A 922,746-nucleotide genomic window follows, 5' to 3' on the forward strand; every position below is an offset into this window, starting at 1 on the left:
GCCCGGCGGCGAGCCGCCCGGCCGTGGTGGCGACGGCCCGGCCCGTCGCCAGCCCCTTGCCGTAGTGCGAACGCCGCAGGTCCTCGCAGGCCGCGAGGATCTCCGGCCCGCCGCGCCGGTGGATGGCGCCGTCGACCCCGCCGCCGCCGAGCAGCGAGGAGTTCGCCGCGTTGACGATGGCGTCGGCCTTCTCCGCGGTGATGTCGCCGCGGACCAGGGTGATGCGGACCATCAGGAGCCCTTTCGCAGGTGCCGCCAGACCGCCTTGGCGGCGTTGTGCCCGGACATGCCGTGCACGCCCGGGCCCGGCGGGGTGGCCGAGGAACAGAGGAAGACGGCCGGGTGCGCCGTCGTGTACGGGGTGAGGGAGATCTTGGGGCGCAGCAGGAGCTGGAGGCCCGAAGCGGCCCCGCAGGCGATGTCCCCGCCGACGTAATTGGGGTTGCGGGCGGCGAGCTGGGGCGGGCCGGCCGTGGCGCGGGCGAGCACCAGGTCGCGGAAGCCCGGGGCGAAGCGCTCCAGTTGGGATTCGACGGCCTCGGTGAGATCGCCGTCCCAGCCCGCGGGAACGTGTCCGTACGCCCAGAACACGTGCTTGCCCTCGGGCGCCCGGCCGGGGTCGACCAGGCTGGGCTGCGCGGTGATGAGGAAGGGGGCGCGCGGGGCCCGGCCGCCGGAGGCGAGCTGGAGGGCGGCGTCGATGTCGCGGGCGCGCGGGCCGATCTGGACGGTGCCGGCACGGCGCGGCGCCTCGGCCGTCCACGGGACCGGGCCGTCCAGCGCGTAGTCGAGCTTGAACACGGAGGCGCCGTACCGGTAGCCGTCGTACGCGCGCCCCAGGCGGGCGATGCGGGCCAGCGCGGTCGGCGAGGTGTCGAAGACGTAGGTGCGGGCGGGCGGGAGGTCGTCGAGCCGCTTGACCTCGAAGCCGGTGTGGATGGTCCCGCCGAGGTCGCGCAGGTACCCGGCGAGGGCGTCGGACACGGACTGCGAGCCGCCGCGCGGCATGGGCCAGCCGTTCGCGTGCGCGGCCAGCGCGAAGACCAGGCCCACCGCACTGGTGGCGATCCCGCCGAGCGGTGCGATGACGTGGGCCACGAGGCCCGCGAACAGCGCGCGTGCCCGCTCGTCGCGGAAGCGGCTCAGCAGCCAGGTGGAAGGCGGCAGTCCGGCGAGCCCGAAGCGGGCGAGCGTGAGGGGGTCCCGGGGCAGCGCGGTGCTCGGCAGGGACATGAAGTCCCGGGCCAGGGTGTCCCATTTGCCGAGGAAGGGCCCGACCAGACGCCGGTAGGCGCCCGCGTCGCGCGGCCCGAGGGACGCCGCCGTCTCCGCGACCGAGCGGGACAGGACCGCGGCCGTGCCGTCGTCGAAGGGGTGCGCCATGGGCAGCGGGGCGTGCAGCCATTCCAGCCCGTACCGCTTCAGCGGCATGGTGGCGAAGACCGGCGAGCCGGCCCCGAGCGGGTGCACTGCCGAGCAGGGGTCGTGCCGGAAGCCGGGGAGGGTGAGCTCCTCCGTCCGGGCACCGCCGCCGACCGTACCGGCGGCTTCGAAGACGGCCACCGAGAAGCCGCGCCGGGCCAGTTCGACGGCGGCGGTCAGCCCGTTCGGCCCCGCCCCCACCACGACCACATCGAGAATCGACGGCACTTGCGACTCCTTCGTCTCCGGCGGCGCCTGCGCCTCCAGGATATTGCGCAGCCCGGACCATCCGGACCCGCCGGGACCGCACCGGGCCCGGTCAGGCGCCCCGGAGCAGCTCCCGGATGCGTACGGTGGTGGCCTCGTCCCGCCCGACGGCGAACGGCAGCGCGTTGTCCCGGTCCACTCGGAAGGGGACCCGGTCGACCGTGCTCTGCACGCCGCCGGCCTCGGCGACCAGCAGCAGCCCGGCCGCATGGTCCCAGGCCGACGGCCAGGTGAAGGCCAGGCCGTCCATCTCGCCGCGGGCCACCTTCAGGTACTCCAGGCCCGCCGAGCCGCACGGACGGGCCGCGACCCCGGGCACGTCCAGCCGTGCCAGCGTCCGCTTGTTCTCGTCAGTCGTGTAGAGCGGGTGGGCGATGGCGACCCGCAGCGCGGCGCCCCGTTCCGGCGAACCGCTGTGGATCCGCTCGCCGTTGACGTACGCGCCCTGCCCGCGCACGGCGGTCGCCAGCTCCTCCAGTGCCGGGGCGAAGGTCCAGGAGGCGAGGATCTCCCCGCGCAGGGCCAGCGCGACCAGGGTGCAGAAGGCGGGGTCGCCGTTCACGAACTGGCGGGTGCCGTCGACGGGGTCGACGATCCACACCGGGGCGTCCGCGCGCAACGCCGCGTACACCCCGGGATCGGCGTGCACGGCCTCCTCGCCGACCACGGCGGAGCCGGGCAGCAGCTGCGTCAGGGCCGCGGTGAGGTACTCCTCGGCCTTGCGGTCGGCCACGGTCACCAGGTCGTGGGGGCCGTTCTTCTCGTCGACCTCGTGCTCGGCGAGCTGCCTGAATCTCGGCATGATCTCGATCGCCGCCGCCTTGCGGACGGCCTCTTCCACATCGGACAGGCCATGGGCCAGGAACTCATCGATCATGCCTCCAGCAAAGCACGCCCGACCGACAAACCCCACCGCCATTCCCGTACCGGCGCCTGGACACCGGATGTCCACGGGGTGAACCGGCCCCGGGGGAGGCAGGTCCCGCGCGGTGAGCTTCGTCGCCCCGTGTCCGCTCATGCCGCCTTCGAGTACGTTCCCGGCGGCGATCCGCCGTTCGGGAACGACAACCCGTACAGCGAGAGCCAGTTCGCGAACACGAAGTAGTTGGCCGACCACCACGAGCCACACAGCGACACAGCCGTCTCACTCGACTCGAAATCTTCCGCGCGGCACACAGGTGCTTCCCGGCATTCCCGGCCGATCCGGCCCTCCCGCCGGATTCGAGAAAACACGAGAGGGGAGGAGAGCGGAAACCCTACGATGAATTCCATGAGTGCGCTGATCTTCCTCCTGTCGCTCGGCACAGTCTGTCGCGTCACCCGATTCATCACCAAGGACGCCCTCGCTGCGGGGTTCCGCTCCCGGATCGCCGACCGTTTCGGCGAAGACTCCCACCCGGCCTATCTGGCCACCTGCGGATGGTGCGTCAGCATCTGGGTCGCGGGCGCCGTCACCGTGCTCGCCCACTGGGCCGGTGAGGAAACGTGGTTCCAGGTGGGTGCCACGGCACTTACCCTTTCCTACCTCACCGGACTCGCCGCCAACTGGCTTGATTGACGGTCACGTTGAGGTAATGCAGATCATCGCCGCCACAAATAAGTATGACTATACGGCGGCGAGTGTCGGCGTGCGGTGCCCGGGGATAAAGGGTAAAGGGAACGGGCCGGGGGCCCGGTCCTACCCCGGAACTCCCCCGACCCTCCCCTTGACCGGCCGCCGGAGCGGCCGACCAGAAGGAGGAAGACCATGGCATGCAACTGCGGACGCGCCAGCCGGTCCACGTTCGTCTACCGACTAGTCCTCCCCAACGGGGTCACGCGCCAGTACCCCACGCGACAGGAGGCCGACGCCGCCAACAAGAGGGCGGGCGGGCACGGTTCCATCACGGCGGTCCGCCAGTAGGCCCGCCGCCTGCACCGGGAAGCGGCGGGCTCCCGTGGACGCACGTCCTCCGGGACGCCCCGGACACGTAACGGGCCGCACGTCGCACCGCACCACCGCACCACCGCACCACCGCGCCGGTGACACGGCGCGGACCCCGGCGGGCAACCCGCCCCCACCAGCAGCCCCTCGGCGTACCGGACAGCCGGTGTGCCGAGGGGCTGCGGCGTGTCGCGGCACCCCTGGAATTGCGAATACCGCGGAGGAATACCACGGTTCGCCCAGCGCGGAATCCTTTCTCTTCTGCCCGCGAGTCCGCCAGACTGTCCTGGGAGCGCGAGTACGCCCCGGCACCGCCCAGCTATGCACCCGGAAAACGACGGAAAGGGAAACCTTTCCTCTCGCGGGAATGCACCAAGGCGCCGCATAATCCGGGTTTATCGCCTCTCGCGCGCCTAAGTGCGCTGAGCCGAACGAGTGGTGTTCCGTTCACCCATCTAGCCCAAGTCCTCAGCCGGAAGGCCTACTGCTGATATCAGCAGGTGATGTGGCCCGACTCCGCGTGGACAAGGGCTCTTAACGGAACGTCCCACCAGTGTTTTCTCGTGCGTTCCGTGCTCCGCCAAGTGCCATGCGGGCGAAGAGAATCATCTGCTTCCGCGGGTCATCCGAAAGGGAGCCACACCATGGCCAGTTCGACCACCACCGTGACCTCGGCACCGGATCCGTCCGTCTTCGGCCAGTCGGTCACCTTCACCGCCACCGTCCAGCCGGAAGTCGCCGGCCCCACCCCGACCGGCAGCGTCGAATTCGTCGTCGACGCCGTGCCCGTCGCGACGGTGCCGCTCGACATGAGCGGCCAGGCGCAGTACACGACCAGCGATCTGGAGGTCGGTCTCCACGGGATGGAGGCCAACTACTCCGGCGACGCAGAGTACGACCCGTCCACGGGCGCGGACACCCAGGAGGTCACCCTCGCGAACACCACCACCACGCTGGCCTTCGACCCCGAGCCCTCGGTCTGCGGCGAGACGGTGACCGCCACCGCCCAAGTGACCCCCGTTCCGCCGGGCGCGGGAACCCCCACCGGGCTGGTGTCCTTCATCGTCAGCGACGACGGTCCGGTGCTGACCGCCCCCGTGGACGTGAACGGGCAGGCGCAGGTCAGCTTCAGCGGCCTGGACGTCGGCTTCCACCAGGCAGCCGCCTTCTACACCGGCGACGCGGACTTCAACGGGTCGAACTCCCCGCTGACCCTCCACGTCGTCAACCCTGCGCCCGTCTCGGTCACCGTCTCGGCGAACCCCGACCCGTCGGTGTGCGGCGAGACCGTGACGCTCTGTGCCACCGTGGCACCGGTCTCCTCGGGCGTCGGCAATCCGTCGGGCTCGGTGACCTTCACCGGCCCCGGCGGCCTCAACGAGACGGTGCCGCTGGACGCGGGCGGCACGGCCTGCGTCACCACGACCGTGCTGGAGACCGGCACGGTCACCGCCTCCTACGGTGGCGACGATTGCTACGCGAGCGGGACCGGCACGTTCGACGTGACGGTCAACCCGGCGTCGAGCACGGTGTCGGTGACGGTGGAGCCCAACCCGTCCGTGTGCGGCGAAACCGTGACCGTGTGCGCCACGGTCACCGCAGTCGCACCCGGCAGCGGAACCCCCACCGGAACCGTCACCTTCACCGGCCCCGGCGGACTCAACGAGACGGTAACCCTGGACGCCGGCGGCACGGCCTGCCTGACCACGACCGTGCTGGAGACCGGCACGGTCACCGCCGCCTACAACGGCGACGGATGCTTCTCCTCGTCCACCGGAACCGCACCGGTGACCGTCAACCAGGCAGCCAGCACGGTATCGGTGACGGTCGAACCCAACCCGTCCGTGTGCGGCGAAACCGTGACCGTGTGCGCCACCGTCACCGCAGTCGCACCCGGCAGCGGCACCCCCACCGGAACCATCACCTTCACCGGCCCCGGCGGACTCAACACGACCGTACCCCTCGACGCAGGCGGCACGGCCTGCGTCACCACCAGCAGCCTCACCAGCGGCACCGTCACGGCCATCTACAACGGCGACGGATGTTTCTCCTCATCGACCGGCACGTTCGACGTGACGGTCAACCCGGCGTCGAGCACGGTGTCGGTGACGGTCGAACCCAACCCGTCCGTATGCGGCGAAACCGTGACCGTGTGCGCCACCGTCACCGCAGTCGCACCCGGCAGCGGCACCCCCACCGGAACCATCACCTTCACCGGCCCCGGCGGACTCAACGAGACGGTAACCCTGGACGCCGGCGGCACGGCCTGCCTGACCACGACCGTGCTGGAGACCGGCACGGTCACCGCCACCTACAACGGCGACGGATGCTTCACCTCATCGACCGGCACCGCACCGGTGACCGTCAACCAGGCGGCCAGCACCACCACCGTGTCGGTGACCCCCAACCCCTCGGTATGCGGCGAAACCGTGACCGTGTGCGCCACCGTCACCGCAGTCGCACCCGGCAGCGGCACCCCCACCGGAACCGTCACCTTCACCGGGGCCGGGCTGAACACGACGGTGCCCCTGGACGCGAGCGGCACGGCGTGCGTCACCACGACCGCGCTGGAGACCGGCACGGTCACGGCTGTCTACAACGGCGAGGAATGCTTCTCCCCGTCGACCGGCACCGCGGACGTGGCGGTCAATCCGGCGTCGAGCACGGTGTCGGTGACGGTGGAGCCCAACCCGTCCGTATGCGGCGAAACCGTGACGGTGTGCGCCACCGTCACCGCAGTCGCACCGGGCAGCGGGACCCCCACCGGAACGGTCACCTTCACCGGCCCCGGCGGACTCAACACGACCGTGGCCTTGGACGCCGCCGGCACGGCGTGCGTCACCACGACCGCGCTGGAGACCGGCACGGTCACCGTCACGTACACGGGTGACACCTGCTTCCTGTCGTCGACGGGTTCACTGGACGTGACGGTCAACCCGGCGTCGAGCACGGTATCGGTGACGGTCGAACCCAACCCGTCCGTATGCGGCGAGACCGTGACGGTGTGCGCCACCGTCACCGCAGTCGCACCCGGCAGCGGCACCCCCACCGGAACCGTCACCTTCCTGCTGCCCGACGGCAGCACTCAGGTCGCGGGGCTGGACGCCGCCGGCACGGCGTGCGTCACCACGACCGCGCTGGAGACCGGCACGGTCACCGTCACGTACACGGGTGACACTTGCTTCCTGTCGTCGACGGGTTCACTGGACGTGACGGTCAACCCGGCGTCGAGCACGGTATCGGTGACGGTCGAACCCAACCCGTCCGTATGCGGCCAGTCCGTGACGGTGTGCGCCACCGTCACCGCAGTCGCACCCGGCAGCGGCACCCCCACCGGAACCATCACCTTCACCGGCCCCGGCGGACTCAACGTGACACTCGCGCTGGACGCAGGCGGCACGGCCTGCCTGACCACCAGCAGCCTCACCAGCGGCACGTACTCGGCCACCTACAACGGCGACTCCTGCTTCGCCAGCTCGGACAGCCCCTTCGACGTGACGGTCAACCAGGCCGCCAGCACCACCACCGTATCGGTCGAACCCAACCCGTCCGTATGCGGCGAAACCGTGACCGTGTGCGCCACCGTCACCGCAGTCGCACCCGGCAGCGGCACCCCCACCGGAACCATCACCTTCACCGGCCCCGGCGAACTCAACACGACCGTACCCCTCGACGCAAGCGGCACGGCATGCGTCACCACCAGCAGCCTCACCAGCGGCACCGTCACCGCCGTCTACAACGGCGACGGATGCTTCACCTCATCGACCGACACCACAATGGTGACGGTCAACCAGGCGTCGAGCACGGTATCGGTGACGGTGGAGCCCAACCCGTCCGTATGCGGCGAAACCGTGACGGTATGCGCCACCGTCACCGCAGTCGCACCCGGCAGCGGAACCCCCACCGGAACCGTCACCTTCACCGGGGCCGGGCTGAACACGACCGTACCCCTGGACGCCGGCGGCACGGCCTGCCTGACCACGACCGCGCTGGAGACCGGCACGGTCACGGCTGCCTACGACGGCGACGGATGCTTCACCTCGTCCACCGGAACCGCACCGGTGACCGTCAACCAGGCAGCCAGCACGGTATCGGTGACGGTCGAACCCAACCCGTCCGTATGCGGCGAGACCGTGACGGTATGCGCCACCGTCACCGCAGTCGCACCCGGCAGCGGCACCCCCACCGGAACCATCACCTTCACCGGCCCCGGCGGACTCAACACGACCGTGACCCTCGACGCAGGCGGCACGGCATGCGTCACCACCAGCAGCCTCACCAGCGGCACCGTCACCGCCGTCTACAACGGCGACGGATGCTTCACCTCATCGACCGGAACCGCGCCGGTGACCGTCAACCAGGCGTCGAGCACGGTATCGGTGACGGTCGAACCCAACCCGTCCGTGTGCGGCCAGTCCGTGACGGTGTGCGCCACCGTCACCGCAGTCGCACCCGGCAGCGGCACCCCCACCGGAACCATCACCTTCACCGGCCCCGGCGGACTCAACGTGACACTCGCGCTGGACGCAGGCGGCACGGCCTGCCTGACCACCAGCAGCCTCACCAGCGGCACGTACTCGGCCACCTACAACGGCGACTCCTGCTTCGCCAGCTCGGACAGCCCCTTCGACGTGACGGTCAACCAGGCCGCCAGCACCACCACCGTATCGGTCGAACCCAACCCGTCCGTATGCGGCGAAACCGTGACCGTGTGCGCCACCGTCACCGCAGTCGCACCCGGCAGCGGCACCCCCACCGGAACCATCACCTTCACCGGCCCCGGCGGACTCAACACGACCGTACCCCTCGACGCAGGCGGCACGGCATGCGTCACCACCAGCAGCCTCACCAGCGGCACCGTCACCGCCGTCTACAACGGCGACGGATGCTTCTCCTCGTCCACCGGAACCGCGCCGGTGACCGTCAACCAGGCGGCCAGCACCACCACCGTGTCGGTGACCCCCAACCCCTCGGTGTGCGGCCAGTCCGTGACGGTGTGCGCCACCGTCACCGCGGTCGCACCCGGCAGCGGCACCCCCACCGGAACCGTCACCTTCACCGGGGCCGGGCTGAACACGACCGTACCCCTGGACGCCGGCGGCACGGCGTGCGTCACCACGAGCAGCCTCACCAGCGGCACGGTCACGGCCGTCTACAACGGCGCGGGATGTTTCTCCTCATCGACCGGCACCGCACCGGTGACCGTCAACCAGGCGGCCAGCACCACCACCGTGTCGGTGACCCCCAACCCCTCGGTGTGCGGCCAGTCCGTAGCAGTGTGCGCCACCGTCACCGCAGTCGCACCCGGCAGCGGAACCCCCACCGGAACCGTCACCTTCACCGGCCCCGGCGGACTGAACACGACGGTGCCCCTGAACGCAGGCGGCACGGCGTGCGTCACCACGAGCAGCCTCGCCAGCGGCACGGTCACGGCCGCCTACAACGGCGACGGATGCTTCAAACCGTCGAACGGCACGACGGGCGTGACCGTGAACAACGCCCAGACCACGACCGCGCTCACCATCACCCCCAACCCCGCAGTCTGCGGCCGCCCGGTGACGTTCTGCGCCACGGTCACGACCGTCGCGCCGGGCAGCGGCACGCCCACCGGGACGGTCACCTTCACCGGCCCCGGCGGCTTCAGCCAGACCGTGACGCTCAACGCCGGAGGCACGGCCTGCGTCACCACCACCGCGGGCGCCAGCGGCACGGTGACCGCCGTCTACAACGGCGGCACCTGCCACAGTCCCTCCGCAATGGCGGCCAACCTGACCGTGAACCCGGCTCCCACGACGCTCACGGCGGCCCCGGCGCAGATCCGCCTGCGGACGAACGGCACGTTCGTCATCCCGTCGATGAGCGCCACGCTCAAGGTCACCTCGAGCGCCGCTCCGCTCCCGGGACAACTGGTCACCTTCAAGGCGAACACGACGCTCGGACCCATCGTCCTCGGGACCGCGCTCACCAACGCCAGCGGAGTGGCGACTCTGGCGCCGCCGATGCTGCCGGTTCCCAGCACGGTGATCACGGCGACGAGCTACACCGCGTCCTTCGCGGGGACGAGTTGCTACGCCGCTTCCTCCGTGACGGCGCCGCTGACACTCGTCCTCTTCCCGCTCCTTCCCTGACCGAACACCGGTCACCGCTCCGGGAACCACGGGCCGGGGCGGGCCGGCGGACCGGGGCGGCAGCCGCCGCCCCGGTCCGCTGCCGGGCCGCCGGGCTGCGGCAGATCTGCCCGTAGGGCCGGTCGGCGTCCGCACTCGGACTCCACGACCCTGAACGCGGGGCGGGCCCTCCACGGTCCGCCCGCCCGCGACGCGGCCCGTCACGGGTCCGTCCGTATGTGCGATATGGGCGGTGTATAGGTCCGGGAGACAGCGTTACGGGGCTGCTGACGACGCACGGGACTTCCCCGCGCCACCGGTCCCGAAGGACGACGCTCATGACCAACTCCGCCGTGCGGTGGTTCCACTCGTACCGGACCACTCCCGACCCGGAGCTGCGCCTGGTGTGCTTCCCGCACGCCGGTGGTGCACCCACCTCCTACTGGTCGTGGGCCAACGCGGTGCCCAAGGAGATCGAGGTCCTCGCGACCTGCTACCCCGGCCGCCAGGACCGGATGGGCGAGCCGTTCGCGCCCTCCCTGCAGGCCATGGCGGACGACATCGCCACCGCACTGCGCGACCTGGGGGACGTACCGCTCGCCCTGTTCGGTCACAGCATGGGGTCGGTGGTCGCCCACGAGGTGGCGCTGCGACTCGACGCCGACCACGGCATCGCCCCGGTGAGGCTGTTCGTGTCCGGGTCCGAGGCGCCCCACCGTCGTGAGAGGGAGCAGAGCCAGCCCGAGAGCGACGCCGAGTTCCTGGCGCAGCTGCGCGGGCTGGGGCATTCCTCGCTGGCTGCGATCGAGGACCCCGCGCTGCTGCAGCTCGTGCTGCCGAGCATCCGTGCCGACTACCGGCTGTCCGCCGCCTACCGGCCGGCGGAAGGGGCCCGCCGGCACCGCGCGCCGCTCGTCGCGTACGCCGGCGCGGAGGACGCCCACTGCACGGCCGAGGACCTGACGGCCTGGTCGCAGTACACCGCCGGCGCCTTCGAGACCCGGGTCTTCCCCGGCGACCACTTCTACCTCCAGGCCCAGGAACAGCCCCTGCTGGCCCACATCACCGGACATCTGGCGGCCGACCTCAGGCTGCGCCGGGTACTGAACGCGGCGCGCCGCACCAACGGCTGATCCGCCGACGCCCCCACGCACCGCCCGCTCAGGAAGGAAGCCCCACCCCGATGTCCGTTGACCTGGTCACCCGGCTGGAACAGCACGGTCGTGAGATTCCCGGCAAGGAAGCGGTGGTCTTCGTACGGACCACCGCGGCCGGCCCCGTCAAGGAGCCGCTGACCTACGGTGAACTGGACCGCCGTGCCCGCTCCCTGGCCTCGTGGTTGCGCGGACGGTGCTCGATCGGCGACCGGGTGATGCTGCTGTACGGGACGGGCCCCGAGTTCATCAGCACCCTGGCCGCGTGCATGTACGCGGGTGTGGTGGCGGTGCCCGCGCCGCAGCCGAGTACCCAGCGGGGCCACAGCTCGCGCTCGGACGGCATCGTGCGCGACGCCGGCATCCGCCTGGTGCTGACCGACGCCGCAACCCACGAGGACGCCTGTGCCTTCCTGGCCGAGGCCGGTCCCGCGGAACTCGCCTGCGTGGCCACCGACCTGCTGGAGCTGCCCGACGCGCCGAGCTGGGAGGTGCCCCCGGTCACCGTCGACACGCCGGTGATCATCCAGTACACCTCCGGATCGACCAGCTCCCCCAAGGGCGTCGTGGTCACCCACGGCTCGCTCGCCCACAACCTGTGCCTCAACGCACGGGCCTTCGGGGTGGACGCTGACAGCCGCACCTGCAGCTGGCTGCCGCAGCACCACGACATGGGGCTCATCGGCATGCTCCTCACCCCGCTGTACCAGGGCGGCACGGCCTTCAAGCTCGCCTCCATGGACTTCCTGCGCCGGCCGCACGTGTGGCTGGACCTGATCGGCCGGGAGCGCATCCACACGGTGGTCGCGCCCAACTTCGCGTACGACCTGTGCACCCGGCGCATCACGGACGCGCAGCTCGCCGGTCTGGACTTCTCCTCCCTCGTCAACGCGGGCAACGGCGCGGAGCCGGTGAGCGCGGACACCCTGCGCCGGTTCGCCGAGCGGTTCGCGCCCGCCGGCTTCCGCCCGGAGCACTTCAGCCCCTGCTACGGCATGGCCGAGACCACGCTCATCGTCAGCGGCACCGGGCCCGGCGAGGCCCCGGTCCTGCTGCCGGTGGACGGGGACGCGCTCGCGGCCAACGAGATCCGCCCCGTCCCGGCGGGTGCCGGTACGCCGACCTTGGTCAGCAGTGGCACGGTGCACGACCTCAGCGTGCTCATCGTCGACCCGGTGACCCGGCAGACCCTTCCCGACGGCCGGATCGGCGAGATCTGGGTACGCGGCGCCAGCGTCGGTGCGGGCTACTGGCGCAACGAGGAGGCGACCGAGCGCACCTTCCGCGCGGTCACGGCGGAGGGCGCGGAAGGCTATCTGCGCACGGGCGACACCGGCTCCCTGTACGAGGGTCGGCTCTACGTCACCGGCCGGATCAAGGAGGTCCTGGTCATCAACGGCCGCAACCTCTACCCGCACGACATCGAGCGTGAGCTGGCCTCGATGTTCGACGGTTTCCAGGGGCTCAGCGGCAGCGTCTGCACGGTGCCCGCTGCGGGCGACGGCGCCACCGCGGGATCCGGCGAGCAGCTCGTGGTCATGCACGAGGTACGGCGGGCCGGGGCCGATGCCGACGAACTGGCGGCGCTCGCACGCCGGCTGCGCGCGGAGCTGGCGACCCGGGTCGGCGTCGGCATCCCCCACTTGCTGCTGCTGCGTCCCGGCCAGATCCGCAAGACCACCAGCGGCAAGGTGCAGCGCACCCTGATGCGGGAGCTGTACCTGTCCGGCGAGTTGCAGCCGCTCGCCGCGGACCGCTCGGCCTCCGCGCGCCGTACGGGCACTGCGGGCGCGGCGTGAGCCCGCACCCCGTCCAGCGCCGCGCGGCGCTCCTCGACAGCGGGCTCGGCGATCCCGGCAACGGCGGAAGGCTGTTCTCGTACGCCCGGTGCGGAGCGCTGGACGAACGAGAGGAGTTCCCGGTCGAGATCTGCCGTGAGCTGGACCTGCTGGGCCTGCCGCGGGCGTACGTCCCGGTCGCGTACGGCGGCGAGTTGCAGCGCTACGACGAAACGCTGCAGCTGATGCGCGCGGTCGCCCGGCGGGACCTGACCGTGGCCATCGCGCACGGGAAGACCTTCCTCGGCGCCGTCAGCGCCTGGGTCGGCGGTACCCCGGAGCAGGCTCGCGCGCTGGGCGCGCGGATCGCGGACGGGGCGGTGGTCTCGTGGGGCCTGACCGAGCGCGAGCACGGCAGCGATCTGCTGGCCGGCGAGGTCACCGCGGCCGCACACGGCGACGGCTACCGGGTGAGCGGTGAGAAGTGGCTGATCAACAACGCCAATCGCGGTGAGCTGGTGTGCCTGCTCGCCCGGACGGACGCGGATGCGTCGGCCGGCGCCCGCGGCTTCAGTCTGCTGCTGGTCGACAAGCAGGCGCTGCCCCGGGAGTCCTGGCGTCCGCTGCCCGGTGTGAAGCTGCACGGCATCCGTGGCGCCGACATCGGCGGACTCTCCTTCTCCGACGCTCCCGTCCCGGGCTCGGCCCTGGTGGGCACCGAGGGTGCGGGCACCGAAATCGTCCTCAAGAGCCTGCAGTTGACCCGCACGCTGTGCGCCTCGCTCTCGCTCGGCGCGGCGGACAACGCCCTGGATCTGGCGGTCGGCTTCGCCCGCCACCGGCAGGCGTACGGGCACCGGCTGCTGGACCTGCCGCAGACCCGTCGGCTGCTGGCCCGCTCGTACGCCGACGTGCTGCTCTGCGAGGCGCTCACCCTCGTCTCGGCCCGCAGCATCCACGCGCTGACCGGTGAGCTGTCCGTGGTGTCGGCCGTGGCGAAGTACCTGGTCCCCACCGTGGTGGACGAGGTCCTCGCCCGGCTCGGTACCGTCCTCGGCGCCCGGTCGCTGCTCGCCGGCGACACCTGGGAGCACGGCCGTTTCCAGAAGGTGCAGCGCGACCACCGGATCGTCGGCACCTTCGACGGCAACACCCTGGTGAACCTGCATGCATTGGTCAACCACTTCCCGCTGCTGGTACGCCGGTCGCACAAGGGGACCGTGGACGCCGCGGGGCTGGCGGCGGCCACCGTACTGGACGCGCCGCTGCCGGAGTTCGACCGCGAGGGGCTGAGCCTGCTGCCGCGTGCCGGCTCCAGCCTCACCCAGTCCCTCGCCGGGGCCGTCACGGAGATCACCGCGGAAGCCGCGAGGGGCGGCGTACCGGCGTCGCTGGCCGCGGCGGCGCAGCAGCTGCTCGCGGAGGCCGACGCGGTCCTCGACGCGATGGCCGATCACCGGCCGACGGCTGTCGCCGTACCCGCGCGGGCCTTCACGACGGCGGAGCGGTACGCGGCGGTGCACGCCGGCTCGGCCGCCCTGCACCTGTGGCTGCGCAACCGGCACGCCCTCGACGACGGCGACGGCCTCTGGAGCGGCGGCCTGTGGCTGGAGGCCGCGCTGACCCGGGTGCTGGCGCGGCTGCGACCCGGCCTGCCCGCGCACGACGAGGTGCTGGACCGGCTGGTCCCCCACCTGACGGCGCAGCACGCCGGCGGCCGCCTCCCGTCCCTGCTGCCGTACTCCCTGGTGAAGGACAGCGCATGAGCACCACCCCGTACGACGATCCGGAGACTCCGGAACCGCTGGAGGCCCTGCTGGGCGACCCGGAGGACCGCGACAACCCCTTCTCCTTCGACGCCTTCCTGGCTGCCGACGACCGCGGTGACCTGCTGCAGGCGGGTGAGCGGGCGCTCGATGCGTACGGACTGGGCTCCGAGTTCGTCCCGGTACGGCTCGGGGGCCGGCTGGACCGCGCCGACCGGCTGGCCCGGGTGCTGCGCCCGCTGTTCCGGCGGGACGGCTCGCTGGCCCTCGGGCACGGGGCGAGCAACCTGGTCGGATCGGTCAACGTCTGGTCGCAGGGCAGCCCGGAGCAGCAGCGCTGGCTGGCGGACGTACTCCTGCGCAACGGGCGCGTGGCCGCCGCGTACACCGACATGTCCACGGGCAACGACGTCGCGCACACCGCCTTCCGGGGCGAGCTGCGCGCAGGCCAGCTCGTGCTGAGCGGGCGCAAGGAGATCATCAACAACCTCGCGCGGGCCGAGGCCGTCACGGTCCTGGCGCGGACCAGTGATGCCCCGGGCAGCCGCAGCCACTCGATGGTGCTGGTCGACATGGCCGCCGCACCGCGCGAGAAGCTGCGCTTCCTACCGCGATACCGGACCTCGGGCGTGCGCGGCATGTACCTGGGCGGACTGGAGTTCCTGGACTGCCCGCTGCCCGCGAGCGCCCTGACCGGCACCGCCGGCCAGGCCATGGAGACGATTCTGCGGGCCTTCCAGGTCACCCGCGCCGTCCTGCCCGCCGCCGCCGTGGGCATGGCGGACCAGCAGCTGCGCACCGTCACGGACTTCGCCGTCCACCGCCGCCTGTACGGCCGGGCCGTCGCCGAGCTGCCGCACGCCCGGTCCGTGCTGGTGGGAGCCTTCCTCGATCTGCTGATCGCCGACTGCTTCGCCACTTCGGTGTGTCGCGCCCTGCACCTGCTGCCGGGGCAGACGAGCGTGTACGCGGCGGCGGTCAAGTACCTGGTGCCGCGGCTCTTCCACGAGAGCGGCCAGGCACTGTCGGTGGTGCTGGGCGCGCGTGCCTTCCTGCGCGAAGGACCGCACGCGATCTTCCAGAAGCACGCCCGGGACCTGCCGGTCGCCTCCCTCGTCCATGCGGGAGGCACCGTCTGCCAGGCGACGATCATCCCGCAGCTGCCCCGGCTGGCCCGTACCGGCTGGCTCGGTGGTGAAGCGGCCCCGGCCGCCGTCTTCGACCTGTCGAGTGCCCTGCCCGAGCTCGACTTCGACCGGCTGGGCATCACGGCGGGGCGCCACGACCCGCTGATGGGGACGCTGACCGAGGCGGCCGCCCGGCTGCGCGGAGAGCCGGTGCTGGGGGCGCTCTGCAAGCGTCTGACGGACGAACTCACCGCGCTGCGCGAGGCCTGCGGCGAGCTGGCGCCCCGGGACCGAACCCCGCTGGCCGGCCCGGTGAGCTTCGAGATCGCCGAACGGTACGCGGTGCTGCTGGCCGCGGCCTGCTGCCTCGGCGTCTGGCTGCACGACCCCGACCGCTCCGGAGCCTTCCTGCGCGAGCCGGCCTGGCTCGCGGGTGCGCTCTCCCGGCTGACCGACCGGCTCGGACGCCCGCCTGTGGCCGGCGCCGACGCGGGTGAGGCCGCCGTCTTCGCCGAGCTGATGCGCCGGTACGAGGACCGGCGCGGCTTCGACCTGACCGGCCGCCGGCTCGTCTGAGAAAGGGCTCCCCATGGCCATGTACGTACGTGTCGACGGCACGGGACCCGTCGCGACCATCCGGCTGCTGCGCCCCGCCTTCAGCCCGGTCGATCCCCGGCTGCCGCAGGAGCTGACGGAGGCCTGCACGCGGGTCGGCGCGGACCCGGCCGTCCGCGCCGTGCTGATCTACGGGAACAAGCGGGTCTTCGCCGCCGGCGCCGACCTCGGCGGCCTGGCCGGCCGGACCCCGGCCGAGGCCTCGGCGCACACGCAGTTGCTGCACCGTGCGTTCGACGCGGTCGCAGACATCCCCAAGCCGGTGATCGCCGCGATCTGCGGGCACGCCCTGGGCGGAGGGCTGGAGCTGGCGCTGTGCGCCGACTACCGGATGGCGGGCGAGGGCGCGCTGCTGGGGCTGCCGGAGACGGGGCTCGGGATCATCCCGGGGACCGGCGGCACGCAGCGGCTGCCGAGGCTCGTGGGGCCGGGCCGGGCCAAGAAGCTGATCTTCACGGGCTGTCGCCTCACGGCGGCCGAGGCCTACGACATCGGGCTGGTGGACGAGGTGGTGCCCGATGCCCGGGTCCTCACTGCGGCACTGGACCTGGCCGGGCGGTTCGCTGCCGGGCCGACCGCCGCGCTGGCCGCGGCCAAGCGCGCGGTCGACGGCGGGATCGGTCTGCCGATGGGCACCGCACTTGACCTGGAGCGCGCGGAGTACGCCGCGCTCTTCGCCACCGAGGACCACCTGCGTGGCATCCGGGCCGCGGTGGAGGGCCGGCCGGCCGAGTTCACGGGTCGGTGACGGCGGCGGCCGGCCCGGACGCAGCAGTCGCTCCGGACCCCGCCGCGCCGCCGACCCGTACCGTCCCGCCCCCGCGGCGCCCTGCCGATCCGCTTCCCGCGACGCACACCGCACACCCTGTTCCGACGATCACGGCCGGAGTTGAAACCCACTCGCCATGCCCAGCCGCCATCCGCTCTCCCACGCCCAGCGCGCCCTGTGGTTCCTGCACCGGGTGTCGCCCACGGGCGGCACCTACCACACCGGTGTCGCCCTCCACGTGCGCTCCGCCCTCGACACCGCCGCCCTGGAGCGGGCGGTCGACCTCGTCGCCCGCCGGCACGAGCTGCTGCGCTCGGTGTTCGCCGAGAGCGACGGCGAGCCCGTCCGCATCCAGCACGAGGAGCCGACGGCACCCCTCGTCGTCCGTGAGCTGCCCGGGACGGACGACGACGCGTTGCGGGCGGCCGTCCGCGCGGAGCTGCTGGCCCCCTTCGACCTCGGGCTGAGGGGCGCCTTCCGCTTCCGGCTGCTGCGGCGCAGCCCCCAGGACGCCGTCCTGCTGGTCGCCGGACACCACATCGCCACCGACGCCACGTCCAACTGGCTGGTGCTGCGCGACATGATGCACGCCTACCGCGACCTCGTCGCGGGCGAGGAGCCGGAGACCGGCGCCCCGAGCGGCAGTCACGACACCTACGTGGCCAAGGAGAGCGCGCTGCTCTCCTCGCCCCGCGGCGCGAGGATGGAGGAGTACTGGCGGGAGGTCTGCGAGGGTGCCGTGCCCGCCGAACTTCCCCTGGACCGCGCGCGCCCGGCAGGACACGGCGGCGGCAACGGCCGCACCCACCGCATCGACCTCGGTGCGGACCGGGTGGAGCCGCTGCGCCGGACGGCACACGCAGACGGCGTCTCGCTCTTCTCCTACCTGCTGGGCACCTTCCAGGCCACCCTGCACCGGTACACCCGGCAGAACGCGTTCCTCCTCGGCTGCCCCACGACGACCCGGATCAGCCCGGCCGTCCGCGAAGTGGTCGGCAACCTGATCAACACGCTCGTCCTCAGGGCGGACTTCACCCCGGGCACCACCCTGCGGGACGCGGCGCTGGCCGCCGACCGCCAGGTCAAGGGCGGCCTCGCCCGAGTGGGCTACCCGTTCGAGCTGATTACACGGGCGGCCAACCGCCCCCGCACGGGCGCTGGTTCGTCGCTGTGCCGGATCACCTTCAACATGATCGGCACCGCGACGCCCGACCCGCTGCTGCGCCTGCTGCTGGACAGCGCCGACGACCGGCGGACCGCCCGGTTCGCCGGACTCCTCCTCCACCCCTACGACCTCCCGCAGGCCGAGGGCCAGTTGGACCTCGCGGTCAGCATCCGGCAGAGCACCGACTCCCTGACCATGGAGTTCCGCTACGACGCGGACCTCTTCGACGAGGCCACCGTGGCCCGGCTCGGGGGCTGTTTCGTGCGTGCGCTGGACGCCGCAGTCGCGGATCCGGGGCTGCCGGTGGCCCGGCTCCGCCTGATGGACGGTACCGAGTGGGCGCGGCTCCTCGGCCTGGGCGGGGACGGTTCCGGGCATGGCTGAGATCACGTACCGCACGGTGCGCGCGGCCGGTCGCCGGACGCACCTCGCCGAGGCGGGCGAAGGACCGCTGGTGCTGCTGCTCCACGGGTTCCCCGAACTCTCGTACTCCTGGCGGCACCAGCTCACCGGCCTCGCGGAGGCCGGCTTCCACGCGGTGGCGCCCGACATGCGGGGGTACGGGGAGACGGAGAGCCCCGAGGACGTGCGGGAGTTCACCGTGCACCACCTGGTGGGTGACGTCGTCGCGCTGATCGGCGCGCTCGGCGCGGAGCGGGCCGTCCTGGCCGGGCACGACTGGGGGGCCCAGATCGCCTGGCACACCGCTCTGATGCGCCCCGACCTGGTGCGCGGTGTGGCCGGGTTGAGCATCCCGTACCGCCCGCGGGCGGGCCTGCCGCCGCTGCCCGCGATGCGCCGGGCACACGGGGACGGCTTCTACATGCTGCACATGCAGCGGCCGGGCGTCGTGGAGGCGGAGTGGGAGCGCGACGTGGCGGGCTCGCTGCGGCGGCTCTTCGCGGGCACGTCGGGCGGGGCCGCCGCCTTCTCCCCCGTGGTGCCCGACGGTGGCGGACTACTCGACGTCTACCCTCCCTCCGACGGGCTGCCCGGCTGGCTGGGAGAGGACGATCTCGCGGTGTACGCGGCCGCGTTCGCCCGCACCGGCTTCGGCGGAGGCCTGAACTGGTACCGCAACCTGACGGCGAACTGGGAGCTGACCGCCCCCTTCAACCGCGCCAGGATCGCCGTCCCGGCCCTGTACCTGGCCGGCGAGGACGACTTCGTCGTCCGCGGCGCCGACCGTTCCCGGCTCGACGAGGAACTGCGCCGGGCCGTACCCGGCCTGCGCGCGAGCATCGCGCTGCCGGGCTGCGGCCACTGGACGCAACAGGAGCGGCCCGAGGAGGTCACGGCCGCCTTGGCCGACTTCGCCCGCCACTTGTGAACCCCCCACGCACGTCCCCACGGCCGTCCGGCCACCGCACGAAAGGACCACCGTCATGAGCAAGCCCACCACCCCCGAGGACATCGCCGCCTGGCTGACCGAGAAGGTCGCGTTCTACCTGGAGATCCCCGAAGCGGACATCCTGCCGGACGTCAAGCTCGTCGAGTACGGGCTGGAGTCCGTGTACGCGCTGGCCTTGGTCGGCGACGTGGAGGACGAGTTCGAGATCGAGGTCGAGCCCACCCTGGCGTGGGACTACCCGACGATCAACGCGCTGACCGGCCTGCTCGGCGAGCTGCTGGCCGGCGTTCCGGCCGCCTGACCCGCTCCCCCGCACCCACCACCGATCAGGAAGGTCCCACAGATGCGCGCGGCCATCACCCGCTCGGGGAAGCTCAGCGTGGAAGAGGTCCCGATGCCCGTACCGCAGGCGGGCCAGGTGCTGGTACGCACCCTCGCCTGCGGGATCTGCGGCTCGGACCTGCACGCCTTGGACGACCCCGGGGCGTTCGCCGAGGTGTCGCGCCGCTCGGGCGGTGTCCCGTACGACATCCGGGACGGCATCGTGCTCGGCCACGAGTTCGTGGCCGAGGTCGTCGACTACGGTCCGGGCACCGCCCGGATGCTGCCGACGGGTACGACGGTGTGCGGTCCGCCGATCGGGTTCGGTCCCCAGGGCAGCGGGATCATCGGCTACACGCCGGCCTTCCCCGGCGGCTTCGGCGAGTACATGCTGCTGTCCGAGGCCTTCATGCTGCCGGTGCCGGGCGGGCTGGATCCGCGGACCGCGGCGCTCACGGAACCCTTCTCCGTCGCCGCCAGGGCGGTGCGCCGGGCGGAAGTCGCGCCCGGCACAGTGGCCATGGTCCTGGGGCTGGGGCCGATCGGGCTGGGAGTCGTCGCCACGCTCAAGGCCCGGGGTCACGGACCGGTCGTCGCGGTCGACTTCTCCGCCCGACGGCGGGAGTTGGCCGGCCGGCTCGGCGCCGACATCCTGGTCGATCCGGCGGCCGAGTCACCGTACGACCGGTGGACCTCGCTCGGCGTCATTCCCGGAATGATGGACCGGATGGCGGCCGAATACCGGGGCATCAAGGCCACCGAAACCGTGATCTTCGAGTGCGTCGGGGCTCCGGGCATGCTCGCCCAGGTCGTCGCCGGCGCCCCGGCGGCGGCCAGGATCATGCTGGTGGGCGTCTGCCTGCGGCCCGACTCCGTAGAGCCGGGCGTAGTGGCGGGCAAGGAACTCGACATTCGCGGCTCGTTCGGCGGCAGCCCGGCCGAGTACCGGCAGACGCTGAGGGATATAGCGGAAGGGCAGATCGACGCGGGAGTGGCCATAACCGGCACCACCGGACTCGATGGACTGGCCGAGGCGATCACCGCTCTGAGCGTGCCGGATCTGCACGCGAAAGTCATCGTCGAGCCGCAGTCCGGCTGAACCCCGCAGAACAACGGGAACCCCCCGGCAATTCCTTCTCTCGAGCCCCGGCTGAAAACTCATCAGCCGGGGCTCCGGGCGTCCGCCCGGCCCGACGCGACGACCCACACCAAACCGGCCGTGTTTTGCTTAACCTTTACACCCTACCAGCCTGCGGACCCCCCACCGGAACCACTGGTTCCACCGTCAACTCACGGCGAAATCAAGGAGATTGGAGGTAGATGTGCACTGCACTCAACATGCCGATCGAAGATCATCTGGGTTTGACTTGTAATCACCCTGCGGCCGATACTTTGCAGCGGCAGCGCCGCCGGGATTTTATGGAATACGACCTATTCACGTCGATGAATTCGACCCCGGCGTCTGCCTTTTTCGCGCGTAACATGCGCGGAGAAATGAATGAACACGGGGGAACATTGGAACTACGAATTCTCGGCCCAGTTGAAGTCGTCGATGGCAACGGCAAGGTGATCCACCTTCCTGGCACGAAAGTGCACACTGTCCTCGCCACGCTGGTGCTGGCCGAAGGCCGGACCGTATCCGACGAGCATCTCTGCGACATGCTGTGGTCCTGGGATCCGCCGGCCACGATGAACGCGCAGATCTACACCTACGTATCCCGGCTGCGCAAACGTCTCGGCGACGAGGTCGAATTGATTCGGCGGCCGCGCGGATATCAGCTCCACACTCAGCACGCCTCATTAGATCTCGCCGAATTCGAGAAACTGGCACGTTCCGGCCGTTCCTTCCTCGGGCAGGAGCGGCACGAGGAGGCGTCGAGGGATCTCGGCGCCGCCCTGAAGCGGTTCAGCGGACCCGCCCTGACCAATGTCACCGAATTCCTCGCCGACGCGGAACGCCCCCGCCTCGAGGAGCTGCGCCTGGGCGTGACGGAGGACTGGATCGAGGCCGAACTGGCCCTCGGCCGGCACCAGGCGCTCGTACCCGACCTCACCGCCCTCACGCAGAACCATCCGATGCGCGAGCGGCTGCGCGCCCAGCTCATGACCGCTCTCTACCGCTGCGACCGGCAGGTCGACGCCCTCGAGGTCTACCGGGCCGGACGCGAGGTCCTCGCCGAGGAACTGGGCATCGACCCGGGCGCCGCCCTGAGCAGCGTCCACCAGGGAGTGCTGGACGGGTCGCTGTCCCAGCCAGCGCCCGTCGTACGGGCAGCGGCGCCGCCCGCCGCACGGCCCGCCCCGGCGATGCTGCCGCCGGACGTCGCGAACTTCACCGGCCGCCGCATCGAACTGGGCCTGCTCCAGCAACGCCCGCGACCGGGAGAGGAGACGCTCTCGCGCCGCTGGTTCATCACGGGAATGCCCGGTGTGGGCAAGACGGCGCTCGCCGTCCACGCGGCCCATGCCGTGCGCGACCGCTACCCGGACGGACAGCTGTACGCGGACCTGACCGAGGACGGCGGCGGTGCCAAGGATCCCGCAGAGGTCCTGACGGGGTTCCTGCGCGCGCTCGGCGTCGAACCGCCGACCGATGGGGCCTCCGTCGACGAACTCGTACGGCTCTACCGCACCCACATCGCCGGTCGGCGCATCCTCGTCCTGCTCGACAACGCTGTCGGAGACCGGCAGCTGGCCCCCCTGATGCCCAACTCCCGCGAGTCCGTGGTGGTGGTCACGAGCCGCCGGCACCCGGCGGAGGCCTCCGGCCGGGAGACCCTCAACCTGGTCCCCTTCGGCAACGAGGAGGCCGTCGAGTACCTCGCGGCCATCGCCGGCCCCGACCGCATCCACGCCGATCCCGAGGCGGCACTGAACATCGTCGCCTGCTGCGCCGCGCTGCCGCTGGCCCTGCGGATCGCAGGTCTGCGGCTGGCCGCCCGGCCGCGGTGGTCGGCCGCCGCGCTCGCCGAGCGGCTGGCCGACCCGTGCACCCGGCTCGACGAACTCGCCTTCGGTGATCTCAGTGTCCAGCAGGCCCTCATCAGCGCCCTGGGCCAGGCCAGCCCGCGCGGCCGGCACGCCCTGCCGGAACTCTCCGTCTTCGACGACCGCGCGTTCCACGCCGAGGCCGCCGCCGTCGAACTGCACACCAGCCGCAACTCGGCGGAGCGGACCCTGGAGGAACTGGTGGAGGTCGGACTGCTGGAGCCCGAAGGGACCGATCTGCCCGGATACCGGCTGAACGAGCTGGTGCGGCCGCTGGCCGCGGGACTGGCGGTGCGGCCCGCGGCCGGCCGCCCGGCCGCCCGCACGACACCGGTGCGCGGCCCGGTCATCCCGCAGCAGGCGGCGGGCCAGGTGGCGGATCGCTGGATATACGGGCCGTATAGGCGCCCCGACCAGGCTGCCACGGCCACCGCTGCGTACGTCCTCGGTCAGCCGGTATCCGTCGACGCGCACATCAGAAGGGACCTTTGGCGATGACTGCGAACCCCGGCTGGAAGCCGCTCGAAATCACTCCGGAAGGCGCCGCCACGGGCCGCCGGGGAGCCGCGGGGCTGCTGGCCCGCCTGGCGGACTCCCCTGGTCTCCAGACCCTGCTCGACGAGGAGAAGGCCGTGGTCTTCCGGGGCTTCGAGGTCTCCGAGGAGGAACTCGACCCGGTACTGGACGCGCTGCTGCCCAACCGGCTCGCGTACGTCCACGGCAATTCCCCGCGCACCCGGGTGGGCCGCAACGTCTACACCTCGACCGAGTACCCGGCCGAGTTCACCATCTCGATGCACAACGAGCTCTCGTACGCGCACCGCTGGCCGGCCCGGCTGGCCTTCTGCTGCGTCACGGCGCCCACGACCGGCGGCGCAACCCCGGTGGTGGACGCCCGGCTCTGGCTGGAGTTGCTGGACGACGAGGTGCGCGAGCGGTTCGCCGACGGCGTCCGCTACACGCAGAACCTGCACGGCGGTGCCGGACTCGGCAAGAGCTGGCAGGACACCTTCGAGACGACCGACCGCGAGGAGGTGGACCGGTTCCTGGCCGCCTCGCAGGCCGACAGCCAGTGGCAGCGCGACGGCAGCCTGCGGGTCACCCAGCACCGGCCCGCCACCGTCCGGCACCCCCGGACGGGGGCGGAGGTCTGGTTCAACCAGTCCGATCAGTGGCACCCGGCCGCGCTCGGCGACGAGACGGCGGCCGCGCTGGCCCGGCTGATGCCTCCCGAGCAGCTGCCGCAGTCGGTGACCTTCGCCGACGGGGAGCCGATCCCGGCCGAGTACGTGGTGCAGGTGCGCGACCGCGGTCTGGCGGCGGCGGTCGATGTGGACTGGCGGGCCGGTGATGTCATGGTGATCGACAACATCCTGGTCGGTCACGGCCGGCGGCCGTACACCGGTCCGCGCCGGCTGCTGGTCGCCATGTCGGACTGAGCGCCCGGGCCGGCCGGGCGGACCGGGCGGCGGCACGGGACGCCGGACGAATGCAGGAAGAGTGGGGTGAGGGCGGATGGCAACGGCCGGTGTGAGCGGCGCGATACCGCGGCGGCCGTGGCGTGCGCTGCGGTCGGCCGCGCTGTGGGGCGGATGCGCGCATCTCGCGGCCGATGGGGCGATCGCCCTGGCGGCCGCGGCCGTCCTGCTCGCGCTGGTGGCCGGAATCGTCCTGCTGCCCGTCGCGCTGTCCGGCGTACCCGTCGTGGTCGCCGCGGGCTGGGCGCTGGGCCGGCTCGCGGCTCTGGAACGCCGCCGCTTCGCCGCGACCTGCCGGGTGGAGATCCCGGCGCCGCCCCGCGTCCGGCGGGTCGGGCCGTTGCTGCCCGCGTTGCGGTCGCTGGCCCGCGACCGCTGCGCGTGGCGGGAGCTCGGGTACTTCGTGGCGCTGATCCCGGTGTCGGTGGTGACCGGGGCGGGGGTCGCGCTCGCCTGGGCCGTGCCGCTCACCCTCGTGGCGCTGCCCGGCTACTACGACCGGCTGCCGCGCGGCCGGGCGGCTCTCGGCCCGGTCTCCGTGGACGGGTTCGGCGAGTCCCTCGTGGTCTCCGCGGCCGCCGTACTGTTCGGGGTGTTCGTCTCGCCCGTCCTGGTGCGGGCCCTGGCGGCCCTCGACGCGGCGCTCGGACGGGCCCTGCTGGCTCCGCCCCGGGATCTCGAGCTCACCGAGCGGGTCGTGCAACTGACCTCGAGCCGCAATCTGTTGCTCGCGGCCGTCGAGGCGGAACGCAAGAGGATCGAGCGCGATCTGCACGACGGGGCGCAGCAGCGGCTGGTGGCCGTGGCGATGACGCTGGGCCGGGTGGTCTCCCGTCTGCGCAAGTCGGGTGACGAGGCGACGCGGGAGATCGTGGAGGGCGCCCGCGAGGACGCCCGTGCGGCCATCACGGAGCTGCGGGAACTGGCCCGGGGGCTGCACCCTCCCGTGCTCAGCGACCGGGGCCTGGGCGCCGCGCTCACCGCCGTCGCGGCCCGCGCACCCGTACCGGTCACCGTGGACGTGCAGGCGGAGCCGCGGCCCCCGGCCGCCGTCGAGTCCGCGGCCTATTTCGTGGTCACGGAGGCGCTGACCAACGTCGCCAAGCACGCCGGGGCCTCCCGGGCGTGGGTGGAGATCCGCCGGGACGGCGACCGACTCCGTGTGATCATCGGTGACGACGGTGCGGGCGGGGCGGATCCGGCCTGCGGTAGTGGACTGGCCGGGCTGGCCGGGCGGGTCGCGGGGATCGACGGCACGCTGACGGTGACCAGCCCGCCGGGCGGCCCGACTCTGATCGAAGTGGATGTGCAATGCGGGTAGTGATCGCGGAGGATTCCGCCCTGTTGCGGCAGGGCATGGTGCTGCTGCTGGGCGAGGAGGGTTTCGAGGTGGCGGCCGCGGTCGGCGACGGTGAGGCCCTGCTGGCCGCCGTGGCGGAACACCGCCCGGACGTCTGCGTCGTGGACGTCCGGATGCCGCCGACCTTCGTCGACGAGGGGCTGCGCGCGGCCCTGGTGATCCGCAGCCGCTGGCCGGGGACCGGGGTCCTGGTGCTGTCCCAGTACGTGGAGGAGCGGTACGCCTTCGACCTCGTCGGCGAGAACACCGGCGGGATCGGCTACCTCCTCAAGGACCGTGTCTCCGACGTGGACGACTTCGTCCAGACGCTGGAACGGGTGCGGGCGGGCGAGACGGTGCTCGACCCGGAGGTCGTCAAGCAGTTGCTGACCCGCAGCCGCCGGCAGGACCCGCTGACGGCGCTGACGGCCCGCGAGCTCGAAGTGCTGGCGCTGATGGCCGAGGGCGAGTCCAACGCGACCATCGCGACGGCCCTGACGATCACGCACAGCGCGGTGGGCAAGCACATCAACAACATCTTCGCGAAGCTGGACCTGCCCAAGGAGGACGGCGGCGGGCACCGGCGCGTCCTCGCCGTCCTGCGCTACCTGGGAGCCTGAGATCCGTACGTCAGCCCGTCCGGCGTCGGCACGGGAGCGCGGGTGGGCCGTCGGCGGCGGCCTCGCGCTGCTGGCCGTCACCGTGGCCTGCGCCTGCCTGGGCATCGTCGCCCTGCTCGCGGCCCCCCGCGGATTCGAGCAGGAGCTGCAGGCCGATGCCGCGGGCAGTTCCCTGCTCGAGGTCGAGACCGAGGGCACCGCCGTCTCGCTGCGGCCGGGCACCGATTCCGAGGTACGGGTCGCGGCGACGGGCACCTGGTCGGGCCCCCGGCCCGAGGTGTCGGTCGGCTCGGGGGACGGCCGGGTCTCCGTCCGGGCCACGTGCCGCACGGGCTGCTCCCTGCGGCTGGACATCGCGGTCCCGGCCGGGCTGGCCGCCCGGGTCGGCGCGGGCTCCGGTGCGATCTCCGCCAGTGGCCTCGCCAGCCCGCTCGATCTGCGGACGGGCACCGGGACCATCGATGTCCGCGGTGCGGCCGGTCCCGTCGGGCTGCGCACCGACTCGGGCACCGCCACCCTCGCCGACAGCCGTTCCTCCCGGGTGTCCGTGGAGACCTCCCGGGGCGCGGTGCGGGGGGACTTCGCCGAACCGCCCGTCGCGCTCGACGTGTTCACGGACACCGGCGCGGTCGACCTCTCCCTGCCCGCCGGCACGGAGTACGCCGTCGAGACGCACAGCGACACGGCCCCGATGATCTCCCTCCCGGTCAACCGCACGGCCCGGCACGCCGTGACCGTGCGCACCGGCAAGGGCGGGATCCGCATCCACTGAACCCCGGGGGTGGTGCAGGCACCACCCCCATGACTGATCCGCAGTTCATTGTTCCGCAATGGGCCGGAAGGTGTACTTGCCAACATGACCGTTACACGATTCGGTGTCGAACTCCGCTCCGTCGCAAAGACCTACCGTTCCGGACCCGAGCCCGTCGTAGGACTCGACCGGGTGAGCCTCGGCTTTCCGGTCGGCACCTTCACCGCCATCATGGGGCCCTCCGGATCCGGCAAGTCGACGCTGCTGCGCGCGGCCGCGGGACTGGAGTCCATCGACAGCGGAACCGTGCTCGTCGGCGGCACCGAGCTGGGCGGTCTGGGCGACCGGGAACTGACCGTGCTGCGCCGCGAGAAGATCGGCTTCGTCTTCCAGTCGTTCAACCTGCTGCCGTCCCTGACGGCCGCTCAGAACGTCGCGCTCCCCCTCAAGCTGTCGGGCCGGCGGCCCAAGAAGTCCGAGGTGCTGGCGGCGCTCGGGTCGGTCGGCCTGGCCGACCGGGCCCGGCACCGGCCCGGCGAGCTGTCCGGCGGCCAGCAGCAGCGCGTCGCCATCGCGCGGGCGCTGATCAGCCGCCCCGCGGTCGTCCTCGCCGACGAGCCGACGGGCGCCCTGGACACCAAGAGCGGGCGCGAGGTGCTCGGTCTGCTGCGCGCCCTCGCGGACGACGGCGACCGCGCGGTGGTCATGGTGACGCACGACCCGGTCGCCGCCTCGTACGCGGACCGCGTCGTCTTCCTCACCGACGGCAGGCTCGCCGGCTCCCTGGAGGCCCCGACGGCCGAGCAGGTGGCCGCCCGTATGACCAGTCTGGAGGCCGTCGCATGCTGAGCGTCGCCTTCGCCACCCTGCGCGTGCGCTGGGTGTCCTTCGTCGGCACCTTCGTCGCGCTCGCCTTCGGTGTCGGACTGATGGCGACGGCGATCCCGGTGATCGCCGCGACCGGCAGCGTCGTGGACTCCGCCCGGCAGCGCTGGTCCGAGGCGCCGGTCGTCGTCGTCCCGAACAGCACGATCGACGTCGTCGGCACGTCCGGTCAGGCCCAGAGCACGGCACTGCCCCAGCAGCCGGGGCTGACCCCGCAGCTCGTGGCGGCCGTTGCCGCGACCGGCCGGGTCATCGAGGACCACAGCTTCTACGCCCAGCTCGAGGGCGGGCCCAAGGACCAGGTGGGGCGCGGCTGGTCGGCGCACGAGGCCGGCGGCTACCGCTTGGCGGGCGGCCGGCCGCCCGCCGCGGACGACGAGCTCGTGGTGGGCGGCGGTGACACCGCGCTCATCGGCAAGCAGCTGCGCCTGACGACCGGTACCGGGCCGCGCACCGCCACCGTCACCGGGGTCACCGACGAAGTCCCCTTCGAACACGCGCTGTTCTTCTCGGACGGCGCGGCGGCACGCCTCTCCCCCGCCGTCGATGCCCTGGCCGCCTACGGACCGGCCGAAGAGGTGCGCAAGGCCGTGGCCGCGGCCGGCGGTGCCCGTGTCTCCGTCCTGACCGGCAGCGAGCGCGCCGTCGCCGACCCCCACCACCTCGTCCTGCTGGCCCAGATGGACAGTGTGGACACTCCGCTCGGTCTGGCGGCCGGGGTGGCCGGTTTCGTCGCCGTCTTCGTCGTCGCCGGAACCTTCGCGCTGTCGATCGCGCAGCGCCGCCGGGAACTGGCCCTGCTGAGGCTGGTCGGATCCACCCGGCGCCAGCTGCGCCGCGTGATCTGGTGCGAGGCCGTGCTCGTCGGCGTTCTCGCTTCGGCCACGGGCGCCCTGATGGGCCTGGCCGGTGCCCCGCTGGCCCGGAACTGGCTGGTGGACCACTCCATCGTCACCGCGGACTTCACGGTGCCGGTGCCCTGGTGGGCGCTGCTGAGCGCGGCGGGCATCGGCATGTTCACGGCGCTGGCCGGCGTCATGGTCTCCTCCGTTCGGGCGGGCCGGGTCGCCCCCGGCGAGGCGCTGCGGGACGCGGCGGTCGAACGGAGCTCCCGGGCCGGGAACCTGGTGCGCTGGGTCCTCGGTGGGCTGGCCCTGGCCGCGGGCGTCGCCGCCGTCTCCGGTACGGCCGCCGTGCAGCCGGAGGCCGGCTCGAACGCCGCCGCCTCGGCCTCCCTGTGCCTGCTGATCGTCGGCGCTTGCGTCACCCTCGCCGGGGTGGTCGCCGGCCCGCTGATCAGGTTCCTGACGGCGCTGCCCACCGCGGCCGCCCGGCGCCGCGACCCCGACGCCGAGGAGGCGGGCGGCGTCGTGTGGACGACCGCCCGGCAGAGCGCGCTGACCGCGTTCCGCCGCACGGCCGCCACCAGCACTCCCGTGGTGATCATCATCAGCCTCGCCGGCTGCCTGCTGGGGACGATCAACACCATCAACGCCGCTCAGGTCAGCAACGTCCGCCAGCAGCTCTCCCGTTCGGACTTCGTCGTCTCGCCGGCCGGCACGCCGGGCCTGAGCCGGGCCGTGGTCCAGCGGGTGCAGTCCGTACCCGGGGTCACGACGCTGGTCAGCACGCCCACGATGCTGCTCGCCGACCGCGGGCCCAAGCCCGCGGTCGCCCGCGCGGCGGCCGCCGTCGACGCGGCGGCGCTGGGGGACCTGTCCGCGCTGAAGGTGTCCGAGGGCTCGCTCTCCGCCCTCGGCCCCGAGTCCGTCGTGGTGAGCAGCATCTGGCCGGGTTCACCGCACGCCGGTGACACGGTCAAGCTCTGGCTGGCGGACGGCACCCCCAAGGAGCTGCGGGTCGCCGCCGTACTGGCACCGGGCAACGACAGCGTGCGGGCGTACGTGGACTCCGCGTACGCGGGCTCCGGCCTGCCGGGCCGGATCACCGTACGGGTGCGGGACGGCGCGGACCGCGCAGGTGCCGCGGCGGCCCTGGAAGCGGCCGTGCACGGTCTGGGGGCCAAGGTGAGCACTCCCGACGAAGTCTCGGCCGCGGCCACCGACGCCAATGCGGAGAGCTCCCGCAACGGCATGCTGATGATCCTCGGCCTGTCGGTCCTGTACGCGCTGCTCGCGCTGGCCAACACCCTCGTGATGACGGTCAGCGACCGTCGCCGCGAGCTGGCGATGCTGCGGCTCGCCGGCGCCACCAAGGGGCAGGTGCTCCGGGCCGTGACGGTGGAGACGCTGATGTGCGTCGCGGCGGGCGCCGTGATCGGCGCGGCCGCCTCGGCCATCAGCATCACCGGCTCGTGGGCGGCACTGACCCGGCTGGTCGGCGAGACCCCGGCGATGGTGCCGTGGGTTCCGCTCGGCGAACTGCTCGCCGTGAGCGCCGCCATCGCGCTGACGGCGGCCGTGCTCCCCGCGGCCCTGGCCCTGCGGGGCGGCGACGGGCGCAGCATCCTCGCCGGGATCAGCGGCGAGGCCGGCTGATCCTCCCCTCATGCGCGACCGGCCCCGCAGCCTCGATGGCTGCGGGGCCGGTTCCGTGTCCGGGTGCGGGGGCGGCAGGCTCAGCCGGTGCCGGACTCCGCGGACCGGCCCTCGGCGCGCACCGAGGGGCTGAACGCGACGGTGACGGTGAGCACGAGGATCAGGACGCCCACGGCCACGCCCGTCCAGGCCGCGCCCGCCCAGGCGAGCGCGTAACCGCCGACGAGGGAGCCGAGCGCGTTCGCCCCGGAGGTCAGGAAGGCCGAGGTGCCCATCACCCGGCCCTGCAGTTCGTCGGGGGTGGTGCGCGTCATGTAGACGTTGCCGGTCACGTTGAAGAGGCTGGCCACGAACATGTTCCCGGCGGCCACCGCGGCGATGGCGACCGGGCTGGTCAGGAAGGCCATGGAGGGCATGAGGACGAGCCAGGCGAGGTGGCCGAGCACGGCTGTCGTGTAGAGGCTGAACCGGGCCGCCCACCAGCCGGCCACGACCGCCCCGAGCAGGGCTCCGATGCCGGCGACGGAGGCGACCACGCCGAGGACCGCGGGGGTGCCGCCGTTGTCCTTGACGACGACCATCATGGTGAGGCCGAGCACCTGGAAGGCGAGGTTGCTGCCGGCGAAGACGGCCGTCATGACGCGCAGGAACCTGCGCCGCCACAGCCAGCGGATCCCGTCCTTGATGTCGACGTGCAGGCTCTTCGGCGGTTCGGTCCGCGCGGGCCGCAGGTCGCGGCGCAGGAAGAGGACGCACAGCAGCCCGATGACGTTCGCCACCGCCGTGAACGCGAACGGCATCCAGCGGGACATCGTGAACATCAGTCCGCTGAGCGGTTGTCCGAGGAGCCCGATCGCCGCGCCCCTGGCCTGGTTCTGCGACAGGGCCGCGGGCAGCTGCCCCGGTGGCACGACGTTGCGTACGACGGCCTGCTCGGCACGCTGGTAGAAGATGCCCAGCGAGCCCTCCACGAAGGCCGCGGCCATCACGAACGGCACCCACACGTGCCCGGCGAAGGCCGCGGCGCCGACCGCGAGGAAGGCCAGCAGCCGGATCCCGTCGCACCACAGCATCACCTTGCGGCGGTCCCAGCGGTCGACCAGGGCGCCCGCGGGCAGCTGGACCAGCAGGTTCGGCAGGGCGCCGGCGAAGCCGACGTAGCCGGTGGCGGCGGCCGAATCCGTCTGCCACAGCACCAGCAGGGGGTAGGTCACCACGCTGACCGTGGTACCGAACCGGGAGATGCCCGCACCGACCCACAGACGGATGAAGTCCTTGTTGCGGCGCAGCGGGACGGCGGGCGCCCCGCCGGGATCCTCGTCCTGTCTCGGGGCAGCATCGATCGTTCGGTCGGTCATGTGTCCGTGCCTCTCCCTGCCCCGTCTGCGGCAGATTCCCGATCAGCGTCGGTCGCCGCCCTATCGACCCGCTATACGCGGGAAAGGGGGTGCCCCGTCCGGTGGACGGGGCACCCCCTGCTGGGACCGGGTGCGGCTACGGCAGCTCGGCCACCTCCTCGTGCTCCGTGCCCCGTACGACGATCAGGCGCTGGGTGCGGTCCAGGAGTTCGGCGAGCTGCCCGGCGTCCGGGCCGTCCCCGTCCTGCGCCCCGCTCGTCACCAGTGCCGTGACGGCGTAGTTGTCGAAACCGGCGTCGAGCAGCTGCTGCCAGCGTCCGGCCGTGGCCCGGACGTGGGTGATGCGCTGCCGGTCGATGAGCTCGACCAGGCCCGCCGCGTCCGATGCCTGCCGGTGGCCGGCGAACGCGACCCGGGCTCCCGTGGTCAGGGCCAGGTGTGCCGTCGGCGAGGCCAGGTCGTCGGCCGGCACCAGCCAGGCGGCCCGGCGCCCGGTGCCGAGCAGTGCGCGTCCCGCTTCCAGGTGGGCGTGCAGGTGCGCGTGGGTGACGTCCTGCCGGACACCGTCGTGCACGGTGACCCAGGCCGGCCGGCCGGGATCGGTGGCACGGCCGGGCGCGGAGGCCGGGCGGGCCTCGATGACGTCCCGCTCCCGGTCCAGGACCACCCGGGTGCCGGTGAATCCGGCGGGGATCCCGTCCGCGGACGCGGCGACGAGGAACTCCGCCCCCGCGTCCGCCGCCTGTCGGGCCGCGTGCCCGTCGGGCCGGGCGGGATCCAGCGCCAGGTAGGCCGCGCCGGCCTGCCAGATCCCGTACAGCACCGGGAACAGGTCGGGGCCGGCGTCGAGCCGGACCGCGACCACCGCTCCCGGTCCCGCACCGGCCTCGACGAGGTGGTGGGCGAGGCGGTGGGCGCGCTCCGCCACCTCGCGGTAGGTCAGGGCGACCCCGTCGGCGGTGACGGCGACGGCCTCGGGGGAGGCGGCCGCACGGGCGGCGAACAGCTCCGGGGTCAGTTCCGCGGCCGGGACCGCGGCCGCGACCGTGGCCGGCGACGGCCCGGACCCGGGCTCCGCGACGTAGGCCTCGGCGGCGTCCCCGTACGGGTCCGCGGCCATGGCCTCGAGCACCAGGCGGTACATCCGGCCCAGCCGGTCCAGGTGTTCCCGGCTGAGCACGGCGGTCGACGTGCTCAGGTGGAACGTGCCCTTGTTCGGGATCACGTTCAGCGTGAACTCGTTGACGCCGTCGTTGAGGCCCTCGGCCACATCGACCGCGTCGGTGTCGACGTGGTGGAAGTCGAGGTACTCGAACAGGATGCTCAGCAGGTCCCGGGTGTTGCCCGCGGCGCGCTGCACGGCGGGCAGGGGGTAGCGGCGGTGCGACCAGATCTCGGTCTCCCGTGCGTACACCTGCTCCACCAGCTCGCACCACGTCCGGGCGCCCTTGACGGCCGGGAACGGCAGCGTGTTCAGGTGCATGCCGAGCACCCGGTCACCACCCGGAGCCTCCAGCCGGCCGTGGTAGACCACGCCCGTGTGGAAGGCGTCCTCCGCCGTCAGCGAGCCGAGGACCTTCAGGTGCGCGGCGAGCAGCACGCTCTTCATCGAGGTCCTCGCCGCGCCGGCCAGCCGCTGCAGCCCCTCCTCCAGGTCCTGGAAGGGGACCTTCGCACCGTGGCTGACGTGCGCACCGTCCGGCGCCGCCCAGGAGGCGGGAACCGCGACCGGGGCGTGCTGCTGCACGACGCGCTGCCAGAACTCCTGGTCCGCCGGATCGGCCAGCGAGGCCAGTTCCGCCGCGATGAAGTCCGCGTACCGGACCGCGGGCGCCCGGTAGGGGGCGGGCTCGGCTCCCGTGCGCAGCGCCTTGTAGCACTCCAGGAGCTCCATCATCAGGGCGTTGTAGCTCCACCCCTCCGAAATGGCGTGGTTGTAGGTGAAGTTCAGCCGCCAGGCGTCGTCCGACTCCACGAGCGCCGAGATCCGCATCAGCGGCGCCGTGGTCAGGTCGAACTGCTGTGTCTGCTCCTCCCGCAGGTGGGCACGCTTGCGGTCGAGCAGCTCCGCCCCTTCGTAGCCGCGTACGTCGACCGTCCGCACCGGGTACGGGGCGGTCGCGTGCACCAGCTGCATCGGGCGGCTGAACCCGTCCAGGTGCATGGAGGTGCGCAGGATGTCGTGGCGCGCGGTCACCACGGCCACGGCCTGCTGCAGGGTCTCCGGGGAGAACGGCCGCTCGTCCCGGATCTTGAACGAGTTGACGTTGTGGTAGAGGCTGCGGCCGTGCGGCGAGGCCGTGGCCAGCATCTCGACCAGCATGCCGGTCTGCACCTGTGACAGCGGATAGGCGTCCACCACCCCCTCGGGCAGCAGCGCTCGGTCCGCCGCGTCGATCAACGCGAACGGCTCGACCGCCACGATCAGCGAACGGCCTCCCTGGCCCGCCACCCGGCCCGCCATCGCCTCGACGGTCCGCAGCTCGAACACATCGGGAATGGAGACCTCGTACCCGGCCGCGCGCAGCGCACCCACCAGGCGCACCGCCCGCATGGAGTCGCCGCCCAGGTCGAAGAAGCTGTCCTCGACCCCGACCTCGGGCAGACCCAGGACCTCGCCCCAGATCGCCGCGAGCCGCTCCTCCACCGGGGTGCGCGGTGCCACGTGCGAGGCCCGGGCGAAGGCTCCCCGGTCCGGCGCCGGGAGCGCACTGAAATTGATCTTCCCGCTGGCGTACAGCGGCATGGAGTCCAGCGCCACGAAGGCCGCGGGCACCATGTAGTCGGGCATCACGTCCGCGAGCGCGGTACGCAGCTCGGCCGGGGCGGGCGCGTCATCGTGGCCGACGACATAGGCGACGAGCGACTTCTCCCCCTCGGAGTCGGCCCGTACGAGCACCACGGCGTCGAGCACGTCCGGGTGGGCCCGCAACCCCGCCTCGATCTCGCCGAGTTCGATGCGGTAGCCGCGGAGCTTGACCTGGTTGTCGATCCGCCCGATGAACTCGATCCGCCCGTCCGGCAGGCGCCGGCCGAGGTCACCGGTGCGGTAGAGCCGCGCACCGGCGGGCCCGAACGGGTCGGGTACGAACCGCTCGGCGGTCAGCCCGGCCCGGCCCAGGTAGCCGCGCGCCAGGCCCGGTCCCCCGACGCACAGCTCACCGGCGGCGCCGACGGGCACCAACTGGCCTGCGGGGTCCAGCAGGTGGACGCTGAGGTCGTCCAGGTTGCGGCCGAGCAGACTGCGCGACGGGTGACGGAAGTCCTCCGGACTCAGCACGTGGGCCGTGCAGTGCACGGTGATCTCGGTCGGACCGTACTCGTTGACGAGCATCGTCCGCTCCAGCGGCACCCGCTCCACCCACGCCTCCAGCTCGGCCAGGTCGAGCCGCTCCCCGCCGAACACGACGGCCCGCAGGGACAGTTCGCCGATCCGGGGGTCACCCGACGCGGCGAGCGCCGTCAGTCCGCGGAACGCGGAGGGAATCTGGCAGAGCACGGTCACCCGCTCCGCGACCAGCAGGTCGAGGAGGTCCTCGGGCGAACGGGCCACCACCGGCGGGACCATCACCAGACGACCGCCGTGCAGCAGGGCGCTCCACATCTCTTGTACGCAGAAGTCGAACGCGTAGGAGTGCGCCTGGGTGCAGACGTCCTCGGCGGTGAACCGCATCCGGTCCTGCATCGCGCCGAACAGCCGCAGGATGTTGGCGTGCGTGACCGCGACGCCCTTCGGCCGGCCGGTGGAGCCCGAGGTGTAGATCACGCACGCGAGGTGCTGCGGCAGCGTCCCGGTGACGGGGTCGCCGGCCGGGCGGCCCTCGATCAGTGCCCGGTCCGGTACCCCGTCGACCAGGACCACGGCGCCGCGGAAGTCACCCGCGATCCGGTCCGCCTGCGCCTGCCGGCTCACCAGGACTGCCGCCCCGGCATCGGCCAGCATGTACGCGAGCCGGTCGTCCGGGTTGGCCGGGTCCAGAGGCAGGTAGGCCGCGCCGGACTTCAGCACGCCGATGAGCGTGGGGACCAGTTCCTCGTCGCGGTCCAGCGAGACGGCGACGACGGTGTCCGGGCCCGCCCCGAGCGCGATCAGGTGGTGCGCCAGCCGGTTCGCCCGCGCGTTCAGCTCGCCGTACGTGAACGAGACGGAGCCGCTGGTCAAAGCGACCGCGTCCGGCGTACGGGCGGCCTGCGCGGCGAACTCCTCGTGCACGGCCCGGTCCACCGCCCGGTGCGCGGTGGCGCTGCCGGTCTCGAGCAGGAACTCCCGCTCGGCGGCGGGCAGCCTGATGGCGGTGGCGTCGCCGTACGCGTCCGCCGCCATCGACTCCAGCACGAGCCGGTACATCGCCCCGAGGTGCCGCAGGGTCTGCCAGTCCATGACGGCGGTCGAGGTGTTCAGTACGAGCCGGCCCCCGCCGGCCACGGCGGTGAGCGGGAACTCGGTCGCGCCGTCTCCCAGGCTGCCCTGGACGTCGACGGTGCCGGTGTCGACCTGGTGGAAGTTCTGGTGGTCGAAGAGCACCGTGATCAAGTCCCGGCCGCTCCCGGTCAACCGCTGGATGGCGGGCAGCGGATAGCGCCGGTGCGACCAGATCTCCGTCTCGTTCCGGTACACCTGCTCCACGAGCTCGCGCCAGGTCCGGGCGCCCTTGACCGCCGGGAACGGCAGCGTGTTCAGGTGCATGCCCAGCACGTCCTCGGCGCCGGGCGCCTCCAGGCGCCCGTGGTGGACGACGCCCGTGTGGAAGGCTTCCGCCTCGCTCAGCGATCCGAGCACCTTCAGGTGCGCGGCGAGCAGCACGCTCTTCATCGAGGTCCTCGCCTCGGCGGCGAGCCCGCGCAGCCCCTCCTCCAGGTCGGTGAACGGGACGGCGAAGCCGTGCCGCTCCACCGGGCCGGAGCCGTGCGGGGCGTCGACGGCACCGGCGGCACCGGAGGCCCAGGACTGCGGCAGCCTGAACGGGCTGTGCTCCTCCACGACCTCCTGCCAGTAGGCCTGGTCGGCCGGATCGGACAGGGACTCCTGCTCGGCCGCGATGAAGTCCGCGTACCGGACCGCGGGCTCCTCGTACGGGGCCGGCCGGTCACCGTCGCGCAGCGCGCCGTAGCAGGCCAGCAGCTCCATGAGCAGCGAGTTGAGCGTCCAGCCGTCGGTGACCGCGTGCAGATGGCTCGCCGTCAGCCGCCAGGCGTCCGCGGACTCGACGTGCACGGCGATCCGCAGCAGCGGGGCGGTGGTCAGTTCGAAGCCGGCCGTGCGCTCCGCCTCGACGTACTCCTTGGCGCGCTCGTCGCGCTCCCGCTCCGCCAGACCGGTCAGGTCGTGGACGGCGAGCGGGACGCTTCCTCCCGCGTGCACCAGCTGGAGCGGCTGGGAGTAGCCGTCCAGGTGGACGGAGGTGCGCAGCACGTCGTGACGGGCCACGACGAGGTCCAGCGCCTCCTGCATGGCGGGGGCGGCGAAAGGCCGGCCGTCGGGGATCCGGAAGGAGTTGATGCTGTGGTAGACCCCTTCGCCGCGGGCCGAAATGAGCTCGACGAGCATGCCCGTCTGCACCTGCGACAGCGGATAGGCGTCGACGGCGTCCGAGGGCAGCAGCGCCCGGTCCTCCGCCGCGATGAGCGCGAAGGGCTCCACCGAGCTGACGAGCGACGCGCCGCCCTCCCGGCCCTCCGCGCGGGCGGCGACGGCCGCCACGGTGCGCAGCTCGAACACGTCCGGGATGGACACGTCGTGCCCGGCAGCGCGCAGCGCGCCGACCAGCTGCACCACGCGCATGGAGTCGCCGCCGAGGTCGAAGAAGCTGTCCTCGACCCCGACCTGCTCCAGGCCCAGAACCGCGGCCCAGACGGCGGCGAGCCGCTCCTCCACGGGGGTCCTCGGCGCCACGAACGACTCCGTGGCGAACGAGGCCTGATCCGGTGCGGGCAGCGCCCGCAGATCGACCTTTCCGTTGGCGGTGAGGGGGATCGTACCGAGAGCCGTGAACGACGCCGGGACCATGTGGTCCGGCAGGCCCGCGGCCAGGTGGGCGCGCAGCGCCCCGGGGTCGACCGCCCGGCCCTCGGCGGGCACCACGTAGGCGGCGAGCTGCCCGCTGTCCGCAGCGCCTCCGTACACGGAGACGACGGCTTCGCGCACCGAGGCGTGCTCGCGCAGCCGGGTTTCGATCTCGCCGAGTTCGATGCGGTAGCCCCGGACCTTGACCTGCGTATCGATCCGGCCGAGGAACTCGACGGAACCGTCGGCCAGACGGCGGCCGAGGTCACCGGTGCGGTAGAGGCGGGAGCCGGCCGGGCCGAACGGGTTCGGGACGAACTTCTCCGCCGTGAGTCCGGCGCGGCCGAGGTAGCCGCGCGCGAGTGCCGGGCCCCCGACGTGGATCTCACCGGGCACCCCGATCGGTACGAGGTGTCCCTCGGCGTCGAGCAGGTGCATGCTCAGGTCGGCCAGCGGACGCCCGATGACACCGAGCCCCGCACCGCCGTTCCCGTTCCCGTTCCCGTCCTCGGGTACGTCCGTGTCCGCAACGATGGCCCCCGCCTCGAAGAGGTGGAAGGAGCACTGCACCGTCGTCTCGGTCGGCCCGTACAGGTTGGCCAGCACCGGCCGTCCCGTGCCCCACAGCGGCAGCCACGGACGGATGTCCGCGGGCTGCAGCCGCTCACCGCCGAAGCCCAGCAGGCGCAGGGCGAGCCGTTCGGTCCGCGGGTCCGCGCCGGCGGCCAGGGCCGTGAGTCCGCGGAACGCCGACGGGGTCTGGAACAGCACCGTGGCCCGTTCCTCGACCAGGAGGTCCAGCAGGTCCTCCGGGGAACGACCGACCTCGGCGGGTACGACGACCAGCCGGCCGCCGTGCAGCAGCGCGCCCCACATCTCCCACACCGACACGTCGAACGCGTAGGAGTGCAGGAGCGGCCACACGTCCTCGGACGATATCCCGACCTGCTCACCCATCGAAGCGAAGAGGCGGGTGACGTTGGCGTGGGTGAGGCTGACGCCCTTGGGCTGACCCGTGGAACCCGAGGTGTAGATGACATAGATCAGGTTCTGCGCCACCACACCCGTCACCGGAGCAGTCGACGGACGTCCCTCGATCACTGCGTGATCGGCATCCACCAGGACCCGAGCCCCCGCGAACTCCAACTCGGGCAGAGCCGAATGCGTCACCAACAACGCCGCACCCGCATCCGCCAGCATGTACTCCAGACGCTCCACCGGATTGACCGGATCCAACGGCAGATACGCCGCACCCGCCTTCAACACACCCAACAACACCGGAACCAGATCCGCACCCCGCTCCAGCGAGACACCCACGATGACATCCGGACCCGCACCCGCAGCCACCAAATGACCGGCAATACGATTCGCCCGATCATCCAACTCGCGATACGTCAAACCGACCCGACCGACCGTCAGAGCAACCGCATCCGGCGTCCGCGCCACCTGCGCAGCGAACAGCTCGTGGACACACCCCTCCACCACCAGCTCGGCAGCATCGTTCCACTCACCCAACAACAGAGCACGATCCCCGTCCGACAGGAACGCACCCGAAGCCGAACCGTCCGCATCCGCAGCCATCGACTCCAACACCGACCGGTACATCCCGGCCAAACGCTCCAGTGCCGCACGGCTCAGGAAGCGTCCGGACGTGCCGAGCAGGATCCGGCCCCCGACGGCGATCGCGGACAGGGCGAACTCGTTGGATCCGGCGCCCTTCGTCGCCGCGACGTCCACGGAGTCGGTGTCGACCTGATGGAAGTCGTGCGCCTCGAAGACGACCGAAAGCAGGAGTCCGTCGGTGCTGCCCGCGGCACGCTGGATCGCGGGCAGCGGGTAGCGGCGGCGCGACCAGATCTCGGTCTCCTGCGCGTACACCTGGCCCACGAGCTCGCGCCAGGTCCGTGCACCCGCCTTGACCGCGGGGAACGGCAGCGTGTTGAGGTGCATGCCCAGGACCCGGTCACCGCCCGGAGCCTCCAGCCGGCCGTGGTAGACCACGCCCGTGTGGAAGGCCTCCTCGGCCGTCAGCGAGCCGAGGACCTTCAGGTGGGCAGCGAGCAGCACGCTCTTGAGGGAGGTCTTCTCCTCGACGGCCAGGCGACGCAGGTCGTCCTCCAGGTCGGCGAACGGAACACTGCGGGTGAAGCGTTCCTCCGCCGCCTCACCCGTCTCGGCCCACAGGGTCGGCAGGGTCAGCGGTACGTGCCGGTCCAGCACCTCCTGCCAGAACGTCTGGTCGGCGGGGTCGGTCAGCGAGGCCTGCTCGGCCGCAATGAAGTCCGCGTACCGCACCGACGGCACCTCGTACGCGGCCGGCTCACGCCCGTCACGCAGCTCCCGGTACAGACCGAGCAGCTCCATCAGCAGCGAATTGACCGTCCAGCCGTCTGTCGTCGCGTGGATGTGGCTGAACGTCATCCGCCACGCGTCGTCGGACACCACATGCGCGGCGACCCGCAGCAGCGGGCCGGCTGCCAGGTCGAAGCCGGCTTCGTGCTCGGCAGCGACATAGGCGAGCGACCGGGCGTCCTGGTCCGCGTCCGTCAGGCCACGCAGATCATGCACCGCGAGAGGGACGGCGACCACGTCGTGGACGAGCTGGAGCGGCTGGGAGTAGCCATCCAGGTGCATGGTCGTCCGGAGGATGTCGTGCCGCGCGACGACGATGTCGATCGCCCGGCGCATGGCGGGTGCGTCGAAGGGCTCGGCGTCGGGGATCCGGAAGGAGTTGATGTTCTGGTAGACGTGCTCGTCCCCGGAGGCCAGCATCTCGACGAGCATGCCCGTCTGGACCTGGGAGAGCGGGTACGCGTCCACGACGCCGTTGGGCAGTGCGGTGCGGTCGTGCTCGCTGATCAACGCGAAGGGCTCGACGGCCCGGATCAGCGATTCGCCGACCTCCTGACCGGCAACGCGGCCGGCCAGCGCAGCGACCGTCTTCAGCTGGAAGACATCGGGAATGGACACGTCGTAGCCCGCCGCGCGCAGCGCGCCGACGAGACGCACGGCCCGGATCGAGTCACCACCGAGGTCGAAGAAGCTGTCCTCGACACCGACCGTGGGCAGGTCAAGTACTTCCGACCAGACCGCTGCGATCTTCACCTCGGCAGGAGTACGCGGCGCGACGTACTCGTCGGTGGCGGCGAAGGCTGTCAGGTCGGGTGCGGGGAGTGCGCGGTGGTTGATCTTGCCGTTGGTGGTGAGGGGGATGTTGTCGATGACGAGGAATGCGGCCGGGACCATGTAGTCGGGCAGGGTGGTCGTCAGGTGGGTGCGGAGGGCGGTGGTGTCGAGGGTTTCGTTGTTGCGGGGGACCAGGTGGGCGGTGAGTCGTTTGTGGCCGGGTTGGGGTTCGCGGACGGTGACGACGGCGTCCAGTACGTGGGGGTGTTCGCGTAGGCGGGCTTCGATCTCGCCGAGTTCGATGCGGTATCCGCGGATCTTGACCTGGTTGTCGATGCGGCCGAGGGTCTCCAGCGTTCCGTCGGGGAGGAAGCGGGCGAGGTCGCCGGTGCGGTACAGCCGTGAGCCGGCCGGGCCGAACGGGTTCGGCAGGAACTTCTCCGCCGTCAGGTCGGGACGCCCCAGGTAACCCCGGGCCAGTCCGTGGCCGCTGATGTAGACCTCACCGGCAACGCCGATCGGGGTCGGGTGCAGGTCCTCGGTCAGGACGTACATGGCGGTGTTGGGAATGGGTGCGCCGAGGGGGACGGCTTCGGTCACCGGCATGTGGTCGGGGTCGATGATCAGGCCGGAGTTGCCGATGGTGACCTCGGTGGGACCGTACTCGGTCGCCACCTTCGTACCGCCCTCGCCGGCCAGCTTCTGCCAACGCTGGGCGAGGGAAACCGGGAAGTTGTCCCCAGCAGCAATGACCACGCCCGCCAGATTGTGCGCCTGCTCCGCCGACAACTGATGCGTCAGGAGGTCAAGGTGGCCCGGGGTGAGCTTCACGAACCCGAACGGACCGGCAGCAGCCAGCAGTGCACCCAGTTCGGCAGTCTCCAACGCATCCGGCAGCAGGGTGACCGGACGACCACAGAGCAGCGGGGTGAACAGGTCGGGGATGCCCAGGTCGAAGGAGATCGACGAGAACAGTGGGGCGCCGCCTTCGCCCTGGGAGGCGTATGTGTCGATGGTCCAGCGCAGGTAGTTGATCAGGCCTGCGTGTTCGACCATGACGCCCTTGGGGCGGCCGGTGGAGCCGGAGGTGTAGATGACGTAGGCGAGGGCGCGGGTGGTTGTGTCGTCGCGGTGGGGGGTGGTGGCGGGGTGTCGGGCGATGCGGCGGTGGTCGGTGTCGACCACGATCAGTGTGCCTTCGTGGAGCGGGGCGACCGTTGCCATCAGGGAGCCCTGCGTGATCAGGAGCTTGGTCCCGGTGTCGGCCAGGATGAACCCCAGTCGATCCGCCGGAAGCGTCGGGTCCAACGGCAGATAAGCCGCACCCGCCTTCCAGATACCGAGCAGTGCCGGCACCAACTCCGGACCACGCTCCAGACACACACCCACCAGGGTGTCCGCCTGCGCACCGGCGGCGATCAGGTGATGGGCCAGACGGTTCGCCCGCTCCTCCACCTCCCGATACGACAACCGCACCTCACCGGCGACCACGGCCACCGCATCCGGAGTCCGACCCGCCTGCGCCTCGAACGCGTCCAACGTCGAGCCCACCGGCCACTCCACACGAGCGCCATCGGCCCACGCACCCGCCAGCAACCCGCGCTCCGCCTCGGACAGGAACACGACCGTCGCATCCCCATCCGCATCAGCGGCCATCGACTCCAACACCGACCGGTACATCCCGGCCAACCAACCCAGAGACTCCTCGGTCACCACACCGGGCAGGCAGCTCAGGCGGAAGTTGCCGCGGGTGACGACCACGTTGAGCGCGAACTCGTTCGTGCCGTTGACCATCGTTGCGTCGACGTCGACGGTCTCCGTGTCGACCAGGTGGAAGTCGAGGTACTCGAACAGGATCGTCAGCAGATCACGGGAGTTCCCAGCCGCCCGCTGGATCGCGGGCAGCGGGTAGCGACGACGGGCCCAGATGTCCGTCTCCTGCTGGTGAACCTGTCCGATCAACTCGCGCCACGTCCGGGCACCCTTGACCGCGGGGAACGGCAGCGTGTTCAGGTGCATGCCCAGGACCCGGTCAGCACCCGGAGCCTCCAGCCGGCCGTGGTAGACCACACCCGTGTGGAAGGCCTCCTCGGCCGTCAGCGAGCCGAGGACCTTCAGGTGCGCAGCGAGCAGCACGCTCTTGAGGGAGGTCTTCTCCTCGACTGCCAGGCGACGCAGGTCCTCCTCCAGGTCGGCGAACGGCACCCGACGGTTCAGCGCCTCACCCGAGTTGTCGGCCTCCGCCCAGGCTGCCGGGAGCTGCACCGGGCTGTGGCCCTCCACCACGTCAAGCCAGAAGGCCTGGTCGCCGGCATCCGCCAGCGAGGCCTGCTCGGCCGCGATGAAGTCCGCGTACCGCACCGACGGCACCTCGTACGAGGTCACCCCGTGCCCGTCACGCACGCTGCGGTAACACGTCAGCACCTCCATCAGCAGGGTGTGGTAGCTCCACCCCTCCGTGATCGCATGGATATGGCTGAACGTCATGCGCCAGGCGTCGTCCGACTCCACGTGCACCGCGATGCGCAGGAGCGGTCCGGTCGCGATGTCAAAGCCGAGGGCACGCTCCTGATCCACGTACGCGAAGGCGAGTTCCTTCTGTTCGGCCGCGTCGAGAGCACGGACATCGCGTACGTCGAAGGGGATCTCGATCCCGCCGTGGACGAGCTGGAGGGGCTGCGAGTAGCCGTCCAGGTGCATGGTCGTCCGGAGGATGTCGTGCCGGGCGACGACAGCGTCGATGGCCTGACGCATTGCTGCGCCGTCGAAGGGCTCGGCGTCGGGGATCCTGAAGGAGTTGATGTTCTCGTACGCGCGTTCGTCCCCGGAGGCCAGCATCTCCACCAGCATGCCGATCTGGACCTGGGAGAGCGGGTACGCGTCCACGACACCGGCGGGCAGCGCGGTGCGGTCGTGCTCGCTGATCAACGCGAAGGGCTCGACGGCCCGGATCAGCGACTCGCCGACCTCCTGACCGGCAACGCGGCCGGCCAGCGCCGCGATCGTCTTCAGCTGGAAGACATCGGGGATGGACACGTCGTAGCCGGCCGCGCGCAATGCGCCGACGAGACGCACGGCCCGGATGGAGTCACCACCGAGGTCGAAGAAGCTGTCCTCGACACCGACCCGCTCCAGCCCCAGCACCTCGCACCACACCGCCGCCAGCCGCTCCTCCACCGGAGTACGCGGCGCCACGAACCGCTCCGACACGGCGAAGGCCGCCAGGTCGGGTGCGGGGAGTGCGCGGTGGTTGACCTTGCCGTTGGTGGTGAGGGGGATGCTGTCGATGACGACGAACGCGGCCGGAACCATGTAGTCCGGCAACGCCTCGGACAGGTGGGCCCGCAGAGCGACGCTTTCGAGGGTCTCGTCCCCACGGGGAACGAGGTAGGAAACCAGAGACTTCTCCCCCGCACCGTGCGTCCGCACGGTCACCACGGCATCCAACACCTGGTCGTGTTCGCGCAGGCGGGCCTCGATCTCACCGAGTTCGATGCGGTAACCGCGGATCTTGACCTGGTTGTCGATGCGACCGAGGGTCTCCAACGTCCCGTCCGGCAGGAACCGTGCCAGGTCGCCGGTCCGGTACAGCCGTGAGCCGGCCGGACCGAACGGGTTCGGCAGGAACTTCTCCGCCGTCAGGTCGGGACGCCCCAGGTAACCCCGGGCCAGTCCGTGGCCGCTGATGTAGACCTCACCGGCAACGCCGATCGGCGTCGGATGCAGGTCCTCCGTCAGGACGTACATGGCAGTGTTGGGAATGGGCGCGCCGAGGGGGACGGCTTCGGTCACCGGCATGTGGTCGGGGTCGATGATCAGACCGGAGTTGCCGATGGTGACCTCGGTGGGACCGTACTCGGTCGCCACCTTCGTACCGCCCTCGCCGGCCAGCTTCTGCCAACGCTGGGCGAGGGAAACCGGGAAGTTGTCCCCAGCAGCAATGACCACGCCCGCCAGATTGTGCGCCTGCTCCGCCGACAACTGATGCGTCAGGAGATCAAGGTGACCCGGGGTCAGCTTCACGAACCCGAACGGACCGGCAGCAGCCAGCAGTGCACCCAGTTCGGCGGTCTCCATGCCGTCGGGCAGCAGGGTGACCGGACGACCGCACAGGAGCGGGGTGAACAGGTCGGGGATGCCGAGGTCGAAGGAGATCGACGAGAACAGTGGGGCGCCACCTTCGCCCTGGGAGGCGTAGGCGTCAACGGTCCAGCGCAGGTAATTGATCAGGCCCGCGTGCTCGACCATCACACCCTTGGGACGACCCGTGGAACCCGACGTATAGATCACGTAGGCCAGCTGATCCAGGTCCGTCACCCGCACCGGCGCCGTCACCGGACGGCCCTCGATCCGCTCACGCTCCTCATCGACCACGACCAACGTGCCCTCGTGGAGCGGAGCGACGATCCCGGTCATCGACACCTGCGTGATCAGGAGCTTCGCCCCCGTGTCGGCCAGGATGAACCCCAGCCGATCCGCCGGAAGCGTCGGATCCAACGGCAGATAAGCCGCAGCCGCCTTCCAGATACCCAGCAGCGCCGGCACCAACTCCGGACCACGCTCCAAACACACACCCACCAGGGTGTCCGCCTGCGCACCGGCGGCGATCAGGTGATGGGCGATACGGTTCGCCCGCTCCTCCACCTCCCGATACGACAACCGCACCTCACCCGCGACCACGGCCACCGCATCCGGAGTTAGCCCGGCCTGCGCCTCGAACGCGTCCAACGTCGAGCCCACCGGCCACTCCACACGAGCGCCATCGGCCCACACACCCGCCAACAACCCACGCTCCGCGTCAGACAGGAACACGACCGTCGCATCCCCATCCGCATCAGCGGCCATCGATTCCAACACCGACCGGTACATCCCGGCCAACCGCTCCAGGTCACCGTTGCCGACCAGTTCGCTGTTGCAGTAGAGACTGATCCGCCCGTTGCGGGCAATGACGTTCAGCCCGAACTCATTGCCGTCGCTGCCGAGGCTGCGCCGGACATCAACGGTGTCCCTGTCGACCTGGTGGAAGTCGAGGTACTCGAACAGGATCGTCAGCAGATCCCGGGAGTTCCCGGCCGCCCGCTGGATGGCGGGCAGCGGGTAGCGGCGGTGCGACCAGATCTCGGTCTCCCGTGCGTACACCTGCTCCACCAGCTCGCGCCACGTCCGGGCGCCCTTGACGGCGGGGAACGGCAGCGTGTTCAGGTGCATGCCCAGCACCCGGTCACCACCCGGAGCCTCCAGCCGACCGTGATAGACCACACCCGTGTGGAAGGCATCCTCCGCCGTCAGCGAGCCCAGCACCTTCACGTGCGCCGCCAACAGCACGCTCTTCAGCGAGGTCCGCGCCCCCGCCGCCAGCCGCCGCAGCCCCTCCTCCAGATCGGCGAAGGGAGCACGAGCCACCAGCGACTCGCGCGGGCCCTCGGTCGCCGCCCAGGCGGCGGGGAGCTGGACCGGGCTGTGGTTCTCGACCACGTCCAACCAGAAGGCCTGGTCGCCGGCATCCGCCAGCGAGGCCTGCTCGGCCGCGATGAAGTCGGCGTACCGCACCGACGGCACCTCGTACGAGGTCGCGCCCTTGCCCTCCCGCATGCTGCGGTAACAGTTCACGATCTCCATGAGCAGGGTGTGGTAGCTCCACCCCTCCGTGATCGCGTGAATCTGGCTGAAGGTGACGCGCCAGGCGTCGTCGGCCTCGACGTGCACGGCGATCCGCAGCAGCGGCGCCCGCGTCAGCTCGAAGCCTGTCGTGTACTCGTCCCTGACGTAGTCCGTTGCGAGCTTCTCCTGCTCCTCCTGCGGCAGGGCGCGCACGTCATGGACCGTGCAGGGGATCTCGGCGTGCTCGTGCACCAGCTGGAGCGGCTGGGAGTAGCCGTCCAGGTGCATCGAGGTCCGCAGGATGTCGTGCCGGGCCACCACGGTGGCCAGTGCTTCGCCCATGATCTGCTCGGAGAAGGGCAGGGCGTCCGGTATGAGGAAGGAGTTGATGTTCTGGTAGACGTGCTCGTCCCCGGAGGCCAGCATCTCCACCAGCATGCCCGTCTGCACCTGGGAGAGCGGGTACGCGTCCACGACACCGGCCGGCAGCGCCGCCCGGTCGTGCTCACTGATCAACGCGAAGGGCTCGACGGTACGCACGAGCGACGCGGTCCCGTCGCCCATCCGGCCGCCGTCCGCGAGCGCGGCGATGGTCTTCAGTTGGAAGACGTCGGGGATGGACACGTCGTAGCCGGCCGCACGCAGCGCGCCGACGAGACGCACGGCGCGGATGGAGTCACCGCCGAGGTCGAAGAAGCTGTCCTCGACACCGACCCGCTCCAGCCCCAGCACCTCGCACCACACCGCCGCCAGCCGCTCCTCCACCGGCGTACGCGGCGCCACGAACCGCTCCGACACGGCGAAGGCACCCAACTCCGGTGCCGGAAGCGCCCGGTGGTCGACCTTGCCACTCGCGTTCAACGGAATCGCGTCCAGCACCACGAACGCCGCCGGAACCATGTACTCGGGCAGCGAACGCCCCAGATCCGCCCGCAGCACGGCGGCATCGATCGTTCCGCCGCCCACCGGCACCACGTAGGCGACCAGGGACTTCTCCCCCTCGCCGCTCTCCCGAACGGTCACTACGGCATCGCTGACCTGCGCGTGCTCCCGCAGCACGGTCTCGATCTCGCCGAGCTCGATGCGGTAGCCCCGCACCTTGACCTGCTTGTCGATCCGACCGAGGAAGTCGATCGAACCGTCCGGCAGGAAGCGGGCCAGGTCACCGGTGCGGTAGAGCCGCGAACCGGCCGGGCCGAACGGGTTCGGTACGAACTTCTCGGCCGTCAGCTCGGCGCGCCCGAGGTAGCCGCGGGCCAGGCCCGGGCCGCCGATGTGCATCTCGCCAGGTACACCGACCGGCACCAACTGACCTTCCGAGTCCAACAGGTGGATCGTCAGGTCGGGCAGTCGACGGCCGATGACGCTGCGGTCCGGGCGGGCCAGGTCCTCGTCACCGATCTCGTGATGGGTGGCGTAGACGGTGATCTCGGTGGGGCCGTACATGTTGACCAGGACAGGGCTCTTCACCCCGAACCGTGCCTTCCACGGCTCCAGTTCGGCCGGGTTCAGGCGCTCGCCCGCGAAGATCACGGTGCGGAGCGCGAGCGAGGAGACCAGGGGGTTCCCCTCCGTCACCTGTGCGACGAGAGCACGGAAGGCCGAGGGCGTCTGGCAGAGGACCGACACGCGCTCACGGACGAACAGCTCCAGCAGATCCTGCGGGGAGCGGCTGACGGCCGGCGGTACGACGACGAGCCGGCCGCCGTGCAGCAGCGCGCCCCACATCTCCCACACCGACACGTCGAACGCGTAGGAGTGGAAGAGGGCCCACACGTCCTGCTCCTCGAACGCCACGCGGTCTCGCGTGGTGGCGAAGAGGCGGGTGACGTTGGCGTGGGTGAGGCTGACGCCCTTGGGCTGACCCGTGGAACCCGAGGTGTAGATGACATAGATCAGGTTCTGCGCCACCACACCCGTGACCGGAGCAGTCGACGGACGTGCCTCGATCACTGCGTGATCGGCATCCACCAGGACCCGAGCCCCCGCGAACTCCAACTCGGGCAGAGCCGAATGCGTCACCAACAGCGCCGCACCCGCATCCGCCAGCATGTACTCCAGACGCTCCACCGGATTCACCGGATCCAACGGCAGATACGCCGCACCCGCCTTCAACACACCCAACAACACCGGAACCAGATCCGCACCCCGCTCCAGCGAGACACCCACGATCACATCCGGACCCGCACCCGCAGCCACCAAATGACCGGCAATACGATTCGCCCGATCATCCAACTCCCGATACGTCAACCCGACCCGACCGACCGTCAGAGCAACCGCATCCGGCGTCCGCGCCACCTGCGCAGCGAACAGCTCGTGGACACACCCCTCCACCACCAGCTCGGCAGCATCGTTCCACTCACCCAACAACAGAGCACGATCCCCGTCCGACAGGAACGCACCCGAAGCCGAACCGTCCGCATCCGCAGCCATCGACTCCAACACCGACCGGTACATCCCGGCCAAACGCTCCAGACCCACCCGACCCAGCACATCGGTCGAGGACGTCAGGTGGAAGGCGCCACCGCTGGCGATGGCCGACAGAGCGAACTCGTTGGCTCCCTCTCCCATCGTTCCGCCCGCGTCCACGGCGTCGGCATCGACCTGGTGGAAGTTCTGGTAATCGAAGAAGACCGTGAGGAGGTCGCGGCCGCTGCCGGCGGCGCGCTGGATGGCGGGCAGCGGGTAGCGGCGGTGCGACCAGATCTCGGTCTCCCGCGCATGCACGCGTTCCACCAGCTCACGCCATGTCCCGGCGTTGCCCGCGCTGGGGAAGGGCACGGTGTTGAGGTGCATGCCCAGCACCCGGTGGGAGTCCGCGGCCTCCAGGCGGCCGTGGTAGACCACGCCCGTGTGGAAGGCGTCCTCGGGCGTGAGCATGCCGAGGACCTTCAGGTGGGCGGCGAGCAGCACGCTCTTCAGCGGGGTCTCGGCCTGTGCGGCCAGCTGCCGCAGCCCGCTCTCGAGATCGGCGAACGGCACACGGGTGCCATGACGCTCGGCATCGGCTCCGGTCACCTCGTCCGCCCAACCCGCCGGCAGGAGCAGGGGGCTGTGCCTGTCGACGAGGTCCTGCCAGAAGGCCTGGTCGGCGGGGTCGGTCAGCGAGGCCTGCTCGGCCGCGATGAAGTCGGCGTACCGCACCGACGGCACCTCGTACGCGGCCGGCTCCCGCCCGTCACGCAGGTCCCGGTACAGACCGAGGACCTCCATCAGCAGCGAGTTGACCGTCCAGCCGTCGGTGATGGTGTGCACGTGGCTGAAGGTCAGCCGCCAGGCGTCGTCCGCCTCGATGTGCACGGCGATGCGCAGCAGTGGTCCGGTGGTGAGGGCGAAGCCGACGGCCCGCTCCGACGCGACGTACGTCCGCTTGCGCTCTGCCTGCACCGCCTCCGGGAGGCCGCGCAGGTCGTCCTCCGCGATCGGCGTCTCGACCACGTCGTGGACGAGCTGGAGCGGCTGGGAGTAGCCGTCCAGGTGCATGGTCGTCCGGAGGATGTCGTGCCGCGCGACGACGATGTCGATCGCCCGGCGCATGGCCCGACCGTCGAAGGGCTCGGGATCCGGGATCCGGAACGAGGTGATGTTCTGGTAGACGTGCTCGTCCCCGGAGGCCAGCATCTCCACCAGCATGCCCGTCTGGACCTGGGAGAGCGGGTACGCGTCCACGACGCCGGTGGGCAGCGCCGCCCGGTCGTGCTCGCTGATCAACGCGAAGGGCTCGACGGCCCGGATCAGCGACTCGCCGACCTCCTGACCGGCAACGCGGCCGGCCAGCGCGGCGATCGTCTTCAGCTGGAAGACGTCGGGGATGGACACGTCGTAGCCCGCCGCACGCAGCGCGCCGACGAGACGCACGGCCCGGATGGAGTCACCGCCGAGGTCGAAGAAGCTGTCCTCGACACCGACCGTGGGCAGGTCGAGCACCTCCGACCAGACCGCTGCGATCTTCGCCTCGACAGGAGTGCGCGGCGCGACGTACTCGTCGGTGGCGGCGAAGGCCGCGAGGTCGGGTGCGGGAAGTGCGCGGTGGTTGACCTTGCCGTTGGTGGTGAGCGGGATGCTGTCGATGACGACGAACGCAGTCGGAACCATGTAGTCCGGCACGACGGTCATCAGGTGAGTGCGGAGAGCAGCGGCATCCAGGCCCTCGTCCCCGCGGGGAACGAGGTAGGAAACCAGAGACTTCTCCCCCGCACCGTGCGTCCGCACGGTCACCACGGCATCCAACACCTGGTCGTGTTCGCGCAGGCGGGCCTCGATCTCGCCGAGTTCGATGCGGTAACCGCGGATCTTGACCTGGTTGTCGATGCGGCCGAGGGTCTCCAACGTCCCGTCGGGGAGGAAGCGGGCGAGGTCGCCGGTGCGGTAGAGGCGTGAGCCGGCCGGGCCGAATGGGTTCGGCAGGAACTTCTCGGCGGTGAGGTCGGGTCGGCCGAGGTAGCCGCGGGCCAGTCCGCGGCCGCTGATGTAGACCTCACCGGCAACGCCGATCGGCGTCGGGTGCAGGTCCTCCGTCAGGACGTACATGGCGGTGTTGGGAATGGGTGCGCCGAGGGGGACGGCTTCGGTCACCGGCATGTGGTCGGGGTCGATGATCAGGCCGGAGTTGCCGATGGTGACCTCGGTGGGACCGTACTCGGTCGCCACCTTCGTACCGCCCACGCCAGCCAGCTTCTGCCAACGCTGGGCGAGGGAAACCGGGAAGTTGTCCCCAGCAGCAATGACCACGCCCGCCAGATTGTGCGCCTGCTCGGCCGACAACTGGTGGGTGAGGAGGTCGAGGTGGCCCGGGGTGAGCTTCACGAACCCGAACGGACCGGCAGCGGCCAGCAGCGCACCCAGTTCGGCGGTCTCCATGCCGTCGGGCAGCAGGGTGACCGGACGACCGCACAGGAGCGGGGTGAACAGGTCGGGGATGCCGAGGTCGAAGGAGATCGACGAGAACAGTGGGGCGCCACCTTCGCCCTGGGAGGCGTAGGCGTCAACGGTCCAGCGCAGGTAATTGATCAGGCCCGCGTGCTCGACCATCACACCCTTGGGACGACCCGTGGAACCCGACGTATAGATCACGTAGGCCAGCTGATCCAGGTCCGTCACCCGCACCGGCGCCGTCACCGGACGGCCCTCGATCCGCTCACGCTCCTCATCGACCACGACCAACGTGCCCTCGTGGAGCGGAGCGACGATCCCGGTCATCGACACCTGCGTGATCAGGAGCTTCGCCCCCGTGTCGGCCAGGATGAACCCCAGCCGATCCGCCGGAAGCGTCGGATCCAACGGCAGATAAGCCGCAGCCGCCTTCCAGATACCCAGCAGCGCCGGCACCAACTCCGGACCACGCTCCAAACACACACCCACCAGGGTGTCCGCCTGCGCACCGGCGGCGATCAGGTGATGGGCGATACGGTTCGCCCGCTCCTCCACCTCCCGATACGACAACCGCACCTCACCGGCGACGACGGCCACCGCATCCGGAGTTAGCCCGGCCTGCGCCTCGAACGCGTCCAACGTCGAGCCCACCGGCCACTCCACACGAGCGCCATCGGCCCACACACCCGCCAACAACCCACGCTCCGCGTCGGAGACCGGCGAGGCCAGGGCCGAACCGTCCGCATCAGCGGCCATCGACTCCAACACCGACCGGTACATCCCGGCCAACCGCTCCAGGGACTCCTCGCTCAGGACGGAGGTGGAGCAGCTCAGCTTGACGTTTCCGTTGCGGGCGATGACGTTCAGCCCGAACTCGTTGCCGCCGGCGCCCATCGTCGCCTGGGCGTCGACGGTTTCGGTGTCCATCCGGTGGAAGTCGAGGTACTCGAACAGGATCGTCAGCAGATCACGGGAGTTCCCGGCCGCGCGCTGGATCGCGGGCAGCGGGTAGCGGCGGTGCGACCAGATCTCGGTCTCCCGCGCATACACCTGCTCCACCAACTCGCACCACGTCCGGGCGCCCTTGACGGCCGGGAACGGCAACGTGTTCAGGTGCATGCCCAGCACCCGGTCACCACCCGGAGCCTCCAGCCGACCGTGATAGACCACACCCGTGTGGAAGGCCTCCTCCGCCGTCAGCGAGCCCAGCACCTTCACGTGCGCCGCCAGCAGCACGCTCTTCAGCGAGGTCCGCGCCCCCGCCGCCAGCCGCCGCAGCCCCTCCTCCAGATCGGCGAACGGCACACGTACATGGCCGCGTTCGAGCGGCGCGTCGGGCGCTGCCGCCCATGAGGTGGGGAGCAGCATCGGGGCGTGCTCGTCCACCACGTCCTGCCAGAAGGCCTGGTCGCCGGCATCCGCCAGCGAGGCCTGCTCGGCCGCGATGAAGTCCGCGTACCGTACCGACGGCACCTCGTACGCGGCCGGCTCCCGCCCGTCACGCAGCTCCCGGTAGCACTCCACGACCTCCTTCAGCAGGGTGTGGTAGCTCCACCCCTCCGTGATCGCATGAATGTGGCTGAACGTCATGCGCCAGGCGTCGTCGGAGTCGAGGTGCACCGCAATGCGCAGCAGCGGTGCCTTCGTCAGGTCGAAGCCGGCGGCACGTTCTGCCTCGACGTACGTCCGGGCGTGCTCCTCCTGTTCGGCCTGCGACCGGCCGCGGCCGTCGTGCACGGCGAGGGGAACGGCGACGGTGTCGTGGACGAGCTGGAGCGGCTGGGAGTAGCCGTCCAGGTGCATCGAGGTCCGCAGGATGTCGTGCCGGGCCACGACGAGGTCGACGGCCCGACGCAGGGCCTGTGCGTCGAAGGGCTCGGTGTCGGGGATCAGGAAGGAGTTGATGTTCTGGTAGACGTGCTCGTCCCCGGACGCGAGCATCTCCACCAGCATGCCCGTCTGGACCTGGGAGAGCGGGTACGCGTCCACGACACCGGCGGGCAGTGCGGTGCGGTCGTGCTCGCTGATCAACGCGAAGGGCTCGACGGCCCGGATCAGCGACTCGCCGACCTCCTGACCGGCAACGCGGCCGGCCAGCGCGGCGATCGTCTTCAGCTCGAACACGTCGGGAATGGACACGTCGTAGCCCGCCGCACGCAGCGCGCCGACGAGACGCACCGCGCGGATGGAATCACCGCCGAGGTCGAAGAAGCTGCCTTCGACACCGACCCGCTCCAGCCCCAGCACCTCGCACCACACCGCCGCCAGCCGCTCCTCCACCGGAGTACGCGGCGCCACGAACCGCTCCGAGGTGAATGCCTCGAGCGCGGGGGCGGGCAGGGCGCGCAGGTCCGCCTTGCCGTTCACGGTCAGCGGGATGGCGTCCAGGGTGACGAACGCGGCCGGGACCATGTAGTCCGGCAGCCCCTCGGCGAGGTGGGAGCGGACCGCGGCGGTGTCGAGGGGGGTGTCCGAGGCACCGACGAGGTAGCCGACGAGGATCCGCTGTCCGTCGTCGCCCTCGCGGACCGTGACCAGGACGTCGCGGATCTCGGTGCGCTCGCGCAGCCGGGCTTCGATCTCACCGAGTTCGATGCGGTAGCCCCGCACCTTGACCTGCTTGTCGATCCGACCGAGCGACTCGAGCGTGCCGTCGGGGAGGCGGCGGGCCAGGTCACCACTGCGGTACAGGCGGGAGCCGGCCGGGCCGAACGGGTTCGGGACGAACTTCTCCGCCGTGAGTCCGGCGCGGCCGAGGTAGCCGCGCGCGAGTGCCGGGCCCCCGACGTGGACCTCACCGGGCACGCCGACCGGCACCAGCCGGCCCTCCGCATCCAGCAGGTGGATCACCATGTCGCCGAGCGGCGAGCCGATGGGGCTCTGCGCGGGGCGGGCGAGATCACGGTCGGTGACCCGGTGGTGGGTGGCGTGGACGGTGGTCTCGGTGATTCCGTACATGTTGACGAGCGCGGGACGCTGCGTGCCCATGCGGCCCGTCCACGGCAGCAGTTCGGACATGTCCAGGCGCTCGCCACCGAAGATGACCGTGCGCAGGGCGAGGTCGTCGACGCGCGGGTCACCCTCGGCCGCGAGTGCGGCCAGCGCGCGGAAGGCGGACGGGGTCTGGCCCACCATGGTGACCTGTTCCTCGACCAGGAGGTCGAGGAAGTCGTGCGGGGAGCGGCTGACGGCCGACGGTACGACGACGAGCCGGCCGCCGTGCAGCAGGGCTCCCCACATCTCCCACACCGACCAGTCGAAGGCGTAGGAGTGGAACAGGGTCCACACGTCGTCACTCGAGAAGGCGAACTGACCTCCGGTCGTGGCGAAGAGGCGGGTGACGTTGGCGTGGGTGAGGCTGACGCCCTTGGGCTGCCCCGTAGAACCCGAGGTGTAGATGACATAGATCAGGTTCTGCGCCACCACACCCGTCACCGGAGCAGTCGACGGACGCGCCTCGATCACTGCGTGATCGGCATCCACCAGGACCCGAGCCCCCGCGAACTCCAACTCGGGCAGAGCCGAATGCGTCACCAACAACGCCGCACCCGCATCCGCCAGCATGTACTCCAGACGCTCCACCGGATTCACCGGATCCAACGGCAGATACGCCGCACCCGCCTTCAACACACCCAACAACACCGGAACCAGATCCGCACCCCGCTCCAGCGAGACACCCACGATCACATCCGGACCCGCACCCGCAGCCACCAAATGACCGGCAATACGATTCGCCCGATCATCCAACTCCCGATACGTCAAACCGACCCGACCGACCGTCAGAGCAACCGCATCCGGCGTCCGCGCCACCTGCGCAGCGAACAGCTCGTGGACACACCCCTCCACCACCAGCTCGGCAGCATCGTTCCACTCACCCAACAACAGAGCACGATCCCCACCCGACAAGAACGCACCCGAAGCCGAACCGTCCGCATCCGCAGCCATCGACTCCAACACCGACCGGTACATCCCGGCCAAACGCTCCAGACCCACCCGACCCAGCACATCGGTCGAGGAGTTGAGGTTGAAGGCTCCGTCGCGGGCGATGGCGGTGAGGGCGAACTCGTTCGTGTGTTCGCGCAGGCCGCCGTCCATGGCACGGGTGGCGGCATCGCGCTGGTGGAAGTTCTGGTAGTCGAAGAGGACGGGCAGGAATCCGTCCGTACTGCCGGCGGCGCGCTGGATGGCGGGCAGGGGGTAGCGGCGGTGCGACCAGATCTCGGTCTCCCGCGCATACACCTGCTCCACCAGCTCGCGCCACGTCCGCGCGCCCTTGACCGCGGGGAACGGCAACGTGTTCAGGTGCATGCCCAGCACCCGGTCACCGCCCGGAGCCTCCAGCCGACCGTGATAGACCACACCCGTGTGGAAGGCCTCCTCGGCCGTCAGCGAGCCCAGCACCTTCACGTGCGCCGCCAGCAGCACGCTCTTCAGCGAGGTCCGCGCCCCCGCCGCCAGCCGCCGCAGCCCCTCCTCCAGATCGGCGAACGGCACGCGGGCCTGTACGGCCTGCGGGTCAAAGTCGCCCTCCCCGCCGTCCGCCGGGTCGGCCCAGGCCGTGGGCAGGGCGAAGGGGGCGTGGGCGCCGACGACGCCCTGCCAGTAGGCCTGGTCGGCGGGGTCGGTCAGCGAGGCCTGCTCGGCCGCGATGAAGTCGGCGTACCGCACCGAAGGCACCTCGTACGCGGCCGGCTCACGCCCGTCACGCAGCTCCCGGTACAGACCGAGCAGCTCCATCAGCAGCGAGTTGAGGGTCCAGCCGTCGGTGACGGCGTGGGAGTGGCCGAAGGTCACCCGCCAGGCGTCGTCCGCCTCGATGTGCACGGCGATCCGCAGCAGCGGGGCGGTGGTCAGCTCGAACCAGTCGGCGCGTTCGGCAGCCGCATAGGCGCTCTCGTAGGCGCTCCGGTCCTTCTCCGCCAGCTCCCGGATGTCCTCGACGGTGACGGCGAGGGCGACGGCGGAGCTTTCGTGGACCAGCTGGAGCGGCTGGGAGAAGCCCTCCAGGTGCACCGACGTGCGCAGCACCTCGTGCCGCGCCGTCAGTACGTCGACGGCGGCCCGCATCGCCGGCTCGGAGAAGGCGAGGGTGTCGGGGATGCGGAAGGAGCTGATGTTCCGGTAGGCGGTGCCGCCTTCTCCGGTCAGCATTTCCACCAGCATGCCGGTCTGGATCTGCGAGAGCGGGTACGCGTCCACCACGCCGGCGGGCAGCGCGGCCCGGTCCTGCTCGGCGATCAGCGCGAAGGGGGCGACCGTCGCGGTCGCCGTGGTGCCGGCCGGGAGCGGCGCGGAGCGCGGGGCGGCCTCGAGGTGTCCGGCGAGGGCCTCGATCGTGCGGTGCTCGAAGAGGTCGCGGATGGAGACGTCGTGGCCGGCAGTGCGCAGGGCCCCGGCGAGTCGGACCGCTCGGATGGAGTCGCCGCCGAGGTCGAAGAAGCTGTCGCTCACTCCGACCCGCTCCAGGCGCAGCACGTCGGCCCAGACCGCCGCGAGGCTCTCCTCCAGGGGGCCGCGCGGGGCGGTGTGGGCGCGGATGCCGTAGGACTCGGAGGCCGGTGCGGGCAGCAGCCTCCGGTCCAGCTTGGCGTTGGCCGTGAGCGGGAGGACGCCCAGGGTGACGACGGCGGAGGGGACCATGTATTCGGGCAGGTGGGCGGCCGCGCCCGCCCGGACGTCGCGGGCGTCGGGGGCCGTGCCGGGCACCGGGACGACGTAGGCGACGATCCGGGGCTCGCCCGGCACGTCCTCCCGGACGATCACGGCGGCCTGGCGGACCTGCGGGTGCGCGGCGACGACGGCTTCGATCTCGCCGAGTTCGATGCGGTAGCCGCGCAGCTTCACCTGGTCGTCGGCGCGCCCGAGGTAGTCGAGCCGGCCGTCGGCGCGGCGGCGTACGACGTCCCCGGTGCGGTACATCCGCTCGCCGGGCGCGCCGAAGGGATTCGGTACGAAGCGGTCGGCCGTGAGGCCGGGCCGGTTCAGGTAGCCGCGGGCCAGCTGGGCGCCGGAGACGTGCAGTTCGCCGGGTACCCCGACGGGGACCGGGCGCAGCGCCGCGTCCAGGACGTACAGGCCCGTGTTGGCCACGGGGCGGCCGATGGGCACCTGGCCGGTGTCGGCCTGCGCGTCCACCTCGTGCGCGGCGACGATCACGGTGGATTCGGTGGGGCCGTACACGTTGTGCAGGCGCACGCCCCAGGCCTCGGTCACCTCGGCGGCCAGGGCGGGCGTCAGCCGCTCTCCGCCGGACAGGACGCGGGTGAGCGGCAGGCTGGTGCCCTCGGGGACGGCGCGCAGGGCCACCGCGAGCAGGGACGGGACGAACTTGGCGACGGTGAGGGCGTGGCGGCGGACGTGCGCCATGATCTGCTCGGGGTCGCGGACGATGTGCTCGGGGGCGACGTGGACCGAGGCGCCGGTGAGCAGCGGGAGCCAGAACTCGGGGATCGCGCCGTCGAAGGTCAGCGGTGCGCGGAAGAGGACCCGGTCGTGGGGGGCGAGCGGGACTTCGCAGCGCATCCACCGGGCGTGGTTGGCCAGGCCCCCGTGGGTGACGAGCACGCCCTTGGGGGTGCCGGTGGAGCCCGAGGTGTAGATGGCGTAGGCGGGGTGGGCGGGCAGGACGGGCGACGTGCGGTCGGCCGCGCCGAGGTCACCGCCCGGCCGGGCGGCGAGCTCGGCCGCGGTCCCGGGGTCGTCCAGGACGAGCTGCGGCAGCGGGGTGGCCGTGCCGGTGCACACGGTGCCGGTGGCGGCGACGGTGATCGCGAGGGCGGGGCGGGCGTCGTCGAGGACGAAGCGGGTACGGGCCGCCGGGTTCGCGGGATCGATCGGCAGGTAAGCGGCGCCCGACTTGAGGACCGCCAGCAGGGCGACGATCTGGTCGGCGGAGCGGGGCAGGGCCAGGGCGACGAGGTCCTCCGGCCCGGCACCGCGGTCGATCAGCAGCCGGGCGAGGCGGTTGGCCCGCTCGTTGAGCTGCCCGTACGTGAGTGAGGTGTGCTCGTCGGCCAGCGCGAGCGCGTCGGGGGTGCGGCGCGCCTGCTCCTCGAAGAGTGCGGGCAGCAGGGCGCCGTCGGCCTCGGTGACCGGGCCGTGGGCGTCGGCGAGCACCTGGTCGAGCTCGTCGGGCGGCATCAGTTCGGCCCGGCCGGCGGGCAGGTCGGGGTCGGTGGTGACGGCCTCGAGGAGCCGGAGGTACTGCTGCGCCATGCGTTCGACCGTGCTCCGGTCGAGGACCGAGGTGGCGTAGCGCAGCCGGGCGTGCAGGGCGCCTTCCCGGGAGTCCTCCACGTCGAGGGTGAGGTCGACCTTGGCCACGCGGTCCGCGGTCTCGGCGCGGACGGTCAGGCCCGGCAGCTCGAAGGCGGGGGCCTGGTGCTCGCGCAGGACGAAACCGGCCTGGTAGAGCGGGGTGCGGGAGAGGTCGCGCTCGGGCTGCAGCTCGTCGACGAGGCGGCTGAAGGGCACGGACTGGTGCTCGTATGCGTCGAGGACGGTACGCCGGCCGACGGTGAGGAGCTCCGTGAAGGTGGGGTCGTCCTGCCATGCGAGGCGGATGACGAGGGTGTTGATGCCGTAGCCGATGAGCTGTTGCAGCTCGGGGCGGCCGCGGCCGGAGACCGTGACGCCGACGGGGATGTCGGTGGTGCCGGTCCAGCGGGCGAGCAGGGTCTGGAACGCGGTGAGCAGCACGACGAAGCGGGTGGTGCCGTGTGCGTGGGCCAGCTCGCCGGCTCGGCGGGCGAGTGCGGCGGGGACGGTGAACGGGACGGCGTCGCCCTCGGCGTCGCGGCGGGCGGGACGCTGCCGGTCGGCGGGCAGGTCCAGCACGGGGACGCCGGAGAGCTGGGTGCGCCAGTAGCCGAGCTGCTTCTCCAGTGCGTCGCCGGACAGTTCGCGGCGCTGCCAGGCGGCGTAGTCGGCGTACTGGACGGGGAGCGGGTCGAGGGGGCTGGGCCGCCCGTCGAGGAACGCGCTGTAGAGGAGGCCGAGTTCCTCGGCGAAGACGCCGACGGACCAGGCGTCGCAGGCGATGTGGTGGAAGGTGACGACGAGGATGTGCTCGTCCGCGGCCAGGGAGATCAGGCGGGCCCGGGCCGAGAGGTCGTGCTCCAGGTCGAAGGGGGTGGTGATCTCCTGCTCGGCCGTCAGCCGTGCGCGCTGTTCGCGTTCGGCGGCCGGGACGGCGGCCAGGTCGGTCAGCGGGAGGTCCATGTCGCGGGGGGCGTCCACGACCTGGACGGGCTCGTCGCCCGCCAGGACGTAGCGGGTGCGGAGGATCTCGTGGCGGGCGACGATTGCGGTCCACGCGGCGCGCAGGGCGTCGGTGTCGAGGGTGCCGGAGAGGCGGAGCACCAGCGGCACGAGGTACTCGGCGCTGTCGGGCTCGATGCGGTTGAGGAACCACATCTGCTGCTGGCCGAAGGAGAGCGGCAGGTCCTGGTCCCGGTTCACCGTGGTGATCTGGGAGCGTCGTCCCCCGCGCTTGCCGGCCAGCCGGCGGCGCAGGAGCTCCGCACGCTGCGCCGCCGGGTCCTGCTCGGTCGACCGCATGTCGCCGGTGCTCATTCCTACTGCTCCCTCGGGGTGGTGCTGTTGTTGGTGTGGTGGTGTTCGGCGAGTTCGGCGTCGGTGAGCCGGTCGATCTCGGCGGTGATCAGGTCCTCGACGGCCGCGGCGAGTCCGCTGACGGTGGGCCGGGCGAAGACGGTGCCGATGGTGAGGTCCACGTCGAACTCGTCCTGGAGCCGCGCGGCCATCCGGATGGCGAGGATGGAGTGTCCGCCGAGTTCGAAGAAGCCGTCGTGGATGCCGACGCCGGGCAGGCCCAGCAGCTCCGCCCAGATTTCGGCGATGCGCGCTTCGGTGGGGGTGGCCGTCGGGTCCTCGCCGGTCCCCGTGCTCCCGGCGGGCAGGACGGCGGGCAGGGCGCGGCGGTCGACCTTGCCGTTGGCGGTGAGCGGGACGCTCTCGATGAAGGCGAGGGCGGCGGGCACCATGTACTCCGGCAGGGTGCGGGCCAGCCGGCGGCGGATCTCCGTGGCCGCCTCGGCGGCGGTGCCGGCGTCGGGCAGGGTGCCGTCCGCCGGGACGACGTGGGCCACGAGGGACTTCTCGCCGGTGGCGGTCTCCCGCACGGTGACGACGGCCTCGCGGACCTCCGGCAGAGCGGTCAGCTCGGCTTCGATCTCGCCGAGTTCGATGCGGTAGCCGCGGAGCTTGACCTGGTTGTCGATGCGGCCGAGGAAGTCGACGGCACCGTCCGGCAGCAGCCGGGCGAGGTCGCCCGTACGGTACAGGCGCGCTCCGGGCGGTCCGTAGGGATCGGGGACGAACTTCTCGGCGGTGAGCTCCGGCCGGCCGTGGTAGCCGCGGGCCAGGCCGGTGCCGCCGATGTGCAGCTCGCCCGCGACACCGACGGGCAGCGGCCGGCCGCGGTCGTCGAGGACGTGGGCGGTGGTGTTGGGCAGCGGGCGGCCGAGCGGCACGGCGCTGTCGTAGGGACGGTCCACCGGGTGCACGGTGGAGCCCACCGAGGCCTCCGTCGGCCCGTACTCGTTGATCAGCCGGCCGGGACCGAGGAGCTCCAGCCAACGCCTCGCCGTGCGGGCGGAGAGCGCCTCCCCGGCGACCAGGACGCGGTCGGCCAGCCCGGCGGCCTGCGCGTCGGTGAGCTGCTCGGCGAGCAGGTCCAGGTGGCCGGGGGTGAGCTTGACGAAGCGGTACGGAGCCTGCGCGGTCAGGGCGGCGCCCAGGCCGGACAGGTCGAGCCCCGCGGGGAGCAGGTGCACGGGCTCGCCGGTGAGCAGGGGCACGTACAGGTTGGTGGCCGGGAGGTCGAAGGCGATCGAGGAGAACAGCGGGGCTCCCGCGCCCGTTCCGGCGCCGTGGCCGGACGAGGGGCCCGCCAGGTCGCGGGCGGCCCAGCGCAGGTGGTTGACGAGCCCGCGGTGGTGCACCGTGACGCCCTTGGGGCGGCCGGTCGAGCCCGACGTGTAGATGACGTACGCCGGCAGATCGGGGTGGGCGAACGGGCGGGGCGGGGCGGTCGCCGGGCGCTCGAGGATCTTCTCCCGGTCGGTGTCCACCTCGATCCGCACCCCGTCGAAGCCGGCGACGGCCGCGGCCACCTGTGAGTCCGTCACGAGCAGCGGCGCGGCGCAGTCCGCGAGGACGTGCCGCAGGCGCTCGGCCGGCAGGCCGGGATCCAACGGCAGGTAGGCGGCGCCGGCCTTCCACACGCCGAGCAGGGCGGGCAGCAGGTCCGGTCCCCGGTCCAGGCAGACGCCGACCACGGTCTCGGGGCCCGCGCCGGCGGCGACGAGGTGGTGGGCGAGGCGGTTGGCCCGCTCGTCCAGCTCGCGGTAGGACAGCCGGGTGTCGCCCGAGACGACGGCGAGGGCGTCCGACCGGGCCTCGACGCGCTCCTCGATGATGTCGAGGGTGCTGCCGGCGGGCCAGTCGGTCCGTTCCCCGACGGCCCAGTCGGTGAGCACCAGGCGGCGCTCGTCGTCGGTCAGCATGTCGGCGGCGCCCAGGGAGCGTGCCGGGTCCTCGGTCACCGAGTCGAGCAGGCCCAGGAAGTGACCGGCGAACCGTTCGACGGTCTCCGGTCGGAACAGGGCCGTGGCGTACTCGAGGGCACCGGTCCAGGTCCCGTCGCCCTCGCTGCGCACGTAGAGGGTGAGGTCGGTCTTGGCGACCTGCCGGGCCGGGTGGAGGTAGTCCATGTCCGCCTTGTCGGGCATGCCTCCGATCAGCGCGCCGTCGTGCAGGTTGAAGGCGACCTGGTAGAGCGGGGTGCGCGACGGGTCCCGCTCGGGCCGCAGTTCGTCCACGATGTGCTCGAAGGACAGGTCCTGATGGGAGAAGGCGGCCCGGCAGGTGTCCCTCATCCGGTCCAGGGCTTCGGTGAAGGCGATCTCGCCGTCGAGCCGGCAGCGCAGCACCAGCGAGTTGAGGAAGAAGCCGACGGTCCGCTCGAGTTCGGGCCGGGGCCGGTCGGCGACCGGGGTGCCGATGACCACGTCCCACTGGCCGCTGTGCCGGGCGAGGACGGCGCCGTACGCGGTCAGCAGGGTCATGAAGGGGGTGGCGCCGCGGCTCTGGCCGAGCCGGGTCACGGCTTCCATGACACGCGGCGCGATGGCGAAGGTGACGACGCCGCCGCGCGGGTCGCGGGTGGCCGGGCGCGGGTGGTCGGTCGGCAGTTCCAGGGGGACGAGCCCCTCCAGCGCCTCGCGCCAGTAGGCGAGTTCGGCGCCGAGCCGGTCCTTGGAGCGCCATGCGCGCTGCCAGGAGGCGTAGTCGGCGTACTGCACCGGCACGGGCGGGAGCTCGGCGTCGATGCCGGCCAGACGGGCGGCGCACAGCTGCTCGAACTCGGATTCGAGCACGGAGGCGGACCAGCCGTCGCAGGCGATGTGGTGCACGGTCACCAGCAGCAGCACCTCGGCGGGTGCCGGATCGGGGGTGCCGGGCGTGCCGGGGGTGCCGGAGGGAACGCGGGCGAGGGTGGCCCGCCAGACCCGTCCCGAGGCCAGGTCGAACGGCGTCTCGAACTGCTCGCGGAAGTGCGCGACGACCTCGTCGCGGGTGCCCTCGACCGTGGCGAGGTCGATCGGCAGCCGCTCGCCGACGACCTGGACGATCTCGCCCTGCTCGCTGACGTACCGGGTGCGCAGTACCTCGTGCCGGTCGGCCAGGGCGTCGAGGACCTCGCGGACGTCCTCGGCCCCGAGGTCGGCCGGGGGCCGCAGGAACAGCGGCGCGGCCCATTCGGGGCTGGGGTCGACGGCGTTGAGCAGCCAGATGCGGTGCTGCCCCGAGGAGAGGGGCTGCGGCCGGTCGCGCGGCACGGGGGTGATGGCGGGTACCGCCGAGCCTGTCTTCGTGGCAGCGGGCGTCGCCCCGGTCTCCGCGACCGCGGGCGCCGCCTCGACCGGGACGGGCCCGCCCGACGGCACGGCCGTCGGCCCCACCAGCAACGCGGCCTGTTCGCGGACGGTGACGGCGGTGAAGAGGTCGGCCAGCACGACCTGCGCGCCGGTGGTCTCGTGCAGTCGGCGGGCCAGCTGGGTCAGCAGCAGCGAATAGCCGCCGAGCTGGAAGAAGTTGTCGTCCAGACCGACCTGGCCGACCTCCAGCAGCTCGGACCAGGCGCGCGCGACGGCCCGTTCGGCCGGGGTCCCCGGCTCGACGTGGACCGGGCGGCCCGAACCGGTCTTCGTGGCGGCCGGTGCCCCCGCCACGGCGGGCGTCGCCGTGCCGGCCCGGCCCAGCAGTTCCAGCGTTCCGTCGTTGCGCCAGCGGACCTCCTCGTCCGTACGGTGCATCCGGCCGCCGGGGGTTCCGTAGGGAGCGGGGCGGAAACGGTCCGCGGTGGTACGGGGGTCACCCAGGTAGCCGCGGGCGAGGCCCAGGCCGGACACGTGGAGCTCACCGGGCACACCCGGCGGCACCGGGTCACCGTACTCGTCGAGGACCAGCACCCGGACGTTGTCGACGGGGCGCCCGAGGACGGGCAGTTCGCGCGCCACCGCGGCGTCGAACGTGTCGGCGGTCACGGTGAGCGCCCCGCCGTCCAGCAGGTGCAGGGTGCACACCTCGGCCGCGCTGCGGGTGGCCAGCTCGCGCCCGGTATCCGCAGCAAGACCGGAGCCGGCGCAGAGCACCAGACGCAGCGCGGAGCACTCCCGCCACCGCTCGTCGGCGGCGGTACGGGCGAGCGCGTCGGGAGCTGCGACGAGCACCGTCACCCGCTGCTCGGCCAGCACGACGGGCAGGCCGACGGCATCGGCGGGGCCTTCGATGTGCGGAGCGAGGAGACCGGCACCCGCGGTGAGCGCGGTGAACGTCGTCCAGTACGGGGCGTCCTGCCCGTCCGGCGCGTCCTGCGCGTACAGCACGCGGTCGGCCGCGGTGACGCCGTACTCGTCGACCAGCCAGCGGACCTGGTTGGCGAGCGTCCGGTGGTCCAGGACCAGCGCGCCGGGGCCGTCACCCGCCGGGCTCACCCAGGCCGCGGCCGTGGGCTCCAGGTCCAGCGCCGGATCGTCGGCGGGGAAGGCCGCCACGGCGTCCGGGTCGAGGACGAGGGCACGGGCCGGGCCCGTGCCGTCCCGACCGGTGGTGTCCGCGCCCGTGCGACCCCCGGCGGGCAGCAGGACCGCGTCCAGGCGCACCCCCGCAGCATCCGCGGCGTCCGCGCCGCCGGCCGTCGGCGCCACGGCGGCGCCCGCCCGCCAGACGCCGAGAACGGCCGCCGTGTACTCGGCCCCCGCGGGCAGCCGGACGCCGACCACGTCCTCACGGCCGATCCCCGACGCGATCAGGAAACGGGCCGTGCGATTGGCCCCTTCGTCGATCTCGCGGTACGTGGCCGCGCGCGGGCCGTCGAGCACGGCGGCCGCGTCCGGGGCCCGGCCCGCAGAGTCCGCGAAAAGGTGGTGCAGAAAAGACTGCCGTGGCACGAGAGCTCCTCGCTCGGTCGCGTTGGACGGTGAAGCCGTACGGCCGCCGGAACCGCGCCGGCCATACGAGAGCCCGGACCGGGACACCGGACCGGGCGGGATGGGCCCCGAGGGGGCCGCGGTTCTACTGGGCGGCCTCGGCCATCCGGCGGCGCAGGCTCAGCGGGCGCATGTCCGTCCACACCTCACCGATGTGAGCGAGGCACTCCTCCTTGGTGCCGGAGGTGCCCTCCGCGTGCCAGCCCTCGGGCAGCGCGCGGTCGGCCCACCAAATCGAGTACTGCTCCTCGTCGTTGAGGACGACGAGGTAGGTCTGGGTGTTCGCCTGCGAGGCAGCGGTCAGCTCGGCCATGCCGATCCCCGATCACTTGGAATGAATGCGGAACGCGTACGGATTGCCTTCGTACACATCGCGATCCTGCGAACGGCCGCTATAGACGCTCTATACGGGGTATGGCTGGCACCACCGCCAAGAGTGAACCGCGGGTCATTGCCGGGCACTCCGGCCGAGCTGTCTACTCGTGTCCATGCCCGCCACACAGCTCGGTGTCGAACTGCGCACCGTCTCGAAGACCTACCGCCACGGCCCGGAGCCCGTCGTCGGGCTCGACCGGGTCAGCCTGGTGTGCCCGTTCGGGGTCTTCACCGCGATCATGGGCCCCGCGGGCTCGGGCAAGTCGACCCTGCTGCGCTCGGTGGCCGGGCTGGAGCGGGCGGACAGCGGGCAGGTACGCGTGGACGGCACGGCGTTGGGCAGCCTCGACGAAGCGGAACTGACCGCCCTGCGCAACAAGAAGATCGGGTACGTCGCCGGACCGGCCGTAGGGGCGCGCGCCGTGGCCCAGACGCTGGCCGCCCTGCCTGCGGTGTTCCTCGCGGACGAGCCGACGGGCGCGCTGGACGCGGTGAGCAGCCGCCAGGTCCTGACCATGATGCGCAACGTGACGGACGACGCGGGCCGGGCCGTGGTCATGGCCACCAGCGACCCTACGGCCGCCGCCTACGCGGACCAGGTCATCCTGCTGTCCGGGGGCAGGGTCGCCGCCACGCTGGAGTTCCCCACGACCGAGGAGATCACCACGCGGCTGGCCGCTCTGCACACCCCGCCGGCCCCGAACGGCGACTGAGGCCGCCCCGTCGGGCCGCCCACTCCGGCACCCTCCTCGCTCCCCCTCCGCCTCCCTCGGTCCCCCGTGACCGGGCGGCGCCCCTGTCCCCCGTCAGGTGCGGCGCCGCCCTCCCCGTCGGCCCCGGAAGTCCCCCGCTTCCGGGGCCGATTTCTGTCCCACGGCATATAGAGCACCTATAGCGGGCTTCCGCAGGATCTCGGCGTACGCAAGGGGCACATGTGCGGCCGTGCCCCTCGTCCCGCTGAAGTGGAGCAAGCCCTCGTGTCCGTACGGCAATTCGATGCAACCCGTCCCGTGCTGACCGGCGGGCTGTTCGCGGCCCAGTGCGCCAGAACGCCGCAGGCGGTCGCCGTCGTCTCCGGCGACACCCGGCTCACGTACGGCGAGCTGGAGGAACGGGCCAACAGCATGGCCCACCACCTGATCGCAGCGGGCGCCGGACCGGACACGATCGTCGGGGTGTGCCTGGACCGCGGCCCCGATCTGCTCCCGGTCCTGCACGCCGTATGGAAAGCCGGCGCGGCCTACCTGCCCATCGATCCCGCGCTACCGCCCGCCCGCATCGGCCACATGCTCTCGGACGCGCAGGCACCGCTGCTGGTCACGACCGCCGCGCACGCGGACCGTACCGCGGACTTCACCGGCGTCCGCGTGGACCCGACGGCCGACCGCGACGCGATCGCGGCACGACCCGCGACCGCCCCCGACAGTGGAACCGGATGCGATCCGGAGCGACTGGCGTACGTGCTCTACACCTCGGGCTCGACCGGCCGCCCCAAGGGCGTCATGATCGGCCACGGCGCCCTCCACAACCTCCTGACCTCCCTCCGCGAGGACGTGGCACCGGCCCGTCGGTCCACCTGGCTGGCCGCCACCTCCATCTCGTTCGACATCTCCGGTCTCGAGCTGCACCTGCCGCTCACCACGGGCGGGCGCATCGTCCTGGCGAGCGACACGGAAGCCAAGGACGCCGCCGCGCTCAGGGCCTTGGTCGACGCGCACCGCGTTACGCACGTGCAGGCCACCCCGTCCGGCTGGCGCCTGCTGCTCGCCGCCGGGTTCGACAACTACGCCGTCACCGCCCTGGTCGGCGGTGAGCCGCTCACCGCCGCACTCGCCGCCGCACTGCAGGACAAGGTCCAGCGGCTGGTCAACGTCTACGGCCCCACCGAGACGACCATCTGGTCCACCTTCTGGGAGGTCCCGGAGAACGCCACCGCGATCTCCATCGGCCGACCGCTGGCCAACACCGGCACCTACGTCCTGACCGAGGACCTCCGTCCGGTGCCGTCCGGAGTCGTCGGCCATCTGCACCTGGACGGCCACGGTCTGGCCCGCGGCTACCTCGGCCGTCCCGACCTCACGGCCGAGAAGTTCGTACCGAACGCTTTCGGCCCGGCCGGTTCGCGGCTCTACCGCACCGGTGACCTGGCCCGCTTCCTGCCGGACGGAACGCTGGAGACCCTCGGCCGGATCGACAACCAGGTCAAGGTGCGGGGCTACCGCATCGAGCTCGGCGAGATCGAGTCCGTCCTGGCCGGCTGCGCCGGGGTGCGCGAGGCGGTCGTGACCGTGCGGGAGAGCGAGGGGGAGAAGTCCCTGGTCGCCTACGTGGTCCCGGACGGCGACGGTGAGGTGGACTCGGCCGTGCTGCGGGCGGATCTGGGGCGTTCGCTGCCCGAGTACATGGTTCCGGCGGCGTTCGTGGTGCTGGACGCGATTCCGTTGAACGCGAGTGGCAAGGTCGACCACCGGGCGCTTCCGGCACCGGAGTTGGGTGCCTTCGCCGTGTCGGAGCGGTTCGTGGCGCCGCGTACTCCGGTGGAGGAGCGGCTGGCGGCGGTGTGGTGCGAGGTGCTGGGGCTGGAGCGGGTCGGTGTCGAGGACAGCTTCTTCGACCTCGGCGGTGACTCCATCCGCGCCGTGCGTCTCGTCGGCGCACTGCGCGCGGCCGGCTACGACGTGTCCATCCCCGACGTCTTCCAGCTGAAGACGATCGCCGCGCTGGCCGGCCGCGTTGCCGGTCAGGAGGTCGGCGAGTCGCTGATCCGGGCCGTCGAGCCCTTCGCGTTGATCAGCGAGCACGACCGCACCGCGCTGCCCACCGGCGTCGTGGACGCGTACCCGCTCTCCCAGGTCCAGACGGGCATGCTCGTCGAGATGCTGGCCTCCGGGGACGAGCACGTCTACCAGAACATCAACTCCTTCCGGATCCCCGACGCAGAGCCCTTCGACGCACCCGCCATGGGCCGCGCCCTGAGCACCGTGGTGGCCCGGCACGACGTCCTGCGGACCTCGATGCACCTGGACGGCTACTCCCAGCCGCTCCAACTCGTCCACGCCGAGATCGACGTACCCCTGGCCGTCCACGACCTGCGCGGCCTCACACCCGAGCAGCGGACCGCAAAGGTCCGTGCGTACGTCGACGAACAGAAGGCCGCCGGCGCCGAGCTGAAGCACGCCCCGCTGCTGCGGATCGCCGTGCACATCGAATCCGACGACGCCTGGCGGCTGACGGTCGGCTACCAGCACGCCGTCGCGGACGGCTGGAGCCTCAACTCGCTGCTGATGGAGCTGCTCGGTCTGTACCGGGAGCTGTGTGACGGGCGGGAGCCGGCCGCGTACGAGGTGCCGTCGGTGCGGTACGCCGACTTCATCGCGGCCGAGCAGGCCTCACTGACCGATGCGGCAGACCAGTCCTTCTGGCAGGACGTGGTGGACGAGCACGCGCCGGCGCACCTCCCCGGCTCCTGGGCACCCACGACGGACGGCCCGCCCGACCGGTCCGTCGCCCACCGTCAGGTGCCGTTCGCCGATCTGGAGGAGGGGCTGCGGCGGCTGGCGGCGGGGGCGCGGACCTCGCTGAAGAGCGTGCTGCTGGCGGCGCACGTGAAGGTGCTGGGCTCGCTAACGGCGGAGGACGCCTTCCACACGGGCGTGGTCTACCACGGCCGGCTGGAGGCTCCGGGTGGTGACCGGGTGCTGGGCATGCACCTGAACACGCTGCCGTTCCCTGTGGTCAAGGGCGCGCGGACGTGGCGCGAGCTGGTGGAGCAGGTGTATGCGCGGGAGACCGAGATCTGGTCACACCGCCGCTACCCGCTGCCCGCGATCCAACGCGCGGCCGGCAGCACGGACGGATTCCTGCCCGCCCTCTTCGAGTACCTCGACTTCCACCAGGTCGACACGGACACGGTGGACGTCTCGTCCACGCTCGGCGACGGCGCCAACCAGTTCGGGCTCACGGCCCTCGCCAGCGGAGGTTCGGTCAACCTCATCGCCGCAGCGAACGTGCTGAGCGAGGAGTCGCTGGGTTGGTTGGCCGGGATGTACCGGTCGGTGTTGGAGTCGATGGCCGCTGATGCGGATGGGGATGCGACGGTCGTGTTCCTGTCCGAGGCGGAGCGCGGGTTGTTGGCGGGTGCGTGGGCCGATGGCGCTCGTGTGGAGTGGCCGGTGGGCTCGACGTTGGACGCGTTCGAGGCGCAGGCCGGGCTAACTCCGGATGCGGTGGCCGTGGTCGCCGGTGAGGTGCGGTTGTCGTATCGGGAGGTGGAGGAGCGGGCCAACCGTATCGCCCATCACCTGATCGCCGCCGGTGCCCAGCCCGACACCCTCGTGGGTGTCTGTCTGGAGCGTGGTCCGGAGTTGGTGCCGGCACTGCTCGGTATCTGGAAGGCGGGTGCGGCCTATCTGCCGCTGGACCCGACGCTTCCGGCGGATCGACTGGGGTTCATCCTGGCCGACACCGGGACCAAGCTCCTGATCACGCAGGGCTCCCTGATGGCAACGGTCGCCCCGCTCCACGAAGGCACACTGATCGTGGTCGACACCGACCACCGCCGCATCGCCCGACACCCCGCCACCACCCCCCACCGCGACGACACAACCACCCGCGCCCTCGCCTACGTCATCTACACCTCCGGCTCCACCGGCCGCCCCAAGGGCGTCATGGTCGAACACGCAGGCCTGATCAACTACCTGCGCTGGACCATCGACACCTACGCCTCCCAGGGCGAAGGCGGCGCCCCACTGTTCTCGTCGATCTCCTTCGACCTGGGCATCCCCGACCTCTTCACCCCGCTGCTCTGTGGTCGTCCGGTCACCCTGCTGCCGGATGCGTTGGAGACTGCCGAACTGGGTGCGCTGCTGGCTGCTGCCGGTCCGTTCGGATTCGTGAAGCTCACCCCGGGCCACCTCGACCTCCTCACCCACCAGTTGTCGGCGGAGCAGGCGCACGGCCTGGCGGGTGTGGTCATTGCCGCGGGAGACAACTTCCCGGTCTCCCTCGCCCAGCGTTGGCAGAAGCTGGCCGGCGAGGGCGGTACGAAGGTGGCGACCGAGTACGGTCCCACCGAGGTCACCATCGGCAACTCCGGCCTGATCATCGACCCCGACCACATGCCGGTGACCGAAGCCGTCCCCCTCGGCGCACCCATTCCCAACACCGCCATGTACGTCCTGACCGAGGACCTGCACCCGACCCCGATCGGCGTTGCCGGTGAGGTCTACATCAGCGGCCACGGACTGGCCCGCGGCTACCTCGGCCGACCCGACCTCACCGCCGAGAAGTTTCTGCCGAACCCGTTCGGCCCGGCCGGCTCACGCCTCTACCGCACCGGCGACCTCGCCCGGTTCCTCCCCGACGGGACGTTGGAGACCCTCGGCCGCATCGACAACCAGGTCAAGATCCGCGGATACCGCATCGAACTCGGTGAGATCGAAGCCCGCCTGCGCGAACACCCCCACGTACTGGACGCCGTCGTCACCGTCCGCGAACCCCAACCCGGCCACAAACGACTCACCGCCCACCTAGTCCCCCGCAACAACGAAACCCTCGACACCACCGCCCTCCGCACCCACCTGACGACCACCCTGCCCGACTACATGGTCCCGGCCGCATTCCTCGTCATCGACAACATCCCCCTCACCACCAACGGCAAGATCAACCACCGCGCACTCCCCGCACCCGACCTGACAGCCTTCGCCGCCACCGACGAGTACGTCGCGCCGCGCACCCAGGTGGAGAAGACCCTCGCCGCGATCTGGTGCGACGTCCTCGGTGTGGAACGCGTCGGTGTCGAGGACAGTTTCTTCGGCCTCGGAGGTGACTCCATCCGCGCCGTCCAGGTGCTGGCCGCCGGACGGGCCGCCGGTCTGACGCTCGCCGTATGGATGATCCTGCAGGCCAGATCGCTCGGTGAGCTGGCCGCCATGGCCTCGCCCGAGGAAGCTGCTGGGGGTCCCACCCCGGCTGCCGACGGCATTCCCCTGACTCCCGGCCAGTTCCGTCTGTTGGACGAGGGCACCTCCGGGGGCCGGTCCCTGCGGCTCGTGCTCAGCACGCGGCCCGATCCCGTACTGCTCGGCCGGGCCCTTGATGTGTTGGTGCGTCACCATGCCGCCCTGCATGCCGTCCTGGCGGCCGACGGCTCCCACTGGGCACCGGGGGACACGTCCGCGCGTACGGAGCACGCTCCCCTGCTGCGCCTCCACGACCTGGGAGCCGTTCCAACCGACGGGCGCGCGTCCGCCGTCGCAGCGGCCGTCGCCGCGGACCGTACGGCCCTCGATCCGGGCACGGGCGTCCTCGTCCGGGCGTCCCTCGTCACGGCGGACGACACCGAGCCCGGTGAACTGTGGCTCACGGTGCACGGTTTGGCGGTCGATGCCGGGTCCTGGCCCGTCCTCGTCGAAGACCTCAACACGGCCTACGCCCGGCTCGCAGCCGGCCTGGACCCCGAACCGCTGCCCGCCGGTACGCCGTGGCACGCCCGGGCCGCCGATCTCGCCGAAGAGGCGGCCTCGGACGAGCTGGCGGAACAGGCGGAGACCTGGCTGAACCGGGTTCCCGGCAGCCCGCTCCCTCTGGACCGGCAGCCGCCCGGTGGTCGCTGCGCCATCGATCGGGGCCACATCCGGCGGACGGCCGCCTCGGTCACGGCCGTGCTCTCCCCCGGGCTCACGGCCGAACTGGCCGCCGGCCCCGATGCGGAAGGCCTCCTGCTCGCCGCCCTGGGCCGGACCCTCGCCGAGTGGTCGGGCGGCGATCGGGTCGAGATCGACGTGGTCACGGACCCGCGCCAGGATCCCCGTACGGGCGCTGCGCTGTCCCGTACGGTCGGGCTCCTGACCGACCGGTACCCGGTGTCGCTGCGGCTTCCCCGGAACAACGATCCGCACGCCACTGCCACGGCCGTGGGCCGGCAGCTGCGGGCCGTTCCGCAGCCGGTCCACGGCTACGGCCTGCTGCGCCATCTCGCGCCGGACACCGAGCAGGCGGCGGAGCTGGCGGCGCAACCGGATCCGCAGGTCCTGTTCGCCCTCGGGCCCGTGCCCTCGACGACCGAGCACGGCGAGGACGGCGGGAAGGACGAGGGCACCGGCAGGACCCCTGCCTTGGTCTTCATGCCGGGTCGCATCCGTCCGGAACCCTCCGGGGAGACGCCGCGGCGGCATCTGCTCGAGGTCGACGCCCGGTTCCTCGGCGGCCAGCTGTACGTGGAGTGGACGTTCAGCACGGCGCTGCACGACCGCGCGACGGTGCAGCGGCTGGCGGACCGTCATGTGCGGGAGCTGGGCACGATGGCCGCGCACACCGGTGCGCCACGGCGCACGGTCCGAGCGGCCTCCCCCTACCCGTGGCCGCGGCTGCGTGCGCTGATGGAGGAGCACGGCGTACCCGGTGCGAGCGTGGCGCTGATCGAACACGGTGAGGTGACCGCGGTCGAGAGCTTCGGTGTCCTCGGTGTTGAGCAGCCGGAGCCGGTGACCGCGCAGACGCTCTTCCCCGCGGCTTCGATCAGCAAGCACGTGACGACGTACGCGCTCCTGCGCCTGGTGACGGAGGGCCTGGTCGACCTCGACCGGGACGTCAACACCTACCTGGAGTCGTGGCAGGTTCCGCAGGGCCCGGCTCCGGTGACCGTGCGCGCGCTGCTGGGCAACCGGTCGGGGCTGGCGCAGCACCCGCGCGTCGAGGAGCCGTACCGCCGCGGCGGCCCGGTGCCGACCGTGCTGGACGTGCTGCACGGACGGCCGCCCGCGCGCACCCCCGGGGTGCGGCGGGAGGAGGAGCCCGGGCGGACCTTCCGGCAGAACCAGATCAACTTCTCGGTCCTCCAGCAGGCGATGTGCGATCTCACCGGCAAGTCCTTCGACTCCCTCGTCCGTGAGCTGCTGTTCGAGCCGCTGGGGATGACGGGCAGTGGCTTCGACTCCGTCTATCCCGACTCCTCGGGCCTCCCCTTCGCCCGCGGCCACGACGCTGCGGGCCGGCCGGTCCCGGACGGGCACGTCGTGCACCCGGAGACGGCGGCCGGCGGGCTGTGGACGACGGCGCGGGACCTCGCCGCACTGGCCGTCGAGATCCGGCGCGGCTATCTGGGACGCCCCGGCGCACTCGTGGCGTCGCCGCTCGTACGGGAGATGCTCACCGCCCGGGCGGGCCGGAACTACGGCTGGAGCACCATCCTCGACGACAGCGGCGCGGACCTCGAGTTCGGCCACGGTGGGCAAGCCATCGGATACCAGGCCATGACCGGGATGCGGGCGCAGTCCGGCTCCGGTGCCGTGCTGCTCAGCAACGCCGTTGCCGGCCGCGAGCTCGTCAACCACCTGCTCGCCGGCGTCTGGGCCGGTCAGGAACGGCTGGCGCACCTGTGGCGGCGGGCGATCGCCGAAGCCACGGAGCGCGAGCGGGCGGCCGGACCCAGCTCCCCCCTACACCACTGACCACGCCCGCCCCGCGGCCGCGATCACCCGAAAGGAACCACACACGATGACTACCGCCCTTCCCGCTCCGGTCCAGGCCTCCGTCGGCCTGACGCTCACCGACGCCGAGCGCACCGAGGTCGAGCGGCTCGCCTCGGAACTGGCCGAGGCGCCGCACCGGCTCATCGACGAGCGTGCCTGGATCGACACCGCGCGTCGGCTGTCCGGCCGCCTGCCCCTGCGCATCCGGCAGGAAGTCCGCGACTACCGTTTCGATCCGGGCGCAGACGGCCTGCTGATCCTGCGCAACCTGCCCATGGACCCCGCGGCGCTGCCGGAGACTCCGGCCGTGCCCGAGTCGGTGGAGCGCGTGCCGACCGTACCGGCCGCGGTGAGCACCCTGATCAGCCTGTGCCTGGGCGAGGTCGTCGCCTACCAGGCCGAGAAGTCCGGTGCGCTGGTACAGAACGTCGTACCGATCCCGGGGCGTGAGGAATCGCAGAGCAACGCGGGCTCCACGCTGCTGGAACTGCACGTGGAGAACGCCTTCCACCCGCACCGACCGGACTTCGTGAGCCTGTTGTGCCTGCGCAACGACCACACGAACACGGCGGGCACCTTGGTGTCCTCCATCCGTCAGGCGCTGACGCTGCTCCCCGAGCACATCCGGGAGGTGCTGGAGTCGCCGCGGTTCGTCACGCAGCCGCCGCCGTCGTTCCGTGCCGGGGACGCTCCGCAGCACGCCGTCCTGGAGGGCAGCCGGCAGGACCCGAACGTCCGGGTCGACTTCCACGCGACGAGCGCGCTCGACCCGGGTGCCGCGGCGGCCCTGGAGGCCCTGCAGGCCGCGTTCCTCGACGTCGCGGCCATGCTGGTCCTGCAGCCCGGTGAGCTGGCCTTCGTGGACAACCGTGTCGCCGTCCACGGCCGTACGTCGTTCCGGCCCCGCTACGACGGCCGGGACCGCTGGCTGCACCGCACCTTCGTCCACCTCGACAACCGCCGCACGACGAGCTACCGCGCTGACAGCGGCTTCGTGCTGGCCTGATGGACGACCGCGCCGAGCCGTGGTCCGTCCTGGGCACCGCCGCCCCGCGTCGGGGCATCCGCCCGATCGGGGCCGCGGTGGCGCTCTGGCGGCTGGACACCCGGCGGGAGGTGATCGGCGGCCACCGGGTAGGGGACGCCCTGCTGGACGCCTCGGAACGCTCGCGGGCCGCCGCCCTGGTACGCCCCGGGGACCGGCACCGCTACCTGGCCGCGCACGTGGGCCTGCGGGTCCTGCTGGGCGGCTACTTGCGCATCCCGCCGGAGCGGGTGTCGTTCGTCCGGGAGGACTGCCCGCACTGCGGGGGCCCGCACGGCAGACCCGCGCTGGCCGGGGGCCCGGCGGCGGGACTGCACTTCTCGCTCTCGCACACCGGGGACGTGGCCGCGGTCGCGGTGGCCGCGGCCCCGGTCGGGCTGGACATCGAGACCCACCCGCGCCCGGAGACGGCCGAATCGCTCGCGCGCTCCCTGCACCCGCGGGAAGCCGCGGCCCTCCTCGCCCTCCCGCCAGCCGCGCGCCCGGCGGCTCTGGCCCGCGTCTGGGTCCGCAAGGAGGCCTACCTCAAAGCCACGGGTCACGGCCTCGCCGCCGGCGCCACCCATCCCTACGTAGGCACCGCCCCCGACCCGTCCCCCACCCCGAACTGGACCCTCACGGACCTCCCAGCCCCCCGGAACCACGCAGCAGCCCTGGCCAGCCCCGTCCCCGGACCCTGAGGGTCCGTGGTGGGTCATCGGGAACAGGTGGATGCGGCCGTTCGGCCGTGTCGGAGCCCAGAGCGGACGAGCGTCAGCCGAGGGCGGGGATGATGTCGGAGCCGTAGGCGTCGATGGTGCCCTCGCGGTTGTCGTGCATGTCGTAGACGGCGAACTGGTCCACGCCGAGGTCGCGCAGGTGGCGGAGCTTCTCGACGTGGGCCTCGGCGGGGCCCAGGAGGCAGAAGCGGTCGACGATCTCGTCGGGAACGAAGACGGTGTCGGGGTTGTCGGCGCGGCCGTGGTGGGAGTAGTCGTAGCCCTGCCGGTCCTTGATGTACGCGGTGAGCTCTTCGGGGACCATCGAGGAGTGCTCGCCGTACTTGGACACCAGGTCGGCGACGTGGTTGCCGACCATGCCGCCGAACCAGCGGCATTGGTCCCGGGCGTGCGCCAGGGCCTCCGGGGAGTCGTCGGCGGTGACGTAGGCGGGCGCGGCGACGCAGATGGCGAGGGCGTCGGGGTCGCGGCCCGCGTCGGTGGCCGCCTGCCGGACCGCCTTGACCATCCACTCGGTGAGGAACGGGTCGGCGAGCTGGAGGATGAAGCCGTCGGCCTTCTGACCGGCGAGGGCGAGCGCTTTGGGGCCGTACGCCGCCATCCAGACGGGCAGCTTGCCGTTCCTGATCCACGGGATGCGGATCGGGTTGCCGTCGACCTCGGCCTCGCGGCCCTCCGCCAAGTCGCGGATGACCTCGATGGCCTCGCCGAGGCGGGCCAGGGTGTTGGGCCTGCGGCCGGCCACCCGCATGGCGGAGTCGCCGCGGCCGATGCCGCAGACGGTGCGGTTGCCGTACATGTCGTTGAGGGTGGCGAAGGTGGAGGCCGTCACCTCCCACGTGCGCGTCCCCGGGTTGGTCACCATGGGGCCGACGTGCAGCTTGGTGGTGTTGGCGAGGATCTGGCTGTAGATGACGAAGGGTTCCTGCCAGAGCACCGCCGAGTCGAAGGTCCAGCCGTAGCGGAAGCCGTTGCGCTCGGCGCGCTTCATGAGGCTGACGACCTGCGAGGCGGGCGGGTCGGTCTGCAGGACGAGGCCGAAGTCCATACGTCGCTCCTTGCTGGGGAGTACGGGAGCCGGGGCGTGCGGGCCCCGGCTCCCCCTAGAGGTATTGGCAGGTGGAACGGTGGACGAAGGCGCCGTGGCCCGCCCGGCCCGTGTACTCGCGCTGGTCGATGACGATCTCGCCGCGCGACAGGACCGTGTCGACGCGTCCGGTGATCCGCCTGCCCTCGTACGCCGAGTAGTCCACGTTCATGTGGTGCGTCTCGGCGGAGATGACCTGCTCGGCGTGCGGATCGTAGAGCACGATGTCGGCGTCGGAACCCGGCGCGATGGTGCCCTTCTGCGGGTAGAGGCCGAACATTCGGGCCGGGCTCGCACACGCGATCTCGATCCAGCGGCGGCGGCTGATGTGCCCGTCCAGGACCGCCTGGTGGAGGAGGTCCATCCGGTTCTCCACTCCGGGCAGCCCGTTGGGGATCTCCGAGAAGTCCCCGCGGCCCAGTTCCTTCTGACCCCGGAAGCAGAACGGGCAGTGGTCGGTGGAGACCACCTGGAGGTCGTTGGTCCGCAGGCCCCGCCACAGGGCCGCCTGGTGCTCCTTGGGGCGGAGCGGGGTGGAACAGACGTACTTGGCGCCCTGGAAGTCGGGCTCCTCCAGGTTGTCCGTGGACAGGAAGAGGTACTGCGGACAGGTCTCCCCGAAGACGGGCAGGCCCTTGTCGCGGGCGGCGGCGAGCTCGCCGACCGCTTCCTCCGCGGAGACGTGGACCACGTAGAGCGGAGCGCCGGCGACCCGCGCCAACTGGATGGCACGGTGCGTGGCCTCGGCCTCCAACAGCACCTTGCGGACCTCACCGTGGTGGCGCGGGTCGGTCTCCCCGCGCGCCAGGGCCTGCTCGATCAGCACGTCGATGGCAATGCCGTTCTCGGCGTGCATCATGATCAGCCCCCCGTTACCGGAGGCCCGCTGCATGGCGCGCAGGATCTGGCCGTCATCCGAGTAGAAGACCCCCGGATACGCCATGAACAATTTGAACGAACTGACGCCTTCCTCGACGAGCCCGTCCATTTCCTTGAGCGTGTGCTCGTTGACGTCCGACACGATCATGTGGAACGCGTAGTCGATCGCACAGTTGCCGTCGGCCTTCGCGTACCAGGCGTCCAAGCCCGCGCGGAGCGATTGCCCTTGCGACTGAACCGCGAAATCGATGATCGTGGTCGTACCGCCCCAGGCCGCGGCGCGCGTCCCGGTCTCGAAGGTGTCCGACGCGAAGGTGCCGCCGAATGGCAGCTCCATGTGGGTGTGCGCGTCAACCCCACCCGGGATCACGTACTTCCGGGAGGCATCGATCACCCGATCGGCAGTCCAGTCCTGGCTACCTGTGGTCGCCAGGGCTACGACGCAACCATCCTCGATCAGGACATCCGCGTGCAGCTCTTCGGCAGCGGTGATCACAAGGCCACCGGTAATGAGAGTTCTGGTCATGCCTGAGAAATCCCTTCCCGTCGGGTCGCGTCGATCGTGCGGTCGGCCGTCCGGGCTCCGGCGGCGGCCGAGCCGTGTGCGGCCGGCGCCGCCACGCGGCCGTCCTCGATCCGGACGTCGGCGTGCAGTTCGTCGGAGGCCGTGCCGACGGGGCCGCCGCGGATCAGGGTGCGGATGCTCATGTGATCCCCCTACTCAGATGCTGCGCAAGGCCTGTTCGAGGATCTCGGCGCCCTCTTCCGCCTCGGCGACGGTGAGGGAGAGCGGCGGCGCGATGCGCAGCACGCTGGTGTTGTACCCGCCGCCCTTGCCGAGCAGCAGGCCGCCTTCGCGGGCCGCCTCCAGGACGGCCGCGGCCGCGTCCGGGTCGGCCTCGTCGGTGCCCGGCTTCGTGAGTTCGAGGCCGGCCATCAGGCCCCGGCCGCGGATCTCCCGTACGGCGGGCACGGTGGCGGCGATCGCGCGCAGCCGCTCCAGGAGCATGCCGCCGACGCGGCGGGCGTTGCCCTGGAGGTCGTGCTCCAGCAGGTACGCGAGGTTCGCTACGCCGGCCGCCATGGTGACCGGGGAGCCGCCGAAGGTGGAGATGGAGTTGGAGTCCAGGCAGTTCATCACCTCGGCGCGGGCCACGACCCCGCCGATGGACATGCCGTTGCCGATGCCCTTGGCGAAGGTGAGGATGTCCGGCGGGCCGTTCTGGGCGTGTGCCTGCCAGCCCCAGAAGTTGTCGCCGGTGCGGCCCCAGCCGGTCTGCACCTCGTCGCTGATCCACAGGATGCCGTGGCGGTTCAGGACCTCGCGGAAGGCTCCGTAGAGGCCGTCGGGCGGGGAGGTGAAGCCGCCGACGCCCTGGATGGGTTCGGCGATGAGGGCGGCCACTCCCCCGCGGGCCTGGCCGAGCACGTCCTCCAGGTCCTCGACGGCGGCGGCGGTGAAGGCGGCGTCGTCCAGGTGGGCGAGGGGGCCGCGGGTGCGGACCGCGCCCTGGACGTAGTACGTCTGCAGCGGCGAGAGGCTGGTCGGGGACCAACCGCGGTTGCCGGTGATCGAGACGGTGGAGAAGGACCGGCCGTGGTAGCTGTTGCGCATCGCCAGGATCTGGTTGGAGCGGCGGTACGTCGTCGCGAGCAGCAGGGCGGTGTCGTTGGCCTCGGTGCCGGACGTGGTGAAGAACACCCGGGCGTCGGGGATGCCGGAGAGCGCGGCGACCCGCTCGGCCAGCTCGATCATCGGCCGGTTGAGGTACAGGGTGGAGGAGTGGATGATCCGCCCGGCCTGCTCGGACACGGCCTTGGTGACCTCGGGCAGGGCGTGGGCGGTCATCGTGGTGAGGATGCCGCCGAAGAAGTCGAGGTAGCGGTTGCCGTCGGCGTCCCAGACGTGGCGGCCCTCGCCGTGGGTGAGCTCGATGGGGTGCTTGTAGTAGAGCGCGAGCCAGTCGGGCAGGACGGTGCGGTGGCGGCTGTGGAGCGGGGTCGGGTTGGTCACGGTTGTACGAGCCCTCCGTAGGCGTCGGGGCGGCGGTCGCGGTAGAAGGCCCACTGGTCGCGGACCTCCTTGATCAGGTCGAAGTCGAGGTCGCGGACGACGAGTTCCTCGTCCTTGTCGCTGGCGACCTCCCCGACGAACTGACCGCGCGGGTCGACGAAGTAGCTGGTGCCGTAGAAGTCGTTGTCGCCGTACTCCTCCTGGCCGACGCGGTTGATGGCGGCGACGAAGTACTCGTTGGCGACGGCGGAGGCGGGCTGCTCCAGCTGCCACAGGTACGCGGACAGGCCGCGGGAGGTGGCGGAAGGGTTGTAGACCAACTGCGCTCCGGCAAGGCCCAGTTGGCGCCACCCCTCGGGGAAGTGGCGGTCGTAGCAGATGTAGACGCCGATCCGGCCGACGGCGGTGTCGAAGACGGGCCAGCCGAGGTTGCCCGGACGGAAGTAGTACTTCTCCCAGAAACCCTTGACCTGGGGGATGTGGTGCTTGCGGTACTTGCCCAGGTAGCTGCCGTCGGCGTCGATGACGGCGGCGGTGTTGTAGTAGAAGCCCTCGCTCTCCAGCTCGAAGACCGGTACGACGATCACCATGCCGGTCTCGCGGGCGAGGTCCTGCATGCGGCGTACGGTCGGACCGTCGGGGACGGCCTCGGCCCAGCCGTAATGCTCGGGCTCCTGGACCTGACAGAAGTAGGGGGCGTTGAAGACTTCTTGGAAGCCGATGATCTGCGCGCCCTGGGCGGCTGCCCGGCGGGCGTGCTCCTCGTGCTTGGCGATCATCGATTCGGTGTCTCCGGTCCAGGTGGCCTGGACCAGCGCGGCGCGGACGACTTGGGCCATGAGCTGCTCCTCGCGACGGGAACGCCGAGTTCTACGCACGTAGACGGTATGCGTAGGGAGTAGAACGTAGGCCTCGTCACAGCGTGGGGCAAGACCGCCGTGCACGGTTGGAGTAGTCGATCACGTTACGTCGCCCCGCGGTCGAATCCGGTCACCAGGCGGGCGGGTTACGCACCGGCGATGCCCGCCACCCGTAGGGCGTGGACCAGGTCGCGGTGGTGGGGTCCGGGCAGTGCCCGGGCTGCCCGGAGCAGTCGCGGGGCGAACCACTGGGGGTCGTACCGGGCCAGGCCCGCCGCCTCCTCGGCGGTGCGCACCCGGACGAAGGCGCCGAGCAACGCGTCGGCCTCGCGGACCCGGCCGGCCCCGCCGAGGGCGAGCGCCGCGTCCGCGACCTCGACGGCCGGGCGGGCCGCGCCCTGGCGCAGCAGGGCGTCGCAGTCGGCCTCCCGGCCCGCGGCGCCGAGGGCGGCCGCGGCCGCCGCGAGTCGCTCGGGCGGGAGCGAGGCCGCCTCCCACAGCAGGGTGGCCCAGTCGGCCGCGAGCCCGGCCCGGGTCAGCTCGGCGGCGAGTGGGGGCAGCTGCTCGGCGGGCCGGGCCGCGGCCTCGCACAGCAGGACGTGCGCCTCGCCGCTGCGGCCCTGGGCGCGCAGGGCGAGCAGGGCGGCGGCGACGGGTCCCGGGACGCCCGCCGCAGGCCCTGCCGGGTGCTCGGCACGCGGTACGGGGCGGGGCGCGGCCTCGGCGGGGCCGGGGGCTTCGGGTGCGGGGTCGTCCGGAACGGCGAAGCGGGCTCCGCGCGGCGCGGGGAGCGCGGCGCCGGGAGCAGAACCGGGGGTGCCGTCCCCGCCGGGGTATCCCGGCGGCGGGGTGAAGGCCGGGGCCGCGGGGGCCGCCGAGCCCGCGTACCGGGCGCCCCCGGCGCGCCGCGCACCGCGCAGCCACCGCCCCTCGGCCCGGCCGACCGGCGGCTCGGCCCGCGGCTCGGCCCGCGCGGAGGGTTCCTCGGCGGCGGCCGTGTCCGGCCGGGTGTTCGGTACGGCGCTCGAGCCCGCGCTCGCCCCGGTGCTCGGCTCGGTGCTCGCCCCGGCGCTCGACCCGGCGCTCGGTGCGGTGCGCGCCTCGCGCTGCCGGGGCACCCCGGGCAGCCACGGCGCGACCTCCGGCCGCGCCGGCCACAGCCCGTCGGGGCCCACGTGCAGGGCCCGCAGGCGGGCGGCCAGGTCTTCGTGGCGGGCCACGGCGCGGGCCACGTCGTCCTGGGCCCAGGCGAGTTCCCGGGTGAGGGCGTCCGTCTCGGCCCGGTCGGCGGCCCGGCCGAGCCGTACCGTCAGGCTCCGCAGGGCCGTCTGCGATGCGGCCCGCTGGGCCACCGCCGCGGCGAGCAGGGTCCGCAGCTCCCCCTCGCCGCCCGGCAGCCGGTCCCACACGGCGACGGCCGCCGCCCGCAGCTGGGCCGCGTATACGGTCTCCCGCGCCGCGAACTCCGCACCCCGCGCCCCGGCCAGGTCCCGCAGCAGCGATTCCACCATGTCCCACGGGGGCATCGCCGCCCCGTCGAGACAGGCCTTCATCCCCTCCGGATCCCGGCGCAGGAACTCCCCGTACCAGCCTGCCCCGGGATCCAGTCTCTGCGTCAACCCCAGTAAATACCCCGAGAGTTGACTGATCGCCAGCGAAGTCGCGGTCTCCATGACGGCATTGGATCCCACCTGTGTTACGGGCGGGCTACGGGAATCTCAAAGCTTGACGGCGATCGCGGTGTGCGGACGCTTGCCCCGGCGCGCCAGGGCGGCCGGCACGTCCACCACCCAGAACTGCCAGGTGTACTTGCGCGACATCAACTTCCGCACCCGCCGCAGCCCCGCCTCGTCGAGCAGTCGGGCCTCGCCCTCCCGCGGCTGCGCCCCTTCCTCGACGCGCCCGCGCATGTCGCAGGCGGTCACGGTGACCCGCCCGTTGTTGCGGATCCGCTTGACCTTCCACGAATCGCTGCGCGTCCACACGTACAGCTCGCCCCCGTCGGCGACCGCCCACACCGGTGTCGCCACGGGCGTGCCGTCCTTGCGGAAGGTGGTGAGGCTGACGTACCGCGCCCTGCCGAGCTCTTCGAGGTCCATGTCCGCACCCTAGGGGGTGGATCGCCGATCAGGCGGGCGGGGTCTCTCCGTGGCTGACCGTTTCCCAGGCCACGAACAGCTCGTCCGTCCCGGCCGGCCGCGTCTTCTCGACCAGGGCGCGGGTGTACGGGAGCTTCGCGCCGGTCCGGGTCTCGTAGTGGTGCAGGGCCACCTCCAGGTCGGGCCCCATGGTCCGCTCCACCTTGCCCCCGCACAGCCACGGCGGGGCCTGGGCCCCGAGCTGGTACTTCGCGTGGAACTCCAGCGCGGTGCGCAGCCGGGCGGACTGCTCGCCGTACAGGTCGACGCCCTGGTGCCAGGCGGTCTCGGCGATGTGCGCGGACGCGGCGAGCGCGTAGCCGACGTGCATCAGGTTGCGGCAGGTCTCCTGGGCGATGCCGTCGACGTAGGTGCCCTGGTCGAACCAGTACGCCTTGACCTGGGCGGCCGTCTGGATGGCGGCGGACCGCGGGGCCATCGGGCGCGGGCCGTCCATCCGGAGGTAGAAGTACGCCGGCACGCGCGCCCGGAACCGCTCCAGGGACTCCCGGAAGACCGCTCGGTCCTCCAGGAAGACGGCGATGGAGACGGCGGCGTCGGTCATGGCCAGTTCCCAGTTGCCGTTGTAGGCGGGCACCTGGGTGCGGACGGCCGGCAGGTAGGCCGTGCGCAGCATCTCCTTGAACCGGGCGACCCGGGGCTCCGCCCAGTTCGGGTAGTCGGCGTGCATGATCTCGGCGGCCCGCGCCCAGCTGGATCCGGACCAGGCGGCCTGGAGTCCGGCGTTGTCCTCGCGGTGCGTCTTCATCACGGCCGACCAGGCGTCCATGATCTGCACGGCCTTGCGCGCGTGGGCGGGCCTGCCGTTCACCGACCACAGCAGGGCGTGGCTGTAGGCGGCGATCGCGTCCTGCCGCTCGTCGAGACAGGACTGCGGTCCGCTGTTGAAGGGGCAGGGCACCACGTCGGCCGGGTGCGGGGTGTAGTCGAGCGAGGCGTAGCGACTGCCGAGGAGCGCCCGGTAGGCGGAGAGCCAGGGTTCCTTGCCGGCCGCGACCATCTGCTTCGCCTGCCGGAGCTGACCGCGGCTGACGACGACGCCGGGGTGGTGGAAGACCACGTCGCCGGCGCGGTGACGGCCTTCGGGGGCGGCGCACGCCGCGAGCAGCAGGCCGCCCGCGAGGAGGGCGCCGACGACTGCGAAACCGACTCGCTTGGATGCGTTCATGGCTGACACGCCTTCACGCTTGCCCCGTGCTCCGCACCTCCCACCGCCCATTGGGCCGTCTGGCCGCCGGGCCCGCCCGAACGACAGGAGCCGACGGGACTTTGACGACAGGCCTAGGCGGGGACGACGGCGCAGCGTCGCAGCAGATCGTCCAGGGAGAGGCCGAGCGCCGCGGCGAGGGCTGCGACCGTGAAGAAGGCGGGGGTGGGTGCCCGGCCGGTCTCGATCTTGCGCAGGGTCTCGGCGGAGAGTCCGGCGCCGGCCGCGACCTCGACCATGCTCCGGTCACCGCGGGCCTCGCGCAACAGGACGCCGAGCCGCTCGCCGCGCTCGCGCTCTTCGGGGGTGAGGGGGGTACGGACCATGCCCCCATCCTACCCCGCACACCAATAACTATCCCGTTATTCTTATACCGGTATAGTTATTGGCATGGTGAAACTGAAGACGGACCGAGAGATCGACGAGATGCGGGCCGCGGGCCGGGTGGTCGCCCGCGCCCTGGCCGCCGTACGGGAGGCCGCCGGCGTGGGGGTGTCCCTGCGGGACCTGGACCAGGTGGCCCGAGAGGTGCTCCGCGGGGCCGGTGCCACCTCGCCCTTCCTGGGCTACCGGCCGCCGTTCGCACCCGTGCCCTTCCCCGCCGTGGTGTGCGTCTCGGTGAACGACGCCATCGTGCACGGCATCCCCGACGACTACCGACTGCGGGACGGCGACCTGGTCAGCGTCGACTGCGGGGCGGAGCTCGGCGGCTGGGCCGGGGACGCGGCGGTCAGCTTCACCGTCGGTCCCGCCCGGGCCGCCGACCTCCGGCTGATCGAAACCTCCGAGGCGGCCCTCGCCGCCGGGATCGCCGCCGCCGTGCCCGGCAACCGGATCGGCGACATCGCCCACGCGATCGGCACCACCTGCCGCGCCGCCGGGTACGGGGTGCCGGACGGCTTCGGCGGCCACGGCATCGGCCGCACCATGCACGAGGACCCGGGCGTGCCCAACGAGGGCCCGCCGGGACGCGGCATGAAGCTGCGCCCCGGCCTGGTCCTCGCCATCGAGCCGATGCTGATCGCGGGCGGTACGGACGACTACACGTGCGACGCGGACGGCTGGACCCTGCGCACCGTGGACGGCAGCCGGGCCGCCCACTCGGAGCACACGGTCGCGATCACCGCCGACGGCCCGCGGATCCTCACGGCCCTCTGAACCCCTCCCCGGCCCCTACGGCTTCCCGTGCGGGTGGACCACCATCGCCGAGCCGCCGCCCCGGCGGCTGGTCTCGGCCGCTGCCAGCCAGCGCCCGTCCGGCAGCCGCTGCACGCCGGTGGCCGCGCCGATCTCCGGGTTCTGCCGGAAGCCCTGGCCGATCGCCTCCAGCTGGGCGCGCAGCGGGCTGTTCCACAGGCCCGGCTCCAGCTCGGTGGTGGTCTGGTTGCGCTGGCTGGCCCGCGGCGCGGCGATCGCGTCGACCAGCGGCAGACCCCGGTCCAGGTGGCCGATCAGGGTCTGCAGCACAGTGGTGATGATGGTGGCGCCGCCCGGGGAGCCCACCGCGAGCACCGGGCGGCCGTCCTCCAGCACGATCGTCGGGGACATGGAGGAGCGCGGCCGCTTGCCGGGGCCGGGCAGGTTCGGGTCCGGGACCCCGGGCGCGGCCGGGGCGAAGGAGAAGTCGGTCAGCTCGTTGTTGAGCAGGAAGCCGCGTCCGGGAACGGTGATGGCGCTCCCGCCCGTGGACTCGATGGTCAGGGTGTACGAGACCACGTTGCCCCAGCGGTCGGCGGCCGTCAGGTGCGTGGTGTTCTCCCCTTCGTACGTGGTCGGGGCGGCCTGACCGGAGCCGCCGCAGGCCACCGGGCGGCGCGGGTCGCCGGGGGCCAGCGGGCTGGTCAGCGTACGGTCCGGTGCGATCAGGCAGCCGCGCGAGTCGGCGAACCGCTGCGACAGCAGCTCGCGCGTGGGCACGTCCACCGCTGCCGGGTCGCCGACCCAGCGGCCCCGGTCGGCGAAAGAGATCCGCGAGGCCTCGATGAAGCGGTGCAGGTACTGCGTCTCGGACAGCTTCGAGAGGTCGGTCCGCTCCAGGATGTTCAGCGCCTCGCCGACCGTGGTGCCGCCGGAGGAGGAGGGAGCCATGCTGAAGACGTCCAGGCCCCGGTAGTTCACCCGGGTCGGGTCCTGCCGCTTGGTCGCGTACGCGCGCAGGTCGGCGGTGGTCAGGTCGCCGGGGCGGACCTTGCGGGTGGCCGCCGGGTCCACCGGGGGTGTGCGCACGGCCCGGACGATGTCCTCGGCGAGGGGTCCGCGGTAGAGGGCGCCGGTCCCCTTGCGGCCGAGTTCGGCGTAGGTGGCGGCCAGGTCGGGGTTCTTGAAGGTGGAGCCGACCACCGGCAGGGCGCCGCCGGGCAGGAAGAGCTTCGAGGTCGCCGGGAAGTCCTTGAAGCGGTCCTGGTTGAGCTCGGTCTGGGCCCGGAAGGTGCCGTCCACCGTGAAGCCCTCGCGGGCCAGTTTCTCGGCGGGTTTCAGCAGCTTGTCGAGCGGGCGGGAGCCCCAGGCGTCGAGGGCGCTCCTCCAGGTGGCGGGGGTGCCGGGCACGCCGACGCCAAGGCCGCTGGTCTGGCCCTCCGCGAAGGGGATGGGGAGGCCGTTCTCCTGGAAGAGGGTCTCGGTGGCCGTGGCGGGGGCGGTCTCGCGGCCGTCGATCGTGTGCACCCGGCGCGAGCGGGCGTCGTAGTAGACGAAGTAGCCGCCTCCGCCGATGCCCGCCGAATAGGGCTCGGTCACCCCGAGCGCGGCAGCGGTGGCGATCGCCGCGTCCACGGCGTTGCCGCCGGAGCGCAGGACGGCGATGCCCGCGGCGCTGGCGTCGGCGTCGACGCTGGCGACGGCCCCGCCGTAGCCGGCGGCGACCGGCACCTTGGCCGGTGGGGCGGCCGTGGTGGGCGGGGCCGCGGCCCCGGTGGAGACGAGCGCCCCGGCGAGGGCGACGAGCGCTAACTGACGTGCGGCGGGGACGCGCATCCGGTTCCTCCGGTCGACTGCCTGTCAGGTCTGGTTCGCGCAGCGTAACTTCACCGCACCCCCCGCGTCAGGAAGGCGGCCCGGCCGCTACCATCCGCCGCATGAACGACGACGTGCGCAACATCGTGCTCGGGGTGATGGCCACCGCGGTCAGCGGCGGTTTCGGCTGGTTCGCCCGGACCTATCTGTGGCGCCGTACGCTGCGCCGCAAGCAGGCGTTCTTCGGGCTGCCGGCCGGCGCCGAGTGCCTGTTCGTGGTCAACCGGCAGATGGGCGGCAAGGAATCGTCGGTGCACCGCAACGACGCGTTCGCGCTGCTGGAGATCTCCGCGCTGATCAAGGACTGCGGCGCTAACGTCCAGATCGTCACCCACGACGAGGCGCGCCAGGGCTTCGGCGACCGCGCCGAGTTCTGCGTCGGCGGCCCGACGTCCAACACCCGTACGGTGGCGCACCTGGCCTCGATGCTGCCGGGAGTACGGGTGAACGTCGACGCCCAGGAGCACGTGGACCGGGGCGCGATACAGGTGGGCGGCGAGAGCTACCGGTGGGCCCAGGGGCAGGTGGAGTACGTGCTGCTGGCCAGACTGACGGGCGCACAGGGCGGCCGTCCCGTCTTCCTGCTCTCCGGGCAGACGGCGGTCAGCAACCAGGCCGCCGCCCGCTATCTCGCCCGCCACCACGAGCGGCTGGCCCGCACGTACGGGAAGGATCCTTTCTGCTTGGTGCTGAAGGTGGTCAACTCCGATGCCTACGGCCCCGATGTGACCGAGCTCGCGGCCGATGTCACCCGGGCCGCCCTGACACCCGAACCGGCAGCCGTGTGATCCCGTTGATGAAGTTGGAGACCAGCCGGCGCGGCGGTCCCGCCAGTTCCGGCGCGGGCATGGCCGCGCACCACTCCTCGTAGAGGATCCGCAGCTGGAGCCGGGCGAAGTGGGCGCCGAGGCAGACGTGCGGGCCGTCCCCGAAGGAGACGTGCGGGTTGGGCGTCCGTGCCAGGTCGAGGCGCCCGGGGTCGGCGAAGACGCGCTCGTCGTGGTTGGCGGACGCGTGGAAGACCACCACCTTGTCGCCGGCGCGGATGGACCGCCCGGCCAGTTCGGTGTCGACGGCGGCCGTGCGGCGGAAGCTGAGCACCGGCGGGTGGACGCGCAGGAGTTCGTCGACGGCCCGGTCGAACGGGACGGATCCGTCCGCGAGCCGGCGGTAGGCGTCCGGGGCCCCGGCCAGTGCGAGCAGGCCGCCGGGGGCGGCGCTGCGTACGGTGTCGTTGCCCGCGACGGTGAGCAGGAAGAAGAACATCTCCAGTTCGGCCGGGTCGAGCCCGGCCCCGGCGAGGGCGGTCAGCACGTCGTCGCCGGGGTGGGTGCGCTTGTGGTCGGCCAGTTCGCGGGCGTACGCGAACATCTCGCCGAGCAGGGCCGGGGAGCGCGGGTTGAGCGGGGTGCCGTCCGGGCCGAGGAGCGGCACCGGGGCGTCGTCGGGGTCCTGGTACCCGATGATCCGTACGGTCCACTCCAGCAGCAGGGCCCGGTCGGCGGCCGGGACGCCCAGCAGGTCGGTGAGGTTCAGCAGGGCGTACTCGTCGGTGACGGCGCGTACGAGGTCGGCGGCGCCGTCCTCGGCGTCCTGACGGGCGGCGGCGAGCAGGGCGCGGGCGCGCTCCCGTACCCGTCCGGCGAAGGCGTCGACGCGGGCGGGGGTGAAGGCGCGGGACACCAGCCGCCGCAGCCGGCCGTGCTCGGGCGGGTCCTGGTTGAGCATGGTGCGGCGCAGGAACGGCAGGTCGGCCGGGTCGGGGTCACGGATCTGGGTGGCGCCCAGCCAGGAGGAGTACGTGCGGTGGTCGCGCAGGACCCGTACGACGTCGGCGTGCCGGGTGACGGCCCAGAAGCCGGGGCCGGCGGGCCAGCCCGAGATCTCCGGCTCCGCCTGCCAGGCCACGGGGTGCCGCTCGCGCAGCAGCCGGTAGCGCTCGTGCGGGATGCCGGCGGCGTAGATCCGGGGGTCGAAGACGTCGGGGACGTCTGCGGCGTGGTCCATGGGGCCACCGTGACGGGTGCGCGGCCCTGACCGCAAGGTCGCGGTCGGGGCCGCGGTCATGGTCGCGGTCAGGGGGTGCTGCGCCCGTCAGCGCTTCAGGTCGCATTCGGCCGGGGCGAGGGTGGTGTCGCTGCCCTGCAGGGTGACGGGGTTGAGGGTGTCCTTCTTGGCGGAGATGCCGATGGTGCACACGAGCTGCATGCGGGCCAGTGGCGAGAGGTCGCCCACGGCGAACGGCACCTTGACCGTCATCCCCGCGTGCGGGCTCGGGCTCACCGCGAGCTTCTCCGGCCCCGAACCGGCCGGCAGCTGGGGCAGCCCCGTTTTGAGTCCGGCCTCGCCGGCCCGGCCGCGGGGGCCTTCCAGCAGCAGGTGCAACAGCACCGCGGGATTGAGGTCGTAGCCCGCCAGGAAGCTGAACGGGGCCGGGACGAGCCGGTCGCCCTCCTTGGAGAGGAAGTAGAGATAGGTGTTGTTCTTGCCGTCGGCGACCTTGACGGTGGCGGCGTGGCCGCTGTCGATCACCCCGCTGCGTTTGATCCCGCATCCGGTGAGCAGGAGGGCGCAGCTCACCAGCGCCGCCGCGGCCGCGGCCGACCGGGACCTCGTCCTCGTCCTGCGCCCTGTCATCCGTGGGCCTCCAGCGGCATGTCGAGGGTGAAGACCGCTCCCCCGGCGGGCCCGTTGGCCGCGCGGAGGGTTCCGCCGTGCAGGCGGACGTTCTCCAGGGTGATGGCGAGGCCGAGACCGCTGCCGGCCGAACGGGTCCTGGCCGCGTCGGCCTTGAAGAAGCGGTCGAAGATGTGCGGCAGCACCTCGGGGGCGATGCCGGGTCCGCTGTCGGCGACGTCGATCAGCAGCCGTTCGCCGTCCGCGCCCGGTGCGGTCCGTACGGTGATGCGTACGGGGGCGCTGCCGTGCCGCAGGGCGTTGCCGACGAGGTTGGCGAGGACGACGTCGAAGCGGCGCGGGTCGAGCCGGGCGCGCACCTGGTCCGGCAGTTCGGCGACGACGCGGTCGTCGACCCAGTGGCGGCGTTCCAGGGTCTTGCGGACGGCTTCGGCGATGTCCACGTCGTCGAGGTTGAGCTCGGCGGCCCGGGCGTCGAAGCGGGAGATCTCCATGAGGTCCTCGACGAGGACGGCGAGCTTGCCCGTCTCGGTGCTGACCAGGCGCAGGGCCTTGGCGGTGTCGGCGTCGAGGCGTTCGGCGTCCTCGTCGAGGACCTCGGTGACGGCGAGCATCCCGGCGAGGGGGGTGCGCAGTTCGTGGGAGACGTCGGAGGCGAAGCGGCGGGCGCGGATCTCCGCGTCCTGGAGCTCGCGCACGGACTGTTCCAGGGCGCGTGCGGTCTCGTTGAAGGTGCGGGCGAGTCCGGCGAGCTCGTCGGCGCCCCGGACCTCGATCCGGGTGTCGAGGCGGCCGCGGCCGAGGTGCTGGGCGGCCCGGCGCATGTCGCGGACCGGCCGCAGCACGCTGCGGGCGGCCAGCAGCGCGGGCACGATGGCGATGGCCAGTCCGGGGACGGCGCCCTGCTTGGCGGCGTCGACCATGGCCTCCACGGTCTGCTTCTCGGTGGAGAGCGGGACGCTGGCGTAGAAGACGGCTCCGGTGGATTCGGTGAAGCCGTTGTGCTCGAAGAGGGCGGGGACGCCGATGGTGAGCCACGGGTTGCCGCGCGCGTCCTCGACCCGCTGGAAGGCGGTGTAGTCGTGGCGGCGGACCTTCTCGCGCAGGTTGTCGGTGATCACGCTGGAGGTCGGCGTGTCGGGGTTGGTCGAGACCCGCACGCTGCCGTACTCGCCGAAGATGATCCACGGGTGCGGTTTGCCGCGCTTGCCGAGGTCGATGACGATGCGCTGGAGCTCCTGCTGGTCCAGCGGAAGACGGAACTCCTGCTGCTCGACCTGGTCCCGCAGGGTGCTGATGGCGGTGTCCTGGGTCTGCTTGAGGATCGCGTTGCGCGCCTGCTGGTAGGTGAGGGCGGCGGTGGTCACCGCGCTGATCGCGGCGACCAGCAGGAAGGCCGCGATCAGTCGGGTGCGCAGGCCCAGCGGCGCGATGCGTCTCACGGTCGCCTACAGGGGACCGAAGCGGTAGCCGAAGCCGCGCACGGTCTGTATGTAGCGGGGGCTCGCGTCGGGGTCCTCGACCTTGGTGCGCAGCCGGCGCACGCAGGCGTCCACGAGCCGGGCGTCGGCGTGGTAGCTGTGGTCCCAGACGTATTCGAGGAGTTGCTGGCGGGAGAAGACCTGCTCGGGCGAGGCCGACAGGTGCAGCAGGAGCTTGATCTCGCTGGGGGCGAGGGGCACGCGCTCGCCGTTCTTGGCGACGCTCAGCCCGGCGCGGTCGATGGTCAGCTCACCGTGGTGCTCGACCCCGGAGCGGGTGCCCACGGGGTCGCTGAGCCGGCGCAGTACGGCTTTGATGCGGGCCTCGATGACCTCGGTGCGGGCGGGTTTGACGATGTAGTCGTCGGCGCCGGCCTCCAGGCCGACGACGACGTCGAAGTCGTCACCGCGGGCGGTGAGCATGATGATCGGCACCTGGCTGGTCTCGCGGATGCGGCGGCAGACCTGGACCCCGTTGATCCCCGGCAGCATCAGGTCGAGCAGGACGAGCTCGGGGCGGAAGCCGCCCATCAGCGCCAACCCTTCCTCGCCGGTCTCGGCTGAACTCACGTCGTGGCCCCGGCGGCGCAGGCCGAGGCCGACCCCCTCGCGGATGGAAGGGTCGTCCTCGATCAGCAGTACGCGTGGCATCCGGTCAGTATCCCAAAGGTGTTGCGGGGGCTTTCCTCAGCGGCCGATCCTGCGCCACAGGGAGTTCAGCATGTCGGTGATCTCCGTCAGGCGCAGCGGCCCGGCGAGGATGACGACGACGACGGCCAGGGCGACGGTTCCCGCCCCGAGCGCGGCGAAGTCGCCGAACGGGTCGGCGGCACGGGCGGCCGCGTACCCGGCGGCGGCCGCCGGTGCGCAGGCGACGAGCAGCCGCAGGTGGGTCCGTAGGGCGGTCGCGCGCCGCTCCGTACGGGTGCCCGCGCGCGGGCCGAGCCGGCGGGCGAGGGCGTACGCGGTGACGGCGGCGCCCGCGAGGAAGGCGACGGAGGAGGCCGCGGCCATGCCGGTGACGGCCCAGCGCGGGGACAGCAGGAAGTAGGCGGCGGCGGACAGTCCGGCGGTGAGGGCGGCGATGACCAGGTTGAGGAAGAAGGGGGTCCGGGTGTCGGAGAGGGCGTAGAAGCCGCGCGAGAGGACGTACTGCGCGGAGTAGGCGATCAGGCCGGGCGCGAAGGCGATGAGGATGCCCGCCATGACCTCGATGTCGGCGGCGCCGATGCGGCCGTACTCGAAGACGCTGCCCATCACCCAGGGGGCGAGGGCGGCGAAGAGCGCGGCGGCGGGTACGACGAGGGCGGCGCTGGAGCGCAGGGCGTAGGAGATGTCGCGGCGTACGGCGCCGAGGTCGCCCTCGGTGGCGGCCGCGCTCATCCGTGGCATCAGGGCGGTCACGAGGGAGACGGTGATGATGCCCTGGGGGACGATCCACAGCTGGTAGGCGTTGCTGTAGGCGGTGTAGCCGGCGCCGCCCGCGAGTCCGGCATCCACGGCGTGCTGTTCGGTGGCGGTGGAGAGCCGGGTGACGACCCAGTAGGCGATCTGGTTGGTGAGGACGAGCATGACCAGCCAGCCCGCGTTGCGCAGCGGGCGGCCGAGGCCGCTGCCGCGCCAGTCGAAGCGGGGGCGCCAGCGGAAGCGGGCGGCGCGCAGCGAGGGGACGAGGGCGAGGGCCTGGATGACGATGCCGAGGGTGGTGCCGAGGCCCAGGAGCCGCGTCTCGGCGGCGGTGAGGCCGGCCGCACCTCCTTGACTGCCCTGGGAGACCACGAGGAAGAGTCCGAAGACGCCGATGATGACGAGGTTGTTGAGGACCGGGGTCCACATCATCGCGCCGAACCGGCCGCGCGCGTTCAGCACCTGCCCGAGCAGGGTGAAGAGTCCGTAGAAGAGGATCTGCGGCAGGCAGTAGCGGGCCAGGGCCACGGTGGTGCTCGCCTGGGCGCCGTCGTAGTCGGTGTAGACCGAGACGATCAGCGGGGCGGCGAAGACGGCGACGGTGGTGAGCGCCACGAGGGCGACGGTGCAGGCGGTGAGCAGCCGGTCGGTGTAGGCGGTTCCGCCGTCCGCGTGCTCCTTGGCGGCCCGGACCAGCTCGGGTACGAAGACGGCGTTGAGCGCGCCTCCGATGAGCAGGATGTAGATGATGTTCGGGACGGTGTTGGCGACGGCGTAGCCGTCGGCGAGGAGGCTGGCGCCCAGCGCCGCGACGACGACGGCGGAGCGGATGAATCCGGTGGCCCGGGAGACGATCGATCCGGCGGCCATGAGCGCGCCGCTGCGCAGCACCGAGGTCTTCCCGGACGGCGCGTCGGCGGCGTCCGGGGTGGCGGCCCCGCTGCTGTCGGTGCCGGTGCGGGTGCCGCTCTCGGTGTCGGTGGCCGTCACCGGCGGGCCAGGTAGGCCTGGAACGCCTTGTAGAGCGCCGCGTTGGCGACTCCGTCCATCGGTATCTCCCACTCTCCGAGCGTTTCGACGACCTGTCCGCCGGTGCCGAGCTTCCAGCGCAGCAGTCCGAACGAGCGTTCGTCGGGGTCGAGGGTGGAGGGTACCCCGCGCATGTCGTATTCCTCCGCTCCGAGGGCGTGTGCGTCGCACATCATGCGCCACTGCAGGGCGTTGCTGGGCCGTACCTCGCGGCGGTGGTCGGCGGAGGCGCCCGTCTGGTACCAGACCCGGTTCCCGGCGGTGATCATCGTGTGGGCGGCGAGGATCTCCCCCCGGTGGACGCCCAGGTAGAGCCGCATGCGGCCGGGCTGTTCCTCGTTCAGGACCCGGTACTGCTGCTCGTAGTACGCGAGGGAGCGGCCGAGGCGGAAGCCGTCGCGCTCCTCGGTGATGCTCAGCAGCCGGTAGAACTCGGGCAGGTCGGCGTAGGTGCCGATGACCGTCTCCACGCCGGCCTTCGTGGCCTTGCGCACGTTGCGCCGCCATTCCTGGTTGAGACCCGACCACACCTCGTCGAGGGTGCGGCCGGCCAGCGGCACGCGGAAGACGTGGCGGGGCTGGGCATCGCCGTCGTCCTCGCCGCCGCACCGCTTCCAGCCGCGGGTGCGCAGCCGGTCGGCGAGGGCGGCGCCCACCGGGTCGACCTCGGTGGCGAGCACGTCGGAGATCTGCCGTCCGGGCCCGGTCGCGGCCTTGGCGGTGGCCGCGTCCCAGCGACGGTAGGCGGGGGTGGGGCCGATGCGGACGGCGAAGGCGCCGGAGGCGCGCAGGTGGCGCAGGAGCGGGTTCAGCCAGCGGTCGACCTGCGGGTCGGACCAGTCGACGACGGGCCCTTCGGGGAGATAGGCGAAGTATTTCCGCGTGCCGGGGAATTGCCGGTAGAGAACGAGTCCGGCTCCCTGAATCTCACCTTCCGGATAGTGCCATCCGACCCTTTCCGAGCGCCAGAGGTCCTTTACCCGCGCCCAGGACGGGTACTGGAGAAAACTCGCGCCTCCGTGCCAGTGGAGGAAGGTCTGGTATTCGGTGACGGACAGGGCGCGCACCCGGAGCTGCCCGTCCTGGTCATGGTCCTGCTGGGCGGGGTTCACGAGCAGTGCACACACGGCAGACAGCCTTCCTGTTCGTCCTGACGGTCTCTCACAGGACTCTCACAGCGGACCGTGACCGAACTGCGCGGCGTTTGTGACCGGATGATGACCGTTTCGCTGCGGTCCACGTCACAAGCGGGAGGACGAGCTTTTCTGCCGAATGCGGAACCTAAAGTCGCCTCGTTCGCATCTCCTTTTGCGAACGTTCATCGCCACCACTACTCGAAGGGGCCCTTCGTTGAGCCGTATACGCCGCACCGCCATGGCGGGCACCGCACTGCTGGCCGCCTCGCTCACCGCCTGTTCGGGCGGGAGCGACGGTGGCGGCGACGACAAGGGCAAGACCGAGCTGAAGCCGAAGACGGCCATGGCGGTCTCGGTGAACCTCACGGGCGATCAGGTCAAGGCGGGCCAGCCGGTGACGGTGACCGTCGCCGAGGGCAAGTTGGCCCAGGTGAAGGTGACCGACGCCAAGGGCGCGGAGCTGCCGGGGAAGATATCCGACGACGGGAAGACCTGGACCTCGGAGCGCAACGCCCCGCCCGGTGCGGAGTACAAGGTCGAGGCGCAGAACACCGAGAGCCAGAGCGCCACCACGCAGTTCAAGACCGGCCCCGCCGACAAGGTGAACAAGGTCGCGATCAACATCTCCAAGGGCAGCACGGTGGGCGTGGCGATGCCGGTGTCCCTCGTCTTCGACAACCCGGTGACGAACAAGGCCGAGGTGGAGAAGCAGCTCAAGGTCACCACCTCGGACAACACCGAGGGCTCCTGGGGCTGGATCAAGGACTACGACGGCAAGGACCGCGTCGACTGGCGGCCCAAGGACTACTGGAAGTCCGGCACGGACGTGAAGGTCGACATGCACCTGAACGGCGTGGACTCCGGCAAGGGCGGCGGGCTGTTCGCCCGCGACTACAACACCGAGTTCAAGATCGGCAAGGACCGCCGGATCCAGGTCAGCCTCGACACGAAGAAGATGTCGGTGACCCAGGACGGCCAGGCGCTCAAGACGGTCCCGATCTCGGCCGGCACTCCCGGCGGCAAGAAGGCCTCCTGGTCCGGGAAGATGGTGATCATGTCGAAGGAGGGCACCATCCGGATGGACTCCCAGACGGTGGGCCTGGACAACGCCTACAACAAGATGGTCGATTACTCGATGCGTCTGACCTGGTCCGGCATGTACGCGCACGCCGCGCCGTGGAACGAGGGCAACTTCGGCCGCGCCAACAGCAGTTCCGGCTGCGTGGGCATGAGCGACGCCAACGCCAAGGAGTTCTTCGGAGAGTCCCAGATCGGCGACGCCTTCGAGGTGGTCGGCGAAGGTTCGAAGGGCAACGCCGACATCGGCAACGGCTACGGCGAGTGGAACCTGACGTGGGACCAGTGGAAGGCCAAGAGCGCCCTGTCCGGCGCCCCGCAGAACGGCTGACGGCCGCGCCGCAGTTCGTCCACCGCGGTCGGTCCACCGTGACCGCCCAATCGTTACCGGCACGTAACTTACCCACGGGTTACTTTCGGTAACGCGCTCCCGTTACCGTCGGGTCACTTTGACGACCCCGGCGTACGCGTGAGGAGCGAGGGATGCGACGCACCACCACCGCCGCGGCCGTGGCGACCCTACTGGCGGCAACCGCCCTGGGCCTGGCCCCGCACCAGGCCCAGGCGGCTCCGGCCGCCACCGTGACAGCCGCCGACGACGCCTCCTCGCAGATCCGCTTCCACGACATCCCCGGCTCCGGCGGGGTCACCCTCAAGGGCAACGTCTTCACCCCGGCCGGGGCCTCGAGCGGCCGGACCTACCCGCTGATCGTGCTCCCCACCAGCTGGGGCCTGCCACAGGTCGAGTACGTCGCCCAGGCCAAGAAGCTCGCCGACTCCGGTTACGTCGTGGTCAGTTACACCTCCCGCGGCTTCTGGCTCTCCGGCGGCAGCATCGAGGTGGCCGGCCCGCCGGACATCGCCGACGTCAGCGCCGTCATCGACTGGGCCCTCGCCAACTCCCCCGCCGACGCGGACCGCATCGGCCTCGGCGGGGTCTCGTACGCCGCCGGCATCACCCTGCTGGCCTCCGCGCACGACCCGCGCATCAAGGCCGTGGTCGCGATGAGCGGCTGGGCCGACCTCATCGACTCCATCTACTCCGGCCGCACCCAGCACCTCCAGGCCGCCGCGATGCTCGGCGCCGCCGGATACCTCACCGGCCGCCCCGGACCCGAACTCAAGACGCTCCTCGGCAACTTCCTCGGCTCCCGGCTGGACCAGGAGCAGCAGATGATCGAGTGGGGCAAGAAGCGTTCGGCCTCCGAACAGGTGGACCGGATCAACGCCAACGGCGCCGCGATCATGCTCGGCAACGCCTGGGGCGACACCATCTTCCCGCCCAACCAGTACGCGAAGTTCTACGAGCGGCTGACCGGCCCCAAGCGCCTGGAGTTCCGGCCCGGGGACCACGCCACCGCCGAGGGCACGGGCCTGCTGGGGCTGCCCAACGACACCTGGACCAACGCGCACCGCTGGTTCGACCGCTACCTCAAGGGCGAGCGCAACGGCATCGACACCGAGGCCCCGGTGCAGATCAAGTCCCGTAGCGACGACGGGTACGAGGGCTACGCCGACTGGAAGTCGGTCGGCTCCGGGGGCACCGAGAGGCTGGCGCTCTCCGACGGCGAGCACCTCTTCGCCAACGTCGACTCCGGCGCCAACGGCGGCGTCCTCCTCCTCTCCAGCGCCCTCGACCAGTTCGTGAAGGCGCCGCCGATCGCCTCCGTCCCGCTCCTGCCCCGGGCCTTCGCGGCCGTCTGGCAGTCGCAGCGCTACGACGAGGCGCGCCGGATCCGCGGCACCGTGGAGCTGCACACCACCGTCACCCCCACCAAGGGCGACGGCACCTTCGTCGCGTACCTCTACGACGTGGGCCCGCTCGGCATCGGCAAGCTCGTCAGCAACGCCCCGTACACCTTCCACGGGAAGGCTCCCGGCCGGGCCTTCGGCGTGGACCTGGAGCTGTTCTCCACCGCCTACGACGTCCCGGCCGGCCACCGGCTCGCCCTCGTCATCGACACCGTCGACCCGCTCTACATCGAGCACAACCCCCTCGGCGCGCAGCTGACCTTCTCCTCGCCGCGCACCGATCCCAGCTACGTGTCGGTGCCGCTGCGCGAGCAGTGACCGTCAGTGCTTGAGGATCTTGGAGAGGAAGTCCTTGGCCCGGTCGCTCTCGGGGGCGGTGAAGAACTGCTCCGGGGTGCGGTCCTCGATGATCTGCCCGTCGGCCATGAAGACCACGCGGTTCGCGGCGGAGCGGGCGAAGCCCATCTCGTGGGTGACCACGACCATGGTCATGCCCTCGCGGGCGAGCTGCCGCATGACCTCCAGCACCTCGTTGATCATCTCCGGGTCGAGCGCGGAGGTGGGCTCGTCGAAGAGCAGGGCCTTGGGGTCCATGGCGAGGGCGCGGGCGATCGCCACGCGCTGCTGCTGACCGCCGGAGAGCTGGGCCGGGAACTTCTCGGCCTGGTCGGCCAGGCCGACCCGCTCCAGGAGCTCCCGGGAGCGCCGGTCCGCCTCGCCCCGCTTGCGGCCGCGGACCTTGACCTGCGCGAGCGAGACGTTGGCGCGGACCGTCTTGTGCGCGAACAGGTTGAAGGACTGGAAGACCATCCCCACCTCGGCGCGCAGCCGGGCCAGCTCCTTGCCCTCGGCGGGCAGCGCCTCCCCGTCGATCCGGATCGTGCCCGACTCGACGGTCTCCAGTCGGTTGATCGCGCGGCACAGGGTGGACTTCCCGGAGCCGGAGGGGCCGATGACCACCACCACCTCACCGCGGCCGACGGTGAGGTTGATGTCCCGCAGTACGTGCAGCGCACCGAAGTGCTTGTTGACGTCCCGCAGCTCGATCAACGGTTCGACGGCCATCTGCTGCCCTGCCCACGTGTCGGAGTCGGTCTCGGTGTCGGCCCCGGTGTGCCGGGGTCAGCGCAAACTATCCGGCTCCGGAAGGGCACTTCGCACGCGGGGGGAGCCGCGACACGCCGGGGCGTCAGCCCTCGGACGCCTCGGCGTACGCCTGGCTGAGCTCGGGGGATCCCGTCATCGCCCAGGACAGGCCCGACTCGATCACGTTCAGCTCCCGGCCCGAGGCCAGCCGGATCACCGGCTGGCCGTTGGGCCACACCCGCCACGCGGCTCCCGGAACGGTCCGGATGATCACGGTCCCGAGGTAGAAGCCGGCGTCGTTGCCGAGCCAGGGCACCGCCTCGGGGTCCCGCCGCCAGCGCGGCATCAGCTGGTCCAGGGCCTCCAACGAGCCCTGGCTCTCGTCGAGTTCGAGCCCGGCCGCCCTCGCCTGGACGCGCAGCATCTCGCACTCCGAGAACAACTCGGCGACGCCCTCGGGGTCGTCCGCGAGGGCGGCGGCGAGTCCCGTGCCCTGTTCCGTTTCGCGTCGGTTCAGCCAGTTGCCCAGGAAAGGGATGTTCATACCGCCCAGCGTCGCACCAGGATCCGCCCCTGACCACAGGGCGCGCCTGGATCCGTCGGCCCGGATGGCACCGGCTACCGGCTACCGGGCGAGGTCGAGGTCCACGACGACGGGAGCGTGGTCGGACGCGCCCTTGCCCTTGCGCTCCTCGCGGTCGACGTAGGAGTCGGTGACGGCCTTGGTGAAGGGCTCGTTGCCGTAGACCAGGTCGATGCGCATGCCCTTGTTCTTGGGGAAGGCGAGCATCCGGTAGTCCCAGAAGGTGTAGGGACGGTCGTACTTCAGCGCGCGCGGGAACACGTCCGAGAGTCCTGCGGCGCGCAGCGCCTCCAGGGCGGCCCGTTCGGCGGGGGTGACATGGGTGAGGCCCGCGAAGACGGCCGGGTCGTAGACGTCCTCGTCGGTCGGGGCCACGTTGAAGTCGCCGAGCACCGCGAACGGCCGCGGACCGGCCGCGTCCTCGGCGACGGCCGTGGTCAGGGCGCGGAACCAGTCCAGCTTGTAGCCGTAGTGGTCGTGCTCGACCTCGCGCCCGTTGGGCACGTACACCGACCAGACCCGGACTCCGCCGCAGGTGGCGGAGATCGCGCGGGGCTCCTGGACGCCCTCGTAGTCGGGCCCGCCGGGCAGCCCTAGGACCACGTCCTCCAGGCCGACCTTGGAGAGCAGGGCCACGCCGTTCCAGCGGCCGGTGGCATTGACCGCCGACTCGTAGCCGAGCTCGCGCAGCGCGTCGTGCGGGAACTGCTCCGCCGAGCACTTGGTCTCCTGGATGCACAGGACATCCGTGCCGGAGCTCTCCAGCCAGGCCAGCAGGCGCGGCAGCCGGGCGGTGATGGAGTTGACGTTGAAGGTGGCGATACGCATACGTGCCAACCTACCGCCCGGCACCGACAGTCACAGTTCGGCGGAGTCCCCCGCGGTGAGTCGCCCGTGGTCGGTGCCCCCGAGGGCGCCGAGGGCGTGGTCGTAGATCGGCCGGGCGATGTCGGAGAGGTAGGCGTCGTGGATGTCCAGGGCCCGGCGCGGCTTGACCTCGCGGAGGTAGTCGATCACCTCGGAGACCTTGTTCCAGGGGGCGTGCACCGGGACCATCAGGGTCTCGACGGGGACACCGGGCACGGTCAGCGCGTCCCCGGGGTGGAAGAGGGAACCTTCGACGAGGTAGCCGACGTTCGTGACGCGCGGGATGTCCGGGTGGATCACGGCGTGCAGCTCCCCGTGGACCTGGACCTCGAACCCGGCCGCGGTGAAGGCGTCGCCGTGGCCGACGGTGTGCACCCGGCCCGGATAGGCGGGGGCGAGCTTCTCGGCGACGCTGCGCAGGGTCCACAGCTCCACCGCCGGATCGGCGTCGAGGGCGGCCCGCAGCCGGCCCTCCTCGAAGTGGTCGGGGTGTTCGTGCGTGACCAGCAGGGCGTCCGCCCCCCGTCCCGCGTCCGGTTCGCTGAAGGCGCCCGGGTCGATGACGAGCGTGCGCCCGTCCTTCTCCAACTGGACGCAGGAATGCAGCCGCTTGGTGAGCTTCATGATCCCAGGCTAGCGGGCACCGGGGCGGGTCACGGGGTGGTGGAGGAGACGACGTAGACCTTGGAGACCTTGGGATCGGTGAGGTCGACGGTGACGTCCCGGGTGGGCCGCGGGTCGTCCTGTTCGAGGGTGGTGCCCAGCCACGAGGTCTCCGGCTTCCAGTGCCAGCCGGCGATCGAGGTGTCGTGCGCGGAGACCGAGACCCCGGGGGTCAGGTCCTCGCGGCTGATGCCGAGGGAGGACAGGAAGCCGTCCAGTTCGGGCGGGGTGACCGCGAACTGGACGTACAGCCGGCTGGTGCGCCAGTTGTTGGTCTCCAGGAACCCGACGCGCCAGGCCTTGTCCGGGACGGGGACCTCGTAGATGCTGCGCTGCACCTTGGAGGGCCAGCCGGGGCGCACCTTGGACGCGCCGATCTTGGCGGCCTTGTCGCGGCCGCTCTCGCGGCTCTGCTGGGTGGAGATCGCCAGGTAGCCCGCGGGTACGCCGACCAGCAGCAGGATGATGATCGCGGTGATCCAGCGGCGCTTGACGACGTGCCTGCGGTCCTCGACGGCGGGCGCCGGGGTGCCTTCGACGTCGGGAGCGGAGGCCTGGTGGGGCAGGGTGGGCGGGGTCACTGTTTTTCCTGGTCCTCGGGGACTGCGGGGTCGCGCCGACCCAGCTGCTGCGCGTAGCGCTCGTACCGCTCGTAGCGCTCGACCCGGCGGCGGGTGGCGCGGCGGAAGCGGCGGGCGACGAGCCGGGCGAGGTCGGCGGCGCCGACCATGCCCGCCTCGGGTCCGAGCTGGGCCTTGGCGATACGGGCTTCGGGGCGGTAGCCGCGACCGGTGAGGTGGCGGCGGAAGGCGTCCCGGGCCGGGCCGATCAGCAGGTCGTCTGCGGCGCTGACCCCGCCGCCGATGACGAAGCAGGACGGGTCGAGGGCGGCGGCGAGGTTGGCGATGCCGACGCCCAGCCACTGGCCGATGTCCTGGAGCAGTTCGACGCACATGGCGTCGCCCTCGCGGGCCAGCTCGGTGATCAGCGGTCCGGTGATCTCGGAGACGTTGCCGCCGACCCGGGCGATGATGTTGTACGCGACCGGCGAGTCGGCGGCGGCCAGCTCGCGGGCCTCGCGGACCAGGGCGTTCCCGGAGCTGTACTGCTCCCAGCAGCCGCGGTTGCCGCAGGGGCAGCGGTGGCCGCCGGGGACGACCTGCATGTGGCCGAATTCGCCCGCGACCCCGTACCGGCCTCGCTTGACCTGGCCGCCTTCGAGGATGGCCCCGCCGATTCCGGTGCCGAGCGTGATCATGACGAGGTGGTCCTCGCCGCGTCCGGCGCCGAAGCGCCATTCCGCCCAGGCGGCGGTGTTGGCGTCGTTGTCGACCATGACCGGGACCGCGAGCCGGGACTGGAGCGCGTCGCGCAGGGGCTCGTCGCGCCAGGCCAGGTGGGGTGCGAACAGCACGCGGGAGCGGTCGGCGTCGACCCAGCCGGCCGCCCCGATGCCGACCGCGTGCACGTCGTGCCGGTCGGAGAGGTCCAGCACCAGCTCGACGATGGTGTCCTCGACGACCTTGGGGCTCTTGGACTTGTCCGGGGTCTCCGTGCGGATCTTCTCCAGGATGATCCCGTCGGCGTCGACGACGCCGGCCATCACCTTGGTGCCGCCGATGTCGATGCCGACCGTGGGGACGCGCGGGGCCGTCAGGTGCGACCGGCGCTCGCGGGTCCCGATGGTCCGCAGGACGGTGCCTCGCGCCGACCCCCGGTGGGTGAGCGTGAAGTCCCGGTACGTGCTCATCGAGTCGTGTCGTCCCTCTTGGGTGCGGTGGTTCGGGGGGTCCGGTCGGCCTCGTCGGCCGGACCGCTCCGACCGGCTGCGCCGTCCGTCGCGGCCGTGGCGCGTGGGGCGCCTTCCCCCGATTCTGCCACTCGCTCCAGTTCGTGGCTCAGCTCCTCCAGCTCGGAGCCGCCCGCCATCTGCCGGGTGAGCTCGTCGAGCGTGATCGAGTCGCGGGTGTGGCTGCCCGCCATGGTGCCGCGCTTGAGGAGGACGAAACGGTCGCCGACCAGGTACGCGTGGTGCGGGTTGTGGGTGATCAGGACCACGCCGAGGCCCGCGTCCCGGGCGGCGGCGACGTACTTGAGGACCACTCCGGACTGCTTGACGCCGAGGGCCGCGGTGGGCTCGTCGAGCACGAGGACCTTCGCTCCGAAGTACACGGCCCGGGCGATGGCCACGCACTGGCGCTCACCACCGGACAGGGTGCCGATGGGCTGGTCCACGTCGCGCAGGTCGATGCCCATGCGCAGCAGCTCGGTACGGGTGGTCTCGCGCATGAGCTCCACGTCGAGGCGGCGGAGGGGGCCTCGGCCCTTGGTGGGCTCGGAGCCGAGGAAGAAGTTCCGCCAGACGGGCATGAGCGGGACGACGGCGAGGTCCTGGTAGACGGTGGCGATGCCGTGGTCGAGGGCCGCCCGGGGGTTGGCGAGCACGGTCTCCTCCCCCTCGATCTCGAAGGTGCCGGCGTCGTGCCGGTGCAGCCCAGCGATGATCTTGATGAGGGTGGACTTGCCGGCGCCGTTGTCGCCGAGGACACAGGTGATCTCGCCCGCCGAGACCTCCAGGGAGACCCCTTGGAGTGCGCGGATGTTCCCGTAGTACTTGCTGACGTCGGTCAGCTTCACCAGGGCGGTGGCCGCTCCGGGCGCGGTCGCGGTCTTTCCGGTCGTACTCACTTGGTCGCCTCCGCCCGCTTGCGGACCCATGCGTTGAGCAGCGTGGCCAGCAGGAGCATCGCGCCGAGGAAGAACTTGAACCAGTCCGGATTCCACTGGGCGTACACGATGCCGTTGCTTGTCATGCCGAAGATGAAGGCGCCGACCGCCGAACCGATGGCGGAGCCGTAGCCGCCGGTCATCAGACAGCCGCCGATGACGGCCGCGATGATGTAGAGGAACTCGTTGCCCACGCCCTCGCCCGACTGGACCACGTCGAACGAGAAGAGGATGTGCTGTCCGGAGATCCAGGCGCACAGGGCGACGCCCATGTAGAGGCCGATACGGGTCTTCACGACGGGCACGCCGGTGGCGCGGGCAGCGTCGGCCCCGCCGCCCACGGCGAAGATCCAGTTGCCGGCGCGGGTGCGCAGCAGGATCCAGGTGGCGACGGCGACGATGGCGAACCACCACAGGACGGTGACCTTGAGGGTGACCGAGCCGATGGTCCACTGCGAGGCGAAGAGGGCGCGGGCGGAGGAGAAGCCCTCCATGTCGGCGATGGTCTTGGTGGAGACCGTGCCGCTGATCAGTTTGGTGAAGCCGAGGTTCAGGCCGGTCAGCATCAGGAAGGTGCCGAGCGTGATGATGAAGCTGGGCAGCTTCGTGCGGGTCAGCATGAACCCGTTGAAGAAGCCGATGGCCAGGGTGACCAGCAGGGACACGCCGACGCCGACCCAGACGTTGGCGGTCATCTGGTAGCTGAACATCGAGCTGACCAGCGCCGAGGTCGTGACCATGACGCCCGCGGACAGGTCGAACTCGCCGCCGATCATCAGCAGGGCCACCGGGGCGGCCATGATCCCGATGGTGGAGGCCGAGTACAGGATCGTGCTGAGGCTGGAGGCCTGCAGGAAGGTGGGTGCGGCGATGGAGAAGAAGACGAAGACGGCGACGGCGCCGACCACCGAGCCCAGCTCGGGGCGGGCGAGCAGCTTGCGCAGGGTGGAGGTGGGGGCGAGCCGTTCGTCGCGCCCCTGGACGGGTGCGGCCGCGCTCATCGGCTGCCCCGCTTGATGTACTCCTCCAGCTTGCCCGCCTCGTCAGCGGTCACGATCTGCGGTCCGGTGAGCACGGGGCGGCCGCCGCCGAGGACGTTCGCGTTGTAGCGGTAGAGCCAGAGCAGGTCGATGGCCTCGTAGCCCTGCAAGTAGGGCTGCTGGTCGACGGCGAAGCCGAGGGCTCCGGACTTCAGGTCGCGGGCGACCGATTCGTTGAGGTCGAAGGTGTCCACCTCGGCCTTGCTGCCCGCCGCCTCCTTCGCCTTGACCGCGGTGGGCGCGAAGGGTGCGCCGAGGGTGACGATGGCGTCGACGGAGGGGTCGGCCTGCAGCTGGGCCTGGATCGCCGCCTGGACGGAGGGCATGTTGGTGCCCTCGACGTACAGGTTCTCCATCGTCCCGGAGAAGGTCTTCTTCGCACCGGCGCAGCGCTGCTCGTGGCCGACGTTGCCCTGCTCGTGCAGGACGCAGACGGCCTTCTTGCGGCCGCGCTCGTTCAGCTCGGTGCCGACGGCCTCGCCCGCGATCTCCTCGTCCTGGCCGATGTGGGTCAGCGCCCCGTACGCGGCGGACTGGGCGGAGCCGGAGTTGACCGTGATCACCGGGATGCCGGCCTTGACGGCCTTGGCGAGGACGTCCTTGAGGGCCTCGGGCTTGGCCAGGCTGACGACGATCCCGTCGACCTTCTGGTCGATGGCGTTCTGCACGAACTGCGCCTGTTGCTGCGCCTGGTCGTCGTGGACGTAGACGAAGTTGATGTTGTCCTTCGCCGCGGCCTCCTTGGCGCCCTTCTGCACGATGTCCCAGAAGGTGTCGCCGTCGCCCGCGTGCGTGATCATCGCGAAGGTCCAGCGCGGGGTGGAGACGGCCGGCCGGCCCGCCGCGGCGGCCTTCGCGCGCTCCTCGGCGCGCTTGCCGCCCGTACTGCTGCAGCCCGCGAGCGAGGCCCCCAGTACCGCCGCGAGCACGGCGCCCACGACGCGTACCCCTGTCCGAACCCTAGCCACGTCGCCGCGCCCTTCCCTCGTCACCAATTCGGTCCGTCGTCGAGCCGGTCGTCGGTCCGGTCAACAATCCGGTCGTCAAGCCGGTCGCCAATCCGGTCATTCCGGCTCCATTCCGGTCCAGCCGTTCAGTATCCGCCACAGTCGACCATGAAGGGTCATCGGGGCAGGCACGGGCAGGTTGACATGCGCGGGCGGATTGACAGGTTCCGCCGACAGGGTCAGGTTGAGTGCATGCGCATCGGGCTCATCGGAACGGGCCGGATCGGGTCCTTCCACGCCGCGGCACTGGTCCGCCATCCGGAAGCCGGCTCGCTCCTGCTGGCGGACGCCGACCCCGCGCGGGCGGCGCGCCTCGCCGACCGGCTCGGGGCCACCGCCGCGCCCTCCGTGGAGCAGGTCTTCACCTGGGGCGTGGACGCGGTGGTGGTGGCTTCGGCGACCGAGGCGCACGCGGACCTCGTCGTACGGGCGGTCCGCGGCGGGCTCCCGGTCTTCTGCGAGAAGCCGCTGGCCCCGGACCTGAACCGGACCCTCGCGGCGCTGCGGGAGGTCTCGGCCTCGGGCGGACTGCTCCAAGTGGGCTTCATGCGCCGCTTCGACGCGGGCTACGGCACGGCCCGGGGGCTGGTCCGTTCGGGCGCCCTGGGGCGGCTGCACACCGTCCGGACGATGACGGCCGATCCGGCGCCGCCGACGGCCGCGTACCTGGCGACCTCCGGCGGGCTGTACCGGGACTGCCTGGTGCACGACTTCGACATGGTCCGCTGGGTGACCGGGCGCGAGGTGGTCGAGGTGTACGCGGCCGGGTCGGACGCGGGTCCGGCGCTGTTCCGGGAGACGGGCGACATCGACACGGCGGCCGCCGTGCTGACGCTGGACGACGGGACCCTGGTCACGGCGACCGGGACCCGGTGCAACGGCGCCGGGTACGACGTGCGGATGGAGCTGGCCGGGGAGCGGGACCAGGTCTCCGTCGGGCTGGACGACCGGACCCCGATCGCCTCCACCGAACCGCACGGCCCGCCCCCGGCGAGCAAGCCGTGGACGGGCTTCCTGGAACGTTTCGCCCCGGCCTACGAGGCCGAGCTCGCGGCCTTCGTCCAGCTGGTGCGGGGCGAGGGCGCCAACCCGTGCGACGGCCGGGAGGCGCTGGCGGCGTTCCGGATCGCGGAGGCCTGCGAACTCTCGCGCCGGGAGCGGCGCCGGGTGCGGCTGGAGGAGCTCCCGGACCTGCCGGCTCTGTAAAGGGGGCACCGGGCCACAGTACGGCGAGTGATCACCTGTGGCTGCGGCGCTTTCCGGACACGCTCAGGGGGTGGCGGGGGCGGTTGCGGGCGCGGTTGCGGCCGCGGGGGTCACGGCGCGCCGCCCCCAGGCGGTGCCGACGAGGACCAGGAGGGCTCCCGCGTAGCCGAGGAGCCCCGGCTCCTCCCCGCCGACGGCGATGCCGGCGACGGCGGCCCACAGGGGTTCGGTGCCCAGCAGCAGGCTGACCCGGGAGGGCGAGGTGCGGCGCACGGCCCACATCTGCACGAAGAAGGCGAAGAGGGTGCAGAAGACGGAGAGGAAGGCGAGCCCCGCCCACTCGGCGGCCCCGAAGTCCGCGGCGGCGGCCCAGGGGCTGTCACCGGTCCCGGGCACGGCGGCCAGAGTTGCGAAGACGAGCACGGCGGCGCCGAGCTGCACGGTGGTCAGGGACAGCGAGTCGGCGTCCTGGACGGCCTCGATGCGGGCCATGAGCAGGACGTGCAGGGTCCGGGCGAGCGCGGCGCCGAGGATGAGCAGGTCCCCGAGGCTGGGGGCGGTGAAGCCGGCGCCCTGGGTGAGGAGCACGACCCCGGCGACGGAGACGGCGGCGGCGCCGAGGAAGCCGGCGGAGGGCGCCTGCCGCCTCACCGCGGCTTCGGCGAGGGGAGTGAAGATCATCGTCAGGCTGATGATCAGCCCGGCATTGGTGGCGGAGGTGTGGACGACCCCGTAGGTCTCCAGGAGGAAGATCCCGCCGAGTACGAGGCCCAGCAGCCCGGCGCCGCGCAGCTGGGCGGAGCTCAGGGCGCGCAGCCGCGCCCACCCGGCGACGACGAGCACGGGCAGCACGAGCGCGAACCGGAGCACGAGCACGGCGACGACGGTGTGGGTGGTGGTGATGCCCTTGGCCGCGAGGTAGCTGCCGCCCCAGACGACGGCGACGGCCAGCACCGGCAGATCGGCGAACCAGGCCCGGCGCGGGGCGGCTTCGAGGGCGGGCGAGATCACGGTCAACGGAGGTCTCCGACATCACGGGAGGGGTGGAGACTTCGGCGGCTCGCACGGGTGCGGGCACACCGTACCGGAGCCGATCATGCCGGGCGACCCCTTTCCGGGCCTGCGGCCCCGGGCCCGTAGCATCGGGCCCATGGCTGATCTCTACGCCCTGGACCTGGCGTTCGACCTGCTCGACACCACGCCCGACGACGTGCTCACGGAGGTGCGGCGCCAGCTGACGGGGGACGGACTGCTCTCGACCCGGGGTCCGGCGTGGCGCGTCGGCGGCATGCTCGTCGGGGAGTTCGGCCCGGGCGAACGCGGAGTTTGGGCCCTGACCGCCCGCCAGGAGATCCACGCGGAGCAGCTCCCCGACCTGGAGGACCTCCTGATGCTCCTCGCACCCCAGATCCGCCCTCCGGGCCCGGTCGGCCGGATCCGCTTCTACGAGCACGAGTCCCCGGACCTCCTGGTCCTGCGCGAGGGCCGCGTGGTCCAACTGGCGCTGGACCCTCGGTAGGGGGTGCCGCTGTAGCCTGCCCGGCATGGCGGAGATCTGGGACGAGCAGCGGCTGATCGCGGGCGGGTTCCGGCGCGTGTACGCCGAATTCGAGTGGTACGACGGGCCTCGCGCGGGCCTCGCCGACGTCGACGGCAGGCCGCACTACTTCCAGAGCTACGACTACGACCACGCCGACGAGTACGACGAGTACCTCGTGTGGCCGGCGAGCGAGGCCGCGGTGGTGCTGGAGCGCGAGCAGTGGGCCGTCTTCGTCAGGTGGAACCAGCGCAGCGAAGCCGGGGAGGCCGGTCTGGAGAGCCATCCGGACCGCGGTGGCGTCGACGCCCGCTACGACGAGCTGACCCGACTGCTCGCACCGCACCGGCAGCCTGCGGAGGGTGCGCGGCGGCTGGTCGGCGAGCTCGGGTTCGACGCAGGCGACCGCTACCGGGTCGACGGGCTCGACTACTGGTTCCGGTGGCATCCGGGCAGATGACGACCCGCCCGGTGCGCGGCGCAGCTCGAGGTCAATCGCCGATCGTGCCGAAGGCAGCCCGCCCCGTCGGCCGGTAGGTGTGGACGGCGGTCCCGGCCGGTGTCGCACGCGAACTCACCAGCTCATAGGCGGTCGGCAGCCCGCCGGTGGGGAACAGCCGGCGACCGGCCCCCAGCACCACGGGGAAGACCAGCAGATTGACCTCGTCCACGAGGTCCCGGGCCAAGAGCCACTGCGCGAGCTGCCCGCTGCCGTGCACCTGCAACTCCCCCTCCAGCGCGTCCTTGACCCGGACGATCTCGCCCTGCAGGTGCTCCCCGTCGAGCACGGTGACCGGCCCCCAGGCCGGCTCCTTCAGCGTGGTCGACGCCACGTACTTGTGCAGCCGGTTCAGCTTGCCCGGGATCGGGTCGGCGGGGTCGTCGTGCTCCGGCCAGTACGAGGCGAAGATCTCGTACGTCTTCCGCCCGAGCAGGAACGCCCCGGCCCGCCCGAACACCTCGGTGATGAACTCCCCCATCCCCTCGTCGGCGAACGGCGCGACCCACCCGCCGTACTCGAACCCGCCGCTGCGGTCCTCGTCGGGCCCCCCGGGCGCCTGCATCACGCCGTCCAGCGTCACGAAGGTGGTCAGTGTCAGCTTCCCCATGGCTCTGTTCTCCTCGCTCGATGGCCCCTACGGGTTCAGACTCCCGCCCCCGTCAGAACTCATCGCGCCGCCACGCACGACCGTTCGGTCCGTTCCGACTGACTGGAGGAAACGCCGGGCCGGGAGACCCTGGCCGACCGTGCGCGGCAGAGCGGGGCGGCCGACCTCATCGATGGACAAGCCTCCAAAACTCCGAAGGCCCCACTGCAACACCTCGCAGTGGGGCCCTTCAGAAATGTTTCAGCCACGCAACCAAGCGGTCAGAGTTTCGACAGCGAGGCCAGCATCGTCCACCTCAACCCTCGAGATGTCGGATTCTAGCAGAAATGGCAGTTGGCCATTTTCGTGCGAATCCAGTTGCATTTCCGCGCCACCTTCACGGGAAATGAACCACACGTTATCGTCATCGGCCGGCCAAGTAACTGACAGCCGCTCGACTCGAAGGTCAGTGAAAATCCCCCTCAGAGCATCAAACACCTCATCCAGCGGACCTCCAGTAACATCAGACGGCCCCCACGAGATGTTTGCAGGCATCGAATTCACATCCTCTCCACTGGGGAATCTTCCGATCAGCATCGCGGAATTCCGAGTGCATCAGGAGCCAATCGACTGGTCTTCGGCACAGGGTTGGACTCAAGTTCACCGAATGGATCACCGCTCCCGAGTGTCACATTCACGTGGTTGTAGTTGAGTGGCGACCCTTCGCCTCTAATTGGCTCGGGTGCATAGTCCACAGTGCCACCAGCTGCGCGAATTTCCCCGGCCGTTGTTGCGCGAAGTTTGCCATGTGGAACGCCGGCACCCGCCTCAGCAACCGAGGTACCCATTGCGCCGGAGAAGCCTTCGCCAGCACCGGGCATCGGCCTCTCACCCCCGCGAACGATGACGAAGTCGTCCGGCACCTGCCAGCCATTTTCATTGTGCACCAAGACCGGCGTCGACTCGGCAAGAACATAGTAGGTGTGCAGGTCGGAGACCGTCAGATTGTACGTTGCCTGGTCCGCACGGTAGGAACGGGTTCGCGCGATGGAGACCCCTCGCCCGTCGTCCGTGCGCAGGGTCATGCCTGCCTTGAGGTCACCCGCTTCAACCCAGGCATCTGCCGACATCGACCAGAACAGGTGGTGTGCCGTTGTCGTGATGACGGGTTCGGCTTCTCCGGCTCCGATCGTCAGGTCGACGTATTCCTTGTCGTCCTTCGTCAGGATCTCGGCGGTGACCGTTTTCGGCGTGGTCTCTCCCGTCACCGGGTCCGTGGCTAGAACCTTTTCGCCGACTTCGACGTCGTCGATCTCCTTGGTGGTGCCGTCAGCCATCAGGACGAGCGTGTCTTCGGTGAAGCTGTTGTGGCGCAGACAGGCGATGGCCACATCGACGGCGTCGTGCACCACCGCTCCGGTGACCGCCCTGCCCGCCGTTGCCGCTTTCGCGGCCCTGCCGATGACACTTCCGGCGATCGTGATCGTCACGTCCACCGCGGCCATTCCGCAGTTCTTGTTCCAGCCCGGGTCCTTGATGCACTCCCAGGTGCTTCGGATCCCCAGTGCTTCCATCCAGTCGCCACTGGGACTAGTCAGCTTGATCCTGTTCGCCGTGTCGCAGAAGTCTTGCCTGTCTCTGGCGCCGGTTGATGAGCAGTATCCGTTCGCCCAGCGCCTCAGGTTCTCCTGGTAGGTCCGGGTGGGCCAGTAGCCCTGCTTGAGGAGTTCCTCCTCGGTGGGAAGGGTCTTTCCTGCGAGGACGAGCTTGACGGTGCTCTTGGTACCGCTCTTGGCGTCGCCCTTCGCGCTGCCTTTGGAGCCAACGCCGCCCGAGACCCGCTGCCGTTCCACCTCCGGGTCGTTCTCCTCCTTGTAGTCCCCGTAGGTGCCGTTGGTGCCTGCGCAGTAGTTCGGGAAGCAGCTTTCGAGCCCGGTGGGGTCCATCTGGTTGACCGGGTCGCCGTTCGCGTACACGTACCCGTTCATCTGCATCGGGTTGGTGATGTCGATGACCGGGTCGACGCTGATGAACCGGCCGTTCGCGGGTTCGTACTCGCGGGCGCCGATGTGCGTGAGACGGGTGGCGCTGTCGTCCGTGCCCGTCCCCAGGAAGTCGCGCTGGCCCGCCCAGTTCCCGACCTGGGCGCCCCGGGGGTTGCCGTAGGGGTCGGCCTTGCGGTGGGTGACCTTCTGGCCCGCGGCCTGTTCCACCATGGTGGTGGCGGTCCCCTGGCGGTCGCTCAACAGGACGGTCAGGGCGTGGCCCGTGGTCTTGCCCTTGGTCTGGCGGACGGTGGTAGTGGCTCCGACGCCGGTGTAATAGCGGACGGCATCGACGGCCTGGCCGGCCAGGTTGACCGTGACCTCGGCCTCACCGAGGTACAGCGTGCGACTGCTCCCGGTCTCCTGGATGAGCCGGTTTCCGGAGGCATCGTAGATGTACGAACTACCGCTGCCGCCGAAGACCCACTGCTGCGCGGCGGACCCGGCGACGCACGTGTAGATGTGGAGGTCGTTGCCGTCGGCGGCATCGTCGTTGGGGACGGTGACGCACTGGCCCGTGGCCTGGTTGTAGAGGGTCTTGTCGGGCCTGGAGGTGAACTTCTGTTCGTTGCTGCCGTCGCAGGTGTAGAGGCGGGCCCTGCTGTCCTTGGCGGTGAGGCACTTGCCGAGGGCCTTGACGGTGTCGCCGCCGAGGGTCCACTTCTGCGCCTTGGACTCGTTGCACGACATCACCTGGGCGGGCGTGCCGTCCGCGGAGTTGCCGCCGTCGACGTCGAGGCACTTGCCGGCCAGACCGGTGACGGTGACGGCGCCGATGCCCGGGCTGCTGGCGGAGGCGAGCTTGTTGCGCCGGTCCCAGTTGAGGATCTGGGTGTCGCCGTCGATGGTCCGCCGGGTCGTGTTGCCGGCGCTGTCGTAGCCGTACGTGGAGAGCGACGTGACCGTCGAGTTCTGGGACTTGGTGGTCTGCTTGGCCTCGGTGAGTGCGTGCGGATGGGTCTTGACCGGCGGCAGCCCGCCGTTGCCCGTCACCTGGACGCCGTACGCGTAGGTCGTGGTGTCGTCCAGTGCCGCATTCGTGAGGTCGCGGTTGATGAGTTTGGTCCGGTTGCCTATGGCATCGAACTCGTACTCCTGCCAGTAGCCGTCGCCGTCGGGGCCGGGGGTGACGTCACTCAGGCTGGGGCCGGTGCAGTTCTCGGTCTTGCCGGTCCACGCCTTGGTGAGCTGCCCCAGCGTGTTGTACGTGTAGCACTGGCGGTCGACGCGGCCACCGGACTGACGATCCGTCACCGAAGTGATCTTGCCGCTGGTGTCGTACTTGTAGGAGCGGGCGTTGATCCGGTTGGGTCCGGTCGTCTCCCGGTCCGCGCTGGTGTCGGTGACACGACCGGTGGTCGGATCGTAGAAGCTGGTGGTCCACACCCGGTGCGGTGCCTTGCCGGATGCCGTGCGCAGTACCTCGCCGAACGGGCTGAAGACCGTCTCCGCGGTGTACCAGGAGAGGCCCGACATCGTGGTCGGCGCGCCCTCCTCGTTGTAGCGGGTGATCAGCTTCTCGGCGGCGAGGCCGCCCGGGGTGGCCGGGACCGTGGTGGACTGGACCTTGCCGGTGGAGGTGTAGGTGGTGGTGTAGGCGTACGTGCCGGCCAGGCCCTTGGTGGCTGCGCCGTCCGGGATGGTGAGGGTGGTGCCGGTCGGCCGGTATTCGGAGTCGTAGCCGGTGACCTTGCTGGTCACCGTGACGTCACCGGTGCGGCGGGTCGACGCGACCGGTTGGCCCTTGGCACCCGGCAGCGTGTCGTAGGACCAGGTGGCGACCGGAGTGCCGTTCGGGGCGTCCTCCACCTCGGCGGTCTTGCGGTTCAGCTTGTCGTAGTTGGTGAAGGTCTTCTGCCCGGCCGCGTTCTCGGACCAGACCTGCTGGTCGAGGTTGTTGTAGCCGAAGGAGGAGATTCCCAGGTCGGGGTCGCTCGTACCGATCAGGCGGCCTCGGGCGTCGTACGAGTACGTCCAGTCGTTGCCGGCCGCGTCGGTCACCTTGGCCAGCTTGCCCCGGACGTCGTACGCGTACTTGGTGTCGGTCCAGGTAGTCAGGTCGGCGGCTGCGAACTTCTGGACCAGCGTCGTGCGGTTCAGCGCGTCGGTCCAGGTCCTGGTCGCCTCGCTGCCCGGCAGCGGGGCCGTTCCGTCGGCCGACATCGCGCTGCGCTGAACGGTCCAGTTCCCGCCGTAGGTGACGACGGCGGAGTGGTGCGGAGTGCCCTCGTGGAGAGTGGTGGAGCGGACCGCCCGGCCGAGGCCGTCGTAGGCGGTCGCGGTGGCGTTCGGGACGTGGAAGACCGTCTCCGGGACGAAGATCTTCTTGTCCGGTTCCCCTTCTGCGTAGTAGGCGTTGTCGGTCTGTCGCACGGCACCGCTGGCGTTGTAGAGGGTGTCGGTGATCAGACGGCCGCCGCCCAGCGCCTCCTTCTGGGTCTGGCGCGTGCGCAGGAGGCCGTCGTAGACGGTGACCGTGTTCTCGTAGGTGCCGTTGTCCCGCAGAGCGCCACTGACCACGGTCGGCGGCATGTCGACGGATATGTCGTACGAGAAAACGAAGGCCGCCTTGTCCGTACCCTGCTTCCGGGAGGGAGTCCACACTCCGGTGGTGCGGCCCAGTGCGTCGTAGGCCATGCTCGCCTTGCGGCCATTGGCGTCGGTGGATTCCAGCACGCTGCCACGGCCGGGATCGGACTTCGCCGTCACGGTGTGGCCCAGGGCGTTGGTGATCGTGGTGGAGAAGACGGGGCCCGTGGGAGGGCTGACGGTCGTGGACGTCGGATTGCCGGCCGCGTCGTAGGCCTTGATGGGGCGCCCCAGGGCGTCGTACTCGGTACGGGCCGTGGTGACCCATCCGGTGCCGGCGCCGTCGAGGGTGTCGACCTGAACCGGCAGCCCCTTCACGGGGGCGGTACCGAATGCGTTCAGGGCGTCGTAGGAGGTGCGGGTGTCCGTGAGGACCTGCCCGGTGGCCGCCTTGCTGCAGTCACCGGCCGTGCTGCGTACCCTCTGGGCGAGTCCGATGATGTGCTTCGTCGTGTTGTGCACGTAGGTGGTGGTGATGCAGTTCTGCTCCGAGGACGTCCACCCCGTGCCGTTCGACGTCAGCACTTCGGCCTGCGCCGTCTTGGGCAGACCGTAGGCCCCCTCGTCGAACGTGTTCTGGGTACGGACCATACGGGTCCCGCCCTCGATCGACTGGAACGCATCGGAACGGGCCGTGCCGGTACGGAAGGCCTCCAGGTCAGTGGTGCCACGCCGCGGACGATTCGCCGTCCGCTGGCTCCAGGGCCAATTGATCACGCGCGAGGAGACGTTGCCGCCCGCCTTCGTATAGCTGATCGTTTCCGCTACTTGTCCTTGCAGTTGGAGAAGGTCCTCCCCCAGGTCCTCGGCATTGGTGGAGTCCTTGACCCTGACCTTGGCGCGACCACCGTCTCCGGACATGCCGCGGAAATAGCGCGTGCGCGTCTGGGACTGCTCCGTGGCGTCGGGCTTGCCCGCGTTGGCGGTGACGCCCTTGGTCGTCACGACCGATGCGTACCCCCTCCACTGGCTGTAGGTGCGCAGTTCGGGCTTGGTGAACTCGTCGGTGTCCTTGCCCCAGGCCGCGTCACCTTCGTACGTGTAACTGGTGGTGACGTCGGGCTGGCGGGCGACGCGGTCCTTCTCGACGACCTTCTCGACGACGTATTTGTTGAACCACTCCAGCGGCGGCTTCTCCAGCTCGGTGTCCGGGGACCAGTGGACGGGGAAGCAACGGGTGGTGTTGGCCTCCGGCTTGGGGTGAGTCGTACCCACCGCACAGGGAGCCGAGTAGTCGACGTACGTCTCGCCACCGGTCTCGTTGCGGATTGTCTCCACGCGGAGGCGGTCGTAGTCGGGCGTCGCGTCGCCGGCGCTCTTCGCGACGCGGTTCGGCATGTCCTGGACGTTGGCCAGGAAGGACACCGGCGGCAGCGGGATCCCGATCAGGTTGTCACCGCTGTCCTTCGCGGTGCCGTATCCGGTGCGGGTGATGGACTCCAGCCACAGCGGGGGGTGCGTGTCGGTGCGCTGCTTCGGGAACGACTGGGTCAGCGACCAGTGGTCGACCTTGGAGAGGGCCGTGGAGCCTTCGGTGCGCTGGCCGTAGGTGGTGACACCGGTCAGACGCTTTCGCGACCAGAACGTCGGCGAGGCGACGTGGCAGTTCTCCGCGTCCATCTTGCAGTGAAGGGTGGACGGGGTGTCCCACCAGGGCTGCTTGTCACCGTAGTTCTTCGAATCGAACTGGGCGTTGCCGCACTTGACGCCGCCCTCCTCGATGCACCGCTCCGCGAGCGTGAACTCGACGCGGCCTGCCGGAGCTCCGGCGAGGTTGTCCGCGCGCAGCCCGTAGAGGATCCGGGTGGGGTAGCCGCCTCGGGTGTAGCCGACTTCAGCGGCGTTCTTCTCCTTGAACTTCGCGTTCTTGGCGTAGCGGTTCTGCTCCGGCTGCCAGTCGATGACCATGGCGTTGCCGTGGACGTCCTCGACGTAGTCGAGGTTCCAGCGCCAGGCCTGGCGGCAGGACGAGTTGGCGTACGCCGCCTGGTGGCAGGGTTCGCCGGGGTGGTTGCCGAAGACGGGGACGGTGAAGACCGAGTCGGTGACGGTCAGCGGCGAAGCTCCGTCGCCGTGGGTGCCGACGTTGTGGCGTCCGAAGTGGTACCGCGTGCCGTCGCGGGTGGTGACGACCCAGTACTCGCCGTCCTTCGCGCCATTGGCGCTGCCCGACATCCGCTCGATCTTCGAACCGTCATCGGCGGCCGGAACCAGCTGCCCCGATGCGGCGTCGCGGACCAGCTCGGTGGTGGAGCCGCCGAGCGACATCACCAGATTGTCGCCGGCCCAGCACAGGTCGCCCTTCTTCTTGTCCGTGCTGTTGTCGTTGTTCGGTGCACCCCCTGTCGCATCGCGGTCCTCCGAGCAGGCCCGGTAGCGGCGTTCGATGTAGCCGGGCTCGTAGCTCCAGCCGTCACCGATCCACGAACCCTGCCCGTTGGCCACGGACGTCTTGCCGTCCACGGCCTGCGAGGAGTAGGAGAAGGCGATCTTCGGCTCGGGTCCGGCCGGGTTCGGGGGCACAGTCAGCGGATACGTCCAGGAGAACCCGCCGCCGCTTCCTCCCGCCGACCAACTGCCCGAGGGGGAGAGCGGGGTGGCCTTGTAGGTGCCGCCCGCACCCGAGCCCCCGTCGGAAGCGGCCAGGACCATCGCACCGCCGCCACCGGACATGGTGCGCAGGCCCTGCCCGGGCACGGCGACCGGGTCGACGGTTGCCCGGACGGTCCCGGCGTGGGGGTCGTTGGTGCTCGGGACGTCCACGGCGGCGGAGCACTCGGGACGCTCGGGCGTGGTCAGGAAGCACTCGGGGAGTTGCTTGAGCTCCAGGCGAGTGGCCCATTCGGTGCCGTAGAGGTCCTCGAACTTCTTGTAGTCGAGCTGCACGTCGACCGGGGTCGAGCTGCCGGCCGGAGGTGTGACCTTGATGATCGCGCCGTCGACGCCGGCCGACTCGGTGGCGGTCCGCGCCTCGACGGCCACCACCCAGGTTCCGGACGGGGCCGGCGGCGTCGGATTCCTTTCGGTCGGCGAGGCCTTGCCGATGCTGATGGGCAGCCCGCCCGCCTGGACCAGCTGCGCCCCGCTCTCCGGATTCAGCGCCACGGGTTCCGAGCCGGCCGCCGGGGGAGTCACCCTGGAGGGCTCGTACCCCGGGGGCGGCGCCGCGGCGGCACCGTCCCAGCCCTGCAGTTTCGCTGCCGCGACCTTGTCGAGCTTGGCCTTGATGTCCTGCTGGAGGCCAGGCAGGTCGACGCCGCTGCGGTTTCCCGGTGACGCCGCCCAGGCTTCGGCAGGCAGAAGAGTTGCGACCAGCGTCACGGACAGCGTGACGCCGATGCGCCCGGCGAGGCGCGCGCGCCAGGCGCGGGCCTTTCTGTTTCCGGGCAGGCTGGAATTGTTCGCCGAAATCGGCGACATGTGGACCCCCCCACGCACTGCCGCCACGGCCATGGCGCGCGGCCGGCAGAAGACTGATAAATAGCCCGCTGATTCTGTGGCCGTCAATCCAGAAAATCTACGGCCTTGATCGCCAGTGTGGCCTTAATCACTTCGCACCCTGCACAGGGCGGGGCAATCCATGCAAATCGACGGTAAATGGCGGGCGTAAAGCCGAATGCGAGGGGTGACGATGTTCGAGGAATGGTTCATGCTCGGCGCGCGCCTCCTGTGCGCGAATGGCTGCGGGGGCGGACATCGCACTTTCGGTCGATGGCCGAAAGTCATTGTGTACCGAGGGCTGCGAAATTGGGCGCCCGAGGGGGGAGAAGAAGAACCATGGCTGTCAATGAATCCGTGGACGACAGTCCACCAAGAGCTCCGGAGGACGAGGGAGCGACCGCGCCGCCGGCTGTGCGCTGGTTCGAGCGCCGCAGGGCCATGGGGGGGCTGGCCGCCGTGCTTGCCCTGGCCGTCGCGGTGCCGGTCGGCGTCCACCTGAACGGACGCGAGAAGCCACGCACCCGGCCCGCAGAAAGTTCTGCTACCGCGCCCGAGGCCCGCCGGCTGGCCGAGAACAGCGGCAAAGAGGTCGAGGTCGAGGCTGAGCGGAGTGCGAACACCACGACATGGGCGCAGCCTGACGGGTCGTTTCGCAAGCAGGTCCACAGTGCGGCCTTCCGTGCCAATGTGAACGGCAAGTGGAAGCCGATCGACACCTCTCTGGAGCGGGTGGAGGGCGGTTACGCGGCCAAGGCGGTCAACGGCCGGGTCTTCTTCAGCGGGGGGTCGAAGGAGCAGGCGGGCGGCGAGGGGCGCGCCGCGCGTGGCGTGAACCGGGTGGCGCTGCGGCAGGACGCGCCCGGCGAAGTGTGGACCGAGCTGGTCCGGTTGAACACCGGCGGTCACGACATGACCGTCAGTTGGCCCGGCGTCCTGCCCGCGCCCGTCATCGACGGCCCGCGCGCCCTGTACGAGAACGTCCGCCCCGGGATCGACCTGGTGATGACCGCGCAGGACGGCGGCTACTCGCACCTGCTCGTCGTCAAGGACAAGCAGGCCGCGGCCGATCCGCTACTGGGACAGCTCAAGTACCGTCTGGCCAGCCCCGACATGACGTTCCACCTGGACGACACGTCCGACGCACTGAGTGCCCGTGACGCCAAGGGCGAGGAGGTCGCGGGCTCGCCGACCCCGATGATGTGGGACTCCAGCGGCAAGGTCGCCACCACCGACGACCGGCCGGCCTGGAAGCCGACCGCCGTCGCCGAGCAGCACCCGACGCTGGCCCTGTCCGGGCTGGCCGGCGCGGAGGGCGCGCGCCTGAAGCCCGTCGCGGCGGCGCTTGCGGACAATGCGCTGTCCCTCACCCCGGACAATGCGCTGCTCAATGCTCCGGAAACGGTATACCCGGTCTTCATCGACCCTTCCTTTAAGGGACACAAGCACGCTTGGACCCTGCTTTACAAGGCGGCAGAGAATTCAAGCTTCTACAACGGCCAGAATTTCAACGCGAGCGGCACGAACGAAGCCCGCGTCGGATTCGAGTCCACGACGGGCGGTACCTCCCGCTCCATTTTCAACTTCGACTTCGGAAGTCAGCTCCAGGGCTCCGAAATCGTCTCGGCCAGCGTCCGGGCGTTGCAGACCTATTCGTGGTCGTGTGACAGCAAGCAGATGCTCATCTTCTCGACCCCGTACATCACATCGTCGAGTACCTGGGGAAGCACCAACAATGCGGACTACTGGGGCAGAGTGGTCGCCTCGGAGTACGCGGGGTACGGCTACAACAGCTCGTGCCCCGACAACTGGATCGCCCCCGACATCAAGAGCCTGGTCGCCGAGGCCGCCAACGGCGGCTGGGGGGCGCTGTCCCTGGGGTTCGCCGCCCCGAACGAGTCGGACCCGTACTTCTGGAAGAAGTTCATCGCCAACGGCGAGGCCGCTCCGTACATCGAGGTCGTCTACAACTCGCGCCCGGACACCCCGACCGCGGCGAACATGCAGACCTTCCCCGGCGGCCCGTGCCTGATCGGTTGGCCCGGGACCGGCATCGGCAAGACCAACGTCACCTTCCAGGTGAAGGGCACCGACCGCGACGGCAACCTCGACAAGGTCGAGATCCAGGTGTGGGGCGACAGTGGGACGGTCTTCGACCAGTGGCTGTGGCCCAACAGCGATGGCGTGGTCACCGCCGAGGTGCCCTGGAACGCCTTCAGCGACGGCCAGACCTACTACTGGCTCTCCCGCGCCATCGACAAGGACGGCGCGGGGTCGGGCAGCGGGCCGCACGAATCCGGTAGCGGGGGCTGGTGCAGGTTCACCGTCAGCCACACCGTCCCGCCCAACCCGGCCGTCTCCTCCGCCGCCTTCCCGCCGCAGGGCGACGACTTCAACGAGTGGAGCACGGAGCCTGCCAGCACGCCGGGCCAGAACTTCACCATCAAGGGCAACGGCGCCAAGGCGGAGGACATCCGCGAGTACCAGTGGAGCTTGAACCGGCCCCTGTTCGACCAGAAGGCCGTACCCAACCCCGGTGGTGATGAGGTCTCGGTCCCGCTCCAGGTGGACACCTCCGGTCCGAACGTCCTCTACGTCCGCACCGTCGGCAAGTCCGGCAACATCTCCAACCAGACCACCTACGGTTTCCTCGTGAGGCCGAGGCCCGGCCAGGACACGCCCGGTGATGTCACCGGAGACGGCCACCCCGACCTCCTGACCATCGACAAGGACGGCAACCTGCGCACCTACGCGGGAGACAGTGTCGGTGACACCGACGCCTACATCCCCGGCGCGGTCGAGAACGGCAAGCCCGTGGCCCCCGGGTACTGGAAGGATCCGGCCACCGGCCAGTCCGCGCTCATCGGTCACGCCACCGACTGGTATCCCGGAGACGGCCTCACGGACCTGATCGCGCGGATGCCCGACGGCAAGCTCTACATCTACCCCGGCACCGGCACCGGCCAGTTCGACGTCGGCCGCCGCATACAGATGCAGCTGCCCCTCAGCGCTCCCGACCCGTCCGTCTTCCGGCAGCTCGTCGTCACCGAGGACATCGACGGCGACGGCCTGGGTGACCTGTTCGCCCTGGACGCCGACGGCTTCTGGGCGTTCTCCGGCTATACCGGATCCAGTTTCGCCTCCTACAAAAAGATGGCCACCGGCTGGGCCGGCCGCGACATCGTCGGCGTTCGGGACGTCTCCGGGGACAAGGTCCCGGACCTGATCTTCCGGGACAACACCAACGCCAACCGCGGGCTGGCCCTGCGCAAGGGCAAGCCGGGAGTCAACGGCGGCGTCGACCTCACCTCCCTGGAGTCCAAGGCGAACGCCGAAGGCGGCGAGGACTACACCTACGCCACCACCGGCTGGGGCAGGGCCGCCTACCCCAAGATCCTCGGCGCCCCCGATGCCAACGGTGACGGCATCCCCGACATCTGGGCCGTCGGAAACAACGGATACCAGTGGCTCTTCCAAGGGGGAGCCACCACCGTCGGAGGTGCCACCGGCCGTGACGAGGACGACTGGAACACCTTCCTGACGATCGGGTAGTCGGGACGAAGCAGCTGTATCCGCGAGCGCCCTGCTGGGAGACCACTCCTGGCAGGGCGCTCCGTCGTTGCCGCTCCCCCTCGCGGAACGCGAGGTCGGATTGCTGCCAGCGGGGTGGGCCCCGGCCGGATTTGATTGAACCCGCAACCAACTGATGCGGGAGGAACGACATGGACAGCAACAACACCGTGGCCCTGGTGACCGGTGGGAGCCGGGGCATCGGGGCGGCCGTCGCCCTGCGGCTCGCCGAGGACGGGGCCGACGTCGCGATCACCTACGTCCACGACGCCGGGGCCGCGGCCGAGGTCGTCGGGAAGGTGGAGGCGCTCGGCCGGCGGGCCCTGGCCGTGCGGGCCGACGCCGCGGATCCCGCGTCCGCCGGTGCGGCGGTGGAGCAGGTCGTGGCGGAGTTCGGGCGGCTCGACGTGCTGGTGAACAACGCCGGCGTGGGCGTGCTCGGGCCGCTGGCGGAGCTGCCCCCGGCCGACGTGGAGCGCGTACTCGCGGTCAACGTGCGCGGGGCGTTCCTCACGACACAGGCGGCGGCCCGGCACCTGGACTCCGGCGGGCGGGTCATCACCATCGGCAGCTGCATGACCCAGCGGGTGCCGGGGCCGGGCGGGACGCTCTACGCGATGAGCAAGTCGGCGCTGACCGGATTCAACAAGGCCCTGGCCCGGGAGTTGGGCGGGCGCGGGATCACCGCGAACATCGTGCACCCGGGACCGGTGGACACGGACATGAACCCGGCGGACGGACCGTACGCGGGGCCGCAGGCGGCCATGACGGCCCTCGGGCGGTTCGGCACGCCGCGGGAGGTGGCGGCCGTGGTGTCCTTCCTCGCGGGCGAGGAGGCGGCGTACGTGACGGGGGCGGAGTTCGCCGTCGACGGAGGGCACGCCGCGTAGCCCTCGCCGGGCGTGCGGGCGGGGCCCGGGTCGGCGCACGCCGGTGGGCGGGTGCGGGCCGAGCGCACGGGGCTCCGCCCCGGGCTCCGCGCCCCAACCGCCGGCGAGGCCGGAACGACGCGCCCGGTCACAAGACCCCGACAGGCCCTGCCGTCCGACGGGGCTGTACCCCAGTGATCAATGTGATGCATACTCTCCGTGTTCGCATCGATACTCATCGTGACCACTCTCGAAGGGACCGCCCATGAGCGAGCAGCAGGCCACCGAGCAGCAGATCCGTGAAGCCCTGGCCACCGCCGCGCCCATCATCCTGGCCCCCGGCCCCAAGGAGCCGCCCACCCAGATCCCGCCCGTCCCGCACGACGTCTGGGACCTCCCGGGCGGCACCGCCTGGGTCTACTACGCCGAGGGCGGTGACCGGCTGACCAGGCCCGTGATCCTCGCCGACGGGTTCAACATGGGGCCGAGCAGCATCGACATGCTGTGGCAGGGCCTGGACTGGGGGCAGTACGGCTTCCTCAGCGAGCTGCGCCGCCGCGGCCGCGACGTCATCGTCGTCGGCTTCCACGAGCGCAGCGCCGCGATCCAGGAGAACGCGGACGCCGTGATCGAAGCGGTCAAGCGAGCCGTCGCCATGCGCGTGGGTAACCACCGGCTCGCCGTCGGCGGCTTCAGCATGGGCGGCCTCGTCACCCGCTACGCCCTCGTCAAGATGGAGTCCGAGCAGGTCGACCACCAGACCGGCCTCTACTGGTCGTACGACACCCCGCACCGTGGCGCCTGGATCCCCCTCGGCCTCCAGGCGTTCGCGCACTACTCGCGGAAGCTCAATGACGGCTTCTCGCGCCAGATCAACAGCTCGGCCGCCCGGCAGCTGCTGGCCTGGCACATCGAGGAGTGGGACGGCAAGCCCCGCGTGGACGAACTCCGTGAGAAGCTCCTCGCCGAGCTGGACCGGATGGGCAACTGGCCCGCGATCCCCCTGAAGATCGGCGTCGCCAACGGCGTCGGAAACGGTCAGGGCAACGGCATCAAGCCCGGCGACCACACGGTCGAGGGCAAGGGCCTGACCATCCTGGGCACCCACCTCTACGCCCAGCGCAGCGGCGACAACCAACTCGTCGCGAAGCTGCGGCTGGTGACCCCGCCGCCGGCCAAGGAAGTGCGGACCGACGACCTGCCCGAGCTCGACGGGGCCCCCGGCGGCACTCTGGAGGGCTTCGGCATCCTGGCCGACAAGCTCAACGAACAGCCCCCGATCCTCGGACTCAAGACCGACGCCCCCATCCGCCACCACTCGTTCGTGCCCTCCGTCAGCGCCGTCGCCATCCGCGACGTCACCACCAACGCCGACCTCTACGTCGACATCGACGGCCTCGCACCGGAGACGAGCGAGCTCGACGACTTCCGGCTCGCCTCGCAGAACCAGCCGCACACCCTGATGACCGAAGAACTCGGCGGCTGGATCGTCGAGCAGATCGAGAACCTGGGCTAGGACCTCTGGTGAGGGAGGGTCTTGGCCGTGAATGATCACACGTCGTGGAACGTGAGGATCTGACGAACGGCCACCGGGCCCGACGTGAGGCGCTGCTACCGCAGGGCATCAAGCCGGGCCCTCCGCAGGTGCCCCACCAGCACGCCGCCGCTGCGGTGAAAGGGGGATCTCCAGAAGGAGCCACCCGGCGGGGTCTTCGTCGAGCCGACCGCGCAAGCGCCCCGGCCCGGTACGGGCCGACGAGGCGTACGGCTCCCACAGGAACGCACCGCGCCCGCGCCCACCTGCGCAGACGCGGTACCGAGGCGCCGATCTCACCGTCCGCTACGGAACGGCAGTGCTGATCGCCGCCATCAACGAGTGGTTGCGACCGGCACTTTCGCTAGCCGCCCAGCTCCTGGTGGCGGGCGGTCAGCGCCGCCGTGCCGGCCTCCGTCAGGGAGCCGAACAGGCGCAGGCGGGAGAAGCCGCCGTCCGGGAAGATGTCGATCCGGACGTGCGTGCCGACCGCCGGGGCGTCCAGGACGAAGCGGTGGTTGGTGTCGGGCTGCAGGCGGGTGCGCGGCAGGAACTCCGTCCACTCGCCCTCCTCGCCCGTCTTGACCGACAGGGAGGCCCAGCCGGCCGAGTTGCCCTTGAGGTACGCGGTGTCGATCTCGACGGCGCGGATCTCGGACTCGGCGACGAGCTGGTAGCGGATCCAGTCGTTGCCGTTGTCACGGCGGCGCGCCGTCTCCCAGCCGTCGTCCATCTTGCGGGAGCGGCCCGGGTTGATGGTGTTGGTCGGCGGGGAGTAGAAGCGGTTGGAGGCGTCCTGGACGGAGCCGCCGTTCTCCAGGGCCGCCACGTCGAAGGAGCCGAGCGCGTCGAGCCACTTCGGGTCGGGCAGTACCTCGCCGTAGACGCGCAGGCGGGCGATGCCGCCGTCGGGGTGCTGGTTGACGCGCAGGTGGGTGAAGCGCTGCTCCACGTCCACCTCGAAGCCGTTGGCCGCGTGGCCGCCGACCGGGGTGCGGGCGACGATGGTCGTCCACTTCACGTCGTCGCCCTGGAGCTCCTCCGGGGTCGGCGCGAGGGCGCCCGCCCAGTTGGTGGCCTCGATGGAGACGGCCTGCGGCATGTTGCCGCGGAAGTGGGCGGTGTCGACGACGATGCCGCGGATGATGCCGGGGGCGCCCAGGCGTACGAGCGCCCAGTCGTGGTCCTCGGGGGTCGGCCAGGGCTGGGTGGCGGAGACGCCACGGCGGCGGCGGGTCTCCCAGCCGTCCATGACCTTGCCCTTGTGGCCGAAGTCCTCGGGGTCGAAGTGCGCGGCCTCGGAGATCAGCAGGTTCTCGCGCTGGGCGAAGAACTCGTCGTTGGCGGCGATGACACCGGCGCCCAGCTCACGGGCGGCGAGGTTCGCGTACTGGGTGAAGGGGAAGTCCGCGGTGCGGTAGTCCGCGTACGGGTCGCCGCCTCCGTACGGGTTCGCGTTGCCGGTGAAGGAGGCCAGTCCAGTCAAACGCTGTGCCACTGTCAGTTCTGCCTTTCGAGGAGGAGGCCCGTGGGCTCGGTCGGGGTGCCGTGGTCGGCGATCTGCGTGCCGCGCAGCCAGGTGGACTTCACGACGCCGTGCAGGGTCTTGCCCGCGTACGCCGTGACCTGGTTGCGGTGGTGGAGCTCGGCCGGGTCCACAGTGAACGTTTCTTCAGGGGCCAGGACGGCGAAGTCGGCGTCGCGGCCGGCCTCGATGGCCCCCTTCTGGGCGAGGCCCGCGAGGTTCGCCGGGGCGGCGGACATCCAGCGGACGACGTCCTCCAGGGTCCGGCCGCGACGGCGCGCCTCGGTCCAGATGGCGGGCAGGCCCAGCTGGAGGGAGGAGATGCCGCCCCACGCGGTGGAGAAGTCGCTGGTCTTCAGGTCCGCGGTGGAGGGCGAGTGGTCGGAGACGATGCAGTCGATCGTGCCGTCGGCGAGCGCGTCCCACAGGAGGTCCTGGTTGGCGGCCTCGCGGATGGGCGGGCAGCACTTGAACTCGCTGGCGCCGTCGGGCACTTCCTCGGCCGTGAGGGTGAGGTAGTGCGGGCAGGACTCGACGGTGATGCGGACGCCCTCGGCCTTGGCGGCGGCGATCAGCGGCAGCGCGTCGGAGGAGGACAGGTGCAGTACGTGGACCCGCGCGTTCAGCCGCTTGGCCTGGGCGATCAGGTTGCCGATCGCGGTGTTCTCCGCGTCGCGCGGCCGCGAGGCGAGGAAGTCGGCGTACTTGGGGCCCGGGACGACGGGAGCGGCGTCGAGGTGGTGCGGGTCCTCGGCGTGCACGATCAGCAGGCCGCCGAAGCCGGTGATCTCGGCGAGGGAGGTGGCCAGCTGCTCCTGGTCGAGCTCGGGGAACTCGTCCACGCCCGAGGGCGACAGGAAGCACTTGAAGCCGTAGACCCCGGCGTCGTGCAGCGGCGCCAAGTCCTTGACGTTGTCCGGCAGGGCGCCGCCCCAGAAGCCGACGTCCACGTGCGCCTTGGCGCGGGCGACCTCCTGCTTGACGCGCAGGTTGTCGGTCGTCGTGGTGGGCGGCAGGGAGTTCAGCGGCATGTCGAGGATCGTGGTGATGCCGCCGGCCGCGGCGGCGCGGGTGGCCGTCCAGAAGCCCTCCCACTCGGTGCGGCCCGGGTCGTTCACGTGGACGTGGGTGTCGACCAGGCCGGGGAGCAGGACGTCGTCACCGAAGTCCTCCAGCCGGGCTCCGGCCGGTACCTCGGCCTCGTACGCCAGCACGGCCGCGATCTTCCCGCCGGCGACGGCCACCGAAGCGGCACGCGTCCCCTCGGGGGTGATGACGCGCGTCGAGCGCAGTACCAGTTCCACAGCCACGTCGGCCACCGAACCTCCCCATCCAACTTCCACAGAGCGAAATTCAACGTTCTGTTGACGGAGTCTTCCCGGCGATCCGTACCCCGTCAAGAGCGTCCGGACGGACCACTGACACACCAGGACCGCAATTGGATGTTTCCACAAGATGGAATTAGGATTTCGCTATACAGAATGTAGCTACCACCACCGGGAACCGGGCGGATAACTTCCCGAGGATGTCCGCCACCAGGACAAACCCGCTCTGACCGGCGGTGACGACCTCGACCCCAACACTGGGGCCGACGCCGACCGCCGGGTAGGCTGCTCCCTTGCCTGCCAGCACCGAAAGGACCGCGCCGTGCCGACGTCCAGCGCCAGCACCACCGACGCTTCCTCGAAGACCCCCGCCGCCAGCGGTGGCGTCCAGTCCCTCGAGCGCGCCTTCGACCTGCTCGAACGCATGGCCGATGCCGGGGGCGAGGTCGGCCTCAGCGAGCTCTCCGCCGCCAGCGGTCTGCCCCTGCCCACGATCCACCGCCTGATGCGCACGCTGGTGGCGTGCGGCTACGTACGCCAGCAGCCCAACCGACGGTACTCCCTCGGACCCCGCCTGATCCGCCTCGGCGAGTCCGCGTCGCGCCTGCTGGGTACCTGGGCCCGCCCCTACCTCGCCCGCCTGGTCGAGGAAACCGGGGAGACGGCGAACATGGCCCTCCTCGACGGCGACGAGATCGTCTACGTCGCCCAGGTGCCCTCCAAGCACTCCATGCGCATGTTCACCGAGGTCGGCCGCCGGGTGCTGCCGCACTCCACCGGCGTGGGCAAGGCGCTCCTCGCCCACACCCCGGCCGACGAGGTACGGGCCCTGCTGGCCCGCACCGGGATGCCGGCGGCGACCGAGAAGACGATCACCACGCCCGAGGGCTTCCTCGACGCGCTGGAGCAGGTCCGCAAGGTGGGCTACGCGGTCGACGACAACGAGCAGGAAATAGGAGTCCGCTGCCTCGCCGTGTCGGTGCCGAACTCGCCGACCGCCGCCGCGATCTCCATCTCCGGTCCGGCGGGCCGGGTCACGGAGGCCGTGGCCGAGTCCTTCGTGCCGATCCTCCAGGGCGTGGCCGCCGAGCTCTCGGTGGCCCTGGCCAACCAGAGCCCCGCGTAGGTCCACGCCGTCCTACGAAGGCCCCGGCCGCCCCCGCTTCGAAGCGGGGGCGGCCGGGGCCTTTGCGTACGCCTTCACGCCTTCACGCCTTCGCGCCTTCGTGTCTTCGTGCATTCGCGCCTTCGTACGCCGCTCAGGGCGCCGGCAGCGGGGCCGGGCTCAGCGTCAGGCTGCCGTCCGTCATCGTCGCCGTACGGTCCATCCGCTCCAGGTGGGCGTGGTCGTGCGTGACCAGCACCGTGGCCGTGGAACGCTCCCGGGTCAGGGTGACCAGCAGGTCGAGCACGGCCGCGCCGCGCTCGTGGTCGAGCGCGCTGGTCGGCTCGTCGACCAGCAGCACCGCGGGCTCGTTCATCAGGGCGCGGGCGATGTTGATCCGCTGCCGCTGGCCGCCGGAGAGCTGGTGGGGGCGCTTGTCGGCCTTGTCGGCCAGGCCCACCGCGTCCAGCAGCTCAAGCGCCCGCCGGCGCAGCGCCCGCGCGGGGCGGCCGGAGACGTGCGCCATGACCTGGAGCTGTTCGGCGGCGGTCAGCGAGGCCAGCAGGTTCGGCTGCTGGAAGACGATGCCGATCTTCTCCCGGCGCAGGGCCGACTTCTCGGCGGGGCCGAGCTCCGTGGTGTCCTGGCCCGCGACGACGACCCTGCCCGAATCCGGTGTGACGAGGGTGGCGGCGACCGCGAGCAGGCTGGACTTGCCGGAGCCGGAGGGTCCGATGACCGCCGTCAGGGTGCCGGCGGGCACCTCCAGGCCGACCGCGTCGAGGGCCGTGAGCCGGCTCTCGCCGTCGGGGTAGGTCAGCGTGACGTCGTGGACGAGGAGGGTCATCGGGCGCTCCCGAGGGCGGTCAGCGGGTCGACGGCGGTGATCCGCCGGATGGACAGCGCGGCGCCCAGTGCGCCGAGCAGGATCATGATCACGGCGGGGACGAGCACGGTGGCGGCGTCCAGGACGAAGGGCACGGGGCCGCCGCTGATCAGCGCGCCGAAGCCGGCGGCGAGCGCGGTGCCCAGCCCGGTACCGATGGCGAGCATCACGACGGCCTGGCCGAGGGCGTCCTTCAGGAGGTACGGGGTGGAGGCACCCAGTGCCTTCAGGACGGCGATGTCCCCGCTGCGCTGGATCGTCCACACCGTGAAGAAGGCGCCTATCACCAGGGCCGAGATGACGAAGAGGAAGCCGCGCATCAGCTGGAGCGAGCCGTTCTCCGCCTGGTACGAGCCGATGGCGCCCAGGGCCTCGTCCACGGTCTGCGCCTTGGTCGCGGCGGCCTGATCCGCCGCGCCGAGGTCCACCCCGCCGCCCCCGGAGACGGCGACGACGGTGGCGAGGGTGTCGATGGAGGTGCCGGGGTTGCCGACGCGCTGCCAGTCATTGAGGTCCATCCAGACGACCGGGGTGTGGCTGTAGGCGGCGGTCCCGGACACGCCCGCCACGGTCAGTTCCAGCGGGCCGATCTTGAGCTTGGCCCCGGCGGTCAGGCCGCCCAGCTCCTTCGCGGCCTTCTCGGTCAGGACCACCTGGCCCTGGGTGAGGCCGGCGTTGCGCGGTGCGAGCCCCCCGGCGGAGTCCACCCCGAAGACCGAGACCGCGGCGGTGCGCTCACCCGAGACGGCGTTGGTGGTGCGGATGCCGAGCGGCTCCGCCGCCTTCACCCCGGGCTGCTGGCGCCAGGCCGACCAGGCGGACTCGGGCACCTGGGAGTTGGTGAAGGACACCTTCTGGTCCCCGGTGGGCGCGGCGAAGGCCAGGTGCGTGGCGGGCAGACCCGTGATGGCCGAGATGTTCTCCCGGGCCAGTCCGGAGGTGAGCCCGGACAGCAGGCCCACCAGCAGCGTGATGAGCAGCACGACCGAGCCCATGAGGGCGAAGCGGCCCTTGGCGAACCGTAGATCTCTCCATGCGACGAACATGTTCCCCACCTTGGTCTTCCGCGTGGACACAAGGCATCGCGCCACAGTAGTGATCCTCGTATCGAAGGGTGCGCCGGGACATCAAACTTTCGGTTGACCGGGTCCGGTCCGCCCCCACTTACGCTGGTCCGGACATGACTGCTCCCGTTTCCTCCGTCCTCCCCGCCACGCGTGCCCTGACGCCCGTGTCCAAGGTGCTGCGGCTGTGCCTGCACGCGCTGCTCTTCGGCCTGCTCGCGCTCGCCGCCGGGCGGGCCGTCACCGATTCCGCGCCCCGGGCCGGGTGGGTGATCGCCGCCTGCGCGCTGCTCGCCGTCGTCTACGCGGGCGGCGTACGGGCCCCCGCGGTGCACAGCTCGCCGCGCGCCGGGGCGCTGTGGCTGGCCGGGCTCGGCGCGGCCTGGGCGGCGCTGCTCGTGGTCTGCCCCGACGGGCTGTGGATCGCCTTCCCGCTGTACTTCCTGGAGCTGCACCTGCTGCGGCTGCGCTGGGGGGTCACGGCCGTCGCGGTGACCGCCTGCGCGGCGATCGCCGGTTTCCTCGCGCACAGCAGCGCGGTGACCCCCGGGGCCTTCCTCGGGCCGTTGCTGGGCGGGGCGGTGGCAGTGGCGACCGTACTGGGCTACCAGGCGCTGTACCGCGAGAGCGAGCGCCGCCGGGAGCTGATCGAGGAACTGATCACCACCCGGGCCGAGCTGGCCGCGGCCGAGCGGGGGGCGGGGATCATGGCCGAGCGGGAGCGCCTCGCCCGGGAGATCCACGACACCCTCGCCCAGGGGCTGTCCTCCATCCAGCTGCTGCTGCGGGCCGCCGAGCGGGCGCTGCCCGAGGGGGCCCCGGCCCGGCCGCACATCGCCCGGGCCCGGGAGGCGGCCCAGGAGAACCTCGCCGAGGCGCGTCGCTTCGTACGGGCCCTCACCCCGCCGGACCTGGAGCACGGGTCGCTCGCCGCCGCACTGGAGCGGCTGTGCGCGGGAGTCCCGGGGCCGCGCGTGCGGTTCTCGCTGAGCGGCAGCCCACGGGTGCTGCCCACCCCGTACGAGGTGGCCCTGTTGCGGATCGCCCAGTCGGCGCTGGCCAATGTGGTGCGGCACGCGCGGGCCGGGCGCGCCGAGATCACCCTGACGTTCATGGACGCCTCGGTCACCCTGGACGTCGTCGACGACGGACACGGCTTCGATCCCTCGTCGGTCGCCTCCGGCTCGGGCGACGGCGGCTTCGGGCTGCCCGCCATGCGCTCGCGCGCCGAGACCCTGGGCGGGCTGTTCACCGTGGAGTCCGACCCCGGGCAGGGCACCGCCGTGGCCGTCACCCTGCCGCTGCCCCTCGAGAACCTCGAACGCGTCGAAGGCACGGCGCGCGCGGAACGTCCGGACGTCGTGGAGGCCCTGTGACCATCCGTCTCCTGCTCGCCGACGACCACCCCGTGGTCCGGGCCGGGCTGCGCGCGGTGCTGGACACCGAACCGGACTTCGCGGTGGTGGCCGAGGCGGCGACGGCGGAGCGGGCGGTGGAACTGGCCGCCCGTGAACCGGTGGACGTGGTGCTGATGGACCTCCAGTTCGGTCCCGGTCCCGGGATGCACGGCTCCGAGGCGACGGCCCTGATCACCGCCCGCCCCGGCGCGCCCCGGGTGCTGGTGCTGACCACGTACGACACCGACGCGGACATCCTGGCGGCGGTGGAGGCGGGCGCCTCGGGCTACCTGCTCAAGGACGCCCCGCCGGAGGAGCTCGCGGCGGCCGTCCGGACGGCCGCGGCGGGCCAGTCGGCGCTGGCCCCGGCGGTGGCACTGCGCCTGATGGACCGGATGCGGACCCCGGCGGAGGCGCTGACGAAGCGGGAGCTGGAGGTGCTGCAACTGGTCGCGGACGGCCTGTCGAACCAGCAGATCTCCAAGAAGCTCTTCCTCAGCCAGGCCACGGTCAAGTCCCACCTGGTGCACGTCTACGCCAAGCTCGGCGTCGACTCCCGCACCTCGGCGGTCGCAGCAGCCGCCACCCGCCGCCTGATCCGCACCCCGTAGGGGGCTGGCCCCAGGGCGGACGGGCGGGGCTGCAGGCGGGTGCGGCGCGCGCTCCGACGGGAGCATCGGGGGTGCCGAATCGAATCCCCGGAGCGAGAGCGAGCCCACGATGCCTGCCGCCTTCATCCCCGCGCGCCGTACGGCGCGGCGCCACGACCCCGGCCCGCCGCCCGCCGCCGTCCGGGCCGCCTTCGCGCTCTGGGTCACCGCCGTGGCCGCGGGCGCCTTCGAGACCGCGCTGATGGTGGGCCGGGCTCCGGCCGACGGGCTCGGCGCGGGTCTGGCGGTGCGGCTGGCCGTGTTCACCGCCGCCGTACTGGTCGCCTTGCGCATGCGCCGCGGCGCCGGCTGGGCCCGGATCACCCTGGCGATCGGCCTCGGGGTCCTCGGCACCGCCTCGCTGGTGGTCGAACCGCTGGGGTACCTCGTGGACGGCGGGTCGCTCGCCGACGCGCTGGCTCGTGCGGACGCGTTGGAGTGGGTCTTCGGCGTCAGCAGGACGATCCATCTGGCGGCCGTGCTGACGGCGGTGGTGCTGATGTTCCGCCCGGCGGCGAACCGGTACTTCCGCCCGTCCGCGTAGGGCCGGGTCCGGGTGGGGCCGGTTCCGGGTGGGGCCGGTTCCGGGTGGGGCCGGTTCCGGGTGGGGCCGGTTCCGGGTGGGGCCCGGCCCCCACGGGACTCCCCTACGCCACCCAGTGCGGCCGCTCCACCGCCGGAGGGAGCGGCACCCCGTCGTGGAAGGCGCTCGCGAGGCGGCGGACGCCCTCGTCCAGGCGGTCCGCCGGGAGCGTGTACGGGATCCGGAGCCGGTGCTCGAAGGTGCCCGGGTCCACCCCGAAGCGCGCGCCGCGGCCGATGTGGACTCCGGCCGCGGCGGCCCGCTCGGCCAGGGCGGAGCTGACCGGCTCGCCCAGGTCGACCCAGAGGGAGAGTCCGCCCGGCGGGACCTGCCAGGACCATTCCGGGGTGTACCGCTGGAGCGAAGCCACCAGGGCCTCGCGCTGGCTCCTCAGGTGCGCGAGGCGTGCGGGCAGTTCCCGTTCCATGCCGTCCAGCAGCGGGAGCGCGACCAGCTGGTCGAGCACCGAGCCGGTCATGTCGGCGGAGACCCGCACGGCCGTCAGCTCCGTGATCATCTTCGCGGTGGCCCGGATCCACCCCACCCGCAGCCCGCCCCAGTGCGTCTTGCTCAGCGAGCCGATGGTGATCACGTGGTCCGCGCCCCCGCGCGGGGCGAGGGAGGCCAGCGGCGCGGGCGCGGGCACGTCGAGCGCGATGTCGGCGATCGTCTCGTCGACGACCAGCCAGGTGCCGGTGGCACGGGTCGCCGCGAGCAGGCGCAGGCGCTGCTCCGGCGGCATCAGCGCGCCCGTCGGGTTGTGGAAGTCGGGGATCACGTACGCCAGCCTGGGCACGGTCTGGCGCAGCGTGGACTCGGCGATCTCCATGTCCCAGCCCGCGTCGGAGACGGCGATGGATCCGGTGCGCAGTCGCGCGTGGCGCAGGGCGTCGAGGGCGTTGGCGTAGGTCGGGTTCTCCGTCACGACGCGGTCCCCGGCCCGGCAGAGCAGGCTGACGACCAGCGAGAAGGCCTGCTGGGCCCCGGCCGTCACCAGGATCTGCTCGGGGCGCGTGGGGAGCCCGCGCCGGGTGAACCGGTCGGCGACGGCGCTGCGGAGGTCGGGCAGGCCGAAGGGGTGGTAGCCGGGGCTGCGGGCGAACCGGGGCAGCAGGAGCGCCGCCCGGGCGAAGGCGTCGGTGAGGCCGCCCTCCGGTGCACCCATGGCGGCGATGGCGAGGTCGACGCCGGGGTCGCCGTCGGCGCTGTAGCCGCCGGCGCCGAGGAGGGCGTGGGCTCCGACCGGGCGGTGGCCGTCGGGCAGCTCGGTCCAGGTGCCGGAGCCGCGCCGGCTGCGGACGTAGCCGCTCTCGCGGAGCAGGTCGTAGGCGCCGGTGACGGTGGCCCGGCTGGCGCCGACCGCCTCGGCGAGTTCGCGTTCGGCGGGCAGCCGGACGTGCAGGGCGATGCGCCCGTCGAGGATCAGCGTGCGGACGGCGTCGGCGAGCGCCCGGTAGCCGGGGCGGGCCAGGACGTCGGCGGGCAGCAGGGCCGCGAGCTGACGGCTGCCGATGGTTCTGTCCGCTGTCTGGACCACTCGCCCGATTGCCATGCCAACCTCCCCCGATTGGCTCTGACGGCCAGGCCAATCGAGGACCAGACTCGCTGCATTGGCCCTCGATTGGCAAGGAGATCCCGAGATGCTGACCGACCGTGACGAGCGGTTCCTGCTGGCCGCCGCCGAGAACCGGATCGCCCGTCCGCTGCGCATCGGGGCCGCGCTGGCCTCCGTACGGCGCGCCCTGGCACGGCGGTCGCCGGATGGCGGGCAGCAGCGAGAATCGGTGGCATGCCAGCCAACGACCGCACACCGTCCGATCCACCCCTGATCGCGACTCCTCCCCCGATCGCGGGCCTGCTCCTGGCCGCCGGCGGCGGCCGCCGGCTCGGCGGCCGGCCCAAGGCCCTGCTCCCCTACCGCGGGCGCCCGCTGGTCGAGAACGCCGTACGGGTCCTGCGCGAGGCGGGTTGCGGCCCGGTGCACGTGGTGCTCGGCGCCTCGGCGGCCGAGGTGCGAGAGCGCGCGGACCTGGCCGGCTGCGTGGTCGTGGACAACCCGGACTGGGCGCAGGGGATGGGCTCCTCGCTGCGGGTCGGCCTCGGCTCCCTCGCCGGTACGGGCGCCCGCGCGGCCCTGGTCTCGCTGGTGGACCAGCCGGGCATCGGCCCGGCGGCGGTGGCCCGGGTCCTGGCGGCGTACCGCTCCCCCACGAGCCTGGTGGCGGCCGCGTACGACGGGGAGCGCGGCCATCCCGTCCTGTTCGGCGCGGCCCGCTGGGCCGACATCGCCGCGACGGCGACCGGCGACAAGGGCGCGCGGGTGCATCTTGCGCGACATGCGGAGGAGCTCATTCTGGTGGAGTGTGCGGACGTCGCGGAGGCCTTCGACATCGACACGCCGCCCGACCTGGCACGACTCCTCTGAGCACGGCGTGACCGCCTTGGCACTGAGGGCCACCGGGAAGCGGAATCTGTCGACTCGGAGAATCTCGACATCAACAAACCATTGAACTTCCACCATGAGGAAATTACTATCCACTGGTCAGAAGCGCCCTGAACCCCCAGACGGCGCCCGCGACCGTATTGCGGAACTCTCCACACCCGACGGCACTGCGTGCCGTCTCGCGCGAGCATTCCCCCGCGGCCGCCAGGCACCGCCGCTGAAGGAGTGACAGATATGTCCGCACCAGCGCCGTCCACGCTGGCCATCGTCGACGCCGAGCCCCTGCCCCGGCAGGACGAAGTCCTCACCGAAGCGGCCCTCGCCTTCGTGGCCGAGCTCCACCGGCGGTTCGCCCCCCGCCGCGCCGAGCTCCTCGCCCGCCGCGCCGAGCGCCGTGCCGAGATCGCCCGGACCTCCACCCTCGACTTCCTCCCGGACACCGCACAGGTCCGCGAGGGCGACTGGAAGGTGGCGCCGGCTCCGGCCGCGCTGAACGACCGTCGTGTGGAGATCACCGGTCCGACGGACCGCAAGATGACCATCAACGCCCTGAACTCGGGCGCCAAGGTCTGGCTCGCCGACTTCGAGGACGCCTCCGCTCCCACCTGGGAGAACGTCGTCCTCGGCCAGCTCAACCTCATCGACGCCTACGAGCGTCGCATCGACTTCACCGACCCGCGCACCGGCAAGGCGTACGCGCTGAAGCCCGCCGACCAGCTCGCCACCGTCGTCATGCGGCCGCGCGGCTGGCACCTGGAGGAGCGTCACCTGCGCTTCGAGGGCGGCCCGACCTCCGGCTCGCTCGTGGACTTCGGCCTGTACTTCTTCCACAACGCCAAGCGCCTGATCGCGCTCGGCAAGGGCCCGTACTTCTACCTGCCGAAGACGGAGTCGCACCTGGAGGCCCGCCTCTGGAACGAGATCTTCGTCTTCGCCCAGGACTACGTCGGCATCCCGCAGGGCACCGTCCGCGCGACCGTCCTCATCGAGACGATCACCGCCGCGTACGAGATGGAGGAGATCCTCTACGAGCTGCGCGACCACGCGGCCGGCCTGAACGCGGGCCGCTGGGACTACCTCTTCTCCATCGTGAAGAACTTCCGTGACGGCGGCGAGAAGTTCGTCCTGCCGGACCGCAACGCGGTCACGATGACCGCCCCGTTCATGCGGGCGTACACCGAACTGCTGGTCCGCACCTGCCACAAGCGCGGCGCGCACGCCATCGGCGGCATGGCGGCCTTCATCCCCTCCCGCAAGGACGCCGAGGTCAACAAGGTCGCCTTCGAGAAGGTGAAGGCCGACAAGGACCGCGAGGCGGGCGACGGCTTCGACGGCTCCTGGGTCGCCCACCCCGACCTGGTCCCGATCGCGATGGCCTCCTTCGACGCGGTGCTCGGCGAGAAGCCGAACCAGAAGGACCGGCTGCGCGAGGACGTCTCGGTGGCACCGGGCGAGCTCATCGCGATCGACTCCCTGGACGCGCGGCCGACGTACGAGGGCCTGCGCAACGCGGTCCAGGTCGGCATCCGCTACATCGAGGCGTGGCTGCGCGGCCTCGGCGCCGTCGGCATCTTCGGTCTGATGGAGGACGCGGCCACCGCCGAGATCTCGCGCTCGCAGATCTGGCAGTGGATCAACGCGGGCGTCGTGTTCGAGAACGGCGAGACGGCCACGGCCGAACTGACCCGCAAGATCGCGGCCGAGGAACTGGCCGCAATCCGCGCCGAGGTCGGCGAGGAAGCCTTCACGTCCGGCAAGTGGAAGCAGGCCCACGACCTCCTCCTCCAGGTCTCCCTGGATGCGGACTACGCGGACTTCCTGACCCTCCCCGCCTACGACCAGCTGGTCGGCTGATACCCGGATTCGACCGAAACGCACAGCGGTCGAAGCCTGTCGGCTCCGCCCCCGCCGCCTCACGGCGCGGGGGCGGAGCCGTTTGCGTTCCACAACAGGAGGAACCGGCTCCCGAACGACCGGTCGGTCGTTACCCGTTCGTAACGTGACTGTACCTAGCGGTAACAAGTGGGCCCGTGTCACCTTTCCGATGCCACCGGCCGGCGGTACCCCCACTTCCCAGCCACGCGACACAGTCGTCGCCGACTTCGGCGTGGCCGAACGCAGGAGTTCCGCCGTGATCGGATTCCGCAACGTCAGCAAGGACCGTGACCGCAGTCGGGTGCGACGGCTGGCCGGGGCCGCAATGGCCGTGCCGCTCGCCGCCAGCGCACTGCTGGCCGGCGGAGCGGGAACCTCCGCCGCCAGCCCGGTATCCGGACCCACCGCCGTGGTGTCCATGGGCGACAGCTACATCTCCGGCGAGGCCGGGCGCTGGAAGGGCAACAGCCTGACCAACAGCGGCAGCCGGAACGGGACCGACCGGGGCTGGGTCAGCGGCAGCACCTACGACCCCGCCAAGGTCTACGGGACCACCGTCGGCGGATGCCACCGCTCCGACTCCGCCGAGGTGCGCAGCGCCGGGGCGATCGCCGACGTCGCCGTCAACCTCGCCTGTTCCGGGGCGGTTTCGGACAACGTGTTCCGCGCCTCCAACGGCGGCGTCGCCTACAAGGGCGAGGCCCCGCAGGCGGATCAGCTCGCCGCGGTGGCCACGAGCCACAACGTCAAGGTCATCGCCCTGTCCATCGGCGGCAACGACCTCGGCTTCGCCGACATCATCACCGACTGCGCGCTCGACTTCGTCCTCTGGAACTCGTACTGCTACGACGACCAGCAGTCCGGCGTCGACCAGAAGATCGACGCGGTCATGGGCAAGGTCGGCAAGTCCGTGGACGAGATCCGGGCCGTGATGCGCGCGGCCGGGTACGCCGACTCCTCGTACCGGATCGTGCTGCAGTCCTACCCGTCGCCGATCCCGCGCGGCGCGGAGAACCGGTACACGCAGAGCGACTGGAGCCGGCTCAACACCGGCGGCTGCCCCTTCTGGAACCGGGACTCGGACTGGGCGCGGGACTCGCTCGTGCCGCAGATAGCGAACCGGATCAAGGGCGTCGCGGCGGCCAAGGGCGTGCAGTTCCTGGACCTGCGGGACATGATGCAGGGCCGCGAGGTGTGCGCGAAGGCGAGCAAGCAGGTGACCTCCACCGTGCCGGCCTCGGCGAAGACGAGCGAGTGGGCGCGCTGGATCGACCAGAACGAGACGCAGGGGCTGATCCAGGAGTCCATGCACCCGAACTACTTCGGCCAGCTGGCCGCCGGGCGCTGCCTGGCCCTGGTCGTCGCCCAGCCCGCGAGCTCCGGCTTCAGCTGCAAGAACACCGCGGGCGGGGACCAGACGGGCATGTTCTTGACCCCGGCTTCCTGAGGGGCCCGGCCGTCGGGGCTGCACCGGGCGACGCGACCCGGTGCAGCCCCGCGGGGCCCGTTCGGGTCAGTGGGACTGCGCGAAGGGCCCGTCGGCCCGAGTCTGGGAGTGACGGACAGGGCGACGGACCGCGGGCCCGACGCGGCGCGCCGGATCCGGAAGGAGCGTGATCGGCGTGGCCCGCAACCGCCGCCTGATCCTGAGCACGCCGTCCGAGGTCTGGCGCCTGCTGTCCGACGGCCACCGCTACGGCGAATGGGTCACGGGAACCCAGCAGGTCCTCGCCGCGGATCCGCACTGGCCGGACGTGGGGGCCCGGCTGAAGGTCCGGGTCGGCTCCGGCCCCCTGACCCTCGACGACACGTGCGTCGTGCGCCGGTGCGAGCCGGAACGCCGCCTGGACCTGGAAGCGAGGGCGGAACCCTTCGGGGCGGCGCGCATCGCCATGCGCCTGGAACCCTGGGGCGAGAACACCCTCTTCACCCTCGACTGGCATCCGCTGCGGGGACCCGGCACCCGGATGCACGGACTGCCCGTGGACTACATCGTCGCCATCCGCAACGGCATGATGCTGACGAAGCTCGCCAGGATCGCGGTCCGCGAGCACGCCGACGCCGAGGGGCCGCGGGCGCCTCGGGAAACGGCGCGTCGCTGATGTCCCCGGCACGACGTACCGTGCAGGTCACCGGTCGGGGGCGGTCAGCACCGACAGGATGTTGCCCGCCGGGTCCTTGAACCAGGCGATGGTGGGCGTGCCGTCCTCGCCGTGCACGATGCCCTTGGCGTCCGCCTCGAAACCCTCGTAGCGCTCGAACGCGACGCCGCGCGCGGTCAGCTCGTCCACGGCCCGTTCGACGTCGTCCACGGGGAAGTTCAGGATCGTGTAGATCGCCGGCCGGTGGTCCTCCTTCGGGTAGACCATCACCGTGGTGCCGCCCGCGAGGTCGAGGCGGAGCAGGCCCATCTCCTCGTCCCGGGAGACGTTCAGCCCGAGGGTCGTGCCGTAGAACTCCTCGGCCCGCTCCAGGTCGTCGACGGCGAATCCGCTGAATGCCCTGCTGTTTTCGAACATGCCTGTTCCTTCGCTCCGGGGCACCCCGCTTCCCATGGTCCCCCCGGGACGGCCGGGCGTCGATTCCGCAGGCCGGGGCCCCGGGAAATCGGGGTGATCGGCGCGAGGCGGGCTGGCATGCTCGGGCGCATGGCAGCCCGCAGCGCACGTCCCAGTCTCTACATCTCCGTCGACATCGAGGCCGACGGACCCATTCCCGGACCGTATTCGATGATCAGTTTCGGGGCCTCGGTCGCGGGCCGCCAGGACGGCGCCTCGTATACGGCCGCCGACCCGGAACGGCTCACCTTCTACCGGGAATTGCGGCCCATCAGTGAGGAGTTCGTGCCCGAGGCGCTGGCCGTGAGCGGGCTGGACCGCGACCGCCTGGTGCGGGAGGGCGCCGATCCGGCGGTGGCCATGGCCGACTTCCGCGCCTGGGTGCGGGAGGTGTCCGCGGGGGCGCAGCCGGTGATGTGCGGCTACCCGGCCTCCTTCGACTGGACCTTCCTGTACTGGTACCTGATCCGGTTCGGCGGGGACAGCCCCTTCGGCCACTCCGGCTGCCTGGACATGAAGACCCTCTACGCCACGAAGGCGCGGGTGCCGCTGCGGGCCGCGGTGAAGGGCCGGATGCCGCGCGAACTGCTGTCGCGCCGCCGCCACACGCACCACGCCCTGGACGACGCGATCGAACAGGCCGAGCTGATGAGCAACTTAATGCTGTGGGCTCCTCCCCCGGCGTCCTCCCCGGCCGCCGACCGGTCCCCCCTCGTCACCCACCTCTCGTGGGGCCGCATCGAGGTCGAAGGGCTCGCCCCCGGCAAGGACTTCAAGCTCTACCCGGGCGGTGGCCGTCCCTGGGACTGGTCCGAGCACGGTACGCGGCACGATCCCGGCATCCACCCGGGGGAGGTCCGCGAGTTCCTCGACCTCGGGGTGACGGCGGTCGTGCTCAGCCGGGGCATGGAAGAGCGCCTCGGGGTCGTACCGCAGACGCTGGAGGTGCTCCGGGCAGCGGGGGTCGAGGTGCACGTGGCGGAAACGACCGGGGCCGTGGAGATCTACAACCGGCTGGCCCGGGACGGCCGGGTCGGCGGCCTCTTCCACTCGACCTGCTGAGCGGAGCACGCACGCGGCGGCGGCGCGCACGCCACACCCGCAGTGGGTGGCGTGCGCGCCGCCGCCGTGTGCGTCCGGGCGGGCGTCGGGTGTCAGTGCGCCGGTACCGGGTCGGCCGCGGCCCCCGAGGCCGCGCCCTTCCTGGCGCCGAGGTGGTTGAAGGCCAGGTTCAGCAGGATGGCCACCACGCACCCGGTGCTGATGCCGGAGTCGAGGACGACCAGGAGGTCCTTCGGGAAGGCGTGGTAGAAGTCCGGCGCGGCGATCGGGATCAGGCCGATGCCCACGGAGGCGGCGACGATCAGCGCGTTCTCGCCCTTCTCCATGGCCGCCCCGGCCAGGGTCTGGATGCCGCTGGCCGCGACCGAGCCGAAGAGGACGATGCCGGCGCCGCCGAGGACCGGCAGCGGGACCACGCCGATGACGGAGGCCGCCATCGGGCACAGGCCGAGCAGGATGAGGATCCCACCGCCCGCGGCGACGACGAAGCGGCTGCGCACCTTGGTCATGGCGACCAGCCCGATGTTCTGGGCGAAGGCGCTGCACATGAACCCGTTGAACAGCGGGCTGATCGCGCTGCCGAGGGTGTCGGCGCGCAGGCCGCCCTCGATGGTCTTCGCGTCCGCCGGACGGCCCACGATCTTGCCCAGCGCCAGGATGTCGGCGGTGGACTCGGTCATGCAGACCAGCATGACGATGCACATCGAGATGATGGCAGCGACCTGGAACTGCGGGGCGCCGAAGTGGAAGGGGGTCGGGAAGCCGACCACCGACGCGTTCTTGACGGCGTCGAAGCTGGTCATGCCGAGCGGGAGGGCGATGAGGGTGCCGGCGACCAGGCCGAGGAGGATGGATATCTGCTGGAGGAAGCCGCGCAGGAACTTGCGCATCAGCAGGACGATGACCAGGGTGGCGGCGGCCATGCCGATGTTCTGCATGGAGCCGTAGTCGGTGGCGGTGCGGTTCCCGCCCTGTGACCAGTTGAAGGCGACGGGCAGGAGCGAGACGCCGATGAGGGTGATGACCGTACCGGTCACGACCGGCGGGAAGAAGCGGACGAGTTTGCCGAAGTAGGGGGCGGCGAAGAAGCCGAGGACCCCGGCGACGACGATCGCGCCGAAGATGACGGGGATGGCGTCGTCGCCCTCCCCCTTGCCGATCGCGATCATCGGGGTCACACCGGCGAAGGAAACGCCGTTGACGAAGGGGAGTTTGGCGCCGATCTTCCAGAACCCGAGGGTCTGGAGGAGGGTGGCGAGGCCTGCGGTGAAGAGCGAGGCGCCCATCAGGAAGGCCGTCTCGGTGGCGGAGAGCCCGACGGCGGGGCCGACGATCATGGGCGGGGCCACGACACCCGCGTACATGGCGGCCACGTGCTGGAGACCGCTCGTGAACATCTTCAGCGGAGGCAGGGTCTCATCGACCGGATGCTTCTCCTCCGGTACTGCGACTGCATCTGCATCTGCATCTTTGCGAAACCTGGGCGCCTGGGCCACGGCTTCCTCCGTTCGGTTGAACACGCCGGCAGGGACGTGGTGTCTTGGAGGTGGTGCGAAAGCGTTGCGAGTCGAGCCTTTGTGCAGTTGTGGTGGTGCGCATGCGTGCCCCAAGGGGTGCGGAAACGATTCGCCCGATCATCGGTTCCGCGCTGCGGTCCAGCTCGGGACCCGGCAGGAACCGGACCCGATCGCGAGCTGGAGGTGCCGCGGCAAGGGCGCGTGCGCGCGCCGCGGGCTGGTTGCACGAGTCACCGCCCCCGGGGCGCCTTCGGATTTCCTCAGGCGCTACCCGGGAACGGCTGCCCACGGACCCCGCTCGGGTCCGCGGCCGCCGGCCGGGGGCCGTCCCCCCCGGCCGGACTCCGTGGGATCAGGCCTGCGCGGAGATCCGCGCGAGGCGCTGGGCCTCTTCCCGCGTGGACACGGCGATGGCGTCCTCGTCGGCGAAGAGGAGGCGGTTGTTCTCGACGATCTGCTTGCCATTGACGAACGACGCGGTGACCGGGGCCGCCGCGCCGAAGACCAGTGCGGTGACCGGGTCGGCGATCGAGGAGTGCAGGAAGGTGTTCAGGTTCCACAGGACCAGGTCGGCGCACTTGCCGACCTCCAGCGAACCGATGTTGTCGGCACGACCGAGGACCTGGGCGCCGCCGTACGTACCGAGGCGCAGGGCCTGACGCGCGTTCAGGGCGCGCTCGCGGTGGACCGGGTTCAGCCGGTTGATCAGCAGCGCGTTGCGCAGCTCGGTGTGCAGCTCACCGGACTCGTTGGAGGCGGTGCCGTCCACGCCGAGGCCGACCGGGACACCGGCGGCGAGCATGTCGGGGACGCGGGCGATGCCGGCGGCCAGACGGGCGTTGGAGGACGGACAGTGCGCGACACCGGTCTTGGTGCGGGCGAACGCGGCGATGTCGGAGTCGTTCATGTGGACGCTGTGCGCCATCCACACGTCCTCGCCGAGCCAGCCGGTCGACTCGAAGTAGTCGGTCGGGCCCATGCCGAAGAGCTCGTGGCAGAACTTCTCTTCCTCGACGGTCTCGGAGCCGTGCGTGTGCATGCGCACGCCGAGGCGACGGGCCAGCTCGGCGCCCTGCTTCAGCAGCTCGGTGGAGACCGAGAAGGGGGAGCACGGGGCGACGGCGACCTGGGTCATCGAGTCGAAGGAGGCGTCGTGGAACTTCTTGACGGTCGCCTCGGTGTCGGCGAGCGCGCCCTCGAGGGTCTCGACGGCGTGGTCCGGCGGCAGGCCGCCGTCCTTCTCGCTGCGGTCCATCGAGCCGCGGGCGAGGGTGAAGCGGACACCCATCTCGGACGCGGCGCGGATGATCGAGCCGGACAGGTCGCCGGAGCCCTTGGGGAAGACGTAGTGGTGGTCCATCGCGGTGGTGACGCCGCCCTTGGCCATCGCGGCGAGGGAGCCCTGCGCGGCCGTGTACGTCATCTGCTCGTCGATGCGCGCCCACGTCGGGTACAGCGCGACCAGCCAGTTGAAGAGGTTGTGGTCGGTGGCCAGACCACGCGTGATCCACTGGTAGAAGTGGTGGTGGGTGTTGACCAGACCGGGGGTCACGAGGTGCCCGGTGCCGTCGATGCGGCGGACTACGTTGTCGAGGTTCTCGGGGGCCTTGCCCGCGCCGATGGACTCGATCCGGTTGCCGGCGATGACGATGTGACCCGAGGCGTACTCGGTGTCGTTCGCGTCGACGGTCGCGATCGCACAGTTCTCGATGACGATGCGCAGGGCGGCGCTGTCATGGGCTGCCGATGCTGCCATGGGGCTTCCTCGTGCTTTCAGTGGCGGTGCGGGCACGGCAAGGCCCAGGAGATTTGAGTGCCGGAGCCGGGGGCCTTGACAGCTGACAGTACTGCCGCCCCGTGTGATACGCCGGGTGCCGATTCAGGAGGCTGGGGGGGGTGTCGCGCGGTCCCGGGGCCACTGCGGAGCCCCGGGACGCGCGTGCCGCGTCAGAGGTTGGTCATGTCCACGGGGATACGGGCATCGACGCCGTCCCGGAGAACAGTGGCCTCGATCAGACCGTACGGACGGTCCGCGGCGAAGTACACCTCGTTGTCGTTCTTGAGGCCGAAGGGCTCCAGGTCGACGAGGAAGTGGTGCTTGTTCGGGAGCGAGAAGCGGACCTCGTCGATCTCCGAACGGTGGTTGATGATGCGCGAACCCATCTGGTACAGGGTCTGCTGCAGCGACAGGGAGTAGGTCTCCGCGAAGGCCTGCAGCATGTGCTTGCGGACCTCGGCGTAGGACTTCTCCCAGTTGGGCATCCGCTGCTCGTCGTCCGACCAGTTGAAGCGCCAGCGGGCCGACACCTGGGTGGCCAGGATGCGGTCGTAGGCCTCCTTCAGCGTCGTGTACTTGTCCTTCACGTAACCCCAGAACTCGGAGTTCGTGGAGTTCATGACGACGAGGTCCTTGAGGCCGGAGATGACCTCCCAGTTCGTACCGTCGTACGTGATCTGGGTGACGCGGGTCTCCACGCCCTGGCGGACGAAGGAGTGGTTCACCTCGTCGGAGCCGATGAACTTGGAGTTGGCGTCCGAGGTGGCGATCCGGTCCCAGGCGTACTCCTCGATCCGGATGCGCGCGCGCTTGATCGGCTCCTGGCTGGTGACGAACCAGCGCGCCAGGTGGATGCCGAACTGCTCGGCGGACTCGATGCCGTATTCCTTGGCGAACGCGTACACCGTGTTCTTGGTGGTGTCCGTCGGAAGGCAGTTGGCGTTCGAGCCGGAGTAGTGGACGTCGTCCATGTCGCCGGAGAGGGCGACCGAGACGTTCAGGTCCTTGATGTGGTGCGTGTCGCCGTCCCGCGTGATCTTGACGACGCGGTTCTCTGCTTTGCCGTACTGGTTCTGGCCCAGAATCGTGGCCATGCTAGCTCCCTCGGTAAACGGAGTAGCCGAACGGGTTGAGCAGCAGCGGTACGTGGTAGTGCTCGCCCGGGTTCACCGCGAAGGTGATGGTGACCTCGGGGAAGAACGCACCGCTGTCCCTTACGCGGGGGGCGTCCTGCTGCGCCTCGGCTTGCTTCTTCTCGAAGTACGTCTCGGTCTCGAAATCGAGACGCACGTGTGTGGTGCCCTCCGGCAGCGCCGGCAGGTCCTTGCAGCGCCCGTCCGCATCGGTGGCGGAGCCGCCCAGGGCCGCCCACTCGCCGTGCAGACCCGTACGGGCCGACAGGGAGATGGCGACGCCCTCGGCGGGCTTGCCGATGCTGGTGTCCAGGATGTGCGTGGACACCGACGCAGTGGTCTCGGTGCTCATGGTCACGCTCCTTCTGCTTCTGCGCGTTCGACGAGACGGGTGAGGCGGATCTTGTTGATCTTGACGAGCTCGCCGCGGGCGATCTCCCGCTCCTGCTCCGGCGAGTTGTCGATCCGGACCTTGACCGCGTCACGCATGAACTCACCGGTCGCACCGGTGGCGCAGATGAGGAAGACGTGGCCGAACTTGTCCTGGTAGGCCAGGTTCAGTTCGAGGAGCTCGTTCTTGAGCTCCTCCGAGGCACCGGCCATGCCACGCTGCTCGCGGGCGGAGGTCGGGTCTCCCGGCTTCGGCCGGCCGATCGGCGCGTGGCCTCCCATCGCTTCGCCCAGGTCGTCCGCGGTGAGCTCCGCCATGGCGGCTTCGTTCGCGGCGAACAGGGACTCTGCGGTGGCGAAGGGGCGCTGGGCGAGCATCTTGCTCCCCCACGCCGAGCTGGCGCACACCTCGTGCAGCTCGGCCGCGGCCGCGCCGTCGTCCAAGGCGTTGAACCGGGTGAGACCCGGGGTCGGACTCGAAGTCACGGTAGGCCTCCGTGGCCTGTTGTTGCTTTGACGGGCTGCGCATAGCTAACGCCCTCGACAACACGGCGTCAACACTTTGTTGAAACTTCCCGTACACAAAAGCCGCCGCCCGGGTGAATTGGGCGGCGGCTCGTCACTGCGAGTCAGCCTGCGTTCACTCCCGGCTGCTCTTCCCCGCCCCCTTGGGGGCGCTCGAATCCCGGTTCAGGTAGTTGTAGACGGTGAAGCGGCTGACACCCAGGGCGCCCGCGACCGTTTCCACACCGTGCCGCACGGAGAAGGCGCCCCGCGCCTCCAGTATCCGCACCACGTCCTGCTTGGACTTCCGGTCGAGCTGGGCCAACGGTACGCCGTACCGGCGCTCCAGGGCCGCCAGGATGTGGTCCAGCGAGTCCGAGAGCTGCGGCAGGCGCACGGCCAGCAGGTCCTGACCCTCCCAGGTGAGCACGACGTCGTCGGGCTGCGCCAGGGCGGGATCCATCAGCTCGCCGCCCATGGCGTCCACCAGCGGCTTGACCGCGGTGACGAAGGGATGGTCGCGGGGCTCGGTCATGACACCTCCTCCCCGATCACGTTGACCTGGAGCGAGACGCGCGTGGCGCCGGCCTCCAGGGAGTCGCGCAGCAGTGCCCCCACCGCGGCCAGCACCCGGTCGACCTCGCCCTCGGCGGTGTTGCCGAACGGGCCGACGTCCACCGCGTCCAGCTGGGCCTTCTGGATGACCTCGCGGGCCGCCACGGCATGGGCAGGAGCCTCTTCCAGATCGAAGGGCTCGGTCGTGAACTCCACTCTCAATCGCACGCCGTCAAGCTACCCCGCGGTCTCGATTTTTCGGCAGTCCGCACTTGACATCCACGCCGAACCCCATGCAGTCTTCCATCAAGCAGAAAACAACTTCCGCAATACGGAAGGAGCGCACGCCCCTCATGGGATACACGGACCAGCGCTTCGATGTGAACCTGTCGATCCTCTTCACGGAACTCCCGCTCCTGGAGCGCCCCGCGGCTGCCGCTGCGGCGGGCTTCACGGCGGTCGAGCTGTGGTGGCCCTGGATCGAGACCCCCACCCCCGCACAGGAGGAGCTCGACGCCCTCAAGAAGGCTCTCGAGGACGCCGGCACCCAGCTGGTGGGACTGAACTTCTACGCCGGCCAACTGCCGGGCCCGGACCGCGGCGCGGTCTCGGTACCCGGTGCGGAGTCGGAGCGCTTCAACGCCAACATCAACGTGGCCGCGGACTTCGCGGCCTCGGTGGGCTGCAAGGCGCTGAACGCCCTCTACGGCAACCGCGTCGAAGGCGTGGAGCCGGCCGTTCAGGACGAGCTCGCCCTGAAGAACCTGGTCGTGGCGGCCCAGGCCGCCGACCGCGTCGGCGCGATCCTCCTGATCGAAACACTCAACAAGCCCGAGTCGCCGCTCTACCCGCTGGTGAGCGCACCGGCCGGCATCGAGGTCGTGGACAAGGTGAACGAGGCCACCGGTCTCGGCAACGCCAAGTTCCTGCTCGACCTGTACCACCTGGCGATGAACGATGAGGACCTCTCCGAGGTCATCGAAAAGTACGCCGCCAAGACCGGGCACGTCCAGATCGCGGACAAGCCGGGCCGCGGTGCCCCCGGCACCGGCGAGCTGCCCCTCGAAGAGCTGCTCGACCAGCTGAAGAAGGCCGGATACGCGGGCTACGTAGGCCTGGAGTACAAGGCCGCCGACGCCGCCTCCTCCTTCGCGTGGCTGCCGGCCGAGGCCCGCGCCGCGCAGTAGGCGGACCAAGTCCGGGCGATCAGCCAGGCACCTCACGCACTTTTCGTACGAAGCATTAAGAGAAGGACCCTCCTCATGAGCAACCCCGCTGCGCTCCCGTCGATCGCCTGGATCGGCCTCGGAATCATGGGCTCCCCCATGGCCGAGAACCTCCTGAAGGCCGGCTACTCGGTCACCGGCTTCACCCTGGAGCAGGACAAGCTGGACCGCCTGGCCGCCGCCGGCGGCACCGCGGCCGGCTCGATCGCCGAGGCCGTGGCGGACGCCGACGTCATCATCACGATGGTGCCCGCTTCCCCGCAGGTGGAGGCCATCTCCTACGGCGAGAACGGCATCCTGGAGAACGCGAAGTCCGGCGCGCTGATCATCGACATGTCGTCGATCACCCCGCAGACGTCGATCGACCTCGCCAAGAACGCCGCCGCCAAGGGCATCCGCGTCATCGACGCCCCGGTGTCCGGCGGCGAGGCCGGCGCCATCGAGGCCGTCCTGTCGATCATGGTGGGTGGCGAGCAGGCCGACTTCGACGAGGCCCTGCCCATCCTCGAAGCCCTCGGCAAGGTCATCGTCCTGTGCGGTCCGCACGGCTCCGGCCAGACCGTGAAGGCCGCCAACCAGCTCATCGTCGCGGTGAACATCCAGGCGTGCGCCGAGGCCGTCGTCTTCCTCGAGAAGTCCGGCGTGAACCTCCAGGCCGCCCTGGACGTCCTCAACGGCGGCCTGGCCGGCTCCACGGTCCTGACCCGCAAGAAGGACAACTTCCTGAACCGCGACTTCAAGCCCGGCTTCCGGATCGACCTGCACCACAAGGACATGGGCATCGTCACCGACGCCGCCCGCAACGTCGGTGCGGCCCTGCCCGTCGGCGCGGTCGTCGCCCAGCTGGTCGCCTCGCTGCGCGCCCAGGGTGACGGCGGCCTCGACCACTCGGCCCTGCTCCGTGCCGTCGAGCGCCTCTCCGGCGCTCAGATCTGAGCACTTCCCCCCTCCCCTCTCATAGGGGACCTGAGTTTCCGGATGGCGCCGGTGCTGACACCTGTCCTGTCGCGCCCAAGCGCCGGCGCCGTCCGGATCACCACTCACCCTTCAACTTTGTTCAACAAACTGTTGACGTTGAGTTCCTGCCGAAATTAGGCTGTTCCGCATGACGGAAGACGCTTTCCGTCAGCAGTTACCCCGTACGGAAGGTCACCATGTCGAAGCGCACGCTGACGACCGAGTCCGGCGCCCCGGTCGCCGACAATCAGAACTCCGCCACCGCCGGCGTCGGTGGCCCGCTCCTGGTCCAGGACCAGCAGCTCCTGGAGAAGCTCGCCCGCTTCAACCGTGAGCGCATCCCGGAGCGCGTGGTGCACGCCCGCGGCTCGGCCGCGTACGGCTACTTCGAGGTGACCGACGACGTCACCGCCTACACCAGCGCCGCGTTCCTGAACACGGTCGGCAAGAAGACCGAGACCTTCCTGCGGTTCTCCACCGTCGCCGACTCGCTGGGCGGCGCGGACGCGGTCCGCGACCCGCGCGGCTTCGCGCTCAAGTTCTACACCGAAGAGGGCAACTACGACCTCGTCGGCAACAACACCCCGGTGTTCTTCATCAAGGACCCGATCAAGTTCCCCGACTTCATCCACTCCCAGAAGCGCGACCCCTTCACGGGCAAGCAGGAGCCGGACAACGTCTGGGACTTCTGGGCGCACGCCCCCGAGGCCACGCACCAGATCACCTGGCTGATGGGCGACCGCGGCATCCCGGCGTCGTACCGTCACATGAACGGCTACGGCTCCCACACGTACCAGTGGACGAACGAGCAGGGCGAGGCCTTCTTCGTCAAGTACCACTTCAAGACGAACCAGGGCATCCGCAGCCTCTCGGGCGAGCAGGCCGCCGAGCTCGTCGGCAAGGACGCGAACTCGCACCAGACCGACCTGCTGCAGGCCATCGAGCGCGGCGTGAACCCCTCGTGGACCCTGTACGTCCAGATCATGCCGGCCGCCGAGGCCGCGGACTACCGCTTCAACCCGTTCGACCTCACCAAGGTGTGGCCGCACTCCGACTACCCGCTGCAGCGCGTGGGCCGGCTGGTCCTCGACCGCAACCCGGACAACGTCTTCGCCGAGGTCGAACAGTCCGCCTTCTCCCCCAACAACTTCGTCCCGGGCATCACCGCCTCGCCGGACAAGATGCTCCAGGGCCGTCTCTTCGCGTACGCCGACGCCCAGCGCTACCGCCTCGGCGTGAACCACACCGTACTGCCGGTCAACGCCCCTAAGGCGACGAAGGCCGACAACTACGGCCGCGACGGCGTCATGGCGCTGCGCAACGGCTCGCGCCACGACAAGAACTACGAGCCCAACTCGTACCAGGGTCCGGCCGAGACCGGTCTGGCGCTGGGCGCCCCGAAGGCCGTCTCCGGCTACACGGGCACCCACGAGGCCCCGGCCCACACCAAGGACGACGACTTCTTCCAGGCCGGTGAGCTCTACCGCCTGATGTCGGAGGCCGAGAAGCAGCGCCTGGTGGCGAACATCGCCGGCGGTCTGTCGCAGGTCACCCTGGAAGACGTCATCGAGAAGAACCTGGCTCACTTCCACGCCGCCGACGCCGACTACGGCAAGCGCGTCGAGGAGGCCGTCCGCGCCCTGCGCGACGCCTGAGCCGCCCAGTTGTACCGGGGGCCTGACGGGAGGTCAGGCCCCGGGTGCTCAGCCCGACCCGTGGACCCGGATGAGGGGTGGTACGCGGTGAGGGCAGGACGAGGACCGTGGCGAGCGTGCGAGCCAGTGCGGTGGTAATGGGTTCCGAGGCCCGTCTCTTGACCTGAGGGAGACGACGCCGGAGTTCTCGTCGCCCGCCCGCCACGGTCCCAGCCAATCCTCTTCGTACGGGGGCTACGCACAGAGCCCCCTGCACGGAGGTACCCACCTCCCCACAGACCCCGCCCGGCGGTGCGAACGTCCTGTCGCGCCAGCCTCGCACCGTCGGGCGGTAACAAACCAGAGCGCCGAGTCACGGACGGTCCCGTGACTCGGCGCTTTGCCGTTCCCGCACGCCCTGAGCCTCCGGTGGGCGTTTTCGTCCGATGTTTCATCCCAGAATCAGGGGTTCTGTGGTCTTCTTCGGGGCACGCCAGGAGATGGTGTTCTCGCTGGTGAGGCGGCGGGCCATGAGGTCGGTCGTAGCGATGTGGATGCCGAGGGTGCCGGACGTCGCCCGGGTCACCCGGGCGACGTCCGGCGCGGCCGGTTGCCAAGCTCCCGCGGGGAATCACTGCTGGCAGCGTCCGAAGTCCACGACGTAGGTGGCGGTGTTGGACGACGATGCGCCAGCCGGGTCCGCCGCCCCGGGCAGGGCCGCCGCACCAATGTCGCGCAGGGACGGCTTGAGGATGATGGCGCGATGGCCGGGGCTGTTCATCCACCAGTTGACGGCGGCCTGCGGGGTTCCCGATCCGGCCCAGCCGGTGTACGTGATCTCACTGAACTCCCACGACCGGGGGTTCGGGCAGTATGCGGCCGCCTGGATGCGGCTCTGCGGTGTCGAGCCGGTCTGGGGGTTGCGGTGGGAGTCCTTGCCCGGCCCCCACCACTTCAGCTGCACGGATGCGGCGGCATGCTGCTGGGCCGCGTTGGTCAGCGACTGGTTGACGGTGAGGGCGGGCAGCCCGCGCTGTGTGCGCTGCGCGTTGATCAGGCAGATCACGGCAGCCCTCGCCTGGGCTTCCGTGCCGGCGGTCGGCGCCCGGTTGACGGCGGCCAGGTCACAGCCCGCGGCTGGTGCCGCAGCCGGGGCGACGGCTTGCTGCCCGTTGATATTGCCTGCCGCGGCGTACCGGCACACGAGAATCCAGCCCGTACTGCCCGCCACGGGCACGCCCTCTTTCACGCCGCAACCGACTGCCGTGGTCGCTGACGCGGGAGACATCCATATCATCTGGGAGTAATGACCCCACGCACGGTAATTGGTGCCCGCGGACGCACTGCTGTTGATCGGGGCATTGTTGTCGGCGTCGAATTTGGGCTTCTCCGCCGTCCAGCTGAAACTCACGGAGGGGTCCAGTGCCATCAGCGGCCGCGCCGGGCCGGGGAAGGCATTGAAAAGGTTCTCGCCCTCGTTGCCGTTGGTGTCACGGCTGCTGTGGTGCAGTCCGCCGCCCTGGCTGGATGCAGGGTCATCGGCCCAGGCCTGCGCGTCACAGGCAAGCTTGGGGTTCCATGCGACAGAAACCACGGAGGAGCTGGGGCTGTACTTCTGGACGGCTGCCCTGCGCGCGTCGTTGTGAATACGGACGATCTCGGCAGCGTCTGCGGCGGATATCCGTGAGCCCGTTCCGGGTGGAGCGTTGGACGAGGGACAGGTGGGAGATTTCTCCTCGGAGGCAGGGGCTGAAGCGACGCGTGCGTGGGGGGAGGCTGCCGATACCGGTCCCATCATGGCAAGGCCGCACACGAGCGCAGCCGCGGTTGCGAAAGGCTTTGGTTTCATGGAACACCCCGAATACGGGTAAGGGTTCCCATGCGGGCGAAAATGCCGGGGTGCCGTATTCCGCACGCCCGGATCGACCGCACGTGGATGAAGTCGGCGGGGAGGTCTCCGCACGCCGGACGATGAGATCATCGTCGCCCGTTCGGCGCAGATCCACCCGCCAGGCCATCGGCCGTTACTCCACTCGGGTGAATGCGACGACTGTGGTTGCGATCAGCGTTCCCGCCTCGACACCCACCGCCACAGGGCCCAGCAGCCCGTACCCAGGAGCAGCACGTTGTACGTGATGCCGCGCCCGCCCCACTGGTACCCGATGGGTCAGATCCAGGCTGCCACCGCCATCAGGACGGCGTTCAACAGCACGAACGGGATCCAGGTCGGGGCAGCTCCCCACCGGGGACGCAGCGGCGTTCCGCCGCAACTGTGGATGTCGTTCCACGGCACGGCCGTCCGGGGCTTCTCCTGGAGCGGAGCCGGGGCGGCAGGGTCGAGAGCAACGGCCGTTTCCGGACGGGGCGGTGCGATGTCCCCTTCCGTCGCCAGGGCGAGGGCCGACTCGTGGACAGTGGCCGGGGCCGGTGTCCGGGCCGGTGTCGGCGTCGGCGTCGACGTCGACGTCGACGTCGGCGAGGGCGCCTCCCCGCGGTCCACCGCCTCCAGTGCGGCCAAGGGCTGCCCGGCGGAGGCCGGGGTGGTGGGTGGAGTCCTGGACGCTCGCGGCGGTCACCAGCACAGCGAGGAGGAGACCATCTCCTGGCGTGCCCCGAAGAAGACCACAGAACCCCCGATTCCGGGATGAAGCGTCGGACGAAAACGACCTCTTGGTGGGGCGGGCCGGGCCGGGACGTGGGCGGCGGTCAGCTCCTTCGGCAGCGTTCCTGAAGCTCGGAGATGACGGCCTTCTCGCGCGCGTTGACGGCACCGTCCACCGCTGCCACCCGGTCGGCCACGTCGAGGAGGTCGCTCACGTCCCCCGGCTCGGCGTCCAGGCGTCGCCACACCTCGGCGGGATCCACGTCGACGAGTTGGGCGAACTGTTCGTCGACCACCTGGTGCTGGTCCCGGACCAGCCTCACCAGGTGCCGCATCAACAGCGCCTCGTCGTCGGTGATCTTCTGGTCCGCCGTGATGACGAGCCAGGCGACCCACAGCATCAGCTGCGGGTGCTGACTCCGCTTGCTCAGGCCTTCGGCGAGTTCGATCACCCGAGCCTCGTTCCGGAAGACGGCTTGCGCGTGCCGCCCCGCGAGCAACGTCGTATAGCGGTTCAACACCACCGCGAGGGGAACGCCGACCACGGGGATGCCGATCTTGATGACGTTGCGCTTGAGGAGGAACTTGCCGACGACGGGGAGCCCCTTCGCGGCGTTCAGTACCGCTCCGGAGTAGAAGCGCTTGATCAGCGGCCGCACGAGCGCAGGGACCGCCTTGACCACGCCCTCCCGGACCACTTCACCGCTCTTGATCGTGAAGGCGACCCGAATGAGCTTCCACATGTCGTCCGGGTCGGACAGGTCGAGCGGGACCCGGTAGAGGACCGCGATGTCGTGGGCCAGGCGGAGCTGGAGCCGGGTGATGAACGCGACGTCGACCATCATGGTCGCGACGGCGGCCGGGACGGTCGCCGGCGAGGCACCACCGAGGCTTCCGAGGGTGGCGGCGACGGCCGCCGAGTAGGCCCCGGCCGAGAGTCCGCCTTCGAGCGCGGCGTACCGGGCCGCCATCTTGATCCGCTGATCGACGACGGCGTCCGCGGGTACGCCCTCGTACCGCTCCTGGAAGTACTGCCAGTTCGCTCTGTCGGTGTAGGAACTCAGGGCCTGGGCGAGGAGCTTGGTGAACCAACTGCCCGACTTGATGTCGTCCGCACTCAGCCCTTTGATGAACTCCCGCATCTCGGCCCGCTCGTGCTCGACGGCCTCCCGATCGGCATCGCCGCCGTCCGCGTCGACGGCGTCCATCAGGGTTTCGGTCATGGCGAGTCCTCCCGGGCTGATCAGCGTCCGATCAGGTTGTCAGGTTTCGCACAACACCGCTGCCGTCTCGGCACGATGACCCGGTGCAACGCCCAGCACGGCGGGAACCGCACTCCGTGCCCCCGCGCCCCGTTCCCCGTTCCCCGTACGGACGACGCGAACGGCCCCCGCCCCTCCGGGAAGAGGGACGGGGGCCGCCGGGTCGTGCGGGTGGATCAGACCTGCAGGGCCTTGATCGCGGTCGGGGCGTGGCCCGGCTCGGTCGCGAGCTCTTCGAACTCGGTGACGTCGCTCATGTCGACCGTCTTGCTCATCGCGATGTTGGTGATGCGCTCCAGGATCGCCTCGACGACGACCGGGACCTGGAACTCCTGGGCCAGCTTCTTGGCCTCCTCGAAGGCCTCGCCCAGCTTGTCCGGGTCGGTGACGCGGATGGCCTTGACGCCCAGGCCCTCGGCGACCTTGACGTGGTCGACGCCGTAGACGCCCAGCTCGGGGGTGTTGATGTTCTCGAACTCGAGGTTGACCTCGAAGTTGATGCCGAGGTTGCCCTGCGCCTGGCGGATCAGACCCAGGTAGGCGTTGTTCACGAGGACGTGGACGTAGGGGACCTTGTGCTGGGCGGCGACCGCCAGCTCCTCGATCATGAACTGGAAGTCGTAGTCGCCGGACAGCGCGACGATCGGGGTCTCCGGCTCCGCGGTGGCGGCGCCGATGGCGGCCGGGATGGTCCAGCCGAGCGGGCCGGCCTGGCCGCAGTTGATCCAGTTGCGCGGGCGGTAGACGTGCAGGAACTGCGCCGCCGCGATCTGAGAGAGGCCGATCGTGGTGACGTAGCGGGTCTCGGGACCGAACGCCTTGTTCATCTCCTCGTAGACGCGCTGCGGCTTCAGGGGGATGTTGTCGAAGTGCGTACGGCGCTGCAGGGTCGCCTTGCGGTCCTGCGCCGAGGCGACCCAGGCGGAGAAGTCCGGCAGCTTGCCCTCGGCCTTGAGCTCCTTGGCGATCTCGATGAAGAGCTCCAGCGCGGCCTTGGCATCGGAGGCGATGCCGAAGTCCGGGGCGAAGATCCTGCCGAGCTGCGTGGGCTCGATGTCGACGTGGACGAACTTGCGGCCCTTGGTGTAGGCGTCCAGGTTGTAACCGGTGTGACGGTTGGCCCAGCGGTTGCCGATGCCGAAGACGAAGTCCGACTCAAGGAACGTGGCGTTGCCGTAGCGGTGCGCGGTCTGGACGCCGACCATGCCGGCGGCCAGCTCGTGGTCGTCCGGGATGGTGCCCCAGCCCATCAGGGTGGAGATGACGGGGACGTTCACCAGCTCGGCGAACTCGACCAGCAGCTCGGAGGCGTCGGCGTTGATGATGCCGCCGCCGGCGACGATCAGCGGGCGCTCGGACTCCAGCAGGAACTGCAGGGCCTTGGCGGCCTGGGCGCGGGTGGCCTGCGGCTTGTAGACCGGCAGCGGCGCGTAGGTGGCCGGGTCGAACTCGATCTCGGTCAGCTGGACGTCGATCGGGAGGTCGATGAGGACCGGGCCCGGACGGCCGGAGCGCATCAGGTGGAAGGCCTCCTGGAACACGCCGGGGACCTGCGCGGCCTCCAGGACGGTCGTGGCCTTCTTGGTGACCGGCTTGGCGATCGAGGCGATGTCGACGGCCTGGAAGTCCTCCTTGTGGAGCTTGGAGACCGGGGCCTGACCGGTGATGCACAGGATCGGGATCGAGTCCGCGATCGCCGAGTACAGGCCGGTGATCATGTCGGTGCCGGCCGGGCCCGACGTACCGATGCAGACACCGATGTTGCCCGCCTTGGCGCGGGTGTAGCCCTCGGCCATGTGCGACGCGCCCTCGACGTGGCGAGCCAGGGTGTGCGCGATGCCGCCCACGTTCTTGAGCTCTCGGTAGAACGGGTTGATCGCAGCACCGGGGACACCGAACGCTTGTTCGACACCCTCGAGCTTGAGGATCTCCACTGCAGCGGCGGCGGCTGTCATACGAGGCATCGAGTTCTCCTGCGGGTCTGGCGGTCAGGCTTTTCCGTAATCCGGAAGTATTGTTCTGCTATACGGAACAAGCTAAGCGGCGACTCCTGCGACGTCAAGGCGGTGGGGGACTCCGGAAGCCACCAAAAGCCGCATATCGGTCGGCGACTTGTACAAATCACCGATGCGCCGGCGGGAATCCCCCGGAAAAGGCGTGCGACCTCCCCCCGGCGGTCGCCGGTGGTGGAGCATGGACCTACGCACAGCGACGGAGGGGGTCCAGGTCTCATGGCGGAAGCGGTACCGGTGCGCTGCCCGGCGTGCCTGCGCGAGAACGGCTACACCGCCCCGGTCTTCCCCTGTGCCTGCGGAAGTCCGGTCCACCCCCCGCTGGACCTGGCGGCGCCGCCGGTTCCGCTGACCCACCGGACCTGGTCGGACACCTGGGTGACGGTGCGCTGCACGACGTGCGGGCGGGAGAGCGAGTGGCCGCATCCCGAGCTGGGCTGCGGCTCGTGCGGGACGGTGGTGCTCATCGCGGTCCACCCGCTGGAGGCGACGGGGACCCCGGCGGATCCGGCGGGCCCGCCCTCCGCGGCCGTCCGGCCGGGTCTGGGCGGGCCGGCGGGCGACCCGGCCGGCGGGCTCGCCGGCGGAGCCGCGGGCCGGCGCCCGGCGCACATACCGCCGCCGCCGGCCGCACCGGTGCCGCGGCCCGCGTTCCGGCCGGTGACCATCCGTACGGCCCGCGACGCGGTGGCCACGGCCGCGCTGTACCTGCGCTGGCTCGGCTTCCGCGACGTACGGCAGCCCGACGGGCGCCCGATCCCGGCGGCGACCGTGGACCTACGGGCTCCGGGCCTGGTCGCCCAGGTGGACCCGACGACGGCGCCGGCCGGGCTGCGGGCGGTGGAGTGCGTCTGGCTGAACGGGCTCACGGCCTCCGCGACCAGCGTCTACTTCGCGCTCGCGGGATACACGGAGGAGGCCCGGGCCCGCGCGGACGATCTCGGGATACCGCTCTTCGTCATGGACCTGACGGGCATGCCACAGCCGGTCAACGACCCGGCGGACGCGCTGGTCGGCCCGGACGCGTAGGCCGTCCGGGAACGGGTGGACCCGGCAGGATCGAGGAGCTACCCCCTAAGCTCGTAGGCATTGCCTACTTCCTGCCCAGGAGAGCCCGATGAGCCTGTACGACATCCCGCTGACCACGCTGTCCGACGAGCCCACCAGCCTCGCCGCCCACAAGGGCAAGGTGATCCTCCTGGTGAACACCGCCTCCCAGTGCGGGCTCACGCCCCAGTACTCGGGACTGGCCCGCCTGCAGTTCGCGTACGAGGAGAAGGGCTTCACGGTCATCGGCGTGCCCTGCAACCAGTTCGGCGAGCAGGAGCCCGGCAACGCCGAGGACATCCAGACCTTCTGCTCGGCCGGCTTCGGCGTCACCTTCCCGATCCTGGAGAAGTCCGAGGTCAACGGCGAGAACCGGCACCCCCTCTACGCGGAGCTGGTGAAGACCCCGGACGCGGACGGCGAGGCCGGGGACATCCAGTGGAACTTCGAGAAGTTCCTGATCTCCCCCGCCGGCGAGGTCGTGGCGCGCTTCCGCCCGCGCACCGAGCCCGAGGCCCCCGAGGTCATCGCCGCGATCGAGGCGCACCTGCCCGCGTAGCACTCCCGTACGGGTCGCTGCGCGGGGCCGCCGCCCTGCGCCGCGGCGCGCGCAGCAGCCCGTACGCGCTCCGTTCAGTCCAGGTCGGCCTCGTCGTACTCCCCCGCCGACCCGGCCGCGGTGAGCTCCCGCAGCTCCACCCGGCGGATCTTGCCGGACACGGTCTTCGGGAGCTCCGCGAACTCGATGCGGCGGATCCGCTTGTACGGGGACAGCACCGCGCGGGAGTGCTCGAACAGCACCCGGGCCGTCTCCGGCCCGGGCTCCCAGCCGCCCGCGAGGGTGACGTACGCCTTCGGGACCGCCAGCCGCAGCGCGTCCGGGGCCGGAACGACGGCGGCCTCGGCCACCGCCTCGTGCTCCAACAGGGCGCTCTCCAGCTCGAACGGGCTGATCTTGTAGTCCGAGGCCTTGAACACGTCGTCGGAGCGCCCGACGTAGGTCAGGTACCCGTCGGCGTCGCGCGCGGCGATGTCGCCGGTGCGGTAGAGCCCGTCGGCCATGGCCTCGGCCGTGCGCTGCGGATCGTCGCGGTAGCCGGTCGTCACCCCGGCCGGCCGGGTGCGCAGGTCCACGCAGAGCTCGCCCTCGTCGGGGGACTCCTTGCCGGTGACCGGGTCCAGCAGGACGATCTCGTAGCCGGGTGCCGGCCGGCCCATGGAGCCGGGCTTGACGGGCACCCCGGGGAAGTTCCCGACCTGGAGCGTGGTCTCGGTCTGGCCGAAGCCGTCGCGGATCGTGACGCCCCAGGCGGCGCGGACCCGTTCGATGACTTCCGGGTTGAGCGGCTCCCCGGCGGCGACGGCCTCGCGCGGGGGCCGGGCCAGCTTGGTGAGGTCGGACTGGATCAGCATCCGCCACACGGTGGGCGGGGCGCAGAAGGTGGTCACGCCGTGCCGGTCCATCTCGGCCATCAGTCGCTCCGCGTCGAAGCGGGTGTAGTTGTGGACGAAGACGGTGGCTCCGGCGTTCCACGGGGCGAAGAGGTTGGACCAGGCGTGCTTGGCCCAGCCGGGCGAGGCGATGTTGAGGTGCACGTCGCCGGGGCGCAGCCCGAGCCAGTACATGGTGGAGAGGTGCCCGATGGGGTACGAGGCGTGCGTGTGCTCGACGAGCTTGGGGCGGTCGGTGGTGCCGGAGGTGAAGTAGAGCATGAGGGGGTCGGTGGCGAGGGTCTCGCCGTCCGGGGTGAAACGGCCGTCGGCGGCCGCCGTGTCCGCCAGCCTCAGCCAGCCGTCGGGGACCTGGTCCCCGACGGCGATCCGGGTGTAGCCGCCCGGCACCTCGTCGAACTTCGCCGTGTCCAGGGCGCGCGCGATGACGTGGCGCACCTGGCCGCGTTCGACCCGGTCGCGCAGGTCGGCCGGGCCGAGCAGCGGGGTGGCCGGGATGACGACGGCGCGCAGCTTCATCGCGCCGAGCATCACCTCCCACAGCTCGCGCTGGTTGCCGAGCATGACCAGGATCCGGTCGCCGGGCGCGACGCCCTGCTCACGGAGCCAGTTGGCGGCGGCGCCCGACCGCACGGCGAGCTCCGCGAAGCTGAGGCTCTGGCTGGTGCCGTCCTCCTCGACGACGCGCAGGGCGTCGGCGTCGTTCCCGGCGGCGATGTGGTCGAACCAGTCCAGGGCCCAGTTGAAGCGGTGGGGGCGGGGCCAGGTGAATCCGGCGTGGGCGGCCGCGTAGTCGCCGCGGCGTTCCAGCAGGAAGTCCCGGGCGGCCAGGAAACGGGCGGTGGCGTCGTCCTGCGTGCTCTCGGTCGTCATGACGGGCATCGTGCCGCCTTCGGTGTACGGACCACCAGTGCGGCGTCAGCCGTGAGTTGACCGTCCGGGACCGCCGAGGACCGCCGGGGACCGCCGAGGACCCTCCAAGGGTCCCGGTCAGGGGTTGATCGCCCCGAACCGTACGGCCGCACCACCGCCCCCGCCCGCCGTCCCTTCCGCCATCCCCGCCACCATCAGCTCCCCTTCGGCGACGATCTCCTCCTTCGCCGCCTTCGGGACCGGGCCGAACAGCTCGACGGTGAGCGCCTGCCCTTCCAGCTTCCACAGGCCGGCGACGAACCCGTCCACGAGCAGGGTGCAGTGGGCCTGGTTCCCGGTCCAGGTGCGCCCCTTGATCTCGGGGGCGACCACGCGGGCGCGGTCGGCGTGCGAGAGCAGGAGGTTGTCGAACTCCGGGAGGAAGCGGGGCGGGGCCGGGGCGTCCGCGTCGGGGCGGGGGGCGTCCGGGAGGTCGAAGAGCTCCACGCCGTTCTCGTCCTGGAAGACGAGGAGGCCCGGGCGCAGCCGCTCGAAGGCCTCGCGCAGCCGGGTCAGTCCGGCCCAGGTCTGCATGTCCTTGACGGAGGCGGGCCCGAAGGCGGCGAGGTAGCGCAGCACGACCTCGTCCACGGGCTGGGCCGCACCGGCGGGCTCCCCGAGCCAGGTCTCGACGGTGGTGAGCCGGACCTGGCCGCTGCGCCCCCACACACCCCGCGGGGTGACCTGGACCAGCGGCAGCCGGCAGCGGGCGGCGACGGACAGGGACTGCGGGTCAGCGTTGGGCCATTCCTTGAGGAGTTCCTCGCGGATCTCACCCATGGTGCGCGGCTCGCTCTCGACGAAGGCGCGGGCGCGCTGCGCGAGCCGGTCCAGATCCACCCCCGCGAGCCCCTTGCGGAAGTAGGTGACCTCGCGGTCGCGGGCGGGCTGGACGAGGGGCCTCAAGGTCAGGGCGTCGTGGGCGGTGTGCGTGTGGATCGTCGACCGCATGGTGACCATCCGGACGGCCTCGCGGGACTCCATGAGCCCGGCCAGCTCGGCCGGCCGGAAGCCGGCGAGCCGGGCGTGCAGCTGGAAGTAGGGCGGCTTCACGTTCTGCGCCTGCAGCCCGAGCAGGTGCGCGACGGCGTCCCCCGCGGACATCTCGGCGCGGCTCAGCAGCAGTTGGCGGGCGAGCGTGGCACGGTTCAGAGCGCGGGTGTCGATGACGGGGTGTGTCGTCCTGGAAGCCATGGCAGCAAACCTAATCCCCCTTGCGGACAGCTTTCGTCCGCAACCCCAACCGGAAGCTGACCTGCGGTAGCGAAGGGCGCGGCCGGGCCGGGTCGGGCCGCCCGGGAACGTCGCCGCACGACTGTCCGAATGCCGTCGGGCGGGGGTGGACGAAGTTGTCGTCGACGTCGCGGGCGTGTATTCCGAGCATGGTCGACCGGACGCCGTACGTACGGGACCTCCACGAGATCCCGTAGGGCCTGCCGGGAGGCGACGAACTGACCCATGGAACGGGTGCGAGAGGTCGGGGCACGCCCACGTGCCGCCCTGCCGCACGCGGGGAGGAGAGGCAACGCGGTGCCCAACGACATGGTCCGATGGCTCAAGGAGCACGCCAACCCCTTGAGCACCCTGATACCCGGCGCGCCCGCGGAGGACCTGAAGCCCCTGGGCGAGGCCCTGCGGGGAACACGGATCGTCGGTTTGGGCGAATCCACCCACGGCACGAGCGAGTTCTTCCGCCTGAAGCACCGCATCGTGGAGTTCCTGGTCCGCGAGGAGGGGTTCACCACCCTCGCCATGGAGGCCAGCCAGTCCGCCGCCCGCGCGCTCGACGCGTATGTCCGCTACGGCACGGGCACCCCCGAACGGCTCGTCGCCCGGCTGGGCTTCTGGACCTGGCGCACCCGCGAGATGGTCGACCTCGTCGAGTGGCTGCGCGCCCACAACCGCGACCTGCCCGAAGAGCGCCGGACCCGCTTCGTGGGAACGGACCCCCAGCTCTGCGCGGACTCGGTCGAGGCCGTCGCCGCCTTTCTGCGCCGGACGGCGCCCGATCGGGCCGGGCGCGTCAGCGCCTTGGACGTACTGGCCCGGGCCCGCCCGGGCTCGCTTCCGGACCCGGACAAGGCCCTGATGCGGCGCGCCGAGGAAATCGTCCGCCTCGTCGCGGACCACGTGGAGCAGTCGGGTCCCGGCGACGACGCCGCCGAGGCCCTGGAACACGCGCGGATCCTGGTCCGCGCCGCCGACCTGGTGACCCGCCCCTTCGCAGCCCCGGCCGGCGAGGACGGCGTGTACGCCGCGCGTGACCGCTACATGGCCGAGGCCGTCGCACGGCTCGTGGACGACGACCCCGAGGCGCGCGTCATGGTCTGGGCTCACAACGGGCACATCGCGAAGGGCACGTACGGGGAACAGGTACCGGCCCTCGGGAGCGGACTCCGCGAACGGTACGGCGACGCCTACTACGCGCTGGCCCTCCTCTTCGGCAAGGGCTCCTTCCTGGCCCGCCGCGGCAACGACCTTCAGAACCCGCCGGCGCGCCACCGCATCGGCACCGGCTTCCGCTCCCTGGAGGCCTTGCTCGCGGACGCCGTACCCGGCGACTACTACGCGGACCTCCGCGCCGCGGTCCCTCCCACCGGCGCCGCGCCCTGGCTGCACGCCCCGCACGCACAGCGCAGCTTCGGCGCCAACGTCGGGCGGTTCTTCTACCGCTTGAACACGGCCCCGCTCGTCCCGGCCGAGGACTACGACGGCATCGCGTTCGTAGCCCGCTCGACCTGCTCCCACCTGCTGCCCCCGGCAGAGGACTGAGGCTCGGCGCCGCTGACCGCGCCGTGCGGTCACTCGGCGCGTACGAGGCGGCCCTCGGGGGCGATGGTGAGGGAGGCCCTCACCTCAGCCGGTCTGGGCGGCCACGAAATCACAGAGCGCGTTGAGCGCCTGGAGCGCCGGGCGGGGCGGGAGGTCCAGCAGCACCGTACGGGCCCGGTCCAGCCGCTCGTGCATCATCGCCTCGCCCTCGGCGAGCGCCGGCGAGCGCCGGAACAGTGCGAGGGCCCGGCGCTGCTCCGCGGGTCCCACCGGGCCGGCGGAGAGGAGCTCGCGCAGCTCGGCGCCCTGCGGCGTCCTGTCGGCGAGCGCGAGCAAGACCGGAAGGCTGGCCACGCCTGCGGTGATGTCCTTGCCCTGTTCCTTGCCCAGGTGCTCCGTCGGAGCCTTGATGTCGAGCAGGTCGTCCGCCATCTGAAAGGCGAAGCCCAGGTGTTCGGCGTACTCCCCCAACGCCCGTGCCACCTGCTCGGGGGCGCCCGCCTGCTGGGCCCCGATCCGCAGCGACATGGCGAGCAGCGCCGCGGTCTTGCCCGATATCACCCGCAGGTAGTGGCTGATGGGGTCCTCGCCCGCGCCGGGTCCGACGAGTTCGAGTAGCTGTCCTTCCACGAGCCGTCCCGCCACCTCGGCGTTCAGGGCGGTGGCCTCCGGGCCCAGGTCGGCGGCGAGCCGGGCGGCCTTGGCCAGCAGGAGATCACCGACCCGCACCGCGAGCCGTTCGCCCCAGCGGGCGTTCACGCTCGGTACGCCGTGCCGGGTGACGGCGGCGTCCATGACGTCGTCGTGGTAGAGCGAGGAGACGTGCACCAGCTCCACGACGACCGCCGCCTTGGTGATCCCGTCCTTCCACGGGTCGCCGAACTCCGCCCCGAGCAGCACCAGCAGCGGGCGCAGCCGCTTCCCCCCTGCCGTCGCGAGGTGGGTGGCCACATCGGCGATCCTCGGGTCCTCGGCGCTCTCCGCGCGGGCGACCAGCTCCTTCTCCGCCGCTTCGAGTCCACTGCTCAGTCGCCGCTCGAGTCCCGCGTCGGCGAGGCCGAGCCGGCGGAACATGGCCGCCCTGCGCATGCGGGAGGGCACCGACTTCCCGTACACCGCCTTGAATGTGTCCACGGCCGCCACGGAAATCTCCCCCATCACCTGTGCGGAATGGGCTGAGGCGGACATACCCGCCTGAACCATTGCCACTGTCCCAGCCGTCCAACGGGCACCACTACTGCTTGGCATGAAGCTGCCATCGGCCGATCACGGCGGGGTGGCGTGTCATCTTCCTGCGATGCACTGAGAGATCAACTACGGGGAATCCCGACCCTGTTACGTTCCCCAGCGAACTCACCGAGAGGGAACGGGACCTTGCACAAGAACAGAATGCTCATCGCGGCCGCCGCCGCGGCCATGGCCGTGCTGGCCGGAACCGCAGCGCCGGCAACCGCTTCCGGGACCGGGCAGCAGGCAACCACCTGCACCGACGTCAAGCTGCCGGGCACCCTGCCCGTACCGCCGCCCGGGATGTCCGCAGAGCAGGACGTGAGCATCGGCGCGGACTGTGCTCCCGTCCTGGGACAGGTACGGTTCGTCCCCGTCGCGCCTGCGGACCGGGCCCGTTCCTTCGCGGTCGCGGGCGCCGACGCGCCCACGGGGCGCCAGGTGCGCAGCTGGTCGGAGATGTACGACTGCTGCAAGATCCTCATGACGGGGCTCTACACGACGTCCACCTGGGACACCGTAAACGGTCAGGTCACCCGCCCCGTGACCGAAGTGAGCCACGCAGCCAACCGCGAGCCGTGGAACGCCGGATGGTCGCTGACGACGTCGCACAAGAGCGAGCAGGACTCAGGTGCCCTCGTGACGGCGCACGCGGAGTTCGGCTACCGCGGAATCTTCGACATCGGCGGGAAGTGGTACGCGAACACGCACGACACGACCGTGCAGTTGAACGGCGACGGAACCGCCTCCTGCACCTTCGACATCACGCTGCGGCACACCTTCATCGGATGGAACTCGGTCCGCGGCTGCTCTTGAGCGGACCTGCCCTTCCTCAGGGCCGCCCGAGGTCGCGCGTTTCCCCGGTGACCGCACCGGGGAAACGCGCGACCTCTGCTCTTACTTGGCGGCGGACCCGGCGGCCATCGCCGGTTCCCTCTGCTCGTCACCGCTACCGAGCCCGGCACCGGGAGCGCTACGTCGCCCGGGCCACCAGGCCTTCGCGCCGAGCATCGTGGTCAGCGTCGGCACGAGGAGCAGGGCCATGACGAACGCCGTCAGCAGGATGCCGAAGGACACGGCGAATCCCATCTGCTGCAGCAGCGAGTTGTTCGCGAGCATCAGCACGCCGAAGGTGCCGGCGAGGATGACCGCCGCAGAACCGATGGTCGGCGCGGACTGCGCCACGGCCTGCTTGACGGCTTCCCTGGGGGAGGTGCCCCGCTGGACCTCTTCGCGCAGTCGCGCCACCATGAGGATGTTGTAGTCGGTCCCGATGGCAACGACGAAGAGGTACACGATGACGGGCAGCATGAAGAGCAGCCCGGATTCCCCCTTGGCGCCCTGGAACAGCCAGACGGTGGCACCGAGCGTCGCTGCGAAGCCGAGGCCCACCGAGATCATCAGGTACAACGGGGCTACGACGCTGCGCAGCAGCAGCCCGAGGATGATCATGATCGCCAGACCGGCGACCGGGAACACGAGCTTGTAGTCGTGCTCCACCGCGACCTCGATGTCGGCCAGCACGGCCGTGGTTCCGCCCACGACCGCCTTCGACCCATCGGGAGCCGCCCTGTGGACGGTGTCCCGAAGGTCGCCGGAGACCAGGGCGATCGCCTTCTCCGAGGCCGGCCGGTGCTCCAGCACCGCGCTGAACTGGGCGACGTCGCCCGCAGCGCTCATGAGTGCCGGGGACACGTCGCTGACGCCCTCGGTCTTCGCCACCTCGCCGCGGAAGTCCTCCAGCGCGGACGCGTCGAGCTTGGCCCCGCCCTGCGACGTGACGAGGATCAGGCTCGGGTCGGTCTGGCCGGCCGAGAAGCCCTGCTGGAGCTGCTCCATCGCCTGGACGGATTCGAGGTCCTTCGGCAGGGAACTGTCCGAGTCGAACTCGGCCTTGAATCCGAGCGCTCCCACGGCCAGCACCACCAGCACACCGGCGGAGACGGCGGCGACCACTGCCGGGCGGCGCGAGACCGTGTCGCCCAGCCGGTTGGCAAGGCGGTTCTTCGGCGTCCGCTTCCATGCCTTGGAGGGCCAGAACGCCTTCGTTCCCAGCAACGAGAAGACCGCCGGAACGAGAGTGAGCGCCGCGACGAGCGTGACGGCGACCGCGATCGCCAGCGACGGGCCCATCGCCTTCAGGCTGCCCATGGTCGACAGCAGCAGGGCGAGGAAGGCCACGATCACGGCACCGGCCGCCGAGGCGATGGTCTCTCCCACGCGGGCGACCGCATCGGCCAGTGCTTGCTTGGGCTCCTGTCCGGCGCGCAGGTGCTCGCGGTAGCGGAAGAGCAGGAACAGGATGTAGTCGGTGCCCACGCCGAACAACACGACGATCAGGAGGGCGGAGATCCCGCTGTCCGCCTGCAGCCCGGCCACGTCGCTCGCGATCGCGATCAGCGCCATCGCGACGGTGAACATCACCGCGATCATCAGGACCGGCAGGAACGCGATCAGCGGGCTGCGGAAGATGACGGCGAGCAGCACGATGATCAGCACCAGCGTGGCCATCATGATCATGGCGTCGGTGTCGCCCGAGGACTCGCCCGCATCGAGCGCGGACGCGGCCGGGCCGGTGACGCCCATCTTCAGGGCGGTGCCGTCCAGGAGCTGTTTGGCGTCCTGCCGCAGGCTCTTGACCGCCTTGATGACGGCCTCGTCGTAAAGGTCGTCGACTGACGGGACCACGGTCGCCAAGGCGATCTCGCCGTTGGGAGAGACGGCGTCCGGGCTCGTCTGCACCTTCTTGATGTTCTCGTACTTCTTGTCCTGCAACCCGGCCGCGACCTTGGCGACGTCCGCCTTGTCGGCATCCGTCAGCTTGCCGCCGTCGGTCCGCTGGAACACCGCGATGGCGGCCGATTCCTCACTCTGCGGGAAGGCGGCTGCCGCCGTCTTCGCCGCCTGAACCGATTCAAAGCGCGACGGCAGGAAGTCTGCCTGGTCATTCGCCGGTTTCAATGAGGGCGCCAAGGCACTCAGCGCCACCGCCGCAATGATCCACGCAACAATCGTCAGCCAGGGCCGCTTGACAGAGAACCGTCCTATTCGCCCGAACATGGAGCTCCTTCACCATCATTTCCGATACTGTCCAATAACCGTGACAGGACGACAACGCTGCTCTCCGGCTGACGACAGGACAGCACGCACTTACACCGGGGGATGACTTTTCAGCCACCCTCTTGATGTGAGCGAAGCCGGCAGCACAGCCAGACCAGTCAGCCGGAACGGTGAAAGAATCGCAATTGCACGGCAGGTTACTGACAACAACGGCAGGAAACTCCACTGTCACCCCTGCGAGGAATTCCCCCTTGGCCACTTGCTGCCACGCGGTCGACGCGACCGGCGTTTCGCTGGTAGGCGCAATCCCCGCAGGCGGCGAGGCGACACGCCGGTCGGACGCCGATCAGGTTGGCCGCATCCATCGGTTTCCGGACCGCACGAAGCCCCATGAGGACCCAACGAGGCCCCAGCGGGCCGGCCCCGGAGCCCCTGCCCGCCGGCCCGCGGGCCGGCGGGCAGGCGGGCAGGGCCCGGAGGGCACCGGATCAGATTCCCCGATGCGCGCCATCAAGAATTTCGAATTCGAGGCACGGATATCCCATTTCGATGCCATTTTATACCCACACCCGACGCCCGCCCGCAACGGCGACTACAGGAAACTGCCAGCACCATCCCAGGGGGCACGAAAAGAACTGTGACCGAAGTCACCCCACGTCCGGATCTGCCCGATTTTCATCAGATATTCACGGATCGCAGACCGGAGTTCATCATTCCAGATAGAATGGCCAACATTGCGACGGCCCCTTTGGTCGATAAACTGGCCACTCCCCGGACAATGCGACACTATAAGGTTGATCGTTGACCTTTCTCATTTGTTGACTCCGTTGACAGGAGGTTGTTAATCTCGCTTCGGGCGCCCGACGGGGCGCCCCTGCCTGAGGCCGACCGCCGGCCGTGCTACGAGTGGCCAGCCGACACCGCCGCCTCAGCTGCCCGGGTTCCTCACTGCAGCAAGGAACCCGAACTTCGCAAGATCTCAACGGGGGAATTATGTCGAGCACATTAATGCGTGAAGGAAAACTACAGGAGGAGAAAAGCGAAGGTCAGGGAATCTCCGTCGAAATTTCGGGATACGGCGAAAGCCCTGACGATGTGGAGCGAACTCTTCTGCGAGCCCGCGATCTGATCAACTCCACCATTTCGACACACCGCTCCACTTCACCGGCGGACTCCGCGGCACTGCTGAAATCCGAGAACGGCGACGCCGGCGAAGCCGTCATGCAGCTCATCGGAGGAGCCCGGCACCGGGTCAGCGTGGCTCTTTCCGGAAACGAGGAACAGGCCGAGGCGGTCTCCAAGGCGCTGCTCCAGCGCAGCAAGACCTCCAAGGACGCGGTTGCCGTCCGGTTCCTCTGCACTCCGAAGGCATTGGAGACGCGACTCATCCGGTCAGTCGCCCCTCATTCTCCCGCTTGGGAGGTCCGTGTCATCGAGGACCATCTCGTCGAAGCCGTGGTCGTGGACGGGCGGACGGCACTCGTCCACAACGGGCCCCGGTCCACGGAGGGCCACATCGTCACCCTGGAGGACCCGGCGGCTGCCAGGACGTTGGAGCTGCTCCTGGCCGGCGCATGGCGACGGGCACTGTTCCTCGAGGACTACCTGCGGCTCGGCAGCCGTCTCCGTAGCGACCTCGGCCGACGCATCCTGGAACGCCTGTGCGCGGGGTGCACCGACGCGGTCGCCGCACGCGAGATGAAGGTGTCCCTGCGCACCTACCGCCGCCACGTCGCCGAAATCATGCGCGATCTCGGTGCGAGTTCCCGATTCCAGGCAGGAGCCAGAGCCGTCGAGCTACGCCTGCTGCCAGAAGGCGGATAGTAGACACGTCACCGAGCCGCATTTCGGGGGAATTGCTGTGGAAGAAATACCTTCGTTAGATTCATCTGACAGTCGCGGACCGCACGAGGAGGTCAGGTTCGGGAGCGTACACGACGCATTTGAATTCGAGCTGATGGAAGTGCGTGCGCTCATAGACTTCACGCTCACCAATCGCCGGGACCGGCGGCTGCGCAACGCGCTGATATCCGAGGTCAAACCGGAAAGGGAGGCCATCGCCGGCGAGGTGCGGAAGCTCATTGACCAGGCGTCCCAGCACGTAGAAATCATCCTTGCGGGAGAAATCGAGATCTCCCAAGCGGTCTGGAACGTCGTTGCCGGACCTCTGCGCGGTACGGGTGCGCGCATGGACGTGCGCGTTCTGTGCACGCGGACCGCCCTGGAGCAGCAGCGGTTCGAGGGCGACGGCGACTGCAACTACGACTGCGACGGCGAGACAGGTTCGCTCAAGGTCCGGGTGTCCGACCTGCCACGGCTCACAGCCGTCATCGTCGACGGACGGAAGGCCCTCGTGTGCGCGGAGTCGGCAGTCGGCGGCCGGGCATCGGTCATACAGGCCGAATCGGTCAACCGTACGCTGCGCATGCTCTTCGAGAGCATCTGGCAGAGCGCCGCCGTTCCGAGCCAGCTGAGCAGCTTCGGTCGCCGGGATCGCTCGGACACCGTCCGGCAGGTGCTCAAGTACCTGAAGCTCGGGCACACCGATGAGGTGGCCGCCAGGGAACTGTCCGTGTCCGTCCGCACCTACCGCCGGTACGTCGCAGAGATCATGACGATGCTGGGCGCGGATTCACGTTTCCAGGCCGGCGTACGTGCCGCGCGACTCGGGCTGCTGTCCGCCGCCCACTCCACGGAACGTGACCGTTCCAAGCCTCCGCCGGACCTACCGGCGAAGTAGGACCTCGTCCGACGGCCGTCCGCACCGCACCATGCGCCCGCCGCACCACCGGTTCCCGGTCGTGCGTCGGGCGCTCGGTGCTGTCGTCAGCGCAGGCGCAGGAGGGCGCAAGCCAGCGCCCCGTCGCGGTCGACGGAGGTGACCACGGCGATGCGGCCGCGTGAATCCGGGCACCCCTCGGCCAGCGCCAGAACCGACACCACCTGGAAGGTGGCGGTCGCCGCGGACGTGTCGCCCATCTGGGGAGGCTGTGGGATCCACTCCAGCGAGAGATCACCGAAGGCGGCGTCCAGCGCCGCGCGCTCCTCGGCTCCGGCGGTTCCCGAAGGAGAGGACGGCGACACCGCCCACAGTTCCTCGAGGCCCACCCCGGCGCGGCGCACCGCCCGCTCGATGCAGGCGGTCAGCGAAGCCGCCACGCCCTGCGGCCCGACGATGCCGGACTCCACCAGCAGCACCTCGGCCAGGCCGTCACCCGGCGGGGTGAACTCGGCGGGTTCCAGTTTCAGCACCGCGCAGCCTTCGCCCAGGAGCGTGTCGCTCTCGTCGGCGCCCCGCACGTGCAGCTCTAGCCACGACCTCGCCGTCGAGTACTCCTCCGCCGCGCCGCACAGCACCGTTCGTGCCCGGCCGGCCGCCATCAGGCGGCGGGCGTAGTTCAGCGCCATGAGACCGGACGCCCGTCCCGCCGCGACCGTCGTGTTCGGACCCTTCAGCCCGTACCAGATGGCGCATTGACCGGTCGCGCAGTTCATCACGGTGTTCGGGAAGTGCGACGGGTCGACGTAGAAGGGCTTCTCCTCCAGGAAGGTGTCCCTGGTCAGGTCCATCATGCTCTGCGCGCTTCCGGTGTTGGTGCCCAGCACCAACGCCGCGTGCTCGCCGCCCAGTTCCTCGGCCGGCGCTCCCGACTCCTCGATGAGCCGGCCGATGGCCGTGACCGCCAGACCGGTCACCCGGTCCATCGACCGCGTGCCCTTGCGCCCCAGTACGTCCCGGATCACGAATCCCGGTACCAGGCACGCCTGCTCGTCAGGGCCCTTCCACTGCTCGGCGTCCAATGCAGCCGCTGTCTGACGGCCCGAACGGACGCCTTCGGCGAAGGCCTCGCGGCCGATGCCGAACGGCGACACCGCCGACCATCCCGTAATCACAGGACCACGTACTGCGGTGACCATCCCGCTCACAGCCCGATCACTCCTCTTGAATGTGGTTCCGGGAACTCGTTCCCGGTCAGCGGGCCGCCGCACGGTGGTAGGCGCGGGCGGCCAGCGGAACGATGACGCAGAACAGGACGCCGAATATCAGGAGCGAAGCCGCCACCGGATGCTGGGCGGGCAGCGCGTCGCTGACGGGCTGCGAGGGATTGCCCCACAGCTCGCGACAGGCACTGACGACCGCGCTGATGGGGTTCCACTCGGTGATGACCTGCAGCCACCGCGGCAAGCCGTCCGGCGGGACGAAGGCATTGGACAGGAACGCGAACGGCAGGACCATCAGCGTGGACAGCGTATTGACGGCCTCGGGGCTGCGGACCACCAGACCGATGAGCGCTCCCACCCAGCACATGGTGAACCCGAGCAGCAGCAACAGGCCGAAGCCCAGCAGGGTTTCTCCGATGCTGTTGTGCGCGCGCCACCCGATGAGGGTGCCGACGACCGCCATCACGAGGCAGCTGAGGGCCGTCATCGCCAGGTCCGAGACCGTGCGGCCGAGCAGCACGGCGTAGCGCGACATGGGCAGCGAACGGAACCTGTCCACCAGCCCGTTCTGAAGGTCGTCCGCCACGCCTGCGGCACTGGTGCCCACCGCGGAGAGCATGACCTGGGTGAAGATTCCGCCCATGATGTATTCGCGGTAGTTCCCACCGCCCGGCACGCTCATGGCGCTGCCGAAGAGGTAGCCGAAGACCAGCACCATGACGACCGGTGCGATGGTCACGCCGATCAGCTTCTCCGGTACGCGCACGATGTGGCGCAGGTGGCGGCCGGTGAGGGCCATGGTGTCGTTGACGAGCTCGCTCATGCGGCTGACGCCCCCTGCTCTGCCGTGACGGACCGGCCGGTCGCATCGGCCGGCCCTTCCGTACTGGGCGCGTGCCCGGTCAAGGAGAGGAAGACGTCGTCGAGCGAGGGCCTGCGCATCGCGAAGTCGACCACGTCCAGCCGGTGATCGCGCAACGCGTCGGCCACCTGGGCGATCGACCCGATGCCCGACTCCACCTGTGCGGAGACGCTGCGGCCCTGGCCGCCGACGACCGGCGTGCCCATGGCGACCTTCTCCAGCAGCTGAGCGGCCAGCGGCACGTCGTCCGCATCGGCCAGCGTCACCTCCAGGACCTCTCCACCGACCTTGCGCTTGAGCTCGTCGGGCGTGCCGTCAGCGATGAGGACGCCCTTGTCGATCACCGCGATGCGGTCCGCGAGGTGATCCGCCTCTTCCAGGTACTGCGTGGTGAGCAGGACGGTCACCCCCTCGGCGACCTGTTCGCGCACCATGGCCCAGAGCGTCATCCGGCTGGTCAGGTCCAGACCGGTGGTCGGCTCGTCGAGGAACAGCACCTCCGGCGAGGCCAGCAGGCTCGCCGCCAGGTCCAGCCTGCGGCGCATGCCGCCCGAGTAGGTCTTGACCTCCCGGTCCGCAGCGTCCGGCAATTCGAACCGTTCCAGCAGTTCCACGGCGCGCTTCCGGGCACCGGCCCTTCCGAGACGGTGGAGCCTGCCCATCAGCACGAGGTTCTCGCGACCGGTGAGGCGTTCGTCCACGGCCGCGTACTGGCCGGCCAGCCCGATCCGCTTGCGCACCTCCATCGGCTTCTCGGCCACGTCGTAGCCGGCCACCTTCGCCCGGCCCCCGTCGGACGGCAGCAGCGTCGCGAGGATGCGGACCGTGGTGGTCTTCCCCGCACCGTTGGGGCCGAGGACGCCCAGGACGGTACCGCGCGGCACGGTCAGGTCCACTCCGCGCAGGGCTTCGTGGTCCCCGTACCGCTTGCGAATTCCCTCAGCTTCTATTGCTGCGTCCATTTACCCCGCCTAGAGAAGTCAGCTTTCGCACCACGATCGCAGCGACCCCGACCACCGACCCACCCCCGTGACCGGAACCTGTCACCAGGCCGGGAATTCTCCGGCACGACAGGAACGCAAAAGGCCCCGCACGAGCACGGCCCGTCAGCGTTTTGCCCGGAAAACCGTGAAGAGCATGCGCAGGACGAGCACCGCGCTGATGACCAGCAAGTGATAACCGAGCAGACGGAAGAGACTGAGATCCTCCGCTATATCCGGTCCTCCGGGTATGGCCAGCAGGATGACGGCCATCACCCCGCTCGTGGCTCCGAGAAACGTGATGAGCACTTCGTGCACGAGCGACCTCAGGTACTTGCGGTCGCGCGCATCGGCGAACAGTCTGACGCTCATTCCGAGTCGTCCTTGTTCCAGCGCGCTGGTGACCCGGTCCAGGCGGCGCGGCAACCGCTGGAGCAGCGTCACCGCCGCGTGCAGGTCCAAGCCCGGGCCGGACGACCGGGCGTTCCCCCATCCGAACCCTCCCCGGCCCTCCTGCTCGCCGTCGGCGAAGGTCCGAGCCTCGCCGATGACGTCGAAGCCCGGGGACACCTTGGTGAGGGTGCCCTCCAGGGTGCCGAGCGCCCGGAACACGGCGGCCACCTCCGGCGGTACGGCCAGCCCGTGCCGGGCCACCAGCCGGAACAGGTCGGCGAACACCTGGAAGTCGGGGACCGACCCACCGGAGAGGTGACGGGCCATGAACCGGCCCAGCGCACGCTCCAGTTCACGCTCGTTGATCTCGTCGGGGCGGGCGACCAGTTCGAGCAGCGCGTCGCACAGGGCGGCCGGGTCGCCGTGGTGGATGGCGAGCAGGTAGCGGCCCAGTGCCGCGCGGAGCTGACCGTCGAGCCGCCCGACGGAGCCGAAGTCGACCAGCGAGATCCGCCCGTCGTCGCTGAGGAGGATGTTCCCCGGATGCGGGTCGGCGTGGAAGATGCCGTCGACGAGGATCTGCTGGAGCATGTTGAACAGCAGGTTCCGGGCTATGTCGGTCCGCGTGGTGAAGCGCTCGTCGATGGACCTGTACGCCACGCTGATCGGCAGGCCCGGGAGCCGTTCCAGGACCATGACCCTCTCGCCGCTCAGTTCCTCGTGAACGACGGGAAGCCCGATCTTCTGCTCCTCGCGGCGGCTCCAGGCATTGGTCACCGCCGCCAGGTTCTGCGCCTCGATCCGGAAGTCGAGCTCCTCCTCCACGGAGGCTGCGAATCCCTCGGCGAGTTCTGCTGTTCCCAGGGCCCGGGCCCAGGACGTGCGCGTCTCCAGCATCCGGCCGAGCCGGCAGATGATGTCGAGATCGCGCTCGACGAGCGGCCGGACACCGGGCCGCTGCACCTTGACGACGACCTCTTCGCCCGAATGCAGGCGGGCGCGGTGGACTTGGGCGATGGACGCCGCGGCCAGCGGTTCCTGCTCGAAGTGGGCGAACACTTCTCCCGGCGGCCTTCCCAGGTCCTGCTCGAGGAGACGTTCCACCTCCTTCCAGGGCTCCTCCGGAACCTGGTACTGGAGCTTGCTGAGCTCGGCGATGAACTCCGGGGGCAAGAGGTCGTGGCGGGTCGACAGCACTTGGCCGAGTTTGACGAAGGTCGCGCCGCCCTCTTCCAGCGCGAGCCGCAGGGACCGTACGAGCCGGGCCCTGCCCGTGGTGGGGACCCCGTCGGAGTCACGTCCCCGGCGCAGGTACGGACGCAGTCCGTGCCGTACGGCGATGGCGATGATGTGTGAATAGCGGGACGCTCGGGCCACCCGGGAGCGGACCGCCCGCAGCCAGCCGGCGGGCGAGCCCGAGGACCCGGACGGTACGACCACTTCGGAGACCGCCAGGAAGGCGGTGGCCAGCAAGAACGTGCACCCGATCTGCACGGTGGTGATGGCGCCGCCCTGTTCGGGGCGCTGCATTGCGGCACCGAAGACGGCGAGACCCACCGTGCCCACGAGTCCCGTGAGCAGCGTGCGGATGATCCCGACCCGCAGACCGAGCAGCCGCTGCGCCACGGCAGCGAAGATCACGATGAAGACGATGACGCTGAATGCCACGCCGAAGAACATTTCGATCTCTGCCACCACCCGTTGTGCCGAGCCCCGGCCGCTGATCCTAGGAAGGCCGGACGGAGGGGCTCAAGGAACTCGCAGCAACCTGCCAGATTCGGGGATCGGGGCTGGTCACCCGCTGATGCCGCAGTTGAATGATGCGCACTTCAGCCGCGCCGGGAAGCTCGCTACCGCGCAGAGGACTTAAGGAAAGAGCATCGTGCGCCGTGTACTCGCAATTTCGCCCCATCTGGATGATGCCGTGCTGTCGGCCGGTGGCCGGCTGTTCGAGCTGGCGTCGGAAGGCGTCGAGGTCACGGTGTTCACCGTGTTCGCCGGCCGGCCTATGCCTCCCTTCTCCCCGGTCGCCGCCTATCTGCACGGCCTGTGGGGGCTGGGCGACGCCCCCGTCGTGCACCGCCAGGCCGAGGACCGCCTGGCGATGTCGCTGCTCGGGGTGGCGGAGAGACACGGCTCGTTCCTCGATGCCGTGTACCGCAGGACCACGGACGGCGAGGGCTGGCTGATCGGGATGGACGGCGTGCCCCCCGAGGGCGAGCACGAACCCGAACTGGCCGCCCGGCTGGCCGACACGATCACCGACCTGGTCGGTGAACTCCGGCCCGACACCGTCCTCACCTGCGCGGCGATCGGGGGGCACCTGGATCACCGGCGCACCCGTGACGCGGTCCTGGCCGCTGCCACCCGGGGCGTACCGACCCTGTGCTGGGAGGACCTGCCGTACGGGCACCGCACCACGGAGCTTCCCGCCCTGCCCGAGGGGGTCCGCTTCACCGCCAGCGTCGCCGAAACCGCCACGGACCCGGCGTGGGAGGCGAAGTACCGGGCCATAGAGGCCTACGACTCGCAGCTCACCATGCTCTGGCCGAACGAGCCGGAGTTCAGGCCGGTCTTCGATTCCCATGCCACCGCGCACGCCCGCGAGCACGGCCTCACCGGCCGGGCCGAGCTGTTCTGGAACGTGGGCTTCGACCGGCTCTGACCTCCGCACGAAGGGCGGGGCCCGGGTGGTACCACCCGGGCCCCGCCCTTCGTCATCCGCGGGAGGCGAGCCGTTGTTCGACCAGGTCGGCGACGGTGGCCGGACCACCAGCGGCACGCACCTGTTCCTGCATCCGCGCCATCCGGCCGGGCAGTTCCCGATCGGCCGCCAGGGCGAGCACCGCGGCGCGCAGTGCGTCCGCGTCGACGTCCTCGGGAGGTAGGAACGAACCGAGACCCAACCGGGCTATCGACTGCGCGTTCATCGGCTGGTCCGCGGACTTCGGGACGGCGACCATGGGCACCCCGTGGTGGATGGCCTCCATGACCGAGCCCATCCCCGCGTGGGTGACGAAGGCATCGGCCCGGGCGAGCACCTCGAGCTGCGGCACCCTGCGGTGGACTTCGAAGTTCGGCGGCGGCGTTCCGAGGTCCGCGGGGTCGGTCTGGCCGCCGACGACCATCACCACGTGCCAGTCCAGTCCGCCGAACGCCTCGAAGCACTGCTGGTAGAACGCCGTGTCGCTGAGCACGCTGCCCAACGAGATCAACAGGACCGGTCGGCCGTCGTCCAGAGCCCGCCAACTGCCTTGCAGAGGGCGTTCGGTGATGCAGGGGCCGACGAAGACGTACCGGTCGTCGACCGTCTCCCCCCGGAACTGGAACTGTCGCGGCAGGGTGACCACGCACCGTTCGGGCTCGTCGGTGTAGTCGTTGACCGACATCGTGACGCCGCCCCGGTCGAGGAAGTCACGGAACCTGCGGCGGTAGTCGACCCAGGCCGGGTCCTCGGCCATCAGCTCCTGCATCACCTCACGGTGCTCGACGTACCCCTCGGAGGGCACGTGCGTCGGCGAGAGCCTGATCGCGGGAACGCCCCAGCGCTGCGCGAGCATCCGGGTGGTGTGGGCGGTGAAGTCGTAGAGGACCAGGTCGGGCCTGTCGTCCTCGAAGGCCTTCTCCTGGGCCGGGAGCACGGTGACGGCCTCGTCGAGGAACAGCGAGGACATCGCGACGATGTCGTCGTTGGGCCAGTCCTGGCTGCGGTGGGTGGGCGGCAGCGTCGAGTCGTAGACGACCGCGGTGGCGCCGGCGGCCTCCACCTGGGGGGCGAACTCCTCGGTGATGACGTAGCTGACCCGGTGCCCGCGGCGAACCAGTTCGGCGACGACGGCCAGGGTCGGGTTGACGTGCCCGTGACCGGGGATGTTGAAGAGTGCGATGTGCGACATGTGCTCCGCTCCTAGAGGAGTGTCAGTGGGTAGGGCGGTCGTAGCCGGTCTAGCCGGTGGCCGCCCGGCGGTGACCCCACGCCAACAGCCCCCAGGACAGACCCCACACGAGGAAGTAGGGGGACCACAGGAGCAGGTCCCACCAGGCCAGGTAGACCGTGCCCTGCCAGTCGAACCAGATGACGCCCACGTCCCCGATGACGAGCAGCACCGCGCGGGCGGTCATCATGAGGAACGTGAGGACGGCGGGCAGGAGCAGGATCCAGCGCGGCATCCTGCGCATCCACTCGCCCCAGGGCCGCGCCACCGCGGAGGCGTAGACGAGCGCCAGCGCGACGGCGGCAACGAACTGCCAGTGGCTGGTGATGGCTTCGGGGTCCTGATCGATGAGCTTCTGCCTGGCTTCGGCCGGTACGGGGGTCTGCGCGAGGAGCAGTGAACCGCCGAGCGCCCAGTAGACCTTCATGGCGCCGTAGAGCCCGGTGCACGCGACGGTGGCCCGGATGCCGATGAGCCGCCACCGCTCGCGGGTGGCCGCGCGCCGGGACGACGTGCTCACTCTCCCGCCTCCCGCACGGCGGTGACGTCGGTGGCCGTTCCGTCGGTGGCCGTTCCGTCGCCGGTACGGGGACGCCGGCGCGTGCGCTGGAAGTAGCCCCAGATCATCACGCACCACAGGACGAGGAGCAGGCTCGCGGTGAGCGCGTCGGACACGGTCCAGCCGATCTGCCCGCCCCCGACGGTCGAGTCGTAGACGATGGCAGCCCCTCCGGCGCCCATCGGTACGAGGGCCCCGAGCAGGGCGACCATCAGCAGCCACCGCGGAATCCTGCGGCCGGCAGCATGGATGGTGGCGAACGCGAGGAGGGCGGCGGCGAAGCCCAGCGCGGCGAGTACGAACTGGTCGAGCGCGGGATTCGTGTGTCCGTTGTCGCCCGTCACCTTAGGTCCGCCGGGGAGTCCCAGCTTTCCCTGCATTCCGTATATCGCCTTCGAAGTGGAGTAGATGAAGAAATTCCCCCCCACTATGAACGCAGGTAATCCGTGCCACAGCGAAACGGGGAACCAGGTGCTAAATCTGGCTACCACCCGACCACGGAATTTCTCCGTCACAGCATGCCAACTCTCGTTACTGGAGAGCAACGCCCCTGCAGCACAGGGGCGTTGCCCAGTGCTCAGGCGCGGGTCACCGATACGGGCAGTCGCTCCGCGCCGAGCATGCTCCCGGTGTCGAGCAGGGTGACTCCGTCGCCGTGGACAACTTCGAGTTCAGCGTACCGGTCCAGCAAGAGATTGAAGGCGGTACTCCCCTCCAGCCTGGCCAGTGGAGCGCCGATGCAGTAGTGGATTCCATGGCCGAAACCAATGTGCCGGTTTCCGGTCCGATGGATGTCGAATCGGTCCGGATTCTCGAAGTGCGCGTCATCGCGATTTGCGGAGGGGATCCACACCCTGACGACCTCCCCCTCGGGGATGACGTGGCCGCCCAGTTCCGTCTCGCAACTGGTCATGCGGCGGGCGTTCGTGAAGGAGGGCCGGAGCCGCACGATCTCCTCGATGGCGGCCGGCACGAGGGACCGGTCGGCCCGCACTTCGCGCCAGGCGTCGGGGGCCCGGTCGAAGAGGAGCGCGATGTTGGTGACGAGTGCGGAGCTGGTCGAGATCCCGCCCAGCAGAAGGATGCCGACGAATCCGACGATGTCGACGTCCTGCAGTCGCTCGCCCTCGACGCGGGCCTCGAGCAGAAGGCTGATCAGGTCGTCCTTGGGAGCCGCCCGGCGCTCCTTGATGAGGTCGAACATGTAGGAGTTCAGGCCCCGGTAGTGCTTCGCGTTGTCCAGCATCCCCTTCATCGAGGGGACTCCGGTGTGCAGCGCGTGGGCCCACTGGGCGAACAGCTTCGAGTCCTCGCGGGGGGTGCCGAGGATGTCGGCGATCATCAGTACCGGGAAGACCGAGGCGAAGTCCTCCGCGAGGTCGAAGACTTCCCTGCCTTGGAGTTCGTCCAGGAGACCGGTGGCGATTTCGGTGACGTGCGGTTCCAGGCCGGCCATGTAGCGGGCGCTGAACGCCTTGCTGACGAGCTGCCGCAGCTGGCGGTGGCGCGGCTGGTCCTTGGCCGCGATGTTGCCGATGAAGAAGAGGTCGTAGTCCTCCTGCGGCGGCGTCAACTCGGTGAGATCGTTCTGGAATATGTGGTTGCTGGACATGACGTGCTGCGCGTCGGCGTAGCGGAAGACGTCCCACTGGCCGGTCATCGGATCGTAGAAGACGGGTTCGTTCTCCCGCATCTTCCGCAGTTCCGCGAAGAACTGCGCATCCGGTTCGGGCCTGCGCGCCGCGGGCACCTCGGGGTTCTCTTCCATCAGTCTTCCTTCCCGTGCTCCGGGCAGGCGTCGATGATCTGCAGCCGCTCGGCGAGTATGCGGCCGATCTCGGCCAGGGGTCCCGGCTTCATGAGGTCGGTGTGCTTGCGGTCGATTTCGCGGGTGACGATCTCGCCGTCCACGAAGGGCTTCCAGGTTTCGGGGGTCGGGGAAATGTCGATCTTGTCCAGAGTCGCCACGACGAGCGTGATGTCGCCCGCGAAGCGCTCGGGGACGAACTCGTTGAAGAGGGCGCTGTTGTTCGCGTAGATCTTGCTGATCGCCTCGATGTGGCGCTTCTCCAGGCTGGCCATGGCGCTCCCCAGGCGCTGGAGCACCTGGGTGACCCGTTCGTGGGTCAGCGGCCCCTTGCCCAGGTAGCGGCGGTCATAGCCGACCCAGCGCAGCAGGTCGGCGAGGATGGCCTGTTCGGTGGTCTCCGGAAGGCGCTGGCCGGGGTAGGTGTCCAGGATCCCGAGGAAGTCGACCTCTTCTCCCATCGACTGCAGGCGGGTGGCCATGGCGTGCGCGATGACGCCGCCCGAGGAGTAGCCGACGAAGCGGTAGGGGCCGGCCGGCTGCACCGTGCGGATGTGCTCGATGTAGTCCTCGGCCATCGCGTCGATGGTCCCCGGCATCGCCTCGTCGCTGTCCAGGCCGCGCGCCTGGAGACCGTAGACGGGGTACTCCTGACCGATGTGCTTGATGAGTCCGGAGTAGCACCAGCTGAGGCCTCCGGCGGGGTGTACGCAGAACACCGGCGGGCGCGAGCCGAAGGGCCTCAGCGGGAGCAGGACGTCCAGCGGACCGCCCTGTTCGGTGCCGTCCTCGAGCTGCGACGCCAGGTGTGCCGGCGTGGGGGCTTCGAAGAGGCTGCGGATCGTGAGTTCGGCGCCGAAGGTCTCCCGGACGCGGGTCAACAGGCGGGTCGCCAGTAGCGAATGTCCGCCGAGGTCGAAGAAGTTGTCGTCGATCCCGACCCGGGGCACGTCCAGCACCTCGGCGAACAACCCGCACAACACCTCCTCACGAGGCGTCCGCGGCGCACGACCACCCACCACACCCGACACCTCGGGCACCGGCAACCGCCGCACGTCCAACTTCCCGTTCACCGTCAACGGCAACGCATCCAGCACCACGAACGCCGACGGCACCATGTACTCCGGCAACACCGACCCCGCAAAACCCCGCAACTCCACACCCGACACCACCACACCCGCCACCGGCACCACATACGCCACCAACCGCCGCTCCCCCGGCTGGTCCTCCCGCACCACCACCGCCGCATGCCCCACACCCGCATGCCCCGCCAAAACAGCCTCGACCTCACCCACCTCAATACGGAAACCCCGCACCTTCACCTGAGAATCCGCACGCCCCACAAACTCCAAAACACCCCCACGCGACCACCGCACCACATCACCCGTGCGATACATCCGCCCACCCACACCACCAAACGGATCCGCCACAAAACGCTCCGAAGACAACCCCGGACGCCCCAAATACCCCCGCGCCAAACCCGCCCCAGCCACATACAACTCCCCCGCCACACCCGGCGGAACCAACCTCAAACCAGAATCCAACACATAAACCCGCAAATCATCGATCGCCTCACCGATCACACTCCCCGCAACACCCCGCCCCACACCCACACAACCCGAATCCAACGCCGCATAACTCACATGAACCGTCGTCTCCGTAATCCCATACATATTCACCAACACCGGAGCCGAATCCGAATGCCGCTCAAACCAATCCCCAAGACGCCACACATCCAACGCCTCACCACCAAACACCACACACCGCAGCACCAGACCCGAACCCACCCCAGGATTCTCCCGATCCGCCTGCATCAACTGATAAAAAGCCGACGGCGTCTGATTCAACACCGTCACACCCTCATCAACCAACAACCCCAAAAACTCCACCGGAGACCGACTCACCGAGAACGGCACCACCACCAGCCGCCCACCCCGCAACAACGGCCCCCACAACTCCCACACCGAAAAATCAAACGCAAACGAATGGAACAACGTCCACACATCATCCGCGCCGAACCCAAACCACCGATCCGTCGACCCAAACAAACGCACCACATTCCCATGCGGCACCACCACACCCTTAGGACGCCCCGTCGACCCCGACGTATAAATCACATACGCCGGACTCGCCGACCACACCCCACCCAAAAGCTCCCCCGCCACCAAATCCACACCCGACCCGGCAGCAACCTCCCCCACCACATCCACCGCATCCAACACCAACACCGGAACCCCAAAACCCTCCGGCAAACTCCCCGCACTCTCCTCCGTCACCAACACCAACGACGGACCCGCATCACCCAACACATACGCAATCCGATCCGCCGGATAATCCGGATCCACCGGAACATACGCACCACCCGCCTTCAACACCGCCAGCACCGCCACCACCAAATCAACCGATCGCGGCAACACCAACCCCACAAAACCCTCAGGCCCCACCCCACGCGACACCAACACCCGCGCAAGACGATTCGCCCGCGCATTCAACTCCCCATACGAAACCGAAACACCCTCACACACCACCGCAACACGATCAGGAGCACACCCCACCTGCTCCTCAAACAACCCCGACAACGTCACCGCATCCCCAACACCACCACCAACACCCCCACCCCCGTTCCACTCCACCAACAACCGCTCCCGCTCCACCCCACCCAACAGATCAACCCCACCCACCGGCAGCTCGGTGCCGATCTCCACGAGTCGGCCGAGGAAGCCCAGGAACCGGTCCTGGTGGTCGGCGAGTTCCTCTTCGCCGTAGAGATCGGGATTGCCCTCGAAGTCGATCTGGAGACCTTGGCCGTCGGGCTGGGGATAGACCACCACCGAGAGGTCGTCGGCCGGTCCCAGGTTCAGGCTGTGCACGGTCGCCGTGCAGTCGGCGAAGACCAACTCGGCGCCGAACGTCATGATGTTGACCTGCGGACCGACCAGTCGCTGATCGTCCTGGAGGAGGCCGAGGTCCCTGCGGATCTCCTCGTAGCGGTAGCGCTGGTGCCGCATGGTGGCGCGCATCTCGTGGGAGGTGTGGCTCAGCAACTCGGGCAGCGTCATGTCGGGCCGTACCGCGAGGCGGAGCGGAAGCACGTTGGAGACCATGCCGGGGGTGTTGAGGGCCGTCCGGCCGAGCCGGGTGGTCACGGGCAGGCCGAGGACGGTCTCCGTGCCCCGGGTCAGCGCCTGGTGGTAGGCACCGAAGGCGGCCGTCACCGCCACGACCCACGGCACTCCCGCGTCACTGGCCGCCTGGCGCAGCGCCTGCGTGGTCGACCCGTCGAGGAAGGCCGTACGGCGCAGCAGTCCGTCCGGGGTGACGGGCCGGCTGCCCGACAGGCTCGCGGGGACCGGCCTGTCGCCGAAGCTCTCGGTCCAGTGCGCCTTGTCCTCTTCGTACTGGTCCGACACCCGGTAGGCCGCGTCTGCGTCCACCAGGTCCCGCAGGGGTCCGAAGGGACTGTCCCCACAGGGTTCGCCGGAGGTGAGCGCGGTGTAGACCTCGGCGACCCGGCGGCCCACGAGGGCGCTGCTGAAGCCGTCGAGCGCGATGTGGTGGCACCGGTGGTACCAGATGAACCGGTCCGTGCCGGTGCGCAGCAGTGCGTGGGCGAACAGCACGTCCGCCAGGAGGTCCACGGGACGGCTCAGCTCCTGACGCATCCAGGCCCGGGCGGCCCCGCCCGGGTCGGGCTCGGAGGTGAGGTCGAGCCGGGAGAAGACCCAGTCCGTGTCGGGGCCGACGCTCTGGCGGGGGCCGTCCGCGTCCTCGGAGAGCCGGATCCGCGCTGCCTCGGTTTCGGAGACGACGCGGCGTACCGCTTCCTCGAACCGCTCGGGGTCCAGCCGGCCGTGGATCTCTACGTACTGCCCGCCGTTGTAGATGGGGTTGTCCGGGTCCAGACGCTGGGCGAACCACATGCCGCTCTGGGCGGCCGTCAGCGGGAACCAGACTTCCTGTCGGTCAGACATGGCGTTTCATCCTCGGTCAGATCCAGCGGTGCGGAGGTCGGCGGGCGGCGGGGGCCGGTGGGGTGTCACCGGCCCCCTGGGAGCCCGGGGATCAGGCAGCGGCGGCGTCCATCGCCGTGGCGAGGCTCTTGGGCCGCATGTCGGTCCAGTTCTCGTTGACGTAGTCCAGGCAGGCCTGCCGGTTGTCCTCGCCGTGCACGGCGGTCCAGCCACCCGGGATCGCGACGAACGCCGGCCACAGGGAGTGCTGGCCCTCGTCGTTGACGAGCACGAAGTAGGAGGTGTCCGGGTTCTCGAACGGGTTGCTCATGATGGGTGCCTTCCGATGTGTGGTGAGAACGCGTTCCGGGTCGGAACGCGCGGGGTTCAGTGCAGTGAGCGCAGACGCGCGGTCAGGGCCCGGCCGACCTCGCCGATGGGCCCCGGCTGGGTCATCTGGCCGTGGTTGCAGTCCATGCGGACGACGTCCAGCGGCTGCGTCACGTACGGGTCCCAGGAGGCGACGTCCGGGGGCATCTCGCCGCGGTCGAGTGCGGCGAAGAAGTACAGGACGGAGCCCTGGTACACGCCCGGTACGTACTCCCGGAAGATGGTGTTGATGTTGTTGTAGGCGACGTACATGCTCTCGAGCTGGTCCTTGTCGAGAGCGCCGAGGGCCATGCCCGACTCGCGCAGCAGCACCGAGACGGTGGCCGCGTCCACCGGTCCCTCGTACGCGGTGATGCCCGCGCCCTCGAGGAGTCCGAGCAGCCACTCGTGCTCGGTGCCGAGGCCGGCCCGCAGATCCGCGTCGTAGTCGTTCTCGGCGGGGTACGAGTCGAGCATGGCGAGCAGGGCGACTTCCTCGCCCGCCGCCTGGAGCTTGGTGGCCATGGCGTGCGCGGCCACGCCGCCGAAGGACCAGCCCAGCAGGTGGTAGGGACCTTCGGGCTGGATCGCCTTGATCTGGTCGAGGTAGTCGTCGGCCATCTCCTCGAGCGTCCGGGGCAGGTTCTCCCGCTGGGTGAGTCCCCGCGCCTGGAGCCCGTAGACCGGGCGGTCGGGCTCGATGTGGCGGAGCAGTCCGTAGTAGTCCCAGCTGGCTCCCATGCCGGAGTGGACGCAGAACAGGGGCGGCAGGTCGCCCCTGGAGCGCAGCGGCAGCATGACCTCCAGCGGGTCGCCGTCGCTTCCGTGGTCCATGCGTTCAACCAGGCGGGCCACGGTCGGGGCCTCGAAGAGGCTCCTGATCGTCAGCTCCACTCCGAACGCGACCCGGATGCGGGCGGCCAGTTCGGTGGCGAGCAGGGAGTGGCCGCCGAGGTCGAAGAAGTTGTCGTCCATCCAGACCTGGGGCAGGCCCAGGGCCTCGGCGAACAGCTTGCAGAGGGTCTCCTCACGGGGCGTGCTCGCCCCGCGCCGGCTCGAGTCGCCTCCGAACACCGGCAACGGCAGGGCCCTGCGGTCCACCTTTCCGTTGGCCGTCAGCGGCAGCTCTGCGAGGACGACCACGGCGGACGGCACCATGTACTCCGGCAGCGACTCGGTGAGGTACCGGCGCAGTTCGGCCGGCTCGGCGGTGACGTCCGGTCGTGGGGTCACGTAGGCGACCAGCCGCTGGTCCCCGGGCGTGTCCTCGCGGACGATCGCCACGGCCTGGTGCACCGCGGCGTGCCGGGCCAGCGCGGTCTCGATCTCGCCCAGCTCGATGCGGAAGCCGCGCAGTTTGACCTGGTCGTCGGCGCGGCCCAGGAACTCCACGCGGCCGTGGGCGTTCCAGCGGGCCCGGTCCCCGGTCCGGTACATCCGCGCCCCCGCCGCGCCGAAGGGGTCGGCGACGAAGCGTTCGCCGGTGAGGGCACGGCGGTTGAGATAGCCACGGGCCAGTCCGGCACCGCCGATGTACAGCTCTCCCTCCACCCCGACCGGGACCGGTCGCAGGGCGTCGTCGAGGACGTAGATCCGGGTGTTGTCCAGGGGCCGCCCGATGGGGAGGACCTGCCCGGCCTCGGGCATTTCGGTGATCCGGTGGCTGATCGCGAAGGTGGTCGTCTCGGTCGGCCCGTAGCCGTTGACCACGGTGAGACCGGGGTGCGCCGTCAGCAGGGCGCGGACCGCGGTCGGCGAGACGACGTCGCCGCCCGCCCAGACCTCGCGCACGTGGGCGAAGCTGCCGGGCGCTTCCTTGGCCATCAGGGAGAAGAGGCCCGAGGTGATGAACAGGGCGCTGGCCTTGCCCTCGTCCAGGGCCGCGCGCAGCACGTCGGCGTCGAAGTCGCCCGGCGGCAGCATCACCGACTGGCCGCCGTTGAGCAGCGGGGTCCACATCTCGTAGGTCGAGGCGTCGAAGGCGTGCGGCGAGTGCAGCAGTACCCGGTCGTGGTTGCCGCCCCGCCAGCACGAATCGAGGGCGAGGTGCGCCACGTCGCGGTGCGTGGCGATGACGCCCTTGGGGGTGCCCGTCGAACCCGAGGTGTAGATGACGTACGCCGGGCAGTCGGCGTGCAGGAGTGCGTGCCGTTCGGACGGCAGCGGATCGGTGTCCGCGAGGGCTGCGGTCCTGGCGCCGACCGCTGCGTCGTCGAGGACGATCCGGGGGATCGCCGCGGTGAGGTCCGCCGGTATCCCGTCGGTGGTGGTGAGGACGGCCGCGGGGGCGGCGTCCGCGAGCATGAAGGCGATCCGCTCGGCCGGGTAGCCCGGGTCCACCGGCACGTAGGCGGCGCCGGCCTTGAGTACGGCGAGTACGGCGACGAACAGTTCCGCCGTGCGGGGCAGTGCCACGGCCACGTACTGCTCGGGCCCCACGCCCTCGTCGATGAGCAGCCGGGCGAGGCGGTTGGCCCGGGCATTGAGCTGCGCGTAGGTCATCTCGGTGCCGACGGACAGCGCGGACACCACGGCGGTGCGCTCGGGCGTCCGCCGCACCTGGGCCTCGAAGAGTTCCGGAAGGCTGCCCGTCGTGACGGGGACGGCCGTGTCGTTCCATTCCTCCAGGACTTGGCCTCGCTCGGCGGCGCCCAGGATCTCGATGGTGCTGGAAGGTGCGTCCGGGGTGGTGGCCACGGCTGCCAGCAGCTGGCCGAGGCGGTCGCCGATGCGTGCCACCGACTGCCTGTCGAAGAGGTCGGTGCTGTAGCGGATGACGCCCAGGATGCCGTCGGCGGAGCCGTCGGCGGCGAACTGCTCCGCGAGCTCGAAGCAGAGGTCGAACTTGCTGGTGCCGGTGTCGATGGGCTGCGGGACGACGTCCAGGCCGGGCAGGTCGACCTCGGGTTCGACGTTGTTCTGCATGCTGAGCATGGTCTGGAAGAGGGGGTGGCGGGCCAGTGAGCGTTCGGGGTTGAGGACCTCCACCAGCCGCTCGAAGGGCACGTCCTGGTGCGCGTACGCCGCAAGGTCCGTCTCCCGCACCCGCGCCACCAGCTCGCGGAACGTCGGGTCCCCCGACACGTCCGTCCGCAGCACCAGCGTGTTCACGAAGAACCCCACCAGATCGTCCAACGCCTCATCGGTCCGACCCGCCACGGGCGTGCCGAGCACGATGTCCTCACCCGCACCCAACCGCGACAGCAGCAGGGCGATCGCGGCCTGCACCACCATGAAGACGCTGGCGTGCGCACCACGGGCCAGCAGCGTGAGCTCGTGGTGGAGAGCGGCGTCCAGCCGGATCTCCAGGGTGTCGCCGCGGAAGGTCGACACGGCCGGGCGGTTCCGGTCCACGGGCAGTTTCAGGTCCTCCGGCAGATGGGCGAGGGACTCCTTCCAGAACGCCAGCTGCCGGGAGATGGCGCTCTGCGGATCGTCCTCGCTGCCCAGGACGTCCTGCTGCCACAGTGCGAAGTCGGCGTACTGCACGGGCAGCGGGGACCATTGCGGCGCCTGGGCGCGCAGCCGTGCCGCGTAGGCCACTGACAGGTCGCGCGCCAGCGGCGCCATGGACCAGCCGTCGGCCGCGACGTGGTGGAGCACCAGGGACAGGACGACCTCACCGGATCCGGCCAGCTCGAACAGCGTGGCGCGGAACGGCAGATCGGTCAGCAGGTCGAAGCCCCGGCCGACTTCGGCCGCCAGCGCGGCGGGCAGGCTCGCCTCGTCGGTCTCCACCACCGTCAGTTCGGCGCCGTCGGCCGGGAGGTCCACCGGTGTCCGCAGCGGCTTGCCGTCCGCTTCGGGGAACACCGTCCGCAGGGTTTCGTGACGGCCGGCCACATCGGTCAGCGCGGCACGCAGCGCGTCCCTGTCGAGGTCGCCGGCCAGGCGCACCAGGAACGGGATGTTGTAGCTGGCGGCGTGCTCCTCGAAGCGGTTGATGATCCACTGGCGGCGCTGGGCGAACGACAGCGGCACCACCTCGGGACGCGGCTGCGGGACCAGGGCCTTGCGCGCGGCGGCCGCGGTGTCGAGCCGACCGGCGAGGGCGGCCGGGGTGGGGTGCTCGAAGAGCTCCCGGATCTCCAGCTCGGCCCCCAGCGTGGAGCGGATCCGCGACACCAGCCGGGTCGCGAGCAGCGAGTGGCCGCCCAGTTCGAAGAAGTTGCCTCCTGCGCCGACCCGGGGCAGTTTCAGTACCTCGGCGAACAGTCCGCACAGGATCTCCTCCTGCGGGGTCTGCGCGGAGCGTCCGCCGGTCAGGGACGTCAGCTCGGGGGCGGGCAGGACCTTCTTGTCCAGCTTGCCGTTGGGGGTGAGCGGTAGCCGGTCGAGGAGGACGAACGCTCCCGGGACCATGTGGTCCGGCAGCTGCCTGGCCGCCCCGCTGCGCAGCTCCGCGACACTGAGCTGCCGGCCGTCGGCGGGCACCGCGTACCCCACCAGTCGCCTGTCCCCAGGACGGTCCTCCCGCATCGTGACGGCTGCCTGGCCCACGCCCGGCAGAGCCGATAGGACCGCCTCCACTTCACCCAGCTCGATGCGGAATCCACGGATCTTGACCTGCTCGTCCGATCGTCCGACGAACTCCAAGTCCCCGTCCGCACGCCAACGCGCCACATCGCCCGTGGCGTACATCCGCTCCCCGGGAGCTCCGTACGGGTCGGCGACGAACCGCTCCGCCGTCTGACCCGCACGCCTCAGATAGCCCCGGGCCAGTTGTCCGCCTGCGAGGTAGAGGTCGCCGGCCACGCCGGGGGCCACCGGCCGCAGCGCGGAGTCCAGCACGTACGCGCGGGTGTTGGCGACCGGCCCGCCGATCGACGGAACACCGCCGCCGGCCGTCAGCGGTTCGCTGAACGTCGAGACCACGGCGGCCTCGGTGGGCCCGTACGCGTTGATCAGGCGGCGCCCGGCCGACCAGCGCGCGATCACCTCGGGCGGGCAGACCTCGCCGCCCGAGACGATCGTCTCCAGCCGTGGCAGGCCGACCGCGGGCAGCGTGGCCAGCAGCGAGGCGGACATCATGACGTGGGTGGCGGCCATGTCTTCCAGGGCCGCGGCGAGTCCGTCGCCGACCAGCTGGCCGTGCGGCAGCGCCAGTGACGCGCCGGAGAGCAGGGCCATCAGCACGTCGCCCACGGACGGGTCGAAGTTCGTGGAGACCGCCTGGAACACGCGGCTGTGCGGACCGACGCCCAGGTTGTCGATGTGCGCGGCGGCCATGCTGGCCGCGCTCCGGTGCACCATCACGACGCCCTTGGGACGTCCGGTGGAACCGGAGGTGTAGATCACATAGGCGGGATGGTTCCCGTCCAGCGAGGCGACGCGCTCTCCGTCGGTGACGTTTCCGGCGGCGAAGGCGGCGAGTTCCCCTTCCGGCACCGGCGCGGAGAGCGTCAGCGCCGGAGCGGAGTCCTCCAGCATGTGGGCCACGCGGTCGGCCGGGTACTGCGGGTCGACCGGGAGGTAGGCGGCCCCCGCCTTCCACACGCCCAGCACGGCGGTGATCCAGTCCACCGAACGCGGCAGCGACAGCGCCACCAGCCGTTCGGGGCCGACCCCGTGCCCGATCAGGTAGCGGGCCATCCGGTTGGCCCGGGCGTTGAGTTCCGCGTACGAGAGCCGGTCGTCGTCCTGGACCACCGCGACGGCGTCCGGGGTCCGGGCGACCTGTGCTTCGAACAGCTGCGGCAGGGTCCCCGCAGGGATGTCCCGTGCCGTGTCGTTCCACTCCTCCAGGACCTGCTGCCGTACGGCGGGGTCCAGGAGGTCGACACGGCCCGCGGGCAGTTCCGGGTCGGCGGCGATGGTCTCGAAGATCCGGACCAGCTGGGTCAGGTAGCCCTCGGCGGTCGCGCGGTCGATGAGGTCGGGCCGGTAGGCGAGTCGCAGCATGAGCTCGCGGCCCGGTCCGGCGGCGAGCGCCAGCGGGTAGTGGGTCGCGTCGCGGCCGGATCCTCCGGAGACCTGCGCCCCCGTGGTGGACGACTCCAGGGTTTCGGTGTCGACGAACTGGTTCTCGAAGACGGTGGCGGTGTCGAAGAGGTTGCCGAGGCCGACCCCGCTCTGTATCTCGGTGAGGCTCAGGAACTGGTGGTCCATCACCTCGATCTGCTCTTCCTGGAGCCGGGAGATGATGCCGCCCAGCGACTCGGCCGGGTCCAGGCGCACCCGGACCGGCAGCGTGTTGATGAACAGGCCGACCATCGTCTCGATGCCGGGTATCTCCGGGGGGCGGCCCGAAACCGTGGTGCCGAACGTGACGTCGTTCCGGCCGGTCAGGGCTCCGAGCAGCAGCCCCCAGGCTCCCTGGACCAGGGTGTTCATCGTCCAGTCGCGGCTGCGCGCCAGGCGCGTGAGGGAGGCCGTGAGCTCCTCCGACAGGGACCCGATGATGTTCTCGGGCGCCACCTCCACCCGGCTCGGGGCATCCGGTACGAGCAGCGTCGGGGCGGTGACCCCGTCCAGTACCGTGCGCCACGCCCGCTCGGCGGCCGGCCGGTCCTGCTTGGACAGCCACAGCAGGTACTCGCGGTACGGCGTGACCGGGGGCAGCGCCGAGGCGTCGCCGCGGCCGGCGTACAGCGCGAACAGTTCGCCGATCAGGATCGGCGAGGACCAGCCGTCCATCAGGATGTGGTGCCGGGTCATCACCAGCCGGTGCTGGTCCCCGCCGAGCTTGACGTGGATGAACCGCATCAGGGGCGGGCGGGCCATGTCGAACTTGCGGGCCCGGTCCTCGTCGAGGATGCGCCGCAGCGCGGCGTCGCGCTCGTCGGCGGCCAGTGCGCTGAGGTCCTCCTCCTCCCAGCGCAGCGGCACCTCGCGCCGGATCACCTGTACGGGGCGCTCCCCCTGCCGGCGGAATCCGGCGCGCAGCACGGCGTGCCGCTGCTGGAGGGCCCGGGCCGCCAGCCGCATGGCGTCGGCGTCGAAGTCGGCGCCCAGGTGGAACACGCTCTGCACGGTGTAGAGGTCCAGGCCCTGCGTGTCGTACTGCGCGTGGAAGAGCAGACCTTCCTGGAGCGGGCCCAGGGGCAGGACGTCTTCAATCCGGGACTGCTTCATGCCGAAAGCTCCTCGTCGTCCTCGTCCAGCTCGTCTTCCAGTTCGTCCATCTGCGCCTGGGTGAGACCGGCCAGGGAGAGGTCCGACGGGACGGCGCCGCCCCCGCCGCCCCGGGCCACGTGCGTCACCAGCGCGTCGAGCGCCCGTGCCCAGTTCTCGCTGATGTCGCGCACCTCGCTCTCGGTGAAGAGCGCGCTGGGCCACGACCAGACGGCGGTGAGGCGCGGGCCCGACCGGTGGTCCTCGGTGAGCGCGTTGACCGAGAGGGCGTGTGCGATCGGTGCGTCCTCGTCCAGCAGGCCGGGGATCTGCTCGGGAGCCGGGGACCAGTCGCCCGCGACGGAGACGTCGGCCGGCGCGAAGCGGCCCAGGTAGTTGAAGCCGATCTGTCGGGGCAGGTGTTCGGCCAGGGCGCTCGACGTGTCCGCGTTGACGTAGCGCAGCAGGCCGAATCCCATGCCGTTGTCCGGCAGCGCCGCGAGCTGTGCCTTGACGGTGCTCAGGGCCGCCCCGATGGCCGGGCCGCCGGCCCACGCCTGTGCCCAGTCCACCTCTCCCGGGTCCAGGCGGACCGGGTAGACGTTGGTGAACCAGCCGATGGTGCGGGAAAGGTCGACCCCGTCGATGAACTCCTCGCGGCCGTGTCCTTCGAGGTCCACCAGGACCGCGTTGTCCTCGCCGCCGCCCCGGCGGCGCCGCCAGTCGGCGACGGCCAGTGCGAGGGTGGTCAGCAGTACGTCGTTGACACCGGCGTTGAAGGCGGCGGGAACGGTGGTGAGCAGGGCGCTGGTGCACTCCGCCGAGAGCTCCTGGGTGACCAGGCGCAGGGTCGCCATCACGTCCTGCGTGGGGTCCAGCGGCCGCTCGGTGAGCAGCTCGTCCGGAACGTCGAGCAGGTCGTTCCACAGAGCGAGCTGCTGGGTCCGCTCAGCGGTGTGCGCGGCTTCCTGAAGGTGCTCTGCCCAGCGCCTGAAGGAGGTGCCCACCGGCTCCAGGGCCGGCTGCTTGCCGTCGGCCAGCGCCTGCCAGGCCGCGGCGAGGTCCGTTTCCAGGATGCGCCAGGACACTCCGTCCACCACGAGGTGGTGCTGTACGAGGAGCAGCTCTCCCGACCGTCCGGGACCGGCGTCGTACCAGACCGCCTGGAACATGGCGCCCTGCTCGGGGGAAATGCGGTCCCACGCGGCGTCGGAGCGCTCCTTGCGGACCGCGCGCAGGGCGTCCCCTTCGAGGCCGCTGACGTCGACCCGCTCCACACGGTCGGCGGCCCGTACGGCCCCGCGCTCGCGGATCTCCAGCTCCCATTCGCCTCCGTTGACGGCGCGCTCGAGCCTCATGCGCAGCGCGTCGTGGTGGTCGAACACCGCCTGGAGCGCGTCCGTCAGCCGCTCCAGGCCGAGGTCGGACGGCACCCGCAGCACCTTGGACTGGCTGTACCGGCCGATCGGACCGCCCCGCTCCCGCAGCCGGTGCATGACCGGCAGCAGCGGCATCTTGCCGGTGCCGGTGTCCGCCCCCTGCACCTTGGGGGCCTTCACGCCGCCGACCACGGCGGCCAGCGCCTCGACGGTCTTGTGCTGGAAGACGGCGCGGGGGGTGACCGCCAGACCCGCCTTGCGGGCGCGGCTGACGAGCTGGATGGAGACGATGCTGTCGCCGCCGAGGTCGAAGAAACTGTCGTCGATGCCGACTTCCGGCACGCCCAGCAGTTCCTGGAACAGCCCGCACAAGATCTCTTCGGCCGGTGTGCGTGCCGAGCGCTTGGCGCCCTCGGTGCCGTAGTCGGGCGCGGGCAGCGCCTTGCGGTCCAGCTTGCCGTGCGCGGTGAGCGGCAGTGCGTCCAGGACCACCACGGCCGCCGGGACCATGTGGTCGGGCAGGCGTTCCGCGAGGCTCTTGCGGAGCGCGGCCGGGCTGGGCTCGGCGTCGCCGGCCGCCACCACATAGCCGATGATCTTCCGGTCGCCCGGAGCGTCCTCGCGGACCACCACCACGGCCTGGGCGACGGAGTCCTGCTGCACGAGCGCGGACTCGATCTCGCCGAGTTCGATGCGGTAACCGCGGACCTTGACCTGGTCGTCGACCCGCCCGAGGTACTCGAGGTTGCCGTCGGCCCGCCAGCGCGCCAGATCACCCGTGCGGTACATCCGCGCGCCGGACGGCCCGTACGGGTCGGCGACGAAGCGTTCGGCGGTCAGCGACCGCCGGTTGAGGTAGCCGCGGGCGATGCCGGAGCCGGCGATGTACAGCTCGCCCGCGACACCGGGGGCGGTCGGGCTCAGACCGGCGTCGAGGACGTACAGCCGCGCGTTGCCCTGCGGACGCCCGATCGGTACGGGCCCGGACGGGACCTCTGCGCCCGGCTCGATCCTGAACTCGGCGCAGTTGACGGTGGCTTCGGTGGGTCCGTACACGTTGAGCACGGTGGCCCGCGGGTGCCGGGCGCGCCACTCGGTGATCATGTCGCCGAACAGCGCTTCGCCGCCCATCAGCAGCTCACCGCTCGGGGAGAACGCGTCAGGAAGCGAGCCCAGGAGCGGCAGGTGGCTGGGGGTCGCCTTGAGGAAGGTGCACGGCGCTTCCCGCAGGCCGTCCACCACCGCCGCTGCGGCGTCCTCCTCCAGCGCCGTCAAGTGGACGGTCCCGCCGGTCACCAGCGGCGTGTACAGCGCCGTGACGGTGAGGTCGAAGGAGAGCGTGGAGTGCAGGATCGCGGCGCCCCGCGCGCTCGGGTAGGAGGCACCGGTCCACGCCAGGTAGTCGGCAACGGAGCGGTGCTCGACCACGACGCCCTTGGGCGTTCCGGTGGAGCCTGACGTGTAGATCACGTACGCCGGGTGGGACGGGCGGAGCGGTAGCCGCCGGTCGTCGTCCGTGGGGGCGTGCGCCGACTGCGCCGCGAGGGCGGCGGCCGTGTCCTCCTGGTCGAGGAGCACCTGCGGGACCGTCCCGGCCGGAAGTCCGGGTGCGGTGGCACCGTTGGTGAGCAGGAGGACGGGCCCGGCGTCGTCGATCATGAAGGCGATGCGCTCGACCGGGTACTCCGGGTCGATCGGCAGGTAGGCGGCGCCGCTCTTGAGCACGGCGATCGCCGCGGTGATCTGGTCCACGGACCGGGGCAGCGCGATGGCCACCAGCTGCTCGGGGCCCGCACCCTCGGCGATGAGGTGGTGTGCGAGGCGGTTGGCCCGGGCGTCGAGCTGGGCGTACGTGAGCGAGTCGCCCTCGTGCACCAGGGCGGTGCTGTCGGGCGTACGCGCCGCCTGCGCCTCGAAGAGCTCCGGCACCAGGGACTGCGGGAGCTCGCGAGCGGTGTCGTTCCACTCGACCAGGACACGGTGGCGCTCGGCCTCGTCGAGGACCTCGATGCGCCCGACGGCCTGTTCGGGATCGGAGACCGCGCAGTTCAGGACTCGGACGAACCGGGCCAGCAGTCCCTCGGCCGTCTCGGGGTCGAACAGGTCAGAGCTGTAACGGAGGTAGCCCTCGATGCCGTCGGGGGCACCGTCGTCGAAGCGCTCGGCCAGCTCGAAGGAGAGGTCGAACTTGCTGGACGCGAGGGCGACCGGTTCTTCGACGGAGGTGACGCCGGGCAGGTCGGCCTCGGGCTCCTCGTTGTTCTGGAGGTTGAGCATGACCTGGAAGAGGGGGTGGCGGGCCAGTGAGCGTTCGGGGTTGAGGACCTCCACCAGCCGCTCGAAGGGCACGTCCTGGTGCGCGTACGCCGCAAGGTCCGTCTCCCGCACCCGTGCCACCAGCTCGCGGAACGTCGGATCCCCCGACACGTCCGTCCGCAGCACCAGCGTGTTCACGAAGAACCCCACCAGATCGTCCAACGCCTCATCGGTCCGACCCGCCACGGGCGTGCCGAGCACGATGTCCTCACCCGCACCCAACCGCGACAACAACGCCGCCAAGCCGGCCTGCACCACCATGAACAGACTCGACCGGCTCTCACGCGCCAACGCCGTCAGACCCCGGTGCAGCCCCGCATCCAGCCGGAACCCCACCGCACCACCCGCACCGCTCAACGCCACCGGACGCACCCGGTCCACCGGCAGCGACAACTCCTCCGGCGACCCGGCCAACGACTCCTTCCAGAACACCAACTGCCGGGAGATCGCACTCTCCGGATCGTCCTCGCTACCCAGCACCTCCCGCTGCCACAACGCGAAGTCGGCGTACTGCACCGGCAACGGGGACCACTGCGGCACCCCACCACCCACCCGAGCCCCGTAAGCCACCGACAGGTCCCGCACCAACGGAGCCAACGACCACCCGTCCGCCGCAATGTGGTGGATGGTCAGCATCAGGACGTGCTCGTCGGAGCCGAGGACGAACAGCCGGGCGCGCAGCGGAATGCCGGCGCTGAGGTCGAAGCCGCGGGCGGCCTCGGCCGCCAGTGCTCCGGGCAGTTCCGCTTCGGTTGTCTCACTCGTGACGAGCCGTACGTCCGCGCCGTCCAGGATGGTCTGGCAGGGGGTGCCGTCCTGTTCGGGGTAGACCGTCCTGAGGGTCTCGTGGCGCTCCGCCAGATCCACCAGGGCGGCGTGCAGGGCTAGCCGGTCCAGCTCACCCGTCAGGCGCACCGCGAACGGAATGTTGTAAGCGGCGGCGCCGTCCTCGAACCGGTTGAGGAACCACTGGCGGCGCTGGGCGAAGGACAGCGGTACGACGTCGGGACGCACGTGGGGCACGAGGGCACCGCGTGCGACGCCCGCACCGGCCACAACGGCGGCCAGCCGCGCAGGAGTCGGCGCCTCGAAGAGCTCCCGGATCTCCAGCTCCACGCCCAGGGCCGAGCGCACCCGCGACACCAGCCGCGTCGCCAACAACGAGTGACCGCCCAACTCGAAGAAGTGGTCGTCCACACCGACCCGGGCCACACCCAGCACCTCGGCGAACAACCCGCACAGGATCTCCTCCTGCGCCGACCGCGCCACCCGACCCGCACCCGAAACCACCTCCGGCGCCGGCAGAGCACCCCGATCCACCTTGCCGTTCGGCGTCAGCGGCAAATCCTCCAGCACCACCACCGCCGACGGCACCATGTACTCCGGAAGCCGCTCCGCCACACCACCACGCAGCTCCGCGACACTGAGCTGCCGGCCGTCGGCGGGCACCGCGTACCCCACCAGCCGCCTGTCCCCCGGACGGTCCTCCCGCACCGTCACAACCGCCTGACCCACACCCGGCAGAGCCGAAAGAACCGCCTCCACCTCACCCAACTCGACGCGGAAACCACGGACCTTGACCTGCTCGTCCGAACGCCCGACGAACTCCAACACCCCGTCCGCACGCCAACGCGCCACATCACCCGTGGCGTACATCCGCTCCCCGGGAACCCCGAACGGATCCGCGACGAACCGCTCCGCCGTCAGACCCGCACGCCCCAGATAACCCCGCGCCAACTGCACACCCGCGAGGTAGAGGTCGCCGGCCACGCCGGGGGCCACCGGCCGCAACACCGAATCCAACACGTACGCGCGGGTGTTCCAGACCGGGCGGCCGATGGCCACCGTGCCGGTGCCGGTCTCCTCGGCGCAGTGCCAGGAGGTGACGTCCACAGCGGCTTCGGTCGGACCGTAGAGGTTGTGCAGTTCCGCGTCGAGCACGCGCGCGAACCGCTGCCGCAGCTCGACGGGGAGGGCCTCGCCGCTGCAGATCACCCTGCGCAGGACCGTGCAGTCGGCCGCGGTCGGCTCCTGGAGGAACACCTGGAGCATCGACGGCACGAAGTGCGCGGTCGTGACCTGGTGGGTGCGGATCAGCTCGGCCAGGTAGACGGGGTCCTTGTGGCCCCCGGGCCGGGCGACGACGAGCGTGGCGCCCGCCGCGAGCGGCCAGAAGAACTCCCAGACCGACACGTCGAAGCTGGACGGGGTCTTCTGAAGGACCCGGTCCTCGGCAGTGAGCCGGTACTGGTCCTGCATCCACAGCAGGCGGTTGGTGATGGCTGCGTGGGAGACCACCACGCCCTTGGGACGCCCCGTGGATCCGGACGTGTAGATCACATAGGCGGGGCTGTCGGGGGAGAGCTCCGCCACCCGGTCAGCGACGCGTACGTCGGTGACCGGGCCGGCCGCGAGGACGGCGCGCGTCGCGGGATCGTCGAGCCTGAGGACGGGCACGGCTTCGTCCCCGGGCAGACCCTCCGCGGTCTCGGCCGTGGCCAGGACCAGCGCCGGTGCGGCGTCCTGCAGCATGTACGCGATGCGCTGCGCCGGGTAGTCGGGGTCCACCGGCAGATACGCGGCGCCCGTCTTCAGTACGGCTTGGAGTGCCACGATCAGCTCGACCGACCGGGGCAGGGCGAGCGCGACGCGCTGCTCGGGGCCAATGCCCAGCCCGATGAGGTGGTGCGCGAGCCGGTTGGCACGGGCGTTCAGCTCCGCGTACGACAGCGATTCGTCCTGGAAGACCAGCGCGGCGTGCTCCGGGGTACGGGCCGCCTGGGCCTCGAAGAGCTCCGGCAGGGTGGTCCGGGGGACCTCGTGCGCGGTGGCGTTCCACTCCGTGACCACCTGGCCGCGCACCTTCGGGTCCAGCGTGTCGAACGCGGCCAGGGGCTGGTCCGCGTCGGCCAGCACCGCACCGAACGTCCGCTCCAGCCGATCCGCGATCCGGGCGACCCCGTCGCGGTCGAGGAGGTCGGGACGGAAGCCGAGCTGGAGGCGGAGCCTGCGGCCGGGCGTGGCGATGAGGCTGAGCGGATAGTGGGTGGCGTCGTATCCGCGGAAGCCCGATATGCGTACGCCGTCGACGGTGCGGTCGAACCCCGCGGGGTCGTCGGGGTAGTTCTCGAAGACCAGGAGCGAGTCGAAGAGCTCGGCCGAGCCGGCCAGACGCTGGAGTTCCGTCAGACCCAGGTGCTGGTGGGCGAGCAGACCCGCCTGCTGGTCCTGGAGCCGGGTGAGCACTCCGGCGACCGGCTCGGTCGGCACGTCCAACCGCACGCGGACCGGCAGGGTGTTGATGAACAGCCCGACCATCGTCTCCACACCGGGGATCTCCGGCGGGCGCCCGGAGACGGTGGCGCCGAAGACCACGTCGTCCCTCCCGGTGAGCGAGCTGAGCAGCAGCCCCCACACGCCCTGGACCACGGTGTTCAGCGTCCAGCCACGGCTGCGCGCCAGCTCGGTCAGCGCGGCGGTGTGCTCCTCGGAGAGCTCGGCGGTGAACGTTTCGGGTACCGCCGAGGCACCGCTCGTCCGGTCCGCGACGAGCAGGGTCGGCTCGGACACGTCGGCCAGCACCGGGCGCCAAGCCTCTTCGGCGGCTGTCCGGTCCTGCCTCGCCTGCCATTCCAGGTAGGCGCGGTACGGCGTCACCCGCGGCAGTTCGATGCCGTCGCCCCGGCTCCCGTAGAGGGAACAGAGCTCGTCCAGGAGCACGGGGAACGACCAGCCGTCGATCAGGATGTGGTGCATCGACAGCAGCAGGCGGTACCGGTCGTCGGCGAGCCGGACGAGAGTGAAGCGCAGCAGTGGCGGCCGGGTGAGGTCGAAGCGGCGGCCGCGCTCCTCGTCCGTGAGCCGCGCCAGCTCCGTCACGCGGTCGGGCTCGGTCCGTTCGCGCAGGTCGACCTCGCGCCAGGGCAGCTCGACCTCGTGCGGGATGACCTGGACGGGGCGGTTGAGCTTCTCGTATCGGAAGCCGGCGGCCAAGTTGGGGTGGCGCCGCAACAGGGCCTGTCCGGCCGCCTTCAGCGCCTCTGCGTCAAGCTTTCCCTCCAGGTCGAGGGAGAGTTGCACGGTATAGGCGTCCACTGCCTCGTTGTCGTACAGGGAGTGGAACAGCATTCCTTCCTGCAACGGCGTGAGAGGCAGTACATCAGCGATTCCAGACTTGGCCATTACGACATCCTCCAGTCAGATTCCAGCAGGTCGATTTCAGCCTGGGACAGCGACACCAGAGGCAGATCCGACGGGGTCCTGCTATTGATTTCAGAGTTCTCGGCACATATCGACAGGGATTTCAGCGCTCTGAACCACAGGCGGCCCAGCTCTCGTACGTCCGTTTCCGACAGGATTTCTTCCGACCACGACCAGTTGGCCACCAGCCGGGGGCCGTCGCGGTGGTCCTGCGTCACCGCGTTGATCTCCAGAACGTGTGCCAGCGGCATCAGGGGGTCCGCGTCCGCCGTGATGACATCGGCGCCGTCGGCCGTGCCCCAGTCCACCGCCCCGTCCGCGTCATGGGCGGCGAGCCGGCCCAGATAGTTGAAGGCGATCTCCGGATCCGGCCGGCCGGCCAGCTCCCGTGCGGTGTCCGGGTTCAGGTGGCGCAGCAGGCCGAACCCCAGTCCGTTGTCGGGCAGTTCCCGTACCTGCTCCTTGACGCGTTTGAAGGCGTCCGCGACCGCCGGCCCGCCGTCCCACACTCGGGACCAGTCGAGCCGTCCGGGGTCGAGCCGGAGCGGGTGGATGCTCGTGAACCAGCCGACGGTACGGGAGAGGTCGACCCCGCTGGTGAACTCCTCCCGGCCGTGTCCCTCCACGTTGACCAGCACCGCATGGTCGCTACCGTTCCCGCTCCTGTGCCGCCGGTAGGCGACGGCCAGGGCCAGGGCGGTCAGCAGGACGTCGTTGACTCCCGCGTTGAACGCCGCCGGCACCGTGGTGAGCAGGGGCGCCGTCTCGTCCGGCGGCAGGGTCAGGCTCAGGGTCCGTGCGGTGGCCACGGTGTCCCGGGCCGGATCCAGCGACCGACTGCCGAGCCGCGGGCCTGCGTTCCGCAGCCGGCCGACCCATTTCTCGGTCTCGGCCCGGCGGTCCGGGTCGTTCGCCGAACCCGCCAGCAGCTCGGCCCAGCGACGCAGGGACGTACCGACCGGCTGCGGGTCGGGGGTCTTCCCGGCTGTGACCGCCTGCCAGGCCGCGGCGAGGTCCGGGACCAGGATGTGCCAGGACACTCCGTCCACCACGAGGTGGTGCAGGGCGAGCAGGAGCCGCCCGGGCCGGCCGGGCCCGCCGTCGAACCAGACGGCTTGGACCATCACCCCGCCGTCGGGGTCCAGCCGGGCCCGCGCCGCGGCGGACCTCTCCTCGATCACCGCGTGCAGGGCGTCCCCTTCGAGGCCGCTGACGTCGACCCGCTCCACACGGTCGGCGGCCCGTACGGCCCCGCGCTCGCGGATCTCCAGCTCCCATTCGCCTCCGTCGACGGCGCGCTCGAGCCTCATGCGCAGCGCGTCGTGGTGGTCGAACACCGCCTGGAGCGCGTCCGTCAGCCGCTCCAGGCCGAGGTCGGACGGCACCCGCAGCACCTTGGACTGGCTGTACCGGCCGATCGGACCGCCCCGCTCCCGCAGCCAGGACACGATGGGGGTGCGGCCCAGTTTCCCGACGCCCCGGTCCGGGACCACGACCGGCCCGGTCACCGTTTCGGCGGCGGCGGCCAGTGCTTCGACGGTCCGGTGCCGGAAGACGTCCCGGGGGGAGAAGGCGAGGCCGGCGGCACGGGCGCGGCTGACGAGTTGGATGGAGACGATGCTGTCGCCGCCGAGGTCGAAGAAGTTGTCGTCGATCCCGACCCGGGGCACGTCCAGCACCTCGGCGAACAACCCGCACAACACCTCCTCACGAGGCGTCCGCGGCGCACGACCACCCACCACACCCGACACCTCGGGCACCGGCAACCGCCGCACGTCCAACTTCCCGTTCACCGTCAACGGCAACGCATCCAGCACCACGAACGCCGACGGCACCATGTACTCCGGCAACACCGACCCCGCAAAACCCCGCAACTCCACACCCGACACCACCACACCCGCCACCGGCACCACATACGCCACCAACCGCCGCTCCCCCGGCTGGTCCTCCCGCACCACCACCGCCGCATGCCCCACACCCGCATGCCCCGCCAAAACAGCCTCGACCTCACCCACCTCAATACGGAAACCCCGCACCTTCACCTGAGAATCCGCACGCCCCACAAACTCCAAAACACCCCCACGCGACCACCGCACCACATCACCCGTGCGATACATCCGCCCACCCACACCACCAAACGGATCCGCCACAAAACGCTCCGAAGACAACCCCGGACGCCCCAAATACCCCCGCGCCAAACCCGCCCCAGCCACATACAACTCCCCCGCCACACCCGGCGGAACCAACCTCAAACCAGAATCCAACACATAAACCCGCAAATCATCGATCGCCTCACCGATCACACTCCCCGCAACACCCCGCCCCACACCCACACAACCCGAATCCAACGCCACATAACTCACATGAACCGTCGTCTCCGTAATCCCATACATATTCACCAACACCGGAGCCGAATCCGAATGCCGCTCAAACCAATCCCCAAGACGCCACACATCCAACGCCTCACCACCAAACACCACACACCGCAGCACCAGACCCGAACCCACCCCAGGATTCTCCCGATCCGCCTGCATCAACTGATAAAAAGCCGACGGCGTCTGATTCAACACCGTCACACCCTCATCAACCAACAACCCCAAAAACTCCACCGGAGACCGACTCACCGAGAACGGCACCACCACCAGCCGCCCACCCCGCAACAACGGCCCCCACAACTCCCACACCGAAAAATCAAACGCAAACGAATGGAACAACGTCCACACATCATCCGCGCCGAACCCAAACCACCGATCCGTCGACCCAAACAAACGCACCACATTCCCATGCGGCACCACCACACCCTTAGGACGCCCCGTCGACCCCGACGTATAAATCACATACGCCGGACTCGCCGACCACACCCCACCCAAAAGCTCCCCCGCCACCAAATCCACACCCGACCCGACAGCAACCTCCCCCACCACATCCACCGCATCCAACACCAACACCGGAACCCCAAAACCCTCCGGCAAACTCCCCGCACTCTCCTCCGTCACCAACACCAACGACGGACCCGCATCACCCAACACATACGCAATCCGATCCGCCGGATAATCCGGATCCACCGGAACATACGCACCACCCGCCTTCAACACCGCCAGCACCGCCACCACCAAATCAACCGACCGCGGCAACACCAACCCCACAAAACCCTCAGGCCCCACCCCACGCGACACCAACACCCGCGCAAGACGATTCGCCCGCGCATTCAACTCCCCATACGAAACCGAAACACCCTCACACACCACCGCAACACGATCAGGAGCACACCCCACCTGCTCCTCAAACAACCCCGACAACGTCACCGCATCCCCAACACCACCACCAACACCCCCACCCCCGTTCCACTCCACCAACAACCGCTCCCGCTCCACCCCACCCAACAGATCAACCCCACCCACCGGCAGATCTGCATCGGCGACGACGGCCTCGAGGAAACGTACGAACCGCTCCGTGAGGGAAACCGCGCTGGCTCGGTCGAAAAGGTCCTCGCTGTACTCGAGAACGCCGCTGATTCCCTGCGGATCCCCGTCGGTCGTCTGCTCGGTCAATTCGAAGGAGAGGTCGAATTTCGCCGTGCGCGTCCGCACGCCCTCGGTACGGACGTCCAGTCCGTCCAGTACCAGGGGTTCTTCCTCGTTGTTCTGGAGGACGAGCATGGTCTGGAAGAGGGGGTGGCGGGCCAGTGAGCGTTCGGGGTTGAGGACCTCCACCAGCCGCTCGAAGGGCACGTCCTGGTGCGCGTACGCCGCAAGGTCCCCCTCCCGCACCCGTGCCACCAGCTCGCGGAACGTCGGATCCCCCGACACGTCCGTCCGCAGCACCAGCGTGTTCACGAAGAACCCCACCAGATCGTCCAACGCCTCATCGGTCCGACCCGCCACGGGCGTGCCGAGCACGATGTCCTCACCCGCACCCAACCGCGACAACAACGCCGCCAAGCCCGCCTGCACCACCATGAACAGACTCGACCGGCTCTCACGCGCCAACGCCGTCAGACCCCGGTGCAGCCCCGCATCCAGCCGGAACCCCACCGCACCACCCGCACCGCTCAACGCCACCGGACGCACCCGGTCCACCGGCAGCGACAACTCCTCCGGCGACCCGGCCAACGACTCCTTCCAGAACACCAACTGCCGGGAGATCGCACTCTCCGGATCGTCCTCGCTACCCAGCACCTCCCGCTGCCACAACGCGAAGTCGGCGTACTGCACCGGCAACGGGGACCACTGCGGCACCCCACCGCCCACCCGAGCCCCGTAAGCCACCGACAGGTCCCGCACCAACGGAGCCAACGACCACCCGTCCGCCGCAATGTGGTGGAAGACCAGGGAGAGCACCGCATCGCCGGATCCGGCCGGGTCGAACAGCGTGGCCCGGAAGGGCAGATCGGTCAGCAGGTCGAAGCCGCGGGCCGTCTCGGCCGCCAGCGCTCGGGGCAGTTCCGCCTCGGTGGTCTCCCGCTCGGTCAGAGCCACCTCCACCGCGTCCTTGAGCAGCTGCCGGGGCGCGCCGTCCTGCTCGGGGTAGACCGTCCTGAGGGTCTCGTGGCGCTCCGCCAGATCCACCAGGGCGGCGTGCAGGGCTAGCCGGTCCAGCTCACCCGTCAGGCGCACCGCGAACGGAACGTTGTAAGCGGCGGCGCCGTCCTCGAACCGGTTGAGGAACCACTGGCTTCGTTGCCCGAAGGACAGCGGTACGACATCGGGACGCACCTGCGGTACCAGTGCACCGCGAGCGGCGCCCGCAGCGCCGAGCCGGGGAGCGAGCCCGGCCGGGGTGGGGTGCTCGAAGAGCTCCCGGATGTCCAGCTCCACGCCCAGGGCCGAGCGCACCCGCGACACCAGCCGCGTCGCCAACAACGAGTGACCGCCCAACTCGAAGAAGTGGTCGTCCACACCGACCCGGGCCACACCCAGCACCTCGGCGAACAACCCGCACAGGATCTCCTCCTGCGCCGACCGCGCCACCCGACCCGCACCCGAAACCACCTCCGGCGCCGGCAGAGCACCCCGATCCACCTTGCCGTTCGGCGTCAGCGGCAGCCGGTCGAGGAGGACGAACGCTCCCGGGACCATGTACTCCGGAAGCCGCTCCGTCACACCACCACGCAGCTCCGCGACACTGAGCTGCCGGCCGTCGGCGGGCACCGCGTACCCCACCAGCCGCCTGTCCCCCGGACGGTCCTCCCGCACCGTCACAACCGCCTGACCCACACCCGGCAGAGCCGAAAGAACCGCCTCCACCTCACCCAACTCGACGCGGAATCCACGGATCTTGACCTGCTCGTCCGAACGCCCGACGAACTCCAACACCCCGTCCGCACGCCAACGCGCCACATCACCCGTGGCGTACATCCGCTCCCCGGGAACCCCGAACGGATCCGCGACGAACCGCTCCGCCGTCAGACCCGCACGCCCCAGATAACCCCGCGCCAACTGCACACCCGCCAGATACAGCTCACCCGTGGCCCCCGACGCCACCGGCTGCAACACCGAATCCAGCACGTACGCACGGGTGTTGGAGACCGGAGCCCCGATCGGTGCCGCTTCGCCGTCGGGTACCAGTGCACTGCTCAGGGTCGACGCGACCGCAGCCTCGGTGGGGCCGTAGGCGTTGATCAGTCGGCGGCCCGCGGACCAGCGGGCCACCAGCTCGGGTGAGCACGCCTCACCGCCGGTCACCACGCATCCCAGCAACGGCAGCCCGCCCTCGGCGAGCGGCACGGTCGCCAGGACCGGTGCGGGCAGCATGACGTGCGTGATCGCCTCGGACTCCAGCAGAGCCGCCAGCTCGTCGCCGACGACCTGGCCGCGGGGCAGCACGAGGGTGCCGCCGGACAACAGCGTCATCAGCAGGTCGCCCAGTGACGGGTCGAAATTGGGCGACACCGCCTGGAGCACCCGGGAGCCGGCACCGACCCCCAGGTGCTCGATGTGCACCGCCGCCATGTTCACGGCGCCGCGCTGCGGTACGACCACGCCCTTGGGACGCCCCGTGGATCCGGACGTGTAGATCACGTAGGCGGGGTGGTGTCCGTCCAGAGGGGCGGTGCGCTCCCCGTCGCCCACGTTCTGCAGGGGCAGGGCGGCCAGTTCCTCCTCCGGGACGGCCGAGGAAAGGGTCAACACCGGGGCCGAGTCCTCCAGCATGTACGCCACGCGGTCCGCCGGGTAGCCCGGATCGACCGGCAGGTAGGCCGCGCCGGCCTTCCAGACGCCCAGCACGGCGACGACCCAGTCCACCGAACGCGGCAGCGACAGCGCCACGAGGCTCTCGGGTCCCACCTCGCGGGACAGGAGGAAACGCGCGACCTGATTCGCCCGCGCGTTCAGCTCCGCGTACGAGACCGCTTCCCCCCGGCACACCACCGCGGTGTTGTCCGGACCCCGCTCCACCTGCGCCTCGAAGAGCTCCGGCAGAGTGCGGTGCTGGTGACCTCGTGCATCAGACATGACTGGGGACCTTCGCTGGTGGCAATTCATCCGGGACGGGGCAGAACTGGCAGCGGCAGACCCGGAGGGCAACGCAGGTGGCCGCGATCGTGTCGTGCGGCGGGGCTCGACCTCCGCAGCGCACTCGTCCAGTCTCACCCGAGGCGGTCGTCGAGGGGCTGGAGCTGCATGAAACTGCCAGGTCTTCCTCCTGGCTCCGGTCGGCGAAACACCAGGACCGGCTGCTCGCGGACGGCGGCAGGACCGCGGCAGGAAGGCGCCGCGCGCCGTGGGGCGCGGGGCGTGCCTGCGGTCAGCGGATCCTGGCGAGGCCGCGCGCGCCCCGACGTGCGGTGCCGCGGGACACCGCGAGCGGGTCCCAGCCTTCGGGGCGTTCGGGCAGCAGGGCGGAGTCCGCCACGAAGGATCCCGTGTGGACCTCGTTCATCAGGCGCCGCTCGAGGATCTGCCCCGCGCAGGCGATGCCCCCGACCGCCACGCCGGTGATTCCGCTGCCGTACCGGGTGTTCGCGCCCACGACGTACAGGCCCTCCACCGATGTGCGGGTGTCCGGCCGGCTTCCTCCTGCTCCCCATTCCGCCAGGCCGAACGGGGTTCCGCCGGTTGACAGGGTGTACCGCTCGTGGGTCAGCGGGGTGGCCGCCTCCAGGTGGACGATGTGCTTGCGGAACGGGCCGATGGCCTCCTCCGCGGCGCTCAGCATCGCCTCGGTCAGCTGGGCCTTCCGCTCCTTGTAGACGCTCTTGCGCCGGTAGCGCTCACCGGAAGCGGGGCCCTCCTCGACGCCCCAGTGGTCGTAGCTCGGCGGGCACAACGTCATCACCTGGAAGTTGCTGTGGCCCGGCGGGCAGACGTTGCGCGAACCGGGGTCTTTGAGGGAGGCGAAGGACATGAAGAGGAACGGCACCGGGTCGAGGTCGCCGTCGGCCAGTCGCTTGTAGTACCCGTCGATGTCGTCGTCCCGGTACCACCACAGGTTCGCGTTGGGGCGGCTGGGCAGCTCCGTGTCCAACGCGATGTAGAGCGTGGCGAAGGGCAGTCCCATGGTGGCGTCGCGCGTCTTGGACACCAGGCGGCGCGGGAAGTGCTCTTCGCCGACGAGGTCCAGGACCGTCCTGCGGTAGTCCGCGTTGGACACGACGAGGGAAGACCTGAGCAGCCGGCCGCCTTCCAGACCGACCCCGGTGACCTTCCCGTCCTCGACGAGGATGCGTTCCACCTTGCTCTTGGTGAGGAGTTCGCCGCCGTGCGACTCCAGCACTTCCACCAGGGAGGCCGCCAGCACCTGGCCTCCGCCCTCGGGGTAGTAGGCACCGCGGACGTAGTGGTCGGTGACCGTCGCGTGCATCGAGACGCTGGCCTGGTCGGGACCCATGCCGTAGTTCGGCGACTGGGCGGCCAGGATGGTCCGTGCCTGCGTGGACAGCCCGCAGTGGTCGAAGAGCTCGGACAGGTTGCGGCGTCCCCACTTCACCGTGGTCGGCGTACGGGCCACGAGCTCGGTGATCGTCAGGTCGTCCGCCGACAGGAGCGCCGACCGCATCTCCTCACCCAGGGCGGCACAGGTGTCGATGAACCGGTCGATGCCCTCGGCGTCCCCGGGCAGGGCCTCTTTCAGCCTCTGCCGGTACTGCGGCCAGCCGGCCGGCATGTCCATCGTGACGCCGGGAGTGACGATCCGGTCGAATCCGGTTCGGTCCATCTCCCGGTAGGTGACCCGGTCCTTGAGGCCGAGCCCGGCGAAGATCGCGGGCAGGACCCCGTCGGGTCCGCAGTCGCCGAGGTAGTGCACGCCGACGTCGAACTCGTAGGCCCGACGACGCCGGAAGACGTGGCTGTTGCCGCCGGCGACGTCGTGCTGTTCCACCACCAGTACCCGGCGCCCGCCCGTTGCCAGATAGGCCGCACACACCAGCCCGCCCAGTCCCGAGCCGACCACAATGGCATCCCACTCATCCCGAGCCGACATACCAGCAATTCCGCCTTTCCAGTGATCCACCCCGCGCGAGTGCGCGAGGAGTACGGTCCGAAGACAAAGGGGCCGTGCTGACACCGTGCCGGCCCGTACCCCTCGCGATGGATACGCATGACCGGAAGGTGCCAGCGCTGTCCGCCTACAGGTAGAAGACGGCGCGGTAGCCGGACCACCGCAGGGCCATCGACCCGGCCGCGGCCCTGTGCACGCCCGCCAGGAGGCTCTCTTCGCCGCTCAATCCATGGAGCCTCAGGTCCGGTTCCTCGGCCCACACTCCGACGCCGGAGTCGAGCAGGACGCGCAGGCCCTGCCGCGGCTCGCTCAAAGTGGTGAGGTCGCGGTCCCCCAGGCGCAGGTGCGGGGTCCGGCCCGCACGGGCCGCGTACGTGACCGCCGACCCGCGCAGCAGGACGTCCAGTCCGCCGAGGTGACGGTGGAAGAGGAAGGCGCAGTACAGCTCGTCGGAGAACTGGGTCTCCACAGCGCCTCGATAGCCGCGTTCGATGATCGCGAGCGCCCGCTGGGACCCGGCGGCCATCACATCACTCCCAGGTACAAGGTCTTGCCCGCCGCTGCGACGTGCTCCGCGAACTTGGTCGGCGCGCGCAACGGGACTTCGGGGATGTGGGCGACGGCGCCCCGGTCGTCGCTGCAGAAGCGGCAGGCGTACCAGTGGAACCGTCCGGGGAAGGCGCGGAGCATCTCCTGGATGACCGTGACCGTCGAGGGGTACTCCGTGGACCACGCCGCCAGGTTGCGCGGTTTGCTGTCCCCGAGGCCCTGTTGCGTCAGCATGGTCGCGTATCCGCAGGCCCAGACGTGGACCTTCGCACCGCTCTCGAGCAGGGACTGGGAGAGCCGCAGGGCGCTGGTGACGATGTCGCTCTCGTAGGGGGAGCCCATCAGCGTCATCAGTACGTCCGCGGCCGGGACCTTCGTCGCCATGTCAGTGCCACACCACCCTCACGTCCGGCTCCAGCACCCAGGCCGCCACCTCCGGCATCTCGACCGGGCTCGCTTCCGGCAGGAGGCCGGACTCGTCGAGTCCGCGCTGGGCGAGCGAGAACCGGTCCACCCAGATCTCGCAGCCCGCCGCGGCCGCCGAGGCGGTCTCGCCGAGCGAGCCCGCCACCGCCGCCGAGACGCCGTCCTGGATGAACAGCAGCCGCACGCGATGGCCGGTACGTGCCAGGTCACGGGCATCGCGCAGGAATCCCGCGCACCCCGGCCCGGACCACGGTCCTTTGGTCTCCACCAGGAGATGGGACGTGGCCGGGGCGTACTCGCTCTCTTCGTCGCTCATCGCAGACGCCCGCGTCAGCCGCATCCGCCGGCGTGCCCGGTGTCGCCCGCGGCAGCGGAGAAGCTGGGCAGCTCGACGTGGTCCTGCCACCCCTTCTCCACGTCTTCCAGGGGCTGGCCCCGGTGGGCGGCGACGAAGAGCCTGAGCCGGTCGGCGCCCCAGAACTTGTCCCTGCCGTACACGAAGAACGGAACCCCGAACAGGCCGTCCTGGTAGGAGGAGACCAGGCACTCCACACCCTGCTTGCGCACGTCCGGATCGTCGATGGCGCCGGCCAGCAGCTCGGGGTCCAGGCCCAGCACGCCGGCGATCTCCGCCATCGTCTCCCGCTTGGTGATGTCCCGACCCTCCTCCCAGCGGGCCCGGTAGGCGAGGTCGATGAACTCCCGCCCGCGCCCCTCCCGTTCCGCCACGAGGTAGGCCAGGTGGGACACCTCCCAGTTGGGGTCCTTGTCGATGGGCCAGGTCATCGCCAGGCCGCGGGCCTTGGAGAGCCGTGCCGTGTCCTGGAGGATGTAGAAGCCCTTCGCCCGGGACATGGCGACGATGGGCAGTTCGACGTCGGCCTCGTCCAACATCCCCTGAGTGATCTCGTCGGGCTCCCAGAAGGGGATCCACTCGATGGCGTCGGCCACGTCGGCATGGTGTTCGGTCAGATCCCGGTAGGCGAACCAGGAGTACGGACTGCGCAGGGAGAAGTACCAACGCGGCTGCTTCTTCTTCTTGGCCATGAGGAGAACCCCGACTCGTAGCAGGAGGGTGGGAAAGGGCGAGGGCTAGATGATGATTCCGCCGTCGATCTGGAGCACGGCGCCGGTGATGTAGGAGGCGCGGTCGGACGCGAGGTACGAGACCAGGTCGGCGACCTCCTCGGCACGGCCGAGGCGCCTGAGCGGAATCGACTGCATGGCCTGCTTCTTGACCTTCTCGCTGAGGTCGGCCGTCATGTCGGTCTCGATGAACCCCGGTGCCACGACATTGGCCCGGATGCCGTACCGGCCGACCTCCTTGGCCAGCGAGCGGGAGAACCCGATGATCCCCGCTTTGGACGCCGCATAGTTGGTCTGGGTGGCGTTCCCGTACACACCGGCCACGGAAGAGATGTTCACGATGGAACCCGACTTCCGCTTCATCATCTCGAAGATCACCGACCGGCACACATGGAAGACGCCGCTCAGGTTCACGTCGATGACCTGGTGCCAGTCGTCGTCGGGCATCATCAGCAGGGCGTTGTCCTTGGTGATGCCGGCCGAGGTCACCGCGACGTCGATCGGGCCCAGCTCGTTCTCCGTCTCGGCTACGAAGCTGCGCACCGAACCACCGTCGGAGACGTCGGCCCGTACGGCCCGGGCCTTGACGCCCAGCGCCGCGATCGCCTGCGCCAGTTCCTTCGCCGCCTGCTCGTTGGACTGGTAGCAGAAGCCCACGTGGAAGCCGTCCTGGGCCAGCCGAAGGGCGGTCGCCCGTCCGATGCCCCGGGACCCGCCGCTGATCAGGGCCACCTTGGATGCGCTGTTGTCGGTCACGCTCGTTGTTCCTCCCTCGGCCGGAGCTGCTCGCCCGGCCGAAATGCCATCACCATGCGCGAGAACGTCATGGCCACCTGCCCGTCCACGAGGCTCTCGCCATCGAAGACGACGGTGTCGGTCAGTGCGCGGAAGACCCGTACCCGGTGCTCCAGGACGTCTCCGGGGTAGACGGCCCGGAGGAACTCCACACCGGACATGGCACCGGCCAGCATCACCTGGCCGCCGAGGTCCCCCTCGGGCGAGCCGGCGTGCACGGCGAGCAGTCCCGCGGCCTGGCCCCAGGACTCGACCAGCAGGGTCTGCGGATAGGCGAACTCCTCCTCGCCGGCGTCGTCCCCGAGGTGCTGGTACCACGGCTCGTTGCACGTGATCGCCTTGACCGCCCGCAGGCTTTCGCCCGGTACCAGCTCCAGCACCCGGTCCACGAGGAGCATGGGGTACCGGTGGGGCAGCATCCGCTTGATCTCCGCAGCGTTCATCACCCGTCTCCTCCGGCTCGGTAGCGCAGGCGGACCTTCGCGGCCGTCCCGCGGGCGGTGGACGCCTCACCGGTCGCGCTCCAGCCGTCCTCCCGGGGCTTCCACCGGAGTTCGACCGTGAGCGTGTCACCGGGGAAGACGGCTCCGACGAAGCGCGCGGACTCCAGGGCGGCCAGGCTCAGTCCGGCCGCCGGAGCCGTGGCGCGCGCAGCCCGGTGGACGCATTCGACGACGCACACGCCGGGGAAGATCGGAAAGTCCGGGTAGTGCCCTGCGAACACCGGCTCCTCGGCTTCGACCAGCGTCTCGGCACTCGACCGCAGCTCACCGTCCCCGCCGTCGGCCCGCGCGGGCCGGAGCACCCGGATCACCGCGCGGACCGGACTGTTGTGGTGGAGCAGCGTCACGACGCCAGCAGCTTCTGGGCCAGCAGGCCGTGCGCACGCCGGAGGGTGACGACGTCCCGCAGCTCTCCCTCGGAGAACTTGACGCCGTACTTCTTCTCCAGCACGACGACGACTTCGAGGGCCATCAGCGAATCCACCTCGAGGTCTTCCATGAAATGGGCGTCATCGGCCAGTTGTTGGGCGTCGATGTCGAGGATCTCGGCGACGGTGGTGCGCAGTTCCTCCTTGTCCAGGGTTCCTCTGGAGACGTGCTCGAGCTCGGAGACGGACATGGCAGATCCTTTCGTGGGAACAGCTCGTGGGAGGGGCCGACGGCGGACGGTGGCCGAGGGCGGTGACGGGTTCAGCGCAGGCGCAGGAGCGCGCAGGCCAGCACACCGTCCCGGTCGACGGAGGTGACCGCCGCGAGACGCCCCGCGGCCCGGGAGTCGTCCTGGGCCGCGGTCAGTACGGACACCATCTGGAAGGCGGCGGTGGCCGCGGCGGTGTCGCCGATCTGGGTCGGGCTGGGTACGTACCGCGGGCTCAGGCCGCCGAAGACGCTCTCCAGCCCTTCCCGCTCCTGCTCGCCCGCGGTGCCCGGCGCGTTCGAAGGGGACACCGCCCATACGTCCGACCGGTCCGCCCCCGCCCGGCGCAGCGCCCGGGTCACGCACGCGGCCAGCGACTGCGCCACGCCCGTCGGGCCCACGATGCCCGGCTCGACGGTCACGACCTCGGCCAGCCCCTCGCCCTCCGCGACGGAGTCCGCCGGCCGGAGCCGCAGTACGGCGCACCCCTCACCGAGGACCGTGCCCGCCTCGTCCTCGGAACGGGTGTGCCAGTCCAGCCAGGAACGGGACGAGGAGTACTCCTCCACCGCACCGCACAGCACGGTCCGCGCCCGGCCCGATGCCAGCAGCCGCCGTGCGTAGTTGAGCGCCAGCAGGCCCGAGGCACGCCCTGCCGCGACCGTGGTGTTCGGGCCCTTCAGCCCGTACCAGATGGCGCACTGGCCCGCCGCGCAGTTCATGATGGCGTTGGGGATGTGCGAGGGGTCGATGTAGAAGGGCTTCTCGTGGACGAGGGTGTCCCGAGTGATGTTCATCATGCTCTCGGCACTGCCGGTCGTCGTGCCGATGACGAGGCCTACGTCCTCACCGCTCTCGACGGCACCGTCGTCGGCCGCGTCCGAGATCAGTTCGCGCACGGTGGTGACGGCCAAGCCGGTCACCCGGTCCATGGACCGGGTGCCCTTGCGGCCCAGCACGTCCTTGATGACGAACCCCGGCACCAGGCAGACCCGTTCGTCGGGTCCCGTCCATGCGGCGGAATCCGGTGCCGCCGCCGTCGGCCGCCCCGACCGGGCGCCCTCGACGAAGGCCTCGCGGCCGATGCCGAACGGCGACACCGCCGACCAACCGGTGATCACCGGACCGCGCACCGCGGTCACCCCCCTGCTCACAGCCGAACCTCCGACGTCTCGTGGTGCACCGGCCGGTCAGGCCGCGGGCTCGGTCTCGTTGTTGAAGGCGCGCAGGACACGGTCGTCAAAGGTGACCAGGCGGCCTTCGCGCCCGTTCTCGACCACTCCGTACGCGTGGGTGATCGAACCCGTGGCGGTCTGCACCAGCCGTCCGTCACGCACCACGTAGCAGTCCAGCCGGGAGGTGTAGAGGAGGTTCTTGAAGACGTCGTCCACGGTGTAGACGACGTAGAGGTCCTCCTCCAGCAACGCCTCGTCGAGCAGCGTCACCTGGGAGTGGGTCACCGCGGGGATCCAGTTCGTCTCGGCCAGCAGCTTGCGGATCGAGATGCCGCGGGCGTCCACGAAGCGGTGCTTGGCCTCCTCCATGAGCCGCAGGTAGCCGGACATCTGGAGCCGGTCGAAGAAGTGCACGAAGGGGTAGGGGATGCGGAACTTCCAGCCGTAGGCGTTCTCGCCGGCCAGCAGCTGGTCCAGCACCGGGTCCGAGTCGGTGGATCCGCCGGAAACCAGGGCATCGCCCAGGACGGGCACGGCCGCGCCGGGCTCGGCGCCGCCGATGGCCGCGACCACGAAGGGCTCGAGCCCCTCGGGGACGGGCAGCCTGCGCAGCATCCGCGTGTCGTTCTCGTCGTACCGCAGTACGGCACGGACCTTCGAGGTCACGGCCTTCTTGTGCGCTCCGTCGCGCTCCACGATGATCACGACCTTGAACGACAGCTCCTGGGCGCCGTCCTTGGTCACCGGCGTGACCTCGATCGACGCCTGGTCGTCGACCACCAGCGCGGTCTGCAGGCGGGAGTCGATGTGCGTGATGTCGAAGCCGAGGCCGTTCTCTTCGTAGAGGCGCCCCACCGGCAGGCCGCTACGCCGGAAGTGCTCGATGACGGCCTTCTCGACCAGGTAGTTGACGTGCTTGAAGCCGATGATGGTCCCGATGTTGGCACCTTCGTAGCCGGGCGTGAGGACTACGTTGGTCGACTCGTTGAGCAGCTTCTTCGCCGCGGTTCCGGGCATTACATACTCCTAGAGATGAATTCGTCCAACAAGGCGGAGAACAGCCGCGGGTCCTCGGCCATGGGGTAGTGGCCCTGCCCCGGAATCACGCGCAGTTCGGCATCGGGGAGGTCCGTGGCCAGCGTCGCGCTCTCCTCGGCGGCGAAGTCCTCGCTCCCGGTGACGACCAGGCAGGGCACCTTGATCAGGTCGGTGCGCAGCCAAGGGGTGCGCAGGTAGGTCTGGAAGAACTTCAGCCAGCCGTGCGGTCCGACGCGTTCGCACACGCGCCTCGCCATCTGTCGGCGGAGTTCGGGGTCGATCGGACGCCCCGGTCTGCTCCGGATGCCCTCCTCCATGAGGTGGAGGAACTTCTGTTGCAGTCCGGCGGCCACGTCCCATTCGAAATCACCGGCGAGGCGCCGGTAGAAGGGCGAGACCAGGACGATGCCGCGGATCCCGTACTGCCCGATCGGGTCGGCGCCCCGTGCGGCCTGTCCGCTGAGGTGTTCCAGGAGCAGGTTGGCGGAGAAGGAATGGGCGATCACCAGCTGTGCTCCGCCGGGCACCTGGCCCAGGGCGGCGGGGATGCCTTCGGTGTCGTGTTCCTGCTGCCCCCATCGGGCGACGAACTCGGCGCGCCACGGCAGCTCGGCGGTCCAGGCCTCGAGTCCCGCGGGAGCGTTCTCCCACAAGCCGTCCCACACCGTGCCGCTGCCGGCCAGACCGTGCAGCAGCAACCCGCGCAGGGTGGGGCCCCCATCAGCCGGGCGGTACCGGACGTACAGGGGGCTCGGCGCTCCGGCCGGCGCTCCCGCGCTCCCGGCCCGCGCACGCTGGTCCGCGCGCGCCGCCGATGGCGCTGGGAGTACGTTCACCGGGCCGCGCCCGGCGCCAGGAGGGCCAGCCCCGCGGTGGCGTCGTCACCGGTCCGTCCGGCCAGCGCGTAGACCGGTCCGGTTCCGCCGCCTGCGTACCAGCCGACCGCTCCGACGCACTGCAGGACGCCCAGTACGGACGACGGCTCGCCCCACACGTCGCAAAGGTCGTAGCGGGGGACCTGCGGCAGGAGGTCCCCGAGCGCCTCGCCCCCGCTTTCGCCCGGGGTGAACCAGGCGCCGGGCGTACTGTCGGGCCCCGCACCGCCCAGGCTGTCCAGGCAGGCCTGGACGCTCGTGGTCCGTACGCTCAGGCCCACCACCGCCCGCGGCTCGGCGCCCCGTGCCCGCGCGAGGTCCGGGTGCTCGACGAGGACCGCGGCGGCGCCGTCGATGACGCGGTCCGCGCCCGTCAGTTTCCGGACCACCTCGTTGTCGGGCTCCACCCCGAGGACCAGCGCCCGGCCGGCCCGGCCGGAGGTGATCAGGGCATCGGCCCAGCGGACGGCGTCCAGCCCCGAGGTCGGACCGTTGCAGATCATCAGGTTCGGGCCGCGCAGACCGTGCTTGATGGCCAGCGTGGACGCGATCACGTTGCTGGACGCGTTGGGGGTGTCCATCGGGCTGATGCCACCTGTGCCGCCGTCCGCGGCGATCAGTTCCACCACCGAGCAGACCGTGTCCGCGTTGCCGTAGTTGGAGGCGACCAGGACGGCGATCGTCTCGCCCGGTACGGTCAGCCCGTCCTCGCCCAGCAGCCCGGCGTCCCGCAGGGCTTCGTCGGCGCAGCACAGCGCCAGCTGGGTGGCCCGGTCCTTGTAGCGCAGCCCCTTCTTGCCGATGCGCGCCGCCGGATCCACGGCGGCACGGTCCTCGCTGACGGCCTCCAGGAGGTCTCCCGCCGAGCCGACGCCCGGAAGGGCCAGGCCGACTCCGGTCACCACTGGGTTCACTGTGCCGCCTCCACTACTGCCACCGCGTTGATCCCGCCGAAGCCGAACGCGTCGATCTGCGCCAGCTGCACATCGGCCCGGACGCTCGCGTCGCGGACGAACCTGAACTCGGACGCCTCGTCCGCGACGTCGTCCAGACCGGTGATGGGCGGGATCCGTCCTTCCCTCATGGACCGCAGTGCCACGATCAGGCTCAGCACTCCGGACGCTCCCGAGGTGTGCCCGGTCATCGACTTCACGCCCGTCATGACCGGACGCCCGATGTGCGGTCCGTACACCTCTTGCAGGGCGGTTCCCTCTGCGGCGTCGTTGAGCTGGGTGCCGGTGCCGTGCACCATCACGAGCTCGATGTCCTCGGCCTTGACCCCGGCCCGGGTGTGCGCGTCACGGATCGCGGCCGCGATGCCCTGGGGATCGGGTGCGGTGGCGTGGAAGGCGTCGCAGTTGACGCTCACGCCGCGGACCCAGCCGTGTGACGCGCCCGGCTCTGCGGGGGGTTCGCGGCGCAGGACGATCGCCGCCGCGCCCTCCCCCATCACCGTGCCCTTGCGTTCCCGGTCGAACGGGCGCAACTGACCGGGCGGTTCCAGCTGGAGCCGGTCCGACAGGCCGAACATGCTCTCCGTGATCACGTCCACCCCGGCGACGATCACCGTTTCCGCGCCCTGGAACTCCAGGAGGTCCACTCCGAGTGCCAGCGCGTACAGAGACGCCGAGCATGCGTTGGAGATGGTGTGGGTGTCCTCGGCCCCGAAGCGCTCGCGCAGGGCGGTGCCGAAGTGCATCCGCGAGACGTCGAACTCCTGGCCGTCGCGCGAGCGCAGTTCCAGCGAACGCAGCTCCCGGAGCCCGGTGCCCACCAGTACCGGAACGCCTCGCAGGTCCTCGCCCAGTCCGGCGTCCCGTGCGGCCTGTGCCACTGCCTCCAGCAGCAGGCCGGTGGCCCGGCCGACGACGTCGGCACCGGGCTCGGGGCGGTTGTCCACCTCGTAGAGGTGCCCGGCGTTGTACCAGTCCCGGTTGAAGCCCCGCAGTTCGCCCAGTCCGCTGCGGCCCGCGCACAACTGGGAGAAGATCGTCTCGACATCGCCGCCGGTGCTCGCCACCGCGCCCATGCCGGTCACCGGCCAGCGGCTCATCGGTCCCCCTCGTACTTCCCGAGGATGACGATCGCGTTGTTGCCGCCGAAGGCCAGTCCGTTGTTCTGGACGATCCGGAGATCGGCCTCCACGGCCTCGTTGGGGACGCAGTCCACCTCGCACTCCGGGTCGGTGGTGACGTGGTTGATGGTGGGCGGAATGAACCGGTGCACGATGGCGAGCGAGCACGCGATCGCCGCGAGCGCACTGGCGGCTCCCATGGTGTGCCCGAGCATCGACTTGATCGAGATGGTGCGCGGCGGACTGTCTCCGTACACCTCGCGGATGGCGCGGGCCTCGGTGATGTCATTGGCCTTGGTGCCGGTGCCGTGGGCGGAGATCAGGTCCACGTCCTCCGGCTTGATGCCCGCGTTCTCCAGGGCGAGTTCCATGCAGCGTCCGACGCTCGCCTGATTGGGTGCCACCTGGTGGTAGGCATCGCAGTTCAGCCCGTAGCCGAGCACCTCGGCGTAGATCCGGGCGCCGCGCGCCAGCGCCGACTCCAGGCTTTCCAGGACGAGGATGCCGGCGCCCTCGCCGGTGAGTATGCCCTTGCGGTCGGCGTCGAAGGGCTGGCACAGCTCCGGGGCGATCGTGCCCAGCCGGTAGAACCCGGCGAAGGTCTTGCGGCACATGGCGTCGGCGCCGCCGCACAGGGCGAAGTCCACTTCGCCCGTACGCACGGCGTCGAAGCCGTAGCCGATGGCGTAGTTCCCGGCCGCGCAGGCGGTCGGGATCGTCACCGCTTCGACGTCGGTCAGCCCCAGCTCATGGGCCACCGCCGCCGACAACCGGCCGGCCCGGACCCGGCGCGCGATGGTGGAGTCCATGTGCTCGGGACCGAACCGGATCTGGCTCTCGACGAGCTGGTCCAGGTCGAAGGACTCGCCGTCGGTCGTGCCGATCGAGATCAGGCCCCGCTGCTCGCGCAGGCTCTCCTCCTCGAGGCCGGCGTCCTCGATGGCCATGCGTGCTGCCGCGACCGAGAACTGGCTGGCCCGGCCGAGCTCGTCCACGTCGAGGTTGCGGATGTACTTCTCGGGCTCGAAGCCGACGATCTCGCACCCGTTGGCGTGGGCGAATCCGTTGGTGTCGAAGGCGGTGATCGGCTTCGCGCCGCTCCGTCCGGAGCGCAGCCCTTCGGCGAACTCCTCCGCTCCCACTCCGATGCTTGAGAAGACCCCAAACCCGGTCAGAACCACTCTATGAGCTGTTGAGCTCGGACCATTACCTGCGAGATTCGTCATCGGATTCCTCAACCAGTCTCGGCCTGGACAGCGACAGGAACTACCAGCCGGCGGACTCGGCGACGACCTCGTTGACGCCCTTGAGGTTCACCATGCGAGCCAGCTCGGCCTGGTCGATGACCACCTTGAATTCCTTCTCGAGCGACGCGAGGATCTCGATCGCACGGAGGGAGTCGGCATCGTGGTCTTCCCGGAAGAGACTGGTATCGGTGACCTCATCCTCCTCCAGTTCAAGGATTTCGCAGACGATCTCCTTGATCGTCGCGGCGCGCTCGGCAGTCACAGAAGCCATGGTGTTTCAACCTCTCGATATTCCAGCTTTCCGCATGGTTCGCCCATGCGTAAGAAACTGGAAGCGTGGAAATGGCGGTAAGCCGTACGGAGCAGATGGCTCCGCGGCCCTCTATCAATCAGGGGCGAAACTCGATCGCTTCCCCGAACCGCACTCGGGAAACAATAGGCCACCTCTGGCGCGATCTTCGCCGCCGATTCTCCAACCGTCAGGAAGATGCCATCCGGGATTCGAGATCCCGGATCAGGTCACCCTGCTGCGGGACGAGATAGAAATGGTCACCCGGCAGCACCCGGAGTGCGAACCCTCCCGCAGCCACCTCGGACCAGGCTTCCATGTCCGCCGTCCCCACATTCGGGTCCCGGTCGCCCACATAAGAGCTCGTAACACGATCATGAGGTGGGCTTGTTGAGGCGTCGCCAACAGATGAGGCTGCAAGCGAGGGAGACAAACGCGTCGTGGAGCTCGGTGCGCCGTTCCCACCGGACGGCGAGTCGTTTGAACTGATGGAGCAGGGCGAAGGTCTGTTCCACGACGTAGCGGAGCTTGCCCATGCCCTTGATGTTCGGGGATCCCTTGCGGGAGATGACGGGCAGGATCCGGCGTTTACGCAGCTCATCACGGTTGGCGTTGGAGTCGTAGCCCTTGTCCCCGAGCAGAGCATCGGGACGTCGGCGGGGCCGGCCGGGGCGGCCCGCCACCGGTGGGATGCCGTCGACCAGGGCGAGAGTCTGGGTGACGTCATTGACGTTCGCCGCAGTCGTGATGACTTTGAGCGGAGTGCCGCGTCCGTCGCAGATCAGGTGGTGTTTGCTGCCTGTCTTCCGCCGGTCGACCGGCGACGGACCGGTGTCGGCTCCCCCTTTTTCGCACGGATGTGGGAGCCGTCCACGCAGGCCCTGGACCAGTCGAGCCGGCCGGCCGCATTCAACTCGGCGAGCAGGATCCGATGCAGCTGGTCGAAGACCCCGGCCTGCTGCCACCGCTCCAGGCGCCGCCAGCAGGTCTGCCCGGACCCGAATCCCAGCTCAGGTGGTAGGAGTTGCCAGGCGATGTCGTTGCAGAGCACGTACAGGATGCCTTGCAGACACAACCGGTCAGCTACCGGCCGCGGCCCTGGTGACCTCGTCGGCCAGGGCGGCAGCAGCGGCTCGATCAGTGCCCACAAGTCGTCGTCCACGATCCACGGCCGAGTACTCACACCACCACGAACGGCTGAATCGTCACACCGGTCACGGCTGACCAGGACATCTCATCAAGATCGTGTTACGAGCTCTAAGCAAAAATCGGGCATCGTACGGGAATCGGGGACGGGGCACGGTACGTACCGACGATCCGGAAGTCCGACCGGATCGCTGGCATCACCAGCTCCCTCAGGTCCGGATCGTCCAGGACCGCCGCGTCCGAACCGCCCAGACCGCGGACGTGCTCGATGATCGCCTCGTCGCCCTGCAGATGGACGCCGGACGGGGCGACCCGGTGCGGAGCCGCACGGCTGGATACGTACAGCCCCTGCGGCCGGACGCCGTACCGGTCCTCCAGCCGCAGGGCCACCTCGTAGGCGACGGACGCACCCATGCTGTGGCCGAACAGGGCGAGGGGCCGGTCCAGGAACGGCCGCAGCCCCTCGACGACGGCGTCCGCCAGGGCGGCCATGCTCTCCAGGCACGGTTCGGCGATCCGGTCCTGCCTGCCCGGGTACCGGGCGGACAGGACCTCCACACCGCTCCCGAAGGCGCCGGCCCAGGAACGGAAGAAGCTCGCCGTCCCGCCGGCGTGCGGCAGGCAGATCAGCCTCACGCGCGGAGCGCCCGGCCGGGCCGCGCGACCGAACCACCGGGCACCGGCACTGTCCACCACGAGGGGCATTGGTTCCGGCATCACGGTCTGCCTTTCCGGTTCTGAGGAGCGGTCTCGCTCCGGCGGCGCGTCCGGGGGTGACGGCCGCCGGAGCGGGGATGAGCCGGAGTCTTCACGGAAACTCATTCCGGACGTCATTACGGGTCCGGGGCGCAACCGGGCGCAACGGCCCCTACAGGAAGATGTCAACCGAGGTCACGACAGGAAGTCGCTGCGCTGCCCGGAGTCCGAATGGTGACAGCTGGCAGGACATTGTCATGCCGACCGGTCGTGGATCCGGGAACTGATTCCAGAGCCCCGTCTGCTGTCATCAATCGGCCACTCCCGCCGCGCATCCGGTGGCCGACCGTACGTTTCTCAGGGTTGTTCATGCGCCGCACCCGCCCTCGGATTTCGTGGCGCCGCTCCACCACTAACCCTCCTGGGGGATGACCAATGCCACCGAACACCGCGACGCAACACCGTGTGGCCGAGCTGCGCATGCTGAAATCCGCAGTCAGGCAAGGCAGCGAAACCGGTACCGAACGGCAGCACGCCAAAGGAAAGCTGACCGTCCGCGAGCGCCTGGACCTGCTCTTCGACGAAGGATCCTTCTGCGAAGTGGAACCCCTGCGGCGGCACCGTGCCACCGGATTCGGGCTCGAGGACAACCGGCCCCACACGGACGGGGTGGTCACCGGCTGGGGCACCGTTCACGGCCGGACCGTCTTCGCCTTCGCGCACGACTTCCGCATCTTCGGGGGTGCGCTGGGCGAGGCGCACGCCCAGAAGATCCACAAGATCATGGACATGGCCCTCCAGGCGGGCGCCCCCCTGGTGTCCTTGAACGACGGCGCCGGGGCCCGGATCCAGGAGGGCGTGTCCGCGCTCGCCGGATACGGTGGGATCTTCGAGCGCAACGTCCGGGCCTCCGGCGTCATCCCGCAGATCAGCGTGATGCTCGGCCCCTGTGCAGGGGGCGCCGCGTACTCCCCGGCGCTCACCGACTTCGTCTTCATGGTCCGCGAGACCTCACAGATGTTCATCACCGGCCCGGACGTGGTCGAGACCGTGACCGGGGAGAAGGTCTCCCAGAACGGTCTGGGCGGCGCGGACGTGCACGCGGAGGTCTCGGGCGTCGCGCACTTCGCGTACGACGACGAGCACACCTGTCTGGCCGAGGTCCGGTACCTGCTGTCGCTGCTCCCCGCCAACAACCGCGAGACCCCTCCTGCGGTCCGCTCCACGGACCCGGCCGACCGGCGCGGGGACGCACTGCTCGAACTGGTGCCCTCCCACGGCAACCGGCCCTACGACATGCGCAAGGTCATCGAGGAGATCGTCGACGACGGTGAGCACATGGAGGTCCACGAGCGCTGGGCCGGGAGCGTCCTGTGCACCCTCGCCCGCCTCGACGGCAACGTCGTGGGCATCGTGGCCAACCAGCCGCAGTCCCTCGCCGGCGTCCTGGACATCCGGTCCTCGAGCAAGGCCGCCCGCTTCGTCCAGCTCTGCGACGCGTTCAACATCCCGCTGGTGACGCTCGTGGACGTACCCGGGTTCCTGCCCGGCGTCGACCAGGAGCACGGCGGCATCATCCGGCACGGCGCGAAGCTCCTGTACGCCTACTGCAACGCGACCGTCCCCCGCGTCCAGGTGATCCTCCGCAAGGCCTACGGCGGCGCGTACATCGTCATGGACTCCCGTTCGATCGGCGCAGACCTGTCGTACGCCTGGCCCACGAACGAGATCGCCGTCATGGGTGCGGAGGGGGCCGCCAACGTCGTCTTCCGCCGCCAGATCGCTGCCGCCGACGACCCCGAGGCCGTACGCCAGGAGCTGGTCAAGGAGTACGCCACAGAACTCATGCACCCCTACTACGCCGCCGAACGCGGTCTGGTGGACGACGTCATCGACCCCGCCCTCACCCGACAGACGCTGATCCGGGCACTGGACATGCTGCGGGCCAAGCACGCGCCACTGCCGGTGCGCAAGCACGGGAACCCGCCGACGTGAGCGCCTCCGGCCACCCGGTCGTCCGGACGCCGTCGACACCCGCCCTGCTCACGGTGGTCCGCGGCCGTCCGACACCGGAGGAACTCGCCGCCGTCACGGCCGTGCTGCTCGCTTCGGCACCGCTCGCGCACAACGGACCGCAACCGGGCGCCCCGGAGCGGGCCCGATGGGCCCGGCCTGCGGACGGCCCCACACCGTCCTGGGCCGCGCCGGCGGCCCGGCACACCTGGAGATGACCCGATGACCACCGCACCACCCACCGCGCCACCCACTGCGGCGCCGCTCCGGACCAGCCCTCGGAGCACCCTCGCCGCCCGGGGAACGGCCGTGTGGTGGTGGCCCATTCCCGGTACGGCGGACCCCGCCGACCTCGCCCTCCTCCACCCCGCCGAGCGGGACCGGATGGCGCGGTTCGGCTCCCGGACCCGGGTCGCCGAGTACGTCACCTCCCGGGCGGCGGTCCGCCGGACGCTCTCCCTCCTGCTGGCGGTGGCACCGCGATCGGTAGAGCTCGGGCGCCTGAGCTGCCCGTGCTGCGGCGACCCCGAACACGGCCCGCCGACGCTCCTGCACCCCGTCACACCGTGGTGGATCAGCATCTCGCACACGGCTGGGCTCGGGCTGCTCGCGGTGTCCGGAGCTCCCGTCGGAGTAGACGTCGAACGGATGCGCGACGTGCCGGCCGAGGACCTGTCGTCCGTGGTCTTCACCGCCTCGGAACGCGAGTTCCTCCTCGCCGCCCCGCCCGGGGAGGAACGGGTGACCGCGTTCCTGCGGGTCTGGACGCGCAAGGAGGCGACGCTGAAGGCCGTGGGCACCGGGATCTCCAGCGATCTCTCCTCGCTCGAAACCCACCCCCGGTTCCCGGGGACGACTGAGGTGACGGCGGGCCTGCCCGGTGCGCCGCGGACCTGGCGGGTCACTGACCTCTCACTGACCGGCCCCTGGTCGGCCGCCACGGCGGTCGCCCAACGCGACGAGACCTCGGGCCCGGTACACCTCTACCGGGCCCCCACTCCCCGGGGCGGCCGTGGTTGACCGGAAGGACGCCCAGACCGGCTGCCCCGTGGGGCGATGCCGACACGTTCACTGCGGCTCGGCCCGGTCCGGAGGAGCGGGGTGAGCAGATCGACCGCTTCCTCCACGGGAAGCGTTCGGCCCCGCCGCCGGACTTCGAACGGTGGGGCTCGAAGCTGCCGATCAGCACGGAGCCGGGCTACGACCGACTCGCGCAGCGGAGCTTCGAGGAGATCCGGCAGGCAGACAGCGGGACGTCCGGACGTGATGATCCGTCAGCTGGCTCCCTTGGTCAGATCACGGAGCGTGCCACGACCTACGAGCAGCGGATCCTGCCGCTGCGAGGCGGCGAGTACGGTGCACGACCCGGCCGACCGCGCCGACGTCGTATGTCGCTACGAGGCCCTGCGCGACATGCACGCGGGACTCGCCGCCGCGACGGCGAAGTGACCTCACGCCGAGAAACGCTCTCGGGGGGTGCAAGCCCTGAACGCCCGCGAGGGCGGCGAGGGCGGCGGTCCCCGCCTGAGCGGAAAGGCATCCGGACAGGTCTGTTCAGTTCGTGTATTCGGGCCTGGCCGTCCCGAGATGCTCCGCCACCGTCCGAAGCCAGGCTTCGACCGGGAACGGGGCCGGCGGCTCGACCTCCATGCCGAGCTCAGCGACGGCGACGGCGTAGTCGTGCTCCTCCAGCCCCAGAGCCAGCAGTTCGTGGATCTCGCCGACCAGCCGGGCGGTCAGCTGAGGATCAACCGTTGCCCTGTAGTCGCGGACGGCCGCTTCGTGGTCGCCGAACTCGTCGGGCATGTCCTGCGAGAACCAACCGCCGAGGAACTGTCCCAGCTCCCCGAAGCGGGCGTGCCACTCCCAGTGGGTCTGGGGCGCGACCGGCACAGGCACATCGCCGGACTCGATGCTGTGCTTGATGTGGTCGGCCATCTCGGACAGCCAGCTTTGAGTCCGGGACTCGGACAGCCCAATGTCGGGTACCGGATAGAACTCACCGAGGCGCAGCCGCAAGCGGCCCGGCGGATTCCGCGCGTACTCCCGGAGTTGTTGTTCGGCGACGGAGAGCGCCCAGGGCCGGGTGTGCCAGGTGTGCCGGAGGTACGCCTGAAGAGCCGGAGGCGCTGTGCCCTCTTCCGGACTGTCGGGTTCCTGCCCGACGAAGGCTGCGACGACGACGTCGAGTTCGCCGTACCGGCGGTCGAACTCAAGCGGCTTCATGGGCACTGCGGCACCTTCAGAGGTAGATCGGGTAAGTGGCATGCACGACGAAGCCGTGCGGACTCGACGCTTCACGCCTCAGCGTCACCCGCGCGGCCCGCACATCGACGGGCTCGCGACCGGCGAGCATCATCGCCTGCAGCAGCACGCGCCCGACGGGCTCCTCACGGGACGGCCAAGCAGCCTCGATGGTGAGCCTCGGTCGCGTGCCCTGGGCCAGCCAGCGATGCACGGCCTGCTCGTTGCGCGTGACGACCTGCTGGGTACACCACTGTGCGGTCGCGCGGTCGGGATAGGTGGCAGAACGGGTACGCACGGGAGATCCTCAGTCGATGGTGAAGCCCCAGAAGATGCCGACTTCCGTGGCGGAGACAGCAATTACACCACAATCCATTACATGGCCGGTGAAGCCCTCATAGGCACCCTCGCGACGGAACATATCGGCATGGGGATTCTCTCGCGCCGTCGCCGCATTGGTAGAAAACAGCGCGTCTTCTCCGAACCTTTCCAGGATCGTTCTCGCGTGCGAGGTCAGCTCGGCCTCTCGCGCATCAAAATCCGGAATGTCCTCTGTTTGGAACCACTCACCCTGGAGAGTGACCAGGATTTGTTCAGCGCCCCTCCTAGATACAGGGAAGGCCGCGCTGAAGTCTCCTGGCGTGACAGCACTGAACGGGCTGTCCTGGCCGGTGCCGAAATCACCCCCTCCCGGCGCCGCGGCAACCTTCGACCAGCCGCGCGGATCGTCCGTCCGTAGCTGCATGACGTCGAGGGCGTCCAAGCGCCAGTCATCGCGCCGCCGCGCCCCCACGGCCGCGAACATGCCCTCCCCGAAAAGGGCTCGCAGGGAACTGCTCCACGAGGTGGCGTCAATCTGAGTCACGGGCCTTTACCCCAGTTCTCCAAGTGCACACTAAGGGTGCTGGGTCTTGTCGGTGGGCATGGATGTGAGAACGACGAACGGTGGGTGGCTCCCCGGGTTGGGTCTCAGAACGACCCACACATTGGTCACGTCGCGCGCGGCGGTGTCGCCCCGGTCCCACGACCTTCCCACGACGTCGTTCGTCGTCAGGAGGAGTGAGCGTGACGAGTTGGGTCCAGGGTTACCCGCGAGCCAATTGTCGATCTTCCTCTGATTGTTCGGTTCATCCAGAGCCGCCTGAGTATACCGCTGCGCGTCTGCAAGGCTCCCGAAAGCCGAAACGGCCTCGGGCCGGATGCCGGAAGGCCTGACGATCTGCTGGTCCCTCAGCCGTTGTTCCAGTTGCTCATCCGTCTTGCCCACGTGCTTGTCCACCACATGGGACCCGAGAATGCTCTCCTGGTTCGCGAGGTCGATCGCGTATTTGTGATTACTTTCGTCGTCCCCGGCCACCGTGTAGAGCGGATCGTTCTTGAAATCGGTCAGAGCTCGGGCGCCGAAGGACTCCGCCCGCGCCGACTCGGCCCGGAACGTGGGAGCACTGAGATATGCCTCATCCAGGGCTTCGTGCAGTTTGTTGAGCTCCGCGACCTGTCGGCGCACGCGGTTGTTGTACGCCTCGACCGCCGCGTTCATCGCCTCCTCGTCCACCTCGAGGGAGAAGCCGACCGCGAAACTCCTCCCCATCTTGAGGAGTCCCTTGCCGAAGCTCTTGACGTCCTTCATGTCCAGACCGTCGCTTCTGTCGATGTGCGGCAGGGCCTTCAGCACGGCTTCGTAGTAGAGCCTGCGGAGGTCGTCTCGCACGTCCTTCGCGGCGGCCGCCAAGGCAAGCAGGGCGTCACTCATGACGTCACAAGTCTTGACCATCACGTCCATGACGGGGTGGCTGCTGGCCTGACCGGGCTGCGCTGAGTCGTGTTTCCACTCGTGACCCTCCCGACTCTGGCCCCACGCGCTCGTACCCCAGACAGCGCTGCAGAACTGCCGCATCGCGGCGTTCCACTCGCCGTTGGACCGATCAGTGTAGTTGTGCAGAGCACTGCTCAGGTTTCCGTCCGTGGTGGTGACGGACGTACTCGCGTACACCCAGGCGACAGACATGCTCTCCAAACCCGCATAATCGGGCAACGGTATGATCTCGGCCGCCTTGCCCATGCGGTAGACGTCCTCCAGGAGGGGCCTGATGATCGCTAGGACTCCGGCCTCCACCGCTTCCAGTGCCATCTGGAAGATGTCCTGGCTCTGGTCGACGTCCGCCCACTTGAGGTCCGTCACGGACCCGTAGTTCGGCGGCGTGTCGATCACGGTCGGCGGTGGCTGGGTCTGGGCCGGGGCACCCGAGGGGTCCGTGGCGGCGTCCGCGGTCGCGTAGTTGTTCGCGGTCACGGCGAAGCCGACGGCAGCGCCTCCGACGCTCGCCACCGACTTGGCCCACACCTCGATGAAGCGGTTACCGACCGTCTTGTACGCAGTGGCGAACTCCCATGCGGCGGTTCCATAGCCCCCGCAGTCCGGATACCGGCCGAGCTCGTTGAGGAGCTGATTGGCCCCCTTGTGCAGTCCGTCCTGGAGATAGCCGACGTAGCCCGCGAGAGCGTGCAGTGCTCTGGGGGTGACGTCGATGTCTCCGTTGTTCAAGGGGGGCGGAGGAGGAGGCATGCTCATCAGGCCGCTCCCCATCCGCGCAGCACCGCGGAATGTGCCGCCGCGTAGTTGCTCTGACCGATCGTCACGATGCTGTGGAGCCACGCCTGTGTCGCCTGAAGGTCCCGTGCGGACCGATCCCACTCGTCCAGCTTGTCGATGAACGCCTCGCGGGCCTCACCCTCCCAGGCGAGAACGACCTTCTCGACGCGGTCGTGCATGGTCTGGACGTTCTCGTTGAGCTCCTTGAGGATCTCTTCCAGTTGGCCGGAGAGAAGTCGCAGGGCGGCGAAGTCGACCGCTATGTTGCCGTCGCTGTCAGTCATGCGTCCCCCTCATCACAGATCCTGCAAGCGGCTCGTGCGCGGCGCGGGGGGCGGGCTCCCGGTGTTGGGGGTCGAAAGCTCGGCTGCCTCCCCGTCCACGTCCACGGACATCTGGATGCGCTTGAAGGCGGCCAGAATGTCGAGCTCCTGCTCGGTGAACCCGTCTCGGCTCATGCGAACGGCCGCTTCGATCAGTTTCATGAGCTCACGGATGCGTACCGCTTCCTTGGCGGCATCACGATGCCGCCGTCGGTAGGCCTTGGCCGCGGGCCCCTGCCAGCGGGCTTCGATCGTGTCGACGACCGTGTCCATGCGCTTGACCTGCCGGTCCAAGTAGCGCTGCATTTCGTCGAGGTCGTCGGCCAGCTTGGTCAAGTGCTCGCTGCTCACCAGCAAGTTGGGATCTGTCGCCACGTATCCGCCCCCGTACCCCGATGACCGCTCAACTGCTCAGTTGCTCAGATACGCAACAAAACGTTCAACACTTGCACTCTAGCAAGCAGGAACACAGGGTCGGCTTCCGCCACTTCGCACACAGAAGTCGAAACGTGTCGCACCAGTCTTGTGGCCGCTGAGGGGAAGGCAGGCAGGCCGCGTACGCCGTGATGCCGGAGCACTCCGTCGGGCGGAGCTCCACCCCGCCGCCAGGCAGTTCTCGTCGAGGTCCCGCCAGCCGTTCACCTCGACCGGGGGCTGCACCGCCGAGTACACCAGCGCGTTCTCGATGAACTCGGCCAGCAGGTGCGACAGGTCGGCGAAGAAGTCGCCCCGGATGCGACAGGGTTCGAGCTCGCTCGCGGCCACCCTGCGGTACTGCTCGGCCTCCGAAACGGCCGACTGGACGACCTCCCTTGCGGTGACCATGCCCGGCCAGGGTCTCTGCGGCTACTGCTCCCCAGCGAGGACGAGCAACGACTCGGCACGGCTACCGCCGTCTGGTCCACACGAACACTGCCACTGTGCTGCGTGCGGCCTAAGGCGACCGGCATGCTCGAGCGTTCCATGGGGGGGGCGGAGGTGTGTACCGCACGGGGTCTTGCCCACGGCTTCCGACGCCACCGCTCGCGAGCGGCTGGTCGGCCGGGAACTCGGCTGGGAATTGGAGCAGGAGTTGAAGGGCAGCGCGCACGCAAGGCACGGCTTCTGGGCCAGCGGGCCTGCGCAGGGACCATACGGGTGGTGACGGCCGGACGCCCTGTCGTGGACATCGCGCGCGAGGTGGTGGCAACCAACGGCTGGACCGGGCAGCCTGCTGCCCGCTGCTGATGATCGCGCTTGTGATCTGGTCCGGGAACGGAAGCGGCCGCCGTCGATCATCGGTGCACAAGGACAGAAGACCAGATGGTGGCCACATGTCACAGCATTGATCCTGGCCGCCGGCAGGAGACGTTCGAGGCCCTGATGGGCCGCACTGCGGGGCGATTCGTCCGCGTGGAACCGCGGCGCCGGACAAGGGCGTTCGAGCTCGGGTTGCTGCCGAAACTGCCGCGCAAGAACTGCTGGCGCTTGCCGAGCCGAAGATGCCTTTGAGGTCGGTGAACTCGGTGCGAGTGCGGGCGAGTTTGTCGATCTACACAGGTCAGTGGTTGAGGGCGAGGAGATCAAGAAGATCTCCTCGTGGGCAGCCATCTTGTTTGCACCCACGTTGGTGGGAACGACCTACGGCATGAACTTCGAGACCATGCCGGAGCTGCACTGGGCGGCCGGCTACCCCTTCGCGATCCTGCTGATGGCAGTGGTGTGTACGAGCCTGTACATCATCTTCAAGAAGCGGGGCTGGCTGTAGCAGGCAGCGCGGAGCCCGAGATCTACTTCGCACCAGCGAAGGTCTAGGTGTCTCTACTGGAGGAGCCTGGGGAGAATCTGGGGAGCATGCGCCGCGGCGGGAGCGAGACTGTCGCTTCACCCGCAGCCGTTCTACCGCGGCGAGTTGAGCTCGATTTAGGGCGTCATCAGCCACTGGTGATTACCGACCCTGCTAGGGCAAACCCCTGCCAGCACTCCGTGGATCATGTTGACTGCTCCATGGGCTACCGCACACAGGGAGGGTCGGTTGGAACCGAGAAGCGCCGCGGCTGCAGGAAAAGACTTCCCGTACACCGCGCGTACGACGTGCTACATCGAAGTCCACGACGACGGCAAGGTAACGCACGGGAACAGCCGGGAAGCCTACGAACGGGCACTGGCCGGCAGCTCGCGCCTCTTTGCTGTGTGGCCCGGCGAGTGGTCCAGCCACCTGTTCCTCATCGACGACCTGGACGAGTACGCCAAGGCCCACGGCATCAAGCACGACGATGAGCGGACCGGCCTCAAGGAGCACGCCCACGAGGTCAAATGGGAGAAGGATCCGTACGGGGACGACAACCCCCGGAGCCCCTACATGAGCATTCGTGTCTCGTTGGACTGCGGTTGCTCGGTGCATGACCTGGCTGCCTTCGCCGCCCAGATGAAGCAGCAGAAGGGTTGGGATGTGGCCACCAGCGTCGGCTGGGGCAGCAGTAGTGGACCTGAGGGAACCTCGTACTCGCTGCGAGTCCGCCGCAAATGCCTGACTAGCTGAAGGCTGCCACGCAAGAACGGGTGGCACAGCATGTGCTGTGCCACCCGTTCTCAGGCAAGGGCAAGGTCGTCTGGGACGTACTGAGGGGCCACACCGAGGAGCGCATCGACTGCCGCGCGGCCCTTGCCGCCAGCCTCGGGCATGAAGTGGGCGTAGTGGTCGAGGGTGATGGTCGGGCTGGAGTGGCCGAGCCATCGGGCGAGGGTGACGACAGATTCACCCGCCTCCAGGATTACGGAGGCGTAGGTGTGCCGGAGGACGTGGAAGCCGTCCTTACGGGAGGCCTTCCAACGCTGGCCCTTCTCCCGCACAGGGATCACACCAGCCTTCGCGAGGGCGGGCTTCCACACCTCGTCGTTGAAGATGTTGGCGCGGATCGCGTTGCCGTAGGTCGTGGTCAGGACCAGCGGGTAGGAGCGCGTCTCCCGGTCGGGTTCGGGGCCGCCCCAGGGCAGCTCGACTTCGACGGCCGTGTGTTGCAGGAGGTGTGTGCGCAGCTCGGCGGCCACCGAAGGCGGCATGTCGACGACCCGGGTCTTCCCGCCCTTGGGGAGAGTGAAGTACAGGCGGCCGTACAGGAGCTGGACCTGTCGGCGGACGCGGATGAGGCCGCGCTCGAAGTCGATGTCCGCAGGCGACAGCCCGAAGACCTCCCCCTGGCGCAGCCCGCACCCGAGAGCGACGACGACGGCGATCCGGTACCGCTGGTTGATGACGTCCCGCACCCGCTGCGCGATCTCCAGCGGCCAAGCCTCCCGCTGGTCCTCCGGGGCCATCGGCCAGCGCACCGACTTGGCGCGCATCGGGTTGCGGACCAGCCGCTTGTCGTCGATCGCCGTCTCGAAGACGTTCGAGAGGGTGGTCAGGATCTGCCGGGCGTAGCGCGGTGCGCACTCGCCTTCGAGCGTGGCGACGTAGCCGCGCAGGACCGACGCGGTGACGTCCCGCAGCGCGACGTCACCGATGTGCGGGAGTACGTGGAGGCGCACGCGCTCGTCCACCCGCTTGACCGTGCCCGGTGCACCCCGCACGCCCGCCTGCCAGTGGCGCGCGATGTAGTCGGCGACGGTGATGGAGCCGTCGCGCGGGTCGACGAACTCGCCCCGCTCACTGTCGGTGCCGGCCCTGCGGAGCCACGCCTTGGCGTCCTCCAGGGTGTCGAACGACATGCCCCGGACGCCCGGGATGCCCGCGACCCGGTACCGGCTGCCCTTGCCGTACCGGGCGGTACGCTCGCGCTTGCCGGTGACGGGGTCCTTCTTCTTGTTGATCCAGCGGTCTTCGATGTAGCCGGCCAAGTGTTTCCTTGCAGCTAGAGGTTCGGGACGGTCGGCCGGAAGCCATCAGACGGTTGCCGGGCAGGCAGGGCGCCGCTTCGGTGCGGCGCCCACGGGGTTGAGGTCGGGGTTGGAGCGGGAGTCCGCCTGCTCCTGCGCACGTATCCAGGCGTCGAGCGCATCGACCCTGTACGTCACCCGCCCGCGGGCGCCCATCCGGAAACTGGGCGGACCCTGCCGCCTGTGACGCCAGACGTAAAGCGTCTTGGGTGAAATGCCGAGATACGTGGCCGTGTCCTGGACCCCAAGAAACGCACGGCCGACGGTGGAACGGTGACGAAATTCGGGGGCACTGGCAGAGGGAATCGGATCGACGACGGACAAGCGAAATTCCTTACGCAGGGGACGGGGAAATAGACCACTGGCCGCGCACAGACGCAGCGGCCTCCAGGGACCACCAATGGTGCGGAGAATCCCCGGTTTCGGAAACCGGGGATCTTCGGCTATATTCCGCCCACCCTCAGCGGCGCGGGGCGGCTCAACGGAGCAGCGAGAAGCGCGTGCGGCGGCGCTCCGAGGGCTGCAGCGATGGCGACGAGGTCGTCGATGTCGCAGCGGCGTACCGTGCGTTCGATCCGGGAGAGCGCGGTGAAGGTCATGGGGCGACCGAGTGCGGTGACCCGGGCGGCGAGCTGGCGCTGGGAGTAACCACGGGCCACGCGGGTGCGTTCGATGGCCTGGACGGCGGCGCGTCCGGCGGGTCCGATTTCAAGAGGGCGTGGCGGCATTGGTGTGTTGTAGCTTGCCCGCCGGAGGGTACGGAAGGCATTCCCCGTCTGCTGTGAGCGATCCCGGACCGTCACCGAATATCGCGGGCGATTTCGCCGACCGGGGTTTCGGGTTTACGGTCGTGCGACCGGAAAACCTTTCACGGCCGCTTGAGCCAGGTCTGGACTTCTGGACCCGGGGTGTGGCTGTGTTGTCCACGCACCCCGGCCCCGCCGGTTTCCCTGCCCCGTTTTCGAAAGGCGGTCGATCTCCATCGCCCGTATCCGCACCATCAAGCCCGAGGCCTTCGCCTCCGAGTCCCTGGCGGCCGTCTCACTGAGCGCCGAGCGGACCTTCTTCGGCCTGCTCACCCAAGCCGACGACAAGGGCCGCATCCGCGACCAGGCCGCCGTCATCGCCGGACAGTTGTGGTCGCTGCGCCGCGAACACGGCCCGGTCGAAGTCGAGGACGATCTGACGCAGCTCGACGCGGCCGGCCTGATCTGCCGCTACGAGGGCGAGGACGGAAGGCAGTACCTGCACGTCGTCGCCTTCGCCCTCCACCAGAAGATCAACCGCCCCAGTATCAGCAGGATCCCGTCCTGCCCGCACCACGACCTCGGCGTCCCGCGTGAGCCCTCGCTGCCGGTGCACGGAGCCGTCACGGAGGCCTCCAGGACGGGGCAGGCACCAGGCAGTGAGCCCGCCATGAGCAGGGAATCCGCAGGTCAAGGGCAGTTCAGTGAGCCCTCACAGCCGGTTGCGGGAGGGCTCACTGAGCCTGACGTGAGCCCTCAGGGTCCGGATCTAGGACCTAGGAACAGGGATCTAGGAACTACCCCGTTGGGGGCGCGAGCGCCCCCGCGCCCCAGACCGTCTCGGCGAAGGACCTCATCACCGAGTACGCCGCGGCTTGCGAACACCGCCCTCCCTCCGCCGTGCTCGGCCAACTCGGGCAGAAGGCCAAGAAGCTCCTCGACGAGGGCATCGACCCCGCCCACGTACGAGCCGGTCTCGACCGCCACCGGGCCAAGGGCCTCCACCCGAAGACCCTGCCCAGCCTCGTGCACGAGGTCATGAACGCGGGGGCCTCCACGCCCACCGCCGCCCACCGGCCCTGGGCCAACCCCACCGACGTCGCTGCCGCCTACGGAGGTGCCCTCTGATCACCACCGCCCTCCCGCAGCCCGCCGACCACGTCGTCCGGGCCATAGCAGGGATCCTTCGCCGCCGGGGCATGGACCCGTCCGTCATGGACTCGCAGGAACCGGAGCCCGCGCCCCAACCGGTCACGTCCCTGGCACTGGCCGATGCCCGCATCCCGCCGCGCTACCGGCAGGCCCTCGCCGATCACCCCGAGGTCGCCGCCTGGGTGGACGAGATCGTGCGTGCCGGGCGCCCCGGCCCGTCCGGCACACGGGGCATTGCAGAGGGCCCGTCGCTGCTGTTCGTCGGCCCCACCGGCACCGGCAAGACCCACCAGGCCTACGGGGCCGTCCGCAGCCTGCTCGCGGCCGGCGTCCGCCTGCGCTGGGAAGCCGTCACCGCCGCCGACCTGTACGCCCGCCTGAGGCCGCGCCCAGGACTCGACGCGGAACGTGAACTGCACACCCTGGCCCGCTGCCCGCTGCTGGTCCTGGACGACCTCGGCGCCGCCAAGGGCAGCGAGTGGACGGAGGAGCTGACCTACCGGCTGATCAACTACCGGTACGAGTACCTGCGCCCCACCTTGCTCACGACGAACCTCCCCATCCCCAAGCTCCGCACCGCCCTCGGCGACCGCGTCGCCTCCCGCCTCTCCGAGATGACCCACCGGGTCATCCTCGACGGGCCCGACCGCCGCCGCCGCAACTCCCCCGCCGCTTGAACGCGTCCACCCTTTGGAGCACCACCCGCTTGACCACCACCTCCCACCGCACGCAGACCGCCGAGCGGTACGCCCTGGCCATCGCAGGCTGCGTCATCGTCGCTCTCACCGCCGCAGGATTCTGGCTCTCCTACGCCCACCTCGCCGAAGTCGCGGGGCGGCACGGCCTCGGGACTTCCCCCACCCGCCAGTGGGCATGGCCCGCCACACTCGATGCCTTCATCGTCGCCGGCGAAGTGCTCATGCTCCGCGCCAGCCTCCGCCGGGAAACCGACGGGTGGGCGATCGCCCTCACCGCTGCCGGATCGCTGGGCTCCATAGCCCTGAACGTCGCCGGCGTCAGCAGGACCGACGGCGTCCCGGCCCCGGCGCTCGACTACGTCGTCGCCGCTGTCCCTCCAGCAGCCGCGCTCTTTGCCTTCGGCGTCCTCATGCGGCAGATCTACCGCCACGTCGCCGCCGAGGAGTCCCCCCACAGTCGTCGTCCGGTAGGGGAACCCTCAGCGCATCCCGCGAACTTGGACCGTCCCCGCGGGCACTCCGCCACACCGCAGCTCTCGGACCCGGAACGGCACTCGGGCCACGAGGGTGACCGCCCCACTCCGGCTGACGCCGGACAGGACGCATCAGGCGATGTGGCGGAAGAGACCGATCAAGTGGCGGAAGCCCACGTCCCGCCGAAGAAGCGCACCGGTCGCAAGCCCGCCGCCACCGACGACGAACTCCTCGCCGTTGCCCGCACCGCCCCGCTCGGACTCGAAGGACGCGCGTCAAGCCGCCACATCGAGACGGCTGTCCGTGCACGCGGCCTGCCTATCGGCAGGGACCGCCGGAACAAGATCACCCGACAGGTCCAGGCCGAACTCGACAGCGGCCAAGTGAACGCCTTGTAGGCCCCCGCGCATCCATCGCGGAGTGAAGTGGCGTCCGTATGCCCCATCCCCGCAGCACCGAAGCCGTTCCAGCCCGACCAACAGGACGCACGCTCTATGCACGACGACCCCACTGCCACAAATGCCCACGCCCACCGACAGGCGGCTCCTACCCAAGCCCGAGACGGAGCAAGTTATCCCTTTGGACACTCCACCATCGGCGGAGTGTCCAAAGGGCTCTCCGCCCCAGGGGCACGGAGCCTCGTCCGGCGCCGGGGGACGCCTGACGAGGAAGCTGCGACCGCCGGGCGGTCACAGTCGGGGGAAGAGCAACAGTCTTCGTTCGAACCCACGTACACCTCCGCTCCCCCTCCAGAGCCCCGTACACGACGCCGTACCCACAAACTCAGCCAGCGCTCCAAAGTGTGCAGCGTCCGTATGAACGACGCCGAGTACGCGCTCGTTGCGACCGCCGCCAAAGCTGTCGGCGTGACCGTCGCCGGCTTCTTCGCCAAAGCCGCCCTCAACGCGGCCCACGACCCTCAAACCAGCGCTGCGGCCATCGCCGGGCGTCGCGAAGCCGTCATCGAGCTGTTCACTGCCCGCAGGCACCTCGGTCAGATCGGCAACAACCTGAACCAGCTGACCCGCGCCATCAACTCCGGCGGCCGACCTACCGACATCCAACTCGACGTCGTACTCGACTCGGTCCGCCAGGCCTCCGCGCGCGTCCAGGACGCCACCGACCAGCTCCTCGAAGACGGCTAATACCTGCCCCACCGAGGTCCCCGAGATCAACCGTCCCCGCGTGTTGTCCCCATTCGCGCGGTCGGTCCGCGTCAACGCTCCAGGACGACGTCGAGGTGTTCTTGCACCGGCTCGAACAGGCGGTACGGGACGTACTCGGGGATGTCGGCGTGGGCCACCCAAGCGAGTTCGGCCAGCTCGTCGGTGTCCGCGACGTACGCGTGGCCGCCGGCCACCTCGCAGGCTGTGTACGACATCAGACGGCTCGTGTCTGGGTGGACCCGTTCCCCCAGCGGTTTCAGCGCCCTCACGGCGAGGCCGGTCTCCTCCAGGGTCTCGCGTACGGCGGCCTCCTCCCGGGCTTCGCCCGGCTCGACCCCACCGGCGGGGAACTGCCAGGAGAGCCGCCCCTCGCTGAGCCGACGCCGCACCATGAGGACGCGGCCTTCGTACACCACGACGGCCGCTGCGATGGCCGGTCGACCTTCAGCGTTCTCCTGCTCCACGTTGCTCCTCCAGATCGGGTGGGCCAGCTGCCCCGAGGGGCGATACCGGCACGTTCACTGCGGATCGGCCCCGGTCCGGAGGAGCGGAGCGAGCAGATCGACCGCCTCCTCCCAGGGGAAGCGGTCGGCGCCGCCGCCGGACTTCGGACGGTGGGGCTCGTAGCTGCCGATCAGCACGCCCATCTCCCGGAGCTCGTCGATGCTGCGCCGGTAGGCCCGGTGGGCGGCGAGCGCGGTGTTCACGTAGGGCAGCAAGACCGTGGGGACGCCCATGCCGGGGGCTTCGCAGAGGATGCCGAGCGCCAGGTTGTCGGCGAAGCCGGCGGCCCACTTGTTGACCGTGTTGAACGTGGCCGGTGCGACCGCGATGGCATCGGCCCGCGGGTAGGTCCGCGCCTCGCCGGGCGAACGCCAGGCGGACCTGACCGGGTACCCGGTCTGCTCTTCGATCGCCAGGGTGTCGAGGAACTCGAGACCTTGTGGCGTGGCGATCACCCCCACCTCCCAGCCCCGTTCCTGCGCTGCGGTGATTAGTCTACCGACGTCGCCGGCGATCCCGGCGGCGCAGACGACGACGTACAGGAAGGGCTTGGGCTGCGGCTCGGTCACAGCGGGGACTCCCAGTCGGCAGCTGAAGTGGTGGAGCTCCGGCAGCGTACGTCGACGGTCCCGGGCTGCCATGTCGGCGACCAAGTCCCGGACGGCTGGGCGTCGCACCCCCCTGGCTCGCAGGTCTCCGCGATCCGCAGGACCTGGCAGCCGGAGGCGAGGCGGCCCTGGTGCGCGTAGGCACGGGCGGCTTCGACCCACAGGGCGGCTCGGCTTTCGAGTACCGGGATGTGGCGAAGCGTGTGCGGGCGCGGTGTCGTTGCGTTGCCCAGGCCGCCAGCCACGACCCAGCCATCCTCTCGCCGAAGCCACCCAGCATCGGGAGCTGGACAGCGCCTCATCCATCAGCGATCGACCAGTCTGGCGCTTCGCCCGGTCCCCGAAGCCCGGATGGTCATGGACGTACTCCCGCACATGACCGAGGAAGATCGCGCCGAGTACGAGCGGCTGTGCGCCATAGCCGCTCCGAATGGCGGCATTCATCTCGCCTACGAGGACTGACCGCCCCCACCGGGCAACACCGCGCGACCGGTGGCCAGGAACCCTCCCGGCCACCGATCCCTTTCGGTGCTTGCGGCTGCCGCCAAGGGCAGAAAGCACTGCTTCGCGACAGGGCGACCGGAGCCGCACGGGACCACCCCGTTCAACCACATCTTCCGCTCTCTTTGCCTCTGTGCAGCAGATAGTCCGCGACCACGCCACTGTCTTGAGGCGGCCGCCACTCAGCGAGCAGGCTGTTCCCCCAAATGAGACAAGACCTCTGCCACCGATAGGTCGTAGTGGTCCTTGTCTCCTTCCCAGCGGGCCATGACCGCGACCGCCGCTTCGGCCATATCCGCAGGCAACCTGGCGGCGCGGAGCGTTTCGGCGATGTCCTCCATCTCCGGCGCCCAGCGCCAGGCGCGTGCGGCCACGCTGGGCAGGTATCCGGGGTCGGAGAGGATGTTGGACGCCATCACCTGCGCCTCGACCGTGAGCTCGTCGCCGACGCCGTGAGCGTCGGCCAGCGCGTGGGCCACGCCGGCGAGGGTGCGGGCGGCCTTCTGGTAGCTGGCGAACGCCATCTTCAATGCGGAGGCTGAGCCGACGCTGCCGCTCGCGCGGCGGACGTGCAATGCGGTGTCCTTGAACACGGGCTGCACCGTGTCCACGGCCTGGGCTTCGCCGGCGAGGTAGAGGCGAGCAGCCCGCTGGCCACCGGGCGGCGGGCCGAAGATCGCACCGTCGAGGACCATGGCGCCCGGCCTGATCTCCTCCGCGATTCGCTGCATTCGCTGGGGGTTGATCGCGTTGGCGTCCACGTACACCCCGGCGAAGGCGTGGCCGGCGACCGTGGTCGCCACGTCTTCGGCGGCCTGCGGAGGACAGATGGACAGAACGATCTCACTCCGTTCCAGCGCCTCATCGAGCGAGTCACACGCGGTGGCGCCGACTTCCTTCGCGCGTCGGCGGGTCGCGTCGCTGCGGCCTTCCGGCACCCACAGCACCTCGTGGCCTGCCTTGACGGCTTGGGCGGCGACGGCCGCGCCCATGGCGCCAGGGTGCAAGAGGGTCACGGTCGTCACTGGCTGCCTCCTGGCGGGAGCTGAGCGGGCATGCGTTCCTGATGAGCAATGATCACCTCACGAAGGCCGATCGCGGCAGGTGATCCGGCCCCGGGATGCAGTGCGAGCTGACGGCTGAAGTGGCCGATCCGGCGGTCGACGCTCTCGGTGCGGCGCCGGGCGCTGACCCCAAGGACGGCGTGGATCTGGGTCGCCGCCCCGTCGATGTCTCCTCGGCCCAGCCGAGCCATGGCCAGGTCCATGCGGGCCAGGGACATCTCGCCGAGTCTCTGTTGCTCCGGCGGCGCTGACTGGAACATCTCCACAGCTTCGTCGGCGCGAGCCTCGGCATCGCTGAGGTGTTGGGTGCCTGCCAGCCAGAGGTGCGTGCTGCTGGAGTAGAAGAGTTGCTTCTCGACGGGGAAGGCCATCATCCCGCCGGGCAGTTCGTCCCCCTCAGCGAGACGCTCTCGCAGGTGGTCGGCGGCGCTGAGGGCCGCCAGGGCATCGCTGCCCCTGTTGAGCTGGCCGTAGGCGCGTGCCTTGATGCTCTCCAGCCGGATCTGCGCCGTGCCGGACTCCGGGGTGAACGCGCTTCCGGAGTCCGCAAGGCGTACGGCGTCTACGGGGCGGCCGTCCCAGTACGCGATCAGTGCCTGGAGTCCGCGTACCCAGGAGCGTAGTCCGTTGTGCCCCGCGAGTTCGCCGAACAGGAAGGCGGTACGGGCTTGTGTCTCGGCCGCGTCGTAGCGGCCCAGGTCGAAACTGGCGTTCGCCAGAACGCCGCACAGGACGCCCGCGCCCACGTAGAGGTCGGAGGTGTACCGCGGTGGCTGACGTCCTTCGAGAAGTTCGAAGGCGCGGTCTCGGAGGGCACGGACCTCGCGGAACAGGGGCCCGACGGGCCGGTTGGGGTACGTCATGACGAGGCGGCGGATGTCAGCTTCCAGCTGCTCCAGAGTGTGCGGTCCCACGTTGCTGCTCTCTGCCCTGGCCGCGAACTGCGCCGACTCATTCGCCGCCGCCATGACCACGTCTTCAAGGCCGTACTCGGATGGATCCGCTGCATCGCGGTCGTCAGCCGCTGGGCGGTGTGGGGAAGGGCCCGGCTTGGACTCCGCAGGCCCGAGGATTCGGGTGGCCGGGATGCCCGGAAACATGAACTCCAGGACGCGGCGGGCGACGGTCTGTGGGGTCCGGACCTCGCCATGCGCGTACCGGAAGAACTGCCGCTTCTCAATCGTCGCGGTCGCGATCGAGGACGGCCCCTCCAGCTCAGCTAACTGCTTGGCCGCCTGTTCGTACCGTCGTTTGAAGACCTGGTAGTCCTGCCAGCCCCGCTGATTGATCAGGGTCTGGAAGAGGGTCGGTCCTGATGGCTCCACAGCCGCTCCCTCATGCCGGGGTTCCTTGTCCGGCATCCACGCTAGACATCAACAGCCGCCGATCGAAGATCTGTTGTCCAGAAAATCCAGGTGGACGGTGAATAGACATCGGTTAGGCACGAAAGGGCCGCGTTCGGCGTCGTTCAGGGCCTCGTTCAGGCGGGAGCCGCCGTGAACACTTCGTCTTCGCCCCGGCAAGACAGCGCCCTGCGCGGCCGAGTCTCCGTCGCGGCAACGCAAGTCAGGTAGCCCAGGAGGCCCGCTCATGGCAGCGCACCACCAGCTCACGTTCACCGTCGCCCGAACGGCAGCCGCCGCCCAGCAGGCACGACACCGCGTCGTGGCCGAGATCCGCTCCTGGGGCATATGGCTCGACGCGGAGGCGCTGGCCGGAATCGAGCTGGCGGCTGGCGAGCTGATCACCAACGCCGTGAGCCACACCGCGTCGGGGCCGGTCACCGTCAGCGTCTACCAGGAGGGGCCTGTGCTTGCGGTCGAGGTGCATGACGCTACGAAGGCGCTGCCGCGACCGGAGCCCTTGAGCGGGAGTGCCGAGTCCGGGGGCGGTCTGTATCTCGTATCCGAGCTCGCCGACCGCCAGGGTGCCGAGCTGACGGCGATGGGCAAGCGCTGCTGGGCGGAGTTCGATCTGCCCCGCAGCGCAGGTGATCGACCGGCGGATCAGGACAGCCATCGTGATCGGCGTCTGCCCCACGACCATGCTGCCGACGTGGCTGATCGGGCGGTGACGAGGGTTCGTACACCGGCAGCTGGAGCGCCATCGCACACCCGAACGAGGGCCAGGCGCCGGACTGTAGCCCCGGCAGCAGGGCGGCCCTTGCGGGCCAGCCCATCGACTGAATGACGCTGATTTGACCGCAAGTTGGGGGCCTAGACTCGTGGGCTTCCCCGGGACACCGACTTTCGCGGTCGACCACGGAACAAGCAGTCCCCGGCCCTCTACGGGGCCGGCCCACGAATCAGCTCCTGTACCAAGTGGAGGTTGTCGCTATGCCCGAGAAGGTCACGAAGGAAAAGGTCCTCGTCTACGTCGTGCGCGACGGGCGCCTGTTGGTGTTCCGCCACACCGACTACTCCTACGAGGAGGTCGGTATCCAGGTCCCCGCGGGCAGCATCCGCCCCGGGGAGACCCCGGAGGCCGCCGCCCTGCGCGAGGCGCGCGAGGAGACCGGCCTGTCGGACTTCAAGATCGTCCGCAAGCTCGGCGAGACCGAGTACGACATCAGCCCGTACCGGTTCGAGATCCAGCACCGGCACGTCTTCCACCTGGAGCTCACCGAGCCGACCCCGGAGCGGTGGATGAGCCAGGAGGACCACGACGGCGAGCAGGAGCCGACTCATTTCGAGTGCTTCTGGATCCCGCTGGAGGCCGCGCACATTCTCCAGTCCGGTCAGGGCGCGCTGCTGGGGCGTCTGTCCGACTAGTCAGTCATTCGGTCACGGCAGCATAGGAAGGGGCAGCCGATGAACCTCAGCACAGAACAGCGCCACACGATCGACGGGCTCTACCAGAGCCTGGACGCCGATGACACCAGCACCGCGGTGTCGGTCATCGTCAAGACGCGCGGCGAGACGTGCGACATCGACTGCCTCTACTGCTACGAGAAGCGCAAGGAGGCCCCTGGGGGTGCCAGGGTCAGCGCCGACCAGATCAGGCGCCTGGCCAGCATCTTCAAGGGCCGCAAGCTCGCCGTCGAACTCCATGGCGGCGAGCCCCTGACCGCGGGGCGGGAGCACATCGGCGAGATCCTCGCGGAACTGGCCGGCATGCCGCAGGTCGTCCGCGTCAATCTGCAGACCAACGGTGTCCTGCTCGACGCCGACTGGATCAACATGTTCGACGACCTCTGCCCTGACCTCCGGATCGGCATCTCCCTCGACGGTGACGCCCAGGGCAACGCCTGGCGTGTCGGCTACGACGGCAAGCCTGTGTACCCGCGCGTCGTCGCCGCCCTGAACCTACTCGCGGAGCGGGGCCGGAGCGTCGGTGTGATCGCCGCGGTTACCCCGGCGGTGCTGGACCGTGCCGAAGAGGTGCTGGACCACCTCGCCGGCTTCGGTTCGGTCAACGCGATCAGCTTCGTACCCTGCTTCGACTCCACGATCCGCCGTTCCACGGCCCTGCCGAGCAGGCGCAAGTCGGCGAGCCGACTGCTTCAGCAGGCTGCCGTGAACGCAGCCGATGGCCCGGCCTGGGCGATCCGTCCCGACGAGTACGCCCAGTTCGTCCTTGCCGCCACCGCTCACTGGATCACCGCCGGACACTTCGCCCGCATCAAACTGGAACCGGCCGTCTCCACGGTCCGGCGATTACGGGGGCTGACGACAGGCTTCTGCCACTTCTCCGACCTCAAGTGCGACCACGTCTTCACCCTCTACCCAGATGGCCGCCTCGGGAGCTGCGACGAACTGCCCTGGCCCCAGGCCCGCCTCACCCAGCTGGAGTCCACGGCCGACGAGCACGAGGTGGTCCGCGCCCAGCAGGACTCCCTCCTCCTGAATCAGGGCAAAGCCCTGATGGACAAGTGCACGACCTGCGACTACCGCACCAACTGCGGCGGAGGGTGCATCGCCACCCGCTGGCGCCAGGACCCGGCCAACGATCACGACGCGTACTGCGACTACCGCATGCGGATGATCGACGGCGTCGCCGCGCTGCTGGCCCAGCCCGCACAACCCGCCGGCGCCTGGTGCCAGAGCCTGCGCTGGCGCCCGCGCACCCCGAACAGCATGCGCGACGTGAACGCCTTCCTGACCAGCTGGGACACTCCCGACCTTGTCGGCAACGAAGTCAGGCTGCACACCAGTGAGCACGGCAACATCAACACCGTGGGCCTCGCCGGTATCCACGAGGCCGACGATCTGGCCCCAGCCCACCCGATGTGGCGGGCGGCCATCGAACCCGGCGTCTGGCCGTTGGTCGACACGGTCACCCGAGCCTGGGGGCTCGTCACGTACGACAGCTGCCAGGGCCACCAGTACACCGGCGTGGACCTGGCCCCGACGGGTCTACGCATCGGACTCCTCCCCCGCGACCGCCAGGAGTACGCCCGTATTGCTGCGGCACTGTGCCGTGCCGCCACCTTCGCAAGCGCCCTCCTGCCCGCGGGCATCGAGGTCAACGTCGGCCGCTCGGAGCTCACCTGCGAGAACACGGGCACCACCACCCCGGTCCTCGACCTGAGCCTGGACCCCGGCTCAGGTCAGGGGTGGGACGGCTACTTCGCCCGCCTGAACGAGGCCACCGCTGTGTTGGCCGCAGCCCTCGATGCCGAGCGCCCTGCGGCCGAATCCGCGTGCGCCTGCCCGCTGCCGGTGTCGCCGCAAGCCCCCGTGGGGGTGCTCCGGTGAAGCCCGGCGACGCGGTCACCATTCACCAGCTCCTGGGACGCATCTCCTACTTCCACATCCTGTTCGTCGAACCCGCTCTCGCCTCCAGCAGGCAGCCCGGAGAGGGCGAGGCCTGCTGCAATCACAGGGACAATGCCGGATGCAGACAGCCAGACGTCGGTACCGTGCTGGCCAGTACCGCTTGGGCAGTCCTCGACGAGATCGCGACCACCCTCGGCGAGTACCTCCGCCTCTGCCCTGACTCCGGCCACCAGTGCTGCGCGGCATGCCGCATCGCGGTCTCCGGCGCCGCTATCGCCCAGGCATGGACAGTCACCGAACACCGCTCGTACGACCTGCCGCTGCCCCTGGACCCCCTCGTGCGGGCCTGCCGCACCACATTCGCAGCCCGTCTCGCCCTCGTCTTCGCCCAGCAGCACGGGATCTCGTGCGGCGCCCTGGCCCAGGCCGAGTCACCTGACGCCGGCCTGCTGCCCGACAGCGGCGACCTGCCGTTGACCGGAGAGCTCCTCGCCCTGTGGCAGGACCCGCTGGCCGCCACCCGGAGCCCGGTCGTCAGCTGGCTCAACCACTGCACGGACCTAAAGGACATCCACCGCGTGCTCCAGCAAGGGGGGATCACGAAATGATCCACATAGCCGAGACCGTCGGCGTCGGAAGCATCGAGAGCTTCCTCAGCGACGCCGAGCGTGCCCACCTCTCCGACCTGATGAACGACGTCCTGACCAGCGGCGGCACCAGCCGCTTCGGTGACGAGCGCCGGACCTCCATCCACGAAATCCCCGGCCACAGCCCCGAAGAGGCCATGGCCGTCTACGAGCCGGCCGGACGCGTCGAGATCCCCTCGATCCCCGAAGCCGCCGAGAAGCTCCTGGGTGACGCCTTCGAACGCGCTCGCCCGGCCCTCTCCCGCGTCATGCCCTCGATCACCCTCTGCCGCCCGTGGACGTACGTCGAGTACGGCGTGGGCCAGCACATCACCAGCCACCTCGACGGCATCGCCCCCGACCCGCTCGCCTGGCCCCGCCAGATCGCCGGCATCAGCGTCGTGATCACCCAGGCCGACGCCGGAGGCGACTTCTACGTCGAGACCGCCTCCAACGACCGGCTGTGGAACGGCAAGGCCCCCGAGGCCGCCTCGAACGGCTACGCGGAGGGCATGTGGCTGGCCCACGACGGAGCCGACAACTCCGCGACCTGGTTCCAGCAGATGGCCCGCACCCGCTGGAGCGTCGCCCCGGCCCCCGGTACCGCCCTGCTGTACGGCTCCCAGCTCGCGCACGGAACCCTTCCGGTCACCGCCGGCCGGGTCGCCAAGTTCATCAGCTGGCTCATCGCCGAACCCACCGCGGCCAGGTGAGCGCGTGCTCCTGGCCTTGGAAGGCATAGCCGGCGCCGGAAAGAGCACCCTGCGAGACCGGCTCCTGGCCACCGCCCACGCCGAGGACATCCCCCTCAGCCACATCGGCCAGTTCTCCTGGCTCTCCCACTCGGCCACTCGCACGTTGATCCGACTGCGGGCCGGGCACGGCGGAGCCGAGCAGGAGGCCATCGAGGCCGCCGCCCAGGACCTGGCCCTGCACTCCCGCTTCAACATCGCCGTCGCCCTCACCGAGGGCCCGGTCCTCGCCGACCGGCTCACCCTCTCCACCGCCTGCCTGCTTGCCCTGCTCCACGGGCAGCCCGTCGACTCGTACGTCGAGCGCCTTGCCGAGCAGACCCAGGCCCGTCCGCAGCTGACCGTTCTGCTGACCACCGGGCCCGACATCTGCCACACCCGCATCACTCGACGCGCGACAGAGCGCCGGTTCACCGAGCAGCCCGAGGCCGCCGCCCGGCTGGCCGACCTCTACAACGAGGCCGCAGACGCCTGGACCAAGGTCACCGGCTTGCCCGTGCTGAAGCACGCCTGCACGACCCATGCCGATCTCGAAGCCCTGGTCGATGCCTGCATGGAGGACCTCCGCTCGGCCGGCACCCCCGCGGCCACGAAGAAGGAACCGAGTCGATGAACCTGCACCCGATGCATCCCGCAGCCTGGGTCCTCGATCAGCTCCGCACGGACGGCTGGCGCATCAGCGACCTGCTCGCGTTCACGCGGGCCAGCACCCTGGTCAGAGCAGGCCGCCCTGGCCAAGAGGACGTCGTACTGAAGGCGGGCTTCGGCAGCAACCACGTCCTGGCCGAGCTTGACCCCAGCGAGAGGCCCGCCGCGTACGGCTTCTACTGGTACGCACAGATGACCGAGACCGAACGCGCCCTCACCCGCGCAGACTTTTGCCACGAGGCGGAGCTGACCGCCGCTGCCGGAGGGACCGATCACATCGTCCCGCTGCTGGAACGGGGCAGCTCGGAGCGGTTCGACTGGTACACCATGCCGCACTGCGACGGCGGGAACTTCCGGACCTTCATGACCTCGTCCAAGGACACCGGCAAGGGCCTCGGCGTCCTCGCCGACGTCGCAGACGGCCTGGCAAACCTGCACCAGCGCGGAATCGTCCACCGCGACGTCTACCAGGAGAACATCCTCATCAACCAGGGTCGGGGCCTGATCACCGACCTCGGAGCCGCCCGCCGCCTGTCCGCCCCGCGCGGGCCGGAACGCCGCGGCCCCGAGGTCCACTGGCCGCCGGAGTACCTAACCGGCTACCACGAGGCCACCCCGGCAGCCGATGTCTTCAGCCTCGCTGTCCTCGTCTACCGCTACCTGTGCGCGGACATCCCCCGTCTGGCCGGCCGCACCAACCTGCCCCTCATCCCGGAGCCCCTGCGCAGCGTGGTGACCGCCGCGCTCTCCGAGGACGCGGACCACCGGCCCGCCATGAACGACCTGCGCACCGTGCTCCGCACCGCGGCTGCCCTGCACCAGCGCTGACCAACACGAGGGAGCCCCTCATGCCCAGGGCGAGATCTCCGCCCGGTCTCCGGCACCACAGCGCACAGCAAGTGGAACAAGCCGAAGCCAACGAGACCGAAAGGCGGAACACCCAATGAACCAGGACCGCATCGCCGACTTCCTCGCCAACGTCGAGGACCTGCGCGGCGAGGACGAGACCGTCCGTACCACCGCCCACACCTCCAGCGTCTCGGCCGAGGGCTGGCCGGCGGCCGAGGCGGAGACCACCACCGCCTGAACACCCGCAGCCGCCCGGCGCTCTGAGCGCCGCTGGTGAACACCCCCGGGGCCGGGCCGCCAGCACCTGCGGCCCGGCCCCGGGCCCACCGAACAGGAGAGCCGCCTCATGCACACCCTCGCCGCCCTCTTCGACCTCCCACCGATCGACCGCCTGCACCACGAGCGCACGCAGCGAATCCACGCGGTCATCCGCCCCGGAGCCCAGGCGCATCAGTCCATTACCAGTACAGCAGCCGACTACTGCCTGGCCCACCACGCCCTCGAAGGAGCCGAAGCCGCCGCCCGCGCCGGCGATGCCTCGACCTTCGACTGGTACGTCGCCCACCCCGACGCGGGTGCCACCACGGGCTCCGTCCCCACAGTGGTCGGCGCCCGCGTGGTCATCGCGCCCACACTCGCCGACCTACCCCGATCCGCGATCTCCGAGACCCCCTACTACGTCCTGGGCCCTGGTACCGAACCCGCTCAGCCTCACCTGTGCAATCTCGCGGCCGACGCCTACGCCAGCGCTACACGAGCGGGCTTCGGCGACCTGCTCGCCGCGCACGCCGTCGTCCTGTGCCTGCTGCGGACGAAGAACCTCAGCGAGACCCTCGATAGCTGGACCATCAGCCGCCTGCCCGGCACGGTCTTCATGGACCACGTCGACGACCCGGTCGTCCTGGCCCGCGACCTGATCCACGAGGCCGGGCACAACTGGCTGAACGACGCGCTCGCGGCAACGGCATGCAAGATCAGCGACACCGCCCACTTCCACTCCCCGTGGAAGCAGACGATGCGGCCAGCGTTCGGCTTCCTCCACGCCTGCTGGGCGTTCCCGCTCACCATGTTGTTCACCGCCCAAGCGCTGAACAGCACCACGGGAGACCTGCACCGGTTCCTGACCACGTACCTCGACCAGCAGCGAAGCCTCCTCGCCAGCACGGCGCCCCATCACGCCTGCGCTCTGGAGCTGATCAGCGACGACGGTCTCCGCCACCGCCTCGCTGCCGCCCACCACCAGGCCCTCGCCCTGTGAACGCGCCCCGCGACGAACAGCCTGGCCTGTCCCTGCTGCTCCACCGGCCAGGCGAAGAGCCCACCCTTCTCCACACCGGTCTGGCCAGCCTCGAACACGGACTGCCCATCGGACCGGACACCACGTTCAACGTCGGCTCGGTCGCGAAGGAGATCACCGCCCACCTGATCCTGCTCGCGGCGCATGATGATCTCCTGCACCTGGACCAGCAGGCTGCGGACCTGCTGCCCCGGCTCAAGATCAGCGATGTCACCGTCGCGGACCTCGTCACCCATCGATCGGGCATACGCGACGCTGAGTCCCTGCTCTCCCTCGCTGGCTTCCGTGAACTCGACCACTACACGGCAGACGACCTGCGAACCCTCGCCTACCGCCAAGACCAGCGCGCCGTCCCCAAAGGCCGCTTCCTCTACAGCAACACCAACTACCTCCTCCTGGCCGAGATCCTCGAAACGGTCCACCGCACCACGCTGCCCGAACTCGCCCGGCACCGCATTTTCGGCCCGCTCGGCATGCACGCCACCCACTTCAAGGCGGACCCGCGCCAGGTCATCCCCGGAGCTGCATCCGCCTACCAGGCCATCCACCAAGGCTGGCAGCACACAGAAGCACCGGTCACCCTGCCCGGCCCGGGAACCCTATGGACCACCGCCGGCGACCTCGACCGCTGGCTCACCCACCTCCACCAGCACTGGCAGCACCCCCACCAGCTCCCCTGGCAGGAAACAGTCGCCTACGAGCCCAGCGACCACGAGCCCTATCTCTACGGCCCCGGGCTCTACGCCGACGCCCGCCCCGGCCGCATTGCCGTCTTCCACTACGGCCACGAACAGGGCTTCTCCGCCGCTGCCCACGTGGAAGCATCAGGGCTACGCGTGATCGCCCTGTCCAACACTGCCGGGCTCTCGGCCGACCGCGTCACCGCCGCCATCCTCAGAGACCTGCACCAACAGCCGACCCTGGCTCCGAAGGAGGTCCTCGTCCGCGCAACAGCCCGGGAACGAACCCCAAGCACTGCCATACGAGACCAGCCCGCGCCCAACGACCGCGACCAGCACACGGAGCTCGGCACCTTCACCTGCGACCAAGTACCCGGCAGCCTGCGCCTCACCCTCAGAGCCGACGCTCTCCACCTGTGGCGCCGAGGGACATGCGACCAGCTCACCCCCACGGGCTCTGGCACCTACGTCGGCAACGGCCACACCCTCACCATGCCAACCAACACCGACCAGGTGGACCGCTTCGCCCTCGACCTCGACCGCGCACCCGGACTCACCTACATCCGCCAGTAGTTACCGCCTCGAGGCACCAATCTGGCTTCCCCATCCGATGAAGAAGACCCCGCCGACCGCAGCGACTCAGTGGTGATCGAGTAGTGGCGACGCTGGCCAGCGCTGCACTGCCATGCGGGCACTGCTCGGACCCGAGCACGGCGCCAGCGCCTTCACACTGACTGGGGTGGGCGTGGACTCGAACGACTGTCTCAGCGTGAAGCTCGGTGCTCGCTGAGGCTCAGCAGAAATCCGCCGAACTGCGGCAACGGCGCACTGCAGCTGCTGGTCGCAGCGGCGCGATCTCCAGATCGGGCGCCTAACCTCCATAGCGTTCGAGTCTGGATGGTGGTTGCTCCGGCCCGTCGACTGCGTTTTGCTGGGAGGCATGGCACAGTCCCTCACCCCTCAGGCTCTGAAGCAGCAGCGTGGGTTCCGAGGTATGAGCGTGAACGAGCTGGCCGAAGCCACTGGTGTCTCACCTGCGTCCGTACGCCGCTGGGAGGCCGGAACACAAGCTGTAGGCGACCGAACTTTCGGGCGCCTACTGAAGGTGCTGCGCTGTGATGCGCAAGATTTGACTGCAGGCGAACGGGGGACCGAGACGCTGCAGGATCTGCGCCGTCGGGCGGGTATGAGCACCGCCGAGGTCGCTTCGCTGCTTCGCCGCAAGCGAGCATCGCAAGATCTGCACATCAGCGCTGAGAAAGTGCGTGATCTTGAATGTGGCCGCCTGGTGCGCGGGCGGACTTGGCTGTCGCCCGAAACCCAAGGCCGAGTGGCACGGATGCTGGCCCAGGTCTACGGAATTCCTGACCGCGTAGTCATCGATGCCTGGCGCCGCACGCGCCCGAACGACGCGGCCCCCGAGCTTCCAACTCGTCGACCTCGCAACGCGTCCGAGAGAGCACTGACAACCTGGTGTGAGCTCAACGAGCGGCAGCGCAGCTACCTGACGTGCATCTTCCACCAGGATCAGGAGGAGGAAGAGGAACAGCGCCAAAATCGCTATGCGGGAGCGGTCCAGCAGCCGGCTGCAGCATGGCGACGGCTGACCCTGGCACTCAGTGCCCCGGCCGACCTTGTCGGCTTCACCCGTATCCAAGAGCGGCTCCGGGAGGCCGACATTCACGATCCGGGGGCCGGATCCTCCGTGAGCGCGCTGGAGAGACGGGGGCTGATCACTGTCTACCGGGACCGCCTGTATGTCGATGGCATAGGAGAGGTTCCACGTACACGCGTCGAGATGACGCGGCATGGCCGAGCGGTCGCACGCGCAGCGCTCGGGGTTACGCCGGTTCCAACACCACCCGCAGCACTACTGTCGCCGTGGCTATGGAAAATCGTGGTTCGTGTCGCGCGGGCAGGGACGCAAGGTGTGGACGGCAGCCTCGCCGGACGGGGACCGCACTACCTTGCCGTGGGTCAGAGCCCCGACGGGCGCACACCCAGCCGCGGCTTCATCGTTCTACGTCTCCCGGACGGAGCGGACCACGGACCCTACCGCTGGTTCCTCACCGATTCCGGAGGACGCCATATCAAGGACCACATCGACACCTACCGGTCTTTGTATCCAAGCGTCGACGTTGATTCGATCGAAAAAACATTCATCTGATCACCCGATGGGGTGACACCGAGGTCCATTGTCAGTGGGGTGTCGTAGCCTCCCCACCGATGATGCGACACGGAGACACGACCACGGTCCAGCAGACCCATGTCCTGCTGGAAATCGTCAAGGCATTCGCGGTGTGTGAACACGCGGTGGCCACCGGGGAGCTGACTGGCCCCCGGCGTCTGGACCGCCTTATGGAAGCCCACGGGATTCTGATGGCCGCGTGTGGCCCCGGACACCACATCCCCTTCGATGAATTGATGGGCAGACTCACCGGTGAACGGGCAGGGTCCCTCGAGCGGTTGCTGCCCGAGTGGATCAACGCTGAGGAGCTCGCCGGCGTACGGCTCTTGGAGAGCGACGGCGTCGCAACCGAGGACGGCTTCGACTTCCGGCACGAGGCTCAGCGTGTCATGCGCGCCGCGGAGAAGGTCGGGAAGTTCAGCGGCCAGGTCACCAAGCCCAAGCTGGATGACGAGTACAGCCAAGAGTCCGTCTTCAGCGCGATCAAGGGCCCATTCTACGAAAGGCACCGCAGGACGCTGGTCGAGAACCCGACCGTGCCGAGGAAGGATCTGGCTAGCCTCAACCTGCCTTCCCGGGCCAACGACTTCTACCGCCCTATCGCTCAATACGCGCAGTACAGCGGCTGGTGGTGGCCCTGTCCGGCCTGTCAGTGGCCGATGAAGGTGACGACAGACCGATCCAGCGGGCGCATCCGCGGCCAAGTACGCTGCCTGTACCCCTGGCACGATGAGACAGGCGCGTCGTATGAGTTCGTCGTGACCACTCGCCGGAAAGCGGCACCCGAGCTGCACCCGACGTTCGAGTGCCGAGTGCCGTCGGGCCGCTTCGCCCCGCTGTGGACCGGTGCCGTTCCGCTCGTGCCGGAGGCCCGAGCGGTGGCGGATATGGTCGTGCTCGTGCGGCCCGTGTGGCGATACACCGTGGTACCCGGACTTCCCGAGCTGGCCCTGCATCGAGCAGTCTCGGCCAGCCTCGAGGGCACGCCCTGGACGTCGCACCTGTGGCCCAACGGGGATCAGTGCGACCTGTGGATCACTCATGCCGACAACGATGAACCCCGGTTCATGGCCGACTTCAAGGACTACACCTGGTCCAACCATCTAGTCAGCAAACTCGACCTGGACGGCGGTGACCGAGGCGGCGCCGAGTATTTGGTGGTGCCCGACCATCGCAGGGAGCAAGTGGACCAGCTCGATGTGGTGTGCCGCAGACACAGCATGAAAGCGGCGATGACCGCGACGGAATACCTGGAGATGGTCATTAATCAGGCCAAGGGGGGCCAGGCATGAGCGGCGACATGACGGGCACGGAGGCCGGCCTCGCCGGAGCACTTGCGCTGGCCGCCCACTACTTCCCACGCAAGGACGACGAGGGACACGTTCTGGCCGGCTTCGAGGAAGCCACGTTCTTCGCGCACCGAAAGCCGCAAGCCTGGTCCGAATGGGCGAACTTGCCCACCAGTGAGCGAAACCTCATCCGTCAGGTCATGACCTTGATGGCCCAGGAGTGGACGGATCCGAAGAAACTCCGGACCTCGGTGCTCGCCATGCTCGGAGTCCTGTCATCAGAACCAGACATCGCCGACCGCTCCGGAGGCTCGCTGCGTTTGCCTCCCGGAGATCCACACCTGGCGGACGCAGCGATCCCACGGATGGGGGGTGACTTTCTCGGCTACGTACAACGCGTCACCGGCCCCTTCTTCACCTTCGGCAAGCGCCCCAAGGCCCAGGCGTTCGCCGGCCCGGGAAAGCTGAAGACGAGGACTGCCTACCTGGGCCCGGAGCACGGCACGACCAGCAGGGAGATCTTCATCCCGGCCACGCCCGACTTTCGGGAAGCACCCGGACATGAGTTCCTGCCTCAGGTGCGCACTAGGCCGCCGCGTGACCGGGTCGCACCGACCGTGGAGCAGCTCTTGGAGGTCGCCAAGACGCTCAGCAGGCAGGACAAGAGCGTCCGCTACCTACACAGGGTGCTCAAGCGGTTCTTCAAGAGCATGAAGACGACGACGGGCGCGATGACCGAACTCGACCTGACTGCTGGCGATCTGCAGCTGCTAAACGCTCCCACGGGAAGCGGCAAGACCGTCCTGGTGAGGGTTCTGGCCTCATGGGCTGCTCTGAACGACCGGCGCATCGCTCTCGCCGTCACAGACGTCCGGGCCACCTTGGAGATGGCCTGGGACATCAACAACGACCTGACCTATCTCCACAAGATCAAACGTCTCACCGAGCCCACTCACTGCACGCCGTTGATGTCCCCGTCAAGCATGCACCGGCGCGCCATGGACTATGCAGCCCTGGGCACCTCCACCCAGATCGACGAGTGGGACCGTCGCGCCAGGACGGACATCGGCCTTCTGTCGACCGGATGCGCACAGCGCGCGCTGATGGACCCGCCCACCCTGTACCCCTACGGGGAAGAGAACTGCACCTCGTTGACCTCAGAGGCCAGCGGCTCCAACCGGCTGACCTGCCCGTTCGCACCGACGTGCGGCAAATTTCAGCAGTTCTATCGGGCCACCAACGCGGCCGTTATCGTCACCAACCACGCAAACCTACTCGAAGGACGCACTCGCATCGGTGTCGTGCTGGACGGGCAGGAGTTCCGCGGTCAGGCGCGCGGCACCCGGGGCATGAGCGTCCTGGAGATGACCCTGCGCGCCTGCGATGCCCTGGTGATCGACGAGATCGACGCCTTCCAGACGGCAGCGATCAGCCGCTGCACTTCGGAAATCACTCTCGCCTCCCGGAAGAGGACAACCGCACTGCGGGAGATCGACTCCGACGCGAAGAACCTTCCCGTTGTCCACGAGATGGGGCTCGTCTCACCGGTCAGCCATGCCCGCCTCATGGCCGAGATGCTGCTGCTGTGGCTCTGCTCCGGACGTGGGCTGAAGCTGAATCCCGGCAACGAAACGGACGGCCCCGACGGCGCCGGCCGCGACAACACCGGCTGGCGGTTGGCCCACTCACGGGACCGCGAGATCCTCCAGATCCTCTTCCCCGAAGCGACTGCGGCCGAGGACATCCCGCCCGAGCTGTTCGCCTTCCTCAACGAGATCATGCCCGCCCGCTGGTACGGCTCCGAGCCGGACGAGGAAGAGTTCGACCTCCCCGAAGGCGCGGACTGGGACGCCGTTCGGACCGCCCTGATCGCGCTCACAGCGCAGCGCGGCCAGGACCACCTCACGGACACCCGCGACGAGATGCGCAAGCTTCTCCTCGGGCTCGTGCCCGACGCGCATCGGCAGGCTGCTGTGATCAACCTGCTGGTCACCCGGACGGTACTGCGCGAACTCGACGGCGCACTCGACGAACTGCGCGCGCAGGCACAGACCCTGCGTTACCTGGACCTGGGCTCGGTCCGCAAGATCCTTGAGACCATGCGCAGCAGCACGGTGGCCACCCTGTACCCCCTGGCGATGTTGGGCCGCTCCATCCACGGCTACCAGGTCAAAGGCGTGGACAACAAAGAGAAGGAAGCCGAGCTCCTCTCCCGGTCGTTCGGAGGCGATCCGCATACGTTCGTCTCCGAACTAGGCGGCCTCACATCGCTGTTGACCGCCGGCGTGCAGCGGCCCGTCATGGGACTGTCGGCCACCGCCTACCTGCCGCAGGCCGTGCAGGAGCACATCCACGCCCCGGTGCGATGGTGGCTGCCCGATACACGCCCCGAATCCATCGTCACCCTCGCAACCCCGGTACGCAGTGGCGCCGGCGACGCGATGCGTATCGGTGGTCTGCCACCGGAACTGAAACCCAACGCCCTTCGAGATCTCGGGCGGGGTCTCTACGAGCAGCAGCTCGCCCGACGCCTGACCCACCTGGAGAAACGGGAGCCGGAGCGAGCCCGTGTCATTCTCACCGTCAACTCCTACGAGCAGGCCGCCCACCTCGCTTCCGGAGTGGCGCAAGCCGACGGTCTGAACCACCGAGTCTGCCTACTCGTGAAGAAGGCAGAGAAGCAGAACTACGAGGAGCACCTGCCTCCGCACGTGGACAGGATGGTCCGCGAAGAACTGAAGGACTTTCCCAACCGCGGGGAAATCCTGATCGCCCCCCTCGCTGTCATCGGACGAGGTCTGAACATCGTCGTAGGCACACGCTCTGCCGTCCGCGACATCTACCTCTGCGTCCGGCCCGTCCTCAGCATCGAGGACACCGACTGGATGCACGCGAGCGTCAACGCCGCCGGCATCAACACCCTCCCTGTCGGCGGCAGCGATACCCCGCTGGCCGAGTTGCGCAGCGCCGGGGAAGCCTCCTGGAAGCAACTCTCCAAGATCCTCCGCTCCCCGGCCCGGTTCTCCAACATGGACCACGACCTGCGCAAAGAACTCGTCGCAGGAATGCTCGTCCTGCTCATCCAGCTCGCCGGACGAGCCCGCCGCGGCGAAACCGACATGACCCTGCACATCGTGGACCACGCCATCCACGACCAGAAGTTCAGCTCTGACCTAGCCACGATCATCAAGCAGATCTACGCCGACTGGAACCCCGAGCAGCGCGCAATCATGAATGAGCTCTACGGTCAAGCGCTTCAGGCATTTCTCACCTACGCAGGACTCGATCGCGAGATGCTCTGAACGACCTACATCTGCCCCTGCCCTCCCGGGTGCAGGTGGGGGCTGCTTTCCCTGCCCGGCAGAAAAGCCGAGAGAAGAGGTAAGACCGTCCATGGGGCGTCGCAGCACTCAGCGGGATCTCACCGCACACACCACATCGATCAAGTGCACCCCACAGCTCCTGGACGGCATGACCGCCCTGGTCTGGGACTTCGGTGACTACCACTCGCCCACGCGCAGAGCCTGGCGCGACCTGGGCAGCACGGCCACCCGCAACAGCAAGCGGATCGCAGGGGTAGAGGACTCCGACCCTTTCCTGATTCCGTACTCCATCGCGGTCACCGTTCTCCAGCAGATCACCGACGGGTACGTGTACCTGGACAGAAACCTGGCGTTCATGGTGACGCTCAGCCCCGTGGAACCCGGCGTCCTCAAGAACGTCTTCACCTACCTGGAAGGGATCGTCCGCAAGATCCCTCTCGACGAGATCCCGTTCATGGACGAGCCCGCCCTGGCGAAACTGGTGGCCGGCGTCACGCCGCAGTCGCTCAGCCTCGCCGAGAACATCCTCGCCCAGCAGGACGGCAGGCCAGCTAGCCCTGACAGCTGGGCCTATCAGGCGGTGAAGTGGCATATCGCGAAGAGGCTGGCCGTTGAACCCCTCTTGGACACGGAAGTGGAGCCGATCCGTGAGCCGTACGAGACGAAGGACGGCATGACGAAGGAACGCATCGTCGACTGGCAGCCGTCCACCAACACCGCGGCCGTGTACTACAAACCCGACAGCGACGGCGACCTGATCGCATGGGACCACCCCATCGGCCCGCTCTTCGCCTCCCTGGCCCACCCCGTCAATCTCAGTGAAGCTGCCACCGCCCGTCCCAAGGACCCTACGAGGGCGCAAGTCCAGTACGCCATGTCCCGCGTCTCGGTGAAGATGGCCACCTACACCGCCGAGCCCAACCCCGTCCTGAACCTGAACGCACACATCCGCCGCGTCAACAACACCGTGGTCCACGCGCGCACTGCCTTGCTCGATCAAGGAACGCAGCGCCCCCTGCTGTCCCTCTCTCTGGACGGATGGGGCCTGCGCGAGGCGAACAAGCACGCGTTGGAGATCCTGGCGAAACTCGACGCCGACCGGACAGCGCTCACGGCATTGGAGGAACGCGTTGTCGACGAACGCCACCGCCTGAACCTCAGGGACGAAGACGGCAAGAGGATCGACATCCTCACACCCGCGCCCGGCACCATCCGGCCGACCATGCCCAAAACGGACTCCTTCGCTGTCGGTACCGGCGCCGGCATCTACCAGCTCTCCCTTCTCCAGGACCAGATCCGGCGCGCCTTCGGCGACACCGTCTCTCTGCTGGAGCTGAAGTCGAAGGGGAACGTCTTCGGCAAGCGGCCCCACGAACCCGCCACCTCGACGCAGGAGAAGGAGAAGAAGAAGCGAAAGAGCGACGGGGATTACATCGACCTCATCGGCAATCCCTCGCCCGACAGCATCCGGCGCTCCATCGAAGCAGCCAGCTACACCAAACTCCGCATCCTGTGTCTCTGGTACCGGGACGAGACCCTCACGCGCATGATCCATGGTCTCGCCCACCCCTATGGCCTCGATCCGGAACACATCGACCCCGACCCCACCGGAAAGGACACCACGCCTCTCGCGGAGGGCATCGAGGCAGTCTTCTGCAACGCCGAGACTCTGCTGAAGCACGGCCCTGGAAAGGAGAGGGCCTCGGACGCCGAGTCCCTCCTCAGCCAGTTCGCGGAACCGGGCGTGCTCCTCGCGGCCTGGTGTGAGACGGAGCTCCCCGTCCGCGGGGAAGAGCACGAAGGCATGAAGCCCGCCGAGGTGAAGTCCGCCCTCGCCGAGAATGACGCCAAACACCAGGTAGTACGGGAGCTCGCAAAGGCCGCAGTGCCGTCTCAGTTCTTGGTCGGCCGCACCTACGACCCGTTCACCAAGACGTTCAGCACCGTCAAGAAGCCCGCTGCTGCGTTCGAAGACCACCGCGTCTACATGGGCCAGCTGGACTTGTACCGATCATGCGGCGTGATCGACGACCGGTTCGAGCGTGCTCTCTACCCTGAAGACGACCCCTATCCGTTGCCTCGCATGGCCTTTGTGGGCATCCATGTCCGCAAGCAGGCCACCGATCGCAAGTACAAGGGACAGCCCAAGAGGATCATCACCGCCACCGCGGTGATCCCGTCCCGCAAGGCCGGCGAGACCTGGCGCATGCTCGGTTGGAGCAACATCCACCCACAGTGGGAGCACTACGCGCGGGCGCAGAGCAATTTCCATGCCTCCAACTACCCTCTGCACACGCAGGACGGCCGAGGTGAAATGCAGCGTTGGGCACAGGCCGGCGAGGACGTCCGTACCGCCCTCCAAGACCTCAGCGACGAGCTCGATGGGCTCCCGTACGCACTGATGATCGACGGCCACGCCAGCCGTCGCGTGTGGCCGGGCCTGCACAACAACAAGCAGGGCCTCACCCCGGACCCGGACGATTCGCGCCTGTGGCTTCCGGGGAGCGGCCTGCCCGCTTCCTGGAACCCCGTCAGCATCATCCGCATGAATTGCGCGCAGGCCGAGATGCCGCGACTCGTATCCGTCACCGAGAAGCTGAAAAACGGCACCACCAAGCCGCTCAAGACCTCCAGCGACCTCTACTACCCGGAAGATCGTCCCGAAGGCCATCCCTGGTTCCTGTTCACCGAGCCCCGCAACTACGGTAAGAAGCGCCACGGACAGTGGAAGACCCGCTGGCGCGCGGATCCGGGCAAGGCGTCAAAAAACGCTGACGAGCGCAAAGAAAACGAGCTCAACTCTCCCTGGTACAGCATGACCACGCGCGAAATCACTCCCATGTACACACACAGCGGGTACGAGCGCGAGGCCCTCGCCGTCGCCGCAGCCCGACTCAGCCACCAGGCACTCTCGTGGTCCGACCGAACCCGCTACCCCGCGCCACTTCACGCCGCACTGCAGATGGACCTTGGCCATCCCCAGTTCCGACGCTCCGAACCAACGGACCGCGAGAGCATCGAGATCCTCAAGGAAGCCTGCGGCACCGATGCATAATCCGGCGTCGGCCCAACCGTCGAGAGGGTGTCGTCGCCACCATGGACCGCCTCTCACCACGGCCGCCGACCGATCGAGGTGAAGCTGGCCGACACCGTGGAAGCGCCTGGCCCGGGGACGTTAGGATCACGGCCCATGGCTGCGCCCCCTCTTGAGTACACACCGGACCACGCCAGGGCCAGGGCCCGGGCCCTGGCCCTGGCCCTGGCCCAGCAATTACGAACCCTCCGGGAGGCCAGAGGCTGGAGCCGCGAGCGGCTGGCGAAGGAGGCCGGAGTCCAGCCGAGAACCCTCGCCCGGGTAGAGAGTGGCGGTGCGATCCAGCCAGGTTTCTTCACGATCGGCGCGCTGGCCGCGGCCCTGGAGGTCTCCCTGGACGACCTCTGCCGTCCGACCACGCCAACACATGGACTGTGGTCCGCCGGCTACGAGGGACGGGACATCGATTCCTTCGTGGCCTCCCTCGTCGAAAGCCGGATCGACGTCGTGGCCGACGTGCGGCTGACCCCGATCAGCCGCAAGCCGGGCTTCAGCAAGACCCGCCTCGGACAGGCACTCGCCGAGGCCGGCATCGAGTACATCCACCTCCGTGCCCTGGGCAACCCCAAGGACAACAGGGCGCCCTTCTGGGATGGCCGCCTCGGCGTGGGCCGGGCCCGCTTCCGCAGCCTGCTGCGGTCCGACGAGGCCCAGGCGGACCTGGACCGGCTGACCGAGCAGGCGAGCCTGTCCCGCGTGGCGGTGCTGTGCTTCGAGCAGGACGAGAGCCGCTGCCACCGCCATGTGGTGCTGACCGCGGTCCGCAAGCGCATCGAGGTACCTGTGGTGCAGTTGGCCTGACTTCGCCCCTTTACCCCGCACGCGCCCTTGTCCAAGGCGGCAGTCCCCGTCCAATCTGACGAGGTGTTGGGCGAAGGGGGACGCCGTGACCAGAGCATGGCAGCGCGCACGCATCATGATCACCGTCAAGACCTATCCCGAACTATCCACCCAGTATCGGGAGACGAGCTGCGTCGCCGGCATACGACTGGACCAGGGAGAACCACAGCACGTACGGCTCTTCCCGGTCCCCTTCCGATTACTGGCTGAGGAAGCACAGTTCGCCAAGTACTCGGTCGTCGAGGTCGACGTCCGGACGCATCAGGGCGACCGGCGCCCGGAGAGCCTGCGTCCGAATCTAGACACCCTCAAGGTGCTCGACCGGATACCGCCCTCCGACGGCTGGCGGCAGCGGTACGCACACGTGGAGCCGCTGGTCGCGCCCTCGCTGTGCGGCATCAAGCGGGACCAAGAGACGAACCGGACCTCGCTCGGCGTGTTCCGTCCGGCCAAGATCACGGGCTTCCGGCTCGCTCCCGCTGAGCCTTGGCCTGCCTCCAAAGCTGCCGTGGCCGATCAGATGGACCTTCTAGACCAGGACCTCCGCCGCCTGGAGTGGGTTCCCCTGGAGTTCCGCTACGCCTTCCGATGCTCGGACGACAACTGCCCCGGCCACGACATGGCGCTCAGAGACTGGGAGGCCAGCGAGTCCTACCGAAAGTTCTTGCGCAAGTACGGTGAGGCCGACGTCCGCGAGAAACTGCGTGAGCGCTGGTACGAGCGACTGGTCACCCCGAAGCGCGCCGTACACCTCTTCGTCGGCAACATCGCCGCCCATCCCAGGACCTTCATGCTGCTCGGCCTCTTCTACCCCGAACGCTCGGTGGTGGCGGGCGGAATCCAGGAGGGCTTGTTCTCTCTGTGAACGAGCCGTCGCACCCAACCGCGAGCACCGCCGGGCAGACTGCGGCCGCCTGCTCCTACCCCGCTACCACTACGTCGCGTAGCCTGTCCTGACGCGCGGATCACGGTCCCGACCAGCGGCGATCCTCCTTCCGAGGCAGCCTCCGCTGGGGAGAATGAAGGCTCGTTGGGGAGCGGCTGGGGAGAATCGACCGCGTCAAAGGGCAGCATGGCGAAACAGCCCGAAAGACGGGTCGGTGCAGATCAGAGGGTATCTACAGCCGGTTTCCGCAGGTCAGCCGCGCGCGGGCGACGACTTCAAGAAGATCTTCTCGTGGGCCGCCGTCCTCTTCGCCGCCCACCCTCGTCGGCGCGGTCTGCGGCTGGGCTTCAAGGACATGGCGGCGGCGGAGGGAAGATCGTCGAATTCCACGCAAGGGGCCCGTATCACTGCGTAACCTCGACGGCATGGGGGCACCTGCACAGCAGTCATTACCGGAAGCCCAACGTGACGACACGTGGCAACGGCTGAACGCCTACGCGTACCTCAGTGCGCCGGAGCGGCTGGAGTACGTCGCCGTGATGCGGGTCTTCTGCAGTACGCTCCTCGCCGACCTCGCCGTGCCGGACGTACTGGCGAAACTGGCGGAGTCCGGTGGGCCGACGGTCGCGTTGGACGCCGAGACGCTCACCGCCCGGCTCGAACGGCTGGTGCACTGGGGCGCCTTGCTGCGGAGCAGTCACTCCGTGAAGGCGTCGAGCATCACCGAGTACCAGCGGTCCAGGTCCCGCTACCAGTTGTCGAAGCTGGGCGAGCGGATCCAGCGGGACGCCGACGAGGTCCTCGCCGGGGCGGACGCGGCACGCGAAGTCAGCAGTGAGCTGCTGGCGCTGGTCGAGCGCGGACTGCGCGAACTGAACGACGTGGTCCAACGGCCCGGAGGGGTGGAGCCGCAGGACGCGCTGGAACGCGTCAGCACGCTGTTCGTCCAGTTCACCGAGTTCGCCGACTCCGTGCGGGACTTCTACGCCTACCTCGGACAGGTTCTGGCGCGCTACGACCTGGACAGCGCCGAGTACCAGGGCTTCAAGGAACTGCTGCTCGACTACGTCGAGGCGATCAGGGAGGACGTGGCCTTCCGCGCTCCCCGCATCGCATCGGTCCTCGACGTCCTGTGGCCGCACCTCCCCGGCCTCCTGGAACGCCTCGACGCCCACGCCCGCGGTCTGTCAGGGGTCCCGGGCACCGGCGGCCAGCCCGAGGTCCGGGTACAGCGCAGCCGGGGCCGGGAGAAGGCCGACTGGGAGGGACTGCGCGGCTGGTTCACCGATGTCGACGGGCAGGGCAGCCAGGTCGATCAGCTGCGTGACGCCACCCTGCGCGCGCTGCAGTCCTTGCTGACCAACGCCAAGCGGATGCTGCGCTCGGCCTCGGGGGAGCTGTCGCGGCGCAAGGACCTCCTGCGGCTCGCCCGATGGTTCGACGAGGCGGCTCCGGAGGATGCGCACGACATCGCGGTCGCTGCCTTCGGCCTCTACGGCGCCCGGCACCTGGGTGTTCCACCGGCTTCTGACGAGGCGGTTCCCGCCTACACCAGTTGGTGGAACGGCCCGGTGGTCGAGGTGCCGGTGGCGCTGCGCGAGCGGGGCAGTCGCGCGCAGCGGGGCCGGGCGTCGGCCATGGAGGACCACTCGGCGCAGAAGCGGCGCCTTCAGGAAGACGCCCGTGCACAGGCCGAGTCCAGAAGGGCGGCCGCGGACGAGCTGCGCAGCGCGGCCGGTCGCTTCGCCGACGTACGCCTCACCTCCGCGGGCCTCGGTCTGCTGCTGGAACTGCTGGCGACCGCGCTGGGGAACGCCCGGCTGCGGCGCACGGGAGCGGGAGACCTGGACGGGGCGGCGCAGGAGTTCGGCCTGGAGTCCGCGCAGAGCGCGGACGCCGAGCTCGGGATCCGACTCACCGTACGTCGTTCCTCGGGCGCGAGGACGGTGCTGCACTCCGCCGACGGCGACCTCGTGCTGGACGACCTGGAGCTGGAGATCGGACGCACGGCCGAAGCCGAGGTCGAAGCCGAGGGGAGCGTGTCGTGACGCTCCCTTCGGCACACGACGTGGCCCTGGCCACCGAACGCCGCGCCGCGGGGCGGCTGCTCCTCGCCCACCCCCTGGTGACGTCGGTCGGCCCCCACGCGGACCTGTTCCCCCTGATCCGACGGCACGCCGAGTGGTTGGGCAAGCGGTTCCAGCAGGTGCTCGGCTACCGGCTGCTGGTCGACACCTCCTACGCCAGGCTGTTCAAGGCCGGGTTGGGCGCCGGCGCAGGGCACCGGCTGGAGCGGTCCACCGGTGCCGCCTTCACTCCGCGCACCTATTCCTTTCTCGCGCTCGCGCTTTCCGTGCTGGTGACGGCCCCGGAACAGATGCTGCTCTCCCAGCTGGTCGCCGACATCCGGGCCGCAGCGGCCGACGCGGGCATCAAGCTGGAGGAGACGGGCCGGGCCGTGGAGAAGCGGACCCTGATCGCCGCCCTTCGCCAGTTGCTCGACTGGGGGGTGCTGGCGGAGACCGAAGGCAGTGTGGGCTCGCTCGTGCAGGACGAAGGGGGCGAGGCCCTGATCACGGTGGACCGCGAGATCGCCCGGATCATCGTCGCCGGTCCGCTCACGCAGAGCCTGGACGGGGCGGACCTGGTGAGGCGGGCTGCCGACCCCGGGTTCGGCGGTCCCCGCACCTACGTGCGCCGGATGCTCGTGGAAACCCCCGTCGTGTACCTGGACGAGCTGACCGATGCCGAGCGGGACTGGCTGCGGACCAGGCAACGCCGCGAGGCCCAGGCGTTCTCCGAGCTCCTGGGCCTCGAGGCCGAGATCCGCGGTGAGGGCGTGGCGCTGGTGGACCCCGAGGAGGAGCTCACGGACGTGCACCTGCCCGGCACCGGAACCGTCGCCCAGGCCTCGCTCCTCCTGGTGGAGCGCCTCGTGGAACGGCTGCGGCCCGCCGAGCCGGGGCACCCGGCAACGGGAGGGCGGCTCGTCATCGGGGTCGCCGTTCCGGACGGCCTGGTGGACGAGCTGCTGGCCGAGCTCATCACGGAGTACGGGCAGCGCGGCACCTGGCAGCGCAACTACCTGGAGGACCCCTCGTCGCTGCGGAAGGCGGTTCTGGACCTGCTGGGCCGGATGCGGATGGTGGCTCCCGCCGGCCCGCTCCGTTCCACGGGTCAGGGGCTGCCCGAGGGGTACGCGGACACGGTCCCGGAGGGCCGCTCCGTCACCGACGTGCTGGGCGCCCGCGCCGCTGCCACCGACACCGCCACCGCCACCACCGCCACCCACTGGGTACTCCTCGCCGCCGCTGCGCGCTACGCCACCCACGTCACCGAACGCCGGCCCGCCGGAGCGACACCCGGCATCGACATACAGCAGGAGCTGCCGCTATGACCCCGGGCGCGAACGGCACCATCCCCCTTCAGCGGTCCGCCACCGCGACCGGCACGCGCTTTCGCCTGCACCGCGCGGGCATCCTCAACGTCTGGCAGTACGACGAGCAGGAGTTCGACTTCGGCGAGGGACGGCTGCTGCTGCGCGGCAAGAACGGGGCCGGCAAGTCGAAGGCCCTGGAGATGTTGCTCCCGTACCTGCTGGACGGCGACTCGCGCGCGCTGGACGCCACGGGTACGGGCCGAACGAGCCTGGTCTGGCTGATGCTGGACGGCTTCGAGCAGACGAACCGCCTCGGATACCTGTGGGTCGAGTTCCACATGAGGACGGACGACGGTGGTGACCGGTACCTCACCCTCGGGGCGGCCATCCGGGCTTCGAAGTCGACGAAGAAGGCCGTGCCGGTCTTCTTCGTCACCCCGCTGCGGGTCGGCGAGGACTTCCACCTGGTCGACGCGGGCAGGCCCCTGCCGGTCGACCGCCTCAAGGAGGTCGTCGGCGCGGAGAACGTCACGGACCGGTCCGTCCAGCACCGCTCGCGGGTCGCCCGCGAGCTGTTCGGCATCACCGACGCAACGCGGTACCGCAACCTCACACAGCTCCTCCACCGGCTACGGCGTCCCACCGTCGGGGACCGGATCGAGTCCGGCGGACTCGCCTCCCTCCTGAGCGAGACGCTGCCGGGACTCGACGACGACGTGGTGGAGAAGGTGGCGCGCAACCTCCACGACCTCGACGCCGTTCGGGAGGAGCTCGGCCGCTTGGAGCGCACCGACCGGGCCCTTCGCACCTTCCTGGGCGACTACCGCAGTTATCTGTCCGGAGTGCTGCTCAGGACCGCGAAGCAGGTCGACGGAGAACTGGACGCGCTGGCGCGGCGACGCCTGCAGGCCGGAGAGGCTGCGAAGAGGACGGGCGCCCTGAAGGCACGCGAAGCCGAGGCCGACGCACGGCTGCACGCGCTGCGCGAGGAGGAGCAGGCCGCCCGGACCGAACTCGACGCCCTGCGTGCGAGTGGCGCGTACCGCAGTTTGGAAGAGCTGTCCGAGCGCCGGACCACGGTCGGCGCCCTGGGCACGGCGGCCGGCACGTCCTTCGCCGCGCTCGCCAAGGCGCACGACGCGGAAGAGGGTGCGGCAGACCGCCTGGCCGAGGGCATCGCGCATCTGGGCGAACGCCTCGGCGAACTGGGTACGGATCACCGCGAGCTCGTGGTGCAGGCCGAGAAGGCGGGACTCCCCACCGGGCACCTGGGCGAGGCCGTCGGCCAACCCCGAACGGACGTGGCCGGAGCTTCCACGGCGGAACTCACGGGACCTGACGCAGACGTCCACGTCGTGCGCCACCAACGGGTGGTCGCCGTGGACACCGCGGCAGCGGAATCCGCCCTGCGGTCCTGGCAAGGACAGCTGGAGGACGCCGGCGCGGTGGTCAAGCACCGGACCCGCAGGGTCCAAGAGGTGGTCGGCCTGGTGGCACGGGTGGTGGAGGAACGGGGGCGGGCCGCTGCTGCGGATGCCGAACACGAACGGCTCGAAGGGGAGGCGGAGGATGCCGCGGGCCGCCTCGAAGGCCATCGGGAGAGGGTGGTCGAGGAGAGCGGGGGCTATGTCCGTCAGGTGGAGGCTTGGCTGGAGCACGTACGGGCCGTGGCCGGCGCGGACTGCCCTCCGTTGGATCCCGTCCGCGCGACCCTCGCCCGTGAGACCTCGGTAGAGGCCCCCTTCGCGGAGCGCGTGCTGCCGCCCGACATCGACGGGCAGGCGGAGCGGGCCGCCCTGACGGTGCTGGAGCCGTACGGTGCGCAACTGACCCGGCAGCGCGACGTCCTCGCGCTGCGCGTCGCCCGGCTCACCGAGGAACGCGACCTCCTGACCGCGGAGCAGGAGGAGTGGGAGCGGCGAACCGATCCGGAGCCTCCGGTCCCCCACCACCGCTCCGCCGAACGCGGTCCGAGGACCGGAGCGCCCTTCTACCGGCTGGTGGACTTCGCTGACGAGCTGTCCCCCACCGACCGGGCGGGTCTGGAGGCAGCGCTCGAAGCGAGCGGGGTCCTGGACGCCTGGGTGACCTCGGACGGAACGCTCCTCGATCCCCTGACCCGCGACGTCCTGCTCCAGCCCGCGACCGTACTGCCGGACGGTTCGACGTTGGCCGCCGCACTGCGCCCCGCCGCCCCGTCGGACGGCGGCATCGCCCCCGAACGGGTCCAGCACCTCCTGTCCGCCATCGCCCTCGCCCCGGCCCAGGACGCCGTCGCCACCAGTTCGGTGTACTACGACGGCAGCTGGCGCCTCGGTCCCCTCCGCGGCCACCATGCCAAGGCCGGTGCCGAATACGTGGGCGCCGCCGTCCGCGCCGAGACCCGACGCCGAAGGATCGCCGAACTGGAAGTCCGGCGGGCGGAAGCGGAGGAGTTGCTGTCCGACCACCGCGGACGACTCGACGGGCTCGACGCCCTCCGCCGGAACCTGGGGTCCGCGGAACGCGACTTCCCCCGGCCGCAGTCCCTCACCCGTGCCTGGCACGAGCTCGACTCAGGGGAGAGGGACCTGCGGACCGTGACCGCCAAGGCGACGAAGGCGGCACGCCGGGCCGAGGAGGCGCGCACCCTGGCCGTGGCGGCCCGGAGCGAAGCGGAGGCGACCGCGACGGCCCACGACCTCCCCACCGACGCCGACGCCCTGGAAGGCGTACGGATCGCCCTCGCCACCCTGCTCGGCGGCATCGGAGGCATGTGCCGGGCCATCCGGGGCGTCGCCGACGGGCTGGAGCGGCACCGGGCCGATCACACCAGGTACGCACGGGCCCACCGCGACCGCCTGGAGGCAGCGGAAGGCTACGGCCTGCGACTCGGTGAACTGCGCAGGGCCCAGCAGGACCTGCGCACCCGTGAGGAAGCCATCGGCTCCTCCGAGGAGAAGATCCTCGCCCGCGAGGAAGAAGCCAAACAGCGCGTCTTCGCCGCCGCCCGGGCGCTGCCGGGAGCCCAACGGGGGCACGACGACCTCCGCGACCAGAGGGTCCGCGCGGAGGAGGAGGAGAAGCGAAGTCGCGAACTGCTGCTGGACCAGCAGACGGCCGTCATCACCGCGGGAAGCACCCTGCGCGGTGCGATCGGTCGTCCGGAGGTGATCCGTGGCGCCGGGTTGGACCGTTCCTCCCTGCCCGCACTGCTGTTGGACGACCCCGGCGCGGACGTCCGCGACCGCATCCGGTCCCTGCGCGAGCTGGCCGATGCGGTGCGGGGCGGCCTCGACCTTTCGAGGAAGGAGGTCTCGGACAGCGCGCTCCTCAACGGGCACACGGCGCTGCGCGACCAGTTGGCCGGCGGGTACGACGCGCAACTCGAGGAACTCACCGGGATCAAGGTCTGCCGCCTGGTCGATGACCACGGTCCGCACGACGTCGCCGTCGTCGGAGAACGCATTGCGGCTCGGGCCGCCGAGGCCCGCGGTCGACTCACCGAGCGCGAGAGCGAGGTGTTCCAACGCTTCCTCACCGGCGAACTCGGTGACCACCTCTCGACGCAGGTCGTCACCGCCGCCAACCTCGTCTCGACACTGAACGACACCCTCAAGACCGTACGGACCTCACACGGGCTCGGCGTGGAGCTGCAGTGGAAGCTGGACGAGGACGTCGACGCCGACGTACGGGCGGCCGTCGAACTGTTGCGCAGTCCGTCGATCCTGCGCACCCGTGAACAGGGCGAGCAGCTGCGCGAGGTGCTGCAGCGCCGGATCGAGGAAGCCCGCCGGACCGATCCGTCAGCCGGGTACGCCGCCCATCTGCGCAGCGCGCTGGACTACCGCGACTGGTTCCGCTTCTACACCTTCGTGGTCGAGGACGCCGTCCCCGGCCGCAAGCGCAAGCTCACCGGACGCACGGGACTCAGCCAGGGCGAACAGCGCGTGCTGTCCTACCTCGTGCTCTTCGCCGCGGCCGCCGCCCATTTCACCACCCTCGGTGAGTCAGCGCCGCACGCTCCCCGGCTGATCCTCCTGGACGACGCCTTCGCCAAGGTCGACGAACCCACCCACGGCCGGCTCGGCCGCATCCTCGTCGACCTCGACCTCGACTTCGTACTCACCAGCGAGAGGCTCATGGGCAATTGGCCCGAGGTGCCCTCCCTGCACATCTACGAGTGCCTCCGCGACCCGCACGCACGCGGGGTCGCCACCTTGCACTACACGTGGAACGGTCGGCATCGACGTCTGGTGTCCGTATGAGCCGGCTGCCCGCCGCCACGCGCGACTGGCTGGCCGGGCCCGGCCTCGTTCGGCTCTGGGAATCGGCGCGCAAGCGCCTGGAGAGCAATGGCCTCCGGGCCACCGGTTCGGTGCGGCTGTCCGGACTGGCGGTACAGGAGAGGAACGACCTGTCGCTGCTGCTCGGCAAGCCGCTGACGGGGGCCGTCGCGGCGGTGCGGCTCGACTCCCTCGACACCCGGCTGCGTTCCTCGGCCGCCGGCCTCGGTCTCCAGGACGTGCTCCAGGAACTCGGACCGGCTCTCACCGATCGCCGCGCCGCCCGGACGCAGGCCCTGGCGCAGCGCGATCAGGTGTGGTCCTCGCTCGCCTCGTCCCTGGAGGGTTGCCGACTCGCCGACGAGGACTGGGCCTGGCGGTGGCACGACGCGCTGCGCCGCACGGGCGTACCCCGCGGTGTGCCACCCGCAACGGCGGTCCGCACCCTCCAGCAGGCGGTCCAGGTCCTCGTCCTGCTCTTCGGTCCCGAGCGGGCCGACGCGTGGGGGCGGGGAGACCTCGCCGCCGAAGCAACCGGATCGGCCCACGGCCTGGACGACGGGACCTGGCTGGCGCGCCTCGTCCAACGGGGCATCGCCCTCGCCCACGGCATCGAGCTCCCCGACGACGCGGCCGGACGCCGTGCCGTGTGGCGGCTCGCCTCCGTCACGCCGGACGAGGTCTCCAGCACGGTGCTCGCCTACGGCCTGCGCCCCGACGGCGGAAGCTGGCGGGAACGCTCCCTGTACGAACGGGCGGTCCACCACGTGGAGACCCACCTCACCCTGCGCGACGTGCATGCCCTGCGGCTCTCGCTGCCGGCCGGCACGCTCATCCGCATCTGTGAGAACCCGCGCGTGGTGGAGGCCGCGGCCGACGCCGCCTGCGCACACCCCCTCGTGTGCACCTCGGGAAGTGCCGCGACCGTGGTCCTCGCCCTCCTCGACGCCCTGGCCGCCACCGGCTGCCGCTTCGCCTACCACGGCGACTTCGACTGGCCGGGCATAGCCCTGGCCAACCGCATGGTCCACCGCTACGGCGCGGAGCCGTGGCGGATGGGCGCCGAGGACTACGAGCAGCTCGCCGCGCGCACCCGGGCCCGCAACGTCCCGCAGCACCCGCTCGCCGGCGCCCCGACCACCGCGGACTGGGATCCGGGCCTCGCCCCCGCCATGACCGCGCTCGGCATGGCCCTCCACGAGGAAGTCACGCTCGACCTGCTCGTGGCGGACTTGGCCTGAGTCCTGCCGGACGCGTCACGTCGTGCCCGCGGCCGTGGTGTCCCGTCCGCCTATCCGATGATCGCGGCGTCCTGGCTCTTCTCCTCGAACTCGCTGAGCTCGCGCCCCCGTACCTTCGGCAGCGCGAAGACCAGGACCAGGCAGCCCGCGAACAGGACGGCCTGGAGCAGCAGGGTGCGCTGCACGGACTCGGCGAAGTCGGTGTGCAGGGCCCGGGTGGTCGCGGCCGCTACGATCCGCCGCACGGGGGCGTCGGCCGGGGCCGGGGCCTGCCGGCAGCTCGCCGGGACGGCGGTGGGGTCGGTCGCAGCGGCGCGGTCGTGGAAGCAGCTGCGGAATTCGTCGATGACGTCCTGTGCGGCGTCTCCTGTGATGTGCAGGGCGGCAAGCTCGGCCCTGAGCCCGGGGACCTCGTCGGCGGTGGCCGCGTCCGCCTGTGAGCCGAGCAGTCCGAAGAAGAAGGCGCCGAGCACCGCGATGCCGATGGAACTGCCGATCTGCTGCGCCGTGGTGAGCGTGCCGGACGCGGAGCCGGCGTCGGCCAGCGGGATCCTGGCGAGGATCAGGGTGACCAGCGGGGTGACGGTGAACCCGAAGCCGAGTCCGGCGACGAGCAGGGGGAGGAACACGTGCCGGGTCTCCAGGCCGGTGCCCCATGCGTGGACGGCCCAGGCGACGCCGAGCGTGCCGGCGATGAGGATGGTCAGCCCGATCTGCAGGGCGGCGCGTCCGAGTCGGGGCGCGAGGGCGACCGACACCCCGGAGCCGATGCCCGAGCCGAGGGCGTACGGGAGGACTGCGACGCCCGTGCGCAAGGCGCCGTAGCCGAGTCCGGACTGCAGGTAGACGCTGAAGACGAGGAAGAACGGCAGGAAGGCCCCGTAGAACACGAGGATGAGCAGCAGTCCCGAGGTGAATCCGCGGTTGCGGAAGAGGCCGGTACGGACGAGGGGGGTGCGCCCTCGGCCCTCGCGGCGCCGTTCGTACAGGCCGAACAGGGCGAGCACGGCGACTCCGGCGCCCGCCATGGCGAACAGGTGCGCGGGCCAGCCGAGTTCACGGCCTTGCACCAGGGGATAGACGAGGAGTGCGAGTCCGGCGGTGACGAGCAGGACGCCCGTCAGGTCCTGCCCGCCCGCGTCCGTGGCGCGGGACTCGGGGACGAAGCGGGCGGCGAGCACCACGGCGAGCAGCCCGACGGGGATGTTGACGAGGAAGACGGGTCGCCAGGTCCAGCCGAAGAGGTCGGCCTGGATGAGCAGTCCACCGACGAGGGGGCCGGTGATGGCGGCGAGTCCGACGACCCCGCCGAGGATGCCGAAGGCCGTGCCCCGGCGCCGCGGCGGGAAGGTGACCTGGATGACCGCGTAGACCTGCGGGTACATCAGCGCGGCGGCGAGCCCTTGCAGAAGGCGTGCCGCGATGAGCGTCTCGGCGTTCCCCGCGGCCCCGCACAGCAGTGAGGCGAGCGTGAAGGCCGCCGTGCCCAGGATGAACACGCGTTTGCGGCCGAACCGGTCGCCCAGTTCGCTGCCGGTGACGAGCAGGACGGCGAACGCCAGGGTGTATCCGGCGAGCACCCACTGGACCTGTGCGTAGCCGGCGTCCAGCCCGTCCTGGATGGACGCGACGGCGACGGTGACGATGCTGACGTCGACGAGTTGCATGAACGCCGCGGTGAGCACGATCGCCAGGACGAGCCAGGGGCGTGCCGTCGCCGCAGCCGGTTCCTTCCGGGTCCGGGAAGCGGCTTCGGTCTCGACCCCGGGCCCGGACCTACCAACGTTAGGGAGCATCTAACGATGTTAGGTAGAGGGGCTGGCGCCCCACCAGTGCACAGGGCGGAGGGGGAAGGTTTCCGGACACCCCCGTGCGTGAACAGCGACCGGCGGCCGCCGCGCTTCGCTGGGGGCCGTCGGGACTACGGCTGGTTCAGCTGCTGGGCCAGCCCGGCGAGCAGGCACTTCAGGCCGAAGGCGAAGCGCTCGTCCATGCCCGGGCGGGTAAGTTCGTCCGCCAGCGCGTGGGCGTGCGGATACCTGCCGGGGTCGAGGTCATCGAGTTCCGCCCGCAGTTCGCCGAGGTACTGGCGGGGCTCCGCCCCGCGCGCCACGGCGGCGGAGAGCGGAGACGTCTCCCACAGCACGGAACCGTGCACGAAGACCAGGGTGTTGTAGAAGCCGTAGGCCGCGGAACGGTCGTCCGTGCCGGCCGCGCGGATCCGGCCGAGCTGTTCGTCGAGGTGCCGGAGCATGCTGGGACCGACGACGAACTTGCTGGTCAGGATGCGGGCCGCATCGCGGCGGCTCAACAGGTAGCGACGGAAGCCGTGGGCGAACCGGGACAGGTGCGACTGCCAGTCCGCCTCGCCCCCGTCCGGGGCGACCTCGGCCCACTCCTCGGGCGCGAACCCGGCGAAGAGCGCCTCGGCGAGGAGGTCGATCAGGTCCAGCTTGTCCTTGACGTGCCAGTAGAGCGAAGCCGCCTGGACGCCCAGTTCGTCCGCGAGCTTGCGCATGGTGAGGGAGTCGAGGCCCTCCCGCTCGATGACCTGGAAGGCGGCCGCTGCCACGCCCTCCAAGGTGAGCGGGGCGCGGGGCGTGCGCGTCGCCGGCTTGCGCGGGCGGAGCTTCCGTCCGGACGGCAGGGAGCCCTCAGCAGGCACGACGAGCTCTCCATCCCCTGGACGCCGGTTCGCTTCGGGTGCGACCGGGCATCCCACGTCGCTGACCTTCTCAGGATCCGCACCCTACCGGACCGTCAGGAAGCGAAGCAGGAGCTGATCAGCTCGTGGTGTTCCCGGGGGCGTGGGACACGGCTCGATTGGCTCGAACTGCTCGGTCGGGCGGCGGGGAGGCGGGAAGGCGGGCCCGCCGTGTTCCTGGTGGCCCTCAGCAGTTCGGCACCCAGGTGTGGGAGCGCGGCGGGGCCGTGCCGCTCAGGTTGCTTCTCGTACGCACCTTCACGCAGCCCAGCGGCTCCTGCTGGGGCGGCTGACCGTAGTAGACGACGTCGACCTTGGTCGCGCCCTCGGTGAGGTCGAACCCGTTGTTGAAGACCGAGCGGGGCGCGCTGCGGGCCGTCCAGGGACAGGGGGCCGGGCCGTCGATCCAGTCGGCGCTGCCGTCGACCCACGAACACATCTCGCCCCGGCCGTCCTCCTCCGAGAAGAAGCAGACCGCCCCGCGCCAGCACCGTTCGTACCCCAGCGTCCCGCCGGAGTCGCCGAGGTGGAACAGACCCGAGCCCCATACGGCGCCCAGGCCGGCGGCCAGCGCCGCCGTCCCGGCCGCGATCAGCGCACTGCGCCGCCTGCGGGGTACAAAAACACGCGCGGCCGGCGGGACGGGCGGGGCGGGAGACGGTGCGGCGACCGCCGCCGCCACCCGGCTCAGCAGCGACGCGGCGGTGTGCGCGGCCCGGTCCTCGTGTCTTCGGGCCAGACAGTCGCGGACGATGTCTCGCCAGTGCTCCGGAAGTTCCGGCGACAGTCGCAGCTCCTCCTCGCCCCTGGCGTAGCGCAGCGCGGCGTCCCGGCGGGCGGCGGGAGTGCCGCCGGGCAGCGGTAGGGCGCCGGTCAGGACGACGTGGGCCAGTACGCCGAAGGCCCAGATGTCGGCCGTCGGGCGGATCTTCGTACCGCGTTCGCCGACCTCCGACCAGAGCAGGTCCGGCGGGGTGTAGTCGGGCGTGGCGAAGGCCGGGGAGTAGGCGTGGGTGCCCTCCAGCTCCGCGGCCATGTTGAAGTCGCCCAGCCGTGCCGTGCCGTCGGCCATCAGCAGGACGTTGCCCGGCTTGAGGTCGCCGTGCACCCAGCCCGCCCGATGCAGTTGGTCGAGCCCCTCGCAGACCTCGGCGAGCAGGGCGGGCCCGGTCCGTGGCACTCCGTCGACCAGCAGGGTGTCCAGGGAGCCCTGCGCCTCCTCCAGGACGAGGACGGTGGCGCCGTCGAGTTCGGGCCGTCCGGGGTCGTCGACCGTGAGCACCTCGTACAGCCGGATCAGCCGGGGCGTGCGCACCCGGCGCAGTACCTCGGTCTCGCGCTCGGCGAGCTCGACCAGGTGCCGGAGCTGGCGCGGGGTGCGGGTGCCGGTCGCGAGGACCTTGAGCGCGGCCCGGCCGGGCAGGCCCGGCTCGGGCACGGCGCGCAGGGCCGCGTAGACGCTGCCGAAGGCGCCGGCTCCCAGTAACTGCTCGACGACCCAGGGGCCGATGCGGTAGCCGGTCGGGACCCGGAGGGCGCCGGGGGGCCCGGCTCTCCCGTTCAGCGGGCGGTACCGGTCGGGGCGGCCGGCAGGGCCGCCAGGTCCGTCTCGCGGACCAGGTCGAAGCGCAGGGCCAGCGAGACCAGGGTCTCCTTCTTGCCGACCAGTCGCGGCCCCTGATCCACCGTGTCGGGGCCCGGCTTGAGGCGCAGTTTGACCGCGAGGTAGTCGATGTTCCACTGCACGGCGGCGCGGTTGGCCGCGGGCCAGGACGGCTTCAGCCGTTCGACCACCTGCTCGACGGTGGGCAGGGGCGCGTGTGGTTCGCCGCGCAGCCTCGGCTCGCAGAGCGCGGTGAGGACCAGGAAGTACCGGCTGGAGCGGTCGAGCGGGAAGGGCAGTGCGGTCGGCTCCCCGTCCGGCTCGCCGGGATCGTCGCGGTCGGCGTAGTCGTGGCGCGGCGCCCAGACGTCCAGGGTGAGCAGTTCGGAGCCGGCGGGCAGGACGAGCCGGGCGAATTCGAACGGGACCGGTGCGTCGAGGCGGCCGGGGGCGATCTTGATGTGTTCGCCGGCGCCCTCGGGGTTCTCCACCACGTACGTCGCCGAGCGGGAGAAGTTGCTGAGCGACCAGTACGTGGCCGTGGCGGTGATCTCCCCCGCCGAACGGGAGACGCCGGCGTGCGGGACGTGCAGGGCGTGCGGGCCGCCGCTACTTCCGGTGCCGGTGCTGGTGCTGGTGCTGGTGCTGGTGCGACGAAGGGGTTCACGGCCGAACCGGAGGGTCTGCCCCGGTGCCAGGCGGATCTGTGCGGCCGGGGACATGGTGGGCCCCGGAACCACGATGATGCTGTTCACGCTGCTTCCTTCCCCGAAGGTGCAGGGGAAGGTTAGCCAGCGGAATCAATCGTTCCTACAACAATGGCTCGTCCTCCGCCCTTCAGCACTCTCCTCGCCACTGGAAGCGCTCGACGGTGCGGCCCCCGGCGGGGAGGTTTCCGCGCCCCTCGTCCCAGCCGCGGTGCAGGCAGGCGCTGCCTCCCTCCCGGAAGTACACCTGCACGTGGTCGTAACCCGGCTGCGGCGTGCCGTTGTTGAAGAAGGACCTGCGCAACCCGCACGTGCTGCGGGGCTCGTCGACGGCGGAGCGGCAGACGGTGCCCGTGCCGTCCGCCCCCGAGTAGAAGCAGACGTGGCCGGGCGGGCAGTCCTGCCAGGCGGGGGGCGGCGTGCCGGTGCAGTTGTGGCTGGTGACGGTGGGCCATTCCTTCGCGTCGCCCGCGTACTCGACCCCGTCGAAGTGGACCGGGACGCGGTGGCTCTCGTCGGTGAAGTCGCCCGAGGCCAGGTAGCGCTGCTCGTAGTGCAGGTGGGACCAGGTGGAGGCGCCCGAGGTGCCGATCCGGCCGATCCGGGTGGACGGCTGGACGGCGTCGCCCTTCTTGACGTACGTCGCCGGGTCGTCCTTCAGGTGGTAGTAGGCCGTGAACCAGCCGTTGCCGTGGTTGATCTGGATGGTGTTGCCCGAACCGTTGGTCCAGTACGTGGCGGCCACCGTGCCGGCGGCGGACGGCAGGACGGGCAGCCCGTCGGAGCCGGTGTTGCCCTCCACCACGATGTCCAGCGCCGGGTTGTGGCCCCAGGTGTTCAGCTGCCAGTTGGTCCCGCACGGGAACGGCAGCTGGAACGGCGGCTTCGCCGCAACGGGGGCAGGGGCAGGGGCGGGGGCAGTGGTGGACGCGGAGGCGGAGGCGGACGCGGGCGCACCCGCAAGCACCAGCCCCGCCAGACACATCAGCACCACCGCCCGCAGCCTGCTCGGATACCGCAGCACGTCTTCCCCTCCCGGCCCCCGTGGACGGCGCCCGGACGGGCGGTCTCCCGCGCCATGCTGGGGGACGGGGCCCGGGCGGCACCACCTCGTAGCTACGAGGGTGGGGTGCGGGCGACACGGCCTACGGCTCGATGAGTCCGACCCGGATCGCGTACCGGGTCAGCTCCAGCCGGTCGCGCATCCCCAGCTTCTGGAGCAGGTTGGCCCGGTGGCGCTCCACGGTCTTGGCGCTGATGACGAGGAGGTCGCCGATCTCCTTCGAGGAGTGGCCTTCCGCGACGAGCTTGAGGATCTCCTCCTCGCGCTCGGTGATCGCCCGGGCGGGCAGCGGATCGCCCTGGCGGGCCCGGTCCAGGTAGTTGCGGATCAGGGTGGTCTCGGCCCCGGGGTAGATGAACGGCTCGTCCCGGATCGCCGCCCGGCACGCCTCGACCAGATCGCGGTCGGCGACCGACTTGGGGACGTATCCGGCCGCCCCGGCCTTGAGCGCCTCGAAGAAGTACTGCTCGTTGTCGTACATCGTCAGGATGAGGATGCGCAGCTCCGGCCGCAGTCGGGAGAGTTCCCGTGCGGCCTGCAGCCCGGTCATCCGGGGCATGGCCACGTCGAGGACGGCGAGGTCCACCTCACCGGTACGGGCCAGGGCGACGGCCTCCGCTCCGTCACCGGCCTCGGCGACCACCGTCAGGTCAGGCTCGGCGTCGAGGATGAGCCGGACTCCGCGCCGTACGAGGGCGTGGTCGTCGGCGAGCAGGACGCGGGTCGGCGCGCGTTCCGGGCTGGTCAAGGGTTCCCCTCCGAGGTCGCGGCGGCGGCCGTGGTGACGGCGGGCACGTCCAGCCGTACGTCGGTGCCGCCCTGCGGGCCGCTCCCGATGGCGAGGTCCGCGCCGATCAGCAGGGCCCGTTCCCGCATGCCCTGGATCCCCGCGCCCTCGCCGGCGGGACCGATGCCCCGGCCGTCGTCCCGTACCAGCAGCCGGACCGCCCCGCCGGGCCGGGCCGACAGGTGTACCTCGACCTCGCTCGCGCCCGCGTGCCGGGCGGCGTTGGTCAGGGCCTCCTGGGCGACCCGGTAGACGACGAGTTCGGCCGCTTCGTCCAGCGGGGGCACGTGCGGGCCGATGACGTGCCGCACGGTCAGCGACCCGCTGGTGAACTCGGCCGTCAGCGCGCGCACGGCACTGTGCAGCCCGAGCTCCTCCAGGACCCCCGGGCGCAGCCTGCGGGCGATGCGGCGGATCTCGTCCAGGCTGGTGCGGGTCGTCTCCTGCACCTGGCGGAGCTCCTCCCGCAAGGGGGCCGGGGCGCGGTCGGCGGCGTGCTTGAGCTGGAGCAGGACCGCGGTGAGGGTCTGGCCGACCTCGTCGTGGAGTTCCTGGGCGATGCGCCGTCGTTCGGCTTCCTGCGCGGAGAGGGCGCGGGCGCTGCTGCCGGCCCGTTCGGCCTCCAGCCGGCCCAGCATGGCGTTGAAGGAGGTGGTCAGCTCGACCACTTCGGCGGGGCCCTCCACCCGGGCCCGGCCGCCGGGGCGCAGCAGGTCGACCGCGCTCATCGCGCGGGTCAGCCGGCCGAGCGGTGCCAGGCCGATCCGGAGCAGGGCGGCGTTGGCGATCAGCATGGCGGCCAGGCCGGCGAGCAGCACCACGGCCTCGCCGAAGAGGACCGGGGTGGAGACGGTGACCGGGCCGAACAGCAGCAGGACGGCGGTGACGAGGACGGCCGCGTTGAGCAGGAAGATCCGCCAGTACAGCGACACGGGCGTCCCTCCGCTCGTTCCGGGATCCGCCGCTCCGGCGGACCGTCTGCTTCCACTATCCCCGCCGTTACGCTCCCGCACCTGCGGTGACCTGCGGTGGGACCGGTGTCCCCGCTTCAGCCTGTCGTCCGCCGGGCCGCTTGTCCATCCGTGCCGACACCCATATCCCACCCCCTGTGCGAGGTGGCACCATGAGCCCGCGCAGCAGCCGGAGCCCGCCTTCCGCCGGAGCTGCGCCCGCACCACCGTCGAACACGAAGCAAGGGGGGACAGAGCTGTGCCTGCTCCACGGATGAGCACCACGCCACTGCCCGGCATCGGGGTCCAGTACGACCTCACCACCCGCGAGCGGCGCCACCTGTCGGTGATCGCCCACCGCGACGGCACCCGTACGGTGAACGTCTACCGCGCGGACGATCCCGACGCGTGCGCCCAGTCGCTGCACCTGTCCGGGGCCGAAACCACCTCGCTGATCGACGCCCTGATGCCCGCGCACCACAGCCCCAACCTCCTGCACACCACCGACCTCGGGTTGGTCGCCGAGCGCATCGAGCTGTCGGCGCACTCGTACTGGAACGGCCGGCTGCTGGGCGAGACCCGGATGCGGACGGAGACGGGCGTCTCCATCGTGGCGGTCCTGCGGCGGGCCGAGGCCCGCCCCTCCCCCGCACCCGACTTCCGCCTCGCCGGCGGGGACACGCTCATCGTGATCGGCACCCGCGAGGGCGTCGACGCGGCGGCCTCCATACTCGGACGGGAGTGATCGCCTGTGCACTCTGCTCTCTTCCTGATCGAGTTCGGTGCGATCATCCTGGGACTGGGTCTGCTGGGCAGGCTCGCCGGGCGCTTCCGCTTCTCCCCGATACCCCTGTACCTGTTGGCCGGTCTCGCCTTCGGCACGGGCGGGTTGCTGCCCATGGGCGCGAGCGAGGAGTTCGTGGCGATCGGCGCCGAGATCGGCGTCATCCTGCTGCTGCTGATGCTGGGGCTGGAGTACACGGCCACCGACCTGGTCTCCAACCTCAAGACCCAGTACCCGGCCGGGCTGGTCGACTTCACCCTCAATGCCGTACCCGGCGCGGTCGCCGCGCTGTTGATGGGCTGGGGCCCGGTGGCCGCCGTGGTCCTGGCGGGGGTCACCTGGATCTCCTCCTCGGGCGTCATCGCGAAGGTGATGGGTGACCTCGGCCGCCTCGGCAACCGCGAGACCCCGGTCATCCTCAGCGTCCTGGTGCTGGAAGACCTGGCCATGGCCGTCTACCTGCCCATCGTCACCGCGCTGCTGGCCGGGGTCGGCCTCGCGGCCGGCAGTCTGACCCTGGCGATCGCCCTCGGCGTGGCGGGCGCGGTGCTGTTCGTGGCCGTCCGCTACGGGCGGCTCATCTCCCGGTTCGTCTCCAGCGACGACCCGGAGAAGCTGCTCCTCGTCGTCCTGGGCCTGACCCTGCTGGTCGCGGGCATCGCCCAGCAGCTGCAGGTGTCCGCCGCGGTCGGCGCGTTCCTGGTCGGCATCGCCCTGTCCGGTGAGGTGGCCGAGGGTACGCACACCCTGCTCAGCCCGCTCCGGGACCTGTTCGCCGCGGTGTTCTTCGTCTTCTTCGGCCTGCACACCGACCCGGCCAGCATCCCGCCCGTCCTGCTGCCGGCGCTCGCGCTCGCCCTGGTCACCGCCGCCACGAAGATCGCCACCGGGTACTGGGCCGCGAAGCGCGCCGGAGTCGGGGTCAAGGGCCGCTGGCGGGCCGGCGGAACCCTCGTCGCCCGCGGGGAGTTCTCGATCGTCATCGCCGGTCTCGCCGTCACCGCCGGCATCGAACCGGCCCTCGGGCCGCTGGCCACCGCCTACGTGCTGATCCTCGTGGTGATCGGGCCGCTCACCGCCCGCTACACCGAGCCGCTCGCCGCCTGGTTCCGGGGGCGGCGCACCGTGAGCACCCCGCTGCTCTCGGCCGTGCCCTCCCCCGCGCGGTCCCCGGAGACCGTCGCGGAGCCGGCTCCCGACCAGGATCCCGCCGGACGGCCGTAGGAGCGGCGGCCGGGCCGTCAGGGCCGGGCCGCAGGCTTGGACCGGTGGGCCGTACGGGGCTCCGCGCCCAGCCGGTTCACCGCCAGCGCGGCCACGACCAGCCCGGCCGCCAGCACGAGCCCGTTGGGAAGCGTGACCCCGGCCACCGCGCCCCACAACCCCAGGAACACGGCCAGCCAGGCACCGGCCCGCCGGTACGCCCGGGGCAGCTGCGGGCTCTGCGGGCTCTGCGGTGACCGCGGGCCCTGCGGCAGCCTCGGGGGCCTCGGGCGCCCTGCGCCGGGGCTCCGGTCGGGGCCTTCGGCCCTCGTATCGTCGGATCGCGGCATGCGCGGCACGACCCCGCTCCTCTCCGTCGACCGGGCGACGGCGCGGGAGCGGGCTCCCCGCGGGGGCGCGGGCCGCTCCACGTCAACGCCGTCGGGACATGGGGGTGTTCGCCGTCCGGGCGGGTCCGCGAAGCGGCCGGCGGCCGGACCTCGCAGCGGGCGGGCGGCGCGCGGGGCGCCACGGGCCCGGGGGGCTCCGGACGGTGGCCGGGAGGGGCTTCGCGGACACCTCTAGCATCGCCCGGCCCACCGCCGCCGCACATCGGGGCCGGCACCCATCTTGGGCACCCCTCTTCGGCACCCGCCCTTCGGCACCGGTCAGCAGATGCGCGGCAACTGCTCCCCGATCGGCAGGTCGACCACGCGGGTGCCGCCGAGGGCGGTGCGGGCCACGACCAGGCCCGGGTGGGCGTCGACGGCCTCACCGATCACCGCCGCGTGGCGGCCCAGCGGATGGGCGCGCATGGCGTCGAGGACGGCGTCGGCGTGCTCGCGGGGCACGAAGGCGACCAGCTTGCCCTCGTTGGCCACGTAGAGCGGGTCGAGCCCGAGGATCGCACAGGCGTTGGCGACGGCCGCGGGGACCGGGACGCGGCCCTCGTGGATCACGACACCGGTGCCCGAGGCGGCCGCGATCTCGTTCAGGGAGGCCGCCAGACCGCCCCGGGTGGGGTCGCGCAGGACGTGGAGGTCCGGGGTGACCGCGAGCATGCTCCGGACGAGGCCGCCCAGGGCCGCGCAGTCGCTCTGGACGTCCACGCCGAATTCGAGTCCCTCGCGGACACTCATGATCGCCACGCCGTGGAGACCGATCTCACCGCTGACGATGACGACGTCTCCGGGTACGACGCGCTGCGGGCGCAGGTCCACCCCGTCGGGGATGACGCCGATGCCCGCGGTGTTGATGTAGATGCCGTCCCCGTGGCCCGCTTCCACGACCTTGGTGTCGCCGGTCGCGACCTCCACGCCCGCGGCGCGCGCGGCCGCGCCCATGGCCTCGGCCACGCGCGCCACCACCGACATCTCGACGCCCTCCTCCAGGATGAACCCGCAGGACAGGTACTCCGCTTCGGCTCCGCTCATGGCCAGGTCGTTGACCGTGCCGTTGACCGCGAGGTCGCCGATGGAGCCGCCGGGGAAGAACAGCGGCCGCACCACGTAGGAGTCGGTGGAGAAGGCCAGCCGGACCCCGCCCAGGGAGACGGCCGCGGAGTCCCCGAGCTGGGCGAGCACGTCACCGCCGAAGGCCGGGGCGAAGAGGTGCTGGACCAACTCGGCGGAGAGTGCTCCCCCGCCGCCGTGGCCCATCACCACGCGGGGGCGGTCGCGCAGCGGGGCCGGGCAGGTCCAGCCCGTGACGTCGAGTGCGGTGTCAGACAACGGGGCTCGCCTCCAGCGGGGCGCTCGCAGCGGTCGGGGCGGTCGCGGCGGCGGGCACGGTTCCCAGCTCCAGCCGCCGGTAGAGGTAGTACGCGGCGCAGGCGCCCTCGCTGGAGACCATGGTGGCGCCGAGCGGGCTGCGCGGGGTGCACAGCGTGCCGAAGGCCTCGCACTCGTGCGGTTTCAGCAGCCCCTGGAGCACCTCGCCGCTGCGGCACTCGGCCGGTTCACGGGTGTTGATGCCGGTGACCGAGAAGCGGTGTTCGGCGTCGAAGTCCCGGTAGCGCTCCGATAGCCGCCAGCCGCTGTCGGGGATGACGCCGATGCCCCGCCAGGCCCGGTCGGTGACCTCGAAGACGTCCTCCAGCATGGCGAGGGCGGCCGGGTTGCCCTCGGGGCGCACGGCGCGCGCGTAGGCGTTGTCGACGGTGTGTTCGCCGCGCTCCAGCTGCCGTACGGCCCGGCGTACGCCTTCCAGGATGTCCAGCGGTTCAAAGCCCGTCACCACGATCGGCACCCGGTGGCGCGCGGCCAGTTCGGGGTACTCGCGCACGCCCATCACGCTGCACACGTGCCCGGCGGCGAGGAAGCCCTGGACCCGGCAGCTCGGCGACTGCATGATCGCCTCGATCGCCGGGGGCACCCGGACGTGGGAGACCAGCAGGCTGAAGTTGGGGATGCCCAGCTTCTTCGCCTGGTGGACGGTCATGGCGTTGGGCGGCGCCGTGGTCTCGAAGCCGATGCCGAAGAAGACCACCTGGTGCTTCGGGTTCTCCTGGGCGATCCGCAGCGCGTCGAGCGGGGAGTAGACGACGCGTACGTCGCCGCCCTCGCTGCGCACCTGGAACAGGTCGCGCCCGGTCCCGGGCACCCGGAGCATGTCCCCGAAGGAACAGAAGATCACATCGGGCCGGGAGGCGATCTCCAGCGCCTTGTCGATGACCTCCAGCGGGGTGACGCACACCGGGCAGCCCGGGCCGTGAATCAACTCCACTAGTTCCGGCAGCAGTTGATCGATCCCGTGTCGGATGATGGTGTGGGTCTGGCCGCCGCACACCTCCATCAGGGCCCAGGGGCGGGTCACGGTGGCGTGGATGTCGTCCAGCAGCCGGCGGGCGAGGGCGGGGTCCTGGAACTCCTCGATGTACTTCACGGCTGGACTTCCTCCTGCGGTGCGGCGAGGACGGGCGTGGGTTCGGGTTCGGGACCGGGATCGTCGGCGAAGGGCCAGGGATCGCCGCCGGCCGCGGCGGCCTGCTCCCACGGATCGCCGAACTCCTCCTGCAACATCCCGAGTTGCGCGAAGAGTTCGAGGGTCTGCTTGGCCGACTCCTCGTCGAGGCGCTGGAGGGCGAAGCCCACGTGGACGATGGCGTACTCGCCCACCTGGAGGTCCGGCAGGTACTCCAGGCACACCTCCTTCTGCACACCGCCGAAGTCGACGGTGGCCATGCGGGTGCCGTCCTTCTCCCCGATGTCGAGCACTCTGCCGGGCACCGCCAAGCACATGGGCTTCTCCTTGCTGTGGGTGTGTCAGGGGGCGTGTCAGGGGGTGTGGTGCGCGGCGGCCACCATGAGCTGGCCGAGGGACAGCCCGCCGTCGTTCGGGGGGACCCGGCCGTGCCGCAGGACGGTGAATCCGGCGGCGCCGAGGCGCCGGGCGCACGCCGAGGAGAGCAGGGTGTTGGCGAAGACCCCGCCGGTCAGGGCGACGGTGTCCAGGTCGTGCCGCTCGCGCGCGAGCGAGCAGAGCGTGGCGACGAGGGCGGCGACACCGGTGTGGAAGCGGGCGGCGATCAGCGCCGGGTCCGTGCCGGCGCGGACGTCGGCCACCACGGCGGCCAGTACGGGCGCCGGATCGGCGATGACCGGACCGCCGTCGGGGCCGGGCGCCTCGTGCAGGCCGAAGGCGTAGCCGGGTCCGGAATCGGCTCCGCTCGCGCCCAGCGCCGCACCCTCCAACTCGATGGCGGCCTGCGCCTCGTAGCCGGCCAGGTGGCAGATGCCGGCCAGGGAGGAGACGGCGTCGAAGAGGCGGCCCATGCTGGAAGTCGGGACGCAGTTCAGCCCCCGTTCCAACTGGCGTTCCAACAGTGCGAGTTCTCCCGGCGGACAGGCGGCCGCGCAGGGCAGCTCCGGGGTCCGGTCGATGCCCGCGGCCCGCAGATGGGACAGTGCCATGCGGTACGGGCGGTGCACCGCGGCGTCGCCGCCCGGCAGCGGGACGTAGGCGAGGTGGGCGAACCGGGTGAACCCGGCGTAGTCGGCGAGGAGGACCTCGCCGCCCCACACGGCGCCGTCGTCGCCGTAGCCGGTGCCGTCGAAGGCGACCCCGATCACCGGGCGGCCGGCGCCCCGGCCGTGTTCCGCCAGGGTGGAGGCGATGTGCGCGTGGTGGTGCTGGACGCGGACGAGCGGCCGGGCGCCCGCGGCGCGCTCCGCCCACCGGGTGGAGCGGTAGCCGGGGTGCCGGTCGGCGGCGAGGAGCACGGGGGCGACGCCGGTGATGGACTCCAGCTGCCGCTCGGCGCCGTCGAGGGCGTACTGGGTGGCGAGGTCGTCCATGTCGCCGATGTGGGCGGACAGCCAGGCCCGGTGCCCTTCGCCGAGGCAGAAGGTGTTCTTCAGGTCCCCGCCCGCGGCGAGGCTCGCGGGGACGGGCACCGGCAGGGTCAGCGGGAGCGGGGCGTACCCGCGCGAGCGGCGCACGGTCAGCGTCTCGCCGTCGCACACCCGCACCACGGAGTCGTCGCACGGCACGTGGATGGGGCGGTCGTGCGTGAGCCAGCCGTCGGCGAGGTCGGCGAGCCGCTCCAGGGCCTCGTCGTCGTCGGTGACGATCGGTTCCCCGGCGAGGTTCCCGCTGGTCATGACGAGCAGCCGGGGTCCCGGGGGGTCCCCGGGCAGGCCGAGCAGCAGGTGGTGGACGGGGGTGTAGGGGAGCATCACGCCGAGGTCGGGAGCGCCGGGGGCGACCCCGTCCGGGCCGCCCGCACCGGCGCGCCGGCGGAGCAGCACGATGGGCCGTACGGCGCCGGTGAGCAACTCCCGCTCCTCGGGGCCGATGTGTGCGAACCGCTCGACGTCGGCGAGGTCCCGGGCCATCAGGGCGAAGGGCTTGTCCCCGCGCCCCTTGCGCCGGCGCAGCTCGGCCACCGCGCCCGCGTCGGTGGCGTCGCAGGCCAGGTGGTAGCCGCCCAGGCCCTTGACGGCGAGGATCGCCCCGGCCACCAGGAGCCGCCGGGCCCCGGCCACCGGGTCGGCGCCGGCGCGCTCGCGGGGCGGCCGCCCGGTGAGCAGCCTGAGGCGGGGGCCGCAGGCCGGGCAGGCGACCGGCTGGGCGTGGAAGCGGCGGTCGGCCGGGTCCCCGTACTCGCGGGCGCAGTCGGGGCACATGGGGAACGGGGCCATGGTGGTGTGGGCGCGGTCGTACGGCAGCCCGGTGACGATGGTGAAGCGCGGCCCGCAGTGGGTGCAGGTGATGAAGGGGTGCCGGTGGCGCCGGTCGGCGGAGTCGGCCAGCTCGGAGAGGCAGTCGGTACAGGTGGCCACGTCCGGGGAGACCAGCGTGCGGGCGGGGCCGCCGGTCCGGGAGGCGATGATGGTGAATCCGGTGCCGCCCGCGACGGGGACCTCCCAGTGGTCGACGGCGTCGACGACGGCCAGCGGGGGTGCGTCCGCCGCGAGCCGTTCGCAGAACCGCGACACTGCTGCCGGGGCGCCCTCGACCTCCGCGACGACGCCCTCGGGGGTGTTGGTGACGTGCCCGGCCAGGCCCAGCCCGGTCGCGCGGGTGTAGACGTAGGGTCGGAAGCCGACGCCCTGGACCACGCCCCGGACGGTGACCCGGCGTCGCTGCACCGCCTCCATCAGCGGGTCTGCGCGGCCGTGTGGACGTGCGGGTGCGGGTGCTCGTGATCGTGGCCCTGGTCGAGGTCCTCGTCGTGATCGTGCTCGTGACCGTGCTCGTGGTCATGCTCGTGGTCGTGGTCGTGGCCGTGCGCGTGCGCCTGCTGCTGACGGGCCATCACCGGTGTGTGCGTACGGGTACCGGACCCGGCCGCCAGCGCCCGGTCGAGCAGGACGCCCAGGCCCGTGCCCGCCCGCGCCGAGGTGAGCACCACCTCCACCCCGGGGTTGACCTGCTCGACGTTGGCGCGGAAGGCCGCCTCGTCGAACTCGACGGCCCGCGCGATGTCGGTCTTGGTGACCACCACCAGCTGGGCCAGCCCGAAGGCGGTCGGATACTTCAGCGGCTTGTCCTCGCCCTCGGTCACCGAGGCGAGCACCACCCGCAGCGATTCCCCCAGGTCGTAGCCGGCCGGGCAGACCAGGTTGCCCACGTTCTCCACGAAGAGCAGCCGGGTGTCCTCGGGCAGCCAGCCGTCCAGGTGCCGGCCGAGCATCGCGGCCTCCAAGTGGCACAGCCCGTCGGTGAGGACCTGCTTGACCGGTACGCCCGAACGGGCCAGCCGCAGCGCGTCGTTCTCGGTGGCCAGGTCGGCCGTCAGCGCCGCCACGGCCACGCCCCGCTCCCGCGCGAGGAGCAGTTCGCGCTCCAGCAGCGCCGTCTTGCCACTGCCGGGGCTGGAGAGCAGGTTGACCACCGTCGTACCGCGCGCGGTGAGTTCGGTGCGCAGGACCCGGGCGGTGGCGTCGTTCTTGGCGAGCACCGCCTGCCGCAGATCGACCGTTCGGCACATGGTTCAGGCCTCCTTGGGAATCGGTTCGCGGGTAGCTGCACCGGCGGGGCCGTCTTCCCAGCGCACGCTGAGGATCTCCAGCTCACGGCCCGACAGCAGTTCCACTTCGGTGGCCCTGCCGCATCCGGGGCAGCACAGTTCGGGGGGCATGCCCACCGCCCAGGTGCCGGGGCAGGAGCCACAGCGGGCGCGGGCCGTCACGGACTCCGTGACGAGTTCGGCGCCTTCGAGGACCGTTCCGGCGCAGGCCAGTTCGAAACAGAAGGCCAGAGCATCGGGGACCACGCCCGCCAGCTCACCGACCCGCAGCCGTACGGAGGTCACGGCCTGTGCGCCGCCCGACCGGGCCGCCTCTTCCACCTGGCCCACGACGGCCATGGCGATCGACATCTCGTGCATCGGACTCCGTCCTGCCGGGGCTCATTGAACCGGCGGGACGGAGTCCGTGCGGTCGGGCACGCCGGTGCGCGGCGCGCCCCGTACGCCATTCGGGCGCCCGGGTGCGCACCTGCACCCGTGGCCGAGCCCGCGGCGGTGTCACATCCGGCGCATGCGCAGGTAGCGCCGGAGGTCGGGGAGGATCTGCAGCAGGACGGCGGTGACGGCGACGGCCGCGGCCCCGCCGATGAAGGCCTTCTTCACGGTGTTCTCCTCAGTTCGCGGCCAGGCCGGTCGGTTTCGTCGTGGGTCCGGCCGTGGATCAGGTCCAGGGCCGTGCGTACGGCCTCCGGTACGGCGGCGGCCACGGGTGCGCTCAGTCCGATGCCCTCCTCGATGCCGGCCGGTTCGCAGCCGAGCACCAGCGTGCGCCGCGGCGGGGTGGCTCCGGTCCCGGCGCACAGGGTGTCCAGCAGGGCGAGGACGGCGTCGGGGGACATGTGGTGGCCGTCGAGGACGGGCGGCGGTGCCCCGGCGCCGGCCGGGCCCGGGCCCGCGCCGCCGTCGGCCTCGATCAGGTAGAGGGTGCCCGGCTCGCCGCCGCGTGCGGTGGCGTCGACCAGCAGGAGCGTGTCGTAGCCGTCGAGGAGCTGGTAGGCGAGGTGGACGCCGCGCACGCCGAAGTCCACCACCTCGACCCCGTCGGGCAGGGGGTGCTCGGCCAGCGCCCGTACGGTCTCGACGCCGAAGCCGTCGTCGCCGAGGAAGACGTTGCCGATGCCCGCGATCAGGACCCGCTCGTTCACGCGTCCTCCAGGGGGGTGACCTCGTCGGGCTGGAAGTAGAGGAACCTGCCCTGTTCCCGCCGGATGTCCGCGCCCGGGTCGTCCTCCACGGTGACGGCGAGGTGCACTCCCCCGTCGACGTCGTGCAGCACGGCCTCGACCAGCGCGGTACGGCCCTGGAGGAACAGGTCCTGGGCATCGGTGCGGCGCAGTCCGGGGCGGAGCAGGACGCGGCTTCCGGGGCCCACCCGGGCGCCGTCGACCGTGATCCGGTCGCGGGCCGGGTCCGCGGTGTCCGCACGGGCCGGGTCCCACCAGGGGGTGTCGGGCCGGAACACCACGTCGTCGGAGGGGAGTTCGGTGAGCAGCTGCGGCTGCTCCGGGCCGGTGACCTCCCGCAGGGCGCGTACGGCGCCGTGCAGCCGCTCCAACACCTCGGGGGGCATGGAGTCGGCGAGGTCGATCACGGCGGCTGCCCGGGGGTCGGTGCCGCGGGCCTCGCGCTTCTCCTGCTCGGTCAGGGCGGCCGTGCGCAGCGCGAGGATCTCGTCGATCTCGGTGGCGTCGTACATGGCGCCCGCGCTCTCGGGGGCGATGGCCGGGTGGTCCTCCAGGATGATCGGGGAGGACAGGACCACGTCGGCGCGGCCCGGTTCGCCCGCGAGCACCGGCCAGGTGTGGCGGTTCTCGCAGGCGGCCACCGCCTGCCTGGCCCATTCGGGCGGGTCGGTCATGGACAGGAACGATCCGCCGTCCAGGCCCAGCAGCAGGTGGGCGGCGACCAGCGAGTGGGGCAGGGCGGCCTCGCGGTCGGCGGGTCCGGACCCGGCGGGCGGGGTCCACGGGCTGGTGTTCTCCACCACGGCCCGCAGCCGGAGCACCCGGTAGGCGCCGGGGAGTTCGGTGGCGTGCAACCGCAGCACGCCCTCGATCTCCTCGGTCCGGCGCACCAGGCGGCCCACCGTACGCCCGTCGACGTCCACGACGGGCTCGGGGTCGACGCGGGCGGGGCGGCGGAAGGGGAAGGTGACGCCGTCGTCGCCCAGCAGCTCGGCGACGGGGACGCTCACCTCCACCCGTTCCTCGGCGCCCTCGTCCCAGGGCACGAGGACCCGGTCGGCCAGGTGCAGTTCGGCGACCTCCGTAAAGCCGCCGCCGTCCGTGGCCCGCTGGACCGTACGCCGCTGCGCGTGAAGGAAGCGCAGCTCCAGGGCGAGGGTCGCCGCGCCCCGCGGTTCCATCAGGATCTCGGTCTGTTGGAAGACGTGCTCCTCGTGCGCGCGGCCCCAGGCCGGGGGCACGAGGACACCGAACTGCCAGCGCAGCCGGTTCTTCGCGGCCGAGGCCCGGTACGGGTAGAGCACGTACCCCTCCAGCAGGACCGCGTCGGCCACCTGTCGGGCGACCGCGAAGCGGGAGTGGGGGGTGGTCGTCGTGGTCACGGAGCCGCCCTCTCGGTGAGGCGCGGCAGGAGGGCGCCCAGCCGGACGGGCCCCGATCCGGTCCCGGGCGGCGGTTGCGGCGGGGCGGCCGCGTCGAGCAGGGCCCGTACGGTCGCCTCCCACGAGGCGAGGGCGTGGCGGGAGCGGAAGGCGAGCAGCTCGTCCATGGTGTCGCGGGGCAGGCGCAGCCAGCCGCAGCCGGGGAAGTGCTGTTCGACCATCTCGCGCCACACGGACACCGGCATCCGGTACGCGGCTTCGCGGTCCCAGGGCACCGGCTCGACCCGGAAGCCGGCGTCACCGGTGAAGGCGGTGCCGGAGAACAGCATCAGCAGCGGTACCTCGCCCTCCGTCAGGGCTTCGAAGTACCGGGTGGCGGCGATGTCCATGTCGTAGGTGCAGGGCACGACCAGGTCGGTCTCGGTCTCCCCGGTGAAGCTCGGGACCATGACGGAGACCTGGGCGAACTGCACGGGCTGGAGGGTGTTGCCCCAGCGGGAGCGCTCGCCGAACAGGTCCGCGAGCCCTTCCGCCTCGGCGGGGCCGTAGCCGCGCCGGGCCGGTTCGATGCGGATCTGGCAGCGCAGGGCGATGGCGTGCACCCGGGCGCCCCCGGCCGCGGTGATCCGCAGCCGGAAGACGAGGGTGGGGCCGGCGGCGTACGCGTCGGCGCGCACCCCGGTGCAGGTGAAGGCGAACTCCGTCATCGGATCCCGTCCCTGTCCTCGTCCTCGTCCGCCGTCCGGGGCAGGGCCCTGGCCCGTCGTTCGACCTGCTCGAAGAAGGTCGTCAGCGCGGCCCGGGCCTCCGCCCCGCCGTCGAAGCCCTGCCACAGCAGCCGCATCCGCCCCACCAGCTCGTAGCAGATGTCGATCGGCACCAGGTAGCAGTCGGTGCGGTCCTGCGAGCGGCGCAGCAGCAGCGCCTCGACGTCGGGTTCGAGGAGCGCGGCCAGCCGGCCGCTGCCGAGCACGCCCTGCCAGGTCTCGGGGTCGAGTTCGCTCTCGGTGGCTCCGGCCGGGCTCGGATAGAGGGCGACCAGCCGGTCGAGGGCGGCGTTGCGGAAGAAGAACGCGACGCCGACCGGGATCTGGAGGAGCTCCCACGCACCGTCGTCGAGCCGGTGGGCCGGGTCGGTGAGGTAGCGGTCCGGTACGGCGCGCAGGCGTCCGGTGCCCGCGCCGGGACGGTCGAACAGCAGGGCGCAGGCGGTGCACGCACAGATCAGCGCCCGCTGTTCGGTCTGCACCAGGTGACGGTGGCCGTCCGGGGACACGGCGGCCCCGCACAGTTCGCAGGTCTCGGGCCGGGGCGGGCGCGGGCCCGCGAACCGGCGCAGCCCGCGCGGGGCGCGCGGGCCGTCGTGGAGGAGACCGGGCCCGCTCACGGCACCCGCGCCGGGCTCGGGGGCCGGGTGCCGATCTGCAGGAGGGCGGGGGCGGGGGCCGCGGCGGGCTCCCGCTCCACGCTTGTCACCTCGGGGGCGAAGCAGGCCAGGGTGTCCTCCAGCGTCCGCCCGGCTTCGCTGCCGCCGCCGGAGCCCGAGCCGCAGCCGCAGCCGGTGGGGGCGGCTGCGGGGCGCAGCCGCAGGACGCCGGTGTCCGCGTCGAAGCCGAGCAGTTCCACCGGTTTGCCGTGGGCGGCCAGGGCGCGGGCGATGCGGGTGTGCACGTCCTCGGGGTGCAGGCCGTGCAGGGAGAGCAGGCTCGCCACGAGTTCGTCGTCGTAGACCGCCTTGAGCGGGCCCTCCCCGACCTCTTCGACGATCCGGGCGAGCCCGGCGCCGTAGAAGTCCATGAGGACGCGGACCAGTTCCTCGGCCGCGGCGCACGCCGCCCGGTCGCCGGTGGCGGCGAGCCGGTCGAGGACCTCCTCGACCCGGCGCCCGGCCCGGGGGCCGTCGATCACGGCGCTCATCCGCCCAGTCCGCTCAGGCCGGTGGGCACGTGCATCGTCTTGACCGTCTTGCCGCCGCCGACGTACATGTGGACGCCGCAGGGCAGACAGGGGTCGAAGCTGCGGACCGCGCGCATGATGTCGATGCCCTTGAAGTTCTCCGGGGCGTTCTCCTCGAAGATCGGGGTGTTCTGCACGGCGTCCTCGTAGGGGCCGGGCGTGCCGAAGGTGTCGCGGGTGCTGGCGTTCCACGGGGTCGGCGGGTACGGGTGGTAGTTGGCGATCTTCCCGTCGCGGATCACCATGTGGTGCGACAGCACGCCGCGTACGGCCTCGGTGAAGCCGACGCCCAGCCCCTCGTCCGGGACCTCGAACTTCTCCCAGGTCTGGGTGCGTCCGGCACGGACCTCGGCGAGGCCCTTCTCGGCGCAGTGCAGGGCGATGGCGGCCGCGTAGGCCTGGAAGTAGGTGCGCGCGCGGTTGCGTTCCAGCGCGTTGCTCCACTTCGGGATCTGCCACTCGAAGCGGGTCTCGGGCTTGGTCATCGTGCGCGGCAGGGTGATCACGACGCTGTGACCGGTGGCCTGTACGTAGTCGGTGTGGACCAGGCCCGACAGGGCGGTGGACCACAGGCGGGCGATGGGGCCGCCGCCGGTGTCCAGGGCCAGGTGGTCCTTGCCGTCGAACCAGCGGGGGGACATGACCCAGCTGTACTTGTCGTCGAAGTTGCGCTTCTGCGGGGCCGGGATGGTGTGCTGGTTCCACGGGTGGCGCGGGTCGACCGGGTTGCCGAGCGGGTCGTGGGTGACGAACTGCTCCTGGCCCTGCCAGTCGTCGTAGTACGAGCTGCCGAGCAGGATGCGGATGCCGAGGTTGATCTCGGTGAGGTCGTTGGTGACCAGCTTGCCGTCCACCACCACGCCCGGGGTGACGAACATCTTCCGTCCCCAGTCGGTCATGTTGGCGTACGTGAAGTCGCAGTACTCGGGGTCGTTGAGGGCGCCCCAGCAGCCGAGCAGGACGCGGCGGCGGCCGACCTCCTCGTACCCGGGCAGGGCCTCGTAGAAGAAGTCGAACAGGTCGTCGTGGAGGGGGACGACCTTCTTCATGAACTCGCAGTACCGCATGAGGCGGCTCATGTAGTCCGTGAAGAGCTGGACGGAGGCGATGGTGCCGACGCCGCCCGGGTAGAGGGTGGAGGGGTGCACGTGGCGGCCCTCCATCAGGCAGAACATCTCGCGCGTGTAGCGGGAGACCTGGAGCGCCTCGCGGTAGAACTCGCCCTCGATGGGGTTGAGGGAGCGCATGATGTCGGCGATGGTCTTGTAGCCGTGCTCGCCGGCGTGCGGGGCGGGGGTGCGCTCGGCGAGCTCCAGGACGCCCGGGTTGGTCTCGCGGACCATCTTCTCGCAGTAGTCGACCCCGACCAGGTTCTCCTGGAAGATGTTGTGGTCGAACATGTACTCCGCGGACTCGCCCAGGTTGATGATCCACTCGGCGAGGTGGGGCGGCTTCACCCCGTAGGCCATGTTCTGCGCGTACACCGAGCAGGTGGCGTGGTTGTCACCGCAGATGCCGCAGATGCGGCTGGTGATGAAGTGCGCGTCGCGGGGGTCCTTGCCGCGCATGAAGACGCTGTAACCGCGGAAGACCGACGAGGTGCTGTAGCACTCCGCGACCCGCTTCTGCTTGAAGTCGATCTTCGTGTGGATGCCGAGACTGCCCACGATCCGGGTGATCGGATCCCAGGCCATCTCCACCAGGCCGCTGCCGTCTGCGGCCGCCTTCGTCTGCGGTGTCATCGTTTCTGCCGTGACCCTTCTTCGGTGCGGAGAGCGGGAGTTGGGGGGTGCTTCCGTGGGGCTGGGGCCCGGGGACCGTCACCAGGGCGGGCGGTAGCCCGTGGTCAGGCTGCGGCCGGTCTGCCTCCACTTCGGTTCCTCGTCCACGGTGTGGGCGGTCACCGACCGGAGCCTGCGGATCAGCGCGCCGTACGCACCGCTGGCCGCCACGGACACCCTGGCGCCGGGGGGTTCGTCCATGAACGGCATGAACTTGTCGGGGAAGCCGGGCATCGTGCAGGCGATGCAGATGCCGCCGACGTTGGGGCAGCCGCCGATGCCGTTCATCCAGCCGCGCTTGGGGACGTTGCACTTGACGACGGGGCCCCAGCAGCCGAGCTTGACCAGACAGAGCGGGGAGTCGTAGGTCTCGGCGAACTCGCCCTGCTCGTAGTAGCCGGCGCGGTCGCAGCCCTCGTGGACGGTGGCCCCGAAGAGCCAGGTCGGGCGCAGCTTGTCGTCGAGGGGGATCATCGGGGCGGAGCCGGCCGCCTGGTAGAGCAGGTAGGTCAGGGTCTCCGAGAAGTTGTCCGGCTGGATCGGACAGCCCGGCACGCACACGATCGGGATGCCGGCCTTCGAGGTCCAGTCCCAGCCCAGGTAGTCGGGTACGCCCATGGCGCCCGTCGGGTTGCCCTCCATGGCGTGGATGCCGCCGTACGTGGCGCAGGTGCCGATGGCCACGACGGCGAGGGCCTTGGGGGCCAGCCGGTCGATCCACTCGCTGGTGGTGATGGGCTGACCGGTCTCGGGGTCGTCGCCGAAGCCGCACCAGTAGCCCTCGGGCTTGATCTTCTCGTTCGGGATCGACCCTTCGACCACCAGGACGAAGGGATCGATCTCGCCGCGCTCGCCCTTGAAGAACCACTCGATGAACGTGTCGGCGCCGCCGACCGGGCCGCACTCGAAGTCGATCAGCGGCCAGTGCACGGCGATCTTCGGCAGACCGGGCAGCACGCCGGTGACGATCTCCTCGATGCTCGGCTGCATCGCCGCCGTCAGGGAAACGGAGTCGCCGTCGCAGCTCAGACCCGCGTTGATCCAGAGGATGTGGATCAGCGGGTCCTCGACCGGGTCCTTAGTCGCAGTGGCCATGGGACGGCTCCTCGGGGAGGTGATCGGGAAGGGGCGCGGGGAGGCGGCCTGCCTCGCCCACACCTTTCTTGCTAACAGCAGTCCGGGGCGGGCGCCGCGTCAGGTGCGGCCAGTCCAGTGACGGCGCGCGGCCTGACGGCCGACCCGCTCAGGTGGAACGGGGTGGCGGCCGGGCGCTCCTTGCGGACGAAGGCGCGGCGCAGGGCGTGGTAGGGGGCCTCGGGATCGAAGAAGGTCCGCCGCATCAGGGCCAGCTCGGCCCGGCGGTGGTCGGCCAGCGGCCGCTGCGCCTCGTCGCGCTCGCGCGCGGCCTTCTTCGCGGCGATCCGGGAGGCGGTGGCGGGCAGGGCGGCCAGGCGCAGCGCGAGGCCCTGCGTCTCGCGGGCGAAGTCCCCGGGCGGGCAGGGGACCGTACGGTCGACGAGTCCGAGCCCCTGGGCGGCGGCGGCGCTCAGCGGGAGGGCCTCGGTGGTGAGGCGGTCCGCGAGTGCGGGGCCGACGCGGCGGGGCAGGGTGTACGTCCAGTACTCGGAGCCGTGCAGGCCCATCAGGCGGTAGTGCGGGTTCAGGACGACGCCCGAGCGGCACCAGACCTCGTCGGCGGCGAGGGCGAGCATGGCCCCGCCGGCGGCGGCGTTGCCGCCCAGCGCGCTGACCACGAGCCGGTCGGTGGTGGTCAGCACCGCCTCGACCAGGTCGTTCATGGCGTTGATGTTGGCCCAGGACTCCTCGGCCGGATCGGTCGCGGCATCGATGACGCCGAGGTGGATGCCGTTGGAGAAGAAGTCGCGGCCGCCGCCGAGGACCAGGACGCTGGTGGGGCGGGTGAGGGCCGCTCGGTACGCGTCCAGCAGGCGGCGGCAGTGCGCGGTGCTCATGGCGCCGCCGGGGAAGGCGAACGACAGGAATCCGGCCTGCCCCTCCTCGTCGTAGCCGATGTCGGACCAGTTGCCCCGGCGGGGGCCGCAGGGCGGCGGCGCGGGCACCTCGGGGAGCGGGGGCAGCCGGTCCCCGAGCGCGAGCGCGGCGGGCAGCTTGGGGGTGGCCGGGCCGCCCGGCCGGCGGCGGGCGCGCAGTTCCGGGATCCAGACTGCCCCGTCGGCGGTGGCCCGGCACAGCGCCCCGGTCCGGGTGGCCAGCAGCTCGCCCGGGCGGCCGCGCAGGTGCTCCTCGCGGTGACCGCCGTGCAGGTACCACTCGCCGCCGAGCAGGTCGTCGCGTACGCCGGGCTGCGAGTCGGCGGCGCGCAGCGCGCGCAGGACGTCCTCGGTGGTGTCGTGCTCCCAGTCGATCCGGCGGTCGTCCTGGCGCAGCAGTGGCCGGGCGCGGCCGCTCGTCTGGGGCTGCGGGGCGTACGTGCCGGAGGCGAACCGTTCCACCGCGAGCAGGACGGCCTCCAGAGCGGCGTCGGCGATCTCGCCGCGGTAGAGGTCGCTCTTGCCGACCGGCGGCAGGGGGCATGCGACGCTCGCCCAGACGTCGCCGGCGTCCATCTCCGCATTGGCCTTCAGGACCGTCACCCCCCATCGGGGCTCGCCGTCCTGGACGGCCCGGTCGAGGGAGGAGGGGCCGCGGTCGCCGACCGGACCGGGGTGGACGACCAGGCAGGTGTGGGCGGCCCAGACCTCCTCGGGGATGGCGGTGCGCAGCATCGGGGCGATCACGAGGTCGGGGCGGTGCCTGCGTACGGCGTCGGTCAGGGCGGATCCGGGGAGGGCGAGTTCGACCGCGACGTGGTGGCCGTGGTCGCGCAGCTCGGCGTGGACTCGCTGCGTGAGGCTGTTGAACGCGCTCGCCACGAGCAGGACGTACACGTGATCTCCCAGCGGCGGCCCGGAGCCGCGCGTGCGCGGTGCCCGGCCTGGTCGGCGGCCCGTGGCCGGAAGATGACCGGCCGCCTGAGATGGTCGGGGAGTTCGGGGCGCCCCCGGCCGAGCCCCGCGCGGCGGGTCACTCGAAAGCGCCCGTTACGGGGTCCGCTCGGCCCAAGGAGGGGCCGGCTATTCGCCGTCCTCGATGCCGATGGCCTCGGCCAGCTCCCGCTGCGCGCGGCCCGGCTCGCCCTCGTACTGCTCCAGCAGGGCGGCGGCGATGGCGTCGAGTTTGCGTTGGATCGCGTGCTCGGCCCTGCGTTCGGAGTTCTTCAGCAGGGCCAGGAGCAGCAGGGCGACCGCGCCCATGGCGTCGCCGAACAGGTGCTGCCAGCTCACGTCCAGGTGGGCGAGGTGGGCCGCGACGAAGCCGGCCACCAGCAGGACGCAGAACACGGAGAAGGCGGGCGAGCTGGTGAAGTTCGAGGCCAGCTCCGCCAGCTTCTCGAATCGTCCGAGCCGCCCCTGGCCGCCCTTTTTCGCGGGATGTTCGAAGGCCATGCCCTGCACGTGCCCGCTCGGACCGCACCCCATCCCCTCCGGGCCGGTCGAGCACCCGACCGGCCCAGGCCGGGAAGGAGCGGGGCCGTCCGGTGCCGCTGCCGGCCCCGGACGGTCAGCTCGCCCGTACGGGGGCCCACAGGCTGACGCTCCACACGTCCCCGTGGCCCGCGTGGTAGCCCCGCTCCTCCTCCTCGTCGTCCACGACGATCACCGAGACGTGGGACGCCGCCGCCCGGTACTCCAGGAAGCCGCCCTGGTCGCCGACCTCGAGTTCCGGGGCTCCGGGGACGCGCGCGAGTGCGTCGCGCACGTCCCCCCAGGCGACGTAGCGGGGGAACTCGACCCCCGTGGTCCGTGCCCAGTCCTCCGCCCCGTCCGGGCCGGACGCGAGCCGGTGCAGTTCGATGGAGCCGCCGGACATCACCCACGCGTTGCCGTGGTTGAAGTAGAACTCGACGAACCCGTAGTCACGGCGCAGCGACCGGCCTTCCTCGTCGACCACGTCGACGAAGCGGTGGCGGACGGCCCGGTCGACCTCGCCGAGGGTGGAACCGATGCCGATCCCGTGCAGACGGCCGGTCCTGAGGAAGGAGGCGAGGAATTCGACGCCGGTCACCACGGCCGCGGGCTCCGTAGCGGCAGCTCCGCAGCGCCCCATGCGAAGGCATAGGGGTCCGCGCCGCCCGTGTACGAGCAGCTGATTCCGGTATCGGGCAGGTCGAACTCCGCTCGCAGCCACCCGTCCATGGCGAGGCCAGCGACCTCCGGCCGGTAGTCGGTCAGCGGGAAGTCGAGGGAGACGATCTCGAGGTGCACGCCCTCCGGATGCCTGGCGCACAGCTCCTCGGCACGGAGCGCGACGACGAAGGAGAGCCAGGCCAGGTCCTCCCAGAACACGCCCGCCGCCGGGAGCAGGAGGCGGACTCCCCGGTGGATCCCCACGGAAGGCGCCGCTGCTTCGCCCGGTGGCACGATCCGGACCGAGAGGTCCGCCGCCAGTCCGCCGAGCGGGCTCCTGAGCCGGTACGTGAACGTTCGAGTCATTTCAGCTTCGGCACTTCCGGAGGTACGTCCGGCCCAACGACCGGGCTGGGCTGCGGGTTTGCACCTCGGCCCTCCTCGCTCGTGGTCACGGCAGGGATCATCACACGTTCGCTTTTCCGCGTGCAACGTCACGCCACCGCCCGGCGGCCGACGGGCCGGGGCCGGAAACCGTTGGACGTCGTCCGCGATGTGCGCAGGATGGCCACGAGCGAGGGAGGTCGGTCATGTCATCCGCCGAAGTGACCACGGAGACGGTGCGCTCCGAGGACGGGGCCACGGTCCGGATCCGGCTCCACCGGAGTCCCGACGATCCGTCGGCAGCGGTGCTGGTGTGCCTGCCCGCCATGGGCACCAGGGCCGTCTCCTACACGCCCCTGGCGGAGGCCCTCGTAGAAGCGGGGTTCCAGGTGGTCATCGGGGAGTTGCGGGGGCAGGGCACGAGCTCGGTCCAGGTGCGGCGCGGGGTGCGCTACGGCTACCACGAGATGGTGGCGTACGACTGCCCCGCGCTCTTCCGGGCCGTCGCGGCCGCGTTCCCCCGGGCGCCGCGCCACCTGCTCGGGCACAGCCTCGGCGGGCAGCTCGGCGTGCTCTACCTCAGCCGGGAGCCGCACATGGCCGCGGGCGCGATCCTGGTCGGCGCCCCGTCCTGCCACTACCGCGGCTGGCCCTTCCCGCAGAGCCTGGGCATGCTCGCGGGGTTCCAGCTCGCCGCCGCCTTCGCCACCGCCTACGGGTACTTCCCCGGCCGCCGCCTGGGGGTGCTGGGGAACGACTCCGCCCAGGTCCTGCGGGACATGGCCACCCAGGTCCGGACGGGCCGCTACGACGTGCCGTCCTCACCGGTGGACTTCGAGCCCCGGCTGGCCGCGATGGACCTGCCGGTGCTGGCGGTGGCCATCGCCGGCGACCCCATGGCACCGCCCGGCGGAGTGCGGGGGCTCTGCGACAAGCTCACGAGCGCGCGGGTGACGTACGAGGAGCTCGCACTCGGCGAAGGCGCACCGGGCGGCCGCCACTACGGCTGGATCCGCGACAACGCCGCACTCGTCGCACGGGTACGGGACTTCGTGGACCGGGCCTGACACTCCTCGCAGGTGTCAGCCGAGCCGGGCCGGGGAGGAGGCTCCCGGGGCCAGCAGGTGCGGGGTGCCACTGCCGTCGGCGGGCACGGTCCACAGGTCCGTGCTGTCGGCGGCGCCGTCGGTGGGCAGGCCGTAGGCGAGCGTACGGTCGTCGAGCCAGGCGGCCTGGTCGTCCACGCTGCGCTTCTCCGCGAGCGCGTGGTCGCGCAGCGTCCCGAGGTCCATCACGTGCTCGCGCCACAGCGAGGCCCCGGCCCGGACCCGCTTCTTGTACGCGATGCGCGTCTCGTCCGGAGACAGGGAAGGGCATTCGACGTTCTTGACCAGGGTCTTGACGCTGCGCCCCGAGATCGATCCCTTGACCAGGTGGGTCTCGCCGCCGGTGGAGACGGTGGCGTAGAAGGTGTCGTCGTCCTTGGAGAAGGTGACCCCCCAGAAGTTGACGTCCTGGGCGCGGTGCTCCCGGCCGTCCATGTCGATGGCGAACTCCTCCAGGTTCGCCTCCAGCTTCCAGGTGCGGGTGTCCACGATCGCGGTACGGGTGGAGAAGAACGCGGCGCCGTAGGACTCGCCGGAGACGAAGACGGTCCAGGCGGCGAACCGGCCGCTGGGCGAGACGCGGGCCCGGCTCGGGGTGCCCGCGAGGGGGAAGCTGCGCAGCGTGCGCAGTTCGGAGTCGACGATCAGGGCCTTGTTGTCCTGGGCGAGCGCGCCGGGCGTGGAGCGCAGGCACACGCCGGTGCCCGCGGCGGCGTAGAAGCGCTGGCAGCCCAGTTCGGAGGCGGTGCGCGCGGACTCGGGTGCGTCGGCCGGGACCGAGGCGAGGGTTCCGCGGTGCGGTCCCTGACCGCCGTTGAGGAAGGTCAGGGAGCCGGGCCGGTCGAGCGTGACGGTCCCGGCGGCGATCGTCGGACCGCCGGCCGACGGCTCGTCGTCGCGCGTGGCGGCGCGCAGCACCAGTGCGACGGCGAGGCCCCCGAGCAGCAGCACCGCCACCGCGAGGACGAGCAGGCGGCGTGAGTTCGACAGCGTCATCTGGGGGGCCTCACGGGCTTCGGGTTCGACTTCGGTTTCGGGTTCGGGTTCGGTTCGGGTCGGGTGTCCTGGGGCGCTGCCGGGCGCAGGACGAAGCCGGCGACGGCGGCGCAGCACAGCAGCCCGACCGCGGCGGCGGCCAGCGCCGGGCCGGTGCCCCAGAGCGTCCAGGCCGCGCCGAAGGCCAGCGAGCAGCCGAAGCGGGCCAGCGCCTGGCCGGTGCCGACCAGGGCCATGCCGGTGGCGCGCAGCTCGCCGGGGACGGTGGCGGCGACGGCGGCGGGCAGCACGCCGTCGGTGGCGGCGTAGAACATGCCGTGCAGGGCGAGGACGAGGTAGGGCAGGGCGGGCCAGGCGGGGGCCCACAGCAGCAGCCCGTAGCCGGCCAGCAGGAGGGCGTGGCCGGTGAGGAAGACGGTGCGCCGGCCGATCCGGTCGGCGAGGGCTCCGGCGGGCACGGCGAGCAGCAGGAACACGGCGGCGGTGCCCAGCGGCATGAGCGGGAACCACTGGTCGCCGATGCCGGTGCGGCGTTGCAGGAGCAGGTAGACGAAGGCGTCGCTGACGGTGGTCAGGCCCAGCAGGACGGCGCAGACGGCCAGGTTGCGCAGGCGGGGCAGGCGCAACAGGCCGAGCGCGTCGCGCAGTCGTACGGGGGCCGGCCGGTCCGCGCCGGGGACGGCGGCGACCTCTGCGGTGGCCGTGGCGGTGGTGGCGGCCTCTGCGGTGGCCTTGGCTCCGCCGGACGGCCCGGGCCGGGTGTCGCCGCCGGACGGGACGAACAGCATGAGCACCACGACACCGAGTACGGCGACGCAGGCGCTGACGCCGAAGACGGCGTCGTAGCCGTCGACCGTCAGGCTCAGGATGAAGAAGGCGGCGAGCGGGCCGAGCAGCGCCCCGGTGGTGTCCATCGCCCGGTGCACGCCGAAGGCGCGCCCTTGTAACTCGGGCGGTGTGGACAGGGAGATCAGCGCGTCGCGCGGGGCCGTGCGCAGTCCCTTGCCGGTGCGTTCCAGCGTGAGGATCACGCTGATCGGGCCCAGGCTGTGGGCGAACAGGAGCAGCGGTTTGCACAGGGCCGACAGGCCGTAGCCGATGCCGGCGATCAACTTGTGGTTGCGGACCCGGTCGGCGAGGTGGCCGCCGGTCAGCTGCACGAGGGCACTGACCCCGTTGTAGACGCCGTCCAGCGCCCCGAAGCCGAGGGGGCTCAGGCCCAGGCCGGCGATCAGGTACAGGGGTAGGACGGCGGTGACCATCTCGGAGGAGATGTCGGTGATCATGCTGACCGTGCCCAGGGCGAGGACGGTCGAGGCGACCGCGGGAGCCCGGACGGGTCCCCGGTCCGCAGCGGTCTTCGCACCCCCGGGCGCGGGCGCGGAGCGGTCCGCGAGGTACATGCTCTGGAGCTCCCGATGCCGACGGACTGAGTTCACTCGAACGTGCGAGTGGAACCCTAATGGTTGTACGTGCCAACGGTGCGGCGTACGAACAGATTCGGCCGTACGCCCCCGCATCGGCCGGGGGTTCAGCCCTCCCGGCTGCTCTCGTCCCGCAGCCACGTGGAGAAGTCCTGGTCGCGGATGGCCTTCCGGGAGCCCCGGCGGGCGGCGAGCGCGGCCACCACGAACACCACCACCCCCGGCAGTAGCGCCGGTTGGGCCCGCAGCAGGGCGCGCAGATCGGCCGTGCCGGTACGCGCTGTCTGCTCCGACACCTGCTCCGCTGCGGCTTCCGGCGCACCCGCCCGTCGCGCCGCCTGGAAGCGCTCGTACTCGGCGGAGGAGGTCGCCGCGCGGACCCGCCGCCGGATCAGGTCGGACCAGGTGCGCGGCGGGCGGACGACCACCCGGGCCTCCTCGACCACGCGCCGCTCCCCGGGCGCGAAGGCCAGCGACGCGGCCAGGTCGTCGGCCATCAGCGGGGGCAGCGCGGCGATCCGCGCGTGCCCCGCCTCGGTCACGGCGATGACCCCCCGGCCGAAGAGCCCCTCTCGGACGGCGGGCAGCCGCTGCCACACCCGGTAGTACGCCCGCACCGGCCAGGCGCAGCCGCCCAGCGGGACGTCCCGGCCGGGGGCGGCGGCGAGCAGCTCCGGGCTCCGGTCGAGGGTGTCCACCAGGGCCCCCACGTCGGCGGCCCCGACGACGACGTCGGCGTCCACGTACAGCCGGGGGAAACCCCGCGCGTGCTCGTCGCCGACCCGCAGCGCCCGGTGTTTGGAGGGGGTCGGGATCTCGACCACCCGTACGCGGTCGCCGCGCTCGCCCGCCACGCGGGCGGTGTCGTCCGTACAGCCGTTGCACACCACGACGATGTCGGGCCCGGACGCCGAGGTGTCGGCCAGGAGCGCGTCGAGGAGGCGGCCGATGACCCGGCCTTCGTTGTGGGCCGGTATCACGATGCTGGTCACCCGGGCAGTATGCACGGTCGAACACCCGCTCCAGGCGATTACGTCAACTCTGCCCGGGGGTACGCCCGGTGGACTAGATTGAGCGGCGCCGACCGGATTCGGCACGCTTCGGCGGAGCGGTGTCCGGCAGCGGGCTTAGGCGGTAAGCGGTACGGGTTCGGCCTGCTTGTGGGGAACAGGCGGTCGGGCCGGGGGGCGAAGCACACGGATCACGTAGGGCATCGGTTGTGGGGGGCCATCACCGTTGAGCAGGTCACGCACGGGACGCCCAGGCGTCCGGGCTGCCGTCGACGGCATCTCCCTCCATCACACGCGTCCCGGCCATGAGTTGGCGACACGCCGTCCGGCGTGCGCGGAAGGAAGGGAATCGCCGTGAAGGACACCGCGAAGGACGCGGGGCAGGACGCGGGCGCCACCGGCAAGGGGTCCGCCCCCTTAGGTGTCGCCGTGGTCGGTGCGGGCTACTGGGGCCCCAATCTCGTCCGGAACTTCCAGTCCAGCGATCAGTTCCGGCTGCGCTGGCTCTGCGACCTGAACGTGGACCGGGCCCGGCAGGTGCTCGGCGCGTACTCCACGGTCCAGGCGACCGGCGACTACGAGGCGGTCCTCGCCGACCCGGAGGTCCACGCGGTCGCCGTGGCCACCCCGGCGGGAACGCACCTCGACGTCGCACTGGCCGCGTTGCGCGCCGGCAAGCACGTCCTCGTGGAGAAGCCCCTGGCGGCCACGTACGAGGACGGCCTGCGGCTGGTGAACGAGGCCGAGGAGCGCGGTCTCACGCTGATGTGCGACCACACCTACTGCTACACCCCGGCCGTGGGCCGGATCCGCGAGATGGTCCGCTCCGGCGAACTCGGCGAGATCCACTACGTGGACTCGGTACGGATCAACCTGGGGCTCGTCCAGAAGGACATCGACGTCCTGTGGGACCTGGCCCCCCACGACCTGTCCGTCCTGGACTTCATCCTCCCGGACCACGTGCAGCCGGTCGCCGTCGCCGCGCACGGAGCCGATCCCATCGGGGCCGGCCAGTCCTGCGTGGCCTATCTGACCCTCCAGCTGAGCACCGGCGCCATCGCGCACGTGCACGTCAACTGGCTCTCCCCCACCAAGGTGCGCACCACCATGGTCGGCGGGTCCAAGCGCACGCTGGTGTGGGACGACCTCAACCCCACCCAGCGCGTCGCGGTGTTCGACCGCGGAGTGGACCTGAGCGCCCCGCAGGAGATCGGCGCGGACGAGCGCCGGGACATGCTCGTCTCCTACCGGACCGGCGACATGGTGGCGCCCGCGATCGGCGAGAAGGAGGCTCTGCGCAGCATGGTCGAGGAGTTCGCCACGTCCATCAGGACGGGACGGCCGCCGCTGACGGACGGCCGGGCGGGACTGAAGGTGCTGGACATCCTGGAAGCCGCCTCCCGGAGCCTGGAGTTCCGCGGAGCGGTCGTCGGACTGCGCACCGGGCGTTGACCGTCCGCAGTCCGATCACGTGCAAGACCACGACCGAAGATTCAGTGGGGGCAGGGCGTTGAGCAGCGTACGAGGCAAGAGGATTCTGGTCACCGGAGGGGCGGGCACGATCGGCTCGCACCTGGTGGACCTGCTGGTGGACAACGGAGCACGCGAGGTCGTGGTGCTCGACAACTTCGTGCGGGGGCGGACGGCCAACCTGGCCCGCGCCCTGCCGAGCGGGGTGGTGGAGGTCGTCGAGGGCGACATCCGCGACGTGGCCGCGGTGCGCAAGGCGACCGAGGGCGCCGAGCTGGTGTTCCATCTCGCCGCCATTCGGATCACCCAGTGCGCGGAGGAGCCGCGGCTGGCGAACGAGGTCATGGTGGACGGCACCTTCAACGTGCTGGAGGCGGCCGCGGCCGCCGGGGTGGGCAAGGTGATCGCCTCGTCCTCGGCCTCGGTCTACGGTCTGGCCGAGCAGTTCCCGACCACCGAGCGCCACCACCCGTACAACAACGACACCTTCTACGGCGCGGCGAAGGCCTTCAACGAGGGGGTGCTGCGCAGCTTCCACTCCATGTACGGGCTGGACTACGTGGCCCTGCGCTACTTCAACGTGTACGGGCCCCGGATGGACATCCACGGCCTCTACACCGAGGTGCTGATCCGCTGGATGGAGCGGATCGCCTCGGGCGAGCCGCCGCTGATCCTCGGCGACGGCCTGCAGACCATGGACTTCGTCGACGTCCGGGACATCGCGCGCGCCAACCTGCTGGCCGCCGAATCGGACCTGACCGACGAGGTGTTCAACGTCGCGAGCGGCACCGAGACCAGCCTGCTCCAGCTCGCGCACGGCCTGCTGGAGGCGATGGGCGCCGAGGGCCTGGTGCCCGAGCACGGCCCGGCCCGCGCCGTGAACGGCGTCACCCGCCGGCTCGCGGACACCTCGCAGGCCGCGGAGCGGCTCGACTTCACCGCCGAGATCGACCTGCGCACCGGCCTTCGGGACCTGGTGCAGTGGTGGCGGGCCGAGCGCGACGCCGACGCGGCGGCCGCGGAGGCGGGCCGATGAGCGCCCCGGACACCGCCCCCGCCCGGATCCCGGTGATGGTGCCCTGGCTGGGCGAGGAGGAGGCGAAGGCCGCCGCGGACGCGGTGCTCTCGGGCTGGGTGGCCCAGGGTCCCCGGGTCGCCGAGTTCGAGCGGGCCTTCGCCGAGCGGGTGGGTGCCGAGCACGGGATCGCGGTGAGCTCGTGCACCACCGCCCTGCACCTGGCCCTGATCGCCCTGGACCTCGGCCCCGACGACGAGGTGATCGTCCCGTCCCTGTCGTTCATCGCCACGGCCAACGCGGTGCGCTACGTGGGTGCCCGGCCGGTGTTCGCGGACGTCGAGGAGGCCACCGGCAACCTCACGCCGGCCACCGTGGACGCGGTCCGCACGCCGAGGACCAAGGCGGTGATCGCCGTCCACCAGGGCGGGGTGCCCGCGGACGTGCACGCGCTGCGCGCGGTGTGCGCCGACTGGGACCTGGCCCTTGTGGAGGACGCGGCCTGTGGCATCGGCGCGACGGTCGGCGGCAAGTCGGTGGGCCACGGCGCCCTGCTCGCCGCCTGGTCCTTCCACCCCCGCAAGGTGATCACCACCGGCGAGGGCGGCATGCTGACCACGGACGACGCGCAGTGGGCGGAGCGGCTGCGCCGGCTGCGCGAGCACGGCATGAACGTGTCCGCCGCGCAGCGCCACGCGAGCAGCAAACCGGTCGTCGAGAGCTACCTGGAGGTCGGCTACAACTACCGGATGACCGACATCCAGGCCGCGGTCGGTCTGGTGCAGCTCGGCAAGCTGGACGAGATCGTGGCCCGGCGGCGGTCATTGGCGGCCCGGTACACGGAGCTGCTGAGCGGGATCCCGGGCCTGCGACCGCTCCGGGACCCCGGTCACGGCCAGGGCAACTTCCAGTCGTACTGGGTGCTGCCGGCCGAGGACTTCCCCGTGGGCCGGGACGAACTGCTCGCGGCGCTCTCCGAGGCCGGGATCTCGGCCCGGCGCGGGATCATGGCCTCGCACCTGGAGCCCGCGTACGCGGACCACGGCGCGGCGCCGCTGCCGGTGACCGAACGGATCAGCTGCGACTCCCTGATCCTGCCGCTGTTCCACACGATGACGCGGGAGCAGCAGGACCGGGTGGTGGCGGTGCTGCGCGAACAGGCGGGCGGATGAGCGGCCCGCCGCCGCGGACCGAGGACCTGCTGATCGTCGGCGCGGGCGGGTTCGCCCGCGAGACCGCCCAGGCGGTCCTGGACGCGGCCGCCTCGGCGGCCGCGTACGGCCGTGCTCCGCGGTGGCGCCTCGCCGGGCACCTCGACGACGATCCGGGCCTGCACGGCCGGGAGGTCGACGGGGTGCCGGTGCTGGGCGGCAGCCACCTCGTGCACGAGCTGCCGGCGGCCCGGGTGGTGGTGTGCGTGGGCAGTCCGCGCGACTACGCCGTACGAGCCCGCCTGGTGCGGCGCCTGGGGTTGCCCGGCAGCCGCTACGCGACGGTGGTCCATCCCACGGCGGTGGTCTCGGGGTCCTCGCTGCTCGGCGCGGGCTCGGTCCTGCTCGCGCACTGCGTGCTGACGGCCGCCGTCCGGCTCGGGTCCCACGTGGCGGTGATGCCGCACGTGGTGCTCACCCACGACGACCGGGTCGGGGACTTCGCCACGCTCGCTTCGGGCGTCCGCCTCGGCGGCGGGGTGCGGCTGGGGCGCGGGGCGTACGTGGGCGCGGGAGCGCTGGTGCGCGAGGGCACGTCGGTCGGCGCCTGGTCGCTGACCGGTATGGGAAGCACGGTCCTGGCCGACGTGCCGCCCGGTGAGGTGTGGGCCGGGAGCCCCGCCCGCCGGCTGCGCGCGGCGGGTGGCCCGGCGCTCGACGAGCTGCGGGCCGATGGCGAGGAAACGGCCGGCCGTTGGCCGGAGACACGGATGGGGAGCACAGTCGCATGAACCAGATACCGCTGGTCGACCTGAAGGCGGCGCACGCCGAGGTCGCCGAGGAATTACGGGCGGGCTTCGACCGTGTGCTCGCCGACACCGCCTTCATCGGCGGTGCGGAGGTCCGCGCGTTCGAGCGCGAGTACGCCGACTTCGCGGGCGTGGGGCACTGCGTGGGTGTCGCCAACGGCACCGACGCCCTCGAACTCGCCCTGCGCGCGAGCGGGGTGGGCGTCGGCGACGAGGTAGTGCTGCCCGCGAACACCTTCATCGCCACCGCGGGTGCCGTGGCCCGGATCGGCGCCCGGCCGGTGCTGGTCGACTGCCTCCCCGACACCCTGCTGATGGACCCGCGGGCCGCCTTGGAAGCCGTGGGCGCGGCCACCCGCGCGGTGGTCCCCGTCCACCTCTACGGGCAGTGCGCGGACACCGCGGCGCTGGCGGCCGGGCTGCCGGCGCACGTGAAGGTCGTCGAGGACGCCGCGCAGAGCCAGGGCGCGACCCGCGACGGCCGCTCCCCCGGCAGCGGGGGCATCGCCGCGACCAGCTTCTACCCGGGCAAGAACCTGGGCGCGTACGGCGACGCGGGCGCGGTGGTGACCGACGACGAGGAGGGCGCGGACCTGGTCCGGGCCCTGGCCAACCACGGCGGCATCGCCAAGTACCGCCACGACGTGGCCGGGTTCAACAGCCGGCTCGACGGCCTGCAGGCCGTGGTCCTGCGGGCGAAGCTGGCCCGGCTGGCCGAGGGGAACGCGGCCCGCCGGGCCGCCGCCGCGCGCTACGACGAGCTGCTGGGCGACCTCGCAGCCGCCGGGCGGCTCACCCTGCCGGTCACGGCCGCGGGCAACGTCCACGTGTGGCACCTGTACGTCGTACGGGTCACCGGAGCGGACCGCGACGCCGTCGTCGGCAAGCTCAACGCGGAGGGCATCGGCGCGGGCGTGCACTACCCGGCGCCGGTCCACCTGACCCCGGCCTTCGGCCATCTCGGCCACGGCCGCGGCGACTTCCCGCACGCCGAACAGGCGGCGGACCGGATGCTTTCGCTCCCCCTCTTCCCGCAGATCACCGCTGACCAACAGCAGCGGGTCGTGGAAACGCTCCGCAACGCCCTGCGCTGACCCCGCGCTCACGCAAACAATGAGGTCCAGATGAACAGACGGACAAGGTTGCTCCGTTACGGTCTCTTCACCGTGATCGCGGCCTTGATGGCCACGGTCCTACCACCGGCGGTGGTGGCCGGTGCGGTCGATCCCTGCGGTCCCACCACGAACGCGATCGTGTGCGAGAACTCCAAGCCCGGCACGCCGATGGAGGACTGGTTCGCACCCAGCGCGTACGGCGACATCAAGGGTTTCCCGGCCCAGACGAGCGTCCAGGCCGGCGAGACCGTGCAGTTCAAGATCCAGTCGCCGACCGCGTACAAGGTCTCGGTCTACCGACTCGGCCACTACGGGGGCACCGGCGCACGCCTGATGTCGACCGCGGCCCAGACGGCTCAGACGTACCCGGCGAACTTCCTGCCGGGCGGCAACCCGACGACCTGCGCCAAGAAGGCCGCCACCGGCCTGGTCGACTGCGGCAACTGGCCCGTCACCGCGACGTGGACCGTGCCGACGGACGCCGTGTCCGGGCTCTACGTGGTCAACTTCGACCAGGCGGACGGCAACGGCGTGATGCCGTACCCGTTCGTCGTGCGCAACGACTCCAGCCACTCCGACATCGTCGTGCAGACCAGCGACCAGACCTGGCAGGCGTACAACAACTACGGCGGCCAGGACCTGTACGACGGCGGCGGTCCCGCCCCGGACGGGCGGGCGTACGAGGTCAGCTACAACCGGCCCATGGACATCGGCGGGGACAACGGGATCTACGGGTCCGAGTTCCAGATGGTCGCCTGGCTGGAGCGCAACGGCTATGACGTGAGCTACATGTCCGGCATCGACATGTCGGTCCGCGGCGGGACACTGCTGCAGAACCACAAGGTCTTCCTGTCCTCCGGACACGACGAGTACTGGACCCAGGAGCAGTTCACGAACGCGCTGAACGCGCGCCGGGCCGGGGTCCACCAGACGTACTTCAGCGGCAACGAGGTCTTCTGGAAGACCCGCCTGGCGCCGAGCATCGACGGTGCGGGCACCGCCAACCGGACCCTGGTCTCGTACAAGGAGACCAAGCTGTCCTTCCCCCAGCCGAACGGCATCCCCGACCCGAGCGGGATCTGGACGGGCACCTTCATGGACCCGGCCAGCGCCACGAACGGCCGGCCCTTCCAGCCGCAGAACCAGCTGACCGGCTCGATGTTCAGCGTCAACGGCTACCGCAGCGACGCGATCACGGTGCCCGGCACCTTCGCCAAGCAGCGGCTGTGGCGCAACACCACGGTCGCGAACCTCACCCCCTCGCAGACCGCCACCTTCCCCACCGGCACGCTCGGCTACGAGTGGGACAGCGACGTGGAGAACGCCAGCCGGCCGGCGGGGCAGATCACGATGTCCTCCACCACGGTGGACATCGAGGACGGCAAGCTCCTCAAGGACTACGGCAACACGTACGGGAACGGCACCGCGACGCACAGCCTGGTGGCCTTCCGCGACCAGACCTCGCACGCGCTGGTGTTCGGCGCGGGTACGGTGCAGTGGTCCTGGGGCCTGACCAACATGCCCACGGGCAACCCGGACGACGCCGTGATCACCGCGGACAAGCGGATGCAGCAGGCCACGGTGAACGTCTTCGCCGACATGGGCGTCCAGCCCAAGTCCCTGCAGAGCGACCTGGTCGCCTCCACCGCCTCCACCGACGCGGTGGGCCCGGGCGTCACCGTGACCAGCCCGGCGGCGAACGCCACCGTACCGGCGCTGCGGCCCGTGACCATCACGGGCACGGCCACCGACACAGGCGGCGGCGTGGTCGCCCGGGTGGAGGTGTCCACCGACGGCGGCACGACCTGGAAGGCGACCACGGGCCTCGGTTCCTGGAGCTACAAGTGGACCCCGACCGTTCCGGGCACCGCGCAGATCAAGGTGCGCGCGGTGGACGACAGCGTCAACATCGGCGCCACCACCACGGTGCCGCTGACGGTGGGACCCCAGCAGTGCCCCTGCACCGTGTGGCCCGCCGCGGCCGTCCCCGGCACGGTCAACGCCGGTGACGGCAGCGCCGTCGAGCTCGGCGTGAAGATCCGTTCCTCGGTGGCCGGTTCGATCACCGGTGTCCGCTTCTACAAGTCCCCCGCCAACACCGGCACCCACACCGGCAGCCTCTGGAGCAGCACCGGCCAGCGCCTGGCCACCGGTACCTTCACCAACGAGACGGCCTCCGGCTGGCAGCAGCTCAACTTCGCCACGCCGGTCCCGGTCAAGGCGAACACCACCTACGTCGCCTCCTACTTCGCACCGCACGGCGGCTACTCCTTCGACACCACCTTCGCCGGGTCCGACGCGGGCCTGGCCCCGCTCACCGCGCTCAAGAGCGGCACCGACGGCGGCAACGGCGTCTACCGCTACAGCGGCACGGGCGGGTTCCCGTCCACCGCCTCGTCCGGCAGCAACTACTGGGTGGACGCGGTCCTGGACACCTCCACCGCGAGCACGACCCCGCCCACCGTCACCGCCACCTCGCCGCAGTCCGCGGCGACCGGCACCCAGATCACGGCGGGCGTATCGGCCACCTTCAGCAACGCCATCGACGCGGACAGCCTGGCGTTCTCCGTGAAGGACTCCGGCGGCGCCACCGTTCCGGGCACCAAGGTGCTGGGCGCGTCGAACAGCGCGACCTTCACCCCGTCCTCCGAACTGGCCCTGAACTCCACCTACACGGCGTCCGTCCAGGCCTCCGACCTGTGGGGCAACGCCATGGCCGCCCCGGTCACGTGGAACTTCACCACCAGTGCGAGCCCGCCGACCGTGAACTGCCCCTGCACCCTGTGGAACGCCACCACCACGCCGAGCACCGCCAACGTGGGTGACGACGCCAACTCCGTGGAACTGGGCACCCGTTTCCAGTCCGCGGTGAACGGCTACGTCACCGGTGTCACCTTCTACAAGGGCCCCGGCAACACCGGTACCCACACCGGGAGCCTGTGGTCCGCCTCCGGCTCCCTGATCGCCACCGGCACCTTCGGCAGCGAGACCGTGTCGGGCTGGCAGCAGCTGCAGTTCGCCACGCCGGTGCCGATCACGGCGGGCACCACGTACGTGGCCTCCTACCACGCACCGAACGGCAACTATTCGGTGGACGGCGGCTACTTCACCGGCGCCCACCGCTCCTATCCGCTGGTGGCCCCGGCCGACGCGGCCGGCAGCGCCAACGGGCTCTACAAGTACGGGGCGGCCACCGCCTTCCCGACGAACACCTTCGGCTCGGTGAACTACTGGGTCGGCCCGATCTTCACCACCACCGCACCGGCCGCCGCGCAGTCCGGGCCGTCCACGGAGGTGAGCGGGCAGTGAGCACGGTCAGCGTGGTGATCCCCTGCTACAAGTACGGCCACTTCCTGGCGGACTGCGTCAAGAGCGTGCTGGACGAGCAGGAGGGCGTCGACGTCCGGGTACTGATCATCGACGACGCCTCGCCCGACGACTCCGCGGAGGTCGCCCGCGCGCTGGCGGCCGCCGACCCGCGGATCGACGTACGGGTCCACGAAACCAACAAGGGCCACATCGCCACCTACAACGAGGGCCTGCTGGAGTGGGCCGACGGGGACTACGTCGCCCTGCTGTCGGCGGACGACCGGCTGGTGCCCGGGGCCCTGGTGCGCGCGGCGGCCCTGCTCGACGCGCATCCGGAGGCGGGCTTCTGCTACGGCAGGCCGCTGCGCTTCCAGCACGGCGGACCGCTGCCCGCGGCCCGCACCCGCAGCACCGGATCGGTCGTCTACCCCGGACGGTGGTGGCTGGACCGGCGGTTCCGGGAGGGCACCGGATGCATCACCTCACCCGAGGTGGTGGTCCGCACCAGTCTCCAGCGCAAGGTCGGGGGCTACGATCCTGAGCTGCCGCACGCCGGCGACATCGAGATGTGGATGCGGCTCGCGGCGCACGCCGACGTGGGCTACGTCCGCGGGGCCGACCAGGCCTTCTACCGGGTCCACGGCAACAACATGTCCACCACGGACTTCGGCGGCCAGCTCGACGACCTGCGCCAGCGCCTCGTCGCCTTCGATTCGGTGCTGGACAAGTGCTCCGGGCTGTTGCCGGGGGCCGACCAGCTGGCGCTGTCGGCGCGCACCCGGCTCGCCCGGTACGCCCTGCGGCGCGCCTACCGGGCGTACGACCGGGGACGCACCGCGGTGGTGCCGGTCGACGAGCTCGTGGAGTTCGCGGCCGAGTGCTTGCCCGGGGACTACACGAAGCTGGGCGAGTACCGGGCGCTGCTCAGGCGCCGGCGCATCGGGGCGCGCACCATGCCGTACCTCCAGCCGCTCGTGCTCTCGGCCGTGGTCGACCGGGGGCGCGAGTGGCTGTGGTGGCGGTCCTGGAAGCGTCGAGGGATTTGATGACTCGAACGCCGTGTTCAGCGGGTCGCCCCGGCGAGGGCGGCCCGCTCGGGCTCCTCGGCCCGGACCACCGGACCGGCGTCGGCGGCGGCCTCGTGCCGCTGCCGGCGCCGGCTCCGGCGCGTCAGGAGCCGATCGGTCCACAGGGCCACGACCACACCTCCGACCCCGCCCATCAGGGCCGCCCCGGCGAGGCCCCGGCTCTTGTTGCCGGTCTGCACCGCCGCGGTGGGCGGCACCAGCAGCGTCACGCTCATCCGCGCGGAGTCCGGGACCCCCTGCTGCGTCTGCATGTCCGTCAGGTGTTTCGTGTAGATCTCGATGATCTTCCGGACCGCCGTGTCGGCGGAGGCCGGTTCGGCCTGCTCGGCCTGGATCTGGAGCGAGGGGATCAGATAGCGCGGGGTGACGCTGGTCCCGCTGTTCCGCGGGATCAGCCGGTACGTGCCGCGCACTCCGGCGGCGCGCAGCTCCTCGGTCCCTTCGGGCGAGTCCAGCTGCTGGATCGCGGCGTAGGAGACGGCGGCGAGCGGCGGTTGCAGATTGGCCAGTTGGTTGGGCTGGTTGTCCGTCACCGGCGGCTTGAGCACGACGATCGCCGTACTCAGGTACGTCTGCGTGGGGTGCAGCACTTGCACGGCTCCGGCGGCCGCGAGCACCGCCGCCACGATCAGGACGTACCAGCGCCGACGCAGCGCACGGATCAACTCACCAGGCGACACAGGGATTCCTTCCGTTGTGACCGATCCTTCCAGGACACGGGTAGGTCCGCCATCAATTGCGGTGTCCTCGGGGGGTGTTCATGAGCATCGGTGAGATCCTCGCGGTGCTCCGGCGCCGCTGGTACGTGATGGTGCCGCTGACGCTGATCAGTCTGCTCGCGGGGGCCCACCTGTACCGTTCGGTGCCGGTGGCCTACCAGTCGCAGAGCTCGGTGGCGCTGCTCGACTCGACGGCGGTGGCCGAACTGGCCCCCGCCTTCGGCAATCCCATCTCGAACGCCGGCGGTTCGCTGGTGGTCACCGCGGACGTGCTGATCCGGACGCTGTCGGGGACGGACGCGGCACGGGACCTCCAGGGCATCGGGGTGACCGATCCCTACACGGTCGGGTTCGCCGCGAACACCTCGGGTCCGATGCTCACGCTGACCGTCACGGGGACCGACCGGGAGAACGTACTGGAGGAGACCAACAAGCTGACCGCGTTCGCCGGGGAGACGCTCAACGCGCTCCAGGCGGCGGCCAAGGTCAAGCCGGCGTACATGGTGCAGACGGCCCCCGTGGTGCTGCCGCAGACCCCGGTGCCGCAGATGAAGAGCCGCTACCAGCAGGTGCTGGGCGTCGTCATCCTCGGCACCACGTCCGCCTTCACCTTCTCCTTCCTGACGGACGGCCTGCTGGCGGCGCTGCGGCGCAGGCGTGCGGCCGGGGCCGCCCCGGCCCGGGGGCGGGGGCGCCGCAAGCCGTGGGGGCGGCAGCTGGACGCGACGGCCCTGCTGAGCTGCTACCTGGCGCTGGCCTTCTTCATCCCCTCGAACCTGACCCTGCCGGGCATGGGCGGGGTGGGCACCCCGGCCAACGTGTTCGCACTGCTGTGCCTGTTCTGGTACCTGGCGACCTGGATCACCGGCCGGATCCGGCCCGCCCCCGGCACCCGGCTGCCACGGGTGGTGATGTGCCTGCTGGCCTTCTCGGTGCTGGCTTCGTACCTCGCGAACGCGATGCGCGGCAGCTCGCACAAGGAGGTCCTGGCGGCGGACCGCGGGCTGATCGGACTGCTCGTCTGGGTGTCCCTGGTGGTGCTGGTCTCCGCGGGGATCCAGGACCGTGAGCGCCTGGACGTGCTGCTGCGCCGGGCCGTGGTGATGGGGGCGGTGGTGGCCGCCATCGGCTTCTACGACTTCTTCACCGCGACGAACATCGCCGACAGCATCAGCATCCCCGGCCTGCAGTCCAGCGTCGCCCAGATCACCACCCTGGACCGGGGTTCCTTCACCCGGCCGCGGTCCACCACGGCGCAGCCCCTGGAGTTCGGCGGGATGCTCGCCATCCTGCTTCCCTTCGCGGTGCAGCAGGCCTTCGATCCGGTACGCCGGCACCTGCGCGCCTGGCGGCGCTGGGGGCCCGTGGTGCTGATGGGCGGCGCCCTGCCGCTGACGGTGTCGCGGACCTCCATCATCGGGGCGCTCATCGTGATCCTCGTGATGGTGCTGCGCTGGAAGCCGGAGCGGCGGTGGGCCGCGATCGGTCTGCTGATGGGCTCGGTCGCCTGCTTCAAGGTGATCATCCCGGGGCTGATCGGCACCATCACGGCGCTCTTCGCCTCGTTCGTGTCGAACTCCGACAGCAGCACCCAGGCCCGTACCGTCAAGTACAGCGCGATCGTCCCCTATCTCTCCGAACGACCTCTGTTCGGACGGGGCTTCGGGACCTTCCTGCCCGAACTGTTCTTCTTCACCGACAACCAGTACATGCTCACCCTGGCGGAGATGGGCCTCGTGGGGCTGATCGCGCTCCTGGTCCTGCTGTTCACCGGGATCCACCAGGGCGGTGCCATCCGCAGGTTGGCCCGTACCGAGTCCGACCGGGAGCTGGGGCAGGCGTTCTTCGCGTCCGCCCTGGTCTCCCTCGTCATCGCCGCCACCTTCGACGCCCTCAGCTTCCCGATGTTCGCCGGGGTGTTCTTCCTGACGATCGCCGCCGGAGGCAGCTACCTCGGGTTCGTCCGGCGCGCGGCGCCGGAGCCCGCAACCGTGGAGTCCCCATGCAGTTCAGCCAGCCAGCCGACCGCCGACCGGAGCCGGGTGCCGGCCCTGTAGCGGTCCTCGTCGTCACCTGGAACAGCGCCGGGGTGCTCCCGGAGTTCCTCGCCTCGCTGCCCGAGGGCATGGCCGGGCTCGACTGGCGCCTGGTCGTCGCCGACAACGACTCGGCCGACGGCACCGTGGAGCTGATCCGCTCCCTGGCGCCGGACGCGACGGTGGTCCAGACCGGCCGCAACGCCGGCTACGCGGCCGGGGTGAACGCCGCCCTCGGGGCCGCGGCCGCGTGGGAGGGCGGCTTCCGGGCGGCCCTGGTCTGCAATCCGGACGTCCGGATGAGGCGGGGCTGCGCCAAGGTCCTCGTGGACGCGCTGGGCACCGAGGCGCCCGGCGGCGGCCGGGTCGGGATCAGCGTCCCGCTGCTGTACGAGGAGGACGGCCGCACGCTGCTGCTCTCGCTGCGCCGGGAGTCGCAGGTGACCCGGGCGCTCGGCGAGGCGGTGCTGGGCAACCGCCGGGCCGGGCGGTTCCCGCGCTGGAGCGAGATGGTCACCGATCCGGCCGCCTACGGGCGGGCGACGGTCGCGGACTGGGCGACGGGCGCGCTGATGGCCCTGTCCGGGGAGTGCCTGGAGGCGTGCGGGGCCTGGGACGAGTCCTTCTTCCTGTACTCGGAGGAGACCGAGTACTGTCTGCGGGCCCGGGACCTCGGCTTCGTCACCCGACTGGAGCCCTCGGCCACGGCCACCCATCTGGGCGGGGACTCGCAGGTGTCGCCCCGGTTGTGGACCCTGCTGACGCTCAACCGGGTCCGGCTCTACGGGCGCCGGAACGGGGCGGCGGCGACCGCCGCGTTCCGGGCGGCCGTGCTGCTGCGGGAGACCTCCCGTGCGGTGCTCGGCCGGCCCGCGAGCCTGGCGGCCGCGAAGGCCCTGGCCAGCCCGTCCGCGCTGCGGGCCACGCCGGGGCCGTGACGCCCCCGGGGCACTTCAGGGGGCCGGGGGCCGGATTCCGGTGAGCTTGTCGGGGTTGGTGACCGAGAAGACACCGGCGATCCGGTCCCCTTCGGGGGTCAGGTCCACCACGACGACGGCGAGCGGACTGCCGTCCGCGAAGACGAGCGCGCCGGGGTCGCCGGCCACCCGGCGGTAGCGGAGGTCGACCCCCGCCGCCGGTAGGGCGCGGGCCACGGCCATGAACACGGCGGCGACGCCGTCGCGGCCGTGGACGGGGTGGAGACTGACCGCGGGACCCTTGCCGCCGCCGTCGGTCCAGAGCGTCACATCGGGCGCGAGGAGTTCGAGGAGCGTGCGCAGGTCCCCGCCGAGCGCGGCCACGGCGAAGCGCTCGGTGACCCGGGCGTGCAGGTCCGCTTCGGGCCGGTGCCGGGGGCGGCGCGCGTGGACGTGGCGGCGCGCCCGGGTGGCGAGTTGGCGGACGGCCGTCGGCGAGCGGTCCAGGATCCGCGCGATCTCCGGGTGCGCGAATCCGAACGCCTCGTGCAGGACGAACACGGCGCGTTCCAGTGGGGACAGCGTCTCCAGGACGACGAGCAGCGCCATCGACAGCGCCTCGGCCCGCTCGACCCCCTCAACGCCGTGATCGTCTACGGTCGTCAACGGCTCGGGCAACCACGTTCCCACGTAGGCCTCCTGACGCCGGCTCATTTCGGCCCGCCGGGCGAGCGCCTGGTTCACGGCGATCCGTACGAGGTACGCGCGGGCGTTCTCGACGGGCTCCGCGCCCGGCCTGCGGTGCCGGGCGGACCAGGCCAGCCACACGTCCTGGAGCGCGTCCTCGGTGTCGGTGACGCTGCCCAGCATGTTGTAGACCACCGAGAAGAGCAGTTCGCGGTGGCCGAGGAAGCGGTCGGTGACGGAGTCGGTCGGGTGGTGCGGTGGCGTGGCGGTCATGCGTCCTCCTTGTCTGCCGTGACCGAAGAGGTCCGCCGGGCCGGGAGTGTGACACGGGGCGGCCCGGGTGTGAGCCGCGTCACGACGGCCTGCCGCGGTGTCACAGCCGGAGCCGGGTTCGCCCTCTGTGGTGGAGTCCGGGGAGGAAGGGCCTCCCCGGCACGCACGAGGAGGACCTTTCATGCGTACACGGATCCACGGCGTCCGCGTCTTCGACGGCGAGCGCGGCGCCGGTGTCCAGGACGTGGTCCTGGAGGACGACCTGATCGTGGCGGTCTGCGCCCCCGGGGCGGCCGGGGCCGCCGACGTCGAGGTCGACGGCCGGGGCCGGACCCTGCTGCCGGGGCTGATCGACGCGCACACCCACGTCTTCGACGGCAGTCTCGCCGAGGCCCTGCGCCACGGGGTCACGACCGAGCTCGACATGTTCTGCCTGCCGCGCCCGCTCGCCCGGCACCGGCAACTCGCGGCCGAGCGCGACAACGTGGCCGATCTGCGCAGCGCCGGCTCGCTGGCGACCGCACCCGGCGGACACCCGACCCAGCTGCTCGCCGCGCTGACCGGCACGCTGCTCGACCCGGCGGACGTGACGGAGATCGACTTCTTGACCGATCCGGAGCGGGCCGCGGACTTCGTGAAGGCGCGGCTCGCGGAGGGCAGCGACTTCCTCAAGCTCGTCATCGACGACGGGACGGTGCACGGCACCGATCTCCCCGTCCTGTCCCCGGCGGTCGCGGGGGCCCTGACCTCGGCGGCGCGGGCGGCCGGGCTCCGGGTCGTCGCGCACGCGGTCACCGCCGCCGATGTGGTCACCGCGCTCGACGCGGGGGTGGACGGGCTCGCGCACGTGTGGGCCGACCTCGCCCCGCAGGACCCGGCTTCCGTGCGCCTCGCCCGGCGCGTCCGCGACCAGGGCGTGTTCGTCGTGTCCACGCTCGCCTACTTCGAGGCGGTCGATGCCCAGGGGTCCGGCGCGGCGGCCTGCGTGCCCCCCGGCCGGTACCCGGCCGCCGTCGGCGCGCTCCGCGCGCTGCGCGGGGCGGGCGTCCCGCTCCTCGCCGGCACCGACGCCACGCCCTTCGCCCCCGCCCACGGCTCGGGGCTCCACCGTGAACTGGCGCTGCTCACGCGGCACGGCGGCCTGCGCCCGGAAGAAGCGCTGGCCGCGGCGACCGCCCTGCCGGCCCACCACTTCGGCCTGGCCGACCGGGGCCGGATCGCCCCGGGCCTGCGCGCGGACCTGCTGCTCGTGGAGGGCGACCCGACCCAGGAGGTCTCGACCCTCGGCGCGATCGTCGACGTCTGGCGCCGCGGACGGCGGCAGGCCCGCTGAGTCCGGGCCGGCGCACCCGCCGTCTCCCCCACCCTTCCAGGAAAGGAACACACCCGTGTCCCACGAACGTTTCGTCCTCCTCGATGCGGGAGAGGCCCGTCCGGGCCGGATCCCGCTGCCGCCCGCCTTCTCGGTGAAGGCGGCCACGGGGGACACCGAAGGACGCTTCTCCCTGCTCGAAGTGGTGCTGGCGCGGGAGATCCCGCCCCACACCCACCACGTGGCGGACGAGAGCGTGTACGTGCTCGAGGGCGAGCTCCTCGTCGATACCGGGGGCCGCTCCCACACCCTGACCGCCGGACAGTTCGTCCTGCTCCCCCACGGTGTGCCGCACGCGCTGCGTCCCGGTCCGGGCGGGCCGCCGCGGGTGCTGCAGATCTCCTCGCCGGGCGGCTGGGAGTGCTTCGTCGAGGACATGTTCGAAGCCGGGCCGCGGCTCACGGTCGACGGCCGGCTGGAGCCGGCGCGGCTGAACCGGATCGCCCGGCGCCACGGCATCACGTACGAGGAGCCGACCGGCTAGGGTGCCGCTCCGTCCCAACTGGTCCAGAAGCTGTCCGGGTTGACCAGGTAGCGGACCGTCGCCCGGGGCAGGTGGCGCACCTCGTGGCGGCGGGCGTAGCGGCGGATCAGCTCCCAGTCCTCGCGGGGCAGCACCTCGGGGGTGCGGCGCAGCCGGCTGAAGTACAGGGACCGGTTGCGCCGCGCCACGAAGGCGTTGGTGTCCAGGAAGGCCTCGTGGGCGGCGCGGCGGCGGTCGAAGGGCACCGAGAGGACGTCCCGGTCGGTGCCGTCGGGCAGCACCCTGCGCAGTGCGGTGTAGACGGCGTCGGGCCCGTCGGGTGCCTCCAGCGTGGCCAGGGTCTGCTCCAGGTGATCGGGCTCCCAGAGGTTGTCGTCGTCGAGGAAGGCCACGTAGCGCGACCTGGTCAGCCGGATCCCCACGTTGCGCACGACTCCGGCGGTCGCCGTGTTGCGGGCCAGGGAGACCGCGAACAGCCGCGGGTCGGCGGGCAGTTCGGGCAGGCCCGCGCCGTCGTCGACGACGATGACCACCTGGTCGGTGACCGTCTGGCCGAGCGCGGAGCGGACCGCCGCGCGCAGTGCCTCGGGGCGCCGGTGGGTGGGGATGACGGTGGCGACCAGGGCGGCCGGGGGCTCGCCCAGGTCGGCGGCCAGCCGGTGGGTCTCGGCGTCCTCGAAACGGCGCAGCCGCAGGGCGGAGGGGGCCAGCAGGACCTTGTTCCTGGCTTCGAAGAGCACCAGCCAGCCGAAGGTCCCTTTGAGCAGTTCCCAGGGGGCGCGCGCGATCCGGCGCATCATGTCCTGTCGGTCCTCTCGGTGGTCAGGATGCGGGCGGGGGGTCGACGGGCCTGCCGTCGGACATGCGGTTGCCCTTCCACACGTTGCCCGCGCCGCCCGCGTTCCAGGCGGTGGCGGCGCCGTAGGCCCCGGCGGCCGGGTGGTACTGGGTGGAGAAGACGTTGTTCGTGACCTGGATGCCGGTGGCGCCCGGGCCGCCGCCGTAGAGGGCGTACGCTCCCCCGGCCAGCCAGTTGCCGTCGACGACGACGGAGGAGACCACTCCGGTGTCGGCGAACAGGCCCACGGCCGCGGTGGCGCCCCGGTCCACCGCGGTGGGGTTGAGCAGGGTGTTGCGGCGGATGGTGAGGCGCCCCTTGTTGCCGCCGCCGCTGATGACGGCGTCGGTGTGCTGCCATTCGCCGCCCTGGTTGCGGAAGGCGACGATGTCGTGGACGTAGTTGTCGTGCAGGTCGCCCTGGCCCATGGACAGGGCGTTGCCGAACACCGAGATGTCGCACCAGCCGACTTCGATCGAGCTGCCGCCCATGTTGGACACCGCGTAGTTGACGCCTCCGTTGTCGGGGCCCTTGCCGGGCACGGCGGTGATCGTGGTGTGCAGGACCTTCAGTCCGCTGAAGCCGGGGCGCAGGTTGATCCCCCACCAGTTGGTCGAGGTGATCTTGCTGTCGATGACGGTGACGTCGTTGGCGTAGATGTCGAGGGAGCCGCGGATGTCCCAGCCCTTGATGACCGTGCCGTGCTCCTTGACGGACATGTTCCCGGTGTCGTGCCGCTCCAGCTCGATCCGCGGACCGGTGCTGCGCGCATCGGGGAATCCGCAGGTGCCGGGCGAGGTGCAGGCGGGGGTGGGGGCGGTGGGCGACGGTTCGCCCGTTCCCGGCGAGGCGGTCGGGGAGGGCGGGGCCGAGGAGGTGGTCGGCGAGGCGGAGGGGGCCGGGGGCGCCGTGGTGGAGGGGGTGACGGGTTCGGTGGCGCCGGGCGCCGCCGCGTGCTCGGTCACCGCGGTGCTGTCGGCCTTGTAGAGGGTGAGGACGACGGCGAGCACCACTCCGGCGAGCAGCCACGCCGTCAGGCGCCTTCGGTGCTGTGTCACAGCTGTCTACCCTTTGAGTAAGGCGCGGCCGGGCAGGACGCACAGGACGTAGCACAGGGTGCCGGCGGCTCCGGTCGCCAGGAGCGCGAGCACGCTGTCGCCCAGGTACCGCTCCAGGAAGAGGAGTACGGCGGCCATCACCGCGCCGCCGAGCAGCGGCCAGGCGCAGGCCCGAGCGACGGTGCCCACGCGGATGCCGCCGCGGTGCAGGGCGAGGAGGAAGACCGGGACCACGACGACCCCGGCGACCAGGACGTGGCCCTGGGCCACTCCGACGATCCCGCCGGTGCGGGCGCCGATCACGAGGGCCGGGATCAGGATGACCAGCCAGAGTGCCTGGACGCCGATGAGCGAGCTGCGCCGGCCGATGGCCACCAGGCAGTCGTAGGCGAGCTCGCAGCCGATGCGGACCAGGCCGAGCGCCATCAGCCAGGGCAGGGCCCGGGCGGCCGGCAGCCAGCGTTCACCGTAGATGAGCTCCACGACGGGGGCGGCGAGCGCGGCGAGCAGGACGCAGATCGGGACGGTACCGGCCATCACGACGCCGAGGGCGCGGGCGAATCCGGCGGCCAGCGCTTGCGGCGAGTCGGCCAGCCGGGAGAAGCCCGCGAAAGAGACGCGGCGGGCCGCTTCGGAGATGATGCGCACGGGCCAGCCGGAGATGTTGAAGGCGAGCACGTAGAAGCCCAGGGCGAGGGGGTCCAGGGCCGAGCCCACCACCATGGTGTCCACGTTGACCACGCCGAGGGCGAGCATGCTGGCCCCGGCGAGCGGCAGCCCGAACTTCAGCAGGGCCCGGGCCTGTTCCCGGTCCCAACCGAACTTCAGGGTGCCGGGCGCGGCGAGGCAGCAGCCGATGAGCGCGGCCACGTTGCCCACCACGGATCCCCAGGCGAAGCTCATGGCGCCCCAGCCGTCGACGGCGAGCAGCAGGGTCACCGCGGTGCTGAGGACGAAGTTGAGCCCGTCGACGGCCATCCGCCGGCCCTGCGCGAACTCCCGGGTGAGGAAGCCGGCGGGGACCTGGGAGAGTCCGTCGAGGACCACGCACAGGCACATCACCCGCAGGACGCCGGAGGCCTCGGGCGAGCCGAGCACCCCGGCCACCGCGGGGGCGACCGCGAACAGTACGGCGTACAGCAGGCAGCTGGAGGCGGCGCTGAGGGTGAGGACGGTCGGGGCGAAGCGGCGGGGGTCGCCCTCCCAGCGCACGATCGCCAGCGAGACGCCGAGTTCGTTGGCGGAGAGGAGGACCAGCAGGACCGTCTGGGCGATCCCGTACACGCCCCAGGCCTCGGGTCCGAGGAAGAAGCGGGCCAGGACGATGCCGGTGGCGAAGTTGCCGAGGCGCATCACCACGGTGTTGATCAGGCTCCACTTGGCGGCGGAGCCGACCTTGCGCCCCAGTGAGGGCGGCGCCGCCGGGGTGGTGCTCTCGGTGTCCGCCGCGGGGCCGGTCACGGCGATCCGGCCGTACGGGAGCCGGCGGCGGCGGAGCCGGCCGGGTGGGCGACGGTCATGCGCAGGGTGGCCGTCGGGTCACCGGCGTCGGCGTCGGCTCCCTCTCCGCTGTCGCCGCCCTCGCCGGGGGCGGGCCGGTGCTTGCCGGGCGATGCCCCACGGCGCCCCCGGGCCTCCACGAAGAAGGTGGCCACCAGGCTGAGTACGAAGCCCAGCGCGCCCGCCATGACCAGGAACTGGAGCCTGGCCTTGGTCTGCGCCTCCGGCTTCTGGGGAGGCACGATCGTGGCCATCCGGATCATGGCGTCGGGGGTGACCGACTGCTGGGTCTGGAACTCCAGCAGCCGCTTCTCCGCGTACTTGGTGAGGATCTCGTCCGACTTCAGCACGGCGGCCCGGTCGGTCCCGACGACGCTCAGCCACATGTAGGGGCCGAGCGCGTTGTCGGCGATCTTCGCCTCGTGCACTCCGGTGACGCCGAGGGACTTGAGGTCGGCCTTGGCGTCGTCGGAGTTGAGGTTGCGGGCCAGGCCGTCGGCCATGCCGGTGAGCGAGGCCTGGGTGCTCAGGAAGGGGTTGCCGTCGAAGGCCACCGTGGCCTTCTTCGAGTTCAGCAGGGTCACCGTGCTCTGCGACTGGTACTCCACCGGGACCAGCAGGTACACGGCGGCGGTGAGCGCCGCCGTGATCAGCAGTCCGGGCAGCAGCACGTACCAGCGTCTGCGCATGACCCGCCAGATCTCCGCGAGATCCATGGTCTTCCCCTTCGAATTGCGTTTACAGCACGTGCTGCGGATCGGTGGCCGCCCCGCCCGACACGAGGTCGGTGGGGCGCGGCCGGGTGTGCGCGGGCGGTCCGTCGAGCAGGACCGCGGCGATGCGCTCGCTCGCCCGGCCGTCCCAGAGTTCGGGGCAGCGCGGCGCGGGCGGATCGTCGAGGACCCGGTTGACGGTGGCCGTGATGCGCTCCGGGTCCGTGCCCGCCAGCACGTTCGTGCCCTCCTCGACGGTGATGGGGCGCTCGGTGTTCTCCCGCAGGGTCACGCAGGGCACCCCCAGGGCGGTGGTCTCCTCCTGGATGCCCCCGGAGTCGGTGAGCACCACGCGCGCGGAGTCCTGCAGGGCGATGAAGTCGAGGTATCCGGCGGCCGGGACCAGCCGGATCCCGCCGGGCACGCCCAGTTCGGCGAGCCGCTCGGCGGCCCGCGGGTGCACGGGCAGCAGCAGCGGACAGCGGTCGGCGATCTCGCCCAGGGCCTTCAGCAGGCCGCGCAGCGCCCCGGGGTCGTCCACGTTGGCCGGCCGGTGCAGGGTGACCAGGCCGTATCCGCCGCGGGTGAGCCCGTACCGGTCCAGGACGTCCGACTGGCGGGCCCGGTCCAGGTTGGCGAGGAGGGTGTCGATCATGACGTTGCCGACGACGTGGATCTGGTCCTCCCGGTAGCCCTCCGCCCGCAGGTTCACGGCGGCGTCGGGCGAGGGCGCCAGCAGGTAGTCGCTGAGCCGGTCGGTGGCGACCCGGTTGACCTCTTCGGGCATGCTCCAGTCACGGCTGCGCAGCCCGGCCTCCACGTGGGCCAGCAGGGGGCCGGCCTTCGCGGTGACGAGGGCGCAGGCGAGGGTGGAGTTGATGTCGCCGACCACCACGACGGCGTCCGGGGCGAGTTCGTCGATCAGCGGCTCGAAGGCGGCCATCACCCGCCCGGTCTGCTGGGCGTGGCTGCCGGATCCGGCGCCCAGGTAGCGGTCGGGCGGGCGGATGCCGAGGTCGCGGAAGAACACGTCGTTCATCGACTCGTCGTAGTGCTGCCCGGTGTGGACGAGGATCACCTCGGCGCCGCGGCGCTCCAGTGCGTCCATCACCGGTTTGATCTTCATGTAGTTGGGCCGGGCCCCGGCCACGCAGACGATCCTGGTCACGGGGTCAGAGCACCTCCACGGTGGGTCCGGAGACCCGGTTGCGGCAGTCGAGGACGAAGGAGGCGTGCTCGGTGACCATCTGGTAGTCGAAGGAGTCGTGGTCGGTGAGCAGGACCACGACGTCGGCGGCCGCCAGCTCCTTGCGGGTCGGCTCGACCCGCACGAGGCGGGCGTCGACCTTGATGCTCTCGACCACGTGGGGGTCGGCCGCGCGGACCTTCGCGCCCATGTCGAGGAGCAGCTGTGCGATCCGGACGGCGGGCGACTCGCGGGCGTCGCCGGTGTTCTTCTTGTACGCGAGCCCCAGCAGCAGGACCTTGGAGCCGTTGACCGAGCGGCGCTTGGCGTTGAGCGCGTCGATCACGCGGCGCGTCACGTACTCGGGCATGTGGTTGTTGATGTCGTTGGCGAGTTCGACGAAGCGGAAGTTCTGGCCGAGTTCGCGCTGCACCCGCCAGTTGAGGTACGAGGGGTCGATCGGCAGGCAGTGTCCGCCGACGCCCGGGCCGGGGGTGAACTTCATGAAGCCGAAGGGCTTGCTGGACGCCGCCTCGATGGCCTGCCAGACGTCGATGTCCAGGTGGCGGGCGAACATCGCGATCTCGTTGACGAGGGCGATGTTCACGTGCCGGAAGGTGTTCTCCAGCAGTTTGGCCAGCTCGGCCTCCTTGGGGGAACGCACCGGCACGGTGGTGTCGACGAGGTCCCCGTAGAAGGCCTCGACGGCCTTCAGGGAGCGGGCGTCGACGCCGGAGACCACCTTGGGGGTCTGCTGGAAGCCCCAGACGGTGTTGCCGGGGTCGATGCGCTCGGGGCTGTAGCCCAGGTGGAAGTCGGCGCCCGCGGCGAGCCCGGAGCCGTCCTCCAGGATGGGTGCGAACAGCTCCTCGGTGGTGCCCGGGTAGGTGGTGGACTCCAGGATGACGGTGGCACCCGGGCGCAGGAAGCGGGCCAGGGTGTGCGCCGACTCCTCGATGTAGCGCAGGTCCGGGGCTCCGTCCTGTAAGGGGGTGGGTACCGTGACGACGGCGACGTCGAAGCCGCCGCAGTCCCGGGCCAGTTCGCTGGGGCGGTAGGTGCCGCGCGCGAGCGCACGGGCCAGCCGTTCGGAGGAGACGTCCTCCACGTACGACTCACCGGCGGCGAGGCTCTTGACCCGCCGGGTGTCCACGTCGTACCCGATCACCTGGTGTCCGACTTCGGCGGCCCGGATGGCCAGGGGCAGTCCGACGTATCCCTGTCCCACGACGACGACGCGCATCAGTAACTCCTGTTCGCGGAAGCGGAAGCGGAACCGGCAGACGGTGTGCGGTGGATGAGTTCCCGGACCGTCATGAGGAGGAAGGCCGCATTGGTGGTGAGGTAGCGCTTGCCCAGGCGGCGCGGTTCCTGGAGGGTGCGGTAGAACCATTCGAGCCCCATCCGCTGCCAGACCAGGGGGGCCCGCTTGGTGATGCCGGCGAGGATGTCGAAGGAGCCGCCGACGCCGTGGACGACGTGCGCGCCAGTGCGCTTGCCGTAGCCGGCGGTGAAGATCTCCTTCTTGGGCGAGGTCATGCCGAGGAACAGCAGCCGCGCCTGGCTGTCGGCGATCGCGTCGGCGATCGCCTCCTGGTCGCCGTCGCCGAAGTAGCCGTTGCGGCTGCCGGCCACCCGAAGCTTCGGGAAGCGCTCGGAGATCTGCCCGAGCATCATCTCCAGCACGTCCTCCTGGGCCCCGAGCAGGTAGACGGGGATGTCCGCCACCTCGGCGGCGGCCAGCAACCGCATGAACAGGTCGATTCCCGCGACCCGTTCGGGCAGCCTGACGCCCAGCACCCGGCCGGCCCAGACCACCGCCTGGCCGTCGGCCAGGACCAGGTCGCAGCCGGCGACCGCCTCGGCGAGGAGGGGGTCGCGCCGCATGTTGACCAGCTTGGCCGCGTTGACCATGCCGATCTCGATCTGTTCTCCGCGCCGCACCGCGTCCAGGCAGCGTTGCACGGTCTCGTCCATGGTCAGCGGGTCGAGCGGGACCCCGAAGAGGGACTGTCGTCGTGTCATCTCTGGGGCCCTCCGAGCCAGGCGAAGAGCATCCAGCCGAACTCGTACGGGCGGCACTCGCGGTCCAACGCGCCGGGACGGAAGATCCGGTCGAGCGGGGCGAGCCGTGCTTGCGGTGCCACCTTGGTGGTGAGCCCGCGGGCGGCCCGGACGGCCTTCTTCGGGTCGCCGCGGTAGACCTTGCGCCAGGTGACGCCGAAGTCCTCGCGGATCATCGACTCCCGCGGGTTCCCGTGGGGATCCGCGAGTTCGGGCACGTCGGTCATCCAGCGCAGCCCGCGGCGGATCGCAGCACCGAAGTCCGTACCGCCCGCCTCGGCCAGGTCGAACAGTGCGGTCGGGGCCATCGCGTGCTGGTGCACGCTGTAGACCGGGTACCCCTCCACCAGGCCGCCCTCGCGGGCGTCGTAGTGCCACCACCACTGTCCGCCGTCGCCCTGCAGTTCGCAGATGCGGGCGGCGCAGGCGTCGGCGGCCGCGAGGGCCTGCGGGTCGTCGCCGCTCGCGTGCAGCCGGGCCAGCGCCTGCAGCGGATAGGTCTGGTCGGCGAAACAGGCCACGTGGGACCGGTAGCCGGGGACCAGCCCGGGCTCGGTGGCGTGCGGGAAGAGCGGGCTGTCGCCGACCCTGGCCGCCAGCAGCCGTACGCGGGCAGCCGCGAGGCGCTCCTCCACGTCCACCGCGGCGCGCGCGGCCGCGAGTGCGGAGAGCACCCAGGCCGCCTCGACCGTGTACTGCGGTCGCCCGGGTACGTCCAGCGCGGCCACCCGGTCGAGGGCGTCGGCCAGTTTGGGATGGCCGGTCTCCGCGGCGGCCCAGGCGATGAGCGCCGCGTCGCCGAGGTTCGTCACCCCGGGCAGCCGCTCCACGAGCACGCCCGTGAACTCCTCGGCGGTGCGCCCGCCGAAGAGCGGGCGCTGGCGGTCCTCGGGCAGGAAGCGGGCTCCCAGCGCGGTGATCGCCGCGTACCGGGTGCTCGTTCCCCGCTGCTCGAGGACGGGAGTCCCCTCGGTCGAGATGACCCCTGCCCGGGTGAAGACGAAGGTCTCCGCCTCCGGCAGGTACATCGCCGGAAGCCCCGCCTCGGCCAGCGCGAGCAAGCGCTCGGCGAGGGCGTGCAGCGACGGATCCTCGTGGGCCAGTGCTCCTAATCGTGTGGTGTTCATCGGGTCCCCACCCCGATTCCCCTGGTGCTCCCCGCACCCCGTATGTCCGAGCTGTACGGCTCCAACACACCTACCCCCTCTGTTCGTTCTCCTCGGACGGACCTGGCGGTCGTCACTCCGTGGAGGGGGACTGCGCATGACGGCGTCCGCGCCCGCGGCGATGTCACGCCGACGGCACGAACCGTCCGGAGGCCGCGTCTGGATCCCCCCAGCGATGCCTCGGACCGGGACACGTGTGAACGGCAGTGTCAGCAGGCGCAGGTGTGCCCGCGCCGGCATGGCACTGCCCCGGTGCCCTCGTCGTACACAACCCCCCACTGAACATGGCCTGTTGCCTGCTCAGATCCCGTGTGCAGGGACACGTTATGCCCACGGATGTTCATTGATTGTGGTTTTGAGGAAATGCCGGTGCCCTAAATTGCCGACATTCCGTCAGGTTCGCTCGATGAGCGAGCCGTCCTTCTCGTCGTGCAGCGCTCCGGTGCGCGGACACTCCCAGGTGCCCGGTTCCCCCTCGCGCTCGACCAGGCGGACCCCGGCCCGGCCCACCCAGCCGATCCGGCGGGCCGGTACGCCCGCGACGAGCGCGAAGTCCGGTACGTCCTTGGACACCACGGCGCCGGCCGCGACGAGCGCCCAGCGCCCGACGCGCACCCCGGCCACGCACACCGAGCGGGCCCCGAGCGAGGCCCCCTCGGCGACCACGACCCCGGCGGCCTCCCAGTCGCCGTCGCGCTTGATCCGGCCCTCGGGGTCGACCGCGCGCGGGTAGAAGTCGTTGGTGAGCACCGCCGCGGGGCCGATGAAGACCCCGTCGCCGAGGACCGCGGGCTCGTAGACGAGTGCGTAGTTCTGCAGCTTCACGTGGTCGCCGATCCGTACGCCGGGCCCTACGTACGCCCCGCGTCCCACGATGCACCCGCGCCCGAGCCGGGCCTCCTCGCGGATCTGCGCCAGATCCCAGATCGTGGTTCCCTCACCGAGCTCGGCGCTCTCGTCGACCTGGGAGGAGGGTTGGATACGGACACTCACGGCGCGGTCCCCTTACGGCTGCGAGGCATGCGGAAGCACGGATGCACGGTGTACGGACGTACGCAGTGCGGGTGTACGAAGCGAGCATATGCGCCGACGGGTCGCCCCACCCGCAGATCAACCGACTGTTCACGCAACGCACTTGACCCCGGGCCGGGGCGAGGGGTCGGAGGCGGGCGCGCGTGAGCGGAACCGTGCTCCCGCTCACGCCCGCGTGCACCGGAGGGCGTAAGGAGGTGAAACCCGATCGGGCTTGCGGCGTTAGAGGGGTGGCCCGCCGTTTCGCCCGCGGCGCAGACGAGAGTACGAGGAGCACGATGACAGACCCGAGGCCGGCCGGACGTGGTCGGATGAAGCTGGCGGCCCGGTGCCGGGTGGCCACGGAGGCCCCCGCCTTCGGGATGGTCGTCTTCTGCGCGATCCTCTTCAACGCCGCGCTGATGGGGGTGGAGACGTACAGCGGGCTCGCCGCGGAGTACCGGCTCGTGCTACAGGGAGCGGAGAACTGCTGCCTGGCCCTGTTCACCCTGGAAATGCTGCTGCGCGTGGGCGCCTGCGCCGACCGGCCGAAAGCATTCTTCCGTGACCCGTGGAACCTCTTCGACCTCGCGGTCGTGGCCTCCGCCTTCGTCCCGCTCGTCCGGGAGAACACCACCCTGCTGCGGCTGCTGCGCCTGGCCCGGGTCCTGCGCACTGCCCGCTTCCTGCCCCACCTGCGCATCCTGCTGATCGCCGTCGGCCGCAGCCTGCCGGGCACCGCCAGCTTCCTGTTCGTCGGCGCGCTGGTGCTGTACGTGTACGCCATGGTCGGCTGGGTGTGCTTCGCGCGGTCGGACCCCGGACACTACGGCTCGGTGGGCCGCGCGATGCTCACGCTCTTCCTGCTGACCACGCTCGACGGCCTGACGGACGCCGTCCGGGCGGGACTGCAGATCTCCCGGCTGAGCATCATCTACTACGCCTCCTACGCGCTGCTGGCCTCCTTCGTACTGGTGAACGTACTCATCGGCGTCGTCCTCAACTCCCTCGACGAGGCGCGCGAGATGGAGGACGAGGCGAGCCGCGCCCCGGCGCCGGGCACGGATCCCGACGTCCGGGCGCGGATCGCCACCGCCCGCCGGGCCCTGGACGAGATCGAGGCGAGCCTGCCGGTGGCGGCCGACCGGCCGAAACGGCAGCTGGAGGCGTCCCGCACCGGGCCGTGAGGGCCCGGCGACCGCATCACCGGCTACGCCTCGGCGTCGAGCAGCCGGATGTCCCACGTGCCGTCCGAGCGCCGGACCGAGGTCCAGCCGTCCGGCGGCGCCACGAAGGGGAACTGGCCGACGAGCGAGTCCGCCTCGAAGAGCACGCCGTCGAAGCGGACCCGGCCCCGGAAGCTCGCCCGCGCGAAGTCCACCGGCGCTTCGAAGACCGCCCTGTTGGACAGCAGCCCGCCCTCCCACTCCGCGGACGCGAAGGAGACGGCCCCGGCGAAGCCCGCCTCGGTCAGCATGGCCAGGCCGCCGAAGAACGTGCGGGAGAAGTCCGCCGTCCCGGCCACCCGTACCCCGTTCAGGTCCGCGGACGCCGCCAGCACGGCCCGGGCGAAGGAGACGTCACCGAGGAACGCGGCGTTCTTGAACCCCGCCGAAGCGTGGAAGAGCGTCCGGCGGAACGTGGCGGTGCGGTGGAAGCGGCACCGGTCGAAGTCACCGACGCGCTCGAAGACCGCGCCGTCGAGGGAGACCGGGCCGGCGAAGGTGGCTCCGGCGAAACCGGCCCGGCCCGCAAAGGAGGCCCGGACGAAGGACGCGCGGTCCGTGAACTCGATGTCCGACCGGTTCCAGCCGTCCACGAAGCGTGCCCGGTCGAAGTCCGCCGGCCCCAGTGCGGCGGGCCCCGGAACGCCCGGCTGCAGCGCCGTGAGGAGGCGGGGCAGCAGGCCGTGGTCGAAGGTGGTGCCCCGGAGGTCCACCGGCGCCCCCGGGGACAGCGTCCCGAGGTAGGCCTCCTGGTCCTCGATCTCCAGATGGGCCAGGCACCGCTCGTAGCCCGGCAGCCGGATGCCGATGCAGGCCCGCGGGTCGACGGGGGACGTCCGAAGTCCGCAGGTCGGCCAGCCGATGCCCTCGTCCAGGAGGCCGTCCGCCTCCGTCAGCACCTGCCCGAGCACCCCGGCGGGCGCGTGGTCGTCGGAACACACCCAGCCCTCGTCGGCGCCGCCCACCCGGTGCAGGGCGAGCCGGGCCGGCGAGCCGAACACGTCACCGAGGTCCTCGTACAGGCGGTGGGAGACGGCGAGGACGAGCGCCCCCGGGCGCACCCTCCGTCCCAGCAGGTCCGCGATCGCGGGGTGCCGCACCAGTCGGGCGCTCTCGTCCGTGTCACCTCCCACGGCCACGCCGAGCGGGGGGTGCATTCCGTCCATGCGCCGGAATCCGTACCGGGTCATGGCTCCGGGCAGTTCGAGCAGGAGCCGGCCCGCCTTGGCGTGGGCACCCGGCGCGGCGAACGTGACGAGCAGCGGAGCGTCCCCCTCACCGCCGGTCAGCCGCCCGGTGACGCCCGTGTCCGCCATGAGCTCGGCCAGCATCGTGTGCGTCTCCGCCGCCGCCGAACTCCCGATCGGGACCACGCCGTCGGCGCCGGGCAGCACCGCGAGGCACACCGCGGTCCCCGTGTCCTGGGCCCGTGCGGAACCCTCCAGCGCGGCCCGGAAGCCCGGTTGTTCCATCAGGGCGTCGGTCAGCAGGAACACCAGGCGGTTGGGCGAGACCGTGTGGACGACGCCGACCAGCGCGCCGCCCCGGGAGACGGGGCCGCCGCGGTAGTGCGTCCAGCCCTCCGGCTCCGCGGACAGCCGGACGACCTCGCCGTTGAGGTCACCGCCGTGCGGCAGCACCTCACCCGTCAGGGAGACCGGGTCCCCCTGGTCCGTGCGGCCGTCGATCCGGACCTGGGCCAGCTGGTGGTCCGCGGGCAGCCAGGGCAGCGGCTCGGCGCCGACCGCCGGGTCCATCAGGTCCTCGTCGGCCTGGAGCAGCAGCATCCGGGGCGCCGCGTCGTCCCACCACACCGCCCGGCAGGGGACCTCCCGGTCGCCGGGCCGCACCCAGGCCACCGAGCCGGCGGGGGGCGCCGCGTCCCCCACCGTGAGGACGAGGCGCCGGGTCAGCAGGGTGCCGACCTCCTGCGGCTCGGGCATCCCGTCGTAGCGGACCCGTACGACCCGGTCGGCCAGGCCCGGCTCCCGCGGTGGCCGCGCCGCGAACGGCAGGGCCCCCTCGGCCACCCGGCGCACGCCCTCCCGGCCCGTGGTGACGCGGGTCGCGGAGAAGTCCGGGCCGGTGCGCCGGTTGCGGGACACGAACTCCCACACGCGGCGCCGGACCAGCTCCCGTACGGCGGCCACGTCCCCGCGCAGCTGCGAGCCGAGCAGCGCCTCCCGTACGCCGGGGAGGAACTCGAACTCCACCTCTGCGGGGTCCTGTTCGTCCTCCCAGGCTTCGAAGAGCCCGCCGAGGGCGACCTCGGCGAGGTGGCCGTGCTCCGAGTCGCGCAGCAAGGAGCGCCGGACCAGGGTCATCACCGGCAGGGTGAGCGGTACGGCGGCCAGGTGGGCGGCGAGCTGCTGGGCCGTCGGCGAGGCGCTCGCCCGGAAGTCCTCCACCACCTCCAGGGCGCTGCGGCCGCCGCCGGGGGCCGGATCGTCCGGGGCGCCCGCGGCGGCGGGTTCCGGGTCCAGGCGCAGGCAGGCGAGGCGCCGCCACCGGCCGTCCCCGGAGACCACCCGCACCAGCCGGGCCAGGCTGCCGGAGGCGACACCGACCACGGGGACGACGGCCGGGACCGCGGTGCGGCGGCGTCCGGCGCGGGCGCGGCGGGCAGCCGGGATCCGCTGCCAGGAGCGGGTGGCGGCGGCCGGCCGGTCGGCGCGGACGGCGAAGGGGACGGGGCGGACGGCGCCGCGCGTCCAGAGCCGTTCGGGCAGGACGTTCAGTACGGCGACGGCGTTGTGCGCGCACCAGTGCCGGAGCATGCCCTGCACCGGGGCCTCGCGCCAGCCGCCCGCCACGGTGTCGGAGAGGACGAGGATCAGCCGGCGGCCCGCCGGGTCGGCCAGTTCCTGGGGGTTGCGGGGCGGACCGCCGTGGCCGCGGGTGACCATCGGGGTGGCGCCGGGGCCGGTGCCGGTCAGCTGCCAGGTGCGCACGTCGCGGAAGACCCCGCTGCGGGTCAAAACGCGGCGGAGCTCGTCCACGTGGTCCGCCCAGAGCAGCATGGAGCGGTGGGTGTCGACGACCAGGGCCAGGTCCAGCCAGCGGCTCTCGGCGGGGCGCAGGACCGGGGTCGTCACCATGCACTCGATGCTGCGTTCCACGGTGAGCTGCTCGTCCAGTTCCTCCCCGGGGCCGCCGATGGAGCGCCTCCCGACGGGCCGTAGGGAGCGCATCAGGGCGAGCGGGTCGTCGAGGGAGGCGGCCCGCGGCAGCCGCAGGGGCGAGCCCCGGCGCCGGGCGCCGCCGTCGTCCGGTTTCCCGGTGGGGTCGCGCCGGGCGGCCGGGAAGAGTTGGACGGCCGGTTCGCCACCGGCGGGGGTGCCGGGCCCACGTGGCGCGCCGGACTCGGGCGACGGGGTGCCGGGCGGGAGCTGCTCCCCCGGCGGGTCGGCGCCGGGGGCTGCGGGCGGGCGGGCCTCGCGGCCCGCGTCGACCCGGGCCGCGAGCCACAGGATGTCGGCGATCTCCTCCGCCCCGATGCCGGTGTTCGGGGCGCTGCCGTCGGCGAGGGCCGCGAGCAGCTCCTCGATCACGCCGTGGGCCCGGTCAGGTGCTGCATGACGGTGGCGAGGAAGCGTTCGCGGTCCGCGGGCGCGGACCAGGCACCGGCGAGGCGGAGCTGGATGGCGTTGAGGAGCTGGTCGGTGGCCAGGTCGCCGTCCTCGCCGCGGTCGAGGAAGGCCTGGACGAGGTCCTGGTACTCCTCGCCGGATTCGATGTCGACGCCGAGCCGGCGGCGCACGATGCGGGCGAGCTTGTCCGGTCCGGGCGGCTCCAGGTGGAGGCGGACGCAGCGGCGCAGGAAGGCGGGCGGGAAGTCGCGTTCGCCGTTGCTGGTGAGGACGACGACGGGGAAGTAGCGGCACTGCACGCGGCCCTGGGCGATCCGTACGACCGCGTCGGGGTCGTCGTCGGTGCCGATCGCGACGGTGGGGTCCTCCTGGGCGAGGCGGGCGAGTTCGGGGATCAGGAAGCCGCCGTCCTCGAAGACGGTGAGGAGGTCGCCGGGGAGGTCGATGTCGCTCTTGTCGATCTCGTCGACGAGCAGCACGCGGGGGCGGTCCTGCGGGAGCAGGGCGGTACCGAGGGGGCCGAGGCGCAGGTAGCGGGAGATCGAGGGGGCGGACGGGGCGGGGGCGGTGTCCGGCGCGGGCCCGGCTCCGGTCGCGGCGGGCTGCGCGCCCGGGGTGCGCAGCTGCTCCAGCCCGGCCTCCTGGAGGCGGCCGATGGCGTCGTACAGGTACAGCCCGTCGCGCAGTACGGTCCGGCTGGTGATCGGCCAGTGCAGTACGGGCCCCAGGTTCAGGTCGGAGGCGATGCTGTAGGCGAGCGTGGACTTGCCGACGCCCGGTTTCCCGGTGACGAGCAGCGGCCTGCGCAGGTGCAGCGCCGTGTTGACGACGTCCTTCTCCGGTTCGTCGGGCACGTAGCCCTCGCCCCGCCGCCAGGTGCGCTCCCAGGCCGCTCCCGCACACCCGGGCGGCGCGTATCCGGGGTCGGGTGCGCCGGTGAAGTCCCGCCAGGGTGGCGGGAATCCGGCCTCCAGGCGGGCACGCCGGTCCGCGCGCTCGCCGGTCCCGTGGTACAGCCACCAGTCCTTCACCACTGCCTCTGCCTCCATCGTCGGTTCCGCCGTGTGTCGGTGGTCGGGGTCAGGCCAGGGACCGGAGGCCCGGCATGTCGTCGGGATCGTCCCACAGGAGCACCAACTGGTCTCCCCCTGCGGATGGTTGGTGGGCGCGTGCGGCTCCTCCGGCGGCGCCGGCGGCCGCCCGGCGCACCTCCCGCACGCGTGCGGGCAGGGCCAGCACGTCCAGTGCGCCGGGGTCGGGGCGGCCGTCCGGTCCGGCCGGGGCCAGCAGGTCGAGGAGCGCGGGCGCGGGCAGGCCGCCCCCGCGCCGCCATACGGCCACCGGGAGCCCGCCTTCGAGCACGGCCTCCAGCAGTCCGGCGTGCGGGGCGGCCGTGGTGTGTGCGAGGACGCAGGCGGGCGGCGGCTGCGCGGCCAGCTCGATGCCGAGCGCGTCGGTGACCTCCTCGTCCGCGACGACCCGTACGGCGTCGGGGTGCCGGCCGCCCTGGGCGTGCAGCCAGCGCCAGGTGCCGTGCCACTCGGCCCGGGTGTCCGTCCGCTCCTGCGGGCAGCGCACCACCACCTGGTGGAGCAGGCCGAGGGCGCGGCGGCGGCCGGCCGGGCCGCGGGGCACCGGCCACTGGTCGAAGTCGGCGTCGAGCAGCTCGTACGGCACGTGGAATTCGATGCGGTCCACCGCGGCGACGGACGGCTGCCGCCCGGCCCCGCCCCCGCCGTCGCCGTCGCCCTCGCCGGCCGCCTCCGACGCGCCGCCGATGAGGGCGAGTTGCCGCACGAGCTGCTCCCGTACCTCGTCCAGTGCGACCGGCGCCCCCTCCGACTCCCATATGTGCCGGGCCCGTTCGCCCCGCAGCCACATCCGGGCCAGGAATCCGGGCTCCCCACCCGGCGGTGCTTCCAGCCGGACGTGCACGACCGTCCTGCGGGCCGGGGGCGGCGGCGGGGGCAGCACCGGCAGGGCGAGGCGCTCGCGGGTGGCCCGCACCCAGTCCCCGAGGCGGGCCGCCCACCGCGCGTCGCCCGCGGCGGCGGCCCGGTCCGCGAGGAACCGTACGAAGGGCACCGCCAGCGGCATACCACCGCGCCCGCCCTGCCGCTCGTCCAGGTCCTGGACCACCTCCAGCAGGCCGTCCCCCGGCAGGCCGCCGCGCGCCGGGGTGGTGCAGCCGGCCGCCTTGAACGCCCAGGCGTAGGCCTCGTAGGCGCAGCGCGGCAGCTCGCGGCCCTCGAAGAGCTCGCCGAGCCCGTCCCAGGCCGCTTGGTCGAGCTTGGCGGCCCGGGGCAGTGCGGCCCGGGCCAGGTCGTCGTCGAGGAAGGAGCAGGCGTCCCAGTCCCGGTCGACGATGAACTGCGGCAGCTGCCAGCCCTCGCCGCGCTCGCGCAGTTCCTGGAAGGTGCGGTGGATGCTGAGGGCGGCGCCGGGCAGCCCGCTGACGCTCTCCCGTACGGACCGTCCGTCCAGTTCGCCGAGCAGGGCCTCGGTGAACCGGCCGGCGCCGCGTTCGGGGTCGTTCTGCGCGACCTCGCCCTCGCGGGAGGCGTAGAGCCGGAACTGGCGCCGGCCCGGCACCGAACTCCCGCCCCCGTAGTCGGTGTTGCCGAAGTTCCACCGGGTGTCGCGGGGCGCGTCGACCCGGCAGGAGTCCACGAGTGCGGCCTGGAGCGGGAAGCGGCGCTGTTTGACGAGGTCGGTCCGCCACCAGCGCAGTGCGGAGTCGAGGTTGAGGTGCCTGATCTGGCTGGGGCGGGCGTCGGCGCAGGGCAGCATCAGCTCCTGGCGCGGCCCGAGGTAGCCGTGTCCGGCCCAGAAGATCCAGAGCAGGTCGCCGTCGCACTGCGGGAGTTCGTCGAGGAGCGCCGATTTCACGTTCTCCTCGGTCGCCGGCCGGTAGGCAGAGCGCAGGGCGGTCATCGCCGGGGAGTCCGTCCAGTCGAGGTCGCCCGGTTCGTCGAGCGGGGAGAGCAGCAGCCGGACGTTGCCGGGCGGCACCTCGGCGGGGCCGGTCAGCCACCGGGCGAAGCGCAGGGCGTCGCGGGCCGGACCGCGCAGGTTCCAGCGGTGGCTGATGTCGTAGCGCTCGACCCCGGCGACGAGCGCGAAGGTGCGCTGCGGCCCGAGGGCCGGGGGCAGGAAGTCGGCGGAGGTCACCCGATCTCCGCCTCGTTCACCGCCTGTTCGATCCGCTCGTAGAGGGAGTCCTGTTTCCAGTAGGCGCTGTGGCACGCCGGGAACGGCTGGCGGCTGCGGACCTCGTGGTCGCTGACGCGCGCGTCACCGGGGAAGACGGGTGCGGCGAGGTAGGAGAGCACGTCGTGCCGGTCGTAGACGTTGAGCCAGCGCGGGAAGCCGTACGGGAGCTTCGCGCCGGGTTCGAGTGCGGTGAGCGCGCCCAGTTCGTAGAGGAACGGGGCCTGGGAGCCGACGGTGACCAGCAGCTCGGCCCCGGGAACGGCCTCGCCGCGGGCTGCGGCGAGGGTGAGGAGGTCCACCAGGGCGATCCCGCCGAGGCTGTGGCCGATGAGGACGGTCGGCCCCGGGTCGGCGGTGATCCGGGCGTGCAGGAAGTCCCGCAGCTCGTGGCCGCGGGACTGGTAGCGCAGGATGTCGCCGAGCACGGGGGTGGCGCCGACGGTGAGGGAGCCGCGCCGGGCGTCGAGGAGGGGCTGGGTGGTGATCCGCAGGGCGAGCCGGCCGAGGACGGCGGCCACCCGGGCGCCGGGAACCCGGCCGTCACCGCCGAGTCGGGTGGTGAGCAGCTCGACGAGGCGGTCGCGTTCGGCGCCGGTGCAGTCGGCCTCGTCGGCGGCGGCGGCGAGGGCGGCGGCGGTCACGGCCCGGGCGAGGGCGGTGGCCAGCTCGCGGGCCTGCGGCTCGTCGACGGCGCGGGCCGCGGCCCGGGCCGCTTCGGCGGAACCGGCGGCAGCGTCCAGGGCGGCGGCGAAACCCGCGGCGAGGCCGGTGCCGTGCAGCAGGGCGCCGAGCTCGTCCCCGGTCGGGGGCGGTGCGGGGGTTAAGCCTTCGAGCAGGGCGAGCACCCGGGCTCCGGCAGCCTGTACGCCGGGCATCGCGAAGGCGTCGCCGTACCCGGCGTCCTCGTCGTCGACGTCACCCCGGTCGCCGGGGCCCGCCCAGCCCGCCTCGGCCAGGACCCGCAGCTCGCACAGCGGGTCGGCGAGCAGCAGCGCCCACTCGGCGGTCTCCGCGTCCACGGGGTCGGGCGCGCCCTGCGGCCCCGGGCGCAGTCCCGGCACCGAAGCGCCGCCCGCGCCGAGGGTCGCGCCGAACCGGTCGCCCCAGTAGCAGGAGTCGACGGCCGCTCCGGGGAATCTCGCCGCCAGCCGCTCCCGGACCTGGGCGAACAGCCTGTCGTGCCGCTCGCGCCGCACCCCCGTACCGTGGACAAAGAGAAAACGCATCGCAGCCCGGCCCCCTCGCGCAGTCGTCCCCCGCCCGGCACCATAGCCCGGCGGGGGTAACAGGGGCCATGGAACGTCGAGTTCGGCGTGCGCGGGCGGACGGGGGCCGCCGGCGGGGGTGCCGGGGGCCGGGGCTGTGAGCACGGACACGTCCGCCCTTCGGAACCCGGGCCGCCGCTGCCCCATCGAACGAAGAGTCTGAAGGCGTCTGGGGCGGGAGCACTACATGGTCGACAAGGTTGACGAGCGGCAACGGCAGCGGGGTCGGGCCGCCCCGCGGGGCTCCGTGGTCGTCGGCCTCCTGTGCACCGTGGTCCTCGCCGGCGTCGGCTACGTCGCCTGGGAGCTGCGCGGCATCGCCGCGAACCGCGCGGACGGCGACGCCGCGCAGGGCGTCTACCAGCAGGACCCCGAACGCGCCGACAAGACGGCGGCCGCGGTGCTGGACGGGATCGTGCGGGAGGTCACGGAGCCGCCGACCGACGACAAGGCCTTCGGCGCCGGTAGCGGGGCGGACTGGCGGTACGCCGGGTGGCAGCCCTCCGATCCCCTGGAGGCCCGGCCCGCCCCCGCCGAGCCGGCGGTCGGCGCGCTCTTCTCCCCCGGCGGCGACGGCGACCCCGACCACCACTGCTCGGCCGTCGTGGTCCACTCCCCGCGGGGCGACCTCATCGCCACCGCCGCGCACTGCGTGTACGGCGGCGGCTTCCGCACCAACCTCGCCTTCGCGCCCGGCTACCGGGACGGCGTGGCCCCGTACGGCATCTGGGTGCCGACCCGGATCGATGTGGACCCGCGCTGGGCCCAGGACCAGGACCCCGACCACGACGTCGCCCTGGTCCGGCTGCGCCGGCCCGGCTATCCGGGGCAGCGGTTGGAGGACGTCACGGGGGCCCTGACCATGGACTTCGGGACCGAACTACCGGCGCCCGCCCGGCTCATGGGCTACCCGAACTACGCCGAGCAGCCGCTGGAGTGCCGCAACACCGCCGTCCAGGCCGGGCCGACGCAGGTGCGCCTGGACTGCGCGGACGTACCCAACGGCACCAGCGGCGGCCCGGTGACGACCGGCCGCAGCACCCTGATCGGGGTGATCGGCGGCCGCGACGGCGGCGGGGACGAGGAGACCTCGTACAGCGTCCGCTTCGGCGACGGCGTCCGCGCCCTGTACGAGCGCTCCACCAAGCCCTGACCCCGACGTCCGACCGGTTCGCAGGCCCACCGGAGTTGCTAGGCTCGCCGGCACGGATTTCGGACACCAGGACGCACACCGACGGGACCGCACCATGTCTCCTAAGCAACAACGGGGCGAGGCCACCGTCGACCTGCTCCTGACCACCGCCCTGCGGGTGTTCGCCGAGTCCGGCCAGCAGGGTTTCACCGTGACCGCGGTCGTCTCGGCCAGCGGGGTCAGCCTCGGCAGCCTCTACCACCACTTCGGCAGCTTCGACGGTCTTGCCGCCGCCCTCTACATCCGGTGCATGGACCAGCTGTGCGACGACATGGTCGCCGCCCTCACCCGGTGCCGCACGGCCCGCACGGGGGTGCGCGCGTGGGTCGCGGCCTACCTGACGTTCACCCAGGAACACCGGGACGTGGCGCTGTTCCTGCACGCCTCCGCGTATTCCGGTTATCTGGTGGCCCACGCCGAGGAGATCGGCGCGGCCAAGGCGGAGAAGTTCGGGCCCATCATGCGCTGGCTCGGGGTGCGCATGGAGCGCGGCGAGATCGCTCCGCTCCCGGCGCCCGTGGTCGAGGTGCTGGTCATGGGCCCGCTCGCGGAGGCCGCCCGGCGCTGGCTGTCCAGCACCTACGAGATCGACCTCGCCGAAGCCGCCCGCTACCTCCCCGACCACATCTGGCGCTCCCTGCGCCCCGAGCCCGTCTGAGATCCCGATCGGCCCGACCCGGTCCCCGACCCTGCCGGTCGGTGCGGTCGTGCCGGTCGATGCGGTCGTGGCGACCGCGGGTTCGTGGGTGGTTGTCCGGCTCGTCATCGTCCATGCCGCAGATTCTGCTGCGCGGGGGGCGCTCGGGGCAGGTCCGCGCCGGGGCGCCCGGAGGCGACCCGGGGGCGGGCGGACTCGCTTCGAGGAGCCCGCGCGATCCGCTCAGCGCGGCAGTGCGGCGTACGAGACCCCCGTGAGCTTCTCCGAGGCCGCCCACAGCAGCTCGCCGGAGGCGTCGTCGAGGGTCCACCCCGCCCGCCAGGACCGGGCGGGCGCCCCGCGCCAGCCGAACCGCGGGCCGATGAACGCGTCCTGCCCCACCCCGGGCGCGGTGGCCGCGTAGAGGGTGGGCAGCGCGCCCGAGGAGGTGGGCTGGGCGAGGACCGCATTGCCGAGCGCGGCCACCCGCGAGTTGAGGGTGGGGCCCTCCAGCTTCGACGCTCCGGAGTGGAGGTTGCTGGAGGCGTAGCCGGGGTGGGCGGCTACGGCGGTGAGCGGGGAGGCCGCGGCCGTGAAGCGGCGGGACAGCTCGTGGGTGAAGAGCAGGTTGGCGGTCTTGGAGCGGCCGTAGGCGATCCAGCGCCGGTAGCCGTGCTCGCCGCCCGGGTCGGCGACGCCCGCGCCCGCGGGGCCCGCGTCGGCGGGGCCGATCCTCCCCAGGACGTGGAAGCCGCTGGAGACGTTGACGATCCGGGCTCCGGGAGCGGCGGCGCGCAGGCGCGGCAGCAGCAGTCCGGTCAGGGCGAAGTGCCCGAGGTGGTTGACCCCGAACTGCGTCTCGAACCCGTCGGCGGTGCGCCCGTACGGCAGTGCCATCACCCCCGCGTTGTTGATCAGCAGGTCCAGCGAGGCGTGCCGCTGTCCGTACCCGGCGGCGAACTCCCGTACGGAGGCCAGGTCGGCGAGGTCCAGCGGCATGAACGCGGCCTGCGCGCCCGGAACTTCCGCGCGCAGCCGGATCACGGCGGCCCGACCGCGGGCCGCGCTGCGGCAGGCCAGCACCACCGAGGCGCCGCGCCGGGCGAGCTCGCGGGCGGTGACGTAGCCGATCCCGCTGTTGGCCCCGGTGACGACGGCGCTGCGGCCGCTCTGGTCGGGGATGTGCGTGGCGTTCCAGCCCGGCATGGCGGCTCCCTCGTGAGGCAGTGGGTTACCGAGGGTAGACCGAGGGGGTTCCGGGGGCGCCGCCAGGGCCGGGGCCGTGCCGGGGCCAGGGCGGCGCGGGTCGCGGATCCGCAGGCCAGTAGGCTGCGGGTCCGCCCGCTTTCCCCATACCGTCCCCGAGGAACCGTGCCGTGAGCTCCCCGCCGCCCCCCATGCCCGTGACGGTCGTCGGCCTCGGCGCGGACGGCTGGGCGGGGCTCTGTGCCGCCGGCCGCGCCGCGCTGTCCTCGGCCGAGGTCCTGATCGGCGGGCCGCGCCAGCTGGACCTGCTGCCGGCCGCCGAGTGCGCCGGTGAGCGGGTGGCCTGGCCGAGCCCGCTGCGGCCCGCCGTGCCGAAGCTGATGGCCGAGCACGCCGGTCGCCGGATCGCTGTGCTGGCCAGTGGTGACCCGATGTTCTACGGGATCGGCCGCGCCCTCGCCGAGGAGCTCGGGCCGCGGTCCCTGCGGGTCCACCCGCACCCCTCGTCGGTGTCCTACGCCTGTGCCCGCCTGGGCTGGCCGGTGGAGGACACCGAGGTGGTCACGGTGGTCGGCCGCCCGGTGGCCCGGCTGGCCGCCGCGCTCCACGACGGGCGCCGGGTGCTGGTGCTCAGCGCCGGAGCGGCGTCCCCGGGCGAGATCGCCGCCCTGCTGCGGGAACGGGGCTTCGGCCCGAGCCGGATGCGGGTGCTGGAACAACTCGGGTCCGAGCGCGAGGACACGTACGAGGGCCGCGCCGACGGCTGGGACCGCGCGCCCGGCGATCCCCTGAACGTGGTCGCGCTCGACTGCCGCCGGGACCCGGCCCACGGCGCGCCGCGCCTCGGCTCGACCCCGGGCCTCCCGGACGCCGCCTACGAACACGACGGGCAGCTCACCAAGCGCCACGTCCGGGCGGCGACCCTGTGCGCGCTGGCCCCGGCCCCCGGCGAGCTGCTGTGGGACATCGGCGGCGGCTCCGGCTCCATCGGCATCGAGTGGATGCGTACGCACCCCTCGTGCCGGGCGGTGGCCGTGGAGCGCGTCCCGGAGCGGGCCGCACGCATCACCCGTAACGCGGCGGCGCTCGGCGTACCCGGCCTGCGCGTGGTCATCGGCGCCGCACCGCAGGCCCTGGCCGGGCTGCCGGCCCCCGACGCCGTGTTCATCGGCGGCGGGCTGACCGCGCCCGGCCTGCTGGACGCGGTCTGGGACGCGCTGGCCCCCGGCGGCCGGCTGGTGGTCAACACCGTCACCCTGGAGTCGGAGGCGGTGCTCGCCGAGCGCTACCGGCGCCACGGCGGCGAACTGGTGAAGCTCGCCGTCGCGCACGCCGTGCCGGTCGGCGGTTTCACGGGCTGGCGGCAGGCGATGCCGGTCACCCAGTGGTCGGTGACGAAGCCTGCCGAGCCGGCCACCGCATCCAAGGAAGAGGATCGAACATGACCGTGTACTTCATCGGTGCGGGCCCCGGCGCCGCCGACCTGATCACGGTGCGCGGTGCCCGGACCCTGGCCGCCGCCCCCGTCTGCCTGTACGCGGGCAGCCTCGTGCCGCGCGAGCTGCTGGCCGAGTGCCCGGCGGACGCCCACCTGGTGGACACCTCGCAGCTCAACCTGGACGAGATCATCGCCGAGTGCGTACGGGCCCACGCAGCGGGCCAGGACGTGGCGCGGTTGCACTCCGGCGACCCGTCGATCTTCAGCGCGGTGGCGGAGCAGATGCGGCGGCTCGACGCGGCCGGCATCCCCTACGAGGTCGTCCCGGGTGTCCCGGCCTTCGCCGCGGCGGCCGCCGCCCTCAAGCGGGAGCTGACCGTCCCCACCGTCGGGCAGACGGTGATCCTGACCCGGATCGCCCAGCAGGCCACCCCCATGCCGCCCGGCGAGGACCTGGCCACGCTGGGCGCGAGCGGCGCGCTGCTGGTGCTGCACCTGGCCACCCGCTACGTGGACCGGGTCGTCGACGAGCTGCTGCCGCACTACGGCGCCGAGTGCCCGGTGGCGGTCGTGGCGATGGCCAGCCGCCCCGACGAGCTGATCCTGCGCGGCACCCTGGCCGACATCGCCCCTCAGGTGAAGGAGCACGGCCTGGTGCGCACCGCCGTCATCGTGGTGGGCCGCACCCTCGGCGCGGAGCAGTTCCGCGACAGCCACCTGTACTCGGCCGATCGCGACCGGCATGTCTGCTGAACCGGCCCCCCTCCCCCCGCACCACGTCCTGATCCTCGGCGGCACGACCGAGGCCCGCCGCCTCGCGGAGGCGCTGGCACCCGACCCCTCGTGCCGGGTGACCACCTCGCTCGCGGGGCGGGTCGCCTCGCCCGTGCTCCCACCGGGCGAGACCCGGATCGGCGGCTTCGGCGGCATCGCGGGCCTCGCCGCCTGGATCGTCACCCACGACGTCACCCGCGTCATCGACGCCACCCATCCCTTCGCGGAGCGGATGAGTTTCCACGCGGCCGAGGCCCAGGCGCTCACGGGGGTGCCCGTGCTGGCACTGCGGCGCCCCGGCTGGACCGCGCGGCCGGGCGACGACTGGACCTTCGTGGACGACCTCGGCGAGGCGGCCGACCGGCTGCCCGGCGCCGGCTCCCGCGCGTTCTTGACCACCGGCCGGATGGGTCTGCACGCCTTCGCGCACCTCACCGACACCTGGTTCCTGGTGCGTTCGGTGGACCCTCCGGCGGCGCCGGTGCCGCCGCACCTGGCAGTCCTGCTCGCCCGGGGCCCGTTCACCCTGGACGACGAGCGGGAGGTGATCGCCCGGCACCGGATCGACGTCCTGGTGACGAAGGACAGCGGCGGCTCGGCCACCGCCCCCAAGCTCACCGCGGCCCGCGAGGCCGGCATCCCGGTCCTCATGGTGCGCCGCCCGGCGGTTCCGCAGGGCGTACCGGAGACGGACTCGGTGGAGACCGCCCTGAACTGGCTGGACAGCGGGCTGATCGGGTAGGACGCGAAGGGCCCGGCGGCCGGGGCGGCGGATCGTCCGCCCCGGATGCCGGGCCCTTGCGTTCACCTCACTGCGCCGCGGTGCCGGTGCGGGACACCGTCACCGGCACGGAGACGAAGACGGTCACGGTCACGGGTAGCGGCGCGGCGTCCACGTGATCCTCGAACCGTCGGCCCGCTCGGTGACCTGCGTCTGCGAGGAACCGATCAGCAGGATCGTGCGCATGTCGACCTCGGACGGCTCCAGTTCGGCGAGCGTGACGATCCGTACCGACTGCTCGGGGCCGCCCACGTCGCGCGCGACGACCACCGGGGTCTCGGGCGAGCGCAGCTCCAGCAGCAGCTCGCGGGCCTGGGCCACCTGCCAGGTCCGGCTGCGCGAGCCGGGGTTGTAGAGGGCGAGCACCAGGTCGGCCGCGGCGGCCGCGCGCAGCCGCTCCGCGATGACCTCCCAGGGCTTGAGCCGGTCCGAGAGCGAGATGGTGGCGTAGTCGTGGCCGAGCGGGGCGCCGGCCGCGGCGGCCGCCGCGTTGGCCGCGGTCACCCCCGGCAGGACCCGTACCGGCACGTCCTTGTACTCCGCCTGCCCGGCCACCTCCAGGACCGCCGTGGCCATGGCGAAGACACCGGGGTCGCCGCCGGAGACCACGGCCACCCGCTGGCCGCGCCGGGCGAGGTCGAGGGCGAACTCGGCGCGCTCCGACTCCACCTTGTTGTCGGAGCCGTGCCGGACCTGGCCCGGCTTGACGGGCACCCGGTCCAGGTAGGTGGTGTAGCCGACCAGGACCTCGGCGTCGGCCAGCGCGCGCCGCGTCTGCGGGGTGAGCCACAGCGGGCCGGCCGGGCCGGTGCCCACGACGACGACCTCGCCGGGGCCGGACGGCACGCTGCCCGGGTTGCCGATGCGGCTGGGGACCACGGCGACGGCGAAGTACGGCACGCTGTCGGCGTCGGTGTCGGCCAGGAGGCCGGTGCGCTCGCCCGCCATGGTGGCGCGCTCGACGTAGCGGGCCTCGGCGAGCCGACCGCTGTTCTCCATCGCGCCGCGCACGGCCGGGAAGGTCCGGCCGAGCTTCATCACGACCGCCGAGTCGGTGGCGGCGAGGCGGGCGGTGAGCTCTTCCTCGGGCAGGGTGCCGGGGAGGATGGTCAGCACCTCCTCGCCCTCCACGAGCGGGGTGCCGAGCCGGGCGGCGGCGGCGCTCACCGAGGTGACGCCGGGGATGACCTCGGTCTCGTAGCGGTCCGCGAGCCGCTTGTGCATGTGCATGTACGAGCTGTAGAAGAGCGGGTCGCCCTCCGCGAGGACGGCGACGGTCCGGCCGGCGTCCAGGTGCGCGGCCAGGCGGGCCGCGGCGGCCTCGTAGAACTCCTCCATCGCGCCCTGGTAGCCGCCGGGGTGGTCGGTGGTCTCGGTGGTGACCGGGTAGACCAGCGGTTCTTCCACGTGGTCGGCGCGCAGGTGCTTCGCCGCGATCGAGCGGGCGATGGAACGGCCGTGGCGGGCGCTGTGGTAGGCCACGACATCCGCCTCGGCGATCACCTCGACGGCGCGCAGGGTCATCAGCGACGGGTCGCCGGGGCCGAGCCCGACCCCGTACAGCCGGCCCTTGGCGATGTCGCTCATTCGGCCACGCTCGCAATGGCGTTGACGGCGGCCGCGGCCATCGCGCTGCCGCCGCGCCGGCCGCGCACGATCAGGTGGTCGAGACCCGAGGGGTGGGCGGCGAGGGCGTCCTTGGACTCGGCGGCGCCGATGAAGCCGACGGGGACGCCGATGACGGCGGCCGGGCGCGGGGCACCCTCCTCGATCATCTCCAGCAGCCGGAACAGCGCGGTCGGCGCATTGCCGACGGCGATGACCGAGCCCTCCAGGAGGCCGCGGTCGCGCCAGACCTCCAGGGCGGCGGCGCTGCGCGTGGTGCCCATCTTCGCGGCGAGCTCCGGTACGGCCGGGTCGGAGAGCGTGCAGATCACGTCGTTGTCGGCGGGCAGCCGCTTGCGGGTGACACCGCTGGCGACCATCTGTACGTCGCACAGGATCGGCGCGCCCGCCTCCAGCGCCGCGCGGGCGCGCAGCACGACCTCGGGGGTGTACCCGAGGTCCTGCGGGAGGTCGGTCATTCCGCAGGCGTGGATCATGCGCACCGCGACCTGGGCGACCGTGTCGGGCAGCCCGGAGAGGTCCGCCTCGGCGCGGATCGTGGCAAAGGACTGGCGGTAGATGGCCGCGCCGTCCTTCTCGTACTCAAACACGGTGTACTCGCTCATTTCTTCACTACGTCGGGGTCGGTGCGGGCGTCCGCGAGTGCCGCGGCAAGTTCGGAGGGCCGTACGTCGTCGCGTACGGGGCGGCCGGGCGCGGCGAGCCGGTATCCGGAGCCGGTGGCGACCAGGTCCACCCAGGCGGTGCCGCGCGGGTGCCCGCAGCGGCGCTCGCAGCCGGACCAGTGCACGGGCAGCGGACCGCGCGCGCGGTCGGCGACGGCCCGCGCGTCGGCGCGTACGTCCGCGCGGGACTTCGCACAACCGGGCCGCCCGGTACAGGCGGTGACGGACTCCCAGGGACCGTCGGGGGTGATGACCAGCCCGGCCCGTTCGATGCGGTCGGCGCCGTCGGTGCCCGCCCCGGGCAGGACGACGCTGCGCCACGGGGTGACGCGCAGCTCGCCGCTCCCCTCCTCCGCGACCTGCACCAGGACCCGCCACTGCACGGTGTCGATCCGGCCGAGCGGGGGCAGTACGCACAGGGCGGCGCCGTCGTGCCCGCCCGCGCCGGACGGCCGGGGCGGCGCCGCGTACGGCCAGTCCACGGCGCCGACGGGTGTCGCGGCGATCCCGGCGGCATCCAGCCGCTGAATGAACTCGGTGGTCCTCAGGGCGTGTTCGGCGGGCAGTTCGGAGACCCGCCAGGCCTGGGTGCCCGCTTCGGCGGCGGCGTCGAGGAAGTACCGGGCGGCCGTCAGCGCCGCCCCGGGGGCGTCCTGCCCGGCGAGCTCCACGGCGTCGGCGGCCCGGCCGAGCCGGACCAGCGCGCGGTCGTCGGGGCGGCCGAGGACGGTCACGTCGGGGCCGAGCGCGGCCACGTCGCCGCGCCCGTCGTCGAAGGCGAACAGGAACCGTCCGGACAGCGCGGCCGCCCAGGGGCTCGCGCACAGCAGCCGGTCGAACTGCAGGGCCCGGGCCAGCGCGTCGGGCCGGTCCGGGCCGTCCAGGCCGGACCGGGGCGTCGCCACGATGTTCCGTACCCGCTCGTGGCTCGGCGCGGGGAGCAGCCCGGCCCCGTCCAGCAGCTCTGCGAGCCCGCCGCCGCACCCGTCGGCCAGTCCGCGCAGCTGCACGTTGCCGCGCGAGGTCAGCTCCAGGTGCCCGTCCCCGAACCGGTCGGCGGCGAGCGCCAGCGCCGCGGCCTGCGGCACGGTGAGCAGCCCGCCCGGTACCCGGACCCGCGCGAGGAACCCGTCGTCCGCCGCGTGCAGCCGCAGCGCGCCGGGGCAGGCGTCACCGCGCTCCCGTATGACGGGTTCGTCCCGCGATGCGGCTGAAGGGGGCTGGGGCATGGCCGCGAGCATACCCACGATTGGGTCCCCCCGACCTGTGTCCGTCACCACCCCCACCAGCCACGTTCGCCCCCACCACCGCCCGGACCACCCTTTCGGCCCCACCCGCCCCATCCGGCCCCGCCCGCCCCATCCAGCCCCGCCGGCGTTTGAGGCGCGGGGCCCGGGGCGGCACCCCGCACATCCGGCGCCGCCCGCCCTATCCAGCCCCGCCGGCGTTTGAGGCGCGGGGCCCGGGGCAGAGCCCCGGCAACGGCGCCGCAGCCGGACCGCACACCCGCCACGACACCCCGCACACCGCCTGGCACGCCACCCGCCCGCCCCGGCCGCACCCACCCGCCCCTAAGATGACCTTCCGGCGGACCACACGGCCCGCCGTCGCCGAGGACGGCGACATGGGAGGAAGCCCGGTGCGATTCCGGCGCGGTCCCGCCACTGTGAACCCCGCGGAGCCATCCGGCGACCGGGGTGAGTCAGGAACTCCCGCTGTCCTCACACTGCCCGGGGCGCGGAAACCCCGAGGAAGGCCTGCCGCCGCATGATCCTGCTGCTGTCGACGTCCGACACCGATCTGCTCAGCGCCCGCGCAGCGAACACGGCGGACGGCCCCGTCCCGTACCGGTTCGCCAACCCCTCCCGTCTCCCCCTCGACGACCTCCCGGGCCTCCTCGACGGGGTCGACCTGGTCGTCGTACGCCTCCTCGGCGGCCTCCGCGCCTGGCAGGACGGCCTCGACCTGCTCCTCGCCCCCGACCAGACCCGCCCGGTCGTGGTCCTGACCGGCGAACAGGCTCCGGACGCCCAGCTCATGGAGGCCTCCTCGGTCCCCATCGGCATCGCGGCCGAGGCGCACGGCTACCTCGCGCACGGCGGCCCGGCCAACCTGGAGCAGCTGGCCCGCTTCCTCTCCGACACCGTGCTGCTGACCGGCCACGGCTTCGAGCCGCCGGCCGCCGCCCCCACCTGGGGCCCGCTGGAGCGCACGCCCGGGACCACCACGGGCCCGCGGATCGCCGTGCTGTACTACCGCGCCCACCAGATGAGCGGGAACACCTCCTTCGTGCACGCGCTGTGCGACGCGATCGAGGCCCACGACGCCCAGGCGCTGCCCCTGTACGTGTCCTCCCTGCGCACCCCCGAGCCGGAGCTGATCGCCGCGCTGGAGTCGGCCGACGCGGTCGTCACCACCGTCCTCGCGGCCGGCGGCACCAAGCCCGCCACCGCCTCCGCGGGCGGCGACGACGAGTCCTGGGACGCGGGCGCGCTCGCCGGCCTCGGCGTGCCGATCCTGCAGGCCCTGTGCCTGACCGGCTCGCGCTCCGCCTGGGAGGAGAACGACGAGGGCCTGTCCCCGCTGGACTCCGCCACTCAGGTCGCCGTGCCCGAGTTCGACGGCCGTCTGATCACCGTCCCGTTCTCGTTCAAGGAGCTCGACGACGACGGCCTGCCCGCCTACGTGGCCGACCCCGAGCGGGCCGCCCGGGTCGCGGGGATCGCCGTGCGCCACGCCCGGCTGCGGCACATCGAGCGCCGCGACAAGAAGGTCGCGCTGGTCCTCTCCGCGTACCCGACCAAGCACTCCCGCATCGGCAACGCGGTCGGCCTGGACACCCCGGCCAGCGCCGTGGAGCTGCTGCGCACCCTCATCGCCGGCGGCTACGACTTCGGGCCGACCGAGGACGTCCCGGGCCTGGTCTCGGGCGACGGCGACGAGCTGATCCGCGCCCTGATCGAGGCCGGCGGCCACGACCAGGACTGGCTGACCGAGGAGCAGCTGGCCCGCAACCCGGTCCGCATCCCGGCCGCCGACTACAAGCGCTGGTTCGCCGAGCTCCCGGCCGAGCTGCGCGACAGCGTCACCGAGCACTGGGGCGAGGCCCCGGGCAACATGTTCGTGGACCGCTCCGCGAACCCGGAGGGTGACATCGTGCTCGCGGCGCTGCGCCGCGGGAACCTCCTCATCCTGATCCAGCCGCCGCGCGGCTTCGGCGAGAACCCGATCGCGATCTACCACGACCCGGACCTGCCGCCGTCGCACCACTACCTGGCCGCGTACCGGTGGATCCAGGCGCGCACCGAGGACGGCGGCTTCGGCGCCGACGCGATGATCCACCTGGGCAAGCACGGCAACCTCGAATGGCTCCCGGGCAAGAACGCCGGCCTGTCCGCCGCGTGCGCGCCCGACGCCGCCCTCGGCGACCTGCCCCTCATCTACCCGTTCCTGGTCAACGACCCGGGCGAGGGCACCCAGGCCAAGCGCCGCGTGCACGCCACCCTGGTCGACCACCTGGTGCCGCCGATGGCGCGCGCGGAGTCGTACGGCGACATCGCGCGCCTGGAGCAGCACCTGGACGAGTACGCCCAGATCTCCGCGATGGACCCGGCGAAGCTGCCGGCCATCCGGGCCCAGATCTGGACGCTGATCCAGGCCGCGAAGCTCCACCACGACCTGGGTCTCGAGGAGCGTCCGGACGACGACGGCTTCGACGACTTCCTGCTGCACGTCGACGGCTGGCTGTGCGAGGTCAAGGACGCCCAGATCCGCGACGGTCTGCACGTCCTGGGCGGCGCGCCGACCGGTGAGGCCCGGGTCAACCTGGTCCTGGCGATCCTGCGCGCCCGGCAGATCTGGGGCGGTACGACGGCCCTTCCGGGTCTGCGCGAGGCGCTCGGCCTGGACGAGTCCAAGGCCACCCGTACCTCGGCGGACGCCGTGGAGGAGCAGGCGCGCGCCCTGGTCCAGGCGATGGAGGACGCGAACTGGGACCCCGCGGCGGTCTCCGCGGTCGCGGCCGACCACTCCGCGGACGTGACGGCGGTGCTGACCTTCGCGGCGAACGAGGTGGTCCCGCGCCTGGCGGGCACCACGGACGAGATCGCCCACGTGGTCGCGGCCCTGGACGGCCGCTTCGTCCCGGCGGGCCCCTCGGGCTCGCCGCTGCGCGGCCTGGTGAACGTGCTGCCGACCGGCCGCAACTTCTACTCGGTCGACCCCAAGGCCGTCCCCTCCCGCCTGGCGTGGGAGACGGGGCAGGCCCTGGCCGAGTCCCTCCTCAACCGGTACCGCACCGACAACGGCGAATGGCCGGCCTCGGTCGGTCTGTCCCTGTGGGGCACGAGCGCGATGCGCACCTCCGGCGACGACGTCGCCGAGGCCCTCTCGCTGCTGGGCGTCCGCCCGGTCTGGGACGAGGCCTCGCGCCGCGTCACCGGCCTGGAGCCGATCCCGCTCGACGAGCTGGGCCGCCCGCGCATCGACGTGACGCTGCGCATCTCGGGCTTCTTCCGGGACGCGTTCCCGCACGTCATCGGCCTGCTGGACGACGCGGTGCGGCTCGCGGCGTCCCTCGACGAGCCCGCGGAACAGAACTTCATCCGGGCCCACGCCCAGGCTGACCTGGCCGAGCACGGCGACGAGCGCCGCGCGACGACCCGTATCTTCGGCTCGCGCCCGGGCACGTACGGGGCCGGCATCCTCCAGCTGATCGACTCCCGCGACTGGCGTACGGACGCCGACCTCGCGGAGGTCTACACGGTGTGGGGCGGCTACGCGTACGGCCGGGGCCTGGAAGGCCGCCCCGCCCGGGACGAGATGGAGACGGCCTACAAGCGCATCACGGTCGCGGCGAAGAACACGGACACCCGCGAGCACGACATCGCGGACTCGGACGACTACTTCCAGTACCACGGCGGCATGGTGGCCACGGTCCGCGCCCTGCGCGGCACCGCCCCCGAGGCCTACATCGGTGACTCCACCCGCCCGGAAACGGTCAAGACCCGCACCCTGGTCGAGGAGACCAGCCGCGTCTTCCGTGCCCGCGTCGTGAACCCCAAGTGGATCGAGGCGATGCGCCGCCACGGCTACAAGGGCGCCTTCGAGCTCGCGGCGACGGTGGACTACCTCTTCGGCTACGACGCCACGACGGGCGTGGTCGCGGACTGGATGTACGACAAGCTCACCGAGACGTACGTCCTGGACCCGACGAACCGCGCCTTCCTGGAGGAGGCCAACCCCTGGGCCCTGCACGGCATCGCGGAGCGCCTGCTGGAGGCCGAGTCGCGCGGCATGTGGGAGAAGCCGGACCCGCAGGTCCTGGAATCCCTGCGCCAGGTCTACCTGGACACGGAGGGCAACCTGGAGGGCGAGTCGGAGTAGCCGTCCCCTGCGCGGAGGCCACAGAGGCCGTCCCCCTCACCCTGCCGACGGGTGAGGGGGACGGCTTTCTTCATGCAGGCCCGCGCACCCCGAGCACGCGGACCTCGACCACTACGCCTTGACGGTCTGGTTCAGCGCGACGAGGGCCTGGGCCCAACGGACGTACTTCAGCTGCCCGAAATCGGCGACGGTCTTGACCCCGAACGCCTGGTGCAGCAGCTTGCCGTCCTCGTCGCTGACGCCCTTGAGCGCGGCGACGGGAGCCGCGAGCACCTCGGCGAGCGGCTTGTCGGCCCACGCCTTGTCGAGCACCTTGTCCAGATCGATCGCCATGAGTGTCCTTCCGCGAATATCGGCACCGTATACGCGGGCAAACCTAACCCAATCGGACAATCACCTCGCGCTGCGGCACGCCGACGGCATGTCAGGAGATGTGCTCGACCCGCTTGCCGTCGACGAGGTACCTGGGCAGGAACGGCAGTTCCGGGTCGAGCGGGAAGCCCTGGTCGTGGGCGAGGCAGGCCATGGCGAGCGGGCCGAGCGCCACCCGGGCGCGCGGCACCGCCGACTCCGCCCAGTAGCCCCCGTGTTCCGCGAGGGCTTCGGCGAGCACCTCGCCGAAGGCCTCGTGGTCCCCCGTGAAGAAGCGGTGGAAGAGTGCGACCGGCTGGTAGTCGACGCGGTTGACGAACTCGTCCGGGGAGTGGGTCAGCGTCTCGGGCAGGGACGTCTGCATGGTGGCGAGCAGCTTCTCCACGACCGCGTCGCCGGGGCCGCCGGTGAGGTAGGTCTGCAGGGTGTCGATCCAGTGCAGGACGTGGGCGTCGACGGTGTCGTCCTGCCGCAGCGCCTCCATCGGGACCCCGCACAGCCGGGCCACCCGGTCGTGCGCGCGGCAGGCGAGCGCGAGGTAGACGGCGTCGAGCCAGGCGCGGGCGTCCGCGGGCGGAGCCGCGGCCGTGGCGGGCAGCCGCAGGGTGTTCTCCTCGCCCAGGTACCACTGCGCCGGCTCGGCACCGGTGAACAGCGCGGAGCCGAGCCGCACGGCCGTCTCCCACGCGTCCCACGTGACCACGTCGGAGGCGCCCGGGTCGGCGACACAGCGGACGTGGGCGAGGGCCAGGGCCGAGTCGAAGGCGTCGCCCAGCTCCGACGGGTCGTGCGCGAGCCGGGCCACCGACTCCACGGTCGCGCGGGTGAGGGCGGCGGGGTCCGGGGCCGCACGGTCTGCGCCGGGCACGGCAATGCGGCCTGCGCGGTCGAGACGGACCAGCCCCTTCAACAGTCCGAGCAGGTGCTGCGGCGGCTGCAGCGACAGCGTGCGCGTGTCCTCGTCGACGACCGTGAGCGAGGTCAGGCCGCCCCGGTGCCACCAGTACACGCGCGGCGACAGAGGCCCGGGGCCGTCTTCGTAGGCGCCCAGGGCGTACGCGGCCAGGTCGTTGAGGGCGTCCACCACCGAGCCGTCGGCTATCGGATGGAATGCCAGCAGGTGGCGGGTCGGAACGACGACGAGGGCGCCGGCGGACGGCAGCGACTCACCGGTGACCTGCCGGGCCAGCTCTCCGAGGTACAGCGCCTTGGAGGCCACGAAGTGCGAGTCGCCGTAGACGGAGTGCAGCGTGGCCCGCCCCTCGAGGGGGATCGCCTCGTACGTGACGGGTACCCGCATCAGGTTGGCGCGCGCCGCCTGCCCCAGCTCCTCGATCCCGGCACGCGCCACGTCGCCGTCGGTGAGGGTGCGCACGCTGGTGGGCGCGTCGAGGGCGTAGGCGAAAACCAGCTCGTCCGCCACGAGCCGGGCGTACTGCATGCCACCGGCGACCTCCGGGGTGATCAACCCGACGGGCAACAGCCGGGCGTGCACCCCGCGCAGCAGTTCCTCGGCGCTCTCGCCGCCGTGACCGGTGCTGGATTCAGATGAGTTGTCTTGATTCACCCCTTGGACTCTACGAGACACCCGCGCCCCGTCCGGCAGCCGGGTCCGTGGGCCGCCGGTCCCGGACGGGGCGGCGCGCAGCGGAGGATGGGTGCCACGCAGAACGACGGCTCGGTCACCTGAAACGGGCCGGCGCCCTCCCCGTTGGTGTTCGGGGAGGGCGCCGGTGTCGCGCGCGGGGTGACGCCGTCGGTCAGCCGATGGTGAGGAAGGTGTTCCAGTTGTCCTCGTCGCGTCCGCTGGTGTCGCCGTAGGTGGTGGTGCCGCCCTGGAAGTAGTACTGGTATCCGTCCTTGCGGACGCCCCAGATGTCGGGGATGCCGTCGCCGGTGTTGTCCTTGGTGCCGAGCACCATGGGCCAGTCGGTGCGGCCCCAGGCGGTCGTGGCGTAGGTGTAGTCGACGCCGCCTTCCGCGTTCGCCGCGTACTGCAGGGAGGTCAGGTCCGCGCCTGCGTTGACGCCGGCCTTGCCCTTGCGCAGCGCCATGGTGCGGTTGGCGTTGGCGTTGTCGCGGAAGAGGAGGTCGGGGATGTTGTCGCCGGAGACGTCGCGGACGCCGACGATGTCGCGGGCGGCCCAGCCGGTGGCCATCTTGCGGTAGGAGGCGAAGCTGGATCCGGTGTAGCCGGAGAACGCCCAGAAGCCGTCGGCGTCCAGCGCGAACAGGTCGGGCAGGCCGTCGCCGTCGACGTCCTCGGAGACGACGATCTGGCGGAAGGTCGCCGGGTCGGGTGCGGACGCGGGGAGCTGCATCTCGATGCGGCGGCCGGCGTCGAACTGGCCGGTGCCGGTGCCGGGGTAGATGTACAGCTTCCCGTCGGGCATCCGGGCGATCATGTCGGTGATGCCGTCGCCGGGGTGCCAGTCGGTGGCGTGCCCGATGAGCGCGGGGATGGTGGACGCGGGGTCCTTGAAGTGTCCGGGCGCGACGGGCTTGCCGTCCTGGACGGCGCCGGGGATAAACGCGTCGGTGTCGCCCTGGCGGTCACCGGCGTAGGTGCGCAGGTTGCCGTCCTTGTCGATGGCCAGGAGGTCGGGGAACTGGTCGCCGGTGACGTCGCCGGGCTTGTCGGTCCCGGCGCGGGGGCTGACGTAGAAGAGGTACTCGGTGGGCACGGAGACGTTCCCGGCCTGGTTGACGGTGCGGACGTACAGGACGTTGGGTCCGGCGGTGTCGACCTGGAGCTTGATGGAGGCGAGGTCACCGCTGGTGGGGACGGCCTTGTTGTCCCACATCGGCTTGTTCAGGGACCACTGGTACTCGCGGATCGTGCCGGCTGCGGTGCCGTTGCCGCGGATCTCGATGACCTGGTCGGGGGTGGAGGCGGGGTTCACGCTCCAGTCGGCGGCGTCGGGGCCGGGCGGCGGGAAGTGGGCGGAGCTGACGGCCGGGTTGGCGGGCGCGGAGTGGTCGACGGTGAAGGTGCACCATCCGCCGCCGCCGGAGTCGGCGGGGCCGGAGCCGGCGGACCACCAGCCGTCCCAGTCCTGGGTCCGTGAGAGCCAGAAGTACTTGCGGCCGGAGGTGAAGGAGGCCCAGGGGACGGTTTGGGTGACCACTCCGTCGCTGTTGGGCCACAGCCATTCGTTGGTGATCTTGGTTCCGGACTCGGCGTCCCAGACCTCGATCTGGACCTGCTTGAGGTTGCCGTCCCGGTCACTGCCCTTGGCCTGGAAGGACACGTCCGTCTTGCCGATGCTGGTGCCGGTGCCGGTGGTCAGGCACGGGCCGCCCGGGGAGGTGTTCATGTTCGAGGCGACCGGGATGTCGGGCCGGGTGTTGTAGACGACCTCGATGTACGGGGCGCTCTCGCCGTTGGCGAGGAGCTTCTTCCAGTAGTAGGAGTCCGACTCGTTCGGCGCCTTGAAGCCCAGCGACAGTGCACCCCAGTTGGCGCCGGCGGCCTGGGTGACCAGGCCCTTGATGTCGGGGGCGACCCAGTTGTCGGGGCAGGAGGAGTTGTAGCCGTAGCCGGCCATCTCGGTGGCGACCTTGTTGCCCCACCAGTCCGTGGTGTTGTTCCACGTCGAGGACGAGGACACGAACGGGGTGGAGTAGATGTCCATGGCCTTCTGGCTGCACGACCACGAGTACGTCTGCAGGGCGCGGACGCTCGCCGACTGGATACCCGCACCGTACAGCTCGGACCCGAAGTAGAAGTTGAACACCGAACGGGACGTGCCGCCGGAATCCGACTCGTACCCGACGCGGGCCTCGTTCGTGCCCGACGCGTTGTAGTTCTGGCCGTTGTAGAAGCTGGAGTTGCCGGCCGTCTTGTAGAGCAGCGACCAGGCATGCTTGTGACCCTTGTACGACGGGTCGACGAACACCGGGTACACCGTGTCCGCGGCGTTCAGCAGCGCGGCGTCGGGCTTCAGGGACAGGGTGCCGTCCTTGAAGGAGGCCGCGGCGACGGACAGGTGCGCGCGCTCCGCACCGGCCAGGCCCGCCAGGCCCAGCGTCGGGTGCTGCTTCGCAGCGGCCGGGGCCTTCCACGCGGGCACGTCGTCGGTGGTGGCGACCTTGCCCGACGAATCCCACATCAGGGGCGACGGAGAACCCGCCACCTCCTCACCCTTCGCATCCCGGGCCGACATCGCACCGGACTCGGCATCGAGCTGGAACTGCAGATCGGGCGAAGCGAGCCGGTAGTTCAGCTCCGCGAGCAGCGGATCTGCGGCCGCCTGACGGTCCTTGATGACCAGCAGGTGCGAATATCCGCCGTCCTGAGCCGTCATCAGCAGATCGATGCCCGGCCGCACGTTCTCGTACAACGCCCGCGGACCGTCGATCACCGGCGCCGGCAACGCGCCGGGCCAACTCACCGACATGTCATGCCCGTCGACGTTCAGACGCACCAGCTCGGTCCACACCTGACCCGGTGCATCCACCGTCAGCGCGGACCGCACCACGCCGCGCGAAGACCGCTCGGCGCCCGGCGTACCTGCGCTGAAGACGACAGAGCCGTTCACCGCCTTCGCGGCGAACCCGCCCTCGACCTGCTGCAGATCGGTGTCGATCGGCTTCCACTGATCGCCCACCTTCGCCCGCACGGCGGAGCTGGAGATGTGCTTCTTGAACAGCCCGTCCGGCTGCGCCCACGTCGTCGCGTTCGCACTCCGGTCGGCCGTCACCTCGACGTCCTTGCCCGTCTCGGCAGCCAGCTTCCGTGCCTGCGGCGCCGCCACCGGACCACTCGCCCCGCCGGATGCCTTCTCCTTCGGCGTCTCGCCCCCACCCAGCTGCACGCCCACGGGCACGGCGACGGCCACCGCGAGCAGGGCAGCCAGACCCCCCAGGGCCTTGCGGCGCCGGTACCAGCGACGCTCCGAAGCAGCAGGTGGTCCTTCTGTCACGTCTGTTGGCGGACTGGAGTCCACGGATTCGCTGACAGCCATCTCTTCTGTTCTCTCCCCCCGCGGGCGCATGCTTCGGCAGCCCTCGGTACTTGCTCGTGTTTCGGCCATCGACCCAAGGGGCTCGGGGTCCGCTCCCCCGCTCGGCCGTCACGCGATGAACGCGCGAGCTGAGCATGAGCCATACGACGCGGATCGTCACACCGCACTGCACCCCAACTGACCATCAGGTACAGCTAGTTCGGGTGAATTGCCCCGAGGTATACGGACCGTCAGGTGATTAACGCCACACGGGCAAGCTCGAGGTGGCTTTTAGGCCATGCCGGACCACAGAATCACGTGGCTACTAGTCAGTTTCCTGTCACGCGCGCGACTTTGACGCGGTGGCAGATCGTGGGGGGTTCACATGTCGCCGTTGTCGGCCGACAGTCTTCGCCTGCCCGGAATCAGGAAGGCCCGCGCGAGACGCATGGGCCTTGCCGGGCGCACCAGCATCACGGTCTCCGTGATGCTGGTTGCATCTCTTCTACCCACTCAAGCCTGGGCCGCGCCGCCGGGTGACCGCGCCGGAGTGCAGCTACCGGGCCTCCAGGAGGACCTCAAGGCCAAGCTCGACAAGGTCGAGGCCGCAAAGCTGGAGGGCTGGTCCGGAGCACCGGTCCAGCCTCCGGCCGAGTACGAACCGTCGAAGATCACTCCGCCCAGCGCCGGTACGGCGAACGTCGCTCTGGCCGGCGACCAGCTGATCCAGGCAGGATCCCTGCCGATCAGCATCGGCAAGGCCTCGCCGACGGAGACCAACCCGACCCCTCCGGCCCCGTCGGGCACGTGGTCGGTGGCGGTCGAGGCCCGGGCGGTGACCGAAGCCGCGAACATCGACGGCGCTCTCATCAAGGTCACGCCTCCGGCCGAAGGCTCGACCCCGGTCGACGTGCAGCTCGACTACAAGCAGTTCAAGGACCTGTACGGCACCGAGTGGTCGACGCGCCTGGAGCTGAAGATGCTCCCGCAGTGCTTCCTGACCACCCCGCAGCTGCCCGAGTGCAACACGACGAAGGCCGTCCCGAGCACGAACGACCCGGCGACGGGCACGGTCCGTGCGACCGTCGACCCGGCAACCGCGCCGGGCCAGGGCATGCGCACCATGGCCGTCGGTGGAGGCGGCCCGATGGTCCTGGCCGCCTCCGACTCCGGTTCGGGCCCCGGCGGAACCTACAGCGCGACCCCCCTGGCTCCCTCCGGCAGCTGGTCGGCCGGCGGCAACAGCGGTGACTTCTCGTGGACCTATCCGCTGGGCACACCCGCCCCTGCGGCCGGGCCCGTGCCGAAGCTCGCGTTCACGTACTCCTCGCAGTCCGTGGACGGGAAGACGTCCGTCGCGAACAGCCAGGCCTCCTGGATCGGCGACGGCTGGGACTACCACCCCGGCTTCATCGAGCGCCGGTACCGCACCTGTTCGGATGACCTCAAGGCCACGCCCAGCAAGCCGAACAACGACAACTCCACGGACAAGAAGAAGAACGACCTGTGCTGGGCCGGCGACAACATGGTGATGTCGCTCGGCGGTAGCAGCACCGAGCTCGTCCGTGACGCCGCCTCGGGCCAGTGGGTCCCCGCCGGGGACGACGGCTCCAAGGTCGAGCGCATGACCGACGCGAACGTCGCCAACGGCGCGAAGGACGGCGAGTACTGGGTCGTCACCACCCGTGACGGCGTCCGCTACCACTTCGGTCGCCACGACGTCGACGGCGCCGGTACCCGAGCCGTGACCGACTCCGTCTTCACCGTCCCGGTGTTCGGCAATCACCCCGGCGAGCCGTGCTACCAAGCTGCCTTCGCCGACTCCTCCTGCAACCAGGGCTGGCGCTGGAACCTCGACTACATCGAGGACCTCCACGGCAACGCGATGGTCATCGACTGGAAGAAGGAGACCAACCACTACGCCAAGAACGAGAAGTTCCAGGCGAAGGTCCCTTACACCCGCGGCGGCTACCCCAGCCAGATCACCTACGGCCTGCGCTCCACCAACCTCTCCGGCGCTCCGGCCGGCAAGGTGGAGTTCACCGTGGACGAGCGGTGCATCAAGGAGGGCTCGGCCAAGTGCACGGACACCGAGTTCGAGTCGAAGAACTACGGTGACAAGCAGCCCTGGTGGGACACCCCGTCGTCCCTGCACTGCAAGGCGGACGCGAAGGACTGCTTCAGTACCTCGCCGAGCTTCTGGACGCGCAAGCGCCTGACCGCCGTCACCACGTACGGCCAGCGCACCGACGGCTCCACGGCCCTCTCGCTCGTCGACCGCTGGAACCTGACCCAGTCCTTCCCCAAGCAGCGGACCGACACCCACCCGCCGCTGTGGCTCGAGTCGATCACCCGCACCGGCTACGGCACCACCAAGGACACCAACGGCAACCAGGAGAGCACCTCGCTCCCGCCGGTTTCCTTCCTCGCGAACGTCCAGGACATGCCCAACCGGGTCGCCACGGGTCCGGGCGACGCCACCCCGGACTTCGACCGCCTCCGCGTGGAGACCATCCGCACGGAGACCGGCAACGAGATCTACGTCGACTACTCCGCCCCCTGCGCGGTCGGCACCGCGCACCCCAAGCCGGAGGAGAACACCTCCCGCTGCTTCCCGGTCCACTGGTCACCCGACAGTGATCTCGAGAAGCCCCCGCTTGCCTGGTTCAACAAGTACGTCGTCGAGCGCGTGGTCGAGAAGGACCGCGTCGCCCGCCAGCCCGACGTCACCACCAGCTACACCTACGAGGGCGGCGCGGCCTGGGCCAAGGACACCGACGAATTCACCAAGCCCGAACTGCGCACGTACGGACAGTGGCGCGGCTACTCGTCCGTCGTCACCAAGGGCGGCGTGACGGCGAACGCCGGCAAGAGCGATGCGACGGCCGAATCCCAGACCCGCACCTACTTCTTCCGCGGCATGTCCGGTGACGCGGGACGCCCGAAGGGCACGATCAAGGACTCCACGGGCAAGGAGACCCTGGGTGAGGACCTGACCCACTACCAGGGCCGTACCGCCGAGGTGATCACCTACACCCAGGCCGGCGGCAGCGTCGACAAGCGCGTCCTCACCTGGCCCTCGAGCCAGAAGACCGCGACACGGCCCCGGGACGGAACCACCCCTCTCGAGGCCTACCGGGTCAACGACTCGCGCACGGACACGATCCAGTCGATCAGCGGCGGCCGCTTCCGCGTGGGGCGCTCCCAGAACACGTTCGAGTCGACCTACGGTCTCCTGGAGTCGGCCCAGACCGAGTCGCGCGCCGAGGACGGCAGCGGCAACTCGGTCATCGCCGACCAGATCTGCACGCTGACGACGTACGTGCACAACCCGGCGAAGCACCTGATCGGACTGCCTCAGCGGGTACGGGCCACCACGGGCGCCTGCGCCCAGGCCGGCACCGCCGCGATGCTCTCCGACCTGCGCACGTCGTACGACGCGCTCAACGCTTTCGGAACCGCTCCGGTCAAGGGGCTGCCCTTCCAGGTGGACAGCAACGACGCGGCCGGCACCGGCTGGGTCACCACCGCGAAGACCGAGTACGACGCACTGGGCCGCACGGTCAAGGTCTACGACCCGGCCGGCAACCCCACCTCCACCGTGTTCACCCCGGCCACCGGCGTCCCCTTCAGCACGAAGACGACGAACCCGCTCGGGCACACGCGCGTCGTCAAGAGCGACCCGGGCCGTGACACCGTCCTTGAGGACATAGACACCAACAACCGTAAGTTCAGGCAGGCTTACGACAACCTGGGCCGCTCCAAGGCCGTCTGGACGCCGTCGCAGAAGACCACCGACCCGGCGTCCCAGACCTTCGAGTACCAGATCTCGGAGCACGAGCCCCCGGTCGTCACCAGCAAGACCCTCCGGGACAACGGCAGCTACGCCACTTCCATCGCGATCTACGACGGCCGGCTGCGGCCGCGCCAGACCCAGGCGGACGCCCTGGGCGGCGGCCGTCTGATCACGGACACCCTCTACAACGCGAACGGCACCGTCCGGCAGACCAACAACGGCTACTACGCCGAGGGCCGCCCCGACGGAAAGATCTTCGTCCCGGAGAGCGTCTTCCACGTCCCGAACTCGACGAAGACGGCGTACGACGGCCTCGGCCGCCCCGTGCGCGCCACCACGCTGTACGCGGATGTGGCGCAGCACTCCAACACCAGCAGGTACGAGGGCGACTGGACGCTGACCCGCACCGGCATGTCGGCCGATGGTCAGGCGCCGCTCTCGGGCAGCCGCGCGGTCAAGACCTGGACCGACACGTCGGGCCGGACCTCGCTGATCCAGCACTACACGGCGACCGACCTCACGACGTGGAAGGACACGGCCTACGCGTACGACCAGCGCGGCAAGCTGGCCAAGGTGACCGACCCGGTCGGCAACAAGTGGACGTACACCTACGACGCCCGCGGCCGCATGACCTCGTCGAGCGACCCCGATATGGGAACGGCGAGCTTCACCTACGACATCCTCGACCGAAAGGTGTCCCTCACCGACGCCTCCGGCCGGACGCAGTACACGGCGTTCGACGCGCTCGGCCGTACGACCGAGATCCGGGAAAACGCAGCGGACGGCCCCCTGGTCGCCGCATTCACGTTCGACACACTGCCCGGTGCCAAGGGGCTGCCCGTGGCGTCGACCCGCTACGAGGGTCCGACGGCATACACCAGCGAGGTCACCGGCTACGACAGCGAATCCCGACCCACCGGCTCGAAAACCACCATCCCCGACGTCCCGGCCACCAAGGGCCTGGCCGGCACATACACCTACAGCACCACCTACACCCCGCGGGGGCAGGTCCAGTCCACGACGATGCCGGCCACACCGGGTGGCCTGGCAGCCGAGAAGCTGATCACGCGCTACGACGCCGACGGGATGGCCAAGACCGTCTCGGGCCTGTCGTGGTACACCGCCGACGTGGTGTACAGCCCGAAGGGCGAGATCCTGCGCACCGCCAACGGCAACGCCCCCAACAGGGTCTGGACGACCAACCTCCACAACCCCAGCACCGGCCGCGTCGAGCAGTCGATCAGTGACCGGGAGACCGCCAACCCGAACCGCGTCTCCGCCGTTTCATATTCCTACGACACGGTCGGCAATCCGACCTCGATCACCGATACCCAGGCCGGTGGCCGTGTCGACCGCCAGTGCTTCGCGTACGACGCGGTGGGCCAGCTCACCAAGGCATGGACGGGCAAGACCGCCGCATGCACCGGGCCCTCGCTGAACGACGTCACCGCCGGTCCGGACGGCGACGGCTACTGGCAGGAGTACCAGTTCGACAAGATCGGCAATCGCACCAAGCTGATCGACCACGACCTCACCAACCCGGCGCTGGACGACGAGACGAAGTACACCTACGGCGTCCAGGTCGGCGGGAACGCTTCCCTGCCTCCCGTCACCATCCAGCCCCACGCCCTGTCCAAGGCCGAGAAGACCACCAAGACGGCAGCGTCCACGGTCAACTCGCTCTCGACCTACGAATACGACGCCTCCGGCAACACCAAGTCCCGGCGCATCGACGGCGACACCCAGGCCCTGAACTGGGACCGCCGCAACAAGCTCACCTCGGCGAGCAGCCCCGGCATCGGTGCGGTCGCCGTCACCGGCATGGCGGGCAAGTGCATCGACGTCGCCGATGGCTCCAGCGCGGACGGCACGGCCGTCCAGCTCTATCCGTGCAACACGACCGCGGCCCAGCAGTGGAAGCTGAGTGGTGACACCGTCCGCGCCCTCGGCAAGTGCCTGACGGCGCAGGGCGGCGATGCGGTACTGGCAACCTGCGACGGCAGCGCCAAGCAGAAGTTCACCTACCGTCCCGCCGACAAGACGCTGTACAACCCGGCGGCCAACGCCTGTGTCACCGTCCCCAACGACAACCCCGTCGACGGCAACGACCTCGACATCTACACCTGTGTCGCGGGCGCCGTCGCCCAGCAGTGGAGCTTCGACAACACCACCACCTACGTCTACGACGCCAGCGGCAACCGCCTCATCGAGGAGACTGGCAGCTCCCGCACCCTCTACCTCGGCGAAGCCGAGGTCACCGTCAACAAGGCCGGTCAGGCCATCGACGCCGTCCGCTACTACGGTGGCCCAGGCAATGTCACCACCACCCGCCGAACGGGCGGCAAGGCCACCGGTCACAAGCTCAACATCCTGCTGGCCGACCATCACAACACCGCGACGACCTCCGTAGAGCAGGCCGCGGGTCAGAAGGTAACCCGACGCAAATCAGACCCGTACGGCAACGCCCGAGGGACGGTGCCTGCCGACTGGCCCGGTGCCCGCAGTTTCCTCGGCACGGGCATCGACGACTCCGACACGGGCCTGACGCACATCGGTGCGCGTGAGTACGACCAGAGCACCGGCCGCTTCATGTCGGTCGACCCGGTACTCGACATCACCGACCCGCTCCAGATGAACGGGTATACGTACTCCAACGGCAATCCCATCAGCAACTGGGATCCGTCGGGCGAGGCCCTCGAAGAGTGCATGAGCGGCATGTACGTGTGCAGCAACCGGGGCACGCAGCCCATCAGCAAGGGCCGGAACTACGACAGGATCGTCTCGGAGAACATCGCCGCCATGGAGCAGGCGAGGGTCAGGCGGCTGTACGCCGAGCACTACGGCTCAGCGGTCGCCGGTCAGGCGCAGCAGTCGTACGACCGCGCCGTGGAGCTCTACACCTCGGGTCAGAAGTACGTCCGCAACCAGAACAACACGTCGAAGGAGGAGATGCACAAGATCAGTGTCAAGTACGACCCGACCAGCGGGAGCGTCGCCAAGCAGGTCGCATACAAGATGTACATGTACGGGGCGTCGATCGAGGACATCGAGTACTTCAGCGGGCACTACTGCGACTTCCTGTCGTGCAACTCGCCTGTCGAAGCGCTCCTGAGCGGGAAGAACGTCGACAGTCCGCTGTACGAGGCGACTGCTGGTGAAGCCATCGGCGAAGCCTTCGCCGCAGGGTGGGCGTCCCGCACAGGCGTGAAGGGAGTCACCAGCAAGGCCGCCAAGTCCAGGCCGATCTTCTGCGCCGTGAACAGCTTCGTCACCGGCACCGAAGTACTCCTGGCCGACGGGTCCACGAAGCCGATCGAGGAACTCGGGCCCAACGATCTCGTACTGGCGACCGACCCCGATTCCGACGAGACGGCGAGCAAGGCCGTCACAGCGACGATTCGCACCGAGGACGACAAGTCCTATGTCGACATCGGGGTCCTAACTGCCGACGGTGTGCGGACGATCACCGCCACGGGCCACCACCTGTTCTGGTCGGAGTCCGAGCAGGCTTGGCTCACCGCTGATGCCCTCAAGCCGGGCATGACTCTGCGCACGGACGAGGACGTCGAGGCGTCGGTCGCCTCGACGCGCAACTACCAGGCGATCAAGGTCACCTACAACCTGACCGTCGCCGACCTGCACACGTACTATGTGATGGCGGGCGGGACTCCCGTACTCGTCCACAACGATGGCGGAGCGCCTCCGGGTGTTTGGACCATCGACGGCAAGAAGTCCACCAAGATCATGAACGGTGGGCCTTTCAGGGTCAACTACTACCAGCAAGCGCCTGACACGAACGGAAAGGTCTACTGGTGGAGCCCCGACAAGGGCCATCACAGCTCGTCCTGGAAGGTATTCAGAGAGACCGCAAAGGGACTTGAGTGGGTGTCTGACGCCGGCCCGGACGGAACCTTCATCACGGAGAAGCACAAGAGCGAGAAGGGGAAATTCATTCCCTGGAAGAGCCTGAAAACAGTTGGATGCTGAATTGATCGACAGCGTAGGGGAATTCGTACGACTCCGCGCCAGCGGGGATTCACTCGACTTCAAGCGGATCAAACAGGATGAAGCTCCGGTGGAAGTCTGGCGCGCCATTGTGGAACGGCTCCCGGACATGCGGTTCTGGGTCTCCTTCAACAGAACGCTACCGACCGAGATCATCCGGATCTTGGCAGACGACGCCGACTGGCGCGTCCGGGACCAGATTGCCGGTAGGAGGGACACTCCGTTGGACATCCTGGAAACTCTGTCAAGGGACGACCATGATGCGGTTCTGTCCACGGTCGCGGACAACCCCAGAACCCCGACCCGAGCACTGGAGACACTCTCCGGACACTCCTGGAGTCAGATTCGAGAGAAGGCCGAGCGACAGCTTCAAGGTCGCCGGATAGGCTGAGAATCAGGGCCGCGCCACACATGTGGCGCGGCCCTTTTTCGTATACACGCGCCGCTTACCTCCTCTGAAGTCCACAGGTCGTCGGATCACAAGCAGGGCGACGGCGCTGCGGAACGCCCCGTGCGTCACCTGAAGCGGTGAAATCACTCTTGTCTCACGAGCACCAGGGGTAGTGCCCTGCTGATCTCGTGCAGGGGACCGGGCCGCCGGGCCCCCGTACCCATGACCGAAAGGCCGAGCCGCCGTGACGCAGCCGTTCCAACTGCCGGATTTCTACGTGCCCTATCCGGCGCGACTGAACCCCCACCTGGAGGACGCGCGGACCCACACCAAGAAGTGGGCGCGCGCCTTCGGGATGCTGGAGGGTTCCGGGGTCTGGGAGGAGAGCGACCTCGACTCGCACGACTACGCGCTGCTCTGCTCGTACACCCACCCCGACTGCGACCGCGACGCACTGGCCCTGGTCACCGACTGGTACGTGTGGGTGTTCTTCTTCGACGACCACTTCCTGGAGATGTTCAAGCGCTCCCAGGACCGGGCCGGCGCCAAGGCGTATCTCGACCGGCTCGCCGCGTTCATGCCCATGGACCTGTCCGCCGGTTTCCCCGAGCCCACCAACCCGGTGGAGGCGGGCCTCGCGGACCTCTGGGCGCGGACGGTCCCCGCGATGTCCGCCGACTGGCGGGAACGGTTCTCCTTGTCCACGAAGAACCTCCTCGACGAGTCCATGTGGGAGCTCGCCAACATCGACATCGGGCGCGTGGCGAACCCGCTCGAATACATCGAGATGCGCCGCAAGGTGGGCGGCGCCCCCTGGTCGGCCGGCCTGATCGAGTACGTCTGCGCCGAGGTCCCCGCACGCGTCGCGCACGCGCGCCCGCTCACCGTACTGCGCGACGCCTTCGCCGACGCCGTTCACATCAGGAACGACATCTTCTCCTACCAGCGCGAGGTCACCGAGGAGGGCGAACTCTCCAACGCCGTCCTGGTGTTGGAGACCTTCCTGGACTGCACCACCCAGGAGGCCGCCGAGGCCTCCAACGACCTGCTCACCTCCCGCCTCCAGCAGTTCGAGCAGACCGCGATCGGTGAGCTCCCGCAGCTCTTCGCCGACCACGCGCTGGACCCGGCGGAGATCGCGGCCGTCCTCGCCTACGCCAAGGGACTGCAGGACTGGCAGTCCGGCGGCCACGAGTGGCACATGGTCTCCAGCCGCTACATGAACGCGGAGGCCCGGCCCACCGCCCCGGCGACCCTGCCCTTGCTGCCGTCCGGGCTGGGCACCACCGCGCTCGACCTGCGGTCGGTGTTCACGCGGCGCTCGATGGAGCTGCGCCACCGCTCCTTCACCCACGTCCCCTTCGAGCGGACCGGCCCCTCCGTCATCCCCGAGATCTACATGCCGCACCGGCTCGCCCTCAGCCCGCACCTGGCGCACGCGCGCGAGGAGTCCGTGGCCTGGTCCCGGCGGATGGGCCTGCTGGACCCGCAGCCCGGCGACCCCGGCTCGGCGATCTGGACCGAAGAGCGGCTGCGGGGCTTCGACTTCGCGCTCTGCTCGGCCGGGATCGACCCCGACGCGACGCCGGAGCAACTGGCCCTCAACGCCTGCTGGCTGACCTGGGGCACGTACGGGGACGACTACTACCCGGTGGTCTTCGCCCAGGGCAGGAACCTTCCGGCGGCCAAGGCGACCACCGCCCGCCTGATCGCCATGATGCCGGTCGACCACGCCGAACAGCCGGAGCCGGTGACCGCGATGGAGCGTGCGCTCGGCGACCTGTGGGTGCGCACCGGCGCCGCCATGTCCGCCCGGCAGCGCACCGAGTTCCGGGCGACCTTGGTGAGCATGCTGGAGAGCTGGGTGTGGGAGGTGGATAACCAGATCCAGAACCGCATCCCGGACCCGGTGGACTACGCGGAGATGCGCCGCCGCACCTTCGGCAGCCACCTCACGATGTACCTGTGCCGCCTCGGGCACGAGGGCCGGGGCATCCCCGAGGAGATCTACGCCTCAGGGACCATCCGCTCCCTGGAGAACGCGGTCGCTGACGCCGCCTGCCTGATCAACGACATCTACTCCTACCAGAAGGAGAGGGAGGTCGAGGGCGAGGTCCACAACTACCTCCTGGTCACCCGGAACTTCTTCGACATCGACTACCCGCGGGCCCTGCACATCTGCCATGAGCTGATGACCCGGCGGACCGAGGAGTTCGAGCACATCGTGGCGAACCAGCTGCCGCTGCTCTACGACGACTGGAAGCTCGGCCGGCAGGCGCGCCGAGCCCTGGACGCTTACGTGGGCGAACTGAAGGACTGGCACGCCGGAATCCTCAACTGGCACCAGCAGATCCGCCGTTACCGCCCGGAGGACCTGCGGGCGCAGCCCGACCGGCTGTCCACCGCCGTGCTGGGCCCCGGCTTCGGCATGGCGGCCGCCCGGATCTCCGCACCCGCCTGATCCCGGCGTCGGGGGCGGCCCGCCCGCCCCCGACGCGCCGTTGCTCAGAACTCGTCGCTCGTGTGCGGCAGTACGGCCGTACGCAGGGCCGCGTCCAGCGCCGCCGCCGCGCCGGGCGTGTGCTCCCGTACCAGCCCGGCCGCGACGAGTTCCTCGACCCGCGTCCCGCCGAGGTAGCAGGCGGCCAGTTCGCGTACGTCCAGGGCCAGGTCGGCGGCAGAGTCCGCGTGCTCGTACGCGGCCCCGCCCGGCCCGGCCGCCAGCCGGAACCGCCCGGCGTTGGCGGGCATCCGCACGTCGTGCACCTCCAGCACCACCTCCACCGGCGCGGCCCAGGACCGCCGCCTCAGCGCCGCGCCCACGTCGACCAGGCGCAGCCAGAGCGCCGGGAACTGGGCGGTGATCCGCACCTGGTCCCGGTCCGCGGCGAAGTGCAGCAGCGGGTCGTCGACCGGACGGCCCCACGCGCGGACCGTGCCGGTGAGGTCGAGGGAGGCCACGCACTCCCACAGCGCGGCGGCGACCGCCGGGGTGTCGGCCTCCAGCTCGTCGACCCGGACCAGGCCCGGCACCCGGGTCCGTCCGGCCCCGGCCCCGGCGCCGCCGTCGTCCTCCGGCTTCGTGCGGTAGAGCACGTACCCGGCGATCGGGCGGTCCGCCTCGCCCAGGACGATGATCCGCGGCGGGCTCAGTTCCTCGTCCTCCTCGTCCTGTTCGGCCAGCCACTCCTCGGACCAGCGCTGCGCGCTGCGGGTGGGGCGGCCGGGCCGTCCGGCCCGGGCGGCCTCGTGGAAGGGCCCGATGACGCCGACGGCTTCCTCCGGGTCGACGAGCCGCAGCGGGCGCCGGTCCGGGTCGATGCGCAGGGCCAGCGGGCGGGTGGAGTCGATCTCGATGGTGACGCCGGTGGTGGCGCTGCCGTAGCCGAAGCGGCCGTAGATCGCGGCTTCGGAGGCCCAGAGGGCGGCGAGCGGGCTGCCCGCGTCGGCGGTCCGCCGCAGCATCTCTTCCATCAGCGCGGTGAGCACGCCGCGCCTGCGGTGGGTGGGGGCGACGCCGACGAAGGTGAGCCCGGGGCAGGACAGGTCCGCCCCGGGCACCGAGAGCCGGAAGTCGTGCGCGGCCATGAAGCCGGCCAGGACCGTGCCGTCGTAGGCGCCGATCCGGTCACAACGCGCGAGGAGCGCGCGGTGTTTCTCCCGGACCTCCTTCTCGGGTCGGTCGTGGAAGACCAGGTACGCGAGCTCCAGAGCACGGTCGATGTCGGACTCGGGTACCTCGCGGATGTCCACCATGATCGCGAGACTAATCGGTCATCAGCGGACCGGTCACCTCATACTGGCCGGTTCGGCACGTCCGGCCGGTGCGCGAGCCTCCGGCCGGTGTGCGAACCCCTGCGGACTACCGTGCGGCGGGACCCGTCCAGCCGGCCGGGACGTGGCCGAGCCGGACGCGCTGCGGGTGGTCCCCGACGGGGACGGACACCCGCTTGGTGCCGGTGGCGAAGTCGATGGCCGTGACCCGGTCGGCGCCGCTCTCGGAGATCACGCAGGCACTGCCGTCGCCGGAGACCGTGGCCCAGTACGGCTTGGCTGCGGGCACGAGCGGACCTTCGGCGAGGGTGGCGCGGTCCACGACGGTCGCGTAATCGTCCATGGTGCCCGCGATGCAGAGCTTCGCCCCGTCGGGGCTCATGGACATGCCGTGGTGGCGGGAGTCGTTGACCCAGGTGGTGCGGTCGGTACTGGTGGCGGGGTTCATCGGGAGGGTCTTGAGGCGGGTGATCCGGTCGGAGGGGACGTCGTACTCCAGGAAGCCGTTGAAGAAGGACACTTGGAAGTAGAGCTTCGACTCGTCGGGGCTGAAGGACACCGGGCGGACGGCGTCGGACAGGTCGCGGCGGCCGAAGGCGTCCAGCCGCTCCCGCATGTCGATCACCCGGACCGTGCGGAAGGTCTGCGCGTCGACCACGGTGATCTTGCGGTCGCCCTTCGTCCAGTCGAGCCAGGGCGCGTCGAGGGCGGTGTTCACCTCGCCGATGGAGCTGTTCCACAGGAAGCGGCCGTCGCGGGTGAAGGTGTTCTCGTGCGGCTTGTCCCCGGTGCCGAAGGAGCCGACCTGCCGCCCGGTGGTGATGTCCAGGACGTGGACGGTGTTGGAGGTGGAGGCCGAGACGGCGACGCGGGTCCCGTCCGGCGAGACCGCCATGTGGTCGGAGCGGTACCCGGACACCGGGAAGCGCCAGTTGACGCGTCCGGAGGCCACGTCGATGGAGACGACGTCGGCGAAGCTGGGGCGGGAGACGACGACCGCGGAGCCGTCCGGCGTGGTGAACATGTCGTCGACGAACTGGTCGTGCCCCTCGCCCGCGCTCTCCCGGATGCCGAGGAAGAAGGCGAGCTTCACCGGGTTGAGGTAGATCTCCCGCAGCCGCTCGGCCTTGTCGGGGACCACGTCGATCCGGCCGACCTTGGCCAGGTCGCCGGTGGAGGCGAGGACGTCTGCGGTCCCCTCCCAGTTGTTCCCGACGAAGAGCACCTCGCGCAGGCCGCCGCCCGGAGCGGCGCCCGACGGGGCCGGCGTGAAGGCGGTGAGCAAGGTGGCCGCGGCCAGTAGGCCCAGGGTTCGCACGGTACGCAACATCCGCTCAACTCCGCTACGGGGAAGGGGTGGAGAGGGTGCCTCCTATTACCGGCGGGTAAAATAGGGGGAACGGCACGAGGGCGCAACCCCCACGGGGTGCGCCCTTTTCTCACGACCCTCCCGCACGTCCGGCCGTCACGTTCCTCACGTCCGGCCGTCACGCCTTCAGGCGACGGAACCGATCCGGTCGAGCATCGTGTGCGCGATGTCGGGGTGGATCGGGATGTGCGCGCCGGTCAGGGCCGCGCCGGTGCCGCCGCGACGGTTCGCGACGATCTCGGCGGCGATGGACAGCGCGGTCTCCTCCGGGGAGCGGGCTCCGAGGTCCAGGCCGATCGGGGAACGCAGCCGGGCCAGTTCGAGCTCGGTCACCCCGACCGCGCGCAGTCGCTCGTTGCGGTCCTCGTGCGTGCGGCGGGAGCCCATGGCGCCGACGTAGGCGACGGGCAGCTTGAGCGCCAGTTCGAGGAGCGGGACGTCGAACTTGGCGTCGTGGGTGAGCACGCACAGGACGGTGCGGCCGTCCACGACCGTGGTCTCCAGGTAGCGGTGGGGCCAGTCGACGACGATCTCGTCCGCCTCGGGGAAACGGGTCTTCGTCGCGAAGACGGGCCGCGCGTCGCACACCGTCACCCGGTAGCCGAGGAACTTGCCGATCCGCACGAGGGCGGAGGCGAAGTCGATGGCGCCGAAGACGATCATCCGCGGGGGCGGGACGCTGGACTCGACCAGCACCTTCAGCGGCTCTCCGCAGAGCCTGCCGTCGGCGCCGATCTCCAGCACGCCGGTCCGGCCGGCGTCGAGCATCGCGCGGGCCTCCTCGGCGATGGTGCGGTCCAGCTCGGGGTGTCCGCCGAAGCCGCCCTGGTGGGCGCCTTCGGTACGGACGAACACGGCGCGGCCCATGAGCTCGGCCGGGCCCTGCGCGATCCTGGCCACCGCCGCGGCCTCGCCGCGGGCCGCGGCGGCCAGCCCGGCCGCGAACACCTCCCGGGCGGGAGAGCCCACGCGGACCGGGGTGACCAGGATGTCGATGATTCCGCCGCAGGTCAGACCCACGGCGAAGGCATCGTCGTCGCTGTACCCGAAGCGCTCGTGGACGGTCTCGCCGTCCTCCAGCGCCTGCCGGCACAGCTCGTACACCGCACCTTCCACGCATCCGCCGGAGACCGAGCCGATGGCCGTGCCCTCGCTGTCGACGGCGAGTGCGGCCCCGGGCTGCCGGGGCGCGCTCCCGCCGACCGCCACGACGGTGGCGACGGCGAAGTCACGCCCCTGCTCGACCCACCGGTTCAGCTCTTCGGCGATGTCCAGCATGGGGGGCCTCCTCGGAGAGGTTCGGTTCCAGTATCTGATACGTCGATCTGATGCGTGCATCGGATACGTGGAGGTGCGGGTACGTGATGATCAGGCGGTTCGGGGTCAGCCGACCCCGAGCCAGTGCTCGATCGGGTTCAGGGCGAAGAACACCAGGAAGATCCCGGTCAGCGCCCACATGAAGCCGCCGATCTCCCGGGCCTTGCCCTGAGCGATCTTGATGGCGACGTAGGAGATCACGCCGGCGGCGACGCCGGCCGTGATCGAGTAGGTGAACGGCATGATCACGACGGTCAGGAAGACCGGGATCGCGGTCGCGCTGTCGGCCCAGTCCACGTGGCGGGCGTTCTGCATCATCATCGCGCCGATGACGACCAGGGCCGCGGAGGCGACCTCACCCGGGACGATCTGCGTGATCGGGGTGAAGAAGAGGCAGGCGGCGAAGAACAGGCCGGTGACCACGGAGGCGAGACCCGTGCGGGCACCCTCGCCGACGCCGGTCGCGGACTCGACGAAGACGGTCTGGCCGGAGCCGCCCGCGATGCCACCGATGGCGCCACCGGCGCCGTCGATGAAGAGCGCCTTGGACAGACCCGGCATGCGGCCCTTGTCGTCGGCCAGCTTGGCCTCGGTGCCGACACCGATGATGGTGGCCATGGCGTCGAAGAAACCGGCGAGCACCAGCGTGAAGACGATCATGCCGATCGTCATGTAGCCGACGTCGCCCCAGCCGCCGAAGGAGACGTCACCGAAGAGCGAGAAGTTCGGCATCGAGACCGCGGATCCGTCGAGCTCCGGCGGGCCGTTCTTCCAGGCCTTGGGGTCGATGTCCACGACGGCGTTGAGGATCGCGGCCAGGACCGTACCGCCGACGATGCCGATCAGGATGGCGCCGGGCACCTTGCGGGCCTGGAGCATGAAGATGGCGACCAGGGTGATGCAGAAGAGCAGCACGGGCCAGCCGGACAGCTCGCCGACCGCACCGAGCTGGACGGGGGGACCGAACTCCGGACCCTTGCCGACGAAACCGGCCTTGAAGAAGCCGATCAGGGCGACGAAGAGGCCGATGCCCATGGTGATCGCGTGCTTGAGCGCGAGGGGGATCGCGTTCATGATCATCTCTCGGAGGCCGGTGACGACCAGGAGACAGATCACGACACCGTAGACCACACACATGCCCATGGCCTGCGGCCAGGTCATCTGGGGGGCCACCTGCGAGGCCAGCACGCCGGACACGGAGAGACCGGCGGCGAGGGCGAGCGGCACCTTGCCGACGAAGCCCATCAGGAGCGTGGTGACGGCTGCGGCGAACGCGGTGGCGGTGATGATCGCCGACCCGTCCATCACCGTGCCGGCGACGTCCTTGCCCGACAGGAGCAGGGGGTTGAGCAGGAGGATGTACGCCATCGCCATGAAGGTCGTGATACCGCCACGAACCTCGTTGCCGACGTTTGAGCCTCTGTGCGTTATATGGAAATAGCGGTCGAGCCAGGACCGTCCGGCGGGCGGCTGGGAGCCGTCGCCGGCCTCCTCCGCGGTGGTCTTGGGCTCTACTGACGACTGGGTCATGGTGCCTAACTCCCAAGGTTCAAAGGGGCACCCGCTTGGAGATTGGAGACGCGGGATTTGGGATGCTGCGTTTGGCTGCACGACCCGGGGTGACGGCCCGAGGCGACGCGAATGTTCACTGCGTTTACTGCGGGTAGTGCGGGGGTGACCGCTGGTACCACGGGGGTTCTTGCAGGGGTACTGCCAGGTGAAGGGACCGCGAGCGGTGCGGTGCTTCGTACGTCCTCCGGACGGTGTGGCGCGAAGTGTGACGTTCCCATGTACACCGCCCGGAGAGTCTGAGGGGTCCGGGGGCCTCGCGGCCCCCGGACCACGCCGTCCTAGAGGGTCCCGGTAAGGGCTTCCGGACGGATCGGCGTCTTGTTGATCTCCAGACCCGTCGCCTGCCGGATCGCCGCGATGACGGCCGGGGTGGACGAGAGGGTCGGGGCCTCGCCCATACCGCGCAGGCCGTAGGGGGCCTTCGGGTCGGCGAGCTCCAGGACGTCGACCGGGATGGTCGGGGTGTCCAGGATGGTCGGGATCAGATAGTCCGTGAAGGAGGGGTTGCGCACCTTCGCGGTCTTCGGGTCCACGATGATCTCTTCCATGATCGCGACGCCGAGACCCTGGGTGGTACCACCCTGGATCTGGCCGACCACGGAAAGCATGTTGAGGGCCTTGCCGACGTCCTGCGCGGTCGCCAGCTCGACGACCTTGACCAGGCCGAGCTCGGTGTCCACCTCGACGACCGCGCGGTGCGCGGCGAAGGTGTACTGGACGTGGCCGTTGCCCTGGCCGGTGACCAGGTCGAAGGGCTCGGTCGGCGCGTGACGGAACTCGAGCTCGAGGTCGATGGCCTCGTCGCCCAGGATGTCGGCGATGTCCGCGAGGACCTCGCCGCCGTCGGTGACGACCTTGCCGCCTTCCAGGAGCAGCTCGGCCGTGGCCCACGCCGGGTGGTACGAGCCGTTCTTGCGGCGGCCGATCTCCAGGAGGGCCTCGCGGACCGCCTCACAGGTGTTCTTCACGGCGCCACCGGTCATGTACGTCTGCCGGGAGGCGGACGTGGAACCGGCGGAGCCGACCTGCGTGTCGGCCGGGTGGATGGTCACCTGCGTGACGCCCAGCTCGGTACGGGCGATCTGCGTGTGGACGGTGATGCCGCCCTGGCCGACCTCCGCCATGGCCGTGTGGACCATCGCGACGGGCTCGCCGTTGATGACCTCCAGCCGTACGCGGGCGGTCGAGTAGTCGTCGAAGCCCTCGGAGAAGCCGACGTTCTTGATGCCGACCGCGTAGCCGACGCCGCGGACGACGCCCTCGCCGTGGGTGGTGTTCGAGAGGCCACCGGGCAGCGCGCGGACGTCCGCGCTCTCGCCGGCGGACTCCCACTGGCGCTCGGGCGGCAGCGGGCGGGCCTTGACCCGGCGCAGCAGCTCGGCGACCGGCGCCGGGGCGTCCACGACCTGGCCTGTGGGCATGATCGTGCCCTGCTCCATGGCGTTCAGCTGGCGGAACTCGACCGGGTCCATGCCCAGCTTCGCCGCGAGCTTGTCCATCTGGGCCTCGTAGGCGAAGCAGGCCTGGACGGCGCCGAAGCCGCGCATCGCGCCACAGGGCGGGTTGTTCGTGTAGAGCGCGATCGCCTCGATGTCCACGTCCTCCAGGACGTAGGGACCCACCGAGAGCGAGGAGGCGTTGCCCACGACCGCCGGGGAGGCGGACGCGTACGCGCCGCCATCCAGGACGATCTTGCACTTCATGTGCGTGAGCTTGCCCTCCTTGGTGGCGCCGTGCTCGTAGTAGAGCTTCGCCGGGTGGCGGTGCACGTGGCCGAAGAAGGACTCGAACCGGTTGTAGACGATCTTGACCGGCTTGTTCGTGGCCAGGGCCAGGAGGCAGGCGTGGATCTGCATCGAGATGTCCTCGCGGCCGCCGAAGGCACCGCCGACGCCCGAGAGCGTCATGCGGACCTTCTCCGGCGGGAGGCCCAGGACCGGGGCGATCTGCTGGAGGTCCGAGTGCAGCCACTGGGTGGCGACGTACAGCTCGACACCGCCGTCCTCGGACGGCACGGCCAGACCGGACTCCGGGCCGAGGAAGGCCTGGTCCTGCATGCCGAAGGTGTACTCGCCCTCGACGATGACGTCGGCGCGCTTGCGGGCCTCTTCCACGTTGCCGCGGATGATCGGCTGGCGGTGCACGATGTTCGGGTGCGGAACGTGACCGATGTGGTGGTCGGTGCGGCCCTCGTGGATCAGGGGCGCGCCCGGGGCGAGGGCGGAGGCCTCGTCGGTGACGAGCGGCAGCTCGCGGTAGTCGATCCTGATCTTGGCGGCCGCGCGGCGGGCGGTCTCCGGGTGGTCGGCGGCCACGAGGGCGACCGGCTCACCGTGGTGGCGTACCCGGCCGTTGGCGAGCACCGGGGTGTCCTGGATCTCCAGGCCGTAGTTCTTCATCTCGGCCGGCAGGTCGTCGTACGTCAGCACCGAGTACACGCCGGGCATGGCGAGCGCCTCGGAGATGTCGATGGAGACGATCTCGGCGTGGGCGACGGTGCTGCGCAGCGTCTGGCCCCAGAGCATGTCCTCGTGCCACATGTCCGAGGAGTACGCGAACTCGCCGGTGACCTTGAGGGTGCCGTCCGGGCGGAGAATCGATTCGCCGATGCCGCCCTTGGTGTGCTCCTGGGTGACGTTCGTCGGCGTACCGGCGGGCACGGTGCGGGTGTTCTGCGCCATGGTCAGACCGCCTCTCCCTGACGGGCGGCCGCGAGGCGGACCGCGTCGAGGATCTTCTCGTAACCCGTGCAGCGGCAGAGGTTGCCGGACAGGGCCTCACGGATGTCCTGGTCGGACGGGGAGGAGTTCTCCTCCAGGAGCGCGTCCGCCTGGATCAGCAGACCCGGGGTGCAGAAACCGCACTGGACGGCGCCGGCGTCGATGAACGCCTGCTGGATGGTGGAGAGCTCCACGCCCTCACCGGTCTGCGAGTCAGCCGCTCGACCGGGCCCGTGCGCCTGCCACTGCTTGGCCGCGTCCAGGGACACGCCCTTGCTGCCGCAACCGCCGCCGGTGCCGCAGGCACCGCCGTGGCCGTGCTCGTCGCGCTGCTTGGAGAACTCCGCCAGGCCCTCGACGGTCACGACGTCGCGACCCTCGACCTGACCGGCCGCCACCAGGCACGAACAGACCGGTACGCCGTCGAGACGGACGGTGCAGGAACCGCACTCGCCCTGCTCACAGGCGTTCTTGGAGCCCGGCAGGCCCAGGCGCTCGCGCAGGACGTACAGGAGGGACTCGCCCTCCCACACGTCGTCGGCTTCCTGCTGACGGCCGTTGACCGTGAAATTGACGCGCATGATTACGCAGCCCCTTCAAGCGAGCGGCCGTTGCCGGTACCGCGGTACTGCTCCCAGGTCCAGACGAGCTGGCGGCGAGCCATGATGCCGACCGCGTGACGGCGGTACTTCGCCGTGCCGCGGACGTCGTCGATCGGGTTGGCCGCGCCGGAGGCGAGGTCACCGAACTGCTTGGCGATCGACGGGGTGATGACCTTGCCCGACTCCCAGAAGCCGCCCTCTTCGAGCGCGGCGTTCAGGAACTCCTCGGCGGCCTTCGCCCGGATCGGGGTCGGCGCGGCCGAGCCGATGCCGGTGCGGACCGTGCGGGTCTCGGGGTGCAGCGCCAGACCGAACGCGCAGACCGCGATGACCATCGCGTTGCGGGAGCCGACCTTGGAGTACTGCTGGGGGCCGTCCGCCTTCTTGACGTGAACGGTCTTGATGAGCTCGTCGGCGGCCAGCGCGTTGCGCTTCACACCTGTGTAGAACTCGTCGATCGGGATGAGGCGGGAGCCGCGTACGGACTCCACCTCGACCTCGGCGCCCGCCGCGAGCAGCGCGGGGTGGGAGTCGCCGGCCGGCGAAGCGCAACCGAGGTTGCCGCCGACACCGCCGCGGTTGCGGATCTGCGGGGACGCGACCGTGTGCGAGGCGAGCGCGAGTCCCGGGAGCTCCGTACGGAGGTTCTCCATGATCTGGGTGTACGGGACGGAGGCGCCCAGGCGAACCACGTCCTCGCCGACCTCCCATTCCCGCAGCAGACCGATGCGGTTCAGGTCCAGGAGGTACTCCGGCCGGCGGTGGTCGAAGTTGATCTCGACCATCACGTCGGTGCCACCCGCAATCGGCACAGCTGAGGGGAACTCGGCCTTAGCGGCGAGCGCCTCCTCCCAGCTGGCGGGGCGAAGGAAGTCCATGAGCGGCTCTCTTCTTCTTCATCGTGTCGTTTACTTCAAGCCAGGAGGCCCGAGAGTCCTCGACTGGTCGTTCACGTGCTGTTAACGCGGTGTGGACCCAGTACACAAGCCGCTCGCCCCCCGGTGCAGTCACTGAAACCATGAAGGAGTTGGCTGACGGCCTCCCTCGTCTTGTAGATTCGTATGAAAGGCAGGATGCGACGACCTGCCCGATTTCCAACGGCAACATTCGAGACAGATCGGCGGCGACATCATGCGGCTGCGCGCACTGCTGGAAACCGAGGCGCTGGGGCTGCGGCTGCTCGGCGGCGAGGGTGAACTCGACCGGACGGTCCGCGGGGTCATGACGACCGACCTACGGGATCCCAGCCGGTACCTGTCGGGGGGCGAACTCGTCTTGACGGGCCTGGCATGGAGACGAAATTCAGCCGACTCCGAGCCATTCGTACGAATCCTCGCGAGCGCGGGCGTCGCCGGGCTCGCCGCGGGTGAGGCGGAGCTGCAGGCCATTCCCGATGATCTCGTTTCGGCCTGTGTGCGCAACCGGCTGCCGCTGTTCGCCGTGAACGAGGACGTTGCATTCGCCACGATCACCGAGTACGTCGTCCGGCAGGTTTCGGGCGAGCGCGCCGGAGACCTCGCGGCCGTCGTCGACCGACACCGCCGGCTGATGACCTCGGGGCCGGCCGGTGGCGGCCCCGACGTGGTGCTCGATCTGCTCACCACCGACCTCGATCTCCGGGCCTGGGTGCTGTCCCCCACCGGCCGGCAGATCGCCGGGGCGGGCGAGCCGCTGGCGCCGGGCGTGTGCGCAGCACTGGCGGGCGAGCACCTTGCGGCGGTCCGGACGGGCCGTAGGGGGCCGCATCGGATCTCCATCCAGGGTATTACCTACTCGCTCTTCCCGATCAGGGGACACGGGCGCGGGGCCGCCGGTCCGGGGGCCCGCGACGTGCGCGAGACCGTGCTCTCGGACTGGCTGCTGGCCGTCGAGGCGGACGCGGGCGACTGGCCCGCCGAGCGCCTCGACCTGCTGCAGGGCGTCACCCAGCTGATCGCCGTGGAGCGGGACCGGCGCGACGCGGCCCGCACCGTGCGCCGCCGCCTCGCACAGGAGGTCCTCGAACTGGTCCAGACGGGTGCCCCGCCCGCGGAGATCGCCGCCCGCCTGCGGGTCGCGGCCCCGGTGCTGCTGCCCGGGCTGGGCGCCGCCCCGCACTGGCAGGTCGTCGTGGCCCGGGTGGACTGGGAGGGCGGGGACGTCCCCGGCGGCCCGGTGGCCCAGTCACTGCTGGAGGAGATCCTCGTCGACCCGTCCGTCTCGGGGCCCGAGCCCTCGGACCGGATCGCCGTCGCCCATGCGGGTGACGAGGCCATCGCCCTGGTGCCGCTGCCCTCGCTCTCCGGGGACGCCGGGGAGGACAAGGGCCCGGATTCCGCCCTGCACGCCGACGAGCTGCTCGCGGCCGTACGGGACCCCCTGGCGGCCGGTCTGGCCGACGACGGCCGGCTCACGCTGGGCGTCAGCGCGGCCGTGCACTCGGCCGAGGGGCTGCGCGGGGCGCTGGAGGAGGCCCGGCACGCCCGCCGGGTGGCCGCGGCGCGCCCGGGCCGGGTCTGCGCGGCGGGCCACCACGAGCTGGCCTCGCACGTGCTGCTGCTGCCGTTCGTCCCGGACGACGTCCGCCGCGCCTTCACGGCCCGGCTGCTGGACCCGCTGCGGGACTACGACCGGCGCCACCGCGCGGAGCTCATCCCGACGCTGGAGGCGTTCCTGGACTGCGACGGTTCCTGGACCCGCTGCGCGACGCGGTTGCACCTGCACGTCAACACGCTGCGCTACCGCGTCGGGCGAATCGAGCAGTTGACGGGGCGGGACCTGTCCCGGCTGGAGGACAAGCTCGACTTCTTCCTGGCACTGCGGATGAGCTGAGGAGATCCACCCCCGGGCCACCGGGGTTCGGCCGCGGGACGGCTGATGATCCGTCCGGACTTTGTGAAAAAGTTCACCCAACCCCTTGGCCGAGGCCGTGAATCCGTGCTCTCATTTCGCCCCAGGGCTCAACGATGTGCTGCTTGCTTGCTTTGGGGAGGGCAATGTGGCGGACACCGCCATGTCGGGTGCCGGAACAAGCGGAGGAGACGACCCCCTCCAGCGGGCGATATGGCGGCTGCGCTCGCGCGGCTGTTGGACGGATGCGGCGGCGCTGCTGACGCCGCACATCGGCAAGGCCGGCAGTGCCGGGGCGGCCGTGCAACGGACCGCGCTGCTGGTGGAGCGGTGCCTGTTCACCGGGCAGGGCTGGGCCGAGGCCGAGGACGCGCTGCGGATCGCCGAGGCGGTGTCCCAGGACGACGACGACCGGGGTGCGGCTGCGTGCGAGCGGGGCCAGCTGGCGTACGCCGCCACCGTGCTCGGCGTGCGCGACCGGGCCGACGAGGCCCGCTCCGCGCTGGGCCGGGCCGCGGCCCTGCTGTCCCCGCAGTCCCGGACCCGCCCGCTGCTGGACTTCCGGCGGGGGCTCGTCGCCGAGCACCTCGCGGACGCCCCGCAATCGGCCCGGCCGGCGTACCACCGGGCCCACGCGGGGGCGGAAGCGCACGGGGACACCCTGCTGCTGTCCTTCACCTGGCGGCACCTGGCCGCGCTGGCCCTGCGGGACGGGGAGGTGGCCGAGGCCCGCAAGGGCTTCGCGGAGTCCCTGCGCATCCGCGAGGACCTGGGCTTCCTGATCGGCACGGCCCCGGCGCTGGCCGCCCTGGCCGAGGCCGAACCGGAACCGGAGGCCACCCGGCTGCGCGCGGAGGCCCGCCGCCTGTTCCACCTGCTGGGCGGCATCCCCACCTGGCTGGCGGACCAACTCCACCCGACCCCTTCGCCTGCGGCGTAGCCCGCTCCGACCGTCACCCCAACGGCGCTCCGCGCCCGGGGTGGAGCACGGTCAGGCGGGGGAGCCCGCGAAGTGTTCGCGGACCAGCGACTCCACCACCGGGAGGTCCCGCGCGATCAGCGCCTCCAGCAGCGCCGAATGCTCCGCCGCATCGGCCACGAGATCGGCCCGCCGAACCCGCGGAGCGCCCGGCAGGGGCCACTGGGCCCGGCGGTGGAGCTCCTCCGCCACCTGCACCAGCTGCTCGTTGCCGGCCAGCCGCAGCACCGCCCGGTGGAAGTCCCGGTCCGCCGCCGCGTACCCCGGCAGGTCACCGGCCGCCGCCGCCTCGGCCGTGGCGGCGGCGGCCGGACGCAGGGCCTCCCAGGTGACCGCCGGAACCGTGCGGGCCAGCCGGATCATCACGGGCACTTCGAGCAGCGCCCGCACCTCGGCCAGCTCGGCGAGCTCCTTCGGGGTGCGGGAGAGCACGCGGAAGCCCCGGTTGGGGAGGCACTCCACCGCCCCTTCCACGGCCAGCTGCTGCATCGCCTCGCGCACGGGGGTCGCGGAGACCCCGAAGCGCTCCCCGAGGGCCGGGCCCGAGTAGATCTCCCCCGGCACCAGCTCTCCGTCGATCAGGGCCGCGCGCAGCGCGTCGAGCACCTGACCGCGCACCGAATGGCGCAACACCTTCTGCCTTTGTGCCGGCACCCGGGCCTGGGCCGTTTCGTGCACGCGGTCCTCCTCCGGGTCTCGACCTCTCCTGAGAATAGGTGACGGCGTGCGCGGGGAGGGGTGCGGATCGATCCGAATCAGGTAAGGTAAGGCTAACCTGTTAACGATCGTGTGATTCTGTGATTCGGTGGCCCGTCATGACCGTCACGACCTTCCCGGCTGTCACATCCACCCCGCCCGGCTCTGCGGTGACGGATGCGTTCGCCAGGCTGGCCGAGGCGTACGGCGGACTGCGGGTGATCGAGCGAACCGCTGACGAACCCCTCCCCCGCGGTGTGGGATGGGTCGGCGCGGACGAGCTCGCGGCCGGCGGGCCGGCCCTGGACGCCTTCCTCGCCTGGGACAACGCCCAGGTCCTGAGGGACTACGGGACGCAGGCCCGCCCCGACGTGATCGCAGGCTTCGGCCTGCACCGGTACGCGTGGCCGGCCTGCCTGCTGATCACCCTCCCGTGGTTCCTGCACCGGCGGGTCCCCCGCCTTCCGGTCACCGAGGTGGCCTTCCACCGGACGCTGGGCCGGATGAGCGTGCACGTCGGGGAGTTCGCATGCCTGCCGGACGATCCGGCGGCCGCAACCCCGGGGGCCCGTGTCGTGCCCGACGAGGAGGCCCTGCGCGAGGAGGTGCGGGCTGCGGTGGCCCAGCACCTCGGACCGCTGCTGGAAGGTTTCGGCCCGCGCATGCGGCGCGGCCGCCGCGCCCTGTGGGGCATGGTGACCGACGAGGTCGTCGAGGGCCTCTGGTACATCGGCAACCTGCTCGGCGAGGAGCAGCGGGCCATGGCCGAACTGGAGGCGCTCCTGCCGGGCTCCACCGCCCCGTACACCGGCGGCGCGGGGTTCCGTACGCTCACCGGCCCCGCCGGTGAGGAGCTGCCCACCCGGGACCGGGCCGGCTGCTGCTTCTTCTACACCATCCGCCCCGAGGACACCTGTGTCACCTGCCCCCGGACCTGTGACGCCGACCGGATCGCCCGCCTCGCGGCGACCGCCGCCTGAACCCACCCCGTACGACTGACTGAATTCGAACACAACTCGGCCCGTGCGGCCGCCAGTTCGAGCTACAACACCCTATCCGGCGGGCCCCGCCCCCCGATGGCGTCCACTTGCCCCGAAAGCTGCGTGCACGGCTCACCGGCTACGCCACTATGGCGCCCGGAAAGCCGTACAGCCGCATGGCCGCACACGCGAGGCAAGGGACATTCGCATGAGACTGACCGACATATCGCTGGACTGGCTGCTGCCCGGCAGCCTGCTGATCCTGGGCGTACTTGCGGCAGTTGCGGTGCTGGCCCGTGGCAAGCGGGAGAGCGAGAAGGCCGCGGCCGACGACAGTTGGGAGCGCAGCGAGGAACGGCGGCGGCGCAAGGAAGCCGTCTACGGGACCGCTTCGTACGTTCTGCTGTTCTGCTGCGCGGCGGTCGCGGCCGCGCTCTCCTTCCACGGGCTGGTCGGCTTCGGCCGGCAGAACCTCAACCTCACCGGAGGCTGGGAGTACCTCGTCCCCTTCGGCCTCGACGGCGCCGCGATGTTCTGCTCGGTGCTCGCCGTGCGCGAGGCCAGCCACGGTGACGCGGCCCTCGGCTCGCGCATGCTCGTCTGGCTGTTCGCGGGCGCGGCCGCGTGGTTCAACTGGGTGCACGCCCCGCGGGGCCTGGGCCACGACGGGGCCCCGCAGTTCTTCGCCGGGATGTCGCTCTCGGCGGCCGTGCTCTTCGACCGCGCCCTCAAGCAGACCCGCCGGGCGGCGCTGCGCGAACAGGGCCTGATCCCGCGGCCGTTGCCCCAGATCCGGATGGTCCGCTGGCTGCGGGCCCCCCGGGAGACCTTCGGCGCCTGGTCCCTCATGCTGCTGGAAGGGGTACGCACCCTCGACGAGGCCGTGGACGAGGTGCGCGAGGACAAGAAGGAGCGGGAGCAGGACCGGCACCGCAGGCGCGATCAGAACCGGCTCGACCGGGCGCGCATCAAGGCGCTGGGCCGGCAGAACCGGGCGTTCGGGCGGTCACGCGGCCGCCAGGTCGAGCTCCCGGAACTGACGCAGGGAGCGGGCTCCGCGCCGGTCGGCGCGGAGCCCGCCATACCGGAATCAGGACAACTGCCCTTGCAACGCCGGCCCTCCCTGCAGGCCGTCAACCGAACCGAGTCCCTTGACGTGACCGGCACCCGGACGGTGGACCTCACCGCCGAGGACGACACCCAGACCATTCCCCGGCTGGACTCGCTGGAGCGCAAACTGAAGGACCTGGAGCAGCAGTTCGGCTGATCCGGTCCGCTCGTACGGGGAGACCCCGCGGGGCCCGCCTGCTCGGGCGGGCCCTTCGTCGTACAGCCCGTCGTCCGGCCCGCGCTACGACGCGTCGTGCCGTCCGTCGAGCTCGAACCACACCACCTTGCCGCTGCCCAGGGCGAGCGCGTCCACGCCCCAGTCGTCGGCGAGCGCCTGCACCAGCACGAGTCCCCGGCCGTGCGTACCGTCGTCGGCGGTCGGTACGTACGGCCGGGGCCGGCGTGCGGCGTAGTCCCGGACCTCCACCCGTAACCGGGTGGCGGCGAGACTCGCGTGCACCTCCGCGCCGCGGTCGGTGTGGACGAGCGCGTTGGTCACGAGCTCGGTGATCAACAGCTCGGCCACCTCGGCGGCATCGGTATGGCACCGGTGGCGCATCAACTCCCGCAGGGCCCGGCGGACTTCGCCGACCGCCTTCAGGTCGGCCCGGCGTACGCTCCGGGTGATCCGCAGCGTGTCCACCGATTCCCCGTCCCCGTCCCCGTCGGCGGACGGCTCGCGCGGCACCGGCCTCCCTCTCCCCCACAGCTTTCCGGTCTTCGCCCCCACCCGCACGGCGATGTCCCTCCCGTGTCCTTGCTCTCGAACAGGTCTACGGGATGCATGCCCCCCGGGCGGTTCCGCACTCCTGCGGGCTCAGGGGCGGGGCGCGTCGGGGAGGTCGGATCGAGCCATCCCCATGACGCGGCTGACCGCTGCGTCGCACACGATCTTGCTGGCGGACCGTGCGAATCCGGCCACGGTTTCGGCACTGGTCTTCGGAGGAATCCACAAGGCGACCGGGTCCGTCACCGCGCCCACCCGAGCGGGTCCCCGATGCCGGAAAGCGCCCTCCAAAGCCCCCATGAGCTGCCCGGCCTTTGCCACGCGGACCCCGTACCCGCCGCCCGCGCGCACGAGGGCGGCGACGTCGGGGTCCTGGTCCGTCGTCCTTGAGGAGAAGAGGCCGGAAATCGTCACCTCCCACTCGGCTTTTCCCCGGGGTGAGTTGTCGAAGGGGACCATTTTGATGGGCAGGTCGTACTGCACGAGGGGGAGGAAATCTCCCCACGGCATCGAGCAACCACCGTCGCCCGCCATCGACACCACTTGACGGTTCCGATCGGTGGACCGTGCGCCACTCGCCGTTCGGGGAAAGAAAGATAGCGCGCCACCCGCACCTTGCACATGCCGGTGCGGACGGGGAAGCGGGCCGGGCGCCGGCCGAAGGCGTGAACTGCGTCCGCGACGGGTGAAGGGACGGGCCCTCAGCCGGCGTGCCGCGCCCGGTGGCGGCGGACCGCGTCCCGATTGGCGCAGCAGGGCGAGCAGTAGCGCTGCCGTCCCGTGCGCGAGGTGTCGGCGAAGACCGCGGTGCACTCGGACACGGCGCATCGCCGGAGCCGGTGCATGCCCCGGCCCGCGAGGTGCAGTGCGGTCCCGACGGCGATCAGCGAGAACAGCTGGTCACCGAAGGGCTGTTGATCGTCCCGGTAGTGCAGGTGCCAGCCGTCGCCGGCGTGGTCGGTCAGCCTCGGGAAGGCGGCGGCCTCTTCCAGCATGCCGTTGAGCAGCGCGGCGCGCTCCGGTTCGTCGGCGGCGTCGACGACCTTCTCCCACACCGTCAGGGCGCGGTGCGCACGGCCCAGATCCTCCGGGGTGACGGGCCCCGACACCGCCAGCCCGGCGGCACGGCAGCGGTCTGCGAGTTCCCCGGGGCTCGACGGGCGACGGTTGGTCAGGGCAGCGGCCAGGTTCACCGCGTCCGCCCCGTAAGGGTTGAGGTGCACAAGACCATTACAGCAGGCTGTCCGCACCCCGGAAAGGGGCTCTCGTCCGCCCCTGCCCCCGACCAGCGGAGTCCACCATGCCGCGACTGCTGCCCGCCCCCGGCCCCCCACGCGTCCTCGCCGTCTCGACGTTCGCCAACGCGATCGGCAGTGGGGTGTACCTGACCGCCGGCGTCCTCTACTTCACCGAGGCGGTCCGGCTCCCCGCGGACCAGGTCGGACTCGGCCTCGGCATTGCGGGACTCGTGGCGCTCGGGGTGGGCATCGGGGCCGGGCATCTCGCCGACCGCCGCGGCCCGCGCGGCGTGTACGCGGCCACGCTGCTCCTGCGCGCCCTGGCCACGGCCGGCTTCGTGTCGGCCGACGGCTTCTGGTCGTTCGTGCTGGTCGTCACCCTGGCCGTGTCGGCCCAGGGCGCAGGGGTGTCGGCGCGCGGCCCGATCATCAAACGACACGGCGGTCAACGCCCCCAGGAACTGAGGGCGTACCTGCGGTCCGTCAGCAACACCGGGATCTCGCTGGGCGCCGTACTCGCGGGCTGGGCCGTCCAGTCGGGCACGGACACGGCCTACCGGCTCCTGATCGCCGGCAACGCCGTCTCCTTCGCGGTGTCCGCCGCGCTCCTGCTCCGCCTCGCCCCGATCCGTCCCCTACCGAGCGGCGGCGGTCGCCGGTGGGCCGCCCTGCGGGACCTGCCCTACCTCGGGATCAGCGCCCTGGACGGCGTCATGGCCGTCCAGTTCAAGGTCCTGACCGTGGCCGTCCCCCTGTGGCTCATCGGCGAGACGACCGCACCGCGCTGGCTGGTGTCCGCCGGCATGCTGACCAACACGGTGATCGTCGTCGCCTTCCAGGTGCGTGCCAGCCGGAACATCGGCACCCCCGCCACCGGCGCTCGCGCCTACCGTCGCGCCGGTGCCGCGTTCCTCGCCTCCTGCTCCCTGGTCTCCCTGTCGGCGGGAGCACCCGCCTGGGCGGCCGTCACGCTGCTCCTGGTCGCGGTCGTCGTCCACACCGTCGGCGAGCTCTGGCACGCAGCGGGAGGGTTCGAGATCTCCTTCGCCCTCGCTCCCGAACATGCCACCGGCCAGTACCTCGGCGTGTTCGGCATGGGCGCCGGACTCGCCGAGGCTCTCGGCCCGTCCCTGCTGATCGCCCTGTGCATCGGCTGGGGGCGACCCGGCTGGTTCGTCCTCGGCGCCGTCCTCGCCCTCACCGGCCTCGTGGCTCCGCCCGCGGTCCGCTGGGCGGAGCGCCGCAGGCCTGGTGCGGCCGACGGCGAGGACTCCCCCGCCGCGCGCGGTGCGGCATCGCGCGCCCTGACCTGATGGTGGCTCAGTCGCACAGGACTGCCGTCTGGGCCTGCTCCAGCGCACGGGTGCGCGGGACGGGCGCCTCATTCTTCAGTTCCGCGCCGAGGTCGTAGACATTGGCGGCCAGGACCAGTTGTCGCCCGCCGTCGGCGGTGGTGAGGGACACGCTGGTGAAGCCGGGTCCGCTGCCGTCGGTCGCCCAGGCGCTGACCTGCTTGCTGCCCGGTCCCGGGCCGCACGTCACGTCGACGGACTGCACACCGAGTCCGTACGCCGGCTTGCCGCGGCTCCCCGTCAGGAGTTCACGCTGCTGGGCGGGGCGCAGCAGCACGCCGGCGAACAGGGCCCGGTGGAAACGGGCCAGGTCGCCGACCGTGGAGATCATGGCGCCGGCGGTCCAGTCGTACGACGGGCTGAACCGGGTGACATCGCGCCCCTTGAGGTCATAGCCGTGCAGATGGGGGCCGCGGATGTTCGGGTCGGTCACCGGGAAGGAGGTGTCCTTCAGACCGAGCGGCACGATGATCCGCCGATGGATTTCGGAGGGTGCGCTGCGGTGCGTGACCGCCTCGATCACCAGACCCGCGAGGAGGTAGTTGGTGTTGGAGTACCCCCAGCCGTCGTCGGACGTGAACGTCGGCTCGTGCCGTACCGCGCGGGCGATCACCTCCCGGGGCGTGTACACGTGGTCCCAGTCGTGGCGCTCCAGGTAGGGCGCGAAGAACTCCGGCTCGTTGGTGGGGTCGTAGATGGCCGAGGTGTGGTTGAGCAGCTGCCGGACGGTGATGGCCGTGCCGTCGTTGCCGTTTCCCCGGACCACGCCGGGCAGCCACGTGTCCACGCTGTCGTCGAGCGAGAGCCGCCCTTCGCCCTCCAGCTGCAGGAGCACCGTCGACACGAACGACTTGGTGTTGCTCGCGATCCGGAACCGCTGGTCCGGCCGGGCCCGCTCGCCGGTCGCCGTGTCCGCGAGCCCGGCCGCCGTGCGCGACTCCCGCTCCCCGCGCCTGGCGTACGCCACGACACCGGGGAATCCGTCGGCGACCGCCTGCTCGATGGCCTCCTCGAGGCCGGCGGGCGGTGCGGCCGGCCCCCGTTCCGCCGCGTGCGCGGCCGCGGGGAGCATCCCCACCACCACCGCGCAGATCCCTATCCATAACCCCGCGGCCCGTGCCCGTGAATTCACCGATCAGTCCCGTTCCTGTTGCCTGCGCCGTTCCCTTCCCAGCCTGCCGGGCCGCCGCACCGCTCGCCCATCCCGCTACCACCCGGACCGGCACGGGGGTTGCCCCCACCCCTGGTTCGAGGAGCCTGACGGCCCGTCGATAGCCTGCGCCCTCATGACGCGTGCTTGGATCTTGCCCATGCTGTTCGGGTCCTGCGGATCGGTCGTCGCGGCTGGCCTGGTCCTGAGCGGGAGCCCCGGCGCGGCCGCGGCACTCCTCCTGGTGTTCGTGCTGCTGGCCGGCATGCACTCGCCCCTGGTGTTCCCGCGGTCGATCGGTGCGCCGGAGGCACAGCGCAGGAGCGCGGCCGACGGCCGACCGGTCGTCTTCTGGCGACCGGGCTGCAAATACTGCATACGCCTGCGCATCCGGCTGGGCCGTAGCGCCCGCCAACTGCACTGGGTCGACATCTGGAGTGACCCCGCAGGAGCCGCTGTGGTGAGGGCGGCCAACGACGGGAACGAAACCGTGCCGACCGTCTTCGTGGCGGGCCGGCCGCACACCAACCCCGATCCCGCATGGGTGCGCGGACAGCTCTTGCCCCTCGCGTGACCGGAAGCCGTGCCGCCGCGGTTCCGCCCCGGTCCGCCCCGGTTACGCCTCCCAGACCGCGGCGGCCGTCCGGTCGTCGGCGTACCCCTTGAGGCGGAGCTGGGTGTCCGCGAGGAAGGCCGCGAGGCCCGGCGGCTCCTGACCGGCCCAGCGGGCGGCGAGTTCCGTCGGGAGCGCGGCCTCCTCCCGCATCGGCTCCGACAGGCCCCCGGAGCACAGCAACAGGGTGTCCCCGGACCGGGCCACGGCCGCGCGGAAGCGGAAGCCGCCCTCCGTGTCCTCGGCCGGCCCGACGGGTTCCAGGTCCTGCCACTGCCCCGCGCGGAGCCGGAACAGGCCGCCCGCGCCCGCGCCGAAGCACACCCTGGTGCGGCACTGCGGGTCCACCGGGAGCAGGAGCCCGCGCAGTCCGGCGGTGTACGCCGCTTCCGCGAGCCCCAGCTCGACGGCGCGGGCCCGCAGTCGCCCGTAGCCCCGGTCGGTGAGCCGTTGCAGGCCCGAGCGCAGGGCGTCGCGGCGCCCGGCGCGGATGTCGTCGGCCAGCCGCTCCTGGCTGCGCCCGACGGCGGAGGCGACGGTGCGGCACAGCTCGGCGGCGGCCTCGGCGGCCCCGGGAGCGGCCCGGTCCCCGCCCGCGAGGGCCACCAGGACCAGCGCGTCGTCGCCGCTGCCGAAGCGGGCGGTGAGCAGGAAGTCGCGGCGGGCCTCACCGCGGTAGCGGGCGGAGTCCCCGCGCAGGGAGGCGGCGCGCAGGGTGTAGGTGCCGTAACGGGCCCCCTCCAGGACGGTGTCCGGGGTCAGTTCCTCGATGGCGGCCGGGTCGGCGGGCGGAAGGGGGCCCGGCTCGGCGGCGTAGGTGGGAGCGCGGTCGCCCAGGTGGGAGACCTCGGGCCGAACGGTCTCCGGTCCGGCCGCCACCGGCTCGGCCCCGGGCTCGGGCCCCGGCCCGGGCTCGGCCACGGGCGCCGGCTGCAACGGCTGCGGGGCCGGATCGAACCAGGCCTCCGGGCTCGGTGCCTCCGGGTGCCGCACCGGCAGCTCGGGCCCGCGCACCGGTGGTACGGCCACGCCGCCGAGCGCGTACCCCGTGGCGTCGCCCGCCCGGGGGTCCCGCGGCGGCGGGAAGTCGGGCAGGGTCGGGGTGGGCGCCGGCTCCCCCTGCCGGGGGCCGGGCAGCAGCGGCTCCGGGGCGCGCGGAGGTTCCGGCGGGCCCGGATCCGGCACGACGTCCGGTGCCACGTCCGGCGCGAGGTCCGGCGCGAAGGCCTGTGCCGGGCCCGTGGCAGGGGCCGCGGCCGGTGCCGGCACCGGTGCCGGGTCCGTCGTCACGCCCGCCGCCGAGCGGAACCGCTTGTCCAGGGTGTCCCCCGGGTCGGGTTCCGCTTCCGCGTCCGGGCCCTCGTAGAGCTTCTGCCACCAGTCGTCCGCACCCTGCTGACTCATGGCTCCATTCTCGGCGCCGCACGGGGCCGGAAAACGCCGAATGCACGAAAAGGGTCCGCCGGACCGCCGTCCGCCGGACCCCTCCCGTTCCAGCCGTACGGGTCAGCGCACGTCGTACGCCCGCACGACCGTCTGGGTGACCGTGGCGCCCTTCGCGTCGGTCAGCTCGACCTTCGGCGAGACGGGCTTGCCGGAGGCTCCGGCGTTCTTCGACGCGACGACGCGGCCCCGCAGATCGGGGTGGTCCAGGTCCGTTCCGGTGTCGAGGACGGCGACCTTGGTGCCCTTGCCGTCGTACCCGGCGACCCAGGCGGCGGTGGCGGCGACCTGGCGGGTGGAACGCTCCAGGTTCGCCCGGACCTTGCCGTCCAGCCACAACTTCTTCAGCCCGCCCGCCGCGGAGCGCGCGCGGGGGTCCGTACCGCCGGGGCCGCCGGGGCCCGTACCGGTGACGTCCGACCAGAAGGCGGCGGCCTGCTGCTTGTCGGCGGCGAGGGCGACGGCTCCGATGGAGCCGAGGACGAGGGAGCGGTCGGCGCCGCGAGGCGTGGGCGGGGCGCTGCGCGCCACGTTCACGGATCCGTCGTAGACCGCGATGAGCGGCAGCTTCCCCGTGTGCGCGTCGTCGTAGCCCTGCCGGACGAGGCCGGTGACGTTGAAGAGTTCGTGGTCGACCTGGCCGGCGGCGAGGGCTCCCACCGCGCCCTCGGGGTACACGTAGAGGTCCTTGCCCGACTGCCGGGTCTGCACGAGCGGTTGCGAGCCGTCCGCGCGCGGCATCGCGGTGGCGGCGGTGCGGCCGGCCGCGTCGGTGGACACCAGGATCCGGTCGCCGGTGACCAGGGTCACCGTGACGGGGGCCGCGGGCTGCTTTCCGGCCGCCTCACCGCCGACGAGTGGTCTCTTCCCCGCTCCGGGCGCCCCGTCGGCCGGCTGCGCCGCCGTCGGGCCGATGGCGGTGACGGCCAGAACGGCCGCGCTGGCCGCCCCGAGTGCCGTACGCGATATCGGACGCATCGCTCTCCCCAGGTGAATTCCGGCCAACTGCTGCATTGCACGGCGAAAGCGCCGCGTAAATGGCTTCTGGCCAGCGGATGTTGGTGCTGCGGTGGCGTCACCTTGGCAGAGTGGCGTCGGGTGCGGCGATGATGTCCGCGGCGGGTTTGCGCCGTGGCCGCTTCCCGCCAGGCGCGTGTCGAAAGGTGGGTGGACGGGGTGCTGGGTGCCATAGGCCTGGACGAGGGCCAGGAGTCGGCGTACCGCGCGCTGGTCGCGCTGGGGGCCGCGGAGGTACCCGACCTCGCGCACCGGCTGACGCTGCCGGTGCCGCACACCGAACGGGCCCTGCGCCACCTGGAGCGGCACGGACTGGCGGCTCAGTCCTCGGCCCGGCCCGGGCGCTGGGTGGCGGCCCCGCCGGGGGTGGCGCTCGGGGCGCTGCTGACCCAGCAGCGGCACGAGCTGGAACAGGCGGAGCTGGCGGCGGCGCTGCTGGCCGAGGAGTACCGGGCGGAGGCCACCGAACCGGCGGTGCACGACCTCGTGGAGGTGGTGCAGGGCGCGAGCGCGGTGGCGCACCGCTTCCACCAGATCCAGCTGGGCGCGGAGAAGGAGGTCTGCGCGCTGGTCACGGGCCGGCCGCAGGTGGTGACGGGGACGGACAACGACGCGGAGGACCGGGCCTCGGTGCGCGGGGTCGACTACCGGGTGGTCATCGAGCGGGAGGTGCTGACCCTGCCGAGCGGGATCCGGGAGGCGTCGACGGCGCTGGCGCGCGGCGAGCAGATCCGGGTGACGGCGCAGGTCCCGACGAAGCTGGTGATCGCGGACCGGACGCTGGCCATGGTCCCGCTGACGGCCCGCGGGGCGGAGCCGGCGGCGCTGGTGGTGCACGCGTCGGGGCTGTTGGAAGCCCTGACCGGCCTGTTCGAGGCGGTGTGGCGGGAGTCGCTGCCGCTGCGGCTGGGGGCGACCGGTTCCGCCGAGGAGGCCGGGGGCAGCCCCGACGCCACGGACCTGGAGATCCTCTCGCTGCTCCTGGCGGGCATGACGGACGCGAGCGTGGCGAAGCACCTGGAGCTGGGGCTGCGGACGGTGCAGCGGCGGGTCAAGGGTCTGATGGAGCTGTCCGGGGTGACGACGCGGCTGCAGCTGGGCTGGCACGCGCACGAGCGGGGCTGGGTGGCCCGATAGCTCCTGGTCGGTCAGGCTGAGCGCATGGATCTGCCTCAGCTGCTGCTGGTGGGGCTGGTGCTGCTGCTCGGGGTGGTCGGAGTGCTGATCCCGGGTGTGCCGGGCACCTGGCTGGTGTGGGCGGGGCTGCTGTGGTGGGCACTGCACGTGCGTTCGGCGTCGGCGTGGACCCTGCTGGTCGCGGCGACGGCCCTGCTGCTGGTGGTCCAGGTGGTGAAGTGGCTGCTGCCGCCCCGGCGGGTGCGGGGGCTGGGCATCACCTCCCGGATGGTGGTGTTGGCGGGGGCCGGGGCGCTCCTGGGCTTCGTCCTGGTGCCGGTGGTGGGGGCGGTTCCGGGCTTCGTGGGCGGCATCTACCTGTGCGAGCGGCTCCGCCTGGGCAGCCACGGCGAGGCCTGGGCGTCGGTGCGGGCGGTGATGCGGGCGGTGGGAACGAGCGTGCTGGTGGAACTGTTCGCGTGCCTGGTCCTGGTGGGGGCGTGGGTGGGGGCGGTGGTGGCGCAGTAGGCGCCCGGCGCCCGTCGCGGGAAACCCGGGGTGCGGCCCGCACGATCGGGGGATACGCTCCAAGCCCCTGACTCGATCGGTCGTGGAGGCGCCATGGGCACGTCCGTTCCGGGCACGCCTGCCTTCCCCGCCCCACAGCCGCCGGCGGAGGGCGGCGAGCCGGCCTGCCTCCTGCACCTCGTCTGCGACGCGTGCGGACGCCTGGACACCGCACGCGAGGCGCACTGCTGCACCCGATGCGGCACTCCGCCCGATGACACGGATGCCGTACGCGCAACTCCTGGAGTGGGCCCGCCCGCCGTCCCTGGTGACCTAGGTCCGTAGCCCGATGCGGGGACCGGCCGTGACTGCGAGGCTGGGCGGTATGACGGACTTCAAGGGTTTCAGCGAGGCCGAACTGGCTTACCTGCGTTCGCAGCACCTGGGCCGCTTGGCCACGGTGGACGCGGCCGGGCAGCCGCAGGCGAACCCGGTGGGCTTCTTCCCTCAGGAGGACGGGACGATCCTGGTGGGCGGAATGGCGATGGGCACGACGAAGAAGTGGCGCAACCTGCACGGGAACCCCCGGCTGTCGCTGGTCGTGGACGACCTGGTGAGCACCCGGCCGTGGCGGGTGCGCGGCATCGAGATCCGGGGCCGCGCCACGCTGGAGACGGGCCCGCACGGGCTGGGCCCCCATTTCAGTCCGGAGGTGATCCGGATCCACCCGGAACGCGTCCACGCGTGGGGGCTCTGACCGTCCCGGGAGCGCGCCCCGCCGGTGTGCGGGTGGCCGCCCGTCGCCGTACGGCTTCCGGTGCTGACGCTCTGTTTAGGGGCGGAGCAGCGACAGTGGGGGTCGGGGCTTGTGACGCGGTGAGGGGGAGTACCGGTGCCGATCCGGATCAGGGGCCGTGCCATCGTCGATGCGGTGGGGAGTGCGGTCTGCGCGGCCTCGCACGCCATGGCGCCGCAGCGGCGATCCGTGACCCGCTTACGTCTCACCTGCCTGTACGGCGGGGTGTTCATGATGGCGGGGACGGCGCTGCTGGCCGTTGTCCACCTGCTCGCGGTGCAGGCCGTGAGCAGGGGCAACGATCCCATCTTCGAACTGCGTTCGGAGTCCGCGATCGTACTGGCGCCCGCCGGCTGTCCGGAGCCGTCGGACAGCGGGCCGGCCCCCTGTCCGGCCCCCTCCCGGCAGCAGCCCCAGGACTCGCTGGTGGCGTCCACCGCGCTGGTCCTGGCCGCGCTCGTCCCCCTGTCGGCCACCGCGGGATACGTGACGGCCGGGTACGCCCTGTCGCCGCTCCGGCGGATCAGCCACAGCGCACGACGGGCCTCCCGCGAGTCCTCCTGAGGGGTGTCCGGGCGGGGGCGGGGTCTCGGCCCGCGGCACCCCGCCCCGGCTGCGCGTCAGACGCGGCCGCCCCGCTTCGCAGCGTGGTTGGCCCGGCCCTCCGCCGACTTCAGGCGCCAGTCGCGGCGGATCTCCGACCGCAGCCGGGCGTCCGTCTTGGCCACGATGCGCTGGTTCTCCCGCAGGAGCTTGCGGTAGCTCTCCAGCCGGCGGTCCGCGAGCTCGCCGGACTCCAGCGCGGCCAGCACCGCGCACCCCGGCTCCGCCTCGTGCGCGCAGTCGTGGAAGCGGCAGCGCTCCGCGTACTCCTCGATCTCCGAGAAGACCTGGCCGACCCCGGTCTCGGCGTCCCAGAGCCCGACGCCGCGCAGTCCGGGGGTGTCGATCAGGACGCCGCCGCCCGGCAGGGCGAGCAGGTTGCGCGTGGTGGTCGTGTGCCGGCCCTTGCCGTCGACCTCGCGGGCCGCCTGCACCTCCATGACCTCGGCGCCGAGCAGCGCGTTGGCCAGGGTGGACTTGCCGGCGCCCGAGATGCCGAGCAGCACGCTGGTGCCGTCGCCGACGATCGCGGCCAGTACGTCCGTACCCTCCCCCGTGAGGGAGGAGACGGTCAGTACCTGGACGCCGGGCGCGGTGGCCTCCACGTCCTGGACCAGGTGCCCGAGCGTCGCCGCGTCCGGGACCAGGTCCGCCTTGGTGAGGACGACCAGCGGCTGCGCACCCGATTCCCAGGCCAGGGCCAGGAAGCGCTCGATGCGCCCGAGGTCCAGCTCGACGGCGAGGGAGACCGCGATGATGGCGTGGTCGACGTTGGCGGCGAGGATCTGCCCCTCGGACCGCTGCGAGGAGGTGGACCGTACGAAGGCGGTCCGGCGCGGCAGGTACGCCTTCACGTAGCGGGGGTTGCCGGCCGCCTCCACGGCGGCCCAGTCCCCGGTGCAGATGACCCGGAGCGGGTCGTGCGGGGTGACGAAGGCGGTGTCGGCGCGGACGATGCCGTCCGCGGTCATGACGTCGCACTGGCCGCGGTCGACGCGTACGACGCGGCCGGGCAACAGGCCCTGCTCTGCGTACGGGGCGAACTCGGCCTCCCACGCGTCGTCCCAGCCGAGGGGGGCGAGGGCGTGCGAGAGCGAGGCGTGCGGGAAGGAGGACAGGAAAGCGGAGAAAGACAAGGGAAACCCTTCACAGGGTGGCCCCGGCCGCGGGCGCTCGCTCAGTGGCGGCGCGCGAAGAGGTGTGAGGTCAGCCGGAGACCACGGAAGTGACATTGATGGTCTTCTGAGTGCGGGCAGCGCCCTGCGCGATGACAGTCATCAACGAACTCACCTCCGGGTCCATGCACAAGCTGATCGTTCCCCACCGATCGGCGGGAACTGATCCACCGTAACAAGCCCGCTCCGGCGGGGGCCACTTCTTTTTCGGGCGGCCTTCCCGTGCAGCGATTCACGAGTCGTCGGGCGCCGCCCAGGGCCCGTCCGGGTACGCCGCCTGGGCGCGGCCGACACCGGCCTCGATGTCCAGGCTGTGGGGCGACGTGGCGTCGCGCAGGGCGTCCGGTACCTCGCAGCGGCCGGCTCCGGCCTCGCAGCGGACCTTGAAGCGGGTGGCCTCGGGCACCGTGAGGGCCAGGCGGCCGGAGCCAACGCGGGCCGTCACTTCGTCGGGCGGGGTGACGAAGGTGGCGACGGCCCGGCCCGAGCCGACCCGGATCTCGGCCTGGGGCGAGGTCAGGCCGGTGGCCTGCAGACGGCCGGAGCCGACCTTGGCGCGCAGGGCGCCGCGCAGCCCGACGATCTCGACCCGGCCGGAGTCGACCTCCGTGTCGACGGCGCCGCCCAGCCCGCTGAGCGCGATCCGGCCGGAACGGGTCGTCACCTTCACGGGGATGTCCACGGGTACGGTCACCGCCAGTTGGACCGAGCAGCCGGCCCCGGCGCCCGGCCAGAAGCCTTCGCCGGGGCAGTGCGGGGTCAGCCGCAGGGTGTCGCCGAGCCGGCTCTCCTCGATGGTGGGCGCCTTGAGGGACCAGCTGACCGTGGCCCGGTAGCCGACCTCGTGGTCCGCGCGGGGGGTGACGGTGATGTCCGCGTCGCCCCCCACGATCTCCAGCGCGGTCACTGGGCGGCCGCCGCTGCCGCCGCGCAGGGTGTCGCTCCGGGCACCCCCGATCCCCCAGGACCACACCTGCCAGGTGGCCGGTACCACCACGAGGACCGCGCTGAGCGCAGCGGCGGTGATCCAGGCCAGGCGGTGCCTGCGGCGGGACCCTTCGGCTGCGGACGGAGTCACGGCGTGCCGTCCAGGAAGCGCAGGACCGCGAGGACCCGGCGGTGGTCACCGTCGGCCTGCGGCAGGTCGAGCTTGGCGAAGATGCTGTTGATGTGTTTGGCCACCGCGCTCTCGCTCACGACGAGTTCGGCCGCGATGCCGGCGTTCGAGCGGCCTTCGGCCATCAGGGCCAGCACCTCGCGCTCGCGCGGGGTGAGCCGGCCCAGCGGGTCCGGGCCGCCGCCGCGGCGCAGCAGGAGCTGGGCGACGACCTGCGGGTCGAGTGCGGTGCCGCCCGAGGCGACGCGGCGCAGGGCGTCGATGAACTCCTCGACGTCGGCGACCCGTTGCTTGAGCAGGTAGCCGATGCCGGCGCCGGTCTGGGCGGCCAGCAGATCGGCGGCGTAGCGTTCCTCCACGAACTGCGAGAGCAGCAGCACCGCCGTGCCGGGGCTCTCCTGGCGGATCATCAGGGCCGCCCGGACGCCCTCGTCGGTGAAGCTGGGTGGCATCCGCACGTCCACGAGGGCGAGTTCGGGGCAGTGTTCTGCGACGGCGGCGAGCAGACCCTCGGCGTCGCCGGTCTCGGCGATCACCTCGAACCCGGCCATTTCGAGGACTTTGACGAGTCCTATGCGCAGGAGGACGGAGTCCTCGGCGATCACAGCCCGCACGGCAGCTCCACGGTGATGACGGTCGGACCCCCGAGGGGGCTTTCGATCTTGATGGTTCCGTCGACGGACCCTACGCGTTTGTGCAGCCCCACCAGACCGGTGCCGCGGGCGGGGTCGGCGCCGCCCACCCCGTCGTCGGTGACGGTGATCCGCAGCAGGTCCCCGCCGCGGGCGGACGCGTCCGGTGCCGGACCGCGGACGACGTGCACCCGGCAGTGGTCCGCCCGGGCGTGCTTGGCGACGTTGGCCAGGGTCTCGGAGACCACGAAGTAGGCGACGGCCTCCACGGTGGCCCCGGGCCGCTGCCCGATGTCCACGCTCAGTTCGACGGGGAACGGGGCCCGGGCGGCGATCCCGGAGAGCGCGGCGTCGAGCCCGCGGTCCTCCAACACGGCCGGATGCAGGCCCCGTACCAGGCTGTTCAGCTCCTCGATGGCCTCCTTCGCCTCGCGGTGCGCCTCGTCGATGACGGCCTTGGCCTCGGCCGGGAGGTCGGGGAGGGTGGCGCGGGCGATGCCGAGGTTCATGGCCAGGGCGACCAGTCGCTGCTGGGCTCCGTCGTGCAGGTCCCGTTCGATCCGTCGGCGCTCGAGGTCGGCGGCGTCCAGCACCCCGGCCCGGCTCTCCGCGAGGTCCTCGACCCGCCGCTCCAGTTCGCGGGCCCGGTTCGGGCCGAGGAGGGCGGCCGCAGCGGCGGCGTCCAGCCGGGCGAAGAGCGCGGCGAGCCAGGGCGCGGCGAGCAGCAGCAGGACGCCGCCGCAGGTGATGGCGTCGTAGTCGTTGCTCCAGCCGGGAGTTCGGGTCTCGGTGGGCAGGATCCAGATCCAGCCGTAGATGCAGGCGGCGGCGACGCCGAAGGCCCAGGCGAGCACCACCAGCGCGCCGGCGACGGCGGCGAGCGGGCTGACCAGCAGGTGGTAGCCGTACTGCCGCCAGGTCGCCTCGGAGCGCATCTGCCGCACCAGTCCGAACGGGGTGGGCCGGCCGCCCTCCCGTTCGACCTTGGGGACCTCGAGGCCGAGCAAGGCCCGGAACCGGCTGCGTTGGAGCCGGGTGAGGAGCGGGCCGAGCAGCAGGATCAACAGGGGCGGGATCGTGCCGGGCCCGGGCGCCGTGATGGTGCACGTGAGGCCGAGGAGCACGGGCAGGGCGGCCGGGATCGCGGCCGCGGTGAAGCCCGTGTTGCGCCAGGCCCATGCCGACCACGGCGCGTGCGCCGTGATCCAGGTGTACGTACGCCTCGGCGCACCCCCGCGAATTGCCATGCCCCGTACGGTAATCGCACTGATCAGGGGCATGCCATCACGCGGGCACCCGTACGGGGGTGTACCTGGTGCCACCCCCGATCCGGATCATGGGGCTACTGATTCTGCGGGCCCGGCCGACGAGGCTGGTGGTGTGCCCGGGGAACGGACCGCCGGGCCGGAAGGAGATCCTCGTCATGGCCCTCGTCACCCCGCAGGCCCGCGCCTGGCGCACCCCCCGCGCTCCGCGCGCTCCCCGCGCCGTCCGCATCCTCCGCGCCGCCCGCACGCCCCGCGCCCCCCGGACGGCCACCGTACTCACCGGCGCCGGCCTGGTGTTACTGCCCTGGGTGGTGGTGCTGGCGAAGACGATGCCGCAGACCAGCGAGGTCTCCAACTGGTCCACGGCGTGGATCGGCCTGGACCTGATGCTGGCCGCCGGGCTGACCGGGACCGGGGCGCTGCTGCGCAGGCAGGATCCCCGGGCGTCCCCGGTCGCGGCGGCGACGGCCGCGCTGCTGGTGATGGACGCCTGGTTCGACGTCACGACCTCGGCCGGGACCGACGGTCAGGGGATGGCGCTGCTGCTGGCGGCGGGCGCGGAGCTGCCGTTGGCGGTCGTCTGCGCGGTGGTGGCGGCGCGCCGACCGCGCTGATGCCGGGGCGTGACACGGCGCCGCCGGTGTCCGATTCGTTCAATACGGCCGCCCGGTGCCCGCCTAGCCTGCTGCCATGACTCCTCGACTCGACCTCATCGGCATGGTGGTCTCCGACATGGCCGCCTCGCTCGCCTTCTACCGCCGCCTCGGGCTGGACGTCCCGGCCGAGGCCGACGGCCTGCCGCACGTGGAGGCCGTCCTGCCCGGGGGCCTGCGGATCGCGTGGGACACGGAGGACACCGTCCGCTCCTTCGACCCGTCGTGGACCCCGCCCACCGGCGACGGCCGCCGGGACCTGGCCTTCCTGTGCGACTCCCCCGCCGAGGTGGACGCGCTCTACGCCGCACTGACCGCCGCCGGGCACACCGGACACCTGAAGCCCTGGGACGCCTTCTGGGGCCAGCGCTACGCCGTCGTCCTCGACCCGGACGGCTGCGGGGTCTCGCTCTTCGCCCCGTCGGCTCCGGCGGCGTAGGCCCGCAGGGTCGTCCCGGCCAGCGCCCGCACCTCTCGGGCGAGGTGCGCCTGGTCGGCGTACCCGGTGACGCAGGCGACCTCGGCGTACGGCCGGCCCGCGCGGGCCAGGGCCAGGGCCCGGCGCAGCCGCAGGATGCGGCCGAGCGTCCGGGGGCCGTACCCGAAGGCGTCGAGCGAGCGCCGGTGCAGCTGCCGCGGCCCGAGGCCGACGGCGCGGGCGGTCGCGGCCACCGTCTCCCCCGCCCGGAGCCGGGCCACGACCTCGGCGGTCAGCAGGTCGGGCGCACCGGCATCGGCGGCGCGGGCGCGGGCCAGTGCTTCGAGTCCCGCGCGTACGTCCCCGTACCCCTCCACCAGCGCCGACGCCCGCCGGACCGCGCCCGCGGGCCACAGGTCGGCGAGCTCGACGCGCCGGTCCCGCAGCGCGTGCGCCGGTACGCCGATCAGCGCGGGCGCGGTGCCGGGCGCGAGCCGGATCCCCGCGAAGGTGCCGCCGGGGACCTCCCCGGCCGGATGCGGCCCGGTGTCGGGTCCGGCCACCAGCAGCCGCCCGTCGGCCCACAGCAGGTCCATGCAGCCGTCGGGCAGCACCATCGAGCCGCCGCCCGCGGTCGCGCGCCACAGCACGGCTCCGGGAACGGCCGCGGACGGCGCTTCCTCGTACACCGCTCCAGGTTACGGACCGGGCGTCTCTTTCGGATCAGGCCCGGCGCGCCTCGGTGGGGCGGGAGGGCGCCGGTGGAGGATCGGTGGGGCGGCGGATGCGGCCGATGCGGGCCGCATCCGACGCGTCCGACGCGTCCGCCCCATCCCCGTTCCCCGCCCCGTGAAGAGGTCCGGACGTGAACCTGCCCGACGACGACCCGCCGCCGCGTCCCGAGGCGGTGACCGGCGGCCGCTACGGCGAGGCGGTGTTCCGGCCGGAGCTGGCGGGCGAGGACGACCGCATCGACCTCGGCGCGCTCGCCTACGACGACTTCACGCTGGCACGGCTGCGCGCGCTGGGTGCCGGGCCGGGCTGGCGCTGCCTGGACGTGGGCGCCGGGACGGGGACGGTCGCCCGGCTCCTGCTGGAGCGGGCCGGGGTCTCGGAGGTCCTCGCCGTCGACCGGGACACGGCCTTCCTCAGGGCGCACCCGGCGCCCGGGCTCACTCCACTGGAGGCGGACGTCACCGCCCTGGACTTCAGTCCGGGACGGTTCCAGCTGGTGCACGCCCGGTTCGTGCTGATGCACCTGCGGAACTGGCCGCGGATGATCGGCAAGCTCGCCTCCCTGGTCGCCCCGGGCGGTGTCCTGGTCCTCGGCGACGCGGTCGACCTGACCACCCCCGCCGCGCCGACGACCACGTACGGGCGGGTGATGCGGGCGATGTGGCAGGGGCTCGGGGACAGCCTGGGCACCGACGTCTCCTGGGTACCGGAGTACCCCGAGCACCTGCGGGAGGCCGGTCTGCTGTCCGTGGGGGCCGAGATCCTCGTCCCCCCGCTGCTGCCCGGCAGCCCCATCAGCCGCTTCTGGGCCGGTACGTGGGAACGCGCGCGGGAGCCGATGACGGCCACCGGGCTGGTCGACGACGCGGCGATCGACGCGGCGATCCGCTACCTGGACTCCCCGGACTGCGCCGCGCTCTCCCCCGGCCTGCTCACCGCCTGGGGCGTGAAGGGCCCGGCGTAGCGTTTCCCCACCGTCGTCCGGCCCTTCAGTGCTTGCGCAGCCGGGAGTGGTAGTCCTCGGGCGGCAGGAACTTCGACCACCGCTCCGGGAACTCCGACGGCATCCCGTCGTCCTCGTCGTCCTCCGACTCGCCCTCCGCCATCGCCCGCCAGGCGGCGGCCCGCGCGATCAGCTGGGCGGCCTCCGCCTCCCGGGCCCGCTCGTTCGCCTCGCGCGCCGCCGCCGTGGCCACGGAGGGCCAGACCCGGTCGATCGCAGCGTTGACGGCGGCCCCGACCAGCACCGCGAAGGCCGAGATGCCGATCCACAGGAGCACGGCCACGGGCGCGGCCAGTGATCCGTAGATCGTCGGCCCCTCCACCGTGTTGGTGAGGTAGATCCGCAGCAGGAACGAGCCCAGCACCCACATGGCGAGGGCCACCAGCGCCCCCGGCACGTCCTCGATCCACGGCGAGCGCACGGGCACGGACACGTGGTAGAGCGTGGTGAGGAAGGCGATGGACAGCAAGGTCACGGTGGGCCAGTACAGGACCGCGATCACTTCGGTGCCCCAGGGCACCAGCCGGACCACCGCGTCCGGCCCCACCACCATCAGCGGCAGCACGATCGCGCCGATCAGCAGGGCGATGATGTAGAGCAGGAAGGCCAACAGCCGGGTCTTGACGATGCCGCGCTGGCCGTCGAGCCCGTACATCACGGTGATGGTGTCGATGAAGACGTTGACGGCGCGCGATCCCGACCACAGGGCGAAGGCGAAACCGAGCGAGATCAGGTCGGGACGGCCACTGCGGGTGACGTCGTCGAGCAGGGGCCGCGCGATGTCGTTGACGCCCCGGTCGGACAGGACCGTGCCGACCGCCGCCAGGATGTTCTCCTCGATGCTTTCCACCGTACGGGTGTCCGTCCAGCCGTCCACGTAGCCGAGCAGACCCAGCAGGCCCAGGAAGAGCGGGGGCAGCGAGAGCAGCGTGAAGAACGCCGCCTCGGCCGCGAGCCCGAGGATCCGGTACTCGATGCACGAGTTGACGGTGTCCTTCAGCAACAGCCAGCCCATCTTCCGCATCGAGACGTTGCGGTAGAGGGCGCGGGCCCGGTGGAGCCGTCCTGGGATCCGCTCGGGTGTTTCTTTTGCTGGCTGCACGTCCTTACGGTATCCGCATGGCAGCCACCACCCACACAGTCAGCAACCAGGCCCCGCCCCTGGTGGGGTACGACGTCTACGGCGGCGATCGGGCCCTCACCGAGGGCGTCGAGCGCCACCTCGCCTCCGCGGACCCCGAACTCCTCGGCGAGGTAAGGCAGGAGCTCACCGACCTCGGGCGGGCGGCCGGTTCCGCGCAGGCCCAGGAATGGGGTGTGCAGTCGAACGAGAATCCGCCCAAGCTGAGGACGCACGACCGGTACGGGAACCGGATCGACGAGGTCGATTTCCACCCGTCCTGGCACCGGCTGCTCGGGCACGCGGTGACGTCCGGGCTCACCGACGCCTGGGGGCGTCCGGCCGGACATCTGCGCCGGGCCGCCGGTTTCTTCATCTGGTCGCAGGCCGAGGCGGGGCACGGCTGCCCGATCTCGATGACGCACGCCGCCGTGCCGGCGCTGCGCGCCGATCCGGAGCTGGCCGCCGAATGGGAGCCGCGGCTGACCTCGCACGTGTACGAGCAGGGGCTGCGACCGGCCGCCGAGAAGAGCGGTGTCCTCTTCGGCATGGGGATGACGGAGAAGCAGGGCGGCAGCGACGTACGGGCGAACACGACGGCCGCGGTGCCGTTGGACGCGTCCGGCGAGTACCTGTTGACCGGGCACAAGTGGTTCTGTTCGGCGCCCATGTGCGACGGCTTCCTGGTGCTGGCGCAGGCCCCGGGCGGGCTGACGTGCTTCCTGGTGCCGCGGGTGCTGCCGGACGGTACGCGCAACGTCTTCGCGATCCAGCGGCTGAAGGACAAGCTGGGCAACAAGTCGAACGCGTCGAGCGAGGTGGAGTTCGACGGGACCTGGGCGCGGCGGGTCGGCGAGGAGGGCCGCGGGGTGCGGACCATCATCGAGATGGTCGCGGCGACCCGGCTGGACTGTGTCATCGGCTCGGCCTCGCTGATGCGGCAGGCCCTGACGCAGGCGGTGCACCATGCGGAGCACCGCTCTGCTTTCGGAGCACCGCTCATCGACCAGCCGCTGATGCGCAACGTGCTCGCCGATCTCGCCCTGGAGTCGGAGGCCGCCACCACCTTGACCCTGCGCCTGGCCGCCGCCAACGACGCCGCGACCGAACAGGAGAAGGCCTTCCTGCGCCTCGCCGTGCCCGCCGCCAAGTACTGGGTGACCAAGCGCTGTACGCCGATGGTGGCGGAAGCCCTGGAATGTCTGGGGGGCAACGGCTACGTAGAGGAGTCGGGACTGCCCAGACTGCTGCGCGAATCCCCGCTGAACTCCATCTGGGAGGGCTCGGGCAACGTGCAGGCGCTGGACGTACTGCGCGCCCTCCAGCGCGAGCCGCAGGCGCTGAACGCCTTCCTCCAGGAGGTCGGCCTGGCCCGGGGCGCCGACCACCGGCTGGATTCGGCCATCAAGGACCTGCTGACGGATCTCGCCGATCTGGAGGGCATCGAGGCGCGGGCCCGCCGCGTGGTCGAGCGCATGGCGCTGGTGCTGCAGGGATCGTTGCTGGTGCGGTGGGCCCCGCCGGAGGTCGCGGACGCCTTCTGCGCCTCGCGGCTGGGCGGCGACTGGGGCGCGGCCTTCGGCACGCTGCCGCACAGCCTGGACCTGCGCGCGGTGGTGGAACGGGCGCGGATCGCAGGCTAGGAGAGAGCCCCCGTCGGGCTCCACGGCGGTCCCCAAACCGCTCCCAGCCGGGATCCGGGCCCATCACCGGTACAGGGGTGGCGCCGCGCCGACTCGGCACCACCCCTGATCCGAAGCCCCGAGGAGGAGCCGGCACGCCGCTCTGCGGCGTCCGGACAGTTTCGGTCGACCGACCGGGACTTGGCGAGAGTTGCATACCGTTGCAACCTTTGGAGTCGGCAGCCGTCCGTCGGGGGTGCCCGGGGGAAGCGGCACGCGCGAGCCGCCCGGGCGGCTTGCGTCGTACGTCCTGTTCGCACGGGGAGGTTCCGGTGGCCGACACCACAGGCAGCACGGTCGATGCGGCACGCATCTGGGCCATGGACGCGCGGGCCGCGGCACGTCTGCTCAAGGGCGTGCGGGCGGCGGCACTGGCCGGGGACCGCCCCCCGGCCGCGCCCCGGCCGGAGATCGCGGAGTCCTGGCGCCGGATGCTGGCCGGCGGGGTGCACCCGGACCGGGACGCGCGTTCGCGGATGCTGTCGGCCACCGAGACCGAGGAGCGGCGGCACGTGTCGCCGCTCCGGGAGGTCCTGCCGGTGCTGCGCGAGGGGCTGCTGCCGACCCTGGACGAGGCCCTGCACATCATGGTCGTCGCCGACGCGGACGGGCGGCTGCTGTGGCGGGAGGGCCACTCCTCCATCCTGCGCAAGGCGGACCGGCTCGGCTTCGCGGTCGGGGCGGACTGGGACGAGGCCGTCGTCGGCACGAACGGGGTGGGCACCGCCCTGGTGGCCCGGCGCCCGGTGCAGGTGTTCTCGGCCGAGCACTTCGTCTCCAGCCACCACGACTGGACCTGCGCCGGGGCGCCCGTACGGGACCCGCGCGACGGGCGGCTGCTGGGCGTGGTCGACGTCAGCGGTCCGCTGGCCACCATGCACCCGGCGACGCTGGCGTGGGTGAGCTCGGTGGCCCGGCTCGCGGAGCGGGAGCTGCGGCTGCGGCACCTGGAGTCGCTGGAGCAGCTGCGGACGGTGGCGGCCCCGCTGCTGGCCCGGCTGCCGGGGCGGGCGCTGGCCGTGGACCCGAACGGCTGGACGGCGGCGGTGACGGGCCTGGCCCCGGCGGAGCGGATCCCGCTGCCGAAGGGCTTCGGGCCGGGCCGGGTGTGGGTGCCGCGACTCGGGGAGTGCGTGGTGGAGCCCCTGCCCGGCGGCTGGCTGCTGCGGGTCGCCCAGGACCGACACAGCACGGCGGTGACCCGGATCGTCCTGGACCTCAGCCGGGCGGGATGCTGGTCGGTGACGGTGTACGGACCGTCCGGGAGCTGGTCGCAGGAGCTGAGCCCGCGCCATGCGGAGCTGCTGTTCCTGCTGGTGCAGAGCCCGCGGGGGCGCTCGGCAGCTGAGCTGGCCGGCGAGCTGTTCGGGGATCCGACGCGCACGGTGACGGTCCGCGCGGAGCTGTCCCGCGTACGCCGCCACCTCGCGGGCGTCCTCACCCACCGGCCGTACCGGTTCGCGGAGGACGTGGAGGTGGAGCTGATCCGCCCCGAGGACCCGGCCGCGCTGCTCCCGCACTCGACCGCGCCCGCGGTGGTCCGGGCCCGCCTGGGCCGCGCGGGGCCGGGCATGATTCCCTGAGCTGCATGAGCACCATCACTCTCACCACCTGGTCGCTGGAGATGACCTCTCCGGCGGACCTCGTCCCGGCGGCTCCGGCGGGCCCGGAGATATCCATCGCACGGGCGGAGGTCCCCTCCCCCGAGTTCAGCCGCTTCCTGTACGCCTCGGTGGGCGGCGACATCCACTGGACGGACCGGCTCTCCCTGACCCGCGCGCAGTGGGTGGAGCAGCTGGACCGGCCGGGGGTGGAGACCTGGGTCGCGTACGACCGGGGCACGCCGGCCGGGTACGTGGAGCTCGACCCGCAGGACGACGGCGTGGTGGAGATCATGTACTTCGGCCTCCTCCCCGACTTCCGTGGCCGCCGCATCGGCGGGCACCTGCTGTCGGTGGGCGTCGCCCGCGCGTGGTCCCTCGCGGAGCGCTGGCCGGAGCGGGAGCCCACCCGGCGGGTGTGGGTGCACACCTGTAGCCAGGACGGGCCGACGGCGATGAGCAACTACGAGCGGCGCGGCTTCAAGGTCTTCAAGACGGAGACGGAGTCCAAGGTGGACACCCCGACCCCCGGCCCCTGGCCCGGCGCGTAGCCCCTCCGGGGCCGGTCGGCGGGGCCCGGGGGGTGCGGCGCCGCTGCGGGGGCTCCGCCCCCGCAGCCCCGCTCCTCGAACTCCCCCGGCTACTGCTGGGAGGTGCCCCCGGGAGGGGCTTGGTTCCAGCCCCTCCGGGCCGGCGGCGCTGACTTCGATAGGTGACCCCCGTCACGTCGTCCCATGATTCGAGACGAGTTCGTCCGGATCGTGGACAGTAGTGGACTCCTCCAATCGGCACATGACACGCTTCCGCCATGAATGGAGCTGGAATTGCCTTGGTGAGTCGGCGGCACGTCGACCTCGGCCGCATGTCCAGCGCCATCTGTCCGGCGCGCTGACGGAACCAGCCACGCCGCACATCGCCGTCGTCCCCGCCGCCGCGGACGCGCCGATCACCCGCTAGCCCCCTGAGGCCGTAGTACCGCCCTGCCCGCCGGCAATCCCGGCGCGGAGCGGGAATCAGCCGCACCCGCTCGGAGTCGCCGAGCCCGCAGGGGAGCGCCGCCGCCTCCCCCTGCCCTTGCCTCGAGCCGCCGAAGAAGGACGTACCGCCATGGCCGCCACCCCCGAAACGCCCGCAGCCGCACCCGCAGCCGCCGCGCGCCGCAAGACCGGCCGTCACCGCGGCGAGGGCCAGTGGGCCGTCGGACACCACACGCCCCTCAACGGCAACGAGCAGTTCAAGAAGGACGACGACGGTCTCAACGTGCGGACACGCATTGAGACGATCTACTCCAAGCGCGGCTTCGACTCGATCGACCCCAACGACCTGCGCGGCCGTATGCGCTGGTGGGGGCTCTACACCCAGCGCAAGCCCGGGATCGACGGCGGCAAGACCGCGATCCTGGAGCCGGAGGAGCTGGACGACGAGTACTTCATGCTGCGCGTCCGCATCGACGGCGGCCGGCTGACCACCGAGCAGCTCCGCGTGATCGGCGAGATCTCGGAGGAGTTCGCGCGCGGCACCGCCGACCTCACCGACCGCCAGAACGTGCAGTACCACTGGATCCGGATCGAGGACGTCCCGGAGATCTGGCGCCGGCTGGAGGCCGTGGGCCTGTCCACCACCGAGGCCTGCGGTGACACGCCCCGCGTCATCCTCGGCTCGCCCGTCGCCGGCATCGCCCAGGACGAGATCATCGACGGCACCCCCGCCATCGACGAGATCTACCGCCGCATCGTCGGCAACAAGGACTTCTCCAACCTGCCCCGCAAGTTCAAGTCCGCGATCTCCGGCTCGCCGCTGCTCGACGTGGCGCACGAGATCAACGACATCGCGTTCGTGGGCGTGCACCACCCCGAGCACGGTCCCGGCTTCGACGTCTGGGTCGGCGGCGGCCTGTCCACCAACCCCAAGCTCGGTGTGCGCCTGGGCACCTGGGTCTCGCTCGACGAGGTCCCGGACGTCTACGAGGGCGTCATCTCGATCTTCCGCGACTACGGCTACCGCCGGCTGCGCAACCGCGCCCGCCTGAAGTTCCTCGTCGCCGACTGGGGCCCGGTCAAGTTCCGCCAGGTCCTGGAGGACGAGTACCTGAAGCGCAAGCTGACCGACGGCCCCGCGCCCGCGCAGCCGAGCGGCCAGTGGCGCGACCACGTGGGCGTCCACCAGCAGAAGGACGGCAAGTTCTACGTCGGCTTCGCGCCCCGCGTGGGCCGCGTCGACGGCGCCACCCTGACCAAGATCGCCGACGTGGCGGCGCGGCACGGCTCCGGCCGGCTGCGCACCACCGCCGAGCAGAAGATGATCGTGCTCGACATCGAGGCCGACCAGGTCGACTCGGTGGTCGGGGCGCTGGAGGCGCTGGACCTGCGGGTCAAGCCGTCCCCGTTCCGCCGCGGCACGATGGCCTGCACCGGCATCGAGTTCTGCAAGCTGGCCATCGTCGAGACGAAGGCGCGCGGCGCCTCGCTGATCGACGAGCTGGAGCGCCGCCTGCCGGACTTCGCCGAGCCGCTCACCATCAACATCAACGGCTGCCCGAACGCCTGCGCCCGCATTCAGGTGGCGGACATCGGTCTCAAGGGCCAGTTGGTCCTGGACGACGACGGCAACCAGGTGGAGGGCTACCAGGTCCACCTCGGCGGCGCCCTCGGCCTGGAGGCCGGCTTCGGCCGCAAGGTCCGCGGCCTCAAGGTCACCTCGGCCGGTCTGCCCGACTACGTCGAGCGGGTCGTCAAGCACTACGAGGAGCAGCGCGAGGACGGCGAGCGCTTCGCGGCGTGGGTCGCCCGCGCGGACGAGAAGAGCCTCTCGTGAGCGAGCGCGCCGCACCGTTCTACTGCCCCTACTGCGGCGACGAGGACCTGTTCCCCAACGAGACGGGTCACGGCGCGTGGGAATGCAGGGCCTGCAACCGGGCCTTCCAGCTGAAGTACCTCGGGCTGCTGGCCCGGGGAGTGCAGTCGGATTCAGCGGGAGGGGACCGGATATGACCACCACTCAAGACGCGGGTCTCACGGCCGGGGAGCTCAAGGCCGCGGCGCTCAAAGACCTGGCCGAGCGTGCGGGCCGGGACCTGGAGGACGCTTCGGCGCTGGACATCCTGCGCTGGGCGGTCGACACCTTCGGCAAGGAGTTCGCCGTGACCTCCTCCATGGAGGACGCGGTCGTCGCGCACCTGGCCTCGCGGGTCCTCCCCGGTGTGGACGTGGTCTTCCTCGACACGGGCTACCACTTCGAGGAGACCATCGGCACCCGTGACGCGGTCGAGGCCGTGATGGACGTCAACGTCATCACGCTGACCCCGCGTCAGAGCGTCGCCGAGCAGGACGCCGCGTACGGGCCGAAGCTGCACGACCGGGACCCCGACCTGTGCTGCGCGCTGCGCAAGGTCAAGCCGCTGGAAGAGGGCCTGACGGCGTACAGCGCGTGGGCGACGGGCCTGCGCCGCGACGAATCCCCGACCCGGGCGAACACCCCGGTGGTCGGCTGGGACGAGAAGCGGCAGAAGGTCAAGGTCTCCCCGATCGCACGCTGGACCCAGGACGACGTGGAGGCGTACGTCGCCGAACACGGCGTACTCACCAACCCGCTGCTGATGGACGGTTACGCCTCCGTCGGCTGCGCCCCGTGCACCCGGCGCGTCGCCGAGGGCGAGGACGCGCGGGCCGGCCGGTGGGCCGGGCGGGGCAAGACCGAGTGCGGGCTGCACGGCTGATGACGACCGTCGAAGAACTTGTCGAAGAACGTACGGAGACAGAGCAGATGAGCGTGAGCGACCAGGGCGCCACCGTGTGGCTGACCGGGCTGCCGAGCGCGGGCAAGACCACCATCGCCTACGCGCTGGCCGAGCGGCTGCGCGCCGAGGGCCACCGGGTGGAGGTGCTCGACGGGGACGAGATCCGCGAGTTCCTCTCCGCGGGCCTGGGCTTCACCCGCGAGGACCGGCACACCAACGTGCAGCGGATCGGCTTCGTCGCCGAGCTCCTCGCGAGCAACGGGGTCAAGGCGCTGGTGCCGGTGATCGCACCGTTCGCGGACAGCCGTGAGGCCGTCCGGGGGCGGCACGCCGCCGGGGGCACCTCGTACCTGGAGGTCCACGTGGCCACCCCGGTCGAGGTCTGCTCGGAGCGCGACGTCAAGGGCCTGTACGCCAAGCAGGCGGCGGGCGAGATCTCCGGTCTGACCGGGGTCGACGACCCGTACGAGGCGCCGGACTCCCCGGACCTGCGTATCGAGTCGCACACGCAGTCCGTGCAGGAGTCGGCTTCGGCCCTGCACGCGCTGCTCACCGAGAGGGGTCTGGCATGACGACGACCGTCGCACACGTCCACGACGAGACGGATGCGCCCTACGCGCTGTCGCACCTCGACGCCCTCGAGTCCGAGGCCGTGCACATCTTCCGCGAGGTGGCGGGCGAGTTCGAGAAGCCGGTGATCCTGTTCTCCGGCGGCAAGGACTCCATCGTCATGCTGCACCTGGCGCTGAAGGCGTTCGCGCCGGCACCGGTGCCGTTCACGCTGCTGCACGTCGACACGGGCCACAACTTCCCCGAGGTGCTGGAGTACCGCGACCGCACGGTCGCCGAGCACGGCCTGCGCCTGCACGTGGCCTCCGTCCAGGAGTACATCGACGCGGGCAAGCTGCGCGAGCGCCCGGACGGCACCCGCAACCCGCTGCAGACCGTGCCGCTGACCGAGGCGATCCAGAGCCTGAAGTTCGACGCCGTCTTCGGCGGCGGCCGCCGCGACGAGGAGAAGGCCCGCGCCAAGGAGCGGGTGTTCAGCCTCCGCGACGAGTTCTCGCAGTGGGACCCGCGCCGCCAGCGCCCCGAGCTGTGGCAGCTCTACAACGGCCGGCACGCCCCCGGCGAGCACGTGCGGGTCTTCCCGCTCTCGAACTGGACCGAGCTGGACGTCTGGCAGTACATCGCCCGCGAGGGCATCGAGCTGCCGGAGATCTACTTCGCCCACGAGCGCGAGGTGTTCCTGCGCAACGGAATGTGGCTGACGGCCGGCGAGTGGGGCGGCCCGAAGGAGAGCGAGACGCCCGAGACGCGTCTCATCCGCTACCGGACCGTCGGTGACATGTCCTGCACCGGCGCCGTCGACTCCGACGCCGCCACGCTCGACGCCGTGATCGCCGAGATCGCCGTCTCCCGCCTCACCGAGCGGGGCGCGACCCGCGCCGACGACAAGATGTCCGAGGCCGCGATGGAAGACCGCAAGCGCGAAGGGTACTTCTAGACATGACCAGCACCACCGATCAGGTCGCCCATCTGGCCGACCTCGCAGCGACCACCTTGCTGCGCTTCGCGACCGCCGGTTCCGTCGACGACGGCAAGTCCACCCTGGTGGGCCGGCTGCTGCACGACTCCAAGTCGGTCCTGACCGACCAGATGGAGGCCGTCGAGGCCGTCTCCGCCCAGCGCGGCCAGGACGCCCCCGACCTCGCGCTGCTGACCGACGGCCTGCGGGCCGAGCGGGAACAGGGCATCACCATCGACGTCGCGTACCGCTACTTCGCCACTGCGCGCCGCCGGTTCATCCTCGCGGACACCCCCGGGCACGTGCAGTACACCCGGAACATGGTCACCGGCGCCTCCACCGCCGACCTGGCCGTGGTCCTCGTCGACGCCCGCAACGGCGTGATCGAGCAGACCCGCCGGCACGCGGCCGTGGCCGCGCTGCTGCGCGTCCCGCACGTGGTCCTGGCCGTCAACAAGATGGACCTGGTGGGCTACCAGGAGTCGGTCTTCGCGGCCATCGCCGAGGAGTTCACCGCGTACGCCTCCGACCTCGGCGTCCCGGAGATCACCGCGATCCCGATCTCGGCCCTGGCCGGCGACAACGTGGTCGACGCGTCCGCCAACATGGACTGGTACGGCGGCCCCACGGTGCTGGAGCACCTGGAGACCGTCCCGGTCAGCCACGACCTCACCGCCTGCCCGGCACGTTTCCCGGTGCAGTACGTGATCCGTCCGCAGTCCGCCGAGCACCCCGACTACCGTGGCTACGCGGGCCAGATCGCCTCCGGCGTGCTGCGCGTCGGCGAGGCCGTGACCGTCCTGCCGTCGGGCCGGACCTCGGTCATCGAGGGCATCGACGCGCTCGGCGAGAGCGTGGACATCGCCTGGGCCCCGCAGTCGGTGACGCTGCGGCTGAAGGACGACATCGACATCTCGCGCGGCGACCTGATCGCGCCGTCCGCGAACGCGCCGGCCACCACGCAGGACGTCGAGGCGACGGTCTGCCACGTGGCCGACCAGCCGCTGGCCGTCGGCGCCCGGGTGCTGATCAAGCACACCACGCGCACGGTCAAGGCGATCGTCAAGGAGATCCCCTCGCGGCTGACCCTGGACGATCTGTCCCAGCACCCGAACCCCGGGCAGCTGGTGGCCAACGACATCGGCCGCGTCGTCGTCCGTACCGCCGAGCCCCTCGCGCTCGACGCGTACGCCGACTCGCGCCGCACCGGGTCCTTCCTGCTGATCGACCCGGCGGACGGAACCACCCTGGCGGCGGGCATGGCGGGCGAATCCTTCGCCTCCAAGGCCGACACGACCGTCCAGGCCGACGAGGAAGGTTGGGACTTCTAACCATGCTCCCCGACGTCTACTCGACCTTCGCGAAGGAGGGCGGCCGCGTGGGCAGCGGCGCCCTCGGCAGCGGCCAGGGAGGGGTTGCGCGATGTGCGCGATGACGTACGCGCACCGCATGCGCGCCCACACCCCCCACCAGCCGTACCCGCCATCGCTCCACAAACGAAGACGTGCGTCATGAGATGACGCCGTCACGAGAGGAAGTCCTCCCGTGCCTGCCACCGGTAACCGCACCGCCTCCCGCTCCACCCTCCGCCGCGGCATCGTCGCCGCCGCCGCCCTGCCCCTCCTGATCGGTGCGCTCGCTTCCTGCGGCTACGGTTCCGAGGCCAAGAAGGACGAGCCGAAGGCCGCCGACGCGGCCGACGCCGGCAAGAAGCTCTCCGCCCCCGAGGTCCGCATCGGGTACTTCCCCAACCTGACGCACGCCACCGCGCTGGTCGGACTCCAGGAAGGCCTGATCGAGAAGGAACTGAACGGCACCAAGATCAAGCCGCAGTCCTTCAACGCCGGCCCGTCCGAGATCGAAGCCCTCAACGGCGGCTCTCTCGACATCGGTTTCATCGGCCCCTCGCCCTCCATCAACGGCTACGTGAAGTCCAAGGGCTCGAACCTGCGGATCATCTCCGGTTCCGCCTCCGGCGGCGTCAAGCTCGTCGTGAACCCGGACAAGATCAAGACCCTGGACGACCTCAAGGGCAAGAAGATCGCCACCCCGCAGAAGGGGAACACGCAGGACGTCGCGTTCCTCAACTGGATCTCCGAGAAGGGCTGGAAGGTCGACCCGGAGTCCGGCAAGGGTGACGTCTCCGTCGTCCGCACCGACAACAAGGTGACCCCGGACGCGTTCAAGCAGGGCTCGATCGACGGCGCCTGGGTGCCGGAGCCCACGGCCTCCAAGCTCGTCTCCGACGGCGGCTCCGTCCTCCTCGACGAGACCAACCTGTGGCCCGACAAGAAGTTCGTGATCACGAACATCATCGTGTCGCAGAAGTTCCTCAAGGAGCACCCGGACGTCGTCGAGGCCGTGCTGCGCGGCACGGTGAAGACCAACGAGTGGATCCACGCCAACCAGGACAAGGCGAAGGCCTCCGCGAACGCGCGGCTCGAGGCGGAGGGCGGCAAGCCGCTCGACGCGAAGGTCATCGACCCGGCGTGGCCCAGCATCGCCATCACCGACGACCCGCTGGCCTCCACGCTGAAGACGCAGTCGGAGTGGGCCGTCAAGGCCAAGCTCATCGAGCAGCCCGACCTGACCGGGATCTACGACCTGACGCTCCTGAACAAGGTGCTGAAGGCCGCCGGCAAGCCCGAGGTCTCCGACGCCGGTCTCGGCGCCAAGTAACCCCGCAATCCAGCAATCCCAGGAGGTGACGACCATGGCCACCACGCTTGCCAAGGCTGCCGAGGGCTCCGTTGCGGAGCGCACCCACGCCGCCCGCATCGAGCACGTCTCGAAGTCCTTCTCCGGCCCGGCCGGATCGCAGCTCGTCCTGGACGACATCAGCCTCGATGTCGCTCCTGGCGAGTTCGTCACCATCCTGGGTGCCTCGGGGTGCGGAAAGTCCACGCTGCTGAACCTGGTCGCGGGTCTGGACAAGCCGTCCGCGGGGTCCATCGAGACCCCCGGCGGCCGTCCGGCGCTCATGTTCCAGGAGCACGCCCTCTTCCCGTGGCTGACCGCGGGCAAGAACATCGAACTCGCCCTGCGCCTGCGCGGGGTGGCCAAGGCCGACCGCCGCCTCGAGGCGGAGCGGCTGCTGGAGCTGGTCCGCCTCGGCGGCTCGTACGGCAAGCGCGTGCACGAGCTGTCCGGCGGCATGCGCCAGCGCGTGGCCCTGGCCCGGGCGCTCGCCCAGGACAGCCGGCTGCTCTTGATGGACGAGCCGTTCGCCGCGCTCGACGCCATCACCCGGGACGTGCTGCACGGCGAACTCACCCGCATCTGGGCAGAGACGGGTCTGTCCGTCCTCTTCGTCACCCACAACGTGCGCGAGGCCGTCCGCCTCGCCCAGCGCGTGGTCCTGCTCTCCTCCCGCCCCGGCCGGGTCGCGAAGGAATGGACCGTGGACATCCCGCAGCCGCGCCGCATCGAGGACGCGGACGTTGCGGAACTGTCCCTGGAGATCACTGAACACCTGCGTGGGGAGATCCGCCGCCATGGCCAGCACTGACATCACTTCGAAGGCCACGGGCAAGACCGACGACCTGGCCGGCCTGGAGGCGGGCCTCGACGCCCTCGACGCGGTCCAGACCCACCGCACCCCGGTCCGGGAGATCCTCGTCAAGAAGGTCTTCCCGCCGGTCCTGGCCGTGAGCCTGGTGCTCCTGGTCTGGCAGGTCCTCGTCGCGACGCACGTCACCGAAGAGACCAAGCTGCCCGCACTGTCCGCAGTCTGGGACAGCCTGTCCGACATGTGGGTCAAGGGCACGCTGCTGGAGGTCATCTGGACCAGCGTCTCCCGCGGTCTGCTCGGCTTCCTGCTGGCCCTGGCCATCGGTACGCCGCTCGGACTGCTCGTCGCCCGGGTGAAGTTCGTCCGCGCCGCGATCGGCCCGATCCTGCAGGGCCTGCAGTCGCTGCCGTCGGTGGCCTGGGTACCGCCGGCCGTCCTGTGGTTCGGCCTGAACGACGCGATGATGTTCACGGTGATCCTGCTGGGCGCCGTCCCCTCCATCGCCAACGGCCTCGTCTCCGGCATCGACCAGATCCCGCCGCTGTACCTGCGGGCCGGCCGCACCCTGGGGGCCACCGGTCTGGCCGGGGCCCGGCACATCGTCATGCCGGCCGCGCTGCCCGGCTACCTGGCCGGCCTGAAGCAGGGCTGGGCCTTCTCCTGGCGCTCCCTGATGGCCGCCGAGATCATCGCCTCCTCGCCCGACCTGGGCCTGGGCCTGGGCCAGTTGCTGGAGAACGGCCGCAACAACATCGACCTGCCGGGCGTGTTCCTCGCGATCATCCTGATCCTGGTCGTCGGCATCGCCATCGACCTGCTGATCTTCAGCCCGGTCGAGCGGTGGGTGCTGCGCAGCCGCGGCCTGCTGGCGAAGAGCTGATCGCCATGGCCCCGGCACTCCTGGTCATCGCCCACGGCAGCCGCGACCCGCGGCACGCGGCGACCGTGCACGCCCTCACGGGGCGCGTGCGGGCGCTGCGGCCGGGGCTGCGCGTGGAGACGGCCTTCCTGGACTTCAACACCCCGTCGGTGGGCCAGGCCCTGTCCTCGCTCTACCTGTCCGGCGTACGGGAGGTCGTGGCGCTCCCGCTGCTGCTGACCCGCGCCTTCCACGCGAAGTCCGACGTCCCGGCGGCGCTCGCCGAGTCGACCTCGCGCCTGCCGGGGCTGTCGGTGCGGGTGGCGGAGGTCCTCGGGCCGTCCCCGCTCCTGCTGACCGCCCTGGAACGCCGGCTCACCGAAGCCGGTCTCACCCCGGCGGACCGTGCCACCACTGCCGTGGTGCTCGCGTCCGCCGGCTCCTCGGACCCGGAGGCGATCGCAGCGATCGCTGAAACCGCGCGGGAGTGGCGGCGCACCGGTTGGTGTGCCGTGCGGCCTGCGTTCGCCTCCGCCGCACTGCCCCGTACGGAGGACGCCGTACGGGCCCTGCGTGCCGAGGGCTTCGAGCGGGTGGCGGTGGCTCCGTACGTCATCGCCCCCGGCCGCCTCCCGGACCGCATCGCGGCCGGCGCCGGGGCCGCGGGCGCGGACGTCGTCGCGGACGTCCTGGGCGCTGCCCCGGAGCTGGCCCGGCTGCTGCTGCGCCGCTTCGACGCGGCCACGACGGCGCCGGCCCGGCTGCCGGCCCTTACTGCGTAGCGCAGGCCGTCGCCGCACCGGCGCACCGCCGGGTCAGGGCAGGGTCCAGATCTGGGTGGTCACCAGGTAGAAGACCACGACCCAGAAGGCGAGCAGGACGGCGACGATCCCCGTGCCGATGAGGTTGGCCCTGGCCGGCGGTTCGTCCGGCGACGGGCGCAGCCACCGGCCCAGGAGCGGGTTCACGTAGTAGGGCATCGTGAAGAAGCTCATGACGAGGCTCGACAGCAGGTTCCCCACGAGCAGGCCCAGCCAGAGCGGCATCTTCAGCGGTGACGTGGCGAGCGCCAGGAGGACGACGGTCGGGTACAGGCCGACCCAGACCGCGATGGCGGTCTTGGTGACCGAGGGCGGCGGCGCTTCCCTGCCGTTCTCCTCGAAGGCGAACCAGCTGCCGAAGGAGTTGTCGATCGTGCGCAGTTTGAAGTCGAACTCCTTCCCCTCGGCGAGGACCTTGTGCCTCCTGTCCGAGGTCAGCCAGGCGTCGAGGTGCTCGGCGTTGTCGAACCGGTACAGCGTGGTCCATTCCTCCTGGACCCCTTCGATGGGCGGGAAGAACTCGCTTCCGCGGAAGCCTTCGAACCTGCTCTCCTCCTCGGTCATCCGGCGCTGCCACGCGAGGAAGTCCTCGACGTGCTCCGGGTGGACGCGGTGGGTGATCACCACGGTCACCAGCGGATCCTGTGCGGGGGCGTGGCCGCTGACGACCTGCTGGGTTCCGGGGCCGTCGAGGTACTCGTCGCCGACTTCGAGGAGTCCCTGCCGGGTCGAGCTGTTGATCCACGCCTGCAGGTGGGGTATCGAGTCGTACCGGTAGACCACGACCCATTCGGGTTGCAGGGCTGTCGGCGGGGCGACCTCGACGCCGAGGTACCCGTCGTACTCGGCGGCGGCGGCGTTGACGTCCTGCTGCCACGTCTCGTACTCCCGCTCCCGTCCGGGCAGTACCTTCTGGGCGATGATCGCCGTGGCCTCGGCGTCTCGTTGGTGCTTGTCGGTGTCCATGGCTCAGGCCTTCGAGTGCGACCGCTTCTCGCCGATCCGGTCGTAGATCCGTTCCGGTGTCAGCGGCAGCGACCGGTAGCGGATTCCCGTGGCGTCCTGGAGCGCGTTCGCCAGGGCGGGGGCCACCGGGTTGATGCTGCACTCCGCCATGCCCTTCGCCCGCATCGGCCCGACGGAGTCCGCCGAGCCCACCAGGAGCACTTCGGTGCGCGGGACGTCGGCGAAGGTGGGGATGCGGTAGTTGCGCAGGTTCGGGTTGACCACGGCGCCGTTCGCGTCGAGCCGGTGGTTCTCGGTCAGGACGAAGCCGATTCCCTGGGCGACGGCGCCCTCCACCTGTCCCCGTACCTGGGCGGGGTTGATGACGACGCCGGCGTCGGCCGCCTGGACGCTGTGGAGGACGCGGATCTCACCGGTCACCCGGTGGACCGCGATCCGGAACCCGTGCGCGTTGGAGACGGCGCTCCGGGGCGATCCGTAGGCCTTGCGGGCGGCGGTGAAGCGGATGCCGCGCGCCCGTGCCAGCGCGACGAGTTCGGCCAGCGACACCCGGTGCTCCCCGCAGACGACGCCGTCGTCGTCCATCGAGCACATCACGGGGTGGATGCCCGTGTGGGCGGCGGCGAACTCCAGGATGCGGTCGCGCACGGCGTTGCTCGCCCGCAGCACCGCGTTGCCCGCCACGAAGAGGCCCGCGCTCGCGAAGGCTCCGGTGTCGAATCCCGTGCGGTCGGTGTCGGACTGGACGAGGCGGATCCGCGACGGTGTGGTGCCCAATTGGTTGGCGGCGATCTGGACGTGGGCGGTCGAGGTGCCCTCGCCGAATTCGACCGTGCCGACGGCGAGCTCGTAGACGAGGTCGTCGCCGAGCGTCACCCAGGCCTCCGAGATGTGTTCGGTCGGGGGTGCGGTCTCGTGCAGGGAGGCCGCGGCGCCCGCCCCGATGAGCCAGTCCGGGCCGAGGTGCGGGTCCCCGGCCGTCCGGGCCAGGGCCCGGTCCACCAGGTCGATGCACTGCGCGAGGCCGTCCTCGCTGAACATCACGTCGTCGGGGCCCTCGTGCAGGGCGACGAGCGGGTCGCCCGGCCGCACGATGTTGCGGCGGCGCAGTTCGAGCGGGTCCATGTGGAGGGCGAGGGCCAGTTCGTGCATCGCCGATTCCACGGCGAAGGCCGGCTGGGTCATCCCGTACCCGCGCAGCGCGCCGCTCGGCACGGTGTTGGTGTAGACGGAGTAGGCGTCGTACTTCTTGTTGGGGCAGCGGTAGATCATGACGGCCGCGCCGCCCGCGAACAGGGTTTCGCCGCCGTGGTTCCCGTAGGCGCCCGTGTTCGACACGTTGCGGACCTGGAAGGCGGTGAGCGTGCCGTCCGCCTTCGCGCCCAGCTTGACCGTCAGCGTCATCGGATGCCGCGGCGAGGCCGTGGTGAACTCCTCCTCCCGGGTGTACTCGAAGCACACGGGCCGCCCGGTGTCCAGCGCGGCGAGCGCGGCCAGGTCCTCCGAGATGACCTCCTGTTTGCCGCCGAACCCGCCGCCGACGCGCTTGCAGAACACGCGGAGCTGGTCCGGGCGCAGTGCGAACAGGTGGGCGAGTTTGACCCTGGCGATGGAGGGCGACTGCGAGCTGGTGCGGACGTTGAGGCGTCCGTCCTCCATCCAGGCGATCGAGCCGTGGGTCTCCAGGTGCGCGTGCTGCACGCGCGGGGACGAGTAGGTGCCTTCGTGGATCACGTCGGCCTCGGCGAAGCCCGCGTCCACGTCTCCGACGTGCGAATGGATCTCGAGCAGGACGTTGTGGACGGGGTCGCGGACGAAGGGGTCGTCCGCCCCGTGGATCTGCGGGGCTCCCTCGGCCATGGCCTCCTCGGGGTCGAACACCGCGGGCAGCGGCTCGTACTCGACGACGACGCTGCGGCAACCCTCCTCCGCGGCGCCGGGCGTGTCGGCGACGACCGCGACGACGCGCTGGCCGACGAAGCGGAGCGTCCGGTCGAGGATGAGGGTGTCGTCCGGGTCGACCAGGTGGTCGGTGTGGATCGCCGTGGTGAAGCGTCTGCGGGGCACGTCCTCCCAGGTGTAGACCCGCCGTACGCCGGGAACCGCGAGGGCTGCGCTCTTGTCGATCGACAGGATCCGGGCGTGGGCGTGCGGGGAGTGCAGCACCTTGAGGTGCAGCATGCCCTCCATGTGGGTGTCCATCGTGAACTCGGCGCGGCCCGTCACCACGTCGTTGGCCGCAGGGGCTCCGACGCTCGTTCCGACGGCCTTTCCCGGCGCCGCGCTCTCCACGCCGACGACGCCCCGCACGGCGTCCTCGATCCCCCGGTAGCCGGTGCAGCGGCAGAGGTTGCCCTTCAACGCCCTTGGTAGATCGGCCTTCTGGGACTCGGTGAAGGTAGCCGAGGTCATGATCATTCCGGCGGTGCAGAAGCCGCACTGGAATCCCGGGGCGTCGCGGAACTGCCGCTGCACCGGATGCAGGTTGCCGGGTGAGCCCAGCCCCTCGATGGTGGTCACCTCGCGGCCGTCGGCGCGGAAGGCGGGGGTGATGCAGCTGTGCACGGGGCTGCCGTCCAGCCATACCGTGCAGGCACCGCAGTCTCCCGCGTCACAGCCCTTCTTGACGCCGTAGTGGCCGAGCGAGCGGAGGAAGGTGCGCAGGCACTGTCCGGGCGCCGGCTCCTCGCCGAAGCTCCTGCCGTTCACGCGGTACGTCATGTCGGGCTCCCGGACGCGAGTTCACGGCGGATCTCCTCGGCGAAGTGCTTCGTCAGATGGCGGCGGTAGCCGGGAGTGCCGTTGGGGTCGTCGAACCAGACGTCGGCGGGGATGACGTCGATGCTCTGCTGCAGGGTCGGGGGGTCGGGCATGGTGTCGAAGACCATGCGCACGGGTCTGGTGGTGCCGGCGGTGACGGTGAGCAGCAGGTCGTTGTGCTCGGGCGTGCGGGTGCCGACGAGGAACGCCGTCGAGCGGCCGAGTCGGGTCAGGGTGAACCGGCGGTGCACGGCGCGTTTGCGCAGGGCGTGCACCGGGATCTCGATGCGTCGCAGGATCTCCCCGGGGGCGAGGACGTTCTGGTGGTTGCCGGTCACGAAGTCGAGGGCGTCGACGGTGCGCGTCGTCCCGTCGGGGGCCCACAGTTCGTAGCGCGCTTCCAGTGCGACCGTCAGCGTGATCATGGGGCCGGCCGGCAGCGACATGCAGACGTTTCCGCCCACGGTGGCCGCGTTCCAGACCTTGAACGAGGACAGGAACGCCTCGCAGGCCGTTCCGAACAGGGGGCCGGCGGTCCAGTCGGCCGGGGGCCGGAAGGCGTAGAACTCGCGGATGGTGCAGGTGGCACCGATTTCGAGGCCCTTGTCGGTCGGGACGAGGGGGTCCCACCGCAGGGTGGTCAGGTCGACCAGGCGGCGCAGGTCCGGCTGTTCCACCGAGAACAGCCACGTCCCGCCGGCGAGCCAGGCATCGCCCTCGCGCCAGTCCGCGCCCGGCCGGTCGGAGGGTCGCCGGACGACTTCGGTGATCGTGTTGAGGTCCACGGGGATCGCGCTCCCTCACGACGGCAGCCGTGTGACGGGCCGTCCACCGGCCTCCTCCGGTGCGCGCGGGCGACGTCACGACCTCGGACGACCGCATCGCATGCGCGTCGAAGCCCGGGGTCGGCCACGGGTCACCGCCGGTTCGACCCCGGGTCGAATCCGGTTCGCATCCGGCCGCTGCGGTCGGTCCCTTCGACGAGGACCGGCGGACGTAGAGACTCCCTTTCAGCGTATCCCCGACCGACCGGCCCGGCACCGTCAAGCGCAGCCACCGGGCGCAGCCACCGAACGAGATGGCCTAGGTGTATTGACCCGCAGGGTTGTTCACGCGGCTGATGGGTGGCTTGCCGTCGAGTGCGGTGTGGCAGCGGTGATGGTTGTAGGTGTGGAGGAAGTCTGCCAGGGCCGCGGTCCGCTCGTCGTTCGAGGTGTAGGGCCGTAGGTAGGCCCACTCGTCGAGGAGGGTGCGGTTGAAACGTTCGACCTTGCCGTTGGTCTGAGGCCGGTAGGCACGGGTGAGCCTTCCGGCAGCGCCGAGGTCGGCCAGGACGGCCTTCCAGGCCAGGCCTTTGCGGTAGGCCCACGCGTTGTCGGTGAGAACGCGTTCGATGCGGGTGATGCCCTGGGTGTGGAAGAACGCGGCGGCGCGTGTGAGGAAGCCTGCGCACGTCGCGACTTTCTCGTCCGGGTGGATCTCGCTGTAGGCCAGGCGGGAGTGGTCGTCGACCGCGGAGTGGACGTAGTCGAAGCCCATGCCGCGGATGGGTCGGCCCGCGTCGCGGCCCAGGACACGGTGGCCGCCGCCGTCGGGGATCCGGCCGAGCTTCTTCACGTCGACGTGGATGAGTTCGCCGGGTCGCTCGCGTTCGTAGCGGCGGATCGGGGTGCCGGTCGGGCGGTCGATCCAGGCCAGGCGGTGCAGACCATGCCGGGTCAGAATGCGGTGGACGGTCGAGGCGGGCAGTCCCAGGACCGGGCCGATGCGGGCGGGCCCCAGTTTGCGGGTCCGGCGCAGGTCACAGACCCTCGCCTCGATGGCGGCCGAAGTCCGGTGCGGTGTCGTGCGTGGCCGGCTGGATCGGTCGTGCAGTCCGGCCTCGCCTTCCGTCCGCCACCGGCGCATCCATTTGTGGGCGGTGGCCCGCGAGATGCCCATCTCGGCGGCCACGTGGGCGACCGGGCGGCCCGATACGACTCGTTCGACCAGCAGGCGCCTACCGAAGACGGTCAGCCGGGCATTACGGTGGGACACGAAGACCTCCGTACGGTGAGTTCCTAGACAGCTCCCACCACACCGGAGGTCTTCGCCATGTTCAAGACCTGCCGAGTGTCAACAACGCTCGTGATCAATACACCTAGGTCCTGTCGTCAAAGTGGCGTCGGCCGAGCCCGCGGCGTCCGGTGCCGTGCATCGCAAGGCGGGGGGGCGCCCGTGTACTGGACGTACTCGGGCGCCCCGACAACGCAGCGAGGTGTGGTGCCGGGCGTCGCGGGCCCGACGGGACTTTGACGACAGGGCCTAGGCCCGGGCCGCCGCCTCGTCCGCGAGTGCGGTCAGGTCCTCCACGGACATCGCGCCCGGCGGCAGGCCCTCCCGGGCGAAGATGTTCGCCGCGTGCCGCAGGACGTCGTTGACCGGGGTCGGCACCCCGTGCAGCCGGCCCAACAGGGAGATCTCCCCGTTGAGGTAGTCCGCCTCCACCGATCCCGTACCCCGCGCCAGGCTCTGCCACGACGAGCCGCCCCGCACCCCTGCCGGCTGGTCCACCTTGCCCTCGCGCGCCAGCGCCTGCTCGGCGTCCGAGGCGTAGGCGATGCCCGCCGCGACGAAGGCGGCCTTGCCCTCGCGGACGGCCCTCAGGAGCAGCGCCGCCTTCGCCGGGTCGGGTTCCGGTCCGGTCGTCGCCTGGATCGCATTGCCCAGGTTCCCGAGCAGCTTCGCGTACTTCCACCGCATCACGTCCTCGGTCTGCGGCGCCCCGAAGCCGGCCTTGCCGAGGTCCGCGGTGACGGCCCGGGACACGGTGTCGGTGCCGCCCGCCGCCCGGCCCACGTGCAGGACTCCGGTCAGCGGCGCGCACAGCGCCGAGACCACGCCCGGTTCCAGGAAGGTGGCGGGCAGCCATACGCACACCCCGTACACGCGCGCGAAGCGCCGTAGCGCCAGCCGCTCGCTCTCCACTCCGTTCTGCGCGCACAGCACCGGGAGCCGCTGCGCGGCCGTACCACCGCCCGCGACCTCCGCGTCGCCCCACGCATCGAGCGCGGCGACGGCGTCCTGGGTCTTCACGGACAGCAACAGCACGTCGTCGGGGCGCAGTTCACCCAGTTCGTCCGGTCCGGTGACCACGGGCAGTCGGTGCACCCGGGTCCCGTCGGCCGTCGTGAGCCGCAGCCCCTCGGCCCGCAGGGCCTGCGCGTGTGCGCCGCGGGCGACGAGTACGACCTCGCCGCCCGCCTCCGCGAGCCGTCCGCCGATGGTGGCGCCGACCGCGCCCGCGCCGATGATGATGTAACGCATGCCGATGAGCCTGGCACACCCCGCCGGCTCCGTCGCCCCTGGGGCCGGTCGTCGACGCCCCGCCGGCTCGGGCCAGGATGTTCCCCATGAGTACCGACGCAGAGGGCGTGGCCGAGGCGGTCACGCGCGAGATGGAGTTGATGGGCCCGGGCGTGCGGACGTCGAGGGTCCTGACGGACCGGCTCCTCGATCCGGAGTTCGTCGAGGTGGGCGCCTCGGGCCGCAGGTGGGACCGGGAGGCGATGCTCGCGGCGCTGCCGGACCTGGAGGGCGGCGCCGAGGACGGCCCGCAGTACGAGCCCGCCGGCATGACGGGGGTCGAACTGGCGCCGGGGGTGGTGCACCTCACGTACGAGACCGTGATCGACGGGCGCCGGGCGCGCAGGAGTTCGATCTGGCGGAAGGCGGACGACGGGACCGGATGGCGGATGTACTACCACCAGGCCACGCCGGTGCCGGGCGGGTAGGCACGGGGTCAGGGGCCGGTCAGCTCCACGAGCTTGGCGACGGTGTTCCAGTTGCGGGTGGTCACGTCGATGCCCTTGACGACGGCGGGCTTGGCGAGGGCCTCGGCGAGCTTGGAGCGCCCCAGGCCGTCGGGAGCGTAGAGGTAGAGGACGCGCTCGCCGATCCGGTACTCCTCGGGGAGGTACGCCGCCCCGTCGAGCGCGGCGAACCGCTCCGGGCCGGGCTGTTCGGAACAGAAGGTGACGTGCAGCTGCTTGCCCTCCAGCTCCGCGGCCGGGAACGGACAGGCCTCGGCGACGGCGCGCAGGTACGCGCCGTCCAGCACCAGGCACGCCACGCGGAAGCCGAAGTGGGCCTCGATGGCCGCCTCCACCTCCCGGGCGAGGGCCGTCGGGTCCTGTTGCGCGCTGCTGAAGACGGCGTTGCCGCTCTGCAGGTACGTCGCCACGTCGCCGTGGCCGAGCCCCTCCAGCAGCGCGCGCAACTCCGCCATCGGGACCTTCTTGTTCCCGCCGACGTTGATCCCGCGCAGCAGGACCGCGTACTTCTTCGTGGCCGTCGTCGTGGCCGTCTTCGTCGTCGCCTTCTTCGTCATGGGCGCACCTTAGAACCCGCCTCCGACAATTCGGCCTCGATGAGGTCGGCCGCCCGTCGTGTGCCGCCTTCGGTCGCCATCTGTGCGCGGACGGCCTCCGCGCGGGCGGCGACCTCGGGGTCGGCGACCAGGTGCAGGACCGCCTCGCGCAGGGTCGCGGCGTCGGCGTCCGCCATCGGGACGTGGCGGGCCACGCCGAGGGAGACCAGCATGTCGGCGTTGGCGAACTGGTCGACGGCCTGCGGGACGGCGACCATCGGGGTGGCGGTGGCGAGCCCCTCCTGACTGCCGCCGGCCCCCGCGTGGGTGATGAAGGCGTCGGCCCGGTGCAGGATGTCCAGCTGGGGCACCCAGCGGTGGACCTCGACACTTGCGGGGACCGGGCCCAGGTCGGCCTCGTCGGTGAACGCGCCGATCTGGAGGACGAGGTACCAGTCGGGCAGGTCCGCGAAGGCCTCGATGCAGGCGCGGTAGAAGGCCGGCTGCTTGGTGAAGGCGGAGCCGAGCGAGACCAGCACGATCTTCTTGCCCTCGGCGGCCGGGGGCCGCTGCCAGGAGCCCTGGGTGGCGCTGCGGTCGCCCTGGCAGGCGCCGACGAAGGTGTACGCGGACCCGTCGACGCGGTCGGCGTGCGGTTGGAGCGCCCGGGGGATGAGGACGATGCTGCGGCGCGGGCGGCCCTGGAAGCGGTCGACGTCGTCGCCGAGGCCGTTCTCGGTGAGCCAGGCCGCGAACGCCGCGTAGTACGCCCGGCCGCGCTCGGACGCCTTCAGCTCGGCGAACATCGGCTCGGCCACCTCCTGCTCGTATCCGTCCCAAGCGACCAGGTTCGGGGAGAGAGAGACGGCGGGGACGCCCCAGCGGTGGGCGAGCACGGGCGCCGGGTAGGAGGTGATGTCGTGGAGCACGAGGTCCGGCTCGTCGCCCTCGAAGGCGGCGGCGAGCTGCGGGAGCGCCTGGACGGCGTCCTTCAGGAACAGCTCCAGGTGGTCGATGAGCTCGGTGCCCCAGGCCTCCGGCTCGTCGTCGGTCGGGAGGGTGGAGGTGTAGACGACGGGCGTGGCGCCGGTCTCCGCGACCTTCTCGGCGAAGGAGGCGGGGACGGCGTAGCTGACGCGGTGGCCCCGCGCCACGAGTTCGCGGATCACCTCGATGCTCGGGTTCACGTGCCCGTGGGCGGCGATGGAGAACATGGCGATGTGGGCGGGCTTCGCTGTGGTCATGACCCCACCCTAGGCGAGACGATACGTCTCGTGCAATCTGTTTCCCTCGGCTCATGACGGCCCGCCACCCGCGGCCCCACCACCGGCCGACCCGGCCGCACTCGACGCCCCGTTCGGCCCCGTGGGGCCGGACGGGTGGTCCGATCCCGTCATGCGGTCGACGTCGACGTTCAGCGAGTCCAGCCAAGCCAGCGCGGCGAAGAAGCGCGGTGAGGAAACCCCCGGCGGCTCGTCCGCAGCGGACCGGCCGGACGGTGGCTCGCCCAGCGGATTCGCGGCCTCCGCCGGAGCCGCCCCCACCCGCTCGGCCGCCTCCCGCATCCGCGTGGCCACCCCGGCCGCCCGGCCGTCCAACCGGACGCTGTTCGCCGGTCCCACCGCCGGACCTCCGCGGACGAACAGCCGGCGCGAGCCCCACAGCACGTGGTGGCCCGACATCATGGCCGCGTGCCAGTCCGTCCTGGGGTTCTCGGACGTCCGGGGCTCGTTCTGGTGCTGTGCGAACGCGGACTCCGCCATCGTCAGCGCGTGCTGGAGCGGCCGGTCGTCGGGAACGTGTCCGGGCCCGCCCTCCACCACGGCCGCCGTGGTGCGCTCGACCGTCTCGGCCTCCGTCGCCAGCAGCAGGGCGACCGCCCGGTGCAGCTCCCGCTGCGCCCCCCGCGGCCAGGCGAGCACCCCGAACACCACACCGATCAGGCTGCCGATGATCACGTCCAGGATCCTGACCTCGGCCAGCTGCCAGGTCACGGGCGCCAGCTGGGCGAAGACGAAGGCCACCGTGAGGGTGAACAGGCCCTGGGCCCAGCCCACGCCCCGGACCGGCCCCACCCGGAACGCGGTGAACATCACGAACGGCAGCGCGATGGCGTAGACGGTGGTGTGGCTGCCGATCAGGGCCAGCAGCAGCCCGGTGACCAGGGCGCCGAGCATGGTGCCGGTGATCGCCACGCGTACGGTCGCCCGCGTCTGGGCGGCGGTGGTCCGGGTCAGGCTCAGGACGGCGAGCATCGCCCAGAAGCCGTGGGGCAGCGAGTCCACGCCCGCGATCGTGCGGGCGGCCGCCAGCGCGAGGCTGATCCGGACGGCGTTCTGGAAGTACACCGAGCGCGGCCCGGCGTGTCCCGCCAGCCGGTGCCACCACAGGCGCGGCGCGCGCTGGCCCGCGTACCAGAACCGGCCCGAATCGACGTCCTCGGGCACCCGCGCGCGCCGGCCCCGCACCGCCAGCTCGGTCGCCGTCGCCAGGGCCACGGCCGCGTCCATCACCTCCAGCAGCGCCGCCCGGCGCCGCCCCCGCGCGGCGGTCGCGGGTGCCTCCCGCGCGGCCGACGCGGCGGCCTGCTCCCGGAGGCGCCGCAGGGCGTCGGCCGCTTCGGTCGCATCGGCGCGGCCGTCCAGCAGGGCGCCGCTCTCGCTGACGGCCCGGCCGACCGCGGGCAGTATCTCGGGCTCCTGCGCCATCGGCACCGGGGGCGGCGGTGGCGGGGGAAGGTTCACGAGGCGGGCGAGGAGCGTGCGGGCGGCCAGGCCCGCGTGGGACAGGGCGCGGTCCCGCAGGCCCGGCCCGGCGGGGCGGTCCGCCTCGTCGGTCCGGAAGGGCCGCAACGACTCGCCGGCCGCCCGGGCCGCCTCCGCCGAGGCGGCGGACAGCGCGTACGGGGCGCGGCCCAGCTCGGCGACGCAGCGGGCGGCGGTGTCGCACACACCGACGGCCAGCCGGCGGTAGGTGGGCCCGGGCTCCTCGGGCAGCACGAAGACCTCGGCGAGGACCAGCAGCAGGAGACCGAAGGTGGCCCCCAGGAGCCGTTCGCCCAGGGTGCCGGGGGCGTAGGGCGGGAAGCACGGCAGGATGTAGAGCAACTGCAATCCGGGCGCGGCGCCCGCCGCGCGGGGCCCGGCCGCCGCCACGAAGGCCAGGAAGAAGCCGATCAGGAGCATCCCGACGACGGCGCTCCAGGTCCGGATCGCGAGGAAGGTGCCGAGCGTCAGCAGCACCCAGGCCGTGGGCGTCGCCCTGACCATGACGGCCGCCCGCTGGCGTCCGGTGCCGGGGATGTGGGAGAGCGCCGCCATCGACACCGCGGCGAACAGCGCGTACGTGGCGGCCACCGGCCGGTCCAGTGCGTACAGGCAGACGAAGAACGAGGCGCACGCGGAGAGGGTGGTGCGCAGGGCGCGCCGCGTCACGACCGAGGGGCCCCGGTCGGCGCGTCCGTCGTGTTCGGCGCACATGACTCCAGGATCGGGCCACCTGGCGGAAGCCACCACATACTGGCGGACGGGAGCGGATCCATCGAGGGGCGGGAGCGACGGTATGGACGAGGCAGGGGCGAGGAACGTACTGGTGGCAGCGGGCCTGACCGGGGGCGCGCCCGGGGAGGCCGTCCTCCTCGCGCTCGGCGAGAACGCGGTCTTCGCCGTCGGCGACCTGGTGGTGAAGGTGGGCCGGGAGGCTGCGCTGCTGGAGCGGGCCGAGCGGGAACTCGCGGTGTCCGGCTGGTTCGCCGCGTCCGGGATCCCGGCGGTCCGCGCGGCCGAGCCGAAGCCGCGGCTGGTGGACGGGCACCCGCTGACCCTGTGGCACCGGCTCCCGGACGCGGTGCGGCCCGCGGGGCCCGGGGACCTGGCGGCGCTGTTGCGCCTGGTGCACGCCCTGCCCGAGCCGCCGTTCGCCCTGCCCGCGCGGAACCTGCTGGACGGGGTCGAGCGCTGGCTGCGGCTGGCGGGGGGCGCCGTCGACCCGGCCGACGCGGCCTATCTGCGGGCCCGCCGGGACGCCTACGCCGGTGAGCTTGCGGCCCTGACGCCGCGGCTGCCCCCGGGCCCGGTCCACGGCGACGCCCTGCCCCGCAACGTCCACGTGGGCCCCGACGGCCCGGCCCTGGTCGATCTGGAGACCGTGTCGGCCGATCTGCGCGAGCACGACCTGGTGGTGATGGCGCTCTCCCGCGACCGGTACGACCTGCCCGCCGAGGAGTACGAGGCCTTCGTGACGGCGTACGGCTGGGACGTCCGCGACTGGGAGGGCTGCGCGGTCCTGCGCGGCGCCCGTGAAACCGCCAGCTGCGCCTGGGTCGCCCAGCACGCCCCGACCAACCCGAGGGCCCGGGCCGAGTTCCGCCGCCGCGTGGTCTCCCTCAGGGACGGCGACCGGGAATCGCAGTGGCGTTCCTTCTAGGGGCCGTCTTGTCGGTCGGGCGCCGCGAGCCCGGGCCGATCGGCACGACACCCCTAGCCCGGCCTGATCGGCGGGGCACCTCCTACGCGCTCCCGATCACGAGATCGAATGCCCGGTTGACCGTCTGGCCGGAGCTGTCCACCGATGTCGACGCGGTCCTTGCCTCGCTTCCCGAGGAGGGTCCGGTGGAGTTCGTATGGGAGGACGAGAACGGGGAGATCTCCAGCACGACGGCCGACGGGTCCGAGTACGGGGAACTGGCCGCCCACGTGGCAGGCGCCCGTGCCGCTACGGCGCTGTCCTTGACCCTCGACGAACGCCACCCGCTGTTCACCGCGGTCCTGCCCGACAGCGACGGCGTCCTGCGCGCGCGGTGGAGGACCGAGCCGACGCAGAGCGACCGGAACTGGGCCTTTCTGAAGACTCTCCGCCGTGGGCAGATCTGCACGGGCACGGTCACGGAGATCGCCAGCTTCGGTGTGACCTTCGTGGACATCGGCGGCTTCACCGCGATGATCAACGTTCCCGAGCTGTCCTGGCGCCGTGTCGATCAGCCCTCCGACGTCGTCAGCGTCGGCCAGGAGATCTCGGCCGAGATCCTCGACGTCGACCTCGTGAGGGAGCGCGTGTCGCTGTCGCTGAAGGGCATTGCCGGGTCGGAGACGCCCTCACCGTGAAGATCACGGAGGTCGAGCTTCCACAGCGCCGGATCGCCCTCTCCCCCCTGCAGGCACTCGCGCCCGGAGCGGGCTGACCAGTACGGTCATCGCCTCCGCGGAATGAGCGGCCAGGCCGGCTCGACGACTGCCGTCGGATCCGCGGTACGCCGCAGATAGGCCTGCAAAGAGACCGACTGTTCAGCCGCCGCGCGCACCTGAAGGTCATGCAGATCCGCCAGTGGCATCAGGCCGACGGGCCGGTGCTTCTCACCCATGCGTCGCACCACGCGTGCGGCGGCCACGGCATCGGCCCTCGCGTCGTGCGCGTCATCGAGCGCCACCCCGTAGTGAGCGCACAGTGCGTGGAGGGCCCGCTTGCCCTTCCGGTACTTGTCGACGTGCTTGTCGATCACCAGCGGATCGATGACGGGCGAAGGCACACCGCCCAGCCGCTCGCTGATCGACTCGACCTCGTGGCGCCGACACTCGCGGTCCAGCAGTGAAAGGTCGTAGCGTGCGTTCATCACCACCAGAGGCGTCCCCGAACGCAGGCCCTCAGCGACGGCCCGCGCGATCTCCTCGATGGCTGAAGCAGCCGGTACCCCGTGCTCGCGAGCATGCGCCGTCGAGATGCCATGGATCGCCGACGCCTGCTCGGGTATCGCCACCCCGGGATTCAGCAACCAGGTCCGCTCGGCCGAGACCGCCCCGGCCGAATCCAGGCGCACGACCGCCGCCGTGACGATGCGGTCGGTCTCGACGTCGGTGCCCGTGGTCTCCAGGTCGAAGGCCACCAGTGGCCCACTGATCCAGCTCATCACGCGGCCCTCGTTCCGGCGTGGGCCGCCGTCACGATCCGCGATCCTCCCGGCTCCGTGCCGGTCGTCTCCGGCTCGAATCCGATCAGCACACCGCCGTGCCGGTCCCCCGTGCCGTGCCAGTCCTCCACCCCGTGCCCCTCCCCCGTACGTCTTCGGTCAACGGGTTTCAGCCTGCCACGGGGCACTGACAGCCAGGCCGCCGGGGCCGCCGGGCCTCGTGTCAGGACACCGGCCGGGAGTCCTCCCACATCGACTCGAACTCCTCGCGGTACGTCGTGAACAGTCCGTGCTCCGCGTCCTTCGGAACCCCGCGCCCGCCGCCCCGCAGCACCAGGACGGGCGACTCCATACCGCGCGCCCGCCGCAGGTAGGACTGGACCACCGCGATGCCCGAGGACTGCCCCTCCACCAGGTAGGCGGTGAACCGCGGGGTCTCGTCGAAGACGTGGATCTCGAAGCGGGAAGGGTCCCGAAGACCCGCCCGGACCCGGCGGACGTGCAGGATGTTCATCTCCACCGAGCGGCTCAGCTCCCCCTTGCGCAGCCCCAGTTCCCGCTCGCGCCGCTTCACGGCGCTGCTCGCCGGGTTCAGGAACAGCAGCCGCACCCGGCACCCGGCCTCCGTGAGCCGGACGAGTCTTCGGCCCGAGAAGTTCTGGACCAGCAGGTTGAGCCCTATGCCGATGGCGTCGAGCCGTCGCGCGCCCCCGAAGAGGTCCTCGGCCGGGAGCTGGCGCTGGAGCCGCACCCGGTCGGGGTGGACCGAGATGACGTCCGCGTACCGGTCGCCCACCAGGTCCTCGACGGCGTCGATCGGCAGCCGCTCCGCGGAGGGGCTGCCGGAGACCCCGCCCAGCACCTCCAACAGGCGCGCCGAGGCCCGCTCGGCCTGCTCCAGCACGGGCCGGGACAGCGCCCGGTTGCGGGAGACGACGTTGCGGGTGACCTCCAGCTCGTCCAGGGCCAGCTCTATCTCGCGCCGGTCGTCGAAGTACGGCTCGAAGCACGGCCAGTGTTGGACCATCAGCTCCCGCAGCTGGGGCAGGGTCAGGAAGCTCAGCACGTTGTCGTCGGCCGAGTCCAGCAGGTAGCCCTTGCGCCGGCTGACCTCGTGCACGGCCACGGCCCGCTGCACCCACTCCTGCCCGGCGGGCCCGGCGGCCGCGACGACCCAGTCGTCCGTGCCGTGCACCGGTTCGTAGATCGGCCGGAGCACCGCCCCGACCACCGCGCGCAGCCGCTGTTCGATGAGGTTCAGCCAGATGTAGGCGCGGCCGGCCCGCTGCGCCCGGGTCCGGACCTCGCTCCAGGCCTCCGCACCCCAGTCCAGCTCCACGCCGGTCCCCGCGCTCCCGGCCGCCGCCGGTCCGCCCGCCAGGGAGACCGCCCCGGCCGGGATCCCCGCGGGTGTCCCGCCGGGGACACCCCCTGGGGCGTCCGCCGGGCCACCCTCGTGACTGCTGTCACCAGGGGGCAGCTCCAGACCTCCCGAGCTCACCCGTGCACCGCCTTCTGCGTCTGGACGCCCGTCTCCAGTGATCACGGAAGGGTACTCCGCGCGCACGGCCCGGTGCAGCCCGACGGCCCGTACAGGGGCAGTCCGTTGACCCATTATCCGATGCGCACACAGTCCTCTGACCCGCATATCAGCTCTGCGGGTCACCCGGTAGGACCCCTCCCAAGTCCGCGCTTGCGGCCCCTCTTTCGGGGAAGATCTGGCAGGGACCTGGGTCCACGCCGGGACAGCCGGGACAGCCGGGACATCTTCGGGCAACGAGGGAAGAGTCGTTATCTATGCAGGTCTGGCCGGGACAGGCGTATCCGCTGGGTGCCACGTACGACGGCGCCGGCACCAACTTCGCGGTCTACTCGGAGGCCGCCCGACGCATCGAGCTGTGTCTCCTGCACGACGACGGGTCGGAATCGGCCGTGGAGCTGCGCGAGACGGACGCCTTCGTCCGCCACGCGTACCTGCCCGGCGTCATGCCGGGCCAGCGCTACGGATTCCGGGTGCACGGCCCGTACGAGCCCGAGCGCGGCCGGCGCTGCAACGCGGCGAAGCTGCTGCTGGACCCGTACGCACGGGCCATCAGCGGCCGGGTCAGCTGGAACGAGGCGGTGTACGGCTACCACTTCGGCCGGCCGGACTCGCGCAACGACCTGGACTCCGCCCCGCACACGATGAGCTCGGTGGTGGTGAACCCGTACTTCGACTGGGCCAATGACCGGCCGCCGCGCCACGAGTACCACCACACCGTGCTGTACGAGGCCCACGTCAAGGGTCTGACCATGCACCACCCGGACCTCCCCGAGGAGCTCCGCGGCACCTACGGGGCGCTGGCGCACCCGGCGGTCATCGGCCACCTCGCCAAGCTCGGGGTGACGGCGCTGGAGCTGATGCCGGTCCACCAGTTCGTCAACGACCACCGGCTCGTCAACGACGGGCTGAGCAACTACTGGGGCTACAACACCATCGGTTTCTTCGCCCCGCACAACGGCTACGCCTCGGGCGACCGCGGCCAGCAGGTGCTGGAGTTCAAGTCGGCGGTCCGGGCCCTGCACGAGGCGGGCATCGAGGTGATCCTCGACGTGGTCTACAACCACACCGCCGAGGGGAACCACCTGGGCCCGACGCTGTCGTTCCGGGGGCTGGACAACGCCTCGTACTACCGGCTGGCGGACGATCCGCGCCATTACATGGACACCACCGGCACCGGGAACTCGCTGCTGATGCGCTCACCGCACGTGCTCCAGCTGATCATGGACTCGCTGCGGTACTGGGTCACCGAGATGCACGTGGACGGCTTCCGCTTCGACCTGGCGGCGACGCTGGCCCGCCAGTTCCACGAGGTGGACCGGCTGTCCTCGTTCTTCGACCTGGTCCAGCAGGATCCGGTGGTCAGCCAGGTGAAGCTGATCGCGGAGCCCTGGGACCTGGGCGAGGGCGGCTACCAGGTGGGCAACTTCCCGCCGCTGTGGACCGAGTGGAACGGCAAGTACCGGGACACCGTACGGGACCTGTGGCGCGGGCAGCCGCGCACGCTCGCCGAGTTCGCGGGGCGGCTGACGGGCTCCTCGGACCTCTACCAGGACGACGGGCGGCGCCCGCTGGCGTCGATCAACTTCACCACCTGCCACGACGGTTTCACCCTGAACGACCTGGTCTCGTACGACGAGAAGCACAACGAGGCCAACCGGGAGGGCAATCGGGACGGCGAGACCCACAACCGCTCGTGGAACTGCGGCGTGGAGGGGCCCACCGAGGATCCGGAGATCCTGGAGCTGCGCGAGCGCCAGATGCGCAACTTCACGGCCACCCTGATGCTGTCGCAGGGGGTGCCGATGCTCAGCCACGGCGACGAGTTCGGGCGCACCCAGCAGGGGAACAACAACGCCTACTGCCAGGACAACGAGTTGAGTTGGGTGCGCTGGCCGGAGCCGGGCAAACCGGCGCCGTCCCTGCTGGAGTTCACCCGGCGGATGGTGTGGCTGCGCCGGGACCACCCGGTCTTCCGGCGGCGCCGGTTCTTCCACGGGCGGCCGGTGGAGGGCACGCACGACGAGCTGTCCGACATCGCCTGGTTCACCCCGCACGGGGAAGAGATGCGGGCGCGGGACTGGCAGGCGCAGCACGCGAAGGCGCTGACCGTCTTCCTCAACGGGGAGGCGATCTCCGAGCCGGGCACCCGCGGGGAGCGGATCACCGACGACTCGTTCCTCCTGATGTTCAACGCGGGTGCGGAGCCGCAGGACTTCACCGTTCCGGCGGGGCACGGCGCGCAGTGGCGGCTGGTGGTGGACACGGCACGGGCGGACGTACTGCCACCCGGTACCGGGCCGCAGTACGCGGCCGGTGACCGGGTGGCGCTGACGGGGCGGTGCCTGGTGGTGCTTCAGCGCCCGGCGTAGGCGGCGCCGCTCCCGTCCGTCGCCGGGGCGGAGCCGGTCCGCGGGCCCGGGACGCGCACCTCGGCGGTGTGCGTCCGGGCGGCGGGCACCTTGGTGACGAGGGCGAGGAGCAGGCAGAGCGCGGCCGCCCCGACGGCCACGGCGAAGGCGCCGACGGGGCCGTGCGCCTCGGCGAGGCGCCCGCAGACGACGAGCGCCGTGGCCTGCCCGGCCACCAGGCAGCTGGCGGCGAAGGCCATCGAGGTGGAGAGGCGGGCCGGTTCCACGGCCCGCTCGGTGAGTGCGAACGCGGTGATCAGGTGGGGTGCGTAGGCGGCTCCCAGCACGGTGACGACGACGTACAGCGGCCACAGGCGGTCGGTGAACAGCAGCGGCACCGAGAGCACCAGGGCCGCACCGGTCGCCACCCGCCAGCGCAGCCGCAGCCCGAAGCGGGCGGGCAGCGCGCCGAGCGAGATGCCGACGACCGCACTGACGACGCCCATGGCGGAGTAGACGACGGCGGCCTGGTCCGGGACGCCGAGCCGGATGGTGAGCGCGGTGATGCCCGCCTGGCAGGCGCCGAACATCGCGCCCTGGAGGGCGAGGGAGCCGCGGACGGCGTGGACCACGCCGGGCGGCCGGACCCGGCTTCCCGGGCCCCGGTCCCGCGCGGGCGCCCCTGCCCCGGACTCGGTCCGGGAGTACCCGCCGGTGACGGCGGCGGTCGGGTGGAGCGCGAAGACGGTGCCGAAGACGGCGACGAGGCCGGCCGCGCCGGCGAGGGCGACGGCCGGGTGCACGAGGAGGGCGGCGAGTCCGACGAGGGCGGGCCCGAAGACGAAGGAGACCTCGTCCAGGGTGCCTTCGAGCGCGTGGACGGCGCCGACGACGCTCTCGTCGGCCTCGGCCCGGTGCGCCAGCGCCACCGAGCGGGTGCGGGCGAGCGGCCCGATCAGCGGTACGGAGGCGCCGGTGAGGGCGCCGATCGCGGCGAGCGGGACGGTGGCCAGGTGCGTGAGCGCCCCGGCGACGAGGGCGGCGGTGGCCACGGCGTTGACGGCGGCCACGGCCAGGACGACCGGGCGCTGCCCGTGGCGGTCGGCGAGCCAGCCGAGGACGGGTCCGAAGAGGACCTGTCCGATGGAGAGGGCGCCGCCGACGGTGCCGGCGGTGGCGAGGGACCCGCTGGTCTGGGCGACCAGCAGGAAGCTGCCGAACTGGGACATCGCGACGGGCAGTCGGGCGAGGAAAGAGACGAGCGGAAGTAGGGGCCCGGTCAGGGCGATGACTCTTCGATAGGTGCTGACGGTTCCAACCACTTGATCGACACTAACCCGGTGCAGTCACTCGGATGCATTGGGTCATGGCACGGAATCCGGCAGGTTGGGTACGTACGTTCTCATGAGCCAGCCGCACGCGACCCCCGAATCGGAATCCGACGTTCCGACACCCGTCACTCCGACGTCGACCTACCGCCTCCAGCTGCGCCCGGAGTTCCCCTTCGCGGCGGCCGAGGCGGCCGTACCGCACATCGCCTCGCTCGGCGTGTCGCACCTGCACCTCTCCCCGGTCCTGGAGGCGGTGCCCGGCTCGACGCACGGCTACGACGTCACCGACCACTCCCGCGTGCGGGCCGAACTCGGCGGCGAGCCCGGCCTGCGGTCCCTGGCCGGGACCGCCCGGGCGCACGGGCTCGGGCTGGTCCTCGACATCGTGCCCAACCACATGGCGGTACCGACCCCGCTGCGGCTGAACCGGCCCCTGTGGGAGGTGCTGCGGGAGGGCCCCGGCTCGCCGTACGCCCGCTGGTTCGACATCGACTGGGAGGCGGGCGGCGGGCAGCTCCTGCTGCCGGTCCTGGCCGGTCCGGCGGAGTCCTGCGAGCTGCGGCCCGACGGCGAGGTGCTGCACTACGGGGAGCAACAGTTCCCGCTGCGGGAGGGGACCTCGCAGCTGGCGCTGCCCGAGCTGCTCGCCGCGCAGTGGTACCGCCCGGCCTGGTGGCGCGAAGCCCGCACCTCGCTCAACTACCGTCGCTTCTTCACCATTTCAGATCTGATCGGGGTCCGGGTGGAGGACCCGGAGGTGTTCACGGCCACCCACGCGAAGGTGCTGGAGCTGGTCCGGGACGGGGTTGCGGACGGGCTGCGGATCGACCACGTGGACGGCCTGGCGGACCCGGAGGAGTACCTGCGGCGGCTGCGCGCGGCGGCGGGCGACGGCTGCTGGGTGGTGGTCGAGAAGATCCTGGCCCGCGAGGAGCGGCTGCCGTCCGCCTGGCCGGTGGCGGGGACCACCGGCTACGACGCCCTGCACCGGGTGGACGGGGTGTTCACCGACCCCGAGGGCGCCGCGGAGCTGGCGGCCCGGTACCGGCAGACCACCGGGCTGCCCCGCTGGCCGGAGGCGGCCCGGGCGTCCGCCCGGGAGGTGCTGACCGGCGACCTGGCCGCCGAACTGGGGGCGCTGGAACGGCAGACCGGTCCGGAACTCGCCCCAGCCGTGCGGGAGTTGCTGATCGCCTTCCCCGTCTACCGGCCCTATCCCGGCGAGCCGGACCTGCCGCCGCAGGCGCTGGAGCAGGCGGCCGCGGCGGCCGGTCCGGGCGCGGTGGCCGCCGTACGGGAGCTGCTGCTGCGGGATCCGGCCTTCGCCGCCCGCTTCGCCCAGACCTCGGCGGCCCTGCGCGCCAAGTCCCTGGAGGACCGGGCCTTCTACCGGTACGCACCGCTGCTGTCGGCCACCGAGGTCGGCGGGGCGCCGGAGCGGCCGGCCGTGTCGGCGGCGGAGTTCCACGCGTACTGCGCCGACCTGGCCCGGGAGTGGCCCGCGGCCGGGACGGTCCTGTCCACGCACGACACCAAGCGCAGCGCGGACGTCCGGGCCCGGATCGCGGCGCTGTCCCAGGCGCCGGAGCTGATGGGTCGCCCTGAGGGGCCCGACCCCCAGCTGGCCTGGGTGGCACGGCAGACCGCGCTCGGGCTCGGCCGGGTCCCCGAGGCCGGGCCCCGGCTGGCCGACGCCCTGCTCAAGGCGGTCCGCGAGGCGGCCCTGCACACCAGCTGGACCGAGCGGGACGAGGAGTACGAGGCGGGCGTGGCCGGGTACGTCCGGGCGCCGCTCGACCTCCCGGCGGAGCTGGCCGGGGCGGCCCGGGCGAACCTCCTCGGCATGACCCTGCTGCACCTGGCGATGCCGGGGGTCCCGGAGGTCTACCAGGGTGCGGAGACGGAGTACCGGGCCCTAGTGGATCCCGACAACCGGCGTCCGGCCCGCTTCCCCCGCCGGGCCCTGGCCCACCTGGACGCGGGGGCCGCCCCCGGGGACCCCGCCGAGGAGAAGCTCGGGCTCACGGCCACGCTGCTGCGGCTGCGGCGGGACCGGCCGGAGCTCTTCCGGGGCTACGCGCCGCTCCTCGCGCGGGGCCCGGCAGCCGACCACCTGCTGGCCTTCACCCGGGCCCCCGGGCTGCTGGTGGCGGCCACCCGGCTGTCGCACCGGTTGGCCGCGTCGGGCGGCTGGCGGGACACCCGCCTGCACCTGCCCCCCGGCACCTGGACCCGCCTCGCCCCCTGCTCCCCGCGCGCGGACTCCACCGCGTCGCACAGCGGTCCGGCCGAGGTGTCCGCCCTGCTGGACGGCCACCCGGTGGGGGTCTGGCTGCGCCGGTGATCCGGCGGGGCCGGGGCCGTCCGCCGCTCAGTGCGGCGGACCGGCGGGGCAGCCCGGATCCGGTGCGTCCCGGCCGCCGAACAGCTCCGCGAAGGCGGCCGCGGCACCGGTCAGCGGGACCCGGGAGAAGACCGCCAGGGGCCGGTGCCACGGGGGGTCGAGGGAGAGCAGGACGCAGTCCTCGCCGACGGCGCCGCGGACCATGTGGGCCGGGGCCATGACGACGCCCACCCCGGCGGCCGCCATCCGTACCGCCGTCGAGGTGTGTTCCGTACGCAGCACCGTGTGCGGGGTGAAACCGAGCGCCCCGCACGCCCGGTCGAGGACGAGGACACCGTCGACCAGCGGTTCCATCGCGCAGCGGATCCAGTCGCGGTGGGCTAGTTCGGCAAGTCCCACGGCCGAGCGGCCGGCCAGCGGATCGTCGAAGGGGACGACGACGACCAGCTCCTCCCGGCCGATCCGCAGCAGCGGTCCCGGCCAGCCCGCGGGCTCCGGGCCCACCGCGAGGTCGGCGACGCCCCGTTCCAACTGCTCCTCCAGGGCCTCGGTGCTGCCGTACTCCCGCAGCACCAGGGACACCCCCGGGTGCAGGGACCGCCAGCGGGCGGCGACGCCCGGGAGCAGGCCGACGGCCAGCGCGTGCAGGGTGGCGATGTGCAGTTCGCCGCCGGCCACCCCGGCGGCGGCGCGGGCGGCCCGCTCGGCCTGACGGGCGCTGCGGACGGCGAGCTGGGCGTGCGGGAGGAAGGCGCGGCCCATGGGGGTGAGCCGGACCCCGCGGGGCATCCGCTCCAGCAGCGCGCCGCCCACGGCCCGCTCCAGGGCCTTGACCTGGTGGGACAGGGCGGGCTGCGTGACGTGCAGACCGTCCGCGGCGCGGGTGAAGGAGGACTCCTCCACGACCGCCAGGAAGTACTCCATCTGGCGCAGGCTCATGACCTCGAAGCATAAAGATCCTGCATGACCTTCAGAAGATCATTTCCTTGGACTTGACCCAACGGGCGGTGGAGGCTCGGGACATGACCAACGACAGCGCAGTGGATGTGATCGTGATCGGCGGCGGTACGGGCGGCTACAGCACCGCCCTGCGCGCCTCGGCCCTGGGCCTGAGCGTCCTGCTCGCGGAACGCGACAAGGTCGGCGGGACCTGCCTGCACCGGGGGTGCATCCCCAGCAAGGCCATGCTGCACGCGGCGGAACTCGTCGACGGCATAGCCGAGGCGCGCGAGCGCTGGGGGGTCCGGGCGAGCGTGGAGTCGGTCGACTGGTCGGCCCTGACCGCCACCCGTGACGACATCGTCTCCCGCAACCACAAGGTCGTGGAAGGACACTTGGAGCACGCGGGGGTGCGGGTGGTGCGCAGCGGGGCCCGGTTGACGGGGCCGCGTACCGTACGGATCGACGACGGGCGGGAGTTCACCGCAGCCCGGGGGATCGTGCTGGCCACCGGGTCCCGGCCGCGCACCCTGCCCGGCCTGAAGCCCGACGGCCACACGGTGGTGACCAGTGACGACGCGCTGTTCGCCCCGGGCCTGCCGGCTTCGGTGCTGGTGCTGGGCGGCGGGGCGATCGGGGTGGAGTACGCGTCCTTCCACCGTTCCATGGGCGCCGAGGTGACCCTGGTCGAGGCCGCGGACCGGCTGGTGCCGCTGGAGGACGCGGACGTGTCCCGGCACCTGGCACGGGGCCTGAAGAAGCGCGGGATCGACGTGCAGACCGGGGCCCGTCTGGAGGGGACCGAGCGGCTCGCCTCCGGCGGGGTCCGGGCCGGCGTGCGCACTGCGCGGGGAGAGCTGCGGGAGATCGGGGCGGAGCGCCTGCTGGTGGCGGTCGGGCGGGTCCCGGTGACCGACGGACTGGACCTCGCGGCGGCCGGACTGGCCACCGACGACCGGGGGTTCGTGGCCCCGGCCGACTGGTCCCGGCTGGAGACCGCCGTCCCGGGGATCCACGTGGTGGGCGACCTGCTGCCGCCGCCCTCGCTCGGACTGGCGCACGCCTCCTTCGCGGAGGGCCTGCTGGTCGCGGAGACCCTGGCCGGGGTGGCGAGCGCACCGGTGGACTACGCGGCGGTGCCGCGGGTGACCTACTCGGCCCCGCAGACCGCCGCCGTCGGGCTGACGGAGGCACAGGCGCGCGAGGAGGCGTACGACGTGGTGGTGAACACGATGTCGCTGACCGCCGTCGCCAAGGGCATGGTGCACGGGCAGGGCGGCACGGTGAAGGTGGTCGCGGAGCGGGACGGGCGGGTGCTCGGCGTGCACCTGGTGGGACCGCACGTGTCGGAGATGATCGCGGAGGGCCAGCTCATCGTGGGCTGGGACGCGGAACCGGGCGATGTGGCGCGGCACGTCCACGCCCACCCGACGCTGTCGGAGGCGGTCGGGGAGGCCTTCCTCAGCCTGGCGGGCCGCGGACTGCACCAGCAGTAGTCCGAACCCCTGTGCCGCGCCCCCGGGCCTTGGCCAGGGGTTTCACCCGGGATTCGGGGAACTGCGGGGCCCGCGGAGCAGTAGGCGGCGGGCCCCGCGGGCATGGCATCCCTTGTGACCCTCCACCGTGACATGCGCTACCCCACACCGCGGGAACTCGGGCTCGCCGCCCGCGCTCTGGCGGACGAACACCCCGGCGAGGTACGGCTGCGGCAGGCCGGCACCTCCCGGGCCGGGCAGCCCCTGTGGGTGCTGTCCGTCGCCGCGACGGACGGCGCCCCGGGCGGGGCCGACCGCAACGTCCTCGTCGTCGCCGGGGCGCACGCCAACGAGCCCGTCGGCGGCGCCACCGCCCTCTCGCTCGCCCGGCGCGTCCTCGACGACCCGGCGCCGCGGGCCGGCTGCGGCTGGCACTTCCTGCTCTGTGCCGACCCGGACGGCGCGGACCTGCACCGCACCCCCCACCCGTACTCGCTGCTGGACTACCACCGGAACTTCTTCCGGCCGCCCGGCCCCGAACAGCCCGAGTGGGCACCGTCCTTACTGCCCCCGGACCGGCTGCCGCCCGAGACCCTGGCCCTGATGGCGCTCATCGACGAGCTGCGGCCCGTCCTCCAGGCTTCCCTGCACGCCACCGACCTCGGCGGCTCCTGGGTGCAGCTCACCCGGGACGTACCCGGCCTCGCCGAACCGTTCGGCACGTCGGCCGCCGAGCTGCGCATCCCGGTGGAGAACGGCGCCTCGGACGCGGCGGGCTGGCCCTCCCCCGGGCCCGGGATCTTCGTGATCCCGCAGCCGGGCAGCGAAGCCGCCGGCGCCTTCCACCCCGAGGACACCCGGCTGAGCACCTGGTACCACGCCCACCGCTACGCCGGCACGACCGCCATCGTCGAAGTCCCCATGTGGGCCTCCGACCTGGTGGACGACCCGACCCCGCACCCGGACCCGGGCGGCGCCCTGCGGATGCTGGCCGACCGGCTCACCTCGGACGCCGCGCTCGTCGCCGCGGTCCGGGGCGGCGACGACGTACGGCCGGGTCCGCAGACCTACGAGGACCCGGCCGCGGCGACCCTGCTGCGCGCGGTGGACTGGACGCTCGCGCTGATCCCCCGGATCGCCGCGGAGTGGACGGCCGTGGCCCCCGCGGAGGCCACGGCGGCGTACATCGCCAGCATCGACGCCTTCGGGCGACGGCTGTCGCTGCGCGCCGCCGCGATGCTGCTGCGGGTGCTGCGCACCCAGGGGCATCCGGCGGCGCCGGGGCTGGACCGGCTGGTCACCTGGTGGTGCGAGGACTTCGCGGCCCGTTTCGGAGCCCGCTGGGTCCCGGTGGCCACCCAGGTGGAACACCAGTCCCGGATCGTCCTGGCCGCCTACGACCGCCTCGTCGCGGCCGACCGGGCCGAACGGGCGGGCTGAGCATGCGGGCGGGCAGGCGGGCCGAACGGGCGGGCGGCTGATTGGGGGTCAGGGCCTGGACGGCCCCAGGAGGACGTCGGGGCCGGGCGGCGGCAGCGCCACCGGCCTGGCCCCGTCGTGGTCCCCCTCGGCGTCGTGGAGGGGGCGGGTGCCCTCGGCCGCGTCCGCCAGCCACTGCCAGACGTGCGGCCGGCGGGCGGTCGGGCCCGCGGCCGGCTCCCCGCCGGAGATCCAGGTCGTGAGGGTGAACCGGTGGTCCGAGAACCGTCCGCTCGGGCAGGTGGACGGCACGACCTCGTGGAAGGCGCCGGAGGGGAAGAAGACGATGGTGTCGTGCTCGGGCTCGATCGTCCGGTAGGACTCCCCCGGCCGCGCCCTGCCGTCCTCCACCACGGTGTCGTACAGGCGGAGTTGGCCGCCGCCGAAGCCGCGCGGCCTGCGGTGCAGGTAGTACACGGCGGACAGTGCCGTCCCCACGTCCCGGACGCGGGAGGCGTCCGTGTGCATGCCGAAGTGCCCGCCTTCGCCGTGCGCCGTCAGGACGGTCAACGACCGTGCGAGCGGGGCCCGGTGACCGAGGACCTCCTGGACGAGCGGCAGACAGTCGGCCAGGTGCGCGCTGAACACCTCGCTGGTCACGGGAAGGACCAGCGAGTCCCGTCCCTTGCGGGACACCTGTCCGGTCAGGGGGTCCAGGACGGTCCCCGCCGTGAAGTCCTCCCCCCGCGATATCGCGTACTCCAGCAGGGCTGCGGCGCGCTCCGCCCCCAGGAAGTCCTCGAAACGGCAGACCGGTGCCGGTACCGAGAACGCGGGGGACCACTGGTGGGAGGACGGCAGGACTCGCGGGCTGATTTCCATCGGCGTGGCCGGTTCCATCGTGTATCCGCTCATAGCCCGGAACCGTACGACGGCGGCCGCCCGCGCCGAAGGAGCACGAGGGGGCGCACAGGAGTGCACGGCGCACGCCCGCGTCGGGGCGTCCGGCGCGGCGCGGTCAGCGGGAAGCGGAACCCGGCCCGGGGGGTGTCCCGTCCCGGCCCCGGGAGGGCTCTACCGCCAGGGAGTAGCGGTACTTCGGCCGCCCGGTGGCACCGAGCCGGTCGTAGAAGCGGATCGCGCCCTCGTTCCAGTCCGGGGTCTGCCACTGGACCTGGTCGAGGCCGAGCTCGCGGGCCAGGCCCGTCACGCCGTCCATCAGGGCGGCGCCGAGACCGTGGCCGCGGGCCTCCTCCGCCAGGTAGAGGCAGTCCATGTGCAGGTAGTGCCGGGCGTCCCAGAAGGAGAACTCGGCGGAGCAGGCGGCGTATCCGGCGACCGTGCCGTCCGGGGCTTCGGCGAGGAGCACCCACAGCCGGGCGTCCTCGGCGAAGAGCTGTGGGCCGAGCCGCTCGGCGAGGTCCGGCGGGCGCGGCGCCGACTTCTCGTACGCCACGTGCTCGTGGATGAGTTCGACCAGGCGGGGCAGGTCCCCGACGCGTGCGCGGCGGATGACGGGAGTGCGTTCCATGACCGCCATCCTGCGCGCCGGCTCCCGGCGGCGGACCGGCGGGGCCCGGGGCCCCCTCAGCTCGACGAGAGCCGGAAGGTCATGTTCCCGAAGCTGACCTGGTCCCCGTCGCGGACCACGGCGGAGCCGGTCACCCGGTGCCCGTTGACCGTGGTCCCGTTGGTGGAGCCGAGGTCCTTCAGCACCCACACCCCGCCCTGCAGCGTGAGCTCCGCGTGCGCCCGGGAGACCGTCTCGTGGCTGAGCCGCAGCCCGTTGCCGGGGTCGCGGCCGATCCGCAGGGCCATCGCGCTCGGATGCGGCAGCAGCAGCTTGGGCAGGCGCTCGGCGTGCCAGGCGCGCCGGACTCCGACGGACACGGCAGAGACCCGGCCGACCCAACCGAACAGCCGACGGGTCCAGGGGCTTTCGGCCGCCTCCCGGGAATGGAGGTCGGCCGTGAGCACGGCGAGGTCCTCGGAGCGGCGGGCGACCAGGGCGAGTTCCATCCGGCGCAGGAAGGTGTCGTGGGACAGCTTGCCGAGGGCCGCGCCCTCCCTGAGCTGGCCCAGCGCCCGGTCGCGCTCGGCGTCGGACAGCCGCGGCGCGGGGAAGGCGGGGATCTCGAAACTGGACGTCACAGGGTGATTGTCGGCCCGTCGGGGCCGGAGTGTCCAGAACTCCCCCGCCACGCCCGGAATGATGGGCACGATACGCATGCTGGACACCGCCGCCGACGAGGGGACCGTCCGTGCAGTTCGAGGTGTGGGCACCACTGACAGGTCACGTCGCCATGCTGCTCGACGGGGCGACGTACGACATGGCGCGCGATCCGGACCGGGACGGCTGGTGGACCGCCGAGGCCCCGGCGGCCGACGGGAGCCGCTACGGATTCCTGCTCGACGGCGACGGCCCGCGGCCGGACCCGCGCGGGCGCCGGCTGCCCGACGGGCCCGACGGCCTGTCGGCGGTGGTCGACCTACAGGCCCTCGCGCCGCGGCCGGTGCCGCCGCCGCGCACCCGGCTCCAGGACGCGGTCCTGTACGAGCTGCACATCGGCACCTTCACCCCCGAGGGCACCTTCGACGCGGCCGCCGCCCGGCTCGGGCACCTCACCGCCCTCGGCATCACGCACGTGGAGCTGATGCCGGTCTGCTCCTTCTCCGGCCGGCACGGCTGGGGGTACGACGGTGTCGCGCCCTGGGCGGTGCACGAGCCGTACGGCGGCCCGGCCGGCCTGGCCCGCTTCACGGCCGCCGCCCACGAGGCGGGGCTGGGCGTGGTGCTGGACGTGGTCCACAACCACCTGGGCCCGTCCGGCAACCACCTGCCCGCCTTCGGCCCGTACTTCACCGACACCCACCACACCCCGTGGGGCTCCGCGGTGAACCTGGACGCGGCCGGCTCCGACGAGGTGCGCGCCTACCTGCTCGGCAGCGCGCTGGCCTGGCTGCGCGACTACGGGATCGACGGGCTGCGGCTGGACGCCGTGCACGCGCTGGCCGACGACCGGGCACTGACCTTCCTGGAGGAACTCTCCGCGGCCGTCGACGAACTGGCCGCGGACACCGGCCGCCCGTTGTTCCTGATCGCCGAGTCCGACCGCTGCGACCCGCGCACCACCACCCCGCGCGCCACCGGGGGCCTGGGCCTGCACGCCCAATGGAACGACGACTTCCACCACGCCCTGCACTGCGCGCTGACGGGCGAGTCCCAGGCGTACTACGCCGACTTCGCCGGAGCCCCGCTCGCCGCCCTCGCCAAGACCATGACCCGGGTCTTCTTCCACGACGGGACCTGGTCCTCCTTCCGCGGCCGCACCCACGGCCGCCCGGTGGACCACCGCCGGACCCCGGCCCACCGCTTCCTCGGCTACGCCCAGACCCACGACCAGATCGGCAACCGGGCGCTCGGCGACCGGCTCTCCGCCTCGCTCTCCCCCGGACTGCTGGCGTGCGCCGCGACCGTGGCCCTGACCGGGCCGTTCGTGCCGATGCTGTTCATGGGCGAGGAGTGGGGGGCCAGGACGCCCTGGCAGTACTTCACCGACCATCCCGACCCGGACCTCGCCGAGGCGGTACGGGCCGGCCGGCGCCGGGAGTTCGCGGCGCACGGCTGGAAGGCCGAGGAGATCCCGGACCCGCAGGACCCGGCCACCCGGGACCGCTCCCGCCTGGACTGGGCGGAGCCCGAACAGGCCGTCCACGCCCGCCTGCTGGACTGGTACCGCACTCTGATCGCGCTCCGCCGCACCCATCACGACCTGCGCGACCCGGACCTGGCGGCGGTCCGGGTCGCCCACGACGAGGAGCGCCGCTGGCTCACCTTCCGGCGGGGCGACGTCCGGGTGGCCGTGAACCTCTCCCCGGACCCGGTGACGATCGCGCTGGGCCGCAACGGGGTACGGGTGCTGGCCTCCTGGGAGCCGGTCGACCACCCGGGTCCCGACGGGAGGATCCACGTGCCCGGCGAAACGGCGGTCGTCCTGGCCCCGTGACGCTCACTCCACGACGGCCAGTTCGTGCGGGGCGTTGTTGAGGCGGCGCCCGCCGTCCTCGGTGACGGTCACGATGTCCTCGATGCGGACGCCGAACCGGCCCGGCAGGTAGACGCCCGGCTCCACGGAGAAGCACATGCCGGGAACCAGCGGCTGCTCCTCGCCCTCGACCATGTACGGGGGCTCGTGGGTGGTGACCCCGATGCCGTGGCCGGTGCGGTGGATGAAGCGGTCCCCGTAGCCGAACTCGGTGATCACGGCGCGGGCGGCCCGGTCGACGTCCTGGCAGGCGACCCCCGGTCGGACCGCGGCCACGCCGGCCTGCTGGGCCTCGCGGACGATGTCGTGGACCCGCTGCTCCTCGGCGGTGGGCTCGCCGACGTGCACGGTGCGGGAGATGTCGGAGCCGTAGCCGAAGCGCAGGCCGCCGAAGTCGAGGACCACCATGTCGCCGCGGCGGATGACGCGGTCGCCGGCCTCGTGGTGCGGATTGGCCCCGTTGGGGCCGGAGCCGACGACCGTGAAGTCGACCTGGGAGTGGCCGTGCGCGCGCAGCAGGGCCGCCAGGTCCTCGGCCACGTCGGTCTCGCGCCGGTCGGCGAAGGGGAGATGGACGATCTGCGCGTAGGCGGCGTCGGCGGCGGCCGCCGCGGCGGCGAGGCGCTCCAGCTCCCGCTCGTCCTTGACCGCGCGGAGCATGGGCAGGCAGTCGGTGAGCGGCGCGTAGGAGCTGTTCGGCAGTTCCCGCTGCAGGCCGAGGAGGTGCAGCGCCCACGTGTTGTCGCTCACCCCGAAGCGCCCGCGGAAGTCGAGCAGCGGGGCGGTGACGGCGTACGGGTCCTTCCCGTCGGCCCAGTCCCGCAGGGTCAGCGCGGTGGCGCCCGGGGCCCGCTGCGCGTCGGGTGCCTCCAGCGCGGGCACGATGAGCACCGGGTCCTGCCCGGCGGCCAGTACGAGCAGGGTCAGCCGCTCGGTCTCGGCGGTGGGCCGGTAACCCGTGAGGTGCGTGAGGTCGGGTCCGGGGGCGATCAGCAACCCGGCGAGTCCCGCATCGGCGGCGGTCCGGGCGGCGCCGGCCATCCGGGCGGCGTAGTCATCGGCCGTGAAGGGTGCGGGGCCTTCGGATGTGGCGTCAGAAGTCATACGGGCGATCCTGCCGTGAGCCGCACGGCGAGGGCGGCGGCCACGCCGGTCGGGCGGCCCGGGGAGAGGAGCTCCGTGCGGTGCACCAGGCGCGGGGCCGACAGCGGTACGGCAACCCCCGCACCGGCGGCCTGCGCCACGCGGCGCGGCAGCAGCACGAGGCCGTGCCCGGCGGCGGCGAGGGTGACGCGCCCGGTCGGGGCGGCGGCCAGCCGCAGCACATCGGCCCGGGCGGCGTCGAGCCTCAGCAGCAGCGGCCCCGCGTGCTCCAGCAGCCGCGCACCTGCCGGAGCTCGCCGCGCACGGCCTCGGCTGTCGGGGCACGACGAGGACGGTCAGGTGCGCATCGCTGAGCTGCCCGGGCACCCGTTCTTCCTGGCCATGCTGTTCCAGCCGGAGCTGCACGGGGACGGGTCGAGGCCGCACCCGATCGTCCGGGCGCTCGCCGCGGCCGCCGTCGCCCACGCTTCCGGCCGGGTCCCCGCCCCTGCTTCCGGCCTGGCCGGAAGCAGGTCCACCACCCGATAAGGCGTCGCGGGACCACCCTTCTGATCGGCTATGCTGTGCTTGCACATCGAACGGGCGGTCCGCCGCCCTTCGTGGTGGGTGTAGCTCAGTTGGTAGAGCACCTGGTTGTGGTCCAGGTGGCCGCGGGTTCAAGTCCCGTCACTCACCCTGTCGATCCCGTGGGGTACGAGGTCTCCTCGTACCCCACGGGATTTTTCGTGCGCCCGGTTCGCCGCCCGGCTAGATCCGCAGGAAGGCCTCCACCTCGGTGACGAAGGCCACCGGGGTCTCGTGCGGCAGGTAGTGGCCGGAGCCCGGGACCGTCACGATCCGGCAGTCCGGGTAGGAGGCCCGCCAGGTGTCCCTCATCACATCCGCGGTGATCGCGAGGTCGTACTCCCCGACGAGCACGAGCACCGGGACGGTGTTGCCCTTCACGGCGGCGGACAGGTCGAGCGGCTGCCAGCTCGCGAGGTAGCCGGCGAAGGCCTCGGGGTGGGAGACGGCCAGCGAGTGGGCGACCATCCCGTCGAGCCAGTGCCGGCTCGCACGGTTGCCCGTGACCAGGTCGAGGATCACGCGGCGCTTCTCGGGATCGGTAGCGGCGCCGTAGAACAGGGCGTGTGTCGCGTCGTCCATCGCGTAGGGCGCGGCCGGGACCGGGGCGAGCCCGATCAGCTTCTCCACCCGCTCGGGGGCGCGGACGAGGACCTGCTGGACCGCCTTGCCGCCCATGGAGTGGCCGAGGAGGGAGAAGGTGTCCCAGCCGAGCTGGTCGGCGAGTTCCAGGACGTCGTCGGCGATCTCGGCCAGGGTGTGGCGGCCGGGGACGTCGCGGCGGTCGCCGTAGCCGCGGTAGTCGAGGAAGACGTAGCTGAAGCCCTCGGGGTCCAGGTGGTCCAGTACGGAGCCCCAGTTCGAGGAGGTGCCGAACCAGTCGTGCAGCACGATGACGCGGGCGGGTCCGGTGCCGATCCTGCGGTGGGCGATGGCCATGCGTTCTCCCTCGGTGACGTGGCGAAGAAAACCGACGCGGGAGGTTCTGCCCGTCGGATCTACGATCACACCGTGAAGCCGACATCAGCCGTGGAGTGCGTCAGGGTCCGCGACCCGAAACGGGGCGACCGGCCGCACCACCCCGCGTACTACGAGATCGTCGAGCCGGACGAGATCGCCGAGGTGCTCGCCGTGTGGCCCGAGGAGACCCCGCCGCGTGCCGCCCCGCAGGGACCGCGAGACCCTGACATCGAGTACGTGTCCTGCGGCTGCTGGGAGCACGAGGACGGCCCGGGCGCCGATGACCCCCGGATCGTTCAAGTGCCGGGCGGCATACGCCCGGAGCCGCTCCGGCGGTTGCTCGACCCGGCCGCCCCGGACGGCATCCCCGCCCGCCACCGTGCCCGGTGGGTGGCCGCGGCCCCCGCGCAACTGCGCGGCTACGCCGAGGCCATGGCCCGCGACGAGGAACCGGAGCCGCCGCCCGGCGTGTCCCTGGCCACCGCCTTCAGCTGGCAGGGGGCCGCACCGCACGAACGCCCGGATGCGGCGTCCCTCCTCGCCGAGCGGGCCCCGCTGCGGCTGCTCGCGGGCGCGCCCACGGCGGAGCTGGCCTGGGCCGTACGGGAGACGGACCGGGCCGGCCTGGACGGGGCGGTGCGGTTCTTCGCGAGCGAGGAGTTCACCACCCGGCACCCGAAGCGGCGCCGGGTGCCCGACACCGCGCGGGACCTCCTGCTGCGGCACGCCCGCAGCCACCGCCCCGCGGACCTCCCGGTCCTGGAACGGCGGCTGCTGCGCGCACCGGAGGACCGGATCAGACGGTCCTGATCGCCGGGTCCGAAACGCCCGGGGCGCCGGTCTCCACGTGTCCGGCGAAGCGGCGCAGGAAGGTGGCGTCGGCGTCGGAGACGACCTTCACGTCGTACCAGCGGCCCGAGGCGGCGAGGTCCACCGTGTGGGAGACCGTCGCGCCGGCCGCCACCCTGAGGGTCTGGGCCGCGCCGCCGTAGGAGTTGGTCACCGTGAGGTTGACGGCCGCCGTCCCGGAGTTGGTCAGCGTCAGGGCCAGGTTGCCGGTGGCCGCCAGGTGGCGGGCCGTGACCTCGGGGCCGGCCTTCTTCGCCGGTCCCTTCCAGGTGCGCAGGAAGCCGTTCGGGCCCCACACCGTGAGGTTGATCTGGTTGCCGGTGGAGCTGCTCGTGGACCAGGTGTCGGCAAGCGTCTTGCCCGCCTCGACCGTGTAGGGCCAGGGTCCGTCCGTGCGGTTGCCCGAGGTGCTGTGGAAGTGGGCGCCCAGGGTCGGTCCGGAGGCGAAGGTGAGGGTGAACTTGCCGGTGGACGTGGTGCGGGCGCCGTCCACGTAGGGGCTGTAGCCGAGCGCGCGGGTCGGCTTGGACCCGGCCTCCTGCGGGGGCAGGACGCCCGTCGCCGGCGGGGTCGGGTGGTAGGAGGGGTGGCGGTCCTTGTCCGGCGGGACGTACCCGGCCGTGGACGGCAGTGCGGCGGGCGCGGCATCGGCCCGGGTGAAGTCGAAGGCCGAGGTCAGGTCACCGCAGACGGCGCGGCGCCACGGGGAGATGTTGGGCTCCTGCACGCCGAAGCGCTTCTCCAAGAAGCGGATCACGGAGGTGTGGTCGAAGGTCTCGGAGCAGACGTAGCCGCCCTTGCTCCAGGGGGAGACCACGATCATCGGGACGCGCGGGCCGAGCCCGTACGGTCCGGCCGCGTAGCCGCCGCCCCCGGCGTAGAGGTCCTTCGACACGTCGGCCGTGGACAGGCCCCAGGCCGAGGAGGCCGGCGGGTACGGCGGGACCACGTGGTCGAAGAAGCCGTCGTTCTCGTCGTAGGTGATGAACAGGGCGGTCTTGGCCCAGACCGCCGGGTTCGCGGTCAGCGCGTCCAGGACCTGCGAGATGTACCAGGCGCCGAAGTTCGTCGGCCAGTTCGCGTGCTCGCTGAACGCCTCGGGGGCGGCGATCCAGGAGACCTGGGGCAGCGTGCCGGCCGTCACGTCCGCGCGCAGCCGGTCGAAGTAGCCGTCGCCCGCCTTGACGTTGGTGCCCGTACGGGCCTTCTCGTACAGGGCGCTGCCGGGCTGGGCGCCCCGGTAGCTGTTGAAGTACAGCAGCGAGTTGTCGCCGTAGTTGCCGCGGAAGGCGTCGTTGATCCAGCCCCAGGAACCGGCGGCGTTCAGGCCGTCGCCGATGTCCTGGTAGACCTTCCAGGAGATGCCGGCCGCCTCCAGGCGCTCGGGGTAGGTCTTCCAGCCGTAGCCGGCCTCCTGGTTGCCGAGGACCGGTCCGCCGCCGACCCCGTCGTTGCCGGTGTACCCCGTCCAGAGGTAGTAGCGGTTCGGGTCCGTGGCGCCGATGAAGGAGCAGTGGTAGGCGTCGCACACCGTGAAGGCGTCGGCGAGGGCGTAGTGGAACGGGATGTCGTTCCGGGTCATGTACGACATGGTCGTGGCCGTCTTGGCCGGGACCCACTTGTCGTACTTGCCGTTGTTGTACGCCTGGTGGCCGCCGGCCCAGTCGTGGTTGAGCCCCTCCAGGAACTGCATGCCGAGGTCCTGGACCTGCGGGTTGAAGGGCAGGACGTCCTTCGTCCCGTTCGACTGGAAGAAGACCGGCTTGCCGTTGTCCTGGAGGACCGGCCGCGGGTCACCGAAGCCCCGGACCCCCTTCATCGCGCCGAAGTAGTGGTCGAAGGACCGGTTCTCCTGCATCAGGACGACGACGTGCTCGATGTCCTGGATCGTTCCGGTGGTGCCCTGCGCCGAAATGGCGGCGGCCCGGGCGATGCTGTCGTTCAGCATCGTGAGGGCGGCGGCGCCACCGGCTATCTGCAGGAACCTGCGACGGTTGAGTTCTGCCATGGGGTGACGACCTCTACGGGTGAGGGGGGAGTCGAGGGGCGCCCCAAGGACAGCGGTCCCGGGGTACCGGACGGAGATCGCTTCGTGACACTGCGCCGTACACCTGGAGAACGGAAAGAGCCCACGAACGACCTGCACATCTGCTGAAATGACCTCCCACACACTGCACGGGGGGCGCAGAGCGATGGCCGGGACCGACTTCGGGCACGCCATCGGGCTGCCCCGCGCGCTCTCCGGCCTGCCGCTGTCGCCGCTCGTGGGAGCGTACGGGAAACTCCTCGCTGCACAACAGACCATCGGATTAAGCCACTTGGGTGAACTACTGGTCCCGCCCGGCGGCCGCTTACGGGTACTCGACGGGATCTTCGCCGTCACCGGGCCCGGTCGGCGCCGGCACGTCGGCGCCGGCGTGCTGCGGTCGCTGCGCCAGGACCGGCCGGAGCCGGCCGCGGCCCGGCTGCTGGAGCGGCTGGCCGCGATCCAGGAGGCGGATCCCGCGGCCCTGCGCCGGATCCTGCTCTACCAACTCGCCCACCTGCTCCAGGACCATCCCGAGGGGGAGCTGCCGGCCACCGCGGCCGGCTTCGGGGTCGACCCGGCCGAGACCGTCGCGCTGGTCCGCGCGGCCGCCCGGCGGGCCCGACTGGACGGCGAGCAGCGGGTCGCCGCCGAGAACCTGCTCGACGACGTGCGGGAGCACCGGATCCGCTCCGCGGCCCGCCGGGCCGCCCTGCTGCCCCCCGCGGGTGAGGACGGGCCGCTGGCGGCCCTCCTCGAGGATCTGGCCGCCCGGGCGAAGGCCGCCGACACCGAGCTCGCGGTGGCCCGGCAGGCCGAGGAGCAGGGGGATCCGGAGCGGGCCTGCATCCACTACGAGGAGGCCGCGGCGCTGGCGGGCGACTGCCCGCGCGCGGTGCGCGGGCTGGTCCGCACCTACCGGCCCGGTCCCGGGGACCCCGGCCCGATGGTGTCCGCCCTCGTGTCCGACGGCGTCGAACTGCGCTGGCCCGTAGGTGACTTCGGGGACGCGCGCTGGCGGGTGGTGCGGCTCACCCGCGGGGAACCGGCCGGCTCGCCGCTCGCCGAGGTGGCGGGGCGGCCGGTCGGGGGCGTGCTCGTGGACCGCGGCGCCGGGCTCGGCGAGGAGGTCCGCCACGTGGCGCTGCCGCTGCGGGCCGACGGCGCCGTCGACGGGCCGCCGCTCGTCGCAGCCCCGCTGGCGGTCGCCCCGATGGTGACGGAGGTGGCCGCCGTCGACGGCAACGGGTGGATCGAGGGCGCGTGGAAGGCGCCGGCGGGCGCGGCCCGCTGCGAGGTGACGCTGACCGGGCCGCAGGGACCCGTCCCGGTGCTCCCGCCGGCACGGGCGGGCCTGCGGGAGACCCTGCGCGCGCGGGGGCTCGCACCCGGGAGGTACGAGCTCGCGGTGCGGGCCCGGTACGCCCCGGCGGGCCGCGCCGACCACGGCGCGGTGTCCGCGGCCGTGACCGTCGCGGTCACCGTGCACGCCTGGCCGGATCCCGTGCTCACCCTGACCGCCCTGACCCGGGAGGCGGGCGGGGTGGAGTTCCGCCGGACCGGCGGCGACGGGGCCGAGGTGCGGCTGGTGGAGTGGCCCGGCGCCGCCCCCGCCGAGGGGGCCGAACTGACGGCGGCCGAGTTGCCGCCGCCGCTGGACTGGGTCGGCCCGGACTTGACCGGCACGGGCGGGAACGGCAAGGTCTCGAACGGCCCGGGCGGGAGCGGCCCGGTCTCCGTCGGACACCCGCCCCCGGGATCGCTCACCACCGTCTCCGCCGTGGCCGTGCTGGGCACGCGGGCCCTGGCCGGGCCCTCCGTCCTGGTCGAGGCCCCCCTGCCGGTGACCGGGCTCGCGCTGCGGCGGGCCGCGCCCGACCTGGTCGAAGTCGGCTTCGACTGGCCCGGCACCGCCGGCACCGTGACCGCAGCCGTCACCCAGGACGGCCGGTGCACCGACTTCGCCGTGGCCCGCAGCGTGTTCCTGCGCGAGGGGCTGCGGCTGCCGGTCACCCCGGCCGCGTTGGTCGTCGAGGCCCACGCCGCACCGCGCAGCGCCCGCTCCGTACTCGCCTCGGCCGGGGGCGACGCGCGGGCCGAACTGCCCGCCGACGTGGCCATCGCCTACGAGGTGGTGCCCGGCGCCCGGCGCGGCCTGCGCCGCGGGCCCGCCGTCCTGCGGGTGACCGTACGGGCGCCGGGCGGCGCACCCGGCCCGGACCTCCCCGGATTCGTCCTCGTGGCCCGGGGGGACGGCAGCCGCAACCCACCCCGTCCGGGCGGCCCGTCCGGCGGAACGGCCGTGTGCCGGGTGACCGGGGCCGAACTCACGGCCGCGGCCGCGAGCACCGGGACGGGCACCGGCACGCTGGAGCGCCCGATCGACACCGCCGTCGCGCCCGGCCGCCCGTACGCCCTGCGCGGTTTCCTCCTCGGCGGCGCCGCCGCCTCCGTCCGGCTCGAAGAGCCCCCTCTCCTCTCCCTGGTGGTCCGCTGACATGACCTCCGTCGTCTGCCCCTACTGCTTCGACCGCTCCCCGGCGGCCCGGCTGCCCTACCGCTGCCAGATGTCCGCCACGGGGGTGCGCGGCGCCAAGCCCTGCAGCGCCGAACTCGACACCATATGGGCCGACTTCATGGGCCCGAGCGTGCCTCCCGCACTGAAGACGCGCGGCCCGGTCTTCACCGCCCCGCGCGGCCTCGGGCTGCGCTTCGCCCCGAACGGGGGCGGCTCGCGCGCGGACTGCCCCGCCTGCGGCGGGTCCACCCCGGTCCGGGTCTGCCGGCGCTGCCACAGCGACTTCCCGAGCGACTACTGCGACCAGGACACCCGGATCATCGCCCTGCTCGGCCCCAAGGCCTCCGGCAAGAGCACCTACGTCTCGGTCCTGCTGGGCGAGCTGCGCGGCAGGGTGGGCCGGGCGTACGGGGCCTCGGTGACCGCGATGGGCGGCGAGACCCAGCGCCGGGACCGCGAGCTGGCCGAGGACCTCTACGACCGGCTGCGGCTACCGGGGGCCACCAGGCCGGCGGCCCTCGGCTTCAACGACCCGCTGCTGTACCGGCTGAGCCTGCCCCTGCGGCGCCGGCTGCGCGGGGACGGCAGCCGGCACACCGCGCTGGTGTTCTTCGACGCGGCGGGCGAAGACCTCGCCAGCGCCGAGGCCATGGACCGCTACACCCACTACCTGGCTGCCGCCGACGGGATCATCCTGCTCGTGGACCCACTGCAGATGCGGGCGGTGCGCGACCGCATACCGGTGGACGTCGGGCCGCCGCTGCCGGTCATCGAGACCCCGCCGCAGCAGATCGCCGCCGATCTCGCGGCACAGCTGCGGGCGCACGGCCGGGGGTCCTCGCGCGGCCGGGTCACGACCCCGGTCGCAGTGGCCGTGACCAAGACGGACTCCCTGGCACTGCTGCTGGAGCCGCATTCGCCGCTGCTGCGCAATGCCGACCACGGCGCCGGCGTGCTCGACGAGGAGGACCGGCGGGCGGTGCACGAGGAGATGCGCTCGCTCCTCGACGGCTGGGACTCGGGGGCACTGCTACGGCAGTTGGAGCGGGACTTCGCCCGACTGTCGCTGTTCGGGCTCTCGGCGCTCGGCTCGCCGCCGCCCGCGCACGCGCCGGCCGACGCCCCGAAGTCGGGTCCCCGGCCGCTGCGCGTGGAGGATCCGCTGCTGTGGCTGCTGGGGCTGGGCGGACTGCTGCCGCGCACCGGCACCACCGGCCCGGGTCGCCGTGGTCCGGGTCGCCGTGGCCCTGGTGGCCGTACCGGCTCCGAGGGGAACTCATGAATCTCGCCCAACTGCACTACACCTCGGCGCCGCCCGGTCCCGACGGATCCGGCTTCCGGTTCACGGCCGTCAGCCCCGGGGTGCCGGCCGCCCTGATGCGCGAGGCGGAGCAGCTGATCGGCTACGAGCCGCCCCGGGACGCGCCGCCGCGCCCGGGACCGCAGGAGCTGGCCGGCTTCCCGCAGGCCCTCAGCCTGAACGTGTTGGCCGACGGCAGCCGGCTGCTGGCGCGCTCGGTGTACACGGGCGCCGACTACAGCGGCCGGTGGGGCAATTTCCACGCCCACGCGGTGCACCTGCCGCAGCCCGCCGGTTCCGGTCCGACCGTGGGCGAGCTACCGATCACCGCCTGGGGCTCGCCGCAATGGGCCGCCGCGACCCCGCGGGCCGGCGCTCCCGCGCTGGCCGCGGTGCCCGCTCCGGGCCGCCTCGACCGGGCCGCGCTGGCCGCCTTCGTCGCCGCCCGCGGGCCCTGGCTGGCCGCCTTCTTCGCCGATGTGCGCCGGCTCGGCGAGGACCCGGACGCCCCGCAGGTCGTGCTCGTGGAGGCGGACAGCGAGGCCGTCGCCCGCTGGATCATGCTCGCGTGCAGTGTGCTGCCCCACCAGCGGGGGCAGTGGCTCACCTTCACCACCTACACCCGGCGGCCGCAGCTGGCCCGGCAGCAGATCATCGGGGTGGTGCCCGAGGACGGGCTCGGCCTTGCCGGGCAGGAGCACCGCTACCGGGTCTACGACGCCACGCGCGCCGCCGCCCCCGCCGCCGCCGGGGAGCCGGACGTGTGGGCCGACACCGCCGCCCGCATCTGGCAGGCGCAGCGCCAGGACCTGGTGGCCGAGGTGCGGCGGCTGGCCGCCGGGCCCTACGACGCGGGCCCGCTGGCCGCGCTCGCCCTGGCCTCGGACATCGCCCTGCCCTCCCCCGGCCGGACCGCGGCCGCCGACTGGGCCGCCGGGCACCGGGACGCCCTGGACGGCGTACGGCTGCACGCGCTGGCCCTGGCGCTGGGCCGACCGGCCGGGGATCGGGACCCGATGGAGGTCGCCGCGGCCGCACGGCTGCTCGCGGCCCTGGACGGCTGGGCCCCGCCCGCGGTGTGCGAGCCGCTGGTGGCCCTGACCCTGACCGAGGCGGTACGGACCGGCGCGCCGCCCGCGGCCCTGCCCACCGCGGGCGCCCTGGGCGCGGCCGCCCGCGGACGGCTGGCGGCGGAGCTGGAACCGGGCCTGCGTACGGCGCTGGGCGACCCCGCGACCGAACCGGCGCATTCAGCCGGCCTGTTGCGGGTGGCATCGGTGCTCGGGGTGGACGCGGGCGACCTGCTGCCCGGTACGGCCCGGCAGCTGGCGCTCGCGCTGCTCACCGATCCGGAGCGGGCGTACGGAGCGGACGTGCGGGCCGCGCTGACCGAACTGCCCGGGCTGCGCGCCCTCGTGCTCGACCGGCTGGACTCGCTCGCGGCGGGCGATCCGGCCGCCGGACGGCGGCTGTTCGAGCGGACCGGGCTGCCTCTCGCCGCGGCCGACGCGCGGCCGCACCTGCGGATGTGCGCCGAGGCCGCGGCGGCGGCCGAACCCGCCCCGGACCGGGTCGGCACCCTGAACGCCCTGCTGACCCGCTCGGGCGTCTCGCTGTACGCGGAGCCGCTGGTGCTGCGGACCGCGATGCGGCTGGTGTGGGACGGGGATCCGCCGGGGGCGGGCGAGGCCGGACTGGTGCTGATGGCGACCGGGGCGAAGGTCCACCGGGAGGCCGGTACCTGGGAATTGCTCGTACGGGCGGCCGTGCGGGCCCCGGCCGGGGACACCGAGGCAGCGGAGCTGGCTCCGGAGCTCCTCGGGCAGTTCCAGGAGGAGGTCCCGGCCCGGCTGAGGCCGTCGCTGCTGCTGCTGGAGCTGGCCCGGAACCTGCGGTCGGGCTCGGCGGGCGGGGGCTGGGTCCGCCAGGTGCTGGACCTGCGGTCGCTGGATCCGGAGCCGGGCCCGCGGGAGAGCGCGTACGCGGCCCTGTGCACCCGGCTGCTGGCCGGGGACCGGCCGGACAGCGAGCTGCGGGCGCTGATCGAGAGCAACGACGCGGAGCTGCTGGCCGCCTACCGGGCGGCGGCGCGCACACCGGCGGTCCGTGACCGGCTGCGGCTGGATCCGGACTACGCCGCGGACTGCTTCACGGCGTGGTCCTCCCAGCCGCAGGCCGGCCCTGCCTGGCAGGAGGCCCGCACGGACCTGCTCGACGGGGTGCTGCGGCCGGCCGTACGGAGCCTCGCGGCGACGGAGGCGGCCGAGGTGGAGCAGTCGCTGGCCCGGCTGGGCGGGCGCTGGGCCGACGAGTTCCGCAGCTGGCAGCGGCCGAGTGCCTTCGGCCGCCTGCGCGAACGCTTCGCAGGGCGCCGCTCCGGCGGTACCGGCGCCGGTGGGAACGGGGGCTGACCTCGTGGATCCGGAGCTGATCGCATGGATCCTCGCCACCGTCATCGGGGTGATGGCGCTCGCCATGTGCCTCGGGTACGGGCTGTGGCGGTTCCTGGCGCTGGCCCTGTCGGCCGCCTGGGCCGCCTTCCGGACGCGTCCGCCGGGCGGCACCGACCCGCGGATCACCCCGTACGCCGGTCCCGAACCGGCGCGACCCGCGTACTGGGCCGGCCAGATGTGGCTGGACGCCCGGTTCGCCGGACAGGCCGCGGCACTGACGGTCTGGTTCCTGTTGACCCGGCACTGGCTGGGCGGGTTGGTGCGCCGCCGCCTGCTGCGCGGCCGGGGCGGCTGGAGCGGCGAGCTCTCGGACAACGGCTTCGGCCGACTGATGCTGCGCCTGCTGGCTCCCGGCACGGCGCTGGCCGCGCTGCTGTCCGCGCTGCTCGCCTCGGTCGTGCTGGCCGGCGTCGCGCTGTTCTTCGCGCTGGAGCTCGGCCTGATCGCGCTCGCCGCCCTGGCCGCCACCCTGGCCGGGCACGTAGCGGAGCGGCTGTGGAAGCTGGCCCTGGGCATCCGGATGAAGTGCCCCTACCCCGGCTGCTACCGGCCGTTCCCGCTGGCCGTGCACCTCTGCCCGGTCTGCGGCGCCGCCCACCGCGAGCTGCGGCCGGGTGCCTTCGGTGCCCTGCGGCACGTCTGCCGGTGCGGCAAGGCCCTGCCGACCACCCTCATGACCGGGCGGCGGGGACTCGCCGCCCGGTGCCCGCACTGCGACCGGAGCCTGCCGCCGGCCGTGGGCACCACCCGGGTCGTGCACCTGCCGCTGATCGGTGGCACCTCCGCCGGGAAGACGATGCTGCTGGCGGCCATGCTCGACGGACTGCGGTCCTGGTCGCACGAGTCCCGGCTGACCCTCGAGTACGCCTCCCCCGACGACCTCCGCGAGGCCAACGCCCTGGGGCAGCAGCTGAACCGGACCGGGTGGACCCTCAAGACCCAGGGCGGGCAGCCGCGCGCCCTGATGCTGCTGGTCGGGCACGGCCGCCGGCGCCGGCTGCTCTACCTGTACGACCCGATGGGCGAGTCCCTCCGGGACGCCGACACGACCCGCGGCCAGGGCTACCTCGCGCACGCCGACGGGGTCCTGCTGGTGACCGACGTGCTCGCCGCGCCCGTCGTACGCCGGGCCCTGCACGCGGGCGACACCGAACGGGCCGAGGCCGCCCGGCCGGCCGACCTGGGCCCGGCGGAGACGTACGCGGGGTTCACGGGCGAGCTGCAGGGGCTCGGCGGCCGTCGCGGGCGCCTGCCCGTGGCCACGGTGGTGACCAAGCGGGACGCACTGGACCGCCTGGACTCGCTGCCGCGGCCGACCGAGCCGGTCGAGGCGTGGCTGGCCGGGATCGGGCTGGACGAGCTGGTCCGGGCCCTCGGCCACGACTTCGCGGCGGCCCGGTACTGGGTGGTCAGCGCCCGCGCCGCGACCGGGGCGGGGGCCCTGGACACCGAGCGGCGGCGGGCGGCGGAGCCGGTGCTCTGGCTGCTGTCACGGACCGGGTTGCGCGTCGGACGGCTCGTACGGGACCCGGAGGAGCGGCCGGACGCGCGGACCCGGCCGGATCCGCAGGAGCCGCAGGCCGCGCACCGCGGGGAAAGGAGCAACACCCCATGATGACACCGCAGATCACGCGGGGCCGACGGTTGATGGCGGCCCTGTTCGTGTCGGCGGTCGTGATGACGGCGGCCGCCGCGGTGGCGGCGCTGGTGCGGTACGTCCCGCAATGGACCGGAAGTTGAAGGAGACACGCGGTGAGTGACATCCCCGGCGGGCCGATGGCGAACCGGCCCGTCCATTTCATCTGGCTGCTCGACTGCTCGTACTCGATGCAGGGCGAGAAGATCGGCCAGCTCAACTACGCGATCAGAGAAGCGATCCCGGAGATGCTCTCCGTCGCGCAGGACAATCCGGCGGCCCAGCTGCTGCTGCGCACGATGACGTTCTCCACGACGGCCCGCTGGCACCACAAGGACCCGGTGCCGGTCGAACAGTTCACCTGGCAGGACGTACAGGTGGACGGCATGACCAATCTCGGTGAGGCCCTTCAGCTCGCGGCGCGCGAACTGGACACCCCGCCGATGCCGCAGCGGGCCCTGAAGCCGGTGCTGGCGCTGGTCTCCGACGGGGTGCCGACGGACGACTGGAAGTCGGGGCTGCGGGCGATGGACGCGACCCCGTGGGGCCGCAAGGCGGTCCGGGTGGCCATCGCGATCGGCGCGGACGCCGACCGCAACGTGCTCCAGGAGTTCCTGGGCAACCCCGAGCTGCAGCCGCTGGACGCGAACAGCCCCAAGCAGCTGGCGGCGGCGATCCGCTGGGCCTCGACGGCCGCGGTGAAGGCGGCCTCCCAACCGGTGGCGGGCTTCGGGGACGCGACCGTGAAGCAGCCGCCGTACGCCCCGCCGGTGCTCGCCGACGACGATGACGACGTGTGGTGAGCGATCCCGTGCGGATGATCCAGGGACCGCTGCCGTGCTGGGACACGATCCAGGGCAGCGTCCAGGGCGTGAACAAGGCGCGCAACCAGGACCACCACGACGCGGAGGGGCTAGGGACCGCCGCCCGGCCCCTGATCATGGCGGTGGCCGACGGCCACGGATCGGCGGTGCACGCGCGCAGTCATTTCGGGTCCCGGTTCGCCGTGGACCTGTTCGTCCAGCAGGCCCGGCAGTTCGCCGCGCTCGCCGAGCCCCGGGGCGAGCAGCGGCCGCCCAGCCTGGCCTGGCTGATGAACTACGCCCAGTACACGCTGCCCCGCCAACTGGTCAGCGCTTGGCAGGAGAAGGCGCTCGGGCACTGGGAACGCAACAGCGCGCACGGCGAGCCCGGGCCGTCCCCGACGGACAAGCTGGTGCTGTACGGGAGCACGCTCGTCGGCGCCGTGCTGACCCCCCGGGTCTTCGCGGCCTGGCAGCTCGGGGACGGCGAACTGACCGTGGTGACCGACGACGGGCAGGTGACCGTCCCGCTCGCGCCGGACGAGGCGGACCTGGGCGACGAGACGGAGTCCCTGTGCTCGCCGCAGGCCTGGCTGCGGGTCCGTACGCACTGGGCGCCGGTGACCGCACCGGCGCGGGCGCCGCGGCTGGTGTCGCTCTCCACCGACGGGCTGTCCAAGAGCTTCGCCTCGGACAGCGGCTTCCGCCAGTTCATGGCCGGACTGGACGAGCGGCTGTCGGCGGAGGGACCGGAGTGCGTCCGGGCCGTCCTGCCGGAGTGGCTGGCCAAGGCCTCCCAGCACTCGGGGGACGACACCACCCTGGTGGCGGCCTGGCACACCGCCACGGCCCTGACCGAACCCGGCGGGGCGGCGCCCGGCAGCTCCGGCTCCGCCGACCCTGCCGACATGACAGACCCGTACAGGAGTGACGAATGAGCGGCATGCTCGACAGCGGTACCCGGCTGACGGCCGACAGCGGCCTGGGCGTGGAGGTGTCCGACCTGCTCGGCGCCGGCGGCCAGGGGGAGGTCTACCGGGTGCGCACCCCGGCCGGCGACCAGGCCCTCAAGTGGTACTACCCGGCCTGCGCGACGCCCGAGCAGGAGGACATCGTCCGCCAGCTGGTGGACCGGGGCTTCGACGACGACCGCTTCCTGTGGCCCCGGGACTTCGTGGGCAACGGGCGCGGCGGCTTCGGCTACCTGATGGACATCCGCCCGGAGCGCTTCAAGGGCCTGCCGCTGCTCTTCCGCCGCAAGCTGCGGACCACGATCCGCGCGCTGCTCACCGCCTGCCTGTACACGGTCGAGGCGTACCAGGCGCTGCATTCGCGCGGGATCGCCTACCGGGACATCTCCTGGGGGAACCTGCTCTTCGACCCGACCACCGGCGAGGTGCTGGTCTGCGACAACGACAACGCAGTGGTCGAGGGCGACAGCACGGGCATCTCGGGGACCATGGCGTTCATGGCTCCCGAGCTGGTGCGCGGCGAGCCCGGGGTCTCCCCCGGCACCCAGAGCGACCTGCACTCCCTGTCCGTGCTGCTGTTCATGCTGCTGATGAACCACCATCCGCTGATGGGCAAGCGGGAGTTGGACATCCGCTGCTTCGACGAGGCCGCCGAGCGCAAGCTGTACGGGAAGGACCCGCTGTTCCTCTTCGACCCGCTGGACCGCTCCAACGCCCCCGACCCGGTGGAGCACGCCACGGTACTGGCCACCTGGGCGGTGGTGCCCGATTCCCTGCGCGCCCTGTTCACCAGGAACTTCACGCGGGGCCTGAACGACCCGCCGGCCCGGGTCCGGGAGTCGCAGTGGCGCGACGCGCTCCGGGCGGCCCTCGACGCGGTCGTGGACTGCGCCCACTGCGGGAAGCAGAACATGACCGAGCCCCGGTCCGCCACCCCGGGCACCTGCTGGAGCTGCGGGAACGCACTGGTGCTGCCGCCCCGGCTGGTGCTGACCACGCCCCCGCCGCGCACCGAACACCACATCCTGCTGCACCGGTCCTCGCGGGTGCAGGCGCACCACCTGGCGCCGGAGCCGGCCCGGCACGACTACGGCGACGGCACGCTGGTGGCGCAGCTGACCGAGCATCCGCAGCGGCCGGGGAAGTTCGGGCTGGCCAACCGTTCCGGGTCGGCGTGGACGGGCACCCGCGCGGACGGCAGCACGCAGGAGATCGCCCCGGGGCAGACCGTGCCGCTGCGTTCGGGGCTGGAGCTGGACTTCGGCGGCGCGCGGGCCGTCGTACGGGCGAGGTGAGACGGCCCGGGCGCGGCCCGGAGGTCAGCCCAGCAGGCGGCTGATCTCCTCGGCGAGGGCGAGGCCGGTGCTGCCCGCGCCCAGCCCGAGGGTGATGGTTTCCAGCGACCGCCGGATCAGGCCCGGTTCGGCGGCGCGCCCCTCCTGTCCGGCCCGGTCCAGCTCTCCGTACAGGGCCCGCGCCGCGTCGCCCCGCTCCGGCGCGGCCCCCTCCGCCCGGAGCCACCGGGCGAGTTCGGCGGCGGGGCGCCTGGTCGTAGGAGCTGGTGTCGACGTCGTGGTCCTTCAGGAACCGTTCGGTCGCGTTCAGCACGCCCTACTGGAGCCGCTGGAGGAAGTCCTGGGAGTCCGTCCGCTCGGAGAAGCCCAGCTGCTTCCAATCGGCGACCCGCTCGCGGAGGCTGTCCACGGCTCCGTAGTCGAAGCGCAGGTGCCGCCGGCCGATCTCGCGGCGCGTCCTCTCCAGTGCCCGGGCCCGCTCGCCCCGGGCCGAAGCCCCCCGGACCAGCCGTCCGGGGGTGCCGAGCAGCGCCGACGCGGTGGCGGCGGTGGCGACGCGGAAGAGGTCCCACCAGCGTTCCCATCCGTCCAGCGGCAGCTGGTGCACCCGGTAGAAGCGCGCCGCCGGTCGCGCCGGTCGATCCGCCGTACGGAGGCCCGCGCGTGGCGGGCCAGGGCCACCGGGTCGATGCCGAGCGAGGGCCCGGTGGCGCGCAGCCGGTCCTCGGTGAGCTCCACGTCCACCTCGCGGGCGAAGCCCTCGTCGAGGTGCGCTCCCGCGCACAGCAGCCGGGTCACCGCGTCGTCCCGGTACTGCGCCAGTACCGGTAGTCGGCGTGCTGCCATCTCGCGTCCTCCACCGGGGCCGTGTCGTCTCACCGTACGTAAACGGGCCCTGGCTGTGCCGGGGTTGGACGGGACGCGGCTCGGGTGGTCCCCGTACTCAGGCGGCCCGTGCAGCCGGTGGCGCCGAACTGAGCATCCGTACTCAGGCCCGGGCTCGGCCGGCTTGTCATCGTGTGTGCATGTTCATTCAGCCATCTGATCAGCTGCCGCGCGCCGGGATAACCGCCGTCGGCAGCCTGCTGCCCGACGAGGTGCTGTCCTCCGACGCCCTTCAGCGGGAGGTGGCGCACCGCAGTGGACTGGCGCTGCCGCCGAGGCTGCTGACGCAGGCCACCGGAATCGTCTCCCGCCGTGTCGCGGGCGAGGGCGTGTACGCCTCCACCCTCGCGGTGGGCGCCGCCCGCCGGGCCCTGGCGGCCGCCGGACTCGGTCCGCTCGACGTCGACCTGCTGCTGTTCGCGTCCGCCTCCCGCGACCTGGTCGAGCCGGCCACCGCGCACATCGTGCAGGCCGAACTGGGCTCGCGGGCCCACGCCCTGGACGTCACCAACGCCTGCAACAGCTTCGTCAACGGGATCGACCTCGCCCGCTCCATGATCCTCGCCGGGCGGGCGCAGCGGGCCCTGGTGGTCACCGGCGAGACGCCGAGCCGGGCCGTGCGCAAGGACCCGGCCGATCTCGCCGAGCTGCGCGACGGCTTCGCCGGATACACCTTCGGCGACGCGGGGGCGGCGGTGCTCGTGGAGGCCGTGGAGCGCGGCGGGATCCTCGACGTGGACACCGAGACCCATTCGGAGCACTGGGAGGTCGGGGGCATCCCGGGCGGCGGGTCACGGCACCCGCGCGGGGACGCGTACACGTACTTCCGCGGCGACGGGCACGAGCTGCGGGGCGTCTTCGAAAAGGTGGGCACCGCGGTCATCGACCGGACGCTGCACCGCACGGGCATGGACTGGGACGACTTCGCCAAGGTGCTGGTGCACCAGGTGACGGTGCCGTACCTGGAGCGGTTCGCGGAACTGACCGGGGTGCCCGCCGGGAAGCTGGTGGTGACGGTGCCCGAGCTCGGCAACGTCGCGAGCGCGAGCATCGGCCTCCAGCTGGACCGGGTCTTCGGGGAACTCGCGCCGGGGGAACGGGTGTTGTTCGTGGGTCTCGGTGGCGGCATCAGCATCATGACGATGGTCTGGGAGAAGTCGTGACGGCCGCGAGCGCGCCGATGTGGGTGGTCGTGCCCGCGCACGAGGAGGAGGCCCGGCTGGCCGACACCCTGCGGGCGCTCGCCGCGCAGCGGGACCGGGACTTCACCCTGCTGGTCGTCGACAACGCCTCGACGGACGGGACGGGCGCCGTCGCCCGCGCGTTCGCGGCCGGCGCGCCCTTCCCGGTGGAGGTGATCGAGGAGCCGGAGAAGGGGGTCGGCTCCGCGGTGGACACCGGCTTCCGGTACGCGATCGGCCGCGGCGCGGCCCTGCTCGCCCGTACGGACGCCGACTGCCTGCCCCGGCCCGGCTGGACCGGCGCCGCCCGCACCGCGCTGATCCGCAGCCCCGGGCTGGTGTGCGGGCGGATCGTGGCCCGCCGCGACGAGCACGGCCCGCTGGGCCGGGCCGGGTTCGGCGCGCTGGTGGCCCTCGCCGCGCTCTTCGGCCGGCTGCGGCCCGAGCACGCCAGGCGGCGCGGCTACCGGGCGCCGTACCGCATGCACGCCGGGAACAACATGGCCATCACGGCCGAGCTGTACCTGGGCGTCGGCGGGATGCCCCGGCGCCCCTCACCGACCGACCGGCTCTTCCTCAACGCCGTACGCCGCCACACCGACCGGATCACGCACTGCCGGGAGATGGTCGTGGAGAACTCCACGCGGCGGCTGCGGGCCTACGGGATCGCCGGAACCGCCCGCTGGTACCTCGACCAGGGCAGCGGCACGCACGGAACGGACGACCCCCGCTGATGTTGGACCACCTCGACCACGCGCTGCGCAGCCGCCCCGAGCGGCCCGCCGTGCTCACCGCCGGCCGCACCGGCGCGCCCCGGGTGCGCGCCACCCGCGGGGAACTCGCCGAGCTGGCCGACGCCTTCGCCGCGGCCCTGCACGCGCGCGGGCTGCGCGCCGGGGACACCGTCGGCGTCGCCGTGCGCCCCGGGCCGCGTGCCCTGGCCGTCCTGCTCGCGCTGTGGCGGCTCGGGCTGCGCGGGGCCGTACTGGATCCGGGCGCCGGCCCCGACGTGCTGCGCGCCCGCCTCGCGCTGGCCCGGCCCGCGCTGGTGCTGGCCGACGCGACCGCGCAGGCGGTGGCGGGCTGGGCCCGGCCGCTGGCCCGCCGGGCCCGGCTCGCGCTGCCGGACCTGGCCGGGCTGGGGCCGGTGGCCACGGTCGGGCCCCGGCTGCCGGGCTGCGCGCCCGCGCTGGACCTGGGCGCGTCCCGACGGGGCGTGCCCGCGCCCGGCGCCGACCTGGACGGGGACGCCGACGCGGTGATCGTGTTCACCTCCGGGACCACGTCCCTGCCGCGGGCCGTCGTCCACACCCGGGCGAGCTTGGCCGCCGGCATGACCACGGTCTCCGCCCTCTTCGACGCGCGCGGGGACCGGCCGGTGCTCGGCGGCACCTTCTTCGTCCTCGTCCCCTCGCTGGCGCGCGGCGCGGCCGTCGCCCTCCCTGCGGGCAACTCCCGGGTGCTGGCCCGTCAGCTGCACCGGCTGCGGCCCCAGGACACCTATCTGACCCCGCCCCGGCTGCGGGACGCGCTGGGTGCGGGCGCCCGCTTCCACGGCCGCGTGTGGACGGGCTCGGCCCCGGCCGGCGCCGGGCTGCTGGAACGCGTGCGCGCGGCGGGCGCGGCCGAGGCCTGGGGGGTGTACGCGCTGACCGAGCTGTTCCCGGCCGCCGCGGTCGAGGCGCGGGAGAAGTCCGCGTTCGAGGCGGCCGGGGAGCACGGGGACCTGGTCGGGGCGCCCCTGCCCGGGGTACGCGCCAAGCCGGACGGGAGCGGGCAGCTGTTGCTGTCCGGCCCCGCGGCCCGCCACCGCTACCTCGGGGAGGAGCCAGACCCGTGGGTGCGTACGGGCGACCGGGCACGGCTGGACGGCGCGGGCCGCATCGTCCTCGAAGGCAGGAGCAAGGACATGGTGCTGCGCCGGGCCGAGAACATCTACCCGGGGCTGTACGAGCCCGCCCTGCACGTGCCGGGGGTGGAACTGGCCGTGCTCGTCGGCATCCCGGCCGGCGACGGCGACGAACGGCTGGTCGCCGTCGTGCAGCCGCGGCGCGGCGCGGACGAACGGGCCCTGCGCGCCGCCCTGTCGGAGCCGGTCCGGCGGATGGGCACGGCCCGGCCCGACGCCCTGCTGCTCGCGCGGATCCCGCTGTCGGGGCGCTCGCGCAAACCGGACCGGGCTGCGACGGCCGCGCTGGCGGCGCGCCGGCTGGGCCCCGCGCGATGACGGCCCGCACCGCCGGGCCGGGGACCCGCGTCACGGCCGGTTCCGGGGCCGCGCGCCCGACACCTTCCCCGGCCGTTCCCGACCGGTCCGCCGCTTCCACGGAGGTACACCCCCCGATGAGCACCACGTCCCACGCCCGTGCCCGCCGCCGGGACCGCCGGGTCTATCTGCACAGCCGTCCCGTGCTGTTCGGGCTGCTCGCCGCCACCCGCGGGCGTCCGGTGCGCCGGCTCGGCCGGACCCTGCTGGTGCACGGTCCGGAGGCCTACCGGGAGGCGCTGACCCGGCTGCCGCTCGACCGCACGGCGGCCGGTACGACGGGCGCCGCCGCGCGGACGGCGCTGCGCGACGGCGGGGGCGGGGCCGGGGGCGTGCACGGGGGTGTGCTGTTCGACCAGGAGGGCGGCGGGCACCGGGCGGACCGGCGGGGCCTCGCGGGCTCGCTGGGCAGTGCCGGGGTCGAGGATCTCCGTTCGATCTGGCGACCGTTGCTCGTACGCCGTCTCGCGCCGCTGGACCGGGGCGGCGAGGTGGACCTCGTCGACCTCGCGCGCGAGCTCTCCGGGTCGGTGGTGTGCGCCCTGCTGGGGTCCGGCGCCGACCCGCGGGCGGTCGCCGGGGCCGCGGCCGAAGCAGCGGCCGCCTCCGTACGCAGCCATCTGCCGGGGCCGCGCCGCCCGCGCGCCGAGGCCGCCGCGGCCCGCGCCGCCGACCGGCTCCGCCTGCTCCTGGGTCCCGCCGGCGAGGCCCTGCCGGCGATGGTGGCGGTGGCCGCCGTCAACACCACCGTCGCCGCGCTGCCCAGGGCGGTGGCCTGGTGCGCCGACGCGGGGCTGTGGCAGCAGGCCGCCGACGAGGCCCTGCGGCCGGTGCTCGCCGACGAGCTGCTGCGGGTCACCGCGGCCTCGCCGCTGCTGCCCCGGGTGGCCGCGGCGGACGGCGCCGTCGGCGGCTGCCCGGTGCGCGGCGGCGACCGGCTGCTGCTGGTCGCCCGGCACGCGGCCGGGGCGCACCACCGCGACCCGGACCCGCTGCGGCCCGCCGGCCCGGCCGTGGACCGGCTGGTGTTCGGCGTCGGACCGCACGCGTGTCCCGGGGCTCGGCTGGCCCGGGCCCAACTGGCGGACGTCCTCGGTGCGCTGGCCCCGTACCGGCCGGTGGTGACGCGGGCCCGGGTGGACCGGGGGGCGGCGCTGCCCGGCTGGCGCGTACTCACCGTACGGGCCGGGGTCTGCGGGGCCGGGGCGTGATCGCGGTCACGGGCGCGAGCGGCTTCTGCGGCGGGCACGTCGCGCGGGCCGCAGCGGCGGCCGGGGCCGAGGTGGTGTGCCTGGGCCGTAGGCCGGGCCCGGTGGGCACGCACCGCTTCTGGGACGCCGCCGCGGAACTGCCTGACCTGGCGGGCGTGGACCTGGTGGTGCACTGCGCGGCGGCCGTCGGCGATCCGGCCCCCGGCTCGCGGGCCGCGGCGCTGATGCGCGCGGTCAACGTGGACGGCACCGAGCGGCTGCTCGAAGCGGCGGGCGGGCGGCCCGTGGTGTGGGTGAGCAGTGCGAGCGTCTACGATCCGCGGCCGGGCCGCGGCCTGGTCGACGAGGAACATCCGCGCGCCGGGCAGTTGAACGCCTACGGCCGGACGAAGGCGGCGGGCGAGGCCCTGGCGCTGGCCGCCGGGGCGGTGGTGCTGCGCCCCCGGGCCGTCTACGGGCCGGGCGACACCACGCTGCTGCCCCGGCTGCTCTCCCGGGTCCGGGCGGGCACCCTGCTGCTGCCCGGCCCGGACGTGACGCTCAGCCTCACCGCGGTGGAGAACCTGACGCGGGCCTGCCTGGCGGCGGCGGCTTGGGCGCCGGGCGCGTACAACATCGCCGACGGGGAGCCGTACGGCCGTGACGCGGCGGTCCGCGCGGTCCTGCGCGCCCACGGCGTCCGGGCCCGGATCCGGCACCTCCCGCTGCCGGTGGCCGCCGCGGCGGCCCGGGTCGCGGAGGCCGTGGCGGCGGTGGCCGGGGCGGAGCCGGCCCTCAGCCGCTACGCGGTGGACCAGCTCGCCCACCCGGTGGTCCTGGACCTCACCCGGGCCCGGGCCCAGGGCTGGGCCCCGCACCGGAACCTGGCGGACCACCTGGCCTCGGTGACCGGGGCCCGGTCGGGGCTCAGCCGCTGACGCCCGCCGGGGCCTGCGCCTTGGCGATGAGCAGGTCGAGCAGGGCGAGCAGGGAGCCGCGGACGTCCGTACGGGAGCGTGCGTCGAGCATGAGGACGGGCGTGTTCGGATCCCGCAAGTGCAGCGCCGCTGCGATCTCCTCGGCGGTGTAGGGCTGTTCGCCGTGGAAGCAGTTCGCGCCGACCACGAAGGGCAGTCCGCGGCTCTCGAAGAAGTCCACGGCCGGGAAGCTGCGGTCGAGGCGGCGGGTGTCGACCAGCACGATCGCTCCGAGCGCCCCGTTCAGCAGGTCGTCCCACATGAACCAGAAGCGTTCCTGGCCGGGGGTACCGAACAGGTAGAGGACCACACCGGCGTCGGTGAGGGTGAGCCGGCCGAAGTCCATCGCCACGGTGGTCACCGTCTTGGACTCGATGCCGTCGAGATCGTCGATGCCGATACCGGCGGACGTCAGCTGTTCCTCCGTGCGCAGCGGCTCGATCTCGGAGATCGTCTCCACCAGGGTCGTCTTCCCGACCCCGAACCCACCGGCGACGAGGATCTTGACCGGGGCCGGTTCCTGCGGGGCGGTCGTGTCATATCCGGGCAAGGCTGTCCCTGATTCTCATGAGCAGGTGGACGTCGGTGGTCTCGGCGACCGCCAGGGGCGGTCGGTGGTGGATCAGCCCGCGGTCGGCGAGTTCGCCGAGGAGCAGCGTCATCGGGGTGAGGCGGATGTGCATCCGGGCCGCTATCTCGGCGACCGCCCGCCCGCCCGGCGGCGCGCACATGGCGAGGATCTCCTGCCACTCGGTGGGCAGGGTCCCGTCCACTTCGCCGTCGGTCGCCGCCGTGATGGTGGTGTCCATGGTGAGGACGCTGTGCGCGGCGGCCGTACGCCCGTCGGTCAGGGCGTACAGCCGCGTCCGGCGGCGGCCCGGGGGCTGCGGCTGTGGCTCGTCCTGCGGCATTACGCGGACGGCTGGCCGCGCTCGGGGGTGCCCAGCCACTCGCCGAGCGCCTGGGCGGTCCGTACGGCCTCGCCGCCCAGCTCGCCGAGCCGCGCCTTGCGGGAGGTCACCACGATGAGCGTGCTGCCCTCGCCGCATCCGACGATGCAGAGGTACCGGTCGTCCATCTCGACCAGTTGGCGGATGACGCGACCGCCGTCGATCTCCCGGGATATCGCCTTCATGGTGGACGCGATGCCGGAGGCCGCGGCCGCCATGCGCTCGGCCTGGGGCTCGTCGAGCAGGTAGGCGCTGAGCTTGATGCCGTCGTTGGAGAGCAGCACGGCTCCCTGGACGCCGGCGATTCTGCTCAGGTTGTTGTCGAGGACGCTGTAGATCGCGTCGTTGGATGCCGTGGTGTTCGGTGAGGTGGTCATGGCTGATCCCGTCGGAGCTCTTCTTCCACTGTCTGGGTCCCCTGTTCGTAGTCCGCCCAGGCATCGGCCACCTCTTCGGGTGTCGCGGTGTCGGGCCGGACGACGCTTTCCTGCGCGCGGGGCTCGCGCAGCTGTTCGGCGATGTGGGTCTGCGGGACGCGCTCGGGGAGGGCCGGGCGGACCGCGGGTGCGGGTACGAGTGCGGGCACGAGCACGGCTGCGGGTGCTGCGGGCACGGCCGCGGGTGCCTTCGTACGGCGGCTCGGCAGCCCGGCGCTGGTGCGCACGACTGGCTCGGGCTCCGGGGCGGGCTCGGGGTCCGGAGCGGGCTCGGGCTCGGGTGCCGCGGGCAGGCTCGGCACGGAGGCGGCCAGGGCCAAGGTCGGGGCCGGGGCCGGTGCCGGGAGCAGCTCCAGGACCCGGGCCTGCGGCTCGATCTCGCGGGGGGCCTGCGCGTCGGTCGCCACCAGCAGCTGCCTGGGCAGGATCACCACCGCCGAGGTGCCCCCGTACACCGAGCGGCGCAGGGTGACGGTCGCGCGGAGCTGGTCGGCGAGGTGCCCGACCACGAAGAGGCCGAGCCGGTGCGCGTTCTGCGCCAGCACGGAGTACGGCGGGGCCTCGTGCAGGCGCCCGTTCATCTCCTCGTAGCGCTCGGGGCTCACGCGCGGCCCGCGGTCCTCGATCTCGACCGACAGCCCGTCCGTCACCAGTTCGGCGCGGATGACCACTTTGGACTTCGGCGGGGAGAACCGGGTGGCGTTGTCCAGCAGCTCCGCGAGCAGGTGGCTGATCTGGCTGATCGCGCTCGGTTCGACGCTGGTCTCGTCCAGGGCCTGCCGCTCGATGCGCCGGAAGTCCTCGACCTCCGCGGCCGCTTCGCGCAGCAGGTCGGCGACGCGCATGGGCTCGGTGTGCGGGTCGGGGACCTCGCCGCCCGCCAGGATGAGCAGGTTCTCGATCTGCCGGCGCATGCCGACCGTCAGTTGGTCGGCCCGCATCAGCTCGGCGAGCAGTGCCTCGTCGTGGCCGAAGGTGTCCTGGAGGTCCTCGGTGAGGCTCAGCTGGCGGCTGACCAGGTTTCCGGTGCGCGAGGCGATGCCCGAGGCGAAGAGGCCGAACCCGTGGCGCTCGGCGGCGAGCTCGCGGTGTCCGTCGACGGACACCGCCACGGCCCGGGCGAAGGCGTCGCTGATGCGCCCGACCTCGTCCCGGTCCCCGCTCACCCTCGGCAGGGCGTCGGGGTCCACGGACTGACCGCGCTGGAGCCGGGCGACGACCTCGGGAAGGGTCTCCTCGGCGACGGTCACCGTGCGTTCGTGCAGGTCGTTCAGGCGGCGGAGCACCGACCGGGTGGTGAAGACGACCACGATCACGACGGCCAGCAGTCCGCCGGCGCTGCCCCCGATCAGCCAGGCGACCTCGGCCTGCAGGTCGTCGGCCTTGGCCTCGCCGCGGGCGAGCACCGAACGCGCCAGGTCGATGTTGAGCGTGGTCATCTGCACCGAGAAGGTCGCGTGCGCGGCGGACCAGCCGCGGGTCTCGGCGGGGAGCCTGATGCCCGTGGCGATGTCCTTGTGCCCGGAGAGGACCGCGCTCTCGATGCGCGTCTTGGTCTGCCACTCCGTGGAGCCGACGACCCGCTCGTAGGACCGCTGGTCCCGGACCGTCAGGTGCGGCACGATCAGCGCCTCGTGGAGGTACCGCTGGGCGCCCAGGGCACTGACGAACTGGTCGTAGCCGACGTAGCTCAGGTCCCCGGACGGCCCGGCCAGGGCCAGGACGGTGTCCTCGCGCGCCACCATCTCGGTGGCCTGGAGCATGGACACCACGGGACGGCTCGCCTGGGCGAGTTCGGCGTCCTCCGCGTGGCTGAACTCCTGCTGGTAGACCTGGATGACCTTGCCGATCACATCGGAGTAGTAGGCCAGGGTGCTGTCGGCGGAGCCGCTGCGGGTGTCCGCGCGTTGCCGGTGGCCGTCCAGCTTCTCCAGCAGCCGGGTCACGTCCACGAAGGACCGCGAGGGATCGACCGCGAATCGACGGAACTCGGCCGCGGCCAGGTCCGTGGCATCGCGGCGGGCGCGCAGTTCGCCCTCGGATCCGTCGGCGCCCGCCCACCGGGCGGCGGTCGCCGTCCGCTCGGCCTGCATGTCGATCATGAGCGTGTAGAGCGGGGCGCCGACCTGTTCGGCGGCGGCCACGTCGGACCGCAGCTTTTCCGCCTGGGCCAGCAACCGCTCCGCGGTCACCGTCACTTGGGTGCCCATCGCGACGGTGGGGACCACCGCCAGCCAGATCAGCAGGGTGCGCAGACGCACGGTACGCCGCCGACGGGTCGTCGACTGCCGTCGTATGCCTTCGGGTTCTATGGGAGACATCGGTCCTCGCGAGCGGGGGACGGCGGGAGGCCGATCATAACCAGACATGGCGGAGATTCGGATAGGTGTCTTCGGACCCCGAAACCTGCTAGTTCCGGGAAATCATCGCAGGCCAGAGATCGGATCGGAATCGAACTGCGACGTACTCGACACCAAGGCCGCCGCCTCGGGTTGCGGCCGCTGGTTAACCGGTGGAGGTCACGGGTGTCCGGTGGCAGGGTGAGGCCCATGCCGTCGCACCGTGCCGAGCAGTTGGTTCGCGAGTTGCACGCCTCGCTGGGGCTCCGCAGACGCCCCGAGGACATCGCCCAGCTGATCCAGGATTTGTTCGCCGCCCGTCAGGTCGCTCCCGATCCCGCCACCGCCGAGGCCCTGGAGAAGGCCTCCCAGTACTCCCTGCGCAGGATCTGGCACGGATACACCTCCATGCTCGAGGAGTTCGCCGCGCCGGTCGGCGCGCAGCGCCAGCTCGCCCGCGCCACGGCACTGTTCGCGTCCGTTCCCGAACTCCCCGAAGGGGCCGGGGACGATCCCGTCGAGATCGAGGCGGTCATCCGCCGGGCCGGCGAGGAGATCCACCGCCGGTACGGGGAGAACGACTTCGGCCTGGACCGGCTGAACCGGATGGAGCGGGACGAAGCCGGCATCGGCGAACTGTCCAAGCGTCAGTACAACAAGCGGTTCCGGCTCCTGCGGCGGATGGAGGCCAAACTGGCTCGGCTCCTCCACGAACAACGCCGCCGCGAGGTCACGATGACCGGCAAGGGCGCGTTCGCGCACACGCTGTCGTACGAGGCGTTCGGCGCGGACCCCGACACCGCCGCGTTCATCGCGTACCTCACCGCCCGCGCCCACATGCGCAGCGTCTTCACCAACACCAAGCAGCGCCGACCGTACGACGAGGTCGCCGACGCGCTCCTGGGGCGCCTGCGCGCGGCGCCCGAACGGACCGACTGGTACGCCGTGGCACACGTCCACCCGACCCGCGAGGTGCTCGGGCACCTGTCCGACCAGGAGCTGATCCGGCTGCTGGTGCGGTGGAACCGCTTCCTGCGCGAGGTGGCCGAGCTGCTGGAGGACGCGTGGAACCGCTCCGGCTTCGAGGCGACGAGCATGGTGGTGCGGCGGGGCGACGACTCCTCGACGTGGAACCAGGCGGCGCAGGCCTGGGGCACCGCCCGCGCGCACTGGTTCGCCCTGATGAGCGAGCTGGGCCAGGAGGAGGTCCTGGACCGCGTCTGCCCGGGCAAGGTCCCGCGGCTGATGGCGGCCGACGTGGCCGCCTGGCACCGCAGGAGCGGCGGCGGGCTGCACCCCGACACGTACGTGTGGGCGGATCTGCCCCGGCCCTGGGAGGTCCTGCGGGGCGAGGCGGAATGCACGCGCTCGCTGGTGGAGGCGGCCTGCGCCCGGCACGGCGTGGACCCGGTGGCGGGCGGCTGGACCGCACCCCGCCCGACGGCGGAGGCCGTCCGGTTCCAGCGCACGCCGGAGTTGGTGCACGGCGTGGCCGTCGCCGACCCGCTGATGGCGAGCGCGATGCGGTCGGCGGGGGTGTTCTCGGGCCGCGGCAAGCGCGCGGCGGCCGAGGAATGGCTGTGACTCCCGGGCCACGAAATCCCGTTGACCCGGGAGGCGTGGCGTGCGGATGATCGGGGCGGCGGCGAGGAAGCTCTGTGGAGGAGCGCCCGGCTCGACTTCCGGGTGGACGTAGGTTCGAATCCTGCCCTCGCCGCCCTCACCTGCTTCGCGCCGGTCCAGGCCCGGGCCATGGCCGCCGCCCCCGGCAGCCGCCCGGGACCCTGAGCCCGGGTCCTTCGGGTCGAGGTGGCGGACTACCTGGCATCGGTGGCCGGTCGGCCGGTCAGCGAGCCCCGGGGCTCGCCCCGTACGAGCTTTCCGGCAGCGCTCAGGAGCCGTGCCGGAACGTCCGGCCGCTGCGGGGCGCGCTGCGCGAGGTGGTGGCGCAGGGCCGGGTCCGGGGCGCACCGGTAGCGTTCGAGGTAGTAGGCGATCTGGTCGGACCAGACCCAGAGGCCGTCGGTGCGGAAACCGGCGGGCACCACCCTGCTCCGGGCCGGATCAAGGCGGTCCGGTTCCGGGACGAGGCCGTGCAGGGCCACGGGAGCCTCCCTGAGCAACCTGAGCAGGGCGGCGCACTCCTCGGCGGAGGTCACGTGCTCGCGGTCGGCCGCGATGGCGGGCGCTCCGTCGGGCCCCCGGAAGTCGAAGACCCGCGCGAGGTGCAGCGCGTCGGCCGGGGACGTGCCGCCGTCCGTAAGTCGCGGGGCGTCCGCGTCTGCGAGCGGGTCGGCCAGCGTGGGCGTGTAGCCACGAGGAGCCTCCAGCTGCCGGAGCCGCCCGTCGACGGCCGCGGCGTCCGGCGGCCGTGCCTCGCGGTCCTTGGCCAGCAGATCGAGGATGAGCCCTTCCAGGCCGACGGGCACGTCGGCGCGGAGCTCCGTCGGCGGGGGCGGAGGTTCGTGGAGGTGCCGGGCGAGGACCGAGTGGACCGCTCCGGTTCCGAACGGCGGGGCCCCTGTGACCAGTTCGTACAGGAGGCAACCGAGCGAGTAGAGGTCGGTGCGGGCGTCGACCGCCACGCCCTGGATCTGTTCCGGGGAGGCGTAGGGCGGGCTACCGAGGAAGTGCCCGCTCACCGTCAGTTTGGTCAGGCCCCGGCTGCCCGGCGCGGCTCCGGGCAGCAGCGCGGCGATGCCGAAGTCCACGACCTTGACGGTTCCGGTCCGGGTCAGGATGACGTTCGACGGCTTGAGGTCCCGATGGACGATCTCCTTCGCGTGCGCGGTGTGCAGCGCGGCACAGATCTGGCGGGCCCATGCGAGTACGTCGGTCAGGGGCGGTGGCGCGCCGCGGACCAGGGTGTCCAGCGAGCTGCCCTCGACCAGCTCCATCACCACGTGGTAGCAGGGGTCCTTCCGGAAGTCGTAGACCGTGACGATGTGCGGGTCTCCGGCCAACCGTGCGGTGAAACTGGCCTCGCGCTCGAACCGGGCCCGGAAGTGCGTGTCCTGCGCCGCGGCGGGGTGGATCAGCTTGAGCGCGACCTCCCGGTCGAGCAGTTCGTCGTGGGCGCGCCACACCTCGCCCATGCCGCCCGCCCCCAGCAGCACGCGCAGCCGGTAGCGCCCGTCGAGCAGCCGGCCGTCCGTGGCTCCGGTCACCGGGCTCACCCGCCGTCTCCGCCCGCCGCGCCCGTCAGACCGAATCCGGCGCTCGCGAGCAGGCCGGCCAGCGAGTCGGTCGTGACGGCGAAGGCGGGCTCCGACTCCGCGCGCAGGGCCAGGGTGCCGATCACCTCGCCGAGCTCGTTGAGCAGGGGGCCGCCGGCCGCTTCGGGGGGCAGTCCCAGATCGGTCTTGAACAACTGGAGCCGCTGTTCGGGGAAGACCTCGAACTTCTCGACGATGCCGGGCAGCAGTGCGTCGTCCGGGTCCGGGGCAGCCCAGACGAGGTCGCCGATGTGGACGAGCCGGGGAAAGCCCAGGCGCAGCGGCGCCGCCTGCACCGGCTCGGCCAGGAGCAGCACGGCCGTGGCGATGGAGGAGGAGTCGGCGAGGAAGATCCGGCGCACGGCCCGCTCCCCTTCGACCAGCCGCACCGTCATCCCCTCGGGGTCCTGCGCCGTCCATCGCCGGCTGGTCAGGACGTGGCGGTCCGAGATCAGGAAACCGCTGCCCTCGTGGCCGCTGCCGTCCGCCACCCGCACCAGGGCGGACCTGGCCGATGCCACGAACGCCCCGGGGTCCTCGGGGTCGAGCACGACCGCGCGCAGCCGGGCCGCGTCGGCCAGCAGCGTCCGCCGGTAGCCCTCCACGTCTCCGGCGCCGGCGAGGCAGTGCAGCCGTCGCCGGAGGTCGTCGGGGTCGGTGAGCGGCTCGGCCAGCTCTTCCAGGGCGTGGAGCGCCCTGCCGTGGTCACCGGCGTCGTGCAGCGCGCGGAAGCGCGCCAGTGGGTCGCTGTCCACGGCGGCGAGGGCCGCGAGCACGCCGTTCCAGCGCGTCACCCGGGCCATGCCCTGCCGCATCGCCTCGAGGTGCAATCCGAGCTGGTGGGCGAGGTGCTGTCCCGCGGCTGCCCGTTCCGCCAGGACCTGCTGGGAGAGGTACTCCCGCGCGTTGGCCAGCAGATCCAGCAACGGGGCGCGCAGGGAGAGGAGTTCGCCCTCCTGCTCGGCCGATTGCGGGCCGTACATCTCGGCGAGCATGCCCTGTGTGGCCGGGTCCAGGGCCCGGCGGGACGGCCGGTGGGCGCTCAGGCGCTCGCGGAACTCGCGGCAGAGCGGCTCGCAGTCGCCGAGCTCGGCCGCCTCCTCGACCAGCCGGCGCAGGGCCCGCCTGAGTTCCTCCAGTTCGCGCTGGACGGCGTACCGCTGCAACATCGTCTCGATCTGGCTCGGTGCGAGCAGGGTCGTCTCGGTGAACTCGGCCGAGCTGCTGTTCCCGGTCACCGTGTCGCGTGCCGTGACCGTCAGGACGCAGCTCCTGTCGAAGCCGAAGGTCACTTCGATCTGCGGCACTCCGCGCGCGACCGGCGGGATGCCCGTCAGCCGCAGGACCCCCACCAGCGAACGGGGCTCGATCCGGCCGATGTAGACCTTGATGTCCACCTCCGTCTGAAGGTCCCGGGTCGTGGTGTAGGTCTTCGCCTTCTGGATCGGAATGGGCGTGTTCCGCTCGATGAGGACGGAGAAGCCCATGGCGCCGTCGGCCTCGGCCACCGCGATCCCGAGGTCGAAGGGGGTCACGTCATCCAGTTGGATCTCCTTCAGGTGGCCGGAGAGCACCGCCCCTTCCAGGGCGGCGCCATAGGCCACGGCCGTCCGGGCATCCGACAGGACGGTGCGGTGGGCCTCGAAGACCTCCTCCACGGTCCCGCTGATCAGCGGCGAGAGCATCGGGCCACCGACCAGGACGAGGTGGTCGGGCGGGAGGCCGCGCTCCTCCAACATCCGCTCGCAGACGTCGCGCAGGGTGCGCAGCGAGTCGGCGAGCAGGACGGCGAGTTCGTCGCGGGTCAGCTCCAGGCGCACTTCCGCCTGCCCGAGGTAGGCCTTGAGGGTGTACTCGGCCTCGCGCTGGGAGGAGAGGGCGATCTTGAGGTGCTCGGCGGCCAGTTCGAGCCGTCGGCGCGCCCGGCCGGTCTTCGGGACCTCGAGTCCGCGGGCGCGGAGCCGCCGCGCGAGCTCGTCGGCCACGATGCGGTCGTAGTCGTACCCGCCGTACTCGTTGTCGCCGAGGATGCTCCGGACCTGGTAGCGGTTGCCCCGGACTTCCATGGCGCTCACGTCGAGGGTGCCCGCGCCGAGGTCCACGACGGCGACCTCGCCGCTGAGGCGCCGCTGGGCGGCGGCCGCCAGGCAAGCCGCTGTCGGCTCGTGGATCAGGCGCTTGGCATTCACCCCGGCGATCTCGCACGCGCTGCGGGTGGCGTGCTTGGCGTTGTTGAGGAAGTACGCGGGGATGGTGAGGATCACCTCGTCCCGTTTCAGGGTGAGGTCGTGGTGCTCGGCCGCCCAGTCCAGCCAGTCGTCGCGGACCTGCCCGAGCGCTTCGCGGGCCAGCTCGCCGAGCCGTTCCCGCACCTGCCCGGCGAGGTGTTTCTCCACCAGCGTCCGGGCGTGCGCGATCAGGCGGGCGGCGACCTCTTCCGGCCGGTAGGAGCGGTCGAGGATGGTGTAGGACATGCCGTCGCCCATCCGGCGCTTGGACGCGCTGATGTGGCCGACCACCCAGGGGGCGAGGATCTGGTCGCCGGTCAGTCCGACGATCTCCTCACCCGCCTCGGTCACCGTCAAGGTGGAGGCGAACTGGGAGTTCACTCCGTCCGGACAGATCACCGGCTGTTCACGGTGCGCGTCGTACAGGGCGGCGACGCACGAGTGGGTCCCGAGGTCGAGACCCCAGACGGCGGCGAAGCGGGCGTCCGTCTCGGCGCGGGCCCGCTGCGCCCACTCCGCGGCCCGCTCCTCGAACGCCTTGCGGCCGACGGCGCCGACCGCGTCCAGGGCCCGGCTCACCCGTTCCCGCTGCAGTTCGGGGACGGCCGCGTCGTCCTGTTCGACCAGCGACCTCAGCAGCCCCGGGGCCGCCGAGTCGCGTCCCCTGCGCTCGATGGCCTCCAGGCAACGCTCGACGAGCTCGGCGATGTCGCCCGTCCTGCGCAGGAACGGTGCCAGCCGCGGGTCCTCGATCGCCTCCTCGCCCTTCCAGCGGATCAGACAGCGGGCCGCCGCCGAGGCGTCGTCCGCCCGGCCGTAGAGCACGACGGCCTCCTCGTACCGCCCGTCCTGCTCGTGCAGGCGGGCCGCGCCGAGCAGGTCGCCGCCGGCTTCGCGGGCCGCCGCGCGAGCGGCCCGGCCCTCGGCGGAGTCCTCGCTCTTGAGGACGCGGTCGGCGTCGCCGAACCGCTCGGCCTTCCGGAAGAGGGTGTGCGCGCGGTAGAGATCGCCGGCGTCCTCGGCGTGCCCGGCCGCTTCCGCGGGCTGCCCGGCCGCCTCCTCGAACCGGCTCCATTCCAGGTGCACGGCCGGGCGGTCCTCGGCGGCGGCCTGGCGCAGCAGATCGTCCAGACGGCGCCGCTCGACCGCGACGACGGCCGCGCGTAACCCCTGTAGCTCGGCCGTCCCCTCGGCGACCCGCTCCGTCGGCCGCGCGGCCCGTTCCAGTTGGCCGAGGACGTCCGAGACAATCCCGAGGGCGGCGATTCGGTCGCCCCGTTGCACCTGGTCGTCGATGTCCGGGTGGCAGGCGGCGGCGAGGGAGGCCAGCCGGTCGGGCTCCTCCGCGGGGCAGGCCGCGAGCGCGGCCCGGTGATCGCCGAGTTGTTCGTGGCAGCGGCTCACCAGATCGCGCCGTCCGGCCTGCTCGCAGTGCGCCAGCGCCTCGGCGGGCCGGCCTGCGGCGAGGAGGAGTTCACCGGCCCGCTCGTGGAAGTCCCGGGCCCGCTCGGACCAGCCTTCGTTCCGGGTCAGTTCCAGTGCGGCCAGGACGTCGTCGAGGCGCTGCGAGGCCGCGCAGCAGTCCAGCGCCTCGCGCTTGCGTACGGGGTTGTCCGCGAGCCGCACGGCATCGCCACCGCGGCCGAGGAAGAGCTTCACCGGGTACAGGTCCGGCACGAGGGGGTCGGCGAGGTGGTCGAAGAAGGCGCTCCACAGTGCGGCGTCATGGGCGAGCGCGGCCCTCGCGGTGTACGCCCGTAAGGCCTGCGTCGTCGTGTCGAGGTCGAGGAGACCCGCGTCCTGGCGGCGCCGCAGCAAGGAGACCAGGCTGTCGGCGGTGTCCTGCTCGCCCGCCAGCACCGCCAGCCGGCCGCCGGCCGCACGCTCCAGCACGAGGTCTCCGGCGCGGCCCGCCGCCTCGGCGATCACGGTGAGGACGGTACGGTCGCCGTGCCCGACCACTTCGTGCAGCGTCGCCTTCCGGGCCGGCCCCAGGGCCGCCGCGTACCCCTCGGCGGGCAGTCGACGGCCCGGCCGCTCCAGCAGGTCGGCCGCCAGCACCGGGTCGTGGTCGAGCGCCTCCACGAGCGCCCGGCCGAAGGCCTCGGCGGCCAGGTCCAGGTCCCTTCCGGTCAGCAGTGCGGGCCGGAAGGTTTGCTCCACCACCTTCAGCGCCTTGCGCAGGCTGCGGGGTTTGCCGTCCGAAGACCTATTGAGCCACACCTGTCCTCATCCCCCTGCGATCACAAGGCCGGGCCCTGATCTCACATGCTAACGACCGTGGGGACAAAGGGAGATGGGACTGCGGTACTGCTCGCGGCCTCCTCGGGACGCACGTTCGAATCCGGCCCGGCGCCTCGGCGGATCGACGCCACCCCGGAGGAGGGCACACGGCCCCGTCGGCCGAAATCATCCCTTGTGTACCGCGGGTAACGGCCTTTAGGGTCGGCGGACTTGAGGAATGGGAGGCACCATGGAAAGCGACAGGGCGCCAGAGGACGACACCCGGACCAAGCCAGAGATCAAGAAGGTCGCCGTCCGCGACGAGGCCAGGAAGCGCGACCGGCTCACCATCGACAAGCGGCCGTCGTCCTGACCGGGCGGGAGTCGGCACCCGGCGCGGCACCGAGGGCACCGGGCGCCGAGGCCCCGTACCGGGCTGTCGATCCACCGGCCCGGCGGATGGAGCGGGCCCGGGCGGGAAGGACCGCATGCGCGTTCATCTGGTGACCATGCCCTGGCAGCCGATCGACCTTCCCTCGCTCCAGATCGGCCTGCTGCACTCGCTCCTGACCCGCACCCGGCCCTTCGACGAGGTCCACGAGTTCCACGGTTCGCTGCGCTGGGCGGAGTTCCTGCTGGAGCGGACGGACGGACTGCTGCGCCCGGCCGACCACGCCGAGGTGGGCAGCGACTCGATCTTCGACGGACTGGGCGACTGGGTCTTCTCGGGCGTGCTCTACGCGGACCCCGACTGGGGCGTCGCACGGCTCGGCGCGTACGCGGAGCGGCGCGGGGTCCCGGTGGACAAGGCGCACGCCATGCGGGTCCACGCGGCGGACTTCATCTCGCGCAGCGCCTCGGAGATCCTCGACGAGGACCCGGACGTCGTCGGGTTCACCAGCACGTTCATGCAGAACGTGTCCTCGCTCGCGCTGGCCCGCGAGCTCAAGCGCCGCCGTCCAGGCCTCACCGTGGTCTTCGGCGGCAGCAACTGCGACGGGCCGATGGGCCACGCCCTGCACCGCAACCATCCCTTCGTCGACCACGTGGTGCGCGGGGAGGGGGAGTACGCCTTCCCCGCCCTGCTGGCCCATCTGGACGCCGGGACCCCGCCCGTCGACGTACCGGGCCTGTGCTGGTGGGACGGCGGGACCTCGCGGGCGAACGAGGAGACCCGCCGCACGGTGGCGCCGCGTGACATCGCCTCGCCCGACTACGACATCTGGCAGGCGGAGCTCGACGCCTCCCCGGTGGCCGAGTACGTCCGTCCGAAACTGGTCGTGGAAGGCGCACGCGGCTGCTGGTGGGGCGAGAAGCACCATTGCACGTTCTGCGGTCTCAACGGCTCGGCCATGGCGTTCCGCGCCAAGCCCGGTGAGCAGTTGTGGGCCGAAGTCGACCGGCTCGTCCGGCGGCACCGGATCCTCGACGTCGTCACGGTCGACAACATCATCGACATGGCGTACTTCACGGACTTCCTGCCGCTCGCCGCCGACAGCGGCTGGGACCTCTTGATGCACTACGAGGTCAAGTCCAATCTCAACACGGACCAGTTGGCGCTCCTGGCCCGCTCGGGAGCGGTGCACATCCAACCGGGTATCGAGAGCCTCAACAACCGCGTCCTCGGCCTCATGGACAAGGGCGTCACCGGCTCCCGCAACGTCCGCACGCTCCGGGAATGCGCCGACCGGTCGCTCACGTGCACGTGGAACTACCTGTACGGGTTCCCGGGCGAGACGGCGGACGACTACGACCCGATCGTCGACCAGTTACCGGCGCTCGTCCACCTGCAGCCGCCGGGCGGCGCGTTCCGCATCCAGCTGGAGCGGTTCAGCCCGCACTTCGCCGATCCCGCCCTCGGCTTCGCCGAGCGGACCCCCGCCGAGATGTACGGCCACGTGTACGACCTCCCCGAGGAGGAACTCGCCGATCTCGTGTACCTCTTCGACACCCCGCCCCGCGGGATCGGCGGCAGGACGGAGGAGCGGCTCGCACGGGCCGTCGAGGACTGGCGGGCCGGGCACGCCGGTTCGACGCTGCTGATGGAACCCGGCGCGGACGGCGGCCTGCTGGTGCACGACCGGCGGCACGGATGGCCGGCCCGGACGCATCGGCTCAGCGGCTGGGAGGCCGCCGCGTTCCGGCACCTGGAACACGGCCGCTCCGCGGCTGCCCTGCGCCGGCTCCTCGCCGAGGAGGGGCATCCGGTCCCCCCGGAACGGCTCGCGCAGTGGCTCGGTGAGGGCGTGTCCCTGGGACTGCTGTTCTTCGACGGCCGGTCGTACGTGTCGCTGCCCCTGCGGAACGCTCCGGTCCGCACGGTCGCCGTCACGGACGGTGCCGGGGCCGGGGCCGACGCCGAGGCGGTGGCCAAATGACCGGCGGGCAGGTGGTGGTGGACGAGCCGCTGCCGCTGGCCGCCGGCGGACGCGGCGCGGCGGACGCCGTGCGTTTCCTGCGCGACTGCCAGAGTCAGGCGCTCACGGTGCGCTGGGTCCCGGACGGCGACGCCCTGCCCTTCGACACCGGGCTGCTGCACCACCTCCCGCCACCGGCTCCCCGACCCGCCTCCCCGGGCAGGTCCGACGGGGCGGCCGTGTGGCGGTCCCGGTACGCGTACGGCCTGCTCTACCACCGCCGCGGGCCGGATTTCGTGACGGTCATGGACCGCAGGGACCCCTCGACCTCGGCGCGGTTCACCATCGACCAGCCTTCGCTGCTCGGTACCTTCCTCGCCGTGCAGGAACCCACGGCCCTCGACGCGCTCGACGCGACAGGGCGCGAGGACGTGTCCCTGCTGGCGGACGAACGTCTCGTCCTGGTCACGCAGGGGTGGGTGGTGGCACTGCCGCCGCGCCTGCGCCGCTGGCCCGTCCCCTGCACGAGCGTCTGACCCGTGAACCCGTCGCCGACCCGACCCCCGTCCACGGCCGCCGACGGGGTCGGCACGCCGTGGGGTGCGCTGCGGCGGCACCGCCCGTTCCTGCTGCTCTGCGGCGAGCAGGCGGCCAGTTCCGTCGGACGGCAGATCACCGCGCTGGCCCTGGCGATGCTGGCCGTGACCCGGCTGGACGCGGGCCCCTTCGGGGCGTCGGCGCTGCTGGCCCTGACCTACCTCCCCGGCGCCGTGCTCAGCCCCCTCGCCGGTGTGCTCGCCGACCGGGCCCGGCTGCGCACCCTGACCGTCACGCTCACCTCGCTGCAGGTCGTGGTCGTCGCGTCGGTGCCGCTCGTGGAGGTGTTCGGAAGCCTTGGTCTGCCGCACCTGTACGTGGTGGCCGCCCTGTCGGGCGCGCTGACCTGGACCCTCTCGGTGGCGCTCCAGGCGGCGCTGCCCCGAGTGGTCAGCCCCGAGCAGCTCCTGACCGGCAACTCCGCCCTGACCGGCGCCCGTACGGCGGGCATGATCGGCGGCCCCGCCCTGGGCGGCGTCCTCGTCGGTCTCGTCGGGGCGTCCTCCGCCCTGCTGGCCGGCGGCGCCGCCTATGCGGTCGAGGCCGTGCTGCTGTTCGCCCTGCCCGCGTCACTGAACGGGCCGGCCGAGCCCACCGGACGCCGGGGCCCCCGGCTCGCCGCGCTCCGCGAAGGGCTAGCGGTGGTCCGGGCGGAACCGGTGCTGCGCCGGCAGGTGCTCGCGGGCGCTGGGTTCAACCTCGGCAGCGGGGCTGCGGACGCACTCTTCGTCGTGTACGCGAATCGCGAACTCGCCCTTCCTGCATGGCAGTTGGGGATGGTGTACGCCGCGTTCAGCGTGGCCACCGTAGCCGGAGTCCTGCTCGCGGGCCGCTTCGCGACATCCGTCGAGCTGTACCGGGCGACACGGATCTGCGCGGTGGTGGCGGCCCTCGCGATCTTCCTCGTTCCGGCGGCGTCGCTGGGACTCGCCTTCCCCGCGCTACTCGCCTACCAGCTGCTCTTCGGCAGCGCGGCGACCGTTTGGGCGATCTCCATGACGACCACCCAGCAACTGATCGCCCCGCACCACCTCCAGGGCCGCGTCGCCGGCTTCGCCCAGGCGGCACTCCTGACCACCGTCCCGGTCGGGGCCCTGTCCGCGGGCGCGCTGGCGGCCTGGCTGGGGAACGTCCCCGTGCTGACCGGGGCTGCGGCTGCGGCGCTCCTGGCAGCGTCCTGCTTCTGGCTGCCGCCGCACCGCACCCGCACTGCCGCACCACCGCCCGCCCCGTGACTGCGGCCCCGTCGGAGTCCACACGGCGCGGGCGGTCGCGGGCCCGTCAGCCCTCCGTCGGAGTCAGGCGCAGGGAGATCGAGTTGATGCAGTACCGCTGGTCCGTCGGGGTCGGGTAGCCCTCGCCCTCGAAGACGTGGCCCAGGTGCGAGCCGCACTTCGCGCAGCGGACCTCCGTGCGGACCATCCCGTGCGAGGTGTCCGCGATCAGTTCGACCGCGTCGGTGTCCTTCGGGTCGAAGAAGGACGGCCAGCCGCAGTGCGAGTCGAACTTCTCCGAGGAGCGGAAGAGCTCGGACCCGCAGCCGCGGCAGGAGTAGACGCCCTCCGTCTTGGTGTCCGTGTATTCACCGCGGAAGGCGGGCTCGGTGCCCGCCAGGCGCAGTACCTGGTACTCGGACGGGGTCAGCTCCGCCTGCCACTGCTCGTCCGTCTTGTCGACCTCGTAGGACATGACTCTCCCGCTCCCTCGTACCTTCAGCTCGACAGCCGGGCGAGGATCGCCGGACCGAGGTCCGTGACGTCGCCCGCGCCCATGGTGAGAACGAGATCACCGGGCTTCGCCATTCCCGCGATGGCGTCGGCGACGGCCGCCTTGTCGTGCTCGGCGGTGACGTCGGCGCCCGCCGCCCGGGCGGCCGCGATGATCAGCTCGCTGGTGACGCCGGGGATCGGGTCCTCGCGGGCCGGGTAGATGTCCAGGACCAGGGAGGCGTCGGCGAGGGCCAGGGACCGGCCCATCTCCTTGCCGAGCTCCTGGGTGCGGGAGAAGAGGTGCGGCTGGAAGACGACCAGGATCCGGGAGTCACCGGCGGCTCCGCGGATGGCCTCCAGGTCGGCGGTCATCTCGGTGGGGTGGTGGGCGTAGGAGTCGATCACCTGGACGCCCGCGGCCTCGCCCTTGAGCTGGAGGCGGCGCTTGACGCCGGTGTACTTGCCGAGCGCGCTCGCCAGGTTGTGCGCCGGGATGCCGAGCGCCACGCCCGCGGCGAGGGCCGCGACGGCGTTGTGCGCGTAGTGGCGGCCGGGGACCGAGACGGTGAAGGTGAGCATCCGGCCGTCCAGGACCACGGTGACCTCGCTGGTCAGGCCGCGCGGGGTGATCTTGGTGATGCGGACGTCGGCGCCCTCCTCCTCGCCGTACGTGACGACGGTGAGGCCCTCCTTGCCGGCGACCCGGCGGGCGATCTCGGCAGCGCCCTCCTGACCGTGGGCGACGACGAGGGTGCCGCCGGGCACGACCTTGCCGACGAAGGTCTCGAAGGACTCGTAGATCTCGTCGATGGAGGCGTAGTTCGCGTGGTGGTCGAGTTCCGCGTTGAGGATGATCGCGACCTGCGGGGTGTACTTGTGGAAGGTGCGGTCGCTCTCGTCCGCCTCGGCGACGAAGATGTCGCCCTCGCCGTGGTGGGCGTTGGAGCCGGGGGCGTCCAGGTCGCCGCCGATGGCGTAGGAGGGGTCCAGGCCCAGGGCCGAGAGGGACACCGCCAGCATCGAGGTGGTGGTGGTCTTGCCGTGCGTGCCGGCGACGGCGATCGGCCGCAGCCCGTCCATCAGGGCCGCCAGCGCGTCGGAGCGGTGCACGACGGGGATGCCGAGCTCGGCGGCCCGGGCCAGCTCGGGGTTGTCGGCGCGGATCGCGCTGGAGACGACCACGCAGGTGGAGTCGGCGGCGAGGTTCCCGGCCGCGTGTCCACCGTGGACCGTGGCGCCGTGGGCGCGCAGCGCCTCGGCGGTCTCGGAGTCGCCCCGACTGTCGCTGCCGGCCACCTGCGCTCCGCGCTGGGCCAGGATCTTCGCGATGCCGGACATGCCGGCGCCGCCGATGCCGATGAAGTGGGGCCGTTCCATGGCGGTCGGCAGGCCGGGCTTCATTCAGGTCGCTCCAGGGTCGTGTGTCTTGCGGGTGCGCGTGAGGCTCTGACTGGCCCCAAGCCTATTCGTTGTGGGCGAAGAGCTTGAGCACGGGAACGCCGACCTTGTGGCGGGCGCGCGAGGCCCAGTCCCGGTGGAAGAACTCCTCCACGAAGTGCGGGGCGGTCAGGACGATCACCTCGTCGGCGTGGTGCTCGTCCACGATGGTCTTCAGCTTGTCGAGCGGGTGGTCCTCGACGATCTGCCCGACGGCGTTGGCGCCCTTGGCGCGCAGCGCGTTCAGGGAGTGCGCGAGGGCGTGCGCGGCAGGGCCCAGGGCGTCCTCGCCCTCGGGTTCGTCGCCCTCACGGATGGCCTCGGGGAGCTCACCGAGCGCTACGTCGTCGATGGCGCGCAGCAGTCGGTCCTGGTCGCCCCGGGGTTGCATGAGGACGATGAAGGAGACCGCGTCGTCCCCGTGCAGGTTGGTGACGAAGTCCACGTCCACCGCGGTCAGCGGCTGCTCGATCATCAATACGCTCGTGAACACGGACGCCCTCTCCTTCATGGGCCGAGGCCGGCCGGCCGACCCCTGCGGAAACCATCCTGCCCCGCTGTCGCACGGGGCCCTGCGCAGACATACCTGCCCAGTTATGTGCCCAGCGGAAGCAAAGCGGAACGACAAATTCCGCGCCTTGTCAGATCCGACGGTAGCTCGTGAACAGGAACCCGGCCTCTTCCAGTACGCAGGCGGGCGCGAGCCGGTGCGGAACCGTGACGGAGGGGCCGCCGGCGATCCGCTGGGCGCCTCCCGCCACGAGCATCGGGGAGATCGTCAGGCACAGCTCGTCCAGGGCGTCGGCGGCCACGAACTGGCCCAGGAGCCGGGGCCCGCCCTCGGTGAGCTGGCGGCGCAGTCCCCGCCCCGCGAGTTCCCGTACCGCCCGGGCGGCGTCCACGCCCGCACCGTCTCCGGCCACCACGACCTCGGCTCCGGCCCGCACGGCCTCGGCCACCCGGGCGGCGGGCGCGGCGGCTCCGGTGACCACCAGGGTCGGCACCAGCGGGGAGGTGAACAGGGGCAGCGAGAAGTCCAGGTCCATGCTGGCGGTGACCACGGCGATGGCGGGGGCCGGGCCCTGTCCGGAGGCGGCGCGGCGGGCGGCGAAGGCCTCCCGGGCGCGGGCCGGGCGGTAACCCTCCTGGCGAACCGTTTCCGCGCCGACGACCACCACATCGGCCAGCGCCCGCAGGGTGCCGAAGATCCGCATGTCGCTCTCGCTGGAGATGGGCTGCGAGCGACCCTCGTGCTGGGCGCCCCCGTCCAGGGTGGAGACCATGTTGGCCCGGAGCCAGTGGCCGTCCGCCTTCAGCGCGGGGTACGCGTAGGCCTCCGCCAGCTCGTCGAGCGACCACTCCCGGTCGGCCCGGTCCTGGGGCGAGGCTGATGTCTGATCGGTCACAGGGAACAGGCGTCGCATCGGTGCAGTGTGCCACGCCCCGTAGAGTTAAGAGCTGTGTCAACATCTCTCTCCACCTCCGGTTACACCTCCGGGCGGCCCCCCATAGCCGACGCGGGGCCCCAGGCCCTCTGCGCGCGCGAGCCGCGGGTGCCCGCCGAACGGCTGGTGGCCGAGATGGTGCCGCCGCCGCGGTTCGACTCGGTGCGCTTCGACACGTACGACCCGGACCCGACCCAGCCCAGCCAGTCCGAGGCCGTCACCGTGCTGAGCGGCTTCGCCGCCGGCCTGGGCGGCGCGCACGCCAGCGGCGCCGGCAAGAAGCGCTGGTTCGCCAAGAAGCCGGCCGTCCCCGCCGCCCCGCGCGGGGTCTACCTCGACGGCGGCTACGGCGTCGGCAAGACCCACCTGCTGGCCTCCCTGTGGCACGCCACCCCGGCCGAGCCCGCACTCAAGGCCTTCGGCACCTTCGTGGAGCTGACCAACCTGGTCGGCGCGCTCGGCTTCCAGCAGACCGTGCAGACCCTCGGCGGACACCGGCTGCTGTGCATCGACGAGTTCGAGCTGGACGACCCGGGCGACACCGTCCTGGTGTCCTCGCTGCTCAGCCGCCTGGTCGAGCAGGGTGTGGCGCTGGCCGCCACCTCCAACACGCTGCCGGGCAAGCTCGGCGAGGGCCGCTTCGCCGCCGCCGACTTCCTGCGCGAGATCCAGGGGCTGTCGGCGCACTTCCGGCCGCTGCGGATCGACGGCCAGGACTACCGCCACCGCGGTCTGCCGGAGGCTCCGGCTCCGTTCTCGGACGAGCAGGTCACCAAGGCCGCGTACGCGACCGAGGGCGCGAGCCTGGACGACTTCCCCGGCCTGCTCGAACACCTGGCCAGGGTGCACCCCAGCCGCTACGGCGCGCTGACCGACGGCCTCACGGCGGTCTGCCTGACCGACGTCGGCCCGGTGCCGGACCAGTCGACGGCGCTGCGCCTGGTGGTACTGGCCGACCGGCTGTACGACCGCGAGATCCCGGTGCTGGCCTCCGGAGTCCCCTTCGACCGGCTGTTCAGTGAGGACATGCTGAACGGCGGCTATCGGAAGAAGTACTTCCGCGCCATATCGCGGCTCACCGCGCTGGCGCGCGACGCGAAGCCGCTGGTCTCCCAGTAGGTTTGGGGACGCCGGGTCCCTTCGGGAGCCCGGCCGTTTCCCACATCTTCGAAGGGATCACCATGGCCACCACGCGTACCGCGCACACCGTCTGGGAAGGCAACCTGCTCAAGGGTGCCGGCACGGTCAGCCTCGACTCCTCGGGCCGGGGCTCGTTCGAGGTCTCCTGGCCCTCGCGCGCCGAGGCCGCGAACGGCAAGACCAGCCCGGAAGAGCTGATCGCCGCCGCGCACTCCAGCTGCTACTCCATGGCCCTCTCGCACGGCCTGGACGGCGCCGGCACCCCGCCCACCCGCCTGGAGACCAAGGCGGATGTGACCTTCCAGCCGGGCGAGGGCATCACGGGCATCCACCTGACGGTCCGCGCGGAGGTCCCCGGCCTGGACGCGGAGGGCTTCGCCGCCGCGGCCGAGGACGCCAAGAAGAACTGCCCGGTCAGCCAGGCCCTGACCGGTACGACGATCACCCTGAGCGCGGAGCTCCTCTGATCGCTGCCGCTCCGGCGGGGGTGCGGGCCGCACATCGCGGCCCGCACCCCGTCAGGCGGTCGCCAACTGCGGGATCAGGCGCATCGCGTTGTCGTGGTAGATCCCCCGCAGCTGCTCCGGGGTGAAGGCCGGGTCGGCTTCGAGGGCGGGGAGCGCCAGGTCCGTGACCGTGTCGGCGGGGGCGGCGGGCCAGTCGGTGCCGAAGAGGACGTGGTCGGCCGGCACGTGCTCCAGCAGGGTCGCGGCGGGCGCCATGGGGCCGGCCGTGTCGTAGTAGAAGCGGCTCAGGTGGTCACGGACCGCGGCGGGTTCGACGGGCGGTTCGCAGAACCGTCCGAGGGCCTGCAAGCGCGTCGCGATGTACGGCAGGAAGCCTCCGGCGTGCGGCAGGACCACGGAGATGTCCGGGAACCGGTCCAGCGTCCTGCGGCTGATCATGTTCACGGCGGCCCGCGTGGTGTCCAGCAGGAAGTCGCACATGAAGTTCGGGATCCCCGGAACCGTCGACCCACCGGGCGGACCGGACGCACCGGGCCGGCCGGCACCACCGGGCGGACCCGGCGGACCGGAGGCAACGGGCGGACCGAGCGGACCGGAGGCAACGGGCGGACCGGAGGCACCGGGCGGACCGGGCGGGCCGTCCGGGAGGTTGTGCGGGTGGGTGTCCACCACGGCGGAGAACTCGTTCAACTCGTGGAACAGCCGGTCGTAGGCGGGATCACCGAGGTAGACGCCCCCGTAGTTGGCCGTCACGTTCACCCCGACGGCCCCGAGCTGCCCGAGCCCGCGGCGCACGGCCCAGGACGAGGCCTCCGGGTCGTCCAGGAACAGCGGCACGTAGTACGAGAACCGTCCCGGATGCGACTGCGCCACCTCCATCATCGACTGCAGCGTGATGTTGATGGCCTCGCGCAGCTGCGCCGACGACCGGTAGCGCGCCGGCAGCATCGGCTTGAGGACGGCGGTCGTGATGCCCACGTCGTCCATGAAGCGGATCGCCGCGTCGGTGCCCAACCGGGCCCACGGGGGCAGCCGTTCCGGATTGATCAGTCCGTGGTGGGCGGCCCAGTCGCGCCACTGCGGCGCACAGAAGTGCTGATGCATGTCGATCTTCGAATGGGCCGTGCGCCCCGCGCCCGTGCCCGACGCGGAGGAACCCCGCGCGACCCGGATGACCGCGCTGGTGCCCACCGCGGCGATCCGCAGTTCGTCCGCCGGCGTCCCCAGGAGGCGCAGCGCGGAGGTACTCACGGAATCCGTCATGCCGATCCACCGCCCATCGGGTCTGGGTTACCTGCCGGAGGCCACGGAGGCCAGGGACGCCTCGCCCGGGTCAGCGCCGGGGCGGCGCGGCTCCAGGACGAGCCGGAGGTGTTCGAGGCCCCGGAACGCCGGCACCGGACCCTTGAGCCACGCCCGCCCGGTCTCCTGCGCGTCCGCGAACTCCATGTCCGGGAACTCCCGCAGGAGGGTGGCGAGCGCGATCTCGAGTTCGAGCCGCGCCAGCGGCGCCCCCAGGCAGTAGTGCGTCCCGTGCCCGAACCCCAGGTGCGTGCCCTGGAGCCCCTCGCGCGTCACGTCCAGCTCGTCGGGGAGGTCGAACTTCTCGGGGTCCCGGTTGGCCGAGGAGATCGCGATCTGTACGAGGGAGCCCTCGGGGATCCGCGTGCCCCGGATCTCGGCGTCCCGCGCCGCGTACCGGAAGGTCGACGTCTCCACCGATCCCTCGAAGCGCAGCATCTCCTCGACCGCGCGCGGGATGAGCGCGGGGTCCCGGCGCAGCAGCGCCGCCTGATCGGGGCGGTGCAGCAGGTTGAAGACGGAATTGCCGATCTGGTAGGCGGTGGTCTTGTGACCGGCGAAGAACAGGACCCACAGCGACGCGACCAGTTCGGGGTCCTCCAGCCGTTCCTCCGCCTGGAGGAGGTCGCTGAGGAAGGAATCCGTCGGGTGCGCGCGCGTGTCCGAGATGAGCCGCTCCAGCCGGTGCTGCAGGCGCTCCTCGGCCGCCTTCAGCTCCGCCCTCCTGCTGGGGTCGAACCGGGAGCGGGTCACCACCGCGAACTGCTCCAGGATCTCCGGGCGGTCCTCCTGCGGGATGCCCATCAGTTCGCACAGGACCGCGACGGGCAGCGGGAACGCGAACGAGGCCATGAGGTCGACCGTGCCCGCCTCGCGGCATTCGCTGAGGATGTCCTCGGCGATCTCGGTGATCCTCGGGCGCATCTGCTCCACCCGCCGGGGGGTGAAGGCGCTCCGCAGGACGCGGCGCAGCCGCGTGTGCCGGGGCGGGTCCGAGAAGAGCACGTTGTCGTCGAGCGCGTCGAAGAAGCTGCCGTACACGGCGTGGTACGTGTCGATGGCGCCGTGCATGTTCTTGCTGAACCGGGGGTCCGACAGCGCGTCGCGGGCGTCGTCGTAACGGGTGATGAGGTACGTCTCGATCCCGTGGGGAGGGGTCAGCCGGCACACCGGGTCCTGCTCGCGCAGGGCGGCGTACATCGGATGGGGACACTGCCGGTACTCCGGCGCGCCCCGGGACACGGCCGACACGATCTCGTGCAGCTCTCCGCCGCCGTCCGGTGCCGCATCCTGCTGCGCCATGGCCCGTACCCTCCGTCGCACTCGTCTGCTGGGGACAACACCGGTTCCCCGCGCGGATGCGTCGCGAAACGGCGCCCTTCCCGTTCGAGTGAGCCGACGGCGCCGGGTGCCGGGGCGGGCCCGGGTGCGGGTCCGACCGACCGTCAGCCGATCGGCGGTCGCCCGTCCGGGCCGAGTGTGTGGCGGGCCCTGCGGCCCGGGGAAGGGCTGCTGGTGCCCCCAGCCAGCCCGTCACAAGGAGCCCGCGCATGGCCCGCAGTCTCGCCCTGGCCCTCACCGCAGCCGCTTCGCTCACCCTTGCGGCCGCCACCGTTCCGCTCGCCGCCGCGGACTCGGGCCCCGGCCGGCCCCAGGGCGACCTGGCCCGTACGTACGCGGCCACCGCCAGGTATCAGGTGCACGCCAACGCCGTGGCGGACGGCTACAAGCCCGACCAGTACTGCGTCGTCGACAAGGCGGGCCCGGGCGCGCTCGGTTACCCGCACTTCAACCACAAGTACGACAACTCCCTCGACCCGGCGAAGCCCGCCGCGCTGTTCTACGAGGACGACGGGCGCGGCGGCAAGCGGCTCGTCGCGGTCCAGTGGCTGCGCTACGACCGCGACCAGAAGCTGACGACGGACGACGACCGCCCCACGATGTTCGGCATCCCCTTCAAGGGCCCCAAGCCCGGCAACTTCCCCGGTCAGCCGGTGCACTACGCCCTGCACCTGTGGCTCTGGAAGAAGAATCCCGACGGCCTGTTCGAAACCTTCAACCGGGCGGTGACCTGCCTTCCGGGCACCACCCGCCCCAAGCCGTCGCTCTGATGCCGCCCCGGGAGCGGCCGAGGCCCGTCACCCGGCGCGGCCTGCTCGCCGCGGGCGGGATCGCCTTCAGCGGGGCGCTCGGCGCGCTCTTCGCCGGTGGTGGCTCCCGGGCCGCCGCCCGGGCCCCGCGGACCCCCCGCACCGACCGCGGGTACGGGCCGCTGGTGGCCGATCCGCGCGGGCTGCTCGACCTGCCCGCCGGGTTCACCTACCGGGTGCTCTCGCGGGCCGGCGAGCCGCTGCGCTCCGGCGAGGGGCCCGCGCCCGCGAACTGCGACGGCATGGCCGCCTTCGAGGCCGGCGGCGGCCGCGTGCGCCTCGTCCGCAACCACGAGAACCGCACCACCGCCGCCCTGCGCGTCCCCGCCGTCCCGGGACTGACCTACGACCCCCAGGCCCTCGGCGGCTGCACCGCCCTGGAGCTGGACGCGGCCGGGCGGGTCACCGGTGAGCGCGTCGCCCTCGCCGGCACCGCCGTCAACTGCGCGGGCGGTCGCACCCCCTGGAACACCTGGCTGAGCTGCGAAGAGACCGAGGACCGCGCGGGCACCTCCGGCTACACCCGCGACCACGGCTACGTCTTCGAGGTGGACCCGGCCGATCCGCACCGCTCGGGCGCGGTCCCGCTCACCGCGATGGGCCGCTTCGCGCACGAGGCCGTCGCCGTGGACCCGTACCGCGGGGTCGTCTACGAGACCGAGGACGCCTTCGTCCGGCCGTTCGGGCTGTTCTACCGGTTCCTGCCGGAGCGGCCGCTCGGCGGGCTCGGCTCGCTGCGGGCCGGGGGCCGGCTGGAGGCCCTGCGGGTGCCGGGGCTCGCGGACCTGGCGGTGGTGGACGAGCCCGGGGCGGTGTTCCCGGTGGAGTGGGTGCCGGTACCGGACCCGTCGGCGGCCGGAACGCCGATCCGGCTCCAGGACTTCGGGCCGGGCGGGATCACCCACGCGCAGAAGCTGGAGGGCTGCTACTGGGGCGACGGCGGGGTCCACTTCGTGTCCAGCTTCGCGCGCAGCGGCGAGGGCGCGGCCGCCGACCACCACGGGCAGGTGTGGTTCCACGACCCGCGGCGCTCCACGATCCGCCTGGACGTGCTCTTCGGCCCGGCCGCCGACGTCGCGCTGCCGGGGGACTCCCCCGACAACATCTGTCTGGCTCCGGACGGCGGGCTGATGGTGTGCGAGGACGGCGGCGGCGCGCAGTACGTGTTCGGGGTGACGGTGGGCGGCGAGGTCTACCCGATGGCCCGCAACGCCGAGGACATCGGCCGGCCGGGGGCCCCGGAGTGGGGGGAGTTCGCCGGGGTCACCTTCTCCCCCGACGGCCGGACGATGTACGTGAACGCCTACGCGCCGGGCACCACCTTCGCGGTGACGGGCCCCTGGCACTAGGCACGGTCCGCCGGGTGGCGGACGACCGTCCCGTGCCCGGTGAGGGCGGCCGCTGTCTGCGGCGTCGGCAGATCGAGCACACGGTTCCCGAGCGCAAGGACCGGCAGGCCGACGGCCGACGTCGTGGTCGCGCGGGCGGGCGGCCCACCGGCTTCGACGAGCGGGCGTACCCCTTCCACGACGCCGTGACCGTCGCTGCCGTTCGCCTCTGGCTCCGCTCATGACCCGTCGGGCGATGGCGGCCCCGCGAGGACCGGGTATCCGTGATGCGTGTACTTGCCCCGTGCGTGATGTCCTGACCGGCCTGACGACCGATCGTGATCACCTTCGCCGGGGCCCGCAGCCGCTCACGGGAAGTCGACGGGAGTGCTGTCGCTCAGGGCGGTCCGCACATAGGTCGCGTAGCGTTCGAACAGCTCGGGCTGAGTACTCCGCGAAATGTCGAACACGGGCGAGTCGGACCTCCGCACGCCCGCCAGATACGGGGAAGTGCGACAGCGACCCGTCTGGGATTCGGGGTCCACCAGGCTTATGTAGGAGGTGGGCAGGTGCCGGGTGAAGCGCACCGTCAGTCCTCCGGGGTGTCCTTCGGACTCGAACCCCCGGGCGACCTCCAGCAGCTGGCGAGCGGAGTCGGACGCCCGTTGCGGCAAGCGGGGGTCGCCGATGCTCCGGCTGTACTCCCCGAGCAGCACCGATTCCGGGTCCGCCACGACGTAGGTGATGTTCACGCCCTGGCTCAGGAGCCGGCGTACCGGTTCGGTGAAGTCCCGCTCGGGACGTGAGGCGAACAGGCTCGCCAGGCTGCGCAGCGAAACTCCGACTTCGATGATCTCGGAATTCGCGCCGGCGATGAATGCTGCCTTCTCGGTCGGCGAGGGGCGCCCCTGGGCATGAACGGTCAGGCCGCGTTCGCCTTCACGGACCGGCAGCCTCTCATCGAGCAGCTGGTTCATCTCTCCGAGGAACCGCTGGCGTTCGGCGTCCCGTAGAAACAGGTCGTAGTAGAAGGGGATGGCCACACCGGCGGCGGCGAAGACGGCGAGCTCGTTGAGCACGGACCACCCGAACCCGTCACGGCCGTTGGAGACCAGGGCCAGGCTCAATCCCCCCAGGAGAATGCAGATCGCAAGGGCGATACGGAATCTGCTCAGCAAGGTGCGAGATTCAGGTGACGTGCTGTCCATGGTCCCCCCTGCGGTCCCCCTGTCCCTCCCCCCGTCCGTGAGACTTCATGCACGTCCCGCTCCGCCACGGCCCGCCGGTCTCGGCGGCGAAAACCGATGGGGCCACCGCATCGGTGCCTTCCGGTCCCCAGGGCCTAAGGGCGCGCCGCAGAGCCGCGGAAGATCCGCGGACAGGCCCTGATCCCGCACCGCCTCCTCCCGACCTCGACCGGCCTCGCGCTCCCCGGTGTGTGACCGTGGTGAAGGTCTTCCTCCGCATCGGCTACGAGGAGCAGCGGGCCCGGCTCCTGGAGCGGCTGGACGACCCGGACGAGCACGGGAAGTTCAACGTGGGCGACATCGAGGAGCGCGGTGCGTGGGCCGCGTACCGGGAGGCGTACGAGGTGGCGCTGGAGCGCTGCTCCACCGATGCGGCGCCCTGGTACGTGGTGCCCGCGGACCGCAAGTGGTACCGCGACCGGGCCATCAGCACGCTGCTGCGGGAGCACCTGGAGGACCTCGATCCGCAGTATCCGAAGGGGGACTTCGACGTCGGAGGAGTGCCGCGGGAGGCTGCTGGCGGGGTGAGTTCCGCCCGACCGCCTGTCGTTCATTCTTCTCATCAGTTAGTCATATAGTTTGCGTACGTGACCAATTCCGTACGAAAAGTAGCTGCCGCAGCTGCCACGGCGGTGCTCGGCGCCGCCCTCGCGGGATGCGGGGGCGGCGCCGGCGCGCCGGACGCCGGCCGCGAGGCCCGTATGGGCACCCCCGCCGCCTCGGCCTCGGCCTCCGCTTCCGCCCCGGCCGCCGCCTCCGGATCGCCGGCCGCGTCCCCGCAGGCCGGTGCGCCCGCCAAGCCCCCGACCATGGCGCCCGGTCCGAACGGCCTGACCCCCGTCTTCGAACGGGCGAAGCAGCAGACGGACAAGACCGTGGCGCTGACCTTCGACGCCGACATGACCTCCGACCAGGGGCCGCGCGCCGCGGACGGGGAACACTTCGACAATCCCGCGCTGATCTCGACCCTGCGCACCCTCAAGGTGCCCTCGACCATCTTCATGACGGGCCGCTGGGCCGAGGAGTACCCGGACCAGGCCAAGTCGATCGGCACCGACCCGAACTTCGAGATCGCGAACCACTCGTACAGCCACCACGCCTTCAAGTCCCCCTGCTACGGGCTGCCGGCGCTCGATGCCGCGGCCGCCCGCGCCGACGTGGACCGGGCCTTCGCCGCCTTCCGGCAGGCGGGCGCGGTCAACACCGTCCCGTACTTCCGCTTCCCCGGGGGCTGCTACGACGACCAGGCACTGCGGGCCCTGTCCACGGCCAAGGTCACGGCCGTCCAGTGGGACGTGGTCAGCGGGGACGCCTTCGCCAAGGACCCGGGCGCCGTGGCCGAGCAGGTGCTCACCGGCGTGAAGCCCGGCTCGGTGGTGGTCATGCACTGCACGCGCAGCGCCGCCCCGGTCACCGAGGAGGCCGTCCAGCGGATCGTCCCCGAACTGCGCAAGCGCGGCTACCGCTTCGTGAAGGTGTCCGAGCTGATCGGAAAGTGAGCGGAAAGTGAGCCGACGACGGCCGCCGGAACACTGGTAGGAAACTTTCCTTCCTGTTAGTGTCCCGGGCGGCGGCTTGGCGCGGTGCCCACCCCCACGGGCATGACGCGCTCAGCGAGAGCTCTGACCCGGCCGCCGTGGCGCCGCCCCCTGCCCGCCCAGCGGGCGGGTGCGGCGCCCCGCCCCAGTGTCCAGCTCTCGCCGCCCCTCAAGGCAGGGAGTTCCAGGTATGCGCCTGAACCGCCTGAACGCCTCCGCTCACCCCCCTCTGTTACGCGGCAGACTTCGCACCCGCCTCCTCACCGCCCTCACCGGCCTCGCCGCGCTCACCCTCGTCGGCGGGCTCCTCCTCGCCTGGCCCGGACGGGCCGGAGCCGCCGCCGACCCCCTCATATCCCGCGGGAAGCCCGCCACCGCCTCCTCCACCGAGTCCTCCTCGCTGGGCGCGAAGAACGCCTTCGACGGCGACCCGGCCACCCGCTGGGCCAGCACCGAGGGCAAGGACCCGCAGTGGATCCGGGTCGACCTCGGGGCCGGGGCCACCGTCTCGCGGGTGCGGCTCACCTGGGAGGCGGCCTACGCCAAGGCGTACCGCGTCGAGGTCTCCGCCGACGGCGCCGCCTGGACCGCGCTCGCCGACGAGACCGCCGGCAACGGCGGCGTCGACGACTGGACCGGCCTGTCCGGCAAGGGCCGCTACCTGCGCGTCCAGGGCACCGCGCGCGGCACCTCGTACGGCTACTCGCTCTTCGAGGCCGAGGTGTACGGCACCGTCGGGGGCGGACCGCAGCCGGGGGGCTCCTTCACGGTCGTCGCCGCCGGGGACATCGCCGCGCAGTGCACGGCGTCCGACAGCGGCTGCGCGCACCCCAAGACCGCCGCGCTCGCCCAGCGGATCGACCCGAAGTTCTACCTGACGATGGGCGACAACCAGTACGACGACGCCCGGCTCTCCGACTACCGCGCCTACTACGACAAGAGTTGGGGCGCCTTCAAGGCCAAGACCCGCCCGGTCCCGGGCAACCACGAGACGTACGACCCGGCCGGCCCGCTCGCCGGGTACAAGTCGTACTTCGGCAGCATCGCCTACCCGCAGGGCAAGAGCTACTACAGCTTCGACGAGGGCAACTGGCACTTCGTCGCCCTCGACTCCAACTCCTTCGACCAGGCCGCCCAGCTCAGCTGGCTGAAGGCCGACCTCGCCGCCACCACCAAGCCGTGCGTGGCCGCCTACTGGCACCACCCGCTGTACTCCTCCGGCGGGCACGGCAACGACCCCGTCTCCAAACCGGTCTGGAAGATCCTCTACGCCGCCAAGGCCGACCTGGTCCTGAACGGGCACGACCACCACTACGAGCGGTTCGCCCCGCAGGACCCCGAGGGCCGGGCGACCGCCGACGGGATCGTGGAGATCGTCGGCGGGATGGGCGGCGCCGAGCCCTACCCGATCGAGGAGGTCCAGCCCAACAGCCAGAAGCGGATCAGCGGACCGTACGGCGTGGTGAAGCTGGACTTCACCGACTCCGGCTACGGGTGGACCTACGTGGCCACCGACGGCCAGGTCAAGGACACGAGCCCGAAGTACAGCTGCCACTGATGTACCTGGCCGCCAACGGCCGCCCGGACGCGCCGCCCCGCCCCGCCGGGGCCCGGCGGCGCGTCCCCGCCGCCGTCCTCGCGCTCGGCGCGGTCAGCCTCGTCACCGACGTCTCCTCCGAGATGGTCACGGCGGTACTGCCGCTCTACCTCGTCCTGGGCCTCGGCCTGACTCCCCTCCAGTTCGGTTTCCTGGACGGCCTGTTCAACGGGGCCACCGCCCTCGTGCGGCTGCTCGGCGGGCGGCTCGCCGACCGCCGCGGCCACCACAAGCGGGTCGCCGGCGCCGGCTACCTGCTCTCCGCGCTCTCCCGGCTCGGGCTGCTCCTCGCGGGGGGCGCCACGGGCGCGATCGCCGCCGCGCTCGCCGCCGACCGGCTGGGCAAGGGCATCCGTACCGCCCCGCGCGACGCCCTCATCTCGCTCAGCGGGCCCCCGGAGAGCCTCGGCCGGTCCTTCGGCGTGCACCGCGCCATGGACACCACCGGCGCCCTGCTCGGGCCGCTCGCCGCGTTCGCCGTGCTCTGGGCGACCGCCGATGCCTACGACGCGGTGTTCGCCGTCAGTTTCTGCACCGGCCTGCTCGGTGTGCTGCTGCTCGTCGCGTACGTGCCGGCGGCGCCCGGGCCGGCTGCCGCTCCCCCGGCCCGGCCCCACCCGGCGCGCCGGTCGGTCCTGCGCGACCCCGCGTTCCGCCGCGTGCTCTGCGCCTCGGCCCTGCTCGGCGCCACCACCATCGGCGACGCCTTCCTCTACCTGCTGCTCCTGCGCGGGCTCGACCTGCCGCCCGCCCTGTTCACGCTGCTGCCGCTCGGGGCCGCCGCCGTCTACCTGCTGCTCGCCGTCCCCGTGGGCCGGCTCGCGGACCGCACCGCCGACCGGACCGGGCGCCGGACGGCCTTCCTGCTCGGGCACTGCGCCCTGCTCGGCGCGTACGCCCTGCTCCTGGCCCCCGTCTCCCCGCCGACGGTCGTGGGGGTGCTCGCCCTGCTGGGCCTCTTCTACGCCGCCACCGACGGGGTCCTGATGGCGCTCGCCGCTCCCGCGCTGCCCGAGACCGGGCGGGCGGGCGGGCTCGCGGTGCTGCAGACCGGCCAGGCGCTGGCCCGGCTACTGGGCGCCGCCGGATTCGGGGCGGCGTGGACCCTCTGGGGGCAGCGGCCCGCCCTCTGGGCCGCGGCCCTCGCGCTGGCCGGAGCGCTCGCGGCCGCCTCGCGCATCCTGCCCGCCGCTCCCCCGACCGCCCCGACCGCCGCGACCGCCGCCCCGGAGGCCCCGTGAACCCCCCGTCCCGGCGGCTGCGCCTCGCCCTCGTCATCACCGCGGTCGTGCTGCTGGCGGGCGGCTCGCTGGGCTACGTACTGCACGCGCGGCACCGCGAACGGCCGTCCGGACAGCAGGCCGACGCCTCCTTCGGCACCTCGGAGCCGGGCCTCTACTTCCGGGACACGGCCGGCGGGCGGATCGCGCGCCAGGTCGGCCCGGGCCTGCCGCGGGTGACGGGCGGCCCGTCCTGCGACCGCTTCCACACCGCCGGGGACCACGCCCTGTGCCTGCGCAAGCTGCCCGGGGTCCCGGCCCGCACGGAGGCCCTCGTACTCGACCGGCGCATGCGGGAGGTCCGTACGGTGACTGTGCCCGGCATCCCGAACCGGGCCCGCGTCTCGCCCTCGGGCCAGGTGCTGGCCTGGACCACGTTCACGACCGGCGACTCCTACAACACCGCCGCATTCTCCACCCGGACGGCGATCCTGGACCTGCGCACCGGCTATCTGATCAAGTCGATCGAGCAGATCCCGCTGACCCTCGACGGGGCCCGCCACCACGACTCGGACGTCAACTACTGGGGCGTGACCTTCGCCGCCGACGACAACCGCTTCTACGCCACCGTCTCCACCCGGGGCGCCACCCACCTCGTCGAGGGCGACCTGCGCGCCTGGTCGGCGAAGGTGCTGCGGGAGAACGTCGAATGCCCCTCGCTGTCACCGGACGGCGCCCGCATCGCCTTCAAGAAGAAGGTCTCCGACGACCCCCGGTCCCCCTGGCGGCTGTACGTCCTCGACCTGACGACGATGCGCGAACACCCCCTGGCCGAGCAGCACGGCGTCGACGACCAGGCCGCCTGGCTGGACGACACGACCGTGGCCTACGCCCTGCCGGGCCGGGACGGCCGCGCGAGCGACATCTGGTCGACCCGCGCGGACGGCACGGGCGAACCCACCCTCCTCGCCCCGGGCGGCTCCTCCCCCGCGAACGTGCGGTGAAGGGGGCTAATCGATGATCCCGTGCAGAAATCCGACGGCCGCCCCGAAGGTTGCGCCGCCGAGGAGGAGGCCGGTGAGCGCGGTGCCTCCGTCCACACGGGCCGCGAGCACCCCGGCGACCGTCGCGATCACGGCACTGAACAGGAAGATGAGAGCGGCGCGTTGGGTCATCAGCGGGCCGGGCTGCTGGTTGGTCACGTCGACTTCACTCGCTTCACGGTGTCGATGGAGTCGAAGGCGGACACCTTCTGCTCCTGCTGTAGCCCGTACGCCACCCCCGACCCCCGGGTGACGCACGTCACACTGACGCTCGGGGTGCTCCTCCCGTCAAGGGCGGGGGTACGGACTCGTCTCCTGCCTACAAGCAGGTGCAGAGCGCGAGCGCGGCGCTCCACGAGACGGAGGGCGAGCCATGAGGGCCGACGCTTCACCGGAACCACCCCACCTCCCACGTTTCGCGACCCGTGCCGGCCGCGGCGCCGGAACGCCGTTCCGGCGCGGTCCGGCGGAGACCGAACACGCCCTGGGACCCGCCGCGGCGGACCGGACGCCCTCCGCGGACCCGGACCGCCTCCAGGCCGACGCGCGCGTCGTGGAGGTCCTGCGGGCCGACGGCTTCACCGGGGCCCGCTACCGGAGGTTCACCGGGGTCCTGATGGAGTACGGCTGGCCCATCATGGTCGCTTGGAACATCAACGGCGACTCCTTCCGGCGCACCTGGGAGATCGGCCGGCCGATCCCCCGCCAGCTCATCGTCACTCCGTGGGACGAGGACGACTGTTTCGAGGTGGCCACCGACACGGTCCTGAAAGGACTGGAGCTGTTCCGCAGCCACGCGCTCCTCGGAGGCGCCTGGAACCAGCACGGTGGCGCCGCTTTGACCACCTACTACGTGGGTGCGTGCATCCGCGCCTTCAAGCCGGTCTACGTGCAGTGGAGCCGGGCACAGTTGCACGGCCGGGACGCCCGCCTGCCGATCGAGCCGGGCGAACCCGATCAGCTGTCCGGACTTGCGGACGCGCGGGCCGAGGACCCCGAACGCCAGGTCGTCCTCCAGGACGAAATCTCCCGCCTGCTGCCGTACTTCACGGACGGCCAACTGCGCCAGGGCATCGCGTGGCGGGCGTTGGGGTACAGCCAGGCAGAGGCGGCAGAGCTGACCGGTATGACCACCAAGGCCCTGGAGCGCCGCCTGAGCCGGGTTCGTAGCCGCATCGCCCGTCATACCGGCCGCGGGAGGGATGATTCCCGGTGAACGCCTTCGGCCGCCCGGAAAAGACCGATGCGCCCGCACTCACCGCGGAGGCCGCCGATTTCGAGAGCCTCCTGGAGGCTTCCAGCCTCGGGGCGGCGGAGGCACAGGCGGTGCGCCGCCACACACCCGAGACGTTTCGGCACCTGCTCGAACGGGGCTGGCAGGACCCCGATGAGGGGCGGGCCGACGCTCCCCGTTCACCTGCCCGAGGAACCGACATGGCCGCCTCTTCCGCCGCTCCGGACCCGAACGACAGCAGCATCACGACGAACACGGTCACGCTGTGGGGGCCTCCGCGCAGTGGGAAGTCCACCTTGCTCGCCTCCTTGGCGCGAGCGGCCCTGAATCCGGAGTTCGGTCGCTGGAACCTGTTCCCCCACGATCGTCAGTCCCGTGACGACCTGGCGTCACTCACGCATTCCTTCTTCCGCAAGAGGGTCTTCCCCAACGCGACCGCGACGGAGCAACGTGCGGTCCGGTGCACGCTCGCAGGTGACGTGACCGGCACGCGCTTCGCACACCGGAGGGGATGGTGGCGGCAGCGCCACGGCGACAAGCGGAACGTACTCGAATTCCAGATCGCGCTGCGGGACATGCCCGGTGAGGCCTTCGACGCCCACACGTTCACGGCGCCCCAGCGATCGAACGAGCTGGTGAGGGATCTTGCACATTCCCAGGGGATGATTTTTCTCTTCGATCCCGCCAGGGCCATGCAGACCTCTGATCGGCACAGCACGGAGCGGAACAACGCGGACTACTTCACGGAGGTCCTTTCGGCGGTCGCGGCCGAAGTCCACCAGGCCGGATTGCGGGACGGCAGCAAGCTGCCCCACAGGCTTGCCCTGTGCCTCACCAAATTCGACGCGCCGGAAGTGCTGTCCCTGGCCCGGGAGAACGGCTTCCTGCACATGAACCCGCACTCAGGGGTTCCCGAGGTGAAGAACGCGCAAGCCTTCTTCCAGTACTTCGCACGAACCTACCCGCAGGACGGTTTGTCGGAAATCCTCAGCCAGGTGCAGAGCCTCTTCCACCCTGACCGAGTGGGACACTTCGTGCTTTCGTCGTTGGGGTTGTTCGTACCCCCGGGCCGACCGTTCACCTTCGAACACTCGTCAAAGGTCTGCTTTCAGGACGGTCAGGAGCGGTTCGTCGATCCGCCCCTGCCCACCGGCGTCATGGAGCCGCTGCTCTTCCTGCAGGGGATCGACGGGGCGCCCAGGAAGGGCTGACCACGGCCGCGTCCCGTCCATGGCGAGGTTGCGGCGGGTCCTGTGCCGACCCCCGCGGCGCGGGTGCAGGACCTCGCGCTAGGTTCCCGCCATGGACGCAGGAGATTGGATCGCCGTCTGTTCCGGGGCCGTGGCCGTGGCAGCAGCCGGCATCAGCATGAGACAGGCCCGGCACGCGAGCGGCCAGGTGGTGGCCGCTCAAGAGCAGGTTCGTGTCGCACGGCAGCAGCTGGAGCAGGCCGAGGCGGTCCATCGTGAACAGAACGAGCCCTACGTCGTCGTCGACATCCAGCCGGACGTGTCGGGCGCCCTCGTGATCGTCGTCGAGAACATCGGCTCCACGATCGCCCGCAACGTGCGGATCGAGGTCGATCCCCCGCTGGAATCCGGATGGGGCGAGGACCTGACGGAGATGCTCGCTCGGGCGTTCTCCCGGACGTTTCCCATGCTCCCGCCACGACGACGACTTGAATTCCTTCTCGACGAGCAGGAGCGCTTCCAGAACACCGACCTTCCGACGGCCTACACCTTCACCGTCCGGTGCGAAGGGCCGTACGGCCCGGTGGAGGACATGGAGCACGTGGTCGACTTCGGCACGTACGCCGGGACACTGATCGTCCGCAGTCCCCTGCGCAGGGTGGAGGACAAGCTGGGCGACATCGGCAAGGAGCTCGCGACGCTCGCCACCCTCTACGAGAAGGGCAGCGCGTCTGCCGTCCGGAAAGCGGAAGAGCACCGCGTCCACATGCTGCGTGCCGGGCAGGAACAGCGACGCCGCGGCCAACTACAGCGCAGCCCCGACGACCGTCAACGTGACGAGCCGACGGGACGCTCCAGTTCCGGCCGGGGCTGAGCGGGGTGCCTTCCGGTGCGCGGGAAGGCACCCGGGCCCGTACGGGCGGAGCGACTAGCGCCGTCGCGCCGCGGCCAGGCTGGCCGTCGTGCCTGCTCCGGCCGCCAGGAGCAGGGCGCCGGCCAGGGCCGTGAGCGGCAGCGGCACCGGCCCCGAGCGACCCGCCGTGACCAGGGCGGACACCGCGCCGCGGGCCGGGGAGACCGCGAGGACCAGGGCGAGCAGGGAACCGAGGGTCCCGGCCAGGACCGCGTGGCCCCGGCGCCGGAGCAACGGCCTGCTGCACAGGGCGCCCACGGCCGCGCCGGTCAGGGCGCAGGCCGTCACCGCGAGGGCCCCGGCGAGGGCGGCCGCGCCGGGGTCGGCGCCGGCCCGCTCGCCGGTCAGCAGGGCGACGGCGGCCGCCGCGGATCCGACGAGCAGCGCCCCGGCCCACGCGGTGAGCAGGGCCGCCGCGTGGACCCGTACGGGACCGGCCGCGGCGGCCGTGCAGTCGCGGGCCGCGTCCGGTTCGACGGTCACGCAGATCCGCACCAGCCAGGCGGCGGTCGGGACCAGGCCGGCGGCCGCGAAGCCGAGGGAGTCCAGTACCGGGTCGCCCGGCCGGATGCCGACGGCCACGAAGGCGGCGTAGGTGATGAGGGGCGCGAGCCAGCGCTGGGAGCGCAGGAGCAGGGCGCCCTGGTATCGGAGCAGGGCGGTCACGGGAGTTCCTCCACGGCGCGGATGTGCCAGGGCGGCCGGGCGGTGAGCAGATCGCGCAGGACCGCGTCGGAGCGTGCGGCTTCCACGGTGAGCTGCACTCCCCCGCCGGCTGCCGGCGAAGCGGCGAGGTCCGGGGGCGGTGCCAGGCCGGGCGGGCCGACCGCGTGGATCCGTACGCGGGGCCCGACCACTGCGGACACCGGTACGAGTGCCCCGCCCTCGACCCGGTAGTGGGCGTCGGCCGCGCCCGCGAGCCGCCGCGGGTCGTGGTCGACGAACACCACCGTGCCTCCGGCGGCGGTGCGTTCGGCGACGGCCCGGTCCAGCTCCGTCCGGGCGGAGCCGTCCAGGCCGGTCCACGCCTCGTCGAGGACGAGCAGCCCCGGTTCGGCGAGCAGGGCCTGCGCGACGGCGACCTTCTGGCTGCTGCCCTTGGACAGTTCGGCCATCGGGGTGCGGGCGTACGCGGCGGCGCCGAACCTCTCCAGCCGGTCGGCCGCCTGGCGGGCCGCCTCGGCGCGCGGCAGCCCGTGCACCCGGCCCAGCCGGGTCAGGTAGTCGGCGGCCGTGAGCGGCAGCGCCGCCGGGAAGCGTTCGGGCACGTAACCGGTGCGGGGCGGGCGGCCGGTGACGCGCCCCTCGGTCGGCGCCTCGATCCCGGCGACGAGCCGCAGCAGGGTGGACTTGCCGCCGCCGTTGCCGCCTTCGACGCGGACGAGGGCGCCGCGCGGGAGGTCCAGCGTGATCCCGCGCAGCACCCAGGGGCGGCGCCGTCCGTAGCGGCGGCCCACATCGGTCAGGTTCAGTGCGCGGCCGCCGTCTCGGTGACCTCGCTGGGGCGGACGATGACGAAGCCCTCGCCGCTCAGCTTCAGCTGGACGGCCTCGCCGGAGCCGCCGCGGATCATCGAGCCGACCGACTGGGAGCGGTGCAGTCCGGTCTCCAGCTGGGCGCTCCAGCCGACCACCGCGTCCGTGTCCACGTAGACCGGGGTCTGGGCGGTGACCGGGATGATGATCGGGTGGCCGTCGCAGACGACGGCGAGCTTGCCGGTGCCGCTGAAGAGGCTGTTGAAGAGGCCGCCACCGGTCATGCCGGCGCCCTTCACCATCTTGATCTCGTAGGACAGGGTCGGGTCGAAGCAGAGCACGTTGCGGCCGTTGATGGTGAGGGCGTCGCCCGGCTCAAATTCGATGATGAAGCAGTTGTCCGCCCGGTGGGCGAACCAGGCCTCGCCCTGACCGCGTACGGACATGAGCGCGAGGCCCTCGCCCGTCACGGCGCGCTTGAGCATGCCGCCTATGCCCTGTCCCTTGCGCTCGAACTGGAGGTTGCCGCGGAAGGCGACCATCGAGCCCTGGCGGGCCAGCATTTCACCGTTGACGTTGTACTTCACGGACTTGGCGTTCTGCAGGGTCATGCCGGGGACGACGGCGGCCCGGGCCAGGTTCTCGGACGCGAACAGATCACTCTTCATGGCTGCGATCCTCACCCGGGCCGACCACCCGGGGCATCATCCTGAAGGCGGAGGCTGGCATCCTTGGCAGGATGAGCAGCCAGCACACGAACGACATCTCCGACGTCCCCGCGGTCGGGGCGGACAGCCCCTTCCGGCAGGAGCACGTACTGCGCGACGAGGCCCCGCAGTTCGTGCTGCCGCTGGTGGTGCGGATCGAGAAGGCCGAGCCGCCCGCCCGGACGGACGCCCTGGAGACGGCGGCCCGTGCCGTGCTGGTCCTGCTCACCGACGAGCGGGCGCACGGCGAGGGCGAGTGGGCCGAGGCCGTCCGCGACTGGCAGGACGCCCGGATCCGCAAGGTGGTCCGCCGGGCGCGCGGGGCGGAGTGGCGCAAGGCGGAGACCCTGCCGGGCGTCACGGTGCACGGGGACGGCGCGCAGGTACGGGTCTTCCCGCCGGTGCCCCTGGACGGCTGGCCCAAGGAACTGGCCAAGCTCCAGGTGTCGGGCACCGATCTGGACGATCCGGAGCCGGTCGCCGCGACCGCGGAACCGGGGCTGCCGGTGCTGTGGCTCAACCCCGGCCTCGACATGTCGGCCGGCAAGGCCATGGCCCAGGCCGGGCACGCGGCGCAGCTGGCGTGGTGGGAGCTGACGGAGGCGGAGCGGACCGCCTGGCAGGATTCCGGTTTCCGGCTGGCGGTACGGACGGCCCCGCGCGAGCGGTGGGCCGAGCTGGGCGGCAGCGGGCTGCCGGTGGTCCGGGACGCCGGGTTCACCGAGATCGCGCCGGGCAGCGCGACGGTGGTCGCCGACCACCCGGCATTGCGGGCCCGGCTCTGACGGCCCGGCTCTGACCGTTCGGCTCTGAAGCGCTTCCCGGCCGGTGGGAACCTCAAATGTTCCTCTGAACGTCCCCTCCTGCGATTGGCGCGACTCCGTCGGGGCCATGACATCGGCACACGGTGCGACGAGAGGGGGCGGGGGGACATGAAACCCATGACACACCTGGGGGTGGGCATCGGCTGGCGGCCGGAGATCGCGGACGCCGTCGAGCGGCTTTCCGGCCTGGACTGGGTCGAGGTGGTGGCCGAGAACGTATGTCCCGGCCACCTGCCCGAGTCCCTGCTGCGGCTGCGCGAGCGGGGCACGCGCGTCGTGCCGCACGGGGTCTCGCTCGGCCTCGGCGGCGCGGACCGTCCCGATCCGGCGATGCTGGCGGCCCTCGGTGAGCGGGCGGTGGCGCTGGGGGCGCCGCTCGTCACCGAGCACATCGCCTTCGTGCGGACCTCCTCGCCGGTGCTGGAGGCGGGGCACCTGCTGCCGGTGCCGCGCACCCGCGACGCGCTGGACGTGCTGTGCGAGAACGTGCGGATCGCGCAGGACGCCCTGCCGGTCCCGCTGGCACTGGAGAACATCGCCGCGCTGTTCTCGTGGCCGGGCGAGGAGCTGACGGAAGGGCAGTTCCTCACGGAGCTCGTCGAGCGGACCGGGGTCCGGCTGCTCATCGACGTGGCCAACCTGCACACCAACCGGGTCAACCGGGGCGAGGACCCGGCCGCCGTGCTGGACGCGATCCCGCTGGAGGCGCTGGCGTACGTGCACGTGGCGGGCGGCATCGAGCGGAACGGCGTCTGGCACGACACCCACGCGCACCCGGTCCCGCCGGTGGTGCTCGACCTGCTGGCCGAGCTGCGCTCCCGGGTGGAACCGGCGGGCGTCCTGCTGGAGCGGGACGACGACTTCCCGCCGGAGGCCGAGCTCGCGGGCGAGTTGGCCGCGATCCGGGCCGTGGTGACGGCCGGACGGGCCGCGCCCGTGGAGGCGGCGACCGCCGGGTCCGGCCCGGCGGGCGCCGACCCCGGCACGGACCCCGGCACCGGCACCGGCACCGACCCGGGCACGGTCGAGGAGTCGGTCCGGACCCGGGTGGCTCTCGGTCAGGCCGCGCTGCTGTCGGCGCTGGTGGCCGGGACCCCCGTGCCCGAGGGCTTCGACCGCCGGCGCATCCGGGTGCAGGCCCGGGCGCTGGCCGCCAAGCGGGCCGACGTGGTGGCGAAACTGGCTCCCGAGCTGCCCGTGATCCTGGGCGGCCCGGACCCGTACCGCGAGGCCTTCCTCTCCTACGCCAAGAGCCGCCCGATGACCTCCGGGTACCGCCGGGACGCGCTGGACTTCGCCGAGGACCTGCTGATCCGGGACCTGCCGGCCGATCCGGCAGCCCGGCGCCGGCTCACCACCTGGTGGCGGGAGCGGGCCGGGGCCAGGCCGCCCCGCCGGATCGTGCGCTGGGCCCGGACGCTGGTGGGGAGAGCGGCATGAACTTCCTCGCCGTGGCGATCTGGATCGCCGTCCTCCTCTCCTGCGTCCTCCTGATGGTCGGGCTCCGCAGGTCCCGGTCCTCGTCCGCGGGACCGGCGCCCGCCCTGCACGACCTGTCCGAGGCCGCCTTCGTGGTGGGCGGCCCCGGCACCGTCGTGGACGCCGCACTCGTCTCGATGCTCGGCGACGGCCGGCTGGTGGCCGGCGGTCCGGGCATCGTCCAGGTGCGCCCCGGGGCGCGGGCCACCGACACCGCCGAGCGGGCCGTCCTCCAGGCCCACCAGGGGGCGCCCTCGGGATGGCTCTACCAGCTGCGCTACGCCGCCATGTGCGACCCGGCCGTCCAGGAGATCGGGGACGGGCTGGCCGACCGCGGGCTGATCTCCCCGCCCGGATCCGGGCTGCGCCGCCTGCGTCGCTGGGGGCTGATCCAGGCCGTCGTGTGCGCGCTGCTGCTGTTCCCGGTGTCGCTGGTGCTGACCGTCGTGTCGCTCGCCCTCGATTCCGGCTCCGGGGTGCCGTTCATCGCGAAGGTGGTGGTCGTCCTGGTGGGCGGCATCGTCGTGGGCCTGATCTGCGCGTCCCGGGCCAAGAGCCGGGTGACCGGGGCCGGGGCGCGGGCGCTGCGCGCCATCCGCTCCGCCCACCTGAACGACCGGACCCCGCACGTGCAGACCGCACTGTTCGGGCTGCGCGGTCTGCGGGACCCGCACCTGCGCCGGCAGTTGCTGCCCGCCGTACGCGGTACCCGGCTGGCCGCGGCCCAGTCGCGCACGCGCTTCCACGGCACGGGCGGCTCCTCGCACGGGTCGGGGGTCGAGGTGCTGCCGATCGTCTGGTGCGCCGGGAGCGACGGGGGCGGTGGCGGCGGATCGAGCTGTGGCGGCGGTTCCGGCTGCGGCTCCTCGGGCAGCGGCTGCGGCTCTTCGGGCAGTGGCTCCAGCTGCTCCAGTGGTGGTTCGGGCTGTGCGAGCAGCAGCTCCAGCTGTTCCAGCAGCAGCTCCAGCTGCGGCAGTTCGTCGAGCTGCGGCAGCTCGTCCAGCTCCAGTTGCGGCAGCAGCTCCTGACCGGCGGGCGTACGGCAAGCGGGGGCGGAATCCGCGGCAACGGGGCCGACGGCGGCGACACCTGCCGGTGATCCTTTACAAGGCCACCATCCGACCCTCTCATCGGTTCATCGGATGAGAGGGTCGGACCGTCATGCGGACGGGACTCGCAGGCTGCGCGGCCGCCCTGGCGGTGCGTCCCGGCCCACGCCGCGCGACCGACCTCGCCCGGCCGCCAAGGCCGCCGGCGCCGCCCTCGCCGCCCGCCGCGCGGCGGCCCGGGCCACGGCCGGAGGCAGCGGCGGACTCGACTTCCGCCCCTGCCCAGATGCCGAAGGGCTGCCCGGACCGACGGCCCGCAGGTCCCCCTCACCGTCAGCCGGATCGCCGCCACCGGGGCCGGCGGCGCCGTCCGCCAGGGCGCGCTCGTCCACATCCCCGGCGGCCCCGGAGCCTCCGGCATGTACTTCCCGCTCCTCGCCGACCTCCCCGGCCGGGACCGGATCGCCACCGCCTACGACCTCGTCGGCTACGCCCCGCGCCACCCTGTACCCGGGCGGCGTCCGCCGGATGGTCCTGGACTCGGCGGTCGACCCCGATCCGCGCCGCATCTGGTACCGCAACCAGCTCGACCAGTCACCCGGCTTCGAGCGCCGCTGGTACGACTTCCGCGCCTGGGCGGCCCGGCACCACGACACGTACGGCCTCGGCGCCACCCCGGCGGCCGTGCAGGCGAGCTACGCGCGTGTCCGGGACGCGGTGGCCCGCCGGCCGCCGACCGGGAGACCTGGGACCGCGACAACACCGACCTGGCGCGCAGGGCCCCGTTCGAGACCTGGGCCAATGCCTGCATGAACCTCCCGTGCGCCTCCTGGCCGGTGCGCGAGCGGCAGCGGCCGGTGGCGGTCGGGGCCCGGCCGGAGCGGCTGCCCCGGACCCTGGTGGTCGCGGCGGAACGGGACGGGGCGACCCCGTACGAGGGTGCGCTGGAACTCCAGCGGCGGCTCGGCGCCGGGGCTTCCCTGGTGACGGAGACGGGGCCGGCTCCCACGGAGTGGTCGGCGGGCGCAACGGCTGCGTGGACCGTCACGTGGAGCGGTATCTGCTGACGGGCGCCACCCCGGGGTGGCGCGTCACGTGTGCGCCGCATCCGGAGCCCGCACCGGTGTCGCTGGACGACCGGGCAGCCAGCGCCCACAGGGCACTGCTGCCGCCAGTCGTCTGAACTTCCGGGCGGGATCTCCGGCTGCGTCGTTTCGGGGGCAGGGGCCGTCTTTCGGACCAGCCTCCCGATCCACCGGAGGAACTCACCTGACGGTGTGGTCGTCCTCCGGTCCTTCCCCCCAGGGGAGGTATCAGGCGAGCCCGGCCACCAGGTCGGCGACGGACTTGCGGCGCCCGGTGTAGAAGGGCACCTCTTCACGGACGTGCATACGGGCCTCGGAGGCGCGCAGGTGACGCATGAGGTCGACGATGCGGTACAGCTCGTCCGCCTCGAAGGCCAGCAGCCACTCGTAGTCGCCCAGCGAGAAGGAGGCGACGGTGTTGGCGCGCACGTCCGGGTAGCCGCGGGCCATCTTGCCGTGGTCGGCAAGCATGCGGCGGCGGTCCTCGTCGGGCAGCAGGTACCAGTCGTAACTGCGCACGAAGGGGTACACGCTGACGTACTCGCGCGCGACCTCGTCGGCCAGGAAGGCCGGGATGTGCGACTTGTTGAACTCGGCCGGGCGGTGCAGGGCCATGTTCGACCACACCGGCTCCAGGGCGCGGCCCAGCTTGGTGCGGCGGAACAGGTTGTAGGCGGTCTGCAGCTCGTCCGCCGTCTCGGCGTGCCACCAGATCATGACGTCGGCGTCGGCGCGCAGGCCGGAGACGTCGTAGGAGCCGCGGACGGTGATGTCCTTGGCGCCCAGCTGGTCGAAGAGCTCCTGGACCTCGTCGGCGTAGCCGGTGCGGTCCTCCGGAAGAACGTCCTTCAGCTTGAAGACGGACCACAGGGTGTAGCGGATGACCTCGTTGAGGTCCTTCGCCTTCTTCCCCGCGTTGGGAATCTTCTCTGGTGCAGTCATGTGCCTATTGTCCCGTGCGCTGATCAGTGGTCGGTGCCAGGGGTGCCGTACGCGCACCGAGCGCGGCGATCACCGCGTCCGCGGCCTTGCCGGCGCTCGCGATGCAGGCCGGAATGCCGACTCCGTCGTAGACGGCGCCGCACACGGCGAGGCCCGGCAGGGCCGCGACGGCGGTGCGGATCCGGGCGACCCGGTCGAGGTGGCCGACCGGGTACTGGGGCAGTCCGCCGTCCCACCGGGTGACGGTGGAGGCGACCGGCCGGGCCACGAGGCCCACGGCCTCGCCGAGGTCGGCCAGGGAGACGTCGACGAGCTCGCCGTCCTCGCGCTGCAGGTCGCTCTCGTCGGCGTAGCGGCCGACCGAGGTGCGCAGCAGGAAGAGGTCGGGATCCGTCCCGGCCCAGGCCCACTTGTTGCTGGAGAAGGTGGAGGCCTTGATGGTCCGGCCGTCGACGGGCGGTACGAGGAATCCGCTGGCGCGGCCGTCGGAGACGGCCGCGGGCAGGTCGGAGCGGCGGAAGGCCATCGTGATCAGGGCCATAGAGGCGTACTCGACCCCGCGCAGCTCGGTCGCGGCGGCCGGGGCGAGCCCGTCCAGCAGCCGTGCGGCGGCGGCGGCCGGGGTGGCGAGAATCACGGCGTCGGCCTCGATGACCTCGGCGCCGGCCACCACCCGCCAGCCCTCCGCCGTACGGACGACCTCGCGGACGGGGGCGTCGGTGACGAGCCGGGCCCCCGCGGCGCGGCAGGCCTCGGCCACGGCGATCGGGAGCCGTCCGATGCCGCCGTCGATGCCGGCGAAGACCGGACCGGCCGGCTGGGGAGCGGACTCCGCCCGGCGTTGCAGTTCCCGTACGCCGTCGCCCAGGAGGGCGTGCGTGCGGGCGACCTCGAAGAGCTGGGGCACGGCGGCCCGCATGGAGATGCGGTAGGCGTCGCCCGCGTAGACCCCGCCGAGCAGTGGTTCCACCAGCCGGTCGACGACCTCGCGGCCGAGGCGGGCCGCGACGTACGCGCCGACGGCGACGTCGTCGCCGATCTCGGTGGGCGGCAGCGTCCGCTCGGCCTCGATGCGGGCCAGCCCCTCGGTGGAGAGCACCCCCGAGGCGGCGAGCGGTCCCAGGTCGCCGGGGACGCCCATGACGTGGCCGCGCGGCATCGGCCGCAGCGCGCCCCGGGTCCACAGGTGGGCGGTGGCGGTGGCGGGCGCCTGCACGGCCTCGCCGAGGCCCACGGCCTCGGCCAGGGCCACGGCTTCGGGGCGGCGGGCGAGCACGGATTCGGCGCCGAGGTCGACCCGGGCCCCGGCGAGCTCACCGGCGTAGAGCTTGCCGCCGAGCCGGGGTCCGGCCTCCAGCAGGGTGACGCGGACGCCTTCGGCGAGCAGCCGGTGGGCCGCCGCGAGGCCCGCGATGCCGCCGCCGATGACGACGGCGTGGCGCTGGGAGCCGGTGGACCGGGGCGAGGGGCCCGGCCGATCCGTACGCATGTCCGCTTCGTGCATGGACACATCGTCTCAGACCGATCTCCGAGGCCGGACCGTGACCGCATCGGGATCACCCCGGGACCGTGGATGCGAAACCCGCAACGGGACTCTGGACGTCGAACCGGCAACACCAGCCGATCCTCGGGGGTTTACAGCGATGCGCAGCTTCGACAGAAACCGTTCCGCGGCGGCCCTGGCCGCCCTCGCACTGGCCGGGGCGCTCGCGCTCACGGGCTGCGGCGCGAGCGGCCAGGGTTCCGCGAGCGACAAGGCGGCGGTGGCGCCCGCAGCCGGCGGCAAGGCCCCGGAGGGCGCCGCGGCGGCCCCGGCGCCGGCCGGGTCCGCGGGCGCCGCGGGCTCCTCCGCGAGCAAGAACGCCGGGCCGCCGGCCGTGGTCCGGCCGAACGTGATCCGGACCGCGACGCTGGGCATCGAGACGGCGGACGTCCAAAAGACGCTCGCCGCGGCCCGCACGGCCGCCGACGAAGCGGGCGGCTACGTCGGCAACGAGTCCACCAAGCGCGGCGAGGACGGCCGGATGACCTCGACGCTGACGCTGCGGGTGCCGGGCGAGCGCTACGACGCCGTGCTCGGCGCCATGGAGGGCAGCGGGAAGCTCCTGCACCGCAAGGTCGACGCGCAGGACGTCACGGAGAAGGTCGCCGACATCGGCAGCCGCGTCGCCTCGCAGCAGGCCAGCGTGGCGCGGGTGCGGGAAATGATGGGCAAGGCCTCGGCGCTGAGCGAGGTGGTGATGCTGGAGAGCGAGCTGTCGCGCCGTCAGTCCGACCTGGAGTCGCTGCTGGCGCAGCAGACGGCGTTGAAGGACCAGACCTCGCTGGGCACGATCACGCTGGAGGTTTCCGAGCCGGCCGCGAAGCCGGAGGCCGAGAAGAAGGAGAAGAAGAAGGAGCCCACCTTCCTGGGGGCCCTGGGCGGGGGCTGGGACGTCTTCACCAAGGTCGTGCGCTACCTGACGGTGGCGGTGGGCGCGGTGCTGCCGTTCGCACTGACGGCCGTGGTGGTGCTGCTGCTGGTCCGGCTGTACCGGCGGTGGCGTCCGGCGCCGGCGAAGACGGCCCCGGTGCCGTGGCGGGCGACGGTCCCGGCGGCCCGGACGGCTCCGGACGCCGAGGCCGACGTACAGGACTGAACGCGCGTTCGGCCGTAGCGTGTTCACCATCCGACGGTGGTGAAGGGGCGGTACGGACGATGGCGACGGAACGACTGGTGGTGGTGGGCGGTGACGCGGCGGGGATGTCCGCCGCGTCACAGGCCCGCAGGCTGAAGGGCTCGGCGGAGCTGGAGATCGTCGCCTTCGAGCGCGGGCACTTCACCTCCTACTCGGCGTGCGGGATCCCGTACTGGGTCGGCGGTCAGGTCGCCGAGCGCGACGACCTGATCGCCCGCACCCCCGAGGAGCACCGGGCCCGGGACATCGATCTGCGCACGCGCACGGAGGTCGTGGAGCTCGACCTCCCCGGCTCCCGGGTCCGCGCCCGCGATCTGGACACCGGATCCGAATCCTGGACGGGCTACGACAAGCTGGTCCTGGCGACGGGCGCCCGCCCCGTCCGGCCCCGGCTCCCCGGCATCGGCGCGCACGGGGTCCACGGGATCCAGAGCCTGGACGACGGCCAGCGCCTGATGGACACCCTGCGGCGCACGGCGGGCCGCAGGGCCGTCGTGGTGGGCGCCGGCTACATCGGCGTGGAGATGGCGGAGGCCCTGGTGGCGCGGGGGTACGAGGTCACCGTCCTGCACCGGGGCGAGCAGCCGATGGCCACGCTGGACCCGGACATGGGCGGCCTGGTGCACGGCGCGATGAACCGGATGGGGATCCGTACGGTCTCCCGCGCCGAGGTGACGAAGATCCTCACCGACGAGGAGGGCCGGGTCCGGGCGGTGGCGACCTCGGCGGGCGAGGAGTACGGGGCGGACGTGGTCGTGCTCGGCATCGGCGTGGAGCCCCGCACCGCGCTCGCCCGCGCGGCCGGCCTCCCCCTCGGCCCTTCGGGCGGCATCCTCACGGACCTCTCGATGCGGGTCCGGGGCCACGAGAACATCTGGTCGGGCGGCGACTGCGTGGAGGTCCTGGACCTGGTCGCGGGCCGCACCCGGCACATCCCGCTGGGCACGCACGCCAACAAGCACGGCCAGGTCATCGGCTCGGGCGTGGGCGGTGGCTACGCGACCTTCCCCGGGGTGGTCGGAACGGCGGTCAGCAAGGTCTGCGACCTGGAGATCGCCCGTACGGGGCTGCGCGAGCGCGACGCGCTGGAGGCCGGCCTGCGGTTCGTGACCGCCACCATCACCTCCACCAACACGGCGGGCTACTACCCGGGCGCGGCGGAGATGACGGTGAAGATGCTGGCGGAGCGCCGTACGGGCCGCCTCCTGGGGGTCCAGATCGTCGGCGGCGCGGGTGCGGCGAAGCGGGTGGACATCGCGGCGGTCGCCCTCACGGCGGGCATGACGGTGGACCGGATGGTGTCCCTGGACCTGGGCTACGCGCCGCCGTTCTCCCCGGTCTGGGACCCGATCCTGGTGGCGGCCCGCAAGGCGGTCGCGGCAGTGCACTCGGCGGGGGTCTGACCGCTCCGTGCGCGGCGCAGTTCCGAGCGGACCAGCTCCAGGAGGCGGCCCGTCCAGTTCCGGCCCCCGCGGGAACCCTCGTCGCGCCAGAACGGCCCCTCGGAGGTGCCGGTGTAGACGATCGCGGCCTCGCCCGTGGCGAGCAGGACCTCGGCGAGACGGGGGTGCTGATCGAACTTCGCCCGGAGCAGGTCGGCCATGACGGCGAGCCGCTCGCCGGACCAGCCGGCCCGGCGAGCCGCCCCGCCGCCCAGTTCCATGGCCTCGCGGGCGGTGGCGGCCGCGAGGATCCGGTCGTGGTCGGCCGGTTCGGCGGCCGACAGGGCCCAGTAGGCGTGGAGCACGGTGGGGTAACTCCGGCCCGCGTGCGCGAAGGGGGCGTCGTAGTCGTTGCGCAGCACGAAACGGCCGGGCTCCGCCGGCCAGCCCCGGGGGTACACGACCTCGTTGAGGACGACCGGGGGCACCGGAGCGCCGGCCGGGTCGTCCGCGTACGGGACGGCCCGGCGCTCCTCGGCCCCTTCGATGTGCTCGGCGAGATCGGCGAGGTATGCGAAGGCGCCCCGGTGCACGTCCTCCGTCGCCACCGGACCGTCCCCGTCCACCGCCTCGCCCAGGTCCGTCAACAGCATCCGCAGCGGCCGGTCCTGGCGGTCCATGTCGCCGAGGAGGTAGACCCGCCGGTGGGCGGGGACCGCCAGGTACGCGTCCCGCAGCAACAGGCGCCGCTCCTCGGTCGGCTCCGCCGTGTAGGCCCGCACGGCGTCCAGGCACCGGTCGGCCGTGGTCGGCCGCCCGGCCAGCCGGAGGATCTCGTCGGCGACCTCCAGGACGAAGCCCTCGTCGGTACGCGGCTCGGGGTACCGGGATTCCCACGTGGACCGCTTCGGTGCCCCGTCGCTCCGCTCGCGCTGCTCGCGCCGCTCGCGCGCCTCCGGCGGGTCCAGGGTGAGCCTTCCCGTGACCAGCAGCCGCTCCAGCCCCGCCAGGTCGGTCGAGTCGTGGCCGCCGTAGGTGATCTCGCCGTCCGCGTAGACGAAGAGGTGCTCGACGACGTACTCGTCCAGCAGGTCGTGCCTGCGCCACACGAGGCACCAGGCCCCGTCGATGCGTTGTCCGTCGGATATGCGAAACGTCGGTCCGTGCCATGTCATGCAGGGCACGGTACCGACGTTTCGATCTTGCTCGGGTGCGGTTCCGCTCAGCGGGCCGTCTTGGTGTGGACGTAGTCCACCAGGCGGGTCAGCGCGTCCGGGTCGGTCGTCGGGAGGACGCCGTGGCCCAGGTTGAAGACGTGGCCCTCCAGGCCGGCGGCGGCCGCGAGGACCTCGTCCGTCTTGGCCTCGACCGCCTCCGGGGTGGAGAAGAGCACGGCCGGGTCCAGGTTGCCCTGGAGCGCCTTGCCGGGGCCGACCCGGCGCACGGCCTCGTCCAGCGAGACCCGGTAGTCGACGCCCATGACGTCCGCACCGGCCTCGCCCATCAGGCCGAGGAGCTCGCCGGTGCCCACGCCGAAGTGGATCCGCGGGACTCCGTAGGAGGCGACGGACTCCAGGACCTTCGCGGACGCGGGCATCACCGAGCGGCGGTAGTCCGCCGGGGCGAGGGCGCCTACCCAGGAGTCGAAGAGCTGGACGGCGGAGGCACCGGCTTCGATCTGGACCTTCAGGAAGGCGGAGGTGATCTCCGCGAGGCGGTCCAGGAGGTCGGCCCACAGCTGCGGGTCCCCGTACATGAGGGCCTTGGTGTGCTCGTGGTTCTTCGAGGGACCGCCCTCGACCAGGTAGCTCGCGAGGGTGAAAGGCGCGCCCGCGAATCCGATCAACGGCGTGGAGCCCAGTTCACCCGTGAGCATGCCGATCGCCTCGGTGACGTACGAGACGTCCTCCGGGGTGAGGTCGCGCAGCTGTGCGAGGTCCTCGCGGCGGCGGATCGGCTGGGCGACGACCGGGCCGATGCCCGGCTTGATGTCCAGGTCGACGCCGATGGCCTTCAGCGGGACCACGATGTCGGAGAAGAAGATCGCCGCGTCCACGTTGTGGCGGCGCACCGGCTGCAGCGTGATCTCGGTGACCAGGTCGGGCCGCATGCAGGACTCCAGCATCTGCGTGCCCTCGCGCAGCTTGCGGTACTCCGGGAGCGAGCGCCCTGCCTGCCGCATGAACCACACCGGGGTGTGCGGCACCGGCTCCCGCCGGCACGCCTTCAGGAAGGCGGAATCGTACGTCTGACTCGGCTGGCCCGTGGGGCGGGTGTTGGCGCTCACGACCCAAATCTTCGCACGTACGAAGAAGTGTCCGACCCGGCGCGGGTGTCCCTGCGCCGCACGGGCGCTCGTTCCGCCTAGTCTTCCCCGCATGGCTGCGGCTCAGGGACGATTTTCAGATGGCGCCGAGGGTACGGACAGCGCGAAGGAGAGCTCCGTCCCGCTCCCGTTCCGGCGGGCGGTCGACGGTTTGAAGAAGGCCCGGCTGCGTCCGGGGATCGAGATCGACCCCACGAAACCACCCCAGAGACTGGCGCCGCACGCCTACGCACTGGAGGCCGCGGTGGTGGACGGCGAGGACGACCTGGCCGACGGCCGGCTCATCCTGCTCCACGATCCGGCCGGGCACGACGCCTGGCAGGGCACCTTCCGGCTGGTGACGCTGGTGCGCGCGGAGCTGGAGCCGGAGATGGCCGCGGACCCCCTGCTGCCCGAGGTGTGCTGGTCCTGGCTGACCGGGGCGCTGGAGGCGCGCGGGCTGGCGTACGGGGAGGCGAGCGGCACGGTGACCATGGCGGGCTCGCACTACTTCGGCGGGCTCGCGGAGCGGCGACCGGCCACGCAGATCGAGATCAGGGCCTCGTGGACGCCGCGCGAGGGCGTGGGCGGGGTGCCGGACACCTCGGCGCACCTGTCGGCGTGGTGCGAACTGCTGTGCCAGATCGCCGGGCTGCCGCCGGTGGGTCCGACGGACACGGCGACGGGCGTGGTCTCCCTGCCACAGCGTCGCGGTCCGCACCACCCGTAGCCGCAGGGCCGGACGGCCCCCGGAATCGGCGTGCGGCGCAGAACGACTGATCGAAGAACTGGGCGGACTGTCGAAAGACGGCGTCCCTTGCGGGCTTCTGATCAACCGATGATCGATCGTGCGTCCGAATTGCCCGAATTGTTACTCACCAAATCGTGATCATTCCCTAAAGCCGGGCGGGTGACGTGCCGAAGGAGTGGGTGACCATCCGCACGGTTCGCACCGGCTTCCTTCCCCGAGCCGGCCGTCCCGCCACTCCCCCAGGAGGCCTAGGTGTCCGTTCTTCTCGAGCAGCCCGCAAGCCTGGTCGCCTACCGCCCGAACAAGCCGACGGCCATGGTCGTCGTGGCCGACCCGCGCGTCCGTTCCACCGTGACCCGCCATCTGTGGGCCCTCGGAGTACGTGACGTGATCGAGGCGTCGTCCATCGCGGAGGCCCGCCCCCGCGTCGGCAGCCCGCGCGACATCTGCGTGGCCGACGTACACCTGCCCGACGGCTCCGGTCTCACCCTGCTCTCCGAGACCCGGGCCGCCGGCTGGCCCAACGGCCTGGCCCTGTCCGCCGCCGACGACATCGGCGCCGTGCGCAACGCCCTCGCGGGCGGCGTCAAGGGCTACGTCGTCACCGGTACGCGGACCAACATCGGGCTCCCCACCCGGCCCGGCGCCGCCCCCATCGGCGCTGCCGCCGCCCGTATGCACCGCCGCCCCCCGGGTGCCCCGAGCCACCCGGGCGGCTACCGAGAGCTCTCCGGCCGCGAGGTCGAGGTCCTGCGCCTCGTCGCGGAGGGCCAGTCCAACAAGGCCATCGGCGTCTCGATGGGCCTGTCCGCCCTGACCGTCAAGTCCCACCTCGCCCGGATCGCCCGCAAGCTGGGCACCGGTGACCGCGCCGGAATGGTCGCCGTGGCGCTGCGCACCGGGATCATCCACTGAGCGCCGGCCGGAACCCCCGGATATCCGCCTCGGGAGCCGCTGCCGGGGAACCTGCCGGGAGACCCCCGGAATACCCCGGGAAAACTCCCCGCATACCGCTCGCGCCCGTCGACGGAACGTTCCGGCGACGGGCGCGTCGTATACACGGATACCCTTGACCGGTGACCGACGCCCAAGATCCCGCAGCAGACCTGCGCACCACCACCGGGGGCGGCCCCTCGGACGACGTCGTTGTTCCGCCCGGTGGGCTGCCGACTCCCTTGTTGGAGCCCCGCGAGGGGATTCCTCCGGTGGTCGCCGACGCGGACGCCCTCGCCGAAGTGGTCGCGGCCTTCGCCGCGGGCACCGGGCCCGTCGCCGTCGACGCCGAACGGGCCTCCGGGTACCGCTACGGCCAGCGCGCCTACCTGGTGCAGCTGCGCCGTGAGGGTGCGGGGTCCGCGCTGATCGACCCGGTGGGCTGTCCCGACCTGTCCGCACTGGGCGAAGCCCTGTCCGAGACCGAATGGATCCTGCACGCCGCCACCCAGGACCTGCCGTGCCTGCGCGAAATAGGCATGGTGCCCACCTCCCTGTTCGACACCGAGCTGGCGGGCCGCCTCGCCGGCTTCCCGCGGGTCGGACTCGGCGCGATGGTCGAGAGCGTGCTCGGCTACGCGCTGGAGAAGGGCCACTCCGCCGTCGACTGGTCCACCCGCCCGCTCCCCGAGCCGTGGCTGCGCTACGCCGCCCTGGACGTGGAGCTGCTCGTGGACCTGCGGGACGCGCTGGAGAAGGAACTGGACCGGCAGGGCAAGCTCGAATGGGCCCACCAGGAATTCGACGCCATCGCCTCCGCCCCGCCCGCCCCGCCGCGCAAGGACCCGTGGCGCCGTACGTCCGGCATGCACAAGGTGCGCCGGCGCCGGCAGATGGCGGTCGTGCGGGAGCTGTGGGAGTCCCGGGACCGGATCGCGCAGCGACGTGACGTGTCGCCGGGCAAGGTGCTGGGCGACGCCGCGATCGTCGAGGCCGCGCTCGCCCTGCCGGCCAACGTGCACACCCTGTCCGCCCTGCCCGGCTACGGGCAGCGGATGGGCCGGCGCCAGCTGGACCAGTGGATGGCCGCCGTGGACCGGGCGAAGGCCCTGCCCGAGAACGAGCTGCCGCAGCCCGGGGCGACCCCGGCCGGTCCCCCGCCGCCGCGCTCCTGGGTGGACAAGGACCCGGCGGCCGCGGCCCGGCTCTCGGCGGCCCGTACCGCCGTCTCGGCGCTGGCGGAGGCGCTGAACCTGCCGCAGGAGAACCTGATCACCCCGGACACGGTCCGTCGGCTGTGCTGGGAGCCGCCGCAGCGGCTGCACGCGGACGCGGTGTCGGAGGCCCTGGCGGGCTACGGTGCCCGGCCCTGGCAGATCGAACTGGTGACCCCGGTGCTGGTCACGGCCCTGGCCGCGACCGCCTGAACCGGCGGACCGGGACCCGATCCCACCCGTAGGAGCCCCCGGCCCGGTGCCGGGGGCTCTCGCCGTTCGCCGACCGCCGCCCGGGTCAGGCCGGCGGGGCGATCATCCGCTCGGTGCCGAGGCTGTTCATGCGGGTGTCCTGGTACAGGGTGGTCTCGCCGTCGGACCAGCGGATGATCAGGTCGTTGGTGAGACCGTCGCTCGTGAACTGGCCGGTGGTCATGGCGACGCTGTGGGTCCAGGTCTTGTTGGGGCCGTGGACGGGCTGTTCGGCGCCGGGGCCGCCGGTGGTGGTGCCGACGTAGTTGTTGAGCGCGCCGCTGGACCAGCGGACCACGAGGTCCCACTTCTGGTTTCCGGAGAACTGCCCGGAGGTCAGCAGGGTGGCGTCCTTCCAGGTGCTGTTGGGGTCCTTGAGCTTGTACTCCTGGCCCAAGGTGCCGGCGCCGATGTTGCCGACGACCCGGCCGGTGCGCGCAGCCGCGTTGTATCCCTTGATCCACGGGCTGCCGGAGACGCCGCCGTAATAGCCGCCGCACTCCATCTTCAGCTGCCGGAACCCGGGGAGCCGGGTGGTGGGGACGTCGCACGTGATCGCCTGGTGCTTGCTGTTGACCGACGCGCTGGACGGGTAGCCGCCCACCGTCACGTTGTGCTCGTAGGCCGAGGTGGCGGTGAAGGTGAGGGCCCCTGTGATGTTCTCGGGCAGCCCCTTGCCGTTCGCGTGCACCTTGACGAAGGCGAAGTCCAGGTCGGACAGGGGCCCCTTGGCGGTTTCGTTCTTGGGGTACCGGGGTCCCGATAGATCGCCCCGATCGGGAAGACACCGGCCGGCTGCTCGGTCGCGGACTTTCCGTGGCGGTACTGCGGAACGAAGATGCTGTGCGTCGCCCGGACCAGACCGTTCGCGCAGTGGCCTGCGGTGAGCACCAAGTCCTTCCCCTTGCTTCGGACGGCACTTCCCGTGCAGGAGGTGTCGCCGCCGATGTCCTTGCTGTCACGGAAGAACGTTCCGACCATGGGAAGTCCGTCGAAGTAGACCCCCTTGGGTATGCCGCTCGGATGAAGCGGTGGGGCAGCGAGCAGGACCGCGCCGACACCGAGGGCGAGTGGGGTTAACCATCTGGTCAAGGGAGTGCTTCCTGAGCGAAATGATGACGCAGCCGATGGACCTTATGCCGCGTCAGTTCGATGAGGAGGCAGAGTATGTAGGGCTTTGAAGATCGCCAATAAGAAAGCAAAGGGTTTAGCTGCACACGAAAGCGCAACACATCGGCGCGGTCGGAGCGCTGACATTGCTGTTGGCGGGTGGAGCGGGAAACGCGTTAGCGGCGTCGGTCGAGGATCCGCCCCGGCCGGCGCCGAGCGGTGCGGAACTCTCGGCCAGGCCCGGGGACCGGATCGGCGTGACAACCGAGGCCCTGCGGTCCAGTGACGCCTTCAGCGGCGTCCGGGTGACCTCCCCGGCCTTCGCCGCCGATGGCACGTTCCGGATGGACGACAACCTCCTCAAGGCCGTGGCGACGATTTCGTGCACCGCCGAACCGGGCTCCTACGAAGTACGGTTCGGCTCGGCCGTGGACGTGCACATCGGCTCGGAGATCGACCGGCTGTGGGGCACCGTCCGGGTGGCACCGGCCGATGCGGCGGAGCGGGCGGAGTGCGCACGGAAGACGGCCGCCCGGCCGCCGGAGTCCATGGAGGAGAGGTACCCCGCGGGCACGCAGTGGCCGGCGTCGGCCTGGGACGTGCGCACCGTGCAGGCCGGCGGGGAGCTCCGGGCCAAGGACGGGCTGGAGATGGGCAACGACGGCGAGGTCGAGCTCACGTCCCCCGGGTTCACGCAGCCGGTCGTGATGCACGGCGACAAGATGGTGACCGCCACGGTCCGCATCCGGTGCGCCGCCGAGCCCGGCCTCTACGTCGTGCACTGGAACGAGAAGGGCAAGCCGGCCAGGGAATGGGCCCGCTACCGGGTGACCGCGGCCGCGGCGGACTGCCAGGACCGGCGGCCGCACCCCGGGCGAGCGGGGCCCGGCGGACGGCTCCCTGGCTGCTCGGCGGAGCCGCGGCCCTGGCCGCGGCGGGAGCCGTCGGCTACGCCCTCTTCCGCCGTCGGCGCGACGTCTGAATCCCTGGAACGGAGGGCGGGATTTCACTTATCGACTTTGACCGAAAAGGCCGGGGACATGTCTCGCAGAAGTCCTGCCCCCCATGCAGGTCGATTCACCCGGGCCGCCTCCATTTCTCGCACAGGATCATTGCTCCGGCGAAAGGGAACCATTCCCGGTCTGCAGCGGCCGGCGCCGAGGAATACCACGAAGAGTTCTTCGGCGCGCTCTCCGGTATCGACCGGAAGCCGTCCTGACGGCCGATTCCGCCGGTAGCGGACCGCTCCAGCGGCCGTCGGAAGGGCCCCGGCTCGCCGACCGCGAGCGGGGCCCTCGGGCGCGGGCCCGGGCGCGGGCCCCGGGCGGGCGCGCCTAGAGGGTGTCCGCGTAGGCGCCGTCCTCGTCCACGTAGAAGCTGCCCTTCTCCAGGTCGTCGACCTTCCCGTGCTTGAGCCACTGCTTGGACAGCCGGTGCAGGACCTTGGACTGGCGCTCCCAGACCATGGAGTGGCCGGCACAGGACACCCGGAACATCAGTTTGCGGACGCCGGGGATCGCGTCGTAGAAGGCGGGGACCGAGAAGGTGGGCGAGTTCGCCGTCGCGTCGTGCTCGCCGTAGACGATCATCACCGGCACCTCGTCGCCGAGCACACCGCCGATCGGGACGGTGTCCTGGTTCCAGCCCCACCAGTAGGAGTTGCGGAACCGCAGCACGCCCTCGGGCGCCCCGGCCGTCGGGCCGCCCCAGGCCTTGCCGACGGGGTCGACGGCCATGAGCTCCTTCCAGACCGCGTCGACCATGCCCGCCGCCCGCTGCTTGGGGGAGCGCACCTCCTTGTCCCAGGCGCTTTCCAAGCCCGTCCTGCTCGACAGGTTCATCGGGAAGCCGAACAGGGAGGCCGGGGTGGACACGGGGAAGGACGCGACCGGTGCGCCGAAGCTCTTCGGCGGCGCGCTGGCCCGGCCGGCGGGCGGGTAGATCGGCGCGAGGAGGAGCAGGCTCTCGACCTTCTCCGAGTACTGGATCGCGTACGGCCCGAACACGAAGGCGGCGGCGGACTGGCCGACCAGGGCCACCTTGGTGACGCCCTTCTTCGCCTTGATGTACTCGACCACCGCGTCGACCTCGCCCCACTCGCTCTCCGAGTTGCCGAGCTCGTGCGGATAGGGCGGGGTGCAGGTGTACGTCAGGGGGTTCGGGTCGAGGATCTCCTGGTGCTGCGGATTGGCGTTGCAGGGCTTGTCCATCTCTGGACGCGGCGACAGGCCGGAGCCCGTGAGCTCCATGAGGAACACGTCGAATCCGGCCTTGGCCAGGTGCTGTGCCCAGCTGTACTTGCCGCCGTCGTGCTGGAGGTCGAAGGCCACGGCGGACGGGACGCTGCGCCCGTGCAGCATCAGGACGACCTTGCGCTGCGCATTGGGGCCGGACGGGGTCCCGTCGTACTCCCGTACGTGCAGCTTGACGTTCTGTCCCGCGTTGGCGGGGACCGTCGAGATGTGCGGAACCTTGTGGTCCGTGGGCGTGGTGGTGGCCATTGCTCGCATCCTCCGTCGACCGGGCCGGAGGGGACGCTCCGGCCCGGACAGGATCGGGACTGTCCGGGGGCGGCGCCACGATCGCGGCCGGGGGCCGGGTGCACGTGACCTGAACGGGTTGGCCGGACGGGTCCGATCGGTGGGGCGCGGGGCCCCGGCGCCGCGGCCCGAGTGTGACCTTCGCCGCTCCTCCGGGAGGGGGTGTGCACATTGGTTACCCGCAAGTAGCATGGTCGGGTGAGCGGGCGCTCAGCGACCTACGCCGAACGCCCCCGCGCGCAGCAGTGCACACCCGCACCTGGAGGAGAGCCAACGTGCCTCGTACCGTCAGGGACGTCGTCTTCGTCGACGGCGTCCGCACCCCGTTCGGCAAGGCGGGCCCGAAGGGCATCTACCACGAGACCCGCGCCGACGACCTCGTCGTGAAGGCGATCCGGGAGCTGCTGCGCCGCAACCCGGACCTGGACCCCAAGAAGATCGACGAGGTCGCCATCGCCGCGACCACGCAGATCGGCGACCAGGGCCTCACGCTGGGCCGTACGGCCGGCATCCTCGCGGGCCTCCCGCAGTCCGTCCCGGGCTACTCGATCGACCGCATGTGCGCCGGCGCGCTGACCGCCGTGACCGCCGTCGCGGGCGGCGTGGCCTTCGGTGCGTACGACGTCGCCCTCGCCGGCGGTGTCGAGCACATGGGCCGTCACCCCATGGGCGAGGGCGTGGACCCGAACCCGCGCTTCGTCTCCGAGAAGCTGGTCGACGAGTCCGCCCTGTTCATGGGCATGACCGCCGAGAACCTGCACGACCGGTACCCGACGATCACCAAGCTCCGCGCCGACGAGTACGCCGTGCGCTCGCAGGAGAAGGCCGCCAAGGCGTACGCCGACGGCAAGATCCAGCAGGACCTGGTCCCGATCTCGGTGCGCAACACCAACGAGGCGGCCGGTGAGACGGGCTGGGGCCTGGTCACCACCGACGAGCCGATGCGCCCGGGCACCACGCTGGAGAACCTGGCCGGCCTGAAGACCCCGTTCCGTACGCACGGCCGGGTCACCGCGGGCAACGCCGCCGGTCTCAACGACGGTGCCACCGCCGCGATCATCGCGTCCGAGGACTTCGCCCGGGAGAACAACCTCCCGGTCAAGATGCGCCTGGTCTCGTACTCCTTCGCGGGTGTCGAGCCCGAGGTCATGGGCTACGGCCCGATCCCGGCCACCGAGAAGGCCCTGGCCCAGGCCGGCCTGACGATCGAGGACATCGGTCTCTTCGAGATCAACGAGGCCTTCGCGGTTCAGGTCCTCGCGTTCCTGGAGCACTACGGCATCGCCGACGACGACGCCCGGGTGAACCAGTACGGCGGCGCCATCGCCTTCGGTCACCCGCTCGCCTCCTCGGGCGTGCGCCTGATGACGCAGCTGGCCCGTCAGTTCGAGGAGCAGCCGCACGTCCGCTACGGCCTGACCACCATGTGCGTCGGCTTCGGCATGGGCGCCACGGTCATCTGGGAGAACCCGAACTTCAACGCCGAGGGAGACTCCAAGTGAGCACCACCGCTGAGCTCCTGAAGGGCGCGGCCGAGCTGTTCCCGGACGAGGTCGTCACGTCCGCGCACGTGCGCCACCTGGACCTGCCGTTCGGCGCCGGGCGCTTCGCGCTCATCACGCTGGACAACGGCTTCGACCACACCAAGCCGACCACCTTCGGTCCGCAGTCGCTCGCCAACCTGAACGCGGCGATCGACCAGGTCGAGCAGGAGGCCCTCGCGGGCTCCATCGTCGGCGCGGGCATCACCGGCAAGCCGTTCATCTTCGCGGTCGGCGCCGACCTCAAGGGCGTCGAGCTGCTGAAGAAGCACGACGAGGCGCTCGCCATCGGCAAGGGCGGCCACGACGTCTTCAAGCGCCTCTCGGCGCTGGCGGTCCCGACCTTCGCGTACTACAACGGCGCGGCCATGGGCGGCGGCGTCGAGGTCGGTCTGCACTGCTCCTACCGGACCGTCTCGAAGGCCATCCCGGCCTTCTCGCTGCCCGAGGTCTTCCTCGGCCTGGTTCCCGGCTGGGGCGGCTGCGCCATCCTGCCGAACCTGATCGGCGCCGAGCGCGCGGTCTCGGTGATCATCGAGAACTCGCTCAACCAGAACAAGCAGCTGCGCGGCAAGCAGGTCTTCGACCTTGGCATCGCCGACGCGCTGTTCGAGGGCGCGGACTTCCTGGAGCAGTCGCTCCTGTGGACCGCGAACGTCCTGAACGGCACCACCGAGGTCGTCCGCGCGGAGATCGACCGCGGCGAGGCCTGGGACGCGGCCGTCGCCAAGGGCCGCGCCATCGCGGACTCCAAGGTGCACGGCGCCGCTCCGGCCGCCTACCGCGCGCTGGAGATCATCGCCGCGGCCAAGTCCGGCGACCTCCAGGCCGGCTTCGACGCCGAGGACACGGCGCTGGCCGACCTCATCATGGGCGGCGAGCTGCGCTCGGGCATCTACGCCTTCAACCTGGTGCAGAAGCGCGCCAAGCGCCCGGCCGGTGCCCCGGACAAGTCCCTGGCCCGTCCGGTCACCAAGGTCGGCGTCGTTGGCGCGGGCCTGATGGCCTCGCAGCTGGCGCTGCTCTTCCTGCGCCGCCTGGAGGTGCCGGTGGTCCTCACCGACATCGACCAGGAGCGCGTGGACAAGGGCGTGGGCTACGTCCACGCCGAGATCCAGAAGCTGCTCGGCAAGGGCCGCATCAACCAGGACAAGGCCAACCGCCTGACCGCCCTGGTGAGCGGCGTCCTGGACAAGGCCGAGGGCTTCGCGGACGCGGACTTCATCATCGAGGCCGTGTTCGAGGAGATGTCCGTCAAGCAGAAGGTGTTCGCGGAGGTCGAGGCGGTCGCCCCGGCGCACGCGATCCTCGCCACCAACACCTCCTCGCTGTCGGTGTCGGAGATGGCCTCCAAGCTCCAGCACCCGGAGCGCGTGGTCGGCTTCCACTTCTTCAACCCGGTCGCGATCCTCCCGCTGCTGGAGATCGTCCGCGGTGAGCAGACCGACGAGGCCTCGCTGGCCACGGCCTTCGGCGTCGCCAAGAAGCTGAAGAAGACCGCGGTCCTCACCAAGGACGCCCCGGCGTTCGTCGTGAACCGCATCCTGACCCGCTTCATGGGCGAGATCCAGAACGTCATCGACGAGGGCACCCCGGTCGTCACGGCGGAGAAGGCCATCGAGCCGCTCGGCCTGCCGATGTCCCCGCTGGTGCTGCTGGAGCTCGTGGGTCCGGCGATCGGTCTGCACGTCTCCGAGACCCTGAACCGCGCCTTCCCGGAGCGCTTCACCGTCTCCCCGAACCTCAAGCGGGTCGTCGAGGCCGGCAAGCGCGGCTTCTACGTCTACAACGCGGAGAACGGCTTCAAGCCGGAGCTGGACCCCGAGGTCGCCGCGCTCCTGGTGCAGGGCGACGTCGTCCTGACGGAGGAGCAGGTCCGCGACCGCGTCCTGGACGCGGTGGCGCAGGAGATCGGCCTGATGCTGGAGGAGGGTGTCGTGGCCGAGGCCCAGGACATCGACCTCTGCCTGATCACGGGCGCCGGCTGGCCCTTCCACCTGGGCGGCGTGACGCCGTACCTGGACCGTGAAGGCGTCTCGGAGCGCGTGAACGGCAAGAAGTTCCTCGCCCCCGGCCTGGCGAGCATCCCGGCCTAGTCCGGGTCTCGCAGGCCGTTCGACGGCGCGGCCCGCCCCTTCCGGGGGGCGGGCCACCGCCGTTCGAATACCTGTCTAAGATTCACCCCCATGACGGAAAAGCACGCGCGGCCCAGACGCCGCCGCCGCATTCTGCGGATCACCCTGCTGCTGGTCGCCGTGCTGATCCTGGGCACGGCCGGGGCCGGCTGGTGGACGTACAGCCACCTCAACTCCAACATCGACAGCGTCGACCTGGACCGGGCGATCGGCGACAACCGGCCCGCGAAGGTCGTCGCGAACGCCCAGAACATCCTGGTGCTCGGCTCCGACTCGCGCGCCGGGGCCAATGGCGATCTCGACCACGGCGATGTCAGCGGTGCCCGCTCGGACACCGCGATGCTGGTGCACATACCCGAGGGCCGGGCCAAGGCCACCGCGGTGAGCATCCCCCGCGACACCCTGATCACCCGGCCCGAGTGCAAGGACAGGGACGGCAAGGCGCTGCCGTCCGCGAAGCGGGTCATGTTCAACTCCGTCTACTCGCTCGCCGGGCCGGCCTGTGTGGTCAACACGGTGGAGCAGCTGTCCGGCGTCCGCGTGGACCACTTCGTCGAGGTCGACTTCGCCGGTTTCAAGGGCTTGGTCGATGCGCTGGGCGGGGTCACCGTCACCCTGGACAAGCCGATGAGCGGCGCCAAGGGCGGTCTGAAGCTCGACGCGGGCACGCACCGGCTGGACGGCACCGACTCGCTGAAGTTCGTCCGTACCCGCTACGGCTACGGCGACGGCAGCGACCTCGGACGCATAGGCCTCCAGCAGCAGTTCATGCTGGCGATGCTCTCCGAGATCAAGAAGCAGGACGCCCTCGGCAACCCGGCGCGCCTCTACAAGCTCGCGGACGCCGGCACCAAGTCGCTGACCACCGACTCCGACCTCGGCTCGCTCACGGCGCTCGCCGACTTCGCGCAGAGCATGAAGGGCGTGAACCCGGAGACGATGGAGACGATCATGCTGCCGGTCGCCTACGACAAGGTGGACCCCAACCGCGTGATCGTGGCCGAGCCGCAGGCGACGCAGCTGTGGGACGCCATACGCAAGGACCAGCCGGTCCCGGCCTCGGCGAAGAACTCCCCCGCCAAGGGCTGAGCCGCTCAAGGCGCCCGGGCCGCGGCCCGTCCTCACCCGGCGCGCAGCCCCCGCACCGCCCAGGCCCGGGCGGTGAGCGCGACGGAGCCGTCCGGCCCATACGGGAGCGCCGCGCGGAGCGCGTCCCGCACCTTCTCCCGGTCGGCCGCGGACAGGGCGGCCAGGTATCCCGGGGCCGGACCCTGCCCCGTCAGGAACGGTTCCCACAGGTCCGCGAAGTCGGCGAACACCGTGGGGACCTCGATCGGGGCGACCGACACCTCGCCCAGTCCCGCCCGCCTCCACAGCGCGTCCAGTGCGTCCGGACGGCACAGGGGGAAGCGTCGGCGCTCGTCCAGCGCGGCCGCGGACGGGTCCGCGTCGACGGCCGCGCCCCAGAAGAGCCGCAGGAGGTCCATGCCTCCCGCGTAGTCCCACACGTACGCCGCGACCAGGCCACCCGCGCGGACGGTACGGACCATCTCGGCGACGGCCGCGGCGGGCGGCGCGAGGAAGTTCAGGGTCAGGCCGCTGACCACCGCGTCGCACGCCCCGTCGCGCACCGGCAGGGCCGCCGCGTCCGCCACGACGACGTGGGTCCCGGCCGTGGCCGCGGCCCGCGCCCAGCCGGCGTACCCCGGTGACCGGTCGATCGCCAGGACCTCACGGGGCCGGCACCGGGCGGCCACCGCAGCCGACAGCCCGCCGGTGCCGCATCCGACGTCGAGCCACCGCAGCCGCTCCGGGCGGCCGAGCCAGTACGCGAACCGCTCCGCGACGGGGCGGCTCCACCGGCCCATGTACCGCTCGTAGCCGGCACCGGCCGTCCACACGTCGAACCGGTGCTCCTCCCTGTGCGTCATGGGCGGTCCCCACACGGGTCCCGGGCCCGGCGCCGCGGGTACGGCCGCGAGGGCCGCACGGGTTGCCCGTACGGCCCTCGCCGGTCCGCCGCGGCGGACGGGTCGGCGGCTAGAACTCCGCTTCCTGGCCGACCTTGTGCAGGCGGCTGTTGCGGTAGCCGTAGGAGAAGTAGACGATGATGCCGATGGCCATCCAGATGCCGAAGCGCAGCCAGGTCTCCGCCGGCAGGTTGAGCATCAGCCAGAACGAGGCCGCGATCGACACGATCGGGACGAACGGCACCCACGGGGTCCGGAAGGACCGGTGCAGGTCGGGGCGGCTCTTGCGGAGGATGATCACTCCGAGAGCGACCACCACGAAGGCGAACAGGGTGCCGATGTTCACCAGTTCCGCGAGGGTCTCCAGGCTGGTGAAGCCTGCGACGATCGCGATGATCCCGCCGAGCAGCAGGGTCGCCCGGTAGGGGGTGCGGTACTTCGGGTGCGTCACGGAGAAGACCCGCGGCAGCAGTCCGTCACGGCTCATCGCGAAGAACACGCGGGTCTGGCCGAGCAACAGGATCATGCACACGGTGATCAGACCGACGGCCGCGCCGAGGCTGATGGCGCCCGAGAAGAACGGCTGGTTCACCGATTTGAAGGCTTCGGCGAGCGGCGCGGTCGGGGACATCTCCGAGTACTTCTGCATGCCGGTGACCACCAGGGTCACGGCGACGTAGAGCACCGTGCAGACCAGCAGCGAGCCGAGGATGCCGCGCGGCATGTCCCGCTGGGGGTTCTTGGTCTCCTCGGCCGCGGTCGCCACCACGTCGAAGCCGATGAAGGCGAAGAAGATGAGCGAGGCCGCCGTGAAGATGCCCATGACGCCGAAGTTCGTGGGCTCGTAGCCGAAGAGCAACTGGACCAGGGGCGAGTGCCAGCCGCTGACGCCCTCGGCCTGTGGCTGGGCCGGCGGGATGAACGGCGAGTAGTTGTCGGCCTTGATGAAGAACAGGCCCGCGACGATGACCAGCAGCACGACCGTGACCTTGATCGCGACGACGACCGCGGTGATGCGGGCCGAGAGCTTCGTCCCGACGACCAGGATCCACGTCAGCACCAGGACCAGCAGGAACGCCAGCAGGTCGAAGTGGCCGCCGGCATCGGGGCCGGACAGGGAGGTCGGCAGGGTCCAGCCGAGGTTGGTGTCCATGAGGTGGCGCACGTATCCGGACCAGCCGACCGCGACGACGGCCGTGCCGAGTGCGAACTCCAGCACCAGGTCCCAGCCGATGATCCAGGCGGGCAGCTCACCGATCGAGGCGTACGAGAACGTGTACGCCGATCCGGCCACCGGGACGGTGGACGCGAACTCGGCGTAGCAGAGCGCCGCGAGGGCGCAGACGATGCCCGCTGCCACGAAGGCGAGGGCGGTAGCGGGACCGGCATTGTTCCGGGCGGCGATGCCCGTGAGGACGAAGATGCCGGTGCCGATGATGACGCCCACACCGAAGACCGTGAGGTCCCAGGCGGAAAGCGACTTCCGGAGCGCGTGTTCCGGCTCCTCCGTGTCGCGGATGGACTGCTCCACCGTCTTGGTACGGAATGGGCTGTTCAGATCCTTGCTCACCGACGCCTCCGAGAGGTGACGACGCACGAACGGGCCGGGAGGCCCACTCTTCAAGAGTGATCTCCCGGCCCGTGACGTGCAACCGCGCATCGATCTACGAACGGTGCGCGCGGCGAGGGACGGACTAGTCGACGGCGGCGGCCGGCTCGCTCTCGTAGCGGCCGTCCAGCTTGGCGACCAGGCCGGTGACCTGCCGGGCGATGTCCGGCGCGGTCAGGCCGATCTCGGCCATGATCTCCTTGCGGAGGGCGTGGTCGAGGAAGCGCTGCGGAATCCCGAAGTCGCGCAGCGGTACGTCGACGCCCGCGTCCCGCAGGGCCTGCGAGACGGCGGCGCCCACACCGCCGGTACGGCCGTTGTCCTCGACGGTGACGACCACGCGGTGGCGGTCCGCGAGCGGGGCCAGGGCCTCGTCCACGGGCTTGACCCAGCGGGGGTCGACCACGGTCGTCGAGATGCCCTGCTTGTCCAGCAGGTCGGCGATCTCCAGGCACATCGGGGCGAGCGCACCGACCGAGACGAGCAGTACGTCCGGACGGGTGACTTCGGCGCCCGGGGCGCGCAGCACGTCCATGCCGCCGATCTTGCCGACGGCCGGGACGGCCGGGCCGACGACGCCCTTGGAGAAGCGGACCACGGTCGGCGCGTCCTTGACCTCGACGGCCTCGCGCAGCTGGGCGCGCAGCTGCTCGGCGTCGCGCGGAGCGGCCAGCCGCAGGCCCGGGACGACCTGGAGGATGGACATGTCCCACATGCCGTTGTGGGAGGCGCCGTCGGTGCCGGTGATGCCGGCGCGGTCCAGGACGAAGGTGACCCCGCACTTGTGGAGGGCCACGTCCATCAGGACCTGGTCGAAGGCGCGGTTGAGGAAGGTGGCGTACACCGCGAAGACCGGGTGGGCGCCGCCGGTGGCGAGGCCCGCCGCCGAGGTGGCGCCGTGCTGCTCGGCGATGCCGACGTCGTAGATCCGGTCCGGGAAGGCGTCCGCGAACTTCTTCAGGCCGACCGGCTGGAGCATGGCCGCGGTGATGCCGACGATGTCCTTGCGCTCCTTGCCGAGCTTGACCATCTCGTCGGCGAAGACGGAGGTCCAGCTGGCGGCGTCGGTGCTGACGGGCAGGCCGGTGTCCGGGTGGATCACGCCGACCGCGTGGAAGCGGTCCGCCTCGTGCTCCAGGGCCGGGGTGTAGCCGCGGCCCTTCTGGGTGAGGCAGTGCACGATGACCGGTCCGCTGAAGCGCTTGGCGCGCTGCAGGGCGGACTCCAGGGCCTCGATGTCGTGGCCGTCGATGGGCCCGATGTACTTGAGCCCGAGGTCCTCGAACATGCCCTGCGGGGCGATGAAGTCCTTGAGGCCCTTCTTGGCGCCGTGCAGGGTCTCGAAGAGCGGCTTCCCGACGACCGGGGTGCGCTCCAGGATCTCCTTGCCGCGGGCCAGGAAGCGCTCGTAGCCGTCCGTGGTGCGCAGGGTCGCCAGGTGGTTCGCGAGGCCGCCGATGGTGGGGCCGTACGAACGCTCGTTGTCGTTGACGACGATGACCAGCGGGCGGTCCTTGGCGGCGGCGATGTTGTTCAGCGCCTCCCAGGCCATGCCACCGGTCAGCGCGCCGTCGCCGATGACGGCGGCGACGTGGTGGTCCTCGCGGCCCATCACCTCGTTGGCCTTGGCGAGGCCGTCGGCCCAGCCGAGCACGGTGGAGGCGTGCGAGTTCTCGATCACGTCGTGGTCGGACTCGGCGCGCGAGGGGTAGCCGGACAGGCCTCCCTTGAAGCGCAGGTTGCCGAAGTCCTGGCGGCCCGTGAGCAGCTTGTGGACGTAGGCCTGGTGGCCGGTGTCGAAGAGGATCTTGTCCTTGGGCGATTCGAAGACCCGGTGCAGGGCGATCGTCAGTTCGACCACGCCGAGGTTGGGGCCGAGGTGCCCGCCGGTCTTGGAGACGGCGTCGACGAGGAAGGACCTGATCTCTGCCGCGAGCTGGTCGAGCTCCTCCTGGCTGAGCCGGTCCAGATCGCGCGGTCCCTTGATGCGGGTCAGCAGCACCCGTGCCTCCTTGCAGTTGCTTGCTGGTCTGTCGAGTCTAATGTTCCGTCCCCGGCCGCGGTCATCGGGCCGTCCCGGGGGAGTCACACCTTTGTCATACATGTACGCACGGCCTGACGGCCACACATCACATACGGGCGTATACCCGTACATGAGTACCCCGTACATGCACGCACGGATGCCCGGCGCCACGAGAAGTGGCGCCGGGCACTGTGACCGGTCTTACCGCCGGACGTCACTCCGGCGCGGGGTCGGGCGCGCGATCAGGCGCGTCCGGCCGTCTTCTGGGTCTTGCGCGTCACCGAGTCGATCACCACGGTCGCCAGCAGCACCGCACCGGTGATCATGTACTGGATCGGCGTCGCAATGCCTTCCAAGGCCAGACCGTACTGGATCGAGACGATGACCATGACGCCGAGGAGGGCGTTCCAGGTGCGGCCCCGGCCACCGAAGAGGCTGGTGCCGCCGATGACGGCAGCGGCGATCACGTTCATCAGCAGGTCGCCGGCGCCGGCGCTCTGGTTGGCCGCCGCGATCTTGGAGGCCCAGAACAGGCCGCCGATCGCCGCGAAGGTGCTGGAGATCGCGAAGACCGTGATCCGGATCCGGGTGACGTTGATGCCCGCACGGCGGGAGGCCTCGACGCTGCCGCCCAGTGCGAAAACGTTTCGCCCGAAGGTCGTGCGGCGCAGCAGGAAGTCCGTGACGACCAGGGCCAGCAGGAAGAGCACCACCGCGAGCGGCAGGCCCTTGTACTGGTTGAACAGCACGGCGGGGCCGAAGGTGCACAGCGCGAGCAGGCCGGTGCGCAGCAGGATCTCGGCGAGCGGCCGGGAGGGCATCCCGGCGGCCTCGCGGCGCCTCGCGTCGAGGAAGGCCGCGAGGAAGTAGCCGGCCACCGCGAGTGCGGCCAGCCCGTAGGCGACGGCCACCTCCGAGAAGAAGTACGTGGTCAGCTGGCCGACCACGCCGTCGGAGTCGATGTTGATCGTGCCGTTGCTGCCGAGGATCTGCAGCATCGCGCCGAGCCAGAAGAGCAGGCCCGACAGGGTGACGGCGAAGGCCGGGGCGCCGACCTTGGCGAAGAAGAAGCCGTGGATGGAGCCGATCAGGGCGCCTCCGACGATGGCCGCCAGGATGGCCAGCCATTCGTTCACGCCGTGGGTGACGGCGAGGACGGCGACGATCGCACCCGAGACACCGCTGACCGAGCCGACCGAGAGGTCGATCTCGCCGAGCAGCAGCACGAAGATGATGCCGATGGCGATCATGCCCGTGCCGGTCATCGTGATCGCGATGTTGGTGAGGTTCTCCGGGGAGAGGAAGTTCGAGTTCAACCCCTGGAAGATGGACCAGATCACGATGAGACCGATGACGACCGGGAGGGAGCCCAGGTCGCCGGCCTTCATCTTGCGCTTGAACTCGCCCCAGTAGCCGGCGAGGCCCTCTTCCCTGACGAGCAGGCGGGGGTCCACGGCCGGGATCGCGTCGTGCGCGGCCGCCGGGTTGACCGGGTCGATGTGCTCCTGCTGGTCGACGGAGCCCTTGTCCAGTGGACCGGTGGCAGGGTTCTGGGTGCTCACTTGCCGGCCTCCGAGGTGCGGGCCGCCCGGCGGGTCACGGCGTTGTCCGTGGCACCGGTGATGGCGGAGATGATCTCTTCCTGCGAGGTGTCGGCGACGTTGAAGACACCGTTGTTGCGGCCCAGCCGCAGGACCGCCACCTTGTCGGCGACGGCCTTCACATCGGCCATGTTGTGGCTGATGAGGATGACGGCGTGGCCGCGCTCGCGCAGCCGCTCCACCAGGTCGAGGACCTGTGCGGTCTGCTCGACGCCGAGGGCGGCGGTGGGCTCGTCGAGGATGACGAGCTGGGGCTCGCCCAGCATGGAACGGGCGATCGCCACGGTCTGGCGCTGACCGCCGGAGAGTGACGCGATGGGGATCCGGACACTAGGGATCCGGATGGACAGGGTGGTCAGGAGCTCGCGGGCGCGCCGCTCCATCTCCACCTCGTCGAGGATGCCGTAGCTCTTGAGCTCTCGGCCGAGGAAGAGGTTGCCGACGACGTCGATGTTGTCGCACAGCGCCAGGTCCTGGTAGACCGTCGCGATGCCCAGGTTCTGGGCGTCGTGGGGCTTGCCGATGGAGACCGGGCGCCCCTCCCACTCGATGACACCTTCATCGATGGGGTGCACGCCGGCGATCGTCTTGACCAGCGTGGACTTTCCGGCACCGTTGTCGCCGACGAGGGCGACCACTTCACCGGAGTGGATCTCGAGTTCTACGTCGGTGAGGGCCTGAACGGCGCCGAACCGCTTCGAGACCCCTCGCAACGCCAGCACGGGCGCAGCGGACACATGAACCATCTCCTTCGCCGCCTGACCGGCGGGGATGTCGTGCAAAAAGAGCAGGAGCGGGACGAATGGGGGAGGAACGTTTCTGCCCGGCGCCCCGCCCGGTGGCGGGGATTGAGTGGGAGGGGCGCCGGTCAGGCACGTGGGGCCGCCTCACGGGGAGGCGACGGGGGCCGCTACTTCAGGCCGGCGGCGGCGCAAGCGGCCGCGTACTTGTCGGTGCAGATCTCGTCGACCGTGTAGACGCCGTCCTTGACGACGCTGTCCTTGATGTTGGCCTTGGTCAGCGAGATGACCGGGATCAGCACGGAGGGGACGCCCTTGGTGGTGGGGCTGTCGACCGTGGAGGTGGTGCCTTCGGGCTTCCCGCCCTTGGCGAGGGCGACCGCCATCTTCGCGGCGGCCTCGGCCTCGGGGGCGTACGGCTTGTAGACGCTCATGAACTGCTCGCCCGCGACGATGCGCTGCACACCGGCGAGTTCGGCGTCCTGGCCGGTGACCGGCGGCAGGGGGGAGACGCCGGCGGCCTTGAGGGCGGTGATGATGCCGCCGGCCATGCCGTCGTTGGCGGAGTAGACGCCGATGACCTTGTCCTTGCCGAGCGCGGAGAGCGCGGCCGCCATGTTGGTGTTGGCGTTCTCCGGCTTCCACTCGACGGTGTCGTACTCCTTGCCGACGTTCACCTTGCCGTCGAGCTCGGAGTGGGCACCGGACTTGAAGAGCTTGGCGTTCGGGTCGGTGACCGAACCGTTCATCATGACGATCTGGCCGTCCTTGGCCTTGTCGCCCAGCGCCTCGAGCAGGGCCTTGCCCTGGACCTTGCCGACCTCTTCGTTGTCGAAGGAGGTGTACGCGTCGATCGGGCCCTCGGCCAGGCGGTCGTAGGAGACGACCGGGATGCCGGCGTCCTTGGCCTTCTTGACCGAGCCGGCGATGGCCTTGGAGTCCACCGCGTCGATGATCAGGACGTCCACCTTGTTGGTGATCATCGTGTCGACCTGGGAGTTCTGCGTGGTCGCGTCCTGCTTGGCGTTGGCGTAGACGACCTCGCCCTTGCCACCGGTGAGCTCGGCGACCTTCTTCTCGATCAGCGGCTTGTCGAACTTCTCGTAACGCGCGGTCTGGTTCTCCGGCAGGAGCAGACCGACCTTGATCGCATCGCCCTTGGCGGCGCCGGAGGACGCCTTCGTCGTGTCGCCGGCCTCCTTCGCACTGCCACAAGCGGCGAGCGAAACGGCCATGGCACCAGCGGCGACAGCTACGGCGGCTCTGCGCATACGCGTGTTCATTACTTGAACCTCCCTGACGAGGCCGCAGCGGCGCGGCCGAGGTGGATGTGAGTCAACCCCGGCCGCGTTTTGCCGTCAAGGAGTGAATTCTTAACGAGATGACAACGGTGCCATTCGTTATCTACCTGAAGACAAGACGGCTGGAGCTCGCACTCCACTTCCATGATCTGACAAAAGTGTCGAATCGCCCATCTCGCTGAGGACGAGCGCCAGTGCGCCCAGCACCTCGGCCCGCCCGCCCAGGTTCCCCGTCAGCACCGACAACTGCCGGGCCGCACTGGGGATCGCGTACCTTCCCACCGATTCGCGGATGGGGGCGAGGACGAGTTCACCGGCCTCGGCCAGCGAGCCGCCCAGCACCACCCGGCTGGGGTTCAGCAGGTTGCACAGACTGGCCACCCCGCTGCCGATGTGCCGGCCCACGTCCGTGATCACGCGGCGGCAGCCCGGGTCTCCCTCGCGGGCCAGTTCGACCACCCGCTCCATCGTCAACTCGGGGCCGTGCGTGCCCTGGAGCAGCGGCAGTACGTACCGGGCGGCCGCGAAGGTCTCCAGGCAGCCGCGGTTGCCGCAGCGGCAGACCGGGCCCGATTCGTCCAGGGTGATGTGCCCGATCTCGCCCGCCGTGCCACCGGGTCCGCGGTAGATCTGGCCGTTGATCACGAGGCCCGCACCCACGCCACTGGCCACCTTGATGTAGGCCAGGTCCTTCACTCCCCGCCCGCTCCCCCAAACGAGTTCGCCGAGGGCGCCGAGGTTCGCGTCGTTGTCCACGTACACGGGCACCCCGAGGCGCTGCGAGAGCTCTTGGCGGGGGTTAATGCCCGCCCAGCCCGGCAGGATCGCGGTCGAGCCCAGGGTCCCGGACTCCACGTCGATCGGGCCGGGCACGCCGAGCCCGACGCCGATGACCTTCTCCAGCCCCACGCCGATGTCCGCGATCAGCCGTCCGACCAGGGCTTCCGCCCGGTCGAAGCCGTCCGCCCAGGACGCGTCGACGTCCAGCGGCTCGGTCTCCTCGGCCAGCACCTGGTGGGCCAGGTTCCCCACCGCCACCCGCAGGTGGGTGTGTCCGAAGTCGACACCGATGACGATCCCCGCGTCGCCGCTGAGCGAGACGCTGCGCGCCCGGCGGCCGCCGGCCGAGGTGTCGGTGACCTCGACGGTCCCGCCGTCCTTCAGTTCCCGGACGATGTTGGAGACCGTGGCCGCCGACAGTCCGGTGGCGCGGGCGATCTCCGCCTGGGTCAGCGATCCCGCGAGCCGCACCGCTCGCACGACCCGTTCGAGATTCGCGCGATGCAGTGACGACTGCGATCCGGGAGTCTGCACGACTCATCCACTCCTGCCCATTAGCGACGGCCAGCCGTCGCCCCCCGGCCGGGGCACGTCACGGCTTCACGCTCCGAGACCCGGCATCTCTCCAACTTGTGAACCTTAAGTCGAGCCTTTGCACATCCAGACGTCAAGAGGCTGATGCGGCATGAAACGGCCACTACTGACCTAAAAGGGGAGAGAAGCGGCCCCTTGGATCGTGTTACGGTCACTGGGACGCCGATCATCTGTGGCCTTTCCGGCCGGATCGGGCGTTTCGTAATGACCGCGCGACGCAAGGAGGTGTTCGGGATGAGTCCCGATCGAAGTCCTTGCAGCGCTCTCGTCGGCTGACCTTGTGACCGGCTGACCTTTCCCTGCGTACGCACGGCAGCGGCGGACCGCTGTCCCCGTGCACGCTCGCGTTGCTGCGCGTTCTTTTCTTCCACACTCCCTTCCTTCCGCATGCCCTGCCAACTCCGCCGGGCACGCGTCATCCATGCCCGTCGGCGTGCCCGCGGCCCATCGGGGTCCCCGCACGCCACCCCATGATCACTCCACGTGACCGCTCGGCTCCGCGCTGCTCGGACACCGTGGAGGGAGGTACTCGTCATGACCATGCTCACCCCCCGTACCCCGACCACGCTCGCACCGCCGGGCCCCTCCCGCCGCGAGCGCAAGGCCGCCGAGCTCCAGACCCGTACCCGGCTCGTCGGCGAGCGTCTGGCCGCGATCAGCGCCCGCTCGGGGGTCCAGGTCCTCCAGGAGGTGGACACCTCCCCGGCCGGCCTCACCCGCGCAGAGGCCGCGCTGCGCCTGGAGCGGCACGGCTCCAACACCGTCGCCCACGAGCGCACCCCCCGCTGGTACCTCCAGCTGGCGAAGGCCTACTGGAACCCCTTCATCGCCGTCCTGGTCTTCCTTGCGGCGGTCATGTACTGGCAGGACCCCGCGGACCCGGGCGTCGTCATCCTCTCCGTGATGGTGGGGATCAGCGGTCTGCTGCGCTTCTGGCAGGAGTTCCGCTCGGGCCGCGCCGCAGACGCGCTGAAGAAGCTCGTCACCACCACGTGCGCGGTGCAGCGCCGGGCCGACAGCGGCTCCGCGCCCACCACGTTCGAGGTGCCCATGGACCAGGTGGTCCCGGGCGACGTGGTCAAGCTGGCGGCCGGCGACCTGATCCCGGCCGACCTGCGCATCGTCACGGCCAAGGACCTCAATGTCAGCCAGGCCGCACTGTCCGGCGAGTCCCTGCCGGTGGCCAAGGCCGACACCCGTGCGCAGGACCTCGGCCAGCAGGAGACCACCGACCCGGTGGAGGCCGACAACCTGGTCCTGATGGGCACCTCGGTCACCTCCGGCACCGCCACCGGCGTCGTGGTCGCCACCGGCGCCGACACCTACTTCGGTTCGATGGCCGGCTCGCTCGTCGGCGAGCGCCCGCAGACCAACTTCGACACCGGCGTGCGCAGGGTCAGCTTCCTGCTGATCCGCTTCATGCTGGTGATGGTCCCCGTCGTCTTCATGATCAACGGTTTCACCAAGGGCGACTGGAACGAGGCATTCCTCTTCGGCGTCGCCGTCGCCGTCGGGCTGACCCCCGAAATGCTGCCGATGGTCGTCTCCGCCAACCTGGCGCGCGGCGCGGTGGCCATGTCCAAGCGGAAGGTGGTCGTCAAGCGGCTGGGCGCGATCCAGAACCTGGGCGCGATGGACGCGCTCTGCACGGACAAGACCGGCACCCTCACCGAGGACCGGATCGTCCTGGACCGCCACCTGGACGTGCACGGCAACGAGGACGGCGAGGTGCTGGAGTACGGCTACCTCAACTCGCGCTTCCAGACCGGCCTGAAGAACCTGATGGACCAGGCGGTCATCGACCGCGTGGACGAGGCCGAGGATGTTGTCGTCGACGCACGGTTCTCGATGGTCGACGAGATCCCCTTCGACTTCGCCCGGCGCCGGATGTCCGTGGTCCTCGACCGCAACCGGCTGGTCGGCGACGTCGGACAGCGCGAACACATCATGATCACCAAAGGTGCCGTGGAGGAGGTCCTGGGCCTCTGCACGCACCTGACGGACCGCGGCGAGAGGGTGGAGCTGACCGAGCAGCTGCGGTGGCACGTCACCCGGATCGCCGAGGACAACAACCGGCAGGGCCTGCGCGTCCTGGCCGTCGCCACCCGCACGATCGACACCCCGCGCGAAACGTACGCGGTCGCCGACGAGGACGGGCTGACGCTGGTCGGCTTCCTCGCCTTCCTCGACCCGCCGAAGGCCGACGCCGCCCGGGCCCTGACGGGCCTGGCCGACAAGGGCATCGCGGTCAAGGTCGTCACCGGCGACAACGACCTCGTCGCCGCCCGGGTCTGCGCCGACGTCGGCATCGACGTCGGGCAGGTGGTGCTCGGCCCCGAGACCGACGTCCTCGACGACGCGGAGCTGCGTGCGCTGGCCGCCCGTACGACGGTCTTCGCCAAGGTCAACCCGGTCCAGAAGGCCCGGATCGTCCGGGCCCTGCAGGCCGACGGACACACCGTCGGGTTCCTCGGCGACGGCATCAACGACGCGGCCGCGCTGCGCGACGCCGATGTCGGCATCTCGGTGGACACCGCCGTGGACATCGCCAAGGAGTCGGCCGACATCATCCTGCTGGAGAAGGACCTGACCGTCCTGGAGCAGGGCGTCGTCCAGGGCCGGACCACCTTCGGCAACACGATCAAGTACATCAAGATGACCGCGTCGTCGAACTTCGGCAACGTCTTCTCGGTCCTGGTGGCGAGCGCCTTCATCCCCTTCCAGCCGATGCTCGCGATCATGCTGCTGGTCCAGAACCTGGTCTACGACATCTCGCAGCTGGCGACCCCCTGGGACCGGATGGACGAGGAGTACCTCCGCGAGCCCCGCAACTGGGACGCCAAGGGCATCGGCCGCTTCATGGTCACCATCGGCCCGATCAGCTCGATCTTCGACATCTCGATGTTCCTGATCATGTGGCACGTCTTCGCGGCGAACAGCGAGGCGAGCCAGTCCCTCTTCCAGTCCGGCTGGTTCATCGAGGGCCTGCTCTCGCAGACCCTGATCGTCCACATGATCCGCACCCGGAAGATCCCCTTCATCCAGTCCCGCGCCTCCTGGCCGGTGATGCTGATGACCGTCCTCGCCGTGCTGACCGGGCTCTGGCTGCCCTTCTCGCCGCTGGCTCCCTCGCTGGGCTTCGTGGCCCTGCCGGCGAGCTACTTCCCGTGGCTGATCGGCGTACTCCTCGCGTACTGCACGCTCACCCAGCTCGTGAAGACCTGGTACGTCCGTCGGTTCAACACCTGGCTGTAGGAGCCACGGCGCAGGAGGGAGAGGCCGGTGCTGCTCACCGAATGGCAGATGGCCGCACACCCGGCCGCCGCGCTCGGACTCGGAGCGGTCATCGGCCTGGAGCGGCAGTGGCGGGCCCGCCTCGCGGGGCTGCGTACGAAGCGCCCTGGTGGCGAGCGGGGCCGCGCTGTTCGTGCTGCTCTCGCAGTACGGCTTCCTCAGCGCGGCCTCGGAGGGGGAGTACGACGGCTGATCATGCGGGACGGCCTGAGCGTGCGGGGCCTGAACGCGGCCGCCACCCCGTGGTGTTCGGCGGGCGTCGGCTGCCTGGCGGGCGTCGGCCTGTTCGTCCTCGCCGTCTGCGGCACGGCGGGCGTGGTGGGCGCCAACGTCCTGCCGCGCCCGTTGGGCCGCCGCGTGGACCGCGAACCGCGCGGGTGGGCCGAGGTGGCCACCGACTACCACTTCGAGGCGGTGTGCCGGCCCGGCTACCCGCTGCGCTCGATCCGTCGGTGTCGGCTGTCAGCTGGTCGGTCGTGCCCGCATGACGGGGCACGAAGAATGAATTGAACACGTTCAGCCCGGCTGGCACTATGGATCCAGGACGTCGCCGGCCGGGCGGACCCGTGGGTCCGCCGTGCCACGAGGGGGATTGATCGTGCATCAGAAACGGTCGTACGCAGTCGTGCTGGTGGTCTCGACGCTGGTGGGAATCCTGGAGGTCGCGCTCACCGTCGTGGTGGTCCTGCTGTACGTGCAGACGCAGCCGCCGCCGGACAAGGACCCGAACTACGTCGAGATCGGGGCGGCCCTGGTCGGCACCGTGCCCCTCATCGGCTTCATCTCGTTCCTGCTGTCGCTGGTCTTCGTCCTGCCTGCGGTCGCGCTGGCCGACCTCCTCGGCCGATGGCTCGGCAGGCACGCGGCCTGGTGGTCGGCTCCGCTGATCGTGGCGGCCCTGCTGGCGCCCCCCGTCTTCGGCTTCGCGGCGTACAACGACACGCAGACGCGGGCCACGCTGCTCTTCTGGGTCTCGGCCACGACCTCGCTCTCGGCGGGCGCACTGATCGCCCTGCCCCGGGGCGACCGGCTGCTGGGGCGGGTGGCGCGCTGGGGCACGGGGGTGGTGGTGGGGACGGGGATGTTCGGCGCGCTCGGGCTGACCGTCGGCCTGTTGCCCGCGTACGAGCCGCCGGCGATCGGACCGCAGACCATGGTCGGCCTCTGGAACGACCGCATGGGCCACGACCTGGTCTTCACCTCGGACGGCCGGGTCACCGCCACCGGCGTCGGCAGGCGCTTTGCCTTCGACTACCCCTACGACCCGTACCCGGGCTGCTGGGGCTCCGGGACCTGGGTCTACGAGGGCGGCCGGGACGTCCGGACGCAGAAGGTCCGCATCGACATCCCCGGGTGCACCTTGCCCGTGTGGGACGTCGGCGGCACCGCCGAGAAGCCCCGGATCGTCCGGCACATCGGCGACCCGGGTTCCGGATATCTCTACAGGCTGGACAAGTCCCCCGACGGCTCCTGGCCCCGGGGCTCTACTTCAGGGTCGCCGAGGTGAGGCCCGCCTGGATCTGGCGCTGGAAGGAGAGGTAGACCACCAGCATCGGGACCATCGCGATGGTGGCACCGGCGAACAGCACCGGCAGGTCCGTCTCGTAGCCCATCTGGTACTGGAGCTGGATGAGCCCCTGGGTGAGCATGTACCGCTCCGGGTCGGCGCTCGTCTGCGGCTGCATCAGCACGGCGGGCAGGATGTACTGGTTCCACTGGCCCAGGACGTTGAAGATCCCGACGCTGATCAGGCCGGGCTTGGCCATCGGCAGCATCACCTGGAAGAAGATCCGGGTGTCGGAGGCCCCGTCGATGACCGCCGCCTCGTGGATCGCGTTGGGCAGCGTCCGGAAGAAGGAGTGCATGAAGAAGACCGTGAAGGGCATCGAGTAGGCGACGTACACCAGGACCAGGCCCTGGTAGGTGTTGAGCATGTCGAAGCGCTTGACCATGAAGAAGAGCGGTACGAGCGCCAGGAACACGGGGAACATCGCCCCGCTGACGAAGAAGTAGTAGATGAGCCGGTTGCCCGTGAAGGGGTAGCGGGCCAGTACGTACGCGGCCATGGAGCCGAACAGCATCGTCAGCGGGACCGAGAACACCAGCACGATGAGGGTGTGGGCGAAGTAGCCTCCGATGCCCTTGGTCCAGGCCCGCCCGAAGGCGTCGAAGTGCCAGTTGGAGGGCCAGCTCAGGGCCGAGCCGCCGATCTGCGCGTCGGTCTTGAAGGCGCCGAGCGCGAGCCAGATCAGCGGCAGGACGATCATTATCGCCCAGACGACGAGGAAGCCGTGCGAGAAGACGTTGAGGGTCGTGCCCTCGGAGCGGCGCCCCTCCCGCTTCCCCGCCCGTCCGGCGCCGCCGGACCGCTCCGGGGCCTGCTCGCCCGGAACCTTGATCGCTGTGGACTGTGTGGTCATCGTGGAACTCCGCTCAGAACTCGATGCGCTCGCGGCGGGTGGCGCGCAGCGTGATGACGGAGAGGATCATGGTCAGGGCGAGCATGACCACGCCCATGGCGCAGGCGTATCCGCTCTTGCCGAAGTAGAGGAAGTTGCGCATCAGCACCGTCGACATGACCTCGCTGTGGTGGTCGGGGCCGCCGCCGAACTGGCCCGAGGTCATGGTCGACACCAGCACGAACATGTCCATCGCGGCGATGCCCAGATAGACCGCGGAGGTCTGCACGGAGTCCCACAGCAGGGGCAGCGTGACCTTGAAGAAGGTCTGGGCGCGGCCGGCGCCGTCGAGCAGCGCGGCCTCGTAGATGTCCTTGGGGATGGACTGCATGGCCGCGGAGAAGAGGACGAGGTAGAAGCCGACGCCGTGCCAGACGACGACGAGGAGCAGGCACCACAGGACGAGGTTCGGCTCGTTGAGCCATTCGACCGGGTGGTTCGCGTCGATCAGGCCGAGCTTGGTCAGGAAGCCGTTGAGCAGGCCGCCTTCGTCGCTGCGGTAGATCGCGCCGAAGAGCACGGAGAGGATGGCGAGGGAGAGGACCTGCGGGAAGAAGTAGACGACCTTGTAGAAGCGCGATCCGCCGACTCCCTGCACTCCGCCGGCTCCGCCGCGCCCGCCCGCGTTCACCATGAAGGCGAAGAAGAGGGCGAGGAGGATGGTGACGAGCGGGACGAACACCAGGAGCAGCAGGTTGTGCCAGAGCGCGCCGCGGAAGACCTCGTCCTTCAGCAGGGCCGCGTAGTTGTCCGTGCCGACGAAGTCGAACGTCGGTGACTGCCCGGTCCAGTTGGTGAAGGAGTAGCCGAACGTCTGCACGTACGGCCAGATGACGAAGGTCAGGTACAGCGCGAGGGGCGCGAAGAGGAAGCCGGCGATGAAGCCGTACTTCCCTCTCCCTTGGGCTACGTGGCTCATGGTGTCCGTCCCCGCAGTGGTCAGCTGCGCTTGTTGTTCTTGGCGTTCGGGTCCTGCGCCGCCTTGTTCACCGCGGCCTGGGCCCGCTTGATCCACTCCTTGGGCTGGATCCGCTGCGCCATGAGCTCATTGGACGCGTTCTGGATCTCGGTGTCCATCTCGCTGTACCAGTCGGGGTAGCGGTAGCTGAAGGTGTTGCCGCCCGCGGCCTTGAGCGCCTCGACCGCCGACTGGGTGCCGGGCCGCAGCTTGACGCCCGGGTCCACGCCGTCCTTGACCACCGTGAGCGAGTTGGCCTGCTGGGCGAAGATCGTCGACCATTCCCGGGACAGCATCGAACGCAGGAACTCCAGGGCCGCGGCCTTGTTGGCGGCCTTCTCGGGGACGATGAACGGCTCGTCGACGCCGGCTCGGATGGCCTCCAGGGGCATCTTGCTGTCGGCGAGCAGGGGCATCGGCAGGAACTTCATGTCGAAGTCCTCCGGGGTCTGCTTGAGCTGCTCGTTCTCCAGCCAGGAGCCGGAGGGGATGAAGGCGGCCTTGTACTGGTTCCAGGCGGTCTGGGACTCCGTGTGGGTGAGGCCGTTGGTGCCCGGCATCAGGAGGCCCTTCTCGACCACCTCGTAGACCGCCTCGACCGCGGCGAGGGCGGCCGCGCTGCCCTCGAAGGCGTTCGGCTCCAGGTTGTCGATCGCCTTCACCGCGTCCAGACCGCCCTTCTTGGCGATCAGGTCCATGATGACGACGTTGATGTAGTACGGGAACTTGCCCTGGTGGGCGAGGCCGCCGATGCCGGCTTCCTTGGCCTTGGTGCAGACGGCCAGGAACTCGTCCCAGGTCTTCGGCGGCGCCCAGCCCTTCTCCTTGAAGAGCTTGCCGGAGTACCAGAAGCCGAACACGGCGTAGACGTACTTCAGCACGACGAACTTGCCACCCTGCAGGCCCTGTTCGTAGGCACCGTCGACCAGGGTGTCGCGCACCTTCTTGCTCGGGTCGTCGAGCGAAGGTGCGTCGAGCACGGCGGTGAGGTCGGCGAGCTGGTCGCCCTTGGCGAGCACGTCCAGCTTGATCTGCTGGGCGCCGGAGTCGTCGATGACGTCCGGCGGGTTCCCGGCGTTGAAGCGGGGCTGCAGCTTGGCGGTGATCTCCTGGGTGCCCAGGTGGGAGCTGGTGGTGCCCCACTTCTTGTCGAAGGCGGCCTCCCAGGCCTTCGCGTAGTCGTCGCCGAACCCGCCCTTGAAGACGACGACGTCCAGCTTGCCGCCCTTCGCGACGCCGAAGGGGTTCTCCTTGGTCACCGGCGCCTTGGCCGGGCCCTTCGTGGAGTTCTCCGCACCGCCGGAGGCGCAGGCGGACAGGAAGCTCATCGTCGGTACCGTGATCAGACCGAGTGCTGCGGAGCGCTTGATCAGGTCGCGGCGTCCGAGGCCCTCACCAATGGATCCCATGCTCATGTCCTCGCCTTCGTCAGAAGTGTGAAGGAGGCCGGAGATTCACGGTGGTGGCCGTGCATGCGGACATCACCACAGGGCCCCGCCCGTCCCCCGGCCCGGAGCCACTCGTCTCGCGGTGATCCGGACGGGCACAGGTATAGTCCACTTGCGCTCGTGTGAGCAAGATCATGCACATTTATGGCCACCAGTTTTTCCGAGTTGAGACCTGTCCGTCACATGGACACGCCGCCGGAAGAACGGAAGGGCCGTACCCCCTGAACGGGGGTACGGCCCTTCGGCGCCTATGCCGTGGCTCAGCCGCGGATGAGGTTCCGCAGCACGTACTGCATGATGCCGCCGTTGCGGTAGTAGTCCGCCTCACCCGGCGTGTCGATGCGGACGACCGCGTCGAACTCCACACCGGTGTCGGTGGTCACCTTGACGGTGCGCGGGGTGGTGCCGTTGTTCAGCTCCTCCACACCGGTGAAGGCGAAGGTCTCCTCGCCGGTGAGGCCGAGGGAAGCCGCGGTGACGCCCTCCGGGAACTGCAGGGGCAGGACGCCCATGCCGATCAGGTTGGAGCGGTGGATGCGCTCGTAGGACTCGGCGATGACGGCCTTGACGCCGAGCAGCGCGGTGCCCTTGGCGGCCCAGTCGCGGGACGAGCCCGAGCCGTACTCCTTGCCCGCCAGGATGACCAGCGGGATGCCGGCGGCCTGGTAGTTCTGCGAGGCGTCGTAGATGAAGGCGACCGGCGCGCCGTCGACGGTGAAGTCGCGGGTGAAGCCGCCCTCGGTGCCCGGCGCGATCTGGTTGCGCAGGCGGATGTTGGCGAAGGTACCGCGGATCATGACCTCGTGGTTGCCGCGGCGGGAACCGTACGAGTTGAAGTCGCGGCGCTCGACGCCGTGCTCGGTGAGGTACTTGCCGGCCGGGGTGTCGGCCTTGATCGCACCGGCCGGGGAGATGTGGTCGGTGGTGACCGAGTCGCCCAGCTTCGCCAGCACGCGGGCGCCGGCGATGTCGGAGACCGGGGTGGTCTCCATGGTCATGCCCTCGAAGTAAGGGGGCTTGCGCACGTAGGTGGACTGCGGGTCCCACTCGAAGGTGTTGCCGGTGGGGATGGACAGGGCCTGCCACTGGGCGTCGCCCGCGAAGACGTCCTGGTAGGACTTGCTGAACATGTCCTCGCCGATGGCGTTCGCCACGACGTCGTTGACCTCGGCCTCGGACGGCCAGATGTCCTGGAGGAAGACCGGCTTGCCCTCGGTGTCGGTGCCGATGGCGTCCTTGGTGATGTCCACCTTCATGGAGCCCGCGATGGCGTACGCGACGACCAGCGGCGGGGAGGCCAGGTAGTTCATCTTGACGTCGGGGTTGATCCGGCCCTCGAAGTTGCGGTTGCCGGAGAGCACCGAGGTGACCGCGAGGTCGTGCTCGTTGATCGCCTTCGAGATCTCCTCGTCCAGCGGACCGGAGTTGCCGATGCAGGTGGTGCAGCCGTACCCGACGAGGTTGAAGCCCATCTTGTCGAGGTACGGGGTCAGGCCGGCCTTGTCGAAGTAGTCGGTGACGACCTTCGAGCCCGGGGCCAGGGTGGTCTTGACCCACGGCTTGCGGGACAGGCCCTTCTCGACCGCCTTCTTGGCCACGAGCGCCGCGGCGACCATGACGTAGGGGTTCGAGGTGTTGGTGCACGAGGTGATCGCGGCGACGGTGACGGCGCCGTGGTCGATCTCGAAGGAGGAGCCGTCGGCCAGGGTGACCAGGGTCGGGCGGCTCGGCACGCCGTTGGTGGCGGCCGGGGCGTCGGAGGCCGGGAAGGACTCCTTGCCCGCCTCGTCGTCGTCCTCGACGTAGTTGCGCACGTCCTGCGCGAACTGCTCGGCGGCGTTGGCGAGGACGATGCGGTCCTGCGGGCGCTTCGGGCCGGCGATGGAGGGGACGACCGTGGAGAGGTCGAGCTCCAGCTTCTCGGAGAAGTCCGGCTCGGCGGCCGGGTCCAGCCACAGGCCCTGCTCCTTGGCGTACGCCTCGACGAGCGCGACCTGCTGGGCGTCGCGGCCGGTCAGGCGCAGGTACTTCAGGGTCTCGTCGTCGATCGGGAAGATCGCGGCGGTGGAGCCGAACTCCGGCGACATGTTGCCGATGGTGGCGCGGTTCGCGAGGGAGGTGGCGGCGACGCCCTCACCGTAGAACTCGACGAACTTGCCGACGACACCGTGCTTGCGCAGCATCTCGGTGATGGTCAGCACGAGGTCGGTGGCGGTGGTGCCGGTGGGGAGCTCGCCGGTCAGCTTGAAGCCCACGACGCGCGGGATCAGCATGGAGACCGGCTGGCCGAGCATCGCGGCCTCGGCCTCGATGCCGCCGACGCCCCAGCCCAGCACGCCCAGGCCGTTGACCATGGTGGTGTGCGAGTCGGTGCCGACGAGGGTGTCGGGGTACGCCTGGCCGCCTCGGACCATGACCGTGCGCGCCAGGTGCTCGATGTTGACCTGGTGGACGATGCCGGTGCCCGGCGGGACGACCTTGAAGTCGTCGAAGGCGGTCTGGCCCCAGCGCAGGAACTGGTAGCGCTCCTTGTTGCGGCCGTACTCCAGCTCGACGTTCTGCGCGAAGGCGTCCTTCGTGCCGAACTTGTCGGCGATGACCGAGTGGTCGATGACCATCTCGGCGGGCGAGAGCGGGTTGATCTTCGCCGGGTCGCCGCCGAGCGCCTTCACGGCCTCACGCATGGTGGCGAGGTCCACCACGCAGGGGACGCCGGTGAAGTCCTGCATGATCACGCGGGCCGGCGTGAACTGGATCTCCTCGCTGGGCTGGGCCTGCGAGTCCCAGTTACCGAGCGACCGGATGTGGTCGGCGGTGATGTTCGCGCCGTCCTCGGTGCGAAGCAGGTTCTCCAGCAGGACCTTCAGGCTGTAGGGAAGGCGGGCGGAGCCCTCGACCTTGTCCAGCTTGAAGATCTCGTACGACTCGTCGCCCACCTGCAGCGTGCTGCGGGCGTCGAAGCTGTTCGCCGACACGACAGTCTCCTTCATGCATGAATTCGCGCGTATTACCGCAATCCTGCCGCCACGCCCCTTGGCCAATCCGCTAAGGTAGGGCTAAGTTAGGTAACCCTTACCAGCGGGGGCGGCTGCGGTACGCCTTCGGCAGATATCTCGATGTCGAGATAACTCTAGTACATGTCCGGGGGGAGGGACGAGGCGCGCACCCGCAGTCCCGCCGGGACCGTCAGCTGACCAGGCGATTCCGCATGCCCGGATTCGATCAGGTTGACCAGGACAGACACCGCCGAAGCGGCGATCCGCTCGGGATTGAGGGTGACGGTGGTCACGGCGGGTTCGGTCTCGGCGTACGCCGGATCCTCGCTGGCGCAGACGAGCAGCAGCCCGTCGTGCCCCGTATTGCCGGGCGCGCCGGGTATGCCGGTCGTGCCGGGTGCCCCGGGTGCCTTGGGTGTGCCGGGCGTACGCAGACCGTGGCGCGCGGCGGCGGCCAGCACCTGCCGGCCCCCCGGGTCGTACACGCAGTAGACGGCGTCGGGGCGGTCCGGCGCGGCGAAGGCGGAGTCGAAGGCGTGCCCCGCGGCGTCGTCCGGGTCGAAGGGGATCAGGAGGGGGGCCAGGCCGCGCTCCGCGCACCACTGTTCGTAGGTCGAGGTGACGGCCCCGGTGTAGAACTCCCGACCGTAGCCCGAGTGCAGTGCGATCCGCCGGGCCCCGGACGCCTCGAGGTGGTCCAGCACCTCCCGGGTGGTGGCGGTGTGGTCGTTGTCCACCCACACGTCCCCCGGCCAGGGGTCGGGCGGCCGCCCGTCGAAGACCACCGGCATCCCCCGTGCCCGCAGGGCCCGCAGCACCGGGTCGCCGGCCGGGCTGTCGAGGAGCAGCATCCCGTCCACGGCGAGGGTGTGCCACAGCGGCTCGGCGCCCCGGTCGGCGGGCAGGGTGGTCAGGGCGTACCCGTGCGCGTGCGCGGCCGAGGTCGCGGCGGTGAGCAGGCGGGAGAAGTAGGCGATCCCCACGAAGTCCCAGGCGTCCCCCGCGTACGTGGTCACCGCGACGCCGAGGGTACGGGTGCGCGGGCCGCGGCGGGCTCCGTAGCCGAGCGCGCCCGCCACCTCGCGGACCCGTCGCCGGGTGGACTCGCCGAGGCGGCCGGTGCCGTTGAGCGCGTGCGAGACGGTCGCGGTGGAGACCTCGGCGGCGCGCGCGATGTCGGCGAGGGTCGGTCCCGGCGTCGATCCCGGCGTCCGTCCCGGCGCGGGTGGGTGCTCTGGCACGCGGCCATCGTACGGATTTCGTCGCCGGAGGCGGCTTCTGGTTAAGCGGTTAATCAAACAGTGTCCTGGCCACACCAACATTTGGAGTGGGCATGACGTCTTCTTCGCACCTTTCCCGTCGGGGACTCCTCGCCGCCGCGGGGATCACCGGGGTCGCCGGGGCCGCGGGCCTGCTGGGGGCCGCTCCGGCCGCGGCCTCCCCGGCGCCCTCGGCCGCTTCCTCCACCGGGCGCGGTTCGGCGGCCCTGGTGGTCCACCACGCCTCGGTGTTCACGGGGACCGGCGGCCGGGCACCCGTCGAGGCCGTCGCGGTCGGCCGGGACGGCACGATCTGTGCCACCGGGACGAACGCGGCGCTGCGCCGGTACGTGGGCCGGGACACCGAGGTCGTCGACGCCCGGGGCAACACGGTCATGAGCGGCATCCACGACGGCCACGTCCACCCGCTCGGCGCGGGCGAGCGTTCGCTGTCCCCCTCGCTGGAGGGCGCGGAGACCACTTTGGCCGAGCTCCAGGAGATCCTGACCGGCTTCCTCGCCGACACGGGCGGCGCGGGCGCGGAGCCCGACGGCTGGCTGGTGGTCGAGGACTGGAACCCGGTCGGCCTGCTCCCCACGGGCACCAACCCCCACCACACGATGCTGGACGCGCTCCCGACCCGACGGCCGATCGCCCTCGTCGGCGGCGACGGGCACAACCTGTGGGCCAACCAGCGGGCCCTGGACATCGCCGGGATCACGGCGGCCACGCCCGACCCGGTCGGCGGCAAGGTGGTCAAGGGCGCGGACGGGCGGCCGACGGGCGTCCTGAAGGACGACGCCCAGGGCCTGGTGCGGCGGCACGTACCGGAGCCCACCCGGGCCGACCTGGTCGCGGCGTGCGCCAAGGTGCTGGAGCTGGCGGCCGCGTCCGGGGTCACGACGATGATGGACGCGCTGGTGGGACGGCACGAACTGGAGCTGTACCAGGCCCTGTCGGCGGCGGGGAAGCTGCCGCAGCGGATCGTCCCGGCCATCCGGCTGGAGGCGGAGCAGACCAAGGACCCGGCGGGGTCGCTGGCGTACGCGCGGGGTCTGCGGCGGGAGTTCGCCGGCGTACGGGGGCTGCGGTTCGGGATGGTCAAGGTGTTCCTGGACGGGGTCATCGAGTACCCGGCGCAGACCGCCGCGCTGCTGGAGCCCTACCTCGACGGGCAGGGCCGACCGACCGCCAACCGGGGCGAGCTGTACACCTCGGCGGCGGACTACGGCCGGCTCAGCGCCGCCTTCAACAAGGCGGGCTGGCAGATGCACGCGCACGGGCTCGGCGACCGTGCGGTGCGCACCGCGCTGGACGGGTACGCGTACGCCAAGCGGGTGACGGGCCTGCGGGACGCCCGCAACGCCGTGGCGCACCTGCAGCTCGTGGACCCGGCGGACCTGCGGCGTTTCGCGCAGCTGGGGGTCACGGCGTGCATGCAGCTCCAGTGGGCGGCGAAGGACACGTGGACGATGGAGGCGCTCCTGCCCTACATCGGACCCGAGCGGCACCGGTGGATGTACCCGGCGCGGAGCCTGGAGAAGGCGGGGGCGCGGCTGTCGGGCGGCTCCGACTGGCCGGTGGACGCCCTCCAGGTGTGGAACCAGCTGCGGACGGCGATCGACCGCCAGGGCGCCTTCGGGGCGGGCCCGCTGTACCGCGAACTGGAGGGGCTCGGACGGGACGCGGTCCTGCGGATGCACACGTCGGGGACGGCGTGGCAGCTGCGCCAGGAGGAGCTGACGGGCACGGTGGAGCCGGGCCGGGCGGCGGACCTGGTGGTGCTGGACCGGGACGTGACGCGCTGCCCGGTGGCCGACATCAGCGGGACGGGGGTACGGATGACCCTGGTCGGCGGCCGCGTGGTGCACGACGCGGATTCGACGTCGGGCAGGGCGGCCTCGGCGCGGGTGGCGGGCGCCGCCTCGGGCCCGCGCCCGGCCTCGTACGCGACGGTGCACGCCGGGGGGCGCCACCACGCCTGCAAGCACTGAGCGGGGCGCTGGTGGGAGGCTGGTGGAACGCGGCGGGGCGCCGTTGGGGCGCCGCCGCCGGGCTCGGCCGCGGGCTCCGGTGGGGCGCCGCCGGGTTCAGCCCGCCGCGAGGCCGTGGCGGGCGGCCCAGGAGTTGACGGCGGCGGCGATCTCCTCGGGCCGGTCCTCGGGGCAGAGGTGGGCGGCCGGGCCGCAGTACTCGGTCTCGAGCGCGCAGACGTTCTCCTCGCACCAGGCGACCGTCTCGGGGCCGATCATCAGGGCCGGTGAGCCGTCGAAGGTGAGCAGCAGCTTGGGCACGTCCGGGCTGTCGGCCAGCCAGGCGTCGTACTTCTCGACGACGGCGTGCACATCGGCCGGATCGCCGTCGATCGGCAGCGAGCGGGCCCACCGCAGCATGGGCAGCCGGCTCTCGCGGGTCGGGTAGGGGGCGGCGTAGGCGGCGCGGTCCGCCGCGCCCATCGGGTTCAGCACCGTCTGCCGGATGCTGTCCTCGATGAAGACGTTCTCGTCCAGGACCATCTGCTCCCCCACGCCCGGGGTGCGGATCGCCTCGAACCGGGCCCGCGCGGCGGGCGGGTACTGCGCCCAGCTCAGCGGCCGCACGATCGTCTCCATGAAGGCGATGCCGCGGACCCGTTCGGGGTGGCGGGCGGCCCGGTCGAAGGCGAGCGCCCCGCCCCAGTCCTGACCGACCAACACCACCTCGTCGAGCCCCAGGGCGTCGAACCACGCGTCCAGGTAGCGGGCGTGGTCCTCGAAGCGGTACTCCCCGCCCGGCTTTCCGGACCGGCCCATCCCGATGAGGTCCGGGGCCAGGACCCGGACCCCGCCCTCGATCCGGGGCAGGACGCCCCGCCAGAGGTGGGAGGAGGTCGGATTGCCGTGCAGGAACACGAAGGGGACGCCGCCGGGGCGGGCGCGGGCGGCACCGAGGTCCTCGTAGTACATCGTCGAGTCGAGTACGTCGATCGTGGGCATGGGAGGCCCCTTCCGCAATCGTTGGCTTGACTAACGTTGGTGACACTAACGAAGTTATATCGTTAGTGCCACTAACGCAATGGGTACCATCGCCCCATGGCCACGGAAGAGAACGGACCCCTCGCCCCCGCGCGGCTGCGCGAACTGCCCAGCCGACTACTGGGGCAGGCGTCCACCCATGCGCAGCGCCTCGCGACCGAGGGGCTGAGCGGGGCAGATGCCCACAAATGGCACTACGCGGCCCTGGTCGCCCTGGAGGAGTCCGGCCCGGCGAGCCAAGCCACCCTCAGCGCCCGCACCGGCATCCACCGCAGCGACCTGGTCGCCGTCATCAACGAACTCGCCGCGCGCGAACTGGTGGAGCGGGCCCCCGACCCCGAGGACCGCAGGCGCAACGTCATCACCCTCACGCCGCACGGCCGGCGACACCTGCGCACGCTGGAACAGATCCTCGCCGCAGCCCAGGAGGAACTACTGGCCCCGCTGTCCGCCGGGGAGCGCGAGCAGCTCACCCGCCTGCTGGGCCGCATCGTCGACCATCACGCGTACGGGGAAGCCGTCATGGGATCTGATGGCCGGTAACTTCCACTCAATTCACCCATTTGCCGCACCCAGCGCAAGGGTCATCTCATATCTGAGATAGCGTGCCCCCATGGCAGACGACTACCTCGTACGCATCGGCAAGCTCATCCGTGACGCCCGGCAGCACCGGGGCTGGACACAGAGTCAGCTCGCTGACGCCCTCGGCACCAGCCAGAGCGCAGTGAACCGGATCGAGCGCGGCAACCAGAACATCAGCCTTGAGATGATCGCCCGAATCGGCGAAGCGCTCGACAGCGAGATCGTCTCCCTGGGCTACGCCGGCCCGATGCACCTGCGCGTGGTGGGCGGCCGCCGACTGTCCGGCGCCATCGACGTCAAGACGAGCAAGAACGCGTGCGTCGCCCTGCTCTGCGCCTCGCTGCTCAACAAGGGCCGTACGGTGCTGCGGCGAGTGGCCCGCATCGAGGAGGTCTACCGCCTGCTGGAGGTCCTGAACTCCATCGGCGTGCGCACCCGCTGGATCAACGACGGCGTGGACCTGGAGCTGATCCCGCCGGCCCGCCTCGACATGGAGGCCATGGACGCGGACGCGGCCCGCCGGACCCGGTCCATCATCATGTTCCTGGGCCCGCTGCTGCACCGGATGGAGACCTTCCGGCTCCCCTACGCGGGCGGCTGCGACCTCGGCACCCGCACCATCGAGCCGCACATGATCGCCCTGCGCCGCTTCGGCCTGGACATCACGGCGACCGAGGGCATCTACCACGCGAAGGTCGTCCCCGGGATCTCCCCGGACCGCCCGATCGTGCTGACCGAGCGCGGGGACACCGTCACCGAGAACGCGCTGCTGGCCGCGGCCCGGCACGACGGCGTGACCGTCATCCGCAACGCCTCCTCCAACTACATGGTCCAGGACCTGTGCTTCTTCCTGGAGGCCCTGGGCGTCCGGGTCGACGGCGTCGGCACCACCACGCTCACCGTCCACGGCGTCCCGAGCATCGACGTGGACGTGGACTACTCCCCCTCCGAGGACCCGGTCGAGGCCATGAGCCTGCTCGCCGCCGCGGTCGTCACGGAGTCGGAACTCACCATCCGCCGGGTGCCGATCGAGTTCATGGAGATCGAGCTCGCGGTCCTGGAGGAGATGGGCCTGGACCACGACCGCTCGGCGGAGTACAACGCGGACAACGGCCGCACCCGCCTGGTCGACCTCACGGTCCGCCCCTCGAAGCTCGAAGCCCCGATCGACAAGATCCACCCCATGCCGTTCCCCGGGCTGAACATCGACAACGTCCCCTTCTTCGCGGCCATCGCCGCCGTGGCGCAGGGCCAGACGCTGATCCACGACTGGGTGTACGACAACCGGGCCATCTACCTGACGGACCTGAACCGCCTCGGCGGCCGCCTCCAGCTCCTCGACCCCCACCGCGTCCTGGTCGAGGGCCCCACGCGCTGGCGCGCGGCAGAAATGATGTGCCCGCCGGCCCTGCGCCCGGCGGTGGTCGTCCTCCTGGCGATGATGGCGGCCGAGGGCACCTCGGTGCTGCGCAACGTCTACGTGATCAACCGCGGCTACGAGGAACTGGCCGAGCGCCTCAACTCGGTGGGCGCCCAGATCGAGATCTTCCGCGACATCTAAGTACGCCGCAGGTCAGGACGGGTTCCCGTCCCCCAGGCCGTCGATGGGTCGTCGTCGGTGGCCGTCGTCGGTGCCTCCGTCCCTGCGGAGGCACCGACGGCGGCCTCGCGCGCTCGTGTCACGGACGCGGCCGCCGGTGCGGAGCCGGAACCCAGTTCGTGGGGTCGGACGCCGTCTGCTCGCCCGTCGCCAGATCCTTCACCTCGTGCGCCGCCCCGTCCTCGAAAGGCGGGAACCAGACGAACGGGATGCCCTTCCTGGACGCGTATCGGACCTGTTTGGCCACCTTGTCGGCCTGGTGGTAGAGCTCGACGTTCATCCCCCGCCCGCGCAGGCGCGCGGCCGTGGCCTCGGCTCCCTTCCTTCGATCGGCCCGCGGGACGACCACGAGGACGTCGGTGGGACACTTCGCGCCGGTCTCCAGGAGCCCCTCCGCCAGGAGCTTGGCGAAGATGCGCGTCAGTCCGATCGACATGCCCACACCCGGAAGGCTGCGCCGGATGAAGGATCCCGTCAGGTTCTCGTAGCGCCCGCCGGAGCAAATGCTGCCGTAGTTCGGCCAGTCGACGAACTTTCCTTCGTAGACCGTTCCCGTGTAGTAGTCGAGCCCGCGCGCGATCGAGAGGTCGGCGACGACGCTGCCGGCCGGCAGGTCGTCGAGGGAATCCAGTACGTAGCCCAGTTCGCCGAGGCCTTCGGTGAGCAACTCGGACGTCACGCCCAGGCCCTGGATGTCGTCCACGACGGCCGAGCCGGTGCCGCGCATCCGCGCGAGCGCGAGGCAGGAGTCGACGGTCCGTGCGGACAGGCCGACTTCGCCGGAGAGGATCTTCGCAACGCCCTCGGGACCGACCTTGTCCAGCTTGTCGACGGCACGGATCACGGCCAACGGATCACTGATGCCGAGCCCCTCGTAGAAGCCCTGAAGGACCTTCCGGTTGTTGATGTTGAGCGTCCAGGCGGGCAGGTTCAGGCCGGTCATGACCTCGTGGATCAAGCGCGGCAGCTCGGCATCGAAGTGCAGCGGCAGGTGTTCGACGTTGATCACGTCGATGTCACATTGAGTGAATTCACGGAATCGCCCGTCCTGAGCCCGCTCTCCGCGCCATACTCGCTGCATCTGATAGCGCTTGAACGGGAACACGAGCTCGTTGAAGTGCTGGGCCGTGTAGCGCGCGAACGGCACGGTCAGATCGAAGTGAAGGCCGATCCGGGCGTCGCTGGCGTCATCAACGTCTTCCTGCAACCTCCGCAGCGCATATACCTCGTTGGAGGCTTCGCCTTTGGCGGTGAGTACGGAAAGGGGCTCCACCGAGGGCGTCTCGATCGAGCAGAATCCATACCTCTCGAAACCCGACCGAATGAGATCGAGCCACTTCTGCTCCACCATGCGGACTTCAGGCAACCATTCGGGAAATCCGCTGACGGGAACGGGGCGGACCAGCGGGGACTCGGTCATCGACGGCACTCTCTTTCTTCGCTCCGAGGCGTTCGACATCCGAGTCGCGCCGGCGGGAACGCATCCGCGACCTCGCGCGAACGCCGGTGACCAGCGTCTTACAGAGACCCGTGCAGCATCAACCGACTTGAAGCGACGTGACGGGCGCTGATGCGTCGAAACCGCTCGCCTCCATCTCCCCCCTCGTCAATACTGGTATCGAATTCAACCTTCTGGGTATCTTGAACGCCGCTCAACGAGCACTTACGACCCAGGAGTTCCCGATGCCCATCCCGCCCCGCAAGTCGATGACGATGAAGAAGCGCTACAGAGGCGCCCTCACCGTCATGGCCGCCGTCCTGTCGCTCGCCGCCTGCGACCCGGCCACACCGGCCACCACGCCGAGCACCACCGCCGCCGTCACCGTCAGCGCGAGCCCCAGCCCCTCCGTGGCGGCGACCAGCCCGAGTCCGAGCGCCAGCGCGACCCCGAGCGCCGAGCCCACCACGGCGGCACCGACTCCTGCGGCCCCGGTCGCCGAGCCCACCACCCAGGCGCCGGAGCCCCCCAAGGCCGCCGCCCCCGCCCCGCCGGCTCCCACCCGTACCCGCACCCAGGCGCCCGCGCCGGAGCCCACCAAGGCGACCACCGACTGCTATCCCCGCTCCAACGCCGGCAACTGCTACAAGGCCGGTCAGATATGCCGGAAGGCCGACGTCGGCACGTCCGGGCGGGACGCGGGCGGGCGCACCATCCACTGCCGCAAGGACGACGGCGTGGGCCAGCGCTGGAACTACTGACCGCCCACTTCCGGTCGACCGCCGTGGGGCCCGCCGCCGGGCCCTCGGTAGGGCGTCTGCACGAGGCTGAGGAACCGGGCGGCTCCGGCGACATGCGGTCATCGGGCAGGCGGACCGCGCTCGCCCGGGGCGCGCTCCCCCGGGGCGCGCCCCGAAGTGTTGTCCCTGATGTGCTCCCCAACGCCGCCCTCGCGGACCCGCCACGCCGCTCGCCCTTGATGCCGGTCGTGCGTACGTCGACGTCACGGCCGTAGTGGTGGACCCACGGGGAGCGGTCACGCCTCGTGCCCGCGGCCCCGCGAGAAAGAAGGTGCCGAAGGCGCGCGACACCCTGGCGTCTCGCGTAGTCAAGAGAGGTATGCACGGGGATCACAGGACAAGAGAACAGGCGGGGGCCGAGTGAAATCAGCACAGGAGGACGAGTACCTGGAGTTCGTGACCGCGAGGGCGAAGGCCATGTACCGCTCGGCGTACGTACTCGCGGCCGGCGATACGCATCTCGCCGAGGACCTGGTCCAGGAGACCCTCGGCCGGATGTACGTGCACTGGAAGCGCGTGGCCCGTGCGGACAACCCGGTGGCCTATGCCCAGACGGTGCTGGTCCGCACCTTCCTCAGCCTGCGGCGTCGGCGAAGCACCGGCGAGCGCCCCCTCGGGAGGATGCCCGACCGTGCGGCGGCCGGGCCGGACACCGCACTGCGGCTCGCCCTGCTGGACGCGCTCGGCCAGCTTCCGCCCCGCGACCGGGCGGTGCTGCTGCTGCGCTACTGGGAGGACCGCAGCATCGAGGAGACCGCCCAGATGCTCAGGCTGAGCAGCAGTGCGGTCCGCTCCCAGGGCACCCGGGCACTGGGCAGGCTGCGTGCGCTGCTCGGCGACAGCCTGGCCGACCTGGTTCCGCACTGAGCACCGGTGCGGTCGCCCCGGACCTGCCACGAAGAATCCCTCGACGACAGAACAGGTGACACCAGCATGCCGTTCGAAGCAGACCTCGCACATGCCCTGGACCGCACGGCCGACTCCCTCGAACCCGATCTCACCGCCCTCCTGGGCGGAGCCGTCGAGCGCGGACGCAGCCGCCGGCGCCGGCGCGCCGCCGTCATCGCCGGGGTCGGCGCCTGCACCGTGGTGGCCGTGGCCGGCCTGGTGATCCCCGGCGCGCTCGCCGGGACCCGCCCGTCAGGATCCGACATCGAGACGGTGGCGCTGGCGATGCCCCGTTCCGCGATCACCGGCACCCAGATGGTCGACGCGTTGAAGCAGACGCTTCCCGGGGGCGCCTTCAGCCAGATGGACGGACAGAGCAACAACCCCTCGGATCCGTCCGGCGGATACGTCGCCAACGGTCGGCTCGTCGTCGACGACGGGCACGGAGCCGCCCTGGTCGGCGTCTCGGCCGTGCGGCTCAAACTGCCGCTCAGGGACGGCGACGGGTTGAGCTGCGCGCGTACGCCCGCCCGTGCCGAAGGCGACACCTGCACGCTGAGCGAGCTGCCGAGCAGTGCCGCGGTTCCCGGCGGAGCGGTGGTGATGTCGGAGCGGAACGCGGCCGAACACCCGGCCCGGGCCGACACCGCCCACCGCTGGACGGTGACGGTGACCCTCAAGTCGACCGGCGCCCAACTCCAGATGGTGCAGTGGAACAGCACCGGCGGCGGCAGTGGCGCGGACACCCCGAAGCCGACCCGGGCGGCTCCCCCGCTCTCCGAGCAGCAGGCGGTGGCCGCACTCACCGGTGCCGCGTGGGCGCCGATCCTCGGCGCCGTCGGCTGATCCGCCGCCGGGGATCCGCCGCCGGGCCCTACGCCGCCTGCGGGGTGAAGGGGTGGAGGGAGTCCTTGCCCGGCTCGACGATGCCGAAGGTGCTCTCCGGGACTTCGTTCCAGGCGCCGGGGAGGTCGCCGAGGGGTTCGGAGACCACCAGGCGGGTTTCGTCGGAGACCTCCTGGAGGAACTCCATGTCGGGGTGGAGCCTGCGCAGCGCGTCCACCCGGCTGCTGTAGAACAGCGTCCTGGACTCGCCCCGGCTGGAGTAGCGGAAGGCCCACAGGCGTTCGCCGTCGCTGATGGCGAGGGTCATCTGGAGCGGGTACTCCACGCCGTGCTCGCGGCCGACGCGCTCCACCACGCCCGCCATCTTGGCCACCGCGGCCGGCGGGTCCGCCTCCAGGCCGAAGGTGAGCGCCAGGTGGAACATCACCTCGGAGTCCGTCGTCCCCTCGACGTCGGGGTACAGCGCGGGGTCGACGAGCAGGGTGAGGTCCCGCCGCATCCGGTGGAACTCGGCGATGGCCCCGTTGTGCATGAACAGCCAGCGGCCGTGCCGGAAGGGGTGACAGTTCGTCTGCTGCACCGCCGTGCCGGTCGATGCCCGGATGTGGGCGAAGAACAGCGGGGAGCGGACGTGGTCCGCGATCTCCCGCAGGTTCCGGTTGTTCCAGGCGGGACCGATGTCCCTGAAGGTCGCCGGGGTGGCCGTGGCCTCCTGCGTGTACCACCCGACGCCGAATCCGTCGCCGTTCGTCGTCTCCACGCCCATCTTGGAGTGCAGGCTCTGGTCGATCAGTGAGTGGGCCGGTTTGTAGAGGATGGTTTCGAGCAGCAGGGGGGTTCCCGAATACGCGAGCCATCGGCACATGAGCCATCACCTCTGGGGTGCAACGCAGATAACCCCTCCATTGTGGCCGCGCCCCCTGCTGACCGCCACGCGGAACGGGCCCGGCCGCCGGCGGCGAGGTGGCCATCAGGCCACTCTTCGGCCCGATGGGACGCCGTCCTGGCCAGGCGCGCGCGGGCGCGGCAGAATCGGGCTTCCGTAGGACGAAGGGGGCGGCCGTGGCCGTGGGAACGAACGCCGCAGCGGAGACGGGGAAGGCGGTGCCCGGGCTCGCCGGGGTGCCGTTGCTCGGGTCGCTGTTCGACCTGAAGTCCGACTCCCTCGGTACCTATCTGCGGGCCCAGCACCAGCACGGCGACCTGGTACGGATCACGGCCGGTCCGCCCGGGATGCGCGCCGAGCTGTACTGCGTCTTCTCCCCCGCGGGCGCCCAGCAGGTGCTCGCCTCCGACGCGGCCCGTTTCCGCAAGGACAACCACTTCTACCAAGAGGTCCGGGAATCCTTCGGCAACGGGCTGCTGACCAGTCAGGACGAGGACTACCTGCGCCAACGCCGGCTCGTGCAGCCGCTGTTCACCCGGCGCCGGGTGGACGGCTACGCCGGGGCGATCGCCGCCGAGACCGCATCGGTCATCACCGCCTGGGGCGGGGCCCCGGGCGGCATCGTGGACGTCTCCGACGAGATGGCGCACCTCGCCCTGCGCGCCGTCGCCCGCATCCTCTTCGGCACCGACGTCGAAGCCACTTCCGACGTCGTGGCCGAATGCTTCCCGGTCATCACCGACTACGTGCTGCGCCGCGGCTACTCACCGGCCAACGTCCCGCGCCGATGGCCGACTCCCGGCAACCGGCGCGCGGCCGCCGCGATGGACGAGCTCTACGGGGTCTGCGACAGGATCATCGCGGAGCGCCGGCGCACCGGAACCGAGGCCGAGACGGGCGCCGGTTCCGGTTCCGGCACCGGTCTCGGAGCCGGTGCCACCGGCGAGGACCTGCTGACGCTGCTCGCCGCCGCCCGGAGTTCGCACGACGCGGAGTTCGACGCCGCCGAGCTGCGCGACCAGGTGCTGATCTTCCTGCTCGCCGGGCACGAGACGACCGCCACCTCCCTCTGTTTCGCCCTGCACCTGCTGGCCCGCCACCCCGAGCAGCAGGACCGGGCCCGCGAGGAGATCTCCCGCGTACTGGGCGACCGTACGCCCGGCGCCGCCGACCTGGAGCGGCTCCCGTACCTCACCCAGGTCCTCAAGGAGGCCATGCGGCTGTACCCGGCCGCGCCGGTCATCGGGCGCAAGGCCGTCGCCACCACCCGGATCGGCGAGCACACCGTCCCCGCGGGCGCGGACGTGATCCTGGCGCCCTGGGTGACGCACCGCCACCCCGCCTACTGGCCGGACCCGGACCGCTTCGACCCCGAGCGCTTCACGCCCGAGGCGGAGGCGGGGCGGCCGCGCTACGCCTGGTTCCCGTTCGGCGGGGGCCCGCGTGCCTGCATCGGGCAGCACTTCTCGATGCTGGAGTCGGTGATCGCGCTGGCGATGATCCTGCGGGCCTACGCCTTCGAGGCCGTGGACACCGAGATCCCGGTCGGCGCCGGGATCACCCTGCGGACGAACGGCCCGGCGCGCTGCCGGATCCGCCGCCTGGACACCCCTGCGGGTCAATACACCTAGGCGGTGTCTTGTCACGGATATACGGGATGCGGGCAGGTCAGGGCAGGCAATAGTGTCGATGCCCGTGGAACCACTCACCGAGAAACAGATCCGCTCGTCCTTCGTGAACTGTACGAAGGGCGAGGCGGCGCGCCTGCGCCTGCCGCTCGACTTCGCCGAACTGCCCTGGAAGGACCTGGACTTCCTGGGGTGGGTGGACCCGGGAGCGCCCCTGCGGGCCCATCTCGTGCTGCCCCGGGAAGACGGTGACGGTCCGCTGGGGATCTCGCTGCGCGTGCCGGCCGTCGGCCGCACCAGTGTGGTGAAGTCCAGCCTGTGCCAGATCTGCCTGACGGGGCACGCCTCCTCCGGGGTCACCCTGCTCGCCGCGCCACTGGCGGGCGCCCGCGGCCGCGAGGGCAACACGGTCGGCACGTACATCTGCGCGGACCTCGCCTGCCCCCTGTACGTACGCGGCAAGCGCCAGCCGAAGCTGCGTGCCGGGCGGTACGAGGAGTCCCTGACGATGGACGAGCGGCTCGCCCGCATGTCCGACAACCTGGACGCCTTCGCGGCCCGCGTCACCGCGGCGTAGGGAGAGGGGGCGGCACCCGAGGCCCCCGCCCCTCAGGTCCGGTCGGCCGCCGGCTTGTGGTTGCCCTGGAGGCGCGCGAGGTCCGAGGGGCGGACCTGGATGACGAAGAGTGCGATCAACGCTCCGACCAGGGTGAACAGGGCGGCCACGACGAAGGCCGCGCTGATGCCGGAGGTGAGGACCTGGTCGCCCCACGGCTTCGGGAGCTGTCCGGTGCGCTGGAAGAATGCCTTCTGCACCGGGCCGGCGGTGCTGAGGAATTCCGGTACCTGCTGCTTGGCCTCGTTGCGGCTCGCCGTGCCGTAGACGGTCACCAGGATCGACAGGCCCAGTGAGCCGCCCACCTGCTGCATCGTGTTCAGCAGTCCGGACGCCGCTCCCGACTCCCGGTCGGGGACGTTGGACAGGGCCATCAGCGTCAGCGAGACGAACTGCAGGCCCATGCCGAGGGCGAAGAGCAGCATCGGGCCCAGGATGCTGCCGAGGTACGTCGAGTCGACGTCGGTCTGGGTCAGCCAGGCGAGGCCGGCCGCCGAGGACAGCGCGCCGGTGACCATGAAGGGCTTGGGTCCGAACTTCGGCAGCAGTTTCGCGGTGATCGCCGCGCCCACCGCGATCACCGCGCTGACCGGCAGGAAGGCGAGGCCGGCCTGGATCGGGCTGAAGCCCAGCACGATCTGCACGAAGAGGGTCAGGAAGAAGAACATGCCGAAGATCGCGCAGGCGAGCATGAGCATGATGCCGTAGGTCCCGGCCCGGTTGCGGTCGGCGAACATGTGCAGCGGGGTGATCGGCTGCGGCGAGCGCCGTTCGTTGAGGATGAAGAGGGTCAGCAGGACCACGGCGGCGCCGAAGGAGCCGAGGGTGATCGGGTCGCGCCAGCCCTCCTGGGACGCCCTGATGAATCCGTAGACGAGCGAGACCATGCCCAGGGTGGACAGCAGCGCGCCCGCGAAGTCGAAGTGTCCCGGGTGGCGTTCGGATTCGTGCAGGACCTTCGTGGCCAGCACGGCGATCACGATGGCGATGGGGACGTTGACGAAGAGCACCCAGCGCCAGTCGAGCCACTCGACGAGGATGCCGCCCGCGAGGAGTCCGATCGCGCCGCCGGCGGCCGAGACGCCCGCGAACACGCCGAAGGCCCGGTTGCGGGCCGGGCCTTCGCGGAAGGTGGTGGTGATCAGCGCGAGGGAGGTCGGGGAGGCGATGGCGCCGCCGACGCCCTGGAGGGCGCGCGCGGCCATCAACTGGCCCTCGTTCTGTGCGAGTCCGCCCAGGAGCGAGGCGAGTCCGAAGAGCAGGACGCCGAAGATGAAGACCCGTTTGCGGCCGAGGATGTCGCCGGTGCGGCCGCCGAGGAGCAGGAGTCCGCCGAAGGCGAGGGTGTAGGCGTTGACGACCCAGGAAAGGCTCTCGGTCGAGAAGCCGAGGGCGGTCTGGATGTGCGGCAGCGCGATGTTCACGATCGTGATGTCGAGAACCACCATGAGTTGGCAGGAGGCGATGACGAACAGGGCGAGTCCGCTGCCGCTTCCCTGGACCTTGCCTTCGGTCCCGCTGTTGCTCGGCGATGCGTTCGGATCCACCTTTTCGACGCTAAGCCCGCACCTCTGGGGTCACCACTCGAACAGCCTAGTGATGGTGACATTTCACATGTCACACTACGATCATGGATGACTTCCTCAGGCTCTCCGCGAGCACGGCCCGCTTCACCTACGGCGCCCCGCGCGCCTTCGCCTTCGGGGACGACGGCCGACTGCTCTGGTTCCTCCGGTCGACCGGCCCCACCGACGCCTTCGACTCGCTCTGGGTGCTCGACACCACCACCGGCGCCGAGACCCGGCTCGCCGATCCCCGCGAACTGTGCCCCGAGCCCGGTCCCCTCCCCGCGGCCGAGCGCCGACTGCGCGAGCGGACCCGGCTCGTCGCCGCCGGCATCGGCTCGTACGCCCTGTCCGGCAACGGCCTGCACGCCGTCTTCGCGCTGTACGGGCGGCTCTTCGAGGTCGCCGCGGGCGGCGCCGGTACGCCCAAGGAGATCCCGGCCGCCGGACCCGCGCTGGACCCGCGGCCGAACGCCGACGGCTCGCGCACCGCGTACGTCGCCGACGACGTCCTGTACGTCGCCCCGGGCGGCCGGATCAGCCCGGACGACGGGGCCCGCTGGGGCCTCGCCGAATTCGCCGCCGCCGAGGAGCTGGGCCGCCACCGGGGCCACTGGTGGTCCCCGGACGGGGTCACCCTGCTGGCCGCCCGCGTCGACGAATCCGCCCTCCAGCGGCGTTACTTCGCCGACCCGGCGCACCCGGAGCTGCCGGCCGAGGACTTCGCCTACCCCGAGGCGGGCGGGCCCAACGCCGACGTCCAACTGTGGGTGCTCGGCGACGGCGGGACCCGGATACGGCTCGACTGGGACGCCGACGCCTACCCGTACGTATCCGACGCGGGCTGGGAGTCCGCCGACGAGATCCTGCTGACCGTCCAGGACCGGCTCCAGCAGCGCGTCCTGCTGCTCTCCGCCGACCCGGCCACCGGCCGTACCCGGGAGCTGTCCCGCACCGCGCACCCGCAGTGGGTGGACCCGCTGGTCCCCGGCACCCCGGCCCGCCTCGCCGACGGGCGGATGCTGACCTGCGCCGACACCCCGGGCGGGGCCGCCCGCGCCCTCGCGGTGGACGGCGAACTCCTCACCGGGGACGGGGTCCAGGTCCGCGCCGTGGCCGGGGTCCACGAGGGCCTGCTGCTGATCGAGGCGGGCCTGCGCGACCCGTCCGAGCAGCAGGTGCTGCTGCTGGACCCGGCCACCGGGGAGCTGACCCCGCTCGCCGACGGGCCCGGCGTGCACACCGTGTCCGCGTCCGCCGGGACCCTGCTGCTGACCTGCGCCGACGCCGACGGGGTGCGGCGCACGGTACGCACCCCCGACGGGCGGGAGTTCACCCCCGCCGACCTGTCCGAGCCGCTGCCCTACCGGGTGGAGGCGGTCTTGGAGCGGGTCACCGAGCACGGCATCCCCACCGCCCTCGTACTGCCCCGCGACCACGTCCCCGGCCGGCGGCTGCCCGTCCTGGTCGACGGCTACGGCGGCCCCGGCATGCAGGACGTCACCACCGACCAGCGCCGCCGCCAGCACCGCCAGTGGTGGGCCGACCAGGGCTTCGCGGTGGTCACCATCGACAACCGCGGGACCCCGTACGTCTCCCCCGCCTACACGCACGCCATGTACCGCGGCTTCTCCGGCGTCACCCTCGACGACCAGGTCGCGGCGCTCCACGCGCTCGCCGCGCGGCACGGCGACCTCGACCTCGGCCGGGTCGGGGTGCGCGGCTGGTCGTACGGCGGCTACCTCTCCGCCATGGCGGTGCTGCGCCGCCCGGACGTCTTCCACGCGGCGGCCGCCGGTGCCGCGCCGACCGACTTCCGGCACTACGACACGGCGTACACCGAGCGGTACCTGGGCCTCCCCCAGGACCACCCGGAGGTGTACGAGCGGGACTCCCTCATCCCCGACGCCCCGAAGCTGTCCCGCCCGCTGCTGCTGATCACGGGCCTGGCCGACGACAACGTCCACCCGTCCCACACCCTGCGCCTGTCCCGAGCGCTGACGGACGCGGGCCGCCCGCACCAGCTGCTGGCCCTCCCCGGCGTCACCCACATGACCCCGGGCGGCACCCGGGAGAAGCTGATGGCGCTGGAGCTGGAGTTCTTCCGCCGGGAACTGGCCTAGGCCGCCGATGCGGCCGTCACCGCGCTCAGCGGGTTCCGGTAGACACGCCCGGACTCCGGATCGGCGTTCGTGGCCACGACCCTGACCGGCGGGGTCCGCACCGGACGGCGGTGCCCCGGGGACGCCTTTGTCTCCGGGGCACCGCCGCTTCCCGTGGGTCCCCGTCAGTCACCAGGGAAGTGGCAGGCCACCTCGCGGGAGGCGGCGGGTCGCAGCAACGGGCGCTCGGTGCGGCAGATCTGCTGCGCCTTGGGGCAGCGCGGGTGGAAGGTGCAGCCCGGGGGTGGAGAGGCCGGGCTCGGCGGGTCGCCGAGCAGCACGATCCGCTCCCGCCGCCGCTCCGCCGCCGGGTCGGGCAGCGGTACGGCGGACAGCAGCGCCCGGGTGTACGGGTGCTGCGGGTTCTCGTACAGGGACTTCTTGTCCCCGATCTCGACGATCCGGCCGAGGTACATGACGGCGACCCGGTCGCTGACCCGTTTGACCACCGACAGGTCGTGCGCGATGAACACGTAGGCGAGACCGAGCTCCGCGCGCAGCCGTTCCATCAGGTTGACGATCTGGGCCTGGACGGAGACGTCCAGCGCGGAGACCGGCTCGTCGGCGACGATCAGCCGGGGGCTGGTGGACAGCGCGCGGGCGATGCCGATGCGCTGGGCCTGGCCGCCGGAGAACTCGTGCGGGTAGCGGTCGATGTGCTCGGGGATCAGGCCGACGAGCTCCATCAGCTCGGCGGCGCGGCGGCGGGCGTCGCCCGCGCTCCAGCCCTGCACCAGCAGCGGGTCCGAGATGATCCGGGCCACGGTCTGGCGGGGGTTGAGGGAGGAGTGCGGGTCCTGGAAGACCATCTGGATGTGCTTGCGCAGCGGGCGCATCGCCGACGGGGAGAGGCGGCTGATGTCCTTGCCCTCGAAGGCCACCCGGCCCGAGGTGGGCTCCAGCAGCCGCACCAGCATCCGGCCGGTGGTGGACTTCCCGCAGCCCGACTCGCCGACCAGGCCGAGGGTCCGGCCGGCGGCCAGGTCGAAGGACACTCCGTCGACGGCGCGCACGGGCGCCCCCCGGCGCCCGGTCACGGATCGGCGGCCGGGGAAGGTCATGGTGAGGTCCCGTACGGACAGCAGCGGTGCGGCCGGGTCGGGCCCTGCGGCGGCCCCGGCTACGGCCTGGGCTACCGCCTGAGCTGCGGCGTTCGCGGAAGGATCGGCTCCGACGGTCATCGGGACACCCCCGGGGCGGTCGAAGGGGACACGGGCGCGGAACCGCCCGGTGGGGTCGCGGCGGATCCCGCGAAATGGCACGCGGCCAGCCGCCCCCGCGCACCGTACGGGGCGGGTTCGGGCCGCTCGCCCGAGCAGCGCGCCCGCCGGTCGTCCGGGCCGGCGGCGGCCACGGGGCAGCGCGGGGCGAAGGCGCAGCCGGGGGCGGGCGCGAGCAGGGAGGGCGGGGAGCCGGGGATGAAGGGCAGGGGGACGTCGTCGGGGGTGTCGAGGCGGGGCAGCGAGTCGAGCAGGCCCCGGGTGTAGGGGTGGGCGGGGTCGGCGAACAGCTGGTCCACGGTGGCCTGTTCGGCGGCCCGGCCGCCGTACATGACGAGCACCTCGTGGGCGACGCGGGCGACGATGCCCAGGTCGTGGGTGATCATCACGACGCCGAGTCCGCGTTCCTGCTGGAGCCGGGCGATCAGTTCCAGGATCTGCGCCTGCACGGTGACGTCCAGGGCGGTGGTCGGCTCGTCGGCGATCAGCAGGTCGGGTTCGCAGGCCAGGGCCATGGCGATCATGGCGCGTTGGCGCATGCCGCCGGAGAACTGGTGCGGGTACTCCCCGGCGCGGCGGGCCGGTTCCGGGATGCCGACCTCGCCGAGCATGTCGACGGCGCGCCTGCGGGCGGCGGCCCGGCGGGCCTTGAAGTGCACGCGGTAGTGCTCGGCGATCTGCTCGCCGACCGTGTAGTAGGGGTGCAGGCTGGAGAGCGGGTCCTGGAAGATCATGGCCATCCGGCGGCCGCGGACCTTGGACAGTTCCCGTTCCGGGAGCCCGGTCAGCTCGCGCCCGGCGAGGGCGACGGATCCGCCGACCTCGACCGGGCCGCGGTGCAGGCCCATGACGGCGAGCGAGGTGACGGACTTGCCGGAGCCGGACTCGCCGACGATGCCGAGGGTGCGTCCGGCCTCGACGGTGAAGCCGATCGAGTCGACGGCCCGCACGGTCCCGCGCCCGGTGGTGAAGGTGACGCTCAGGTCGCGTACGTCGAGGAGCGGAGCGGCCGCGGCCATCAGTACCTCACTCTCGGGTCGATGACGGCGTACAGGAGGTCGACGAGGAGGTTGGCGACGACGATGAAGAAGGCGGCGAGCAGGGTGACGCCGAGGACCACGGGCTGGTCGGAGTTGACCAGGGCTCCGTAGAACAGCCGCCCGATGCCGGGGAGTCCGAAGATGGACTCGGTGATGACGGCTCCGGCGAGCAGTCCGCCGAGGTCCATGCCGAAGATGGTGAGGATCGGGGTCATGCCGGAGCGCAACCCGTGTTTGACGACGACCGTGCGTTCGGGCATGCCCTTGGCGCGGGCGGTGCGGATGTACGGCTCGGCCATCGCCTCGATCATCGAGCCGCGGCTCTGGCGGGCGTACATGGCGGCGTAGAGCAGGGCGAGTGCGATCCAGGGCAGGGTCAGGTTCGAGGCCCAGGCGAGCGGATCGTCGGTGAAGGCCTGGTAGGTGGGGTAGGGCAGGAGGCCGGCGATGCGGATGACGCCGTAGATGAGCATCACGGAGGTGAAGTACACGGGGAGGGAGGCGGCGGCCACGGCGCCGACCATCAGGGCCTTGTCGGTGGCGGTGTCCTTGCGCAGGGCGGCGGTGACCCCGGCGCCGAGGCCGAGGAGCAGCCACAGGGCGGCGGCGCCGACGGCGAGGGAGGCGGAGACCGGGAGCCGGTCCATCAGCAGGTCCCAGACGGGCAGCGAGTTCTCGTAGCTGTAGCCGAGGCAGGGGAAGTCGCAGGCGACGGCGTACTGGCCGGTGCCGAGGGTCCGGCCGGTGAAGATGCCGGTGAGGAAATCGGTGAACTGCCGCCACAGGGGCTGGTCGAGGCCCAGGTACGTGCGTACGTCGGCCAGGCGTTCGGCGCTGCAGGTCTTGCCGCAGGCGGCCGCGGCCGGGTCGGCGGGCAGGACGTAGAAGATGAGGAAGGTGACGGCGGCGATGGCGAGGAGCACGCCGGCGAGGGCGAGCAGCCGGCGGCCGAGGTAGAGGATCAACTGCGGCCGCCCCTCGGGTCGAGGATGTCGCGCAGGGCGTCGCCGAGCAGGGTGAAGGCGAGCACGGCGAGGAAGAGGAAGACGCTGGGGATGACGAAGTACATGGGGTCGGTCTCGTAGTAGGCCACGGACTCGGCGATCATCTGGCCCCAGGAGGGGGTGGGCGGGCGGACGCCGACGCCGAGGTAGCTGAGGGCGGCCTCGGTACTGATCATTCCGGGGATCAGCAGGGTGGTGTAGGCGATGACCGGGCCCGAGACGCCCGGGAGGATGTCGCGGGTCAGGATCCGCCAGGGGCCGGAGCCGCCCACGCGGGCGGCGTCGACGTACTCGCGGTGTTTGAGGGAGAGGGTCTGGCCGCGCACCACGCGGGCGACGCCCGGCCAGCCGAAGACCCCGATGACGACCGTCATCAAGGCGATCCGGTTGACGTCCTTGGCCACGGACAGCATCGCGATCATGAAGATCAGCGAGGGGAAGGACATGGTCAGGTCCATGAGCCGGGACAGGATCGTGTCGGTGCGGCCGCCGAAGTAGCCGGCGGCGATCCCGGCGGCGGTGCCGGCGACCACCACGATGGCGGTGGCGGCGAAGGCGATCAGGAGGGAGACCTGCGCGCCGTGGATCACGCGGGCGAACAGGTCGCGGCCGGTGACGGGTTCGACTCCGAGCCAGTGCTCGGGGCTGATCCCGCCGAGGGTGCCGAGCGGCTGTCCCCCGAGGTAGGGGTCGACGGCGGTCTTGTCGAACTCGTTCGGGGACCAGCCGCCGAGGGCGCCCAGCCAGGGGGCGGTCACGGCCATGAGGACGAAGAGGAGGACGACGCAGAGGCTGACGCGGACGGCGGGGCGGCGGCGGAGCTCCCGCCGGGCGAGCTGCCAGGGGCTGCTGCCGGGCGCCGTCGCGGGCCGGACCGGGGCGGCATCGGGAGCCGGAGCCGTGCCGGGAGCCGGGGCCGTGCCGGGAGCCGGGGCCGTGCCGGGGGCTGCTGCGCTGCCGGAGGCGCGGGCGGCACCTGGGAGCGGGGGGCCGTCGGGGCCGTCGGGGCCCAGGGGTGCCCGGTCGTCCGGGACCGGTGCTGTGGTGGTCATGGCTGCGGGGATCCTTCGGGCCCTCAGCCCTGGCTCTTCGAGGGGTCCTTGAGGCCGACGGTCCCGTAGTCGATGGTGCCGGTCCACACCGGGTGGCCGAAGGCGCCCGCGATGTTGGTGCCGACGAGGAGCGGCTTGCGCTCCAGCAGGAGCGGGACGTTCGGGGACTTGGCCATCAGGGCGGCGTCGAGGTCGATCCAGGCCTGGTTGGCCTCCTTGGCGTCGGCCATGGCGTTGATCTCGTCGATCCGCTTCGTGGTCGCCTCGTCGCGGAACTGGCTGTAGTTGCCCTGGTTGCCCTTCTCCTTGATGGTGCGGCCGTCGAAGACGAACGGGATCCAGGTGGAGCCGGAGGGGTAGTCGGGGCACCAGCCGGTGAGGGTCATGTCGGGGGTGGTGGAGAGGTCGCCGATGACGTCGTAGTAGGCGCCCGGGTCGACGGTGTCGATGACGACCTCGATGCCGGCGCGGGACAGGCCCTGCTGGATGGCCTCCGCCTTGCCCTTGTCTCCGGTGGAAACGGACAGGGAGACCTTCAGGGTCTCCTTGCCGGCGGCCTTGAGGAGTTCCTTGGCCTTGGCCGGATCGCCGGCCGGGGCGATCTTCAGGACGTCGGCCTGCTTGCCGCCGGAGAGGGCCGGCGGCAGGTAGGCGGTGGCGATCTCGTTGAGGGCCGGGCCGCCGCCCGCGGTGATGACGGCCTCCTTGTCGACGGCGTACTGCATGGCCTCGCGGACCTTCGGGTCGTTGAAGGGGGCGCGGGAGTTGTTCAGGTGCAGCATCTCGGTACAGCCCTGGGACTCGGCGAGCAGCCGGGCCTTGATCTCCGGCTTGGGCAGCACCTTGGGGGCGCTCTCGGGGCGCATGTCGGCGTACTGGACGGTGGAGGCGTCGGCGCCCTCGCCGGCGATGATCCGGTCGTCGATCTGGCCGCCCTTGAGGCCCATGACCACCACGAAGCGGTCCGGGTAGGCCTTGCGGACGGTGTCGGTCCCCGGGTCCCAGTGCTCGTTGCGGACCAGGACCAGCTTCTTGTCGCGGTCGTACGACTCGATCTTGTACGGGCCGGAGGAGAAGGGCCGGGCGTCGTACTGCGTGCCCTTCTCCTGGGACGGGGGCACGGGGGCGAAGGTGGGCAGGGTCGCGGTCGCGGAGAACTCGGCGACCGGGCGCTTCAGTTCGAAGACGATCGTGCGGTCGTCGGGGGTCTTGACGGAGTCCAGGTGCTGCCCCTGGAGCGGCCCCTTGTAGCCCTCGGTCCCGGCCAGGTACTGGGCGGCGTAGTCGGGGCCGCCGGTGAGGTCGGGGCTGAAGGACCGCTCGACGTTGTACTTGACGTCCTGGGCCTTGACCGGCGTGCCGTCCTCGTACTTCACGCCCTCCTTGAGGGTGAAGGTCCAGGTGCGGCCGCCGTTGGAGGGGGTGCCGAGGTCGGTGGCGAGGTCGGGGACCAGCTCGCTGCCGGCCTTGCCGGGCTCGGCCTTGAAGGTGACGAGCGTGCGGTAGAGCAGCCGGGTGCCGAAGTCCATGGTCGGCATGGTCCAGTTGCGGGCGGGGTCGAGGTGCGCGAAGTCCTGGTTGGACAGGACGGTGATGGTGCCGCCCTTGACCGGGGTCCCGCCGAGGACCTTGCCGTCGTTGGCGGCGGCTGGGTTGGCGCCGCCCGCACCGGACGAGCCCTTCTTGGTGTCGGAGCAGCCCGAGGCGCCGAGTGCGAGAGCTGCCACCAGGGCGGTGGCGAGGGCGAGTTGGGTGCGCTTGGTCATGGTCACTCCAGTGAAGGGCCGCGCTCTAGGATGTGACCGGTAACATAGTAATGTGAAATTGCACTGACAAGGGGTTGGTGCCGCCGTTATCCAGCCGTGTCCAAAGCGCCGGCCGGCGCGTCGGCACGACAGCCGGCCCGGCGGGCGGGAACATGCCGGGTGTGATCACGCAGGCCAAGGCCACGCAGCGGAGCAGGAGTTCACGGCTCGAGCCGGGACGACGGGAACCGGGGCGACGGGACTTCCTCACCGCGATGGGGGCCGTGGCGGCGACCTTCGCGCTCGGGGTCCCCGCACGGGCCACCGCCGACGCCCGGGACGCCGCCACCGCCGCCGAGTACGTCGACGTCCAGCTCCTCGACATCACCGACCTGCACGGCTATCTGCAGGGCGCACCCGGCAGCAACTCCGTCATCGTCGGCAACGGCGGCCGCAGCTACACCGTCGGCGGCGTCGCGTACATGGCCGCGCACCTCGAACGGCTCCGCGCGGGGCACCCCAACTCCCTGTTCTTCACCCCCGGAGACGCCTTCTCCGGCTGGGAGTTCGACGCCGCCGCCTTCGCGGACGAGCCGACGATCGAGGCCCTCAACCGGATGGGGCTCGACTTCGCGACGGCCGGCAACCACGAGTTCGACAAATCACCCGCCATGCTCCAGCGCCACATGGAGCAGGGCGTGCCGTTCCCGGTCGAGGGCCGCGACACCTCCTTCACCGACTCCTCCGGCCTGCGCTTCCACGGCGCCGACTTCCGCTACTACAGCGCCAACCTCGTCCGGGGCCAGGACGGGACGACGGTCCTGCCCGCCTACAACATCGAGCGGGTCCCCACCGCCGACGGCCGGGAGCTGCCCATCGGGTTCATCCACCTCACCGCCGTGGGCAGCGAACGCTTCCCCGGCTCCTACCAGCCGGGCCTCGCCACCCTCGACGCGGTCGCCACCGCCGACCGCTACGCGGCACTGCTCAAGAGCCAGGGCGTGAACGCGATCGTGCTCAGCCTGCACGACGGGGCGGTGGCGGGCGCCGACTTCAACAGCGGCGTCGACCCCTCGGGGCCGGCACTCGACCTCGCGCTGCAGGTCTCCCCGGACATCGACGCGATCGTCACCGGGCACTGGCACACCCGGTTCAACATGATGGTCCCCGACCCGAACGGCGTCCCCCGCCCGTTCGTCGAGGCGGGCTGCTACGGCCAGGTCATCAACGAGATCAACCTGCGGCTCGACCCGCTCACCGGCCGGGTGATCCGGGAACTGACCGTGTCCACCAACCACCCCAACACCCGCGACATCGCCCCGCATCCGGAACTGCAGGAGGTCGTCACCTACTGGGCGGGACAGGCCGCCGCACGCGACCGGACCCGGATCGGGCAGCAGAGCGGCTCGTTCCTGCGCACCCGGAACACGGCGGGCGAGAGCACGATGGGCAACCTGGCCGCCGACTGGGCGCTGTGGGCGGGCAGCAGGCCCACCGATCCCGAGAACGACGCCAACATCCACCCCAACGTCCCGGCCCAGCTCGCCGTGATCGCCGCGGCGCCCCGCGTCGGCCAGGCGGTCATCGCCGGGGACCTCGTCCTCGACGCGGCGTCGGGCGGCGCCGTCACCTTCGGCAGCGCCTGGCGGGCCATCGGGTTCGGCGATCCGATCGTCAGCGCGTGGGTGACCGGGCAGCGGATCCACGACGCGCTGGAGGAGCAGTGGACGACGACGGAGAGCGGCGAACTGCGCTTCGCTCCCCTCGCCGTCTCCCGGAACGTGCGTTACAGCTTCGACGCGCGGGGTCCGGTCGGGGACCGGGTGGATCCCGCGGAGGTCTTCATCGACGGCGTCCCGCTGGACCTCGGCCGCAGCTACCGGCTCGCGGCCCCCTCGTACACGCTCCTCGCGAACGACGGCTATCCGGCCCTCTCCGAGTTCCAGGAGCCCTACCGGCACCAGCGGGACTTCGAGAGCTTCGTGGCGTACGTACGGGAGACGGCGGTGTTGGCCCCGCAGCCCAGGGGGCGGGTCACAGCGGCCAACGCGGGCGCCGCGGCGGCCGACGTGGGCGCCGTGGTGGACCCGCCGGTACTGCTCCTGCCCGACGGCACCCCGGTACCACGGCCGGAGGCGGCGATCATCTCGGCGGACCGGCCGCTGTCGGCCCGTGACAGCGGCCGCCCGCCCTGCTGACCCTGCGCCGGCTGCCGGCCGCCGGGAGGCTACTGGAGGCCGGAGCCCAGGCCTCCGGGGACGCGGCCGACCGGTTCGTCACGGCCCTGGGCCCACAGGGAGCGGACGTGGCCGAGGTGGCGGAGCATGCACTCCTGCGCCGCCTCGGCGTCGCCGCTCAGCATCAGGTCGAGCAGCTCGATGTGCTCCTCCGCCGAGGAGACCAGCTTGCCGGCCTCGTCCAGGCCGGTCAGGCCGTAGAGCCGGGACCGCTTGCGCAGGTCGCCGACCGTCTCCACCAGCCGGTCGTTGCCCGCGAGGGCCAGCAGGGAGAGGTGGAAGCGGCGGTCGGCCTCCAGGTAGCCGATGAGGTTGTGCTCGCGCGCACTGGTGACGATCTCCTCGGCGACGGGACGCAACGCCTCCAGCTGCTCGGCCGTGGCGATCTTCGTGATCCGGCCGATGGTCGGCACCTCGATCATCGTGCGCAGTTCGGTGAACTGGTCCAGGTCGCGCTCGCTGACCTCGGTGATCCGGAAGCCCTTGTTGCGGACCGGCTCGACCAGTCCTTCCCGGGCCAGGTCGAGCATGGCCTCGCGGACGGGGGTGGCCGAGACGCCGAGTTCGGCCGCGAGGCCCGGTGCGGAGTAGACGCTGCCGGGGCGCAGCTCACCCGCTATCAGCGCGGCCCGCAGTGCGTGGCCGACCTGGTCGCGGAGGCGCTCCTGGGCCTTGATGAGACTGTGCTGCTTCAGGTCACCCATTGCTTTTCCTCCGAGACCCCCGACACCACCGACGAGGAGGGCAACAGCGTACAATGTCACGTTGCGCTGCTCACACTCCGGCGGCCTCGAACAGCGCGACCGCCACGGCGAGATCTTCCCAGGCCATGCCCACGCTCTTGAAGAGCCGTGGACAACTCCGCGGCCCGCCCGCCGGCATCCGGCCGCCCACCAGGTCGGCGAGGGTGCCGGTGATGTGACCGGGCCCGATGGCCCCCTCGGCCTCCGGGACCAGGAGGTCCCCCGCCTCGCGCAGGGCCGCCGCCCGGGACTCCACGTACACCGCCGCGCGTCGCACGAGGGCGGTGTCGGTCTCCCGGGCCGTCGGCTCGTGCGAGCCGACGGCGACGACGGTGGCCTCCGGCCCGACGAGGTGCCCGTCGAAGAGCGGTTCCCGGGCCGTGGTGCAGCAGATCACCAGGTCGGCGTCGGCCACCGCCTTCGGGGTGCCGGTCCGGGCGGCCGGGCCCAGGGTACGGGCGTACGCGGCGAGCCGCTCCGCGCCCCCCGGGTCGCGGGCGACCACCACCACCTCGGCCAACTCCCGCACGGCCAGGGCCGCTTCCAGATGCCCGTAGGCCTGCGGACCCGACCCGAAGAGCACCAGGCGCAGCGGCCGCCCGGCGGGTGCCAGGTGGCGCAGCGCGAGGGCGGAGACCGCCGGGGTGCGCAGGGTGGTCAGCGCCGCGCCGTCCATCAGGGCCAGCGGGCGCAGGGTGGGCCCGTCCAGGAGGAGGTAGGAGCCCGTGATCCGGGGCAGCCCGCGGGCCGGGTTCCCGGGCGCGACCCCGGCGATCTTCACCCCCGCGTACGAGCCGGACGCGGCCGGCATCAGCAGCAGTTCACCCCCGCCGGGCACCTCGATCGCGGAACGCGGCGGGCAGCTCTCCGGGTCGAGGCCGCCGAGCAGGGCGGCGGCCAGGGCGTCGGCGGCCGCCGCCGGGGTGAGCAGGGCGGCCATCGGCCCGGCGGCGAACTGGGGGACGCCCGTCACAGGAGGAATCCGGTGCCGAGCGCGTCGTGCGGGTCCGCCACGAAGGCGTGTTCGCCGGTGCGGTGGGCGGTGCCGGTGACCTCGGTGACCCCGCCGTCCAGCATCCGGCCGGTGAACACCGTGCCCGTGACCGACTCGTGCAGCAGGTCCTCGCCCGGGCCGAGCCGCCCGTCCTCGGCGAGCAGCGCGAGCCGCGCCGAGGTGCCGGAGCCGCAGGGCGAGCGGTCGATCTGCCCGTCGGCGAAGACGGTGACGTTGCGCTGGTGCGGCCCGAACGGGGTGTCGGGCAGCTCCTCGTGGAGGATCACCCCGTAGACCCCGGAGAGCAGCGGGCCGTCCGGGTGCCAGGTGGCGGGGTGGGTGGCCAGCGCCGCCCGGATCTCCTGGCCGGCCCGCACCAGGGCGGGCAGCGCCGCCCGGGAGACGTCCAGACCGAGGTCGCGCGCGCGGACGGCGGCGTAACAGGCCCCGGCGTGCGCGATGTCCACCTCGGCCAGCCCGAACGAGGTGGCGACGGGGACCTTGCGGGCGCCGACCCGGGCCGGGACGTTGCGGAAGGTGACCCCGGTGGTGCGGCCCCCGCCGCGGTGGACGGTGGCGGTGACCCGCCCGGACGGTACGTCGATGCGCACCGGGGCGTCCCCGTCGTCCGGGGCCGCGACCCGGCCGGTGTCCACGGCCCAGACCCCGAGGGCCATGGTGCCGTGGCCGCAGGCGGTGGAGTAGCCGTCCTTGTGCCAGAACAGCACACCGAAGTGGGCGCCGTCGTCGTCGGCCGGGACCACGAACCCCCCGTACATCCCGGCGTGCCCGCGCGGCTCCTGCACGAGCAGGCGCCGTACGTCGTCCAGCGCGCCCCGGCGCGGGGCGGTCCCCGAGCCTCCCGGGCCGATGACGGTGGCGCAGCGCTCGGCGACGGTGTCCCCGGGGACCGGCGGCATCCCGTCCAGGGCGCAGTCGGCGATCCGGAAGGGCTCGCCGGCGGTGTGGTAGTCCACCGTGCGGACGGTGATCACAGGAGGAAGCCTCCGGGGAAGGGGTCGGTCGGGTCGAGGAAGTACTGGGCGGTGCCGGTGATCCAGGCCCGGCCGGTGACGGTGGGGACCACGGCAGGGAGGCCGCCGACGGTGGTCTCCCCGACCAGCCGGCCGGTGAACTCGGTGCCGATGAAGGACTCGTTGACGAAGTCCGCGCCGAGCTCCAGCAGGCCCCGGGCGTGCAGCTGGGCCATCCGCGCACTGGTGCCCGTACCGCAGGGCGAGCGGTCGAACCAGCCGGGGTGGATGGCCATGGCGTGCCGGGAGCGGTGGGCGTCGGAGCCGGGGGCGGCGAGGTAGACGTGCTTGACCCCGGCGATGGAGGGGTTCTCGGGGTGGACGGGCCGGTCGGGGCCGGCGTTGATCGCGTCCATCACCGCGAGCCCGGCGGCGAGCAGGTCGTCCCCCCGGGCGCGGTCGAAGGGCAGGCCGAGCGCGTCGAGTTCGACGAAGGCGTAGAAGTTGCCGCCGTAGGCCAGGTCGTAGGTGAGCGTGCCGAAGCCGGGGACCTCGGTCTTGAGGTCGAGGCCGACGCTGAAGGAGGGCACGTTGGTGAGGGTGACGGCGGTCGCCGCCCCGTCCTCGACCCGGACGTCGACGCTCACCAGCCCGGCCGGGGTGTCGAGCCGGACGGTGGTGACCGGCTCGACGACCGGCACCATGCCGGTCTCGACGAGGACGGTGGCGACCCCGATGGTGCCGTGCCCGCACATGGGGAGCAGGCCCGACACCTCGATGTAGAGGACGCCGTAGTCGGCGTCCGGGCGGGTCGGGGGCTGCAGGATCGCGCCGCTCATCGCGGAGTGCCCGCGCGGCTCGTACATGAGCAGGGTCCGGACGTGGTCCATGTGCTCGATGAAGTGGAGCCGCTTCTCGGCCATGGTGGCGCCGGGGACCACCCCGACTCCCCCGGTGATGACCCGGGTCGGCATGCCCTCGGTGTGCGAGTCCACCGCGTGGTAGACGTGGCGCGTGCGCATGTGCGGTTCCCCCGGATGACTAGTTGAGGCCCTCGGCGAGGGCCTTCTCGGTGGCGGCGCGGACGGCGGCCTCGGTCTCGCCCGTGAGCGGGAAGCGCGGCGGGCGGGTGGCGCCGCCGGGGCGTCCGGCCAGGTCCATGGAGAGCTTGATGGCCTGGACGAACTCGGTCTTGGAGTCCCAGCGCAGCAACGAGTGCAGGGACTTGTAGAGCGGCAGGGCGGTCTCCAGGTCCCCGGCGACGGCGGCCCGGTAGAGCTGGGCGCAGGAGCGCGGCAGGGCGTTGGGGTAGCCGGCGATCCAGCCGACGGCGCCCGCGAGGGCGAGTTCGAGCAGGACGTCGTCGGCGCCGATGAGCAGGTCGAGGCCGGGGGCGAGCTCGGCGATCTCGTAGGCGCGGCGCACGTCGCCGCTGAACTCCTTGACGGCGACGATGGAGCCGTCGGCGTGCAGCCGGGCGAGCAGGTCCGGGGTCAGGTCCACCTTGGTGTCGATCGGGTTGTTGTACGCGACGACGGGCAGCCCGGCGCGGGCGACCTCGGCGTAGTGGGCGCGTACGGCGTCCTCGTCGGCCCGGAAGGCGTTGGGGGGCAGCAGGAGGACGGAGCCGGCGCCGGCCTCGGCGGCCTGGTCGGCCCAGCGGCGGGCCTCGGCGCTGCCGTAGGCGGCGACGCCGGGCATCACGCGGGCGCCGTCGCCCGCCGCCTCGACGGCGGTGCGCACGACGGCCGCCCGCTCCTCGTCGGTGAGGGTCTGGTACTCCCCGAGGGAGCCGTTGGGGACCACGCCGTCACAGCCGTTGGCGATCAGCCAGGCCACGTGTTCGGCGTATGCGTCGTGGTCGACGGTGAGGTCCTCGCGCAGCGGGAGCGCGGTGGCGACCATGATTCCGTGCCAGGGGCGGGTGCGGGGCGCGGGGGTGTGCGCGTGGGTCATGTGAGAGCTCCCTAGTGTGGTGTGTGACATTTTACTAGCGGGTGCGGCACGGCCACAAGGGCCCCGGCGCCCCGATCAGTGCTCGGCGGGCGGAAGTTCGGCGAGGTGGCGCAGCGGAACCGGACAGGACAGCGGCCGCCGGTCGGGCGCGGGCTCCTCACCGGCCAGGGCCGCGACGGCCGGGCCGCACATCCGGCCCTGGCACCAGCCCATGCCGGCCCGGGTGAGGAGTTTGACGCTGCGGGCGTCCCGCGCGCCGAGGTCGCCTGCGGCCTCGCGGATCCGCCCGGCCGGGACCTCCTCGCAGCGGCAGACGACGGCGTCGTCCCGGAGCCAACCGGTCCACCCCTCGCCGGGGCGGTGGGCCGCGGCCATCGCGTCGGCGAAGGCGCGCAGCCGGGCGCGGCTGCGGGTGAGCCGGGCCCCGGGCAGCGCACCCGCGATGGAGTGCGCGGCCAGTTCGCCCTCGGTCATGGCCAGTTGGGCCCCGCCGATGCCGCCGGTCTCGCCCGCCGACCAGATGCCCGGGACGGAGGTCCGCTGCTCGGCGTCGAGGACGAGGGCGACGGTGCCGTCGGGGCCGGTGCGGGTTTCACAGCCGAGGCCGGTGGCGAGTTCCAGCTGGGGCACCAGCCCGTGTCCGACGGCCAGGGCGTCGCAGGGGATCCGGCGGCCGGTGCCGGGCAGCGGTCGCCAGTCGCGGTCGAGCCGCGCCACGGTGACGGCCTCGACCCTCTCGGTGCCGTGCGCCTCGGTGACGGCGTGCCGGGTGAGGAGCCGGACGTGGTGACGGGCCAGCGCCCCGCCGTAGGTGGCGGCCTCGACGAGCTTGCCGGGGTTGCGCAGCAGGGTGGGGACCTGGCCCGCGTACGCGGTGTAGGCGGCGGCCTCCACCACGGCCGGCACGGTGGCTCCGGCGGCGGCGAGCGACCCGGCCACGGCCAGCAGCAGCGGCCCGCTCCCGGCGACGACCACCCGCTTGCCCGGCAGGACCAGCCCGCCCTTGAGCATGGCCTGCGCCCCGCCGGCCCCGACCACTCCCGGCAGGGTCCAACCGGGGAAGGGCAGTTGCCGCTCGTAGGCGCCGGTGGCGATGAGCACGGCCCGGGCCGTGACGGCGGTGGCCCGCTCCTCGGGGGCGTGACCGGCGACGGCGTGCAGGATCCACTCCGCGGCGGGCTCGGCGACGTGCACCTGCCCGGGCTCCGGACGTCCGCGGCGCGCCTCGGCCGCCCCGCCCGGGACGACCGTCCACACGTGGTGGAGCGGCAGGTACGTGATCCGGCCGGCCGACTCGTGGGCGCGCAGGGCGGCTTCGCGGGTCGCGAACTCCGCCCAACCGTGGTGCAGCGCCTCGGGGCGGGCCGCGCCCAGGCCCGGGGCGGGGTGGCGGTAGAACTGCCCGCCGGGGCGGTCGCCCGCGTCGAGGAGCGTGACCCGCAGCCCGAGGCGGGCGGCCGTGACGGCGGCGGCGAGGCCTGCCGGACCGGCCCCGACGATCGCGAGATCAGCGTGGCCCGGACGACCGGCGCGGCCGGCCGGCTCAGACGGCGAGGTCGGCACGGCCCGTTCCTTCCTGGGTGGTGACGCAGTCCCCCGGCCCGGCCGGGACCAGGCAGGCGCGCTGGTTCGGGCGGCCGTTGACGGTGACGAGGCAGTCGTAGCAGCTGCCGATCCCGCAGAACGCACCGCGCGGGGCGCCGCCCTCACGCGTGGTCCGCCAGGCGAGGATGCCCGCGCCCCAGAGCACCGCGGCGATGCTCTGGCCGGGCACGGCGGGCAGTTCCCGGCCGTCGAAGGTGATCGCGTGCGCGGCTGCCGGGCTACCGCCGACCAGCGCGCGGGGGCTGCGCATCAGTGCTGCTCCTCAGGGGTGTCGGTGGCGGCCGGGTCCGCGGCGAAGCGGTCCGGACGGAACGGGTCGGCGGGGAGCGCCGGTTCGGCCCCCGTCAGGGCGGCGGCGATCAGCGCTCCGGTGGCGGGCGCCAGGCCGATGCCCGCGCCCTCGTGGCCGCAGGCGTGCAGCAGCCCGGGGCGCCGCGGGTCCGGGCCGATCGCCGGGAGGTGGTCGGGCAGGTAGGGGCGGAAACCGTGGTAGGTGCGCATCACCCGGACGTCGACCAGGACGGGGAAGAGCGCCGCCGCCTGGGCGGCCAGGCGGCGCAGGGCCTCGGTGGAGAGGGTGCGGTCGAAGCCGACCCGCTCCCGGGTGGCACCGATCAGGACCGGGCCGGACGGGGTGCCCTCGACCACCGCCGAGGACTGCAGGGCGGCGGAACCGCTGGCGACGTCCGCGATGTAGTCGGCCGCGTAGACCTTGTGCCGGACCACCCTCGGCAGGGGTTCGGTCACCAGGACGAAGCCGCGGCGCGGGAGGACGGGCAGGGTGACCCCGGCCAACCGGGCGATGTGGCCGCCCCAGGTGCCGGCCGCGTTCACCACGGCCGGGGCCAGGAGTTCGCGGCGCCGCGTACGCACGCCGCGTACGGCGCCCCGGTCCAGCAGGATCTCCGTCACCTCCTCACCGAGGAACACCTCGGCGGCCGGCGCACCGGGCGCACCCGACTCGCCCGGGGCGCGCGCCGCGGCCAGCAGCCGGGCTGCCGCCTGGGCGGGCTGGACCTGGGCGTCCTGCGGGTAGTGGAAGCCGCCCGCCAGGCCCTGGGCCAGGTGCGGCTCCAGGTCGTGCAGCGCGTCCGCCGCCACTTCGACCGCGTCGACGCCGGCCGCGCGCTGGCCCTCCGCGAAGTGCCGCAGGGCCTTCACGGTCCGCTCGTCGGGGGCAACGACGAGCCCGCCCTTGGGCTCGTACTCGATGTCCCGCGGGAGGACCGCGGCGAGTTCGGTCCACAGCCGGGTGGACAGCAGGGCGAGGTCGAGTTCGGGTCCCGCCTCCTTGTCGGAGACGAGCAGGTTGCCTTCGCCGGCACCGGTGGTGCCGCCCGCCACGGGGCCCCGGTCGACCACGGCCACGGAGAGTCCGGCGCGGGCCGCGTAGTAGGCGCAGGCCGCCCCGACGACGCCGGCGCCGATGATCACGGCGTCCAGGGAGTGTCTCTTGAGCACGACAGTAATATGTCACATTCTTTAGGGCCTGCCCAGATGCCCGGACCGGTCCCGCACCCCCCTCGGATGCGGGACCGGTCCGGTACCCGGCAGGTGGCCGGTCAGCTGCGGAGGGGACCCTCACAGCTGTAACTGGAGGTGCCCGCGACCTTGTTGGTCCAGATCTCCACCGGGCCGAAGGAACAGTTCATGTCGGCGAGGTTGTTCGAGGCCGCGCCCGCCCGGTCGAGGATGAAGTAGTCGACCGTCTCCGACATGTCCTTGAAGTTCTGGTCGTCGTTGCGCCAGTTCTTCAGGTTCGCGGTGATCCGGCCGGTACAGGTGAAGCGCCGCTTGCCCGCGTCGCCGTTCTCCACGCAGTCCGGCGTGTTGTACGTGGCCGTGGCGAAGGACGACTTGACCGAGGCGAGCGCCGCGTCGCGCAGCCGGTCGTTCGGGGTGAAGGAGGTGTTCGGCACGTAGAGCTGGTCGACCTTGGCGATCTGCGCGTCCAGGAAGCGGTCGTAGTCGCGCTGGAGGTAGGTGTCCGCGCCCATGCGGTGGCGCCAGGCGTCGTACGCCGCCACGTCGTCGGCCCGCAGGTGCGCGTACATCTCGCGCAGCAGGGTGGGCTTCTCGGTCCACAGGAACTCGAAGAAGGTGCCCGCGTAGCTGTAGAAGCGGAAGCCGTCGCCGTCGTAGGTGGCGTTCAGCAGCTGCTCGACGCTCATGCGCGGGCCGCCGCCGGCCGTGTCGCTGATGATGCTCTTGACGAGGGACTTGCGGACGGCGATGCCGTTGTCGCGGGTGGCGCCGTCGAAGAACTCGGCCGTGCCCTCGTCCATGGCGGTCGTCCGGTCGCCCTCGTACCAGGGGCCCTGGCCGAAGAAGCCGGGGACGGCGAAGCGGCCGTTGAGGTAGTGCGTGTACTCGTGGCGGAAGAGCTCCTCGAGGGTGAGGGAGGAGTCCTGGGGAACGCGGCGCTGGTAGGTGTAGAAGGTGGCGCCGTTCTCGATGTAGATGCCGCCGTTGTTGGTGCCGTAGCCGGTCAGGATCGGGTGGTAGTTCACGTAGTCGGCGCGGGAGGCGTAGAGCACGATGTTCAGCGTCGAGTTGGGGTCGCCCGCGAGCGGCTGGTCGGTGCCGAGCACGCGGTGGTACTGGGACTTGACCTGCTTGCTCGCGTAGTACAGCTGGTCGACGGTGGCCCGGTCCAGGGCCGTGCGGACCTTGATGGCGCCGTTGTCGTAGGAGTAGGTGTAGGGGAACAGCTGCTTCTCGATGTCCTCCTTGCACACCCCGTACGGCTTGCAGGCCTCGTAGAAGTTGAGCCAGGAGACGACCTTGGCCCACGGCTCGCTGCCGTCGCCGAAGGCGGAGCGGACGGGGCCGAGCATCGCACCGAGGTCGGCCACGACCCGCTCCCGCAGGCCCTCGACCTGGCCGAAGCGGGCGTACTCGCTCAGCGCGTCGCGCACCACCCAGGCGTTGCCCGTGTCCTTGAGGTGCGTGTAGGTGGAGAAGGCCTTGAAGGCGTCGCGGTAGGAGGAGTCGGCGGCCACCGCGGAGTGGAAGGCGGCGTCCTGGTTGCCCGGGTAGACGCCCAGGTAGGTGACGGAGAGGGCGGCGAGCGCGGCGCCGCCCCAGCCGGCGTCGAGGTGGGTGGCCGGGTGGGCCGGGTCCATGGTGGCCAGCACCTTCTTGATGAGGCCGAGCTGGTGCTGGCGCAGGCCGGGCGCGCTGCCGGCGTAGAGGGCCTCGCGCAGGGTGCGGGCGTTGCTGGGGGTCGCGTCGAAGGTGTGGGCGGCGGCGCCGAAGTCGGCGATGGCACGGCGCATGGCGTCGACGGTGGGGGCGTCGGTGACGTCGATCTCGGTGCGCGAGTAGTCGTGGTAGGCGACCGCGTGCAGGTACGTGAACATCTCCTCCAGGTGGGAGGAGTTGCGGCCGTCGTGAGCGGCGGCCAGGCCGGATATCCGGCGGGAGACGGCCTGGACGTGCGCGTCCGACATGACCGGCGTCAGTCGGGCGTCCCAGGTCCAGATGAGCCCGCGCAGACAGCCGTCGGCGAGGACGGCCTGGTCGCCGAGGAAGTCGGCGAACTGCTCGGGGCTGAGGCCGGTGATCCCGTCGAGGGTGCAGGGGACGCCCGCGGCGACGCTCTTCGCGGTGGGGGCCGCCTTGACCGCCTTGCCGCGCTTCTGCAGGTCGTCGACGGGCGCGGCGGCGGCCGTGGCAGCGCCGGGGACCTGCCCGGTGATGTTCTGCCCGCCGGGGGCCGGGGCCGGCGCCGGGGTGTTGTCCTTCTGGTCGGCGAGGCGGTCGACCTCGTCGAACGGGTTCCCCGTGGGGCCGGCGGCGGCGGGGGCGGCCTGTGCGCCGGCAAAGGTGGCCGGGGCCGCGAACTCGGCGGCCTGCGTGGTGGCCTGCCCCGCGGTGGCGAGGAGGGTCACGGCCACGGCGGAGGCGAGAAGGGAAGAGCGCACAGCTCTGTGCTTGAGCACCGAGGACTCCTGAGGGAGAGGCGAGGTGGGGGGTGGTGCGTGAACTGCCCTGCGTCACACGGCGTTTGACGGGGATTAACGTGCCGCGATGTGAGCTGTAACATAGTAATGTGAAATTGCACTGACAAGACCTGTGCGCCCACCAGTTCGCATCTTTCTTGAGGGAGTCCTCGTGACCGACGCGTCCGCCCGCCTCAACACGGGCAGTCACGACCGCCCGGTGTCCCCGGAGTTGTCCCGGTTCATGGCGGGCAACTGGGCCGCGACCCCGCTGCCCGACTCCGCCCGCGCCCCCGGCCACGCCGTCACCCCGGCCCGCCGGGCGCGGCTCTCGGCCCGCTTCCCGGGCGAGCGGCTGATCGTCCCGGCCGGGGAGCTGAAGGTCCGCTCCAACGACTGCGACCACCGCTTCCGCCCGCACAGCGCGTACGCCTGGCTGACCGGCCTCACCGGCGAGGACCAGGCGGGCCACGTCCTGGTCATGGAGCCGTCGGGCCCGCACGCCCACGAGGCCGTGCTGTACCTGCGTCCGCGCTCACCGCGGGCGGACGGGGACGGGGAGTTCTACCGGGACCGCCGGTACGGGGAGTTCTGGGTGGGCCGCCGGCCGGACCTCGCGGAGGCCGAGCGCCTCACCGGCATCCGCTGCGCGCACCTGGACGGACTCGGCTCACCGGCCGGCCGCAATGCGGCCTCCGATTCCGAACTCGCCGCCGCGCTGTCGGAGTTGCGACTGGTGAAGGATGCGTGGGAGGTCGAGCAGCTCCAGCTGGCCGTCGACCACACGACGGCTGGCTTCGAGGACGTCGTACGGGCCCTGCCGCGCGCGCTGGCGCATCCCCGCGGGGAGCGGTGGATCGAGGGGGTCTTCGGCCTGCGCGCCCGGGCGGAGGGCAACGGCACCGGGTACGAGACGATCGCGGCGTCCGGCGCCCACGCCTGCACCCTGCACTGGATCCGCAACGACGGCCGGCTGAACGGGACGGAACTGCTGCTCCTGGACGCGGGCGTGGAGACGGACACCCTCTACACCGCGGACATCACCCGCACCCTCCCGCTGTCGGGCCGCTTCTCCCCCGTCCAGCGGCAGGTGTACGAACTGGTCCTGGCCGCCCAGGAGGCGGGCATCGCGGCACTGCGCCCGGGGGCGAGCTTCGGGGACTTCCACCGGGCCGGGATGCGGGTGATCGCGGAGGGCCTGGCCGAGTGGGGCGTCCTGAAGGACGCGGAGGGCGACCTGCACCGGCGGTACACGCTGTGCAGCAGCGGCCACATGCTGGGGCTCGACGTGCACGACTGCGCGAAGGCCCGGGCGGAGACCTACCTGGACGGCGTCCTGGAGGAGGGGCAGGTCCTGACGGTGGAGCCGGGCCTCTACCTCCAGCCCGACGACGAAACCCTCCCGGCGGAGCTGCGGGGCATCGGCGTCCGCATCGAGGACGACCTGGTGATCACGGCGAACGGCGCCCGCCTGATGTCGGGTGCGCTGCCGCGCACGGTGACCGGCATCGAGGAATGGATGGGCCGGCTCCTGGAGACCCCCTAGACGCCGTGCGGGATGGCGAGCCGGGCGGTCAGCTCCTCGACGAAGGCCTCCACGTGGGGCGGGCGCGGTCCGGTGCGGGTGGCGCAGAACCAGGTACGGGTCAGCGGCCGCGCGCCGATGCCGACGAGGGCGAGGCCGTGCGAGGCCGCGTAGGGGGCGGCCACCCAGTTGGGCAGCACGGTCACGCCCTGGCCGCCGGCCACCATCTCGATCACCAGGTCGGTCACCACCGGCATGGTGGTGATCCGGGCCGGCCGGGCCCCGACGGGGATCGGCAGCGGCATCGACGGGATCCGCTTCTGGTCGTAGAAGTCGTAGAGGACGAGGTCGGCGCCGTCGAAGTCACGGGCGGTCAGGTGCGCGCGCGAGGCCCACGGGTGGCCCGCGGGCACCACCGCCACCATCTCGTCCTCGAACAGCCTGGTCAGCGACACCCGGTCCATCTGCAGGTCCGGCTTGGTGACCAGCGCGACGTCGACGAGGTCGGCGATCAGGGCCGGGATCGGCGCGTCGTCGGCAACCGTCTCGATGCGCACGTCGATGTCCGGTGCGCGCTCGCGGAAGGCGCGGAGCACCGGCGGCAGCCACGGGAAGGTCGTACTGCACTGCGCGGTGAAGCGGACCCGCCGGTCGCGCCCGTCACGGATCTCGCGCAGGTCCCGGGCCGCCGAGTCCAGTTCGCCGAGGACGTGGCGGGCCGCGACCAGCAGTCGGCGGCCCGCGGCGTTGGGGACCAGGCGGCGGCCCTTGCGGTCGAAGAGGGCCATGCCCAGACGGGCCTCCAGCCGGGTGAGCCGCTGGCTGAGGGCGGGCTGGCTCACGTAGAGCCGCTCGGCGGCCGCGGTCAGCGAGCCGGCCTCGGCGGTGGCGGCCAGGAGCTCCAGGTCACGCAGATCCACATCCATAACCGGGGATTATCACACGCTCCAATCTTCGTCGTGGTGTTATGGGTTGGGCGCTCCTAGGTTCGTGGTGTCAACCGGTCGGGACCCCGACGGACGACACCGACGAAAGGCACAGCGCCATGACCGCCACGCACACGGACATCAACGACACCACCACCACCGCTCTGGTCACCGGCTCCTCCAGCGGCATCGGGCTGGACATCGCCCGCGCCTTCCTCGCGAGCGGCGCGAACGTCGTCCTCAACGGCCGGGACGCCGACCGCCTCGCCAAGGCCGCGGCCACCCTCGGTCACCCCGGGCGGATCGCGTGGGTCGCGGGCGCCATCGCCGAGCCGACGACGGGCGAGGCCCTCGTCCGTACCGCCCTGGACCGGTTCGGCCGCATCGACGTCCTGGTCAACAATGCGGGCACCTTCGCCCCCAAGCCCTTCACCGAGGTCACCGAGGAAGAACTCGACGGCTTCCTGACCGGCAACCTCAAGGGCACCTACCTCACCACCCAGGCCGTCGTACGGGCGCTGCGCGCGCAGGGCCGGGGCGGCAGCATCGTCAACATCGGCACCGTCCTGGTGGACCACGCGCTGGCTGGCTTCCCGTCCTCCGCGCCCGTGGTCAGCAAGGCGGGGGTGCACGCGCTGACGACCAGCCTGGCCGCCGAACTCGCCGCCGACGGCATCCGCGTGAACCTCGTGTCCCCCGGCATCATCCGCACCCCGCTGCACGCGGGATCCGACGTGGACTCCTTCGGCGGGCTCGCCCTGCTGAACCGGGTCGGCGAGGTCGCGGAGATCTCCGAGGCGGTGCTCTACCTCGCGGGCGCCACCTTCGTCACCGGTCACGCCCTGCGCGTGGACGGCGGCCACGTCACCGGTCGCGCCTGATCCCGGACCCACCCACCCGCACCGGAAGGACATCCGTCACCATGCCGTACGTCAACGTCAGGATCACCCGTGAAGGCGCCACCGCCGCCCAGAAGGCCGAGATCATCGCCGGTGTGACCGACCTGCTGGTCCAGGTGCTCGGCAAGGACCCGGCCACCACCTTCGTCCTCATCGACGAGGTGGAGTTGGAGGACTGGGGCGTGGGCGGCGTCCGGACGGACGAGTACCGCCGTATCCGCGCTCGGAACTAGGCCGTCCCCGGGCGGGGTCCGGAGCGGGGACACGGTGGGGTGTCCCCGCAGGACCAGTGCGCGACCCGGCCGGCACGACCGGGCCGCCCGGCCGTTACGCGAGGACCGCGACCCCGTCGAGTTCCACCAGGGCCCGGTCGTCCCAGAGGCGGACCACGCCGATGACGGCCATCGCCGGATAGTCGCGGCCCGCCGACCGCCGCCAGATGCGGCCCAGTTCGGCCGCGTGGGCCCGGTACGCCGCCACGTCCACCGCGTACACGGTCACCCGGGCCAGGTCCGCCGGGGTGCCGCCCGCCGCGGCGAGGGCCGCCAGGAGGTTGGCGAGGGCGACCTCGAACTGCTCGGGGAGGCTTTCGCCCACCACCTTGCCCGCGCCGTCCAGGGCGGTCTGGCCCGCCAGGAACACCAGCCGGGTGCCGGTCGCCGCTACCGCGTGCGAGAACCCCGTCGCGGGCGAGAGCTCCGCCGGATTGATCCGCTCCAGGCTCATCGCGCCGCCACCGCCCCGTACAGCTCCTTCGCGATGATCGTGCGCTGCACCTCGCTCGCCCCCTCGTAGATCCGCGGCGCCCGCACCTCCCGATAGAGGTGCTCGAGCAGGTGGCCGCGCTGGAGGGCGACCGCGCCGTGCAGTTGGACCGCGTGGTCGACCACGTACTGGGCCGTCTCCGTGGCCAGCAGTTTCGCCATCGCCGCCCGGCGCGGGACGTCCCCGGCCCCCCGGTCGTAGGCTCCGGCCGCCGCGTACACCAGCAGTCGGGCCGCCTCCGTGCGGGTGGCCATCTCGGCCACCCGGTGCGCCACAGCCTGGAGATCGCTCAGCGTTCCGCCGAACGCGGTCCGGTCCGCCGTGTACGCGAGCGTCGCGTCCAGCGCGGCCCGGGCCATGCCCACCGCGAAGGCGCCGACGCTCGGCCGGAAGAGGTTCAGGGTGTCCATCGCGACGCGGAAGCCCCGCCCGGGTTCGCCGATCAGGTCCCGCGGGCCGACCGGTACCCCGTCGAAGGCGAGGGAGCCGATGGGGTGCGGGGAGAGCATGTCCAGGGGTGCGCCGGAGAGTCCGGGGCGGTCGGCCGGGACCAGGAAGGCCGAGACCCCCTTCGCCCCCGGCCCCTCCCCCGTTCGGGCGAACACGGTGTAGAAATCCGCCTCGGGAGCGTTGGAGATCCAGCACTTCTCACCGCTGAGCCGCCAGCCACCCCCGGCGGCCGCCGCATCGGCGGTCGCGGCCAGCGCCAGCGCCGCCGCGTCCGAGCCCGCCCCCGGCTCGCTCAGCGCGAAGGCCGCGACCGCGCGCCCGGCGCGCACCTGCGGCAGCCAGCGCTCCCGCTGCTCCTCGCTCCCGGCCCGCAGGACCGGGTACGCCCCGAGCCCCTGCAGGGCCAGCGCCGTCTCGGCCTCCGTGCAACCGTAGGCGAGGGATTCCCGCAGCAGGCACAGTTCCAGCGCGCCCGAGGCGAACACCCGCTCCAGCAGGCCCAGCTCCCCCAGCGCCGCCAGCAACGGCCGGTTGACCCGCCCCGGTTCCCCCTTCTCGGCCAGTGGCCGCAGCCGCTGCACCGCCAGTGCGCGCAACTGCCCGCACCACTCCTCCTGGTCCACTCCGAGCGCGAATCCGGTCATCCGAATGTCCCCGCATCTATCGCGTCCTGTTGACTGCCGTCACCATCACGATACGCTCCTGGAAGGACCTCCGGCCGTGGCCGGGGGAACTACCGCACGGCCGGCTCCACCCCACCCCGGACCGCTGCAAGGGGGGCGACCCGCCTTGGACCTCAAGCCTTCCGCTCACACCGACACCTTCGCCCGCGACCACCTGCCACCCGCGGACACCTGGCCGGAGCTCCTCTTCGATCTGCCCGAGCTGGCCTATCCGGACCGCCTGAACTGCGGGGCCGAGCTGCTCGACGCCACCATCGCCCGGTTCGGTCCGGCCGGCGCCGACCGCCCGGCCTTCCGCAGCGCCGCGGGCGAGGTGTGGACGTACGGGGACCTGCGCGAGCGCGTGGACCGCCTGGCCCACGCGCTCACCGTCGACCTCGGCGTGGTCCCCGGCAACCGGGTGCTCCTGCGCGGGCCCACCGGCCCCTGGCTCGCCGCCTGCTGGCTCGCGGTGATGAAGGCGGGCGCGGTGGCCGTCACCGTACTGCCCCAGCAGCGCGCCCAGGAGCTGGCCACCGTGTGCGCGATGGCCCGGGTGGGGCACGCCCTGTGCCACGCGGACGTGCTGGACGACCTGGTCAAGGCCGAGGTGCCGGGGCTGCGGATCACCGTGTACGGAGGCGCGGACCCGGGGGACCTGCTCCGGCTGGCCGAGGGGCATCCCGATCCTTTCCCGGCCGCCCCGACCTCCGCGGACGACGTCGCCCTGATCGCCTTCACCTCCGGGACCACCGGGCGGCCCAAGGGCTGCATGCACTTCCACCGCGACCTGCTCGCCGTCGCCGACACCTTCTCCCGCAGCGTGCTGCGGCCCCGCCCGGACGACGTCTTCGCGGGCAGCCCGCCGCTCGGCTTCACCTTCGGCCTCGGCGGACTGGTCGTCTTCCCGCTGCGCGCCGGTGCCTCGGCGCTGCTGCTGGAGGAGGCGGTGCCGCGCCGGCTGCTGCCCGCCCTCGCGGAGCACCGGGTGACGGTGCTGTTCACCGCGCCCACCGCCTACCGGACGATGCTGGACGCGCTGGGCCCGTACGACGTGGGCATGTACGACCTGTCGGCGCTGCGCCGCTGCGTCTCGGCCGGGGAGAACCTGCCCGCCGCCACCTGGCAGGCCTGGTACGAGCGCACCGGCCTGCGCATCATCAACGGCATCGGGGCGACCGAGCTGCTGCACATCTTCATCTCCGCCGCCGACGAGGACATCCGGCCCGGTACGACGGGCCGGGTGGTCCCGGGCTGGGAGGCCCGGGTGGTGGACCGGGCCGGCCGCCCGGTCCCCGACAACGAGCCGGGACTGCTGGCCGTGCGCGGCCCGGTGGGCTGCCGCTACCTGGCCGATCCCCGGCAGGGGGAGTACGTACAGGGCGGGTGGAACCTGACCGGCGACACCTACGTCCGCGATGCGGAGGGCTACTTCCGCTACGTCGCCCGGGCGGACGACATGATCGTCTCGGCGGGCTACAACATCGCGGGCCCCGAGGTGGAGGAAGCCCTGCTGCGCCACCCGGACGTGGTGGAGGCGGCGGTGGTGGGCCTCCCGGACGAGCGGCGCGGGCAGATCGTGGTGGCGTACACCGTGGCGCGCGACGGCGCGGTGCTGACGGAAGAGGTCCTGCGCACCTTCATGCGGGCGGAACTGGCCCCGCACAAGTGTCCGCGTTCCTTCGTCTTCCTCCCCGCCCTCCCCCGTACCGCCACGGGCAAACTGCAGCGCTTCCGGCTGCGCGATCCCGGCGCCCGGCCCGATCGGCCCGACAGGACCTAGAGTGAACCCGTGGTCGAGCAGCACACTCCGCGATCCCTGATCGTCACGTTCTACGGAGCCTACGGGCGGGCCTTCGAGGGCCCGGTCCCGGTGGCCGCGTTGATCCGCCTGCTGGGCGCGGCCGGCGTGGACGCCCCGTCGGTCCGCTCGTCGGTGTCCCGGCTGAAGCGGCGCGGCTTCCTGCTCCCCGAGCGCGCGGCGGACGGCTCGGCGGCGTACGGGCTCTCCGAGGAGGCCCGGCAGCTGCTGGACGACGGCGACCGCCGGATCTACGGCAGCCAGCAGCTGACGGACGAGTGGCTGGTGGCGGTGTTCTCGGTCCCGGAGCAGGAGCGGAGCAAGCGGCACCTGCTGCGCTCGCGGCTGGCCCGGCTCGGCTTCGGCGCGGTGGCGCCGGGCGTGTGGATCGCCCCGGCCCGGCTGTCCGAGGAAACCGCGCACACCCTGGAGCGGCTGCACCTGACCCCGTACGTGGAGCTCTTCCGCGGCGCCCACCTCGGTTTCGCCCCGACCGCCGAGGCGGTGGCCCGCTGGTGGGACCTGACGGCCCTGGCCAAGCAGCACGAGCAATTCCTCGACCTGCACGAACCCGTCCTGCGGGCGCTCCGGTCGGGCCCGGAGCCGACCCCGGAAGGGGCCTACCGGGACTACCTCCGCGCGCTGGACACCTGGCGCCGGCTGCCGTACGCCGACCCGGGCCTGCCGCGGGAACTGCTCCCGGCGGACTGGCCGGGCGACCGGGCGGCGGCCGTCTTCGCCGAGCTGCACGAGCGGCTGCGCGACATCGGGGCCGGGTTCGCGCAACCGTAGGCGCCGGAGACCGCGTCACGAGGTGGTGTGACGCATCCCGATCTTCCTCCCGCGAGGCCGCCCGGACGGCGGGCCACGGCTCTCCTACCGGTGACGGCGGCGCTGGTCGGAGCCGTGGCCGGGTGGGCCGCCGTCGCACTCGCCTCCCACGCCCGTGCGTACTGCGACGCGGGCTGGGAAGCGGGCGGTCGGTTCGAGATGACCTTCCTGCTGGTGCTGATGGTGCCGGGGTGCGCCGTGCTCGCGCTGCTGATCGCCTTCCTCTCGCGACGGCTGCCCCGGTGGTCGCGGCCCGTGCCGGTCCTGCTCGTGCTCGCAACGGTGGTGCTCGTCTTCTTCGCCTCGACGGGGACGCTGGACGGCTACCCCGGGAACCCGGAGCGGTGCGGGCCGGACAACGTGCCGCCGTGGTGGCCGGGGTGGCTGCCCGCGTGAGAAATCCGGGTGCGGGCGGGCCGCACGCCGCGCCACGATGGGTCATGCCCTGGACATTCAGCACGGACCTGACGGCCTATCTGGTCGCGGCGGGCCCGGCCGCGGCCGCACGGCCCGTCGCCAACACCCTTCTCCTGACCGTGGCCGATGCGCTGCAGCGGCGCGGGCCCCGAGCCTACGGCGACGGCACCCCCTTCTTCGGCTGGTGGACGGGGGCCGACGGCGCCGTCGCCGGCGGCCTGCTGTGCACCCCGCCGTTCCCGGCCGTGCTCGGCGTGCTGCCCGGGGAGGCGGTCCGGGCGCTCGGGGCCGCGCTCGCCGACGAGCCACTGCTCGCCGGGGCGCCCGGGTTCAACGCCCGCCGCCCGGACGCGCAGGCGTTGGCCGAGGCCTGGGGACGGCCCAGCCGGATCGCCGAGGAGGTGCGCCTGTACCGGCTGGCCGGCCTGGTCGACCCGGATCCCGCTCCGGCCGGGCGGGCCCGGCCCGCCACCGGGGCGGACCTCCCGCTGCTGTTGGAGTGGATCACGGCCTTCAAGGCGGAGGCCGGCGTTCCGGGCAGCGCCTCCGAGGCCGTGCTGCGCGACCGGATCTCCTACGGCGGGCTCCGGCTGTGGGAACACGCCGGGACTCCCGTCTCGCTGGCCGGCTTCTCCCGTCCGATCGGCTCGGCCTCGCGCGTCGGCCCGGTCTACACCCCGCCCGAGCACCGCGGCCGCGGCTACGCCGCCGGGATCACGCACGCCGTGAGCGAAGCGGCGTACGCGGCCGGCGCCACGGAGGTCCTCCTCTTCGCGGACCTGGCCAACCCCACCAGCAACGGCGTCTACCTGCGCCTGGGTTACGCCCCGGTCGAGGACCGCGCCGAGATCGTCGCGGCGTGACGGGCCGGACCGCGGCGGGGTCCGTACCGGCATGCGGGCCGGGCCTTGACCTCAAGCGCCCTTGAGGTCCGAGAATGATCCACATGACGACCGAAAGCACGGACCGGACCGCTGACATCGAGGCCATTCACCAGGTGGTGGCCGCCGTCGAGGCCTCCCAGCAGGCCAAGGACCCCGACGCCTTCCTCTCCCTCTTCCACCCCGACGCCCTGTGGACCACCGGCGGCGGCAAGGTCCTCATCGGCCTCGACGCCATATCCGAGTTCACCCGGGCGGTCCTGCCCGGCGCGAGCTGGGACGGCCGGGTCAGCTACACCGTCACCCACCTCCAGTTCCTCCGCCCGGACGTGGCCGCGGTCAAGGTCCGCCAGCTCTACCACTCGGCCGACGGCCCCGGGGACGAGGGCGTCCCGACGTACGTGATGACCAAGGACGACGACGGCCACTGGCTCCTGACCGTCTGCCAGAACACCCAGGTACCCAAGGCGCAGGCCGCCTGACCGGACGCCGGCTCCCCTGTGGGCCCGCCCCCGTATTCGGGTGAACCCTCGGCCCGGCCGGCGGGCGGGGACGCCGTACCGGCGTGGCGTGGTCCCCGTCGCGGAACGCAAGGCGGGACAGACCCCCACAGAGAGGCACGCGTCCCTCATGCGCCGTCGGTTCCTGCTCGCCGCCACCGCCGCGGCGACCGCCTTCACCGCCACCCTGTCGCTCGCCCTGACCGCACCCGCCGCCTCCGCCGGAACGGGCGGGGGCGGCGACGAGCACGAGCCCTGGGTGGTGCGCTCCGCCGCACAGCGCACGGACGCCAAGGCGTTCCGCTCCCTGTGCGGCGAGCAGACGGGACGGTGACTGGGGCGGGCACGACCCGAAGAACCCGGAGAACACCATCTCCGTGTCCGCCATCGGGGCCTGCACCGAAGGACCGGTCACCCTCTCCGGCGTCATCACGATCGGCTTCCGCCAGTACGCGTACCAGCCGCTCGCCGAGCGCCCGGGCTGGTACGAGCTACAGGAGATCGACTCCCTCGCACTGCCGCCCAGCGGGATCGGTGTCGACACGGTCAACGGCCAGATCCTGGGCGACGCCCAGAACAACAACGCCGCCGTCGCGCTGCAGAACGCGGACACCCTGGCCGGTTACCGCGCCTCCCTCGTGACCAACCGCCGCTCCCCCACCCTGTCGCACGACCCCGTGGGCGCGGGCACGGTCCGGGTCAGCGAGTACGGTCCGTACGACCCCGGCACGCAGGTCACCGTCACCGCCGTCCCCAACCCCGGCTTCCAGTTCGACGCCTGGGCCGTCGACGGCATCGAGCTGGAGGGGAACAACCCGAACTACCAGCTCACCATGAACGCGAACCGGACCATCAACGCCCTGTTCGTCCCGATCCCGCAGCCGTAGGCACCCGCCACGCACCACTCGGCTCCCGTACGGGCCGCGGCCTAGCCGCGGCCCGTCGGCGGTGTACGGCTGCCCGCGCGGTAGGGGGCCGGCCAGGGCGCGCCGGGGCCTTCGTAGGACTGCTCGGCGGCCGCGTGCAGGGTCCAGTGGGGGTCGTAGAGGTGGGGGCGGCCCAGCGCGCAGAGGTCGGCGCGGCCGGCCAGCAGCAGGGAGTTCACGTCGTCCCAGGAGGAGATGGCTCCGACGGCGATGACGGGGACGCCGAGCGCGCCCCGGATCCGGTCGGCGTACGGGGTCTGGTACGAGCGCCCGTACTCGGGGGCCTCGTCCGCGACGACCTGGCCCGTCGACACGTCGATGGCGTCCGCACCGCGGGCGGCGAAGGCGGCCGCGATCCGTACCGCTTCCTCGGGGGAGGTGCCCCCGGGTGCCCAGTCGGTGGCCGAGAGCCGGACCGTCATCGGGCGGTCCCCGGGCCACACTTCCCGCACCGCGTCGAAGACCTCCAGCGGGAAGCGCAGCCGGTTCTCCAGGCAGCCGCCGTACTCGTCGTCACGGTGGTTGGTCAGGGGGGACAGGAAGCCGGAGAGCAGGTAGCCGTGGGCGCAGTGCAGTTCCAGCAGGTCGAATCCCGCGTCGGCGGCGCGGACGGCGGCGGCCGCGAAATCGGAGCGCAGCGCCTCCAGGTCCGCGCGTGCGAGGGCGCGGGGCAGCGCCGAGACGCCCGGCTGGTAGGGCAGCGCGGAGGCGGCCACCAGCGGCCAGTTGCCCTCGGGCAGGGGGTCGTCCATGCCCTCCCACATCACCCGGGTCGAGCCCTTGCGGCCGGCGTGCCCGAGCTGGACGCCGAGGGCGGTACCGGGTGACGAGGTGTGGACGAAGTCGGCGATCCGCTTCCAGGCGGCGGTCTGTTCCCGGGTGTAGAGGCCGGTGCAGCCGGGGGTGATGCGGCCCTCGGCGGACACGCAGACCATCTCCGTCATCACCAGTCCGGCCCCGCCGAGGGCGCGCCCGCCCAGGTGTACGAGGTGGAAGTCGCCCGGCACCCCGTCTTCGGCCGAGTACATGTCCATCGGTGAGACGACGACCCGGTTGCGCAGGGTCAGCCCCCGCAGGGCGAAGGGCGTGAACATCGCGGGAGTGCCGTCCGGGCAGCCGAAGTCCCGTTCCACCGCCCGCGTGAACCGTGCGTCGCGCATCCGCAGGTTGTCGTGCGTGACCCGGCGGCTGCGGGTGAGGAGGTTGAAGGCGAACTGCCGGGCGGGCTGGTCGACGTATCCGGCGATCTCCTCGAACCACTGCCGGCTCGCGGCCGCCGCCCGCTGGGTGCTGGCGACCGCCGGTCGGCGGGCCGCCTCGTAGGCGGCGAGGGCGGCCGGGACGTCGTCCGGCGCGGTGCCCACGGCCTCGGCGAGCGCGAGCGCGTCCTCCACCGCCAGCTTGGTCCCCGACCCGATGGAGAAGTGGGCGGTGTGCGCCGCGTCGCCGAGCAGCACCGTATTGCCGTGCGACCAGCGCGCGTTGACGACGGTACGGAACTGCGTCCACGCGGAGCGGTTACCGTGCAACGGGCGGCCGCGCAGGGCCTCGCTGAAGATCTTGGCGCACCGGGCCGCCGACTCGTCCTCGTCGCACAGGTCGAAGCCGGCCGCCCGCCACACCTCGTCGCGCATCTCCACGATCACCGTGGAGGCATCGGCCGAGTAGGGGTAGGCGTGCAGCTGCATGACCCCGTGCTCGGTCTCCGCGATCTCGAAGCGGAAGGCGTCGAAGGCGAAGTCGGCGGCGAGCCAGATGTAGCGGCAGCGTCCGCCGGTCAACGTCGGCCCGTAGTGCACGGCGCCGGCCTCCCGGATCGCGCTGTGCACGCCGTCGGCCGCGACCACCAGGTCGTACGAGGCGGCGAGCTCGGCCGCCGCCGGGGCCTCGGAGCGGAAGCGCAGGCGTACGCCGAGGCCCGCGCAGCGCTCGTGCAGGATCTCCAGCAGCCGACGCCGCCCGATGGCCGCGAAGCCGTGGCCGCCGGAGGTCAGCAGTCGGCCGCGGTGCACGATGTCCACGTCGTCCCAGCGCACGAACTCCGCGCTCAGGGCCGTGTGGACGACGGTGTCGGCCCGCTCGATGCCGCCGAGGGTCTCGTCGGAGAGCACTACGCCGAAGCCGAAGGTGTCGTCCGGGGCGTTGCGCTCCCAGACCTCCACCGTGTGGCCCTGGCGGGCCAGCAGCGCGGCGGCGTACAGCCCTCCCGGTCCCCCGCCGACGACGGCGACCCGCATGGCACCAGGAGTCATGTGGCCTACCTGCCCTTCCACTCCGGCGGCCGCTTCCCGGTGAAGGCCGCGTGGAACTCCGCGTAGTCCTGGCCGTGCATCAGCAGGGCCTGCGTGTTGGCGTCCAGCTCCACGGACGCGGCCAGCGGCATGTCGAGCTCGGCGGTGAGCAGCGCCTTGGTCTGCGCGTGGGCGAGGGCGGGGCCCGCGGCCAGGCGCGCGGCGAGTTCGGCGGCCCGTACGTGGGCCTTGCCCTCCTCGGTGAGCTCGCTGAGCAGGCCGATCCGCTCGGCCTCGGCCGCGTGGACGGGCTCTCCGAGCATCAGCAGGCGGGTGGCGTGGCCGAGTCCGACGACCCGGGGCAGCAGGTACGCCGCGCCCATGTCGCCGCCGGAGAGACCGACGCGGGTGAAGAGGAAGGCGAAGCGGGCGGTGGGGTCGGCGATCCGGAAGTCGGCGGCGAGCGCCAGGACGGCGCCGGCGCCGGCGGCGACCCCGTGTACGGCGGCGATCACCGGGAAGGGGCATTCGCGCAGGGCGCGCACCACCTGGCCGGTCATCCGGTTGAAGTCGAGGAGCTGGGCGGTGTCCATCGCGAGGGTGGCACCGATGATCTCGTCGACGTCCCCGCCGGAGCAGAAGCCGCGCCCCTCGCCGCCGAGCACGAGGGCGCGTACGGAGCGCTCACGGGACAGTTCGCCGAGCAGATCGCGCAGGTCGGCGTAGGCGCCGAAGGTGAGCGCGTTCAGCTTCTCGGGGCGGTCGAAGGTGACGGTGGCGACGCCGTCCTGCCGGGTGACCCGGAGGTGGTGCCACCGTTCGGTCGCTGGTGTGGAACCGGTGAAGGGGCTCACACCACCGACGGTATCACCCGATCGTGACTGCCGTCACAGAAGCACGACACATTGGCTCCGTCGGCGACCCCGTGCGGTCCCGCCGGGGTGCCCTGCGGAATGAGAATTCGACTTCGTATCGTTGAAACCGGGAGTTCACCACGCTCCGACGACCCCGGCCCTGACCCCGACCCCGACCCCGACCCCACGTGACCCAGCCCCCGGAACGGATGGTCCCTCCTTGCCCGACACCTCCGCCTGGCGGATCGCCCTGCCCCACACGGCGGCTGCCGTACCCATGGCCCGCGCCCTCGTCCGCACCGCGCTGGCCGACGCCGACGCGCCCGCCGACCGGGACACCGCGGAGCTCCTGACGGCGGAACTGGTCGCCAACGCCGTGGAGCACACCAGCTCCGGCGCCCCGATCGAGCTGGTCGTGGAACTGCTCGCGAACGGCTGTCAGGTCGAGGTCCACGACGGCGATCCGTGCCCGCCCGGCGACCTGTCGACCCGCCCGGAGGCCGGCCGGCCCGACCCCTGGCAGGAGCACGGCCGCGGCCTGCTGCTGATCCGGAGCTTGAGTTCGGACTGCGGCCACCGCCCCACCCCGCACGGCAAGGCCGTGTGGTTCACCCTGCCCGCGCAGCGCACCGGCCCCGCCCGCGCATGACGCGGCGTATGACTATGCGTCACCCCGGCCGGACCGGCCGGGTCGACCGAGGGTGGCGACGAGCACGGCCTTGATGGTGTGCAGCCGGTTCTCGGCCTCGTCGAAGACGATCGAGTGCTCCGACTCGAACACCTCGTCCGTCACCTCCAGGGAGTCGAGCCCGTGCCGCTCGTGGATCTCCCGGGCCACCTTGGTGCCGAGGTCGTGGAAGGCCGGCAGGCAGTGCATGAACTTCACGTCCGGGTTCCCGGTGGCGCGCAGCACGTCCATGGTCACCGCGTACGGGGACAGGACCGCGATCCGCTCGTCCCAGACCTCCTTGGGCTCCCCCATGGACACCCAGATGTCGGTCACGACGAAGTCCGCCCCGGCGACCCCCTCGGCGACCTCCTCGGTCAGGGTGAGCCGGGCCCCGCTCTCCGCCGCGAGCTCCCGCGCCGCGGCCACCACCGACTCGGCCGGCCAGTAGGACCGGGGCGCGACGATCCGCACGTCCATGCCCAGCAGCGCACCGGTCACGAGGTAGGAGTTGCCCATGTTGAAGCGGGCGTCGCCGAGGTAGGCGAAGGCGATCCGGTCCAGCGGCTTGGTGGTGTGCTCGGTCATGGTGAGCAGGTCGGCCAGCATCTGGGTCGGGTGCCAGTCGTCGGTGAGGCCGTTGAAGACGGGGACGCCCGAGTGGGCGGCGAGCTCCTCGACGGCCTGCTGGCTGTCACCCCGGTACTCGATCCCGTCGAACATCCGGCCCAGCACCCGGGCGGTGTCCTTGACCGACTCCTTGTGGCCCATCTGGGAGCCGGCGGGGTCGAGGTAGGTGGTGTGCGCACCCTGGTCCGCGGCGGCGACCTCGAAGGCGCAACGGGTCCGGGTGGAGGTCTTCTCGAAGATCAGCGCGATGTTCCGGCCCTCGAGCAGGCGCTGCTCGACCCCGGCCTTCTTGGCCGCCTTCAGGTCGGCGGCGAGCTCGATCAGGCCGCGGAACTCGGCGGCCGTGAAATCCAGCTCCTTGAGAAAACTGCGGCCGGCGAGGTCGGTGGCCATGGGGTCGCTCCAGCGTCACGGTGACAGGGGATGTTGGAAGTCTATACGATCCTCTGTATTGATATACAGACCGGGCCCGGGGTCTTCCCCCGGACCCGGGACCCCTCCCCCGGCCCGGCCCGCCTCAGACCGCGTCCCGCTCGACGGGACAGCTCATGCAGCGCGGCCCGCCCCGGCCCCGGCCCAGCTCGCTGCCCGGGATCTCGATCACCTCGATGCCCATCTTGCGCAGGTGCGTATTGGTCGTCACGTTCCGCTCGTAGGCGACCACGACCCCCGGCTCCACGGCAAGCACGTTGCACCCGTCGTCCCACTGCTCGCGCTCGGCCGAGTGCACGTCCTGCGTCGCGGTCAGCACGCGGATCGAGTCCAGGCCGAGCGCCCCCGCGATCGCCCGGTGCATGTGGTCCTCCGGGTGGTCGGTCACCTTGAGCTCGTGCGGCCCGCCGCCCGGCTCGATCGTGTACGAGGGGAGCATCCCGAGCCCGGCGTACTGAGTAAACGTATCTCCGTCGACCATCGTCATCACCGTGTCCAGGTGCATGAAGGCCCGCGACTTGGGCATGTCGAGCGCCACGATGGACGTCGCCGAACCGGCCGCGAACAGGCCGCGTGCCAGCATCTCCACCGCCTGCGGGGTGGTCCGCTCGCTCATCCCGATCAGCACCGCCCCGTTGCCGATGACCAGGACGTCCCCGCCCTCGATCGTCGAGGGGTAGTCCGACTGCCCTTGCGACCAGTAGTGGAAGGCGCCGGAGGTGGTGAAGAGCGGATGGTGCTTGTAGATCGCCTCGAAGTGGACCGTCTCGCGCTGCCGGGCGGGCCAGCGCATCGCGTTGATGGACACCCCGTCGTAGATCCAGGCGGAGGTGTCCCGGGTGAAGAGGTGGTTGGGCAGCGGGCCCAGCAGGAAACCGTCCAGGTCCAGGGCGTGGAAGCGCACCGACACCGGCTCGGCGTGCCGCTCCAGGAACTCCCGCTTGGTCATCCCGCCGACAAGGGCCTCCGCCAGCTCGGCCGAGGTCAGCCCGTCGAAGGCCGACCGCAGGTGGTCGGTGGCGAGCGGCCCGTACTCCTTCTCGTCGAAGACCCGGTCCAGTACGAGGTGCCTGGCCTCCGGGATGTCGAGGGCCTCGCACAGGAGGTCACCGAAGAGGTGGACCTCCACGCCCCGGTCCCGCAGCACGTCCGCGAAGCCGTCGTGCTCCTGGCGGGCCCGGCGCACCCACAGCACGTCGTCGAAGAGGAGTGCGTCCTTGTTGCTCGGTGTGAGCCGCTTCAGCTCCAGGTCGGGCCGGTGGAGGATGACGCGGCGAAGCCGCCCGGTCTCGGAGTCGACATGGAATCCCATGCCGTACACACTCCCAGACCGAACGGCTTTTTGACGTGGCGTCCGCTCAGCGAGGGGTGCCGAGGCCGAGAAGCGCCGAGGGGGCGCCGGTGAGCTCCGGTGTGGTCAGGCCCAGTTCGGGCGCGGTCAGGTTGGGCACCCCGGAGTTGGAGGAGTCCGGCATCGTCAGCAGACCACCGGCGACCAGGCCGGGGGTCCGGGCGAGCAGGCCGGTGGCCGGCGCCTCGACGGAACCCTCGCCGTCCGTCTCCGGCTTGCCCAGCAGGTTCGGCACCGGGGAGGTGACGAGGGTCTTGCCGAGCTCGGTGCCGACCGGCACCGACGGGAGCAGTGGGGTCGGAAGCATGTTCCCCTTGTGGAAGCGGGGCGACTCGGGCGCGCCGACGACCGGCACCGGCACACCGGTGCCCACGCGCGGGGTGTCCACGCCCAGCGTGGTCTTCACGGCGTCCAGCGGGACACCGACCGGCACCGACTGGGCCACGGCCGGGGTGGCCGCGCCGGCCGCAGCCATACAGGTCATGAGCGCCGCAATGCTTCCGCGCGCGGTCATCTTCATAGGTGACGTTCCGTCCTTCCAGGGTCGCGGACATTCCGCTGCCCTGGATGAACGATCCCGCCGGTGGTTTTCCCGGAGTTCTCCGCGAAAGTTCCCCCATACGACCTAATTCGAGGCCGTACGGGGGCCACCCCTTTACGGGCCGTGCTGACGCGGCCCGCCCTCGCGACGGAGCCGGCTCACAGGCGCGGGTCGACCGGCTCCGACTCCAGCGCGAGCACCCCGAAGACCGCCTCGTGGACCCGCCACAGCGGCTCGTCGGCCGCCAGCCGGTCCAGCGCCTCCAGCCCGAGCGCGTACTCGCGCAGCGCGAGCGAGCGCTTGTGACCGAGGAACCGCTCGCGCAGCCGCTCCAGCTGGTCGGGACGGGTGTACTCCGGGCCGTAGATGATCCGCAGGTACTCGCGCCCGCGCACCTTGACCCCGGGCTGGACCAGCCGGCCCCTGTCGTCCTTGGCGTACGCCTGGAGCGGCTTGACGACCATGCCCTCGCCGCCGGCGGCCGTCAGCTCCAGCCACCAGTCGGTGCCGGCCCGTACGGAGTCCTCGTCCGCGGTGTCCACCAGGATCCGGCCGGTGCGCCGGAGCAGTCCGGTGCCGGTCGCCTCGTCGGCGGCGACCAGCCGGTCCAGCCAGAACAGCTGCTCGTCGTGGGGGACCGCGGCCAGCGACCGCCCGGCCGCCGCCAACAGCTGGAACGGGGCGAACCGTACGCCGTCCAGACCGTCGGTGGTCCAGCAGTAGCGCCGGTAGGAGTCGGTGAAGGCGGCCGCGTCGGCGGCCCGGCCGCGCTGGCGCTCCAGCAGCTCGCCGGTGTCGACGCCCCGGGCGGTGGCCGCCTCCAGGGCGGCGATGGCGCCCGGGAAGACGGCGCCGGAGGCAGCGCCGACGGCGGCGTACTGGTTGCGCAGCAGGCCGATGGACTTCAGGGACCAGGGCAGGAGTTCCCCGTCGAGCAGCAGCCAGTCGGTGTCGAGCTCCTCCCACAGGCCCGCGCCGGTGATCGCCGCGCGCAGCCGGGTGAGGACCTCCTCGGTGACCTCCGGCTCCTTGAAGAAGGGCCGCCCGGTGCGGGTGTAGACGGAGCCCGTCGGACCGTCGACCCCGAAGCGGGTGCGGGCCGCGTCGGCGTCCTTGCAGACGAGGACGGTGGCGCGGGAGCCCATGTGCTTCTCCTCGCACACCACCTGGGCGATGCCGTCCCCCCGGTACTGGGCGAAGGCCTCGGCCGGGTGCTCCAAGTAGCCCTCCTCGCGGGAGGTGGCCGTCGGCGCCATGGTCGGCGGCAGGTACGGCACGAGACGGGGATCGACGGCGAAGCGGCTCATGACCTCCAGGGCCGCTGCGGCGTTCTCCTCGCGCACGTTGACGTTGCCCAGGTGCCGGGTCTCCACGACCCGGCGGCCGTGCACGTCCGCCAGGTCGAGCGGGCGGCCGTCGTGCCCGCCCGGCGCCTCGGCGACGAGCGGCTTGACCGGCTCGTACCAGACCTTCTCGGCCGGTACGTCGACCAGTTCGCGCTCGGGCCAGCGCAGGGCGGTCATCCGGCCGCCGAAGACGGCGCCGGTGTCGAGGCAGATGGTGTTGTTGATCCAGGTGGTGTCGGGGACCGGGGTGTGGCCGTAGACCACGACGGCCTTGCCCCGGTAGTCCTCGGCCCACGGGTAGCGCACGGGCAGGCCGAACTCGTCGGTCTCGCCGGTGGTTTCCCCGTAGAGCGCGTGCGAGCGGACCCGGCCGGAGGTGCGGCCGTGGTACTTCTCGGGCAGCCCTGCGTGGCAGACGACCAGCTTGCCGCCGTCGAGGACGTAGTGGCTGACGAGGCCGCGGATGAACTCCCGTACCTCCTGGACGAACTCCTCCGGCTCCCCCTCCAGCTGCTCGATGGTCTCGGCGAGGCCGTGGGTCCGCTGGACCTTGGAGCCCTTCAGGTAACGGCCGAGCTTGTTCTCGTGGTTCCCGGGCACGCACAGGGCGTTGCCGGACTTGACCATGCCCATGACGCGGCGCAGGACGCCGGGGCTGTCGGGGCCGCGGTCGACGAGGTCGCCGACGAAGACGGCGGTGCGGCCCTCGGGGTGGACCCCGTTCTCGTAGCCGAGCTTGGCAAGCAGGGTCTCCAGCTCGGAGGAACAGCCGTGGATGTCACCGACGATGTCGAAGGGGCCGGTGAGGTGGGTGAGGTCGTTGAACCGCTTCTCCAGGACCACCTCGGCGGTCTCGGCTTCCTCGACGGAGCGCAGCACGTGGACCTTGCGGAAGCCCTCGCGCTCCAGACCGCGCAGCGAGCGCCGCAGGTCGCGGCGGTGCCGCTGGATGACGGCGCGGGGCAGCCCGGCCCGGTCGGGGCGGGCGGCGTTGCGCTCGGCGCAGACCTGCTCGGGCATGTCCAGGACGATGGCGATCGGCAGGACGTCGTGCTCGCGGGCGAGTGCGACCAACTGCCGGCGGGCGTCGGGCTGGACGCTGGTCGCGTCGACGACGGTCAGGCGGCCGGCGGCGAGGCGCTTGCCCGCGATGTAGTGCAGGACGTCGAAGGCGTCGCGGCTGGCGCTCTGGTCGTTCTCGTCGTCGGAGACCAGGCCCCGGCAGTAGTCGGAGGAGATGACCTCGGTGGCCTTGAAGTGCTTGCGGGCGAAGGTGGACTTGCCCGATCCGGTGGCCCCGATCAGAACGACGAGGGACAGGTCGGTGACGGGAAGTGTGCGCGTACGGGGGGTCTCGGTGCTGGTCATGCTGCCTCGCCCTCCTTCGGGGTGTCGGTGGTGCGGATCGTGTCGGTGGTGCCGGCCACTTCGGTGGTGCCGGCCGCGTCGGTGCTGTCGGTGCCGTCGTGCTGGGTGAAGACGGCCATCTGGGTCGGCGGCCCGACCTCGGGATCGTCGTCGCCGACGGGCACGTACCGGACCCCGTAGCCGTGGCGCCGCGCGACCTGCTCGGCCCAGTCCCGGAACTCCTCGCGGTTCCACTCGAAGCGGTGGTCGCCGTGGCGGACGTGCCCGGCGGGCAGGGTCTCCCAGCGCACGTTGTACTCGACGTTCGGGGTGGTGACGAGGACCGTGCGCGGGCGGGCCGAGCCGAAGACCGCGTACTCCAGCGCGGGCAGCCGCTCCGGGTCCAGGTGCTCGATGACCTCGCTGAGCACGGCCGCGTCGTAGCCGGCCAACCGCTTGTCGGTGTAGGCGAGCGAGCCCTGGAGGAGTTTCAGCCGCGCGCTCTGCCGCTCGCCCATCCGGTCCAGCCGCAGCCGCCGGGCCGCGATCTGCAGGGCCCGCACGGACACGTCCATGCCGACGATCTCGGAGTACGCCGGGTCACCGAGCAGCGCCTGGAGCAACTGCCCCTGGCCGCAGCCGAGGTCCAGCACCCGCTGGGCGCCGGCGAGCCGCAGGGCGGCGAGGATCGCCTCGCGCCGCTGCACGGCGAGCGGCACGGGCCGCTCCTCGGTGTCGCGGGTCTCGTCCACCGCGTTGTCGAGCTCCTCGACCTCGCTGCCGTCGGCCTCCGCGAGGCGGACCAGTTCCAGGCGCTCGTTGGCGTCCTGGGTCAGCCGCTTGTGGCGGGCCAGGTAGCGGGCGGTGATCAGCCCGTGCTCGGGGTGGGTGGCGAGCCAGCCGTCTCCGGCCCGCAGCAGCTTGTCGACCTCGTCCGGGGAGATCCAGTAGTGCTTGGCGTCGTCGAGGACCGGCAGCAGCACGTAGAGCTGCCGCAGGGCGTCGGCGAGGCGCAGCTCGCCCTCCAGGACGAGCCGTACGTAGCGGGAGTCCCCCCATTCGGGGAACTGCTCGTCGAGCGGTACGGCCTCGGCCTGGACGAGGTCCCAGCCGAGCGGTCCGAACAGCCGGTGCACGAGCGCGGCGCCGCCGCGGGCGGGCAGTACCGGGATCTCGACGCGCAGCGGCCGGGTCTGCTCCGGGAGGTCGGGGCGGGCGGTGCACTGCCCCTTGAGCGCGGTGCGGAACACTCCGCTGAGTGCGACGGCGAGCAGCGAGGACGCGGCGTACGGCCGGTCGTTCACGTACTGCGCGAGCGCGGCGTCCGGCGCCCCGCCCCGGCCCTTGCCCCGGCCGCGGCGCACGAGCGCGACGGGGTCCACCTCCAGCAGCAGGGCCGCCGTGCACCGTTCGGCCGAGGCCTCGGGGTAGAACACGTGGGCGGTGCCGTGGGAGGTGGAGAACGCCTGCGTCTTGCCGGGATGCTTGTGCAGCAGGTAGCCCAGGTCGGTAGCGGGTCGTTCGGGGGAGCCTGTGGTGGAGATCGTCAGGAACACGTGACCGATTATCGCTGGTCACCTGCTCCGTCTGCCCCTGGTTTTTCGGTGCTCCCGGCTCACCTCGGCCGGTCCGGCAGCAGCGCTCCGAGGGCGGAGATCCGGTCCGGGCCGATCCGGCAGCAGCCGCCGATGAGGCGGGCGCCGGTGGTGCACCAGGCCTGCGCGGGCCAGGGGACGGGAGTTTCGGGGGCGTGCCAAGTGCGGGTGGTGGCGTTCCAGACCGAGCCGTCGTTGGGGTAGGCCAGCAGCGGTCCGGCGGTGACGGCGGCCGCGGCTTCGAGGGCGGGCAGGACATCGGCCGGATCGCAGCAGTTGACGCCGACCGCGATGACCTCCGGAGCCGCCGCGGCGAGGGCGAAGGCTTCGCGGAGGGGCTGCCCGGCCCATGTGCGGCCCCCGGCCACCGTGTACGAGAGCCAGGCGGGTGCGCCGGTTTCGGCGAGGACGGTGAGCAGCGCTTCGGCCTCGTCGGTGTCCGGGACGGTCTCGACGGCCAGGACGTCGGGGCCGGCGGCGAGGAGGGCCTCGATGCGGGGGCGGTGGAAGGCGGCGAGTTCGCGCACGCTCAGCCCGTACCGGCCGCGGTACTCGGAGCCGTCCGCGAGCACCGCTCCGTACGGTCCCACGGAGGCGGCCACCCACACCTCGTGGTCGGCGGCCTCGGCGGCCCGGGCGGCCAGGTGGACGCTGCGGCGCAGCAGGGCGGTGGTTGCGGCGCGGTCGTGGCCGTGGGCGGCGAAGGCCTCGTAGCCGACCTGGTAACTGGCGGTGATCAGCACCTCGGCGCCGGCCCGGGCGTACGCCGTGTGGGCGGCCGCCACCTGGTCCGGGTGCTCGACGAGCACCCGGCCCGACCAGAGGTCGCCGGACAGGTCGCAGCCCTGGGCGGCGAGCTGGTTGCTGAGCCCGCCGTCCAGGAGCACGGCCCTGCGGGCCAGGGCTTCGGCGAGCGGGCCGGACGCGCGTGGCATCGGTTCGCCGCCTCCCTAACGGAGCTGGGAGAGCACCCGGGCGGAGATCAGCTCCAGGTGGTCCAGGTCGTCGAGGTCGAGGAGCTGGAGGTAGACGCGGGAGGAGCCGACGGCGCCGTAGGCACCGATCTTCTCCACGACTTCGGCCGGGGAGCCGGCCAGGCCGTTGGCCTTGAGCTCGTCGACGTCGCGGCCGATGGCGGCGGCCCGGCGGGCCACCTCGGCGTCGTCCTTGCCCACGCAGACGACGAGGGCGTTGGAGTAGCGCAGGTCGTCGGCCTTGCGGCCGGCCTCCTCGGCGGCCTCCCGGACCCGGGCGAACTGCCGCTCGCTGTCGGCGATCGACGCGAAGGGCATGTTGAACTCGTCCGCGTACCGGGCGGCGAGCCGCGGGGTGCGCTTGGCTCCGTGGCCGCCGATGAGGACGGGGACCTTGGTCTGGGCGGGCTTGGGGAGCGCGGGCGAGTTCTCCACCTGGTAGTGCTTGCCCGCGTAGTCGAAGGAGGCGCCGGCCTCGGTGGCCCACAGGCCGGTGACGATGGCCAGCTGCTCCTCCAGCCGGGACATCCGGTCCGCCGGGAAGGGGATCCCGTACGCCTTGTGCTCCTGCTCGAACCAGCCCGCGCCGAGACCCAGTTCGATGCGGCCGCCGGACATCTGGTCGACCTGGGCCACCTGGATGGCGAGGACTCCGGGCAGCCGGAAGGTTCCTGCCGTCATCAGCGTGCCCAGGCGGATCCGCTGGGTTTCCCGGGCCAGGCCCGCGAGGGTGATCCACGCGTCGGTGGGTCCGGGCAGACCGTCGGCGGCGCCCATGCTCAGGTAGTGGTCGGAGCGGAAGAACGCGTCGAAGCCCAGGTCCTCGGTGGCCTTGGCGACGGTCAGGAGCGTGTCGTAGTTCGCACCCTGCTGGGGCTCGGTGAAAATGCGAAGATCCATGCCCCCCATCCTGCACTTCCCGCCTCGGCAGGGTGAATCTTCGTCAACCGGACGGCGCACGCCCGGGCCCGCCAGTGACCGGCCCGTAGGGGGATCGTTGGCTCGGACGGAGCCGGACCGCCCGGCCCGCGCGCCGGCGGCGTCCCGCTGGTGCGTCCACCGCCCCCTTCCGCCGCGGGAAGGGCCAGGGCCGAGGAGGCCGCCATGTCCCACGAGGCCGTGCCGGAGACCCGCCGACACACCGGAGCGACCGGACAGGCAGCGCAGGCAGCACACGACCGGTCCGGTCAGGAGCCCGAAGCACCCGCTCAGGCCGACGGCGCGCCGAAGGGCCTGCTCCAGCAGATGGAAGACCTGATGGCCGCGCTGAACGCCGACCTGTCGCAGCTCGATGCCGAGCTCCAGTCCTCCACGGACCGCACCCCCGAGGGCGAGCGCCCGTCCCACCGGTCGTCCTGACCGTGCCGGTCCCGCCGCGCACGGCGGGACCCCTAGGGAATGTCTTGCCCGTGTCGCCCTCAGGCCACGCCCGAGGCCGACCCCCGCTCACGGACCACCATGCGGCGCAGGATCGCCCGTACCCGGTCGCTCGATTCGTCGGCTGCGTCGATCGACTCTATGCACTGCCAGTACAGGGCCTCGTCGTCCGTCCCGCAGGCCACCCCGACCAGGGCTATCCCCACTTCACCCAGCAGCGCCTGGAGTCCGAGCAGCGCCTGCCGGACATCCGACACCCCGCTCAACTGCGCGGCCCGCGGCGGATATTCGGGCGCGCTGCCCTCTCCGCGCAGGGCCGCCCGATCGAGCACCCCGCAGCCTCTACCTCCTGCTTCCCCCAGTCCCCGTGCCTCCGATCTCAGCTCGGGCGGCCCGGTGACCGCCAGATAACTCCCTACGCCCTGCGCGAGCGCCTGGGCCTGCCAGGCCTCGCCCACGATGTCCCACGCAGCCCCACTCTGTGCCAGCGCGTGCCGGCCGGCCGCGATGAGCCGTACCGCATCCATATGCCGTCCCCCGTCCGCACGACATCCCGCCATCCTCACCACTACCCAGAGTGAGGGCAATGAGCCAGTAAAGCCAGGGGTATTCGGAAAATGTGGACACAAACGTGATTGTGGATGAGTCCATCACTCCGAAGAGTGACTATTTGGTGTCGATGTACCCGGCACAGGAAAGCGGAGCTCATTCCTCTCGATCTTCGCGGCGAGCGCATCCAGCACATCCACCCCGAGAACCTCACAGAACTGCAGCAGATACGCGAGCACGTCGGCCACCTCATCGGCCACGCGGTGCGCCGATTCCGGCTTCTCCATGACCTTCGCCGACTGCTCGGGTGTCAGCCACTGGAAGATCTCGACCAGTTCGGACGCCTCCACGCTGAGCGCCACCGCCAGGTTCTTGGGCGTGTGGTACGGCTCCCAACCGCGCGCCGCCGCGAACTGCGCGAGCCGGCGCTGCAGTCGGTCCAACCGCTCCTCGGGCCGCTGCTCGGACGGCTGGGGCGGTTGGGACGGCTGGGGCGGCGGCTGCGTCGCGTTCATGGCCCCAGGTCTACCATCGCGACGCCCGGGAGGTCGCGGGCGATGGCCGCGGTCCCCTCCCCCACCGTCGCCACCAGCCGGATGTGACCACGACCGCAGGACAGCAGGGCGAGACGCAGCAGTTCGGCGCTCTGGCGCCGGTCGAGGCCCCGGTCGAAGCCGTCGGCCAGCACCGTCAGCGCCTGCCGCGCGGAGAGCAGTTCGGCCGCCGGGTCCACGGCCAGCACCCCCGGCCCGGTCAGCAGGACCAACGCCAACGCCAGGAAGCGGAGTTCGCCCCCGCCCAGTCGGGCCAGCTCCGTGGCGGGCCGGCCGGGGCCCCGGTCCAGTACCGCCGCGACGGGGCCGCCGCCCGCGGAAGCCCGTACGTCCAGCCCCGCGACGGGCCCCGCGCAGCCGGTGCGGGCCGCCTCCGCCAGCAGCGCGTGGCGGGTGCCGCATTCCTTGCGGGTCCGGCGCAGCACGTCGGCCAGGTTGGCGCAGTCGCCCAGCAGCCGGCCCTCGCCCTGCGGGACGGCGGCGCGCATCAGGTCCGGGCGGGGGTCGCACGGGAACACCGCGCGCAGGGCCACGACCACCTGTTCGGCGGCGGCCAGGACCTGGCGCTGGCCCGCTGTGGAACCGGCGACGCGGAGCGGGAGCAGTGCCGTGCCGAGCCGGTCGTCGGGCAGCGGGGCCCTGGTGACGCCGATGGCGCCCCCGGTCAGCCAGGCGGCCTGGACCGAGCGCCGGCCGGGGTCGCGCAGGGCGGTGGCGAGCAGGATCTGCCCGTCCTGCGAGAGCCGTTCGCCGACGATGCGCAGCGTGGGCTCGGCCTGGACGGCGAGGTCGAGCCGGACCGGGCCGACGGGTCCGTCCACGGTGCAGCCGAGGCGGAACCCGCGCCGGCGCTGTGCGTCGGGGACGGCCCGGTCGGGGATGCGGGCGCGCGGATCCGGGAAGACCTCCTCCAGCACGGCCCCGGACCCCAGCCCGGCCAGGGCCTCGTAGGCGGCCAGGGCCTGGGACTTGCCGCTGCCGCTCGGCCCGGCGAAGAGGGTGAGGGGGCCGAGCGGGAAGACCGCCGCGCGGTGCGGCCCGAAGGCGGAGAGCCGCAGCTCGGTGACGACGGGCCGGGGCTGGCGCGACTGCCGCTGCGCGGGCTCGGCAGGACGACCGGAGACGTGGAGGCTCGCCTGCGACGGCTCGACCAGATCCCCGGCGACCCCGGCCGCCACCCCGGCAGGCCCCTGCGGAGCCGAGGCCGCGGGTGCCGCAGCGGCAGGGCCGGGCCGAGTCGGGGCCGAGGATGCCGCAGAGGTCGCGGAGATTGCGGGAGCCACGGACGTGGGAGCCACGGACGTGGTCGGTGCGGCGGGTGGGGTGGGTGGGGCCGGGGGCGCCGTGGCGAGCCGGCTGCCGTCCGGTCGTCCGGCTTCGTCGGGGCAGTCGGTTCGGGCATCGGCTAACGCGACGAAGGCGGCGGTGCGCTCCGCCGTCGCGTCCGGGGTGGCGTCCATGCGCGGGACGGTACGGCCCGCCGGACCCCCCGCGGCTCCGGCGAACCGTTCCCTCGCGGGGACCTTCCTACGATCGGGGGACGGCCGCGGCCGCGATCCCCTCGACCTCGGTCCCCACCGGCGCGAGCAGGAAGACGTTCCGGTCCACCCGGTGCATCCCGCTGCCCAGGCCGAAGACCACGCCGCTGCTGAAGTCCAGGATCCGCTTGGCCACTTCGCTGTCCGCCCCGGTGAGGTCGAGCAGGACCGGGATCTGCGCGATCAGGTACTCCGCCACCTCCCGCGCGTCCGCGAAGATCTGAACTCTGATCACCACGAAGCGCCGCTGCTCCGCCGCCGACGCCCCGGGCGCCGTCGGAATCGTGCGGTGGTCCACCCGGGAGGGCCATTCGTTGCGACTGCGCAGGGGGACCACCTGCGCGAGCCCCTCCCACTGTTCGTCGGTGACGTCGTACCTGCTCACCGGGCCGCCTCGGCCGTGCGCTTCATGTGCATCCCCCCATCCTCTCGCGTTTCACCCGTTCAGCCCAACAACGACACGAGCATGCCGGGTACTCTCGAAGGGCCAGATAGGTTAGGTTAGGCATACCTAAGTCACTCGGACGAGGAGAGATCCGCATGCGCCTGTTCGGTGCCCCCGCCACCCCGGCCGACCGGCCCACCGATGCCGAGCGCATCCGGTCGATCCTGACCGCCGCGCACTCCATGACCGTGGTGACCGACGGACTGCGCTCCGAGGTCCGCCACCTCGACGGCAGCGACCCGATGGGACGACTCCACCTGCACCCCGCCGAGCCCGGCGGCGGGTCCGAGTACCGGCCGTCGATCCGGCTGGAGTTCACCGACGTAGCCCCCACCCCCGTGCGGGACCGGGTGCGGGCCCGCGTCACCGTGCTGGGCCGCCTGCTCACCCCCTACTCCGACCTGGCCGAAGGCTCCGGCGCCGACTCCACCTGCATGGAATTCGACCGGGCGGTCCTGGAAACCCCCGAAGGCCTCTCGCACGTCGGCCTCGAGGAGCTGGACGGGGCCTGCCCCGACCCGCTGTCCCCGTACGAGGCGGGCATGCTCACGCACCTCCTCGACGACCACCACGACCTGGTCACCCTGCTGCTGCGGCTGGTCCGGCCGCTGCCCACCGCCGCGGTGCTCCGCGCGCTGCCGGTCGCCATGGACCGGTACGGGATCACCCTGCGGCTGGAGGAGCGGCGCGGACACCGCGACGTTCGGCTGCCCTTCCCCTCGCCCCTCGACGACGTCGAGCAGGCCGGCACCCAGATCCAGGCGCTCTTCAGCGCGGCCCGGCGGAGCTCGCACCGCAACACCCTGCCGGCCTGACGGGCCGGAATACCCGGCCGCGGACCCGCGTTGGGGACGATCATGAAGGCCATCACATACAACGCGTACGGAACTCCCGCCACGCTCCAGCTCGTTGAATTACCGAAGCCCAAGGTGGGGCCGGGCGAGGTGCTCGTCCGCGTCAAGGCCGCCGGGGTCAATCCGGTGGACTGGAAGCTCGCCGCCGGATACCTCGACCCGATCCTCGAAGTCCGCTACCCGGTCATACCCGGCTGGGACGTGGCCGGAGTCGTCGAAGCGGTCGGCGAGGACACCTTCGACTACGCCGTCGGCGACGAGGTCTACGGCTACGTCCGCAAGGAGTGGGTCGAACTCGGCACGTACGCCGAGCTGGTGTCCGCCCCCGTCCGCACCCTCGCCCGCAAGCCCCGCGAGCTGAGCTTCGAGCAGGCCGCGGGCATCCCGCTCGCCGGCCTCACCGCCCATCAGTCGCTCACCCGAGCCGGTCTCAAGGCCGGGGAGACCGTGGTCATCCATTCCGCGGCCGGCGGCACCGGATCCTTCGGCGTACAGATCGCGGTCGCGCTCGGCCTGCGGGTCATCGGCACGGCGGGCGCGCACAACCACGACTACCTGCGCTCCCTCGGCGCGGAGCCCGTGCTGTACGGGGAGGGGATGGCGGACCGGATCCGCGAGCTCGCGCCCGACGGCATCGACGCGGGCCTGGACTTCTACGGCGACGACGTGATCGAGACGCTCCAGTCCCTGGTCAAGGAACGCCACCGGGTGGTCTCCATCGCCGACTACGACGCGGCCGCCAAGGGCGCCCACCAGCTGTGGGTGCGCCCGGACACCGCCGACCTGACCTTCCTGGCGGAACTGGCCGACGCGGGGAAGCTCACGGTCAACGTGGAGCACGCGCTGCCGCTCGCCGAGGCCGCCAGGGCCTGGGAGCTGAGCGCCGCGGGCCGCACCCGCGGCAAGATCGTCCTGACCGTCTGAGGGGCTGGCCGACTGCGACGCGACTGCCGCGATAGCCGCGTTCGCGAATCTCACGGAAGAGGCCCGCGGCGTTGGCCGAGCCGCTGCGGAAGCGGTGCTGCAGTTCTTTCGGCGGGAGCTACTGGGACCCCCACGGGTGCGCGGCGACGGAGCACGGGGCTACGGCGCCGCACACCCGCTCAGGACGTGATCGGCGGCACGGACCGGCCCAGCGGCGGTCCGATCGCCCGCAGCGATCCGGGCGTGCGCCCTTCGCCCCAGCCGATGTGGCGCCGGTAGCTGCCGAGTAGCCCCCGGCTCACCAGTCCCGCTTCGTCCCGTACGGCCGGATCCTCCGGGAGGGGGCGGGTCAGCGGGGCCACGAACAGCGCGTCCACCGGGCAGTTCGCCTCGCACAGGAAGCAGGTCTGGCAGTCCTCCTGCCGTGCCAGCAGCGGAATCCCCCCGGGCCCCCGTTCGAAGACGTCCGTCGGGCACACCTCCACGCACTTGTCGCAGGCTATGCAGCGCCCCGCCGAGACGAGTTCGATCACGCCGCCACCCCCGCCCTCGCCGCCGGCCTGGTCCACACCCGGTCCAGTCCGCCGACCAGGATCCGGTGGTGCTGATCCGGGTCCTGGTCCGGGTGGTCGAGGCGCTTGGCCATTCCCCGGGTCTCGGACCGGGCGAGGGCGGCCGCGTACATCCACCGCGCGTGCGCCGTCATCGCCGCCGCCTGCCGGGCCCTGACCAGATCGGCCCCCTCGCCGTGCAGGCCCGCGCGCAGGTGCGTCCACGCCGTGTCGAGGGTGCGCAGGGAAGCCGCCAGGACGTCGCCGCGGCGGAGGTAGTTCTTGTCGTAGGGGAGCGCCTCCTGCTGTACGAGCGCCACGGCCTCGCGGTGTTCCGATCCGGCGGCCGCGCTCCCCGTCGGGCGCAGGCCCGCACCGCCGGCGCCGGTGACGGGGCGGCCCGCGGCCCGGTCGGGGCCGAGGGACAGGGCGTGTCCGGCGGCGCCCCGGCCCGCCCAGCTGCCCGAGGAGATGGCCCAGGCGGCGTTGTGGCTGCCGCCTCCGGTGAAGCCGCCGCAGATCTCCTCGCGGGTGGCCGCGTCGCCGGCGGCGTACAGGCCGGGGACGCCGGTGGTGCAGTCGTCGCCGGTGATCCGGATGCCGCCGGTGCCGCGGACCGTGCCCTCGGCGAGCAGGGTGACGGCGAACCGGTCGGTGAAGGGGTCGATGCCGAGCCGGTCGAAGGTGAGGAAGAAGTTGGGCTGCGCGAGGCGCATCGCGGCCCGTGCTCCTTCGTCGGCGCGGTCGAGGCGCGCGTAGACCCGGGCGCCGGTGAGGAGTTCGCGGGCGATCACGGAGCGGCCGCCCTGGCTGGCAGCGCCCTCCAGGACGCCGCCGTCCTCCTGGTAGAAGGTGGCGAAGGAGTAGAAGGCGGTCTTGGTGACGGAGGTGCCCTCGGGGGCGATCCCGTAGGCGTTGGAGAACTCCATCCCGGAGAGCTCCGCGCCGGCCTCGACGGCGAAGAGCGCGCCGTCGCCGGTGTTGGTGTTGGTGCCGAGGGCTCCGCTGAGGAAGGCGCAGCCGCCGGTGGCGAGGACCACGGCGCCGGCCCGGACCCGGTAGGGCTCGCGCAGCTGACGGCGGTAGCCGGCGGCGCCCGCGACGGCGCCGTCCGCGTCGGTGAGCAGCTCGGTGACCGGGCTGTGGTCGAGGACGCGGACCCCGGCCCGGCGGATCCGGATGCGCATCCGCCGCATGTACTCGGGGCCCTGCAGCCCGTTGCGGAGCGGCTGCCCGTCCGGGCCGGTGGGGAACGGGTAACGGCCTTGCGCGGCCAGCTCGTTCATCCGGTCGTAGGTCTCGTCGAGGACCCGGGCCATCCAGCGGCGGTCGGCCAGGTACCCGCCGAGGCCCTCCCGGGAGGCCATGGCGGCCTCCCGGGCGGCGGGCTCGGGCGGGACGTACCAGACGCCGGTGCCGCCCGCGGCCGTGGCGCCGCTCGTTCCGCAGTAGCCCTTGTCGGCGAGGACGACCCGGGCCCCCGCCTCGGCGGCCTTGAGGGCGGCCCAGGTGGCGGCCGGTCCGCCGCCGACGACGAGGACGTCGGTGGCGTGGTCGGTCATGAACTCTCCTGCGTGTACCGGTTGACGGGGCGGGCCAGTCCGTAGTTCTCGCGGAGGGTCGCGCCGGTGTACTCGGTGCGGAAGAGCCCGCGCCGCTGGAGGATCGGTACGACGTGGTCGACGAAGGCGGTCAGGCCGGTGGGCAGGACCGGCGCCATGATGTTGAAGCCGTCGGCGGCTCCTTGTGTGAACCACTCCTGGAGCTGGTCGGCGATCTGCTCGGGGGTGCCGGCGAAGACGCGGTGACCGCGGCCGGCGCCGAGGCGGGCGATCAGTTGGCGCAGGGTCAGGCCGTCGCGTCGGGCGAGTTCGGCGACGAGGGTGAAGCGGCTCTTGTTGCCGTTGATGTCCCGTTCCTCGGGCAGGTCCGGGAGCGGACCGTCCAGCGGCAGTCCGGTGAGGTCGACGTTCAGCATGCCGGAGAGCTGGGCGAGGCCGTACTCCGGCACCTGGAGGTCGGTGAGCTGCTGCTCCAGGGCCTTCGCCTCGGCCTCGGTGGATCCGATGACGGGGGCGATGCCGGGCAGGACGAGGAGGTCGCTCTCGGCGCGGCCGTACTTGGCGAGGCGGGACTTGAGGTCCTTGTAGAAGGTCTGGCCGTCCGCGAGGGTCTGCTGGGCGGTGAAGACCGCCTCGGCGTACTGGGCCGCGAACTCCTTGCCGTCCTCGGAGGAACCGGCCTGCACGAGCAGCGGGTAGCCCTGGGGGGAGCGCGGGACGTTGAGCGGTCCGGCGACGCCGAAGTGCTCGCCGCGGTGGGCGGCGGGGTGCAGCTTGTCGGTGTCGGCGTAGATGCCGCGCTCCTTGTCGAGGACGATCGCGTCGTCCTCCCAGCTGTCCCAGAGCTTGGTGGCGACGTCGAGGAACTCGCGGGCCCGCTCGTAGCGGAGGTGGTGCTCCAGGTGCTCGTCGCGGTTGAAGTTGCGGGCCTCGTCGACGGTGCCGGAGGTGACGATGTTCCAACCGGCCCGGCCGCCGCTGATGTGGTCGAGGGAGGCGAACTTGCGGGCCAGGTTGTAGGGCTCGTTGAAGGTGGTGGAGACGGTGGCGATGAGCCCGATGTGCTCGGTGACGGCGGCGATGGCGGAGAGCAGGGTGAGCGGCTCGAATCCGCCGAGGGCGTTGTGGCGGGCCTTGCCCCAGAGGGCGACCCCGTCGGCGAAGAAGATGGAGTCGAGCAGTCCGCGTTCGGCGGTGCGGGCCAGGTCCTGGAAGTACCGCAGGTCGGTGATCAGCTCGGGCCGGCTGTCGGGGTGGCGCCAGGCGGCGTCGTGGTGACCGGCGTTCATCAGGAAGGCGTTGAGGTGGAGGGTGCGGTTCGCGGTCATGGCTGTTCCCTGTGTTCGGTGGCGGTGCATGCGGTGGCGGCCCGGGCGGCGCGGGGCGGGGCGGGCGGCGCGGGGCGTCAGGCGGGGACGCGCCAGGTGCTCAGTCGGCGTTCGATCGTGACCAGCAGCTGGTTGAAGGCCACGCCGACGGCGGAGATGGTGATGATGCCCGCGTACATCTGCGGGATCGCGAAGTTGTACTGCGAGGCGTTGATCAGGTAGCCGAGGCCCGCCTTGGCGCCGATCATCTCGGCGGCCACCAGGACGAGGATGGAGACCGCGCCGGCCAGCCGGATGCCGGTGAAGATGGCCGGTACGGAGGACGGCAGGATCACCTTCTGGAAGAGCCTCGGGGTGGACAGGTCCATCGAGCGGGCCAGTCTGACCAGGGTGGGGTCGGCGTTGCCCACCGCGCTGATGGTGTTCAGCAGGACCGGCCAGAGGCAGGCGTAGACGACGATCGAGACCTTCGAGGTCTCGCCGATGCCCAGGAGCAGGACAAAGACCGGCAGCAGGGCCAGTGCGGCGGTGTTGCGGAACACCTCCAGCAGTGGGCCGAGCAGCGCGGCGACCGGCCGGTACCAGCCGATGAGCAGGCCGAGCGGGACCGCGATGACGACGGCGATGCCGAAGCCCCCGAAGGAGCGGGCGAGGCTGGCCCGGGTGTGCTGGCCGAGCTGTCCGTTGCCCAGGAGGTCCCACCAGGCGGTGGCGACCTCGCTGACCGGCGGCAGGAAGGTGGCGTCGACCAGGCCGAACCGGGGGGCGGTCTCCCAGAGGGCGAGCAGGGCGACGAGGGCCGCCGAGCGGAGGGCGGCGGCGCGCAGCAGGCGGCCGAGCGCCCCGGCGGCCTTGCGGACGGCGGACGGGGCCCGGCCGGTCCCCCTCGACGCCGACGCGGCATCCGGCCCGGTGACGGGGGCCGCCGGGGTGGCGGGAGGCGCCGGGGTGGCGGGAGGCGCCGGAGCGGCGGGAGGCGCCGGAGCGGCGGAAGCCGCGGGAGCATCCGGGGCGGCAGGAGCCACGAGAGCGTCCGATGCGCCAAGAACCGCGAAAGCCACGGGGGCCGCAGGAGCATCCGGGGGTGCAGGGGCGGCAGGGGCTGCCGGGGTGGCGGAAACCTCCGGAGCCGCAGGGGCCACAGGAGCGTCGGGGGCGCCAGGAGTGGCGGAAGCCGCCAGGGCCGCAGGAGGGGCGGAAGCCGCAGAGGCCGCGGGGGCGTCCGGGGCGCCGCGAGCGGCGGAAGCCGCCGGGGCCTCCGGGGCGGTGGCCGTCAGGGTCGCGGAAGCCGCAGGAGCCGTAGGAGCGGTTGACGCCGCCGGGGCCGCGGTAGCCGTGGGGGTCGCGGTGGCTCGGCCGGCGCGGCGCAGCCGGCGTGCCAGCAGGGACGGGACGCCGGGGCGGGTCCTGCGGGGCTTCCGGTCGGCGGGTGCGGGAGCCGCGGGCGCCGGGTCCTGCCCGGCCGGAACGTCGGTGTCTGCGGGCGTGGTGATGTCGGTGGTCATACGGTGGCCTCCTCCTTCTCCAGTTGCTGGGCGCGGGCCACCTCGTCGTGGAGCAGGGTCCAGACCTCGTGGCGGTAGCGGGCGAACTCGGGGCTGGAACGCAGGTCCTCGCCCTGGAAACCGGCGCCGCGGGCGCCGAACGCGACCGGGACGATCTCCTTGACCCGGCCGGGGCGGGACGTCATGACGGCCACCTTCTGGCCGAGGTAGACCGCCTCCTCGATGCCGTGCGTGATGAAGACGACGGTCTTGCCGGTGCGCTGCCAGATGCGCCTCAGCTCGTCCTGGAGGGACTCGCGGGTCTGCGCGTCGAGGGCGGCGAACGGCTCGTCCATCAGCAGCACGTCGGGGTCGTACGCCAGCGACCGGGCGATGGCCACGCGCTGGCGCATACCGCCGGAGAGTTCGTGCGGGTGCCGGTCCTCGAAGCCGGTGAGGCCGACGAGGTCCAGGAACTCCCTGGCCCTCGAGGCCCGTTCGCGGCGCCGGACGCCGGTCGCCTCCAGGCCGAACTCGACGTTGCCGAGCGCCGTCCGCCAGGGCAGCAGGGCGTACTGCTGGAAGACGATCCCCCGGTCCAGGCCCGGCCCGGTGATCGGTTTCCCGTCGAGCAGGATCCGCCCGGACGACGGCCGGGTCAGCCCTCCGAGCAGGTCCAGGAGGGTGGACTTGCCGCAGCCGCTGGGGCCCACGACCACCACGAACTCCCCCGCCTCGATCTCCAGGTCGATGCCGTCGAGCGCGGTGAACTGCTCCTTGTTCTTCTTGTCCTTGGTCGGGAAGGTCTTGGTCACGCGCTCGAACACGATCTTCGCCATGCCGGGTCAGCCCTTCCCGAAACCGTTGAACTCGTTCGTGTAGAGGTCGGCGGCCTTGAGCTGCCCCTGCTTGATCTCGCCCCGCTCGCCGAGCCAGTCGAGCCAGAGCTGGAACTCCTTGTCCTCGATCCGGCCGCCCGTCTCGGCGACGCCGTACGAGCGCCAGTACTGGAGGGTGGCGGTGTCCTCGTTGCGGCCGCGCTTCTTGACGATCTCGGTCTGCCGGGCGATGACCTCCTCGCGCGGGGTGGTGCGGGCCCACTCGATGGCCTTGGCCACGCCCGTCACGAAGGTCCGTACGGTGTCCGGGTTCTCCTTGATGAACCGCTCGGTCATGATGTAGGAGCCGGCACTGAACTTGCCGAGCAGGTCGAAGTCGGTGAACAGCGGTCTGATCCCGCCGCCCGCCACGGCCTTGTCGCGCAGGATCCCGCCCAGCACGCCCACGTCGATCTGCTTCTGGCGCAGCACCTGGTCGGTGTTGACGGGCGGCACGACGAGCGACTCGACCTTCGAGGAGTCGGCCTTGGCGAGGCCGTTGCGGCTCAGGTAGATGTCGAGGACGGCCTGGGAGTGCGCGCCCAGGGTGTTCATGCCGACCTTCTTGCCGAGGAGGTCGCGGGCGGAGCGGATCGGGCTGTCCTCCAGGACGTAGTAGCCGCTGTACGAGTGCTCGTCGACGCCGTAGTAGGAGATGACGGCCTTGATGGGGGCCTTGCTGGAGGCGAGCTTGACGATCGCGCCGTTGAAGGCGCCGCCGAAGTGGGTCTGGCCGGTGGCGGCGGACTGGATGTCCTGCGGGCCGCTGATGGTGTTGCCGACCCACTCCAGCGTGAGGTCGCCCAGGTATCCGAGGTCGGCGGCGAGTTCGGGGAGGGTGACGGCGCCGACCGAGCCCTGGTACTTCAGGGTCTTGACCTGGGCACCGGCACCGGAACCGCCGCCGCGCGCGGTGGCCGTGCCGCAGCTCACCGCGGCCGCCGAGATGCCGAGCAGGGCGAGGAACTGGCGTCGGGAGGTGGTGGTCGAGGTGAAGGCTGCGGGCATGACGGTTCCTTGTCGGTGCGGGTCGCGTGGTCGCGGCGGTGTTACGGGGTGGCGGTGAGGGCGGCTGCGGTGACGGCGCGGGCGGCGGGCGTGGAGCGGAGTGCCGCGGCGAACTCGTCCACGGCCTGGTAGAGGTCCAGTTCGGCCTCGGGCCGCAGCCGGTCGGGGCCGGAGCCTCGCTCGATGGAGGAGTCGAGGACGAACCGGCCGGCGGTGACGTGCCGGGCGCCGAGGGCGGCGAGCACCGGGCGCAGGGCGTAGTCGATGGTCAGGACGTGGGCGAGGCTGCCGCCGGTGGCCAGCGGCAGGACCGTCTTGCCGTCGAGGCCGTCCTGCGGGAGCAGGTCGAGGAAGGCCTTGAGCAGTCCGGTGTACGAGGCCTTGTAGACGGGGGTCGCGATGACCAGGCCGTCGGCCTCGGCAACGGCTTCGAGCGCCCGGCGGATCTCGGGCTCGCCGCGGCGGGCGGCGAGGAGGTCGGCGGCGGGGAGCTCGCGCACGGACAGGTGCGCGGTCTCGAAGCCGGAGTGGGACAGGCGGCGCAGCACGTGGTCGGCGACGACGGCGGTGCGGGAGTGGGCGGAGGGGCTGCCGGTGATGGCGAGCAGGTTGGGCACGGGTGCGCTCCTTGGTGTCGTCAGGCGGAGGTGGAGGCGGCGGACGTCGACGTGGAGGCGCCGGAGGCGATGCCGAAGGAGGGGTCCGGGACGGTCTCCGGGCTGATCAGGCGGGAGGGCTCGCCGTCGGGGCCGACCGGGACGTCACCGTCGACGGTGACGCGGCGCAGGGTGCGCTCGTGGTCGTCGGAGTCGTCCACCCCGTAGTGCTGGGTGGCGCGGTTGTCCCAGATCGCGACGTCGCCGGCCCGCCACTGCCAGCGGACGGTGTTCTCGGGGCTCTCGATGTGGGCCTGGAAGAGGTCCTGGAGGACGCGCGAGTCGCGGCCGGTGAGGCCGTTGATCCGCTGGACGAAGTTGCCGAGGAGCAGGGTGCGTTCGCCCGTCTCGGGGTGGACGCGGACCACCGGGTGCTCGGTGAGGAACTTGGTGGAGGTGAACACCTCGCGGTACTGGGCCAGGGCCTCGGGCAGGGCGTCGGGCTTGAGGGCGGCGTAGTCGTACTCGTTGGAGTGGACCGCGCGCAGGCTGTCGGCGAGGGCCCGGAGCGGCTCGGGGAGGTTGCTGTAGGCGGTGGCCGTGTTGGCCCAGAGGGTGTTGCCGCCGTACGGGGGGATGGTGACGGCGCGGAGGATGGAGAAGGCGGGGTAGGCGGGGACGAAGGTGACGTCGGTGTGCCACTGGTTGGCGCGGGCGCCGTGGTGGGAGTCGATGCCGAGGGCGTAACGGCCGTCCGCGGAGGGGACGGTGGGGTGCGCGACGGGTGCGCCGAGCAGCTGGGCGAAGGCCTCGTGACCGGCCTCGTCGAGGTGGTCCTGGCCGCGGAAGAGGACGACCTTGTGGGCGAGGAGGGCGGCCCTGATCTCGGCGACGGTGGCGTCGGGCAGGTCGCCGCCGAGCCGTACGCCGCCGATCTCGGCACCGATGCGGCCGCCGATCTTGGTGACGGTGGTGGCGGTGGCGGCGGCAGTGGCAGTGGCAGTGGCAGTGGCCATGAGGACTCCCTGGTGTAGGCCGCGGGGGTTATTTCCGCAGCGGAAGAAATAGCGTTACGGGGGGCGCCGGGCGCTGCACTGCGCCGAGCGGTACGGGTGTCGATACGTGCAGGTGCGTACGGGTACGGGTACGGGTGGGCGGCGCGGGAACCGACCGCCCGGGGCCGCGGAGGCCCCCCGGGCGGCTTCGTCCCCGCCCGGAACCCCGAAGGGCGACCGTGCGCCCGCCCGGGCGGGCACCTGCACGGGACCTGCCCGGCAGGGTGTCCCGGGGCACCACCCCTGGGGGTGCCCCGGGACGGGAACGGATCGGGCGGGAACGGATCGGGCGGGCGCGGCCCGGGGGGACCCGCGAGGTGGCCTCGCGGGGCGACCCCGCGGGGCACCGGCGGGCCGGGGCCGGGCCCGGGCCGGGCGGACCCCGGTCAGCCGGGGCGCCGGATCGGCGGGGTCAGGCGCGGCCGGGGGCCGGACAGCGGCCCGGACACTCACCCGGCGCGGTACGCGGGCCGGGGGTGTGGAGCCGCGGGGCGAGGAGTGCGTTCGCGGACATGTCCCGGAGCGTGTCAGCGGCCCCGGCCGGGGTCAACCCCCGTCCACGGCCACCGAACGCGCCCCTCGCCGGTCTCGGCGTCCACCCCGTACACCCACTGCGACCTGCGCTTTCCCCCATGCTTCGACCCGCGCGCCACCTCACCTCGGCGGCCGAAAAGCGTGGCCGGATTTCATGGCCCCGAAATGCGGCCGCCACGCGTTCGCCGAGATCCGCCCCTGCTCCCGGCCCGCGGGGCCCGGGGCGTGTCCGAGGGTCCCGGGCCCCGCCGGCGGCCGGCCCGTGAGTCCTGGCACGCACGCCGCGTCGTGACGCCGCGCGCATACGACCGCCGCCGCTGCGGCGCGGGCACGCCCCATGGCTCGTCCTGCCGATCGGGCCGCACCCCGGGAACCACCGCGCCCGGCCGCCCGGCCTTGCGGCGTACCCGCACCGGACGGCCCGGGCCCGTCCGGCAGGATCCCGGAGAGACGGCCAGGACACCCCGCCGCCCCCGCAGGGGAACCGGCATGATCGGGGGACACACCCCCGGCAAGACACCCCCTCACCCCCGAGGAGACCGCGTGACGCGTATGGCCGGCGACAGCCGGGCCGCCGCCAATGCCGCCACCGTGCTGCGGACGGTGCTCGACCACGGCCCGGTCGCGCGCAGCGCGATCGCCCCGCTGTGCGGGCTGAGTCCCGCCGCCGTGTCCCGGCAGACCACCGGGCTGCTCCGCGGCGGGCTGCTGCGCGAGCTGCCCGGGCCCGGCGGCGGGGTGGGGCGGCCGCGGATCCCGCTGGACCTGCACACCGGGGCCGTCGGCGGGCCGGTCGCCGCCGGGCTGCACATCGGGGTGCCGCATTCGACCTTCAGCCTCGTCGACCTCCGGGGGCAGCTGCTCGCCCGGCGGTCCTTCCCCCACGAGGGGCGCCCGACGGACGGGCTGTCCGCCGAGATCGCCTCCGAACTCGGCCGCTTCCTCGACGCGTACGACTCCGGGCGGCCGCTCCTCGGTGTCGGCGCGGCCCTGGGCGGATGGGTCGGCCCGGACGAGGGGACCGTCGTACGGCACCCCGCGCTGGGATGGCACCGCAAGCCGCTGGCCGCCGAGCTGTCGGCCGCCCTCGGGCTGCCGGTGTGGGTCGACAACCACGCCCGGGCCGTCGCGCGGGCCGAGATCCTCTTCGGGCGGCCCGAGGCCCGCCGGAGCCTGGTGCACCTGTTCATCGGCCGGGTCGTCGACGCCGCCTTCGGGATCGAGGGGACCGTGCACCAGGGTCCGGGCGCGGCGGCCGGCGACGTGGCCCACCTGCCGGTGCCGCGCTCGCAGGCTCCGTGCGCGTGCGGGCGTACCGGCTGCCTGGAGGCGACCGCGTCCGACACCGCGCTGGGCGCCGAGGCCGTGCGCCGGGGCATCGTGCCGGACCCTTCGGTGAACCTGCTGGTGGACGCGGCCGCCACCGGCGATCCGCGCGCCGACCGGCTGCTGCGCGAGCGCGCCCGCGCGGTGGGCCGCGCGGCGGCCCTTCTGTTGGATGTCTTCAATCCGGCGGTCATGGTCGTGACCGAGCTGGCGAGCGTCCTCGACGAGGGATACCTGGAGGAGATCCGGGCCGCCGCGATGGAGCTCTCGCACGTCTGCGACGATCCCGAGCGGATCGTGGTGCCGCACGCGGGTCCTGCCGTGCTCCCGGAGGCGGCGGCAACCGTGCTGCTCAGCCGGGTGTTCCAAGACCCCTTCGGCATGGCCCGAGAGGGCGAGATCACACCCATCGGTATGGTGCCACCTGAGCGCGCTCCCCTACATTCGAGCCATGACGGTCCTGCCTGACGACGGGCTCTCCCTGGCCGCCGAGTTCCCTGACGCGACGCATGAGCAGTGGCAGCGCCTTGTAGAAGGCGTACTGCGCAAGTCGGGCAAGGAAGTCTCCGGCGAGGCCGCAGAAGACGCGTTGTCCACCCCAATCGAGGACGGGCTCACCACGCGCCCGCTGTACACCGCGCCGCCCGACGGGACGGCTCCTGACACCGGTTTCCCCGGCTTCGCCCCGTTCGTCCGCGGGGGCAGGCCGGAAGGCACCACCGCGAACGGCTGGGACGTGCGCCAGCGCCTCGCGGGCTCGGACCCGGTACGTGTGAACGAGGCGGCCCTCGCCGACCTGCAGAACGGGGTCACCTCCCTCTGGCTCACCGTGGGCCGGGGCGGTCTCCCCGTCGAGGGCCTCGCCCGGGCGCTGGACGGGGTCTACCTCGACCTCGCCCCCATCACCCTGGACGCCGGAGCCCAATACGCCGAGGCAGCACACGCGTTGCTGCGTCTGTTCACCGAGAGCGCGGTGGCCCCCGAGGCCGCTCGGGCCTCGCTGGGCGCCGACCCCCTGGGCCACGAGGCCCGTACGGGTGAGGCACTGGACGTGGCCGGCGCCGTCGAGCTTGCCCGGGAGGCCGCCGCCGGCTGGCCCGGAGTGCGCGCCCTGACCGTGGACGCGCTGCCGTACCACGAGGCCGGCGGCAGCGCCGCCGAGGAACTGGGCCTGTCCCTGGCCACCGGTGTCGCCTACCTGCGCGCCCTCACCGAGGCCGGACTGAGCACCGGAGCGGCGCTCGGACAGGTGGAGTTCCGCTACGCCGCCACCGCGGACCAGTTCCTGACCATCGCCAAGCTGCGCGCCGCGCGCCGGCTGTGGGCCCGTATCGCCGAGGCCTCGGGGGCCCCGGAGGCGGGTGCCCAGCTCCAGCACGCGGTGACCTCGCCGGTGATGATGACCCGCCGCGACCCGTGGGTGAACATGCTGCGCACCACGGTGGCCTGCATGGCCGCGGGCGTGGGCGGCGCGGACGCCGTGACCGTGCTCCCCTTCGACAACGAGCTGGGCCTGCCGGACGCCTTCGCGCGCCGGATCTCCCGCAACACCTCCACCATCCTGCTGGAGGAGTCGCACCTGGCCCGGGTGATCGACCCGGCCGGCGGCTCCTACTACGTCGAGCGCCTCACCGACGAACTCGCCCACGCGGCGTGGGAGTTCTTCCAGACCCTGGAGAAGGCCGGCGGTCAGGCAGCCGCCCTGCGCTCCGGGCTGGTCGCCGAGCGGCTCGCCGCCACCTGGGCCGCGCGCTCCAAGAAGCTGGCCAGGCGCCGCGAGCCGATCACCGGCGTCAGCGAGTTCCCGCTGCTCTCGGAGAAGCCGGTCGTCCGCGAGCCGGCGCCCGCGGCCCCCACGGGCGGGCTGCCGCGCGTGCGGCGCGACGAGGCCTACGAGGCCCTGCGCGCCCGCAGCGACGCGCACGTGGCGGCGACCGGCGCCCGGCCGAGGATCTTCCTCGCCGCGCTGGGCCCGGCGGCCGCGCACACCGCGCGCGCCACCTTCGCCTCGAACCTGTTCCAGGCGGGCGGCATCGAACCCGTGCACGACCCGGTGTCGGTGGACCCGGCGACGGCCGCGCAGGCGTACGCCGCGAGCGGGGCGGACGGCATGGCCGTGCTCTGCTCCAGCGACGCCCTGTACGAGGAGCAGGCCGCTGCGGTGGCCGGGGCGCTGCGCGCGGCGGGCGCCACGACCGTCTTCCTCGCCGGCAAGCCGGGCACCGCTGAGGCTTCCGTGGACGAGTACGTCTTCGCCGGCTGTGACGCCGTCGCCGTGCTGTCCTCCGTACTCGACCGGATGGGAGTGCCCGCATGAGCATCCCCGATTTCTCCGAGCTGGCGCTCGACCCCACCGCCGTCGCAGGGGTGTCCGAGGAGCAGTGGCGCTCCGCGGTGAAGGAGTCCACCGGCACCGCGACCGCCGACCTGCTGTGGGAGACGCCCGAGGGCATCGGCGTCAAGCCGCTCTACACCGGGCGGGACGTGGAGGGCCTGGACTTCCTGCGGACGTACCCGGGCGTGGCCCCGTACCTGCGCGGCCCGTACCCGACGATGTACGTCAACCAGCCCTGGACGATCCGGCAGTACGCCGGCTTCTCCACGGCCGAGGAGTCGAACGCCTTCTACCGGCGCAACCTGGCGTCCGGCCAGAAGGGCCTGTCGGTGGCCTTCGACCTGCCGACGCACCGCGGCTACGACAGCGACCACCCGCGCGTGACCGGCGACGTCGGCATGGCGGGCGTCGCGATCGACTCGATCTACGACATGCGGCAGCTGTTCGACGGGATCCCGCTGGACAAGATGTCGGTGTCGATGACGATGAACGGCGCGGTGCTGCCGGTCCTCGCGCTCTACATCGTGGCGGCGGAGGAGCAGGGCGTCTCCCCCGACAAGCTCGCCGGGACCATCCAGAACGACATCCTCAAGGAGTTCATGGTCCGCAACACCTACATCTACCCGCCCAAGCCCTCGATGCGGATCATCTCCGACATCTTCGCGTTCACCTCGCAGAAGATGCCGCGGTACAACTCGATCTCCATCTCCGGCTACCACATCCAGGAGGCCGGTGCCACGGCCGACCTGGAGCTGGCGTACACCCTCGCGGACGGCGTGGAGTACCTGCGGGCCGGGCAGGCCGTCGGGCTGGACGTGGACGCGTTCGCGCCGCGCCTGTCGTTCTTCTGGGCGATCGGCATGAACTTCTTCATGGAGGTCGCCAAGCTGCGCGCGGCCCGCCTGCTGTGGGCGCGCCTGGTCAAGCAGTTCGACCCGAAGAACGCCAAGTCGCTCTCGCTGCGCACGCATTCGCAGACCTCGGGCTGGTCGCTGACCGCGCAGGACGTCTTCAACAACGTGACGCGCACCTGCATCGAGGCGATGGCGGCGACCCAGGGGCACACCCAGTCACTGCACACCAACGCCCTCGACGAGGCACTCGCGCTGCCGACGGACTTCTCGGCGCGCATCGCCCGCAACACCCAGCTGCTGCTCCAGCAGGAGTCGGGGACCTGCCGGTCGATCGACCCGTGGGGCGGCAGTGCGTACGTCGAGAAGCTGACGTACGACCTGGCGCGCCGCGCCTGGCAGCACATCGAGGAGGTCGAGGCGGCCGGCGGCATGGCGCAGGCCATCGACGCGGGCATCCCGAAGCTGCGCGTGGAGGAGGCCGCGGCCCGCACGCAGGCGCGGATCGACTCGGGCCGCCAGCCGGTGATCGGCGTCAACAAGTACCGCGTGGAGAACGACGAGGCGATCGACGTCCTGAAGGTCGACAACTCCTCGGTGCGCAGCCAGCAGATCGCCAAGCTGCGGCGGCTGCGCGAGGAGCGCGACGAGGCGGTCACGCAGGACACCCTGCGGGCGCTGACGAACGCGGCCGAGCGGGGCGACGGCAACCTGCTGGCCCTGGCGGTGGACGCGGCGCGCGCCAAGGCCACCGTCGGTGAGATCTCGGACGCACTGGAGAAGGTGTACGGGCGGCACGCGAGCCAGATCCGTACGATCGCGGGTGTGTACCGGAACGAAGCAGGCGAGTCCCCGTCCGTGGAACGCACCCGTGCGCTGGTGGACCGGTTCGAGGAGGCGGAGGGGCGTCGTCCGCGCATCCTGGTCGCCAAGATGGGCCAGGACGGGCACGACCGCGGCCAGAAGGTGATCGCGACCGCCTTCGCCGACCTGGGCTTCGACGTGGACGTCGGCCCGCTGTTCCAGACCCCGGCGGAGGTGGCCCGCCAGGCCGTCGAGGCGGACGTCCACGTGGTGGGCGTGTCGTCGCTGGCGGCCGGCCACCTGACCCTCGTACCGGCGCTGCGCGAGCAGCTGGCGGAGGAGGGCCGCGAGGACATCATGATCGTCGTGGGTGGGGTGATCCCGCCTGCCGATGTCCCGACGCTGCTGGAGATGGGCGCGACGGCGGTCTTCCCGCCGGGCACGGTGATCCCGGACGCGGCCCACGACCTGGTGACGCGGCTGGCCGCGGACCTGGGCCACGAGCTGTAGGCGGCCGCCGGTGCCGAAGATCGACATCGAGGCCTACGCGAAGGGGGTGCTCGACGGGAAGCGCGCGTTCATCGCGCGTGCGATCACCCTCGTCGAGTCCACCCTGCCGGCACACCGGGTGTTGGCGCAGGGCCTGTTGACGGAGCTGCTGCCGCACACGGGCCGGGCCCGCCGGATCGGCATCAGCGGTGTGCCGGGGGTGGGCAAGTCCACCTTCATCGACGCGTTCGGCACGATGCTGACGGGGCTCGGCCACCGGGTGGCGGTGCTCGCGGTGGACCCGTCGTCGACGCGCACGGGCGGCTCCATCCTGGGTGACAAGACCCGGATGGAGCGGCTGTCGGTGGACCCGGCGGCGTTCGTGCGGCCGTCGCCGTCGGCGGGCACGCTGGGCGGGGTCGCCAAGGCCACCCGCGAGTCGATGATCGTGATGGAGGCGGCGGGCTACGACGTGGTCCTCGTCGAGACGGTCGGCGTGGGCCAGTCGGAGACCACGGTGGCGGGGATGGTCGACTCCTTCCTCCTGCTGTCCCTGGCCCGTACGGGCGACCAGCTGCAGGGCATCAAGAAGGGCGTCCTGGAGCTGGCGGACGTGCTGGCGGTGAACAAGGCGGACGGCCCGCACGAGCGGGACGCGAAGGCCGCGGCCCGGGAACTGTCGGGTGCGCTGCGGCTGATGCACCCGGTGGACGCGGCCTGGACCCCGCCGGTCCTGACGTGCAGCGCGCGGGAGTCGAGCGGGCTGGACGAGGTGTGGAGCCGGCTGGAGCAGCACCGGACCCTGCTGGACGCGGGCGGCCGGCTGGCGGCGAAGCGGGCGGCGCAGCAGGTGGAGTGGACCTGGTCGATGGTCCGCGACGAACTGCTGGAACGGCTGCGGGCGAATCCCGCCGTGCGGGAGCTCTCCCCGGGCCTCGAAGCCTCGGTCCGGGCGGGCACGGTCACGGCCACGTCTGCGGCGGACCAGATCCTGGCGGCGTTCAGCCGGGCCTGACCCGTCTGCGTGCGGCGCCGTTGCGGGGGGGGCTCTGCCCCCGAGCGCCCGCGCCGCAAACGCCGGCGGGGCTGGATTTCCAGCCCCGCCGGCGTTTGCGGAGTTCGGGGCGGACCCCCGCATCTCAGCCTCGCCGGCGTTTGAGGCGCGGGGTCTGGGGCGGAGCCCCGGGAAGCGGAGCCGCCGACGGGTCGCCGGCGGGCGCGTTGCGGGTCAGACCTCGGCCAGGACCGGGCCCGCCTCGTTCACGGCGAGTCGCAGGACGCGGGTCTGCTCCACCGGGTTCTCGGTGGCGAGGAGCGCGGACAGGACCGCGATGCGGGCCTGGCCGGCGCGCAGGGTGCCGGTCGGGACGGCTCCGGCGGCCACCAGGTCCACCGCGCCGCCGTGCGTGTAGATCTCGGTGACCGGTCCGGCCATGACGCGCGTGGTCAGCGCGACCAGGACCCCGCGGCCGACGGCGGCGCGGACGGCCTCCACGATCTCCGGAGTCGCATTGCCCGCGCCGGTCCCGACGAGGACGATGCCGCGCGCGCCGGCCTCGACGGCGGCGTTCAGCAGGACCGGGTCACCGTTGGTGTGGTGCACCACCACGTCCACGCGCGGCGGGAGCTCCGGCATCGCGGGCAGCGGGAGCGGAGCCGGGCGCTGCGGGGTGCGCAGGATGGTGACCTTGCCGAAGCCGATCTTCCCGAAGAGTTCCTTCGACGGGTCGGCGAACGCGTCCAGCGCCACGGCCTGGGTCTTCACGGTGCCGCGGGCGGCGTGCACCCGACCGGCGAAGGCGATCAGTACGCCGAGCCCGCGCGTGTTCGCGGCGGTGAGCAGGGCGTCGTAGAGGTTCCCCGGACCGTCCCCGTCGGCGGTGCCCATGGGGCGCTGCGAGCCGGTGAAGACCACGGGACGCGGGTCGTGGTGGTGGAGGTCGAGGAGGAACGCCGACTCCTCCAGGGTGTCGGTGCCGTGCGTGACGACGATGCCGTCCACGCCGGGGTCGGCGAGCACCTCGTGCACGGTGCGGAGCAGGGTGAGCTGGTGCGCGGTGGTGAGTCGCGGGCTGTTCACGCTGAACAGGTCGACCAGTTCGACGGTGATGCCCTCGGGAAGCGGTGCGGTGGCGATCACCTCGTTCCCGTCGGCGTCCGCTGCGAAGCCGGAACCCTGCCAGCGGCTGGCTATCGTTCCGCCGGTGCTGATCACGACGATCCGTCCCATCGGCCGTGGCCGCCCTTCACTCGAGTCACTCGTGTCACTAGTACGTCACTCGTACATATGTACTCAAAGCAGCAATGATAGAGCGATCTACGCGCAATGTGATTGCGCTTTCCCTCAGGCCCGTTCATAAACACTGGGTGATAATTGCGTCATGGATGCCATTGACCGAGATATCTTGCGCGAGCTCCAGGCCGATGGCCGCCTGACCAACCAAGAACTCGCCCAGCGCGTGGGACTGACCCCCTCCCCTTGCATGCGCCGGGTGCGCCAGCTGGAACAGGACGGGGTGATCCAGGGTTACCGGGCCGTGATCTCCCCCGAGGCGGTGGACCGCGGCTTCGAGGTGCTCGTCTCGGTCGAGGTGCGGCGCGACCGGGAGGCGGTCGAGGCCTTCGAGGCGGCCCTCCAGGACATCCCGGACGTCATCGAGGCCTACCGCCTCTTCGGCAGCCCCGGCTGCCTGCTGCGGATCGCCGTCGCCGACCTGCGGGCCTACGAGCGCCTGTGGATCGAGAAGCTGACGGCCCTCACCGGCATCACCGAGGTCAACTCTCAGATCATCATGAAGCGCATCAAGGAACCGAACGGCCTTCCCGTCGACTTCCGCTGACGCCCGTGAACGACAGGAAGCAGCACCACACGAACGCCCTCGGCGCCGGCGTCCTCGGCGCCGGCGGCATGGACAAGGGGCACTTCGGCCGGGAGGACGCGACCGCACCGCGGCCGTCACGGTGACGCTGCCCGAGCTCGCGCACGACCCGTACCTCGTCCAGCGCGTCCTGCGCGAGGCGCACACCGCCCAGGCGGTCACCAGCGGCGGAGTCGCCCGCGTCCTGAACGCGCAGATCGACGACCACGACGGCCGGCCCTGGATCGCCACCGAGTTCCTGTCCGGGCCCACCCTCGACGACGCCGTGCGCCAGCACGGGCCGTTCGGCGCCGACGGCGTACGTGCGCTCGCCGCCCCGCTCGCCGCCACCCCGCGGGACGTCCACGCGGCCTGGCTGGTCCACCGCGACCCGAAGCCGGCCGACATCGTGCTCACGCCGGCGGGACCGCGCGGCCCGAGCACGGGCTGACGCTCACCACGACGGGCCAGGTGCCGGTCACCCCCGGGTACGGCGCCCCCGAGCAGGTGCTCGGTCGACGCGTCGGCCCGCGGCTCAGGTGGTCGAAGGAGATGACCTGGTCGCTCGCCGAGACGTGGCCGGCTGCCCTGCCGAACTCCCACGTCGACTGCTCCAGCGTCAGGCCGAGCGGGGCCAGCAACCGCTCCTCGGTCATCGCGCGCTCGGTGTTCATGTACGCGACGCGCGGAATGTCGGAGGCCTGCAGTCCGGCCTCCTCCAGGCAGGCCCCGATCAGTCCCCCCTGTGCCTTCAGCAGCCGAATGCGGGGCGCGAGCGCCGCGGGACGGGTGTGGGACGGGTACGCGCGAGGTGCCCACGGCCGGCGCGTGCACCGGCCGTGGGCCCCTGCGGTCGTGCCCCGTCCCGCGGGGAGCGGGTCAGGCGCCCGCCTCGGCGCTGTCCGGCTTCTCGGCGTCCTTCGCCTGCCCGGCGGCATGCTCGGCGAGGATCTCCTCCTCCGTGCGCCAGTCCTCGTCCCGGATCGCCGTCGGCAGCAGACCGGCCAGCAGGAGGGCGAGGAGGATCAGGCCTCCGGAGAACCAAGTGATCGTCTTGGTGGAGTCGGTGAACGCCGTCTGCGCCGCCTTCTCCACCTCTCGGCCGGCCACGGCGGCGGTGTCCCCGCCACGCCCCGTCAGGCGGGCGCAGTCCCCGTCCGACGACCGACCCTCGTCCGTGGCGACCCGCTCGCGGACACAGGCCCGGAAGTCGGTGAGCAACGGGCCGACGTCCTGATCGGAGGCCGTGGCGACGGCTCGCACGCGGGGCACGGAGTCGTCCGCCGCGTGGTCCGCCTGGACTCCTAGCAGTGCGACGAACACGGTACCGAGGACCGCCACTCCGAGGGTGCCGCCGAGCTGGTCGAAGGCGTTCAGGAGGCCGGAGGCGGAGCCGACTTCACGGTCGGAGACGCCGCCGAGGATCTGGCTGGTGAGCGGGGTGAGGACGAAGCCCATGCCGGTGCCGCAGAGGAGGCCGGAGGGGATCAGTTCCCAGGGGTTCAGGCCGTTTCCGGCGAGCTGGAGCGTCAGCCAGGTGCCCGCGGTGCCGATCAGCAGGGCGAACAGCCCCCACTTGAGGACGCGGCCGCCGTAGCGCGGCACCAGGGCCATGCCGGACCAGGCGGATCCGAAGGCGACGCCGACGGCCCAGGGCATCTCAGTGAGGCCGGCCTTGAGGGCGGAGAATCCGAGGCCGATCTGCAGGTGGAGCGCGAGGACCATGAGGTAGCCGGCCATGGCGCAGAAGAAGGCCAGGGTGATGAACAGGCCGACGACGAAGGTGCGGCTGTGCAGCAGGCTCATCTCGACGAGCGGGGTGCGCTCGGAGCGCTGCAGCCGGACCTCGTACCAGGCGAACAGGGCGAGGACCGGCACCGAGCCGGCAAGCATGGCCAGGATCCAGCCGGGCCAGCCCTGCTCGCGCCCCTGGACCAGCGGGTAGACGAGGAGGAACAGGCCGGTCGTGGCGAGCAGCATGCCGACGGTGTCGAGGCCCGGGCGGCGCGGGGAGCGGGACTCCGGAAGGATGCGCAGGGCGATGACGAAAGCTGCGATGCCGACGGGGACGTTCAGCAGGAAGACGGAGCGCCAGCCCGTGCCGAAGAGGTCCCAGTCCACGAGCGCGCCGCCGAGCACGGGGCCGCCCACGGCGGCGAGTCCCATGAAAGGGCCGGAGGCGCCGAAGGCCGCCGCCCGCTGCTCGGGCGGGAAGACGTTCTTGATGAGGGCGAGGACCTGGGGCACCATCACCGCCGCCGAGGCGCCCTGCAGGACGCGGGCCGCGATCAGTTCGGTGGGGTTCTGCGCGGCTGCGCACAGGGCGGACATGGCGGTGAACGCGGCGAGACCGGCGAGGAAGGTACGACGGCGGCCGAAGATGTCGCCGAGCCGGCCGCCGGTGACGAGCAGGATGGCGAAGGCCAGCGCGTAACCGGCGGCCATCCACTGCAGGGCGGTGTAGCTGCCGCCGAGGTCGGCGCGGATGGCCGGCATGGCCACGTTGATCACGGAGCCGTCCAGCAGGTCCATGAAGTTGGCGCCGAGCAGGACGAACAGGAGCAGCCAGTGGCCCTGTGAACCACCCCGTGCGGGCTGTTCCGTGGTGGGCATCGTGGTCGAGGCCATGGGGGTCTCCCTCGCAGTCTTGGACTTAACCGAGAACAAAATTAGACCGAGTGAAATTTTTTATCAAGACAAAATTTGGTCCGAGTCAGGTACATTGATGGCATGCCAGCAGACACCACGACCGCGCCGCTCGGCCTGCGCGAACGCAAGCGGTTGGAGACCCGCACCGCGATCTCCCGCGCCGCCGCCGACCTCTTCCTGAGGGACGGCTTCCACAACGTCTCGGTGGGCGAAGTGGCCAAGGCGGCCGACGTCTCGAAGGTCACCGTCTTCAACTACTTCCCGACCAAGGAGGACCTGGCCCTCGCCCCGCTGGCCGAGCACACCGGTGACGAGGTCCGAGCGGTCCGTGAGCGTCCCGCCGGCACCACGCCCCTGGATGCCCTGCGCGACGCCTTCCTGCGTGACCTCGCCGCCCACGCGCCCCAGGCGGGCATGTACGAGGCCGCCGCCCCGCTGGTCCGGATGATCCTCACCACGCCCGCCCTGAACGCCCGGCTCCTGGCCATCGAGGCCGACCGCGAGCAGGCGTTGGCCGACGCCCTCGCCGAAGAGGCCGGCGGCCTGGGCGCCGTGGACGCCCGGGTGTTCGCAGCTGCCGCCCTCGGCATTCGACGCACCCTGGTCACCGAGAACTTCCAGCGGCTGATCGAGGGCGAGAGCCCCGTATCGCTCCTTCCTGAAGCCCGTGCGCGGGCCGTCCGGGCCTTCGGACTGCTGGAGTCCGGCTTCGGCGGGTACGCGATCCGCTGAGGCGCGGCCCCACGCGGGCGGGAGCCACCAGACTTCTGAGCCGGCCCGCGGTCAGGGCCTGCGGGCCGGGCTGCGCGTCAGCGCGGAATCGCGTACGACGACGGGTGCCAGCACCTTTTCCACCCGCTCGACGAGGTCCCCGGGCAGCTCGATGCCGACGGCACCGGCGCTCGCCTCCAACTGCCCCGGGCGGGAGGCCCCGACGAGCGCCGTGGCCACCAGGTCCCGGCCCGGCAGCCAGGCCAGCGCGAGCTGGGCCGTCGCCAGCCCCGTCTCACGGGCCAGCGCGAACCCCCATGCCCTCCTCGGCGCAGACCGGCACGATCTCGGCCTCGGGCACCCGCCACAGCAGCGAGTACTGCACCTGGTTCGACACGAGGGGGATGCGCAGCTCACGGGCGAGCGGTGTCCCGGTCCAGCAGGAGCGCGGAGAGGCTGCCGGGGCCTTGCGTGGCCGCGGCGGCCGGGGCGCACAGGGTGAACATCCCGGCCCGGTCGCCCCGTGTCAGGGGCCCGTGCCACGAGGCACGGGCCCCTCCGTCGCGTGGCCGGCATCCGGGGCCCCGATACGGTGAAGGCGCTCCGGACGGGCACTGAACCGGGGCCGGTTCCCAGGAGAATGCGGTGTGGACGCACGCGCCCCGGACCCCGCGGCGGCTCCGGATACGCTGTGCCGCACGGAGTCCCCCCGCCCCTCCGTACGTACGTGTCGTGTGCGTTGATCCCGACCGGCGGATCCTGTTGTTGCGCCGGCGCGATCCCGCAACCGGGAACCACATCTGGGAGCCGCTGGGCGGCGGCATCGAGGCAGATGAGGACCCGCTCGCTGCGGCCCGGCGGGAGCTGAACGAGGAGGCCGGACTCCGGGACGCCCCCATCGGCGAGCGCTCCATCATCGTCGCGCGGAAGCCGAGTTGGAACGGAGTGGATTTCGCCGGAGAGGAAGCCTTCTTCCCGTGCCTGCTCCCCTCGGCACCCGAAGTCCGCCCGGGCGGAATGGAACAGTACGAGGTCGAGCAACTCCAGGAGCACCGATGGGTGCCGTGGCACGAGTTGGGCGACCTCCCCGACCCGGTCGAGCCGCCGCAGCTCCTCGACGTACTGACGGCGCCGGCTCCCGACGGCCCTTGGGCCGGCGGCGCCCGGGCCTGATCGGCGAACGAGCCGTCGCCGCGACGACCGCGCGAACACGGCCGCCGGGCCCGGTCCACGAACCCTGACCGATCGCATCGGTCGGCGAACGGGGCGGCGTCGTGCCCGCACTTCTCCCCGCGTCGCCGCGCGCCGACCGGATAGGACCCGTCCGACGTAGCCGCGGCGCTCCGGGCCGTCGGCCGAGCTCACCCCCGTGAAGCTCAACCCCGACCCGGCCGGCGCCGCCGCCACCACCCCCTCGACACTTCAGTGGCGAAGCAGCATTGGTAACGTACACCAGAGTGACTGTCCGGCGTCAACCAAAGTATTGCCGGTGCCGGCCCGAGGGGCTTCGAGAAACACTGTGGTGGGCATAGGCTCGGCATCACGCCTAGGAGGTCGTGTACATGGAGGCTGACCAGTCGCCCACCTTCGCCCAACTCTTGGACCACCTCTTCCGCGAGGTGCACCCCCCGTCCCGGGGGCCGTACACCTACGCGGAGGTCGCCGAGGGAATCCGCAAGGCCGCGACCGGAGAGGGACGCGGGGTGACGGCGAGCGCCATCCAGCAACTGCGCACCGGCACCAAACGGAACCCGACGCGGCACACCATCAAGGCCCTGGCCGACTTCTTCGGCGTACCGGCGGGCTACTTCGTCGACAGCGCGACGGCCGAACGCACCCAGGCCGAGATCGACCTCCTCGCCGCCATGCGCGACCAGGACGTCCGCAAGGTGGCCCTGCGCGCCAACGGCCTGAGCGTCGACAGCCTGAAGATGCTGTCCACCGTGATCGAGCAGGCCCGGAAACTCGAAGGGCTCACCACCAACGACAGCGCGCCGGGCCTGAACCTGGACGACTAGGTCGCCACTTCCGGATCCCGCCGGGCCCGACGACACGACACCCCTCTGTGGCCGCTCATCGCCAGGGGGGCATCCGGCGTTTCCCGGCACAAGCCCGGCATCCCGGTCCGCACGGCGCCTCGGCGGCCGCACCCCGCCCTCGGAACAAGGTCGCGAACATGCCAACATTGGCGCGCGTACCGGGCTTCCAGGGGGGCGGTTCGCCACGGCCTGACGCCCCCGAACGGCGTTACCAGAGTGGGGACATGGACCTTGAGCAGCTTCGCGCCGCGTGTGAGGCACGCGTCGAGGCGCTTCGACTCCCGCACCGCTTCAGCACCCGCGACTTGTGCGACGCCGTGGCCGAGCAACGCGGACGCCCCATCATCCTGCGCCCCCTGAGCACCCTGGGCGCCTTGGACGCTCCGTGCGGAATCCGCCTGGAGACCCCGGACGCCGACCTGTTGTTCTACGAGGAGGCCACCTCGCCCCTCCATCAGAACCACATCCTCGCCCACGAGATCAGCCACATCATCTGCGACCACCCCGGCAGTCTCGAACTGGACCGGGACACCCTGCGCGCGATCGGGTTCAACCCCACCCTCGTGCAGCGCATGTCCGGCCGGACCAGTTACACCAGCGAGGACGAACGCGAGGCCGAGGTGATGGCCAGCGTGATCCGACAACTCATGTACCGGGGACGCGAAGGCCCGTCGAGCCGGCCCGCCAGCGGCGCCGAGAGCTGGGACGCGCTGTTCGCCAAGCCACACAGGAAGAAGCGCGATCGGAAATGATCAACATCCTCTTCACGGGCACGGCCGTCGTGCTGCTGTGCTTCGCCGCCTATTGGGTGCGGGGCCGCGGCGGACACCGCCCCACGGGCGCCTGGGCGATGGCGGCGCTGCTGACCTCGTTCGCCCTCGCCTTCGCCTCCTACGCCCCCGCCGTGGAGCGCGCGGTCGAATCGGTGGTCCCCCACGTCGCCCGGCTCCTCAGCAACACCTTCACCCTGACGGCGGCCACCTCGGTCCTCGCCTTCCTCTTCCAGCTCAACCTGGACCGCGAGCGGGCCCATCGGCAGATCCGACTGCGCGTCATCGCCCTCGCGATCTCCGTCGCCGGCATGACCGCCTTCTTCGCCGCCGAACAACTCACGGGCCGCAACCCGGCGTTGTACGCGTGCTACGTACTCATCTACATCTCCTTCCTGGGGTACACGGCCAAGGACTTCCTGCTGCAGACCTGGGCCCAGTCCAAGCGCTCGACCCGACGCAGCCAGCGCTGGGGCCTGCGCACGACCTCGGTGGGCTGTGGCTTCGCCCTCGTCTACGCCGCGTACAAGCTCTTCGCCCTGGTCTCCATCGGCCTCGGTCTGGGGCTCGTACCCGACCACGCCCGGTGCTCGACGCCCCTGACCCCCTTCCGCTGCGCGTTCAGCGTGAGCGCGCCCGCCGTCGCCGTGCTCCTCATCACCGTCGGGCTCACCCTCCCCGCCCTGCTGTGGCCGCTGAGCCAACTGCGCCGCCGCCGCTGGGAACGGAGCTCGTTCACCGCGCTGGAACCCCTGTGGCGGGAGGTCACCTCGGCGGTCCCCGAGGTCGTGCTCGACCCGGGGAGCACCGACGCCGACACCCACGACCTCGACTTCCACCTGCACCGCCGGGTCATCGAGATCAACGACGGCGTGCTGGCCCTGCGCCGGTACCGTCAGGCATCGGTACGGGACGCCGCGGCCGCCGAGGTCGCCCGCCGGGGCACGGCAGACACCCCGGAGGGCGACGCCGGGGTGGAAGCGGCGGTCATCGCCGCGGCCGTCGCCGCGAAGCACGCAGGAGTCGTCCCCGAGGGCGACGAGGCCCCGCCCGCCACCGGCACCGCCTCCCGCAAGGGCGACCTCCCCGCGGAGACCGCATGGCTGCTGCTCGTGGCGAACGCCTACGTACAGCACCCGGCACCCGAGAACACGGGCGCGGCCTCGTGACCGCCCCGCGGCAGGACCCGCTGCGCGACCCGCGCTTCTTCGCCGACCCCTACCCCACCTACGACCGGTTGCGCGAAGGCTGCCCGGTCAGGCGGATCCCCACCGGCTCCGGCGGACACCAGGCGTACGTGATCACCGGCCACTCCGAGGCCCGCGAGGCGTTCACCGACCCCCGCCTGTCCAAGGACACGGCCCGCTTCTTCGCCGACCGACCCTCGGACCGCGACCTGCACCCGGCGATCTCCCGCAACATGCTGGCGAGCGACCCCCCGGCGCACACCCGCCACCGACGGGTGGCGACCCGGCTGTTCACGACCGGCCGCGTCCGGGAACTGCGCCCGTTCGTCACCCGGGTCGTGGACGACCTCATGGCCACGTGGCGACCGGGCACGGACGTCGACCTGGTGGCGGACCTGGCGGTGCCCCTGCCGGTCACCGTCGTCTGCGAACTCCTCGGCGTACCGGAATCCGACCGCGCCGCGCTCGCCGACTGGTCCCACGCCCTCTTCGACGCGACCGACACCGACCGCGTCGACGCCGCGTCGCACCGGATCGGGGACTACCTGACCGACCTCGTCGACACGGCCCGCACCAGCCCCGGCGACGGCCCGCTCCGCTCCCTCCTGCGCGACTGCGACGAGGGCGGCCTCGACCGGGACGAGACCGTCTCCCTGGCCGCCCTCCTCCTGGTCGCCGGCCACGAGACCACCACCCACTTCATCGGCAACGCCGTCCTGGCCCTGCTCCGGCACCCGGAGGCGTTCGACCGCCTGCGCCGGGACCCGGACCTGATCCCCGGCGCCCTCGACGAACTGCTCCGCTTCGACTCCCCGGTGAGCGTGGCCACCTTCCGTCACAGCACGGAGGACCTGAGCGTCGGCGGGATCGACATCCCGGCGGGCTTCCCGGTGCTCATCGCCCCCGGAGCCGCGAACCGCGACCCGTCCGCGTTCCCGGACCCGCACCACCTGGACCTCGACCGCGACGCCGGCGCCCACCTCTCCTTCGGGCACGGCATCCACCGCTGCCCGGGCGCCCCCCTGGCCCGGGCCGAGGCGGAGATCGCCCTCCGCACCCTGGTGACCCGCTTCCCGGACACGCACCTGGCCGTCCCCGCAGAATCCCTGTCCTGGCGCCAAACGCGCCTCACCCGCGGCCTGACCGCCCTCCCCCTCACCCTCGCCTGACCCGCGACTGCCCCCGACGATGCCGACACGAGCTGCCCGCCGCCGCACCCAGCGGCGGCGGAACCCGCAGGGAGCACCACCTCGGCGTGCCGCAGCGCCTGGTGATACCGGGCGTCGAGCCGTGTCGGCCGCCAGACCGGGATCTCCCGGCCCCGCGGGCCCGGGACGCGGCGGGCGATCGCGGGGAAAGCGAGAAGGGCCAGAATCCGATTCTTTTCCGGATTCCAGCCCTTCTCCACTACGAGTAGACCTTACCGTTCGGCGCGGAAGATCTCATCGCCGTTCTCATTGAAGCCGATGTGGATGTGCGCTCCGCCCTCTCCCTTTTCCTGGATGAGAAACTCGGAGGCGACCGGTTCACCGGTGTCTCGGTGAACGCCGTCGGAGTTCACGCCGACCCAGGCGTTCTCATTGCTGTCCTGGGTGTTGAACCTTCCGCTCATGCAGCACCTCTCTCGAGGGTAGGTGGCGATGGGCCACAAACGAAAGTCGGCGCAGATCCGACCCAGGCAGAGAATAGGGCAAACCGACGATGCGAAAGTGCGAGAATTGAAAGTACTCATTCTTCGCAAGGTCAAGAAATAATGCATCTGCACTAGACGGATCTAGTCACCTATCGATCCGAAACGGTAGATCCTCAGAGTCGCCAATTCCGCATAAGGAACTGGTGAGCGAATTGGCACGACTGCTCGGTAGGCGACGACGTCGTCGACCAGGCCCGGCGGCGCGTGTTGAACCGTCGCTCCCATCTGAGCGACCGGCAGCGCTTTCCCGTGCGGCGAGGACTCCCCCGATGCGCAGAGCCCTCCCTGCGCTTCGCCATGAGGACCTTGCCCTTCTCGGCCCGACGGAGTTCAAGGTGGGTTTCGACGATCAGGCGACCCCCAAGGTCGAGCAGCACCCGGCCGGCTCGACCGGTCCAGGGCCTGCGTGGACGGCTCCCACATCCGGGCGAAGAAGGGGCGCGACACCGATCCGCCGCCGGTCGACCGGCAGAAGGCGGGCAGCGAGCACCACCTGACCTACGACGGACGCGCCATCCCCCTCAAGGTCCTCACGACCGCCGCGAACGTCAACGAGGCGGCCTTCGCGGACGGTTGCGCCTCGCCTCATCGACCCCAGCGGGTGACCGAAATGGCATGCATCATTCCAGAAATTTCCGGCGAAGTTCAGCCATCCCCGGGCGCCTCGCATCACCCAGACCCAGGCCCTAACGGCCCGGAAAACCGGGTGATCCCTGCCCTTTGCGGACAGAAGCGGAATGTCTGATACGCCTATTGGTCGCCAAGATCATCGGATCGTAGCGTCGGTGATCTGTCCACAAGAACCGGTCACCGGCCGGTCGTCGAGAACCCTCGACGTACCCGGTCGTGGGCCCACGAATCCAAGGAGGCGTCATGGACGCTCTGGACATCGACTTCGAGGAGTTCTCCCTCGAAGAGATCGCCATCGAGGATGTGCCCGACACCACCGGCCTGCCGGTGATGGGGGCCTCCAACGGAGCCTCGTGCTGTCGGGCCAGCTGTTCCTGCTGCAGCAGCAGCAGCTGATTCGCCGCCGGGGGCCGGTCACGGCCCCCGGCGTGCCAGCCGACAGGAACCACTCCCGGCCGGGCCCCACTTCCGGTAGGCCGGGCAAGCCAGAAGGGCACCGCCTGCCATGCGGCGATTCGTCGTGGCCGACACGGCTGCTACACGGGTCAACCCCCTGCCGTACACCCCGCTCGTACGGCCGCAGACCGCCGCCGCGTGGGACCGTCTCGCCGCGGCCGCGGACCGCACCCTGGCTGCGGCACGCCTCGCCGACGGTGCCCTCGCAGAGTCGGCCGGCGCGGTCGGCGCCCCCGCCGCGCACCTGCGCGTGCGCCGCAGGATCCGTGAGAAGCCCCTCACTCCGCTCCCCGCGGCGGCCTCCGGCGGTGACGCCGCGACCGTCCCGGCCGTCTCGGACTGGCAGGCGACTGCCGAGGCCTACCGCACGCTGCTGGAGCAGGTCGCGCACGACCGGGCGGCCGCCCAGGCCCACGAGCGCCATGCGCTGAGCCTGCTCTGCGCCGAGGAGGAGCTCGCCTCCTCCGTCGAGCTGATCAGCCCCTTCCTGGGCGCCGCCGTCCGGCGGTACGCCGACTCCGGCGGCGACGACGCCGCGCGGGCGGACCGCAAGTCCGAACCGCGCATCACCGCGTACGCGTTGCGGGCCATGACCCGGACCAGCCCGCGCTCCCGGTTCACCGCGGTCGCCCTCTCGGCCACGGAGGACGGGCCGGCGCCCGAAGCGCGGCCGATGCCCGAAGCGGGGCCTGCACCCGAAGCAGGGCCGGCGCCCGAACCGGGGCCTGCGCCCGAAGCAGGGCCGGCGCCCGAACCGGGGCCTGCGCCCGAAGCGGGGCCTGCGCCCGATCCCGGGTCGCCCGCCGCCCGCTGGGCGACCGCGCCGCCCACCGTCGCGCTGCGCACGGTGGAGGTCCAGCGCGGCGCCCTGCTGTCCGCCCTGGAACCCGCGCCGCGGCCCGGGTGCCCCGTGCGTCTGGCTCCGCTGCTGCCGGCCGCACCCGGCGAGCTGGCGTTCATGGCCATCACCCCGGCGCATCCCCGCCCCCGCAAGGTGACCCTGCGTCGAGCCCGGGAACTGACCGAACTCACCGCCGTCGCCCGGTTCGGCGTCCACGCGTGGGAGGAGGTGGCCGGGCGGCTCGCCGAGGCCCTCGACTGCCCGGCCGCCCGCGCCGAACAGGTCATGCGCGCGGCGCTCCGGGCCGGCCTGCTCGGATCCGCGCTGCCCGTGGACGACCAGGACCCGAACTTCCTGACGGCATGTCACGACGCCCTGCCCGAGGCCGCGGCAGGAGGGACAAGGGGTGCGGTCGAGGACGGCGCCGATCACGGCGGTCTGCGCGCCGTCGTCGCGGAACTGGCCGAGACGACCGCGCTCCTGGCCACCGACACCGCGGCCGACCGGCCCGCCCTGCACGCCCGGTTCCGCACGGCGGCGGCCCGGCTGCCGCACGCCGACGCGCTGGCGCCGCAGCTGTACGAGGACGCCGTTGCCGTGCTGCCGCCCCTCCCCGGACCCGAGGCGTCCCCGGCCGCGGCTGCGGCGGCCCTGCTGCCGGTGCTCGGGGCCTTCGACCTCAAGGCCGACCTGCGCATCGGCCTCCAGGCCGCGGTCCGCGCCCGCGGCGGGGCGGTCCGGCTGGTGGCCGAGGCCGAAAACCTCGCCGCGGAAGCCGCCCGGCTCGCCACTTCGGCCGCTGCCGGCGACACCGACGCACCGCTCGACCCGGACAGCCGGGCGGCGGCGGTGGGCCTGTGGACCTTCCGGCGGCGCGTGCTGGCGGACCTGGCCGACCTGTTCGAGGCGGCCGTCGCGGCGGGGGACGGCGTCGATGCCGTCATCGAGGACGAGCACCTGAGGGCCTGGGCCGCCGCCCTGCCCGACCGACTCCACCCGGACGGCGCCTCGTACGCCCTGATGGCCCAGTACGCGGACGGCCAGTGGGCCGCCAACGGCTGGTTCGGGGGCTACGGCGCCACGGCAGCCCGGTTCCTGGAGGCCGATACCGCCGCCGGCGGTACCGCCACCGCCGGCCTGCGCGCGCGGCTGCGCCGCGTCCTGGGCCCCTCGGTCGCCGAGGACCGGGCCGCACACGGGTTCAACACCGGCTGTCACCCCCCGCTCCTCGACCAGGAGATGACCGCGCACGACTGGGCGGGCGCCGTCCTCGTCGACGAGGGCGGGGCCGGCCGACTGCGCTGGCGGACCCCGCGCGGCCTGCGCCCGATCACCGTCGGCTCCACCCGCTGGGACCTGATGCCCGCGCCGAGCCGGATCGCCCTGTGGCTCCAAGGAGGGGGCGTGATCGCGTGCGCCTACGACCACGTCTTCCGTGAGCGCGCCCGTCCCGGCGCCGACGGCGTGATCGCCGTACCCCGGCTCCGCCACGGCAACCTGGTGCTCCAGCGCCGTCGCTGGTACCTGCCGGACACCGGCGTCCTGACCGGGACCCACCGGGGATCGTCCGACGACCTGCACCGGCTGGTGCGGCTGCGGGCCGAACACGGCCTACCCGCACGGTTCTTCGTCAAACAGCTGCCGGAATGGGAGCGCGACGAGGCGCTCGTGCCCGACGTCACCTCCCGCCCCGTGTCCCAGCCCAAGCCCCGCTACGTGGACACGGCCGGTGTGCTGGGCCTGGCCTCCTTCGCCAAGGACGCCGCCGACTTCACCCATCCGTACCTGGAGGAGTGCCTGCCCGGACCGGTGGCGGGCCACCACGTGCGCGAGGCGGTCTACGAGTTCGACCTGGCCGAGGCGGACACGCCCCGCGCCGACGCCGCCTTCGGGCCCGAGGCCGGTCGAAGCGCCGGTCCCGGTACCCCTGCCGGCCACGAGGAGGGCTCCGCGTGCTGACGACCCTGCGCGTCCACGACTACCGTTCCGACACGCTGCCGCTGCTCACCGAGGGGGCGCTGCCCCTGGTCGCCGGTCTCGCCGCCGACCCGGCGCTGGACGTGTGCTTCCCGACCCGGCACTGGGACGGCGGCCCCCACCTGGCCCTGCACCTGGGCCACGCGGCCCCTGCCGCCGACGTCCTGGCACGGGCCCGCCGACGGCTCTCCGCCGCTGCCGGACACGGCCGTGCCTGGACGCCCGAGGAGTACGCGCGCCGGGCCGGCGCACTCGCCCGGGCCGAGGGCGTGGCGGTCCGCCACGAGTTGCCCCACCCGCACGGGTCGGTGCTCGTGTCCACCGACGCCGTGGTACCGGGCCCGGTGCAGGTCGTGCGGCACCGGTTCCTGACCGCGCTCGCCCGTGAGCTGGCGGGCCTGCTGCCCGCAGACCCGGCGGCCGCGCGGTCCAGGGCCCCCGGCACCGCGCTGCGCTGGATGGCGGCGCTGGCGGCCTCGTACCCCGGGGGCGCGCGGTTCGGATCCCTGTCGTTCCGCTCCCACACCGAGGCGTTCCTCGCCTCCCGGACCGACGGCGAAGAACTGCGGGCCCGTTTCGCCGCCGCGGCGCAGCGGTACGCGCCGCAGACCGGGCAGCTGGTCGACAGCGCCCTGTACCGGCCCGAGGAGCTACCCGGGTACGCCGCCTGCGCCACCGCGCTCGCCGAACTGCTCGACCCGCGGCTGCACGGGGACCTGGAGGACGTGCTCGGGGGCCGGGTCGGCCCCGCCGAGGCAGACCCGCACGCGGGTGGCCCGGACGCGGGTGGCCCGGACGCGGGTCGTCCGGACGCGGGTCGTCCGGACGCGGGTCGTCCGGACGCGGGTCGTCCGGACGCGGGTCGTCCGGACGCGGGTCGTCCGGACGCGGGTCGTCCGGACGCGGGTCGTCCGGACGCGGGTCGTCCGGACACCGACAGTGCACCGAGCGCCTTCCACCGGCGGCTCGCCGAACTGGGCTTCGGCGAGCGCACACCGCCGGCCTTCCAGGCGTACCGCGTGCTCGTGAACTGGCTCTACGAGGCCCTGCAATGGCTCGGCGTCACTCCGATCAACCGATACCTGTACTGCCACTGCCTGGCCCACGCCGTCGACGAGCGGCTCGGCGAGACCTGGCAGGACCGACTCACAGCGAGGCCCTCCTGACATGCGCGTGAAACTCCGCCCCAGCACCGTGTACGGGGCCTACTCGGAAGGGGTGTTCGTGCAGACCCCGCGCGGGGCCTTCACCCTGCGCTTGCCCGCGCCCCTGGCCGAACCGGCCTGCGCCTGGATCCGCGCCCTGGAGCAGCCGCGCACGACCGCCGACCTGGTGGACGCGGCCGGAAACCCGAAGGCGGCGCCGTTCATCGAGCGGGTCATCGCCCAGATGCGGGCCCAGGGAGCGCTGGTGGACGCGTACGAGGTGCCGCCCGGCCTCCCCGAGGCCGCGGTGGCGTACGTGGAGAGCTACAGCGACGACCCCGGCGCAGCGCTGCGCGCACTGGCGGCGGCCGAGGTGTCGGTCGATGCCGCGTGGCCGCAGGCGGCGACCGTCGAAGCCGCCCTCGTCGCACGGGGCGTGCGCGTACGGGTGGTCGGCGCGACGGAGGAGGGCGGCCGGAGTCCCTCCACGGCAGCGGCCGTCACCGGCCCGGGGCTGGCCGTCCGGGTGGAAGCGGCCGGCGGTCGCACGTGGGTCGTCTCGTCCGCGCTGGCGGCCGCCCCGGCAGCCCTTGCGGCCCTGCACGCCCGGCTGACGACCGGGACCTCGGCCGTCGGTGCGCCTCCGGTGCCGGACGCGGCGGCCGCCGAGCTCGCCGCCCAGCTCGCCGCCCAGCTCGCCGCCGAGCAGGCGTTCAAGGAGATCACCGGACTGGCCGGCCGCGGGTCGCGCACCGTGCACGTGGTGGACTCCCGTCCGCTGGGCTGGCGCTCGCTCGACCTCACCGACGACGGCGACGCCGACGGCCCCGATGCGGCAGCACTGATCGGCCGGTACCGGACCGACACCCCGGCCGACTGGACCCAACTGCCGGTATGCCTGGCGCGTGTGGTCCCCGGGCCCGGCACGCCGGACGGTCGCGTCGCCGCGGGCTGGGGAGCCACCGGCGGTGAGGCGGACGACGCGGCACTACGGGCCTTCCTGCGCGGCCCCGACCCGGAGGGCGGGGCCGGTACCACCGAAGGCGCGGCCCTGCTGGACGCGGCACTGCGGCTCGCCGCCCTCGACCGGCAGGCGGACGGGCGTGCGCCTTGGCTGGAGGGCGGTGCGGGGCGGACGGCGCCGTCCGGGGCCTCCTGGCGGTACCGCCTGCACGAGGCCCCCGGCGGCCTGGTGTGCGCCGAGGCCGCGCTCACCCTGCCCGTCGAGGCCGAGGGCGACCGGGACGGCGGCGCGGCGGAACGGCCCGCGGAGTGGCACGGCACGGCCTGGGGCCGGGACCGCACGGCCGCGTCGGAGGCGGCACGGGCCGCCGCCCGGGCCCGCGCACAGCTCGCCGGGCACGACCCCGTGCTGGCCGGGGCGCTCGGCCCGGACTGCCGTATCGCCGAGGAGCTGGCCGCGTCGGCGCGGCCGCACGAACTGGCCGCCGAACTGCTCGGTCACGGCGTCGGGTTCCGGCCCGCCGCCCACGACCCGTTGCTCGGCGCGCACCCGTTGGTGCACGGCACGCTGGTCCGTGACGCGCGGGGCGACCGGTGACCGGGCGGCTCGCGGTGCACGCCGCGACCGGGACCGAGTGGCCGCAGGCCGCCGCCCTGCTGACGGAACTGCTCGGGGAACGGGCCGCGCTGGTGGCGCTGGTGGCCGGCCACGACGCGGACTGGGAACGGCAGCAGATGGCCGAGGCCCAACGGCTGGGCCTGCCCCTGCTGCCCGTGCGCCTGTGGGGCGCCGAGGTGGAGATCGGACCGCTGTGGCAACGGGACGCGGCCGTCGGCTGCCCGCTGTGCCAGGTCTCCGCCCATCTGCGGACGCGCGGCATCACCGACCCGCCGCGCCGGCTCTCGGCCGGGCCCGGCCTGGCCCGGGCCTCGGCCGCCTCGCTGGCCGTCGCCTGCGGGCTGGTCCGCCGACAGCCGCCGGGACCGGGGGAAACGGTCGTGGTGGGGCCGGCCGGTAGCTCCCGGCACCGGGTGCTACCGCAGGCCGGCTGCCCGGGCTGCGGGGGCGTCGTGCCGGGGGCTGATGCGGGCGCCGCCCTCGGGCGGGAAGCGGACGAGGTCCCGGGGCCGGATGCCGACGCGGACGCGGACGCGGACGGTGGCGTGTACGACGGCGCCGGCCGCGGCGCGGACGCGGACTCCCGCCGTGGCGCGGACGAGAATGCCGGCCGCGGCACGGACCCGACGCTCGACGGGGCGCTGCGGCAGGTTCCGGGGCCGGACCTGTCGGTGTCGACGCTCACCGCGTTGCTCGTCGACAGCCGCTACGGCCCGGTGATCGGCCTCCAGCCGGTCCCCGACAGTCCGGCCTCCCTGGTGGCAGCCGTCCACGCCCGGCACGACAAGGCCTCCGAAGCCGCCGGCTACGGCCGTGGCCGCACCATCGCCGCAGCCGCCCGCCTGGCGTTGCTGGAGCGCCTGGAGCGTTCCGGGTCGGAGGCCGTCGTCAGCGCGGCCCGGCCGGTCCGCGCCACGCACCGGGAGCTGCCCGGGCGCGCCCTGGACCCGCGCCGGCTCGGCCACCTCGCACCGGAGCAGTACGACCACCCCTCCTGCCGGGTCGATCCGTTCTCCCCGGACGACGTCCTGCGCTGGATCCCCGCCCGCGTATGGGGCACCGACGAAGAATGCTGGGTGCCGCTGGAGGCCGGCTCCTACCACGTCCATCCCGAGCCCCGGCCCGGACAGAAGTGGGGACGGGTGCTGTACGAGTCCTCCAACGGCTGTGCGCTCGGCGCCACCCTCGACGAGGCGGCACTGCACGCCCTGCTCGAACTCCTCGAGCGCGACGCCTTCCTGCTGACCTGGTGGGCGGGGCGGCCCGTCCCCCGGATCGACTGGCGTTCGGTCACCGACCCCACCACCGTCGAACTGCGCGCCGCGATGCGCCGCGCCGGCTACGAGGTGGACCTGCTGGTCCTGACCCGGGACGTGCCGGTGCCGGCGGTGTGGGCGCTGGCCCGCAACCCCGGCTCGCCGGACAAGTACAGTCTGACGACGGCCGCCGCCCACCCCGATCCGGCCGAGGCGGTACGCGCGGCGGTCGCGGAACTGGCCCCGCTGGTCCTCGGGGACGTCGTCGCCCCCTCACCGGAGCGGGCCCGCCGACTGCGTACGGACCGCTGGAGCGTCACCGACCTCGACCACCACATCGAGTGGTACTCCGTGCCCGAGGCCGCCGACGCCTTCGAGCCGTATCTGACGGGCCCGTCGGTGCCGTTGGCCGAGGCGTTCCCGCACTCCCCGCTGCTCGGGGCCGCCACGCTCGGACAGGCCCGGCGGAAGCTGCTGGGGCTGCTCGCCGACGCGGGCATGGACGAGGTACTGGTCGTGGACCAGACCGGGCACGAGCACCGGGCCGCCGGGCTGCGCGCCGTACGGGTCCTGGTGCCCGGAAGCGTCCCCCTGGCCTTCGGTTTCGCGCACCAGCGGGTGCTCGGCCTGCCCCGGCTGCTCGCGGCGGCGGGGGAAGGGGAGCTTTCCCTGGAACGGCTCACGGTGCACCCGTTCCCCTGACCGGCGTGCCGGTGCCCGGGCGGGGCCCTGCGTACCCCGCCCGGCCCCGGCCCCGCTCCCGGTCGTCCGTAGTCCGTAGCGTCCGTCGTCATCCGTAGTCCGTCTGCCCGTCCCCGTTCCGCACGAAGGAAGTGGCTGCACTCCGTGGTCGTTGCGCCCCCTCCCCCTCCCCTTCCCACTCCGGCCCCCGAGCCCGGCTCCGACCCGGCTCGCCAGGCCTCGCTGAAGGCGATCCTCATGGCCGTGCCGTCCGGTGACACCCGGGTGGACCCCGAAGCACGCCCCGAGCGCCAGCGGGTGCGTTCGGCCGTCGCCGCCCTGGCGGCCGACGCGGTCGGTGGCGGCCTGCCCGCGCGCTGGGACCTGCTGGCGCGGACCCGTTGGCCGGCCGCGGCGCCCGCTTCGGAGGTGTCCCTGTACGAGGTGGCCGCCACCGTCAGTGCTCCGGTGCGCTTCGAGGTCGACAACCCGTATCCCGAACACCGGGCGTATCCGTCGCCACGGGCCAAGTTCCCGGTGCGGCTGGTCGCCCAGGAGGGCGGCGTCGGCCGCTTCCCGCGGCCCGAGGCGGGCGACGCGCTCGGCGTGCCCGGGGGCGAAGGCGACGGCGGAGGCGGCGACCACATCCGGACGTTCGCGCTCCCCGATGCCCTGCCGTCGTTCTACGGACCGCTGCGCACCGTGCTGACCGGCCTGGAAACCGGTCATGTCCTGGCCTCGCTCGCCCTGTTGGGCAGGGCGCTGGGCCTCCCGCTCTGCGTCGCGGGGCCGTCCGGAGCCACCGAGGCGTGGGCCGGACCGCTGCCGGGCGCGGCCGTGCCCGGCTACGTCATGACCCCTGAGCCGCAGGGCCCTCAGGGCCCGCCGGTCCCGTCGCCGGACCCCGGGGGAACCCTGTCACCGGTCGCCGCGCCGTCCGCCGGTTCCGGTGGCACGACGTGGAACCAGGTGGTCTGGGCGCGCAACAGCGGCCGGGCCCCGCGCGGTGTCTCCGGCTTCACCGGCGCCCACCGCCCGGCGCCCGCCGCGCTGTGGCACTCGGCCCTGAACACCCTCGCGGGCAGCGGCCGTGGCCTCGGCACCCTGCTGCCCGCCCGCTCCGGCCTCGGCCTGTTCTGCTGGGTGCGCGAGGTGGAGGACGTGGCGGACGGTTGCTACGAGATCGGCTTCGACGGCACGGCCCGCCGCGTCGGGGAGCTCGGGGCCGCGCGCGGTGCGCTCCTCGTCGACTCCGCCTCTGCACCCGGCCTCGCCTTCGAACTCGACGCGTGCAACCTGGTGTGGCTGGTCACCGCGGACCTGACGGCCGCCTGCCGTACGTCGGACGCGCCCGCGCCCCGGGTGGCGGCCGACCTGCTGGCCACCGCGGGCTGGACCGCCCAGCACCTGTCGTACGCGATGGCCGCGCACGGGCTGTTCGCACGGCCGCTGCGCAGCTACGACGCCGAGGGCGCCGCCACCGCGCTGGGCCTGGGACCGGACCGGGTGCCGGTCTACCAACTGGCCTGCGGGCCGAACCGGTTCACCGAGCCCGCCCTCGACGTCCGCCACTTCCCCGGAGGCTCTGCATGAGCACCCCCGTCCCCAACCCCGACGGCTGGCTGTCCTGGCACGTACACGTACCCGCCGACGCCGAGGGCACGGACCGGCTCACGCCGCTGGTACGGGAGCAGCTCCCGGCGCTGCTCGCCCCGCTGCGCGCGGCCGGACTGCTGCACCGGTGGTTCTTCATCCGCTACTGGGAGGGCGGGCCGCACCTGCGGATCCGGCTGCTGCCGCGGCCCGGTGCCGGCCGCGCCGCCACGCCCGACGCACTGGACGCGGCGGTGCGGCGGGCCTTCGCCGACGTGCCCCGCGACGGTCACGACCCCGAGGGCTACCTGGCCTCCATCGGCGACCTGGCGGCGGCCTCGGTCGCCTCCGACCCGACCGTGGACCGGCGGGTCGCGGCGACGGTGCTGCCGCCCGGTGTGCACGCGGCCGACTACGTGCCGGAGACCGACCGCTACGGCACCGGGGCGGCGCTGGAGGCGACCGAGGAGGTGTTCATGCTCTCCAGCGAACTGGCCCTGCGTGCCGCCGGGTCGGGGCTGGACGAGCTGCGGCTGCGGCTGCTGGGCGTCGAAGTCCTGCTCAAGGCCGCGGCGTCGGCCGGTGTCGGGGTGCCGCAGGGGGGCGGGCTGCCGGACAGTAGCGGTGCAGCCGATCCCGTACTGGTTCAGTTGCGGGCCCACGCCGACTACTGGAGCGGCTGGTCCCGGTCGGCCCCGCAGGAGGTGTTCCCCTCGGAACTGCTGGCGCAGCACGCCGCCGACTGGGCCGAACTCCTGGTGTCGCGCGGGCGGGTGAGCGCCCCGGCGCTCACCGCACGGGCCTCGGCGGTGTCGCCGTGGGCCGAGGCGTTGGCCGCCGTCCTGCCCCTCGGCTCCACCGCGCCGGCCCGGGCCGGCTTGTTGATCTCCCACGCCCATATGACCCTCAACCGCATGGGTATATTCGTGCATGATGAATACATTCTGGCGGAGGCCGCTGCCCGGCTGCTGCGGGCCACGGCCGGTGCCGGCCGCGAAGGCGCCGGCCGCGAAGGGGGACGGGCGTGACTGACGCCGCCGAGGACACCGCCGAGGACACTGTCGGAGACACCGCCCGGAACCCAGCCGTGCTGTACGCGCAGGACATCCACGTCGCCTACGCCGAAGAGACCGTCCTCGCCGACGTCTCGCTGGCCCTGGAGCCCGGCGGTTGTCTGGCCCTCGCCGGCGCCAACGGCTCAGGCAAGTCGACCCTGTTGCGCGTCTGCGTGGGCCGCCAGCAGCCGGACCGGGGCGAGGTCCGCTTCGCGGGGGCCGCACCGCGCGAGGCGGAGCCCGCCTTCCGGCGGGACGTCGGCCTGCTCCTCGACGGCGCCGAATGCTTTCCCGACCTCACCGTCGCGGAACACATACGGATGGTCGCCACCGCCCACGGCCTGGGCTCCCGGGCCGACGCCGCCGCCGACCGGGTACTGGCCGAACTCGGCCTGGACCACCGCGGCGACGCCTTCCCCGACGCCCTGTCGGCGGGGCAGCGCCAGATGCTGCTGCTCGCCTCGGTACTGGTCCGTCCGGCCCGCCTGATCGTCGTGGACGAGCCCGAGCAGCGCCTGGACACCGCCGCCCGGCGCAGGCTGGCCGCCGCACTGCGGGCGGCGAAGGCCGCCGGCACGGCCGTACTGCTGGCCTCGCACGACCGCGCCACCGTCGAGGAGGCCGCCGACCGGGTACTGCTCCTGGACCGGGGCCGGACGGCCGCCCTGGGCACCCCTGCCGAGGTGACCGGCGTCGCGGAGGTCTCGCCGTGGCGGTGACCACCGAAGGCACCGCCGAGGGCCGGGACGCCACGGCCACGGCCGTGGCCACCGCGGCACGGTCCCGGCGGGAACGCGGGGCCGGCCGGCCCCGGTTCGACGACGTGTGGACCTGGGTGTGCGCGGCCGTCTCCGCACTGGTGGTGCTCGCGGGCCTGGTCCAGGCGGCACCGGGCATCGGCCAGGGACTGGGATGGTCCGGCGGGCCGGCCGCCCGCGCCGGAGTGGTCGCCGCCACGCTGCTGCTGTTCGCCGGCCAGATCGCCCTGTGCGTGCGGCTGGGGCCGGTACTGCTCAGCCCCGCCGAGATCACCTGGCTCCTGCCGCTGCCCGGCGACCGGGGCCGGCTGCTGCGTCCCCGCCTGGTGCGGGCCGTGGCAGTCGCCTGCGCGGCGGCCCTGCCCACCGGCGCGCTGGCCGTCGCACTCGCCCTGGCCCTGCAGGGCGAGCAGCGGTACGAGGTCCTCCCCGTGGCGCTCCTCGCCCACCTGGCGCTGGCCTGCCTCGCGGTCGGACTGGGCACCGTGGCCGAGGCCCGCCCCGTTCTGGCGGGCCGGGTCCGGCTGCTCGGCGCCGGTCTGGCACTGGCCGGAGCGACCGTGCTCGCCTGCGGAACCTCGGCGCCCGTGGTGACCGAGGTAGCGGCCTGGTCCGGACCCTGGGGCTGGGCGGGCGCGGCCGTCGCCACGGCGGCCGGGCACGGCTCGTCCCTGGCCTGGGCGGCGGCGCTGGCCTGCCTCGCCGCGTGTGCGGCGGGCGCCCTGCGGGAGGCGTTCCGGGCCGTGGCGGGCATCCCGACGGACGCCCTCCTCGCCCGGGCCCGCACCGGGCGGGAGGTCACCCGGGGGGCCACGCTGCTGGACCTGCGCGCACTGACCCTCGTCCTGCAGTCGACCGGCGGACGGCGCCGGCGGACGGCCCGGATCCCGATGCCGAGCTCCCGATGGGCGGTACCGCTGTGGCGGGACGCGGTCGTCCTGCTGCGCCACCCCTGGCGGCCGGTCCTGGCCTGCGCCGCCCTGGCCGCCGGGTTCGCCCAGTTCCGCGTGGTGGCCGACTGGTTGACGGAGCCGGGCCACGCTGCGGTCAGCCCCGTGAAGGCGGCGTTCGTGGGCCTGCTCCTCGTCGTACCGCCGTACCTCGCGGCGGTCGCCCTGTCCGAACCCGCCTACCAGGACACGGACCGGCCGCGCCGCGCCCTGCTGCTGCCGCTGTCGCCCGGTGTCCTGGCCCTCTCCCACCTGGCGGTACCGGTCGCGTTCCTGTGGGCCGCCGGCGGTGTCGGCTGGGCTGCGGCCCTGCTGTCCGGACCGCCCGCGGGACCGCTCGGTGCGTACGCCACGGCACTGCTGCTCGCGGGTCCCGCGCTGGTCGGCACCACCTTGGTGGGCGCCTACCGGGGGGCGCCCCGCTACGACCTGCTGGCCCTGTCCCTCGACTGGTACGCGGCCGTGCCGTTCGTCCTGTGGCGGCTGGCCCCCACACTGGCCGCGGGGTTCGTGACGGCGCCCTACCTGTGGCACATGGCGTACCACCCGACCGCCGGCCCGGACGGGAACACCCTATGGCTGGCCGTCCGCTCAGCCGCCGTCCTAGCCTGGGCCGCCCACCGCACCAACCGCCAAGCCAAGGACCTCTACACCTGACCCCGACCAACACCCCGAGCAACGCCCGCCGCACCCGGCCGCCCCGCCCCGCAGCAAAGCCGGGTAAACGACGCGACGGCCGGGATACACGCCATCACCCCACAGATCAGGCGCCCTCGCGAACCGGCTCCAGAATCGCCACGCACTCCAGGTGGTGCGTCATCGTTTACACGTCGCGCGAACCGGGCCCGCAAAAATGGCTGATCAGAGGCGGTTTACCAGCTCTGCGAGCGGGCCGATTCCGAGCCTGAGCGTCAAACGAGCGTCACGGCTGAATGAACACGCTCATTCCTCAAGGTCCACCAACAGCGTCCGGCCCATCGACCAGCCCACCGCTCGTACGCGGCCAGCTCGGCATGGGCGGCTCCCTGCAGGGTTGCGTCGGCGGCCTCGCGAGCAGCAGCCCGCAACAGGCGCTGGATCAGGCCGTCGCCCTCCAGCTCCAGGATCAGCCGAACGATGCGCCCGCCGAGGCTGATCAGCTCCTGGATGAAGCGCTCTAGCTATTGGACGAGCTGGCCCCAGCCGACGAAGACGTACTCGCCCATGTCGTGGAGGTCGATCGTCCGCGTGAGCGATTCCATGAGGCTTGCGCGTTGTCGGCGAGCACGGCAATGCGGCTGGCGAGGGCGGCGCGCGAGATTGGTCTTGGCCGTATCCGGCACCTCCTCGGCTGCCAGCACGAGGAGGGCCCGCAACTGCGCGACGATGTCGTGCAGCGACGGCCTGCAGCTCACCCCGCCGCCCCAGCACTTCGCCGTATAAGGCCAGAGCCTGCTCGGCGGCCTCCCCTTCCCACGTCAGCTGGTCGATGAAGCGCTTGGATCACGCCTCCCTGGGCGACCTCACGTGTCCAGATGGAGACGGATCTGCCGTGCCAATTGATCGGATCGCTCCAGCAGCTCGAGAAGCTCACGCTCCAGTTCGAAGATGAGCTCGTCGGCCTGCCCCTCGCCCGGGGCCGAGCCCGCCGCCGGCGCCTCGCCGACATATCGACCCGGGGTAAGAATGTACTGGTTCCGCCGGACTTCATCTCCCCCTACGGAACGGCAGAAGCCGGGCACGTCCTTGTACACGTCGCCTCGGCGACCCGTTCCGCGCCAGGCGTGGTAGACACCGGCGATCTCCGATCGATGACTATCCGTCAGCACGCGATGAGCTCGCCCGACCAGGTCACCCATACCGCGGGCGTCAACGAAAAGCGTCTGACCACGACGGTCCGCCAATCCCGCTTTCCCCTGCGGCGACTTGTCCTTGGTCAGGAACCAGACACACGCCGATATCAGAGTGGACGAAAAGAGCTGGGCAGGCAGCGCCACGACACACGCGACCAGGTCGTCCTCAACCATCGCCCGGCGAATCTCACCTTCACCCATCTGCTTGGATGACAAGGAACCGTTCGCCAGTACGAGGCCGGCGCTCCCCTGATCACTCAGCTTGTCGACGGCGTGCTGCAACCAGGCGAAATTCGCGTTGGTACGCGGTGGAACCCCGTAGCGCCAACGCAGATCCCCCTCGTTGCGCGCCCAATCCCGCATGTTGAACGGTGGGTTGGCCAACACCCAGTCCGCCTTGAGCCGCGCACTCGGGTCACGCTCAAGCACATCGGCGCGGCGCAGGTCTGCCGGGACCCCGTTAACGTGCAGGTTCATCCGCGCCAGCTTCCAGCTGCCGGCGTTCACCTCCTGCCCGTAGTACGCCAGGTCCGCATCCGGATCGCCCCCTCGCTCGACCACGAACCTCGCTGACTGGATCAGCATCCCGCCGGAACCGCAGCAGGGGTCGTACACACGCCCACGCTCCGGCTGCAACGTCTCGACGAGGAGGCGCACCACACTCCTCGGCGTGTGGAACTCGCCGCCCTTCTTGCCTTCGAAGCGGGCGAACTCTCCGAGAAGGTTCTCGTACGACGCGGCGTCGAGGGGCTCGTCCAGGAGGGTGAACAGTTCGGTGACCTGCGATCGCCGCAGGCCTCCGATGAGGGCGTTGGCGGGCGGAAAGAGGTCGGCGAGATCACCCTCGCTTCGCCGCATGGCGTCGAGTGCCTCGTCGAGCGCCGTCACCGGATCGTCGTCAGGATCCCGGACGCGCCGGATGAGGGTGTCCCAGCGGGCCAGGGGAGGGACCCATCGCGGTCCTCCGGCGCCATGGAGGAGGTGTTCGTCCCGCAGGCCCTCCGCCTCTGTCCGTCGTCGTGCTTGCTCGAACTCCAAGGACAGGAAGCGAAAGTAGAGCAGGGTCAGGACGATGCTCTTGTACTGGGCCGCGTCCATGGTTCCGCGCAGGGTCTTCGTGACCTTCCGCAACAAGCTGGAGGCTGCCGTCTGCTCGTTCTGTGGGGGCACATTACTCACCTCTTGGCTGTCGGATCCCCGGTCATTTCGAACACGACCAGTTCCTGGAGCGCGCGGTTCTCCCTGAGGGCCGCGAGGGCCCGGGCGTGGAGCGGAGCAGCGATACCGGCGAACCGTTCTCGTACCTCCTCCGGCGGCCACGACAGGGGGAACTTCGAGAACGCCTTCCGGCTCATCGCACGCGCTTGTTCTCCTTGCGCCGTGGCGACCAGCTCCTCGCTTCTGGCCCGCAACTCGTGGAGCAGCCACATCCGGTCCACCTCGCTTCCCGTGCGGATCGCCAGCATGCCGCGCCCGGGAACGATAGGCATCGCCGCCGCGACCGTTCTGACTTCGCCCGGCCGCGGTGCGATCAGCAGCGTTCCCGGTGGGCAGGCCATATCGCATGGCGCCCAGGTGATCCCGGCAGTGCGGTCCAGATGAACCGTCCTGTTGTTGAGTACTTCCCTCGGCGATGCCCATGCGAGGGCTCGGTCACCGTCGAGCCGTCCGGCCTGGGGAGCACCGCCGATGACCTGGCCTACGTCCGCGACAGTCACTCCTGGCCGGTGCATGCCGCTGCGGGCGTGGCCCTGCGCGAAGCGGCCGAAGTACGCGTCCGCGAGTTCGGTCGCGCGACCCGCGATCTTCGTGTTCAGCGCCGTCTTCCGTTGCGCGAGATCGATCGTGAGCAGGATCCGCTCACGAAGATGCTGTGGCGGAACCGAAAGGGGAAGCTGTTTGAGGTCGGCGAGAGGCAGCGTCGCGTGCTCAGCGCCCGCGGAGCCCACTCGCAGCAGGTCTCGGGCTCGGGGCGTGCCAAGCCACCAGCGGATCCACATGTCGATCCCGTGGGTCAGTCCGGCCACGGTGAACCGGATGACGGCGACTGATCGGGCGACGTTCCAGTCGTGGTTGTCCGGACCGGCGACTGCCGTGTCCCCGATCCTCCCGACCAGCACGACGAGGAGATCGTCCGCCCGAAGTGACGTCCGCCGGTTCTGCCGGTGCACATCCGGGGCGATCCGTGCAAGCTCGCTCGTGTCTACGGCTCCGTCCGCAATATCGCCGGCCCGGATCATGGGGACGCCCCCCGGGTCGTGCCTGCCTGGGCGCACCACGCCGTAGGAGACCGACTCGACGCCGGGTACGTCGGCCAGCTCGCATGTGATCCACCCCGGCGCATCGAATGCGCCGGCCTCCCTTGTGCGCTTCACTCCTGCACCCACTCCGCCGGTTCCGTCCCGAGTACCTCCCGGAGCCGCTCGCTCATGCGCAGGGCGTGCTCGAAGTGCTCGTACAGCGCGTCTTTCGGATGCCGGTGCTCCGCCTCGGACAATGCGTCCTCCGTGCTCGCGGGGGCCGTCTGTACGTAACTGCCCGGGCTGAGGTCGTAGCCGCGGCGTGCGATGTCGTCATGGTTCACAGAGCGGCACCAGTCAACCTGCCCGGTTCCGTCCTCCTGGGCGGAGGAGGTGCCTCTCCAGTTCGCGAAGATCTGCCAGATCCGATCGATGGCCGCGTCCGCGCGGGGAGCGCCGCCCGCCCGGTCGGCTGGGGTGCCCAATCGCCGCGCGTCCGCCAGGAGCACTTCGCCCACCCGGGACTTCCGGCCCCAGCGTGGGCTCGCGCTCTTGTCCCTGGCGAGAAGCCAAAGGGTTGCGCCCGACCTCGTGTGAGGGAAGAGCCGCGACGGCAGGGCCACCACGCCGGCCAGTAGGTCACGCTCCACCAGGCGGCGGCGGATGTACGACTCCGCAGTGTTGAGCCCTCTCGTCGCACTGTCCGGAAGCAGTACGACTGCCCGCCCTTGAGCCGACAGCTCGTGCACGACGTGCTGGAGCCAGGCGAAGTTCGCGTTTCCCTTCGGCGGAGGGCCGAGGCTCCACCGTGGGTCTCGGATCAGCTCCTGGTATCCCCAGTCGTTGGTGTTCAGCGGTGGGTTGGCGAGAATGACATCGGGGGACAGGCCGGTCGGGCCGGCATGCAGGCTGTCGACCGCCTCACCGCCCAGTTCGTAGTGCAGTCCACCGAGCGTCAGGTTCATCGCTGCGGCGCGACGAGCCTCAGGACGGATGTCCCGGCCATGTACCGCCAGCACACCGGGCCCGTGCTCCTTTCCGCGCGCCCACTCGTCTGCGGCAACCAGAAGCCTTCCGCTTCCGCAGACGGGGTCAAGGACGCTTTCTCCGGGCTGGGGCGCGGCCAGGCCGGCCATGAGCCGGGCCAGCGGACGGGGGGTGTAGTAGTCCCCTCCCGCCCCGAACCGGGACGAGTACCGGTCGAGGCAAGCGTCGAACAGGCCTGCGGGCTGTTCCAGCCGAGCGACCTGGGCGATCAGCGCGGCCAGCGCGCGGTCGGCCTCTCCGTGCAGCCTGCGGGACCGGACCGCCTGATGGGCCACCGGGTCGGACAAGCGGCCGAATTCCAGAAGTGCCCATGCTCTGTTCAGCGCAGGCTCAGCGGGCCCGAAGGACCGGTCGAGCCCTGCCCCATCGGGTGCGGGCCACGATCTCAGGAAGATCACCTGGAGGGCGAGCTGGTGACCGAGCTCCGGCGCCGAGGCGGCACACAACGCGTCCAACGCGCGCCACACACTTCTTAACTCTGACGAGCCGTGCCGTCCGGACAACGTCATGACGGCTTCAGCCAGGTGACGGTCGAAATGCCCAGCCCCATGGCACCTGCGAAGGCCACGCCGCCGTACTTGATCGCCCCCATCAGCTGTCCCCCATCAGCGAACTGGATGATGCCGGCCAGCAGGCCGACGATCACGGCGGCCTGGATGACCAGAATGAAGAGCAGACTCCTGTGCTGCTGCATGCTACGACTCCCCTCGATTCTTCAGTGACAGCGCTTCTGACAGGACGAAGGTATGAGTGCGCGGCCCCACGGCTTGGGCAGCATGCAATTTTGTTTTTGCATCGACACGGTCTTCCGCCTTGCGCGCGAACGGGATCAGCATCCGGCTCCCATCGCCCGGGCTGACCGCTGCCGGAAGGTCCGTGCGCTCATGCGGAGCCTCCGGCTCGGCCGGGATGCCGGCCGCCGAGGTCCGGCGGCGCCGGTGTGCGCCCTTCGCCCCCGCACACGGTCATCGGTAAGAGCCGTCCTGTGCTCGACGCCCGGCCTACGGTGCCGCCGCACCATGCCTCGCCAAGGTCACGATGCGTGCGCGACCGTACGGTTCGTCAGGGTGCACGGATAACCTGTCGCCGTGTACGAAATGACAGATGCGCTCGCCGCCCGTCAGGCGGCAAAGGCAGCCGAACGCGAGCGCTTGACGCGGGCGCGGGAGCGCCGGGAAGGCCGAGACCCCTCTGCCGTGAGCGGTTTCGTGCAGCGCAAGTGGCGGTGGCTCGGTGTCGGAGGCAGCGAAGCGGTCGAAGCCGTGCTGGCCATGCTTGCGGAGACGGCGGCCGCCACCGGGATACCCGAGGCGGACAAGACTGTGCTCCTCCGGGCACTGGAAGGAGATCCCGACCGAGTGGAGTTGTTGCCCGCCGTGCGCTCGGGCCTTGCCCTCCTTCCACCGGCCTCGATACTGGGGCACATACGAAACCTATGGGCGGCCGGCGTCCAATGGCTCACCGAGGCGGGCCTGGAGCGGTGCCGGCTGCTGTGTTCGACGGCGCCCAGCCTGGACCTCGTCAGCACGCGGTCCCACGCGGTGACGGGCGGGGCCGCCTTCTCCCTCTTCGCCACCGCCGCCACCCGGGGCGCGGTGCCCCTGCCGAACCGGTTCCTGGACGAGCTGCTCCCGTGGGCTCCCCTGACCGTCATCGACGACCTCGTCGATCGCGGCGGGCTGCTTGCCGAAGACACGCCCTGGATGACGCGGGACGCGCAGGAGGCCCTCTACCTGCGTGCACGGCTCGTGCCGGAGAAAATCACCGATGAGGAAGCGTCGAGGCTCGGCTGGCAGGGCTTCCTGCGTCGGCAGTCATTCCTGCGTGGTGAGCCGCTCACGCGGCAGGAGCCGGACGACGTGTGGGATCTGCTGTACGACGTCGTCCTCGACGGCGACCTGACGGTGTTCGACGCGCTCGACGCGGCTCTGCCCCGTACCCAGCAGATCGAACTGCGCGATCTCAAGTCGGGCGCTCTTTCGGGACAGTGGCCGACGGCCATGGGCGAGGACCTCGGGCTCTGGCAACTGATGGCCGCCCTGTGGGAACCAAGAGAGACCGTGGACGCAGGTCGTAGTCCCTTCTACGCCCTCATCGCCGCGCGGCGGGCCTACGATGCGGTCAAGGCAGGCGATCTGGAGGCTGCTGCTCGTCAGGCGCATTCGCTGGCGCGCGGCGGCAACAGCCGCAGGATCTCGGTAGAGCTCGTGGAGGAAGGCTGCGCCCTTGCTGCCTACGCGGCCGCAGTGCAGAGCGAGAACGCCGAGTCACCCGCGGCCAGGGACAGATTGCTCGACTCTGCGGAGAAGTACGCGGAGATGGCCGCAGATCACGGAAGCTCCGTCGCCGAACGCAACCTCCGGCTTCTGCGTGCCTGGCGGGAGACGAGGCGGAATGTCCGAGGCCGGTTCAGCAATCCCTTCCTCGAAATCGGCCTGGATCACGGTGCCGACGCATGGGAGGAACGCTGCCGAGAGATATTCCGCGGGCACGAAGGCGACACGAGAGCACAATCCGCCCTGAACATGGCCGAGGAGCGCATCCGAGGAGCGCTGCGCAACGAGGCGGGCTGGGACGTCTTCTACCAGCTGCCGCTGGACGCATCGCGCTACGTGATGCCCTCTCAGGTGCCGCAGCATCTCGTGCCGCCGGCGGAGGGCCTGCCGCGCCGGACGCCGGTGACGAGTGGTGGGGAGCTGGAGACGATTCGTGCCCGTGCCGCCGTCGAACTCCTCGACGACTTCCGCACCACGGCTCCCCACCTCGACCGCCACAGCTCCACGCGATGACCGCACCGACATCCGCGACCTGATCCACCGCCCGAATCGAACGAAGCAGAGCCTGATGCCTCCCAAGAAGAAGATCCCCAAGAGAGAGCGTTCCCACCGCCCGTGTCCCGCCTGCGGCCAGACGCAACCCGGCACGAGCAAGAAGGAAGCACCGCACAAACCCAGGGGCTTGAGGCGTCATCGAGAACGGAGCTCCGAGCTTCCGGCCCAGTCGACCGGCGTCGCCGGCACTCCAGTTGCTCCCGAACCGATCGACCCGATGACAGTGATCAAGGGAGTGACGAGTCGACTGCCCGACGCCCTGGAGGCCGCCGGGATCGGCGAGATGTCTTCGTCCAGCGCCCTGGCCGCCGCCGTGCGCAGGGCGGTCCTGGACGAGTTCCGCACGCGTGCCCAGTTCACCGGCCGCCTCGCCGAGATCGATGCACTGCTCCGTTCCCGGGCCGGGGGCAGCAGCGAAGCCGTCGAGAGCGCTATGTCCACTCACCTGCGCGAACTTCGACTGCTCCGAGTGACGGAGCCGGAAGAGAGCGACCGTTTCGTGGTGACCGAGGGTGAGGGAGACGCCTTCGAACTGCTGAGCCCGGCATACGTCGACGAGCTGACCGGGAAGGTCGTTCTCGCGGGACAACTGCGGCGCGTCGCCGCCCCTGCGGGTATGAAGTGGGGGGAAGAGGCATGACGGCGACAGGAATCGACTTCGGGACCACCAACTCGGTAGCCGCCCAGTGGAACGGCGAGTACGTCGAGGTACTGGAGATCGGCGGGCAGGGCCTCGATGCCAACTGGCGGAGGAAGGGGTTCGAGCTGCTCTACCCGTCGGTCGTGGGAACCAGCTCTCTGCGGCCTGGCACGCTGTTCGGCTGGGAGGCAAAGCTCAGCTCCGAACAGGCCGTCGAAGCGTGCAAGCGGATGTTGCGCGAGGAACCGTTCGTCAGCCTGGGCGGTCAGCGGTTCGCCGCCACCACGGCTGCGGCTGGTGTCTTCCATGCCATTGCAGGAGCTGCAGAGGAGGAAGCCGCCACCGAGATCCGCGAAGCCGTCATCACTGTTCCCGCCAATGCGACCGGAGCCGCCCGGTTCCGGACGCGTGAGGCCGCACGTGCCGCCGGGATCTCGGTCCGCACCCTGTTGAATGAACCGACAGCCGCGGCAATCGCCTACGCGCACGAGATGGAGGTCGACGGCGAGTTCCTGGTCTTCGACTGGGGTGGCGGCACCATGGACGCCACCCTGCTCCTGCACGACGACGGCTTCTTCGACGAGAAGGCGAGCCGGGGCGTCAACCGCCTCGGCGGTCTGGAGATCGACGACCGGCTACGTCGCCTGGTCCTTCAGAGGGCGCCCGCGCGGGGTCAGTGGAGCGGCTCGGAACAGCGGATGTTCGCCCTCGACATCGAGCGAGCCAAGATTCTTCTCTCCCACCAGGAGTCCGTCGACGTGCAGACGCCCGACGGGGTCGTCGTCGCGATCGGACAGGGCGAGTTCGCCGAAGCCATACAGGACCTCATCAGCCGAGCGCTCGACCCGGTAGAGGAATGTCTGGAGCAGGCTCGGATCGACCCGCGGGACCTCACCGCGGTCCTGATGATCGGCGGAAGCAGCCAGATCCCGGCCGTACGTGCGGCGGTGTCGGAGGCGCTGGACTGCGAACTCGTGGACACCGCGCTGTGCGACCCCATGACAGCGGTGGCCGAAGGAGCGGCCATCACGGCAGCGGCCATGGAAGGCGAGCTGAAGAGCATCATTCGCGTGGTCAACACGCATGCCCTCGGCACCATCACCAAGGACCGTGAGGGCAGGCGGAACTTCAGTGCCCTCATCGACCGGAACCAGCGTCTGCCGCAGCAGCGCGTGAAGTCCTACGAGCCGACCAGGGACAACATCTCCGAGCTGACCGTGGAAGTCTGGGAGGGTGACCCGGACCGTGAGGTCGACCACCCCGACAACGTGAAGCTGACGGATCTCGTCCTCAGGTACCCACAGCGCGGCAAGGCCGAAGACGGGGTCTTCGACCTGGAGTACACGTACAGCAAGGAAGGCCTGTTGACCGTCAGGGCGACTCTCCAGAAGACCGGCGAGGTAGTTCTCGACGGAGAGGTGAAGGTGTTCGGGGACGGGAACGTCCTGCCCGAGGTACAGAACGAGCTCAACCGCCTGATCAACCTCGCCACACCGGGCCGTCCGGCCACCGTGCCGCCGCCTCCGCGGCAGGGCGGCCCGGAGGGCCGAACGGGCGGCACTCCCAAGCCCACTCCCCCGCGGTCCGCACCCCGGACCGCAGATCCTGGCGCGCCTGCGCTCGTCGTGGACGGCTCCAATCTCGCCTGGAACGGTCGGCCTCCGCGCGCTGCCGGCGGCAGGCCGAGCTTCGCCGCCCTGGAGGCCGCAGTCCGATCCCTGCAGTTCAAGCATCTCGGCCGTGACATCCACGTGGTGGTCGACGCCACGCTGCGCCACGACGTGTCCGCCGAGGAGCGCTCCCGGGTGGAAGCCGCGATCGCCGACGGCAAGGTCGTCCAGCCTCCGGCAGGGACCGAGGGCCGGGGTGATGCCCTGGTGATCAGCATTGCCGAGGAAGTCGGCGGGGTGATCATCTCCAACGACAACTTCGCACCGTTCCAGAAGGCGAACCCCTGGCTCCGCGACGCGGGACGGGTATTGGGAGCCACGTACTCGCAAGGAGTGTGGGTCTTCAACCGTCGCGTACCGAACCCGGCAACGCCCATGCGGCCGAGGACGACACGCTCGCTTTAACGAGGCACGGACTGCCGCGACCACCACGGCGGTCCACGCCGGGGGTGCGCGGTGCATTGCGGTGGCGGGGCTATGGGAGCTCCGGCACCTGCACCGCGTACACCGTCCGGTACCCGGTGGGCCGGCGAGACTTGCACGTCCGGTGCCCTTCTCGACCCGCTCCGGAAATCGCCCCGCGCCCCAGGTCGTGGGGCATCGGAACGGGCCTGGCCTCGAGCTTGCACCACGCCCGTGATCGACAGAGCCAAAAGCACCCCCACCCCTTGGGGTGAGACGGGCTCCATGCCCTTGCACAGACCTGACCAGATCCTGCTGATCTTGTGGGCACACTGCGTAAACTGGCCCACAAGCTGTGATCGCCGTCGTTCGGGGACCTCGACCACACCGGACCCGTCCACACAGCCGATGGGATCCCAGGTTCGATACGGGTGGGGACGAAGCGCAATGTACGAGCTGAACCAAGAGACGGATCCGGCCGTGCTCGGGCCGTTCGAGCTCCTTGCGGTGCTCGGCCAGGGTGGCATGGGCCGCACCTATCTCGCCCGCAAGCTGGACCTGGCCAACCTCGCCCCCGAGCAGGAGACGGCGTACCACCTGACAGCCACGGACGGTGAGGCCGAACCCGTACTCGCTGCCGTAAAAGTGATCAAGCCGTCGAAGCTGCGGGACAGCACCGAGAACTCGGAGCAGGAGGCCCGGGCGCGCTTCGCGCAGGAGATACAGACGATGGGCACCGTGGCGAGTGCCCGCGTGCCGGCGCTGATCGGCGCCGACCCCGAGGCCGCCCGGCCCTGGCTGGCAATGGACTACGTGCACGGGCCCACACTCCACAAGGTCGTCCACAGCTGCGGCCCTCTCGAGGTGGGGCCGTATGCAGCGCTCGGTCTCGCGCTCGTCGACGCCCTGCGCGCGATCCACGAGGTGAAGCTGCTCCACCGCGACCTCAAGCCGGGCAATATCGCCCTGGGCCCGGACGGTCCCGTCGTCCTCGACTTCGGTCTCGCGGTGCTGACCGAGCGCGACGGCGGTGCGGCGCTCACCAAGACCGGCGCCCGCTTCGGCACCGTTTCCTACATGTCGCCGGAGCAGACGCAGGATGCCAAGCACGTGGAGGCGCCGTCGGACATCTTCGCCCTGGGAGCGGTCCTCTTCTTCGCCGCTGCCGTCCGCTCCCCCTACCCCTACGGCCCGACCGGGCTGACCCCGAGCTGGGAGGGAGTGCCGCCGGACTACCGCCCGCTCCTGGCCCGTCTCCTCGCGCTGGTCCCCACGCAGCGTCCCACCCTCACCGAGATCGAGGGCGAACTGGTCCAGCTGCTTGCCGTGCATGGCCGGACCGTCGAGGCTGCAGCGGAGGAGCTCCGCACCCTGGTCGCCGGGTCGGGGCTGATTCCCGAACTGCCGGAGCGTGCCCGCGGCAACGAGGCGGACCCGAAGCTCCAGCAGGCTGCCCAGCAGGCCGTCGATGAAGGTGCCGATCCGGACAGCCCGTGGGCCGCTCATGAGCCCGACCTCTTCGATGAGTTCCTCGACGAGGAGATCGCGGACATCGAGCTTCCCGCTGAGGAGCCCCTTCCTGCCACCCCCGCGGACTACGTGCCCACTGTGCTCGATCCTCAGGCCCACCCGGTCCCCGGCCCCGCGCCCGCCCCGGAAGAGCCTGCCTCCGTCACGAGCTACCCGCTCGCACCGCCCCAACCGATGCCGCCGCATGCCCCTGGTGACGCCGGCCCCTCGGTACCGCCCGCCGCAGCCAAAGCCGCCGAGCGTCTGCGCAAGGCATACGCGCACAGCGGTCGCCTCTGAACAGCGGAACCTCCGCCGCTCCTGCACCGACAATAGAGAACCACCCGCCCCCGTCCGGCGGGCACAGCGGTTCGCCGAAAGGAACACCCTCCATGCCCGACGCAGCGCCCGGTCTCACCTCAGGCCCGCCCCCGGCAGGCACGGTGATCGAGGTCCGCGACGAGGAGTGGCTGGTCCGGAGCAGCCGTCTGGTCCGCCCCGGTGAGATCCTCATCGAGGCCATCGGTGCGTCCGAGCTGGTACGCGGGCACGAGGCACGCTTCCTCACCTCGCTCGACGGCCCGCCCCGCGTCCTGCGTCCCGAGGACACCCGGATCGATCACGATCCGTCCCCCGGTTTCCGCCGCAGCCGGCTCTTCCTGGAGGCCGCGCTGCGCAAGACCCCCCTCCCCCAGATCGAGCGCGGGCTCGCCCTGACCGACGGGTTCCTGCTGGACCGCATGGACTACCAGCTGCGCCCCGCCGCGAAGGCCCTCGAGAACCGCCTGCGCCCGCGGCTGCTGATCGGCGACGTCGTCGGCCTCGGCAAAACCCTGGAGATCGGCATTCTGCTCGGCGAGCTCATCCGCCGGGGCCGCGGCGAGCGCATCCTCGTCGTCACGCCGGCTCCCATCCTGGAGCAGTTCCAGCACGAGATGTGGACGCGCTTCTCGCTTCCGCTGGTGCGCCTCGACAGCGTGGGCGTCTCGCGCATCGAGCGGAAGATCCCCGTCGGCCGGAACCCGTTCACGTACTACAAGCGCGTAATCATCTCGATGGACACGCTCAAGAACGCCAAGCGCTACGGTCCGTGGCTGAAGAACATCGAGTGGGACGCCGTCGTGATCGACGAGTCGCACAACCTGATCAACCAGGGCAGCGACCGGCGCATCCTCGCCAATCTGCTCGCCGAGCACACGGACGCCCTGGTCCTCGCCAGTGCCACGCCGCACAACGGTGAAATGCGCGCCTTCACCAGCCTGATCCGGCTCCTCGACCCCATGGCGGTCAAGGACCCGAACAAGCCCGAGGCATCCGAGCTCCACCACCTCATGCTGCGCAGGACGAAGCGGAGCGAGGAGGTCGCCAAGGCCCTCGAAGGCTCCTGGGCCCCGCGCGGTGAGTCACGCCCCATCCCCTGCACGGCGGGAGAGCTGGAGGAGCGGGTCTTCGCCGAGCTGGCACACACATGGCTCAGCAATCCTCAGACGCAGGATGCCGACCACCTCTTCCCGTACGTCCTGCTCAAGTCCTTCCTCTCCTCGCACCGCGCGCTCTTCGCCAGCGCCCGCGCAAAGCTCGCCACTCTGGGCCACGCCCTGCCCGCGGGGCACAAAGAGGTCACCGACCCGCCGCTGCCCGGCCATGACACGGCCCCGGCCCCGGCCCCGGCTGAGGTCACTTCCCTGATCCGCCTCACCGAACTCGCCCGCGAGATCGAACAGGCGTCGGCCACGGGCCTGGGCGCGACGTCCAAGCTCGCCGGCCTCGTGGCCGAGCTCCGCAAGATCGGCGTCAAGCCCGGCAGCGCCACCCGTGCGGTCGTCTTCTCCGAGCGCCGTGAGACCCTCAACTGGCTCGGCCTCGTCCTTCCCCCGCTCCTGGGTTGGAAGCGCAACGAGGACGCGGCGGCGGCCGTCAAGGTCATGCACAGCGAGATCTCCGACACCGTGCAGATGGACTATGTCGACGAGTTCGCGCGCGCGGGCAGTGACGTCCGGGTACTGCTGACCGGCGACGGCGCCTCCGAGGGCGTCAACCTGCACCGCCAGTGCCACCACCTCGTCCACTGGGACCTCCCGTGGAGCCTGATCCGCGTTGAGCAGCGCAACGGCCGCATCGACCGGTACGGGCAGACCCGGCCGCCCGAGTTCCGTGCCCTGATCCTCACCAGTGCCGTCAAAGGAGCCCTCGACGACCGGACGGTCGCCGAGAAGGTCCTCGCTCGTGAGGCGAAGGTTCACGAGGTGCTCGGCGCGGTCGAGGCAGCAACCAAGGAGAACGACGGAGCCAAGGAAGAGCGCCGGGTCATGGAGGCGCTCCTGCGCCATGCCACCCCCGAGGAAGCTGTAGCGGACCTTGTGGCCGTCGAGGTGGACGCCCTCGACGGTGCAGAAGGCCTCGGTCTCGCTGCCGAACTTCCGGTGGAGCGGCAGACGATGAGCGAGTTCGGTACGGGTCCTGCGCCGGCCGGAGACGACTTCGCAATGTCCGAGGACTTCGAGGACTTCGACCTGGACGATGACTTCGACATCGACCTCGACGACTACGGGTCCGCCGCCGAGGCACCCGCCCCCGAACCCGACGGTGAAACCGCACAGCCCGACCGGGCCTCCGACATCCGCACCGTTGAGGAACTGCGGCTGTTCGACCCGTCCGCGGAACGCAACCGCCACGAGTACGTGCTCGCCGGTCTGGCCGAGCTCGCCGAGCTGGAGTCCTTCCGCCTGAACACCACCATCGCGGGCACCGACCTCAGCTTCGACACCCCCGAGGACCTGGCCGACCGGCTCGACGTCCTGCCGCCCGGCTATCTGCGCGACCAGAACATCACCCGCCGCATGAAGCTGACCTTCAGCCGCAAGGACGCGGCGGAGTCCCTCAAGCGCGCCCGCGAGGACTCCGGTTCCTCCTCACTCTGGCCGGACGCCCACTACGTGGGCGAACTCCACCCCGTCGTGGAGTGGATCACCGATAAGGTGCTGGTCCAGCTCGGCCGGCAGCAGGCCCCGATCATCCAGGTGGACCCGAAGGGCGCGCCCGTCCCGGTGGTCCTCACGCAGGGCGTGTGGTCGAACGCGGAAGGTCGCCCGACCCTGGTCGCCTGGCTCGCCGTCGACCAGCTCGACACCCCTGAGCCGCGGACCCGCAAACTCACGCCGGAACTCCTGGCCGAACTGGGCATCCGCCCCGACATGCCGGACCACTACCAGCCGGGTGACCGCGCGGCCCTCCAGACCCTGGTCCCCACGGCCGTGGCGGAGACCCGCCGCACGCTGGGACACCTGCGGAAGCTCGCCGACCAGGAAGTCGACGCTCCACTGCGCGCCTACGAGAAGCGTGTCGGCGACTGGCAGCAGGATGCCCTCTTCGGCTTCACCGGCGGCAAGACCGCCCGCGACAAGGCCGCCAAGGACCTGGCCGCAGCCGCCGCCCGGATGCGTACCGCAGGCGACCCGATGGTCCGGGTGCTGGCAGTACTGGAGCCGGGCACGTGACCGGCCACCTCGACCATCGCAGCCCCCGGCAGGGCACCACCCCGAAGAACAGCGAGCAGGAGCAGCAGGCGTGACGTTCGACTCCCTGATCAACGAGAGCGAGTACTTCCCCTCGTTCTACCTGGACGACATCCTGCCCAAGCAGCTCGCGAGCGGCCCGCTGAAGGAATGGACGGCCCTGGAGCGTCAGGGCCAGGCCACGCCCCGACAGAACCTGCGCGACCTGACCCGCCCGTACATGGACGTACGGGCGGTCCTCGGGCCGGACGCCGAGAAGTACAATTCCCTGCTGTACGCGCGAGCCGTCGACGCGCAGGAGCAGGCCGCCGCGCTGCTCAAGGCACTTCCCGCGGAGACGGTGCCGCCCGCCTTCCAGCCCCTCCCGGCCGCGGCCGAGGGTGAGGCGGACACCTCCCCCGAGGGCGAGTGGCGGGCGGCCCTGGCCGGCTGGCACGAGGGCCTGCTGAAGGCCCTGGGCTTCACCCCGCAGCCGGGGCACTTCACCGCCCACACCCCGACCGGCCCGGTCGCCGCTCCCGTGGCCCACTCCGAGCCCGGCATCGTGGTCCTGACCGGCGGCTTCGCCGAGGACCTGGACGCCACCCGGGGCGACGGTCCCGCCAACCGCCTGCCGGCGCCCGTCCGGGTGTCCGCCACGAAGACGCTGACCACCGTGCGCGAGCTGGCCTCCTGGCTGCTGAACGCGGAGAACGCGCCCCGGTACGCACTGCTGCTCTTCGGCGGTGTGCTGATCCTGGCGGACAGCCAGGCCTTCTCCCGCGGCCGCTACCTCGCGGTGAACCTGGACACGGCCCTGCCCCGCAAGGCAGGCAAAGGCGCGAAGGCCAACGAGATCGACCTGATCGCGGCTATCTTCGCCGCCACGTCGCTCCGGCCGAAGGAAGACGGCTCGGAGGACGAGATCGCCAAGCTGGTCGCCGAGTCCCGTGACCACTCGGTGGGCGTGACCGCCGAGCTGCGCGTGGGTCTGCAGAAGTCCGTCCAGCTGATCGCGAACGAGGTCCTGCGGCGGGCCCGCGAGGAACACGGCGTCCACCCGGAGGACCTCCAGGAGTGGCTGCCGGAGACCCTGAAGGAGCCCGGCGACCTCCCCCGCCTCCTGACGGAGGAGTCGCTCCGGTACCTGTACCGGATCTTGTTCCTCCTGTATGCGGAGGCCCGGCCGGAGCTGAGCATCCTGCCGGTAAAGAGCGAGGAGTACGCGACCGGGTACAGCGTGGCCCGGCTGCGCGAGCTGGTCGTCCAGGAGAAGCTGAGCAGCACCTCCCGGGACCGGTACCACTTCCACGAGTCGCTGGCCCTGCTCTTCGAGAAGGTGTTCACCGGCCACCCGGTGGCGAACACGGTCACCAGCCGCGACGCCCTGCGCGAGGAAGCACCCGAGCTGGTCGAGGACGACGGCTACGAGGGCATCCGCATCGAAGCCCTGCGGTCCCGGCTGTTCGACCCGGCCTCGATAGGGCTGGTCGGCCAGAAGATCGACTACCCGGACCCGGTCCGCCCGGACGGATCCCCGGCTCCGGCCCAGCCGCTGGACCTGCGCCTGCGCAACAAGGTGCTGCACCAGGTCCTGCGCAACCTGACCCTGGTCGAGGGCCGGGGCAAGAGCCGCGGCGGCTTCATCAGCTACGCCAACCTCAGCATCAACCACCTGGGCGCGGTGTACGAGGGCCTGATGTCGTACACCGGCTTCATCGCCACCGAGCCGCTGTACGAGGTCGCCAAGGGCGGCAACCCGGAGGGCGGCTCCTGGCTGATCACCGCGAGGCAGGTGCGGTCGGGTCTGTACGCGGACACCCCGGGCGACAGCGTCTTCGTCAAGACCAAGGACATCAACCCGGAGACGGGCGTACCCGATTCGGTCATCCACCCGGTGGGCTCGTACGTCTACCGGCTGGCGGGTCGGGACCGGCAGACGAGCGCCTCGTACTACACGCCGGAGTCCCTGACCCAGGCGACGGTTGAGCAGACGCTCCGTTTCCGGCTGGACGACGACGGGAAGGTCGACCTGCGCGAACCGGAGAAGTCGGACGTCACGGCGGCGGAGGTCCTGCGCTGGCGGGTGTGCGAGCCAGCACTCGGCTCGGGCGCGTTCCTGAACGAGGCCGTCAACCAGCTGGCGGAGCTGTACCTGAAACTGGCACAGCACGAGGCCGACGAGCAGATCGACCCGGAGGAGTACCCGCGCGAGCTCCAGAAGGTCAAGGCGTACATCGCGCTGCACAACGCGTACGGCGTTGACCTCAACAAGACGGCGGTAGAGCTGGCGGAGATCTCGCTCTGGCTCAACACCATGTACCCGGGCATGCGAGCCCCCTGGTACGGGCTGCACCTCCACCGGGGCAACTCCCTGATCGGGGCGGCACGGAAGGTCTACCCGGGCAAGACCTTGGGTGAGGGCGGCTGGCTGAAGGCAGCTGCCCAGCAGGCACCAAGGGCCGTCCCCCTGTCGGAGAAGCTGACGGGGACGGGCGTGCACCGGCCGGTGCACCAGTTCCTGCTGCCGGCGCTGGGGTGGGGCTCGGTCGGTGACTCGGTCTCGGTACGGAAGGGCACCGGCCAGAGCGTGGTGGCCGGCTCCGTGGCGGACTGGCTGGAGCCCGAGCTCATCGAGGCGATGAAGAAGTGGCGCTCGGGCATCCGCCGAGCCCCGAAGGGCGAGAAGAAGGCTCCTAGTACAAAGGCCCCCACCACCCAGGCATCGGCCCTCGCCAAGGAGACCCGGACCGGCCAGGCCTCTTTCGACCTGGGCCTGGACATCTGGGAACAGCCCGGCCTCGAAGTCCCGTCGGAGCCAGTGGCACCGGCCAAGCGGTCAGCGAAGCAGCCCGAGGTCCAGGATCCCGGCGACGGCCGCACCGAGACGGGCCGCCTGCGGGCACTCGCCGAGCGGGTGGAGTACCTGTGGGACTTGGTCAAGCTGCGGCTGGAGCTGTCGGAGCAGGAGATCTCCCGCGACATCCCGGTCTGGGGCACGCCGGTCGATGCTGACCGTTCCACTCCGGTGATGGACCGCGAGGCGGTCCGCGAGGCACTTCAGATGGAGGGCAGCCCGTACTGGCGGCTCAAGCAGGTCATGGACGCGTGGTGCGCGCTGTGGTTCTGGCCGCTGGAGGAAGTGGCGCTGCTGGATGGAACGGCGCCTGACTACTTCAACGGCGACCAGGACCTGAAAAAGATCAAGAAGGGCCGTGACGACCGCAAGGTTGCCCTGCGCTCGATGGACGACTGGATCGAGTTCGCGGAATCAGTCGTCGGCCGCGTGGACGTGGACCCGGGCAAGGACGCCGGCTCGCTCTTCAAGATCCCGAAGGTCACCGGCTTGGAGGGACTGGACGAGTTCGAAAGGTCCCTCGACGACAAGATGACCGAACTCTCGGGCTGGGTGGATCCCCTCACCCTGGGCCACCTCTTCCCCTGGCACGGCACGGCCGTCCACATCGCCAAGGACCGCGGCTTCTTCCACTGGGAGCTGAACTTCGCCCACATCTTCACGGAGGGCGGCTTCGACTTGATGGTGGGCAACCCGCCGTGGGTCAAGCACGAATGGCAAGAGGGTGGCGTCCTTGCCGAGTTCGAGCCATGGTTCGAGCTTTCAGACAAACCGAGCAGTGAGGCGTGGACCGAGCAAAAGTCTGGGGTGCTGGACCACACGGCTGCTTGGTCCGCGTTTATGACTGAGCTGGCGGACTCTGCAGCAACGTCCGAATTTCTTGCATCGAGAGATGCATACCCGGAACTTACTGGAACCCAGCCCGACCTCTACCGAGCATTTATGTTGCTGTCCTGGCGGGCGATTGGGCAGCGCGGAGCGGCAGGGCTCATCCACCCTGCGACTCACCTGACGGGATCCAAGGAAGGATTGCTGCGGCGAGCAACGTATAGGCGTCTTCGCCTGCACGCCGACTTCGCGAACGAATTTTACCTGTTCGCCAGACCGGTAATGAACGATACCCATTTCAGCATCAACATTTACGGCAAGTCACGCACGGTTGGCTTCCAACATCTCGCCTGGCTATTCCACCCCAGCACCCTCCTCGGATCCCTTCGACACGACGGTTCAGGAGAGTTGCCTGCAGTCAAGCGATGGAGTGCGAGCGCAGACAAATACGTCTGGGATGTCCGCCCTCACGCTAAAAGGATCACCTTTGTCGATCTGGAAACACTACGCGAGTGGAACGAACTCACAAAAGAGGATAATTCTGCAGCCTCGGATGACGCTCAACTGCTGTTTCCCGTCACGTCTGCCGAACAGGAAGCGATCGCGGCAATCGCGTCCTGGCCACAGAAGATTGAGGACGTGAGCCCTCAGATCTCGCGAGGCTTCCACGAGAAGAACGACCGAGCAGCCGGATATTTCAGCTGGGCGCCTGCAAGCGCGGCGTCGTGGGATGAAGTAATCCTGCAGGGATCATTCATCGGAGTCGCTACTCCATTCGCCAAGCAGCCTCCGCAGGGCGGATCTAAGACGATGCGCGACTACACCCCTTGGAATCACGCACTCCTAGCAGAAAATGCAATTCCTCGCACAAACTACTACAGAAAGACAGCTATCGACCGCTACAAGGGAAAGCAAGATCGATGGTTTGACCACGAGAAATACCTGAGAATCTCAGCGGACCCAGATGCACTCGGCGCTGCGGAAGCCGCAGTTCGGAAGGAAGATCCGCAAGCCCAAGGACCTTACCTGGAGTCGAAGATCCAGGCAGAGCTGCGAACTGCCTGCTATAGACGCTATTCCGAGTTCTACCGCGTGGCATGGCGGGAGATGAACCGGCCGAAGAATGAGCGTGTCCTTCAGTCGTGCCTGATCCCACCTGGCCCCACACACATCCACGCGGTCCTAAGCATGGCACTCGAGTCGGCCGCACAAACCGCCCTAGTTGCGGGATTTTTCGCCGCAATCCCATCAGAGTATCTGCTGCGAATCACCAATCGCGTGCACATGGATGTCTCTGACGCCAAGGCTTTCCCGGCACCTAACCCCGCGCATCCCCTCGCCAACGCATTGCTACTTCGCACTCTGCGCCTTAATTGCCAAACCAGCGCGTACAGCACCCTCTGGGAAGATCTATACCACCACTCATGGGAAAGCGAAGCTTGGGCCGCGGAATCTTGCTGGCCGCCGCAACTCTCTCAGATTTCATTGGGAATAACAGAAGCGTGGATTACCTCTACACCCTATCGAAGCGAATTGGCGCGCCGCGCTTCTTTGGTCGAGATCGACGCCTTGGTGGCAGTGTGGCTCGGAATTAGTGCGGACGAGCTAATTGCGATCTATCAGGCCCGGTTCCCAGTACTTCGACAGTATGAAGAGAAGATGTGGTTTGACGCTTCTGGGCGGCGCATCGCGTACGCGCCCCACGCCAAGGGCTTCGGTCAACCGTCAACGGCTTGGAAGCAGCTCAGCTCGCACAAGAACTTCCCGCTCGAAGCGAACGTGCCTGACGGGTACGAGGGTCCGCTCTACCGAGCGGATCGGGTGAAGGAGATGCGGGCCGCGCACGCGGAGTTCACGCGGAGGCTTCGGGCGGCCGGCTGGGAGCCCGGGGATACCGAGCCGCCAGCAGCGGCGGAGGTGTAGCAAACACGCAGGAGCCCTGCCGCCTGGTGCAGGCGGCAGGGCTCCCCCGCTCGGCAACCGATCAGGCGTCGTGGGCAACGGCCACGGCGACCAAGCCCGACCACGCCTCCGGTGACACTCTTACAATCGGGCCAGCCAAGGTCTTCGAGTCGCGGACGTACACGGAACCACCGGTGGTCGCGACCTCCACGCACTCGCCGCCGCCACCACCGCTGTAACTGCTCTTGAACCAGGCCGAGTCCGGAACCACGGATCCGTTGGGCTGAACAGTCATCTCTCTCCCAGCAGCTTCTCGATGAACTCCGACGACTCACGCGGGGTGAGCGCCTGAGACCGGATGATGCCATAGCGGGATTCGAGCTCGTGGATCTTGGCGCGAGCCGTGTACATGCGACTGTCGTCCTGCACTTCCGTGTAGGCGATGCGCTGCCCGTCCGCAGTGTCGATCAAGTTGAACGGGCCGCCGAGGCCGGCGTGATCCTCCCTGTCCACTGGCATGACCTGGATCTCCACGTTGCGCTTCTGCCCCAGGAGCAGGATCTGTTCCAGTTGCCCGAGCAGAACCTCTCGCCCGCCGATGGGCCTGCGCAGGACGAACTCCTCGATCACGAAGCTGAGGAGCGGAGCCGGACGCCGATCGTAGATCTCCTGCCGCGCCATGCGGGCCGACACGCGTTGTTCAATGAGGTCGTCGTCCAGCAGCGGCCGCTGCATCCGGAACACGGCCCGCGCGTAATCCTCTGTCTGGAGCAGCCCCGGCACGGCGATGGCCGCATACACGCTGAGCGCAAGCGCCTTCGCCTCCAACCGGGCTGCATCGCGGAAGAACGCCGGGTACTGGGCCCGCGCCACCTCCTCCTTCAGCACCTTCAGGACACCGCCCGCACCCAGCTCCTCATCCGCCCGGTCGATGAACCGCGGCGGCGGGATCCGCCGCCCCTGCTCGTACGAGGAGATGCTCGACGCCGAGTAGCCCAACCGCGCGCCCAGCTCGGCCCGTTCCACTCCCGCCGCCACCCGGACCAGCTTCAGCTGCCTCCCGAACGCGGCGACGATCCCCGTCCCCGGTTCGTCCTCCGGGCGCGGGCCCTCGCCGCCGTCCGGCTCGTCTACACCCAGGTCGTCTTCCACCAGCCACCGCCTGTCCACCACGCCGCGCGCTGCCCCGCGTACACCTCACGCACGACCGCGTACAAGCAGTCCGCGTCAGTGCGTCACCACTGGTCACGCTACGCCACCACCGGAAGCGTTGTCCGCATGATGGAACAACCCGCCACCCCGACCGCAGCCATGCAACTCAGCAACCCCACGCACCACTTCAGCATGCGGTTCAGCTCCACCCCGCGCGGTGCCCGCCTTGCCCGGCGGCTGGCCGCCGTACGTCTCGACTCGTGGGGGTACCCGTACGACTGCACCGCCCACGCCGACGTGACTCTGCTCGTCGCTGAGCTCTGCGCCAACGCCATCCAGCACGGCCACGTACCCGGCCGGGACTTCCGGCTCGACCTGAAGGCGGTCACCCCCACCACGCTCCGTGTCGAGGTCACCGACACCCGCGCCGAACGGCTCCCCACCCAGATCCACGACACCGCGCACGCCGAGCACGGCCGTGGCCTGAACATCGTCGCCGCCCTGGCCGCCCGATGGGACTGGGGCTACCGACCCGAAGGAGGGCCCGGGAAGATCGTCTGGGCGGAGTACGAGGCGACGAAGACACCGGCGTCATCCGCGCCCTGATCGCCCGTACCCCCTCCCACCAGCCCTCATCGGCTGAAACCGGCCCGACTGTCGGAGCGCGCACGTAGAGTGGTCGAGATCGTCGTCGCGATCAGTGACACGAGTCGTGAGCAGGATCTACGGGAGGGCCGGCGAGCCATGAGACCCACACTCGCCGCGCAGGCACTGCGCGAGACCACGGTCGAGTATTTGACCACCACCTTCGCGCTGGCCGAACCCGCCACCCAGCGGGCACTCACCGACTTCCTCACCGACCCCGCCGACGGGCTCTTCCGCGGCCCCTACCTCCGGATCCGGCGGCCCTTCCGGGCCGCGGAGCCCGGCTGGGAGCAGCACCTCGACTGGTACAAGGACGATTTCTGGCCGTACGCGCACCAGGCTGAGGCTTTCGCGCGCCTGACCACCAAGGGCGGGCACGTCCCGCAGCCGACGCTGGTCACCACCGGTACCGGATCCGGCAAGACGGAGTCCTTCCTCGTCCCCGTCGTCGACCACTGCCGTCGCGCCAAGGCCGCCGGCAAGCCCGGCATCAAGGCCGTCCTCCTCTATCCGATGAACGCCCTCGCGGGGGACCAGGCCGATCGGCTCGGCAAGCTCCTGGAGGACGAGCGGCTGGCCGACGTCACCGCCGGCCTCTACATCGGTGAGGCCAGCTCCACCGCGAACGGCTCGCCGTACGGGCGGGTCATGGTCGAGCGAGCCGAGATACGGCGCAATCCGCCGGACATCCTGATCACCAACTACAAGATGCTGGACCTCCTCCTCCAGCGGCAGCAGGACGCCCCCTTGTGGGCCGACGCGGACCTCGCGTACATCGTGATCGACGAGTTCCACACCTACGACGGCGCCCAGGGCACGGATGTCGCCATGCTGCTGCGCCGTCTCGGCAAGGTGGTCGGAGCCTCCGAGAACGGGCGCCCGCTCGGCTCGATCTGCCCCGTCGCGACCTCCGCGACCCTCGGCGAGGCACCCGTAGCAGCCGACAAGCAGGTACAAGGAGGCTCCGGACCGCGCGCCATGCTGGACGTGGCCTCGCAGGTGTTCGGTACGCGCTTCCCCGACGACTCCGTCATCGGGGAGGACCGGCGCGACCTGAACTCCTTCCTCGCCCCCGTTGATCTGACCCTGCCGCTCCCCTCCCCCGCCGAACTCGCGGCTCTCCCCGAGCCTGCCCCCGCCGACCACGGCCTGGACGACATCGCACGCGCCGTTCTCGGCTGCGACACCTCCGACCCCCGCGAGCTCGGACGGCGGCTGCTCGCGCACCCCCTCACGCACCAGCTGCTGGGCGCCGACGTGGACCAGCCGCTGACCGCCGAGGAGGTGCTGGGCTCCTTCCCGGCCACCTCCGCGTGGTGCGTCGCGGCGGCCCAGGACCCGAAGACCGCCGCCGAGGCACTGGCCCGGTTCATCGCCCTGATCTCGGTGGCCCGTGCTCCTGATGCACCCGCGGGCCAGGACCGGCCGCTCCTGTTGATCGAGACGCACCTGTGGGTGCGGTCCCTGTCTCGCGTGCTGCGGTTCGTCTCGCCGACGCCGGTGTTCTCCTGGTCGGACGCCGACCAGGCCGCAGCCACCGCGGTGGCGTCGGCCGCCCAGGAGGAGCGGCGCCGGAAGGCAGCACGCTCCGGGCGGCTGCCGTCTACGTACTGCCGGCACTGCGGGCGCTCCGGCTGGTCCGCCGTATGCCCCGAACGCAACCCGTCCTCCCTCGTGACGGCCCCCGACGACATCTACCGGCTCAGTGCGGGCGGCGGCGCCGGCAAGGCGCGGGTGCGTGCGCTGATCACCGCCACGCAGGCCGAGGCAGCCGAGCAGGCCCGGCGGGCCCTGGCACGCAGCCTGCGGCGCGGGCGCCGCTCGGCAACCCACGAGGCCACTGTGCTGGTGCTGGAGGACAACGGCGAGACGCTGCGGCGCGTCGACCCGGACGAGGTATTCCTCGCCGACGGGCAGATCGCCGAGGCCCCGGAGAACGGGGTCTTCGTCAAGGCCTGGTTCGACAACGCCGACCAGGACGACTACGCGAAGCAGGACCGGTGCCCCGCCTGTGGCCAGGCCCAGGGCATCCGCTTCCTTGGTGCCGGTGTGGCCCCCCTCGCCTCCGTGGCGGTCACCCAGCTGTTCACCGGTGGCGAGCTGCCGAAGAAGGACGACGAGGGCAGTGACCGGCGCAAGACCCTGATCTTCAACGACTCGGTGCAGGACGCCGCGCACCGGGCGGGCTTCGTGGCGAGCCGGGCATGGAAGTTCTCGTTGCGCGCGCTCGTGCACGAGCAGTTGGCGGAGCGCTCCGCGGAGGTTCCCGGCTTCGACAAGGACGGCGTACCGCTCAATGAGCTGATCGCGGCTCTGGTGCGCCGGGCCTCCGTCGACAAGGAGAAGCTCCTGGCCTCCGTCGTGCCGCCGGATCTGCACGACGTGGACCGGGTGAAGCGGCTACTGGCCGGCAAAAAGCGCCTACCCAAGGGCACTTGGGACCTGGTCGGCGAGCGTCTGGCCTTCAACACCCTGCTGGAGTTCGGGCTGAACTCCCGGCAGGGGCGCACCCTGGAGCTCACGCGTACGGTGGCCGCGGAGGTATACCTCCCGGATCCGGAACGAGCGGCGAGGACGGCCGAAGGACTGTACGAGGAGCACCTGCGGCGGCAGCTGCCCGTGGACCCACAGGACGAACTCCCGGCGGTGGACGGCGACGAGGACGAACTCGCACCGGCCCCGAAGCCGGCTCTCCCGGCCTCCGGGCCCGAACGGCTGCGCCGCTTCGAGGGGTTCGTACGCGGCCTGCTGGAACACCTGCGCGTGAGCGGCGGCGTTCAGCACGCCTGGCTGAACGGGTTCATCGAGGGCGAGGGGCGCAGCCGCTACACGATCTGGACCGGGCGCCCCGAGGGCATGCAGGCCTTCGGCCGGAACTCGGACGCTCCCGCGTTCGTGCTCTCCGGAGCGCGTTCGGGCCGTACCGACTTCGAGCGGGTCGACACCAAGGAGAGCTGGTACACCGACTTCGCCGAGCGCTGTCTGGGCATGGACCGCGCGCTGGCGGCGGGGTACCTGGCCGAGCTGCTGCCGCGACTGGCGGACCGCGAGATCGGGGCGCTCGCGTACCGGCGTACCGGCGAGAACAAGGCCGGCGGCAACAACAAGGGCCACGGCGTGTACGGGCTCACCCCCGGCCACATCCGGGTGCGGCCGCTCAGCGACGAGCAGACCGCGCACGCGGCCCTCGCCTGCCCGGAGTGCGGCTGGACGCAGACCGTTCCGCCGGAGCGGGTCGGGGTGTGGCAGGGGCTGCCGTGTCCGCTCAAGGGCTGCGCGGGCGAGCTCGCCGTACCCTCGGCGCAGGCCGCGGGGCGAGCTGCGCGGGACTACCGGTGGGACTACTACCGCCGGCTGTACCGCGAGGCCGGCCCGTACAGCGTGGTCGCCGCCGAGCACACGGGTGTGCTGAGCCGCAAGGAGCGCGAAGAGGTCGAGAAGGGGTTCCGGCAGGGTGTCCGGCACACCGACCCGAACGTGCTCTCCTGCACGCCCACTCTGGAACTTGGCATCGACATCGGGCAGTTGGAGGCGGTGATCCTGGCCTCGCTGCCTCCGAGCACCGCCGGTTACGTACAGCGGGTGGGCCGCGCCGGCCGGTCAACGGGCAACGCCCTCATGGTCTCGCTCGCCGACACCAGCCCGCGCGCCCTCTACCACCTGTCCGAACCGCGGCAGCTGATCGCGGGCCGCATCCTGCCTCCCGGATGCTTCCTGTCGGCGGGTGAGCTGCTGCGCCGCCAGTACACGGCGCATCTGCTCGACCTGGCCGCGCGCGGCCGGCTGGAGGGCGTACAGCCTCTGCCCGACCGGGTGACGGCGCTGTTCGGCCGGGTCGGCTGGCTGCGGCGGTTCGAGCAGGCCGTGACGGGCCGCATGGATCTCGTGGGTGAGTTCCTCGACCTGTTCCCCGAGATCGCGGGAGTGCCGGACTCGGGCGTCTCGCGCGATGCCCGCAAGGCCCTACGGCGTTATGCGGACGGAGGTCTGGCCAAGGCCCTACAGGAAGCCGAGGACTCCTGGGAGTCGGAGCGGGCCGAGCTGGTGGACCGCCGCGCCATGATCAACGAGGCGGCGGAGGCGCTGCACGAGAACGTCGAGGACGAGGCGAGGGAGAAGCGCAACCTCGCCCGCGAGGCCGCTGCTGTCGGCAAGCGGGTGCAGGAGTTCGCCCAGGCCGGAGCGCAGGCCTTCCTTGTGGAGCGGGGCTTGCTGCCGAACTACAGCCTGGTGGAGGACGGGGTGCGACTGGAGGCCGCCCTCACCCGCAAGGAGCCCCCGCGCCGGAGCCGGGCGAACGTATCCGGCGAAGCACCCAAGTCGCAGTGGCGCACCGAGAACCGGGTGTATGACCGGCCGTCGGAGTCGGCGCTCACCGAGCTGGCGCCCGGCAACTCGTACTACGTGCGCGGCTACCGCCACAAGATCGACGGCTTCGACCTGGGGCCTCGCCCGAAGGAAGGGGAGGAGGACCCCCGATCGGCTGTGGTCGCATGGCGGGTCTGCCAGGAGTGCGGATACGTCCGCACAAAGAACGCGGAGACGGATACCGCACCCTGCCCGCGCTGTGCCGGCCCCGGCATCGGCGGACGGACAGCCCTGCACCACGTCATCGTGCCCCGCAAGGTCACCTCGCGCGACAAGCGGGATGACGCCCGGATCATCGACGACCACGACTCGCGCAACCAGCGGTACTACTCGACGGCCACGGCCGTGGACATCGATCCCGCCGCGATCAAGGAGAGCTGGCGGCACGCGGGGACGACCTTCGGTGTCGATCACGTGCGTGAAGCCGTGATCCGGCGGTTCAACCTGGGTCCCGCCAAGCTCACCCGGCGCCCCGACACGAACTTCGCCGGAGCCGAGGTCAGCGTCACCCCGTTCGTGGTCTGCCCGCTGTGCGGAGGCGCCTCCGACCGCGAGCCGGGGCACGCCCCCGTACAGGAAGAGCTGAGCGAGTCGCTGGCCGGGCGCCCGGAGCTGGCGCACCACCGGCCCTGGTGCCCCACCCGGCGCCGGGACCGGCCCGTGCACGCCGATGACCGGCGGGTGATCACCGCCACCGAGCACAAGACGGAGGCGCTGCGCATCCTGCTGCAAGCGGCGACCCTCCACGTGCCGGAGCGGCTGGCCTCGTTCTCCGCCGCTCTGCACCTGGGCCTGGCCCTGCGCTACGGCGGCGATCCGGCGCACATCCGTTCCACTCCGAGCACGGAGCCGGACCGGGAGAGCGGCCTGACCCGGAACTACCTGGTGCTGTACGACTCCCTGCCGGGCGGTACGGGATACCTCCAGCGGCTCGTCGAGGGCGAGGGCGAGGAGTTCCGGGCCGTCCTGGCGGCAGCCCAGGCGTATCTGCGGGACTGCCCCTGCAGGGACGGGCGGCGGCGCGCCTGCCACCTGTGCCTCCTCGGCTACGCCCCGGAGCGGGAGTACCCGCTCCTGGACCGGCAAGAGGCCCTGTGGATGCTCGACGACATGCTGGGCGAGGACGGCCGCAGCCGCTGGGCGGTGCACCCTGTACGCAAGGATCAGGCGGGGAGGGAAGCAGCCGAGGAAGAAGACCGGCTCCGCTTCGCCGAGCAGGCACAGAGCGATCTGGAGCGGCGCTTCATCGACTGCCTGGACCGTTGGCTCGCCGACCCCGCCCACCAGGCCGATGTCGACCACGAGGAGACACCGACTGGACGACACGGCAAGCAGTTCACCCTGCGGCGGCGGGACGGCTCGCCGATCCGCTGGGAGTCGGTGGCCCAGAAGCCGCTGTACGCCCACGGCACCGTGCCCGACCTGCTGTTGCGCCCGGTGGCAGGTGAGACGACGAGCGACGGCGCTCCGCCCATGCCCGTCGCGATCTACCTGGACGGATATCGCTGGCACGCCTCGGCAGCCACCAACCGCATCGCCGGGGACGCGTCCAAACGCGCCCGTCTCCGCGCCGACGGCACCCTGGTCTGGCAGATCACTTGGGACGACGTGATCGCCTGGGAGAAGGAACTGCGGACGCAGGCCGGGCGGGGCCCGGCCGAGGACGACGGCGGCGTAAAGGCGCTGCTGCCCGCTCTGGCCGGTACCTCGGCGCAGGCGGCCTGGCCGCCGTACCCGGTTCAGGGCGAGACCACCCCCGGCGGTAAGGCTAGGGCTGCCTGGGAGAAGAAGACCCGGAATCCAGGCGAGATCGACCGGCTCTACACCGGCGCCATCCCGTCACTGCTCGGCTTCCTCGCCGATCCGGACCTCGGCCGGTGGCGCGCTATGGCCCGCCTCGTCGTGGGTGGCCTGATGAAACTGGCCCAGCGAGAGGACGTCGTCGACGCCGACCCCAAGTCCGCCGTGCCCTGGATCGAGTCGGTGCTGCGTGACGAGGCCACACCTGGCGTCGGCGGTACGGGGCTGCGGCTCTACCCCGTGCGGGACTCCTCGGGCCTGCCCTTCGTACTGATAGGCGATGCTCGGGTGCAGCCTGCGGGGCTGAGTGCCCTGGCAGTGCTCGATGATCGCGACGAGGCCGTACGTGGTGACGGCGCGGCACACCGGCGGCGCTGGAAAGCCTGGCTGAGCTGGGGAAACGTACTCCAATTCCTGGACCCGACCGGTACGGGCCGAGCCGACGGACTCCAGCTCGCCCGCAGCGGACTGGACTCGTTCGATGCCGGCTTGCTCGCTACGACAGCCGTCCGTGCCGACGGACTCCTGACCGCGCTCCGCGAGGAGTTGCCCGGTAGCGGGCTGCTGACAGCGGGACCGGGACAGGAGGAGGCCGGACTGGCCGCCGAGCCGGTCGCAGTGCCGTCGTCGGCCGCCGCAGCACCCCCCAATGCAGCCGCAACTCCAACTGCGGTCGAGAGGGCTGCCTGGGAGCTCGTTCTGCGCGAGCTGTCGTACATGGGTGACCCGGCGATCGACGCACTGGCCCAGGCACTCGCGGCGCGCGGCGACGTACGACCGGCCGAGGCTGGCTGGGATGCCGACGGAATCTCCCGACCGCTCGAACTCGCCTGGCCCGACCGGCGGATCGCCATCGTCCTGGGCGAAGACGCGGACGACGCGGCGTACATGGCCGAGTGCGCGGCAGCAGGGTGGGAGGTCCGGGCACCCGACGGCTGGGACGAGGAAGGGCTGGCCGGCCTGCTGCGCTAGCAGAACGGGCCTGGTCGGAGAGGGAGGGAGTGGACATGAGCAGTGCGGTCAGGACTCAGGTCGCCGTCGCGCCGCAGGCGAACGAGGACATCCGGCGCCTGGATCCGGCAACGAAGAACGCGGTGGGCGACTTCGTCCGCAGGCTGCGGGCGGACCGCTCCAACCGCGCCCTGCGCCTCGTTCCGCTGCGCGAGGCGGGGGCGAACGGGCGGCTGTACCTCGCCACGCTCGACGGCAGCCGGATGGGCCTGTTCCTGGAGACGGAGGAAAACCGCTTCAACCTGCTCGCCGTCCGCGTCGGGGCGACCGCCCGGGACGAGCTGGCCCGACTGACCGTGGAGATCAACGCCGTCTCGGGCGGTGTCGAGCTCGTCGACCAGAGCGAGGTCAGCGCCAACGTCGTCGCACTGCCGGTACGGCCGGAACCTGACGCCGGCGGGCACGAGGAGGCCCCGGCCGCATCTGCCGACGGCGCCGACGGGTCCGTTCCCTCACCACGGTCCCTGTCCGTCCCGCTCTTCGCCCGCTACCCGGACTCCGAACTCGTCGGCCTGGGAGTCATCGCCTCCCTCCTCCCCACGCTGCGTCGGGTCACGGACGGCCGACAGCTGGAAGCGCTGCTGTCCCACAACCTTCCCGGGCTCACCCGCGACGTGTTGCTGGCTCTGCACGACGGCATGGAGCCGGACGCGGTCCGCGAACACATCACCAGCAAGTGGCAGGCCGAGGAAGCCGTCGATCCGCACGACTGGGCCAGGGCCGCGCGCCGGCCGGTATCCCAGGTCAGCACGGAGGACGCGGCGGTCCTCGATGCTCTCGGCGACACTTTCGACGCCTGGCGGCTGTTCCTCCACCCCGAACAGCAGCGGCTGGCCACGGCTTCCTTCAAGGGGTCCGCCAAGGTCACGGGAGGCCCCGGCACGGGCAAGACCGTCGTCGCACTGCACCGGGTCCGGCACCTCGTCGCGCAGCTGCCGCCGGGAAGGACCCGCCCGGTGCTTCTGACGACGTACAACACCAACCTCGCCTCCGATCTGAAGGACCGGCTCCACCGCCTCGGCGGTGACGAGCTGTTGAGCCGGGTCGACATCAAGTCCGTTGACCAGCTGGCTCGCGAAGTGGTCGAGCAGCAGCCCACTGCCGTCCTCGGTACTCCGCTGGGCGACGAGGAGGCCTTGAACCTCTGGCACACCGTGTGCACGGAGGCCGGAGTCTTCGACTACGACGCGGAGTTCCTGGACTCGGAATTCAAGCACGTCATCCTCGCCCAGGGCTGCGGAAACGACCGGCTGTACTTCCGAGCCGAACGCAAGGGCCGGGGCAAGCTGCAGCGTGAAGAGCGCCGGCAGGTGTGGCAGCTGGTCGAAATGTATCGGGCGCATCTGGCTCAGCCGCCGCGCCGGACCACGTACGCGCTCATCGCGGACGAAGCGGCCCGGATCGAGGAGCGCCGCATGGCCAAGTCTGCGGAGCAGGCCCGTTACAAGGCGGAACACGGCGGCCTCGACCTCATCCACCGCGAGGCGGGCAGCGGCATGTGGCTGAAGCCCCGCTACCAGCACGTCATCGTGGACGAGGCGCAGGACCTGTCCGCATCGCACTGGCGCATGCTGCGCGCGATGGTGGCACCGGGACCGAACGACATCTTCCTGGTGGGTGACGCACACCAGCGCATCTACTCGCACCAAGTGGTGCTGGGCAGGTTCGGCATCAGCACCCCGGGCCGGGCATCGAGGCGACTGACGCTCAACTACCGCACCACGCGGGAGATCCTCGGCAGCGCACACGGCCTGGTGCACGGAGAGGCGTTCGACGACCTCGACGACGGGGCCGACACGCTGGACGGGTATCGCTCCGTACTCACCGGGCTCGCTCCGCAGTACTGGCGCGCACCGGACTGGCAGACGGAGATGCGGGCGGTCTCCACCCTGCTCAAGGAGCGACACGACCGCTACGGCACTCCCTACGCAGCCATGGCCGTCAGCGTCCCCGACAAGGCAGCCGTGACCCAGCTCGCCTACACCCTGGCCTCCGCGCCGTTCTTCATTCCGGCCGCCGAGATCGGCCGGGACGGCCCGCGTGACACCGACACGGTGCGGATCGGCACCATGCACCGGTTCAAAGGCCTGGAGTTCCAGCGCGTATTCCTGGCCGGTGTCAGTGAAGGCCTTGTACCGCATCAACGCATCGAGGCGTTCCGTCTGGCCAATCCGGCCCGGTACCGCCAAGAGCAGCAGCGGGCCCGCTCGCTTTTGTTCGTGGCCGCCACCCGGGCTCGCGACGAACTGGTCGTGACGTGGAACGGCAAAGCCAGCCGCTTCCTGCCCGAGGACGCGGACCGCCAGGCCGGGAGGGCAGCCGAGCTGCTGGCAGGCGACGGCCCACCGTCCGGCTCGGCAGCCGCTTAACAGCTCACCAGGCAGCTGGTCCGTTCACGTTCGTGAGCACCAGAACCAACCGAATCGCCACAAAGGGGGAGTAATGCAGGCGAAGGAGACCCTGTTCGCCGATCTTGTGCAGGGAAGGGCCCAGCAGTTCCAGGTGCCCCTGTACCAGCGGACGTATTCCTGGACGGAGAAGCAGCTGGGTCAGCTGTGGAGCGACATTCTGGAGCAGGCCGAACTGATCGAATCCGGGGAGCCGGCGAGCACCCACTTCCTCGGTTCCGTCGTGCTTGCACCGTCCCCGCAGAACGAGGCGACTTTCCCCCGCTGGCTCGTTGTCGACGGTCAGCAGCGACTCACGACACTCTCCCTCGCCCTGGCAGCGATCCGTGATCACGTCGCCGGGTCCCAGCCCGACGAGGCGGAGCGCATTGACGAGGAATACCTCATCAACAAGCGCAAAAGCGGCGACGACCACTTTCGTCTGCTGCCGACCCAGGCCGACCGGTCCCAGTTCGCCTCACACATCCGTGGCCACGAGGCGGCAACGACCGTCGGAGGCAGCGTGGCCAACGCCTACCAGTTCTTCCGCCGCAAGCTCGTGGCCGTCGGCGATCCGGCGGCATCCCAGGACGTGTTCCGCATAGAGCAGGCCATCACGTCACGCCTCACCCTCGTCGCGGTAACCGCTGAACGCGGCGACAATGTGCACCGCATCTTCGAGTCGCTCAACAACACCGGTCTCAAGCTCAGCCAGGCGGACTTGCTGCGCAACTACCTGTTCATGCGGCTGCCCACCCGAGGGGAGCACGTCTACGAGACCCGCTGGCTGCCGATGCAGGCGAGCCTGAGCAACGACGAGCTCGAACAGCTCATGTGGCTGCAACTCGTACTCGACGGGGACGACCGGGTCCGCCGCCAAGACCTCTACACGGCCCAGCAGCAGCGCTTCGAGCGACGGGAGACGGGCGAGGAAGCCATCGAGGCGTACATCCGGGAGCTGCACCGGCTCAGTTCTCTCTTCCGGCGGCTGATCCACCCCGAGGAGGAACCGGACCAGCTGGTCCGAGCCCACCTGCACCGCCTGAACGAGTGGCAGTCCCAGGTCACGTATCCGGCACTGATGCTGCTGCTCGACCGCCGCGAGCGCGGGGATCTGGACTCCGCCGAAACGGCCCGATCCTTGTCGTACATCGAGAGCTTCCTCGTCCGCCGGATGATCTGCCGGGTGCCGACGAACAACCTCAACAGGATCTTCCAGGCATTGCCCGGACAGCTTCCCCGCGATCTCCCTGTGGCCGACGGCCTGCGCCAACTCCTCTCCTCCGAAAACCGGTTCTGGCCCGACGACGACGAACTGCGCGAGAAGGTCCGGACCGCCCCGTTCTACCAGTTCGGGCGCTGGCACCAGCGCAAGTCGGTACTGCAGCGCCTGGAAGAGAGCCACGAGCATCCGGAACCGGTGGACTTCGCGGCCGCGCAGCTCACCATCGAGCACGTCATGCCGCAGTCCCCTGGCGACGAATGGCTGCAGATGCTGGGCGAAGACGTGGCGGACGGGGAGAGCGCGGAGGAGCTGCACGCCCGGCTGCAGCACACCCTCGGGAATCTGACGCTCACCGCGGTCAACTCAGAGCTTTCGAACCATCCGTTCGAGCGCAAGCAGGATCTCCTCCACGGCAGCCACTTGGAGATGAACCGCCGTATCGCGGCCACCGAGAGTTGGGGGGCGAAGGAGATTCTGGCTCGCGCCGACGAGCTAGCCGCCCGCGCGATCGGTCTGTGGCCGGCTCCCCTTCGTGGGGTGGGTAGGGCCGAGCGCAGCCGGGACTGGCAGCTGGCCCACCAGGTACTGGCGGCGCTCCCCCACGGGACGTGGACCTCCTACGGCGATCTCGCAGCCTTCATCGGCTCCGGCGCCCAGGCCGTCGGCAACCACTTGGCGGACACTGCGGGTGTCGTAAACGCGTACCGGGTCTTGACGGCCGACGGGAAAGTGGCCGACGGCTTCCGGTGGGCGCCCGAGGAAGCGGGAGGAAACGTCCGTTCCCGACTGACCGCCGACGGCATCCACTTCACGGGGAGCGGAGCAGCTGACCCCGCTCAGCGCCTCACGGCTGACGACCTCGCCCTACTGCTTGGGGGTACCGGTGACGACGTAGACGGTGCGGAGACCACGGAGCGCGCCGATACGGGGGGCCCGGGCGAGCAGACGCGCGCCGAGCGTTTCTTCCATCAGTTGAACGTCGACGACTCCCCCGAAACAGTTGAAGCGGTACGTGACGTCTTCGCCCACTGGGAGGAGCTCGGCGGCTGGATCGGGCACGGCTCAGGGCGCGTCACCACCAGTGCCTTCCTGATGCTCGGCGACGCGGGCAGTCCGGGCCGCGGCATCTGGCCGCTCACCCTCTACCCGGGCAGCGGGCGCGGCGGCACGGCGGAGGTCGTGTTCCAGCATCTGGCCGGCCGGGAGCCGTTCACCGATCGCGCGCTGCGCTCCGAACTGCTCCGGCGTCTCAACGAAATGGAGGGCGTCGACATCCCGGAGGGCAGGCTGGACCTGCGTCCGAACATCCGGCTCTCCCTGCTGGAGAAGGACGCCAACCGCGAGCGCCTCTTCGAGGCCCTGGCGTGGTTCCGGGACCGCTGGGAGGCGCGGGACCCGTCCTGAACGAGGTCATTGGAGGTTTGCCGACCGGACGTAAGCCGTGCACTCTCCACGGCAGGGCCCTGCGCGTCTTGGTGTTCCCTGCCGTCGCAGGCCTGGAATCGTCCACCCTGCTCGACGACAAGCCTCCCTCCAGTTTGAGCGTGGAGGGAGGCTGGGCAGCGCCTGGTACCGCCATTCCTCATTGACAGCCCATCAGGCACTCCGCCGACCGGGCGTCATTCGAGCGTCAAGATACTGACCGATCCGACGACAGTACCGCCGAGCCTCCACCGCCGTCACCCAAAACCGCAGGTCAGGCGGCCATGGCTGCGGCCGCCTGCTTCCACCTGGTATCGGTCCGAAAACAGGTTGGGTGAACTACCGAGACCGAGAAACTACAGGTCAGGCGCCCTTGGTGACCGGCTCCAGGATCGCCACGCACTCCACGTGGTGCGTCATCGGGAAGAGGTCGAAGACGCGGAGGGTGCGGACGCGGTAGCCGGCTTCCTTGAAGTAGCCCAGGTCGCGGGCCAGGGCCGCCGGGTCGCAGGCCACGTAGGCGATGCGGCGCGCCGAGAGGCCCGTGATGTGGCGGACCGTCTGCTTGCCCGCGCCCGCGCGCGGGGGGTCCAGGACGACCAGGTCGCATTCCGTGATCCCGGTCTTCGGGAGGATCTGCTCGACCTTGCCCTGCTCGATGCGGACCCGCGGGAAGTCCGCCAGGTTGTGGCGGGCGTCCTCCACCGCGCGCTTCGTCGACTCGATGCCGAGCACGGCACCGGTCTCGCCGAGCCGTTCCGCGAGGGCTCCCGCGAAGATGCCGACGCCGCAGTAGAGGTCGAGGGCCATCTCGCCCTTGCGCGGCATCAGGCCCTGCATGACGGCCTTGATCAGGGTGTCCGCGGCCTGCGGGTGGACCTGCCAGAAGCCGCCCATGCCCACGCGGTACGTACGGCCGTCCGCGCGCTCCCGGACGAAGGGGCGGCCGTGGACGCGGTGGACCCCGCCGTCCTTCTCCTCCACGCGCAGGACGGAGACCGGCTTGTCCAGCTCCACGAGGGGGAGGCGGCCGCCGGGGCGGGGGGTCAGGACGACCTGGCGGTCCTGGGAGCCGGTCGCCGCGATCGCCTCGACCGTGGCCATCTGCGGCCACTCCTGCTTCTCGATGCCCAGTTCGCTGACGCCGGGCGCCGCGATCATGCAGTGGTCGATCAGTTCGATGTCGTGCGAGCGGTGCTTGCGCAGGCCCGCGTTGCCGTCCTCGTCGATGGCGAACTGCACGCGGGTGCGCCACTGCGGGACCTGGCCCGCCGGCAGCTTGTCGCCCTCGGCCGGCATCACGGTGCCGTCCCAGCCGGCTTCCTCCGGGGTGAGCCCCGCGAGCCGCTTCAGCTGCTCGGCGACGACCTCGCCCTTGAGCCGGCGCTGGGCGCCGGGCTTGGCGTGCTGCCAGTCGCAGCCGCCGCACTTGCCGGGACCGGCGTACGGGCAGGGGGCCGCCACGCGGTCCTTGGAGGCGTCGAGCACGGTGATCGCGTCGGCGCGCAGGTAGCGGGAGTCCACGTCGCCCTCGGTGACCTTGGCGATCACCTTCTCCCCCGGGAGGGTGTGGCGGACGAACAGGACCCGGCCGTCGGCGGTGCGGGCGATGCAGTGGCCCCCGTGCGCGACGGGACCGACCTCGACCTCGTACTCCTCCCCGACCAGTGACTGCTTCTCGTTCTGCTCGGCGCTCGTCATGGTGGGGAGACTCCAAAGAAAACTGAAAAGGAAAACGGCCGGACGACCGACCCACCAGTTTACGTGGATCTCGTCCGGCCGTTCACCAACCTGCCTAGCCCTTGGAGGAGGGCTCCTTCGGCGGCGAGGGCCTGACGGGGCTGTCCACCGGGCCGCGGCGCACCGCACCCGGGGCGTTCCAGTCCTGGCGCTTCTTCGCCCGCCGCTTGGCGAGCTCCGAGGACTCCAGCTGGTAGGGCACCGAGGTGACCATCACACCGGGGGTGAAGAGCAGTCGGCCCTTGAGGCGCAGCGCGCTCTGGTTGTGCAGCAGGTGTTCGTACCAGCGGCCGACGACGTACTCGGGGATGTAGACGCTGACCGCGTCGCGCGGGTTCTCGCTGCGCAGGCCCTTGACGTACTCGACCACCGGGCGGGTGATCTCCCGGTACGGCGAGTCGAGGATCTTGAGCGGGACGTTGATCCCGCGCCGGTCCCATTCCTCGCGCAGGGCCTTGGTCTCGGCCGGATCGACGCTGATGCTGAGCGCTTCCAGGGTGTCCGAGCGGGTCAGCTTGGCGAACGCCAGGGCGCGCAGCGTGGGCTTGTGGACCTTGGAGACCAGGACGATCGAGTGGACCCGGGAGGGCCGGACGCTGTCCTCGCTGGGGCCTTCGGCGGCAGCGATCTCCGCGGAGACGCGGTCGTAGTGCTTACGGATCGCGGTCATGGTGCCGTAGAAGATCACCATGCCGAGCAGGGCCACCCAGGCGCCGTGGGTGAACTTGGTGGCGAGGACGACGGCCAGCACCATGCCGGTGAAGAAGGCGCCGAAGGTGTTGATGGCCCGGCTGCGGTGCATCCGGCGGCGGGCGGCGGCGTCGTGCTCCGTCTTCAGGTGCCGGTTCCAGTGCCTGACCATGCCGATCTGGCTGAGGGTGAAGGAGACGAACACGCCCACGATGTAGAGCTGGATCAGCTTGGTCGAGTCGGCGTCGTAGATCCACACGAGCAGCATGGCCGCGCCCGCGAGGAGCACGATGCCGTTGGAGAAGGCGAGCCGGTCGCCGCGGGTGTGCAGCTGGCGCGGCAGGTAGCGGTCCTGGGCGAGGATCGAGCCGAGCAGCGGGAAGCCGTTGTACGCGGTGTTGGCGGCCAGGAACAGCACCAGCGCGGTGGCCGCGGCCAGCAGGATGAACAGGAAGCTGCCGTTGCCGAAGACGGCCTCGGCGACCTGGGAGATGACCGGGTGCTGGACGTAGTCGGGGCCCACGGGGACGCCGTTGTCGAGCAGGTCGGTCGCGGGGTTCTCCGCCATCCGCACGTCGGTGGCCATGGCCAGGCCGATGATCCCGCAGAACATGGTGACGGCCAGGGCGCCCATGAGGGCGAGGGTGCTGGCCGCGTTCTTGCTCTTGGGCTTGCGGAAGGCGGGGACGCCGTTACTGATGGCTTCGACGCCGGTCAGGGCGGCACAGCCGGACGAGAAGGCCCTCAGCAGCAGGAACACCATCGCGAAGCCGGCCAGGCCCTGCTGCTCGGGCTTGATCTCGAGATTCGCGGTGGGGGCGGTCATGGTGTCGTCGAGGACGAAGCCCTTCCAAGCGCCCCAGCCGATCATGACGAATACGGCGGCGACGAAGACGTAGGTCGGGATCGCGAAGAGCTTCCCGGATTCCTTCACACCGCGCAGGTTCATCAGTGTGAGGAGAAGGATCATGACCATCGCCGAGAGCACCTTGTGCTCGATCACGAAATCCACCGCGGAGCCGAGATTCTCGACCCCGGAGGAGATCGACACGGCGACGGTCAGGACGTAATCGACGAGCAGGGCGCTCGCCACGGTGAGGCCGGCCCGGGGTCCGAGGTTCGTGTTGGCGACCTCGTAGTCGCCGCCACCGCTCGGGTACGCGTGGACGTTCTGGCGGTAGGAGGCCACGACCGTGAACATCAGCACGACGACCGCGAGCGCGATCCAGGGGCTGTACTGGTACGCCGACACGCCCGCGATCGACAGGACCAGCAGGACCTCGCCGGGGGCATATGCCACGGAGGACAGCGGGTCGGAGGCGAAGACGGGAAGGGCGATCCGCTTGGGAAGGAGTGTTTCTCCGAGGCGGTCGCTGCGTAGCGCCCGGCCGATCAGGATCCGTTTGGGCACGTCGGTCAGTTTGGACACGCAGAGGATCGTAAGCGTTCGAAATCAGACTGACGAACCCCCCACCCCCTCATACCGCAATCCCGCCGCAATTCCTCCCCACCCGCAGCACGACTGCGACGCAAGAGACCCCATCGGTGACCGCCCGTGTGTAGCTTGGGCCATGGTCTGAGACCCTGTTAAACCAGAGCATGCAATGAGGCTGGGAACCAGCGAGTCGCTGACAGCCGGAAGGACGGCCGTGCACATCGTCATCATGGGTTGCGGAAGGGTGGGCTCCGCCCTCGCGCAAACCCTGGAACAGCAGGGGCATACGGTCGCCGTCGTCGACCAGGACCCCACCGCATTCCGCCGGCTCGGCGCCGGATTCGGCGGCCGCCGCGTCACCGGGGTCGGCTTCGACCAGGACACCCTGCGGGAGGCGGGAATCGAGGACGCGGGCGCCTTCGCCGCCGTCAGCAGTGGTGACAATTCCAACATCATCGCTGCCCGCGTGGCCCGGGAGATGTTCGGCGTCGAGAACGTCGCCGCCCGCATCTACGACCCCAAGCGCGCCGAGGTCTACCAGCGCCTCGGCATCCCCACCGTCGCCACCGTGCGGTGGACCGCCGACCAGATGCTGCGCCGGCTGCTGCCCTCGGGCGCCGAGCCGTTGTGGCGCGACCCGAGCGGCGGGGTGCAGCTCGCCGAGGTGCACACCTCCGCCGCCTGGATCGGCCACAAGGTCAGCAAGCTCCAGGACGAGACCGGCGTCCGCGTGGCGTTCCTCACCCGCCTGGGCGAAGCGATGCTGCCCACGTCGGCGACGGTCCTGCAGGAGGGCGACCTCGTCCACGTGATGATGCGCACGGACGAGATCGACAAGGTCGAGGCGGCGTTCGCCGAGGGGCCTGAGGAGGCACACGCATGAGGGTCGCGATCGCCGGTGCGGGCGCGGTGGGCCGATCCATCGCGGGCGAACTGCTGGAGAACGGCCACGAGGTGCTCCTGGTCGACAAGGCCCCGACCGCCATCTCGGTCGAGCGGGTACCGCAGGCCGAGTGGCTGCTGGCCGACGCCTGCGAGATCACCTCGCTGGACGAGGCGGCGCTGCAGCGCTGCAACGTGGTCATCGCGGCCACCGGTGACGACAAGGTCAACCTCGTCGTCTCGCTGCTCGCCAAGACCGAGTACGGGGTCCCGCGCGTGGTGGCCCGCGTCAACAACCCGAAGAACGAGTGGCTCTTCAACGAGTCCTGGGGCGTCGACGTCGCCGTCTCCACGCCGCGCCTGATGTCGGCCCTGGTCGAGGAGGCCGTGAGCGTCGGCGACCTGGTCCGGCTGCTGCGCTTCAGCCACGGAGACGCCAACCTCGTCGAGCTGACCCTGCCGGCCGACTCCTCGGTCGCGGGCACCCAGATCGGCGACATCACCTGGCCCGAAGACACCTCGCTGGTCACGATCATCCGGGGCAACCGGGTCCTCACCCCGCACGGGGAGGAGACCCTGGAGCCGGGCGACGAACTGCTCTTCGTGGCCGCCCAGGCCCGCGAGGAACAGCTGGAGGACCTCCTCCAGGCCCGCCGCTAGCCCTGCGGGCACGCTCGGACGACGAAGGGGGCGCGCCCGGCCGGGCGCGCCCCCTTCGGGCTTCCCGGCTGCCTGCCGGGGCCGGCACGTGGACGGACTGCGCCTCGGCCGGACGGCCCCTCGGTCTACGGGGCCCGGGGCCCGGGGCCCGGGGTCGCCCGCGCAGCCTCGGCGCTGCGACCGCAGACCCCCGCTCCCGCGGCGGTCCCGGCCCGGGCGGCCGGAGGCAGCCCGCCTCCAGCCCCCGGCCACTGGGCCTCGGCCTGCTGCCGACCCGCACCAGGGGCCGCCCCCGCCAGGCGGGCGGTCGTGCGGCGCTCCTGCGGCCGTCCGCGGCCCGGGGCGCACCCGACCCACAGCGCATCCGCGGGCCGTCGGCCCTGCCGCGATCCCGGCACCCTCGGATGCGCCCCGGCCGCCGGGATCGCCGGACCCCGCAGCAGCCCGGGCCGTCGGTCCTGCGGGCCCATCCCGGTGCCCGTAGGACCGAGGCCACGGGATCAGGGGCCGGGCAGCCGTGCCGTCGTGGGCGGGCGGGAGTCCGGGCTCGCCCCTGCGCCCCGCAGGTGCGCTGACGCCTGCACGCGGAGCACGGCAGCACGGCAGCACGAAGGGGCGGGACCGGCCTCCCGGGCCGGTCCCGCCCCTTCGTCGACTACGGGCCGTCAGGCCTTCGGCCCCTTGGCGGCGGCCTCCGCCGCCTCCTTGGCCTCCCATTCCGCGATCACGTCGATCGGCGGCGGCGCCTTCACCAGGAAGACCCAGGTGAAGTACACGGCGAGCACCATCGGCGGGAGCTTCAGCGCGATCAGCACCCAGCCCAGCTGCGTCGCGTCACCCCACCAGTACAGCGGGAAGAGGATCGCGTACTTGGCGAGGAAGATCAGGCCCCAGGCCAGGCTGGCCTTGACGTACGCCTTCTTGCGCCCGGGGTTGCGCGTGCGCCAGGAGAGGTTCTCCTTGAACACCGGGCCGAGGATCACGCCGAGCAGCGGGAAGCCGATCAGCGCCGAGATCGTGAAGGCCGCGCCGAGGCCGACGCCGTAGATCATGCCCGGCAGGTAGAAGCCCTTCGGGTCGCCCGTGAACAGGGCGAAGGCCACGCCCACACCCACGCCGAAGACCCCGCTGAAGGCGTGCTTGACCGTGTCCCTGCGCAGCAACCGCACGATCACCAGCAGGACCGCGACCGCGCCGGCCGCGATGGCCGACCACTTCACGTCCTTGTTGATCGTGTAGATCATGACGAAGAGCAGCCCGGGCAGCATCGTCTCCACGGTGCCCCGGATACCGCCGAAGGCATCGAAGAGCGCCGCCTGGGTCACGGCCTTCTGGTCGGCGGAAGGCGTGGCGGCATGGCGCGGCCCGGTCGAATCCGGGGTGGTCGGTTTGTCGAGTGACGTCACCGGTCAGTGCTCCTGTCCGAGCGGGCGGAGTTCGTACTTCGGGTTGAAGAGCACCCGACGGCCGTGGGTCATGGAGATGCGCCCTGAGGCGATCATGCGTCTGCCGGGCTCGATTCCCACGATCGAGCGACGCCCGAGCCAGACCACGTCCAGCGCGGCCGAGCCGTCGAAGAGCTCGGCCTCCAGGGCGGGAACGCCCGCACGCGGCCGCAGGGTGACGGTACGCAGGGTTCCGGTCACCTTGACTATCTGACGGTCGTGGCAGTCGCAGATCCGCGTGCACCCCGCGGCTTCTGCGTCCTCCTGCAGCTCCGCCGAATGCAGCTCCTCCTGGGAGGTGGACAGCCGCTCAATCATCCGGCGGAACCTGCCCGCAGGCCTGGCCGGCTTCGCGGACTTCTCGGGACGCGGTTCAGCACTCATACAGGAAGCGTACCGGCGCGCCCACTACCGCTCGAAGCGGTAGCCCATGCCCGGCTCGGTGATGAAGTGCCGCGGATGCGAGGGGTCCGCCTCCAGTTTGCGCCGCAGTTGGGCCATGTAGACCCGCAGGTAGTTCGTCTCGGTGCCGTACGAGGGGCCCCAGACCTCCTGGAGCAACTGCTTCTGGCTGACCAGCTTGCCGCCGTTGCGGACCAGGACCTCCAGCAGGTGCCATTCGGTGGGCGTCAGCCGTACGTCGCGGCCCTCGCGCACGGCCTTCTTGGCGGCCAGGTCCACCGTGAAGCCGTCCGTCTCCACGATCACCTCGTCCTCGCCGGAGCCCGCGGCCGGCTCGGCCCGGCGGACGGCGGCGCGCAGCCGTGCCAGCAGCTCGTCCATGCCGAAGGGCTTGGTGACGTAGTCGTCGGCGCCCGCGTCGAGGGCCTCGACCTTCTCGTCGGAGCTGTGCCGGGCGGAGAGGACCAGGATCGGTACCCGGGTCCAGCCGCGCAGGCCCTTGATCACCTCGACCCCGTCCATGTCGGGCAGTCCGAGGTCGAGCACGACCACGTCGGGGTGGCGGGCGGCCGCGAGCTCCAGTGCGCTCGCACCGTCGGCCGCGGCGTCGACCTCGTATCTGCGCGCCTTCAGGTTGATCACAAGCGCTCGGACGATCTGCGGCTCGTCTTCCACCACGAGCACCCGTGTCATTGAGGTCCTGCCTTCTGTCGCGTCATCGGATCACGGTCGTGATCAAGTTCGATCGGTTCGGTCGGTTCCGCCGATTCCGCCGGTTCCGCCGGTTCCTTCGGTTCCTTCGGTTCCGCCGTCGCGCCCGCGCCCGCCTCGGCATCGGCATCGGCGGGGCCCGCACCCACCGTGGCACGCTCCGGCGTCCCGCCGCCGCCAACCGCGCGCAATGTGAGCACCATGGTCAGCCCGCCCCCGGGGGTGTCCTCGGCCGTCAGGGTCCCGTCCATGGCCTCGGCGAACCCGCGGGCGACGGCGAGCCCGAGGCCCACGCCGGCCCCGCGCGGGGCGTCCCCGTACCGCTGGAAGGGGGCGAAGATCCGGTCCTTGGCCTCGTCGGGCACACCCCGACCGCGGTCGACGACGCGGACCTCGACCCGGTCGCCCAGGCAGCTGGCCGCCACCAGGACGGGCTCCCCCGCCGGGCTGTACTTGACGGCGTTCTCCACGACGTTGGCCACGGTCCGCTCCAGCAGCCCCGGGTCCACCGCCACCATCGGCAGCGCCTCGGGCACGTCCAGCAGCACGCTGTCCTCCGGTACGCCGCCCAGCGCCATCGGGACCACCTCGTCGAGGTCGATCTCGCGGATCAGCGGGGTGACGGTGCCGGTCTGCAGCCGGGACATGTCGAGCAGGTTGCCGACCAGGTGGTCGAGGCGGTCGGCGCCGTCCTCGATGCCTTCGAGGAGCTCGGCCCGGTCCTCCTCGCTCCACTCCACGTCGGCGGAGCGCAGGGAGCTCACGGAGGCCTTGATGGAGGCCAGCGGCGTACGGAGGTCATGGCTGACGGCGGCCAGCAGCGCGGTGCGGATCCGATTGCCCTCGGCCATCCGGCGGGCCTCCTCGGCCTCGCCCACCAGCCGCTGGCGGTCCAGGACCACGGCCGCCTGCGCCGCGAAGGCGCCGAGCACCCGACGGTCGTCGGCGGGCAGCACCCGGCCGGACAGGGCCAGTGCCATGTGGTCACCGATGGGCATGTCCACGTCGGCGTCCTCGGGCCGGGCGACGGGGTCGGGGCCGACGCTGCCGGCCGATTTCCAGGGCTCCACGTCGCTCGTCCGTTCCAGCAGGGCCACGGACTCCATGGCGAAGGTCTCGCGCACCCGCTCCAGCAGCGCATCCAGGGTGGTCTCGCCTCGCAGCACGCTGCCGGCGAGGAAGGAGAGGATCTCGGACTCGGCGCGCAACCGGGCCGCCTGGTGGGTGCGGCGGGCGGCCAGGTCCACGACCGAGGCCACCGAGACGGCGACCCCGAAGAAGACGGCGATGGCGACGATGTTCTTGGGGTCGGAGACCGTGAAGCGGTGCAGGGGCGGTGCGAAGAAGTAGTTCAGCAGCAGCGAGCCGAGGGCGGCGGAGGTCAGGGCCGGCCAGAGCCCGCCGAGCAGCGCGGCCGCCACCGTCAGCGCCAGGAAGAGCAGCATGTCGTTGGCGAGGCCGAGATCCGCGTCGACGTGCGTGAGCAGCAGGCACAGCAGTACGGGCAGGACCGTCCCCACCACCCAGCCGGCGATGATCCGGGGCCGCCCGAGCCGGGCCGCCGAGGGGACCACGGGCAGGCCGCGCCCCTTGGCGACGTGCTCGTGCGTGACGATGTGCACGTCGAGGTCGGGCCCGGAGTCGCGGGCGACGCTCGCGCCGACTCCGGGGCCGAAGACGTACTGCCACGAGCGGCGGCGGCTGGAGCCGAGCACGATCTGGGTGGCGTTGACCCCGCGCGCGAAGGCGAGCAGGGCGTCGGGGACGTTGTCGCCGATCACATGGTGAAACGTTCCGCCCAGGTCTTCGACCAGGGTCCGCTGGACCGCGAGCTCCTTCGGCGAGGCGGCGGTCAACCCGTCGCTGCGGGCGATGTAGACGGCCAGGATCTCGCTGCCCGAGCCCTTGGCGGCCATCCGCGAAGCGCGCCGGATGAGCGTGCGCCCCTCCGGCCCGCCGGTGAGCCCGACGACGATCCGCTCCCGCGCCTGCCAGGTCGAGCGGATGTCGTGCTCGCCCCGGTACTGCTGGAGGTACTCGTCCGCCCGGTCGGCCACCCACAGCAGCGCCAGTTCGCGCAGTGCGGTGAGGTTGCCGGGCCGGAAGTAGTTCGACAGGGCCGCGTCGACCTTCTCGGGCCTGTATATGTTGCCGTGGGCCATCCGCCGGCGCAGTGCCTGCGGGGACATGTCGACCAGCTCGACCTGGTCGGCCCGGCGGACCACCTCGTCCGGCACGGTCTCCCGCTGCCGCACCCCGGTGATCGACTCGACCACGTCCCCGAGCGACTCCAGGTGCTGGATGTTCACGGTGGACACGACGTCGATGCCGGCCCGCAGCAGCTCTTCCACGTCCTGCCAGCGCTTGGCGTTGCGCGAGCCGGGCACGTTGGTGTGCGCGAGCTCGTCCACCAGCGCTATGGCGGGCCTGCGGGCGAGGATCGCGTCCACGTCCATCTCGGTGAAGGCGGCGCCCCGGTAGTCCAGGGGCTTGCGCTCGACCTGTTCGAGGCCGTGGAGCATGACTTCGGTCCGCGGCCGGCCGTGGTGCTCGACGAAGCCGACGACGCAGTCCGCGCCTCGCTCCACCCGGCGATGGCCCTCGGAGAGCATCGCGTAGGTCTTGCCCACACCGGGTGCCGCGCCGAGGTAGATCCTGAGCTTGCCGCGTCCCATGCGCCCCATTCTCCGGGACGTCCACACCGCGCACGCACCGATCCGCACCCCGGCGCCGATCCCTGACGGATCCCTGACGCGGGGTGCAGACGCCCCCGAGGCCGCGCGGACAAGCCGGTGGGCCCCAACCCGAAGGAGTGGGGCCCACCGGCCGAAATGCATGACGAGCCCCCCTGTGCGCGGGGGCCGTCCGAGGTCGTCCGAGGTCAGCGGACCTCGGTGATCTCCGGGCCGCGTTCGAGCTGCCCCATGCCGCCGCCGAAGCGGGAGCCTTCCTGGTCGTCCGTCTGCACGCCGTCCGGCACCATCTGGGCGTCGTTCGGCAGCTTCAGGACGATCGGGTCGCGCGGGGCCATCGGGCCGTCACCGCGGACGACGACGGTGTCCCGGAAGATCTGCTCCAGCACGCCCGCCGACTCGGGGCGCACCGCGCCCTGGCCGGAGATGACGCCGCGCAGGAACCAGCGCGGGCCGTCGACGCCGACGAAGCGGACCAGCTGGGCGCCGGTCTGCCCGTCCGGGAGCGGTACGGGCACCTGGGCGCGCAGTTCCCAGCCCAGCGAGCCCTGGGCCTCGTCGATGATGCCGCCCTGCTGGGTGATGCCCGCGGCGATCTCCTCGCGGACCTCGCCCCAGATGCCCTCCTTCTTGGGCGCGGCGAAGGCCTGCAGCTGCACGGCGCTGTCGCCCAGCACCACGGTCGCGGCCACGATCGCGTCACCGGCGACCTCGACGCGCAGCTCCATGCCCTCGACGCCGGGTACGAGGATGCCGCCCAGGTCGACCCGACCGTCGGCCGGGTTCCCGAGCACCTCGGAGACGTCCCAGGGGCCGTCGGGCCGCGGGGCCGGCGGCAGGTTCACCCGGCGGGGGGCAGCGCTCTCCTGCTCGCCCGCGTCGTCCTGCTCGGCGACGCCGTCTACGACCTGCTCGGCCGCGCCGCCGTCATGGGCGGAGTCGTTCTTCTTGCGACGTCCGAACACGTCACTGTCCTTCCCGGTCGGTTACGACCGAAGCGTAGCCATTCCCACCCTGCTGACCAGCCCCGGATCCGGCCACGGCCGCATGCCCGCCGGTGGAGCCGAAGCCCCCCTCGGCCCGGGCCGAGCCGGGAAGTTCCGCCACCTCGTGGAAGCGCACCTTCTCGACCCGCTGGACAACCAGCTGGGCGATGCGGTCGAAACGCTCGAACCGGACGCTCTCGCGAGGGTCGAGATTGACCACGATCACCTTGATCTCCCCACGGTACCCGGCATCCACCGTCCCCGGGGCATTCACGAGCGCGAGCCCGCAGCGTGCGGCCAGGCCCGACCGCGGGTGCACGAACGCCGCGTACCCGTCGGGCAGGGCGATCGAGACACCGGTGGGCAGTACGGCGCGCTCGCCGGGCTCCAGCTCGGCGGCTTCGGTGGTGACGAGGTCGCAGCCGGCGTCGCCGGGGTGCCCGTATGCCGGAATCGGCACCTCCGGGTCGACGCGACGGATCAGTACGTCGACCGGCCGGTGGGAATCGTGGTTGCTCTGGGACATCAGGGGTTCACCTCAAAGGCGCGTGCGCGCCTGACCTGGTCCGGGTCGGCCATCGCCGCCTGGATCTCCTCGGGCCGTCCGTTGTCGATGAAGTGGTCGACCTTCACCTCGATGAAGAGGGCGTCGGCACGAACGGCGACCGGGCCCTGCGGTCCGCCTATCCGACCCACGGCCGTGCAGTAGATCTTCCGTCCGGCGACGGCGGTGACCTCGGCCTCCAGGTACAGCACGGTGTCCACCGGCACGGGCCGCACGAAGTCGGTCTCCAGCCGCCCCGTCACCGCGATGACGCGCAGCAGCCAGTTCAGGGAACCCAGCGTCTCGTCGAGCGCGGTGGCGAGCACCCCGCCGTGGGCGAGACCGGGTGCGCCCTGGTGCGCGGGCTTGACGGTGAACTCGGCGGTGACGCGCACGCCCTCGCCCGCACGGGCCTCCAGGTGGAGTCCGTGGGGTTGGCCCTCGCCGCAGCCGAAACAGTGCTCGTAGTGCGCACCGAGGAGGTCGCCGGGCGCGGGCGCGTCGGGGTGCCTGACCGGCGCGGCGGCGTCGGCCGGGGGCGTCAGCGCTGTGTTTCGTCCACTCACAGCCGCAGACCTTACCCGCGCGGCTACCCACCGGTCGCCTCGTGGCAGGCTTGACCACATGCAGCTCTCCACCGCGCACCACGACGAACGTCTGACCGCCCCCCGTTCCTGGTGGGGCATCGCCGTACTGCTCGGCCTCGCGTGCGCACTGATGCTGCTGCCGCTGGGCACGATGCCGCTGCTGGCCGGTCTGGTCGGGGGCACCGCGCTGGCCGGGCTGGTGGTGAGCTCGTACGGCTCGGCGCGCGTGCGCGTGGTGGGCGGTGCGCTGGCGGCCGGCGACGCGCGGATCCCGGTGACGGCCCTGGGCGAGCCCGAGATCCTGGACGCCGAGGAGTCGCGCGCCTGGCGCACGTACAAGGCGGACACCCGCGCCTTCATGCTGATGCGCAGCTACGTGCCGACCGCGGTCCGCATCGAGGTCACCGACCCGACCGACCCGACCCCGTACGTGTACGTCTCCACCCGTGAGCCGCAGGCCCTGGTGGCGGCCCTGCTCGCCGCCCGTACCCAGGCGGCCTGACCGGCCCGTGGGACCGGTGGCCCGGCCGGGGCGGACCGCCCCGGCGGAGGACCTCAGCCGTGCGCGGAGGGATCCGCGGCCTCCAGCGCGATCCTGGTGGCCTCGGGAAGGGGTTGTACGGGCCGTTCCAGGGGCGGCAGGGAGCTGAGGGTCTCCCAGTCCACGGCCCGCCGCCGCAGGTCACCACGGACCTTCTCGGCGAGTTTGCGGGTGTCCCGGCGGTTCATGACCGCGCCGACGGCGGCGCCCACCATGAACGGCATGAGGTTCGGCAGGCTGCGGAACATCCGCTTCATGATCTGCTGGCGCAGTTCGCGCTTCATCTGCCCGCCGAGCGCCGCGTTCAGCGTGGTCGGCTTGGTCAGGTCGACCCCGCGCTCCTCCGTCCAGGCGGTCAGGTAGGCGAGGCTGCGCTCCGTGAGGCCGCCGTGCGGTCGCCGGCCGTAGACCTCGTGGAGTTCGGCGATGAGCTTGAGCTCGATGGCTGCGACCGCGGTGATCTCGGCCGCCAGTTCCGCAGGCATCGCGGGCGGCACGGGCAGCATGGCCGCGGCGCCGATTCCCGCACCGACGGTCGAGGTGGCGGCGCAGGCGCCGGACACCAACTTTTCGGCGAGCTGCTCGGGGCCGAGGCCCGGGAACTGCGCGCGCAGCGCCGCGAGGTCCCGAACCGGAACGCGCGGGGCGTTCTCGATGATCCTGTCGGTGACGTACTGGGTGGCGTCCCTGACGCTCTCGCCGCCCTTGCGCACGCCCTTCTTGACGGCCTGGACGGCTTGCGTCCGACGAGCCCCGGAGCCGTGCCTGGACCCCTCGTCGGGATCGGTTTGCGACGGCACCGCCGGGGCGGTGTCGCACGGCACGGCGATCGCCGCACTGGCGGAGCCGCCGGAAGCCCCAGGAGCCGTTTCCGGATCCATGGGTGCCACCTGCGTCTCCGCCGGATCACCAGATTTCCGGAAGCGGCGCTTCCGGAAGGGTGTGGAGCCAGCCACGACCGACGCCTATCAGTCGCAGTCGCGACAGATCGGCTGGCCGTTCTTCTCACGTGCCAGCTGGCTGCGGTGGTGCACCAGGAAGCAGCTCATGCAGGTGAACTCATCGGCCTGCTTGGGCAGGACCCGGACGGCCAGCTCCTCATTGGAGAGGTCCGCACCGGGAAGCTCCATGCTCTCGACAGAGTCGAATTCGTCCATGTCCGCGGACGAGGTCGACTTCTCGTTGCGCCGGGCCTTCAGCTCTTCGATGCTGTCGTTGTCGACGTCATCGTCGGTCTTGCGCGGGGTGTCGTAGTCCGTTGCCATTGTTCGCTCTCCCCCTCTGGGTGTTAGCGGTGTCTCAGCGCACGTAACGCACGAGAGGCCGGACTTGTGCCCGACCTGAGGCGGAGATTTTGCCTCACATCAAGGTCTGTTACTCAATCGACACCCAGCCGCCCGCCCTAAGGACGATTGGCTGGGATGACGAGCGGGACCGTACACGGTCCGAGGGCCGTCATGCACAAACGCCACCCCGTGTATTTCCCGCCATCCGAGGGGCCGGAAACCCGGACTTCCCGGGCGTTCCGGCCGCGACGGGGTCACTGAACGCACATGGGCAGACACCGGTCACTGTGATCGATCACACAGGACCGATTGTTTTCACAGGACAGGTATTCAGCCAAAAGCGAACACGGGGTCGCGGTCTCACAAGGGAAGAGTGACACGCATCACGAGGCCACCGCCCTCCCGTGGCATCGCCTGGATCCTGCCGCCGTGTGCGCGCGCCACGGAGCGCGCGATCGACAGACCCAGTCCGACACCCTTGTCGCTGCCCGTGCGCTCCGTACGCAGCCGCCTGAAGGGCTCGAAGAGGTTGTCCACCTCGTACGCGGGAACAACGGGACCCGTGTTCGATACCAGGAGGACCGCCTGATCGTGCTGGGCCTCGGTGACCACCTCCACCCAGCCGTCCTCCGGCACGTTGTACCGGACGGCATTCTGGACCAGGTTGAGGGCGATCCGCTCCAGCAGCACCCCGTTGCCCTGCACGACGGCCGGCGCGCGCTCGCCGCGGATCTCCACGCCCTTCGCCTCGGCTTCGCCGCGCACCTGGTCGACGGCGCGCGAGGCGACCTCCGCCAGGTCCACCGGTTTGCGCTCGACGATCTGGTTCTCGCTGCGGGCCAGCAGCAGCAGGCCCTCGACCAGCTGCTCACTGCGCTCGTTGGTGGCGAGCAGGGTCTTGCCGAGCTGCTGGAGCTCGATCGGCGCCCCCGGATCGGAGAGGTGCACCTCGAGCAGGGTCCGGTTGATCGCGAGCGGGGTCCGCAGCTCGTGCGAGGCGTTCGCGACGAACCGCTGCTGGGCCGTGAAGGCCCGCTCCAGCCGGTCGAGCATGTCGTCGAAGGTGTCGGCGAGCTCCTTGAGCTCGTCGTCCGGCCCGTCCAGCTCGATCCGCCGGGTCAGGTCGGAGCCCACGACCCGGCGGGCGGTCCGGGTGATCTTGCCGAGCGGCGAGAGCACCCGGCCGGCCATCGCGTAGCCGAAGGCGAAGGCGATGATGCTCAGCCCGAGGAGCGCCATCAGCGACCGGCTCAGCAGGTCGTCCAGGGCGTGCCGGCGCTGTTCGAGGACGCACTGGTTGATCGCCGCGGTGAACTGCTCGAACGGCTGGTTGGTGCCGCTCACACCGGAGCAGGTGGTGCTGGTGACCTCGATGTTCTGACCGCGGACGATCGTGAACGGGATCGCGTTGCCCTGCCGCAGGGCCTGGGCCGCGAGCAGGTAGATGATCGACAGCAACAGGATGCCGGCGATCAGGAACATCCCGCCGTACAGCAGCGTGAGCCGTATCCGGATGGTCGGCCGCAGCCACGGGAAGGGACCCTCGGGCTGGCCGGGGTCCCATGTCGGTTTCGGTGGCGCCGCCGGTGGCGCCGGGGTGGTTGCCATGCGCATCAGATCCGGTATCCGGAGCCGGGCACGGTCACGATGACGGGCGGCTCGCCCAGCTTGCGGCGCAGGGTCATCACGGTCACCCGTACGACGTTGGTGAAGGGGTCGGTGTTCTCGTCCCAGGCCTTCTCCAGCAGCTGCTCGGCGGAGACGACGGTCCCCTCGCTGCGCATGAGCACCTCCAGCACGGCGAACTCCTTCGGCGCCAGCTGGACCTCCTTGCCCTCGCGGAATACTTCCCTCCGGTTCGGGTCCAGCTTGATGCCGGCCCGCTCCAGTACGGGCGGCAGCGCGACCGTGGTGCGCCGCCCGAGCGCCCGCACGCGGGCGGTCAGCTCGGTGAAGGCGAAGGGCTTGGGCAGGTAGTCGTCCGCACCGAGTTCCAGCCCCTCCACCCGGTCGCTGACGTCGCCGGAGGCCGTCAGCATCAGCACACGGGTGGGCATGCCGAGCTCGACGATCTTCCGGCACACGTCGTCACCGTGGACGAGCGGGAGGTCCCGGTCGAGCACGACCACGTCGTAGTCGTTCACGCCGACCCGCTCCAGGGCGGCGGCGCCGTCGTACACGACGTCCACGGCCATGGCCTCCCGGCGCAGTCCGGTGGCCACCGCATCGGCGAGCAGCTGCTCGTCCTCGACGACGAGTACGCGCACGTCGTTTCCTTCCTCCGAGCCCAGAAGGGCACACGTGTATTGCGTCTATTGCGTCGCCCATCCTGCCCGTTTCGGCCATAAACCGGCTGTAAGGCGGCTCGTGGAGGGGCTGACGGGGCGGAAGTGAGGATTCCCTGGCCTTGCGAGGTTTCTGGGCCCGGAGTGCAGGGGAGGACGAGATCACACCCCATCCACTCCCTGACGGCGGAAAGCCACGTTCCGCCGCCGACCCACGAAGAGGGGGCGAACCCATCATGGACGCATTCACCGCGGGTCTCCTGCAGCGCATCAGGACCACGCAGTCGGACCTCAGGCACGCCCGCGAGACGGGCGACGACTTCCTCGCGGAAGTGGAACTGGCGGAGCTGGAGGATCTCCAGCGCCTGGCCGCCGAACACGGTGTCCCGGTCTCGGCCGCCGTGCCCGCCTGCTGATCCCCCGATCGGCCGGCCCGCTTTCCCGCACGACCACCGCACGACCCCTGCACGCATCCTGCTCCCGCACGATCTCCGTACGGCCCCTGCACGATCCCTGCACGACTTCGTACGACCCCTGAACGACGTGGACCCCGGACGCCCGAGCGGGCGTGCGGGGTCCACGTGCTTCCCGTCGTACGCGTTCAGTCGTGCCAGGCTCCGAACTCCTCCAGCAGCGGCTGCACCGAGGCGAACACCGCCGGCGTGGCGGCCAGGGTCAGCTCGCCCGAGGCCGGCTCGCCCGGACGGCCCCCGGTCACGGCCCCGGCCTCCCGGGCGATCAGGTCACCGGCGGCCAGGTCCCACGGGTTCAGTCCCCGCTCGTAGTACCCGTCCAGCCGCCCGGCGGCCACGTCACACAGGTCCAGCGCCGCCGACCCGCCCCGCCGGACGTCCCGCACCAGCGGGATGATCCGCGCCGCGACCTCGGCCTGGTGGGCCCGCCTGGTCTGGACGTACGCGAAGCCGGTCCCGAGCAGTGCCTGGTCCAGCGGCGCCGCCGGCCGGCAGGCGAGGGGCGTCGTACCCAGCCACGCCCCGCCGCCGAGCACCGCGTGGTAGGTCTCCCCGCGCATCGGGGCCGCCACGACGCCCACCACGCTCTCGCCGCCGTACTCGGCCGCGATGGACACGCCCCAGCTCGGGAGCCCGTAGAGGTAGTTCACGGTGCCGTCCAGCGGATCGACGATCCAGCGCACCCCGCTCGTCCCCGGGGCGTCCGCACCCTCCTCGCCGAGCAGCCCGTCCTCGGGCCGCCGCTCGGCGAGGATCCCGGTGATCAGCTTCTCCGCCGCGATGTCCATCTCGGTCACCACGTCGATCGGGCTGGTCTTCGTCGCCGCCACCGCCAGGTCGGCCGGGCGGCCGTCGCGCAGCAGGGCCCCGGCCCGCCGGGCGGCCTCCAGGCCCACTTCCAGCAGTTCGGCCTTCAGCTCGTCAGAGATCACGGTCCCACTCCCTACGCGTACGGACTGTCCACGCCCGCGGCCGCCGGCCGGGGGCCGCGCGCCGGGCAGCAGCCCACCGCGCACAGGTCATGACTCTGGCCCAGCGTGCCGACCCAGCACTCCGCGGCCGGCTCCCCCCGCTCCTTGGCGGCCCGCTCCAGCACCAGCTCCCGTACGGCCCCGGCGAAGCGCGGATCGGCGCCGACCGTCGCGGACCGCTGCACGGGCAGGCCCAGCTCGGCCGCCTTCGCGGTGGCTTCGGTGTCCAGGTCGTAGAGGACTTCCATGTGGTCGGAGACGAAGCCGATGGGCACCATGACGACGGCGGGCGCCCCGGCGGTGTGCAGGGCCTCCAGGTGGTCACAGATGTCCGGCTCCAGCCACGGGACGTGCGGGGCGCCGCTGCGGGACTGGTAGACGAGCTCCCAGGGGTGCGCGACCCCGGTCCGGGCCGCTACCTCGTCCGCGATCACCCGGGCGACGTCGAGGTGCTGCTTGACGTACGCCCCGCCCTCGCCGTCCCCGGTGTGGTCCTCGACCGGACCGGAGGCGTCCGCGGCGGCGGTCGGAATGGAGTGGGTGGTGAAGGCGAGGTGCGCGCCTGAGCGCACTTCCTCGGGCAGGGCGGCGAGCGAGGCCACCACCCCGTCGATCATGGGCTCCACGAAGCCCGGGTGGTTGAAGTAGTGGCGCAGCTTGTCGACCCGCGGCAGCTCCACGCCCTCCTCGGCGAGGGTGGCCAGCGCGTCGGCGAGGTTCTCGCGGTACTGGCGGCAGCCCGAGTACGAGGCGTACGCGCTGGTCGCGAGCACCGCGATGCGGCGGCGCCCGTCGGCGGCCATCTCCCGCATCACGTCGGTCAGGTACGGGGCCCAGTTGCGGTTGCCCCAGTAGACCGGCAGGTCCAGGCCGTGCCCCGCAAAGTCCTTGCGCAGCGCGTCCAGCAGCTCGCGGTTCTGCCCGTTGATCGGGCTGACCCCGCCGAATCCGAAGTAGTGCTGCCCGACCTCCTTGAGCCGCTCGCGCGGGATGCCCCGCCCGCGCGTGACGTTCTCCAGGAAGGGCACGACGTCGTCGGGTCCCTCGGGGCCGCCGAAGGACAGCAGCAGGAGGGCGTCGTAAGGGGCGGCGGAGCCGCCGTCGGGGGCACGGAGCTGGTCTGACATGCCTCGAATCCTGCCACCCCGGCGTCCGCGCCCGGGCAACGGACCCGGCCCGTCCCACACCTCGGACGACAGGTAAGGTCACCCTAACTTCCTGTCGGTATTTTCCCCATGCGGGTGCCTTGTCGGCAGACGTAACCTGTGTGAGCCAACCACGTCCCTTACGGAGGGCACCACCTTGCCCAGTCCCTACCGCGCGATATTCGCGACCCCCGGCACCAAGGGGTTCACAGCCGCCGGCCTTCTGGGCCGGATGCCGCTGTCCATGGTGGGCATCGGTGTCCTCACGATGATCACGGAGCTGGGCGGCAGCTACGCCCTCGCGGGCGGCATCACCGCCACCATCGCCCTGTCCGCCGCGGCCGTGGGCCCCCAGGTGTCCCGGCTGGTCGACCAGCACGGGCAGAGGCGGGTGCTGCGCCCCGCCACCCTGATCGCGGCCGCCGCGGTGACCGGCCTGCTGGTCGCTGCGGCGAACGGCTGGCCGAGCTGGACGCTCTTCGCCTTCGCCGTCGTCGCCGGCTGCGTGCCCAGCGTCGGATCGATGGTCCGGGCCCGGTGGACGGCGCTCTTCCGCGACACCCCCCAGCTGCACACCGCCTACTCGTTCGAATCCATCGTCGACGAGCTCTGCTTCATCGTGGGCCCGCCGCTGGCCGCGACGCTCTCGGCCGGCTGGTTCCCCGAGGCCGGCCCGGTGGTCGCCCTCGTCTGCCTGCTGACGGGCGTGTGGTGGCTGACGGCGCTGACCGCCACCGAGCCGAAGCCGCATCCGCACGAGGAGCACACGGACCGGTCCTCGGCGCTGCGCTCCCCCGGTCTCCAGGTCCTGGTGGCGACCTTCGTCGCGACCGGCGCGATCTTCGGCTCCGTGGACGTGGCCACCCTGGCCTTCGCCGAGGAGCACGGCAACAAGTCCCTCGGCGGGGTGTTCCTGGCGGTCTGGGCGTTCGGATCCTGCCTGGCCGGCATCGTCTTCGGCCTGTTGCACTTCAAAGGCAAGGCCGAACCTCGCTGGGTACTGGGCATCAGTGCGATGGCCGTGAGTATGATCCCCCTCCTACTGGCCGGGAACCTTCCGTTTCTGGCCGTGGCGCTCTTCGTCTCGGGCCTCGCCATCGCTCCCACGATGATCACCACGATGGCCCTGATCGAGGCGCACGTGCCACACGCGAAGCTGACCGAGGGCATGACCTGGATCAGCACCGGCCTCGCGGTCGGAATCGCGCTCGGGTCCTCCGTGACCGGCTGGGTCGTCGACGCAGCGGGTGCGCAGACCGGGTACGTCGTCTCCGTATCGGCGGGGGTGTCCGCGGCGGCGGTTGCGTTCGCGGGATACCGCCGGCTGACGAGGCCGGCGCAAGGGGAGGGACCAGCAATCGATGGGGACGGCGACAGCAGGGCAGAGCAGCACGGAACGGACCGCGTGGCATAACTGGGCCGGCAACATCACCGCCACACCGGTCCGCACGGTGACCCCGGCTTCGGTCGGGGAGCTCCAGGAAACGGTCCGTCGGGCCGCCGAGGACGGTCTGCGGGTGAAGGCGGTCGGCACCGGCCACTCCTTCACCGCGGCCGCGGCGACCGACGGGGTGCTCGTCCGCCCGCAGGCCCTGGCCGGGATCCGGTCGATCGACCGGGCCGCCGGGACCGTCACGGTGGCGGCGGGCACGGTCCTCAAGGACCTCAACGTGGCCCTGGCCCGGGAGGGCCTGTCGCTCACCAACATGGGCGACATCATGGAGCAGACGGTCTCCGGCGCCACCAGCACCGGCACCCACGGCACCGGCCGCGACTCGGCCTCCATCGCCGCCCAGATCCGCGGCCTGGAACTGGTCACCGCCGACGGCCGGCTGCTGACCTGCTCCGAGAAGGAGAATCCCGAGGTCTTCGCGGCAGCCCGGATCGGCATCGGCGCGCTCGGCATCGTCACCGCGATCACCTTCGCCGTGGAGCCCCTCTTCTTCCTGACCGCCCGGGAGGAGCCGATGGGCTTCGACCGGGTGACGGCGGAGTTCGAGGAGCACTTCGCGGAGAACGAGCACTTCGAGTTCTACTGGTTCCCGCACACCGGCAACTGCAACACCAAGCGGAACAACCGCAGCCAGGGCCCCGCCGCTCCACCCGGACGGGTGAGCGCCTGGGTCGATGACGAGCTGCTCTCCAACGGCCTCTTCCAGGCCGTCAACTCGCTGGGCCGCGCGGTCCCGGCGACCATCCCCTCCATCGCCCGCGTGGCCAGCCGCGCCCTGTCGGCCCGCGCGTACACGGACATCCCGTACAAGGTGTTCACCAGTCCGCGCCGGGTGCGCTTCGTGGAGATGGAGTACGCCCTCCCGCGCGAGCAGGTGGTCGAGGCGCTGCGGGAGCTGCGGGCGATGGTGGACCGTTCCGGATTGCGGATCAGCTTCCCCGTGGAGGTGCGGACGGCTCCGGCGGACGACATCACGCTGTCGACGGCCTCCGGGCGCGACACGGCGTACATCGCGGTGCACATGTACAAGGGCACCCCGTACCAGGCCTACTTCACGGCGGCCGAGCGCATCTTCACCGCGCACGGCGGGCGTCCGCACTGGGGCAAGGTGCACACGCGGGACGCGGGGTACTTCGCGGAGGTCTACCCGCGGTTCGGCGAGTTCACCGCACTGCGCGACCGCCTCGACCCGGACCGGGTCTTCGGCAACGACTACCTGCGGCGCGTCCTGGGGGACTGAGCCGGTCCGGTGTCAGGGAGCGCTCTGCCGCACCGTCGGCCCCGGCGCGTCCGGACTGGGCGTCGGAGCCGGCGGGGTGGGGGCGGCCGGGGACGAACTCGGGGCCTCCTTCGACGGGGAGGCGCTGGGCGTCGGGTCCGCGGAGGCCCCGGAGTTCCCGGGGTTCCCGGAGCCGGAGGGGCTGGGTCCGGAGCTCGGGCTGCGGCCCCCGGGCGGCGGCGAGGGACTCGGGGAGGTACCGGACCCGGGGCTCCGCCCGCCCTTCTCCTCGCCGCCCGGCTCGTCCCGGTGCGGTGCGGGGCGGTCCTGGCCCACCTTGCGGGTGCCGCCGGAGAAGAGGGTTCCGCCGTCGCTGCTGACGGAGGTACCGGCCATCGCCTCGTAAGTGCCGAGGCCGCCGAGGGCGATGGCGAAGGCCGCGCCGGAGGCGACCGCGGTGCGCTTCCAGCCCCGTACCCGGGTGCCGTGCACGGTGGCCTCGCCGAACTCCCCGGTGGCGGACCCCCGGGCCCCCGGGCCCATGGTGTCCGCGCCCGTCGACTCCGCGCGGGGCGGGGGCACCTGACGGACACTGAGCCGGGCGCCGCCCCGCAGCTGGTCGCCGGTGCGCCGGAAGAAGTGCTGGATGACGGGCCCGCCCGCGGTGGCGACCACGCTGACCACACCGGCACCGAGGATGGTCCCGTAGACGCCCATCTTCGAGGCGAGCAGGGCCGCGGCAACGGTGGCGAGCGAGGAACCGGCGACCTGGGCCGCGCTCAGGTCGAGCTTCTTCTCCTCCGGTTCGTCCTCGACGTCCCGCGTCACCTTCTGACCCATCGCCATCCCCGCCGTGTCGTGCCTCTCGTGCTTCTCCTCTTCCAGGAGTTACCGACCGCTGAGCGAAGCAGATAGTTCCGTTTCTAGTGATTATGTGAAGCAAGACACCCGAAAACGGACCACGGGTGCAGGTCGGGCCCGATCGAGGGCAGGCCAACTCCCGCCGTCCGGGTAAAGTTCGGCGGCGCGGCGGTCCACCCAGGTGGCCCGAATGGAGTACTGTGGCGAGCCCTGGGGCCGTCCTTCCTTTCGGATGTCCGGACTCGGGAGAGGGGGCCGACGGATGGAACACGGCACTCAAAGACCGGTGATGCCGCGGTATTGCACGGGCTCCTGCTGCGCACAGTAACCGTTCGGTCACTGTGCGTGCCCAACAGGTAACCGTGCCATAACGGCGATCAAGGGCGCATGCCCGACACGCCGGTTTAACTCGGCAAGGTTGTGGCAGGCTGCACCCGGGCAGGCCACACTCGACTAGCGGAAGCAGCGACGCACGTGACGTCGGCAGGCACCACCCGGGAGGTCCCCATGCCCGAACTGCGTGTCGTGGCCGTCTCAAATGACGGCACACGACTGGTGCTCAAGGCTGCGGACAGCACGGAGTACACGCTTCCGATCGACGAGCGGCTCCGGGCCGCCGTCCGCAACGATCGCGCACGCCTGAACCAGATCGAGATCGAGGTGGAGAGCCACCTCCGCCCCCGCGACATCCAGGCCCGCATACGGGCCGGTGCCTCCGCGGAGGAGGTCGCTCAACTCGCCGGCATCCCCGTCGACCGCGTACGCCGCTTCGAGGGCCCGGTGCTCGCCGAGCGCGCGTTCATGGCCGAGCGCGCCCGCAAGACCCCCGTGCGCCGTCCCGGCGAGAACACCGGTCCGCAGCTCGGCGAGGCCGTGCAGGAGCGGCTGACCCTGCGCGGGGCCGAGAAGGAATCCGTCCAGTGGGACTCCTGGCGCCGCGACGACGGCACCTGGGAGGTCCTGCTCGTCTACCTGGTCGCGGGCGAACCGCACTCGGCGAGCTGGACCTACGACCCGCCGCGCCGGCTGGTCGTGGCCGTGGACGACGAGGCCCGCTCCCTGATCGGCGAGTCGGAGGACCTGCCGGCGGCGCCGGAGCCGAGCTTCCCCTTCGTTCCGAGGATCGCGCGGCTGCCGCGCGACCGGCCGCTGGACCGCGCCCTGGACCGGCAGCTGGAGCGCGCCGAAAGCAGGCCCGCGCCCGCGCCGGAACCCGAAGAGGAACGGGACACCCTCACCAGCCTGCTGGAGGCGGTCCCGAGCTTCCGCGGCGACATGGTGGTCCCGGACCGCACCGAGACCCCGGACGACACCGAACCGGAAGCGGAAGAGCCGCCGGCACCCGCCGCCTCGGCGGGCGCGGGCGCCGCGTACGCCGATGTGCTGATGCCGCGCACGGTGGCCGGCCACCGGGACCGGCTGACGGGCACCACCGACCGCCAGGCCGAGGCCGACGGGGTCCGCCCCGGGCGCCGTGCGGCGGTCCCGAGCTGGGACGAGATCGTCTTCGGCACCCGCCGCAAGAAGCAGGAGTAGCACCCAGGAGGAGCACCGCCGCCGGGCAGGACCCGGCGGCGGCATCGCCGTCTGCCTACTGGGGGTCCGGGCCCGTGGCCACCGGGCGGGCCGGATCGCCGGACCACTCGGACCAACTGCCCGCGTAGAGGTCCGACTCGATGCCCGCCACCTCCAGGGCCAGCACCTCATGCGCTCCGGAGACCCCCGAGCCGCAGTACACGCCCACCGCCGTCCCCTCGGACGCGCCGAGCTCCTCGAACCGGGCGCGCAGGGCGTCCGCGGGCAGGAAGCGCCCGTCCGGACCCACGTTCTCCGTGGTCGGGGCCGACAGCGCCCCCGGGATGTGGCCGCCGACCGGGTCGATCGGTTCGACCTCGCCCCGGTAGCGCTCCCCCGCGCGGGCGTCCAGCAGGACCCCTGCACGCGCGCGCAGGGCCGCCGCGTCCGCGTCCAGCAGCCCGACCGCACCCGGGGTTGGCTTGAAATCGCCCTCCGCAGGAGTCACCCGGTCGGCCGTCACCGCACCCCCGGAGGCCGTCCAGGCGGCCAAGCCGCCGTCCAGGACCCGCACGTTCGGGTGACCCGTCCAGCGCAGCAACCACCATGCCCGGGCCGCCGCCCAGCCCAGCCCGCCGTCGTACACAACGACGGGCCCGTCCGCCGGGACGCCCGCCCGCCGCATGGCCTCCCCGAAGGCTTCGGGGTCCGGCAGCGGGTGGCGGCCGCCCGCCCCGGGCGGACCTGCCAGTTCGCGGTCGAGGTCGACGTACACCGCCCCGGGCAGGTGTCCTGCCTCGTAGGCGGGCCGCTGGTCGGGGCCGCCGAGCTGCCAGCGGACGTCCAGCAGCACCGGCGGGCGGGGACCGGCCAGCTCGTTCCTCAGTTCGGCGGCGGCGAGGATCGCAGATTTTGCAGTCATGCCGGCCATCTTCCTCCCCGCCCGGCACCGGCGTAACAAGCCCGTCATCGGTGGGCCGAACCGATCCGGTCAACTCCGTGCCGGGCCGCATTTGTGCGGCCCGGTCGGGGCGCGCCGAGTCGCCGGGAGTGGAAGCATCAGCACCGGTAAGCGCCACGACGGAGGAGACGGCTGACATGACCGAGGCAGCGGAACCAACCCGGCGCACGCCCGGTACCCCGTGCTGGGTGAGCCTCATGGTGCACGGGCTCGGGACCACCGAGGACTTCTACGCCGACCTGTTCGGCTGGGAGTACGAACCGGGGCCCGAGCAGCTCGGCCCGTACGTCCGCGCGGTGCTGGACGGCCACGAGGTGGCCGGGATCGGCGAGATGCCGCCGGACCGGCATCTTCCCGTGGCCTGGACGACGTACCTCGCCACGGACGACGCGGACGCGACCGCCGAGTCGGTCCGGGCCTGCGGCGGCACGGTGGCGGTGGGCCCGCTGGACGCGGGCATCGCGGGGCGGGTGGCGATCTGCTCCGACCCGCTGGGCGCCATCTTCGGGCTGTGGCAGGCGCAGAGCCGCATGGGCACCCGGCCGTACCGCGGGCCGGGCACCCCCGTGTGGAACGAGCTGGTCACCCAGGACACCTCGACGGTCGGGAAGTTCTACGAGCACGTCTTCGGCCACGAGGCCCAGACCCACGCCGCGGCCTCCGACGACTTCGACTACCTGACCCTGCACCTGGAGGGGCACCCGGTGGCGGCCGTGCACGGCATCGGCCGCTCGCTGCCGCACGACCGGGGGCCGCACTGGATGGCGTACTTCGAGGTGGAGGACACCGACGTGGCGGCCGCGCGGGTCGTCGAGCTCGGCGGGCGCGTCGTCGACCCGCCCCGTGAGGGCCCGCGCGGACGGCAGGCCACGGTCGCGGACCCGGAGGGCGCGGTCTTCGCCCTCGTGCGCCCGCCGCACTGAGCTCAGCGCTCCCCCGGCCCCGCAGCCCGCCCGAAGTGCCGGGCGGTGGGTACGAGGGCGGCCGCGGCCGGTGCGAGGAAGCAGGCCGCGGCGCACCCGGCGAGGACCGGGGTGACGCCGAAGGCGTCGATGGCCGGGGCGATGAGGGCGAGGCCCAGCGGGGCGAAGCCGTAGGACAGGAGGAAGTCCAGCGAGGAGACGCGGGCGAGCTTGTCCGGGGCGACCTCGCGCTGGGTGGCCGTGAACCAGGGCACGTTGAACAGCTCGATCCCGATTCCGGCCAGGACGTAGGCCGCGATCACCACGGCCGGGTGGACCGGCAGCATCAGGCTCAGCGGCGCGAAGCCGTAGACGGCCAGGCCGGCGAAGGCGCTCCAGCCCGGGGAGCGGGGCCGCCGGCGGGCGGTGACCAGGGCCCCGCCGAGCGCGCCCACGGTGTAGGCGGTCATGGCCGCGGCCATGACCCACCCGGCGCCGTAGCGGTCTCGGCTGATGAGGGGCAGGGCGACGCTGGTGGCGGAGTAGCCCAGTGCGATCACGGTGGTCAGGGCGCCGAGTCCGGCGAGGAACCAGGGGTGGCGGCGGGCTTCGCGTATGCCGTCGACGAACTCGGCACGCAGGGACACGCGCGGGGCGGGGGCCGCCGATCCGACGGCCGGGGCGCCGCGGCCCGGCAGGAGGGCGGCGACCAGCCAGAGCAGGCCGATCCCCAGCAGCAGCGTCCCCACGTCGACGAACGCCGCCAGCAGCGCCGTCAGGGCGGGGCCCGCGAGCGTGGAGGTCCGTACCGCCATGGTCATGGCGGCATTGGCCTGCTGCCTGCGGTCGGCGGCGACGACCTCGGCGGTGAGCGCTTGGAAGGCGGGGCGGCAGGCTCCCTGACCCGCGCCCGCGAGGGCGGCGGCCAGGGTCATCACCAGCAGCGACCGACCGAGGCCGAGGGCGAGGAGCGGGGCGGCGGACGCGGCTGCGAGGGCGGACCAGAGCACGACCGTCCGGCGCGCGTGACGGTCGGCCAGCACCCCGCCGACGGCTACGGCGACGAGGAAGCCGGCAGTGCGTGCCGCGAGGACCAGGCCGAGGCCGGCCGCGCCGAGTTCCCGGTGCAGGACGGCGAGACCCAGGACGAAGGGCAGCGCCCAGGTCGCGAGTCCGGAGGCGGTGGTGCCCGCCCACAGGCGCAGGAAGGCGGTGTCGCGCAGGACGGAACGCGCGGGCGGCGGGCCGGTCTTGGGCGTCGCGGGCACGGGTGTGGTCGCCACGGTGGGGTGCTCCTCGTTCGTCGGCAGGTCGCGGGGCGCGGTTCGGTGAACCTCGACCCGGGGGTGTTAATGAAAACGATAACCATTACAGTACCCTTCGAACACGGCACTCCTGCCCGGCGCTCGACCACACCCACGCTCTTCCCAGACCGGAGAACCCATGCGCCACCGCGCCCGGATCGGCATCCCCCTCGCACTCGCCCTGGCACTCGCCACCACGGGCTGCTCGACCACCACCGGCGACCACGCATCGAAGGGCGGACCCGCCACCCGCACGGCGGCACTCGACAGTTGCGGGCGGCAGTTCTCCTTCGACCGGCCCCCGCAGCGCGCCGTCGCCCTGGACCAGACCTCGACCGAAACCCTGCTGGAACTGGGGCTCCAGGACCGGATGGCCGGGACGGCCAACCTCAAGACGAAGATCCCCGCGCAGTACCAGGACGCCTACGCCAAGGTCCCGGTCATCGCCCCCAAGATCGCCACTGGCGAGCAACTGCTGGCGGCCACGCCCGACTTCGTGGTGGCCGGCTCCACCGACCTCTACACGAAGGACCGCGCCGGCACCCGCGAGGAACTGGCCGCCCTGGGGGTCCCCACCTTCGTCAGCGCGGTGGACTGCCCGCAGCAGAACGAGGCCGGAAAGACACCCTTCGAACTGCTCTTCTCCGACTACGAACAGCTCGGCAAGGTCTTCGGCGGCGAGGAGCGGGCCGGCCGGCTCGCCCAGGAGCAGCGCGCCGCCGTCGCCAAGGCCGGCGAGAACGCCGCCGGGGCCACCGCCCGGGGCGGGAAGCAGCCCACCGTCGTCTACCTCTACTCGGTCTTCAACGGCATGCCCTACGTCGCCGGGCGCACCGGTCTGCCCAGTGAGATGAGCCGGATCGTCGGCGCGAAGAACGCCTTCGACGACGTGGCCGAGGACTGGCCGGAGGTCTCCTGGGAGGAAGTCGCCCGGCGCGACCCGGACTTCATCGTGATCGGCGATCTGAGCGAGCGCGGCCGGCCCGGCGACAGCGCCGCCGAGAAGCGCGCCGCGATGGCCGGGGACCCGGTCGTCTCCAAGCTGGCGGCGGTCCGCGACAACAAGATCATCGAGGTGCCGGGCATCGAACTGGACCCCTCCGTACGGTCCGTGCACGCCCTGGGGCTGCTGGCGGCGGGGATGAAGGACCTCGGACATGTCCGCTGACCCGGCGGTGGGGGTGGTGGACCTGCTGCTCCCGGCCGCCCGCGAGGTCCGGGTGGGCGCGCCGTCCGCGCCGCCGCGGGCCGCGCGGTCCGGCGCACCGGCCCGGGCGGGGCTGTTCCTCGCCGGCGTGCTCGTCCTGGTCGCCTCGGTGGCGGCGAGCACCCGCATCGGCAGCGCCGACGTGGGTTGGAGCGACCTCGGCCGGGTGCTCGGGGCCCGGCTGGGCCTGGCCACCGAACCGCTGCCGCCGCTGCTGGACTCGCTCGTCTGGGACCTGCGGCTACCGCGGGTCCTGATGGCGGCCCTGGTCGGCGCCTCGCTGGCGGTCTGCGGCACCGTACTGCAGGCCGTCACCCGCAACGCGCTGGCCGACCCGTACCTGCTCGGCGTGTCCTCGGGGGCCTCGGCCGGGGCCGTCACCGTGGCCGTCCTGCCCCTGTCCGGGCTGGGCGCCGGAACCCTCGGGATCACCGGCGGCGCCCTCGTCGGCGCCCTGCTCTCCTTCGGCCTGCTGGTGGCGCTGCTGCACCGGACGGGCCTGGACTCGGTCCGCATCGTCCTCACGGGCGTGGTCGTCGGGCAGCTCTTCACCGCCCTGACCTCACTCGTCCTGATGGCCTCGGCCGACGCCGACACCACGCGCGCCCTCACCCACTGGCTGCTGGGGTCGATGGCCCCGGCCCGTTGGGACGCCGTCGTGGTCTGTGCGGTCGTCACCCCGCTGGGGCTCGCGGCCGCCTGGCTGTGCGCGAACGCCCTCGACGGGCTCGCGTTCGGCGCGGACACCGCCGCCTCGCTGGGGATCGGCGTACGGCGCACCCGGCTGCTGCTGCTCGTGGTGACGGCCGTGCTGACCTCGGTGGCGGTGGCCACCGTCGGCGCCATCGGGTTCGTCGGACTGATCGTCCCGCACGGGGTGCGCCTGCTGGCCGGTCCGCTGCACCGGGTCCTGCTCCCCCACGCGGCGCTCGCCGGCGCGGTGTTCCTGGTCTGGACCGACGCCCTGGCTCGGGTCGCCTTCGCGCCGCGCGAGATACCGGTCGGCGTGATCACCGCGCTGCTCGGCGTACCGCTGTTCCTCCTCGTCCTGCGCAGGAGGGGTGAACTGTGAGGATCACCGCCGAAGACCTGAGCTGGTCGGCCTCGGGCACGCCCGTCGTCCGCGGGGTCGATCTGGACATCGCGCCGGGCGAGACGGTCGGGCTGCTCGGCCCCAACGGCTCCGGCAAGTCCTCGTTGTTGCGCTGCCTGGCCGGGCTGCGCGCGCCCGACGCGGGCACGGTGCGCTACGACGGCCGGTCGATACGGAACTGGAGCGCGCGCCGCATCGCCCGCCGGATCGCCTTCGTGGAACAGGACTCCGGATCCGACTCCGACCTGCGCGTCGCCGACGTCGTGGGGCTGGGACGGACCCCCTTCCGCGACGGCCTGCGCGGACCGGACGCCACCGACCGGGCCGTCGTCGCCGCCGCGCTGGACCGCGTCGGCCTCACCGCGCTCGCCGGGCGCTCCTGGAAGAGCCTGTCGGGCGGCGAGCGGCAGCGCGCGCACATCGCCCGCGCGCTCGCCCAGCAACCGTACGGTCTGCTCCTCGACGAGCCCACCAACCACCTGGACGTCAAACACCAGTTGGAGCTGATGGAACTGCTCGCTGGCACCGCGCAGACGGTCCTGGTCGCCCTGCACGACCTCACCCTGGCCGCCCGCCACTGCGATCGGCTGCTGCTCATGCACCGGGGCCGCCTGATCGCCTCCGGCACCCCCGCCGCCGTCCTCACCGCCGAACGCCTCGCACGGATCTTCGAGGTCGACGCCGAACTGGCCACCGACTCCCTGGGGCGGCCCTCGGTGTCCTACCGCGGCCCCCTGCGCACCACCCCACCCCCACCCCCACCCGCACCCCTTCCCGTACTCCGACAAGGAACGTCATGACGAGCCACCCGACCTCCGCACCCGCACCGACCGTCGACTCCCTCATCGCGGCGGTACTGGCCGGTGAACACGGCCCGCTGCCCCGCGAACTCGTGGCGACCAGCGTGTTCTGGATCCACCACGGCACCCGGCTGGCCGGCGGCGACACCACCTACCTCAACCAGTACGTCCTGGTGCGCCTCGGCGGCTCCTTCGGCGGCTGCGCCTTCGAGGCCGGCGAGATCGACCCGGCGATCTGCCGCGACTCCTCGGGCGCCCCGCTCGACGTGCTGCTGCGCGAGGCTCCGCGCCCGCTGCGGATCGCCGCCCTCGACGCGTACCTGGCCGGGCAGCTCCCGCACCGCGACGCCGGAGCGGAGCGGCTCACCCTCCCCGCGGGCACCCCCGAAGTGCGCGCCCGGGCCCGTGACGCGGCCATCGCCGGGCTGCTGGACATCCGCGCGGGCGCCCGGGTCGGCCTCATCGGCGTGGTGAACCCGCTGGTCGCGGCGATCCGCGAGCGGGGCGGCGTACCGCTGCCGTGCGACTTCAACCTCACGTCCACCCAGTGGGGCGACCCCGTCACCACCGACATGCACGAGGTGCTGGAGCACGCCGACGCCGTCGTCGCCACCGGCATGACCCTCAGCAACGGCTCCTTCGACACCGTCCTCGACCGCTGCCGCACCCGGGGCGTCCCGCTGGTCGTCTACGCGCAGAGCGGCAGCGCGGTGGCCCGGGCCTTCCTCGGCTCCGGGGTGACCGCCCTGTCCGCGGAGCCCTTCCCCTTCTCGCAGTTCAGCGCCGACCCGACGCCGCTGTACCGCTACCGGACGGCGGTTCAGCCGTGATCGCACCCCCCGCCCGCCGCGGCACCGGGCACGCCCCGTGCCACCACGGCGAGATCCTCCAGGGCGTCTTCCTCGACGCCACCGGGCGCCGGTGCGCCGGCCTGGTCACCCTGCCGATGTCCGGGATGGGCAGCCGGGCCGAGTTCACCCGGCTGCCCGGTACCCCGCCGGAGCAGCTCACCGTCCTACCGGGAGCCCGCACGAAGGCCGCCCGAGCGGCGGCCCTCACCGTCGCGGAATGCGCACGGCGACGCCGGGAGCCGCCCTGCGGAGGGGAGTTGCGGCTCACCGGCGACATCCCGGTGGGACTCGGCATGGGCAGCTCCACCAGTGATGTCATCGCCGTCGTGCGCGCCGTCGCGGACTCCTACGGGGTGCGGCTGGCACCCGGCACCGTCGCCCGGCTGGCGGTGCGCGCCGAACTGGCCTGCGACCCGCTGATGCTCGACGGCCGCCCGACGCTCTTCGCCCAGCGCGAGGGGCGGGTGCTGGAGGTCCTCGGCCCCCGCCTGCCGCCCCTCGTCGTCGTGGGCTGCGCCCTGGGCGGGGGCGCGCCCGTGGACACCCTCGCCCTGCCGGTCCCTACGTACGACGAGAGCGACGTACGCGCCTTCGAGCGGCTGCGCGCCCTGCTGCGGCGGGCCGTGGCCACGGGCGACGCCGCCCTGCTGGGCCGGGTCGCGAGCGCCAGCGCGCGACGGGGCCAACAGCTCTTGTCCCATCCGGAGTTCGACGCGCTCACCGGCATCGGCCGGCGGCTCGGGGCTCTGGGGGTCCAGATCGCGCACAGCGGTGCGGTGGCCGGTCTGCTCCTCGACCCGGCGGCCCCGGGCCTGCGCCACCGGATCCGCGATTGCGTGCGGGCCCTGGACAGCAACGGCATCGCCGCGACCCGCGTCTTCACGACCTTCCCGCCCCTTCCGTCCCTCCCACCCCTCCCGCCCCTCCCGTCGACCCAGGAGTTCCCGAGTGGACCAGCACATTGCGGAGGCCATCGGCCGGCCCGACCTGATACGCCTCGACGACCGGCTCGTCTGCCTGCGCTTTGAGACCATGAAGGTCGTCTCCGCCCTCGCCGCGGTCCGCCACCTGCTCGACACGGGGGTGGTGCGGCGCGGGGACACCCTGCTGGACAGCTCCAGCGGGATCTACGCGTACGCCCTCGCGCTGGCCTGTCACCGCCACGGCATGCGCTGTCACATCGTCGGCTCGACGACCGTCGATCGCACGCTGTGCACCCAACTGGCCGTGCTCGGGGCGACGCTGGATCGGATGGAGCCCTGCGAGGACCTGAAGCTGGACCAGAAGCGGCGGGTCGAGCGCGTCCACGAGATCCTCGCGGAGCACCCCGAGTACCACTGGATGCGGCAGTACCACGACGACATCCACTACCTGGGCTACCGTGCCGTGGCCGAGCAGATCCGGCAGTCGACGGGCGCGGGCGCCCTGACCCTGGTCGGCGGGGTCGGCTCGGGCGCCTCCACCGGAGCCCTCGCCCGCTATCTGAGGGAGGGATCCCCCGATGTCGAACTCGTCGGCGTGCAGCCCTTCGGCAGTGTCACCTTCGGCGCCGAGCACGTCGCCGACCCCGAGATCATCATTGCCGGGATCGGCAGCTCCATCCCCTTCGAGAACGTCAGCCACGCGTCCTACGACACGCTCCACTGGATCTCCTTCGACGCCGCGTTGGCCGGCAGCGTCGACCTGTTGCGGCGGCACGCGGTCTTCGCCGGCCTGTCCACCGGGGCCGGCTACCTAGCCGCCCGCTGGGAACGCAGCCAGGCCCCGGAACGCACGGTCCTGTTCATCGCCGCCGACACCGGCCACCGGTACGTGGACGGCGTGTACGCCCGCCACCGCGAGGCGGCCGCCGTCGACTCCCTGACGCCGCGGCAGGTCACGGGCCGGACCGAACTCGCGCTCCCCTGGTCCCGGATGCACTGGAACCGGGCCCCGGGCGTACGGCCGACCGATCGAACCCGATCATCCATCAGTCACGAGTGATCGATCCGATCGTGCCGCTCCTCCCCGTGTGCCCGATCCCTCGAAATGCCGGGGGCGCCGCGCCGCCGCCTCCCCTTGCCGTCGCTCGGTGGATTACCGGGACATCCAACGGGCGTCACAAGGGCGGCGACCGGAACGGGGGGACCCTTGGGGCGCGCCTCGTCCCCATCGACACGGTGTGGTGCGGGTCCGGCGATGTCCTACCCGCCGTCGCGGATCGCGTTCACGAGTCCCGTGACGAGATGCGCCCGCTCCGCCATCGCATCGACCACCAGGTACTCGTGGTCGGCGTGCGCGCCGCCGCCGACCGCTCCCAAGCCGTCGAGCGTAGGCACCCCCAACGCGCCCGTGAAGTTGCCGTCGCTGCCGCCGCCGACCGCCTTGCCCTCGATGCCCGGCAGCAGTCGCCGCGCCATCTCGAACAACTCCGCCGACGCCGACTCCGGCATCGGGGGCCGGCCCACGGACCCCCGAACCACGATCTCCGCCCCGTCCAGGTGCGGAGCCAGTGCCGCCATCGCCGCCTCGACGCGCTCCTTCTCCGCGGCCGACTCGACCCGGACGTCGACCCACACCGTCGCCTCCGCCGGAACGACGTTGTCCGAGGTTCCCGCCGAGGCCACGGTCGGCGTCACCGTCGTCCCGATCTCCGGCCGGCCGAGCGCCACGAGGTCCAGCACCTGGTACGCGGCCTCGACCAGCGCGTTCACTCCGGCCTCCGGCTCCAACCCCGCATGCGCCGCCCGCCCCTTGACGACCACCTCGAACGTGCCGCACCCCTTGCGCCCCGTCTTCAGGCCCCCGCCGTCGGCCGCACCCTCGAACACGAGCACCGCGCCGCAGGCACGAGCCCGCTCCTCGATCAGAACCCGGGAGGAACCGGAACCGACCTCCTCGTCAGCGGTCACCAGGACCTCCACACCCGAGAGGTCGTCCAGCGCCGCCAGGCCGTGGAGGGCCTGAACCAGACCCCCGAGCATGTCGAAGACCCCGGGGCCCGTCGCGTGCCCGCCCTCCACCCGGAAGGGGCGGCGCCCCAGCGTGCCCAGCGGGAAGACCGTGTCGTGGTGACCGAGGATCAGCACCCGGGGATCGCCCCCGCCCGACCAGTGCACGTGCGGCCCGGCCTGGCTCTCCACCAGGACGGCCCGCCCGCCCAGCCGGCTCTCGATGACGGCCGCCACAGCACGGGCCGACGCGTTCAGCGCATCGAGGTCACGCGAGGGGGACTCGACCTCGACGAGCGTGCGCAAGTCCTCGAGCATCGCGTCAACACTCACGGCAGTGCTCTGGTGCATCCTCATGTCCTCACGATACGGGCACGCCCGGCAGGCCCCTGGAAGCGATGTCCGGGGCGGAAACCGGGTGGCCGCCGAGGTCGCGTCGCCACTAGGGTCCGATCTCCCGACGGGCCGTGCCAGCGCGGCTTCCCAGGTTCAGAGAGCGACTCACATGACCGGCCAGCAAGCAACGACGACCCTGTGGCGCCCCACCGGCCCCGTGGAGCTGGACCTGGTGCGCGAGTTGGACTGGCGCGCGTGGCCGCCCAGGCTCCCCGAGCAGCCGATCTTCTACCCGGTCCTCAACGAGGACTACGCGGTCAGGATCGCCCGGGACTGGAACGTAAAGCACGACGGCGCCGGCTTCGTCACCCGGTTCGAGGTCGAGACGGAGTTCTTGAGCAGGTATCCCGTCCAGCAGGCCGGCGGCCGGACGATCCTCGAACTCTGGGTTCCGGCTGAGGAGCTGGACGACTTCAACGCCCACATCGTCGGCGAGATCCAGGTGGTCCACGAGTTCCGCTGAGGCAGGAGGACGGCGTCGGGACCGGCGTGTAGCCTCGGCCCCGAACCGCGAGTGAGGATCACATGACCCGCACGACCCCGCCCCGCCCGGTCGACGCCGAGGTCCTCTTCCCGGCGCTCGCCGGCCACCGCCGCACCAGCACCCGTCTCCACCCGCGCCACGGCTCTCCCGAGGTCGAGGACAGCTCGGTGGCCGGTCCGTTCCTGTGGCCCGCAGACGAGCCGTGGCCCGTGTGCACCGCCGTCCACCGCAAGGGCCGCGGGCACCGACTATCCGACGTACGCCTCCAGCGGCGGCTCCTCGACGAAGCGTGGCGCCGCGATCCCGGGTCGGGTCCGGGCGACGCGGAACGCACGGTCCTGGACGCCCTCCGGCCGGGACCGCACGCCCCGCACATCGCCGACACGGACCCGATTCCGCTGCTCGCCGTCGCGCAGCTCTTCACCCGTGACGTCCCCGACCTCGTCGGACCGGACGGCTGCGACCTGCTCCAGGTCCTCTGGTGTCCCTTCGAGGTGCACGGCCCCGACCGGACCGTCGACGTCGTACTGAAGTGGCGGCGCTCCCAGGACGTGGGCGAGGTCCTCGCCGTGATCCCGGAACCCGTCGTCGTGGGCCGGGCCGAATGCGTCCCGAACCCGTGCGGGCTGCACCCCGAACAGGTGGTGGAGCACGAGTACGAGGGCCTGCTGGACGAGGACCTTCAGGAGGCCATCGACACGTGGGAGGGAGGAGACGAGGACGAGGAGGAGGACGACGACGCCTTCGACTCCTCCGGCCCCTCCGACCCCTCCGGCTTCGACACGTACGAGGAGTACGCGGCCGCCATGGCCGCCGCGCGCGCGGACGAGGAGGACGAGGTCACCTACCGGGGTGACCTGTCCATCGCACCGGGCTGGAAGGTCGGCGGCTTCGCCTCCTGGCACCTCACCGATCCGGCGGACATCACCTGTGGAGCTTGCGGAACGCCCATGCCTCCCCTGCTCACCGTGGCCGGCGGCGAGTGGGACGGGGCCTCGGAGAGCTGGATCCCGCTGGAGGACCGGCCCGCCGTGCCGGACGACCGGATCAGTGACCCGGTCGGCGTCCACCTCGGCCGCGGCCTCATGCGCATCCACACCTGCCCCGCCGCTCCGGCACATCCCCACCGGCTCAGCTTCCAGTAGGCAGGCACCACGGGCCGTCACGACGCTCGACAACGCGGGGGCGCGCCGTGCTCGTGCGTACCGGGTTCGTGGCCGAGGGCGAGATCCGGCTGGACGGCCGCCCCGGTCAGAGTCCGATGACCGTGGGGTCCTCGGCCAGCTTGCGGAGGTAGCCGCCGGGGTCGGCGACCAGGGTGCGGCGGGCCAGGTCGAGGAGGCCGATCGTGCCGGTCACCTCGCAGGCCAGGGTGCCGTCCGCCTTCCGGATGTCCTGCCGCAGCCGGAAGGTCTTGCCCGTCCCCCACTCGAAGGTGCAGACCACGTCGACCCGGTCCCCGCCCTGGAGCTCGCGCTTGAACTTCAGGGTGCACTCCAGCTGGGCCGGTCCGACCCCGCCGGCCAGCAGCTTGTCGCCCGGAATGCCCGCGGCCAGCAGCACTTCCCACAGCGCGTGCTCGCAGTACTGGAGGTAGACCGCCTGGTTGAGGTGGCCGCGGGTGTCGAGCTCGTACTCGCGGACGGCGATGCGAACGCTGAACGGCTGGGGCACGTCAGTGCGTCCCTTCCTTGTTCCTTGTGGCTTGCGGTGGTTCGGTTCCGTCAGGCCGTGCGGTGCGGGCTGTACGGCGACCAGCTCCACTGGCGCCAGTAGCCCTCCGAGACGCCGAGCCAGGTGCGCAGGTCGTCGGGGCCGTCGAGGAACTCGTGCATGCTCATCAGCAGCCAACTGTGCACCGCCTGGCTGTCCCGGCAGTCCCCGCAGTGGCCGGAAGTGCAACAGAACTGTACGGTTTCGAGGTCGGCACCCCATGCGTTGAATCCCGGCAGCACCGGGTGTCCGTTGGCGATGCGTTCCGTGTGCGCCTTGTGGTCGACGCTGATGCTCGGGCACACGTCGTACCCGAAGTCCTGGCCGTGCGAACGGCCGGTGATGAGGGCCTCGATGTAGTACGGGTCGTTCACCACCGCCCGCGGGAACAGCTCCTTGACGCGCAGGGCCTCGTCGAGCAGCTTGCGGCCTTCGAGCGCCTTGAGCGGGTGGTCGCCGCCGTACTCGCTGTAGAAGTTGAAGCTGATCAGATTGCCGTTGTCGGCCATCTTGCGGACGGTCTCTTCGATGTATCCGACCCCGGGCTCGGTCAGCGCGTAGATGAACGTGGCCCGGGGGTCGTCGCGGTAGTTGGTGAGGGCGGTGTCGATCAGGCCGGAGAAGCGGCGGCCGTTGGGGTGGATCGCCCGGAGCTGGTCGTCGAGCGGACCGCCGCCGAAGACGGACACGGCGATCGCCACGTCCTCGAACCCCTCCCGAGGCAGGGCGAGGAGGCCGTTGGTCGAGATGGTCACGTAGTCGAGCAGCTCGACGAACGGTCTGATCTTGTCCGGGACGAGGGTCGGCTCCCCGCCGATGAGGAGCGCCGAGGTGACCCCGTCGGCCTTCAGGCGCTCCACGAAGCTGCGCACTTTGGCCCGATCGCGCTCGTCCGTGACGGCCGAGTCGAAGTCGTGGGCGAAGAACCAGCAGCCGTCGCACCGGATGTTGCAGGCACCGGTGAGGTGTACCTCCGTGTTGCGCACCTGCCGCCCGAAGCTGCGTAACGCGTCGAGTCTGACCCCCAGTTCCGGTTCCTTTCCGACGATGTCGGCGACGCGTGCGCGGATCTCGTCCCGCGAGCGGGGCCGCCGGGTGAGGTTCAGTGGCTGGGCTGACATGCTCGGGGGCTCCTCTGTTCTGCTGCCGGTCTTCTGCAGATCGGGCGGGTCAGACCGGAAGGGTCAGCCCGAGTTTCTTGACCTTCGCGCCGCCGCGGACCTCCCAGTCGTGCCGGGCCTCGGCGTTGGTACGGGTCCGCAGGCCCCAGCTGACGGCGATCTCCGCCTTCTTGGAGGTCGGATTGCCGAAGACGTCCAGCGAGTGCGGCCACAGCCGGTCGACCGCCGCCTGCACCTGCTTCTTGCCCTCGCGGTCCTTGACCAGGCCGCGGACGATGCGGGCGCCGTGCGCGATGTGCACGCGCTCGTCCTGGATGACGGTGCGGAAGGAGTCGGCCCAGGGGCGGTAGCTGCTCGCGGACATCTCCTTGAGCAGCTCCATCACGGCGTCCTCGATCAGCCAGGACACCACGCCGCGCTCGGCCCAGGTGGTGCTGTTGTGGAAGTCGGCCGTCAGGAAGAGCTTGCGCCGCTCCTCCAGCGTCTGGGTCGACATCCGTGTGGTGTCGATGCCCAGGTCCGACAGGACCGCGCTGGCCACCTTGAAGTGGTTGATCTCCTCGGCGGCACGCTCGCAGCAGACCTGCCGCTCCTCCGCGTTCGGCGCCAGCGGGTAGAAGACCCGGATGTAGTCGTCGGCCCCGGACAGCTCGCCCTCCGCGTGGATGAGCATCTGCCTCTTCGCCATGGACTGGTATTCCTCGGGCATGCCGAGGAATTCCTCGGGGGTGCGCACCACGATCACTTCGTCGTCCGACGGCACCTTGGCCACCTTCACTCTCTCTGGCAGGGGAAGCGTCTCCAGGCGGGGCGGCTTCACCCTGTCATCGCCGGGTATCGCCCGTCTTGTAGAAAACGGCCCCCGTACGTGCCCTGCTCCGGCGGAGAGGAAGACGCTGGTGACCCGGCCGGCGATGCGGTCCACGCGGGCGGGCCCGGCGTCGCCCAGGGCCCGGTGGGCCAGGAACTCCGCGGGCGTCAGGCTGGTCATCGCCTTGAACTCGTGCTGGAAATGCGGCTGGTCGTGAAATCCGCAGGCCGAGGCGGTGGCCGTGGCCGAGGCACCGGTGGTGAGCAGGTGCAGCGCGTGCCGCAACCGGACCACGCGCGTGACGGCCATCGGGGACACTCCGATCTGCTCCTGGAAGCGTCGCCGCAGCTGTCGTTCGCTCCAGCCGACCTCGGCAGCCACGTCTCCGACGGGAAGGTGTCGGCGGCCGACGCAGAGCAGCTCCCAGGCCCGCAGCACCTGCGGGCAGACCGCGGGCCCGGACGCGCAGGCGCGGGTCAGCACGCGGTCGAGGAGGGTGAACCGCTCGGCCCAGCCCGGGGCGGCGGCGAGCGCGTCGGCGAGGGCCCGGCCTCGGGCACCGAGGACCGCGTCCAGGTCGACCACGGACTCGGCGAGCTCGTGCATGTCGACGGCGAGGACACTGAAGGCGGCCCAGGGGGTGAGGATCAGCTGCATCCCCGAGACCCGGCCGTCGTGCTCCCCCAGTGCGGCACGGGTGTGCAGACCCGCGACCAGCGAGGTGTACGGCGTCCACGCGGGGTGGGCGGCGTTCGCAATGCGCACCGGGCCCTCGAAGCCGATGACCAGCGTCACCATCCCTTGGGGCAGTTCGAGGCGGCGCTGCGGCCTCCTCGGGGCGATCCGAAAGCCCCGGTAGCTGTGCACCCCCGGCCGTAATCGCTCGTCCGGCAAGGCCCGTGCGATCTCCCACTCCCCGGACGGACAGGACACAAGCCTCATGTCGGCTCCCCCCTTTCAGTGGCATCCAACCGCGCGCCCGTCCCCCCGGCCAGCGGGGGAATAGGCCAGTCCGGGCGGAGCCCTCGAGGAGGCCCTCGGCCATGAGCGGGAGCGGCTCCAGGCTCACGACCGGAACGGGAAGGTGTGCGGCCAGATCCCCGGGCCGGCCGCGGGCGCACCGTACGGGTTTCCCGGGAACGGCGGAGGTGGGGGGTAGCCAGTCACCAGAAACGGCCAGGTGACGGGCGCGGGGAATGCGCTCAGGCGTGATTGACGGGGAGGACGTCCGGGGAGAGGGCGCCGGCGTGGGCCGCGGCCGAGGTCATCCGCTTGCGGTGGTGGCGGCGGCACAGGACCTCGTACCCGATCTCGCCGGCCGGGCGGTTCACGTCGCCGACCACCACCTGGGCGCCCTCGACCACCATCTCCCCGCCCACCGTACGGGCGTTGTGCGTGGCCCGGGCACCGCACCAGCACAGGGCCTCCACCTGGAGCTGCTCCAGGCGGTCCGCCAGCTCGATCAGCCGCTGCGAGCCCGGGAAGAGCTTCGTCCGGAAGTCCGTCGTGATCCCGAAGGCGAAGACGTCCATGTCCAAGTCATCCACGATCCGGGCCAGTTGATCGATCTGGACGGGCGCAAGGAACTGGGCCTCGTCCACGATCACGTAGTCCGCCCTGCCGCCCTTGGAGATCTGCGCGACCAGGTACGCGTACAGGTCCATGTCCTCCGGCGCCTCGACCGCCTCCGTCACCAAACCCAGCCGGGACGACAGCTTGCCCTCGCCCGCCCGGTCGTCACGGGTGAAGATCACGCCCTGGAGCCCCCGCGCGTCACGGTTGTGGGCGATCTGGAGCGCCAGAGTGCTCTTTCCGCAGTCCATCGTTCCGGAGAAGAACACCAGCTCGGGCATGGGAAGTACGGGACCTTTCGGGTCGTGGGGGCAGGTGGTGGGCGGTGGGCCGGGCGGCCGGTGGGCGAAGGTCAGGTGCGGATTTCGAGCAGCGGGACGAGCTGCTCCGCCGCCGTCATGGAGCCGTGCATTCCGGCGAGGGCGGATTCGTTCGGCTCGTTGCGCGAGGCGGTGATCGCGACATCGGCCTGGGCGGCCGCCACCACGTCGCCGATGCGCCCGAGCACGCGCTCGTCGCACTCCCCCGGCGTACCGAACCAGCCCAGTTCCAGGGCCTCTTCGCGGCTCGCGACCCAGAACCGGTCGCCGAGCACCTCGCGCCACACGGTCAGCACGTCGGCCTCGGCGCCCGGCACCGCGTACACGTGCCGGGCCCGACCCTCGCCGCCCAGCAGGGCGACGCCGGCGCTCAGCTCCCAGTCCTCGTCGAAGTCGATCCGGGAGTCCTCGTCGAAGGGGACGTCGACCATGCCGTGGTCCGCGGTCACGTACAGGGCGGTGCGCGGCGGCAGCTGCTCGGCGAGCCGCTGGACGAGCCGGTCCACGTACATCAGCTGGCCGCGCCACGCGTCGGAGTCCACGCCGTGCCGATGACCGGCCCCGTCGAGCTCGCTGAAGTAGGTGTAGACGAGCGAGCGGTCACCGGCCGCGAGGCGCTCGGCCGCCAGGTCCATCCGCTCCTCGCCGGTCATCCGGCCGAGGAAGGTGCCGCCGCTCAGCGCGATCTTGGTGAGCGGGGTGGTCTGGAAGGCGGGCGAGGACACCTGGGCGGTCGCCACCCCGGCCTTGTCGGCCTGCTGGAAGACGGTCGGGTACGGCTGCCAGGGCTTCGGCGAGGTCCACGGGTACCAGCGGAGCTGGTTCATGAGTTCGCCGGTGGCGGGGTTGCGGACGGCGTAGCCGGGCAGGCCGTGGCGGGCCGGCGGCAGGCCGGTACCCACGGAGGCGAGCGAGGTGGCCGTGGTCGCCGGGAAGCCCGCGGTGATCGGGCGACCGGTGCCGCCGCGCGAGCTGCCGAGCAGGGAGGTGAGGTACGGGGCCTCGTCAGGGTGGGCCTTGATCTGCTCCCAGCCCATGCCGTCGACCAGGAACACGCAGTTCCGGTCGGCCGGGGTCAGCTCGGTGATGGCGGCGGTGAAACCGGGGACGCCCTGGCCCGCCACGAGCGTGGGCAGCAGGTCGGCGAGCGATCCGGCGCCGTACTCCGGGACGGGGGCGCCCGCCAGGTCCAGCAGCTCCGGCTCGGGCCACTCCTGTGCCGCGGAGTACGCCATCAGCGGGCGGAGGTGGAGGACGTCGCCGCCGTGGCCTCGCTGAGGGCCTGCGCGAAGACCAGGGTCTGGCGCACCGCCTCCGGCCCGTCGCCGGCTTCGCTGACCCGCAGGCTGAGGTCGTCGGCGGTGGAGTTGCCGGTGTACCCGTGGTCGGAGTCGCAGTTCGGGTCGCCGCAGGCGGCCGGCTCCAGGTCGATCCGGGAGACCGCGCCCCAGCCGATGGTCAGGACGACCTCGCGGGGCAGGGTGCCGGGGGTGTAGGACTCCGGGTTGGCGACGACGCGGCTGAGCACCACGGAGGAGATGCTGGACAGCTTGACCGACTCGGTGGACGTGGTCGCGTACGGGGAGGGGGACCCGGCGTCGGCAGCCTGCTCGTCGGTGTGGCTGACGATGAAGCGGTTGCCGGTCAGGACCAGCACGGTGACGTGACGGCGCACCTCGTTGGAGTCGAAGGTCGTCTCCTGGTGGACCAGGTACGACGAAATCGGCTCGCCGCCCACCGCGGCCTCCACGGCCTCGGCCACGAGGGCCGGGTAGTAGCCGCTGCGCTCGATCGCCGTGCGCAGCCCCTGGGTCGTCGTACCGGATTTCGCCATGAGGTCCATCCTAAGGCCCGTACGGGGCCCTCAGGCCGCGCCGTACCCGGTCAGTAACTGGGGAGGGTCCGCGGGCCGAGATCGCCGCGGGCCGGCGGGTGGGCGACGCGGACGGTGGCGCTGAGGGCGGAGACGCCTTCGGCGGCGACCACGACGGGCTCCAGTGAGACGCCGATCACCTCGGGGTGGTCGTCCACGAGGCGGGAGAGCCGCAGGAGCAGTTCCTCCAGGGCGGGGGTGTCCACGGGGTCGCTGCCGCGCCAGCCGAACAGGAGGGGTGCGGTCCGGATGGACCGGATCAGTCCGGCGGCGTCCCGGTCGGTGGCGGGGACGAGCCGGTGCGCGGTGTCGCCGAGCAGCTCGGAAGCGACGCCGGCGAGCCCGAAGGAGAGGACGGCGCCCGCGGCGGGGTCGATGACGGAGCGGACGACGGTGTCGACCCCGCGCGCCACCATGGCCTGCACCACGGGCTGGAGCTCGGCCGGCTTGCCCAGTGCGTCGGTGAGCTCCTCGTACGAACGCCTCAGCTCGGCCTCGTTCGTGAGGTCGAGGCGTACGCCGCCCAGGTCCGCGCGGTGGCGCAGGTGCGGGGCGGTGGTCTTGAGCGCCACCGGGTAGCCCAGCACCCCGGCGGCGCGGACCGCCGCGTCGGCGCTCGGCGCGGGCAGGGTGGGCAGGACGCGGATCCCGTAGGCCGCGAGCAGGTCGCGGGCGTCCCGGTCGGTCAGGGTCAGCACGGCGCCGGGGTCGACGTCCGCCAGCAGCCGGGCCAGCCGGTCCGCGGTCCCGGCCTCGTCGATGTCCTCGTACTCGGGGACGCGCCCGTCGTCGTCGGCGGTGGCCCGGCGCCACTGCCCGTACCGGACGGCTTCGGCGACGGCCTTGACCGCGCGTTCGGCGGCGGGGTAGCTGGGGATGCTGTCGCCGGCGGCGGACAGCGGCCCGGCCGGTGCGCGGGGCGCCGGGTCCGCCGCGGGGCCCCAGCTGCGGGACGGTGCGGGGTGCGGGGCGCCGCGCACGGCGGACAGGGCTTCGACGAGCTCGCCGAGCTCGACGTGCACCACCGCGACCGGCTTGCCCGGGTACGCGGCCACGGCTTCGCGCAGGGCGCCCGCCAGGTCGTCCGCCGGAGCGTCCTCGCTCACCCACGGGATGGCCGTGACCACCACCGCGTCGCAGTCCTCGGAGCGCAGCGCTTCGGTCAGGGCGGTGCGGAAGTCGGCCGGCGCGGCCGCCGTCGTCAGGTCCAGCGGCGGCAGCGGCCGCAGGCCCTGGGTGAGGCAGGCGTCGTAGGTGAGGATCCCGAGGGATTCGGAGTTGCCGAGGATCGCGATCCGGGGCCCGGCGGGCAGCGGCTGCGCCGCCAGCAGGAGGCCGACGTCCACCAGCTCGGTGACCGTGTCGACGCGGATGACACCGGCCTGGCGCAGCAGGGCGGAGACGGTGGCCTCCGGCAGCCGGGTGTCGGGGACGACGTGCCCGGCCGGGCTGTGCCGGCCGCCCTTGGCCACGACCACCGGCTTGACGGCCGCCGTCCGGCGGGCGAGTCGGGTGAACTTCCGCGGGTTGCCGAGGGTTTCGAGGTAGAGCAGGGCTACGTCGGTCGCCTCGTCGTCGTACCAGTACTGGAGGATGTCGTTTCCGGACACGTCGGCGCGGTTGCCCGCGGAGACGAAGGAGGACAGGCCCTCGCCGCGCCGGAGCAGGGCCGAGAGCAGGGCGATCCCGATCGCCCCGGACTGCGTGAACAGGCCGATCCGGCCGCGCGTCGGGATCGGCGCGGGGGTCAGGGAGGCGTTGAGTTCCACCTCCGGCGCGGTGTTGATCACGCCGTAGGCGTTCGGTCCGATCAGCCGCATCCCGTACGAGCGCACCTGCCGCACCAGTTCGCGCTGGCGGGCGAGTCCGGCCGGGCCGCTCTCCCCGTACCCGGCGGACAGGACGACGAGCCCCTGCACCCCGTGCTCGCCGCAGGCGGCCACCGCTTCGGGGACCCGGTCGGCCGGAACGGCGATCACTGCGAGGTCGACCGGAGCGTCGATGGCGTCGATGGTGCGGTAGGCCCGCACGCCGTCGAGCAGGTCGCGGGTGACGGCCTCGTTGACGGCGTAGAGGTGGCCGTGGAAGCCGCCGTCGCGCAGGTTGCGCAGCGCGGCCGCGCCCACGCCCGCACCGGAGCGGCTGACTCCGATGACGGCCACCGAGCCGGGGGCCAGCAGTCGCTGCACCGAGTGGGCCTCGGCCCGCTGTTCGCGGGCGCGCTGCACGGCGAGCGACTCGGCGGTGGGTTCGAGGTCGAGGGTGAGGTGGACGGAGCCGTCCTCGAAGCTGCGCTTCTGCTGGTAGCCGGCGTCCGTGAAGACTTTGATCATCTTGGTGTTGGCGGGCAGCACCTCGGCGACGAACCGCCGGATGCCGCGCTCGCGGGCCACCGCGCCGATGTGTTCGAGGAGGGCGGAGGCGACCCCGCGGCCCTGATGGGCGTCCTGGACGAGGAAGGCGACCTCGGCCTCGTCGGCGGGTCCGGAGGCGGGCCGGCCGTCGGCGCCGATGCGGTCGTAGCGGACGGTGCCGATGAACTCGCCGCCGATGGTCGCGGCGAGCCCGACCCGGTCCACGTAGTCGTGGTGCGTGAAGCGGTGCACGTCGCGGTCGGAGAGCCGGGGGTAGGGAGCGAAGAACCGGTAGTACTTCGACTCGTCCGAGACCTGCTCGTAGAAGCTGACGAGCCGGCCCGCGTCCTCGGTGGTGATGGGCCTGATCCGGGCGGTGCCTCCGTCGCGCAGGACGACATCGGCTTCCCAGTGGGCCGGGTACGAGGGGTCCGACTCGATGGTCATGGGCCTACCTTACGGCCGGATCGGGCCGTGGAGCCCTCGCGCGGCGCCGCGGCAGGACGGGACGAATCAGGGCAAGCTGGGGAAGGCCGAACGGCGGAAAATTCAGGCCGAAGGTAGGTCCGAGCATTCCGGGTGCCGTGAGAGACTGGTCTAGACAACCGTAAGAACCTGAAGGGCATCACCATGGCAGAGCGCCGCGTCAACGTTGGTTGGGCCGAGGGCCTGCACGCTCGTCCCGCCTCGATCTTCGTCCGTGCGACGACCGCTTCCGGCGTCCCGGTGACCATCGCGAAGTCCGGCGGCGACCCCGTCAACGCCGCCTCCATGCTGGCGGTCCTGGGTCTCGGCGCCCAGGGCGGCGAGGAGATCGTCCTCGCCTCCGAGGCCGAGGGTGCGGACGCCGCGCTCGACCGCCTCGCGAAGCTGGTCGCCGAGGGTCTCGAGGAGCTCCCCGAGACCGTCTGACCCTTCGGGTTCGACTTCACGCGCGAAGCCGCGGCCCCGCTCCGGGGGACCGCGGCTTCGTCGTTCACCAGAGCCCGGACCGAGGACCGGAGCCGGGGTCCGACCCGGGGGCGGGCTCGGGCTCGGGGTCCGGGGGCCGGGCTCATGAGCCGGCCGGGCTCCGTCCCGGGACGGTCTCGGAGTCGAGGTCCGGTCTCCGGCTCAGGGCCGGCTTCCGGCCCGGGGGCCGCGTTCGGGAGCCGGGCACCGGCCCGGGGGCCGCGCTCGGGGACCGGGAGGCCGACTCGGGGGCCGCGCTCGGGGCCTGTCCCCAACTCCGGGGGCGCACCCCAGGAGCCGGGCTCCGGGCAGTCCTCCGGCCTCACCCGGCCTCACCCGGGCCCGCCCCGTGCGCTCACCCCGCGGGACCGCGGCCCCGCGGGCAGCGCGAACCCCGAAGAAATACCGCTCGCCGAAAAGGGCCCGCTGATATCCGGCCCGGCGCACGCCTAATTAAGCTCGGCCGGAATTCCGCACGGCGAATTGTTTCGACGCACGGCACATAGGCCGCCGTACAGCGAATTCACGCGACCCCACCCTTTGTATACGGCTGCTGTTAATGCCGGACGCTCGACATGTTTACGGCAGGTTGCGAAGTGCTCACCGCCGGGCGGAGCCGCAGCCGGTGCGCCCCCGCCGCACGGTCCGCGTGGGCCGCGGTCAGCGCCCGCGCCCGTTCGGCGTCGCCGCGCGCCACCGCGTCCACGATCGCCCCGTGCTCCGCCCAGGACTCCACGGGCCGGTCCGGCGCCTCCACCACGTACATCCACGCGATCTTGTGCCGCATCTGCGTGAGCAGCGCGATCAGCCCGGGGCTGCCGGAGGACTGCGCGAGCGTCTCGTGGAACCAACCGCCCAGGGACCGCAGGTCCTCGCCTTGGCCCCGCCTGGCCCGCTCCTGCCCCAGCCTGACCAGCCCGCGCAGCACCTTGAGGTGCGCGTCGGTGCGCCGCCGGGCGGCTCTCGCGGCAGCCAGCGGCTCCAGGAGCATCCGCAGCTCCAACAGGTCCGCGGCCTCCTGCCCGGTCGGCTCCGCCACGCAGGCCCCCGCGTGCCGCCGCGTGGTCACGAACCCCTCGGACTCCAGGGTCCGCAGGGCCTCGCGCACCGGGACGCGCGAGACCCCGTACCGGCGGGCCAGCACCTCCTCGGTCAGCCGGCCGCCCGGCTCGAACACCCCGGAGACGATGTCGTCGCGGATTGCTGTGCATACCGCGTGCGCAGGAATACGCAAGACCGAACCTCCGCCTATTTCCGACTGCCACCCTCATTGCACGCACATGCGCGTGCTGCGACTCTATTGCAACACACGATAATTTCCGAGAGCGGCCAGAAATACGAAACATTTACACAAAGACGCAACACACAAAGACCCCGGCTCGGGGAGCCGGGGTCTTCGGTGAAGCGGTGCGGGGCGGTGTCAGAGGCTGACGCCGTGCGAGCGCAGGTACGCGATCGGGTCGATGTCCGAGCCGTACTGCGCGCCCGTGCGGGCCTCGAAGTGCAGGTGCGGGCCGCTGGAGTTGCCGGTGGAGCCCGACAGGCCGATCTGCTGGCCGGGGGTGACCTGCTGGCCGACGGAGACGTTCAGCGAGCTCATGTGCCCGTACTGGGTGTAGGTGCCGTCGTTGTGCTTGATGACGACGTTGTTGCCGTACGCGCCACCCCAGCCGGCCTCGACGACGGTACCGACGCCCACCGCGTGGACCGAGGTGCCGGAGGCGGCGTGGAAGTCGATGCCCGTGTGGGAGCCGGAGGACCACATGCCGCCGCCCGCGTGGTACTGCGTGCTGACGTACGAGCCGTCCACCGGGGCGACGAAGGTGTTGAGGCGCTTGCGCTCCTCCTCGCGGGCGGCGCGCTCGGCGGCCTCGCGCTCGACCTTCGCCTTGACCTCGGCGAGGCGCTTGGCCTCCGCGGCCCGCTGCTTCGCGTCGGCCTCGGCCTGCGCCTTGACGGCGTCCTGCTCGGCGACGCGGTGCTGGGACTCGGCCTGGTCGGCTATGTCGCCCGCAAGGTCCTCGGCGACGACCACGGCACCCAGGCCGTTGTCCTGGCCGATGGTGCTGCTGTGGTTGTCCGCGGCGAAGGCCGGGGCGGCGAGGGAGCCGACGACGCCCGTAGTGGCGATCGCGGCGATACCGGCGTAACCGGCGGTCTTCTTGCTCAGGCGGCTGGAGCCACGGTGCTTACCGGTACCAGCGGGACGACTGCCAAACGCCATGAAGGGTTTGATCCTTTCCTTCCTTCTCGCCTACCGGGTTAGCTGACGGGTTCGGAGCAGGAAGGTCTCCTACGGACCTCCTCTTGCGAGGGAGTCCGATTCACCCCAGGGACTGTGGGTCCCCGGCTCCCCAGGCTCGCGCCTGACGGGGACTCGGCGATCGCTGTCCGGTGCCGCGGGTGCGGCGAGCACAACTGACGGGCAGCACGGCCGACGCTAGGCGGATCATCAGTCAATCGCCAAACAGACACGGCTTTTTGTTGCGTACGCCACACCACATAAAAGCAACCTCACCACTAAACGGACAAAAGGGGTTCTGGTGACCAAGTCACCAGAACCCCTTGCTGAAACCTTCAGCCGGCCCTCAATGAGCCGTCATCCGCCGGTCAGTTGGAGACGACCGTGACCTCTCCGATCCCAAGGGCCCGCACGGGCTCCTCGATCAGCGCCGCGTCGCCCACCAGCACGGTGACCAGCCGGTCCGCGGGGAAGGCCTGGACGACCGCCGTGGTCGCCTCCACCGTGCCCGTCGCGGCGAGCTGGGCGTACAACTGCGCCTGGTAGTCGTCCGGCAGCTCCTGCTCGACCTGGTCGGCGAGGGTGCCCGCGACCGAGGCCGCCGTCTCGAACTTCAGCGGGGCCACGCCCACCAGGTTCTGCACGGCGACGTCGCGTTCGGCGTCGGTCAGACCGCCCTCCGCGAGGGTGCGCAGCACCTTCCAGAGGTCCTCCAGCGCCGGTCCGGTGTTCGGGGTGTCCACCGAGCCGCTGATGGCGAGCATCGAGGCGCCCTTGCCGTCCGCGGTGGAGCGCAGCACCTGGCCGAAGGCGCGCACGCCGTAGGTGTACCCCTTCTCCTCGCGCAGCACCTTGTCCAGGCGCGAAGTGAGGGTGCCGCCCAGGCAGTACGTGCCCAGCACCTGGGCCGCCCACACCCGGTCGTGACGGTCCGCCCCGATCCGGCCGATCAGCAGCTGCGTCTGGACCGCGCCGGGCCGGTCCACGATGACCACGCGGCCGGTGTCGTCGGCGGTCACCGGCGGCACCGGGAGGGCCGCGGCGGTGTTGCCCGTCCACGTGCCCAGGGTGTCCGCGAGCACGGCGTCCAGGTCGATGCCGGTCAGGTCGCCCACGACCACCGCGGTGGCGGTGGCGGGGCGTACGTGGGCCTCGTAGAAGGCGCGCACGGCGGCGGAGTCGATCCGGGCGACCGTCTCCTCGGTGCCCTGGCGCGGCCGGGACATCCGCAGGGTGGCCGGGAAGAGCTCCTTGGAGAGCTGCTGCGCGGCGCGGCGCTGCGGGTTGGCCAGCTCGTGCGGGATCTCGTCGAGCCGGTTGCGCACCAGCCGGTCGACCTCGGCGTCGGCGAAGGCGGGGGCGCGCAGCGCCTCGGCGAGCAGGCCCAGCGCCTTGGCCAGCCGGGAGGCCGGTACCTCCAGCGAGACCCGCAGGCCCGGGTGGTCGGCGTGCGCGTCCAGGGTGGCGCCACAGCGCTCCAGCTCGGCCGCGAACTCCTCGGCGGAGTGCTTGTCGGTGCCCTCGGAGAAGGCCCGCGCCATGATGGTCGCCACGCCGTCCAGGCCCTCGGGCTCGGCGTCGAGCGGGGCGGCCAGGTTGACCTCGACCGCGACGACCTGCTGGCCCGGCCGGTGGCAGCGCAGCAGGGTCAGCCCGTTGGACAGCTGTCCGCGCTCGGGGGCCGGGAAGGCCCACGGCTGCGGCTCGCCGGCCTGCGGGCGCGGGTGGAAGGTCATCGTGACGGCTGCCGTGTCGCTCACTGCTCCGCCCCCTCGTTCTCGTCGGAGTCGTCGTGCTGGTCGGACTCGTCGGCCGCGAGCGGCTCGTAGACGAGCACCGCGCGGTTGTCCGGGCGCAGTCGGGCCGCGGCCACGGCCTGCACCTCCTCGGCGGTGACGTCGAGGACCCGCTGGACGGCGGTCAGCGCCAGCTGCGGGTCGCCGAACAGCACCGCGAAGCGGCACAGTTCGTCGGCGCGGCCGGCCACCGTGCTCAGCCGGTCCAGCCACTCGCGCTCCAGCTGTGCCTGGGCGCGCTCCATCTCCTCGGCCGTCGGGCCCTCGGCGGCGAACCGCGCGAGCTCCTCGTCCACGGCCGCCTCGATGGCGGGGATCTCGACCCCGCTGGAGGTCTTGACGTCCAGCCAGCCCAGCGAGGGCGCCCCGGCCAGGCGCAGCATGCCGAAGCCGGCCGCGACGGCGCTCTGGTCGCGGCGCACCAGCCGGTTGTGCAGCAGCGAGGACTCGCCGCCCCCCAGGATGGTCAGCGCCACGTCGGCGGCGTCGCACTCGCGGGTGCCGTCGTGCGGCAGCCGGTAGGCGGCCATCAGCGCACGCGCCGGGACCTCCTCGACGATCTCCTCGCGCAGCTGCTCCCCGATGACGTCGGGCAGCGAGCCGTCGCGGGGCGGCTGCTTGCCGTCGTGCGCGGGAATGGTGCCGAAGTACTTCTCGACCCAGGCGAGCGTCTGCTCGGGGTCGATGTCCCCGACGACCGAGAGCACCGCGTTGTTGGGCGCGTAGTACGTGCGGAAGAAGGTGCGCGCGTCCTCCAGGGAGGCGGCGTCCAGGTCGGCCATGGAGCCGATCGGGGTGTGGTGGTACGGGTGGCCCTCGGGGTAGGCCAGGGCGGTCAGCCGCTCGAAGGCCGTGCCGTAGGGAACGTTGTCGTAGCGCTGGCGGCGCTCGTTCTTGACGACGTCGCGCTGGTTCTCCATGGACTCGTCGTCCAGGGCGGCCAGCAGGGACCCCATCCGGTCCGCCTCCAGCCAGAGCGCGAGCTCCAGCTGGTGGGTCGGCATCGTCTCGAAGTAGTTGGTGCGCTCGAAGCTGGTGGTGCCGTTGAGGGAACCGCCGGCGCCCTGGACCAGTTCGAAGTGCCCGTTGCCGGGTACGCTCGCCGACCCCTGGAACATCAGGTGCTCGAAGAGGTGAGCCAGGCCGGTGCGTCCCTTGACTTCGTGGCGCGAGCCGACGTCGTACCAGAGGCAGACCGCGGCGACCGGGGTCAGGTGGTCCTCGGACAGCACCACGCGCAGGCCGTTGGCCAGCCGGTGCTCGGTCGCTGTCAGGCCGCCGGAGCCGGCCTGGGCTGTGGCCGTGTGACCCATGGGCATGTGGTCCCTTCGATCGCGATGCAGAGATTTCTTATCGACCTGCCACTGTATGCAAGCGCGCCGACCGCCGGATAAGTTCCCGGGTCACTCCCCCGCACTCCGTCCGGGGGACCCCCGGGGTCGGAGTCGGCGTTGTCGGTGCGTCGGGCCACAATGGTCCGCGTCGTACCCTCGCCGGACACCACAAGACCGTCCAACCCAGCCAGACACCCCGCCCGACACCCAGCACACCCCATTTTGGTTAAGGAGCCGCGCAGCGATGGCCCGCCGCAGCACGAAGACCCCGCCGCCGGAGGATTTCGAGGAGAAGATCCTCGACATCGACGTCGTCGACGAAATGCAGGGCTCCTTCCTCGAGTACGCGTACTCGGTGATCTACTCCCGCGCCCTGCCCGACGCCCGGGACGGCATGAAGCCGGTGCACCGGCGCATCGTCTACCAGATGAACGAGATGGGCCTGCGCCCCGACCGCGGCTACGTGAAGTGCGCCCGTGTCGTCGGCGAGGTCATGGGCAAGCTCCATCCGCACGGTGACGCGTCGATCTACGACGCCCTCGTGCGCATGGCCCAGCCCTTCTCCATGCGGCTGCCGCTGGTCGACGGCCACGGCAACTTCGGCTCGCTCGGCAACGACGACCCGCCGGCCGCGATGCGTTACACCGAGTGCAAGATGGCCGACGCCACCTCGCTGATGACGGAGTCGATCGACGAGGACACCGTCGACTTCACCGCCAACTACGACGGCCAGGAGCGGGAGCCGGTCGCCCTGCCCGCCGCGTACCCGAACCTGCTGGTCAACGGCGCTTCCGGGATCGCGGTCGGTATGGCCACCAACATGCCCCCGCACAACCTCGGCGAGGTCATCGCGGCCGCCCGCCACCTGATCCGGTACCCGCAGGCGGACCTGGAGGCGCTGATGCGCTTCGTACCGGGTCCCGACCTGCCCACGGGCGGCCGGATCGTCGGGCTCTCGGGCATCAAGGACGCCTACGAGAACGGCCGCGGCACCTTCAAGATCCGCGCGACGGTGGCGGTGGAGGACGTGACGGCGCGCCGCAAGGGCCTGGTCGTCACCGAACTGCCCTTCACGGTCGGCCCCGAAAAGGTCATCGCGAAGATCAAGGACCTGGTCGGCTCGAAGAAGCTCCAGGGCATCGCCGACGTCAAGGACCTCACCGACCGCTCGCACGGCCTGCGCCTGGTCATCGAGATCAAGAACGGCTTCCACCCGGAGGCCGTGCTGGAGCAGCTCTACAAGCTGACGCCGATGGAGGAGTCCTTCGGCATCAACAACGTGGCGCTGGTGGACGGGCAGCCCCTGACGCTGGGCCTCAAGGAGCTGCTGGAGGTCTACCTCGACCACCGCTTCGAGGTCGTCCGGCGGCGCAGCGAGTTCCGCCGCACCAAGCGCCGCGACCGGCTGCACCTGGTCGAGGGCCTGCTGGTGGCGCTCCTCGACATCGACGAGGTCATCCGGCTCATCCGGGACAGCGACAACTCCGCACAGGCCAAGTCCCGGCTGATGGAGCGGTTCTCGCTGAGCGACATCCAGACCCAGTACATCCTGGACACCCCGCTGCGCCGACTCACCCGGTTCGACCGGATCGAGCTGGAGTCCGAGCGCGACCGGCTGACGGGCGAGATCGACGAGCTGACCGGGATCCTGGAGTCGGACAGCGAGCTGCGCAAGCTGGTCTCCGCGGAACTGGCGGCGGTGGCGAAGAAGTTCGGCACCGAGCGCCGTACGGTGCTGCTGGAGTCCGCGGGCACCGCAGTGGCGGCCGTTCCGCTCGAGGTCGCGGACGACCCGTGCCGGGTGCTGCTGTCCTCGACGGGCCTGCTGGCGCGTACGGCGAACGGCGAGGCGCTGCCGGAGGAGGAGGGCGGCGTCCGCGCCAAGCACGACCTGATCGTCTCGCAGGTCGCCGCGACCGCCCGGGCCGATGTCGGCGCGGTCACCTCGTACGGGCGGCTGCTGCGGCTGTCGGTGATCGACCTGCCGCAGCTGCCGGACACGCACGCCGCGCCGAACTTGGCGGGCGGCGCTCCGGTCTCGGAGTTCCTCTCCGGGCTGGAAGCGGACGAGAAGGTGATCTGCCTGACCTCGCTGGACGAGTCCTCGCAGGGCCTCGCGCTGGGCACCGAGCAGGGCGTGGTCAAGCGCGTCGTACCGGACTACCCGGCGAACAAGGACGAGCTGGAGGTCATCACCCTCAAGGAGGGCGACCGGATCGTCGGCGCGGTCGAGCTGCGCACGGGTGAGGAGGACCTGGTCTTCATCACCGACGACGCCCAGCTGCTGCGCTACCCGGCGGGCCAGGTCCGCCCGCAGGGCCGCCCGGCGGGCGGTATGGCGGGCATCAAGCTCGCCGACGGCGCCAAGGTGATCCACTTCTCCGCCGTGGACCCGGCGCGGGACGCCGTGGTCTTCACGGTGGCGGGCTCGCACGGGACCCTGGACGGCTCGGTGCTGTCCGGGAAGCTGACCCCCTTCGACCAGTACCCGCGCAAGGGCCGGGCCACGGGCGGCGTGCGCTGCCAGCGGTTCCTGAAGGGCGAGGACGTACTGGTCCTGGCCTGGGCGGGCGGTTCCCCCGTCCGTGCCGCGGCGGCCAACGGCACTCCGGCCGAGCTGCCGACCGCGGACCCGCGCCGGGACGGCTCGGGGGCGGCGCTGCCGGCGGCGGTCGCGGCGCTGGCGGGAGCCGCGCTGTAGGTCGCGGGAGGGCGTTCGGGTGGTGCGACCGGGGGGACGTACCACCCGAATGCCGACTAGTGTTTTCCCCCAGGACGTGGTGGGGGGAGAACGCAGCTGATGAGCCGTCGAGCGGGCAGCGGACTGATCGGGAACTGGGCGGAGGCCCAGCGTCGGCAGCAACAGACGCAGCTGGTCCAGCAGCGGGAGGCCGAGCGCCGGCAGCGGGCCCACGAACGGGACGCGAACCGGAGCCACCGGCAGTACCGCGAGGCCGAGGCCCTACGGCGTACCGCGCAGCTCGACGCCGAGGTCGAAGCCCTCAAGGGCCTGTTGGTCGCGGGCTGCCGGACACCGGCGTTCCGGATGTCCTCCCTGGCCCGGCCGGACCGGCTGCAACCCTTCGACCCCGGGGCCCTGGCGCACCCGGTGCCGATGCCCCGCATCGAGGACTTCCAGCGGCAGAGCAGCGGCTGGACGCTCGGCTCGAACCACCGGGCGCAGGCGGAGCGCGAGGCGCACGCCCGCTACACCCAGGCCTGGCAGGCCGCGAACGCCGCGGAGGCGCAGCGCCAGCAGCAACTGGCCGCGTACCGGCAGCAGTACGACCGGTGGGCGGCGGAGCAGATCGCCGGGGTGCGGGCGCACAACGGCGGGCTCACGGAGCTGGCGGACGCACTGCGGGCGGGTGATGCCGATGCGGCGGTGGAGTACTTCTCGGCGGCCCTGTACGCCTCGACCGCCTGGCCCGAGGGGCTACCGAGGCAGGTGACGGCCGCGTACGATCCGGCGGCGCGCCAGCTGGTGTTGGACTGGGAGCTGCCCGGGTACGCGGTGGTGCCGGAGGCCCGGGCGGTGCAGTACCTGCCGAGCACGGACCAGGACAAGGTGAAGCCCCGCCCGGTCACGGAACGACGGGCGCTGTACCGGGACCTGCTGGCCCAGTGCGTGCTGCTGGTGGTGCGCGAACTGTACGCGGCGGACGAATTCGGCGTACTGGACTCGGTCGTGGTCAACGGCTTCGTGGACTGCCACGATCCGGTGACGGGCCAGGAGACGCGGTTCGTGCTCGCCACGGTACCGGCGGCGCGCAGCGCCTTCGCCGGACTGCGGCTGGAGCAGGTCAGTGCGGTGGACTGTCTGGTCTCGGGGCTGGGCGGGCTGCTGTCGGCGCGGCCCGACCAGCTGACGGCGGTGCGCCCCGGGCGCCGGCCCGACGAGGTCGGCGGGGGTGTCGTCAGCCACGGCGGGCACGCGGGCGACGCGGACGGGGACGAGCCGGACCTCTTCGCGATGGACCCGATCGTCTTCGAGAACCTGGTCGCCGAGCTGTTCCGGGCGATGGGCATGGAGGCGGTGACCACGCAACGGTCGGGCGACGGCGGGGTCGATGTGGAGGCGGTGGACCCGACTCCGATCCGGGGCGGTCGGATCGTCGTGCAGGTCAAGCGCTACCGCAACACGGTGCCGCCGACGGCCGTGCGTGATCTGTACGGCACGGTCCAGGACAAGGGGGCGAACAAGGGGGTGCTGGTCACCACCGCGACCTTCGGCCCCGGGTCGTACACCTTTGCCAACGGCAAGCCGCTGGAGTTGGTTCCCGGGGCGGACCTGGTCGAGCTGCTCCACCAGTACGGCCTGCGCGGCCGGCTCGGCAGCGGTGCCACGGCACCCGACCGGCGGGCGGCCGAACCGGCTCCCCCGGCCGAACACAACGTGCTCGGCATGTCCTGGTCGGGTTCGGTCGCCCTCGACGTGTGCGCGCTCGTCTGCACGGGCAACCGGGTGCTGAGCGAGGAGCACTTCGTCTTCTTCAACAACCCGCGGACCCCGGACGGTTCGGTACGGGCCCGCGCGCACGCTGCGCCCGACAAGGCGGCGCTGGAGGTCTCCTTCGACGCCCTGCCGTCGCAGGCCGACCGGCTGGTCCTCGTGGCCGCGATCGACCCGGAGGTCGATCCCCACGCCGACCTCGCCGGCTTCACCGACGCCCACATCCGGCTGCTGTCCGCGGGCGGCGAGGAGCTGGGCCGGCTGGACGTCTCCGACGGGCGCGCCGGCGAGACGGCCCTGGTCCTCGGCTCGTTCCGGCACCGCTCCAACGGCGACTGGGACTTCGTGATCGGCGGCAAGGGCTACCGGGGCGGCCTGGAGGACCTGCTGGGCGAGTTCGGGGTCGAGGTGGCCTAGGGGGTGTCTCGCCGGTCGGGCCGGATGCGGGCGTGATGGCGGTGGCGGCCCGGCGTAAGGGTGGTGACGCCCTCAGGTCTCGTCCGAGCCGGTTGCGGGAACCCCGATCACCGGCTCCGCGGGCCGGGCGACGTAGCGCAGTACGCCCCACATGCTCTCGGGGCGCGCCTCGTGCGGGGCCGCTTCGCGGCAGGCCTCCAGTTCGCGCAGCAGACCCGGCCCGTCGGTGCCCGAGCCGATCAGGACGAGCTGGCTCACGCGCGCTTCGCCCCGCCCCCAGGGCCTCGGGGCGAAGCGGAGGAAGCGGCCGACCGCGTGGACCTCGTAGCGCTCCTCGTGCCCGGGTACGCCGAAGTAGACGAAGCCCTTGATCCGGTAGAGCCCGGCCGGACGCCGGTCGAGGAAATCGATGAACCGGCGGGGGGACAGCGCCTGCTCGGAGGTGAACTCCGTGCTCTCGTAGGCGGCGTGCGCATGGTCGCAGCGGCCGTGGCCGTGGTCGTGACCGTGCTCGTCGTCGTGGTCGTCGGCCTCCGCGAGCAGGTCCTCGAAGGAGAGCTGTCCCCGGGTCTCGGTCCAGGGCCTGCGGTCGAAGAGCAGTTCGGGATCGATCCGCCCGTGATCGGTGGCCATGACCGGGGTGCCCGGGGCGCAGACCACGGCGAGCTGCTGCTCGATCCGGGCCCGCTCGGCCGCGTCCACCCGGTCGATCTTGTTGAGCACCACCAGGTCCGCGACGGCGAGGTGGCGGTCGGTCTCCGGGTGCCTGGTCCGGGTGGCGTCGAATTCGGCGGCGTCCACGACCTCCACCATCCCGCCGTAGCGGATGGCGGGATTCTCGCTGGCCATGAGCATCCGGATCATCTCCTGGGGCTCGGCCAGTCCGCTCGCCTCGATGACGATCACGTCGATCCGGTGGACGGGGGCGGAGAGCTTCTCCAGGTACGCGTCGAGTTCGCTGCCGTCGACGGCGCAGCACAGGCAGCCGCCGCCGAGGGAGACCATGGAGTCCCCGACCTGTCCGGCCACCGACATCGCGTCGACCTCGATCGATCCGAAGTCGTTGACGACGACCCCGATGCGGGTGCCCCCGCGACCGGCGAGGAGGTGGTTCAGCACGGTGGTCTTGCCGGATCCGAGGAAACCGGCGAGGACGACGACGGGGATGGGTTGCCTGCTGTTCACCCGGTCGATCGTAGCCAGGCTCCGTCAGTGCAGGGGCGGCACCGGGTGGGGCGGGGTGGGGCCGGTGTACCGGGCGGCCGGTCGGATGATCTTCGAATCGGTGGCCTGTTCGAGGATGTTCGCGCTCCAGCCGACCACACGGGCCGCACAGAAGGTCGGCGTGAACATCTCGCGCGGGAGCCCGCAGAGCTCCATGACCACGCCCGCGTAGAACTCCACGTTGGTGTGCAGTTCCCGGCCGGGCTTCAGTTCGGCGAGGATCTCCTCGACCTGGCGCTCGACCTCGACGGCGAAGTCCACGAGGGGGCCGCCGAACTGGAGGGCGATCTCGCGCAGCATGCGGGACCGGGGGTCCTCGGTGCGGTAGACGGGGTGGCCGAAGCCCATGATCCGGTCGCCCGCCAGGACCCGTTCGCGGATCCACGGCCCGATCCGGTCCACCGTCCCGATGGCGTCGAGGGTGTCCAGGGCCCGGCTGGGTGCGCCGCCGTGCAGGGGGCCGGAGAGCGCGCCGATGGCCCCGGTCAGACAGGCGGCGACATCGGCGCCGGTGGAGGCGATCACCCGGGCGGTGAACGTCGAGGCGTTGAAGCCGTGGTCGACGGTGGATATCAGGTACCGCTCGACCGCGCGGGCCCGGACCGGGTCGGGTTCCCGGCCGGTCAGCATGTAGAGGTAGTTGGCGGCGTACGGAAGGTCCTCGCGCGGCTCCACCGGCTCCAGGCCCTGCCCCAGCCGGTGCAGCGCGGTCAGCAGGGTCGGTACGGCGGCGCAGGCGGCCAGTGCGTCGGCGGCCCGGCGGCCGGGGTCGAGGTCGTAGACCGGGCGGTAGCCGGCACAGGCGCCCAGCAGTGAGAGCGCGGTGCGCAGCCCGGCCAGGGGGCCGGAGAGCCGGGTGGCACGGGCCAGCGCCGGCAGGGCGTCCCGTACCTCCTCGGGAAGTCGGCGCAGGGGTGCGATCTCGGCCGCGAAGGCGGCGCGCTCGGCGGCGTCCGCCGGGAGCGTGCCGCGGAACATCAGGTGCCACACGTCCTCGAAGCTGCGGGTGGCGGCGAGTTCGACGGCCGAGTACTGGCGGTAGTGGTAGAAGCCTTCCCGGCCCCGGACGTCGCCCAGCCCGGTTTCGGTGACCACGACTCCCGCGAGGCCGCGGGGTACTTCCAAGGTGGTGTCCATGGATCGACCATCCATGATGGATTCAATCGCTGTCAATATTGATTGAATCAACATACCAGTCCATCTGTAGGGTGTTCGTCATGAGCGACCAGACGGACAGCGGGCGCAGGCTCAGCACGCAGGAGGCCGCCCGCGCACTCGGGGTGAAACCGGCGACGGTGTACGCGTACGTCAGTCGGGGCCAGCTCACCAGCCGCCGCGATCCCGCCGGGCGGGGCAGCAGCTTCGACGCCGCCGAGGTGGAGGCGCTGGCCCGGCGGAGCCGGCGCGAGGCGGCGGCCCCCGGCGGGGAACTCTCCGTCCGCACGGCGCTCACCCTCATCGAGCCCGACCGGTACTACTTCCGCGGCGTGGACGCCGTGGAGCTGGCTTCCCGGTACCGCTACGAAGAGGTCGCCGAGTGGCTCTGGACGGGCACCCTCACGCCCGGGGCCCGGTTCACCGCGCCCCCGCAGACCCTGGAGGCGGCCCGGCGGGCAGTGGCCTCGCTGCCGGAACACGGCGGCCCCATCGACCGGTTGCGGGTGGCGGTCGCGGCCGCCGCGGTCGCGGATCCGCTGCGCTTCGACCTGTCCGAGGAGGCGGTACTCGGCTCCGCGCGCGCCCTGATCCCCACGCTGGTCGGCGCGCTGCCGACGGTGGGCGGCCCGGCCCGATGGGCCGGGGACGGCCGGATCGCCCGGCAGTTGTGGTCGCGGCTGACGCTGCGGGAGCCGGACCCGGACGCACTGGCCGTACTGGACCTCGCGCTGGCCCTGCTGGTCGACCACGACCTGGCCGCCTCGACCCTGGCCGTACGGGTGGCCGCCTCCGCGCGGGCCCATCCGTACGCGGCGGTCTCCGCCGGGCTCGGCGTCCTGGAGGGCCCGCTGCACGGCGCGGCCGGACGGCTCGCGCACCGGATGCTGGTGGAGGTGCTGGAACAGGGCGGGGCCGCGCCGGTGGTGGCGGAGTACCTGCGGGCGGGACGCCGGGTCCCCGGGCTCGGCCACCGGCTGTACCGGGGCGAAGATCCTCGCGCGCGGGTGCTCTTCGCCTCGTTGGAAGGACTGGAGCAGGCCGGTCCGGCGCTGGGTGCCGCGCGCGAGGTGGCCGCGGTGATGGCCCGGCAGGGCGGGCTGCACGCCAACGTGGACCTGGCGCTGGCCGTGCTGACGGTGTCGTGCGGGATGCCGGCGGAGGCCGGGGAGACGGTCTTCGCGGTCGCCCGCACGGCGGGGTGGATGGCGCACGCCCTGGAGGAGTACCAGGAGCGGCCACTGCGGATGCGGCCGAGCGGGCAGTACCACGGGCCCCGCCCGCCCCAGCCGATGCCGTGACGGATCCGGTTCGGCCGGGCTCCCGTCCGCCCGGACTCTGGTCCCGAGCTCAGGCCCCGGACGTCAGGCGGCCCCGGACGCCAGGCGGCCGGAGGTCAGGCGGCCCCCCACGGGCTGTGCCACCGCTCGGCGACGGCCGCCGCGCGCGCGAAGTGGCCGGCGGCCTCGTCCTCGCGGCCCAGCAGCACGGCCAGTTCGCCCAGGGTGCGGGCGACCGGGCGGACCGCCACGGTGAACCCGGAGGAGGGCGGCGGGGCGTCGCGGTACGGCAGCAGGGCCGCGTACAACTCCTCGGCGCCCGTCCGCTCCCCGAGCATGACCAGGGTCATCGCCCGGAAGGTCGCGAAGACCTTGAAGAAGTAGTCCGTCCGCAGCGGTCCCGCCCGGTCGAGGACCTCGCGGGCCTCCCGCTCCTCGCCCGCGGCGGCCAGCGCGACCGCGAGCAGGTCCCCGGCCGGCGGGCCGAAGGCCGCGTACACCTGCCGCAGCCGGGGCAGTGACTGCGCGAGCCGCCCCTGGCTCGCCCGCAGCGTCGCGATCGCGACCGCGAGGATCCCCTCCGCGTGCGGGGATCCCTGCCGGGCCATCCGCGCGGCCGCCTGCCGGTAGAGGTGCTCCGCCTCCTCGAACCGGCCCTCGACGTGGGCCCAGGTCGCCTCGACCGCCTCGCCGACGGCGACCGGTCCGGGCATCCGGTAGGTCCGTGCGAACCGTGTCCACCGTTCCACGAGCCGGCGGGCACCGGCCACATCGCCCTCGGCGGCCAGCGCCGTGGAGCGGACGAACATCCCGTACCACTGGTGGCCCGGCAGCTCGTGCGCGGCGCCGATCCGTTCGAGTTCGCCTCCCAGCGCGGCGCGTTCGGGCCATTCCAGGTCGGCGTCGAGTTCCTTGACCAGCGCCGCGAGCGCCCCCGCCCGCAGCACGGGGTCCCCGGTGCCCTCCGCGAGGCCGAGCGCCTCGCGCGCCGCCGCCCGTACGCCCGCCACCTTGGCGTCGGACAGCTCGGCTGCGTACGCACCGAGCAGCCCGCAGCGTACGGCGGGTTCGTGACCGGGCCGCGCCAGCAGGCGCTCCAGCAGCTCCACCACCGGTCCGTCGACCACGCCGTAGGGCCGCGTCTGCCACGGGGTCGGTTCGGTCCATGCCGTGAACGCCGCGACCAGCAGGTCGTCCCGGCCGGCGCCGACCGCGCGGTCGATCGCGGTACGCCGGGTCGTGCGGGCCGCCATGACCGCCCCCGCCCGCACCTGGGCCCGTACCAGCAGGCCCAGCAGCTCGGCGCGCTCGGCGTCCCGGTCGCCCCCGGACCCCGCGGGGACCCGCTCGAAGCACTCCACCGCCTCGGCGAGCAGCACGGCGGCCACGTCATGGGCGAACCGGCTCTCCGCGAGCCGGGCGGCCCGCAGGCAGTGGGCGACCGCCTTCGCCGCCGTCGCCGAGGAGGCCGCGCGCACGTAGTGGTGGGCCAGCGCGGAGACGTCGTCCGGGGCGAGCCGCTCCAGGCAGACCGCGATCCGGCCGTGCATCCGCGAGGAGCGCAGCCGACTGAGGTCCGCCAGCAGGGTGTCGCGCACCAGTGCGTGGGCGAACCGGATCCGCCCCGGCTCGGGTTCGGCCAGCAACCCGGCGAGCAGACCGGCTTCCAACGCGCCCAGTACGCCGTCCTCGTCGGTGTCCGCCGCCCCGACCAGGACCTCGACGCCGGACTCCCGTCCGGCCACCGCGGCCAGGCGCAGTACGGCCACCACTGCCTCGGGGAGCCGTCCGAGCCGCCGTCGCAGCACGTCCCGTACGCCCTCGGGCACCTCGGACAGCGCCACCAGCGAGCCCTCGCTGCCCAGCAGCCTGGCGCTCTCCTGGACGTAGAAGGGGTTCCCTCCCGTGCGTTCGGTCAGCGCGGTCATGACCTCCGCGTCGACCTGCGGGCCGCCCACGCACCGGACCACCTCGGCCACGGCCTCCTCGGTGAGGCCGCACAGCGCGATCCGGGCCGGTGAACGCCGGGCCAGTCCGGCCAGGGCGTCGTCGAGCCGGCCCTCCGTGTCCTCCGGCCGGTACGCGCCCACGACGAGCAGCGCGGTACCCGGGTGGAGGTCGGCGGCACCCGACAGCAGCGCCAGCGTCTCGGCGTCGGCCCAGTGCAGGTCGTCCAGGACGACGGCGACGGGCCGCCCGCGCGCAGCCTCCGCCAACCACTGGCCGACGGCGCGGTGCAGCCGGAACCGCCCGGCGGCGACGTCCTCGCCGACGGGCGTACGGCCGGTGGCGGGAGCGTCCTCGGCCAGGAGGGGCGAGAGCGCGGCGGCCACCGCGGGCTCGGGCGGGGCGGCCGCCGCGACGGCGCGCAGTGCTTCGACCCAGGCCCAGGCGGGTGGTGCGCCCTCGGCGTCGGTGTTGCGCCCGAAGGCGACGAGCCAGCCCTCGGCGCGGAGCCGGTCGCCGAGGGCGCGCAGCAGCGCCGACTTGCCCATCCCGGCCTCGCCGGTGACCAGCGCGACGCCGGGGCCGGCCGCGCGGGCCCGGTGCGCCGCCGCCGTCAGCCGCTCCAGTTCCCCTTCTCGCCCGACGAACGGCTCGGCTCCGGTGGCGGCCGGCACCGCGGGCACCTCGGGCACATGCGGCACAGGTGGCACATGCGGCGCAGGTGGCACGTGCGGCACGGGCTCCGGTGGCCGCGTGGCCTCGCGCAGCACCCGGCCGTCCTGGGCCAGGACCGCCTTCTCCAGCTCGACCAGGGCGGCACCGGGATCCAGTCCCACCTCGTCGGCGAGCACCGTCCTGGCCCGGCGCAGCGCCGACAGCGCGTCGGCCTGCCGGCCCGCCGCCCACAGGGCGAGGGCGTGCAGCCGCCATGCCTCCTCCCGCAGCGGCTCGTCCCGGGTCAGCAACGCGGCCTCGGCGACCGCCCCGGCGAGGTCGGCGCCGCCCCGCAACCCGGCGGCGATGCCGAGTTCGCGCGCGGCCAGCCGCAGCTCGCCGAGCCGCAGGATCTCGGCGTGGGTCCACGGCTCGTCGGCGGTCTCCGCGTACGCCGGCCCCTGCCACAGCGCCAGCGCCTCGCGGAGCAGGGCTCCGGCGGTGTCCGGCTCGGCGTGCAGGGCCTCGCGGGCGCGGCCGAGCAGCCGCTCGAAGCGCCAGGCGTCGACGGCGTCCTCGGGAAGCCGAAGCGCGTACCCGGGCGGCGCGCTCACCAGCAGTCGGGCGGGGGTGCGCGGGGCCCGGCCCGGTTCCAGGAGGCGGCGCAGGTTGGAGACGTAGGCCTGGAGGGAGGCAACGGCCCGGGAGGGCGGCGCCCCCTGCCAGAGTTCCTCGATCATCCGGTCGACGGACACGACCCGGCCGCGCGCGGCTACGAGCAGGGCCAGTACGGAGCGCTGGCGGTGGCCGCCGAGCGGGATCGCCTCGCCGTCCCGCTCGGCCGTGAAGGAGCCGAGTACGCGTATGTGGACCATGACCCCACCAACGTACGCCGCATCGGTCAACTCCGGCCCACCGTAGGCCGAATGACGCTGCGGAACCTTCCAAGCGGCTTCCAAGAACCCTCCATGTACCGAGGTCGAGTCTCTTCCCATGAAGACGACGCAGCCAGGGACGGCACGAGCACGGCGAACGCACCGGAGCACCGCACGGCCGAACACCCACGAGATGGTGGTCATCCACCGCGGCCTGCGCCGCGAGGCGCGCCTGCTGGTCGAACTGATCGCCGCGGTGGCTCCCGGCGACACGGCGCGGGCACGGGTCCTCGGGGACCACTTCCGCGACTACCGACTCGGTCTGACGGGCCACCACCACGGCGAGGACGCATACCTGTGGCCGCCGCTGATGGCGCGGGTCGACCTCGAAGCGGACCTCGTCCTGCGCATGGAGGCCCAGCACGAGCGGGTGGCCGCGAGTCTTGCGGCCGCCGAGGAGGCCCTGCCCGCCTGGGAGGGCCGGGCCGGGGAGGCGGAACGCGACACGCTCGTGTCGGTCCTCTCCGAGCACCGGACCGTGCTGCTGGAGCACCTGGCGGACGAGGAGGAATCGCTCCTGCCGCTCGCCGCCCGCCACCTGTCCGCGGACGAGTGGGACCGACTGGGCGAGCACTTCCTGACCAGCACGCCCAAGCCCAAGCTGCTGTTCTTCCTCGGGATGGTCCTGGAGGACGCCGACCGGGCCGAGCGCGCGGCGATGCTCACCGCCCTGCCCCTCGCCGGGCGCCTGCTGTGGCACACCGTCGGGCGTCCCGCCTACGTCCGCCGGATGCGCGCCGTCCGCCGCACCGCCGCTCCGCGCTGATCCCCTCCCCCGCGCCGCCCCTCCCCCACCACCTCCAGGAGACGGAGACAACCATGTCCCTCAAGCACTTCACCACCGCCCTGGCCGCCACCGGCGCCGCGTTCATCCTGTACGTCGGCCTCAGCTACCTGCTCGCGCCGCAGATCACCGCCGCCGACTTCGGGCTGCCGACCTGGCCGCAGCACGACGGCGCCGCCTTCCTCGCCGTCAAGGGCGTACGCGATGTCGCGACCGGCCTGGTCATCCTCGCGCTCCTGCTCACGGGGCAGCGCCGGGCGCTCGGCTGGGCCATGGCGGCGATCGTCTTCGTCCCCGCCGGCGACATGGTGATCGTCCTCGCGGGCGGCGGACCCGCGGCTCAGGCCTACGGGGTCCACGGCGCCACCGCCCTCGCCGTCGCCGTGACCGCGGGCCTCCTGCTGCGCGAGCGTCCGGTCCCTGCCGTCCGCGCCGCCGCCGAGCCGGCCCGGACCTGACCACCCGCCCGCCCCGCCCCACCCTCACCAGCTGCCTTCCCCCAGGAGAAGACGACATGTCCCTGATCGTGCCTTCCTTCGAAGAATCGGTGATCGTGCGCTCGGCCGAGGCCGAGACGATCGGCGCCGCCCCGACCACCATCCGGCTCCTCGCCGACAGCAGTTCCACCGGCGGCGCCCTGTCGACCCAGCGCGTGAGCCTGTTGGACGGCGCCAACGGGGCTGCGCCCCACCACCACTCTCGGTCCGCCGAGCTCTTCTACCTGCTCGACGGCACCGCGCAGCTCCTGTCGGGCGACCAGGTGGTGACCGCGGAACGCGGCGACCTCGTCATCGTGCCGCCCGGCCTCGATCACGCGTTCGCCGCCGCGCCCGGGGAGAACGCCGACATCCTCATCGTGATCACGCCGGGCATCGAGCGGTTCGAGTACTTCCGCCACCTGGAACGGATCGCCTACGGGAAAGTGCCGCCGGAGTCCCTGCTGGACGTCCAGGATCTCTACGACACCTACTTCACCCACAGTGAGGCGTGGGACACGGTCCGGGCATGACGGGAGTGGGGTACCCGACAAGCCGGGCGTAAGCATTCCGCTCGTGCCGGTGCCGACCTACCGTTGCTGCCCATGCGGTTCCCCCTCATGAGCGCTCGGCGCCTCGGGCTGCCCAGACGGGCCGTCTCCCAGATCCTGCTGACCCAGCTGGCCATCGCCGCCGGGGTCGCCGTACTGGCGACCGGGCTGTTCCTGGCGCCGCTCAGCGCCCAGCTCGACGACCAGGCCATGCGGCGCGCCCTGGCCATCGCGCAGAGCGCCGCGGCCGACCCGGCGCTGGCCGCCGGGGTCCTGAGCTCCGGGCCGTCGGCCGACAGCCCCGTGCAGTCCTCGGCCGAGCGGATCCGCCGGGCCACCGGAGCCGAGTACGTGGTCGTGCTCGACCTGAACGGCATCCGCCGCTCGCACCCGAGCGCCGACCGGATCGGGCTGCCCGTCTCCACCGACCCGAGCGATGCCCTGGCGGGGCGCGAGGTCATGGAGATCGACGAGGGCACCCTGGGCCGCTCCGCCCGCGGCAAGGTCCCGCTCCTCGCGGCCGACGGCGAGATCGTCGGCGCCGTCTCCGTCGGCATCGCCTACGACAGCGTCCGCGATCGGCTGCTCGGCGCGATCCCCGGACTGCTCGCCTACGCGGGCGGGGCCCTGGCGGCGGGCGCCCTCGCCGCCTACCTGCTCTCCCGCAGGATCCAGCGGCAGACCCGCGATCTGGCCTTCTCCGACATCGCCGGCCTGCTCGCCGAGCGCGAGGCCATGCTGCACTCCATCCGCGAGGGCGTGATCGCCCTGGCCCCCGACGGCAGGGTCCGGCTGGTCAACGACGAGGCCGCCCGCCTGCTGGGCCTCGCCCCGGACGCCACCGACGGCTGCGCGGGGCGCCCGCTGGAGGACGTACTGGGCGCGGGCCGCACCGCGGACGTCCTGTCGGGCCGTGTCACCGGCCGGGACCTGCTCACCGTCCAGGGCCCCCGGGTCCTGGTGGCCAACCGCATGCCCACCGAGGACGGCGGTGCCGTCGCCACCCTGCGCGACCGCACCGAGCTGGAGCACCTCGCCCGCGAGCTCGACTCCACCCGGGGCCTGATCGATGCCCTGCGCGCCCAGGACCACGAGCACGCCAACCGCCTCCACACCCTCCTCGGCCTGCTGGAGCTGGGCCTGCACGAGGAGGCGGTGGAGTTCGTGACCGAGGTCGCCTGCGTGCACCGCACGACGGCCGAACAGGTCACCGAGAAGGTCCACGACCCGCTGCTGGCCGCCCTCCTGGTGGGCAAGGCGGCCGTCGCCGCCGAGCGCGGCGTCCCCCTGCGCCTGGCCGGCTCCACCCTCCTCCCCGACCGCCTGGTGGACCCGGGTGGCCTCGTCACGATCCTCGGCAACCTCGTGGACAACGCTCTGGACGCCGCAGCGGGTTCAGTGGCGCCCCTGGTCGAGGTGGAACTGCGCGCGGAGGGCCGTACCGCCGTGCTGCGGGTGTGCGACAGCGGCCCCGGGGTGCCCGCCGCGCGTCGTGAGGAGATCTTCACGGAGGGCTGGTCGACCAAGCAGCCCAAGGCCCACCGCGAGCGCGGGCTGGGCCTCGCCCTCGTACGCCGCCTCGCGGAGCGGCAGGGCGGCAGCGCCCGGGCCGGTGAAGCAGCGGACGGAGGGGCGGAATTCTCCGTCGTACTCCCGGAGGCCCTGCGGTGAACGAGACCCCGATTCACGTATTGGTCGTCGACGACGACATGCGTGTTGCCCGGATCAACGCGGCGTACGTGGCAAAGGTTCCCGGATTCCTGGTGACGGCGCAGGCCCATTCGGCCGCCGAGGCCCTGGAGTTCCTCACCTCTCGTCCGGTGGACCTGGTCCTGCTGGACCACTACCTCCCCGACGAGAACGGCCTGGACCTCGTCCGGCGCCTGCGCCAGCTCGGCCACCGCACGGATGTGATCATGGTCACCGCCGCCCGCGACCTCACCACGGTGCAGGCCGCCATGCGCCTCGGCGCCCTGCAGTACATGGTCAAACCCTTCACCTTCGCCGGACTGCGCAGCCGACTGGAGGCGTACGGGGCGCTGCGCCGCACCCTGGACACGGGCGGTGAGGCCGAACAGGCCGAGGTGGACCGGATCTTCGGTGCCCTCGCCGCCGCGGGATCCCCCAACGAGCTCCCCAAGGGCCATTCCGCCACCACCGCGGAGCTCGTCCGCCGGGTGCTGCGGTCCGCCGAAGGCCCCTTGTCCACCCAGCAGATCGCCGACCGCGCGGGCATCAGCCGGCAGACCGCCCAGCGCTATCTCAAGCTGCTCGAACGCACCGCCCGGGTCAGCCTCGCCCTGCGCTACGGCGAGACCGGCCGCCCGGAGCACCGCTACACCTGGCTCCCGTCGGAGGGTCCGGCCTGACGGCGCCCTGCCGACCGGCCTCCCGAGCGACCGGCCGCCCTCCCGACCGACCGGCCGCTCCGTCCCTCGGCCTCTCAGACCGCTCCGGCTCCGGTCAGGGAGCGGACCTCCGTCTCCGCGTGCTTCGCCTCGTCCGCTTCCTCGCCCGAGGTGACGGTGCCCAGCCAGCCCGCCAGGAAGCCCAGCGGGATCGAGACGATCCCCGGGTTCTGGAGCGGGAAGTACTGGAAGTCCGCTCCGGGGAAGAGGGATTCGGCGCTGCCCGACACCACTGGCGAGACCAGTACCAGCAGCACCGACGGAATCAGGCCGCCGTACACCGACCAGACGGCTCCGCGCGTGGTGAAGCCGCGCCAGAAGAGCGAGTACAGCAGCACCGGCAGATTGGCCGAAGCCGCCACCGCGAAGGCCAGCCCCACCAGGAACGCCACGTTGAGGTCCTGGGCGAGCAGCCCGAGGGCGATCGCCACCGCCCCGATGCCGACGGCCGCGCCCCGGGCCACCGCGACCTCGCTGCGCTGCCGGGCGTGCCGGCGCTTGAGGGAGGCGTACAGGTCGTGCGCCACGGAGGCCGAGGAGGCCAGGGTGATCCCGGCGACCACGGCCAGGATGGTGGCGAAGGCGATGGCGGCGACGAAGGCGAACAGCACCGCGCCCCCGGTGGTGTCGGCGCCCCCGCCGAGGAAGGCCGCCAGCAGCGGAACGGCCGTGTTCCCGGAGGCGTTGGAGGCCCGTACCTCGTCCGGTCCCACCAGCGCGGCCGCCCCGAAGCCGAGCACGATCGTCATCAGGTAGAAGCCGCCGATCAGCGCGATCGCCCACACCACCGAGCGGCGGGCCGACCGGGCGGTGGGCACGGTGTAGAACCGCGACAGGATGTGCGGCAGCCCGGCGGTCCCGAGGACCAGCGCGAGACCGAGGCTCATGAAGTCGATGCGGGCGGTCCAGCCCCCGCCGTACTTGAGGCCGGGGCCCAGGAACGCCCGGCCGTGCCCGCTGCGGTCGGCGGCGCTGGTGAGCAACTGGTCGAAGTTCCCGTGGAAGCGCAGCAGCACGAGCACGGTCAGGGTGATCGCGCCGCCCATCAGCAGCACGGCCTTCACGATCTGGATCCAGGTGGTGGCCCGCATCCCGCCGAAGGACACGTAGACCACCATCAGCGCGCCCACCCCCACCACGGTGAGGGTGCGGGCGACGGCGCCCGAATTCCCCAACAGCAGGCCGACCAGACTGCCCGCGCCGACCATCTGCGCGATGAGGTAGAGGACGGAGACGACGACCGAGGAGGTGCCGGCCGCGATCCGGACCGGACGTTCGCTCATCCGGGCGGCGACCACGTCGGCAAGGGTGAAGCGCCCGCAGTTGCGGACCAGTTCGGCGACGAGGAACAGCACGACGAGCCAGGCCACGAGGAAGCCCACCGAGTACAGCAGCCCGTCGTAGCCGAACAGGGCGATCAGGCCGGAGATGCCGAGGAACGAGGCCGCGGACATGTAGTCGCCCGCGATGGCGAATCCGTTCTCCATCGGGGAGAACAATCGCCCGCCCGCGTAGAACTCCTCGGCCGACCCGTGCCGGTTCCGGCTGACCCAGGTGGTGATGCCGAGGGTCACCGCGATGAAGAGGCTGAACAGGATCAGCGCGAGGGTCTGGTGCTCGGTGGTCACCGGCCGGCCCTCCTCGCCCGGGTCCGCTCGGCGCCGTGCTCCTGCTCGAAGACGGTCCAGCGCAGATCGAGCGCGGCCCGGTCCCGGCGCAGCCGCGCGTGCCGGGCGTAGGCCCAGGTCAGCAGGAAGGTGCTGAGGAACTGGCCGAGTCCCGCCAGCATGGCCACGTTGACCGCGCCCGCCACGGGCCGGGCCATCAGGCCGGGCGCGGCGGTGGCGGCGACCACGTAGGCGACGTACCAGAGGAAGAACCCGGCGGTGGCGGGGACGACGAACCTGCGGTAGCGGGTGCGCACCTCCTGGAAGGCGGCGCTGCGCTGCACTTCGAGGTAGATCTCGGATGCTCCGGGCGCGGGGCGTCCGCCCACGGGAACCGGGGCCGGCTGGGACGTTTCCTCACCCTCGCCCCACCCGACGGCCAGCGCGTCGTACCAGGGGTCGTCCAACCGGATCGTTCCGGTATCACGACCTTCGTGCTTGTCCACCGAACTCTCCTTGTCCGCTGCCGCAGTGGCCGCGTGCCCACAAGGATGTGCGGAATGGGGCTTTCCGGACTGGTGTACCGGCGCTCTTCACTCCAACAGGTGATGGAGCGAAGAGCGCCGGTGTGCCGTGGTGCGTTCGGGGTCAGTGCCCGCCGGGGTCCGGCGGCACCCGGATCAGGCGTCGATGCGCGAGCGGTCCAGGGTCGCCGCGGAGCTCGTGATGAACTCCTTGCGCGGGGCCACCTCATTGCCCATGAGCAGGTCGAAGACCTGCTCGGCCGAGTCCAGGTCGCCGATGTTGATCCGGCGCAGGGTGCGGTGGCGGGGGTCCATGGTGGTCTCCGCCAGCTGGTCCGCGTCCATCTCGCCGAGACCCTTGTAGCGCTGGATCGAGTCCTTGTACCGGACGTTCTTGCGCTGGTACTCCAGCAGGGTCTGGCGCAGCTCGTTGTCCGAGTACGTGTAGACGTACTTGTCCTGGCCCTTCTTCGGCTGGACCAGCTCGATCCGGTGCAGCGGCGGCACGGCCGCGAAGACCCGGCCGGCCTCGACCATCGGCCGCATGTACCGCTGGAAGAGCGTGAGCAGCAGGCAGCGGATGTGCGCGCCGTCGACGTCGGCGTCCACGAGCAGCACGATCTTGCCGTACCGCGCGGCGTCGATGTCGAAGGTCCGGCCCGAGCCGGCTCCTATGACCTGGATGATCGCCCCGCACTCGGCGTTCTTGAGCATGTCCGAGATCGAGGACTTCTGGACGTTGAGGATCTTGCCGCGGATGGGCAGGAGCGCCTGGAACTCCGAGTTCCGGGCGAGCTTCGCGGTACCGAGGGCGGAGTCGCCCTCGACGATGAAGAGCTCGCTGCGGTCCACGTCGTCGCTGCGGCAGTCGGCCAGCTTGGCGGGGAGCGAGGAGGTCTCCAGCGCCGTCTTGCGACGCTGCGCCTCCTTGTGCTGACGGGCCGCGATCCTGGTCCGGGCCGCCGCGACGATCTTCTCCATCACGGCGCGGGCCTGCTGCTTGTCGTCGCGCTTGGTGGAGGTCAGGAATGCCTTGAGCTCCTTGGCGACCACGGCGGCGACGATCCGGGTGGCCGCGGAGGTGCCGAGCACCTCCTTGGTCTGGCCCTCGAACTGCGGCTCGGCGAGCCGGACGGTGACGACGGCCGTCATGCCCTCCATCGCGTCGTCCTTGACCACGTCATCCTCGGCGACGCGCAGCAGCTTGGCCGAGCGCAGCACCTCGTTGACGGTCTTGGCCACGGAGCGTTCGAAGCCGGTGACGTGGGTGCCGCCCTTGGGGGTGGCGATGATGTTCACGAAGGACTTGACGCCGGTCTCGTACCCCGTGCCCCAGCGCAGGGCGATGTCCACGCCGAGCTCGCGGGTGACCTCGGTCGGGGTCATGTGGCCGCGGTCGTCGAGGACCGGGACGGTCTCCTTGAAGGTGCCCGATCCGGTCAGCCGCAGCACGTCGCAGACGGCCTTGTCCTGGGCGAGGTACTCGCAGAACTCGCTGATGCCGCCGTCGAAGCGGAAGGTCTCCTCGGTCTTGCCGGCCCCGTCGATGCCGCGCTCGTCGCGGACGACCAGGGTCAGGCCGGGGACGAGGAAGGCGGTCTGGCGGGCACGCTGGTAGAGCGTCTCCAGGTTGAGCCGGGCGTCCTTGAGGAAGATCTGGCGGTCGGCCCAGTAACGGACCCGGGTGCCGGTCTTGCCCTTGGCGACCCGCTTGACCTTGCGGAGGCCGTTGGCGGGGTCGAAGGGGCTGTCGGGGCCCTGCTCGGTGAACATGCCCGGGACGCCGCGCCGGAAGCTGATGGCGTGGGTCGAGCTGTTGCGGTCGACCTCGACGTCAAGACGGGCGGAGAGGGCGTTGACCACGGAGGCGCCGACGCCGTGCAGGCCGCCGGAGGCCGCGTACGAGCCACCGCCGAACTTGCCGCCGGCGTGCAGCTTGGTCATGACGACCTCGATGCCTGACAGGCCGGTCTTGGGCTCGACGTCCACGGGGATGCCGCGGCCGTTGTCGCGGACCTCGACGGAGGCGTCCTCGTGGAGGATCACCTCGATGTGGTCGCAGTAGCCGCCCAGGGCCTCGTCGACGGAATTGTCGATGATCTCCCACAGGCAGTGCATGAGGCCCCGGCTGTCGGTGGAGCCGATATACATGCCGGGGCGCTTGCGGACGGCCTCCAGCCCTTCGAGGACGAGCAGGTGCCGCGCGGTGTAGTTGGAACCGTCCCGGTCTGCTCCGGACAGCAGCGCGCTGGAAGGCACGGACGTGTCGGCGGTCACGCAGTTCGCTCCTCGCTGAATTTCTTTTCTGGCCCGGTCGGGCGCAGGGGTGGCTCGGGTGCCGCTCGAAGGGTACCGAGGCCAGGTAGAGCCGATGCAACGCCACCCTCGCCCATTCTTCAGCCTAGTCCAGATCCGTACGGATGTTCGATCCCCCGCGCGGGTGAAGGAAACATCACGTTCCCTTCCGCGCATGAACCATTTAGGGTTCGGGCACGTCCTCATGAACAACCTGGCACTCACGCCGGGGGAGGATGGAACTGCAACAAGCGCACGACTGACAACGCGAAACCGTAAAGCAACGCAATACGGCTCCTTCGCCGCCAACCGGCAACAGCCGGCCAGCTTCGGAAGGAAGTTTCGAGGAAAAGCCGCGAGCGGGAACGTTTTCGGCCTGGTTGGATGTTGACCCTGGTACGACAGCTCGTCGAGCTAGAGAAGAGGCGACGTGACTACTGTTCTGACACCCGCGACCCCGCTGACGGCCGCTGACCGATGCGACCGTTGCGGCGCCCAGGCATATCTGCGCGTCGTCCTGCTGAGCGGCGGTGAACTGCTCTTCTGCGCCCACCACGGGCGCAAGTTCGAGCCGGAACTCAAGAAGATCGCCGCGGAAATACAGGATGAGACCGAGCGGCTCACGTCCGCTCCGGCTGCCCATGCCGAACCCGAGGACCGCTGACACAGGCCTATACCTCGCATCCGACGAGCCAGGACCGGCTAGGCCGGTCGACGGGCGGCACTCCTGAGACCCAGGGGTGCCGCCCGTCCTCACGTCCGCGACCCCTCAGCTAGGGCGTGCGACGCCCCTGTACGGGCCCTGAGTGGGGCCCAGAGGCCCCGTGGGCACCCCATCCGATGCCCTGGACCTCGCCGGGCTGCGCGCCCGTCTCCGGGGCCAGCACGAAGTCGACCAACGGGGCGACGCGCGTGTAGACGCCGGGGCTGTCGGCACGCCCGCAGCCCCGGCCCCACGAGACCAGCCCGATGAGCCGGCCCTGCGCCACCAGCGGCCCGCCGCTGTCCCCCTGGCAGGCGTCCTTGCCGCCGCCGCCGTCCCCCGCGCACACCATGGACGCCGCGCGGTACTGCCCGTCCGCGTCCCCGGGGTAGGCGCGCTCGCAGACCTCGTCCGCGAACACCGTCACCCCGGCGGCACGCAGCCCGTACGCGTAGTCACCAAAGCCGCTCGTGTCGCCCCAGCCGTACACCGCCGCCCCGGTCCCCGCCGCGTAGGCGGAATGCCCCGCCCCGGCCATGGGCAGCACGTAGTGGGCCGGTACGGACTCGGCCAGCTCCAGAACGGCGAGGTCCCCGGCATTGCTCGCCGGGTCGTAGGCCGGGTTCACCCTCGCCCCGCGCACCGCGATCTCCCGGCCCTCGGCCGCCCGGAGCTCCGTACGCCCGGCGATCACCCGGAAGTCGGCCACCGACTCGACCGGGCCTCCCAGCACCTGGCTGCCCAGGCAGTGCGCCGCCGTCAGCACCCTGGTCGGGGACACGACCACACCGCCGCAGAACTGCCCGCCCCGCGTACCCCCGAACCGGTCACGGCTGGCGAGGGCGACGACCCAGGGGCTGTCGGCCACCTTCACCGGCTTCCCGCCGATCACCACGCTGTCCGCGGCCGCCTGTGGCACCTGGGCGAACGGCGCCGCGGCCGCTCCCGCCGCCAGGGTCAGCGCTCCCGCCAGAGCACGGGCAAAGGGACGACGCATGAGGCCTCCTGACTCCGAGTGTTCATGACTCCACCCAGAGTGGGTCGCCCGGTGGCCGAGCGCACCCGCGCGGCCACCGTCGTCCTGTCGTCCCCATCGGCTTTCGACGGCGCCCGGCGCCGCCGAAAGCCGCCCGGTCAGTCCAGGTAGTCGCGCAGCACCTGGGAGCGGGACGGGTGCCGGAGCTTCGACATCGTCTTCGACTCGATCTGGCGGATCCGCTCGCGCGTGACCCCGTAGACCTTGCCGATCTCGTCGAGGGTCTTGGGCTGGCCGTCCGTGAGGCCGAAGCGCATCGAGACCACGCCGGCCTCGCGCTCGCTCAGGGTGTCGAGCACCGAGTGCAACTGCTCCTGCAGCAGCGTGAAGCTCACCGCATCGGCCGGGACGACCGCCTCGGAGTCCTCGATGAGGTCACCGAACTCGCTGTCGCCGTCCTCACCGAGCGGCGTGTGCAGGGAGATCGGCTCGCGTCCGTACTTCTGGACCTCGATGACCTTCTCGGGGGTCATGTCGAGTTCCTTGGCCAGCTCCTCCGGGGTGGGCTCGCGGCCCAGGTCCTGGAGCATCTGGCGCTGGACGCGGGCGAGCTTGTTGATGACCTCGACCATGTGCACCGGGATGCGGATGGTCCGTGCCTGGTCGGCCATGGCACGCGTGATCGCCTGCCGGATCCACCACGTGGCATAGGTCGAGAACTTGTAGCCCTTGGTGTAGTCGAACTTCTCGACCGCGCGGATCAGACCCAGGTTGCCCTCCTGGATCAGGTCCAGGAAGAGCATGCCGCGGCCCGTGTAGCGCTTGGCGAGGGAGACCACGAGACGGAGGTTGGCCTCCAGCAGGTGGTTCTTCGCGCGGCGTCCGTCCTCGGCGATGATCTCCAGCTCGCGCTTGAGCTTGGGCGCCAGCTTGTCGGAGTTCGCCAGCTTGTCCTCGGCGAACAGACCCGCCTCGATGCGCTTGGCGAGCTCCACCTCCTGCTCGGCGTTGAGGAGGGGGACCTTGCCGATCTGCTTGAGGTAGTCCTTGACCGGGTCGGCGGTGGCGCCGGCGACCACGACCTGCTGGGCGGGGGCGTCGTCCTCGTCGTCGGAGATGACGAAGCCCTTGTTCTCCCCGCCCTCCTCCTCTTCCTCGGCCTCGGCCTTGACGGCGTCAGGACCCTCGTCCGCGGTCTCGTCCTCGCCCGCCTCGTCCGCGTCCTTCTTGGAGGCGGTCTTCTTGGCCGCCGTCTTCTTGGCAGCGGTCTTCTTGGCGGGCGCGGCCTTCTTGGCGGCCGTCTTCTTCGCCGCGGTCTTCTTGGCGGCGGGCTCCGTTCCGGTCTCCCCCGCGAGCGCGTCCACGATCTCCGGGTCCGCCGCCCCGGCTGCCGGGACCGCGGTGGCCGCGGGCTGCGCTGCCGTCGTCCTGGCCGCCGTCTTCTTGACGGTCTCGGTGGCCGTCCGCTTGGCGGGGCTCTTGGCTGCGACGCTCTTGCGGGTGGTGCGCTTGGGCGACTCCGCGGCACTGACCATCAGCGTCACACCCTCTTCCTCGAGGATCTGGTTGAGGCTGCGCAGAACATTCTTCCACTGGGTCGCAGGAATCTGGTCAGCCTCGAAGGCCCGACGCACGTCATCGCCGGCGATCTGCCCCTCGGCCTTGCCCCGCTCGATGAGCGCCATCACAGACTCGGAATCGGCGATCTCCGGCGGGAGCGTACGGGATGTGCTGGCCGACACAAACAACCTCTCGGAACGATGGGAACGGCTTCCGACCCCGGGCCTGGTGGTGCTGGACCGGAGCCGACGACCACCGACCGGGGATGGGCCGGCGGCGCGGGCAGGGGCCGGGGAGCTGCACAGCACCCCCAAGGGCTGCTGTCTTCCCTCCGTCGGCCATCACCTCTTACGTCATCGCGTGACCTCGCAGAGCGTTACGCCCAATATTCGTGGCCCGAGTCACACCCCGTACGCACGAGTGCCGCTCCTGTGGTCGTACCCGGCGCTTCGCGCGTGCCGAAACGCCACGAAAGGGGCCTCACGCCGGTGTCGCCGGACCCGACCGGGCCCGGCGACACGTTCTGCACCCCCGCGCCCCCGCGCGTCCGCCCGTCAGTGCTCGCGCGGGGCGGGAACCACGCGCTCGACCTCCGGATGAACCGTCAGGAGCTGGCGCATGGCGTTCTCGGCGCCCGTCGCGTCACCCGCGGCAAGGGCCTCGACCATCCGCGCGTGGTGTGCGACGCAGGTCTCGCTCGGGCGGTCGCAGGCGGTGATCGGGCTGCCGGAGACCTGGAGGGCGGCGGTCACGATGCCGGAGAGGTGCTCCAGCATGCGGTTTCCGGCGACCTGGATGAGGAGCGCGTGGAATTCGTTGTCGGCGCGCGCGAAGGTGATCGCGTCGCCCTGGCCGAGGGCGTGGCCCATGATCTCGACCATGTCCGAGAGGCGCTGCTGGATGTCCGGCCGGCCGTGGCCGGCGGCGAGGCGGGCGGCGAGCGGCTCGATGGTCCAGCGGAGCTCGCCGAGCTCGCGGCGCTGGTCGTCGCGCTGGGGACCGAAGGCGCGCCATTCGATGATGTCGGGGTCGAGCAGGTTCCAGTCGGCGACGGGGCGGACCCGGGTGCCGACGTTGGGGCGGGCACTGACGAGGCCCTTGGCCTCCAGGACCCGCAGCGATTCGCGGACGACCGTGCGGGAGACCTCGAAGCGCTGGCCGATTTCCTCGGGGACCAGCGGGCGGTCCGCCCCGAGGTCGCCGGAAACGATCATCTGGCCGAGTTGTTGGACGAGTTGGCCGTGCAGTCCGCGTCCACGGCTGCCTGCCGCTCGGCGGCCGACGCGGCTCAACTCGACGTCGGCACCGTCCCAGTGGGGCGCTCCGACGCGGTCGGACCCGGGGGTCTCCGCGTAGGGGTAGCGGTCGAGTTCGCCCGGGCCGGCGAGGCCGGAGTCGGCGTGGCGGGCGGCGGTCATCATGGTGTGCGCAAGGGTACTCACGAATCCTTTGTCGGCCGTGCCTCCATGACCCTTGAGGTCTTTGGTGAAAAGCACACGAAAGGGTGATCGGTGCCACCTACGCAATTGACGACTTATCGTAAAGAACCAGACGTTTTGCGGGGAGTTGCGGTCCGCTTGACGTGACACGGACCGCAACGGTCCCGTCCGCGACTTCTCCCGAACCGGAACGATCACCAACGGACCCGGCTGCGCAGTCCGGTGAACCCATAGGCGCACAACAGGACCATCAGCGACAACAGCAGTGCGGTCCCGACGGGTTGGGCCATCACCCGGAGGGCCCCCACCAGTAGGCGGTCGACCTCCGGCGGCCACTGTCCCCAGGTCAGGCCGCGCAGGCGGGACCCGAGCCCGGTCGACGGGTACGCGGACGAGCCCTCCAGCGCCTTGCGCACCAGCGGAACCACCATCACCGGTACGGCGAGCACCGCGGCCAGTCCCGCGGTGGCGGACCGGAAGACACCGGAGGCCAGTACGCCGGCCCAGGAGCAGCCGACGAGCAGTCCGGCCCAACTCACGGCCGGGGAGAGCCACTCCACCGGGGTGCGCAGCGGACCGGTGTCGAAGACCAGCGCGAGGGCGGCGGCGTCGGCGGCCACCGTCAGAGCGCCCAGCAGCAGCGCGAGGGCGGCGCTGATGCCCAGCTTGGCGGTGAGCAGCCCCATCCGGCGGGGCACGGTGCCCCGGTCGGCGGCGAGTGCGGGGTAGCGGTACTCCTCACCGAAGGCCAGGGCGCCGAGCAGGCCCGCGCCCAGGGCGGCGGGCGGTAGCGGCAGCAGTTCGGGCCAGGCGGAGAGCAGCCGGTTCTGCGGGGTCTGCCCGGTCCGGGCCAGTACCAGGGCGGTGAGGACGGAGACGGCGACGACGAGGGCGGCGGTGAGGACGGGGGTGGCGGTCCCGAAGACCCGGAGCAACTCGTAGCGCAGGGGACGCAGCGGGCCGCCCACGCGGCGCACGGCCGAGGTCGGGCGCCCGGGGCGGATCTGCCGGGGGTGTTCGGCGGACGTCTCGGTGACGGCCTCGGTGCGGGCCGCGTCGGACTCCGGCGACGTTCCGGCCGCGGTGCGCGCGGCCGGGACCGGCGCCGTCGGCGCACCGGCGTCGCCCGTCTCGTCGGCGAGCTGATGGACCAGCACGCCGTTGCGGAACGCCGCCTCGCCGATCTCGGCGCAGTTGCTGCCGTACACCGACAGGCGGCTGCCGCTCTCGGCGACGATCTCCACGGAGCGCCGGGCGGCCCTGGCTTCTCGGCCCAGTACGTCGGCCAGCCGGGCCGCGTGCGGGGTGCGCACGGCGACCCTCGGACGCAGCCTGGTCCGGGCGAAATCGGCCGCGTCCTGGTCGGCAACGAGCCGGCCCGCCTCGATGCTGACGACGCGGTCGGCGCTGCGGGCCGCCTCCTTGGCGTCGTCGGTGGTGAAGAGCACCGCGCCGCCGAGTGAGGCGTGGCCGCGCAGCAGACCGTGCAGCCAGCCGCGTTCGCGGGGGGAGAGTCCGGCACCCGGCTCGTCGAGCAGCAGGGTGCACGGATCGGCGAGCAGCGCCGAGGCCAGTGCGACCCGGCGCTCCATGCCGAGCGACAGCGAGCCGAGGCGCTGGTCGCGCAGGCCCGCGATGCCGACGACCTCCAACATGGTGTCGGCCCGGGAAGCCGGTACCCCGGCCGCGGCGCAGAGCATCCGCAGCTGGTTGCGGACGGTCCGCGCGGGGTTGCCGGGAACGTCGCCGAGGAGCACTCCGACCTCACGGCCGGGGTGCGGGATCCGGTGCAGCGCGCGGCCGCGGAAGTAGGTGACGCCGCGGCCCGGTTCGAGTTCGAGCATGAGCCGCAGTGCGGTGGTCTTGCCCGATCCCGGATCGCCGAGCAGGGCGGTCACATGCCCCGGGCGGGCCTCGAAGGTGAGGTCGTCCACGAGGGGCGGGGCGTCGGGGCGGGGCTTGCTGGTGAGTCCGATGGCCTGGAGCATCGCTTCTCTCGCGGGGGGTGAGACCGCTCAGCGGCAGGGTGGGTACCCCAGGCAAGATAACGCGATATGTCCGATATTCAGCGCAACCGGTCCGATGGAATGCCGATACTGCCGCCGGGTCCCGCACGGACGGCGGGTCCGGACCCGGTACCGGACCGGGTCCTGGGATCAGACCCGGTCCTGGGATCGCGCACGGCGGTCCCACAGCTGCCGACGGCACCTCGTACGCCGCGGTGTCAGACTTCCGGACGCAGCATCGGCGGGTTGAGGAGGGTGGCCCCGCCCGCCCGGAACAACTGGGCTGGACGCCCACCCTGACGGGTCGTCGTGCCTCCGGCCGGCACCAGGAATCCGGGAGTGCCCGTGACCTTGCGGTGGAAGTTGCGCGGGTCGAGGGACACGCCCCAGACCGCCTCGTAGACCCGGCGCAGCTCGCCGACGGTGAACTCCGGCGGACAGAAGGCAGTGGCCAGCGAGGAGTACTCGATCTTCGAGCGGGCCCGCTCCACACCGTCGGCGAGGATCCGGGCATGGTCGAAGGCGAGCCCCGTAGAGGCTTCGTCGGTGTCGGCCAGCACCTCGTCGACCGGGGCCCAGCGCGCGCTGTTGGCGTCGCCACCGGCCCGGGGCGCAGGCAGGTCCGGAGCCAGCACCAGGTGCGCCACGCTGACGACACGCATCCGCGGATCCCGCTTCGGATCGCCGTAGGTGGCCAGCTGTTCGAGGTGCGCCCCGTTGCCCGCGCCGGGCAGGGCGGGGTCGTGCGCGCACAGGCCGGTCTCTTCGGAGAGCTCCCTGGCGGCGGCCCCCGCCAGGTCCTCGTCCCCGCGGACGAAGCCTCCGGGCAGCGCCCAGCTCCCCTGGAACGGCTGCTCACCTCTGCGGACGACCAGCGCGCAGAGCGCGTGGCGCCGCACGGTGAGCACGACCAGGTCGACGGTGACGGCGAAGGGCGGATAGGCCGACGGGTCGTAGGGCGACATGCCGCGATCATAGTCGTCTGCCTGACGATAAACAGCGCTTTGGTGACCTTGAAGACAGTGCCCCGAAGGTGAGGGGCCTCCGATCGATCGGACGGTCCGGCCTGAACGGGGTGAGCGCGTTCAACCGCCCAACTGGAGCGCATCGGCCGCCTCCTCCACCATGCCGAGGCCGAGCCGGCTGATCCGGACGGCGAAGGGCTCCCCCGCCACCCGTAGGCCCGAAAGTCTGAGCCCGCCCAGGGGGGCTCCGGAGAGGGGCGCGAGGGCGACCGTGCCCGCGGGGGCGTCGGGGCGGATACCGGCGAGGGCGGTCAGCGCGTGGATCCCGGCCGCCGCGGCCACTGCGGCCGGTCGGCAGGCCGCCGGGTGCGGCACCGGGGCGCTGCCCGCGGTGCGCTGCTCGGCAGCGAACATCTCCGGTAGCCGGTACCCGAAGGCCTCCGCCGCGTCCAGCAGGCCTCCGAGCAGGCCGGCGGCCTCCTTCGCGAAGCCGGCCTGGGCCAGGCCCGCCACGGCCACCGCGCTCTCGTACGCCCGCACGGCGCCCGAACGGTGACCGAACGGGTTGTATCCCGGCTCCTTGACGGCCATGCTCCGCAGCCCCCATCCGGAATCCATGGCGGGGGCTCCGAGCAACCGGGCCAGTTGCTCGGCGCGGGTGCCGTCCAGGAGTCCGGGGGCGAGCCGGCCGCCACTGAGCAGTCCGGTGTCGAGCAGATGGGCGGCGGCCCCCGTCAGTCGTGGCAGCGGCCTCCCGTCGGGGTGGAGGGCCGAAGCGGGCCGGCCGCCGTCCGGACCGTCGATCCAGAACCCGGCCCGGAACCGCTCCCGCATCCCGACCGCCCGCTCCCGCCATTCCTGTGCCCCGGGCCGTCCGCACGCGGCGAGCAGATCGGCGCCGAGCACGGCGGCCCGATGGGCGTGGACCTGGGTCTCGCAGCGCCGCGGGCCCGGGTCGGGATCGGCCAGGAAACCGTCCTCCCCCAGCGCGCCACGCAGCCAGTGCAGGCACCGCTCGGCGGTCGGAAGCAGCCGGGCCACTTCCCTTTCGGGCAGGCCCCACAGCCGGGCCTCGGCCAGCACCGCGGGGAAGGCCAGGGTCGCCTCGGTGCCGGTGCACCCCGGTGGAAGCTGCGCGCCCGCTCCGCGCAGCGGGCCCGGGATCTTCCCGAGGTCGGGTCCCCGCTCTTCGGTCTGGGTCCGGGCAAGAATGCGCAGGGTGGCCGCGGCGAGACCGGTTCCGAGCGGCAGCGCCATCCGGGCGGCCCAGAGCGATTCCGCCGGGGCCAGGCCCAGCCTCCAGGGCGCTCCCGCCGCGGCGAAGGCGTCGCCCGGCTCCTCGGGGTCCCGCAGGAGCAGCGCGCCCAGGTCCTCGACGCTGGTCCGAAACCATGCCTCGGCCCTCGGGTCGTCCCCTTCGGCCCGGGCGTCGGCCAGCGGGTTGGCCACCTGCCCGGCGGGAGCCCGCCCCACCCGGTGCTGGGTGGTCCGCAGCTCGATGGTGCGGGATTCGCCGGGAGCCAGTTCGAGCTGCCAGCGCAGCAGCCCCGCCGAAGCCAGCGCGTCGTCCGGCGGCGGGTCGGCGGCGGTCACGGCCTGCGCCTCGCCGGTACTCCAGCGCAGCCCGGCGGCGTGCACCCCGGCGGGCAGCTCCGGCCCGGCGCGCCCGGCGGCCACGGCGGCCAGCTCCGCGAGGTCGGTGCCGAGCAGCACCTCCACGGGCAGGCGTACCGGCCGGGCCGCGAAGCTGCGCAGGGTGATCCGCTCGGTGCCGTCCGCGTGCCGGACCCTTTCCACACCGATGTCGGGGTCGGGGCCGGGCTCGGCGCCGGTGCGCACGGTAGCGGTGAAGACGGCCCGGTCGGCAGCGAGGCTGCGCCCTTGCACGGCGACCGGGTCCCGGCCGCCGACACGTAGTACGCAGCGGGAGAGCAGGCGGCGCCCGGACCGGTAGATCCCGTCGATCCCGCGCCCGGTCAGCTGACCGTGCTCCGGGGAGATGACCAGACAGGGCGCGGCGACGCAGAGGACGGCGCCGTGCACGGGCGGCAGTTCGGACCTACGGGCGGCGGGCGCGCCGGGTGGACGGGGAGGTGCGGGGAGGGACATGTGTCGCCTTGTCTGCGCTCCGGTCGGTTCAGCTGGGCGGCGGCACGGCCGGGGCCGCACCACCCCCCAACTGAACGCCCCCACCCCCGCCCGGGTCACGGGCCCGGGGGCCGTCCGGGCGTCCCGGGGGTGAAGCCCCCGCCGCCGGGCCCTGCCCAGGGCGGACCGGAGCAGTCGCACCGGACCGCCGGACGACGTGAACCGGTGCGCGCTCACTGTTCGCTCCCCGCAGTACGGCGGGACCCGCGGCGGGGGGTCGAGCGGCCCCGTCGGCCGGGAGGACGGGTACCGGCCGAGCGGCGCCGCCGGGGCTCCCGGCGGCGGCGCTCCTCCCGCAGGCACTGCCGCAGCCCCTCGGGGTCGATCCCTTCGTTGCACGCGTGGTGGAGCAGCTGGGCGAAGCGGTACTCGGCGTCCGCCCGCAGGGCCAGGCCGAAGGCGATCCGGGCGGTCGGCTCGTCCCCCGTCGACCACGAGACCCAGCCGGCGAGGGTGAGCGGGGCCGCGGCGTGCTCGCCGTAGGCCCCGACGCAGCGCCGGGCCAGGGCCCGCCACAGCCGCAGGGCCGGGGCCGCGTCCTCGTCCTCCATCCATTCCGCCGCGATGTCCCGGATCTCGCGGTCCTGGAGGCCCAGGATCAGTGAGGCAGCCTCGTCGTGGCCGAGCAGCGCGTCGTCCCAGTCGTCGGCGTGGGCCCCGCCCTCGGCGGGAGGTGCCAGCGTCAGCCGCCGCATCAGGGTCCGTGCCAGGGCGATGGTCTCGGCGCCGACCTCCCCTCGGGTGGCCCCGTCGAGGATCTTGGGCATCAGGGCGGCGGCGGCCCGGTCGAGGGCCCGCTCCGCCTCCTCGGCCACGGCCCCGCGCAGCGGTGCCATCCTGCCCTCGATCTCCTTGAGGGAGCCCCGGACCTGGAGTCCGGCGAAGGTGGCCGTCGCCGCCAGCACCGAGGTACCGACGGCGGCCAACCGGCTGCCCTCGGCCGGACAGCACCGCTCGTCGGGGCAGACGTAGGACCAGAACCGTCCTGCGGACAGGCACAGGGCCTCCAGTACGGGCACGTCCAGTGCGCCGCAGGCCAACCGGATCCGCTGGGCGAGCGGCCGCAGCCGGGTCATCACCCGCCGACCGTTCTCCTCCTCGCGCGGCTCCTGGCACAGGTAGACGACGATGCCGTCGGGCTTGCCGCCGCGCCGTTCACTGCCCGTGATCAGGCATTCGGCGACCTGTCGGGCGGTGTCCTCCCATTCCGCGGACGAGCTGGGGATGCCGACGCGGAGCCGGCCGCCGAAGCGCCCGCCCTCGCCGTGCACGGCGACCATGACGAGGGAGTCGGTCGGGTGGAAGCCGAGCATGTAGGGCAGCGCGTCGGCCAGTTCTGCCGGGCCGCGCAGGGTGATCTGGGGGCCGGTGGTGGCTCCGGCCGGGCTGATGGAGGGCCGGTCGGACGGGGTGCGTGATTCGTGGTTGTTCGTCATGCCACGAAGGTCCCGCGCATGATCCGATCCCGAAAGCCCTGTGGATAACTCCCTCCGCCGCCGTCCACAGGTCCGGACCGGCATTGGCGCGATGTCGGAGGCATCGGGTTGCATGGGGGTATGAACGCAGACCTGAGGTCCTCGGCCGACTCCGTACTAGCCCGTCTCGTGGGCGATCCCACGGGTGCCGCCAGGCTGCGCGAGGACCAGTGGCGGGCGATCGAGGCCCTCGTGGCGCACAAGCGGCGGGCGCTGGTGGTGCAGCGCACCGGCTGGGGCAAGTCCGCGGTGTACTTCGTCGCCACCTCACTGCTGCGGGCGAACGGCGCCGGCCCCACCGTGATCGTCTCCCCGCTCCTCGCGCTGATGCGCAATCAGGTCGAGGCCGCGGCCCGGGCCGGGATCCACGCCCGCACCATCAACTCCGCCAACCCCGAGGAGTGGGAGGGCATCCAGGCCGAGGTGGCGGCGGGTCAGGTCGACGTCCTGCTGGTGAGTCCCGAACGGCTCAACAACCCCGATTTCCGCGACCAGGTCCTCCCCAAGCTCTCCGCCGCGACCGGGCTGCTCGTGGTCGACGAAGCGCACTGCATCTCCGACTGGGGTCACGACTTCCGCCCCGACTACCGCCGGCTGCGCACCATGCTGGCCGACCTGCCGCCGGGCGTCCCCGTGCTCGCCACGACCGCCACGGCCAATGCCCGCGTGACCGCCGACGTCGCGGAACAGCTCGGCACCGGGGCCGGTACGGACGCCCTGGTGCTGCGCGGTCCTCTGGACCGCGAGAGCCTGAGCCTGGCCGTGCTGACCCTGCCCGACGCGGCCCACCGGCTGGCCTGGCTCGCCGACCACCTCGGGGACCTGCCCGGCTCCGGGATCATCTACACGCTGACCGTGGCGGCCGCCGAGGAGGTCACCGCCTACCTGCGCCACCGGGGGCACACCGTGGCCTCGTACACCGGCAAGACGGAGAACGCCGACCGTCAGCAGGCCGAGGACGACCTCCAGGCGAACCGGGTCAAGGCGCTCGTGGCCACCTCCGCCCTCGGGATGGGCTTCGACAAGCCTGACCTGGGCTTCGTGGTGCACCTCGGCTCGCCCTCCTCCCCCATCGCCTACTACCAGCAGGTCGGCCGCGCGGGCCGTGGCGTGGAGCACGCGGAGGTCCTGCTGCTCCCCGGCCGGGAGGACGAGGCGATCTGGCAGTACTTCGCCTCGGTGGCCTTCCCGCCGGAGGAGCAGGTGCGCCGCACGCTCGACGTCCTGGCCCGGGCCGGCCGGCCGCTGTCGCTGCCCGCCATGGAGCCGCTGGTCGACCTGCGCCGCACCCGGCTGGAGACCATGCTCAAGGTGCTCGACGTCGACGGCGCCGTGCACCGCGTCAAGGGCGGCTGGACCTCGACGGGCGAGCCCTGGGCCTACGACGCCGAGCGCTACGCGTGGGTCGCCCGCCAGCGGGCCACGGAACAGCAGGCCATGCGCGACTACGCCGCGGCCACCGGATGCCGGATGGAGTTCCTGCGCCGCCAGCTCGACGACGAGGAGGCGGCGCCCTGCGGCCGCTGTGACAACTGCGCGGGGGCCCGGTTCACGGCGGAGGTGTCCACCACCGCGCTGAACACCGCGCGCGGTGAACTCGGCCGCCCGGGCGTGGAACTGGAGCCGCGCAAGATGTGGCCGACCGGGCTCGCGGCGGTCGGCGTCGACCTCAAGGGGCGCATCCCCGCCGGAGAGCAGGCCTCGACGGGCCGCGCGCTGGGTCGGCTGTCCGACATCGGGTGGGGCAACCGGCTGCGCCCGATGCTGGCCCCGCAGGCTCCGGACCAGCCGGTTCCGGACGACGTGGCGCAGGCCGTGGTCGCGGTGCTCGCCGACTGGGCCCGGGGCCCCGGCGGCTGGGCGTCGGGGGCGCCGGACGCACCGGCCCGGCCGGTGGGCGTGGTCGCGCTCCCGTCGCGCAGCCACCCCCAGCTGATCGGTTCGCTGGCCGCGCGGATCGCGGAGATCGGACGGATGCCGCTGCTCGGCGCGCTCGCCTACACCGACCAGGCTCCGGAGTTCGGGTCGGTGTCCTCGAACAGCGCGCAGCGGGTGCGGGGGCTCCACCAAGCCCTCACCGTGCCCCAGCCGCTGGCCGATGCGCTGGCGCAGTCCGCGGGCCCGGTGCTGCTCGTCGACGACCGCACGGAGAGCGGGTGGACCATCGCGGTGGCTGCCCGGCTGTTGCGGCGGGCGGGCGCGAAAGAGGTGTTCCCGCTGGTGCTGGCGCTTCAGGGCTAGCCGAATGCGTCATCTTCGGCGTGGCGGGGCAAGGATATGAACGGCATACCGGCGAATTCCGGTCGGCGGCGTCAATTGCTCGTTGCCGCATGCTCAGAAGCCACGCGAGAATTGGGGTGCTCCCGCTCGGCTCCTCGGCACCCTCCTGGGCCGCGCTGCGGCGCGCCCTGACTCCACCGTGCCCGTTCGCGGGCGTGTACCCGAAGGGAGGACCGTGACCTTCGGATTCGCGCCGCCCCCGACCACGTCCCTGGCTACAGCCACCGGCGGCACAAGCCGGCACGGCAGACTGCTGGAACCCGCGGAATGGACGGCGGCGGGCATTCCGCTGCTCAGCAATCCGCGCGAAATCGTGAGCGGGCTGCACTCCCGGCACAGCCCCGTGCCCTCGACCGCGGTCATCGCCGTCCTCGGGCCGGAGGAGCAGCTCGTGGCGAGCGCCTCCTTCGTGCAGCGGTCGACCTCGGCCGACGGCTGGGAGTACCGCAACGCCCTGCTGTCCCGGCTGCGCCGGGTCCTGCCGCACGACCTGCGCAGACGGACCCCGGTGCGGACGGCGGTGCTGCTCTACTGCCGCGAGGGCGATGAGCAGTGGACCGAGGAGGACGGGGCGTGGATGTGGGGGCTGCGGGACGCCTGCACCCTGCACGGCCTGCGCTGCGGCGCGTACATCACGCTGACCCACGGGGGCTGGCAGGTGGTGGGCGAGGGCCGTGGCGGTCGGCGCCCGAGCTCCGATTCGCGGCCGCAGCGCCTGGGCGACACCGTGGCCGAGTTCTCTCCGCTGGCCCTGCACACCGGGGGCGGCGCGGTCGAGGCCCTGCGGCGGACCGCCGCGCGCTGACCCCGGAGGGCCCCCGGCGCTACGGCTCGCGCCCGTGTGGCTGGCCGCGCCCGGGCGGCTGCCACCCGTACGACCGGCAGGGTCGCCGCCTTGCGTGCGGGCATGCCTCACGGCCGTACACCCAGGAACGGGCGTACGGCGGATCAGGCCTCGGGCTCCGACTCGGGCCCCGGCGCGGGCTTCAGCGGGGCCGGCCCGTGGCCCGCCCCGCCCCTCGCCCGTGCCGGGGTACAGGGCGTCAGACGCCCGCACCCAGCACGGAGTTGATCTGCTGCGGGTCACCGCACACGATCAGCAGCGCACCCGCCCGGGTGAGCGCGACCGGCAGGGCGCCCGCGACGGTGTCGACCGCTCCGCCGTTGGCCGCGAAGACCACGACAGGACGGCCGGCGGCACGCTGGACCTGCGCCGCGTCCGCATAGAAGACGTCGTCCCCGGCGTCGTGCAGGGCCCAGTACGCGGCCTCGCCGAAGGACAGTTCGTGCGCGGCCCACGGGTGCGGGTCGCCACTGGTGAGCACCAGGATGTCGCCGGGCGCGCGCCCGGTGTCGAGCAGCAGGTCGACGGCCTCTTCGGCCGCGTCCAGCGCGCCCTCGGCGGAGGCCGGGATCAGCTGGATCTGCGGCACCGCCGCGGAGACGGACGGTGTGGTGGGGGCAGCGGCAGGGGCCGCGGGAACGGGTCCGGGGGTGGCCTGCGGCGCACGCTGCGCGGGCGGTGCGGGCCGGGCGGGACCGGGGCGGCCGGGCCGCGGTACGGCGGCGGGACGCGGACCAGGTACGGGGCGGGGGGTCTGCGCGGTGCGGCTCGCGGCCGGCGTGACGCGGGGACCCTGGGCACTCTCGTGAATCTGAGGCTCCTCGATGGCGGGGGTGAGAGGCATGAGTTGATATCTATCAAACACCGGTACGAAACGTACCGGTTGGTGGCACACACGTGCGATCAGAAATCGAAGCCGAGTTGGCCTCCGTTTTCCAGTTCCATCGACTCCTCGCTGCGACGCACCTTCTTGAGATGGCGCCACCGCGGCAGCGCGTCGAGGTACGACCACGAGAGCCGGTGGTAGGGGGTGGGCCCCAGCTCCTCCAGCGCCGCCCGGTGCACCGGCGAGGGGTACCCGGCGTTGGCGGCGAAGGCGAAGTCTTCGATTCCACCGCCCCGTTCCCCGAGTTCGGCCATCATGCGGTCGCGGCGGACCTTGGCGATGACCGAGGCCGCGGCGACGGCGATGCAGGACTGGTCGCCCTTGATCACCGTACGGACCCGCCAGGGCGGGCCGAGATAGTCGTGCTTACCGTCGAGTATCACCGCGTCGGGCCGCACCGGCAGCGCCTCCAGCGCGCGCTCCGCCGCCAGTCGGAGGGCGGCCGTCATCCCCAGTTCGTCGATCTCCTCGGGCGAGGAGTGCCCGAGTGCGTACGCGGTGACCCAGTCCTCCAGGACATCGAGCAGGGCGTCGCGCCGCTTGGGGGTGAGCAGTTTGGAGTCGGTGAGCCCGGCGGGCGGCCGGCGCAAGCCGGTGATCGCCGCACACACGGTGACGGGTCCGGCCCAGGCCCCTCGTCCGACTTCGTCGACCCCGGCGATGACCTTGGCGCCGGTGGTTGCACGGAGGGAGCGCTCGACGGTGTGGGTGGGTGCTTCGTACGGCATGGCGCCAGCAAGGTTACGCCGCCCCGAGCCCACTGCACACCCCCGCCCCGGTCCGACCCGCCCGAGATCGGACGCGAACCCCGCTCCGCGCGCCCCGCGCCGCCCCCGCCACGTCTCACGCCCTGAGCAACGGCACCATCACCTCGTCGATCAGCGCCGCGACGTCCGCATCCTCCCATTCGCTTCCGCACACCTTGGCGCGGTACATCAGCATCGCCGGAATGACATCCACGACAAACGGACCAGTCGCGTCCGGCCGCACGTCACCCCGCGCGATTCCGCGCTCCACAAGCTCCCTGATCAGCCGCTGGGCCGGCTCGTGCAGACCGGACCAGATGACTCCGTGAAACCGATCGGCATGCACGTGATCGCATTCGTGAAGCACCGACCGCAGAGCCTGCCCGGCGCGCGAGTGCATGACGTCCCGCGTGCTCACACACAGCAGATAGAGGTCCTCTCGGATCGAACCACAGTCGGGAATGTCACCGATCCGCGGTAGGCCGCGACGCAGCGCATCGGCCACCAGGTCCGCCTTCGACGGCCAGCGGCGGTAGAGCGCCGCCTTGCCGGTGTGCGCGCCGGACGCGACGCCCTCCATGGTGAGCGCGTTCCAGCCGACCGTACTCAGCTGCTCCAACGCGGCGTCGAGAATCGCCCGTTCGAGCTCTGGACCCCGCCTACGCCCCGGCGACGCCGCTGACCAGCGCGAACCCACCATCTCCCCACCTCCGACCGGCTTGCGCGTTCGACGCACACGTTTTCAGCCTTAGTGAACGCTTGCGTTCACTAAGGCGCGACTCCTACCGTGGACCCGCAGTGAACGAATGCGTTCACTATTTCACTTTGGGGGGGATCCTCAGTGACAAGCTCTCAACTCGCCACACCTCGGATACCGGGCGCGGCACGCCGGGAGGGGCGCCCCGGAGTGGCGCTCGCCGTCATCGCCGCGTGCCAGCTCATGGTCGTCCTCGACGCGACGATCGTGAACATCGCACTCCCGCACATCCAGAGCGCCCTCGACTTCACCACCACAGACCTCTCGTGGGTGCTCAGCGCCTACACCCTCACCTTCGGCGGCCTGCTGCTGCTCGGCGGCCGGGCGGGCGACATCCTGGGCCGGCGCCGCGTGTTCCTGACCGGAATCCTGCTCTTCACCTTGGCCTCCCTGCTCGGCGGCTTCGCCCAGGAGCCCTGGCAGCTGCTCGCGGCCCGTGCCCTGCAGGGGGTCGGCGGTGCGATCGCCTCGCCGACCTCGCTCGCCCTGATCACCACGACCTTCCCCGAAGGCCCCGAGCGGAACCGGGCGTTCGGAGTGTTCGCCGCCGTCTCCGCAGGCGGCGGCGCGATCGGCCTGCTCGCCGGCGGCATGCTGACCGAGTGGCTCGACTGGCGCTGGGTCCTCTTCGTCAACGTGCCGATCGGCGTGCTGATCGCGGTCCTCACCCCGCTCTACATCACCGAGTCCGAGCGCCACCCCGGCCGCTTCGACATCGCCGGAGCCCTCACCTCCACCGGCGGCATGGCCTCGCTCGTGTACGGGTTCATCAGCGCCGCGGAGAAGGGTTGGCGCGACGCGATCACCCTCGGCTCGTTCGCCGCGGCCCTGGTCCTGCTCGCGCTCTTCGTCGTCATCGAGTCGAAGGCCCGCGAGCCGATCATCCCGCTGCGCATGTTCGCCGACCGCAACCGCACCGGCACCTACGTGATCATGCTCGGTCTCGCCGCCGCGATGTTCGGCATGTTCTTCTTCATCGTCCAGTTCGTGCAGAACGTACTGGGCTTCTCCCCGATCCAGTCCGGACTCGGCTTCCTGCCCGTGACGGTCGCCATCATCACCGCCGCCGGCCTCTCGCAGCGCTTCCTGCCGCGCTTCGGCCCCAAGCCGTTCATGGTCCTCGGGTCCGCGCTCACCGGGACCGGGCTGGCCTGGCTGACCTTCATCCGGACCGACAGCTCCTACGTCTCCGGAGTGCTCGGGCCGATGCTGCTGTTCGGCTTCGGCATGGGCCTCAACTTCGTGACCCTCACCCTCACCGCCGTCTCCGGCGTGGCGCCGAAGGAGGCGGGTGCGGCCTCAGGACTGCTCAACGCCAGTCAGCAGGTCGGCGGCTCGCTCGGCCTGTCCATCCTGGTCACGGTCTTCGGTACGGCCAGTCGTGACGAGGCCGCAAAGCAGGTCCCGTCCTTCATGGCGCAGGCGGACCCCGAACAGATCGCGGCCTTCAAGGAGACCGGTTTCCTGCCCGACCCCTGGGGCGACCTGGTCCTCGCCCACGGCATCTCCACCGCGTTCTACGCCGCCGTCGCCATGGCGGGCCTGGCCCTGGCCACCGCCCTGCTGGTGATCAGGGTGCGCAAGAGCGACCTGGAGGCCCTGGCCGGCGCTGCCGCGAAGGCCGGTCCGGCCGCCTGAACGAGGTCTTCCGTACGGCGTCGGGGCCGGGCGCGGGAAGCGATCCCCACGCCCGGCCCCGTACGAGTCCTCCCCGGACTCCCCGGACTCCCCGAACTCCCGGGAACCTCCCGTGAACCTCCGCGGGCCGACCAGGTCGACAGGGACGGCCTAGTACTCGACGCGGCTGCCGAAGGAACCGAGGCGCGAGCAGACCTCGTACGAGGCGGTCACCGGACGCTCGCGCAGGATCTGCCGGGCCTGGTACTCGCCCAGGCTCATCGCGTACCAGGGCACGTCCCCGGCCTTGGCCATTTCGTCGTTGATCCCGTGCAGGGCGCAGGACCGCTGCGGCTCGGGCAGCCGGTCGAGGGCGGGAACGGCGTCCGCCGACAGGGACTGGAAGTAAAAAAGGTCGATCTTCGCGTCCGCCTCGAAGCGTGCCACGTTCCGCTCGGCGACCATCCCGTCCGGGGAGAGCAGTCCGAAGGCCAGGACGGCCGCGGCCGCACTGCCCGCGAACGCGCGCGCCAGCCAGCGTCCGCCGAACAGCCCGGCCGCCATGATCAGTACGATGACCAGCCCGAGCCACAGTTCCATCGCGGCCACCGACACGCGCAGCCTGGTCAGCCCGTACGCCTCCACGTACAGGTCCATCCGGCGCAACGCGGCGGCGACGACGACGAGCGTCAGCGCGCACAGCACCCCGAGGACGACGCGGACGAAGCGACGGTCGCCCGCTCCGGAGCGCGGGGCCCAGCGCAGGGCGAGCGCGATCACGGCGAGGGTGAGCAGGGTGGCCCAGAGCAGCTGCCAGAAGCCCTGACGGGCGTACTCGGCGTAGGTGAGCCCGGTGCTCCGCAGGACCTTGTCGTAGCCGCCGAACAGGACCGCCAACTGGACGGCGTTGAAGCCGGCGAAGAGCAGGTTGAGCACGATCAGCGGAAGGGCCCATTCGACGCGGGAGCGCGGCTTGCCCGGGGCCACCTTGATCCGGTCCCAGCGCAGCGGAGCCGCGGCAGTGCGGGCCGCGGCGAGCGCGAGGACGGCGCCGAGGAGGAAGAGCATGAACCGGACGGGCCCGTCCTCGACCGACACGTCGGGCAGCAGGTCGCCCAGCAGATCGGCGAAGGCCGCGTCGGCGGAGGCGAACAGCGCGCCGAAGAGCAGCAGCAGCACGACGGCCACGACGGTCGCCTTGACGACGGGCAGCCAGCGGTCCTTGCTGACCCCGCCGCGCGAGCGCAGCCCGGTCACCAGCCAGCCGATCCCGGACACGGCGGCGTCGAGGAACCCGAGCGGGCTGAGCAGGACGCCCGGCCAGGTGCGACTGCCGTGCAGGGCGAGCGCGCCCAGCAGGACGGCGGACAGGATCGCCAGCGTGGCCGGCCAGGCGGAGTCGCGCAGGGCCGGTACGGCGAGCAGGGCGAGACAGCCGATCACCCAGGCAACGGTCCAGGGCCGGGCGCTGCGGCGGGCCGCGCGGGCGGCGACGTACGCCGCGACGACGGCGGGCACCACCGCGAGCAGCAGGCCGGGGCCCATGCCGTCGCCGAGCAGCAGCGCGGTGGCGAGACCGGAGGCGAGGACGGCGACGAGGGTCGCGGTCCGGATGGGAGCGGCCTCGGCGGGGCGCACCAGCGTGACCCAGGAGGGCGTGGCCGAGCGTTGCTGCACCTGCCAGGGGTTCCCGGGCACTGCGCCGGCCTGCGCCCACGGCGGTGGGCCGGCGACGCCGGTGTGTCTGCCGCCGGCCGGAAGGGGCCTCTCGGGCGAATCCCCAGCCGTGGCTTCTGTGTTGACCGCATCGTCGGTCCGGGCCTCGTTCGCCCCGCCGGTGTTCTCTGACATCGGGTTCCCTCCCCTGTCGGCCGCCCCGGAGTTCAGGTTGGGGCGGCGATGCGGACAGGGTAGGCCGATGCGATGCAGTTTTGAACAGGATCAAAAGAGTGCTGTGGCAGGACCGTGACAATCGGAGGGGGATGTTCACCACACGCCGAACGCACCCAAGGAGCCGGACGCGTCCAAGGCGTTGGACGGATCGAAGGCACTGGACGGATCGAAGTCTCGGAACGCGCCCGAGGTGATGCACCGCGCCTACTCCCCGGCGCGGTCGGATCCGTCCACGGGCCTCAGCCCGCGGCGACCTCCGGGAGCCAGGCCGGCAGTGCCTCGGTACGCGCCAGCCACGCGGCCGGCAGCACGGCGTCCCCGCGCGCCCCCAGCACCCCGCCGACGATCGCGCAGGTCGTATCGACGTCCCCGCCCACCTGCGCGGTGGTCCAGAACGCCCCCTCGTAGTCGTCCAGCGCCCGCGCCGCCGACCACAGGGCGAACGGCACGGTGTCGTGGGCGCTCGTGCGCCGCCCGCAGCCCAGGACCGCCGCGACCGTGGTGGCGTCGCCGTAGTCGAGCATGTCCCGCGCGCGCCGCAGCCCCGCGCCCACCGCGCTGCGCGGCACCAGTGCGATCACCCCGTCCAACAGGTCGGAGGCCTTCGGCGGGCCGTCGGTGCCCGCGGCCAGTGCCGCAGCAGCTGCGACGGCCATCGCCCCGCACACGGCCTCACGGTGCTGGTGGGTGGTGTAGGCGGAGATCTCCGCCTGGTGGGTGGCCTGCTCCGGATCGTCGGCGTACCAGGCACCGAGCGGTGCGATGCGCATCGCGGCGCCGTTGCCCCACGAGCCCTGCCCGTTGAACAGTTCGGCGGCCAGCGTGCGCCAGTCCTGCCCCTCCCGCACCAGACGCAGCATCCGGTTCACCGCGGGCCCGTAACCACGGTCGAAGTCGTGGTGATGGGCGAAGGAACTCGCGAGCGCGTCCTGGTCGATCCGCCCGTGGTCGGCCAGCACGGCCACCACCGAGCAGGCCATCTCGGTGTCGTCGGTCCACTGCCACGCCTCGGCGCCGGTGGGCAGCTCGCGCCGCTTGAGCAGCGGATAGTTCACGGGGACGAAGTACTGGGAGCCCAGGGCGTCACCCAGCGCCAGCCCTCGGAGGCTGGCCATGGCGCGCGCGTAGCGCCGTTCGGGAGTGGAATCAGGCGTCATCGCGGGCCACTCTAGCCGTCCAGGTCATAAGGCTCGGGTGTGGTCCACCGCTCAAACGGGCGGTCCAACCGGTACCGGCGGTCCGGGCCGAGCAGGAGCGCCCGGAATTCGCCGTTGCCCGGATTGGAGAGGGCTTCGAATTCGGCCACGGACCAGTGGAACCAGCGCATGCAGAACAGCCGCATCGTCAACCCGTGCGTCACCAGCAGTACGTTCTCGGGATGGTCGGGTGCCTCGAAGCTGCGGTAGAGGCTTTCCAGGAAGGATCCGACCCTGTCGTACACGTCGGCCCCCGACTCGCCCTGCGCGAACCGGTAGAAGAAGTGTCCGTACGCGTCCCGGTACGCCTTCTGCAGCCGTACGTCGTTCTGGTCCTGCCAGTTCCCCCAGTCCTGCTCGCGCAGGCGCGGCTCCTCGCGCATCCGCACCCGCGTCGGGTCCAGCCGGAGCTCCCGGAAGGTCTGCAGCGTGCGGCGGTACGGAGAGACGTACGCGCTGATCGTCTCGGTGCCGAAGAGCTCGCGCAGCCGGACGCCTGCCGCCGCCGCCTGCTCGCGCCCGGTAGGGGTCAGCCGCAGGGCGTGGTCGGGTTCCCTCTCGTACACCGAGTCGTCGGCGTTCCCCTCCGATTCCCCGTGTCGGACAAGGACGATGCGCCGTGGTCGAACCATCCCACGACCCTATTCGGCCTCGGGGCGGCCCGCCGACCGGGCACGCCGGTCGACCCCCGGCGGTCATCGTACGGTCATACCGTCCAGGAGGGTTCGAGGTCGACGACATCGCCGGTGAGGGCCTCGACATCGGCCTGGATCTGGGCACGGAGGGAGAGCCTCTCGACCCGCTCCTGCCGGTACTTGCCGTGCTCGGCGGCGGCGTGCCACATCGAGAGGACCAGGAACTCCCGCCCCGGGGCCTCGCCGAAGAGGCCCCGGACCATGCCGGGCGAGCCCGCCATGGCCGGATTCCACACCTTCTCCTGCATGAGGGCGAAGTGGTCGACCCGGCCCTCCCGGACCCGCGTGTGCGCGACCCGCACGACGTCGGCATCGGTGAAGCGCGGCTCGAAGCCGGTCTTCACGTCGAAGCGATGGTCGAAGAGCGTGACCCGCAGATCGGTGTAGGTGCCGTTCTGGGAGGCGGCCAGCCGGTCGTGGGAGCGGGCCATGAAGGAGTCGTAGAAGGACCGGCTCTCCCAGAATGCGAAGACATGCGCGACCCCCTGCCGGCCCCGGCTCCAGCCGCCGCCCTGCCCCCGGAATCCCGGCTCACCCGGCAGCCCCGCCCATTTTCGCTGCCCGCGCTCGAACCCGCGTCGGTCCGTCACCGTGCAGCGAATCCACTTGACCAGCACGGCGCCATCGTACGGGCCAGGCGCGGCCCCGGTCAGTCCTCGGCGCGGTGGATCCGCACCAGTTCTGCCGCGTCCCGCTCGGGCAACCGAAGCCCGAACTCCTGGTCGAGCACTGCGAGCAGCTCGTCCGGGCCGACGATCTCCTCATCGGCGCGGCCGTCGGGGTGCAGCCGGGTGAGTTCCCGCCCGACGAGCGCCCGGCGGACGCCGTCTCCCGGGCGCTGGACGATCAACCGCCCGGCAAAGGAAGAGGAAGGGTGGCTGGAGCTGTAGTGGTTGAGTACGACGTAGTCGACGGGGTGGTAGTGCTGCGGGGAGAAGGCGTACAGGTCTCGCCAGGTGTCTCCGCGCAGCAGGCACAGCGCCAGGACGCCGTCCTGCTCCTCACGGACGCGGTACGTCCACTCACCCTGCTGCACGTCGGCGCCCGGCCGTCCCAGCGGCACCGGCTCCCGAGGCCCCTGGAACCCGAACCCGACGTCGCACAGCCACCGTTCACCCTCGACGGTGACGACGAGGACGGCGTGCGTCACCGCGAGGACGGAGTCCCCGCGGGTGCGGGTGCGGGCACCGCGCCCGGAGACCTCGAAGCCGATCCGCTCCAGGGCGGCGGCCAGCAGCGAGTTCTGCTCGTAGCAGTAGCCGCCGCGGCGGCTGTGCACGAGTTTGTCCTCGATCGACTTGAGGTCCAGCGCGACGGGGCGGCCGAGCAGGACGTCCAGGCTCTCGAAGGTGATGGCGGCGGTGTGGGCGCGGTGCACTGCGTACAACGTGCGGAGGTCCGGACGGAGTTCCCCGGACGACCCCCGGTCCGACTGATATCCGATCCGCTCCAGATACGCGTCCAGGTCCAGCTCGTCACCGCTCCACATCACTGACCATCTCCCCGTTGCCCCGCCTCGTCGGCCATCGCACTGCCGAGAATTCGCAGGCGCGTTGCCCTACGCACCCCGCACAATGATCACCATGACGGCCCTGCACTCCAACCCGTTTTTCGACCGCCTCGCCGACGCCGAAAACATCCTGGTCACCGGTGCGGGCGGCGGCTTCGACATCTACGCCGGCCTCCCCGTGGCCCTGTCCCTCATGCACCAGGGCAAACGGGTCCACCTCGCGAACCTCTCCTTCAGCACGCTCGCCGGGCTGCCCTCCGAGGCGTGGGTGGCCCCCGACCTGGCCGCCGTCACCCCCGACTCCGCGCCCCACCTGTCCTACTTCCCCGAACGGACCCTGGCCCAGTGGCTGGAGGCGCACGGATACCCGGCCGTCGTGTACGCCTTCCCCCAGACCGGGGTGCAGCCGCTGCGCGCCGCCTACCGCGAGCTGATCGACCTCCACCACATCGACGCGGTCGTCCTGGTCGACGGCGGCACGGACATCCTGATGCGGGGCGACGAAGCGGGCCTCGGCACGCCCGAGGAGGACCTCACCAGCGTCGCTGCACTGGCCGCGCTGGAGGACGTACCCCAGCGCCTCGTCATATCGGTGGGTTTCGGTGTGGACGCGTATCACGGGGTCAGTCACGGCTTGGTGCTGGAGAACATCGCGGCGCTGGAGCGCGCCGGCGCCTACCTCGGCGCGTTCTCCCTACCGCGTGCCACCAGGGAGGGCGCTCTCTTCCTGGACGCGGTGGCCCACGCCCAGGAGCAGACCCCGGACCGGCCCAGCATCGTGAACGGCTCGATCGCCGCGGCCGTCCGGGGTTCTTTCGGCGACGTGCAGTTCACCAGCCGCACGCGGGGCAGCGAGCTCTTCGTGAACCCGCTGATGTCGCTGTGCTTCGCCTTCGACCTGCCGGGGCTCGCCGCGCGCTGCCTCTACCTGGACCGCATCGAGGACACCCACCTGATGCGCCAGGTCCACTCCCGGATCGCCGAGTTCCGCGAGGACCTGGTCACCCGTCCGTCCCGCCGCATCCCCCACTGACCCGATGCCGGGTTCGACGGCGGCCCGCGCGGCGGCGGTGAAACGCGCGGTGGGGTGTCCGCGTCACCGCGAACACCCCACTTGAACGGCTCGCCCACGCCCAACAGGGCGTCATGGCAGGGGTGCAGGGCAGCTATTCCCGGCGTGCGACATCCCCCGCTCCGCCGGCTCCGTACGATTCGCGGAAGACGGTGCGCTCCCGGGCACGCCGACCTGGATGGCGCTGTTCCTGCGCCGGATGGCCGACCGACACCAACAGGGCGATGGCCAGGTCGTCACGGCCATCGATCCCGATCACCTTCTTCACCTTCGCCTCGTCCCAACCGTTCATGGGCGAAGTCGCCAGGCCCATCTCCGTCGCGGCAAGCATCACGAACGATGCCGCGATCATGGCGTCCTTGACCGCGTACTCCCGCAGCAAACCCCGCTGGTCGAGATCTTCCTGGAACACCCGTGACGCGGCGGAGAACATCGCGACGAACTCGTCGTTCCACGCTCCGCTGCGCCGCGCCTGCTCGTAGACGTCGCTGCGGTCATCACGCCACGATTGGGGCTCGGCGACGAAGACCAGTACGACCGGGGCTTCTTGCGGCTGGGGCTGGCCCCCCGTGGCCCATGCCAGCCCCGCACGGCCCTCGTCCGTGGATACCACGACGATGGACCGGTCCTGCAGGTTCCAGCTGGTGGGAGCCTCAACGGCAAGACCGAGAAGCGCGTCGAGCGTGGCCTCCGGAATCGGGACGGGCAGGTAGTGGCGGACGGTGCGGCGGGTGCGGATCGCTTCTGCGACGGACATCGCGGGACTCGTCATGCCACTCACTATTGGAGAGTCACTCTCCATCAGGAAGAGGGCACTATTTAGTGCGTTACTCTCCCCGCATGAAGACCACTGTGGAATCGTCCGGGCTGCCGGCCGACGTCTACTCCGCGAAGTGCCCGACCCGCCAGGTCCTCGATCACATCTCCGGCAAGTGGACCATTCTCGTCGTGGACGCCCTCCTCGAAGGCACCCTGAGGTACACCGAATTGAGTCGGCGCATCGAGGGCGTGTCACAGAAGATGCTCACCCAGACCCTGCGCGGCCTCGAAGCCGACGGGTTCGTCGCCCGCACCGTGTTTCCCACCGTCCCGCCCCGGGTCGAATACGACCTGACGGAGCTCGGCCGCAGCCTCGCGGGGCCGATCACCGCGCTCCGTCAGTGGACGGAGACCCACATCAACGAGATCGAGCAGGCCCGGGCCCGGGCCACGGCGGAGGCTGGGAAAGCCCCCTGAGCAGGAGCACCAAAGAGTAGGTCCACAACGCCGAGAGGGTGCCGACCCGTGGTCGGCACCCTCTCTCACGTGCAGATCAGCACCCTCAGCAGCAGATGCTCAAGGTTGTAACGGGTGCGATCCCGCCCGGTTTCAGCTGCAGCCGCTCGTCGAGCCGCAGCCCTCGCAGATGTAGCAGGAGCCGGCGCGCTGCATCTTCGTACCGCAGGAGAAGCAGAGCGGCGCGTCGGCGGAGACGCCGAGCTGCATCTCGACCAGTTCGGCGCTGCTGTGCGCCGTCTTCGGGGCCGGAACCGAGACGGCCGCGACCGGCTTCGGGGCGGACGGGACCGCGGCCAGCGGGGTCGCCTGCATCAGGGACTCGGTGTCCAGCTCGTCCTCGAGCGGCTCGTAGGAGCCGGTGTCCAGGTGACGCTGGCGCTCCTCGGCGGTGTGGATGCCGAGGGCCGAGCGGGTCTCGAAGGGCAGGAAGTCCAGCGCCAGACGACGGAAGATGTAGTCGACGATCGACTGCGCCATCCGCACGTCCGGGTCGTCCGTCATGCCGGCCGGCTCGAAGCGCATGTTGGTGAACTTCGAGACGTAGGTCTCCAGCGGAACGCCGTACTGCAGACCGACCGAGACGGCGATCGAGAAGGCGTCCATCATGCCCGCGAGGGTCGAGCCCTGCTTGGACATCTTCAGGAAGACCTCGCCCAGACCGTCGTCCGGGTAGGAGTTCGCCGTCATGTAACCCTCGGCGCCACCGACCGTGAAGGAGGTGGTGATGCCCGGGCGGCCCTTGGGAAGGCGCTTGCGGACGGGGCGGTACTCGATGACCTTCTCGACGGTGGCGCGGATGGTCTCCTCCGTCTTGGCGGTGACCTCCTCCTTCTCCTGCTCCTTCTTCTTGGCGGAGAGGGGCTGGCCGACCTTGCAGTTGTCGCGGTAGATCGCGAGCGCCTTGACGCCCATCTTCCACGCCTCGAAGTAGATCTCCTCGATCTCCTCGACGGTCGCCGTCTCCGGCATGTTGACCGTCTTCGAGATCGCGCCGGAGATCCAGGGCTGGATCGCGGCCATCATGCGGACGTGACCCATCGCGGAGATGGAGCGCTCGCCCATGGCGCAGTCGAACACCGAGTAGTGCTCGGCCTTCAGGCCCGGGGCGTCGACGACCACGCCGTGCTCGGCGATGTGGGAGACGATCGCCTCGACCTGCTCCTCCTGGTAGCCCAGGCGGCGCAGGGCCTGCGGGACGGTGCCGTTGACGATCTGCATCGAGCCGCCGCCGACGAGCTTCTTGAACTTGACCAGGGCCAGGTCCGGCTCGACACCGGTGGTGTCGCAGGACATCGCGAGACCGATGGTGCCGGTCGGCGCGAGGACGGAGGCCTGGGAGTTGCGGAAGCCGTTCTTCTCGCCGAGGCGCAGGACGTCCTGCCAGGCCTCGGTGGCCGCGGCCCAGATGCTGTTGTCCAGGTCCTCGGTGCGCGGCGCGACGGCGTTGGCGTCGGCGTGCTGCTTCATGACGCGCTTGTGGGACTCGGCGTTGCGGGCGTAGCCGTCGTAGGGGCCGACGATGGCGGCCAGCTCGGCGGAACGCTTGTACGCGGTGCCGGTCATCAGCGAGGTGATCGACGCGGCGAGGGTACGGCCGCCGTCGGAGTCGTACGCGTGGCCGGTGGCCATCAGCAGGGCGCCGAGGTTGGCGTAGCCGATGCCCAGCTGACGGAAGGCGCGGGTGTTGTCGCCGATCTTCTGCGTCGGGAAGTCCGCGAAGCAGATGGAGATGTCCATCGCGGTGATGACGAGCTCGACGACCTTGGCGAAGCGCTCGGCGTCGAAGGACTGGTTGCCCTTGCCGTCGTCGTTCAGGAACTTCATCAGGTTGAGCGAGGCGAGGTTGCAGGACGTGTTGTCCAGGTGCATGTACTCGCTGCACGGGTTCGACGCGGTGATGCGGCCGGACTCGGGGCAGGTGTGCCAGTTGTTGATCACGCCGTCGTACTGGATGCCCGGGTCGGCACAGGCCCACGCGGCCTCGGCGAGCTTGCGGAAGAGCGCCTTGGCGTCGACCTTCTCGATGACCTCACCGGTCATGCGGGCACGCAGGCCGAACTCGGTGCCGTTCTCGACGGCCGTCATGAACTCGTCGTTCACGCGGACGGAGTTGTTGGCGTTCTGGTACTGGACGGACGTGATGTCGTCGCCGCCCAGGTCCATGTCGAAGCCCGCGTCGCGCAGGGCGCGGATCTTCTCCTCCTCCTTCACCTTGGTCTCGATGAAGGCCTCGACGTCCGGGTGGTCCACGTCCAGGACGACCATCTTGGCCGCGCGGCGGGTGGCGCCGCCCGACTTGATCGTTCCGGCGGACGCGTCGGCGCCGCGCATGAAGGAGACCGGGCCGGAGGCGTTGCCGCCGGAGGAGAGGAGCTCCTTGGAGGAGCGGATGCGGGAGAGGTTCAGGCCGGCACCGGAGCCGCCCTTGAAGATCATGCCCTCTTCCTTGTACCAGTCGAGGATCGACTCCATGGAGTCGTCGACGGCCAGGATGAAGCAAGCGGAGACCTGCTGCGGCTGGGGCGTACCGACGTTGAACCACACCGGGGAGTTGAAGCTGAAGATCTGGTGCAGGAGGGCGTAGGTCAGCTCGTGCTCGAAGATCTCCGCGTCGGCGGGAGACGAGAAGTAGTCGAAGTCCTCGCCGGCCTTCGTGTACGTCTTCACGATCCGGTCGATCAGCTGCTTCAGACCGGTCTCTCGCTGCGGAGTGCCGACCGCGCCGCGGAAGTACTTGCTGGTGACGATGTTGACCGCGTTCACCGACCAGAAGTCGGGGAACTCGACACCGCGCTGCTCGAAGTTGACCGAGCCGTCGCGCCAGTTGGTCATGACGACGTCACGGCGCTCCCAGCTCACCTCGTCGTAAGGGTGCACGCCCGGGGTGGTGTGGATGCGCTCGATACGCAGGCCGCCCTTGGCAGCCTTGGTCCCCTTGGCGCGGGAACCACGTGCCGAGCTGCTCGCCGTCTCTGTCATGCCGCTTCCTCCCATATGCGGGCAAAAACGCCCTAAAGTGCCATCGATATTCCGCGGCACAGTGCTGTGTCTTGTATCTACGTCTCTTCGCCTGGCCGACCGGCCGCGTCACGACGCGTGAGCGCCGCGGCACGGATGGCCCGATCAGTCGGCGGCGGAGGCGGGCACGGGGACCTGGGCGGTCCCACCGAGCTCGCACTCTTCAGGATGAGACCGCGACACGCGGAGTTCCGCGATGGCGGTCTCGAAGTCTTCAAGGGTGTCGAAAGCTTTGTAAACGGAAGCGAAGCGCAGGTACGCGACCAGGTCGAGTTCCTGCAACGGGCCGAGTATCGCCAGACCCACGTCGTGGGTGGTCAGCTCGGCACTCCCGGTGGCGCGCAGCGCCTCCTCGACCCGCTGGCCGAGCTTGGCGAGGGCGTCCTCGGTGACCGGCCGCCCCTGGCACGCCTTGCGCACGCCGGAGATGACCTTGGTCCGACTGAAGGGTTCGGTCACCCCGCTGCGCTTGATCACCATCAGCGAGGCCGTCTCCACCGTCGTGAATCGACGGGAGCAGTCGGGGCACTGACGGCGCCTGCGGATCGACGTGCCGTCGTCCGTGGTGCGGCTGTCGACGACGCGACTGTCGGGGTGCCTGCAGAAGGGGCAGTGCATGGTTCCCTCACCCTCCCATTTGGCACGACCGAATCACCCCACGGAGCCCCTGAACGACGGAGTCGGACTCCGTCGGGGGCTCGTGAAGCAGCCACCAGCATATGCGATGCCGGGGCCCTCGGAAGACCCGAGGACCACAACCTCTGGGTGGCCGCGCTCATCCAACCACTAGATCTTGGGTTGTGGCGGATTTACACGGCTCTGCGTGTCGCGGCGTCCGATGGGCGGACGCACGACCCTCCGATGCCACACTGGGGGCAGCCCGAAAGGCGGCGATCCGACCGGGAACGGTACCGTAGGCGGCGAATGCCGGTCCGAACCCGCGTTCGGCGAACCGATCGTCCATACACCCCTTGATATGCCCACGCAGGACGATCTGCGATTTTTCACTCGAACGTGTGTTTGGCGCAACCTTTCGAAAGCTACTACCGTTGTCCAGCTAGGGAGAACATTTCGAGAGGGGCCGACGTGACCACCACCGCAGACAGTGCCGCCATTACCGCCCAGAACCGCTCCCAGAGCCGACTCGAGCCGGTGCATGCCATGAACGACGCAAACCTGAACCCGGATGCGGAGCCCGCAGTACGCCCCGCACGCTCGCTGCCAGGTCGACCTCCAGGCATCCGCGCCGACAGCTCCGGGCTCACGGACCGGCAGCGGAGGGTCATCGAGGTCATTCGCGACTCCGTGCAGCGGCGGGGTTACCCGCCGTCGATGCGGGAGATCGGCCAGGCGGTCGGCCTGTCCAGCACCTCGTCGGTCGCACACCAGCTGATGGCCCTGGAGCGCAAGGGCTTCCTGCGCCGTGACCCGCACCGCCCCCGGGCCTACGAGGTGCGCGGCTCCGACCAGCCCAGCTCGCAGCCCACGGACACCACCGGCAAGCCCGCCGCCTCCTACGTTCCCCTGGTCGGCCGGATCGCGGCCGGCGGCCCGATCCTCGCCGAGGAGTCGGTCGAGGACGTCTTCCCGCTCCCCCGCCAGCTGGTCGGCGACGGCGAGCTCTTCGTCCTCAAGGTCGTCGGCGACTCGATGATCGAGGCCGCCATCTGTGACGGCGACTGGGTCACGGTCCGTCGCCAGCCGGTCGCGGAGAACGGTGACATCGTCGCCGCGATGCTCGACGGCGAGGCCACGGTCAAGCGCTTCAAGCGCGAGGACGGCCACGTCTGGCTCCTCCCGCACAACGCCGCCTACCAGCCGATTCCCGGCGACGAGGCGACGATCCTCGGCAAGGTCGTCGCGGTACTGCGTCGGGTCTGACCCCGCCGCCCCCATTCAGCCCCCGGGACCCACTGCGCCGGTTCCGGGGGTTGTTCTGTTCTCTGCGGCCGACCGCGAGAACTACTTGCCGTCAGCATGAGCGGCAGCGTCGATCGCGGCGAGCGAGCGGCGTACCTGGTTGCGGTCCGTGGTGTACCAGAAGTCCGGCAGCGTCGCGCGCAGGAAGCTCCCGTACCGGGCCGTCGCCAACCGGGGGTCCAGGACCGCGACGACGCCCCGGTCACCCGAGGCCCGTACGAGACGGCCCGCACCCTGCGCCATCAGCAGCGCGGCATGCGTGGCCGCCACGGCCATGAAGCCGTTGCCGCCGTGCTCCTCGACCGACTTCTGGCGGGCGCTCATCAGCGGGTCGTCGGGGCGCGGGAAGGGGATCCGGTCCATGACCACGAGCTGGCAGCTGGGCCCGGGCACGTCCACGCCCTGCCAGAGCGAGAGCGTCCCGAACAGGCAGGTCTTCGGGTCGGCGGCGAAGGACTTGATCAGCTCGCCGAGGGTCTCCTCGCCCTGGAGCAGGATCGGGTTGTCGAGCCGGCCGCGCAGCTCTTCGGCGGCCGCCTTGGCGCCGCGCATGGAGGAGAAGAGACCGAGGGTGCGGCCACCGGCCGCCTCGATCAGCTCGGCGAGCTCGTCCATCATGTCGCCACGCGTTCCCTCGCGGCCCGGCGTGGCCAGGTGCTTGGCGACGTAGAGGATGCCCTGCTTGGGGTAGTCGAAGGGCGAGCCGACGTCGAGGCCGCGCCAGACGGGTACGTCGTCGCCCTCGACCCCCTCGGGGGACAGGCCCAGGGAGGCCGCGACCCCGTTGAAGTCACCGCCCAGCTTGAGGGTGGCGGAGGTCAGGACCACGGAGCGGTCCTCGAACAGCTTCTCGCGCAACAGGCCGGACACCGACAGGGGGGCGACGCGGAGGGTGGCGCCGAAGCGGTCGTGGCGCTCGTACCAGACCACGTCGTACTCGGAGCCGTTGGTGATCCGCTCCGCCACCCCGTGGATGCTCTCCACCGCGGCCAGTGCCTGCTTGCGCACCGCATCCTCGTCGTGGACGGACTTGTCCCGGGTCGCGCCGATCGCCGAGATCACGTTGCGCGAGGCGTCCCGCAGGGACATCAGCGCGTAGCCGAGGTCCTCGGGGATCTGCTCCAGCCGCCCCGGGAGCGCCAGCTCCATGACCCGCTCGAAGGTTTCGGAGGCGGTCTGCAGGGCGTCCGCGGTCTTCTCGTCGACCAGCTTGGCGGCACGCTTCACGGCCCGGTTGACCTGGCCCGGGGTGAGCTCGCCGGTGGCGACCCCGGTCACCCGGGAGACCAGCTCGTGGGCCTCGTCCACGATCAGCAACTCGTGCTGCGGCAGCACGGGGGCGCCCTCGATGGCGTCGATGGCGAGCAGGGCGTGGTTGGTGACGACCACGTCCGCGAGCTTGGCCCGCTCACGCGCAGCCTCCGCGAAGCACTCGGCGCCGTACGCGCACTTCGTCGCGCCCAGGCACTCGCGGGAGGAGACGGAGATCTGAGACCAGGCCTTGTCCGAAACACCCGGGGTCAGGTCGTCGCGGTCGCCGGTCTCCGTCTCGTCCGCCCAGTCGCGCATGCGCAGCAGGTCCTGGCCGAGCTTGCTGGTGGGCGCGGCCGCCTCGAACTGGTCGAAGAGTCCGTCCTCCTCGTCCTGCGGAGCGCCCTCGTGCAGGCGGTGCAGGCACAGGTAGTTGGACCGGCCCTTGAGCATGGCGAACTGAGGGCGGCGGCGCAGCTGCGGATGCAGCGCCTCCACCGTCCGGGGCAGATCGCGCTCGACGAGCTGCCGCTGGAGGGCGAGGGTCGCCGTGGCGACGACCACGCGCTCACCGTGCGCGAGGGCCGGCACCAAATAGCCGAGGGACTTACCGGTGCCGGTACCGGCCTGGATCAGCCGGTGGGAGTTGTCGTCGATCGCTTCGGCAACGGCTTCGGCCATGGCCACCTGGCCGGGGCGCTCCGTGCCGCCGACGGCGGAGACGGCAGCGTGCAGCAGGTCGGGGAGGGAGGGCTTCGTCATAGCACTGCCAACCCTACGGGGCCGCACTGACAGCGAGCGCATCGGCGAGCAATCATGGCCGGTACAGGGGGTTCGGTACGGTGCCGTGCTGCACGGCGTGCGGACGGTCGGGCCGATCGCGGTAGCCGTCTTCGTAGAGCCGGTTCCGGTTCAGGCAGAGCCGCCCGATGCGCTCGCCGAGCAGGTCGAAGAGCTCGTAGCGGTCCTTGAGCTCGGGGAAGCGGGCCTGGTGGCGCAGGATCTCCGCCCGTACGAGGGACCAGAACGTGCTCTCCGGGACGCCGAGCCCGTCCTCGCACAGGGCCGAGAGGTAGCGGAAGACGCCGACGAACAGCCCGGAGTGGATGAACTGGGGCAGGAAGTCGGCGGGCTCGGTGAGCAGGACCGCTCGGACCTCGTCGGGCAGGGACGCGAGCTCGGGCAGCGGTTCGTCGGTGATGTTGACGTCGTCCACGAAGTCCTTGACCGCGAGCCGGACCGGGACGTCGTGCTCGTCGAAGATCACGATGGTGTTCTCGCCGTGCGGGGAGAAGACGGTGCCGTAGCGGTAGAGGAAGTGGAGCAGCGGGGGCAGGAGGGCGGCGAAGAGGCGCTGGAGCCAGACCGTGGGGGTCAGACCGGACCGGGCCACGAGCTCGGCGGTGAAGGACCGGCCGCGCGGGTCGGTGTGGAGGAGGGCGGCGAGCGTGCGGGCGCGCTCGCCGGGTGCCAGCAGACCGGTGAGGGGCTCGCGCCAGATCGCGCCGAGGAGCTCCTTGTACTGGTACGGGACCTCGGGGAGCGCGTCGTAGACGGGATGGCGGACGGTGACGGAGGCGACCTCGCCGAGCAGGACGACCCGGCACTCGTCGCTGAGGAAGGGGTCGCCGTCGCGGAGGGAGTGGATCCAGGCGGTAACGGCCGGGGCCGCGAGCGCGAGGTCGCAGGGCAGTCCGCGCCAGACCATGGTGTTGAAGACGGAGAGCGGGAGTTTGACGCTGTGCCGGTCGGGCCGGCTGAGGTTGAGGAAGGTGCGGACGGACTGTTGCGGGAGACGCAGGTCGGGATCGGCGGGGAGCGGTACCAGGGCGCCGGAGGCGAGCGCCGGGGCGAAGAGGGGGAGGACGACCTCGTCCCACTGCCAGGGGTGGACCGGGAGGTAGAGGTAGTGGAGCGGATCGAGGCCGCGGTCGCGCAGGGACCGGTCGAAGGCGGCCCGGGTGACCGGGTCGAGCTCGGCGGTGTAGAGGTGGGCGGGGTCCTCCAGGCCGGCGGTCCCGCGGTAGGCGGCGAGCGAGGTGTGGGCGGCGAGCCAGGGCAGCCGCTGGCGGGTGCGCGCCTCGGGGGCCCATGCGGCGGTGTCGGAGGCGGAGAGTCCGATGCGGCCCTTGTTGGGGACGAGCCAGGGGTGGCCGGTCTGATGGCCTTCGAGGGCGGCGTAGTCGAGGTCGGCGAGGACGTCGGCGGTGAGTGCGGTGTGGTCGAGCCGGGCGTCGGCGGTGAGGGTGGCGCTGAGCTCGCGGACGAGGTGACCGAGGGTGGGTCCGTCGAGGCCGAGGAGGGTGCGGGCCCGGATGAGGAAGGCGTACGGGTCTCCGAAGGCGGTCGGGCTCCCGAGGCCGGCCGGCGCGGCAGGTGAGGGCGGCGAGGGCGGTGCCGGTGCCGGTGCCGGTGCCGGTGCCGGTGGGGTCAGGGTGATCGTGTCCGGGGTGACGTGCCAGCTGCCGTACGAGCCTCGGCGGGCGCGGAAGCCGAGGCTGCTGCCGTCGTCGAGGGTCAGGGTCCAGGCGTCCCCGGCGGCCGCCGGTGCGGGGGCGGGGGCGGGGGCGGGGGCGGGACGGATGATCTCCTCGTAGGCGAACTCGCCGAGCATCTTGGCGAGCAGCCGGCGAGCGGCGAAGTCCCAGGTCCCGCGGTTGAGTTCGGGCGGCGTGCAGGGGTGCTGGGGCGACGGCGGCACGGCTGGTTCGGCCGCGTGGGGGGCTGCGGGGATGTTCGGCACGTGACTCCTCGTAGGTCGGGAACTTTGCTTGGCTACGCAGAGTTATCGAAGGGAGAGGTGCGGAGCTGCCGACGACGGTCGGGGTTTGCGGGGCGGCACTCAGAGGAGATTGCGCAGTACCCGCTCCCGGATCATCAGGGCGGCCCGCTTCTCGGGAAGGTCGATTTCCGCGGAGCAGCGGAAACCGGAGTTCAGGAAGGCTGATACGGAGGGGGTGTTGCGGATGTCCGGTTCCGCGAGGACGCGTGTGCAGCGGGGACGGTTGCCGAGGACCAGGTCGGCGACGGCACGCAGCAGAGCTGTTCCCAGTCCGCGGCCGCGGTTCGTGCCGTCTCCGATGAGCAGGTGGATACCCATGTCGTGGGGGCGCGCCGGGTAGTGCCCGGAGAGCGGGTCGAGGTCGGCCCGGTAGATCTCCCAGTAACTCATCGGCGTGCCGTCGAGGAGGCCGAGGCAAGGGATGCTGTGGCCGTCGCCGTCGAGCTGGACCCGCAGGTGGGCGGCGGTGACCGCGGCGGGGCCCGCAAGCTCCCAGTAGGCGGCCACCTCGGGATCGTTCATCCAGCCGGTGAGTAGCTCCAGGTCACGGCCGGGTCGCACGGGTTCGAGGCGGAATGCTCCGGCGGGTGTGGTGACGCTGCCCCAGATGGCGGGGGAATCGAGCAGGTCGGCCTCGGCGAGCAAGGGCAACAGCTCCGCGTTGAGGCGTTGTGCGCGCCTTCCGCCGGCGACTTCGACGACGCCGGTGGCGGTGCGTGGGTCGTGGGCGGAGCGCGCGGCTGGAGCTGGGGCTGAAGTGTCGGTGGAGGGCATCGGGGGCTCTTCTCCGCGTCGGCGCCGACGCGTCAATCGTGAAGGGGGTTGGTGATGGTGACGTAGACGGACTGTGTGTCGACGGGGCCGACCAGCTCGTCGAGGCCGCCCAGGCGGGTGAGCAGATTCGCCTTGCAGCGCAGGGTGGGCGAGTCGAGCAGCCGTGCGGGGAGCGGGCCGAGTCCGGCGGCCTTGGCGAGGAAACGGCGGAAGGCGGCGAGGAGGACCCGTTCGTCCGCGAGCCGCTGGGATCCGAAGGCGCCGATGAGGCCGAGCACGTTGTTGATGCCGAGGTAGTAGGCGAAGCGTTCGTCGGTGACGGCGTCGGACACGAAGGTGTCGCTGGCGCTGCCGATGCCGGGGAGCCGGTGCTCCAGTTCCGCGCGGCGAGATTCGCGGAAGTAGTAGCCCTGGTTGTCGCGGTAGCGGCCGCCGATCGGCCAGCCGGCCGGGTCGAGGAGCACCAGGGTGTTCTGTTGGTGCGCTTCGAGGGCGATACCGGCGAGCGCATCGAAGGCGAGGACCGGCAGCACCACGTGGTCGAGGTAGCGCAGGAACCACTCGGCGGCGACGGCCGACGTGGTGTGGCCGGTGGCGGTGGCGAGTCCGGTGACGAGTTCGGCGAGGCGGGAGCTCATGGTGGTCCGGCCGGGCCACGGGCGGGGGGCGGTGAGTGCGGCGATGCAGACCGGGTCGTCGCCAGAACGGAAGGGGTTGTGGCGCAGCAGGGCGTCGAGTCCGGGCACGGGGGTTCCGTCCGGGGCGTCCACGGCGACCCAGGCGGGGTCGCGGACGATGTCGAAAGCGGGGTGGGACGCCTGCCACTGCTCGGCGAGGCCGGTGCGGAGCAGCCGGTGTACCTCGACACCGCGGTGGAGTTCCTTGCGGAGGTTCTCGCGGCGGGAGTTGGTGATGCGCAGGCCCAGGGAGAGCTTGAGCATCGCGGGGGCGCCCGGGCGGTGGACGGTGCGGACGGAGGAGGTGGGGTACCAGGGCTCGCCGTGCGGGCCGAGGTCGTGCAGAAGTCCCGCGTCAAGGAGGGCGGAGACGGCGGGGCGCCGGAGCAGGTCATGGGCCTGCCAGGGGTGTAGGGGAAGGGGGGTGGTGCCGCCCGGCAGCGGGAGCCCGGGGGCGAGTCGGCCGAGGAGTTGTGGGGCGGAGACGGGGCGGCCGCTCTCGGTCCAGGCCGATTCGCTCGCGAGAGCCGCGGGTTCGACCGCGAACCAGTGCAAGGGGAAGGAGCCGTGGAGTTCGGGTGAGTAGCGGCGTACCTCGGCCTCGGAGAGTCCTTCACGGCTCTTCGGGTCCGGCTGGAGGGGGTGACCGAGGAGGAGCGCCTGCTCGGCGGTGAGGAATCGGTCCCCGCCAATGGGGGCCGGGGCGGCGGGGCGTTCCCGCCGGTCGGCGATGAATTCGGCGGTGCGGCGCACCGAGTCGGCAACCCGGCCGACGAGGTCGGCGGCGCCTCGACCACCGCTCGTGCCTTCACGGGCGATGAGCGCGGCGATGGTGACGGCGTCGAGGGAGGGCGCGGCAGCGGTCGTGCCTTCGAGTCGGACCGCACCGAATCGGTGCCAGCCGGCGTGGGACCAGTGGCGGACCGGGACGAGCAGGGCGGTACCGGAAGCGGGAAGGGGGATGCGCAGGGGGGTGCCGGCCGGGCCGTCGGGGCGGCCGAGACCGGATTCGCGGACCCAGCAGCGGAGCAGGTTCTCCACGGCCGCGGCCTCGGCGGCGACGGCCGGGTCGGGGTGGTTGAGGAGGTCGGGCAGTGTGGTCGGCTCCAGCCGGAGGGGGCTCGTCCATCCGGAGCGGGGCCGGGGCGTGCCGTCCTTCTGCCGCGGCACCGTGGCCGTCGCCCCGGCGCCGGTCCCGGTGACGGACGCGGCCGCCACCGGGGGGAGCTGCTCGGCCGGTGCTCCGGGGGCGCCACCCGGGCGAGGCTGCGGGTGTTCGGCCGTGGCCCCATCGGCGTGGGGTGGCGTGCCGGCCGGGGGCGGGGTGGGTGCGTCCTCGGCGGGTACGGGCCGGGTCGTCGGGCTGACCGCGGCCCCCGAGCCCTGTGCCTCGGGGGCGTCGGACCGGGGCGGCGTCGGGGACGGGGGCTCCGCGGCCTCCCGCAGCGGCGCCGCGGTGCCGGGCGGCGGTGACGGCTGCACCGGGGCGGCGGCCTCCTCGTGGTCCGGGAGCGGGTGCGGCAGCGCCTGGGCCGGACCCGCTGCCGCTGGGGCCGGCCCAGGCCCCGGCGGCAGCGGGGCGGGCCGGTCGGGAGACAGCGGCTGGGTCTCCGTGATCGGGGTGGACTGGTGCGGATCTGGCATCGCGGGTCCTCGGGGTGCGTGTCAGTGGGTCCGGCGGGCGGCGGCCGGGATGGCGTCGGCCAGGCGGTCGAGGACCGCCGCGGCCTGCTCGTCGGTGAGGGTCAGCGGAGGAAGGAGGCGCACCACGGCGCCGTGGCGGCCGCCGAGCTCGACGATCAGACCGCGGTCCAGGCACTCCTGGCGGACGGCAGCGGCGAGGGACGGTGCGGCGGCCCCGGTGTCGGGGTCGATGAGTTCGATGCCGATCATCAGGCCCCGGCCCCGTACCTCTCCGATGCAGGGATGGCCGCAGGCCAGGCCGCGCAGGGCCGCCAGCATCCGTTCCCCCAGGGCGGCGGCGCGCTCGGCGAGCCGGTTCTCGCGGACGAAGGCGAGCGTGGCGGTACCGGCGGCCATGGCGAGCTGGTTACCGCGGAAGGTGCCCGCGTGCGCGCCGGGGGCCCAGACGTCCAGGCCGGCCCGATACACGATCACCGCGAGCGGCAGGCTGCCGCCGATCGCCTTGGAGAGGACCATCACGTCGGGCACCACCCCGGCGTGGTCGACTCCCCAGAAGGCACCGGTCCGGCCGACGCCGGTCTGCACCTCGTCGGCGATCAGCGGGATCCCGCGCGCCGCGGTGATCTCGCGCATCCGGCGCAGCCAGCCGTCCGGGGCGGGGATCACCCCGCCCTCGCCCTGTACGGGTTCGACGATCATGCCTGCGGGGGCGGGCACCCCGCCCTTCGGGTCGTCCAGCAGGTTCTCCGTCCAGCGCGCGGAGAGTTCGGCGCCCTCGGGGCCGCCGACTCCGAACGGGCAACGGAGGTCCTGCGGGTACGGCAGCCGGGTCACCCGTACCCCGGGGGCACCTCCCGAGGCGTCCAAGGCCCCGGCGGTCATGCCGTGGTAGGCGCCGGTGAAGGCGAGCAGCCCGGGGCGGCCGGTCGCGGTGCGCACCAGTTTGAGGGCGGCTTCCACGGCGTCCGTTCCGGCCGGACCGCAGAACTGGATGCGCGCGTCGGCGGCCAGCGCGGGCGGCAGGTTGGCGAACAGCTCGGTGGTGAAGGCGTCCTTGACCGGGGTCGCGAGGTCCAACACGTGCAGCGGGGCCCCCGAGTCGAGGACGCCCCGGATGGCTTCGAGCACCACCGGATGGTTGTGCCCGAGGGCGAGCGTGCCTGCGCCGGAGAGGCAGTCGAGGTAACGCCGCCCGTCGGCCCCCTCGATGGTGAGTCCGCGGGCCCGCACGGGGACGATGGGCAGCGAGCGCGCGTACGTCCGGGCGGCGGACTCCCGCTGCGCCTGTCTGCGCAGGATGCTCTCAGGAGCGACCGAACCCCCCGGCCCCTCGGTCACGCCCGGGCCGTCCGGGCCGTCCGGGTCCGGTCCCCGGCTTCCCTGCGGCGGCACTTGAGTCGGGATCTCTGTCGCGGCCGCCGCCGCGGCCGGCTCGGTGACAGCCACGAGTGTCGGTCCTCCCGCACTGATTGCTCTTCCGGATTGCGTCTCGAACATGAACGCTGCTCCCCCATCCCCCGTACGTACCAACGACGGTGACGGCGACGGATCACGGGTTGACTCAAGATCCTTGTCCCGCAAGGGGAAGAGCGTCAGGAACCACGGCCCCGGCCTGTGTCGTCCTGGGCGACAGCGGCATAGTGGGGGCCTGCACTCCACTCCTCGAACTCCCAGGGGGACGAACGACATGCGATCGAACCGACCGGTCACCGCGATTCTGTGCGCGGCCACGCTCGCGCTGACCGCGGCTGCCTGCGGCCCCGGCGACGAGGAGGCCGGCGGCGACGCCAAGCCGACCGTGGCGGCGAGCCTGCCGGGCCAGGACGGGATCAAGATCCCGGACCAGCTCAAGGACAAGCTCAAGGAGCACGGTATAGACCTGGAGAAGTGGAAGGGGGGTGAGTGGAAGAACTGGAAGAGGGAGGACTGGCTCCGCGAGGCGGGCGACTACATCAACCCGGTCATCGAGGGCCTGTGGGACCCGGACCGCATGCGTGACGCCGAGCAGCCGCAGCGTCCGGCCGTCGACCCCGACGCGGGCAAGGACCAGGGCGTCACCGACCCGACCCCGGCGCCGGTTGCGGCCAAGCAGGCCAACCCGCCCTACCACACCAGCGTTCCGTCGTCCGGCAAGGTGTTCTTCGACGGCCCCGAGGGTTCGATGGTCTGCTCGGCGACCGTCGTCAAGGACCCGGCCCACCCCGGCAAGTCGAACATGGTCTGGACCGCGGGCCACTGCGTCCACGCGGGCAAGGCCGGCGGTTGGTACCGCAACATCGCCTTCGTCCCGTCCTACAACAACGCGGGCAAGCAGTCGGCGCAGCTCAAGGGCGCGCCCCGCGAGACGGTGGCCCCGTTCGGCGTGTGGTGGAGCGACTGGGCCCAGACCTCCGACCAGTGGATCGCGAGCGGCGGTCCGACCGGCGGCGCGGGTGCCCCGTACGACTTCGCGGTGCTCCACGTGGCGCCCGAGAAGGGCAGCACCAAGTCCCTGGAGGAGACCGTCGGTTCGGCGCTCCCGGTGGACTTCAACGCGCAGGCCGTGCCGAAGGTCGCGAGCCTCACGGCGACGGGCTACCCGGCGGCGGCTCCGTTCGACGGCCAGCGCGCCTTCCAGTGCACGGACAGGCCGGGCCGGCTGTCCCTGAACGCCAACGACCCGGTGATGTACCGCATCGGCTGCACCATGACCGGCGGTTCCTCCGGTGGCGGCTGGATCACGGCGGGCGCCGACGGCAAGCCGGCGCTGGTGTCGAACACCTCGATCGGCCCGGCCAAGGCGGGCTGGTTGGCCGGACCCCGGCTGGGGCCCGAGGCGAAGGGCATCTTCGACGCCGTCAGCGCCAAGTTCAAGTAGGCCCGAACCCTGAGCGTGACCGAACGGCTGAGGCCCCCCTGCACCGCAGGGGGGCCTCAGCCGTCGGTCATCAAGCCGTCAGGCCATCAAGCCCGTGAGGCCATCAAGCCGTCAAGCACGCTCAGCGCTTCGCGAGCGCGTACGGCGCCAGGTCCGCCGCCAGTTCCTGGTGGACCCGCGCCTTGAGCAGGGTGCCGTCCGGGGTGTGCTCCTCGGAGATCACCTCACCCTCGGCGTGCGCCTTGGCGACCAGCGAGCCGCGCGTGTACGGCACCAGGGCCTCCACCTCGACCTCGGGCCGCGGCAGCTCGGAGTCGATGAGCGCGAGGAGTTCCTCGATGCCCATGCCCGTGCGCGCCGAGACGGCGATGGAGTGCCGCTCGATCCGCAGCAGCCGCTGCAGGACCAGCGGGTCCGCGGCGTCCGCCTTGTTGATCACGACGATTTCGGGCACGTTCACCGCGCCGACCTCGCGGATCACCTCGCGCACCGCCGCCAGCTGCTCCTCCGGCGCCGGGTGCGAGCCGTCCACGATGTGCAGGATCAGGTCGGAGTCCCCGACCTCCTCCATCGTGGAGCGGAAGGCCTCGACGAGGTGGTGGGGCAGGTGCCGGACGAAGCCGACCGTGTCGGCCAGGGTGTAGACCCGGCCGCTCGGCGTCTCGGCCCGGCGCACGGTCGGGTCGAGGGTGGCGAACAGTGCGTTCTCCACCAGCACGCCCGCGCCCGTGAGGCGGTTGAGCAGCGAGGACTTGCCCGCGTTGGTGTAACCGGCGATCGCGACCGAGGGCACCTTGTTGCGGCGCCGTTCCTGCCGCTTGATGTCACGGCCGGTCTTCATCTCCGCGATCTCCCGGCGCATCTTCGCCATCTTCTCGCGGATCCGACGCCGGTCGGTCTCGATCTTGGTCTCACCGGGGCCTCGGGTGGCCATGCCGCCACCGCCGCCGCCACCCATCTGCCGGGACAGCGAGGCACCCCAGCCGCGCAGTCGCGGCAGCATGTACTGCATCTGCGCGAGGGCGACCTGTGCCTTGCCCTCTCGGGACTTGGCGTGCTGGGCGAAGATGTCGAGGATCAGCGCGGTCCGGTCGACCACCTTCACCTTGACGACGTCCTCAAGGGCGATGAGCTGGCCGGGGCTGAGCTCACCGTCGCACACGACGGTGTCGGCGCCGCTCTCCATGACGATGTCACGCAGCTCGCGCGCCTTGCCCGAGCCGATGAAGGTGGCCGGGTCCGGCTTGTCACGGCGCTGGATCACACCGTCGAGTACGAGAGCACCCGCCGTCTCGGCGAGGGCGGCGAGCTCCGCGAGGGAGTTCTCCGCGTCGTTCACCGTGCCGGAGGTCCAGACACCGACCAGTACCACGCGCTCCAGGCGCAGCTGCCGGTACTCGACCTCGGTGACGTCTTCGAGCTCGGTGGAGAGGCCGGCCACGCGACGCAGGGCCGCGCGCTCCGAGCGTTCGAACTGCTCGCCGTCCCGGTCTCCGTCGATCTCGTGGCTCCAGGCGACGTCCTCTTCCATCAGGGCATCGGCCCGAAGGCTCTCGGTGAAGCTCTGCGGGTCCCGCACGTCCTGTGCGTCCCGCGCGTCCTGGGAAGGGGAAGAAGAGGAGGTCATTGGATCCTTACGTCGATTCGAATAGCAGTGTCACGTTAGCTGTGACGTTAACTGTCACGTCCAACGTGTCACACCGCCGGGGGATTCCCCGCGCGGCCCCGTCGATGGTGACATGCCCGTTCCTCGCCGGTCACACCCTTTATCGGGCGCTCTCGTCCGCCGCGGCCTTGCCGGGAGCCGCCTTGCTGGCGGCCGCCGTGCCGGAGGCCGCCTTGCCGCTCCACTCCGGGTGCCCCGGCATCGGCGGGGTGGTGGCCCCGTACAGCCAGGGCTCCAGGAAGGCCGTGAGGTCGCGGCCCGCCTCCTGCGAGGCCAGGCGCACGAAGTCGGCCGTCCCCGCGATCCCGTCCCGGTTCTCCGCGACCCAGCGCCGTTCGATCTTCTCGAAGGCTTCGGTGCCGATCTCCTGCCGCAGGGCGTACAGGATCAGTGCGGAGCCGTCGTAGACCACCGGCCGGAACAGCCCGATCTTCTCGCCGGGTGCGGCGGCCTTCGGAGCGGCCGGTGGGCCGCCCGCCGCCCGCCACTGGTCGGAGCGCTGGTACGCCTCGCGCATGCGCCGCTCCAGGGAGTACTTGCCGAGTCCGTCCGCGTACAGGGCCTCGTACCAGGTGGCGTGCCCCTCGTTGAGCCACAGGTCGGACCAGGTCCGCGGGGTGACGCTGTCGCCGAACCACTGGTGGGCGAGCTCGTGGACCATCACGGACTCGACGTACCAGTCGGGGTAGCCGCCGCTCGCGAACAGGTTGCTCTCGAAGAGCGAGAGGGTCTGCGTCTCCAGCTCGAAGCCGGTCGTGGCCCGCGCGATCAGCACCCCGTAGTTCTCGAAGGGGTAGCGGCCGACCCGCTCCTCCATCCACTCGATGTGGCCCGCGGTCTTCTTGAGCCAGGGGTCCAGCCGCTGCCGGTCCTGGGCGGGCACCACGTCGCGCAGCGGCAGCCCGTGCGGTCCGGTGCCGTGCACGACCTCGGAGCGGCCCACCGAGACCTGGGCCAGCTCGGTGGCCATCGGGTGCCGGGTGCGGTACGTCCAGGTCGTCGTGGGGCCGAGCCGCACGGCGGGGGCCACCGACTCCCCGTTGGCGACGGCTGTGAGACCGGCCGGGGCCGTGATCCGGAAGGTGAAGAACGCCTTGTCGGCGGGGTGGTCGTTGCAGGGGAAGACGCGGTGCGCGGCGTCGGCCTGGTTGGCCATGGCCAGGCCGTCCTCCGTGGGCACCCAGCCGCCGTCGCCGCGGCCGCGCGGATCGCTGGTGTGCCGGATGGTGATGCGCAGCGGCATGTTGTCCGCCACCGGGCGCGCGGGCGTGAGGACCAGGTCCTCGGCCACGCTCTCGAACCGCGCCGGCTCCCCGTTGACCTCTGCGGACGCCACCTTGCCGTGGGTGAAGTCCAGATTGATGCGCTCCAGCCGCTCCAGGGCGCGGGCGTCGATGACGGTGACCGCGTCGAGCGGGTTCAGGTTGTCCTTGTAGGCGAAGGACAGGTCGTACGAGAGCACGTCGTACCCGGGGTTCCCGAGCTCCGGGAAGAGCCGGTCGCCGATGCCCAGTGGCGTCGGTGGGGGCAGGACGGCGGCGACGAGGGTGAGGGAGGCCGCGGCGAGCAGGGTGGCGCGCAGGCGCGGGGAGGAGAGCTGCATCCACCACCGCTTACCAGCGCTCGCCACACGGCCGCGTACGGCGCGCGACGGGTCCACCCGAACGGGGCCTTCCGGAGCCGTTCCGGCCTACGTCCGCACCCGGCGCGCGTCTGGGCCCGCGTCTGGGCCCGCGTCCGGGCCCGCGCCTAGACCCGACGCCGGCTACACCCGGCTGACGTCGTACACGCCCGGCACGTCCCGCATCGCCCGCATCAGCGCGGGCAGCCCGGCGGCGTCGGGCAGCTGCAGGGTGTAGCTGTGCCGGACCCGCTGCTCGACCGGGGGCTCCACGGTCGCGGAGACCACCTCGACCCCCTCGCGGGCGATGGCCTCGGTCAGATCGGCCAGCAGGTGCGGGCGACCGAACGATTCAGCGCGCAGGGTGACCCGGCAGTCCGCCGTCGCCCGCCAGTGCACGGCGACGGAGGTGCGCCCCACGGCGCGCATCTGCGCCACCGCCGCGCAGTGGATGCGGTGCACGGTGACGGCCCCGCCGCGGACCAGGAACCCGGCGACGGCGTCCGGTGGCACCGGGGTGCAGCACCCGGCCAGCCGCACGGTGGCGTCCGGCAGGTCGGCGACGGCGTTGGCCCCGCCGCCGCGGGCCCCGACCACCGAGAGCGGCGCCCGGGCGGCCGAGGTGGTGGCCATGGCGCGGTCGGGATGGGATTCGAGCCAGCTGCTGATGGCGATCCGGGCGGCGGGGGTCCGCGCGTGGTCCAGCCACTCGGCGGCGGGTCCGGAGGAGGCGTCCTGCGCGAGCAGCAGCTGGACGGTGTCCCCGTCGGACAGTACGGAGGACAGGGAGGTGAGGCGCCCGTTGACGCGGGCGCCGATACAGCCGTGGGCCGCCCCGCCGTGCTGCGCGTAGGCGGCGTCGATACAGCTGGCCCCGGCCGGCAGGCCCAGCGTGCCCCCGTCGGCCCGGAACACGGTGATCTCCCGGTCCTGGGCGAGCTCCGCCCGGAGCACGGTCCAGAAGGTGTCGGGGTCGGGCGCGGACTGCTGCCAGTCGAGCAGTCGGGACAGCCAGCCGGGCCGCGTGGGGTCCACGCGCTCCTCGTCCGGGTCGGCGGCGGCATCGGGCGTCGCGGTGGCGTACGGATTGCCTAGGGCGACCACGCCGGCCTCGGCAACGCGGTGCATCTGCCGGGTCCGCACGATGACCTCGGCCACGTAGCCCTCGGGGGTGGCGAAGGCGGTGTGCAGCGACTGGTAGAGGTTGAACTTCGGGGTGGCGATGAAGTCCTTGAACTCCGAGACGACCGGAGTGAAGCAGGTGTGCAGCTCGCCGAGCACGGCGTAGCAGTCGGCGTTCTCGCCGACGAGGACGAGGATGCGGCCGAAGTCGGAGCCGCGCAGTTCGCCGCGGGTGCGGGAGATGCGGTGGACGGAGACGAAGTGCCGTGGTCGGACCTCTACTTCGGCGGCGATGCCGGCGTCGCGCAGGACGCCCCGTACGGAGTCGGCGATGGCGGGCAGCGGGTCGCGTTCCCCGGCATGGGCGGCGATGAGTGCGCGGGTGCTCTCGTACTCCTCGGGGTGCAGGATCGCGAAGACGAGGTCTTCCAGCTCGGTCTTGAGGGCCTGGACGCCGAGCCGTTCGGCCAGCGGGATGAGCACGTCGCGGGTGACCTTGGCGATGCGGGCCTGCTTCTCGGGGCGCATCACGCCCAGGGTGCGCATGTTGTGCAGCCGGTCGGCGAGTTTGATGGACATGACGCGGACGTCGTTGCCGGTGGCGACGAGCATCTTGCGGAAGGTCTCGGGTTCGGCGGCGGCGCCGTAGTCGATCTTCTCCACCTTGGTGACGCCGTCGACGATGAAGCACACCTCGTCGCCGAACTCCGCCCGGACCTGGTCGAGGGTCACCTCGGTGTCCTCGACGGTGTCGTGGAGCAGAGAGGCCGTCAAGGTCGTGGTTTCGGCGCCGAGTTCGGCGAGGATCAGGGTGACGGCGAGTGGATGTGTGATGTACGGCTCACCACTTTTTCGCATCTGGCCGCGATGCGAGGTCTCCGCGAGGAGATAAGCGCGGCGCAGAACGGACAAATCGGCGTCCGGGTGGTGGGCGCGGTGGGCCTCGGCAACATGGCCGATCGCGTCCGGAAGCCGGTCTCGTGACGTCGGCCCGAGCAGGGCCGCGCGCCCGAGCCGGCGCAGATCGAGCCTGGTCCGACCACGTCTGCGGAGCTCAGGGCGCGCTTCGGGGTGTGCTTCGGGGTTCGTGGCCTCTGCACTCATGGGCACCTCCGGCGGCTTCGACCGGCGGTGGTGGGCATGGGGTGAGCCCTCAGGGCCGGTGCCTGATGTTACCGACCCCACCACGTGGCGCAGTCCACCTCTCGCTCAGCGTGAAACGGATCACCCGTTAGAGGGAAGCTCTAGCCGAAAGCCGTTTCGGTGAGCCAGGACCCGTCGAACTCCCCCGCAGCCACGATCACGGCCGGTCCGGTCATGTCGATCTGCCCGTCGGGGTGTTCGGTGATGATCAGGGTTCCGCCGGGGAGGTCGACGGTGTACGCGACCGGTTCGCCGGTGACGGCCGGGTCGACGCCGTCGCGGCGGATGGCGGCCACGGCGACGGCGCAGGCGCCGGTACCGCAGGAGCGGGTCTCGCCGGAGCCGCGCTCGTGGACGCGCATGGCGACGTGCCGGGGGCCGCGGTCGACGACGAACTCGACGTTGACCCCGGCCGGGTAGGCGGACTCCGGGCTGAACGCGGGGGCGGCGAACAGGTTCCCGGCGTGGTCGAGGCTCTCGACGAAGGCCACCGCGTGCGGGTTGCCCATGTTCACGTTCCGCGCGGTCCAGCTGCGGGCGTCGACGCTGACCGTGACCTCGCCGGCGGGCAGCTCGGCGCGGCCCATGGAGACGGTGACGTCGCCCTTCTTGTCGAGGTGCACCCGCTTGACGCCCCCGCGGGTGGCGACGGCGAGGTCGCCCGGCTCGACGTGTCCGGCGTACTGGAGGTAGCGGGCGAAGACGCGCACGCCGTTGCCGCACATTTCGGCGATGGAGCCGTCGCTGTTGCGGTAGTCCATGAACCACTCCGCCTCGTCGGCCAGGTGCGCGGCCTCGGGGTGCGCGGCGGACCGGACGACGTGCAGGACGCCGTCGGCGCCGATCCCGGCGCGCCGGTCGCACAGCTTCGCGACGGCGGACGCGGGCAGCTCGATGGCGTTGTCCGGGTCCGGGACGATCACGAAGTCGTTCTCGGTGCCGTGGCCCTTGAGGAAGGAGAGGGTGGTCTGCGTCACCGGCCCATGGTACCGAGCCCCAGCTCAGAGGCGGCGGACCGTCCGAGGGGCGGAACCGGACGAGGGGCGGTCAGCGGACGAGGGGCGGTCAGCGGAGCCGGGCGACCCGGTACACGGCGAGACCTACGACGGCCAGCGCGACAACGGCGTACAGCCCGGCCATGCGCCAGTCCGGGCGGCGGCCGCTCCCCCGGGCCGGGAGGCCGGGCCACGTGTAGCCGACCCGTCGGGCGGCCATCATTCCCCAGCCTCCGGCGCAGCAGCTGATCAGGAAGCCGAGCATGGCGACCACGGCACCGCCGTCACCGAACTCGAAGGCGAGCGGGAAGGCGAACATCAGCGAACCGGTGGCGGCGAGCATCGCGATGGGGGCGATCTGCCACAGGCGCAGGCGGCGCTGCGGGCGCAGTTCGACCTCGAACTCGGGTCCGGCGGCGGCTTCCGCCTCGGCGGAGTCCGGGGTGTCCGGGCCGTCCGGGGTCAGTCGCGCCGGATCGGCGGGCAGTCCGAGCCCTGCGGGCCCGTCCGTCTCGTCCGTCCCGTTCAGAAGCATAGGATCCGCTTCCCTCCGGGTATCGTCCCGCCCGGTGTCGCGAGGGCCGGCCTCCATCGCCACGCGCCCTCCCCACTCGGACTCAGTACGCCGCCGTTCATCGCAGGTGATCGCACCTGCTGGAGTTTGATGATGGCACGCCCCCGGCCCCGCTACTGGCGCGTGAGGCGTCCCGATGCCATCACGTGATCAGGCTGTGACCGCTCGTTCGACCAACGACTGCGCGAGTCCGAGGAGTTCCCCCCGGTCGGCGACGGCCCCGCTGAGCCAGTGCACGCGCGGGTCGCGGCGGAACCAGGAGTCCTGGCGGCGGGCGAACCGCTTGGTCGCCCGGACGGTCTCGGCCCGGGCCTCGTCCTCGGTGCACTCACCGGCGAGCGCGGCCAGGACCTGCTGGTAGCCCAGCGCCCTGGAGGCGGTGATTCCGTCACGCAGCCCGCGGGCCTCCAGCGCGCGGACCTCGTCCACCAGCCCGGCCTCCCACATCCGGTCGACCCGCAGTGCGATCCGCTCGTCGAGCTCCGGGCGGGCCACGTCGACGCCGATCTGCACGGTGTCGTAAACGGAATCGTGGCCGGGCAGGTTGGCCGTGAAGGGGCGGCCGGTGATCTCGATCACTTCGAGCGCGCGGACGATGCGGCGGCCGTTGCTGGGCAGGATGGCCTGCGCGGCGGCCGGGTCGGCGGCGGCGAGCCGGGCGTGCAGGGCGCCGGAGCCGCGGAGCGCGAGCTCTTCCTCCAGTCGGGCCCGCACCTCGGGGTCGGTGCCGGGGAACTCCATGACGTCCAGGGCGCCGCGCACGTACAGGCCGGATCCGCCGACGAGGACGGGGGTGCGGCCCTCGGCCAGCAGCTTGTCGATCTCCAGGCGGGCCAGCCGCTGGTAGTCGGCGACGTTGGCGGTGTCGGTGACGTCCCAGATGTCGAGGAGGTGGTGCGGCACGCCGCCGCGCTCCTCGGTCGTCAGCTTGGCGGTACCGATGTCCATCCCCCGGTACAGCTGCATGGAGTCGGCGTTGACGACTTCGCCGTCGAAGTGGCGGGCCAGGGCGACGCCCAGGTCGGACTTTCCTGCCGCGGTGGGACCTACGACGGCGATGACCCGCGGGGCGGGGGCTGCATTCCTCACCGCCCCAGTCTCGCAGCCCCTGGTCAAGACACCGCCATGTACCCGATCGAGTGACGTGACGGGGTGGGGTCGGGGTCGTTGCCCTGGCGAGGTTCCGGCCGGACATGCGCCCTGCGTACGCCCGGCGCAGGCCGGTCCGGTCGACGCGGAACTTCACTCACACGAGTAACGTTACGGGAGTAGACATGGGCGTTTTTGATCGGTTTTTTCGTCGTAAGGACGTAGTCGTGACCGAGGAGGTCACGGCGGAGGACCTGACGGCGGAGTCCGGCGCGGCCGAGGAGGCCGAGCCTGTTGCCGAGAAGTCTCCGGAGGCGGGAGTCGTGGAGATTCCGAAGCAGCAGGCGGCCCCGGTGGCCGCGGACAGCGAGACCGGTGAGGGCGCCCGCACGTAGCGACCGCCAACGGAAGGTGACCCATGGGCCTGCTGGACAATCTGAAGGCCAAGCTCGCTCCGGCGAAGGACAAGGTCGGCGATCTCGCCCTGCAGCACGAGGGCAAGATCGGCGAGAGTCTGGACAAGGTGGCCAAGGCCATGGACTCCAAGACCAAGGGCAAGTACAGCGGCCAGATCACGAGCGGAACGGGCAAGGCGAAGGACGCCCTGGGGAAGATCGCGCACAAGGACGCTCCCGGCGGGCCGACGCCGCCGGCCGCTTCCTGACGCGGTCCGGGAAAGGGGCGCGGGACCGGCACGACCGGTCCCGCGCCCCTTCGCCGTTCCGGGAGCCCTACGGCCGCCCCGGGCGGCCCTGCCGTGAGCGACTACGAATGGCTACGACCAGGCGGCGACGAAGTACCCCACGCCGTACGGCGCGTCCTCGTACAGCAGGCGCCCTGCCAGCTCCGCGCCCTCGGCGGCGCCGGCCAGCACCTGCCAGGGGGCCCGTCCGGCGGCCTGGAGCTCGGCCGCGAGAGCGGCATCGATCCCGGCCAGCGCGGCCACGTCGGCGGCGCCCAGCGCGCGGGCGGCCTCCGCGTCGAAGTCCGCGGCGCGCTCGTCGAGGTATCCGGGGGCCTTGAGGGTGCGGCAGGCACTGCCGTCCCCGAGGACCAGCATGGCCACGCGTTCGGCGGAACCGCCCAGGTCCGCGCCGAGGAGGGCACAGCCGCTCGGGGCGAGGTCCGCGGCGACGGCCACTCCGGCGACCGGGGCGGCCGCCCAGCGGGCCTGGCCGAGGAGCCAGCCGGCCACCGCGAGGGAGGCCGGGAGGGTGGTGCCGGTGGCGTGGCCGCTCGGCGGTTCGCCCAGGTCGGGGCCCAGGGTGACGTCCAGGTCCACGCCGAACCCGGCGAAGCCGCCGGGGGTGCCCTGGTCGTACGCGCCGCCCTCGGCGGCGGCCCCGACCACGACCAGCAGGTCGGGCCGGGACGCGGCGAGCACCGCCAGCGCGTCGGAGCAGGCGGTGCGGGCGTCGCCGAGTTCGGCGGCGGCCCCCGCGGCGACCTCCGGCACGAGCAGCGGCGGGGCGGGACAGACGGCAGCGGCTACGAGCATGATCCGCAGCCTAGCCGCAGGCGCGGGGCCCCCGTCCCTCAGGAGGAGGTGGGCACCGAACAGCCGGAGGTGACGGCCGGCAGGGGCGCCGGGACGCCCAGCTTCGGGATCCCGAGCATGACGCCCGCCGGCTGGGCCGGGGCGGCGTTGCGCTTCTCCCAGGCGTCGCCGGCGCGCGTCCGGCGCACGGTCAGCGTCGGGCCCTCGGCCAGCAGGTGGTGCGGGGCCGCATAGGTGATGTCCACGGTGACGACGTCACCGGGGCGGACCTCCGCCTCCGGCTTCGTGAAGTGGACCAGACGGTTGTCGGGCGCGCGGCCGGAGAGCCGGTGCGTTGCGCCGTCCTTGCGGCCCTCGCCCTCCGCGACCATGACCTCCAGCGTGCGGCCGACCTGCTTCTTGTTCTCGTCCCAGGAGATCTCCTCCTGGAGGGCGACCAGGCGCATGTACCGCTCCTGGACCACTTCCTTGGGGATCTGCCCGTCCATGTCGGCGGCGGGGGTGCCGGGCCGCTTGGAGTACTGGAAGGTGAAGGCGTTCGCGAACCGGGCTTCGCGCACCGCGTGCATCGTCTGCTGGAAGTCCTCCTCCGTCTCACCGGGGAAGCCCACGATGATGTCGGTGGAAATCGCGGCGTGCGGGATCGCGGCGCGGACCTTCTCGATGATGCCGAGGAACCGCTCCTGCCGATACGAGCGGCGCATCGCCCGCAGGATCGTGTCCGATCCGGACTGCATCGGCATGTGCAGCTGCGGCATCACGTTCGGGGTCTCGGCCATCGCCGCGATCACGTCGTCCGTGAAGTCGCGCGGGTGCGGGGAGGTGAAACGGACCCGCTCCAGGCCCTCGATCTGGCCGCAGGCGCGCAGCAGCTTGCTGAAGGCCTCGCGGTCCCCGAGGTCCGAGCCGTACGCGTTCACGTTCTGGCCGAGCAGGGTGATCTCCGAGACGCCCTCGGCGACCAGGGCCTCCACCTCGGCGAGGATGTCGCCGGGCCGGCGGTCCTCCTCCTTGCCGCGCAGGGCCGGGACGATGCAGAAGGTGCAGGTGTTGTTGCACCCGACGGAGATCGAGACCCAGGCGGCGTATGCGGACTCGCGGCGGGTCGGGAGCGTGGAGGGGAAGGCCTCCAGCGACTCGGCGATCTCGACCTGCGCCTCCTCCTGGATGCGGGCGCGCTCCAACAGCACGGGCAGCTTGCCGATGTTGTGCGTACCGAAGACGACGTCGACCCACGGGGCCCGCTTGACGATCGTGTCGCGGTCCTTCTGCGCGAGGCAGCCACCGACGGCGATCTGCATGCCGGGGCGCTTCGTCTTCATCGGGGCCAGTCGGCCCAGGTTGCCGTACAGCTTGTTGTCGGCGTTCTCGCGGACCGCGCAGGTGTTGAAGACCACGACGTCGGCGTCGCCGTCGGCGCCTTCGGGCGCCCGGACGTAACCGGCGTCCTCCAGCAGACCGGAGAGCCGCTCCGAGTCGTGCACGTTCATCTGGCACCCGTAGGTGCGCACCTCGTAGCTTCGCTTCACGTCCACTGCCTGGCTCCGGTCGCTGCTGGTCATGCAACAAGGGTAGGCGGTACCCGGTGGCCCTCCGGTCCCCCGTTCAGCCGACCCGGGGGAAGGCGGCGGCCGAAGAGGACGAGCAGCAGGTCCTGGGCTTCCCCGTACACGGGGGTTCCCTCGCCGTGGGACCAGTCCAGGTCCTGCGCGCAGAGCTGGACGCCGGTCAGGTCCGCGCCGAAGAAGCGCAGGGACCGGGGGGTGACCGCGTCGAGGAGGAGCCGCAGCCGGTCCTCGGGGACGCGGCGCGGGTGGCCGAGGGCGACGGTGATGTCGAGGCCGTGGACCACGTCGTGGGCGAGGGCTCCGGTGGGGCCGGCGGCGGGCGGTTTCCAGGGGTGGTCGGCGTTCTCGCGGAGCAGCGCGGCGAGCTCGCGCGCGGTGAAGGCGGCGGCGTCGCGGCGGGCCGTGCGGTCGGTCATCCGGTGCAGGCTGCCGCGGGCGCGCAGCAGTTCGGCGGCGAAGCCGGGGAGGGTGGTGCGGAAACCGAGGGACAGGTGGGCGGCGACCTCGCGGACGCGCCAGCCGGCGCAGAGGGACGGGGCGTCCCAACCTTCCGGGCGGAGGTCGTCCAGTACGTCGGCCAGCTCGCGGCGTTCGGCGGCGACGGCCGCGGCGATCGTTCGGCGGTGCGCGGAGGCGGGGGAGGTGGGTCGGCGGGTGGATCGGCGGGCGGGTCGGGAGGTGGATCGGCTCATGGCTTCAGGGTCGGGGCGGCACCGGACATAAGTCCAAGAGCAGGTCCTTCTGCGATCTAGAATCCGGGCTTATGGAACTGGCTCAGCTGCGCTATTTCGTGGCCGTGGTGGAAGAGGGCGGTTTCACGCGGGCCGGGGCGCGGCTGCACGTGTCACAGCCCGGGGTGAGCGCACAGGTCGCGCAGCTGGAACGGGAGCTCGGGCAGCGGCTGCTCGACCGGTCCGGGCGGCGGGTGACCCCGACGGAAGCGGGCCGGGCGGTGCTCGCGTACGCGCGGGCCGCACTGGCGGCGGTGGAGGGTGTGCGGCGGACGGCCGAGGAGTTCTCCGGCCTGCTGCGCGGGCGCGTGGCCCTGGGGCTGGTGCCGGGGGCGGCCGGGGCGGTGGTGGACGGGTTCGACGTGGTGGAGGTGCTCGGAGCCTTCCACGACGAGCACCCCGGGGTGGAGATCTCGCTCTCCGAGGACACCTCGGAGCGGATGCTGGCCGCGCTGCTGCGCGGGGAGCTGGACCTGGCGGTGGTCGGCCTCCCGGGGGAGCCGCCGCCGGGCGTCTCCTGCCAGGTGGTGCTCGACGAACCCCTGGTCGCGGCGGTGCGGGAGGACGATCCGCTGGTGGCCGCCGCCGTGAACGGAGGGATCCCGCTGGCCGCGCTGCGCGGGCGGGCCCTGATCGGCCTGCCGCGCGGGACCGGGCTGCGCGCGGTGCTGGAGCGGGCGTGCGCGCAGGCGGGCTTCGCGCCGCGGGTGGACTTCGAGGCGGCGGCGCCCGCCGTGCTGGTCCGGCTGGCCGCGCGGGGGCTGGGGGTGGCGGTGGTGCCGTCCGGGGCGGAATCGGCAGCGGGCCCGCGGGCCGACGTCGGCAGCGGCAGCGGCAGCGGCAGCGGACTGTGCGCGCTGCGGATCACCGAGCCGGAGCTGACCGGGAAGGTCGCGCTGGCCTGGCGCACGGACGGACCGTCCGGGCCGGCCGCCCGCAAGCTGCTGGAAAGGCTCCGCTCGGGAGCCCCCGGACGGCCCGCGCCGTGACAGGACGGCGGACGGGTGGCAGGATCGCGGCCATGCCTCTCGTACCGCCCCGGATCAGCAGGCGCCACGCCCTGCGGGTCCTGGTGGCCGTACTCGCCGTGCTCGGGGTCCTGACGTGGTGGCTGAGGCCCTTCGGGCAGCCGGAACTGGAGGGCGAGCTGACCTTCAGCACGGGCGCGCGGACCGGGGTCTACCACCGGTACGGGCAGCTGCTGGAGCAGGCGCTGGGGCGGGACATGCCCGGCGTGGACGTACGGCTGGAGACCAGCGAGGGCTCGCAGGAGAACCTGAAGCGGCTGGCCACCGGCGAGGCGGACTTCACGGTGGCGACGGCGGACGCGGTCGCCAAGTACCAGCTCGACAAGAAGGCCGGCGCGGACCGGCTGCGCGGGGTCGCACGGCTCTACGACGACTACGTGCAGCTGGTGGTCCCGGCCGGCTCCCCGGTGCAGTCGGCCCATGACCTGAGCGGCAAGCGGGTCGCGATCGGCCAGCCGGGCTCCGGCGTGCGGCTGGTCTCGGAGCGGCTGCTGAGGGCGGCGAAGATCGACCCGGTGCTGGACATCACGCCGGTGTCCATCGGCATCGACACCATGCCGGGCGAGCTGGAAGCCGGCCGGATCGACGCGTTCTTCTGGTCCGGCGGCCTGCCCACGAACGCCGTGCACGAACTGTCGGAGCACTTCGACATCCGGCTCGTGCCGCTCGGTGACCTGATGGAACCGCTCCAGGAGAGCGGCAGCCCGGCACGCTACTACCGGACGGCCGTGATGCCGCAGGACGTCTACCCGCGGGCGCGCAACACCAGCTCGGTGACGACCCTGGCCGTGCCGAACCTGCTGGTGACCACGGCGGGGTCCGACCCGCAGCTCACCGAGCAGCTGACGCAGACGGTGATCCTCAGCCGCGACCTCGTCGGGCGTGAGGTGCACGCGGCGCAGCGCGTGGACCTGCGGACGGCGATCTACACCGATCCGCTGGACCTGCACGAGGGCGCGCGCCGGTACTACCGGTCCGTCAAGCCCTGAGCGTCCTGAGCGCCCTGAGGTTCACGAAGGGGACGGGGGCGACGGCAGCAGCATGGTCGCCGCCGCGGCCGCGCCGATCAGCCCCGCATGGGTGCCCAGCATCGCCGGCACCACCTGGACGTCCTTGACGAACGAGAGCGTGGCGTAGGCCGCGAGGTGACTGCGGATCGGGGCGAAGAGGGTGTCGCCGGCCGCGGCCACTCCACCGCCGATGACCGCGATGTCCGTCTCCACGAGGGTCGCGGTGGCCGCGATGGCTGCGGCCAGGGCGCGGCCCGCCCGGTCGAAGGCGGCCAGGGCGATCGGGTCACCCTCGGCGGCGGCAGCGGCCACGCCCGCCGCGGTGGCGTCAGGCCCGCCGCCCGCGCCCTTCACACCGGTCGCGCCCGCGCCGGCCCCAGCCGGCCCCGACGGTCTCCAGCCCTGGTCCAGGGCCCAGCGTGCGATCGCCGTACCGGAGGCGATCGACTCGACGCACCCGTGGCCGCCGCACGCGCACGGCTCGCCGTCGAAAGCCACACTGATGTGGCCGATGTGCCCGGCGTTGCCCGTGGGGCCGGGGTGGAGCTGGTTGTTCAGGATCAGGCCGCCGCCCACGCCCGTGGAGACCACCATGCACAGGGCGTTCGCGTGGCCCCGGGCCGCGCCCAGCCAGTGCTCGGCGGCGGTCATCGCCACCCCGTCGCCGGCCAGCACGGTCGGCAGGTCGGCCCCGCGCGCCGCGAGCTCGGCCACGACCCGCTCCTGGACCGGGAACTCCCGCCAGGCCCCGATGTTGACCGGGCTGACCGTGCCCCGAGAGGTGTCCACCGGACCGGCGCTGCCGATCCCGCAGCGGACCGCCGAAGCCCACAGCGGCGACTCGGAGAGGTCGGCGACGACCTCGGCGACCGCCGCCATGACCCCGTCGGCGTCCGCCCCGCGCGGGGTCGGGCGGCGGGTGGTGGCCGTCATCGTGCCGTCGGGGTGCACCAGCGCACCGGCGATCTTCGTGCCGCCGATGTCGATCGCCACGGTCGGCCCGGAGGCCTCCGCGGCTGCCCGCGGTGCGGGGAACGGGGCGCTGGGAATGATCACGGTGGCGGCTCCAGGAAGGTTTGCAGGATTAAGTATGCGCCGGGGGCGGCGCCGTGCTCTCGCGAGGCTCCAGCCTCGGACGCTCGCTGATCCGCACCCCGGGCGGGCTGCCCGCGAGGACGGCCAGGAGTTCCTCGGCGGCCAGCCGGCCGAAGCCGGCGGTGTCCCGTACGAGAGCGGTGAGCCGGGGATGGGTGACCCGGCACAGGGCGGAGTCGTCCCAGGCCACGATCGACAGCCGGCCCGGAACGGGTATGCCCAGCTCGGCGGCGACCGCGCTCCCGGCCACGGCCATCACGTCGTTGTCGTAGACGAGCGCCGTGGGCGGATCCGGCTCGGCGAGGACCCGTCGCGTGGCCGCCGCGCCCTCGGCGTCGGAATAGTCGGTGACCACCGAGCGCACCTGGTCCGGGCCGAGTCCGCGACGCGCGGCCTCGGCCCGCAGGGACTCCATCCGGCGGACCGTGTGGGCGAGGCCGGGGAGCCCGGCGACGTGCACGATCCGGCGGTGGCCCAGCCCGTACAGGTGCTCCAGCACCTGGGCCATGGCGCCGGCGTCGTCGGCCCGGACGGAAGACAGGCTCGCGGACGGGGCCGCGGAGGACACCGGGACGGGAGCCGGGACGGGAGCCTGGGCGGGAGCCTGGAAGGGGCCCGTCCCGCCCCCGGGGTCGGCGGTCGCGCCGCCGTCCGGGAACAGGGCCTCGCCGATGGTGACCGCGGGCAGGGCCAGTTCCTCCAGGAGCGCCGGCCGCGGGTCACTCGTACGCGGGTCGACGACGAGGACGCCGTCGACCCGTCGCTCGGCCCACCAGCGGCGGTAGACCGCGCATTCGGCGTCGATGTCCTCGACGACCTGGAACAGCAGGGCGGTCCGGGCCGTGGAGAGCACCTCCTGGATGCCGGAGACGAGCTGGAGGAAGAAGGACTCGACGCCGAGCGTGTGCGCGGGCCGGGCAAGGACGAGGCCGACGGCTCCGGAGCGTTCGCCGGACAGGGCCCGGGCCGCGCTGTTGGGCTGCCAGCCGAGTTCTTCGGCGACGCGTCGGATCCGGGCCCGGGTGTCCTGCGAGACGCCCGGTCGGTCGTTGAGCGCGAAGGAGACGGCGCTCTCCGACACGCCGGCCTGCCGGGCGATGTCCTTGATCGTGGGTCTGCGGGCCATGGCCTGCCTCATTCGTCCTTCGGGTGCGTCACACGTGGCGGAATACGGACGGCAATGGCCGGACCGTACGCGATCCTGCCCCGACAGGCCGCTTTTATGACGATCCAGTGGCTTCCGGGAGGGGCATCGAGCGGCGGCCGTGGCTCGAAGTCCGCCTCGGCCCAGTCGACCGAGTCGGCCAAGTCCCCCACCGGAAAACGGCGTAGGCCCGTACGGAGCCCCGCGCGCCCGGGGTGACGGTCAGGGCCGGACCGGGCACCTCCAACCACCGCCCGGCCGGGACCGGGCCGTTGGGCACGGTCACCGTCAGCACGTCCTCGAATCCCCAGGCCGATTCGGCCCGGTCGGCGGGGCGGGCGTCCCCGTACGGCTTGAGGCAGAACGGGCCCGAAGTGTCGAGCGCCATGACCGAAATCCCGCTGTCCATTTCCACGCACTTCCTTGCGGACGCCCCTCACTAAAGCGCATTAGTTTCCTCAGGGTCTTCTCGCAGAACCCTTGTGTCAACTGGGCTGAAGCGCATAAGTACACGGTCAGGGGCCCTGTTGACTTTCCCCATCGACACCGGCAGGTTGTGGCGCATCCGGTGAATTCCTCCAGAACTCCAGGACGCCCCGTGCACGATGACGCGCTCCGCTTCGGCGCCAACTACACGCCGGCCCGCGGCTGGTTCCACCACTGGCTGGACTTCGACCTCGACGAGGTGCGGGCCGACCTCGACTCGATCGTCGCGCTCGGGCTGGACCACATCCGCGTCTTCCCGCTGTGGCCGGTCTTCCAGCCGAACCGGACGCTCATCCGGCCGCGCGCCGTGGAGCAGCTCGTCGCCCTCGCCGACGCGGCCGCCGAGCGCGGGCTCGACGTCAACGTGGACGGACTGCAAGGGCACTTGTCGAGCTTCGACTTCCTGCCCGCCTGGACCCGGACCTGGCACCGGCGCAGCATCTTCACCGACCCGGACGTGGTCGCCGGGCAGGAGGAGTACCTGCGCACGCTGGCCGCTGCCCTCGCCGACCGGCCGAACTTCCTGGGGATGACGGTCGGCAACGAGATCAACCAGTTCTCCGGCGCCCCGCACCCCGATCCCGACCGGATCACCCCGGACCAGGCCGCCCGCTGGCTGGAGCGGATGCTCGCCGCCTGCGAGGAGGGCGCACCGGGGCGGCTGCACCTGCACGCCGAGTACGACGCGGCCTGGTACCAGGACGGGCACCCGTTCACCGCGGCCCAAGCGGCCCGGCTGGGCGGGGTCACCGCCGTGCACTCCTGGGTGTTCAACGGCACTGCGCAGCGCCACGGACGGAGCGGGACGGCGACCGAGCACCATGCCGCGTACCTGATCGAGCTCTCCAAGGCCTGGGCCCTGGACCCGCACCGCCCGGTGTGGCTCCAGGAGGTCGGCGCCCCGGCGCCGCTGATCCCGCCCGAGCACGCGGCGCGGTTCACCGAGGCCACCGTCGCGAACGCCCTGGACTGCCCGGACCTGTGGGGCGTGACCTGGTGGTGCTCGCACGACGTGTCCCGGCAGCTCGCGGACTTCCCGGAGCTGGAGTACGGCCTCGGCCTGCTCACCAACGACCGCCGGACGAAGCCGGCCGGCGCCGCCGTCTCCCGGATCGCCGCGCGGTGGCGGGGCCGCGCGCACCGCCCGGCCCCGCGGTCCACCGCGCTCGCCGTGGACGTCGGCGGGGCGATGGAGGCTCCGGGGCGCTCGGTGTGCGCCCCGGGCGGCACGTTCTTCGAAGCCTGGGCCTCGCTCACGGCCCAGGGGGTGCGTCCCGCGGTGGTCCTCGCGGAACGTGCTGCGGACCCCGCCCATCTGGCCGCGCGCGGCATCACCGAGGTGCTGCGCGTGCACGACGTGACCTGACCGACCGATCCCCCGATCCCCTCGTGAGGAGCTCCGCATGCCCGAGACCGACGACGTCGTCGATCCGCGTACGCCGCCCGCCGCGCCACGGCCGCCGACCCGGCGCAGGGTGCTGGCCACCGGGGCCGGGGCCGCCGCGCTGCTGGGCCTGGCGGGCCGCGCCCGGGCCGCCGCCGCGCCCGTGCCCGCGCCCTTACCGCTGAGAGCGCCCGCCGCGGCACCTGCACCGGTCGACCTGGCCCCGTACGCCTCGTACTGGTTCCCGGACTCCCTCCCGTCGGGGACCCCCGGTCCCGGGATCGTGTGGCGCTCGCTCAGCCGGTGGACCCCCGAGAGCGACCCCGATCTGGCTCACAACACCTCGACCGTGCCCTTGGCGGAACGGTTCACCCCGGTCCCGGCGAACCGGGACGCCCGCGCCGGCCAGGCCCGCATCGCCTCCCTGGTCTCCTTCGGGCCCACCGCCGGGAACCCCTCCCAGGGCTCCCCGACCGCCGACCACTACGCGCTCACGCACTGGGCGTACATCGACGAGCTGGTCTTCTGGGGCGGCTCCGCCGGCGAGGGCATCGTGCTCGCACCGAACGCGCCGGTGGTCGACGCCGCCCACCGCAACGGCGTCCGGGTGCTGGGCAACGTGTTCCTGCCGCCCGTCGCCTACGGCGGCGACCTCCGGTGGACCCGCGACCTGGTGCGGCGGGACTCCCTCGGCCGCTTCCCCATCGCCGACAAGCTCGTCCAGGTGGCGCGCACCTACGGCTTCGACGGCTGGTTCGTGAACGCCGAGACCGACGGCGGGGACAGCGCGCTCGCCACCCGGATGCGGGAGTTCCTGCGCGCCCTGCGTGCGGCCGGCGAGCCGCACGGCCTGCGCACCACCTGGTACGACGCCATGAACAGCACCGGCCGGGTGGGCTGGCAGGGCGCCCTCAACGCGCTCAACCAGGAGTTCTTCGAGGACCGGGCCGGGACGGTCTCGGACACGATGTTCGTGGACTTCCGCTGGACCCCGGGCACCCTGGCCGCCTCGGGGGCGCTCGCCGACCGTCTCGGCCGCTCCCGCCACGACCTGTGGGCCGCCGTCGACACCGAATCCCGCGGCTGGGACGCGGTCGTCGACTGGGACGCGATCGTCCCGCGCGGGCGGGACCACGTCGTCAGCTACGGCTTCTACCGGCCCGAGTGGACCCGCAACCACCTCGCCGACCGATCCCCCGGCGCATTCCACCGCGCCGACGACCGGTTCTGGACCGGCGCGTCCCTGGACCCGGCCCGGCCCGCGCCCGGGGCCCGCTGGCGGGCCCCGGCCACGGTCGTCGCCGACCGGTCCACCGTCACCGGGCTCCCCTTCGCCTGTTCCTTCAACACCGGGCACGGGTTGCGCTGGTACGACGGCGGCAGGGTCGTCTCGGACGCGCCCTGGAACCACCTCGGGCTCCAGGACCGGCTCCCCGGCCGCCGCTGGGCGGTGGACACCGCCGGGGCGCGCCCCTCGGTCACCCTGGACTTCGCGAGCGCCTGGCGCGGCGGCTCCAGCCTGCTGGTCGAGGGCGCGCTGACCGCCCCCGTGACCATCGGGCTGCACTCCACGCGGCTGCCGCTGACCCGCGGGGCGGTCCTGGAACTGGTGCACGCCGCCGGGTCGGGGTCGGTCGCGGCGGAGATCACGGTGGAGGTCGGTGTCGCCGTCCGCGAGCCGTCCGGCCCCGGCGAGCCGGTCCCGTACACGTGGCTGCCGGCCGCGACCCGGGACGGCGGGCAGGGCTGGCGCACGACGCGGGCGGCTCTGGCGTCACTGACGGGCAGGACCGCGTACGGCCTCGCGGTACGGATCACCGCGCTCGGGAAGACGCCGGTGGCGTGGCGGATCGGCGCCGTGTCGGTGCGCGACGAGACCCGCACCCGGCGCCCGGCCCCGCCCACCGCACCGGTCGTGGACGCCTCGTCCCGACAGGACGGCCGGGCCTGGGTGCGCCTGTCCTGGCGGGCGGCGGCCGGTCCCCACGTGCGGCCGCGCCACTACGAGGTGTGGCGGGTCCTGCCCGACGGCACCCGGCGCTTCCTCGGGGGCACCTGCGGCACCGCCCTGTACCTGCCCGCCGTCCCGCGCGCCGGGCGGGAGCGGGCGGCGGTCTTCGAGGTCCGGGCCGTCGACGAGCTGTACGCGGTCTCGGAGGCGGCCCGCACCGCCCTCGTCTGGTAGCCGGACGGGGCCGGGGCTCAGGCGCCCCGGGGGTCGGTGCGCGGGACGGCCACCGTCACCCGCAGCCCGTGCGGCGGGTTCTTCTCGTAGGAGAGGGACCCGCCGCCCGCGGCGAGCAGGGCGCGGGAGATCGACAGGCCGAGCCCGGAGCCCTTGACGTTCTGGTGGCGGCCGCTGCGCCAGAACCGGTCGCCGACGCGGAGCAGCTCGTCCTCGGTGAGTCCGGGGCCGCGGTCTGCGACGACCACGCGGACGGAGCGCCCCTCGGGGGAGACCGAAACCTCGACCTCCTCGCCCGCGGGCGTGAATTTGAGGGCGTTGTCGATGACCGCGTCGAGCGCACTGGACAGGGCGATGGGGTCGGCCCAGCCGGTGATGGCGCTCCGGCCCGACTCGGTGAGCCGTACGCCCTTCTCCTCGGCGTAGGGGCGCCATGCGGCGACCCGCTCGGCCGCCAGGGCCCCGATGTCGGTGAGGCTGATCTCGGCGGAGGCGTGCTCGGCCAACGCCAGGTCCAGCAGGTCGTCCAGGACCTGGGTCAGGCGCTTGCCCTCGGTGCGCACGGAGGCGATCTCCTCGTTCCCCTCGGGCAGTTCGAGGGCGAGCAGCTCGATCCGCAGGAGCAGTGCCGCGAGCGGATTGCGGAGCTGGTGGGAGGCGTCGGCGACGAACGCCCGCTGCTGTTCCAGGACCTCTTCGACGTTGTCGGCCATCTCGTTGAACGAGTGGGCCAGGCGCTGGAGTTCCGGGGGGCCGCCGGCCGCCGCGACGCGCGAGTTCATTCGTCCGGTGGCGATGCCGTGGGCGGCCGCGTCCAGGGTCTTGACGGGCTTGAGCACCCAGCTGGTGAGCTTGAGGGCGGCGCCGAAGGCGACCAGCATGGCCGCGGCGAGCCCGCCCGCGATCAGCAGCCAGCCCTTCAGGATGCGGGCGCGCATCTGGTCGGTCGGTGATTCGGTGGCGACGACCGCGACCACGTCGCCGTCGAGGACGACCGGGGAGATGACGAGCAGTTTGCCGTCGGTCTGCCAGGGCCACACCTGCGGGGGATCGTGGCTGCGCCGGCCGGCCAACGCCGACTCGAGGGCCTGGCGCCCCTCACGGGATTCCGGGAGCTGCCACCAGCCCGGGGACCGGGCCAGGGCGTTGTCGTTACGGTAGAAGATGCCGGCGCGGATCCCGTACAGGGTCTGGTAGCGGGCGAGTTCCTGCCCGAGGGTCTCGCGGCGCTCGGCGGCGCCCATGGATCCGGAACCCTCGGCGTCGATGAAGAACTGTGCGAGCGCGGCGAAGCGGGCACTGTCGTCGATCCGGTCGACCACCACCCGCTGTTGCTGCCCGGCGGCCAGGCTCACGGCGAGCGGGAAGCCGAGGGCGAGCAGCGTGCCCGCCATCAGGATGACGAGCAGCGGGAGCAGACGGGCACGCACGGCAGAGGGCCCCTAGGGAGCGGCCGGGGCGACGAGCCGGTAGCCCACCCCTCGGACGGTCTCGATCAGGGCGGGCATGCGCAGTTTGGAACGCAGCGAGGCGACGTGGACCTCCAGGGTGCGCCCGGTCCCCTCCCAGCTGGTGCGCCACACCTCGCTGATGATCTGCTCGCGGCGGAAGACGACGCCGGGCCGCTGCGCGAGCAGGGCCAGCAGGTCGAACTCCTTGCGGGTGAGGGGCACGTCGGCGCCGTCCACGCTGACCCGGCGGTTGGGCAGCTCGATGCTGACGGGACCGAGGCGGACCGTGGCGGGCGTACCGGTGCCGGTGGTCTCTTCGGAGGCACCGGTGCGCCGGGCGACGGCGTGGATGCGGGCCAGGAGCTCGCCGGTGTCGTACGGCTTGACCACGTAGTCGTCGGCGCCCATGTTCAGGCCGTGGATGCGGGAGCGTACGTCGGCCCGCGCGGTCACCATGATCACGGGGGTGGCGGTGCGCTTGCGGATCTTGCCGCACACCTCGTAGCCGTCCTGGTCGGGCAGACCGAGGTCGAGCAGGATCACGCCGAAGGGTTGGGGGCAGGTCGGCGCGCCGGCGGGCAGGAGTGCCTGCAGCGCCTCTTCACCGTTGCGGGCGTGGGTGACCTGGAAGCCGTGGCGGGCGAGGATCGCGGACAGGGCTGCCGCGACGTGATCGTCGTCCTCGACGAGCAGCAGTCTCATGTCGTCCCCCTCTCCTCTTGTCTCACTCGGGCTTCACCACGCATGGTCACACGCGGGGCCGCACGTAGGGCCACCATGCATCCACGCCCATGCGGAGTCCCACGTCAAGGGGGTGCCGCCCCGGCGCGCCTTCCGTTATGCACCCGGTACGCGGACATGATCGACCACACCGGTGCCGCGCACGGAGCGTATCCGGGAGAGGCCGGATCGTTATCCTCAATTCTCCCTCAGATGTGATGACGTTGTGCGCGTCACGTCACTACTGTCCTCCCAACCGAGGAGGACGGAGCAAGAAGCCGATGAGCGGAGTATCAGTGACCAAGGACGTGCAGGACGCGGCCGGTGCCGCAGACGACCTGGTCGTACTGAGCAACGTCAACAAGCACTTCGGCGCGCTGCACGTGCTTCAGGACATCGATCTGAGCATTGCCCGCGGTGAGGTAGTCGTGGTGATCGGTCCCTCGGGATCGGGCAAGTCCACGCTGTGCCGGACCATCAACCGGCTGGAGACCATCGACTCGGGCACCATCACGCTCGACGGCAAGGACCTGCCCTCCGAGGGCAAGGAACTGGCCCGGCTGCGCGCCGACGTCGGCATGGTCTTCCAGTCGTTCAACCTCTTCGCGCACAAGACGGTGCTGCAGAACGTCATGCTGGGCCAGCTCAAGGTCCGCAAGACCGACAAGGCCGCGGCTCACGCGAAGGCGCTGTCCCTGCTGGAGCGGGTGGGCGTCGGCTCTCAGGCCGACAAGTACCCGGCACAGCTCTCCGGTGGCCAGCAGCAGCGCGTGGCGATCGCCCGGGCGCTCGCCATGGAGCCGAAGGTGATGCTCTTCGACGAGCCGACCTCGGCCCTGGACCCGGAAATGATCAATGAGGTGCTGGAGGTCATGCAGCAGCTCGCCCGTGAGGGCATGACGATGGTGGTCGTCACGCACGAGATGGGCTTCGCGCGCTCCGCCGCCAACCGGGTCGTCTTCATGGCCGACGGAAAGATCGTCGAAGAAGCGACTCCCGAGCAGTTCTTCAGCAACCCGCGCAGTGATCGGGCGAAGGACTTCCTGTCGAAGATCCTGCACCACTGAGGTTTCCGTCTGGTAGTCATCCGTATGCGGATCGTCGCCGGATCGTTCCTGTCTGCCGTGCGTGCGCCGCAAGCGTCGCTCGTCGTTCAACCACGTCTCATCCGAGGGAAGTTCACCATGAAGATCTCCAAGGCCGCTGCGGCCGCGGCCGTCGCCGTCGCCCTGTCCCTGACCGCGACCGCCTGTGGCGGCAGCAAGCAGGACGCCGCCAGTGACGGCGGTGCCTCCGGTGGCGCCAAGGACAAGATCGTCGTCGGCATCAAGTACGACCAGCCCGGTCTGGGCCTGAAGACCCCGGACGGCAAGTTCACGGGCTTCGACGTCGACGTCGCGACCTACGTCGCCAAGGAGCTCGGCTACGAGCCGAACCAGATCGAGTTCAAGCAGGCCCCCAGCGCCGAGCGCGAGAACCTGATCTCGAACGGTGACGTGAAGTTCGTCGTCGCGACGTACTCGATCAACGACAAGCGCAAGGAGAAGGTCGACTTCGCCGGCCCGTACTTCCTCGCGCACCAGGACCTGCTGGTCCGCGCCGACGACACGAGCATCACCAAGGCCGAGGACCTGAACAAGAAGAAGCTCTGCTCGGTCACCGGCTCCACGTCGGCGCAGAACGTCAAGACCAAGCTGGCCCCCGAGGCCGACCTGCTGGAGCAGGGCGGCTACTCCGAGTGCCTGACCGGCCTGGAGAACAAGGCCGTCGACGCCCTCACCACGGACAACTCGATCCTGGCCGGCTACGCGGCGCAGGAGAAGAACAAGGGCAAGTTCAAGCTGGTCGGGCTGAGCCTGAGCAACGAGAACTACGGCATCGGTCTGAAGAAGGGCGACAAGGAGCTCCAGACCAAGATCAACGCCGCCCTCAAGAAGATGGTCGAGGACGGCAGCTGGCAGAAGGCCGTGGACAAGAACCTCGGCCCGGCCAACTACAAGAACGAGCCTGCCCCGCAGATCACCGAAGGCAGCTGATTCATCGGTGAGGAGCGTCGCCGCCCGCCTGCCGCGGGCGGCGGCGCACCTCACCGGCCATCCTGGGGAGAGCGCAGGGCATCGTGTTCGATTTTCTTGATTCCGGGCAGTACGACGTGCTCGGAGCCTTCTGGGTGACGGTTCAGCTCACCCTCTACTCGGCGGCCGGATCCCTGATCTGGGGCACCGCCCTCGCCGGGATGCGGGTCAGCCCGGTCCCGCTGCTGCGGGGCTTCGGCACCGCTTACGTCAACCTGGTGCGCAACACCCCGCTGACGTTGCTGATCATCGGCTGCTCGCTGGGACTCAACCAGACCCTCGGCATCGCCCTGGGCGGCAGCACGTTCAAGGAGATCGGCTTCCGGCTCGCGGTCCTCGGGTTCATCGCCTACACCGGGACCTTCGTCTGCGAGGCCCTGCGCTCCGGCATCAACACCGTGCCCCTCGGCCAGGCCGAGGCGGCCCGCGCGCTGGGACTGAGCTTCTTCCAGGTGCTCACCCTGATCGTGCTCCCCCAGGCCTTCCGGGCGGTCGTCGCACCGCTCGCCAACGTACTGATCGCGCTCACCAAGAACACCACGGTGGCGGCGGCCATCGGCGTGGCCGAGGCGGCCCTGCTGATGAAGGAAATGCTCGAGAACGAGCCGCAGGCGCTCTTCGCGGTCTTCGCGATCTTCGCCCTCGGTTTCGTCCTTCTGACCCTGCCCACCGGTCTTCTGCTGGGCTGGGTCGCCAAGCGAGTGGCGGTGAAGCGATGAGCTCCGTGCTGTACGACACCCCCGGCCCCAAGGCCAAGGTGCGCAACTGGATCTACAGCGGGATCTTCGTCGTGCTGTTCGGGCTCGTCCTGTGGTGGGCGCTGTCCCTCATGGGCGAGAAGGGCCAGCTCGACGCCGACAAGTGGACGCCGTTCGTCACCGACAGCCGGGTCTGGACGACGTATCTGCTCCCGGGCCTGCTGGAGACCCTCAAGGCGGGCGCGCTCGCCATGGTGATCGCCCTCCCGCTGGGCGCGCTGCTGGGCATCGGCCGACTGTCGGACCACGCGTGGGTGCGGGGGCCGGTCGGAACGTGGGTCGAGTTCTTCCGTGCCATCCCGGTGCTGATGCTGATGCTGTTCGGCAACGCCCTGATGGCGCCGCGGTTCCTGGACGTCCCGTCCGACACCCGGCCTTTCTGGGCCGTGGTCATGGGCCTGGTCCTCTACAACTCGGCCGTCATCGCCGAGATCGTCCGGGCGGGTGTGCTCTCCCTGCCCCACGGCCAGAGCGACGCCGCCAAGGCGATCGGCATGCGCAAGGGCCAGACGATGGTGTACGTGCTGATCCCGCAGGCCGTGACGGCGATGCTGCCGGCCCTGGTCAGCCAGCTCGTGGTGATCCTCAAGGACACCGCGATCGGCGGCGCCCTGCTGGGCTTCGCCGAACTGCTCTCCATGAACCGGCAGATCTCGGCCAACTACAGCAACGCCATCGCGACCCTCGTCGTGATCGCGCTGATCTACATCGCCGTGAACTTCGCCCTCACCAGCTTCGCCTCCGTGCTGGAGGGCCGACTGCGGAAGTCGAAGAAGAGCACCGGCGCGGTGGTGGGCGTCAACGACGTCAACGACATGGCCACCGGGGCGAACTCGGGCGGGATCTGACGGCCCTCCCGGTCCAGGGACCCTCGGGTTCTGATCTCAGGTCATTCATATTGTGAAGTCTGTGTGGTGCGGCGGAATTCATCCGCCGCACCACACTGCGTTGTACCGATCGATGCGGCATCCGGCGTCGACGGCGGCCGCGCCGGAGGAGCGTCGAGCGACCTAGTCCATCAATAGGACCTCGTGATGATGCCGCCGCTCTTCACCGAAGTGAACGGCGGGCAGGCGATGAAGGAGGGATCACGCTTGTCCTTCCATTCCAGCGAATGAACACTGACGTCGCCACCGCCGTCGTCCCGCTCGCAGATGACCGCCGCCTTGTAGTGTCCACCATTGCTGTGACTACAGGTGGCTAACCAGCCCGCGCCGGTTGCGGACCTCTCGTTGGCGCACCCGGTCGGCCAGCCCGTAGGGGTCGCGCTCGCCACGCCGCTTTGAAGTCCGATGAGCGCCATCGCCGCACCGGCGAGCAGTGCCGTGTACCGCTTCTTCATTTCCACCCGTCCTTTTCTCGGTCGATCCGGAAATTCCCGGCGCCACAACAGTTCCACCCCCACCGGAACCCGGCAAGCAGAAGGGCAACCTTCTGAGGGTTACTTGAGAATCACCCCCATGGCCGCCTAAAGAAAATGAGCAGAACACCGGGCAACTCGCGCCATCAAGAAAATCGAGGGTATTACTTCCGGAAAAACTGACTGAATTGCGGTGGGGTGAATTCCGGCCGCACCGTGTCGGAAATCGGCCGAACGGCTCGAGCGGATCCGACCCCCGAATCGCCGACCGTCATGCGCCCCGACCGCCCTGCGGCCCGCCCTCGATTCGGCTCCTTTCGAGCGGCGACGCCCGCGATGCGGACACGGCCACGACCACCAGGAACAGCCGGGCCGCACCGCGGTTCGGCGTTCCGCGAGGGTGTCGGCCCCGACGGAAGTGACGACCCTTTCGGAATTTCTGATTCCATTTACCACTGCGCCGACCAGGGTCACTTGACGCGGGCACCTACAGTGGGTTGCATACGTTCTGTGATCACATACCGGACATCGGGAGCCGCGCCATGGACCCGGTGATCGTCGTCGGCGCAGGACCCGTCGGGCTGTCCCTGTCGCTCGCCCTGGCGGGTGCGGGCGTGCCCTCCGTCGTGCTCGACGAAGGGCCCGGCAAGGAAGAGGTCCGCCCGGCCCGCACCGTCGTCCTGCACGCCGAAACGGCGGCCATGGCGCACCGGCTGGGCTGTACGACGCTGCGCGACGAGGGGGCTCACTTCGCCGCCTGGCGCACGATGCGCCGGCGCCAGACCGACCGGCGGATCACCTTCGAGGACCACCCGGCCCCGCTGCACGTGCCGCAGCACGCGCTGACGCGCGGACTGCGCGACGCCGCCGCGGCCCACCCGCTCGTCCAACTGGTCACCGACAGCAAGCTGGACTCCCTGGAACAGGACGGCCGGGGCGTCACCGCGCACACCCGGGGCGCCGAAACCACCTGGTGGCGCGGGAGTTACCTGGTCGGCTGCGACGGCGCCCGCTCGACCGTGCGCAAGCTGCTCGGCATCCGTTTCCCGGGCCGCACCGCCGTGGAACGGCACGCCGTGGCCGCGCTGCGCACCGAACTGCCCTGGCCCGGCGAGGCCTTGCTGCACCGCAACCCGCCGCACGAGGTCACCTCGCGGCCACTGCCCGACGGGGTGTGGCGGCTGGACTGGCTGCTCCCGCCCCGCGGGGAACTCGTGACTCCCGACGTACTGGTGACCTTGATCCGCGACACCCTCGCGGTGTGGTGCGGCGGCACGACACCCCCGTACGACCTCATCGACACCGGGGTCCACACCCTGCACCACCGCCTCGCCCGACGCTGGCGCGACGGCCGCGCCTTCCTCGCCGGAGACGCCGCGCACCTGCTGGGCGCGCTCGGCACCCAGGGGGTCGAGGAGGGACTCCGGGACGCCGAGAACCTGGCGTGGAAGCTCTCCCTGGCCTGGCACCAGGGGGCTTCCGAGGCCCTGCTCGACAGCTACGAGGGCGAGCGGCGCACCGCGGTCGCCTCGCGGCTGCGCGCCGCCGACCAGGCGATGCCGTCGCTGCGGGCCGGGGGCGGCCTGCGCACCTACCTCCCCGGCGCCGCGCGTTCCGCCGAATCCCTGCTCACCGACGGCCACCTGGGGCGCGGGCCGCTGGGCGCCGAGCCCACGTACGCACCGCCGGTCGCCGTGCGCGAGGTCCCGACGGCCACGGAGCCGGGCGGCCCGGTGGCGAACGTTGCGGTGACCGCCCCCGACGGGGCGACCGTGCCGCTGCGGGACCTGCTCGGGCAGGGTCGGCTGCTGGTGGTCCTGGTGGCTCCCGGCACCGGGGTCTGGGACCGCCGGCACTGGCTCGGCGCCGGACTGATGCCCCGACTCGCCGCGGCGGTGAGCGCCCTCCCGGCCCGCACCGACCTGCTGGTCGCGGACAGCTATCCGGGGGCTCCGGCGCACACCGTGCTGCTGGTGCGGCCGGACGGGCACCTGGCGGCGACCTTCGCCGGGGTCCGCCCGGCGGAGCTGTACGAGGCGGCGGACACCCTCCGGGCGGGCGCGCCCGCGTCGCGGGTGCCGGCGCCCGCCACCACGACGCCGACGCCCGCTCCGGCGCCCACGCCGACCGTGGTGATCGATTGACCGTCTCCGGGACTCCGTGGTTCACTCGCGGAATGACCGGCAACGACGTACGCCTGTGGCGGAGGGTCCATATGGACCTGCTCCGCTACGCGGGCTGCGTGTGTCGCCCTTCCTGCTGATTCGCCCTTCCCTCCGCGCGCCCCGTGCCGTCCACCGGCCTGCGCGCACCTCCGCGAACCCAGGAACGGTCCCCTTTCATGTCTGCTCCCGCATCCGCACCCTCGTACGCCCCGGAGTCCTCGCCGGCAGCCGGCGGCCCCACGGCCGCCGAACTCCTCGATTTCGCCCTCCGCACGGCGGCCGACCCCGAGATCGTGGCCTCGCTGCCGCTCGATCCCGAGGGCCGCACCTGGATCCGGCTGGACGGGCCGGCCGGCAGCGAGGCGTGGCTGATCGGCTGGCCGCCGGGCACCGGCACCGGCTGGCACGACCACGCCGAATCGCGGGGCGCGTTCGCCACCGCCCGGGGCCGGCTCACCGAGCACTCGCTGACCGTGCGCCTGCCCGCGGAGGGCTGGAAGTCCCTGGAACTGGCGCCGGACGTCGACCGCCGCCGCACCCTGGCCGCAGGGTCGGGGCGCGCCTTCCGTGAACACCACGTGCACGAGGTCCTCAACGAGTCGCAGGCCGAGCACGCGGTTTCCGTGCACGCCTACTACCCGCCGCTCCCGCTGATCCGCCGCTACAGCCGCAGCGGCCCGGTGCTCAGCCTGGAGCACGTCGAGCGTCCGGCGGACTGGCAGTGAGCGCCCCGATCGGCATCGACGAGCTGCTGGAGCGGGTCCGCGCGGGCTACACCCGCGTGGACGCGCGAGAGGCGTACGCCGTCTCCCGCGCCGGGGCCCTCCTGGTGGACATCCGCTACCAGGCCCTGCGCGAGCGGGACGGGCTGATCCCGGGCGCGCTGGTCATCGAGCGCAACGAGCTGGAGTGGCGCCTGGACCCACGGGGCAGCCACCGCCTCCCCGAGGCCACGAGCCACGACCTCCAGGTGGTGGTGATCTGCAACGAGGGCTACGCGTCCAGCCTCGCCGCGGCCTCGCTCCACACCCTGGGCCTCCACCGCGCGACCGACCTGACCGGCGGCTTCCAGGCCTGGAAGTCCGCCGGCCTCCCGGTCGCACCCGCCTGAATCCAGCCTCGCCGGGGGGCGCCTCCCAGCGGTCGCTGGGGGAGTTTCAGGCGCGGGGATCCGGGGGCGGCGCCCCCGGCCCCCGCTAGCCCTTGGCCGTGGCCACTTCCACCGGAGGTACCCGCAACGCGACCCGGCCCGGGAGGGCGGTGGCCACCAGGGCCAGCAACCCGGCCACCCCCACCACCGCCGCGTAGGCCACCGGCAGCACCGCGGGCGTCGCCACCCCCGTCATGCCCACGCTGAACGCGGTCAGTACGGCCAGCGCGATCCCCGAACCCAGCGCCGTCCCGATCACGAGCACCGCCAACGCCTCCGTCCGCAGCATCCGCAGCACCTGCCGGCGCTTCGCCCCGGCCAGCCGAAGCATCGCGAACTCCCGGAACCTCTCGGCGGTCGACATCGCGAGCGTGTTCACCACCGCGATCGCCGTGAAGGCCAGCACCAGCCCCATCGCCAGCAGGTTGATCTCCGCCCCGGCTTCCTGCCGCTGCGCCCGTGCCGCGTCGGCGTCCTGCGCGGACAGCACCCGTACGTCCGGGAACGCCCTTACGGCAGCGGCCAGTTGCTCGCGTCCGGTCACCGAACCCGGTTCCATCGCCACCAGCACGCTGGCGGCCAGCGGATTGTCCGCGTGCGCGGCCACCAGCCCGTGCGGCAGCGTCAGATCGCCGAAGCCGAGGCCCCGCGCGTACACGGCCGAGACCGTCAGCGTGACCGGGGTTCCGTCCCCCAACGTCAGCTTCAGCGGGCTCCCCGGCTTCAGCCCCAGCTGGTCGGCGGCGAGTTCGCTCACCGCCGCGTTCCCCTCGCCGAAGCCGTCCAGGCTGCCGCCGGTGACCTCCGGGTCCCAGGTCCGGGTCAGCCCGGCCGGGGTCACGCCCTGCGCGGCGTACTTCGTCAGCCCCACCCGTACGGACGTGTGCACGATCTCGGTGGCCGCCGCGACCCCCGGGGTACGCCGGACCCGCTCGGCGGCCTCCCGCGTCACTCCGGGCCCCTGCGCGGCCAGTGCCCACGGGGCCCGGATCCCGTCACGGGCCTGGGCCCGGGCTGCGTCCCCGAGCGTCGGGGTGATGAAGAGCACGGTGCAGGTCATGCCGATCAGCAGCGCCAGCGGGGTGACGGCGGAGGCCATGCGCGTGGCGTTGCCGCGCAGGTTGGCGGTGGCCAGGTGGCCGCCCGGGCCGGCCAGCCGCAGCGGTCCGGCGAGCAGCGCGGTGGCGCCCCGTACGAGCAGCGGGCCGAGCAGCGAAACCGCCCCGGCCAGTACCACCACGGCGAGGAAGGTGACCGGGGTGGAGGCCGGCTCGGTGCGCAGCGAGCCGAGTACGACGACCAGCACCGCCCCGCCCGCCAGCAGCAGCACGCCGAGCCCGCTGCGGATCCAGCCGGGCCGCCCCCGTTCGACGGCTGCTTCGGCGAGCGCCTCGGCCGGGCGGATCCGGGCGATCCGGCGGCCGGTGATCCGGGCGGCGGCCCAAGCTCCGAGCAGACTGGCGGCGACGGCCGCGAACATCGGGAAGATGCCGGCGGTGGGCTCGAGGGTGGCGGGGACGACCCCGCTGTCGACGAACCGGCCGTGCAGCCATGCGGCGAGCGGCAGCCCGGCGAGCGCTCCGGCGACGCCGGCGGCCAGGCCGACGAGCAGCGCTTCCCGGCCGATCATGCGCCGCAGCTGCCCCGGGGTGGCGGCGATGGCCCGCAGCAGGGCGAGTTCGCGGTAGCGCTGCTGGACGGAGAGCGCGAAGGTGCCGACGACCACGAGGATCGCGACGAGCAGCGAGGTACCGCCCATCGCGCCGCCCATGGAGGCCAGCTTGATGCGGGCGCCGGCGGCGTCGAGGAATTCGACGGGGCCGCGATCGTCGCCCGTGGCGACCTGCGCCGTGGTGCCTCGTAGCACCCGCTCGACGCGGGCGGCGAGCTCGGTGGCGCCGACACCCGGCGCGGGCAGCACTCCGATGGCGCTGACCTGGCCGTCGCGGGCGGCGAGGCGCCGGGCCTCGTCGTCGCTGAAGAAGAGCGCGTGCTGCTGCGCGAGGTCGCCCCGGGCGTCCCGGTCCGTCTTCGCGATCCCGCTGACCCGGTACGTCCTGGGTTCGCCGGTGGACTGCACGGCGAGCTCGGAGCCGGGCTCCAGCCCGGCGCGGGCGGCCAGTGCACGGTCGACGACGACCTCGCCGCCGCCCTGCGGGGCGCGGCCCTCGCTGAGGGTGAAGGGGGTCAGTGCGGCGGAGGTCCAGGCGTGCCCGTACGAGGGCACCGGTGCGCCGGGGCCCTCGAGCAGGGGAACGGCCTGGAAGGTGAGCTCGGGGACGGCCCGTTCGACGCCGGGTACGGCGCGGACCGTGTCCACGGTGGCGGCGGGGAGCCAGGCCCGTTCGGCGACGGGCTTGGCCTTGTGCTTGGTCTTGGTCCGTCCGCCCTTCTTCTCCTTGACCGTGGTCTCGTGGACGTTCTGGTCGGCGGAGACGAGGATCGGCGTGGCCGCGTAGCGCTCGGTGCCGATCTTTCCGCGGAGGCCCGTTTCCAGGAGTGTCCCGCAGGCCGTGACGAGGGCGGCCGCGCACAGCAGTGCGACGAAGGCGCCGAGGAAACCGGCCTTGCGGTCCCTGATGGTCTGGAGGGCGTAGCGCAGCATCATGCGGCCAACTCTGCCGCCGAGCCCGGCGCTTGACATTGGCGTGCCCCGGCCTCTGGTCCCGGGGGCTACCCCCACCCCGGGCCCACCGGCTCACTCCCCCGGGTACCCCAGGTCGTCGGCGTCGTCGCCCTCAGCCTCCAGCGCACGGCGCACCACCCGCAGTGCCATGCCCTCCGGGTATCCCTTGCGGGCGAGCATCCCGGCGAGGCGCCGGATCCGCTTGTCCCGCTCCAGACCCCGGGTGGAGCGGAGCTTGCGCTCCACGAGCTCCCGAGCGGTCTGCTCTTCCTGATCGGAGTCCAGCAGCTCCAGGGCCTCCTCCACGAGGGTGGTGTGCACCCCCTTGGTCCGGAGCTCCTGGGCCAGCGCCCGGCGGGCCAGACCCCGGCCGCGGTGCCGGGACTCGACCCAGGCTCCGGCGAAGGCCGCGTCGTCGATCAGGCCCACCTCCTCGTACCGGGAGAGGACCTGCTGCGACACCTCCTCGGGGATGCCCCGCTTGTGCAGGGCGTCCGCGAGCTGGCGCCGGGTACGCGGGCTCCCGGTGAGCAGGCGCAGACAGATCGCCCGCGCCTGCTCCTCGGGGCTCTGGGGCGGCAGCTCCGAACGGCCCTCACGGCCGCCCCGGCGCTCGCCGCCCCCTTCCTGCTCCCGCACGGGTCAGCTCTTGGCCACGGCGGCCTTGGCCGTCGTCTTGGCCTTCGTTGCCGGGGCGGGCACGGCGGTGGCCGCGGTGTCGGCCGCGTCCGTACCGGCTTCGGCGGCGTCCTTGCGGACACCCACGCCCAGCTTCTCCTTGATCTTCCGCTCGATCTCGTTGGCGAGGTCGGGGTTGTCCTTCAGGAAGTTGCGGGCGTTCTCCTTGCCCTGGCCGAGCTGGTCGCCCTCGTACGTGTACCAGGCGCCGGCCTTGCGCACGAAGCCGTGCTCCACGCCCATGTCGATCAGGCCGCCCTCGCGGCTGATGCCCTGGCCGTAGAGGATGTCGAACTCGGCCTGCTTGAACGGGGGCGCGACCTTGTTCTTGACGACCTTGACGCGAGTGCGGTTACCGACCGCGTCCGTGCCGTCCTTGAGGGTCTCGATGCGGCGGATGTCGAGGCGCACGGAGGCGTAGAACTTCAGCGCGCGACCACCGGTGGTGGTCTCGGGCGAGCCGAACATCACACCGATCTTCTCGCGGAGCTGGTTGATGAAGATCGCGGTGGTCTTGGACTGGTTGAGCGCACCGGTGATCTTCCGGAGCGCCTGGCTCATCAGTCGGGCCTGGAGACCCACGTGCGAGTCGCCCATCTCGCCCTCGATCTCCGCGCGCGGCACGAGCGCGGCCACGGAGTCGATGACGATCAGGTCGAGGGCACCGGAGCGGACCAGCATGTCCACGATCTCCAGTGCCTGCTCGCCGGTGTCCGGCTGCGACAGGATGAGGTTGTCGGTGTCGACGCCGAGGGCCTTCGCGTACTCGGGGTCGAGCGCGTGCTCGGCGTCCACGAAGGCGACGGTGCCGCCGGCCTTCTGTGCGTTGGCCACGGCGTGCAGGGTCAGGGTCGTCTTACCGGAGGACTCCGGGCCGTACACCTCGATCACACGGCCGCGGGGCAGCCCGCCGACGCCGAGGGCGATGTCCAGCGCGGTCGACCCGGTGGGGATGACCTCGATGGGGTCGTTCGGCTTGTCGCCGAGGCGCATGACCGCACCCTTGCCGAATTGCCGTTCAATCTGTGCGAGAGCGGCGTCGAGAGCCTTCTCGCGGTCGGTGCCTGCCATGGGTTCCACCCGGTTTGCTTGAGTCGATCGCTTCACGTCACTGACGCTAATGCCTGCCACTGACAATGCGCCTCCACGAGCACTTCGGCTGTGGATAACCCATCAGAATGGATGTTCGATTTTCCTGTCAAGCGCGCCACGCCCGCCCCGCCCCACCCTGCGGTGACGGGACCAGGAGCGCCCCGTCAGCGTCCACGCCTGCGCCGCACCCGGCCGACGCCGAGGACGATTGCGGCCACCACGGACAGGAACAGAGCGCCGAGGACCACCGTCACCCCGGCCGCAACGGCGAAGATCACCCACCACGAACCGTCATCAGAATCCACAGCGCCTCCCGGACCGCGCGTGAGGAGTCGGCGGCGACACGCGTCGGTCGATGCGATCACGGGCCCCGGACATCGCGGGAGACCGGGTGCCCAGCAGCTGGGCGGGACCGAGGTCCCCGTGGAGGACGGTCCGGGTGATCGGGGGCCGGTCCCGGAGGGCGAGGATCTCGTTGGCGAGTTCCACGACGGGGAGCGGGTCCTGGTCGCGGTGCACCTCGATGGCGGCCGCCGCGAGGCCCCGCGGCACGGCTCCGGCGTCGAGCAGGACGCGCCAGTCCTGCGGGCCCAGTTCCAGGAACTCCAGTGCGGTCAGTCGGGCGATCTCCAGCGGGTCGGCGAGCGTGCCCGGGGAGGCGGCGAGGGTCCGCAGCCGGGGCAGTCCCATGACGGGGACCAAGCTCAGCGGTGCGCCCTGCCATCCGCCGGTGGTCAGGACCTCCAGGTGGGGGTCGACGGCGGCACGGGGGTTCGTCAGGCTCGCGAGGTCGGTCCGGGCCCCGGGCGGCGGCCCGTCCCACCGGCGGTCGCGGCGCCCTTCCCGACGTCCGTTCACCACCAGGTCGGTGAGGGAGTCGGCGAGCAGTTCGGCGCCGATGACCTGCTCGTGGTCGAGCAGCACGATCTGTCCGAGGGCGCCCCTCGGACCCGGCGTCAGATCGACCGCGATCGGGTCGCCTCCGCCGCCGACCGCGAAGACGATCCAGCCGGGGGAACCGACCAGGCCCTGCACGGCGGCGCCGGGCGGTGTGACGACGACCTGCGTCGCCGCGGACCGCCAGGCACACGGACGGGTGCGGGCGTGGGCGACGTACATCCGCTCCAGGGGGAGGAGTTCGCAGCCGACCGCCCGATCGAGGCGTTCGGCGGCCTCGTCGTCGCCGCCACGGCCCCTGCGCCCCGCCGCTGCCACCCGGTGGAGCACCTTGAGCTCGCCGGGCAGCGTGACGCCGAGCCGTTTCTCCGCGGCGGCGATCTCCTCCTCCGTAGCCCCCCGGGCGCCGGGCACCCGCGCGCGGAGCGTGCGTTCCAGCGACGCCGGATCCGCCGACGGGGACGGCGGCGCCCCGGGCGTCGGATCGGGGCGGCGGCGCCAGGGTTCGGGGAGCGCGCCCTCGACCAGGAGGAGCGCCCCCGGGTGCGGGGTGGCGAAGCCGGGCTCCACGGCGGGTCCGGGATCGAGCAGGTGGAGCGCGGTCGCCCCGGTCGGCGAGATCTCCGCCTTGAAGGAGACGCAGCCGACCTCCGCCTCCGCGAGCGCGCGCAGCACCCGCTCCACCGCGTCGAGCTCGGCCCGGTCCGCCCGTCCGCGCCGCGGACGTCGAGGAACCCGTACCCAGCCGTGCCGGCCGATCCGTCCCGCCAGGTGGCCGTGCGGGGCCACGGGCGTCCGCGCGCCGTCGGCGCGCAGGATCCGCAACAGCGGCTCCCAGGTCACGAAGTCGTGCATCGCGGGCAAGAACGGCCTCCGGTCGGGTGCGGCGGCCGGTCGTCGTCCACCGCCGCCGGCCCTGCACGGACCCTACGGGGCGCCACCGACACCTGCCCCGGTCAGGTCACTTGGCCGCCGCCAGGCCCGCCTTGATCATCGAGACGGTGCTGACCAGCTTGGGGAGGCCTTCCGTCTGGACCACCCTGATGCCCCGGGAGACCTGGCTCCCCTCCTTCTTCGCGGCCCCGTCGGCGCATTCGGCCGCCCCCCGCCGGAATCCGCCGAGGGCCTCCTTCCAGTACCGCTGGGCGGCTTCGTCCGGGATCGGGTCGAGCTTCTCGGCCTTGGCCGTCTGGGCCAGCAGGTCCTGGCAGGCGGGTCCTTGGACGTCGAGCGTGCGCATGCTCACCTCGTTGACCCGGCCGGCGTCCTCGTTCAGCTTCCTGATCTGGTCCTCGCCTCCCGAGCCGTACCACTCCTCCAGCCGCTCGGCCGGGGTCTGGGAACAGCCTCCGAGCAACAGCGCGACGGCTGCGACGGTGACGGTGGCAGTGGCGGCACGGGTCGCTGCGGGGACACGCACACGGAATCTCATGGAACCTGGAACCCCCCTGGATCGGTCCGACCGATGCTGCCAGGGACGCTCGGGGCCCGTGCCCCTCGTGATGGTTTCGTGACGGGTCGTCGGTCAGAGGGAGATCGCCGTCCCGAGGGATTCGGCGCACAGGAACTTCGGCGCGCCCTCCTCGTAGAAGACGTCGAGGGCCGTGATCGTGAATCCCGCCGCCGCCAGCAGGTCCGGTGCGGAGCGGGTGAGGTGGCAGCCGCCCAGGAGCCGCATGTTCAGCGGTTCGAGCCGTCGCTGCGTGCGGCGCACGCGCCAATCGCCCTCGGGGGCGAGCCCGTGTTCGACGAAGTGCAGGGTTCCGCCGCGCTTGAGCACGCGGCGCAGCTCGCGCAGGGCGGCTACGGCGTCCGGGATGGTGCACAGCGTCCAGGTGGACAGCGCGGAGTCGAAACCGCCGTCGTCGAAGGGCAGCGACTGGCCGTCCAGGCCGGCCCGCCGGACCGGGACGCGGGTGCCGCGTACGCGCTTCGCGGCCAGCCGCCACGCGACGTCGGAGGGCTCGACGGCCGACACGCCCGTGACGGCCTGCGGGTAGAAGGGGGCGTTGTGTCCCGCGCCGAAGCCGATCTCGACGACCTCGCCCACGAGCCCCGCGCAGACCCGGCGGCGCAGCGGCCGGGCCATCTCGGCCCCGCAGGCGACGTTCAGGATCCGCGGCACTGCCTGCTCGGCGTAGAACCCCATGGCGGCCTCCGCGTCTCGCGATTCCTCCTCAGGATGGCACCGCGGCCCCGCGTCCACGACCGCCCCGCGCGAGTGACAACCCAGGGTTGACACTCACGGAAGTGTCAACCTACGGTTGCACCTATGACGAACCCTTCGGTGGAACCCGTTCGCATGACCAATCCGGTACGCCTCGACGACCTGATCGAGGCCATCAACAAGGTCCACGCAGACCCCCTGGAGCAGCTCAGCGGCGCCGTCGTCGCGGCAGAGGCCCTCGGGGACGTCGCGGACCACCTCATCGGTCACTTCGTCGACCAGGCCCGCCGCTCCGGCGCCTCCTGGACCGACATCGGCCGCAGCATGGGCGTCACCCGCCAGGCGGCCCAGAAGCGCTTCGTCCCCAAGGCGGACAAGGAGGGCGCCGGCGGCATGGACCCGAGCGCCGGCTTCGGCCGGTTCACCCCCCGCGCCCGCAACATCGTCATGACCTCCCAGAACGAGGCCCGCGCCGCAGGCAACACCGAGATCCGCACCGAGCACCTGGTCCTGGGCCTCATCGCCGAATCCGAGGGCATCGCCGGGCACGCCCTGCGCGCCCAGGGGGTCGCGGCGGACGACGTACGCGCCGCCGCGACCGCCCTGCTGCCCCCGGCCCAGCCGGAGGTCCCCGACCTGATCCCCTTCGACGCGTCCGCGAAGAAGGCGCTCGAGCTCACCTTCCGCGAGGCCCTTCGCCTGGGCCACGACTTCGTCGGCACGGAGCACGTCCTGCTCGCGCTCCTGGAGCTGGAGAACGGCGAGGGCCCGCTGAGCGGCCTCGGTCTGGACAAGGCCGCCGTCGAGGCGACCGTCAGCGAAGCCTTGGCAGTCGTACGCGTCGCCGCGGACGAGAAGTAGAGGAATCCGCGTCCCGGGTCAGCTCGTAGCGCTTGACGTACGCACCGAGGAAGGCCTGCAAGGTGGCGACGGCCGGGATCGCGATGAGCGCCCCGACCGCGCCCAGCAGGGCGGTGCCCGCGATGACCGATCCGAAGGCCACCGCCGGATGGATGTCCACGGTCTTCGAGGTCAACTTCGGCTGCAGGACGTAGTTCTCGAACTGCTGGTAGATCACCACGAAGCCGAGTACGTACAGCGCGTACCAGGGATCCACGGTGAAGGCGAGCAGGACCGGCAGCGCGCCCGCGAGATAGGTGCCGATGGTGGGGACGAACTGCGAGACCAGTCCCACCCACACGGCGAGCGCGGGCGCGTACGGCACCCCGAGGACCGCCAGCACGATGTAGGTCGCGACACCGGAGATCAGGGCCATCAGCCCGCGCGAGTAGAGGTACCCGCCCGTCTTGGCGACGGCGATCTCCCAGGCGCGCAACACCTCGGCCTGCTTCGCGGGCGGCAGTACGGAGCACAGCGCGCGCCGCAGCCGCGGTCCGTCGGCGGCGAAGTAGAAGGAGAACAGTCCGATCGTCAGCAGCTTGAAGAGTCCGCCGAGCACGGTGGCGGAGACGTCGAGCACGCCGGACGCGCTGTTCTGCACGTACTTGCGCAGCCAGTCGGAGCGCAGCACGCTCTCCTGGATCTCCAGCCGGGACAGTTCGGTGTGGAAGGTGGAGTTGATCGCTTTGATCACCGAGTCGAGATAGCCCGGGAAGCCCTCGACCATGGCGACGATCTGTCCGGCGAGCAGCGAGCCGAGCAGCGCGAGGAAGCCTGCGGTCACGACGAGCACCGCGAGGAACATCACGAAGGTGGCGACCCCGCGGCGCATGCCGCTGGCCGCCATCCTGGCCACCGCCGGTTCGATCGCGAGCGCGAGGAAGAACGCGATCAGGATGTTGACGAGGAGGCCTATCAGCTGGTGGAAGGCCCAGCTGCCGAGCTGGAAACAGGCCACGAGGGCCAGTACGAGGATCACGGCGCGCGGCAGCCAGCGCGGCATGCGCGCGTCGTCCGCGGCGGGGGCCGCCCCGGACGGCGGCGACCCGGGTGGTGGCGGCCCGGGCGGACCCGGTGGACCCGGTGGACCCGACTGACCCGGCGATTTCGGCTCCTCCGCCTGCACCGGCGGTGTCACCCCCCGTGCCTCGGCGGACTGATCGGTCGTCTCTTCGCTGGCTGCCACGGCGCCCAGTCTGTCCCACCCGCGCCCGCCCCCGCGAAACAGCGCGCTCGTCAGCGCAGCGACGCCGGCACGTCCATGGCCGAGCACACCGCGCGCCACACGTCCTTGGTCTCCCAGCCCGCGTCCAGCGCCTGGTGGACGGTCCGCCCGCCCAGCTCCGTCATGACGTGGTCCCGCGCGAAGGAGTCTGCATAGCCCGCGCCGAAGTGCTCCGCCATCCGTTCCCAGAAAATCGTCAACCGCATGCCCCCAGTATCCCGCCCCGGGAGAGTGCACCGCCCGCGTTCGGCCCTCCCCGCCGCACCACTGCGTCCTACGTTGCACGCATGCCCGGAAACGAAGCTTCCCCGCAAACCCCCCAGCCCCCACAGATCCAGCCGTCTCCCCAGACTCCCCAGACTCCCCAGAGCCCCGAGACCCCTCAGCCCCCGCAGACCCCGCTGGCTCGCGCCGAGGAGTTCATCTGGCTCACGGCCCGCGTGCTGGAGCAGCGGCGGTTCGCGTTCCACTTCCTCGGCGGGGACCCCGACCCGGTGGACACGGCCCTCGGTTCGTATCTCAACGCGGACGGGGGCTACGGTCACGCACTCGATCCGGACCTTCGCGGTCCGCTCAGCCAGCCCCTGCACACCGCGCACGCGCTGCGCGTGCTCGACAGCCTGGGCCGCTGCGCCGGGCAGCGCGTCGAGCGGCTCTGCCGCCACCTGACCGGGGTCTCCACCGCGGACGGCGCGCTTCCGGTGATCTTCCCGGCCCCCCGCGACTATCCCGCGGCCCCCTACCACCCCGTGCACGACGACCCGCCGGGCGAGCTGCTGACCACGGGCCCGGTCGTCGGCGTACTGCACCGCAACCGGGTCTGGCACGCCTGGCTCTTCCGGGCCACGGACTTCTGCTGGGAACGGGTCGAGAACCTGCGCCACTCGCACCCGTACGAGATCCAGAGCGCGGTGGCCTTCCTCGACGGCATCCCCGACCGGGCGCGCGCGGCGGCGGCCGCGGACCGGCTGGGCCGGCTGGTGCGCGAGCAGCGGCTCGTGGTGCTCGATCCGGTGCGACGGGCGGAGTACCCGGAGGCCCCCGGCTACGCGCCGGGCGAGCGCCTGTACCCGCACGACTTCGCCCGACGGCCGGAGTCGCTGGCCCGCGGCTGGTTCACCGACGCGGAGCTGCGCCGCTCACTGGACTTCCTGGCCTCCGAGCAGCAGCCGGACGGCGGCTGGCCTGTGCGCCGGCGGGCCTGGGCGCCGGGGAGTTCGCTGGAGCGGCGGCCGATCGCCACCCTGGAGGCCCTGCTCACCCTGCGCGCGTACGGGCGCCTGCCCGCCAAGGTCAGCCCCCCAGGGCCCGTACCCCCGCGGTGACGACGACGGCGGCCGCGACCACGACCAGGAACGGGGCCCGCAGCAGCAGCGCCAGTCCGGCGGCAGCGAGTCCGGCGGCGCGGGCGTCGACGACGAGGGCGGACCCGGTGCTGAAGGTCTGCTGGGCGGTGAGGGCGGCGAGCAGGGCGACCGGCAGCAGGGCGGCCAGGCGGCGCACGAGCGGCCGTTCCAGCGCCCCGGCGGGGACGAGCAGCCCGGCGAGCTTGACGGCGTAGCAGCCGACGACGGTGAGGCCGATGGCGATCCAGACGTTCACGAGCGGCGTCCCTTCAGCCACAGCACGACGGGGGCGGCCAGGGCCGCGATCAGCACGGGCACCCCGGCGGGCAGTACGGGCAGGAAGCCGAGCCCGAGGACGAGCGCGAGGGCGGCGACGGCCCGCTCCGTGGAGGTCTTCAGCATCGGGGCCAGCAGTGCCAGGAACACCGCGGGTCCGGCGGCGTCCAGGCCCCACGCCCTGGTGTCCCCGATGGCCTCGGCGCCGAGCGCGCCGAGCAGGGTGGTGAGGTTCCACAGCACGTAGAGGGTGAGCCCGGTGACGGTGAAGCCGAGCCGGGCCGACTTCCGGTCGGGCTGGGCCAGCGCGACGGCGGTGGTCTCGTCGATCACCCAGTGCGCGGCGAGGGGCCGCACGGGGCGGGGCAGCTTGAGCAGCTGCGACAGCCGCAGCCCGTAGAAGGCGTTCCGGGTCCCGAGGAAGAAGGCCCCGGCGGCGGCGGTGAACGGGTTCCCGCCCGCCGCGAGCGCCCCGACCAGGGCGAACTGCGAGGCACCGGTGAAGACGAGGAGGCTGAGCACACAGGCCTGGAGGGTGCTGATGCCGGCCCCGGCGGCGGTCACCCCGAAGGCGAACCCGGACAGTCCGACGGCCACCCCGACCCCGAGCGCGTCCCGCACCACGGCGGCGCGCGGCCGCTCGTCGGGCGCCTGCGTCTCTCGTATCTCTGGCTCTGTGACCAGCTGGTTCTCTCCCACGCCCCGAAACTACGCGGGGCCCGCCGGGCGGGTCTTGTACGTTCTTGCGCGCGCCCGGCGTCAGTCCCGCCGGCGCACCGGTTCCCCGAGGAGCACGGTGAGCTCCGCCTCGGCCTCGGCGAGCAGGGGCGCCCCGAACACGCACAGGGTGTGCTCCCAGGGGTGCCCGAGCGTACCGAAGCGCAGCTCGGGGTCGAGGTAGAGGTAGTAGTCGCCGTCCGGGTAGACCGAACCCGGCCACTTCGGGCGGCCGGGGCCGCCCACCCGGTGCGGGTCGAAGGCGTAGCCGATGTGCTGCCAATCGAGCCAGTACAGCGTCTGCCCGTCACCGGGCCCGAGCCCCAGCCCGGTGACGGCGACGGTGACCGCGCGCAGTGCGCGCCGCGCGATCCGGGCGAGTGCGTCGAGGCGCTCGTCTCCGCCCTGGTCGAGCGCGTCGAGCGACCAGGTGACGGAGGGTGCCGGCGCGTCGAAGCCGGGAAAACGACTGGTGCTGGGCCGGAAGCCGAACTCCCGCTCCAGCCGTTCCCACACCGGGCCGGTGTCGAGCTCGCCGCGCAGCTGTCGCACGGGCCGCACGGGCACGGGCGTCCCGGGCGGGTCCCAGCGGAAGGTGCGGACGGTGGTCAGCTCGCCGAAGCCGGCCGTCAGCAGCGCCGTGCGGAGGTCTCCGGCGGCCTCGGCGACGTAGTGGGTCGCCGGGCGGCCGGTCACGTGGGCGGCTTGCCCGAGCGCCTGCCAGGGCAGCAGGAGCTCGGGGTGCGGCCCGGTCAGCCCGCCGACGGAGACGAACGAGGTCCCCGGGACGCGCTCCGCCCACCCCGCGGCGGCCACGCGCCCCCGGTCGTCGAGCAGCACGGCGGCGTCCGCCCGGCCGTAGAAGGGGCCGCCGTCGGCCTCGAACTCGGCGAGGCCCTTGGCGTGCGGACCGGAGGCGGCTGCCAGCCCGCGGGCCGCCGCCCACCAGGCGGGATCCTCGGTACCGCTGTTGAGGGAGTGCACCCCCGATCGCCGGCCGTCAGGGCGGCCCGGAGTCAACCGCGCGAACTCGGCGGCCAGCAGCGAGCGCTCGGGCCCGGGAACGAATCCCGCGGCGGCCAGCGCCCCCGCCAGGGCGGGCGCCTCCGTGCCGTACGCGTTCCACCGCGCGGGCTCGTTCCGCGCCGCGAAGGCTTCGCGCTGGCGCAGGACCAGCGCGTCGAGGTCCGGCACGCGGGCCGGGAGCGGCTGGTGCTCCACCGTCCCGTGCGTGCCGTAGTGGGTGCGGACGAGGGGACCGTCCCGCTCGACCACGGCGCCGACGGCCGGCCACTCGGGCACCCGTCCCCGCACCTGCGCCTCGTAGCGTGCCCGTACTCCCCCGACGTCCATGATCGGCAGCCTAGAGCGTGCGCTCCCGCCGGTACGCGCCGGGCGGCACCCCCACGATCCGGGTGAAGTGCCGGTTCAGGTGCGGCTGGTCGGTGAAGCCCACGGCGACGGCCGCCTCCGCGGGCGCCGTGCCCGCGTCGAGGAGCCGGCGCGCCTGCCGGACCCGGGCGTCGGTCAGCCAGGTGTGCGGCGGCATCCCGTACCGCTCGCGGAAGGCTCGCAGCAGGGCGAAGGGGCTCGTGCCCACTTCCGCGGCGAGCTGCTCCAGCGACGGCGGGTCGGCCATCCGCTCCTGCAGTACGGCCCGGGCCGTAGCGGCGTCGGCGCCGCCCGCACCACGGACGGTACGGGCGGGCAGCGGTCCGGCGTGCCGGGTCAGCATCCGCGCCACCACGCTGCGCAGCAGTGTGTCGGCGGCCAGCGCGTTCCCCGCCTCGGCGGCCCGGTGGATCTCGGTGATGGCCTGCGCGCCCTGGGGGTCGGCGACCATGTCGGTGGTGAAGCCGGGGGTGCCGCGCAAGGTGCCGAGGTCTTCGGCGACCTCGACGATGAGCTCGCTGGAGGGGTAGAGCGTGGCGTACGCCCACCCCTCGGGCACGCCGGCGCGCGCGGTGTGCGGTACCTCGGGGTTGATCAGGACCACGCTGCCCGGCCCGGCGCGCACGACGTGGCCGGGGAGCCCGATCTCCTCGATGCCTCCGGTGACGGCAGCGATGACGTACCCGTCGTGGGCGTGGCGCGGGAAGGTGTGGCGCACGTAGTGGGCGCGCAGCAGGTCGAGGCCCGGCAGTTCCGCGTACTGCCAGTGCCGTGCCCACTCCCGGCGCCCCCCGGCGCCCTCGTCCGTCCCCATCCCCCCATTCTGCGCCCCGCCCGCGTCGCGCGTTTGCCCAGGTCCGGCCCGTTGTCAGTGGCCGGGTGCACGATGGGGGCATGGCAGGCGCTGCGCTCGACTCGTTCTCCCCCGCGACCCGCTCGTGGTTCACGGGGGCCTTCGTCACGCCCACCGACGCGCAGGAGGGCGCCTGGCGGGCGATCGGGGAGGGCTCGGACGTGCTGGTGGTGGCCCCCACCGGCTCCGGCAAGACCCTGGCCGCGTTCCTCGCCGCCCTCGACCGGCTCGCGTCGACCCCGCCGCCCGCCGAGTCGAAGAAGCGCTGCCGCGTACTGTACGTATCGCCCCTGAAGGCGCTGGCCGTCGACGTGGAGCGCAATCTGCGCAGCCCGCTGACCGGGATCCGCCAGGAATCGGTCCGCTTGGGCCTGCCGGAGCCGGACATCCGGGTCGGGATCCGTTCCGGCGACACCCCGCCCGCCGAACGGCGGGCGCTGGCCACCCGCCCGCCGGACATCCTCATCACCACGCCCGAGTCGTTGTTCCTGATGCTGACCTCGGCGGCCCGGGAGGCCCTCGCGGGGATCGAGACGGTGATCCTGGACGAGGTGCACGCGGTCGCGGGGACCAAGCGCGGCGCCCATCTCGCCCTCTCCCTGGAGCGGCTGGACGAGCTGCTGCCACGCCCGGCGCGCCGGATCGGGCTGTCGGCGACGGTGCGGCCGGTGGACGAGGTGGCCCGGTACCTGGCGCCGCGCGGCAAGGTGGAGATCGTCCAGCCGCCGTCGGCCAAGGAGTTCGACCTGTCGGTGGTCGTCCCGGTGCAGGACATGGGCGAGTTGGGCGGCTCCCCCGCGACCGAGGGCAAGGAGGGCGGGGACAAGCCGTCGATCTGGCCGCACGTGGAGGAGCGGATCGCCGACCTGGTGCAGGCGCACCGCTCGACGATCGTGTTCGCCAACTCCCGCCGGCTCGCCGAGCGGTTGTGCAACCGGCTGAACGAGATCGCGTACGAGCGCGCCGTCGGCGAGAAGCTGCCCGAGCACTCCTCGCCGGCCGAGGTGATGGCCCAGTCGGGTGCCGCGCTGGGCGCCCCGCCGCTGCTGGCCCGGGCGCACCACGGCTCGGTGTCCAAGGAGCAGCGGGCACTGGTGGAGGAGGACCTGAAGGCGGGCCGGCTGCCCGCCGTGGTCGCCACCTCCAGCCTGGAGCTGGGCATCGACATGGGCGCGGTGGACCTGGTGGTGCAGGTGGAGTCGCCGCCCTCGGTGGCCTCCGGGCTGCAGCGGGTGGGTCGGGCCGGGCACCAGGTGGGCGCGGTCTCCACCGGGGTGGTCTTCCCCAAGTACCGGGGCGACCTGGTGCAGGCGGCGGTGGTCACCGAGCGGATGCGCACGGGGGCGATCGAGTCCCTGCGGGTGCCTTCCAACCCCCTCGACGTACTGGCGCAGCAGCTGGTCGCGATGGTCGCGATGGACACCTGGCAGCTGGACGACCTGCTCGCCCTGGTGCGTCGGGCGGCGCCCTTCGCGGCGCTGCCGGAGTCGGCGTTCACGGCGGTGCTGGACATGCTGGCCGGGCGCTATCCGTCGGACGCGTTCGCCGAGCTCCGGCCGCGCGTGGTCTGGGACCGGGTGGCGGGGACGGTCACGGGCCGGCCGGGTGCCCAGCGCCTCGCGGTCACCTCGGGCGGCACGATCCCCGACCGGGGTCTCTTCGGTGTCTTCCTCGCGGGCTCCGACCCCAAGAAGGGCGGCGGCCGGGTCGGGGAGCTCGACGAGGAGATGGTCTACGAGTCCCGCATCGGGGACGTCTTCACCCTGGGCACCACCTCGTGGCGGATCGAGGACATCACCCGCGACCGGGTCCTGGTCACCCCCGCCCCCGGGGTGCCGGGCCGACTGCCGTTCTGGAAGGGCGACCAGCTCGGCCGGCCGCTCGAACTGGGCCGCGCGGTCGGCGCGTTCCTCCGCGAGCTCGGCGGCCTGGGCGAGGAAGACGCCCGGCTGCGGCTGCTGGCGGCCGGTCTGGACGCCTGGGCCGCCGAGAACGTGCTGGCGTACCTCGCCGAACAGCGCGAGGCCTGCGGTCACGTCCCCGACGACCGGACCATCGTGGTCGAGCGGTTCCGCGACGAACTGGGCGACTGGCGGGTCGTCGTCCATTCCCCTTTCGGCGCGCAGGTGCACGCCCCGTGGGCGCTGGCGCTGGGTGCCCGCCTCGCCGAGAAGTACGGCATGGACGCGCAGGTGATGCACGCCGACGACGGGATCGTGCTCCGTCTGCCCGACGCGGACCTGCTGTCCATGGACCTCTTGGACCACGACCCGGCGGCCGCGCACGGGTTCGAGTTCGACGACGAGAAGGCCCCGCTGGGCGCGGCCGACGTCGCCTTCGACCACGGTGACATCAACCAGCTCGTCACCGACCAGGTCGGCGGCTCCGCGCTGTTCGCCTCCCGGTTCCGCGAGTGCGCGGCCCGCGCCCTGCTGCTGCCGCGCCGGAGCCCCGGCCGGCGCACCCCGCTGTGGCAGCAGCGCCAGCGCGCCTCCCAGCTGCTCCAGGTGGCCTCGGAGTTCGGCTCCTTCCCGATCGTGCTGGAAGCCGTACGGGAGTGCCTCCAGGACGTCTTCGACGTGCCCGGCCTGACCGAGCTGATGGGGGACATCGAGGCGCGCCGCGTCCGGCTGGTCGAGGTGACGACCCCGGAGCCCTCCCCCTTCGCCCGTTCCCTCCTCTTCGGGTACGTGGCCCAGTTCCTCTACGAGGGGGACTCGCCGCTGGCCGAGCGCCGGGCGGCCGCGCTGTCGCTGGACTCCCGGCTGCTGGCGGAGCTGCTCGGCCAGGCGGAGTTGCGCGAACTCCTCGACGCGCAGGTGCTGGAGGAGCTGGAGCGGGAGCTGCAGTGGCTCACGGAGGACCGGCGGGCCAAGGATCCCGAATCGGTGGCCGACCTGCTGCGCCTGCTGGGCCCGCTGACGCAGGACCAGTTGACCGAGCGCGGGGCCGATCCGGCCTGGGCCGGCGAGCTCGCCGCTGCCCGCCGCGCCATCGCGGTCAGGATCGGCGGCGCGGACCACTGGGCGGCGATCGAGGACGCGGGCCGGCTGCGGGACGCGCTGGGCACGGCGCTGCCCGTCGGCGTCCCGGAGGCGTTCACCGAGCCGGTCAAGGACCCGCTCGGGGACCTGCTGGCCCGGTACGCCCGCACCCACGGACCCTTCACCACGGCCGCCGTCGCCGCCCGCTTCGGCCTGGGCGCGGCGGTGACCGAAGGCGCCCTGCACCGGCTGGCCGCGGCCGGCCGGGTGGTGCAGGGCGAGTTCCACCCTGCGGGCATCGGCCAGGAGTGGTGCGACGCGACGGTGTTGCGCAGGCTCCGCCGCCGCTCGCTCGCCGCGCTCCGCCAGGAGCTGGAACCGGTGCCGCCGACCTCGCTGGCCACCTTCCTCCCCCAGTGGCAGCACCTGGGCGGAGCCCTGCGCGGCCTCGACGGGCTGGCCCGGGCGGTGGAACAGCTCCAGGGCGCCCCGGTCCCGGCCTCCGCGCTGGAACGCCTGATCCTCCCGTCACGGGTGAGCGGGTACTCCCCGGGCCTGCTGGACGAACTGACCACCGCGGGCGAGGTGGTGTGGGCGGGCGCCGGCGCCCTCCCGGGCAAGGACGGCTGGGTCTCCCTCTACCTGGCGGAAGCGGCCCCGATGCTGCTGCCCCCGCCGCACCCGCTGGAACAGAGCCCCCTCCACCAGGCGGTCCTGGCGTCGCTGGCGGGCGGGTACGGCCTGTTCTTCCGACAGATCGCGCAGTCGATCCGCGGCGAGTTCCCCGAGGTGTCCGACGTCGCCCTCTCCGAGGCCGTATGGGATCTGGCCTGGTCGGGCCGGCTCACCAACGACACCCTGGCGCCCTTGCGCTCGCTGCTCGGCTCGGGCCGCACGGCCGGCTCGACGGCACACCGGGCCCGGCGCACCGTCCCCCGCGGCCGGTACGGCACGCTCAGTGCGACCGTGTCCCGTACCGGCCCGCCCACGGTCTCCGGGCGCTGGTCCCTGCTGCCGGCCGCGGCCCCCGACCCGACCCACCGGGCCCACGCCCTGGCCCGCACGCTGTTGGACCGGCACGGGGTGGTGACCCGCGGGGCGGTCGCCGCGGAAGGAGTGGAGGGCGGCTTCAGCGCGGTCTACCGCGTCCTGTCGGCCTTCGAGGACAGCGGTCAGGCACGCCGGGGCTACGTGGTGGAAGGGCTGGGCGCGGCCCAGTTCGCGATGGACGGCGCGGTGGACCGGCTCCGGGCCGCCGAGCGGACCCCGCCACCGCTGGCGGCGGTGGTGCTGGCGGCCGCCGACCCGGCGAACGCGTACGGCGCGGCCCTGCCCTGGCCCGAGCCGCCGGCCGGGGCCACCCACAAGCCGGGCCGCAAGGCGGGCTCCCTGGTGGTGCTGGTGGACGGGGAGCTCGTCCTGTACCTGGAGCGCGGCGGCAAGACCCTGCTGGCCTGGCCCGCTCCGGAGGACCCCCGGCTCACGGCGGCCACGGCCGCCCTGGCGGCCGCCTCCCGCGCGGGCACGCTCCCGGCCCTCACGGTGGAACGGATCAACGCCGCGGCGGCCCTGACCTCCCCCCTGGGCCCGGCCCTGGAGGCGGCCGGTTTCCACGCCACTCCGAGGGGTTTGCGCATGCGTTCCTGACGGCCGCAAACGGTCCCGAGTGTTCCACTCACGTCCTGGACATGTCACAGAACCGTTCCCGAGCACCCCTGGGCTGGCCAATCCGCTTATTGATCCTTTATCAAGATGATCACAAGCGTTGCATTGGCAACGGACCTTCATGGGGGAGCAGAGAAGTGAGCACCATCAGCATGCGCAACACCGCCCTCGGCGCGATCGGTCTGGCCGTCGTCGGCAGCCTGGCCCTGACCGGCTGCAAGAACGGCAACGAAGAGACCCCGGCCCAGCCGACGACGTCCGGCCCGGGCAGCGCCTCGCCCACCGCCGGCGCCTCGGCCAGCCCGTCGACCGGCGGCAGCGGCGCCCCCGCCGGAGCCGCAGGCACCGCGAAGTCCGGCCAGGCCTTCAAGATCGGCGAGGCCGCGGAGATCCCCTACGACTACGGAGACTTCAAGGGCAGCCGGCTCGCCCTCACCGTCACCGCGATCGAGCAGGGCACGCCCGCCGACCTGGAGGGGCTCAACCTCGGCGACAAGGCGAACGGCAAGGTCCCGTACTACATCCGCTACACGGTCAAGAACATCGGCGCCACGGACATGTCCTACGCCTCGGTCGGGCACGTCAGGGGACTGCTCGGGGACGGCACCGAGGCGCAGAGCCTGGCCGTCATCGGCAAGTTCGAGAAGTGCAAGGACGAATCCATGCCGAAGGGCTTCACCAACGGCCAGACCCAGACCAGTTGCGCGATAGCCCTGGCCCCGTCGGCCCAGGTGAAGGTCGCCGGCGCCGAGTACTGGGGCAACCCGTACAACGCGATCAGCAACGGCAAGGGCATCACCTGGAAGTAACTCCACCGCCGTGGCCCGGCCCCTGGCCAAGGGGCCTTGGGCCCGCGGGCCCAAGGGGCCGGGGCCCCTTCCGCAGCCGGCCTGCGCCGCATCGGGACCGCACCGCCGGACCGCGGGGAGCGGCGGAGCGCCTCCCGCCTGCGGCCGGCATGCAGGTCCCCGGCCTCCGCGGCAGCCGACCGGGGAGATCCGGCTCGAGACCGGGGCCACGCACCGAGCGCCCGGCGGCGGCCGCCCCCGGACCGCAAAGGCGGTGTGGAGCGGCACGGCCGGGCCCCTCCACACCCGGAACCGCACGAAACCCCCGGAGGCCGCCCGCAGGGCCCCGCCCCTGCCCCAGCCGGCCCGCGGGCACCCGACCCGCATCGGGACCGCGCCGCCGGACCGCGGGGAGCACCCGCGGACTGCAAGGGCGGCTTGGAGCGGCACGGTACGACCGCTCCACACCCGGACCAGACGGAGTGCGCCCGAAGAGGCCCGGCTGGTACGCGGACACCCGACCCGAAGCGGGCCGCGCCGCCGGACCGGGGGGGAGCGCAGGGGTGCGCCGCTACGCAGCCCGCGCCGGCGACCGTGCCCAGCACACCCCGGACCGCAAGGGCAGAGGAGAGCCGCACGGCCGGGCCCCTCCGCCCCCAAAACCGCCGCACGGAGCCCCCGCAGGGCGCCGCGCCGGCCGGAAGCCGGCCTGCAGGTACCCGGTCCCCGTCGGGGCCACCCGCCGGACCGCGGGGAGGGCACAGCCGGACCCGGCGTCGCCGACCCGCGCGCGCCGGGCTCGCGGGCCGGGGGCGCACAATGAGGCCATGCCCGAAGGCGACAGCATCCGGCGCGTGGCGACCCGGCTCCACACCGCCCTCGCAGGCCGCGCACTCACCCGCAGCGACCTGCGCGTCCCCCGCTTCGCCACCGCCGACCTCACCGGCCGCGTCACCCTCGACGTCACCCCCCGCGGCAAACACCTCCTCGCCCGCTTCGAGGGCGGCCTCACCCTGCACAGCCACCTCCGGATGGACGGCGCCTGGCACGTCTTCGCCCCCGGCGAGAAGTGGCGCGGCGGCCCCGCCCACGAGATCCGGGCCGTCCTCGGTACGGCCGACCACACCGCCGTCGGCTACCGCCTCCCCGTCCTGGAGCTGATCCGCACCGCCGAGGAGGACCGCGCCGTGGGCCACCTCGGCCCCGACCTGCTCGGCCCGGACTGGGATCCGGCCCTCGCCGCCGCCCACCTCCTCGCCGCCCCCGAGCGCGCCCTCGGCGAGGCCCTGCTCGATCAGCGCAACCTCGCCGGGATCGGCAACATCTACAAGGCCGAGCTCTGCTTCCTGGCCCAGGTCACCCCGTGGACCCCGGTCGGCGCGCTCCCCCAATCCGCTCTCCCCCGGCTGGCCGCCGCCGCCCACCGGCTGCTGTCCGCGAACACCGGCGAGCGGCCGGGCCCGCGCAACACGACCGGTAGCCGCCGCCCCGGCCAGGACCTCTTCGTCTACGGCCGCGCGCACCGTCCCTGCCTGCGCTGCGGCACCCCCGTCCGCGAGGCCCCCCAGGACGGCCGCCCCACCTACTGGTGCCCCCGCTGCCAGCAGGGCCCGACTCCCTGAACGCCTCCCTCGAAGTGCCGGATCAGACCGGCCACATCGATTGACGGTCCGTCAGATACGGTCGTACGGTCCCGGCATGCCCACACCCACAGCCCCGTACGGACTCACCGGCCGCACCGCCCTGATCACCGGCGCCGCCAGCGGCATCGGCCGCGCCACCGCCGTCCTGCTCGCCGAGGCGGGGGCGCACGTGCACTGCGCGGACCGCGACGAGCAGGGCCTCGCCGAGACGGCCGCCCTCGTCGCCAAAGCCGGGGGCGCCGCCACCGTCCACCCCCTCGACGTCACCGACCGGGCCGCGCTCCGGGCAGCCGTCACCGCGGCGGGCCCGCTCGACATCACGGCCGCCATCGCCGGGGTCATGCACACGAGCAGCGTCCTGGAGACCACCGACGAGGACCTCGACCGGATCCTGGACGTCAATTTCAAGGGGGTCCTGCGCACCTGCCAGGAAGCCGCCCGCTCCATGATCGCGGCGGGCCGCCCCGGCTCCCTCGTCACCATGGCCTCCGGGGCCGTGGACGCCGCCCAGCCCGGCCTGCTCTGCTACAGCGCCGCCAAGGCCGCCGTCGTCCAGCTGACCAAGACCCTCGCCACCGAGGCCGGCCCGCACGGCATACGGGTCAACGCCGTCGCCCCGGGCTGGATCCGCACCCCCATGACCGGCCGCCACAGCCCCGAGGTCCAGGAACGGACCGAGGCGGCGATGGTCCGGATGTCCCCGCTGCGCCGGGTCGGCGAGCCCGAGGACATCGCCCGGGCGGTGCTCTACCTGGCCTCGGACGCCTCGTCCTTCATGACGGGCCAGATCCTTCGCCCGAACGGTGGGGTGTCCATGCCCTGGTAGCCCCGTCGACCGCCCGCCGCACCGTCTGCCGCGCCTTCCGCACCGGGCCCGGCACACAGTGCACCGGCAGCAGGCCCAGCCCCCAGCCGCCCACCGCCACGGCGCCCTCCACGGCCCCGGACTCGGCGGGCGCCAGCACCAGCCGCAGCACGGCCCACCACCACAGCGCCCCCACCGTCAACGCGAGGACCGACACCGCGGGTGTGCGCAGCAACCGCCGCACGAACGCCTCCCAGAGGCCGGAACCCGGACGGCCCCATCCTCCCGCACCCCCCGCGCCGCCGCACCCAGAACGGCCGGAGCCCCGACCGGTGCACCAGGCACCGGCCGGGGCTCCGGCCACGCTCAAACACGCACGTGCTCGCTCACGCGGCTACGACATTCACCGCTTCCGCAGGCGCCTTGATGGTCACCCGCTCCGGTCCACCCGTGACCGAAGCCATGGAGACCGAATTGAGCATCGGGCGGACCGGCACGCTGACCGGTTCGCTTGCCGCGGCCGACTGTGCCAGCTCGGCCAGCGACAGTTCGTCACTGACTTCGCGCATCAGCTCGGACATCCGTACGTCCAACGCGTCGCAGATCGCGGAGAGCAGCTCGGAGGATGCCTCCTTCTGCCCCCGCTCCACCTCGGAGAGATAGCCGAGAGAAACTCGGGCCGACGAGGAGACTTCGCGCAGAGTACGGCCCTGGCGCTGGCGCTGCCGACGCAGCACGTCACCCAGCAGGCGACGGAGCAGAATCATCGGTGGCTCCCTCCTCTGACCGTGTAGCCGCATCCTTCACGCCCCACCGTACCGCCTCGCGCCGCGGCCGTGCGGGGAGCGATGTCGTGTTCACTCAGGGCTGCAAACATCAAATCCCCCCGTTCTGTTCCGTATCCTGCCTCCGCGCATTCTCACGGAGTTGGTCTGAGAGAAGCCTGAGCACTGTGCGTGCACTCTCCCTACGGATTTCCGCGCGGGAGCCTTTCAACCTCAGACGGACCGTTTTCCTGCCCCCTGGACCGTCCACCGCGACGAAAACCGTGCCCACCGGCTGCCCGTCCTGCGGCTCCGGACCGGCCACCCCGGTGGTCGAGATCCCCCACGAAGCGCCCATGACGCGCCGCACACCGGCCGCCATCTCCGCCGCTACCTGCGCGTTCACCGCACCTTCGGCTTCGAGCAATCCCGCGTCCACCCCGAGGACCCGGTGCTTGATCTCCGTCGCGTACGCGGTGACCGACCCGCGGAAGGACCGGGAGGCTCCGGGAACGGCCGTGAGCTCCGCGGCCACCATGCCGCCGGTCAGCGATTCCGCCACGGCGAGGGTCTGGTCACTCTCCGCAAGCAGGCGCAGCGCATCAGCAGCCGCTCCGGTCGCACCCACCGCTCCCGAAACGGCTTCCGCCGCCGGAAGATCCCCCGCCGCGTGGATCACCTCGCGGCCCGCTCCGCAGCCCGCTCCTCGGCGAGACCCTGGCGGCGCAGCACGACCGCCTGACGGATGTAGTCCAAACCGGTGACGACGGTCAGCACGACGGCGAGCGCCATCACCCAGAAGCGCATGGTCGCCAGCGCCCCGGTCAGGGCGAGTACGTACATGCCCACGGCCGTGCCCTGGGCCAGGGTCTTCAGCTTTCCGCCCCGGCTGGCCGGAATCACGCCGTAGCGGATGACCCAGAAGCGCATCAGGGTGATCCCGAGCTCCCGTCCGAGGATCACTCCGGTCACCCACCAGGGCAGGTCACCGAGCCAGGAGAGACAGATCAGCGCCGACCCCATGATCGCCTTGTCGGCGATGGGGTCGGCGATCTTGCCGAAGTCCGTGACCAGGTTGTACGTCCGGGCCAGGTGCCCGTCGAAGATGTCCGTGATCATGGCGACGGCGAACGCCGCCCAGGCCCAGGCCCGCCACGCCGGGTCGTAGCCGCCGTCGGCGAGCAGCAGCACGACGAAGCCCGGCACGAGCACGAGCCGGATCATCGTCAGGATGTTGGCGATGTTCCACAGGCTGGCCTGATTGACCGCCGCGGCCCCCAGCTTTGCGCCGGGTACCGGCCGACGGCCGGTCCCGCCCGCCGCAGATGCCGGGACTCCGGTCATCCGGCCGCCTCCTCAAGATCCATGCCGAGGGGCTCGGCGACCAGGTCCACACCCAGGGTGCCGACCACCTTTGCCGTGACGATACGCCCGGGGACCAGGCCCGTGCTGTCCGTGAAGACCACCTGGCCGTCCGTTTCGGGCGCCTGGTGCGCGGCGCGCCCGTAGGCGCCCTCGCCGTCCTCGTCGACCGCTTCCACGGTCTCGACGAGCACTTCGAGGGTCTCCCCGATGCGCTCCTCGGCGCGCTGCGAGGTGAGCTCCTCGGCGAGCCGCTGCATGTGCGCGAGCCGCTCGGCGATGGTGTCCTCGTCCAGCTTGTTCTCGTAGGTGACGGCCTCGGTGCCGTCCTCGTCGGAGTAGCCGAAGACGCCGATGGCGTCGAGGCGCGCGTGGGTGAGGAAACGCTCCAGCTCCGCGAAGTCCGATTCCTTCTCGCCGGGGAAGCCGACGATGAAGTTGGAGCGGACGCCGGCCGTCGGGGCCTTGGAGCGGATGGTGTCCAGCAGCTCCAGGAAGCGGTCGGTGTCACCGAAGCGGCGCATGGAGCGCAGCACGTCGGGCGCCGAGTGCTGGAAGGACAGGTCGAAGTACGGCACGACCTTGGGGGTCGAGGTGAGTACGTCGATCAGGCCGGGCCGCATCTCGGCGGGCTGGAGGTAGCTGACGCGGACGCGCTCGATGCCGTCCACCTCGGCCAGCTCCGGCAGCAGGGTCTCCAGCAGCCGGATGTCGCCGAGGTCCTTGCCGTACGAGGTGTTGTTCTCGGAGACCAGCATGATCTCCTTGACGCCCTGCTCGGCGAGCCAGCGGGTCTCGCCCAGCACGTCGCTGGGGCGGCGGGAGATGAAGGAGCCGCGGAAGGACGGGATGGCGCAGAAGGAGCAGCGCCGGTCGCAGCCGGAGGCCAGCTTGACCGAGGCGACCGGGCTCTTGTCCAGGCGGCGGCGCAGGGGCGCGCGCGGACCCGAGGCGGGCGCGAGCCCGTCCGGCAGGTCGGCGGGGGCCTCGGCGGGCTCCTGGGCGTGTCCCGGGAGGGAAACCTCGGCGGCCTGGCGCTCGGCCGGGCTGATCGGCAGCAGCTTGCGCCGGTCGCGCGGGGTGTGGGAGGCGTGGATGCCACCGTTGAGGATGGTCTGGAGGCGGTCGGAGATGTCGGCGTAGTCGTCGAAACCGAGGACTCCGTCGGCCTCGGGGAGCGCTTCGGCGAGTTCCTTGCCGTAGCGCTCGGCCATACAGCCGACGGCGACGACGGCCTGGGTCTTGCCGTGATCCTTGAGATCGTTGGCTTCCAGCAGGGCGTCTACGGAGTCCTTTTTGGCGGCTTCGACGAAGCCACAGGTGTTGACGACGGCTACGTCCGCATCGGCGGCGTCCTCGACGAGCTCCCAGCCATCCGCCGCCAAGCGGCCTGCGAGCTCCTCCGAGTCCACCTCGTTACGGGCGCAGCCAAGAGTGACAAGGGCGACGGTACGGCGTTCGGGCATGGACTCAAGACTACTTCGTCCCGGCGTCGGCCCCTGCCGCAAGTCCCCGTACAGCAAGATCCCCGGGGTGCGGCGCAGCACCCCGGGGATCCGGATTCAAGCCTTCCGCCCTAGGGCGGTCCCGCGTCAGCCCGCCTGGGGCTGGTCCTGGAGGGGGTCGGCCTTCGTGTATTTCAGACGCTCCACCTGACCCGACTGGAAGTCGTCCTTGATCTCCTTGCCGTTCACGAAGAGCTTCACGGCCCCGGCGTCGCCGAGCACGAGGTCGACGGACTCCTTGTCCGTGAAGGTCTTGGACTCGCCCTGCGCGAGGGTGCCGTCGAAGAGCAGCCGTCCGGTGGAGTCCTTCGCGGAGATCCAGCTCTCGCCCGTGTCGGCCGTCAGGACCACGGTGACGAGGTCCTTGGGCGCGGCGGCGATCGCACTGTCCGAGGGCTCCGGCTTGGGCGCCTGCGGGGTCTGCTGCGGCTGGGTGACCGGCTTGGCGCCGGTCTGCTTGGGTGCGGGCTTGGGGGAGGCGGAACCTTCCGCCACCGGGCGCTTGTCCTTCTCGTCGCCACCGCTGAAGGCGGTGAAGCCAACGAAGCCGATCACGGCGACGATGGCGGCGACCATGGCCGCGGTCCAGTTGGGCCGCTGCCGCTCGGGGCGGATCCGCTCGGCCTCGAACATCGGCGCGGCGGGCGTGGGTGCCGGCCGGCCGCCGTGGGCCGCGTCGTAGCTCTCGACCAGGGGTTCCGGATCGAGGCCCACGGCGCGGGCGAGCGTACGGATGTGACCGCGGGCGTAGACGTCGCCGCCGCACCGCGTGAAGTCGTCCTCTTCGATCGCGTGCACGATCGGGATGCGCACGCGGGTGGTGGAACTGACCTCGTCGACGGTGAGCCCGGCGGCGATCCGGGCCTTCTTGAGGGCCGTCCCGATGGACGGGCCTTCGACGGGACGTTCGACGATGCGGTCCTCGGACCGGTCGTCGGTCGAAGGCCGCTCTTCTTCGGGGGAGTTGGAGTTGCCGATGGACACGTGGGCGCCTTTCGAGCGTGTAGCCACCTGCTGGAAGTCCAGTCTAGGGGGGTGACGAAAGGGTGGAGCAACCGGAGGGTGCACTCCCTACGCCATCCGAATGGCGAAGGGAGGTCATGCTCGGGTGCGGCGGCCCGGCGCCGTGCGCGAGCTCGTGCGCCTACCGCCACCTCTCTTCAACTTGACGCGGGCCCAAGGGAAACGGTTGCCCGCGATTTCATTACGGATGGGCCTCGCCTCGGATGACCGCGAGCACACCGTCCAGGTCATCGGCCTTCAACAGGACGTCGCGCGCCTTCGAGCCCTCGCTGGGGCCGACGATGCCCCGCGACTCCATGAGGTCCATGAGCCGCCCGGCCTTCGCGAAGCCCACCCGCAGCTTGCGCTGGAGCATCGAGGTGGACCCGAACTGCGTGGAGACCACCAGCTCCGCCGCCTGGCACAGCAGGTCCAGGTCGTCGCCGATGTCCTCGTCGATCTCCTTCTTCTGCTTCTGCCCGACGGTGACGTCGTCCCGGAAGACGGGCGCCATCTGGTCCTTGCAGTGCTGGACGATCCCGGCGATCTCGTCCTCGGTGACGAAGGCGCCCTGGAGGCGGACCGGCTTGTTCGCGCCCATCGGCAGGAACAGCCCGTCGCCCTTGCCGATCAGCTTCTCGGCGCCCGGCTGGTCCAGGATGACCCGGCTGTCGGCGAGCGAGGAGGTGGCGAAGGCGAGGCGCGAGGGCACGTTCGCCTTGATCAGGCCGGTGACCACGTCCACGGAGGGCCGCTGGGTGGCGAGCACCAGGTGGATGCCGGCCGCGCGGGCCAGCTGGGTGATGCGGACGATCGAGTCCTCGACGTCGCGCGGGGCCACCATCATCAGGTCGGCGAGCTCGTCGACGATCACCAGCAGGTACGGGTACGGGCTGAGCTCCCGCTCGCTGCCCGGCGGCAGTTTGATCTTGCCGTCCCGGATGGCCTGGTTGAAGTCGTCGATGTGCCGGTAGCCGAAGGCGGCCAGGTCGTCGTAGCGCAGGTCCATCTCGCGCACGACCCACTGGAGGGCCTCGGCGGCCCGCTTGGGGTTGGTGATGATCGGCGTGATCAGGTGCGGGATGCCCTCGTACGCCGTCAGTTCGACCCGCTTGGGGTCCACGAGGACCATCCGGACGTCCTCCGGGGTGGCCCGGACCATGATCGAGGTGATCAGGCAGTTGATGCACGAGGACTTGCCGGAACCGGTGGCGCCGGCGACCAGCACGTGCGGCATCTTGGCGAGGTTGGCCATGACGTAGCCGCCCTCGACGTCCTTGCCGAGCGCGACCAGCATCGGGTGGTCGTCCTCGGCCGCGTCCGCGAGGCGCAGCACGTCACCGAGGTTGACCATCTCGCGGTCGGTGTTCGGGATCTCGATGCCGACCGCGGACTTGCCCGGGATCGGGCTGATGATGCGGACGTCCGGCGAGGCCACGGCGTACGCGATGTTCTTGGTGAGGGCGGTGATCCGCTCGACCTTGACCGCGGCGCCCAGGGTGACCTCGTACCGGGTGACGGTCGGACCCCGGGTGAAGCCGGTGACGTCCGCGTCGACCTTGAACTCGGTGAACACGTTGCGCAGCGAGGCGACGACCGCGTCGTTGGCGGCGCTGCGGGTCTTGCCGGGCCCGCCCTTCTCCAGCAGGTCGAGCGAGGGCAGCGCGTACGTGATGTCCCCGCGCAGCTGGAGCTGCTCGGCGCGCGGCGGCAGCGCCTGGGTCTGCGGCGGGGCCTTGGTCAGGTCGGGCACCGACAGCGTCCCGGAGGCCGCGGCGGTGGTGGCGTGCGGCCGCCCGGCGGCGGGGTCTGCGGCGACCTCGGGGGCGCGCTCGGGGGTGCGGTCCGGTACGGGACGCTCCGCACGGGCGGTCGGCACCGGAGCGGTGGAATCCGAGCCCTCCCGCTCGACGGTGATCCCCTGCGTGAGGTCGGCGACGAGCGGGGAGGGCGGCATTCCGCCGTAGACCACCCCGTCCAGCGCGGCGGCGGCCGCCGCGGCCACGTCGACGGCGTCCATCTCCCGCTCCATGGCGGGCCGGGCCGGGGTCCTGCGCGGCCTGCGCCGCCGGGCGAGCGCCTCCTCCTCGGCCTCGTCCGCCGGGTCTCCGGAGCCCTCGCCGGCTCCGCCACGGGCCCGCCACTGATCCGGGTCGTGCCGCTCACCGGCGGCGTCCGCGTCCTCGCCGTAGCCCTCGTCGTACTCGTTCGGGGCGATGATCCCGAGCCGGATGCCGAGCCTGCGCAGCCGCTGCGGGATCGCGTTGACCGGGGTCGCCGTGACCACGAGCAGCCCGAAGATCGTGAGCAGTACCAGCATGGGCACGGCCAGCGGCGCACCCATGGTGAAGATCAGCGGCTTGGAGGCGCCCCAGCCGATGAGCCCGCCCGCGTTCTGCATCGCGGTGGTGCCCTCGTCCCGGCCGGGCGCCCCGCAGGCGATGTGGACCAGTCCCAGGACCCCGATGACGAGGGCGGACAGCCCGATGCCGATGCGGCCGTTGGCATCGGTCTGTTCGGGATGGCGGATGAAGCGCACCGCCATGACGCCGAGCAGGATCGGCACGAGCAGGTCCAGCCGGCCGAAGAGACCGGTGACCAGCATCGTGACCAGATCCCCTACGGGACCGCTCAGGTTCGACCAGGTACCGGCGGCGACGATCAGCGCGAGGGCGAGCAGCAGCAGCGCCACGCCGTCCTTGCGGTGCGCGGGGTCCAGGTTCCTGGCCCCCTGGCCGATCCCGCGGAAGACGGCACCGACCGCGTGCGCGCAGCCCAGCCAAACGGCGCGCACCAGTCGCACCACGCCCCCGGTCGGGGAGGGCGCGGGCTTGGCCGCGACCTTCTTCACCGGAGGGCGCTTGGCGGCCGCCGCCTTCTTCGCCGGGGGCTTGCGCGCGGGCGCGGCCTTCTTGGCCGGCGCCGTCGTACGGCCGGTGCGGCCCTTCGCGGTGCCCGCGGTGCTCTGGGAACCCTTACCGGACGTACGTGACATGGGCCCGAGGTTACCGGTGCGCGCGCCGGTGGACACGCGTGCCCACCCCTTCACCCGTTCGTGTCGTCAGCTCCGTAGGCGCTTTGACACACCGCCAGTCCCGACCCGCATACGGTCAGTTCTGCGCGGGCAGGACCGAAGCCCCTCCGGCGGTCCCGGGCTCCAGCGCGTCGAGCGCCCTCCGCAGCCCGGTGAGTTTGCGCTCCAGGTGGGCGGCGGTCGCCACCACGCCGGCGTCGGCCGCATCCTCGCCGAGCTGCTTGGTCAGCGCCTCTGCCTGCTCCTCGACCGCCGCGAGCCGGGCGGAGAGCTCGGCCAGCAGTCCGGCCGTCTCCTTGCCCGCGTCCACGCCGTTGGAGCTGCCGCCCTCCAGCTGGAGCCGCAGCAGGGCCGCCTGCTCCCGCAGTTGGCAGTTCTTCGTGTACAGCTCCACGAAGACCGAGACCTTGGCCCGCAGCACCCACGGGTCGAAGGGCTTGGAGATGTAGTCGACCGCACCCGCCGCGTAGCCGCGGAACGTGTGGTGCGGACCGTGGTTGATCGCGGTGAGGAAGATGATCGGGATGTCCCGGGTCCGTTCCCGCCGCTTGATGTGCGCGGCCGTTTCGAATCCGTCCATGCCCGGCATCTGGACATCCAGCAGGATGACCGCGAAATCGTCCGTCAGCAGCGCTTTGAGCGCTTCCTCCCCCGACGACGCCCGGACCAGTGTCTGATCGAGCGCGGAGAGGATGGCCTCCAGCGCCAGCAGATTCTCCGGCCGGTCATCGACCAGGAGGATCTTGGCCTTCTGCACCATGCCCTGTCCTCCTCGCCCCGGCATGGGGCCTCCCCGGCTCCGGGCTCCGGCCTGTGCGCCGGACCCCGCCCCAGAGGACGACATCCATGCGCCGTCCGTCCTTGTGCCGGTCATCGTAGCCCCAGTCCTGAGATCGCCACACCCTGTCACCAAGATGTCACTGTGCACGAAGCGGAAACGCGGTGGGAGAGCAGATGGTTCCCCGTTCACCGTGCTCCCACACCGTCCTGGGCGCGGTGCGTCGGCGAAGGGTGTCCATCCGCTCTCCCGGCGATCACTTGCCGCGCATCCACTGCTCCATCACCGACAGCAGGTAGTCGGGATCGACCGGCTTGGTGACGTAGTCGGAAGCACCGGAATCGATCGCCTTCTCCCGGTCCCCCTTCATCGCCTTCGCCGTCAGCGCGATGATCGGCAGCCCGGCGAACTGCGGCATCCGCCGGATCGCCGAGGTCGTCGCGTACCCGTCCATCTCGGGCATCATGATGTCCATCAGTACGACCGTCACATCGTCGTGCTGCTCCAGGACTTCGATGCCCTCGCGTCCGTTCTCGGCGTACAGCACGGCCAGTCCGTGCTGCTCCAGCACGCTGGTGAGCGCGAAGACGTTGCGCACGTCGTCGTCGACGATGAGCACCTTCTCGCCGTGGAAGTCATACGTCCGGGGCGGCACCGGGAGCTCCTCCTCCGCGCTGCCCCAACCGTCCTCGGCCCCCACCACGTTCGGCTGGCCCGGCACCGCCGTGCGCGGCTCCAGATCGCTCGCCGCCTTGCGCCGCCGCCGGAACAGCGCGGCCCCGCCGCCCTGCCCCTGCCCCGCCGGCTCGGCCGCCGACAGCGCCGGCCGCACCGGCTGCGCCTGCACCGACGGCATGGCCGACGGCCCCGCCTGGGTGCCCGGCAGCACCGGTCGGCCCCCCTCCAGCGACCTGCGGTACAGCTCGCCGCGGGCGCCGCCGGGGGTCGGCGGCGCGTACCCCTGCGGAGGCAGCTCGCTCGGGTGCAGCGGCAGGTACAGCGTGAAGGTGGACCCGCGGCCGGGCTCGCTGGCCGCGTGGATCTCCCCGCCCAGCAGCCGGGCGATCTCCCGGCTGATGGACAGCCCCAGCCCGGTGCCGCCGTACTTGCGGCTCGTCGTCCCGTCCGCCTGCTTGAACGCCTCGAAGATCACCAGCATCTTGCTCGCGGCGATACCGATCCCGGTGTCCGTGACCGAGAAGGCGATCAGGTCCGCGTCCGCCTCCCGCAGCGAACCGGCTTCCAGCAACTGTTCGCGGATCGCGGCGGGCACATCGGCGCCGGCCGGCCGGATCACCAGCTCCACCGCCCCCGTGTCGGTGAACTTCACGGCGTTGGACAGCAGGTTGCGCAGCACCTGGAGCAGCCGCTGCTCGTCGGTGTGCAGCGTGGCGGGCAGCTCCGGGGAGACCCGTACCGAGAAGTCCAGGCCCTTCTCCGCCGTCAGCGGCCGGAAGGTCGCCTCCACGTAGTCCACGAGCTGGACCAGCGCGATCCGGGTCGGCGAGACGTCCATCTTCCCGGCCTCGACCTTCGACAGGTCGAGGATGTCGTTGATCAGCTGCAGCAGGTCCGAACCCGCACCGTGAATGGTCTCGGCGAACTCCACCTGCTTCGGCGAGAGGTTCCCCTCCGCGTTGTCGGCGAGCAGCTTGGCCAGGATCAGCAGCGAGTTGAGCGGGGTCCGCAGCTCGTGCGACATGTTCGCCAGGAACTCGGACTTGTAGCGCATCGAGACCGCGAGCTGCTCGGCGCGTTCCTCCAGGACCTGCCGGGCCTCCTCGATCTCGGTGTTCTTCACCTCGATGTCCCGGTTCTGCTGGGCCAGCAGCTCGGCCTTCTCCTCCAGCTCCGCGTTGGCGGCCTGCAGGGCCTTCTGCCGGTTCTCCAGCTCGTCGGAGCGCTCGCGCAGCTGCTCGGTCATCTCCTGCGACTGCTTCAGCAGCATCTCCGTCTTGGAGTTGACGCTGATGGTGTTGACGCTCGTACCGATCATCTCGGCGATCTGGCTGAGGAAGTCCTTCTGGATCTGCGTGAAGGGCGTGAAGGAGGCCAGCTCGATGACGCCGAGCACCTTCCCCTCGAAGAGCACCGGCAGCACGATCACGTGCGCCGGCGGCGCCTCGCCCAGGCCCGAGGAGATCTTCAGGTAGCCCGGCGGGGTGTTCTCGACGAGGATCATCCGCTTCTCCTCGGCGACCGCCCCGATCAGCCCCTCCCCCGGCCGGAACGACATGGGCATCTGGCCGCCCGCATACGCGTAACTCCCGCGCATCCGCAGCTCGTACGAACCGTCCGCGCCCCCGTCCGTCCCGATCTCGGTGGTGCCGCCGGCCGGCAGCGCCAGGAAGAAGGCACCGTGCTGCGCGGAGACCACCGGGGTCAGCTCGCTCATGATCAACGAGGCGACGTCGTCGAGCTCCCGGCGGCCCTGCATCAGGGCGGAGATGCGGGCGAGGTTGCCCTTGAGCCAGTCCTGCTCCTTGTTGGCCAAGGTGGTGTCGCGCAGGTTCGCGATCATCGTGTTGATGTTGTCCTGGAGGACCTGGATCTCGCCCGCCGCGTCCACGTCGATCTTCAGGTTCAGGTCGCCGCGGGTCACCGCGGTGGCGACGGCCGCGATCGCGCGCACCTGCCGGGTGAGGTTCCCGGCCATCTCGTTCACGGACTCGGTCAGGTCCCGCCATGTGCCGTCGACGTCCCGGACCCGGGCCTGACCGCCCAGGATGCCCTCGGTACCCACCTCGCGCGCCACCCGCGTCACCTGGTCGGCGAAGGAGGACAGCTGGTCGACCATGGTGTTGATGGTGGTCTTGAGCTCCAGGATCTCACCACGGGCATCGATGTCGATCTTCTTGGTCATGTCGCCCTTGGCGATGGCGGTCGTGACCATGGCGATCTGCCGCACCTGACCGGTGAGGTTGGACGCCATGAAGTTCACCGAGTCGGTGAGGTCCTTCCACGTCCCCGAGACGCCCGGCACGTGCGCCTGGCCGCCCAGGCGGCCCTCCGTACCCACCTCGCGGGCCACCCGGGTCACCTCGTCCGCGAACGAGGACAGGGTCTTCACCATCGTGTTGACGGTGTCGGCGAGCTGCGCGACCTCGCCGCGCGCCTCGACCGTGACCTTCTTCGTCAGATCGCCGTTGGCCACCGCCGCCGAGACCTGCGAGATGTTGCGCACCTGGGAGGTCAGGTTGTTCGCCATCAGGTTGACGTTGTCGGTCAGGTCCTTCCAGATGCCCGTCACCCCGCGCACCCGGGCCTGGCCGCCGAGGATGCCCTCGGAGCCCACCTCGCGCGCCACCCGCGTCACCTGCTCCGCGAAGGACGACAGCTGGTCCACCATCGTGTTCACGGTGGTGACCAGCTCGAGGATCTCGCCCTTGGCATCGACGGTGATCTTCTTGGAGAGGTCGCCCATGGCCACGGCCGTGGTCACCTCGGCGATGTTGCGCACCTGGGACGTCAGGTTGTTCGCCATGAAGTTGACGGACTGGGTGAGGTCCTTCCAGGTGCCTGAGACCCCCTTCACCTCCGCCTGGCCGCCGAGGATGCCCTCGGTACCCACCTCGCGCGCCACCCGCGTCACCTGCTCCGCGAAGTTCGAGAGCTGGTCGACCATCGTGTTGAGGGTGTTCTTCAGCTCCAGGATCTCGCCCCGGGCGTCCACGTCGATCTTCTGCGACAGGTCACCGCGGGCCACCGCCGTCGCGACCTGGGCGATGTTGCGCACCTGCGAGGTCAGGTTCCCGGCCATGCCGTTCACGGAGTCCGTGAGGTCACGCCATACGCCGGCCACCCCGGGCACCTGCGCCTGGCCGCCCAGGCGACCCTCGGTACCCACGTCGCGGGCCACCCGGGTCACCTGCTCGGCGAAGGCCGAGAGCTGGTCGACCATCGTGTTGATGGTGTTCTTCAGCTCCAGGATCTCGCCCCGGGCGTCCACGTCGATCTTCTGCGACAGGTCGCCCCGCGCCACCGCCGTCGTCACCTGGGCGATCTGCCGCACCTGCGAGGTCAGGTTCCCGGCCATGAAGTTGACGGAGTCGGTGAGCTCCTTCCAGGTGCCGGACACCCCCTCGACCCGGGCCTGGCCGCCGAGGCGGCCCTCCGTACCCACGTCCCGCGCCATCCGCGTGACCTGGTCGGCGAACGAAGAGAGCTGGTCCACCATCGTGTTCACGGTGTTCTTCAGCTGGAGCATCTCGCCGGAGACGTCCACGGTGACCTTCTGCGACAGGTCACCGTTGGCCACCGCCGTCGTCACCTGCGCGATGTTGCGGACCTGCCCGGTGAGGTTGCGGAAGGCGGTGTTCACCGAGTCGGTGAGGTCCTTCCACGTACCCGCCGCACCCGGCACCTGCGCCTGACCGCCCAGCTCGCCCTCGACGCCGACCTCACGGGCCACACGCGTCACTTCCGCGCCGAAGGAGGACAGCTGGTCCACCATCGTGTTGACGGTGTTCTTCAACTCCAGCATCTCGCCGGCCACGTCGACGGTGACCTTCTGCGACAGGTCACCGTTGGCCACCGCCGTCGTCACCTGCGCGATGTCACGGACCTGGGTGGTGAGGTTGCGGAAGACCGTGTTCACCGAGTCGGTGAGGTCCTTCCACGTACCCGCCGCACCCGGCACCTGCGCCTGACCGCCGAGCAGACCCTTGGCCCCGACCTCGCTGGCCACACGCGTGACCTCGTCCGCGAAGGTCCGGAGCGTCTCGGTCATCTGATTGATCGTTTCGGCCAGCTGCGCCACCTCGCCGCGCGCGCTGACCCGTACCTTCTGCGACAGGTCACCGTTCGCGACCGCCGTGGTCACCTGCGCGATCCCGCGCACCTGGGCCGTCAGGTTCCCGGCCATGGTGTTGACCGAGTCGGTCAGGTCCTTCCACACGCCCGCGACCCCGGGCACCTTCGCCTGGCCGCCCAACTCGCCCTCCGTGCCCACCTCGCGGGCGACGCGGGTCACCTCGGAGGAGAAGGACGACAGCTGGTCCACCATCGTGTTCACGGTGTTCTTCAGCTGGAGCATCTCACCGGCCACGTGCACCGTGACCTTGCGCGACAGATCGCCCTTGGCGACCGCCGTCGTGACGAGAGCGATGTCACGCACCTGGGCGGTGAGCCGGTACGCCATCGTGTTGACGGAGTCGGTCAGATCCTTCCAGGAACCCGACATCCCGCGCACCTGGGCCTGACCACCGAGCTTGCCCTCGGTGCCCACCTCCAGCGCCACGCGCGTCACCTCGTCGGTGAACGCCGACAGCTGGTCGACCAGGTTGTTGACCGTGCGCCCGACCTTCAGGAACTCGCCGCGCAGCGGATGCCCGGCCCCCTCGGCCGCCTGCGTCCGCAGATCCATCCGCTGGTCCAGATCGCCTTCGGCCACCGCCGACAGCACCCGGCCCACCTCGGACACCGGCCGGGCCAGATCGTCCACCAACTGGTTCGAGGCGTCGATCGCGGCCGCCCAGGAGCCCTCACAGGCACCCGTTTCCAGCCGTTCGCTCAGCTTGCCCTCGCGGCCCACCATCCGCCGCACCCGGGACAGCTCCCCGGTCAGGTGGAGATTGCGGTCGGCGACCTCGTTGTAGACGGCGGCGATCTCCGCCATCACGCCCTCGCCGGACACCGTCAGCCGCTTGCGGAAATTCCCGTCCCGCATCGACACCAGGGCCGTGAGCAGCCGGTTGAGAGCGGCGGTATCGACCTCCGTCGTGCCACTGCGCCGGGAACGTCCGCCCTTCGGCCTCGTTCCCGTACGCCGTACCGCTGCGCCAGACTCCACCGTGTCCCTCCCGAAAGGGTCGACCACTTTTCCACCGGACGCCTGACTCGTCACGAGCCGGCCTTGCACGCCCGCCCAGTGTTTCACCCTGGCCGAACCCGGCCATAACACTTCGGCACCATCGCACACCCGCCGTACCCTGCGGGTGGAATCCCCGACGACGGCACCATGCCGACCGTGAAGGTAAGTAACCTGGCACCCGATGTCCAACCGCGTCGAAGGAGACTCGTGATCACGGCACGGGCGGCTGCCAGCTTCGATCCCCTCGGGCGCTCGGTCGCCGCCGCCCGCGGGTTCGTCCGCGACACCCTGCACGGCTGGGGCTTCGCGGACATCGTCGACGACGCGGTGGTCCTCACCAGCGAGCTCGTCACCAATGCCGTGGTCCACGCCGGCACCCGGGCCGAGGTCCTGTGCCTGCGCGCCGACGGCGGCGTACGGGTCGAGGTCGCCGACCGGTACCCGGAGCGCGAGCTCCCGCTCCAGCACCCCGGCGAGCGCCCCTACGCCGACCCCGACCGCGAGAACGGCCGCGGCCTGATGCTGTGCGCCGCCCTCGCCACCCGCTGGGGCGTCGAGTACACCGCCACCCACAAGCACGTGTGGTTCCGCCTCGATCTGCCAGACCGGCCGGTCGGTACCCGCTCCGCGGGCCCCGTCGTCCCCGACCAGCTGCTCCCCCTGGCCGACAGCCGGGTCCGCGTCGCCGTCCTCCAGATCGACTCGGACGACGCCATCTCCGCCTGGAACGAGGACGCCGAGCACATCTTCGGCCACCCCGCCGAGAAGGCGCTCGGCCGCCCGCTCGCCGAGCTCGCCGCCTGGCCCCAGACCCCCGGCACCGGAACCGGCATCGCCGAGGCCCTGCGCCTGTCCCGCTGGGAGGGCAGCTACGGCGTCCGCGGCGCCGACGGCCGCGTCATCCCCGTCTTCGCCTCGCACCTGCGGGTCCGCGACGCCCACGGCGAACCCTCCATCGTCTGCCTCCTCGTCCACGACGACGAGCGCGCCCTGCTCCAGACCCCCGTACGGGTACCCACCTCGGACGGCGGCCACTTCACCGAGCCCCGCCCCACGGACCCCTTCGAGGTCTTCATCGGCTCCCCCGCCCCCGACGACCTCGACGGGCTCCTCCAGCGCACCGTGGAGCGCGCCCGGGACCTCCTCGACGCCGACTCCGCCTTCCTGCTGCTCGCCACCGACGACGAGACCGAGCTGGAGGTCCGCGCCACCACCGGCCTGCCCTCCACCCGCCAGCGCTTCGCCCGCGTCCCGGTCGAGGCCGGCACCAACCGGTACGGCTCCGCCCGCATGCCCGCCGTGCACGACGACCTCATCGCCTCCCCCGGAGCCGTGCCGCTCCTGGAGGCCACCGGCATGCGCTCCGCCGTGACCGTCCCCCTGAAGGTGGAAGGCCGCCTCACCGGCTCCCTCGGCGTCGCCGCCGAAACCCCCGGCCGCTACTCCAACGAAGAGGCCCTGCACCTCCAGTTCGCCGCCGACCGCATCGCGCTCGCCGTCGAATCCGCCCGGCTCGGCGAACTGGAGCGCCTGCGCCGCGGTTCCCTCTCCTTCCTCGTCGAGGCCTCCGACCTGCTGGCCGGCACCCTCGACCGGGACCAGACCCTGGCCCTCATGGCCCAGATGACCGTCCCGACCCTGGCCACCTGGTGCGCCGTCTACACCATCGCCGACCAGTCCTCCGATCCGTACCTCTCCTACGTCCTCCACGAGGACGAGGAACGCATCGACGGCCTCAAGGACCTGCTCTCCCAACTCAGCCCGCCCGAACCGGTCCGCGAGGCCGGCGCCCGCCCGTGGCCGGAGGCGACCGTCGCGGTCGGCGGCGAGACGGTGGTCCTGCCCCTCCTCGCCCGCAACCGCGTGATCGGCATGCTGACCCTCGGCAAGCCGCGCGAGGAACACTTCCGCCAGGAGATCCTCGAACTCGCCGAGGACCTCTCCCGCCGCGCCGCCCTGGCCCTCGACAACGCCCGCCTGTACTCGGAGCGCACCGCGATCAGCCGCTCCCTCCAGCGCAGCCTGTTGCCGCCCGGCTCCCCCGCGATCCCCGGCATGGAGGTCGAGGTGATCTACCGCGCGGCCGGCGAGGGCAACGAGGTCGGCGGCGACTTCTACGACGTCTTCCCGATCCGCGACGGCGCGTACGGCTTCGCCATCGGCGACGTCTGCGGTACGGGCCCGGAGGCCGCCGCCGTCACGGGCCTCGCCCGGCACGCGCTGCGCCTGCTGGCCCGCGAGGGCCTCGGCGGTCCGGCGGTCCTCGAACGCCTCAACGCGGCCATCCTCGACGAGGGCGCCCGCAGCCGCTTCCTCACCCTCCTCTACGGTGAGCTCCACCCCCAGCCCGACGGCGGCGCCCTGATGAAGGTCGTCTGCGCGGGCCACCCGCTGCCGCTGCGCCTGCGCCCGAACGGCCAGGTCGACGCGGCCGCGGACCCGCAGCCGCTGCTGGGCGTGATCGACGACCTGGACCTCTACGAACAGACCCTCACCCTCGACCCCGGCGACGTGCTGCTCTGCGTCACCGACGGCGTGACCGAGCGCCGCGAGGGCACCCGCATGCTGGGCGACGACGGGCTCGCCGAGGTCCTCACCACGTGTACGGGCCTCACTGCGGGCGCGGTCGCCTCCCGCGTCCTGCGGGCGGTGGAACGCTTCGCCGCGGAACCCGCGTCGGACGACATGGCGATCCTCGCCTTCCGCGTCCCGGAACAGCGCATGGGCGAATAGCCGGCGCCCGTCTCCGCACGGGCCTGGGCCCGGCGCACGCCGAGCCCAGGTTCAGGTTCTTCAGTTCGGTTCTCAGGCCAGTCCGTTCAGTTCACGGAAGTAGGAGCCCGTCGCCGCCCGGTCTTCACCCCGGGCGGGCCGACGTGACCTGGCGGGTGGCCGAACGCAGCGCAAAGGCCATCACCAGCTCGAACACGCCCAGCAGGACGAGCCAGAGTCCCAGCAGCCGTGTCAGGGCCACGGCGGAGTCCACCGGGAAGCAGAGCACGACGATTCCGGCGACGGCGCCGAGAGCACCCAGGCCGAACTGCAGGCCCCGGTGGACGAGCGTGCGGTCGGCGATCGCGGTGAACGCCGCGAGCACACCGGACAGCAACCAGAACACGCCGATGATCAAACTCAGCGCGCCGATCGTCTGCATCGGATGGCGCAGCACCAGGACGCCCGCCAGGAACGCGAGCATGGCGATCAGGACACCCGCCAGCCTGCTGCCGCCGTCGCGGCTGTGCGAAAAGGCGGTGACGAACCGGAAGGCGCCCGCCACCAGGAACTGCAGACCGATGATGACGGCCAGGATGTGCAACGTCTCGTCGGGCCAGACGAGCACCAAGATGCCGGGGATCAGGGTCGCGAGGGCGAAACCGAGTGCCCAGTGCCACGTGCTCCCGAGGTGCTTGAGGACGTCCTCGGGGTCGCCCTGCGTGTGCTGTGGTGCCGCTGCGTCGGGGGGTACGGTCATCACGCCTCCTGGGCCAGCCGAGCGGCCCCGTGGGGACACCTCGAAGCCGCCGGACGTACCTTATCTACCCTTCACATCCATGGTAGGCAGCTCCGCTAGGGCCCGCCCCTCCGGTCATCGGAGGCCCGCGCCGGCCGTGCGGCACGGGCACGTCCGTGCCGGAAAACAAAAAAGGCCCCCGCCAATTGGCGGGGGCCTTTTTCATTGGAGCCCTTTAACGGAATCGAACCGTTGACCTTCTCCTTACCATGGAGACGCTCTACCGACTGAGCTAAAAGGGCGGGTTGTTCGGCGGCGTCCTACTCTCCCACAGGGTCCCCCCTGCAGTACCATCGGCGCTGAAAGGCTTAGCTTCCGGGTTCGGAATGTAACCGGGCGTTTCCCTAACGCTATGACCACCGAAACACTATGAAATTTGAACGCTGGTGTTGACACAGCTGTTCGTTATTTCAGAACTAACACAGTGGACGCGAGCAACTGAGGACAAGCCCTCGGCCTATTAGTACCAGTCAGCTTCACCCGTTACCGGGCTTCCACATCTGGCCTATCAACCCAGTCGTCTACTGGGAGCCTTACCCTCTCAAGGAGGTGGGAATACTCATCTTGAAGCAGGCTTCCCGCTTAGATGCTTTCAGCGGTTATCCCTCCCGAACGTAGCCAACCAGCCATGCCCTTGGCAGGACAACTGGCACACCAGAGGTTCGTCCGTCCCGGTCCTCTCGTACTAGGGACAGCCCTTCTCAATATTCCTACGCGCACAGCGGATAGGGACCGAACTGTCTCACGACGTTCTAAACCCAGCTCGCGTACCGCTTTAATGGGCGAACAGCCCAACCCTTGGGACCGACTCCAGCCCCAGGATGCGACGAGCCGACATCGAGGTGCCAAACCATCCCGTCGATATGGACTCTTGGGGAAGATCAGCCTGTTATCCCCGGGGTACCTTTTATCCGTTGAGCGACGGCGCTTCCACAAGCCACCGCCGGATCACTAGTCCCGACTTTCGTCCCTGCTCGACCCGTCGGTCTCACAGTCAAGCTCCCTTGTGCACTTACACTCAACACCTGATTGCCAACCAGGCTGAGGGAACCTTTGGGCGCCTCCGTTACCCTTTGGGAGGCAACCGCCCCAGTTAAACTACCCATCAGACACTGTCCCTGATCCGGATCACGGACCGAGGTTAGACATCCAGCACGACCAGAGTGGTATTTCAACGGCGACTCCACAACCACTGGCGTGGCTGCTTCAAAGTCTCCCACCTATCCTACACAAGCCGAACCGAACACCAATATCAAACTGTAGTAAAGGTCCCGGGGTCTTTCCGTCCTGCTGCGCGAAACGAGCATCTTTACTCGTAGTGCAATTTCACCGGGCCTATGGTTGAGACAGTCGAGAAGTCGTTACGCCATTCGTGCAGGTCGGAACTTACCCGACAAGGAATTTCGCTACCTTAGGATGGTTATAGTTACCACCGCCGTTTACTGGCGCTTAAGTTCTCAGCTTCGCAACCCCGAAAGGTCACTAACCGGTCCCCTTAACGTTCCAGCACCGGGCAGGCGTCAGTCCGTATACATCGCCTTACGGCTTCGCACGGACCTGTGTTTTTAGTAAACAGTCGCTTCTCGCTGGTCTCTGCGGCCACCCCCAGCTCAAGCAGCAAGTGCTATCACCAGTGATGGCCCCCCTTCTCCCGAAGTTACGGGGGCATTTTGCCGAGTTCCTTAACCATAGTTCACCCGAACGCCTCGGTATTCTCTACCTGACCACCTGAGTCGGTTTAGGGTACGGGCCGCCATGAAACTCGCTAGAGGCTTTTCTCGACAGCATAGGATCATCCACTTCACCACAATCGGCTCGGCATCAGGTCTCAGCCTTAATGAGGGACGGATTTGCCTACCCCTCGGCCTACACCCTTACCCCGGGACTACCACCGCCCGGGCTGGACTACCTTCCTGCGTCACCCCATCGCTTACCTACTACAAGTCTGGTTCGTCGGCTCCACCACTTTCCTTTCCCCGAAGGGTCCGGAACGGCTTCACGGACTTAGCATCGCCTGATTCGATATTGGGCGTTTCAAAGCGGGTACCGGAATATCAACCGGTTGTCCATCGACTACGCCTGTCGGCCTCGCCTTAGGTCCCGACTTACCCTGGGCAGATCAGCTTGACCCAGGAACCCTTAGTCAATCGGCGCACACGTTTCTCACGTGTGTATCGCTACTCATGCCTGCATTCTCACTCGTGAACCGTCCACAACTAGCTTCCGCTGCTGCTTCACCCGGCACACGACGCTCCCCTACCCATCACAGCGGGCGTTGGCCCTATTGCTGCAATGACACGACTTCGGCGGTACGCTTGAGCCCCGCTACATTGTCGGCGCGGAATCACTTGACCAGTGAGCTATTACGCACTCTTTCAAGGGTGGCTGCTTCTAAGCCAACCTCCTGGTTGTCTCTGCGACTCCACATCCTTTCCCACTTAGCGTACGCTTAGGGGCCTTAGTCGATGCTCTGGGCTGTTTCCCTCTCGACCATGGAGCTTATCCCCCACAGTCTCACTGCCGTGCTCTCACTTACCGGCATTCGGAGTTTGGCTAAGGTCAGTAACCCGGTAGGGCCCATCGCCTATCCAGTGCTCTACCTCCGGCAAGAAACACACGACGCTGCACCTAAATGCATTTCGGGGAGAACCAGCTATCACGGAGTTTGATTGGCCTTTCACCCCTAACCACAGGTCATCCCCCAGGTTTTCAACCCTGGTGGGTTCGGTCCTCCACGAAGTCTTACCTCCGCTTCAACCTGCCCATGGCTAGATCACTCCGCTTCGGGTCTAGAGCGTGCAACTCAATCGCCCTATTCGGACTCGCTTTCGCTACGGCTTCCCCACACGGGTTAACCTCGCTACACACCGCTAACTCGCAGGCTCATTCTTCAAAAGGCACGCAGTCACGACTGTATGTGCAAGCACATACAGCGACGCTCCCACGGCTTGTAGGCACACGGTTTCAGGTACTATTTCACTCCGCTCCCGCGGTACTTTTCACCATTCCCTCACGGTACTATCCGCTATCGGTCACCAGGGAATATTTAGGCTTAGCGGGTGGTCCCGCCAGATTCACACGGGATTTCTCGGGCCCCGTGCTACTTGGGAGATGAGCAAGCAAGCCGCTGATGTTTCGTCTACGGGGGTCTTACCCTCTACGCCGGACCTTTCGCATGTCCTTCGACTACATCAACGGTTTCTGACTCGCCGACCGGCCGGCAGACCGATCAAGCTCATTCCCACAACCCCGCATGCGCAACCCCTGCCGGGTATCACACGCATACGGTTTGGCCTCATCCGGTTTCGCTCGCCACTACTCCCGGAATCACGGTTGTTTTCTCTTCCTGAGGGTACTGAGATGTTTCACTTCCCCTCGTTCCCTCCACACTGCCTATGTGTTCAGCAGTGGGTGACAGCCCATGACGACTGCCGGGTTTCCCCATTCGGACACCCCCGGATCAAAGCTCAGTTGGCAGCTCCCCGGGGCCTATCGCGGCCTCTCACGTCCTTCATCGGTTCCTGGTGCCAAGGCATCCACCGTGCGCCCTTAAAAACTTGGCCACAGATGCTCGCGTCCACTGTGTAGTTCTCAAACAACGACCAGCCACCCATCACACACTCCCTAAGGAATGCTTCACTGGGGCCGGCACTGAAGACATGACCTTACGGCCGTACCTTCAGGACCCAACAACGTGCCAAGCATCTCCGTTCATCCGTCTCCTCTTTCCACGCCGAAGCAGTACTCGAGAACCATCAGACCGAAGATGCCAACTAATCAACGTTCCACCCATGAGCTGACCGTGCAGAACGTTTGTCTGCAATCGGTACTGTGCTCCTTAGAAAGGAGGTGATCCAGCCGCACCTTCCGGTACGGCTACCTTGTTACGACTTCGTCCCAATCGCCAGTCCCACCTTCGACAGCTCCCTCCCTTACGGGTTGGGCCACCGGCTTCGGGTGTTACCGACTTTCGTGACGTGACGGGCGGTGTGTACAAGGCCCGGGAACGTATTCACCGCAGCAATGCTGATCTGCGATTACTAGCGACTCCGACTTCATGGGGTCGAGTTGCAGACCCCAATCCGAACTGAGACCGGCTTTTTGAGATTCGCTCCACCTCACGGTATCGCAGCTCATTGTACCGGCCATTGTAGCACGTGTGCAGCCCAAGACATAAGGGGCATGATGACTTGACGTCGTCCCCACCTTCCTCCGAGTTGACCCCGGCGGTCTCCTGTGAGTCCCCATCACCCCGAAGGGCATGCTGGCAACACAGGACAAGGGTTGCGCTCGTTGCGGGACTTAACCCAACATCTCACGACACGAGCTGACGACAGCCATGCACCACCTGTATACCGACCACAAGGGGGGCACTATCTCTAATGCTTTCCGGTATATGTCAAGCCTTGGTAAGGTTCTTCGCGTTGCGTCGAATTAAGCCACATGCTCCGCCGCTTGTGCGGGCCCCCGTCAATTCCTTTGAGTTTTAGCCTTGCGGCCGTACTCCCCAGGCGGGGAACTTAATGCGTTAGCTGCGGCACCGACGACGTGGAATGTCGCCAACACCTAGTTCCCAACGTTTACGGCGTGGACTACCAGGGTATCTAATCCTGTTCGCTCCCCACGCTTTCGCTCCTCAGCGTCAGTAATGGCCCAGAGATCCGCCTTCGCCACCGGTGTTCCTCCTGATATCTGCGCATTTCACCGCTACACCAGGAATTCCGATCTCCCCTACCACACTCTAGCTAGCCCGTATCGAATGCAGACCCGAGGTTAAGCCTCGGGCTTTCACATCCGACGTGACAAGCCGCCTACGAGCTCTTTACGCCCAATAATTCCGGACAACGCTTGCGCCCTACGTATTACCGCGGCTGCTGGCACGTAGTTAGCCGGCGCTTCTTCTGCAGGTACCGTCACTTTCGCTTCTTCCCTGCTGAAAGAGGTTTACAACCCGAAGGCCGTCATCCCTCACGCGGCGTCGCTGCATCAGGCTTTCGCCCATTGTGCAATATTCCCCACTGCTGCCTCCCGTAGGAGTCTGGGCCGTGTCTCAGTCCCAGTGTGGCCGGTCGCCCTCTCAGGCCGGCTACCCGTCGTCGCCTTGGTGGGCCATTACCCCACCAACAAGCTGATAGGCCGCGGGCTCATCCTTCACCGCCGGAGCTTTCAACCCCCGCCCATGCAGGCAGGAGTGGTATCCGGTATTAGACCCCGTTTCCAGGGCTTGTCCCAGAGTGAAGGGCAGATTGCCCACGTGTTACTCACCCGTTCGCCACTAATCCACCCCGAAGGGCTTCATCGTTCGACTTGCATGTGTTAAGCACGCCGCCAGCGTTCGTCCTGAGCCAGGATCAAACTCTCCATGAATGTTTACCCGTAATCGGGTGCACACATCACTTAGAGCGGGCACGTCATGTCGGAATAAGACCGACGCGCCACAACGTCCTCGCTGTGTTGTTGCCTGCAAGTGCTCCACGAGGAAGCCTCACAGGTCTTTTTCAAAGGAACCTCATCCACCGAAGTGGACGGGGTATCAACTTCTGGCGTTGATTTTTGGCACGCTGTTGAGTTCTCAAGGAACGGACGCTTCCTTTGTACTCACCCCCGCGACATCCGCTGGGGCTTTCCTCCGGGCTTTCGTTCTGTTCTTGCGTTTCCGACTCTATCAGACTCTTTCGTGTCCGACTTCCTCGGCGCTTTCCAGGTTTTCGCTTTCGCGCTTTCCCTTTCGGCGGTTCCAACCTTACCAGAACATTTCCGTACCGTTTCCGGCTGGGATTTGAATTGGTGGCCGTTGGACGGGCCTTTCCCTTTCGGGCGGATCAGACTTTATCAGGTCTCCCTGGGTCTTGATTCCCACCCGCCCGCATGGCTCGTCCGGACACACGTGTGTGCCGGGGTGCCGTGCGAGGTGGAGACGTAAACGTACTGGAGCGGGGCCCCCGGATGCAAATCCGGTTGCCCCGCTCCCGTTCGGTCGCTACGGCGAGGGTCAGACCTCGACGACGACCGGCAGGATCATCGGGCGGCGGCGATAGCCGTCCGAGACCCACTTGCCCATCGTGCGGCGGATGAGCTGCTGGATCTGGTGCGGCTCGGCCACGCCGTCGGCCGCGGCGCGGGCGATGGCTTCCTCGATCTTCGGGATGACCGAGGAGAAGGCCGAGTCCTCGATGCCGGAGCCGCGGGCCTGGATGTTCGGGCCGCTGACGACCTTGCCGGTGCTGCTGTCCACCACGACGTAGACCGAGATGATGCCCTCGTCGCCGAGGATCTTGCGGTCCTTGAGGTGGACTTCCGTGACGTCGCCGACCGAGAGGCCGTCCACGTACACGTAGCCGGCCTGGACCTTGCCGGAGATCCGGGCCTTGCCGTCGATCAGGTCGACGACCACGCCGTCCTCGGCGATGACGATGCGGTCCTTCGGGACGCCCGTCATGGCACCGAGCTCGGCGTTGGCGCGCAGGTGGCGCCATTCGCCGTGGACCGGCATCAGGTTCCGCGGCTTGCAGATGTTGTAGAAGTACAGCAGCTCGCCGGCCGAGGCGTGGCCCGAGACGTGCACCTTGGCGTTGCCCTTGTGCACCACGTTGGCGCCCCAGCGGGTCAGGCCGTTGATCACGCGGTAGACCGCGTTCTCGTTGCCCGGGATCAGGGACGACGCCAGGATCACGGTGTCGCCGGGGACGATCCGGATCTGGTGGTCGCGGTTGGCCATGCGGGACAGGGCCGCCATCGGCTCGCCCTGGGATCCCGTACAGACCAGCACGACCTCGTCGTCCGGCAGGTCGTCGAGGGTCTTGACGTCGACGACGAGGCCGGCCGGGACCTTCAGGTAGCCGAGGTCACGGGCGATGCCCATGTTGCGGACCATCGAGCGGCCGACGAAGGCGACCCTGCGGCCGTACTCGTGGGCGGCGTCGAGGATCTGCTGGATGCGGTGCACGTGGCTGGCGAAGGACGCCACGATGATCCGCTTCTGGGCACCCGCGAAGACCCCGCGGATGGCGTTGGAGATGTCGCGCTCGGGCGGGACGAAGCCCGGGACCTCGGCGTTCGTGGAGTCGGAGAGGAGAAGGTCGATGCCCTCTTCGCTCAGACGCGCGAAGGCGTGCAGGTCGGTGAGGCGCTTGTCCAGCGGGAGCTGGTCCATCTTGAAGTCGCCGGTGGCGACGACCATGCCGGCGCCGGTACGGATGGCCACGGCCAGGGCGTCCGGGATGGAGTGGTTGACCGCGATGAACTCGCAGTCGAACGGGCCGAGGGCCTCGCGCTCGCCTTCCTTCACCTCAAGGGTGTAGGGGCGGATGCGGTGCTCCTGGAGCTTCGCCTCGATGAGGGCCAGCGTCAGCTTGGAGCCGATCAGCGGGATGTCCGCCTTCTCCCGGAGGAGGTAGGGGACGGCGCCGATGTGGTCCTCGTGGCCGTGCGTCAGGACGATGCCGTCGATGTCGTCGAGGCGGTCCCTGATGGACGTGAAGTCCGGCAGGATCAGGTCGATGCCCGGCTGCTCTTCCTCGGGGAAGAGGACGCCGCAGTCGACGATCAGCAGACGGCCGTCGTACTCGAAGACGGTCATGTTGCGGCCGATCTCGCCGAGACCACCCAGGGGGGTGACCCTGAGGCCGCCCTTGGGCAGCTTCGGCGGCGGACCGAGTTCCGGATGCGGATGGCTCAAAAGTGTCTCCTCACCACGCACGCCACGTACCCCGGAAGGCACGTGGCGCGCATGTCATTCGTGCACTTGCTGTTGTCTGTTCCGTATTTGTTTGTTCGCGCTTATTCGGTTGTGAAGTCTGTTGTCAGAGCTGTACCCCGCCGGCGGCAAGATCGATCTTGAGTTGGGCCGTCTCTTCGGCGGTCAGCTCGATCAGCGGGAGCCGCAGCGGGCCCGCGGGCAGGCCCTGCAGGTTCAGCGCACCCTTGGTGGTCATCACACCCTGGGTACGGAACATGCCGGTGAAGATCGGGAGCAACTTCTGGTGGATCTCGGTCGCCTTCTGGACGTCTCCGCCCAGGTGGGCCTCCAGCATGGCGCGCAGCTCGGGGGTGACCACGTGGCTGACCACGGAGACGAATCCGACCGCGCCGACCGACAGGAGCGGCAGGTTCAGCATGTCGTCGCCCGAGTACCAGGCCAGGCCGCTCTGCGCGATGGCCCAGCTTGCCCGGCCGAGGTCGCCCTTGGCGTCCTTGTTGGCAACGATACGGGGGTGATCGGCCAGCCGGACCAGGGTTTCGGTGTCGATCGGGACACCGCTGCGGCCGGGGATGTCGTAGAGCATGACCGGCAGCTCGGTGGCGTCGGCGATCGCCGTGAAGTGCCGGAAGAGGCCTTCCTGCGGCGGCTTGCTGTAGTACGGGGTGACGGCGAGCAGGCCGTGTGCGCCGGTGCGCTCGGCCTGGCGGGCCAGCTCGAGGGTGTGGCGGGTGTCGTTGGTACCGATGCCGGCGACCACGTGGGCGCGGTCTCCGACGGCTTCGAGTACGGCTCGTACGAGGTCGTTTTTCTCCGCGTCGGTGGTGGTCGGCGACTCACCGGTGGTGCCGTTGATGATGAGGCCGTCGTTGCCTGCGTCCACCAGGTGGACGGCGAGCCGCTGCGCGCCGTCGAGGTCGAGTACGCCATCCGCCGTAAACGGCGTGATCATGGCGGTGAGGACCCGCCCGAAGGGGGTCTGCGGAGTCGAGATCGGAGCCATGGGTAACACGCTACTCGCTGCCATGCTCGCGGTGTCCCCTCGGGGGACGTCAACGGGGTGTTGGACGCCGGCACTGCCTGCTCGGGGGTTCAAGCAGTGCCGGGTCCGTTTGATCAGCCTAGATGAAGTTTACGAAACGTCGCAATACGGACACTTAGGACTTGACGCCGTACATCTGTGCGCCGCGGGTGTACCGACCCTTACGGGGCAACGCGACCGTTGCCGTTGTAGGCGGCGTACGTCAGCGGCATGAGCTTCGCCCAGTGCTGCTCCATCTTCTCGCCGACCATCTCGATCTCCCGCTGCGGGAAGGACGGGACCGCCGCGAGCTCGTGCTGCGTGCGCAGACCGAGGAAGTGCATCAGCGAGCGCGCGTTGCAGGTGGCGTACATCGAGGAGAAAAGACCGACCGGCAGGACCGAACGGGCAACCTCGCGGGCCACGCCCGCGGCGAGCATCTCGCGGTAGGCCTCGTAGGCCTGCACGTAGGAGTCCTCCATGACGCGGCCGGTCAGTTCCTGCTGCGCCTGGGTGCCCTCGACGAAGACGTACTTGCCCGGGCGGCCCTCCTGGACCAGCTTGCGCTCGGCGTCCGGGACGTAGAAGACCGGTTCGAGCTCCCTGTAGCGGCCCGACTCCTCGTTGTAGGACCAGCCCACGCGGTGGCGCATGAACTCGCGGAAGACGAAGATCGGGGCGCTGATGAAGAAGGTCATCGAGTTGTGCTCGAACGGGCTGCCGTGGCGGTCGCGCATCAGGTAGTTGATGAGGCCCTTGGAGCGCTCCGGGTCCTTCTGCAGCTCCTCCAGCGACTGCTCGCCGGCCGTGGAAACGCGAGCGGCCCACAGTACGTCGGAGTCGGCGGCGGAGTGCTTCACCAGCTCCACCGTCACGTCACTGCGGAAGCTGGGTTTCAGATCTGAAGCGGCGGTTTCGCTCACCGGGGGTCCTTCCAAACGTGCGTCCTGGGGCGGGCCCACTCTACGGCGCCCCTCGCACGGCCGACGCAGACGCACGCGGCGCGCAGGGTCGACGTGCGGCGTCGTACAGCTGACGCACAGCCATGAATTTTTCCTAATGTCCCGAAATTCGGCACCGATTGACGGGCCCGTACGTCCTACCTAAGAGAACGCACGCCCCTCCACCCCGAGGAGATTCACCCTGATGTTCCTCCGGCGCGAACCCGTCCCGTTCGCCTTCGTCTCCGAGGCCGACCGATTCCGAAGCAACGTCACTCCGCCGCCGCGCGAGCGTCTGGGCAGGACCCAGTTGATCGCCCGTACTCTGGTCGGACTGACCGTGGTTGCGGGGCTCGCCGGCTCATTGCTCCTCGGCATGCCCGCACTGCAGCCGAGCAAGGCGCCGGAGAAGTCGCAGCAGTCGGAGGCGTCCCAGGGGCGGTAGCCTCACGGGCACAGCCCAACCGAACATGCATGTGAGTGAGGTCCAGCCGTGCCCCTGCCCTTCTTGACGGCCGACGGCGTATCCGATGTGGATGACGACGGCGACGGCGACGAGATCCTGGCCCATGCCGACCAGGACCGCTGGCGCCGGCCCTACCGCCCCGGCCCCTGGCGCGTGGGCATCGGCGCGCTGCTGCTCCTGCTGTCGGCCTTCATGCTGTTCGCCACGATGATCGTCGCCTTCGCGGGTGGCTGGGGCGGAGCCCTCGTCTGTCTGATCGCCGCCCTCGCGGTCGTCGGGTCTGCGGTGCAGACCCTGCGCATCGGCCTGTGGGTGAGCCCCGCGGGGCTGCGCCGGGTGGGGTTCTTCGTGACCCGCACCACCGCGTGGAGCGAGATCGGTGAGCTCCGTACGGTGCAGCAGCCGGTGCGCTGGCTCGGGCTGCCGAGGACCGTACAGGGCCAGGCCCTGACGATGGGCGCGCAGGACGGCGCGGAGGCGCCGGTGCTGCTGACGGACCACAACGCCGACTTCCTGTCGCGGACCGAGGCCTTCGACCGGGCCGCCGACACGGTGGGCGCCTGGGCCGACGAGTACCGGCCCGTGGCCGCCTGACCGGCCCGAACCGCCCCCCGGAAGCCCGTACAGGGATCAGACCTGTACGGGCTTCTTGTCGTGCAGGGCGATCGCCCGCTGCATCGCCTTGCGCGCCCGCGGGGTGTCCCGGGCGTCGTGGTAGGCGACGGCGAGCCGGAACCAGCTGCGCCAGTCCCCCGGCGCGTCCTCGGTCTCGGCCTTGCGGCGCGCGAAGACCTCGTCGGCGGAGTCCCGCAGGATCCGCCCGTACGCGTCCCGTTCCAGCTCGTCGACGGGCAGCCCGCCCTCGGCCTCCAGCTCGGTCGCGAGGTGGTTGGCCCGCGTGACGAAGCGGGTGTTCTGCCAGAGGAACCAGACACCGATGACCGGCAGGATCAGCACGGCCACCCCGAAGGTGACGGTGAGCCAGGTGCCGTGCTGGATGAGCATCAGCCCCCGGCTGCCGACCAGGACGAAATAGACCACCAGGACGGCGGCCGTGATGAAGTAGGTGATCTTCGCGCGCATCGTGAAATCAGTCCGGTCAGCCCAGGTCGAGGAAGTGTTCCAGGCCGAAGGTGAGGCCCGGGGTCTGCACCACTCGGCGCACGCCGAGCAGGATGCCCGGCATGAAGCTGCTGTGGTGCAGGGAATCGTGACGGATGGTCAGGGTCTCCCCCTCGCCGCCGAGGAGCACCTCCTGGTGGGCCAGCAGGCCGCGCAGGCGGACGGCGTGCACCGGGACGCCGTCGACGTCCGCGCCGCGCGCTCCGTCGAGGGCGGTGGCGGTGGCGTCGGGCTGGGCGCCGAGGCCGGCCTCGGCGCGGGCGGCCGCGATGAGCTGCGCCGTACGGGTCGCCGTGCCGGAGGGGGCGTCCACCTTGTTCGGGTGGTGCAGCTCGACGACCTCGACGGACTCGAAGTAGCGGGCTGCCTGGGCGGCGAACTTCATGGTGAGGACGGCGCCGATGGAGAAGTTCGGGGCGATGAGCACACCGGTCTCCGGCGAACCGTCGAGCCAGGTGCCCAGCTGCGCGAGGCGGTCCTCGGTCCAGCCGGTGGTACCGACCACTCCGTGGATGCCGTGACGGATGAGGAAGTCCAGGTTCCCCATCACCGATGCCGGGGTGGTCAGCTCGACCGCGACCTGGGCGCCGGCCTCGGCCAGCGTCTCCAGCTTGTCGCCGCGGCCGAGCGCCGCGACCAGTTCCATGTCCTCGGCGGCCTCGACCGCCTTGACGGCCTCGGCGCCGATGCGACCCTGGGCGCCGAGGACTGCCACGCGCAGCTTGCTCATGTTGCTTCCTTACTCACGTACGGAACTAGGCGACCGCTTCGTCGAGACGGGCGGCCTGCTTCTCCTTCAGCGGGCCGATCACCGCGAGCGAGGGCCGCTGGGCCAGTACATCCTGTGCCACCGAGCGGACGTCGTCCGGGGTCACGGCGGCGATCCGCGCCAGCATGTCGTCGACCGACATCTGGTCGCCCCAGCACAGCTCGCTCTTGCCGATGCGGTTCATGATCGCGCCGGTGTCCTCCAGGCCCAGGACGGTGGATCCGGAGAGCTGACCGATGGCCCGCTTGATCTCGTCGTCCGCGAGGCCCTCCGTCGCGACCTTGTCGAGCTCGTCGCGGCAGATCTTGAGCACGTCGTGCACCTGGTTCGGGCGGCAGCCCGCGTACACGCCGAAGAGGCCGGTGTCGGCGAAGCCCGAGGTGTACGAGTACACGCTGTAGGCGAGGCCGCGCTTCTCCCGGACCTCCTGGAAGAGGCGCGAGGACATGCCGCCGCCGAGGGCGGTGTTCAGCACGCCCAGGGCCCAGCGGCGGTCGTCGGTACGGGCGAGTCCCGGCATGCCGAGGACCACGTGGGCCTGCTCGGTCTTGCGGTTCACCAGGTCGACGCGGCCGGCGGTGCGGATGCGCTTCGTCCCGGTGCGCGGGCCGATCGGCTCGGCGTCGGTGCGGGTCAGCGCGCCGGCCTTCTCGAAGGCGGCGCGGACCTGGCGCACGACCTTGTTGTGGTCGACGTTGCCGGCAGCGGCCACGACCAGGTGCGTCGGGTCGTAGTGCTTCTTGTAGAAGCGGCGGATCCGGTCGGCGCCGAGCGCGTTGATCGTGTCGACGGTGCCGAGGACCGGACGCCCCAGGGGGGTGTCCCCGTACATGGTCTGCGCGAACAGGTCGTGCACCATGTCGCCCGGGTCGTCCTCGGTCATCGCGATCTCTTCGAGGATGACGCCGCGCTCGGCGTCGACGTCCTCCTCGCGGATCAGCGAGCCGGTGAGCATGTCGCAGACCACGTCGATGGCCAGCGGCAGGTCGGTGTCGAGCACCCGGGCGTAGTAGCAGGTGTACTCCTTCGCCGTGAAGGCGTTCATCTCGCCGCCGACCGCGTCGATCGCGGAGGAGATGTCGAGGGCGCTGCGCTGGTGCGTGCCCTTGAAGAGGAGGTGCTCCAGGTAGTGCGTGGCGCCGTTCAGCGTGGGCGTCTCGTCACGGGAGCCGACGTGCGCCCAGATGCCGAAGGTGGCGGAGCGGACGGAGGGCAGCGTCTCGGTGACGATGCGCAGCCCGCCGGGCAGGACCGTGCGCCGGACGGTGCCGATGCCGTTGCTGCCCTTGAGGAGGGTTTGGGTACGGGCGACGGCCCGCCCCTCCGAAGAGGGGCGGGCCGTCACACGGGAACTACGCGACATCACTTGTCGGAGTCGTCCTTGTCAGCGTCGTCACCGGCGGCCTCGCCGTCGATCACGGGGATCAGGGAGAGCTTGCCGCGCTGGTCGATCTCGGCGATCTCCACCTGGACCTTGGAGCCGACCGCGAGCACGTCCTCGACGTTCTCCACGCGCTTGCCACCGGCGAGCTTGCGGATCTGCGAGATGTGCAGCAGGCCGTCCTTGCCCGGGAGCAGGGAGACGAAGGCACCGAAGGTGGTGGTCTTGACGACCGTACCCAGGTAGCGCTCGCCGACCTCCGGCATGGTCGGGTTGGCGATCGAGTTGATCGTGGCACGGGCGGCCTCGGCGGCCGGGCCGTCGGAGGCACCGATGTAGATGGTGCCGTCGTCCTCGATCGTGATCTCGGCGCCGGTGTCCTCCTGGATCTGGTTGATCATCTTGCCCTTGGGCCCGATGACCTCACCGATCTTGTCCACCGGGATCTTGACGGTGATGATCCGCGGGGCGAACGGGGACATGGCGTCCGGCGTGTCGATCGCTTCCATCATCACGTCGAGGATGTGGAGGCGGGCGTCGCGGGCCTGCTTGAGGGCCGCGGCCAGGACGGAGGCCGGGATGCCGTCCAGCTTGGTGTCCAGCTGGAGCGCGGTGACGAACTCCTTGGTGCCGGCGACCTTGAAGTCCATGTCGCCGAAGGCGTCCTCCGCACCGAGGATGTCGGTGAGGGCGACGTAGTGCGTCTTGCCGTCGATCTCCTGGGAGATCAGACCCATGGCGATACCGGCGACGGGGGCCTTGAGGGGCACACCGGCGTTCAGCAGCGACATGGTGGAGGCGCAGACCGAGCCCATGGACGTCGAACCGTTGGAGCCGAGGGCCTCGGACACCTGACGGATCGCGTAGGGGAACTCCTCGCGGGTCGGGAGGACCGGCACGATCGCGCGCTCGGCGAGCGCGCCGTGGCCGATCTCGCGGCGCTTCGGCGAACCGACGCGGCCGGTCTCGCCGACGGAGTACGGCGGGAAGTTGTAGTTGTGCATGTAGCGCTTGCGGGTCACCGGGGAGAGGGTGTCCAGCTGCTGCTCCATGCGGAGCATGTTGAGGGTGGTGACGCCCAGGATCTGGGTCTCGCCACGCTCGAACAGCGCCGAGCCGTGCACGCGCGGGATGGCCTCGACCTCGGCGGCGAGGGTACGGATGTCCGTGATCCCGCGGCCGTCGATGCGGACCTTGTCCTTGATGACGCGCTCGCGCACCAGGGCCTTGGTCAGGCTGCGGTAGGCGGCGGAGATCTCCTTCTCGCGGCCCTCGAAGGCCGGGAGGAGCTTCTCGGCGGCGATCTCCTTGACGCGGTCCAGCTCGGCCTCGCGGTCCTGCTTGCCCGCGATGGTCAGCGCCTGGGAGAGCTCGCCCTTGACGGCGGCCGCGAGGGCCTCGTACACGTCGTCCTGGTAGTCCAGGAAGACCGGGAACTCGCCCTCGGGCTTGGCGGCCTTGGCGGCCAGGTCCGACTGGGCCTTGCAGAGGACCTTGATGAAGGGCTTCGCGGCGTCCAGACCGGCGGCGACGATCTCCTCGGTCGGCGCCTCGGCGCCGCCCTTGACGAGGGCGATGGTCTTCTCGGTGGCCTCGGCCTCGACCATCATGATCGCGACGTCGCCGTCCTCGAGGGTGCGACCCGCGACGACCATGTCGAAGACGGCGTCCTCGAGCTCGGTGTGCGTCGGGAACGCGACCCACTGGCCGCGGATCAGCGCGACGCGGACGCCGCCGATCGGGCCGGAGAAGGGCAGGCCGGCCAGCTGCGTGGACGCGGAAGCGGCGTTGATCGCCACGACGTCGTACAGGTGGTCGGGGTTGAGGGCCATGACCGTCGCGACGACCTGGATCTCGTTGCGCAGGCCCTTCTTGAAGGACGGGCGCAGCGGGCGGTCGATCAGGCGGCAGGTGAGGATCGCGTCCTCGGAGGGACGGCCCTCACGACGGAAGAAGGAGCCGGGGATCTTGCCGGCCGCGTACTGCCGCTCCTCGACGTCCACCGTCAGGGGGAAGAAGTCGAGCTGGTCCTTGGGCTTCTTCGACGCGGTGGTGGCGGACAGCACCATCGTGTCGTCGTCCAGGTAGGCAACGGCGGAGCCGGCGGCCTGGCGGGCCAGACGGCCCGTCTCGAAGCGGATGGTGCGGGTGCCGAAGGAACCGTTGTCAATGACGGCCTCGGCGTAGTGGGTCTCGTTCTCCACTAGCGTTTTCTCCATTTTCGTCGTCTCCGTCCGCCGCCCGTGTGGCGGTGGACGGTTGCGGAGAAGCGCTCCTGGCGTGCGGGCCGGTCTTCGATCGAAGCACCCGGTTCGTTGCCCTTGGGGGCATTCCGGGTGCCACTACCGAGGACCGGCGGCGTGGGAGGGCGCTCCTCCTCTTCAGTTGTGCGCGTCTGCCTCAGACGCGCACGTGCGTCCGTTCCAGACTACAAAGGGTCCGGTCCGTCCCGCACGTACAGCAAAGGGAGCGGCCCCCGGATGTGGGAACCGCTCCCTCCACAGCGCTTTACTTGGCGCCGGCCGCACCGCGGCGGATGCCGAGGCGCTCGACCAGCGTACGGAAGCGCTGGATGTCCTTCTTGGCCAGGTACTGCAGCAGGCGGCGACGCTGGCCGACCAGGATCAGCAGACCACGACGGGAGTGGTGGTCGTGCTTGTGCGTCTTGAGGTGCTCGGTCAGGTCCGAGATGCGGCGGGAGAGCATCGCAACCTGGACCTCGGGGGAGCCGGTGTCGCCCTCCTTGGCACCGAACTCGGTGATGATCTGCTTCTTCGTAGCGGCGTCGAGCGGCACGCGTACTCCTCGTAATAGGTCTTCGTTGCCACCAAGTGCCCCAGGTCTGAGTCTCTGGGGAGCTTCCGTTACTCGGGAGGCGGGGTCCGCTGAGCGCAGTCCACAGACCCTCTCGTCGAGGAATCCGGGGGACGCGTACACAAACGGCCGTCACATAGCGTACCAGGCTGCTGCTCCGCCAGGTCTCAGCTGGTGAGAGACCTGGCGCGGGAGTACACGTCCAGCACGGCCAGGGTGAGCGGCACGAGGCTGAGCAGGACCGCCGCCTCGGTGAGGTCGAGCAGCCGCCCCCAGAAGGGTGACAGACCCTTGCGGGGAATGACCAGCGCAATTCCGGCGAGGAGGGCCGCGCCGGCGGCGACGGCGGCGGTCAGCCAGATGGTACGGAGGTCCAGGCCGCTGCTGTCGTGCTCCCGCAGGAGGGCTTCGAGCAGGTCGGTCGGCGGGTGCAGGGCCATGCCCAGGATCAGCAGCGCGATGGCGGCGAGGCCCGCGGTCAGGGCGCAGACCACCTGGGAGGTGTAACGGAAGAGGCGGGCGCGCAGCAGCATGGCGAGGCCGGTGGCGAGCGCCAGCAGGCGGCCCCAGGTGTTCTCGGAGAAGCCGAGGACGGCAGCGGCACCGACGGCGACCGCGGCGCAGCCGCCGACCAGGCCGAGCAGCATCTCGTGGCCGCGACGGGCCTGGGCGGCGATGGCCTCGGCGTCGAGCGGGGCGGCGCCCGGCTCGTGCGGGTCGGAGCCGGTCTGCTCACCGTACGGCTCGGTCTCGTAGCGGTCCGGGGTCTCGTAATCCTCGGTGGCGCTCTGCGGGGCGGCGTAGCCGATGGGCAGGCGGGCGAAGCGGGCGGAGAGGCCGGGGAGGAAGGCGACGAGGCCGATGGCGACGGGGGCGCAGACGGCGGCGGTGTGGGTGGCGGAGGCCTCGGTGGCGATGGCCACGAAGGTGGCGAGGGTTCCGGTGGCGGCGACGAAGGTGGCGGCGACGAAGGGGGCGTCCCCACTGGGGGTGAGCGCGACCAGGGCGACGGAGGCGATCAGGGCGCAGACGCAGCCGAGCAGGAACTGCAGGCGTCCGGGTCCCTGGCCGACGGCCGGGGCGATGATCCCGGAGCCGGCGATCATCAGGTGCGGGAGGGCGCCGAGGCCGAGGGCGACGGCGGAGAGGCGGTCGCGGTAGACGCGGGCGCGCACTCCGGCGACGGCGGTGAGCAGGATGCCGACGGCGCCCGCGATGATCCCGGGCAGGCCGTGCATGTCGTGGCGCAGCGGGTCGGCGTACCAGAGGACGAAGCCCAGCATGACGAGCAGCACGGCGGCGCCGGCCAGGCCCGCGCCGCGCAGCATGTCGTCGCTCCAGCGGTGCCGGTCGCGGACGACGGCGGAGGCGACGGCGTCGGACACGTCGTCGAAGACGGCGGGCGGCAGGGACTCGGCGAAGGGGCGCAGGCTCAGCACCTCGCCGTCGAGGACCTGCTGGCCGGCGAGGGTCCGGGCGCCGTCGAGGACGGTGCCGGAGCGGCGTACGAGGTGGAAGCCGGTCGGGGCGCCCACCGGCTGGGTCTGGCCGGTGAGGCGCAGCAGCTCGGGGTAGACGTCGGCGACGGCGATGTCCTCGGGGAGGGCGACGTCGATGCGACTGTCGGGGGCCACGACGGTGACCCTGCAGAAACCCGTCGTCCCGGCCGTACTCACCTGTGTGACCCCCCTGGTTGGTGCCCGCAACGGCGGAATGATTCGCGGATGCGCATGCTGCGCGCGCCACCCTACCGGGCTAATGACCGACTGTCGGCAAGTAGGATCACCGTCGCGTGGGGGAGACCCCCTTCGCGCCCGGGACTTGGGGGCGCCGGTTGCGACGTCCCGTCCGTTTTCGAGGGATTGATGCTCCGGTGAGCCAGATCGTCGTCAAACGCCCGCCGCGGTCCCTGCCGCCCGAGGTTCCGACGGAGGAGCTGCGGCTGGAGGCTCCGCCCGAACTACCGCGCGGGCAGCAGGAGGGCATGCTGATGCAGCTCCTGCCGATGCTCGGCATGGGCTCGTCCGTCGTCTTCTTCTTCATGCCGGGCGCGGCCCCCTTCATGCGCATCATGGGTGTGCTGATGCTGACGTCGACGGTGGCCATGGTCGTCGCCCAGTTGGTGCGCCACCGGCGCGGTGCGCAGGGGCAAATGGCCGATGTGCGCCGGGACTACCTCAAATATCTCGCGCAGACGCGCCGTCAGGTACGCCGGACCGCGCGGGCGCAGCGCGACGCCCAGCTGTATCTGCACCCGGCCCCCGAGCAGTTGTGGTCGGTGGTGGCGGAGGGCTCCCGGCTGTGGGAGCGGCGGGTCGGCGACCAGGACTTCGGGCAGGCGCGGCTCGGGCTGGGCGCGCAGCGCCTGGCGACCCCGCTGGTGGCGCCGGAGACCGCTCCGGTGGACGAGCTGGAGCCGCTGACCGCGGGCGCGATGCAGCGGTTCCTGAAGGTGCACTCCTCGCTGGACGGGCTGCCGATGGCGCTGTCGATCCGCGCCTTCTACCACGTGACGGTGTCCGGGGAGCCGGAGTCCGCGCGCAGTACCGCGCGGGCGATGGTGGCGCAGCTGGCGACGCTGCACTCCCCCGAGGACCTGATGGTGGCCGTGGTGGCGGCGCCGGGTGCGGTGCCCGCGTGGGACTGGACGAAGTGGTTGCCGCACACGCAGGTCCCCGGTCAGGTCGACGGGGCCGGTACGAAGCGGCTGTTCGGCGATGACCTCGCCGAGCTGGAGGGGCTGCTGGCCTCCCGGTTGGAGGGCCGGCCGCGGTTCAGCCGCGAGGTGTCCCCGGTGCTGGACCAGCCGCACCTGGTGGTCGTGCTGGACGGTGGCATGGTGCCTCCGGACTCGGTGTTCGCCGCGGCCGAGGGCCTGCAGGGCGTCACCATCGTCGAGGTGGTCGCGGGCGAGCTGGACGAGCCGCGCGGCGGGCTGTCGGTCGTGGTGCGGCCGGGCCGGCTGCGCCTGGAGTCGAGCACGGGGATCGCGTACGAGGGCGCGCCGGACGCCCTGTCGCTGCCCGCGGCGGAGGCGCTGGCCCGGCAGCTGGCACCGATGCGCACGGGCGGCGGGGACGAGGACGAGCCGCTGCTGGCCAATCTGGACTTCACCGACCTGCTGAACCTGGGCGACGCGGCCGCGGTCGACGTTGCGCGGACCTGGCGGCCTCGGTCGGCGGGCGAGCGGCTGCGCGTGCCGATCGGTGTCGGTGAGGACGGCGCCCCGGTCATGCTGGACCTGAAGGAGGCTGCCCAGGAGGGCATGGGTCCGCACGGTCTGTGCGTGGGTGCGACCGGTTCCGGCAAGTCGGAGCTGCTGCGCACGCTGGTGCTGGGTCTGGCGGTCACGCACACGTCGGAGACCCTGAACTTCGTACTCGCCGACTTCAAGGGCGGTGCGACCTTCACGGGCATGGGGCAGATGCCGCACGTCGCGGCGGTGATCACCAACCTGGCCGACGACCTCACGCTCGTGGACCGCATGGGCGACTCGATCCGCGGTGAGCTGCAGCGCCGTCAGGAGCTCCTGCGTTCGGCGGGCAACTACGCGAACATCCACGACTACGAGAAGGCCCGTGCGGCGGGTGCCCCGTTGGAGCCGCTGGCCTCGCTGGTGCTGGTCATCGACGAGTTCAGCGAGCTGCTGACGGCGAAGCCGGACTTCATCGACATGTTCATCCAGATCGGCCGCATCGGCCGTTCGCTGGGCGTGCACCTGCTGCTGGCCTCGCAGCGCCTGGAGGAGGGCAAGCTGCGCGGGCTGGACACGTACCTGTCGTACCGGATCGGTCTGCGGACCTTCTCGGCGGCGGAGTCGCGGACCGCGATCGGTGTGCCGGACGCCTACCACCTGCCGTCGGTGCCCGGTTCGGGCTACCTGAAGTTCGGTACGGACGAGATGACCCGCTTCAAGGCGGCCTACGTCTCGGGCACCTACCGCTCGGGCGGGCCGGACCTGTCGGTGGGGCAGTTCCCGGTCGAGCGGAGGCCCGCGCTGTTCACGGCGGCCCCGGTGCCGGTGGTGTACGCGGCCCCGGACCCGGCGTACCTGGCGGCGCAGGCGCCGCGGGAGGACGACGCGCTGGCGGACACGGTGCTGGACGTGATCGTGAGCCGGCTGGAGGGTCAGGGGGTGCCGGCGCACCAGGTGTGGCTGCCGCCGCTCGACCAGGCGCCGCCGCTCGACCAGCTGCTGCCGGCGCTGGCGCCGAGTCCGGAGCGCGGGCTGCACGCGGACGGGTACACGCGGCCCGGTGGGCTCGTCGTCCCGCTCGGCCTCATCGACAAGCCGTTCGAGCAGCGGCGCGAGGTGCTGTACCGGGACTTCTCGGGTGCGGCGGGCCACATGATGGTGGTCGGCGGTCCGCAGTCGGGCAAGTCGACGCTGATGCGGACGCTGATCTCCTCGTTCGCGCTCACCCACACCCCGCGCGAGGTGCAGTTCTACGGGCTGGACTTCGGTGGTGGCAGCCTGTCGTCGATCGCCGAGCTGCCGCACGTGGGCGGGATCGCCTCGCGCCTGGACCCGGAGCGGGTCCGGCGTACGGTCGCGGAGGTGGTGGGCATCCTCAACCGTCGCGAGGAGTTCTTCCGCTCGAACAACATCGACTCGATCGGCACCTACCGGCGCCGTCGGGCGGCCGGTGACCTGCCCCACGAGCCGTGGGGCGACGTGTTCCTGGTCGTCGACGGCTGGGGCAACTTCCGGGGCGAGTACGAGGGCCTGGAGCAGATCGTCACGGACATCGCCTCCCGCGGTCTGGGCTACGGCATCCACGTGGTGATCACCGCGGCGCGGTACATGGAGGTTCGGGCCGCGCTCAAGGACCAGATGCTCAGCCGTCTGGAGCTGCGGCTCGGTGACACCATGGACTCCGAGTTCGACCGCAAGGTCGCGGCGAACGTCCCCACGGGGATGCCGGGCCGCGGCCAGGTCGCGGAGAAGCTGCACTTCCTGGGCGCGCTGCCGCGGATCGACGGTTCGCACGAGGCGGCCGACCTGTCGGAGGCCACGGCCTCCTTCGTGGCCGCGGTGAAGGAGAACTGGGCGGGTCAGGCAGCTCCCGGCGTACGGCTGCTGCCGCGGCTGCTGCGTTCCGACCAGCTGCCCAAGGGCGGGGAGTACCCCGGCCGCGGGATCGCGATCGGCATCGACGAGATCGACCTGGAGCCGGTGTTCGTCGACTTCGAGTCGGACCCCTTCCTCCTCGTCTTCGGCGAGAGCGAGTCGGGCAAGACGAACCTGCTGCGGCTCATCGCCAAGCAGATCTCCGAGCGCTACACGCCGGACCAGGCGCGTCTGGTCGTCGGCGACTACCGGCGGAGCCTGCTCGGGGCGCTGCCGGAGGAGCACCTGCTGGAGTACGCGCCGATGGCGAGCTCCCTGCAGATGCACATGGAGGCGCTGGGCGGGGTGTTCTCGCGGCGGCAGCCGCCGACCGACGTCACTCCGCAGCAGCTGCGCGACCGCAGTTGGTGGACGGGCCCGGACGTGTTCATCATCATCGACGACTTCGACCTGGTCTCCACGAGCCAGGGCAATCCGCTGGCGCAGCTGGTGGAGTTCTTGCCCTTCGCCCGTGACACGGGTGTCCGCTTCATCATCGCGCGCAACTCGGCGGGTGCCTCGCGTTCGCTGTACGAGCCGTTCATGCAGCGGATCAAGGAGCTGGGCGCGCAGGGGCTGGTGCTGTCCGGCGACCCGTCCGAGGGCGACCTCGTGGGCACGGTGCGGCCGCGTCCGATGCCGCCGGGCCGGGCCAGCTTCGTCTCGCGCAAGCGGGGGACCTCGCTGGTCCAGCTCGGCCGGATGCCGGCCGGCATGTGAGCCGTCCCTCCGGTGACCGGCGGCATCGCCGCCGGTCACCGGAGGATCGGGGCATCGGGGCATCGGGCGGAAAGCGGTCCGGGCCGGTGGCGCAGCCCCGATAATCGGCCGTGAAGACCGCGTCACCGAGGGAAAGGCCGCCCATGGGCACCCAGCAGGAGAAGGACGAGCTGTACGCGCTCGACATCAGCGGTGTGGAGTGGGAGGGGCCGCCCGGGACCAGCCCGGACGAGGAGCGGGTCGAGATCGCCCGGCTCCCCGAGGGCGCGGTGGCCATGCGGTCCTCGCTGGACCGGGACACGGTGCTGCGGTACACGGCCGCCGAGTGGGAGGCCTTCGTACTCGGTGCCAGGGACGGTGAGTTCGACCTCGACCGTCCACGGCCTGAGTGAGGGTCCTGGAGCACACGTCGAAGGGGCGCGCCCGGTGCGGGCGCGCCCCTTCGGCACGTACGGACCCTCGCGGGTCCCGGCTCAGTACGCCTCGGTGAACAGGCGCGAGGCCTTCACGTCGGTGGCGCGGTAGTCGCCCTTGCCGCGCTCGATCAGCTGGGCGACGTGCTCCAGCTGCTTCTGCATGCTGTCGGCCTTGCCCTTGTACTTCGTCTGGAGCTGGACGTACTGCTCGTGCGCGGTACCGTCCCAGGTGTCGGTGACGACCTTCAGGGCCGAGTCCATCTCCTCGAGGTCCTTGAGGATGTTCTTGGAGACGGTGCGGATGCGGTCCGCCATCTGCTGGACCGTCTCATACCGGACCCGAGTGTGCCCGTCGTTAGCCATGTTCTTCTCCTTGTCGGTGCGGCCGGGTGGTGGAGGGCCCGCTGTCAGACGCTGTTGAGGCCGGAGGTGTTGCCGGACTGGCTCTGGACGGCCTTGAACGCGGCGCGCACCTCGTCGTCCTGGGCGTTGGTGAGGTTCTTGGTCTGCGCCACGGCGTTGTGCAGGACGCCGAGCATCCGGCGGATCTCGTCGTGGTCGTCGTTCACCATGGTCTGCGCGGACGTGAAGCCCGAGGCACCCACACCGGTCCACCCGGCGCTCACGGTGGCCAGGATGTCGGCCAGCTCGCGGGCCTGCGTGGTGACGGCGTTGGCCGTCTGCTCGATCTTGTTCTTCGCCTGGACGACCGGATCGTCTGCAAGTCCGAAGGTGTTCGTGCTCATCGAAGCTCCTCACTTCTCAATTCGCCGGCAGAACCGGCGGATTGCGCAGCGGAGCGGACGTGCCCGGCGCGGTTGTGGACCACGCGACCGGGCTTTCCCCCTCCGCTTCACGCGATCCCCCGATCACACTCGTGAAGCCTGGTGTCACTCTAGCCAGTTCACCGCCCGCCCCCAACACCAGTAGGGCGCTTCCGTAGATGAACTGTGACCGTTCACTGCAAACGGCGCTTACGGCTGCGGGCGTCCCGGATGACCGTCGCGGTACCGGCGATGACGGCGATCAGGATCGCGCCGATGCCGAGAGCGTACGTGCCGAACCGCTCCTCTCGCTCCTGGGCCGTCTCGGTGAGTCGCAACGGCGCCGCCTCCGGGGCGGTCGCCGGGGGCGGGCCGGGGTCGGGGACCGGGGCCTTGGGTGCCTGCTGGTCGTGGGAGAGCGCGCGCACCGGGTCGACGACGCCCCAACCCACGTAGTCGTCACGACCGTTGACCGCGCGTTCGGCGGTGTTCTGGATCTGCCAGATGATCTGCTGCGCGGACCAGTCCGGATGCTTGGCGCGCAGCAGGGCGGCGACGCCGGCGACGTACGGCGCGGAGAAACTGGTGCCGTTGTCGATGCACTGGCCGAAGCCGGGGACGGTGGAGACCATGTCGACGCCGGGCGCCGCCACCCCGATGAAGTCACCGGGCTGGGAGAACCCGGCCCGCTCGTTGTTGCGGTCCGAGGATCCGACGGCGAGCACGCCGGGGAAGGCCGCCGGGTAGGTCTTGCGCTTCTGGCCGCTCAGGCCGTCGTTGCCCGCCGAAGCCACCACCACGACGTTGGCGGCGACGGCCTTCTGGACCGACTTGCCGAGATCGGATTCGACGGACAGCTGCGCCTCGGTGTCCTGGGAGATGTTGATCACCTGGGCGCCCTTGGCCACCGCGTGGTCGATGGCCTGGCTCAGGTTCGCGGCGGTGCCCTTGCCCTGCCCGTCGTTCTGCCGTATCGGGATGATCGTGGATTCCGGGGCCAGGCCGACGAAGCCGGTGCCCTGCTGGGGGCGGGCCGCGATCAGCCCGGCGACCTTGGTGCCGTGGCCGATGGTGTCGACCGTGCCGTCGCCGCCCTTGGGGTCGACGAAGTCCTTGCCGGCTCCGGTGTCGATGGCCGCGCTGAGTTGCGGGTTCGCCCGGTCCACGCCGGTGTCGATGACCGCGACGCGGACGCTGTTGCCGCTCTTGTCCTTGCCCTTGGTCTGCGCCCACAGCTCGTCGAGCAGCAGCCGCTGGAGGGACCAGGGCCGGTCCTCGATCTGCTTCTTCATCGGGAAGGTGCACTCCCCCGCGCCGTCGAGGCGCAGCGCGTACGGGGGCTGCGCGGACGGCAGGGGCCCGTACGGGGGCTGCGGCGCGGCGGCTGCGGCCGCGGCGGCCGTGCCCGCGCCGCCCGAGGCCAGGGTGAGGACGAAGGCGGCGGCCAGGAGGGCCCGCCGGGTCCCGTGGGTCTGGGTCATCGGCGGCTTCCTCACGAACCCTGGGGCTGACGGGCGGAGTTGGTGTCCAAGCGCGGGCCCTTGGAGAGGAACTCCGACCAGGCGATGGGCACCATGGCCGGGTTGACGCCGCCGTAGCCGAGCCGGACCTGCGCCTGGCTGGGCTCGGGACGGCCGTCCGTACCGGTCTTGGACTGGTCGGGCGCACCGATCTTCGACTGCTCGGCGTCGCTGTCGCCGTTGGCCTGGACGGCGTACCGCAGACCGGTGTCGGTGACGAGGAAGAGGGAGCCGCCGGCCGTGGTCTGCTTGCCCTGGACCTGGGTGTAGAGCAGGCCCGAGCCGGGGGTGACGTACGCGCTGGTGCCGCTGGCGGTGATGTCGATGGGGAAGCCGGTGCCCGCCCACGTGCTCAGGGTCTGGTTGCCCTGGCCGTCGACCGAACGCAGGACGCTGCAGACCGTGTCGCGGTTGTTGGCCCCGCCGGTCTGCGTGCCGGCGGGCGGCGCCGTCTGGTTGATCCGTTCGGTCTTCTTCTGGGGCCACTTGATGTCGCCCGCGAACGGGGCGGCGTCCGGGTTGATCGACTGGAGGTCGACCTCGCGGGGCTTGCCGTGCATGTTGAGGCCGTCGGTCGCGGGAGCCGAGATCAGCAGCCAGGCGACGAAGTCGGAGACCGGGGCGACCTTCCCGGGCAGCACCACGTAGTGCTGTGCGCCGGAGCCGGTCTGCGCCTTGAGCACCATCCCGACCTTGTTGTCGGCGGTGCTCAGGCCCTTCACCCCGGCGTCGGTGTTCGCCTTGCCGGGCAGCGGCGGGAAGGACAGGTCGTCGCCGGAGTTGAGGGTCCCCAGCCATTCCGGGCTGACCTGCTGGGGGGTGGCGCCGGTGCCGACCAGCGCGTTGGTCATCGTCCCGGCGGCCGGGGTGCCCTCCGGGAACTTGTACTTCGTCCCGGCCGCGTCGACCAGGTAGCGCTCCTGGCCGGCGGCCGTGCTCTGCACGTACAGGGCCTGGGTGTCCGTGAGCCTGCGGGCGTCGTCCGTCTTGGTCGCCTCGCGGTCGGCGAGCACGAAGGTGGCGGTCTGCACGCCCCGACCGTTGCCGCCCGGCTGCTGGCAGACGGCCCAACGCTTGGCCTTGCCCGCGTCGTCCTTGGAGGGGAGCCGGTCGGGGGCGTACGGGATGCCGATGATGGGACCGCGCGGCGGGTCGCCCGCGTCGAGGACCTTGTCCTCGACCTGGATCACCTTGAACTTCGCCGGATCCAGCAGGAGTCGGGCGGAGGCGAGGTTCAGCACCGGGTGCAGCCGGGTCTGGTCCTTGCCGCCCACCTTGGTCGTCAGGACCACGTACCGCGTCGTCGAGTCCTTGCCGACGATGACCCTGGTCCCCGGTTCCGCCCAGCCCTTGGGGGCGGTCGGCTTGAACATGCCCCAGGCGCCGAATCCGGCGAGCACGAGCGCGCCGACGATCAGCCCGGGAAGGACCGCGCGCAGCGGGCGCGGCGCGCCCTCCTCGGTACCCGTGGCGGATGGCTGGAGGAACGCGGCCACCGTGCGCCGCTTCGCAAAGGTGTACGCGTTGAGCTCATCACGTCGTGATGCCATGACCGCCTGCTTCTCCCCGCACGGCCCGGCCGGTGAGTACGGTCCCCGGGCCTCGATTGTCGGACCGGGCACCTACTATGCCTCTTGACGGACGGTATGAAGGGGCCGGGTAGGGTGAGGCTGCCGCCCAGCCCCTTCCGCACCGGTTCAATCAGGGCTTGTTGGGGTGGATTGGGGAGATTCCGGGGTCGTGCGGCAGGTGTCGCGCAGTGCCGGAACTCATGGGGTCTGGCCCCGGAGAGGGGAAGTGCGCGAGTGATGGCCACCGCGACGGAGCAACAGACCGGCGCGCCCGCACCGGCACGTGTCGGGGTGACGCCGCATCCGAAGTCGAGCCCCGGCCGCTTCGGTCCGTTCCGACTGCAACAGCTCGTGCTGCTCCAAGTCGCGGCAGCCGCCCTCCTGGTGGCCTGGGTGGTCGAACCCCTGCTGCTGGTTCCCACCGGTGTGCTCGCGCTCGTCCTGGTGGTGCTCGCCGTCGTACGCCGCCACCAGCGCTCGCTGCCGGAGTGGATCGGCGGCGTGCTCGCACTGCGTTCGCGCCGGCGCCGGGCCGCCTCCTTCACCGTACCCGCGGGCACGGAGCCGGGACTCGCCCCGCTGGTCGAGGCCGATCCGGCGCTGCGCACCCTCACCTTCAGCGACCGTGACCGGCGTCCGGTCGGGATGGTCGGCGACGGGACCTTCCTGACCGCGGTCGTCCAGGTGGACACGGACGCCACCGCGCTGCGGCCCGACCGGGCGACGCGGCCGCTGCCGCTGGCCGTCGTACGGGACATCCTCGAAGTGGACGGCATCCGGCTGGAGTCCGCGCAGCTCGTGCAGCACACCCAGCCGGCGCCGGCCCCGCACCTGCCCGCGCAGTCGATGGCGACCCGCAACTACGCCCCGCTGCAAGCCCGGACGGGTACCCCGGCGGTCCGGCTGACGTGGATCGCCCTCAAGCTCGACCCGGAGCTGTGCCCGGAGGCGGTCACCGCGCGCGGTGGCGGGCTGGTCGGTGCGCAGCGCTGCCTGGTGCGCGCGGCGGACCAGTTGGCGAGCCGGCTGGCCGGGGCCGGGTTCACGGCCACCGTGTTGACCGAGCAGGAGCTGACGGCGGCGCTGGCCACCTCCTCGTGCGCGAACCCGATGGCGATCACCCAGGCCGGGCGGTCGAACAGCACCGGGCGGCGGACCGAGGAGACCTCGCGGACCTGGCGCTGCGACGACCGGCGGCACACGACGTACTGGATAGGCCGCTGGCCGCAGCTGGGCGGCACGGGGGCGGCGGCACTGCCGCAGTTCGTGGCGCTCCTGACCTCGCTGCCCGCGCTCGCGACGAACTTCAGCCTGACGATGGCCCCGGCGGAGCGACAGGGCGTCACCCTGAGCGGACACGTACGGGTGACGGGGCGGAGCGACGAGGAACTGGTCACGGCACGACGGGAGTTGGAGAGGACGGCGCGGGGCGTGAAGGCCGGGCTGGTCCGGCTCGACCGGGAACAGGTGCCGGGGCTGCTGGCTTCGCTGCCGCTGGGAGGGGCGCGATGAGGGGCGGATTCGGGCTGGTCGGCCCGCGTCGGGAGCGGCACGTGGTCCCGGTCGCGGACCTGGATCTACTGGCGCTGCCCGTCGGGGACGACGGGGTCGTCATCGGTGTGGACGCCGAGGGCCGGTCGGCGGTGCTCGGCATCAACCGGCCGACGCCGTACGAGGTGACGCTGATCGGCGGACTGTGGACGGCGCAAGTGCTGGCGCTGCGCGCGGCGGCCACGGGTGCGCGCGTGGCCGTGGAGACCGGGCGCGGACAGGTGTGGTCCGGGCTGGCCCAGGCGGCGGGCGGCGGGCAGCAGTGCGTGACCCTGCACGAGGTGGGCCGGATCCCGCCGCAGGGCGCCTCGGCGGGCAGCCCGGTGCTGGTGATCCGTGACTGCGGGATGCGGCCGCCGCGCGGGCGCGTGGTGGCCGGGCCGTGGCAGTCGGTGCTGACCCTGCTGCCGTACCTGAGCCCGACGGCGCCGCGCCTGCTCCAGCAGTCGTCCCTGGTGGGGGTGCAGCGGGTGTCCCCGGACGAGGCGGAGCAGATCGGCCGCCTGATGCAGCTCCCGAGACAGGCGGTGGACTCCCTGCCGACGCTGGGCGACGGGGTGACCCTGTGGTGCACGCCGCGGGACCGGCAGTTCGTGATGACCCAGGGGACGGACGCGGAGACGGGCCTGCTGGGCGGGGCCCGGCGCATCGACTGACGCGGCCCTCCGAGGCGGGCGGACAGTGGTGTCGGGGCGCGATTAGGCTGGGTCCGGGCGCGGCGAGGTGGGCGCCGGACCAGTGTTCGACAGACCAGGAGGACCAGTGAGCGGCGATCGGAACGAGAGGCGCGGCGGGACGTGGGACGTCCCGACGGACGATCAGTCCGACGCGGAGCCCGAGGTGACGGGCGAGTTCACCATCGACTACACCCCGCCCGCCTGGTACATGCAGGGCGGGACGCCGTCCGTGCAGGTACCGGGACTCCCCGAGGGCAGCGGCTTCGAGCCCCACCGTCCGTCGGAGCTGGGATCGCCCTCGACGATGCGGATCGCTCCGCCGGTCCCGCAGACGCCGTCCGACGGAGCGGGCCTGCCGGCTCCCTTCCCGCCCGTTCCCGCGGCCCCGGTCGAACCGGCCCCGGCGCACCAGGCTCCGGCACTGCCGTACTCGACCCCGGCCCCGGTGCCCGCCCCGACCGAGGTTCCCGCACCGGCTCCGGCGGCCGAGGCTCCGGCTCCTGCTCCGGCCCCCTTCGAGTCGGCGCTGCCCTACGCGGCCCCGGCCCCGGCCCCGGTTCCCGCCCCGAGCGAGGCGCCTGCCCCGGCTCCGGCTCCGGTCGAGGCGCCTGCCCCTGCTCCGGTCAAGGCTGCGGCTCCCGCCGAGAACGCTCCGTCGGCGCTCGAAGCCCCGGCACCGGTCGAGCCGTTCCCGGCCCCGACCCCGGTCGCCGACGTGCCCGTACCCGTGCCCGCGGCCGAGGAGGTCGCTCCGGAGCCGGCTCCCGTCGACCCCCCGCCCGTGACGCCGTTCCCCGCCCTGCCGCCCGTCGACGTGGTCACGCCGTACCCGGCCCTGCCGTCGGCCCCCCTCGTGGAGCCGGTAGCCGAGCCGGTCGCGGAGCCGGCGGAGGTTCCGCCCGCGCCCTGGGCCGGACCGCAGAGCACTCCCGCCGAGGGAACGCCCGTACTGCCGCCCGCCGAGCAGCCCGCAGCGGCGCAGGCGCCAGCGCCGGTCAACCCCGCGGACGCGCCCCCGGCCGTCGTGGAGAACCCGTTCGGGGGACCCGCCGGCGAACTGCCGTCGCCGCCGCCCGCGTTCGGAGCTCCGGACGCCTACCCGTTCCCGCCGCCGGCTCCCGCTCCGCCGCAGCCCCAGCAGCCCCAGCACTACGACCCGCGCACCGCCGGCCAGTGGTCGCCCGGGCCCGGGCAGCAGCAAACCCCGCAGCACCAGCCCCAACCGCACCCGCAGCCGCAGCCGCACGACCCGCGCTACTCGGCCGGCCAGACCGGTGGCGGCGCGCCCCTCGGCTACACCGCCGCCGTCGAGCTGTCGTCCGACCGCCTGCTGCGCAACAAGCAGAAGCCCAAGAACAACAACAACGGCGTCGGCGGCCTGTTCCGCTTCGGCGGCAAGGCGGCCGAAGCGGAGCGCCAGCGCAAGCTGGAGCTGATCCGCACCCCGGTCATGTCCTGCTACCGGATCGCCGTCATCAGTCTCAAGGGCGGCGTCGGCAAGACCACGACCACCACCGCCCTCGGTGCCACCCTCGCCACCGAGCGCCAGGACAAGATCCTTGCCATCGACGCGAACCCCGACGCCGGTACGCTCGGCCGCCGGGTCCGCCGCGAGACCGGCGCCACCATCCGGGACCTGGTCCAGGCGATCCCGTACCTGCACTCGTACATGGACATCCGCCGGTTCACCTCGCAGGCGCCCTCCGGTCTGGAGATCATCGCCAACGACGTGGACCCGGCCGTCTCCACGACCTTCAACGACGAGGACTACCGCCGCGTCATCGAGACGCTGGGCCGCCAGTACCCGATCATCCTCACCGACTCGGGCACCGGCCTCCTCTACTCCGCCATGCGCGGCGTCCTGGACCTGGCCGATCAGCTGATCATCATCTCGACCCCGTCCGTGGACGGCGCCAGCAGTGCCAGCACCACCCTCGACTGGCTCTCCGCGCACGGGTACGCCGACCTCGTCTCGCGCTCCCTCACCGTCATCTCGGGGGTCCGCGAGACCAGCAAGATGATCAAGATCGAGGACATCGTGCAGCACTTCGAGACCCGCTGCCGCGGTGTCGTCGTGGTGCCGTTCGACGAGCACCTCGCGGCCGGCGCCGAGGTCGACCTCGACATGATGCGGCCCAAGACGCGCGAGGCGTACTTCAACCTCTCCGCACTCGTGGCCGAGGACTTCCTGCGGGCCCAGCAGCAGGCCCCGCAGGGGCACTGGGGTGCGCCGCAGCAGCCCCACGCTCCTCAGCAGCCTTACGGGCAGCAGCCCCCTCAGCAGCCCCAGCCGTACGGCCAGCCCCCGGGCCAACCCCCGTACCAGCAGCCGCCGCAGCAGCAGCAGCCCTACGGACAGCCGTACCCCCAGCCCGGCCAGCCCTGGCAGCAGCCCCAGGCCCCGCAGCAGCAGCCGCCCCAGCCCCAGCAGCCCCCGCGCGACCCGCGCCTCGGCTGACCGGCGACACAGCGAAGGGCCCGTACCACCCCGAGGGGGGTACGGGCCCTTCCGCTTCGTTCGTCAGCGCTTCAAGTCGTACGCGTCCGTCAACACCCGCGCCCGCTTCACGTCGTTCGCGATCGCTTCCAGCAGCCCGTCCAGCGACTCGAACTTCGCCATCCCCCGCACGTAGGCCAGGAAGTCGACGGCGACGTGCATCCCGTACAGGTCCAGCCCCACGCGGTCGATCGCGTACGCCTCCACGGTCCGCTCGGTCGCGTCGAACTGCACGTTCGTCCCCACCGAGATCGCCGCGGGCATCCGCTCGCCGTCCGCCGTCAGCCAGCCCGCGTAGACCCCGTCCGCCGGGATCGCGGTGTGCGGCTGCGTCTCGACGTTCGCCGTCGGGTAGCCGAGTTCGCGCCCGCGCTGCGCACCGCGCACCACCACGCCCTCGACCCGGTGCGGACGCCCCAGGATCTCCGCCGCGCCGTCCATGTCGCCCTCCGAGACCAGCCTGCGTGCCAGCGTCGAGGAGAACGGCACCCCGCCGCCCGCCTCGCCCCGCTCGACCAGGTCCACGACGTCCACCTCGTAGTCGTACGTGGAGCCCAGCTCGCGAAGGAAGTCGACGTTCCCGGCGGCCCGGTGGCCGAAGCGGAAGTTCGGACCCTCGATGACGGCGCGCGCGTGCAGCTTGTCGACGAGGACCTTCACGATGAAGTCGGCCGGGGACAGCTGGGAGAACTCCGCCGTGAACGGCAGGATCAGCAGCGCGTCCACCCCCAGCCCGGCCATCAGCTCGGCGCGCCGGTCGTACGGGGCCAGGATCGGCGGGTGGCTGCCGGGGCGGACCACCTCGCTCGGGTGCGGGTCGAAGGTGACCACCACGGAGGGGACGCCGAGCTCGCGCGCCGTGGCCACCGCCCGCCCGATGATCAGCTGATGTCCCCGGTGCACGCCGTCGTAGGAGCCGATGGTGACGACGCTGCGTCCCCAGTCCTGGGGGATGTCCTCCAAGCCACGCCAGCGCTGCACTGTGACCGCTCCTCGCCCGAACCCGTTTAGTCCTTGAACTGATTGCCGATTGCAGGTCTAAGACTGCCATGCCGGTGGCCGGTGCCCCGCATCGGCATCTGACTGGATGCGCCACCGTGTCTGTCGTCACGTCACGTCCGCGGCCGCCCTGCTCAGGGTCTCCACCGTCTGCCGGGCGCTCGGCCCGAGCAGGGCCGCGGCCTCCGCTCCCGCCGTCGCCTGCCAGCGGGCCACCAGCGCCCCGAAGGCCGGTTCGGCCCGGGCCAGCTCCACCGTCCGCCGTTCGAAGACCGCCGCCCCGCCCGGGGCCCGCAGCAGCTGCCGCCCGGTGCGCCGCAGCAACTCCCGCGTACGCGCCTCCCGGCGCCCGGAGGCCCCGGCCGCGACGGCTCCGAGGAACACGTCGAGCACCTGCGGATCAACCTCCTCGCGCAGCAGGGTGTCGGCCAGCTCACCGCGCAGCGGGTGGGAGGCCTCGCCGCCCGGTGCGGCCAGTACGACGGCCAGTGCGGCCCGCACCACGGCCGGGGCGCCGAGGAGCAGGTCCAGGACCAGGGGCCGCACCACCGAGGCGGCGGCCGGGCCCTGGTCGAGCCGCCGGTCCACGAAGAAGGCGGCGTGCGGCGCGTCCCCGGGGTTCCGTGCGAGGTGCTCCCGTACGAGGTCACCCGCGCGTCGGGCCAGCCCCGGCGTGGTCAGCGCGGCCAGGGCGCGCACCACCTCCCCGTCGGCCCGGGCCCGCAGGGCGGCGAACACCTCGCCCGGGTCGGGCAGCACGGGCAGGGCCGCGACCAGCGCCGCCGCGGGCAGCCGGGAGCCGGGCTCGGGGTCGCGGAAGCAGGCGAGGGCGTCGGGCAGGTAGCGACCGCGCACCTGCGGGTCGCGGAGCAGGATCGCGAGTGCGCTGCCGTGCAGGGTGGTGTCGGCGGGGCGGGCGAGCAGCGTCTGGGCGGCGTGGCGCAGCAGCTCGCGGTCGGCGGGGGTGCGCACGTGCGGGGCGGTGGCGAGCCCGTAGGCGGCGGCTGCGACCCGCCGCCCGGGGCGTTCGTCCTGCGCCCAGCGGTCGACGGCCCGGCACAGGGCGGACGGCTCCTCCTCGGCGAGTACGGCGAGCAGCTCGTCGGCGCGCGGGTGCGCGGCGGTGACGAGCGCCTCGGTGAGGTCGTCCACGGCGAGGCCGCGGTGGGTGTGCAGCAGGGCCTGCGCGGCAGTGGCGACGGTGGCCCCGGGGCGGCCGCGCAGCCGGCGGCCGTCGGTGAACCAGGCGCAGAGCAGCGGCTGCGCGCGCTGCGGGTCCCGGGCGAGGCGGCGGGCCGCGGCATCGAGGTAGCGGTCGCCGGGGACTGCCTCGGCTGGGTCGGCGGGCAGCAGCCGGCGCAGCAGGTCGAGGCGGTCGGGCTCGGGCAGCCGCAGCCGGTTCCAGAACCAGCCGCCGAACTCCCCCGGGCCGGCGCGGGCCACGTGCTCGGCGAGGGCGTGCAGGACGGGGAGGTGGGGCCGGGCGTCGGGGGCCCGGAGCAGGGTTTCGCGCAGTAGCCGGGCGGCCCACCAGGCGCTGTCCGCAGTGGCCCGCTCCGGTTCCTCGGTGAAACGGTTGAGCCGGTGGACCAGCCCGGTGAGCTCGCCGCGCAGCCGGTCGGGGGCGAGCCTGCGCAGGGCCTCCAGGACGGGCCCGATGCGGTGCCGGGGCACGGGCGGCCCGGGTTCGGCGAGGCCGTGGACGAGCAGGCCGAGGGCCGTCGGAACGTCCAGGTGGCCGGCCTGGATCCAGTCGGACAGCTCCTCGTGGGCGAAGCGGTAGCCGGGCCCGGCGGGCACCAGCAGTCCCTCGGTGAGCACGGCGGAAGCCCAGCCGGTACGCCAGGGGAACAGTTCCTCGAACGAGGCCCGGTCCAGCTGACCCTGCCCGGGTCCCAGGACGCGCCGCGCGGCCTCGTGGACCCGGCCGGCCACGCGGGCCGCGAGCCGCTTGACCCCGGGCCCGTGCACCTTGGCGCCGCCGGCGTCGGCACAGGCCGAGGCGATGCGGACGGCGGTGCGCAGGCACAGCAGGTCCAGGTGCGCGGCGAAGACCTCGTCGCGGCCGGGGCGTCCGGCGGTGACCCCGGCGGCCCGGATCCCGGCGAGCAGGTGCAGGGTGAGCGGGTGCCGGGCGTCGGCTTCCCGGACGGCGTCCGCGGGGATGCCGAGGCGGGCCCGGGCCGTCTCGGCCTCGGCGGCGTCGAGGTCCGCGAGCGGGAGGGCCGGCGGCAGCCGTCGGGCGGGCCGGGCCGGGGTGTGGAGCGCCCCGGGCGGGTAGAGGGCGCCCGCCCCTTCCCAGTACTCGGGCCGGGCGGCGACGACGAGCCGGGTCCCGGTCGCGTGCAGCCACGCGGCGGTGGCGTTGGTCCAGGGGCCGAGCCGGTGGGCGAGCTCCGGCGGCATCTCCTCCGGGGCGTCGAGCACGACGAGCAGGCGGCGGCCGGCGCGGGCGACGACGTGCGCAAGGTGCGCTGCGGTTCCGGCCGCCGGTTGGCTGCGCCGCTCGGCCGGGGTAGTTCCGCTGAAGCCCGGCGCCGACTGCCCGCACCCCTCGACCGGGGTAGTTCCGCCGGAGCTGGCTACCGGTTGGCTGCGACGCTCGCCAGGTGGGGTTCCTGCAGGGCCCGGCGCCGGCTGGCTGCGCCCCTCGCCCGAGCCCGGCGCCGGCTGGCCGCACCCCTCGACCGGGATCGTTCCGCCCGAGCCGGATACCGGTTGGCCGTGCCGCTCGGCCGGGGCGGGTCCGGTGGGGTCGGGCGCGTGCCGGGGCGTCTCCTCGGGCACCGGACGTCGCGAGGGGTCGGAGGGCGCGGCGGTAGTGCGTTCGGCGCCCTGCGAGAGGGGCCCCGACACGCTCCCGGCCCCGTCGTGACCGCGCGCGGCCGCGACGATCCGGGCCGCCTCGGTCAGGGCCCGGGTCGCCGCGTCGGCCAGGGAGGTGTCGGTGGCACGGAGGTCCGCGCCGCGCAGCCACAGGGTCGGCGCCGGGCAGACACCCCGCGCGCGGCGTACGGCCAGGGCCGTGGTGCGGCCCGTACCCGGGTCTCCCACGAGGCCGAGGACCGTGCGGTCCCCGGTGGTGAAGGCGGCCAGTTCGGCGGCGATGCCCGGGCGCTCCACGGGTGCCGGCTCGTCCCGGGGGACAGCGGCGCCGAGCGTGGTCGCGGTCAGTTCCAGCGCCCCGGCGAGGTTCAGGTCGGCGCCGTGGCCGGGCACGGTCGCGGCATTGCGCTCCAGCAGTGCGGCCAGCGGGCCGTGCGGATCGACGTCGGCCGCCGCCCGCAGGGCCACCGCGAAGCCTCCGGAGCGGTGTTCCGCCCGCAGCGCGGTGCCCACCACCGCGAGCACCGCTCCGGTCCCGGCGTCGAGCACCGGACCCCCGGATGCCTCCCCGCCCAGCAACAGCGCGTCCCGGCCGTCGGTGCCGATCGCCAGCTCCACGGCCACGCCCCCGGGCACCGCGTGGGACCGGTCCACCGCCGAGTAGCTGACCTCCGCGCCCCCCAGCACCCGCGCCTGCCGCCATCCCCGCGCGGGCAGCCGTACGTAGGTACCGGGATCGATCGCCTCGCGCAGCGCCACCGGGAGCGGTCGCATTCCGAGTCCGTCGGTCCGCACCAGCGCCAGCGCGAGTCCCGGCAGGGCGGTCACGTCCGCCGCCTCGGCCAGCCAGGTCCGCCCGGCGGGTCCCGGCGCGCGCACTACCACCCGGGTCAGCCCGTCGACGGCCTCGTGACTGGTGACCACCGTCCCGCGGTCGTCGGCGACGAACCCACTGCCGCGCGCCCGCCCCGCGGGATCGCAGATTGTGACGAGCTCCGCCATGGCCGCACCACTCCCCGCACCGCTCCCCCGCAACACCCCGTGCTCACGACGGTAGGCAGGTGAAGATCAGCACGAAAAGCACGCGAGGCGAAAGCGCCCCCTTACGCTCCCTCCGTCACTCCGAGCGCCTGCTCGGACGGGTGAATAGAGGGGTCCGGGTGGATAGAGACCTACCCGAGGGGGGTCGTGGAGCGGTGAGCGGCAGTCCATGTGCGCTCACCGCTCCACGTCAACACCCGATCGTCAGGCGAAGACCGCGAGGGACTTCGCCTTTCCGTTCTTGTTCTCGACGAGCCCGAGCAGCTGCCCCTGCGGCCCGAAGACCGCGACCGTGCGGCCCGCCTCGTACTCCTGCGGCATGTCGATCCGCACGCCGTTGGCGAGCAGCGAGGCCCGCCGGGCGTCCAGGTCCCAGCGCGGGAAGGCCGCGGCTGCCGCCTCGCCGATGGGCATGACGGTCAGCTCCTCCTGGAGCTGGTCCAGGGTCCGTGCCTTGTCGAGCTTGTACGGGCCCACCCGCGTGCGGCGCAGCGCGGTCAGGTGCCCGCCGACGCCGAGGTCGGCGCCGAGGTCACGGGCGAGGGCGCGGATGTACGTACCGCTGGAGCAGACGACGGAGACGACGAGGTCGACGACCTTCGTGCCGTCCTCGGCCTCCGCCTCGCGCATGTCGTACACCTGGAACGACGAGATGGTCACCGGCCGGGCCGGGATCTCGAAGTCCTCGCCGTCGCGGGCGCGCTTGTAGGAGCGCACGCCCTTGATCTTGATGGCGCTGACCTTGGACGGGACCTGCATGATCTCGCCGGACAGCTTGGCGATGCCCGCGTCCACGGCTTCCCGGGTGACCCCGGTGGCGTCCGTGGAGGAGGTGATCTCGCCCTCGGCGTCGTCCGTCAGGGTGTCCTGGCCCAGGCGGATCGTACCGAGGTACTCCTTCTCCGTGAGCGCGAGGTGGCCGAGCAGCTTGGTGGCCTTCTCCACGCCCAGGACCAGCACGCCGGTCGCCATCGGGTCGAGCGTGCCGGCGTGGCCGACGCGGCGGGTCTTGGCGATCCCGCGCATCTTGGCGACCACGTCGTGCGAAGTGAAGCCGGACGGCTTGTCGACGATGACAAGACCGTCCGGAGTCTTCCCTGCATTGGTGCTCATTCCGCGGCTGCGTCCTCGTCGGAGTCGTCGGCGTCCTCGCCCGGCTTCTTGTACGGGTCGGCGTCGCCGGCGTACTGCGCGCCGGAGGACACCTCGCGCACCTGGGCGTCGGAGGTCCGGGCCTTTTCGAGGAGGTCCTCGATGGTCTTGGCGTTCTCCGGGAGTGCGTCCGCGACGAAGGTCAGGGTGGGCGTGAACTTGGTGCCCGCCGCCCGGCCGACCGCGGAACGCAGTACGCCCTTGGCGCTCTCCAGGCCCGCTGCCGCGCTGGCACGGTCCTCGTCGTCACCGTAGACCGTGTAGAAGACCGTGGCCTCCCGCAGGTCGCCGGTGACCCGGGTGTCCGTGATGGTCACGTGCGTACCGAGGCGGGGGTCCTTGACTCCGCGCTGCAGCTTCTCCGCCACCACCTCCCGGATGAGGTCCGCCAGCTTCTTCGCCCGCGCATTGTCGGCCACTGGTCCGTCTCCTTCTTATGTCTTGCTATCAGTCTTCATCACCGTGGAGGCGCCGTCGTACGGACAGCAGCTCCACTTCCGGACGCGCCGCGACCAGCCGCTCGCAGCGGTCGAGTACGTCCGAGAGGAACCCCGCGTCCCCACTCACCAGAGCGACCCCTATGTGGGCCCTGCGGTGCAGGTCCTGGTCGCCCACTTCCGCCGCGCTCACGGAGAACTTGCGTTGGAGCTCGGCCACGATGGGCCGGATCACGGAGCGTTTCTCCTTCAGCGAGTGAACGTCGCCGAGGAGCAGATCGAAGGACAGAGTCCCCACGTACATGCAGTTCCGGATATCCCGCCGGTGCGGGTTCGGTGGCCTGCCGGCCGTCGCTCGGCAGGGTCACCAAACCGTACACGCAACGGCCGGGGCCGATCGACGGATATTCCGCCGACCGGCCCCGGTGTTACGAGCTACGACACGGTGCGATGTGCCTCGCGCTTACGCGCGCGGCTTCTCGCGCATCTCGTACGTCGCGATGACGTCGTCGATCTTGATGTCGTTGAAGGAACCGAGGTTGATACCACCCTCGAAGCCCTCGCGGATCTCGGTGACGTCGTCCTTGAAGCGGCGCAGACCGGAGATGGTGAGGTTCTCGGCGACGACCTTGCCGTCGCGCAGGAGCCGCGCCTTGGTGTTGCGCTTGACCTCGCCGGACCGGATGAGGACACCGGCGATGTTGCCCAGCTTGGACGAGCGGAAGATCTCGCGGACCTCCGCCGTACCGAGCTCGACCTCTTCGTACTCCGGCTTGAGGAGACCCTTCAGGGCCGCCTCGATCTCCTCGATGGCCTGGTAGATCACCGAGTAGTAGCGAACGTCGACGCCCTCGCGGTCCGCCATCTGCGCGGCACGGCCGGCCGCACGGACGTTGTAACCGATGACGATGGCGTCGGAGCCCATCGCCAGCGAGATGTCGGACTCGGTGACCGCACCCACACCGCGGTGCAGGACGCGGATGTCGACCTCTTCGCCGACGTCGAGCTGGAGCAGCGAGGACTCGAGGGCCTCGACCGCACCGGACGCGTCGCCCTTGATGATGAGGTTGAGTTCCTGGACCAGACCGGCCTTGAGGACCGAGTCGAGGTCTTCCAGGGACACCCGGCGGACGCGCTTGGCGAAGTTGGCGTTGCGCTCGCGCGCAGCACGCTTCTCGGCGATCTGACGGGCGGTGCGGTCCTCGTCCACGACGAGGAAGTTGTCGCCGGCGCCGGGGACGTTGGTGAGACCCAGGACCAGGACGGGGGTCGACGGACCCGCTTCCTCGACGTTGTTGCCCTTGTCGTCGAGCATGGCGCGCACTCGGCCGTAGGCGTCGCCCACGACCATCGTGTCGCCGACGCGGAGGGTACCGCGCTGGACGAGGACGGTGGCGACGGCACCGCGGCCGCGGTCGAGGTGGGACTCGATCGCAATACCCTGAGCGTCCTGCTCCGGGTTGGCGCGGAGGTCGAGCGAGGCGTCGGCGGTGAGGACGACGGCCTCGAGCAGGGAGTCGATGTGCAGACCCTGCTTGGCGGAGATGTCGACGAACATCGTGTCGCCGCCGTACTCCTCGGCGACCAGACCGAACTCGGTGAGCTGACCGCGCACCTTGACCGGGTCGGCACCCTCGACGTCGATCTTGTTGACCGCGACGACGATCGGGACGCCGGCGGCCTTGGCGTGGTTGAGCGCCTCGATCGTCTGCGGCATGACGCCGTCGTTGGCCGCGACCACGAGGATCGCGATGTCGGTCGACTTCGCACCACGGGCACGCATGGCGGTGAACGCCTCGTGACCCGGGGTGTCGATGAAGGTGATCTTGCGGTCTTCGTCGTTGACCTGGGTGGTGACCTGGTACGCACCGATGTGCTGCGTGATGCCGCCGGCCTCGCCCGCAACGACGTTCGTCTTGCGGATGGCGTCGAGCAGTCGGGTCTTACCGTGGTCGACGTGACCCATGACGGTCACGACCGGCGGACGCGGCATGAGGTATTCCTCGCCGCCCTCGTCCTCGCCGAACTCGATGTCGAAGCCCTCGAGGAGCTCGCGGTCCTCTTCCTCCGGGCTGACGATCTGGACGACGTAGTTCATCTCGCCGGCCAGCATTTCGAGCGTCTCGTCGGAGACGGACTGCGTGGCAGTGACCATCTCGCCGAGGTTCATCATCACGGCGACGAGCGACGCCGGGTTGGCGTTGATCTTCTCCGCGAAGTCGGTGAGGGAGGCACCGCGCGACAGGCGCACGGTCTCGCCGCCACCGCGCGGCAGCATCACGCCGCCGACGGACGGGGCCTGCATGGCCTCGTACTCCTGGCGCCTCTGACGCTTGGACTTGCGACCACGACGGGCCGGACCACCGGGACGACCGAAGGCGCCCTGCGTGCCACCACGGGCACCGGGACCACCGGGACGACCACCGAAGCCGGGACGACCGCCGCCACCGGCACCGGCCGGACCGCCGCCGAAGCCGCCGCCACCGGGACGCGGGCCGCCGAAGCCGCCACCGCCGCCGGGACGCGAGCCCGGACCGGCCGGACGACCGGCGAAGCCGCCGCCCGCGGGACGACCGGCACCGCCGGGACGACCTGCGCCGCCCGCACCGGGACCACGGCCGCCGGGGCCGCCACCGGGACGGGGACCGGGACCACCGGCAGCGGGACGCTGCGGCATCATGCCCGGGTTCGGACGGTTACCACCGGGAGCACCACCGGGACGCGGGGCGCCGCCCTGCGGACGCGGCATGCCGCCCGGGGTCGGACGGGCGCCGCCGGGACCCTGCGGACGCGGAGCGCCGCCGGGACCACCCTGCGGGCGGGGAGCACCCTGGCCGCCACCGGCGCCGGGGGCACCGGGACGGGGCGCGCCGGCCGGACGGGGCGCCTGGGGGCGCGCCATGCCGGTGGAGCCGCCGGAGGTGAAGGGGTTGTTGCCCGGACGGGGACCCGCCGGACGGGCACCCTGCGGACGCGGCGCCTGGGAGCCGGGGGCTCCGGCGGGACGCTGCGTCTGGGCACCGGGAGTGGCGCCGGCCGGGCGCGGGGCGCCGGGACGGGCACCGCCCTGGCCACCCTGACCCTGGGCCGGACGCTGCTGCGCCGGACGGGGGCCGGGAGCCGCGGCGGGACGCTCGGTGCGCGCCGGGGCGGCCGGAGCCGCCGGAGGCGCGGAGAACTCGGTCGCCACGGGCGCCGCCGGAGCGGGCTTCGGGGCGGCCGGAGCCTTCGGGCCGGGACGCGGGCCGGGGGCGGCCGGAGTCACCGGGGCGGGCGCTGCGGCGGCCGGAGCCTCCGCGACGACCGGCTTGGGGGCCGGTGCGCCGGGCTTCGGCGCAGCGGGACGTGCAGCGGCACCCGGGGTCGGGACCCCGGGCTTGGCGGGGGCGGCCTTGCGGGGCGCACCCGGCTTCGCGGCGGACTTGCCGGCGTTGCCGCCGGGGCCCTGCAGCGCGTCAGTCAACTTGCGTACAACCGGCGCCTCGATCGTCGAGGACGCCGAACGGACGAACTCACCGAGTTCCTGGAGCTTGGCCATGACGACCTTGCTCTCAACTCCGAACTCCTTGGCGAGTTCGTATACCCGGACCTTAGCCACTTCGCTCCTTTTAGGTCCGGGTTACGCCGGACCGTCGCTACTTCATGGGCGTACTCATCGCGTACTCATCGAGTGCTCATCGCAATCTCGACCTACTTCCAACTCGCGAGGTACCTGACCGCACGGTTATCCGTGCCGTACTACTTCTCTTACGGTGTGCCCGGCCTCACCGGCCACGGCTTTGCGCAGGTTCTCCGTGTCGAGCGCTCCGGCGGACCGAAGGGCCCGGGGGAACGCACGGCGGCGGATCGCCTGGTCGAGGCAGACCGCGGCGGGGTGCACGTAAGCACCCCGTCCCGGCCGCGTACCGCGTGGATCGGGGACGCATGCGTCCCCGTCCGCGACGACGCGCAGCAGATCGTTCTTGGCCGCTCGCTCCCGACACCCCACACAGGTGCGTTCGGGGCATGCGCGGGCTTGCGTCCGGCCAGACACGCCTAAGTCTACCTCCCCGCACCGGCCTCTCTCCCGACAAGTGGCGGGGGAAAGATCGAACGGCTGTCGTGTTGTCTTGTATCCGCTGCCGGAGCAGCGGCCGTGCACCCTGTCTACCGTCCGGGGAAGCCCGGACGGTACCGGTTTATTCCCCGCCCCGGCTCCGGTCGGCGTCCGGGGACGCCTCGGTGTCGGGACGGATGTCGATGCGCCAGCCGGTGAGCCGCGCGGCGAGGCGGGCGTTCTGGCCCTCCTTGCCGATGGCCAGCGACAGCTGGTAGTCCGGGACGGTCACCCGGGCGGACCGGGAGTCCCAGTCGACGACCTCGACCTTGCTCACCCGGGCGGGTGACAGCGCGTTCGCGACCATCTCCGCCGGGTCGTCCGACCAGTCGACGATGTCGATCTTCTCGCCGTGCAGTTCGGCCATCACGTTGCGCACGCGGCTGCCCATCGGGCCGATGCAGGCGCCCTTCGGGTTCAGACCCGAACGGGTGGACCGGACGGCGATCTTGGTGCGGTGACCGGCCTCACGGGCGATCGCCGAGATCTCGACGCTGCCGTCGGCGATCTCCGGGACCTCCAGCGAGAAGAGCTTCTTCACGAGGTTGGGGTGGGTGCGCGAGAGGGTCACGGACGGACCGCGGACACCCTTCGCCACCCGCACGACGTACGCCTTCAGGCGCAGACCGTGCGTGTACTCCTCGCCGGGGACCTGCTCCTGCACGGGCAGGATGGCTTCCAGCTTGCCGATGTCGACGAGGACGTTCTTGGGGTCCTTGCCCTGCTGGACGACGCCGGTGATGACGTCGCCCTCGCGGCCGGCGAACTCGCCGAAGGTCAGGTCGTCCTCGGCGTCGCGCAGACGCTGCAGGATCACCTGCTTGGCGGTCGTCGCGGCGATCCGGCCGAAGTCCGACGGGGTGTCGTCGAACTCCTTGGGCTCCTGGCCCTCTTCGAGATCCCTCGGGTCTTCCGTCGCCCACACGACCACGTGACCGTTGGTGCGGTCCAGCACGACGCGAGCGCGGCGGAAGCTCCCCTCGGTCCGGTGGTACGCGATGAGGAGGGCCGACTCGATCGCCTCGACGAGCAGGTCGAAGGAGATCTCCTTCTCCCGGACCAGACCCCGCAGGGCACTCATGTCGATGTCCACGGCTACGCCTCCTCTTCCTTCTTGTCCTTGCGGTTGAACTCGATCTCGACACGCGCCTTGGCGATGTCGGTGAATGCAATGCGCCGGGCGGTCGCCTTGCGGCCCTTCACGCCCGGTACTTCGAGGTCCAGGCCCTCGTCGTCGACGTCGAGGATCCGGGCGACCAGTTCCCCGGCGCCCTTCTCGTCCTCGGCGGACAGCTGGAACTTCACGAGGCGACCGATGGCCCGTACGTAGTGACGGTGCTCGGTCAGCGGGCGGTCGGCGCCCGGCGAGCTGACTTCGAGGACGTACTCGTCCTCACCCATCACATCGGTTTCGTCGAGCTTGTCGGAGACCTCGCGGCTCAGCTCGGCACACGCGTCCAGCTCCACGCCCTCGTCGGAGTCCACGATGATCCGCAGCATCCGGCGCTTGCCCGCCCGCGACATCTCGATCTCTTCGAGGTCCAGGCCCTTGGCGGCGACGAGCGGCTCCAGCAGTTCGCGCAGCCTGTCGCTCTGGGTGGTGCTCATCCGGGTGACTCCTCGGCCGCGTGTGCTGTTGTGGTTTCCGTCGTGCGTCAGGTCAAAGGGTATCCGGTGTCGGAGGGTGTTGCCGTCCGCCCTGTGGACAGGGCCCCGGGTACCGTGATCACACCCTGCCCCGCCATCAGCACCGTCATCACCCGGAGGACGTCGTCGTGTCCTGGACTCTGCCTTCGAGACCCTCGCGCAGGACCCTGCTCGCCGGTGCGGCCGGCGCGGCCGGCGCCGCGCTGCTGACCGGATGCTCCGACAGCCTCCCGACCGGCGCCTCCTTCACGATTCCACTCGAACGGCGGATGCGGGAGACGGCCGTTCGTGACAGCACGCGACTGCTGGAACGTTACGACACCACGGCGGCCGCCCATCCGGCCCTGGCCGCGCGGCTCGCTCCGCTGCGCGCCGCCGTCGCCGCCCACGCCGCGGCCCTGTCCCCCACCCGTTCGGCCCCGCCGTCCCCCTCCCCGTCCCCCTCCGGCGGTACGGGGGCCGCCGCGCCCGCGGCGAGCGGCGAACCGGTGTCGCCGAAGCCCGACGAGGCCCTGACCGCGCTCGCGGACGCCGAGCGGAGACTGTCCGAGTCCCGGACCATCGACCTGGCCGGGGCCCCCGGGGAGCTGGCCCGGCTGCTGGCGTCGGTGGCCGCCTGCGGCGCCGTACACGCGTACCTGCTGACCTCGACCCCCGGAGCCACCTCGTGAAGCCCGAACCCTCCCCCGCCGGCCGGGTCCTGGAAGCCGCCCAGGCCGCGCTCGCCGCCGAACACGCGGCCGCGTACGGCTACGGGGTGATCGGTGCCCGGTCCGCCGGCGCCCGCGCCGCACAGGCCCGGGAGTCGTACGGCGGCCACCTCGCGCGGCGCGACGCGCTCGCCCGGACCGTACGGGAGCTGGGCGGCGCGCCCCGGCCCGCGGAGGCCGCGTACGCCCTGCCGTTCGAGGTGCGCGGCCCGGCCGACGCCGAGCGGCTGGCCGCCGAGATCGAGGACCGGGTGGCCGGCGCGTACTCCGATCTGGTGCGCGCGGCGGAGGGTCCGCTGCGCCGCGAGGCGGCCGACGCGCTGAGCGCGGCGGCAGTGCGCGCGGCACGCTGGCGTGGTGTCGGCGTAGCCTTCCCTGGGCTCACGGAACGCGCTGACGAGGCGCAACGGGCCCAGCACAGCTGAAAGGGACCACGCACGCATGGCTTTCGAACCGCCGCAGCGGCTTGTACGGGCGCTCGGCGAGATGCCGGAAACGGCGCAGGACACGGACTGGCTGGGGCAGTTGCCCCGACTCACCGAGGCCGCGCTGTCCCGGCGCGGGGTGGAGGCCCGGCGGGTGCAGGCTCCGGGCGGCCGCAGCAGTCTGGTGGTCCTCGTCACGTACGCCGACGGGACCCCGGCCGCGCTGAAACTGGCGCCGCCGCACGCCCGGCCCGACCGCGAGCTGGCCGCGCTGGCCCACTGGGGCGGTTTCGGGGCCGTACGGGTCCTCGACACGCGGCATCACGACGACGACGGGGCGCTGCTGCTGGAGCGGCTGCACCCCGAGGTGTCCCTGCGCTCGCTGCCGGAGGCGAAGGCCCTGCTGGAGGCGAGCGGCACGCTGCGCAGGCTGTGGGTGGCGCCGCCGGCCGGGCACGGGTGGGAGACGGTGGCGGAGCGCACCGAAGGGCAGTCGGCGGCCCTGCGGGCGGCCCCGGCGGAGACCCGGACCCTGGCGGACACGGCGCTGGCGATGCGGGCGGAGCTGGTGGCGGCCCCGTCGGAGGAGCTGCTGCTGCACGGGAACTTCCGCCAGGGCAAGGTACTGGCGGGCGAGCGGGCCCCGTGGCTGACGGTGGGTCCCGATCCACTGGTCGGCGAGCGGGCGTACGACCTGGCGCGGCTGGTCCGGGACCGGCTGGAGGACCTGGTGGCTTCTTCGGCGGGGGCGGCGGGAGCCCGGCGCCGGGTGAACAAGCTGGCGGACGCACTGGATGTGGACCGGGAGCGGCTGCGGGGCTGGACGGTGTTCCGGGCGGTGGAGTCGGGCAACCGCGCACTGGCCGCCGGGCGGCGCCGGGACGCGGAGCTGCTGCTGGAGTTCGCGGCCTGGTTGTAGGGCATACCGTAGTTAGGTAGGTATGTCCGGCAGGGGGCCGTCATGGTCGAAGAACTGCTGACAGCGGCCATCGCCACGGGTGTGGGCGTCGCGGTCTACGTGGGCGCCGCGGCCCGGGTGGTGAAGCAGTACGAGCGGGGCTTGGTCTTCCGCTTCGGCAGGCTGCGCGAGGAGGTCCGCGGGCCCGGTTTCACGACGATCGTTCCCTTCGTGGAACGGCTCCGCAAGGTGAACATGCAGATCGTGACGCTGCCGGTGCCCGCGCAGGAGGGCATCACCCGGGACAACGTCACGGTGCGGGTGGACGCGGTCGTGTACTTCAAGGTCGTCGACCCGGCGAGCGCGATCGTGGCGGTGGAGGACTACCGCTTCGCCGTCTCGCAGATGGCGCAGACCTCGCTCAGGTCGATCATCGGAAAGTCGGACCTGGACGATCTGCTGTCCAACCGGGAGATGCTCAACCAGGGCCTGGAGCTGATGATCGACAGTCCGGCGGTGGGCTGGGGCGTGCAGATCGACCGGGTCGAGATCAAGGACGTCTCGCTGCCGGAGACGATGAAGCGGTCGATGGCCCGGCAGGCGGAGGCGGACCGTGAGCGCCGGGCCCGTGTGATCAACGCGGACGCGGAGCTCCAGGCCTCGCACAAGCTCGCCGAGGCGGCGGAGGTCATGTCGGAACAGCCGGCGGCGTTGCAGTTGCGCCTGCTGCACACGATCGTGGCGGTCGCCGCCGAGAAGAACTCCACGCTGGTGCTGCCGTTCCCGGTGGAGCTGTTGCGCTTCCTCGAGCGCTCGGCCCCTCCGCCTGCGGCGGCGCCCGCGCGGCAGGAACCGGCCCCGGCCGGCCCGGCTTCCGAAGGCCCCGGGCCGGCCGAGGTCGACGGAGCCCCGGCTCCGGACGCGCTCGACGGGGCGCCGGCCCCGGATGCGCTCGACGGCTCGGTGGACGGGCTGATGCTGGACGCGCCGCCGCCGGAGCACGAACGGGACGGGCTGCGCGAGTAGCCGCTGCGCGGGGCCGTCCCCGACCCGCCCTTCCACCGTTCCCCGGGGCCCCGTGCCCCGTGCCCCGTGCCCCGCGCCTCAAGCGCCGGCGGGGCTAAAATGTGCGGGGTGCGGGACCGGGCCCCGGGAAGACGGGCCGCGGCCGGGCTACGACGTCAGGCGGGCGAGGGCTTCGGCCGTCGGAAGTTCCTCGCGGGTGCCCGAGGCTCGGTGCTGGAGTTCGACGATCCCGTCGGCGGAGCGGCGGCCCGCCACCAGGATCCACGGCACGCCGATCAGTTCCGCGTCCGTGAGCTTCACGCCGGGCGACAGGCCGGGACGGTCGTCCAGCAGCACCCGCAGACCCGCCGCGGCCAGGGCCGTGGCCGCCTCCTCCGCCAGTGCGAGCGGCACCGCCTTGCCCGCCGCCACCACGTGCACGTCGGCCGGAGCCACCGCCGCGGGCCAGCACAGGCCGCGCTCGTCCGCCGTCTGCTCGGCCAGCGCCGCCACCGCGCGGGAGACGCCGATGCCGTACGAGCCCATCGTGACCCGGACCGGCTTGCCCTCGCGGCCGAGGACGTCCAGCCCGAAGGCGTCCGCGTACTTGCGGCCCAGCTGGAAGATGTGCCCGATCTCGATGGCCCGGTCGAGCTTCAGGCCCGCCCCGCAGGACGGGCAGGGGTCGCCCGGCTCCACGACCACCACGTCCAGGTACCGGTCGACCTCGAAGTCCCGCCCGCAGACCACGTTCCGGGCGTGCGTGTCCGCCCGGTTGGCCCCCGTCACCCACGACGTGCCGGGCGCGACCCGCGGGTCGGCCAGGTAGCGGACCTTCTCCAGACCCTGCGGGCCCACGTAGCCGCGCACCAGGTCCGGGCGGCCCTCGAAGTCCTCGGCCGTCACCAGCTCCACCACCGCCGGGGCCAGGTGCTCGCCCAGCTTGCCGAGGTCCACCTCCCGGTCCCCCGGCACGCCCACGGCCGTGATCTCGCCGTCGACCTTGACCAGGAGGTTCTTCAGCGTCGCCGAGGCGGGTACGCCCAGGTGCGCGGCCAGGGTCTCGATCGTCGGGGTGTCCGGGGTGTCCACCTCCTCCAGCGCCGGGTGTTCTGCGGAGACGGCGGCGGGGGCGAGGGCGAAGGTCACGGCTTCCGTGTTGGCCGCGTAGTCGCACGAGGGGCAGTCCACGAAGGTGTCCTCGCCCGCCTCGGCCGGGGCCAGGAACTCCTCCGACGCCGAGCCGCCCATGGCGCCCGACACGGCGGACACGATCCGGTGGTCGAGGCCGAGCCGCTCGAAGATGCGGACGTACGCCTCGCGGTGGAGCCGGTAGGACTCCTCCAGCCCCTCGTCGGACACGTCGAAGGAGTACGAGTCCTTCATCTGGAACTCGCGCCCGCGCAGCACCCCGGACCGGGGCCGCGCCTCGTCGCGGTACTTGGTCTGGATCTGGTACAGCATGACCGGCAGGTCCTTGTAGGAGGCGCACTGGTCCTTCACCACGAGGGTGAAGATCTCCTCGTGCGTCGGCCCGAGCAGGTAGTCCGCGCCCTTGCGGTCCTTGAGCCGGAACAGCAGGTCCCCGTACTCCGACCAGCGTCCGCTGACCTCGTACGGCTCCTTCGGCAGCAGGGCCGGGAGCAGCACCTCCTGGGCCCCGATCGCGTCCATCTCCTCGCGTACGACGCGCGAGACGTTGTCCAGGACCCGCTTGCCGAGCGGCAGCCACGTCCACACCCCGGCGGAGCTGCGCCGGACGTAACCGGCGCGGACCAGGAGCCGGTGGCTGAGGGTTTCGGCGTCGGCCGGGTCCTCGCGGAGGGTCTTGGCCATGAGGCGGGACATGCGCTGCACGTGTTGCGTAGACATGTCGGGAGATTACCGGGGCCCCGCGGCCCGCGGTACCGGTTTCAGGGCCTGGTCAGGGGCAGGGTGGCGCCCATGACGGCGTACGGCATGCTCGCGCTCGGGAAGTGGACCTGGCGGGCGAGGTCGCTGTAGCCGAGGGCCCGGTAGAGGCCGCGGGCGGGGCTCTCGGTGTCGATGGCGGAGAGGATCGAGCGGGGTTCGGCAGCGTCGTCGGTGATGCCGGTGATGAGGGCGCGGCCGACGCCGTGGCCCTGGAAGCCGGGGTGGACGTGCAGCTCGGTGATCACGAAGGATCCGTCGAGCCAGTCCTCGTACCCGCCGGCCCGCAGGTAGGGCTCGACGATGGTGGACCACCAGTGGGTGCGGTCGTTCGGCATCCCGTACACGAATCCGGTGAGCGCGCCGTCCTCGGCGAACGCCCCGAGGGCGCGGGCGCCGCGGCAGGTCATGTGGCGCTGGACGATGTACCGCCGGATGCCGACCTCCTCCTCGCTGAGGCCGAAGGCGACGGCCTGCACGCGCAGGGCCTCGTCCACGCGGGCGGCGAGGTCGAGGGGACCGATGCGGACTCCGGAAGGCAGCATGCGGCGACCTTACTTCGCGGTACGGGGCTGCCGGAATGCCATAGCCGAGGTCCGTGGCCCGACTGTTCGGGTCGGGTGCGGCCGGACGTCAGAAGAGCACGCTCATGAACGCGCCGACCTCGCGGAAGCCCACGCGCCGGTAGGCCGCCCGCGCGGCGGTGTTGAAGTCGTTCACGTACAGGCTGACCACGGGAGCCACGTCCCGCAGCGCGTATGCGACGACGGCGGCCATCCCGGTCTCCGAGTGGCCGAGGCCGCGGAACTCGGGGTCCACCCACACGCCCTGGATCTGGCAGGCGCGGGCGGTGGCGGCGCCGATCTCTGCCTTGAAGACGACCTTGCCGTCGTCGACGCGGGCGAAGGAGCGGCCGCTGGCGACGAGTTCGGCAACGCGGGCCTGGTAGAGCAGTCCGCCGTCACCGGCCATCGGCGAGATGCCGACCTCCTCGGTGAACATCGCGACGCAGGCGGGCATGATCAGGTCCATCTCGTCCTTGCGGATCCGGCGGACCTGCGCGTCGGCCTCGACCGTGGTGGACGGGCGCTCGATGACCATGAGCGGCTGGTGGGAGCGGATCTCGCGGGCCGGGCCCCAGCTGGGCTCCAGGAGCTGCCACAGCAGCCGGGTGGCCTCGGCGGGGCCGACGATGGAGGAGCAGCGGCGGCCGGTGCGGCGGGCCCGGTCGGCGAAGGCGCGTACGGCGTCGGGTCCGGCGCAGACGGGGACCAGGTTGGCGCCCGCGTAGCAGAGCGAGCGGAGCTCGCCGTCGGCGTACCAGCCCCACATCTCGCCGCCCAGGCGCCAGGGGTCGAGTCCGGCGACCTGGACCCGGGAGGTGACGAAGGCGTTCTCGACCGGCTCGCGTCCGAGGATTTCCATCGCGGCGTCGAGATCACTGGGCTCAAGGACCCGGGTGGTGGTCTGCGTCAACACTGGGGCCTCACCATGCAAGTCTGCTGATCTCCGCACTGTACCCGGCGGGGCCCGGGGATGCCGCGTCCGAGGTCGCGAAAGAGCCCCGGACCGCCCCCCGAACTGCGGGAACGGTGCCGGGGCCACTGACGAAGCCCGCACCGGGCACGCACGCCGACACGAGCCGGCAACCGGCGCCCCACGGGCGAGCCGAGCCGGGAAGGTCAGACGCCGATCGCGACCGTGGGCTCGCCGCTGGTGATGCCGTCGGCCTCCATCTGCGCGGCGATCTTCATGGCCTCTTCGATGAGGGTCTCGACGATCTTCGACTCGGGGACGGTCTTGATGACCTCGCCCTTCACGAAGATCTGGCCCTTGCCGTTGCCGGAGGCGACGCCGAGGTCGGCCTCGCGGGCCTCTCCCGGGCCGTTGACGACGCAGCCCATGACGGCGACGCGCAGCGGGACCTCCATACCCTCGAGGCCCGCCGTGACCTCCTCGGCCAGCTTGTAGACGTCGACCTGGGCGCGGCCGCAGGACGGGCAGGAGACGATCTCCAGGCGGCGCGGCTTGAGGTTCAGGGATTCCAGGATCTGGATGCCGACCTTGACCTCTTCCGCCGGCGGGGCGGAGAGGGAGACGCGGATGGTGTCGCCGATGCCCTCGGAGAGCAGCGCGCCGAAGGCGACGGCGGACTTGATGGTGCCCTGGAAGGCGGGGCCGGCCTCGGTGACGCCGAGGTGCAGCGGGTAGTCGCAGGCGGCGGCGAGCTGGCGGTAGGCGTTGACCATGACGACCGGGTCGTTGTGCTTGACCGAGATCTTGATGTCGCCGAAGCCGTGCTCCTCGAAGAGGGAGGCCTCCCACAGCGCGGACTCGACCAGCGCCTCGGGGGTGGCCTTGCCGTACTTCTTCAGCAGCCGGGCGTCGAGGGAGCCGGCGTTCACACCGATGCGGATCGGCGTGCGCGTCTCGTTCGCGGCCTTCGCGATCTCCTTGACCTTGTCGTCGAACTGCTTGATGTTGCCCGGGTTCACGCGGACCGCGGCGCAGCCGGCGTCGATCGCGGCGAACACGTACTTCGGCTGGAAGTGGATGTCGGCGATGACCGGGATCTGCGACTTCTTGGCGATCACGGCGAGCGCGTCGGCGTCGTCCTGCGTCGGGCACGCCACGCGGACGATGTCGCAGCCGGAGGCGGTGAGCTCGGCGATCTGCTGGAGCGTCGCCCCGATGTCGGAGGTTCTGGTGGTGGTCATCGACTGGACGGAGATCTGCGCGTCGCCGCCGACGGCCACCTTGCCGACCTGGATCTTGCGGCTGACCCTGCGGTCGGCAAGCTTCGTCGGCACGGCCGGCATTCCGAGAGAGATGGCAGTCATCTGCTGTGCAACCCCAAGGTGTGGATCAAGGTCCCGAGATCGGCGGGCTCCAGGCTTCGAGATTACGCCAACCAAGGCGCGGCCCGTGCATCCGAGGGGTGCGCCACCCGAACGTAGGGAGCCGGGCACGATCCGTGCCCGGCTCCCGTGCTGCTGGGGCAGAGCCCCCGCAAACTAGGTGATCTTGATCGGGTTGACCACGTCCGCCACCATCACCAGCAGGGTGAAGCAGATGAACAGGCCTGCGACCACGTAGGCGACGGGCATCAGCTTCGCCACGTCGAACGGGCCGGGGTCGGGGCGCCGGAAGATCCTTGCGACGGTGCGCCGGACCGACTCCCACAGCGCGCCGGCGATGTGTCCGCCGTCGAGCGGGAGCAGCGGCAACATGTTGAACAGGAACAGCGACAGGTTGAAGCCGGCCAGCAGGTTGAGGAAGAAGACCAGCTGGTGCTGGGCGGGGATGTCGAGGGTGAAGATCTCCCCGCTGACCCGCGCCGCGCCGACGACGCCCATCGGGCTGTCCTGCTTGCGCTCGGCTCCGTTGAAGGCCGCGTTCCACAGGTCGGGGACCTTGGTCGGGAGTTTGACCAGCGACTGGACGCCGGCCTGCATCATCTCGCCCATGCGGTCGACGGACTGGCCGAAGGACTGCGGGACGTAGCCGGAGGCGGGGGCGAAGCCGAGGAAGCCCGCGGTGACGTACTCGTCCTTGACGTACCGGCCGCTGCCGTCCGTCTTGGCGACCTTGTTCTCGATCAGGTTCGCCTTGAGGTCCACGCGCTGTCCGGCCCGCTCCACCGTGATCGTGGCGGGGCCGACGGTGGCGCGGATGTTCTTCTGCAGGGCGGACCAGTCGCCGACCGATCGGCCGTTGAAGGCGACGATCTTGTCGCCCGCGTTGAGGCCCGCGGCCTTGGCGGGGGCGGCCGGGTCGCCGGGGGCGCACTTGTCGCGCTTCTCGCTCTGCTGGATGACGCAGTCCGAGACGGTGGCGACCGAGGTGGTCTGGGTGTTGAGCCCGAAGGTCATCAGGGTCGTGAGGAAGATCGCCACGGCCAGGATCAGGTTCATGAACGGCCCGGCGAACATCACGATCACGCGCTTCCACGGCTTGCGCGTGTAGAAGAGCCGGCTCTCGTCCCCGGGCTGGAGCTCCTCGTACGCGGCCGAGCGCGCGTCCTCGATCATCGACCGGAACGGCGAGGTGGAGCGTGCGGTGACCTTGCCGTCCTCGCCGGGCGGGAACATCCCGATCATGCGGATGTAGCCGCCCATGGGGATGGCCTTGATCCCGTACTCGGTCTCGCCCTTCCTCCGCGACCAGATGGTCGGCCCGAAGCCCACCATGTACTGCGGCACGCGAATGCCGAAGATCTTGGCCGTGGAGAGGTGCCCCAGCTCGTGCCAGGCGATGGAGACCAGCAGGCCGACCGCGAAGACCACGACCCCGAGCACCGTCATCAGTAGTGTCATGCGCGCGCCTCCACGGCGGCCCGCGCCGCCATCTCCCGCGCCCGGGCCCGCGCCCAGGCCTCTGCTTCAAGGACGTCCTGGACCGTCAGGGAGGTTCCCGACTCAGGCGTCCCGTGCTCGTCGACCACGGCAGAGACCGTATCCATGATTGCTGTGAACGGCAGCCGACCTGCCAGGAATGCTTCGACGCACTCCTCGTTGGCCGCGTTGAACACGGCCGGGGCGGTGCCGCCGAGGGTTCCCACGTGCCGGGCGAGGCCCACCGACGGGAAGGCCTCGGTGTCCAGCGGGAAGAACTCCCAGGTGGAGGCCTTGGTCCAGTCGAAGGCGGGGGCGGCGTCCGGGATCCGCTCGGGCCAGCCGAGGCCGATGGCGATGGGGCCGCGCATGTCCGGCGGGGTGGCCTGGGCGAGCGTGGAGCCGTCGGTGAACTCCACCATCGAGTGCACGTAGGACTGCGGGTGGACCACGACCTCGATGCGGTCGAAGGGGATGTCGTAGAGCAGGTGCGCCTCGATGACCTCCAGCCCCTTGTTGACCAGGGTCGCGGAGTTGACCGTGATCACCGGGCCCATGGCCCAGGTGGGGTGCGCGAGCGCGTCCTGGACGGTCACGCTCGCGAGCTCCGCGCGGGTGCGGCCGCGGAAGGGACCGCCGGAGGCGGTCACCACGAGCTTGCGGACGTCGGCACGGGTGCCCGCGGCGAGCGCCTGGAAGAGCGCCGCGTGCTCGGAGTCCACCGGGATGATCTGGCCGGGCTTCGCCAGGGCCTTGACCAGTGGGCCGCCGACGATCAGCGACTCCTTGTTGGCCAGGGCCAGGGTCCGGCCCGCCCGCAGTGCGGCGAGGGTCGGCGCGAGGCCGATGGAACCGGTGATGCCGTTGAGGACGGTATGGCACTCGGAAGCGGCGAGTTCGGCCGCGGCGTCCGGACCGGCCAGGATCTCGGGCAGCGGCTCGGACGGCCCGTACTGGGCGCTCAGCGCCTCTTTCAGGGCCGGTACGACGTCCTCGCGGGCGACGGCCACGGTCTTGACCCGCAGCAGCCGGGCCTGCTCGGCCAGCAGCTCCACCCGCCCGCCGGCGGCGGACAGGGCGGTGACCCGGAACCGGTCCGGGTTGCGCAGGGCGAGGTCGATGGCCTGGGTCCCGATGGACCCGGTGGACCCGAGGATGACGATGTCCCGGAGGCCGGCCGCGGGGTCGAAGAGGAGGTGCGGGTCGGCGAGGGGGGCTGGGCGGTCGCTCATGCCCCCCATTGTTGCCGCAAGTCATGAGCGGCCGGACACGGAGCCCCCTTCCGTTACCCGCAGCAGCAGGTGCGGGAGCGTTCCGGCGAACTCCGGGAGCGTTCGGGCGACGCTCCACCAGGCCTCGGAGTCCTCGTCGAGGGCGAGGGCGAGGAGCTGGTCGGCCTCGGCGTGCGAGGCGAGGACGGCCGCGGGGCGGTCGTGCCGGTCGGGGTGGTCCACGTCGCCGAGCCAGTGGTCCTGGTCCAGGGCCCAGCAGGCCGGCAGCTTGTGCCGGATCACGTCATGGCCGGTGAGCAGGCCGCGGTCGATGCAGTCGCGCACCCAGCGGATGTCCTCCCCGACGCTGTCCATCGGCACGGCGAGGCTCGCCAGGGCCAGCTCGCGCTCCACGCCCCCGTAGGGCTCGACGGCCCTCGGGGCCAGGTGGCGCACCGCACGGACGAGGTCGGGTCCGGGCTCACCCGCGTCGGCCGCCTCGGGGACGGTGCCGTCGGTCAGGGCGGCGACCAGCGCGGGCAGCGGGCCGCGGTAGCCGGGTGCGTGCCGCAGCAGCTCGGCCCACAGGCGGGGATCGTCCCCCAGCGGGCGCAGGGCCCGCAGGACGGCCGTCTGCATGCCGGCCTGTTCGGGCAGGGTCCAGCGCAGGCCGTGGGTGTCGGGGAGTCGGGCGAGCAGCAAGGTGCGGTGCGCAGGGGCGACGTGGGCGACGAGTTCCTCGTGCGTGACCGCTCCCATCCGCACGGCGCGGACGGCGGGCCGGTGCCAGGAGCGCCCGTCCGGCGGCGCCGCCGGGGCGGCCAGGAACGCGTGGACGGTCTCCAGGGGCAGGTCCAGGGCGAGCAGCACGGCCTCGACCGCGCCGGTCGGCAGCGGCTCGCGGAGGTGCTCGGCGAGCAGCAGCTCCGGGTCCGGCCGGTGGCGCAGCGCCAGGACGTCCAGCGGGACCCGTGGCCCGCGCCTGCCGTGCCGGCGCAGCAGGCCGACCAACTCGGCCGCGCTGAGCGGTTCCTCGCCGGGGTCCCTGCCGAGTTCGGCGCGGAGCACCGGCAGGAGTTCGGGCGGTGTGCGGCGGCGGGAATAGCGGACGGGGCCGGGCAGGCCGGGCAGCGGCCTGCCCACGACCCGGGGGTTGCGTGCGATGAAGGTCCGGTCGGCCGCGCTGCCGTGGCGCAGTAGCAGGGTGACGGTCGAGGCCGACAGCCACTCGTCCCGGCACAGGTATTTGCGGGTGGGCTCGTCCAGCCTGCCGATCATGTCGGTGACGATGTGGTCCGGTGCGTGGCGCAGCAGGTGCGCCACGCACCAGGCCAGCCGTCGGCTGGTGCGGTCTTCCTCGGCCGTCGGCATCGTTCGTCCGCCTCGTGCTGTGCTCGTACGGGTACCAGTACTCGTACTCATCCTCGTACGTCTGTCCGACGTCCGGCGATGATCGCAGGTCAGCGGATGGGGCGGTGCACGTTTTTCTGCGTCGAGGGTCCGGGGGTCGCGTCCGCGATCCAGGGGCCCTCGCCGGAGGGGTCGAGGACGCCCTCCTCCAGCCATGCGTAGGTACCGGACAGGACGCCGGCGACCACCTTGCGGTCGAGGTCGTCGGTGTTGGACCAGAGCCGGCCGAAGAGCTCCTCCACGCGCAGCCGGGACTGCTCGCAGAAGGCGTCGGCCAGCTGGTAGGCCTCGCGACCGTGGGCGCCGGTGGCGCGCAGGTGCTCGGCGCGGACGCAGGCCGCGCTCATGGCGAAGAGCTCGGCGCCGATGTCGACGATCCGGCCGAGGAAGCCCTGTTTGGTCTCCATCCGGCCCTGCCAGCGGGACAT

At 71.6% G+C, this 922,746-nt stretch carries 714 protein-coding genes, 3 tRNA genes, 3 rRNA genes, 9 pseudogenes and 2 riboswitches (2 of these 731 running past the window's edge); of the genes and pseudogenes, 318 read left to right on the forward strand and 411 right to left on the reverse strand.

Going from position 1 to position 922,746, the window contains the following annotated elements; translation table 11 throughout:
* The 3 genes from OG386_RS10735 to OG386_RS10745 form a co-directional block, all read right to left on the reverse strand.
* Positions 1–232, reverse strand: the beginning of a protein-coding gene (locus tag OG386_RS10735) for an O-acetyl-ADP-ribose deacetylase (RefSeq protein ID WP_328787941.1). 287 nt of this gene lie to the left of the window's left edge; only the first 232 of its 519 coding nucleotides appear in the window; it begins with the start codon at positions 230–232; the stop codon falls past the left edge of the window.
* Positions 232–1,650, reverse strand: coding sequence for a phytoene desaturase family protein (locus OG386_RS10740; protein ID WP_328787942.1), 1,419 nt, complete (start codon positions 1,648–1,650; stop codon positions 232–234). The genes OG386_RS10735 and OG386_RS10740 overlap by 1 nt, the downstream gene beginning before the upstream one ends.
* Before the next feature lie 91 nt (positions 1,651–1,741).
* Entirely contained in the window at positions 1,742–2,566 is an 825-nt protein-coding gene (locus OG386_RS10745; protein ID WP_328787943.1) for an inositol monophosphatase family protein, read from the reverse strand.
* 393 nt (positions 2,567–2,959) lie between these two features.
* Between OG386_RS10745 and OG386_RS10750 the strand changes: the two genes are divergently transcribed.
* The 19 genes from OG386_RS10750 to OG386_RS10840 all read left to right on the forward strand — a co-directional run bounded on the left by OG386_RS10750 (position 2,960) and on the right by OG386_RS10840 (position 30,325).
* Positions 2,960–3,247 carry a hypothetical protein gene (locus tag OG386_RS10750; RefSeq protein WP_328787944.1) on the forward strand — a complete coding sequence of 96 codons (288 nt, stop codon included), beginning with the start codon at positions 2,960–2,962 and terminating at the stop codon, positions 3,245–3,247.
* Between the two features lie 189 nt (positions 3,248–3,436).
* A complete protein-coding gene (locus OG386_RS10755) occupies positions 3,437–3,592 on the forward strand; it encodes a DUF7196 family protein (protein ID WP_327382397.1) in 156 nt (51 codons plus the stop codon).
* Positions 3,593–4,257: 665 nt separating this feature from the next.
* Positions 4,258–9,741 carry an Ig-like domain repeat protein gene (locus OG386_RS10760; RefSeq protein ID WP_328787945.1) on the forward strand — a complete coding sequence of 1,828 codons (5,484 nt, stop codon included), beginning with the start codon at positions 4,258–4,260 and terminating at the stop codon, positions 9,739–9,741.
* 317 nt (positions 9,742–10,058) lie between these two features.
* The gene (locus OG386_RS10765; protein ID WP_328787946.1) at positions 10,059–10,853 is read left to right on the forward strand and encodes a thioesterase II family protein; all 795 of its coding nucleotides are present in this window, start codon (positions 10,059–10,061) and stop codon (positions 10,851–10,853) included.
* 50 nt (positions 10,854–10,903) lie between these two features.
* On the forward strand, positions 10,904–12,673 hold the full coding sequence (locus tag OG386_RS10770; protein WP_328787947.1) for a fatty acyl-AMP ligase: 1,770 nt from the start codon (positions 10,904–10,906) through the stop codon (positions 12,671–12,673).
* A complete protein-coding gene (locus tag OG386_RS10775) occupies positions 12,670–14,418 on the forward strand; it encodes an acyl-CoA dehydrogenase family protein (RefSeq protein ID WP_328787948.1) in 1,749 nt (582 codons plus the stop codon). The genes OG386_RS10770 and OG386_RS10775 overlap by 4 nt, the downstream gene beginning before the upstream one ends.
* Positions 14,415–16,121, forward strand: coding sequence for an acyl-CoA dehydrogenase (locus OG386_RS10780; RefSeq protein WP_328787949.1), 1,707 nt, complete (start codon positions 14,415–14,417; stop codon positions 16,119–16,121). Before OG386_RS10775 ends, OG386_RS10780 begins: the two co-directional genes overlap by 4 nt.
* Positions 16,122–16,134: 13 nt before the next feature.
* Positions 16,135–16,908 carry an enoyl-CoA hydratase/isomerase family protein gene (locus OG386_RS10785; RefSeq protein ID WP_328787950.1) on the forward strand — a complete coding sequence of 258 codons (774 nt, stop codon included), beginning with the start codon at positions 16,135–16,137 and terminating at the stop codon, positions 16,906–16,908.
* A gap of 157 nt (positions 16,909–17,065) precedes the next feature.
* Positions 17,066–18,478 carry a condensation domain-containing protein gene (locus tag OG386_RS10790; RefSeq protein WP_328787951.1) on the forward strand — a complete coding sequence of 471 codons (1,413 nt, stop codon included), beginning with the start codon at positions 17,066–17,068 and terminating at the stop codon, positions 18,476–18,478.
* Positions 18,471–19,424: an alpha/beta fold hydrolase gene (locus OG386_RS10795; RefSeq protein ID WP_328787952.1), complete on the forward strand. Its 954-nt coding sequence runs from the start codon at positions 18,471–18,473 to the stop codon at positions 19,422–19,424. The genes OG386_RS10790 and OG386_RS10795 overlap by 8 nt, the downstream gene beginning before the upstream one ends.
* A gap of 55 nt (positions 19,425–19,479) precedes the next feature.
* The gene (locus OG386_RS10800) at positions 19,480–19,746 is read left to right on the forward strand and encodes an acyl carrier protein (protein WP_328787953.1); all 267 of its coding nucleotides are present in this window, start codon (positions 19,480–19,482) and stop codon (positions 19,744–19,746) included.
* Between the two features lie 42 nt (positions 19,747–19,788).
* The gene (locus OG386_RS10805; RefSeq protein WP_328787954.1) at positions 19,789–20,865 is read left to right on the forward strand and encodes a zinc-binding dehydrogenase; all 1,077 of its coding nucleotides are present in this window, start codon (positions 19,789–19,791) and stop codon (positions 20,863–20,865) included.
* A gap of 491 nt (positions 20,866–21,356) precedes the next feature.
* The gene (locus OG386_RS10810; RefSeq protein WP_328787955.1) at positions 21,357–23,252 is read left to right on the forward strand and encodes an AfsR/SARP family transcriptional regulator; all 1,896 of its coding nucleotides are present in this window, start codon (positions 21,357–21,359) and stop codon (positions 23,250–23,252) included.
* The gene (locus OG386_RS10815) at positions 23,249–24,193 is read left to right on the forward strand and encodes a TauD/TfdA family dioxygenase (protein ID WP_328787956.1); all 945 of its coding nucleotides are present in this window, start codon (positions 23,249–23,251) and stop codon (positions 24,191–24,193) included. The genes OG386_RS10810 and OG386_RS10815 overlap by 4 nt, the downstream gene beginning before the upstream one ends.
* Before the next feature lie 76 nt (positions 24,194–24,269).
* The gene (locus OG386_RS10820) at positions 24,270–25,553 is read left to right on the forward strand and encodes a sensor histidine kinase (RefSeq protein WP_328787957.1); all 1,284 of its coding nucleotides are present in this window, start codon (positions 24,270–24,272) and stop codon (positions 25,551–25,553) included.
* Complete coding sequence (locus tag OG386_RS10825) at positions 25,544–26,191, forward strand: response regulator transcription factor (RefSeq protein ID WP_328787958.1); 648 nt, start codon at positions 25,544–25,546, stop codon at positions 26,189–26,191. Before OG386_RS10820 ends, OG386_RS10825 begins: the two co-directional genes overlap by 10 nt.
* 82 nt (positions 26,192–26,273) lie before the next feature.
* A complete protein-coding gene (locus tag OG386_RS10830) occupies positions 26,274–26,963 on the forward strand; it encodes a hypothetical protein (protein WP_328787959.1) in 690 nt (229 codons plus the stop codon).
* An 84-nt stretch (positions 26,964–27,047) separates the two neighbouring features.
* A complete protein-coding gene (locus OG386_RS10835; protein ID WP_328787960.1) occupies positions 27,048–27,791 on the forward strand; it encodes an ABC transporter ATP-binding protein in 744 nt (247 codons plus the stop codon).
* Positions 27,785–30,325 (forward strand): ABC transporter permease, encoded by a 2,541-nt coding sequence (locus tag OG386_RS10840; protein ID WP_328787961.1) that lies wholly within the window; start codon positions 27,785–27,787, stop codon positions 30,323–30,325. Before OG386_RS10835 ends, OG386_RS10840 begins: the two co-directional genes overlap by 7 nt.
* A gap of 80 nt (positions 30,326–30,405) precedes the next feature.
* Here OG386_RS10840 and OG386_RS10845 read toward each other — a convergent pair whose 3' ends face one another.
* The 4 genes from OG386_RS10845 to OG386_RS10860 all read right to left on the reverse strand — a co-directional run bounded on the left by OG386_RS10845 (position 30,406) and on the right by OG386_RS10860 (position 65,116).
* Entirely contained in the window at positions 30,406–31,683 is a 1,278-nt protein-coding gene (locus tag OG386_RS10845) for an MFS transporter (RefSeq protein ID WP_328787962.1), read from the reverse strand.
* A 136-nt stretch (positions 31,684–31,819) separates the two neighbouring features.
* Positions 31,820–59,860: a non-ribosomal peptide synthase/polyketide synthase gene (locus OG386_RS10850; RefSeq protein WP_328787963.1), complete on the reverse strand. Its 28,041-nt coding sequence runs from the start codon at positions 59,858–59,860 to the stop codon at positions 31,820–31,822.
* A gap of 2 nt (positions 59,861–59,862) precedes the next feature.
* Positions 59,863–64,764 carry a non-ribosomal peptide synthetase gene (locus tag OG386_RS10855; protein ID WP_328787964.1) on the reverse strand — a complete coding sequence of 1,634 codons (4,902 nt, stop codon included), beginning with the start codon at positions 64,762–64,764 and terminating at the stop codon, positions 59,863–59,865.
* Between the two features lie 124 nt (positions 64,765–64,888).
* Positions 64,889–65,116: an MbtH family protein gene (locus OG386_RS10860; RefSeq protein WP_328787965.1), complete on the reverse strand. Its 228-nt coding sequence runs from the start codon at positions 65,114–65,116 to the stop codon at positions 64,889–64,891.
* A 175-nt stretch (positions 65,117–65,291) separates the two neighbouring features.
* Here OG386_RS10860 and OG386_RS10865 point away from each other — a divergent pair, with 175 nt between their 5' ends.
* The 4 genes from OG386_RS10865 to OG386_RS10880 all read left to right on the forward strand — a co-directional run bounded on the left by OG386_RS10865 (position 65,292) and on the right by OG386_RS10880 (position 75,374).
* Positions 65,292–65,891, forward strand: coding sequence for an ABC transporter ATP-binding protein (locus OG386_RS10865; protein WP_328787966.1), 600 nt, complete (start codon positions 65,292–65,294; stop codon positions 65,889–65,891).
* A gap of 264 nt (positions 65,892–66,155) precedes the next feature.
* Positions 66,156–73,628 (forward strand): non-ribosomal peptide synthetase, encoded by a 7,473-nt coding sequence (locus OG386_RS10870; RefSeq protein WP_328787967.1) that lies wholly within the window; start codon positions 66,156–66,158, stop codon positions 73,626–73,628.
* Positions 73,629–73,674: 46 nt separating this feature from the next.
* Positions 73,675–74,655: a TauD/TfdA family dioxygenase gene (locus OG386_RS10875; RefSeq protein ID WP_328787968.1), complete on the forward strand. Its 981-nt coding sequence runs from the start codon at positions 73,675–73,677 to the stop codon at positions 74,653–74,655.
* Positions 74,655–75,374 carry a 4'-phosphopantetheinyl transferase family protein gene (locus OG386_RS10880; protein ID WP_328787969.1) on the forward strand — a complete coding sequence of 240 codons (720 nt, stop codon included), beginning with the start codon at positions 74,655–74,657 and terminating at the stop codon, positions 75,372–75,374. The genes OG386_RS10875 and OG386_RS10880 overlap by 1 nt, the downstream gene beginning before the upstream one ends.
* 73 nt (positions 75,375–75,447) lie before the next feature.
* Here the strand turns inward: OG386_RS10880 and OG386_RS10885 are convergent, their stop codons facing one another.
* The 9 genes from OG386_RS10885 to OG386_RS10925 form a co-directional block, all read right to left on the reverse strand.
* Positions 75,448–76,461, reverse strand: coding sequence for a TIGR03842 family LLM class F420-dependent oxidoreductase (locus OG386_RS10885; RefSeq protein ID WP_328787970.1), 1,014 nt, complete (start codon positions 76,459–76,461; stop codon positions 75,448–75,450).
* Between the two features lie 55 nt (positions 76,462–76,516).
* The gene (gene hydA, locus OG386_RS10890) at positions 76,517–77,905 is read right to left on the reverse strand and encodes a dihydropyrimidinase (protein WP_328787971.1); all 1,389 of its coding nucleotides are present in this window, start codon (positions 77,903–77,905) and stop codon (positions 76,517–76,519) included.
* Complete coding sequence (locus tag OG386_RS10895; protein ID WP_405789335.1) at positions 77,902–78,087, reverse strand: hypothetical protein; 186 nt, start codon at positions 78,085–78,087, stop codon at positions 77,902–77,904. The genes hydA and OG386_RS10895 overlap by 4 nt, the downstream gene beginning before the upstream one ends.
* Before the next feature lie 13 nt (positions 78,088–78,100).
* The gene (locus OG386_RS10900; protein ID WP_327738323.1) at positions 78,101–79,393 is read right to left on the reverse strand and encodes an aspartate aminotransferase family protein; all 1,293 of its coding nucleotides are present in this window, start codon (positions 79,391–79,393) and stop codon (positions 78,101–78,103) included.
* Positions 79,390–80,232, reverse strand: a complete 843-nt coding sequence (locus OG386_RS10905; protein WP_189740752.1) for a nitrilase-related carbon-nitrogen hydrolase — start codon at positions 80,230–80,232, stop codon at positions 79,390–79,392. Before OG386_RS10905 ends, OG386_RS10900 begins: the two co-directional genes overlap by 4 nt.
* Before the next feature lie 167 nt (positions 80,233–80,399).
* The gene (locus OG386_RS10910) at positions 80,400–81,872 is read right to left on the reverse strand and encodes a hypothetical protein (protein ID WP_328787972.1); all 1,473 of its coding nucleotides are present in this window, start codon (positions 81,870–81,872) and stop codon (positions 80,400–80,402) included.
* 99 nt (positions 81,873–81,971) lie between these two features.
* Positions 81,972–82,352 (reverse strand): PPOX class F420-dependent oxidoreductase, encoded by a 381-nt coding sequence (locus OG386_RS10915; RefSeq protein ID WP_328787973.1) that lies wholly within the window; start codon positions 82,350–82,352, stop codon positions 81,972–81,974.
* Between the two features lie 28 nt (positions 82,353–82,380).
* Positions 82,381–83,580 carry an alginate lyase family protein gene (locus OG386_RS10920; protein WP_328787974.1) on the reverse strand — a complete coding sequence of 400 codons (1,200 nt, stop codon included), beginning with the start codon at positions 83,578–83,580 and terminating at the stop codon, positions 82,381–82,383.
* A 113-nt stretch (positions 83,581–83,693) separates the two neighbouring features.
* The gene (locus OG386_RS10925; protein WP_030714642.1) at positions 83,694–83,945 is read right to left on the reverse strand and encodes a helix-turn-helix domain-containing protein; all 252 of its coding nucleotides are present in this window, start codon (positions 83,943–83,945) and stop codon (positions 83,694–83,696) included.
* Positions 83,946–84,009: 64 nt separating this feature from the next.
* Here OG386_RS10925 and map point away from each other — a divergent pair, with 64 nt between their 5' ends.
* A complete protein-coding gene (gene map / locus OG386_RS10930) occupies positions 84,010–84,777 on the forward strand; it encodes a type I methionyl aminopeptidase (protein WP_328787975.1) in 768 nt (255 codons plus the stop codon).
* A 15-nt stretch (positions 84,778–84,792) separates the two neighbouring features.
* Here map and ggt read toward each other — a convergent pair whose 3' ends face one another.
* Positions 84,793–86,592 carry a gamma-glutamyltransferase gene (gene ggt / locus OG386_RS10935; RefSeq protein WP_328787976.1) on the reverse strand — a complete coding sequence of 600 codons (1,800 nt, stop codon included), beginning with the start codon at positions 86,590–86,592 and terminating at the stop codon, positions 84,793–84,795.
* Between the two features lie 101 nt (positions 86,593–86,693).
* Between ggt and OG386_RS10940 the strand changes: the two genes are divergently transcribed.
* Positions 86,694–87,419 (forward strand): hypothetical protein, encoded by a 726-nt coding sequence (locus OG386_RS10940; RefSeq protein ID WP_328787977.1) that lies wholly within the window; start codon positions 86,694–86,696, stop codon positions 87,417–87,419.
* Here the strand turns inward: OG386_RS10940 and OG386_RS10945 are convergent.
* From OG386_RS10945 to OG386_RS10970, 6 genes are all read right to left on the reverse strand, one after another.
* Positions 87,379–88,638 carry a cytochrome P450 gene (locus OG386_RS10945; RefSeq protein ID WP_328787978.1) on the reverse strand — a complete coding sequence of 420 codons (1,260 nt, stop codon included), beginning with the start codon at positions 88,636–88,638 and terminating at the stop codon, positions 87,379–87,381. The two genes, OG386_RS10940 and OG386_RS10945, sit on opposite strands and share 41 nt — an antisense overlap.
* 87 nt (positions 88,639–88,725) lie before the next feature.
* The gene (locus OG386_RS10950; RefSeq protein WP_328787979.1) at positions 88,726–89,268 is read right to left on the reverse strand and encodes a hypothetical protein; all 543 of its coding nucleotides are present in this window, start codon (positions 89,266–89,268) and stop codon (positions 88,726–88,728) included.
* On the reverse strand, positions 89,265–90,710 hold the full coding sequence (locus OG386_RS10955) for an ATP-binding protein (RefSeq protein WP_328787980.1): 1,446 nt from the start codon (positions 90,708–90,710) through the stop codon (positions 89,265–89,267). The genes OG386_RS10950 and OG386_RS10955 overlap by 4 nt, the downstream gene beginning before the upstream one ends.
* A 6-nt stretch (positions 90,711–90,716) precedes the next feature.
* A complete protein-coding gene (locus OG386_RS10960) occupies positions 90,717–91,400 on the reverse strand; it encodes a response regulator (RefSeq protein WP_030013401.1) in 684 nt (227 codons plus the stop codon).
* Between the two features lie 36 nt (positions 91,401–91,436).
* Positions 91,437–93,047 carry a murein biosynthesis integral membrane protein MurJ gene (gene murJ / locus OG386_RS10965; RefSeq protein WP_328793215.1) on the reverse strand — a complete coding sequence of 537 codons (1,611 nt, stop codon included), beginning with the start codon at positions 93,045–93,047 and terminating at the stop codon, positions 91,437–91,439.
* A gap of 95 nt (positions 93,048–93,142) precedes the next feature.
* Complete coding sequence (locus tag OG386_RS10970; RefSeq protein ID WP_328793216.1) at positions 93,143–94,252, reverse strand: lipid II:glycine glycyltransferase FemX; 1,110 nt, start codon at positions 94,250–94,252, stop codon at positions 93,143–93,145.
* Positions 94,253–94,559: 307 nt separating this feature from the next.
* Between OG386_RS10970 and OG386_RS10975 the strand changes: the two genes are divergently transcribed.
* Complete coding sequence (locus OG386_RS10975; protein WP_328793217.1) at positions 94,560–95,729, forward strand: L,D-transpeptidase; 1,170 nt, start codon at positions 94,560–94,562, stop codon at positions 95,727–95,729.
* Between the two features lie 152 nt (positions 95,730–95,881).
* Positions 95,882–97,468 (forward strand): CocE/NonD family hydrolase, encoded by a 1,587-nt coding sequence (locus OG386_RS10980; protein ID WP_328787981.1) that lies wholly within the window; start codon positions 95,882–95,884, stop codon positions 97,466–97,468.
* 3 nt (positions 97,469–97,471) lie between these two features.
* Here the strand turns inward: OG386_RS10980 and OG386_RS10985 are convergent, their stop codons facing one another.
* The 9 genes from OG386_RS10985 to OG386_RS11025 form a co-directional block, all read right to left on the reverse strand.
* Entirely contained in the window at positions 97,472–98,215 is a 744-nt protein-coding gene (locus tag OG386_RS10985) for an amino acid ABC transporter ATP-binding protein (protein ID WP_328787982.1), read from the reverse strand.
* 124 nt (positions 98,216–98,339) lie between these two features.
* Positions 98,340–98,780: a DUF6278 family protein gene (locus OG386_RS10990; protein WP_328787983.1), complete on the reverse strand. Its 441-nt coding sequence runs from the start codon at positions 98,778–98,780 to the stop codon at positions 98,340–98,342.
* Between the two features lie 81 nt (positions 98,781–98,861).
* Positions 98,862–99,647, reverse strand: coding sequence for an exodeoxyribonuclease III (locus OG386_RS10995; protein WP_328787984.1), 786 nt, complete (start codon positions 99,645–99,647; stop codon positions 98,862–98,864).
* A 30-nt stretch (positions 99,648–99,677) separates the two neighbouring features.
* A complete protein-coding gene (locus tag OG386_RS11000; protein WP_327382417.1) occupies positions 99,678–100,310 on the reverse strand; it encodes an MBL fold metallo-hydrolase in 633 nt (210 codons plus the stop codon).
* A gap of 29 nt (positions 100,311–100,339) precedes the next feature.
* Positions 100,340–100,930, reverse strand: coding sequence for a hypothetical protein (locus tag OG386_RS11005; RefSeq protein ID WP_328787985.1), 591 nt, complete (start codon positions 100,928–100,930; stop codon positions 100,340–100,342).
* Entirely contained in the window at positions 100,927–102,099 is a 1,173-nt protein-coding gene (locus OG386_RS11010; RefSeq protein WP_327382419.1) for an ROK family glucokinase, read from the reverse strand. Before OG386_RS11010 ends, OG386_RS11005 begins: the two co-directional genes overlap by 4 nt.
* A complete protein-coding gene (locus tag OG386_RS11015; RefSeq protein ID WP_327382420.1) occupies positions 102,096–103,067 on the reverse strand; it encodes an ATP-binding cassette domain-containing protein in 972 nt (323 codons plus the stop codon). The genes OG386_RS11010 and OG386_RS11015 overlap by 4 nt, the downstream gene beginning before the upstream one ends.
* Complete coding sequence (locus OG386_RS11020) at positions 103,034–104,077, reverse strand: ABC transporter permease (protein ID WP_328787986.1); 1,044 nt, start codon at positions 104,075–104,077, stop codon at positions 103,034–103,036. The genes OG386_RS11015 and OG386_RS11020 overlap by 34 nt, the downstream gene beginning before the upstream one ends.
* Positions 104,074–105,084 carry a substrate-binding domain-containing protein gene (locus OG386_RS11025; protein ID WP_443053161.1) on the reverse strand — a complete coding sequence of 337 codons (1,011 nt, stop codon included), beginning with the start codon at positions 105,082–105,084 and terminating at the stop codon, positions 104,074–104,076. Before OG386_RS11025 ends, OG386_RS11020 begins: the two co-directional genes overlap by 4 nt.
* A 231-nt stretch (positions 105,085–105,315) precedes the next feature.
* On the opposite strand from OG386_RS11025, the gene OG386_RS11030 reads away from it, so the two are divergent.
* Complete coding sequence (locus OG386_RS11030; RefSeq protein ID WP_328787988.1) at positions 105,316–106,329, forward strand: Gfo/Idh/MocA family protein; 1,014 nt, start codon at positions 105,316–105,318, stop codon at positions 106,327–106,329.
* A 63-nt stretch (positions 106,330–106,392) separates the two neighbouring features.
* On the opposite strand, the gene OG386_RS11035 is transcribed toward OG386_RS11030, so the two are convergent.
* Positions 106,393–107,346, reverse strand: coding sequence for a DMT family transporter (locus tag OG386_RS11035; RefSeq protein WP_328787989.1), 954 nt, complete (start codon positions 107,344–107,346; stop codon positions 106,393–106,395).
* Between the two features lie 133 nt (positions 107,347–107,479).
* Here OG386_RS11035 and OG386_RS11040 point away from each other — a divergent pair, with 133 nt between their 5' ends.
* Complete coding sequence (locus tag OG386_RS11040) at positions 107,480–107,848, forward strand: hypothetical protein (protein WP_328787990.1); 369 nt, start codon at positions 107,480–107,482, stop codon at positions 107,846–107,848.
* Between the two features lie 25 nt (positions 107,849–107,873).
* Positions 107,874–108,326 carry a hypothetical protein gene (locus OG386_RS11045; protein ID WP_328787991.1) on the forward strand — a complete coding sequence of 151 codons (453 nt, stop codon included), beginning with the start codon at positions 107,874–107,876 and terminating at the stop codon, positions 108,324–108,326.
* A 31-nt stretch (positions 108,327–108,357) separates the two neighbouring features.
* On the opposite strand, the gene OG386_RS11050 is transcribed toward OG386_RS11045, so the two are convergent.
* The 3 genes from OG386_RS11050 to OG386_RS11060 form a co-directional block, all read right to left on the reverse strand.
* Complete coding sequence (locus OG386_RS11050) at positions 108,358–108,975, reverse strand: dihydrofolate reductase family protein (protein WP_328787992.1); 618 nt, start codon at positions 108,973–108,975, stop codon at positions 108,358–108,360.
* Positions 108,976–109,215: 240 nt separating this feature from the next.
* Positions 109,216–109,509: a hypothetical protein gene (locus OG386_RS11055; RefSeq protein ID WP_328787993.1), complete on the reverse strand. Its 294-nt coding sequence runs from the start codon at positions 109,507–109,509 to the stop codon at positions 109,216–109,218.
* A 35-nt stretch (positions 109,510–109,544) separates the two neighbouring features.
* Complete coding sequence (locus tag OG386_RS11060) at positions 109,545–117,008, reverse strand: ricin-type beta-trefoil lectin domain protein (protein ID WP_328787994.1); 7,464 nt, start codon at positions 117,006–117,008, stop codon at positions 109,545–109,547.
* A 357-nt stretch (positions 117,009–117,365) separates the two neighbouring features.
* Here OG386_RS11060 and OG386_RS11065 point away from each other — a divergent pair, with 357 nt between their 5' ends.
* From OG386_RS11065 to OG386_RS11075, 3 genes are all read left to right on the forward strand, one after another.
* Entirely contained in the window at positions 117,366–120,578 is a 3,213-nt protein-coding gene (locus OG386_RS11065) for a DNRLRE domain-containing protein (RefSeq protein ID WP_328787995.1), read from the forward strand.
* A 170-nt stretch (positions 120,579–120,748) separates the two neighbouring features.
* The gene (locus tag OG386_RS11070) at positions 120,749–121,486 is read left to right on the forward strand and encodes an SDR family oxidoreductase (RefSeq protein ID WP_328787996.1); all 738 of its coding nucleotides are present in this window, start codon (positions 120,749–120,751) and stop codon (positions 121,484–121,486) included.
* A gap of 244 nt (positions 121,487–121,730) precedes the next feature.
* The gene (locus OG386_RS11075; protein WP_328787997.1) at positions 121,731–122,981 is read left to right on the forward strand and encodes an esterase/lipase family protein; all 1,251 of its coding nucleotides are present in this window, start codon (positions 121,731–121,733) and stop codon (positions 122,979–122,981) included.
* Between the two features lie 382 nt (positions 122,982–123,363).
* Here the strand turns inward: OG386_RS11075 and alc are convergent, their stop codons facing one another.
* Together alc and allB are read right to left on the reverse strand one after the other, a co-directional pair.
* Entirely contained in the window at positions 123,364–124,497 is a 1,134-nt protein-coding gene (gene alc / locus OG386_RS11080) for an allantoicase (RefSeq protein ID WP_328787998.1), read from the reverse strand.
* Positions 124,498–124,499: 2 nt separating this feature from the next.
* On the reverse strand, positions 124,500–125,834 hold the full coding sequence (allB, locus tag OG386_RS11085; protein ID WP_405790845.1) for an allantoinase AllB: 1,335 nt from the start codon (positions 125,832–125,834) through the stop codon (positions 124,500–124,502).
* Between the two features lie 337 nt (positions 125,835–126,171).
* Between allB and OG386_RS11090 the strand changes: the two genes are divergently transcribed.
* Positions 126,172–126,975 carry an IclR family transcriptional regulator gene (locus OG386_RS11090; protein ID WP_202198919.1) on the forward strand — a complete coding sequence of 268 codons (804 nt, stop codon included), beginning with the start codon at positions 126,172–126,174 and terminating at the stop codon, positions 126,973–126,975.
* A 133-nt stretch (positions 126,976–127,108) separates the two neighbouring features.
* Here the strand turns inward: OG386_RS11090 and OG386_RS11095 are convergent, their stop codons facing one another.
* Both OG386_RS11095 and OG386_RS11100 read right to left on the reverse strand, forming a co-directional pair.
* On the reverse strand, positions 127,109–127,801 hold the full coding sequence (locus tag OG386_RS11095) for an ABC transporter ATP-binding protein (protein ID WP_328788000.1): 693 nt from the start codon (positions 127,799–127,801) through the stop codon (positions 127,109–127,111).
* Positions 127,798–128,886 carry an ABC transporter permease gene (locus OG386_RS11100; RefSeq protein WP_328788001.1) on the reverse strand — a complete coding sequence of 363 codons (1,089 nt, stop codon included), beginning with the start codon at positions 128,884–128,886 and terminating at the stop codon, positions 127,798–127,800. Before OG386_RS11100 ends, OG386_RS11095 begins: the two co-directional genes overlap by 4 nt.
* A 134-nt stretch (positions 128,887–129,020) precedes the next feature.
* Between OG386_RS11100 and OG386_RS11105 the strand changes: the two genes are divergently transcribed.
* The 3 genes from OG386_RS11105 to OG386_RS11115 all read left to right on the forward strand — a co-directional run bounded on the left by OG386_RS11105 (position 129,021) and on the right by OG386_RS11115 (position 131,495).
* Positions 129,021–130,280, forward strand: a complete 1,260-nt coding sequence (locus tag OG386_RS11105; RefSeq protein ID WP_328788002.1) for a sensor histidine kinase — start codon at positions 129,021–129,023, stop codon at positions 130,278–130,280.
* Positions 130,277–130,912 (forward strand): response regulator transcription factor, encoded by a 636-nt coding sequence (locus OG386_RS11110; protein WP_327382438.1) that lies wholly within the window; start codon positions 130,277–130,279, stop codon positions 130,910–130,912. The genes OG386_RS11105 and OG386_RS11110 overlap by 4 nt, the downstream gene beginning before the upstream one ends.
* Positions 130,913–131,021: 109 nt before the next feature.
* A complete protein-coding gene (locus OG386_RS11115) occupies positions 131,022–131,495 on the forward strand; it encodes a hypothetical protein (protein ID WP_328788003.1) in 474 nt (157 codons plus the stop codon).
* 103 nt (positions 131,496–131,598) lie between these two features.
* Here OG386_RS11115 and yczR read toward each other — a convergent pair whose 3' ends face one another.
* Positions 131,599–133,086: a MocR-like transcription factor YczR gene (gene yczR / locus OG386_RS11120; protein WP_328788004.1), complete on the reverse strand. Its 1,488-nt coding sequence runs from the start codon at positions 133,084–133,086 to the stop codon at positions 131,599–131,601.
* 88 nt (positions 133,087–133,174) lie between these two features.
* Here yczR and OG386_RS11125 point away from each other — a divergent pair, with 88 nt between their 5' ends.
* From OG386_RS11125 to OG386_RS11145, 5 genes are all read left to right on the forward strand, one after another.
* On the forward strand, positions 133,175–133,363 hold the full coding sequence (locus OG386_RS11125) for a hypothetical protein (RefSeq protein WP_328788005.1): 189 nt from the start codon (positions 133,175–133,177) through the stop codon (positions 133,361–133,363).
* On the forward strand, positions 133,324–133,959 hold the full coding sequence (locus tag OG386_RS11130) for a nucleotidyltransferase family protein (RefSeq protein WP_328788006.1): 636 nt from the start codon (positions 133,324–133,326) through the stop codon (positions 133,957–133,959). Before OG386_RS11125 ends, OG386_RS11130 begins: the two co-directional genes overlap by 40 nt.
* A gap of 252 nt (positions 133,960–134,211) precedes the next feature.
* The gene (aceB, locus tag OG386_RS11135) at positions 134,212–135,831 is read left to right on the forward strand and encodes a malate synthase A (RefSeq protein WP_328788007.1); all 1,620 of its coding nucleotides are present in this window, start codon (positions 134,212–134,214) and stop codon (positions 135,829–135,831) included.
* 190 nt (positions 135,832–136,021) lie between these two features.
* Positions 136,022–137,299 carry a GDSL-type esterase/lipase family protein gene (locus tag OG386_RS11140; RefSeq protein ID WP_328788008.1) on the forward strand — a complete coding sequence of 426 codons (1,278 nt, stop codon included), beginning with the start codon at positions 136,022–136,024 and terminating at the stop codon, positions 137,297–137,299.
* A gap of 175 nt (positions 137,300–137,474) precedes the next feature.
* Positions 137,475–137,954 carry an SRPBCC family protein gene (locus tag OG386_RS11145; protein WP_328788009.1) on the forward strand — a complete coding sequence of 160 codons (480 nt, stop codon included), beginning with the start codon at positions 137,475–137,477 and terminating at the stop codon, positions 137,952–137,954.
* Between the two features lie 27 nt (positions 137,955–137,981).
* Here the strand turns inward: OG386_RS11145 and OG386_RS11150 are convergent, their stop codons facing one another.
* On the reverse strand, positions 137,982–138,371 hold the full coding sequence (locus OG386_RS11150; RefSeq protein WP_327382445.1) for a VOC family protein: 390 nt from the start codon (positions 138,369–138,371) through the stop codon (positions 137,982–137,984).
* A gap of 129 nt (positions 138,372–138,500) precedes the next feature.
* On the opposite strand from OG386_RS11150, the gene OG386_RS11155 reads away from it, so the two are divergent.
* Positions 138,501–139,472: an MTH938/NDUFAF3 family protein gene (locus OG386_RS11155; protein WP_328788010.1), complete on the forward strand. Its 972-nt coding sequence runs from the start codon at positions 138,501–138,503 to the stop codon at positions 139,470–139,472.
* 92 nt (positions 139,473–139,564) lie between these two features.
* On the opposite strand, the gene OG386_RS11160 is transcribed toward OG386_RS11155, so the two are convergent.
* The 7 genes from OG386_RS11160 to OG386_RS11190 all read right to left on the reverse strand — a co-directional run bounded on the left by OG386_RS11160 (position 139,565) and on the right by OG386_RS11190 (position 145,576).
* On the reverse strand, positions 139,565–140,968 hold the full coding sequence (locus OG386_RS11160) for a nucleobase:cation symporter-2 family protein (protein ID WP_328793218.1): 1,404 nt from the start codon (positions 140,966–140,968) through the stop codon (positions 139,565–139,567).
* Positions 140,969–141,341: 373 nt separating this feature from the next.
* Positions 141,342–142,745, reverse strand: a complete 1,404-nt coding sequence (locus OG386_RS11165; RefSeq protein ID WP_328788011.1) for an 8-oxoguanine deaminase — start codon at positions 142,743–142,745, stop codon at positions 141,342–141,344.
* A 191-nt stretch (positions 142,746–142,936) separates the two neighbouring features.
* On the reverse strand, positions 142,937–143,860 hold the full coding sequence (pucL, locus tag OG386_RS11170; RefSeq protein ID WP_266606280.1) for a factor-independent urate hydroxylase: 924 nt from the start codon (positions 143,858–143,860) through the stop codon (positions 142,937–142,939).
* Between the two features lies 1 nt (position 143,861).
* Positions 143,862–144,251: a hydroxyisourate hydrolase gene (gene uraH, locus OG386_RS11175; RefSeq protein WP_327382449.1), complete on the reverse strand. Its 390-nt coding sequence runs from the start codon at positions 144,249–144,251 to the stop codon at positions 143,862–143,864.
* Positions 144,252–144,253: 2 nt separating this feature from the next.
* Positions 144,254–144,775, reverse strand: coding sequence for a 2-oxo-4-hydroxy-4-carboxy-5-ureidoimidazoline decarboxylase (gene uraD / locus OG386_RS11180; RefSeq protein ID WP_328788012.1), 522 nt, complete (start codon positions 144,773–144,775; stop codon positions 144,254–144,256).
* Between the two features lie 154 nt (positions 144,776–144,929).
* Positions 144,930–145,328, reverse strand: coding sequence for a helix-turn-helix domain-containing protein (locus tag OG386_RS11185; protein WP_328788013.1), 399 nt, complete (start codon positions 145,326–145,328; stop codon positions 144,930–144,932).
* The gene (locus tag OG386_RS11190; RefSeq protein ID WP_328788014.1) at positions 145,325–145,576 is read right to left on the reverse strand and encodes a thiamine-binding protein; all 252 of its coding nucleotides are present in this window, start codon (positions 145,574–145,576) and stop codon (positions 145,325–145,327) included. The genes OG386_RS11185 and OG386_RS11190 overlap by 4 nt, the downstream gene beginning before the upstream one ends.
* Positions 145,577–145,701: 125 nt before the next feature.
* Between OG386_RS11190 and OG386_RS11195 the strand changes: the two genes are divergently transcribed.
* The 3 genes from OG386_RS11195 (at position 145,702) to OG386_RS11205 (ending at position 149,186) form a co-directional block, all read left to right on the forward strand.
* Positions 145,702–146,535 (forward strand): TIM barrel protein, encoded by an 834-nt coding sequence (locus OG386_RS11195; RefSeq protein WP_328788015.1) that lies wholly within the window; start codon positions 145,702–145,704, stop codon positions 146,533–146,535.
* Between the two features lie 75 nt (positions 146,536–146,610).
* The gene (locus OG386_RS11200; protein ID WP_328788016.1) at positions 146,611–147,510 is read left to right on the forward strand and encodes a 2-hydroxy-3-oxopropionate reductase; all 900 of its coding nucleotides are present in this window, start codon (positions 146,611–146,613) and stop codon (positions 147,508–147,510) included.
* A 218-nt stretch (positions 147,511–147,728) separates the two neighbouring features.
* Complete coding sequence (locus OG386_RS11205; protein WP_030765355.1) at positions 147,729–149,186, forward strand: catalase; 1,458 nt, start codon at positions 147,729–147,731, stop codon at positions 149,184–149,186.
* Between the two features lie 430 nt (positions 149,187–149,616).
* On the opposite strand, the gene OG386_RS11210 is transcribed toward OG386_RS11205, so the two are convergent.
* Positions 149,617–149,751: a hypothetical protein gene (locus OG386_RS11210; protein WP_328788017.1), complete on the reverse strand. Its 135-nt coding sequence runs from the start codon at positions 149,749–149,751 to the stop codon at positions 149,617–149,619.
* A 45-nt stretch (positions 149,752–149,796) separates the two neighbouring features.
* On the reverse strand, positions 149,797–151,014 hold the full coding sequence (locus OG386_RS11215; protein ID WP_328788018.1) for a CAP domain-containing protein: 1,218 nt from the start codon (positions 151,012–151,014) through the stop codon (positions 149,797–149,799).
* Between the two features lie 523 nt (positions 151,015–151,537).
* Between OG386_RS11215 and OG386_RS11220 the strand changes: the two genes are divergently transcribed.
* On the forward strand, positions 151,538–151,813 hold the full coding sequence (locus tag OG386_RS11220; RefSeq protein WP_328788019.1) for a hypothetical protein: 276 nt from the start codon (positions 151,538–151,540) through the stop codon (positions 151,811–151,813).
* A 58-nt stretch (positions 151,814–151,871) separates the two neighbouring features.
* Here the strand turns inward: OG386_RS11220 and OG386_RS11225 are convergent, their stop codons facing one another.
* Both OG386_RS11225 and gcl read right to left on the reverse strand, forming a co-directional pair.
* Complete coding sequence (locus OG386_RS11225; RefSeq protein ID WP_328788020.1) at positions 151,872–152,990, reverse strand: hypothetical protein; 1,119 nt, start codon at positions 152,988–152,990, stop codon at positions 151,872–151,874.
* Positions 152,991–153,205: 215 nt separating this feature from the next.
* Complete coding sequence (gene gcl, locus OG386_RS11230) at positions 153,206–154,993, reverse strand: glyoxylate carboligase (protein WP_328788021.1); 1,788 nt, start codon at positions 154,991–154,993, stop codon at positions 153,206–153,208.
* A 267-nt stretch (positions 154,994–155,260) separates the two neighbouring features.
* On the opposite strand from gcl, the gene OG386_RS11235 reads away from it, so the two are divergent.
* Together OG386_RS11235 and OG386_RS11240 are read left to right on the forward strand one after the other, a co-directional pair.
* A complete protein-coding gene (locus tag OG386_RS11235; RefSeq protein WP_328788022.1) occupies positions 155,261–156,070 on the forward strand; it encodes a hypothetical protein in 810 nt (269 codons plus the stop codon).
* An 88-nt stretch (positions 156,071–156,158) separates the two neighbouring features.
* Positions 156,159–156,647, forward strand: coding sequence for a glutathione peroxidase (locus OG386_RS11240; RefSeq protein ID WP_328788023.1), 489 nt, complete (start codon positions 156,159–156,161; stop codon positions 156,645–156,647).
* Between the two features lie 74 nt (positions 156,648–156,721).
* Here the strand turns inward: OG386_RS11240 and OG386_RS11245 are convergent, their stop codons facing one another.
* Both OG386_RS11245 and OG386_RS11250 read right to left on the reverse strand, forming a co-directional pair.
* A complete protein-coding gene (locus OG386_RS11245; RefSeq protein ID WP_443053162.1) occupies positions 156,722–158,413 on the reverse strand; it encodes an AMP-binding protein in 1,692 nt (563 codons plus the stop codon).
* A 117-nt stretch (positions 158,414–158,530) separates the two neighbouring features.
* The gene (locus OG386_RS11250) at positions 158,531–159,646 is read right to left on the reverse strand and encodes a winged helix DNA-binding domain-containing protein (RefSeq protein ID WP_328788025.1); all 1,116 of its coding nucleotides are present in this window, start codon (positions 159,644–159,646) and stop codon (positions 158,531–158,533) included.
* Positions 159,647–159,982: 336 nt separating this feature from the next.
* On the opposite strand from OG386_RS11250, the gene OG386_RS11255 reads away from it, so the two are divergent.
* Positions 159,983–161,224 (forward strand): erythromycin esterase family protein, encoded by a 1,242-nt coding sequence (locus tag OG386_RS11255; protein WP_328788026.1) that lies wholly within the window; start codon positions 159,983–159,985, stop codon positions 161,222–161,224.
* Between the two features lie 84 nt (positions 161,225–161,308).
* Here OG386_RS11255 and OG386_RS11260 read toward each other — a convergent pair whose 3' ends face one another.
* A complete protein-coding gene (locus OG386_RS11260; protein ID WP_328788027.1) occupies positions 161,309–162,358 on the reverse strand; it encodes a polyprenyl synthetase family protein in 1,050 nt (349 codons plus the stop codon).
* 240 nt (positions 162,359–162,598) lie between these two features.
* On the opposite strand from OG386_RS11260, the gene OG386_RS11265 reads away from it, so the two are divergent.
* A complete protein-coding gene (locus OG386_RS11265; protein ID WP_328788028.1) occupies positions 162,599–163,267 on the forward strand; it encodes a hypothetical protein in 669 nt (222 codons plus the stop codon).
* Positions 163,268–163,348: 81 nt separating this feature from the next.
* Here the strand turns inward: OG386_RS11265 and OG386_RS11270 are convergent, their stop codons facing one another.
* On the reverse strand, positions 163,349–165,511 hold the full coding sequence (locus OG386_RS11270) for an MMPL family transporter (protein ID WP_405789292.1): 2,163 nt from the start codon (positions 165,509–165,511) through the stop codon (positions 163,349–163,351).
* A gap of 993 nt (positions 165,512–166,504) precedes the next feature.
* On the opposite strand from OG386_RS11270, the gene OG386_RS11275 reads away from it, so the two are divergent.
* Entirely contained in the window at positions 166,505–167,335 is an 831-nt protein-coding gene (locus OG386_RS11275; protein WP_328788030.1) for a helix-turn-helix transcriptional regulator, read from the forward strand.
* 133 nt (positions 167,336–167,468) lie between these two features.
* A complete protein-coding gene (locus tag OG386_RS11280) occupies positions 167,469–168,251 on the forward strand; it encodes a helix-turn-helix transcriptional regulator (protein ID WP_328788031.1) in 783 nt (260 codons plus the stop codon).
* Between the two features lie 86 nt (positions 168,252–168,337).
* Here the strand turns inward: OG386_RS11280 and OG386_RS11285 are convergent, their stop codons facing one another.
* From OG386_RS11285 to OG386_RS11300, 4 genes are all read right to left on the reverse strand, one after another.
* Positions 168,338–169,429: a beta-ketoacyl synthase N-terminal-like domain-containing protein gene (locus tag OG386_RS11285; protein WP_328793219.1), complete on the reverse strand. Its 1,092-nt coding sequence runs from the start codon at positions 169,427–169,429 to the stop codon at positions 168,338–168,340.
* A gap of 55 nt (positions 169,430–169,484) precedes the next feature.
* Positions 169,485–170,276: an ABC transporter permease gene (locus tag OG386_RS11290; protein WP_328788032.1), complete on the reverse strand. Its 792-nt coding sequence runs from the start codon at positions 170,274–170,276 to the stop codon at positions 169,485–169,487.
* The gene (locus OG386_RS11295; protein WP_328788033.1) at positions 170,273–171,277 is read right to left on the reverse strand and encodes an ATP-binding cassette domain-containing protein; all 1,005 of its coding nucleotides are present in this window, start codon (positions 171,275–171,277) and stop codon (positions 170,273–170,275) included. Before OG386_RS11295 ends, OG386_RS11290 begins: the two co-directional genes overlap by 4 nt.
* A gap of 144 nt (positions 171,278–171,421) precedes the next feature.
* Positions 171,422–173,383, reverse strand: coding sequence for an ABC1 kinase family protein (locus OG386_RS11300; RefSeq protein ID WP_328788034.1), 1,962 nt, complete (start codon positions 173,381–173,383; stop codon positions 171,422–171,424).
* A 187-nt stretch (positions 173,384–173,570) separates the two neighbouring features.
* On the opposite strand from OG386_RS11300, the gene OG386_RS11305 reads away from it, so the two are divergent.
* Positions 173,571–174,353 carry a PIG-L deacetylase family protein gene (locus tag OG386_RS11305; RefSeq protein ID WP_328788035.1) on the forward strand — a complete coding sequence of 261 codons (783 nt, stop codon included), beginning with the start codon at positions 173,571–173,573 and terminating at the stop codon, positions 174,351–174,353.
* Positions 174,354–174,405: 52 nt separating this feature from the next.
* On the opposite strand, the gene OG386_RS11310 is transcribed toward OG386_RS11305, so the two are convergent.
* The 27 genes and pseudogenes from OG386_RS11310 to OG386_RS11440 all read right to left on the reverse strand — a co-directional run bounded on the left by OG386_RS11310 (position 174,406) and on the right by OG386_RS11440 (position 218,174).
* The gene (locus OG386_RS11310) at positions 174,406–175,584 is read right to left on the reverse strand and encodes a macrolide family glycosyltransferase (RefSeq protein WP_328788036.1); all 1,179 of its coding nucleotides are present in this window, start codon (positions 175,582–175,584) and stop codon (positions 174,406–174,408) included.
* A 49-nt stretch (positions 175,585–175,633) separates the two neighbouring features.
* Positions 175,634–176,143 carry a DUF3995 domain-containing protein gene (locus OG386_RS11315; RefSeq protein WP_328788037.1) on the reverse strand — a complete coding sequence of 170 codons (510 nt, stop codon included), beginning with the start codon at positions 176,141–176,143 and terminating at the stop codon, positions 175,634–175,636.
* Positions 176,140–176,562, reverse strand: a complete 423-nt coding sequence (locus OG386_RS11320; protein ID WP_328788038.1) for a hypothetical protein — start codon at positions 176,560–176,562, stop codon at positions 176,140–176,142. Before OG386_RS11320 ends, OG386_RS11315 begins: the two co-directional genes overlap by 4 nt.
* A gap of 197 nt (positions 176,563–176,759) precedes the next feature.
* Positions 176,760–177,950 (reverse strand): cytochrome P450, encoded by a 1,191-nt coding sequence (locus OG386_RS11325; RefSeq protein WP_328788039.1) that lies wholly within the window; start codon positions 177,948–177,950, stop codon positions 176,760–176,762.
* Complete coding sequence (locus OG386_RS11330; RefSeq protein ID WP_328788040.1) at positions 177,950–181,960, reverse strand: amino acid adenylation domain-containing protein; 4,011 nt, start codon at positions 181,958–181,960, stop codon at positions 177,950–177,952. Before OG386_RS11330 ends, OG386_RS11325 begins: the two co-directional genes overlap by 1 nt.
* 91 nt (positions 181,961–182,051) lie before the next feature.
* Entirely contained in the window at positions 182,052–182,270 is a 219-nt protein-coding gene (locus OG386_RS11335) for an MbtH family protein (RefSeq protein ID WP_327382478.1), read from the reverse strand.
* A gap of 56 nt (positions 182,271–182,326) precedes the next feature.
* Positions 182,327–189,382 (reverse strand): non-ribosomal peptide synthetase, encoded by a 7,056-nt coding sequence (locus OG386_RS11340; protein WP_328788041.1) that lies wholly within the window; start codon positions 189,380–189,382, stop codon positions 182,327–182,329.
* Positions 189,379–197,238 carry a non-ribosomal peptide synthetase gene (locus tag OG386_RS11345; protein WP_328788042.1) on the reverse strand — a complete coding sequence of 2,620 codons (7,860 nt, stop codon included), beginning with the start codon at positions 197,236–197,238 and terminating at the stop codon, positions 189,379–189,381. The genes OG386_RS11340 and OG386_RS11345 overlap by 4 nt, the downstream gene beginning before the upstream one ends.
* A pseudogene (locus OG386_RS11350) lies at positions 197,238–203,681 on the reverse strand (amino acid adenylation domain-containing protein); the annotation flags it as partial. The pseudogene OG386_RS11350 and the gene OG386_RS11345, both read right to left, overlap by 1 nt.
* A gap of 322 nt (positions 203,682–204,003) precedes the next feature.
* Complete coding sequence (locus OG386_RS11355) at positions 204,004–205,680, reverse strand: phytoene desaturase family protein (protein WP_328788044.1); 1,677 nt, start codon at positions 205,678–205,680, stop codon at positions 204,004–204,006.
* A 145-nt stretch (positions 205,681–205,825) separates the two neighbouring features.
* On the reverse strand, positions 205,826–206,224 hold the full coding sequence (locus OG386_RS11360; RefSeq protein WP_328788045.1) for a hypothetical protein: 399 nt from the start codon (positions 206,222–206,224) through the stop codon (positions 205,826–205,828).
* Entirely contained in the window at positions 206,224–206,631 is a 408-nt protein-coding gene (locus OG386_RS11365) for a hypothetical protein (RefSeq protein WP_328788046.1), read from the reverse strand. The genes OG386_RS11360 and OG386_RS11365 overlap by 1 nt, the downstream gene beginning before the upstream one ends.
* Before the next feature lies 1 nt (position 206,632).
* Complete coding sequence (locus OG386_RS11370; RefSeq protein ID WP_328788047.1) at positions 206,633–206,989, reverse strand: DsrE family protein; 357 nt, start codon at positions 206,987–206,989, stop codon at positions 206,633–206,635.
* 14 nt (positions 206,990–207,003) lie between these two features.
* Entirely contained in the window at positions 207,004–207,720 is a 717-nt protein-coding gene (locus OG386_RS11375) for a 2-hydroxychromene-2-carboxylate isomerase (protein WP_328788048.1), read from the reverse strand.
* A 45-nt stretch (positions 207,721–207,765) separates the two neighbouring features.
* The gene (gene fabG / locus OG386_RS11380) at positions 207,766–208,515 is read right to left on the reverse strand and encodes a 3-oxoacyl-[acyl-carrier-protein] reductase (protein WP_328788049.1); all 750 of its coding nucleotides are present in this window, start codon (positions 208,513–208,515) and stop codon (positions 207,766–207,768) included.
* Positions 208,512–208,997 carry a 3-hydroxyacyl-ACP dehydratase FabZ family protein gene (locus OG386_RS11385; RefSeq protein WP_327382488.1) on the reverse strand — a complete coding sequence of 162 codons (486 nt, stop codon included), beginning with the start codon at positions 208,995–208,997 and terminating at the stop codon, positions 208,512–208,514. The genes fabG and OG386_RS11385 overlap by 4 nt, the downstream gene beginning before the upstream one ends.
* Positions 208,997–209,404: a 3-hydroxyacyl-ACP dehydratase FabZ family protein gene (locus tag OG386_RS11390; protein WP_328788050.1), complete on the reverse strand. Its 408-nt coding sequence runs from the start codon at positions 209,402–209,404 to the stop codon at positions 208,997–208,999. Before OG386_RS11390 ends, OG386_RS11385 begins: the two co-directional genes overlap by 1 nt.
* Positions 209,401–209,676 (reverse strand): acyl carrier protein, encoded by a 276-nt coding sequence (locus OG386_RS11395; RefSeq protein WP_328788051.1) that lies wholly within the window; start codon positions 209,674–209,676, stop codon positions 209,401–209,403. The genes OG386_RS11390 and OG386_RS11395 overlap by 4 nt, the downstream gene beginning before the upstream one ends.
* Before the next feature lie 71 nt (positions 209,677–209,747).
* Positions 209,748–210,848 (reverse strand): beta-ketoacyl synthase N-terminal-like domain-containing protein, encoded by a 1,101-nt coding sequence (locus OG386_RS11400; protein WP_328788052.1) that lies wholly within the window; start codon positions 210,846–210,848, stop codon positions 209,748–209,750.
* 36 nt (positions 210,849–210,884) lie between these two features.
* Positions 210,885–211,886 carry a hypothetical protein gene (locus OG386_RS11405; protein ID WP_328788053.1) on the reverse strand — a complete coding sequence of 334 codons (1,002 nt, stop codon included), beginning with the start codon at positions 211,884–211,886 and terminating at the stop codon, positions 210,885–210,887.
* A complete protein-coding gene (locus OG386_RS11410) occupies positions 211,886–212,605 on the reverse strand; it encodes an alpha/beta fold hydrolase (RefSeq protein WP_328788054.1) in 720 nt (239 codons plus the stop codon). Before OG386_RS11410 ends, OG386_RS11405 begins: the two co-directional genes overlap by 1 nt.
* Before the next feature lie 134 nt (positions 212,606–212,739).
* Positions 212,740–213,696 carry a beta-ketoacyl synthase N-terminal-like domain-containing protein gene (locus tag OG386_RS11415; protein ID WP_328788055.1) on the reverse strand — a complete coding sequence of 319 codons (957 nt, stop codon included), beginning with the start codon at positions 213,694–213,696 and terminating at the stop codon, positions 212,740–212,742.
* Complete coding sequence (locus OG386_RS11420) at positions 213,693–214,835, reverse strand: beta-ketoacyl synthase N-terminal-like domain-containing protein (RefSeq protein WP_328788056.1); 1,143 nt, start codon at positions 214,833–214,835, stop codon at positions 213,693–213,695. Before OG386_RS11420 ends, OG386_RS11415 begins: the two co-directional genes overlap by 4 nt.
* Positions 214,832–216,082, reverse strand: a complete 1,251-nt coding sequence (locus OG386_RS11425; RefSeq protein ID WP_327382496.1) for a beta-ketoacyl-[acyl-carrier-protein] synthase family protein — start codon at positions 216,080–216,082, stop codon at positions 214,832–214,834. The genes OG386_RS11420 and OG386_RS11425 overlap by 4 nt, the downstream gene beginning before the upstream one ends.
* 40 nt (positions 216,083–216,122) lie before the next feature.
* Positions 216,123–216,374 (reverse strand): acyl carrier protein, encoded by a 252-nt coding sequence (locus OG386_RS11430; protein ID WP_328788057.1) that lies wholly within the window; start codon positions 216,372–216,374, stop codon positions 216,123–216,125.
* A 392-nt stretch (positions 216,375–216,766) separates the two neighbouring features.
* A protein-coding gene (locus OG386_RS11435) for an IS5 family transposase (protein ID WP_266607329.1) occupies positions 216,767–217,575 on the reverse strand; the annotation gives its coding sequence in 2 pieces (ribosomal slippage) (positions 216,767–217,255 and positions 217,258–217,575; 807 coding nt in all).
* Between the two features lie 74 nt (positions 217,576–217,649).
* Complete coding sequence (locus OG386_RS11440; RefSeq protein ID WP_328788058.1) at positions 217,650–218,174, reverse strand: thioesterase II family protein; 525 nt, start codon at positions 218,172–218,174, stop codon at positions 217,650–217,652.
* A gap of 495 nt (positions 218,175–218,669) precedes the next feature.
* Between OG386_RS11440 and OG386_RS11445 the strand changes: the two genes are divergently transcribed.
* The 4 genes from OG386_RS11445 to OG386_RS11460 all read left to right on the forward strand — a co-directional run bounded on the left by OG386_RS11445 (position 218,670) and on the right by OG386_RS11460 (position 221,696).
* A complete protein-coding gene (locus tag OG386_RS11445) occupies positions 218,670–220,229 on the forward strand; it encodes an acyl-CoA carboxylase subunit beta (RefSeq protein ID WP_443053163.1) in 1,560 nt (519 codons plus the stop codon).
* Positions 220,226–220,465: an acyl-CoA carboxylase subunit epsilon gene (locus OG386_RS11450; RefSeq protein ID WP_328788060.1), complete on the forward strand. Its 240-nt coding sequence runs from the start codon at positions 220,226–220,228 to the stop codon at positions 220,463–220,465. The genes OG386_RS11445 and OG386_RS11450 overlap by 4 nt, the downstream gene beginning before the upstream one ends.
* Before the next feature lie 4 nt (positions 220,466–220,469).
* Positions 220,470–221,267, forward strand: coding sequence for a 4'-phosphopantetheinyl transferase family protein (locus tag OG386_RS11455; protein WP_328788061.1), 798 nt, complete (start codon positions 220,470–220,472; stop codon positions 221,265–221,267).
* Between the two features lie 285 nt (positions 221,268–221,552).
* Positions 221,553–221,696 carry a hypothetical protein gene (locus OG386_RS11460; RefSeq protein WP_328788062.1) on the forward strand — a complete coding sequence of 48 codons (144 nt, stop codon included), beginning with the start codon at positions 221,553–221,555 and terminating at the stop codon, positions 221,694–221,696.
* Between the two features lie 105 nt (positions 221,697–221,801).
* Here OG386_RS11460 and OG386_RS11465 read toward each other — a convergent pair whose 3' ends face one another.
* From OG386_RS11465 to OG386_RS11490, 6 genes are read right to left on the reverse strand one after another with little or no spacing between them, the layout of a single operon-like run.
* Complete coding sequence (locus OG386_RS11465; protein WP_328788063.1) at positions 221,802–222,479, reverse strand: contact-dependent growth inhibition system immunity protein; 678 nt, start codon at positions 222,477–222,479, stop codon at positions 221,802–221,804.
* A 10-nt stretch (positions 222,480–222,489) separates the two neighbouring features.
* Positions 222,490–222,789, reverse strand: a complete 300-nt coding sequence (locus OG386_RS11470; protein ID WP_277331940.1) for an RNase A-like domain-containing protein — start codon at positions 222,787–222,789, stop codon at positions 222,490–222,492.
* 9 nt (positions 222,790–222,798) lie between these two features.
* Positions 222,799–223,356 carry a hypothetical protein gene (locus OG386_RS11475; RefSeq protein ID WP_328788064.1) on the reverse strand — a complete coding sequence of 186 codons (558 nt, stop codon included), beginning with the start codon at positions 223,354–223,356 and terminating at the stop codon, positions 222,799–222,801.
* A gap of 30 nt (positions 223,357–223,386) precedes the next feature.
* Complete coding sequence (locus OG386_RS11480) at positions 223,387–225,063, reverse strand: RNase A-like domain-containing protein (RefSeq protein WP_328788065.1); 1,677 nt, start codon at positions 225,061–225,063, stop codon at positions 223,387–223,389.
* Entirely contained in the window at positions 225,063–225,368 is a 306-nt protein-coding gene (locus OG386_RS11485) for a WXG100 family type VII secretion target (protein ID WP_328788066.1), read from the reverse strand. Before OG386_RS11485 ends, OG386_RS11480 begins: the two co-directional genes overlap by 1 nt.
* A gap of 12 nt (positions 225,369–225,380) precedes the next feature.
* Positions 225,381–225,758 (reverse strand): WXG100 family type VII secretion target, encoded by a 378-nt coding sequence (locus OG386_RS11490; protein WP_328788067.1) that lies wholly within the window; start codon positions 225,756–225,758, stop codon positions 225,381–225,383.
* A gap of 951 nt (positions 225,759–226,709) precedes the next feature.
* Between OG386_RS11490 and OG386_RS46915 the strand changes: the two are divergent.
* The 3 genes and pseudogenes from OG386_RS46915 to OG386_RS11500 form a co-directional block, all read left to right on the forward strand.
* A pseudogene (locus OG386_RS46915) lies at positions 226,710–226,877 on the forward strand (IS701 family transposase); the annotation flags it as partial.
* A 79-nt stretch (positions 226,878–226,956) separates the two neighbouring features.
* Positions 226,957–227,154: pseudogene (locus OG386_RS11495) on the forward strand (CorA family divalent cation transporter); the annotation flags it as partial.
* A 267-nt stretch (positions 227,155–227,421) separates the two neighbouring features.
* Entirely contained in the window at positions 227,422–227,928 is a 507-nt protein-coding gene (locus tag OG386_RS11500; protein ID WP_328788068.1) for a hypothetical protein, read from the forward strand.
* Between the two features lie 50 nt (positions 227,929–227,978).
* On the opposite strand, the gene OG386_RS11505 is transcribed toward OG386_RS11500, so the two are convergent.
* The 3 genes from OG386_RS11505 to OG386_RS11515 all read right to left on the reverse strand — a co-directional run bounded on the left by OG386_RS11505 (position 227,979) and on the right by OG386_RS11515 (position 229,993).
* On the reverse strand, positions 227,979–229,226 hold the full coding sequence (locus tag OG386_RS11505; protein ID WP_328788069.1) for a tyrosine-type recombinase/integrase: 1,248 nt from the start codon (positions 229,224–229,226) through the stop codon (positions 227,979–227,981).
* Between the two features lie 45 nt (positions 229,227–229,271).
* Positions 229,272–229,589, reverse strand: coding sequence for a helix-turn-helix transcriptional regulator (locus tag OG386_RS11510; RefSeq protein WP_328788070.1), 318 nt, complete (start codon positions 229,587–229,589; stop codon positions 229,272–229,274).
* A 119-nt stretch (positions 229,590–229,708) separates the two neighbouring features.
* Positions 229,709–229,993 carry a helix-turn-helix domain-containing protein gene (locus OG386_RS11515; protein ID WP_328788071.1) on the reverse strand — a complete coding sequence of 95 codons (285 nt, stop codon included), beginning with the start codon at positions 229,991–229,993 and terminating at the stop codon, positions 229,709–229,711.
* A 253-nt stretch (positions 229,994–230,246) separates the two neighbouring features.
* Here OG386_RS11515 and OG386_RS11520 point away from each other — a divergent pair.
* From OG386_RS11520 to OG386_RS11535, 4 genes and pseudogenes are all read left to right on the forward strand, one after another.
* Positions 230,247–231,139 (forward strand): annotated as a pseudogene (locus OG386_RS11520) (hypothetical protein).
* A gap of 71 nt (positions 231,140–231,210) precedes the next feature.
* Positions 231,211–231,840: an ATP-binding protein gene (locus OG386_RS11525; RefSeq protein ID WP_328788072.1), complete on the forward strand. Its 630-nt coding sequence runs from the start codon at positions 231,211–231,213 to the stop codon at positions 231,838–231,840.
* 29 nt (positions 231,841–231,869) lie between these two features.
* Entirely contained in the window at positions 231,870–232,733 is an 864-nt protein-coding gene (locus OG386_RS11530) for a DUF2637 domain-containing protein (protein ID WP_328788073.1), read from the forward strand.
* A gap of 402 nt (positions 232,734–233,135) precedes the next feature.
* Entirely contained in the window at positions 233,136–233,480 is a 345-nt protein-coding gene (locus OG386_RS11535) for a plasmid mobilization protein (protein WP_405789268.1), read from the forward strand.
* 71 nt (positions 233,481–233,551) lie between these two features.
* Here the strand turns inward: OG386_RS11535 and OG386_RS11540 are convergent, their stop codons facing one another.
* The 5 genes and pseudogenes from OG386_RS11540 to OG386_RS11560 all read right to left on the reverse strand — a co-directional run bounded on the left by OG386_RS11540 (position 233,552) and on the right by OG386_RS11560 (position 237,503).
* Positions 233,552–233,965, reverse strand: coding sequence for an NUDIX hydrolase (locus OG386_RS11540; protein ID WP_328788075.1), 414 nt, complete (start codon positions 233,963–233,965; stop codon positions 233,552–233,554).
* A 54-nt stretch (positions 233,966–234,019) separates the two neighbouring features.
* Positions 234,020–234,574, reverse strand: coding sequence for a flavoprotein (locus OG386_RS11545; protein ID WP_328793220.1), 555 nt, complete (start codon positions 234,572–234,574; stop codon positions 234,020–234,022).
* Positions 234,575–234,831, reverse strand: a pseudogene (locus OG386_RS11550) (helix-turn-helix domain-containing protein); the annotation flags it as partial. It abuts the gene before it with no gap.
* 465 nt (positions 234,832–235,296) lie between these two features.
* Entirely contained in the window at positions 235,297–236,139 is an 843-nt protein-coding gene (locus OG386_RS11555; RefSeq protein WP_328788076.1) for an NAD(P)-dependent oxidoreductase, read from the reverse strand.
* A complete protein-coding gene (locus tag OG386_RS11560) occupies positions 236,136–237,503 on the reverse strand; it encodes a hypothetical protein (RefSeq protein ID WP_328788077.1) in 1,368 nt (455 codons plus the stop codon). Before OG386_RS11560 ends, OG386_RS11555 begins: the two co-directional genes overlap by 4 nt.
* A gap of 265 nt (positions 237,504–237,768) precedes the next feature.
* Here OG386_RS11560 and OG386_RS11565 point away from each other — a divergent pair, with 265 nt between their 5' ends.
* The 20 genes from OG386_RS11565 (at position 237,769) to OG386_RS11660 (ending at position 266,253) form a co-directional block, all read left to right on the forward strand.
* Positions 237,769–238,368, forward strand: coding sequence for an ATP-binding protein (locus OG386_RS11565; RefSeq protein WP_328788078.1), 600 nt, complete (start codon positions 237,769–237,771; stop codon positions 238,366–238,368).
* Between the two features lie 146 nt (positions 238,369–238,514).
* Positions 238,515–238,949 (forward strand): NUDIX hydrolase, encoded by a 435-nt coding sequence (locus OG386_RS11570; RefSeq protein WP_053678445.1) that lies wholly within the window; start codon positions 238,515–238,517, stop codon positions 238,947–238,949.
* Positions 238,950–238,988: 39 nt separating this feature from the next.
* Positions 238,989–240,875: a radical SAM/SPASM domain-containing protein gene (locus OG386_RS11575; protein WP_328788079.1), complete on the forward strand. Its 1,887-nt coding sequence runs from the start codon at positions 238,989–238,991 to the stop codon at positions 240,873–240,875.
* Positions 240,872–241,504: a hypothetical protein gene (locus OG386_RS11580; RefSeq protein WP_328788080.1), complete on the forward strand. Its 633-nt coding sequence runs from the start codon at positions 240,872–240,874 to the stop codon at positions 241,502–241,504. The genes OG386_RS11575 and OG386_RS11580 overlap by 4 nt, the downstream gene beginning before the upstream one ends.
* Positions 241,501–242,235 (forward strand): hypothetical protein, encoded by a 735-nt coding sequence (locus OG386_RS11585; RefSeq protein WP_328788081.1) that lies wholly within the window; start codon positions 241,501–241,503, stop codon positions 242,233–242,235. The genes OG386_RS11580 and OG386_RS11585 overlap by 4 nt, the downstream gene beginning before the upstream one ends.
* 4 nt (positions 242,236–242,239) lie before the next feature.
* Positions 242,240–242,887, forward strand: coding sequence for a hypothetical protein (locus OG386_RS11590; protein WP_328788082.1), 648 nt, complete (start codon positions 242,240–242,242; stop codon positions 242,885–242,887).
* A complete protein-coding gene (locus tag OG386_RS11595) occupies positions 242,884–243,750 on the forward strand; it encodes a protein kinase domain-containing protein (protein ID WP_328788083.1) in 867 nt (288 codons plus the stop codon). Before OG386_RS11590 ends, OG386_RS11595 begins: the two co-directional genes overlap by 4 nt.
* A gap of 115 nt (positions 243,751–243,865) precedes the next feature.
* Positions 243,866–244,009 carry a hypothetical protein gene (locus OG386_RS11600; RefSeq protein ID WP_167347301.1) on the forward strand — a complete coding sequence of 48 codons (144 nt, stop codon included), beginning with the start codon at positions 243,866–243,868 and terminating at the stop codon, positions 244,007–244,009.
* A 108-nt stretch (positions 244,010–244,117) separates the two neighbouring features.
* On the forward strand, positions 244,118–245,029 hold the full coding sequence (locus tag OG386_RS11605; protein WP_328788084.1) for an aKG-HExxH-type peptide beta-hydroxylase: 912 nt from the start codon (positions 244,118–244,120) through the stop codon (positions 245,027–245,029).
* Positions 245,026–246,321 (forward strand): serine hydrolase domain-containing protein, encoded by a 1,296-nt coding sequence (locus OG386_RS11610; RefSeq protein WP_328788085.1) that lies wholly within the window; start codon positions 245,026–245,028, stop codon positions 246,319–246,321. The genes OG386_RS11605 and OG386_RS11610 overlap by 4 nt, the downstream gene beginning before the upstream one ends.
* A gap of 367 nt (positions 246,322–246,688) precedes the next feature.
* Complete coding sequence (locus OG386_RS11615; protein ID WP_328788086.1) at positions 246,689–247,915, forward strand: helix-turn-helix domain-containing protein; 1,227 nt, start codon at positions 246,689–246,691, stop codon at positions 247,913–247,915.
* Positions 247,916–247,974: 59 nt separating this feature from the next.
* Positions 247,975–249,228, forward strand: a complete 1,254-nt coding sequence (locus OG386_RS11620; protein WP_328788087.1) for a restriction endonuclease-related protein — start codon at positions 247,975–247,977, stop codon at positions 249,226–249,228.
* Positions 249,225–252,527, forward strand: coding sequence for a hypothetical protein (locus OG386_RS11625; protein ID WP_328788088.1), 3,303 nt, complete (start codon positions 249,225–249,227; stop codon positions 252,525–252,527). Before OG386_RS11620 ends, OG386_RS11625 begins: the two co-directional genes overlap by 4 nt.
* A 169-nt stretch (positions 252,528–252,696) precedes the next feature.
* A complete protein-coding gene (locus OG386_RS11630) occupies positions 252,697–255,603 on the forward strand; it encodes an RNaseH domain-containing protein (protein WP_328788089.1) in 2,907 nt (968 codons plus the stop codon).
* Positions 255,604–255,738: 135 nt separating this feature from the next.
* A complete protein-coding gene (locus tag OG386_RS11635; protein WP_328788090.1) occupies positions 255,739–256,443 on the forward strand; it encodes a DUF488 family protein, N3 subclade in 705 nt (234 codons plus the stop codon).
* Between the two features lie 115 nt (positions 256,444–256,558).
* Positions 256,559–257,347 carry a hypothetical protein gene (locus OG386_RS11640; RefSeq protein WP_328793221.1) on the forward strand — a complete coding sequence of 263 codons (789 nt, stop codon included), beginning with the start codon at positions 256,559–256,561 and terminating at the stop codon, positions 257,345–257,347.
* Between the two features lie 446 nt (positions 257,348–257,793).
* A complete protein-coding gene (locus OG386_RS11645; protein ID WP_328788091.1) occupies positions 257,794–259,416 on the forward strand; it encodes a TIGR02677 family protein in 1,623 nt (540 codons plus the stop codon).
* On the forward strand, positions 259,413–260,765 hold the full coding sequence (locus OG386_RS11650) for a TIGR02678 family protein (RefSeq protein ID WP_328788092.1): 1,353 nt from the start codon (positions 259,413–259,415) through the stop codon (positions 260,763–260,765). The genes OG386_RS11645 and OG386_RS11650 overlap by 4 nt, the downstream gene beginning before the upstream one ends.
* Positions 260,762–264,994: a TIGR02680 family protein gene (locus OG386_RS11655; protein ID WP_328788093.1), complete on the forward strand. Its 4,233-nt coding sequence runs from the start codon at positions 260,762–260,764 to the stop codon at positions 264,992–264,994. Before OG386_RS11650 ends, OG386_RS11655 begins: the two co-directional genes overlap by 4 nt.
* Positions 264,991–266,253: a TIGR02679 family protein gene (locus OG386_RS11660; protein WP_328788094.1), complete on the forward strand. Its 1,263-nt coding sequence runs from the start codon at positions 264,991–264,993 to the stop codon at positions 266,251–266,253. Before OG386_RS11655 ends, OG386_RS11660 begins: the two co-directional genes overlap by 4 nt.
* Positions 266,254–266,303: 50 nt before the next feature.
* On the opposite strand, the gene OG386_RS11665 is transcribed toward OG386_RS11660, so the two are convergent.
* From OG386_RS11665 to OG386_RS11695, 7 genes are all read right to left on the reverse strand, one after another.
* Positions 266,304–268,049 (reverse strand): MFS transporter, encoded by a 1,746-nt coding sequence (locus OG386_RS11665; RefSeq protein ID WP_328788095.1) that lies wholly within the window; start codon positions 268,047–268,049, stop codon positions 266,304–266,306.
* Positions 268,050–268,174: 125 nt separating this feature from the next.
* Complete coding sequence (locus OG386_RS11670) at positions 268,175–268,918, reverse strand: TetR/AcrR family transcriptional regulator C-terminal domain-containing protein (protein WP_328788096.1); 744 nt, start codon at positions 268,916–268,918, stop codon at positions 268,175–268,177.
* Positions 268,919–269,144: 226 nt separating this feature from the next.
* Positions 269,145–270,521, reverse strand: coding sequence for a serine/threonine-protein kinase (locus tag OG386_RS11675; protein ID WP_328793222.1), 1,377 nt, complete (start codon positions 270,519–270,521; stop codon positions 269,145–269,147).
* Positions 270,518–271,315: an FHA domain-containing protein gene (locus tag OG386_RS11680; protein WP_328788097.1), complete on the reverse strand. Its 798-nt coding sequence runs from the start codon at positions 271,313–271,315 to the stop codon at positions 270,518–270,520. The genes OG386_RS11675 and OG386_RS11680 overlap by 4 nt, the downstream gene beginning before the upstream one ends.
* A gap of 82 nt (positions 271,316–271,397) precedes the next feature.
* Positions 271,398–272,291, reverse strand: coding sequence for a peptidoglycan DD-metalloendopeptidase family protein (locus tag OG386_RS11685; protein WP_328788098.1), 894 nt, complete (start codon positions 272,289–272,291; stop codon positions 271,398–271,400).
* Positions 272,292–272,412: 121 nt separating this feature from the next.
* Complete coding sequence (locus OG386_RS11690; protein WP_328788099.1) at positions 272,413–273,078, reverse strand: response regulator transcription factor; 666 nt, start codon at positions 273,076–273,078, stop codon at positions 272,413–272,415.
* Positions 273,075–274,049 (reverse strand): sensor histidine kinase, encoded by a 975-nt coding sequence (locus OG386_RS11695; protein ID WP_328788100.1) that lies wholly within the window; start codon positions 274,047–274,049, stop codon positions 273,075–273,077. Before OG386_RS11695 ends, OG386_RS11690 begins: the two co-directional genes overlap by 4 nt.
* Before the next feature lie 292 nt (positions 274,050–274,341).
* Between OG386_RS11695 and OG386_RS11700 the strand changes: the two genes are divergently transcribed.
* Both OG386_RS11700 and OG386_RS11705 read left to right on the forward strand, forming a co-directional pair.
* Positions 274,342–274,812, forward strand: coding sequence for a cation:proton antiporter regulatory subunit (locus OG386_RS11700; protein ID WP_189745948.1), 471 nt, complete (start codon positions 274,342–274,344; stop codon positions 274,810–274,812).
* A 6-nt stretch (positions 274,813–274,818) separates the two neighbouring features.
* The gene (locus OG386_RS11705) at positions 274,819–276,075 is read left to right on the forward strand and encodes a cation:proton antiporter (protein WP_328788101.1); all 1,257 of its coding nucleotides are present in this window, start codon (positions 274,819–274,821) and stop codon (positions 276,073–276,075) included.
* A 17-nt stretch (positions 276,076–276,092) separates the two neighbouring features.
* Here the strand turns inward: OG386_RS11705 and OG386_RS11710 are convergent, their stop codons facing one another.
* The 19 genes from OG386_RS11710 to OG386_RS11795 all read right to left on the reverse strand — a co-directional run bounded on the left by OG386_RS11710 (position 276,093) and on the right by OG386_RS11795 (position 293,343).
* Positions 276,093–276,404: a hypothetical protein gene (locus OG386_RS11710; protein ID WP_328788102.1), complete on the reverse strand. Its 312-nt coding sequence runs from the start codon at positions 276,402–276,404 to the stop codon at positions 276,093–276,095.
* A gap of 318 nt (positions 276,405–276,722) precedes the next feature.
* Positions 276,723–277,784, reverse strand: a complete 1,062-nt coding sequence (hypE, locus tag OG386_RS11715) for a hydrogenase expression/formation protein HypE (RefSeq protein ID WP_328788103.1) — start codon at positions 277,782–277,784, stop codon at positions 276,723–276,725.
* The gene (hypD, locus tag OG386_RS11720; protein WP_328788104.1) at positions 277,777–278,937 is read right to left on the reverse strand and encodes a hydrogenase formation protein HypD; all 1,161 of its coding nucleotides are present in this window, start codon (positions 278,935–278,937) and stop codon (positions 277,777–277,779) included. Before hypD ends, hypE begins: the two co-directional genes overlap by 8 nt.
* Positions 278,934–279,293 (reverse strand): HypC/HybG/HupF family hydrogenase formation chaperone, encoded by a 360-nt coding sequence (locus OG386_RS11725; RefSeq protein ID WP_327382516.1) that lies wholly within the window; start codon positions 279,291–279,293, stop codon positions 278,934–278,936. Before OG386_RS11725 ends, hypD begins: the two co-directional genes overlap by 4 nt.
* 36 nt (positions 279,294–279,329) lie before the next feature.
* A complete protein-coding gene (hypF, locus tag OG386_RS11730; protein ID WP_443053164.1) occupies positions 279,330–281,654 on the reverse strand; it encodes a carbamoyltransferase HypF in 2,325 nt (774 codons plus the stop codon).
* The gene (gene hypB / locus OG386_RS11735; protein ID WP_328788106.1) at positions 281,654–282,487 is read right to left on the reverse strand and encodes a hydrogenase nickel incorporation protein HypB; all 834 of its coding nucleotides are present in this window, start codon (positions 282,485–282,487) and stop codon (positions 281,654–281,656) included. The genes hypF and hypB overlap by 1 nt, the downstream gene beginning before the upstream one ends.
* 3 nt (positions 282,488–282,490) lie before the next feature.
* Complete coding sequence (locus tag OG386_RS11740; protein WP_328788107.1) at positions 282,491–282,886, reverse strand: hydrogenase maturation nickel metallochaperone HypA/HybF; 396 nt, start codon at positions 282,884–282,886, stop codon at positions 282,491–282,493.
* 138 nt (positions 282,887–283,024) lie between these two features.
* Positions 283,025–283,129: a DUF6893 family small protein gene (locus tag OG386_RS46920; protein WP_384388423.1), complete on the reverse strand. Its 105-nt coding sequence runs from the start codon at positions 283,127–283,129 to the stop codon at positions 283,025–283,027.
* Positions 283,126–283,671, reverse strand: a complete 546-nt coding sequence (locus OG386_RS11745; protein WP_328788108.1) for a hydrogenase maturation protease — start codon at positions 283,669–283,671, stop codon at positions 283,126–283,128. Before OG386_RS11745 ends, OG386_RS46920 begins: the two co-directional genes overlap by 4 nt.
* A complete protein-coding gene (locus OG386_RS11750) occupies positions 283,668–285,092 on the reverse strand; it encodes a hypothetical protein (RefSeq protein ID WP_328788109.1) in 1,425 nt (474 codons plus the stop codon). Before OG386_RS11750 ends, OG386_RS11745 begins: the two co-directional genes overlap by 4 nt.
* Positions 285,089–285,799, reverse strand: coding sequence for a DUF6084 family protein (locus OG386_RS11755; RefSeq protein ID WP_328788110.1), 711 nt, complete (start codon positions 285,797–285,799; stop codon positions 285,089–285,091). The genes OG386_RS11750 and OG386_RS11755 overlap by 4 nt, the downstream gene beginning before the upstream one ends.
* On the reverse strand, positions 285,796–286,479 hold the full coding sequence (locus tag OG386_RS11760; protein WP_328788111.1) for a DUF5947 family protein: 684 nt from the start codon (positions 286,477–286,479) through the stop codon (positions 285,796–285,798). The genes OG386_RS11755 and OG386_RS11760 overlap by 4 nt, the downstream gene beginning before the upstream one ends.
* Entirely contained in the window at positions 286,476–287,009 is a 534-nt protein-coding gene (locus OG386_RS11765; protein WP_328788112.1) for a hypothetical protein, read from the reverse strand. The genes OG386_RS11760 and OG386_RS11765 overlap by 4 nt, the downstream gene beginning before the upstream one ends.
* Entirely contained in the window at positions 287,006–288,790 is a 1,785-nt protein-coding gene (locus OG386_RS11770) for a nickel-dependent hydrogenase large subunit (RefSeq protein WP_328788113.1), read from the reverse strand. The genes OG386_RS11765 and OG386_RS11770 overlap by 4 nt, the downstream gene beginning before the upstream one ends.
* Before the next feature lie 78 nt (positions 288,791–288,868).
* The gene (locus OG386_RS11775) at positions 288,869–289,924 is read right to left on the reverse strand and encodes a hydrogenase expression protein HypE (protein ID WP_327382526.1); all 1,056 of its coding nucleotides are present in this window, start codon (positions 289,922–289,924) and stop codon (positions 288,869–288,871) included.
* Positions 289,925–289,995: 71 nt separating this feature from the next.
* Positions 289,996–291,738, reverse strand: a complete 1,743-nt coding sequence (locus OG386_RS11780; protein WP_328788114.1) for a hydrogenase maturation protein — start codon at positions 291,736–291,738, stop codon at positions 289,996–289,998.
* Between the two features lie 186 nt (positions 291,739–291,924).
* Entirely contained in the window at positions 291,925–292,296 is a 372-nt protein-coding gene (locus tag OG386_RS11785; protein ID WP_328788115.1) for a hypothetical protein, read from the reverse strand.
* A gap of 115 nt (positions 292,297–292,411) precedes the next feature.
* Positions 292,412–292,915 (reverse strand): hypothetical protein, encoded by a 504-nt coding sequence (locus OG386_RS11790; RefSeq protein ID WP_328788116.1) that lies wholly within the window; start codon positions 292,913–292,915, stop codon positions 292,412–292,414.
* Entirely contained in the window at positions 292,912–293,343 is a 432-nt protein-coding gene (locus tag OG386_RS11795; RefSeq protein ID WP_328788117.1) for a hypothetical protein, read from the reverse strand. The genes OG386_RS11790 and OG386_RS11795 overlap by 4 nt, the downstream gene beginning before the upstream one ends.
* Positions 293,344–293,567: 224 nt before the next feature.
* Here OG386_RS11795 and OG386_RS11800 point away from each other — a divergent pair, with 224 nt between their 5' ends.
* Positions 293,568–294,428 carry an alpha/beta hydrolase family protein gene (locus OG386_RS11800; RefSeq protein ID WP_328788118.1) on the forward strand — a complete coding sequence of 287 codons (861 nt, stop codon included), beginning with the start codon at positions 293,568–293,570 and terminating at the stop codon, positions 294,426–294,428.
* Positions 294,429–294,443: 15 nt separating this feature from the next.
* Here OG386_RS11800 and OG386_RS11805 read toward each other — a convergent pair whose 3' ends face one another.
* The 3 genes from OG386_RS11805 to OG386_RS11815 form a co-directional block, all read right to left on the reverse strand.
* Positions 294,444–295,457: a TolB-like translocation protein gene (locus OG386_RS11805; protein WP_405790839.1), complete on the reverse strand. Its 1,014-nt coding sequence runs from the start codon at positions 295,455–295,457 to the stop codon at positions 294,444–294,446.
* A 2-nt stretch (positions 295,458–295,459) separates the two neighbouring features.
* On the reverse strand, positions 295,460–296,866 hold the full coding sequence (locus OG386_RS11810; RefSeq protein ID WP_328788120.1) for an MFS transporter: 1,407 nt from the start codon (positions 296,864–296,866) through the stop codon (positions 295,460–295,462).
* A 128-nt stretch (positions 296,867–296,994) separates the two neighbouring features.
* Positions 296,995–297,879 carry a glycosyltransferase gene (locus OG386_RS11815; protein WP_328788121.1) on the reverse strand — a complete coding sequence of 295 codons (885 nt, stop codon included), beginning with the start codon at positions 297,877–297,879 and terminating at the stop codon, positions 296,995–296,997.
* A 372-nt stretch (positions 297,880–298,251) separates the two neighbouring features.
* Here OG386_RS11815 and OG386_RS11820 point away from each other — a divergent pair, with 372 nt between their 5' ends.
* The 7 genes from OG386_RS11820 to OG386_RS11850 are packed head-to-tail and all read left to right on the forward strand — an operon-like array spanning position 298,252 to position 307,812.
* The gene (locus tag OG386_RS11820; protein ID WP_327382533.1) at positions 298,252–299,349 is read left to right on the forward strand and encodes a Gfo/Idh/MocA family protein; all 1,098 of its coding nucleotides are present in this window, start codon (positions 298,252–298,254) and stop codon (positions 299,347–299,349) included.
* A 58-nt stretch (positions 299,350–299,407) separates the two neighbouring features.
* Complete coding sequence (locus OG386_RS11825) at positions 299,408–300,403, forward strand: NAD-dependent epimerase/dehydratase family protein (RefSeq protein WP_328788122.1); 996 nt, start codon at positions 299,408–299,410, stop codon at positions 300,401–300,403.
* A complete protein-coding gene (locus tag OG386_RS11830) occupies positions 300,400–301,554 on the forward strand; it encodes a DegT/DnrJ/EryC1/StrS family aminotransferase (RefSeq protein ID WP_328788123.1) in 1,155 nt (384 codons plus the stop codon). The genes OG386_RS11825 and OG386_RS11830 overlap by 4 nt, the downstream gene beginning before the upstream one ends.
* Positions 301,551–302,324, forward strand: a complete 774-nt coding sequence (locus OG386_RS11835) for a NeuD/PglB/VioB family sugar acetyltransferase (RefSeq protein WP_328788124.1) — start codon at positions 301,551–301,553, stop codon at positions 302,322–302,324. The genes OG386_RS11830 and OG386_RS11835 overlap by 4 nt, the downstream gene beginning before the upstream one ends.
* Positions 302,321–303,436 (forward strand): DegT/DnrJ/EryC1/StrS family aminotransferase, encoded by a 1,116-nt coding sequence (locus OG386_RS11840; RefSeq protein WP_328788125.1) that lies wholly within the window; start codon positions 302,321–302,323, stop codon positions 303,434–303,436. Before OG386_RS11835 ends, OG386_RS11840 begins: the two co-directional genes overlap by 4 nt.
* Before the next feature lie 30 nt (positions 303,437–303,466).
* Entirely contained in the window at positions 303,467–306,766 is a 3,300-nt protein-coding gene (locus OG386_RS11845) for a DUF4082 domain-containing protein (RefSeq protein ID WP_328788126.1), read from the forward strand.
* On the forward strand, positions 306,763–307,812 hold the full coding sequence (locus OG386_RS11850) for a glycosyltransferase (protein WP_328788127.1): 1,050 nt from the start codon (positions 306,763–306,765) through the stop codon (positions 307,810–307,812). The genes OG386_RS11845 and OG386_RS11850 overlap by 4 nt, the downstream gene beginning before the upstream one ends.
* Before the next feature lie 17 nt (positions 307,813–307,829).
* Here the strand turns inward: OG386_RS11850 and OG386_RS11855 are convergent, their stop codons facing one another.
* Positions 307,830–308,534, reverse strand: coding sequence for a Wzz/FepE/Etk N-terminal domain-containing protein (locus OG386_RS11855; protein WP_328788128.1), 705 nt, complete (start codon positions 308,532–308,534; stop codon positions 307,830–307,832).
* Positions 308,535–308,614: 80 nt separating this feature from the next.
* Here OG386_RS11855 and OG386_RS11860 point away from each other — a divergent pair, with 80 nt between their 5' ends.
* Positions 308,615–310,630: an O-antigen ligase family protein gene (locus OG386_RS11860; RefSeq protein WP_328788129.1), complete on the forward strand. Its 2,016-nt coding sequence runs from the start codon at positions 308,615–308,617 to the stop codon at positions 310,628–310,630.
* Entirely contained in the window at positions 310,576–311,547 is a 972-nt protein-coding gene (locus OG386_RS11865; protein ID WP_328788130.1) for a glycosyltransferase family 2 protein, read from the forward strand. Before OG386_RS11860 ends, OG386_RS11865 begins: the two co-directional genes overlap by 55 nt.
* 15 nt (positions 311,548–311,562) lie before the next feature.
* On the opposite strand, the gene OG386_RS11870 is transcribed toward OG386_RS11865, so the two are convergent.
* On the reverse strand, positions 311,563–312,486 hold the full coding sequence (locus tag OG386_RS11870; protein ID WP_328788131.1) for a sigma-70 family RNA polymerase sigma factor: 924 nt from the start codon (positions 312,484–312,486) through the stop codon (positions 311,563–311,565).
* A 181-nt stretch (positions 312,487–312,667) separates the two neighbouring features.
* Here OG386_RS11870 and OG386_RS11875 point away from each other — a divergent pair, with 181 nt between their 5' ends.
* Complete coding sequence (locus tag OG386_RS11875; protein ID WP_328788132.1) at positions 312,668–313,819, forward strand: amidohydrolase family protein; 1,152 nt, start codon at positions 312,668–312,670, stop codon at positions 313,817–313,819.
* A 55-nt stretch (positions 313,820–313,874) separates the two neighbouring features.
* Entirely contained in the window at positions 313,875–314,342 is a 468-nt protein-coding gene (locus OG386_RS11880; RefSeq protein WP_328788133.1) for a cupin domain-containing protein, read from the forward strand.
* On the opposite strand, the gene OG386_RS11885 is transcribed toward OG386_RS11880, so the two are convergent.
* The 9 genes from OG386_RS11885 to OG386_RS11925 form a co-directional block, all read right to left on the reverse strand.
* Positions 314,339–315,142, reverse strand: coding sequence for a glycosyltransferase family 2 protein (locus OG386_RS11885; protein WP_328788134.1), 804 nt, complete (start codon positions 315,140–315,142; stop codon positions 314,339–314,341). The genes OG386_RS11880 and OG386_RS11885 overlap by 4 nt on opposite strands.
* A 22-nt stretch (positions 315,143–315,164) precedes the next feature.
* On the reverse strand, positions 315,165–316,238 hold the full coding sequence (locus OG386_RS11890; protein ID WP_328788135.1) for a hypothetical protein: 1,074 nt from the start codon (positions 316,236–316,238) through the stop codon (positions 315,165–315,167).
* A 6-nt stretch (positions 316,239–316,244) separates the two neighbouring features.
* Entirely contained in the window at positions 316,245–317,699 is a 1,455-nt protein-coding gene (locus OG386_RS11895; protein ID WP_328788136.1) for an oligosaccharide flippase family protein, read from the reverse strand.
* The gene (locus OG386_RS11900) at positions 317,696–318,454 is read right to left on the reverse strand and encodes a chain length determinant protein (RefSeq protein WP_328788137.1); all 759 of its coding nucleotides are present in this window, start codon (positions 318,452–318,454) and stop codon (positions 317,696–317,698) included. Before OG386_RS11900 ends, OG386_RS11895 begins: the two co-directional genes overlap by 4 nt.
* Positions 318,455–318,476: 22 nt before the next feature.
* Positions 318,477–319,619 carry a non-hydrolyzing UDP-N-acetylglucosamine 2-epimerase gene (gene wecB, locus OG386_RS11905; RefSeq protein WP_328788138.1) on the reverse strand — a complete coding sequence of 381 codons (1,143 nt, stop codon included), beginning with the start codon at positions 319,617–319,619 and terminating at the stop codon, positions 318,477–318,479.
* 4 nt (positions 319,620–319,623) lie between these two features.
* Positions 319,624–320,880 (reverse strand): nucleotide sugar dehydrogenase, encoded by a 1,257-nt coding sequence (locus tag OG386_RS11910; protein WP_328788139.1) that lies wholly within the window; start codon positions 320,878–320,880, stop codon positions 319,624–319,626.
* Positions 320,880–321,662, reverse strand: coding sequence for a WecB/TagA/CpsF family glycosyltransferase (locus tag OG386_RS11915; RefSeq protein WP_266606215.1), 783 nt, complete (start codon positions 321,660–321,662; stop codon positions 320,880–320,882). The genes OG386_RS11910 and OG386_RS11915 overlap by 1 nt, the downstream gene beginning before the upstream one ends.
* Positions 321,659–322,828, reverse strand: a complete 1,170-nt coding sequence (locus OG386_RS11920) for a hypothetical protein (RefSeq protein WP_328788140.1) — start codon at positions 322,826–322,828, stop codon at positions 321,659–321,661. The genes OG386_RS11915 and OG386_RS11920 overlap by 4 nt, the downstream gene beginning before the upstream one ends.
* Before the next feature lie 432 nt (positions 322,829–323,260).
* Complete coding sequence (locus OG386_RS11925) at positions 323,261–323,860, reverse strand: acyltransferase (protein ID WP_328788141.1); 600 nt, start codon at positions 323,858–323,860, stop codon at positions 323,261–323,263.
* A gap of 317 nt (positions 323,861–324,177) precedes the next feature.
* Here OG386_RS11925 and OG386_RS11930 point away from each other — a divergent pair, with 317 nt between their 5' ends.
* Positions 324,178–325,065, forward strand: a complete 888-nt coding sequence (locus OG386_RS11930) for an ion transporter (protein ID WP_328788142.1) — start codon at positions 324,178–324,180, stop codon at positions 325,063–325,065.
* A gap of 23 nt (positions 325,066–325,088) precedes the next feature.
* Here OG386_RS11930 and OG386_RS11935 read toward each other — a convergent pair whose 3' ends face one another.
* Genes OG386_RS11935 through OG386_RS11950 form a run of 4 tightly spaced genes read right to left on the reverse strand, consistent with a single transcriptional unit; the run spans position 325,089 to position 333,133 of the window.
* Complete coding sequence (locus OG386_RS11935) at positions 325,089–328,655, reverse strand: pentapeptide repeat-containing protein (protein WP_328788143.1); 3,567 nt, start codon at positions 328,653–328,655, stop codon at positions 325,089–325,091.
* Entirely contained in the window at positions 328,652–329,743 is a 1,092-nt protein-coding gene (locus tag OG386_RS11940; protein WP_328788144.1) for an AAA family ATPase, read from the reverse strand. Before OG386_RS11940 ends, OG386_RS11935 begins: the two co-directional genes overlap by 4 nt.
* Positions 329,744–329,774: 31 nt before the next feature.
* Positions 329,775–331,865 carry a VMAP-C domain-containing protein gene (locus OG386_RS11945; RefSeq protein WP_328788145.1) on the reverse strand — a complete coding sequence of 697 codons (2,091 nt, stop codon included), beginning with the start codon at positions 331,863–331,865 and terminating at the stop codon, positions 329,775–329,777.
* Positions 331,862–333,133, reverse strand: a complete 1,272-nt coding sequence (locus OG386_RS11950) for a hypothetical protein (RefSeq protein ID WP_328788146.1) — start codon at positions 333,131–333,133, stop codon at positions 331,862–331,864. The genes OG386_RS11945 and OG386_RS11950 overlap by 4 nt, the downstream gene beginning before the upstream one ends.
* Before the next feature lie 226 nt (positions 333,134–333,359).
* On the opposite strand from OG386_RS11950, the gene OG386_RS11955 reads away from it, so the two are divergent.
* Both OG386_RS11955 and OG386_RS11960 read left to right on the forward strand, forming a co-directional pair.
* Positions 333,360–334,325, forward strand: coding sequence for a trypsin-like serine peptidase (locus OG386_RS11955; protein ID WP_328788147.1), 966 nt, complete (start codon positions 333,360–333,362; stop codon positions 334,323–334,325).
* A gap of 94 nt (positions 334,326–334,419) precedes the next feature.
* Complete coding sequence (locus tag OG386_RS11960; RefSeq protein WP_328788148.1) at positions 334,420–335,022, forward strand: TetR/AcrR family transcriptional regulator; 603 nt, start codon at positions 334,420–334,422, stop codon at positions 335,020–335,022.
* Between the two features lie 222 nt (positions 335,023–335,244).
* Here OG386_RS11960 and OG386_RS11965 read toward each other — a convergent pair whose 3' ends face one another.
* Positions 335,245–336,207, reverse strand: a complete 963-nt coding sequence (locus OG386_RS11965; protein ID WP_328788149.1) for an oxidoreductase — start codon at positions 336,205–336,207, stop codon at positions 335,245–335,247.
* 191 nt (positions 336,208–336,398) lie between these two features.
* On the opposite strand from OG386_RS11965, the gene cbiE reads away from it, so the two are divergent.
* The 3 genes from cbiE to OG386_RS11980 are packed head-to-tail and all read left to right on the forward strand — an operon-like array spanning position 336,399 to position 339,161.
* Positions 336,399–337,652 carry a precorrin-6y C5,15-methyltransferase (decarboxylating) subunit CbiE gene (cbiE, locus tag OG386_RS11970; RefSeq protein WP_328793223.1) on the forward strand — a complete coding sequence of 418 codons (1,254 nt, stop codon included), beginning with the start codon at positions 336,399–336,401 and terminating at the stop codon, positions 337,650–337,652.
* Positions 337,649–338,398 carry a precorrin-4 C(11)-methyltransferase gene (gene cobM, locus OG386_RS11975; RefSeq protein WP_327382566.1) on the forward strand — a complete coding sequence of 250 codons (750 nt, stop codon included), beginning with the start codon at positions 337,649–337,651 and terminating at the stop codon, positions 338,396–338,398. Before cbiE ends, cobM begins: the two co-directional genes overlap by 4 nt.
* Positions 338,388–339,161, forward strand: coding sequence for a cobalt-precorrin-6A reductase (locus OG386_RS11980; RefSeq protein WP_328788150.1), 774 nt, complete (start codon positions 338,388–338,390; stop codon positions 339,159–339,161). The genes cobM and OG386_RS11980 overlap by 11 nt, the downstream gene beginning before the upstream one ends.
* A gap of 129 nt (positions 339,162–339,290) precedes the next feature.
* Here OG386_RS11980 and OG386_RS11985 read toward each other — a convergent pair whose 3' ends face one another.
* The 3 genes from OG386_RS11985 to OG386_RS11995 are packed head-to-tail and all read right to left on the reverse strand — an operon-like array spanning position 339,291 to position 342,720.
* Positions 339,291–340,787: a precorrin-2 C(20)-methyltransferase gene (locus OG386_RS11985; protein WP_328788151.1), complete on the reverse strand. Its 1,497-nt coding sequence runs from the start codon at positions 340,785–340,787 to the stop codon at positions 339,291–339,293.
* The gene (locus tag OG386_RS11990; RefSeq protein ID WP_030011057.1) at positions 340,784–341,431 is read right to left on the reverse strand and encodes a precorrin-8X methylmutase; all 648 of its coding nucleotides are present in this window, start codon (positions 341,429–341,431) and stop codon (positions 340,784–340,786) included. The genes OG386_RS11985 and OG386_RS11990 overlap by 4 nt, the downstream gene beginning before the upstream one ends.
* Complete coding sequence (locus OG386_RS11995; RefSeq protein WP_328788152.1) at positions 341,428–342,720, reverse strand: cobalamin biosynthesis protein CobG; 1,293 nt, start codon at positions 342,718–342,720, stop codon at positions 341,428–341,430. The genes OG386_RS11990 and OG386_RS11995 overlap by 4 nt, the downstream gene beginning before the upstream one ends.
* 378 nt (positions 342,721–343,098) lie before the next feature.
* Positions 343,099–343,203: riboswitch (cobalamin riboswitch) on the forward strand.
* Positions 343,204–343,258: 55 nt separating this feature from the next.
* Here OG386_RS11995 and cobN point away from each other — a divergent pair.
* The gene (gene cobN / locus OG386_RS12000) at positions 343,259–346,876 is read left to right on the forward strand and encodes a cobaltochelatase subunit CobN (protein ID WP_328788153.1); all 3,618 of its coding nucleotides are present in this window, start codon (positions 343,259–343,261) and stop codon (positions 346,874–346,876) included.
* Between the two features lie 111 nt (positions 346,877–346,987).
* Here cobN and OG386_RS12005 read toward each other — a convergent pair whose 3' ends face one another.
* The 3 genes from OG386_RS12005 to OG386_RS12015 all read right to left on the reverse strand — a co-directional run bounded on the left by OG386_RS12005 (position 346,988) and on the right by OG386_RS12015 (position 352,173).
* A complete protein-coding gene (locus OG386_RS12005; protein ID WP_030715088.1) occupies positions 346,988–347,209 on the reverse strand; it encodes a hypothetical protein in 222 nt (73 codons plus the stop codon).
* A gap of 91 nt (positions 347,210–347,300) precedes the next feature.
* On the reverse strand, positions 347,301–348,815 hold the full coding sequence (locus OG386_RS12010) for an immunity 49 family protein (RefSeq protein ID WP_328788154.1): 1,515 nt from the start codon (positions 348,813–348,815) through the stop codon (positions 347,301–347,303).
* A gap of 193 nt (positions 348,816–349,008) precedes the next feature.
* A complete protein-coding gene (locus tag OG386_RS12015; RefSeq protein WP_328788155.1) occupies positions 349,009–352,173 on the reverse strand; it encodes a hypothetical protein in 3,165 nt (1,054 codons plus the stop codon).
* Positions 352,174–352,681: 508 nt separating this feature from the next.
* On the opposite strand from OG386_RS12015, the gene OG386_RS12020 reads away from it, so the two are divergent.
* From OG386_RS12020 to OG386_RS12030, 3 genes are all read left to right on the forward strand, one after another.
* Positions 352,682–359,977, forward strand: coding sequence for a ricin-type beta-trefoil lectin domain protein (locus OG386_RS12020; RefSeq protein WP_328788156.1), 7,296 nt, complete (start codon positions 352,682–352,684; stop codon positions 359,975–359,977).
* Position 359,978: 1 nt separating this feature from the next.
* Positions 359,979–360,386, forward strand: a complete 408-nt coding sequence (locus OG386_RS12025; protein WP_328788157.1) for a hypothetical protein — start codon at positions 359,979–359,981, stop codon at positions 360,384–360,386.
* 244 nt (positions 360,387–360,630) lie between these two features.
* Entirely contained in the window at positions 360,631–362,847 is a 2,217-nt protein-coding gene (locus OG386_RS12030; RefSeq protein ID WP_328788158.1) for a terpene synthase family protein, read from the forward strand.
* A gap of 44 nt (positions 362,848–362,891) precedes the next feature.
* Here OG386_RS12030 and OG386_RS12035 read toward each other — a convergent pair whose 3' ends face one another.
* The 7 genes from OG386_RS12035 to OG386_RS12065 all read right to left on the reverse strand — a co-directional run bounded on the left by OG386_RS12035 (position 362,892) and on the right by OG386_RS12065 (position 372,618).
* Positions 362,892–364,142 (reverse strand): GNAT family N-acetyltransferase, encoded by a 1,251-nt coding sequence (locus OG386_RS12035; RefSeq protein WP_328788159.1) that lies wholly within the window; start codon positions 364,140–364,142, stop codon positions 362,892–362,894.
* A 106-nt stretch (positions 364,143–364,248) separates the two neighbouring features.
* Positions 364,249–365,490 (reverse strand): YncE family protein, encoded by a 1,242-nt coding sequence (locus tag OG386_RS12040; RefSeq protein ID WP_328788160.1) that lies wholly within the window; start codon positions 365,488–365,490, stop codon positions 364,249–364,251.
* A 165-nt stretch (positions 365,491–365,655) separates the two neighbouring features.
* A complete protein-coding gene (locus OG386_RS12045; protein ID WP_266606190.1) occupies positions 365,656–366,807 on the reverse strand; it encodes an XdhC family protein in 1,152 nt (383 codons plus the stop codon).
* A 105-nt stretch (positions 366,808–366,912) separates the two neighbouring features.
* Complete coding sequence (locus OG386_RS12050; RefSeq protein WP_328788161.1) at positions 366,913–368,376, reverse strand: NCS2 family permease; 1,464 nt, start codon at positions 368,374–368,376, stop codon at positions 366,913–366,915.
* Positions 368,377–368,696: 320 nt separating this feature from the next.
* Entirely contained in the window at positions 368,697–371,099 is a 2,403-nt protein-coding gene (gene pucD / locus OG386_RS12055; RefSeq protein ID WP_328788162.1) for a xanthine dehydrogenase subunit D, read from the reverse strand.
* Positions 371,100–371,101: 2 nt separating this feature from the next.
* On the reverse strand, positions 371,102–371,719 hold the full coding sequence (locus OG386_RS12060; protein ID WP_328788163.1) for a (2Fe-2S)-binding protein: 618 nt from the start codon (positions 371,717–371,719) through the stop codon (positions 371,102–371,104).
* A gap of 2 nt (positions 371,720–371,721) precedes the next feature.
* Positions 371,722–372,618 carry an FAD binding domain-containing protein gene (locus OG386_RS12065; protein ID WP_030715117.1) on the reverse strand — a complete coding sequence of 299 codons (897 nt, stop codon included), beginning with the start codon at positions 372,616–372,618 and terminating at the stop codon, positions 371,722–371,724.
* Positions 372,619–372,871: 253 nt separating this feature from the next.
* Here OG386_RS12065 and OG386_RS12070 point away from each other — a divergent pair, with 253 nt between their 5' ends.
* Positions 372,872–374,551, forward strand: a complete 1,680-nt coding sequence (locus OG386_RS12070; RefSeq protein ID WP_327382583.1) for a PucR family transcriptional regulator — start codon at positions 372,872–372,874, stop codon at positions 374,549–374,551.
* Between the two features lie 181 nt (positions 374,552–374,732).
* The gene (locus OG386_RS12075; RefSeq protein WP_327388437.1) at positions 374,733–375,509 is read left to right on the forward strand and encodes a hypothetical protein; all 777 of its coding nucleotides are present in this window, start codon (positions 374,733–374,735) and stop codon (positions 375,507–375,509) included.
* A 51-nt stretch (positions 375,510–375,560) separates the two neighbouring features.
* On the opposite strand, the gene OG386_RS12080 is transcribed toward OG386_RS12075, so the two are convergent.
* Positions 375,561–376,226, reverse strand: coding sequence for a GntR family transcriptional regulator (locus tag OG386_RS12080; protein WP_328788164.1), 666 nt, complete (start codon positions 376,224–376,226; stop codon positions 375,561–375,563).
* A 137-nt stretch (positions 376,227–376,363) separates the two neighbouring features.
* Here OG386_RS12080 and OG386_RS12085 point away from each other — a divergent pair, with 137 nt between their 5' ends.
* Positions 376,364–377,224 carry a (2Fe-2S)-binding protein gene (locus OG386_RS12085; RefSeq protein WP_328788165.1) on the forward strand — a complete coding sequence of 287 codons (861 nt, stop codon included), beginning with the start codon at positions 376,364–376,366 and terminating at the stop codon, positions 377,222–377,224.
* 208 nt (positions 377,225–377,432) lie between these two features.
* Complete coding sequence (locus OG386_RS12090; RefSeq protein ID WP_328788166.1) at positions 377,433–378,491, forward strand: DUF2637 domain-containing protein; 1,059 nt, start codon at positions 377,433–377,435, stop codon at positions 378,489–378,491.
* An 84-nt stretch (positions 378,492–378,575) separates the two neighbouring features.
* Here OG386_RS12090 and OG386_RS12095 read toward each other — a convergent pair whose 3' ends face one another.
* The 3 genes from OG386_RS12095 to OG386_RS12105 form a co-directional block, all read right to left on the reverse strand.
* Positions 378,576–379,022 carry an ATP-binding protein gene (locus OG386_RS12095; RefSeq protein WP_405789181.1) on the reverse strand — a complete coding sequence of 149 codons (447 nt, stop codon included), beginning with the start codon at positions 379,020–379,022 and terminating at the stop codon, positions 378,576–378,578.
* Positions 379,023–379,151: 129 nt separating this feature from the next.
* Positions 379,152–379,874 carry a thiamine pyrophosphate-dependent enzyme gene (locus OG386_RS12100; RefSeq protein ID WP_328788167.1) on the reverse strand — a complete coding sequence of 241 codons (723 nt, stop codon included), beginning with the start codon at positions 379,872–379,874 and terminating at the stop codon, positions 379,152–379,154.
* Positions 379,763–380,284 (reverse strand): CGNR zinc finger domain-containing protein, encoded by a 522-nt coding sequence (locus OG386_RS12105; protein WP_328788168.1) that lies wholly within the window; start codon positions 380,282–380,284, stop codon positions 379,763–379,765. Before OG386_RS12105 ends, OG386_RS12100 begins: the two co-directional genes overlap by 112 nt.
* Before the next feature lie 77 nt (positions 380,285–380,361).
* Between OG386_RS12105 and OG386_RS12110 the strand changes: the two genes are divergently transcribed.
* The gene (locus OG386_RS12110) at positions 380,362–381,612 is read left to right on the forward strand and encodes an MFS transporter (protein ID WP_328788169.1); all 1,251 of its coding nucleotides are present in this window, start codon (positions 380,362–380,364) and stop codon (positions 381,610–381,612) included.
* Positions 381,613–381,619: 7 nt separating this feature from the next.
* Here the strand turns inward: OG386_RS12110 and OG386_RS12115 are convergent, their stop codons facing one another.
* Positions 381,620–382,723, reverse strand: a complete 1,104-nt coding sequence (locus OG386_RS12115; RefSeq protein WP_328793225.1) for a serine hydrolase domain-containing protein — start codon at positions 382,721–382,723, stop codon at positions 381,620–381,622.
* 214 nt (positions 382,724–382,937) lie between these two features.
* Between OG386_RS12115 and OG386_RS12120 the strand changes: the two genes are divergently transcribed.
* A complete protein-coding gene (locus OG386_RS12120) occupies positions 382,938–383,375 on the forward strand; it encodes a glutaredoxin domain-containing protein (protein WP_328788170.1) in 438 nt (145 codons plus the stop codon).
* 42 nt (positions 383,376–383,417) lie between these two features.
* On the opposite strand, the gene OG386_RS12125 is transcribed toward OG386_RS12120, so the two are convergent.
* Both OG386_RS12125 and OG386_RS12130 read right to left on the reverse strand, forming a co-directional pair.
* Positions 383,418–384,818 carry a protein phosphatase 2C domain-containing protein gene (locus OG386_RS12125; RefSeq protein ID WP_328788171.1) on the reverse strand — a complete coding sequence of 467 codons (1,401 nt, stop codon included), beginning with the start codon at positions 384,816–384,818 and terminating at the stop codon, positions 383,418–383,420.
* 204 nt (positions 384,819–385,022) lie between these two features.
* Positions 385,023–385,835, reverse strand: a pseudogene (locus tag OG386_RS12130) (peptidase); the annotation flags it as partial.
* Between the two features lie 198 nt (positions 385,836–386,033).
* On the opposite strand from OG386_RS12130, the gene OG386_RS12135 reads away from it, so the two are divergent.
* From OG386_RS12135 to OG386_RS12150, 4 genes are all read left to right on the forward strand, one after another.
* Positions 386,034–387,011, forward strand: a complete 978-nt coding sequence (locus OG386_RS12135) for a helix-turn-helix domain-containing protein (protein WP_328788172.1) — start codon at positions 386,034–386,036, stop codon at positions 387,009–387,011.
* A 24-nt stretch (positions 387,012–387,035) separates the two neighbouring features.
* The gene (locus OG386_RS12140; RefSeq protein WP_328788173.1) at positions 387,036–387,518 is read left to right on the forward strand and encodes a DUF456 domain-containing protein; all 483 of its coding nucleotides are present in this window, start codon (positions 387,036–387,038) and stop codon (positions 387,516–387,518) included.
* Between the two features lie 364 nt (positions 387,519–387,882).
* Complete coding sequence (locus tag OG386_RS12145; protein WP_266606173.1) at positions 387,883–388,254, forward strand: PPOX class F420-dependent oxidoreductase; 372 nt, start codon at positions 387,883–387,885, stop codon at positions 388,252–388,254.
* Between the two features lie 228 nt (positions 388,255–388,482).
* A complete protein-coding gene (locus OG386_RS12150; RefSeq protein ID WP_328788174.1) occupies positions 388,483–388,857 on the forward strand; it encodes a hypothetical protein in 375 nt (124 codons plus the stop codon).
* A gap of 56 nt (positions 388,858–388,913) precedes the next feature.
* Here OG386_RS12150 and rsgA read toward each other — a convergent pair whose 3' ends face one another.
* The 4 genes from rsgA to OG386_RS12170 all read right to left on the reverse strand — a co-directional run bounded on the left by rsgA (position 388,914) and on the right by OG386_RS12170 (position 393,067).
* A complete protein-coding gene (gene rsgA / locus OG386_RS12155; RefSeq protein ID WP_405789175.1) occupies positions 388,914–390,032 on the reverse strand; it encodes a ribosome small subunit-dependent GTPase A in 1,119 nt (372 codons plus the stop codon).
* Positions 390,033–390,303: 271 nt separating this feature from the next.
* A complete protein-coding gene (locus OG386_RS12160; protein WP_328788175.1) occupies positions 390,304–391,149 on the reverse strand; it encodes a hypothetical protein in 846 nt (281 codons plus the stop codon).
* A complete protein-coding gene (locus OG386_RS12165; RefSeq protein ID WP_328788176.1) occupies positions 391,146–391,802 on the reverse strand; it encodes a response regulator transcription factor in 657 nt (218 codons plus the stop codon). The genes OG386_RS12160 and OG386_RS12165 overlap by 4 nt, the downstream gene beginning before the upstream one ends.
* Positions 391,790–393,067, reverse strand: a complete 1,278-nt coding sequence (locus tag OG386_RS12170) for a sensor histidine kinase (protein ID WP_328788177.1) — start codon at positions 393,065–393,067, stop codon at positions 391,790–391,792. Before OG386_RS12170 ends, OG386_RS12165 begins: the two co-directional genes overlap by 13 nt.
* Before the next feature lie 89 nt (positions 393,068–393,156).
* Between OG386_RS12170 and OG386_RS12175 the strand changes: the two genes are divergently transcribed.
* Positions 393,157–393,702, forward strand: coding sequence for a hypothetical protein (locus OG386_RS12175; protein ID WP_328788178.1), 546 nt, complete (start codon positions 393,157–393,159; stop codon positions 393,700–393,702).
* 76 nt (positions 393,703–393,778) lie between these two features.
* On the forward strand, positions 393,779–394,180 hold the full coding sequence (locus OG386_RS12180; RefSeq protein WP_328788179.1) for a VOC family protein: 402 nt from the start codon (positions 393,779–393,781) through the stop codon (positions 394,178–394,180).
* On the opposite strand, the gene OG386_RS12185 is transcribed toward OG386_RS12180, so the two are convergent.
* Positions 394,111–394,848: a helix-turn-helix domain-containing protein gene (locus OG386_RS12185; RefSeq protein ID WP_328788180.1), complete on the reverse strand. Its 738-nt coding sequence runs from the start codon at positions 394,846–394,848 to the stop codon at positions 394,111–394,113. The two genes, OG386_RS12180 and OG386_RS12185, sit on opposite strands and share 70 nt — an antisense overlap.
* A 176-nt stretch (positions 394,849–395,024) precedes the next feature.
* Between OG386_RS12185 and OG386_RS12190 the strand changes: the two genes are divergently transcribed.
* Positions 395,025–395,858, forward strand: a complete 834-nt coding sequence (locus tag OG386_RS12190) for a class I SAM-dependent methyltransferase (protein WP_328788181.1) — start codon at positions 395,025–395,027, stop codon at positions 395,856–395,858.
* A 25-nt stretch (positions 395,859–395,883) separates the two neighbouring features.
* Here the strand turns inward: OG386_RS12190 and OG386_RS12195 are convergent, their stop codons facing one another.
* Complete coding sequence (locus OG386_RS12195; RefSeq protein WP_030011916.1) at positions 395,884–396,999, reverse strand: YihY/virulence factor BrkB family protein; 1,116 nt, start codon at positions 396,997–396,999, stop codon at positions 395,884–395,886.
* 17 nt (positions 397,000–397,016) lie between these two features.
* Here OG386_RS12195 and OG386_RS12200 point away from each other — a divergent pair, with 17 nt between their 5' ends.
* The 14 genes from OG386_RS12200 (at position 397,017) to OG386_RS12265 (ending at position 410,716) form a co-directional block, all read left to right on the forward strand.
* The gene (locus OG386_RS12200; protein ID WP_328788182.1) at positions 397,017–398,660 is read left to right on the forward strand and encodes an acyl-CoA dehydrogenase family protein; all 1,644 of its coding nucleotides are present in this window, start codon (positions 397,017–397,019) and stop codon (positions 398,658–398,660) included.
* 359 nt (positions 398,661–399,019) lie between these two features.
* Entirely contained in the window at positions 399,020–400,282 is a 1,263-nt protein-coding gene (locus tag OG386_RS12205; protein WP_328793227.1) for a GAF domain-containing protein, read from the forward strand.
* Between the two features lie 5 nt (positions 400,283–400,287).
* Positions 400,288–400,851 (forward strand): GNAT family N-acetyltransferase, encoded by a 564-nt coding sequence (locus tag OG386_RS12210; protein WP_328788183.1) that lies wholly within the window; start codon positions 400,288–400,290, stop codon positions 400,849–400,851.
* Positions 400,852–401,108: 257 nt separating this feature from the next.
* A complete protein-coding gene (locus OG386_RS12215) occupies positions 401,109–401,192 on the forward strand; it encodes a putative leader peptide (protein ID WP_312847410.1) in 84 nt (27 codons plus the stop codon).
* A 215-nt stretch (positions 401,193–401,407) separates the two neighbouring features.
* Positions 401,408–403,114: a nitrite/sulfite reductase gene (locus tag OG386_RS12220; RefSeq protein WP_328788184.1), complete on the forward strand. Its 1,707-nt coding sequence runs from the start codon at positions 401,408–401,410 to the stop codon at positions 403,112–403,114.
* Positions 403,111–403,290 (forward strand): hypothetical protein, encoded by a 180-nt coding sequence (locus OG386_RS12225; RefSeq protein WP_327265047.1) that lies wholly within the window; start codon positions 403,111–403,113, stop codon positions 403,288–403,290. The genes OG386_RS12220 and OG386_RS12225 overlap by 4 nt, the downstream gene beginning before the upstream one ends.
* A complete protein-coding gene (locus tag OG386_RS12230; protein ID WP_327382615.1) occupies positions 403,287–404,015 on the forward strand; it encodes a phosphoadenylyl-sulfate reductase in 729 nt (242 codons plus the stop codon). The genes OG386_RS12225 and OG386_RS12230 overlap by 4 nt, the downstream gene beginning before the upstream one ends.
* Before the next feature lie 47 nt (positions 404,016–404,062).
* Positions 404,063–404,608 (forward strand): adenylyl-sulfate kinase, encoded by a 546-nt coding sequence (gene cysC, locus OG386_RS12235; protein ID WP_328788185.1) that lies wholly within the window; start codon positions 404,063–404,065, stop codon positions 404,606–404,608.
* Positions 404,605–405,543 (forward strand): sulfate adenylyltransferase subunit CysD, encoded by a 939-nt coding sequence (gene cysD / locus OG386_RS12240; RefSeq protein WP_328788186.1) that lies wholly within the window; start codon positions 404,605–404,607, stop codon positions 405,541–405,543. Before cysC ends, cysD begins: the two co-directional genes overlap by 4 nt.
* 2 nt (positions 405,544–405,545) lie before the next feature.
* Positions 405,546–406,895, forward strand: a complete 1,350-nt coding sequence (locus OG386_RS12245) for a sulfate adenylyltransferase subunit 1 (RefSeq protein ID WP_328788187.1) — start codon at positions 405,546–405,548, stop codon at positions 406,893–406,895.
* 214 nt (positions 406,896–407,109) lie between these two features.
* The gene (locus tag OG386_RS12250; RefSeq protein WP_328788188.1) at positions 407,110–408,243 is read left to right on the forward strand and encodes an ABC transporter substrate-binding protein; all 1,134 of its coding nucleotides are present in this window, start codon (positions 407,110–407,112) and stop codon (positions 408,241–408,243) included.
* 34 nt (positions 408,244–408,277) lie between these two features.
* On the forward strand, positions 408,278–409,072 hold the full coding sequence (locus tag OG386_RS12255) for an ABC transporter ATP-binding protein (protein WP_327382620.1): 795 nt from the start codon (positions 408,278–408,280) through the stop codon (positions 409,070–409,072).
* Positions 409,059–409,955, forward strand: coding sequence for an ABC transporter permease (locus OG386_RS12260; RefSeq protein ID WP_328788189.1), 897 nt, complete (start codon positions 409,059–409,061; stop codon positions 409,953–409,955). The genes OG386_RS12255 and OG386_RS12260 overlap by 14 nt, the downstream gene beginning before the upstream one ends.
* A 5-nt stretch (positions 409,956–409,960) precedes the next feature.
* Positions 409,961–410,716, forward strand: a complete 756-nt coding sequence (locus OG386_RS12265) for a sirohydrochlorin chelatase (protein WP_328788190.1) — start codon at positions 409,961–409,963, stop codon at positions 410,714–410,716.
* 33 nt (positions 410,717–410,749) lie between these two features.
* On the opposite strand, the gene OG386_RS12270 is transcribed toward OG386_RS12265, so the two are convergent.
* From OG386_RS12270 to OG386_RS12290, 5 genes are all read right to left on the reverse strand, one after another.
* Positions 410,750–411,721 carry an antibiotic biosynthesis monooxygenase gene (locus tag OG386_RS12270; RefSeq protein ID WP_328788191.1) on the reverse strand — a complete coding sequence of 324 codons (972 nt, stop codon included), beginning with the start codon at positions 411,719–411,721 and terminating at the stop codon, positions 410,750–410,752.
* A gap of 3 nt (positions 411,722–411,724) precedes the next feature.
* Positions 411,725–414,442, reverse strand: coding sequence for a molybdopterin-dependent oxidoreductase (locus tag OG386_RS12275; protein WP_328788192.1), 2,718 nt, complete (start codon positions 414,440–414,442; stop codon positions 411,725–411,727).
* On the reverse strand, positions 414,439–415,266 hold the full coding sequence (locus tag OG386_RS12280) for an FAD binding domain-containing protein (protein ID WP_328788193.1): 828 nt from the start codon (positions 415,264–415,266) through the stop codon (positions 414,439–414,441). The genes OG386_RS12275 and OG386_RS12280 overlap by 4 nt, the downstream gene beginning before the upstream one ends.
* Positions 415,267–415,564: 298 nt before the next feature.
* A complete protein-coding gene (locus OG386_RS12285; protein WP_328788194.1) occupies positions 415,565–416,518 on the reverse strand; it encodes an IS481 family transposase in 954 nt (317 codons plus the stop codon).
* 267 nt (positions 416,519–416,785) lie between these two features.
* Entirely contained in the window at positions 416,786–417,787 is a 1,002-nt protein-coding gene (locus tag OG386_RS12290) for a ketopantoate reductase family protein (protein WP_328788195.1), read from the reverse strand.
* 86 nt (positions 417,788–417,873) lie between these two features.
* Here OG386_RS12290 and OG386_RS12295 point away from each other — a divergent pair, with 86 nt between their 5' ends.
* Positions 417,874–418,254 carry a nuclear transport factor 2 family protein gene (locus tag OG386_RS12295; RefSeq protein ID WP_328788196.1) on the forward strand — a complete coding sequence of 127 codons (381 nt, stop codon included), beginning with the start codon at positions 417,874–417,876 and terminating at the stop codon, positions 418,252–418,254.
* 8 nt (positions 418,255–418,262) lie between these two features.
* On the opposite strand, the gene OG386_RS12300 is transcribed toward OG386_RS12295, so the two are convergent.
* The 3 genes from OG386_RS12300 to OG386_RS12310 are packed head-to-tail and all read right to left on the reverse strand — an operon-like array spanning position 418,263 to position 422,308.
* Entirely contained in the window at positions 418,263–418,850 is a 588-nt protein-coding gene (locus OG386_RS12300; protein ID WP_328788197.1) for a DUF1697 domain-containing protein, read from the reverse strand.
* Positions 418,847–420,073, reverse strand: coding sequence for a macrolide-inactivating glycosyltransferase (mgt, locus tag OG386_RS12305; protein ID WP_328788198.1), 1,227 nt, complete (start codon positions 420,071–420,073; stop codon positions 418,847–418,849). The genes OG386_RS12300 and mgt overlap by 4 nt, the downstream gene beginning before the upstream one ends.
* A 51-nt stretch (positions 420,074–420,124) precedes the next feature.
* Positions 420,125–422,308, reverse strand: a complete 2,184-nt coding sequence (locus OG386_RS12310; RefSeq protein ID WP_328788199.1) for an FUSC family protein — start codon at positions 422,306–422,308, stop codon at positions 420,125–420,127.
* Positions 422,309–422,390: 82 nt separating this feature from the next.
* Here OG386_RS12310 and OG386_RS12315 point away from each other — a divergent pair, with 82 nt between their 5' ends.
* Positions 422,391–423,254: a phosphotransferase enzyme family protein gene (locus OG386_RS12315; RefSeq protein WP_328788200.1), complete on the forward strand. Its 864-nt coding sequence runs from the start codon at positions 422,391–422,393 to the stop codon at positions 423,252–423,254.
* 116 nt (positions 423,255–423,370) lie between these two features.
* On the forward strand, positions 423,371–423,931 hold the full coding sequence (locus tag OG386_RS12320) for a S1 RNA-binding domain-containing protein (protein WP_328788201.1): 561 nt from the start codon (positions 423,371–423,373) through the stop codon (positions 423,929–423,931).
* 86 nt (positions 423,932–424,017) lie between these two features.
* On the opposite strand, the gene OG386_RS12325 is transcribed toward OG386_RS12320, so the two are convergent.
* The 3 genes from OG386_RS12325 to OG386_RS12335 all read right to left on the reverse strand — a co-directional run bounded on the left by OG386_RS12325 (position 424,018) and on the right by OG386_RS12335 (position 426,232).
* Complete coding sequence (locus OG386_RS12325) at positions 424,018–424,731, reverse strand: 3'-5' exonuclease (protein WP_328793228.1); 714 nt, start codon at positions 424,729–424,731, stop codon at positions 424,018–424,020.
* Positions 424,731–424,862 carry a hypothetical protein gene (locus OG386_RS12330; protein ID WP_328788202.1) on the reverse strand — a complete coding sequence of 44 codons (132 nt, stop codon included), beginning with the start codon at positions 424,860–424,862 and terminating at the stop codon, positions 424,731–424,733. The genes OG386_RS12325 and OG386_RS12330 overlap by 1 nt, the downstream gene beginning before the upstream one ends.
* A 92-nt stretch (positions 424,863–424,954) precedes the next feature.
* The gene (locus tag OG386_RS12335) at positions 424,955–426,232 is read right to left on the reverse strand and encodes an SAV2148 family HEPN domain-containing protein (protein ID WP_328788203.1); all 1,278 of its coding nucleotides are present in this window, start codon (positions 426,230–426,232) and stop codon (positions 424,955–424,957) included.
* A gap of 296 nt (positions 426,233–426,528) precedes the next feature.
* Here OG386_RS12335 and glgX point away from each other — a divergent pair, with 296 nt between their 5' ends.
* Positions 426,529–428,643 carry a glycogen debranching protein GlgX gene (glgX, locus tag OG386_RS12340; protein ID WP_327382636.1) on the forward strand — a complete coding sequence of 705 codons (2,115 nt, stop codon included), beginning with the start codon at positions 426,529–426,531 and terminating at the stop codon, positions 428,641–428,643.
* On the opposite strand, the gene OG386_RS12345 is transcribed toward glgX, so the two are convergent.
* The gene (locus OG386_RS12345; RefSeq protein ID WP_328788204.1) at positions 428,628–429,944 is read right to left on the reverse strand and encodes an MFS transporter; all 1,317 of its coding nucleotides are present in this window, start codon (positions 429,942–429,944) and stop codon (positions 428,628–428,630) included. The genes glgX and OG386_RS12345 overlap by 16 nt on opposite strands.
* Before the next feature lie 82 nt (positions 429,945–430,026).
* On the opposite strand from OG386_RS12345, the gene treY reads away from it, so the two are divergent.
* Positions 430,027–432,297, forward strand: coding sequence for a malto-oligosyltrehalose synthase (gene treY / locus OG386_RS12350; protein ID WP_328788205.1), 2,271 nt, complete (start codon positions 430,027–430,029; stop codon positions 432,295–432,297).
* A 27-nt stretch (positions 432,298–432,324) separates the two neighbouring features.
* Here treY and OG386_RS12355 read toward each other — a convergent pair whose 3' ends face one another.
* The gene (locus tag OG386_RS12355) at positions 432,325–433,236 is read right to left on the reverse strand and encodes a LysR family transcriptional regulator (protein WP_328788206.1); all 912 of its coding nucleotides are present in this window, start codon (positions 433,234–433,236) and stop codon (positions 432,325–432,327) included.
* Between the two features lie 83 nt (positions 433,237–433,319).
* On the opposite strand from OG386_RS12355, the gene lpdA reads away from it, so the two are divergent.
* Both lpdA and OG386_RS12365 read left to right on the forward strand, forming a co-directional pair.
* Positions 433,320–434,732, forward strand: a complete 1,413-nt coding sequence (gene lpdA, locus OG386_RS12360; RefSeq protein WP_328788207.1) for a dihydrolipoyl dehydrogenase — start codon at positions 433,320–433,322, stop codon at positions 434,730–434,732.
* Positions 434,733–434,864: 132 nt separating this feature from the next.
* Complete coding sequence (locus OG386_RS12365; RefSeq protein WP_328788208.1) at positions 434,865–436,151, forward strand: M14 family zinc carboxypeptidase; 1,287 nt, start codon at positions 434,865–434,867, stop codon at positions 436,149–436,151.
* 48 nt (positions 436,152–436,199) lie between these two features.
* Here the strand turns inward: OG386_RS12365 and OG386_RS12370 are convergent, their stop codons facing one another.
* The 3 genes from OG386_RS12370 to OG386_RS12380 all read right to left on the reverse strand — a co-directional run bounded on the left by OG386_RS12370 (position 436,200) and on the right by OG386_RS12380 (position 438,281).
* Entirely contained in the window at positions 436,200–437,045 is an 846-nt protein-coding gene (locus OG386_RS12370; RefSeq protein WP_328788209.1) for a 2OG-Fe(II) oxygenase, read from the reverse strand.
* A gap of 103 nt (positions 437,046–437,148) precedes the next feature.
* Complete coding sequence (locus tag OG386_RS12375; RefSeq protein ID WP_328788210.1) at positions 437,149–437,661, reverse strand: GNAT family N-acetyltransferase; 513 nt, start codon at positions 437,659–437,661, stop codon at positions 437,149–437,151.
* 56 nt (positions 437,662–437,717) lie between these two features.
* Complete coding sequence (locus tag OG386_RS12380; protein WP_327382644.1) at positions 437,718–438,281, reverse strand: DUF1707 and FHA domain-containing protein; 564 nt, start codon at positions 438,279–438,281, stop codon at positions 437,718–437,720.
* Positions 438,282–438,391: 110 nt separating this feature from the next.
* Here OG386_RS12380 and treZ point away from each other — a divergent pair, with 110 nt between their 5' ends.
* Complete coding sequence (gene treZ / locus OG386_RS12385) at positions 438,392–440,137, forward strand: malto-oligosyltrehalose trehalohydrolase (protein ID WP_405789146.1); 1,746 nt, start codon at positions 438,392–438,394, stop codon at positions 440,135–440,137.
* 3 nt (positions 440,138–440,140) lie between these two features.
* Here the strand turns inward: treZ and OG386_RS12390 are convergent, their stop codons facing one another.
* Complete coding sequence (locus OG386_RS12390) at positions 440,141–441,280, reverse strand: aminopeptidase P family protein (RefSeq protein ID WP_328788211.1); 1,140 nt, start codon at positions 441,278–441,280, stop codon at positions 440,141–440,143.
* Positions 441,277–441,501: a hypothetical protein gene (locus tag OG386_RS12395; protein WP_328788212.1), complete on the reverse strand. Its 225-nt coding sequence runs from the start codon at positions 441,499–441,501 to the stop codon at positions 441,277–441,279. The genes OG386_RS12390 and OG386_RS12395 overlap by 4 nt, the downstream gene beginning before the upstream one ends.
* 68 nt (positions 441,502–441,569) lie before the next feature.
* Between OG386_RS12395 and OG386_RS12400 the strand changes: the two are divergent.
* Together OG386_RS12400 and OG386_RS12405 are read left to right on the forward strand one after the other, a co-directional pair.
* Positions 441,570–441,808 (forward strand): annotated as a pseudogene (locus OG386_RS12400) (hypothetical protein); the annotation flags it as partial.
* 74 nt (positions 441,809–441,882) lie between these two features.
* Positions 441,883–441,955: transfer RNA gene (locus OG386_RS12405), tRNA-His, on the forward strand.
* Between the two features lie 72 nt (positions 441,956–442,027).
* Here OG386_RS12405 and OG386_RS12410 read toward each other — a convergent pair.
* Positions 442,028–442,783 carry an alpha/beta fold hydrolase gene (locus OG386_RS12410; RefSeq protein ID WP_328788213.1) on the reverse strand — a complete coding sequence of 252 codons (756 nt, stop codon included), beginning with the start codon at positions 442,781–442,783 and terminating at the stop codon, positions 442,028–442,030.
* A gap of 72 nt (positions 442,784–442,855) precedes the next feature.
* On the opposite strand from OG386_RS12410, the gene OG386_RS12415 reads away from it, so the two are divergent.
* Positions 442,856–443,614 (forward strand): hypothetical protein, encoded by a 759-nt coding sequence (locus OG386_RS12415; RefSeq protein WP_328788214.1) that lies wholly within the window; start codon positions 442,856–442,858, stop codon positions 443,612–443,614.
* Here OG386_RS12415 and OG386_RS12420 read toward each other — a convergent pair.
* Complete coding sequence (locus OG386_RS12420; protein ID WP_328788215.1) at positions 443,601–445,661, reverse strand: phosphocholine-specific phospholipase C; 2,061 nt, start codon at positions 445,659–445,661, stop codon at positions 443,601–443,603. The two genes, OG386_RS12415 and OG386_RS12420, sit on opposite strands and share 14 nt — an antisense overlap.
* A gap of 184 nt (positions 445,662–445,845) precedes the next feature.
* On the opposite strand from OG386_RS12420, the gene OG386_RS12425 reads away from it, so the two are divergent.
* The 8 genes from OG386_RS12425 to OG386_RS12460 are packed head-to-tail and all read left to right on the forward strand — an operon-like array spanning position 445,846 to position 456,655.
* Complete coding sequence (locus OG386_RS12425; RefSeq protein WP_328788216.1) at positions 445,846–448,176, forward strand: hypothetical protein; 2,331 nt, start codon at positions 445,846–445,848, stop codon at positions 448,174–448,176.
* Between the two features lies 1 nt (position 448,177).
* On the forward strand, positions 448,178–449,479 hold the full coding sequence (locus OG386_RS12430) for a TRAFAC clade GTPase domain-containing protein (RefSeq protein ID WP_328788217.1): 1,302 nt from the start codon (positions 448,178–448,180) through the stop codon (positions 449,477–449,479).
* Positions 449,476–451,908, forward strand: coding sequence for a GTPase-associated protein 1-related protein (locus OG386_RS12435; protein ID WP_328788218.1), 2,433 nt, complete (start codon positions 449,476–449,478; stop codon positions 451,906–451,908). Before OG386_RS12430 ends, OG386_RS12435 begins: the two co-directional genes overlap by 4 nt.
* Before the next feature lie 4 nt (positions 451,909–451,912).
* A complete protein-coding gene (locus OG386_RS12440) occupies positions 451,913–453,565 on the forward strand; it encodes a TRAFAC clade GTPase domain-containing protein (RefSeq protein WP_328788219.1) in 1,653 nt (550 codons plus the stop codon).
* Positions 453,562–453,690, forward strand: coding sequence for a hypothetical protein (locus OG386_RS12445; protein WP_328788220.1), 129 nt, complete (start codon positions 453,562–453,564; stop codon positions 453,688–453,690). The genes OG386_RS12440 and OG386_RS12445 overlap by 4 nt, the downstream gene beginning before the upstream one ends.
* Before the next feature lie 36 nt (positions 453,691–453,726).
* Positions 453,727–454,389: a vWA domain-containing protein gene (locus OG386_RS12450; RefSeq protein ID WP_328793230.1), complete on the forward strand. Its 663-nt coding sequence runs from the start codon at positions 453,727–453,729 to the stop codon at positions 454,387–454,389.
* Entirely contained in the window at positions 454,386–455,327 is a 942-nt protein-coding gene (locus OG386_RS12455; protein ID WP_328788221.1) for a PP2C family serine/threonine-protein phosphatase, read from the forward strand. Before OG386_RS12450 ends, OG386_RS12455 begins: the two co-directional genes overlap by 4 nt.
* Positions 455,324–456,655: a protein kinase domain-containing protein gene (locus tag OG386_RS12460; RefSeq protein ID WP_328788222.1), complete on the forward strand. Its 1,332-nt coding sequence runs from the start codon at positions 455,324–455,326 to the stop codon at positions 456,653–456,655. Before OG386_RS12455 ends, OG386_RS12460 begins: the two co-directional genes overlap by 4 nt.
* A 316-nt stretch (positions 456,656–456,971) precedes the next feature.
* Here OG386_RS12460 and OG386_RS12465 read toward each other — a convergent pair whose 3' ends face one another.
* Entirely contained in the window at positions 456,972–457,262 is a 291-nt protein-coding gene (locus OG386_RS12465) for a hypothetical protein (RefSeq protein WP_328788223.1), read from the reverse strand.
* 56 nt (positions 457,263–457,318) lie between these two features.
* Here OG386_RS12465 and OG386_RS12470 point away from each other — a divergent pair, with 56 nt between their 5' ends.
* The 6 genes from OG386_RS12470 to OG386_RS12495 all read left to right on the forward strand — a co-directional run bounded on the left by OG386_RS12470 (position 457,319) and on the right by OG386_RS12495 (position 463,115).
* Positions 457,319–457,486 carry a hypothetical protein gene (locus OG386_RS12470; protein ID WP_328788224.1) on the forward strand — a complete coding sequence of 56 codons (168 nt, stop codon included), beginning with the start codon at positions 457,319–457,321 and terminating at the stop codon, positions 457,484–457,486.
* A gap of 194 nt (positions 457,487–457,680) precedes the next feature.
* On the forward strand, positions 457,681–458,703 hold the full coding sequence (locus OG386_RS12475) for a 3-oxoacyl-ACP synthase III family protein (RefSeq protein WP_328788225.1): 1,023 nt from the start codon (positions 457,681–457,683) through the stop codon (positions 458,701–458,703).
* The gene (locus OG386_RS12480; RefSeq protein ID WP_328788226.1) at positions 458,700–459,455 is read left to right on the forward strand and encodes a glycosyltransferase family A protein; all 756 of its coding nucleotides are present in this window, start codon (positions 458,700–458,702) and stop codon (positions 459,453–459,455) included. Before OG386_RS12475 ends, OG386_RS12480 begins: the two co-directional genes overlap by 4 nt.
* Positions 459,455–460,948, forward strand: a complete 1,494-nt coding sequence (locus OG386_RS12485; protein ID WP_328788227.1) for a class I adenylate-forming enzyme family protein — start codon at positions 459,455–459,457, stop codon at positions 460,946–460,948. Before OG386_RS12480 ends, OG386_RS12485 begins: the two co-directional genes overlap by 1 nt.
* 116 nt (positions 460,949–461,064) lie before the next feature.
* Positions 461,065–462,198, forward strand: a complete 1,134-nt coding sequence (locus OG386_RS12490; protein ID WP_328788228.1) for a cytochrome P450 — start codon at positions 461,065–461,067, stop codon at positions 462,196–462,198.
* Entirely contained in the window at positions 462,195–463,115 is a 921-nt protein-coding gene (locus tag OG386_RS12495; protein WP_328788229.1) for an NAD-dependent epimerase/dehydratase family protein, read from the forward strand. Before OG386_RS12490 ends, OG386_RS12495 begins: the two co-directional genes overlap by 4 nt.
* On the opposite strand, the gene OG386_RS12500 is transcribed toward OG386_RS12495, so the two are convergent.
* From OG386_RS12500 to OG386_RS12515, 4 genes are read right to left on the reverse strand one after another with little or no spacing between them, the layout of a single operon-like run.
* Complete coding sequence (locus OG386_RS12500; protein WP_328788230.1) at positions 463,105–463,704, reverse strand: GTP-binding protein; 600 nt, start codon at positions 463,702–463,704, stop codon at positions 463,105–463,107. The genes OG386_RS12495 and OG386_RS12500 overlap by 11 nt on opposite strands.
* A complete protein-coding gene (locus OG386_RS12505) occupies positions 463,691–464,065 on the reverse strand; it encodes a DUF742 domain-containing protein (RefSeq protein WP_328788231.1) in 375 nt (124 codons plus the stop codon). The genes OG386_RS12500 and OG386_RS12505 overlap by 14 nt, the downstream gene beginning before the upstream one ends.
* Positions 464,065–464,481 carry a roadblock/LC7 domain-containing protein gene (locus tag OG386_RS12510; protein WP_266606099.1) on the reverse strand — a complete coding sequence of 139 codons (417 nt, stop codon included), beginning with the start codon at positions 464,479–464,481 and terminating at the stop codon, positions 464,065–464,067. The genes OG386_RS12505 and OG386_RS12510 overlap by 1 nt, the downstream gene beginning before the upstream one ends.
* Positions 464,478–466,862 (reverse strand): sensor histidine kinase, encoded by a 2,385-nt coding sequence (locus OG386_RS12515; RefSeq protein WP_328788232.1) that lies wholly within the window; start codon positions 466,860–466,862, stop codon positions 464,478–464,480. The genes OG386_RS12510 and OG386_RS12515 overlap by 4 nt, the downstream gene beginning before the upstream one ends.
* A 228-nt stretch (positions 466,863–467,090) precedes the next feature.
* Between OG386_RS12515 and OG386_RS12520 the strand changes: the two genes are divergently transcribed.
* Both OG386_RS12520 and OG386_RS12525 read left to right on the forward strand, forming a co-directional pair.
* On the forward strand, positions 467,091–468,464 hold the full coding sequence (locus OG386_RS12520) for a hypothetical protein (RefSeq protein ID WP_328788233.1): 1,374 nt from the start codon (positions 467,091–467,093) through the stop codon (positions 468,462–468,464).
* A 60-nt stretch (positions 468,465–468,524) separates the two neighbouring features.
* Positions 468,525–468,597, forward strand: a tRNA-Ser gene (locus OG386_RS12525).
* Between the two features lie 100 nt (positions 468,598–468,697).
* On the opposite strand, the gene OG386_RS12530 is transcribed toward OG386_RS12525, so the two are convergent.
* Together OG386_RS12530 and OG386_RS12535 are read right to left on the reverse strand one after the other, a co-directional pair.
* Positions 468,698–470,047: a serine/threonine-protein kinase gene (locus tag OG386_RS12530; RefSeq protein WP_328788234.1), complete on the reverse strand. Its 1,350-nt coding sequence runs from the start codon at positions 470,045–470,047 to the stop codon at positions 468,698–468,700.
* 5 nt (positions 470,048–470,052) lie between these two features.
* Positions 470,053–474,546 carry an Hsp70 family protein gene (locus OG386_RS12535; RefSeq protein WP_328788235.1) on the reverse strand — a complete coding sequence of 1,498 codons (4,494 nt, stop codon included), beginning with the start codon at positions 474,544–474,546 and terminating at the stop codon, positions 470,053–470,055.
* 250 nt (positions 474,547–474,796) lie between these two features.
* On the opposite strand from OG386_RS12535, the gene OG386_RS12540 reads away from it, so the two are divergent.
* From OG386_RS12540 to OG386_RS12555, 4 genes are all read left to right on the forward strand, one after another.
* Positions 474,797–474,919, forward strand: a complete 123-nt coding sequence (locus OG386_RS12540; RefSeq protein ID WP_258309265.1) for a hypothetical protein — start codon at positions 474,797–474,799, stop codon at positions 474,917–474,919.
* Between the two features lie 115 nt (positions 474,920–475,034).
* Complete coding sequence (locus OG386_RS12545; RefSeq protein WP_328788236.1) at positions 475,035–476,924, forward strand: RiPP maturation radical SAM C-methyltransferase; 1,890 nt, start codon at positions 475,035–475,037, stop codon at positions 476,922–476,924.
* Positions 476,921–477,439, forward strand: a complete 519-nt coding sequence (locus OG386_RS12550; RefSeq protein WP_328788237.1) for a DUF5825 family protein — start codon at positions 476,921–476,923, stop codon at positions 477,437–477,439. Before OG386_RS12545 ends, OG386_RS12550 begins: the two co-directional genes overlap by 4 nt.
* A gap of 3 nt (positions 477,440–477,442) precedes the next feature.
* The gene (locus tag OG386_RS12555) at positions 477,443–478,735 is read left to right on the forward strand and encodes an MFS transporter (protein ID WP_328788238.1); all 1,293 of its coding nucleotides are present in this window, start codon (positions 477,443–477,445) and stop codon (positions 478,733–478,735) included.
* A gap of 46 nt (positions 478,736–478,781) precedes the next feature.
* Here OG386_RS12555 and msrB read toward each other — a convergent pair whose 3' ends face one another.
* From msrB to OG386_RS12575, 4 genes are all read right to left on the reverse strand, one after another.
* Positions 478,782–479,189 (reverse strand): peptide-methionine (R)-S-oxide reductase MsrB, encoded by a 408-nt coding sequence (msrB, locus tag OG386_RS12560; RefSeq protein ID WP_328788239.1) that lies wholly within the window; start codon positions 479,187–479,189, stop codon positions 478,782–478,784.
* 23 nt (positions 479,190–479,212) lie between these two features.
* Complete coding sequence (murC, locus tag OG386_RS12565) at positions 479,213–480,610, reverse strand: UDP-N-acetylmuramate--L-alanine ligase (protein ID WP_328788240.1); 1,398 nt, start codon at positions 480,608–480,610, stop codon at positions 479,213–479,215.
* Between the two features lie 61 nt (positions 480,611–480,671).
* Complete coding sequence (locus tag OG386_RS12570; RefSeq protein WP_327382675.1) at positions 480,672–481,139, reverse strand: indole-3-glycerol phosphate synthase; 468 nt, start codon at positions 481,137–481,139, stop codon at positions 480,672–480,674.
* Positions 481,140–481,287: 148 nt separating this feature from the next.
* Positions 481,288–482,070 (reverse strand): pyrimidine reductase family protein, encoded by a 783-nt coding sequence (locus tag OG386_RS12575; RefSeq protein ID WP_328788241.1) that lies wholly within the window; start codon positions 482,068–482,070, stop codon positions 481,288–481,290.
* Positions 482,071–482,154: 84 nt separating this feature from the next.
* On the opposite strand from OG386_RS12575, the gene zapE reads away from it, so the two are divergent.
* Both zapE and OG386_RS12585 read left to right on the forward strand, forming a co-directional pair.
* Positions 482,155–483,210, forward strand: a complete 1,056-nt coding sequence (zapE, locus tag OG386_RS12580) for a cell division protein ZapE (RefSeq protein WP_405790835.1) — start codon at positions 482,155–482,157, stop codon at positions 483,208–483,210.
* Between the two features lie 62 nt (positions 483,211–483,272).
* A complete protein-coding gene (locus OG386_RS12585; protein WP_328788243.1) occupies positions 483,273–483,698 on the forward strand; it encodes an OsmC family protein in 426 nt (141 codons plus the stop codon).
* A gap of 51 nt (positions 483,699–483,749) precedes the next feature.
* Here the strand turns inward: OG386_RS12585 and OG386_RS12590 are convergent, their stop codons facing one another.
* Both OG386_RS12590 and OG386_RS12595 read right to left on the reverse strand, forming a co-directional pair.
* On the reverse strand, positions 483,750–484,961 hold the full coding sequence (locus OG386_RS12590; RefSeq protein WP_328788244.1) for an amidohydrolase family protein: 1,212 nt from the start codon (positions 484,959–484,961) through the stop codon (positions 483,750–483,752).
* A gap of 27 nt (positions 484,962–484,988) precedes the next feature.
* Positions 484,989–486,302, reverse strand: coding sequence for a cytochrome P450 family protein (locus tag OG386_RS12595; RefSeq protein ID WP_328788245.1), 1,314 nt, complete (start codon positions 486,300–486,302; stop codon positions 484,989–484,991).
* Positions 486,303–486,550: 248 nt separating this feature from the next.
* Between OG386_RS12595 and OG386_RS12600 the strand changes: the two genes are divergently transcribed.
* Genes OG386_RS12600 through OG386_RS12610 form a run of 3 tightly spaced genes read left to right on the forward strand, consistent with a single transcriptional unit; the run spans position 486,551 to position 488,723 of the window.
* Positions 486,551–487,111 (forward strand): hypothetical protein, encoded by a 561-nt coding sequence (locus OG386_RS12600; RefSeq protein ID WP_328788246.1) that lies wholly within the window; start codon positions 486,551–486,553, stop codon positions 487,109–487,111.
* Entirely contained in the window at positions 487,111–488,499 is a 1,389-nt protein-coding gene (locus tag OG386_RS12605) for an alkaline phosphatase PhoX (protein ID WP_328788247.1), read from the forward strand. Before OG386_RS12600 ends, OG386_RS12605 begins: the two co-directional genes overlap by 1 nt.
* Positions 488,500–488,513: 14 nt before the next feature.
* The gene (locus OG386_RS12610) at positions 488,514–488,723 is read left to right on the forward strand and encodes a hypothetical protein (RefSeq protein ID WP_443053165.1); all 210 of its coding nucleotides are present in this window, start codon (positions 488,514–488,516) and stop codon (positions 488,721–488,723) included.
* A gap of 123 nt (positions 488,724–488,846) precedes the next feature.
* Here OG386_RS12610 and OG386_RS12615 read toward each other — a convergent pair whose 3' ends face one another.
* Positions 488,847–489,605 carry a hypothetical protein gene (locus tag OG386_RS12615; RefSeq protein ID WP_328788248.1) on the reverse strand — a complete coding sequence of 253 codons (759 nt, stop codon included), beginning with the start codon at positions 489,603–489,605 and terminating at the stop codon, positions 488,847–488,849.
* Between the two features lie 317 nt (positions 489,606–489,922).
* On the opposite strand from OG386_RS12615, the gene OG386_RS12620 reads away from it, so the two are divergent.
* The 5 genes from OG386_RS12620 (at position 489,923) to OG386_RS12640 (ending at position 495,084) form a co-directional block, all read left to right on the forward strand.
* On the forward strand, positions 489,923–490,303 hold the full coding sequence (locus OG386_RS12620) for a hypothetical protein (protein WP_443053166.1): 381 nt from the start codon (positions 489,923–489,925) through the stop codon (positions 490,301–490,303).
* Positions 490,304–490,312: 9 nt separating this feature from the next.
* Entirely contained in the window at positions 490,313–491,224 is a 912-nt protein-coding gene (locus tag OG386_RS12625; RefSeq protein WP_328788249.1) for a polysaccharide deacetylase family protein, read from the forward strand.
* Between the two features lie 229 nt (positions 491,225–491,453).
* The gene (locus OG386_RS12630; protein ID WP_328788250.1) at positions 491,454–492,821 is read left to right on the forward strand and encodes a discoidin domain-containing protein; all 1,368 of its coding nucleotides are present in this window, start codon (positions 491,454–491,456) and stop codon (positions 492,819–492,821) included.
* Positions 492,821–494,101 (forward strand): MFS transporter, encoded by a 1,281-nt coding sequence (locus tag OG386_RS12635; RefSeq protein WP_328788251.1) that lies wholly within the window; start codon positions 492,821–492,823, stop codon positions 494,099–494,101. Before OG386_RS12630 ends, OG386_RS12635 begins: the two co-directional genes overlap by 1 nt.
* Entirely contained in the window at positions 494,098–495,084 is a 987-nt protein-coding gene (locus tag OG386_RS12640) for a hypothetical protein (protein ID WP_328788252.1), read from the forward strand. The genes OG386_RS12635 and OG386_RS12640 overlap by 4 nt, the downstream gene beginning before the upstream one ends.
* Before the next feature lie 6 nt (positions 495,085–495,090).
* On the opposite strand, the gene OG386_RS12645 is transcribed toward OG386_RS12640, so the two are convergent.
* Complete coding sequence (locus OG386_RS12645; RefSeq protein ID WP_328788253.1) at positions 495,091–495,282, reverse strand: hypothetical protein; 192 nt, start codon at positions 495,280–495,282, stop codon at positions 495,091–495,093.
* A 214-nt stretch (positions 495,283–495,496) separates the two neighbouring features.
* Between OG386_RS12645 and OG386_RS12650 the strand changes: the two genes are divergently transcribed.
* The 3 genes from OG386_RS12650 (at position 495,497) to OG386_RS12660 (ending at position 498,421) form a co-directional block, all read left to right on the forward strand.
* Positions 495,497–496,339: a hypothetical protein gene (locus OG386_RS12650; protein WP_328788254.1), complete on the forward strand. Its 843-nt coding sequence runs from the start codon at positions 495,497–495,499 to the stop codon at positions 496,337–496,339.
* Positions 496,336–497,568, forward strand: a complete 1,233-nt coding sequence (locus OG386_RS12655) for a TRAFAC clade GTPase domain-containing protein (RefSeq protein WP_328788255.1) — start codon at positions 496,336–496,338, stop codon at positions 497,566–497,568. The genes OG386_RS12650 and OG386_RS12655 overlap by 4 nt, the downstream gene beginning before the upstream one ends.
* A gap of 91 nt (positions 497,569–497,659) precedes the next feature.
* A complete protein-coding gene (locus OG386_RS12660) occupies positions 497,660–498,421 on the forward strand; it encodes a hypothetical protein (RefSeq protein ID WP_328788256.1) in 762 nt (253 codons plus the stop codon).
* A gap of 54 nt (positions 498,422–498,475) precedes the next feature.
* Here the strand turns inward: OG386_RS12660 and OG386_RS12665 are convergent, their stop codons facing one another.
* Genes OG386_RS12665 through OG386_RS12675 form a run of 3 tightly spaced genes read right to left on the reverse strand, consistent with a single transcriptional unit; the run spans position 498,476 to position 500,603 of the window.
* Positions 498,476–499,126: an ABC transporter gene (locus tag OG386_RS12665; protein ID WP_328788257.1), complete on the reverse strand. Its 651-nt coding sequence runs from the start codon at positions 499,124–499,126 to the stop codon at positions 498,476–498,478.
* Positions 499,123–499,932, reverse strand: coding sequence for an ATP-binding cassette domain-containing protein (locus OG386_RS12670; protein ID WP_328793231.1), 810 nt, complete (start codon positions 499,930–499,932; stop codon positions 499,123–499,125). The genes OG386_RS12665 and OG386_RS12670 overlap by 4 nt, the downstream gene beginning before the upstream one ends.
* The gene (locus OG386_RS12675; RefSeq protein WP_328788258.1) at positions 499,929–500,603 is read right to left on the reverse strand and encodes an AIM24 family protein; all 675 of its coding nucleotides are present in this window, start codon (positions 500,601–500,603) and stop codon (positions 499,929–499,931) included. The genes OG386_RS12670 and OG386_RS12675 overlap by 4 nt, the downstream gene beginning before the upstream one ends.
* A gap of 71 nt (positions 500,604–500,674) precedes the next feature.
* Here OG386_RS12675 and OG386_RS12680 point away from each other — a divergent pair, with 71 nt between their 5' ends.
* The 4 genes and pseudogenes from OG386_RS12680 to OG386_RS46925 form a co-directional block, all read left to right on the forward strand.
* Positions 500,675–501,427: an aminoacyl-tRNA hydrolase gene (locus OG386_RS12680; RefSeq protein ID WP_189739346.1), complete on the forward strand. Its 753-nt coding sequence runs from the start codon at positions 500,675–500,677 to the stop codon at positions 501,425–501,427.
* Positions 501,428–501,574: 147 nt separating this feature from the next.
* Positions 501,575–502,906 carry a DUF692 domain-containing protein gene (locus tag OG386_RS12685; protein ID WP_443053167.1) on the forward strand — a complete coding sequence of 444 codons (1,332 nt, stop codon included), beginning with the start codon at positions 501,575–501,577 and terminating at the stop codon, positions 502,904–502,906.
* Complete coding sequence (locus OG386_RS12690; RefSeq protein ID WP_328788259.1) at positions 502,903–503,973, forward strand: TIGR04222 domain-containing membrane protein; 1,071 nt, start codon at positions 502,903–502,905, stop codon at positions 503,971–503,973. The genes OG386_RS12685 and OG386_RS12690 overlap by 4 nt, the downstream gene beginning before the upstream one ends.
* A 519-nt stretch (positions 503,974–504,492) precedes the next feature.
* A pseudogene (locus tag OG386_RS46925) lies at positions 504,493–505,177 on the forward strand (alpha/beta hydrolase); the annotation flags it as partial.
* A gap of 130 nt (positions 505,178–505,307) precedes the next feature.
* On the opposite strand, the gene hemQ reads toward OG386_RS46925, so the two are convergent.
* Both hemQ and hemG read right to left on the reverse strand, forming a co-directional pair.
* Positions 505,308–506,021 carry a hydrogen peroxide-dependent heme synthase gene (hemQ, locus tag OG386_RS12700; RefSeq protein ID WP_030012590.1) on the reverse strand — a complete coding sequence of 238 codons (714 nt, stop codon included), beginning with the start codon at positions 506,019–506,021 and terminating at the stop codon, positions 505,308–505,310.
* Positions 506,022–506,025: 4 nt separating this feature from the next.
* Positions 506,026–507,525, reverse strand: a complete 1,500-nt coding sequence (gene hemG, locus OG386_RS12705) for a protoporphyrinogen oxidase (RefSeq protein WP_405789106.1) — start codon at positions 507,523–507,525, stop codon at positions 506,026–506,028.
* Between the two features lie 139 nt (positions 507,526–507,664).
* Between hemG and OG386_RS12710 the strand changes: the two genes are divergently transcribed.
* Positions 507,665–508,660, forward strand: coding sequence for a DUF4349 domain-containing protein (locus tag OG386_RS12710; RefSeq protein ID WP_328788260.1), 996 nt, complete (start codon positions 507,665–507,667; stop codon positions 508,658–508,660).
* Between the two features lie 59 nt (positions 508,661–508,719).
* Positions 508,720–510,102: an FAD-dependent oxidoreductase gene (locus OG386_RS12715; protein WP_327382696.1), complete on the forward strand. Its 1,383-nt coding sequence runs from the start codon at positions 508,720–508,722 to the stop codon at positions 510,100–510,102.
* Here the strand turns inward: OG386_RS12715 and OG386_RS12720 are convergent.
* A complete protein-coding gene (locus tag OG386_RS12720; protein ID WP_328788261.1) occupies positions 510,015–511,256 on the reverse strand; it encodes an NADAR family protein in 1,242 nt (413 codons plus the stop codon). The two genes, OG386_RS12715 and OG386_RS12720, sit on opposite strands and share 88 nt — an antisense overlap.
* A 47-nt stretch (positions 511,257–511,303) precedes the next feature.
* On the reverse strand, positions 511,304–512,368 hold the full coding sequence (hemE, locus tag OG386_RS12725; protein WP_328788262.1) for a uroporphyrinogen decarboxylase: 1,065 nt from the start codon (positions 512,366–512,368) through the stop codon (positions 511,304–511,306).
* Positions 512,369–512,459: 91 nt separating this feature from the next.
* On the opposite strand from hemE, the gene OG386_RS12730 reads away from it, so the two are divergent.
* From OG386_RS12730 to OG386_RS12740, 3 genes are all read left to right on the forward strand, one after another.
* Positions 512,460–513,116 carry a DUF3000 domain-containing protein gene (locus OG386_RS12730; RefSeq protein ID WP_266606063.1) on the forward strand — a complete coding sequence of 219 codons (657 nt, stop codon included), beginning with the start codon at positions 512,460–512,462 and terminating at the stop codon, positions 513,114–513,116.
* Between the two features lie 273 nt (positions 513,117–513,389).
* Positions 513,390–514,052 carry a helix-turn-helix transcriptional regulator gene (locus OG386_RS12735; RefSeq protein ID WP_007267191.1) on the forward strand — a complete coding sequence of 221 codons (663 nt, stop codon included), beginning with the start codon at positions 513,390–513,392 and terminating at the stop codon, positions 514,050–514,052.
* A gap of 161 nt (positions 514,053–514,213) precedes the next feature.
* Positions 514,214–515,497 carry a ribonuclease D gene (locus tag OG386_RS12740; RefSeq protein ID WP_328788263.1) on the forward strand — a complete coding sequence of 428 codons (1,284 nt, stop codon included), beginning with the start codon at positions 514,214–514,216 and terminating at the stop codon, positions 515,495–515,497.
* An 85-nt stretch (positions 515,498–515,582) separates the two neighbouring features.
* Here OG386_RS12740 and OG386_RS12745 read toward each other — a convergent pair whose 3' ends face one another.
* Positions 515,583–516,227 carry a hypothetical protein gene (locus OG386_RS12745; protein ID WP_328788265.1) on the reverse strand — a complete coding sequence of 215 codons (645 nt, stop codon included), beginning with the start codon at positions 516,225–516,227 and terminating at the stop codon, positions 515,583–515,585.
* A gap of 676 nt (positions 516,228–516,903) precedes the next feature.
* On the opposite strand from OG386_RS12745, the gene OG386_RS12750 reads away from it, so the two are divergent.
* Positions 516,904–517,884, forward strand: coding sequence for a hypothetical protein (locus OG386_RS12750; protein ID WP_328788266.1), 981 nt, complete (start codon positions 516,904–516,906; stop codon positions 517,882–517,884).
* 96 nt (positions 517,885–517,980) lie between these two features.
* On the opposite strand, the gene OG386_RS12755 is transcribed toward OG386_RS12750, so the two are convergent.
* Positions 517,981–519,147 (reverse strand): alpha/beta fold hydrolase, encoded by a 1,167-nt coding sequence (locus OG386_RS12755; RefSeq protein ID WP_328788267.1) that lies wholly within the window; start codon positions 519,145–519,147, stop codon positions 517,981–517,983.
* A 314-nt stretch (positions 519,148–519,461) separates the two neighbouring features.
* On the opposite strand from OG386_RS12755, the gene OG386_RS12760 reads away from it, so the two are divergent.
* From OG386_RS12760 to OG386_RS12770, 3 genes are all read left to right on the forward strand, one after another.
* Entirely contained in the window at positions 519,462–520,688 is a 1,227-nt protein-coding gene (locus OG386_RS12760; protein ID WP_189739315.1) for a thiolase family protein, read from the forward strand.
* Positions 520,685–522,823: a 3-hydroxyacyl-CoA dehydrogenase NAD-binding domain-containing protein gene (locus tag OG386_RS12765; RefSeq protein ID WP_328788268.1), complete on the forward strand. Its 2,139-nt coding sequence runs from the start codon at positions 520,685–520,687 to the stop codon at positions 522,821–522,823. The genes OG386_RS12760 and OG386_RS12765 overlap by 4 nt, the downstream gene beginning before the upstream one ends.
* Before the next feature lie 90 nt (positions 522,824–522,913).
* Complete coding sequence (locus OG386_RS12770) at positions 522,914–523,951, forward strand: LCP family protein (RefSeq protein ID WP_327382705.1); 1,038 nt, start codon at positions 522,914–522,916, stop codon at positions 523,949–523,951.
* Between the two features lie 32 nt (positions 523,952–523,983).
* Here OG386_RS12770 and OG386_RS12775 read toward each other — a convergent pair whose 3' ends face one another.
* The 7 genes from OG386_RS12775 to OG386_RS12805 all read right to left on the reverse strand — a co-directional run bounded on the left by OG386_RS12775 (position 523,984) and on the right by OG386_RS12805 (position 533,420).
* Entirely contained in the window at positions 523,984–524,793 is an 810-nt protein-coding gene (locus OG386_RS12775; RefSeq protein ID WP_328788269.1) for a class I SAM-dependent methyltransferase, read from the reverse strand.
* Positions 524,794–524,902: 109 nt separating this feature from the next.
* Positions 524,903–526,402: an amino acid permease gene (locus OG386_RS12780; RefSeq protein ID WP_328788270.1), complete on the reverse strand. Its 1,500-nt coding sequence runs from the start codon at positions 526,400–526,402 to the stop codon at positions 524,903–524,905.
* Between the two features lie 124 nt (positions 526,403–526,526).
* Positions 526,527–528,443 carry a 1-deoxy-D-xylulose-5-phosphate synthase gene (gene dxs / locus OG386_RS12785; protein ID WP_328788271.1) on the reverse strand — a complete coding sequence of 639 codons (1,917 nt, stop codon included), beginning with the start codon at positions 528,441–528,443 and terminating at the stop codon, positions 526,527–526,529.
* A 263-nt stretch (positions 528,444–528,706) separates the two neighbouring features.
* Positions 528,707–529,996, reverse strand: a complete 1,290-nt coding sequence (locus OG386_RS12790) for a sugar ABC transporter permease (RefSeq protein ID WP_405790833.1) — start codon at positions 529,994–529,996, stop codon at positions 528,707–528,709.
* 26 nt (positions 529,997–530,022) lie between these two features.
* Positions 530,023–530,811: an ATP-binding cassette domain-containing protein gene (locus OG386_RS12795; protein WP_301365550.1), complete on the reverse strand. Its 789-nt coding sequence runs from the start codon at positions 530,809–530,811 to the stop codon at positions 530,023–530,025.
* 164 nt (positions 530,812–530,975) lie between these two features.
* Entirely contained in the window at positions 530,976–532,088 is a 1,113-nt protein-coding gene (locus OG386_RS12800) for a sugar ABC transporter substrate-binding protein (protein ID WP_328788272.1), read from the reverse strand.
* A gap of 117 nt (positions 532,089–532,205) precedes the next feature.
* Positions 532,206–533,420 carry an ROK family transcriptional regulator gene (locus tag OG386_RS12805; RefSeq protein WP_266606055.1) on the reverse strand — a complete coding sequence of 405 codons (1,215 nt, stop codon included), beginning with the start codon at positions 533,418–533,420 and terminating at the stop codon, positions 532,206–532,208.
* Between the two features lie 594 nt (positions 533,421–534,014).
* Between OG386_RS12805 and mgtA the strand changes: the two genes are divergently transcribed.
* The 3 genes from mgtA to OG386_RS12820 all read left to right on the forward strand — a co-directional run bounded on the left by mgtA (position 534,015) and on the right by OG386_RS12820 (position 538,281).
* Complete coding sequence (gene mgtA, locus OG386_RS12810; RefSeq protein WP_328788273.1) at positions 534,015–536,735, forward strand: magnesium-translocating P-type ATPase; 2,721 nt, start codon at positions 534,015–534,017, stop codon at positions 536,733–536,735.
* Positions 536,736–536,762: 27 nt separating this feature from the next.
* Complete coding sequence (locus tag OG386_RS12815) at positions 536,763–537,284, forward strand: MgtC/SapB family protein (protein WP_328788274.1); 522 nt, start codon at positions 536,763–536,765, stop codon at positions 537,282–537,284.
* An 88-nt stretch (positions 537,285–537,372) separates the two neighbouring features.
* Positions 537,373–538,281, forward strand: coding sequence for a hypothetical protein (locus OG386_RS12820; RefSeq protein ID WP_328788275.1), 909 nt, complete (start codon positions 537,373–537,375; stop codon positions 538,279–538,281).
* Here OG386_RS12820 and OG386_RS12825 read toward each other — a convergent pair.
* From OG386_RS12825 to OG386_RS12845, 5 genes are all read right to left on the reverse strand, one after another.
* The gene (locus OG386_RS12825; protein WP_328788276.1) at positions 538,259–539,194 is read right to left on the reverse strand and encodes a carbohydrate ABC transporter permease; all 936 of its coding nucleotides are present in this window, start codon (positions 539,192–539,194) and stop codon (positions 538,259–538,261) included. The genes OG386_RS12820 and OG386_RS12825 overlap by 23 nt on opposite strands.
* A gap of 13 nt (positions 539,195–539,207) precedes the next feature.
* Entirely contained in the window at positions 539,208–540,152 is a 945-nt protein-coding gene (locus OG386_RS12830; protein WP_327382719.1) for a carbohydrate ABC transporter permease, read from the reverse strand.
* Between the two features lie 20 nt (positions 540,153–540,172).
* Entirely contained in the window at positions 540,173–541,606 is a 1,434-nt protein-coding gene (gene ngcE, locus OG386_RS12835; protein WP_328788277.1) for an N-acetylglucosamine/diacetylchitobiose ABC transporter substrate-binding protein, read from the reverse strand.
* 293 nt (positions 541,607–541,899) lie between these two features.
* Positions 541,900–544,629, reverse strand: a complete 2,730-nt coding sequence (gene acnA, locus OG386_RS12840) for an aconitate hydratase AcnA (RefSeq protein WP_328788278.1) — start codon at positions 544,627–544,629, stop codon at positions 541,900–541,902.
* A gap of 140 nt (positions 544,630–544,769) precedes the next feature.
* Complete coding sequence (locus OG386_RS12845; RefSeq protein WP_328788279.1) at positions 544,770–545,876, reverse strand: LacI family DNA-binding transcriptional regulator; 1,107 nt, start codon at positions 545,874–545,876, stop codon at positions 544,770–544,772.
* A 92-nt stretch (positions 545,877–545,968) separates the two neighbouring features.
* Here OG386_RS12845 and OG386_RS12850 point away from each other — a divergent pair, with 92 nt between their 5' ends.
* The gene (locus OG386_RS12850; RefSeq protein WP_328788280.1) at positions 545,969–547,888 is read left to right on the forward strand and encodes an amidohydrolase; all 1,920 of its coding nucleotides are present in this window, start codon (positions 545,969–545,971) and stop codon (positions 547,886–547,888) included.
* A 96-nt stretch (positions 547,889–547,984) separates the two neighbouring features.
* Here the strand turns inward: OG386_RS12850 and OG386_RS12855 are convergent, their stop codons facing one another.
* Positions 547,985–548,869: a haloalkane dehalogenase gene (locus OG386_RS12855; protein ID WP_328788281.1), complete on the reverse strand. Its 885-nt coding sequence runs from the start codon at positions 548,867–548,869 to the stop codon at positions 547,985–547,987.
* Between the two features lie 96 nt (positions 548,870–548,965).
* Between OG386_RS12855 and OG386_RS12860 the strand changes: the two genes are divergently transcribed.
* Both OG386_RS12860 and OG386_RS12865 read left to right on the forward strand, forming a co-directional pair.
* Positions 548,966–549,451: a MarR family winged helix-turn-helix transcriptional regulator gene (locus OG386_RS12860; protein WP_328788282.1), complete on the forward strand. Its 486-nt coding sequence runs from the start codon at positions 548,966–548,968 to the stop codon at positions 549,449–549,451.
* 70 nt (positions 549,452–549,521) lie between these two features.
* A complete protein-coding gene (locus OG386_RS12865; protein WP_266606038.1) occupies positions 549,522–551,051 on the forward strand; it encodes a helix-turn-helix domain-containing protein in 1,530 nt (509 codons plus the stop codon).
* A gap of 118 nt (positions 551,052–551,169) precedes the next feature.
* Here the strand turns inward: OG386_RS12865 and hisS are convergent, their stop codons facing one another.
* On the reverse strand, positions 551,170–552,510 hold the full coding sequence (hisS, locus tag OG386_RS12870; RefSeq protein WP_328788283.1) for a histidine--tRNA ligase: 1,341 nt from the start codon (positions 552,508–552,510) through the stop codon (positions 551,170–551,172).
* Positions 552,511–552,773: 263 nt separating this feature from the next.
* Here hisS and OG386_RS12875 point away from each other — a divergent pair, with 263 nt between their 5' ends.
* From OG386_RS12875 to OG386_RS12885, 3 genes are all read left to right on the forward strand, one after another.
* Positions 552,774–553,289 carry a hypothetical protein gene (locus tag OG386_RS12875; RefSeq protein WP_328788284.1) on the forward strand — a complete coding sequence of 172 codons (516 nt, stop codon included), beginning with the start codon at positions 552,774–552,776 and terminating at the stop codon, positions 553,287–553,289.
* Between the two features lie 399 nt (positions 553,290–553,688).
* Complete coding sequence (locus OG386_RS12880; protein ID WP_328788285.1) at positions 553,689–554,195, forward strand: SigE family RNA polymerase sigma factor; 507 nt, start codon at positions 553,689–553,691, stop codon at positions 554,193–554,195.
* A gap of 66 nt (positions 554,196–554,261) precedes the next feature.
* Positions 554,262–555,062, forward strand: coding sequence for a hypothetical protein (locus OG386_RS12885; protein ID WP_328788286.1), 801 nt, complete (start codon positions 554,262–554,264; stop codon positions 555,060–555,062).
* A gap of 28 nt (positions 555,063–555,090) precedes the next feature.
* On the opposite strand, the gene OG386_RS12890 is transcribed toward OG386_RS12885, so the two are convergent.
* Positions 555,091–555,927: a class II glutamine amidotransferase gene (locus tag OG386_RS12890; RefSeq protein WP_328788287.1), complete on the reverse strand. Its 837-nt coding sequence runs from the start codon at positions 555,925–555,927 to the stop codon at positions 555,091–555,093.
* Positions 555,928–556,124: 197 nt separating this feature from the next.
* Here OG386_RS12890 and OG386_RS12895 point away from each other — a divergent pair, with 197 nt between their 5' ends.
* Both OG386_RS12895 and OG386_RS12900 read left to right on the forward strand, forming a co-directional pair.
* On the forward strand, positions 556,125–557,579 hold the full coding sequence (locus OG386_RS12895) for a cytochrome P450 (RefSeq protein ID WP_328788288.1): 1,455 nt from the start codon (positions 556,125–556,127) through the stop codon (positions 557,577–557,579).
* Positions 557,580–557,643: 64 nt separating this feature from the next.
* Positions 557,644–558,153, forward strand: a complete 510-nt coding sequence (locus OG386_RS12900) for an FBP domain-containing protein (RefSeq protein ID WP_328788290.1) — start codon at positions 557,644–557,646, stop codon at positions 558,151–558,153.
* A 32-nt stretch (positions 558,154–558,185) separates the two neighbouring features.
* On the opposite strand, the gene OG386_RS12905 is transcribed toward OG386_RS12900, so the two are convergent.
* Positions 558,186–559,739, reverse strand: a complete 1,554-nt coding sequence (locus OG386_RS12905; protein WP_328788291.1) for an MFS transporter — start codon at positions 559,737–559,739, stop codon at positions 558,186–558,188.
* An 83-nt stretch (positions 559,740–559,822) separates the two neighbouring features.
* On the opposite strand from OG386_RS12905, the gene OG386_RS12910 reads away from it, so the two are divergent.
* Complete coding sequence (locus OG386_RS12910; RefSeq protein WP_328788292.1) at positions 559,823–561,880, forward strand: S9 family peptidase; 2,058 nt, start codon at positions 559,823–559,825, stop codon at positions 561,878–561,880.
* Between the two features lie 164 nt (positions 561,881–562,044).
* Here the strand turns inward: OG386_RS12910 and OG386_RS12915 are convergent, their stop codons facing one another.
* The 5 genes from OG386_RS12915 to OG386_RS12935 all read right to left on the reverse strand — a co-directional run bounded on the left by OG386_RS12915 (position 562,045) and on the right by OG386_RS12935 (position 568,001).
* Positions 562,045–562,980, reverse strand: a complete 936-nt coding sequence (locus OG386_RS12915; RefSeq protein WP_328793235.1) for an ABC transporter ATP-binding protein — start codon at positions 562,978–562,980, stop codon at positions 562,045–562,047.
* Between the two features lie 116 nt (positions 562,981–563,096).
* On the reverse strand, positions 563,097–564,158 hold the full coding sequence (locus tag OG386_RS12920; RefSeq protein WP_328788293.1) for an ABC transporter ATP-binding protein: 1,062 nt from the start codon (positions 564,156–564,158) through the stop codon (positions 563,097–563,099).
* Positions 564,158–565,144 (reverse strand): ABC transporter permease, encoded by a 987-nt coding sequence (locus OG386_RS12925; RefSeq protein WP_327382737.1) that lies wholly within the window; start codon positions 565,142–565,144, stop codon positions 564,158–564,160. The genes OG386_RS12920 and OG386_RS12925 overlap by 1 nt, the downstream gene beginning before the upstream one ends.
* Positions 565,141–566,235 carry an ABC transporter permease gene (locus OG386_RS12930; protein ID WP_328788294.1) on the reverse strand — a complete coding sequence of 365 codons (1,095 nt, stop codon included), beginning with the start codon at positions 566,233–566,235 and terminating at the stop codon, positions 565,141–565,143. The genes OG386_RS12925 and OG386_RS12930 overlap by 4 nt, the downstream gene beginning before the upstream one ends.
* Before the next feature lie 23 nt (positions 566,236–566,258).
* Positions 566,259–568,001, reverse strand: coding sequence for an ABC transporter substrate-binding protein (locus OG386_RS12935; protein ID WP_328788295.1), 1,743 nt, complete (start codon positions 567,999–568,001; stop codon positions 566,259–566,261).
* A 254-nt stretch (positions 568,002–568,255) separates the two neighbouring features.
* Here OG386_RS12935 and OG386_RS12940 point away from each other — a divergent pair, with 254 nt between their 5' ends.
* Positions 568,256–570,178, forward strand: a complete 1,923-nt coding sequence (locus OG386_RS12940; RefSeq protein ID WP_328793236.1) for a bifunctional metallophosphatase/5'-nucleotidase — start codon at positions 568,256–568,258, stop codon at positions 570,176–570,178.
* A 29-nt stretch (positions 570,179–570,207) separates the two neighbouring features.
* Here OG386_RS12940 and OG386_RS12945 read toward each other — a convergent pair whose 3' ends face one another.
* From OG386_RS12945 to OG386_RS12985, 9 genes are all read right to left on the reverse strand, one after another.
* Entirely contained in the window at positions 570,208–570,921 is a 714-nt protein-coding gene (locus tag OG386_RS12945) for a GntR family transcriptional regulator (protein ID WP_030719658.1), read from the reverse strand.
* 70 nt (positions 570,922–570,991) lie between these two features.
* Positions 570,992–571,900: an ornithine cyclodeaminase family protein gene (locus OG386_RS12950; RefSeq protein WP_328793237.1), complete on the reverse strand. Its 909-nt coding sequence runs from the start codon at positions 571,898–571,900 to the stop codon at positions 570,992–570,994.
* 29 nt (positions 571,901–571,929) lie between these two features.
* Positions 571,930–572,949, reverse strand: a complete 1,020-nt coding sequence (locus tag OG386_RS12955; protein ID WP_328788296.1) for a proline racemase family protein — start codon at positions 572,947–572,949, stop codon at positions 571,930–571,932.
* Positions 572,946–573,950, reverse strand: coding sequence for a proline racemase family protein (locus OG386_RS12960; protein WP_328788297.1), 1,005 nt, complete (start codon positions 573,948–573,950; stop codon positions 572,946–572,948). Before OG386_RS12960 ends, OG386_RS12955 begins: the two co-directional genes overlap by 4 nt.
* 19 nt (positions 573,951–573,969) lie before the next feature.
* Positions 573,970–574,884: a dihydrodipicolinate synthase family protein gene (locus OG386_RS12965; protein WP_328788298.1), complete on the reverse strand. Its 915-nt coding sequence runs from the start codon at positions 574,882–574,884 to the stop codon at positions 573,970–573,972.
* A gap of 75 nt (positions 574,885–574,959) precedes the next feature.
* Positions 574,960–576,447 (reverse strand): FAD/NAD(P)-dependent oxidoreductase, encoded by a 1,488-nt coding sequence (locus OG386_RS12970; RefSeq protein ID WP_328788299.1) that lies wholly within the window; start codon positions 576,445–576,447, stop codon positions 574,960–574,962.
* Positions 576,428–576,739, reverse strand: a complete 312-nt coding sequence (locus OG386_RS12975; RefSeq protein WP_328788300.1) for a (2Fe-2S)-binding protein — start codon at positions 576,737–576,739, stop codon at positions 576,428–576,430. The genes OG386_RS12970 and OG386_RS12975 overlap by 20 nt, the downstream gene beginning before the upstream one ends.
* Complete coding sequence (locus OG386_RS12980; protein ID WP_328788301.1) at positions 576,739–577,950, reverse strand: NAD(P)/FAD-dependent oxidoreductase; 1,212 nt, start codon at positions 577,948–577,950, stop codon at positions 576,739–576,741. Before OG386_RS12980 ends, OG386_RS12975 begins: the two co-directional genes overlap by 1 nt.
* Before the next feature lie 101 nt (positions 577,951–578,051).
* Complete coding sequence (locus OG386_RS12985; RefSeq protein WP_328788302.1) at positions 578,052–580,433, reverse strand: collagenase; 2,382 nt, start codon at positions 580,431–580,433, stop codon at positions 578,052–578,054.
* Positions 580,434–580,605: 172 nt separating this feature from the next.
* Between OG386_RS12985 and OG386_RS12990 the strand changes: the two genes are divergently transcribed.
* On the forward strand, positions 580,606–581,979 hold the full coding sequence (locus OG386_RS12990) for an aminopeptidase P family protein (RefSeq protein ID WP_328788303.1): 1,374 nt from the start codon (positions 580,606–580,608) through the stop codon (positions 581,977–581,979).
* Here the strand turns inward: OG386_RS12990 and OG386_RS12995 are convergent.
* Entirely contained in the window at positions 581,976–582,884 is a 909-nt protein-coding gene (locus OG386_RS12995) for a LysR family transcriptional regulator (RefSeq protein ID WP_328788304.1), read from the reverse strand. The two genes, OG386_RS12990 and OG386_RS12995, sit on opposite strands and share 4 nt — an antisense overlap.
* 119 nt (positions 582,885–583,003) lie before the next feature.
* Between OG386_RS12995 and OG386_RS13000 the strand changes: the two genes are divergently transcribed.
* Together OG386_RS13000 and OG386_RS13005 are read left to right on the forward strand one after the other, a co-directional pair.
* Positions 583,004–583,765, forward strand: coding sequence for an SDR family NAD(P)-dependent oxidoreductase (locus tag OG386_RS13000; RefSeq protein WP_328788305.1), 762 nt, complete (start codon positions 583,004–583,006; stop codon positions 583,763–583,765).
* 41 nt (positions 583,766–583,806) lie between these two features.
* Positions 583,807–584,016, forward strand: coding sequence for a tautomerase family protein (locus OG386_RS13005; RefSeq protein WP_328788306.1), 210 nt, complete (start codon positions 583,807–583,809; stop codon positions 584,014–584,016).
* A gap of 94 nt (positions 584,017–584,110) precedes the next feature.
* Here the strand turns inward: OG386_RS13005 and OG386_RS13010 are convergent, their stop codons facing one another.
* Together OG386_RS13010 and OG386_RS13015 are read right to left on the reverse strand one after the other, a co-directional pair.
* Complete coding sequence (locus tag OG386_RS13010) at positions 584,111–584,509, reverse strand: RidA family protein (protein WP_328788307.1); 399 nt, start codon at positions 584,507–584,509, stop codon at positions 584,111–584,113.
* Entirely contained in the window at positions 584,506–585,642 is a 1,137-nt protein-coding gene (locus OG386_RS13015; protein ID WP_328788308.1) for an acyl-CoA dehydrogenase family protein, read from the reverse strand. The genes OG386_RS13010 and OG386_RS13015 overlap by 4 nt, the downstream gene beginning before the upstream one ends.
* Positions 585,643–585,787: 145 nt before the next feature.
* Between OG386_RS13015 and OG386_RS13020 the strand changes: the two genes are divergently transcribed.
* The 7 genes from OG386_RS13020 to OG386_RS13050 all read left to right on the forward strand — a co-directional run bounded on the left by OG386_RS13020 (position 585,788) and on the right by OG386_RS13050 (position 590,977).
* Positions 585,788–587,443: an AMP-binding protein gene (locus tag OG386_RS13020; protein WP_328788309.1), complete on the forward strand. Its 1,656-nt coding sequence runs from the start codon at positions 585,788–585,790 to the stop codon at positions 587,441–587,443.
* Between the two features lie 9 nt (positions 587,444–587,452).
* Positions 587,453–588,253 (forward strand): PaaX family transcriptional regulator, encoded by an 801-nt coding sequence (locus OG386_RS13025; RefSeq protein ID WP_328788310.1) that lies wholly within the window; start codon positions 587,453–587,455, stop codon positions 588,251–588,253.
* A gap of 90 nt (positions 588,254–588,343) precedes the next feature.
* Entirely contained in the window at positions 588,344–588,688 is a 345-nt protein-coding gene (locus OG386_RS13030) for a hypothetical protein (protein ID WP_328788311.1), read from the forward strand.
* A gap of 44 nt (positions 588,689–588,732) precedes the next feature.
* Positions 588,733–589,572 (forward strand): GNAT family N-acetyltransferase, encoded by an 840-nt coding sequence (locus tag OG386_RS13035; RefSeq protein WP_328788312.1) that lies wholly within the window; start codon positions 588,733–588,735, stop codon positions 589,570–589,572.
* Between the two features lie 74 nt (positions 589,573–589,646).
* Positions 589,647–590,072, forward strand: a complete 426-nt coding sequence (locus tag OG386_RS13040) for an SgcJ/EcaC family oxidoreductase (RefSeq protein ID WP_405789070.1) — start codon at positions 589,647–589,649, stop codon at positions 590,070–590,072.
* A 148-nt stretch (positions 590,073–590,220) separates the two neighbouring features.
* Complete coding sequence (locus OG386_RS13045) at positions 590,221–590,424, forward strand: hypothetical protein (RefSeq protein ID WP_328788314.1); 204 nt, start codon at positions 590,221–590,223, stop codon at positions 590,422–590,424.
* Between the two features lie 43 nt (positions 590,425–590,467).
* Positions 590,468–590,977: an InlB B-repeat-containing protein gene (locus tag OG386_RS13050; protein ID WP_328788315.1), complete on the forward strand. Its 510-nt coding sequence runs from the start codon at positions 590,468–590,470 to the stop codon at positions 590,975–590,977.
* A 41-nt stretch (positions 590,978–591,018) separates the two neighbouring features.
* Here the strand turns inward: OG386_RS13050 and OG386_RS13055 are convergent, their stop codons facing one another.
* A complete protein-coding gene (locus OG386_RS13055; RefSeq protein WP_328788316.1) occupies positions 591,019–593,268 on the reverse strand; it encodes a bifunctional salicylyl-CoA 5-hydroxylase/oxidoreductase in 2,250 nt (749 codons plus the stop codon).
* Between the two features lie 5 nt (positions 593,269–593,273).
* On the reverse strand, positions 593,274–594,101 hold the full coding sequence (locus OG386_RS13060) for an enoyl-CoA hydratase family protein (RefSeq protein WP_189739142.1): 828 nt from the start codon (positions 594,099–594,101) through the stop codon (positions 593,274–593,276).
* A gap of 220 nt (positions 594,102–594,321) precedes the next feature.
* Between OG386_RS13060 and OG386_RS13065 the strand changes: the two genes are divergently transcribed.
* Positions 594,322–594,750 carry an ATP-binding protein gene (locus OG386_RS13065; protein ID WP_328788317.1) on the forward strand — a complete coding sequence of 143 codons (429 nt, stop codon included), beginning with the start codon at positions 594,322–594,324 and terminating at the stop codon, positions 594,748–594,750.
* A gap of 12 nt (positions 594,751–594,762) precedes the next feature.
* Here OG386_RS13065 and argF read toward each other — a convergent pair whose 3' ends face one another.
* From argF to OG386_RS13100, 7 genes are all read right to left on the reverse strand, one after another.
* Positions 594,763–595,791, reverse strand: a complete 1,029-nt coding sequence (gene argF / locus OG386_RS13070; RefSeq protein ID WP_328788318.1) for an ornithine carbamoyltransferase — start codon at positions 595,789–595,791, stop codon at positions 594,763–594,765.
* A 124-nt stretch (positions 595,792–595,915) separates the two neighbouring features.
* The gene (locus tag OG386_RS13075; protein WP_327382764.1) at positions 595,916–597,142 is read right to left on the reverse strand and encodes an arginine deiminase; all 1,227 of its coding nucleotides are present in this window, start codon (positions 597,140–597,142) and stop codon (positions 595,916–595,918) included.
* 46 nt (positions 597,143–597,188) lie between these two features.
* Positions 597,189–597,695: a hypothetical protein gene (locus tag OG386_RS13080; RefSeq protein WP_328788319.1), complete on the reverse strand. Its 507-nt coding sequence runs from the start codon at positions 597,693–597,695 to the stop codon at positions 597,189–597,191.
* Positions 597,696–597,880: 185 nt separating this feature from the next.
* Positions 597,881–600,436 carry a polynucleotide kinase-phosphatase gene (locus tag OG386_RS13085; RefSeq protein WP_328788320.1) on the reverse strand — a complete coding sequence of 852 codons (2,556 nt, stop codon included), beginning with the start codon at positions 600,434–600,436 and terminating at the stop codon, positions 597,881–597,883.
* Positions 600,433–601,971, reverse strand: a complete 1,539-nt coding sequence (locus OG386_RS13090; protein WP_328788321.1) for a 3' terminal RNA ribose 2'-O-methyltransferase Hen1 — start codon at positions 601,969–601,971, stop codon at positions 600,433–600,435. Before OG386_RS13090 ends, OG386_RS13085 begins: the two co-directional genes overlap by 4 nt.
* Positions 601,972–602,030: 59 nt before the next feature.
* Positions 602,031–602,945 (reverse strand): homocysteine S-methyltransferase, encoded by a 915-nt coding sequence (mmuM, locus tag OG386_RS13095; RefSeq protein ID WP_328788322.1) that lies wholly within the window; start codon positions 602,943–602,945, stop codon positions 602,031–602,033.
* Between the two features lie 15 nt (positions 602,946–602,960).
* Positions 602,961–603,884 (reverse strand): LLM class F420-dependent oxidoreductase, encoded by a 924-nt coding sequence (locus tag OG386_RS13100; RefSeq protein ID WP_328788323.1) that lies wholly within the window; start codon positions 603,882–603,884, stop codon positions 602,961–602,963.
* Positions 603,885–604,088: 204 nt separating this feature from the next.
* Here OG386_RS13100 and OG386_RS13105 point away from each other — a divergent pair, with 204 nt between their 5' ends.
* Positions 604,089–604,343, forward strand: coding sequence for a hypothetical protein (locus OG386_RS13105; protein WP_328793584.1), 255 nt, complete (start codon positions 604,089–604,091; stop codon positions 604,341–604,343).
* A gap of 59 nt (positions 604,344–604,402) precedes the next feature.
* Here the strand turns inward: OG386_RS13105 and OG386_RS13110 are convergent, their stop codons facing one another.
* The 4 genes from OG386_RS13110 to OG386_RS13125 all read right to left on the reverse strand — a co-directional run bounded on the left by OG386_RS13110 (position 604,403) and on the right by OG386_RS13125 (position 607,387).
* The gene (locus tag OG386_RS13110; protein ID WP_327382770.1) at positions 604,403–604,888 is read right to left on the reverse strand and encodes a DUF6099 family protein; all 486 of its coding nucleotides are present in this window, start codon (positions 604,886–604,888) and stop codon (positions 604,403–604,405) included.
* Positions 604,889–605,011: 123 nt separating this feature from the next.
* Positions 605,012–605,425 carry a nucleotide pyrophosphohydrolase gene (locus OG386_RS13115; RefSeq protein WP_328788324.1) on the reverse strand — a complete coding sequence of 138 codons (414 nt, stop codon included), beginning with the start codon at positions 605,423–605,425 and terminating at the stop codon, positions 605,012–605,014.
* Positions 605,422–606,762 carry an ATP-binding protein gene (locus OG386_RS13120; RefSeq protein WP_443053307.1) on the reverse strand — a complete coding sequence of 447 codons (1,341 nt, stop codon included), beginning with the start codon at positions 606,760–606,762 and terminating at the stop codon, positions 605,422–605,424. Before OG386_RS13120 ends, OG386_RS13115 begins: the two co-directional genes overlap by 4 nt.
* Before the next feature lie 229 nt (positions 606,763–606,991).
* The gene (locus OG386_RS13125) at positions 606,992–607,387 is read right to left on the reverse strand and encodes a cell division protein SepF (RefSeq protein ID WP_030012729.1); all 396 of its coding nucleotides are present in this window, start codon (positions 607,385–607,387) and stop codon (positions 606,992–606,994) included.
* 155 nt (positions 607,388–607,542) lie between these two features.
* Between OG386_RS13125 and OG386_RS13130 the strand changes: the two genes are divergently transcribed.
* Together OG386_RS13130 and OG386_RS13135 are read left to right on the forward strand one after the other, a co-directional pair.
* Complete coding sequence (locus OG386_RS13130) at positions 607,543–608,262, forward strand: DUF2470 domain-containing protein (protein WP_328788325.1); 720 nt, start codon at positions 607,543–607,545, stop codon at positions 608,260–608,262.
* A 42-nt stretch (positions 608,263–608,304) separates the two neighbouring features.
* Complete coding sequence (locus OG386_RS13135) at positions 608,305–609,225, forward strand: NADP-dependent oxidoreductase (RefSeq protein WP_328788326.1); 921 nt, start codon at positions 608,305–608,307, stop codon at positions 609,223–609,225.
* A 179-nt stretch (positions 609,226–609,404) separates the two neighbouring features.
* Here OG386_RS13135 and OG386_RS13140 read toward each other — a convergent pair whose 3' ends face one another.
* The 8 genes from OG386_RS13140 to OG386_RS13175 form a co-directional block, all read right to left on the reverse strand.
* A complete protein-coding gene (locus OG386_RS13140; RefSeq protein WP_328788327.1) occupies positions 609,405–609,758 on the reverse strand; it encodes a ferredoxin family protein in 354 nt (117 codons plus the stop codon).
* Entirely contained in the window at positions 609,755–611,338 is a 1,584-nt protein-coding gene (locus OG386_RS13145) for an FAD-binding protein (protein WP_328788328.1), read from the reverse strand. The genes OG386_RS13140 and OG386_RS13145 overlap by 4 nt, the downstream gene beginning before the upstream one ends.
* Positions 611,335–612,666, reverse strand: a complete 1,332-nt coding sequence (locus tag OG386_RS13150; protein WP_328788329.1) for an LLM class flavin-dependent oxidoreductase — start codon at positions 612,664–612,666, stop codon at positions 611,335–611,337. The genes OG386_RS13145 and OG386_RS13150 overlap by 4 nt, the downstream gene beginning before the upstream one ends.
* 77 nt (positions 612,667–612,743) lie before the next feature.
* Entirely contained in the window at positions 612,744–613,691 is a 948-nt protein-coding gene (locus tag OG386_RS13155) for an ABC transporter permease (RefSeq protein WP_443053168.1), read from the reverse strand.
* Between the two features lie 476 nt (positions 613,692–614,167).
* Entirely contained in the window at positions 614,168–614,989 is an 822-nt protein-coding gene (locus OG386_RS13160; protein WP_328788330.1) for an ABC transporter ATP-binding protein, read from the reverse strand.
* Between the two features lie 6 nt (positions 614,990–614,995).
* Positions 614,996–616,036: an ABC transporter substrate-binding protein gene (locus OG386_RS13165; RefSeq protein WP_328788331.1), complete on the reverse strand. Its 1,041-nt coding sequence runs from the start codon at positions 616,034–616,036 to the stop codon at positions 614,996–614,998.
* Positions 616,037–616,077: 41 nt separating this feature from the next.
* Positions 616,078–616,653 carry an NADPH-dependent FMN reductase gene (ssuE, locus tag OG386_RS13170; protein WP_328788332.1) on the reverse strand — a complete coding sequence of 192 codons (576 nt, stop codon included), beginning with the start codon at positions 616,651–616,653 and terminating at the stop codon, positions 616,078–616,080.
* 20 nt (positions 616,654–616,673) lie between these two features.
* Positions 616,674–617,648: a TauD/TfdA dioxygenase family protein gene (locus tag OG386_RS13175; protein ID WP_328788333.1), complete on the reverse strand. Its 975-nt coding sequence runs from the start codon at positions 617,646–617,648 to the stop codon at positions 616,674–616,676.
* A 1,125-nt stretch (positions 617,649–618,773) separates the two neighbouring features.
* Between OG386_RS13175 and OG386_RS13180 the strand changes: the two genes are divergently transcribed.
* From OG386_RS13180 to meaB, 4 genes are read left to right on the forward strand one after another with little or no spacing between them, the layout of a single operon-like run.
* Complete coding sequence (locus tag OG386_RS13180; RefSeq protein ID WP_328793240.1) at positions 618,774–620,015, forward strand: ROK family protein; 1,242 nt, start codon at positions 618,774–618,776, stop codon at positions 620,013–620,015.
* Positions 619,999–621,864, forward strand: coding sequence for a methylmalonyl-CoA mutase family protein (locus OG386_RS13185; protein WP_328788334.1), 1,866 nt, complete (start codon positions 619,999–620,001; stop codon positions 621,862–621,864). The genes OG386_RS13180 and OG386_RS13185 overlap by 17 nt, the downstream gene beginning before the upstream one ends.
* Complete coding sequence (gene scpA, locus OG386_RS13190) at positions 621,861–624,047, forward strand: methylmalonyl-CoA mutase (protein ID WP_327382783.1); 2,187 nt, start codon at positions 621,861–621,863, stop codon at positions 624,045–624,047. Before OG386_RS13185 ends, scpA begins: the two co-directional genes overlap by 4 nt.
* Positions 624,048–624,057: 10 nt before the next feature.
* Positions 624,058–625,041, forward strand: a complete 984-nt coding sequence (gene meaB / locus OG386_RS13195) for a methylmalonyl Co-A mutase-associated GTPase MeaB (RefSeq protein ID WP_328788335.1) — start codon at positions 624,058–624,060, stop codon at positions 625,039–625,041.
* A 213-nt stretch (positions 625,042–625,254) separates the two neighbouring features.
* On the opposite strand, the gene OG386_RS13200 is transcribed toward meaB, so the two are convergent.
* Positions 625,255–626,256, reverse strand: coding sequence for an asparaginase (locus OG386_RS13200; RefSeq protein ID WP_328788336.1), 1,002 nt, complete (start codon positions 626,254–626,256; stop codon positions 625,255–625,257).
* 151 nt (positions 626,257–626,407) lie between these two features.
* Here OG386_RS13200 and OG386_RS13205 point away from each other — a divergent pair, with 151 nt between their 5' ends.
* Complete coding sequence (locus OG386_RS13205; protein ID WP_266605925.1) at positions 626,408–626,866, forward strand: Lrp/AsnC family transcriptional regulator; 459 nt, start codon at positions 626,408–626,410, stop codon at positions 626,864–626,866.
* A gap of 68 nt (positions 626,867–626,934) precedes the next feature.
* Positions 626,935–627,415 (forward strand): annotated as a pseudogene (locus tag OG386_RS13210) (hypothetical protein); the annotation flags it as partial.
* Between the two features lie 348 nt (positions 627,416–627,763).
* On the opposite strand, the gene OG386_RS13215 reads toward OG386_RS13210, so the two are convergent.
* A complete protein-coding gene (locus OG386_RS13215) occupies positions 627,764–629,512 on the reverse strand; it encodes an MFS transporter (RefSeq protein WP_328788337.1) in 1,749 nt (582 codons plus the stop codon).
* A 102-nt stretch (positions 629,513–629,614) separates the two neighbouring features.
* Here OG386_RS13215 and OG386_RS13220 point away from each other — a divergent pair, with 102 nt between their 5' ends.
* Positions 629,615–630,265, forward strand: coding sequence for a TetR/AcrR family transcriptional regulator (locus OG386_RS13220; RefSeq protein ID WP_328788338.1), 651 nt, complete (start codon positions 629,615–629,617; stop codon positions 630,263–630,265).
* 51 nt (positions 630,266–630,316) lie between these two features.
* Here the strand turns inward: OG386_RS13220 and OG386_RS13225 are convergent, their stop codons facing one another.
* Positions 630,317–630,550 (reverse strand): aldo/keto reductase, encoded by a 234-nt coding sequence (locus OG386_RS13225; protein WP_328793241.1) that lies wholly within the window; start codon positions 630,548–630,550, stop codon positions 630,317–630,319.
* Positions 630,551–630,928: 378 nt separating this feature from the next.
* On the opposite strand from OG386_RS13225, the gene OG386_RS13230 reads away from it, so the two are divergent.
* The 5 genes from OG386_RS13230 (at position 630,929) to OG386_RS13250 (ending at position 635,409) form a co-directional block, all read left to right on the forward strand.
* On the forward strand, positions 630,929–631,417 hold the full coding sequence (locus OG386_RS13230; protein WP_328793242.1) for an NUDIX domain-containing protein: 489 nt from the start codon (positions 630,929–630,931) through the stop codon (positions 631,415–631,417).
* Positions 631,418–631,806: 389 nt separating this feature from the next.
* Entirely contained in the window at positions 631,807–632,262 is a 456-nt protein-coding gene (locus OG386_RS13235; RefSeq protein ID WP_328788339.1) for a helix-turn-helix domain-containing protein, read from the forward strand.
* 245 nt (positions 632,263–632,507) lie between these two features.
* Positions 632,508–633,035, forward strand: coding sequence for a regulator component (locus OG386_RS13240; RefSeq protein WP_328788340.1), 528 nt, complete (start codon positions 632,508–632,510; stop codon positions 633,033–633,035).
* A complete protein-coding gene (locus OG386_RS13245) occupies positions 633,032–634,222 on the forward strand; it encodes an MAB_1171c family putative transporter (RefSeq protein WP_328788341.1) in 1,191 nt (396 codons plus the stop codon). Before OG386_RS13240 ends, OG386_RS13245 begins: the two co-directional genes overlap by 4 nt.
* Positions 634,219–635,409, forward strand: a complete 1,191-nt coding sequence (locus OG386_RS13250) for a cytochrome P450 family protein (protein ID WP_328788342.1) — start codon at positions 634,219–634,221, stop codon at positions 635,407–635,409. Before OG386_RS13245 ends, OG386_RS13250 begins: the two co-directional genes overlap by 4 nt.
* Before the next feature lie 251 nt (positions 635,410–635,660).
* Here the strand turns inward: OG386_RS13250 and OG386_RS13255 are convergent, their stop codons facing one another.
* On the reverse strand, positions 635,661–635,852 hold the full coding sequence (locus tag OG386_RS13255) for a hypothetical protein (RefSeq protein ID WP_328788343.1): 192 nt from the start codon (positions 635,850–635,852) through the stop codon (positions 635,661–635,663).
* 487 nt (positions 635,853–636,339) lie between these two features.
* On the opposite strand from OG386_RS13255, the gene OG386_RS46930 reads away from it, so the two are divergent.
* The 11 genes from OG386_RS46930 (at position 636,340) to OG386_RS13310 (ending at position 650,017) form a co-directional block, all read left to right on the forward strand.
* Positions 636,340–636,678, forward strand: coding sequence for a hypothetical protein (locus OG386_RS46930; protein ID WP_405789029.1), 339 nt, complete (start codon positions 636,340–636,342; stop codon positions 636,676–636,678).
* Positions 636,679–636,806: 128 nt separating this feature from the next.
* A complete protein-coding gene (locus OG386_RS13265) occupies positions 636,807–636,959 on the forward strand; it encodes a thiazolylpeptide-type bacteriocin (RefSeq protein WP_327382793.1) in 153 nt (50 codons plus the stop codon).
* 109 nt (positions 636,960–637,068) lie between these two features.
* Positions 637,069–639,819: a hypothetical protein gene (locus OG386_RS13270; RefSeq protein WP_328788344.1), complete on the forward strand. Its 2,751-nt coding sequence runs from the start codon at positions 637,069–637,071 to the stop codon at positions 639,817–639,819.
* Complete coding sequence (locus OG386_RS13275) at positions 639,813–641,003, forward strand: hypothetical protein (protein ID WP_328788345.1); 1,191 nt, start codon at positions 639,813–639,815, stop codon at positions 641,001–641,003. The genes OG386_RS13270 and OG386_RS13275 overlap by 7 nt, the downstream gene beginning before the upstream one ends.
* Before the next feature lies 1 nt (position 641,004).
* Positions 641,005–642,543 (forward strand): hypothetical protein, encoded by a 1,539-nt coding sequence (locus tag OG386_RS13280; RefSeq protein WP_328788347.1) that lies wholly within the window; start codon positions 641,005–641,007, stop codon positions 642,541–642,543.
* On the forward strand, positions 642,540–644,522 hold the full coding sequence (locus tag OG386_RS13285; RefSeq protein WP_328788348.1) for a YcaO-like family protein: 1,983 nt from the start codon (positions 642,540–642,542) through the stop codon (positions 644,520–644,522). Before OG386_RS13280 ends, OG386_RS13285 begins: the two co-directional genes overlap by 4 nt.
* A gap of 237 nt (positions 644,523–644,759) precedes the next feature.
* Positions 644,760–646,094, forward strand: a complete 1,335-nt coding sequence (locus OG386_RS13290) for a hypothetical protein (RefSeq protein WP_328788349.1) — start codon at positions 644,760–644,762, stop codon at positions 646,092–646,094.
* The gene (locus tag OG386_RS13295) at positions 646,091–647,122 is read left to right on the forward strand and encodes a thiopeptide-type bacteriocin biosynthesis protein (protein WP_328788350.1); all 1,032 of its coding nucleotides are present in this window, start codon (positions 646,091–646,093) and stop codon (positions 647,120–647,122) included. The genes OG386_RS13290 and OG386_RS13295 overlap by 4 nt, the downstream gene beginning before the upstream one ends.
* Positions 647,119–647,868 (forward strand): ABC transporter ATP-binding protein, encoded by a 750-nt coding sequence (locus tag OG386_RS13300; RefSeq protein WP_328788351.1) that lies wholly within the window; start codon positions 647,119–647,121, stop codon positions 647,866–647,868. The genes OG386_RS13295 and OG386_RS13300 overlap by 4 nt, the downstream gene beginning before the upstream one ends.
* The gene (locus tag OG386_RS13305; protein WP_328788352.1) at positions 647,859–649,514 is read left to right on the forward strand and encodes a DUF6297 family protein; all 1,656 of its coding nucleotides are present in this window, start codon (positions 647,859–647,861) and stop codon (positions 649,512–649,514) included. The genes OG386_RS13300 and OG386_RS13305 overlap by 10 nt, the downstream gene beginning before the upstream one ends.
* A gap of 275 nt (positions 649,515–649,789) precedes the next feature.
* Positions 649,790–650,017: a hypothetical protein gene (locus OG386_RS13310; protein ID WP_328788353.1), complete on the forward strand. Its 228-nt coding sequence runs from the start codon at positions 649,790–649,792 to the stop codon at positions 650,015–650,017.
* Here OG386_RS13310 and OG386_RS13315 read toward each other — a convergent pair whose 3' ends face one another.
* The 5 genes from OG386_RS13315 to OG386_RS13335 form a co-directional block, all read right to left on the reverse strand.
* Positions 650,018–650,251, reverse strand: a complete 234-nt coding sequence (locus OG386_RS13315; protein ID WP_328788354.1) for a hypothetical protein — start codon at positions 650,249–650,251, stop codon at positions 650,018–650,020.
* 108 nt (positions 650,252–650,359) lie between these two features.
* On the reverse strand, positions 650,360–651,859 hold the full coding sequence (locus OG386_RS13320; protein ID WP_328788355.1) for a type I restriction-modification system subunit M: 1,500 nt from the start codon (positions 651,857–651,859) through the stop codon (positions 650,360–650,362).
* Between the two features lie 5 nt (positions 651,860–651,864).
* Positions 651,865–653,064 (reverse strand): hypothetical protein, encoded by a 1,200-nt coding sequence (locus OG386_RS13325; RefSeq protein ID WP_328788356.1) that lies wholly within the window; start codon positions 653,062–653,064, stop codon positions 651,865–651,867.
* Positions 653,061–654,485 (reverse strand): N-6 DNA methylase, encoded by a 1,425-nt coding sequence (locus OG386_RS13330; RefSeq protein WP_328788357.1) that lies wholly within the window; start codon positions 654,483–654,485, stop codon positions 653,061–653,063. Before OG386_RS13330 ends, OG386_RS13325 begins: the two co-directional genes overlap by 4 nt.
* Positions 654,482–654,670, reverse strand: a complete 189-nt coding sequence (locus OG386_RS13335) for a hypothetical protein (RefSeq protein ID WP_328788358.1) — start codon at positions 654,668–654,670, stop codon at positions 654,482–654,484. Before OG386_RS13335 ends, OG386_RS13330 begins: the two co-directional genes overlap by 4 nt.
* A gap of 403 nt (positions 654,671–655,073) precedes the next feature.
* Between OG386_RS13335 and OG386_RS13340 the strand changes: the two genes are divergently transcribed.
* The 6 genes from OG386_RS13340 to OG386_RS13365 all read left to right on the forward strand — a co-directional run bounded on the left by OG386_RS13340 (position 655,074) and on the right by OG386_RS13365 (position 670,130).
* Complete coding sequence (locus tag OG386_RS13340; RefSeq protein WP_328793243.1) at positions 655,074–656,765, forward strand: hypothetical protein; 1,692 nt, start codon at positions 655,074–655,076, stop codon at positions 656,763–656,765.
* Positions 656,766–657,024: 259 nt separating this feature from the next.
* Positions 657,025–657,447 carry a hypothetical protein gene (locus OG386_RS13345; protein WP_328788359.1) on the forward strand — a complete coding sequence of 141 codons (423 nt, stop codon included), beginning with the start codon at positions 657,025–657,027 and terminating at the stop codon, positions 657,445–657,447.
* On the forward strand, positions 657,444–659,522 hold the full coding sequence (locus OG386_RS13350; protein ID WP_328788360.1) for an Hsp70 family protein: 2,079 nt from the start codon (positions 657,444–657,446) through the stop codon (positions 659,520–659,522). The genes OG386_RS13345 and OG386_RS13350 overlap by 4 nt, the downstream gene beginning before the upstream one ends.
* A 444-nt stretch (positions 659,523–659,966) precedes the next feature.
* Positions 659,967–661,328, forward strand: coding sequence for a serine/threonine-protein kinase (locus OG386_RS13355; protein WP_328788361.1), 1,362 nt, complete (start codon positions 659,967–659,969; stop codon positions 661,326–661,328).
* Between the two features lie 92 nt (positions 661,329–661,420).
* On the forward strand, positions 661,421–664,525 hold the full coding sequence (locus OG386_RS13360) for a DEAD/DEAH box helicase (protein WP_328788362.1): 3,105 nt from the start codon (positions 661,421–661,423) through the stop codon (positions 664,523–664,525).
* Between the two features lie 70 nt (positions 664,526–664,595).
* Positions 664,596–670,130 (forward strand): Eco57I restriction-modification methylase domain-containing protein, encoded by a 5,535-nt coding sequence (locus tag OG386_RS13365; protein ID WP_328788363.1) that lies wholly within the window; start codon positions 664,596–664,598, stop codon positions 670,128–670,130.
* Positions 670,131–670,191: 61 nt separating this feature from the next.
* On the opposite strand, the gene OG386_RS13370 is transcribed toward OG386_RS13365, so the two are convergent.
* The gene (locus OG386_RS13370; protein ID WP_328788364.1) at positions 670,192–670,404 is read right to left on the reverse strand and encodes a DUF397 domain-containing protein; all 213 of its coding nucleotides are present in this window, start codon (positions 670,402–670,404) and stop codon (positions 670,192–670,194) included.
* Positions 670,401–671,261 (reverse strand): helix-turn-helix domain-containing protein, encoded by an 861-nt coding sequence (locus OG386_RS13375; RefSeq protein WP_328788365.1) that lies wholly within the window; start codon positions 671,259–671,261, stop codon positions 670,401–670,403. The genes OG386_RS13370 and OG386_RS13375 overlap by 4 nt, the downstream gene beginning before the upstream one ends.
* Positions 671,262–671,387: 126 nt before the next feature.
* Between OG386_RS13375 and OG386_RS13380 the strand changes: the two genes are divergently transcribed.
* The 4 genes from OG386_RS13380 to OG386_RS13395 all read left to right on the forward strand — a co-directional run bounded on the left by OG386_RS13380 (position 671,388) and on the right by OG386_RS13395 (position 684,101).
* A complete protein-coding gene (locus OG386_RS13380; protein WP_328788366.1) occupies positions 671,388–671,867 on the forward strand; it encodes an ATP-binding protein in 480 nt (159 codons plus the stop codon).
* Between the two features lie 138 nt (positions 671,868–672,005).
* Positions 672,006–679,046, forward strand: a complete 7,041-nt coding sequence (locus OG386_RS13385; protein WP_328788367.1) for a DEAD/DEAH box helicase — start codon at positions 672,006–672,008, stop codon at positions 679,044–679,046.
* A 35-nt stretch (positions 679,047–679,081) separates the two neighbouring features.
* Complete coding sequence (locus OG386_RS13390; RefSeq protein ID WP_328788368.1) at positions 679,082–681,454, forward strand: UvrD-helicase domain-containing protein; 2,373 nt, start codon at positions 679,082–679,084, stop codon at positions 681,452–681,454.
* Positions 681,455–681,527: 73 nt separating this feature from the next.
* A complete protein-coding gene (locus OG386_RS13395) occupies positions 681,528–684,101 on the forward strand; it encodes a GmrSD restriction endonuclease domain-containing protein (RefSeq protein WP_328788369.1) in 2,574 nt (857 codons plus the stop codon).
* A 381-nt stretch (positions 684,102–684,482) separates the two neighbouring features.
* Here OG386_RS13395 and OG386_RS13400 read toward each other — a convergent pair whose 3' ends face one another.
* Positions 684,483–685,820 carry a class I SAM-dependent RNA methyltransferase gene (locus tag OG386_RS13400; protein WP_328788370.1) on the reverse strand — a complete coding sequence of 446 codons (1,338 nt, stop codon included), beginning with the start codon at positions 685,818–685,820 and terminating at the stop codon, positions 684,483–684,485.
* Between the two features lie 94 nt (positions 685,821–685,914).
* Positions 685,915–687,978: an APC family permease gene (locus tag OG386_RS13405; protein ID WP_328788371.1), complete on the reverse strand. Its 2,064-nt coding sequence runs from the start codon at positions 687,976–687,978 to the stop codon at positions 685,915–685,917.
* Positions 687,979–688,198: 220 nt separating this feature from the next.
* Here OG386_RS13405 and OG386_RS13410 point away from each other — a divergent pair, with 220 nt between their 5' ends.
* On the forward strand, positions 688,199–688,867 hold the full coding sequence (locus tag OG386_RS13410; RefSeq protein ID WP_030016272.1) for a potassium channel family protein: 669 nt from the start codon (positions 688,199–688,201) through the stop codon (positions 688,865–688,867).
* On the forward strand, positions 688,864–689,526 hold the full coding sequence (locus OG386_RS13415) for a potassium channel family protein (RefSeq protein ID WP_189739014.1): 663 nt from the start codon (positions 688,864–688,866) through the stop codon (positions 689,524–689,526). The genes OG386_RS13410 and OG386_RS13415 overlap by 4 nt, the downstream gene beginning before the upstream one ends.
* Before the next feature lie 665 nt (positions 689,527–690,191).
* Here the strand turns inward: OG386_RS13415 and OG386_RS13420 are convergent.
* From OG386_RS13420 to OG386_RS13450, 7 genes are all read right to left on the reverse strand, one after another.
* On the reverse strand, positions 690,192–690,932 hold the full coding sequence (locus tag OG386_RS13420; RefSeq protein WP_328788373.1) for a DUF3159 domain-containing protein: 741 nt from the start codon (positions 690,930–690,932) through the stop codon (positions 690,192–690,194).
* Positions 690,933–690,935: 3 nt separating this feature from the next.
* A complete protein-coding gene (locus tag OG386_RS13425; protein ID WP_094744607.1) occupies positions 690,936–691,355 on the reverse strand; it encodes an OB-fold nucleic acid binding domain-containing protein in 420 nt (139 codons plus the stop codon).
* A 24-nt stretch (positions 691,356–691,379) separates the two neighbouring features.
* A complete protein-coding gene (locus OG386_RS13430; RefSeq protein ID WP_327382845.1) occupies positions 691,380–692,066 on the reverse strand; it encodes a response regulator in 687 nt (228 codons plus the stop codon).
* Entirely contained in the window at positions 692,063–694,759 is a 2,697-nt protein-coding gene (locus tag OG386_RS13435) for a sensor histidine kinase KdpD (protein WP_328788374.1), read from the reverse strand. Before OG386_RS13435 ends, OG386_RS13430 begins: the two co-directional genes overlap by 4 nt.
* 206 nt (positions 694,760–694,965) lie before the next feature.
* Positions 694,966–695,742 carry a DUF3710 domain-containing protein gene (locus OG386_RS13440; RefSeq protein ID WP_301365783.1) on the reverse strand — a complete coding sequence of 259 codons (777 nt, stop codon included), beginning with the start codon at positions 695,740–695,742 and terminating at the stop codon, positions 694,966–694,968.
* Position 695,743: 1 nt separating this feature from the next.
* Complete coding sequence (gene dut, locus OG386_RS13445) at positions 695,744–696,289, reverse strand: dUTP diphosphatase (protein ID WP_030008773.1); 546 nt, start codon at positions 696,287–696,289, stop codon at positions 695,744–695,746.
* Positions 696,289–696,873, reverse strand: a complete 585-nt coding sequence (locus OG386_RS13450) for a PaaI family thioesterase (RefSeq protein ID WP_327382847.1) — start codon at positions 696,871–696,873, stop codon at positions 696,289–696,291. Before OG386_RS13450 ends, dut begins: the two co-directional genes overlap by 1 nt.
* A 58-nt stretch (positions 696,874–696,931) precedes the next feature.
* Between OG386_RS13450 and OG386_RS13455 the strand changes: the two genes are divergently transcribed.
* The gene (locus OG386_RS13455; RefSeq protein ID WP_328788375.1) at positions 696,932–697,396 is read left to right on the forward strand and encodes a DUF3093 domain-containing protein; all 465 of its coding nucleotides are present in this window, start codon (positions 696,932–696,934) and stop codon (positions 697,394–697,396) included.
* Positions 697,397–697,449: 53 nt separating this feature from the next.
* On the opposite strand, the gene OG386_RS13460 is transcribed toward OG386_RS13455, so the two are convergent.
* The 4 genes from OG386_RS13460 to OG386_RS13475 form a co-directional block, all read right to left on the reverse strand.
* On the reverse strand, positions 697,450–698,391 hold the full coding sequence (locus tag OG386_RS13460; RefSeq protein WP_327382849.1) for a hypothetical protein: 942 nt from the start codon (positions 698,389–698,391) through the stop codon (positions 697,450–697,452).
* A 12-nt stretch (positions 698,392–698,403) separates the two neighbouring features.
* Positions 698,404–698,700, reverse strand: coding sequence for a DUF4193 domain-containing protein (locus OG386_RS13465; RefSeq protein ID WP_030008769.1), 297 nt, complete (start codon positions 698,698–698,700; stop codon positions 698,404–698,406).
* A 381-nt stretch (positions 698,701–699,081) separates the two neighbouring features.
* Positions 699,082–700,329 (reverse strand): sensor histidine kinase, encoded by a 1,248-nt coding sequence (locus OG386_RS13470; protein ID WP_314248759.1) that lies wholly within the window; start codon positions 700,327–700,329, stop codon positions 699,082–699,084.
* Positions 700,330–700,334: 5 nt separating this feature from the next.
* Entirely contained in the window at positions 700,335–700,988 is a 654-nt protein-coding gene (locus OG386_RS13475; protein ID WP_030008767.1) for a response regulator transcription factor, read from the reverse strand.
* A 254-nt stretch (positions 700,989–701,242) separates the two neighbouring features.
* Here OG386_RS13475 and OG386_RS13480 point away from each other — a divergent pair, with 254 nt between their 5' ends.
* Complete coding sequence (locus OG386_RS13480) at positions 701,243–701,422, forward strand: hypothetical protein (RefSeq protein ID WP_030008766.1); 180 nt, start codon at positions 701,243–701,245, stop codon at positions 701,420–701,422.
* 185 nt (positions 701,423–701,607) lie between these two features.
* On the opposite strand, the gene OG386_RS13485 is transcribed toward OG386_RS13480, so the two are convergent.
* Positions 701,608–702,411 (reverse strand): inositol monophosphatase family protein, encoded by an 804-nt coding sequence (locus tag OG386_RS13485; RefSeq protein ID WP_442815557.1) that lies wholly within the window; start codon positions 702,409–702,411, stop codon positions 701,608–701,610.
* Positions 702,412–702,422: 11 nt separating this feature from the next.
* Entirely contained in the window at positions 702,423–703,577 is a 1,155-nt protein-coding gene (locus tag OG386_RS13490; protein WP_328788376.1) for a ferrochelatase, read from the reverse strand.
* A 175-nt stretch (positions 703,578–703,752) separates the two neighbouring features.
* On the opposite strand from OG386_RS13490, the gene OG386_RS13495 reads away from it, so the two are divergent.
* Together OG386_RS13495 and OG386_RS13500 are read left to right on the forward strand one after the other, a co-directional pair.
* Entirely contained in the window at positions 703,753–705,009 is a 1,257-nt protein-coding gene (locus tag OG386_RS13495; RefSeq protein WP_328788377.1) for an MFS transporter, read from the forward strand.
* A complete protein-coding gene (locus tag OG386_RS13500) occupies positions 704,957–706,288 on the forward strand; it encodes a D-arabinono-1,4-lactone oxidase (protein WP_328788378.1) in 1,332 nt (443 codons plus the stop codon). Before OG386_RS13495 ends, OG386_RS13500 begins: the two co-directional genes overlap by 53 nt.
* Before the next feature lie 12 nt (positions 706,289–706,300).
* On the opposite strand, the gene OG386_RS13505 is transcribed toward OG386_RS13500, so the two are convergent.
* Positions 706,301–707,107: a hypothetical protein gene (locus OG386_RS13505; RefSeq protein ID WP_328788379.1), complete on the reverse strand. Its 807-nt coding sequence runs from the start codon at positions 707,105–707,107 to the stop codon at positions 706,301–706,303.
* 528 nt (positions 707,108–707,635) lie between these two features.
* Here OG386_RS13505 and sepH point away from each other — a divergent pair.
* The gene (gene sepH / locus OG386_RS13510) at positions 707,636–708,664 is read left to right on the forward strand and encodes a septation protein SepH (protein WP_037711702.1); all 1,029 of its coding nucleotides are present in this window, start codon (positions 707,636–707,638) and stop codon (positions 708,662–708,664) included.
* A gap of 55 nt (positions 708,665–708,719) precedes the next feature.
* Here the strand turns inward: sepH and OG386_RS13515 are convergent, their stop codons facing one another.
* Positions 708,720–709,565 carry a sulfurtransferase gene (locus OG386_RS13515; protein ID WP_327382856.1) on the reverse strand — a complete coding sequence of 282 codons (846 nt, stop codon included), beginning with the start codon at positions 709,563–709,565 and terminating at the stop codon, positions 708,720–708,722.
* Positions 709,566–709,741: 176 nt separating this feature from the next.
* Between OG386_RS13515 and OG386_RS13520 the strand changes: the two genes are divergently transcribed.
* Complete coding sequence (locus OG386_RS13520) at positions 709,742–710,527, forward strand: VOC family protein (protein WP_328788380.1); 786 nt, start codon at positions 709,742–709,744, stop codon at positions 710,525–710,527.
* A gap of 2 nt (positions 710,528–710,529) precedes the next feature.
* On the opposite strand, the gene OG386_RS13525 is transcribed toward OG386_RS13520, so the two are convergent.
* Positions 710,530–711,789 (reverse strand): MFS transporter, encoded by a 1,260-nt coding sequence (locus OG386_RS13525; protein WP_328788381.1) that lies wholly within the window; start codon positions 711,787–711,789, stop codon positions 710,530–710,532.
* A 160-nt stretch (positions 711,790–711,949) separates the two neighbouring features.
* Between OG386_RS13525 and OG386_RS13530 the strand changes: the two genes are divergently transcribed.
* From OG386_RS13530 to OG386_RS13555, 6 genes are read left to right on the forward strand one after another with little or no spacing between them, the layout of a single operon-like run.
* A complete protein-coding gene (locus OG386_RS13530) occupies positions 711,950–712,978 on the forward strand; it encodes an ABC transporter substrate-binding protein (RefSeq protein ID WP_328788382.1) in 1,029 nt (342 codons plus the stop codon).
* On the forward strand, positions 712,968–714,089 hold the full coding sequence (locus OG386_RS13535) for a FecCD family ABC transporter permease (protein WP_328788383.1): 1,122 nt from the start codon (positions 712,968–712,970) through the stop codon (positions 714,087–714,089). The genes OG386_RS13530 and OG386_RS13535 overlap by 11 nt, the downstream gene beginning before the upstream one ends.
* A complete protein-coding gene (locus OG386_RS13540; protein WP_328788384.1) occupies positions 714,086–714,910 on the forward strand; it encodes an ABC transporter ATP-binding protein in 825 nt (274 codons plus the stop codon). The genes OG386_RS13535 and OG386_RS13540 overlap by 4 nt, the downstream gene beginning before the upstream one ends.
* Positions 714,907–715,740, forward strand: coding sequence for a Rossmann-like domain-containing protein (locus tag OG386_RS13545; RefSeq protein WP_328788385.1), 834 nt, complete (start codon positions 714,907–714,909; stop codon positions 715,738–715,740). The genes OG386_RS13540 and OG386_RS13545 overlap by 4 nt, the downstream gene beginning before the upstream one ends.
* Entirely contained in the window at positions 715,737–716,789 is a 1,053-nt protein-coding gene (locus OG386_RS13550; RefSeq protein ID WP_328788386.1) for a GHMP family kinase ATP-binding protein, read from the forward strand. Before OG386_RS13545 ends, OG386_RS13550 begins: the two co-directional genes overlap by 4 nt.
* Positions 716,710–717,744 carry a pyridoxal-phosphate dependent enzyme gene (locus tag OG386_RS13555; RefSeq protein WP_328788387.1) on the forward strand — a complete coding sequence of 345 codons (1,035 nt, stop codon included), beginning with the start codon at positions 716,710–716,712 and terminating at the stop codon, positions 717,742–717,744. The genes OG386_RS13550 and OG386_RS13555 overlap by 80 nt, the downstream gene beginning before the upstream one ends.
* A 200-nt stretch (positions 717,745–717,944) precedes the next feature.
* Here the strand turns inward: OG386_RS13555 and OG386_RS13560 are convergent, their stop codons facing one another.
* Positions 717,945–719,042: a M20 family metallopeptidase gene (locus tag OG386_RS13560; RefSeq protein WP_443053308.1), complete on the reverse strand. Its 1,098-nt coding sequence runs from the start codon at positions 719,040–719,042 to the stop codon at positions 717,945–717,947.
* A gap of 154 nt (positions 719,043–719,196) precedes the next feature.
* Between OG386_RS13560 and OG386_RS13565 the strand changes: the two genes are divergently transcribed.
* Together OG386_RS13565 and OG386_RS13570 are read left to right on the forward strand one after the other, a co-directional pair.
* Positions 719,197–719,550: a hypothetical protein gene (locus OG386_RS13565; RefSeq protein WP_328788389.1), complete on the forward strand. Its 354-nt coding sequence runs from the start codon at positions 719,197–719,199 to the stop codon at positions 719,548–719,550.
* Positions 719,551–719,612: 62 nt separating this feature from the next.
* On the forward strand, positions 719,613–720,716 hold the full coding sequence (locus OG386_RS13570; protein WP_328788390.1) for a hypothetical protein: 1,104 nt from the start codon (positions 719,613–719,615) through the stop codon (positions 720,714–720,716).
* Positions 720,717–720,822: 106 nt separating this feature from the next.
* Here the strand turns inward: OG386_RS13570 and OG386_RS13575 are convergent, their stop codons facing one another.
* The 7 genes from OG386_RS13575 to OG386_RS13605 all read right to left on the reverse strand — a co-directional run bounded on the left by OG386_RS13575 (position 720,823) and on the right by OG386_RS13605 (position 729,782).
* The gene (locus tag OG386_RS13575) at positions 720,823–721,245 is read right to left on the reverse strand and encodes an acyl-CoA thioesterase (protein WP_327382868.1); all 423 of its coding nucleotides are present in this window, start codon (positions 721,243–721,245) and stop codon (positions 720,823–720,825) included.
* A 50-nt stretch (positions 721,246–721,295) separates the two neighbouring features.
* Positions 721,296–722,405 (reverse strand): radical SAM protein, encoded by a 1,110-nt coding sequence (locus tag OG386_RS13580; RefSeq protein WP_328788391.1) that lies wholly within the window; start codon positions 722,403–722,405, stop codon positions 721,296–721,298.
* Between the two features lie 49 nt (positions 722,406–722,454).
* Positions 722,455–724,158, reverse strand: a complete 1,704-nt coding sequence (locus tag OG386_RS13585) for a Phenylacetic acid catabolic protein (protein ID WP_328788392.1) — start codon at positions 724,156–724,158, stop codon at positions 722,455–722,457.
* A 260-nt stretch (positions 724,159–724,418) separates the two neighbouring features.
* Positions 724,419–725,069, reverse strand: coding sequence for a thymidine kinase (locus tag OG386_RS13590; RefSeq protein ID WP_328788393.1), 651 nt, complete (start codon positions 725,067–725,069; stop codon positions 724,419–724,421).
* 71 nt (positions 725,070–725,140) lie between these two features.
* Positions 725,141–726,343, reverse strand: a complete 1,203-nt coding sequence (locus OG386_RS13595; protein ID WP_328788394.1) for an alkaline phosphatase family protein — start codon at positions 726,341–726,343, stop codon at positions 725,141–725,143.
* Positions 726,343–726,942, reverse strand: a complete 600-nt coding sequence (locus tag OG386_RS13600) for a DUF5998 family protein (RefSeq protein WP_030026988.1) — start codon at positions 726,940–726,942, stop codon at positions 726,343–726,345. The genes OG386_RS13595 and OG386_RS13600 overlap by 1 nt, the downstream gene beginning before the upstream one ends.
* A 50-nt stretch (positions 726,943–726,992) precedes the next feature.
* Complete coding sequence (locus OG386_RS13605; RefSeq protein ID WP_328788395.1) at positions 726,993–729,782, reverse strand: bifunctional acetate--CoA ligase family protein/GNAT family N-acetyltransferase; 2,790 nt, start codon at positions 729,780–729,782, stop codon at positions 726,993–726,995.
* Positions 729,783–729,965: 183 nt separating this feature from the next.
* On the opposite strand from OG386_RS13605, the gene OG386_RS13610 reads away from it, so the two are divergent.
* On the forward strand, positions 729,966–730,247 hold the full coding sequence (locus tag OG386_RS13610; protein ID WP_030012489.1) for an HPr family phosphocarrier protein: 282 nt from the start codon (positions 729,966–729,968) through the stop codon (positions 730,245–730,247).
* 595 nt (positions 730,248–730,842) lie between these two features.
* On the opposite strand, the gene OG386_RS13615 is transcribed toward OG386_RS13610, so the two are convergent.
* The 4 genes from OG386_RS13615 to OG386_RS13630 all read right to left on the reverse strand — a co-directional run bounded on the left by OG386_RS13615 (position 730,843) and on the right by OG386_RS13630 (position 735,637).
* Entirely contained in the window at positions 730,843–731,520 is a 678-nt protein-coding gene (locus OG386_RS13615) for a GntR family transcriptional regulator (protein WP_328788396.1), read from the reverse strand.
* Positions 731,521–731,706: 186 nt separating this feature from the next.
* On the reverse strand, positions 731,707–732,510 hold the full coding sequence (locus OG386_RS13620) for a M23 family metallopeptidase (protein WP_328788397.1): 804 nt from the start codon (positions 732,508–732,510) through the stop codon (positions 731,707–731,709).
* A 12-nt stretch (positions 732,511–732,522) separates the two neighbouring features.
* Positions 732,523–732,679: riboswitch (cyclic di-AMP (ydaO/yuaA leader) on the reverse strand.
* 217 nt (positions 732,680–732,896) lie between these two features.
* Positions 732,897–734,264, reverse strand: a complete 1,368-nt coding sequence (locus OG386_RS13625) for a M16 family metallopeptidase (RefSeq protein WP_328793244.1) — start codon at positions 734,262–734,264, stop codon at positions 732,897–732,899.
* A 20-nt stretch (positions 734,265–734,284) separates the two neighbouring features.
* Entirely contained in the window at positions 734,285–735,637 is a 1,353-nt protein-coding gene (locus OG386_RS13630; protein WP_327382876.1) for a M16 family metallopeptidase, read from the reverse strand.
* A gap of 265 nt (positions 735,638–735,902) precedes the next feature.
* Here OG386_RS13630 and OG386_RS13635 point away from each other — a divergent pair, with 265 nt between their 5' ends.
* Positions 735,903–738,359, forward strand: coding sequence for a DNA gyrase/topoisomerase IV subunit A (locus OG386_RS13635; RefSeq protein ID WP_328788398.1), 2,457 nt, complete (start codon positions 735,903–735,905; stop codon positions 738,357–738,359).
* Between the two features lie 99 nt (positions 738,360–738,458).
* Positions 738,459–740,528 (forward strand): restriction endonuclease, encoded by a 2,070-nt coding sequence (locus OG386_RS13640; protein ID WP_328788399.1) that lies wholly within the window; start codon positions 738,459–738,461, stop codon positions 740,526–740,528.
* 72 nt (positions 740,529–740,600) lie between these two features.
* Here OG386_RS13640 and OG386_RS13645 read toward each other — a convergent pair whose 3' ends face one another.
* Together OG386_RS13645 and OG386_RS13650 are read right to left on the reverse strand one after the other, a co-directional pair.
* Positions 740,601–741,713, reverse strand: a complete 1,113-nt coding sequence (locus tag OG386_RS13645) for a CobW family GTP-binding protein (RefSeq protein ID WP_328788400.1) — start codon at positions 741,711–741,713, stop codon at positions 740,601–740,603.
* 24 nt (positions 741,714–741,737) lie between these two features.
* Positions 741,738–742,904, reverse strand: coding sequence for a citrate synthase (locus OG386_RS13650; RefSeq protein ID WP_328788401.1), 1,167 nt, complete (start codon positions 742,902–742,904; stop codon positions 741,738–741,740).
* A 65-nt stretch (positions 742,905–742,969) separates the two neighbouring features.
* Between OG386_RS13650 and OG386_RS13655 the strand changes: the two genes are divergently transcribed.
* A complete protein-coding gene (locus tag OG386_RS13655) occupies positions 742,970–744,208 on the forward strand; it encodes a citrate synthase (protein ID WP_328788402.1) in 1,239 nt (412 codons plus the stop codon).
* A 95-nt stretch (positions 744,209–744,303) separates the two neighbouring features.
* Here OG386_RS13655 and OG386_RS13660 read toward each other — a convergent pair whose 3' ends face one another.
* Positions 744,304–747,663, reverse strand: a complete 3,360-nt coding sequence (locus OG386_RS13660) for a BTAD domain-containing putative transcriptional regulator (RefSeq protein ID WP_328788403.1) — start codon at positions 747,661–747,663, stop codon at positions 744,304–744,306.
* Positions 747,664–747,781: 118 nt separating this feature from the next.
* Between OG386_RS13660 and OG386_RS13665 the strand changes: the two genes are divergently transcribed.
* The 5 genes from OG386_RS13665 to OG386_RS13685 all read left to right on the forward strand — a co-directional run bounded on the left by OG386_RS13665 (position 747,782) and on the right by OG386_RS13685 (position 751,903).
* A complete protein-coding gene (locus OG386_RS13665; RefSeq protein ID WP_328788404.1) occupies positions 747,782–748,489 on the forward strand; it encodes a hemerythrin domain-containing protein in 708 nt (235 codons plus the stop codon).
* 53 nt (positions 748,490–748,542) lie between these two features.
* The gene (locus tag OG386_RS13670) at positions 748,543–748,965 is read left to right on the forward strand and encodes a DUF4267 domain-containing protein (RefSeq protein ID WP_328788405.1); all 423 of its coding nucleotides are present in this window, start codon (positions 748,543–748,545) and stop codon (positions 748,963–748,965) included.
* Positions 748,966–749,021: 56 nt separating this feature from the next.
* A complete protein-coding gene (locus OG386_RS13675) occupies positions 749,022–749,516 on the forward strand; it encodes a cupin domain-containing protein (protein WP_328788406.1) in 495 nt (164 codons plus the stop codon).
* Between the two features lie 72 nt (positions 749,517–749,588).
* Positions 749,589–751,205, forward strand: coding sequence for a sensor histidine kinase (locus tag OG386_RS13680; RefSeq protein WP_328788407.1), 1,617 nt, complete (start codon positions 749,589–749,591; stop codon positions 751,203–751,205).
* Positions 751,206–751,243: 38 nt separating this feature from the next.
* Positions 751,244–751,903, forward strand: coding sequence for a response regulator (locus OG386_RS13685; RefSeq protein ID WP_405790822.1), 660 nt, complete (start codon positions 751,244–751,246; stop codon positions 751,901–751,903).
* A 74-nt stretch (positions 751,904–751,977) separates the two neighbouring features.
* Here OG386_RS13685 and OG386_RS13690 read toward each other — a convergent pair whose 3' ends face one another.
* The 3 genes from OG386_RS13690 to OG386_RS13700 all read right to left on the reverse strand — a co-directional run bounded on the left by OG386_RS13690 (position 751,978) and on the right by OG386_RS13700 (position 756,350).
* Positions 751,978–753,570 carry a solute symporter family protein gene (locus OG386_RS13690; RefSeq protein WP_328788409.1) on the reverse strand — a complete coding sequence of 531 codons (1,593 nt, stop codon included), beginning with the start codon at positions 753,568–753,570 and terminating at the stop codon, positions 751,978–751,980.
* Positions 753,567–754,055 carry a DUF485 domain-containing protein gene (locus tag OG386_RS13695; protein ID WP_327382888.1) on the reverse strand — a complete coding sequence of 163 codons (489 nt, stop codon included), beginning with the start codon at positions 754,053–754,055 and terminating at the stop codon, positions 753,567–753,569. The genes OG386_RS13690 and OG386_RS13695 overlap by 4 nt, the downstream gene beginning before the upstream one ends.
* Before the next feature lie 174 nt (positions 754,056–754,229).
* Positions 754,230–756,350: a DNA gyrase/topoisomerase IV subunit B gene (locus tag OG386_RS13700; RefSeq protein ID WP_328788410.1), complete on the reverse strand. Its 2,121-nt coding sequence runs from the start codon at positions 756,348–756,350 to the stop codon at positions 754,230–754,232.
* Positions 756,351–756,798: 448 nt separating this feature from the next.
* On the opposite strand from OG386_RS13700, the gene OG386_RS13705 reads away from it, so the two are divergent.
* Positions 756,799–757,032 carry a DUF7455 domain-containing protein gene (locus OG386_RS13705; protein ID WP_030028922.1) on the forward strand — a complete coding sequence of 78 codons (234 nt, stop codon included), beginning with the start codon at positions 756,799–756,801 and terminating at the stop codon, positions 757,030–757,032.
* Between the two features lie 109 nt (positions 757,033–757,141).
* Here OG386_RS13705 and OG386_RS13710 read toward each other — a convergent pair whose 3' ends face one another.
* The 7 genes from OG386_RS13710 to OG386_RS13740 form a co-directional block, all read right to left on the reverse strand.
* Positions 757,142–758,068 (reverse strand): serine protease, encoded by a 927-nt coding sequence (locus OG386_RS13710; protein WP_328788411.1) that lies wholly within the window; start codon positions 758,066–758,068, stop codon positions 757,142–757,144.
* Between the two features lie 137 nt (positions 758,069–758,205).
* The gene (locus tag OG386_RS13715) at positions 758,206–759,795 is read right to left on the reverse strand and encodes an RNA polymerase sigma factor (protein WP_328788412.1); all 1,590 of its coding nucleotides are present in this window, start codon (positions 759,793–759,795) and stop codon (positions 758,206–758,208) included.
* Between the two features lie 366 nt (positions 759,796–760,161).
* Positions 760,162–761,049, reverse strand: a complete 888-nt coding sequence (locus OG386_RS13720) for a FadR/GntR family transcriptional regulator (protein WP_266605716.1) — start codon at positions 761,047–761,049, stop codon at positions 760,162–760,164.
* Between the two features lie 191 nt (positions 761,050–761,240).
* Entirely contained in the window at positions 761,241–763,034 is a 1,794-nt protein-coding gene (locus OG386_RS13725; RefSeq protein ID WP_328788413.1) for an ABC transporter ATP-binding protein, read from the reverse strand.
* A gap of 236 nt (positions 763,035–763,270) precedes the next feature.
* Complete coding sequence (locus OG386_RS13730; protein WP_327382894.1) at positions 763,271–764,017, reverse strand: NUDIX hydrolase; 747 nt, start codon at positions 764,015–764,017, stop codon at positions 763,271–763,273.
* 120 nt (positions 764,018–764,137) lie between these two features.
* Complete coding sequence (locus OG386_RS13735; RefSeq protein WP_328788414.1) at positions 764,138–766,126, reverse strand: glycogen debranching N-terminal domain-containing protein; 1,989 nt, start codon at positions 766,124–766,126, stop codon at positions 764,138–764,140.
* 212 nt (positions 766,127–766,338) lie between these two features.
* Positions 766,339–767,601, reverse strand: a complete 1,263-nt coding sequence (locus OG386_RS13740) for a DUF4192 domain-containing protein (protein ID WP_328788415.1) — start codon at positions 767,599–767,601, stop codon at positions 766,339–766,341.
* Between the two features lie 120 nt (positions 767,602–767,721).
* Here OG386_RS13740 and OG386_RS13745 point away from each other — a divergent pair, with 120 nt between their 5' ends.
* Together OG386_RS13745 and OG386_RS13750 are read left to right on the forward strand one after the other, a co-directional pair.
* Complete coding sequence (locus OG386_RS13745) at positions 767,722–769,881, forward strand: RecQ family ATP-dependent DNA helicase (protein ID WP_328788416.1); 2,160 nt, start codon at positions 767,722–767,724, stop codon at positions 769,879–769,881.
* A 214-nt stretch (positions 769,882–770,095) separates the two neighbouring features.
* Entirely contained in the window at positions 770,096–770,725 is a 630-nt protein-coding gene (locus OG386_RS13750; RefSeq protein ID WP_266605704.1) for a hypothetical protein, read from the forward strand.
* A 238-nt stretch (positions 770,726–770,963) separates the two neighbouring features.
* On the opposite strand, the gene OG386_RS13755 is transcribed toward OG386_RS13750, so the two are convergent.
* The 3 genes from OG386_RS13755 to OG386_RS13765 all read right to left on the reverse strand — a co-directional run bounded on the left by OG386_RS13755 (position 770,964) and on the right by OG386_RS13765 (position 773,096).
* Complete coding sequence (locus OG386_RS13755; protein ID WP_328788417.1) at positions 770,964–771,608, reverse strand: hypothetical protein; 645 nt, start codon at positions 771,606–771,608, stop codon at positions 770,964–770,966.
* 59 nt (positions 771,609–771,667) lie between these two features.
* Entirely contained in the window at positions 771,668–772,378 is a 711-nt protein-coding gene (locus tag OG386_RS13760) for a ribonuclease HII (RefSeq protein WP_327737801.1), read from the reverse strand.
* A 115-nt stretch (positions 772,379–772,493) separates the two neighbouring features.
* The gene (locus OG386_RS13765; protein ID WP_328788418.1) at positions 772,494–773,096 is read right to left on the reverse strand and encodes a TetR/AcrR family transcriptional regulator; all 603 of its coding nucleotides are present in this window, start codon (positions 773,094–773,096) and stop codon (positions 772,494–772,496) included.
* A gap of 141 nt (positions 773,097–773,237) precedes the next feature.
* Between OG386_RS13765 and OG386_RS13770 the strand changes: the two genes are divergently transcribed.
* The gene (locus OG386_RS13770; protein WP_328788419.1) at positions 773,238–774,791 is read left to right on the forward strand and encodes an MFS transporter; all 1,554 of its coding nucleotides are present in this window, start codon (positions 773,238–773,240) and stop codon (positions 774,789–774,791) included.
* A 150-nt stretch (positions 774,792–774,941) separates the two neighbouring features.
* Here the strand turns inward: OG386_RS13770 and OG386_RS13775 are convergent, their stop codons facing one another.
* The 5 genes from OG386_RS13775 to OG386_RS13795 form a co-directional block, all read right to left on the reverse strand.
* On the reverse strand, positions 774,942–776,621 hold the full coding sequence (locus OG386_RS13775; RefSeq protein ID WP_328788420.1) for a DUF4153 domain-containing protein: 1,680 nt from the start codon (positions 776,619–776,621) through the stop codon (positions 774,942–774,944).
* Between the two features lie 281 nt (positions 776,622–776,902).
* On the reverse strand, positions 776,903–777,820 hold the full coding sequence (locus tag OG386_RS13780; protein ID WP_328788421.1) for an ADP-ribosylglycohydrolase family protein: 918 nt from the start codon (positions 777,818–777,820) through the stop codon (positions 776,903–776,905).
* 11 nt (positions 777,821–777,831) lie between these two features.
* A complete protein-coding gene (locus OG386_RS13785; RefSeq protein ID WP_328788422.1) occupies positions 777,832–778,491 on the reverse strand; it encodes a histidine phosphatase family protein in 660 nt (219 codons plus the stop codon).
* Between the two features lie 74 nt (positions 778,492–778,565).
* A complete protein-coding gene (locus OG386_RS13790; protein ID WP_030008846.1) occupies positions 778,566–779,171 on the reverse strand; it encodes a YdbC family protein in 606 nt (201 codons plus the stop codon).
* A gap of 32 nt (positions 779,172–779,203) precedes the next feature.
* Complete coding sequence (locus OG386_RS13795) at positions 779,204–780,043, reverse strand: arylamine N-acetyltransferase family protein (protein ID WP_328788423.1); 840 nt, start codon at positions 780,041–780,043, stop codon at positions 779,204–779,206.
* Positions 780,044–780,137: 94 nt separating this feature from the next.
* On the opposite strand from OG386_RS13795, the gene OG386_RS13800 reads away from it, so the two are divergent.
* The gene (locus OG386_RS13800; protein ID WP_328788424.1) at positions 780,138–781,097 is read left to right on the forward strand and encodes a DUF1152 domain-containing protein; all 960 of its coding nucleotides are present in this window, start codon (positions 780,138–780,140) and stop codon (positions 781,095–781,097) included.
* 133 nt (positions 781,098–781,230) lie between these two features.
* Here the strand turns inward: OG386_RS13800 and OG386_RS13805 are convergent, their stop codons facing one another.
* The gene (locus OG386_RS13805) at positions 781,231–781,893 is read right to left on the reverse strand and encodes a nitroreductase family protein (RefSeq protein WP_328788425.1); all 663 of its coding nucleotides are present in this window, start codon (positions 781,891–781,893) and stop codon (positions 781,231–781,233) included.
* 83 nt (positions 781,894–781,976) lie between these two features.
* Between OG386_RS13805 and OG386_RS13810 the strand changes: the two genes are divergently transcribed.
* Entirely contained in the window at positions 781,977–782,372 is a 396-nt protein-coding gene (locus OG386_RS13810) for a winged helix-turn-helix transcriptional regulator (RefSeq protein ID WP_328788426.1), read from the forward strand.
* 132 nt (positions 782,373–782,504) lie between these two features.
* Here the strand turns inward: OG386_RS13810 and OG386_RS13815 are convergent, their stop codons facing one another.
* Together OG386_RS13815 and nrdR are read right to left on the reverse strand one after the other, a co-directional pair.
* A complete protein-coding gene (locus OG386_RS13815; protein ID WP_328788427.1) occupies positions 782,505–785,393 on the reverse strand; it encodes a vitamin B12-dependent ribonucleotide reductase in 2,889 nt (962 codons plus the stop codon).
* Between the two features lie 144 nt (positions 785,394–785,537).
* Positions 785,538–786,050: a transcriptional regulator NrdR gene (nrdR, locus tag OG386_RS13820; protein WP_030008840.1), complete on the reverse strand. Its 513-nt coding sequence runs from the start codon at positions 786,048–786,050 to the stop codon at positions 785,538–785,540.
* A gap of 468 nt (positions 786,051–786,518) precedes the next feature.
* Here nrdR and lexA point away from each other — a divergent pair, with 468 nt between their 5' ends.
* Positions 786,519–787,313, forward strand: coding sequence for a transcriptional repressor LexA (gene lexA / locus OG386_RS13825; protein WP_150259859.1), 795 nt, complete (start codon positions 786,519–786,521; stop codon positions 787,311–787,313).
* Between the two features lie 81 nt (positions 787,314–787,394).
* Here the strand turns inward: lexA and OG386_RS13830 are convergent, their stop codons facing one another.
* The 5 genes from OG386_RS13830 to OG386_RS13850 form a co-directional block, all read right to left on the reverse strand.
* Positions 787,395–789,365 carry an ATP-dependent DNA helicase gene (locus tag OG386_RS13830; protein WP_328788428.1) on the reverse strand — a complete coding sequence of 657 codons (1,971 nt, stop codon included), beginning with the start codon at positions 789,363–789,365 and terminating at the stop codon, positions 787,395–787,397.
* Between the two features lie 52 nt (positions 789,366–789,417).
* Positions 789,418–791,346, reverse strand: coding sequence for an IucA/IucC family protein (locus tag OG386_RS13835; RefSeq protein WP_328788429.1), 1,929 nt, complete (start codon positions 791,344–791,346; stop codon positions 789,418–789,420).
* A gap of 99 nt (positions 791,347–791,445) precedes the next feature.
* The gene (locus OG386_RS13840) at positions 791,446–792,159 is read right to left on the reverse strand and encodes a GNAT family N-acetyltransferase (RefSeq protein ID WP_328788431.1); all 714 of its coding nucleotides are present in this window, start codon (positions 792,157–792,159) and stop codon (positions 791,446–791,448) included.
* A 32-nt stretch (positions 792,160–792,191) separates the two neighbouring features.
* Entirely contained in the window at positions 792,192–794,480 is a 2,289-nt protein-coding gene (locus OG386_RS13845; protein ID WP_328788432.1) for an IucA/IucC family protein, read from the reverse strand.
* A gap of 21 nt (positions 794,481–794,501) precedes the next feature.
* The gene (locus OG386_RS13850) at positions 794,502–795,977 is read right to left on the reverse strand and encodes a diaminobutyrate--2-oxoglutarate transaminase family protein (RefSeq protein ID WP_328788433.1); all 1,476 of its coding nucleotides are present in this window, start codon (positions 795,975–795,977) and stop codon (positions 794,502–794,504) included.
* Between the two features lie 190 nt (positions 795,978–796,167).
* Here OG386_RS13850 and OG386_RS13855 point away from each other — a divergent pair, with 190 nt between their 5' ends.
* Positions 796,168–797,337, forward strand: a complete 1,170-nt coding sequence (locus OG386_RS13855) for a trypsin-like serine peptidase (protein ID WP_328788434.1) — start codon at positions 796,168–796,170, stop codon at positions 797,335–797,337.
* Positions 797,338–797,458: 121 nt separating this feature from the next.
* Here OG386_RS13855 and hflX read toward each other — a convergent pair whose 3' ends face one another.
* The 6 genes from hflX to miaA form a co-directional block, all read right to left on the reverse strand.
* Positions 797,459–798,964: a GTPase HflX gene (hflX, locus tag OG386_RS13860; RefSeq protein WP_328788435.1), complete on the reverse strand. Its 1,506-nt coding sequence runs from the start codon at positions 798,962–798,964 to the stop codon at positions 797,459–797,461.
* A gap of 139 nt (positions 798,965–799,103) precedes the next feature.
* Positions 799,104–800,606 (reverse strand): M1 family metallopeptidase, encoded by a 1,503-nt coding sequence (locus tag OG386_RS13865; protein WP_328788436.1) that lies wholly within the window; start codon positions 800,604–800,606, stop codon positions 799,104–799,106.
* Positions 800,607–800,768: 162 nt separating this feature from the next.
* On the reverse strand, positions 800,769–802,850 hold the full coding sequence (locus OG386_RS13870; RefSeq protein WP_328788437.1) for a RelA/SpoT family protein: 2,082 nt from the start codon (positions 802,848–802,850) through the stop codon (positions 800,769–800,771).
* 140 nt (positions 802,851–802,990) lie between these two features.
* Complete coding sequence (gene dapF / locus OG386_RS13875) at positions 802,991–803,866, reverse strand: diaminopimelate epimerase (protein WP_266605659.1); 876 nt, start codon at positions 803,864–803,866, stop codon at positions 802,991–802,993.
* 88 nt (positions 803,867–803,954) lie between these two features.
* Positions 803,955–804,482, reverse strand: a complete 528-nt coding sequence (locus OG386_RS13880; RefSeq protein ID WP_405788917.1) for a hypothetical protein — start codon at positions 804,480–804,482, stop codon at positions 803,955–803,957.
* Positions 804,483–804,608: 126 nt separating this feature from the next.
* A complete protein-coding gene (gene miaA, locus OG386_RS13885) occupies positions 804,609–805,547 on the reverse strand; it encodes a tRNA (adenosine(37)-N6)-dimethylallyltransferase MiaA (protein ID WP_328788438.1) in 939 nt (312 codons plus the stop codon).
* A gap of 227 nt (positions 805,548–805,774) precedes the next feature.
* Here miaA and OG386_RS13890 point away from each other — a divergent pair, with 227 nt between their 5' ends.
* Positions 805,775–805,942 carry a gliding motility protein gene (locus tag OG386_RS13890; RefSeq protein WP_328788439.1) on the forward strand — a complete coding sequence of 56 codons (168 nt, stop codon included), beginning with the start codon at positions 805,775–805,777 and terminating at the stop codon, positions 805,940–805,942.
* A 23-nt stretch (positions 805,943–805,965) separates the two neighbouring features.
* A complete protein-coding gene (locus tag OG386_RS13895) occupies positions 805,966–806,211 on the forward strand; it encodes an antitoxin (RefSeq protein WP_030014183.1) in 246 nt (81 codons plus the stop codon).
* A gap of 111 nt (positions 806,212–806,322) precedes the next feature.
* On the opposite strand, the gene OG386_RS13900 is transcribed toward OG386_RS13895, so the two are convergent.
* From OG386_RS13900 to OG386_RS13910, 3 genes are read right to left on the reverse strand one after another with little or no spacing between them, the layout of a single operon-like run.
* Positions 806,323–807,045 (reverse strand): hypothetical protein, encoded by a 723-nt coding sequence (locus OG386_RS13900; RefSeq protein ID WP_328788440.1) that lies wholly within the window; start codon positions 807,043–807,045, stop codon positions 806,323–806,325.
* Positions 807,046–807,083: 38 nt separating this feature from the next.
* Entirely contained in the window at positions 807,084–808,607 is a 1,524-nt protein-coding gene (miaB, locus tag OG386_RS13905; RefSeq protein ID WP_266605649.1) for a tRNA (N6-isopentenyl adenosine(37)-C2)-methylthiotransferase MiaB, read from the reverse strand.
* Positions 808,604–809,305, reverse strand: a complete 702-nt coding sequence (locus tag OG386_RS13910; RefSeq protein WP_328788441.1) for a maleylpyruvate isomerase family mycothiol-dependent enzyme — start codon at positions 809,303–809,305, stop codon at positions 808,604–808,606. Before OG386_RS13910 ends, miaB begins: the two co-directional genes overlap by 4 nt.
* 71 nt (positions 809,306–809,376) lie before the next feature.
* Here OG386_RS13910 and OG386_RS13915 point away from each other — a divergent pair, with 71 nt between their 5' ends.
* Positions 809,377–810,333: a LysR family transcriptional regulator gene (locus OG386_RS13915; RefSeq protein ID WP_328788442.1), complete on the forward strand. Its 957-nt coding sequence runs from the start codon at positions 809,377–809,379 to the stop codon at positions 810,331–810,333.
* Between the two features lie 32 nt (positions 810,334–810,365).
* Complete coding sequence (locus tag OG386_RS13920) at positions 810,366–811,361, forward strand: TAXI family TRAP transporter solute-binding subunit (RefSeq protein ID WP_328788443.1); 996 nt, start codon at positions 810,366–810,368, stop codon at positions 811,359–811,361.
* Positions 811,362–811,382: 21 nt separating this feature from the next.
* Here the strand turns inward: OG386_RS13920 and OG386_RS13925 are convergent, their stop codons facing one another.
* Positions 811,383–812,432, reverse strand: coding sequence for an ROK family protein (locus tag OG386_RS13925; RefSeq protein WP_328793246.1), 1,050 nt, complete (start codon positions 812,430–812,432; stop codon positions 811,383–811,385).
* 34 nt (positions 812,433–812,466) lie between these two features.
* A complete protein-coding gene (locus OG386_RS13930) occupies positions 812,467–813,603 on the reverse strand; it encodes a LacI family DNA-binding transcriptional regulator (RefSeq protein ID WP_328788444.1) in 1,137 nt (378 codons plus the stop codon).
* Positions 813,604–814,219: 616 nt separating this feature from the next.
* On the opposite strand from OG386_RS13930, the gene OG386_RS13935 reads away from it, so the two are divergent.
* Positions 814,220–815,473, forward strand: coding sequence for a glycoside hydrolase 5 family protein (locus OG386_RS13935; protein WP_328788445.1), 1,254 nt, complete (start codon positions 814,220–814,222; stop codon positions 815,471–815,473).
* A gap of 37 nt (positions 815,474–815,510) precedes the next feature.
* Positions 815,511–817,676: an endo-beta-N-acetylglucosaminidase gene (locus OG386_RS13940; protein WP_328788446.1), complete on the forward strand. Its 2,166-nt coding sequence runs from the start codon at positions 815,511–815,513 to the stop codon at positions 817,674–817,676.
* Between the two features lie 17 nt (positions 817,677–817,693).
* Here the strand turns inward: OG386_RS13940 and OG386_RS13945 are convergent, their stop codons facing one another.
* Positions 817,694–819,106 (reverse strand): sensor histidine kinase, encoded by a 1,413-nt coding sequence (locus tag OG386_RS13945; RefSeq protein WP_328788448.1) that lies wholly within the window; start codon positions 819,104–819,106, stop codon positions 817,694–817,696.
* Between the two features lie 12 nt (positions 819,107–819,118).
* The gene (locus OG386_RS13950) at positions 819,119–819,829 is read right to left on the reverse strand and encodes a response regulator transcription factor (RefSeq protein ID WP_328788449.1); all 711 of its coding nucleotides are present in this window, start codon (positions 819,827–819,829) and stop codon (positions 819,119–819,121) included.
* A 299-nt stretch (positions 819,830–820,128) separates the two neighbouring features.
* Here OG386_RS13950 and OG386_RS13955 point away from each other — a divergent pair, with 299 nt between their 5' ends.
* The 4 genes from OG386_RS13955 (at position 820,129) to OG386_RS13970 (ending at position 823,528) form a co-directional block, all read left to right on the forward strand.
* Entirely contained in the window at positions 820,129–820,914 is a 786-nt protein-coding gene (locus OG386_RS13955; RefSeq protein WP_323185359.1) for an amino acid ABC transporter ATP-binding protein, read from the forward strand.
* Between the two features lie 117 nt (positions 820,915–821,031).
* Positions 821,032–821,883: a glutamate ABC transporter substrate-binding protein gene (locus OG386_RS13960; RefSeq protein WP_202199416.1), complete on the forward strand. Its 852-nt coding sequence runs from the start codon at positions 821,032–821,034 to the stop codon at positions 821,881–821,883.
* Between the two features lie 83 nt (positions 821,884–821,966).
* Positions 821,967–822,641, forward strand: coding sequence for an amino acid ABC transporter permease (locus OG386_RS13965; protein WP_328788450.1), 675 nt, complete (start codon positions 821,967–821,969; stop codon positions 822,639–822,641).
* The gene (locus tag OG386_RS13970; RefSeq protein ID WP_328788451.1) at positions 822,638–823,528 is read left to right on the forward strand and encodes an amino acid ABC transporter permease; all 891 of its coding nucleotides are present in this window, start codon (positions 822,638–822,640) and stop codon (positions 823,526–823,528) included. The genes OG386_RS13965 and OG386_RS13970 overlap by 4 nt, the downstream gene beginning before the upstream one ends.
* A gap of 170 nt (positions 823,529–823,698) precedes the next feature.
* Here OG386_RS13970 and OG386_RS13975 read toward each other — a convergent pair whose 3' ends face one another.
* On the reverse strand, positions 823,699–824,022 hold the full coding sequence (locus tag OG386_RS13975) for a hypothetical protein (RefSeq protein WP_328788452.1): 324 nt from the start codon (positions 824,020–824,022) through the stop codon (positions 823,699–823,701).
* A gap of 560 nt (positions 824,023–824,582) precedes the next feature.
* Here OG386_RS13975 and OG386_RS13980 point away from each other — a divergent pair.
* From OG386_RS13980 to OG386_RS13990, 4 genes are all read left to right on the forward strand, one after another.
* The gene (locus OG386_RS13980; protein ID WP_328788453.1) at positions 824,583–826,184 is read left to right on the forward strand and encodes an FAD-dependent oxidoreductase; all 1,602 of its coding nucleotides are present in this window, start codon (positions 824,583–824,585) and stop codon (positions 826,182–826,184) included.
* Positions 826,185–826,216: 32 nt separating this feature from the next.
* Positions 826,217–826,303, forward strand: a complete 87-nt coding sequence (locus OG386_RS46935; protein ID WP_311318651.1) for a putative leader peptide — start codon at positions 826,217–826,219, stop codon at positions 826,301–826,303.
* 78 nt (positions 826,304–826,381) lie between these two features.
* On the forward strand, positions 826,382–826,930 hold the full coding sequence (locus OG386_RS13985) for a cysteine dioxygenase (RefSeq protein WP_327382939.1): 549 nt from the start codon (positions 826,382–826,384) through the stop codon (positions 826,928–826,930).
* Positions 826,927–827,316 carry a rhodanese-like domain-containing protein gene (locus OG386_RS13990; RefSeq protein WP_405788906.1) on the forward strand — a complete coding sequence of 130 codons (390 nt, stop codon included), beginning with the start codon at positions 826,927–826,929 and terminating at the stop codon, positions 827,314–827,316. Before OG386_RS13985 ends, OG386_RS13990 begins: the two co-directional genes overlap by 4 nt.
* 85 nt (positions 827,317–827,401) lie before the next feature.
* Here OG386_RS13990 and OG386_RS13995 read toward each other — a convergent pair whose 3' ends face one another.
* The 7 genes from OG386_RS13995 to OG386_RS14025 all read right to left on the reverse strand — a co-directional run bounded on the left by OG386_RS13995 (position 827,402) and on the right by OG386_RS14025 (position 834,797).
* Positions 827,402–829,963: an FtsX-like permease family protein gene (locus tag OG386_RS13995; protein ID WP_328788454.1), complete on the reverse strand. Its 2,562-nt coding sequence runs from the start codon at positions 829,961–829,963 to the stop codon at positions 827,402–827,404.
* A gap of 90 nt (positions 829,964–830,053) precedes the next feature.
* Positions 830,054–830,620 carry a recombination regulator RecX gene (gene recX / locus OG386_RS14000; protein WP_328788455.1) on the reverse strand — a complete coding sequence of 189 codons (567 nt, stop codon included), beginning with the start codon at positions 830,618–830,620 and terminating at the stop codon, positions 830,054–830,056.
* A 3-nt stretch (positions 830,621–830,623) separates the two neighbouring features.
* Entirely contained in the window at positions 830,624–831,730 is a 1,107-nt protein-coding gene (recA, locus tag OG386_RS14005; RefSeq protein ID WP_328788456.1) for a recombinase RecA, read from the reverse strand.
* 185 nt (positions 831,731–831,915) lie between these two features.
* Positions 831,916–832,056, reverse strand: coding sequence for a hypothetical protein (locus tag OG386_RS14010; protein WP_328788457.1), 141 nt, complete (start codon positions 832,054–832,056; stop codon positions 831,916–831,918).
* The gene (locus OG386_RS14015; RefSeq protein WP_328788458.1) at positions 832,046–833,512 is read right to left on the reverse strand and encodes an SMI1/KNR4 family protein; all 1,467 of its coding nucleotides are present in this window, start codon (positions 833,510–833,512) and stop codon (positions 832,046–832,048) included. Before OG386_RS14015 ends, OG386_RS14010 begins: the two co-directional genes overlap by 11 nt.
* 97 nt (positions 833,513–833,609) lie before the next feature.
* A complete protein-coding gene (locus OG386_RS14020) occupies positions 833,610–834,068 on the reverse strand; it encodes a hypothetical protein (protein ID WP_328788459.1) in 459 nt (152 codons plus the stop codon).
* Positions 834,069–834,173: 105 nt separating this feature from the next.
* The gene (locus OG386_RS14025) at positions 834,174–834,797 is read right to left on the reverse strand and encodes a class I SAM-dependent methyltransferase (protein ID WP_328788460.1); all 624 of its coding nucleotides are present in this window, start codon (positions 834,795–834,797) and stop codon (positions 834,174–834,176) included.
* Between the two features lie 123 nt (positions 834,798–834,920).
* Between OG386_RS14025 and OG386_RS14030 the strand changes: the two genes are divergently transcribed.
* Complete coding sequence (locus OG386_RS14030; protein WP_328788461.1) at positions 834,921–835,676, forward strand: Clp protease N-terminal domain-containing protein; 756 nt, start codon at positions 834,921–834,923, stop codon at positions 835,674–835,676.
* Here the strand turns inward: OG386_RS14030 and OG386_RS14035 are convergent.
* Together OG386_RS14035 and OG386_RS14040 are read right to left on the reverse strand one after the other, a co-directional pair.
* On the reverse strand, positions 835,630–836,901 hold the full coding sequence (locus tag OG386_RS14035; protein ID WP_405788896.1) for an AI-2E family transporter: 1,272 nt from the start codon (positions 836,899–836,901) through the stop codon (positions 835,630–835,632). The genes OG386_RS14030 and OG386_RS14035 overlap by 47 nt on opposite strands.
* Before the next feature lie 50 nt (positions 836,902–836,951).
* Complete coding sequence (locus OG386_RS14040; RefSeq protein ID WP_033217375.1) at positions 836,952–837,146, reverse strand: DUF3046 domain-containing protein; 195 nt, start codon at positions 837,144–837,146, stop codon at positions 836,952–836,954.
* 81 nt (positions 837,147–837,227) lie between these two features.
* Between OG386_RS14040 and OG386_RS14045 the strand changes: the two genes are divergently transcribed.
* Positions 837,228–838,265 carry a hypothetical protein gene (locus tag OG386_RS14045; protein ID WP_328788462.1) on the forward strand — a complete coding sequence of 346 codons (1,038 nt, stop codon included), beginning with the start codon at positions 837,228–837,230 and terminating at the stop codon, positions 838,263–838,265.
* On the opposite strand, the gene OG386_RS14050 is transcribed toward OG386_RS14045, so the two are convergent.
* The 4 genes from OG386_RS14050 to OG386_RS14065 all read right to left on the reverse strand — a co-directional run bounded on the left by OG386_RS14050 (position 838,234) and on the right by OG386_RS14065 (position 841,485).
* Entirely contained in the window at positions 838,234–838,542 is a 309-nt protein-coding gene (locus OG386_RS14050) for an AzlD domain-containing protein (protein ID WP_030010743.1), read from the reverse strand. The two genes, OG386_RS14045 and OG386_RS14050, sit on opposite strands and share 32 nt — an antisense overlap.
* Positions 838,539–839,186 carry an AzlC family ABC transporter permease gene (locus tag OG386_RS14055; protein ID WP_405790821.1) on the reverse strand — a complete coding sequence of 216 codons (648 nt, stop codon included), beginning with the start codon at positions 839,184–839,186 and terminating at the stop codon, positions 838,539–838,541. The genes OG386_RS14050 and OG386_RS14055 overlap by 4 nt, the downstream gene beginning before the upstream one ends.
* A 135-nt stretch (positions 839,187–839,321) precedes the next feature.
* Positions 839,322–840,632, reverse strand: a complete 1,311-nt coding sequence (locus OG386_RS14060; RefSeq protein WP_328788463.1) for a DUF2716 domain-containing protein — start codon at positions 840,630–840,632, stop codon at positions 839,322–839,324.
* A gap of 10 nt (positions 840,633–840,642) precedes the next feature.
* Positions 840,643–841,485, reverse strand: a complete 843-nt coding sequence (locus OG386_RS14065; RefSeq protein WP_328788464.1) for a helix-turn-helix transcriptional regulator — start codon at positions 841,483–841,485, stop codon at positions 840,643–840,645.
* Between the two features lie 80 nt (positions 841,486–841,565).
* On the opposite strand from OG386_RS14065, the gene OG386_RS14070 reads away from it, so the two are divergent.
* The 4 genes from OG386_RS14070 (at position 841,566) to OG386_RS14085 (ending at position 849,430) form a co-directional block, all read left to right on the forward strand.
* Complete coding sequence (locus OG386_RS14070) at positions 841,566–846,155, forward strand: ATP-dependent helicase (RefSeq protein WP_328788465.1); 4,590 nt, start codon at positions 841,566–841,568, stop codon at positions 846,153–846,155.
* A gap of 155 nt (positions 846,156–846,310) precedes the next feature.
* Complete coding sequence (locus tag OG386_RS14075; protein ID WP_328788467.1) at positions 846,311–846,982, forward strand: hypothetical protein; 672 nt, start codon at positions 846,311–846,313, stop codon at positions 846,980–846,982.
* An 806-nt stretch (positions 846,983–847,788) separates the two neighbouring features.
* Complete coding sequence (locus OG386_RS14080) at positions 847,789–848,583, forward strand: Fpg/Nei family DNA glycosylase (RefSeq protein WP_328788468.1); 795 nt, start codon at positions 847,789–847,791, stop codon at positions 848,581–848,583.
* A 76-nt stretch (positions 848,584–848,659) separates the two neighbouring features.
* Complete coding sequence (locus OG386_RS14085) at positions 848,660–849,430, forward strand: SDR family NAD(P)-dependent oxidoreductase (RefSeq protein ID WP_328788469.1); 771 nt, start codon at positions 848,660–848,662, stop codon at positions 849,428–849,430.
* A 365-nt stretch (positions 849,431–849,795) separates the two neighbouring features.
* Here the strand turns inward: OG386_RS14085 and OG386_RS14090 are convergent, their stop codons facing one another.
* From OG386_RS14090 to OG386_RS14125, 8 genes are all read right to left on the reverse strand, one after another.
* A complete protein-coding gene (locus tag OG386_RS14090; protein WP_030012484.1) occupies positions 849,796–850,176 on the reverse strand; it encodes a helix-turn-helix domain-containing protein in 381 nt (126 codons plus the stop codon).
* 109 nt (positions 850,177–850,285) lie between these two features.
* A complete protein-coding gene (locus OG386_RS14095) occupies positions 850,286–850,801 on the reverse strand; it encodes a CinA family protein (protein WP_328793249.1) in 516 nt (171 codons plus the stop codon).
* 47 nt (positions 850,802–850,848) lie between these two features.
* Positions 850,849–851,517 carry a CDP-diacylglycerol--glycerol-3-phosphate 3-phosphatidyltransferase gene (gene pgsA, locus OG386_RS14100; RefSeq protein WP_328788470.1) on the reverse strand — a complete coding sequence of 223 codons (669 nt, stop codon included), beginning with the start codon at positions 851,515–851,517 and terminating at the stop codon, positions 850,849–850,851.
* Complete coding sequence (gene rimO / locus OG386_RS14105) at positions 851,514–853,001, reverse strand: 30S ribosomal protein S12 methylthiotransferase RimO (RefSeq protein WP_327382957.1); 1,488 nt, start codon at positions 852,999–853,001, stop codon at positions 851,514–851,516. The genes pgsA and rimO overlap by 4 nt, the downstream gene beginning before the upstream one ends.
* A 126-nt stretch (positions 853,002–853,127) precedes the next feature.
* Positions 853,128–854,024 (reverse strand): helix-turn-helix domain-containing protein, encoded by an 897-nt coding sequence (locus OG386_RS14110; protein ID WP_328788471.1) that lies wholly within the window; start codon positions 854,022–854,024, stop codon positions 853,128–853,130.
* Positions 854,025–854,244: 220 nt separating this feature from the next.
* Positions 854,245–857,037 (reverse strand): DNA translocase FtsK, encoded by a 2,793-nt coding sequence (locus tag OG386_RS14115; protein ID WP_328788472.1) that lies wholly within the window; start codon positions 857,035–857,037, stop codon positions 854,245–854,247.
* 115 nt (positions 857,038–857,152) lie between these two features.
* Entirely contained in the window at positions 857,153–857,836 is a 684-nt protein-coding gene (locus OG386_RS14120; protein ID WP_266605578.1) for a response regulator, read from the reverse strand.
* A 274-nt stretch (positions 857,837–858,110) separates the two neighbouring features.
* Positions 858,111–863,645, reverse strand: coding sequence for a HAMP domain-containing protein (locus OG386_RS14125; protein ID WP_328788473.1), 5,535 nt, complete (start codon positions 863,643–863,645; stop codon positions 858,111–858,113).
* A gap of 168 nt (positions 863,646–863,813) precedes the next feature.
* Between OG386_RS14125 and OG386_RS14130 the strand changes: the two genes are divergently transcribed.
* Complete coding sequence (locus OG386_RS14130; RefSeq protein ID WP_328788474.1) at positions 863,814–866,399, forward strand: SpoIIE family protein phosphatase; 2,586 nt, start codon at positions 863,814–863,816, stop codon at positions 866,397–866,399.
* 124 nt (positions 866,400–866,523) lie between these two features.
* Here the strand turns inward: OG386_RS14130 and OG386_RS14135 are convergent, their stop codons facing one another.
* The 8 genes from OG386_RS14135 to thyX all read right to left on the reverse strand — a co-directional run bounded on the left by OG386_RS14135 (position 866,524) and on the right by thyX (position 876,820).
* Positions 866,524–867,138: an HdeD family acid-resistance protein gene (locus OG386_RS14135; RefSeq protein WP_328788475.1), complete on the reverse strand. Its 615-nt coding sequence runs from the start codon at positions 867,136–867,138 to the stop codon at positions 866,524–866,526.
* A 205-nt stretch (positions 867,139–867,343) separates the two neighbouring features.
* Positions 867,344–867,419 (reverse strand) — tRNA-Thr (locus tag OG386_RS14140).
* A 5-nt stretch (positions 867,420–867,424) separates the two neighbouring features.
* Positions 867,425–867,541 (reverse strand): 5S ribosomal RNA (rrf, locus tag OG386_RS14145).
* A 76-nt stretch (positions 867,542–867,617) separates the two neighbouring features.
* A 23S ribosomal RNA gene (locus OG386_RS14150) occupies positions 867,618–870,740 on the reverse strand.
* A gap of 279 nt (positions 870,741–871,019) precedes the next feature.
* Positions 871,020–872,544, reverse strand: a 16S ribosomal RNA gene (locus tag OG386_RS14155).
* Together the 16S, 23S and 5S rRNA genes with 1 tRNA gene alongside form the textbook arrangement of a ribosomal RNA operon.
* A gap of 625 nt (positions 872,545–873,169) precedes the next feature.
* On the reverse strand, positions 873,170–874,855 hold the full coding sequence (locus tag OG386_RS14160) for a ribonuclease J (protein ID WP_328788476.1): 1,686 nt from the start codon (positions 874,853–874,855) through the stop codon (positions 873,170–873,172).
* Between the two features lie 124 nt (positions 874,856–874,979).
* Positions 874,980–875,879 (reverse strand): 4-hydroxy-tetrahydrodipicolinate synthase, encoded by a 900-nt coding sequence (dapA, locus tag OG386_RS14165; RefSeq protein WP_328788477.1) that lies wholly within the window; start codon positions 875,877–875,879, stop codon positions 874,980–874,982.
* Positions 875,880–876,079: 200 nt separating this feature from the next.
* Positions 876,080–876,820, reverse strand: a complete 741-nt coding sequence (gene thyX / locus OG386_RS14170; RefSeq protein WP_030011069.1) for an FAD-dependent thymidylate synthase — start codon at positions 876,818–876,820, stop codon at positions 876,080–876,082.
* Between the two features lie 223 nt (positions 876,821–877,043).
* Between thyX and OG386_RS14175 the strand changes: the two genes are divergently transcribed.
* A complete protein-coding gene (locus OG386_RS14175; RefSeq protein WP_030011068.1) occupies positions 877,044–877,283 on the forward strand; it encodes a hypothetical protein in 240 nt (79 codons plus the stop codon).
* A gap of 48 nt (positions 877,284–877,331) precedes the next feature.
* Positions 877,332–877,898 (forward strand): hypothetical protein, encoded by a 567-nt coding sequence (locus tag OG386_RS14180; protein WP_443053169.1) that lies wholly within the window; start codon positions 877,332–877,334, stop codon positions 877,896–877,898.
* Between the two features lie 36 nt (positions 877,899–877,934).
* Here OG386_RS14180 and OG386_RS14185 read toward each other — a convergent pair whose 3' ends face one another.
* From OG386_RS14185 to eccD, 6 genes are all read right to left on the reverse strand, one after another.
* On the reverse strand, positions 877,935–878,387 hold the full coding sequence (locus OG386_RS14185; protein WP_030011066.1) for a hypothetical protein: 453 nt from the start codon (positions 878,385–878,387) through the stop codon (positions 877,935–877,937).
* Positions 878,388–878,403: 16 nt separating this feature from the next.
* Entirely contained in the window at positions 878,404–879,156 is a 753-nt protein-coding gene (gene dapB / locus OG386_RS14190) for a 4-hydroxy-tetrahydrodipicolinate reductase (protein WP_328788478.1), read from the reverse strand.
* Between the two features lie 25 nt (positions 879,157–879,181).
* Positions 879,182–880,561 (reverse strand): M16 family metallopeptidase, encoded by a 1,380-nt coding sequence (locus tag OG386_RS14195; RefSeq protein WP_328788479.1) that lies wholly within the window; start codon positions 880,559–880,561, stop codon positions 879,182–879,184.
* Entirely contained in the window at positions 880,558–882,780 is a 2,223-nt protein-coding gene (locus tag OG386_RS14200; protein WP_328793251.1) for a polyribonucleotide nucleotidyltransferase, read from the reverse strand. The genes OG386_RS14195 and OG386_RS14200 overlap by 4 nt, the downstream gene beginning before the upstream one ends.
* Positions 882,781–883,084: 304 nt before the next feature.
* Positions 883,085–883,372, reverse strand: coding sequence for a 30S ribosomal protein S15 (rpsO, locus tag OG386_RS14205; RefSeq protein WP_030011220.1), 288 nt, complete (start codon positions 883,370–883,372; stop codon positions 883,085–883,087).
* 185 nt (positions 883,373–883,557) lie between these two features.
* Positions 883,558–885,066, reverse strand: a complete 1,509-nt coding sequence (gene eccD, locus OG386_RS14210; protein WP_328788480.1) for a type VII secretion integral membrane protein EccD — start codon at positions 885,064–885,066, stop codon at positions 883,558–883,560.
* Between the two features lie 197 nt (positions 885,067–885,263).
* Between eccD and eccCa the strand changes: the two genes are divergently transcribed.
* On the forward strand, positions 885,264–889,220 hold the full coding sequence (gene eccCa, locus OG386_RS14215) for a type VII secretion protein EccCa (RefSeq protein WP_328788481.1): 3,957 nt from the start codon (positions 885,264–885,266) through the stop codon (positions 889,218–889,220).
* 143 nt (positions 889,221–889,363) lie between these two features.
* The gene (locus OG386_RS14220) at positions 889,364–889,612 is read left to right on the forward strand and encodes a DUF397 domain-containing protein (RefSeq protein WP_328788482.1); all 249 of its coding nucleotides are present in this window, start codon (positions 889,364–889,366) and stop codon (positions 889,610–889,612) included.
* Positions 889,613–889,693: 81 nt separating this feature from the next.
* Here the strand turns inward: OG386_RS14220 and OG386_RS14225 are convergent, their stop codons facing one another.
* The 4 genes from OG386_RS14225 to eccB all read right to left on the reverse strand — a co-directional run bounded on the left by OG386_RS14225 (position 889,694) and on the right by eccB (position 893,470).
* On the reverse strand, positions 889,694–889,999 hold the full coding sequence (locus tag OG386_RS14225; protein ID WP_030009524.1) for a WXG100 family type VII secretion target: 306 nt from the start codon (positions 889,997–889,999) through the stop codon (positions 889,694–889,696).
* Positions 890,000–890,043: 44 nt separating this feature from the next.
* Positions 890,044–890,382, reverse strand: coding sequence for a WXG100 family type VII secretion target (locus OG386_RS14230; protein ID WP_328788483.1), 339 nt, complete (start codon positions 890,380–890,382; stop codon positions 890,044–890,046).
* A gap of 212 nt (positions 890,383–890,594) precedes the next feature.
* On the reverse strand, positions 890,595–891,881 hold the full coding sequence (gene mycP / locus OG386_RS14235; protein ID WP_328788484.1) for a type VII secretion-associated serine protease mycosin: 1,287 nt from the start codon (positions 891,879–891,881) through the stop codon (positions 890,595–890,597).
* A gap of 11 nt (positions 891,882–891,892) precedes the next feature.
* On the reverse strand, positions 891,893–893,470 hold the full coding sequence (eccB, locus tag OG386_RS14240; RefSeq protein WP_327382972.1) for a type VII secretion protein EccB: 1,578 nt from the start codon (positions 893,468–893,470) through the stop codon (positions 891,893–891,895).
* A 258-nt stretch (positions 893,471–893,728) separates the two neighbouring features.
* Between eccB and eccE the strand changes: the two genes are divergently transcribed.
* The 3 genes from eccE (at position 893,729) to OG386_RS14255 (ending at position 898,177) form a co-directional block, all read left to right on the forward strand.
* Complete coding sequence (gene eccE / locus OG386_RS14245; RefSeq protein ID WP_328788485.1) at positions 893,729–895,003, forward strand: type VII secretion protein EccE; 1,275 nt, start codon at positions 893,729–893,731, stop codon at positions 895,001–895,003.
* Positions 895,000–895,698 carry a hypothetical protein gene (locus OG386_RS14250; protein ID WP_328788486.1) on the forward strand — a complete coding sequence of 233 codons (699 nt, stop codon included), beginning with the start codon at positions 895,000–895,002 and terminating at the stop codon, positions 895,696–895,698. Before eccE ends, OG386_RS14250 begins: the two co-directional genes overlap by 4 nt.
* A gap of 106 nt (positions 895,699–895,804) precedes the next feature.
* Positions 895,805–898,177, forward strand: a complete 2,373-nt coding sequence (locus tag OG386_RS14255; RefSeq protein WP_328788487.1) for an SCO5717 family growth-regulating ATPase — start codon at positions 895,805–895,807, stop codon at positions 898,175–898,177.
* A gap of 63 nt (positions 898,178–898,240) precedes the next feature.
* Here OG386_RS14255 and OG386_RS14260 read toward each other — a convergent pair whose 3' ends face one another.
* From OG386_RS14260 to rimP, 9 genes are all read right to left on the reverse strand, one after another.
* A complete protein-coding gene (locus OG386_RS14260) occupies positions 898,241–899,197 on the reverse strand; it encodes a bifunctional riboflavin kinase/FAD synthetase (protein WP_327382977.1) in 957 nt (318 codons plus the stop codon).
* Between the two features lie 126 nt (positions 899,198–899,323).
* The gene (locus OG386_RS14265; protein ID WP_328788488.1) at positions 899,324–903,043 is read right to left on the reverse strand and encodes a serine protease; all 3,720 of its coding nucleotides are present in this window, start codon (positions 903,041–903,043) and stop codon (positions 899,324–899,326) included.
* 243 nt (positions 903,044–903,286) lie between these two features.
* A complete protein-coding gene (gene truB / locus OG386_RS14270) occupies positions 903,287–904,195 on the reverse strand; it encodes a tRNA pseudouridine(55) synthase TruB (protein ID WP_150259790.1) in 909 nt (302 codons plus the stop codon).
* Complete coding sequence (gene rbfA / locus OG386_RS14275) at positions 904,192–904,653, reverse strand: 30S ribosome-binding factor RbfA (RefSeq protein WP_030708679.1); 462 nt, start codon at positions 904,651–904,653, stop codon at positions 904,192–904,194. Before rbfA ends, truB begins: the two co-directional genes overlap by 4 nt.
* Before the next feature lie 28 nt (positions 904,654–904,681).
* A complete protein-coding gene (locus tag OG386_RS14280) occupies positions 904,682–904,975 on the reverse strand; it encodes a DUF503 domain-containing protein (RefSeq protein ID WP_328788489.1) in 294 nt (97 codons plus the stop codon).
* A 159-nt stretch (positions 904,976–905,134) separates the two neighbouring features.
* Positions 905,135–908,269, reverse strand: a complete 3,135-nt coding sequence (infB, locus tag OG386_RS14285; protein WP_328788490.1) for a translation initiation factor IF-2 — start codon at positions 908,267–908,269, stop codon at positions 905,135–905,137.
* A 126-nt stretch (positions 908,270–908,395) separates the two neighbouring features.
* Positions 908,396–908,704, reverse strand: a complete 309-nt coding sequence (locus OG386_RS14290; protein WP_301366092.1) for a YlxR family protein — start codon at positions 908,702–908,704, stop codon at positions 908,396–908,398.
* 145 nt (positions 908,705–908,849) lie between these two features.
* Positions 908,850–909,860, reverse strand: coding sequence for a transcription termination factor NusA (gene nusA / locus OG386_RS14295; RefSeq protein ID WP_327382981.1), 1,011 nt, complete (start codon positions 909,858–909,860; stop codon positions 908,850–908,852).
* 2 nt (positions 909,861–909,862) lie between these two features.
* Positions 909,863–910,375, reverse strand: a complete 513-nt coding sequence (rimP, locus tag OG386_RS14300; protein WP_328788491.1) for a ribosome maturation factor RimP — start codon at positions 910,373–910,375, stop codon at positions 909,863–909,865.
* A 167-nt stretch (positions 910,376–910,542) separates the two neighbouring features.
* On the opposite strand from rimP, the gene OG386_RS14305 reads away from it, so the two are divergent.
* Genes OG386_RS14305 through OG386_RS14320 form a run of 4 tightly spaced genes read left to right on the forward strand, consistent with a single transcriptional unit; the run spans position 910,543 to position 913,473 of the window.
* Positions 910,543–911,085 (forward strand): hypothetical protein, encoded by a 543-nt coding sequence (locus OG386_RS14305; protein WP_328788492.1) that lies wholly within the window; start codon positions 910,543–910,545, stop codon positions 911,083–911,085.
* A complete protein-coding gene (locus OG386_RS14310; protein WP_328788493.1) occupies positions 911,082–911,549 on the forward strand; it encodes a ferritin-like domain-containing protein in 468 nt (155 codons plus the stop codon). The genes OG386_RS14305 and OG386_RS14310 overlap by 4 nt, the downstream gene beginning before the upstream one ends.
* Before the next feature lie 16 nt (positions 911,550–911,565).
* The gene (locus tag OG386_RS14315) at positions 911,566–912,468 is read left to right on the forward strand and encodes an aminoglycoside phosphotransferase family protein (RefSeq protein WP_328788494.1); all 903 of its coding nucleotides are present in this window, start codon (positions 911,566–911,568) and stop codon (positions 912,466–912,468) included.
* Between the two features lie 42 nt (positions 912,469–912,510).
* On the forward strand, positions 912,511–913,473 hold the full coding sequence (locus OG386_RS14320) for a slipin family protein (protein WP_328788495.1): 963 nt from the start codon (positions 912,511–912,513) through the stop codon (positions 913,471–913,473).
* 147 nt (positions 913,474–913,620) lie between these two features.
* Here OG386_RS14320 and OG386_RS14325 read toward each other — a convergent pair whose 3' ends face one another.
* The 8 genes from OG386_RS14325 to OG386_RS14360 form a co-directional block, all read right to left on the reverse strand.
* Entirely contained in the window at positions 913,621–915,324 is a 1,704-nt protein-coding gene (locus OG386_RS14325; protein ID WP_328788496.1) for a proline--tRNA ligase, read from the reverse strand.
* Positions 915,325–915,365: 41 nt separating this feature from the next.
* Positions 915,366–915,908, reverse strand: a complete 543-nt coding sequence (locus OG386_RS14330; protein ID WP_266605514.1) for a GNAT family N-acetyltransferase — start codon at positions 915,906–915,908, stop codon at positions 915,366–915,368.
* A gap of 88 nt (positions 915,909–915,996) precedes the next feature.
* On the reverse strand, positions 915,997–916,839 hold the full coding sequence (locus OG386_RS14335) for a GNAT family N-acetyltransferase (RefSeq protein WP_328793252.1): 843 nt from the start codon (positions 916,837–916,839) through the stop codon (positions 915,997–915,999).
* A 206-nt stretch (positions 916,840–917,045) separates the two neighbouring features.
* A complete protein-coding gene (gene ispG / locus OG386_RS14340; RefSeq protein WP_327737698.1) occupies positions 917,046–918,203 on the reverse strand; it encodes a flavodoxin-dependent (E)-4-hydroxy-3-methylbut-2-enyl-diphosphate synthase in 1,158 nt (385 codons plus the stop codon).
* Between the two features lie 174 nt (positions 918,204–918,377).
* Positions 918,378–919,679, reverse strand: a complete 1,302-nt coding sequence (locus OG386_RS14345) for a M50 family metallopeptidase (RefSeq protein WP_328788497.1) — start codon at positions 919,677–919,679, stop codon at positions 918,378–918,380.
* Positions 919,676–920,929 (reverse strand): 1-deoxy-D-xylulose-5-phosphate reductoisomerase, encoded by a 1,254-nt coding sequence (gene dxr / locus OG386_RS14350; RefSeq protein ID WP_328788498.1) that lies wholly within the window; start codon positions 920,927–920,929, stop codon positions 919,676–919,678. The genes OG386_RS14345 and dxr overlap by 4 nt, the downstream gene beginning before the upstream one ends.
* Positions 920,930–920,950: 21 nt before the next feature.
* Positions 920,951–922,279: a hypothetical protein gene (locus OG386_RS14355; protein ID WP_328788499.1), complete on the reverse strand. Its 1,329-nt coding sequence runs from the start codon at positions 922,277–922,279 to the stop codon at positions 920,951–920,953.
* Positions 922,280–922,368: 89 nt separating this feature from the next.
* Positions 922,369–922,746, reverse strand: the 3' end of a protein-coding gene (locus OG386_RS14360) for an acyl-CoA dehydrogenase family protein (protein ID WP_328788500.1). It continues 1,557 nt past the right edge of the window; only the last 378 of its 1,935 coding nucleotides appear in the window; the start codon falls outside the window, past its right edge; the stop codon is at positions 922,369–922,371.

The sequence above is a fragment of the Streptomyces sp. NBC_00273 genome, assembly GCF_036178145.1.
GTDB lineage: Bacteria > Actinomycetota > Actinomycetes > Streptomycetales > Streptomycetaceae > Streptomyces.

Bases quoted from the DNA above. Each gene is read 5' to 3' on its own strand.
- OG386_RS13655 (WP_328788402.1), top strand. From the start codon at position 742,970: ATGAGCGACCAGACGGACAGCGGGCGCAGGCTCAGCACGCAGGAGGCC.
- OG386_RS11875 (WP_328788132.1), top strand. From the start codon at position 312,668: ATGCGTACACGGATCCACGGCGTCCGCGTCTTCGACGGCGAGCGCGGC.
- OG386_RS13665 (WP_328788404.1), top strand. From the start codon at position 747,782: ATGAAGACGACGCAGCCAGGGACGGCACGAGCACGGCGAACGCACCGG.
- OG386_RS11840 (WP_328788125.1), top strand. From the start codon at position 302,321: ATGAACCAGATACCGCTGGTCGACCTGAAGGCGGCGCACGCCGAGGTC.
- OG386_RS13220 (WP_328788338.1), top strand. From the start codon at position 629,615: ATGCCAGCAGACACCACGACCGCGCCGCTCGGCCTGCGCGAACGCAAG.
- nrdR (WP_030008840.1), bottom strand. From the start codon at position 786,050: ATGCACTGCCCCTTCTGCAGGCACCCCGACAGTCGCGTCGTCGACAGC.
- OG386_RS13930 (WP_328788444.1), bottom strand. From the start codon at position 813,603: ATGGCCCGCAGACCCACGATCAAGGACATCGCCCGGCAGGCCGGCGTG.
- OG386_RS10780 (WP_328787949.1), top strand. From the start codon at position 14,415: ATGAGCACCACCCCGTACGACGATCCGGAGACTCCGGAACCGCTGGAG.
- OG386_RS11960 (WP_328788148.1), top strand. From the start codon at position 334,420: ATGTCTCCTAAGCAACAACGGGGCGAGGCCACCGTCGACCTGCTCCTG.
- OG386_RS14280 (WP_328788489.1), bottom strand. From the start codon at position 904,975: ATGTACGTGGGGACTCTGTCCTTCGATCTGCTCCTCGGCGACGTTCAC.
- OG386_RS14345 (WP_328788497.1), bottom strand. From the start codon at position 919,679: ATGACACTACTGATGACGGTGCTCGGGGTCGTGGTCTTCGCGGTCGGC.
- OG386_RS12005 (WP_030715088.1), bottom strand. From the start codon at position 347,209: ATGGCGATCGATCTGGACAAGGTGCTCGACAAGGCGTGGGCCGACAAG.
- OG386_RS14090 (WP_030012484.1), bottom strand. From the start codon at position 850,176: ATGATTCTGCTCCGTCGCCTGCTGGGTGACGTGCTGCGTCGGCAGCGC.
- OG386_RS11340 (WP_328788041.1), bottom strand. From the start codon at position 189,382: ATGAAGCAGTCCCGGATTGAAGACGTCCTGCCCCTGGGCCCGCTCCAG.
- OG386_RS12605 (WP_328788247.1), top strand. From the start codon at position 487,111: ATGCCGCCCCGGGAGCGGCCGAGGCCCGTCACCCGGCGCGGCCTGCTC.
- OG386_RS13650 (WP_328788401.1), bottom strand. From the start codon at position 742,904: ATGGATGGTCGATCCATGGACACCACCTTGGAAGTACCCCGCGGCCTC.
- pucL (WP_266606280.1), bottom strand. From the start codon at position 143,860: ATGGCCACGATTCTGGGCCAGAACCAGTACGGCAAAGCAGAGAACCGC.
- OG386_RS13470 (WP_314248759.1), bottom strand. From the start codon at position 700,329: ATGGCAACCACCCCGGCGCCACCGGCGGCGCCACCGAAACCGACATGG.
- OG386_RS12915 (WP_328793235.1), bottom strand. From the start codon at position 562,980: ATGACCTTCCCCGGCCGCCGATCCGTGACCGGGCGCCGGGGGGCGCCC.
- hemG (WP_405789106.1), bottom strand. From the start codon at position 507,525: ATGCACGAAGCGGACATGCGTACGGATCGGCCGGGCCCCTCGCCCCGG.
- OG386_RS13800 (WP_328788424.1), top strand. From the start codon at position 780,138: ATGACGGCCCTGCACTCCAACCCGTTTTTCGACCGCCTCGCCGACGCC.
- OG386_RS12200 (WP_328788182.1), top strand. From the start codon at position 397,017: ATGGCAGCCACCACCCACACAGTCAGCAACCAGGCCCCGCCCCTGGTG.
- OG386_RS12170 (WP_328788177.1), bottom strand. From the start codon at position 393,067: ATGGCAATTCGCGGGGGTGCGCCGAGGCGTACGTACACCTGGATCACG.
- OG386_RS11395 (WP_328788051.1), bottom strand. From the start codon at position 209,676: ATGTCCGTCTCCGAGCTCGAGCACGTCTCCAGAGGAACCCTGGACAAG.
- OG386_RS11220 (WP_328788019.1), top strand. From the start codon at position 151,538: ATGTCCCCTTCCGTCGCCAGGGCGAGGGCCGACTCGTGGACAGTGGCC.
- OG386_RS12040 (WP_328788160.1), bottom strand. From the start codon at position 365,490: ATGTTGCGTACCGTGCGAACCCTGGGCCTACTGGCCGCGGCCACCTTG.
- OG386_RS11940 (WP_328788144.1), bottom strand. From the start codon at position 329,743: ATGGAGGCAGAGGCAGTGGTGAAGGACTGGTGGCTGTACCACGGGACC.
- OG386_RS12210 (WP_328788183.1), top strand. From the start codon at position 400,288: ATGAGCACCATCACTCTCACCACCTGGTCGCTGGAGATGACCTCTCCG.
- OG386_RS10915 (WP_328787973.1), bottom strand. From the start codon at position 82,352: ATGGACCTCGAAGAGCTCGGCAGGGCGCGGTACGTCAGCCTCACCACC.
- msrB (WP_328788239.1), bottom strand. From the start codon at position 479,189: ATGTCCTACGAGGTCGACAAGACGGACGAGCAGTGGCAGGCGGAGCTG.
- OG386_RS10765 (WP_328787946.1), top strand. From the start codon at position 10,059: ATGACCAACTCCGCCGTGCGGTGGTTCCACTCGTACCGGACCACTCCC.
- OG386_RS13185 (WP_328788334.1), top strand. From the start codon at position 619,999: ATGACGGTCCTGCCTGACGACGGGCTCTCCCTGGCCGCCGAGTTCCCT.
- OG386_RS12935 (WP_328788295.1), bottom strand. From the start codon at position 568,001: ATGACCAAGCGCACCCAACTCGCCCTCGCCACCGCCCTGGTGGCAGCT.
- OG386_RS13100 (WP_328788323.1), bottom strand. From the start codon at position 603,884: ATGGATCTTCGCATTTTCACCGAGCCCCAGCAGGGTGCGAACTACGAC.
- OG386_RS13545 (WP_328788385.1), top strand. From the start codon at position 714,907: ATGACGAGCCACCCGACCTCCGCACCCGCACCGACCGTCGACTCCCTC.
- treY (WP_328788205.1), top strand. From the start codon at position 430,027: ATGAGCCAGCCGCACGCGACCCCCGAATCGGAATCCGACGTTCCGACA.
- OG386_RS12860 (WP_328788282.1), top strand. From the start codon at position 548,966: ATGGCCACGGAAGAGAACGGACCCCTCGCCCCCGCGCGGCTGCGCGAA.
- recA (WP_328788456.1), bottom strand. From the start codon at position 831,730: ATGGCAGGCACCGACCGCGAGAAGGCTCTCGACGCCGCTCTCGCACAG.
- OG386_RS12375 (WP_328788210.1), bottom strand. From the start codon at position 437,661: ATGGAACGCACTCCCGTCATCCGCCGCGCACGCGTCGGGGACCTGCCC.
- OG386_RS11525 (WP_328788072.1), top strand. From the start codon at position 231,211: ATGGACCCGTCCGTCATGGACTCGCAGGAACCGGAGCCCGCGCCCCAA.
- OG386_RS12060 (WP_328788163.1), bottom strand. From the start codon at position 371,719: ATGCGCGTCAATTTCACGGTCAACGGCCGTCAGCAGGAAGCCGACGAC.
- OG386_RS13015 (WP_328788308.1), bottom strand. From the start codon at position 585,642: ATGACCGGATTCGCGCTCGGAGTGGACCAGGAGGAGTGGTGCGGGCAG.
- OG386_RS13710 (WP_328788411.1), bottom strand. From the start codon at position 758,068: ATGCGTCGTCCCTTTGCCCGTGCTCTGGCGGGAGCGCTGACCCTGGCG.
- OG386_RS13785 (WP_328788422.1), bottom strand. From the start codon at position 778,491: ATGGTTCGACCACGGCGCATCGTCCTTGTCCGACACGGGGAATCGGAG.
- OG386_RS13595 (WP_328788394.1), bottom strand. From the start codon at position 726,343: ATGGCGTACTCCGCGGCACAGGAGTGGCCCGAGCCGGAGCTGCTGGAC.
- OG386_RS12890 (WP_328788287.1), bottom strand. From the start codon at position 555,927: ATGTGCCGATGGCTCGCGTATTCGGGAACCCCCCTGCTGCTCGAAACC.
- OG386_RS10795 (WP_328787952.1), top strand. From the start codon at position 18,471: ATGGCTGAGATCACGTACCGCACGGTGCGCGCGGCCGGTCGCCGGACG.
- OG386_RS12220 (WP_328788184.1), top strand. From the start codon at position 401,408: ATGGCCGCCACCCCCGAAACGCCCGCAGCCGCACCCGCAGCCGCCGCG.
- OG386_RS13780 (WP_328788421.1), bottom strand. From the start codon at position 777,820: ATGACGCCTGATTCCACTCCCGAACGGCGCTACGCGCGCGCCATGGCC.
- OG386_RS12950 (WP_328793237.1), bottom strand. From the start codon at position 571,900: ATGGCCGCCCTGCTCACCCCGGCGGCGGCCGCCGACGCCCTGGCCGCC.
- OG386_RS11095 (WP_328788000.1), bottom strand. From the start codon at position 127,801: ATGACCCTCCTCGTCCACGACGTCACGCTGACCTACCCCGACGGCGAG.
- OG386_RS11285 (WP_328793219.1), bottom strand. From the start codon at position 169,429: ATGGTCACCGCAGTACGTGGTCCTGTGATTACGGGATGGTCGGCGGTG.
- OG386_RS12215 (WP_312847410.1), top strand. From the start codon at position 401,109: ATGAATGGAGCTGGAATTGCCTTGGTGAGTCGGCGGCACGTCGACCTC.
- OG386_RS13590 (WP_328788393.1), bottom strand. From the start codon at position 725,069: ATGCCCGAGCTGGTGTTCTTCTCCGGAACGATGGACTGCGGAAAGAGC.
- OG386_RS14045 (WP_328788462.1), top strand. From the start codon at position 837,228: ATGCCCGGAAACGAAGCTTCCCCGCAAACCCCCCAGCCCCCACAGATC.
- OG386_RS12685 (WP_443053167.1), top strand. From the start codon at position 501,575: ATGAAACCCATGACACACCTGGGGGTGGGCATCGGCTGGCGGCCGGAG.
- OG386_RS13830 (WP_328788428.1), bottom strand. From the start codon at position 789,365: ATGACGAAGCCCTCCCTCCCCGACCTGCTGCACGCTGCCGTCTCCGCC.
- OG386_RS14025 (WP_328788460.1), bottom strand. From the start codon at position 834,797: ATGGGGTTCTACGCCGAGCAGGCAGTGCCGCGGATCCTGAACGTCGCC.
- OG386_RS13280 (WP_328788347.1), top strand. From the start codon at position 641,005: ATGCGCGTGAAACTCCGCCCCAGCACCGTGTACGGGGCCTACTCGGAA.
- OG386_RS11345 (WP_328788042.1), bottom strand. From the start codon at position 197,238: ATGGCCAAGTCTGGAATCGCTGATGTACTGCCTCTCACGCCGTTGCAG.
- cobN (WP_328788153.1), top strand. From the start codon at position 343,259: ATGATCCTGCTGCTGTCGACGTCCGACACCGATCTGCTCAGCGCCCGC.
- OG386_RS12825 (WP_328788276.1), bottom strand. From the start codon at position 539,194: ATGACCACACAGTCCACAGCGATCAAGGTTCCGGGCGAGCAGGCCCCG.
- OG386_RS14315 (WP_328788494.1), top strand. From the start codon at position 911,566: ATGGCTTTCGAACCGCCGCAGCGGCTTGTACGGGCGCTCGGCGAGATG.
- OG386_RS13580 (WP_328788391.1), bottom strand. From the start codon at position 722,405: ATGTCAGCCCAGCCACTGAACCTCACCCGGCGGCCCCGCTCGCGGGAC.
- OG386_RS11565 (WP_328788078.1), top strand. From the start codon at position 237,769: ATGGCAGCGCACCACCAGCTCACGTTCACCGTCGCCCGAACGGCAGCC.
- OG386_RS12575 (WP_328788241.1), bottom strand. From the start codon at position 482,070: ATGCGACGCCTGTTCCCTGTGACCGATCAGACATCAGCCTCGCCCCAG.
- OG386_RS13165 (WP_328788331.1), bottom strand. From the start codon at position 616,036: ATGCCCGCAGCCTTCACCTCGACCACCACCTCCCGACGCCAGTTCCTC.
- OG386_RS12425 (WP_328788216.1), top strand. From the start codon at position 445,846: ATGGCCGGGACCGACTTCGGGCACGCCATCGGGCTGCCCCGCGCGCTC.
- OG386_RS10815 (WP_328787956.1), top strand. From the start codon at position 23,249: ATGACTGCGAACCCCGGCTGGAAGCCGCTCGAAATCACTCCGGAAGGC.
- OG386_RS11765 (WP_328788112.1), bottom strand. From the start codon at position 287,009: ATGAGCGCCGTGATCGACGGCCCCCGGGCCGGGCGCCGGGTCGAGGAG.
- OG386_RS11770 (WP_328788113.1), bottom strand. From the start codon at position 288,790: ATGACACCGCAGACGAAGGCGGCCGCAGACGGCAGCGGCCTGGTGGAG.
- OG386_RS11205 (WP_030765355.1), top strand. From the start codon at position 147,729: ATGTCGAAGCGCACGCTGACGACCGAGTCCGGCGCCCCGGTCGCCGAC.
- truB (WP_150259790.1), bottom strand. From the start codon at position 904,195: ATGAGCACCAATGCAGGGAAGACTCCGGACGGTCTTGTCATCGTCGAC.
- OG386_RS14135 (WP_328788475.1), bottom strand. From the start codon at position 867,138: ATGACCGTACCCCCCGACGCAGCGGCACCACAGCACACGCAGGGCGAC.
- OG386_RS12710 (WP_328788260.1), top strand. From the start codon at position 507,665: ATGCGCAGCTTCGACAGAAACCGTTCCGCGGCGGCCCTGGCCGCCCTC.
- yczR (WP_328788004.1), bottom strand. From the start codon at position 133,086: ATGGCAATCGGGCGAGTGGTCCAGACAGCGGACAGAACCATCGGCAGC.
- OG386_RS11240 (WP_328788023.1), top strand. From the start codon at position 156,159: ATGAGCCTGTACGACATCCCGCTGACCACGCTGTCCGACGAGCCCACC.
- OG386_RS14355 (WP_328788499.1), bottom strand. From the start codon at position 922,279: ATGCCGACGGCCGAGGAAGACCGCACCAGCCGACGGCTGGCCTGGTGC.
- OG386_RS12045 (WP_266606190.1), bottom strand. From the start codon at position 366,807: ATGCTGGACATCGCCGAAGAGCTGAACCGGTGGGTCGAGCAGGGGCGT.
- mgtA (WP_328788273.1), top strand. From the start codon at position 534,015: ATGACCATGCTCACCCCCCGTACCCCGACCACGCTCGCACCGCCGGGC.
- OG386_RS12140 (WP_328788173.1), top strand. From the start codon at position 387,036: ATGGATCTGCCTCAGCTGCTGCTGGTGGGGCTGGTGCTGCTGCTCGGG.
- OG386_RS12390 (WP_328788211.1), bottom strand. From the start codon at position 441,280: ATGACTTCTGACGCCACATCCGAAGGCCCCGCACCCTTCACGGCCGAT.
- OG386_RS12110 (WP_328788169.1), top strand. From the start codon at position 380,362: ATGCCGCGACTGCTGCCCGCCCCCGGCCCCCCACGCGTCCTCGCCGTC.
- miaB (WP_266605649.1), bottom strand. From the start codon at position 808,607: ATGACCAGCAGCGACCGGAGCCAGGCAGTGGACGTGAAGCGAAGCTAC.
- OG386_RS11185 (WP_328788013.1), bottom strand. From the start codon at position 145,328: ATGACCGAGCCCCGCGACCATCCCTTCGTCACCGCGGTCAAGCCGCTG.
- dapA (WP_328788477.1), bottom strand. From the start codon at position 875,879: ATGGCTCCGATCTCGACTCCGCAGACCCCCTTCGGGCGGGTCCTCACC.
- OG386_RS13270 (WP_328788344.1), top strand. From the start codon at position 637,069: ATGCGGCGATTCGTCGTGGCCGACACGGCTGCTACACGGGTCAACCCC.
- OG386_RS10945 (WP_328787978.1), bottom strand. From the start codon at position 88,638: ATGGACCACGCCGCAGACGTCCCCGACGTCTTCGACCCCCGGATCTAC.
- OG386_RS12310 (WP_328788199.1), bottom strand. From the start codon at position 422,308: ATGTGCGCCGAACACGACGGACGCGCCGACCGGGGCCCCTCGGTCGTG.
- argF (WP_328788318.1), bottom strand. From the start codon at position 595,791: ATGGCCACCGACCTCGCCGGCCGCAGTTTTCTCAAGGAGCTGGATTTC.
- OG386_RS11365 (WP_328788046.1), bottom strand. From the start codon at position 206,631: ATGGCGACGAAGGTCCCGGCCGCGGACGTACTGATGACGCTGATGGGC.
- OG386_RS13180 (WP_328793240.1), top strand. From the start codon at position 618,774: ATGGCCGGCGACAGCCGGGCCGCCGCCAATGCCGCCACCGTGCTGCGG.
- OG386_RS11645 (WP_328788091.1), top strand. From the start codon at position 257,794: ATGGGGGCACCTGCACAGCAGTCATTACCGGAAGCCCAACGTGACGAC.
- OG386_RS13295 (WP_328788350.1), top strand. From the start codon at position 646,091: ATGAGCACCCCCGTCCCCAACCCCGACGGCTGGCTGTCCTGGCACGTA.
- OG386_RS11570 (WP_053678445.1), top strand. From the start codon at position 238,515: ATGCCCGAGAAGGTCACGAAGGAAAAGGTCCTCGTCTACGTCGTGCGC.
- mmuM (WP_328788322.1), bottom strand. From the start codon at position 602,945: ATGCCACGCGCGTCCGGCCCGCTCGCCGAAGCCCTGGCCCGCAGGGCC.
- OG386_RS13380 (WP_328788366.1), top strand. From the start codon at position 671,388: ATGATGGAACAACCCGCCACCCCGACCGCAGCCATGCAACTCAGCAAC.
- OG386_RS11835 (WP_328788124.1), top strand. From the start codon at position 301,551: ATGAGCGGCCCGCCGCCGCGGACCGAGGACCTGCTGATCGTCGGCGCG.
- OG386_RS11275 (WP_328788030.1), top strand. From the start codon at position 166,505: ATGTCGAGCACATTAATGCGTGAAGGAAAACTACAGGAGGAGAAAAGC.
- OG386_RS11845 (WP_328788126.1), top strand. From the start codon at position 303,467: ATGAACAGACGGACAAGGTTGCTCCGTTACGGTCTCTTCACCGTGATC.
- OG386_RS12090 (WP_328788166.1), top strand. From the start codon at position 377,433: ATGAGACTGACCGACATATCGCTGGACTGGCTGCTGCCCGGCAGCCTG.
- OG386_RS10920 (WP_328787974.1), bottom strand. From the start codon at position 83,580: ATGAACGCATCCAAGCGAGTCGGTTTCGCAGTCGTCGGCGCCCTCCTC.
- OG386_RS14220 (WP_328788482.1), top strand. From the start codon at position 889,364: ATGGGCACCCAGCAGGAGAAGGACGAGCTGTACGCGCTCGACATCAGC.
- OG386_RS12125 (WP_328788171.1), bottom strand. From the start codon at position 384,818: ATGAGTCAGCAGGGTGCGGACGACTGGTGGCAGAAGCTCTACGAGGGC.
- eccB (WP_327382972.1), bottom strand. From the start codon at position 893,470: ATGGCATCACGACGTGATGAGCTCAACGCGTACACCTTTGCGAAGCGG.
- OG386_RS13480 (WP_030008766.1), top strand. From the start codon at position 701,243: ATGGACGCATTCACCGCGGGTCTCCTGCAGCGCATCAGGACCACGCAG.
- OG386_RS13290 (WP_328788349.1), top strand. From the start codon at position 644,760: ATGGCCGTGCCGTCCGGTGACACCCGGGTGGACCCCGAAGCACGCCCC.
- eccE (WP_328788485.1), top strand. From the start codon at position 893,729: ATGGCCACCGCGACGGAGCAACAGACCGGCGCGCCCGCACCGGCACGT.
- OG386_RS13040 (WP_405789070.1), top strand. From the start codon at position 589,647: ATGATCCACATGACGACCGAAAGCACGGACCGGACCGCTGACATCGAG.
- hypB (WP_328788106.1), bottom strand. From the start codon at position 282,487: ATGTGCCGAACGGTCGATCTGCGGCAGGCGGTGCTCGCCAAGAACGAC.
- OG386_RS10755 (WP_327382397.1), top strand. From the start codon at position 3,437: ATGGCATGCAACTGCGGACGCGCCAGCCGGTCCACGTTCGTCTACCGA.
- OG386_RS12715 (WP_327382696.1), top strand. From the start codon at position 508,720: ATGGCGACGGAACGACTGGTGGTGGTGGGCGGTGACGCGGCGGGGATG.
- OG386_RS14060 (WP_328788463.1), bottom strand. From the start codon at position 840,632: ATGGACGTCGGGGGAGTACGGGCACGCTACGAGGCGCAGGTGCGGGGA.
- hemQ (WP_030012590.1), bottom strand. From the start codon at position 506,021: ATGACTGCACCAGAGAAGATTCCCAACGCGGGGAAGAAGGCGAAGGAC.
- OG386_RS10790 (WP_328787951.1), top strand. From the start codon at position 17,066: ATGCCCAGCCGCCATCCGCTCTCCCACGCCCAGCGCGCCCTGTGGTTC.
- OG386_RS13915 (WP_328788442.1), top strand. From the start codon at position 809,377: ATGGAACTGGCTCAGCTGCGCTATTTCGTGGCCGTGGTGGAAGAGGGC.
- OG386_RS11775 (WP_327382526.1), bottom strand. From the start codon at position 289,924: ATGGCCACTGCGACTAAGGACCCGGTCGAGGACCCGCTGATCCACATC.
- OG386_RS13610 (WP_030012489.1), top strand. From the start codon at position 729,966: ATGGCAGAGCGCCGCGTCAACGTTGGTTGGGCCGAGGGCCTGCACGCT.
- OG386_RS13755 (WP_328788417.1), bottom strand. From the start codon at position 771,608: ATGCCTCTCACCCCCGCCATCGAGGAGCCTCAGATTCACGAGAGTGCC.
- OG386_RS13415 (WP_189739014.1), top strand. From the start codon at position 688,864: ATGAGGGTCGCGATCGCCGGTGCGGGCGCGGTGGGCCGATCCATCGCG.
- OG386_RS13680 (WP_328788407.1), top strand. From the start codon at position 749,589: ATGCGGTTCCCCCTCATGAGCGCTCGGCGCCTCGGGCTGCCCAGACGG.
- OG386_RS12830 (WP_327382719.1), bottom strand. From the start codon at position 540,152: ATGAGCCACGTAGCCCAAGGGAGAGGGAAGTACGGCTTCATCGCCGGC.
- OG386_RS12270 (WP_328788191.1), bottom strand. From the start codon at position 411,721: ATGGACACCGACAAGCACCAACGAGACGCCGAGGCCACGGCGATCATC.
- OG386_RS11130 (WP_328788006.1), top strand. From the start codon at position 133,324: ATGCCAGCCAACGACCGCACACCGTCCGATCCACCCCTGATCGCGACT.
- OG386_RS10745 (WP_328787943.1), bottom strand. From the start codon at position 2,566: ATGATCGATGAGTTCCTGGCCCATGGCCTGTCCGATGTGGAAGAGGCC.
- OG386_RS12930 (WP_328788294.1), bottom strand. From the start codon at position 566,235: ATGACCACCACAGCACCGGTCCCGGACGACCGGGCACCCCTGGGCCCC.
- OG386_RS13950 (WP_328788449.1), bottom strand. From the start codon at position 819,829: ATGAGACTGCTGCTCGTCGAGGACGACGATCACGTCGCGGCAGCCCTG.
- OG386_RS11050 (WP_328787992.1), bottom strand. From the start codon at position 108,975: ATGGGGAAGCTGACACTGACCACCTTCGTGACGCTGGACGGCGTGATG.
- OG386_RS13775 (WP_328788420.1), bottom strand. From the start codon at position 776,621: ATGTCAGAGAACACCGGCGGGGCGAACGAGGCCCGGACCGACGATGCG.
- OG386_RS14225 (WP_030009524.1), bottom strand. From the start codon at position 889,999: ATGGCTAACGACGGGCACACTCGGGTCCGGTATGAGACGGTCCAGCAG.
- OG386_RS13035 (WP_328788312.1), top strand. From the start codon at position 588,733: ATGCCCTGGACATTCAGCACGGACCTGACGGCCTATCTGGTCGCGGCG.
- OG386_RS13105 (WP_328793584.1), top strand. From the start codon at position 604,089: ATGTCCCACGAGGCCGTGCCGGAGACCCGCCGACACACCGGAGCGACC.
- OG386_RS12910 (WP_328788292.1), top strand. From the start codon at position 559,823: ATGGATGACTTCCTCAGGCTCTCCGCGAGCACGGCCCGCTTCACCTAC.
- OG386_RS12975 (WP_328788300.1), bottom strand. From the start codon at position 576,739: ATGCGCAGCCCCCGCGCGCTGGTCGGCGGTAGCCCGGCAGCCGCGCAC.
- sepH (WP_037711702.1), top strand. From the start codon at position 707,636: ATGCCCGAACTGCGTGTCGTGGCCGTCTCAAATGACGGCACACGACTG.
- OG386_RS13265 (WP_327382793.1), top strand. From the start codon at position 636,807: ATGGACGCTCTGGACATCGACTTCGAGGAGTTCTCCCTCGAAGAGATC.
- OG386_RS13135 (WP_328788326.1), top strand. From the start codon at position 608,305: ATGAAGGCCATCACATACAACGCGTACGGAACTCCCGCCACGCTCCAG.
- OG386_RS12450 (WP_328793230.1), top strand. From the start codon at position 453,727: ATGGCGAACCGGCCCGTCCATTTCATCTGGCTGCTCGACTGCTCGTAC.
- OG386_RS12590 (WP_328788244.1), bottom strand. From the start codon at position 484,961: ATGACGGATTCCGTGAGTACCTCCGCGCTGCGCCTCCTGGGGACGCCG.
- OG386_RS12120 (WP_328788170.1), top strand. From the start codon at position 382,938: ATGACGCGTGCTTGGATCTTGCCCATGCTGTTCGGGTCCTGCGGATCG.
- OG386_RS12275 (WP_328788192.1), bottom strand. From the start codon at position 414,442: ATGACGTACCGCGTGAACGGCAGGAGCTTCGGCGAGGAGCCGGCGCCC.
- OG386_RS13175 (WP_328788333.1), bottom strand. From the start codon at position 617,648: ATGGCCACTGCCACTGCCACTGCCACTGCCGCCGCCACCGCCACCACC.
- OG386_RS11155 (WP_328788010.1), top strand. From the start codon at position 138,501: ATGGCAGCCCGCAGCGCACGTCCCAGTCTCTACATCTCCGTCGACATC.
- OG386_RS13600 (WP_030026988.1), bottom strand. From the start codon at position 726,942: ATGGCGAAATCCGGTACGACGACCCAGGGGCTGCGCACGGCGATCGAG.
- rimO (WP_327382957.1), bottom strand. From the start codon at position 853,001: ATGCCCGAACGCCGTACCGTCGCCCTTGTCACTCTTGGCTGCGCCCGT.
- cysD (WP_328788186.1), top strand. From the start codon at position 404,605: ATGACGACGACCGTCGCACACGTCCACGACGAGACGGATGCGCCCTAC.
- OG386_RS12550 (WP_328788237.1), top strand. From the start codon at position 476,921: ATGACCGGCGGGCAGGTGGTGGTGGACGAGCCGCTGCCGCTGGCCGCC.
- cysC (WP_328788185.1), top strand. From the start codon at position 404,063: ATGAGCGTGAGCGACCAGGGCGCCACCGTGTGGCTGACCGGGCTGCCG.
- OG386_RS10985 (WP_328787982.1), bottom strand. From the start codon at position 98,215: ATGGCCGTCGAACCGTTGATCGAGCTGCGGGACGTCAACAAGCACTTC.
- OG386_RS14040 (WP_033217375.1), bottom strand. From the start codon at position 837,146: ATGCGGTTGACGATTTTCTGGGAACGGATGGCGGAGCACTTCGGCGCG.
- OG386_RS10960 (WP_030013401.1), bottom strand. From the start codon at position 91,400: ATGCCACGCGTACTGCTGATCGAGGACGACCCTTCCATCCGCGAGGGG.
- OG386_RS12290 (WP_328788195.1), bottom strand. From the start codon at position 417,787: ATGCGTTACATCATCATCGGCGCGGGCGCGGTCGGCGCCACCATCGGC.
- OG386_RS11290 (WP_328788032.1), bottom strand. From the start codon at position 170,276: ATGAGCGAGCTCGTCAACGACACCATGGCCCTCACCGGCCGCCACCTG.
- OG386_RS11055 (WP_328787993.1), bottom strand. From the start codon at position 109,509: ATGCCTGCAAACATCTCGTGGGGGCCGTCTGATGTTACTGGAGGTCCG.
- OG386_RS12755 (WP_328788267.1), bottom strand. From the start codon at position 519,147: ATGGCCACCACCACGCCCACGGACCACAAGGTTCCGCACATCTCGACG.
- OG386_RS14115 (WP_328788472.1), bottom strand. From the start codon at position 857,037: ATGTCACGTACGTCCGGTAAGGGTTCCCAGAGCACCGCGGGCACCGCG.
- OG386_RS13805 (WP_328788425.1), bottom strand. From the start codon at position 781,893: ATGTCCGTCGCAGAAGCGATCCGCACCCGCCGCACCGTCCGCCACTAC.
- OG386_RS13670 (WP_328788405.1), top strand. From the start codon at position 748,543: ATGTCCCTCAAGCACTTCACCACCGCCCTGGCCGCCACCGGCGCCGCG.
- OG386_RS11625 (WP_328788088.1), top strand. From the start codon at position 249,225: ATGAGCGGCGACATGACGGGCACGGAGGCCGGCCTCGCCGGAGCACTT.
- OG386_RS10865 (WP_328787966.1), top strand. From the start codon at position 65,292: ATGCCCGCCACACAGCTCGGTGTCGAACTGCGCACCGTCTCGAAGACC.
- OG386_RS13630 (WP_327382876.1), bottom strand. From the start codon at position 735,637: ATGGGTCACACGGCCACAGCCCAGGCCGGCTCCGGCGGCCTGACAGCG.
- OG386_RS11040 (WP_328787990.1), top strand. From the start codon at position 107,480: ATGGCTGATCTCTACGCCCTGGACCTGGCGTTCGACCTGCTCGACACC.
- ispG (WP_327737698.1), bottom strand. From the start codon at position 918,203: ATGACTGCCATCTCTCTCGGAATGCCGGCCGTGCCGACGAAGCTTGCC.
- OG386_RS12420 (WP_328788215.1), bottom strand. From the start codon at position 445,661: ATGGCAGAACTCAACCGTCGCAGGTTCCTGCAGATAGCCGGTGGCGCC.
- OG386_RS13870 (WP_328788437.1), bottom strand. From the start codon at position 802,850: ATGAGTGCAGAGGCCACGAACCCCGAAGCACACCCCGAAGCGCGCCCT.
- hydA (WP_328787971.1), bottom strand. From the start codon at position 77,905: ATGACCAGAACTCTCATTACCGGTGGCCTTGTGATCACCGCTGCCGAA.
- OG386_RS11630 (WP_328788089.1), top strand. From the start codon at position 252,697: ATGACCGCCCTGGTCTGGGACTTCGGTGACTACCACTCGCCCACGCGC.
- OG386_RS12245 (WP_328788187.1), top strand. From the start codon at position 405,546: ATGACCAGCACCACCGATCAGGTCGCCCATCTGGCCGACCTCGCAGCG.
- OG386_RS11420 (WP_328788056.1), bottom strand. From the start codon at position 214,835: ATGAGCCGCTGGCCGGTGACCGGCATGGGCGCGGTGGCGAGCACCGGC.
- OG386_RS11740 (WP_328788107.1), bottom strand. From the start codon at position 282,886: ATGCACGAGATGTCGATCGCCATGGCCGTCGTGGGCCAGGTGGAAGAG.
- hisS (WP_328788283.1), bottom strand. From the start codon at position 552,510: ATGACCGAGTCCCCGCTGGTCCGCCCCGTTCCCGTCAGCGGATTTCCC.
- OG386_RS11900 (WP_328788137.1), bottom strand. From the start codon at position 318,454: ATGGATCTCGCGGAGATCTGGCGGGTCATGCGCAGACGCTGGTACGTG.
- OG386_RS11965 (WP_328788149.1), bottom strand. From the start codon at position 336,207: ATGCCGGGCTGGAACGCCACGCACATCCCCGACCAGAGCGGCCGCAGC.
- OG386_RS11115 (WP_328788003.1), top strand. From the start codon at position 131,022: ATGCCTGCCGCCTTCATCCCCGCGCGCCGTACGGCGCGGCGCCACGAC.
- OG386_RS10840 (WP_328787961.1), top strand. From the start codon at position 27,785: ATGCTGAGCGTCGCCTTCGCCACCCTGCGCGTGCGCTGGGTGTCCTTC.
- OG386_RS12855 (WP_328788281.1), bottom strand. From the start codon at position 548,869: ATGCCCACGATCGACGTACTCGACTCGACGATGTACTACGAGGACCTC.
- OG386_RS11165 (WP_328788011.1), bottom strand. From the start codon at position 142,745: ATGGCAGCATCGGCAGCCCATGACAGCGCCGCCCTGCGCATCGTCATC.
- OG386_RS11755 (WP_328788110.1), bottom strand. From the start codon at position 285,799: ATGACGGAGTTCGCCTTCACCTGCACCGGGGTGCGCGCCGACGCGTAC.
- OG386_RS11485 (WP_328788066.1), bottom strand. From the start codon at position 225,368: ATGACTGACAGCGACGGCAACATAGCGGTCGACTTCGCCGCCCTGCGA.
- OG386_RS10895 (WP_405789335.1), bottom strand. From the start codon at position 78,087: ATGAGCATCCGCACCCTGATCCGCGGCGGCCCCGTCGGCACGGCCTCC.
- OG386_RS13370 (WP_328788364.1), bottom strand. From the start codon at position 670,404: ATGACTGTTCAGCCCAACGGATCCGTGGTTCCGGACTCGGCCTGGTTC.
- OG386_RS12490 (WP_328788228.1), top strand. From the start codon at position 461,065: ATGAGCACCACGTCCCACGCCCGTGCCCGCCGCCGGGACCGCCGGGTC.
- OG386_RS11140 (WP_328788008.1), top strand. From the start codon at position 136,022: ATGCCACCGGCCGGCGGTACCCCCACTTCCCAGCCACGCGACACAGTC.
- OG386_RS12505 (WP_328788231.1), bottom strand. From the start codon at position 464,065: ATGCCGCAGGACGAGCCACAGCCGCAGCCCCCGGGCCGCCGCCGGACG.
- OG386_RS14325 (WP_328788496.1), bottom strand. From the start codon at position 915,324: ATGTCTACGCAACACGTGCAGCGCATGTCCCGCCTCATGGCCAAGACC.
- OG386_RS13635 (WP_328788398.1), top strand. From the start codon at position 735,903: ATGGCCCGCCGCAGCACGAAGACCCCGCCGCCGGAGGATTTCGAGGAG.
- OG386_RS13960 (WP_202199416.1), top strand. From the start codon at position 821,032: ATGAAGATCTCCAAGGCCGCTGCGGCCGCGGCCGTCGCCGTCGCCCTG.
- OG386_RS12800 (WP_328788272.1), bottom strand. From the start codon at position 532,088: ATGAACACGCGTATGCGCAGAGCCGCCGTAGCTGTCGCCGCTGGTGCC.
- OG386_RS12325 (WP_328793228.1), bottom strand. From the start codon at position 424,731: ATGAGCTGGATCAGTGGGCCACTGGTGGCCTTCGACCTGGAGACCACG.
- OG386_RS11950 (WP_328788146.1), bottom strand. From the start codon at position 333,133: ATGCGTTTTCTCTTTGTCCACGGTACGGGGGTGCGGCGCGAGCGGCAC.
- OG386_RS13745 (WP_328788416.1), top strand. From the start codon at position 767,722: ATGAACGCAGACCTGAGGTCCTCGGCCGACTCCGTACTAGCCCGTCTC.
- scpA (WP_327382783.1), top strand. From the start codon at position 621,861: ATGAGCATCCCCGATTTCTCCGAGCTGGCGCTCGACCCCACCGCCGTC.
- OG386_RS11795 (WP_328788117.1), bottom strand. From the start codon at position 293,343: ATGACTCGAACGTTCACGTACCGGCTCAGGAGCCCGCTCGGCGGACTG.
- OG386_RS10800 (WP_328787953.1), top strand. From the start codon at position 19,480: ATGAGCAAGCCCACCACCCCCGAGGACATCGCCGCCTGGCTGACCGAG.
- OG386_RS14080 (WP_328788468.1), top strand. From the start codon at position 847,789: ATGCCCGAAGGCGACAGCATCCGGCGCGTGGCGACCCGGCTCCACACC.
- OG386_RS12075 (WP_327388437.1), top strand. From the start codon at position 374,733: ATGTCGGGTGCCGGAACAAGCGGAGGAGACGACCCCCTCCAGCGGGCG.
- OG386_RS12650 (WP_328788254.1), top strand. From the start codon at position 495,497: ATGAGGGCCGACGCTTCACCGGAACCACCCCACCTCCCACGTTTCGCG.
- OG386_RS13560 (WP_443053308.1), bottom strand. From the start codon at position 719,042: ATGCACCAGAGCACTGCCGTGAGTGTTGACGCGATGCTCGAGGACTTG.
- OG386_RS13115 (WP_328788324.1), bottom strand. From the start codon at position 605,425: ATGAACGCGACGCAGCCGCCGCCCCAGCCGTCCCAACCGCCCCAGCCG.
- OG386_RS13465 (WP_030008769.1), bottom strand. From the start codon at position 698,700: ATGGCAACGGACTACGACACCCCGCGCAAGACCGACGATGACGTCGAC.
- OG386_RS14065 (WP_328788464.1), bottom strand. From the start codon at position 841,485: ATGGGGACGGACGAGGGCGCCGGGGGGCGCCGGGAGTGGGCACGGCAC.
- OG386_RS12180 (WP_328788179.1), top strand. From the start codon at position 393,779: ATGACTCCTCGACTCGACCTCATCGGCATGGTGGTCTCCGACATGGCC.
- OG386_RS13145 (WP_328788328.1), bottom strand. From the start codon at position 611,338: ATGACCGACCACGCCACCGACGTCCTCGTCGTCGGCGGCGGACCGGCC.
- OG386_RS13390 (WP_328788368.1), top strand. From the start codon at position 679,082: ATGAGCAGTGCGGTCAGGACTCAGGTCGCCGTCGCGCCGCAGGCGAAC.
- OG386_RS12485 (WP_328788227.1), top strand. From the start codon at position 459,455: ATGTTGGACCACCTCGACCACGCGCTGCGCAGCCGCCCCGAGCGGCCC.
- OG386_RS11870 (WP_328788131.1), bottom strand. From the start codon at position 312,486: ATGACCGCCACGCCACCGCACCACCCGACCGACTCCGTCACCGACCGC.
- OG386_RS11355 (WP_328788044.1), bottom strand. From the start codon at position 205,680: ATGTCGGCTCGGGATGAGTGGGATGCCATTGTGGTCGGCTCGGGACTG.
- OG386_RS12020 (WP_328788156.1), top strand. From the start codon at position 352,682: ATGCTGGTTGCATCTCTTCTACCCACTCAAGCCTGGGCCGCGCCGCCG.
- OG386_RS11655 (WP_328788093.1), top strand. From the start codon at position 260,762: ATGACCCCGGGCGCGAACGGCACCATCCCCCTTCAGCGGTCCGCCACC.
- OG386_RS10860 (WP_328787965.1), bottom strand. From the start codon at position 65,116: ATGGCCGAGCTGACCGCTGCCTCGCAGGCGAACACCCAGACCTACCTC.
- murC (WP_328788240.1), bottom strand. From the start codon at position 480,610: ATGAAGCCCGGCCTGCCGACCGCCATGGAACGGCCCCACTTCATCGGC.
- OG386_RS13340 (WP_328793243.1), top strand. From the start codon at position 655,074: ATGACAGATGCGCTCGCCGCCCGTCAGGCGGCAAAGGCAGCCGAACGC.
- OG386_RS13845 (WP_328788432.1), bottom strand. From the start codon at position 794,480: ATGCCAGATCCGCACCAGTCCACCCCGATCACGGAGACCCAGCCGCTG.
- OG386_RS13855 (WP_328788434.1), top strand. From the start codon at position 796,168: ATGCGATCGAACCGACCGGTCACCGCGATTCTGTGCGCGGCCACGCTC.
- OG386_RS14070 (WP_328788465.1), top strand. From the start codon at position 841,566: ATGGCAGGCGCTGCGCTCGACTCGTTCTCCCCCGCGACCCGCTCGTGG.
- OG386_RS13625 (WP_328793244.1), bottom strand. From the start codon at position 734,264: ATGACCTTCCACCCGCGCCCGCAGGCCGGCGAGCCGCAGCCGTGGGCC.
- rimP (WP_328788491.1), bottom strand. From the start codon at position 910,375: ATGAGCACCACCCAGAGCGACAGGCTGCGCGAACTGCTGGAGCCGCTC.
- OG386_RS12795 (WP_301365550.1), bottom strand. From the start codon at position 530,811: ATGGTTCATGTGTCCGCTGCGCCCGTGCTGGCGTTGCGAGGGGTCTCG.
- OG386_RS12255 (WP_327382620.1), top strand. From the start codon at position 408,278: ATGGCCACCACGCTTGCCAAGGCTGCCGAGGGCTCCGTTGCGGAGCGC.
- OG386_RS13640 (WP_328788399.1), top strand. From the start codon at position 738,459: ATGAGCCGTCGAGCGGGCAGCGGACTGATCGGGAACTGGGCGGAGGCC.
- OG386_RS10845 (WP_328787962.1), bottom strand. From the start codon at position 31,683: ATGACCGACCGAACGATCGATGCTGCCCCGAGACAGGACGAGGATCCC.
- OG386_RS11125 (WP_328788005.1), top strand. From the start codon at position 133,175: ATGCTGACCGACCGTGACGAGCGGTTCCTGCTGGCCGCCGCCGAGAAC.
- OG386_RS11445 (WP_443053163.1), top strand. From the start codon at position 218,670: ATGCCACCGAACACCGCGACGCAACACCGTGTGGCCGAGCTGCGCATG.
- OG386_RS14230 (WP_328788483.1), bottom strand. From the start codon at position 890,382: ATGAGCACGAACACCTTCGGACTTGCAGACGATCCGGTCGTCCAGGCG.
- hypF (WP_443053164.1), bottom strand. From the start codon at position 281,654: ATGGAGGCGGTGCAGCGACGCCGGGTCACCGTCCGGGGCGTGGTCCAG.
- OG386_RS12475 (WP_328788225.1), top strand. From the start codon at position 457,681: ATGTTCATTCAGCCATCTGATCAGCTGCCGCGCGCCGGGATAACCGCC.
- OG386_RS11075 (WP_328787997.1), top strand. From the start codon at position 121,731: ATGAGCGAGCAGCAGGCCACCGAGCAGCAGATCCGTGAAGCCCTGGCC.
- OG386_RS10875 (WP_328787968.1), top strand. From the start codon at position 73,675: ATGACTACCGCCCTTCCCGCTCCGGTCCAGGCCTCCGTCGGCCTGACG.
- OG386_RS11990 (WP_030011057.1), bottom strand. From the start codon at position 341,431: ATGAGCGAGTACACCGTGTTTGAGTACGAGAAGGACGGCGCGGCCATC.
- OG386_RS12260 (WP_328788189.1), top strand. From the start codon at position 409,059: ATGGCCAGCACTGACATCACTTCGAAGGCCACGGGCAAGACCGACGAC.
- OG386_RS12315 (WP_328788200.1), top strand. From the start codon at position 422,391: ATGGACGAGGCAGGGGCGAGGAACGTACTGGTGGCAGCGGGCCTGACC.
- OG386_RS11710 (WP_328788102.1), bottom strand. From the start codon at position 276,404: ATGCCGCGATCCGACGATACGAGGGCCGAAGGCCCCGACCGGAGCCCC.
- OG386_RS13005 (WP_328788306.1), top strand. From the start codon at position 583,807: ATGCCGTACGTCAACGTCAGGATCACCCGTGAAGGCGCCACCGCCGCC.
- OG386_RS14185 (WP_030011066.1), bottom strand. From the start codon at position 878,387: ATGCGCGCGAAGATCACCTACTTCATCACGGCCGCCGTCCTGGTGGTC.
- OG386_RS12520 (WP_328788233.1), top strand. From the start codon at position 467,091: ATGCCGTCGCACCGTGCCGAGCAGTTGGTTCGCGAGTTGCACGCCTCG.
- OG386_RS10980 (WP_328787981.1), top strand. From the start codon at position 95,882: ATGCGACGCACCACCACCGCCGCGGCCGTGGCGACCCTACTGGCGGCA.
- OG386_RS12355 (WP_328788206.1), bottom strand. From the start codon at position 433,236: ATGAGCCTGCGCCAGATGGAGTACTTCCTGGCGGTCGTGGAGGAGTCC.
- OG386_RS12460 (WP_328788222.1), top strand. From the start codon at position 455,324: ATGAGCGGCATGCTCGACAGCGGTACCCGGCTGACGGCCGACAGCGGC.
- OG386_RS11605 (WP_328788084.1), top strand. From the start codon at position 244,118: ATGCACACCCTCGCCGCCCTCTTCGACCTCCCACCGATCGACCGCCTG.
- OG386_RS12940 (WP_328793236.1), top strand. From the start codon at position 568,256: ATGGGGGCCGTGGCGGCGACCTTCGCGCTCGGGGTCCCCGCACGGGCC.
- OG386_RS13010 (WP_328788307.1), bottom strand. From the start codon at position 584,509: ATGAGCCTGGAGCGGATCAATCCGGCGGAGCTCTCGCCCGCGACGGGG.
- OG386_RS12515 (WP_328788232.1), bottom strand. From the start codon at position 466,862: ATGTCTCCCATAGAACCCGAAGGCATACGACGGCAGTCGACGACCCGT.
- ggt (WP_328787976.1), bottom strand. From the start codon at position 86,592: ATGCGCGTCCCCGCCGCACGTCAGTTAGCGCTCGTCGCCCTCGCCGGG.
- OG386_RS10905 (WP_189740752.1), bottom strand. From the start codon at position 80,232: ATGGCCCAAGTCGTCCGCGCCGCGCTGGTCCAGGCCACCTGGACCGGA.
- dapB (WP_328788478.1), bottom strand. From the start codon at position 879,156: ATGAGCAAGCTGCGCGTGGCAGTCCTCGGCGCCCAGGGTCGCATCGGC.
- OG386_RS11270 (WP_405789292.1), bottom strand. From the start codon at position 165,511: ATGTTCGGGCGAATAGGACGGTTCTCTGTCAAGCGGCCCTGGCTGACG.
- OG386_RS10880 (WP_328787969.1), top strand. From the start codon at position 74,655: ATGGACGACCGCGCCGAGCCGTGGTCCGTCCTGGGCACCGCCGCCCCG.
- OG386_RS11295 (WP_328788033.1), bottom strand. From the start codon at position 171,277: ATGGACGCAGCAATAGAAGCTGAGGGAATTCGCAAGCGGTACGGGGAC.
- OG386_RS13080 (WP_328788319.1), bottom strand. From the start codon at position 597,695: ATGACCGCGCGCGGAAGCATTGCGGCGCTCATGACCTGTATGGCTGCG.
- OG386_RS10925 (WP_030714642.1), bottom strand. From the start codon at position 83,945: ATGGTCCGTACCCCCCTCACCCCCGAAGAGCGCGAGCGCGGCGAGCGG.
- OG386_RS10785 (WP_328787950.1), top strand. From the start codon at position 16,135: ATGGCCATGTACGTACGTGTCGACGGCACGGGACCCGTCGCGACCATC.
- OG386_RS12730 (WP_266606063.1), top strand. From the start codon at position 512,460: ATGGCTGCGGCTCAGGGACGATTTTCAGATGGCGCCGAGGGTACGGAC.
- OG386_RS11700 (WP_189745948.1), top strand. From the start codon at position 274,342: ATGAGCACCACGCCACTGCCCGGCATCGGGGTCCAGTACGACCTCACC.
- OG386_RS12635 (WP_328788251.1), top strand. From the start codon at position 492,821: ATGTACCTGGCCGCCAACGGCCGCCCGGACGCGCCGCCCCGCCCCGCC.
- OG386_RS11995 (WP_328788152.1), bottom strand. From the start codon at position 342,720: ATGCCCCAGCCCCCTTCAGCCGCATCGCGGGACGAACCCGTCATACGG.
- OG386_RS13425 (WP_094744607.1), bottom strand. From the start codon at position 691,355: ATGAGTGCTGAACCGCGTCCCGAGAAGTCCGCGAAGCCGGCCAGGCCT.
- OG386_RS11985 (WP_328788151.1), bottom strand. From the start codon at position 340,787: ATGAGCGACATCGCCAAGGGCCGGCTGTACGGGGTCGGGCTCGGCCCC.
- OG386_RS10820 (WP_328787957.1), top strand. From the start codon at position 24,270: ATGGCAACGGCCGGTGTGAGCGGCGCGATACCGCGGCGGCCGTGGCGT.
- OG386_RS13215 (WP_328788337.1), bottom strand. From the start codon at position 629,512: ATGGCCTCGACCACGATGCCCACCACGGAACAGCCCGCACGGGGTGGT.
- OG386_RS13455 (WP_328788375.1), top strand. From the start codon at position 696,932: ATGCAGCTCTCCACCGCGCACCACGACGAACGTCTGACCGCCCCCCGT.
- OG386_RS14250 (WP_328788486.1), top strand. From the start codon at position 895,000: ATGAGGGGCGGATTCGGGCTGGTCGGCCCGCGTCGGGAGCGGCACGTG.
- OG386_RS11585 (WP_328788081.1), top strand. From the start codon at position 241,501: ATGATCCACATAGCCGAGACCGTCGGCGTCGGAAGCATCGAGAGCTTC.
- OG386_RS11955 (WP_328788147.1), top strand. From the start codon at position 333,360: ATGGTCGACAAGGTTGACGAGCGGCAACGGCAGCGGGGTCGGGCCGCC.
- OG386_RS13205 (WP_266605925.1), top strand. From the start codon at position 626,408: ATGGATGCCATTGACCGAGATATCTTGCGCGAGCTCCAGGCCGATGGC.
- OG386_RS14330 (WP_266605514.1), bottom strand. From the start codon at position 915,908: ATGCTGCCTTCCGGAGTCCGCATCGGTCCCCTCGACCTCGCCGCCCGC.
- OG386_RS13605 (WP_328788395.1), bottom strand. From the start codon at position 729,782: ATGACCATCGAGTCGGACCCCTCGTACCCGGCCCACTGGGAAGCCGAT.
- OG386_RS11865 (WP_328788130.1), top strand. From the start codon at position 310,576: ATGCAGTTCAGCCAGCCAGCCGACCGCCGACCGGAGCCGGGTGCCGGC.
- OG386_RS11215 (WP_328788018.1), bottom strand. From the start codon at position 151,014: ATGAAACCAAAGCCTTTCGCAACCGCGGCTGCGCTCGTGTGCGGCCTT.
- OG386_RS14265 (WP_328788488.1), bottom strand. From the start codon at position 903,043: ATGGCGGAGCTCGTCACAATCTGCGATCCCGCGGGGCGGGCGCGCGGC.
- OG386_RS12945 (WP_030719658.1), bottom strand. From the start codon at position 570,921: ATGGGTGACCTGAAGCAGCACAGTCTCATCAAGGCCCAGGAGCGCCTC.
- OG386_RS12300 (WP_328788197.1), bottom strand. From the start codon at position 418,850: ATGACGAAGAAGGCGACGACGAAGACGGCCACGACGACGGCCACGAAG.
- OG386_RS13505 (WP_328788379.1), bottom strand. From the start codon at position 707,107: ATGGGTCAGAAGGTGACGCGGGACGTCGAGGACGAACCGGAGGAGAAG.
- OG386_RS11455 (WP_328788061.1), top strand. From the start codon at position 220,470: ATGACCACCGCACCACCCACCGCGCCACCCACTGCGGCGCCGCTCCGG.
- OG386_RS12865 (WP_266606038.1), top strand. From the start codon at position 549,522: ATGGCAGACGACTACCTCGTACGCATCGGCAAGCTCATCCGTGACGCC.
- OG386_RS13235 (WP_328788339.1), top strand. From the start codon at position 631,807: ATGGAGGCTGACCAGTCGCCCACCTTCGCCCAACTCTTGGACCACCTC.
- OG386_RS46935 (WP_311318651.1), top strand. From the start codon at position 826,217: ATGACCGGCAACGACGTACGCCTGTGGCGGAGGGTCCATATGGACCTG.
- OG386_RS11920 (WP_328788140.1), bottom strand. From the start codon at position 322,828: ATGAACACCACACGATTAGGAGCACTGGCCCACGAGGATCCGTCGCTG.
- OG386_RS11335 (WP_327382478.1), bottom strand. From the start codon at position 182,270: ATGAGCAACCCGTTCGAGAACCCGGACACCTCCTACTTCGTGCTCGTC.
- OG386_RS13530 (WP_328788382.1), top strand. From the start codon at position 711,950: ATGCGCCACCGCGCCCGGATCGGCATCCCCCTCGCACTCGCCCTGGCA.
- OG386_RS12960 (WP_328788297.1), bottom strand. From the start codon at position 573,950: ATGCGCACGCGCCACGTCTACCACGCGGTGGACTCGCACACCGAGGGC.
- OG386_RS10760 (WP_328787945.1), top strand. From the start codon at position 4,258: ATGGCCAGTTCGACCACCACCGTGACCTCGGCACCGGATCCGTCCGTC.
- glgX (WP_327382636.1), top strand. From the start codon at position 426,529: ATGCAGGTCTGGCCGGGACAGGCGTATCCGCTGGGTGCCACGTACGAC.
- OG386_RS10990 (WP_328787983.1), bottom strand. From the start codon at position 98,780: ATGAACATCCCTTTCCTGGGCAACTGGCTGAACCGACGCGAAACGGAA.
- OG386_RS11830 (WP_328788123.1), top strand. From the start codon at position 300,400: ATGAGCGCCCCGGACACCGCCCCCGCCCGGATCCCGGTGATGGTGCCC.
- OG386_RS11320 (WP_328788038.1), bottom strand. From the start codon at position 176,562: ATGCAGGGAAAGCTGGGACTCCCCGGCGGACCTAAGGTGACGGGCGAC.
- OG386_RS10750 (WP_328787944.1), top strand. From the start codon at position 2,960: ATGAGTGCGCTGATCTTCCTCCTGTCGCTCGGCACAGTCTGTCGCGTC.
- OG386_RS13725 (WP_328788413.1), bottom strand. From the start codon at position 763,034: ATGCTCCAGGCCATCGGACTCACCAGCAAGCCCCGCCCCGACGCCCCG.
- OG386_RS11200 (WP_328788016.1), top strand. From the start codon at position 146,611: ATGAGCAACCCCGCTGCGCTCCCGTCGATCGCCTGGATCGGCCTCGGA.
- OG386_RS10835 (WP_328787960.1), top strand. From the start codon at position 27,048: ATGACCGTTACACGATTCGGTGTCGAACTCCGCTCCGTCGCAAAGACC.
- OG386_RS10950 (WP_328787979.1), bottom strand. From the start codon at position 89,268: ATGACAGGGCGCAGGACGAGGACGAGGTCCCGGTCGGCCGCGGCCGCG.
- OG386_RS14320 (WP_328788495.1), top strand. From the start codon at position 912,511: ATGGTCGAAGAACTGCTGACAGCGGCCATCGCCACGGGTGTGGGCGTC.
- dut (WP_030008773.1), bottom strand. From the start codon at position 696,289: ATGTCCCAGAGCAACCACGATTCCCACCGGCCGGTCGACGTACTGATC.
- OG386_RS12875 (WP_328788284.1), top strand. From the start codon at position 552,774: ATGCCCATCCCGCCCCGCAAGTCGATGACGATGAAGAAGCGCTACAGA.
- OG386_RS12585 (WP_328788243.1), top strand. From the start codon at position 483,273: ATGGCCACCACGCGTACCGCGCACACCGTCTGGGAAGGCAACCTGCTC.
- OG386_RS13660 (WP_328788403.1), bottom strand. From the start codon at position 747,663: ATGGTCCACATACGCGTACTCGGCTCCTTCACGGCCGAGCGGGACGGC.
- OG386_RS13815 (WP_328788427.1), bottom strand. From the start codon at position 785,393: ATGACAGAGACGGCGAGCAGCTCGGCACGTGGTTCCCGCGCCAAGGGG.
- uraH (WP_327382449.1), bottom strand. From the start codon at position 144,251: ATGAGCACCGAGACCACTGCGTCGGTGTCCACGCACATCCTGGACACC.
- OG386_RS12365 (WP_328788208.1), top strand. From the start codon at position 434,865: ATGCGCTACCCCACACCGCGGGAACTCGGGCTCGCCGCCCGCGCTCTG.
- OG386_RS10995 (WP_328787984.1), bottom strand. From the start codon at position 99,647: ATGCGTATCGCCACCTTCAACGTCAACTCCATCACCGCCCGGCTGCCG.
- OG386_RS11885 (WP_328788134.1), bottom strand. From the start codon at position 315,142: ATGATGCGCCGGATCGCGCGCGCCCCCTGGGAACTGCTCAAAGGGACC.
- OG386_RS12720 (WP_328788261.1), bottom strand. From the start codon at position 511,256: ATGACATGGCACGGACCGACGTTTCGCATATCCGACGGACAACGCATC.
- OG386_RS13330 (WP_328788357.1), bottom strand. From the start codon at position 654,485: ATGACGTTGTCCGGACGGCACGGCTCGTCAGAGTTAAGAAGTGTGTGG.
- OG386_RS12690 (WP_328788259.1), top strand. From the start codon at position 502,903: ATGAACTTCCTCGCCGTGGCGATCTGGATCGCCGTCCTCCTCTCCTGC.
- OG386_RS13895 (WP_030014183.1), top strand. From the start codon at position 805,966: ATGGGCCTGCTGGACAATCTGAAGGCCAAGCTCGCTCCGGCGAAGGAC.
- cobM (WP_327382566.1), top strand. From the start codon at position 337,649: ATGACCGTGTACTTCATCGGTGCGGGCCCCGGCGCCGCCGACCTGATC.
- OG386_RS13765 (WP_328788418.1), bottom strand. From the start codon at position 773,096: ATGGTGGGTTCGCGCTGGTCAGCGGCGTCGCCGGGGCGTAGGCGGGGT.
- OG386_RS11325 (WP_328788039.1), bottom strand. From the start codon at position 177,950: ATGGAAGAGAACCCCGAGGTGCCCGCGGCGCGCAGGCCCGAACCGGAT.
- OG386_RS13570 (WP_328788390.1), top strand. From the start codon at position 719,613: ATGACCCGCACGACCCCGCCCCGCCCGGTCGACGCCGAGGTCCTCTTC.
- cbiE (WP_328793223.1), top strand. From the start codon at position 336,399: ATGCCCGTGACGGTCGTCGGCCTCGGCGCGGACGGCTGGGCGGGGCTC.
- OG386_RS12070 (WP_327382583.1), top strand. From the start codon at position 372,872: ATGCGGCTGCGCGCACTGCTGGAAACCGAGGCGCTGGGGCTGCGGCTG.
- OG386_RS11375 (WP_328788048.1), bottom strand. From the start codon at position 207,720: ATGGCCAAGAAGAAGAAGCAGCCGCGTTGGTACTTCTCCCTGCGCAGT.
- OG386_RS13565 (WP_328788389.1), top strand. From the start codon at position 719,197: ATGACCGGCCAGCAAGCAACGACGACCCTGTGGCGCCCCACCGGCCCC.
- OG386_RS11360 (WP_328788045.1), bottom strand. From the start codon at position 206,224: ATGGCCGCCGGGTCCCAGCGGGCGCTCGCGATCATCGAACGCGGCTAT.
- hflX (WP_328788435.1), bottom strand. From the start codon at position 798,964: ATGACCTCCTCTTCTTCCCCTTCCCAGGACGCGCGGGACGCACAGGAC.
- OG386_RS13810 (WP_328788426.1), top strand. From the start codon at position 781,977: ATGAAGACCACTGTGGAATCGTCCGGGCTGCCGGCCGACGTCTACTCC.
- OG386_RS14085 (WP_328788469.1), top strand. From the start codon at position 848,660: ATGCCCACACCCACAGCCCCGTACGGACTCACCGGCCGCACCGCCCTG.
- OG386_RS13520 (WP_328788380.1), top strand. From the start codon at position 709,742: ATGACCGAGGCAGCGGAACCAACCCGGCGCACGCCCGGTACCCCGTGC.
- OG386_RS13130 (WP_328788325.1), top strand. From the start codon at position 607,543: ATGCGCCTGTTCGGTGCCCCCGCCACCCCGGCCGACCGGCCCACCGAT.
- mycP (WP_328788484.1), bottom strand. From the start codon at position 891,881: ATGACCCAGACCCACGGGACCCGGCGGGCCCTCCTGGCCGCCGCCTTC.
- OG386_RS10885 (WP_328787970.1), bottom strand. From the start codon at position 76,461: ATGGACTTCGGCCTCGTCCTGCAGACCGACCCGCCCGCCTCGCAGGTC.
- OG386_RS12600 (WP_328788246.1), top strand. From the start codon at position 486,551: ATGGCCCGCAGTCTCGCCCTGGCCCTCACCGCAGCCGCTTCGCTCACC.
- OG386_RS11910 (WP_328788139.1), bottom strand. From the start codon at position 320,880: ATGCGCGTCGTCGTCGTGGGACAGGGATACGTCGGACTGCCCCTGGCC.
- OG386_RS13675 (WP_328788406.1), top strand. From the start codon at position 749,022: ATGTCCCTGATCGTGCCTTCCTTCGAAGAATCGGTGATCGTGCGCTCG.
- OG386_RS14130 (WP_328788474.1), top strand. From the start codon at position 863,814: ATGCCGACCGTGAAGGTAAGTAACCTGGCACCCGATGTCCAACCGCGT.
- OG386_RS11000 (WP_327382417.1), bottom strand. From the start codon at position 100,310: ATGAAGCTCACCAAGCGGCTGCATTCCTGCGTCCAGTTGGAGAAGGAC.
- OG386_RS12435 (WP_328788218.1), top strand. From the start codon at position 449,476: ATGAATCTCGCCCAACTGCACTACACCTCGGCGCCGCCCGGTCCCGAC.
- OG386_RS12035 (WP_328788159.1), bottom strand. From the start codon at position 364,142: ATGGTGGACATCCGCGAGGTACCCGAGTCCGACATCGACCGTGCTCTG.
- OG386_RS13515 (WP_327382856.1), bottom strand. From the start codon at position 709,565: ATGACTGCAAAATCTGCGATCCTCGCCGCCGCCGAACTGAGGAACGAG.
- OG386_RS11600 (WP_167347301.1), top strand. From the start codon at position 243,866: ATGAACCAGGACCGCATCGCCGACTTCCTCGCCAACGTCGAGGACCTG.
- OG386_RS11635 (WP_328788090.1), top strand. From the start codon at position 255,739: ATGGCTGCGCCCCCTCTTGAGTACACACCGGACCACGCCAGGGCCAGG.
- OG386_RS13240 (WP_328788340.1), top strand. From the start codon at position 632,508: ATGGACCTTGAGCAGCTTCGCGCCGCGTGTGAGGCACGCGTCGAGGCG.
- OG386_RS12230 (WP_327382615.1), top strand. From the start codon at position 403,287: ATGACCACCACTCAAGACGCGGGTCTCACGGCCGGGGAGCTCAAGGCC.
- OG386_RS11665 (WP_328788095.1), bottom strand. From the start codon at position 268,049: ATGCTCCCTAACGTTGGTAGGTCCGGGCCCGGGGTCGAGACCGAAGCC.
- OG386_RS12540 (WP_258309265.1), top strand. From the start codon at position 474,797: ATGGAAAGCGACAGGGCGCCAGAGGACGACACCCGGACCAAGCCAGAG.
- OG386_RS13535 (WP_328788383.1), top strand. From the start codon at position 712,968: ATGTCCGCTGACCCGGCGGTGGGGGTGGTGGACCTGCTGCTCCCGGCC.
- OG386_RS13055 (WP_328788316.1), bottom strand. From the start codon at position 593,268: ATGACTCCTGGTGCCATGCGGGTCGCCGTCGTCGGCGGGGGACCGGGA.
- OG386_RS12065 (WP_030715117.1), bottom strand. From the start codon at position 372,618: ATGGACTTCCTTCGCCCCGCCAGCTGGGAGGAGGCGCTCGCCGCTAAG.
- OG386_RS12085 (WP_328788165.1), top strand. From the start codon at position 376,364: ATGACCGTCACGACCTTCCCGGCTGTCACATCCACCCCGCCCGGCTCT.
- OG386_RS11615 (WP_328788086.1), top strand. From the start codon at position 246,689: ATGGCACAGTCCCTCACCCCTCAGGCTCTGAAGCAGCAGCGTGGGTTC.
- OG386_RS13430 (WP_327382845.1), bottom strand. From the start codon at position 692,066: ATGACACGGGTGCTCGTGGTGGAAGACGAGCCGCAGATCGTCCGAGCG.
- OG386_RS11105 (WP_328788002.1), top strand. From the start codon at position 129,021: ATGACTGCTCCCGTTTCCTCCGTCCTCCCCGCCACGCGTGCCCTGACG.
- OG386_RS10850 (WP_328787963.1), bottom strand. From the start codon at position 59,860: ATGAGCACCGGCGACATGCGGTCGACCGAGCAGGACCCGGCGGCGCAG.
- OG386_RS11010 (WP_327382419.1), bottom strand. From the start codon at position 102,099: ATGAGCACGTACCGGGACTTCACGCTCACCCACCGGGGGTCGGCGCGA.
- OG386_RS11065 (WP_328787995.1), top strand. From the start codon at position 117,366: ATGGCTGTCAATGAATCCGTGGACGACAGTCCACCAAGAGCTCCGGAG.
- OG386_RS12660 (WP_328788256.1), top strand. From the start codon at position 497,660: ATGGACGCAGGAGATTGGATCGCCGTCTGTTCCGGGGCCGTGGCCGTG.
- OG386_RS13920 (WP_328788443.1), top strand. From the start codon at position 810,366: ATGCCTCTCGTACCGCCCCGGATCAGCAGGCGCCACGCCCTGCGGGTC.
- OG386_RS11250 (WP_328788025.1), bottom strand. From the start codon at position 159,646: ATGGCTTCCAGGACGACACACCCCGTCATCGACACCCGCGCTCTGAAC.
- OG386_RS13740 (WP_328788415.1), bottom strand. From the start codon at position 767,601: ATGACGAACAACCACGAATCACGCACCCCGTCCGACCGGCCCTCCATC.
- OG386_RS14120 (WP_266605578.1), bottom strand. From the start codon at position 857,836: ATGGTGCAGAAGGCCAAGATCCTCCTGGTCGATGACCGGCCGGAGAAT.
- OG386_RS12920 (WP_328788293.1), bottom strand. From the start codon at position 564,158: ATGGCCGCGGCCGCTCCGCTCCTCGACGTACGCGACCTGAGCGTCACC.
- OG386_RS11980 (WP_328788150.1), top strand. From the start codon at position 338,388: ATGTCTGCTGAACCGGCCCCCCTCCCCCCGCACCACGTCCTGATCCTC.
- OG386_RS11030 (WP_328787988.1), top strand. From the start codon at position 105,316: ATGCGCATCGGGCTCATCGGAACGGGCCGGATCGGGTCCTTCCACGCC.
- OG386_RS11070 (WP_328787996.1), top strand. From the start codon at position 120,749: ATGGACAGCAACAACACCGTGGCCCTGGTGACCGGTGGGAGCCGGGGC.
- OG386_RS13360 (WP_328788362.1), top strand. From the start codon at position 661,421: ATGCCCGACGCAGCGCCCGGTCTCACCTCAGGCCCGCCCCCGGCAGGC.
- OG386_RS11310 (WP_328788036.1), bottom strand. From the start codon at position 175,584: ATGTCGCACATCGCACTCTTCAACATCCCCGGTCACGGGCACGTCAAC.
- map (WP_328787975.1), top strand. From the start codon at position 84,010: ATGGTGAAACTGAAGACGGACCGAGAGATCGACGAGATGCGGGCCGCG.
- OG386_RS11810 (WP_328788120.1), bottom strand. From the start codon at position 296,866: ATGTACCTCGCGGACCGCTCCGCGCCCGCGCCCGGGGGTGCGAAGACC.
- OG386_RS13085 (WP_328788320.1), bottom strand. From the start codon at position 600,436: ATGACCAGCACCGAGACCCCCCGTACGCGCACACTTCCCGTCACCGAC.
- OG386_RS13350 (WP_328788360.1), top strand. From the start codon at position 657,444: ATGACGGCGACAGGAATCGACTTCGGGACCACCAACTCGGTAGCCGCC.
- OG386_RS11060 (WP_328787994.1), bottom strand. From the start codon at position 117,008: ATGTCGCCGATTTCGGCGAACAATTCCAGCCTGCCCGGAAACAGAAAG.
- OG386_RS13245 (WP_328788341.1), top strand. From the start codon at position 633,032: ATGATCAACATCCTCTTCACGGGCACGGCCGTCGTGCTGCTGTGCTTC.
- OG386_RS13760 (WP_327737801.1), bottom strand. From the start codon at position 772,378: ATGCCGTACGAAGCACCCACCCACACCGTCGAGCGCTCCCTCCGTGCA.
- OG386_RS11195 (WP_328788015.1), top strand. From the start codon at position 145,702: ATGGGATACACGGACCAGCGCTTCGATGTGAACCTGTCGATCCTCTTC.
- OG386_RS13795 (WP_328788423.1), bottom strand. From the start codon at position 780,043: ATGTGGAGCGGTGACGAGCTGGACCTGGACGCGTATCTGGAGCGGATC.
- OG386_RS12145 (WP_266606173.1), top strand. From the start codon at position 387,883: ATGACGGACTTCAAGGGTTTCAGCGAGGCCGAACTGGCTTACCTGCGT.
- OG386_RS11405 (WP_328788053.1), bottom strand. From the start codon at position 211,886: ATGCCCGGAACCGCGGCGAAGAAGCTGCTCAACGAGTCGACCAACGTA.
- OG386_RS10805 (WP_328787954.1), top strand. From the start codon at position 19,789: ATGCGCGCGGCCATCACCCGCTCGGGGAAGCTCAGCGTGGAAGAGGTC.
- OG386_RS13940 (WP_328788446.1), top strand. From the start codon at position 815,511: ATGCCCGAGACCGACGACGTCGTCGATCCGCGTACGCCGCCCGCCGCG.
- OG386_RS11480 (WP_328788065.1), bottom strand. From the start codon at position 225,063: ATGAGCATGCCTCCTCCTCCGCCCCCCTTGAACAACGGAGACATCGAC.
- OG386_RS12295 (WP_328788196.1), top strand. From the start codon at position 417,874: ATGAGTACCGACGCAGAGGGCGTGGCCGAGGCGGTCACGCGCGAGATG.
- OG386_RS11620 (WP_328788087.1), top strand. From the start codon at position 247,975: ATGATGCGACACGGAGACACGACCACGGTCCAGCAGACCCATGTCCTG.
- OG386_RS11015 (WP_327382420.1), bottom strand. From the start codon at position 103,067: ATGGGTCCGCAAGCGGGCGGAGGCGACCAAGTGAGTACGACCGGAAAG.
- OG386_RS12545 (WP_328788236.1), top strand. From the start codon at position 475,035: ATGCGCGTTCATCTGGTGACCATGCCCTGGCAGCCGATCGACCTTCCC.
- OG386_RS13110 (WP_327382770.1), bottom strand. From the start codon at position 604,888: ATGGATGCGGTACGGCTCATCGCGGCCGGCCGGCACGCGCTGGCACAG.
- OG386_RS13160 (WP_328788330.1), bottom strand. From the start codon at position 614,989: ATGGCGAAGATCGTGTTCGAGCGCGTGACCAAGACCTTCCCGACCAAG.
- OG386_RS11640 (WP_328793221.1), top strand. From the start codon at position 256,559: ATGATCACCGTCAAGACCTATCCCGAACTATCCACCCAGTATCGGGAG.
- OG386_RS13865 (WP_328788436.1), bottom strand. From the start codon at position 800,606: ATGCAGCTCTCCTCCCCGCGCCTGCGCGCCACCCTGCTCGCCGCGGCC.
- OG386_RS13490 (WP_328788376.1), bottom strand. From the start codon at position 703,577: ATGTCAGACCAGCTCCGTGCCCCCGACGGCGGCTCCGCCGCCCCTTAC.
- OG386_RS11595 (WP_328788083.1), top strand. From the start codon at position 242,884: ATGAACCTGCACCCGATGCATCCCGCAGCCTGGGTCCTCGATCAGCTC.
- OG386_RS13995 (WP_328788454.1), bottom strand. From the start codon at position 829,963: ATGATGCTGCGCTACGCCCTCCAGACCATCAGGGACCGCAAGGCCGGT.
- OG386_RS13955 (WP_323185359.1), top strand. From the start codon at position 820,129: ATGAGCGGAGTATCAGTGACCAAGGACGTGCAGGACGCGGCCGGTGCC.
- OG386_RS13435 (WP_328788374.1), bottom strand. From the start codon at position 694,759: ATGGGACGCGGCAAGCTCAGGATCTACCTCGGCGCGGCACCCGGTGTG.
- OG386_RS12770 (WP_327382705.1), top strand. From the start codon at position 522,914: ATGACGGAAAAGCACGCGCGGCCCAGACGCCGCCGCCGCATTCTGCGG.
- aceB (WP_328788007.1), top strand. From the start codon at position 134,212: ATGTCCGCACCAGCGCCGTCCACGCTGGCCATCGTCGACGCCGAGCCC.
- OG386_RS12265 (WP_328788190.1), top strand. From the start codon at position 409,961: ATGGCCCCGGCACTCCTGGTCATCGCCCACGGCAGCCGCGACCCGCGG.
- OG386_RS11370 (WP_328788047.1), bottom strand. From the start codon at position 206,989: ATGAGCGACGAAGAGAGCGAGTACGCCCCGGCCACGTCCCATCTCCTG.
- OG386_RS11800 (WP_328788118.1), top strand. From the start codon at position 293,568: ATGTCATCCGCCGAAGTGACCACGGAGACGGTGCGCTCCGAGGACGGG.
- OG386_RS12595 (WP_328788245.1), bottom strand. From the start codon at position 486,302: ATGGCGCAGCAGGATGCGGCACCGGACGGCGGCGGAGAGCTGCACGAG.
- OG386_RS12675 (WP_328788258.1), bottom strand. From the start codon at position 500,603: ATGAAGAGTGATCTGTTCGCGTCCGAGAACCTGGCCCGGGCCGCCGTC.
- OG386_RS12205 (WP_328793227.1), top strand. From the start codon at position 399,020: ATGGACGCGCGGGCCGCGGCACGTCTGCTCAAGGGCGTGCGGGCGGCG.
- OG386_RS13400 (WP_328788370.1), bottom strand. From the start codon at position 685,820: ATGACGAGCGCCGAGCAGAACGAGAAGCAGTCACTGGTCGGGGAGGAG.
- OG386_RS13395 (WP_328788369.1), top strand. From the start codon at position 681,528: ATGCAGGCGAAGGAGACCCTGTTCGCCGATCTTGTGCAGGGAAGGGCC.
- OG386_RS13980 (WP_328788453.1), top strand. From the start codon at position 824,583: ATGGACCCGGTGATCGTCGTCGGCGCAGGACCCGTCGGGCTGTCCCTG.
- OG386_RS13345 (WP_328788359.1), top strand. From the start codon at position 657,025: ATGACAGTGATCAAGGGAGTGACGAGTCGACTGCCCGACGCCCTGGAG.
- OG386_RS14175 (WP_030011068.1), top strand. From the start codon at position 877,044: ATGTTCCTCCGGCGCGAACCCGTCCCGTTCGCCTTCGTCTCCGAGGCC.
- OG386_RS11045 (WP_328787991.1), top strand. From the start codon at position 107,874: ATGGCGGAGATCTGGGACGAGCAGCGGCTGATCGCGGGCGGGTTCCGG.
- OG386_RS13910 (WP_328788441.1), bottom strand. From the start codon at position 809,305: ATGAGCCGATCCACCTCCCGACCCGCCCGCCGATCCACCCGCCGACCC.
- OG386_RS12445 (WP_328788220.1), top strand. From the start codon at position 453,562: ATGATGACACCGCAGATCACGCGGGGCCGACGGTTGATGGCGGCCCTG.
- OG386_RS13735 (WP_328788414.1), bottom strand. From the start codon at position 766,126: ATGTCCCTCCCCGCACCTCCCCGTCCACCCGGCGCGCCCGCCGCCCGT.
- OG386_RS11150 (WP_327382445.1), bottom strand. From the start codon at position 138,371: ATGTTCGAAAACAGCAGGGCATTCAGCGGATTCGCCGTCGACGACCTG.
- OG386_RS11915 (WP_266606215.1), bottom strand. From the start codon at position 321,662: ATGACACGACGACAGTCCCTCTTCGGGGTCCCGCTCGACCCGCTGACC.
- dxr (WP_328788498.1), bottom strand. From the start codon at position 920,929: ATGAGCGACCGCCCAGCCCCCCTCGCCGACCCGCACCTCCTCTTCGAC.
- OG386_RS10975 (WP_328793217.1), top strand. From the start codon at position 94,560: ATGGCGGGCACCGCACTGCTGGCCGCCTCGCTCACCGCCTGTTCGGGC.
- OG386_RS11100 (WP_328788001.1), bottom strand. From the start codon at position 128,886: ATGTTCGTCGCATGGAGAGATCTACGGTTCGCCAAGGGCCGCTTCGCC.
- OG386_RS11930 (WP_328788142.1), top strand. From the start codon at position 324,178: ATGACAGACCCGAGGCCGGCCGGACGTGGTCGGATGAAGCTGGCGGCC.
- OG386_RS11515 (WP_328788071.1), bottom strand. From the start codon at position 229,993: ATGCCGCCACGCCCTCTTGAAATCGGACCCGCCGGACGCGCCGCCGTC.
- OG386_RS13075 (WP_327382764.1), bottom strand. From the start codon at position 597,142: ATGGGATTCCATGTCGACTCCGAGACCGGGCGGCTTCGCCGCGTCATC.
- acnA (WP_328788278.1), bottom strand. From the start codon at position 544,629: ATGAAGGAGACTGTCGTGTCGGCGAACAGCTTCGACGCCCGCAGCACG.
- OG386_RS13585 (WP_328788392.1), bottom strand. From the start codon at position 724,158: ATGAGGCTTGTGTCCTGTCCGTCCGGGGAGTGGGAGATCGCACGGGCC.
- lpdA (WP_328788207.1), top strand. From the start codon at position 433,320: ATGACCAACGACAGCGCAGTGGATGTGATCGTGATCGGCGGCGGTACG.
- OG386_RS13335 (WP_328788358.1), bottom strand. From the start codon at position 654,670: ATGCAGCAGCACAGGAGTCTGCTCTTCATTCTGGTCATCCAGGCCGCC.
- OG386_RS13150 (WP_328788329.1), bottom strand. From the start codon at position 612,666: ATGACCGCGAACCGCACCCTCCACCTCAACGCCTTCCTGATGAACGCC.
- OG386_RS12850 (WP_328788280.1), top strand. From the start codon at position 545,969: ATGACGTCTTCTTCGCACCTTTCCCGTCGGGGACTCCTCGCCGCCGCG.
- OG386_RS13970 (WP_328788451.1), top strand. From the start codon at position 822,638: ATGAGCTCCGTGCTGTACGACACCCCCGGCCCCAAGGCCAAGGTGCGC.
- OG386_RS12965 (WP_328788298.1), bottom strand. From the start codon at position 574,884: ATGACCCACGCGCACACCCCCGCGCCCCGCACCCGCCCCTGGCACGGA.
- OG386_RS13385 (WP_328788367.1), top strand. From the start codon at position 672,006: ATGAGACCCACACTCGCCGCGCAGGCACTGCGCGAGACCACGGTCGAG.
- OG386_RS13310 (WP_328788353.1), top strand. From the start codon at position 649,790: ATGAACACGCTCATTCCTCAAGGTCCACCAACAGCGTCCGGCCCATCG.
- OG386_RS11245 (WP_443053162.1), bottom strand. From the start codon at position 158,413: ATGACGACCGAGAGCACGCAGGACGACGCCACCGCCCGTTTCCTGGCC.
- OG386_RS11425 (WP_327382496.1), bottom strand. From the start codon at position 216,082: ATGACGAATCTCGCAGGTAATGGTCCGAGCTCAACAGCTCATAGAGTG.
- OG386_RS11330 (WP_328788040.1), bottom strand. From the start codon at position 181,960: ATGTCTGACCGACAGGAAGTCTGGTTCCCGCTGACGGCCGCCCAGAGC.
- OG386_RS11575 (WP_328788079.1), top strand. From the start codon at position 238,989: ATGAACCTCAGCACAGAACAGCGCCACACGATCGACGGGCTCTACCAG.
- OG386_RS12175 (WP_328788178.1), top strand. From the start codon at position 393,157: ATGGGGCTACTGATTCTGCGGGCCCGGCCGACGAGGCTGGTGGTGTGC.
- OG386_RS10940 (WP_328787977.1), top strand. From the start codon at position 86,694: ATGAACGACGACGTGCGCAACATCGTGCTCGGGGTGATGGCCACCGCG.
- OG386_RS12995 (WP_328788304.1), bottom strand. From the start codon at position 582,884: ATGGATGTGGATCTGCGTGACCTGGAGCTCCTGGCCGCCACCGCCGAG.
- OG386_RS13200 (WP_328788336.1), bottom strand. From the start codon at position 626,256: ATGGGACGGATCGTCGTGATCAGCACCGGCGGAACGATAGCCAGCCGC.
- OG386_RS11725 (WP_327382516.1), bottom strand. From the start codon at position 279,293: ATGTGCTTGGCGGTGCCCGGCAGAGTGCTCGACATCGGGGAGAAGGAC.
- OG386_RS13000 (WP_328788305.1), top strand. From the start codon at position 583,004: ATGACCGCCACGCACACGGACATCAACGACACCACCACCACCGCTCTG.
- mgt (WP_328788198.1), bottom strand. From the start codon at position 420,073: ATGACCACAGCGAAGCCCGCCCACATCGCCATGTTCTCCATCGCCGCC.
- OG386_RS12885 (WP_328788286.1), top strand. From the start codon at position 554,262: ATGCCGTTCGAAGCAGACCTCGCACATGCCCTGGACCGCACGGCCGAC.
- OG386_RS11280 (WP_328788031.1), top strand. From the start codon at position 167,469: ATGGAAGTGCGTGCGCTCATAGACTTCACGCTCACCAATCGCCGGGAC.
- OG386_RS13840 (WP_328788431.1), bottom strand. From the start codon at position 792,159: ATGCCCTCCACCGACACTTCAGCCCCAGCTCCAGCCGCGCGCTCCGCC.
- pucD (WP_328788162.1), bottom strand. From the start codon at position 371,099: ATGGCGCAGAACACCCGCACCGTGCCCGCCGGTACGCCGACGAACGTC.
- OG386_RS13355 (WP_328788361.1), top strand. From the start codon at position 659,967: ATGTACGAGCTGAACCAAGAGACGGATCCGGCCGTGCTCGGGCCGTTC.
- OG386_RS11235 (WP_328788022.1), top strand. From the start codon at position 155,261: ATGGCGGAAGCGGTACCGGTGCGCTGCCCGGCGTGCCTGCGCGAGAAC.
- OG386_RS13730 (WP_327382894.1), bottom strand. From the start codon at position 764,017: ATGTCGCCCTACGACCCGTCGGCCTATCCGCCCTTCGCCGTCACCGTC.
- OG386_RS14030 (WP_328788461.1), top strand. From the start codon at position 834,921: ATGACGAACCCTTCGGTGGAACCCGTTCGCATGACCAATCCGGTACGC.
- pgsA (WP_328788470.1), bottom strand. From the start codon at position 851,517: ATGACCGGAGTCCCGGCATCTGCGGCGGGCGGGACCGGCCGTCGGCCG.
- OG386_RS11385 (WP_327382488.1), bottom strand. From the start codon at position 208,997: ATGAACGCTGCGGAGATCAAGCGGATGCTGCCCCACCGGTACCCCATG.
- OG386_RS12370 (WP_328788209.1), bottom strand. From the start codon at position 437,045: ATGAGCGGATACACGATGGAACCGGCCACGCCGATGGAAATCAGCCCG.
- OG386_RS11860 (WP_328788129.1), top strand. From the start codon at position 308,615: ATGAGCATCGGTGAGATCCTCGCGGTGCTCCGGCGCCGCTGGTACGTG.
- OG386_RS11430 (WP_328788057.1), bottom strand. From the start codon at position 216,374: ATGGCTTCTGTGACTGCCGAGCGCGCCGCGACGATCAAGGAGATCGTC.
- OG386_RS13900 (WP_328788440.1), bottom strand. From the start codon at position 807,045: ATGCTCGTAGCCGCTGCCGTCTGTCCCGCCCCGCCGCTGCTCGTGCCG.
- OG386_RS12410 (WP_328788213.1), bottom strand. From the start codon at position 442,783: ATGGCCATCGCCCACCGCAGGATCGGCACCGGACCCGCCCGCGTCATC.
- OG386_RS11785 (WP_328788115.1), bottom strand. From the start codon at position 292,296: ATGGCCTTCGAACATCCCGCGAAAAAGGGCGGCCAGGGGCGGCTCGGA.
- OG386_RS11660 (WP_328788094.1), top strand. From the start codon at position 264,991: ATGAGCCGGCTGCCCGCCGCCACGCGCGACTGGCTGGCCGGGCCCGGC.
- OG386_RS11225 (WP_328788020.1), bottom strand. From the start codon at position 152,990: ATGACCGAAACCCTGATGGACGCCGTCGACGCGGACGGCGGCGATGCC.
- OG386_RS13500 (WP_328788378.1), top strand. From the start codon at position 704,957: ATGGGGACGGCGACAGCAGGGCAGAGCAGCACGGAACGGACCGCGTGG.
- gcl (WP_328788021.1), bottom strand. From the start codon at position 154,993: ATGCCTCGTATGACAGCCGCCGCCGCTGCAGTGGAGATCCTCAAGCTC.
- OG386_RS11020 (WP_328787986.1), bottom strand. From the start codon at position 104,077: ATGAGCGCGGCCGCACCCGTCCAGGGGCGCGACGAACGGCTCGCCCCC.
- OG386_RS13685 (WP_405790822.1), top strand. From the start codon at position 751,244: ATGCGTGTTGCCCGGATCAACGCGGCGTACGTGGCAAAGGTTCCCGGA.
- OG386_RS13045 (WP_328788314.1), top strand. From the start codon at position 590,221: ATGCGCCGTCGGTTCCTGCTCGCCGCCACCGCCGCGGCGACCGCCTTC.
- OG386_RS12050 (WP_328788161.1), bottom strand. From the start codon at position 368,376: ATGACCCAGTCGTCAGTAGAGCCCAAGACCACCGCGGAGGAGGCCGGC.
- OG386_RS13620 (WP_328788397.1), bottom strand. From the start codon at position 732,510: ATGGCGTTTGGCAGTCGTCCCGCTGGTACCGGTAAGCACCGTGGCTCC.
- OG386_RS12630 (WP_328788250.1), top strand. From the start codon at position 491,454: ATGCGCCTGAACCGCCTGAACGCCTCCGCTCACCCCCCTCTGTTACGC.
- OG386_RS13850 (WP_328788433.1), bottom strand. From the start codon at position 795,977: ATGTTCGAGACGCAATCCGGAAGAGCAATCAGTGCGGGAGGACCGACA.
- OG386_RS13985 (WP_327382939.1), top strand. From the start codon at position 826,382: ATGTCTGCTCCCGCATCCGCACCCTCGTACGCCCCGGAGTCCTCGCCG.
- OG386_RS13255 (WP_328788343.1), bottom strand. From the start codon at position 635,852: ATGAGCGGAAGGTTCAACACCCAGGACAGCAATGAGAACGCCTGGGTC.
- OG386_RS12510 (WP_266606099.1), bottom strand. From the start codon at position 464,481: ATGACCACCTCACCGAACACCACGGCATCCAACGACGCGATCTACAGC.
- OG386_RS10770 (WP_328787947.1), top strand. From the start codon at position 10,904: ATGTCCGTTGACCTGGTCACCCGGCTGGAACAGCACGGTCGTGAGATT.
- OG386_RS10825 (WP_328787958.1), top strand. From the start codon at position 25,544: ATGCGGGTAGTGATCGCGGAGGATTCCGCCCTGTTGCGGCAGGGCATG.
- OG386_RS12430 (WP_328788217.1), top strand. From the start codon at position 448,178: ATGACCTCCGTCGTCTGCCCCTACTGCTTCGACCGCTCCCCGGCGGCC.
- OG386_RS13975 (WP_328788452.1), bottom strand. From the start codon at position 824,022: ATGAAGAAGCGGTACACGGCACTGCTCGCCGGTGCGGCGATGGCGCTC.
- OG386_RS12680 (WP_189739346.1), top strand. From the start codon at position 500,675: ATGAGCAGCCAGCACACGAACGACATCTCCGACGTCCCCGCGGTCGGG.
- OG386_RS12775 (WP_328788269.1), bottom strand. From the start codon at position 524,793: ATGACGCACAGGGAGGAGCACCGGTTCGACGTGTGGACGGCCGGTGCC.
- OG386_RS12115 (WP_328793225.1), bottom strand. From the start codon at position 382,723: ATGCTCCCCGCGGCCGCGCACGCGGCGGAACGGGGGCCGGCCGCACCG.
- ngcE (WP_328788277.1), bottom strand. From the start codon at position 541,606: ATGAGCATGGGATCCATTGGTGAGGGCCTCGGACGCCGCGACCTGATC.